We start from the raw sequence: 922,746 nt of genomic DNA, 5'->3' as shown, positions 1-922,746 counted from the left end.
ATTCAGCTCCAATGATTGTTCTTTTTTTTCATAATCAGACAGATTCAGTCCGCAAGAAGAGCAGCAATCATCAGAGGACGCGCGCTCTGTTTGATCAAGCTGTTCGTGAAAGTATGATAACAGAGATTGTCTAAAGCAGTCATGTTCCATGACCCGCTCTTTAAATTGCCACACTTTTCTCAGCTTTTCTGTTTGCCTGTCCTGCAATTTTTCTTTTAGATTCATCAGAATTGCCGGGCGCTGTTCGGACTCATGCATCATGTAATAGTGCGTCAGCATTCTTGCACGCGTCTCCTGAAGCCCTGTTTCCATCAATCGTGCACGTAATTTTTTTTCATCATTTGTCTGCATTTGAGTGAGCTGTGCTAAGTAGAAATCAATTTCTGGTTCGTCAAATCCTTCTGCTTGGATCAAGTGTTGCTGAATATCTGCATCCTCTTCTGTATATAAAAGAATGCTCACACTATTTTCCCCGTCCCTTCCCGCTCTTCCAATCTCTTGCATAAATGCTTCAATCGATTGCGGAGGGCTCATATGAATGACAAATCGGATATTTGCTTTATCAATTCCCATGCCAAAAGCACTCGTACAGCAAATGAGATCAAGCTGACCGCTGATAAATTGCTGCTGAATGAGCATACGGTCTCCTGCATCCATTCCGCCATGATAAAACTCAACACGCTGATTGGTTTTTTGTTTCATACAGAGAGCAAGCTCTTCTGTCATTTGCCGAGTCGGGCAATAAATAATGCCTGGTCCTTGCAGGAAATCCGCAAGCTCAATAGCCCGTTTCTCTTTTGCTTCTTTCGTTTCGTGCATTTCTTTGACTAAGGCAATGTTCGGGCGATTGACGGAATGTATATGAAAGTCTGGATGCTGCAATCTTAGCGTTTGCACAGTATCTTTTAGCGTTTGTTTCGTTGCTGTAGCCGTAAGAGCTAAAGCCACAGGATGACCTAACGCTTCTCTCCATTCTCCGAGCTTCGAATATTCAGGACGGAAATCATGCCCCCATTCTGATATACAATGTGCTTCATCGACGACAAACAGACCAATACGCATCGATTTGAGCTGTTCTAGCAGCACTTCTGACATTAATGCCTCAGGTGCGACGAATAGAAATTTATATGATGGCAAATGCCGAATGATATGTCGCCTCTCCTGATAAGACAATGTGCTGTTAAGCGCCGCCACTCGCTTTTCTCCGCGCATTTTCATTCGTTCGACTTGGTCCTCCATAAGCGATAAAAGAGGCGAAATAATCAGAACCAACCCGTCTGTCATATAACCGGGAATTTGATAGCAAAGTGACTTTCCTCCACCAGTAGGCAGCATGGCAACCGTATCTTTTTGATGCAGTACACTTCGAATAATGTCCTCTTGACCTGCTTTAAATGTGTCATGGCCAAAGTATCGCATGAGCGTATGATGAAGCTTATCCATTTGCTTTCACCATCCTTGTCAGTGCCAATCGTATTTGAAAATAAGTAAATGGATGCTCGAGCTTTTCTTTAATCAGCTTCATTTTATTTGTTTGCAACTCTCTGGCTACAGCAAGGATCTCCCGCTGCTCTTTTATACTCACATAGGGATCTATTGAAAAGCTTGGCTCATGTATCGACAGCTCCACGATATGATCTTCAATCGTTGCCTTTTTTAATGAACGAATGTGAGCAATTTGCTCAATATCAAATCCTTTTTGGACAAGCTCAAGTGTTTTGTGAGTAGAAGTTGTTAACACGCGTTTAAATTCAAGGTCACCTACGAGCTGCTGCAAAATCGGCGCCTCACCTTTTTGGGCAGATTGAATAAAATAATGGAGTACATTCCAAAAAAGCAAGTACACATACCACACATCTTCTTTCATCCACTCCGCCATTTGCTGATACGTACGCCCAATTCGTTCATTTGAGGTCAATGAGTAAACAAAAATCAGTGCCTCTTGATCACTTAGGCTAATTAGGAGTTTTTCTAGTTCATGATGCAGCTCTTCTGAAAGCTTGCTTTTCTGCTGATGCTGTTTCAAAAAAGATTTCGTCCAGCTTTGAACCGAGACATCTCTTTGTATTGGAACATATTGATGTGATCTAGCCATATGGTGAGAAAGCACTTGTACAAGTAAAGAGAGCCTCATCCATAGCATCTTTGCTTTATCATGATATTTTGCACCATGAAAATAAGCAGGCATCGGTTTTTCAGAAAAATGCTGGTGTAGCATTCGCTGCCCTGCTTCAGTGATACTCAGTGTCTCATCGGTTTTTCTAATATAGTGCTTCTCTTCAAGCTTTAAAGCAGAACGATTCAGCTGATCCCTCGTAAACCCCGGGTAACATCCGAAGTACCTGGAAAGCTCAAACAAGCTGGCATCCTGTATGGTTTGAGATGATTTTTTTCCTTTAAAAAGATGGTAGACAGCACTAATGGAGCGTTCGCCGTTCAATTTATATACGCTGTCCATTAACATGACATCCAAATAATGAAGAGTCATTCATCAAAGCACCTGTCTTCCTGACAAAATTCGAATATTTTCTCCCTTTATTTTAACAGATTTCATACAAGAAGAAATGTTTAAACTCAATTTATAGGGGAAAGTTATGAACAAACCCTTATGTGATAAGCATTCTCAATCACTTTACAGTTGAAATGTGAATTTAAAATCATTACAATAAGGTTTGAGGAAATTGTTTTTTATCGGTGAAACTAAAAAGTTTAAACCATGTGTTCCATCGAACTATTTGGGAGGTATTTTTTTAACATGGCAAAATATACAATTGTAGACAAAGACACATGTATTGCTTGCGGCGCATGCGGTGCAGCTGCTCCAGACATTTATGATTATGATGATGAAGGCATTGCATTTGTTACGCTTGACGACAACCAAGGGACTGTAGAAGTTCCAGAAGTACTTGAAGAAGATATGCTTGATGCATTTGAAGGATGTCCAACTGACTCAATCAAAGTTGCGGACGAATCTTTCGAGGGTGACCCACTTAAGCATGAATAGTATAAAAGCCCCTTAAGTAGGGGCTTTTTTTATATTAACTATTTTGAAGTCGGCGTTTATTTTCAAACCATGGACGCATTTTCACAAAAATGAAGCTAAATACGATGGTAATGATGATTCCTTTAATAAAGTTAAAAGGTAAAATCCCTGCTGTAATGGTCGTCTTGAGCGCATGATCTGATAGCTCAGGTGCGTTTAAAAACCATGTGTAAGCTGGCAGGAATAAGAAGTAATTTAAAATGCTCATCATCACAGTCATAAGTAATGTACCCATGATCATTGACCAAGCCATTCCTTTTGCTGATTTAATTTTTTTGAACATAAAGGCGACTGGTAAGATGAATAGTGTGCCTGCAATGAAGTTCGCGACTTGCCCAACTGGAACGCCGGACATACTGCCTTGAATGAGATAATGCAGAACATTTTTTAATGCCTCAACGGCAATTCCTGCACCTGGCCCATAAATTAAAATCGCAATAATCGCTGGGATATCGCTGAAATCAATTTTCAAATACGCTGGAAGCCCTGGGAAAGGGAAATCCAATAAAATTAACACAAACGAAATACTGCTAAGCATACTGGTGACGACTAAACGTTTTACTTTACTTTGATTCAATATTCTCTCTCCTTTTCGATCAAATCTTTCGAAAAGAGGATTGTTCAATTTCAGCCACAAAAAAACCGCTCATGAAAACAGGAGCGGGGAATTTAGGCTAGACAAATAAACGTGTGAAAAACCAAGTTTTCAACGTTTACGAACCTCCATCTTCTCCCATCCAGACTATACTGTCGGCTTCGGAATCACACCGAATCCTGCCAAAAAAGGCTCGCGGGCTTAGAGACTATGCTCATCACCGCCGGTAGGGAATTGCACCCTGCCCCGAAGATTGATCATTATTCAATTCGACATCATTATATATGATATATGAGCATTTGTACAGATAAAAATCCTGAGCAATTTCATCAGTTTTAAGAAAACGTAAAAAACTTAAAAATTATAATGACAAATACGAAAAAATTGGTTATCTTTTGTTTAAAGGTGTCCATTCTTTATAAAGACACCAAGAAATGTTCGTGTTTTCTTTTTCGCTTTACTGCTTTAATTTGATTGACACAGTGAAAAGGAATATGGTAAATTATCAGATATTTATGACGTTTATTTTAGGAGGAAATCTTACGATGTTTCGAGTATTAGTCTCAGATAAGATGAGCAATGATGGTCTTTTACCACTTTTAGAATCAGATTTTGTTGAAATTGTCCAAAAAAATGTAACAGAAGCAGAAGATGAATTACACACATTTGATGCCTTACTTGTCAGAAGTGCTACGAAAGTGACCAAAGAGCTTTATGAAAAAATGACTTCATTAAAAATTGTCGGCCGTGCCGGTGTGGGAGTAGACAATATTGATATTGATGAAGCAACCAAGCATGGCGTCATTGTCATCAATGCACCAAACGGTAATACGATCTCCACAGCTGAGCATACATTTGCGATGATCTCTTCTCTCATGCGTCATATTCCACAAGCCAATATTTCTGTGAAATCAAAAGAATGGAACAGAGGTGCATATGTTGGTGCTGAGCTTTATGGAAAATCTCTTGGGATTGTTGGACTTGGCAGAATCGGAAGCGAAATCGCCCAACGCGCAAGAGCATTTGGCATGACAGTCAACGTATTTGACCCTTTTCTGACAAAGGAACGTGCAGAAAAAATCGGTGTTAACGCCAAATCACTTGATGAAGTTCTCGAAGTATCAGATATTATCACTGTACATACCCCGTTAACAAAAGAAACAAGAGGACTTCTCAATAAAGAAACAATTGCAAAAACGAAAAAAGGCGTTCGCCTAGTGAACTGTGCACGCGGTGGTATTATTGACGAGCGCGACCTTCTTGAAGCACTTGAAAGCGGCCATGTTGCAGGAGCTGCACTCGATGTATTTGAAGTAGAACCTCCTACTGATAATCCGCTTGTAGACCATCCGCTCGTCATTGCGACTCCGCATCTTGGCGCATCGACGAAGGAAGCACAATTAAATGTGGCGGCGCAAGTATCTGAAGAAGTACTTCAATTTGCAAAAGGACTCCCTGTTATGTCATCTATTAATCTACCAGCGATGACAAAAGACGAGTTCAAAAAAATTCAGCCTTATCATCAGTTTGCAGGAAAGCTCGGACGTCTTGTCTCTCAATCAATGAGAGAACCTGTAAAAGAAGTAGGCATCTCTTACGAAGGCTCTATTTCAAAACTCGAAACATCCTTTATTACAAAAAGTCTTCTGTCAGGCTTTTTAAAAGAGCGTGTTGATTCGACTGTAAATGAAGTCAATGCTGGAATGGTGGCAAAAGAACGCGGCATTAGCTTTAGTGAAAAGATTTCTTCCAGTGAATCTGGTTACGAAAACAGCATTTCTATTGAAGTCAAAGGCGACCTTTCAACCTTTACTCTAAAAGCAACCTATATCCCACATTTAGGAGAACGCGTTGTTTCCATTAATGGATTTAATATTGATTTTTATCCAGATGGACACCTTGTCTACATCCAGCATACTGATGCACCTGGTGTAATTGGAAAGGTTGGACAAATTTTAGGCGATCATGATGTTAACATTGCGACAATGCAGGTAGGACGTAAAGAAAAAGGCGGCGAAGCCATCATGATGCTTTCTTTCGACAAGCATCTCGAGGACGAAATTGTCAAAGAATTAACCGAAGTACAAGATATACTTTCTGTCCGTCTGATCGACCTATAAAAAATCATGATAAACCTCATGCACATGCATGAGGTTTATTTTTTTGAAACCATTAAACGATCTCCCGTTCGGATGAGATGAGTGGTCAGCTTATTCATCTGCTTCAATTGTTCCACAGTCATCTCATGCGCCTTTGCAATCGACCAAAGGGTATCTCCTTGTTTAATGAGATATGTATTCTTCTCTTGTCCGTTTACATGTAGAGCCGGCTCTTGGAAGCGATCCACTGCAATGATTGTGAGTGGATCTACCGCATCTTCTTTGCTGACTGACCAATGACCCCTGTGCACCTCAAAATGCAAATGAGTGCCTCTAGACGCCCCTGTGTTGCCGATAATGCCGATCGGCTGTCCTGCTTCTACATGGTCATCCTTTTTAACAAAACGCTCGTGTAAATGTGCATAGACGGTTTCATATCCATTTGGATGCTGAATAAACACAACCTCGCCATATGTAGCAGATACATACGAACGCGAGACCACACCTTCACTTGCAGCAAAGATGGATTCTCCTTCTGGCGCAGCTATATCTAATCCCTTGTGCGAGCCGCCTCTTGTCCCAAACAAATCTGTGACTTCTCCTTTTATCGGCTCCACCCATTCGCTTGTTTCCTGTGCATGAGCAACAGGCGAAAAGATCATCAAAAAACAGCTGGCACATATGAAGCAATACCTTTTCATCAGTGACTCCCCTTCTTTGAGGTTCTTTTTATGACAGCTTAGTATACAGCAAGGAAGCTATTTTCTATACATCAAAAAAGAACGCAATTTCTCGCGTCCTTTAACGGTCTTTTATGACAACTGGATTCGGCAGAGCCGGCACCTCTATCGGTTCTTCTAATTCATACGGACCAACTTGATCTGTTCCCGCCTGTTGAATGGTGACCTCTGTAAAACCAAAATCTTTCGCTGAGAGCAGCAGACCTTCAATGAGTAAAATATGATCATTTGAGTCCGATAATTGCGCTGATGCTCCAAACGTAATGGTCACATGTTTTCCTTTAGACGTCACTTCTTTAATCGGTTCGTCTTTAATTAGTGGATCAAGTCCTGCATCGCTTGTACGCTTCATAGCTTCTACCGCATCTTCATACGATGAATAATGCGTTTTTGAAGGCACCAAAAAAGTCCCGCTCTTATTCTCTAAAACATAATAAGCGTGCTTTGTTTGTTTTTCAATCGATATTGTTCCAGCGCGTCCATTTGCTCCTAATTGAAGGTGAGACCCTTTGGCTGTCTTGACTTGCACCTGCTTATACCTGCTCCATTTTAGCGTTTCTTTTACCATATCTTTAAACCGGTTGGCTTCTTTTAACGTATCAAGGGACAAATCACTTTTTAATTGAAAAATAAGTGTATCTCCTTTTTCGCGAAGGTCCACCATATCCATATAAGATTGAAGAGGTTTTGTCATTTCAGGCAGCTGCACCTGCTCATATGTGTTCACCATATCCTGCAAATGATCATACTCATCCTCTTTTTCAATGCTAATTGGAACCACTTGAGAGGTTGATTCATCTATGTATGCGATGGTCATATACTTTTGCTGCTGCTTACGAGACACAACGTGTGAGGGCCCATCTGTCTGTTTGACCGCCTCTAATGTGGCGTTCACCTGACTTTTGTCAGCACTTGAATCCATTTTCATTTGCTGATGATGATCTTGAGCAGCCTGCTGAAATAAATGAGGAGAAATTAAAAACGCCATAAATAAAACCACAACGGTTGCGACCGCTGGACCGATCCATTTGGCACTTTTCTTTTTCTGCCCGCTTGCCATCAGCATCTGCTGGTATATTTGCTTAGATGAACGGTTGTCCTCCACCTTTGGAAGCTGACTTAGTAACACCTTGATTCGTTCTTCGCTCCAATCGGACCTGTTCGTTTTCATTCACTAGCTCCTCCTTCAAAAGCTCCATATGTTTTCGGAGCACTTTCAGGCCTCGGTGCTGCGTTGTTTTGACTTTGCTTTCCGAGAACTTTAGCGCCTTTGCCGTCTCCATGATTGAGTAGCCCTGGATAAATCTTAAAATGATGACAGCTCGTTGATCAATCGTGCACTGATCAAGTGCGGCATAGATTTCTTTTACATTTTCATCATGTACAGCCAGTTCGTCCGGGAGCAAGTCTGGGTCCTTAACATCCTGCTTATCCCAATCAAACGTGCCGAGTACCCGTTGTCTAATGGTTTGCTGTTTGCGAAACCAATCAATTGCCACATGCCTTGCAATTGAAAACAGCCATGTTTTCTCGCTGCTTCTTCCTTCAAAAGTTTTATATGAGTGAAGTACCCGGATGTAAACCTCCTGAACGAGATCCTCTGCCTGATTTTTATCTTTAACCATATAAAATAAAAACTGGTACAAATCTTGATGGTACGAATCATATATTTTTTGAAAGGTTTCATGCATAGGAAACCCCTCCGTTCACTTATTTTTGTCGAGTGACTCTTACAAAACGTTACATTACAACTTTATGACAAATATATTACAAGTTCGACAATTTGGAAAGGGCTTTTTGTTTAACTTCTCCTTAAAAATATGAAAATAAAAAAACACTTCTTTTTCTTTCGAAAAGAAGTGTTTCTCATGTAACAAGATTCTTCGTCAGGATTAGACGAGTTCCTGCTTTTTTCTCGGAATATAAAAGGTAAAGTGTGTACCTGTACCCGCTTTGCTATGTGCATGAATGGAACCTTGATGTGCTTCTACGATGTTCTTCACAATCGCAAGGCCAAGTCCAGTACCAGAACGCCCTCTTGTTCTTGCCTTATCCGCTTTATAGAAACGTTCGAAAATAAATGGCAGATCCTCTTCTGGGATTCCGCTTCCTGAATCTTTCACATCCATTTTCAAACCGCTTTCCACCGATTGAACCGAAAAGTGAACCTCTCCGCCCTCTGGTGTATGACGAATCGCGTTATCAATGAGATTCGTAAACACCTGTTCAATCTTATCCGGATCGAGTACAAAGTACGGTTCATCCACTTGAATGTCATATGTGAGATCAACTTGCTTTTCTTTTGCTATGCCAAGAAACTTGCGGTAAATCTTCTCGGTCAGCTCTTCTGTATCTGTTGATTCAAGATTAAGTGTAATATGGCCAGCTTCCATTCTCGCTAGGTCTAGAAGATCGTTCACAAGACGTCCCATTCGAAGTGATTCGTCGTAAATAATTTGCGCAATCTCTTTCTTTTCCTCTTCTGAGCCAGCAATATCATCTACAATCGCCTCACTATATCCTTGCAGCATAGCAATTGGAGTACGAAGTTCATGACTGACATTGGCAATGAAGTCTTTTCTCAGCTTATCAAGTCTTCGTTCCTCTGTCATATCACGAAGGACCGCAACTGCTCCCCTAACGTCCTGCTGATTATAAAGCGGAGACATGAGAAGAACCCAAGTACGTCCTTGCAGTGTGACTTCAATCATTTGCTCTTTTTCCGTACTGACGGCTGTATGAAATAGTTCTCTCGCTTCTGGAGGCAGTTCATCTCCATCTTTGATCTTCATATTTTGCTCGTAATACCATGCCTGCAAGAATCGTTCTGCAGGAGGATTCGTCATGAGGATCGTTCCATCAATATTGATGGTGATCACACCATCGGCCATACTGCTTAAAATATTGGACAAATGTTCTTTTTCTTGATTTAAGGCTGTGATATGAAACTTAAGCTGCTTGCCCATTTGATTAAAGGCGATGGCCAGTTCTCCAATTTCATCTTGCGTTAATATAGGAATCTTTGTATCAAATTTCCCTTTCGCCAGATCCTGCGCTCCCTCTTTCATCTTTCTAAGAGGATAGGTGACACGTGTTGATAAGAAGAACGCGAAAATAGTGGTCAGAACAATGGCAATTCCGGCTGCTAGGAAGATATAACGCGTCGTATGTTTTGTTGTTTGCTCTACAGCGAGTAATGATTGAGAAAGAAAGACCATGCCTTTTTTTCCGTTTGCCTCAAATGGAACACCGACGACAATTCGTTCATCTTTATGATTGCCTGCATTTGGTTCTGCACGTTTACTGATTTTTTTACGATCTTTTAGTGCTTGATTCAAATCACCGTCTGCTTCAATTTGTTTCTTTGTAATCGCAGGAAGCTTCCCGTCTTTTTCAGACGAATACCACTCTAGCCCGTCCTCTTGGATAATCGCAATACTCGTCAATTTGTCAGCAAGCTCTGATGTAATCGACCTTGCGAGCGATTGATCGTCGTGGCTTTCTAAAATGACCGCCACTTTATTTGCCATTTGCGTTAAATCTGACTTTGCTTCTTCTACATGGTAATTTTCAATAAACTCTAAAAGAAGCACGGTTAAAATAGATAAAACGATTAGGACGAGGAAGAGAATGGTTAACCATAGCTTTCCAACGACACTTTTCCACAGTTTCATTCAGCGCCGACCTCAAATTTGTACCCGACACCCCATACCGTCACGATTTTTTTCGCAGCTTCTGGTGACACTTTATTCAGCTTTTCACGAAGTCGTTTGACGTGAGTATCGACTGTTCTCAAGTCTCCAAAGAATTCATACTGCCATACTTCTTTTAACAGCTTCTCTCTGTCATAAACCTTATCCGGTGTTTTCGCAAGGAAATATAAAAGCTCATATTCCTTCGGCGTGAGACTGACTTCTTTGCCATCAGCTGTCACTCTATGCGCGTCGTGGTCAATTGAAAGATGAGAAAACACAAGTACATCTTTTGTTGTTGTCCCAGTATTGAGATAAGACGTTTGAGAAGACCTTCTGAGCAATGCCTTCACACGTAAAACAACTTCACGTGGGCTAAAAGGTTTGACAATGTAGTCATCCGTACCTGCTTCAAACCCTTGCACGCGGTTGGCTTCTTCTCCTTTTGCCGTCAGCATAATGATTGGAGTCGCTTTTTTGTCTCGAATTTGATTACACACTTCGATCCCATCTGTGCCAGGCATCATTAAATCGAGCAAAATGAGGTCATAATCTGTTTGGAGTCCTTTTTGAATAGCCTCATCTCCATTTTCAGCTTCATCGATTTCATAATTTTCACGTTCTAAATACATTTTTAAAAGGCGGCGAATTCTTGCCTCATCATCTACGACTAATATTTTCGTTTGAGTTGTGTGTTCCATTAGACAATCCTCCTGCTTTCTCCGTTGTTACATTCATTTTAACAAAAAGCCGAATCGATTCATAAAAAGTTGGCCTTTTTCATGTGATTACGCGTAAGAATGAAGCCCTGCAATCACAAGATTGACAAAGATGAGATTAAACATAATGATGGCGAATCCGATGACAGCTAACCAAGCGGACTTTTCGCCATGCCAGCCCCTGGATAAGCGAAGATGAAGGTAGGCTGCATAAAAGAGAAACGTAATCAAAGCCCATACTTCCTTCGGGTCCCAGCCCCAGAACCGAGTCCATGCAATTTGTGCCCAAATCATTGCAAAAATGAGCCCGCCTAACGCAAATACAGGGAAACCAATGGAAACAGCTCTGTATCCAATTTCATCGACTAAATCTAGGTTCACTTGTTTCACGAGCGGTTGAAGCAGAGCGCTCAGTCGTTTGCGAATGATCAAGCGAATCAGTCCATACAAAATCAGCCCCGTGCCGAATGACCATAACACCGTATTGACCTTTCTTCCTGAAAAAACAGGTGGCAAATCAACAAACGGTTCCAAACGATCTTGCGTCACAAGCTCTCCTTTATGAGGTCCAACTAGAGCTGGCAGCTCATAGACCATCACACTTTCCTCTTTATTTTTATCGACCCAATTAAATTTTGCTTCGTATCCTGTCATTCTAAAGATGGACGTGACTGCGATAAATGCAAGTGTAACAACAATCATAAACATGACGAGCTCCAAACCAAATGTCTTCTTCCCTGACTTTGTTTGATCGACATGCTTTAATAAGAAGATGACACCTGCCACAAAGCTGATCGCTAAAATGGCTTGCCCTAGTGCTGCTGTTGTCACGTGAATATAAAGCCAATTACTTTGTAATGAAGGAATTAGCGGTGATATATCAGACGGGAACATACTTGCATAGGCAATAATCAATAAAGCGATTGGAAGTGTAAATAAACCAAGTACCGACACTTGATACACAAAATATAAAATGATGAATGCGAGCACAAGCATCATGCCAAAAGCCGTTGTGAATTCAAACAAGTTACTGACTGGTGCATGACCAGACGCCATCCACCTTGAAATAAAGTAGCCAAATTGACTTAAAAAACCGATGATGGTGAGCGTAATGCCGATAAGTGCCGCCTTATTCCTGCGCGGTCCATCAACTTTCTTTTTTCCTTTAATGGCACCACCAAAAAAAGGAACTGCCGCTAAATACAATAGAAAAGCTGCAAATAACAGGTTTTCACTGACTGCTGCCATCTAATCCTTCCCCCTTGCTTTTGCTGATACTTGTTGTATCAGGCAGTTCTTTTTGATCAACTGGCTGTTTGATGCCACTGTCACTTAGTAACACGTCAAGATCAGACTTTAAACCAAACCAGTTTTTGTTTGTGTGTCCTGCCACAAATACTTTTCCATCCTTTGCAGACAGCCAAATTCTTCTATGCTGCCAATACATCCCCTGCACGACACCAATCATGAAGATGATCCCGCCTACGATGAGTACCCCAAGAGTTAAATCTTTTCTCACCGTCAATCCCGTGACGTTTTTCGTTTCCACTCGATCAAACTTCATTTTATAGAGGTTATTATCAGAGCCCTCTACTGTCTCTTGAATCGCCACAAAGCTTTTTTCACCTTTAGGCTTTTCAGGAGAAACCATTTCAAACACGAAAGCAGGATTATTTGGATTCCTTGTTTTCGTACTCGGTGTTCCATCATCGTCAAAATAAAAATCAGGGAGATAGCTCATCACTTTGACTTTGTAACCGCTACCAAGATCATATTCTGACTTAGGCTCCAGCAAATTAATCTTCACTGTTCCGAAAGATTTTTCTGTATCTTTACGAATCAGCTGAAAGACCATTTGATCGAGTTCATTTTGTTTAAAATCCACTTGATATAGTGAGAATTGATCAAACTTGAGCGGTTCGTTCACTTTAATATCGTGTTCTGATACCTGCTTCAGCTTGGGCTTTTCACCAAACACAACTTCCCCTTCACGTTTGTATAAAGTGGCATCGGTTTTATAACTTTTCACTACTTGACCGTCGCCAGCTCTTTCAATCGCATTCTCAAACACTTCTTTTTCATTTCCAGTTTCATAGCGGTCAATTGAAAACGCATTATTTTTCAAAAAATATTGACCATCTGTGCCTGGAATTGGGGCAGTTTCACCCTCTCTTACCCACAGCGTTTCATCCACATACATGCCTGGGACAAACCGGAGCATTGATCCAATGAGAAAAATGATTAGTCCAATGTGATTGACGTAAGGGCCCCAGCGTGAGAAGCGGCCTTTTTCCGCTAAAATATGTCCGTTTTCTTCTCGCACGCGGTAACGCTTTTGTTTCATTGCTTTCTTGATGCCTTCATATGTATGCTGATCTAACGTTTTATCTGTCTCACTGAACAGACGCTGTCTTCTCATAAAGCCTTCTTTTTTGATAACCCCTTGGTTTTTGAGTGCTCGATAAAGAGGAATAACCCGATCGAGACTGCAAATGACAAGGGAGATTCCGATGGATGCAACTAAAGCTAAAAACCACCAAGAATTATAAAGATCATGGAATCCAAGTGTGTAATACAGCTTGCCAAACGACCCATATTGCTCTTCATAATAGGTGGAAGCAGATGCACCTGGCGGAATAAATCGCTCCTGCGGAAAAATCGTTCCTAATGAGGAAGCAAGCAGTGTGATGACAATCAGCCACACACCCACCTTAACGGAAGAAAAAAAGTTCCATACTTTATCAACAATCGTTTTGTTGTATGTTTGCGAGCGTCTCGCACTGCCGTCATATCTCATATCAAGCAGCTTTGAAGAGTTTTTCTCTTTAGCCGCAATAGGATTCCCGCAAGATTCACATAAAACAGTACCGATTGGATTAATATGTCCACACTCGCATTTTACCTCTTTCATTCTATGACCCCTTTGGTTTAATCAAATTCATATAATCATAGATTTGACGTTCTGTCATGGTTCCCTTTATGACTTTGATTACCTTGCCTTCAGGATTAACTAAAAATGTGGTTGGCAGCGGCGTAATATCATATGCCTCTGTTACTTGACGATCTTTGTCCATGGCAATAGGAAAATTCACGCCATAGGATTCCATAAAATTTTTCACGGCAATCTTGGATTCTGCAACATTGACAGCAACAATTTCCACACCGCGATCCTTGAACACTTCATATTGATTTGCCATGTAAGGAAATTCTTGTTTACACGGACCACACCATGTCCCCCAAAAATTAAGAAAGACGCCTTTGCCTTTTAAGTCCTTTAGTTCAATCCGTTCCCCATCCACAGATTGAAGGACAAAGTTTGGCGCAATAGATCCTTCTTTGACCCGATCCTGTTTGGCAAATACTGAGTTATACATGGTATAACATAGTGCAGCAAGCATCACGAGGAGAATGCCCGTCCGTATGAAAAACCGTCTTTTTTTCATCTGAAGTACCCCTTCCCCATAGACATTCAGGTAAATTATAGCATTCTCCTTCTTTTGATGCTTCTTCATTTTTTGAAGTTTATGTGAAAATTAAAAAGCGCTTTTCCCGTGATCTGCAATTGCTCTCAGGCGCTTTACTTCATGCGGTGTTAATTCTCTGCGGTCTCCTGGTCTCATGCCTTCAATATGAAGGAACGCATATTGCTCTCTTTTTAGCTTTAACACATCATGACCGATCGCTTCAAACATGCGGCGCACTTGTCTGTTTCTGCCTTCATGAATGGTTAATTGAACAATAGATGTCTGCTTTCGTTTATCGATAGAAAGCATCTTGGCACGAGCACGTGCAGTCTTTTTATGATCTAACATAATCCCTTTTTCTAGCTTTCTAAGCAATTCCTTTGATGGGATGCCTTTTAGCTTCGCTGCATATGTTTTATCAATTTCGTATTTCGGATGCATGAGCTTATGGGCAAATTCCCCGTCATTTGTAATTAAAATCAAACCGCTCGTATCATAATCTAACCGGCCGATTGGATAAAGGCGCTGCGGGATGTCATCAAAGAAATCTGTGACAACCTTACGTCCTTTATCATCCTCGGCAGCTGAAATGACGCCGCGCGGTTTATAAAGCATAAAGTAAACCGGTTCTTCTCTTTCAAGCTTTAATCCGTTGACTTCAATTTTATCTGAAGAGCCCACTTTTACTCCGAGCTCTGTCACTGTTTGACCATTAACGGTAACTCGTCCTTCTTTAATTAATTCTTCTGCCTTTCGTCTAGAAGCGACGCCGGCATGTGCAATTACTTTCTGTAAACGTTCCATTTTGTCTTTCACCTCATGTACTATCTTACTTGCTTGACTTAAAACAAACAAGCATTCGTGGAAAAATAAGCGATTCGTCTGTTTAATTTCAGCTAAAAAGCAATTTCCCATCCATTGAAAGACAAAAAAGCGCCTCTTTAGGCGCCGCTAAATAATAAACTGACGATGATGACAGATGCAATGATTCCAATGAGGTCCGCTAACAGACCTACTTTCAGCGCATCTCCCATTTTTTTAATACCGACTGCCCCAAAATAGACTGTTAAAATGTAGAGAGTGGTATCAGTTGACCCTTGCATGACAGCTGCGAGCTGTCCGATAAAAGAATCTGGTCCATATGTCGCAATGAGGTCTGATGTCATCCCGAGTGCAGCTGTGCCAGATATCGGACGAATAAACGCAAGCGGCACCACTTCTGCCGGGAAGCCGATCGCTGTAAACACGGGTTTTAACAGTCCCATGACAAAATCAAGCGCACCAGACGCGCGGAATATCGTAATGGCCACGAGCATGCCGACTAAATAAGGAATGATTGAAAAGGCAATTTGAATACCTTCTTTCCCGCCCTCGACAAATGTTTCATAGGTCGGTACCTTTTTAATGGTTCCCGCAATTAAAATTCCTGCGATGATCAGTGGGATCAAAGCAAGTGACAGCCAGTTAATAAATGACACGAGATCACCCCCGCCTGCTTCTGCGATAGTGGAAATAGCGATCAATGAGAATGGCACCAATGCCTGAAATGAGTGTCGCCAAAATGGTTGGCCCTACAATGTCTGTTGGCTGATCTGCACCATAGGTCATTCTAATTGCAATGACGGTTGTTGGCACGAGTGTGATAGAGGATGTGTTAACCGCTAAAAATGTAATCATGGACCGGCTTGCTTCATTTTTCCCGCCGTTTAATGCTTTCATCTGCTCCATCGCCTTAATCCCAAGCGGTGTAGCGGCATTCCCGAGCCCAAAGAAATTCGCCATCAGATTCGACAAAATATATCCCATCGCGGGATGGTTAGGCGGAATATCCGGAAATAGCTTTGAAATAAAGGGACGGCACAATTTACTAAAGAAATTTAACAGACCAGCCTCTTCTGCAATCTTCATCAGTCCGAGCCAAAAAACGAGGACACTAATCAAACCAATTGAAATGGTCACTGCTTCTTTTGAGCCCTTAAATACAGCTTCGTTTACTTCCTCCATCGTTCCGTTGAACATCGCATACACAAGACCGATGACAGTGAGGAATACCCAAATTAGATTGACCATGAAGATCCGCCTATAGATGTCTGAAAGACAGACTTAAACATTTCTTGGAAGCTTTTTTGAGGCATTCGATTTCGTTTATTTTCATAAAAAATCGGTACTTGCTCGATCACCTGACCATCTAATAAAAACGTCATTTGCCCTACAACATCCGGGATGGCTTCGGCGTTTTTTTTCCACTTCTTTTGAGGAGTAAGCATTTTCGTTTCAATTTCTACTAGTTTTTTCTCATCTTCATTTAAAAAATAGTCCACATCACGTTTGATAAATGCCTTTTTTTCGTAAAAGGTTCCTTTTAATGAAGCGAGTCTTCCTTTTTCAGCAAGTTCGTATGTTTTATAGTGATCAAATGCATATTCAAACATAGAGATATGATCCTTCCAATCATCTGGCGCATTAATGGTCACAGCGATCAGCGCCGCATCCCCTTTTGCCGCAGTAGAGACAAGTGTCCGTTTTGCAAGCTTCGTATACCCCGTTTTCCCACCAGTTGAATATTTGTATAATCCGGTGACTAGCTTGTTTTTATTTTTCCAATAGCCTTCCATCGTTTTCGCTTTATAGAAAGTCGTGCCCGCAATTTTTTGATATTGTTTATGCTCCATGGCGTATTTTGTTAAGATAGCCATGTCATAGGCTGATGAATAATGATGTTTATGATCATCGAGTCCATGCGGATTTTGAAAATTCGTATTCTCCATTCCTAGTTCAGATGCTTTTTGATTCATCATAAAAATAAATCCTTCTAAGCTGCCGCCCACATGCTCTGCAATGGCAACAGCTGCATCATTTCCAGAACGCAGCATAAGTCCGTATGTCAAGTCTTCTAGGCTCACCTTCTGCCCTTCTTTTAAATAAATCGATGAGCCCTCTGCTTGAATCGCGCGCTTTGATACTTTGACGGTGTCTTTCATTTTTCCTGATTCAATGGCTAATACTGCCGTCATAATTTTCGTAATACTGGCGATTCTTCTTTTTTCATGCTCGTCCTTTCCAAATAGGACTCTGCCTGACTGTCCATCTATTAAAATGGCGCTTCTTGCACTCACCGATAATGACATATCTGCTTTGGCATGTGAGGAAAAAGGCAGTAAGAGTGTAAATAGAAGAAGGACTGCTGTTCCAATTTTTAAATAGGGCATGTTCATTCACGTCCTTGTCCGTTTTGTACAAGTGTATGCGCGGCTGAAAAAGTTATGATGCCTCGTCCATAAAAAAAAGCGTCTCTATAATGCAGAGACGCTTTTTCCTCTTGCTTATACCATTTTCATTTGCTGATGAGATGTCGTATATTCTAGCTCTTCTCTCATCGCTAAAAAATCTTTTTCTAATGAAGAAAATAATCGTTTGATCTCAGCGGATACTTCATGGTGGAAAACAATGCTGCTCTTTCCTGTATATGCGGAACGGCTGTCTTCATACCATGTATCCTTTTTCGGCGTGAAAAACTCTTCAATACATTGATGATAAATACGGTGAAGCGTCTGCTGCGCGGCTTGCTGCGGGAATGTCTGTTGCTGGCTGATTTTCCTGCAAATTGCCGCTGCATCCTCGCTGTACACTGCAAGCTTCCGTAATGTATTCAATATGTCACAATAATAGGCTTCCGCTTCAGGGTTTAATCGTTTCATACTTGATAAGGTAGCTTCGTTCAGAAAACCATTCATTTCAGTTGCAACCTTTGATAAAAAGACGCCTGCTTGATCAACTTGAGCCTTTACATTCATATGTGCCATTTGTTTTGTGTTTACCTTCCCCTCATGGCTTTATGACCATTTTATCTGACATCAATAGATGTTAGACCTAAAATCTTTTTTATATTTTACCATACATTTTTCATTCTTTTGAACTATTTTATCTCTTCAAATGTTTGATTGAAGTTTTCAAAAAATAGATCAGCTTCTTCTTGTACACCATCTGCTTCCACATTCTCTGGAAGCGGCGGTAATTCATCCAATGCCTTTAAGCCAAACTGCTCTAAAAAGGTAGGTGTTGTCCCATAAAGAATTGCTCGCCCAGGGCCATCGGCACGTCCAACTTCACAGAGCAGCGCTTTGGCTACTAAACTATGAAGCACCCGCTCTGATTTGACTCCTCTGATTTCTTCTACCTCACTGCGTGTGATCGGCTGTTTATAAGAAACGATTGCGAGTACTTCAAGTGCTGCTTGAGACAAACCTTTGGATGGGGTCTCGACTAATTTTTTCAAATAAATGCTGTATTCCTTTTTCGTCAGCAGCATATAAGAATCTGCATATTCAATGAGCTCAATTCCTCGTTCTTGTTTTTGATATTCTTCCTTTACGGCAGACATCATGTCGAGTAACGCTGCCTCTTCTACTTCAAGAACAGACATGAGCTGTTTTTTTGTTAAACCTTCGTCACCTGCTGCATAAAGCAGCGCTTCTATGATGGCTTTCCAATTCACGATATCAAGCGTCATGAATCGTTTCACTCCCTATTATATAAATGTCTTCAAAGTTTCCTTCCTGCTCTAACATGATTTGATGACTTTTCATCAATTCAAGAACAGCAAGAAACGTCACGACAAGGTGCTCCTTTTGATCATGTTGAAATAGAGTCATGAAATTGGTCCGCTTTTTCGTTTTTCTTAAATGTTTCATAATCTCATTCATTCTGTCTTCAATCGGGGTTTCTTGTCTTGTAATCCTAGATGGTGCTGGTTTCGTTATTTTTTTTCGGTTCAATACCTTTTGGAACGCACCTAACATATCATACACCGTGACATGCAGGTTTGTGTCCTTCGCTTCCGATTCTTTTGCAAATTCGCTTAAATCACTCGGAGGTTTTGTAAAGGCATTTTGCCTTTCTTCCTCGCGTTCCTTTAGTTCTTGTGCTGCATCTTTATACTTTCGGTATTCAATCAGTTTGCCAATCAGCTCTTCTCGAGGGTCCTCTTCCTCTTCAAGCAGGTCTTCATCAAATAGCTCTTCCTCTTGTTTCGGAAGGAGCATTCTGCTTTTAATACTCAGGAGGGTTGCAGCCATCACCAAATATTCACTTGCCACATCAAGTTCAAGCTCCCTCATGGTATGCACATATAATAAATACTGCTCCGTAATTTTAGCAACGGGAATATCATAAATATCAATTTCCAACCGGTTGATTAAATGTAAAAGCAAGTCCAAAGGACCTTCAAACGAATCTATTTTCACCTGATATTCCAGCATTTTTTCTCACCATTTCTACTGTCTTCTAAGTACCGTTTCACCGGCTAACCTTTAGTATAAGACAGGATAAAGCTCTCGTCCAATATAATTTCGACCATGATGTCCTAGGCGAAATAAGAAAAACAGTGGTTTCGCCCATACCACTCAGGGCATTTATACATAGAATACCATTGTAAACAGAACTGATAAAAAAGGAGGCCGTATCATTATGGGAGATGGCTATAACTTTGGCGGAGGTTTCGCGCTTATTGTCGTGCTTTTCATCTTGCTGATCATCGTTGGCGCGGCTTGGGTTTATTAAAGAAACAGAGCGTCCTTTCAAGAAGGGCGCTCTTTCTTCTTTTCTTTTCAATATGTTAGACTGAGAGTGGAAAAGGAGATGACCACTGTGTATCCTGAAGCGTACGTGGCTTTTTTACATGAATTTCATACGACAAGAGATTATTTTGAGTGTCATGAAATTCTTGAGGAGTATTGGAAGGAAGACCCGCCTGAGCAGCGCAAAGAATATTGGGTTGGCTTCATTCAGCTTGCCGTTGCTTTGTATCATCAAAGACGGGGAAATGGAAAAGGTGCAAAACGGCTCATTTCAAATAGCCTCCACTTGCTGGAAGCAAACCGGCCCGTATTATCGAACCTCGGTCTGGATGATGAGGCATTTCTCAAACTTCTGAGAACGCTGAAGAAGAAAATGGCTGAAGACATGCCCTACGAAAGTGTGATGCTCCCGATTAAAGATGAAGCGCTCCTGTCTCTATGCCAAGAAACGGCTCAAAAAGAAGGACTGATCTTTGGTCAGGAGAGCAACTTATCCCACACATTTTTGATCGAAAAACATAGACTGCGTGACCGGACAGATGTATTGCTTGAACGAAAAAAGCAAATCGAACGTAAAAAAAGCAGAGGACTGTAGCCTCTGCTTTTACATGTGTGATATTTAGTTTGTTTCGCTGTGACACTTATGAAAGAAGCCTTGCGTTAATTCATTTGGAATGAGTGTTTTGGTTTTGAATACCTCTTCCACGGCTAAAACCATTTCCTTGCCGATTCCTTGATCTCGATGGGATGGATTCACACTAATATGCTCGATTTGTACTTGGTCGTCTGTTTTCAACACACCAATAGCACCTACGATATCCTCGCCATCTTTCCAAAGGAACAGCTGCCGATTTTCATCCATTTCATATGACTTCATCGTCTGCTGAAGCTGTTTGACGTCTTTCTCACCCGGCATGAAAGAGAGTAGCCCCATGGCAATTTTTTCAAAAGACCTCTTATAACGAATTAACATATATACCCCTCAATATTCAAATTATCCTTATGTCCAGCAAATGTCTCACGAATCATTTGCTCATCACACATTATAAACATTTTTATACCGTTTTTAAACTCTTTTTCACTAAATTAACGAAAGGTACGGTTGAGATTCGCCATTTCAATGGCAGCTGCAGCCGATTCGCTACCTTTATTTCCAGCTTTTGTACCGGCTCTTTCGATGGCTTGTTCAATGGATTCTGTTGTTAGTACACCAAAGATAATCGGTACCCCTGTTGACATGGCACTTTGAGCAATTCCTTTAGCGGCTTCATTACAAACATAATCGTAGTGAGTTGTTGCGCCCCGGATTACAGTTCCAAGTGTAATGACGGCATCGTATTTCTCTGTTTCAGCGAGTTTTTTTGCCATGTACGGAATTTCAAAAGCACCCGGTACCCACACGACATCAATATCGTCACCGTTTGCTCCGTGTCTGAGCAATGTATCTTCTGCTCCATCAAGCAGTTTACTTGTAATAAAGTCATTAAATCTTGCGACGACAATTGCAAATTTTAGTCCTTCTGCTACTACATGCCCTTGTATTGTATTCATATGTTGATCATCCTTTTTTGTGATTTTTATTTTGTTTCAATCGTTGCTGTTTCTTTATTAATTAAATAGGTTTGCAATGCTTCTATTGTCAGCATTTTTAAACCGTGCTGTTTTTGGATCTCTTTTAGTTCTGGAACACGCGCCATTGAGCCATCTACATTCATAATTTCACATATGACACCCGCTGGCTCTGAACCTGCCAGTTTCGCAAGATCTACCGCCGCCTCTGTATGACCTGGTCTTTCTAGTACGCCGCCTTCTTTTGCAATGAGCGGAAATACATGACCTGGGCGGGCAAATTCTTCTGGTGTTGCGTCTTTATTTAACATGGCAAGCATAGTCGTAGAGCGCTCAAAAGCACTAATTCCAGTCGTCGTTTTTACATGATCAATGCTCACTGTAAATGCTGTATGGTGAGCATCTGTATTTTCTTCTACCATTGGATGCAGGTTCAGGTGTTTAGCAATCGACGCATGGACCGGTGTACAAATGAGGCCTCTTCCATGTAAAGCCATAAAGTTAATCACTTCAGGCGTGGCGTGCTCAGCAAGTGCCACAAAATCTCCTTCGTTTTCTCTGTCTTCATCATCCACAACGATAATGATTTCTCCTTCTTTTAGAGCATTTACTGCTTCTTCTACTGAATGATACATACAATCGCCTCCTAGAATCCGTGCTCTTTTAAAAATGATGGGGTCAATCGGGATGGCTGCTTTTCATCTTGTTCTTTTGTTAAAAAGCGATAAATATATTTACCGATCATGTCACACTCTATATTCACGATCTCTCCCATAGATTTAGTCGGGAAAATAGTTCCTTCAAGCGTATGGGGAATAATAGAGACTGTGACGTGTGAATCTTGCAAATCGAAAATGGTTAAGCTGACACCATCTATTGCGATCGAACCCTTTTGCGTGAGCATATCTGTGAGGGTCTTTTCCATCTCTAAATCATAGTAAATGGCATTACTTTTCTTTTCTATTCGGGTAATGACTGCTGTCCCGTCAACATGTCCTGAGACAAAATGACCGCCGAATCGTCCATTCGAGGACATGGCCCGCTCTAAATTCACTGGACTGCCTGATGTCAGCTGATCCAGTGATGTCGCTTTGACCGTCTCTGGCATCACATCTGCTGCGAACTGTGCTTTTGTAAAGTTTGTGACTGTAAGACATACACCATTGATCGCAATACTGTCTCCAAGGTGAACATCTTCTAGCACACGGCTGCACTGAATGACAATTTCCATGGCATCTGCTGACTTTTTGCTTAATGACTGAACGGTGCCTACTTCTTCAATTATCCCCGTAAACATGTGATCCTCCCTTTCTTTTCATTTGTATTTCTCACTTTATAAAAAAGCGATGTTAGGGACATGTGATCGATTGAGCACCTTCGTCGCTTTTTATGGTCCATACAAGGTAGATGAGGGATCACCTAATAAACACTGCATGCCGGTCTATTAACTACATGTACATACAGAAAGCCCCGGAAAAAATTCCGGGGCTTTGGCTTTTTTGCATCAGAAATAAAACTATGATCAACAAATATTTTTTGTTCATAGCTTTCTTTATCCTTCTCCCATCCAGACTTTCACTGTCGGCTTCAGCTTTTCACTGAATCAACCGTTAATAAATTAACGGGTCACGGGCTGTAAAGCATTTGCTTTATTACCGTCGGTCGGGATTTTCACCCTGCCCCGAAGGATACAATCGATATTTAGCTGTCCTTAGGGGCTATTATAGCGATCCTTGTTGTCAAATGCAACAATCAAGATTTCTCACAAAAAAGCCTCCTTATAGGAAAGGAGACTTGTTAATTAACGACTTTTACTACTTTTATAAGACCATCTATTCTCTTTTCATTACTAAAGTAGGCTTTAATACGATCACCTTTCTTCAAGTCGACCACATCATCTTCGAATTTCTTTCCACTAAAAATGATTTTTGTGCCGTTTTTTGCTTGACCGTAATATTCATCTCCGTCAATTTTCGTAATGGTATATTCATAGATGGTATAATCTTTATCATTATTTGTTAAGCTTTCACCAATGGCTGTTGGCACATCTTCAATTTTCATGCCATTCATGTATAAATAACCTGCGCCTAAACAAAGCAGTAAAACAAATAAGATGGCCATTTTCAATTTAATTTTCCCCATATTTAGAACCTCCATCATCTGCACTTCGCCTATTTGTATGTTTTATTCCTTCTTTTGATGAAATAAAACCAAAAAAGCTGATTTCCATTAATGGTTACTTATATAACGATTGAGATGGACCTTTGGTTCCACCTTTTCATCATTACATATGATACGAATATGCGTTCTTTATTAAGGGGGTCTCTTTCCTCTTTATCAGTTAGCAAGGTACACATCATTAATGATCATCTTTTTTCGAGTGCGAATAAATCTTCCTCTAACAATTGCGATCTCTGAACAGCGATGTTCCGGCTGTCACGAACCCCTTGATTATAATAATAGCTTCCAAGGTTTTTTGTGATAAATTCTAGTATATTGATGGCTGCTAATTCACCAATTTCTTCTTCTCGTTCTTCGGCAAAATAACGCTGAATGGCAATCATCATGTGATTTTTTTCTTCTTTTGTTAATGGTTTCAAATTATCTCCTGCTTTCTTTCAGCACGACCACGGTTTTTAGATTTGTACTGACAATGTGGCGACACCCACAAATGCGAATGTTTGTTCTCTTATCATATCACAAAATCGAATTTTGTCCATCACTCTTATAGTAGGAGGATGCCATAGCATGTTGTCATTATTTTAATATGGAAAGTATCGTCGCTACAGAATGATCTACAAATGAACGCTCTGTACGAGATTTCATGAGGACGGTCAGTCCAATGAAAGAAACGACCAGTGTTTGTGCTAAAGCTTTAGCATTCAGGCTTTTTTTGAGCTCACCCGAGCGAATACCTTGAACAATTCTTTCTTCGAAAATGACGGAAAGATACATCTGATGCTCTCTTGTAAGAATTTCAAATTTCTCTTCGTGTGGCGCAAGTTCCACTATTGTATTGATGCAAAAACACCCTTTACTCGGACCATCTCTATATTCCTCTTCTACTAAATCTGCAAATAATGCATGAAATGCTTCCTTGACAGAAAGATTGTTTTGAAGTTTTGTTCGAATATGAGCAGCATGCTGCTTTGTATATTTGCGTAATGCGGCCTCAAATAATTCCTCTTTATCTCCAAACGCTGAGTATAAACTTGGCCGCTGTATTCCCATTTTTTCAGTCAAATCACTTAATGTAGTGGCCCTATACCCCTTTTCCCAAAAAAGCACCATTGCCTCATCCAACGCTTTTTCCTTGTCAAATTCCCGTTGTCGAACCATCAGCAATTCCTCATTTCAACATTAAAATTTCTTCACAAAGTCAGACATCTATTTTTTGATATTATTCTCTATTTGATTACCAATCGGTATATTATAATTTTATTTTATCGACGTATGATTGTCAAATTGCCTTCCTCTTTCAAGATGAAAGTATTGACTTTAAAATGTTTTGTTGGTTATCCTTAACAGGAATCATAATATACCGATCAGTATATTATACTTTTTAGTACAAAAGGAGACGACGACATGCATGGTGAAAGAAAAAATCACTTCCATAGAACATCTTGAATTGGAAACGACTCATTTACAAAACAAACCGAAACAAGCGATGACTCGCTATATGGCTCTGCTTTTTGCGTCAGCCTGCGGGATGGCAGTTGCAAACATATACTTTGCACAACCGTTATTAGACTCCCTCGCATCCGAGTTTGGCATCACCTATTCATCCATTGGCATCGTCATTACGATTACTCAGCTTTGTTATGCACTAGGACTGCTACTGATCGTACCACTTGGTGATCTGTTCAATCAAAGGCGGCTCATCATGGCTCAGATGCTTGTATCCGTATTATCTCTGATTCTAGTCGGCATCGCCCCTACTGCCACCGTCCTGTTCATAGGGCTGGCTGTCGTCGGCATGCTTGCTGTGGTCACTCAGGTACTCGTAGCGTTCGCAGCGACATGGGCTGCTCCTGAAGAACGAGGCCGTATCGTGGGCTTGGTTCAAAGTGGCATTGTGATTGGTATTCTTCTCGCACGAACGTTTGCTGGTGTACTAACTGATCTCGCCGGCTGGAGGTCAGTCTATCTCGTGTCTGCCGTTATGATGCTCATCATAACCGCCGTGTTATACCGGTATCTCCCGCGCACTGCCAGCAAGAGAGCGTCTATATCCTATATGAAGCTGCTCGCTTCAATGTTTACATTGTTCAGACAAGAACGAATTCTTCGCATCCGAGGCATACTGGGTTTACTGATCTTTATCGTGTTTGGCACGTTGTGGACTTCGCTCGTGCTGCCTCTCAGCAGCTCGCCATACAATCTTTCACATACGGCAATTGGTGCATTTGGTCTTGCCGGAGTTGCTGGTGCATTAGGCGCGGCTCGGGCTGGAGGCCTTGCTGATCGAGGCTTAGGACAATTAACAACTTGTATAGCCCTTGTCCTATTACTTGTTTCATGGTTTTTTATCTTTTTCACTGAATATTCACTTATTTTATTAATCATCGGTATTATTATTCTTGACCTATCTGTGCAGGCTGTACATGTGACCAACCAAAGTATGATTTTCACAGTGCTGCCTGAGGCGAGAAGCCGGCTCACTGCTGCTTATATGATTTTTTACTCCATCGGCAGTGCGACTGGTTCCATTGCTTCCACTAGCATATACGCAAACAATGGCTGGAGCGGAGTATGTTTATTTGGCGCCTCTGTTAGCGCCATTGCCCTTTTATATTGGTTCATCACCTACCGCCTCACGGAACAAATAACCGTAAAATCAGATTGATAATAAAAAAACACCGCGTTTAAGCGGTGTTTTGGATTAAGCATCGAAAACTTCGACTTTTTCCATTCCTTGGCCTTGTTCCATATCTAGAACAGCCTCGATACCAGATGTTACTTTGCCAAAAACAGTGTGAACACCGTTTAAGTGCGGCTGCGGGTCATGGACGATAAAGAATTGGCTACCGCCCGTGTCTTTACCAGCATGCGCCATTGATAATGAACCTCTTTCGTGTTGATGTGGATTCCCTTCTGTTTCACATTTAATTGTGTAACCAGGACCACCAGTTCCATTACCGTTTGGATCGCCGCCTTGGCTTACGAAGCCTGGGATAACGCGGTGGAATTTCAATCCATCGTAGAAGCCTTCATTCGCTAATTTTTCAAAGTTTGCTACTGTACCTGGAGCAGCCTCTGGGTATAGTTCAAACTCAAGTTTCTTACCATTCGTTAGTTGTATGTATCCTTTTTTTGCCATTTTTCACATTCTCCTTTCAGGTTAAACAACGCTCATTATAGCACATTTTCGGTCATGTTAAACATCCCCTGCTCTTGATTGTGATTTACCTCTTTTCTTAGGATTGATACAATAGAAGAGCTTGATCCTTTTTTCCTATTAAATTGGTGACAGAATGAGCAACATGTCTTTATTTTTTGGAAAAGGAAAACATCTTAAAAAGAAAATTGAAACGTCGAATCGATTTGTTACGTCTATATGATGGAGTACATTTCTTTACGTGTACTCAAAAGATGAGTTTCTCTTGAAAGAGGAACCCTTTCGACTTGAAGGAGGTCAACATGTTTAAAAAATCAATGCTTAGTATGATGGCAGCGCTCCTTTTCCTCATTGGTGCGCCAAAAGTCAGCTTAGCGGATGCAGCTGTCGGCGATGTCATCGTCACACTTGGGCAAGACTTAACTCCGGCTGATCGCCAGAAGGTGCTTGACGAGTTGAATCCACCTGAAAATGCGACAAAAATTGAAGTAACCAATAAAGAAGAGCATGAATATTTAGGAAAGTATATCCCTCGTTCTTCTATCGGGACGAGAGCATTATCATCTTCATCTATCACCATTGAAAAATCAGGTACTGGTCTGACTGTGGATACACATAACATCAAGACCATTACAGATGAGATGTATTTAAATGCTTTAATGACAGCCGGTGTCAAGGATGCTAAGGTTGTTGTGACTGCACCGTTTGAAGTTTCTGGTACAGCCGCACTTACGGGTTTATTAAAAGCCTATGAAGTGTCTAGCGACAAAGCCATTCCAGAAGATGTGAAGCAGGTAGCAAACGAAGAGCTTGTGACAACGTCTAAATTGGGTGACTCCATCGGGAAAGACAATGCTTCTGCCCTTATCGCAAAAATCAAGGATGACATTGCGAAAAATGGTGTCCCTAAAACAACAAAAGAAGTAGAAGAAAAAGTGGATCAGGCTGCTTCTGATTTAAACTTAAATCTAACGCAAGATCAAAAGGATCAGCTTATTTCTCTATTCGATAAAATGAAGAACATCAATATCGATTGGAACCAGGTAGGATCTCAAATCGATAAAGCAAAAGACAAGATTACGAAATTCATAGAATCAGATGAAGGGAAAAACCTACTTCAAAAGATTTGGGATTTCTTTGTCTCCATTTGGAACGCGATCGTCTCTGTATTTACTGGAGGAAAATAAGTCATTATAAAAAGCTGCCTGATGTACAGGCAGCTTTTTTTACATAGATGATTTCACTTTTGATTGATACGGTAAATCAAGTTTGACAATATCCGCATATGTTTCACGTTCAACCACAAGCTGCGCTTCCCCGTCTTCTACAAATACAACAGCCGGGCGCGGGATGCGGTTATAGTTATTTGACATACTGTAGCCGTAAGCTCCGGTACAAAAGACAGCTAATAAATCTCCTTGTGATAACTCTGGCAGATCGATATCCCAAATAAGCATATCTCCGCTTTCACAGCATTTCCCTGCAATAGAAACTGTTTGATCGTGCGATTGGCTCATTTTGTTGGCACTTGCCGCTTCATATTTCGCTTGATATAAAGCTGGACGAATGTTGTCACTCATTCCCCCATCTACCGCAACATAATCGCGAATGCCAGGTACGTGTTTTGATGAACCGATCGTATAAAGCGTTGTCCCTGCGTCACCAACAAGAGAGCGGCCTGGCTCAATCCAAATCTCCGGCATATCAAACGCATAGCGTGTCACGTTCTCTTTTACAGCTTGGATAATTTTCTCGACGTATTCTGTCGCAGGAAGTGGTTCATCTTCTTCTGTATAACGGATGCCAAAGCCGCCGCCTAAGTTTAACACGGTCGAAATAAAACCAAATGATTCTCTCCATTCATCCAGCTTCAAAAAGATCTTGTCTGCTGCAAGGACAAAACCAGCTGTATCAAATATTTGTGAACCAATATGGCAATGAACGCCTAACAGCTCGATCACTTCTGATCCAAGTACTTGTTTCACCGCTTCATCTGCTTGTCCATTGTGAAGGTCAAAGCCAAATTTGGAATCCTCTTGGCCTGTTGTAATGTAATCATGCGTATGCGCTTCGACACCTGGTGTGATACGCAGCAGCACTTTCACCTGTTTTGACAGCTCTTGACCAAGCTCTTCAATGAGCTTCATTTCGTAAAAATTATCTACAACGATACAGCCGATCTCGTGCTCTAACGCCATTTTTAATTCATCTCTACTTTTATTGTTGCCATGGAAATGAATTTTTTCGACCGGAAACCCAGCGCAAATGGCTGTGTGAAGCTCCCCGCCTGATACGACATCAAGAGATAATCCTTCTTCCTTGGCAAGCTGAAACATCGCGATGGAGGAAAATGCTTTACTCGCATATGCTACCTGCGCTTTTAACTCTTCTTCTATAAATGCTTTTTGAAAGCTTTTTGCACGCTCCCGTATTAAAGCCACATCATATACATAAAGTGGTGTCCCATACGTTTCAGCTAAAGAAACGGCATCAACACCACCAATTTCTAAATGACCGAGTTCATTTTGTCTGCAAGTGCCATGTAAATACAATGTCATTCCCTCTTTCTCCGCCTCGGCTGAAAAAAGACAGCTGCGTGAGCTGCCTTTTTGCCGTTTCTCAAAGTTAAAAATACAATATCACAATCTTCAGCCACTTTCAATGAGCGTTAAGAATTTGGTGGAATTTTTGATCTGTTTTGAGGGTGAACAATGCTTGGCCTTACTTTTGAGCCAGGAACAGACGTCCGAATCAGCACTTGCCACAAAGCCTTCCCATTAAAAGGAATAAACGGCCACATATAAGGCGTCTGCAATGAACGAATGGATGTTAAGTAGATGAGTAACAACGTAAAACCAATGATGAGTCCATTCAGCTTAAAGATCGCCACGAGCGCTAATATGATGAGTCGTACAATCTTATTGGCGACACTCAGCTCATAGCTTGGGGTTGTAAATGTACCAATTGCCGCTAGTGAGACGTATAAAATGACCTCTGGTGTAAATAAACCGACATCAATAGCAATTTGCCCAATTAAAACAGCCGCAATCAGTCCCATGGCGGTCGACAATGCGGTTGGCGTATGAATTGCAGCCATCCTTAAAAATTCCACCCCAAAATCAGCTAGAAATACTTGTAAAATCACTGGAATATGGGACGGTTTGTTAAAGCCAATATAGCTTAAATGATCTGGCAGAAGACTTGGTTCAAGGATAAACAGAAACCAAATTGGTAAAAGAAACGTTGAACATAAAATGCCTAAAAAGCGTACCCATCTTAGGAACGTACCAACTGCGGGTGCTTGGCGGTATTCTTCTGCATGTTGAACGTGGTGAAAAATGGTGGTTGGCGTAATGATGACACTAGGAGATGTATCCGTAATGATGATGACATGCCCTTCTAGTATATGGTTAGCGGCGACATCTGGACGCTCGGTGTAACGTACAAGGGGAAAGGGATTGTATCCTTGTTTAATAATGAATTCTTCAATTGTTTTATCAGACATTGTCAACCCGTCGACTTTGATTCCTGACACTTCTTTCTCTATGATATCGACAAGATCTGGGTCCGCAATATCTTCAATGTAGCAAACACATACATCCGCTTTCGAACGTTCGCCTACTTTGAGCATTTTGTATCTCAGTTTTTCATCTCGCACCCGTCTTCGTATGAGTGCTGTATTGACAATAATGTTTTCAACAAAACCGTCTCTTGCGCCCCGGACAACCTTTTCTGTATCCGGCTCCTCTGGCATTCTGCCAGGATAGCTTCTGACATCAATGATAAATGCGTAGTTTTCACCTTCAACTACAACTGCCACAAGGCCCGACAGCACTTGGTCTACCGCTTCATCAAGTGTTTCAACCTTTGAGACCTGCTGATTGACAAGACGATTCTCAATCACACGGGCCATGTCATCTGATTCAGGTTCGTTGTCATTGATTTCAACTAGCTCTTTTAATAAGTAGATGACATACTGTGTGTCACACAGTCCATTTACATAGTAAAGTTGGATTTCCTGATCGTGTATATAAATTTTCCGCACGCCAAGGTCAAAGCTGAGACCCATTCCGACATTTTCTTTAAAGTAATCTTCATTTTTCTTCGGATCTCGGTACACGTTTACCTTGTCTTTCTTCATGGAAACCACTCCTTTCTAAAATTAATTCGACTGCTTTCATTGTGATCGGAGACCCTTTGCTCAGATCATCTTTCCGTCCCATTTTTCCAATATCTCCAATTCCAACAACAAACGGAAGATCGAGCGAATCAAGACAATACACGGTATCTCCGCTCATTTTATGAGGCTCCATCTCAGGAAGACCATGCTTGTCGACACCGTATTCTGTCAGTTCACCCTCCCGGTCAATGGAAACATGAACCTTTGTCCATTCAGCTTGATGCGTTTTGGATGCAACGGCGATCGCCCCAATGACTTCAATTTCAGGATGACGCGCCACATGCTTCATCGCTATCTCCCCTGTTCCTTCACCTGTCAGACCAGAATCATCAAACATGACAAACACTGGATCATTCGGCGTTTTTAAAATCATCTGCACAAGTTCAGGTCCTGTTCGTTTGCTTGGATTTCCTTTTGAGCTGGAAATACATCGCCCACCGACATTTTTAGCAGCAAGCTCAATGGTTTTGGCAGCATATATATCTCCGTCTGTCACTAAAATGACTTTCCGTCTTTGCCCCATATTAGGTTATCCTTTCGGTTTAAAGATAAGAGCGATAATAAATGAGAATAAAATCGCAGCTGAAATTCCAGCAGAAGTTAATTCAAAAATACCGATCCCGATTCCAATGAACCCGTGTACATCTGCCTGATGCATCGCCCCATGAAGCAAGCTATGACCAAAACTGACGATTGGTACGGTTGCGCCCGCACCTGCAAATTCAATAAATTTATCATAAATACCGAATCCGTCTAAGATGGTACCCGCCACAACAAAGGTGGTCATGACATGTGCAGGCGTAAGTTTGAGTACGTCTAGTAAAAGCTGGCCAATGACGCAAATAAGTCCGCCTGCAACAAAAGCGATAAGATAATCCATTAGCTCTCTCCTCCTGCACGCTCAAATACGACACCGTGCGCAATGGTTGGAATGGTCTCTTTTTGCTGGACCATCATTGGACTTAGAAGCGCTCCGGTTGCCACAACGAGTACTCTTTGCAGATTCCCTGCTTTCATTTCTTGAAAAATGTGACTAAATGTCACAACAGCTGAACAAGCACAGCCGCTCCCACCAGCGAATACATTTTGATCGGGTGTATAGATAATTAAACCGCAATCATCATGCTTCCTCCCAAGCTGAATGCCTTCTTCCTTCAGAAGATCCTTTAAAATTGGTGAACCAATACCAGATAAATCCCCTGTTAAAATCAGATCGTAATCGTCCACCGTTCTTCCGAGATCTTCTAAATGCTGCTTGATGGTATCTGCCGCTGCCGGAGCCATGGCCGATCCCATGTCAAATGGATCTGTAATTCCAAGATCCATCACCCTGCCTACTGTAGCGCTTGTAATTTGAATTGGAGAGGGCTCTTGGCTAATAATAACGGCCCCGCTCCCAGTGACGGTACTTGTGGCTGTATCTGGTTTTTGTCCCCCGTATTCTGTTGGATTACGAAATTGGCGTTCTGCCGTTGCATTATGACTGCTTGTAGCTGCAATGGCTCTATTGGCAAAACCGCCATCAATGAGTGCTGACGCAATGGCGACCGATTCCATTGAGGTTGAGCATGCCCCAAACAAACAAAGAAACGGGATTTTCAGTTCTCTTGCCACATAGTTTGCTGTGACGTTTTGATTGAGTAAATCTCCTGCGAGCAATAGATCAATATCGCTTTTTTGCAAATTTGCTTTTGATAAAGCACTGGATATCGCATCTTCCATAAGTTTTCTTTCAGCCATTTCCCAGTTCTTTTGATCACAATGGATTTCGTCATACGTTTTATCAATTAAATGACCAATCGGTCCTTCTTTTTCTTTCGGCCCTGCAGCTGTTCCCTCTGCATTGACGTAAAGCTTGTGCTCAAAAACCCAAGATTGTTTACCTGTTAGTTTCACGATTCATTCCTCCTACGAAAACATCTTTTCCAAGACGTATCGAATGATCCCTACGACATATGCCGAAACGACACCAAATACAATGACGTTCCCAGCAAGCTTAAACATATTGGTGGCAACCCCTAAAACAAGCCCTTCACTTCTATGCTCAAGGGCAGCACTTGTCATACTGTTTGCAAATCCTGTCACCGGAACAGCCGATCCCGCTCCGGCAAACTGGCCGATTCTATCATAAATACCGATACCAGTTAATATAGAAGAAATTAAAATGAGGGTCGCCACTGTTGGGTTCCCTGCTGTTTTTTCATTAAAATCAAAAAAGTGAATATAGAAATGTTGCAGCCCCTCGCCTATGGCACAGATCAATCCACCAACAAGAAAAGCCTTGATGCAGTTGAGGACATAAGGAGGTTTGGGCTGATACGTTTTCACCTTAGATGGATAGTTCTCTTTTAAACTCGACACGGTTGTTCCCTCCAAATTTTTAAATATAAATCAGCCAATGGAATAGTGAACCAAATACTTTGCCTAAGACAATGGCCATGAGAAGCAAAACAATTTTCCCGTCCATTCCAATTCTTTTCGTTAATATAGGAAGTACATTTAATACTTCAGTCAGCGCAGCTGCAAGCATGCCGACGAAAATGCCAGCCAAAAGACCGATCGGGAGCGCCAGCCATTTGGATAAATGCAAATGCACCTCGCTCAAGGTTGCCCAGCCGCCAACGACCGCCCCGGTGATGACAGCTGCCTCGTATCCTTGTATGAAGCGCTGCGTTTTCGTTAATTGCATTAAACGAGGGATGATGCCAAGCACTGTGAGAAATGCCACAAACCCTGCTCCTACCGTTAAACCGCCGCCAAGTCCAACTAACGCGACAAAAAGCCACTTACCGATCATGGATATCTTTCATTGTCTCTTTATTTTCTTTAAGGGCGACATAATGATCGAGATCGAGCTGATATTTAAACATCTCCACTTCAAGCGGACTTGGTTCTTCATTTAAACGCTTTTTAAATACATGATTGAAAAATAAAATCATGCCAAAGCCTAGACCGAAGCTATATGGAATTTGCAATAAATAAGGATGCTCAACCGTTTTTCCTGTGATCATTTCATATAGGCGGATATGAACGAGCCGCATACTGACATCCTCGTGGAAATTCATAATGGCAAGCGCCGCTCCGACAAATAATAAAAGCCACACGAACACAAATAAAACGGAAGAAAGCTGGCGTTTGCCTGTATCAATTTCAACAATGGCTTCAGCGCCTCCGACGGTTTGAATGTCGATGTCTGGCCATGTTTTTTTGATCGTTTTGACCACATGCATGATATCAAGAACGGCGATGTGACGATCCTTTTTACTGACATGATATATCGGCATCTTGCTAAGCTTTTGCACAGCAAACTCATCACCAGTGATTTGGGCGATATCTTCTAAATAAATGAGCTGATCATTACCGGTCTTAATGCGATGGCGTAGCCGAAGAAAGATTTGTCCGTCCATCCAAGTCACTTCCTATACGATGGGTTAAAAATAGTATGTGGTGAAAAATGGTTCTCATACCGAGAGAACTTGATTTACCGGTAATTACCACACGAAAAAAGCCAGCCGAATTGGCTAGCTCTCTTTTTGATCCATTTGCATTTGGATTTGTTTTAAAATTTTCTTTTCAAGCCGCGAGACTTGTACTTGTGAAATGCCGAGTCTCTCCGCTACCTCAGATTGTGTTTGATCTTTATAATATCTTAAGTACACAATGAGTTTTTCTCGTTCTTCTAATTCCTTGATCGCTTCTTTCAGCGCGATTTTATCAAACCATCTTTCTTCTGAATGATCGGCAATTTGATCAAGTAATGTAATCGGGTCCCCGTCATTTTCATACACCGTTTCATGAATCGACGACGGCGTTCGGACCGCTTCTTGAGCGAGGACGACATCCTCTGGTGTGATATCTAGATATTCGGCTATTTCCAGGACGGTCGGCATTCTTCCGTGAGACTTAGACAATTCATCTCTTGCCCGCCGGATTTTATTACCAAGTTCCTTTAGTGACCGGCTGACTTTGACTGTTCCATCATCTCGAATGAATCGCTGGATTTCACCAATGATCATTGGGACAGCATAGGTCGAAAACTTCACATCATATGACAAATCAAATTTATCAACAGATTTTAGCAGTCCAATACAGCCAATTTGAAACAAATCATCTGGTTCATATCCTCTATTTAAAAAGCGCTGAACAACGGACCAAACAAGACGCATGTTTTTTTCTACGAGGAGGTCTCTTGCTTGCTGATCACCGTCTTGGCTTTTTTTGATGAGCTCTTTGACTTCATCATTTGACAGCTGGGCTTTTTTTGCTTGCTTTTTTACCTCCACATCCATATGAGCAGCTCCTTTAATTACAAAGCGCTTTGCTTTTTGATAGATGCTTTGTTAAACGGATGGTTGTGCCCATTTCTGGAGATGAGTCTATCATGACATCATCCATAAAATTCTCCATAATGGTAAAGCCCATTCCAGAGCGTTCTAAGTCTGGTTTTGTCGTGAAAAGCGGCTGTCTTGCTTCCTCAAGATCTGTAATGCCCATTCCTTCGTCACGGATGGTGAGGTACACAACATGGTCATCAAGTGTGACTTCGATATGCACCTTGCCATCTGGATTTCCATCATAGCCATGGATAATGGAGTTTGTCACCGCCTCTGACACAACGGTTTTGATTTCTGTTAATTCATCTAATGTCGGATCAAGCTGGGCGATAAACGCCGCGACTGTCACCCTCGCAAAGGATTCATTTTGACTTAATGCAGAGAAGGTCAGGTTCATTTCATTCCTCATGATGCCACCCCCAATGTTTGCAATGCCGTTTGCTCTGAAGGCTCCATACGGATGATTTTAAATAAGCCAGACATATCAAATAACCGGTTCACTGCTGGCGAAATAGCACAGACGACCATTTCTCCGCCAAGCTGCTTAATTTCTTTATATCTTCCTAAAATCACTCCGAGACCTGAGCTGTCCATAAACGTTAAATCAGCCAAATTGAGCACAATGTGGCGAATGTCCTCTGTTTCCAAATAATTCGTCACCTTTTGTCTCAATGTTTCTGCGGAGTGATGATCGAGCTCTCCTGTTAATCGAATGCAAAGTACGCTCTCTTTTACTTGAAAATGAATATCAAGGCTCATCTTTTTATTCCTCCTTGCTCTAATTTCGGATAAAGATTGTTTCTCTTTTTTATCAAGTAAATCCTTCACCATGACAAAACTAGTGATCATTCGTCACATTTAGATGTTCTTTTCTTCTTTCTCATAGCAAAAAGACTGCCTGTTTCAGCAGCCTTCTCCTTTTTATTTCCATTTCACAAATTCAGCCATCGCTCGTTTGAAGAATGTCCAAACGCCCGCTTTTTCCATTCCTTCTTTGGCTTGAACAGGGCTTTCATGCAACACTTTTCCGTCTTTTTTCAAGACAATGGTTCCAAGTTCCGTTCCTTTTGAGAATGGGGCCGTAACATCCTGAGACAGTTTGATTTCTTTTTTTATCTGATCCACATTTTCGCCTTTTTTCGTTAAAAGGGAGATTGGTTCAGAGGTGACAAGCTTAATTTTTTTCTTTGTCCCTTTGCTTACCTTGATTTCGGCTACATCTTGTCCTCGTTTGTAAAGCGGGTGTGTGGTGTATTGACTAAATGCATAGTCTAACATTTTGACCACTTGAGCGTTTCTGTCTTTTGGTGTACTTGCGCCGAAGACAACTGCAATGACGCGCATGTTTCCTTTTTTAGCGGATGCAGTCAAACAGTATTTGGCTTCCCCTGTAAAACCTGTTTTCAGCCCATCCACACCTGGATGAAATTTAATCAATCGGTTCGTATTCACAAGCCAGAATTTTTTATCTGTGTTTTGACGGAGATAGTCTTCGTAGACACCTGTGAATTTGGTGATTTGTTCATATTTCAACAGCTCTTTTGCCATTTTTGCCATATCATGAGCTGTACTGTAATGGTCTTTTTCAGGAAGTCCTGTTGGGTTTTGAAAGACCGTAGAGGTGAGACCGAGTTCTTTTGCCTTTTTGTTCATTTGCTCGACAAACTGTTCTTCAGATCCGGCAATATGCTCTGCCAAGGCAACTGAAGCATCATTTCCAGACGCAATCGCAATGCCTTTCAGCATTTCTTTCACGGTCATTTCTTCTCCAGGTTCAAGGAAGATTTGTGACCCTCCCATTGAAGCTGCATAGTCACTTGTTCTTACCTTGTCAGTCATTTTCAGTTTTCCTTGATCAATGGCTTCCATGATGAGAAGCATCGTCATGATTTTAGTCATACTTGCGGGTGCCAGCTTTTCATCGCTGTTTTTGTTGTAAAGCACTTTTCCCGTGTCACGTTCTATTAAGATGGCTGATTTGGCTTCGTGCACCAATTCTGATGTTTGTTTTTCTTCTGGTTTTTCAATTTTTTCTTTTGCTATCGCTGATGGTGAAACCATTGAGATAATGATCATTAAAATAAACAATGCACATATATGACGTTTCAAGTGGCAGACCTCCATTATCGTAATCCTTTCTATTTTTTCCTCATCGAGGCTGTTTTATTCAGAGATCATATGATTGACATAAAAAAAGCCTTCTGTCGATAAACAGAAGGCTTCTTGAAACATGCTATGAGAGTTGTTTGACAATGTCTTTTACTAAATCAAGGAAACTCGCTTTCACTTTTTCGGTTACTTCAATGACTTCATCATGAGACAGCGGCTGATCTAAAATACCTGATGCCGCATTAGAAATACAAGAAATACCTAGCACTTTGATTCCTGCATGACGCGCAACAATCACCTCTGGGACCGTCGACATGCCTACAGCATCTGCGCCAAGTGTTCTGAGGAAACGAACTTCAGCCGGTGTTTCATATGAAGGACCTGTCATCCCTGCATAAACACCCTGCTGTACAGATATGCCTAAGCGCTGAGCTGTTTCTTCTGCAAGTGCCAGCAAATCTTTATCGTATGGGGCAGACATATCAGGGAAACGAACGCCTTGACTGTCATTTGGTCCAATTAATGGATTGGTCCCCATCATATTGATATGATCTGTAATCAGCATGAGATCGCCTGGATGGAATGAAGTATTCACACCGCCGGCTGCATTTGTCACAATGCATGTCTCAATGCCAATTTCTTTCATCACACGGACTGGAAACGTCACTTGCTTCATATCATATCCTTCATAGAAGTGAAAACGTCCTTGCATCGCACATACGACAGTGCCTTTCAGCGTCCCGATGACGAGCTGTCCTGCATGACCTTCTACTGTTGAAACAGGAAATCCAGGAATATCTTCATATTTCAATTTGATTGGATTTTCAATCTCATCTGCTAAAATGCCAAGCCCTGAACCTAAGATCAATCCAACTGTTGGTACGTATGTCGATGCTTGTTTAATGTATGCCGCCGCTTCTGAAAACTGTGCTCCCACGAGATTTCCCCCTATTTGAGTTTAGATAAAAAGCTTGTGCCGTATTTTGGCATTGTTGTCTTGAAATTGTCTGCGACCGTTGCTCCAAGATCAGCAAAGGTTTTTGAAGTTGGCAGTCCATTTGCTCCTTGATGCTTTTTGCTGTAAGCAATGAGCGGAACATATTCTCTTGTATGATCTGTTCCGTGATGAACCGGGTCATTTCCATGATCTGCTGTAATGACAAGAAGATCATCCTCTTTTAACAGGTCAAATACTTCAGGAAGACGGGCGTCAAATTCCTCTAGTGCTTTTCCGTAACCCTCTGGATCTCTTCTATGTCCGTAAAGGGCGTCAAAGTCAACAAGGTTTAAAAAGCTGAGTCCCGTAAAGTCTGTTTTAAGTGTATCGACCAGCTTGTCCATTCCGTCCATGTTCGATTTTGTTCTGAGAGAAGAGGTGATTCCTTCTCCATCATAAATATCAGAAATTTTGCCGATCGCAATCACATCGAGCCCATCATCTTTCAGCTCATTCATCACTGTACGGTCAAATGGTTTTAAAGCATAGTCATGACGGTTTGGTGTTCTGACAAATGCCCGAGGCTCCCCGACAAATGGACGGGCGATAACGCGGCCAACCATATATTTTTCATCTAATGTGAGCTCACGTGCAATTTCACAAATACGATAAAGTTCATCTAATGGCACCACTTCTTCGTGCGCAGCAATTTGCAACACAGAATCCGCAGATGTATAAACGATTAGATCGCCTGTTTTCATGTGCTCTTCGCCAAGCTCGTCTAAAATTTCAGTACCAGACGCAGGTTTATTTCCAATAATGCCTCTGCCTGTTTTTTCTTTTAGTTCATTTAGTAGTTCATCTGGGAATCCGTCTGGAAAAACTCTGAACGGTGTGTCTATGTAAAGGCCCATAATTTCCCAGTGTCCTGTCATTGTGTCTTTACCATTTGATGCCTCTTGCATTTTTCCATAATACGCAAGCGGTTTTTCATCCGCTGGAATTCCTTTGATTTCTTTAATATGACTCAGCCCAAGCTTCGCCATATTCGGCATATGAAGCCCGTTCATTTTTTCAGCAATATGTCCTAGTGTATCTGCACCTACATCATTAAATTCAGCAGCATCAGGTGCTTCCCCAATTCCTACTGAATCCATTACGACGAGGAAAATGCGTTTATACTGATAATCAGGCATTAAAAAGCGCCTCCTTCAATATTCTTGTCTTTTAACCTTTCAAAAAGAGAGGTCTGACATCTCAAGTATAAACCGTTTACAAGCCGGTTGACAACTATAAACGGTGCAAACATGAAAAAGCATGACACACGTTCACCGTGTCATGCTTTACTTATGCCCTTGGATGGAATTTGTGATACACATCTTTCAGTCTTGTTTTCGTCACATGTGTATAAATTTGTGTTGTCGAGATATCGGCATGTCCGAGCATCTCCTGCACAGCTCTTAGGTCTGCACCGTTTTCAAGCAGATGTGTTGCAAATGAATGCCTGAGTGTATGGGGGGTGAGTTCTTTTTGAATCCCTGCTTCAAGAGCTCTTTTTTTCAGATTCTTCCAGAAGCCTTGCCGCGACATTTTTTTCCCGTGATGATTGAGAAATAAGGCATCTGCCGGCTGTTTTTTTAGCAGCTTGCTTCTTCCCTTTTCGAGATATTCTTCAATCGCACTTGCGCAAGCTTCACCGATTGGCACAATCCGCTCTTTTCTTCCTTTTCCAAAACAACGGATAAAGCCCATTGTGAGGTGAACATCAGCAAGGGTTAGGTCCAGCATTTCACTGACGCGAATGCCTGTTGCATATAAGAGCTCGAGCATCGCTTTGTCGCGGTAGTCAAATGGAGTGTGCTGATTTGGTGTATCAAGCAGCTTTTCGACTTCCTCTAGTGAGAGAACTTTCGGTAATTTCCGCTCTGTTTTTTGCGTTTCAATGTTCCATGACGGATCATCTGTTGTCACTTTTTCCCGGAGCAGAAATTGGTGGAAGGAACGGATCGAGGAGAGATGCCGTACTGACGTTTTGCTCGATTTCCCTTCCTCTTTTAGCTGTTTTAAATAATGAATGATATGCAGGCGCGTGACATCTTTTATATCTGTCAGCTGCTCATGTGTCATTAAAAAAGACAAGTAGTTCTGTAAATCTCGTTTATAAGAAACAATGGTATTTTCAGAGAGTCCTCTCTCTACTGTCATAAAATGAATAAAGTCGGATAATTGATCGTTCAATGATTTCTACTCCCCGTTTTGATAAAAATAAATCAATCGGTCTTGCCAGTTGTCTTGATTCGGCTGATCCATTTCTATCACTTTAATTGCTGCACCCTCTGGTTTATCATAACGATGGTAGCTTTCATATTCTGAATTTATCCATATCATAGCATAATAGAACAGGACGGTAAAACCAGTGAACAAGATAAATACCTTCATCACTTCACCTGTTGTTTTGAGCCATTTTCGCATGATTCTCATGTCCTTTCTCAGCTTCTCATTACTTCAGCATATGCCAGGTGGGACAAGGAATATACAGCGAAAATGCAAAAAACCTCTTCATCTTAAATGAAAAGGTTCCAATTCGGATTATTTGCCGGATTCATCATCATGACACCGGTGGCAAATGCCATGGAATGTCAATCTATGATCCTTAATTTTAAATTTCCAGTCACGTTCAATAATCTCTTCAACGTCTTCTAATAAATCATCTTCTATCTCATCGACTGTCCCGCATTCCATGCAGACAAGATGGTGATGGAAGTGGGCGGCTCCTTCTTTGCGAAGATCATATCGCGAAACGCCGTCTCCAAAGTTAATTTTATCAACAACTTTCAGTTCAGTTAGCAATTCTAACGTCCGATAAACAGTAGCAAGACCAATTTCAGGAGACTTCTCTTTTACGAGGAGGTATACATCTTCTGCACTTAAATGGTCTTCTTCATTCTCAAGCAGTACTCTGACTGTTGCTTCACGCTGTGGCGTGAGCTTATAGCTGGAAGAATGAAGCTGTTTCTTAATTCGATCAATCCGATTTTCCATTGACTTTCCCTCCTACGCCACATTACTTGATCATTATATCAAATGATGTGCTGGGAGCCAACTATAATCATTTTAAATTAATAAATAAATTGATTATTATTTAATAACAATTATAAATTTATGAAAAAAGAACACCTGCCAGCTTTTTCATGAGCATGAAGGAGACATACGATTCAAAAAAGGACGAAAGTGCAGCAAGCGCTAAAATCATCAGCAGGACAGATGCATAACGGGCGAACCACTGAACAGGTGCTTGACTGATGGTTTTTTTCATAAACAGCTGCCCAATGAGACGAATGGAAAACGCAATCGCACATGTCCCAATCACTAAATAGGCCGGAATAAGCAATATGTTTTGCGGAAGAACCGATACGAACGAAAGGAAGAAACCACTCAGCCCCATTTGATTTACTAGAAAACCAACTGTAAACCCAACGACAATTCCTTTTAAAAAGATCATGAGAAAGATGAGCGGCAGGCCAATGATAGATATTCCTAGTATCCACATAAGACCTAAATATTTCATATGATGCAAAAAGCTTTGCAAAAACATTTCTTTTGATTCTGCTGCTTTCTCATTTGTCAGCTGACCAAAAAATTGATTTAAATAATAGAATAAATCCTCTTTCTGACTAATTGTCATACTATTGACGATGATGGCCCCAAAGATTACACCCATTAAAAAGAGTACAGAGACAAACAAATAAATCGATAGATGGTCTTTTACGTGCTGAAGAAGATGTTCCTTCCAAGACTTTTTCCGCATGCGTCTTCCTCCCAAATAGTAAAGGTTACTAGATTCTATGAGAGAGATTACGAAACATGACAGTTTTATTGAAAGAAAAAAGAGAAAGCAGCCTAAACACTGCTCTCTCTTCTCATTTATCGTGCCGCTTTTTGTACGTTCACAAGCCCAGCACCATAGTAAAAAGGATCTCCAAGCTGTGTAGCCGTTTTTGAAAGTCTCTCGCGTACTTCATCGTTTGTCAGATTCGGATGTTTTGATAGAATGACAGCCGCAGCTCCTGCTACATGCGGTGATGCCATGGATGTTCCGCTCTTGTAGCCATATTCATTATGGGGAATAGTGCTGAGCGTTGAAACGCCTGGTGCTGAAACTTCCACTTCTTCGCCTACAGATGAATCAAAAGCTCTTTGTTTTCTTTGGTCAACAGAAGCAACCGCTATCACTGAGCTGTATTTAGCTGGATAGTCAACCGTGTTGAGAGAGCCATAACTTCCTGCATTCCCAGCAGAAGCCACAATGAGAATACCCTTGTCATATGCTCGATCTACCGCTTCTTTCAGCGCTTCAGATTCACTTGCTCCTCCCATACTAATATTGATGACATTCATGTCATTCTCAATGGCCCATTCAATTCCTTTAATAATCCAGCTATAGTAGCCATCACCATTTTCATCTGCCACCTTGACCGCATAGATAGAAGCTTTTGGCGCAACACCAACGACACCTACCTTATTATCTAACGCTGCAATTGTGCCCGCCACATGCGTCCCGTGTTCATGAGGGTCAACAAGCGGATCTGACTCTGTTGGAACAAAGCTGACTCCGCCGGTGACATGTAGATCTTCATGTTTGCCATCAATGCCGCTGTCAAGAACGGCTACTTTGACATTTTGTCCAGCGTATCCCCGTTTATGTACCTTTTGTGCTTTGATGCTTTTGATGCCATATGGGATCGTTTGACCGCTTGTTTTTGCCTTTTGGTCCTTCTCAATGAAGGTCACTTCTTTTGCCTGATTTAGTTTCTTTTTCGATGCCTCATTCAAGGAAACTTTCATCATATCTATCTGCTCTATGGATTCTTTTACATGTCCACCAGCTTCTTCAACAAGCTGTTTTTGTGTATGATCTTGAACGGAAGAAGAAAAGCCGATCATGTACTCTTTTTTCGCTTGCTCCTTTGCAGAAATATGTGAGGCGCCGAGCGTGACCGATGCCAGCATCATACTTGCCATACAAAGCCCTGCTCCAATTGACTTGACGTTCACAATACTCACTCTCCCTTTCATCTTTTTGCCATTTAACTACATTTTTAGACAAAAAGAAACGACCGTTTGTCCTATTTTTTAAAATTTTCCATTTATTTGAACTAGTTGTCACAAAAAAGCAAAATAAAAATGCTTATGATCCTCTTGATAGTGATCATAAGCATTCCTTCTTTTATGTTTTTTCATCATGTGCTGCAAGGCTTCTTGTTTTGTTTTAGTCTTTCTTTCATGTGTACTAAAGTGCGCCATGTTTCCTCTCGACAGTTCCGGGTTTCGGCTGTGCTGCCTTTCAATATGTTCTCGTTTTTTCTTTGCATTGCTTTTTCCCATTTGGCAAAACCCCTTTCGTTGACGTTATGATACACGATGCGACATAAAAAAGATAGACGTATACACGCCTATCTTTCTGTTTTCACCATATCAAGATGGGGAATTCCATCTTCATCATAACAATCTGAAACGGCCTTAAAACCAAAGGATTCGTAAAACGATTTCAGGTAGGCCTGCGCCTGAATTTTGACACTTGTTTCACCTAAGTCATTCAGCTTTTTCAAAGCCTTGCTGAGAAGGATTTTTCCATAGCCTTTTTTTCGGCCTGCCTGCGTCACAAGAACGCGGCCAATGGACGCCTCTTCGTACATGATTCCGCTTTGAAAAATTCGGCAATAAGCCACAATCGTGCCGTCCTCTTTTGCCATCAGATGAAAGGCTTCTTGATCCCGGTGATCAATTTCAGGGTAAGGGCATGTTTGTTCAACAACAAACACATTGACTCTTTCCATTAAGATCAGGTAAAGATCCTCTTTTGTCAATTGTTCAAACGTTTCACATGTCCAGTTAACTTGATTCATGATTGATATCCACCTTACCGTACACTCCGCCGCCGCCAGCGATCAGTTCGACTTCACCTTTTCTTGCTTTGATGATGTAATTGGCTGTTTTTTCTGGCAGGACAGCTTTTAGTTCTTGTTCTGTTGCTTGATGAAGGATATTCATCTCTGTGTGGAACACGGCTTTTAGCTTCTCCAGCGTTTTGGCTCCAACACCCGGAATAAATTGAAGCGGAAGCTGATGAACATAAGGAGGTCTTGTTCCTTTGTCACTTTCCTGGTCAGCAAGCTCCTTTAAACGCTCACTCACTCCTTTTGTCATCCGGGTATGTCCGCATGCGTGACACTTTTCTTGATCTAGCGCGCGAGGTCTTAATCCGCACTTCTCGCAGGTTGTATGATAGTACTTCCCAAGCCGCGGGGCGAGCCCATAATTTCCTGTGATGGCTCTCCCCTCTTTCCCTTCAAGGGCTAGTTTAAATTCGGCAAAAGAGGCATGATCCATGCGGATTTTTGTATATTCTCGCGCGATTTTCCCTAAAGAATGAGCGTCTGAATTCGTTAAAAAGGGATAACGGTTCAGTTCGCTTAACTGGGACGCCATTGACGTATCGCAGCTAAGTCCTAGTTCAACAGCATCAATGAGGTCCGGATCGAACACTTCCGTTAAAGACGTGCTGACTCCTTTGCCAAATAAGCTTTTATGCGGGGTGAAAATATGAGCAGGAATAAATAAGCCTCCTAGCTCCTTGACCTTATGCTGAAGTATTTTCCCATCCACATAGAGGCGCTGTGAACTCAAATGCACATTTTTCATATGTAGCGCGAGCCATGCGGAGAACTCAGTCATTTTGCGCAGTGTGGGCATAAATGCAAGCACGTGAATCGGACCTTTTGAATGGTTATCGTTAATTTCTAATTCACTGCCTAAAAGCAGCACGGTCTGTTCAAATGATAGACCGCCATCACTTAGTTCAGTGTACTTGCCTTCCTCTACACCTTCTATTAATTCTTCTAGGACTTCTGGAGATTGTGCATCAATCACACCAATCATCCCCATCCCTTTACTTTGCGTTGCTTCAATGAGAATTTGGTCAATGGTCAGTGACCTTGCACCTGTAATTTTAACAGCTCTGCCTGTTCTTGTTCTGCCAATATGAATATGGATGTCTGCAAAAAACTCCCTCATTTTGTTGACTTAAGTACCTCTTGCAGTTGTAAGTACTGAATGGCATAGGCTGTTTTTGCATCATAAATATGCTGCTTTTCAATGAGGTGCAAGGCTTCTTCTAATGAAACTTCCATCACTTCAACAAATTCATCTTCATCCAGCTCTCTTTTTTCTTCAAGCGGAACTAGCTGATCTGCAAGGTACATGTGGACGATTTCATCTGCAAAACCTGGTGATGTATAAAAGGCTGTCAGCTTTTGAAGCTTCTGAGTGGTGTATCCTGTCTCTTCTTCTAATTCTCGCAGTGCTGTATGTGCCGGCTCTTCCCCTGGCTCTAATTTACCAGCCGGAATTTCAACGATGGCTCTCTCTAGTGCTTTACGGTATTGCTTGACCAAGATGATTTTATTTTCGTCTGTCCGAGCAATGACGGCTACTGCACCAGGATGTTTGATGATTTCGCGTTTGCCTTGTTTTCCATTTGGCAATTGTACATCTTCAAGAACCAAATCAATGATTTTTCCGTTGTATAATTCTTTAGTCGATAATGTTTTTTCTTCAAAGTCCTTCAATTTTGTCAGCTCCTCGTTCTACTTTCACTTTTTACTTCATTCATTTTAACATAGATGATTTAAGAGAAGCGAAATGCGGACGCTTGCTTCAATGCGCCACTTGAAGTCACCTAGCTTGAATTCCAGATTTTTTTCACTTAATGTGAAGGAATAGGAGTGTGATGGAATTGAAAAAAAGACGAATTGGTACATCGGATCTTTTGGTGAGCGAAGCGGCTCTAGGATGTATGTCCCTAGGAACAGAAAAAGGAAAAGCGCTCTCTTTATTAGATGAAGCCATTGATCTTGGAATTAACTATTTGGATACAGCCGATTTATATGATTTTGGGACAAATGAGGAAATTGTCGGGGAAGCGATTAAAAACAGGCGGCAAGATTTAATTTTGGCCACAAAAGGCGGCAACCGCTTTGAAAAAGGCAAATCTGGCTGGGACTGGGACCCTTCAAAGGCATACATAAAAGAAGCCGTAAAACAAAGCCTCAAGCGGCTGCAAACAGATTATATTGATTTATACCAATTGCACGGAGGCACGATCAATGATCCTATCGATGAGACGATTGAGGCTTTTGAAGAATTAGTGGAAGAAGGCGTTATTCGCTATTATGGCATCTCTTCTATCCGTCCAAACGTCATTAAAGAATACGCCAAAAAATCAAACATCGTCAGTGTCATGATGCAATATAGTTTACTCGACCGCCGTCCAGAGGAATGGTTCTCTCTTCTTGAAGAACAAGGCATTAGTGTTGTGGCAAGAGGACCTTTAGCAAAAGGGCTTTTAACCGAAAAACCACTTTCGCAAGCAAGTGCCTCGATTCAAAAAAACGGCTATCTTCAATATTCATTTGACGAGCTTCAGCAGGTCATTCCTTCTTTAAAGAAAGTCGCTTATGATCTATCACTCACAGAGCTGTCCATTCAATATTTGCTTAAGAATTCTGCGGTTAGTTCCGTTGTTTTTGGCGCAAGCTCGGTGGAACAGTTAAAAGAAAATGCGGCAGCGGCCAATGCACGTTCTTTAAGTGACCAAGAAGCAAAAGCATTGACTTACTATACAAAACCATCTGTGTACGAGGCGCACCGGTTTAAATGAGATAAAAAGAGATCACCTGATGTGATCTCTGGTGATTGTAGAGAAACTCATGTTTTTCTACAATTTTTCTATTTTATCGTATGTATGATGAGTGAACTCTTTTTCATATTTAACAGGTAAAAGCAATCCTAAAGATAAAGCGACTCCAGCCATTGTTTTTCTCACTTTCATGTAAATCATCTCCATTCCTAAATATTGTAATACACCGTCATTACAAGTAGTACGACGACCTTCTATCAAAAGGGTCTTAAAAACTATATTTGTTATAAAAAGGGATTTAAATGAAGTAAGAATCGAAGGAGTCGGGAGCACTTGTGTGTTGATCAATCTCAATGATGACATAAAAAAAGAAGCATCAGTGCTCCCTTTTTTAGCTTTTATATTTTCTCCAGTCCAAATGACTTTCATCTAGTAACTCGGAGAAGCTTTTGTTTTTTTCTTTTTCTTTCTGCTGCCGAAGGAGGTCTTGTCGTTTTTGTTCTTCTCTTTTTTCTGTCTCGGCGGCCAGATTCTGCTTCATTTGAAGGAGCTGCTGTTTGAGATCCTCGTTTATGCCGTCCTTTAATTTCGCTTGATCATTGTTCTTTTTCATTGTGCCTCTCTCCTTTTGCTTCTAAGTGTATCATCCGTTTTATTTCCTGAGCAAGAGTCACGCCAATCTCCCAACATGTGGTATGATCATCATAGGAAAAACCTCGGAAAGGAAGAATCAGCTAGATGAAAAAATGGATCGCTCTACTTGCCTTCATATTATGTCCGCTCGTTGCAATCGGCATTTTTTTCACCAATAAAATGATGTATATTCGAAAATTAACAGATGAAGAGCTCATCAAACGAGAAGCAGATGAAGGGCATTATCATCATGAAGAGTTTCAACAGCTTATCAAAGAGAAAGTGTGTATTCCTTCAGCATTTGGTTATGAGCTTCATGGCTATTTTGTGCCGCACTCACATCCGCATACAACACGCACCATCGTACTTTGTCATGGCGTCACAGTCAGTTTAATAAATTCCGTTAAGTATATGAAATTATTCCAAAAGCTTGGGTGGAATGTGATGCTTTATGATCATAGACGACATGGAATGAGTGGCGGAAAAACCACGAGTTATGGGTACTACGAAAAAGAAGATTTAGCGCAGGTCGTGAAGTGGCTTAGACAAAGACTCGGGGAAAATGCCATTATCGGCATACATGGAGAATCAATGGGGGCAGTCACGACTTTGTTATATGCTGCAAAGCCGGAAGCAAGCGCCAATTTTTACATAGCTGATTGTCCTTTTGCTTCTTTTGAGGATCAGCTTCTCTATCGATTAAAAACAGATTTTCGTCTTTCAGGGCAATGGATTCTTCCACTAAGTGATCGAGTGTTAAAATGGCGGGATGGATACAGCATTCGGCAAGTGTCACCGTTTGATGTGATCGATCAGGTGAGAGAACCTGTGCTTTTTATCCATAGTCTTCATGATGACTATATTCCATGCGAGCAGAGTCAGCAGCTATATGCTCGAAAAAATGGTGATAAACAGCTATTTATAGCGCCGCACGGGGCACACGCGATGTCTTTTAGTGAAAATAAAGAAGCTTACGAACAAGAAGTTCAAGCATTCCTTCAACCATTTGAATCAAATGAAGATAAAAGAGGAGAATGAACAGCGGTTCGTCTCCTCTTTTTGAGCTAACTTATGCGATAGTCACCACTGTTGTATGATGTCTGCCCGCCAGTTCCATATGACTCTCTTCCGATTGCTGCTGACTCATGACCGATAATCCTGCAGTTGCTGCCAATAAAAGAACTATCAAACTCGTTTTCATATAAATGACCCCCATTTTGAATTTTTGATATGGCTTGAATCTTCCGTTCGTAAAACCGTGTCGATGCTTCATACAGTCCAAGCTCATTGTAATAATGAGCCGCATCAAGTGCCAATTCCTCAATGTCTGGGTATAAGCGCTTGTCCTCGAGCAGGTCTAATGTATCGTCTATGATCGTTATTTCTGCATCAACGTATAATGCTTTTAAGAACTGAAATTTGCAGATGTAAATTTCATCTTCTAATTCACAGGCTTTCATAATACCTTTTTGATAGAGGGTTAACGACTCTTCTATTTGTTTTTGTTTAAACAGGATTTGGGTGAGCATAAATAGTGGGTCTAGAGAGCGATTAAGATGGGTTAAATTCTCCTTTTCAAACACTTCAAGAGAGTCTTTCAGATAACGGCTTGCTTCCGCAAGATCGTTCATTTGGTAATAACAGTTACCTAAGTTGAAAAGGGCCGAACCTATGACTCGAGGGTTTCCAATCGAGCGTGCTCGATTTAGAGCATTTTTAAAGTAGGGCAATGCATGTTCATAGCATTTCAAATCATCATAGTTTGCACCGATGACAAATTCACAGTGGATGATTCTCAGCGTGTACGTTCTGTAGGCAGAGTACGTATTTAACGCTTGCAAGGCATAGTGCATCGAAAAGTGGGTTTGTTTCATGTGGTAGTATATTTCAGCTAATTTAAAGTAAAATTCTGCTCTTTCTATATCATCTGATATGAGATTGAGCTTTTTTTCTGCTGAACGGTAATAGGCAATGGCACTTAAATAGTTTTGCTGTTCAAACTCAAACATTCCTGTGAAAAAATGAACATAGTATTCAAGCATGTCCGTTAATTTCGTTTGCGAATGTTCGATCGTTTCTAACAGGTTTTTAATTTCTTCATCATTTGAGGCTTTCTTTGCCGGTTCAAAATATTCAAGCATCACCTTATGGCGAAAATCCATCAGTTGGTAAAACAGCAACAAGTTTTGATCCTGCTCCATCTCCAGAATTTCCTGCTCGATCTCGGCCTTCAGCTTCTCTGCTTTCATGACATGAAATCCGCAAATCTGCCTATACCATTCGTTTATTTTAATTCCAACCTGAGGCGATGACAACTTGAGCTTCAATTCACTTTAGCACCTCCCTTCTCATATACGATACATGTTGTATTCTATCATATTTCCTCGAATGGAAGAAATATGAAATGTCATTTTTCGCAAAGTTTTCGGTATCCCGCAATAACCGCTTCCATTGCCTATTTTTCGGCATTTATATCCACGATTTTTTCATTTCTATTTTTCTCATTTTGTCGAATTGGTTGTTATAAAACAGTTTTTTGGCGTTGCAAAAGATCATTTTTCAGATTAGACGTTCCCTGTTGTTTAATGAGATGATGAAGGCACGAAAAAAACCCTTTTGTCAAAAAGGGCTTTTATAATACATCTGTTACCTGTTCCATATTCTCTTTGATCCAATTGACAGCTAATTCGAGCGTTGGGAATTCTTCCGTTTCAAATGTGACTTCATCCTGAAGAAGCCAAACATCCTTTTTCACCGAATCCATTCCACCTATTGACCAGTGCAAAAGGGTATAGGGGTGATTGTTATTTAAAAACGACACCCATGTTTTATTTTGTGCCGTGTTTTGTATCACGCTAAGCTTCTGATCCACTACGTTTCCACCTTACTTTACAAGTATGCCCATTCTTGGACTGAGTATTTGCTGAGGACTTTTCAGCATCAATGTATTGGCTTTTTCATTAAAATCGATGGTCATTTCCTCATCAAAGAATACCTTCTGTGCAATGTGTATATATAGTTTTAAATGTTGGCTATTATTAAGTTGTTCCCATTCACCTGTTCTTTCACTTGTTAACCAAAGCATTGGTACGCCACTCACTGCACAGCCACAACCTTCTGAATCGTAGCGAAGCAGTAATTCCTTAGTTTCGTTTCCTGTTTGCTGTTTTTCTATATATGTTTTAGCCTGTTCTGTGATGTGAATATACATGGCGAACATCCTTTTTAAATTGATGCTTACATTGTAACACATAAAACACCATAAAACATGACACACGACTAAATCCGAAAGTCATATTCTTTGAAATACACGCTCTTCTCACTATGATTATATCTATCTATTGGCTCTTTTTGCTTCTTGTTTTTTAGAATTATACTTATGACGCTACCAATTTTAAAAAAGAAAATACAGGAGGTTTTAGATCGTGAAAAAAAGATTATCTCTCTGCTTCATCGGGGCACTGATATTGATGTTGAGTTTGGCTGTGCCAAACATGAAAGCGGCATCTGTCCTTGATGAAGTACGAGAAAGCTATGCGACTTATACGGGATCTGGTTACTCAGGGGGCGCCGCATTATTAGATCCTATTCCATCTGACATGAAAATTACGGCTTTAAATCCCCATGACTATAACTATAAAGGGATAAATGCGGCACTTGCAGGGGCTTACCTTGAAGTAAAGGGTCCAAAAGGAAAAACCGTTGTGTATGTAACCGATAAATATCCAGAAGGAGCGAAAGGAGCTCTTGATCTTTCGCATAATGCCTTTGCCAAAATCGGTCATATGGCAGACGGGAAAATCCCAATTAGTTGGAAAATTGTAAAAGCACCGATTAGCGGAAATGTAGCTTACAGAATAAAAGAAGGTAGCAGTGAGTGGTGGGCTGCGATTCAAGTGCGCAATCATAAATATCCGATTATGAAAATGGAATATTACAAAGATGGACAATGGGTGAACATGGAAAAGACAGACTACAACCATTTCCTTGGATTTAATATGGGATCTAAATCTCTTCCTGTTCGAATCACAGATATCCGCGGGGTCATCGTAAAGGATAAATTACCCGCTCTTCCATCTGCTGCTGCTTCACAGGCCTATACTGTAAAGGGCAATGTTCAGCTTCCTAATTAACGAGGAAAAGAGGTAGCTTATTTAAGAGCTTCCTCTCCTCCTTCTCTATCCCAGCGATATGCCTCATTTTCTATTACTTTTATGATTTCATTCTTTCCTGCCATATAGCTTTGTATATCTTCCCGATACTGATTTGCTAATTGTTCCTTGACAGACGCATACGCTACAGCTCGTTCTGGATGGGCCCTTAAGTAATCTCGAAACAATAAATGCCTTTTCACATCAGGATGATTTCTCTCATAAATATGGACATGATGCGTACGATTCAAGCCACCCTTTTGAAAAAAACGTCTCCCTTTTATGCCATTTTCACCGAGCGCTTGATATCCAAGTTGTTCAAAGCTCTCTCTTTTTCTATCGATCTCTTTTATATGACTTACTTCTATTAAGATATCAATAATGGGTTTGGCAACAAGTCCTTCAACTGACGTACTACCAATATGATGTCCTTCTATCCAGCTCTTTTGAATGATTTGCTTGAGTCGCTGCTTTTCTTGATGGAATTCTTCATGCCATTCTTTTTTGAATTCGACAACCTCAACCTTTCGCCTCGGTGTCCATTTCATTTTTGATAAGGTGAGCTCTTTTGCAACATGAATTACATTTGACTCAAGAAATCCTAACTTTTCGTATAGCCTTTTTGCAGGGGTGTTTTTTTGCCCTGTGGTCAGTTCTATAGGGACATTTTTCTCCATAATTGTAGACATAAGTCTTGTTCCAATACCCTGCTTTAGCGCTTTGGGATGCACAGCCAATCGACTAATGATCAAATAATCTTTCTGCTCTTCATAAGAGGCAACACCTAGTAAGATTCCCTTTTGCTCAAAACCAATAAATTGCTCTTTTGCTTTCATTACATCTTGAATGGTCTCTTTTAATGGCGGAAGATCGGCATAGCCAATTTGTTCAGCTTCTTGTTGGTATGCAGCTAGTTGAATATGTAAGATCTGCTTTGCTACATCTCCTATTGTTTGATCTAAATTGACAATCATTGCATTGCCTCTAATTTTTTCACAAATAAAACACGATCTTCATTTATTCCATCATAGTCTGAAAATACGGAGATTCCTTCTACAGTTTTATCCCCTTTTTCAATTTGAAAGCCCAATTTTGCATGATAGGCAATTGATACTTTATTTACAGGTGCTGTTACCGCTTTAATGGTTGTTCTTCCTTCCTGTTTTGCCACATCATAAAAGGCTTGATATAGGATTTTTCCTATCTTTAATTTCCGATGGTCTGGATGTACACCTACAAAATGAATGTAGGCTTCATCTGAATGAGATTGTGATAGAAAACCGATTAAAAAGCCAATCAGTTCACCTTTTTCAACGACGACAAAACTTGTTTGCTGAAAATGTTCAAAAAATAGCTTCGGCAATTTTGCGCGCAAATCTCTACCTCCCCACCAGCTTTGGATGACAGATGTGACAGCGTAAAAATCTGACGGCTTCACTTGACGTATCATGATGACCTCGCCCCTTTTCATTTTTAGCTTACCGCTCTCTTTTTTCACAAAAAACTGTTGTTTCAATAGTCTACCTGTCCGGTCAATTGTTTGTAAAGATCACGTGTCAGCCTTTTTCTTTCAGCTTTGTTGATTCTTCGTTCTTTCGCGGTCATCTCCTTTTAAATCTTCACACTTATTTCAAAAAGTTCACTTTTTGTGCGAAAGTTTCATTCTTTTGGTATGTTAAGATGGTTCATATAGGAAATGTAACAAATGTTTATTGGAGATGATGATATTGGTTTGGATTGTTACTTCACTTGTTGTGTTTAGTCTTTTAAAGCTTCTTGTCACTTCGCTGCCTTCTGGTGTTGTGGAACGCCTTTTTAGTCGTTATGCAGTGCATGCAAAAGTAACAAGTGATCATACAACGATCATGTTTGAAGATCGTCCGCTCGATGATCAGCAAGCATCTGAAATTATTCAACATTTTAATGATGCGATCTTTATTGAACGCTATTATATTTATCCTGGTGATGAAGAGCGCTTTCTTCGTCCGCAGGAAGGGCCTGCGCCGCTTACTATGCAAACAAAGTTTGGCAAGCATGATGTGACCCTTTATCTGTATCATTACGATGACCACGTGGATGTGGTGCGGCAATTTACTCATAAGCCGAAGAAAAAACTGACGGCCTATCGTTTGCGTTCTGAGCCGCTCCAAACATCTTACAATTTAGCACATGCTTAAAATATGTTGTATCAAATGAGACGAAGTGGAAGACACTTCGTCTTTTTTGTATGGTTTTACACTCTTTTCTTTGAATGATTTACCAGTATCAATTTCGCCTCCTGACGGTTACAATAAGAACAGAACATACGTTCTAAGAGGTGAACATAATGAATGAACGAGCCATTCTGCTTGTGGATATGCAATCGTTTTATGCGTCAGTCGAAAAAGTGGAGGCTCCTCACTTGAAGAATGTGCCGCTCATCGTCTCTGGAGATCCTGAGCGGCGGAGTGGGGTCGTACTTGCCGCTTGCCCGCTTGCTAAAAAACGGGGCGTACAAAATGCATCAAGATTATGGGAAGCACAGGAGAAATGCCCCGAAGCTGTCGTCGTACGCCCCCGTATGCAGCGTTATCTTGATATCTCTGTCATGATCACAGAGCTGCTTGAACAATACACAGATCTTGTCGAACCATATTCAATTGATGAACAATTTCTCGATATTACAGGCAGCCTGACACTACTCGGTTCTCCCCATGAGATCGCTCAAAATATACAAACAACCATTATGAACCAGACGGGTATTTACGCACGTGTTGGCATCGGTCCTAATAAAGTGCTCGCCAAAATGGCCTGTGACCATTTTGCTAAAAAAAACACATCTGGCATCTATGAACTTCGCGCAGACAGTGTTGCGGCTGATTTATGGCCGCTTCCGATTGGAAAATTATTTGGCGTTGGTAAACGAATGGAGCACCATTTAAAACGAATGGGTATCAGTACCATTGGGACGCTTGCTACTTATCCGTTAGATCGGCTTAAAAAACGCTGGGGAATCAACGGAGAGCTTTTGCAGCGAACAGCATTAGGACTTGATCCCTCTCCGGTCACCGTTCACACACATAATGAACAAAAAGCGGTGGGACATCATATGACTCTCCCCCATGATTATGCGTCTTTTGAGGATATCAAAGTCGCTCTTCTTGAATTGAGCGAAGAAGTGGCAAGACGTGCACGCTTTAAGCATTATCTTGGTCAAACAGTGTCTGTTGGCGTGAGAGGCGCTGATTTTTCTCACCCGACCGGATTTCATAGACAAATCAAGCTTCATTCACCTACACAGTACGGGACAGATATTGCAGAGGCAGCCATTCAGCTATGTCAGCAGCACTGGGATGGTCAGCCCATTCGCAGTGTCGGTATTACTCTCTCTCAGCTGCAGTCTGACAGCCAGTATCAGCTGACTTTATTTGATCATCATGTTCAAAAAGACAAACTCAGCAAAGTATTTGATGCGATTCACATGAAGTATGGACCTGCTGCCCTGCTGCACGCTTCGTCACTGACAAGCGCAGGGCAGGCGTATCACCGCGCCGAAAAAATTGGCGGACATTACAAATAACGGAGGCGAACAGCCATGAATCCCAATAAATTAACACCTGGATACAACCTCATGTGGGAATCAAGCCGAATGATGCTCCCAGAGCACCGGGAGCAGCTGCTTGCTCAAAAACGGCAGAAAAAAAAATACACCCCTCCCCCGCTGAGCACCGATCAGCTGGAGGAAATGAATTTTTTGATCACACAGTCGATTACCGAGGATCAAGCGATTTGCGTGACATATGCCGAAGCAGGTAGAAAAGAGCAGTTTTGGGGCTGGGTCAAAGCCATTCATTATGAAACGCAGCGCATAAAAATCGTCAATGATGAAGATGTTTTAAACCTGTCCTTGCAGCAAATTGTCGCGATTGATCTCGATTGATTGTCGTCAAATGACAGTGTGAATCAGCGGAAAGCCATCCGCTTCCTTTTGTTGAAAAATCAATACCTATCAAGGCCTCAAATGCATCGTCAACAAAAAACATGCTCTCCGAATTCGTGACCGGTTCAAGCTTCTCTGCCATACGGCGGATGTCCCCTCCATCAAATTGTGTATTTAATTTGCACAATTTTTCATGTATGATTGGAACATCTTACAAACTCAGGGGAGAAACAGCATGAAAAATAACTTACGTACATTACATCCGCTTAGTTGGACGATCATCATCGGCACCATATTTGGCCGAATGGCGACGTCCATGAGCATTCCTTTTTTGGCCGTTTATTTAACACAAGTCAAAGGCGCCTCAGCTTCTTCTGCTGGATTAATCATTGCCGTTAGCTCTCTGATTGGGATCGTTGCGAGTTTTTACGGTGGATATATTTCTGATCGTATTGGAAGAAAAAAGGTCATGCTTCTATCAATCTTCGGTTGGACACTTGTCTTTGTTGGCTTTGCATTTGCAGATGCCATTTGGGTCTTCTTTATCATGAACGCTTTAAACGGACTGTGCCGGGCACTGTTTGAACCAACATCTAAGGCGCTCTTATCTGATGTCACCCCATCAAGTATTCGGTTGTTTGTGTTTAATTTACGATATACAGCCATTAACATAGGGGTCATCTTCGGTCCTCTGCTTGGCTTATATCTCGGGTCATCGAAAACAACCTTTCCATTTCTTGTCGCTGCCTTCATTTATTTGTTATACGGATTAACGCTGGCTTGGCAATTTCAGAAACATCCAGTTGCTGCTCCAGAAAACACGAAACAAATTGGGGTCAAAAAAGCCCTTTCCATTATCCAAAAAGATACGGTCTTTAGCATTATCCTCATCGGCGTTACCTTATGTTCGTTCGGGTATTCGCATTTGAGCTCAACGCTGCCTCAATATTTATCCGCTTCGCCTATGATTGAAGATGGTCCGAAACTGTTTGGATATCTTTTATCTTTAAATGCAGTTGTTGTCATTGTCGTACAATATCCGCTCATCATGATCGCCAAGCGCTACTCCACCATTTTGTCGCTCACCACTGGAAATATTCTTCTTGCAGGCAGTTTGTTTGCCATTGCTTTTTCACAGAGTCTAGGCATGCTTGCTTTCATCATTGTCGTGTTTACAATTGGAGAGGTTTTGCTGTTTGCGATGATGGATCTTTTTGTAGACAATGTGGCAAAGCCCGAAGTAAAGGGATCGTACTTTGGCGCGATGGGATTTTCTCAGCTCGGCAGTGTCGTCGGACCCTTTGTCGGCGGACTGTGCATTGACTATTTTGGCGCAGCCCACCCCCTTTCTATTTTTTCAGTGCTGTCTATCGTCACGATTGCAGGTGTACCGTTCTTACTCATTGGATACTACCGCCTGAAAAAGCGATCGGCGGCTGCCGTGGCTGTTAAAGTAAGTGGAGATCATTAAAAAAACCGCTCTTGATTTGAGCGGTTTCTCTTTAAACTCGGCGGATAGCAATCTCTTCCACCTTATGCTGATCACCTTTTTTCAAAATGAGATCAGCTCGATATTTTGTCGGTAAAATATTTTGATATAAATTAGGGCGATTGACGGTATTCCAAATTGTGCTTGCCATGTAATCTGCCTCTTCATCCGTCAAATCTTTGTATTGATGAAAGAAGGATTCAGGATCTTGAAAAGCTGTTTCCCTCAGCAAACGGAACCGTTCTTTATACCATGATTGAATTTGCGTTTCAGCAGCATCTACATAAATTGAAAAATCAAAGAAATCTGATACAAACACACGCGGTTCATCCTTCAGATCATCCAGCGCTGGGGATTGCAGCACATTGATTCCTTCAATAATAACAATATCGGCATCCTCCACCGTTTCATACACCCCTTCAAGCCGGTCATAGGTCAGATGCGAATATACCGGGGCATGCACAGTTTGCTTACCTGATTTTAATTCATTTAAAAAAGACAACAAGGCTTTGACATCATAGCTTTCTGGGAAGCCTTTCTTTTCCATGAGTCCTCGATCCTTTAATTCTTTTTGAGGATACAAAAAGCCATCCGTTGTCACAAGACTCACTTTCAGCCCATCTCCAAGCCTCGATAAAAGCGTTTCGATGATACGGGCCGTTGTGCTTTTCCCGACAGCCACACTTCCAGCAATCCCAATTAGGAAAGGAATTTTCGCATGATGCGGGTAGTTTAAAAAGGCATTCACATGCTGATTTTTTTGTTTTTCTGCAAAGACATGCAATGTCAGAAAACGAATAAGTGGTATGTAAATATCTTGAACTTCTTCAAGAGATAAATAGTCATTTAATCCTTGAAGTGCTCTTGCTTCCTCTTCTGAAACAGATACCGGCATATATTCTCCAAGAGCAGACCAAGCCTCTCTTGTATGACGTGTATATAAAGTATTAAAATCTAGTCGAGTGTCACTCAAAGTCTTTCCCACCAATCTTCACTAAACTCGTAACCAAAAAGACGATAATCCGATTGTAGCTTAAAATGAAGGCGCTGTCTTTATTTTTCCACTAAAGTTTGCTTCTTTTGCGAAAAAAAGCATTAAAAAAAGGAAAATGAGGGTAAATAAGAGTATTCAGTTCGATAAATAGAAGGGAGCACACCAAATGAAATATGTGATAATTGGCGGAGATGCAGCAGGAATGAGCTGTGCTATGCAAATATATCGAGAGGACCCAGATGCACATATTGTCGCTTTTGAAAAAGGAGAGATTTTCTCATATGGACAGTGCGGCCTCCCCTACTTGATCGGCGGTCTCATTGATCACCACAGCAAGCTGATTGCACGCAGCGCTGAAACGTTTCGCGACAAATACGGAATTGATGCTAGATGCCTACACGAAGTGACCTCCATTGACCCAAAGCAAAAAACGGTGTCAGGGTCTCATACAAAAACAAAAGAACCCTTTACCGAAAGCTATGACCGCCTCTTAATTGCGACAGGAGCAAGCCCCGTCACACTGAATTTAAACAATCAGCCGCTAGAAGGCGTACACATATTAAAAACTATTCCGCATGCGCTGTCCATTTTAGACCACTTAAAACAAGATATCACACATGTCACGATCATTGGCGGTGGATATATCGGCTTAGAGATGGCTGAAAATTTAAAAGCGCTGGGAAAAAAAGTACATATCATTCAGCGGGGTTCAACACTTGGTCCGGGCTTTGACCCCGATATGGCAAAGCACCTGAAAGAAGAGGCGGATGCCCAAGGCATTCACGTGACACTCGGGGAAACCGTGCAGACATTAGAGGGCGAATCACATGTCACAGCTGTTCAAACAGACAAACAAACCATAAAAACAGATATGGTCATCATGGCCATCGGCGTCACCCCGCAAACCTCTTTTTTAGACAAAACAGGAGTCAAACGTCTTTCAAATGGCGCCATTGTTGTAAATGAATACATGCAAACCAATGTAAAAGACATCTATGCTGCCGGGGATTGCGCAGCCACTTATCACCGCATCAAACAATCGCTTGATTATATCCCGCTCGGCACAACGGCGAATAAACAAGGAAGAATCGCTGGTTTTCATATGACGGGAACAAACCGGGCGTTTCAAGGTGTGACTGGAACAGCAGTGATGAAATTTATGAGCGTGACAGCGGGACGAACGGGCTTATCAGAAAAGGAAGCACAAGCAGCTGACATTCCTTTTTCCACCATCACCATTGACAGTACGGATCACGCTGGATATTATCCAGATGCGCAGAAAATGAAAGTCAAACTGATTTACAGAAGTGATGACTACACCTTGCTCGGTGCCCAAATCATCGGAAGAAACGGTGTAGATAAACGGATCGATGTGATGGCAACTGCTCTTTACCAACAGCTAACCATAACAGATCTTGAAGATTTAGATATTAGCTATACACCGCCTTTTAACAGTGTGTGGGACCCGCTTCAACAAGCGGCAAGGCGGGGATAAAAAGACGGTCACAATGGCAGCTTACTTCAAAAAAAAGAAACCAGTTCACAACCGGTTTCTTTTTTGTTATTTTTTCATCATCGCTTTGCGTGCTACTTTTTCAAATAAAAATGGAAATAATTGATACAATTTACTGCCAGCGTTCATCCATCCAGGCAGATTAATCTCTCTTTTTTTCGTCATCATAGCGGATACGACCTTCCCAGCCACCTTGTCCGCACTAAGCATCATGAATTCCACATTCTTCACATATTCACCGCTGCGATCGGCGATGGTAAAGAAGTCAGTGGCAATCGGGCCTGGATTCACTGTGGTGACGTGAATGCCGATGTCTGACAGCTCCATTCTGAGGCTGTTTGAAAAGCCAAGGACGGCATGCTTGGATGCGGAATAAATGGCTGATTTCGGGGTGGCTATCTTTCCTGCCTGGGAGGCAATATTGATAATATGTCCATGTCCTCTTTGTTTCATCTCTGGAATGACCTTTTTCGTGCAAGCGATTAAACCAAACACGTTTACTTCAAACATCGACACCATTTCTTCAATGGACGCATCTTCAACGAGATCGAACGCACCAAAACCGGCATTGTTAACCAAAATATCAACAGCCCCCACTTCTTCATATGCGCGATCAATGTCCTCAAGGTGACTGACATCTAGCTCCACGATGCGACACACCCCGCCAGTACTCATAATCTTTTCTTTTACACCCGTCAGCTTTTCAATTCGTCTTGCTGAAATAATGATCTCTGCGCCTTCTTCTGCTGCCAAATACGCCATTTTTTCACCAATGCCACCAGATGCGCCTGTAATCCATATTCTCTTTCCTGTTAATCGCCCCATACGTTTCACTCCTTAGTTTGCCCTGTAATAGAGAATTCCATCTTTTTGCACTTCTTCAATTTGTCCAGCCTCTAAGAGGACATCCAGCTGCCCAACTGTCTCTGACATCGTTAAAAATAAGGCCTCTTCGTACAACACTGGAAATAGCTTGCGGCAAAGATGAAAGGCAGTCATTTCTTTTCGTTTGAGCAGCTGATACATCGTATTTGCCCGTTTTTCTTGTTTCTTAAATCTTTCTTCGATCAATTCATGATGAGACGTGATGAGCTGCCCGTGTCCTGGATAAATCGTCTTGATCGGCAGATGAAGTAATCGATTGAGTGATGCTTTATATTGAAGCAGCGATTTTTGACGTTCCTCCCCTTCATACGGCGCTTCCATTAACGGGTTTGAGGAAATGGTTGTCAAAAGCAGATCTCCACCAATGAAATGGCCCGTTGTTTCATCTAGAAAGGAAAGATGAGACTGTGCATGTCCCGGTGTTTCCATCACAAAGAACTGTTCATGCCCTTTCAATCGATCGCCTTCTTTGATGACGTCATCTACATGTGCAGTACAAGAATATGTATAAGATTGCTTCACGATTCTTTCACACTCACCTGGGCGAAGCGGCACACCTAACTGCTGAAAAAATCGTTCCGTAAAAGCAATTTGACGCTCTTTAAACACAGAGTCCTGGCTAATATACGGCTCATTTAACTTATGTCCGATCACACGGACATGAGGTTTCATCAGATTTAAAAGACCGACATGATCTGCATGATGATGGGTCAACACCACTTGATCAATATCGTCAATTGATAAACGATGCTCTTGTAATTGCGTGACAAAGGCGTGCTCCGCCTCTTCTGTCATCGGCCCGCAGTCCACTAGGGTCACAGCTTCTCCTTTTAAAATATATGCATGTACATCCCCCACAGCAAATGGTGTTGGGATGGATAATTGAATGATGTCTTCTTTCACTTTTTTATGTCATCTCCTGCTTTTTGACTCATGGTTCATTGTCACTCCGTCTTCTTTATTCATTGTATCCTGCAAAGGGCAGACTGTCATGCGGTTTAGGCGGTCAATTTTTTTATCTGTCCCTATTGACACAAACTTGTCCATCGTTGCATAATGAACAACAAATATAAGATGCGCGGGTGACAAGGATTAGTAAGCAAAATAATGATGCAAGAGAGTGAGGTCCACCGGCTGTAAGACCTCACCATCCTCTTATTTGCTGAACCTGCCCTTTGAGCTGTTAGGCAAACCTAAACGTTTCCCGCGTTAAGGGACTAGAGCTGAGTATGCATATTTGCATGCTAATTGAGGGTGGTACCGCGAAAAACCTTTCGTCCTTTTCAGGCGAGAGGTTTTTTTATTTTCTACAAGGAGGAGCAGCTTATGAGTAAAATTGGATTTATCGGTGCAGGCTCGATGGCAGAGTCGATGATAAAAGGTTTATTAAAAAGCGGCATCATGTCAAATGAAGATATTATTGTCACAAACAAAACGAATGAAAAACGGTTAGAAGAATTAAAGGTGCGTTATGGGGTCAAAACGGATTTCTCTCGTTCTTTTATTTATGAAGAAGCGGATATTCTCGTATTTGCTTTAAAACCGAAAGATGCGGAAAGCGGGATATCTGAAGTGCGGCCTCATTTACAAGGACAGCTGATCATTTCGATTTTAGCGGGCATCTCCATTGAAACGATTCAACACTATGCTGGCGAGAAGACTGCGGTGGTTCGTGCGATGCCAAATACATCAGCGGCCATTCAGCAATCAGCAACAGGCATTGCCGTCAGTCAAGAAGTGACAGAGGATCAAAAGAAAAAAGCAATCGAGCTTTTTGAAACGATCGGTCATGTGACGGTATTAGATGAATCACAGCTAAATGCTGTTACGGCTATTGCAGGAAGCGGCCCAGCCTTTATTTATCATTTGATTGAAGGAATGGAGCGAGGCGCTTCGGAACTTGGGATGGACCAAGCAACAGCGAAGCTGCTCATCTGCCAAATGATTGCGGGCGCCGCAAACATGCTTCAAAGCAGCGGTAAAGAACCTGCTGAACTGCGCAAAGAAATCACAAGTGAAGGCGGAACGACAGAAGCCGGCCTGAACACACTTGCTGCCTATCAATTTGAAGAAGCCGTTGTCGATTGTGTCAAAACCGCAACAAAACGCGCAGCAGAATTAAACGAAATGTTTTCAGCAAGCACGTATAAATGATAGAGAAAAGCACCTGTTTTGAAGACAGGTGCTTTTCTACATATACACATCTATTTTTTCTCACTAGCAACTTGATGTAAACTGCCTGTTTCACACTTCGGTTCTTTTTTAGAAATGGCTTGTTCTAATAAAGAATTACGTGCCTGATAAAAATTCACATCGATTAACAATTCTTGATGCTTCACTATTTAGCACCTCCTCATGCAGATGATTCACTCATTGACATGATGGCTTTGATTTGATCAAGATGATGTTGTTCATGTAAGGCGATCGTTTCAGCTAATATTTGCACTGTCATCACCCCTTCTTCAGGATGCAGACCTGATTGCTCCCATGTATCCTTTTCTATTAGATGAAGTGTCTTGCTTCTTCTCTCTTTCAATCGTTTAATCAGTGCTTTGATCTCCTTTACGTTAAACCTTTCGTAAGCTCTTTCCTTCACATACATTTCAGGATCATACGATTGAAAAGGGGTGTGGTCATTTGATATTGCCTGCTCTATCCGCTCTGACCAGACTTCTTCTGTATCATACAAATGCCCTACGAGTTGCTTGATCGACCACTTGCCCTCTCCCAAAGTTTGATCTAGTGTGTGCTCATCACATGTCTCCACTAGCTTTTCTAGTTCACGGATACTTTCCTGAAGCGATGTAGTAATTTCTGTTTTTGTTAATTTTCCAGTTTCCATTAAGTAATCAATGTCTCCTTTACAGTGAATGTATTTCTACTTTGGATTTATCTTGATGCTTCCCTTTAAGTAATAGTAAGCTATTCACTAAGCCTGCTACTATCACAAGTCCTGCCATCCCTATAGCAATGACATGTATAGGAATCAAATCTCCGATAAATGCCATGATGATAAACCCACTAATATAAAATATACGTGATAATGCAAGACCTACCGAAAAAACTCGGGCTCTTAAATGGCTGCTTGCATAGGTCATGATATTTGTTGAGTACAAAACTTCGACTGGGCTATATAACAGATTAGCTAATAAAACAACAACCAAAAATCCAATAAAAGACGTTTGTTGATAAGAAAGTGCATGTAATACTCCCAGCAAAATAATCGCTAACGTGGACCACTTTTTATAAAACTGAAAGGAGAATTTCACTTTTTTAAAGTATGCTGCAAGTGTAATCCCACCAATAATTTGCCCGAGCCCACTAATTGTATGACCAAGCCCTAAGCCAAAATTCCCTTCTCTTGCTACTTCTAAAATGTACAAGCTAAATAGAACATACACGATACTTAAAGCAAATTCTCTTGACATCAATATCCATATCGCACTTTGAATTTTGGGTGATCCTTTAATTTCTTTGATCCCCTCTTTAAAGCTTTGAACATATGACACATACTCTTTTTTTTCAGATGCCTCTTTCGCTTTAATAGGAATTAACAGCATGGCTGATAATAAAAATGTCATCGCATCTACTAAATAAATTGTAGAAATGGACCATATTTCTGTCACCAACCCGCCTAAACCTGTCGCAATGAGCATCGATGCGCTAAAAGATGTGGCGAGTAAACTATTCCCCTTAGAAAGCTGCTCTTTGTCTATGATTTCAGGTATCATAGATGAACGAGCAGGCAGATATATACCAGAGAAAGCACCATTTAACGCTAATAATAAATAAAGGATAAATGGTGTAACATCCATTGTGACAACAAAAACAAACCCTAGTCCAATGATAAAACGTGCCACATCAGCGAAGATGACTACTTTCTTATAAGAAAACTTATCTATAATTGGGCTCAAAAGCATAGATGTTAAGATAAGGGGAAGCATAGAACAGATAAATAGAATGCTTAGATGGGTGGCTTTTCCAGTGAGTTCATAAATTAAACCAATTGTCGCTATCGTTCTAAACCAATCTCCAAAAGCAGATAAGTTTTGCCCAATAAAGAAACAGACAAAGTTTTGATCTTTAAAAAGAGATGTCGTTTCTTTCTTTAAAACCATTAGATGAGCACCTCAGTTGACTCATACCAGCCTAACTCTTTTTGCATAAATCCTACGGCTTGATCATAATTTTCTCTTTCTTTTTCTGGTATAAGATCTACTAAAATCGCAGGATACCAAGGCTTTGCTTCTTCCTTTATCACAAAATATTGCTCCGCTTCTTCAACGACTCCCTTCATCATAAGTAATTGTAGTTTACGATAGATTTCCTCACGTTTTGGCATTTGATTGATGTGCGCTTTCTCTATTTTCATAGTTTTAGGGAAGAAGACGAGCCTTCTATCAAAAGCATGATATTCTCTAGATTTAACGATAGGCAATTCTTGATTCGTCAGGCTTTCAATATATTTTTGCGTATTTCCTTCATTTGACCATATCATGCCTTGCATATAGGAAATCGCTCCTGTTCCTAGGCCAATATATTGATCTTCGTAACCTCCGTAAATCACTTCGCCATATTGAAAACGTTTATTCTGATGCTCTGGAGCCATAAACGTATACACATAATTCTGATGCCAGCCATTCGTTTTTAAATGACGGTATAATGTATCACTAAACTCAAACTTTTCTTTAGGATTTGGCGGCATAGGCACCTTGCCTTTATTAATTTTTGATAACCATCCCTTTGAACAAGCAATATATTCTAGTGGATACGTATCAATACTTGTGCTTCTTAATGCCATCACTCCATTGATGTCTGCTATCATCTCTTCTTTCGTTTGACCGGGCAACTGATAAAGTAAATCAATATTATAAGATTGGAAATGACGCTTCATTAAGTCAACAGTCTGAGAGATTTGATCAAAACTAGCCGTTAAATTGAACATTTTTCGATAATGTTCATTTAATGTTTGGACACCAAAGCTTCCTCGATTGGCTCCACCTTCAGCCATGGCAGCCACTCTTTCAGGTGTAGCTGTTTTTGCTTCACATTCAAAGGTCCATTCATAATCAGAAGATAGTGTGAAATTTTCTTTTATGGCGGTCGAAAGTCGATAGATTAGTTCTGGGGGCATAATGGAAGGCGTTCCTCCTCCAACGAACACCACATCAAATGTCATTTTTTGAATACGAGGGGACTGGGATAAAATACGAATCTCACTGATTAAAGCATCTATATACTTTCCGATAATGGGCTCATATTTGGTGGATTTGATAAAAGGACAAAACGAACAAATCGTATCGCAGAAAGGGATATGTAAATATAAAGCATTTTTCCCTTTTTGAAATGTTCGTTCTTTTTGAATGAATTCTGTCACACGAGATTGTGCTCCTTCTTGGCTAGCTTGGCCAAAAAACGGATAAAGAAAATTCCATAAAGGCGGATGCTCTTCATAATAACTTTTCATATTTGACATTCCTCTCACCCAACTTTCGTCTATTTTTAACCCACATACAAATAAATTCACAGAGAAGCTGATTAAATCGCTTCTCTGCGATACACTCTTTCGACAAGTACTGATTCAATTCATTAGATTGCAATCCACTCGTTACGCTTCATCTTAATCACCTCCTTATAATTAGGATAATTGTAATTAAATTACACAATTGATTATAATAGACTTTTCTGAATATTTCAATCATTTTAACTATTTTTTGCAAGGACTATTGTTTTAGATAGCAATTTACATATATAACTTTTGGCAGAACGAAGCAAATATAACACGCACATTCACAATCAAAAGCCCTATCATCACGATAGGGCTCTTCATCATATACTTATTTTTTCTCTAACAAAGCATGAATCGCTGATTCTAGTAATTCTGGCAAAATGCCGAATGAGAACGGAATGTGCAGGCGCTCTGTCCATTTGTGCGGGTCCTTTCCTAATGGACCCACGTTGATGACTGGAACGTAAAGTGCTTCCTTTTCTCCTTCTGGTAAAGAATAGCCTTTCTGGTAAAGCGGCATATTGGTCGTGTAATGCCCTACGTCCTGTTTTTCGAGCTGTAAGTAACTTAAATCAGACAATCCCGGAAAATATTTCACTTCTTCTATTTCAAGTCCATAACTCTTCTTTGCTTCTATTTGAATCCTCTTTAAAGTTGCTTGGATATGCGGATCTTCCGTTGAGGAAACGGCTGGATAAAATGGCGGACTATAAAATAGAACAATGAGCGGCCCTTCTTCCTTGCAAAGCGTCGTCAGCTCAGAGACGATTTTGGTTGAAAAATCACGATCTCCAAGCTCACCTCGATTGGCGAACGCATAGTTCACAATACGTTCAACCTCCTGTTTACCTGAGCGTTCAGCAGCTTTTTGATACAGCTCATGATACGTGAGAACGGTAATCCTCGTATCAATTGGTGTAAAAGGTTTAAAGCGCTGAAATTCTGCTGTTTTTTGTTTAAGATCAGCTTCAATTTGATCTGCTGCTTGTTTCGCCGTGTCATAAAGAAGCCCGTGCAGTTCTTCACTTGAACGATTCATCATCAGCACATTAAATAAAGAAACAGCTGTGTGAGGTGTTTGAACGGAATAGGCTTCTTTTAAATCCTTTTGCATTAAGTTGGTTGGGGGCGGCGTGACTTCACCATCTACTTTCTCACAATAATCACTATTCAGCTCTAACAGCCGATTTAATTCAGATACCATGAAATTCGCATTTAAGCCTGAGAACGGCTCTCCTACATGTGTTTCAATTCCTTTGCACAAAAATCCAGCCAGCACCTTTCCTATACTGCCTGTATACATATAATAATGTTCATCACCTGGATACTTTTCAAACATAGGCTCACTGTTTAAGCACGCGGTATAGTCGAGGTCATGCTTTTCCTTAAGCTCCTTTAGTTTTGGAACAGCTTCAAGCATTCCTTGAGAATTCACTTCTTCATCCGGGACTGTGATGAGTAGGACATTTCCATCAAATGTCTCTGTCATCGCTCTTTCAAGCATAGACAGCTGTACAGTAAGACCTGCCTTCATATCCATGGCACCTCTTCCGAATAACCAGTCACCTGAAGCTAGATCTTCTCTTGCTCTTTTTGGGAGAAGCGCACTTTTTTGAGAAAATGATGCCATTAACTCTTCAGGCTTGCATGCCATGTTTTGAAATTCACCGTAATCTTCTGTATCGACGACATCGAAATGACTAAGCAGCAAAACGGTACGAGAAAGCGAACTGCGCTTTACAAGCGCCGTTAAATAATACCGGCCATCTTTCATCGGATGCAAAGCCAAATGGTCAGGGTTCTGCTTGTAATAAGGCCGCTCCCTCAGTAAATAATATAAATATTCAGCTAACGCCACTTCTCCAGTTGTACCCGATATGCTTTCATACTGCATAAGAGCAGTGAGCAGTTCCTTTCGTTCACTCTCTGTTTGCCATTTCATTCGTTCTCCCCCTTTGCTTTCTCTATTTTCTCCATTATACAAAAACGTGTATAAAAGCTATATTCTTTGAGCACCTTTTATGACGAAAGTTTGAATGGCTGTTATAATCGGCTATACAATTCTATGAGGAGGCGAAGGTATTTGGAAACAAAACTCTTTTCACCATGGACATTAAAAGGTGTTACGCTGAAAAACCGCATCGTGATGTCCCCGATGTGTATGTATTCATCCTATGATCGTGATGGGAAATTACAGCCTTTCCACTTTACACATTATATTTCCCGTGCACAAGGTCAAGCTGGCCTGATCATGGTGGAGGCAAGTGCCGTTTCCCCTGAGGGAAGAATTAGTGATCAAGATCTCGGGATTTGGAGTGATGAGCACATTGAAGGCTTCGCTTCATTAAACGAACAAATCAAAGCATACGGAACCAAGACAGCCATCCAGCTGGCTCATGCAGGACGTAAAGCTGAACTAGATGGTGACATCCTGGCACCATCTAGCATTCCATTTGACGAACAGTCTAAAATCCCTGCCCAGATGTCCGTCGATCAAATCAAAGATACCGTTCAGGCGTTTCAGGATGCAGCTGTCCGGGCAAAAAAGGCCGGCTTTGACATCATTGAAATTCATGGGGCGCATGGCTATTTGATCAATGAATTTCTTTCACCGCTGGCGAACCACCGAACAGACGACTATGGCGGTTCACCAGAGAACCGTTATCGTTTCTTAAGAGAAGTCGTCGATGCAGTCAATGAAGTATGGGAAGGACCATTATTTGTCCGTGTGTCTGCCTCTGACTACACGACAAAAGGACTTGATATTGCCGATTACATTGGCATTGCTACATGGCTGAAGGAACAAGGTGTCGACTTAATCGATGTCAGCTCAGGCGCTGTCATACAGGCGAAAATCAGCACATTCCCTGGCTACCAAGTGACCTTCGCAGAAAAAATCAAAGAAGGTGCCGGTATTCAAACAGGTGCTGTCGGTCTGATCACATCTGGTGTACAGGCAGAGGAGATTTTACGAAATCAGCGTGCAGACTTAATTTTTATAGGCAGAGAATTTTTACGGGATCCATACTTTCCAAAAACAGCTGCTGAAGAGCTTCGTACATCCATCGAAGGCCCGCGTCAATATGACCGCGCTTGGTAAAAATGCATAGGAAAAAGGTGTCTATTTTTTGAAATAGGCATCTTTTTTGTTTTTAAGAGAAACATATCTGCCTTTTGTGCCGTCTTTTAGCTAAAGAACCACTTAGAGGAGATGGAAGAATGAACTCGGCAATGATTGAAAGAATGTATCATATAGATGGACATCATTTTTATACAAAACATCGTCAAGGCAAAAGGCAAGCCACCATTATCTTTGAAGCAGGCTACGGCATTTCGGGTGATACGTGGTCGAATATGGCCCGTGATATTGATCCTGAGCTTGGGGTTTTCTTATATGATCGATTAGGAAACGGAAAAAGCAGTGACAGCAGTGAAGGAAGAACATTGCATGATCTTGCAGATGATTTAGATGCGCTGCTAGAAGAAGCCAATATTCAGCCGCCCTTTCTCATTGTGGCTCACTCATTTGGCTCTCTTGTCAGCCGGTTATGGGCAAGCCGCAGAGGAGATGACGTCATTGGCATGGTGCTGTTAGACCCGGCAAGTGAGGAGCAAGAACAGGTCATCCTCCCGCTTTTATCAAAGGAAGAACGGACTTCATATATGGCGCAATTTACAGCAGAATGTACGCATGAGAACTTTCAACAAATGCTAAGCACAATAAAAGAGGAACAAACCCATTATGGGATGATGCCGCTCCTTGTCATTTCATCAGGTAAGAGCCGATTGTTTCACCCAGCACACGAGGCATGGCTCAGACTTCATAAACGGATGCTGTCTTTGTCATCTCAAAGTGGATGGATTCAAGCGCAGAACAGCTCGCACTATATTCATCATGATGAACCGCATATTGTACAGCTTGCGATCTATGATGTATGGTGCGCAGCGAAACAACCTGTTTCCTATTATCAAACAGCCAATTAAAAACAAAAACTCCTTGACTAGTGACGCGTCAAGGAGTTTTTTCTTTATGCCGTTGGAGCTGACTGACTTTTTTTAGACAGCAGCTTTTCAATGCTGACAAGCTGAACACATAATGTAAAGATGTCAATCGCTTGCTCTAGTTCTTCTAGTGATGGGAACGTTGGCGCAATGCGAATGTTACGATCAAGCGGGTCTTTTCCATAAGGATAAGTCGCGCCTGCACCTGTCATGGTCACACCAGCTTCTTTTGCCTTTTGCACAACAGCTTTTGCACAATGATCAAGCGTATTTAAACTAATAAAATATCCGCCATTTGGCTTGTGCCATTCTGCAATGTCTTTCCCGCCAAGTGTTTCATCAAGAATAGAAAGAACGAGGTCAAACTTTGGCTTAATGATCGCAGCATGTTTTCTCATATGTTCCTTCAAGCCTTCTGGATTCTTGAAGAAACGAAGGTGTCTTAATTGATTGATTTTGTCTGGTCCAATCGTTTGAATCGATAATTGTTTTTGAGTAAAGCTCACATTATCCGGGCTAGATGCCATGAGTGCAATACCTGAGCCTGGGAATGTAATTTTAGAAGTAGACGCAAACATAAACACACGATTTGGGTGCCCTGCTTCCTCTACTGCTTGAAAAATATCTTTTAACGTATCAGGCGTATCAGCTAGGTGATGGACTGCGTATGCATCATCCCAAAAAATGCGGAAGTCGTCTGCTTTTGTTTTCATCGAAGCAAGGCGGTTAACCACCTCATCTGAATACGTAATGCCATCTGGGTTGCTATATTTTGGTACACACCAAATGCCTTTAATCGCTTCATCCTCTGCGACCAATTTTTCGACCTGATCCATATCAGGTCCATCAGCCTTCATATCTACCGTGATCATCTCTATGTTAAATAGCTCACAAATGGAAAAGTGACGGTCATATCCCGGGCTTGGTGCAAGGAATTTTACCTTTGGCAGCTTTCCCCAAGGTGTTTTGCTGTCATATACGCCGTGGGTCATGGCACGGGCAATCGTATCGTGCATCATATTAAGGCTGGAATTACCGCCGATGATGATTTGTTCTGGTTTCAGATTGAGCACATCTGCAAAAAATGTCTTCGTTTCAGGAAGCCCTGTCAAACCGCCATAGTTACGCACATCTGTGCCATCTTCAGCCGTCATCGCATCCTTTGATGTCACAACATCGAGCATACCCATAGACAAATCGAGCTGTTTTGGTGAAGGTTTTCCTCTAGACATGTCTAAGTGTAAGTTTTTACTTTTATAAGCTTCGTACTCATTTTGTAGTGCTGCATATAGGTCATTTAATTCTGCTTCACTTAACGCTGTAAAACCGCTCATCTTTGATTGTGCCTCCCGTATTCTTCATAGTTTCATTCGTCATTTGTTTTTTCTTCACCATTTTACCACTACCTGAAAAAGAGAGTCATTATAAATATCAAAAAAATCGCACAACTTTTTTTGACGATTCATCCAATTTTTACAGGGTGCGGTCAATGGAAAAAGAAGAGAAATCCTGTGCAGCTTCTGTCAGCGGGAATATATCGCGGGCTTCTTTCAATAGTTGTTTCAGTGCCTCTTCTCCTTGGTAACGTGCACTAATATGGGTCAAAATTAATCTTTTTGCGCCTGCTTCCTGCGCTGTTTTCGCTGCTTGCTCTGTCGTGCTGTGATAATAATTGTAGGCTAGATCAGCATCTTCTTTACCGAATGTTGCTTCATGGACTAACACATCCGCATCCTTGGCAAGCCTTGTTATATTCTCGCATAAACGGGTATCTCCTGAAAATGCAACGATCCTCCCTTTTTTAGGGGGTTCCAAATAATCGGTTCCATCAATGATTCTTCCATCTTCGAGTGTCACGGTTTCCCCATTTTTCAACTTCTGATACAAAGGTCCAGGTTTTACACCGATTTCTTTTAGGTCTTCGGCTTTTAATGCACCTGGTACATCTTTTTCCACTACCCGATAGCCGTAAGCTGGAATACCGTGAGATACTCGTCTTGCTTCTACTTGAAAGGTATCATCTTCAAATACGATCCCTTCATCTATCTCTATGATATGCAGCGGATATGTCAAATGCGTTTGTGTAGCTGAAAGTGCTGCGTTCACAAACGCTTTGATGCCCTTAGGTCCATAGATCGTTAGTTCATCCTCTCCACCTTGAAAGGATCTGCTGCCAAGCAGTCCTGGGAGACCGTATACATGATCACCATGCATATGAGTGATAAATATTTTCTCAATCTTTCTCGGTTTAATCGTTGTATGTAATATTTGATGCTGCGTCGCTTCTCCGCAATCAAAAAGCCACACTGCTTTTCTTTCTTCTAAAAGCTTTAGCGCAGTGCAAGTGACGTTTCTAGTTTTTGCAGGAATGCCTGCACCAGTTCCTAAAAAGAGCAGTTCCATTACTTTTCCTCCTAAAGCCGGTATACAATATCTTCATTCATATAGAATACATGAAGAGAAGGTAAATGTGAATTCAGCGGAATTTTCGAAAAAAGTCAAACGAGAGCAGAAAAAGTCGAATCAAATGTTTGCTTTACGAACAATGAACCTTTAAAATAAAGAAAATGTACATACATTCTCGGTTTTTACAACAATGCTACGAATAAAGTGAGGTACTTTTCGTGAATACAGAAACTAACAATCCAAAAGCAGTCATTGTCATTTTTGGCGCAACAGGAGATCTTGCCAAACGCAAGCTCTACCCTTCTATACATAGACTTTATCATAGCGGAAAACTTGGTGATCAATTCGCCGTCGTGGGTGTTGGACGCCGTCCGTGGTCTCATGAGGATCTAAGAGCTGTGGTGAAAGAATCTGTTTCTTCTGATGATGCAGAAGCGAAAATAGAGGAATTCAGTTCACATTTTTATTATCACGACTTTGACGTATCAAGCCCTGCTTCCTATCAATCGCTTAACACGCTTCTAGCAGGCCTTGAAGATACGTACAGTATCCCAAACAACCGGATGTTCTATTTAGCGATGGCACCGGAATTCTTCGGAACGATTGCAAAGTTCCTAAAAAGTGAAGGTGTATCAAAAACAACTGGCTGGTCAAGACTTGTCATCGAAAAACCATTTGGCCATGACTTGCCAAGTGCGAAAAAGTTAAATGAAGAAATTCGAGATGCATTCTCTGAAGATCAAATTTATCGTATTGACCACTATCTCGGTAAACAAATGGTTCAAAACATTGAGGTCATCCGTTTTGCAAATGCCATCTTTGAACCACTTTGGACAAACCGATATATCTCAAACATTCAAATTACATCTAGTGAATCGTTAGGGGTTGAAGACCGGGCCCGTTATTACGAAAGTTCAGGTGCACTAAGAGATATGGTCCAAAACCATATGCTTCAAATGGTTGCACTTTTAGCAATGGAGCCGCCAATTAAGCTGAATACAGAGGAAATCCGCAGTGAAAAACGGAAAGCATTACGCGCTCTTCGTCCTTTCTCTAAAGATGAGGTCGATCAATTCTTTGTCCGCGGACAGTATGATGCTGGTACGGTTGCTGGCGGCATGGTTCCTTCGTATCTTGAAGAGCAAAATGTTGACCTGAACTCAAACACGGAAACATTCGTTGCAGGGAAGCTGCTCATTGATAACTTTAGATGGGCCGGCGTGCCATTTTACATTCGTACTGGAAAACGTTTAGAAAAGAAATCTACTCAGATCGTTGTTCAATTTAAAGACATTCCAATGAACCTGTACTATGGTAACGGAAATTCCATGCATCCAAACTTACTCGTCATTCACATTCAGCCAGATGAAGGTATTACCCTTCACCTGAACGCTCGTAAGCTTGATGGCGGTACATTTGCAAAACCGATTAAGCTCGACTACCAAACAAACTATAACGACATCATGAATACACCCGAAGCCTATGAAAAGCTGATTCATGACTGCTTGCTAGGCGATGCTACGAACTTTGCTCACTGGGATGAAGTGGCGCTTTCTTGGAACTTTGTGGATCCGATTTCTGAGAAATGGGCAGAAAACAAAACATTAAAACCAAATTATCCTGCTGGTTCTATGGGACCGAAAGAAGCAGATGAGCTTCTAGAAAAAGACGGGTATCATTGGTGGAATATATAAAATGATATAAAAAAGAGCAGTCTCCCTTGGGGGTTCTGCTCTTTTTTTAACGTCCTGTTTTTGTAATTTCAACCGTTGAAAAGTCGAACTTATCATAGCGGTGATGACTAAAGGAGTACTCAAACGGCCGGCCTGTGTTTAAATAAGCAACCTGCTCGACTTCTAGCACAGGATCCGTTGGGTCACAGCCTAAATATTGCTGGTCCAGCTCGTCTGATTTAGCTGCTCTAATTTTCTTATGCGCTCCTGCCACTTTTAAATTCAAATCATTTGATATGTAGCCATAGATTGATCCCAATAGAACCTCTTCATCTATTCCCTTAATGAGATTGACGGGCATAAACGTTTTTTCTAATACATATGGCTCCTCGTCCACAAGACGGAGACGGATGATGTCATAAATGGGTGTGGTGGAGTCTATGGATAGGTGGGCTGCCACCTCTTTGCTTGGAAAATGGACATCAAAGTGAATGATTTGAGTCGTGACGTTTTTATCCGCCATGACTTTTGTGAACCCTTTATTTTCATGTCCTGACACATTGATTGCCCCTTGATTGAGCGCTGCCTTCACAATAAATGTACCGTGACCTCTTTTTCTAAAGAGCAGACCTTCTGCTACGAGAAGATCGAGCGCACGCTTCATCGTCATTCGGCTGCATTGAAATTCAGCGGCAAGCGAGTTTTCATCTGGAATGGGTTGATCTTCTGGATAATATGCTGTTCCTATTCGTTTTCTGATTTCTTCTGAAATGAGTTCGTACTTTTTCATCTCACACCACCAACTGACTTGTTTTTTCATAGCTTCCTCTCATTCTACACTAAGCCTAGTGAGCTTAAAAGGTACGAGCCATTTTTGTTTCATCCACTTACCGTCACATAAGAAAAATACTTGCCCTTTTCAAGGAAAGAGCAAGTATTTTGATTAAAAACCGTTATTTTCTGATACCGATTGAAACCAGTATCCGCTTTTCTTAATCGTACGTTTTCCGTCTTCTTGAAGATCAACTGAGACAAATCCATAGCGATTCTTATAGGCATTCGACCATGACCAGTTATCCATAAACGTCCACAGATGATAGCCTTTTACATTACTTCCTTCTTGAATGGCTTGATGCACCCATTTAAGATGCTCAGAAATAAAGTCAATGCGGTAATCGTCATGAATCATTCCTTCTTCATCCTTAAACCGCTCTTCTCCTTCGACACCCATTCCATTTTCAGAAATAAAGCATTCAATATTATCATAGTCTGTTTGGACTTTTTTCAATATATCATAAATGCCTTTTTCATAGATTTCCCAGCCGCGATACACATTCATTTTTCTTCCCGGCATGTCAAACGCATCAAAATAATGATTTGGCATAAATGGTGCATTTGGATGCGGCATATGCTCTTTCGCTTTCACTCTTCTTGGCTGATAATAGTTGATTCCAAGGAGGTCGACGGTATTCTCTTGAATGAGCTCAAGGTCTCCTTCTTGCATACTCGGCATAAAGCCTTCTTTCTTTAACACCTCTACTAGTTTCTCTGGGAAATGCCCCTTCACCGCAGGATCTAGGAAGGAACGGTTAAAGAAAGCATCCGCCATCTCAGCTGCTTCTACATCGCACGGATTCTGGCTTCTCGGATAAGATGGGGTAAGATTGAGGATGATGCCAATCTTCCCGCCTTGCTGCAGTTTTTTATAAGCCGCAATCGCCTTCGCATTTGATAGAAGTTCATGATAACCAACCTGCACAGCCTTTTGGAAATCGACTTCGTTTGGATAATGAAAACTATACATATATCCGCCTTCTACAGGAACGATCGGTTCATTATGGGTAAACCATTTTTTCACACGGTCGCCAAATAATTGAAAGCATAATTCCGCATAGCTCACATAATCATCTACTACCTGTCTGTTGACCCAGCCGCCTTTTTCCTGTAGAGCCATTGGCATATCGAAATGGTACAGGTTCACAAACGGCTCAATATCATGTGCAATCAGTTCGTTGATCACATCATTGTAAAAAGATACTGCTTCCTCATTGACCGCACCTTTCCCTTCAGGCAAAAGACGTGACCAGGAAATGGATAACCGGAATGAATTGTGCCCAATTTCTTTCATCAGACGAATATCCTCTTTATATTTTCGGTAAAATTGGGATGTCACGTTCGGTCCTACGCCATCAAAAAAACGAGTCGGCTCTTGCTCAAACCAATGATCCCAAATATTCGGTCCTTTTCCATCACCAGGGACGCTGCCTTCTGTTTGCGCGGCAGAGGCAGAAGATCCCCACCAGAAACCTTCTGGAAATGTATATGATTGCTTGTTATTTTCCATCGACATGTATTGAGTCTCCTTCACCTTTGATGTTGGTTGTTTTTGTTTTTTCCGTTGTGGTTATTTTTTCATTTTTCACATTCATACGGTCAATAAATTTCAGGAACGGGAACCAAATGACAAACACGATCATCAGGTTAAACAGCTGAAGCAGGCCGCCCGCCAGTGAATTGGTTGCCATTATTCCGCTAATAAAGATCGGCACCGTCCAGGGAATATTCACGCCAGTCGGCGGAGGTACAATGCCCGATGCCATCGCAAAATAAGAAATACATGTAATAACCATTGGCGCCAAAATCCATGGAATGAGAATAAGCGGGTTCATGACAATCGGTAAACCGAAGATAATCGGTTCATTGACGTTAAATAATCCTGGTCCTAAGCCGAGCTTTGCTACTTGTTTTAATTGCTTACTTTTCAGGAAAATTAAAATCGTAAACACAACAGCCAGCGTCATACCGGTTCCGCCCATGCCAACCGTATAAATTTCGATAAACTGCTTACTGATGATATTCGGAACCTCACCAGTTTTTGTATAGCTCTCTAGGTTTTGAATGGACAACGTATTCCAAATGGGGTCCATAACAGAGTTGATAATAATTTGGCCGTGAAGCCCAAAGAACCAAAGAATTTGTATAAAGAAAACAGCGATCAAGGTCGGAATGATACCGCTTCCAAGTCCGACAAGCGGTGCCTGAATCGCATGATAAATCAAGTCATGCATGTTTGTTTTGAAGCCTTGTGTAATGATGATATTGATCAGTAAAAAGGCTGTGAGTGTCAAAGTAGCCGGGATCAGTGCAGCAAAAGACTTAGCAACAGCTGGCGGAACCCCCTGCGGCATATTGATGACAAATTTCTTTTGGACAAAATAACGATAAATTTCAGCAGACAAAAAGCCTGTGATCATTCCAAGGAACATCCCCTTTGCTCCTAAACGATCGACTGGTATTACGCCTGCAATAGATGCACCGCCTTCTTGTTCTAGTAAAAATGGCGTCAGAAGTAAGAAAGAGGCTAATGCAATCACGCCGCCAAATACAGCTTCCACATCATAGCTTTTCGATAAATAGTAGCCAATCCCAAATACAACAAACACACTCATAATGCTGATGGTCGCACTTGGCGCGATATTCAGTGCAGACTGGACGCCTTCCAGTGCGGTTTGACTCATGATTTTATCTAAAAATGGCAAATTCATTAGCACAACCATAATGGAACCAAAAATGGTGAGCGGGAACGCAAGCATAAAGGCATCCCGTAATACGCCTAAATAGCGGTTGTTGTTCAATCTCCCAGCAATTGGAACCAAAATAGCACTTATTTTATCAAACATTGGTTTCCCCCCTTGTTTACACCTTTTATTGTTTAAGCGATTGGAAAATCGGCAGGAGCTCTCCCACAAGCTCCTTGATCGTAATAGTCGACATTAAGTGGTCTTCGGCGTGCATGAGCAATAAGGAGAAAGGCGTTTTCTCCCCGCCTGCCTCTTGCTGCACGAGTTGAAAATGGATGCCATGTGCATGACGTAAATCTTCTTCTGCTTCTTCCATGAGACCAAATGCCTCATCTTCTTGACCTTCTCGAAATTGTTTAAGAGATTGAAGCAATTTGCTGCGTGCATTACCGCTGTGTAAGATCAATTGGAAACTGACTTGTTCCTCCGTGAGCCCTTCGAGTGTTTTCTTTTCCATTCTTTACGATTCCTCCATCAATGTAACGGCTTGTTCGTACGCTTTTTGTCCATCGGCAAGCCCGTACGCCTGCATATCGATGACCTCTACTGCAATTCCGTATTTTGTTGCTTCTTTTTGAAGATCCCCTTTTAAAAAGCTCATTTGCGGTCCAATTAACACAACATCTGCATTCGCCATTTCTTTTTTTGCTTGATCTTGCCCAACTGCCCAAATTTCTGCCTCGTCCCCTATTGAGTCGGCATGAGCCTTCATCTTTGTAACTAGTAAACTCGTAGACATTCCTGAACTGCATGCTAATAAAATACGTTTCATTTCTCTCACCCCATTGTTGTAATAAAAGCGCTTCCATTTAATATTATATATTTTTATTTTTAAATGTCTAGACATTTCATTTTATTTGTCTGTATTTTATATAAAAAAAGAGCGTTTGTGTGTGTACGCTCTTTTTCTTTCTTCTTATCCTTTTCCTGCTTGGAAGCCAGGATATTTTGTCATGCCGCCGTCCACATAAAGTGTCAAGCCTGTGACATAGCTTGCCTCTTTTGATGCCAGCCAGACAGCACATGCTGCCACTTCTTCCGGCTTTCCAATATAGCCAATGGGGATCAGTTCAATCACGCCTTTTTTCAATGCGGGATCATCGAATTTTTCCTTATTGATCGGGGTATCGATGGCGCCTGGTGCAATACTGTTTACACGGATTTTTTTAGGGGCATATTCTAGTGCCAGCGTTTCTGTCAGCAGCTTGGCGCCCCCTTTACTTGCTGCATAATGCACGAAATGAGGCCAAGGGATTTGCTGGTGAACCGACGACATATTGATGATCGATCCTTCTATTCCGTGATCTGTCATATACTTCAATGCATCACGACAGCCTAGAAACATACCTGTTAAATTGGTCGACATGACTTTGTTCCAATTATCCAGTGTCATTTCTGTGGAAGGCACTTCGTTTTCAATGCCTGCGTTATTGATCATGACATCAAGGTTTCCGTACGTATGAACGGCTTTATCAATCATTGCCTGCATATCCTCTTCCTTTGAGACATCTCCCTTGATTTTCACAGCTTGTCCGCCATTTTTTTGAATATCCGCAATGGTGTCATCTGGATTTTCTTGATCTGAGAAATAATTGATCACCACATTGGCTTTTTCTTGTCCAAACCGGCGCGCCATCGCTTGACCTATTCCTGTACCAGCTCCTGTAATCAGGACTGTTTTCCCTTCTAAATCTGGATACATTCGTTTACCCTCCTATTTTGTAAAGCCTAACAGCACGCCGCCTGCAATGATCATCAAGCAGCCTGCAATGACAAAGCTTGTTCTGGATGCTTTCTCTTTTAATAAGTAAATGCCGCCTAATGTTGAGATGACTATCCCTGTCTGTGACATCGAAAAACTTACGGCAACACCAATAAGCGGAATAGCCAAAAGAAGTCCGAGATTACCTGTCGACCACACAAGGCCGGCAATGATATTTTTAAACGTATATTTACTAAACGGGTTCTGCTTAAGACTAATCGCCAAGGATGAAAGCAGCATGCCAATCGATTGCGGAACGAGCGCAGACCAGCCATCAATATGAAACCATCTCAAAATGACAACATATCCGACATAACCAACCGTTGAGATGAGCAGAATCATGATCCCTTTTTTGAAATTGCCACCGTTCCCGCCACCATTCTTTTTTTGGCCGAGCGATGTCAGCACAACACCTGCAATAATCAGTAAAATAGCACAAGAACCAATGAGTATGACCGTCATCGTTTGCCATTCTTTGAAGACCATGACGCCAAATAAAGTAGTGCTCACAAGCTGCATACCCGTTGACAAAGGAACCGCCTTCGAGACTCCGAGAAACGCAACACTTGAAAGCTGATTCATTTGTCCAATGCTCCAAAAGATGCCTGAAATCACAGAAACCGCAAAAATAAGCGGTGTCAGCTCTGGCATTTTGATGAAGAAGGCTGCAATTGAAAATATAAATGCACCAAGCGTAATACCAAGGGTTTGCTGGTAAGCATTCCCGCCAAGTTTGACACTGATGAGAACAATACTTCCCCAAAATATCGCTGGGAGAAGTGCATATAAGATGCCCACTTCGATCCCTACTTTCTTTTCTTTTTTACATAGCATCCCTCTTTTTCGCATTTTTAGCCGAAAAGATGCAAACACAAAAAAACCTTACCAAAGGGTAAGGTTTTTCAGTCGTTCTATGTTTATTTCATCCATTCCGTATGGAAGATGCCTTCTTTATCTGTACGCTCATACGTATGGGCACCGAAATAGTCACGCTGCGCTTGAATTAAGTTCGCTGGCAGGACAGCTGTGCGATAGCTATCAAAGTAAGCAAGTGCACTTGACAATGAAGGAACAGGAACTCCTTGCTCCACTGCAAGCGAAATGACTTTACGAAGAGATGATTGATAGCTTTGAGCAATATCCTTAAAGTAAGGATCAAGCAATAGGTTTTTCAGTTCTGGGTTACGGTCATATGCTTCTTTAATTTGTTGTAAGAAGGCTGCACGAATGATACATCCACCACGGAAGATCATTGCAATTTCACCGTATTTTAAATCCCAGTTATACTCATCAGATGCTGCTTTCATTTGCGCAAAACCTTGTGCATACGAGCAGATTTTACTCATGAATAGGGCTTTTCTAACCGCTTCGATCAGCTCTTGTTTATTCTCTGCTGATTGCGCTGGCTTAGGACCTTCGATTAATTGACTTGCTTCAACACGCTCATCTTTCATTGCTGAAATGTAGCGGGCGAAAACAGAATCAGTAATGATAGGAAGCGGAACACCTAGATCAAGAGAACTTTGGCTCGTCCATTTTCCAGTTCCTTTTTGTCCAGCTTTATCTAAGATGACATCCACAAGCGGCTGGTTTGTTTCTTCATCCACTTTTGTGAAAATATCAGCTGTAATTTCGATTAAATAGCTGTCAAGCTCGCCTTTATTCCATTCTGAGAATACTTCATGAAGCTCCTCTGCTGACAATCCAGCCACATGCTTCAAGATAAAGTATGATTCAGAGATCAACTGCATGTCTCCGTACTCGATGCCGTTATGGACCATTTTGACATAATGTCCTGCTCCATCTGGGCCGATATACGTTGTACATGGCTCACCATCTACTTTCGCAGAGATCGCTTCTAAAATTGGTTTCACTAGCTCATGCGCTTCTTTTTGACCGCCAGGCATGATCGATGGACCTTTTAGTGCACCTTCTTCACCGCCGGAAACACCTGTACCAATGAAGTGGATACCACTTTCCGCAAGCTCTTGATTACGTCTTTGCGTATCCTTGTAATATGTATTTCCACCATCAATTAAGATGTCACCTTTCTCTAGGTGAGGAAGTAATGATTGAATGGTTGCATCCGTTGCTGCACCAGCTTTTACCATTAAAAGAATTTTACGCGGTGTTTCAAGCGACTGAACAAATTCTTCGATGCTGTATGTGCCTACAACGTTTTTCCCTTTTGATTCTTGAAGAAATTCTTCCGTTTTGCTGCTAGATCTGTTATAAACGGACACGGAGAACCCGCGGCTTTCAATATTAAGGGCAAGGTTTTTCCCCATAACGGCTAGTCCAACCACACCGATTTGTTGTTTTGACATAATTCTGACGTCCCTTCTAACACACTATATTGATTACTGCTGAAATGATGTACCCTTTGAAATTACCACAACACCACCTCTTTTATCAAGTTTTCAGGCTAGTCATTTCCTTTTTCGTCCTGAAAAAAGTCTTTATTAAAACTTGTTCCACTTGTTTTGCTCTCTTTTTCCTTGATGGTCATCCCTCTTTGAACGAGTGATTTTCCATACTTTTCTTTTAGCCCTTCTAAAATGGTTTGAAGAGGCTCTTCTTTTGCATCTTCTGTATAGGAAAATAAATCAAGCTGTTTAACGGCTTCTTTTCGTTCTACAAGATCTGTCCCCGTCACACCTAAGAGTCTCACAGGCTGGTCATTCCAATGTTTAAGGAATACCTGCCTTGCTGCCTCAAATAAGTCTTCCTTCCGATCCGTCGGATTCGTGAGGGTCACACTTCGAGTGATATTTTTCCAGCTTGCGTAACGAATCATGATGAGCAGCCGATTTGCCATCACTTCTTTTCTCCTTAACCTTGCACTCACAGATTGTGACAGCTTATCAATTAACGCGACAAGTTCATCTGGATCGTCAGAATCATGAGGAAGGGTTGACGAATTACCGACGGATTTAAATTCGTATATCCTTTCTGGGTCCACGATGCCGTCATGTTCACCATTCGCCTTTTGCTTTAATCTCGGTCCATTGATGCCTAGTAATTCCTTTAGTGTATACTCATTTGCTTTCGCTAAATCTTCAATGGTATGAATGCCAATCGTTTTCAATTTATCTGCCGTTTTTTGTCCAACTCCGTGCATGTCACCCGCTGGCAGCGGCCATAGCATTTGGGGTACATCTCGTTTACGCAAAATGGTGATACCCATTGGTTTTTTCCAATTAGACGCCATTTTCGCTAAAAATTTATTCGGTGCAATGCCAATACTTGAAGGAAGCATGAGCTCCTCTACAAGCCTCGTTTGAATATCATGAGCCGTTTTCACCGCATGCTCAGCATATGGCGTATGCGTTAAATCAATATAGCCCTCGTCAATGGATACAGGCTCGACTAAATCGCTGTATTCTCTTAGTATCGTAAACATCTCTTGTGAGGAGCTTCGGTACCGGTCAAAGTTTGGTGTACGGACAATCAGCCCCGGACAAAGCCGCTTCGCTTCCCATAACGGCATCGGGGGCTTTACACCTAGCGCTCTTGCCTCGTAGCTACACGTCACCACAATCCCTTTACGCTCTTTCGCATTTCCGCTAATGGCTAAAGGTTTCCCTCTCAAAGAAGGATCATACGCCATTTCTACATTCGCATAAAACGCATTCATGTCTATATGAAAAATAATATTTGACATTGGCATAACCCCATTTTCTTAAATCCCTATATTTTGATCAGAAGTTCCGAATCGATCAAATATGATGAATCTCTTTTATGCTCAATTATACATTGATTTATTTCATCTTTCCTCAAAAAAACCTTCTCTAAAAAAGAGAAGGTTTCAGCGTGTAGACAAACCCTAGCATTCTTTGTCAGGACTGCAAAGGTTTTCTATCACGCTGAAAAGAAGACAAAGGGCTAAAATAAAGATCATTTTAGCCCTTTGTCAACAATCTGAAACCTTCTCTAAAAAAGAGAAAGTTTCACGAATTACACTTTTTCTTCAAGCATACCATTTTGATATTGAATAGCCTCGTATGTTAACACTTCATTTTTATTGTCATTCAAATGTTTCACAACCGGAGTAGGCTGCTGATTAAAATTCATACTCAAGCTTTGATTGGAATAGTGGCCAGCTGGATCAATATAATACTTGTAATCAATAACTCTTTCCACATCAATGTCTGCGTAAGCAATTCCCTCTGTTTCAGCTGGAACCATATCACTGATCGGTTCTCCATCTGGACCGTAAATGCACGTATGTCCACTCTTAAATGTTTCAAAGTAATCTCTTTGCTCCTGCGTTAAACAAATCATCTCTTTCATTTCTTCCGTATAGATAGAAGAAGTCATCAGCACAAAAGTTTGTGTCGCGATGGCATAATATCTACTTGAAATTTCATCATCAAAATAACCTGGCCAGGACGCTACATGAACCTGTTCATTTTGAGCATTCATCGCCATCAGATCTAGTGGCACTTGATGCTCCCAGCACATCAATCCGCCAAGGTTGCCAATTTCAGTTTGAAAAACTGGCATCATGCTTCCACTTCCATCTCCCCAAATCAGTCTTTCTGCTACAGAAGCTCTCATTTTCCGATGTTTTCCTATTAAATCCCCATTTGGGTTAAACCAAAGTTGAGCTAAATAGAGAGAGCCGCCATCTTTTTCACTGCATGATATACAAACGTACGTTTCATTCCTTTTTGCTGCCTCGCTTATTTTTTGAATAGCTAAGCTAGGGATTTCGACTGCATTTTTATATAATTCGTGATAGAACTTTCTTGTATATTCTGGATGACCAATAAAAGCAAACCAAGGATAACCAGGTAAAAATGCTTCTGGGAATGCTACAAGTTTTGCACCATTTGAAGCTGCCTCGTCGATCAGTTCACATGATTTCTGAACGGTTGCCTCCAAATTTAAGTAGATAGGTGCTGCTTGTACCGCAGCTGCTCGAAACTTCGGGTAAATACTTGTCATATTAAAAACCTCCATTTCTTCTATTCCCCCTCATTATAAAATAGGAATTATGAAGTTTGGATGACAAATACCATTTTATACAAAATAAGGATTTATACTCAGGTGGAGAAAACACGTGGTCCTGTTAGACATTTCACAATGTGTATAGTACACTGTGAGTAATGAAATGGATGTGATAATCATGATTATTGATACATTCAATGAAGTCTTTTTCCTTGTTGAATTCTTTACGATTATTCTTCCAGCGCTGACGGCCATCGGCTTTGCTTTTTTATTAAAAGACTGCCGTATGAACGAACACCTCGGTGGACATCGTTTGGAAGAGTTGGACGCATCTTTATTGAATCGAACAGACTTTCTGTTTATCATATATGATCGCATTACAACTTGGATTAGTAAAGTCATTCGAATGAAACGATCATCAAACGATGATGAAGACCATTCGCTTCCTCTCTCTAATTAATTTTTTAAAAAATGAGGAGGAAACGAATTGAAACGTTTATTAACGATTTGTACGACTTTATGTTTAATGATGATTGCCTCACCTGCTTTTGCAGCGAGTGGGCAAACGAATGCGAGCTCTGATGGGTTTTTCCATCATTATTTTGTCCAGCCTTTTTCTGAGCTGATCATTTGGCTTGCGAACTTCTTCCATGATGATTACGGTTTATCGATTATGTTCGTGACCTTGATCGTCCGTCTGCTGATTTTCCCTCTTTTTGCGAACCAATTTAAGAAGCAAAGAGTCATGCAGGAGAAAATGGCACTAGTGAAGCCTCAAATTGACGAAATTCAAAGCAAATTGAAGAAAACGAAAGAACCTGAAAAACAAAAAGAACTACAAATGGAAATGATGAAAGTATACAAAGAGAACAATGTGAACCCGCTGGCAATGGGCTGTCTGCCTATGCTGATTCAAATTCCAATTGTTCTTGGCTTTTACTCAGCGATCCGCTCAACACCTGAGATCGCAACACATTCGTTCCTATGGTTTAACTTAGGACAAACCGATCTATTGGTCGCGATCTTTGCAGGCGCTATGTATTTCTTGCAATTTTATGTTACGCAAAGGTTTGCGAAGCAATCAGGCACCCAGACAGAGGCTGCGCTGAAACAAGCCAAAGTGATGGGCATGATTTTCCCAATCATGATGCTGTTTATTTCAATCAATGCACCCGCTGCCCTTCCGTTATACTGGATGACAAGCGGATTATTACTCACAATCCAAACCATTATTTTAAATGTCATGTACCAAAAATCAAAATCAAAAGCTGAGGCAAACGACCAAGCTAGCCCAGCTGCTGAATAAAAATAATCCCCTTATCATCAGATAAGGGGATCTTCTTTATGCCAATTCTTCTTTTAACCGCGCTGGCAATTGATCGAGATCCTCAATTCTCCCAAGGAACTTATTCGGGTCCACTTGTAAAATCATCTTGTTCTCTCTCTCCACAACGCCGAAGAAATATTCAGAGGCTTTCGTGTTCATATGAAATGGCTTGATCTCGCTTAGCTCGATATCAATAATATCTTTTGCATCCGAGACAAGACAGCCTACCATTTGTCCGTTTAATTCAAATAGCAACACCTTGGACTGTTCGTTCACATCAAGAGGCTTTCCGTGAAGCATCACGCCTGTGTCACTGACAGGAATGACCTCTCCCCTTAAAGACATGAGTCCTTTTATTTCTTTAGGAAGGTTCGATACTTCTTGTAAATAAGGGACCTTCTCAATCGAACGAATATGCTCTACACTGATGCCAAAATCCTCTTGCCCCACTTGGAAAATAATGATCTTTTGCGTGCTCACAGAGTCTCCTGCCTTTACGATGGATTTGTCGTTTCTTCGATAATGGCGAGAACTATTTCAGCTGTTTTGACTAATTCTTCAATCGGCATTTTCTCATTTTTCGTATGAATATCTTCATATCCAACAGCTAGGTTGACAGTTGGGACGCCGTTTCCTGCAATGACGTTTGCATCACTGCCACCGCCGCTCGTCTGTAGTTCTGATGGACGGCCAATTTTCGCAGCCGCTTTTTTCGCCACTTCTACGACTTGATCGCCGTGAGAGAATTTGAAGCCTGGATACATGATGTCAATGTGTACATCGGCACTTCCGCCCATTTCTTTAGCGGTTTTTTCAAAGGCTTCTTTCATCTTCGCTACTTGGGCTTCCATTTTTGCAGGTTCTAAAGAGCGTGCTTCCGCAAGGATATCGACTTGATCGCACACAATATTCGTTTGCGTTCCGCCTTCAAAACGACCAATATTCGCCGTTGTTTCTTCATCAATTCGGCCAAGCGGCATACTGGCAATGGCTTTTGATGCAATGGTAATCGCAGACACACCTTTTTCAGGCGCGACACCTGCGTGAGCTGTTTTCCCGTAAATGGTTGCGCGTACTTTTGCCTGTGTTGGCGCAGCTACGATAATGGTTCCGACCTTGCCATCTGAATCAAGGGCATAGCCGTATGAAGCTGTCATCAACTTCGGATCTAACGCTTTTACTCCGACAAGTCCTGATTCCTCACCTGCTGTGATGACAAATTCAATCGTTCCATGTGGTAAATTCTTCTCTTTCAGCACACGGATTGCTTCAAACATTGCCGCAAGTCCTGTCTTATCGTCAGCACCAAGAATGGTTGTTCCATCTGTTTTCACATAGCCGTCTTCAATGACTGGTTTTACGCCATTGCCCGGAACAACTGTATCCATATGAGACGTGAAATAGATGGTATCAGCCTCTTGATTGCCTTCCAGTGTACAGATGAGGTTGCCTGCACCGTGGCCTGTTTTCGCTTTTGAGTCGTCTTCCACCACTTTTAGTCCAAGCTGTGAGAATTTTTCTTTTAAGACTTCCACAATTTTCTCTTCGTGTTTCGTTTCCGAATCAATCTGAACAAGTTCTAAAAATTCGTCTAGCAAACGTTTTTCATTGATCATGATGATGCTCCTCCTCTTATAGCGGCATGTTGCCATGCTTTTTTAACGGTCTATCTTCTTCCTTCCTGCAAAGCAAATCAAATGAGCGAATCAATCGTTCTCTCGTTTCAGCCGGCATGAAAATATCGTCTATCAGCCCTGCCTGAGCCGCTTTTAATACACTTGGCTCCATTTCAACCTCGCGCGAAGCAGGATGAACGATTTCGTCTGCGAACGTTTTCCCCATGACATCAATCTCTGCCGCTGGCCATGCATAAACAAAGTCAGCGCCTAAGCCCTTGCTATTCATTGCGACATACGCACCGCCATACGCCTTTCTTAAAATCACCGTGATTTTTGGAACGGTCGCTTCAGCGTACGCATATAAAAGCTTTGCGCCGTGACGGATAATTCCCGCATGCTCGGCTTTTTCCCCTGGTAAAAAACCAGGGACGTCTACAAGTGTTAAGAGCGGAATATGAAACGCATCGCAAAATCGAATAAACCTGGCCACTTTATCAGCAGCGTCAAGGTCAAGACTTCCTGCCAGCACCTTTGGCTGATTGGCAACTAAACCAATTGAAGCCCCTTGTAATTTGGCAAACCCTGTGACGATATTTTTTGAGAAACAAGGCTGCGTCTCAAAGAATGAGTCTGAATCGATGATCGCTGTCACCACTTGTTTGACGTCATAGGTGCGTGATGGATCCTTCGGCAAGATGTTGCCTGGATCAGCTGCGTCTTGCTTACTCGTTTCAGCGTCCATGACAGTCTGTTGTTTCGTTGGTATGTACGTTAAAAGTGTTCGAACCGCTTTTAACACGTCTTTCTCATCTTTGCCAGTATAGTGCACATTCCCGCTTGTCTGATGCTGAACACTTGCACCGCCAAGACGGTCAGGACAGACCGTTTCTCCTGTTGCCTTTTCTATGACTTTCGGACCTGTTAAAAACATATGAGCTGTCTGTTCTGTCATGAACACAAAATCAGTCAAGGCAGGAGAATAGACTGCTCCTCCAGCACAAGAGCCTAAAATAACGGATATTTGCGGGATTTGACCAGAGTACAGCACATTTCGTTTAAAAATCTGTCCGTATCCTTCTAATGATACCACACCCTCTTGAATTCTCGCACCACCTGAGTCTTTTAGACCGATGACCGGCATCTGATTTTTAGCTGCGAGATCCATTAGAGAAGCAATTTTTTTGGCATGTATTTCGCCTAAAGAGCCTCCATGCACTGTTGCATCTTGTGCATAAACACATACCGGCTTTCCATGAATGAGTCCAGTTCCAGTGACGACGCCATCACCGACATACTCTGACATGCGGCCTGTTGCAAATCCTTGAATTTCCATGAAACTGCCCCCGTCAAGAAGTTCATGCAACCGCTGACGAACCGTTAGTTTCCCTTTGTTCCGGTGCGCAGCTGCACGTTTCACGCCGCCGCCCATGAATGCTTTTTCGCGCCATTTAGCCAAGTCATTGAACGATTCATTCATTGCCATGTTCCTCTCCTTTCAAGGGTTCGCACAATTCGAATAACACACCGGACGTTTCTTTCGGTGAAATAAAAGAAATCCGCTTCCCGCTCGCGCCTATCTGTGCTGATTGTTGGAGAAGCTCCACGTCAAGATGATCAAGACGGTTAAGGTCCGCCTGTATGTCACCTGACTTTAGCGCAATATGATGGAGTCCCTCTCCTCTTTTTGTTAAAAAGGTATGTAGTTTGCTGCTGCCGGACATCGGTTCAATTAATTCAATGTGCACATGATCAAGTGAAACGAAGGACGCTTTAATCTCCTGCTCAGGAATCTCTTGTATGTCTGAAAAATGCCAGTTAAACAGCTGTTGAAGAATTCGAGATGTGTTTTTTATAGAAAAGACCGCAATGGCAATATGGTCGATTTGATTCATCCGTTCACTTCCCTTGTTGATCACTTGTCGCATTTGAAAAAACGAGCTAGAATAAAGAAAGGTGCGTTCGTCGCAAAAAATCTTCGATTACAGGGGTGCGATATGTCTCAGAAAATGATGAAATTCATGGTATTGCTCATGATTAGCCTGTTGCTAATATCTTCACTTTTAGCAGGAGCCGCAACCTTTTTATAAGGTTTCAATAAAAGCAGACAAGCAGGTGATTCGTTCAATCAACGAATGGCCTGTTTGTCTTTGGCAAGCTTTTCAAATGAATCGGTTGATGTTGTAATCCACACTTTTGTCCCAACCGGAAGCTGGTCAAATAGAAGCTCTACATCTTGATTATGCAGTCTCACACAGCCTGCCGTGATAAATTTCCCTATCGATGTTTCGTCACTCGTCCCATGAATTCCATATGTTCTACCATCTGTTCCTCGTGCATCAAATCCGATCCATCTTCTGCCAAGAGGGTTATTCTTCGCACCGCCTTCAATATTCTTTTTTCTGTAATAGGGATCTTTCGCTTTGATCATAATGGTAAATTCCCCTTCTGGCGTTAAATCTGAAGTTTTCCCTGTAGAAGCAGGATATATTTTTTGGATTTGTCCTTGATCAATATAGGCAAGTTCATTGGTTTGTTTATTAATAATGACATAAGGGTCTCCTGGAAGCGGGTTTTGTCCGAGCGGCCAGATAGGTGAAAGGGACATGGTCAATACGGTATAAAATAAAAGACGCATAGGCTCCTCCTTTTTCATTAGATTGACCAATGAAGGAGGAACTCATGCGTCTCTATTCTTTCATCCCTTTAAAATAGCTTTTCAGTACTAAATATTGTTCCATTTCTCCGAGGAAATGAAACAGTGCAGCTCTTGCTTCAAACTCTTCTCTTGTTTGCGGCAGCGGGAGCTTATCGAACTCTTCTTTCATATCAATGAGGCGCCTTAAAAACTTATGCGCCGTGTTCCCTGGGTGAATATGTTCGCGTAAGTCTCTAATGTATTCTCCAATGATTTGTCCATGCTCTGTTGTAATGGAAATGGATGTGATCTTCGGAAGCACACGCTCGATGATTTCGAATTGCTTTTGCCTCATATTGAAATAATGATAATACAGGTTTTCATGTCTTAAGACATGGTTTTCAACATCACGATATGCAAGAGCTTTTGCTTCTTTAATCAATTGATGTGTCTCTGGTATTTCTTTGCCTGTCCAGTCTTGTTTCCCTGTCATTAAGTATTGTTCGATTTCCTCAAAAATTTTTGCAAAGTTGGCTTCAATCTGTTCGCTGTAGCGTTTAAGCTTTTTATCGACACTTGGCATATACAGGTTCATGATAAGTGCCACGCCAACACCAATCGTAATCAGCAGTAGCTCATTCCAAATGAGGTGAAGGGTAATCCCGCCCGACATGTATAAATGGAGGATGATGACTGAACTTGTGACAATCCCTTCTTTAATGCGGAGCAATACGGTTGTCGGAATAAAGACAAGCAGCATCAGACCAATCACAAAAGGATGATACCCAATCAGATCGAAAAATAGATAAGAAAATAAAATGGCAAGACTGCATGCGGCAAAGCGGGCGCCTGATGCAAGAAGCGACCGTTTCTTTGTCACCTGAATACAAAGAATCGTAATAATCCCGGCAGCGGAATAATTTTGAAGGCCAAGCAGTTGCGCAATATAAATGGCGATCGCTGTTCCTAATGCTGTTTTCAGCGTTCGGTAGCCGATTTTAAACATGATGTGAGTCACTCTTTTCTGTCTTGTTTCTATTCACTTATTGTGAAATGATGAACTTTTTTACTTTCCCCATTATAATCAAAAAAAGAAGGAGATGTTAAGTCTCCCTCTCTTTTTTCTTTATAATATTTTTTGTAAGAAGTCTTTCGCGCGTTGTGACGAAGGTGATTCAAAGAATTGCACAGGGTTTGCATCTTCTACAATTTTCCCATCGTCCATAAAGATCACGCGGTCAGCCACTTCTTTTGCAAAGCCCATTTCATGTGTGACGATCACAAGTGTCATTCCAGATTGAGCCAGCTCTTTCATGACCTCTAGCACTTCCTTGACCATTTCTGGATCTAGTGCAGACGTTGGTTCGTCAAACAGCATGATGTCTGGTGTCATCGCAAGCGCACGTGCAATTGCGACACGCTGCTTTTGACCACCTGACAAGCGGTTTGGAAAATCATCTTTTTTCTCTAAAAGCCCTACCTTTTTCAGCAGATCTTCAGCTTGTTTGATGCTGTCTTCCTTCGATTGATTCTTCACATTCATTGGCGCATATGTGATATTTTCCAGCACCGTTTTATGCGGGAACAGGTGAAAATGCTGAAACACCATTCCGATGTTCTCACGCACTTTGAGTGCATTGGTTTTTGGGTTTGTGATTTCGGTATCCTGAATCGTAATAACACCAGAAGTCGGCTTTTCAAGCAAGTTGATGCAGCGAAGAAACGTCGATTTTCCTGAACCAGATGGTCCAATGACTGCGACAACTTCTCCTTCTTTAATGGTGGTGTCGATCCCTTTTAATACTTCATTTTTGCCAAAAGATTTTGTGAGTTTCTCTATGTTAATCATTTGATTTTAACTTCCTTTCCACCGATTTGCCGACAAAGGTGAGAACAAGCACGATGACATAATAGATGAGACCCGCAAAAATAAGCGGTTCAAGATAATTATACGTGACGGCACCTGCTTGATAGGCTCGTCTCATGACATCTCCCAGTCCAATGACTGTCACAATAGCTGATTCTTTTGTCAGTGTAATCGTTTCGTTCACAAGTGCAGGTGAAATATTTTTAAATGCCTGCGGAAGCAATAAGTCCTTCATCATTTTAGCATAAGGGATGCCTAAAGCAACGGCTGCTTCTTTTTGACCTTTATCAATGGCATTAATACCAGCACGAATAATTTCAGATACGTAAGCCGCAGAGTTTAGTGAAAATGCCGCTACAGCAGCCCAGTATTGATCGATTTGAAACCCGAGAAGCTGAGGCAGACCGAAATAAATAATGAGCAATTGAAGCACAAGCGGTGTGCCTCGGAAGATGGATGTATAAAAATCTGCAAGCCAAATGAGCGGCTTAAATACACTAATTTTGCAAAGCGTTAATACAATCCCTAAAATAAATCCAAGAAAAAGTGATACCACTACAATAGATAGTGTGACCTTAAGCCCTTCTAAAATAAAGGGCATCTGAGGTATTACATCTTTAAAATCTAACATGACAGTCTCCTTTTTTATGCCTTCATACGAAATCAAAAAATAAAACAGGAAAAAAGTTCAACATGAGTTGAACTTTTCAGCGTTTTCTACTGACTTTTCATGAATGACGCTGATCCTTTTCCTGACTTATTTTTCATCAGCAAACCATTTTTTAATTAATTTATCAAGTTCGCCATTGTCTTGCATTTCTTTTAATGATTTATTAAATTTAGCTGTTAAGTCACTATTTTTCTTGAATGCAATGGCTGAACCTTCATTTGAACTATTCAATCCAAATGCTTGGAAGTCTTTTTCTTTTTTCAAATAACCAGCAGCTACTTTATCTTCAATAATGGCTGCATCAAAACGACCTGCTTTGATTTCTTGAATGATATCAGAGATTTTATTACGGTCTTCCACTTTTAAGTTATATTTCTTTTGCAAACCGTTTGCTTCATCCTGCTGGATTGAACCTAATTGAACGCCGACTGTTTTATCTTTTAAGTCTTGCTCTGTTTTCATTCCGCTAGATTTCTTTGAGACAACTAAGTTTTTAGCATTGTAATAAACATCAGAGAAATCTAATTGTTTTTTACGTTTTTCTGTAGGGGTCATGCCTGCCAGGACAATATCAGCTTTATTTGTTTTAAGGGCTGATACAAGGCTTGCAAAATCCATATCTTGAATTTCTAGCTTGTAGCCGTTCTTTTTCGCTAGTGCTGTTGCAAGATCGACATCAAAACCGACAATTTTATCTCCGTCTTTTGATTCAAATGGCGGATAATCTGCTGATGTCGCCATAACGAGTGTTTTGTCATCTCCTGATGCGTTTGAATTATTAGAAGAAGTTCCGCAAGCTGCGAGTGCAGCTGCAAGACCAGCTGTCATAAGTAATAATAACCACTTTTTCATAAGATAATGCCTCCCAGTATTTAAAATCATGTATTGTTTTGAATATTTATTCACTATAATGTATTTTAAACACTTTCTTTTTAAGATGCAATAGTATTTTGCTAAAATTATTTTGATTCAATGGTCTTATAAAACAAAAAGCAGACCGATCTAAAGACCGGACTGCTTTATATGTCATCATTCAAACGTCACACGTTAAATTTCTTCGCAATGCTCATCGAATGCAGCTTGAAGCTTTGACACGACTTCCATTGGCTCGTGTCCTTCAATTTCATGACGTTCGACCATTTTAATGATCTTTCCATCTTTTAATAATGCAAAGGATGGTGAAGATGGCGGGAAGCCTTCAAAGTATTCACGGGCTCTTGCTGTTGCCTCTTTGTCTTGTCCAGCAAACACTGTCAGCAATTGATCTGGACGCTTATCGTAATGAACAGAATAGCCTGCAGCTGGTCTTGCAATACCGCCTGCACATCCGCATACTGAATTGACCATCACAAGTGCTGTGCCTTCTTTAGACAGGGCTTCATCCACTTCTTCAGGTGATGTAAGCTCATTATAGCCAGCCTGTTTGATCTCTTCTCTCGCTTGTTTCACAATATCATTCATAAATAAATTAAAATCAATATTCATTGTCCGTCCACTCCTTTAGCATGCCAAAACCATTTTAACAACATCATATCAAGGAAAACGCCTGCGGGCAAATGTGTTGTCTTTTCATTCCACACTTTTTCTGAACATCGTTTATACGCCGCGAAATTGGGGAAAAGTGATGATAAAGAGATGAAAGGGAGAACTGCGTGATGGCACAATTCAAAAAAGCGATGCTCATTTATAATGGAAATGCTGGACAAAAAAACATGGAAAAAGTTCTCGGACAAACAGTACCTCTTCTTTCTCTACATATTGATGAACTCATTCTTAAACCAACAAAACAGCCAAATGATGCTTATGAATTCTGTCGCACAATTGATGAGACGATAGAATTGCTGATCATATTAGGCGGAGATGGAACCGTGCATGAATGCATGAATGGCATCGGTGGTTTAGAAAAAAGGCCAGCTGTAGCGATATTACCAGGCGGGACATGCAATGACTTTTCTAGAACGCTTGGTATTCCGCAACAAATGCAGAAAGCCGCTCAAATGATTGTAGACGGCGTAGAAAAAAAGGTCGACTTAATCAAAGCAGGAGATCGATACTTGTTAAACTTTTGGGGAATTGGGCTGATTGCAGACACATCCAACAATATTAATGACAAGGAAAAAGCTGTACTCGGCAAAATCAGCTACTTCACAAGTGCCCTGCGCACCTTACAGCAAACAGATCCTTTTCATGTACGAATTGAAACAGAGGAGGAGACCTGGGAAGAAGAAGCCGTCATCGTTCTTGTCATGAATGGACATTTCATCGGGACAAATAAAATTGATTTGCCCAATGCAACGATTGATGATGGGAAAGCAGAAATCTTCATTTGCAGAAATACGAGTTTCTCTGCTCTAAAAGAAATCTTTTCTATGAACCGGGAAGAGCTGGAGGATTTCACCGGAGACCTCTCCCTCATTCAAGCATCCAATATTCAAATCCACACAAAAGAGGAAATGGATGCTGATACAGATGGCGAAGTGTACATGACAGCCCCAGCTTCTTTAGAAGTGTTAAAACAACATTTGACCTTTATTGTTCCAGCAAAATAAAGAAAACGCCCGAGATTATTCTTTTTCGGGCGTTTTTTTAATATAGCGTCTGTATAAATATTCAAGTGCATAGCCAAGCAGTGTCCCAACAAGAAGCGAAATGCCTAATAGGCTATTCGCTGCTCCTTTAAATCCACCGACAATCAGCAAGCAATACAAAACTTGAATCATTGAAACGATTGATATGATCAGTAGTAATCTTTCAGGATGATTGCGTGATTTAGAAATATATCGAAGAAAAGCGAACGCAATTGCTGTGATAAACATGAGTCCAATCGTTAAAAACGCAAAAAAGTCTAGTCCAGACATACCATCGCTCCTTTCTCATCATGTGGAAATCCCCCTCTCCTTAGCGGGAGGGGGACATTCTTGTTTTAGTAAACTGATGTCTGCTCGTCAATGCCTTCAAGGATTTGTTTAATCCGTTGAAGGAATCTGCCGCATACAAGACCATCAAGAACTCTGTGATCTAATGAGAGACAAAGGTTGACCATGTCTCTTGCTGCAATCATACCATTTACAATCATTGGACGCTTCACGATCGATTCTACTTGTAAAATCGCCGCTTGCGGATAATTAATGATTCCCATAGATTGTACAGAACCAAATGATCCCGTGTTGTTTACAGTAAAGGTGCCACCTTCCATGTCACTTTGCTTCAGCGTACCTTGTCTCACCTTGGAAGCAAGCTCATGAATTTCCTTGGCGATGCCTTTAATCGTTTTTTCATCTGCATCCTTAATGACTGGAACAAAAAGAGCGTCATCAGTCGCAACAGCAATCGAGACATTGATCGCTTTCTTTTGCACAATTTTATCTCCAGCCCACATGCTGTTCATTTCTGGGAATTCCTTTAAGCCCTGAGCCACTGCTTTGACAAAGAACGCAAAGAACGTCAAATTAAAGCCTTCTTTTGCTTTAAATTGGTCCTTGAGCTGATTTCTTCTAGTCACAAGGTTTGTCACATCAACTTCCATCATCGTCCATGCATGCGGAATTTCATGTTTGCTTCTCAGCATATTTGCCGCAATCGCCTGCCTGATTGGCGTGACTGGCAGTTCAACATCACCAGGCATTGTAGAGATGGAAGGCGCCGCTTTTGATTTTGATGGCTGAACAGGCTCTCGCTTGACCGCCTGTTCAGTGACAGGTGCTGTCTTCTCTTGTACGCCGCCGTTGAGCTGAAGTAAATCTTTTCTTGTGATTCGTCCGCCTGCTCCCGTTCCTTGCACTGCCGCTAAATCAATGCTGTGCTCATCTGCTAAACGAAGGACTGCTGGAGAGTAGCGTTTCTTTTGACTTTGATTCTCTTTTGTTTGATCTGCTTCAGGTGCTTCACTTTGCTCAGGTGCGGCTTCTTCTTTCGCACTTTGCTGCGAGCTGCCTTCTACTTCAATTTCACAGAACACTTCTCCTACTTGCAGTGTATCGCCTTCTTCAGCTGATAGCTTTGTTATCGTTCCTGTAAAAGATGACGGGACTTCTGCGTTCACTTTATCCGTCATGACTTCCGCAATTGGATCGTATTTATTCACATGATCGCCAGGTGAAACGAGCCATTTGCTGATGGTTCCTTCTGTTACACTTTCACCTAACTGAGGCATTTTCATTTGTTCAATTGCCACTTGAAACCCTCCTCGTTCTTAAAATGCCGCTAGCTCTCTCATTTCAGCTTCTACCTTATCTGGGTTGACCATGAAGAATTTTTCCATCGTCGGTGCATAAGGCATTGCCGGGATTTCTGGTCCGGCTAGACGTTTGATTGGTGCGTCTAAATCAAATAAGCAATGTTCTGATATGATCGCCGCTACCTCACTCATGATGCTGCCTTCTTTTGTATCTTCCGTTAGAAGAAGCACTTTGCCTGTTTTTGATGCCGCTTCAATAATGGCTTCCTGATCAAGCGGGTACACTGTTCTCAAATCGAGAATATGCGCAGAAATGCCGTCTTTCGCAAGGCGGTCTGCTGCTTGCAATGCAAAATGGACGCAGAGGCCATATGTAATGACCGTGATATCATCGCCTTCACGTTTCACATCTGCTTTTCCAATAGGAAGTGTGTAATCCTCTTCAGGTACTTCTCCTTTAATCAGACGGTAGGCACGTTTGTGTTCAAAGAACAATACAGGATCTGGATCACGCACCGCAGCTTTTAAAAGACCTTTTACATCATAAGGCGTAGAAGGCATGACAATCTTCAAACCAGGCTGGTTGGCAAAAATCGCTTCAACTGATTGTGAATGATAAAGCGCCCCGTGAACTCCGCCTCCATAAGGTGCGCGGATGACCATTGGACAGCTCCAATCGTTATTTGAGCGGTATCTAATTTTCGCAGCCTCTGAAATGATTTGGTTAATAGCAGGCATGATAAAATCCGCAAATTGCATCTCAGCAATTGGGCGCATTCCATACATCGCTGCTCCAATCCCTACACCAGCAATGGCTGATTCTGCAAGAGGTGTATCCATGACGCGCGCTTCTCCGAATTGCTCATAAAGACCCGCTGTCGCTTTAAATACGCCGCCCTTTTTCCCGACATCCTCTCCGAGCACAAACACTTTCGGATCTCGCTCCATTTCTTCTTTCATCGCCAGTGTAATGGCGTCTATATATGACATAACAGGCATTTTTCTTCCCCCTTACTCCGCATACACGTAACGAAGTGCGCTTTCAGCATCAGCATAAGCAGCCTTTTCCGCTTCATCAGTGGCTTCGTTTACGATTTGCATGATTTCTTTTGTCATCTCTTCTTTCATTTCTGAAGTCATGATGTTTCCTTCGGTTAAATACGTTTCATATTGGATGAGCGGATCTTTCTTTCTCGCTTCGAGCACTTCTTCTTTTTCTCGATAGCTTGAATCATCGTCATCACTTGAATGCGCAGTTAAACGGTAAGAGATCGTTTCAATCAACGTTGGTCCTTCGCCTCTTGCTGCACGGTCTCTCGCTTCTTTGACAGCGGCATATACTTCAAGCGGATCATTGCCATCAACGGTTACGCCAGGCATTCCGTATCCAATCGCACGATCTGAAATGCGTTCACATGCTACTTGTTTGTCATACGGTACGGAAATCGCGTACTTATTGTTTTCACACATGAAAATAACAGGCAGCTTATGCACAGCAGCAAAGTTAGCGCCTTCGTGGAAATCACCTTGGTTTGAAGAGCCCTCACCGAACGTGACAAAGCTGACAAAGTTTTTCTGATCTAGACGTCCAGCAAGTGCGATGCCAACTGCATGAGGAACCTGCGTAGTAACAGGTGAAGATCCTGTCACAATTCGATTTGATTTCTTTCCAAAATGCCCTGGCATCTGTCTTCCGCCTGAGCTTGGATCGTCTTGTTTTGCGAAACCTGACATCATTAAATCTTTTGCTGTCATCCCAAATGCGAGGACAACCCCCATATCACGGTAGTAAGGCAAGACGTAATCCTCTTCTCTATTGAGAGCGAAAGCAGCACCGACTTGCTGCGCTTCCTGCCCTTGACAAGAAATGACGAATGGAATTTTACCAGAACGGTTTAAAAGCCACATCCGTTCATCAATTTTTCTTGCTAGAAGCATTGTTCTGTATATATCAATTGCTTGTTCATCTGATAATCCTAATTCATGATGACGCATGTTACTCATCTTATTTCCCTCCTTGATTAAAAATGGATCGCTTTCCCGTCAACAGCAAGGGCAGCCTCGCCAATCGCCTCTGATAAGGTTGGGTGCGGGTGAATTGTTTGCCCGACTTCCCACGGCGTTGCATCAAGTACTTTGGCTAATCCAGCTTCAGATATCATATCTGTGACATGAGGACCAATCATATGAATCCCTAAAATATCATCTGTCTTTTGATCAGCAATGATTTTGACGAATCCATCTGACTCCCCGTACACAAGTGCTTTTCCGATCGCCATAAATGGAAATTTCCCCATTTTGACTTCGAAGCCTTGCTCTTTTGCCGCCTGTTCAGTGAGTCCAACACTAGCGGTTTCTGGGTGAGAATAAACACATTTAGAAACGAGCGTTTCATCGAGCGGCTTCGGATCTTTCCCAGCCATATGCTCCACAGCAATCATGCCTTCGTGTGAAGCCACATGTGCCAGCTGAAGCCCGCCAATAACATCTCCTATTGCATAAATATGTGATTCTTTCGTTTGATAATGTTCATTCACGACAATGCCTTGTTTTTCTGTTTGGATGTCCGTGTTTTCAAGACCAATGCCTTCAATATTTGGTACTCTGCCGACTGATAGAAGAAGCTTTTCCGCTTCAAACGTCTGAATGTCTCCATCCTTTTCTGCTTGAATCGTCACGAGATTCTCCTGCTTTTTAACGGTATCTGACAGTACTTTCGCATTTGTCACAAAGGTGATGCCTTTTTTAGATAAAAGCTTTTCCATTTCTTTGGAAATGTCATAATCCTCTGTTGGCAATATGCGATCTGCAAATTCAATTACCGTTACCTTCACACCAAAATCATTGAGCATGGAAGCCCACTCGATTCCGATTACCCCGCCGCCGACAATGAGCATCGACTGCGGAAGCTCTGGCAGTTCAAGTGCATCATCTGATGTTAGAATATGCGTCCCATCTGCTTCAAGTCCAGGCAGCACACGCGGTCTTGAACCTGTCGCAACGATGACCTGCTTTGGAATGAGCATCTCATTTTCATCTCCGTTTGCCATTTCTACGGAGATGGTTCCTGGCATTGGCGAAAAGATAGATGGACCAAGAATACGGCCGATCCCTTCATAAACATCAATTTTCCCTTGTTTCATTAAATGTTTGACGCCGCCTGCTAGTTTCTCTACAATCTCTGCTTTTCTTTTCTGCACATTGGCAAACTGCAAGGCGATGCCGTTTGCCTCAACGCCAAAATCAGCAGCACGTTTGACGGTTTGATAGACTTCAGCACTTCTAAGCAGCGCTTTAGACGGAATGCATCCTTTATGGAGACAAGTACCGCCAAGCTTTTCTTTTTCTACAACTGCTGTTTTCAATCCAAGCTGTGAGGCACGGATGGCTGCTACGTAGCCGCCTGTGCCTCCACCAAGAATGACGAGGTCATATTCAGTTGCCATGACTTGTCACTCCTTTCTTCATCCGTTGATCATTTGGGTATTCTTTCGGAGATTCTTCTTCTTTTAAAATACGAAGTGCACCTTCTGCTAAGGACTGCAGTTCATTTTCACCTGGATACACGACAACATCTGAAATCCAGTCAATGTGACCTCTAATACTTGATGTAATTTGTTTGCTGTACGCAAGTCCGCCTGTTAACACAATGACGTCAACTGCGCCTTTTAAGACAGCACTAGCCGCACCGATTTCCTTGGCAATTTGATAGCACATCGCTTCATAAATCAGCGCCGCCCGTTCATCGCCTGCTTCAATCATGCGCTCAACTTTCACAGCATCTGTCGTACCAAGGTAGCCTGCAAGACCACCCTCACCAATAATGCGTTTCAGCATTTCCTCTTGGCTGTACTCACCAGAAAAGCAAAGATTGACGAGGTCACCTGTTGGCAGGGTCCCCGCTCGCTCTGGGCTGAAAGGTCCTTCGCCATGCAGTCCGTTATTGACATCAATAACTTTACCTTTTTCATGGACACCAATGGTGATGCCGCCGCCCATATGTGTAATAATCATGTTCAAATCTTCGTAGCGCTTCCCAAAAGATGCAGCTGTTTTTCTTGCGACTGCTTTTTGGTTTAATGCATGGAAGATGCTTTTTCTTTCAATCGTTGGCAGTCCTGAAATACGAGCAATTGGTTTTAGCTCATCCACTACAACTGGATCGACAATAAAAGCTGGTATGTTCAAACCAAGTGCAATTTCTCGTGCAATGATACCGCCGAGATTTGATGCATGCTGGCCAGCATATCCTTCTTTCAGGTCTTGCACCATTTGCTCATTGACTTCATATGTGCCACCTTCAATCGGACGAAGAAGACCGCCGCGCGCACAAACTGCATCAAACTTTGAGATGTTCATTCCTTGTTCATGCAGCGTCTTCAGGATTGTTTCTTGACGAAATGAAAACTGATCAATGATATGAGGGAATTGCTTTAATTCCTCATCTGTATGTCTGAGTGTCGTTTCAAAAATAGATCGTTCATTGTGAAACACACCGATTTTTGTTGAAGTAGAGCCAGGATTAATTGTGAGAATACGCCATTCTTTTGTCAGCAAAAACAAAACCTCCGTTTCAACTCATTCTTCAAATTAGCGACGACTTAAAATATGTTGGCCATTTTGCAGGAATTGACTTCTTGATTTGCGCATTCTTTCAATTCGCTCCTCCGCCAATCGGTCTGCCGCTTTATAAGTTGGAATGGCATCACGGTTTGAAATTTCAATCACGCGTTCAATGTTTTGGTAAATACCTTCTACCTTTTTCATCGCACGATCTGCATTATAGCCATAAAGCTCATCAGCAACGTTAATCACGCCGCCTGCATTGATTACATAATCAGGTGCATACACAATGCCCATTTCATGAATCAGATCGCCGTGATGCGTTTCTCTCAGCTGGTTATTCGCTGCACCTGCGATAACCTTTGCTTTCAGCTTAGGAATCGTTACATCATTAATCGTTGCACCAAGTGCACAAGGGGCATAAATATCACATGCTTGATCATAAATATCGTCAGGGTCTACAGCTTTTGCGCCAAAGTCTTCTACAGCTCGTTTTACAGAGTCTTTGTTGATATCTGTGACAATCAGCTGTGCGCCTTCTTCGTTCAGATGTTTACACAAATTGTAGGCCACATTCCCAACACCTTGGACTGCAATCGTTTTTCCTTCTAATGAATCGGTACCGAATGCAGCTTTGGCAGCAGCTTTCATCCCTTTATATACACCGTAAGCCGTAACAGGAGACGGGTTTCCGGATGAACCAAATGCAGGAGAAATACCTGTCACAAAGTCTGTTTCTTCATGAATCAGATCCATGTCTTCTACCGTTGTACCGACATCCTCCGCTGTGATATAGCGGCCATTTAATCCTTGTATGTAGCGGCCAAACGCACGGAACATTTCTTCATTTTTATCTTTTCTCGGGTCACCGATGATGACTGTTTTCCCGCCGCCAAGATTCAGGCCTGCTGCTGCGTTTTTATAAGTCATCCCTCTTGCTAGACGAAGCGCATCTTCGATTGCTGCTTCTTCGTTTTCATACGTCCACATTCTTGTCCCGCCTAGTGCTGGGCCAAGTGTTGTATCATGAATGGCAATAATCGCTTTTAAGCCAGATTGTTCATCCTGACAAATTACAAGCTGCTCATAATCGTATCGTTCCATATATTTAAAAAGTTCCATTGTTTATTCCTCCTATGACTTTCGCTTAATTTGATGTACAGATGGCAAGTGCAATTGAATAAAGCTTACTTTCGGCTGTATCCGACCGGCTTGTTAAAGCAATCGGCGCCTTCGCTCCTGCCACCACAGCTCCCACCTTTGCATGTGCAAAGTAGATGAGAGATTTATATAGAATGTTCCCTGCTTCAATCGTTGGTACAAGCAAAATATCTGCATGACCGGCGACATCACTCGTAATATTTTTATGAGAAGCTGCTGTTTGAGAAATGGCATTGTCTAAAGCAAGTGGCCCGTCAATGAGGCATCCAGAAATTTGACCTCGCCTATTCATTTGCGCCAAGCTTGCCGCTGTCAAAGTGGAATCCATTGCCGGGTTCACGACCTCTACCGCAGATAACACGGCCACCTTTGGCATGTCGTTGCCAACAGCTTGTGCTACTTGAACAGCATTGATCGTAATCTCTTTGAACATGTTTAAATCGGGCGCGATGTTCATCGCAGAATCTGTGACATAAATAAAACGATCAAAGCCCGGCACTTCGAATGCCGCGACATGTGATAGAACACTCGCCGTTCGAAGCCCGTACTCTTTATTCAGCACCGCTTTTAAAAGAACGGCTGTCGTGACATGCCCCTTCATCAATATATCTGCATGCTTCTCACTCACTGCCTGCACAGCAATTTTGGCTGATTCTTCAGGAGAATCCGAATGAATAATATCTATCCAGTCTTCATTGATCTCATGGTGTTTCACCAGTTCCTTCAGGTTGCGTTTGTTTCCAACCAGCAGGAAGCGAGCGACCTTTCGTTCAATTGCCATCTTGATGGCATGAAGCACTTCTTCGTCTTCTGCATGAGCCACAGCAGCAGTTTTATTCTGCAGCTGGGCGGCTTTCATAATCAGATCGTCAAGCTTCATATATGCCCACCTTTCCTTATGCTCGGGTTCATGGTTTTCATATGCAAGTTCTATGCCAGCTTGAAACGCAGCGAAATAAGGCATTTCACATGAAATATATGCAACTTCTTGCAGGTAACGTGCATTTTATTGCATGCTATCTTTTGCAAGTTGATATTTATCCATTTTATAGTAAAGATTTCGAATGCTAATCCCTAACGTTTTCGCTGTTTTCGTGCGGTTGAATTGATGCTTTTCAAGGGTTTGTTTAATCAGCTGCGCTTCAAACGCTTCAACAGCATCCGAAAGGGTTTCTCCCTCAAATTGACTGACAGCCAGTTCCTGCTGCTCTTTTTCTTCCTGCTCTTCTGATTCCATGAAGGAAATATGATCTTCATCGATCCATTCTTCTTGCGGATTCAAAAAGATCATGGCTCGTCCAAGGACATTTTCCAGTTCTCTTACGTTCCCAGGCCAGCTGTAGGATCGAAGTCTATCGAGCGCACCTTCCGTTAAGCCGCTCACATTTCGACCATAGTCTAAATTGATTTTCTGAATAAGCCGTTTGCTCAAGGAGTCAATATCTTCAAGTCGCTGCCTTAGTGGCGGAATCGAAATCGGATATCTGTTCATCCGATAATATAAGTCCTCTCTGAACTTTCCTTCCGACATCGCTTTTTCAATATTGACATTTGTTGCGGTAATCACACGCACGTCAACTGGTATCGCTTTTGTTCCGCCTACTCTAACAATTTCTTTCTCCTGCATCACGCGTAATAATTTCGCTTGTGTACTTGGCGTCATTTCACCAATTTCATCTAAAAAGATACTGCCGTGATTCGCTTCTTCAAACAGCCCTTTCTTCCCGCCGCGCCTTGCACCAGAAAATGCGCCTTCCTCGTAGCCAAAAAGCTCTGACTCTAAGAGGGATTCTGATAAGGCCGCACAGTTGACTCTTACGAAGCGATTATATTTCCGGTCACTTTCATTGTGTATAGCATGCGCAAATAGCTCTTTCCCAGTACCTGATTCTCCCCTGAGTAAAATAGTGGCTGGTGTTTTAGCCCCTAGCTTTGCCTGCTCAAGCGCCACAAGCATTTGCTCACTTTCTCCAATAATGTCTTCAAAAGTGTACTTTGCCTCAAGTGTCCGGATGAGCTGTCTTGCTTTATTTAATTCATTCGTGAGTGATTGAATTTCTGATACGTCATGAATGACGCCGACACTACCTTTTAAAATACCATCAACGATCACTGGCGCTACGTTGACGATCACATCCTTCTTATTAGGTCCGACTTTCATTCTGACGCCTCGAACCGGCCTTCTTGTTTCAAGCACCTTCAAATGCATGCTTTCCCCTTCAGAAATATCCGCACCCGCAGGCTTGCCCACAACCTCTTTGTCTGTTAATCCCGTCATTTTCGTATAAGCTCTGTTAATTAAAATTCCTTTCCCCTGCTCATCTACGACGGATATCGCTTCATCTGATGATTGAATGATAGCCTCAAGCATCGTGCGCACTTCTTTGAGGTTTGTGACTTCTTCTGCAAGCTCCACTGCATCTGTAATATCTTTAAAAATGGATAGAGCGCCTAGCATTCTTCCTGCGTCATCAATAATCGGCAAACGCGTTGTGACAATTTGTATTTGCTGATTCAGAAATTGTTTTTGATGAAATTCTGGCTCCCTCGACCTTAAAATATCGGGGAGTTTTGTATTCGGGATCACTTCACGTATGTGCCGGCCAATCGCATCTTTTTGCGAACGTCCAACCATTTTGGCAGCCGATCGATTAAACAGAACGACTTCTTCATCCATATTAATAAAAATCATGCCATCGTTCGTTGCATTAAAAATGCGGTCATGTTTATAGGTTTGTTCTTTTAATATTTGAATGAGCTGCTGCTTTTCTGACATTAATTCTGATATGACGTATGCCATCGAACTTGGAACAATGACAGACTGCTCTGTTTTTTCTTCTATCAGTTCTTTAAGCACAGCTGAACTGCCCGTTGTTTCAATGATGATATCAATGTCATCTTTTATGTATTCTTTCCAATCCGTTGTCGTATCAATTCCATTCTTTTTCGCTTCTACCATCCCCGGTGCCCCAAGATTAAGGTCGGCGATTGCAACGATTTGAATCATATTTGTTTTCAGCAGTGTTTCAAGCAATGCTGATCCACCCTGTCCTGCACCGACAATCAAGACTCTCTGCATCCCGTTACCCCTTTATATGAAAAAATTTGCACACCATATTTTTCCGTTGCAAAAAATTGCACAACTCTTATATTACCACGTTTTCCTTTCTTGACAAAATATTTTTTGAATTAGACAATGGAAGTAAATGACGTTTAAGGGGACATTTGATGGGGAGAATACTTGCATTAGTGATTATTTTAATACCTGGCGCGCTTGCTGCACTTGGGATTAAGCTGCTGCGTGACACTGTTTTCGGTATCATCATTGCACCATTTCCATTTTTATGGCTGCAAGGAATTGCAGGGTTGGTTTTTTTAGGGGGAGGTCTTTACGTAGTCGCTGGCTTTATTTTATATCGAGACCGCAAACGAAATAAAGTAACCACCCGCTTTAAACAGAGATAAACATGAAAAAAGACCCGCTATTGATCGCAGGTCTTTATTTCATTTCTTCTCTTATTTTGACGGCTCTATCAGGGAAATCAGTGAAAATTCCATCGACACCTAAGGAAAACATGTTTTTCATTTGTTTTTCACTGTTTACTGTAAATGGCCTGATGACTTGCTGGGCGGCATGGAGAGCCGATACAACTTCTTTTGTTACCCCTGCGCCCTTTATATTCGGATGATAACCTCTTGCAGGTACTGTTTTTATGTACATCTCTGGCTGATGAATGACATCCATTGTGAGAACAGCAAGCTCAACATGGGGCATCAGCTTGTGAAAAAGAGCTAAACTGCCGTGATGAAACGATGAGACAAGTACACGATCTTCTATTTGAAAGTGTTCAATTTGCTCCTTTACTTTCTCTTCAATACCAGGATATCGATAAATGGAGTTTTTCAGTTCAATATTGATGATGAGTGATGATTGCTGCGTCACGAGCTCCAATACTTCCTCCAAAAGAGGAATAGATACAGCACCGGTTTCTTCATAAAAAGAATGACTCGCATCTCCTGCTTTTAACTCTTCATATGTATAGTCTTTCACTAAGCCTTTCATATTCGTTGTTCTGTTCAGCTTCTCATCGTGAATGACAGCAAGCCTGCCATCTTTCGTCAGCTGAACATCCAGCTCAATTCCGTCAGCTCCAGAATGGAGTGCATGCTCAAAGGCTATCATGGTATTTTCAGGGTAGATTCCTTTAAAACCTCTGTGTGCAAAAATTTTCGTCATATGTCACCTCTAAGTATGATGCTTCCTTTCATTATGACGTGTCTCTTTTCATTTTTCCAGTTTGAGCACATAAAAAAACCTCTTCTGATTAGTACGAAGAGGTTCTGTATAAATTCGATCACGTAATCGCTCTGATGGCTTGCTCTGTCGTCTCGGCGTCAAGAGCAAAAAGGGAAGAAACAACTGCGACTGCTGTAACGACGGTTAAACCTAACAACAACTTTTTCATAAGATAACCTCCACTTTCTTTTGAAGTATTTGTGCATCGAATTTCTTTTCAAGAAAACGAATGGCATTTTGATAGTCATTTCGTTCCTTGAAGTATTTCGATATTTGTTCAGACAAATCCTCAAGCTCCACATATAATCTATTTTTTTCTATGTAGTCTAATTTTTCAGAGAATACGTCTGCTGCTCCACTATTTTCGCACATTAAATCTAAAATTTCAAATTTTACTATATATTCATTATTTTGGATATCGCAACTATACTGAATGCCCTCTTTAATATATTCCTTCGCCTCTTGATTTCCTAGATGAACCAAGGCATTTGCTAGAACATATAAAGATTGGATGTAATAATGGCTATTGTCACGGTGCATTTGAATGCCCATCCCTTTTTTGGCATATTGTGCGCTTTTTTCGTAATCATGCTTCGCATAATAAAGAACGGCTAAATTGTGATAGCATTTCCCAATCAGCACTTCATTGTTAATGCGTTTACTTTTCTCAAGTGCTTCTTGGTATTTTTCCTCCGCTTCGTCAAATTGGATCAAATCGATACAATTACTTGCATGTAAAATCAAGCTGTCAATCGCCTGCGCTGTATACTCTTCATGCGCTTTGAACGTATCGATGGCTTTTTTGATATGATTAATGGATATGAAGTTTTGTTTCAGTTCGTAATAGATTGAAGCAACCTTATGATGAAAAGTTCCTACTTCAAGGTCCTCATTCACACGTTTTAGGCGTTGTTCTGCAATTTTGTAAAAGCTGATGGCTTCATCATACTTTTTCACATATGCGGCATATTGGCCTTTGTAAAAGTAAAAATAAAAATTAATAATGTCATCTACTTTCTCATCAAGCGTTCCGACACTCTTCATAATGTGATTGGCTTTTTCAATATTTCCAAGTAACATTTCATGTCGGCCATTAACAAGCTGATAATAAAGGAGAACTTCGCGGTCTTCATCTGTATTTTTTAGCAAATTCTGAATTTTCTCTTTATAGATAGCAGATTTTTCTAGGTCATTTTGAGAAATGACCCTCGTCCACTTGCTAATTTCGTTCGCTACCTCAGCAGAGTGGATTTTCAGCTTTCCCATAACCTCACCCTCTTCTTTTCATTATTATAGCATAGTAAAAGAATGTGAAAATTATTAAATTCGACAATGGGAATATTCAGTTCAAATGGCACAATCTCTAAGAAGCCAGTGACTTTAAAACGCCAACCAATCAGGTCAATAGAAATAGAACTTTCGATCTCATTTGCTTTATTTACCAAATCCATCAGACCTTTTCCTCTCATCCTTTTTCTTACGAATGAGCGTTTCCTTCTTCTATTTTGAAGACCAAACAATTGATTGGCGTAGCTGATTACCACTAATTTATGTCATACCCATTTCTTTCATGCTTTATTTTTCATTTTATTCTGAAAATAAATCAAGCTGAGTTGTCCAAATGAGACAATAAGATGATTGTATCAATACAACCAATTTTTTACAATATTTTTCAAAATAAAAAAACGCCTCTTTGAAGAAACGTTTTTTTATAAAAATGAACTAGCTTGCCCTATGCTCTAGGCGCAGACGATCAGCCACCATTGCGATAAATTCTGAATTGGTTGGTTTTGCTTTAGACATGCTGACTGTATAACCAAAGAGTGAGGAAATGGAATCGATGTTTCCTCTGCTCCAAGCCACTTCAATCGCATGACGAATCGCTCGTTCTACTCTGCTCGCGGTCGTGTTAAATTTCTTCGCGATGTCTGGATACAACACTTTTGTGATGCTTCCGAGAAGCTCGATGTCATTGTACACCATTGAAATGGCTTCTCTTAAGTATAAGTAACCTTTAATATGAGCCGGGACGCCAATCTCATGAATAATCGTTGTAATGCTCGCATCTAAGTTTCTGCGTTTCGGTTCAGGTTTGTTTCGAAGGACACTGTTTTGGATAGATGAAGATCGATGGGTGACTTGTGTGCCGTTTCCACTGACTTGACGAATATGACCGACTAGGTTTTCCATATCAAATGGCTTTAAGATGAAATAAGATGCGCCCAAATCAACTGCTTTTTTCGTGACATCTTCTTGTCCAAACGCCGTTAGCATAATCACACTTGGTTGTTTGGTCATGTCATTGTTTTCACGGAGGCGTTCCAGTACAGCAAGGCCATCTAAATGAGGCATGATAATATCTAAGAGGAGAACGTCGGGCTCTTTATCTTTAAATAATGTCAGACATTCCTGACCATTATACGCCACGCCAAGCACTTCCATATCTTCCTGTCCCTCAATATACTCTGTCAAAAGGCCAACAAGCTCTCGATTGTCATCAGCTACACACACTTTAATTTTCTCCACGTTCTTTCCTCCCCAATGTCGATTCCTTTAGTCTTTTGTATTTCTCTTCTGAGTGTTCAATTCGACAAAACCATGCTATCCCCTTTAAAAAACTTTAATTTTCCGAATAATAGAGCATTATCTAGCTTTTTCTACGTTTTTCTTAACGAATCGACGATTATTGCAATTTGACAACATACCATTTTCCATTTTGTCGAAAAATCTCTTTTTCCTTATTTTATAACATGATGGCAGAGAAAGAAAGGGGAGAAAAAAACTGCCGGAAGATTCGCGGCAGTTTGATGATCAGCTTGCTTTTTTGTTTTTTTGATAAAGATCGATGCCTGCTTCTGACAGCATCCATTCAATGTGTACGCCGTAGCCGCTTGTCGGGTCATTGACGAAAACGTGCGTGACCGCTCCGATGACTTTTCCGTTTTGGATGATAGGGCTTCCGCTCATACCTTGGACGATACCGCCCGTTTTACTTAAAAGACGCTCATCTGTTACCTTCAATACCATCCCTTTTGTTGCCGGGAATTTCTGCGGAGTCGTGCTGACGATTTTAATATCAAACTTTTCCACTTTATCATGATCCACAACGGTTAAAATTTCTGCTGGACCTTCTTTTACTTCATTTGATAAAGCAACTGGAAGTGGTTTGTCTGATACATGATTTTCAAGCTTTTCGGTTAACGTACCAAAGATACCAAATGGGCTGTTGCGGGAGATATCCCCGATCGTTTTTCGTTCGGAAGAGAATCTCGCCAATTTTTCTCCAGGATTGCCACCTGTGCCTTTTTCAATCGATGTTACGGTTGATCTGACAATTTCACCATTGTCGACAACAATTGGTTTTTTTGTATCCATGTCAGAAATGACATGCCCTAGGGCACCATATTTTTTAGAAGATGGTTCAAAGAAGGTCATCGTGCCGATTCCTGCTGCGGAATCTCGAATGTAAAGACCAATTCGATAGGTGCCTTCACTTGCATCTTTTGCGGGTGTTAATGTTGTTTGAAAGGTTTTATGGTCTCTTTTTATGAGTAAACGAAGCGTTTCACCTGTTTTCCCTGCTTTCTGGATAAATGGGGTGAGGTCATTCATTTTCTCCATCTTTTGACCATTGATTTCGATGATCATATCCCCTGATTGAATGCCTGCGGCTTCGCCTGGTGATTTTTTGCCGTCTGCTGTTGTGATTTGATGAAAACCTACAACGAGAACTCCTACAGAGTGGAGCTTGACGCCAATGGATTGTCCTCCAGGAACGACTTTTAATTCAGGGAGAACGTCGACTTTTGTTTTCTTAATAGGAAATCCTTTAAAATCATAAACAATTTCGGCTTTTCCCGCCTTTTGTCCTGTTACTTCAAGCTGATTCTTTTTCTCTGAAAGACTAAAGGCTTGTGAAGAAGCATTGGCTGACGCTTCTATTGATGTGTCAATTGAGTGCTTCTGTTTTTCAAATACAGCAACATTTGTTGGAATGCTGATGTATTCCTTCACTATGCTCATAAACCCTGTACTTATTAAAGAAACAAGGAGAATCACACCAATGGCTTTTCTCATCTTTTCGGGCATTCATTTTTCACTCTCCTCGCTCCTTACCCACACCAGAACACTCATGTTTTGGCTACATCTTTACTTTTGCCTTCTTCGCTTTGATTTATAACCGGCAGCTATAGAAAATGATTGGATAAATTGATAAAAGAAAAAGACGATTTCGTGGGTATATACAGCGATTTTGACACAATATAAAAAAGGCAGCTGATTTTTCAGCTACCCTGTTGTTTTGACATCATTTGCTTGATGCAGCAATTCTTTTGCGTGCTGTTTTGTCAGCTCAGTGACTTCCACACCCGCAATCATCCTGCCAATTTCACTCACTTTTTCTTCATGACTTAATGGTTTGACGCTTGTCAGTGTTCTGCCTGCTTTAGAGCGTTTAGAAATGAAGAGGTGCGTGTCAGCCATTGCTGCTACTTGCGGGAGGTGCGTAATGCAGAGCACTTGTGAGCCAGCCGCCACTTTGTAAATTTTTTCGGCAATCGCCTGTGCAACTCTGCCGCTTACGCCCGTATCGACCTCATCGAAAATAATGGAAGTGACTTCTTGTTTGGCTGAGAAGATACTTTTCACGGCGAGCATAACACGTGAAATTTCTCCACCCGAGGCAACTTTTGATAAAGATTTCATCGGTTCGCCAGGATTAGTAGAAATCACAAATTGAGCTTGGTCGATTCCGTTTTTTCCAAGCTGGACGGGCTTTCCATCTAGTAGCGGATTATCCGTGCTGCTAAAAGGCGCATACCGAATGGAAAAGGATGTATCAAACGTTGACTTCTCCATATACAAATCCTTTAGTTCTGTTTGAATTTGCTTCGCTAGCTTTTTGGCCCATTTTTTACGAAGCTCCGAAACGTTAAGTGCTTCAAGCAGAGCGTCACGGCTCATTGCATCCAGTTTGTTTTTAAGCGTCTGCAGGTGACTGTCTCGATTTTGAATTTGATCGATTTCTTCTTCAATCTTCGCCGCATACTCCAAAATTTCCTCAACCGTTGTCCCGTACTTTCGTTTTAACTGCTTCATTTCATTCAGCCTAGACTCAATAAAATCAAGTCGTGCTGGGTCGAACTCTAATTGATCCAGCATGCTTCGGATTTGGAACGTCGAATCCTCTAATAAATAGTAAGAGTTCGACACTTGTTCGGATAGCTTTTTCAGATCGTCGTTGATCTCAGAAACCTGCTCGAGCTCGCTTGATGACATGCCAACCCAATCAAGTCCCCCCTGCTCATTGCGCAAGGCATTATAGGCGTTTTGGAGTGAGGAAAAGATTTTTTCGTAGTTGCTGATCTGATGGCGCTCTTCTTGAAGCTTCTCATCTTCTCCCGGCTCTAATTGTGCCGCTTCAATCTCTTCTAGCTGAAATTGCAGTAAATCTAACCGGTGCACCATTTCCTGCTCATTCTCAGAGAGCTGTTTTAGCTTCTGGGCTGTCTTTGTATATTGCTCATATGCTTCTTGATACTGTGACAAAGCAGGTGCAATTTCTTCTGCTCCAAATTGATCGAGTAAATGCAGATGATTTTCATCCTCCATCAATAACTGGTTATCGTGCTGTCCATGTATATCGAGCAAAAGGCGTCCTACTTCGCGTAAAAGTGAGATTGTAACGAGCTTGCCATTGATACGGCAAATGCTTTTCCCGTTATTGTTAATATCACGGCGAAGAATCATCATTTCATCCGTTGCGTCAATTCCCTGCTCTTCGCATAAAGCAAATACAGGATGGTCAGCTGCTGGTACAAGAAAAAGCCCCTCCAGCTCAGCCTTTTTCTCACCATAACGAACAAATTCAGACGACCCTCTACCTCCCACAAGAAGTGAGACAGCGTCAATCATGATAGATTTCCCTGCACCTGTTTCCCCTGTTAGGACTGTGAGTCCTTTTTCAAATGAAACTGTTAACTCTTCAATGATTGCAAAGTTTTTAATGGTTAGTTCTGCTAACACTCATTTGACACCTCTTTTTGTAAACCTGATTCTTTATAGAAGCTCTAAAATTTTGCTTGAAACTGTTTCCGTATCATCTGGTGTGCGGCAAATGATCAAAATGGTATCATCTCCGCAAATGGTACCCATGATTTCTTCCCAATCTAAATTATCCATTAAAGCCCCAATCGCCTGTGCATTACCCGGCATGGTTTTGAGGACAATTAAATGACTGGCAGCATCCATTTTAATAAATGCATCCATTAAGGATCGCTTTAGTTTAGATAGCGGATTGAACCGCTGATCCGCAGGAAGGCTGTATTTATATGTTCCATTGTTCGTTGGCACTTTCACTAAATGCAATTCTTTAATATCTCTTGAAACGGTCGCTTGTGTAATGTTATATCCATCGGCTTTTAAAATATCGACTAGTTCATCTTGTGTTTCAATCTCTTGGCTCGCGATGATTTCTCTAATCTTAATATGCCTTTGACCTTTAGTCATTTTTGACCCCCCTAGGCGTTTGATCTCAGTTTGTCTTTACTTTCTATGTTATATGAATCACAGTTCAAAAAACAAGCGTTACGTGAGAAACGGCCAATTCTCATCTTTTGACCATGTAAAAAGGAATAATAGCGAGCTATTATTCCTTCAGCGTGTAGACAAACCCTCGCATTCGGTGTCAGGTCTTTGCTTCGGTGCTCACGAATGTTAAATTCGCTCCGCTCCGATGCTCGTCCTTCCTAGACTTCAAAGGTTTTCTATCACGCTGTAAAGAAGACAAAGGGCTAAAATAACGATCATTTTAGCCCTTTGCCAACAATCTAAAAGGAATAATAGCGAGCTATTATTCCTTTTGTTTCAACCTCATGTGTCAGCCGGCTCAGGACTGTTTTTATTTTCTTTCAATACAGAATGGGCTTGCTTGACGATCTTTTCAAGCTCTGAAACCGGTAGTGCCGTATTCTCTTCTTGATCGGGATGAAGCATTAAATGGAGAAGGAACTCAATATTCCCGTCTCCGCCAGTAATAGGCGAAAATGATACATCCTTCACATCATAGCCTTCTTTTGCAGCAAATTGATTCATCTCTTCCAGTACACCAAGGTGGACCGATGGATCTCGCACGATGCCTTTTTTCCCAACAAGCTCTCTGCCTGCTTCAAATTGAGGCTTGACGAGTGCAATACAGTCTCCGCCCGGGACAAGAATGTGCTTTAAAGCCGGCAGGATAAGTTTAAGTGAAATAAAAGAGACATCAATTGACGCTACTTCTGGCAATCCTTCAGTAAAATCTGCTGGAACGGAATGACGGAAATTGGTGCGCTCCATGACGATGACCCTGTCATCCTGCCTTAATTTCCACGCAAGCTGATTGTAGCCAACATCAACAGCATATGATTTGACCGCTCCATTTTGAAGCGCACAATCTGTAAATCCACCTGTTGATGAACCGATATCAATTAGCAATTTTCCTTCAACGGTTAAGTCGAATTCTTTTAGCGCTTTTTCCAGCTTTAATCCGCCGCGGCTCACATATTTCAGAGGGTTCCCTTTCACAGTGAGCGGTGTATCACGAGCGATTTTCTCTCCTGGTTTATCCAAACGGTTTTCATTTGAGTAAACGATCCCTGCCATAATGGCACGCTTTGCTTTCTCTCTCGTTTCCATTAGTCCTTGTTCAACTAATAAAACGTCAAGTCGTTCTTTCTTTGATGTCATGATCCAATTCCTTTTCTTGGTGCTGCGGGAAGCAGGTCACGTAAAGTGTCAGCAACCTGTGCTTTCGTCAAACCAATTTCTTCAAGCAGGGCATCAACACTTCCATGCTCAATAAATTCATCTGGGATGCCCATACGTTCTACTTTAATATGAGATGCTTTCTTATCGTGTATATATTCTAAAACGCTGCTGCCAAATCCGCCTTGGAGCACAGCTTCTTCAATCGTTAAAATCGGAATACCTTCAGAAAAAATGTCATTTAACATCGCTTCATCAAGAGGCTTAATAAAACGAGCATTGACAACACGAACCGATTTCCCTTCTTTTTGAAGTTCTTCTGCTGCTTGGAGTGCCATTTTAATCGTCGTACCAAATGTTAAAATCACGGCATCCTTCCCTGGACGAAGAACCTCCCAGGACCCAATTGGAATGGTTTTCAGCTGTTCATCCATTTTGACACCTAGCCCATTACCGCGCGGGAAGCGCATAGCAATAGGACCGTCATCGTACTGAATAGCTGTATTGACCATGTGCTGTCCTTCATTTTCATCTTTTGGCATCATGAGTACCATATTCGGCATATGACGCATAAAGGCAATATCAAACACACCTTGATGGGTTTCTCCATCTGCACCGACAAGTCCAGCACGGTCAATGCCAATAAATACGTTAAGGTTCTGACGACAAATATCATGTAGCACTTGGTCATAGGCTCTTTGTAGGAACGTTGAATAAATCGCTAAAAATGGCTTCATGTCCTGCGTCGCAAGCCCAGCTGCCATTGTGGCTGCATGCTGCTCGGCAATTCCTACATCAAACATCCGCTCTGGAAATTCCTTCGCAAAGCCTTCAAGCTTTGAACCAACAGGCATCGCAGGGGTGATCGCAACAATCCGCTCATCTTCCCGTGCCAGCTTTCTGACCGTTTCACTAACGAGACCACTCCAAGACGGAGCTGCTGCTGCCGGTTTTACAAAATCCCCTGTATCAATTTTGTATGGACCCGTACCGTGCCAAGTCCCGACTTTATCGGATTCTGCCGGCTGATAGCCTTTTCCTTTTTTCGTGATGACATGCAGAAGAACAGGACCTTTTGTTTTCTTTGCATATTCAAGATTTTCAAAAAGATCTTCATACGAATGTCCGTCGACAGGACCTAAGTAGGTAAATCCCATTTCCTCAAAAAACATGCCAGATACAAGTAAATATTTGAGGCTGTCTTTGATACGCTCTGCTGTGGCAGCAAGCTTACCACCAACAGCTGGAATGCGCTTGAATAAATATTCAAGCTCGTCTTTTACCCATTGGTATTTGCCAGCTGTACGTAATCTGCCAAGCATTGTGTGAATCGCACCGACGTTTGGTGCAATACTCATTTCATTGTCGTTTAATATGACAATCATATCTTTCTTTTCATCACCGATATGATTCAAAGCTTCTAGCGCCATACCTCCGGTTAGTGCACCATCTCCGATAATCGGCAGGATATATTCATCTGTCCCTTTGATATCACGCGCTGCCACCATACCCATCGCGCCAGATAACGAGGTTGAACTGTGACCTGTCTCCCACACATCATGCTCGCTTTCATTTCGTTTAGGAAAACCGCAAAGCCCTTTATATTGACGAAGTGTATCAAACTCCGATCCTCTTCCCGTTAACAGCTTATGAACGTAAGACTGATGTCCAACATCCCAGAGGAATTTGTCTTTTGGGCTGTCAAATACTTTATGAAGCGCAACAGTCAGTTCAACGACTCCCAGGTTCGGACCGATATGCCCACCAGAGTTAGCTAAGGACTCAATTAAAAACATGCGAATGTCAGCACTAAGCTCCTCTAATTCTGCATTTGACATTCCTTTTAGAAACGTTGGATTTTTTATTGATAAAAGATCCAATTAGGATCAACTCGCTTTCAACAAAATTTCTATATACATCTATAATGCCTTATTCCTTTGAAAACCAATAGGGAATAAGAGTTGTCTCATCATAATAAACTGTTTACAGTTTACCACAATTGCTCGAGGACCCTCAAATCTAGGCTGTTTTTAATGATCTCTTGAGGCAATTAGATCACATAAATCATGCAGCAATTGCTGCTCTAATTGAAGATTTGAGACAATTTCTTTTGCACGTGTGATGTGCTCATGCAGCTTTTCTTTTGCTCCTGAAAGCGTTAATAAAGAAGGATATGTCGACTTTTCATTTGCTGTATCAGAGCCGACCCGTTTTCCGATTTTTTCTTCGCTTCCTTCGAGATCTAAAATATCATCACGGATTTGAAACGCAATGCCAATATGATAGCTGAATTCCCTTAGCTTTTCGATATCGTCATCTGATGCTCCTGCCAGCATTGCACCTGCTGCGACACTGAATGTGAGAAGCTTTCCTGTTTTACGGGCGTGAATGGATTCTAGTTCAGCAAGCGATACTTGTTTTTGCTCTGCTTCCATGTCGTCAAATTGACCACCAACCATTCCTAGTGCACCTGCTGACTTTACAAGCTCATCCACAATTCTGAGCTTTTTGTCAGCAGAGACGCTGCTAGACAGCTGAGATGTAATCAGGCGGAAGCTTTCTGTTAAAAGGGCATCACCTGCGAGAACCGCTGTTGCTTCTCCGTACACTTTATGATTCGTCGGTTTTCCTCTGCGAAGGTCATCGTCGTCCATGCAAGGAAGGTCATCATGTATCAATGAATACGTATGAATCATCTCAACCGCACAGCCGACAGGTATACCATCTTCTTCGCTTTTACCGTAGGCATTTAGAAGAGCAAGAACGAGAACAGGTCGAAGCCTTTTCCCGCCCGCTTTAAGAGAATAGAGCATAGAAGATTTCAGGTCTTCAGGAATCGTCAATTCCTGAACATATGTAAATAAATAATCTTCAATGGCCTGTTTTCGTGTTGTTAAAAATTCATTTAAATTACTTGTCACCAGCATCGGCCTCCTTCACTGAGAAGGGAGCTAGCTCACCGTCCTCTTTTAAAATGAAATCCATTTGCTTTTCAACATGCTGTAATTTTTCATGACAAAGCTTCGAAAGGGTCATGCCTTCTTGAAAATAATGAATGGCCTGCTCAAGTGGTACATCTCCTTCTTCGAGCTTTCCCACAATCTCCTCAAGACCTTTCATCGCCTCTTCAAATGTCATTTTTCCTTCTTTTTGTTTATTGGATTCTGTCATGTTGATTGCCCCTCCTTCTCAATAACCTCACAAATCAGACGTCCATCCCTCATCGTGATGGTCAGCTGATCCTTCGGCTCTACTTGGTTCACACTTTTTATTAGTTCATCTTCTTTATAGGCTAAGCTGTAGCCTCTTTCCATCACTTGAAGTGGATTTAATGCATTTAGTTTACCAAGAACCGATTGGAACTGCGAATGAATTGTTTTCATTTGCACATTCATACTGCGAATGAGCTGTTCTGTTTCATTGGCGTGGCGTTTTTTCGCTTGAAGCAGCTGCTCTTTAGGGTGAAGCGGCTTCAGCCTGTATGTCTGGCGGTCTAGCTGACTGCGTTTTTGCTCAATTTGTCTCGTCAGCTGTTTTTGAAAACGGTCAAATACCAAATCGAATTGCTGCTCTTTTTGCTCCTGTAATCGTTTTGGAAAACGGAAGGCATAAGAGGATTGCAGCGCCACAAGACGATCCTTCGCTTGTGAGGTTCGATTCTTTACCGCTCTTGTTAGCCGTATATCGATTGATTTGATTCGTTCAATTAAATCGGTCGTGCTTGGAACAGCAAGTTCGGCTGCTCCTGTTGGTGTGGGTGCTCTCATATCTGCAGTGAAATCACTGATCGTAAAGTCTGTTTCGTGTCCAACTGCAGATATGATTGGAATGTCTGATGCGAAGATGGCTCTTGCGACAGCTTCTTCATTAAAAGCCCAAAGCTCTTCAATCGAACCGCCTCCTCTTCCGACAATCAAGACATCACAGAGCTGTTTTTCATTCGCTTCCTTAATCCGCTCTACGATGGAACGGGTCGCATGCTCACCTTGAACGAGCGCCGGAAGCACAATGATTTTCGCCTGTTGATAGCGCCGATTAATGGTCGTAATGACATCTCGAACAGCCGCTCCTGTTGGAGACGTAATGACACCAACAACCTCTGGATATTCAGGGATTGGCTTTTTATAGCGCGCATCAAATAAGCCTTCACTTGCTAGCTTTTTCTTCAGCTCTTCATAAGCGAGATGAAGAGCACCAACACCATCAGGCTGCATTTCTTTTGCATATAATTGATAGTTGCCGCTTGGTTCATAGACTTGAATTCCGCCGCGTACAAACACCTTCATTCCACTCTTAGGTGAAAAAGGCAGCTTCGCCGCAGAGCGCTGGAACATGACAGCTTGCATGCGTGCGTTTTCGTCTTTTAAGGTGAAATACACATGTCCTCTTGAATGAATCTTGACATTGGATAGCTCACCTTTGATCCAAATATCTTCTAAATGCGGATCAACATCAAATTTTCTTTTTATGTATTTTGTAAGGGCTGTGACCGTCACAAAGGCTTTTTCACTCATGACGTATTCCTCCTCTTCAAAAACGCACATTCATCCACCAGCAGCATGCAGGTGGATGAATGGATAAAGCTTATGCTAATGTACGTTTTGCTGATTTAACCGTATTGTGTGCAAGCATCGTAATCGTCATTGGACCGACTCCGCCAGGGACTGGTGTGATATAAGAAGCTTTTTCTTTTGCCTCTTCAAAATCAACATCTCCAACAAGCTTTCCAGTATCCAAACGATTGACTCCTACATCGATCACAATAGCGCCTTCTTTAATTTGGTCAGCTTTAATAAAGTTTGCTCGACCGACGGCAACAACTAAAATATCCGCTTTCAACGTATGTTCTGAAATATTCGTTGTTCTTGAATGGCAATAAGTAACCGTTGCGTTTTCGTTTAACAGCAATTGTCCTACTGGTTTACCGACAATATTGCTGCGTCCGACAACAACGACTTCTTTTCCAGAAAGACTGACGCCCGTTTTATTTAGTAATTCAACAATGCCTGCTGGTGTGCATGGAAGGAATGTGTCTTCCCCAAGGAGCATTTTCCCGATATTCAATGGATGGAAACCATCAACATCTTTTTCAGGTGAAATACGTTCAATCACGGCTTTTTCAGAAATATGTTTTGGCAGTGGAAGCTGAACAAGAATCCCGTGGAATTGATCGCTCGCATTGTACTGATCAATCAGCTGAAGCAATGCTTCTTCTGTTAAAGAAGCATCTAAATGATCTAGCTGGAAATGCATCCCCATTGCTTCTGCTGCTTTTTTCTTCCCGCGTACGTAAGAAAGTGAAGCCGGATCATCACCGATTAGAATAACGGCAAGACCAGGTGTGACACCTTTTTGTTTTAGCTCTTCTACTTCTTTTGCTAATTGCTCACGCTTTTCTTTTGCTGTTTCTTTCCCATCGATGATTGTTGCTGTCATGTCGAATCCTCCTATTGCTGCTTTAGGTCGTTTTTAATGTTTGAAAGTACTCCATTTACAAATTTCGATGCTTTATCGTCACCGAATAATTTGGCCAGTTCAATCGCTTCATTCATTGAGACACTAACCGGGATATCTTCTTGATACACCATTTCGTACACAGACAGCCTTAAAATGGCTCTGTCTACGTTTGCAATACGATCGAGTTTCCAATTCACTAGATGCTGTGAAATCATGTCATCGAGCTTGTCCTTTTGTTCAAGCACACCGAAAACCAGCTCCTCGAAAAAAGGATCTGACTCTTGTTCATCCAGCGCATGTGTAATGGCCTCTTTCGGATCAATATTGCTCACATCAATTTGAAATAATGTTTGTAGCGCCTTTTCTCTTGCAGTTCTTCTTTTCATTATTTACTCCTTTAACCACTTTATCCGCTTGTCGTTAAGCCATACAGAGATCATAACATATTTTGACCATGGTCGCACCAAGATCCATGCGAGCTGTGACGAAAAACGACTCAATCAACGTGTGAGATCATTATTATTCGGAAATGACCCAAAAATGGGCTTTAAAAAACCAAAGAGGCAATGCCTCCTTGGTTTCACTTGAACTCTTTTTTTACATTTCTTGATCTACTTCAGCCTCAGATGCTTTAGTATCAAATTGAATACCAACGACATGAATATTGATTTCATTAATCGTTAAAGCAGTCATGTTCAAAAGAGTTTGACGGATATTTTCTTGTACAGCAGTGGATACCTTTGGAATGGATAGGCCAAATTCAACCACACAATATACATCGATTGTGATGCCTTCATCAGAGACATCTACTTTCACACCTTTACGGTGATTTTTCTTACCAAAGCGTTCTGCTACATCAGCAGCGAAATTGCCGCGCATTTCGGCAATGCCTTCGACTTCTGAAGCGGCGATCCCAGCAATGACCTCAATCACTTCTGGTGCAATTTGCACTTTTCCCAATTGATCTTCATCAAGGTTCATTTCAAGCAAATTGTTTTCTGACACGATCATTCACCTCCGAAAGCTGTGATTATTTCATGATTTGGTATGTTTCTAAAAACTTCGTATTAAAATTACCACTCACAAATGTTTCATGCTCAAGCAATCTTAGATGGAATGGGATCGTTGTGTAGACTCCTTCAATGACGAACTCTTGAAGCGAGCGTTTCATTCTCGCAATCGCTTCTTCTCTCGTCTTACCATATGTGATCACCTTTGCAATCATACTATCGTAATATGGCGGAATCACATAGCCCGGATAAGCGGCAGAATCAACACGTACTCCTAGACCGCCTGGCGGAAGATACATTTTAATTTCACCAGCTGAAGGCATGAAGTTTTTCTCTGGGTTCTCTGCATTAATACGGCATTCGATTGCCCATCCTTCATATACGACATCCTCTTGTGTAAGAGAAAGCTTCTCACCTGATGCGACTTTAATTTGTTCTTTGATCAAGTCAACACCTGTGACCATTTCTGTTACAGGATGCTCTACTTGAATACGGGTATTCATTTCCATGAAGTAGAACTTCTCTTCATTATAATCATAAATGAATTCGACTGTTCCAGCACCAGTGTATTCAACAGCTTCTGCAGCTTTTACGGCTGCTTCACCCATTTGCTCACGGATGTCTGCATTCAGCGCTGGTGATGGCGTTTCTTCAAGAAGCTTTTGCATTCTTCTTTGAATCGAGCAATCACGCTCTCCTAAATGAATGGTATTGCCATGCTGATCTGCAAGTACTTGGATTTCCACGTGTCTAAAGTCTTCAATGAACTTTTCTAAATAGACGCCAGGGTTACCAAAGTTTTGCGCTGCTTCCTGCTGCGTGATGGTGACACCATTAATGAGCTCTTCTTCGGTACGAGCCACACGGATTCCTTTACCACCGCCTCCGGCAGTTGCTTTTATAATCACAGGATACCCAATACTTGCTGCTGTTGAAACAGCATCATCAAGATCTTTTACAATTCCTTGAGAACCAGGAACAATCGGAACGCCAGCATCTTTCATTGTTTCCCTTGCGACATCTTTCGTTCCCATTTTGGAAATCGCTGATGCAGTTGGCCCAACAAAGATGACATTGCATTCCTCGCAAAGCTCTGCGAAGTCTGCATTTTCAGCAAGGAAGCCGTATCCTGGATGGATGGCATCTGTCCCTGTTAATTTGGCTACACTGACAATATTCGTGACATTTAAATAACTATCTTTTGAAGCAGTCGGTCCGATGCAATATGCTTCATCAGCCATTTGAACATGAAGCGCATCGCGATCCGCTTCAGAAAATACCGCAACTGTTTCAATTCCAAGCTCTTTACAAGCGCGGATAATTCTAACTGCGATTTCTCCTCTGTTTGCAATTAATAGCTTTTTAATCATGATCGTACTCCTTACTCTGCTTTCACTAGAAAGAGGGGTTGTCCGAATTCTACAAGCTGACCGTTATCAGCTAATACTTCGACGATTTCACCTTTTACTTCTGCTTCGATTTCATTAAACAGTTTCATCGCTTCTACGATGCACACAACTGTGTTTTCCTTCACCTTAGAACCTGATGTCACATATGGATCTGCTTCTGGTGAAGATGAAGCATAAAATGTGCCAACCATTGGGGATGTGATTTTATGCAGATTTTCAGACGCAGCTACCTCTTGTGCAGGGGCTTCGGTCTGAGCTGGAGCTTGTGCTTTAGGAGCTTGTTGAGCTGGAGCTGCTTGGACAGGAGCCACTGGTGCCGCTACTTGCTGAACGACTTCTTTATTTTTCTTTAGTTTGATTTTTGCACCTTCGTTTTCGTACGTAAATTCGTCAATTGTTGATTCGTCAATTAATTTAATCAGTTCATGAATTTCTTCAATTTTTAACATGGATTTGCACCCCTATGTATGGATTTATCTTTTTCTTATAGGCTAGTACTAAAAGTACATACTATAACCATCTTACAGGAGGATTTCAATGAATTCAACTAATATTGTGGCGAAGCGCTTTGCGAGAGCACCTTGAAGAGGGCGCCAAACCGCATCAAAAAACGCCCTTTACGGCAAAGGGCGCCTGTTCATTTTTTATTCATTGGAGGGCTCAAAAGTGACCGCTACGTTATCAAGACCTCTCATTTCTTTTGTGACCATATCAATAATATCGGCCGCTTGGGACTTTGATTTTTTGTCAGAACGAACTGTGATGCTCACTTTATCTCCCTCTGCACTCACTAGCGCATCTTTATAACCTTTTGTTTTAATTAAGGTTTCGAGCTGACGCTCCGTTCCTTCTGCTTCACTAAGCGCTGTCATTTGGTCATAAGCTTCGCTTTTTTCTTGTGCTGTTGCATCATCACTGGATACGATTTCGTTGAACTCTTCACGCTGTTTGCTTCGTTTATCTTCAAGCTCTAATCTGTATGTTGTAAAAAGCTCATCGTCTGTTTGCTCTGACACAGCCTTTCCTTCTTCACCGCTTGTTTCGATATCCTCTTGTTTACCATTTGTTTCTTTGTCAGTGGACTTCTCATCAGCGCCTTTTTCCATTCCTTTTTCTGGTTCAGTCTTTTTCTCTTCCGTTCCTTTTGATTTCATCTCTTCTACTGTCACTGCATTTTCACCTTGTGGAGACATGATATAGTACACACTTAAGACGACAACTAAACTTAGCATCGTTAATAGCCAAACCGTTTGTTTTTTTAACATCATTCCGAATCCTCCTTGATTTTTTTAGGGGCAACAGCCACTCTATGGCTCGGTACATCAAGCACTCGTGTAACCGCTTCAATAATGGTTTTCTTTATTTGAACGTTGTCTACTCCTTGAGCAACAACGAGAACACCTCGAATATCTGGTTTTTTCGTTTGCACTATGACTGGCGTTTCTTCATTGCCATTTTTGATGATGACGATTTCTTCTTCTTTTGTTTGATCGGTGACACTTCGCACGCCGCCTTCTTTATCTGTTTCTTCGGTCGTTGTGCTTTTATTGGATTTGTTTTTTTCAAACACTTTTAAAGAAGTTGCGTCTACATTGACCACAATCGATACATCCTCAACGCCAATAATGGTCTCTAAAATTTCTTTCAGCTGATTTTCGTATTCTTGCTCCACATCTTCAATCGAATTCTTTGATTTACTTGACGATGCCGGCTTGAATACCTCCTGCTCTTGTGAGGTTGTTTTTTTAGAAGCAGGAACAGCAGCTTGTTCTTTGCTTGATGGCGGTGACAAGATCTGACTGACTAACATGAAAGATACGCCGATGATGAATACAAGCAGCAAGTAATGGTGCTTCGTTAATTTTGGTTTCCCTTCACCTTTTTCAGGCGGCTGCAAGAATGATTTCAGCTTTTGTTTCCAGTCCTTGTTATTCATGATCTGCTGCGTCACCTCCCTCAATGTTCAGCGCAATGTGCTCAGGACTCGTATTCCAAACATCAGCAAGCGTCTCTTTCACCCTCTTGATCTCTTTGCTAGAAGATCCAGCGCTTTCCTCCTTTTGCCTGGAGAGATCAATGTCCACCTTTGCCACCGTTTCTACAGCATCACCTGTGAGCGGGGAAAGAACTGCTTTGATGCGAAATTGATCCGCCTCCATATTCTGATCCAGGTGCTCTTCATCTGCCAGCACTTCTACGTGTTTCATTTCATAGCTCTCCTTCTCCAGTGGCTCCTTTGCGCTTTTTTCTAGTTGGACAGCCATTTGCTTTAAAATATATGCACGCTGAGAGGCTTGTATTTCTTTTTTTTCTAAATTCATCTGATTTTTTATTTCTTCTGACTGTGCTTCTTCCTTTCCCTTTATCAATTCTGAGAAAATTTGGTCAGGGTCTGCCCGAAATAAAGCAAAAATCGGATTGAGCATCACCACAATCAACAGGAGGCTGACGACCATTTTGGCATATTTTTGCATGCTTGAATTGGGAAGTAGAAGATCAATGACAATCGCAAATAAGATAAAGAGAATAATACTTGTGATCCATTCCGTGAGAAAACTCAAAAGGTGTCCCTCCTTACTTCATCATCATGGTCAGGTTGCCAGCAGTAATAATGACGGTAATGCTTAAAAAGAACATGAGCGACACGACAGCAAGTGCAGCAAAGATATAAAGCACACTTTTAGAAATGACATCAAGGCAGCTGATAATCGGTCCGCCTCCTAATGGCTGAAGAATGGCTGCAGCAAGCTTATATATAAGGGCTAGCGAGAGCACTTTAATCGCAGGGAAAGCGGCAATTGAGATGAGAATAGCGACGCCAACAAGTCCGACCGTATTTTTAAGTAATACAGAGGCACTGATGACGGTATCCGTCGCATCTGTAAACATTCTGCCAAGGACGGGGATGAAATTTCCGGTAATAAATTTGGCTGTACGAAGTGCGATACCATCCGTAACCGCAGCAGATGCACCTTGCACAGAAATGACGCCAAGAAAGACAGTTAAAAAAACGGCTAACCCGCCTATCGCCACATTTCTTAACAGCTGGGCAAGCTGGGTAACCTTGTATTGTTCAGTCAGCGTACTGACAATGCTCAATATCGCTGATAAAAAAATAAGCGGAAGAACGACATATTGAATAAAAACGCCGCTCGTATTCATTAAAAATAAAATAACGGGATGAAAGAATCCGGCTGAGACAAGCCCGCCTGATGAAGCAATCAGTGCTAATAACAGAGGAATAAGAGCAAGAATAAAACTGGTCATCGTTTGAATGGCTTCTGTTGCATAAGAAATCGCCACATGAAAGCTGTTGAGTGCAATAATGATCAGCACCATATAAACAAGTGCGTATGCGACTTTACTGACAGTGCTTTGTTCAAATGCATTCTGCAAAAGCTGTAAAAGCGAACAAAAGATGGTGAGTAAAATCAGTGTGCCAAGGAGCTTTCCGTTTGCGATGACCTCGTGAAAAAGATAATGAACAAAGGCTTTCAGCCATGTCTGGGGAGACAGCTCTTTATCGCCATCAATCATTTCCTTCACTGTTCCTTTTTGGCTTTCTGGCAGAAAGCCGCCATACTCGTCCAATATGGTTTCCCAAAAGTCACTGATGGAATGAAGCTCAAGTGCATCAGCCTGTCCAGTCGCCACTTCTTCTGCTGCTGGTGCTTCATTTGATAAAGGCTCTTTTTCTTCTGCGCCTGCGTGCGGAGCGATCAGCCAGAAGAAAAGCATCAGTCCCATAACAGCTGTCACCCGTTTCATTGTCATCACCTCTTTTCAATTAAGTCATGGACGGGATCATACCTAAGATGGTCTCAATGATGACTGTTAAAATGGGGACTGCCATGACCAAGATGAGAATTTTGCCGCCAAGCTCTATTTTTGATGCAATGGCGCCTTGTCCAGCATCTTTTGTCAGCTGGGCGCCGAATTCCGCAATATAGGCAATGCCAATAATTTTTAAAATGGTTTCAACATACTTCATATTGACGCCGGCACTTGCCGCAATTTTTTCTATCATCGAGATAATGGCATAGATTTGATCTATTAAATAAAGAAAGATCACACACCCTGTAAATACAACAAGCATAAAGGCGAAGGTTGGCTTTTGTTCTTTGACAATTAATGCTAAAAAAGTAGCGATTAAACCAAGTCCAACAATTTGTATGATGTCGATTTGTAAGCCCTCCCCTATCCTTGAAATAGAAATACGGCTTTAATCTTTTTAAACAAATCATCTACAATGGTTGCCACCATAAACAAAATGTAGATAAACCCAAGCAGTGTGACCCACTGAGCGTACTCCTTTTTCCCCATTTGATCTAAAATCGTATGGAGGAATGCCACAACGATGCCTACTCCCGCAATTTGAAAAATGACGTTTACATCAACGCCCATGCTCTCGACTCCCTTCCTCTCACATCAATAAAAGAATCAGTAGTAATCCGCTTAAAAATCCGAGGCTTCTGACCATTTTTTCATTTTTGGCTTGGGCGATTTCAGCTTCCTTCTCCTCCGATTCCAAATGACCTAAAGCAAGCTTGATATATTTTTGCTGAGACGTGACATCATGCTGGCCAAGTGTTTCTCCAAAGTGCTTCAGTGCCTCATATTCGCCTTTTTTTAAGACGGTTTTTTTCCAAACATCCTCAAGACTCTCATTCCATGCATGCCGTGCAGAAAAGGTTCCAACTTTCAGCTTTTCTGCAAATTGTTCAAATAACCGATTCACAGGAGGACCTACTTGCGACGCAATTTGCTCTGCTGCACGCGCTAGCGGTGTTTGACCATACATAATTTCAGCTTCAAGAGACTGGAGCGCAAACCGGAGCTGCCGAATTTGTTTCGGCCGGTCGCTATATCGTTTGGCAAACTCGAACCCTCCCCAAGTCGTAGCCGCGACAATCAAGATAGCGCCAATGAGCTTTAACATACGTCCACTCCCCGCCTCCATTTCATTTCTTGTCCGTCTTGGTCATATATCCGCCCGATCGTGCCGGGACCGTCCTTGCGATTTAATTCAACATATCGTTCAAACACTCGAAGCTCCCATAACGGCTTCAATGATGGGCGTTTATACACATCTTCAAGTGAATAGCCATGAACGGAAACGATAATGGTGACCCCAGCATGAATCGCTTCTAATAGTGCCTGCACATCCTCGCTTTTTCCGATTTCATCGACAATCATGACCTCTGGACTCATAGACCGAATCATCATCATCAAGCCCTCAGCCTTTGGACACGCATCGAGCACATCCACCCGGTGTCCAAACTGGTGCTGCGGCACCCCTCTTATACACCCAGCGATTTCTGAACGCTCATCTATAATGCCTGTTTTTTTAGGAGGAATTGCTTTTGTGCCTGTACTAGCCAGTCTTGCTATATCCCGCAATAATGTTGTTTTCCCTGTTTGCGGTGGACCAATGATCAGTGTATTGCACCAGTGCTCGTCATATAAATAGGGAAGAAAGGGAAGCGCAATCCCGACTTTTTCTTTTGCGATGCGGATATTAAATGAAGAGATATCTCTTAATCCTTTGACAATGCCGTTTTCAACGATCACCTTTCCTGCAAGTCCCACCCGGTGTCCGCCCGAAATGGTGATGTAGCCTTGCTTTAGCTCCTCTTCAAGTGTGTACATGCTGTAATTGCTCAGCCTACCTAATAGCTGAGACGCATCTTCTCCTGTTGTGTGATAAGAAAGAAAGCGCGGTTTTCCTCTTTCCATTAATTCAATAGGACGATCCGTGCGAATGCGGATTTCTTCTATTTGATCCCATTCTGCTTCTTTTAGCAGTCTAAGTTCTTGTCCAATCGAGTGCGGGAGAATATCCAACAAACTCCGCAACGAATTCCCCTCCTTTTTTTCTTCTCTAAAATGTATGATGGGAGACGTTAATTATGCCAAGCCGTTTTACTTATAGATCCCAACAAGAATAAATACGACACCAATGAAAATAAAGACGAGCTTGGCATAGGATAACTGCCCTGCGATTTGATAGATTCCAATCGTCATCGTGATAATAAAAATGAGCGGCCCAATGATCGCCAATATACTATTGATGATAACCGCTTTTCGAACGTCATTTGTGACTAAAATGAGGATGGCGGCCGTCAGTTCAATCGCTGCCGATAAAAACCTCATGCCTGCCATCGCAGCGACTGATGGATGTAGACCTGGGAGAAATTGTTTCATATAGAACCTCCAGCTTTTTTTACACTATATGCTTGTCTAGCTGGAAGTAGTCTTGTTTTTCAGGAAGGAAAAGAGATGAATGAGAGAATTGAGAGAAGGCCTGCCTTTTGGGGAGTCTTACATGTTTTACAATAAAAAAAGACTGTAAACACGAGGTTTACAGTAAACACGAGGTTTACAGTCTTTCTTCATTTATTACGCTCTTGACACGTATGAACCGTCTGATGTATTAATGACTAGTTTATCTCCTTGGTTCACAAAGAAAGGAACGTTGACGATTAAACCAGTTTCTGTTTTTGCAGGTTTTGATCCGCCTGATGTTGTGTCGCCTTTAATACCAGGCTCTGTTTCTACTACTTCTAGTTCTACCGTGTTTGGAAGTTCTACTCCAAGTGTTTCAGCACCGTACATCACAATATGAACCGACATATTTTCTAGCAAATATTTCAGCTCATCTTTAATTTGTGTTTCACTTAGTTCAAGCTGCTCATAAGAACTTGTATCCATGAAGACATGCTGGTCGCCATTTGCATACAAGTATTGCATTGTTTTTGTTTCGATTTGAGCTTTCGCTACTTTTTCGCCTGCACGGAATGTTTTTTCTTGAATAGCACCAGTACGCAGGTTACGCAGTTTCGAACGAACAAACGCTGCGCCTTTCCCTGGCTTTACGTGTTGGAAATCCACTACACGCCAAATACCGCCGTCCACTTCAATTGTCAGGCCTGTACGAAAATCGTTTACTGAAATCATTTTGTCATCCTCCTACATTTCACCATCATAATATGATAAGTTCTTTCGGTGAGTGGGTCAATCGTTTATTGCCGTCAGCTGTCAGGACAATATCATCCTCAATTCTCACGCCGCCGACATCCGGTAAGTAAATTCCCGGCTCAACTGTCACGACCATTCCTTTTTCTAAGACGACCTCTGATCGTGAGGAAAGGCCTGGCGCTTCATGCACTTCCATCCCTAGCCCGTGGCCAGTTGAATGCCCAAAGTATTGACCATAGCCATACTTTTCAATGATGTCACGTGTGATGCGATCAGCTTCTTTTCCTGTTAAGCCAGGCTTGATTCTATCCACACCAGCGTTTTCTGCTTCTAATACGATATGATAAATTTCCTTTAGCTTATCGCTCGGTGTGCCAACAGCGATCGTTCTTGTCATATCAGAGCAATATCCTTTATAGTAAGCACCGAAATCGAGTGTGACTAAATCACCAGATTCAATCACCTTTTCACTCGCTCTTCCGTGCGGCAGGCTTGAACGAACACCTGAGGCGACAATCATATCGAATGAAGATCCTTCAGCGCCTTCTTTTCTCATGAAAAATTCAAGCTCGTTCATGACAGCAATTTCCGTCAAGCCCGGCTTGATGTAAGTGAGAATATGATCAAAGGCGTGATCTGCAATCTTCGCAGCTTCCTCTAATATCTTAATCTCTTCACTAGACTTAATCAAGCGCAACTTTTCAACTGATTCTGAGACCGGAACAAGCTCAATATCACCTGCTTTACCTGCATACTGCTGGTAAGTGGCAAATGTCATATGGTTTTGTTCAAACCCAAGGCGTTTGATCCCAAATTCCTTTGCCGTTTGAGCTGCGGTTTCTACGATGTTTCCTTTATGTTCAATAATGTCGAAGCCTTTTACTTGGTCCTTCGCTTGCTCTGTATAACGGAAATCCGTGATAAAAGCTGCCCGGTCCTTTGAAACAACGGCGAGACCGGCTGAGCCAGTAAAGCTGGTCATGTACTGTAAATTAAAGCTGCTCGTAATGACTAGACCATCGATCTCTAATTCAGATAAAAGTGTTCTTAACTTTTCAAGTTTCATGATACTGCTCCCCCTTCACTCACTAAATAACGAATCGCCAATTTATACCCTTCTAAACCAAGACCAACGATTTGCCCTTGGCATACTGGAGCAAGTACAGAATGATGGCGGAATTCCTCTCTCTTATGAACGTTTGAGATATGTACTTCAACAACGGATAAAGAAATACTTGCAATGGCATCTCTTAGGGCATAGCTGTAGTGTGTAAAAGCCCCCGGGTTAAACACGACTCCATCGTACTGATCTTCTGCCTCGTGGAGCGCATCAATCAAATCTCCTTCGTGATTCGATTGAAAGAACGTTAACTGGATATTGGCTCTTTCTGCAAACTGGAACAAATCCGTTTCTAAATCTGTCAGCGTCTTACTTCCGTAAACAGCCGGCTCTCTTTTGCCAAGCCTATTTAAATTGGGCCCATTCAGCACAAGAAAATGAGGCATACAACCACTCCTTCACCCTAATTCAATCTATATCGAGATCTGTTTCTTTTTTCTTAGAAACCTTTCGTTTCCAAAAATATTTTATCATATGAATAGGTGATTTACACTTTATTCTGTCTTTTTCCCGAGTGCCCTCGCAAGCTTTTGACTCGTTAATTCATTATATTCAAACGAAATACTGTACCCGACAAACATGCCGTATAAAATATATAGACAAAATGTCGTGACGATGGTGCTTTGCTGCAAATCCTGGACTTGCTTTACATCTGGAAAAATGGGATTAAATACGTAAAAAACGAGCAGCCATAAAAGCGCGCCATATATCAGCCCCATCCAATAGCCTTTGATCCGTTTCAAAAGCCCATAATAAATAAAGGCTGCCCCGATCGATAAAACCCCTAAAAGTACAATACTGATAAAAGTACCAAGTCCGCCCTTTTTCCACTCTCCGAGCACAAAAGGCTGAAGGAGCATATTGGGACTCACCTCTGAGAAATGAAACATATGGGTCAGAAACCCGATAAAGCCCCAAAAAACACCGCCAACAAAGCCTGTCGCAGCTGCTCTTGCCAACAGCGATGACGTTTGTACAGCCTGATTTTTTTCTTCTTGGTTTTTCTTTTCATCACGTTTCATTTGTGAACACCTCCAGCAAGTAGTATGTCCAAAATGTCATGAATAAAAAGGATTCCATCCGTGAGTGTAAAATTTTTATAACAGGGTATACTGGCTAAAAAGAGGTAGATAGAATTCTAGTAGATAATCGACCTGTGAGCTAGTGATTTCCCCTCATTTCCTGTACAATAAAGGTATAAGGAAAAGCATGTAAATTACAGGAAACAGGCAGGTTGATGAAATATGTCCAATCAAACAAAACCTCCAGCATATGGAGGGCAGGCAGTTGTCGAAGGTGTCATGTTCGGAGGTAAAAAGAACTATGTGACAGCGATTCGGCGAAAGGATCAGTCCATTGAGTTTTTGAAGCTTCCCCGGACCTCCAATAAACGAACCGCCTTTCTCAAGAAAATCCCCTTTGTCAGGGGTGCTGCTGCACTTGTTGAAGCAAGCGCAAATGGCAGTAAGCACTTAAACTTCTCCAGCGAGCGCTATGACTTAGATCCTTCAGAAGATCATACTCTTGAAAAAGAACAAAAAAGCTCGAAATTATCTATGATTTTCGGCATTGCTGTGATCGGAGTTCTCTCTCTTCTCTTTAGTAAATTTGTCTTTACCCTAGTACCTGTCTTTTTAGCTGAACTTGTGCGGCCCGTCTTTTCAGGGAATTTCGCACAAATCGCAGTGGAAACATTCTTTAAACTGGTCCTGTTATTAGGCTATATTTACTTTATTTCCATGACCCCTTTAATTAAAAGGGTATTTCAATATCATGGCGCAGAACATAAAGTCATAAACTGCTATGAACAGAATCTTGACATCACAGTGGAAAATGTCCAAAAACAATCACGGCTTCATTATCGATGCGGTAGCAGCTTTATTTTATTCACTGTCATTGTCGGAATGTTCGTCTATTTACTCGTACCGACAGATCCTTTATGGGTGAGAATTCTGAATCGCTTGGCGCTCATTCCGGTTGTTCTCGGCATTTCATTTGAAGTGCTTCAGCTTACGAACAAACTCCGAGAAGTGCCTGTGCTGAAAGTGCTTGGCTATCCTGGTCTTTGGCTGCAATTGCTCACAACAAAAGAACCCTCTGACGATCAAGTCGAGGTAGCCATTGCAAGTTTTAATGAACTTCTTCGTTTAGAGGAAGCGTCTCTAAAACAAGCGTCAGATTCTGCTCATCAAGTGATCTAACTTATAAATCCGGTAAATTCCTTCGGAGGTGGACAGTTATGAATCGCCGAGTACATCCTGCTTTTACCATTATTTTCGCTTTAGGTGTTTTGGGATTTGTGTATTTACTCACAACGAATCCAGGCAGACTTTTTACAATGCTGCTATCAGTTGTGATCATTGGAGCGGTTATGTTCTTCCTATTTAGATGGCTGATGAATCGAAGAACTGGAACAGAAGGCAATCTTTATCGTAAAGCAGTCAAACAATCGAAACGTCGCTACCAGCAGCCTAAACCAAAAACGAAAAGCCAGATGAAAAATCGGGTCACTCATTTGCGAAGCGTGCCGACTGACCACAAGTCTAAGCCCGTCCTTCTCAAAAAGAAAAGCCAAACACAGTTAACTGTGATTGAAGGCAAGAAAAACAAAAAGAAGAATCGCGCTTTGTTTTAAAATGTCCAGCTTTTTAAAAATTGCTCGGCCTTCTGTCTGCCTAGATCGACGAGCGCCTTTTTCTTTTCTGTCATTAGCTGAAAATCTGTGGCAATGACGTGTTCTACAGGAATAAAAATAACATGACGTTCGTGTTTTGTGGCAATGTGTCTTTCGTCATGAGCACCACGCATCGTTTCAAAAAGAGCGCCAAACAGTTCAAACGCATTGCGGATGGAGTGTTGGGGGCGTTCTTTTTCGTTTGGGGTTAATGTGACACCGACGAATGGTCTTTTTTTCTCTTCGGCAAACAACCAAATTGGAAAATTGCTAAGCACGCCTCCATCCACAATGGTACAAATGCCTTTTGATGACTTTAGTTTGACAGGCTCGAAAAAATACGGCAGACTGCAACTCATCCGGATTGCCCTCGCAACAGAAAAGCGCTCTGAATTTAAGCCGTATGAAGGAAGGTCGTCTGGTAGAACGAGGATTTTCCCATTTGTTAAATCAGAGGCAACAATTTTCAGCGAATCTTTTTTGAGATCCCCAAATACGGTGACCCCCTTTCGTTTCAACACATCTGTCAGCCATTTTTCCAGCCGGTCGCCTTTGTACAGACCGAGGCGCCAGTAAATGGAGACCCACCTAAGCATTTTAAACGGAATGAATTGACATCTCCTATCAAGCAAGTGATGTTCATCCATTTCATCTAAAAGTTCCCGAATCTCCTGACTTGTAAAGCCTGCTGCGATGAGTGAAGCAATGATCGCTCCAGCACTTGTACCAGCAAGGCGGACAAATTGAAATCCTCTTGCTTCAAGCGCTTCATAGGCACCCGCAAGTGCCGCCCCTTTAATGCCTCCACCTGAGAACACACCATCTATCTTCATCAAGGAGCCCCCTTTGATATCACGCTATTAATAGTGTAAGAGCATATGCTTTCAATTAGAACTTTAATCAAAAAGGACACCCTCAGCATGGGTGTCCTTTTTCTTAAGATTCTTGATTTGTTTGTTCGTTTTTCTTTTGAATCGCTTTCAGCTGAACAGATCGCTCGTCGTTTTCTTCAAAGAATTGAACGAGATCGCCGATGCGGTCAATGCTGTTCCAGCTGAGATGATGTTCAATGCCTTCTACATCATCATAAATTTTCTCTTCATCTACACCAATGATTCTTAAAAATTGCTCTAGCAGTTCATGTCTGTATACGAGACGTTTTCCAATTTTTTTGCCTTTCGGGGTTAAAATTAGACCACGATACTTCTCATAAATGAGGTATTCATCTTTATCTAGCTTCTGAACCATTTTTGTTACAGAGGAGGGATGGACAGCGAGTGCTTCTGCAATATCAGAGACTCTAGCATATCCTTTTTCTTCTATCAGCATATATATTTGTTCAATGTAATCTTCCATACTAGGTGTAGTCATAAAACCCCTCCATAATGCACCTTTACTTAATAATCATAACAATTCTACACCATCGCCCTTTAAAAAACAAGGAGTGTCCTTTGTCCTAACGCTTGTAATTCCACTCGTCTGAGGCATATTTCGTTTTGGCAAGATGGTGGACAAATGCTAACTCTTCATCTGTCAGCTCATAAGGCATAAGCTCAATATTTAATCCTTTTTCAAATCCTCGTTTAAACGCCACACGCGCATCATCTATTGTACAAGTTCGGTCTGAGATTTCATTGATGGCGACCGCTTTGTTTTTAAAGCTTCTCTGCATCCGCTCTCTCACACGGTCGTTTGGATATAGAAATAAATCGAACAGTTTGTCCTCATCAAGGTCAATTAAGATGGAGCCGTGCTGGAGGATCACTCCTTTTTGTCTCGTTTGAGCACTGCCTGCTACCTTTCTGCCTTCTACGACAAGCTCGTACCAGGAAGGGGCATCAAAGCATACAGACGATCTTGGATTTTTTAAGCTTTCTTTTTCTTTATCTGTTCGAGGAATGGCAAAATACGCATCGAGTCCCAGTTCTTTAAAGCCCTCTAAAATGCCTTCTGAAATGACGCGGTACGCCTCTGTCACCGTCGCCGGCATTTCTGGATGTTCTTCTGACACAATTACGCTGTAGGTCAGCTCCTGATCATGAAGAACCCCCCGCCCTCCAGTCGGTCTGCGGACAAACCCAAGGCCATAGCGCTCGACTGCTTCCATGTTGATTTCTTTTTCAACATGCTGAAAATACCCAACAGACAATGTCGCAGGATTCCATCCATAAAAGCGGATGACAGGCGGGATAAGCTTCTCACTATGCCAATAAAGCAAGGCTTCATCCATTGCCATGTTAAAGGCAGGGTCTTGATTTCCTGTATCAATGAAACACCATTTCTCTTTTTGCATATAAAAATCCCTTCTCTTTTACGTAGTCAATGTTAGATGATGGTCATGGCCACCGATATTCTCTCTTCATCAGTCTATCAAATAGGGAACGAATTGAAAATAATTCTTACCATTTATGATGACAAGTTTCTTATGCTTTACTATAATAGTATTTGTCTAAAACGTACCATCAGACAGGCCACTGTGCTGATGCTCAAGAAGGAGTCGAGTTGTATTGTCAATGTTCAACTATATCGTCCTCTCACTTTGTGGACTTTTCGTTCTTTATTCTGTCGGCAGCTACATTTATCAGCAGCGCATTATGAAAACGCTGACGGAAGAAGAATTTATTAAAGGTTACCGCAAAGCTCAACTCATTGATGTGAGGGAGCCAAACGAGTTTGATGGCGGACATATTTTAGGGGCAAGAAACATCCCCCTTTCCCAGCTAAAACAGCGCAAAAATGAAATTCGTCCTGACAAGCCTGTTTATCTCTATTGCCAAAACAATTTGAGAAGCGGAAAAGCAGCGCAAACTTTACGTAAAAACGGCTGTCGTGAGATTTATAATTTAAAAGGCGGCTTTAAAAAATGGGGCGGCCGCATCAAAACGAAGAACTAACAAAAAAGACTCTGGGAGCATGATCCCCCTGAGTCTTTTTTCTTTATCTTTCAAAAACGAGAACTGGATTTCGCGCGGCCTTTGTTTCGTCCATTCGTTTGACAACCGTCGTATGCGGCGCTTCCTGTACCACTTCTGGATTCTCTTCTGCTTCTTTGGCAATCTGAATCATCGCTTCGATGAAGGCATCAAGAGTTTCTTTTGATTCTGTTTCAGTTGGTTCAATCATGATACATTCCTCTACATTGAGCGGGAAGTAGATCGTTGGCGGATGATAGCCAAAATCAAGTAATCGTTTGGCAATATCCAGTGTACGCACACCTAATTTTTTCTGACGTTTACCTGAAAGGACAAATTCATGCTTACAGTGACGGTCAAATGGCAAATCGAAATGAGTACTTAAGCGGCGCATCATATAGTTCGCATTTAACACGGCATTATCAGTTACAGCCTTTAAGCCGTCTGGACCCATAGAGCGAATATACGCATATGCTCTGACGTTAATGCCGAAGTTACCATAGAACGGCTTCACACGGCCAATTGATTCTGGTCGATCATCATCGAAGTAAAAGCGGCCTTCTTTCTTCACAAGCACCGGCTTTGGCAAGTACGGGATCAAATCTTTTTTTACGCCTACAGGACCTGAACCAGGGCCTCCGCCTCCATGTGGACCTGTAAAGGTTTTATGAAGATTTAAGTGAACAACGTCAAAGCCCATATCCCCCGGTCTTGCTCTGCTCAAAACGGCATTCAAGTTGGCTCCGTCATAATAAAGTTTGCCACCAGCTCCGTGAACGACTTCAGCCATTTCTAAAATATTTTCTTCGAATAGGCCGAGTGTATTCGGATTCGTCAGCATTAAAGCCGCAGTTTCTTCATTGACAACACGGCGCAGATCCTCTAAATCAACAAGCCCATTCTCATCAGATGCGACGGTAATGGTTTCAAATCCAGCCACTGTCGCAGATGCTGGGTTCGTTCCATGGGCAGAATCCGGCACAATGACTTTTGTTCGCTTAAGATCTCCTCTTGCTTCATGGTACGCACGGATCATCATGAGTCCTGTCCATTCTCCGTGTGCTCCTGCCGCAGGTTGTAATGTCACAGCATCCATCCCCGTAATTTCTTCAAGATGATCACCTAGGTCATACAGCAATTCTAATGCTCCCTGCACAGTGTCTGCCTCTTGTAGTGGATGGACTTGCGCGAAGCCTGCAAGGCGTGCAACCTTTTCATTAATCTTTGGATTATATTTCATCGTACAAGAGCCAAGAGGATAAAATCCGGAATCGACCCCATGATTGCGTCTTGATAATGCTGTATAATGACGCATGATATCAAGCTCAGATACTTCAGGAAGCTCAGCATCCTCATGACGGATGTACGCCTCATCAAATAGGGCCAGGATCTCCTGTTCAGGTACATCTAAATCAGGCAGGCTATAACCAATTCTTCCTTCTTTGGATAATTCAAAAATAAGCGGCTGATCTTGTTTATTCATGGCGATCCCCCAATTCCTTCATGAACGTATCAATTTCTTCTTTCGTTCTTAGCTCTGTCACGGCGACAAGCATGTGATGTTGAAGCTCTGAGTAGTCTCTCCCTAAGTCATAGCCGCCGATGATTCCTTTTTCAAGCAATCGTTTATTGGCTTCTTTCACAGGTTCTTGTAATTTGATGACAAATTCATTGAAATGGGCCCCTTCTACATCAGCAAGCAGTCCATATGCTTTTGCCTGTGTCTTCGCATAGTGGGCTTTTTGTACGTTTTGATACGCGATGTCTTTGATGCCTGTTTTTCCGAGTGCTGTCATGGCAACGGAAGCGGCTAATGCATTTAATGCCTGATTCGAACAAATATTGGACGTCGCTTTATCTCTCCGAATATGCTGCTCACGCGCTTGAAGGGTTAGTACAAACCCACGAACACCATTTTCGTCTTCTGTCTGCCCGACTAAACGACCTGGCACTTTTCGCATCAACTTTTTCGTCACAGCAAAATATCCGCAATGCGGCCCGCCAAACGCTGCTGGAATACCAAACGGCTGTGCATCACCAACGACAATGTCTGCTCCAAGTTTTCCTGGCGGCGTCAGTAACCCAAGTGCAAGTGGATTACTAGAGACAACGAACAGACTTTTTCCTTTATGCGCAATAGGTTCAATATCTTTTAACGGTTCGACGACACCAAAAAAGTTTGGATATTGCACAAGAACTGCTGCTGTATCTTCGCAGATAGCCTTTTCTAATGCTGCTAGGTCCGTCTGCCCTTTTTTCGCAGGCACTTCAACAACTTCGATGTGCTGTCCTTTGGCGTATGTTTTTAGCACGGCTCTTGCTTCAGGGTGAACCGTTTCAGAAACAACCACTTTTTTCTTTTTTGTATGTCCAGCAGCTAGCATTGCCGCTTCAGCTAATGCTGTCCCGCCATCATACATCGAGGAGTTAGCAAGATCCATACCTGTCAGCTCAGCAATCATTGTTTGAAATTCAAAAATGGCTTGTAGTTCACCTTGCGAAATCTCCGGCTGATAAGGTGTGTATGCTGTATAAAATTCAGAACGTGAGATGACATGATCCACAATGACAGGCTGGTAATGATCATATACACCGGCACCAAGAAACGATGCATAGGAAACCGTATCTTTATTCTTTGCAGCTAATCGGGATAATTCCCTTACAAGCTCTGTTTCAGATGCGGCTGCTTTAATGTTGTATGCTCCTTTAAATCTCACTTTTTCTGGGATATCTGAAAAAAGCTCATCAATCGACTGAACGCCGATGACATCCAGCATTTCTTTTTGATCTTGCTCGGTTTGCGGCAAATACCTATGCTTCATCCTCTATTCCCCCTCGTTATTTGGCTCTTTTATAAAATGGTGTTGCGACGATTTTCGCTTTTAGACGTTTTTTGCGAACTTGTACTTCTATCTCTGTTCCAAACTGCGCCTGAGAAGATTCAATTAAAGCAAGCCCGACATTTTTCTTTAATGTTGGGGACTGTGTGCCCGTTGTGACTACCCCAATCTGCTTTTCTCCTGAAAAGACCGGATAGTCTGTGCGCGGAATCCCTTTATCTATCATTTCAATGCCGACAAGCTTTCGCTTCGGCCCCTCTTCTTTTTGCTTCTTGAGCGCTTCTTTGCCAATAAAATTGGCTTCTTTATCCGTTTTGACAGCAAAGCCAATCCCGCCTTCTAATGGAGAGATATCCTTTGTCAGCTCCTGCCCATAAAGCGGAAGTCTTGCTTCAAATCTCAAGGTGTCACGTGCACCGAGCCCGCACGGTATTAATCCTTTTGGTGCGCCTGCTTTTATTAAAGCCGACCAAATGTGGACCGCATCTTCTGACTGGCAATAGATTTCAAAGCCGTCTTCTCCTGTGTAGCCAGTTCTTGAAACAAGCACCTCTTTTTGAGCAACTTCAGCTCTTGATAAAAATGTAAATGGCTTGAGCGATGTCACTTCTTCATCCGCCACATCTTTCATTATGTCAGCGGCAAGAGGTCCTTGAAGGGCTAGCAAGGCGATTTGATCCGAGACATTTTGGATCAATACGTCGTCCTTATCTTGATGCTGAAGCAGCCACTCCACATCTTTTTCGATATTTGATGCATTTATGACAAGCAAATAATCGTTCTTTTCTTTTTGGTAGACGAGCAGATCATCCACTGTCCCGCCATCTTCATAGCACATGGCTGTATATAGTGCCTTACCGTCTGTCAGCTTAGACACATCATTGGTTAATAACCTTTGTAAAAAAGGAAGGGCATCTTGACCTTTGATTTCCACCTCACCCATGTGAGACACATCAAAAAGCCCTGCCTTTGTTCGAACAGCTTCGTGCTCTTCTTTAATGGAAGAAAATTGGACAGGTAATTCCCAGCCCCCGAAGTCAATGGTTTTTGCGCCAAACGTTTCATACGCATGAAAAAGCGGTGTTCGTTTCAACATCAATCGTTTCCCCCTTTTTTCTTTCAGTGCAGATCACAAGCTGAATTTTCAGAAAAAAATCACAGCAAAAAAGGACAGAAAGCGCTCCCTTTTATCAAAAAGAAGTCTCTGTCCTTGCACCTGAAAGTTTACAGCACAACATCATTGTGCGTTTTCCCCTTTGGTGGTTTGCTAAAAACGATGAGCAAACACTCTCCAGAGTTGCGTCCGGTAAGAGTACTTTTGCCTGAGAGATTCACTGAAACAATTCAGCTTGCTCCTTCGGCGCCTGCCAGTGCTAAATAACCGCCAAGTCTCTCCCCATACCATCATCCGCTCATATTCTTCACATTTATTGGACATACTATCAAAATGGGTGACTTATTTGCTAGATCACTTACCAACATCCTACCATTAGAAACGGATGAAGAGCAACAGAAAAATCATTAACATTTTTTAAACAACCATTCATTATCGTTCGCTTTTATTCAAATATCTAGTCTTTTCAAGACCTCTTAAAAAATGAAGCGTTTAAATACAGAACAATTTTATCCTCAACCTACTAGAAAGGCAGGCGACCACATTGAATATTCAAACGATTTTTGATCAGGATTGGGCAAGTGAATTTCAGCAGCGGCTTGCAGCAGACGGCCCCTGGGCGAACTGGGAAATGTACCGTTTAGCGACGCAGGTCCAAAAAGTCACAGCCATTGATTCATTTGAAGGACTGCAAGCTCCTGCCCATCTGCCTGCATTCACGCCTTTAAAACATCAGCTAGAAGTAGCCAGAAGAGTCGTAGAAGAGATGAACGGAAAAGCCATTTTAGCAGATGAAGTGGGACTTGGAAAAACCGTAGAAGCAGGACTTATTATCAAAGAATACATGATTCGTGGACTTGCCAAAAAAATTCTCATACTCGTCCCCGCCTCCCTTGTATCTCAATGGGTACAGGAGCTGCGGACGAAATTTTATATTGATGCTGTCGAACAAAAAAAGAGCTATGTATGGGAGCAGTGTGACGTCGTGGTTTCCTCCATTGATACAGCCAAAAGACAGCCGCATCGAGACACCATTTTATCAATTGCCTATGATATGGTCATTATTGATGAAGCACATAAACTGAAAAACAATAAAACGAAAAACTATGAATTTGTGAGAAATCTAAATAAGAAATTCTGCTTGTTGCTGACAGCGACGCCTATCCAAAACCGTATCGGAGAAATATTTAATCTTGTCTCCCTTCTGAAGCCAGGTCACCTAGGGAATGAACATCAGTTTAAAGATGTCTTTGCCAAAAAGGATTTACAGTTAGAAGACCATGACCGTTTAAAACAGCTTGTGAATAAAGTGATGATTCGTAACCGAAGGCAAGACACGGGCATCGAGTGGACAAAACGGCATGTCAAAACGATTTCCATTGATTTCTCTTCGACGGAACAAGCATTATATGATGAAATCTGCAAGCTGAAAGAGAACCCGTCTTATACTAAACACATGTTTTCCATCATGACCTTGGAACGAGAATGCTGTTCAAGCCGCGAGGCGGTCTATATGACAATTAAAAAGATGCAGGAAGATGAAAAACATCTCCTTGGTTCCTCTGCTATAGCGCAAATTATGGAGAAAATCAATCAAGTGCAGCAAAACACAAAGGCGCTTGAAGTCGTCAAGCTTATTCAGCAGTTAAATGAAAAGGTCATTATTTTCACCGAATACCGCGCGACACAAATTTATTTACAATGGTTTCTTCAGCAAAATGGCATCAGCTCCGTTCCTTTTCGGGGCGGCTTTAAGCGGGGCAAAAAGGATTGGATGAAAGATTTATTTAGAGAACGGGCACAAGTGTTAATTGCGACAGAAGCCGGCGGCGAAGGAATCAACCTTCAGTTTTGTAACCAAATCATCAACTACGATCTTCCGTGGAACCCGATGCGTTTAGAACAGCGGATTGGACGTATCCACCGCCTTGGACAACAGCGAGATGTCCACATTTACAATATGTCCACAAACGGTACCGTTGAGGAACACATCTTAAAGCTTTTATATGAAAAAATTCAGCTGTTTGAAAACGTCATTGGCGATCTAGATGATATTTTAACGCGAATCGATATCAAAGATGCCGAAACCCAACTGCATCAGATTCTCTTTCAGCACGAATCAGACGGTGACATGAAAAAGAAATTAACTCAGTTTGCTTCTTATTTAACACAAGCAAAAACACCGCTTTTAGAAAAAAGACAGCAAGGCTCATAAAGGAGAGTTGATCAATGAAGCAGCGTGACATACATACCTTTCTTCTCCGTTTCTTTCAGGCAAATCAATGCGACATACTAGAAGAAAGTGCAGGACATATGACCGTACAACTGACCATCGATATGGATAAATTGATTATGAACCGCCCTTTTTATTGGCACTGGCTTGAAAAAACTGGTGGTGTTCCGGAGCCGCGGCAATTGACCCTCATCACCGATCAAAAAAGAGTGGAGGATACCATTGAGGGTGAATTTATCCACTTCGGCTCCCCTCGTTTATTTCAAATTTTTGAAGCTGTCAAACAGCAGGGCCGATTTATCCGTCTCTATGAACGAGTCACTCCGCTCACGAACAACCAGATCGCACTCGAGCCTTGGCTTGGTCTCAATGTGAAAATTTCTTATCTCGCAGATCGAAAGAAGGATAAGCTTTTATCACTAGGACTTCATCTAATACGCGGAGAAGTCGTTGAACAATTTCAAGAAAAGCTGGAAACCCGTGAGCTGTCATCTCAAATTCCCGATTATTGCTTTACGATGAGTACAATGATCAAGCCAGAAAGCGGAGTCAAACGGCTCTACAGTCTAATGGAGCGTTACGCCCATGATGAACCAGACGATTGGGCGGTGAGAGCTGTTCAAAAATGGAAAGAAGACACTGAACTTTTAAACCAATTTTATGAAGGGACTTCAGACACGTCTGTAGAATATGAAATAGAAAGACAAGCACTCAAAACTTTATATGAACCAAAAATCAGTCTAACGATTGAAAATGGCGGACTTTTTTACTTACAGCACAAAAGAGGAGGTTGACCCATAGGTCCCCTTCCTTTCATGTGACGTACAATTTTCGATCAGCCAAAAGCAACGTTTGTCTGTTTGTATTGGGCGGAAAAATGACGCAAGCAAACTATGAGGTCTTACCACCTATGTCTTTCCATTTCATGCGTTAAGTGCCTGAAATACATGATTCAGTATTTTAGGAGGGTATTTGTATGGAAAAGAAAACGAACATATTAGACAGTGAATGGGTTCAATTATTACTTGAAGCTCGTAAAGCAGGGCTAACAGTTGAAGAAGTCCGTCAATTCCTCAAATCAAGTGAAAAGTCCTCTGAGTCTCACCCTCTGGTAAGAAGTCATTCTATCAAACCTTTCTGAATGTGCTATAATATCGAAAGGAAGGTGATGACATTGATTGGCCAGCGTATTAAACAATACCGCAATGAAAAAGGCTACTCACTATCAGAACTGGCCGAAAAGGCTGGGGTAGCGAAGTCTTATTTAAGCTCAATAGAAAGAAACTTGCAAACAAACCCCTCCATTCAATTTCTTGAAAAAGTCTCCGCTGTTCTGGACGTCTCGGTTCATACACTGTTACACGAAAAAGATGAAACCGAATACGATGGTCAATTAGATAGTGAATGGGAAAAACTAGTTCGAGATGCAATGACATCAGGGGTTTCGAAGAAGCAATTTCGTGAATTTTTAGATTATCAAATCTGGAAAAAAAAGCAAAGAGAGGAGTAAAGCGCACATTTTAGCGCATACTCCTCCAATTGCTATGCAGAACTTGATATCAGTCTAAAGACTGGCTTTATTTTTTATCTTCGCTGTGTGCTTTTTCGTTTTCTTTCACGTAGCCTTTTTCATCCGTATGCTTTTTGGGATTGATCGTTAAACCATTCCACTGAGTCGCTTCGAAGGAAAGATCAATTTGAATCGCATCGCCTTGGTATTTATTTTGGATATAGTGACCAGCTTTATCCTTCGTCTGGTCATTGACAAATTCAATGATCATTTCCATTTTATCGTAATCAAACGGGTTCTTTGGTATGCCGTCATACTCTGGAGCCACTGTTCCATCAACAGTTGCTACATTAATCTTCCCACTTTCATGTAAAAACTTCTCATCAACGGCATGACGAAGCTTTTCAAATGCGGTCTGATCCTGTTTTACCGTTAGTTGATGCAAGTCAAGCAGGTTTGCAGCGTCTAAGATAATATTTTTCGGATAACCATTTCCACCTTCGGCTCCAACCGTCAGAACACTCACCTGAAACTGGCCAAGAAATTCTTCAGCTGTATTCTTACCGCCATTTTTCGCGGAAGATCCGTCTTGAAACTGGCTGTAATCAAGACTCATCAGCACTTGATTGATCGCAAGTGATCCTTTATTTTCAAAATTAAATTCTTTCTTGATGCGGTCACCAGGTTTTAAGTTCGAAAGGTTGATGGCGCCGGAGTTCTCTTTTGCAGATAAATCCAGCTCTCCTGTCGAGTAGACCGCATTTGCCGTTTCTACATCGTTAAACGCCGCCCATGTCCCCCCACCGATTAATGCCAGGCCTAAAGCCCCTGATAATACACCTAAACGAATTGATCTTTTCTTTGCCATGAATGAACCCCCTAATAAATTGTTTTATTGAAACCTAATTAGGTTTCAAACGAAAATTTAAGCTTGTTCCTCTGACATCTGTAAATCAGCCGTGTGTCTTCGGTGTTTTGCAACGCCTACAAAATGAAGAGTCGAATAAACGAGCAGCATCACACCTGGTATAATGAGCAGCAACGCGGTTCCAGCCGAAGTCCCTGCATACGAAAGAAGCGTTCCTGCATAAGGAATGTTCACACCCGTATACTGCGCAGTCACCTGATCCGCTTTTACTAGCGTACCGTCCTGATACATATTGTGGTCACCTTTCGTCTCAAAGGCTTTATTTGCTCCCTTTCCTTTCATCCCAACAATTCGGTGAGTCACATAAGACTTGTCCTGCTTCGTTTGAAACGTGATAATATCCCCTTTTTTAAGTGACTCCGGTGAAGTCACTTCTTTTACGACAATGAGTGAGCCAGTCGAAAATTCTGGTTCCATTGAGCCAGATAATACTTGCTTGAATTGATAACCGAAAATTTGAGGATCTCCCCCAGTAGTTCTTGATGACAATACGACAATAATACATGCAATCATCACCGTGAACACCACTACATAAAGAATACTTCCAGACATCTTCATCCATTTTTTCATGACCTCTTCTCCCCTTCGCCTATCATTGTTTCATTTAGAAGACAGCTCCATTTAGGATGCATTTTCTTGACACTTTGCGAGTTGCATATGTTTAGACCATATAAATGCATCTTCAGATCCTTCAAAACCTTTAGGATAAAAGATTTTAAACGCATAAATTCCATTCGTTTTTGCTTTATCTGTCGTGACAGTCGTTGTTTCTTGAGAAAGAAGGGACTGTATAGAGCCTTTTTCAAGAATATGACCATCTTGTAACGGCTTCTTCTCACTTTCCACTTTATGTAATTCCCATTTCCATTCAGAGTGTGCAATAGGTTGTCCACTATTTTTTAGTGTCATGCTCAGCTTTTGAGGCGCGCAGACTGTTCCTTTGATCATCGTTTGATCAATGAGTTCCAAATGACTTCTATCCCATTTGGAAGGCTGACAATTCTGGTCAGTCTGTTCAAAATTTTCGCATGTTTTCATGACAAAGTTTGAGTGCTCAACATCGTTAAAAGAAGCGTTCGTTGTTGAGATCAAGAGAGACGTGAAAATCAAACAAATGGCACAAAAGAGTACAAAGAGCGACTGTTTCATTCATTCTCCAACTCCTTGAACGATTGTTCTCTAATAAGAACGATTACATACAGTATAAGGAAATACCTATAAAACCCAAAACGTCAAATTAGTCCATTTTGTTCTTAAACAAGAACTATTGCGAGAAAATTCTTCCATTTTCTCATTCTTTCGCCATATTCAATATTTTTTTGTGTGACATTTGTACTTCTTAAAAATTTACATAAAAGTACAGCATTTGGTCAGAATAATAGCAGGTGAGGTGATGTGAAGTGAAATATGGAAAGATGATAATCATGCTCAGTTTACTGTTGGGTCCTATGTTACAAGACGCCAATCCTGCGGATGCGAGAGGTTTCACTTCCGCCGCAGATCAATGGGAAATACGGGCAGTCAAAGAAGCAAAAAAACGATATCCGCTAACGCAAGTCTTATTCAAACAAAAAGTATGGGACCGACATCGTGAGAAGGAATCTGTGAAACAGTATCATATTACGTTAAAAGACCACACCAAAGAATTTGGGGTATTTGTCACTATTTCTTATAACCCTTACTCAAACAAAGTCAATAAAGTGATTGTTGTGGAAGAATACAGCTAAAGGTGCATAAAAAAACCGCCTGCTGGCGGCTTTTTACTTTTGTCGATGTCGCTTACGTTTTTTTAGCATCATTGAAAACCCAAACGGCAGAACCCCAAATAAACGCTGTGAAAATGGCTGTTTCGTTTCCATTTTCTCTTGTTTATGTTCCTTCCGTTCGTCACGTGGTGTATTCATATATTTAATGATTTCCTGTGTCATATATTTTACATAGTCATTGGTTTTCAAGCACAATCACCTCTTCTTTCTTCAAGTGTTACCAGGAAGAGGATCATTTTATACACTGGCTATTCAGGATTTGCCCATTTCATGATTTCACGGGTCTTCCAATCCAGCACGAGTTCCCGCTTATCTGATAAACCATCCTTTGTTTTCACACTAACTAACATGTGGATACGCTTTTTCTTTTGATCGCATGTTATCTTCTTTAATGTCACGCGGCCTTCTTCAGTGTCAATAGGGGTTTGCTGCTTTTCACACAAACGATGGAATGTACGGGCAGCTTCACTCGCCCCCACCCTGAAAAGCTGCTGTTTTTTATAAAACGAAATCGTCAGCTCTGCACTTCTCAGCTCTTTTTGAAACCCCATCGTCATCACCCCTAGGATCAAGAGAAAAAATAGAATCGCAGCCAGTACATGCGGATAGATAAATCCTTCTTCCCTTTTCACGATGCAGTAACCACCCCTTTATATATGAAAAAAACGGCTTCATACACCTTACCAGACTCATCTGTGACTTTAAGGATAGCTCTATGCTGATTTGTTCTCACGCGAAATTCTTTCACTTTTTGCAATAAAGGGAGATGGCCTGCTTGATCCATTCGCTTCCGAAGCATCTCTTGATAGGGCTCAATCGTTACCACTCGCCCTTGATCAGACACATACTCTAACGCTTTACCTCCTTGCACCGATCGAACAGCCGTTGCTCGGCTTAATTCCTCATCTAATTGCAGAACAGTCTGTTTCCACTCCATTTGTGAAAATCGGTTAATCTCTTCAAAAGGATGAGCTTTCGAAGCTGTTGATAAGATCAGTACACAGCCAAAAGAGAGGAACAAAAATAGCTGCAATTGCCATAAAGCCTGGACAAGGGTAAAACCTTGTTCACCGTTCAGCAACCTGGTGAAAGCATATGGTCTGCTTTTTTTGTAAGTTGTATGATACACATCCCTTCTCTTTACTCCAATTGAATACATATGTGATGTCGCCTCGCTTCTTTTTGACAGAAGATTTTGTACCCTCTATGAACGATTCATTCATCTGTTCATGCAAAATTTGGTAAGCCTCAAGTTTGGCTCTTACTTCATTTTTCCCTATCATGATTTTTTCATAGGCCGGCATCAGCACAAGGGCTGCAAATAGGAAGATATGACAAGCAAACAGCGCTTCAATCGTACTAAACCCTCTATTGCTTTTGAACATGGATTCGCCCGCTTCCTAAATAGATCGTGAGCTTATACGTTTGACTGCCAAATTGAATGATGAGAGACCCGCCGCTGCTTGGATGTCCGTTTACATTAAAATAGATACCTTGTGGAAATGTAGAAGCCTTAATGCTTCCCTTTTGTTGCTGAAAAGAAGCAATGACTTCGCCATCCTTTTGATCGATTACCTGATACGATACATGTGGCGGATAGAATTCAACATATACACGTGTTTTTTTGACAAATGCAGTATTAGCAGCCAATTGAAAATCTTGTTTCATGATGTTCACTTGTTTTTTGGCTTCAGCGTCTTCTATTAAATTTGGGATTTTTATTCCTATGATCGACAATAGAATCGATAGGACCAGTAAGGTCATTAGCTGTTCTATGAGGGTAAAACCCTTTTCATGAAAAATTAATTTATTCATGCTTCACATGGCCGTTTTGAATGACAACCGCTTTTCCATTAGGACACGTTAATCCCTTTTTGACATAGCCTTCTTTTTCTAATTCAGCTAAAGAAGGTGTCTTGCCATCGTGCTCTAATTCATATGCCATCACCTGAGTGCTCACCATTGATTTAAGTCCTTCACAGCCCTTTGCTTGAATCGTTTGGTGGTGACGAGTAATATTCGGAATGGTAATAAGTAAAAGAATCGAAATCACAAGCATGACAATTAACATTTCTAACAGAGTAAATCCTTTATCATTCATGTCTTTGCCCTCCTCCTTACACTTGCTCCATCAGTTGATACATTGGTAAAAGAATAGATAAATACACAACGAGTATAAGAATTGCCGTCAGACCATAGATAACCGGCTGCAGCCACGACATCCATTTTTCAATTTTCAGCTCTGCATTCTCTAATAGAAATTGACTGTACGTGTACATTTCTCTTGCAAGCATCCCGCTCGCTTCACCATGCTCGATGACGGCTGCAAAATGTTTTTCAAAAAAAGGAGACAGGCTCACTTGATGTGCCATGCTCTCTCCTTTTCTTAACTCTTCAATCATCTGTTCTGATATTTCTTGAAGAAAGGGTAAGTAGCTTTGCTGCTTAAAAGCTAGCAAGCTCTCGTACATCGATAATCCAGCCTGAAGCAGTCCGCTTAACTGTAGAGAGAAAAGATACGTATGCATCAGCCGCATTCCTTTATATAAAAAAGGAAACCTGCTTATCACCCTTAGCTTCTCAAGGGTAGATTTTTTCCTAAAAAAGAAAACATAGTATCCAGTCAGACAAATACACACACAGCCGATGAGGAGGAGAGATACATGCAGCAATTGAAAAAGTCCAAACATACCTTGAATCAGCCATGACATTCGGGTATCCATCGAGGAGTACAAGAGAGAAAATTGAGGAATGATCATTTGCTGAACGAGTATGAGCACGATCAAAACCGTAAAGATGAGGAAAATCGGGTAACGTAACATGCGTTTAAACGTATCTACCTGTTTAATTTTTTTCTCTAAAAACCGTGCGCTTTGTTCAAGTGCTTTTGCTAGACTTCCATGCTTTTCGGAGAAACTTAAAATGGCAATGACTTCCCGCTGAAAATGGAGTCTTTCTAGCACCACATAAAAAGGCTCCCCTTCGAGCAGCCACTGAATGCCTGGTATCAATTGTTGCTGCTGCTTATTCGACAACTGGATATTCACCATCGTTAATGCCTCAATCAATGTATATCCAGCCTGAATCAATTGAGCAAGTTTTGATAGACATACCGCTTGATCCTTTTTAGACCACACTTTAGAGGCTTGCTTCTTCATAAACCCAGCGATGATAGGTGTTTTTCGATAAATAGCCAAGTGCCACTCCTTTACGAATTAATCTTTGCAGTGTTTCATATGACGAGTGAGCATATTCTCCTTTAGCCTCCTTGATACACTCACCAAGCTCCTTTCCGAACAGCAGTTCAAATACATTTGTTCGTCTGACCGGTCGATTTAATTTACAGTAAAGCTGGCATGTTTCTCCGCAAAATGGACAGGTGAGCTCGATTAATCGCTGCGCAGCAATCGCCACCATCGTTTGTTCGAGTTCATTCATCGTGACACCAAATTCAAGCATACGATAAAGGGCTCCTTTTGCATTTTTCGCATGGAGTGTACTCATCACTAAATGGCCTGTTAGTGCTGCTCTAATTGCCGTTCGGGCCGTTTCAGCATCTCTTATTTCTCCTAGCACAATCATATCTGGATCATGTCTTAAAATAGCGCGTAATCCTGCGGCATATGTGATGCCGGCTTTTTCATTTACTTGAACCTGCAGCACTTCTTCATTTCTCGTTTCCACAGGATCTTCAAGTGTAATAATATTTCGGTTGAAATTCTTTTTTGCAAACTGGATCAATGAATAAAGGGTTGTTGTTTTCCCTGAATTGGTTGGACCGGTAAATAAAATGAGCCCATGCGAATGATTCAAAAATGATAATAACCTGGTGGAGGCTTTCGGAAATAGTGACAGATGTTTTATTTTCGGAACATGATCCTGCGGCAATATTCTAATCACTAAACTCTCATCATTTACAGTTGGTAGGGTAGACATTCGAATAAACACCTGGCCGCTTCTTAGCATCACAGCTAGTGACCCATTTTGCGGCCTCCTTTTTTCCCCAATATCCATGGATGATAAAAATTTAAAATGAGCAATAAGCCGCTCGCCGCTTTTTTTATCAATGGTTCGCTGCTGAATTAAATCTGAGTCTACGCGGAAAGATACCGACGCTTCCTTTTCTTTTGGAACAATGTGCACATCAGATGCTCTCATGCGGCATGCTTCTTCTAGCAGCTCTTGTCCCAAATATTCAATCCCATACAAATGGTTCACTCCCTTCTCTGACTATATTGTAAGTCGGAGGAACCTGTCTGACAAAAGAGCAATTTATCATTTTAACGCCTAATCAAGTGAAAAAACCATCAACTTGCGATGGAAAACGTGGTTTTTTAAAAAAGTGCATATAAAAAAACCTGACTTTTACAAGTGCAGGTTTTTTGGTCATGTGGCTTCTTGCGGCTGTTCTTCAAAAATACGAAATCCTCTTTTTTCCAAGGCTTTTGCAAGGCTATGTTCTGTATTTACTTTTGAGAAATCAATGCCGAGTTTCACAACGGTTTGAGCAATTTCTGGGCGGATGCCTGAAATAATCGTCTCAATGCCTAGAAGCTTCGCACTATCCACCACTTTAAACAGCTGATAAGCAACCATCGTATCAACGATCGGTACGCCTGATATATCAATAAACAAATGCGTTAGACGCAGTCTTGAAGCCTGTTCTAGCACGGATTCCAAAATAATTTTGGCCCGGTACGTATCAATCTCTCCGATGAGCGGCAAAATTCCGATTTCCTTTGAAACTGGAATAACAGGAGCACTCAGTTCCTGAATCATCTCTCTTTGTGCATTTAGCTGACTCAGTGTCACGCGGTCGTATTCTTCTGATAAACGCTCGATCATATCATCAAACGTGGAATGAAAATGCTGATTCCACCCGCATACATCTTGGAGCGTCACTTCAAGCTCGGTTTCTAGTATGAATTTCTCGATTCTGGAACAGAAAATCTGACGAAATATCTTAAATTGTCCAATGATTTCATATAAAGGCACCTCGTGAACGGCTCGATCACGTGCGATATCAACAGACCACTTTTTCAAATGATTTTCTACTTTGTCTGACAGTGTCACAAGTGTTGCTGCAATGGTTTGAATAAACGCTGTGTTCTGTTCCTTCAGCTTCATTTCCGTTTCCTCTGAAGCATGTTTGGAATATAATGAGCCTTCTTCAGTTCTTGTTTTCAGCCATTCTTCGGTCATGACAGGGGCTTCTTTTAGGATAAATTCATATAATTGCTTCGATTTTTCATTTTTCATTTACTTCTCCCGCTCCTTTTTCACTTAAAACTAGTGACATACAACTTTTATGTATAAATGACCGCAGATGGTGAACAATATCATTACACGTTTGATATTGGGCTATAGCCAAGTGGTAAGGCAATGGACTTTGACTCCGTGATCGTTGGTTCGAACCCAGCTAGCCCAGTTCAGCACAAAAACGAAGACGGCTGAAGCATGTTTCAGCTGATCTTCGTTTTTATTAGGAAACTGATTGATGAATCGCTTTCTTTTTTGATATTTTCATGAGTTCTCCGGGATTATAGCCTACTACTAATTTATTTCCATCAATGATAATTGGTCTCCGGAGCAGTTTAGGTTTTTCAATAAGAAGCTGAAGAACCTCGTTTACTTTTAAATCATTAATATTTAAATTTAAGCTTTTAAAAGCCTGGCTTCGTGTGGCTAAAATTTCATCCATTCCTTCTGTTGTTAAGGAAAGAATCTTTTTTAATTCATCTAGGGTTGGCGTTTCTCTGAAAAGGTGACGCTCTTTAAAATCAATTTGATTCGCCTTTAGCCAATGTTTTGTTTTGCGGCAAGACGTGCAGCTCGGGTACGAATAAAAAGTAATGTCACTCATTAGTCTTCCTCCTTAGGTCGTTAACCTTTTCTCTTATGGAGTAAGTACCCTCATGTATTTCGGCATAAACACGTTTTGATCACTTTTTCAAAAAAATTTTTTCTACTCGTAAAATAAATGTTCACACGTTGTCAAAAATGTAAATGTTTACATAACAAGTGGTGATCAGCTATAATATGAATCAAAGGGGTTTTTTTAAGGGGAGGGAAAGAAATGAATCGCATGTTCCGCGTGCTTGGCTTTTGGACGGGTATTTTTGCTGTCATGTTCTATTTAGGGCATATGAAAGATGCATCGTTGCTGTTCTTCGGTCAAACCGTTCTTTTTGTATTTTTATCCTACTTGAATTTATCCGAAAGAATGTATATTTACATTTTCGGAGCGTACTTGACGATTTTCTTTGCCGGATTTACATATTATTCGATTTTCATCATGGTTCCCGGTACCGGACATTAATTGAAAAAAGCATCTCTATCAAAAGAGATGCTTTTTTTCATACGTTTAAAGAGAAAAACCATTGATAAATGGATTTTGTTCTTGTTCAGTGAGTACAGTTGTTTCACCGCCATGTCCACTTAAAACAAGAGTTGATTCTGGTAATGACAATAATTTGTTATGAATTGATTGAAGCAGCACTTCTTGACTGCCCCCTACTAAATCGGTTCTCCCGATGCCGCCTTCAAATAACGTGTCACCAGAAATCACAAATCCTTCTTCCGCCGAATAGTAAGATACACTACCTGGTGAATGCCCAGGAGTGTAGAACATTTCTAATGTAAACGATCCAATTTGAAGCGTTCCTTCTGACGTAATTAATTTTTCTGCTTCTTTGACCGTAATTCCATTCCCAATCAATCGAGCTGAACCGTTTAATTCAGCGTTCGTGAGCCATTCTTTTTCATTCTCGTGTACATAGAGTGGCACTCCCCACTCTGCGCGCACCTCATCTGCTGCACCGATATGATCAAAATGAGCATGTGTCAGTAAGACAGCAAGCGGTGTGAGCTGTTTTTCTTTTACATAGGAAATCAGCTTTTGTGCTTCACCGCCTGGATCAAAGATTAAGCATTCTCCGTGCTCATTTTTCCAAATATACGCATTCGCTTGTACATAGCCTAGTGGAATTCTTCTCCAATTCATTTTCATCACCTACTTTATTCATTCTTTTTTATTATGAAGGCTACACAATAAAAATTCAAACAATCGTCAACTGGAATCTACTCGACAAGCTTTATGAAAACGGTTAAAATGAAAAGAAAGGAAATCAAGGGGATTGATGACAAAGGGGGACTTTCACATGATGCTCGTCATTATTTTTGGTCTAGTCACGATTTTAGCTGCACTCGGGATCTATCGCTCACTTAAAAAAGTGAACGTACTTGCCATCGCTTTTGCTGGCGCAACATTTTTGGTTTTTGGCTGGTTTACTGTCATGACCATCATCTATAGCGGTTATCCAACTGCACATTAAAAGCCTGCATTTAGCAGGCTTTTTTTATTGATTCAAGTGCTTATTCACGCTTTCTATTTTGCTTGTAAGCGTTGTGGTTTGATCCCGCCTGTCATCAATGCGAATATTGGTCGCGACGCGGTGCAATCCCTTTTCAAAAGGTGCTTCATGAATGCGCTGAATGACTTCAAATAAAACGGATAATTCACCTTCAATTAACGTATTCATTGGTGTTAATTGATAATTAATTTTCCCTTCTTTTTGAAAGCCTTCTAAAATTCTTTGTACATCTGCTACATAAGCACTGACACTTGGTGTTTCCGTGCCTATTGGAATGATAGTGACATCTGCTATGGCCATGTTTATTGCCCCTTTCCACTCAAATCCTCATGTTTTCTCGTCCTCATTGTAACCTATTCGCAATCCATCATGCCATGCTCACGTTGCATTTAAAGAAGGCTTGTCCCGTTCTATCGTCAAATCCGCCCTCTCTACCTTCCCAATCTTTGTGAATAGCAGCAGGCATATCCCTGACACAGCTTCAATGATGCCGCCGGCCGCAATGACATACCCTGACCCAAATCGTGTTGCCATATAGCCGCCAATGAGAGCGCCTAACGGGATCATGAAGAAGGAGATCATATTGATAATTGCATACACTTGCGGCTGATCCTCTGCTTTTACTGACAATTGAATCATTGTATGTTCAGGCACGTTGACTGCACTGATGGCGGCACCTAATGCAAAAGCTGATATAAATACAAGTGGTAAAAATGCGTTCATGCCTGTTATAAAGAACGAGATTCCATCAACAATCCCGGCACCTATAAACAGCAGCCCATACCGGTTCACTTTTACCTTTGTCAAAACAAACCCCATCAAGAATGCACCTAGTGCCGTTGTGACTTTAATAAATGAATAGATAACTGGTCCACTATGTAAATCCTCTGTTAAATAAATAACAGACAATGCTTCCCATGGTGCGGCAGCAAAGTTCGAGCAGACACAAAAAATCGCCAATGGGAACAAAATATGGTGCCTTCTAACAAGAGAAAATCCCCGAATCAATCTTTTGCCGTATGATAACCCTTTTTTGGCTTTATCAATGATGATTTCTGTTTCATATGTAATGATTAATACGAGTAAAGCAGACAAGAGATAAAGAGGAATAATCACAAGCATTGTATATCCTACCCCTACAAACGCAATCATGACACCACAAACCGTGACCGTCACAAGCCTGACTACATGACTTGCTGATTGAATAGTTGCATTCGCTTTTTGTATGAGGTCCTCATGGACAAGCTTTGGAATAATTGATACAGACGCCGGTTCGTAGGAGCCACCAGTTGCCGAATGAAGCAGCATACAGCCAATAACAAGTGCTAATGGCGTGAAACCATAAAAGTAACTGACCACAATCACAAGGATTATCGCTCCTCTTGTTAAATCAGCAAAACACATCCAAAATTTCAATTGATGCGGCTTCATCATTGGGGTAATTAGCGGCCCAACAATGGCTTGCGGAACAAAGCTGACCGCAATAAAAAAGGCTGTTCCAATTGCCCCTTTTCCGCCTAGTACTAAAAGCCACAAGATGGTGTTGAAAGATAAACTATCAGCTGTTATTTTGCACATTTTAGACATAAATAAGTAAGTGAAATTCCTTTTCCACAGGCTTTGAGCACTCAATGATCGACATCTCCCTAAACATATCCTTTTTTTTACATCCATATCTTTCACAATAGCTCACAAGGTGGCCTTCGTCAATTGCCCTAACATTATTTTTATTGACAATAAGAAATTACTTCATGTTCAAATGTAAAAAGCACCTGACAGGTGCTTTTTAACACTTACATGCTTCCCATAACAACCGCTTTGTTTTCTCATAGATGGTGTCAAATTGATTCATGGAAAGAGGATTTTTTCCTAGGCCAAGCTCGACTGTATAGCCCTCATTGTGACATTGATAAATAAACCAATCGCGATAGCCTGCATAGCTGTCAAGATATTGAATCGGTTTATAGCCGCTTACTTGTTCGAATCGTTTGACCGTTTCTTTTGAGATGGCTGATTCATGACCAAGAAAGCCCCAGTATATCTCTTCTCCTTGTGTATGGAGAGCAACAAGCCTGTCAAAGCGTTTTCGTAACGCTAGATTTGCCATCGCTTTCGCTTCTGGTTCTGTTAGCGGCTGATACCCAGGAAAGCCTCGATTGGACGGAGCCTTAGTCTCATGACGGTAGTATTCGATCTCCCAATAAGCAGGAAATTGATTGTTCAAATCCACCCCTCGTATATTTGCTTTCCACTCCTGATAATCAGCATATCCATCATATAGCGGTGTGAATTCTTCACTGCTCAGACCAAGTGACTCTGGTCCATTTCGTACGAGGTCCACACCATCTGGATTCACCATTGGTACGATAGAGAGAGCTGTGGTTCGCAGAATATGAACGGCTTCATGATGCCTTGCTTGCACCGGGTCAGATGCAGCCAAACACAGCGATTTCAGCCATTTTATTAAAACAGACGTCGTGATCCATTCATTTGCATGAAAAGAGGCATTCAAATGAATAGAATGTAAATGCTGAACAGGCTCTGTTCGGATTTCATAAATAGGTGTATCAAGCACTGAATGACCTATTATGCTCATTTGAAGAAAAGGAAATGCGGCTTTCAAGTGGCTCAGCTCTTCTTCTAATTGAGCACTATCATATTCAAAGGTTCCATTGATCCAATCATCGGATTGCTGCAGCCTGTAAGGCGCAATAAATTTCTGCAGCTCACCTATGGAAGAAAATGAATGGATACCTTCCGGAAGTCGATATCCCGGTAAAAGGAGGTACTCATTGCTGATTTGATTGGATAAATGGAAAGCTGCATTCCCTATCCCTAACTGCTTTGCTACATGATCCTTTTCCTCTCCATCTAGCTGCCATTCAATTTTCCCAAACGACGTTGTCTTCATTTACATCCCTCCTCTCATACTATATGAGCCGGCAGACAAAAAAAGAAAACCTCTGCATTTAAAAATAACAGAGGTTTTCTCGTATGTTAGGACGCCTTTTTCAGCTGCGTTTCATCTTCTTTTTTGGATGGAGAATGGTCCGGGCTATTCCGGTCATAAAATCTAAGGAGATCCCCATAGATGATTTGATCAGAGAATTGGAGCTCTTGCTTTGCCTTCTCTTCATAAGACTGACACACAGTCTCATCATCTCTTGGCTCACCCGTTTTTTTATTGTAGCAAACACCATCTGTGAACACACTGTCCTTCGTAATAAAACTGCCATCACGAAGCACGGTAAAATCATTAGTATCTTTCGATAAAAGATCATGGCCAAATTGAATTTGTTTACTTGTATCAATTCCTAATAGATTGAGTACAGTTGGGCGGAGATCGACCTGACCACCTACCGTATCAATTTCTTTTGGATGTTGATCCGTGATCCCTGGAATGTGTACAACAAACGGGACTTTTTGAAGCTGTACTTCTTCAAATGGCGTAATCTCTTTATTTAAAAATTGCCCCATAGCTTCGTTATGGTTTTCTGAAATTCCATAGTGATCCCCATATAAAACAAAGATGGAATTTTCGTACAAACCTGTTTCCTTCATTTTTTCAAAGAAAATCTTCAGCGCCTCATCTTGATATCGCACTGTAGGAAAGAACTTGTTTAGCGTTTTGCTCTTAGAATCATATTCATCAATGAGCTTATCTTCTTCATCTAGATCAAACGGAAAGTGATTCGTTAATGTAATCAATCTCGTATAGAAAGGCTGCGGGATCGATTTCATCAATTCCGCTGACTGTTCGAAGAATGGACCATCTTTCAGCCCCCAGCCAACTGAATTTTCTTCATTTACATCAAATGATTTAATATCAAAAAACTTATCGTAGCCAAAGCTATCGTAGATCAGGTCACGGTTCCAGAAACTTTTGTTATTCGCATGAATGACAGAAGAATGGTACCCCTCATCCTTTAACAGCTCAGGTGTGGCTGTAAACTCATTGCTTGGATTTGTGAAGAACACAGCCCCTCTTCCAAGTGGATAGAGAGAGTTATCAACAATAAACTCTGAGTCAGATGTTTTCCCTTGACCTGTTTGATGATAGAAATTAGTAAAGTTGTAGCTTTTCTTGATTAATTTGTTTAAAAACGGGGTGATTTCTTTCCCGTTTAGTTTTTCATTGATCACGAAACTTTGTGTAGATTCAAGTGAGACAAGAATGACATTTCGTCCTTTTGCTTGACCAAACGTCTTTTCATTACGGTCGGTTTGATTTGCACTTACATAGTTTTCAATTTCTGTTAAGCTATTGCTGTCAGCAAGGGCTCGTTGAGCAGACTGTTTCGATTGCAGCACTCCATCATAAATATGGAAATTATATAAGCTAATATTTTTCACCAGCATCTCACGGTCAAAAGAGCGAGTGAGCAGTTCTGGTCTCTCTGTTTCAGCCAAACCAAGGTTAAAGAAGAAAGTCGCTGCCACAAATAAATAATAGGCTGCTCGTTCTTTTCGTGAAATGGTGATATCCGTTCTAAAGGAAGGCTGCTTTTTATAGAGCCACATTAAAATGATGATATCCACGAACATCAATAAATCGACTGGTTCAATTAAAGAGGTAATACTTGACCCGAGGTCACCCATATTGTTTGTTTGAAATAGGACGGGGATGGTTAAAAAGTCACTATAGAATCGGTAAAACACAATGTTAGCTAACAAAATAAATGTCAGAATAAAACTCGTCACGATGATATATCGATTGCGATTTTTTTCTTTCATAAATAAACCGATACCGAAGATAAACAAGATAAAGCTAAGCGGATTAATAAACAGGATAAACTCCTGCATGAAATTTTCTATTTTAATATTGAAGCTAGATTTATAGATAACATAGGTTTTGACCCACATGAGCAATGTCGCAATCAGTAAAAATGAAATCGCCTTTAATCTTTTCTTTCGCATTGTAACCTCCTTATGCTAAGCGAGCACTCAAGCTAGGGATACACCCTAATTATTGGTGCTTCTTCAAAAATAACTAAACTATATCTTATCCTGTATGTGCTGGAAAATCAATGTCTTTTTCCTCATGACAAACTTATGAATATGCTAAACATTTCATTTCATGCCCATCTATCGCTTTTTTTAATAAAAATGACATCATGATGACTTTTTTGTTTAAGACAACCATTTGTTTTTTGCCATCCATGCACCGCCGATGACTCCTGCATCGTTTCCGAGAGAGGCAATCACGACTTCGACATCATCAGCGCAAGGCGGAAATGCGTGATGCTTAACAACGCGTTCTACTTTACTGCGAAGGAGCTCACCTGCTTTTGAAACACCGCCGCCAATCACGATTTTTGTTGGGTTTAACGCACTGGCAAGATTCGCTAACACAAGCCCAAGATGAGTCGTCACTTCTTCTACGACACGCATGGCAAGATCATCTCCTCTTTCAGCAGCCTTAAACACATCCTTTGCAGTCAGCGAAGTGAGCGTGCCAAGTGAAGATGTATGCTGCTCTGTTACTAATTTATCCTTTGCAAGCCGGACGATGCCAGTCGCAGATGCAATGGTTTCAATACAGCCTGTTCTCCCGCAATTACAAGGTGCTCCTTGGAATGGAACGGCACAAATATGGCCAATTTCTCCGCCAGCCCCTGTCTCACCTTGAACAACTTCACCATTTACAATAATGCCGCCGCCAACACCTGTGCCAAGTGTGACCATCAGGATGTTTTTTGCGCCATCGCCTGCACCCTTCCACATTTCACCGAGTGCAGCAATATTCGCATCATTTTCGATGACAGATGGAAGTCCTGTCTCTGCCTCTAGGTGATCTTTGAGTGGATAGTTTGTCCAGCCGAGATTCGTTGTTTTATAGACAATCCCAGATACTTTATCTACAGGCCCAGGTGCACCCATTCCAATCCCAATCAGCGCTGATTTGGGCATACTGATTTCGACTAATTTGTGGTCAATTGATTTGGCAATATCGACTGTGATCGTCTGCCCTGATTTATCCGTAGGAATCTCCCACTTATGCTGAATTTCACCATATAAATTAATGAACGCAAGCTTAATTGTCGTACCGCCAAGATCAACTCCTACAAACCAATCCCCGATCATATGCCTTCCACCTTCACATTGTTTTTCGATTTAATTTGGCTAGTTCCATTTGAAGAATCGTCATTGCGTTTGACCATTCTGTCCGGTCAATAATGCCCGATGTATACATTTCCTTCAGTTCATCTGCCATAAATTCTAATTCCACTTCACGATCTCCGAAATACACATAATTTCCAAATCTCATGAGCAGCTGCTGTACATCATATAACGTTTTCATTGTTTCCACCATTTCTTCTCATCAACAGATAGGATAAGCGTATTCATAAATGCGCTTTCAGTCAAGCCATTCAATGTGTTTGCTTGTTTTCAATATATTGTTTCAGCTTTAAAAATTGATCATTTTTTGGATCTTGGTCTAACCCTTTTTCTATTAGATCCTCTGCTTTCGCTGTCTCTCCTTTTTCTACGTACAACAACGATAGATGATACAGTTTATTTGGATCATCTGGATTTTTTTTAAGCGACTTTTGTAAAAATCCAATCGCTTTGTCAAGGTGGCCGAGCTGCGCTTCCGATAGAGCATATATATGGAGAGCCTCAGCTGATGCATCCTTTTGATGTACATATTTCTCTAGACGTTTACTTGCTTCGTTATAGTTCTTGTCATCAAATAAACTTGCTGCCTCACTTACTGCTGCCGCTTCCTTTTGATCGTCTGAATGAAACCCTGTATACAATCCAAAACCACCAATCAACAGTAGAACAACACTAGCAAGAAACATTTTGACAGGCTGCACTTGTTTAGGGAGCCGGACAGCTAAAGCCGCTAAAAAACCGCCAACCAGACCGCCAAGGTGCCCTGCGTTATCAATACCTGATACGGTAAAGCCGATCCCTAAATTGATGAGGATGATCACAATAATATTTGTCCCCATCGTCCGGAAGAAGAGCTTGCGGTTAGAAATTGCCAAATATAATAGTGCACCTAAGCATCCAAAGATCGCGCCTGATGCACCGGCTGCGATGGCCGTATTAAATACAAAGCTCGCTATGGAACCAAAAATGCCGGAAATGAAATAGATGAGCAAAAATCTCCATGAGCCATAAATTTTCTCAACAGCCGCTCCGACAGACCAAAGAGCAAATGTATTAAAGAGTAAGTGCGTCAAGCCAATGTGCAAAAACATTGGTGTAATCAGGCGCCACCATTCTCCATCTAAGATCAGCCCATTATTTTTAGCACCAAACGCTGTCAAAGTTGCCGTATTGGTACTTCCGCCAAATAGTTCAAGTAAAAGAAACATCACCACTTGAACAGCGATGAACAGGTAGGTGAAAATCGGTCTGCCATTTTGAAAAACGGCCCGTTCTCGTTCACGCTGCTTTTCCTGATCATCAAATGCTTGAAGTACGCTCACTTTAAGCTGGATGACATCTTCAGCTGTGTCTCTTTTTGCCTCTTCTACATCCACTGTCAGCGATGTATTGAGCCATTTTTGCAGCTCGTTAACGTCGTGTTGAAGAGTACCTGCATTCAGTAATACAGGTGTAACCGTCACCTTTTGCTTTTTTTGCGGTTGACCGTTTAGGTCCTCCCAATCATCTACAGGGTAGTCAGCTGTAAATTGGAGCTGTAAGAGATGAAGAGAACGTTTACGCATGGCCTCTCTCAGCTGATCCATCCGATACGTCTGCTCTTCAATATCTCGAACGATCTCCTGTTTAAAATTGACATCTTTTCTATATAGACGGATGAGATCATACCCTGAGTTTCGTGGTGCTTCAAAAAATATTTCATCTTCTGGATACGGACTTTGAATCATCTCGTACCCTTTTTGTCTTAATTCATCAACAACTCGCCAAAATAAACTATCTATGACATTCATTCATTCGCGCTCCATTTTTTACATTATTATAACAAGAATCGTTCATATCCGCATTTCTGAATAAAAAAATCCCGGCGTCTGCGGGATTAGAATGCTTGGCGAATAAATTTCGTCCGAAAATACGGGACTTTCATCAGCCACTTAATAAAAAAGTGACGCACTTGATTTTGACCTAAGATCAAATTCATCAGCCGATAACGATTTTGCACGAGAACGAATGCAAACAATGTGAACACAATGCTCCAAATCATTTTATTCATCATATTCCCTCCTATGTTCGTATCGTGGCTTAAATAGGATTTGTTTATGCATGAACCATCATTTTTATCGCTTACAATGCTTTCTGCTTTTACAAACTAATCCCTTGTTCTTTTGATTGAATATAATAGACCTCTTCACACTCTGGTTGATCATAAAAAACGTCAAATTGATGATGGTCGATTAAATCCTTGAACGTATGAGGCAGCTTACAATTCCGCTCTACCTCTTCCATCTTGTGAGGGAAGTAACTGTCGTATGGATTTGATGTATGAACATATACAGCGTCTAAACCAGGGGCATGTTCGTGAATACAAATCCATGTTTGGTATGGCTTTTCAAAGCCTTCGAGCTGTTTTAGCAGCCTATGATATAAAGCGATATGGGCTTTGATATGCTCTCTTCTTATTTTTAAGCTATTTTCCCCGACCCCAAAAAAATCAAGATGCGTATGCCAAAAATAAAACCATGAATCCTGATCGAGTTTTAGGTCACAAGTATTCACTTCCTCCCACATATTGCGGAAGTATCTTTTCTTTCCACGAAATTTTTTCAAAACGGACCTCCTATCAGCATGCCATGACCTTATGAAACAACAAAAAGCCCGTTCTTTGGACAATCAGCGGACTTTTACTTTTGATATAACGTGCCTTTTTCACTGACAATCATAGACACCGGTATGTCGTATGCTTCAGACGGCACTTGCCTGATTTGCTGTAAAGACAGACAAAGTGCAATGGTTACCCCGTGATAGTCAGCTAAGTAGCGGTCATAATAGCCGCCCCCAAATCCAATCCGGTAGCCTTTTTGATCGAAGCATACCCCAGGTACAATGATTAAATCAATGGTTTCTTTATGTACAGCTGTTGATACTTGAGGGTCTGGTTCCAATAGCCCAAAGTAGCTGGATGTCATCTTTGTTTCGGGTGTATATTCATAAAACATCATCTCTTTTGTTTTCGGAAAACAGGTAGGGATACATACTGTTTTTCCTTCTTCCCACGCTTTTTCAATTAAAGGCATTGTCGGTATCTCTTTTCCTCTAGACATCGTCAAAGCGATCGTTTTCGCCTGTTTCCATGCTGGCAGCTGCAATAAGTGTTCATGAAGTAAAGCCGTGCTGCGCTCAAATTCTTCAGCGCTTATCTGATCAAGCTTGGCTAATGTTTGAAGGCGAAGCTCCTTTTTCATACAGATCATCTCCCATCATAAAAAAACAGCAGGAAAATTCCCTGCTGCTTACTTTGTTTCACGATGTACAGTTTGTTTTTTATCACGTGAGCAATACTTTTTGAATTCAACGCGATCTGGATTGTTTCGCTTATTCTTTTTAGTAATATAGTTACGCTCACCGCATTCAGTGCAAGCTAGAGTAATATTTACGCGCATATTTTTCCCTCCAAACTAAAATCAATTCACATTCAGACCTAACTATAATACCACTTCTAGCTTAGGAATGCTAGAATGTTTTTTCACCAATTTCAATTTGAGTGCATTCACTTACATATCGCATGCTTATGTATTAAAAATTCGTCTGCTCCCCTATAAAACCTGATCCTTTGTCGTACTGTATACATGAGACCCCCCTTTTCTCCCCGCCGCTTTCATTTATTTTAACAGCGAAGCAAGGTTTTCATACCCGTTTTACATATAAAAAGAAAAAAGATGAAAAAAAGGTGATTTTCTTCAGCAATTCCTTTTGAAACTAGCTTTTTTATGGTATAAAAAAGAAGGGTCGAAAACTGTCTGAAACAATCTTGGAAGCCTTTTATGGCTTTCAGCATTAAAATATGAATAAAAGGTGATGAAACATGGAAATTGCAATTATCGGATTGCTTGTTGTCAGTATTGTACTGATCGCATTCTCATATTTTCAAAGAGAGCCGATTAAAGAAGTCGAGCAGGAACTTGAAACACTTCAACTATCTGCAATGCAAGAAATCTATAAACTGAAAAAGAAAATGAAAGTGCTTGAAGAAGAATTACTTGAAACAAACATCGTCGTTCGCAAGCATTCAGAAATTGATCCATCCATCGCAAGACAGATCATTTCAAAACATCAAAATGGCATGTCTCCTGAGGCCATTGCGCGCGCTGAGCATGTATCTGTAGAAGATGTCAACATGATCATTAAAGACAACGAGAGGGTGCTTGTATGACGAAAAAAAGCATCCAAACGTTTGCAGCAGGTATGATTCTTGCAACTGGGGTTCTTGCGATTGTCTTTTTCCTCACTGGGAAAGACGAGGCAGCAGCTGATACAACAACAAAAGAAACCCTCGCACAGAAAGTAACAGACACTGACGTGAAAAACTATTTAGACTCCAAAAAAGAAGTCACTGTCAGCCGCGAAACGTACCAGCAGCTTCTTGACTATAAGGAAAAAGCGCTGAAGGCAAATGAAGACGGAGATTCTAAGAGTGACCAACAAAAAGAGGACAAGCCTAAAGGCAAATCGATCAAATTTGTGATTAAAAACGGTATGAGTACAAGTGATGTTTCAGACATGCTTGAAAAGGACGGCATTATCAACTCGTCTAAAGACTTTAATGATTACGTAATTGACGCCGGCTACCATAAAGAAATTCGTGCAGGCAAGTTCAATTTAAAAACAGGAATGACGTTCAAACAGATTGTCAAAGCCTTAACAAAATAACAACAAAACCCCCCTGACGGCACTGACCTTCAGGGGGGTTTTCTTATCCAAATCGACCAGATATATAATCATTCGTTCTTTGATCGTTTGGCTCAGAAAACATCACATTCGTATCATTGACCTCAACAAGCTCCCCCATTAAGAAGAAGGCCGTTCGGTCTGATACCCGAGCCGCTTGCTGCATATTATGCGTCACAATGGCAATCGTATATTTCTCTTTCAATTTCATAATCAATTCTTCAATCTTTAATGTTGAGACAGGATCAAGCGCTGATGTTGGTTCATCCATTAATAAGATGTCTGGGCTTGTAGCAATGGCTCTTGCGATACAAAGACGCTGCTGCTGACCGCCAGAAAGGCCTAGAGCGGGAGCACTTAATCGATCTTTCACTTCATCCCATAGGGCAACATCTCGAAGCGCTTTTTCCGCGATTTCTTTCAATTGCTGCTTGCTCTTTACTCCGTGAATTCTTGGTCCGTAAACGACATTATCAAAGATAGACTGAGGGAATGGATTCCCTTTTTGAAACACCATGCCGACATTTTTACGCAGCTCCACTAAATCAACACGGCCTTTTAAAATGTTGTCATCTTTATACATCATATCCCCGGTGATTTTCACACCTGGCACTGTTTTGACCATAAGATTTAACGTTTTAATAAACGTTGACTTCCCGCAGCCGGACGGGCCGATAATCGCTGTGACTTCATGCTCTCTAATCGCTAAGTCAATATGCTTCAATGCATGATGCTGTCCATACCAAAGATTCATATCATTCACACGAAACACTTCTTTTTTTGCTGCTTTAGTTGCTACTGCATTCATCAAATCCACCCGCCTTATCCAAATCGACCATTGATATAGTCTTCTGTTTTTTGCTGCGCAGGACGTGTAAAGATACGTTCTGTGGCATCATATTCTACTAGATCTCCGTTTAAGAAAAAGGCCGTACGATCTGATACACGGAGCGCTTGCTGCATGTTGTGTGTCACAATGACGATTGAATAATCATTTTTTAATTCGCCTAATAGCTCTTCAATTTTCGCATTTGAGATGGGGTCTAGGGCAGAAGCCGGTTCATCTAATAACAAGACACTAGGTTTCATCGCAAGTGTACGTGCAATACAAAGGCGCTGCTGCTGACCGCCTGACAATGACAAAGCAGATCGGTGCAGACGATCTTTGACCTCATCCCATAGAGCCGCCTTTGTTAAGCTTTCCTCAACCGCATCATCAAGCACAGATTTTCTTTTTTCCCCAGCATACTTTAACGCATGGGTGATGTTATTGTAGATCGATTTAGGAAATGGATTTGGTTTTTGGAAGACCATGCCGATTTCTCTTCTTAAATTCACCACATTAATACGGTCATCCAAAATATTTAATCCTTCGTACATGATCGCCCCTTCACTTCTCGCACCTGGAATTAAGTCGTTCATGCGGTTAATACTGCGTAAAAAGGTAGACTTCCCGCAGCCGGATGGACCGATTAATGCGGTGATTGCATTCTTCTCAATCTCGAATGAAATGTGATTGACCGCTTTTTTTTCACCATAATAAATGCTTAAATCCTGCACCTGTAAAATCTGTTCCGCTTGAAGTGGAGCCTTTTTCGCTGCAATCTCTTTTTTTTCTGCTAGCATTTGAACCATATCCCCTTCACACCTCTCTCACATTATTTTGACGTAAGCTTTTTATGAATAAATGAACCAAGCCATCTAGCTGCTAAATTGAACAATAAGACTGAAAGCACGAGTACAGCTGATGCACCATTTGCAATGGCTTCTGCATCTGGAATGATTCCTTGTGTATTGACGTTCCATATATGAACGGCTAATGTTTCTGCCGGTCTAAACACATTCAGCGGTGACGTATCAGAAAAAGGACTCCAGTTTGTGAAATCAAGGCGCGGTGTGGAGAGACCTGCTGTAAAAAGAAGAGCAGCCGCCTCACCAAAGACTCTTCCTGATGCTAAAATCGCACCAGTGATAATAGACGGAAGCGCACCTGGAATAAGGACCGTTTTGACTGTGTGCCACTTCGTTACACCAAGCGCTAGTGATGCTTCCTTTTGATCCTTCGGTACAGAGCGCAGCGCATCTTCTGTCACCCTGACCATCACCGGCAGGTTAAACACAGTGAGCGCAAGAGCTCCTCCAATGATCGTATAGCCCCAGCCTGTTAAATTCACAAACATGAGTAAACCAAACATACCAATGACGATAGACGGAAGTGAAGACAGCACTTCAATACATGTACGAATAAAATCTGTGACTTTGTTTTGAGGCGCGTACTCTGCCATATACACTCCGCCGCCGACGCCAAGCGGTACTGTAATCAGCATCGTAATAAACAAAATATAAAACGAGTTAAACAGCTGATCTCTGATGCCGCCGCCAGAGCCAATCGCACTTGAGCGGGTTGTCAAAAAGTCGAAATTTAATTCTTTTGCACCGTTGAAAATGATATAAGAAAACAAACCAACGAGAATCGCCGTAATAATGGCAGCACATAATCCAAATATAAATGTGGCAAAACGATCGGTCATTTTGCTATTCATTAAATTTTCCTCCTAGACGACAAGTATCTGATAATGAGTATGAACATAAATGATACAACTAGAAGGACAAGTCCCATTGACCAAAGTGTATTGTTCTCAACACTTCCATACGTTGTGTGACCCATGTTTAACGTAATGATGGTTGTTAATGTACCAGCTGTATCCATAATGCTCTCTGGTAAATTACGCGTGTTTCCAATGACCATCTGTACAGCAAGGGCTTCTCCAAATGCTCTAGCCATGCCAAGAACGACCGCTGTCATTAATGTTGGCAGTGCTGCTGGCACAAGCACACGTCTAATCGTTTGCCATCTTGTTGCGCCTAATGCGTACGATCCCTCACGTAAACTTTTTGGTAGTGAACCCATTGCATCAGTCGCAATGGATGTAACGGTTGGCAGGATCATAATAGACAGGACAATCGTTCCTGCTAGCACGCTATGCCCTGAGCCGCTTGACTTGAAGTGTCCGATAAACGGCACCAATACTGTAAGACCTATGAATCCGTAAACAACGGATGGAATCCCTACAAGCAATTCAATGACTGGCTGGAGGATTTTACGTCCCCAAGCAGGTGCAATTTCTGTCATAAAGATTGCGCCTGCGATGCCTAGCGGCGCTGCAATGAGTGCCGATAGGAGCGTGACGGCGATTGATCCGAAGATAAAAGGAAATGCGCCGTACTGCGGGTTTTCTGCTGTTGGGTTCCAATTGATACTGGTTAAGAACTCAATTGGGCTTACACCATTTACAATGAAAGATTGTAAACCCTTAATGCCAAGGAAGATGGTAATGGCGATTGATACAGCAATCATTAAGAATGCGCAGAATCTCACCAAAATACTTCCTCTTACTTCATCCATTTGCCTATTTTTCTTCGAGCTGATCAGTCGATCGCTCGCTTCTGTATGTTCTATCTGCTTCATCTTTTTCTACACTCCTATGAATGTCATAAAAGGAAAAGTGAAAAGCTCCACTTTTCCTTCATCAGCAATTCAAGACCTCTTACTTATCTGTTTGTTTGCCTGTTGCGTCTCTTTCTACTTTCATATTAGAAACTGAGATGTAGCCTTGGTCTTTGACGATTTCTTTTTGTACTTCATCACTCATGAGGTAATCTAAGAATTGTTTTGCTAGACCATCTGGCTCACCTTTTGTATAAGAATGCTCGTATGCCCAAATTGTATATTTACCGCTTTCTACATTGCTTTCTTCCGGTTTCACACCATCAATGCTAAGCGGTGTAATTTTGTCATCTGTTAAATAAGAGAATGCTAGGTATCCAATCGCACCTGGTGTTTCTGCAATCAGTTTTTTCACTGTGTTTGAAGAATCTTCTGTGATTCCTTCTGCAGGTGTTGCACCATCAAGTGCATATTTCACAAATGTTGCACGAGTTCCTGAAGAGTCAGGTCTGTTCACAAGAGTGATTTTTTGGTCTTTCCCGCCAAGCTCTTTCCAGTTTTTGATTTTACCAGTGAAGATTTTTTTCAATTCGTCCTTTGTGATGTCTTTGACACCCACTTCAGGGTTTACAGCTGCGGCCATTCCAACAACTGCTACTTTGTGGTCTGTTAAAGCTTTTGCGTCGATTCCGTCTTTCTCTTCTGCGAATACATCTGAGTTACCAATTTGTACAGATCCTTCTGACACTTGAGAAAGTCCTGTTCCTGAACCGCCGGCTTGTACTTGAATATCGGCTTTTGGATGTTTATCCATGAATTTTTCTGCTGCCGCAAGAACTAAAGGCTGCATCGCAGATGATCCTGAGATGGTAATGGAACCTGATACCTCATCTTTGTTTGAAGCATTTCCTTTACTGTCTTTTGAATCTCCGCTTGAGCTGCTGTTTCCGCATGCTGTGACGAATGCTAACAATGCGATAGTAAGGAAAGTAAGCAGCCATAATTTGTTCTTTTTCATTTCAAGAATACCCCCTGAATAATTTGTCCTACGAGTAATACATTAAAGGTTCTTTATTAATTTCGTTTAAATGGAATGTTAAGGTTTTGTAAATGTCGAAGTTTTGTAGAGATCTTGCGATGTTTTTTATGTATTTTGTCAATTCACCTCGAAAATTTTGAAGAAAACGTAAAAAAACGCCCACAAAAAGTGAGCGTTTTTACCTAGAAAAGGTCTAGTCATTTGTTTCTGCTTCATTTTCAATTTTATTTTTGTTCTTCGCTTGAGTATCATTGCTTTCCTGTTTTGATTTTAGCTCAAAGTATTTGTCTAATACTTGTTCACCGATATCATTTGTAATTGGATAGCGCTGATTGTAGTCTTGATACACCCATGGTACAACGACGGAAATGGCCACTTCTGGATTATCAGCAGGCGCATACGCAACAAGAGTTGTATTATACGTCGGTGTGCCGCGCTTGCTTTTAATTGGGCCGTCATAGAATGATTGAGCGGTTCCTGTTTTGCCAGCTGGGTTATACTTTTTGTTGCCAAAGTTCGAGTAGGCTGTCCCTCTTGGGTTCTGCATGACAAGCTTGAACCCTTGCTGAACACGCTTGATCTCATCACTTGTCATGTCTAGTTTATTCAATACGTCTGGTTTGACGGATTCTGTTACAGCACCAATGCCGCGCTGCGGATCTGGCTCTCTCACTTCTTTCACAAGCTGCGGACGTAAACGATATCCGCCATTGGCAACCGTTGAAACGTATTGCGCCATTTGCAGCGGTGTAAACGTATCATACTGTCCAATTGCATAGTCAAGCAGGAGACCAGATTGTGTAGACGTTCCCCGGTAGCCTGTCGCTTCGTTTGGCAGGTCAATCCCTGTTTTGACACCAAGACCAAATTTACTAAAATTATAACGGAATGTATCAAAAGCTTTCGGATCGATTGGGAGCGGCTGGTTCTTACGATACTCCCCTTTTCCAACGGCAATCGCTGTTTTAAACATATACACGTTAGATGAACGCTCGAGTGCTGTTAAATCATTAATGAGTCCCATATTTTGATAGGATTTCTTAGGCGGTGACTGCGCGATATATAGCGGTTCATCGTACTGGGTACTTCCAATGTGAATCACGCCTGTTTTATAGCCTGTCAGTACAGTGGCCCCTTTTACGGCTGAGCCCATCGCATAGGATGATGTCATTGTTCCTAATGCATAGTCATCAAATTTGTATTTTCCGTTTTTGTTTGAAATCTGTTTCCCCGAAACGGAGAGAACTTCTCCATTTCTCGGGTCCATCATGACAACAAACGCACGATCAAGAAGCTCTGTCCCGCCTCTTTGTTTCGCACTTCTCAAGTTCTTTTCAATGATTTTTTCAACCGCTTTTTGCAGCTGAATATCAATGGTGAGCACAAGGTCTTTCCCGCTCTTTCCTTCTGTTAGCACTTTAGAGCTTGTCACATTGCCCTCTTTATCAGTTGTACTCTGCTCTTTTTCCTTTTGGCCTTGCAGGACATCTTCATATTGATATTCTAGATAGCTTTTTCCTACACGGTCATTTCGGCTGTAGCCGAGCGATAAATAATGTTCAAGAAGTGACTGCGGAAGTCCTTCATCACTTGAGGACACACTGCCGAGCATACTGCGAAGCAGTCCTTTATACGGATAGCTGCGTGACCAGTCTGTTGTCACATCCACACCTGGCAGCTCGTCCAAATGCTCAGAGACGTAAGCAATTTCGCTTGGCTTCACATCATCATTTTTAATGAATTGAGGCGTAAGTGCATAGCCTGCATCCATTTGTCTTTTAATCGCAAGCACTTGTAAGTCTTTTTTCGTCAGTTGATTTAATTCCTTGTCCGTGATGCGTTTCAGCTGAAGCTCATATAATTTATCATCAGCGATCTTATCGTCACCCTTTAATTCCGATTCCTTTTGAACAAGCTTTTTCGCTTCGTTCGGATGCGTTAAGATCCAGAAATCTTTTTTGTCACGATCTGTGATTTTTTTCGTACTCACATGAATCATATCCGCTAATTTTGTAGCCACTTTGAGCCGCTCTTCTTGTGAAGTCGTCGAGGTTCTCGTATATGTAATGGCATTTAGCGCTTTATTGCTGACAATCGTATTATAGTTTCGATCGTAAATTTTCCCGCGCGGAGCAGCTGAGCTGACATTTACATCCTCTTGTTTTTCTGCCTGCTTTTTATAATCTTCTCCATTGACAATTTGTACAAATCCGAGTCTTACAACAACACCAGTAAAAATAATAAACGCAGCTAAAAATAGTAAATTCAGCCGGATTGGAAGTGTTTTGCGCCCTTCCTTCGCGTCTTTTTTGTTTTTCTTGTTTCTCATCACATCACCTTTTCTATCAAGAAAGAAATGGCACCCCTTTTTGTGTATAAAAGGTGCCATCATCATTTTAGCGGTTTTTCTATTATTTATCTAGAAATTTGATGTTCCATTGGTAAGAAATTTTACCTTTCTCCTTTAATAAGGTTCGTCTGAGAAACTGGCTTTTGACCGTCTGCCTCTTTCATATCAGCCATTTTTTCTTTCAAATGAATATCTTTTACAAAGAAATAAATGAGGGTATGTCCCGCTCCAAGCACAACAAGAGATGCAGGTATCCCGAGCTCATCACCAAGTAAAGTGACAGACAGAAGAAACAACACAATGGAACAAATACGGCCAGCATTTAAAAACAGCTCTCTGACCACAATATATTCAATTCGGGCTTTCCTTGCATACCTTGCATGACCGATGACATCGTATGTTAAGGATACATATGGAACAAGCAGAAGCGGATATCCTATCGCGATGGCTACCGCATACATGAGAAGTGATACATAGGACAAGTGAAAGACGATTAAGAACAAGGCACCGTATAAAATCAGCCCGCCAAGCATAATGGCTTTCTTACGCCATTTTTTCTTAATCAAACGAGTAGCGAAGAAATAAGCGAAAAAGGCAACACCTGAGTTCACCAAACCAAATGTCCCAAGAGCAAGTTCACTGTTTGTTGCGATAAACACAAAGACACTGATTAAGAAGACAAAGACCCCTTCACGAAGCCCTTGAAAAAAGTGAGCTGTTGTAATCTTACGCCAATTCTCGTCGGCATGGCGTTCTTTCCATATTTGCTTGATGATAAATTTTCCTTTTGACTGCCTTCTCTTAAGGAAAAAACTCATCACAACCGCTAATGAAAACAAAATTAGCGATAAAGTAAAAATCACTGTATAGCCCGTATCATCTGTTAATTGAGAAATGACAATACCCGCGATCAGTGGACCGATCATGCCAGCTGTAGAGGTGAGGACTCCTAGAAATCCATTAAAGAAATCTCTTGTTTCAGGCTCGGTGATCTCAAAGGTAAGTACGTTAAAAGCAAGCCAATAAAAACCATAGCCGATCCCAAGGACACTCCCTAATAAAACAAGCCGCGCAGCCGCGTGCTCTCCTGCTATTAAGACAATTAAGTAAAAAGCGGCTAAGAAGATCACACCGAAACGAAGGACAAACGCCCGGTCTATTTTTTTAGCAAGCCGGCCTGCGAATAAAAATGTAATGGGCTGAAGCACAACAATAGCCAGATTGTAAATCGCAAGATCGGTGAATTTCCCAGACTGTTTCCATAAATACACGTTTACAAACGTATTTGAAAGCGCAATGGCAAGTGCATATAATCCGCCAATCGTGAGGAGGAGCATTAAATCTCTTGTAACATCCATGTCCCCGAACATTTTCTTTAATCTGCTCATATATTTCATTCTCCTTTTCTACACAATAGTCTGTCTCATCAAAAGGCAGATATGTAAAAAAAGGAGGGAAAATATAAAAAGACCTGCTTCTCTAAAGAGCAGGTCTTTTCAAATCAAATGATTTATTTAGCTTCGCTGTAAAGGCGAGCCACTTCATCCCAGTTCACAACATTCCAGAAAGCTGAAATGTAATCAGGACGACGGTTTTGGTAGTTTAGGTAGTAAGCATGCTCCCAAACGTCAAGTCCTAGAATTGGTGTTTTTCCTTCAGTTAAAGGAGAATCTTGGTTTGGCGTGCTTGTGATTTCAAGTTTGCCATTGTTCACAACAAGCCATGCCCAACCAGAACCAAAGCGTCCTGCAGCTGCTGCAGCGAAATCAGATTTGAATTTTTCAAATCCGCCTAATTCTTTTTCGATTGCATCTGCAAGTTCACCAGTTGGTGCGCCGCCACCGTTTGGTGAAAGAAGCGTCCAGAATAATGAGTGGTTAGCATGTCCTCCGCCATTGTTACGTACAGCTGTACGGATGTTTTCTGGTACAGAGTTTAGGTTAGCCACTAGCTCTTCGATTGATTGATCTTCAAGAGCTGATACACCTTCGATTGCTTTGTTTAAGTTTGTTACGTATGTGTTGTGATGTTTTGTGTGGTGAATCGTCATTGTTTCCTTGTCGATATGTGGTTCTAATGCATCGTAAGCATATGGTAATTCTGGAAGTTTAAAAGCCATGGTTAAATTCCTCCTTAGAAATGTATGTACTGAAATGCTTCCTTAGGTCGTAAGCAAGCAATTCACCCTACTCAAAGAGTATCAAAAGAATTGGCTTGTTTCAATGTTATTGCTCATGATCTGAAACATTTCAGTGTTTATTTTGTATTTAGCCCTTTAGAAAGAGTTTTAAACGCCCTTTTTCTATTTATCGAAGGACATAAAATAAAAAGATGCCCAGCATCAGCGCTTGAATCAATCCTTTGGCAAATACACCTGATATAAATCCGATTAACGAGCCTAATCCTACTTTCACACTTGTCTTCACATCTTTTTGATGAACAAGGAGCTCTGCTATAACACTTCCGATAAATGGACCAATGATAATTCCTGCAATCGGAATCACAAAAGGACCGACTAATAACCCAATGGTGCTTCCCCAAATAGCTGCACGGCTGCCGCCAAAACGCTTGACCCCAATCAGATTTGAGACATAATCTGCCGCAAATAATACTGCGGTAAATACGGCTTGAATGAGCCAAAACGTCAGTGTCAGCGGCTCGAAGCTGAAAAAGAAACCATATAGAATAAATCCGAGAACCATAAAAACCACGCTAGGGATAATGGGATAAACAAGTCCAACAAATGCAATGATAAATGCACAAATGATCAGAATCCAATATAGCACGTCCAAGTCACAGCCGCCTCCTTTTTATTTGCTGTATACATTATGCCTCATTCCCTCTATCTTAACCAGCAATGAAGGCCATACTTGTACTTGTTAGATAGACATTGATACAATATGAGAAATAGAAAAGAATGTAGGAAGTGAATTGATTGAACGTATTTAAACTATTGTTAAAAGGCATTTATTCACCAAAAGATATTGCTAAAGCACGGTTTACAGGGATTGGCAAAGCGATTTTATTCATTTTTATCCTTTCGATCATCGCAGCAGTTCCTCAGGGTTATCATATGAGTCAAGAGATCTCGAATGCGATGTCAGGATTTCAGCATGTGATCAAAAAAGATTTACCTGATTTCTCAATCGAAAAAGGAAAGCTTCAAGCGGATCAAAGTGAACCGATAGAAAAAGAAGAAAACGGCATTACGATCATTTTTGATCCTGCTGAAAAAATAAAAGCAAGTGAGCTTGAATCAAAGCAAACAGCCATCGCATTATTAAAAGAAAAAGCTGTGATTGCCATTGATGGTCAAATGACAGATATCCCGTATCAGCTGCTTGGTGGGACGCTGACAAAAGACGAACTTGCCCGCGTCACAAATCAGAATCAAGCGATTATTATCCCAGTCATCTGTGTGCTGCTATATCTATCAACTGCAGCTCTCATGTTCATTAGCGCAACTTTCCTTGCGATGCTTGGTACATTTATTAAACGCATGCAGCAAAAAGAGCTGTCCTTCCAAATGCTATGGAAGCTCTCTGCTTACTCACTCACATTAACAACAGTCTTTTTCGCCATCATGAGTGCATTAAACACGCCTGTTGCGAATTCATTTTTATTAAATTGGGTCATTAACTTTATCTTCTTATACCTTGTCGTAAAGGAAATACCCGCTAAACATAAACCACTTGTCAAAAATTAATTTAGTATATGAAAGCTCCCCCAACTTGGAGGAGCTTTTTATGTATGTGCGTGCTCTATGATTCATCCGGATGAATGATCGCAAACAAATAATGATCCTCCCACACGCCATTAATCTTTACTTTTTTACGATTGAGTCCCTCATTTTCAAAACCTGTCTTTTCAAGCACACGAATGGAACCTATATTACTCGGCTTTACTCCAGCTTCAATACGATGCAGGTGCAGCTCATCAAAGGCATAATCGATGATTAAACGAATGGCCTCTGTCATATACCCTTTCCCGCCATGCTTTTCATCAAGTACATACCCTAGCCAAGCTCCTTCTACCGGGCCTCTTACGACAGAACTTAATGAGATTGTCCCAATTAAGGCATCTGTTTCATTTAAGAAAATACCGTGCATGTAGGCTTCATCCCGTGCGCATCTTTCCACACTGCGCTGAATTCGTTCAATTTGACGAGATAACGTGAAAAAATCATCTTTGACCAAAGGTGTAAATTGCTGAAAATATGAGCGATTCTCAAGTTCAAGTGCGAGTAGTGATTGTGCATCATTTTCTGTTAGCGTTCTCATATATATATGCTGACTTATTTTCTTCATAAACTCTCCCCCCTGCTTTTATTTTATCATAATCGTGATAGAAGCTTGAAAAAGCACCACCGAGCGTAAATTCAATACAAGACTCACTAGAACTAACTAGAACCTCCCTTTCCAGCTTTTCTCCTCATGTTGGTTCTATCATTTCGGGACATGCATAGACTGAAGTAAACTCTTAAAAGCGGTGAGTGAAATGCGGCGTATTATTTTTTTGCTAATCAGTTTGTTTGTCCTCTTTATTATCTTTTTTGATTTAAAAAATGGCACCATTCCCGTTGAAGAAGGTCCAGCTGTCCCTGCAAATGCCTTTCAAACACCTGAGAAAAAAGCATATAAGAAGGTCACAGTGAAACAAGGTGAAACTGTCGTCTCTATCGTCCATACAAGCAAGCCACTTGATGAAGTCATTGAGGATTTTGAAGAGCTGAATCAAGGCGTCAAAGCAAACGAAATTCGGGCAGGCAGCACATATAAGTTTCCGGTATATAAGAGATAAAACGTTAATTCCTTGTCATTCATACAGAGAGACTGTTACAATATGAACTGTAAAACAAGACGTACATGGCAAATGATTGCTTGTACACTAAGGAGCGATTGACAAGTGAGTGAAGTCACACATCGTACTAAAACGCGTCCCGTCAAAGTGGGACCTTTAACTATAGGTGGAAATAATGAGGTTGTCATTCAAAGTATGGCAACAACCAAAACACATGATGTCGAAGCGACAGTAGCTGAAATTAAGCGTCTTGAAGAAGCAGGCTGTCAAATCGTGCGTGTCGCATGCCCAGACGAGCGTGCAGCAAATGCGATTGCAGACATAAAAAAACAAATCAACATCCCGCTTGTTGTCGATATTCATTTTGACTACAAGCTTGCACTGAAAGCGATTGAAGCAGGTGCAGACAAAATTCGAATCAACCCAGGAAACATCGGAAGACGAGAAAAAGTCGAAGCGGTTGTAAAAGCAGCAAAAGAAAAAGGCATTCCAATCCGTATTGGGGTAAACGCTGGTTCATTAGAGAAAAAAATTCTTGATAAATACGGCTACCCAACAGCAGATGGTATGGTCGAAAGTGCACTGCACCACATTAAAATTCTAGAAGATCTAGATTTTCATGATATCATCGTCAGCATGAAAGCATCTGATGTCAACCTAGCGATTGAGGCGTACGAAAAAGCAGCAAAAGCATTTGACTACCCTCTTCACCTTGGAATTACAGAATCAGGTACATTATTTGCAGGGACGGTTAAAAGTGCAGCTGGTCTCGGCGCTATCTTGAATATGGGGATTGGGAATACACTCCGCATTTCATTAAGTGCTGATCCAGTTGAGGAAGTAAAAGTAGCACGTGAACTGTTGAAATCATTTGGTCTTGCAGCAAATGCAGCCACACTGATCTCTTGCCCAACTTGTGGACGAATTGAAATTGACCTCATTAGCATTGCAAATGAAGTCGAAGAATATATCTCCACGATTAAAGCACCGATTAAAGTAGCTGTTCTTGGCTGTGCTGTAAACGGTCCAGGTGAAGCGCGTGAAGCTGATATCGGAATTGCCGGAGCTAGAGGCGAAGGCCTATTGTTCCGCAAAGGTGAAATTGTTCGTAAAGTGCCAGAAGAAACAATGGTTGAAGAACTGAAAAAAGAAATCGATAAAATTGCTGAAGAGCATTATGCAAAAATGGAAGCTGAAAAAGCAAAAGCCAACGCATAACAAAAAACGCCTGACGTCACTGTCAGGCGTTTTTCTGTTCTTGTTAAAAGAACGGGGTGATAAATATGCCAAGGATGACGGAAACAATTCCGATCCCGATTGACCATGCGCCAAGCGCATGTGCTCCTTTTCTTCTTGCAATATAACCAACGACGATTGCCGCTACTCCTAATAGCACCGGCAAGACAAATAACGAGATAATCGCAATCGCGAGTGCTGTATAGCCTATCCCCTTACTGCCTGAATCGTCACCTACTTGGTCACGTTCTCGTCTGTCTACTCGATCTCTTGAAGCCTGATATGGCTCTGCAATTTCAGCAGCTGTTTCCTCTAGATAGCCATCATCATTACTAAAGTGTGTGTCGATTTCACGATCATTTCTTCTGAAATCTTCGTCTCTTTCCATGATCAATTCCCCCTTTTGGTTAATAGAAAGGAGCTTTTTTAGTATGAGCAAAAATGTCTGTTTCATGTTTGCTAAAACTTGCTGGAATTGTGAATTGATTATGTTACACTTTAAGAGTATAAAAATGAGGAGTGTGGGCATGTTACGTTTAGGAATTGATATAGATGGCACAGTGACGGCGCAGGACACCTTTGTTCCCTATTTAAATGAGTCGTTCCAACGTGCCATGACACTAGATGATATGACAGAATATGATTTGACGAAGCTTTTAAATATTTCTCAAGAAGAGTTTTGGGGCTGGATGAATCAGCATGAGCCTATTATATATAAACAGGCAAAGCCTGCTAAGGACGCAAAAGAGATTCTTGATCAAATGAAACATCAACATAGGCTAATCTATATTACAGCGAGAAGGCAGCATCATGCGGATATCACCTACGAGTGGTTTCACAAACATCACGTGCACTATGATGACATTGAGCTGGTTGGCGGTCATCATAAGCTCGAAGCTGTTCAAAAGCACAAGATTGATGTGTTTTTCGAGGATCATCATGGGAATGCCACAATGATTGCAAAAGAGGCTGACATCCCAGTTATTCTTTTTAACTCCCCATATAATCAAATGCCCATTGACGACAGGATTATACGCGTCAACAACTGGCAGGAAGCATCTCAATGGATCAAACAATACGAGCAGCGTTTGGAAACTGCTTATTAATGTAGAAAAGCCGATACTCAAATGTATCGGCTCAGATTATTGACAAAGGGCTAAAATGATCTTTATTTTAGCCCTTTGTCTTCTTTTCAGCGTGATAGAAAACCTTTGAAGTCTAGGAAGGACGGCTACTTTTGCGGAGCGAATTTGACATTCGTGAGCACCAGCGCGCAGGACTGCGGGCGAGTGCGAGGGTTTGTCTACATGCTGAAACCGATACGCTTAATGTATCGGCTTTTTGGATGGAACAAGCTGACCTTCTTTCATGAGAAAATGGTACAGTGCTCCCTTCATGCCTGCCTGATTCAAGTAGTAGCACGTTTCCAGCTTCACCTGAATGTTCTTCCACGCATGCAGTGTATGTAAATGTTTCTCAATGTTTGACAGCAAATCCTGTCTTGCACTTACGCCGCCGCCAATGAGGATTTTCTCTGGATTAAGGACAGTTGCTACATTGTAAATGCCAATGGCGATTCGCTTGTACCACTGATCCACTAGCTTTTCAATGGACGGATCATGCTTTGCCTTTTCAAAAATGTCTTGACCGTCTATTTGAGTACTTTGCGGAATTCCTTGCTTTTCTTTATAGCTGCGAATTAAACCAGCCGTTGAAGCACTGCTGTTAAGTGTTGTAAATTGTCCATTTTCTGTCTCTGTCAGCATCATGCCAAATTCACCGCCGCGAAAGGAAGCCCCTCGCACAAGCTGACCGCCAGCGAAAATACCACCGCCAACACCTGTGCCAAGCGTCATACAAATAAAGCTGTCACACTCTTTCGCATGGCCACTATATTTTTCTGCAAGAGCTGCACAGTTCGCATCATTTTCGACTTCAACACGAAGAAATGTTTTCGCTTCTAAAAGTGTTTTTATATTTTGACTATTTAAGGCGATGATGGCACCTGCAAATTCTGTATAACCTGTTTCACTGTCCACAAAGCCTGGAAGACTAATCGCGATTCCGCTAACATCCGACGTTCTCTGATATTGCTTGACCACATCCGCCATCGCTTCTAAAAACGGTTCAAGCTGCCGGCAGTTCGTTTCATAGTCACCGCTCGTGACAATCTCCCCATCCTGATCCATTAATCCATGTTTTGTTCTCGTCCCGCCTACATCGAACACGACATAATAAGCCACTTTTGACCCCTCCCTTTACTCCAAAAGACGCAAATTGCTTCAGTACCTTGTTCTCATTTTAATGAAACAGCCGCCCTTTGTAAAACGTTTTCAAAAAGACAAAAGAAAAAGCCAGCTCTGCGGCTGGCTTTTTTATGAGTCTATGAGTGAACTTCCTTCGGTTCGCAGGAAGGACACGTTCCGTATATTTCGAATTTATGTCCGCTAATGTGATAATCCTCTAGATCGGCGTCTAACTTGTCCATAGGGCAGGCATCGATCTCCTTTGTTTTACCGCATGTTAGACAAATAAAATGATGGTGGTGATGAGAAAAAGAGCATTTAAAACGAAAAAGCTTCTCCCCTGACAATTCCGTTGTTTCTAATATGCCTAAGTCTTCATATAGCGACAGGTTTCGATAAATCGTATCAAAGCTAAGACCCGGGTAGTCTTCACTTAGTGCCGTCAGCACATTTTTAGCAGTCAAATATTTATCAGAATCAGAAAACAGTTGAAGCATGTCTTCACGTTTGCTTGTATACTTGTAGCCTTTTTCCTTTAATAAATCAAGCGCTTCTTGTACGTTCATGATGATTCCCCCTTTTGAATTTTCCAATAAAAATACATCCGATTAAAATCAAAATGGACAGCATCACAATGGTTCCGCCTGGCGCTAAATCTAAATAATAGCTTAAGATCAATCCCGCCAATACAGACAATTCACCGAACAAGATCGAAAGGAAGATTGCCTGTTTGAACCCTTTGGCAATGCGGATACTTGCCGCAACAGGAAGTGTCATGAGCGCAGAGACAAGTAGTGTACCTACGATACGCATCGATGCCGCAATGACAAGTGCGACAACTAAGATAAAAATAAAATGAATCCATTTCGCTGAAATACCAGAAGCCTTTGCATGCTCTTCATCAAAAGAAAGTAAAAATAATTCTTTATATAAAAGCACGACAACTAACACAACAACGAGTGAGATCCCAACAACAATCCAAAGATCTAATCTCGACACCGCACTGACACTTCCGAACAAATAACTAAACAAATCTGTATTAAAGCCATTCGCTAGTGAAATGAAGATGACGGAAATCCCGATACCGCCTGATAAAATAATAGGTATCGCAAGTTCCTGATAATGCTTATACACGGAACGCAGGCGTTCAATAAATAACGAACCGGCAACAGAAAACGCCATCCCTAAGTACAGCGGGCTCACCCCTGTCAAAAGGCCAAACTTTTTATCAAGGAATAAACTTGCTGCAATACCCGCAAGTGATACGTGACTGAGGGCATCTGCAATCAGCGAGAGCCTTCTCACGACGATAAATACACCAAGCAAGGGCGCAATAAAACCGATCAGCATTCCTGCGATAAACGCATTTTGTAAAAATTCATAATGAAAAAATGGAAATAGCATTATTCATGTCCCCCATGATGGTGATGATCGTGATGAATCACTTGAATGTCATGTCCGTAAAATTGAGATAACGCCTGATCATCCATTGAATCAAACGTTGCTGCATCTCCGTGGAAATGAAGTGTCTGATTTAAACAAGCCACATGGGTGACTTTATCAGAAACGGTGCCAACGTCGTGTGTGACGAGAATTAAAGACATTCCTTTTTCTTTGTTCAATGTTTCGAGCAGCTGATAAAAGCCCTCCACTGTCCGCTGGTCTACCCCAACCGTTGGTTCATCTAAAATAAGCAGCTTTGGCTGACTGACGAGCGCACGGGCAATAAAGGTACGCTGCTGCTGACCACCTGAAAGTTCCCCAATGTTTTGGTGCTTTAAATCTTGTATCCCAACTGAACGAATGGCATCCTCAACTTGCCACTTGTCCTGCTTGCTCATTCGTTTGAATAAACCTATTTTCGCCGTCAATCCACTTGCGACGACCTCGTAAACAGAAGCAGGGAAACCTGTATTAAAACTATTCGCCTTTTGAGAAACAAATCCAATTTGATCCCAGTCTCTAAATTTTGAAGCAGGCGTACCAAATAGTTTTAATTCACCTTGCTGAGGTTTAATGAGCCCAAGCAGGCATTTTAATAAGGTTGTTTTACCAGATCCATTCGGTCCAACAAGTGCTAGAAAGTTCCCTTCCTCTACTGTTAAATGAATGTGATCTATGACATTTCGCTGTCCATACGAGTACGAAATGTCCTTCATTTCAATAATTGGCTTTGCCATGGATCTTTCCACCTTTAATCAATATAAAAAGAATGATTACGATTTATACAACAAAAAGAAAATGGCTTTTGCCATTTTCTCTGTCAATACATACATTTCATTATATAAAAGAAAGATTAAAAAGTAAAATAAAAGCTAATGAATGGCTGTTTTGAACTTACCGCCTTTTGTTTCATGCGTATCCATAATCGTAATAAATGCTTGACTATCAATTTCAAATACAATGGATTTTAGCTTTGTGATTTCAAGTCTTGTGACAACGGCGTAGATGACATCTTTTTCTTCATCTGTATAACCGCCTTTCCCTCTCAGCTTTGTCGTTCCCCTGCCAAGTCGATGAAGAATCGCATCTGAAATCTCATCATAATAATCTGACACGATAATGACAGCTTTTGTTTCATCAAGCCCTTGAATGACAGCATCAATTGTTTTCATTGCCAAATAATATGTCATAACAGAATACATAGCCTGCTCTGGTCCGAAGACAAAGCCTGCCCAAATAAAAATGAACACATTGACGATCATGACAAACTCACCGACGGAGAATGGAATTTTTTTCGTTAGCAGAATGCCTAAGATCTCTGTTCCATCCATTGAACCTCCATTACGAATGACAAGTCCAACACCAAAACCAAGTAATAGCCCGCCAAATACAGTGGCTAAGATCGGCTGATTTGTAAATGCCTCTACATGATGAAGTGAAGATTCAATCACGGCTAAGCTGACAATCCCAATTACTGTGGAAACCAGAAAGGTTTTCCCAATATGTTTGTATCCTGATATCATAAATGGAATATTCAAAATGACAACAATCGTCGCAAAATTGATGAATGGGTTATCTGTAAAGAGATAATCCAAAATAAGCGAAATGCCGATGATGCCTCCATCGATAATATTGTTTGGCACTAAAAATAATTCAATGCTGACTGCTGCGCATGTAGCTCCTACTAGAATTAGGAAAATTCTAAATATAAAATGAGGCACTGATTCCTTTCTATGCTGTTTACTATTTGCCATACGGTCTCCCCTCTACACATCTTAAATTTTCAATGAACATTTTATTCACTTTACTATTTTATCATTTCACAGGGTAAAATAAAATTTTTTGCACATTTTCCGTTTTCGCCCATACATTGTTACAGAGGGGAGGAATGGAATTGATTTTAATTCAAAAAATTGTCCTGCAACGGCTCAATCAGATCACAGCAAATGATCTGTTAAGGTATGCGAAGCAGTATGGTGTCAGTTTAACGTCAAATCAAGCTGCTGAGGTGGCCAAACTCATGAATGGGAAAAACGTCAATATTTTTAATGATGCAGAGCGTAGCCGGCTTCTTAAGCAAGTAGAAGCGATTACATCTAAACAGACAGCTCAGACTGTCAATGATCTGTTTAATCAGTTTACAAGTTAAGCAAAAAAGGGCCGCATTTAGCGGCACCTCATGATGTTGTATGCTTTTTACTGATCTTTAATTTTATCTAGTAAGCCTTCGTCAAATTGCTTTTCTTTTAGCATCGCAATTTCGAATTTGTAAGGTGGCTTTTTGTTCTTTTTATCTTCACCTACATAAGGCGTTTCTAAGATTTTGGGCACATCTTGAAGCTGCGGATGATGCACAATATTGTTCAGTGCATCGAAGCCAATTTCACCAAAGCCGATATTTTCATGTCGGTCTTTTCTTGCGCCTTGTACGTTTTTACTGTCATTAATATGAAGAACCTTGATTCGGTCAATACCGACGATTCGATCAAATTCTTCTAACACCCCATCAAAGTCAGTCACGATCGGATAACCAGCATCGTGTGTGTGACACGTATCAAAGCAGACAGAAAGTGCTTCGTTATGTGTCACTCCGTCGATAATTTGGGCAAGCTCTTCAAAGCTTCTTCCGCACTCTGATCCTTTGCCAGCCATTGTTTCAAGTGCAATTTGAACCTTTTGCCCTTTTACGATGACTTCGTTTAAACCTTCGATGATTTTTTGGATTCCTGCTTCTGGTCCTGCTCCGACATGTGCACCTGGGTGGAGAACAATCTGCCTCGCACCTAGCGCTTCTGTACGTTCAATCTCAGAGCGAAGGAAGTCGACACCAAGCTCAAACGTCGCTGGATTGACGGTGTTCCCAATATTAATAATATACGGTGCATGTACGACGATATCTGTCATACCATGCTCTTTCATATGTGCTTGTCCAGCTTCAATATTGAGATCTTCAATTTTTTTACGGCGCGTATTTTGCGGTGCACCAGTATAAATCATAAACGTATTCGAACCATAAGAGGCAGCTTCTTGACTCGCTGCAAGAAGCATATGTTTTCCGCTCATGGATACATGTGAACCAATCTTCAACAATGTTTCCCCCTACTTTCCATTACGCTTTGACTTTCTACGTTCCTGTCTTTTGATTTTGTCCATCTCACGTGTCATTTTCTTTTTATATCCAGGTTTGACGGCTTTCGGTTTTCTCACAAGACGCTTTGCTTTTTCCTCAATTTCATTAGGTGCTTTTTTACGTCTTTGACGTTTCAAGCGGTCATCTGCATCTCGCCATTCGCCATGAACAATGGTTTTGTTTTCAAATACAACGCCCATTTTCTCGATTTGAATGAGTGCATCCTCATCAGCAAGCTCATAAATAGTCATCGCAATTCCAGATGAACCAGCTCGAGCTGTTCTGCCAACACGGTGAACATAAAAATCAAGATCAGATGGAAGTTCATAGTTGATCACATGGCTGACGCCTTTAATATCAATTCCGCGGGCTGCAAGATCAGATGCCACAATATAAGTGAACTCTAAATCATCAATTTGTTTCATCACTTTTTTACGTTCGCGCGGCGTTAATCCGCCATGAAGCACTCCAACTTTCATTCCTTTTTCTTGTAGGAATGATGCGATTTCATCAACGGTTGTTTTTGTATTAGCAAAAATGATGCCTAAATAAGGCTGTACATTCGTCACCATTTCATGGAGCAATTTTAGCTTGTCTCGCTGTTTAGATGGGACTAAAATATGCTGAATGTTTTCAGCTGTAATTCGTTTTGGTTCAACATGGGCATATTTAGGATTGTCCATATATTTTTTCAGGAACGGCTTTAGTTTTTCTGGAATCGTTGCTGAGAACACAAGCATTTGCAGCTGTTCTGGCATTTGTGAACCAATACGGTCCACATCTTCTAAAAATCCCATATCCAGCATTAAATCCGCTTCATCAATGACAAGAGATGTCGCTTTGTAAACGTTCAGCGCCTGCTCATGAATGAGGTCAGCAATACGTCCAGGTGTGCCGACAACCAAATGCGGCTGGTTTTTTAGCTTTTGAATGGATTTCTGCTTGTCCGTTCCGCCAATGTAAAGCTTTGCTTTAATCTCTTCTTCTGGAGAGGCCTTCTTTAAGATTGTTTGGGCTTCTTTGAAAATTTGATTGGCTAATTCTCTTGTAGGTGCAGTAATCACAACTTGTACTTGCTCTTTGCTTGGATCAATTGAATGAATAAGCGGCAATAAGTACGCGTGGGTTTTTCCTGTTCCTGTTTGTGATTGACCAATCACGCTTTCTCCTTTTAACACAGCAGGGATGATTCTTTTTTGAATATCAGTTGGCTCATAAAAGCCCAGTTCATGAATAGCATCTATAATAAAAGACTTTAATTCATATGTCGTAAATTTTGTTTCGTTCATGTTTTCACTCCTTAAGGCAATGCCTTTTTGCTCATCTCCTCATTATAGCTGATTTTCAGCAAAAAAACCATGTCCGCTTTTCTTACAGGAAACCAATTGATGCTTCCTTGCATAACCTATGAAGAGAAAGAGAATGCAGTAAGGGAGGTACAAGTATGTTAGGGCAAAGGCCTATGGGCGATTTTCAGCCGCACCGTCCCTCACGCCGGCATCTTGGAAATGGCGGACAGCCCGGAATTTTTCAAAGGAGGCAGCAGGCTCCTATCGAACAGCCTTTTCAAGGGCAAGGCAATCAATTTCAGCAAATGATGCCTCGCTCCCCGTCTGTACAGGGAGGCGGTGTACGCGGAATGGGCGGAATTCCAGGAGGCGAAAGCCGTGCACTAGGCGGCGGAGCAGGAATGAAAGGCATGCTCGCTAAATTTCTTCCTGGCGCAGGGGGAGCAGGGGTTTCTGGAGGTGGTGCGGGATTACAAGGAATCCAGAGCTTCGCAAATCCTGCAACCCTTTCAAGCATGTTGGGAAATGTTCAAAAGGTGCTCGGAATGGCGCAGCAATTTACGCCAATGATTCAGCAATACGGTCCTTTAGTCAGAAATTTGCCTGCGATGATTAAGCTGTACAGCCAGCTTGGCAGTGCAGATGATGATGAAACAAGTACAGATGAAGAACCTAAAGAAATTGGCGAGGAAACAGAAGTGCAAAAAGAAGTTGCATCAGGAGATGATGAAATAGAAGAAAACGAAGAACCAGAGGACATCCTCGTCAAAAAAGCAGCTCCTCACACATTACCTGCTCCTGAAGCAAAACCGAAAAAAAGACCTGGCAGCTCTGTTCCAAAACTATATGTCTAGTGATCTTTTAACGGCGAAGTGTCCCCTGCGTATAACAATCTTTGATATATACGCTTACTTTGGCTATAATGGAAGCTAGAGAATGATAAAAAGCCGTTTTTTCACGGCTTTTTATATTGTTCTTCTCTAGCAGCACTTCCCTACAGGAGGACGAATAAATGAATGTAATTAAAATTTCGCCGCGTGGCTATTGCTATGGCGTTGTAGATGCAATGGTCATTGCTAAAAATGCCGCACTTGATAAAAACTTGCCACGCCCAATTTATATATTAGGTATGATTGTGCACAACAAGCACGTGACAGATGCCTTCGAAGAAGATGGGATCTACACACTGGACGGACCAAACCGCTTGGACATTTTAAAGCAGGTTGAAAGCGGAACAGTTATTTTCACTGCTCACGGCGTTTCACCTGAGGTTCGTCAAATTGCAGAAGAAAAAGGTCTTGTCGCCATTGATGCAACCTGTCCCGATGTAACGAAAACACATGAACTCATTTCAGAGAAAACAGCCGTTGGGTATGACATTATTTATATCGGAAAAAAAGGTCATCCTGAGCCAGAGGGAGCTGTCGGAGTAGCCCCTGACAAGGTGCATCTTGTCGAATCAGAAGCGGACATTGAGGCGCTAGATTTAACATCAGATAAATTGCTTATCACCAATCAGACGACGATGTCTCAGTGGGATGTCCACGATCTGATGGAGCTCATAAAAGAGAAATATCCTCACGTCGAGTACCACCAAGAAATTTGTCTTGCGACACAAGTACGTCAGGAAGCTGTATCTCAGCAAGCTGGCCAAGCCGATCTTACCATTGTTGTCGGCGACCCAAAAAGTAATAACTCCAATCGTCTGGCACAAGTGTCGATGGAGATTGCTGGAACGCAGGCTTACCGTATTGGTGACCTAAGTGAGCTCAAGCTGGAGTGGCTGCAAGGCGTAAATACCGTTGCCATTACTGCTGGCGCTTCTACACCAACCCCTATTACAAAAGAAGTTATCCGTTTCTTAGAAAACTACGAGCCGGATGATGAATCAACTTGGAAAATTGAACGATCGGTGCCTCTTTCGAAAATACTACCACGCGTGAAAACAAAGAAATAAAAAGAACGTCAGAGCTTCTATGCTCTGACGTTCTTTTTGTTTACATAAATTGAAATGGATTTGTGTTTGATTCAGAAACAAAGAGCTGTACATCATACTTTTTCTCTGAACATAACGATTGAAGCTTCGCCTTTACGCCCTCTTTCATAATTTTTTCTGCATAATGCCCTGGGTCCACTACGTTCAGCCCGAGCATCATAGCATCATGGGCGACATGGAAATAAAGATCCCCTGTCACATACACATCAGCACCCATTCTTTTTGCTTGGTGAATGTATTTATTTCCGTCTCCGCCAAGCACAGCTACTTTTTTCACAACAGCGTCCTGATCACCTACAAAGCGAGCACCATTTACATCCAGCTTCGTCTTCACAAATCGCGCGAAGTCTCCAAGGGTCATAGGCTCTCTTAGCTCCCCTATACGGCCAAGCCCTTTTTGAATAGGAGGAAGATCTGTCGTGTGTACACTATAGGCGACTTCTTCATAAGGATGTGCCTTGATCATTTCACGAATGACTTGTTTTTCAGTACTTGCCGGGAAAATGGTTTCAATCCGCACTTCTTTCACAAATTCCAATTGACCAGTCTCACCAATAAACGGATCCGCATCTTCTGATGGCAAAAAGCTGCCTGTCCCTTCATTTGAAAACACGCAATGGCTGTAGTTGCCAATATGGCCGGCGCCCGCATTTCCTAAAGCTGTACGGATGGCTTCCTCAAATTCCTGCGGGACATAGAGGGCAAGCTGTTTGATTTGATCTTCATATGTCGGGACTAACACTCTTGTTTCTTCAAGCTCTAAAGCCTCAGCAAGCAAGTCATTAACTCCTCCATCAGCCACATCTAAATTCGTATGTGCCACATATACTGCAATATCATGTTTGATGCATTTCTCAATGATTCGTCCAGCTGGCTGATCTGTCGCTACATGTTTTAACGGACGGAAGATTGGCGGATGGTGAGCAATCATGAGATCCACATTTTTTTCGATCGCCTCATCTACCACATTCTCTAGTACATCTAAGGTGATCATGACATTGTTTACCTTTTTATTTAACGTCCCAATCTGGAGACCGATTTTGTCACCTTCCATGGCATATGCCTTTGGTGAAAATTGTTCAAATAATTGGATGATTTCATGTCCGTTTACTGTTTTAGCCAACAGTCAAAACCTCCTTTAGAATCTTTATTTTTACATGCAGCTCTTCAAGACGCTCCTTGTTCTCTTCTGTTCGTGCTGCCTGCTGGATTTGACTTTCTATTTTCTCCATATGCTGAAATTCTTGCATCCACTTGCGCCGGAAGACATCATTTTGCTCTTTCGCAAGAAACGGACCAACTAGCATGCCTGTTTCAATTGACATCCCTTCATAGGCTTTATCTTTGTCGCCTTTTTCGGCGATCATAATTTCGTATATTTTGCCATCCTCTTCTAAAATGACTTCATCCATCAATTCATACCCCTCTTGATAGAGCCATAAACGAATGTGGTGAGCATGGATATTTGGCTGAAGAATAAGCCTTTCATGGCCTGTGAGCTTATGCTTGCCGTCATTTAAAATGCTTGCGATGAGTGCTCCGCCCATACCTGCAATCGTTACAGCATTCACTTCGCCCTTTTCAATGGCTTCAAGACCATTTCCTTTTCTGACCGAGATCTTGTCATCTAATTTAAGTCTATGTACTTGCTGCTTCGCTGATTGAAGCGGTCCTTCTGTAATTTCACCAGCAATCGCTTTTACTGCTTTTTGATGCAGGATCGCATAGCACGGCAAATAGGCATGATCTGAGCCGATATCAGCAAAGACAGCCTCATGTGGTAAAAAGTCTGCGATTCTTTTTAATCGTTTTGATAAATTCATTTCATTCATACATATCACTACTTTTCTTTAATGTTCATACTTGTCTATCTTATATAAATTAAAAGTCGTTTTCAAATGAAAAAAGCTCTTCTGATCAAAAAGAGCTTTTTGCGTAACATTATTTAATTTTGGATACCCATTCTGACATTTCATCGAGCTTTTCATTTGGAATCAGCCCGCCTGGCATCCCGTTGCCGCCTTCTTGAATTTTCTTCTTGATGTCTGCTACTTCAAGCTTGTCTCCAACACCTTTTAATGCAGGACCTGCACCGCCTTCATAGTTTTCCCCATGACAACTCAGACAGTTTTGCTTATACAATTCTTCCGGCGTCGCATTCGCTGTTTCTTCTTGCTTTTGCTCCTCGCCTCCAGAGGCGATTTTGTCTTCATCTTTCAACCCCTTCATTGATAAGAAAAAAGTGAGTCCAATCCCTAAAATGGCAATCAATAAAAATGGTATAAGTGGATTCCGTTTCATTTCTTTCATCCTCCCCTTTGTGAAAACCCCTTTAAGACTATACAAACAATTCTAATTCTACTTTAATTTTACAAAAAGTAAACGAATTATGATACAAAACTTTGGTCAAGTTCACAGATTAGACAAAAATGATGCAAAGATGAGAAATGAAGCCTTCAGCACATTTTGATGTATTTTTTATACATCTTTTCTCTAAGAACGTTGCAAATTCATTATTTATTCAGTAAAATATAATCAGATTGAAAAAAGCGTTTTCATTTTTGATGAAGAAAGAACGGATCTCTTTCAAGATCCGTCCAGTTTCTACTCTAAGAAGTCTTTTAATCGTTTACTTCTGCTTGGGTGTCTTAATTTACGCAGAGCTTTCGCTTCAATTTGGCGGATACGCTCTCTTGTGACGCCGAACACCTTTCCAACCTCTTCTAACGTACGTGTTCTTCCGTCATCTAGTCCGAAACGTAGTCTCAGTACATTTTCTTCACGGTCCGTTAACGTGTCTAATACATCTTCAAGCTGCTCTTTTAACAATTCGTATGCAGCATGGTCAGATGGAGATGTCGCCTCTTGGTCTTCAATAAAATCACCAAGGTGCGAGTCATCTTCTTCACCAATAGGTGTTTCTAAAGATACAGGCTCTTGCGCAATTTTAAGAATTTCTCTAACCTTTTCTGGCGTTAAATCCATGTCTTCAGCAATTTCCTCTGGCGTTGGTTCTCTGCCTAGGTCTTGCAGAAGCTGTCTTTGAACACGGATCAATTTATTAATGGTTTCCACCATATGAACCGGGATCCTGATTGTTCTTGCCTGATCGGCAATCGCACGCGTGATCGCCTGTCTAATCCACCAAGTCGCATATGTTGAGAATTTGTATCCTTTGCGGTAATCAAACTTCTCAACTGCCTTCATAAGACCCATGTTTCCTTCTTGAATCAAGTCTAGGAACAGCATACCACGACCGACGTAGCGTTTCGCGATGCTGACAACGAGACGAAGGTTTGCTTCCGCTAATCTTCTTTTTGATTCCTCATCGCCTTCTTCGATCTTTTGAGCATACGTAATTTCTTCTTTAGCAGATAACAAATTGACGCGTCCGATTTCTTTTAAGTACATACGAACAGGATCATTAATTTTGACACCTGGTGGTACGCTTAAATCATTCAGGTCAAATTCTTCTTCTGCTTTAGCCAGCTGCTGAACATTTGGGTCTTCTGTCTCTTCGTTTTCACTAATGAGCTCTACACCCTGTTCGCCTAAGTATTCATAGTATTCATCCATTTGGTCTGATTCAATTTCAAAGCTAGACATACGCTCTGCAATTTCTTCGTATGTTAAAACGCCCCGTTTTTTACCCGTTTCAGTGAGCTTATCTCTCACCTGTTCAAAGGTTAATTCAGTTTCGGTTTCGTGGGCTTGTTTATCAGCCATTATGGATCCCTCCTTCCAAAGCTTGCAACGAATTCTAAAGTAACTTGCGATTTGCTTCCGCCCTGCTTTTCTCTCTTTATCAAACAGATGAGCAAATAGGAATAAAATAAATAATGATGAAGGCAAGATGCTTGCGGTCTTATGCTCCTCCCGTAAAGGATTCATTGCCAGCCGTAAGTCTTGTCATAAATATTAGACGTATTACTTCAGCGAACGGTTCAACTGAATAATTTCTTTTGCAAGTGTTGCCGCTTTGAAGAAATCTTTTTGCCTCTCCGCTTCTGCACGTTCTAGTTCTTTTTCCTTTATCATTGACAAATTCCGATGATTCAACACTTTTTTTACATAATCACTTAATTCAGCTTCACTTAGTTCGTCTCCAACTTGAATCATGAATATATCCGTCAGAAGTTGATTGATGATATCATCTTCTATACGGTTCATCAGGTGCTGCGGCGTTGGTTCTTTGCCTTCTTCATACAAAGCATAAATGTACGTGGCCAGCGCCCTGTGAGAATCTATATTAAATTCAATCCCTACTCTGTCAAGTACTTTTCGGATCACGTCATCGCTTTTTAACATATGAGCAAGCAGCATTCGCTCTGCATTTTCATATGCTGGCCGCAGACGCTTTCTTCGTACCTGTGTTGACAGATGTGCACGCCGTTTTTCAAGCCCGCTTTCTTCCTGCGTGCTTTTGGCTTCTTGACGCTGCTGTTTTTCAAACAGCTCCAGTTGTTCCTTTAATGAATCAAGTGAGATCGAGAACTCTCCAGCAAGCTGTTTCATGTAAATCTCTTGTTCCAAGGAACCGTTTAATCGGCTAATTTCTCGGAGTACCTGCTTCATATAAGTAAGCCGGTCTCCTTCATCAGATAAATTCTTTCCCCTACGGAAAAAGTTCATCTTAAAAGTCATTAATGTCACACTTGCATCTATGATGTCATTCCTAAATTTCTCGCCACCATATTTACGAATGTAATCATCTGGATCAAGTCCATCTGGTATCATGGCAACGCGAACTTTACATCCTCTTTTTCCAAGCAAATCTGAAGCTTTCATGGTGGCTTCATAACCGGCCGTGTCAGAGTCATAGCAAAGGATGATCTCTTCTACGTTCCGTCTGAGAAGTTTTACGTGCTCTTCTGTTAGAGACGTACCCATTGTTGCAACACTTTCGCCGACACCTGATGTGACAGCTGAGATGACGTCAGCAAATCCTTCGAAAAGAACCGCCCGTTCGCGTTTTCGAATAAGCATACGCGCGTCATGAAAGTGATAAAGCAACTTACTTTTATGAAAAAGTGGCGTTTCAGGACTATTCATATACTTAGGCTGCTGATCACCAAGCGATCTTCCGGAAAAAGCGACGACTGTCCCATGATGATCATGAATGGGAAACATCACACGATCCCTAAAGCGGTCAAAAAAGCCTGTTCCGTTTTCACGTTGAATCAAAAGACCGGCCTTCTCCATCATCGCAGGATCAAACCCTCGTTTTTCTAAAAACTTGGTCACGAAATCCCAAGAGTCAAGAGCATATCCGATCTCAAACTTGGCAATTGTTTCATCTGTAAAGCCTCTCGCCCGTAAATAATCGAGTGCGTTTTGACCTTCCTTTGTATTTACCAGCAAATGGTGGTAAAATTTCTTAAGAAGCTCATGCGCTTCAATCATTTTATGATCTGCAGTGCCCTCTTGCTGTGAGGAGCTGATCTGAGCATTTGCTACATGATCAGGCAAATCAATGTGGTACTTATCAGCAACATGTGAAACGGCTTCAATAAATGAGTAGCCTTCCATTTGTCTGAGGAACGAAAATACATTACCTCCTGCACCACAGCCAAAACAATGGAAGATTTGCTTATCTGCTGAAACAGAGAATGAAGGAGTATTTTCACCATGGAATGGACAAAGACCGAAGTAATTTCGACCTTGCTTTCTAAGCTGTACGTATTCTCCAATCACTTCGACAATGTCTGCGTTTTTTTGGATTTGCTCCAAAAGTTCATCTGGTATACGTTTGCTCATCCTAATAACACTCCGTCGTACATTATTCGCCTTTTAATTCAAAAATCCTTCATGATTCGACAGGATTTTTTGTAGTTGCGTAATAAATCGCTTTTTATCCTCTTCTAAAAGCTTTTTGGGACCTTTTCCATATACACCTTTTCTTCGCTGTTTACTGGAAACATGTCTGCGTTCCAAATCAAAATCAATTGTTTCGTTCGTGTACATCCGTCCTCTTTCAGACAGTACAATGACCTGTCTTGGAAGCAGTAAGGAGGCAAGACCAATGTCTTGGGTGACGACAATATCATGCGCGGCAGCTGAGTTCGCAATGACTAAATCCGCTGCTTCCTTATGTGTATCTACAAACCGCCAATCTTCAAGTGGAGATCTCTTGGTTTGAAAATGCTCATATGAAGCAATGAATGTCACAGGTACTTGAAATTGAGATGCGACAGAAAGGATTTCGTCTTTTACAGGACAAGCATCTGCATCGACATAAATCGTCCTCTCTTGTTTATGTTCATTCAGGTGACTAATTCTCCATCCCTCCACCTTATTCCTGCTTTAGAGAAGCAAAAAGACCATACTTTTCCCCCATATAGCAAACAACAGTAAAACTCATTTTGTCGAAAAGTTATGTTCAGAATCACTTGACTTCTGCCAATATTAGTTTATTCGTTCTTGACTTAACTTAAACCTAAAATCAATCATTTTATCACAATTTTTTATTATAATACAAATGCAGCAAATATGCCATTGTTTTTGTTTACCCGTTTCCCACCATAGGAAAAACCCAGGAGGAGCATCCTGAGTTTATTCGGAACCTCTTTTGGTCAGCATTTGATGAATGACATTTGCCGTTTCTTCAACTGCTTTATTCGATACATCAACAACTTGACAGTTAATGCGGTCCACCACTTTTTCAAAATACTCTAGCTCTTCTTTAATCCGTTCAATGTTCGCATAAATCGCGCGATCATTTAAACCTAGAGATTTCAAACGCTCTTTACGAATATGATTTAGTTTGTCTGGACTGATTTTCAGACCGATGCATTTCTTTGGATCAACTGAAAATAACTCCTCTGGCGGATCTACTTCAGGAACAATTGGAACGTTTGCTACCTTCAGCCGTTTATGCGCCAAGTATTGAGATAGTGGTGTCTTAGATGTGCGTGATACACCGATGAGCACAATATCAGCCTTTAGAATGCCTCTTGGGTCTCTGCCGTCATCATACTTCACTGCGAACTCAATGGCTTCAACCTTTTTAAAATAGTCCTCATCTAATTGACGTACACGCCCCGGCTCATGTTTCGCTTCATTTCCATAAGCAGTCTCCATTTTATCGATTAGTGGTCCGATGATGTCATAATAAACAACTCCGTTTGCTTCTGCTTCATCAATTAAGAATTGACGCATTTCTGGCACAACAAGAGTAAAGCAGACGATTCCGTTATCTGCTTTCGCCAGTGAAATGACTTCTTTAATCGTACCGACATCTTCTACATATGGGATTCTTCTGATATTTGAATGGTCTGATGAGCCGCCATCAAATTGGCTAAGTGCCGCTTTGACTACGAGCTCTGCCGTTTCTCCTACTGAATCTGATACCACAAAAATTACGCGATTACTCATAACATCCCCTCGCAGTCTTCTGTAATTAGATTATTTCATTCTCCGATAAGTTAACAAGTATTTTCGTCATGTTTGTTTTCGTAATTCTGCCGACCACTTCAAAGCCTTTATCCGTATCTTTTATAACAGGAAGTGCGTCTATCTGCTTTTCAATCAAGTGCTTCGCCACACCCATAATGAAATCTTCCTTGCGGCAAACGGTGATGTTCGGCATTCTTGTCATAATAATATGGACAGGAATAGATGGAAGCTCCTGTTTTCCAATACTTGCGCGAAGGAGGTCTTTCCTTGACAACACGCCTGTTAAAATAGAGTGATCGTCCACAACGAATAATGTGCCCACATCTTCTAAAAACATCGTACAAATCGCATCATAAACTGAAACATTCTCATGTATCACCACTGGAATGGATTGAAAATCTTTCACTTGAAGTTTTTTCAGCTTATCTGCTAGAAGCTGCGTACCTGTTTTTCCTGTGAAAAAGTAGCCGACCCTTGGTCTTGCTTCTAAAAAGCCTGACATCGTTAATATGGCTAAATCCGGTCTGAGGGTCGCCCTAGTTAAGTTCAGCCGATCGGCGATATGCTCTCCAGTGATCGGACCATTCTCTTTGACAATCTGTAAAATCTGCTCTTGCCGTTTATTTAACTCGATTGTACTCACCACCTTTAAATAGAGAGAGCGAATCTTTACTTTATGTATATCATTTTCATAACTCATCATATTATAGCGCATCTTTGTCCGAATGAAACAAAAATCCACTCAAAAACCGTGAATTAAATGAGTAAAAAACGATTGCCCTTCAAAAAAGGCAACCGTTCTTAGGTATTTATTTTACAATTAAATTGTTCATATTCGCAAATGATTGAATGACTTTTGCTAGTTTGACCATTTGCGCCAAACGATTTCGCTTCAGCTTTTCATCATCTGCATGAACCATTGTGTGATCGAAATAATGAACAATCGGTGTTTTTAACGTATCAAGCGCCTCAAGCGCTGCGCTGTATTGCCCTGCTGCTACATGTTCCTTGACAGCTGTCTCTACTTGCTGATACGCCTCATATAGCTTTTGCTCATGCTCATTTTCAAACAGCTCAGGCTGAATTTCTGCGTCTTCCCCTTTTTTACTGATTGAAATGACGCGTCCTAATGCTTCTGCTGTTTCTTTGAAGCTCTCTTGTTTCACGCTCTCTTCAAGAACAGCTGCTTTTTTCACGACTGCATAAGGTTCAATATTTTCAACATCCAGTACTGCATCGACAACATCATGACGGATATGTTCTGCTTGGAGGACATATTTTAAACGGTGTGTTAAAAATTCAATGAGAGCCGTTTCATGTGCTGCTTCTACTTGAGCAAGTGCCAAAAGCTCTTTGAATGAAATGTTCCAATGACGATCAAGCAGAATTTGAACGATACCGCTCGCTTGTCTTCTTAGTCCATAAGGATCTTGAGAGCCCGTTGGAATGACATCAATTGAGAAGAAGGAACAAATAGAATCCAGCTTATCGGCTACTGCCACAATCGCACCAATTAAAGTGGAAGGCGCCTCATCACCGGCAAAGCGCGGCATATAGTGCTCATTGATGCTCTTTGCCACTTCTTCATGTTCGCCAAGTGCTTTTGCATATTTCTCGCCCATGATTCCTTGTAATTCTGGGAATTCATAGACCATTTGAGTCACAAGGTCAAATTTCGAAATACTTGCAGCTCTTGCCACACGCTCTGACGTTTCGTCATCTGCACCGACATGAGCTGCTAGACGCGTCGCAATGTCTGTCACTCTCTTTAGCTTGTCGCCAATTGTGCCAAGTTTCTCATGGAATACAACCTTATCAAGCTTCTTAATATTGTCTTCAATGACTAGTTTTTCGTCTTCTTTATAGAAGAAGGCAGCATCTGATAAACGTGCACGAAGTACTTTTTCGTTCCCTCTTGCGACATTTTCAAGCGCTTCACTGTTTCCATTTCTCACCGTTATGAAGTGAGGCAATAATTCCCCTTGCTCATTTTTCACAGGGAAATAGCGCTGATGCTCTTTCATTGTAGTTACCAATACTTCTTCCGGCAATGCAAGGAATTCTTCTTCAAAGGAACCAGATAGTACCGTTGGGTATTCTACAAGATTGTTGACCTCTTCTAGAAGCTCAGGATCAACAGGAATCACCCAAGCTTTTTCTGAAGATAGAGCATTTAGCTGCTCGGTAATGGATTGTTTTCTTTTATCTGAATCTGCAATGACAAATTGATCGCGCAATGTTTGCTCATAAGAAGCAGGCGAGTCGATGATGGCTGCCTTACCAAGGAAACGGTGTCCTCTTGTCTCGCGGCCGCTTTTCACCCCAGCAATGTGAGCAGGTACAATCTCCTCTCCAAATAAACAAACAATCCATTTAATCGGACGGATGTAGCGTAAATCTTTGCTCCCCCATCTCATGTTCTTTGGAAAACTTAATGAAGCGGCGATCTCACCTAATGCTGGCAGAAGGTCTTTGACTTGCTTTCCTTCTTGAAACTTCTGGACATGGACATAATCCACTCCTTTGATCTCTTTAAAATAGAGATCATCTGTTGAAGCACCTTGTCCGCGGGCAAAACCTTCCGCTGCTTTTGTCCAATTGCCTTCCGCATCTTGCGCGATCTTTTTAGCCGGACCTTTTGCTTCTTCTTTGATGTCTTCTTGTTTTTCTGCGACACCTTTCACAAGTACAGCAAGACGTCTTGGTGAGTTAAATAGAGCAACATCTTCAAATGAAATGTTTTGCGCTTCAAACCACGCTTTTACTTTCTCGCCTAGCTGCTTTGTGCTTTCTGGCATGAAACGAGCCGGCATCTCTTCTAAGCCGATTTCGAGTAATACATCTTGTTTATTCATGAGAAGCCGCCTCCTCTTTTAGCATAGGGAATCCCAATTTTTCTCGTTCTTCATAATATGTTTTGGCTACTTTTCTTGCTAACTGGCGCACTCTTCCGATATAACCAGTTCGCTCAGTAACAGAAATTGCGCCCTTTGCATCGAGCAGGTTAAACGTATGAGAGCATTTGAGCACATAATCGTATGCCGGGTGAACAAGCCCTTTGTCCATTTGGCTATGCGCTTCTTTCTCATAGGTTGTAAATAAATCAAACAGCATGTCAGTATTAGATGTTTCAAATGTATAAACAGAGTGCTCATATTCAGCCATTAAGAATAAATCTCTCACCGTGAATCCGTCTGTCCATTCAAGATCGAAGACATTTTCTTTGTCTTGGATGTAGGAAGCAAGACGTTCAATACCGTATGTGATTTCAACGGAAACGGGCTTACATTCTAAGCCGCCGACTTGCTGAAAATACGTGAATTGGGTGATTTCCATCCCATCAAGCCATACTTCCCAGCCTAGCCCTGCACAGCCCAGAGATGGGTTTTCCCAGTTGTCTTCTACAAAACGAATATCATGTTTCAGCGGGTCAATACCAAGCGCTTTCAAAGATTCAAGATACAGTTCTTGAATATTGTCAGGTGACGGCTTAATGATCACTTGGAATTGATGATGCTGATACAATCTATTTGGGTTTTCTCCATATCTGCCATCAGCCGGGCGTCTTGAAGGCTCTACATACGCTACCTTCCATGGCTCTGGACCAATGCTTCTGAGGAACGTGTATGGACTCATCGTTCCGGCACCTTTTTCTGTGTCATACGCCTGCATTAATACGCAGCCTTCATTTGACCAATGCTTTTGCAACGTCAAAATCATGTCTTGAATATTCAATGATCGCACCTCCATCTTTTCTACACCATCCGCTATGTATGGCGGATGGGTCTAGAACCCCGCAAAAGAACACAAAAACTCCCGTCTCTATGCTCGCAAGGCTCCTTGCAAACATAGGGACGAGAGTTTTTCCCGCGGTTCCACCCTATTTGCTGGTATCGTAGCATCCAGCCGCTTTGTTTTACGTTGCTCAAGAATGCCTTTCGTTACGCCTCCATCCTTAGCTCACACCGCCCTAAGGTCGCTTTTATGGATTCTGCGCAAGTACTTCTTTCTGTCAATGCAACATATTTTATCTTAGATGATCTTACAAAAAGTCATGGAAGATGTCAACTTTTGTTTTCCCCACCCATGAGCTTTTTCATGGATTCCATCTGATTCATGAATTTTTTTGATTTCAAATAAAGGCCTGAATACTCTTCATAGTAGTGATCGAGCACTTGACGAATTTCTTGTTTTGTCTGCGGTTTCACATCAACCTGACCGAGCCTTGATAAATCAAAATAATGAAATAAACGGAGCAGCCTTGCAGCTGCTGGAGATAAGGGCAGTTTATACGGATCTTTAGAAAAGCAATTTTGGCAAATAAAGCCGTTGTCTCTAATCGAGAAATGAAACTGCGCTTCTTTTTGACCACAGTGGACACATTGATCCAGTTCGGGCTTCATTCCCATCACTGATAACATTTTGACCTCTACGATAAATAAGATAATATCAGCATCTGTGCCTTCATTCAAATGACGCAAAGATTGAAGCAGGAGCTCAAACAAATAAGGGTTTGGCTTTTTTTCTTCTGTGCCTTTATCGAGTAACTCTGTCATATATGCGGCATATGCGGTCAAGAATAAATCTTCCCGAATGGTTCGCATACTTTCAATCATTTCGCCTTGCTGGAGCGTTCCAAGTCCTGTTGATGATTGGATCAGGAAGGTTCCGTATAAAAACGGCTGGCTTATGGCTGACAGGCGGCTGTTTGATTTTTTTGCGCCTCTTGCCATCACACCAATTTTCCCATGTTCTCTAGTGAGCAGCGTGACAATTTTGTTTGTTTCGCCATAATCTGTTGTTCTAAGGACGATTCCTTCACTTTTAATGAGCATTTGTCTACACTCCGAGCATTGGAGGGGTCAAGAATTATAAGATTGGAAAATCAAATCGTGCTATCTCTTCTTCAAGTATATCGGGTCTTTCCAGGTTCTCCTTTTCTAACTCTTTGAAAAGCAGATACGTGTCAACGCTTCCTGTTTGTGAAAATACGTTCCATGTAAAATTCAACATAAAAACCCCACCTTTCTTTATTAGAAGCAGCAACGCTACATCCAACATATTAATTATATCTTGACCAAGCTACCTCCATTTCATGATAAACAATTTTTACTAATCGAACCGCACCATTGTCAGATTTTATGACAACAGCAGCGATTTTTTAATATTCGTCTTCTCTAAATCCGAAATCACGAAGGTGAGTGGATTTATTACGCCAGTCCTTCTGAACCTTTACCCAAAGCTCCAGATACACTTTTGAACCGAGAAGTGCTTCAATATCTCTGCGCGCTTTTTGTCCCACTTCTTTTAATAAGCTGCCTCGTTTCCCAATAACAATCCCTTTTTGTGAATCACGTTCTACGACAATGGTCGCCGCCACATGGATCTTACCATTTTCATCTGGCTTAATGGATTCGATCGCCACTGCAATACTGTGCGGGATCTCTTCTCTTGTTAAATGCAGCACTTTTTCACGAATTAATTCAGAAATAATAAACCGCTCTGGATGATCTGTTACTTGATCTGCTGGATAAAATTGCGGGCCTTCAGGAAGATAACCTTCAATCTGCTGAAGAAGCGTGTCAATGTTGTTTCCTTCAAGAGCTGAAATTGGCACAATTTCCTTAAATGGATAACGTGTGCGGTATTCATCAATTAAAAGGAACAGCTCATCTGGGTGAATTTGGTCGATTTTATTGACGACTAGGAATACCGGTGTAGATGTTTGCTTGAGTCGTTCAATGATGAATTCATCACCCTTGCCATAGCCTTCCTTTGCATTGATCATAAACAAGATCAGGTCGACTTCCTTCAGTGTATTTGTAGCCACTTTCATCATAAAATCACCAAGCTTATGCTTAGGTTTATGAATCCCTGGTGTATCGATAAAGATCGTTTGTGACGTGTTTGTTGTTAAGACACCTTGCACTTTGTTTCGTGTCGTTTGGGGCTTATCACTCATGATGGCGATCTTTTGTCCAATCACACGATTAAGAAAGGTTGATTTTCCTACATTTGGTCTTCCAATAATGGATACAAATCCTGATTTAAAGCTTTCGTTAGTCATTTAAATCCTCCGGTGAAAATGCGCCTGGCAATAGTTCGTTTACTGTTGTTTCGTATATTTGTCCTTTTAAGTTCGTTAGAATCACTGGCATGTCAGGTGCACATAGCTCTGAAATAACCTGTCTGCATGCGCCGCACGGCGAAACAGGCCGGTCTGTATCAGCCACTACCGCTAGCATTTGAAACGATGTGATGCCTTCTGAATAGGCTTTAAAAAGTGCTGTTCTTTCCGCACAATTACACATACCATATGCTGCATTTTCAATGTTGCAGCCGCCATACACTTTTCCATCGTTCGACAACAATGCTGCACCGACTTTGAATTTTGAATAGGGTACATATGCAAAATCTCTTGCTTTAACTGCTTCTGAAATCAACTCTTGTTTGTTCATTCCTAGTTCCCACTTTCAGAAGAAATGGACCCACTGTCACATTTATATTTTACATAATTCACGTGACATTTTCACGCCCATTTCTAAAAATGTTAATAAATAGTAATATTGTTCTATTGCATGATCTTCGGTAAGAAGATGATCAACCCAATCATAACCGAAATCGCAGCGTAAACGCAAACAGCGCCTGCTGCGGCGTCTTTCGCTTTCTCAGCAAGCGGGTGCCTCTCTTCTGTCATCAGGTCCACTGTATGTTCAATGGCTGTATTGACAAGTTCAAGCGCAAACATCCCCCCGCATAAAAGCAAAACGATCATCCATTCGAATGGTTCAATGTGAAACCAAAAGCCGCAGATCACCACGATGATGGCTGCGACTGTGTGAAATCGAAAATTCCGTTCATTCAAGAAAGTTCGCCATATTCCTCTAAATGCATAATAAAAACTCCGAAAAAAACGGGCAAGCGGCCTTCTTTTCTTACGATGATCTTGAAAGGCCATAATCATCCAAGATCTTTGTCTGTTTGGCGAACATTTCTTTTTCATCTTCCTCTGTCATATGATCAAACCCGAGCAAATGCAGTAATCCATGAATGGTGAGAAATCCAAGCTCTCTCATAAAGGAATGTCCATATTCCTCTGCCTGCTCTTTCGTACGGTCCACACTAATGATGATGTCACCGAGTACAGGCGGAATATCATCAGCACCAATGATTTCAATTTCCCCTTCTCCTTCTTCTTCGAGTGCAAAGGAGATCACATCCGTTGGTGCGTCTTTTCCGCGGTATTCTTTATTAATTTGATGAATCTCTTCATTCGAGACGATCGTCACTGATACCTCCGCTTGATCTTTGACCTCAAGGGCATCAGCAGCGAACTGAAGAAGCTTTTCCACTTCTTCAAGCTGCTCTTTTGATACTTGTCCTGTTTCATCTATTAAATCGATTAACAATGTCATTTACTTCACCTTCTGCTTCGGGGCATCTGGATATTCAATCCGAGAATGGAAAATCCCCTTTAATGTTGTACAAATCGTTTGACTAATAATATTTAACTCTTTAAATGTCAGATCACATTCGCTGAATTGCCCATCCTGCATTTTATCGGAAATAATGCCTTTGACGAGCTTTTCGATCCGCTCTGGATTTGGATTATGCATCGATCGTACCGCTGCTTCCACGCTGTCCGCTACTGAAATAATCGCCGCTTCTTTTGATTGCGGTTTTGGCCCAGGATAACGGAATTCTTCTTCTGTCACCTGATCATCACGCTCTTTTGCCTTATAGTAAAAGAACTTTAACAGCGACTTCCCGTGGTGCTGTTCGGCAATATCGACAAGCTCTTCAGGAAACTTTTTTTCTCTCAGCATATCAGCTCCATCTGTCGTATGGGCAATAATGATATTTTTACTTAGCTGAGGAGAAAGCTTGTCATGCGGATTATCAATGTTCATTTGGTTTTCGATAAAGTATTGCGGTCTTTTCGTTTTCCCAATGTCATGATAATAAGCGCCAACCCTTGCTAAAAGACCGTTTGCTCCGACTGCTTCACATGCAGCATCTGCTAAATTTGCCACCATGACACTATGATGATATGTACCTGGTGTCTCTGTTAAAATCTTTTTAAGGAGCGGATGGTTTGGGTTAGATAGTTCAATCAGCTTCATTGTTGAAAGAATGCCGAACATACTCTCAAACACTGGCATTAGCCCAATGACCAAAATAGATGATGCAAACCCTGACACAATCGCCATCATAAGGTTCACACCGATTTCAAGTCCTGATGGTGAGGAGTTTTGAATCAGCGTTATGGATAGAACCACAAGGACATTCACCAAAGCGACCGAAAGCCCTGCCTGCAATATTTTTGAACGCGCATTATGCTTTCTCAAAAATAAAATGCCCGCCATCCCGCTCACAAGGTAATAAGCGCAGATCACATAGTTAAAGACGCCGGTTACTCCTTGATTAAACATCATACTGCCGCAAAGAGCAAATACAAGACCAGAGAAGATCGCTAGCCGCTCATTGATAAGCAGCTTGATCAGCATCGTGCCAAGTGCCACTGGCACCACATAACCTATCGTCGTATACTTTGTTTCTTGGAAGAGACTGAATACTTCCATGATAACTAAAATAATGGTGAAAATGAGCGAGTAGAGAAGCAACGACTTATTCTTATGAACAAGCGATTTTTTCCTCGATTCAAGTGAATGAATAATCGCTGCTAAGAATAGACCAATCAATATCATAAGACCGCTTACAGGCTTAATCAAATTGGAGCTATTTAAGAGCCCTGTCAGTTCTAATTTACGATACACTTCTCGGTCGATAAGTTCTCCTTCTTCGACTAAGATTTGCCCTTGCTTAATTTGAACCGGCTGAATATTATCAGCGGCTTCTTGCCTTTTCTTCTCTGTCGCCACTGGATCAAATACATAGTTTGGAATGATCGCAAATTCACCGATTTCTTTCGCTGCATTTAAGTATTTGGATGGAATTGAGTTATTTTCAAGCTCTGTTTTCACTTGTTTTTTCTCATCTTGTAATTTCGCTGCTGTGATTTCTTTACTCATCAGTGAATTCACCACTGTGATGATGGAATCCTTAGTAAAAGAGAGATTTTCGTCACTTGCCTGAAGCAGTGCTTTGATGGATTGGTCTGAAACAGCCTCCTGCATATCTGATGTGAGTTTTTCTTTGACACGCTTGACCATTTCTTTATCTGATGGCGGATTTTCTTTTTCATCAGCTGCTTTCTTCTCTTCTTTAATGGCTTCGAAAAGGGAGGAGATGAGGTCAACACGATTGTCAGAATACGCTTTTTTGAGTGTATATTGATCCTCTACTTGATCTGTTGCTTCTTGCTTCTTTTCTTCTGTCGCTTCTTGATCATCGACGGTTGATGGAGAATAGATGGTCTGTTCGCTCACTGAAAATAAATCTAAGTCGAGCGATTCAGGCTTTACATGGAAGAAGAGCACCACGAATAGAATGGCTGCTAAACCAGCGTATAGCAAAACATTTAAATAACGTGAGCGCTCCATTTTCTGAGGTTCTTTTTTAGACAGCAGTCTTTTGCGCTTACTGTCTTTCTGATTCTTTCTCAAGGAAAGTACCTCCTTTTTTACTTTAAACCACGATCGAAACAAAATGACCCGATGAAGACGATCGGGTCACTAAGGTCATTTTTGCTTTTCGTATGCTCCGATGATCTTTGCCACAAGCGGGTGTCTGACCACATCTGTCTGGTCTAGCTCAATAAATGAGATGCCCTTGATCTCTGCAAGCATGTCCTTTGCAGCTGCAAGACCAGACTGCATGCCCTTCGGCAGGTCAATCTGTGTAATATCTCCTGTAATGACCATTTTAGAGCCAAACCCAAGTCTCGTCAAAAACATTTTCATTTGGGCAGGCGTTGTATTCTGCGCTTCATCTAAAATAACAAATGCATCATCGAGTGTCCGTCCTCTCATATAGGCAAGAGGCGCTATTTCAATCACACCGCGCTCGATTAAACGTTCCGTATGATCACTGCCAAGCACATCATGCAAGGCATCATATAGTGGTCTTAAATAAGGATCTACTTTTTCCTTTAGATCACCTGGTAAAAAGCCAAGACTTTCTCCTGCTTCAACAGCTGGTCTTGTCAGGATAATCCGTTTCACATGTCCATTTTTCAGTGCATGTACCGCGTTGACGACTGCCAAATACGTCTTCCCTGTTCCAGCTGGTCCAATTCCAAAGACCAAGTCATCTTTTTTCATCGCCGCAGCATATTCCCGCTGGCCAATGGTTTTTACCCTGATTGACTTTCCTTTTGCATTTTTCGTAATTTCATCTTCATACATATTTTCAAAATAATTGAGCTTGTCTTTTTGCGCCATTTTAATGGCATAGACGACATCCCGTTCAGAAATCTCAATTCCTTTTTGGATGAGATGTAAGAGAGATGTAATCAGACGGCTCGCTGTTTCTCTTGATGCTTCCTGACCAGAAACATACACCTTTTCTCCGCGCGTAATAATGGAGACATTCAGCTCGTTTTCCATCAGTTTCAGATAAGCATCTTGATTTCCAAATAAAGCAATCGCTTCGTTTGGGCTATCTAATTTTTGTTGAATTTCAAGTAAATGTTCTGTCATTCTCTAGTCTCCCTGAACAATAGGTGTTGGTTGAACAATATCTTCTATTACTTGGTAAAGGATGATTAACTTAACTTTACCATTCCCTGTTGCCTCGTGCAAAACTTTTTCACTTTTCACCTCTCCTGTTTGACCTAGCTTCTCTTCTAATTCTTTTTTACCCATTTTAATCCCTGCTTGAACCGCTTCTTTATTTGTGTATGTCCGGTTTATTTTTTCGCTTTCGCGTGTCGTTTCTTTTTCATAGGAAAATGGGAGCTGGAAGTTTAAGAAATGGAGTGGGTGAACTTCAGTTTCTGTTTTTGGCTGCTTAAAATCATCCTTTTTAAAGGAAAAGCCCCAAAATGGCATTGAACCTCCAAATGCGGAGAGCTTGTGCTTTGTCTTCATTTTACCCGTAAAGACATCAAAAGATGTTCGAAGAGGGACAGAAACTTCAGAACGATACCACGTTTCACCATAAATTTTCGCTTTAGCACCAACCGTTTTTTGCTGGTCTTCGCTGCCGATGAGGCCAGAGACGAGCATTTGTCCTTTCTTCACATGTTCATCAACTGCGGCAAGCGGCTCCCCTTTTTCCACATACATTCTCGTGATGACCGCCTTCTTCTTGGCCACAATATGCTGAGGACTCGTATATTTCTCTTTTTCCGGCTCATTTTTTTCCACAACTTTCATTTGAAATGTTGTACCGTTTAGTTCAACGCCAACCCATGTTATGCTTTGAATATTGGCGGTCAGTGATTTTTGAATTTTTTCAGGTGTTCCCATTAGAAACTGAAAACGGCCTTTTTGCACACCAATCTCGTCTAAATGCTTTCTCATCTCATGTTCAGTTTCTGGATTGGCTCCTTTAATATCAATTTTCCACACCATGTTTGAAAGCGCCAATATCGTCACTAGAAAGAACACAATCCCGAGGGTAAACCCAATATTCTTCCTTGACCATAGGAGAAGAAACGGAAATCCCTTCTTTTGATGAAATGAACATGTTACCTCATGATGTCTTTGTACTTTTCTGAAGGCATGTACATCTGATAAGCGAATAAATAAGCGCACGCTGTCTTGACGGCGGCTCACTTGAAACATTGTGATCCCCTGTCTCGTGCACTCATTGATGAGCCGCTCAATGCCGTTTCCCTTGATTTCCACTTCCACTCTGCCAATAAAATAGGCGAACCATTTATTCTTCACACTTCTCCCCTCCGTCAGTTAAGAATCAATATAACGGACCTCATCGATTTTCCCTTCTAATAAGATCTCTTCTGGCAAAATCGTTTTAATCACAAAATCTTTCCCTGAAATAATGCATTGTCCTTGTTTGAGCATCAGCCTTACCTCTTGATCACTGAAAAGCAAAAGCCCTTTATGATTCTCTATGTAAATGTGGAGTCTGCCAACCATCGTAATACGGGGAAGATCCATCATGACGTCTGGAGGGATTTCAAGTGTTCTTGTCAGCCATGCTTTAAGTCGATTTTTTCTTTTTCCCATTCAATTAGAACCCCTTCCCGCCCCATGTGTATGAGATCAAACTGAAAGATGGTGAGACTGATGAGAAAGTCTCTATATCATCCTATTCCTCAGCGGTTCAGATCATGCTAATGAATCCCGTAAAACAGCCGTTTCATCATTTTTACTGCGAGAAATCTCCATCAGGTCAAACAAAAAAAGCCCCTTTATATGGGACTTTTTTGTTTATCTGTTATATGGCCGTTTCATCGTTCTGTGCGGCTTTTTCGCGCGCGGCTCTCCAAATACTTCTCCAAGGATCATCCCCTGAACAATTGTATCTTGGTTGAGCTTCTCAATGATCTTTGGCTTCACTTCGGCAGAAGCAGCCTTTGGCCTTGTCAGTTCTCTTTCAAGCGATTGGAATTCTCTATTCAGCTCGCTTTTTCTTTCTTCCATTTCGGCAAGTGTATCGGTATAGCGGTCCTGTAAGGATTGAGATGTTTTTTTCTTCATCCCGCCATGATCATGTACATCGCCGAAATCGTCCATCTGATCCGTCACGACTGGATCTGGACTTGTTTGTTTTGTTTGCTTTTGGGGCATCTGCTTACGCTGAGGAGCTGGCTTGTTTTGCTGATTCTTTTGTTCGTTCTCCTCTTGTTTGCCGATTTTCCCAAAGACAGCAGAGATGATACCGATGATAATCGCAATTAGTAACGGATTTTCAAATAGAATGTCCATTGGGCTCCCTCCTTAAAGCGTGAGAGGATGCTTATTTGTTTTCATTATCAGATGGACCTTTTGTCATTTTACCAAATGAATCTCTCATGTCCGTATCAGCATCGATATTCTTAATATTCATGTAGTCCATGACTCCAATATTACCTTCACGTAATGCTTCAGCCATGGCAAGTGGTACTTCAGCCTCTGCTTCTACAACTTTCGCGCGCATTTCTTCAACTCTTGCACGCATTTCTTGCTCCTGGGCAACAGCCATTGCGCGGCGTTCTTCCGCTTTTGCCTGTGCAATGTTTTTATCTGCTTCTGCTTGGTCTGTTTGCAGAATTGCCCCGATGTTCTTACCGATATCCACATCGGCAATATCAATCGAGAGAATTTCAAACGCAGTACCTGAATCTAATCCTTTACCAAGAACCGTTTGAGAAATCATATCTGGGTTTTCTAGAACCTTTTTATGATTATTTGATGAACCGATTGTAGAGACAATCCCTTCACCTACACGAGCAATGATTGTTTCTTCCCCTGCACCACCGACAAGTCGTTCGATGTTTGCACGAACTGTAATACGTGCTTTTGCTTTTACTTCAATACCGTCCATTGCCACACCAGAGATAAATGGTGTTTCAATGACTTTAGGGTTTACACTCATTTGTACAGCTTCAAGTACGTCACGGCCTGCTAGGTCGATCGCTGCACAGCGTGCAAAGTTCAATTCGATATTCGCACGTTGAGCCGCGATCAATGCATTTACAACACGGTCAACGTTACCACCTGCAAGGTAGTGACTTTCTAATTGGTTAATCGTCACATCAAGACCTGCTTTATGTGCTTTGATGAGCGGGTTGACCACTCGGTTTGGAATGACGCGGCGAAGTCTCATTCCTACAAGTGTAAAAATGCTTACCTTTACGCCAGCCGCTAGGGCAGAAATCCACAGCATCACCGGTACAAAGGTGAAGAAGATCGATAGAACGATCAGACCTGCTGCGATAATCACAAATAATAGTAAAGTAGATGGATCCATTTTATTCCTCCTATAAAATCAGTTATCTATACTTTCCTCACGACAATGCGTGAGCCTTCCGCTTTCACAATTTTTACTTGTTCATCCTTATCGATGAATGCACCTTCTGATACAACATCAATGCGCTCATCTCCAAATACTATTGTACCTGACGGACGAAGTGCGGTTGCTGTCACCGCGATTTGCCCAACAAGATCTTCTCTTGTTTCATTTGAGACATAACCGCTTTCCTTATTGGTTGAATCGGTTAAAATGAACTTTTTGAAAAATTTCATACGTTTCCCCAACACCTTTGTCAATATAATAACTGCTATGATTGAAACAGCAGTGGCAATCAAGATGGAAATCGCCATTTCTGTAAAGCTTCCAGCTGCTAAAAATAAGCTGACAACCACACAGATCAGTCCAATGACACCTACGATTCCCCCCGGCAAAAACAATTCCAGAATCATGAGCAATATCCCTGCTAAAAACAGGAACAACGTCTCATATCCTGCAAAACCAGCCACGAGATGACCATAAAAGAATAAAAGAAGCGCTGTCACTCCCATCGTGCCTGGAATCCCAAAGCCAGGAGAATAGAGCTCAACAATTAACCCTAAGCTTGCGATGGATAAAAGGATTGGAATGACGATTGGGTGCGTGAGAAAGCGCGCAACCTTTTCAGCAAAGCTCACTTCATCGTATTGAACAGAAGCGTCGGCTAACTTCAGCTTCTGAAGCAAGTCATCCATATTTTTCGCTTCCCCTTCTGCATAACCGAATTGAAGCGCACGGTCTGTGTTGAAGGTGAGCAATTCTCCTTTTGGTGCACCAGCTTCTTTTGCGTCTATATCTACATCTGCCATTGCAAGTGCATACTTTGGATCACGCCCCTGCTTTTCGGCAGCGTCACTCATTTCAGCAAGCCATAGCGATTCAGATTTTTGGTCGGCAGCATTGCCTTCTCCATCAATGATCGCAGCAGCCCCCATCTTTCCATTTGGGGTCATATAAATACCGTCGGCATTTAGTGCAAGGAATGCCCCAGCAGAAAGCGCTCTATGATTCACAAACGCTGTCACAGGAATATCAGACGCACGAATGGTATCAGCGATCTCAAGCGCCGCATCGACTGCACCACCTGGTGTATTGATGTCTAGAATGATATGTTTCGCTCGTTCGGACTTTGCCTGCTCAAATGATCGTTCAATAAATTGAGAAAGTCCTTTTTCTACTGTATCTTCAATTGGGATAACATGAACTTTTTGATCTACTGATTTCGCGGTCAATTGAACCCCTAATAATAAGCATATTATAAAACAACTGAAGAGAGCAATAGAAATTTTTATTTTTTTCATCTATTTGGTGATCCCTCCTCTCTATCTTCCATTTTACCGTTCCTTTACATACGTTACAAATGTATCATAGGTTTCATTTTTATATGACAGAATGATGAAGGTATAAAAAAAGTACCCTTCTAACAATAGAAGGATACTTTTTTATTGAGACAGCTGTTCGCTGACAAGTCTGTTAATGACAGCTCCATCAGCTTTACCTTTTACTTTTGGCATAATAGCGCTCATGACTTTACCCATATCAGTCTTCGATGATGCACCTGTTTCAGCGATCGTTTCTTTCACGATCGTTTGCAGTTCTTCTTCAGAAAGCTGTTCAGGTAAATAAACGTCTAAGATGTCAATCTCTTTTTGAACTTTATCTACTAAATCTAAGCGATTAGCTTTCGAAAATTCATGGAGGGAGTCTTTACGTTGCTTAATCTCGCGGGAAAGGACGGTTAGTTCCTCATCGCCGGTCAAACTGTCTTTCTTAAGCTTAATTGCTTCATTTTGGAGCGAAGCCTTAACCATCCGAATGACAACAAGCTTGTCTTTCTCACGGTTTTTCATAAAAAGCTTCATATCAGAATTTAATTGCTCAAGAAGACTCATAAAATCCACCCTCTTTAGAATTTACGTTTTCTAGCAGCTTCAGACTTTTTCTTGCGCTTTACGCTAGGCTTTTCATAAAATTCACGCTTTCTTGCTTCTTGCAATGTTCCAGTTTTGGATACACTGCGTTTAAAGCGACGAAGAGCATCTTCAAGCGATTCGTTTTTTCTAACGACCGTTTTTGACATTCTCTTTCCCTCCCTCCGAATACACCAATCGACTGCATTAAAAAAAGATATACATGCAAAACATGTACCTAGATATTATAATATAAGCCTAGTGCGAGGTCAACTAAGTGATTTGGAAATATATTTTCGTCATGAGCAGGTAGACAAGTCCATATATTCATTGGTAAGAGGAGGACTTTTCTATGATGGCGATCATTTATTTTTGTGCACTTATTTTCATTTTTTTATGGTCAATGGGTTTGCTGAGAAAAGGATTAATGGCGCTTGCGTCGTCTCGTATTGAGAAATCACTTCTTCTCTTTACAGATCATCCGGTAAAAGCATTCTTAGTCAGCATCGTATTTACAGGGATTCTTCAAAGCAGTTCAGCGTTTATGGTCATCGTGATTGGCTTTGTCAGTACAGGTATTCTCTCTTTTAAAAAATCCATTCCAATGATTCTTGGTACCAATATTGGCTCTACGTTTACAACAGAATTTATCGCCATTAAAATGGATGTTTTCATGTGGGTCTTAATCCTAGCTGGTCTGATATGCATGATGTTAGGCAAAAAATCTTTTAGGCATGCAGGAAAAAGTATATTTGGACTCGGGATGATCTTTTTTTGTATTCAAGGCTTTTCTAAAATTGCAGGTATGATGACAAGTCAGCCTGAGACACTGCGCTTTCTCGAAATGATGCAGCATTCTGACTGGACGGCGCTGCTTTCTGGCACTATTTTCACAGCGATTGTTCATTCGAGCTCCGTCTGTATCGGCATTTTAATGGGATTTATGAATGAAGGAACGGTTGGGCTTCAGGAAGGCATCAGCTTTGTGTTAGGGTCCAATATTGGGACTTGTATTACAGCCGTAATGGCTGCCATATCTGGCGGCTATGCAGCACGTCAAACGGCTTATGCACACGTTTTGTTTAATGTGCTCGGAGTGCTTTTATGTCTCCCATTTCTCGCCATGATGACAGAATTCGTCGCCCTTCTTGCAAACGCTCCAGCCCAGCAAATTGCGCACTTCAGCCTGCTGTTTAATGTGGCAAGCTCTTTGCTTTTCTTCCCATTCATCCGTCCATTTCACACATTGATTTTATGTCTTTTACCGAATCAATCAAAATAAAACACCGGCTTGCCCTTTTGGCAGCCGGTGTTTTATTGATTATGAGGTCATTCTCACTTTGTCTGTTTGTACTTCATCGCTTATACGAACGAATTGCCCTTCGTTATAAGGATAACCCGCTTTCGTAATTTTCACTTTGACCAAACGGCCGATCATGTCCTCTGTTCCTTCAAAAACAACCTTCATATAGTTATCTGTATAGCCCACATAAAGATTGTGCTTTCCTTCTTGTTCTTTGAAGGATTCTTCCGGAATAATCTCTAGGACATCTCCTTCATAAGCTGATGCGTATTCTTTCGCGAGCTGGTCAGAAAGAGCGATCAAGCGGTGGACACGTTCGTTTTTCACATTTTCATCCACTTGATCTTCCATTCTTGCAGCTGGCGTACCTGTACGTTTGCTGTAAGGGAATACGTGCAGTTCAGAGAATTGATGGTCTTTGACGAAATTGTATGTTTCCAAAAACTCTTCTTCTGTTTCTCCAGGGAATCCTACAATCACATCAGAGGTGACAGCAAGACCTGGCAATGCTTTTTTCAGCTTTGTTAAACGCTCTGCAAAGAATTCCATCGTATATTTACGGCGCATTCTTTTCAGCACTGTATTAGAGCCAGATTGAAGCGGGATGTGAAGGTGTCTGACAATCTTATCTGACTGATCAAGCACTTCTATCACTTCATCTGTAATTTGACTTGCTTCGATAGATGAAATACGAATTCGTTTTAAGCCGCTGACACGTTGATCTAATTCTTTCAGAAGCTTTGCAAAGTTATAATCCTTTAAGTCTTCTCCGTATCCGCCTGTGTGAATACCTGTTAATACAATTTCTTTATAGCCGGCATCCACAAGTTGCTGCGCTTGGTTGATGACCTCTTCTGGATCACGAGAACGAAGAAGTCCACGAGCCCAAGGAATAATGCAGAATGTACAGAAATTGTTACAGCCTTCTTGGATTTTTAATGACGCACGTGTTCTGTCTGTAAAAGCAGGAACATCGAGTTCTTCAAACACACGTGCTTTCATAATATTGCCAACCCCATTAATCGGCTGTCTTTCTCTGCGATATTCTTCAATGTAACCGAGTAATTTATGTCTGTCTTGTGTTCCCACGACAATATCAACACCAGGAATCGCCATGATTTCTGCTGGAGATGTTTGCGCATAACAGCCTGTTACACAAATGACACCATCCGGGTTATGACGAATGGCTCTTCTAATGACTTGGCGGCTTTTTTTATCGCCAGTATTCGTGACCGTACATGTATTAATGACATATACGTCTGCTTTTGATTCGTACTCTTTTCTTTCATAGCCTGCTTCTTTAAACAGCTGCCAGATCGCTTCTGTTTCATAGTGATTGACCTTACAGCCAAGTGTATGGAACGCTACTGTTCCCATCATGATTCACCTCTTAATAACTCTGTTTGATAAGATATAGCAGAAAGCGCGTAAAGAGGAGCTGTTTCTGTTCTTAAAATGCGTGGTCCGAGCCCGCAAATGACTGCACCAAGCGTTTCAAGCGATTCAATCTCCTTTTCTGCCAAACCGCCTTCAGGGCCAAAAACCACTAGCAAGGTTTGTCCGCCTTTCATCTGTTGGAGCACAGTTTGAAAGCGGCTTTGCTCTCCTTCTTTCGATGATTCTTCGTATGCAACGACACATTTATCGAATTCACCAGCTAATTGAGTCAGCTCTTTAAATGTTGATACTGGATCAACACGAGGAATGATATTCCGGTAGGACTGTTCAGCGGCTTCTTTCGCGATTTTCTCCCAGCGCTCTCGTTTTTTATGTGACTTCTTTTGGTCAAGTTTTGTAATAGAACGAGCCGCTTGAAACGGGATAAATGCGCTTGCGCCAAGCTCTGTGCCTTTTTGGATAATCAGCTCAAGCTTATCTCCTTTTGGGAGACCGCTCGCAATTGTTACTCTTACCGGAAGCTCTCTGTCCTGATTTGTCCAGCCTTCAACGTGACAAATGACTTCTTCCTTTGTTATTGTATCAATTTTACTGAGCGCTTCAAAGCCGTCTGTCGTTAAGCAAAGGATTTCCTGCCCTGCTTTCATGCGCATGACATTGGAAAGGTGATGTACATCTTCACCATTGATGACGATAGATCCCTTTGCGATCACTTCTTCTTTCGTGAGGTCGATAAAATATCGTTGCATACGTGTCCTGACACCTACTCGCTTTATTTTTTCGCTATAATGCTGACCCAATCTTCCATTGACAGCACTTCAACAATGTCAAAACCTGCTTCTTCTAATGCTGTTTTGACTTGTAATTTCTTTTGTCCAATGATGCCTGATGTAATGAAATAGCCATCTTTCTTCAATAAGTCATAGGCTTGATCTGTAAAGCGCAAAATCACTTCTGCGAGAATGTTGGCGACGATCACATCTCGTTCACCTGAAATCCCATCAAGTAAGTTGTTTTGCTTGACCGTCACTTGTTCGCTTACACCATTTAGCTCAATGTTTTGCTTTGCACTTTCAACCGCAACGGTGTCGAGATCAAAGGCTTGAATGTCCTTTGCACCAACCATCGCTGCTGCCACACTTAAAATCCCAGAGCCTGTTCCAACATCAATCACCGTATCGTTTTCCTTCACATAGCGCTCAAGCGCCTGAATACAAAGAACGGTTGTTGGATGTGTCCCTGTTCCAAATGCCATTCCTGGGTCCATTTCAATAATCAGTTCATCAGAATGAACCGGTGTATATTCTTCCCATGTTGGAACGATGGTGAATTTTTCAGAGATTTTCACAGGGTGATAGTATTTCTTCCATGCGGTAGCCCATTCTTCTTCATTTACTTCACAGATAGACAGCGTATTTCGTCCAAGGTCAATATCGTATAGAAGAAGATTGTTGATGGCTTCTTTGATCTCATCTACCGTTTCCATTAAAAAGCTGTTCATTGGAAGATAAGCTTTGACGATGACCCCTTCTTCAGGATAGTCATTCGGATCGAGCTGGTAGATCTCACCGTATACATTTTCACGTTCCTTGACTAAATCAAGCGGGTCCTCAATCACGACACCACTCGCACCTGCTTCATGCAAAATATTGGTGATTGGTTCCACCGCTTCATTTGTTGTATGGACGCTAATTTCTGACCACTTCAATACTACCAACTCCTTATCCGTCTTACTCGCCTTTAAATGCGCGTTTTACCTTATCGAAGAAGCTCATTTCTTGTTCGTCCGGTTTATTTCCGCTCACTTCAGCAAATTTTCTAATGATATCTTTTTGATTGTCCGTTAAATTTGTTGGTGTGACGACTCGTACAACGATATGCTGATCGCCTTGGCCATAGCCGCGTACATTTTTCACACCTTTTCCTTTGAGTCTAAACTTTGTGCCAGTTTGCGTGCCAGCAGGGACTTTTAATTTCACTTTACCGTGTAGTGTCGGCACTTCAATTTCGTCACCTAATGCAGCCTGTGCAAAGGTTAACGGCATTTCGCAGTAAATATCATCTCCGTCACGTTCAAAGAATTCATGCGAACGCACATGGAACACTACAAATAGATCGCCTGGAGGTCCTCCATTTACACCTGGTTCCCCTTGACCAGACACTCTGAGCTGCTGACCATCGTCAACACCAGCTGGGATCGTCACATTGATTTTCTTACGCTTACGCACTTTACCAGAGCCGCCGCATGTAGAACATTTGTGATCGATTTGTTTTCCTGTTCCGCTACAGTAGTTACATACTCTGCGGTTGACCACTTTACCAAACGGAGTTGACTGCTCAACATTTAATTGACCAGAGCCGCCGCAATGTGAACAAGTCTTCGCTTCTGTCCCAGGCTTTGCCCCTGAACCATGACATGTTTCACATGATTCCTCGCGAGGGATTTCAATCGTTGCTTCTTTCCCAAATGCTGCTTCTTCAAATGAAAGCGTCATTGTATATTGCAAGTCTGCTCCTTGACGCGGTGCATTTGGATCTCTTCTTCTGGCTCCACCGCCAAAAATACTAGAGAAGATGTCATCAAAGCCGCCGAAGCCGCCAAAGTCTCCTCCGCCGCCAAAACCGCCGCCGCCAAAGCCTTGGTTTGGATCGGCATGACCGAACTGATCATACTGCGAACGTTTTTGATCGTCAGAAAGGGTTTCATAGGCTTCTTTTACTTCTTTGAATTTCTCATCTGATCCAGCTTCTTTATTAATATCAGGGTGATACTTTTTTGAAAGCTTGCGGTATGCCTTTTTGATCTCGTCTTTTGAGGCGCTCTTACTCACGCCAAGCACTTCATAGTAATCACGCTTACTCATCTCTTCACACTCCCGATTTTCTCACATAAGTACGATTGTATCATTTTGATTTGACCTTTTTCAATTGCTTTCATCGTTGGAAAGAAAAAAAGTCAAAGCCAAGAGATCCTGACTTTGACTTTCTGACGAGTACGTTTCAGCAGTCTTTTTCAAAAGTAAAGGTGATTATTTTTTCTCTTGATCGTCGTTTACTTCTTCGTATTCTGCATCCACTACATTGTCATCTGCTTTTTGAGCACCTTCAGCGCCTTCTTGCTGAGCTTGTGCTTGTTTTGCAGCTTCTTCATAGAGCTTTGTCGTTAGTTCTTGAACGATTGTTTGCAGCTCATCTTTTTTCGCTTTGATGTCTTCAAGCTCGCCTTTTTCGATCGCAGCCTTTAGTGCATCTTTCGCATCGTTTGCTTTTTTCACTTGCTCTTCATCGATTTTGCCTTCTAGATCTTTTAATGTTTTTTCAGTTGTAAACACTAATTGATCTGCTTCATTGCGCACTTCGATTTCTTCTTTTTTCTTCGCATCTGCTTCAGCATTTTCTTCTGCTTCTTTGACCATTTTTTCGATCTCATCATCAGAAAGACCTGAAGAAGATTTGATTGTGATGTTTTGCTCTTTACCTGTACCCATATCTTTCGCACGTACGTTGACAATACCGTTTTTATCGATATCAAAAGATACTTCGATTTGTGGTACGCCGCGTGGTGCTGGCGGAATATCAGTCAATTGGAAACGACCTAATGTTTTGTTGTCTGCTGCCATTGGGCGCTCACCTTGCAGGACATGGATGTCTACCGCTGTTTGGTTGTCAGCAGCCGTTGAGAATACTTGAGATTTGCTTGTTGGAATTGTTGTATTACGTTCAATCAGCTTTGTGAATACGCCGCCCATTGTTTCAATTCCTAAAGAAAGTGGTGTTACGTCAAGTAGAACAACGTCTTTGACATCTCCTGTGATGACTCCACCTTGAATCGCTGCACCAAGAGCAACCACTTCATCAGGGTTTACACCTTTATGAGGCTCTTTGCCTGTTTCTTTTTTGATTGCTTCTTGTACTGCAGGAATACGAGTTGATCCACCAACAAGGATGACTTTATCAATCTCGTTAGCAGATAAACCAGCATCTTTCAATGATTGACGTACAGGTGTCATTGTACGCTCTACAAGATCTGCAGAAAGCTCTTCGAATTTAGCACGTGTTAGCGTTAATTCAAGGTGAAGAGGACCTGCATCTCCTGCTGTGATAAATGGCAGTGAGATTTGTGAAGAAGATACACCAGAAAGATCTTTTTTCGCTTTTTCAGCAGCATCTTTTAAACGCTGAAGCGCCATTTTATCTTTTGAAAGGTCAATGCCATTTTCTTTTTTGAATTCAGCTACTAAGTGATCAATGATCACTTGGTCAAAATCGTCTCCACCTAGACGGTTGTCCCCAGCAGTTGAGCGTACTTCAAAGACGCCGTCTCCAAGCTCAAGGACTGATACGTCAAATGTACCGCCGCCAAGGTCGTATACAAGGATCGTTTGATCTTCATCTGTTTTATCTAAACCATAAGCAAGTGCAGCTGCTGTTGGTTCGTTGATGATACGTTCTACTTCAAGACCAGCAATTTTACCAGCATCTTTTGTAGCTTGACGTTCTGCATCGTTGAAGTAAGCAGGAACTGTGATAACAGCTTTTGTTACTTCTTCGCCAAGGTAGCCTTCAGCGTAAGATTTAAGGTGTTGAAGAATGATTGCAGAGATCTCCTGCGGTGTATAGTTCTTGCCTTCAACTTCTACTTTATAATCTGTACCCATATGTCTTTTAACAGACATGATTGTGTTCGGGTTTGTAATTGATTGGCGTTTCGCTACTTCACCAACTTGACGCTCTCCATTTTTAAAAGCGACAACAGATGGTGTTGTACGTGCTCCTTCAGCGTTTGCAATGACTTTTGGCTCTCCGCCTTCAAGTACTGCAACACATGAGTTTGTTGTTCCTAAGTCAATCCCAATGATTTTACTCATAATCGATGACCTCCCATTATGTAGTTATTGATTTACTTTTACCATTGATGGACGAATAACTCGGTCTTTGAGTTTATAGCCCTTTTGCAATTCTTCTACTACGATGTTTGAATCGACGTTTTCATCTTCAACTTGCATGACGGCTTGATGAAGGTTTGGATCGAACTCTTTGCCGACAGCTTCAATTGGTTCAACGCCTTCATTTTTCAACGCTTCTACCAGCTGGCGGTAAACCATTTGCATTCCTTCTAACAAGCTTTTCGCCTGCTCATTGTCTGGATCAATTCCAAGTGCTCTTTCAAAGTTGTCAAGAGCTGGGAGAAGATCACTGACAACATGTTGAGAACGATATTTTTGCACGGTCTCCACTTCAGTTCGAGCACGGCGTTTATAGTTTTCAAAATCTGCTTGAACACGCAGAATCTTGTTTTCTTTTTCATCTAGAAGTTGCTGCAATTCATCGATTTTCTCTTGGAAGGCAGACTGTTCATCATGCGCTACTTCCTCAGTATCTGCTTGAACTGCTTCTTCTTGTGCTTCAACCTCTGCTTCTTGCTCAGGTGTCTGTTTTTCTTCTGACATTGTGTTCACCTCCCTCAAAAGATTCAAGAATACGAAGGGGCTGTGCCCCTATCTTTTTATCACCCTACTCATCATACAAATTGGAAAGTGCGTTTGACAAGTCTTTTGATACATGATGCAAAAGACTAACGACTCGCCCGTAATCCATGCGGGTTGGTCCGATGACGGCAATGGAGCCGAGTGATTTTTGATCAATCGAATAAGTCGCTGTGATCAAACTGCAGTTCTCCATTGCTTCTAAATTGTTTTCCGAACCGATTTTAATGGTGATACCTTGCTGATTTGGATGAAACAGCTGCATGACATCATTCTTTTGCTCAATCAGCATCATGAGTGAGCGAATGCGGTCGATGTCATGAAATTCAGGCTGATTCAACATATTAATCTTCCCGCCAAAGAAAAGTTTTGATTCATTTTGTGTCGATGTAAATGTGTTGCCAAGCGCATCTAAAATGTGATCATAATCTTTTAAATGTGTGCGCAGAAGCATGACCACTTCTTTATACATCCTGTCCTTCAACTGGTCCATTGGAACGCCGGCTAAGCGGCTATTCAAAATATTCATCAGCTTCTCAATATCGGAGACATCGAGATGCTCAGAGAAGGTAATGGTTTTGTTTTCAACATGTCCGCTGTCTGTAATCATGATCGCTACTGCTTTGTTTGGCTGAACGGGGACAAGCTGAATTTGCTTTAATCGATTTTCACTCAGCTTTGGACCAAGCACGATCGATGTATAGTTTGTGAGATCTGATAAAATTTCCGCCGATTTTTGAACTGTTTTTTCCAGCTCAAAAATTTTCTCCTGAAAAGCCGACTGGATAAACACAAGATCTTTAGACGGCAGTTTTCGCGGAGAGAGCAAATGATCTACATAATAACGATATCCTTTTTCTGAAGGAATTCTTCCTGATGAAGAATGAGTCTTTTCGATAAAACCAAGTTCCTCCAAATCAGCCATTTCGTTTCTAATCGTCGCAGAGCTGAATGTGATGTCCTCTTTTTTAGAAAGAGTCCTTGACCCAACTGGCTGCGCCGAACGAATAAAGTCATTAATGATGACTTGCAGAATCAAAAGCTGACGATTTGTTAACATCATCATCACCCCTGTTAGCACTCTCTTTCAACGAGTGCTAATTGTATAAACAAAATTACCAAACTCAAATTAAAATGTCAATTATAACTCACCGAGAAACGCTTGAAATACTTCATTTCCTAACAATTTCCCTTTTCTTGTTAAACGAATTCCAATGTCATCTTTTACAATGAGACCTTTTTCTTCTAATTCTTCAAGAACCGAGGGAAAGAGAGCTTCTGGTGAAGCACCATATTTGGCTTGGAAGTCGGCACTTTTCACCCCTTCGATTTTTCGGAGGCCTAAAAACATTTCTTCTTCTATCTGCTCTGTTTTTGTGACTTGATGAGTTTCTTTATATGGGAACCCAGTTTGCTCAATCAGTTCCAAGTAATGCTTCACTGGTCCTGCGTTCACATTTCGGATGCCATCTACATACCCGTGTGCCCCTGCACCGAAACCGAAGTAGTCTTCATTGCTCCAATAGGTCAGGTTATGCTGGCTTTCAAAGGCAGGTTTGGCGTAATTGCTGATTTCGTATTGATGTAATCCGTGGCGCTCCATTTCATCCATCACAAGCTCATACATTTCAGCCTCACGTTCTTGCGGCGGTAAATGCAGTTTTCCTTTTTGCATTAAGTTGTAAAACACCGTTTTCGGCTCCACAATCAGTGAGTAGACAGAATAATGCTCTGCTCCTAATGAGAAAGCTGTCTCAAGTGAATTCATCACATGATGCTTTTCTTGATGCGGCAAGCCAAACATGAGGTCAAGGCTTATGTTGTCAAATCCAACATCTCTTGCTCGCTCGAAAGACGTGAGAACATCTTTCTTTTGATGAACTCGTCCGATTTTTTTGAGTAAATCATCTTCAAAGGTTTGGACGCCAAAACTTAGCCGATTGACACCGGCTTCTTTTAACACATGCAGCTTCTCGAGTGATAATTCATCTGGATTCGCTTCAACTGCAAATTCAACCAGGTTTTTTGCCGGCTTTAACACACGGTGAATACTGTTCATAAGCTGGTCTAGCTGGCTGACGGTCAATGATGTCGGAGTTCCCCCGCCAATAAAGATCGTCTTTAGTTCTTGCTCGCCCTTTTGCTCGATCGTGTGCTGCATCTCTTTTTCAAGAGCCGCTAAGTATTCATCGACTGGCTGCGTTTTAATGAAAAATTTATTGAAATCACAATAGTGGCAAATGTGCTCACAAAATGGAATGTGAATGTATGCTGCTTTCATTTGATGACACCTTCTTTACAGGTAAAGAGCCGCAGTTTATCGCTGCGGCACCTTTGTTTGTTTTCGACTATAAACGCCAAGGCTGACATTGTAAAGCAGGTTGCCTTGAGGAGGTTGTTATTTTTTCGGTGTGCTGTCGTCCATCTTCAGCACAGCCATAAATGCTTCTTGCGGGACTTCAACAGAGCCCACTTGTTTCATGCGCTTTTTCCCTTCTTTTTGCTTCTCAAGAAGCTTTCTTTTCCGGGAAATGTCTCCACCATAACATTTAGCAAGTACGTTTTTACGCATCGCTTTAATGGTAGAACGAGCCACGATTTTTTGTCCAATCGCTGCTTGAACTGGTACTTCAAAATGCTGGCGTGGAATGAGTTCTTTCAGCTTTTCTACGATGATCTTGCCTCGTTCATAGGCGTAATCGCGGTGAACAATAAAGGAAAGGGCATCGATTTTTTCACCATTCAGCATGATGTCCATTTTCACTAGAGTAGACGGACGATAGCCAATCAACTCATAGTCAAAGGACGCATAGCCTTTTGTGTTGGACTTGAGCATATCAAAGAATTCATACACGATCTCCGCCAAAGGAATTTCGTACACAATGCTCACTCGGTTTGCATCAAGGTATTGCATATCAATGAAATGTCCGCGCTTTCCTTGGCAAAGCTCCATGACAGAGCCTACATAGTCATTCGGCACCATCATTGTTGCTTTCACGTATGGTTCTTCAATTTTCTCAATCTTTTGCGGATCAGGCAGATTGGATGGGTTATCGACGATGATTTTTTCTCCGTCTGTCATATACACATCGTAAATAACACTTGGTGCTGTTGTAATGAGATCGATTTTAAATTCACGTTCAATCCGTTCTTGGATAATTTCCATATGAAGCATTCCAAGAAAGCCGCAGCGGAAACCGAAGCCAAGTGCTTGGGACGTCTCTGCCTCATATTGAAGTGAAGAATCATTTAATTCAAGCTTTTCTAGCGCTTCACGTAAGTCGTTATATTTCGCTGTGTCAATCGGATAAAGACCGCAGTAAACCATTGGGTTCAGCTTTCTGTATCCTGGCAGTGCTTCTTTCGCTGGGTTCTCCGCACTTGTGATCGTATCCCCCACACGTGTATCGCCAACATTTTTAATCGCTGCTATTAAGTAGCCAACATCTCCAACAGTGAGTTCATCTGTCGGCATGGCTTTTGGTGTGAATACGCCGACTTCAAGCACTTCAAATTCTTTGCCCGTCGCCATCATTTTGATTTTCTGACCTGGTCTGACAGTTCCTTCCACAATTCGTATGTACGCAATAACGCCGCGATACGCATCGTAGAGAGAATCAAATATAAGAGCTTGAAGCGGTGCTTCTGGGTCTCCAGCAGGTGCTGGCACCTTTTCGACGATTTGTTCTAAAATATCTTCGATCCCAATACCCGCCTTAGCAGAGGTGAGAACAGCTTCAGACGCATCCAACCCGATGACATCTTCAATTTCTTCTCTTACACGCTCAGGCTCTGCACTTGGCAGATCAATTTTATTGATAATCGGAAGAATTTCTAAGTTGTTATCAAGAGCTAAATAAACATTCGCAAGTGTCTGTGCTTCAATTCCTTGTGCTGCATCTACTACGAGAATCGCACCTTCACAGGCAGCAAGGCTTCGAGAAACCTCATAGGTGAAGTCGACATGCCCTGGTGTATCAATCAGGTGCATAATATATTCTTCTCCATCCTTCGCCTTATATTTCAGCTGGACAGAGTTTAATTTAATCGTTATGCCGCGTTCACGCTCTAAGTCCATGGAATCAAGTAATTGTTCTTTCATTTCTCGCTGCGTAATCGCCGCTGTTTTTTCTAAAATACGGTCGGCCAATGTGGATTTCCCGTGGTCAATATGGGCGATAATGGAGAAATTTCGAATTCTTGATTGCCGTTCTAATCGTTTTTCTTTATCTGTCACAATCTATCACTCCTACTATAAAACGCGGGTTGCGCTAGGTTAGATTATATCAATAGGGCTGTAAAGATTCAATCGAAATCAAGAAAAGCCGCTCATTGATTAGCGGCTTTAGTCATATGGTGTAGATTTATTTATTTCCCATTTACCCAATCATAAAGAGAACGAGCTGCATGTGTCATGCCATCAGACAACGCCTTTCCTGCCTTGGAGAAGGCATTAAAGCTCTCTATTTCCTCAAGCTGCTTTTGTTTTTCGGCAAGATCCTTTTCTGTAACAGCCGTTCCTAAGATAGAGGCTTCTCGTTCTTCTTCGTCGTTCATTTGGATGGAGAAAGCGCCTTTTAATTGCGGGTCATGGTAACCCTTCATTTGCAGCATGCCATTATTTGCCTGCTGCATTCCTAAAAAGACGCCAAATAGCAAGACCAGTCCTAAAATAATGGTTTTTCCAATAAATGATCCCATGCACCGTCACCACCTTAAGAGCGTTTTTTCTCATCCTTTGCTTTGCCGTCTACTTTTTCCGCATCCCAGAATATATCACTGAAGACATCAGCTGCTGCATTGGATGCATTTTTCAATTCTTCCATATTATTATCCACTCCGCCAAATTCTAAAAGAAGGGCTTTGTCGGATAAATCTTGATTATAAATTCCATTATCACCAATTTCGCCTTTGGCAAACACACCGACACTGAGTCCTTTATATTTTTTCTCCATCAAATGGTGGAACTCCGTCGCAAGCTTAAGGTTTTTCTCATAGCTTTGGTTCTTCTTCCCCACAACAAACGCAATTCTCGCATATTTCTTTCCTTTGATCTCGACAGTGGTGTCTTTCTTTCTTCTTGAATCACGGTGGATATCAATTAAATATTCGAGGTCATCATTTTTCGCTAAGGCTTCTTTTACGACCAGTCTTGATTCATTATAAGACTGGGGATATTTTAACCCTTTTTGGAGAAGCCGTTTTTCAACTTCTGTTTTGTCAACCGTATTCCCGATTCCTTGCTGATCAAGCGCCTTTCCGAACATGTCGCCGACAAGGGTGACATTCACTTTTGAGTGCCGTGCATTGTTTGGATTCGTTTCTCCTTTTAAAAATGGTAAATATGATTCCGTATTATGTGTATGGTAAATGTACACAGCTTTTCGTTTTCCTGTCGACCGGTCCGGCTCTTTCGCAGGCTTTTTCGGCACATCTTTGTCGAGCTTGTCCAGCTCTGCCAAATTTGCTTCTTTTTCATCTTGAATGACTTCACTTGGCGGCGGCGATTCCATTGGCATGTTGGTATAGTCTGTTCCTTCACCCGCTAAGATGATTTTTGTATCAAAATGTTCAAAGCCTGGAAGTTCTCTCCCTAGAAAACTACGTGGGTCTTCTAAATTGATACTAGTCGCAAGCTTGAGTGACAGTCCAGAGAAATGAAACCCTTTTTGATCTTTCGGGACGGCTGAGGCGAAATATTGGTTTTCCATGCCCATTAATGTGGCGAAAAACGCCCCGGAAAGCTCATCTGCTACACCATATAGCGAGGCTTGTGGCCTCAGCTCCGGCTTTAAAGATGTTAACGCCCCTGACATCACAAACACTACAACAAGCGAGGCTATAAATAAGAAAATGCTTTTCACTACTTTTGTTCCATTAATCGCAACGACCAACTGTCGAGGACGGCGGGGTCTTTTTTTCATGATTTACTCCCTCCAGCACGCTTTCTAGTAATTACACTATGAGCGAGCTAGAGAAAGTAGAACTAATTAATGATTATAAGAACCCATGTTATCTTGAGAGATTTTTTGATGAAGCGCTGTGTTTAATCCATTGGCGAGCACGTTTGCCATATCATCAATGAATGTATCCACTTCCTTAGGCGTCACCATTAAATTTTGCCCTAGCGGTGCAAGCACTTCATGGATCAGTTGCCGTTTCTCTTCTTCTGGAAGAGTTCCTACAATACCTAAGAATGATTGACGTGTTTCTTCATCTGGTAAATCTTCTTCGTTTAGTACTTTTTTCTTCCCAAACGTCAAACCAGCCGGCACAAGAGAGCGGGACGGCCGGTCATCTTTCAGTTCTCTACCAAAATGCTTTAAGACATAATCAATTGTGTCACTTGCAATGGTGACTGCATTTACCACTGTCGGAACGCCAATCGCAATCACTGGAATTCCCAACGTTTCTTTGCTTAATTCTTTTCGCTTATTCCCTACACCTGAACCGGGATGGATACCTGTATCAGAGATTTGAATTGTGGTATTCACCCGTTCCACTGCACGAGCAGCAAGGGCATCGATTGCAATGACAAAATCGGGTTTGGACCGCTCGATCACGCCTTGTATAATGTCGCTTGTTTCAATACCAGTCAGTCCCATCACTCCCGGTGATAAAGAAGACACTGGGCGGTAGCCTTCCTGTACATTTTCCGGCTGCAATTCAAAAAGATGACGGGTCACAAGCAGACTTTCAACCGTGAGCGGACCTAGCGCATCTGGCGTGACATTCCAGTTTCCTAGTCCTACTACAAGACAGCTCGCATCAGTCTGAATGCCTCGATCTTTTAAAAACTGAGCAAAATGATGGGCAAAGACTTCGACGACTTTTTCTTGCATCTCTGAGTCTTTCTCCCGAATGCCTTGCGCTTCAAACGTCAAGTATGTTCCGGCCTTTTTGCCGGTCAGCTCCTCCCCTTCTTTCGTGATCTCCACCGTGCGTATGCGGATGCCTTGCTCATCCTTTTCCTTTTCGACAATCCCTTGAATACCATCCTTTTTGACAACATTCGGATCGTTCTCTTGTTCTAGTATCTCTTTTGTTTCAACAGCCAAGTCTGTCCGAATTTGATAAGCACTTAAATCAAGTTTCTGTTTCTCCATAAAAAGACTCCTTCCACCAAGTAATTAACAGTAGTCTTTCCATCTCTTGAAAGAAACATTCGAGCGCTTCATCAATGAAAAATACTTTACATTTATATTGCATTCTAAAGGTGTGTTTGATAGAATACAACTTGTTCTATTGTGAAGATTTAACCTTAAGACAATTGTGTTTAGGTTGTATCTTAGGAGGTGAAACACATGCCAAATATTAAATCAGCGATCAAACGTACAAAAACGAATAACGAACGCCGTGCACACAACGTAACAATCAAGTCTGCGATGCGTACTGCGATTAAACAAGTTGAAGTTTCTGTAGCTAACAACGATGCTGAGCAAGCAAAAGCTGCTCTTTCTTCTGCTGCAAAACGCATTGACAAAGCCGTTAAAACTGGTCTTGTACACAAAAACGCAGCTGCGCGTTACAAGTCAAGACTTGCTAAACAAGTAAACGGACTTTCTGCATAATGCTTGCAACGCCTCAGTAATGAGGCAACTGTTTAACTGTACGTCCGTCCTGACCGGCTCAGCCATTAGGACAGACTGACAATTATACATCTAAACAAAAACGACCCTCTTTTTAGAAGGTCGTTTTTTTATGTTCAAGCGCCTAATAGTCGAAGCAGAAACAATTCTAGCAATAGCTGCTTGTCCTTTTTACCCGTTTTCATTTCATAATCGATCGTTGATAGCTCTTTGACAATCTGCTTCAGCTCTTCTTCTGAAAACAGCCTTGCCTGATCCATAGCAAGTTTGACGCGGAATGGGTGGACTTTTAGATTTGAAGCAATTTGTTTTTGCCCATATCCTTGCTGAGCGAAATACTTTGTCTGCAAAATCAAACGAAATTGAGCGGATATAAGTGCTAATATTTTAATGGGTTCTTCATTTTGTTTCAGCAAATCATAAAACATCTGCATGGCCTGAGAGCGGCGTCTGTTGACAATTTGGTTAATTAATTCGAAAATATTCTGCTCTAAGCTTCTTGCAACGAGCTGATTGACATCCGTTAATTCAATTTCTTCTCGCTCTCCAATATATGTACTTAGCTTCCTCACCTCTTGAAACAATGAGGATAGGCTCCCGCCGCACAGCATCACAAGCTGCTCAGCCGCTTCAGATGTCATCGCCTTTCCTTCTGTTTTCACCAGTGTAATGGTGAAATCCGTTGTTTCTTTTGGGTTTAACTCTTTTGCCTCAATCATAGCCGCTTTCTTTTTTAGCAATTTGGTGATTTTCTTCCGTTCATCCAGCTTTTCATATGGTGCTAATAAGACGAGAATGGTATAAGGCGCCGGTTTTTCTAAATAAGCTTCTAACAGAGAAAGCTCATGCTCAATCTTCTCCTTTTTCTTTTCCGCTGTAAGAAAATAAGGGTTCTTGATCAAAACGAGACGCCTTTCTCCCATAAACGGAAAGGTTTCTGCATCTGTCACAGCCTGTTCAAGCGGCACCTCTTCCATATCAAAGACGGAGTAATTAAAATCCTTTGTCTCCTCGTCTACTACAGCTTGTCTTAATTTAGCTGCTGTTTCTTGCAGTAAATACGTTTCTTTTCCATATAAGCAATAAACGGGATGGATATCCCCTCTTTTTAAATTGTTCCAAACCTCAAAAACCATAAATTGAATCCCTCTCTTTCACTTCCTCCTCTATCCTAAAGTGTGCGAAGACATTAGTAAAGAGGAAGCTGAAAGTACCGCCTCCTCATTTATAGTAAACGTCTGGTGCAAGCTCCCGGGTCAGCTTGCTTCAGACGATATTCATAAAATGATCATGAAAATGGAAAACGGTTACTTTACCTTCTAGCAATTCCAAATGAGTTCAAGTATACTAAAATTAGCCAGGAGGGATGAAAATGAATGAATTTGAAAAAAATGTTCAAAGCAAGCGGAATGATGTGACCGACTCAGCCGTTGGTTTTATCGTCACATTCGGATTTTTCGCCTCAATGTTTATTTTGGCAACCATTATACACCTCGTTGGATCTTAACTTCATGAATGTTACATGACTGCCGTTTTGGCAGTTTTTTTTATTGATTTTGTAAGATATCATATGGAGGATGCGTGTAAAACGTTCCTTTCTCCTCAAGAAATTCAAAGGTCACACTCCCATCTCGATCTGTGCGGTACACCTTCGTTTGATGATCCTTTAGTTTTTTCAAGACTTCCTGATGAGGATGCTGATAACGATTGCGTTCACCAGCCGAAATGAGAGCATGCGACGGCTCCAGATGCCGAAGCCACTCATCACTTGTTGACCCTTTGCTCCCATGATGCCCAACCTTTAAGACATCTGCTCGCAGGTGGGGATAGGCTTCTATAATATCTCGTTCCCCTTCATGTTCAAGGTCTCCAGTGAACAGAAAGCGTTTCCCGCCAAGAGTAAAAGTTAGAACAAGTGAATCATTGTTCTTACTTGTCACCGTGTCTTGCGAAGGGTGAAGAACCTCAAATATATGCTCTCCAACTTGGAGCTGATCTCCTCTTTCTAATTCATCAATTATAATCCCTTTTTCAGCTGCTTCTTTTAGCAGCTTTGCATCCTCTGGACTTCGGGCAAAACCTTTTGGTATGGCCAGCCGCTTCACTTTATTTCGCTTGATTAAACGAACCGCTTCTCCCATGTGGTCTTGATCTGCATGCGTGAGAATCAGCACATCAAGTTTTGCTATACCTTTTGAATGGAAAAACGGGATTAGCGTTTGATCACCGATCGTAGACACTTTACGTCTTTTTTTCCATGGTTCATCATCAAAAGAAAGTCTGCCACCTGTGTCCACAAGTAGATGTCCCTTTCGGTAAGGGAGCTGAATAAACAAACTATCCCCTTGTCCGACATCCAGCATCGTGACCTCCCCTTTTTGGAGAAAATTCGGGGTGAAATAGTGTGCACTCAAGACACCAATGAGTAATATAATCGGCACGGCATAAGATTTCACGGACATTTTGCACTCCATCACAAATAGCAAAAAAACAATGGCGCTCACTTCAAGCAGAATATGCCACCAAGTCGATTTCATAAAAATCAAGTTGAACCCATCAAAAACTGCCATATATGCTGACAACTGATGACTTAACTGGATGACCGAATCAAGCAGCTGGAACAACACTTGTCCAAGCGGAAGAGAAATGATAGACAAAAGATAAAAGAGTAAGGACAGAGGCAGGACAACTGTTGTATAAAAAGGGACAAATATCATATTCAATGGGATGCTCAGCAAAGAAAATTGCTGAAAATGATATAAAAGAACAGGAAGCGAGGCAAGCTGTGCAACAAAGGAGATAAGGAATAACTGCATCACTGCGCTTTTCGCTTGTGATAAGATTCTGGTCGATAACAAAATAAAAAACGTTACCACGAATGAAAGCCGAAATCCGATATCGAATAGATATAAAGGATGAATCGCTAATAAGAATAAAAACGTTGCGCTTAATACGACAGCAGAAGGCTGTTTCATTTCTTTTGGAAGGCTTGTCATCACTAAATAGATTCCTGCCATGAGGCAAGCTCTTAAAACTGATGGTGCAGCACCTGTCAAACAAGCATAAACAGGCAGAAAGCATAATAGAAGAAGACGCGCTGTCTCTCTTGTCACACCGGCACGAAGCAGACACCAAAATAAACAGGCAAGAAGCGTTTGCACATGCAGCCCTGAGATCGCTAACAGATGAATAATGCCGAGCATTTGATAGTCTCTTAGCGTGTCAGGATCAATCAATTCTCGGTCTCCAAAAATAAGAGCCTGTATAATACCTACAGAGTTTTTCGGCACATGATCTTCTAAAAATTTTAAGCCCTTTTGCCTCATCATTTGAAGATAATAGGAAGGACGATCATTTTTTGTACAGCCTTTGATTGACTGCGGTAAGAAAATAGCGCGAATGCCTTTTGATTTTAGAAATTGATCGTATTGAAACCCGTTAGGAATGGTTGCGTGTTTAGGCGCCCGAACTTCACCTGTCATATGACAGCTCATACCTGGCTCTACGTCTTTTAACGTCTCTTTTTCACGCTCTGTTTGAATGGTATAGAAAGCGGCTAACCGGTCATCTTCTGTTGACACAGTTGCCGAAAAACGATTGCCATCTGTTTTCGGAATCGTTTCAATCACAACAGAGCCGGAAAAGAATTTTTCTTGAACAGGTTGATCCGTTTCAAAAAACTCATGAACCATAAAAATAAGAGTATAGATAGCTCCACATAGGCTGATCATGAGAAAGAGTTTGGGAATTTTTTTCAGTAGGCTGAGAAGTAAGATGATGAGAAGAAAGAGAAGGAAATACGTCTGAAGATGATATGCAGCCAGAGCAATTCCAACTGCTGCTGAAATTGCCCCAAACGGCAAATAATTAAACATAGGAAGTAAATAATTGATTCGCCTTCTCATGCATATCGCGAATTTCTGATTCACTAAGTCCTGATTCACTTAGTTTGCCAATTAAATCTGCAACAAAGGCTAATTTTTCTTGATTTTTTAAGTCAATGATCATTTCATCGAGTTCAACTTGTTCCGTTTGAACGCCTGCCTGCTCAAATAAATCAATGGCGTATGGGTGATTTTTATAATCCTTTGCATAGTACACGGTTCGAATACCTGCTTGAATAATGGCTTTACAGCACTGCAAACAAGGAAAATGTGTGACATATATTTCAGCATCGGCTGTAGGTGCACCAAATTTGGCACATTGTAAAATAGCGTTCATTTCCGCATGGATGGTGCGAACGCAGTGATGATCAATGACATAGCATCCCACATCTGCACAATGGACATCACCAGCAATTGAGCCATTATATCCCCCTGCAATGATACGCTTGTCTCTGACGATGGTCGCCCCAACAGCTAACCGCTCACAGGTGCTTCGTAAAGCAAGCAAATGGCTTTGCGCCATAAAATATTGATTCCATGAAATTCTTTCCACGAGCTGATCCCTCCAGAATGATGGTTGGTATTAAGTGTACATGCCTTCCTTCTATACCGTCAATTCTACTTAACGGTCAATTCATTTTTCAGCCGTTCAATGGTCTTCTCCCCAAAACCTGAAATGTTCCGCAAATCTTCAATTTGTTGAAATTCTCCGTGTTCCTCTCTGTACGTAATGATAGCTTCTGCTTTAGCTGGCCCTATTCCATTAATGGTTTGCAATTCCGCTGCATCAGCCTGATTCACATTGACACCTTGACTCTTTTCATTACCCGATGGAGCGTCTGCGCCTGCTGTTTGTGCCTCTCTCTCTGCTTCTCCCTGCTTCCGGACATAAATCATCATACTGTCTTCTAATTTTGCTGCTTGATTAATTTCAATCGTGTCTGCTTTACTAGTAAAACCTCCTGCTCTTCGAATGGCTTCTTCTACCCGTGCATCAGATTGAAACGTATAAACACCTGGCTTTTTTACAGCCCCTTTGACTTCCACAAAAATGGAGGATGATTCATTATCGGTTTTTTCTTCTTTGTCTTCTAATGTGACTTGTTTGTCTTGATCGCCCTTCAATACACTTGGCTCTCTAGTGCTCTCCTTATTTCCTGCCAAAAGGAAGAAAGTGATGATGATCGCGCCCATGAGCCCAGCTCCGATATAAAGACTGTATTTTTTCAATGGAATGAGTCGCTTCACGTGCTCACGCTTCTTTCAATCATATTTTTCTATTGCTCAACATACTGTTTAGAAGATAACAGATCCTATGCGCCTAAGGAGGGAGAACGTTTGAATATCGGGATAATCGGTACAGGAAACATGGGTACCATACTTACTGAGGCATTTATTGAATCAAAGGCAGTCAATCCCTCATCCATCACCATTACAAACCGGACCATAGAAAAAGCGTTCAATATAAAAAAGAATCACCCAGAGCTTGAAGTAACTAAACAACTTACAGGAGCTGTCATGGATAAAGATTTCATCTTTGTTTGTGTCAAGCCGCTTGATATTTATCCTCTTTTAAAAGAGCTGAGCCCTCTTTTAAAAGAGCACCAAACCATTGTCATCATTACAAGTCCGGTTCATCCTGAACAGCTTCAGGATATCGTTCCTTGTCAAACAGCCAGGCTGATTCCGAGCATTACGAACCGCGCTTTATCAGGTGCGTCACTTTTAACATTTGGATCGTCATGCAATGTCGCGACGAAAACAGCACTAAGACAGTTAGCTTCCTGCATTTCAACACCCATTGAAATTCATCATTCGATTACAAGAGCGGCGTCAGATATCGTCAGTTGCGGACCTGCCTTTATCAGCTTTCTCGTTCAGAAAATGATTGAAGCAGCCGTTGAAGAAACAGATATTTCTAAAGAAGAAGCCACCACCTTATCAGAAGATATGCTTGTAGGGCTTGGCCGTTTGATTGAAAAAAGAGTCTATACCCTTCCGACACTGCAAGACAAAGTGTGTGTAAAAGGCGGCGTCACGGGTGAAGGAATTAAAGCACTTGAAGCAGGTGTTCAAGATATGTTTCATCGCCTTTTTCAAAATACCCATGAAAAATTCGATGAAGATCTTGAAGCGGTTGCGCATCAATATCCGCCAAGTGTGTTTACTGATGATCGCAGAAATTAATCAACTCTGCAACAAGCGAAAAAAGGGTTTTAAAAAACCATCGTTCCATTAAACGATGGTTTTTGGTTTCTTAGCTGAAATGAAATATCTTTCGGCGAATTCCCCGGGCGCTTCATTTGTAAAATCAGCGGTCACTTCTATTTGTTCAAAGCCAGCGGACTCAAGGAACGCCGCATAGGTCTCAAATGGAAATGTACGCTGTTCATGTGTCTCATCATAACGCTGATACACGTCTCCGTCCTTTACAAAAAAGCTTAAATCGTGAATGACTGAATACATGTCATCCCCTTTATCACTCTGCCAAATATAGCTGATTTCTTCATCTTGATCGGCATAAGTCGAACCTGGGAATACCTCTTCCATTTTATAAGGAGTATGAACATCAAAGAGTAAAACCCCATCTGCCTCTAAAAGCTGAAACATGTTTTTAAAGGTTTTTTTGACGTCATTTTCGTTTTTTAAGTAATTCAAGGAATCACAGCATATAACCGCCGCTTGAAAGACTTGCTCAAAACCCGTCAGCTCTCTCATATCTTGATGTAAAAATTGAATGGACTGCTTTTTCGCCTGTGCTTTTTGCTGCGCGAAAGCCAGCATTTCTTCACTGAGGTCAATTCCTGTGACTGCGTGACCCTTTTCAGCTAACCGAAGAGAAATCTCTCCAGTTCCACAGCCAACATCAATAATGGCAGCACTCTGTTTGATATTCTGCTGGATCCACTGAACCCATTCATCATAAGGTGCATGTGTCATGAGCTCGTCATACACACCTGCAAACCCTTGATAAATCATGAGTTAATGCCAAGTGAAAGCGTTTCTCTCCGCGCATCTCCCCATAGCTTCTCTAGGTTGTAGTATCCTCTTTCTTCTTTGTGGAACACATGAGCAATGACATCACCAAGATCAATCAATACCCATCTTGCTTCATCAAAGCCCTCCATCTTCTTCACTTCGATTCCACTTTCCTCTGCAAGATGTTTTACTTCTCTTGCAATGGCCTGCACTTGTTTATCAGAGTTCCCGTGACAAATGAGAAAATAATCGGCAACAAGTGAGATTCCTTGCATATTAAGGGCAATAATATCCTCAGCCCGTTTATCATCGCATGCTCCTGCGGCGACGTTTAAAATTGATGATGAATCCATCCAAATTCCTCCTTAATTGTTCTTATGCACAAGTGAGTTGTAAGTCGCAAGCGTATCTGGGTAGACTGGCTGGTTCTTTTTCAATAAAAAGCTGATCGTGTTTTTTAGTGACTGAATCAGTGCACTATCCAAATCTTGCTCTGCTAACTCTCTTACTTCTTCAACACCAGGGAAATGACGTCCTGGTTCGATATAATCAGCGACATAAATGACCTTTTCAAGTAACGTCATGTTTGGTCTGCCTGATGTATGAAATTCAATGGCCGTTAAAATATCTTGGTCGTTAATAGCTGCTTCCTTTTTAACCAAATAGGCACCAACCGGGGCATGCCAAAGCTCGGGCGAATATTCTAGCAATAGAGGGTTCATCTGTTCCTGCTGGATAATCCCCTTCATTTCATCTTTTGGTCTAAATTTCGCATAATCATGAAAAATAGCGGCGATCTCTGTTTTTTTCACATCTGCACCGAACCGTTCCGCTAATGAAATGGCTGTCTCCATAACCCCGAGTGTATGTGTATATCTATGCTCTGTTAACTGCTCTTTGACACAGCTTAATGCTTCTTCACGATTCATATAAGTGATGCTCCTTTATATAACGCTCAACAGCTTTCGGTATCAAATAATCGACAGGTTTTTCCTGCATGATTCGCTGCCTAATCAATGTCGATGATACATCAAAAGCTGGAACATCTGCAAATAAAAGAGGATATGTCGTATTTCCGGTATAACCCGGTCTTTTCATCCCAATAAAAGTAATCATCTGAAGCAAATCATCTATCCGATGCCATTTTGGCAAATACTCGACCATGTCCGCTCCAATCATAAAAAAGAACTCATCTTCAGGATGACGCTTCTTTAAAAGCTCCACCGTATCTACTGTATAAGATGGACCCTCTCGCTCCATTTCAATGAGCTCCAAACGAAAATGTGGATTTGACTGGATCGCCGCATCCACCATTTTCACCCGGTGACGACTATCTGCTCGCTTCCGGTCTGTTTTATGAGGAGGCTTGTGATTTGGGATAAACCAAATTTCATCAAGCCCTACTTGAAAACGCACCTCATTTGCCATCAGCAAATGCCCATTATGAGGAGGATCAAACGTACCGCCGAACAACCCTATTTTTTTCATATCACATCCACCTTTACGGCAGCTTAATTTGTTTATTTTCCTTTGATTCTTTATAAAGGACAATCACATTTCCGATCGTTTGAACAAGTTCAGCTTTTGTACCTTTGACAAGTGCTTTCGCAACTTCCGTTTTGTCCTCGTCGCAGTTTTGTAATACGCTGACCTTTAACAGTTCTCTTACTTCAAGCGCCTCGGAAATTTGCTTGATCATATTGTCATTTACCCCGCCTTTTCCTACTTGAAAAATAGGTGATAAATGATGTGCTTTTGCACGTAAAAAACGTTTTTGTTTCCCTTTTAACATGGTGTTCCTCCTAATTTCTGTATCACAATTGACTTCATTTTTCTTGCGTCAGGCGTGATGCCTGTCCACAGTTCAAAGGCTCTAGCTGCTTGTCCAACAAACATGCCGACACCATCTACTGTTTTCAAACCTAACCCGGCTGCTTCTCTGAGCAGTTTTGTTTCTATTGGATTATACACAATATCACATACAACCGCTGTTTTTTTTGCGTTCGCTAAAGAAATCGGGGTTTCTTCAACATTCGGGTGCATACCAATTGAGGTTGTATGGATGATGACATCATATTCCCCAAGCTGCTCTTCTGCCGTCTTTAATGTAATGGCACTAGAAGTGAAGTTCCCATCTGCACTTTCAATTAAAGCCTCAGCTTTTTCAATGGTACGATTGGTGATATCAAAGCTTTTCGGTGCATAGTCAGCGATTGTCGTATAAATCGCATTTGCCGCTCCGCCAGCACCAATCATTAGAAATGACAGCTCTGATAAAGGCTGATCCAAGGCTTCAAGCAATGAATGAAGAAAGCCCTCTCCATCTGTGTTGTACCCGACGAACCGACCTCCTTCAAGCCGCACCGTATTGACGGCACGCAGGCGTTCAGCTGTCACATCAATTTTGTCCAGATACTGCATGATGTCTACCTTGTGCGGAACAGTGACGTTAAAGCCGCTTATTCCTAAGGCTTTCATACCGCTAATCGCATCTTTCAGGTCATCATTTTCTACTTGAAAGCCATGATAATGTCCATCAATTCCAGCATCCTTTAATGCTGCATTATGAATATCCGGAGACATTGAATGGCCAACAGGGTTACCGATTACTCCGTATAAAGGTTTCAAGGTCTCTCCCCCTCTGAACATTTAAATTAACGAACGTCTCATAAACACATGTACGCCTTTTGGCGCATAGACTTTAATTTGCTTACCTGCATCATTTGCCGTGATCCACCCTAAGCCTGAGAAGACGATATCCATTTTCGGCTGATCAATTGTAAAGGTATGTGGAACGAGTGCTGGAAAATCTTCCATCCCCTCTTTTGATGGCGGTGATAGCAGTTCCCCTGCATGTTTTTCATATAAATCATCTGCGTTCTCTAACTTTGTTCTGTGTATGTTTAGCTCATTTGGCATATAGCAGACAAATGACGTTCTGCCGCCTTTTACATAATCAAATCGAGCCAGTCCGCCAAAATAAAGCGTTTGTGCTTCATTTAACTGGAACGTTCTCGGTTTCAATTCCTTTTTCGGCGTTAAGATCTTCAAGTCATTTTTGCTGACATAGTGCGCCATCTGATGACGGTTGATAATGCCCGGTGTATCAAATAGAGCAGATCCGTCATCAAGCGGAATCTCAATGGCATCAAGTGTTGTACCTGGATATTGGGATGTGGTGATCACATTCTCTTCACCAGATACTTCTTTGATGATTCGATTGATAAATGTGGATTTCCCAACATTCGTACAGCCGACGACATAGACATTTCTTCCTTCGCGGTAATGATCGATCGCTTCCATCACCTCAGGTACGCCTTGACCTCTGCTTGCACTGATTAAGAACACATCGATCGGGTTCAATCCGTTTTCTTTCGCTTCCCGTTTCATCCAATGAATCAAACGATCTTTTTTCACGGATTTCGGTAAAATATCTACTTTGTTGCCGACAAGTAAAATCGGGTTACCACCCACAATACGACTCAGCCCATTAATCCAGCTTCCGTTAAAGTCAAAAATATCAACGACCTTGACAATCAGAGAATCTGTCTCTCCGATACTGTGCAATATATTTAAAAAGTCGTCTTCTGTTAAAGAAACATCTTGTATTTCATTGTAGTTCTTTAACCTAAAACAGCGCTGACAGATCACATCTTCTTTCAATAGAGATGCTGCCGGCGCATATCCTAATTGATCTTTATCTTCCGTCTGAATGGCTACACCGCAGCCAATACAAACAACCTTTTCCATTATTACTCTTCCTCCCACTGAATGTGGCCCTTACGCTTTAAGGCTCCTAAAATTCTGCGTTCAATCTGCCTGTTAAACTTAGTGAAAAATCCGTCTGAGGCAGCAACAGGGACGACCAAAATCGTATGGAAGCCGTGACGATTCCCGCCTAGAACATCGGTCATGAGCTGATCCCCAATGACCACCACATCTTCTTTTTTCAATTGCATATCAGCGACGGCCTTATTAAAAGCTCTTCCCATCGGCTTTTTCGCTTTATAAATAAACGGGATATGAACTGGTTCAGAAAAAAGCTTGACCCTTTTTTCATTATTGTTCGATACAATCGTCACTTGTATCCCGTGATCCTTCATTTCTTGAAACCATTCAATTAAGCGGGGCGTCGCACTTGGACGATCCCATTCTACTAGTGTGTTATCTAAATCGGTAATAATTCCTTTTACATTTCGTTCTTTTAGTTTTTGCGGTGAAATGTGGAAAATGCTTTTCACAAATTCATCCGGTAAGAAATACTTCTTTAGCACAATTTGCACCCTTTCTTCCATTGGTTTTTCAGCGATTGTGTCGAATCAAATCACAATTTGTCTGTCTATCGAATACAATGAAAAAGTTTTCGACATATGATGAGGACCTTCAACAGGTGTGGATAATTTTACACACATTATCCACCTATATTTCATCACGCTTTCATTCAATTATAAACACTCTACCCACAAGTTATCCACTTCACCATGTGGATAACAGAACGATTGTTCTTGTTTCCCATTCATGGTAGATTAAAGGTACTTCAGAGACATTCGATCAACCTATGATGATATGTCTTTTCCTCAAGTTTTATGCCAACTTTTTCAGGGGAGGTGTTTTTCCCATCATATGGGTTTCTAGTATGAAAAAGCTGTCAGATGATTTACTTATAGAATCGTATTATAAAGCAAATGAAATGAACTTAAATCGCGACTTCATTGAATTAATTGAGACAGAAATGAAAAGACGTTCGCTCGGGCATATGCTCTCTGTTTCCTCTTAATTCCATATCACAGGAACCATGCCTCCCGAGCACTCTCCTTTTTTAAACTCAGGTGACTGATATTATATCACTTGCGCTATAGGCTTACTACTATTTTCCGTAAAAAACACCCCTTCTCAAGTAAAGAAGAGGTGTCTTATTTGCAAGGCTGTTCATTCCAAAACCATAACCCTCCACCTACGACCAAAATGACCACAAGGAACACAACAAGAAAAGCGTAACCGATTCCTGCTCCTTGAGCTGGATAAGGCGAACACGCAGGGTAAGGATAAGGGCATCCCCACATATCAGTTACCTCCTTCTAGGAAGATATACTGTTAGACTATGCTAAATGGATGGTCTTGTTTAGGCAGATGGCCATCATTTAAAAATGTTTGATGACATCACGCTCTTTGATTTCGTTATAAATGATTCTTGCCCCTTTTGGCGTCATATGATTGCCAGAAGGGTCGATCAAACCTGATTGAATCAGCGCATTGTCACTATCTTCACCAGCTTCTCGGATGAACGCTTTCCAGTTGTCGACAAGCGGTACTTGCTGATCCTTGGCAATTTCTCTCGTGATGTCATTATAGGAATTTTGCCAAGCTCTTGCACCGCCTCTCTCAGCAAAATAAGATGACTTATACCTAGAGTAATAATACAAGCCCTTTTTTCCGCCTTCTACAACAGGTACACAAGTCATGAGAATCGGGGTAATGCCTGCTTTTCTACTTTCAGAAATGAAGTAGGTTACATTTTCTTTAAATCTTTTTTTCGTCACTCGGGGATGTTTCCCGTCTAAAATCGCCGCATCATTCGTACCGAACATGATGAGGACGTAAGTTGGTTTCTCCTTTAAAATATCCTGCTCAAAGCGAAGCTTCGCATCTTCAGTCGTCTGCCCGCCAATCCCTGCGTTCTTCACTTGAATTTGACCGCGCTCGACGTTTTTCATGAGATTTACCCATTTTTCAGATGTTGGATAATCTCGGAAGTCCCAGTTTGATCCCTTTGTATTGCTGTCGCCAAATGCAATGACACTTTTTTGTTCTGGCTTTGAGCACCCAGCAGCGACACAAAGCAGGATGAAAAGGACAACATATTTCTTCACAACATTCACCTCCAAAAGCCCTCTTCATATAGTAAACGACAAGACTTTCGGTTTCAATGAATGACTGTTTTTGACGAATACTTCCTATTGCAGTTGAACTGGTACATACGCTTTGTCATGATGCAGCAGTTCGCTCACTTTGACAAATTCATATCCTCGATCCTTTAATTCAGGTATCACTTGTTTCAGTGCTTCGACCGTCTGCTTCCGGTTTCCCCCACCATCATGCAAAAGAATGATATCGCCGCCTTGAATATGATCAATAATCCGGCTCGCAATTTTATGCGCGCCTGGTCTTGACCAGTCCTTCGGATCTTGCGTAAAGGACCACATGACCACATCATATCCTTGCTTTGACAAAATGCGGAAAGATTTCACCGTCAAGCGGCCGCCAGGAGGACGAAATAATAAGGGCCCGCCAGGCTGGAGTGAAGCAATATGAGCCGCTGATTCTTTTAGCTCCTGCTTGATCTCCTTTGATGATAACAGGTCAAAATACGTATGATTCATTGTGTGATTGCCAAGCTCATTTCCTTCGTCCACAATCCGTTCTGCGATCCTTGGATATGCGTGAACCCGGCTTCCTACGACAAAAAAGCTGGCATTTACTTGATGCTGCTTCAGCACATCCAATATTTGATTCGTGTAAACTGGATGAGGCCCATCATCAAAGGTTAACGCAATCTTCTTCCGTTCCTCTCTCATGTCCCAAAACGCTCGTCCCGTTTTTTCCAGGTCGATTCTTTTTAATGTTCGTGCCTCTATTTCATTAGGAACAAAAACGCATAATACCAATACACACATAAAGATATGCAACCCTTTCATCAGACCGCCTCCACAGAACATCATTACAGATTAAATTGCCCGCTTTCTGATGAATTCATTCAAGGTTCATGATCATACCTGCTCCTCCCTGACTTCATTTTTTACATAAAAAAAGCCGGCCATATGGGCCCGCTTTTTGTTTCACGTTTGGTTTCTCTCTTCAACTGTCGAACGTTGCTTAGAATTCATACAGACACTCTCCTTCTTGAATTTGATTTTGAGCCCATAATAATTTCTGATAATACTGGTTGGACTTCTGGTATTGTTGAGAGGCTTCTAAGGCTGTCGCAATTTCTAGTGAGATATCCTCTATATAAGAGTATAGGCTAAGTTTTTCCAAATAATCAATGGTTTTTTGCAGTTGTTTTTCATTCATTCCTTGAACATATAAAGCATCTAGATACTCAAACATATGACAGAACAGCTGGTCTTCATGCTTCTTTGCAGCTAATTTTCCATCTTCTAATATGCGGCGTGCTGCTTCTTGTTCATTTTGTCTAAAAAGCAGTTTTGCGAGCGTATAGAGCGTATGCGGAAGCGTGGGAAGCTGCTCTTTACAGGCAATATCAGCCGATTCCGTTAAATAGCGTTGTGCTTCCTCAAGGTAGCCCAGCTCCCCATAACATTTTCCTAAATTATAAAGCGCTGAACTGTATATCCGCGGGTGATCAATTTGTGATGCGAGCTGTTTTGCCTTTTTTAAATGAGGCAGTGCCCGATCTTTTCGTTTTAAGTCTTGGTAGTTTCCTGAGATCACAAACAGGCACTGAATGATGCGAATAGAATAAGCATCATGCTGATCGTATATTTCTAGCGCCTTTAAAATATGATGCATCGAGACATGCGTTTGCTTCATAATATAGTAGGCTTCTGCTACTTTAAAATGAAACTCAGCCTGCTCAATATCATCAAATACCATAGACAGCTGTTTTTCTGCCACTCGGTAATATTTGACGGCTTCTAAATATTCTTTTTGACTAAACTCATGCATGCCACGAAAAAATGCATGGTAATAATGCAGCATATCAGATAACTCATGATTGGAGTTTTCGATTTTATCGACAAGATTAGATACTGAGAAAGGTTGATATTTTGAAGGGTGTATATAGTCAAGCATGATCTGGTGCCGAAAACACATGAGCTGATAATAAATCAGTAAATGCTGGTCCTCTTCCATCCGTTCAATTTCCGCTTCTACTTCTGCTTTCAGGATTTCCGCATCTGGAACACTGAACTGCCGTATCATTCGATACCATTCATTAATTTTCATACCTACATGTGAAGAAAGAACCTTCCCCATGTTCCGAAAAAACCCCTTCCTTTTCGGTCTAATATTACATATTTTAGCACGCTTCTTGACCGCCAAGCACCGCAAAGAAACCGCAAACATATGAGAAGGGCAGCAAAAACAGACGAACAGAAGCCCGTTTTTTTCGAAAAAGATGATTTTTTCATCGTACAGACACAGACAATCCCCCCTTCACATACATTTGAGGATATAGGCAGTGGCCTAAACATGGTGGAGGTGAAAATCGTGGCAGGAGTATTTACAGCGATGGGATTGATGGTCAAAGAATTAGTGTTCTTAGTGTCCTATGTCAAAAACAATGCCTTTCCACAGCCCCTTTCGGGAGATGATGAAAAAAAATACTTAGCCCTTATGGCACAGGGCGATGAACACGCAAGAAATATGCTGATTGAACATAACCTTCGGCTCGTCGCCCATATTGTCAAGAAATTTGAAAATACCGGGGAAGACGCTGAAGACCTCATCTCCATCGGGACGATCGGACTCATTAAAGCCATCGAAAGCTATTCCTCTGGAAAAGGAACAAAGCTGGCAACGTATGCAGCGCGGTGTATTGAAAATGAAATTCTGATGCATTTACGCGCGCTCAAAAAAACAAAAAAGGATGTCTCCTTGCATGACCCCATTGGTCAGGATAAAGAAGGCAATGAAATTTCTTTAATTGATGTCTTAAAATCCGAAAATGAAGATGTGATTGATACGATTCAGCTCAACATGGAGCTTGAAAAAGTAAAGGAGTATATCGACATTCTCGACGGCCGGGAAAAAGAAGTGATCGTCGGCCGATTTGGCCTTGATTTAAAGAAAGAAAAAACGCAGCGGGAAATAGCGAAGGAGCTTGGGATATCGCGGAGCTATGTGTCCCGGATTGAGAAGCGGGCGCTGATGAAGATGTTTCATGAGTTTTACCGGGCGGAGAAGGAGAAACGGAAGCGGGAGAAGGGGAAGTGAACTTTTTCCAACTACTAATAAAAACAGACCTTGTTGGGTCTGTTTTTATTTGAACATCACAATATAGCCCACATACACAAAAGAAAATTATGTCATGTTTTATCCTCATTTATTTCACTATGCTGTTTTCTTTTAAGAAACGCTCAAAAAGCTTATGACCTTCCACCTCAATTTGGTCATCTTCAATCAGATATTCTCCAATCAATAACCCTAGATCATTCCATTTCTCATATTCCTTTAAAAGCGTTACCCCATAACTTTTTTGATCAAAAAACAAGAGCCATCTCCCTGTTTCTAAACTCTTAAAAAATACGCCTTCATAATCAAAACCATGTTCATAATATCCTACATGTAAATGCATAGTATCATCTAAACTATGTAATTTTTCTTCTGTACTCACTTTCATCTTGCGCCCCTAACTTTTCATATCCTTCTGAAAATCAATATCCCTCAACTCGACCCATTCAACAAAATCAGGAACCGTTTTTGTCGTCAAAAAATGATGAACGATTTGATATACTTGATCCCGATTAATATAGCTGCACGACGGCACATACAATGGGGCTCCTGCGACCAAATGCTCGATCGTTTCAATTTTTTCTCCCTTTTTAAAAGGAACCAAAAAATTTGGATACCTCATGATCAAGAAACCCTACGGTTCCGTATAAAAGAAAACTAGACTTTCACATTCCCACTCTTCTTCTATCTCAATAGAAAATTCCCCGTTACCTTGTTTCCAATACTCTTCACCCTCCTGAAAGAAAATTCTTTTCATGAATTCTTCTCCCGGATTTTCTACTGGAGCTCCTGTAGGGCCGCACTCCTTCATACCTATATCAGCTTGTTAACCAACTGTTCTATTTCCTTCAAATTGATAAAAAGTTTGTGGTTCTTCGTTTAATTTTAGCCAGTTATATAGCTTGGGGTTTAGATTTTGAAAAGTTTGCTTGCTGACCCATTTTACTTCTTCGATATCATCATCCGGATCGAGAATACTCATTTGTCCTCCGGTGATTTCGGCAAAGAAGGTGATCATCAGCGCATGATGCTTTTTGTCTTGAAAGTATGCTTCTCGAACCGAATGAAGTTCATTTACTTTGCAAACATACCCTGTCTCTTCTTTCACCTCGCGAATCACGGCTTGATGCAGGTGTTCTCCTTTTTCTACAGCACCACCAGGAACTTCCCAATATCCCTTTACGTTTTTGACCATTAACATATTTTCTTCCTCATCATAAATAATAGCTGATACTACGTCTACTCGTTTCAAATGAATCCCCCTCAATCATTCTCTGTTCACATCTATTGTCGAATAAATAGCACGAACTGTTCATTTCAATACATTCATTATACTGTATCCTTGACAAGGTAATGGATAAGGAAGCAAAACAGCATTCGTGAGCAGATAGGAGGCCATAGCATGTGGATCATCATCATTTTACTTATTGTCCTCATTGGGATTACTGGGAATATCGTTTCTTTATTAAGACAAATGAAAGAGTCAAACGAGAAAATCATACAACTGTTAGAACATCAAAAACCGAAAAAATAAAAACTTCTCTCATTTAGAGGGAAGTTTTTTAGAGAAAGCAATTAGAGAATTCTTACCGTTTTTCATGAAGCAACATATATCTGATTCGACGAATATAATGCAGCGCAATATGAACGAGACATAAAATGAGCCCGATCATCGCAAGAATATAGATGGGCAGCATCAAACCAGGTACATAATTGACGATAAAACCCAAACAAAACGCTGTCAGCATATATAGGCTGATCAACCTCATCAATACCATCCGAAGCCCTCCCTTTCCACACTCATTTTAACATCATTTCCCTTTATTTTCATAATTGGCTTTAAAAAAAGATGCGAATCCACTAAGATTCGCATGATCATTACGTATTCAATTCACCTTTCTTCGCCCGCGCTTCCTTCCACTGCTCAAGCTCTGAAACTGTTAATAATTGATATCCTTGTTTGGTTAATTCCTTGATAATCGTGACAGCTGCGTTTGCCGAGGTGTCATAGATGTCGTGCATTAAGACGGTTTCTCCGCTAGACGCATGTGTGAGAATGTAGCTCGCGACATACTGGCTGTTGCGATATTTCCAGTCTTCAGGATCTACGTCCCAAAGCGTGACTTTCATGTTGACAGCCGCGTTAATTTGCCCGTTTGTTCCTCCATATGGCGGTCTAAAGTGTGTCGGTGTGAACCCGCCAGCTTTTTCAATGATTTGCTGGGTCTCTTCTACTTGTTTGACGGCTTGTTTTAATGGCAGTCTTGTGAGTAAAGGATGGCTATAGGAATGATTTCCGATTTCATTCCCACCCTTTCTGATCTCACCTAGCATATCGGGGTAATATTGAACCCTGCTGCCTAATACAAAAAATGTCGCATGTCCTTTGTTTTCTTTTAAGGCTTTTAAAATTTTTGAGGTCGTAGATGGATTTGGTCCATCGTCAAATGTCAGGGCAATGGCTTTTTGATTTGGGTTGAATGCTGACTGTTTTGGCAGTTTTACGATTTTTCTTTTTGGAATTGGTTCTTTTTTCTCGTTTTTGTTCTTTTCTTTATTGATATATTCTGGTTTTAACATTCCTTTAAGCACTGTTTTTTTAATCGCCAGCACTTGAGGGCCTTGTTTGTCTGGTACGATTTGCCCTGCTGGAAAGTAGAATTCAATAAAACGATCCTTGATGGCAAAATACTGATAATGCTCTGCCGCAGGAGACGTTCCTTGTTTGAGCAAATGCTCATTTTCAGCAAAAGTGCGATCTTTTTTTAATTCATCAAATGTCATATGTGACAGTTTTTGCAGATTTTCTTTCTTTGATAAAAATAAATCATCTATTGATAAAAAATGCTGTTTCTTGAAATCAAAATTGAACAACTTCGTTTGATGTGCGCCTTTTACTCCGCCTTTCAATTCATATGTATTGAATTTAATCGCAACGGTTTGCTTTGCATAATGAATAATCTCGTAATCTATATTTAATTCGTATCGATTCTCTTCATCGACATCGCTCGCTTCGCTAAATGATGTTTTGAATTTGTCTAGCGCTGTTTCTGCAAATCTTTTCATCTCTTGATCTAGCTTTTTTTGATGAAACACCGGATAGTTGACTGCATATCTCATGTATCTCCCGTCATTCACGAGGGTGACTATTTCCACTTCTTTATAGCTCGCATCTTGTTCTACTTTCTTCTTCTCCGTCCCACTTGCCTGCTGATTATGATAAAATGCAGCAATTCCGATGATGATTGCAAGTCCGCATAGGACGAGACTGATTTTCCATTTCATTGACACAATAATTCCCCTCTCGTGATGGCGTCATGCCTTGATGACGTGTGTTTGTAGGATAGACTTTGCGTGAACCCAATTTAGTTTTCAAAAAACAAACTTGTCACACTTTAGACACAATTTAAAAGAGGAATAGAAAAAGGGCTTGATTTCTCAGCCCTAACATTATTTTTGCATATATAGTTGAAATAATTTCGTTTCTTCATCAATCGAACTCGCTCGATCAAAAGCCGCTCTGACCGTCTTTGTATTGTTTAAGCGCTCATAAAGTAAGGTCAATACAAAGATAAATGCCGCATCTCCATCAATGTAATCATCCGGCGCTATATAGGACATGGCACCTGCTTCTAAGAAGGCATCTGCTAATTTTTTCTCACCTAGTGTGCAACCTGTAGAAATAACGTGAACCCCTTTTAATGAAGCATACTGCTTGATTTCATCCGCTCCAAAAGCAGCGCCTCTAGGCTCTCCATCTTCGTATACATCTTCCCCTAATTCTGGCATGAGAAATGCTCCTTCTTCCCCATGAAACGATAGAAGAATGTAATCGATTTCTCCTCTATTTTTTCCAGATAACACATTGATCAGGTCATTTGGTCTTCCGATCCATTGCATATCGACTTTTACGCCGAAGTTTTCAAGTGCTGCACGCAGCGCAAAAGATTCCAGCTCACTATTTGGTCCTGCTGCTAACATGATGCGTATGGTCTGTTGATCCACTTTTATCTCCTCCAGACTATCATAAAAATAAAACCATTTTTTCCTCATCTACATATGTATGATCAGGCCATTTTAGTGCTTTTTCTTCAAGCGCGTATGACTCAAATCCAATAGAGCGATACAAGCGTTTGGCTGAGTGATTGGTCGTCACGACTGATAAATACATTTGCTCGATGTCGTGTCGTTTTCCGGCGAATGAAAGAACTTCCATTATCAAGGCCTTGCCTACTCCTTTTCCGCGGGCACCCGCTGTAACATACATCGCCGCCACATTCGCTCGGTGCTTTAATTTCTGTAAGTTTTCTTGGATGAGCGTGACCATCCCCACAAGCTTCCCTTGATCAAAGGCACCAAAGGTCCACGTAAATTGTACCGAAGCAAAACGAGCTGCGTATTTTTCTATTGTACCGATTTGCTCTTCTTCATAACTCATCGCAAAGTCCTCTGGATGTAATCGTAGTGCTTCTAGTCTCAACGCGGCATATTCTTCAGCATCATCTGGAATTAACAATCGAATATTCAGAACATCGCCCCTAACAGAATGATTGATACTTCCAATTTTATCTTGAAAGGAGATTTTGATCAAAATTTTTCTCCTGAAAATAAAAAGGCATCCCATAAAAGGATGCCCCAGGCTGTCGAGAAAATCTCGACAGCTTTATTTTTTCCCTTAAAGTTTCCATTCCCCCGTTTTATAATAGAGAAAAGCATACTAAAGGAAGGTGTTTTTCTCATGTTCCACACTAGAAATTCTTCTCAGCACGAAGCCGAATTTGTATTGCTAGATCAACTGGTCGAAGAGGATCACCTGCTTCGTAAAATTGATCAGTACATTGATTTTTCATTTATCGTAGATAAAGTCAAACCCTATTATAGTGAGAATAAAGGTCGTCCTTCTCTTGATCCACTTATTTTGTTCAAAATGATGTTTATCGGATACCTGTACGGTATCCGTTCTGAAAGACAACTTGAAAAAGAAATTTACTATAACATGGCGTATAGATGGTTTTTAGGTTTGAACATCAATGACCCCGTTCCCCACCACTCGACCATTAGCTGGAATCGTCGTACTCGATTCAAAGATACAACGATTTTTCAAGACATTTTTGATGAAATTGTGCTTCAAGCCATCAATCATGATATGGTAGGAGGCCGCGTTCTTTTTACTGATTCGACTCATCTTAAAGCCAATGCCAATAAACATAAATATACGAGAAAAACGATTGAACAAGATACTCAGAACTATATAAATGATTTAGAAGAAGCGATCCAAGAAGATCGAGAGGTACACGGAAAAAAGCCCTTAAAGGTAAAAGAGGAGGTGAAAACGGAAAAAGACATTCGTCAAAGTACGACTGACCCTGAAAGTGGCTATCTTTATCGTGAAAACAAGCCAGAAGGCTTTTTCTACCTAGACCACCGTACAACGGATATGAAGTACAATATCATCACGGATGCCCATGTCACGCCCGGCAATATCCATGACTCTGTTCCGTATCTTGATCGATTGGATCACCAAATCGCCCGATTTGGTTTTCAAGTAGAAGCTGTTGCCCTTGATTCTGGTTATTTGACAACCCCAATCTGTAAAGGTTTATCCGATCGCCGTATTTTTGGTGTCATCGCACATAGACGCTTTCATCCAACAAGAGGATTATTTGAGAAATGGAAATTTCAGTATGATTCTGAACATGATCACTACATATGCCCAAATGGCGAGAAGCTATTATATACAACAACTGATCGAAAAGGTTATCGATTCTACAAATCAGACCCTAAAAAATGCGTATCGTGTCCTTTCCTAGAGAGCTGTACAAGGTCGAAAAATCATCAAAAAGTGATCTCAAGACATGTATGGGAAGAACATAAAGAAAAGATCAGACAAAATCGTCTGTCTGCTTCTGGAAAAGAGCTATATAAAAAAAGAAAAGAAAAAATAGAGCGAAGCTTTGCAGATTCAAAACAACTGCATGGGCTTCGCTACTGCCGGTTGAGGGGAAAACAAAATGTGAGTGAGCAAGTGCTTCTCACAGCTGCCTGTCAGAACATGAAGAAGATTGCCACACACCTAGCGAAGCTAGGCTAGGTGTGTGGGAGGCCTTTTTCTTTAATCTCATCCATCATCATTACGATGAAAATAAAAAAGATTGTAGAAAAACATGAGTTTCTCTACAATCTGAGGCATCCCATAAAAGGATGCCCCCTTCATTACCACTTACAGCGTTTCACTGGACGGCAGCAAGGGTTTTTGATATCACTGCCGCAATCGTATTCTTTCACGATATACTCGTTATGAGTCGACTCAGTGACAGGATAGTAGTTTTCAATTCTTTTGATATTTTTATTGACGTTTGTGATATGCGTTGGATGAATTTTTCTAACGGTTTGTTCATTCGTTCTTGTGTTGACAATTTGACGTGTGGGGAAAACAACCGTTTCATCTCCTCCATGGTTTCCTCTGCGAGGCCCAAAGAAAAAATCATCTAATCGATTCCGGCTCATCTCAACACCCCTTCAATTTGTCTTTCACTTACACTCTATCGTATGTAAGAAACGTCATTCGTGATTAGATGCTTGTCTATTTTTTAAAAAATCCACTATTCATCTCGTTTTCTCTTTCTTTACAAAAGGTCATTTTTAACATATTATACAAATGATATCTTGCGCAGAAAGGACATCTATGAAAACAAAACATAAACTCTTTTTATTCATGACATTTATTGTCATCATCATTGCTCTTCCAATGCTATCACCTATGATCTTCACAAATTCAACCGAAAAAGGCGCTATCCGGAAATCAATTTACCAAGAAGGATACCCTTACCAAAGCTATTTTGCTATTTTGAAAAAAACGAAGTACAAAGATCCTGAGTATGGTCAGCTTTATGATGTTTACTGGCAGGCTTGGAAAAGTGAAACAGGGATGACACCTTCTGTCTGCTATTCGAAAAAGGTCGAGGAAAATGAATATAAGATTAGCTGCGGTACCGCCCCATAACCTTCACTCATCATCAAACACGAGGTGAACGATATGATCAATACGACACAACCAATCGAACGAAACAAGCTAGACATTGCACTTGAACTGACTCAAATGCATTTGAATCGATATGAAACGAATCATCCTGATCAGCTGAGTGAGGTTTATGCAAAATATTATGCGCTGCTTGAAGTGCTGGATTTATCTTCTTATGATCAATTGATTGATTTATTGCCAGATGAGCTAAAACAGACGCTTGAGTAAAAAACCCACTATCCTATGGATAGTGGGTTTCAGATTGTTGACAAAGGGCTAAAATGATCTTGATTTTAGCCCTTTGTCTTCTTTTCAGCGTGATAGAAAACCTTTGCATCCCTAGGAAGGACGAGTACTGGCGCGGAGCGAATTCGACATTCGTGAGCATCAGCACGCAGGACTGACACCGAATGCGAGGGTTTTCTTTATACTCGTGCTGCCATATCGGTTTCGATTTGCTCTAAGCTTCTTCCTTTTGTTTCAACTAGTACAAAGCGGGTGAACAATAGTCCGATTAAGCAGATGACACCAAATGAGGAGAAAATGACCCCAAAGCTGAATTTATCTGCCAGAATAGGGAACACGAGTCCAACGGCTAACGATCCCGTCCAGTTAAAGGCAGATGAAATACCTGCGCCGATACCTCTGACAGAAAGCGGGAAGATTTCGCCGATGATGATCCACGTGATCGGTGCCCATGAGAAGGCGTAGCACAAGATAAAGCAGCAAAGTGAAATCAATGTCACCCAGTTTAAAATCCCTTCACTCACGCCAAGTGCACCTAATGCGGCTGGTGCAAAGAAAGAAAGGGCCATGCCCGTTCCCCCTACGGTGAGAATCGTTCGGCGGTCGAACCGGTCAACAAATTGTAAAAAGATCACGGTGGTGACGACAAAAATGACACCGACAATGACTGTAAAACCTGCGGCAACCTGAGGTGCAAGCCCTACATTCCGAGCAATACTCGTTGCATAATACACAATGGAGTTCGCCCCTTGAATTTGCTGAAGGGTCGCCATCCCAACCCCTATGAAAAGAGCCATTCTGAATTTCTTTTGGAACAATTCGCGAATACCAGAGCGTTCTTCTTTCGCGACTTCTAAAATTTCCTGCATCTCTGCTTCAATTTCATCATCAGAAGAGCGCAGTGATCCTAATACTTCCCGTGCTTTATGAGCCATTCCGTGTTTAATTAAATATCTCGGAGATTCAGGAAGCTTCAGCATACCAATATAAAGTACGATGGCAAATAAAGCGGCACTACCGAGCATCCAGCGCCAGCTGTCTGGAACAGGTTCAAACACAAATGCAACAATATAGCTCAGCAATAGTCCGCTTACGATCATGAGCTGATTGAGCCCAGACAATTTTCCGCGGATTTTAGCAGGAGCAATTTCAGACATGTATGCCGGCACCAAAGATGAGGCTGTTCCTACGGCTGTCCCTAAAAAGATACGTGCAATGGTTAATGAGATCTCTTCTGGTGCGATAGCTGATCCGATCGCTCCGACAAAAAAGATAACGGATGAGACCAAAATAAGCTTTCTGCGGCCAAATTTATCCCCTAACAGACCGCTTAAAATGGAACCGATAATCGCCCCGCCCATTAATGAAGAGACGACAATTCCAAGCCATAATGGGCTGAGCTGAAATTCTTGCTGAATATGTCCTTCCGCCCCTGCAATAATCCCAATATCATATCCGAATAAGATGCCTGCAAAGGACCCGAAAAAGAAGATAAATTTGCTTGACACTTTTTTCTCCAAGTGGATGACCCCCTCACTTAATTAACCGCTTTCATTTCATCCCGTGCTTCTACTGCACCCAGTAGAAGACCTTTCACCCTTCTATAAAACCACATACTCTGCACTCACAAGCTTTGCAAAATGAACAATTTGATCAACCGTTAAATTGAGGGATACGACTGTATGATGACCCCCGCCTTGCTTAATCCATGCTTTGACGCCGTCCTGAAAATTCGGCTTGATTTTCCAGAGCACACGTGCAACCGGTAAATGAGGTGCTGCTTCCTCCGGCTCAAAAGCTTCGACTTCTTGTATGAGCCATTTGAAATGAGTCCCAAAATCAGCAATAGAAACAACAACACCTTCCCCTGCTTTTCCATCAAACACAAGGCGAGCTGGATCTTCCCTGTTTCCGATTCCAAGCGGAGATACGACAATGACAGGTTTCGTATGGGCAAGCGCCGGATCTACTTCTAACATATGAGATTGCAGCACTGCTTCCTGCCCAGAGGTCATTTCATACGTGTAGTCCTCCATAAAACCAGTGGATTGATGATGACTCATCACCTTTAATAACCGGTCCAGTGCAGCCGTTTTCCAATCGCCTTCCCCGGCAAAGCCATACCCTTTTGCCATCAGCCGCTGTACCGCAAGTCCTGGCAGCTGCTTCATTCCATGTAAATCTTCAAAGTTCGTCGTAAAGGCATTGTAGCCGCCTTCATCTAAAAAGCGTTGGATGGCAATCTCATATCGGGCTTGCACCTTGACACTTTTTTCCCAATCTTCAACTGAATACGTTCCATAATCCACATCATATTGCGTTAAATATTCCGCAAATAACGCATCTACCTCTGCTTCTTCTACTGCACTCACATATTCGACGAGATCGCCTATGCCAAAGTAATCAACAGTCCACCCTAGTTGAATCTGGGCTTCAATTTTATCGCCTTCTGTGACAGCCACGTGGCGCATGTTGTCACCAAACCTAGCCACTTTAATCTGAAAGCTTTCATGATAGGCAGCTGCCACGTCCATCCATTCAGCGATTTGCTGCTGCACATCCGGCTTAGACCAATGACCGGCAACAATTTGGTTTTGTTTATTTAAACGTGCATTGATATAGCCATATTCTCTGTCTCCATGGGCAGATTGATGAAGATTCATATAGTCCATATCGATCGTGTCCCACGGAATCTTTTCATAATACTGTGTGACAAGATGCAAAAGAGGCTTCTGCAAAAGATTGGTCCCGCGTATCCACATTTTTGCCGGTGAAAATGTATGCATCCACGTCATGACGCCGACAACCTCATCACGATAATTGACCTCTTTCATCAGCTTTGTGATTTGATCCGCGCTGACAGCCAGCTCCTGAAGGATCACTGGATAAGGAAGTAAACCACTCTCATTTAAGGCATCCGTCATTTTTTGTGCATCTGCTTTTACTTTCTGCAGTGCTTCATCTCCGTATAAATGCTGTGATCCGACAATAAACCAGCATTCTTTATGTTGACTTGTTAACATAGATATCCCTCTTTTCTTTATCTTGAAGGTTTTTGTCCGTAATACGCATGTTCTCCGTGTTTTCTTAAGTAATGTTTATCTAAAATTCGCTGCGGAAGAGGTTCTGCGTATTCATTTAATTGCTTTGCAAACAAATTCATTTTGGCGACTTCATCTAAAATCACACTGTTTGTGACCGCACTTTTTGCATCTTTCCCCCACGTAAATGGGCCGTGGCCTTGAAGCAATACACCCGGCACCGCCATCACATCTAAGTTTCTTTTCTCAAACGTTTCGATGATCAGCCGGCCCGTTTCTACCTCATAACCACGATTCACTTCTTCTTCTGTCAGAAATCGAGCACACGGAACAGCGCCGTAAAATGTATCGGCATGTGTTGTGCCCATTGCCTGTAAATCGAGACCTGCCTGCGCCCAAACGGTTGCCCACATGGAATGGCTATGTGATATACCGCCAATTTCCTCAAAGTGTTTGTAAAGGACAGCATGTGTTGCAGTATCTGATGAAGGGCTGTATTCCCCTTCCACTACTTCACCGTCAAAGTCGACCACAACCATGTCTTTTGCTGATAATTGGTCATACGCTATACCGCTAGGCTTAATAACAAATAGACCGCTGTCACGATCACACGCACTGACATTGCCCCATGTGAATTTCACAAGTCCGTATTTCGGCAAATCTAAATTGGCTTCGTATACTTCTTCTTTTAAGCGTTCTAACATACGGTTGTCACTCCTTTCTTTGACATCAGATATGCTACTGCCGCCTCTTCAATCGGAAGGCCGTCTTGATAGCGCTTTAAAAATTCGCCAAAGCCTTTGACATCAAGTGGATCGGGTTCTATCAGTTCTTCTGATGTATGGGCAAACACTTGATGCGTGAGAAATTCAGCCAATGTTTGCTTTTGATGATGGACCATATAGGAAGCGAGGACAGCCATTCCAAACGCACCGCCTTCTCCCGCAGTAGAAACGACTGATACAGGTGTATCAAGCGCTGCTGCCACCATTTTTTGACCAACGAGCGGTGTTTTAAATAACCCTCCATGCCCTAATAACCGATCAATCGCAACCTGTTCATGTTCTTTTAAACGGTCCATCCCTATTTTCATTGCGCCAAAAGCAGAAAAAAGATGGGTACGCATGAAGTTAGCCAGATTAAAGCGGCTTTCAGCTGATCTGACAAAAAGAGGTCTTCCTTCTGGCAGTCTTGTAATATTTTCACCAGAATAATAGCCATAGCTTAAGAGCCCGCCGCCATCTCGATCTGCTTCTAACGCCTGCTGTAATAAGGCTTCGTATACCTTTTCTGACGACACTTGCACGCCTAGTGCGTCAAATGCCTCTCTAAAGATATTCATCCAAGCATTTAAGTCACTTGTACAGTTGTTCGCATGAACCATTGCAACTGGCAGTCCGTCCGGCGTTGTGACCATATCCACTTCTGGATACACACCCTTTAGCTCCTGCTCTAGCACAATCATGGCAAAAACAGATGTCCCAACTGAAATGTTCCCTGTCCGTTTTTCTACACTGTTTGTTGCCACCATGCCCGTTCCGGCGTCACCTTCCGGGGGGCAAAATGGAATCCCTGGCTGTAAGTGTTTGCCTTGATCTAAAATGGCTGCTCCTGCTGCCGTTAACACGCCAGCCTCCTCGCCTGCTAAATAAACATGCGGCAGAAGGTGACGGAGCTTCCACGGATAGCCTTTTTCTGCGATCAAGTCTTCAAATTGATGAAGCATTTCTTCATTGTAATCTTTCGTTTGTTCATCAATTGGGAACATGCCAGATGCATCTCCAATGCCAATGGCCTGCTTTCCTGTTAAAAGCCAGTGAATGTATCCTGATAGAGTGGTCATATATTCTAAACGGGAAAGATGTTTTTCCTCTTCTAATATGGCTTGATACAAATGGGCAATGCTCCATCTTTCTGGAATATGAAATTGGAAGACATTCGTCAGTTTTTGACTCGCCTCAATGGTTGTTGCATTCCGCCATGTGCGAAACGGAACGAGTACCTCTCCTGTATGATCACATGCCACATAGCCATGCATCATAGCTGATACCCCAATTGAGCCAATGGTTTGAATGGTCACTCCATACCTTTGCTCGACTTGCTCTTTCATCTCTCGGTACGCTACTTGAAGACCTGTAATGATATCAATTAAATTGTACGTCCAAATTCCTTCCTGGAGAGAACTTTCCCATTCAAATGCACCTTGGGCAATTGGCTGAAACGCTTCATCTATTAAAATGGCTTTAATTCGTGTTGAACCAAATTCAATCCCTAAAGATGTCCGTCCTTCTTTTAAGGCTTTGGTCGTCTCTTCATGATTCATTCTGCGTTCACCTCCATGATTGATAGCGGTTTCAATTTTCGTTTTCTAGATTCATTGATTCTCTGTGCACATTCACAATATAATATTTGTACGTACATATGTCAATAATAAATATAGTTGTACATACACAATATGACAAAAACCTGCACTTTTCTAAAGCTGAAACGTCAGAAAGGGAAAGCGCCTGTTTTTGATTCGACAACCATGTTAAAATATGTCCATACAATTTCTTCTCAATTCGAGTAGATGATCAACTGAGAAAGAAGTGAAACGATGAAAAAGAAGTACCAGATCATTATCGATGATATAAAAAGCAAAATACTTACAGGGGATTACCGGATCGGGGAACGTATTCCAACTGAATCAAGCCTGCAGGAGATGTATCAAGTGAGCAGGCATACAGTTCGAAAGGCCATCTTAGAATTGTCGAGCGAAGGTTTTTTGCGAAGTGAGAAAGGTTCAGGCACATTTGTGACCAATCAATATCAAACAAAGCCTGCGGGACATGCGCATATGAAAACGATTGGGGTTATCACGACATACATATCCGATTACATTTTCCCTTCCATCATTCGAGGCATTGAAAGCCGATTAAACGAAGAGAACTATTCGTTGTTACTGGCGAGTACAAATAATGATGTAGAACAGGAGAAAAAAGCGCTCGAAATGATGCTGTCCTTTGGTGTGGACGGACTCATTGTCGAGCCGACGAAAAGTAATTTATATAACCCAAACATCTCGTACTACTTATCCTTTAAAGAACAGGATGTACCGCTCATTATGATCAATGCCTATTATGAGCAGTTAGAGGTTCCTTTTCTCTGCTTGGATGATGTGAAGTCCAGTTATTTAGCCACAAAAGAGCTGATCACCTCAGGACATCAGCAAATCGGCCTGATCTCAAAAACAGATGATTTACAGGGAAAGTACCGAATGAAAGGCTATATTCAAGCGCTCGGTGAAGCGAAGCTTAATTTTTTACCTGAGCACGTCCTCTTTTTCGATACAGAATCGAAGCAGCATTTGGGGGATGATATTAAAACTTTCTTATTAAAGCATCAGCATGAGCTGACTGCCCTTGTTTGCTATAACGATGAGGTTGGATTAGAAGTTGCCAATGTATGCAGTGACATCGGGCTGTCCATTCCAGAGGACCTCTCCATTATTGGACAGGACAATTCGTATATTGCCCAGAAAAATGCCAATGTGAAGCTAACAACACTGACGCACCCTCAGGAGCAAATGGGTAGGGATGCAGCAGACTGGATGATAAAAAAAGTGCAAGGGAAAAAGAATCTCCCTCATCAAACCTTTTATGAACCTGAATTGGTTCCAGGTGAAACGATCAAACAAATGAATGCAAGAAAAAAATGAGCCCTTTTTGGAGAAGGCTCATTTTTTATATGGTTAGATCTCTTCTTTAGGGGCAGGCACTGCGCATACACCATCTGCACATGCTGCTTCAAATGAATTGGCAGCCGCTTTCTCAGCTTGAGCTGCTTCTTCTGTCCAAGCCGTTTCAAGTGCACGCAGGAACGTATCAGCTGGCTGTGCACCTGCAACTGAATACTTGTCATTGATCAAGAAAAACGGAACAGCATTGATACCAAGCTGTCTCGCTTCTTGTTCGTCTTTTCGGACATGATCAGCAAATTCTTCGCCGCTTAACACTTGCTGTACTTCCTGCAAATCAAGACCTGCTTTTTCTGCAATGTCTAAAAGGGTTTGACGATCACCAACATGCTTTCCATCTGTAAAATATGCTTGAAACAGCTCTCCCATAACAAAATCGCCTTTTCCCATTTGGCCAGCATATTGCGCCAACTGGTGGGCATCAAAGGTGTTTGTCAACACGAGTGGATCAAATTGAAAATCGATTCCTTTCTCTTTGCCGGCCTGCTTCACCTGCTCATTCATCGCCATAGCCTGGCTGCGGCTCATCCCATATTTTTTGACGAGCATATCATGGACATCAAAATCGACATCAGCAGGTGCATGTGGATCAAGCTCAAAGCTTTTAAACTCGATTTCCACCTGTTCCTTTTGAGGGAATTGTTCAAGTGCTGTTTCTAGTTGTTTTTTTCCTATATAACAAAAAGGACAGGCGATATCTGACCAGATTTGTACTTTCATGTTCATCTTCCTTCCGTGTTTACGCTTTTTCTTTAACGATGTAACAATTATAGTTACAACAAATGATTGATGTCAAGATTCTGAGCTTGATGAAAATGAAAAAGCCCCTCCTTCTAAGAAAGGAAAGGCGTTAAAAATGACTATTCTAAATTTGCATGATGCCCGTACATTGTCTGTGTGTCGAGCTTTTTCATTTCCATTAACCGCAAAATGACCGCATCGTATGTCAGAAGAAGGGACTGCTCAAATAGCGAGCCCATTGGCTGAATGGTATGATGGCTTCCTTCCTGTTGATCCTTCGGCGCACCTGACAGTAAGATGACTTGATCCGATTGATCAGCTAGAGGTGACTCAGCAGAAAGCGTGAAAGATGCCACTTTTCCGCCAATTGCTTTCGCCTTTTTTGCAAGGACAAGCAAAGTCTCTGTTCGGCCAGATCCGCTCCCCACAATCAAGAGATCCTCTTCTGTAAAGGATGGTGTATTGGTCTCACCGATCACATAAGCCTTGACGCCAATATGTGTGAGTCTCATGGCAAATGATTTTCCCATCAAACCAGACCTACCAGCACCTGCCACAAAGACCTTTCTTGTAGCTAAAATGCTTGAGACAAGCCGCTCCGTTTGTTCGTCTTGAATAGCGGGCGAGTGCTCAGAAAGTTCATTCAAAATGGCTTTCACATAGTCACTGGTCTTCATGATTGTGCGATCAGCTGCTTCATTTGCGCGGCAACTTCTGCTTTATTGTCCTGGCTTGCGATACCGCCGCCGACAATGATCAAATCAGGATTTAATTTCACGACTTCAGGTAACGTATCAAGCTTAATTCCGCCTGCAATGGCTGTTTTCGCTTGTTTGACGACTTGTTTAATGGTCATAAGGTCAGCAAATGAGTTTTGTCCAACCGCTTGCAGGTCATAGCCTGTGTGTACACAAATATAATCGACTCCTAGCTCATCCAGCTCTTTTGCCCGGCCAGCGATATCTTTGATACCTATCATATCCACTAAAATCTGTTTCCCTCTTGCTTTCGCTTCTTTCACTGCTCCTTGAATGGACATATCTTCTGCCGCTGCAAGAATGGTCACGATATCTGCTCCAGCTTCAGATGCCTGCTGCACTTCATAACCTGCCGCATCCATAATTTTCAGATCGGCGAGTACACGTAGGTTTGGAAATGCCTGTTTGACTTCTTTAACGGCACGCAAGCCTTCGTTGATCACAACAGGTGTTCCAATTTCAACTACATCGATAGATCCTTCTACTTCTTTGATCAGCTCAATCGCTTCTGGTATATTCACTAAATCTAATGCTAATTGTAATTTCATGAACGTTCACTCCCGTTTTTTCATCTCATCTTCAAGAGCTCCGTGGATAGGGCTTCTTGCACGATGAAATGAGTATAACAACAGGATGGAAGCATTCCAAGTACGCACTTTTTTTTTACATACTATACTTTTTCGCATATGGTTACAAAAAAGATACTGTCTTTCGACCAGTATCTTTTGCATGTATTACTATTTATCACCCTTTAAAAAATTGCTGTCGAGATATTGTTTGCCCCAATCATACATCGCCTCTAAAATCGGCATTAAGCTTTCTCCTAGTTCTGTGAGAGAGTACTCAACCTTTGGCGGAACGACAGGATAAACCTCCCGATGCACAATATGATCTTCCTCTAATTCTCTTAGCTGATTGACAAGCATTCTTTGCGTAATCCCAGGCATTAACGACTTTAACTCACCAAATCGTTTTGTCCCTTCTCTGCCAAGGTGCCATAAAATCAGCATTTTCCACTTACCGCCGATAATATTCAGCGTCAGCTCTTTTTCGCAATTGAACACTTTATTTTCCATACGTGATGACAACGACATACACTCCTTTGGTTCAAACCATTTACGCTTTATCATATACTGCGGCAAATTAGATTGTCGAGCATACGGTCTTCGTTATTGATTCTGTTTATTCACAAAAGACATGACAGCCTTTGTCATTTCTTGCGCTTCTTTTGGCGCTCTGTCTGATCCAAACCATTTATTCAAGTCACTGTGGCTCAGCGAATGGACCCGAAAGACAAACTTAGAACCTTTATCATGATTCAGTTTTTCTGCAAATCGGTACACCTCAGGATTTTGCCAGCCTGTAACCAAATAGACTGGAGGTACATTCTTTTGATTCATATAAGTGACAGGTGATGCCTTTGTCCAATTCTCCTCTTGTTTGCCAAAGACTTTTTTGTACGATGGGATGGCTTGTATAAATTGATTGAGGTTTAACGGTCCGTCTAGAACAACAATGGAATTGATCGTTTTTGGCGACAGCCCCACACGTTTTAAGTAGGTTGAATCTGTGGCAACCAGCGCCGTCAAATGACCGCCCGCTGAGTGACCCATAACATTGATTTTTGATGAATCGATTTGATATTCATCCGCATGATCCTTCACCCATTTAATGGCGTTTGCCGTATCATCTGCCATCTGCTCGTAGTTGGCATCAGGATGAAGCCTGTAATTCATTGAAACGAACACATACCCTTGACCGGTAAAATAATCAGCCTTTGAAGCGACTCTATTCTTATCGCCGCCTGTCCAGCCGCCGCCATGGAGATAGATCATGACTGGATGCTTCTTCTTTTTGTCTTCATCTTTGCCCTTTGGCATGTACATATCGAGTGTTTGCTGTTTGTTTTGTGTGTCTGCATAATGGATGTTTGTCGTCGGCTTAGGCTGGTTTAAACGGAACACAAAGAGTGCGCATACCAATAAGCCAGCGATGACTGCCGCAAATAAAAACCATTTCATCATTCGATTCAATGTCATTGCACCTTTCTATGTTGGAATGGAGAAGCATGATTCGCACATATGTAGAGAGACTAGCCCGATTCATTTGAAACGACTTGTATGACTTGAACCGTTTCACAATAAAAAGAAAAATACTGTTCTTCAAAGTCTTCGACAAAGTAATTCAAATTTTCCCAGCCTCTATCCAAAAACTGAATGTCCAATAAAATATAGTCATCATTTGTTAACTCCAAATCTCTGATTTGAACAGAAGAGACGTTGGTAAATTTCAGATGAATGTCTGCTTGTAGATTCGGGGATTCATATGGGATGTGCAGAACAATACAGTTGATCAAGTCGTAATGTTCATTATACTCTTTAAAGTAGTGAAATTCATTGATTTGCTTTAGAAGACTGATATCGAAATCAGGGATTTGCTTCTGGATTTTTTCATTTAAAAACCATGTCATTGTTTGGCCTCCAAGAGGTTATTGTATCAGTGCAATGATTCGTTTTCTTGTTTCTTCATGGTATTGAACATAGGAATGCAATAAAGGATACGATTCAAGGATATGTTGATAAGATTTGATTTGGGGATATTGCTCTTCAAATGACTGACGCAGCACGTTTAACTGTTTTTTCGGTATTCGTTTATGATCGATCACAAGACTCAAGCTGCCTGCAACAAGTGTAAAAAACATATAAAAATCTCCTGAGCATATCGCAGTTTCTTCTTCAAAAGAGATGATATCATCTGGATAAGCGGTATCTAATAAGTATTGATAACGTTGTTTTAAATCATCGAATAAATCTTGTTTATCGAGGCTGATTTTCATGGATCTTTCCCCATTCTCTCATTGTTCTTAATTCTTATTTAGACGCTAATGAGATCTTCCTATACACTGCAAATAAATTCTTTTGAATCGAAACATACGTTTTTCGATTCTATTGCGAGTAACATCCCATTGATGTTAAATAGAAAATTTGCATTTGCTTCAAATTCTTCAAGTAGTTCATTTTTAAGGTTCCCTATCCCTTGAGGATGGTAACTGCATTCGAAAATTTGCCAATTCATCTCTTCTTGTATCAATTCTTCAAATCTATCATTACCTTCACCCCCATTATAATAAAGACTCGCCACATTCATAAATCGCAATTCATGATACCGAGCATCATTTATTTCAGTTATACTAATGTTTATGACTAGTTCTTTACAAAAAAAATCAAATGAGAATGCCAGTACATCACAGACACCATCTAAATAATCGATCCATTTCTCTATACTGCTAAACAACTCATTCACTCTCCTAACGTACTCCCCTATTTTTTCAGGATGAACTCTATTCTTATCTTGTCACGGAGTTTGTAAATATTCTTCAAATGAAATAAAGTCCGCTTTTTTTCGAAATTTGCTTAAGATATTCTGATCTCCTGTAAAAATAACATCTGTCGAATCAAAAAATCCGATTTCAAACACAGCTTGAGGAATAACGGGTGTATAATTCACGTTCCAATATCGTTCATTATCTTCAATTTGAGGTATTGAACTGATATTCAAATGATCTACATGACGAGGCAATGCGGTCAAAACAGCGAAAATAAAAGAATAAGAATAGTCATGTAAGAATTTTTTGAAATGTTCACCCTTCAGAAATAAAAAATCCGTATAATCCGGCATGACTTCTGAATGAGATTGATTATTCCGATCATGAAGCATTGAGAGTGTCACATCACTTATGACCCAATGATACTCTTCTACATTTAAATTGATTTTCTTTATTAATTCATTTACTTCGAATAAATTTTTCTCTTTTGCTAATACGATTCTCATTACTTGCTCCACCTCATCAATTTAAAACATCAGACGAAACTAAAAATATTCTACAGTATCAAAATCTGACCATAATCTCCAGTCAGTGTTCGTGTTTATATTTACAATGAATAACCTTATCTTCAAATACATAGAACATGTAGATATATGTAAAATTTATTATTTAGTTTTATAATTTCGAATAAGTTCATTTTTAAAATCATCAAGAAGTTTTTGATTCGGAAATACAACTGAAATCCAATCTAATACAATCTCATCTAAAGTTCTCCACGTTTTTACCAATTGTTTATTCATCTGTTCTAATTGATGAATCGCTAATACTCCTATCTCATAACCTCTTTCGCCATAAATGATCCATTTTGCAGAAGGGGAAACCCATATCACACGTGAAGCAATATCCATTATGCTATCATTTACACTCTCTATCGGATAATCCGTTAAGAGATCAAGGTAATCACTTAGCGTGAGGTTTAATGGGATTTTCACCCAAGGATAATAACCAAAATCACGATAATAATCATCCATGCTCTTCTGCTCATCTAATACAGCCATGAGTATATAGTCATCATGATGATTCAAAGCTAAACCTTTTAACATGTCCCAGCTACCATCTGATAACAACCAATGGAATTCTTCGAATAAATAATGAGGGGTTTTCGTTTTCAACACTTGATCAGGGAATGTCTTTGTACTGTGAACGAGCGAATGAACAAACGATAGAACATGTTCAAATTCTTTTGGATCGGATATAAACAAATGTTTCACTATATGCTCCTTTCATATCTTCAGATGGGTCTATCATCAGTCATTAATACTCCATTTCAGCGCTTGTAACATGACGCATAATGAGATAGCATTTGAGTGATATAGTCATCGAATGTTTTTTGATCCTTCAATAATCCTTCAAACCAATTTGCTAAAATAGGGTGATCCATTGGTTTCCACCCTTCTTTTAATAAACGCTTTTCCACAGAATCTTTTGTTGATACCATTCCTATGATACAAATTTCCATATCTCTATCTGCCCAAATCGCCCACTGCAAAGAATGCGATAACCAGATCACTATGTATGAATTCGTTATGATATCATCCGCTATTGACTCTTTTGGGTGCGTCCATAGTGCATTTACATAATCCTCACCTGAAATGTTCACACTCGCTTTCAGCCAATTATAATAACCAAATTCCTTCAAATAATATTCGGTTGGATCTGGTTGAAGGACTGCAGTCAAAAATTCTCTATCTTGAGTAACAGTTGATAACTCTTTTATGGTTGGTAAAATATCATCACTCAATGCCCAATCAAACTCTTGAAACAAAAAACAATCAAATGTCTTACGGAAGACTTGTTGTGGCAGCTCTTTATTTGTGTCAAACACATGGTCTACTAAATTCTGATAGAATTTGAATTCTTTTTCTGAACGAATAAATAAGTCTTCAAGCCGTTTCAAACAACTACCTCCACTCTTGTTGAACTAGTAGTTTTTTAATTCTTCCTCTATATCTTCTTTTAATGTTTGAATTTCAATTGACACCGAATCATTTCGATTATAGAAAATGGACGGATTGATTCCATCTGCTATCATTCTCGGCAGCCACTCTTCTATAAAATCGTCTAAATCAATCATTTCTGGCTTTGATTTTCCCCATGGTTCAACCGCACAATAAGCAGCATGTTCCTTTGTCGGCCAAAAATGAAGCTGTGGTACACGATGTTCATCCTCTGACATCACCCATCCATTCTCATTTCTTAATGACCAAACCTCCTCAAAATCAACAATCTTTTTGATGAAATAGTCATAACGTTTTTTCGCAGGTAATTGGATGGCGGTTTCTAATTCTTTCGGATGCAACTCCTTTTATTTAGATTGAGCCTTAACCATAGGAATATAGCAAGCTGATATATAGGAACTATTGGTACTTTTCTATCCAGTCATTCAAATCATCTGCACAATGCAAGTAAGAATGAGGTGAATCTTTCAAATCAATTCCACTCAAAAGAATCAACATATCCCAAACTTGATCATCGTCTATTTCTAGATCGTCTGAAGAAACGTAAATTTCAGCCCAATCAGATACTTGTTCTCTGGTAATCGTCCCCTCTAAGACTTTTCGTATTTTATTTAAACAGTCTAGCATTTTTAGTTCGTCCATTCATTACATCATTCCTTACTCAACACTCACTTCACGTTGTAAACTGCCTATATTTCATATTTGATAATATCCTCCATTGACATACCTTTAAAATATAAAGAAAGAATGCTTTTAATAGTGTATTCGCTAAGTATACCAATCGGGTTAAATATCATTTTAGCCGTTGTTGGATCAGCAATCTCTAAGTCCATAACAGGTGCAATGGAACCTTCTTTTCCCTCGCTCACGTAATAATTTCCATCTCGGTATTCCACGAATTTCAGATTTTGTAGATCCTCTTCTTTTATAAAATCTTGATTTATTTTTGTGATGACTTTCCATGAATCATTTAAAAAGCCTGTCAAACCTGAATTTGCAACAAATAGCCCATTCTCTTTTTTCATCAATTGTTTTAACTCTTTTTTTTTCTATTCTTTCATCAACGAATAAATCATAGTATTGGATTAAAATATCATCATATTGCTTTTTTCCCTCACCTGAAATGATTAAAGCATAGCTCATTTTTCCAATGTCCTCTAATGGGAGTTCAATGGTTCTATTTTAGATAAAGTTTTTGCTTTTTTAGTTGTTACTTTAATATCCATTACTTCTTTCTCATTTAAATCATCAAAATAGTGACTGCCTCCATTGTTTAAGACCGTCATGATTGTCAAAAGCGTCTCATCAATCGTTGGCTTTCTTTCCAAATGTTCCTCAGTCATTTCATAGAATTGTTCGATCGCTTCTTCAAAAATATCTAGTCCGTCATCACCAATCATGATGTTCTTTTTCTTATGTTCTTCTTCCCAAAAGCCCATTTAGAATACACTCTTTATATATTGCGTTCTTTATTTCATCAAGTGTTATGTATGCTATTCTCATTTCGCTTTATCACGATAAACGTATACTTGTATAAACTGTTTTATTTGCACGTTTGAAAAGTGCCACTTCATGATCCGTTAACCATTTAAGCTCTCTCATATGATAAGAAATTTCTTCTAAGTAGGTATCGGTTTCAGCAATTAATTTTTTATCTAAGATATTTCGTTTATTATCTTCAACTACAAGATAAAGAGTAAACTGATTTAAATCTAATTCGATAAGTGGGTGAGCTTTCTTTTTTTTATCGGGACTTAGTTTTGTTTTCCCTTTAATCTCCGCTTTATATTCCTTCTCTTTCATTTTCTTAAATGTCGCTTTGACTAGCTGACTGCCCCATTTTTTTAGTTCACACAGATAGAGCATCCCATTTTCCAAAATCTCTGCTAAGATTTTTTTCTTATTTATTGCATTTTCAAATTCACTGTAACAAAAGGGTACTTCTAGCTCATACGTATTTTTTAAAAATAGCATGTTAGGTTCTTCTTTTGAGGTACTAATTAATTTGTAGTCTTTAAAAGATCCACATATCAAAACAATAGCCTCACAATCTTTCGTTTGAAATTTCTTTTCTAATTCATATAAAAACATTTCAGTCATACAAAGGGATTGACTAGCTAAAATTCCACGATCGTCATCTGACATTAATTGTATATTTTTCAAATACACTTCTTATAAGCCTCCTAATAAAATTTTAATCACCTTGGCCTTGAATGTTTGCTTATTTTATTCATTTGCTTTCTTTACTGCAAATGCTCTTCTTTATCTTGTTCCCATTGAAGCACCATTTCTCTTCCTTTTAGACCGGTTGAAAAAATCCTAGCCGCTTAGAAATTGAAGAATTTCTGTTGCTTCTTCATAAAGTTCATCAATTAATGGTAAAATCATTCCCCGCAAATCTGCTTCATTTTCAAATTCTATTAAATATCCTTTTTTGCTCACGAGATTATTGGATACACAAATCCAAATATCAAGATGGTCTATACAATAACCTTGATCACCTTCTTCACCATCATGAAACTCTTCGCCATTTAGATAATCTACTGAAAAATATATGGATGAATGATAACCTGCTGTAAAACAATCTGAGACTTGAATTTCTCTCCCTCTAGATTTTTTTCCATATACGAATCGTCCAAATTCAGCATTGATCGTAAACCTAAATCTTTAAATTTTGCTTGTTTTTCTTTCACTAGATTCAGTGCGATATTTGATATCTCTTTTTCGATATCTGCGATAGATTCTTTGGTCAGCGTGTTTAATTTAACTTTCTTCAACTTTTCCTCCAGTATAAAACCCTCCCTAATTCCTAGAGAGGGTTTTAAATTTAATACTAAAAGTAATTCATGACATTCTTACTACTAAATTAATTTACTTCTATATAGCTTATTTTCTACCAAAATATAAAGATATTCTCCAACTACTTTGTAAGTAGGATCACACTGTGAGGGATCAATTCCATCTAAAAATAATTTCATAATAAACATTTCATCGTCAACTATTTTAAAAGCATACTGTTTATTTTCCATATTATTAAATAACAAGATTTGACTCTCAGAAACATATAGTTGGTCACAGTACCTGTATTCTTTTCTATCTAGGTGGTACATTTTCTTTTTTTGACATGACTGATTTTCAGGGTTTAAATCGTAAGAAAAAGTTGAAATAACAATTGTTTGCTCTTCTTCATAGCTAGTGTATAGTTCTGAACCTAGAGTTTGTATTGAAGAGCATTCATACATTATCCCTTTAAATTCTTCCTCAAATAACATTTCTCCTATAATTAAGTTAATACAGTAAATTCCTTTACCCTTAGGATTTAATTCATCAAATATCCCCTCTTCTGACATACCAATCCATAATAATCCATTCTCATCCAGATGAAATGTATTGACACCTAGTAAAAATGAACATATTTCTACCATATTATTTTGTTTTAAATCTAAAAAATTTATTTTACATATATAATCTTGTTCAAACACAATGACAATGGTATCGTTTATTTCTTGTATTAAATAAATATAGCTATCAGAATCAAGTTCATTTAATGATTTATTCATTATAATAATATGATCCTTGACTACTTGAAGTATTAGTTGATCATCAATAAGAAATACCTTATATATTTTCTCATCTCTTCCAACATTAAAATAAATTAGATCTTCTTTTGGAAAATCAATTACTTTCTCTGTAGTTATTTTACTTATCAATAATCTCAACTCCTAATATGGAAAGCTTGTTCTTAAAGTACCATCTTTTTGGACTACCACTCTAACTCTCTTTGTTTTTTTTCCTTTCCCATTGACACCAACATATTTTTTATAAGTTTTCTCATAAACTGTTGAGCCAGGTTTATTCCCAGCTCTAGCCTTTCCCGTCTTCAAGGTATCCCGTGTAGTTCTTTTTAATGTTTTATTACTTCTAAATTTTCCCTTATTTTTCTTTTTAGATTTTGCAGAGTGACCTGATTTGATATGGTCCCAATCAACACTCTTTACTTTTCGTTTTCCGCTACTTTTCGTAAAATTATAAGCCCTTTTCGCTCCCTTTAATTTTCCACCACCCAAAAATCCTGATACGGTTGCAGCCGCCACGCCTTTCCAATTTTTTCCTGATTTATGTGCTTTGTATCCATCATATGCCGCAAATCCTGCATTGACAACAAACCATACCCAATGGCCGTCTGGGTCCACATTCATGACTGGGTTGTTGTTTCCATAGGTATATCCGTTTTGATCTAGTGAATCTCCATCGCTTCCTGGGTCTGGGTCAAGTGATAAGAATACGCCGTTTTTTGGTTCATAGTATCGGGCGATTAAATAGTAAAGTCCTGTTTCTTCGTCGAAGCGGTAACCAGCATAGCGATATGGGTTTCCTTTTACTTCTTCATCTTCTTTTACTTTTGTTGGAACGCCCCATGTATCGTATTCGTACTCAGCGGCGATTTTTCCTGCACTATTTGTGATGGCTATGACATCACCGTGTGCATTGTAGTGATAGAAATATTTTTTCTCGTTTTGTGTGAATGCAAGGAGTTGTCCACTGTCACCGTATGTGTATAATTTTGTGACTTTGTTGTCTCCATCTGTTTCATATAAAACATTCAGGCTGTCGCCGTCATAAAAGTAATTGGTGACTTTTCCATTCACTGTTTTTTGAATTCTGTATCCACGCTCATCATATTTGTAAGTGACAAGTGGCTTGTCTTCGCCTTTTTTCGTGATGGCCGTTATGTTATCTTCTGCATCCCATTCATAAAGGAATTGTCCGTCAGACGTTCGGTTGCCATTTTTGTCATAAGTTAAAGTCTCATCATTTACCTTTGTCAGTTGGTTCATGATGTTGAATGATGCGTTGATTGTTTTTTTAGTGCCATTTTTTTCAGTCGTAACTGTTTTTCTGTTTCCAAACCCATCATATGTGTACTCAATGACCGTGCCATCTGGATGACTTTCTTTGATCAATTGATCTAATTTTCCATATTCATAACGAATCTTCCCGTTGCTTCCTTGATCAACCGTTATTCTGTTTCCATTTTGATCATATTCGTAAGCTTCGTTTAAGATCGTCGTGCCTTGGCTTGTTCCAATGTGCAAATCATTGATTAAGTTGCGCTCATCATAAGCAAAGCTAGCACCACTGCCGTTACCTGTAATAAAGGACTGGACATTTCCGTTTTCATCATAATCAAACGAATACGTAGAACTCGAATCCTTCATCTGCGTCATTTGATCAAGCTTATTATAACTGAATTGGTTCGTTCCTTTTTGATTTCCGTGTGTCCACTCAAAGTATTTCAGTTTATCTGAATTGGTTGGATACGTCCAAGTTTGGCTGCTGCTGCGCTCCGTTAACTTTGTGATGCGGTTTTGTTGGTCGAACGTTCTGTTTTTGGTTGTGTTTTGTTCTTTGTTGACAACCGTTGTTTCGTTCCCGTTTTTATCATAGCTAAAGTGATATTTTTCTGTCCCATTGTATGACTTGGATTTCACTCGGTCTGTTCCATCATACGTGAGAGACACTTCATGTCCATTAGCAGAAATGGTTTTGATTAAGTTGCTATTCGCATCATATTCACTTTTTAACACATTTCCTAATGGATCAATGGTTTTTGTCAATTTGCCCATAAGGTCGTATTCAAATTGATACGTCTGATCTGACTCTGCACGAATGGTTTTCGACTGTTCATTGCCCTCTTTATCATACGTTCTCACAATGGATGTCCCGTTAGACAAAGTGATTTTCTTCAGCTGATCAGCCTGGTCATATTCGAATGTTGTTTTTTCGCCTTTCGCGTCGGTTTCAGAAAGCTTTTTGCCCGTTTCGTCGTAGGTAGATTGAGATGAGTAACCAAGCTCATCCTCTTCTTTAACAGCATAGTTCCCTTTCTCGTCGTAAGTGGTTTTCGTTAAAAGACTACCTTCTACTAGACGGATATCATCAAACCAAACCGTTCCAGTCGCGCTTTTTTGGAAAACAATCTGAACGTCGACTTTTTTCAATGGTTTTGTTTTTGGTATGACAACCGCTGCTCGGTTCCACTCTTGTGTACCGGTTGGGAATTTCGCATTAAACGTTCCTGTTGTGCCATCTGTATACGTAACGGACGCTTGAAGTGAGTAGTCATTTTCATTTGAGACTTTGACATTTTCAGCCTTAGACATCCCAGTCAATGTGACATACACAGATTGATCATTTGCACTTTGTTCAATCGGTACAGATTGTTTATAGATGACATTCGCTTGAGATGAAGAGGTTCTTGTCATTTTTAACGAAACGTCATCGTTAAAGCCTTCTTCATTATCTAATGAACCACCTGACCCACTCCAGCTTGTTGTTTTATCCGTAAAGGAATTATTTTTGACTGGATTATAACTTGATGAAACTTCGCCTTTTTCTAGCTGAATCTCATCGAACCAAGCTTTTCCTTTTCCAGCCTTATCTCGATGATCCACTTCCATATAGATCACAGCTTTGCCTGCATGAGATGGCGTCGTAAACGTGACTTGGCGTTTTGTCCAATCGTTTTTGCCTGATAATGTGCTGTAGCCGTTGCTGATCCATTGAATTCGCTTGTTATTTGTATCTCTTAAATCAATGTTAAAAAATGCTCTTGCTTTCGTTAGCTCTGTCTTTATTTTTCCACTCAGTGTATACGTCGTACTTGGCTCTAGTATTACTTCTTGAGTAGCAGAAGAATAGCCAAGTTCTGTTCCTTCCGTTGTAGATTGTGAACTGATCTCTAACACTCGATTACCAGATAACACACCACTTTTTCCAGCTGTTTGCGCTAATTTCCCGTCATCCTTAGATGCTGTAAGCTTCCAGCCAGTTAGCGTATCTTCAAAACTGCCATTTTTCAATATACTCGCACCTGCAGCAAGTTCTTTACTCGTTTGTACCAAATTCCCGTACGAGTCATAAATGCTTGCTGAAGACATATTTCCACTTTGATCTGTCTCAGATACAGCATCTAATCCATCGTAGGCGATATCTGTAATATCCCCTTCTGTATCTTTCACTTTAGTGACATCATTATTTTTGTTATACTCGTAGGTTTCTGTCCCGTAAGCATCTTTCGCCTGAATGACGTTGCCATTTTTGTCATACGAATAGCTTTCTGTAGCTTTTCCTTTCTCTACATCATTTGGGTCAGTTTCTTCTACGATTTGGTTGCCTTCATATTTGGTTTTAGTGGTGATTTTAAGCCCTTCCGCATCATCTACAACTTGAATTGGATTGGCTGCTTCGTTATACGTATACTGTATTTTTCGCCCGTTTGGCTGCGTTAGCATGAGTGTCTTTTTAGATAAATCATATGCATACTCAAAGGTTTCTTTTTTTGCATTAATTGCCTTGACTAAACGATGATTTTCATATTGATATTCTGTAAAAACAGGCTGATCTTTTGTACTGTTTTGAGAGAATTGTTTAATCAATCTGCCTTCTTTATCGTATTCATATGAGATACTTGTTCCATCTGAATCTATGACTTTCGTTAGTAAACCTGCATCATACTCATATGAAAGCTTTTTCCCTTTTGGTCCTTGAACCGAGATGATATGACCATCTTCATCATAATCCATTGTTATTTTTCGGCCAGATGCATCTTCTATTGAAGTGAGCTGATTGTTTTCGTTATATTTGTATGTCGTTGTATTTTTATGTCCATCTACAACCTTGGTGATTTTCCCACCGTTTTTACTAAAGTGTGCAAAGGTTTGATCCTTCGTTTTTAACATGTATTCATCTTTTGATTCCGTTAATTCAAGGAAAATACCTGTTGGTGGTTGATACGTACCATCTGCTTTTTTTGTAAAAACATGAGTTGTGGCATCCTCATCAAGATAGATGGCACCTTCTTTTGTTGGCGTGATACTCGTTTCTACATCTGCGTACCACCCTTGACCAAACAGATGGTCAGCTGCATCTAAACTGTTGTAGGTGCGAGCAATTCCAAGTCCCGGTCCTCTTCCATCAATCGACATTTCTTCTTCACTGACAATGACATTACCAGTTGCACCATTAAGCTGACCGTCTGGTATATCAATAATCGACCAGTAATCCTCTGTTCCAAGAAATTCGGCCCCTTCATGGAATGTCGGGTTAAAGGCTGGTGTCGGAATGGTTTCTCCATTTGCATCGTAGGCGGAAAGGGTAAAGGAGTAGTTCTTGCGTCCTTTATAATTTCCATTCGCATTTTCATATACTGGTGATGGGTCTAGCGCTAATTCTCCGCCCTTTCCATCTGTATGAAGCACATATTTCCCACTTTTAACTTCAGTAGGAGTCGGCCAAATATTCTTGTTTTGTGTTGTCCAGTGATCGACATCACCCACATCAAATGATTGATATGCCTTACCATTATAGATGTTAATTTTATATCCTTTTGCACTTTTCACTTTGTCCCAATGTAAATTGAAATAACCTGTTTGGCTCTCTTTTGTATTGGTATAAGCATATCCAGATAAAGCTTTCGGTCTAGATAAATCAGGTAAAGTTGGTCCAGCTGGCGGTGAAGCAATAGCTTCTCCATCTTTATTGTAGGCAATCACTCTGAAGGAATAATGTTTTTGAGCCGCATCTCCTCCAGCATTTTTGTAAGTCGCACCAGGATGAATTGGAAGCTCCGCCCCTTTGCCATCTTTGAGGTGCAATGCATATTTACCTGCTTTGATCTCAGCAACTGTCGGCCATACTTTTTTCCCTTTTGTTGACCATGATGTTTGATTCCCAAGATCCAATGTCTCGTAGCTTTTCCCATTAAACATTTGTAATTTATAACCGGTCGCACCGGAAACTGAATTCCAAGAAAGATCAAAGTAACCTGTTGCGTTGTTATTATTGAAGCCTTTTGTACTAGGTGCTTTCGCTCTAGCTACATTTGGCACGACAGGTTTTACTTTTGCTGACATTGCGCCTTCACCTTGGTCAAAAATTGCACTTACAGCTACCCAATAATTTTTACTTGTCGCATAATTGCCGCCTGAGTTTTTGTAAACTGGAGAAGGATCAACTGCTAATTCAGTGCCACCTTTTCCATCTAAATGAAGTTTATATTTTTTAGCTGCAATCTCGCTTGCTGTCGGCCATATATTTTTTCCTTTTGTACTCCATGATGCTACATTTCCAACTGAAATGGCTTCATACTCTTTTCCGTTATATAGCCATACTTTATAGCCTTTAGCACCAGACACCTTTTTCCAACTTAAATTGAAGTAACCTGTTCCATTTCCATTACTAAAACCTTTTACAGTTGGTGCATTTGCCTGTGGAATGGTATACGTTACTTCAATGACTGGTTTTTTGGTTGAGTTTGTTGATGAGATCAGTTTTTTCCAATGGTCTTGTTTATTTCCATTCGCATGTAATTTAAATCCATAGTTGGCTGTTCCGCTATTCCAAGCTTTGATGGTCGATGTCACATCATAGCTCGCCCATTGTCCTTTATATACATTGGCTTTGCCGATGTTTTTGGAGCTTGGTTTATTGTTCCATGTTAGTTTTGTATGGTCATAGTTGGCATTCACTGTATCCAGCCAAAGACCAGTAGCCTTCGTCCCGTAATATGAATGAGCAACATATGTTTTAAGCGTCGCTTTTGTTACATTCATATTTTGAATCGGCTTGAATGAATTAAACTTCATAAACGCATAGTTTGTACCAGTTGTTTTATCGTAATAACCTGTTTTGAGTACATAACTTTTAAGTTTAGCATCCCATTTTTGCGTAGAGGATGAATAATTTGTTGTTGGGTACTTACTCATGATAAATGTGTCTGCTGACACAGATAAAGAAGTCGAAGGATCGATAGACACAGGATAAACTCGTTCAGGATCTTTGAGCCATTTTTCATCTGCTGTCACACGAAGTAAATAACCATCGTCTTCTTTTTCTAGTTTAAAGCTCACATCTTCTGAGCGAGCCACTTCACCTGACTTTTCATCTAAATTAGAATCCGTCATAAACGGTTTAGGGACTTGAAAAATGGTCCGTTTTTTCTGATCATAAAATGTAATAGAACCGTCTTCCTCAATTTCCCCAGTTAGATCAGTCTTTATTTTAAATGTAAATGAATTGTAGCCATCATATTGATTGAGTACAATATCTTCTTTGTTGTTTTCATTAAAGGTAAATGATCGTAAATCTATATTTGGAAATACCTCTTCATATGTAAGCTCGTTGGTGTTCTCTTTAAATTGTGCAGAGGTATCTTTGGAATTGATTTCTGATTTGTTTTTCCCTGAAGCGTTTAAAATTGAAAATTCAATTTGATGCTTCTTGTGTTCAAATGTTGCATATAGTCCTTGTTTCATTTGCTTTTGAAAAGTTGTTTCTAATTTCGCATTTTCTGTTTCTATTTCTTTTTTCGAGATCGTCTTTAATTCTGGAGAGATGTCCTCCCACTCAGCATCTGGAGCCTCTTTTATATGAATAGGATCAGGATAAACCTCTTGTGTAAATACACCCTCTCCTTCATAAAAAAGCTTGCTGTTTTCTGTTCTTTCTGAAAGAACTTCTCCATCCTTTCCAATTTCATTTTTGTCAATACCTGCCATTTCCAGAGCTTTTGAATTATCTAATTCTTCTAAGCTGTTATGACTTGATTTTGTATTTTTGTCATGTCCTTCTGCAAAAATATCAGTAGGAAACAATGATAAAATCATCACAAACGCTAGTAGTGCTGCAATATTTCTTTTCCAATTTACTTTTCTTTTTAGGTTCATATTAATCTCCTCATCATATATTTGTAACATTTGTAACATTACGCCATATATAATAATACATTCGAAATGATACTTCAATATATTTCTATAAATATATCATTCTTTCAAACTAAACCATATATCATCAACTTATCAATATATCCCCTTTTTCACATAAAAAAGCACCCTAAACGGATGCTTCAATCAAATGATATTTTTTCAAAATGCGATAGGTGATGTCTTTTGCTTCTATGCCGGTGCCTTCGATATTTGTGGCGAAGATGTAGGTTTTGTGTTCATGTTTGATAAAACCTACGTACCAGCCGATGCCTGATCCGGAGCCTGTTTTTCCGTAAAGGGTGGCGTGCTTCTCTTCTTCTTGTACCATCATTCGTTTGACTGTTCTCATGGTCTTTAGGTCAAATGGAAGAGTCTCTTCATATAGCTGTTTGAGGAAACGAACTTGTTCGATAGGAGAAATTCGCAGGGTACTGCTTAACCAAAATTGATCGATTCCACCAGATATGTCATTGTTCCCATAATGAATGGCCCTCACCCAACGAGTCATTCGTTCTTCTCCAATGTCACGTGCCATGGCTTGATAGTACCAGACGACTGAATCTCTCATGCCAGACCCTAATGTATGATCTCTATTCCAGTTGTCAATCTCTCTTTTTATGCCATCCCAATATTTGATGTCGTATTCATCCCTCACTGCGCCTGTTTGGAGTCCGATTAAGGCATTTGCTACCTTAAATGTCGATTGGGGCGCAAAGCGCTCTTTCGCTCTTTTTTTGTTATACACCCAAGGGGACTTTTCTTTTACTTCTTGAATCACAAACGTGCCTTCCCGATTTTTAAAGAATTCATCTACTGACCACGCTGGTGATCTTGCTTCAGTTGATGACGACTGGCTGATACAAAGTGCTATCAGCATGATGCCAGAAAACAGCCATTTTATATACTTTTTCTTCAAAACAATCGCTCCTTTTCTCATGATTGCCATGATTGTAGCATGCTGAAGCGATGGGACATAAGGTACGCTTGTCCTCTTTTCTTTCAAATAAAAAAAGCCGGTTTATCCGGCTTTTTGCTGTATATTAGCTCTCTTTTTTCTCTTGAATGGCCTGCTTCGCGATTTTTGATACCGTCATATCGTCCATTGGCGGGTTATGGAGCCCAGCACGAATATCTCGATAGTAACGCTGCAGTGGACAGTCTAGACTTAAGCTTTTCGCGCCGACTAAACGCATAGCTTTATCGACAACTTGCAAACTATGATTAACGACGGTATGCTTCACAGCACCAAATTCATTGATTAACAGCTCTCTTTTCTCTGGTTTTTCATACAATGTGGTCGTTGAGTAGATAACGTGGCGTGCTTGTTTTAATAGTAAGTCAATTTCACCAATCAGTGTTTGGACATTTGGCAGGTCACTAATTGTGCCGTTGATGCTATTCGGTGAATGGGTGATGGCATATTGAACAGCATAGTCTCTTGCTGCTTGTGCAATGCCTAAATAGCAGGACGGAATATGTGCAATCCAAGGATTTAGCGTACCACCCCGCGGCCCTTTTTGTACCTCAACCAGCATGTCATCTGAAACCTTCACCTGATCTAAGATTAAATCATGACTTTCAGTTCCTCTCATGCCCACAACATTCCACGTTTCTTCTATTGAAACACCTTCTGTGTCTCGATGAATTAAGAAGAATCCCATCGCCTCTTTTTCCTCGATCCATACGCCGACTAAAAAGTATGTAAGTGCTGGTGACATCGTTGTGAAAATTTTACATCCATTGATGATCCACTCATTACCTGATCTAGTGGCTGTTGTCCCAGGCTTCCCGCCTCTTGTTGGACTGCCTGTCTGCGCCTCGCTCACGGCACGGTTGACAAGGGCGCCCTTCTTCACTTCTTCCGCAAAGAATTGTAGCTGCTGCTCATTCCATTGTTTCTTTTCGTAAATTTCGCCTACAACCCCTTGGTGCCAGCCGATTGATAAGGCAGTCGCTCCGTCCATACTGCCAAGCGTCTCTTGAAACAGAACCATATCCTTCACAGATTGACCTCCGCCTCCGTATTCAGCAGGAAGAGACAACGTCGTATAGCCCATCTCTACTAATGACTCAATATTTTTTTCAGGAAAAAAAGCGCCTTCATCATGTTCTTTTGCCGTTTGTTCGATCGTTTCACGAAGAGATTCTAGTTGATGAAGCCATGTTTTTTGAAAATCGGTATCGACAAATAATGCTTTAGACAAAACGTATCCAACTCCTCTATATCTCACAATCTATCATATCTGATTTTTCCAATCGGAATAAATAAAACACACTTTACTTATAGGATTTAATGTGTTAAATTTTATCAATATTAAGTACATATGTCAAAGGAACGTGATGCTTTTATGATTTCAGCTACTAATCTACATAAATCTTATGGGCAGACCCATGTGTTAAAAGGCATTGATTTCACCGTACAAGAAGGTGAAGTAGTCGCCATTATTGGACCGAGCGGATCAGGAAAAACAACACTTCTTCGCAGCTTAAACAGCCTCGATATTCCAGACAAAGGTGAGCTGACGATTGGTGAAGCCACGATTCAATTTGAACGATATCATAAAAAAGATCTGCTAAAACTTAGGCAGCAATCTTCCATGGTGTTTCAGCATTATCACTTGTTTCAGAATAAACGAGCACTTGAAAATATTACAGAAGGATTGATCGTGTCTCAAAACATGTCTAAAAAAGAAGCAGAAAAGGTCGGAGAGCAATTTTTAACGCGGATTGGACTGCTTCATAAAAAGGATGCATTTCCGAGTGAATTATCCGGTGGTCAGCAGCAGCGAATTGGCATAGCCCGTGCACTTGCGATGAACCCTTCAGTGCTTTTGTTTGATGAACCTACGTCGGCACTGGACCCAGAGATGGTAGGAGAAATTCTTGAAATGATCAAAGATATTGCGAGCCAAGGGATGACAATGGTCATTGTGACGCATGAAATTTCTTTTGCAAAGGACGTGGCGGATACGGTGATCTTTATGGCAGATGGCGAAATCGTTGAAAAAGGCTCACCAGAAGACGTCCTATTGAAGCCACAGCATGAACGAACGAAACAATTTTTATCAAGAATTCATCGCGGCATGTGGCAAGAATCGGAGAAAGACAAATGAAACAAAAGACAGCATTCATGATGGCCGGTGTCCTTCTGTTTTTTCTCTCTCTGATGGGCTGCAGCAGTGTGAAAACCACGACAGAAGATGGTAGAAAAATTGTAAAAGTCGCACTGAGTGCAGAGGTCAATCCACCCTTTTTAGCAACAAATGACCGAAACGAACCGATTGGCTATAACATTGATTATTTAAATGAAGTGGAGAAAAGACTTCCTCACGTACATTTTGATTACATTTTTGGCGAGGAAGAATCGAATTTAATTGGTGTAGGCGCAGGGAAGTTTGAAATGGCGGCTAATTGGTTTTTTAGTAACCCTGAACGTGAAAAGCGTTTCCTTTACCCTAAGGTTCCGTATGGTTATTCGATGACAGGTTTAATTGTGAATGAATCAGATAAAGAGATTCGATCGCTTGATGATATGACATCTAAAAAGCTGGCCCCTGTCAGCCCTAGCGGAGGCTTGCGTTCGATATTAAATCAATATAATAAAGAGCATGATCCGGATATTCCGTTGACAACCATTGAAAGTCCTTCAAATGAACTCAACTTAAAGCGTGTTGAAAGCGGACGGTCCGATGCAGCATTTATGAACATTTCAACCTTTGATACCATTCAAAAGCATTTAAACCTAAAGGTCAAAGTTGGTGGCATTGTGTCAAAGGAGCCTATCTATTTTGTCTTACAGCCAAACGAGAAGCAGCTTGCAGAAGATTTGGACCGGATCACACAAGAGATGATTGATGATGGAACACTGCCTAAGCTTGCGAAAAAGTGGTTTGGGGTTGATTTCTTTCAAGGTATTGATGACATATCAGAGCAAGGCGATCAAAATGAAGAAAGGAATGAAGCGTCATGACGTTTACAGCTGGAGATTGGCTGAGCATCTTTTTACAGGTGCTTGAACGCTTGCCACTCACTTTTCTCATTATGATCGTGTCATTGTTTTTTGCCATCATCATCGGCTTGCTATTTGCATGTATTCGTATCAAGCAAATCCCAGTACTGAAGCAATTGGCTGTTATTTATTTATCTTTTACACGGAGTACACCTTTAATTGTTCAGCTTTTCTTGATTTATTTTGGACTGCCTCAGCTTTTGCTTGTGGCAGGGATTCAAATCAATCATTGGGATCGTGTGTTATTTGTGATGATGACGTTTTCTTTACATACGGGCGCTTATTTATCTGAAGTCTTTCGCAGTGCGTATTCATCTGTCGGGAAGGATCAGCTCGAGGCCGCCTACATTGTTGGGATGACAGATACACAGGCGTTGATTAGGATCATTATCCCGCAGGCCTTCCTCATTGCACTGCCGAACCTCGGAAATTACACCATTGATCTGGTGAAAGACACAGCGATTGCCTTTACAATCGGACTCATTGATATCATGGGACAGGTGAAGATCATTTTAGGAAATAACTACGGAATCGGTATGTTTGAGGTGTATGTGATCATTGCGATCGTGTATTGGCTTATCTGCATGAGTATTGAACTGATCACCATGCTGCTTGAAAGGAAATTTGTAAAAGGCCGCACCAGCCTGTCACGTTAAGGAGGCGATTTGATGCAAACCATCGATATTCAATTTGCGATTGACCAAGTACCTCATATTTTAAAAGGCGTTCCTTTTACCTTATTGATTGCACTCGTTTCCATGGCCGTAAGCCTGATGATTGGATCTGTTTTTGCTTTCATTCGTCTCTTTCGCATTCCTGTACTCAGGCAGCTTGTGACGCTCTATGTCTCCTTTTTTAGAGGAACACCTCTTATTGTTCAGTTGTTCGCTTTCTTTTATGGACTTCCTTTTGTTCTAACCAAAGTGAACGATACATTCGGGCTGACCTTTCATCCAGATATGGTCTCCCCATTAGCTGTTGCCCTTATTACATTCAGCCTCCATTCAGCCGCCCATTTAACAGAGGTTGTTCGGAGTGCACTTCTTGCGGTAGATAAAGGGCAGCTTGAAGCAGCAAAAATTGTGGGGATGACGACACGCCAAGCAATGATGCGCATTATTTTGCCACAGGCATTTGTGGTAGCCCTGCCGAACTTAGGCAATCAGCTCATTCAGTTATTAAAAGCTACATCTCTTTCGTTTACAATTGGTGTACTTGAAATTATGGGTATTTCCCGGATTATTGCAAATGATGGCTATCAGTTTTTAGAAACATACCTCGTATCTGCGTTGATCTATTGGCTGCTTAGCATTTTCTTTGAACTCGCTTTTGCTTTATTAGAGAAACGAGTCAGCGTGTACGGAAGATCTATTGGACGATAAAAAAGTCGATCAGGCACGAGAACCTGATCGACTTTTTTTGATCCATTTATTCACCTTTTTTTAAGTATGTTAAAGGAAATTGTCCTGCTCTTTCCATTGATTGATCACTATGAATAAAAAAGAGAATGGCTTTTGCCATTCCCCTTCGTTGTCTTACTATTCAGCACTAACTAAAATTTTCACTTGATCTTTTTCATTGATTAATGCATGGAAACCATCTTCAATCACATCATCCAACTTGATTTTCTTTGTGACGAGCGTATCAGCAGAGAAATAGCCTTTTCTCATTAAGTTTAATACAGATGGGAATACGTCTCTGTAGCCGATAATTCCTTTGACTGTACGTTCTTTAATGACAATGTCATTTGGCATAATTTCTGCGCCTTTTTCCCAAATACTCACAATGACTGTTTCACCTGAAATTCTAGTTGATTGGATTGCTTGCTTCAATACAACAGGTACACCTGTCACTTCAAAAGAAACATCGACGCCACCGTTTGTACGGCGTGCAATTTCTTGAACAACATCTTCATATTGAGAAGGATCAACAATGATCGCTCCAAGCTCTTTTGCTTTTTCTTGGCGTTCTTTAGATAATTCTACTGCGTAAATATCAGTAGCACCAGCTGCTTTTAATGCTTCAATAACAAGCAAGCCAATTGGTCCGCAACCAAACACAGCCGCTGTATCGCCAGCTTGTACTTTACTAGAACGAACCGCATATAAAGCAACTGCTGAAGGCTCTACAAGTGCCCCTTGCTCATATGAAATTTCGTCTGGTAATAAATGAAGTAATTCTTCATCGACAGATACATATTCAGAGAATCCACCGCCGCCTCCGGCAAGTCCTAAAAAGCCCATGTTTTCATCTAAGTTGTAAGCACCTTGATGTCCGTGAGTTGCAAAAATAGGCTCAACAACTACTCGATCGCCTACTTTATAATTGCTGACGTCTTCTCCTACTTCAACAACCTCACCAGAAAATTCATGTCCCAGTGTAATAGGGGCTTTTTCTTTTGTCAGTGGATGAGGTTCATTCACTGGAATGAAGATAGGTCCTCCTAGATATTCATGTAAATCACTACCACAAATGCCGCACCATTTTACTTTAAGTTTCACTTTTCCTGGAGCAACTTTTGGTTCATCAATTTCCTCTAGTCGAATGTCCTTTTGATCGTGCCAGCGTAGTGCTTTCATGTGTAAGACTCCTTTTCTCATCAATTTCATTAACTTACTTAAATAATCATAACATAATTTTTTTAATTTTCTAAGTAGGATGCACTATCTTTTTGCCAGTCAATGAACGAAAGATGACAAAACATAGCAATAAACAGACAAGAAGCATACATACACACCCGGTGACAACGGAGGTTCGGATTGATAAAACATGTGCAAGTCCACCAGAGAACCCTGTTATCATGATCGTCAGAATAGCTTCAATCAAAGCATAAAAACTGGCTACCCTCCCCATCACCTCTACCGGGATATTCGTTTGATAGAAAGTCATAAAACCTGTGTTCGCAAATGCTAAAAAGAATGCTAATATAAAAAATCCAACAGCGGCTATAAACAATGTGCTGGAAAAAGCATAAATGAGATAGCCACATGCCACAAACAAACTGCCAACCCCTAGCATGATCGAAACAGGCAGCTTCTCCACAATCACCGAATTGAGACCTGCCCCTGCGATAATGCCTGCCCCAGCTATACTCACAAGAAGACCATATTGTGTATCAGTTAGCAGCAGCACTTCTTTTGCAAAGGCTGTTTCAAGAGAGTCAATGGCAGTAGGAAGTACCGTGATAGCGGCACTAAATAATAAATACACCGCCATAACTTGGCGTGATGTCAAACTAAACCGAAGAACAAGCTTCGCATCCTCTTTTAACATCGAAAGAGAAAAGCGCTTTTTGTCAGCATCTTGTTTGAGCAAATTCGGTAAGCACATCGTTAATAGAGCAGATACAAACAAGCAGATCGCATTTATATAAATTGAAAAAACAGGTGTACCGATTAAAAAAAGCAGACCTGCTGCAGCGGGTCCAAGTAAAAATCCACCCGATTGTAATAATGAGCGAATGGCATTAAACCGTTTTCGGTTATTCGCCGGGATCAATCCTGTCATATAGACCATCGAAGCTGGATGAAACATCGCTTGTGCCATTTGAATAAGAAACACCATCACATACAGGGTAAGCAGATGTCCTGAAAGTAACGCAAAGGGTATACATCCGATCAAGATTGCCCGGCTGATATCTAAGCTGATCATCACTTTCCGCTGATTCAGCCTGTCAATCAAACTGCCAGACCAGCTGTTTGTCAAAAGAGCCGCAGCCGGTCTCAGCATATAGACGGCTGTTACAGCCAGCACAGAGCCCGTTTCTTGAAAAATGAGCAGATGGAGAGCAATCATATAAATCCATTCTCCTATGTTCGCAATTCCGATGGCTCCAAGCAACAAACTCATATCCCGCCAATGTTTTTTCATCACTTTTCCCCCTATTTGTCATAAAAAAATCCCGCCCCCAAGACATTTCTGTCTTGAGGACGGGATTTACTCCGCGTTGCCACCTCAGTTTATTCATCTGTTGCCAGATGAACCTTAGCAGGTCATCATGAACCCATCTCTGTAACGGGAGAATGTCGCTGCACCACCATCCGAAGGAATCCGGTGAAGAGCTAAGAGGCTTGGTTCCATCATGCTGCCCGGCTCCTTCTCAGCTTCACGGAGTTCTCTGTGCGGGACGGCTCATGATGTACTCTTCTCTATTTGCGCTGTGTCTTTATTTCATCACGATCTTCAGCTGAATTGTTACATATTGTACAGCGCCTTGATCAAAGCGTCAATGTTTTTTTCGAGTTAATCAGCATAGATCATCTTTCTCGTCATGCCGCCATCAACGACTAAATCTGTGCCGGTCACAAATTGATTATCATCGGTTAAATAAAAGCAAGCCTTCACAATATCCTTTGGCGTGCCGACTCGATTGGAAAGATGCTGCTTGTGGTCGATCTCTCGAAGATTCTCCTCATCCTTCGTTTCAATCCATCCAGGTGAAATGCTATTCACCGTGATATGATCCGGACTAAAAGAAGCCGCTAAGGCATGAGTCAGCGCCGATATTCCGCCTTTTGATGCAGCATATGCTTCTGTATTTGGCTCTGACATGGTCGCGCGGGTAGATGAAATGTTCACAATAGAACCGCCTTTTGGATTTTCTTTTATATAACGTGCTGCTTCTCTTGCACATAAAAAAGTCCCTCTTAGGTTCGTCTGTAACACACGATCCCACTCATCGACCGTTAATTCATAAGGCGATACTGTGCACATGACACCAGCATTATTAATGAGAATATCAATCGTTTTACAGCGCTCCACCGCAAACGACATTAAGTGTTGAATATCCGTTTCTTGCGTCACATCTGTTTTCTTAAAATAAGCTTCTAACGATTCTTTTTTTAGCTCTTCCTCCAATCGCTTCCCCTTCTCTTCATCTATATCTGCAAGCACCACTCGCGCTCCTTCTTTTGCATAGCCCCAGGCGATCATTTCACCAATTCCATTGGCTGCGCCTGTGATGACGACGGTTTTATTGTGAAAGTTCATCGTTTATCCAATCCTTTCTCCATCAGATGTTGTCGTCTATCATACCACTCATATATAGACGATACCTAGCCACATGAAACATAAAAGAACACCCTACAAGTGATAATGTCATGAGGAAGGTGTTCCTAGGGAACTCATTGATCATTCTATTTTTCTATATGGTGATTTTAAAAAGCAGCCTTTAAAATATCTAAGTAGTCGGCTTTCGTAACGGTACGAACATTGCTGGATGTAGAGCCGTTTTGTTCTGCTAATTCAGCCATTTTTTCAAAATCCTCTTCTTTAACATAAGATAAGTCTTTTAGTGCTGGAATACCTAAATTTTTTGTGAATATATACATGCCATCAATTAATTTTTGAATCGCCACATCATCTGAATCCGTTTTATCTGCAAAGCTCATTATTTTGGCAAGCTCTGCGTGTAATACCTTGTTTTCAACTGCATTGAATTGCATAACATAAGGCAAAAATACCGCGTTTGCGATACCATGAGGTGTATCATAAAGACTACCAAGTGCTTCTGCTAAGCAATGAACGGCTGCGACATCAGCTGAACCGAAGCATAAGCCGGCTAGTAAACTACCTTCTTGCATTTTGTATCTTGCTTCTATATCAGAGCCATCTTCATATGCTGCCGGTAAGTATTTTACAATTGTCTCCATTGCACTTGCACCCATTGCTTTTGAAATAGGATTTGTTACTTTACAACAATAGCCTTCAATAGCATGTACCAATGCATCTACACCTGTTGCGGCTGTTATGCCTTTTGGCACCGTCAATGTAAGAGCCGGATCTAAAATTGCAATGGTTGGCCGAAGCAAGGCATGTTTTAATGTGATTTTTTTATGTGAAGCAGCTAACGTAATGACAGATGAACGGGTCACCTCAGAGCCAGTACCAGCCGTTGTTGGGATACAAATTAATGGAGATAGATTAGCATACGCCTTCTTCCCTGATATATAATCTTCAGGAATGCCGCCATTTGGACCTAATAAAGCAATCGCTTTCGCTGTATCCATTGGACTTCCGCCACCAATCGCAATGACTGCTGATGCTTGTTCTTTTCTAAAGAGCTCTGCACCAGCTAGACATTCATTATCTCTAGGGTTTGGAGATACTTGATCAAATATAAAAACGGAATAACCGGCTTCCTGCAAATACGCTTCAATAGGCTGAACTAGCCCTGCGTTTCTCACACCAGAATCTGTCACAATCATCACTGTGGCGCCCGGCAATACAATATCCTCTACTATAGATCCAATTTCTTTTGATTGACCAGTCCCCATCATCATTTTTGTTTGGCAATGATATTCAAAATTCATCATGATTTTTCTACTCCTTCATTTAAGTTTGTTGAGTGAGCCGTTTGTTTTTCTGCTCCCCACCACTCTATTTCTTTTAAACCTGGAATGCTAGATGCATAAAAGACAGGATTTTTGCCTAACAGCCTTTGTTGAATATAATCATCTAAAGCGGCAAAAGCATATTTTCCTAGGATAGCAATTGCAATCAAATTGACGATTGCCATGATGGCCATTGACAAATCCGCCAAAGTCCAAACGATTTGTAAGTTGGCAACAGCGCCAAACATGATCATCATTAATACCATAATTCGATACATCAATAGCGCTGTTACACTGTTATGGATAAAACCGATATTGGCTTCACCATAATAGTAGCCACCTACAATAGAACTAAAAGCAAAAGTAAATATAGCAAATGCTAAAAAAATACTAGCCCAAGATCCAAAATGCTGTGCCATTGCGGCTTGTGTAATTTCGATACCAGATAATTCACCTGCTGTTTCTACTGTCGATAGCATAATAATAAAGGCTGTACAGCTACAAACAACTAATGTATCAAAAAACACACCTAATAATTGAACAAACCCTTGTTTTACTGGATGCGAAACATTAGCGGCAGCAGCGGCATTTGGAGCACTTCCCATTCCTGCTTCATTTGAAAAGAGACCACGTTTTACACCGTTCATTATCGCAGCACCAATCCCGCCTCCAACGATTTGCTCTAACCCAAATGCACTTTTCATAATACTTGCTAATGCTGCGGGTACAGCATCAATATTTGTGACAATCACATAAAGTGCTAAAATGATATAAAATGACGACATAATTGGCACAATGATTTGTGTAAAGTTAGCGATTCGCTTGACACCACCAAAAATAATGCAAGCTGTAAAAATTGTGACAAATAGCCCCATGGCAATCGGACTGATCCCAAATGAATACTGAAAGGCATTTGTAATTGTATTCGTTTGTACAGCGTTAAAAATTAAGCCGAAACTAAGAATAACAGAAAAGGCAAAAATCCTGCTTGGCCATTTCATTCCGAATTGCTTTTGAATATAGTAACCAGGACCTCCTTTAAATCCGTCATTTGTTCTCACCTTATAAATTTGAGCCAGTGTACTTTCGACAAATGCAGAGGCCCCTCCTAAAACGGCTGCAAACCACATCCAGAAAATAGCTCCAGGCCCACCAACAGTGATAGCAATTGCAACGCCTGCCATATTTCCAGTACCAATTCTTGTAGCAGCTCCAATAAAAAAAGCTTGCATAGATGAAATTTCATGACTTCCCTTTTTGGTTTTGGGTGCTTTTTCAAAAATAGAACGGAAAATCTCTTTTAGTAAGACAATTTGCATAAATTTCATTCTCACTGTAAAGTAGATTCCTATGCCGATTAACATGAATACTAAAATATATGTCCATAAAAAATCATTCACTGAATTGACAATCACTTCAAACAAAGCCATCTCCCCTTTGTGAATCTGAATATTTGAAATAACACAAATTGCAAGCGCTTACTTTTATGATAGTAAAAATGTTATGATCAATCTATAGAGGTTTTCTGATGATATCAATCGGCTCGTCCGATTTAGGGAGGTTTGAAGTTGGAAATCAAACAACTGATGATGTTCCAAACAGCATCAAAAGTATTAAACTTTACAAAAACTGCACAAATGCTTGGTTATGCTCAATCTAGCATCACAGCAAATATTGTGGCATTGGAAGAAGAGCTAGGAACCCCTCTATTTGAAAGGCTTGGAAAAAGGGTGATCTTAACAGAAGCTGGCAGACAATTTCAACATTATACGGATAAAATTTTAGGCTTAACAGGGGAAGCATTAGAGGCTGTTGGCGGGATGAATGAGCCAAGCGGCATTTTAAGAATATGTGCATCTGAAACACAATGCACCTACCGGCTTCCTCATATTTTAATGGACTTTCAAACAAAGTATCCTAAAGTCGAATTGATTTTCCGTCCAGGAATAGCGGAAAAGGATGTTTTAAATCTATTACTAGAAGGACAAATTGATGTCGCCTTATTATCCATGAATCCTGTAGTATCCTCGCATTTACTTGTAAAAGAATTAAAAGATGAACCGATGGCCATTGTATGCTGTCCAACAAATCCTTTGAGCAAAAAACAAAAAGTATATCCAATTGATTTAAACGAGCAAAGATTGTTGTTAACTGAAGACTGTGATTATCGATACGCCTTCGAACATTCGTTAACACAGGCGGGTGCAAAACCAAGAAGTAAGCTAGAATTAGCAGATGTAGAAGCCATAAAAAAATGTGTAATGGCTGGCTTAGGAATTGCTGTACTTCCCGAAATTTCTGTGAAAAGAGAAATTTCAGAAGGCAATATCATCAAAATCAATTGGATGGAACCCTGTTTCTCAACAAAAATTCAACTATTTTGGCATAAAAACAAATGGATGTCCCCTGCTTTAAAAGCATTTGTGGATTTAACAGAGGATTATATCCTTCTAAACGGGTAATATGAGCATTTTTCTATTTCTTTCATTGCCCGCCTCCAGAAAATACTGAAGAGTTATTGTATATAAAAGCCCTCTATAGCTATATAGAGGGGCTTAAGCTTTCTAAAAGATAAAAGTAATTTCATGGAAAGAGATTAATAGGATCGGATATTTTTCAAACCAATCACCATAAAGACAATTGTAAAAGCAGCTAAAACTGTTATGTCTAATAATAAGATAGTGTGATTGACAGTACCGCTCATCATCTCACCAAAACCAGACATCATCCATGTTTGCGGTATAGCCAACGAGCTCTTCTTCATCATGTCTGGAACGATATCTAATGGCCAATAAATACCGCCTAGCATGCAAGTTCCTACAATGATAATGGCACTAAATACTTCAGCTTGCTTTTTTGTATGAGATAAGGTTGCAATCATAAAACCTAAACTCACAACAAGACCAATAACGAATGAGCCAAACACTAAAATAAGTATAAAGTTGCCTAAGTATACATTGAAGAATAGTGATAAGATGGTCAGAAGGACACCTAGTTGTATCCATCCAAGAAGAAAATAAGCTATGAAATAGCCCAATAGCACAGATATTTTCTGGATGGGACTTGAAAGCAATCTTTGCCATGTATAATCTTTATATTCCAAATGGATAGATGACGCTGAGCTTGAGATCGCAAACATCATAAACATAATAGTAAAGCCAAGCGGTATTAAATTTGGCTGCTGGGTTGCCTCACCATCTTGATTTTTTTCAACCAATGAAATGGTGCCAGATTCATCTAACTTGTTCAATGCATTGATGAGAGAAACACTTTTCTGCTCTTTTACACCCTGATTGATTTGATAAATGATGGACGCTGTCTCTTTTAAATAGGGAGATAAGACTGCATATTCCTCAGTTTTCTTATAAACTGTCACATCAAAAATCTCTTTATTTTCTTTTAAATGGCTCTTTAATTGGCTTGCGACTTTAACTGACGCAACTGCCTTTTCATCATAAACTAAATCTTTTGCTTCGCTTTCAGTCGTCTTTATCCAATGAAATTTAGTGTTCTTTTCAAGGATATGAAAAATTTCTTGATTCAGTTTACAATCACTATGCTCTTGAATAAAAGCAACTATAGGTTTCTTTGTATCAGATGCGGTACTTCCAAAGATAAAACTAAATACAATTGGCATAACAAATAAAAAAATGAGCGTCACTGGGGACTTTAATGTTTCTTTTAGCTTTAAAGCAATAATGGCTGATATTTTATGCATAGCGATGCTTCCTTTCAAAAGACATTCTAATTAAAGCAGTGATGAAGAAAACTAGTCCCATCCCGCAGCTTAGTATAAACCCGCTTTGAATTTCACTAAAATCAGCACCTGCCATACTTTTTAAAAACATTTGAAGTGCAAGAGAATTAGGTAAAAAATAGCTGATATCAATCACCCATTGTGGGAATAAGTATAAGGGCACCATACTCCCACCTAAAGCAGCTAACACTTGAGTTCCTAAAATCCCCACACTGTTAAACGTTTTTTCTCTATTGATAAAAGAACCAATCAGCACCCCGAAACCCGCAGCATTTAATATAAAACTACATCCGATCATAACAACAGTAAAAGGCTCTCCCCAGTTCACCTTAAAGACAAAGCTAGTAAATAAAATAATGACCGCAAGTTGAATCATACTCATCAAAACAATACCCAATAACTTCCCAACGATGTAACTAGTATTGCTTAATTTTGATACAACTAACCTTTTATAAACCTCTTCCTCTTTTTCCTCTATCATACTTCCAACTAAGAAAACAACAGTCATTAATAAAAAGAGAACACCCATCCCGCCCGAGTAGTATTGGAAAGAAGTGATCGGCTGGTTGTTCATATGAATATTCCTTTCGTTCACCAGTTCCTTCTTTAGTTGATGAGAAACGATTTCCACTTTTTCACCTTGATTTAACGGCATCAGAATACGATTCATATGATAATTTTGAAAGAATTGTAGAACCACATTTTCTAAGACCATTTCTTGTAAGGCTTAATTTGGTCCTTTCAAAATATTCAATTGCACTTTGTCATAGTTTAGTAAGCTTTTTTCAAAATTTGGCTTAATGATTATACCCACTTTAATGTCTCTATTATTTAAATCTTTCTCTAGCTGATCTTTCGAGATGACCTTCACATCAATGATGTCACTGAGCCCACTCTTGGACAATGTCGATAGAAACATTTTACTTGTAGCGGACTTATCTTGATCTGTAACTCCTACACGAAATGAATTGATGCTGACTTCACTTTCTTGCTTCATATTCTCTCCAAATGCTGCACCTAAAATAGCAATCAATATAATAGGCATAAAAAAAAGTGTAAAAAAGCTTTTCTTATCTCTACAAAACAATAATAGATCTTTTAGTACAACCCAGATGCTCATGTGTTCACCTCTAAACAGTCTAATCCCTCAAATTTTTACTAGTTAAATACAAAAAGACATTTTCTAAATTTGGTTCTACGATTTCTGCTGAAATAATTTGAATATTTAATGCGGTCACACCTTGAATGAGATGGCTTAATAATTGCTGAGGATGTTGATCAAATATTTTTATTTGATTTCCTTGAACGACGATTTCCTTTAAAGGGTCGACTTCATGTATGAATTGACGCACTCGATCTATATCATTTTGTCCATGTTCATATTTTATGGTCAAAACAATTTCTCTTTGATTTCCGACAAGCTCACTTAATTCATGCTGATCCCCTAAAGCGATGATAGACCCATGATCCATAATGGCCATTCTTTCACATAAAAATTCGACTTCTTCCATGTAATGACTAGTATATATAATGGTCATTCCTTCTCCATTTAATGTCTTAACTGTTTCTAATATATGACTTCTAGATTGGGGATCTATGCCTACAGTAGGCTCATCCATGATTAATAGTTTTGGTTGATGCAAAATTGCGCATCCGATATTTACTCTTCTTTTCATTCCTCCAGAGAATACTTTTACTTGATCATTTGCTCTATCTTTAAGACCAATTAGCTCAAGTGTTTCTTGTACTCTGCTTTTCAACTCTTTTCCTTTAAGTCCATACATTCTCCCCCAAAACATTAAATTTTCTTTTGCTGTCAAATGTAAATATAAAGCGATCTCTTGCGGAACAATTCCTATCATTTGCTGCGCTTTTTTTGTTTCTTTTTTTAAATCTATACCTTCAATCGTTATGGTGCCGCTTGTGGCATGAATCAGCCCTGTCAAGATGCCAATCAATGTGGATTTTCCCGCACCATTCGGACCTAATAGTCCAAAAGATTCTCCTTTTTTTAAGTGAAAGGTTATCCCTTTTAATACCTGCTTATCTTTATAATATTTCTTGATGTTGTGTACGTTTAGCAATCAATACCTCTCCCTAGTCATTTAATATCAATTAAATTATCTGGTATGAACTTCAACTATAGAATAATTTTTCCAATTTATATATTTTAACATGAGATGTATTGCAAGAGAATAGTACAGGCCATTTTAAAATAGAACATAAAAAAACTTACAGGATACACTCTCCCGTAAGTTTTTTCGATTATTCTCATTGATTCATTATTTAGAAATCATCCCATGCGGGTCAATGACAAATTTCTTCGCTACACCGGAATCAAAGTCGCTGTATCCTTGAGGGGCTTGATCAAGGTTAATGACGGTCGCATTCACGGCTTTGGCGATTTGTGCTCTTCCGCTTAAAATGGATTTCATTAGACTGCGGTGATATTGCATGACAGGGGTTTGGCCTGTCACAAAGGTATGGGCTTTTGCCCAGCCGAGTCCAATTCGCACTTTCAGTGATCCAACTTTTGCATCAGCATCCACTGCACCTGGGTCTTCTGTGACGTAAAGCCCTGGGATTCCGAGTTTACCGCCAACTTTGGTAATATCCATAATTGTATTTAAAACGGTTGCAGGCGCTTCTCCTTGATCTCCATGACCTGAAGCCTCAAAGCCGACACAATCGACGGCACAGTCTACTTCTGGCTCTCCTAAGATATTGGTGATTTGTTCGCCGATTCGATCATGTTTTCGCAAATTGATCGTCTCACAGCCAAAGCTTCTGGCCTGCTCCAGCCTTTGTTCATTCAAATCACCGACAATGACCGCAGAGGCGCCAAGGAGCTGAGCGGAATGTGCTGCGGCAAGACCTACTGGCCCGGCACCAGCAATATATACAGTCGAACCAGGCTTTACTCCAGCCGTATAAGCACCGTGAAAACCTGTCGGGAAAATATCGGAAAGCATCGTCAGATCAAGTATTTTCTCCATCGCTTGATCTTTGTCTGGAAATTTGAGCAGCTGAAAATCTGCATATGGGACCATGACGTACTCGGATTGGCCGCCAACCCATCCGCCCATATCGACGTATCCATAGGCAGAGCCTGGACGGTCCGGGTTTACATTTAAGCACACATGGGTTTTTTGTTCCTTACACATGACGCATCGTCCGCAAGCAATATTAAAGGGAACAGACACAAGGTCTCCTTTTTGAATAAACTCCACATCTCGTCCAACCTCAACGACTTCACCTGTAATTTCATGACCAAGGACTAGTCCTGCAGGCGCAGTCGTACGACCTCTCACCATGTGCTGGTCACTTCCGCAAATATTCGTCGTCACTACTTTTAAAATGACGCCATGCTCACATTTGCGCCCCACATTGGCTTTCGGTACACCCGGGCCATCTCTTAAAATCAAATCAGGGTATCCAATATCCTCAACTGCTACATTTCCTGCTCCTTTATAAACGACACCTTTGTTTCCCGACATGTTTTCATTCCTCCCTTTTTGTTTAAAAATGAAGTCTCTACAATTTTCTCTATTTATGAAGCAATTCCCTGCTCCAAATGGCACAATTGATAAAAAAAAAGCGAAAAATGTCTATCACGGAGAGAAAAATGTATCTTCCAGTCAAATAAAAAAGAAAATATTGAAAAAAAAGCTAAACTTTTGAAGAACGGTGTCGATATAAGAAATAAGCCAGACAGGTATCCTTAATCGACAAACAAATTCCTTATATATACTATCATTCCTTACACACCTGGCTGGCGCCTACATCATATACAAAAGTCTCTTCTGGTGAAGAGACTTTTTTAATTCGTTCAAACATGATTCAATTACACGCAAAGAAGCTCCTCTCACGAAGAGCCTCTTTTAGAATGCTTGTTCATTACCTGGGAAATATTTTCATCATTTTAACGCTTTGATACAGATGTATGTATCATAGTGATAAACCGAAACTTCTCTGAAGTGATACGCTGAAAATAGGCGGCTAATCTCTTGTTCACTATACGATGAAAAAGATTGTGACCGCTTTTGTTCCTTCATCAGTTCCTGCTGTTGGAAAGATAAGAATACTTCTCCATCCACTTGAAGAACACGGTACACTTCCTTCATGACTTGCTCAATATCCTTCAAGTAATAAATGGTCTGCACCGTAAATAATTTATTGAATGATCTGTCTTCAAAAGGTAAATGCTCGGCTTTACCAAGAGTCACGACGGCTTTATCCTGTTCCACAAGCTTCTTATGTTTTCTTTTTGCATATTTGATCATATGACGAGAGGCATCCACTCCATATACTTTACCGCGATCAAGTTTCTCTGCTACCTTCGATAATGTCATGCCTCTTCCAGTACCGATTTCTAAAATCCGGTCATTTTCTTGTATATTTAAGAGTTGAATCGTCCATTCATTGATATTATGATGATTTTTTTCCATATAGCGGGCAACCCATTTTGATAACAAGCCTTTTGGTTCCCTCATTTGTTTTCCAATCCAGCTTTGAATCAATGTTAACACCTGCTTTGCTCCAGTAAATAAAACTATTTACGAATTTTCTTACTTTTCATATCGGCTCACGCCTAACAAAGTTTAAGACCTAGTCCTAATTATTTGTTATTGATTAGACGGCATCTTTTCAGAAAATGTTTCGCAGAACTTTAAAAAATTTAATCCGAATAGGCGTTTTCATTAATTGTGCTCAGATTGATTTCGTTTTCTGCATGAGCTGCATATTTTATGAATGTATCTTGATTAGATAAAGGTGGTGCTAGATTATGGGCTTTGGTGGCGGTTATTCTGGAGGCTGCGGTGGTTACGGTGGCGGTTTTGCAGGCGGATTCGCTTTGCTTGTTGTACTGTTCATTTTGTTGATCATCATCGGTGCAAGTTGGATTTGCTAATGTAAAAGGAGCAGGAAACGATAACGTTTCCTGCTCCTTTTCTTTAATACCAATAAGCTCGGTACTGATACATATATTGTCTGAGCATTTCCTCTTGCTCTCTTTGCATTCGGTACGGATTACCGTATCCATGCTTTAAGGAATGCGGAATGGATGTATACCCGTGCCCCACTGACGGAAACCTCATATATGGTGACATCGACATTCGTTGATCACCTCACACTCTCCTTTTACGGATATCATATGTGCAGATGATCAATGTGGAGCGTGTCTAAACCTGATCCTTCTCCATAGTATAACAATTAAGCATTGCAAGCATCATAAACATGTCAATCTCCTCCTTTTCGCATTTTTCTTTTCGTATTTTAGTTCATATACTCTAGTTGTTTCTGCTTCATTTCTTCATAAAATGTTTCGACTTGTTGTTCATAAAGAACTGTTTCAATGTCTTTGTATTTTCGTCGGATCGTCAATGTGATAAAAAATAAATGGATTGTCATATACGCTCACCTCCCTTCAGTTCGCAGCACGCGAAATAACCCGCAGATCTTCTTTGTCAGTTGACCTGCGGGCACACAAAAATGCAGATCAAAAGACAGTGTCTTCCAACCTGCAATGGATGATACGTAAAATCCTCGTTTACTTTAACAGTTTTGAAGCGTGTGCACCGTATAAGGTAAAGGAAGGACACGAGCTCTTCCACAGGCTGATGACATGATGAAATTATTTGTTGATTTGATGACAATAGAAACGAATAACATATTCTTCAGCCTCCTTTACGTTTTTAATTACTTTGTTAGTATATCCAGCAAGCACCATTTTGTAAACCTGTTTTTAGTAAAAAAGATGATTTTTGTGTGTTTGACTAAATTTCTACATTTATTCTTGTCCGATTGTCCAATACAATCAAAAAAGCCTCCTCACGTAAATGAGGAGACTTTTCGAATTAATCTTCATCTAGTTCTTGCAGTTTCTTTTGAAAAAAGATCGCGCGTCTCACACAAAGAAAAGCTGCTAATAAGAAAACACAATCAATTCCCATCATCAGCATTTTTGGAGATGCTTCGATGTGTTGGTTTGGTATGATCGTACCAATATATAAAAAGGTGCTGACAGCAAGCAAAATAAAAGCGTACTGCTTGTAATCTGTCACTAAACCACTCCACTTTTTCTTCACTTGAATCACCTTCCTGTTTAACATGTCTATTGATAGCTTAACATAGTAAAAGAAAGGTAGTGGCATGTAAATCTATCCATTCACTAGTGCGTTTAGTCCCTGCTTCATATCATTCAGTAAATCATCCACATCTTCAATCCCGACGGATATACGAATTAACCCATCAGTGATGCCAAGCTCCTCGCGGCGGTCTTTTGGAATGGACGCATGAGTCATTCGAGCAGGAACAGAGATTAAGCTTTCAACCGCTCCAAGGCTTTCTGCGATCGTAAACAGCTTAAGCTGACTTAAAAACACATCGACATGTTCTTCTTTTCCAATATCAAAAGAGATCATGCCGCCGTAGCCTGATGCTTGCGTTTTTGCAAGTTCATGTCCAGGGTGAGCATCAAGACCTGGGTAATAAACACGTGTGACTGCTGGATGTTGTTCTAAAAACTCAGCGATTTTCTGTGCATTTTGCTGATGTGCTTCCATTCTTAGTCCAAGCGTTTTGATTCCTCTCATGAGAAGCCATGAATCCTGCGGTCCAAGAATTCCACCAGTAGAATTTTGAACAAAATGCAGTTCTTCCCCAAGCTCTTCCGTCGCTGTTACAACAAGCCCACCTACGACATCACTGTGACCGCCTAAATATTTAGTGGCACTATGCAGAACGATGTCCGCCCCATATTCAATCGGCCTTTGGTAATAAGGTGTGAAAAATGTATTATCAACAATCATTAAGATGTTGGCTTCTTTTGTCAATTGGCCGATCGCTTTGAGATCAGTCATTTTCAGTAAAGGATTGGTTGGTGATTCAATGTAAACCGCTTTTGTTTCAGGTAAAATCGCCTTTTTCACTGCTTCAGGATCACTTGTGTCAACAAAGGTCGCTTGAATGCCAATACGGTTGAGTACCTTTGTGATGACGCGGTACGTTCCGCCGTATACGTCATCTGTCAGGACAATATGATCTCCGCTGTTAAACAGCATCATCACTGCCGTAATGGCAGCCATTCCTGAACCAAATGCGTAGCCGTTTGCTCCTCCTTCAAGGTCACGAATGACGGTTTCTAGTGCCGTTCTTGTTGGATTCGCAGTTCTTGAATATTCATATCCTGTATGTTCGCCTGCTTTCGGCTGCTTATATGTGCTCACTTGGTATATAGGTACAGACACAGCGCCCGTTTTTTCATCACCAGTTGTTCCGCCGTGTATCATCATTGTTTTTGGTTTCATTTTATTTTCCTCCCTCATAAATGCCTTTACTTAAATACCGTTCACTGCTGTCAGGAAAAATGGTGACGATGACTGTCCTAGGTGCTGCCTTCTTCGCTTCTTCTAAAGCGGCAAATAACGCGGCACCCGAAGAACTCCCGATGAGAACGCCTTCTTTTTCAGCAGCTTCTTTCACCATTTGGAAAGCATCATCATCACTGACGGTATATATCTCATCGAATAAAGCAGATTCCATATAATCTGGGATAAATTCAAGGCCGATTCCTTCCGTTCTATGCGGACCCGGATCTCCTCCATTTAAAATCGATCCTTCAGGTTCGACAACAACTGTTTTTAACGCAGGATGCTGCTCTTTTAAATAGGCAGCACACCCTTGAAAAGTCCCGCCAGATCCCGCTCCTGCCACGAATACATCGATGTTTCCTTGCAGGTCGGACCATAATTCTGGACCAAGCGTTTTATAGTAAGTCAATGGATTTACTTGGTTTTTAAATTGTAAAACGCAATAGGCATTGTCAAGGCTTGCCTCTAGTTCAAGGGCTCGATCAATCGCACCCTTCATGCCCTCTTTTCTTGGTGTATGAATAATGTCTGCACCGAGCGCCTTCATGAGCTGTTGTTTTTCTTGACTAAAATGTTCTGGTACGCAAAAAATAGTCCGCAATTGATGCTTTCTTGCACTGAGGGCAAGCCCAATTCCTGTGTTTCCAGCAGTTGCTTCAATGATGGTTCCGCCAGGGCGCAATTTGCCAGATGCCAATGCTTCTCTTATGAGCATATCACCTAAACGATCTTTAATACTTCCACCCGGATTCATCATTTCAAGCTTTGCATATACCTCTACACCTTCCGGGATGCCGATTCCTGACAGTTTTAAAAGCGGTGTGCGGCCAATTAATTCTGTAATATCCTGTATGACAGCCATATGATTCCCTTCCTTTGTATGGAAAAGAAGGGGGAATCCCCTTCTTTTATTGAGTTTGCTTTATCATACGCAAGACAAGGTCGGTTGAGTGAATCGCTGCTTGCTCAAGAAATTGATCAAATGAGACATTGGATTCTTTCCCTGCAATATCAGATAGCGCTCGAACGACAACAAATGGAGTTCCAAAGAGCTGGCAAACTTGTGCAACGGCTGCGGCTTCCATTTCCACCGCATATAGCTCTGGAAACTTCTCTCTCACAAACGCTACACGACCCGGATCATTCATAAACGAATCTCCAGTTGCAATCGTACCTTTTGCCACTTGAATATGATCGATCTCTAAAGCCGATTCCTCTGCCAGCTTCACAAGCTTTTCGTCTGCAACAAAAGCAGCTGGCAATCCTGGTACTTGTCCGTATTCGTAATTAAAGATCGTGACATCCACATCATGATGTCTAACATCAGTAGAGATGACAATATCCCCTACATTTAATGTGTGATGGAAACCGCCAGCTGATCCTGTATTGATCACATAATCCGGCTGAAAGCGGTCAAGCAGAAGTGTTGTGCTAACCGCTGCATTCACTTTTCCAATCCCTGATTTTAATAAAATCACTTCTTTATCTTCATAAACACCTGTTGTGAATTCACACCCAGCGATGTTTTCTTGTGTAGCATTCTTTAGTTGATCTCTTAATATCGTCACTTCTTCTTCCATTGCACCTATGACTGCGATTTTCAAATCAAAAACATCCTTTCATTCCCTTTTCTTCGCTTCTACGATCCAAACAAAATCATTCATTTGATGAAAGGACGTACTAAAACCTTCTTCTTCAAAGATTTGCTTTAGCACATCGATGGATGGATAATATTCCGTTTCTAAATCCTCAGCAAGCTGATCGAATCCTGCCGCTTTCGCTTTGTCAATTTCAGCTTGATGTGCTGCTTGATTTTGAAACATTGTATCAGCAAAGACTATTTTACCATCTGAGTGAAGGATGTTGCTATAGGTGTGAATGGCTTGTTTTTTTTCTTCGTCCGTTAAATGGTGGAAAGCATATGAACTGACAATTGTATCAGGCTCAAATGGCGCCGCTGGAAATGATAAAAAATCCCCATCATGAAACACATCGGGTATACCCTTTTGAAGAGCCGCTTTCTTCATGGCGTCTGATGGTTCAACACCAAACACGTTCTTATCAGCTGCGAGCAGTGCCGCTGTTAAATTCCCCGTGCCACTTCCAAACTCAAGAACATCTTGACCTGCACGGCGAACAATTTCTTTTAAAATAAACGGATACCGGCGAAACACTTCTTCATACTGCTCATCATGACCACTTACCGTGTCGTCATAAGAGTCAGCCCAATGATCAAATACAGAAAGAAACTCACGTCCCATTTTCTTTCCCTCCACTTTATCTACTTATTCCTATGCGTATAGTATGTTTTAATCCGTCGAACAGTTCCTATCCTACCACATCTTCAGTTTCTTTCCTACTAAAAAATACTGGGAGGGGTAGAAAAATATTTGCTCTTTTAGAGGAGAGAGATTAAGATGAATGAAGAGTATGGAGAGGTGAATCAAATGGATTTTCAGTTGGATTTTCTAAAGGATAAAATTGAATTCTTTGAAGCATCGTCTTTAAAAGAACTTGAACAAAAGATCCAAAAACAAATTGAACATAATCAGGCAATCTTGCTGACCGTTCATTCTGTCAGTCATCAAACGACTGTGATCGATGACCGGATTTTGTATACAGCGGTTGTTCATTTTAAGGCGAATATCTAAAAAAAGATAGCATGACTGCTATCTTTTTTATGTTTATTTTAATTTTTCAACCTTTACAGGTTTCCAGCCTTTTTCATCTACCCATGTGATTTCCACGCGGTAGCGTTCGCCTGTTGATTTGTCACGGATGGTTCCCTTTGCATCTTGAGGGCCTCCGTTATTTCCTAACCAAATAACTGTCATTTGATCTTCTGAAATTCCCGTCGCATAGGACATGGCTTTCATCATTTCTTTCCAGTCTTTTGAGTTAGAATCATAGGTTGCTGTATGTGAACCGGATTGCTCTGTTCCTACAGGCTCCCAGTCATCGCTTTCGTATGTTTTGTCTACGTCACTCGTTTTGCCGCCATCTGTTTCTTTGGCATCTTTTAACGCATCTTTATTAGGCTCTTTTTCATCATCTGACTTCTTCGTATCGTCGTCTTGATCAGATGAGTCATCTTTTTTAGCATCTGAATCATCGGATGTGTCTTTCTTTTGATCTTTCACATCTTCATCTGATTTTTGTTTATTTTCACTTGTTGCAGGCGCTGTTTTAGATGGTTCTTTCGCTACATCTGTGTCTTTCGGTTTATTAAAAATTAATAAACTCGTTGCGACCACCAAAATAAGCACCACAACGATACCAATTAATATGTTAAGCACCATATTGGCCTTTCTGCGCTTATCACGATGTTCAAATCGAGAATTTCTACTCAAAATCTCTGCACTCCTTTGCCTCTGTTCCCTAAGTCGTTACTATTCTAACATGACATGAAGGAATGTTCTATGTCTGTTTTTTTTCAATTTCGTTGACCTTTTTTACAATATCATAAAACGCATCATTTGTCTTAGCCCGGCCACTTGCCTCATCAAGGTGAACAACGACTAGGGCGTATTTTGGTTTTTCCACCGGAAAGTATCCAGCAAACCATTTATGATAAAGCGGATTCCCCTTTTTATCTTTACTGCCGGTTTGGGCAGTGCCTGATTTCCCCGCCACATCAAATGGAAGGTCTTGAAACCTTCTTCCTGTTCCTTTGTCAGATGTCACCACCTGCCTTAAGTACTTTTGCAGCTTTTGAGCTGTATAGCGGTCAATACTGCCCCCTTCTGGTCGTTTGTTTTGAAAGGTTAACATCGTTGTTCCGTTTTGATACAGCACTTTTTCAGCGATTTTCACTTCTTTTCGTTCTCCGCCTCTCGCAATCGACGCCATCATATTGGCCATTTGCAAAGGAGTCGTTTTGACATTTTTTTGCCCTATTGCGGTTTGAGCAATGGCTTTTTTGACATGCTTGTCTCTTTTATCCCCCCACACATTGCCGGTTTCTTCACGATCAAACTGTTTGAAATGCTGCTTATGATAGACATCCCCTTCCCAGCCAGCTCGATCAATGAGTCCAAGCTTTGCAGCCGTCTTTTCAATGATTTGATCATCTGTTTGGATCAGCTTGTCAGCAAGTGTTGCAAAGGTATAATTACAGCTCTGCGAAAAGCTCTCAGACAGATTTAGCACTTCCTGCGTTCCTTCTGGCTCTCCATATAAATTCTTTCGACAGTCATACATCGTTTGTGGCTGGTCGAGGTTTTTTTCGATTGCTGCGGCAAGTACAGCGGTTTTAAAGACAGAGCCTGGTGCCATGGCAGTCAGCATGTAATTTCTTGCTTCATGCCGGTTTTTGCTTGTGACGTTTGGCATACTTGCCATCGCCAGCACACTGCTGCTTTCAATGTCGAGCAGAACGGCCCCGCCTTTTTCGACGCCCTGGTCTTTCAGTACCTTCTCCATTTCAGCTTGCATGTTTTCATCAATTGTTGTTTGAACTTGAAGAGGATAAAATGAATGAGCCTCTGCTGTATATTTGACGTCCATCCCAAACAAAGGGTTTCCCCTTCCGTCCACATGATATAACAATTTTGTGTCTTGCTCGGGTAATAAAAATTCGTCAAAGGTACTTTCCAGCCCAAAAGTGCCGATTTCTGTACGGATGGAAAGCTCTTTTTTGTCAGGATAACGCTTTCTGAGCAATTCTGGATTTTCACTCGTGAAGCCTAATGTGTGGAGGGCAAGTCTTTTTTTGTCCTTCTCTTTCATATATACGCCGTACACACCTGAATATTTCATATCATTGATGTCTTTCAGCTTTTTTTTCGTGATGTCATCTTTGAGAATGAGAGGTTTTTTGGTTTCTGTCAGCTGTTTTTTGAGTTCATCTTCTTCCATCTCAAGAATAGAGGCGGTTTGTTTTAAATGAGGAAGATCATATTGCAGGAAAGGAAATAAGATCACTGCAGGCTGTTCTTTTGTGAGAAGCGCCTCGCCGTTTCGATCTAAAAATTCACCGCGGCCATCTGAAATGACCACTTCTTCTGTACGCTGTTTGACACTTTCTTGTATTAAATTGATATCAAGCTTTGAAAAAGATTCTGTGAAAAACAGTTGAATTTCTGCCAGTCTGATGAGAAGACCAAGCAGCAGCATAAAAATAACAGCACCTGTCCATTGAATTCTACGTTTTTTGCGCATAAAAACACCTCGTCCCTATTGTGGACGAGGTGTTTATCGTATAAACGTAATTATGAAATTTTTACAATTTGGACGAACATTTCTCCGCCAGGTGTTTGAACGGTTACTTTGTCGTCTACTTGTTTGCCTAACAGGCTTTTTGCAATTGGTGAATCGTTTGAAATCTTTCCTTCGAACGGATCAGCTTCTGCACTTCCGACGATTGTGTAAGACTCTTCTTCTCCGTCTGGTAATTCAACGAAAGTGACTGTTTTACCAAGTGAGACAATATTTGAGTTTCCTTCATCTTCGATAATTTTGGCATTGCGAATCATATTATCAAGCGTAGTGATACGCCCTTCTACAAACGCTTGCTCTTCTTTAGCAGAATCATATTCCGAGTTTTCAGAGAGGTCTCCAAAGCTTCTAGCAATTTTAATTCGCTCTACAACCTCTTTACGTTTAACCGTTTTCAAATGTTCAAGCTCTTCTTCTAATTTTCGTTTTCCTTCTTCTGTCATTGGAAATACTTTCTCTTGTGCCATGAATCATTCACTCCTTCTATTAATCCTCATCATACATACTTTCTGCACGTGAGTGACGACTGAAATATACAAGAATGAGGACTTCTTCATGCCCTCATTCCTTCTGTCCCATATTTGTAAAAGTCCATCTTACATGGCGTCCCTTTTAGATGCAACTATTATGCCTTTTTTCAGACAGAACCACTCTCAGTGGCCCAAAGATGATCTATCTTCATCGCACAAACTGTGGAAAGGCACAGGAAGCTCCTGTACCTCGTTCGCCATTTCGATCATATGTAGAAGAATAGCTTATCCATTCTCCATCTTCCCAATACATAATATGGTCAGTGTACGATATGTCTATGCTATATTATTACATAATTGCTTTTTGATCAAGAATTGTTTGAAAATTTGTGATGGTTTGTTTGTCGTTTTCTTAATATACTTTTTCAACTTCATTCTTTCGCTATGTGGTAGTGATTTCTCCACCTCTTCTTTTCTTCATTGTTTTCCTATCATATCAAACCTTCAAAATTCTTTCTGAGAATACTGCTTTAATAAACGTTCACATATTATTAACAAATATTAACAAGGTGATATTTGGTTTTTGTTGAATTCTATCAATGCAAGACCAAATACATGCCAAGGAGTGTTTTGAATGAACATGAAGAAAACAATTGTTTCAGTTCTATCCATCTCTACATTATCTTTTTCACTAATGGGCATGGCTTCTGCCAAAGAAACAGCGGATTTCACAGTTAATAGCAGCTCGTCTGGATTTCAAACATTAGATGTGATTTCGATTCAAGATTACAGTTTACCTTTAAGAGTTGGTGAGCGTTACTCAGTCTATGATTCTGCAGCTACACGTTATTGGACAGATAACCAAAGTGTTGCTTCTGTTAGCTCTAGTGGGCTAGTGACCGCTAATTCACCTGGCAAAGCCACTATCACTCTTTATAAAGGATCGTCTGTCTTAGGACAAGTTTTCGTGACTGTTTATTAATATGATGCTGAAAAGACCTTTACAATGTAAAGGTCTTTTTCTCCTCCACCATTTACTCTGCTCGGTTTTGAAGAATCGTTTGAATTTTTGTCACCATTAAGTCAATCGCCACATGATTTTGGCCGCCTTCTGGGATGATGATGTCAGCGTATCGCTTTGTCGGTTCAATGAATTGATTATGCATTGGTCTGACAACAGATACATACTGTTCAATCACAGAATCGATTGAACGGCCTCTTTCTTTCGTATCGCGTAAAATGCGGCGAATGATGCGAAGATCTGCATCTGTATCGACATACAGTTTAATATCCATTAAGTCTCTTAGACGTTCGTCTTCTAGTGCAAAGATGCCTTCAACGATGATAACATCCTTTGGTTCAACATGGACAGTCTCTTCTGAACGTGTGTTGAGCTTGAAATCATATATTGGTTTTTCAATGGATTCGTACCTTAAGAGCTGTTCCAAATGCTCAAACATCAGGTCATTGTCGAATGCGAGCGGATGATCATAGTTCGTAAGCAGGCGCTCTTCAAATGGCATATGACTTTGATTTTTGTAATATAAATCTTGCTGAAGCATGAGGATGGAATGTCCTTTAAATTTTTCATAGATTGAATTGGTGACGCTCGTTTTACCTGAACCTGAGCCGCCAGCAATTCCAATGACAACTGGTTTACTCCTCATGTGCCTGTTATTTCCCCTTTCTCATCATGTTGCTAGGGTATACTTTTTGATCGAGCTTGAATTTGACGATTTGCAGTGGATGACGAGCGGCATCTAGTTCATTTCCTTTTTCATCCCAAATCGTCTCAATTTTGCATGTGAAATTCTCAATTTCTGGTCCGAAAAATTCGACTTCGTCACCAGCTTTAAAGAAGTTACGCTGCTGCAATGTGACGATTTGTTCTTTTTCATCATAATGAAGAACGAGACCTGCGAAATCAAATGTCGTTTTCTTTCCATGAATACCAAACATTTGCTCATCCGTACCTGGTACACCTTCGAAAAAGGCTGGTGCTGTATCGCGGTTTGCACATTTATCTAATTCATCTAACCATTCCTCTTCAATGACAAAATTGTCTGGGTCCGCACAATAGGCGTCGATGACTTTGCGATACACACTCACGACAGTTGCTACATAATGAATTGATTTCATCCGTCCTTCGATTTTTAAGCTGTCAATTCCCATTTCGATCATTTGAGGAATGGATTCGACAAGCTTTAAGTCTTTTGGACTCATCGCAAATGGTGCGTCTTCCTCTCCAAATAATGGCGCTTCCTCAGAACCTTCTAGTTTATAAAGATCATAATCCCAGCGGCAGGACTGGCAGCAGCCCCCGCGGTTAGAATCTCTTGCCGTCATATGGTTACTGAGCACGCAGCGGCCAGAGTAAGCAATACACATCGCACCATGAATGAACGTTTCAATTTCAATATCGACCTTTTCTTTCATTTCTCTAATTTCCAGCGCACTTGTCTCGCGAGCCAGCACCACACGCTCAAGCCCTTCTTCCTTCCAAAACTGAACAGCTTTCCAGTTCGAAAGAGATTGCTGTGTGCTTAAATGGACTTCAAGCTTCGGTGCGACACGTTTACACGTTTCAATGATCAGCGGGTCAGCCACAATAATGCCCGCTACTCCAGCGCCTTCAATCCCTTGAAGGTATTCCTCCAGCCCGTCCATGTTTTCGTTGTGGGCAAAGATATTCGTCGTCACATAAATTCGTGCACCGTATTTGTTTGCAAATGCAACACCTTCAGCCATTTCTTCAATTGAAAAGTTATCGGCATTTGAGCGAAGCCCAAATTCTTTTCCGCCAATAAAGACCGCGTCTGCTCCGTAATGTACAGCAATTTTCAGCTTTTCCAAGTTTCCTGCTGGTGCAAGCAGTTCTGGTTTTTTTGTAATGACACGTTTCCCGTCAATCATTTCAGAAATATCATCTTTCAATAGTGCCATTTCCTCTGCCTCCTCTTATATTAATAAACCGTTTCTTTAAAGAAGAACCCTGTATCAATCGAACGATTCACTGGCTGAATCTCTTCAATCCGCTCCACCCAGTCCTCTTTCTGATCTTCATACGCGTCTTTGTCAGTCGCTAATAAATCAATTGCTTTTCTATATAGAGACGTCACCTCTGTCATATAAGAAAGTGACTTTAAAATTCCGTCAATTTTAAAGGAGTCAATGCCTGCATCAACAAATTCCTCTAATTCGTCAATCATACACACATCATTTGGACTCATAATATGAGTGCCATTTGCATCCTCGAAAATAGGGTATTTGTTTTGACGCTCTTGATCATGAAGGAATAGTCCTTCCTCCATATTTCTGCCTTCGACGTCCATTTGTTTGCCCTGATATTCAAAGTAGTTGCCAATGAGCGTACGTTTTGATTGAAACATACATGTCATGCCATGGACTTGAATTTCGATTTCCACCTCGGTATTTTCTTTGATGTCGATGACACTGTCCATGTTCAGTTCTTTGGCAAGAACAGCACGCATTGCACCTTTTCTGCCCCAGTAGTTACAAGTGTAATAGTTTGTCCCAGTCGTTTCTGTACTCCAGTGGAGATTCAGGCTTACCCCTGTTTCTTTGGCGGCCATGATCACTGCTGGGTCTCCAAAAACGACGCCATCTACGTTTAATGCGTCAAGAAAGGTTAAGTAATCTCCAAGCAGCTGCACACGATCATTATGAAAAATCGCATTCATCGCCACATACACTTTTTTGTGATGCGCATGTGCAAGCTCAACCGTCTGTTTCACATCTTCTCTTGAAAACTCGCCTGCAAGACGAATACCGTATGTTTGTTCGCCTATTAAGAATGCATCAGCTCCCACCTCGATTAATGGCAGTACATCTGACACCTTGCTTGGCGTCACAAGCAATTCTGGTTTTTTCATGATTGGTCACCTCTTTTTGTACTAATGGCGATCCCGTCTCCCACTGGAATAATGCACGTTTGGAAATCTGAGTTTGACATAAGCCATTGATTGTATCGATCAATTTTTCCAATTAATTGTTTTTTTCGTTTATCTTCTATTTCTTCTTCATAGTTCGTTGCCACTAAGCCTTTGAATAATACGTTGTCTGTAATAATCATTCCGTCATGAGCAAGCATCGGTTCAAACAGCTCAAAAAAACGTTTGTACTGCCCTTTTGCGGCATCAATAAAGATCACATCATAGGGCGCCATCGTTTGGACTGTTTTAGCCGATTCCATGGCATCACCAAAGAACACGTGTATTCTTTCTTTTAACTTTAATTCCTCAATGTTCCGTGTCGCTTCTTCATAGCGTTTCGCATTTCGCTCAATCGTAAAAATTTCAGCAGCTGGTAGAGCTGTCGCCATTCGAATGGCGGAGTAGCCTATCGCTGTCCCAACCTCAAGAATTTTCTTCGGCTTTTTCATCGACAGCAGCTGCAGTAAAAGTTCAATGCTCACCTTTTCCATAATTGGCACATGATGCTCTTTTGCATATGCCTCTAATTGAGCGATTGCATCAGGACTTGGGTGAATTAAATGTTCAATATAATCATTCATTTGATCATCTTCGATAGTCATTATTTGTCTAGCTCCTTCATGACCTGAAAAAGAAGAGTCCTGCCTGTTGCAGCTCTCTTTCTCGTCAATCTTTCGTTCATCTAAGTAAAACAACCCGATATATTTTACCACAAAGAAGTGGTAATTGCGAACCTATAAAATGGATATTCCAACGAAAAAAACTGCAGGCAATCTTGTATTGTCTACAGTCTTTTTCGATTCACATGTACATTAATTGCTGCCTGTGATGTATTTGGCTTTCGCTTTGTTGTGCTCATTTAACGTTTTTGTAAAGACGACTTCTCCATTTTTCTTCGCAAGGAAGTACACATAATCTGTTTTATCTGGATGCAGTGCGGCTTTCCATGAAGATTCGCCAGCATTTGCAATAGGTCCAGGCGGCAGTCCCTTGTTGTTATACGTATTATAAGGAGATTTCACCTTAAGGTCTTTGTAATAAACACGGGATTTATGCTCACCTAGTGCATAGAGAACGGTTGGATCGGTTTGAAGCGGCATGTCCTTTTTCAACCGGTTATAAAAAACACTGGAGATTTTTGCGCGATCCGTCTTTTCCGTTGCTTCCATTTCAATCAGTGATGCCATCGTTAACACATCATGTATGGACATGTTTCTCTTTTTCATGTCTTTTTCATACGTTTTCACGTATTGATCTGTTTGTTTAATCATTGTTTCAATGATCGTTTCGAGTGATTCATCCTCACGATAAAATGGATACGTCGCAGGGAATAAATAACCTTCTAACGGATGTTTCACCTGTTTGCCATTTACCTGTGAAGTCACCGTTTTCGGATATTTTTTCATTAACGTTTGAATAAACGCTGGATCATCTAGCTTCGCTTCCACTTCCTTCGCTGAAAAATTCGTCTGGTTTGCAATAACTGCCGCAATATCAGACAGCTGTTTTCCTTCTGGAATCACAAGCTGAAAGGCGTAGTCTGTCCCTCCAGATGTCAGCTTTTGAATCAGCGTGTCTGCGTCCATCGTTTGTTTCAAATGAAAGTATCCTGCTTTAAAGCCGGACGCATTTTTGTATTTTGCATAATAAGTAAAAATCGTGTCATTCGAAATGAGCCCATTTTCTTTTAAAATGCCCGCAATCTCACGGACTGATGTCCCATTAGGAATATGAATATTAATCGTTTGTTTGCTTTTTTGATCGACCGGTCCAAGTGCTGATTTAACATATAAAAAGCCTGATAATGCTGCAATGATGATGACAGCAAGGACAGATAACAGGACGATCCCCATTTTCCTTTTGAAAAATGGTCGTTTCTTTTGTTCTGAAAACATGCATGGCCCTCCTCACATCTAGCTTTTATAGTACATGATTCGACGGAGTTCGGCAATTACTTGCTCATGCATGTCATGACAGAACTTGACATAATACGGCTAAACCAACGCCGCCACCGCTCCCAATAGCAGCCATGACATAGCTTCCAATCGGTAAGGTGCGCGCTTCATAAAATAGTCTCACCATCATCGCAGCGCCCGATGCGCTATATGGATGCCCAAGACAAAGTGCACCGCCTCTTTTATTGATTCGGTCATAAGGAATATCCAGCGTACGAGCAATCAGCGCTATTTTCAGAGCAAAAGCTTCATTGATTTCAAACAGTGCGACATCCTCTGCCTTGATTTTCTCTTGATCTAGAAGTTTTTTGATCGCATCAATCGGTGCAGCAGCTGGAAAATCGGGATGCATCGCCGCAACAGCACTTCCGGCATATCGCAGCATTCGCTGAAATCCATTCGCCTCCGCTAGCGCTCTTTCCATCACAACGACCGCTGCTGCACCATCTGCTTCTTTGCAGCTATTGGCGGCAGTCACAGATCCTTTTCCCGGTGAAAATATAGGCTTTGCCCGCTGGATCAGTTTCGCCATCGGTCTTATTTTCGCGGCCGCTTCATCTATGCTCAGTCCGTCAATCGAAACGATTTCTTCAGAATATGTACCACGTTTGATTGCGTCTATACTTCTTTCCCAGCTTAAAAGTGCATAGTCATCTTGTTCTTTTCTTGTGACGGAAAATCTAGAAGCCGTTAGCTCTGCTGCTTCTCCCATAGACGGATCTCCTATCCACTCCGGAGAAAAGCGTGCTCTTTCTTTCATTGGTGATCTGGATATGCTCTCAGTCCCGCCAGCGATATACATTGAGCCTTCCCCTGATCGAACCATGACGCAAGCTGTTCGGATTGCTTCTAGACCAGAGGCACACTGCCTATCAACCGTCATACCGGGCACTCCTAAAGAAAGCCCTGCTTCTAATGAGGACAGACGGGCCATATTTCCGCCGCCTCCTACAACATTTCCTAATATGATGTCGTCCGGTGTCATCCCTTTAGACAAATACTGAATAAGAGGCGCAGCTAATTGCTCTGGACGATAATCCTTCAGCATCCCGTTTTTATCACCGAAGGGTGTCCGTTTTGCTTGTACGATTACTGCTTGCATGACAATTGTTCCTCCGCCCACTTTTTCATGCTGGCACGTGCTATTTTTCCGCCGGATGTTTCAATTATTTGATCAATGACAAGCCATTTTTTAGGCACCTTGTAGGCCGCCAGTTTTTCTTTGACAGCTTGCCGAACCGTCTTTGTGTGCTGTCCTTGTTCAATAATGGCAACAGGGATTTCACCCCAATATGGGTCAGGAACGCCAACTACAACCGATCGCTTCACCTCTGGCTGTTCATTTAGCACACGCTCAATTTCCTCTGGAAAAATATTCAGCCCTCCATAGACGATCATGCCATTTTCACGGCCGCTCATATACAAATAGCCGTCTTCATCCAGCCAGCCCATATCATAAACGGTTATCCACTCTTCGGGCGGTTTCACTTCATGTAAGTAGCCTGCAAAAGACATCGGGCTCTTCACATAAATTCTTCCAGTCTCATTTGGCTGGCAGACAGTTTGATCAGCTCGCCTCACTTCAATTTGAATGGGAGAGAAAGACTGTCCGACAGAAGAAGGTTTTTGCAAAAAGTCATTTGAAGATAAGTAGGAAACAAAGCTTAACTCTGATGTGCCGTAAAAATCAAAAAATGTCACATGCGGATAGTTGGTCACGAGTTGTTTTTTTGAAGGAATGCCCCAATCTGCTCCAGATGATATGACAAGAAACGGATTATCTCTCTCAAAAGCGTCTATTTCCAGCAACGATTCTGTCATTGTCGGAACAGTATACATCACAGTAATGTCTCCTGTCTGTAAGGCTTTCTTCGCTTTTACTGGCGTGAATTTTTCTAAAAGCGTCACTGTGCCGCCAAAGTATAATGTACTGATGGCACCATATAAAAAGTGAGAGGATAAGAGTGTACCTGTTATAAGAACATGATCTTGATGAGTGATTCCAAATGTATCGGCTGTCGTTCGAAAGCTTTCGATCCATGACTGCTGACGCCTGATAAAGGCCTTAGGTGACCCCGTTGATCCTGACGTAAATCCCATATAAAAGATAGGGTCGATCTCGCTGTCGCATTTGTTAAATGGACCTTGTGTGATGAGGCTCATTTTTTCCTTCCATTCAGATAAAGAAAGAACCTGCATGTCTTCGCTGTACTTTTCAAATCTATTTAAATATCGATCCTCGATAATGACGAGAGCTGCCTCACTTAACAAAAGCTTTTCAACACATTCCTCAAGGCTCCATCTCGGATCAAGCGGGATAGCTGTCCACCCTGCAGAAGCAGCGCCAGCAAATATTTGGAGAAAAGAAGCACCATTTGATAATAAAAAAGCGACTCTTTTTTGCTCATGAGCCGTTTGTTGTAACCATTGCGCCGATAGCCGGACACGCTCATACCAATCTTGATAAGTGATCCTTTCTTGTCCATCAATGATGGCGATATGATCTGGGTTCATTTCTGCATGTGATGCATAGCATTCCGTTATTCTATTCAAACTGCACGCCTCCCTTTATGCACATCCCTTTTTCGATATGACATGGCCGAAATGATTTTCACCGTGAGAACGGCACATATGCCCGCTTTGATGAGATCACCTGGAATATAAATCAGGCTAAGAAAAGCTGCCTGAGTGACCTTGATATCCATCATCATCGCTTGAAAAGGAATGCCGCATAGATACAAAATTCCGATACTGCATACCGCATAGATCATAAAAAGACGCAGAGCGGTCACTTTTTTTAGTCGGTTGATCCACAAACTAATCATGAGGGCAGCCACTGGATAAGCAAGTAAAAATCCACCGCTTGGTCCAAAAAAGACCCCTATTCCGCCTCTGCCACCTGACAAAAGAGGTGCGCCTGCTACCACAACCAAGAGAAACAGAAGTAAACTGATCAGTGCCTGTTTTGGCTTTAACAGCCCCCCAGCAAGCAAAAGACCTGCCGTTTGCAATGTGATGGGTACAGGTGTAAACGTAAGTAAAATCGGCGGGATCAATCCTAACATCCCGATAACCGCAGTCATTAGCGCCATTTGCATCATATCTTGAATTTTCAATTTCCATACCCCTCACTCAATACATTGTTAAAAATAGAGTAAAAGGTACAGTTTATTATGTCAACATAAAATAAAATAAAGTTAACATATTGATCGCAAAAAAAGACCTGTGAAGAAAGATCACTAAGATCCGTTCACAGGCCTTTTATTCGTTCTATTCTTCGTCTTCTTCTTGATCTAAGAACGTATTTAACGTTTCTTCAATCATGTCCCACTCTTCATCCGTTTCAATAGGCTCTAGCTCGCCATCTTCACCGTTTTCGTTCGGCGTGAAGCTTGATGCATGAATTTCAATTTCTTCATTGTCTTGCTCAGAAATTGGGTAGTAAAGAACATATGATTTGTTAAAATGGTCGCTTTCAAAAGTAAATAGTACTTCGCAAAGCTGTTCATTTCCATTATCATCAACGATTGTAATTTGCTTTTCTCCGTGTTCCATTTGATTCACCTCATTTTAATTTAAGCTGTCTAAGTACCCTTGCAGGATCATAACAGCCGCCATTTTATCAATGACTTTTTTACGCTTTTGTCTGCTCACATCTGCAGAGATGAGCATTTTTTCCGCTGCCATTGTCGACAGACGCTCGTCCCAAAGCACAACAGGAACATTGTACGTGTTTTCTAACACTTTCGCAAATGATTGGCTGGCTTCGCCTCTAGGACCGACCGTACCGTTCATATTTTTTGGAAAACCAAGTACAATTTTATCCGTTCCATATTGCGAGACGATTTCGGACAGGCGGCTGAGACCGAAGTCTCCGCCTGCTTCATCAATTTTAATTGTTTCAATCCCTTGCGCTGTCCAGCCCATTTCATCACTGATCGCAACACCAAGGGTTTTCGTGCCTAAATCTAAGCCTAAAATTCTCATGTTTTACGCCTCTTTATGTGTCTCTAAGTACGATTTAACCAATTCCTCAATTAATTCGTCTCGTTCTAGTTTACGAATTAGGTTGCGAGCATCCTGATGTCTTGGAATATAAGCAGGGTCGCCTGACAGCAAGTATCCGACAATTTGATTGATCGGGTTGTATCCTTTTTCTTGGAGTGCGTCATATACTGTAATGAGCACTTCATTCACATTGGTTTCAGCTGAATCATCAGAGAAGTTAAACTTCATTGTCTTATCAAATGAACTCACTGCTTCTTGCACCTCTCTTCCAACATTCTACTAGCAAGCTTTTTTCTAACCGCTCATCTAATACCATTATTCTACACTACATCGCCAGATTATAAAACGGATTTGACAGATTCTTCGACAATTGCCAGTGCTTCTTCTAGCTTTTCCGGTTGTTTTCCGCCTGCTTGTGCCATGTCTGGGCGTCCGCCTCCGCCTCCGCCGCAGATTTCAGCTGCCTGTTTCACAAGTTTCCCTGCATGCAGACCTTTTTCGATGACGTCTTTTGTCACCCCTGCTGAAATGTTTACTTTTCCGTTTTGAACGGCTCCGAGCACAATGACAGCTGATCCTAATTTGGCTTTTAAGTCATCAACCATTGTTCTTAAATGGTTCATGTCTTTCGCGTTTACTTTTTCAGTTAACACTTTTACTCCGCCGATTTCTGTCACTTTCTCTAAAATAGAGCCTGCTTCAGCCTGGCTTAATTTTGCAAGAAGAGATTCGTTTTCTCTTTGAACCTCTTTTAAATCTGCCTGCAATGAAGCGATACGTTTTGGTACATCCTTCGTATTTGACTTCAGCTCACTCGCTGCCTGCTCTAAAATCGTCAGCTGGTCATTTAATTCTTCGTATGCCCCTTTACCAGTCACCGCCTCAATCCGGCGTGTTCCAGCACCAATACCCGATTCAGATGCAATTTTAAACAACCCGATTTCCGCAGTATTTTGCACATGACAGCCGCCGCATAGCTCGATGCTGTAATCGCCTACTTGGACAACTCGGACAATATCACCATACTTCTCGCCAAAGAGCGCCATTGCACCCATTTCTTTTGCTTCAGCAATCGGCTTCAGGTCAATAGCAACAGAGATGCCTTCCCAGATCTTTTCGTTCACCATTTTTTCAATCTGAGACAATTCTTCTTTTGTGACTTGTCCAAAGTGAGAGAAGTCAAAGCGAAGTCTATTTTCATTCACCAATGATCCTGCCTGGTTCACGTGGCTGCCCAAAACGTCTTTTAGCGCCTGATGCAAAAGATGTGTCGCTGTATGGTTTTTCACAATGCCTTTTCGAAGAGCTGATTCCACTTCCGCAGTGACTTCAAGTCCTTTTTTGGCTGTACCGCTTACGACTACTCCCTCATGAACATGCTGACCATTTGGCGCCTTTTTCACATCTTTGATGTCAATGTTCACTTCAGCGCTTTTCAATGTCCCTTTATCAGCCACTTGTCCGCCGCTTTCCGCATAGAAAGGTGTTTCATCTAACAAAATTTGCACTGTATCGCCTTCATGTGCTTCTGTGACAATTTCACCGTTTTGAAGCAATTCGACAATATGGGCATCTGCCGTTAGATTTTCGTAGCCAACAAATGTGCTTTCTACTTTAATATCTCCTAAAGCGCCACCTTGAACCTGCATACTGCCGACATCTTGTCTCGCATTTCTTGCACGTTCACGCTGCTTCTCCATCTCAGCCTGGAAGCCTTCTCGATCCACTGTCATATTCTCATCTTCTGCATATTCTTCTGTGAGCTCGACAGGGAATCCATACGTATCATACAGCTTAAATACATCTTCACCTGAAATCTGCGTGCTGCCTTTGTCTCTTTCTTTTTTGATGACTTCTGACAAAATAGCTAAGCCTTCGTTCAGTGTTTCATGGAAGCGTTCTTCTTCATTCTTGATGACTTTCGCAATAAATTCTTCTTTCGCTTGTACATCTGGGTAGAAATCCTTCATGATTTCCGCCACAACTGGAACTAAGTCAAACATAAACGGGCGATGGATGTGAATGGTTTTTGCATAACGCACGGCACGGCGAAGCAAACGTCTTAACACATACCCGCGGCCTTCATTGGAAGGAAGCGCTCCATCACTTACAGCAAAGGCAACCGTTCGGATGTGGTCCGCAATGACTTTGAATGCTGTATCCTTTTCCTTTGTCTCGCCATAGCTTTCTCCAGAAATGGTCTCAACTGCACGAATAATTGGCATGAATAGATCTGTATCAAAATTCGTTGGCACGTTTTGAATGACAGATACCATTCGTTCAAGACCCATCCCTGTATCAATGTTTTTCTTCGGAAGCGGCGTGTATGACCCATCTGGATTATGGTTAAATTCAGAGAACACTAGGTTCCACACTTCTAGATAACGCTCATTTTCTCCGCCGGGATATAATTCTGGATCGTTCATGTCGTGACCGTATGATTCACCGCGGTCATAGAAAATTTCGGTATTCGGTCCACTTGGGCCCTCGCCAATATCCCAGAAGTTGCCTTCAAGGCGAATAATACGTTCTTCTGGTACACCAATTTTATCTCTCCATAGTACATACGCTTCTTCGTCCTCTGGATGGACAGTGACAGATAACAAATTCGGGTCAAAACCAATCCACTCGTCACTTGTAAGGAACTCCCACGCCCATTCGATCGCTTCTTCTTTAAAATAATCACCAATAGAGAAGTTGCCGAGCATTTCAAAGAACGTATGATGGCGTGCCGTTTTTCCTACGTTTTCAATATCATTTGTACGTATCGATTTTTGCGCGTTGCAAATACGCGGATTTTCAGGTACAACGCGGCCATCAAAGTATTTCTTTAATGTCGCCACGCCGCTGTTGATCCACAAAAGTGTCGGATCATCATGCGGTACGAGTGATGCACTCGGTTCTACAGCATGTCCTTTTTCTTTAAAAAAGTCTAAAAACATTTGGCGTACTTGAGCTGAAGTTAAAGTTTTCATTCTAAAATCCTCCCTTATCATTCATCAATCTCCACACAAACGAAAAAACACCCCGCCCTATGCAAGCACAAAACGACTTACACAGGGACGAGATGCTCTCGCGGTACCACCCTGATTATAGACCTATTCGTCTATCACCTTCACATCCGATAACGCCGGAAGAGAGCGGCAGTGTTTATCTGCACTCGGGACTAGCTTCCGTTAAAGGTCTGATAAGGCTTTTTTCAGCAAAATAAAGCCTCTCTCTGCAACAGCTTTTTAACGTACTCGGGTCCGTCATTGAATTCAGTATGTAGTATGAATCGAAATTATTATAGACAACTCGGCTCCTCTTGTCAATGAACGCTTCGTCTCATGAGAATATATTGCACAATGATCACTCTGATGATAGCGGCAGTTGGTACGGCTAAAATCATGCCAATTAAACCAAATAACTCTCCTCCTGCAATCAAGACAAGCATAATGACGACAGGATGCATATGAAGGCTTCTCCCTACGATGATCGGGCTGAGGATGTTGCTTTCTAAAAATTGCAGCACCGCTACTGTAATCAGCACAATCATAACCGATTTAACCGAGATGGTAAACGCAATAAAGACAGCGGGAACCGCACCGATAATTGGTCCAAAATACGGAATGACATTCGTTGCGCCAATCAGCATACCTAGGACAAGCGGATACGGGATATGAAACAGCCAGAGCACAATGGCTGCTGCCCCCCCAATTAATGAACAGACAAGCAGCTGCCCTCTAATATAATTACCAAGTGATTCATCAACTGCCTTCACAAACGCATGTCCCCTCTTCCGAAAAGATGGCGGCGTCAAATACCATGCAGCCCGCTTCATCGTATTCATGTCCTTCACCATATAAAAAACAAGAAAAGGAATGAGTGCTGCAATTAATGCGTAATCAAGTAATACTTTACAGCTAAGAATCATCCGCTCCGCGCCGTTAGCTGCATATGTCTCCGATTGAACAATTAAGCGATCCAAGCGGTCGTGAAGTCCGTCAGGCCAATGGCTTGTATGATGATGAATATGTGATAAAGCGCCATTATACGTTTCAGCAAGCACAGGAATTTGTTCTGACAACTCATTTAACTGCTTGATCATGACAGGCGCTCCTTTATAAACCGCAAGCCCAATCCCGCCAAAAAACAGTACATAAATCAATAAAAGACTAACAGTCCTTGGTAAGCCCCCCGCGTGCAATTTTTCCACTATCGGATAAAGCAGATAAGAAATAAAAATGGCAATGAGAAGCGGAATTAGAACCGCCTTTAACAACAAAAAAATAGGCATCCATAACTCGTCGAGCTGCAGTAAAATGAGCAAGGATGCAAGGACAAGCAGGACCCCTGCGGCATATATCAGAAATTGGACCGGACGTTTCTTCACCTTTTTCACCTCTTTTCTTATTGTTTATCCATCTTCTGTAATTATCCATGTAAATAAAATTTGTCCTAACTTTGTTAAAAATGAATACACATGAAACATACAGCTCCATCCAAAGTCACTAAAATGTCTCTACACTGAATATTCCATCATGTACAAGAGGAGGTTCTTCATGATCACATTCGAAGAAGTCAACAAGCATTATGGCCAGTTCCATGTACTGAAAGACATTAACCTACATATTCAAAAAGGTGAGGTTGTCGTGATCATCGGTCCTTCAGGATCAGGTAAAAGCACGATGCTCAGATGCATCAATCGTCTTGAAAGCATTGATGAGGGAAAGGTACTCGTCAACGAAGTGCCTGTTCAGCATCCGAAGACCAACATCAATCTTGTCAGGCAAAATATTGGGATGGTGTTTCAGCATTTTCACCTCTACCCTCATAAGACGGTGCTTGAAAACATTATGCTTGCGCCAATGAAGGTGAAAAAGGTGAGCAAGGAAGAAGCGAGGGAAACAGCCGAATTTTATTTAAATAAAGTCGGCATTCCTGATAAAGCGGACGCCTACCCTTCAAGACTCTCAGGCGGACAGCAGCAGCGTGTTGCCATTGCAAGAGGGCTTGCGATGAAACCAGAGGTCATGCTGTTTGACGAACCGACATCCGCACTTGACCCAGAGATGATTGGAGAGGTACTAGATGTGATGAAGCAGCTCGCCCGAGAAGGAATGACCATGGTTGTCGTCACTCATGAGATGGGATTTGCCAGAGAAGTCGCCGACCGTATTGTCTTTATTGATGAAGGCAGAGTTCTTGAAGAGTCAACACCGGCTGCATTTTATGAGAAACCGCGTGAGAAACGCGCTCAGCTCTTTTTAAGCCGTATTTTAAATCACTAGGGGGAATGATTTGATGAAAAAAATGAAACGCTTTGGCCTACTACTCTTTATGACTTGCTGTATTGCTGCATTGGCTGCTTGCGGATCTGCTGAAAAAGGCTCGACTGATGCAAAAAAAGGAAGCTCTTTAGAAACCATTCAGAAAGACAAAAAAATCATATTTGGGGTCAAGAATGATACACGTCTCTTCGGTCTAAAAAACCCTAGCAGTGGAGATATCGAAGGGTTTGATATCGATATTGCAAAAGCTATCGCAAAGGAAATGCTCGGTGTTGAAGGAAAAGCAGAATTCAAAGAAGTGACATCAAAAACGAGAATTCCTTTACTGCAAAAAGGAGATATTCATGCGATCGTCGCAACCATGACGATTACCGAAGAGCGTAAAAAAGAAGTCAATTTCTCAGATGTTTACTTTGAAGCAGGACAATCACTGCTTGTGAAAAAAGGAAGCGACATTCAATCGATTGATGATCTTAAAAAAGGGACGAAAGTGCTTGCAGTGAAAGGATCTACTTCTTCTCAAAATATCCGCGAGAAAGCACCTAAAGCGTCTGTATTAGAATTTGAGAACTATCAGGAGGCTTTTACAGCTTTAAAATCAAACCAAGGGCAAGTGCTGACAACCGATAATGCGATCTTATTTGGTATGGCAGATGAGGATTCAAATTACGAAGTCGTCGGCGGCACCTTTACAGATGAGCCTTACGGTATTGCTGTGAAAAAAGGTGATCAGAAATTAACAGCTGCGATCAATAAAGCCCTAAAAACCTTAAAAGACAATGGAGAGTATGACAAGATTCATCAAAAATGGATCAAAGAATAACCGTTTGACTTGTGAAGAATGATTCTCTCAAGGTGAGCCGCTCATTGGCTCACCTGTTGATCAGGAAGGAAGTGAACTGATTGCTACGGTTTTCCATTCTTATTGAAAATTTTCATCTTTATGTAGAAGGCTTTAAATATACCATTGGTGCAAGTGTCATTGCTTTGATTGGAAGCTTTTTGATCGGTACACTCATTGCCATTATGAGAATTGCGCCACTTAGGCCGCTCAACTGGTTAGGAACGGCTTACGTGGAATTTGTTCGGAATATTCCGTTATTATTGATTACATTTGTCTTCTTCTTTGGATTACCCGTGCTAGGCATTGTAGCAGATGGCTTCACCGCTGGCACAATTGCCCTTGCCATTTATACGTCTGCCTTTATTGCTGAAGCCATTCGCGCAGGGATACAAGCTGTACCGCTTGGACAAATGGAAGCAGCCCGTGCTTCAGGTCTATCCTATGGCGGGACGATGCGGTATATCATTCTGCCGCAAGCGATTAAAATTGTCATTCCCCCTCTTGGGAATCAATTTATTAACCTTGTCAAAAACTCCTCTATTTTAGGTGTTATTGCAGGGTTTGACCTTATGTATCAAGGAGACCTCATCGCTTCTAGAACATTTGTGACATTTGATGTCTACATCTTTGTTGCCATGTTCTATCTGCTATTAACGATTCCGCTCAGTTTAGGCGTTGGTTATTTAGAAAAAAGATTAGCAAGAAGCCACTAGAAAGGAGGAAACATCATGGATTTTCTAGGTGCCTACCAGCCTGATCATCTCGCCTTTTTACTTGAAGGATTTGCTGTCACCTTAAAAGTGGCTTTTATCTCCATCATTTTGAGCTTTCTCATTGGATTAGTCATTGGCACATTGCGGTTCGCTCAAATTCCGGTTTTATCAAAGATACTTGCAATCGTCGTAGAAACCATCCGAAACCTGCCGCTCTTATTGATCATTTTTTTCACATATTTTGCACTGCCCGAAATCGGCATTAAGCTGAGCATTACAGCCTCGGCTATCGCAGCTTTAACCGTATTTGAATCAGCGATGCTGTCAGAAATTATTCGGAGCGGTTTAAAATCAATTGATAAGGGGCAGATCGAAGCAGCCAGGTCTTCAGGTTTAACCTATATCCAAACATTAAAAATGATTATTATGCCGCAGGCTTTACGCCGAATGGTGCCGCCAATTGTCAGTCAATTCATCTCTCTTTTAAAAGATACGTCACTAGCTGTTGTCATTGCACTTCCAGAACTATTGCATCACGCTCAAATATTAAACGGTCAGAGCCAATCTTACTTACTGCCCATTTTCTTATTAGCGGCAATGATGTATTTTGTCGTCAATTTCAGCTTATCATTACTCGCGCGCCGATTAGAATATAGGCAGGCATAAAAAAGGACATCCGTTTTGGCGGATGTCTCAGCGTGTAGGCAAACCCTCGCATTCGGTGTCAGGTCTGCGCTCCGTACTCACGAATGTCAAATTCGCTCCGCAAAGGTAGCTGCCCTTCCTAGACTTCAAAGGTTTTCTATCACGCTGAAAATGAAAACAAAGGGCTAAAATGAAGGTCATTTTAGCCCTTTGCCAACAATTATTTGCTTACATCATTCTCATAACGCGTTTTCTTAGCTTTTTCATATCCCGCTTTGATGGCATATCATATCGGCTTGCAAAGTGATATGCGAGTGCACCTGCACCAAGCGTTAATAGTGAAGAAGTCATTTTGCCCATTCGAAATTCCCCCTTAACACTTATAGTTGAATTGAACGTTCATCATCACTAAACAGATCATCTAAGCTGCTTAGTGTTCCGTCTTCTTCCACTTGGTGTGTAGATATTTTGCCTTTTGACAGCGTCAATTCAATAAAACAGCCCCAGCAATAATATTGATTGACCCCAATTTTTCCGATGTCTTTACATTTGCAATTTGGGCAAATGAGCATAATCAGCACCTCTTTACGTTCGGTTTAGAACAAGTGCTTCCTTTTGAACGTTGATCAAGGTTCCGGCAGCCTGAAGCTGTTTTCGAATCCCTGATAGCTCTGTAAAGAAGCCGTCCGAGAGTTCATATGCTACGATTGTGCCCGAATTTGTGCAAAAGTATACATCTTCTAAAATGCCTAAATTTTCACCGTCAGACGACTGCATCATTTTCTTTTTCAATTTCGAAAATAAGAAGGATGGGGCGGAGGATTCCATGCCTATTCCCTCCTGGCAGCTCACATATAAGCCCTTGTCTGTCAGCTGATCCCCAGCCGAGAATGGAACGAGTGCACAGTCTTTCTTTTTCCCATCTAACACATATCCTCCGCAGTTGCCTCCGGCTAATAAACAAATATCTTTTATCGAACCAAGTGAATGAGACGTTTCACCTGTATAGATTGACATTCCTTCAAGCTCTCGACATGTTCTCAAAATGTGCTCAACCACCTTTTGCGGAACAGTCTTATCGTGTGCGTTTGCGTCAAGACTCATACGAAGAAATGGCTTCCATGAACGAAATATGAGATTTCTTTTCATGCTAAAAAAGCTCCCATCTGGAAGCCTTTTATTCATGCATAAAATCAAATGGAGTGATTCCCTCCATACCGATATTTGCATCATGCACGCTAAACGGCAGTTCTTTTTGAAGTGCTGCAAGCTCCGCATCCATAACCTCTTCGGTTTGCACGAGCCGCATCGTTAAGGACGTTTGTCTGAGCGAATCCTCATTATTTTTCACGCCCCACTCCAGTGCTGATTCCTCGCCGCACAGAATTAAAAACTTTTTACTTCGTGTAATGGCTGTGTACAGCAGATTTCGCCGAAGCATTCTATAGTAGCTTCTCACGACTGGAAGCACAACGATGGGGAATTCACTGCCTTGTGATTTGTGGATCGAACAGCAATAGGCATGTGTAAATTGATGAAAATCCTTTTTTGTAAAGGTGATTTCATTCCCATCAAAGGAGATCACAGCCATGTCTTCTTTTTCCGTGTTTTCTTTCGCATAGAAAATCGAGACAATCTCGCCAATATCACCGTTAAAAATATTGTTCTCCGGCTGATTCACAAGCTGAAGCACTTTATCACCGGTCCGGTACACGACATCACCAAATGGGATTTCTCTGCCCTTTGGTTTTTTAGGATTCAAAATGTGCTGCAGCATTTTATTGAGCTCATTAATGCCTGCTTTTCCTTTATACATGGGCGCAAGCACTTGAATGTCTTTAGCTGAATAGCCTTTTTGAGCAGCATTGCTGACGACTTTCTCAATCACTTCTTTCATTTGATCAACTGAGCATTTTATGAAAGATCGATCCTTTGAACGTGCGGTAATATCCTTTGGCAGGACGCCATTTTTCATATCATGTGCAAGTTCAACAATGCTGGAGCCGTCTGCCTGACGGTAAATATCTGTCAGGGTAACAGCTGGCACAGCTTGTGATGCAAGCAAGTCTCTTAACACTTGGCCTGGTCCGACAGACGGAAGCTGGTGTTCATCCCCCACCATGATCACTTGGATATGATCAGGAATGGCTTTAAACAAGTGATTCGCAAGCCAAATATCTAGCATACTTGATTCATCAATGATGACAAGCTTTCCTTCAATCGGCTGTTCTTCATCATGCGAGAATCCCTCTGACCCGTTCCAACCAAGCAGCCGGTGAATCGTCACAGCTGGAAGCCCTGTTGATTCTGTCATCCGTTTAGCTGCTCGTCCAGTTGGCGCCGCAAGCACAAATGGAAAGGATTCATCTTTTTTGTAATCACTCGGATCAAGAGATACCCCGTGAAGATCGCTGTAAAGCTCAACAATCCCTTTAATGACTGTTGTCTTCCCAGTCCCAGGTCCGCCTGTTAAAAGCAGCATTGGGGACATGAGCGCCTTTTGAATCGCTTCCTTTTGTGTCGGTGCATACTGGACGCCCAGCCGTTCCTCGAGCTCACCAAGAGCTAGCAGAAATTCTGATTCAGGGAATTGGTCTGCATATTCCGTTTGGGAGACGATTTTTTGTATACGTTTGGCGACACTTTGCTCGGCATAAAATAAGGACGGATGATAGCAGCGCTCATCTTCAATGATCATCTCTTTCCCTTCGCCAAGTGCAATGATCTGATTGGCGACGTCCATTTCCGTCACTTTGTACTCATTGCCTGTCTGATTGAGCAGTTTTCGGGTTTCGACGATCAAATCCTTTGTTTGTATGTACGTATGACCGTCCTGAAGGCTGGCTGTCTCCACTGTATAAAGCAAGGCTGCACGGATTCGCTCTGGGTCATTTCCTGAGATGCCGGTTCTAGCGCCAAGTTCATCCGCCTTAATAAATCCGATCCCTTCGACATCCTTGACGAGCTGATACGGGTTTTCTTCAATCTTCTGCAGCGTCTCACTCTCATACACTTGATAAATCTTCATGCTGAGCTGCGGACCAAAGCCGTATTGATTCAGGCTGATCATGATTTGTTCCAATCCTTGATGCTCCTGGAGTGCTGCGGCCAGCTTATCTGCCTTCTTTTTTGATAAGCGCGGAACGTCATACAAAACCGCTGGGTCATGCATAATTTTATGAAGCGTCTGGGTGCCAAGCTGCCCTACAATTTCTTCCGCCGTCTTTTTCCCTATCCCTTCGAATAAATCACTTGAGAGATAATGAATGATTCCTTGCTTTGTTGTCGGTACTTCCTTTTGAAAATGAGTCGCCTGAAACTGTTCACCAAATTTCGGATGGCTTGTGACTTTGCCATAGAAGGTGTAAGTTTCTTCCTCATGAAGTGCTGGGAAGTAGCCTGTGACAGATGCTGTTTTTTCCTCTAAGTTTTCAGATGTTTCAATGACTTTCACCTTTAACACCGAGTATAAATTACTTTCATTATGGAAAATAACGGCTTGAACTGTCCCCTTTAAAAACGGTTCGTCCTCAAGCTTCATTTGATCTGGATGTTCCTGCACAGGTCTTCCCTCCTTCCGTCTATTCTGCTTCTTGAATCAGCTTTTGCGCATGTAGTGCCAGCATATGGTCAGGCTGCACGTCAATGGCTTTTCCTAGCATCTCAAGTGCTGCGTCTTTTTTCTCTAAGTATGCATACGCAACCCCTAAATTATAAAAGGCATCTGCATGCTGCGGATCACGCGCGATCACCTCGGTAAAGGTCGTCACCGCTTCTTCCAGCAATTGTTCATTGGCTAAGCACATGCCAAATTGAAATCTTGCTTCATTATCATCTTCATTCAGTTCGATGGCACGCTGAAGATAAGGCATCGCAAGCTTCGGCTGCTCTAATTTGATGAGCGTTTGCCCCAGCATATAAAATAAATCACTATTTTCCATCCCAGCTTGTAGTGCTTGTTCAAAATAGTCTTTTGCTTTCATAAAGTCTTCTTTTAATGTGTATACATTTCCTGCCCCGTAATAGGCTGCAGCTGCGGCGTGATCAAGTTCGATTGCTTTTTGAAAGAAGTTTAACGCACGTTCAAATTCATTAATGCTTGAAAGCAAGTTCGCAAAGTTAATATATGGAACCGGGTCTTTCGGGCTTTCTTCAATGGCTTTCGTAAAAGCTTCTGCTGTTTTTTCGATGTTCCCCTGATTTAAGGCTTCTATGCCGATTTCGTTATGATTCATTCGCTCTCTCATCCTTTCATTAAAAAACCTCAACAGCGACGTTGAGGTTTTGAAAACATGTTACACGTACGACAGCTTTTGGCCGTCCTTAAAGACATCGTCAATTGTTCCGCCGCCGAGACATTCGTCGCCATCATAAAAGACAACCGCTTGTCCTGGTGTGACAGCACGAACGGGTTCATCAAAGATGACCATCGCTTCTTGCTCACCTGTCATTTTCACCTTCACATGGTGATCTTCTTGACGGTATCTGAATTTAGCTGTGCAGGTTAATTCACCGTTTTCACCGACAATATGAGGGCGAGTCCAGCTAATATTGACGGCTGAAATGCTTTCAGAATATAAAAGTGGATTATGGAAACCTTGTTCGACAAACAGGATATTTTGTTCCAAGTCTTTTCCAACGACAAACCAAGGATCACCGCTACCGCCAATGCCAAGACCTTGGCGCTGACCGATCGTGTAATACATCAGTCCATCGTGCTCCCCTTTGACTTCTCCGTCCATCGTCTGCATCACGCCAGGCTGTGCAGGCAAATATTGACTGAGGAACGTTTTAAAGTTTCTTTCTCCAATAAAGCAAATACCCGTTGAATCTTTTTTCGTTGCTGTTGCGAGCTCTGCTTCTTTTGCCAATTCACGAACCCTTTTTTTCTCTAGATCACCGATTGGGAACATCACTTTATCAAGCTGTTCCTGAGTCAGCTGATTTAAGAAATACGTTTGGTCTTTGTTGGCATCAAGACCTCTTAGCATTTTGACTTCATCGCCAGTTCTGTCGACGCGCGCATAGTGACCTGTTGCTAAATAATCCGCACCGAGTGACAATGCGTGCTCAAGGAACGCTTTGAACTTAATTTCTTTGTTACACATGACATCAGGGTTTGGCGTTCTGCCCGCTTTATATTCATCAAGGAAATATTGAAACACTTTGTCCCAATATTGCTTCTCAAAATTCACTGCATAATAAGGGATTCCAATTTGGTTACATACGCGGATAACATCCTCATAGTCCTCCGTTGCTGTACATACACCATTTTCATCTGTGTCATCCCAGTTTTTCATAAATATGCCGATTACATCATAGCCTTGCTCCTTTAGCATAAGAGCAGCAACTGATGAATCGACTCCTCCGGACATACCGACCACAACTCTTGTGTCTTCTGGTCTTTTTGTCATCTTCATCAACTCCATTTTCAATGAAACAGCATGTGCGTTTCGTTCTTCAGGTGCCTGGCTGTTTCATTTTTCACACACGAACAAAAGAGGAACGTTTATTTGGCTAAGCGTTTGACAACAGCTACTATCTTGCGCGCCGCCTGCTTCACATGATCCTCTTCATTCCCAAGACCGAAGCTTATTCTGACTGAGGACGTCAGCTTGTCTGCTTCTTCGCCATACATGGCGCTTAACACGTGCGAAGGAAGGACGGATCCAGCCGTACATGCAGATCCACTTGAAACAGCAATTCCTTCCATATCTAAATTCACAAGTAACGATTCGATAGAAACGCCCGGGAAATGGACATTTAAAATGTGCGGCAATGTCTCTTCCGGGTGCCCATTGATAGAGAAATCGAGTGATTCCTCTTCGAATACTTGTAGCATGATTTCTTTGAGCTTACCATAATGCATGGCTTTTTCTCTTCTATTTTGCTTCGTTAATTGAACAGCTTCTGCAAGTCCGACGATTCCTGCCACATTTTCAGTGCCAGCACGGCGTTTTCTTTCTTGTTCTCCTCCGAAAATTTGCGGAGAAAGTTTCACGCCTTCGTTTACATATAAAAAGCCCGTTCCCATTGGACCATTTAGCTTATGGCCAGAAGCAGATAAGAGATCAATATGAAGGTCTGCTACATCGATTGGCATTGTTCCAAACGCCTGCACGGCGTCTGTATGAAAATGAGCAGTGTGATTGTGTAAAAGCTCGCCAATGTCTTTGATTGGCTGAATCACACCTGTTTCATTATTGCCGTACATGATGGTCACAAGAATCGTATCATCTCTTAGTGCTTGTTTTAGTTGTTCAAGATGAATCAATCCAGTTTCATCCACATTTAAATATGTCACGTCAAATCCTAGCTTCTCTAGGCGTTCACATGTGTGCAGCACCGCATGATGCTCTGTTTTTGCTGTGATGATATGTTTTCCTTCATGCTGTCTTGCCATGGCCACACCTGTAATCGCCAGGTTGTCCGCCTCTGTTCCTCCACTTGTGAGGATGATCTCCTGTGGTTTACAGTGTAATTCTCCTGCAATCACTTCTCTTGCTTCATCGAGCCACTTTCTTGCCTCGCGCCCATATGAATGAATACTAGAGGGATTGCCAAATATCTCTGTAAAGTAAGGCATCATCTTGTCCACAATACGCTGATCCATCGGCGTTGTGGCTGCATGATCTAAATAGATACGTTCCATTCCCGGTACACCTCTGATCTAAATATAGAACATATACGCCTCTTGATCCTCGTCATCTTGATAGCTTGCCAAGTCTTCAAGAGTTGTATTGTCCAGTACGTCTTTTACTGCATCACGAATCCGAATCCAAAGTGCACGCTTTGCTGGTTCTTCGTTTTCAATGACTTCGACAGGACTAATCGGTCCTTCTAATACACGAATAATATCACCGGCTGTGATCTCGTTTGGTTCATGTGCAAGAACATAGCCGCCATATGCACCGCGAATACTTTTCACAAGACGAGCATTCCGAAGTGGTGATACAAGCTGCTCTAAATAATGCTCAGACAAATTATTGTTTTGAGCGATTGATTTTAATGATGTAGGGCCTTCGCCATGTTTTTTGGCTAATTCGATCATGATCGTCAGACCATATCTGCCTTTAGTAGAAATTTTCAAGTTAAACACCTCTGCGTTTTCTATTTCTATGTCATCAATTATTTTTCTGATTTCATATACGCTTATATAGACCAAAAGCAATTATATCATACTTTCAGCCAACTTTCATTTGCCGGTTCTGAGCGCTATAAGAGGACGCATCCCTTTTCTATTTGAAGAAATTTCGGTACTCTATACAAACAAGACATTGCTTTAGGAGAGATAATCATGAAACCTTTAGCGTACCGGATGCGCCCAAGTCATATTGAAGACATCATTGGGCAGGAGCATCTCGTTGGAGAAGGTCAAATTATTAGACGAATGGTCGAGGCAAAACATTTATCCTCGATGATTTTATACGGACCGCCGGGCATCGGAAAAACATCGATTGCGACGGCGATCGCTGGCAGTACAAGCATTGCGTTTCGGACGTTGAATGCGGTCATTCATAACAAAAAGGATATGGAAGCTGTCGCCGCTGAAGCGAAAATGAGCGGCCAGGTCATCCTCATTTTAGACGAGGTTCACAGGCTTGATAAAGGAAAGCAGGATTTTCTTCTTCCTTATTTAGAAAATGGCATGATCATTTTAATTGGCGCAACGACGGCTAACCCCTATCATGCGATCAACCCTGCCATTCGAAGTCGGACACAAATATTTGAGCTAAAACCGCTTGAAACAGAGCAAATCAAGGCTGCATTAACAAGAGCGTTACAGGATGAACATCGCGGACTTGGCGGGTATGAGGTGACAGTAGACGATGAAGCGATGAATCATTTTGCCAATGGATGCGGCGGAGACGTACGCTCTGCTTTAAATGCGTTAGAACTAGCTGTTTTATCGACAAAAGCAGATGATGCTGGGCATATTATGATCACTCTTGCCGCAGCAGAAGAATGTTTACAAAAAAAGAGCTTCTCACATGATAAGAATGGTGATGCTCATTATGATGTCCTCTCGGCTTTTCAAAAATCCATTAGAGGCTCTGACGCAGATGCGGCGCTGCATTACCTTGCCAGACTGATTGAAGCAGGAGACCTTGAAAGCATTTCAAGGAGATTACTCGTGATGGCTTACGAAGATATTGGCTTAGCTAGTCCGCAGGCAGGCCCTCGTGTGTTAAGCGCTGTTCAAACAGCAGAAAGAGTCGGCTTCCCGGAAGCACGAATTCCGCTGGCTAACGCAGTCATTGAACTGTGTCTTTCTCCTAAGTCCAACTCAGCATATAAGGCGATCGATGCGGCACTTGGTGACATTCGTTCAGGGAAAATTGGTGAAATCCCTGTTCATTTAAAGGATGCTCACTACAAAGGAGCTACAGCACTCGGCAGAGGTGTTGATTATTTATACCCGCACGATTATGAAAACGGCTGGGTGAAGCAACAGTACTTACCTGATCCGCTGAAAAACAAGCAATACTATGAACCGAAGCAAACAGGTAAATTTGAAGGCGCACTGAAACAAGTATATGAGAATTTAAAACGCCAAAAATAAAAAAAGCCCCCTGCCTATTAGCAGGTGGGCTGTTTATTTATCCTTCACACGTGTAATTGGAATATCTTTCAAAAGCTGCATAATGACATGACCACCCATGATCAATCCTGCAACAGACGGGACAAATGCATTGGATGATGGCGGCATTTGTGCCTTGCGAATCTTCGCTTCGTCATTTCCAACTTCTTTTCTGACATCTTCGCGAATCACAATCGGACTTTCATCAGAGAAGATGACTTCAATCCCTTTACGAATCCCTTCTTTGCGTAGGCGCGTTCTCACGACTTTTGCAATTGGGTCGGTATGTGTTTTTGAAATGTCATCAATTTTGAAGCGAGTCGGATCTGTTTTGTTTGCTGCTCCCATACTCGAAATGATGTTCACATTGCGTTTCAGACACTCTTTCATTAAATGAATTTTATAGTGAATCGTATCTGACGCATCGATGACATAATCAAGCGGATATTCAAAAAATTGCTCATATGTTTCCTCTGTATAAAACATCTTGAGTGCAACAACTTCACATTCTGGATTAATATCAGCGATTCTCGCCTGCATTAAGTCAACCTTTGGCTGACCAACAGTTGAAAGCAATGCTGGCAGCTGACGATTTACATTTGTAATATCAATATCATCTTTATCAACAAGAACAATACGGCCAACACCTGAACGAGCGAGTGCCTCAACTGCAAATGAACCAACGCCGCCCACACCAAGCACTGCCACTGTACTGTTTTTTAATATATCTAAGCCTTCCTTGCCAATGGCAAGCTCGTTTCTTGAAAACTGATGTAACAAGTGCCTCACTCCACCTTTATTTAAAATGAATCGAAAGAATCATATCATATTCAACCTTCTTCGTCATCCTTCTGAAAAAGAAAAAAACACAAAAAAGTCCCGACAACGCCGCCAGCTTTTCCTTCGTTTTGAACCCCGCACCATGCAGGTGGGTGCTTTCTTCCTGACTTTATAAGTCCTCTAAAGAGGCATTTATGCAGAAAGGAAAGGCAAGCTCCCGTATAAAAAAATGTTCGGTCAAAACTAGGTAACCACCGTACGTATCAGGACTTTATTTATTGATTGAAGAAAGCATATCATAGGCATGCCGCTTTTTCAAGCGTTTACATGCCTATATCCATGCGTCTATTTTACTGTTTTACTTTTGTTTTAATGGCTAAACTTAGCTCATCAAGCTGCGCTTCGCTCACATGGCCTGGAGCATCTGTTAACACGCAGCTCGCACTTGCCGTTTTCGGGAACGCAATCGTGTCTCTCAGGTTAGAGCGGCCGGCAAGCAGCATCACTAAGCGGTCAAGACCAAGCGCGATTCCGCCATGCGGAGGAACACCGTGCTCAAAAGCATCTAGAAGGAAGCCGAATTGTTCATAAGCCTCTTCTTTTGAAAACCCAAGTAAGCTAAACATTTTTTCTTGAATGTCCTTTTCGAAAATACGAATCGAACCTCCGCCAAGCTCATAGCCATTCAGGACAAGATCGTATGCCTGTGCCTTCATGTCTTCTGGGCTTGTCTCAATTAATTCAAGATCGTCGCGTACTGGCATTGTGAAAGGATGATGGGCAGCATAGAAGCGTCCTTCTTCTTCATCTTTTTCAAGCAGCGGCCAATCAACAACCCATAAGAAGTTGAAGACAGACTCATCGATGAGTTCAAGCTCTTTACCGAGTTTTAGGCGAAGGGCGCCAAGTGCGTCATGGACAACAGACGTCTTATCTGCAACAAAGAGTAAAAGGTCGCCTTCTTCGACTTGAAGCTGCTCTTTTAATTCTGCTTGCTTTGCTTCGTCAAAGAATTTAGCAATCGGCCCTTTTAATTCTGTCCCTTCTGCTTTAAGCCAAGCTAGACCTTTTGCACCGTAGTTCGCAGCAAATGCACCAAGGGCATCAATGTCCTTTCTTGAGTAGTTCGCTGCAGCCCCTTTGACATTGATGGCTTTCACAGCTCCACCATTTTTTACAGCTCCGCTAAAGACTTTGAAATCAGAGTCTTTTACCGTGTCTGAAATGTTGACAAGCTTCATCTCAAAACGTGTATCTGGTTTATCAGATCCATAAGAATTCATCGCTTCATCATAAGTCATGCGAGGTAATGGCAATGTTAACTCTACGCCTTTGACATCTTTCATCACCTTTGCCATCATCTCTTCTGCAAGCGTCATAATGTCCTCTTGACTCATAAAGGACATTTCGATATCGACTTGTGTGAATTCCGGCTGACGGTCAGCACGCAAGTCTTCATCTCTAAAGCAGCGGGCAATTTGATAGTATCGATCCATTCCTGAGACCATCAGCAATTGTTTAAATAATTGCGGAGACTGAGGCAAGGCATAGAACTCTCCTTCGTGTACACGGCTTGGAACAAGATAGTCACGTGCACCCTCTGGCGTACTTTTAGTTAAAATCGGTGTTTCAATATCTAGAAAGCCGTTGTCATCTAAGAAATGGCGGAATGCTCTTGTGACTTCATGTCGCATTTTCATCGTTTCAAACATAGCAGGACGGCGAAGGTCTAAGTAACGGTATTTTAAGCGCACATCTTCTGATACCTCTTCCGCTTGATCTGAAATGACAAAAGGAGGGGTCTTCGCTTCATTTAACACGCTGACCGTTTCGACTTGTATTTCAATTTTCCCTGTTTTTAGATTTGGATTGATCGTTGCTTCTTCTCTTGCGACAACCGTTCCTTTAATATCAAGGACATATTCATTACGAATCGATTCTGCTGTCTCGAGTGCCTCTTTTGAAAGGTCTGGATTGAAAACAGCTTGTACAATTCCTGTACGGTCACGCAGATCAATAAAGATTAGTCCGCCAAGGTCACGTCTTTTTTGAACCCACCCTTTTAATACAACGGTTTGACCGATTTGGTCTTCTGTTACTTCTCCACAATAAAAAGTTCTACCAAACACAAACATTCCACTCCTTCTTTACGCCTTCTTGTGGGCCTTCATCATTTGAATCAGCTCATCAAGCTTCACTTCAATTTGTTCACCCGTTGTCGTATCTTTTACATTCACAATGTGCTGCGCCAGCTCATCTTCACCAAGGACAGCAATAAACTTGGCTTTTAATCGATCAGCCGCTTTAAATTGTCCTTTTAATTTCTTCCCTGTATAGTCCATTTCACTTGAAATGCCTTCTTTTCTCAGACGATTTAATAATGAAACAGCGTAATCTTTCGCATCATCACCGAGTGCAGCAATGTATAGATCAATGCCATCTTGCAGTGGAAGATCAATCCCTTCAGCATCGATTGCTGATAGGAAACGCTCAATACTCATCGCAAAACCGATTCCTGGTGATTCAGGACCGCCAATTCCTTCAACAAGTCCATCATATCGGCCTCCGCCGGCTAATGTGGTAATCGCACCAAAGCCTTCAGCATTACTCATGATCTCAAATGCCGTGTGATTGTAGTAATCAAGGCCGCGCACTAAGTTCGGATCGACGACATATTCAACGCCTATATCTGTTAAGTATTGTTTGACCTTTTCAAAATAAGTCCGTGATTCATCATTTAAGTAATCTTGAATGGATGGAGCCGTTGCCATCAATTCGTGGTCACGATCCTTTTTACAATCAAGAATTCGCAGCGGATTTTGATGTAAACGGGTTTGACAGTCATGACAGAATTCATCGATTCTTGGCTCAAAGTGCTCAACAAGTGCCTTGCGGTAATCTGCACGGCTCTCTTTGTCACCAAGGCTGTTAATGACGAGCTTTAAGTTTGAAAGACCTGCTTTCTCATAAACACTCATCGCAAGGGAAATAACTTCTGCATCAATGGCTGGATCCTTTGAACCGATCGCTTCAATCCCAAACTGATAAAATTGACGATATCTTCCCGTTTGCGGACGTTCATAGCGGAACATCGGCCCAATGTAATACAGCTTTGTTGGCTGCGCCGGCTGTGCAAATAATTTATTTTCAACATAAGAACGTACGGTTGATGCCGTTCCCTCTGGACGAAGGGTGATGCTGCGTCCCTTTTTATCTTCAAATGTATACATCTCTTTTTGAACGATATCGGTTGATTCGCCTACTCCCCGTGCAAACAGCTCTGTATGCTCAAAAATCGGTGTGCGGATTTCTTTGTATTGAAAGGCCGCACATGTATCTCTTGCAATTTGTTCAACATACTGCCAGCGTTCTGACTCTCCAGGTAAAATATCCTGTGTGCCTCTTGGAATATTAAAACTCATTTTTCGTCCTCCTACGACCATCATTCATTTTTTATGTGGACATATAAAAAACCCCCGCCTCTACTATGTGTATAGTAGGGACGAGAGTTATACCCGTGGTGCCACCCTAGTTGGAACATGATCTAGCCATGTTCCCGCTCAAATCCTTAACGCAGATTCACGTTCTCCGCCTATTGACTCATTTTTAGAGCGTTCAGCAGGAAACCTACAGAGTGTTCTTTCGTGATAAATGCCATGCGGATTCGCTTTCAGCCTAAGGCGATTCCTCTCTGCTCACGCAATTTACCCTACTATTCTCTATCATCAGTTCCACATTTTAAATTTTCAAGTGTGTTGATTTATATTATAATAAGGTCGGTGCTGCCACTCTGTCAACCCTTGCCGTGCCTCTTTTTCTTTTCCAGCTCTTCTTTTGACGTACATCCGTATTCAGATGCGGTTTCTTCAAGGAAGCCTGGTTGATCCATTTCGTCGTGCTGCCAGCGATCGATATCACGATGTCCATTATATTGCACTCGTCCTAATTTTCTGCTTAATCTCATGTTTGTACATCCTTTTATCACGTTTTTATTTAGTATAAACAGATTGATTCATTTTTATTAGGAAAACTGCAAGGAATTAGACCATTACATAACGAATTTACATTCATCGGTTTTACAAGGGAGGGGAAAACACCGTTTTGAAACTAAAAAAACACAATCAAATGATGATGCTGCTTACCTGTTTTGTTCTCATTGCAAGTACTTTGCCTATGGCACATGCTACAGCACAAACAGATCAAGCTGTGGTCGCTACAGATGAAATTAATGTGAGAACGGGCCCTGGCTTAAGCTATGGAATCGCAGCTGTTGTGAAGCGCGGGGAAAGCTATCCCATTCTCACGAAACAAGGAGAATGGGTGCAGATCGGGCTATCGAACGGTCAAAAAGGGTGGGTCGTCTCATGGCTGATTACGACATCATCTGGCGGCCAAAACTCAGCTAAGCCAAAGACGCAAAATCAAAGCTCGGCAGGCAGCAATTCCATTACATCGACAGCCTCCGATCTTCGTATACGGACAGGCCCTGGGACTTCCTATCAAGTCGTCGGAACTTTCCCGCAAGGCGCTTCCGCTAAAAAGCTGCAGACAAGCGGCGAATGGACAAAAATTTCGTATAAACAAGCAGTAGGCTGGGTTCACTCTGATTATGTGTCAGGCGGCCAAAAAGCTGCTCAATCAAGCTCTAGCGAGTCCTCTCGCTCTAAACAGACAGGCACAGTTGGCGTATCGAGCTTGAATGTAAGGCAATCGGCGGCACCAAATGCACAAGTCGTCGCTTCACTTGCCCGCAACACACAGATCACCATTTTGCGCGAGCAGAACGGTTGGTATGAAATTGAGGCAAAAGGCGTGAAAGGCTGGGCAGCAAGCTATTACATCGTCACAAGCAATGGAGCGAGTTCGGCTGGTGAAAAGAATCCATCTTCTTCGGCTTCCCAAAAGAAAGCGTACATTGTCTACGATGGCACCAACATTCGAAAAAGTGCTTCTACCTCTGCTCAGATTGCAGAAAGAGCCACAAAAGGCGCTGCCTATCAAATTGTTCGCACGCAAGGTGACTGGTACGAGGTGACGTTATCAAACGGCGGAACTGGTTATGTAGCAAGCTGGGTCGTTCAAACGAATAAAAATAGCAGCGAGGCACCAAGACCACAGCAGGATTCTTCATCAGGAACTGGTTCTTTAAAAGGAAAAACGATTGTTCTTGATCCAGGTCATGGCGGAAAAGACAGCGGCACGATTGGAGCAGATGGTGCGTTTGAGAAGAACATTACCATCAAAACCGCCAATTTACTGGCAGGCAAATTAAGGGCTTCTGGTGCAAATGTTTATTTAACAAGAAGTGAAGATACTTTTATCAGCCTTCAATCGAGGGTTGCAACATCTCATTACAGAAATGCAGATGCATTTATTAGTCTTCATTATGATAGTTTTATGGACCCAAGTGTCAGAGGAAGTACGGCATATTATTATCAAGCAGCAAAAGACCAGCAATTAGCGACAAACGTTCATACAGAAGTCGCTAAACGCTCTCAAATCCCTGATAAGGGTGTCAAATTCGGAGATTATTTTGTGTTAAGAGAAAACAAACGTCCTTCTCTTTTATATGAACTCGGCTATTTAAGCAATCCTCAGGAGGAAGCCATCATTTATAGCGCCTCTTACCAAGAACGAGTCACAGAAGGAATGACAGAAGGATTAAAACAATATTTCCGCTAGAAAAAAGAGGCCACTGCGCCTCTTTTTTGTTTGACCGCAAAAGAAAAAGACTCTAAACAAACTCCTGCAAGAGTTTATCTACAGTCTAAAGTGAATCTATTCTTTGCTATCCATCCAGATAGTGACAGGCCCTGAATTGGTCAATGACACATCCATCATCGCGCCAAAGCGGCCAGTTTCTACATGAATGCCTTTTTCTCTAAGGGCTTTATTGAAACTTTCGTAAAGGGCGTTCGCAGCATCTGGCTTGGCTGCTTTCATAAAATTTGGCCTTCTGCCCTTTCTCGTATCACCATAAAGAGTAAACTGAGACACAGACAGCACGCTTCCTTTTACATCCAATAACGAATGATTCATTTTCCCGTTTTCATCCTCAAAAATACGTAAATGTGCAAGCTTATCAGCTAAATAATGCACATCTTCTTCTGTATCTTCGTGTGTGACACCAACGAGTACCATATATCCTTCATTGATGGCACCTGTGATCTCTTCTTCTACCTTCACAGATGCACTTGTCACACGCTGCACAACAAGCCTCATAGACGATATACTTCCTTTCTAATTCATGAATCGGCGAACAGAGTAGATGTCTTTGATTTGTTTAATGCGTTCTACCACTTTGTGCAAATGGTTAATGTTTTGGATAAAGATCGCCATATGGATCGTCGCCACTTTGTTACGGTCAGACTTACCAGAAACCGAAGAGATGTTCGTTTTGGTTTCGTTGACTGCTTGAAGCACCTCATTGAGTAATCCGCGTCTATCATATCCTAGTATTTCAATTTCCACATTGTATTCTTTACGGTTTCGAGCAGGCTGTTCGTGCTCCCACTCTACCGGAATTAACCGTTCTTGCGCTTCTCCTGTCTTCACGTTCGGACAGTCATCACGGTGAACAGATACGCCTCGGCCTTTCGTAATAAAACCAACAATGCTATCACCGGGAACAGGGTTACAGCACTTAGATAAGCGGACAAGCAGGTTATCTATCCCTTTGACTCTTACACCTGCTTCTCGTTTCTTCCCGTGATATGTCTTTGGCTCTACTGTCACTTCTTGAACCGTTTTTTCTTGTTCTTCTTGATCTCTTTGTTTTCTTTCTTTTTCAGTTAAACGATTGGCGACTTGGAGTGCAGTAATTCCGTTATAACCAACCGCTGCATACATGTCCTCTTCGTTTGAAAAATTAAATTTGTCAGCCACTTTTTGCAGGTTTTCAGCTGTCAGGATGTCTTTGACATCAAACTCAAGGTTTTTGATTTCTTTCTCCACGAGTTCTCGGCCTTTTTCGACATTTTCTTCACGGCGCTGTTTTTTGAAAAACTGTCTGATCTTGTGCTTCGCTTGGGAGGTTTGGGCAAGTTTAACCCAATCCTGACTTGGTCCATAGCTGTGCTTTGACGTCAGAATTTCAATAATGTCACCTGTTTTCAATTTATGATCGAGCGTGACCATCTTTCCGTTGACCTTCGCACCGATCGTTTTGTTCCCAATTTCCGAGTGAATCCGGTAAGAGAAGTCAATCGGCACGGAACCCGATGGCAGTTCAATGACGTCTCCTTTTGGAGTAAAGACAAACACCATATCAGAGAAGAGATCGATCTTTAACGATTCCATAAACTCTTCTGCATCTGTCGATTCATTTTGGAATTCAAGGATTTCTCTAAACCAAGAGAGCTTCTTCTGGAAGACAGCTTCCTCCGTTGATTCTGCTGACTCTTTTCCTTCTTTGTATGCCCAGTGCGCAGCAATTCCGTACTCTGCAATTTCATGCATTTCCACTGTTCGGATTTGAACTTCAAGCGGGTCACCTTTTGGCCCAATCACTGTTGTATGAAGCGATTGGTACATGTTCGGCTTTGGCATTGCAATATAATCCTTAAACCTGCCTGGCATCGGCTTCCAGCATGTATGGATAATCCCGAGCACGGCATAGCAGTCTTTAATGCTGTCAACCAAAATACGAACGGCCAGCAGATCATAAATTTCATTAAACTGCTTATTTTGCAGGACCATTTTGCGATAAATACTATAAATATGCTTTGGTCTTCCGGAAAATTCAGCCTTGATGTTTACCTCTGACACACGATCTTTTACTTCATTGACAACCTCATCCAAGTATTCCTCACGTTCAGCTCGTTTGCGCTTCATGAGATTCACGATCCGGTAATACTGCTGCGGATTTAAGTAACGGAGTGCTGTATCTTCAAGCTCCCACTTAATCTTTGAAATCCCTAATCTGTGCGCAAGCGGTGCAAAGATTTCAAGGGTTTCATTTGAAATTCTACGCTGCTTTTCCTGAGGAAGATGTTTGAGCGTTCTCATATTGTGCAGACGGTCTGCCAGTTTAATCAAGATGACGCGTATATCCTGCGCCATTGCCACAAACATTTTTCGATGGTTTTCGGCCTGCTGTTCTTCTTGTGATTTATATTTAATCTTCCCGAGCTTTGTTACACCATCAACAAGCATCGCAACTTCTTCGTTAAAATACTCTTTTAAATCCTGTAATGTCACATCTGTATCCTCAACAACATCGTGCAGGAAACCGCCTGCAATGGTCGATGGGTCCATTTCAAGGTCAACAAGAATCCCCGCCACTTGAATTGGATGGATAATATAAGGCTCACCAGACTTCCGGTATTGCTCCTTATGTGCATTTTCAGCATATTCATATGCTCGCTCTATAAATTGAATATGTTCAGCGGACAGGTATTCTCTTGCCTTGTCAATGACCTGCTGCGCCGTTAAAACTTGTTCGTTCGCCATGGAATCACCTTTTTAAATGAAAACTGTATTGTAGTTTATTATCAAGAAAAATTCGATAGATGTAAAGAGAAGAAGTCCGCTAAAAGATTTTTGATAGGAAAAAAGCACCCTTCTTACCGAGTGCTTTTTTCGTAAAACTCCATTAGTATTGCATTAACGTCAAGATGTCGTAACCGTCAAGCTTCTTTCTGCCGTCCAGATACGTCAGCTCAATCAAGAATGCAATTCCTGCCACAACGCCGCCCAATTCCTCTACAAGCTTGATGGACGCTTCAATTGTTCCACCAGTCGCAAGTAAGTCATCTGTAATCAATACACGTTGACCAGGACGAATCGCATCTTTATGAATCGTTAATACATCTTTCCCATATTCTAAGCCGTATTCGACTTTAACGACTTCACGAGGAAGCTTTCCTTCTTTACGAACCGGTGCAAAACCTACACCAAGTGCGTATGCTACAGGGCAGCCAATAATGAATCCACGCGCTTCAGGTCCAACAATGAGATCAATGTCTCTTTCCTTCGCGTATTCAACGATTTGATCCGTTGCATAACGGTACACTTCGCCTTTATCCATTAACGTTGTAATATCTTTAAATTGTACACCTTCCTTTGGGTAGTCAGGTACAACTGTCACATATTGTTTTAAATCCATCTTTTCCTTTTCCTCCTCGTACGTCAAAGCACAGGTGAGACTTCGCTCATCATGCTATTCAGCCATTCCTTCAGCTCTTTGGCTGAGGAATATGTTAGTGTTTGATCGAGTTCCATCAATCGTTGTTTTGCTGTATAGGATGCTGATGCTGTTAAATCTTTTTTAGGGGCATCACGTACTATTGACAGCACACCATTCTCTATTTTAACAAAACCGAGTTCAAAAAACACCTTTGTCATAAAAATCATTGTATCTTTTGTCCAGCCTCTATGTTTCGCAAGCTCCATTCCTTGTTCCTTGAGAGGGAAACTTCCTCGTTTTAACAAGAATCCATAAAACCATTTGAATTGATCACGGCTAGGGAAAGCGGACATGAAATGATCTTCTTTTCTTTGGAAAACCGTATAAACTCTAGCTGGCTTTTGGTTTTCTAACAGCTGCCTTAGCAAGTGTTCATCTGCAGGAACATCTGCAAAGACGACATACTTGCCTTCTACATCGAATGTTGAAACATTTTCTGCATGGACATGATGAATCGGGATTTTGACTTCCTGTTTTGTTTCTTCGTCAAAACAGACCACCACATATTTTTCTGGATCAAGCGTGGAGATGGTCTTTTCCCAATCCTTTTTGCCGCGCAAATCAAACAGCTGCCATTCATCTACTCGGGCATCTTTTAGCATGAGCTGTGGTTTCTTCCGGTTATTCCATTCATTGATGGACATTTCACCAATGACGGAAATGCGGCTACCTGTGACAACTTCTTCTTTTAATTGACCTTGATGAAAACCGACACAGTCAAGCAGCTTATCTTCATCTTTCAGAGACATTTTAATATGATTCTGATTTGCTCCAATTGTTCGGATTTCTTCAAGTCTCACATCTTCAATCATGATGAACGGCTTTGGATTCTGCATGCCAAATGGTGACAGCATCCCCACTTCTTCAATCGCTTCAACCGTCAATTCGTCTACCTTGCATACAGCATCAACCCGCTGAATCGGAATAAAATCTTCTTCTGTCAACGTTTCATTCGCATATTGATTTAATCTTTCCCTTAGTAAAGGAACATCATTCGCCCGAAGTGTCATACCCGCAGCCATCGGGTGCCCGCCGAAATGCGGCAGAATGTCGCGGCATTTGCTTAAATGGAAAAATAGATCGAAGCCAGGAATACTCCGCGCTGATCCTTTTGCCATTTGCGTCTCTTCATCTATTCCAAGTACAATCGCCGGACGAGAAAATTTATCCGTCAATTTAGAGGCAACAATTCCGACAACACCCGGATTCCAGCCAGCTTTCGCTACAACGATTGCAGACTGGTCATCACCTGTCTCTTCCACCATTTGAATGGCTTCTTCTGTGATCGTACTCACAATTTTTTGACGTTCTTTATTCAGTTCTTGTACAAAACGAGCGAGTTCTTCTGCTTCATCCTTATCCTCTGTCATGAGAAGATGAACAGCTGGATCGGCCTGTTCAATTCGCCCTACAGCATTCAGCCTTGGCGCAATTTGAAAGCCGACCGTTTCCTCATTTGCTTCTTCAAGAGTAGCACCTGCTTCTTTCAATAACGCCTTCAGCCCCGGTCTATTCGACTGCCTAAGCTGCATAAGCCCTTTTTTAGCGAGCCATCTATTCTCATCATGAAGCGGCACAAGATCCGCTATTGTCCCAATTGCCGCAAGATCTAACAGCTGAGTTGGCAGCTTTCCAAGAAGAGCATGCGCCACTTTAAACGCTACGCCTACACCGGCAAGTTCTTTAAACGGATACTCACATCCCGGCTGCTTAGGATGGACAATCGCAAGTGCCTCAGGAAGCTCCTCACTTGGTTCATGATGATCTGTAATGATCAGGTCTAACCCTATTTCTTTTGCAATACGTGCTTCATTTACAGCTGCAATGCCTGTATCGACGGTGATGACAAGCGATGCGCCTTGCTCTTTGATATATCGAAAAGCCTGTTCATTAGGCCCATAGCCTTCTTTAAATCGATCTGGAATATAAAAATCTACTTTCGCAAACAACTCTTTTAATGTATGTAAAAGCACAGACGTACTTGTCACACCATCCGCATCATAGTCTCCGAAGATCACAATCGATTCCTGCTCTTCGATCGCTTTGTTGATGCGCTCTACTGTCTCTTTCATTCCTTTTAAAAGAAATGGATCATGAAATTCGGCTTTTTGATCAAATAAAAAAGACCTCGCTTCTTCTACTTCTTCGAGTCCTCTTTTTACAAGAAGCGATGCAGTCAGCGCTGAAATATTCAGATTTTCAGAGAGTGATTTCACTTTTTCTTCGCTTGGATGTTCATATTCCCAGCGCATTTTGGATAATAACATAAATTCACCCCTCAACCACACTATTATACTAGAGTGGCCTGAGGGGTTTCAATTTTTATTTTATGAAAATGTGCTGGAAGATTATTTTTCCTTCCGGTCAAATGATGCTGGCTGTTCTTTTAAAGGCGTCACATTCGGTTTCTTTTGAACGTCTCTATCGACCTTTTTATTCGAAACAGCAGGTGCAGGTGCGGCTGCACGCTCAGCTTTTAAAGCCTTTAGTTCACGTTTTAGTTTCACAATTTGGAAGATCCCTGCAAAAGCCACAATGAGTCCGCCCATGAGCACAGAACCAATAATGACAAGAATCAGCGGCCATTCAGCCGATCCAAATAAGTAGTCAACTTGCACTGGCCGCACATTGATCACGGCAAATACTGAGACAATTAATACGAAAATAAATGCGAGTATGATGGTCCATTGTTGTTTGTTCATCTACATATCCCCCAAGCTTTTTCTTTTATTCTTCCCTTTTTATTGTCCTTTTTAAACACAGAAAGAAATGAGCGGAAGAAAATCTATCAGCATAGGCATGAATTAGCTGCTGAGTTTTTTTAAAATGAGATTCTTTATTTCTTGTCTTTCTCCAGAAATAACAAGGGTATCCCCTTCTTCAATGACCGTTTCAGGTCCTGGATTTAACATTTTCTCATATGATTTTCTCACGATAGCGATGACTGTTACTTGATCATATTGGCGGACACTCAGGTCACCGATGGTTTGCTGAACAGCTGGTGCATTCTTTTCAATCTTAAACCATTCAATCATCAGTTCATCAATGGCTACTTCTACAGTTTCAAACGCTTTCGGCTTATATACCATGCCGCCTAAGATCGCTGCAATTTGTCTTGTTTCTTCATCGTTTAGCAAGATACCAGAAATAGATTCTCCATGATCGTCCTCTTGAAAATGATACATTTCTCTCCTGCCGTCATCGTGTGTAATAATGGCAAGCTTCTCATTATTTCTTGTGATCATTTCGGCTTTGTGACCGATACCTGGCAGTTCAGTTTCCCGAACCTTCATAACAGCCCCTTCAATGAATAAAGCCAAATGCCTCAAACGGACACTTGCTCTCTATACTGGTCTAAGCGTATGTCATTATAGCAAAAGACCATTTCAATATCAATGATACCCGAAATGTTTTTTCGAATCGTCTTATTTTCGGAAAAACTAAAGAAAAAAGACTGCCGCTTGGGCAGTCTCACTCAATTAAATATCTTGCTCAGTATCAATCTTCGCCGGTTTTTTCATCTCACGGCCTTTCCACATGAGCCAAATTTGCGCTGCGATATATAGAGATGAGTACACCCCTGTTAACAGACCGACAAGTAAGGCGATGGAGAAGTTTGTAATTGACGCTGATCCAAAGATAAGCAGTGCGATCACAACGACAAGTACGGTTAATACCGTGTTGACAGATCGCGTAAAGGTTTGCTGTAAACTTAAGTTCACAATGTACGATAGATCTTCAATCGTTTTTGGTTTGCGCTTCTTCATTTGTTCACGAACCCTGTCAAAGGTGACGATCGTGTCGTTGATCGAATATCCGATGACTGTGAGGATCGCCGCAATGAAGGTGACATCCACCTCTAAACGCGTAATACTAAAGAAGGCCACGATAAAGAACGCGTCATACAGCAGTGAAATAATCGCTGCAATGGCCATTTTATATTCAAATCGAACGGATACATATAAAATGATCCCGATTGAAGCAATGATGACAGCATATAATGCATTTCGGGCAAGTTCTTTCCCAACAGTCGGAGACACTGTACTTACGTTCGGCTCCGTTCCGTATTTATCTTTGAAGTAATCTTTCACTTCAGCAATCTTTTCTTTGTTCGGCACACCGACAAATCTCGCTGCTGCCTGATTTTCTTTTTGACCCGATAACACGACACTGTCTGTCTCAAGGTCCAGCTTTTTAAAGTCTTGCTCGACTTGTTCAGTTGACAGCTTGTGATCACTTTGGATATCAATTCTAGTTCCACTTGTAAAGTCAATTCCCGCATTCAGCTTGAAGATGGAAAGAACGATGATTCCCGCAATGGTGATAGTAGCTGAGAAAATCATAAATCCTTTACGTTTGCTGACGAAATCCCACTTATCAAATGGCGTTTTTGGCTCGGTGGTTTCTGTTGTTTCATGAATGTTCATAATGTCTTTTTGACGAACACCAAACCAGCCTTTTCTCCGGTCAAGATAGCGGCTTTCAACAAGAAGACCGAGAAGGAATCTTGATAGGAAGACAGCTGTGATAAAGCTAGTTAAAATCGATAGGATGAGCATCGTTGCAAATCCTTTTACCGAGCTTGTCCCGAAGAAGAACAGCACGCCGCCGGCAATAATACTTGTTAAGTTTGCATCAAAGATGGTTGCAAATGATCGGCGGTTCCCTGATCTGAAAGCAGAACGGACTGATTTGCCGAGCTTGAGCTCTTCTTTGATCCGCTCATAAGTAATAATGTTGGCATCAACAGCCATCCCTACCCCTAGAATCAATGCCGCAATTCCAGGCAGCGTCATGACTGCACCCATCCAGTCAAACACTTGAAGCGTAATGTAGATATAAGCTGAAAGTGTGATGACAGCGATAAGACCAGGTAATCGGTAATAAAGCAGCATGAATAAGAAGATAAATGCGATTCCTACAATTCCTGCGAACACTGTTTCGTCCAGTGCTTGTTCACCAAACTGTGCACTCACAGATGTTGAATATTTTTCAGTTAATTTCACTGGCAATGCCCCAGCATTTAAAATACTTGCAAGGTCCTTTGCCTCTTGAACAGTAAATTTCCCTTCAATTTGCACGTCACTGCTGTTAATTTCTTGATTCACATTCGGCGCAGAGACATATTTGTGGTTTGATTTTGAGACTTCTTTTTTGAAGGAATCTCCTTTGTGGTAATCAAGCCAAATGACAAGCTGGTTATTCGGCGCCATCGCCGCTACTTTTCTTGTGACGTCACCAAATTTTTTCGCATCCTTTAGTTTAACCGTCACAATTGGCTCATTCGTTTGACTGAATGTTTGTTTTGCACTGTTTTCGACCAGGTCAGCCCCGTTAAGGAGTTCTTTATCATTCGTATCTCTGAAGGATAGCTGTGCTTCAGTGGAAAGAATCTCCCTAGCCCTGTTTTGATCTTTTACTCCCGCAAGCTGCACGCGGATACGATTGTTGCCTTCAATCGAGATGTTCGGCTCACTTACACCTAGCACATTGGCTCTTCGGTTTAAAGCCTCCACTGTACTGACGAGGACACTATTTGTGATTTTATCCTCTTTTTTCACTGGATGTACATCATACAGGACTTCAAATCCACCCTGCAAATCCAGCCCTAGCGTCATATCTTTCGCAACAGGCTTTGTTAGTAAGCCTACGCCAGTTCCGATTAACAGAACCACTAAGAAAAACGCAAGAATGCGCCCTTTTTTCATTATGTATTTCCTCCTTAAACACCTGAATCCATTAAGATGGCTTATTTCAACAGTTCATCTAGCATATTCTTGCCATCTTCACTGTCCAAAAAAGCAGACGTTTTAAACGACTGAACGGTTGCATAGTTCATAAATTCGCCAATTTTCACAGATAAAATATCTGCAACCATTTCATGAATCGGATACTCTTGTTTTTTCTTCCACTTCTTATTCTCTAAGTATGACCATAATTCCTCTAAATCTACATCTTTATAGCCCAAAACGATGAATTCTTCAAGCTTACTGAACAGAAAAGGCTTTAAATGGTCTTTGTAAATTGCAGCCGGATGTTGTGTCAATGGGATGCTCCCCCTTTTCAGTTTTTATCGAGAGACTTGTCATGCTTGGACGATATACACGCATATCTTATTGTATATGATTCTATGTCGTTTGAGAAGGCAGGTGATCTTTGATTTGACGAAGCAAACATTTTTAAAAGGGACAATTATTTTAATTTTAGCAGGTTTTATCACGAGAATATTGGGTTTTGTCAATCGAATTGTCATTGCAAGGTTCATTGGCGAAGAAGGAGTCGGGCTTTATATGATGGCTGCTCCTACCTTTTTTCTCGCTGTGACGCTCACACAATTCGGACTGCCTGTCGCTATTAGTAAGCTTGTCGCAGAAGCAGAAGCCCGGGGTGACAAACAGAAAACAAAACGTATTCTTGTCATGTCCCTTGCGATAACAGGGACACTCAGCCTGATATTCACGCCGCTCTTTTTATGGTTTGCACCCATCATGGCAGAAAGTATGCTGACAGATTCTAGAACGGTCTATCCACTGCTTGCCATTACGCCCGTTGTCCCAGTCATCGCCATTTCCAGTGTGCTAAGAGGGTATTTTCAAGGCAGACAGCAAATGAGCCCGCTTGCCATATCTCAAGTACTGGAACAGGTTGCAAGAATTTCTCTAGTGGCAGTATGTACAACAGCTTTCCTTCCTTATGGGATTGAATATGCGGCAGCAGGTGCGATGATTTCATCTGTTATTGGAGAGATGATTTCACTTGCTTATTTACTGATTGCCTTTCGTTATAAAAAGACCATTCGTATTCGAAAACGATTTTTTAAGGCGATTCATGACGGTAAGGACACGTTTAAGCAATTGATGAGTATTGCCCTGCCAACAACAGGCAGCCGTTTTATCGGGAATATTTCGTGGTTTTTAGAACCGATAGTTGTCGCGCAAAGTCTTGCCATTGCTGGATATGCGGCTGTCGAGGCAACAAGACAATACGGAGAGTTGACTGGTCTTGCGCTAACCCTTTTGACACTGCCTAGCTTTATTACGTATTCTCTCTCCACTGCACTGGTCCCAGCGATCAGTGAAGGAATGGAGCAGAACAAACGCAAAACGGTCGAATACAGGCTGAAGCAGGCGATGCGTCTTTGTCTACTCAGCGGAGGTATTTCCTGTATTATTCTTTTCGTTTACGCAGAAGATTTAACGCTCTTTATGTATGGTTCATCGCATGCGGCTATTTATGTAAAATTCATGGCACCATTTTTCCTTCTATATTATTTTCAAGGGCCGCTTCAAGCCGTCTTGCAAGCACTCAATTTAGCAGGTGCGGCGATGACAAATAGTCTGATAGGTGCTGTTGTGAAAACAGGAATGATTTTTGTCCTTGCATCACAGCCAGGCTTTGGCATTATGGGGGCAGCACTTGCAATATTAATCGGCATCGTCCTTGTCACGCTGCTTCATGCGGCAACTGTCGGTAAAGTACTGCCTATTCATTTACCAATGAAGGAATATGGGATATGCGTTCTTGTGATCATTGGCACTGGGGCCGTGAGCCTTTGGCTGAAATCTCAAGTAAACGGGCTCTTTTCTGCCCCGATTGAGCTTGTGATACTGATCTTTGTTACGTGCGCTCTGTATGTCATTCTATTAATCTGTCTAGGGCTAGTGAAGCGAGAAGAGCTTCGCCGTATCCCGTTTATAGGGAAACTGCTTTAGCTCATTTCTTCTTGATCACTTCATCTTTCAAATCAATATAAAATGTCTTTTGATTAAAGCTACAGTAGGAAATCTGATCAATTTCATGATAGCCCCTTTTGGCAAGCTCATCTTTCAGCCACTGTTCATTTTGATTAATTTGCTTCAAATGATCGTGCTGTACAACGCCATCAGCAATAAGTGGCAGCTCAAGCGCTCCGTGTGTGTGCTTGTTTTCTTTTTCAACGACCGCAAGCTTTCCAGATGGCTCTAAAATGGCGTAAGACACATCCTGAATGCTATCGATGTTGTTTTCTCTTAATTGAATGAGCAGGTCATCAAAATTGTATCGCTGTTTTCTCATCGCACCCTCGTCGATTTTCCCATTGATAATGAGCAGGGCCGGTTTGCCGTCAAGAAAGCGCCGGACACCTTGGAATTTCAATGAGAGGTAGGCGAGTGTGATTTGAATGAAGGTTAACAGCAGGATCGGCCATACCGTATGTAACATGTGATCCTCGACTTCTTCTATGGCGAGAACCGCAATTTCTGCGATCATCATAAAAATGACAAGATCTAAAATACTCAATTCGCCAATTTCTCTCTTGCCCATTAACCGAAAAATAAACCAAATAAGAAAATATAAAATGATTGTTCTCATGGAGATAATCAAGATGTCCTGCATGTGATGTAAACCCTCCTTCTCTAACATAGCTTGTGTCAAAACCCTTTATTTATGTAGAAAAGAAAGCCTCTGTTTTTATCGTGAGAAACATGTCTATTTTTTCTTCATAGTGAATACATTTTAGTAAAAGACAAGCTTCGGTCAATTGGAGAGGAGACGAATCACATGCAGGAAACGAAACAAATCGGAAAAGGGATTTTATCCGGCTTAATGGCCATTTTTATCGTGATGATTGCCACAAGCTTACTTGTATCGCTCATGCTTACCTTCACAAGTATGCAGGAATCATCGTTTAAATGGATGATTATGATTTTGTCCTTTGTGGCGCTTTTATTAGGGGGGATCATTTCTGGAGGAAAAGCAAAGGAGCGCGGCTGGCTCATTGGTGCGATCACTTCTATGATCTTTTCTCTCACTGTATTTTTGTTTCAATATTTAGGGTTTGGAGAAACCTTTTCACCAGAGCAGTTCATCTATCATGGGGCATTTTTAGGAATTTGTATGCTCGGCGGAATGATTGGCGTCAATCTTCGAGGCAAATAAAAAAAGAGCGGATATATCGCTCTTTTTTTTATGGCTATGTATCGGAGGATTAGCCTTTGTCAGCTAGTTCTCTAATAGCACGTCGATCGAAAGTTAAACGGTTGTTTTCGCTTGTTTTGATGACCACTTTTGATTCATCAATGTAGTCGATTTCACCGTGTAAACCACCGATTGTGACGATTTTATCGCCTTTTGATAAAGATTGCTGCATCTGACGCACAGCTTTTTGTTGCTTTTGCTGTGGACGGATTAATAAGAAGTAAAGCACAGCAAACATGACAACAATCATAATGATTGAACCCATACCACCATCCATTCTATTTCACCCCTTTCTAAAGCATTGTAAAGCCTTTTCGTTTATGCGTTAAAAGTTTTTCGCATTCGGTTCGTTAAAGCCGTAACGCTCAAAAAACTCTTCTTTAAAATCACCTAAACGATCCTCACGGATAGCTTCTCTCACTTGCTCCATTAATTTTAACAGAAAATGAAGATTATGATAAGTTGTTAATCGAATTCCGAACGTTTCATTTGTTTTGATTAAATGTCTAATATAAGCGCGTGTGTAGTTTTTACATGTGTAGCAGTCACAGTTTTCATCGATTGGTCTGAAATCACGCTCATATTTTGCATTTTTCACAACAAGACGTCCTTCGCTTGTCATCAACGTACCGTTTCTGGCAATTCGCGTTGGCAGCACGCAGTCAAACATATCTACACCGCGAACGGCACCGTCAATTAAGGAATCTGGTGAGCCGACACCCATTAAGTACCTTGGCTTGTCTGTTGGTAACAATGGCGTTGTGAACTCGAGTACACGGTTCATCACATCTTTTGGTTCACCAACAGATAAGCCTCCGATGGCGTAGCCTGGGAAATCAAGTGAAACCAGATCTTGTGCACTTTGTTTGCGAAGCTCTTCGTATTCTCCGCCTTGGACAATTCCAAACAGTCCTTGATCCTCTGGACGCTGATGCGCTTCTAGACAGCGTTCTGCCCATCTGCTTGTCCGCTCTACAGATCGTTTCATGTAATCGTATTCTGCTGGATATGGTGGGCATTCATCAAATGCCATCATAATATCAGAGCCAAGCGCATTTTGGATGTCCATGGCCTTCTCAGGAGAAAGGAACAGCTTATCTCCATTTAAATGATTACGGAAGTGGACGCCTTCTTCTTCAATTTTTCTAAATTCACTCAAAGAGAATACTTGGAATCCGCCTGAATCGGTCAAAATCGCTCGATCCCAGTTCATAAATTTGTGCAGGCCGCCTGCTTCTTTCACAATGTCATGACCTGGACGAAGCCATAGGTGATACGTATTGCTTAAGATGATGCCTGCTTCCATTGCCTTTAATTCTTCAGGCGCCATCGTTTTGACTGTAGCCAGTGTACCTACCGGCATAAATACAGGTGTGTCAAAGGAGCCGTGCGGTGTATGAACGCGCCCTAGTCGTGCACCTGTTTGTTTGCATGTTTTAATAAACTCATAACGTATCGGTAATTGCGACAAAAATGAGCCCTCCTGTCTTTGTTGTATGATGTTATTGAATCAGCATGGCATCGCCAAAGCTGAAGAAGCGGTATTCCTCTTTTACAGCCTCATTGTACGCTTTTAGGACATGCTCTCGTCCAGCTAATGCGCTGACAAGCATGATTAACGAGGATTTGGGCAGATGGAAATTCGTGATCATACCATCAATTGCCTTGAATGTATAGCCTGGGTAAATAAAGATTGACGTCCAGCCGCTTGATGCTTTGAATTCGCGATCATGCGCACTTGCAATGGTTTCTAGCGTTCTCGTTGACGTTGTCCCCACTGAAATAATCCGCCCGCCTTCCTTGCGAACGCGATTAAGCTCTGCCGCTGTTTCTTCATTCATTTCGTAAAATTCCGCGTGCATTTCGTGTTCTTCAATACGATCTGCACTGACCGGACGAAAAGTACCAAGCCCCACGTGCAGTGTAATGAATGCGATGTGTACTCCCTTTGCTTTCAGCGCATCCAGCAGCTCGTTTGTAAAGTGAAGACCAGCAGTTGGAGCAGCAGCGGAGCCGACCTCTTTCGAATACACGGTTTGATAGCGTTCACGATCGTCAAGCTGCTCTTTAATATAAGGAGGCAGCGGCATTTCACCAAGGGATTCAAGTACTTCATAGAAAATGCCGGTATACTGAAACTCAACTTTTCTGCCGCCATGTTCTAATTCTTCTGTACATACTGCTTGAAGCCGTCCATCACCAAAGGTGATAACTGTTCCTTTTTTCACCCGTTTGGCTGGTTTTACAAGTGTTTCCCATTTATCGCCTTCCTCTTGTTTTAAGAGAAGAAGTTCAACTTTTGCACCTGTATCCTCTTTCATTCCAAACAAACGTGCCGGCAGAACGCGCGTATTATTTAAAACGAGACAATCACCCGTTTGAAAATAATCGGTGATTTGTGAGAATGTATCGTGTGTCACCTCACCCGTTTGTTTGTTTAAAACCATCAGTCTTGATGCATCTCGTTTTTCAAGCGGTACTTGTGCAATCAATCTTTCTGGTAAATCAAAATCAAATAGTTCTAGCTTCATTTCCTTCACCTATTCTGTAGTTAACTAGTTAACGTTATTTCATCCGTCCAAAGATATTAAGTAATATCGTGAGCACGATGCTAATGACAATGCATGTGATCACAGGAAAAAAGAACGTCACATTTCCTTTTTTCACAAAAATATCACCTGGAAGCTTACCAACCAATTGAAATACTAATCCTGCGGCAAAAAGGACACCACCTAAAATCATCAATATTTTAGGGAATTCAGTCACGAATCGGAACCTCCATTTGAAAATGTTCATACGCTTCTCTTGTGACGACCCGTCCTCTTGGTGTTCTTTGCAGGAAACCAATTTGCAGTAAATACGGTTCGTACACATCTTCAATAGTATGTGATTCTTCTCCAATTGTCGCTGAGATCGTATCAAGCCCAACAGGACCGCCTCTAAATTTTTCAATCATACTTAAAAGCAGCTTATGATCGATATGATCAAGACCAAGCTTGTCGACTTGAAGGCGCTCAAGGGCATCTTCCGCAATGTCCTCGGTAATCGCATGATTCCCAAGCACCTGCGCAAAATCTCTTACTCTTCTGAGCAGACGGTTGGCAACCCTCGGCGTACCGCGGGAACGTCTTGCAATCTCTTCGGCTGAGCGAAGATCGATCCCAATCTCGAACAGCTCGGCTGTTCTTGAAACAATGTGAGCCAAATCTCTTTGCTCATAGTATTCCAATCTTGCATGTACCCCAAACCTGTCACGAAGCGGCGCTGTTAAAAGCCCGACGCGGGTCGTGGCACCTACAAGTGTAAATGGCGGTAAATCAAGCCGTACAGAGCGTGCTGTATCTCCTTTGCCAATGACGATATCTAAACAAAAATCCTCCATTGCTGGATAAAGCACTTCCTCAATTGAGCGCTGCAAGCGATGAATTTCATCTATAAACAACACATCACCTGGCTCAAGAGACGTTAAAATCGCCGCCAAATCACCAGGACGTTCAATCGCTGGTCCAGATGTTGTACGCAGCTGAACATTCATTTCATTGGCAATAATCGACGCAAGCGTTGTTTTCCCGAGTCCGGGCGGTCCGTATAAAAGGACATGATCGAGTGTTTCCTGCCTCATCCGGGCAGCCTCAATAAACACGCTGAGGTTATCCTTTACTTTTTGCTGACCGATATATTGGCTAAGTGCCTGTGGCCGCAGACTTTGCTCAATGGCTGATTCATGGTTGTCTGCTTCAGTTGAGACGAGCCGTTCATCCATGAGACATCACCCTATTTCAACATTTTTTGTAAAGCTTTTTTCACATATTGATCGGTTGTGAGATTCTTTTCTTCTTTTAACAATGGAAGAACCTTTTTAATTTCGCGATCACCGTATCCGAGAACACTTAAGGCTTCAAGCGCTTCGTCTAATGCCGTTTGCTGCGTTTCGACCTGAATATGGTCCTCGTGATTAAATAGGTTGCCAATCATTTCGGGCACGACATCAGCTAGCTTTCCTTTTAGGTCGAGAATGATTTGGCGAGCTGTCTTTTTGCCAACACCAGGGAACTTAATCAGGAACGCTTCATCTTCACGTTCTATCGCTGAAATGACAGCGCCTGGATCACCGGAAGCAAGAATCGCTAGAGCCCCCTTCGGCCCAATCCCTGTGACATTTAACAGTTTTGTGAACAGCGCTTTTTCTTCTCGTGTTTGAAATCCATATAACGAAAAAGCGTCTTCTTTTATGTAATGATACGTATAAATCGTTTCTTGTTTATTTATTTGATAGATAAACGGGTTTGGGCTATAGACTTGATATCCCACTCCGCCGTTTTCTATGACAACATATTGCGGGCACACATAATCAATGGTCCCTTTTACAAACTCTATCACCGTTTTCACCTCTTTGACTGTTCTTCATTGTAACATAAATCGAGAAGAAAACCGCAATAAAAGTTAACATACGTTCGCTCAATGCATTTTTACGATGACACTACGAAAAACAGCTTGCGGCCTTCACACCAGCAAGCTGTTATACGCTTTAAAACGATATTTCATTTCGGTAAGGCTTCATGACTTCAAGCACATGCTCAAATTCATCCTTTGTTCGAAAAGGAATGCCTTGCTGAAGCTGCTCCTCCACATGACTTTCTAAACGGGACGTATCAATTTGAAAAAAGAGATGAATGGGCTCCGCCCAGCCGTCAGGCCTTCCATGAAACGTAGAAATCACACCGTCCTCTGATAATCCGATATATCCATTTGCTTTACTTAATGGAGAGATATCATCAATTTGCTTTCTAAAAAGCGCAAAATCCTCTTTCTGCTCTACTAGCGTCCAGCCTTTATACTGCGACCAGAATGTGTCTTTGTCTTCTAATGATGCCCGGTGTCTTTCAATACTCACATCTCCGTCTAGATAGACTTTTTCAAGCTGCACGGTGATCGAGTTTGACTGTTTTTGCAAGTGTTCTTTTCCTTCCATATCCGCAGCGAAAAAAAGCACACTTGTCATGATAAGTCCTGTAACGAAACATTTCATCTTCACTTTCACTATTTACACCTCTTTAGAACATGAGATCGATGCATGACATATGTAGTTTGACCCATTTTTCTAAACATTAACCAAATCGATGACATGAATATATGGGAAGAGTCTTTCGTTGTATCCTTCATTCGTAAATGGTATGTTTTATACAATCCATTGCTTTATCGAATGCTCGGTTTTTTCATCATTCGTTTTTCAGCCGCATAAACTGAAACCAAAGAAGGTGAAGTCAATGTCAGAAGTCAAAAGATTAGCCGAATCGATTCAGTATCATGAGGATAAACGTCTTCATAAGCTTGCCTTTAAACCGGCAGAGCTTGAGCTGTGCGGCAAAGGAAGAAGTGCCTATGTCTTTTCATACAAAAAAGACGGCAAGAAAATGGCGCTAAAAGTCTTTTTCCCTTCTTATCAGCATATTGCCCGCAAAGAAGCCGCTATTTATGAAAAGCTCTCTGGTTCGTCTTACTACCCTGAGATTTATGAATCTGGGGATCAGTATATTTTAATGGAATATATTAAAGGAAATACATTCTATGAATGTCTCACAAAGGGGATTCCTATTAAAAAACAAATGATTGCGCAAGTCGATGATGCGCTAGAAGAAGCACGCGAGAAAGGATTGAATCCTTCTGATATCCATCTGAGGAATCTGATCTTAACAAAGGAAGGACAGGTCAGGGTCATCGATGTTGCCCGTTTCACACAAACAAAAGCTTGCCATCAGTGGGATGACTTAAAAGCCGCTTATGCTTATTACCAAAAACCTTTCTTCCCGAAAAAAGCACCGCGTCTTTGGCTTGAAGTGATTGCTTATTTGTATAAAAAGAACTGGCTGTCCCGCGGTCAGCTTAATAATCGGAATGATTTCTCTGCATAATGAAAGCCGCTCTCACTGAGCGGCTTTGCTGTGTCAATCTGTTTCAACATGGATGCTATTCACATTTAATAAGTTAATGATTTCATTATTCAGCTTAAACCAATGATTGGCTTCTTCAATTTTCTTATACACATCATAGGTAGCTGGACGTTTTAGCTCGAAATCAAGCACTTCCCCATTGTTCATATGAAATGTTACCTTAAATACTTTCATCATAAGATCACCTTCCACTCTCTCTTGTTAGCTGGCCAAATAGATCGGCTCTTTTCATTCATTCTCTACTCAACTCGTTTCCCCTCCTTCTTTCCTGTCAAACACAAGAAGTTTAAATTTTGTTTAAATTCAAACAACATCTCTATCCCTGTTCTTTGCAAAGAAGTATATTATTTTAAAAAGGAGGTTTTCTTTATGAAACGGAAAAAGAAACGAACATCTCCAGAAAGACAAACAGTCGTGTTTCATTTAACAGATGCCCTCATTCCGAGTCTGGATATGATAGGGGTTGCATTAAAGGCATTTTTCCACCTCTTAAGAAAAGTCTTATCCGCGATCTGATAAAACCCCGCACAACATGCGTGCGAGGTTCTTTTTTAGGATGAATATATTTGACTTCCTTGGCTGATAAACTCCTTCGCCTTCTTCTCCATCTCTTTTTTCACTTCTTCTGATTGATTACGAATATCATGGGAAATTTTCATGCTGCAAAACTTCGGTCCGCACATCGAGCAAAAATGGGCAGTCTTAGCGCCTTCAGCAGGCAATGTTTCATCATGGAACGCCATCGCTCTTTCTGGATCAAGTGACAGGTTGAATTGGTCCCGCCATCTAAATTCAAACCTTGCTTTCGATAAAGCATCATCGCGCTTTTGAGCAGCAGGATGTCCTTTTGCTAGATCAGCAGCATGTGCAGCAATTTTATAGGCAATCACGCCTTCTCTTACATCTTCTTTGTTCGGCAGACCTAAATGCTCTTTTGGCGTCACATAGCATAGCATCGCTGTTCCATACCAGCCGATCATAGCTGCGCCGATAGCAGATGTAATATGATCATATCCCGGAGCAATATCTGTTGTAAGAGGTCCTAATGTATAAAATGGTGCCTCTTTGCAAATCTCCATTTGTTTGTCTACATTCTCTTTGATTTTATCCATTGGAACATGCCCAGGCCCTTCAATCATCACCTGTACATCATGTTTCCAAGCGATCTCTGTCAATTCACCTAACGTTTCCAGCTCTGCAAACTGCGCTTCATCATTGGCATCAGCTACGGATCCTGGTCTAAGCCCGTCTCCAAGTGAAAAGGCAATATCATACGTTTTCATAATCTCACAAATGTCTTCGAAGTGGGTATAAAGGAAATTTTCTTGATGATGGGCAAGACACCATCTTGCCATAATGGCACCGCCTCTTGAAACAATTCCGGTCACCCGATCGACTGTCAGCGGAATATACCTTAACCGCACGCCCGCATGAATCGTGAAGTAGTCTACTCCTTGCTCTGCCTGTTCAATTAACGTGTCTCTGTACACGTCCCACGTCAAATCTTCTGCCACGCCATTCACTTTTTCAAGCGCCTGATAAATGGGAACGGTGCCTACTGGGACTGGGCAATTGCGAATGATCCATTCTCTCGTTGTATGAATGTCCTTTCCTGTAGACAGATCCATCATGGTGTCTGCACCCCATCTGATGGCCCACGTCATCTTTTCTACCTCTTCATCAATGGATGATGTCACAGCTGAATTACCAATGTTCGCATTGATTTTGACATGGAAATTCCTTCCGATAATCATCGGTTCACTTTCAGGATGGTTAATATTCGCTGGAATGACCGCTCTTCCGCTGGCTACTTCCTCTCTCACGAACTCAGGACTTAGCCCTTCTCTTAACGCGATGAACTCCATTTCAGGCGTCACAATACCTTTTTTTGCATAATGCATTTGCGTCACACAGGCACCTTTTTTTGCGCGAAGCGGCTCATGATGAAAATCAGTAAGAACATGATGATGTGACGCTTTCTCTTTGGAGCGATATCCGTTATCTTCAGGTTTTACATGACGTCCTTCATAGCTTTCTGTATCCTCTCTTTCTTCGATCCATGCCGCTCTCAGACGATGAAGCCCCTTTGTAACATCGATATGAGCACGCTCATCGGTGTAAGGTCCACTCGTATCGTACACACGAATCGGTTCATTTTGAATATTTCCTGCCTGCGTCACCGTTTGTGAGAGGACAATCTCTCTTTTTGGCACTAAAATGTCAGGTCTTGACCCTTTCTCATACACCTTTCGGCTGCCATCAAAGCTTGATAATAACGATTGAGTTGTTGGGGTATTTTTCTTTTCTTTCATTTGCTGTTCTCTCCTTCTCTTCTTGTCACCGGACAGGATGGAATCAGCACCAGCAAAAAACCAGGCTCTATGAACAGAACCTGGTTTCGTCGTTAGAAATAAACATGAATGTCATTCATATGACACATGTATCATCTTCAACTTCCCCACGCTGGTACGAGCCAGATCAGGTCCAAAGGGTTAAGAAGCATACACTTCTCTCTCAGCCCAGCCGCGGGCACCCCTAGTCACATTTATTCATTTCCACAACAGTGTAGCATAGAGATGCCATGAAAAAAAGAAGTTTCAGGAAAATAGTTCCTTTCCACTACAAAAGAGATAAAGCCAGCTTGATATACACCTTTATATACATCATCTATCCCAAACATTTAGATGAAATCTGAAATAACCATTGATCCTTTTCTCCTATTATGTATAATTAATCTAAACGGAGAATTTTTATACAAACTTTTTCAAAGGAAGTTCTAGTCGATTGCAAACATTTCTCACATTTATCGTCATAGGATTCTCAATTGCTTTGCCAGTTAGAGCGATCACGGTTGAAATGACAAAACAGGGATTAAAGAACGGCTTCTTTCATGGTTTAACTGTAGGAGCAGGCGGCATGACCATCGATCTCCTACTAATCTTGGCTTTGTATGCTGGATTTGCTCAGTTTTTATCACTGCCATTTGTCCAAATCCCACTCTGGCTGATCGGAGCTATCTTCTTAATGATTCTCGCATACGATTCCATTAAACATGCGGATCAAGACATCCATTTAGCTGGCGAAAAAGTCAATAAATCTTTCGCAAAAACGTACAGAAACGGCTTGCTTGTTGCGGTGTCTCCTGGAAACCTTGTGTTCTGGGTTTCTGTATTCGGAGCTGTACTGGCAGATGCATATACAAAAACAGATTCATCTGAATTTATGCTGGCATCAGGCGGTATTTTGGCAGGGATTCTCCTTCATGACATCGGTCTTCTCACCCTTGTATCCTTAACAAGAAAAGTGATGAATCGAACGATGATCAAATGGACATCCATTATTGCTGGTATTTTATTACTTGGATTTGGCTGTTATTTCTTTTACGAATTCTATACAGGCATTAAGGTTTATTTTTAAGAAAAGGCTAAAGTTCTTGAGGAACTTTAGCTTTTTTATGCTTCAACCTATCGAGTCATGCCTGTTTGACCTGTTTCAAATTGTGTTCTTCTCATATCTCTAAAGCGTGTGAAAGCTCCCTCGTCTTTAATGACTTGGACAGCTCTTCCATCCGCATAACGAGTCGCTGCTTCTTCCACTTGTGATACGCCTTCTGACGTTAGACGTCCATCTGATTTAATGGCAATATACACACTTTCATCAGTTACCATCACCTGTGAGTCTTCAACGTGGTTCATTTTATTGACGCGATTGGCAATTTTTCTTGAACGCTGCACGTTCTCTTGTTTATCGTAGCCAGAGAACGACATTTGGTTATGATAGTTCATATCTCCATGACTGTAGCGTCCATCTCCACCTGCGAGAGGCGTTCGATCATCAGCTTGAGGACGGGTGCGATAATCAACATTCGTTGTATTCCCACCGTTCATTCCCTCCATGAGCTCTGAAACTGGCCCTTGATGATCTTGATTATTGTCATCCGCACGGTTATTCGAATGATATCCGACTGGCTGACCTGATTGATTATGTCGTGTATCTACACCTGCATTGTCATTTGCACCACATGCCGTTAATCCAATAGGAAGAAGCACTAATGCGATCGTTTTTTGCCATTTTTGTCTCAAACGAAAAACCCCCTGTACAAATTCAATCTCATGAGCGCGAAACAGGCTCTGTTTTAGCATGTACAGTTTGGGGAAAAATCAAGCTGTCAGTTATAAACAAAAAAAGGAACGATTGAGATCGCTCCTTCTGTCATTACTCTTCTTCGTCTTCCTCTGGTCTTGCAAAAACAGATTGACCTGGATATGGCTGCATATAAGGCTGAGCTGGATAAGCCCCCATTTGGCCATAAGGTACAGGATTCGGGTAATGTCCTGGCCACGGCTGATGCTGCTTCATGCCATCAACACATCCGCAGTCTTCCTTGCCGTAAGCTTCATTTGAAACATTTGGATAAAAACCTTGATTCACGTTCGCATTGACATTGGCGTTGGCGTTGGCATTGGCATTTGGATGCATATGGTGGTGCCAGTGATGCCCGTCGTTTGCATGATGTTCATAATGTTCTCCGTAATAAGCTGGCGCTTGATACGCAGGATAATATGGCTGCGCTGGGTATGGATATGGCATCATGTGATGATGGTGATAATAAGGCTGGATAGGATAGCAAAGACCTGAGCCTGGTAAAATTGGCGATGCTGGCATCATTTGCTGCGGATATGGATACATTGCCGGCATGTAATGACCATGACCATAATAAGGATCATATGCGTCATGATGCTGGTGATGGTGATGATGTTCCTTATTCTCAGCCATTCCCCCTACCGCTGCGCCTCCTACATTCGGCATTTGCGGGAAATTAGGAAGGTTTGGGTAATTGCTGTGCTCCATATCTTTTCCCTCCTCCTTTTGATGCGGAATATGAATAAACGGATCATACCCCTTTGCCACTTCATCTTTTAAATGACCTTTATTTTCATGATGGAAATGGTCCTTGTTGTCTTTATGCTCCTTATTCTCATAATGAACATGATCTTTATGATCCTTTTTGTCATGAACATGATCTTTCTTTTCATGAACGTGATCTTTTTTCTCATGATGTTCTTTTTTGGGAGGAGGCGTGAATGGCTGGTACAGATTGGTCTGATAATAATTCACATCGACTTGTGGAAAAGCTGGCTGCTCGATCTTTGGCACTGGCGGTACATAAGGTACAGGTTCGTTTGGCTTTTCTTTCGGCTTCGTATCTTGCACTTGCACGACATCTTTTGGCTTTTCTTTCACATACGGATGTTCTTTCGGCTTTGGCATTTCTTTTGCTTTCTGATGATCTGTTTTTACAGGAACACCACTAGATGGAATCTTGATCTTCATACCCGGCATGATCAAATCTGGATTACTGAGCTGTGAATTTAGTTTTTTCAATTCTTGAAAGTCGACTCCGTATTTCTTTGAAATTTTCCAAAGGGAGTCTCCTTTTTGCACAATATGAATTTTCAACGTTTTCCCCTCCTATGCAAAACGTGAACGTAACGGTTATGTCAGAAGTACAATATGTTTCACCATAAATTTATGCCTATTTACAAGCCAATATGATAAAAACTTGTTTTCTGATAGGAGGGGCTGATTCATTATTTAATGGCGAGCATTTTATTCAGTGCAAGTAAAGCGTCTTTTGTCGTGTCTTCATTGACTTGAATCAAACCGACCGGATCACCTTTCTCTATGCTTTCTAGTGACCATAACAAATGAGGGAGATCGATTCGATTCATCGTCAAACATGGACACATATCCGGATTGAGGGATTCGATTTGTTTATCTGGATGCTGATCTATGATCCGCTTAACCAAATTCATCTCTGTTCCAATCGCCCACTTGCTTCCTGCTGGTGCTTCCTTGATCGTATCAATAATAAATTTCGTTGAACCGGCAAGATCAGAAGCCGTGACGACTTCATGCGTGCACTCTGGATGGACAAGAATTTGAATGTCACGGTCTCTTTTTCTCGTTTCTTCAATATTTCGCACCGTAAATTTCTCATGGACAGAGCAATGGCCTTTCCATAAAATCATCTTGATGCGGGAAAGCGGCTGATCGGTGATGAGCCTTTCTTCTATTTGATCCCAGACAGCCATTTCTTCAAGTGAAATGCCTAAATCAAAGGCCGTATTACGCCCTAAATGCTGATCAGGGAGAAACAGAATCCGCTCTTTTTGTGTGAGCGCCCACTCCAGCACTTTTTTAGCGTTTGATGATGTCACTGTGGCCCCGCCATGCTTTCCGACAAATGCTTTAATATCAGCTGTTGAGTTGACATACGTAAGTGGAAGAATTGTCTCCCCAAACAGATCAGTGAGCTGCTCCCATGCTCTATCCGTTTGTTTCATGTTCGCCATATCTGCCATTGAACAGCCTGCTCTCATATCTGGCAATAGAACCTTTTGATTCTTATTTGACAGCATGTCTGCCGTTTCAGCCATGAAGTGAACACCGCAGAACACAATGTACTCCGCTTCCTTGTTGTCCGCGGCTATTTGTGCGAGCTGCAATGAATCTCCTGTTGCATCTGCGAATTGGATGACTTCATCCTTTTGATAATGATGCCCTGGTATAAAAAGCTTTGATCCAAAGGCTCGTTTAATGTCTAACACACGCTGCTTCATCTCATCAACAGAGCGGTGTTTATATTCTTCTGGCATCATGGCTGCATGTTGATTTGCGAGTACATCAAGCAGTGACATGAGTTGTTCCCCCTTTATGACTGAATTCCATATTCATACTAAAATCAAATGCTGGGGCAGAATGTGTCAGAAAACCAAGTGAAATAAGATCGACACCTGTCCCTCTGTAACTTGGCAATGTCTCTAGCGTGATACCTCCTGAAGCCTCTGTCAGAATTGTCTCCGGCGTCATTTGTTTAAAATGTTTTACCTCGTCCGGAGAGCAGTTGTCAAACATGATGACATCGGCCTTTGCATCAATGGCTTCCTTAAGCTGCGTTTCTGATTCAATTTCTACTTCAATTTTCACCATATGACCGGCATATGCTCTTGCTTTCTCTACAGCTTCACGAATAGAGCCGCATGCGGCAATATGATTATCTTTAATCATCACCCCATCTGATAAGCCGAAGCGATGATTCTTTCCCCCACCTGTCTTCACAGCGTATTTCTCTAACATACGCAAGCCGGGCGTCGTTTTTCTCGTATCACAAATCGTAATCGACGGGTCCGCTAATCGCTGCACTGCTTCATGTGTTAAAGTGGCGATACCTGTCATGCGCTGCAAGACATTTAAAATGACCCGTTCTCCTTTTAATAAGTCGCTGACTGGTCCCTTTATTTTCGCCAGCACTGCCCCTGAATGAATCCAATCACCTTCTTCAAAGAACAACTCAGTCTGAATCTGTTCATTCAGCAGGCGGTACCCTATGTCAATGACTTGAGAACCTGCCAATACACCCGATTGTTTTGCGATGATATAGGCTGTTCCTTTCTTTTCTCCAAAAATGCCATCAGCTGATACATCTCCAAAACCAATATCTTCTGTGAAAAAATGAGTCAGCATTTGTTTTAACTGTAAACGTTCCATTTGGCACCGATCCTTTCATTTTTCATCATGTGAATGTGGCCTTTTTCATGGACAATTTGCATGCCCCGCCATAATGCATCATTCCGATTTGGATAATCCAATCGATAATGGCCGCCTCTGCTTTCTGTACGAAGTAATGCAGACTTCACAAGGCAAATCGCTAATGTCCATTGATTACTTAATTCGATCTGTTGACTTGTGATATTCTTCACATTCACTTGCTGATAAGGGACTTGCTGTAATGTTTGAAGCAAGGTCTTTAGCCCTTTTTCTTTTCTTACAATTGCGGCATATGTCGTCATCCATTGTCTCAACTGATCCTCTGAAATTTCTGGGACGGACCATACTTCTTGAATAGAGAAAGAAGGGATTGTTTTTTTCTGTTTAGCTATTTGTTCAATTCTCCGTGCCGCTTTGTTTCCTAAAACGAGACCTTCCAAGAGAGAATTACTCGCCAATCGGTTCGCTCCGTGTAAGCCTGTACAGGCCGCTTCTCCGATGGCAAAAAGAGATGGAACCGTCGTTTCTCCATATTCATTCACGCAGATTCCGCCCATTAAAAAATGCATACCAGGGGAAACTGGGAGCCTGCCGCTTGCCATATCGACACCTGCCCGCTCACACATTGCAGCAATGGCTGGAAAACGAACTGAGAAATGTGGAATTTCGCTGATATTGAGATACAGATCATGACCTAATTGCTGCTCATGAAAAATAGCTCTAGCGACAATATCTCTAGGCGCTAAATCAGCTTGTGGGTGAATGCCTTCCATGATCCTCCTACCTGTTTCATCTTCTAAATAAGCTCCCTCTCCTCGGACTGCCTCTGAAACGAGACCGACTGCTTTTCCAGCGATCGTCAAGAGGGTGGGATGGAATTGAACAAATTCGAGATCAGCTAACTGTGCTCCAGCTCGATAAGCCATCATCAGTCCGTCTCCTGTTATAGAAGGGTCATTTGTGTTTGTTTCATATAGGGAGCCGCAGCCGCCCGTGGATAAAACAACGGCATCTGCGGTCATAGTATGTACGCGATCTTTCTCGTCTTTCCAGACCACTCCTATGCAGGTTCCTTCGTGAACGAGCAGATCAACGACATGGGAATTTTCATATAAATGAATATGTGAGCCAAGCTGATTTTTTAAATACTGCACGAGGGTTTTGCCTGTTTGGTCTCCTCCTGCATGCAAAATGCGATGAGTCGTATGCGCCCCCTCTTTACCTAATTGCGGCACGCCCGTCTCCGTTTGATCAAATGGACAGCCTTCTTCTACGAGCTGCTCCACCATATGCTTTCCAAGACGTACGATCTCTTGTACCGCCCTTTCATCATTGTGATCACAGCCGGCAGCTAATGTGTCTTGTACATGCTGATGAACAGAATCCTGTGCTGAAAAGGCAGCTGCGATTCCTCCTTGTGCAAGCATGGAATTACTAGAGGAAAATTGTTTTTTTGTCATCATGATGACTTCGCAGCTTTCTGAAATGGTTTTTGCAAAGGAAAGCGCTGCAATGCCTGATCCCACCACAATGATTTTTTTGATTGATGACACCATCGCCCCTCCTGTCATTTACACCTGTCTTGACACATATCATTACACAACACTACAATAAATACAAGAAAAAATTTTCTTATAGGAGATGGATGGATTGGTTTATTTAGATTACGCAGCTTCTACACCTGTTTCGGAGGAGGCACTGCATGTTTTTCATCAGCTAAGTAAAGATTGCTACGGGAATGCAAGCAGTCTACATGATGCAGGCGGAAGAGCAAATGACATACTGACTTACAGCAGACAATCAATCGCTGCCATTCTTGAGGGTGAACCAGAGGGCATCTACTTTACAAGCGGCGGAACGGAATCCAATCTTCTTGCGATTCAATCGATGGCAAATGGTCTGCCAGCAGACAGGCAGCATGTCATCACAACTTCTGTAGAGCATCCTTCTGTTCATCATGCGGTTAAGAGCTTAGAGCGTCTTGGCGCGAAGGTTACGATCATTGAACCGAATCAAGATGGGATCATCACTCAGGACATTCTCAGAGATGCATTATTGCCTGAAACAGGATTAGTATCTATCCAGCATGCTAATTCAGAAACAGGGATTATCCAGCCGCTCGCTGAATTAGCACCCATTTTAAAAGAAAGGCACATTCTTTTTCATACAGATGCCGTGCAAACATTCGGAAAGGTTCGTGTGTCCATCAAGGAGCTTGGGGTTGATGCCGTATCCATATCGAGCCATAAAGTGTATGCACCTAAGGGCGCTGGTGCTGTCTATTTGGGTGCTCACGTTCCTTGGAAGCCTTTATATTCAGGTGCAGTTCAGGAAAATGGCTTCCGCCCTGGAACAGTGAACGTTCCATGCATCGGTGCTTTTGCTGCTGCGAGCGAACAATTGATACTTAAGCTAGATGAGCAAAAGCGGCAAAATGAGCAGCTTCGTCATTATTTTCATCAGCAGCTGAAAATGAGACAGCTTCCTGTTCGTACACTTCAGAACAATGGCAATCGCCCTATGTTGCCTCATATTATTGGTTGTTTTTTTGAAGGGTTTGAAGGACAATATGTAATGTTAGCATGTAACCGGCATGGGATTTGTATATCGACTGGAAGCGCATGTGCTTCTGGTTATCATCATCCTTCCCCGGCTGTGAAGGCATTACACGTATCAGATCGTGATGCTCTTCAATTCATTCGACTATCATTTGGATCGAAGTCGTCAAAAGCGGACATCGATCAGCTTTTGCATACATTTGAACAATTGCAAAAGGAGAAGAAAGGAGCATAAGACGTGGAGCAAGAGAGGAAACTCATTGGCGAAGAGAGAAGAAACGCCATTTTAGAGTGGTTGAAAGAAACAGATACACCGCTCACCGGAAGCTTTTTGGCTAAAAAGGCGGCTGTCTCTCGACAAGTCATTGTACAAGATATCTCACTATTAAAAGCAAAAAACGAACCCATTATTGCCACAAGTCAAGGCTATGTGTATATGGCATCTCAGCATACGCCAGAAAGAGAAATTGAACAAATCATCGCCTGCAAGCATGATCCTGTTCGTACAGAAGAGGAACTGACCTTAATTGTAGACTTTGGTGTGACGGTAAAAGATGTGATTATAGAGCACCCTGTTTACGGTGAACTAACGGCCTCGATTCGCGTCAGCACACGCAAGCAAGTAGCTGATTTCGTTCATCACATTTCTAACACGGGCGCCTCCTACTTGTCAGAACTAACAGACGGCGTGCATTTACATACACTCACTTCTTACAGTCAAAAGCAGCTTGACCAAGCCATCCAAGCGCTCGATGATGCTGGCTTTTTAATTAAAGACTAAAAAAATAGTGTCCTATAAGGGACACTCAGGCTGTCGAGAAAATCTCGACAGCTTTATTTTTTCCCTTAAAGTTTCCATTCCCCCGTTTTATAATAGAGAAAAGCATACTAAAGGAAGGTGTTTTTCTCATGTTCCACACTAGAAATTCTTCTCAGCACGAAGCCGAATTTGTATTGCTAGATCAACTGGTCGAAGAGGATCACCTGCTTCGTAAAATTGATCAGTACATTGATTTTTCATTTATCGTAGATAAAGTCAAACCCTATTATAGTGAGAATAAAGGTCGTCCTTCTCTTGATCCACTTATTTTGTTCAAAATGATGTTTATCGGATACCTGTACGGTATCCGTTCTGAAAGACAACTTGAAAAAGAAATTTACTATAACATGGCGTATAGATGGTTTTTAGGTTTGAACATCAATGACCCCGTTCCCCACCACTCGACCATTAGCTGGAATCGTCGTACTCGATTCAAAGATACAACGATTTTTCAAGACATTTTTGATGAAATTGTGCTTCAAGCCATCAATCATGATATGGTAGGAGGCCGCGTTCTTTTTACTGATTCGACTCATCTTAAAGCCAATGCCAATAAACATAAATATACGAGAAAAACGATTGAACAAGATACTCAGAACTATATAAATGATTTAGAAGAAGCGATCCAAGAAGATCGAGAGGTACACGGAAAAAAGCCCTTAAAGGTAAAAGAGGAGGTGAAAACGGAAAAAGACATTCGTCAAAGTACGACTGACCCTGAAAGTGGCTATCTTTATCGTGAAAACAAGCCAGAAGGCTTTTTCTACCTAGACCACCGTACAACGGATATGAAGTACAATATCATCACGGATGCCCATGTCACGCCCGGCAATATCCATGACTCTGTTCCGTATCTTGATCGATTGGATCACCAAATCGCCCGATTTGGTTTTCAAGTAGAAGCTGTTGCCCTTGATTCTGGTTATTTGACAACCCCAATCTGTAAAGGTTTATCCGATCGCCGTATTTTTGGTGTCATCGCACATAGACGCTTTCATCCAACAAGAGGATTATTTGAGAAATGGAAATTTCAGTATGATTCTGAACATGATCACTACATATGCCCAAATGGCGAGAAGCTATTATATACAACAACTGATCGAAAAGGTTATCGATTCTACAAATCAGACCCTAAAAAATGCGTATCGTGTCCTTTCCTAGAGAGCTGTACAAGGTCGAAAAATCATCAAAAAGTGATCTCAAGACATGTATGGGAAGAACATAAAGAAAAGATCAGACAAAATCGTCTGTCTGCTTCTGGAAAAGAGCTATATAAAAAAAGAAAAGAAAAAATAGAGCGAAGCTTTGCAGATTCAAAACAACTGCATGGGCTTCGCTACTGCCGGTTGAGGGGAAAACAAAATGTGAGTGAGCAAGTGCTTCTCACAGCTGCCTGTCAGAACATGAAGAAGATTGCCACACACCTAGCGAAGCTAGGCTAGGTGTGTGGGAGGCCTTTTTCTTTAATCTCATCCATCATCATTACGATGAAAATAAAAAAGATTGTAGAAAAACATGAGTTTCTCTACAATCTGAGTCCCTCTATGGGACTTTTTTTATTCGTTAAAAGCCAAGTGGATGAATCGAGGAAATTTCATCTATTGCTAATTCAACTGGATTTCCCCCGCCCGCTGTTCGAATGACCACTGTATCTTCTTTTCGATCCATGATAATCCCTCTATATGTTTTACCATCAGCTTCAATCAGGCAAAGGGCTCTTGGCATATTATGAGGCAGGCTTGTGAGAAAATCGACTTTTTCGTCAATGCTCATCTGACTTAAAGGCTTTTTCACTCGTTTTCTTCTAGGTTCTTCTTTTGTTTCATGAAAAACGCCTTCTGGCGGCTTCTCCTCTTCTCGCTGAGGTTTTCGTTCTTGTATAAGCTCTGGCTCTTTTATGATGTCTTGTTCTTGGGTAAGCTCTGCTTCTTGCATCATGTCTTGCTCTTGCTGACGCTCAGGCGGCTTTGCTTCTTTTTTCTTCTCGATTTCTTGAGCCACGGGTTCCTCGTGTGTACTTTCTTCGACCTTGTCTTTTTTTCTCTTAGAAATTTCTTGTGGTTTTTCTGATTTCTTTCGCTTTCTCACAATATTTTGCATGGCCGGCATTGATTCATCATAGCTCGGCTGAACAATATACATAAGCGGCTTCTGGTTCTCATCACCTTTATTTGACATACTAATCCCTCCCGATTGATTCATTCCTTATATATATGAGCGGACGACTCAAATCAGAAGAAAAATAAAAAACAGCATACCCTTATTCGGTATGCTGCAAATCATTTAGTTGTTTATCGAGCAATGATATGGAAGCCAGAATCAACATGCAGATTCTCACCTGTCATGCCGCGTGATAGATCACTGAATAAGAATAGAGCTGTATCGCCAACTTCTTCAGGAGTCGTTGTACGACGAAGCGGTGCACGCTCTTCAATATCCTTCAGAATGGTATTAAAGCCACTGATGCCTTTTGCAGACAGCGTACGAATTGGACCAGCAGAAATACTATTCACACGAATACCTTCTGCGCCTAAATCAGCTGCTAAGTATTTCACACTTGCTTCAAGTGCTGCTTTCGCTACACCCATTACGTTGTAGTTAGATACTACACGCTCTCCGCCTAGGTATGTAAGCGTGACAATGCTTCCACCTTCTGTCATTAATGGACGTGCTGCTTTTGCTACAGCTGTTAAAGAGTATGCACTAATGTTGTGCGCCAAAAGGAAACCTTCACGGTTCGTGTTTAAGTATTCACCGACAAGCTCTTCTTTGTTTGCAAATGCAATTGCATGCGCAACGCCATGAATGACTTGTACTTTTTCTTTAATTGTAGCGAAACATTTTTCGATTTCTTCGTCACTTGTCACGTCACATGGAAGAATGATTGAATCATCACGCTCAAGTGTGCTTGCAAGTTCTTTTACAGATTCAGCAAGACGATCTCCAACATAAGTAAAAATCAAACGAGCTCCAGCTTCGTGAAGTGAGCGGGCAATTCCCCAAGCGATGCTTCGTTTATTGGCAACACCCATTACCACGATATTACGGCCTTCTAAAGAAAAGTTCATATGTAATAAAGCCTCCTATTTTTTCAAGACATAGTATTAGTACCTGATCATAATATTATCACAGATCAAGAGAGAATGACAATTTCCGCTGAAAGAAAGTTTCTTTTTCATCAAAAAACCGTCCTCGCAAATGAAGACGGTTCGATTCTCTTATCGTTTGAGCCGTTTTTGCTGATAAGCAAAATGGTTGGTAGGTCCGTGTCCAGCCCCAATATTTAAAGGGAACTTGATGGCTTCATGGACAAAGGTTTCTGCTGTGTCAAAAGCCTCCCTCATGGAGGATCCTTTCGCTATTTCAGCTGTTAACGCCGCTGCAAACGTGCAGCCTGTGCCATGTGTATGCGGTGTATCAATATGTTCATTTGTGACTTCTATAAAGCCTTTTCCATCATACAATAGGTCTGTAATCATCCCGCCAGATGGACCGTGACCGCCTTTGATCACGACATGTTTCGTACCAAGCTCATATAAACGCTCCGCTGCTAGATAGCGATCTTCTTTTGTCTGAATGCGCATGCCTGTCAGCACTTCTGCCTCAGGAAGATTCGGCGTTACGGCATAGCTGATAGGCAGCAAGTGTGTTTTCAACGCTGAGACCGCATCTTCATTTAATAAAGAAGCGCCTCCTTTTGCGATCATCACTGGATCGACAATGAGCTTCATGTCATATTGAACCGTTTTTTCAGCAACTATCTTGATCATGTCTGCGCTCCACAGCATTCCTGTTTTGACGGCATCTGGCAGTAAATCCTCTGCCACTGCATCAATTTGACTTTCTAACGCCTCGTTTGAAAGCGGATATACTCCGTGAACACCTAGTGTGTTTTGTGCTGTAATCGCTGTGATCGCAGACATTCCGAACACACCGAGCTCCTGAAAGGTTTTTAAATCAGCTTGAATGCCTGCTCCGCCGCCAGAATCAGAACCTGCAATTGTGAATGCTTTTTTGATCGTCATTTCATCACACCTCTCATTAGCCAATCCATTGATGATAAATGGTTCTTGCTTTTGCCACATCATTTGTGCCATGGACAAGGGCTCTGCCGTCTTTAAATAAGACAAGCTTATATTCATTCTTTTGACAGGAAAGCAAATACGGATTTTCAAGAACATCCATCCCTGCTTTCTTTAACCGAAGAGCCACTTCGTGTAACGACGGCGGGGTTTCGGCTGCACTGCGGATTTGGACCGTATTGCGGCCGCATAGTACATCTGCTTTCGCTCTCTTGTCATAGGAGAGAAAAGGATATGTCTTCAGTCCGCAGCTTGGACATTGTTTCTTCTTTAAGGAGCTGGTTGATCGGATGTCAGACCGCTCATTGGTCCATAAATCAAACGATCTTAAAATTGGCGTCACTTGATGACCTGTTAAATACTTCAGGGCATCTGCCACTTGATATGCTGCCACCTGCTGCACAACTGGACTAATGATACCGGCTGTATCACATGTCATGCCTTGTGCAGGTAAATGTTCAATCAGGCAGTGTAAACACGGTGTTTCATCAGGAATGACAGTAAATTGAATACCATAGCTGGCGACGCAAGCTCCATAAAGGAATGGAATTTGATGTTTGACAGCTGCATCATTAGCGATCATTCTCACCTCGAAATTATCCGCTGCATCGACAATAATTGAAGCGCCGCTGACCAGTTCATCAATATGTTCAGCGGTCACATCGACGACGATTCCTTTGACCTGCACGTCACTATTTATCTGTTTGAGTCTATTTTCAGCCGCCACGGCCTTTGGCAGCCGATCCTGCACATCTTGCTCTGTGTAAAGCTGCTGACGCTGAAGGTTGCTCCACTCAATATAATCTCGATCTAAAATGGTGACAGAACCAACGCCAGCACGAACGAGCATTTCCGCACTAGCTGTTCCAAGCGCTCCCGCACCAATAATGACAGCCTTTGAGTCATTTAACCGCTTTTGCCCCTCTAGTCCAATTGGCTGAAAGAGCTCTTGTCGTGAATAGCGTGTGCTCAAAATGCCGGCATTCCTTCCTGCGGACTGCTTGCTGTCCCATAGTTTTTCAAAGAAATACGTCCCGCCTCGAAGCCTAGCCTTCCTGATTCAATCGCCAGCTTCATGGCTTTTGCCATTTTCACAGGGTCCTTTGCACCTGACACAGCGGTGTTCAGTAATACAGCGTCAGCCCCTAGCTCCATCGCATAAGCCGCATCCTTTGGAGAGCCTACACCAGCATCAATAATCACCGGTACCTTTGCCTGCTCGATAATAAATGAGAGATTCAGAGGGTTTAGTAAGCCTTGCCCTGAACCAATCGGCGAAGCACCTGGCATGATGGCATGGACACCAAGCTCTTCTAATTTTCTTGCCAGTACCACATCATCAGATGTATATGGCAGCACGATAAATCCTTCTTCGAGTAGCATTTCGGATGCTTTTAACGTTTCGACTGGATCTGGCAGAAGAGACCTTGAGCAGCCAATGACTTCTACCTTGATCATGTCACACAGTCCAGAAGCCTTCGCTAAACGAGCAATTCGAACTGCCTCTTCCGCTGTACTAGCACCAGCTGTATTCGGAAGCAGCGTATATTTTGATAAATCAAGCTGCTCCAAAAAGTTTGGCTGAGATGCTTCGAAAATGTTCATTCTTCTCACAGCAAAGGTTAATATTTCTGCTTCTGATACGTTCACGGCTTCTTTTTGGACTTCAAATGATGGGTACTTCCCTGTACCAAGTAATAATCTAGATGTGAATGTTTTCCCGCCAATGTGCAGCATGTTGTCATCCTCCTCCTACAAAGTGAACGATTTCGATCGTGTCATTAGGTTCAATTTTCACTTGTTGAAACGCTTCTTTATCAATAATTTCTTGGTTCTTTTCCACAATCACTACTCGATTTTCAAGCTGATAGTCTGATAGCAGGTCATAGATCGTTCCATTCTCTTGTTCGAAATCAACGATTCTGCCATTCAATTGAATTTTCATACAAACAGTGCCTCCTTTCGGCCAATACGAAATGCGTGAAGCCATTCCGTTTTGACCGGCTCACCTAATATCAGTTCGCGAATGATTTCTCCAGTAATCGGGGCAAGTAAAATGCCATTTCTGTAATGCCCTGCAGCAAAAAGAATACGCTGATCTTCTGGATGTCTACCAATGTAGGGATGCCGGTCGCTTGTCGCCGGACGAAGGCCAGCCCAGCACTGATCAATCGGCATCTCCTTGATCGAAGGCATCAGCTGTGACGCCTTTTGAATGACAGCTTCAATGCCGCCAAGCGTCGGAACAGTTTGCCACTCGTTTGGCTTCATCGTTGCGCCAACGACCAGTTTGCCGCTATCTCGTTGAACAATGTAACAATGATCATGATAAATGGTGTGTTGGAGTGCTGGACCATGATTCCATACAGACACACATTCCCCTTTTACTGGATAAAGAGAATGAGATAATCCAAGCTCTTCAAAAAAACGGCCAGACCATACACCACTTGCTACAGTGAGATCATCACATGTGAATGTTCCCTTCGTTGTTCTAATCGCTAACGCTTCTTTCTCCCGCTTCACTTCGATCACGGGTGTACACTCTTTCACTTCTGCCCCGTACCTGACCGCCGCCTGCCAAAATGCCCGGCATACCGCATAAGGTTCGACATGAACATCCTCTTTAATCAAACCTGCTCCTAAAATGTTCTCTGCTATTTGAGGCATGCATTTTTTTACGCTGCTTGCGTCAAGCCACTCAAATGTAGACAAATGCTGCATCCGGCAAAGTGCTTGTTTCTCCTCTTCTGAAAAGGCTACCTTCATGATACCGCCCGCTGATGTTCGAATATCAATGCCAGATTCATGCTGTAGATCGACTTTTAACTTTTCGTACAATGCCTGGCTTGCTCTGCCTACTTGAAAAAAAATATCCTCATGACCCTCTCCTTCAGCATGTGCACCGAGCATCCCAGCAGCCGCACTTGTTGTTTGCTTCCCTACCTCATTCGCCTCAAGTAAGACGACCTGCTTTCCTGCTTTTGCAAGGTGATAGGCAATGGACATCCCTATGATTCCACCACCAATGATTGCCACATCATAATGCTTCTTCATAAGGATGCTCCTTTACTTGTTTAGAAAATGCTTGTGCCATCTTGCGCGGCTGATGATGAGTAAAAATTCCAGACATGACAGCAATCCCTTTCACATTCGCGTGTCTCAATTCTGGTATGCGGTCAGGTGTCACACCACCGATCGCCACGACTGGAATAGATAGTAGAGATGTCAGTTCTTTCACAAGCTGTATGCCTCTTGCCTGAAGTCCTGGTTTACAAGTGGTGTCATATACGTGCCCAAATATGACATACTCTGCTCCATTTTTCTCAGCTACTTTCCCTTCTTCTATCGAATGAACAGAGACGCCCGCATGAAGATGAGGGAATTTTTTACGCAGCTCTTTTGGCGAAAAGCTATGGCCCGGGAGATGTACCCGGTGAATATTGGTGAGCAGCGCAACGTCTACTCTGTCGTTGATGATGAGCTTCTCTTTCGGTACACCTTCTAAAAGGAGACCTTTCACGAGATCAACAAGCTCACTTGCTGTTTTAGACCGTTCCCGGATATGAATAAAATCCACTTCAGGTGTAATGTTTTTTATTTGTTTGATCAGCTCACTCGCAGGAAGCGAATCATTTGTCACTGCGTGGAGTTCCATTTGCACCAACCCCATCTAAACATGCTGTTTGCCACAATTCTTTTTGATACGCCATCTCCCAGAAATGGTATTCGTAATAGCTAGAAATCACAAAATTTTCTTTCATATTGGCCCGTACATGTTCTGGTGCTTTTTCGGCTAGTTCATCAAAGCGGTTGACCTGTTCAAAGACGAGTTCCTTAAACCAATCCCCTCCATATGTCAAAATCCATTCTTGATAAATCGGATGGTCAGGTGTGGTTTGTTTCAGCTTTTCACCCACCTCATAATAAAGCCAGTAGCACGGCAATAACGCAGCTAAAATCTCTTCGAATCGTCCACTTTTCACAGACCGGTACATATGTGAGGTATATGCGTAAGCAGTGGGAGAAGGCTTAAAGTTTTCGATGGCTTCATCTGAAATCTCTAAAAGCTCTGTAAACTTTCTATGCAGCGACAGCTCCGCTTCATACGTTCCCTGCGCATGATACGCCATTCTGCCCGTCGTATGTAAGTCCTCACTAATCGCCGCTCCATATGCTTGCACCTTTGCAAAATGAGTTAAATAATATGAATCCTGCATCACATAATACGTGAAACGATCGAGTGACAGCGTGCCATCTCCAATTCCTTTCACAAAGGGGTGTGTAAAGCTTCCATTCCACCATGTTGCTGCTGCTTCTTTACATTCAATTGAAAACGTCATGTTCCTCTCCTCCTGTTTTTCCATATAAAAAAGCCACTTTCCGCGTGGAAAGTGGCTTGGAATTTGTCAAAAACATAGTCAAAAACCGCACCACTTCCCTACGCAGGTATGAACCTGTTCAGGTAATGAGGGTCTAAAAGTCGATACTTTTATCTCAGCCCTTTTAAAGGACTCCCCTAGTGGATCAAATATATGATGTTGTACTTCTATCTTAATCAGGAATTGTTCATTGGTCAAGGGTTCATTCTCACTCTAATTGGGCTCTAAGTCCTGCTACATACTCACGAGAGCCCGACACAAGCACACGGTCACCGCTTCTAAGCGTCGTATCTCCATGTGGGACTAAACTGTCTACCCCTCTGAAAATACGGACAAAGACCAAATCGCCGGTAAACGGAAATTCCCTCAGCATGACATTGTGATAGCGATGATTATTCATTTGAATTTGATACAAGGAAGTATCCTCATTTGTTAATAATCGAATCGCATCCGGTGCTTCAATCAAGGCTCTTAGCACCGTTTTAGATGATAGGAAATTAGAAAACGTATCAATGCCCGCTTCCTTCAATGTCAGCTCTGCCTCAGCTTTGCTCACACTCGCAATGACTTGTTTCGCTCCTTCTTCCTTTGCAAATAAAGCAATTTCCTTATTTTTCGTCTCACTGCCTGTTGCGACGACGAGGACATCCTCCTGGCCAACGCCTGCCTTTCGCAGCGTCTCATCATCGTACTCTTCAATCGATTCGACTTCAAAGATGGAGTCGGCAAGCATCGCTTCTTTATTTTCTTGAAAGACATGCAAAATTCGAATATCATATTCATCCTGATGTAAATCGAGTGTGACAGGTAAGGTCAGCTGATTTGCACCAATAAAGGTCACACGTTTTTTATGGCTCGCAGCTTGCTCTTTTTTAAACAGCGCTTTAAACCAGACAGGCGTTAATATACTCGTGAGTATCGCGACTAAAATCAGCGCGCCGGACATTTTATGATCAATGACTCCGAGCCGCTCCCCGATCGTCGCAGCTGCAATGACGAGTGATAATGTCGATGTTAATAAAAAGCCAGAACCGATCACTTTTTTCATGTCATACCATTTTTTCAAATAAAGAATCGGGATGAGCTTACTAATCAGTAATGCAATAAATAGAAGCGGGATCATGATCATAATGGTTGGGTCCTTGAACAGTGCCCATATATTCAAATCCACGCCGACCATCACAAAGAAGATGGGGATCAAAAATCCGTAGCCAAATGAATCCAGTTGCTGGACAAGCTCTTTATTCGGCGAAAGAAGGGACACAAGTACGCCCGCTAAAAACGCTCCAAGAATATTTTCAGCACCGAGTGATTCAGATAAGGCAACTAAGACTATAATGAGAGTAAAGATCGCCCTTGTCCCAATTTGCACGGTCCCTTTTGACATGGACTGAAAAATTGACTTTGTCTTAAATACGCGGCCAAATAAATAAAGAAGGATGCCCGCAGCAAATAATAAGAGCAGAAGCCACATATTCCCTGTACCATCGCCATAAATGGAGGAAAATACAGCAAGTAAAATCATCGTCACCAAATCAGCAATGACAGCGACAAGCAAGATGATTTGACCGATATTCGTCTGCATCAACTTTTCCTCTTTTAAGGTGGGAACCACTACCCCTAATGAGATCGTCGATATAATAAGCGTCATTAAAAAGGCATTTTGGATAAACCCTGCAAGGACAAACGCATAGGACAGAATAAAAGAAATACTAAATACGCCAAGAAAAACAATAGTGGCTGCTTTAAACGTATTCGGTTCTTTTAGACCATTTGGTAGTTCTCGTGCTTTCTTCTTTGACTCGAAAGAAGAAAAATCTATTTCAAGTCCACTTAAAAACATCAGAAAAATAAAACCGAGCATGGATAACGTATCTAACCATGCATCATGTTCAACAACCAGCTGAAGACCGCTTTTTCCAATGATGAGCCCCATGATGATTTCAGCAACAACGACCGGAATGGTCAGCTTAAATCGGTGCAATAAAAGTGGGGTGAAAAAGGCGACAATAATAACGATAACGAGTGATGAAACAGATGTATGCTCCATTGGCTAAAGCCTCCTAACATTGATGTTTAATCTTCTAAGGTTTACGTTAAAGCATTGATTCTAACAATTGCCTAAACGAAAAGAAAGCCATTCGTTATATGTTCTAAAATTCAAACTTCTTTAGCCCCGATGAATGGATGAGAAAAATCAGGAGGAAATCTTATGACATTTGATATCATTGGTGATATCCACGGCTGCTACGAAGAGCTGCTTACCCTCATACACAAACTAGGATACGAACTCAAACATGGATTACCCGTCCATCCTGATAAGAGAACGCTAGCCCTTGTCGGTGATTTAACAGATCGAGGACCTCAGTCAGTAGATGTGATGCGATTTGTCATTCATGCCTACTCACACGGCGCGATCCGCTACGTACCTGGCAACCATTGCTTTAAGCTTTATCGTTATTTAAAAGGAAATCCGGTGAAATTACTTCATGGCATCGAAACCACAGTGAACGAAATAAAAAAGCTGCCCCTTCATGAACAAACCAAATTGTCACATGAATTTAAGCAGCTATTTGAGAAGGCTCCGCTTTACGATGTACTTATTCCTGATGAACTGATGATTGCTCACGCAGCGATGAAGGAAAAGGACATTGGTAGAAAGCCGAACAAACAGATGCGATCCTATCTATTATTTGGCGCAGTCACAGGAGAGACGTGGCCGGATGGACGACCTGTGCGGAAGGATTGGGCAAAGGAATATCGCGGAAAACCATGGATTGTCTACGGACATACACCAGTGAAAGAACCACGATTTGTTGGCAGAACTGTCAACATTGATACAGGCTGCGTATTTGGCCACCGGCTGTCTGCCCTCAAATATCCTGAGCTTGAAACGGTTTCTGTTCCTTCCTCTATGCCTTATGACGATTCAAGGTTTCAGCATTTCACATCATAAAAAAACCCGGCCCTGCGCTTGCAGGTAGCCGGGTTTCTCTATTTAAAGCAGCAATGATTTCATGTCTTCAGGAAGCGGAGCCGAAAATGTCATTACCTCTCCAGTCATCGGATGAGGAAAGACAAGAGTCTCACTATGCAGTGCCTGCCGGTTCATCCGCTCACTCGTTCCGCCATATAACGTATCTCCGATGAGTGGGTAACCAAGATACTGCATATGAACACGAATTTGATGGGTTCTCCCCGTTTCAAGTGCTAGCGTCACAGCTGACATGTTCAACTCAGCGTCCACCGCTCGCACTGTAAAATGCGTCACAGCTTCCTGTCCAGTATCATCGACCATTCGCTCAATGATACTATCTCCTTTTCGGGCAATTTTTGCACGAATGGTTCCATGCTTTTCTTTGATCATGCCATGTGTAAACGCTCTGTATGTTCGTTTGACCGCTCCACTTTTCTGCGCTTTTGATAAAAGGCTGTGGGCAAAACGATGCTTGGCCACAAGCATGACGCCAGATGTATCACGATCCAGACGATTCACTAAATGAACTGTCAGCCGAACAGACTGCTCTGCATAATGGTGCAGCAACCCATTTGCAATACTGTGCTCTGGGTGCTCCCTAGAAGGAATGGACGGGATATATGGCTTTTTATTTAGCACAAGGACATGCTCGTCCTCAAATAAAATATCAAGCGGAATCGGAGCAGGCTTTAGCCCTTCACTCACTTTTTCCTGTGGGAATAAAATGGTGAGCCTGTCTCCGTTATGCAGCTTGTATCTCACAGTCACATGCTCGCCATTAATGAGAAGATCACCGCCATCAAATTTAATATCCGTCAGCATTCTTTTCGAAATGCCAATATCTATTAAATAATCCTTTAAAAGCAGCCCTTCTTCTTTGGCTGTCATGGTTTTGTTTAGTGTAAAGTATTCCAGCGAGAACGACCTCTTTCTTATTCTCCTTTTCCGATAAAGGAATCTTGCACCCTTTTCCAAAACGGAAATGGTCTAAATCGGGCAAAGCGGACATTCTCGTCTGCTACCCGGCATTGAATGGATTTGACATCCTTATGAAGCAGCGTCAAATGATCAATGGTTACCTGAAAATCGACATCATTCCTCGGCTTTATGACACAAGTATGGTGGTCTGGTAAAATAAGCGGCGAACCGACCGTTCGAAACACTCTGTTGTTGATTGAAGCCATTTCTGCCAGCTGAATGGCTCTAATGGAAGGATGAATAATGGCGCCCCCAAGTGCTTTATTATAGGCTGTACTGCCAGACGGTGTAGACAGACAAAGACCGTCACCTCTGAATGTTTCAAACAGCTGACCCCTAATTTCAACATCTGCCACAAGTGTCCCTTCCATACTTTTAATCGTACATTCATTCATGGCTAAATATTTCTCTTCTCTGCCGCCATCGTTGTATCTGACAATGACTTCTAAGATCGGATATTCCACAATGTGATAAGGGGTTTTCGCAATAGCTAAAACGAGTTTTTCAATTTCACTTGGCACCCAGTCAGCATAAAAACCAAGATGACCTGTATGAACACCGACAAAAGCTGTTTCATTCAGACGGTCGCTATAACGGTGAAACGCATAAAGAAGGGTGCCGTCTCCACCAACCGTAATGACAAGATCGGGTTCCTCTTCATTGAGTTCCATCCCGAAATCCAATAAGTAGGTCTGAATTTTACTTTTGAGTGTGTCAGATACAGAATTCCCTTTCGAAGAAACTGCAAATTTCATGAATTCTTCTCCTTTTCCACCTTGCTGCTATGAGAGGGCAGCATCATATTTGATCAAGCACAGGCTCAGCTATCGTTTTTCTTTTTCCGGGAAAATGCCACTTGTGCTTCTTGAATTTCCCCTCTAATTTCAGACATCTCATCATCAAGAAGAGATGCTGCCTCGGAAGCTCTTTGAAGGCGCAGCTTGACTTTCTCCGGGATATTCCCGCTATATTTATAATTCAGAGAATGCTCAATGGTCGCCCAAAAATTCATCGCAAGTGTACGAATTTGGATTTCGACGAGGAGCTGCTTCTCTCCATTAATCGTTTGCAGCGGATATAACACAACAAGGTGGTACGAACGGTATCCGCTTTCTTTATGCTCTGCAATATAGTCGCGTTTATCAACAACCACGAAGTCTTTTCGTGACTGGAGCATTTTTTTCACGACTTGTATGTCTTCTACAAACTGGCACATAATGCGAAGCCCAGCAATATCCTGCATCGTTTCGATTTCATGCATTGGGATGTTTTTACGCTTTGCCTTTTCTAATATGCTGGCAACAGGTTTCACTCGGCCTGTAACAAATTCTACTGGTGAATGGTCATCCTCGAATTCATACAGCTTTCGAATGCCTTTTAGTTTCACTTTTAATTCTTCGACTGCTTGTTTATACGGTGCGAGGAATTGATCCCATTGTTTTTTGTCCATGAAACTTCCCCCAATTCCATATACCTAATTATTTCAGAGGAATGTGCTCTTCACTTTCTCTTCCATATCTCCGTAATTGGCATTGTCTTTAATATTGTCGATTAAATAATGTAATTCTTGATGAAGCTGAATGAGTTCTAACGAATGTCCTCCCGCTGTCAAATAGACAGGGATGTCAAGATTCATTGCTTCTTTTAATGGAGTCCATGTATGTTTCCCTAAGATAAGATATGAAAAGGACTCCTCGTTTTCAAGTATGTAAACGAACGCAAAGTGATCAGAATCAACAAGCATTTGTCCTGATGCTTTTGCTTTTTGGATTTGCTCTTCTGACTTGGTCGTCAAAATCAGCCTGTCTTCTTTTAAAGTTGCTTCTGCGATTTCAATTCGGTTTTGCATCATGATCTCCTTTACAACAAAGTACAGCTTTATTTTATCATATCAAGTTCAATATTGATAAACCGAACTTATTGAGAAAATCCTATTTTCTTCTTATAAATGATCCTTTCACGTAATTATCCATTGATTTTGGCACATGTGGAAAGAGAAATAATAGATAAAAACAGTCTTTTACATGATGAACATACTTCATGTACAATAATCATATTTCCTCTAAATGAAAGGTTGATGTCAAAATGGCACAGGAAATTGAAATAGAACTAAAGCAATTGTTAATGAAAGAAGAATTTGAACAGTTGAAACAACATTTTCAATTGAAGGATTCGGATTTTCACACGCAAACCAACCATTACTTTGATACACCTCAATTTGATATAAAATCTCAATTCGCTGCATTAAGAATGAGAGAAAGAAACGGTCAGTGGGTTCTCACGTTAAAGGAACCACACGAAATAGGCTTGCTCGAAACCCACCAAACGATCGCTCCTCCTTCAAGCCTTGACGATTTCCAGCTGCCAAAAGGTGAAGTGGCTGACAGGCTAGATCATTTGAACATTCAAAAGGATCAAATTGTGTATTTTGGTTCACTTGAAACGTCAAGAGCAGAAAAAATGATCAAAGAAGGCTTAATTGTTTTGGATCACAGCCGATATTTAACAGTAGAGGACCATGAACTTGAATTTGAAGTGAGCGACCTGGAAATCGGACAAGCCGCATTCTCCGCATTGCTCCAACAATTCCAAATCCCTGTTCGAAACACGAAAAACAAAGTCGTACGTTTTTATGAAGAGAAAATGAAAACACAGAATAGATGAATTCCTTGAAGGAGGAACATGATGAACGTCAATCAACTTCAATCCTTTATGCAGCTCCAAGCGCTTAAAACATTACAATCAGACCCTGGACAAACGCAAATGCCGGGCGGCCAAGAATCGACTGCACAAGCTTCATTTCAGTCGCTGCTGCAAGATTTTTTAGGCGGATCAGAATTATCACGCCTGCCGCTTTCAATTTCTGCATTTATGGGAACGGACCCATCAACGGCTCCGAACACGCAATACGCGCGTACAAACCCATACTTATCTGCTATCGCTGGCGGTGAGCAGCTTCAAGCTCAACCTTCATATGCGAATGACGCTCCATTGAATACAGCAAATGGTATTGGGAATGTCTTAAACAACAGCTACACGCCGCCGCTTCAAAAGGCTGTTTCAAGCGGCTCATCATCAAAGGAAATTAATCAAATTGTGTCACAAATGGCTCAAAAACATGGTGTTCCAGAAAAGCTAATTCATGCGGTCATTAAGCAAGAATCTGGCTATCGTACGAATGCGGTCAGCCATGCAGGCGCGCTTGGCCTTATGCAGCTTATGCCATCTACAGCTAAGTCACTTGGCGTGAATAATGCCTTTGATGCGGCCCAGAACATCGAAGGCGGCACGAAGTATATCAAACAAATGCTTCAGAAATATAATGGAAATGTCTCACTCGCCTTAGCTGCTTATAATGCAGGCTCAGGAAATGTTGATAAATACGGCGGCATTCCACCATTTAAAGAAACACAAAATTATGTAAAGAAAATTACAGCACAATATTTCGCTTAAACCGAAGAGAATAACCTCTTCGGTTTTTTGTATGTCGCTTTTCACCCTTTTTTGACTGAATGTGTTATGATATGGTCAATTGATCACGGAACCCGCCTCTCCCCTTATTTCCAATAGACCAAAGCGGTTTGTTTGTGGAATTGAGATGAGGTTGTTAAAATAAGTACAAGAATAGAAACATTAAAATAGAACAAACTGAATATCACTTTTGAAATAAATGAATTCACAATAGGGCGCTTCATCCTATTAACTACGAGTAAAAGGAGTAGTCAACATGGTACAATCGTTTAACGCACCTTACGAAGCGGTTGGAGAGGAACTTCTATCGCAACTTGTTGATACTTTTTATGAAAATGTAAAGTGTCATCCTTTGCTTCATCCTATTTTCCCGGATGACTTAAAAGAAACAGCAAGAAAACAAAAACAGTTTTTAACGCAATATTTAGGCGGACCCCCGCTTTATACAGAGGAGCATGGCCACCCCATGCTACGGGCGAGACATCTCCCTTTTCCGATTACTGAGGAGCGGGCTGACGCATGGCTTGAATGCATGGAGGATGCAATGGATCAAGTAGGATTAACCGGCGATATTCGTGACTTTTTATTTGAGCGGCTTTCTTTAACGGCTCGTCATATGGTCAACCAAACACCTGAAAAGGATGGACGATCTTGAGCTGCAATACGCACGATCAATATTTCTCACACTGTCACGGACATCCTCAAAAGCCGATTGAAATTTATGTATTCATTGACCCTCTAAGTCCAGACTGCTGGTTATTAGAGCCATCCATTAAAAAATTGAAAATGAAGTACGGCCGTTTTTTCACTTTACGAACGGTGACAAGCTCTAGTATTAATGCATTGAATCGAAAACGAAAAAAGCATTTACTGACCGAAGCGTGGGGGAAATTTGCGACCAAAACTCAGACCAAAAAAGAACAAATGCTGTCTGAACAAATTGTGACTTCACCTTATCTCGCCTCGCTTGCATTAAAAGCGGCTGAACTTCAAGGTAGAAAATGCGGAATGAAATTTCTGCGTCTCATTCAAGAATCACTTTTTTGCCATCAGCAAGATGTTACAAGTGAACATGTACTGCTAGAAAATGCAAAAAGCGCTGGACTAGACATCGAGGAATTCCAGCGCGATATTCATTCTCAAAGTGCTGTCAAAGCACTAAAATGTGATATGAAAATTGCCGCTGAGATGGACGTGTCTGAGCTTCCGACCTTTGCCTTTTTTAATACAGTAAACGGAGATGAAGGATTAAAAATTTCAGGTGCGTACTCTTATGATATATACGAGGAAATCCTTTTTGAAATGATTGGTGAAAAACCAACACCTTCAGAACGACCTCCAATTGAATGGTTTATTGCTTACTTTCAATTTGCATCTGCTAAAGAGATTGCGGTTGTTTATGACCTGACACTTGAAGAAGTTGAACGAGAAATGAAAAAGCTAGCTTTCGCTAAAAAAGTCGAACGTGTACAAGTGCATCAAGAAATGTTTTGGCGCTATAAAGAAGATGATCATCATTCAGATCTTGATGTCTATCGCTGTGAGAATGAACATTGAATGAACATGGGTGCTGACCCATGTTTTTTCTTTACCTCAAAAAGGAACATTTGTTCTTTTTTAAACCACGAAGAAACCGCGCCGGGATAAGCGCGGTTTCACTATGTCTTAACGACAACAAAGGGGATGGGAGAAATTTTTCACGGTCAAACAAAGGGGTAATGTTTGTATGTGATTAATTTCACATCTGTAGTATATCAAATTTTGTCGACTTATGACAACAGATATACTATATGTTCATATTTTTGTCACAAAACATAAGAGGGTTGTCACTTTCATATAGTGAAAGTAACGAAAAAATGGAGGGATCTGCATGCGTAGCACAACCATTGGACTTGTTTCCATTGGCTTATGTTTCTTTTTAAACATATTAGGCTTAATGAAAATGCTTCCTCTTTATCTCACATCGCCACTCTTATTTGCTGCAATACTTTTTACACTTTATCGAATGAACCACCGGAAGACCTTTAAGGGATTTAAAGGTTGATGATAAGGATCGGCCTCTTCATGCGAAGAGGTCTTTTTTGTGAAAAAAAACTCCTGTCAAAAGATGAGTATGCACTCACACGTCTGACAGAAGTCTTTTCATTACTCACCCGTTTTAGAGATGAGCTCTTCCATTTCTTTTAATTTTTCTTCGAACAATTGACATGCTGCTTCGATTGGTTCTTTGGAAGCCATATCAACACCCGCTTTTTTCAGCACATTGATTGGATAATCAGAGCTTCCTGCTTTAAGGAAGTCTGTGTAGCGCTCCACCGCAGGTTTTCCTTCTTCTAAGATTTGCTTGCTTAATGCCTGTGCAGCACTATAGCCTGTTGCATATTGATAGACATAATAGTTGTAATAGAAGTGAGGGATTCTCGTCCATTCTAATCCGATTTCTTTATCCACAACCATGCCGTCTCCAAAATACTTCTTGTTCAGGTCGTAATAAAGGTTCGTCATGAATTCTGGCGTTAAAGCCTCTCCTTCTTGTGCTTTCACATGAATCAGATGCTCAAACTCAGCAAACATCGTCTGTCTGAATACCGTTCCTCTAAATCCTTCTAGCAAGTGATTTAACACATACAAACGCTGTTTTTTATCATCTAGATGATTCAGCAGGTATTCTCCTAGTAACGCTTCATTTGTCGTGGAAGCTACTTCAGCTACAAAGATGCTATAGTTTCCATACGGATATGGCTGGTGCTTTCTTGTATAGTAGCTATGAACAGAGTGCCCAAATTCATGAGCCAGTGTAAATAAATTATCAATATTATTTTGCCAGTTCATGAGGATATAAGGATTTGTGCCATAGCTTCCAGATGAATACGCACCGCTACGTTTCCCTTTATTCTCATAAACGTCTACCCAGCGATTATTGAGTCCCTCTTTTAACACGGACACATATTCTTCTCCTAATGGCGCTAACCCTTTTAGCATATAATCCTTTGCTTCATCGTAGGTTAGCTTCATGCCAGCATCTTTTACAAGTGGTGTATACAAGTCATAATTGTGCACTTCATCAAGCTTTAACACCTTTTTACGCAATTCAATATAACGGTGTAATAACGGTAAATATTGATGAACGGTATCAATTAGATTGTCATATACTTCTTCTGGAATACTGTTTCGAGATAGTGCTGATTCTCTTGCCGATTTATAATTTCGTACTTTTGCATAAAAATTATCCTTTTTAATCGAACCGCTCAGTGTCGAAGCAAGCGTGTTTTTATACTGATCATACGTTTTATACACAGCTTTAAAGGCATTCTTTCTCACTTCACGGTCATCACTGTTTAAAAATGTGATAAAGTTGCCGTGGGTAATTTTCTTTTCTTCCCCATTTTCATCTTTTACAGAAGGGAACGAAATATCAGCATTGTTAAACATACTAAAAGTAGTAGATGAAGTTGAGAGAGGTTCAGATGCCTCAGCTAATAATGCCTCTTGCTCCTCACTTAAAATATGTGGACGTTCTTTATTAATTTCTTCAAGAGCATGAGAATACAGTTTTAATTCTTCTTTTTCCAGAATAAACTGCTGCAATTTATCTTCTTGAATCGACAAAATCTCTGGAACAATATAAGCAGAAGTACTAGAGAGTTGTGTAAATAAATTCGATGCTTTATCATTCAGCGCTTGAAATGATGAGTTAGTTGTATCCTCATCGTATTTCATGTGCGCATATGTATAAAGCTTGCCAAGCTTTTCAGAAAGCTGATCCTGAAAGGTTAGGGCTTCATACAGTACATCAGCAGAATGGGCGAGCTTGCCTTTAAATTGGGCGAGCTTAGGAATTTCTTTTTTGACCGCTTCGAATTCCTTGTTCCATGCATCGACGCTTTCAAAAATATCTTCAAGTCGCCATTTGTTTTCTTCTTTTACTTCGCTTCTGTCTGGTAAATGGTTGTTTTTGCTTTGTGAAGTCATATGAATCCCCCTTGCATAAGTTGTGTTGAACCAACCTTTCGGAAAGTGAAAGAAATTGGTGTTGTATTTATCTTCTTTGTTTTGAACTATATTTGTCAAATCATATGCAGAAATAAATACCAAACAGACTAAAAAAATGAGAAAAAAGCGTTTCTTTCTATTCAATCGCAGCACCACCTTTTTCTTATCATGATCAAAGTGGGCATGAAACATGCTAATGAAATAAGAAAGCATCTCGTTTGAACGCTTCATCTACTGTTTGTATTGGCATTTGATTTGACTCTACTTCATAATTACCCTCTTTTGTCATGTGTAAAAACCCTTGTCTAACAAGCGCATGAACATATGCAGTGATGACCTCTTTTATTTCTTCTATTGAAATATCGCCATATCGGAGCTTTACTTCTTTCATCTGGACACACCGCTTGATTTCTTTCATCAGCAGTTGAATCGTTACTGGCCTGTTTCCTTTTTTCCTCATTATCCAATCATACAGACACCCCTGCCAGACGTAAACGGGACTTGTGAAGATATACGCTTCTTTCAGCGGGATAAATAATTCAGTTGGCAGAAAAGGAAAAGCTGTTTGATGATGCTCATAAAAAACGTCTCTCAACCGTTTGCTTTCATTTGATAAAATACGAGGAGGCCGCTGCCTAAATTGCTGTATACATTTTAGCCATTGTTTGTAGACTTGACGCTTGCTTGAGGGCGGCGATAGAATATCCGAAAGTTTGCGGTATGCTGTTGGCGGTCTGACAGTCATGGCAGCACATATTTTCGTTGGTTGAAATACAAGGAGTTGAGCAAGATGGATGAATCGGTTCTGGAGCGGACAATAAAAAATCAGACTTTCTTTCTGTGATTCCCTTAACATTCCCCAATGAATGGAGGAGAAGGAAAAGAGCTGGGCAGATTTTCGCTTTAAACGATTTGCTCCTATAACCCATATAGGGAAGAGCCCTGCTTCGCGGAGTCCTGCTGTCCTTTTACGGAGCTCTTGCCGTGAAATATTTGAGCATTGATATTCGATTGCATAGCTTGTTCCTCCAATAGAGACAGCCACGTCAGGACGCTGATGAATCTTTGACACATACTTTTCAAGCACCGGTTTATGTCCAAGCCGCTGAAGCCAATTCATAATGGCTTCTTTCCCCGCCTGATGATATGCCGTTTCGCCTGAGGCTAGTGGACATGTTGTCAGCTGTTTATGTGCAAAATGATAAACACGTTGTTCACCAAGCTTTAATTGCACTTCTTCCCTGCATTCAGGGCAGTAAAATTTGCACATCGTCCTGACATGCTCCAACCTGTTTTTAGATAAGTGATGTGTAATTCGAATAAGTTTTCCATTATCCATGATCGCTGTATTCATTCAGTTCGCCCCTTTGTCTTTGTTGACCGTATTATAGCTTTTTCATCTATAAGAGAGCGAATAGGTAAAATGAACTTTTGTTGTGTGAAAATATAATTTTACTGATGTTTTCTTGAGGAAAATGAAAAAACCCCCTTGATAAAAAGGGGGAAAATACAATCTTTATAGTAATGGCGATAATAATCTTGCTGTTGATTCAAAGAGTCTGACCCTTAACGGTCTCTTTGCAAATTCTTCTGGGACAATCTCGTGCGACTGCTCTAAATCACCTAAGAAGTCGTTCACGAGCTTCTCAGTGCTGTTCGTTTTATAGAGGAAGGCATTCACTTCAAAATTCAAATGAAAGCTTCTCATATCCATGTTGGCCGTTCCTATCGAAGCCAGCTCACTATCCACAATGATAAATTTACTATGCATAAAGCCTTGATCATATTCATACACCTTTGCCCCTGCTTCTAAAAGCTCCGGGAAGTATGAACGGGACGCATGGAAGACGATCCGTTTATCTGGATTCTTCGGTGCAATAATCCGTACGTCTACTCCGCTTAATGCAGCAATTTTCAGTGCAGACAAAATATCATCATCTGGCACAAAATATGGTGAAGCGATCCAAATAGACTTTTTGGCAGAGATAATCATGGAGAAAAAGAGATTTTTAATGACCTCCCACTGTTTATCAGGTCCGCCAGCGATCATTTGTACGCCTTGTGTTGTGCTTTCAAGGTGGCTGAAATCTTTAAAGTAGTCCACACCTGCGCATCTTTCATTCGTCATATAGTACCAATCCTGCATGAAAATCTGCTGCAGGTCACGAACAGCTTCACCCTTAATCATCAAATGGGTGTCACGCCAAAATCCATATTGTCTGCTTCTACCCATATATTCGTCTCCAATGTTCAGCCCGCCAACAAATCCAACTTCTCCATCAATCACGACAATTTTTCGGTGATTTCGGAAATTGATTTTATTATTTAACAGAGGCAGCCTCACGGGTAAAAATGGAACGATCTGAACGCCAGCCTTTTCGAGGTCAGCAATATATTGACGAGAGAGCTTTAAACTCCCTACATCGTCATATAAAAAGCGGACAATCACGCCATTTTTCGCTTTATCAATGAGAATATCTTTTAATTCTTGTCCAAGGTCATCGTGGCGGAGAATATAATATTCTAAATGAATGTGATGTGTCGCCTTTTTGATTTCTTCAAAAATATGAGAGAATGTTTCTTCTCCATTCGTCAGGACTTTAGAGGACGTGCGATACGTAATAGGGGTATGTCCAAGTCTGTGGGCCAGCTTAAATAAGAGCTGCTGATGATCACCCATATGCGTCATTTTCTCAATCGCTTCTCTATGAATATGTTCATCTTCCTGGATTAACTGTTCGTCCAGGATGGCTTTCTTTTCAAACAACCGGCGCTTTTTGATATTGCGTCCAAAGAAAATATAGAACAAAAAGCCGAATAACGGAAAGCTGCCAAGCAGGACAAGCCACGTTATCGTTTGAGATGGATTCCGGTTCTCCAAGAATATGACAAACCCGATGAAGATAATCGATAAAGTGAATAGAACACTGACAGAACTTAATACACTTACCGCTAAATCACCGGCAATTAATTGAATGACTAAATAAGCACCTATCGTAATGATAAGAAAAAATAGAACTTTGACTAAATTTCTCATTTCATTTTCTCCTTGCCGATCTCTTTATTTACCTATTCATTCAGATAAAAAAGCCGATTCCTCTATAGAAATCGACTTTTGTTGGTTACGAGAAGTGCTGTTGAATCGTTTCAAGGGCATTACCTTCGATAATCAGCTGACCATATTCTTTCAGTCTGTAAATGCTGACCACTGATTCATGAGCATATTCAAGCAAAATGCTGAGCTTATTCTCCACTTGCTCATCTGACAAATCCTCGTGGAAGTCAACATATAGATAATAACGGTTTTCAAACGAATATAAACTTGTGGTAAAATCCTGCATATTTAATTGAGAAAGTGCAATCAAATCTTCAAAGTCATCCATTTTCAACACAAATTGAAGTTGAAGTTTTTTGTCCTTCTCATTATCGTCTTCTTGATCCTGCTCTTCTTTTTGAAAATCATCAAGCAGTGCGTCTAGACTTTCTTCATCTGTTTGATCTTTTTTATCTTCTGGAATCGGCAATTCGAGCTTTTGTCCATCTTTAGAAAGTTGGGCTTTCGTCACGACAATTTCAAGACCTTTGTCAAGTGCCTGCACTTGAATCCAAAGCGGTCCCTCAACTGCAAATTCTTCTTCTTCGTGCACTTCGTCCATTACTTCCCAAAACAGCTCTTCACTGCGTTCACGATTATACCAAATCTCTTCACGGTCAAATCCGCGGTCTTCAATATCACCGTAGGAAATATAAAATTTCACTGTATGTTCATTAATTCTTTCAATTTCCATTTTGCCAACCTTCCCTTCTATATAAGATGTTGAAGGGACATACAAGCTCCCAATTAATAGTACTTTACTACACTTTACCCGTTCCGTCTACATGTTAACCTTTTAAAGAATTGAGGTATTGCTTTGTACTGTCTATTTTATGATAAAACATGAATAAAAGAAATAAAAACGCATTTTTTGCAGAGAAAACTTACAGAAACATATATTTGAATTGTCTTCATATATTGGTTGTACGAGCTCTATTAGACATGAGGTGAAATGGATGGAAACAGAGTGGATCATATCCTTACTGATGATTATTGGCATCGATCTGATTTTAGGCGGAGATAATGCGTTGATCATTGCGATGGCTAGCCGCAGCTTGTCAAATGACAAACGCAATAAAGCCATATGGATCGGCACACTTTTGGCAGTGCTGATGAGAATAACAATGACAGGTGCCGCAGTTTATTTATTGACCATCCCTTATTTGCAATTTATCGGCGGACTTTTTCTCCTTTATATAGGATACAATTTGTTAATTGAACAAAAGAAAGAATCGATTCGCATTAAAAGCAGCGGCTCCCTTTGGCGTGCGGTTCAGACCATTGTGATTGCCGACCTCTTTATGTCACTTGATAATGTGATTGCAGTTGCAGGAGCGGCAAAAGGCAACATGCTGCTGACCGTTTTTGGCCTGATGATTTCAGTACCGATTATTATTTGGGGAAGTAAGCTGATTCATGCCGCTTTCACCAAATTTCCGTATCTATTATACGGAGGAAGTGCTCTTTTGGCTTTTACTGGCGGTGAAATGATTGTTCGTGATGTGAAATTGAATGAATTTATGACTCAGCATGCGACTCTTGAATTGATGCTTCCGTTTTTAACAGTCGTAATGGTCATTTTAGCCAGCCTGTTTTACGAACAAACGGCTGAAAACAAATAAAAAAAGCTGCCAAATGATCGGCAGCTTTTCGTTTTTTCTATTAGTTAGCAAGTCGCTGAGCTTCTCTTAGTTGGAATGTACGAACCGTTCTTGGAAGGAAACGTCTAATTTCATCTTCATTGTAGCCAACTTGTAGTCTTTTTTCATCCAAGATGATTGGACGTCTTAAAAGACCTGGATGCTCATTGATCAGTTTATACAATTGTTGAAGAGGCATTGTCTCAACATTCACATTTAGCTTTTGAAATACTTTTGAACGTGTTGAGATAATTTCATCTGTACCGTCTTCAGTCATTCGAAGAATTTCTTTAATTTCATCGATTGAAAGAGGCTCTGAAAAGATGTTTCTCTCTTGATACGGAATATTGTGCTCTTCTAACCACGCTCTTGCTTTTCTACATGATGTACAGCTTGGTGATGTGTATAATGTTACCATAAATCTTCACTCCTCAATTTGTAGAATGAATATTGATCTGTATTCTTAAATTAAAATTGTTCTAAATAAGTAATCTTTATAGTGATTATACTATAAAAAAGTAAGTGTGAACAGATATTCTTGCAATTTTTGTGACAAAAACTAGACAATTTCATTCATTTTGTGGTGTTGCTTGATGTCTGAACATTCTCATTTAGTCGAGATGATCGAAAATATTTTTTTGTTTTTTATTTTCAATGACCTTCAACACATCATCAACATCCTCATACGACTGCCCATACCATTCTTCATCTTTATACGTATGGATTCGTTCATAGGTCTTCCTCATAGCCTCCATCATTTCTTCCTCATTATCTGTAAGAGGCGACCAATAAAGGATTTCCATGCGGTTCACTTCATTTGTTGCAAGTGACCTGCGTTTATAACCGATTGATTCTGCATGCTTGAAGTGCTCTCTTTGGTAAAACTTTAGGCGTTTTGCAGTATCTGCATCATCTTCATCTACAGGCTCGACCTCAAGCAAGATCGGTTTCTTTTTTTCCTTCAGCTTATGAATGAGCTTTGATCCGAGGCCTTCACCTCTTGCATCTCTGGAAACAAATAAATAATCAATAAAGATGAAAGAATCAAATTCGGCGTACATCATCACATGATGAGGTCCTTCCTCCTTATGATAAACATCACTTCTTTCCTTTAATAAAGCTTCCATATGCTCTTTTGACTTCATTTCTTCTATCGGGAAGTATTCACTGAGCTTTTCATACCAATTCATGGATCCGCTCCTTATGATATAGTGAAGAACCACTTCCTTAGATATTCCCGATTTCCTGCTATTTAAACGCCTGTACTAGTAAGACGCAGCAAAGTCTCCTCTAGTTTCACTTTTTTTCAAACAACAGAAAAAAGTTTTATATCGAACGATTCATGAGTAATTGAAAACAGATAAACAGGATGAGTGTCATCCCAGTTTGGAACATGATGAAATAAATATACTTCATGCGCCTTGCTTCCTCTTTCTGATTGCTTGTTTTCCGGTGAAGCATATATTCCACGGAAAAAGACAAGATGCCAATGAGCACCATAAATATGAGCATCCACTGTCCTCCATTTGGTTTTCTCAAAAACGACGTTGAAAAAAGCATGAATACAATGAGAAAGTGAAAGAATGAATAGCGAAACGTCTTCCATATCGACATTTGATTTCCTCCTAGAACCCGCTTGTTGCTAAATAGAAATTACCATCATCTTGTTTTTTTGTAAAATAAAAAAAGAAGCACTGACATAGCAGTGCTTCTTCCTTCTTATGATTGTTTTGCCTGAAGCTCTTTGAATTCTTCCTCTGTGCAGCTCACAAAGTGACCTGGCTTCACTTCACGGAAATCAGTGTTTGTTCCTTTGTGAACGGAAGGATCATACTTGATTCGCTTGCGGTTACGCTCATAATCTGGATCTGGAAGCGGAATCGCAGATAGTAATGATTTTGTATATGGATGAAGCGGGTTTTCGTATAATTCATTCGCTGGTGCCAGCTCTACCAATTTCCCGAAATACATCACACCAATTCGATCGCTGATGTATTTTACCATGGACAGGTCATGGGCAATGAATAAATACGTTAAGCCTTTTTCTTCTTGCAGTTCTTTCATTAAGTTAACGACCTGCGCTTGAATCGACACATCTAGTGCAGAGATTGGTTCATCGGCAATGATGAAATCTGGCTCAACTGCTAATGCACGGGCAATTCCGATACGCTGCCTTTGACCACCAGAGAATTCATGCGGATATCTGTTTGCATGCCCTTTGTTTAAGCCAACGGTTTCAAGCAACTGGTACACACGCTCTTTACGCGCTTGCTTTGATTTCGCAAGGCCATGAATGTCAATGCCCTCTGCAATGATATCAAGCACTGTCATTCTAGGGTTCAGTGAGGCATATGGATCTTGGAAGATCATCTGCATTTGACGGTTGAACTCAAGCATTTTTTGTCTTGATTTCTTCCCGTGTACATTTTCCCCTTTATAAAGAACCTCGCCATCTGTCGCATCATAAAGTCTAATGATGGATCGGCCCGTAGTCGACTTACCACATCCAGACTCACCTACAAGACCTAGTGTTTCACCTTTGTAAATATCAAATGAAACGCCGTCAACTGCTTTCACCGTTCCTCTTGCTGTATGGAAATGCTGCTTTAAATTTTTGATTTCTAACAATTTTTCTGCCATGCTATTCACCCTCTTTTACTAATACAGGTTTTTCGTAGCTACCTTCTAGTTCACGCATTCTCGCCTTTACAGCAGCAGGCGGTTCAACTTTAGGTGCATTTGGATGAAGTAGCCATGATTTCACATAATGCGTATCTGATACTTTGAACATTGGCGGTTCTTGTTCAAAGTCAATTTTCATTGCATAATCGCTTCGGAGTGCAAATGCATCTCCTTTCGGCGGGTTTGTCAGATCTGGCGGTGTTCCTGGGATTGCAGTCAGCTTTCCTTCAGCTCCGCCATCTGTGTCTAGGCTTGGCATTGATGCCAATAGTCCCCACGTATACGGATGTTGTGGATTGTAGAAAATTTCATCAACAGTTCCTGTCTCCACAATTTGACCTGCATACATAACAGCTACACGATCAGCGACGTTGGCGACAACACCTAGATCATGCGTAATAAAGATAATTGACGTTTCAACCTTTTGCTGAATTTCTTTCATTAATTCTAAAATTTGCGCCTGAATTGTTACATCTAGAGCTGTTGTCGGCTCATCGGCAATCAATAGCTTTGGATCTGCTGCGAGTGCCATCGCAATAACAACCCTTTGTCTCATCCCGCCACTAAATTCGTGTGGGTATTGTTTGATTCTTTTTTCAGGCATTGCAATTCCAACAAGCTCCAGTAATTCAATGGTTCTTTTTTCAGCCGCTTCTTTTGAAATTTGTTCGTGCTTGAACAGCACTTCTGTAATTTGTTTCCCGACCTTCATCGTTGGATTCAAAGAAGTCATCGGATCTTGGAAGATCATTGAGATGTCTTTTCCTCGAATGTTTTGCATTTGTTTTTCAGTTTTCTTGACAATATCTTGCCCATCAAACAGGATCTGTCCGCGCTTGAAATAACCCGGCGGCATCGGAATTAATCTCATGATGGCCTGTGATGTCACACTTTTACCAGAGCCAGATTCACCTACAATAGCAAGTGTCTCGCCTTTATTTAAGTGGAAGTTCACACCACGAATGGCTTGAACCTCTCCACCATATGTTTTAAATGAGATTGCAAGGTCTTTCACCTCTAGAATACGTTCACGTTCCATCCTAATCACTCCTTATTTACGCAACTTCGGATCTAAAGCGTCTCTTAGTCCGTCTCCAACCACGTTAAAACCAAACATTGTAATACAGATAAATGCGGCTGGGAACCATAATCTCCACGGGTAGTACGTCATGGCTGGAATTCCGTCAGACGCCATTGTTCCCCAACTAGCTAATGGAGCTGGTACACCAAGCCCTAGATAGCTTAAGAATGCCTCCGTGAAAATAGCCGAAGGAATTGTTAGTGTCATCGTGACAAGAATTGGTCCCATTGAGTTTGGAATCAAGTGTTTAAATAAAAGTCTAGATGTTTTCGCACCTAATGTTTGTGCGGCAAGAACGTACTCTTGGCTCTTCAATTGTAAAACCTGTCCCCGAACAATACGTGCCATGTTAATCCAGCCTACGACTGTCATGGCAAGGATAATCGTTAATAATCCTTTTGGCAGAACAACCATCATTAAGATGACCATTAGTAGTGTTGGAATTGCCCATAAAACGTCAGCAATACGCATCATCACTTCATCCGTACGGCCGCCTTTGAATGCAGCAATACTTCCCCAAATAATCCCGATGATCACGTCAAGAACAGCTGCTGCAAGACCGATGAAGATCGAAATTCTTGCCCCAACCCATGTACGAACAAACATGTCACGTCCTAAATCATCTGTACCAAACCAGTGCTCTTTTGAAGGTGGCTGATCTGCATTAAGCAAATCTGTCGTAGAGTAATCATATTTAGAAAACACCGGAACGAAGATCGCCAGCATCACAACAATGAAAATAATTGTAAGCCCAACCATTGCAAGTTTATTTGCACGGAAGCGAAGCATAGCATCCTTCCATAAAGATAGACTAGGTTTAGAAATTTTTTCAGATTCTGCTGCATCAGCCGTCGCCGGCACAAATAAGTCTTTTCTCATCTCTTCCATGTGTTAGACCCCTTTCTTCGCCTTCGTCAGTTTAATTCTAGGATCGATAATACCGTAGAGGATGTCAACGACTAAAATACTGATTAATAGAATAATACTGTAGAAGACTGTGACACCCATGATGACGGTGTAATCACGGTTTGTAATACTTGTGACAAAGTGAGAGCCTAATCCAGGAATGCCAAAAATCTTCTCCACGACAAAACTACCTGTTAATACTGAAGCAGCCATTGGTCCCATGTAAGTAATGACAGGTAACAATGCGTTTCGAATCGCGTGTTTGATCGTAACAGCTGATTTCGTTAATCCTTTCGCTCTAGCCGTTCTAATGTAGTCACTGTTTAGCACTTCAAGCATACTTGACCGTGAAAGTCTAGCGATAAATGCCATTGGCATGAAGGAAAGTGCAATAGAAGGTAGTACGGTGCTGGCCCAAGACTCCCATCCTGCAACTGGGAAAATCGCTAAAATGCTTGCCTCAGATGCAAATACATATTGTAGTAGCGCAGCTAAAATGAAACTTGGAACTGAGATTCCAAAGATCGTTAAAATGGCAATCGTATAGTCTTGCCACTTGTTATGATAGAGCGCTGCAAGGACCCCAAACAATACACCAAATGCTAATGCGAGGAGAATTGCCTCAATTCCGAGGGTAAAGGAAACGGGGAACCCAGAACCGATTAAGTCATTTACGGTTTGTCCTTTGTATTTAAATGAGGGACCAAAATCTAATTTTGCAACTGAACCTAAGTAGCTTACATATTGAACAAATAAGGGCTTGTCCAACCCGTAGTGCTCGTTTAGGTTTGCTTCAATTTCAGCAGGAAGTTTCTTCTCCCCAGAGAATGGACCACCAGGTGCTGCCTGCATGAGAAAGAAAGTTGCAGTTACAATAACAAACAGTGTGATTAAAATATATATTAATCGCTTACCGATATATTTAAGCAACGGAATTGCACCTCCATGATTTTACAACATTTTCTCTAATCAGCAAGAAAGGTATATGGAGAGACATCCTCCATATACCTTAAGATCCTTGCCGTAGATCTCTTACACTATAATCTTACTTTTCGAAATGAGCCCATTTGTATTGAACATCACCAAGTCCAGATACGACGACACCTTTAAGTTTTGGATCTTGTACCCAAAGCTGAGTGTAGAAGTAGATTGGTGCTATAGGCATATCGTCGATGATGATTTCCTCTGCTTTTTTCAGCATTTCTTCACGCTTCGTTTTATCTGTTTCTTTCGCAGAATCATTCAACAATTGTTGATACTCTTTGTTTTCCCATCCAGTGTCGTTGTTTCCACCGTCTTTATCTTTGTAAAGCTCAAGGAAGTTCACTGGATCGTTGAAATCACCTAACCAGCCCATACGTCCGATTTGGTAATCTCCGCTGTGGATTTTGTCGATGTATACGTTCCACTCAGAGTTATCAAGTTCAACTTTTACACCTAAATCTTTTTTCCACATTTCTTGAATTGCTTGTGCAATCTTTTGGTGAGCTTCATCTGTGTTGTAAGAAAGTTTCAATGCTGGAAGATCAGAAACTGACTTATAACCTAATTCTTTCACACCTTTTTCAAGAAATTCTTTAGCAGTTGCTACATCGTGATCTTTGAAGTAGCCAGTTTTGTTATCAGTAAATCCTTCCATTGTAGGAGGAACGATTGCCATTGCTGGAACTTGTTCACCCTGCGTAATTTTGTCAACGATCGCTTGACGGTTGATTGAGTATGTCAGGGCCTTACGGATGTTTGCATTATTTAAAGGTTTTGATTCTGTGTTGAATTTGTAGTTATAAATACCAGCGATCGTTTGAATTTTAAGACCGCCATCTTTTTTCAATGTTTTTAAAGACTCAGTTGGAAGGTTTCCAGTTGGAGAACCAGCCCAGTCAAGCTCACCTTTTTTGAACATGCTAAGCTCAGTGTTTGTATCTTTGATCATAGACATGTTAATCTTTTTCAATTTCACAGTGTCTTTATCCCAGTATTCATTGTTCTTTTCAAGCGTGATAGAACCGCCATGTTTCCAATTAGAAAGAACGAATGGTCCGTTAGATACGTAGTTTTCACCAGCATTTGTGTACCAGTTTTTATTCTTTTCAGCCACTTTTTTGTTGACTGGCATATACGTATAGAATGCAGTTAGTTCAGTAAAGAACGGTGTTGGGTTCTCTAGCTCAACTACAAGCGTTTTGTCATCTTTTGCTTTAATACCAACATCAGCAACTTTCGCTTTCCCTTTGTTCGCTGCTTCAGCACCTTTAATATAGTAAAGCTGGTAAGCATATTGAGATTCATTTTTAGGATCTAATGCCCATTTCCAAGCATATTCGAAATCTTTAGCTGTGACAGGGTCACCATTAGACCATTTCGCATCACGAAGTGTGAATGTGTATGTTTTACCATCAGCACTTGTTTTGATATCAGAAGCCATTGCATTTTCTGGCTTACCTTCAGCGTTAATTCTTGTTAATCCTTCAAAAGTCTGACGGATGACACTTCCTGAAGTTGAATCATTTGCCAATCCCGGATGTAGAGAAAAAGGCTCAGTGGAGATATTCACATTTAGTGTTGTTTTAGCCTCTCCAGAACTGCTCGTGCTGTCGCCTGATTTGTTTCCGCTGAAACCACAAGCGCTTAATACAAGTGTGAAAATAAGCATTAAAGTAACAACAGACCAACGCTTTTTCAACTGTATTCCCCCTTATAATATGTTTTAGTTCAAAGGTCTCGATAGAAGATGAGATTCAGATTTAAGAAATAGCGTAAAAAAGTCCCTAAATAGCTTACTTTCTATTTCTTTTGTTTTTTCTGAATTTTCACTATGTAAAGAGCCTAGCACAAACGTGTGAACAAATTAATTATAATGAATAGAATAATTTATTGCAATATCAATTTCATATATTTTTAAAAAACGTAAATGGGGATAAAGAGGGATTTTTATAAACTAAAGTCTCAATCACTTCAACAAATTAAAGCGGAAATTGATTAAAATAATTTAACAAATTCAGCAGGAATAATGTTTTATACATATAATTAATCATCCTTTTTAAAAAATTCTGACAGATAGTTGGTATTTTATCTAAAATTTTAAGTGTCAAACGACATGCTGAGAAGGTCTCATGAGGGCTTCGTGACTTTTTTATGGTCATCCTTTATAATAGATAGACATACTGTTGCGATGAAAAGGAAGAGTACATATATTCACCATTTACAGAGAGTCTGCGGCCGGTGCGAGCAGATAGTGGCATGTATGGAATGGGCTTTGGAGCAGCTAACCGAACACTTTTGAAAGTAAGTAGGCTTAGACGGAGCAGTCTCCGATATCAACGTCTTGAGTGATTTCCATGTGAAATAACAAGGGTGGTACCACGGTTCATTCGTCCCTTTTCTGTTGAAAAGTGACGAGTGGGCCTTTTTATATTGAAGAAAAGAGGTTTTAGTATGACAAAAAAGACGATTTTCTCAGGCATTCAGCCTAGCGGTTCTGTGACATTGGGGAACTATATTGGAGCAATGAAGCAATTTGTCGATTTGCAGCATGATTATAATGGCTACTTTTGTGTAGTGGATCAGCATGCCATCACGGTGAATCAGGATCGTTTAGCCCTACGCCAAAATATTAGAAGCTTAGCAGCTCTTTATTTAGCAGTTGGACTTGATCCAGAGAAGGCGACATTGTTTATCCAATCAGAGGTACCTGCTCACGCCCAGGCAGGATGGATGCTGCAATGTGTTGCTTATATTGGGGAATTAGAAAGAATGACCCAATTTAAGGACAAATCCGCTGGTAAGGAAGCGGTTGTTTCAGGACTATTAACGTATCCCCCATTAATGGCTGGCGATATCTTATTATATGGTACTGATTTAGTCCCTGTCGGAGAAGACCAAAAGCAGCATCTTGAATTGACTAGAACGCTTGCTGAACGTTTTAACCGCAAATACAATGACATCTTCACTGTACCTGAAGTGAAGATTCCAAAAGAAGGCGCTCGGATTATGTCTTTAGCAGATCCAACAAAAAAGATGAGCAAATCCGATCCGAACCAAAAATCGTTCATTACCTTATTAGATGAACCAAAGCAGCTTGAAAAGAAAATCAAAAGTGCTGTGACGGATTCAGAAGGCATCGTTAAGTACGACAAAGAAAACAAGCCTGGGATCGCCAACTTGCTGACGATTTACTCTGTCTTAGGTAACATATCGATTGCAGAGCTTGAGCAAAAGTATGAAGGCAAAGGGTATGGCGAGTTTAAGGGAGATCTTGCGAACGTCGTCGTTGATGCTTTAAAACCAATTCAAGATCGATACTATGAACTTATTGAGTCAGACGAGCTTGACCGTATTCTTGACGAAGGTGCTGAAAAAGCAAACCGCGCAGCAAACAAAATGCTGAAAAAAATGGAGAATGCAATGGGTCTAGGTAGAAAGCGCAAATAAAAAAAGCTTGCAGCACATCACGCTGCAAGCTTTTTCTAATTCACCTTTGATTCGTTTTCCATTTCCCAAAGCTTTTCAAAAAACGGCTGTCCCTTAATCATTTTTTCACAAAATGCTAAATGATTCTCTGACCATCCATCAATGGTTTCATTGTAAAGCATATTCCAAATCTCTTCGAATGACATTCGTTTGATTTGATTGTACATGCGCGGATTCCATTCCGTATACCAATACGCAATCTCCGCCCTGTTTTGAAGACCTTTTAATTGATCGAGCGCCATAAACATTAGCTGCTTCAGCTGTCTTTCTTTTCTCGTTAATCCGCTGATGTGCTGCGGAGGCAAAGACAAAATATGATACTCCTTCGCCGACTCAAGACGGTCCTGCGAGAATTCATATTCCTCAGCCTTCACATCTTTCACCATTTCATACACCAATTGCTCCTGCCTTGGGATTAAGCGGCTTTTCCTCACAGGAATGGAATACCCAATCGTATCCACAGCAATGATACGAATGCCGTCCGTGACCACAAAGCAATACTCTAATTTACGCCGTTCATGATTTTTTCGAATATATGATTTCTCAAAAACAGATTCTAGCAGCGTCTTCGGCAGCTCTGAAAGATCATTCTCTATGTAATCATACAAAGGACTCTGCACCTTGAGTAAAGGTACTTGATCTAACAGCTCCACACTATCCTCCTTGCGCCACTCATGAAAATGACACACATTGTAGCCATTTTCTTCCCCTTCAAACCAATTCACCCATACGTCATGAAGAAATAACATAACCAATCCCTCACTTTATAAAAACTGTTGTCCACAGTATGGGCAAGGGATAGAGAAATTATTCCAACTTTATTAAACTTCAAGCGGAGCGAATGCTGGCATGCTTTTCTTGATGACATAAAGAAAAGAAAGGGTGTCGCAGAGTCCCTTTCATCTTGTCATAAAAATGAGGCATTACTTTAACTTTTTAGGATCAAGCGCATCTCTCAGTCCATCTCCTAAGAAATTAAAGCATAAAACGGTCAGCAATATTAGTAAACCTGGGAAGAGCGGATACCACCACGCTTGCACCATAATCGAGAAGTTTTGTGCATCTTGCAGCATGTTGCCCCAGCTCGCTGTTGGCGGCTGTATGCCAAACCCTAGATAGCTCAGCGTTGATTCGGCTAAAATGACGGAACCTACTTTTAATGTAGCTGACACAATAATAGGACCGATACAGTTCGGTAAAATATGCGAAAAGATGATGACATGGTTTTTCGTTCCAATGGTTCTTGCTGCGAGTACGAATTCTCTTGTTCGCAGTGATAAAAATTCACTGCGGATCAGTCTCGCGGTTGTGGTCCATCCGGTCAAAGCAAAGATTAAAATCAATTTATCAATGCCCGGTTTGAAAATAGTAACGAGCGTGATCAAGAGAAAAATGTCGGGAATCGACAACACGACATCCACAAATCTCATTAACAAGGAATCAACAAATCCTTTGAAATACCCCGCTACCGCTCCGACCACAGTGCCAATGGTAATCGCACCGACCACCGAAACGAAACCGACTAATAAAGAGACCCTCGCGCCATAAAGCACCCTTGAGAAAATATCGCGGCCAAACTTGTCAGTTCCCATCAAATGTTCAACACTTGGCGGCTGGAGCCGTTTTAATAAATCTTGCTGCTCTGGTGCGTAAGGGGCAATCACAGGAGCGAAAATGGCTGAAAAGATAATGACCAATAAGATCACGGAGCCGGCAACCGCCAATTTATTTTTGAAAAATTTCTCGCAAAATAAACGCAGCATCGTCTCTGGCTTTGGCGGAAGACCCTCCTTTAATTTGAGATCAACAGGAGGTGTTCCCATATTAGGCTGTGCCAATTGTGCTTCAGCTCCCTTCTAATATTCAATACGCGGATCAACGATCGCATAGAGAATATCCGCAATTAAATTTCCAACCACCACGAGCATTGCGGAAATAACAGTCATCGCCATAATGACCGGATAATCTCTCGAAAAAGCAGAATCAATGAACAGCTTTCCAAGCCCTGGCCAAGTGAAAATTTGTTCCACTACGACTGCACCACCAATAAAGGATGGAATCATCAATCCGAAAATCGTAATGACAGGCATAAGACCATTTCTTAACCCGTGCTTGAAAATGACTTTGTTTTCTCGAAAGCCTTTCGCTCTTGCGGTACGAATGTAATCCTGCCTCATGACATCAAGCATACTCGACCTTGTGTACCGGGTGAGCCCTGCCATATCAGCGGTTGCTAAAACAAAGGCTGGTAAAATGATGTGATGAAGCCGGTCAAATACATTAAAATCGGCGTTTAAGGTAGAGACGCCGCCTGTTGGGAACCATCCTAAATTCACAGATAAAACCATTATTAGAATGAGTCCAAACCAAAAGTTCGGAATAGCCAGTCCGATAAAAGATGTAAATGTAATGCCATAGTCTAGCTTTGTATATGGACGTTTTGCCGAAAGAACACCGAATGGGATGGCGATAATCAGGGCGACTAATGTAGAAAAGATCATGAGGATGAGGGTATTTGGCAGCCGGGCAAAAATCAAATCAGCCACAGGCGTTCCCTTTTTAACAATGGAGGTGCCAAAGTCACCTTGAAGCATATTGCCAAGCCATTTCATATACTGCACATATTCAGGGTCGTTCAAGCCGTACTTATCAATAAAAGCTTCCCGGTCTGCCGCACTAATGGTTGGGTCCATCATAAGTGACATCGGATCGCCTGGTGCTGCTTTCATAATGGCGAAGGACAAAATAGTAATCCCAAATAAGATGGGAATGGAAAGCAATGTCCTTCTAATGATATATGTAACCATATGCACAACTCCTTTTTCATCGGATCGCCATACTGTGATGAAAAAGGGCTAAAATGATCTTTCTTTTAGCCCTCTGTCTTCATTACAATGTGATATCAGAACCCTTTCAATCTAACTGGTGCTCGGTGAATGAAATCGTGAGCACTAGCACGCCTGACTGACACCGAATGAAAGGGTATATCTTCACGCTAAAAGGAGAGAACTTTCCTCTTCTTTCACTAGCAGCCTACTGTTCAATCCACCATTTCTCGATTTTGTAATACTCATCTTTCGGGTGGTAAGAGTAGCCTTGGAGATTAGATGGCATCGCGCGATGTGAGTTGGCATAATAAAGGAACGTATATGGCTGATCTTCTGCGATCAATTCATAAATTTTTTCATATGCCTTTGAATATTCTTTTCGATCGCTTAAGTTCTTAGCATCCACTAACAGCTTATCGACCTCCTCGTTTTTATACCAGATGTTATTCAAGCCTTTTTCTGACTGGCTTGAGTGGAAGATGCTGAATTGATCAGGGAATGTGGCAAGGCTCCAGCCGAGCAGCAGCGCATCATAATCCCACTTAGGCGGTGTCGTCTGCTCAATGAGTGCACTGAATTCCACAATTTGCGGCTTCGCTTCCACACCAATTTCTTTGAGCTGCTGCTGGACAACGACAGCAATGTCTTCACGGACTTTGTTTCCTTGGTTGGTCTTTATAACAAAGGAGAATTTCTTGCCATCCTTATCAAGATAGCCATCTCCATCTGTATCCTCCCAGCCCTCTTCTTTCAGCATCTTTTTCGCTTTTTCTTGATCAAATTCAAACACTGGAACACTTTCATTTTTAGGGTAGTTCCATGACAGCGGACTTTCTGGAATGTTGGCTACTTTGCCGTCTCCATCTAACACTTGATCGACAATCGTTTGGCGGTCAATGGCATGTGTCAGCGCTTGGCGGACCTTTTTACTTTTAAAGAGATCATTTTTCTGGTTCCAGCCAATGTATGAATAATTGAGCCCTAAATCAGATTCAATTTTAATGTTGCTGACTTTTTCAGCCGTTTGCAACTCTGCTCCAGGTACAGCAAAGAAATCAATATCACCTGCTGAAAGCTGGGCAATTGCTGCGTTCTGATCAGGAATCGTTTTAATCGTGACGGTATCAAGATATGGACGTCCATCCCAATAATCGTCAAAGGCTTCTAGTTTCACGTAGTCGCCTTCTTTCCACTCGGCAAATTTAAATGGACCAGAACCAATTGGGTTTTTTCGGTTAAATTCATTTTCACCGAGATCTTTTATAGGCACATCACCTAAAATATGCTTAGGCAAAATGCCGTAGCTTCCTAGTGTGACATTATAGAAATAAGGATCTTTTTTATTGAGCTTGAATTCGATTGAGTAATCCCCTGTCTTTTTAACTGAATCTAATACTTCAAATCCTGATCCGCGCTCCCCGTTGTAGTCCTTATTGATCGGAATGCTGTATGTAAACACAACATCATCAGCTGTCAGTTCCTCGCCATCATGAAACTTTACGCCTTTTTTAATGGTCACATCAAACTGCTTGCCGTCATCAGATTCTTTAATATCTTCTGCGAGTGATAGCTGAGGGTTCAGCTTTCCGTCCGTTTGAAGTAAAAAGCTGTAAATTCTTTCTTCAATATCAGAGCTAGCCACATCTGTTGAATATAGCGAATTAAATAATGTTGGTTCTGCAATGGAACCGATGACAAGATCTCCGCCCTGTACAGGTTTACCGGTGGATTTCTTTTCACTGTCTCCAGAGGTTTTATTTCCACTAGAGCAAGCCGCAAGCATGAGCGTGAAGATCAGCAGTAAACTAATCAATATGGATTTTCTATTTATACCTTTCATATACAATTCCCCCTATCCTTTTTTAGAAATGACGACAGATGCCGCTTCATCCCCCCTCTCAAAGATGAAATCATCCAAGCCGATTAAGTGTCGTAGAGGTGACAGGCAACGAAGTGGTTTGGTTTTAATTCTTGAAATGCTGGTATTTTTTCTTTACAAATTTGTTTCGCATACGGGCATCTTGTATGAAATACGCACCCTTTTGGCGGATTTGCAGGACTTGGCAGATCGCCTTGAAGCATGATCCGTTCTCTTTTGATCTGACCTTTTTTACGGGTAACAGGGACAGAAGAAAGCAATGCCTGTGTATATGGGTGGAGCGGTTCATCGTACAGGCTGTGCTTATCGGCAAGCTCCATCATTTTGCCGAGATACATCACGCCGACTCGATCACTAATGTGCCTGACCACACTTAAGTCGTGAGAGATAAATAGATAGGTCAGGTCAAATTCCTCCTGAAGTTCCTCCATCAGATTAATCACCTGCGCCTGAATGGATACATCAAGTGCTGAAACCGGCTCATCTGCGATAATCATTTCAGGATTCATGGCAAGCGCACGAGCAATGCCGATTCGCTGCCTCTGCCCGCCAGAAAATTCGTGGGGATAGCGATTTGCAAAGCTTGGATGAAGGCCCACCTTTGATAAAAGCTGTTCTACTTTTTCATTTCTTTCTTTTAAGGAATATAAGTGGTGTGTTTTGTAGGGTTCTTTGATGATGCTTCGAAGTGTTTTTCTAGGGTTGAGTGATGCAAAGGGATCTTGAAAAACCATTTGGATGTTTTTTCGTGTTGATTGTCTTAGCTTTGATTCTGATACACGGGAGATATCTTGCCCTTTAAAAAGGATTTGACCGTCAGTTGGTTCATATAAACGAATCATGGTCCGGCCTAATGTTGATTTACCGCATCCTGATTCCCCCACTATCCCTAACGTTTCACCTTTATAAATCTTCAAATCTATGCCGTCAACAGCTTTGACTGCACCGACTTTCTTCTGAAAGACGCCTGCTTTAATCGGAAAATGTTTTTTGATTTGTTTCAGTTCAAGTATGGTTTCTTTCTCTATTAGATCTGTTGCATGTGGTTGATTTTGAGCAAGGGTCATGTTTGGTCTGCCTCCTCATATAAGAAGCATCTGACGCTTCTGCCATTTTCAAAAGTCCTCAGCTTAGGCAGTTCACCTAGGCAGCGCTCCTTCACTTGCGGGCATCTAGGAGCAAAGCGGCAGCCGGCTGGAAGCTGATCTGGCGCAGGGACATTCCCTTTTATCGCCGTTAACGGCTGTATGTCTCCGTCAATGACAGGAATCGATTCAAGCAGTCCTTCTGTGTAAGGATGAAGCGGCTGATCAAATAATTCTTCGACGGTCCCATTTTCAACAACCTGTCCGCAGTACATGACAATGACTCGATCTGCCACTTCAGACACGACACCTAGATCATGCGTAATGAGGAGAATCGATGTTCCAAATGTCGTGCATAAATCTTTCATCAATGTGAGCACCTGGGCTTGAATCGTAACATCTAGGGCAGTTGTCGGTTCATCTGCAATGAGGAGCTTCGGATCACAGCTTAGCGCAATGGCAATCATCACTCTTTGCCGCATGCCGCCTGATAAACGGTGCGGGTAATCTTTGATGATTTGTTCCGGTCTGGAAAAACCAACAAGCTTCAGCAGGTCAATCGCTTTTTTTGTCGCTTCTTTTTTTGAAAGTTTTTTGTGATAGATGAGGATTTCTGTTATTTGTTCCCCGATGGTTAGGACGGGATTAAGTGAGGTCATGGGTTCCTGAAAGATCATCGACACGTCATTACCACGAATGCTGCATAATTCCTTTTCACCATATGTAACGAGATCCTTGCCATCTAGCTTGATGGAACCGTCCATAATTTTTCCACCAGTGCCGTTAATCAAGCCCATAATGGATAAGGACGTAATGCTTTTACCAGATCCAGACTCACCGACTAATGCAACAGTTTCTCCTCTGTTGATACTGAAATCAACGCCATCTACAGCAGGTATCGCTTCTTTTTTTCTAAAAAAATAGGTTTTTAAGTTCTGCACTTCAAGCAGCGTGGTCATGTATTCGCCCCTTTCACCATCAATCAATAGAACAAAATCTAAAAATTTAATCTTTTTCGAATAAAAAGAATTATCAAAATTTATATTTGTATATTATTACATTGTTATGACGAAATCAAGAAGAATTTAGTAAATTTGTAATATGTCTCTTTTTATGTGAATCATTCACTTTATGAGTCTATCGCCTTTAAAAAAGTTTCGGACGGCTCTGCAATCATAGACTCCTCGCTGATTCTGTGTTCACTGAAATACTTTTTCACAATATAATACCCAGTGGCGTAACCAAGCATTTTGGGGTAGTTCCCTTTTCCATAAAGGAGGTTCTGTATCAGTCTTTCGTCGTCCTGCACTTTTTGATCAAGATGACTGGATACCCATTTCTGATACATACGCTGAAGCTGCGTTTCGTCATAGAGAGTGGTCCATTTGGCTGTATAGCTTTCTCCGTATCTATGATACACAGCATATTCAGCGAGCCCCTCCATCATGATTGTATCAAGGAATGTAAAATCTTTTTCTTCTTTCGTGAGAAAATGCAACCTGCATACATGGTGATATTCATGAGTCAGCAATGTGCCGATACGTTCTTTCGGGGTATTTGGCGACAAAAAGAGAAAGACCTTGTCGTCAAATGCCATGCCGGATTGATAATAAAATTGCTCTCTAATTTCTTTACTGCTCTCATTGACTGGCAAAATAAAGACTGGAATGTCAGGGCCTTTCCACTGCTTTTGGAGCGCCCTGTATTCTTTCATGACGAGCTGGAAGTACCCTTTTTCTTTGAGCTTGTCGATCATGTCTTTGCATGATCTAAAAGACCGAATCATGCCGTGATGTTGCAGGTGGGAGAGAATAGAGGACCATTCTTTTTCCTCCGCCCCTTTAAAATAAGGAACAAAGCGCGACGCAAGCTCCTGAAATGATGAAGATTGATGAATGAGATATTGTGTATTGACTAGACCCATACCGCTAAACACCTCCATTTTCATCATATGCAAAAAAGCGGCGATCTGTTTATAGATCGCCGCTTTCCTAGGAAATATTACGCTTCGTATTTTTTAAAGATAATTGTCGCATTGTGTCCGCCAAAGCCAAGTGAGTTACTTAGAGCCACTTGTACTTCTTTTGAACGTGCTTCATTTGCTACATAATCAAGATCACATTCTTCATCCGGTGTTACAAGGTTAATGGTTGGAGGAATAACACTATCTTTAATCGCAAGCACAGAGAAAATAGCTTCTACTCCACCTGCTGCACCAAGTAAGTGACCTGTCATCGATTTTGTCGAACTGATCGCAAGCTGATTCGCATGCTCTCCGAACACTTCTTTAATCGCCATTGTTTCAAATTTATCATTGTACGGTGTGCTTGTTCCGTGGGCATTGATATAATCAATTTCTTCCACAGACAAACCAGCATCTCGAATCGCTTCTTTCATTGCGCGTACGCCGCCTTCTCCGTTTGGAGCCGGTGCTGTAATATGATACGCATCTCCAGTTGATCCATATCCAACAATTTCTGCATAAATCGTCGCGCCACGTTTTAATGCATGCTCAAGTTCTTCAAGAACGACAATCCCTGCACCCTCTCCCATAACAAATCCGTCACGGTTTTTGTCAAATGGACGGCTTGCTGTCTCTGGATCAGGATTTGTCGAAAGAGCTTTGTTCGCACAGAAGCCAGCAAACGACATTTTTGTTAACGGCGCTTCTGTTCCGCCTGTGATCATCGCATCTGCATCTCCGCGCTGAATGACTTTAAATGCATCACCAATTGAGTTTGTACCTGTTGCACATGCTGTTACAGTACAAGAGTTAACCCCTTTTGCGCCAAGTGCAATTGAAATTTGGCCTGTTGCCATATCTGGAATCATCATTGGAACGAAAAACGGGCTTACCCGTCTTGCCCCTTTATTTGAATACACTTCAAACTGCTCTTCAAATGTTTCAAGTCCGCCAATACCAGACCCAACCCATACACCGACACGCGGTGCGATTTCATCTGTGATTTCAAGACGTGAATCTTCTAGCGCCTTTTGAGCAGCAACGACTGCATATTGCGTGAAGCGTGCCATTTTTCGTGCTTCTTTTTTCTCCATGTAATCTTCAATGTTAAAATCTTTTAATTCTGCAGCCACTTTTGCTGTATATTCACTAGAGTCGACACGTGTGATCGGTCCAACTCCTGATACACCTGCTAAAGCATTTTTCCATGTTGATTCTACATCGTTGCCAAGAGGTGTCAAAGCACCTAATCCTGTAACAACTACTCGTTTTTTATCCATTAATTTGTGCACCTCACTCTTTTATCGGCCCCATCGCATAGCGATTGCGCCCCACGTTAATCCGCCACCAAAACCTACCATTACAATCACATCGCCGTCATGAATTTTTCCGGCTTCGATTTCTTCACATAGTGAAATCGGAATGGATGCTGCTGATGTGTTTCCATATTTATGGACTGTCTTCGACATTTTTTCAACTGGCAGCTCTAGGCGTTCGCGGGCTGCTTCCATAATGCGAATATTTGCTTGATGCGGGATCAAGAAGTCAACGTCTTCTTTTGATAGTCCAGCTTTTTCGATGACGTTTACGCTTGACTCGCCCATTTGTCTTACAGCAAATTTAAATACTTCTCGTCCATTCATGATTGTATGATCTTTTTCATCTAAGTACAAGTGCTTACCGCCTCTTCCATCGGCTCCAAGCTCAAATGAGAGAATTCCTTTCCCTTCGCTAACCTCTCCTAACACAGCAGCACCTGCTCCATCTCCAAACAGAACAGCAGTATTGCGGTCATCCCAGTCGGTAATGCGAGAAAGTTTTTCAACGCCAACGACGAGCACGTGCTTGAACGTACCTGATTCGATAAATTGTTTTCCAGTAACAAGCCCGTACATAAAGCCAGCACACGCAGCGCTAATATCCATTGCACATGCTTTATGTGCACCGAGCTGCTCTTGAATCATACAAGCGACTGTCGGAAATGATTGATCTGGCGTGACTGTCGCCACAAGAATCATATCGATATCTTCTGCAGCTACATTTGCGTCAGCTAATGCTTTTTTTGCAGCAGCAAGCGCCATATGTGATGTATTGACATCATCAGAAGCAATTCTTCTTTCTTCTATACCTGTTCTAGTACGAATCCATTCGTCAGAAGTTTCAACCATTTTTTCTAAATCAAGATTTGTTAACACTTTTTCAGGTATATAGCGGCCAAGGCCAATAATTCCAGCATTCATTGAATAAGACTCCTTTTACTCATACGAGCATGTGATATTGTGATCTTATATTAGTATCTGGTACTAATTTTAACTTATTTTTTTCTCCTTGGCAATACAAACGTCTAACCTTTCCTCTCACTTTTTTCATAGATTATTGATATACCAATAGGAGAAAGGAGCATTTGATATGGCGCAAAAAGATATTTTTTCAGCTATGATGTTTGGACAGCCGCTTGAAAAGGAGAAAAGCAAGACAGAAGCTAAGGAGGAACGCGTGGAGACAACTTCAAGTGAAGACTCCATTGACTACATGCATGTCATGAATCAAATTGGGAACATTATGAACTCCATCGATGAGCTGAAGCCTGTGTTTAAAGATGTTGGCCCTATGATTAGTGCCTTCAAAAAAAAATTATCATAAAAAAAAGCCACTATTCTGTGGCTTTTTCTGATTCTGCATCTGCTTTTCCAAGCTCATATGCCTCTTGCATAACAGATGTAAACAATGATAAAAGCGGCTGAAGAGCTTCGGGCTCAAGCTGAATACCTGCTTTATCTAATTCTTCTTTTGCCTGCGGAAAATACTTCATGGCAATTTGTAAAAACTCCATCGATTTTTCGTGTTGCATCGCCTTATCCTCACTTTTCATTTGGCAGTTTGCCAGTTTTTTTGTAAGACGCAATATCACTTTCAATGTCTTTCAAAAAAGCACGGTCAATGGTGGAACTAAATTTCCCCATTTCGATCACTCCTTCTTTAAAGTCAAAGGAGTACTCACCTTGTGCATTTAGCTTGCCTTCATTAAATTTCTTCGCAATATTACTATACGCTTTATCCACATGCTGGACTGTGCTTGTTAAGACAGTATGGCTGCCGAGGTTAGATTGATCGGTGACATATCCGATCGCTGATAAATTATCGGCTTTGATTTGTTCAATGACAGGGATATTATAACCATCACCTGCTGGATACACAACATCTACGCCCTGTTTTTTCAATTTTTGATAGAGCTCCACGGCTTTGTCCGCATCATCCCAGTTTTCGACAAACTCGGCAAGCACTTGTACATGTTCATCTTGATACTTTGCACCTTTGATAAAGCCGTCTACTTCGCTTTGCCAATCATATGTAGCAAGAATACCAATCTTTTTTGTTTTTGACATATGGGCTGCTGTCATGCCTCCAAAAAAGCCCATCGCTTCACCTTTAAACGTCACATTCGCAACATTATCCGCCTGAGGCTTGTTTCCATTTACCGTGATAAATTGTGTTTTCGGATAATCTTCACTAATGATGTTGAAAATTTCGCTGTATTCATTGCCATGGCCAATAATCAAATTGACTCCTTTTTTGTGAAATTCTTCAATGGCATCAACGATTTTCTCTTTGTCGACCATTCCTTCCTTATAATAAACATCTACACCAAATGTTGATTGAATATTTAATAAGCCTTTATAACCTTTCGTTCCCCACACTTGATCATTAATTGTATCGGGGACGAGTAAACCCACCTTCTCAATCTGTCCTTTTAAAGGTGCCTGTGAGCAGGCAGATAATAGGAGAAGGAACGAAAAGATCATGACAAGCCGCTGATACTTCATGCCATGTTCAACTCCCTTTGCCACATGCAGGCATGAACCTGTATGTTAAATATAGGTTTATTTTATACTGAAAAAAGATAAGATGGAAGATCATTCTTGCTTTTTGTCGAAAAATGTTGAGTTTTGTCTTTTCCATTCTGCCATCATTTCTTCTGCTTGTTTGTCATCTGTTTGTCTTTCTACCTTCAATTCATGTGTTATTTCCTGTCTTTGTTCAGAGCCTGATGCCCACTTGAACAAATCCCTTGCCACATCTTCTACAAAAAATGCCTCATCACGCTTCGTTCTTTCTTTATCAAGTGTCCATGGTCCAAACATACGAGGAAGAATAACAACCGGCACTTTCTGATTGGATGATTCGTCTTCGTTTTTTTCGCAAAGTACTCGGTACATGCCATGCGCCGCTTTCAAGCCTTCGTATCTTTTATCTGGTTCTTCTGATTGAATAAAGATCAGATCATACGTGTCTTTTCCATCCTGAAAGTCAATGACACGGAAAAGATCATTTCTGCCAAGCCACATCATTCGTTCTTCTAATAACCTCTTTTTCTCTTCTGTTTGATTATGAGGGCATGTGATATCCACATGAATGCCCTCTTTCATCATATATTCACACAGTGCTAGGCCAAAAAATTCATCTGCCCCTATGATCAGTCCTGTCTCCATGTTCATGTCCCCTTTTTTAGCTTATCAAATAAAAAGAAGAGCCCTTTCCATGAAGGGCTGTTATCATCCTATTCATCACAATTCTCTTTCATGCGATTTATAAAACTTGTGAATGGATTGAAAGATTCTTCTCGGATGATCAAACATATGCAAGGTGAGATCGATCTGACAATGCTCTAGATTCTTCATGTGCTGATCAATAAAAGGCTTTGCATGCAGTTCATATGCATAGGGTGCACCGTTTAGTCTTTGCCATATGTGAATCGGTACATGAGCAGAATGAACAGGGCAAGCTGGGAGCGGATACGTTTCCGCTTCCTTTTCAGAGCAGCCGTAGCTCTTCGCTAATTCTTTGATTAGCTGTTTATAAAAGAATTTGTGTTCCTTTTCTCTTTCTCGTTGTGCATAGAGATGCAGACATGGATTCACCATCGCAATGGATCTTAGCACTTCTGGCATCTCTTCAGCAAGGCTCATAGCAACGAGTGCACCCATCCCCTCTGCCAGCACATGAATTTCCCGGTTTAATATTTCTTGTTTTAATGTGTGATGAACGAGCTGCTTTGTACTAAAAACAGCATCTTCGCATCCCCAGTGATTCCCATGAAGATGACTATTAAACAATGTATATCCTTCATCCTTTAAGGCAGTTAAAAGCTGGTTTCTTCCATAGTGCTGAAGCCAGAATGATGTATTTTCCTGCACAAAGTGATTTCGGTCACCGAGGATAAGAATGCCAAAGCCATTTGGTTTTTGAGGAAGATGAATGACGTTCCACTGGGAACCAAGCTGGAAAAACCGTTCGCTTACACCCATATGGCCAGCCTCCTTTCAGTGATTCTGCTTTCTATGATATGAACAACAACTCTTGTAGGAATAAGGAAATCCCCTAATGACAGAAGAATTCTTTTTATTTTTATAGAAGAAGGTCTAAAAATGGTCACATAAAGGCTAAAACAGTCTTTTCCCCTCACTCGTATCTATGGTATGATAATCAATAGATTGTTACATAAAGGACGGTGGGATTATGCGTTATATTATCACCCTCATTTGGACTTTTCTGCTGACACATATGGCTGGTTACATCGTTGCTTCGATGAATGGCGCTGCTTATGACTTTACTTTGACTTCTATTCTTGCAGTGGTGTTTACGGTTATTTTATTCATCTTTGCTGAAGTAAGTCCAATGAAAGAAACGGAAAGTTCAACAAAACACTCTTAATACGTAAGAGATGAATGCGAGAAAGAGCTAAAATGATCTTGATTTTAGCTCTTTTTCTTTTTGCTTGAAAAGCGGTACACTAAAACCCCCTGCAGCCACAGGGGGTTTTTTATTGCTTACACCTCGACGGTTTCGGACTTCTGTTTGTCTGCTGTCAAATGGCTTTTCGCAAGCCCTGTAAACAGGAAGATCGCGATACCTGATAAAATTTCAAGGACCCCGCCGCCAGCAATGACAGGTCCCGCTCCAAATCTTTCTGCTAGAACGCCTGATACGACAGCTGCAAACGGGAGGAAAACATTTGATGAAGCATTGATCACCGCGTATACTTGCGGCTGATCATCTTGGTCGACAGACGTTTGAATAATGACCATTTCTGGTACATTGATCGCACTAACGGCGGCACCGAATATAAAGGAAGCAAGTAAAACGACCGGCAGCCATGTACTCATCCCTGTGATAAAGAACGCAGCTCCTTCAATCATACCAGCGACAATAAAGAACAAACCAAATCTCTTAATTTTTACCTTCGCCAAAGCAAAGCCCATCATAAACGCGCCGACTGCAGCAACTCCTCTTAAAATGGAATACACCATGGAATCACTTTGCAGCGCTTCTGCTACGTATACAGCAGATAGTGCCTGCCACGGAGCTGCGGCGACATTCATTAAAATACAATACAACGTCAGCGCAAATAAAATGTGATGATTTTTGACGACGAGAAACCCTCTTTTTAAGTTATACAAATATGTATTCTTTGCTTGTTTTATACCTGCTGCTTTGTCTTCATCGGTTTTCTTTAATTTAACACCGATAATAAACAGGCCGGATATGATGAATAAGGCAGTGGTGATGAGCAGGGTGTCTGCAGGTCCGATTAATTTGACTAAGAGACCAGCGACCATGACTGCTGCAAGTGCAACAATTTCAAAAGAAGATTGCAGGATGGCATTTGCTTTTTGAATCAGATGCTTCGGTACAATCTGCGGTAAAATCGCCACCGAGGCTGGGTTATACGCTGCACCTGTTGCCGATTGAATAACCATTAATGAGATCAATAACCATAATGGCAATAGATGCGAAAAATGCAGTAGCGGAATAATGAGTACAATGGTTGCTCGAACGACGTCTGAAGCGAACATCCATTTAGACAAATGGTGCTTTTTCATAAGAGGTCCTAGTATTGGGGCTAGCAAAGATGAAGGAAGTACGGTTACTGCTAGGAGAAGTCCTGTACCGAGCGCTCCATCCCCTCTCAAAATCAATAGCCAAAGGACGGATGTAAAAGCAAAACTTTCTCCTGTGTTTTTGATGAGTCTTGATATGAATAATGAGGTGAAGCGTTTATTCCAAACACTTTCACTGAGATTCGTCTTTTCCATCACACAAATCCTTTCAACAATGTATTACAATTACATATTTTACCTTATCTTCTCTTTTATTCATACTATTTATTTGAAAATTTGAACTTAATTGTTTTTTATTATAAAGAAAAAAGAGGCATGACACATGCCTCTAAAGACTTATTCCAACCGACTCTTAGTCAATTGCTTACGGCTTTCTCTGATAGGTCCAAACACGGTTATGGTTCGAGTTATCCGGAAAGACGTCGCCTGCTTGAAGCTTAATCTTTAAAGGATCTTTCACCATACTGCCGGTTTCACCGATCTCGACATACACACCATTATTTGGTGCTTTATTCCCTGATTTAAACTGATGCTGCTGACCCATTCCCATCCTCCTTTCTCGATGATGTTATTATGTCCCGTGACTTGCCTCTCCAATCCTTTATGCAAAAAGTCCCTGCTCCTACGAGTCAGGGATACTTTTCATTTATTTGGTTTGTTGATACATGAGCTCTTTGATTAATGCTTTTTGAACATGCAGGCGGTTTTCTGCCTGCTGAAATACTTTAGAGTGCGGTCCGTCAATAATGTCTGCTGTCACTTCTTCTCCGCGATGTGCCGGGAGACAATGAAGGAAAATATATTCTTTTGCTGCATGACGCATTAGTTTGTCATTGACTTGATATTCTTTAAATTCAGCAAGGCGTTTCTCTGTTTCTGCTTCCTGCCCCATGCTTGTAAACACATCGGAATAAATGACATCTGCATTTTGGACAGCAGAGATTGGGTCTGTTGTAATGATGACTTCTGCGCCTGATTGTTTTGCAAACTCACGTGCTGTGTCTGTTACTTCTTGAAGTGGTTCATAGCCTTTTGGTGATGCAACTGCAATATCACAGCCTAGCTGCGCACAGCCAACCATCAAGGAGTGTGCCACGTTATTTCCGTCACCGATGTAGGCGACTTTGATTCCTTTTAATGTTCCTTTTGCTTCTTTTATCGTCAATAAATCAGCAAGTGCCTGGCATGGATGGGAGTAGTCAGTCAGTCCATTGATGACAGGAATGGACGCGTATTGTGCCAGCTCCTCGACCTTCTCATGTTCAAATGTTCGAATCATAATGCCGTCTACATAGCCAGACAGCACCTGCGCTGTATCACTGATCGTTTCTCCTCTGCCGATTTGCAAATCATTTGAGCTGAGGAAGAGCGCATGTCCCCCCAGCTGCGTCATTCCGGCTTCAAACGACACGCGGGTTCTAGTTGACGATTTTTCAAAGATCATCGCTAACGTTTTCCCTTTGAATAAATCTTGGTATGGGTTTTGTTTCATTTCTTCCGCTTTTTCAATTAAATAAGCAATGTCTTTGATTGAGAAATCTTTTAATGATAAAAAGTCTTTTCCGTATAATGTTGGTTGCAGATCAACTTGACTCATGCCGTCACTTCCTTTTTGTATAATTCTTGGAGCGATACTGGTGATACATCTCCATTTTTTCCTTGCAGGAATGCTTGAACTGTTTCATATTCGGTTAGAACCTGGACGCCATGTGTGAGTGCTTTTACGCGTTGCTCTTTTGCCTCTTCATCTTCGCCTAAATGGATATGAAGGGATTTATCTTCGTTTTGCAGCCAAGTGTCAAAGCTGTCCGTCCAGACATCAAATCCTGCATGTTTTGCTTCATCTACTAATTGTTCACTGCCTTTTATAAAAAGGCTACCTTTCTGATGCCAGATCGACGCAAACACTTTTTTCAAAGCGCTTTCTACGTTCTTGCCTACACACATTCCTTCTCCTGTCGCTTTCATTTCAGGTGTCAGCTTTAAGTCAATATCTTGAATGGCATGTGATGAGAAGACTGGGAATTTGACCGCTGTTCCCCCTTTGTTTTTCGTTACTGGGTTCAGTTCTTCAAGCGTTGCACCAGCTAGTAATTGAGTCGCAAGCGGAATCATGTCAATGCCCATCACCTTGCTGACAACTGGAACGGTCCGGCTCGCCCGCGGATTCACCTCTAGTACAAGCGCCTGATCCCCTTTGATCACAAATTGGATATTCATAATGCCCTTAAACGCTAATTTCTTCGCTATTTGTTCGGACGCAATATGCACCTGCTGTTTGATGTCTTCACTGATGGAGACACTTGGTAAGATGGCAAAGCTGTCACCTGAATGGATGCCCGCTTTCTCAATATGCTCCACGATCGTTGGGATGAAAGTCGTTTTTCCGTCAGAAATCAGATCCACTTCAACTTCTTTTCCAGTGACATACTCATCAATTAAAATTGGATATGGCAGATGATCTGGCTGATCAAGTAGTGACGTCAAATGTGCTTCTGACTGGACAACAATCATTCCCATTCCGCCAATGACATACGATGGGCGAATTAACACAGGGTAACCGATGCTTTTAGCATGCGTGAGCGCTTCTTCTTTTGAATGAGCTGTATTTCCTTTTGCATGAGGTAGGTTCAGTTCATCAAGAAGCTGATAGAACAGATCACGATCTTCCAGCGCATCTAGCGTGTCAAAGGATGTACCTAACAACGTAATGCCCGCTTTTTCTAAACCTTCTGCTACATTGATGGCAGTCTGTCCGCCAAATTGAACGATGACGAAATCAATTTGCTCTGCTTCCACAACGTTTAAGATGTGCTCTAATGAAATGGGCTCAAAATATAAACGATCTGCGATTTCATAATCCGTACTGACCGTCTCTGGATTGTTGTTCATCATAATGGTTTCAAAGCCAAGCTTTTGTAGGGTAAGAACGCCATGCACCGCACTATAGTCAAACTCGACTCCTTGCCCAATCCGAATTGGACCAGAGCCAATGATGAGTGCACGCTGTTTGGTTTTCTCTTGATGCTCTCCATCACTTTTGCCAAAGTATGTGGAATAGAAGTAGTTCGTTTTTGCATCAAATTCCGCTGCACATGTGTCGACAATCTTAAATGAAGCCGTAATGCCATATTCTTGACGAAGCTGTCTAATAGCCTCTTCACTATTGCCTGTTAGAAGAGCAATCGTTTCATCAAGGAAGCCCTTTTCCTTTACCTTTTTCAAGGTGTCTTTTGAGAGCGTTCCCTCATGGTTTTTCAATTCCTGTTCGAGAGTGATCATATTGTTGAACACATGTAAGAAGAATAGATCGATTTTCGTCGCTTGATGGATCGCTTCAACCGTTTCCTGTCTTGAAAGAAGCTCCATGACAGCAAAGAAACGTCGATCGTCTGGTGTTTTGACAAGCTCAAATAGTTGTTCAGTCGATTGGTCTTTCAATTCTGGCAGGTGGAAGCCCTTTGTTTTGATTTCAAGAGAGGCGACCGCTTTTTGGATGGCTGATTCTAAATTACGGTCAATCGCCATGACTTCGCCAGTCGCCTTCATTTTTGTACCTAATTGCCGATCTGCCTGTTTAAATTTATCAAACGGCCAGCGTGGGAATTTCACGACGACATAATCGAGTGCCGGCTCAAAACTAGCATAAGTTGTGCCTGTGAGCGGGTTTTTCAGTTCGTCTAGTGTATAGCCTACCGCAAGCTTTGCTGCCATTTTAGCAATCGGATAGCCCGTTGCTTTTGAGGCAAGAGCAGATGAACGACTAACCCGCGGATTCACCTCAATGACAAAGTATTCTTTACTGAGTGGATCAAGGGCGAATTGGATGTTGCATCCCCCGACTACATCCAGTGCTGAAATGATTTTCAGGCTCGCTGAACGAAGCATTTGATAATCCTGATCCGTTAATGTTTGCGAAGGTGCAACGACAATCGAGTCTCCTGTATGCACGCCAACTGGATCGATATTTTCCATATTACAAACCGTAATACACGTATTTTGACGGTCTCTCATGACCTCATATTCGACTTCTTTAAAACCCGCGATGCTTTTTTCAACTAAACACTGATGAATCGGGCTCGCTAAAAGGGCTCCTTCAATAAGCGGTTTAAACGCTTCTTCTGTTAAAGCAATTCCGCCGCCCTTTCCGCCAAGTGTGTATGCTGGTCTTAGGATGACTGGGAAGCCTACTTCTTTTGCAAATTGAAGGGCATCCTTTGCATTATCCACAATTTCACTATCTGGCACAGGTTCGTTCAACTGCTTCATGAGAGCACGGAATTTCTCTCGATCTTCACCGTTTTCAATTGTTTCAACTGACGTTCCGAGCAGGGTTACCTCGTGCTTTTTCAGCACACCGGCTTTTTCGAGCTCGACAGCAAGGTTTAAAGCGGTCTGTCCGCCAAGGTTGGCTAAAAGACCATCTGGTTTTTCCTTTTCGATGATTCTTGTCACTGAATCAACTGAAAGCGGTTCAAAATAGATTTCATCAGCAAATGATTCGTCTGTCATAATGGTTGCTGGGTTGTTATTCACTAAAATGACTTTGTAGCCCTCTTCTTTTAGGGCCATACATCCTTGTGTTCCTGAGTAATCAAATTCTGCTGCCTGACCAATGATGATTGGACCAGACCCGATGACTAGAATGGTTTGTATGCTTTGATCTTTAGGCATGTGCAACTTCTCTCCTTGCTTGTTTCACTTTCTCAATAAAATCATCGAATATCCATTCACTTTCAGCAGGACCTGGGTGTGCTTCTGGATGAAATTGAACTGACATAATGAGCTTCTCTTTATGAATGAATCCTTCGACAGATCCATCATTAACATGAAGGAATTTCACGTCCACTTCTTTGTCATTCATGCTTTTTTCATTCACCACATAGCTGTGATTCTGACTTGTCATGAAAACACGTTTGGATTCTGTATCTTGTACAGGGTGATTCGCCCCGCGGTGGCCAAATGGAAGCTTATACGTATCCCCGCCAAGTGCAAGAGCGATTAATTGATGACCTAAGCAGATTCCAAGTGTCGGGAAGGTCATCATGATGTCATGAATGGTTTTTAAATATGGCTTCATTGTTTTGGGATCTCCAGGCCCATTTGATAGCAGGACCGCATCTGGCTTAATTTCAAACACCTTTTCCAGCTGTTTGTACGGAATGACGGTTACTTTACAGCCGCGCGCTTCAAGCGAATCTGCTATTGATTTTTTAAAGCCAAAATCAATAAGCGCTACATGTTCCTCGCCGCTGCCTTGAGTGTAGATTTCATCCTCTGTCACCTGTGCGACCACATTGTCTTGTTTCATGGCCGGCGGTGTTTCGTTTTCGTCTGCACTGATCACAGCGTTCATCGTCCCATTTGCCCGGATGTTCTGCACGACTGCTCGTGTATCAGTATGAGTCAGAAGCGGAATGTTCCACTTTTGTAAATAATCTTTTAAGCTAACCGCTGCCAGATGGTGAGAGAAATGATCCGCTGCTTCATACACAACGACAGCTTTCACTTGTGGTTTTTTGCTCTCAAAGTCTTCATGATTAATGCCGTAATTTCCGATGAGCGGATATGTGAAAACAATGATTTGTCCCTTATAGGAAGGATCTGTGAGCACCTCTTGGTAACCGGTCATCCCTGTAAAGAAAACCACTTCTCCTGTCATGCCAGCTTCTCCTGTCAGATCTCCTTCAAAAGAGGCTCCATCTTCTAAATTTAAATAACCTTTCATGCTCGTGTCACCCCAAATTGAATAATTAGTAATATAAATGCATTTTTATGCGTTTTGGTGTAAAAAAATTTATGCCGTCACTGTTTCATTTGCTAAAACATGAGTCATCGCTTCTATTGCTTGATCTATTTCTGCTTTTTCTACATTCAGCGGAGGCAATAACCGAATCACATTCGGACCAGCTGGAAGTACCAGCAATCCCTGTTCTCTCAGAGCTGTGATATAATCACCGACTGGCTGATGACATTCAATCCCTGCTATCAATCCTTTTCCGCGTACTTCTTTTACGATATTCAGTTGTTTCAGATCTTGTAGCTTTTCTAGCAGATAAGCGCCTTTTTCTTTGACTTCTGTCAGAAACTCATCTTTGAAAACGACATCGAGTGTTGCATTCACAGCAGCCATGGCAAGCATGTTGCCACCAAAAGTTGTTCCATGTGAACCTGGTGAGAATGCGTCTCCTAAAGCCTTTTTCCCGATGACTGCACCGACTGGGAAGCCATTTCCTAATCCTTTTGCAGAAGAGATAATATCAGGATCAAGTCCCATTTGTTCGTATGCAAATGCTGTTCCTGTACGTCCAATTCCCGTTTGAATCTCATCTACGATCAGAAGTGCTTCATGCTTTTGGCAAAACGCTTGAACAGCGTCTAGAAATTCTGTTGTCGCTGGATTTACGCCACCTTCTCCTTGCACAACCTCAAGCATCACCGCTGCCACATCATCGACTTCACATGCGGCAATCGCTTCTGGGTCATTAAACGGTACATAATGAAAGCCTTCCAGCATGGGGCCAAAGCCCGTTTTAATTTTATCTTGACCTGTAGCAGCCATACCAGCATACGTGCGCCCATGAAAAGAGTGCAAAAATGTCACGATATTTGTTTTCCCTGTTGCTTTACGCGCTAATTTGATTGCACCTTCATTTGCCTCAGCTCCGCTATTACAGAAAAATACGAGATCCCCTGAACTGTTTGCAGCCAGCTTTTCTGCTGCTTTTTCCTGCAGCCCATTTTCAAATAGATTCGATACATGCCAGACGTGATCAAGCTGCTTCTTGATGGCTTGATTGACCTTTGGGTGATTATGACCGAGATTTGTGACCGCAATGCCTTGTATAAAGTCTAAATATTTTTTCCCATTTGTATCGACTGCCCAAGAACCTGCTGCCTCTTTAATTTCAACATTCCACCGTCCATAAGTTTGAAAGAGATGACTCACAGGACCGCCTCCTTTTTCTTCACAATTCTTGTTCCTTTAAAGGTTTCCCCTGTAAAGATACTTCCTTTACCATTGACGATCATGACTTCATCCACATCTCCTGATAAAGCACTCAAAGCGGATTGTACTTTTGGAATCATTCCCCCGGAAATAATGCCTTCATCAATGAGCGTGAGAGCTTCTTGTTCGGTGACGACATCTAATAATTCACCATTTTTTAAAATGCCTTCCACATCTGTAACAAACATGAGCTTATCAGCTTTCATCGCTCCTGCGACAGCTGATGCTGCTAAATCAGCGTTTACGTTTAACGTTTGGCATTCTTCTGTCATAGACAACGGTGCAATCACAGGAATAAATTGTTTTTCCATTAATGCTTCTACCATCTCTGGATGCACTTCTTTGATTTCACCAACGTACCCGTACACGTCTTGATCAAGAAAATCAGCGACAAGCATCTGACCATCTTTCCCAGACACGCCGACAGATGAGATATCATGCTTTGCGAGCTCTGACACAAAGTATTTATTGACCGTTCCCGAGAGGACCATTTCGGCTACCTCTAATACCGGCTTCGTTGTTTTACGCTGCCCGTCAACAAATTCTGTTTTCACTTCTAATTTTTTCAACATGCTAGTGATTTCAGGGCCTCCGCCATGGACGATAGCCAGCTTAAATCCAGCAGCTTGAAGTGAGCGGACATTTTCATAAAAGGTATCTGAAAGTTCTCGAATGACACTGCCTCCACACTTGAATACGATCGTTTTATCCATGTCTATCTCCTTCATTATGTGCGATAGCTCGCGTTAATTTTCACATAATCATAGGTAAGGTCACAGCCCCATGCCGCTGCCTGACCATTTCCCTCATTCATTTGAATCAAAATCGTAATCTCATCCTGCTCTAGATACGCTTTTGCTTCCTCTTCTGAGAATGGCTGCGGTTCATTATGTTTAAACAGACATTGTCCACCTAAATACACTTCTACCTCTTGTGGTGTGACGGACGCTGCGCTATGGCCAATCGCTCCAATGATACGCCCCCAGTTGGCGTCGGTACCGTATACGGCTGTTTTCACTAGACTCGAACCGACGATTTTCTTCGCTATGATGCCAGCTTCTAAATGATTTTTAGCACCAGCAACTTGCGCTTCAATTAGTTTCGTTGCACCTTCTCCGTCTCTTGCAATCTCTTTAGCAAGATCTTCACAAGCTAGCTTTAATCCTTCTTTGAACAATGGCCATTCTGGATGCTCTTCATTTAGCACATCATTTTCTGCCATGCCATTTGCCATCACGAGCACCATATCGTTTGTCGATGTTTCTCCGTCGACAGTAATTTGATTAAAGGTCACATCGGTAATATCACGAAGTGCATTTTGCAGAGCTTCCTGTTCGACATTTGCATCCGTTGTTACGAAGCCAAGCATTGTTGCCATGTTCGGATGAATCATGCCAGAGCCCTTCGCTGCACCTGAAATGAGAACCTCTTTGCCGTTTATCGTCAGGGTGTATGTTGTGTTTTTAATGACTGTATCTGTCGTTAAGATTGCCTCTTCAAAATGACCATTTCCTGCTTTTGCTTCTTTCAGCTGAGTGATGCCTTTTTTGATTTTATCCATATCCAGACACTCTCCAATGACACCAGTAGAAGAAACAGCAATGTAATCAGGTTCTATCCCTAACATATCTGCGCAGGCTGCCTGCATTTCGTATGCGTCTTTCAAACCTTGCTCACCGGTACATGCATTGGCGATAGCACTATTGACAATGACCCCTTTTAATTGCCCTGTCTTTTTTAAGCTTTTCTGAGTGACTTGTAGAGGTGCAGCTTGAAAGTGACTTTGTGTGTATACAGCTGCACTCGCTGCCGGTACTTCACTGACGATCAGTCCAAGGTCTTTTTTTGAATAACGTAATCCAATATGAATCCCCTTTGCTTCAAAGCCTTTTGGTGATGATACGTCACCGTCTATTTTAACAATGCTTTTTTCATTCAATTCGATCATGTTTGTTGTCTCCCCTGTTCTTATGGATAGAGAGGTGTCATTGTGAGGCCCGCCTCTTCATCTAAGCCTTTGATGATGTTGAAGTTTTGAACCGCTTGGCCGGCTACGCCCTTCATGAGATTGTCGATCACAGACACAATCGTGAGTCTGCCTGTACGTTCATCTAAATGAAAGCCAATGTCACAGAAATTACTGCCATATACTTCCCTTGTTTGCGGATACACCCCGTGATCTCTCACTCTGACAAAATAGGAATCTTCATAAAAGCCTTTCATATGCTTCATCAATTCCTCTTTTGTGATATCTGATTTCAGCTGGGTATACATCGTCGCCATAATCCCCCTTGTCATCGGGACAAGGTGCGTTGAAAAGGTGATGTTCGCCGTTTGCGGATTCCATTCTCTTAATATTTGCTCTATTTCAGGTGTATGTTGATGTTCATTTACCTTATAAATTTTGAAGTTATCGTTTAGCTCTGAAAAATGCGTTCCAAGTGAGGCAGATCGTCCTGCACCAGACACTCCTGTTTTTGCATCTATGATGATCATAGATTCATCGATTAGATTCTGTTTCATCAGAGGTGCTAAGCCGAGAAGAACTGCGGTAGGGAAGCACCCTGGGTTTGCAATGACTTCAGCCTGCTCAATCGTTTCACGATTCAATTCAGGTAACCCATACACAGCTTGTTGAACAGATGATTGATCAGCTGCCCTTCGTTTATACCAAGCTTCATAGGTTGCACCGTCTTGAATGCGCAAATCACCTGATAAATCAATGATAGGCACTCCTTGGTTCATGAGCTTCGGTGTGAGTTCACTTGATACGCCTGCTGGTGTCGCTAAAAACACAGCATCTGTTTCTCGCACAATGGCAGCAGGATCAATGGCTTTTAATGTTTGATCAGTAATCGTTGTTAGATGTGGATAAGATTGACTGTATAATTGACCATCACCACTTGATGAATACAATATACATTCATCCACGTGTGGATGTTGCTTGAAGATACGAACTAATTCCGCACCACCGTATCCCGTAGCACCTATAATACCTATTTTCAACGTCAATACACCCTCTTGATCTTTGTGAAATTATTTAACATTATAACATGTATAAAAATTAATTCAATTGTATATTTAATATTTCTTTTCATTTTTTTTCATAAAAAAATCCACATATCTTCGTGAGACATGCGGATTTATCTTTCGTATTTCATCATGATGACGATGAGGGCACTGCATAAATATAATATGGAGCTTGCATAAAAAATGAAATACACGGTGAAGAAATCTGCAAACAGGCCGCCAAGCATAATCGCTATCGATGAAAAAAGAGCTGTCCAAAAATGATAGCGGCCGACCTCTTTCATTCTCTTATTCTCTGTTGTCAGCTCTGTGACAAGCAGTTTTTCCCCGTGCTTTTGAAAGCCGCCTAGCGCACCAAGAGCCAGTTGAATCATATACACTTGCTCGACTTCTGTTATATGAGGAAATAGCAGTAAAAGAAATGCCATTCCGAACGAATGAATGATTAAAAAGAGACGCCTGTCAGTGGTTTCGGGCAGTTTCCCTAAGAGTAAATGAATAAACGCTCCGCTTAAACCAAACAAGCCATAGGCAAGACCAAACTGTGAATAGCTTGAACCAACATTTTTAATAAAAAGAATGTAAAAAGGGAAAATCAAACTACTGGCGAAAAACAGCAGGCTTTGTGAGTAGACGAACCATTTCATTGCTTTTGCATTCATTGTGTATTGTACCTTTCATAAAAGTAATTGATAAACCTGCCATCTGGATCTACTTGCTTTTTCTTTTGGAAGAATACATCGGTTTTAGGATAGGCCCGCTTCATTTGTATCTTCGTTTGATAAGGCATGTACGGTAAGTAATAGCTTCCATGGTGCTGAAGCGTGATATCTGTCATTTGCCGGATGATCCGCTCTGCTTCTGCCTTCTTTTCTTTCTCAAAACCATAATTCACTAAAAGAACAAGTGCAAACATATCTTCTTTCGCATATGAGAGATCCGCTTTTTCATTTTTTTGTACGTAGCGGATCGTGATGTTCATTAAATTCAATTCTTCCTGTTGTAAAAAGTGTCTCATTTCATCGATATACGCACGAAAGCGGTCGACTGGGACGAAATATTCCTGAAGCACATCTGTATCTGATTCATTTTCATATTCTAAAAAAGCAGAATCTGAGCGCATCACATTGTTTCTTGTGATCAGCTGATCATTTTGACTTTGGAAATACTTCTTTTGCAAATTCCATAGCAGATCTTTCCCCATATCAAACCTTCTTGAAAGACCGAGCATAAATTTGAGTGGCATAACGAGTTGATCCTCTTTCAGCTCTTGATATGATTCAATCTCTTGTTGTGAAGTGAGGGAATAATTCGTCACATACATCTCTTTCAAAAAGTTTGTTTTCGCTGTTGAGATTCTGGCAAGATGCATGCGTACTTCTTTATTTTGTTTGACATGTTTTTGAAAATAATCACTGTATTCGCGATAATCTAGAGAGGTTGTCTCCATTTTGTATAATTCATCTCTCGTTAACGAAAGCTCAACATCTAAAATGACGCCGAACAAACCATATCCGCCAATCACGGCAGTAAACAAACCATCGCCCCGCTTCACTGTAACGATCTCCCCATCTGCCTTAAGTAGCCTAAAGGAACGAACAGTGTCTATGAGTGAGCCGTAGCGAATGTCACGTCCATGTGCGTTTGCACTGAGAGAACCGCCAATCGTGAAGATATTCTGTGATTGCATGACCTTCGCGGCAAGACCATATGGGTTCACATATGTTTGTATATCATCCCATGTAACGCCGCTTTGGACCCGAATCGTTTTCTTTTTTTCATCAAACGCTAAAATTTGGCGGAATTCTGTCATATCGAGCACAATGCCATTTTCATAATACGTGTGGCCGCCCATGCTATGCTGTTTGCCGGCTATTGATATCGGCAAGTTTTTTACTTTCGCTTCTTCTACTACTTCTTTTAAAGTATCTATTTCTTTACCTTGAACGACTTTTTTTATTTTAACAGGCATAAGATGACTGACATCTGTAAACGCCTCAAGATCTTGTTTTTTGTGTGCTTGTTCCTCACGGATGGTGATTGATGTAAAAAATGCAGCAGCGTATCCCATTAAAAGAACAATCCATAACCATTTTCGTTTCATTATGAGGTACTCCGATCTGTCATATTACACCCATTATATCAATCCATTCTCTTCCTCCACCTTATTTTTTCATAAAAAAACCTGGTATGAGTTCAACTCATACCAGGCATTTTCATTTGTGCTTATTGAATACCGAGCGCAATTTTTGCGTATCTTGACATTTTGTCTCGTGTCCAAGGCGGATTCCATACGATGTGAACTTCTGTTTCTTTCACTTCTGGAAGATCACTTAATGCTTTTTTCACTTCATCCACGATAACTGGTGCCAGGGGACACCCCATTGATGTTAAGGTCATCGTGATATCCGCTTTTCCATTCTCATCAAGATCGACATCATAGACAAGTCCAAGGTTGACGATGTCGACATTCAGTTCAGGGTCAATCACCTGTTCTAGGGCGCCTAAAATATTTTCTTTCAATGCTTCATCCATGATATCCACTCCTTTTCCATTAGTATAACGTACTTTTTCTTTTGACTAAACGTTTGTGCTTTTCAGATGTGTCACAAACCAGTCAATCGTTTCAAACATTGCTTGTCTTGAGACCTTATGGCCAGCCTGTCCATCTGTAATAAAACGAATCAGGTGCGGATCTTCTTTATATTGGGTTGCTGCTAACTCGTCATAAAGAGCTTTTGCATGCCGGTAAGGGACAACTGGATCATTTTCTGCATGCCAGAATAACAGCGGTCTTTTGTTTAATCGATCTGTTTGCAGCGTTAAATCATAAGGACGCAGCACGTCTAATTGCTGATGAACCTCTTCGTCTGTAATCTCTTTCATCAACCCTTTGTGACGCATGTCCATAATTTGTGCTTGTAGAAATGTCGTATATTTCGGACTGCCCATCAAGCTAACTGCCGCTTTAATCCAATCATGCTTGGCGAGTGCACCAAAGGTCGTGATGCCGCCCATGGAAGTACCTGCAACACCGATCAGATCGGCTTCAATCAAATGTTTTTCTTCAAAGTATGTTTTGAGTATATCGATTTCACGTATTTCGTTCAAGACAATTTCCCAGAACCTTGACGCCAGTTCCTCTAAGCTGAGGTTTTCTGATCTTACACCATGATAAGCACAGTCAGGCAAAATCACTCTCATGCCTTTTTCCGCCAAATGAAAGGCGAAGTGTAAGTTGTGCTCGCGTGCACTTGTAAATCCGTGTATAAAAAATACAAGCGGTAGCGGTTTGTTTTTATTTTCAGCTTTTACGATATGTAAAAATGGAATATCGCGCGCAATTTGCTCATCAATGGTGATCACTGCCTATGAATCCTCCTTTATCATTCCCGTCTTTGTTTATTTTAACATGTAGACAACAAAGATGTGATAAAGATACACTATAGGTAGAGGCGCCGCACGAACTGCCTCCTATCACTTACAGATCAAAGGAGATTTTATGGAGACTAAACCTTACCTAATCGCACTTGACCTGGATGGCACGTTATTAAAAGATGATAAAACCATCTCTACACACACACTTGACGTCATTCAAAAAGTGAAAGACAGCGGGCATCATGTCTGTATTTCAACCGGCCGGCCATTTCGTTCCAGCTCTCCTTATTATCAGCAATTACAGCTTGATTCACCCATTGTGAATTTTAATGGAGCGTTTGTCCATCATCCTCTTGATGAAAAATGGGGCAGATTTCATACGTCACTTGATCTTCAAGTCGTTAAACAGCTTGTAGACATTAGTGAGGAGTATAAAGTGCATAATGTGCTAGCTGAAGTGTTAGACGATTTGTATTTCCATTATCATGATGAGAAGCTCATTGATATATTTAATATGAATGCAAATAAAGTCACTGTTGGAGACCTTCGGGACAACCTTGGAGAGAATGTGACGAGCGTGTTAATTCACGCAAAAGAAGAGGACGTCGGAGCCATTCGAAGCTATTTATCAGATGTTCATGCAGAAGTGATTGATCATAGGCGATGGGCTGCTCCGTGGCACGTGATTGAGATCATTAAAACAGGCATGAACAAGGCCGTTGGACTGCAAAAGATCAGTGATTATTACGGCGTTCCACAGGAGCGGATTGTGGCATTCGGAGATGAAGACAATGATTTAGAAATGCTTGAATTTGCTGGATGCGGTGTGGCTATGGGCAACGGAATCGATGCCGTGAAACGTGTTTCAAATGAAATCACAGATACAAACGAACAAGATGGGATTGCAAAGTTTCTAACGAATTACTTCTCCCTTTAATTTTTCCATTCATACATAACCGAAGGAAGCGGGCATACTACCTTTAGACAGGTTGTCCTGTCAACTTGTGTAAAGGGGCGGATTCCGAATGGGTAAAAGAAGCAAATCGAAACGCTTTATACAACAAGGTAAAGATTCAGTCAGTCTGCATGACGCACGTTTTCCTTATCGTTCTACGCTTGAAGAAGCGTCTGGCAGAGAAAATATGAAGACTGATGCTTCTGGAGGTTCATTGTGAGAAACGAACTTTTTGATCAAGCCAAATCATTTACTGAAGAAGCCCTTACTTCTTCATTTTCATCTGGGTTAGAGCGTCAACAGGCGGTCAAACGAGCCAAAAATGCCGTATCTTCTGCATTTGCCAATTCGACAGATGCAGAAAGAAACCAGCTGCATACCTTCCAAGACTTGCTCGATGATCTCTAACATAAAAAAGCTGTCCAACATTGGACAGCCAGGCTGTCGAGAAAATCTCGACAGCTTTATTTTTTCCCTTAAAGTTTCCATTCCCCCGTTTTATAATAGAGAAAAGCATACTAAAGGAAGGTGTTTTTCTCATGTTCCACACTAGAAATTCTTCTCAGCACGAAGCCGAATTTGTATTGCTAGATCAACTGGTCGAAGAGGATCACCTGCTTCGTAAAATTGATCAGTACATTGATTTTTCATTTATCGTAGATAAAGTCAAACCCTATTATAGTGAGAATAAAGGTCGTCCTTCTCTTGATCCACTTATTTTGTTCAAAATGATGTTTATCGGATACCTGTACGGTATCCGTTCTGAAAGACAACTTGAAAAAGAAATTTACTATAACATGGCGTATAGATGGTTTTTAGGTTTGAACATCAATGACCCCGTTCCCCACCACTCGACCATTAGCTGGAATCGTCGTACTCGATTCAAAGATACAACGATTTTTCAAGACATTTTTGATGAAATTGTGCTTCAAGCCATCAATCATGATATGGTAGGAGGCCGCGTTCTTTTTACTGATTCGACTCATCTTAAAGCCAATGCCAATAAACATAAATATACGAGAAAAACGATTGAACAAGATACTCAGAACTATATAAATGATTTAGAAGAAGCGATCCAAGAAGATCGAGAGGTACACGGAAAAAAGCCCTTAAAGGTAAAAGAGGAGGTGAAAACGGAAAAAGACATTCGTCAAAGTACGACTGACCCTGAAAGTGGCTATCTTTATCGTGAAAACAAGCCAGAAGGCTTTTTCTACCTAGACCACCGTACAACGGATATGAAGTACAATATCATCACGGATGCCCATGTCACGCCCGGCAATATCCATGACTCTGTTCCGTATCTTGATCGATTGGATCACCAAATCGCCCGATTTGGTTTTCAAGTAGAAGCTGTTGCCCTTGATTCTGGTTATTTGACAACCCCAATCTGTAAAGGTTTATCCGATCGCCGTATTTTTGGTGTCATCGCACATAGACGCTTTCATCCAACAAGAGGATTATTTGAGAAATGGAAATTTCAGTATGATTCTGAACATGATCACTACATATGCCCAAATGGCGAGAAGCTATTATATACAACAACTGATCGAAAAGGTTATCGATTCTACAAATCAGACCCTAAAAAATGCGTATCGTGTCCTTTCCTAGAGAGCTGTACAAGGTCGAAAAATCATCAAAAAGTGATCTCAAGACATGTATGGGAAGAACATAAAGAAAAGATCAGACAAAATCGTCTGTCTGCTTCTGGAAAAGAGCTATATAAAAAAAGAAAAGAAAAAATAGAGCGAAGCTTTGCAGATTCAAAACAACTGCATGGGCTTCGCTACTGCCGGTTGAGGGGAAAACAAAATGTGAGTGAGCAAGTGCTTCTCACAGCTGCCTGTCAGAACATGAAGAAGATTGCCACACACCTAGCGAAGCTAGGCTAGGTGTGTGGGAGGCCTTTTTCTTTAATCTCATCCATCATCATTACGATGAAAATAAAAAAGATTGTAGAAAAACATGAGTTTCTCTACAATCTGGCTGTCCAACATTGGACAGCTTTTTCTGATTCTCATGAAGCTGAAAGCACTTATTTCACTTGGAACGTTTTCTTTTCCGTGATTTGCTTCAGCCCTTCTGCTTTTCCTTTAAATGTGACGACCGCTTCATACGTTCCCGGCTTGACACCATTTGACCACGTATCTTGAAAATCATAGGCTTCGCCTTTCTTTAGTACAAATGATTGGATGGCCTGTGTGAACATACGGTCTTTTGAATAGCGATATTGTTCATTTCCGTTTTCATCATACACACTGAGCTCAAATTTCTGGCTTGTGTTAAAGGTAAATTCAATATCTCGATCTGATTCATTTTTCAGTGACATGTTAAATTGAACCGAAGAACCTTTCTGGACGGGGTCTACTGTGAGTACAACCGTTTTTTCTCCCATTTGACCTGATACCTCCTTGTTTGGTTCATCCTTTTTTTGTTGTCCACAAGCGGTTAAAATCAATACAACGAGGAGAAGCACCAACCCTTTTTTCATTCGCTACCCACCTTTTAATCTCGTCTGAAAAATCCAAGAATATTAGTTGTTTGCACAATATTTGTAAAGGCTTTTGGATCGACTTCTTTAATAATTTGTTCAAGTTCATACAGCTCATACCTTGTAATGACGATCACCATCATTTCTTTTGGCTCATTGGTAAAAGCTCCCTTTGCAGGTACAGTCGTAATACCTCTGACCATTTTTCCATAAATGGCTTCCTTGATTTCATCAGCCTTCTTCGTTACAATCATCGCGGTCAGCTTCTCATGTCTTGTATGGATGGCATCAATGACCCTTGTGGTCACATACAATGTGACAAGGGTATATAATGCTTTCTCCCAACCTTGTAATAATCCTGCTGTAAAAATGATGATACCATTTAAAATGAAGAAATACGTGCCGACTGGTTTATCCTTCCACTTCGCTAAGATCATGGCTATGATGTCGAGTCCGCCTGTCGATGCCCCAAATTTGAGCGTGATCCCAATCCCTACTGCGGATATCACGCCGCCAAACACAGCATTTAGTAAAATATCATGTGAAACACTCGTTTCTGGTAAGATGCCGAGGAAAATGGTCGTCAGTGCCACACTGATGATGCTGTAAAACGTAAAGGAACGGCCCACTTTCATCCAGCCTAAAATGCCGACTGGAATATTTAAAATAAATAATAGAATCCCTGTGGATACATAAAATGGCGCATATTGATCCATTAAGCTGGATAACAGCTGCGCTACCCCTGTAAACCCACTCGCGTATACATCAGCTGGGATTAAGAATAAATTCAGTCCAATCGCATTGAGCAGTGCACCAATGACGACGACAATGAGTTTTTTTGCTTCTCCGATGAACATATTGTCATTCCTCCACTTACCATTCTCTCTATGGTTTTCCCTAAAATTTAGAATTTGAACACGAAAAGTTGATTTCTGTGATATAGTTAGGCTAAAAAGTTGTAAAATATGGCTGATTTTTTTAGAAAGAAGGGATTTTGATGACTGTTCATATCATAGCAGACAGTGCTGCTGATCTGCCTCTTTCTTATTATGATGAACATAACATGACGGTTATTCCGCTCCGTGTATTGCTTGGCGAAGAGGAATTTGAAGATTTGGTCACCATTGAACCAAAACAAGTATTTGATGCAATGAGACAAGGTGCCAGCCCAAAAACGTCACAAGCTTCACCAAACCGAATCAAAGAAGCCTTTGTTTCTCTCGCACAAACCCATACATCTGCAATCTATGTTGCCTTTTCATCAGAGCTTTCTGGTACATATCAAACCGCTATGATGATGGCAAACGAAGTGAAGGAAGAATACCCTGATTTTGATTTACGAATCATTGATTCTAAATGTGCTTCACTCGGCTATGGGCTTGCTGTCAAACACGCTCAATCACTTGCCATTGACGGAAATACAATACAAGAAATTGAAACGTCTGTAAAGCATTTTTGCGAATCTTTACAACATATTTTTACTGTAGACGATTTATCGTATTTAGCAAGAGGCGGAAGAATTAGTAAAGCGTCCGCATTTGTTGGCGGTTTATTGAGTATTAAGCCCATTTTACACGTCGAGGATGGAAAGCTCATCCCCCTTGAGAAAATCCGCGGACGTAAAAAGCTGTTGAAACGCATTATTGAACTGATGAAAGAACGTGGAACGGATTGGTCAAATCAAACTGTTGGCATTAGTCATGGTGATGATCCTGCACTTGCAGAAGACATGAAACAATTGATTGAAGCCGAATTTCATCCAAAAGAAATTGATATTCAGATTGTCGGCGCAGCTGTTGGGTCCCATTCAGGCCCAGGCACGCTTGCCATCTTCTTTACAGGCAAACCATCATAAAAAGCACCCTTCCCTGACACATCACGGGAAGGGTGCTTTTCTTATGACTTATGAAAGTTTAAAACGGTGGACGGTTTCATTTAACCTTGCCGTCATACTCATCAGTTCTTCTACCTGTTTGTTCATTTGATGGAATGATTGCAGCTGTTCATTGGCCGAGGCAGAAATTTCTTCACTGCCAGCTGCTGTTTCTTCTACAACTGCACTAATATTTTCAATCGAGTTGAGCACTTGTCCGCCAAGCTCTGTTGATTGAACAATTTGGTCATTTAAGACCGCCATTTCTTGTTTAATGTGCTGCGCTTTTGTTTCTATATCTTCAAAGGAGTGTGAGGTTTTGTCCATCGCATCCTGCTGTTGAAGTGAAAGCTTGACTCCTTCTTTGACAGTTTGACTAATGGATTGAATGCCTCTTTCAATATGACTGACCATATCAAAGATTTGTCTTGTAGCGTTAGATGATTCGTCGGCAAGCTTACGAATTTCATCTGCTACAACGGCAAAGCCTTTTCCAGCCTCACCTGCTCTTGCCGCTTCGATTGCCGCATTTAGCGAAAGTAAGTTTGTCTGATCCGCAATGTCAGAAACTGTTTTGGCCATAGCCGAGATCCCGCTAGCATATTGCGTGAATTCTCCTGCCGACTGCTCGATTTGCCTTGTGGCATGTGTATTTTTTTCAATCGCCGTTTTTGTTTCTGTTAACGTGTGCTTTCCACTTTCCACTGCTTCTATCGCATCCTCTGTACTTTGGATGACTGTTTGTGAACGTTCGGAATTTTTACGTCCATGCTGATCCATCTTTTCAATCAAGCTAACGCCATGCTGGAGATCCTCTGAAATGGCTTGTGACCCATTTGCCATTTCGTCTGTCGAGACAGATACTTGATTTGCAGATTCCATCAGCTTTTTGTTTTCATCATCTAACTGGATCGAGAATGTCTCTACTTGACTTGAGACATTACTGATTTCTTTAATCAAACTAATCAGTTGATCTGTCATTTGATTAAAGGATTCATTCAAGCCGCCGATTTCATCCTTACGCTGAATATCCATTCGCTCGACAGCAAGGTTGCCTTCTGCGATCTGCTTCGCTCGGTAGGAAAGTGATTTAATCGGTGTCACGATGGATCTTGTTAATCCAATATTTAAAAAGACAGCAATGACAATCAGTGTGAGGGCTGCGACGAGTGCACTTGTGATGATCCATTGCACATTATCCGCTGTATTCTCTAGATTTTGTTTATATGCTTCTTCTGCTCTTTTATTCATTGTATGGATGTCGTTTAAAACACCATCAATTCTTGCAGCGACCCGTCTTGTATCCGATGCGTTTTTTTCACCAATGGCATTATTTGCTTCTTTGGTCCACGTGTCATATTTTGCATTTAACCTTGTTAATTCACCTTTATTTATATTTCCTGCATGTTTGTTTAAGGTTTGCAGTTGTTTTTTTGCTGTAGAAATACCGGTTTGAACAACCTCTAGCTGTTCATCAGAAAGTGTCATTGAATAATTGGTCATGGTTTGTTCGACGCTTTCAAAGCTTGCCTTTGTTTTTTGAACATTTAATAAGGTTTGAACTTCTGTTTCATTTGATGATTGGATCTTTGTCATACTGACAATGATAAAGGCGATGACGCCAACTGCTAAAAGAAGTGAGACGAGTGAGTTGAGTAAAATTTTGATGCGCAAGCTCATGATGCGTCCCCCTCATCTTTTAGCAATTTCTGCTTCAGTTCATTTACTTTTTTGGTCAATGTTTCGGCATCTTTGAGCACCCGAATTCTTGCCATATCGATTCCGTCATTGCTTAAGTCGTAAATAACATGCCCATTTTTGATTTGATTGCTCTTGACGAGCTGTTCGCTGAATTGATAGACCACTTCATCGACTTTTTTTACCATGGACGAAATCACCGCTTTTTCAGCGGTGTAATACTGATCACTATCTACACCAATGGCATATTTGCCCTGCGCTTGCGCTTCTTTTAATACACCGACACCTGTATAGCCAGCTGCGGCATATAAAACGTCTGCTTTCTTTTTGATCATGCCTTTGGCTATTTTACTGCCTTTGTCCGCATCACTAAACGTATTAGCATAGGTGGATAAGATCTTGATGTTCGGATTCACTGATTTGGCGCCTTTTTGGAACCCTTTTTCAAAACGATGGATCAACTCCGCATCGACACCGCCAACAAATCCAATGACATCACTTTTCGTTGTCATTGCAGCAAGTGCGCCCGCTAAATAGCTGCCTTGCTCTTCTTTAAACGTCACGGAGGTCACATTTTTCAGCTCAGATACGGCATCGATGAGCAAAAAGTGCTTCTTCGGATATCTCTTTGCGACTTTTTCTAAGTCTTCTTGCATACTAAAGCCTACCCCGATGACGAGATCATTGCCAGCTTTTACAAGCTCGGTCAGTCCTTTTTCATATGTATCGGTTTCTGCAATTTCTCTATAATCAAATTCAATGCCTAGGTCATCACGTGCTTTTTCTAATCCTTTAAACGATGAATCGTTAAATGATTGATCACCAAGACCATCATCTGTGAGCATAACGCCAATATGCTTCGCATTTGATGCTGGTGGTTTCCCTTGTTGATTGCTGCATGCGGCGAGCACCATAAGCACGGCTACCAACAGAAGCAATGAAATTTTCACTTTCATCCAAACACACACTCCTTTTATCATCCTTACTCCTTTCTTATCGGATTTGAGAGGCGTTGTTTCAATGATTAAGTGAAGGTTTTTCAGCTTTTTTCATGACTTTTTTCACTGAAAAAACCCATTATTTATAACAAATATAAAAAAAGGGATAAAACCATGATGATTTTATCCCTTTTTCTTCATTTCAGTGTGATATGAAAACCCATGAGGTTAGGGTTCTCTTTCACGCTGCTCATTTTTTCTCGTATGTCCAGCCCTCTTTTTGGTAAACTAGGCCGTTTTTCATCAAATGACCTAATGCTCGTTTAAAGGCTGCCTTGCTCATTTGGAATCGTTCGCGGATGTCTTCTGGATCACTTTTGTCTCCATAAGGCATAGCACCATTTCTCGTTCTCATATAGGTTAAGATTTCTTCTGCATCGACAGATAACGCTTCCTGTTTTCTAGGAAGCAGAGAAACGTTCACGGTTCCATCCTCTTTCACTGCAATGACGCGTCCTGTCACGGTCGATCCTAATCTTGGCTCTTCCTTTCGTTCCGTACGGTGGATAAACCCTCGCACGCCTGTATCTGTCAGCATAAAAGAGCCTGTCGCAATTAAGCGATAAATCGTACCAGTGATTTCTTTGTTCATTAAGGTTTCGGGTGCTTCAGTAAACAATTCACTGATCACATCTTCAGTGGCTGGCTTTGCGAACATTCTGCCGTAGCTTGTGACTTTCAGCATACAGTAAAGTTTGTCTCCTTTTTTCGGCCATGCTTCCTCAAAAGGCGGTAGATGTTCTGTTGCAACAAGTGCATCCTTTGACAGCCCAACATCCACAAATGCGCCCATGTCTTCTAGGACGTCTACGACTTCTACCCAGCCATATGTATGCGCATTGATTGTCGGTATTTTCATCGTCGCAGCTAGTCTTTCTTCATGATCTACGTATAAGTAGACCTCTACTTCATCTTGGTCACCAATATCTTCTGTCATTTCACTGCGGTGCAAGAGGACAGAATCTTCACCATCTGTCAAAAAGTAACCGTATTCCATCTCGTTCTCTATTTGCAAGGTCAGTTGCTCACCTGGTCTCATGTTCTCTTCCTTCCTATCTGCTCATAAAAGAGCGTTCGTTCATCTTTTGATTCACTTTATTCTACTATACTTCTCCTCACATGAACATCTCTAGTTCTGTTAGCTAAAGTGGTCAAACCGAACGCGATTTATACCGCTGCCAGCAGAACTCTTTGACTCGTCTCTTCGATAAAGTTTCTTCTTCTCCACGTTGCATGATAAAATAGACGCAATATCTATCCATGGAGGTCATGTGTTATGGCAAAAGAAAGCTCATTTGACATTGTATCGAAGGTTGAACTGCCAGAGGTGCAAAACGCCGTTCAAGCAGCGCTGAAGGAAATTAAAAACCGTTATGATTTTAAAGGAAGTAAAAGTGATATTTCTCTTGAAAAAGAAGAGCTTGTGCTCATCTCTGATGATGACTTTAAGCTGGAGCAGCTAAAAGATGTACTTGTGTCAAAGCTGATCAAACGAAATGTTCCAACTAAAAACATCGACTACGGAAAAACCGAGCATGCCCTTGGCGGAACCGTACGCCAGCGTGCAAAGCTGATCAGCGGAATTGATCAAGACAACGCCAAAAAGATCAATGCACTCATTAAGCAATCCGGCATTAAAGTAAAGTCACAGTTTCAAGATGACCAAGTGCGTGTAATAGGAAAAAATAAAGATGATTTACAAGAGGTTATTTCTCTTATGCGCAAGGCAGATTTACCGATTGACGTTCAATTTATAAATTTTCGATAAATTTCAAATTTTCCATTGATTATTTCCGATTTTTTCGATACAGTGGATGGAAGTTCAATTTATTGACATGTTCATATCGCTTTCTTATCAAGAGAGGCAGAGGGACTGGCCCTGTGAAGCCTCAGCAACCGGTGTAGTAGAAATATATTTTCTATGACCAAGGTGCTAAATCCAGCAAGCAACTGCTTGGAAGATAAGAAGAAGAATTACGATACAGCCAAAAAGTCTTCTTCTTATCAGAAGGCTTTTTTTGTTACATAAAAATAAGGAGGAAACCAATGGGCCTATTACAAGACTTACAAAACCGCGTACTGATTGCTGACGGTGCAATGGGAACACTTTTATACTCTTACGGCATTGACCGCTGCTTTGAAGAATTAAATTTATCGAAAGAAGATGAAGTAAGGCGCGTGCACGAAGCATATGTGCAGGCTGGTGCGGACATCATTCAAACAAATACGTATGGCGCAAATTATATTAAACTATCCCGCTACGGCTTAGAGGAAGAAACAAAGCGTATCAATACAAAGGCGGTGCAAATCGCAAAAGCAGCCGCAGGCTCTGCTTATGTCCTTGGAACGATCGGCGGCATTCGAACGTTTAACAAAAATGCCTATACGATTGAAGAAATTAAACGAAGCTTTAGGGAGCAGCTATACATTCTATTAAATGAGCAGCCCGATGGATTATTGCTAGAAACGTATTATGACATGGAAGAAGCGAAGGCCGTTCTCCAAATTGCACGAAAAGAAACGACTCTCCCGATTGTCATGAACGTCTCCATGCATGAACAAGGTGTGTTGCAGGATGGAACACCGCTCAAGGATGGTTTATCTGAATTGTCCTCTCTTGGCGCAGACGTCGTTGGCATCAACTGCCGGCTGGGCCCTTATCATATGATTCAGGCACTCGAAGGTGTTCCAATTTTAGAAAATTCCCATTTATCAGTCTATCCTAATAGCAGTCTTCCCTCTCTTGAAGAAGGCAGACTCGTCTATGATACAGATAACGATTATTTTCGAAAAAGTGCACTTGAATTTAGAAATCAAGGCGCACGTATTATCGGCGGCTGCTGCGGAACAACGCCTCAGCATATTCACGCAATGGCTGAAGCGGTCAAGGATTTAGCCCCGATCACTGAAAAAGAGGTAAAAGTATTAAAAGAAGAAATCATTTCGATTCAAGATCAGCGGACTGAACCAGGTCTTGATGAACTCGCTACGAAAAAACGGACGATTATTGTAGAGCTTGATCCGCCGAAGAAGCTGAACTTCGAAAAATTCCTCGTCGCGGCAAATGAATTAAAGAATGCAGGTATTGATGCCTTGACATTGGCTGATAATTCTCTTGCAACTCCGCGCATTAGCAATGTGGCTTGCGGTGCTTTATTGAAACAGCAGCTTGATATGCGTTCACTCGTCCATATCACATGCCGTGATCGTAATTTGATTGGGCTTCAATCCCATTTGATGGGTCTTGACACCCTTGGTTTAACTGATATTTTAGCCATTACAGGCGACCCTTCTAAGATTGGAGATTTCCCAGGGGCAACGTCTGTGTATGATTTAACCTCCTTTGATTTGATTCGGCTGATTAAGCAGTTCAACGAAGGCCTTTCTTTCTCAGGAAAGCCCCTTGGCAAAAAGACCAATTTTTCAGTAGCTGGCGCGTTTAATCCGAATGTTCGCCACATTGATAAAGCGGTCAAACGTCTTGAGAAAAAAATCGAATACGGTGCTGATTATTTTATTTCACAGCCTGTTTATTCTGAGGAACAGCTTGTGAAAATTCATGAGGAGAGCCGTCATTTAGATAAACCGATTTATATTGGCATTATGCCATTAACAAGCAGCCGAAATGCGGAGTTTATTCACCATGAAATTCCAGGCATCAAATTATCTGATTCCATTCGTGACATTATGGCCAAGGCTGGTGAGGATAAAGAGAAGCAGCGAGCAGAAGGCTTAGCGATTGCCCGCTCTTTATTAGATACAGCCTGCGAATTGTTTAACGGCATTTATTTAATTACCCCTTTCCTTCGATCAGACTTAACAGCAGAACTAACCACCTACATTCATCAGAAAGAAAAGGAGTCAAACACCCATGTCAACTATCACTGAACAGCTTAAGAAACGCATCCTCGTCCTTGATGGTGCAATGGGGACCATGATTCAAAATGCCAATCTCACAGCAGAAGACTTTGGCGGAGAAGAGTATGAGGGCTGTAACGAGTATTTGAATGTGACAGCCCCTCACACCATCCGCGCGATTCATAGAGAATACCTTGAGGCAAGCGCCGACCTCATTGAAACAAATACGTTCGGGGCTACAAAGCTCGTCCTTGACGAATACGGGCTTGGCCACCTTGCCTATGAACTCAATATACGGGCTGCCCAGCTGGCAAAGGACGAAGCTGACCGTTTTTCCACGCCGGAGCAGCCTCGATTTGTTGTAGGTGCGATGGGTCCCACTACGAAAACATTATCTGTGACAGGCGGCACAACCTTCGATGAGCTCGTCAGAAACTATGAAGAGCAGGCCCGCGCCTTGATTGATGGCAAATGTGATGCCCTTCTTTTAGAAACAAGTCAAGACATGCTGAATGTAAAAGCTGGTTTCAAAGGCATTCAGGAAGCCTTCCAGCAAACAGGTATTGAGTTGCCTCTTATGGTATCAGGTACGATTGAACCGATGGGCACTACCCTCGCTGGTCAGGATATTGAAGCCTTTTATATCTCTCTTCAGCATATGAAACCAATGAGTGTCGGCCTGAACTGTGCGACGGGTCCTGAATTCATGACAGACCATATCCGCACGCTCTCCTCCATCGCCAAGTCAGCGGTTAGCTGCTATCCAAATGCTGGTCTACCAGATGAAGAAGGTCAATATCATGAATCCCCTGCTTCACTTGCTAAAAAAATTTCCGCCTTTGCCAAGGAAGGCTGGTTAAATATTGTTGGCGGCTGCTGCGGAACAACACCTGCACATATACAGGCATTGTCAGATGAAGTACGAATGATTCAGCCACGTCACATTGCGCATGAATCGTCTCAGCATACCGTATCAGGAATTGAGCCCCTGGTATATGAGGAGTCAATGCGCCCTCTTTTTGTAGGAGAACGAACCAACGTGATTGGTTCACGCAAATTCAAACGACTCATTGCGGAACAAAAGTTTGAAGAAGCATCAGAAATTGCTCGTGCACAGGTAAAAAACGGCGCTCACGTGATTGATGTGTGTCTCGCTGATCCAGATCGCGAGGAGGCGGCTGACATGGAAGGCTTTTTACAAGAGGCTATGAAAAAAGTCAAAGCCCCTTTTGTCATTGATTCAACGGATAAACACGTGATCGAAAAAGCGCTCACATATTCCCAAGGGAAAGCCATCATCAATTCCATTAACCTTGAGGATGGCGAAGAACGCTTCGAAGAAATTCTTCCACTTGTGAAGCTGTACGGCGGTGCACTTGTTGTCGGCACGATCGATGAAACAGGGATGGCCGTAACAGCAGAACGAAAGCTGGAGATTGCGGTACGCTCTCATGATCTATTAACGAAGAAATATGGCATTCCCGCAAGTGACATCATTTTTGATCCACTTGTCTTTCCAGTAGGCACTGGAGACGAGCAGTATATTGGCGCTGCCGAAGAAACGATCAAAGGCATCAAGATGATCAAGGAAAACCTGCCTGAGTGCTTGACGATTTTAGGCATCAGCAACGTGTCTTTTGGACTCCCGCCTCATGGGAGAGAAATCTTGAATGCCGTCTACTTGTATCACTGCGTCCAAGCAGGACTTGACTACGCCATTGTGAATACAGAAAAACTTGAACGCTTCGCTTCTATTCCAAAGGAAGAAATCAAGCTCGCCGAAACGTTGCTCTATGAAACAAATGATCAAACCCTTGCTGAATTCACCCAATTTTACCGCGGCAAAAAGAAAACGGTGAAAAAACCAAAGGTCTCCTTATCACTTGATGAAAGGCTAGCACTCTACGTCGTCGAAGGAACAAAAGAAGGTCTTATCGATGATTTATCCCTTGCTCTAGAGCAATTTGAATCACCACTTCATATCATCAATGGTCCGTTAATGCAGGGAATGGCTGAGGTTGGACGTCTTTTCAACCAAAACGAACTGATTGTGGCGGAAGTGCTTCAATCGGCAGAGGTCATGAAGGCATCTGTATCGTATCTCGAGCAATATATGGAAAAGCAGCATGCAAGCGGGAAAGGTAAGATTCTACTTGCCACTGTAAAAGGAGATGTCCATGATATTGGGAAAAACCTTGTCGACATCATTTTGAGCAATAACGGCTTTCAAGTGGTCGACCTCGGGATTAAGGTGACACCACAAACATTGATCGAAGCTGTGCAAAAGGAAAAGCCCGATATGATTGGATTATCAGGATTACTTGTGAAGTCAGCCCAGCAAATGGTACTCACCGCTCAGGATTTACAAAAAGCGAATATTTCCGTGCCCATTTTGGTCGGCGGCGCTGCACTTTCTCGTAAATTTACGAAAATGAAGATTTCGCCTCATTATGACGGACCGGTCCTTTACGCAAAAGATGCGATGGACGGCTTATCTTTAGCCAATGAGTTAAAAGCAAATCCTTTTCAGTTTCAAATAAAGCCCGATGAAGAGTCTGTGGCACCTGTCAAAGAGAAAGAAACAAAGCAGCCACAAGCTGTCATTGAATTACTAGAAAAACGTGTGGCACTCCCTGAGGCACCTATTTTCACGCCGGAAAATACGGCACGTCATTATGTAAGGGATATCGACCTGCATCACATTATGCCTTATGTGAATGAACAAATGCTCATCGGCCACCACCTTGGATTAAAAGGAAAGGTCAAAAAGCTGTTGGCCGAACAGCATCCAAAAGCATTGGAATTAAAGCAGCTTGTCACAGACCTTCTAAACGAAGGTAGAGAAAAAAACTGGTTTGCCCCAGCGTTTGTCTATCAATTTTATCCTGCTAGTTCAAACGGAAATGATCTGCATATTTATGATCCCGAAGTGCCTAACCGTATCATTGAAACATTCCAATTTCCAAGACAGGAGAAGCTTCCGTACCGCTCCATTTCTGATTATGTGCGGGGAAGCGGTGAAAAGGAGAAAGATTATATTGCTTTATTTGCCGTTACAGCTGGTGCGCGTATACGTGAAGTCGCGCAGCAATTTAAGCAAGAAGGAGATTATTTAAAAATGCATGCAGTTCAAGCTCTAGCACTTGAGCTTGCAGAAGGATTAGCCGAAAGAACCCACCAAGTGATTCGTGACAAATGGGGCTTCCCTGACCCAGTCGATTTCACAATGGAAAAACGATTCCAAGCGAAATATCAAGGGCAGCGCTATTCCTTTGGTTATCCCGCTTGTCCAAATCTTGAAGACCAAGAAAAGCTGTTCAAGCTGCTTCAGCCTGAAAAAATCGGCATCCATCTAACAGAAGGATTTATGATGGAACCTGAAGCATCTGTTTCAGCGATCGTCGTTTCTCATCCTGAAGCTCGATATTTTAATGTTCATTAATGCAGAACCTCCGAAACTGGAGGTTCTTTTTTGCTGGGAAAATTAGATAAACTTCAATTTTTACACTATACCTTCTTATGGTACGATACACATAGATGAATTCAGCTAAGAAGGAGTTGCGTGTCATGACAAACGTTGTTCAACGAGCATTAACACTCGATGACATACCAGATCTTATCGCATTGTCTCAAGAGGTAGACTGGCCTGATTACAATGCGGAAGAGCTCACATCTCTTTTAACAAATGGATATTTCACAGGTTTTTCAACAGCGGATGGACAAGTCATCTCATGTGCAGGACTTTTCCAATATGATCGAATGGCGTCAATTGGTGCTGTCATTGTATCTGAGACACATCGCGGCTTAGGTCTTGCAAGGAACATGATTGACACCCTGCTAGATCAATGTGATCAAAGCATTCCTGTCGTTTTAACCGCTACTGTCCAAGGGCGGCCAGTTTACGAAAAAATCGGGTTTCACACGGTTGGTTACATTACGACTTACAAAGCGCAAAACCCAAACCCAGAAGCGCTTCGTGTGTCAGATGACATCCACCTGTCTCCTGCCGATGAATCGCACCTTCCGTGTATTGAAGCACTAGATGAAAAAGGAGCAGGCACAAATCGATCAAGCTTTTTAAAAAACAGGATGAACCGAGCAGCACGGCGTATCATTGCAAAGAATGAACGTCACGAAACAACTGGCTTTGCGTTTGGTGTTGAAACACCTGCCAATTTAATGATTGGACCGCTTGCTGCAAATGATGAACTTACAACTCTCTCGCTGATCCGTTCTCTCATTTCGTCTTATTCGGGTCCGATTCGTTTAGATATGCAGGAGGAAACAGCTGAACGCCTCCATGAATCACTTGTTGAAGCAGGTTTTACGAAAACAAACAAAGCTCATTTTATGATGATTCGCGGAAAAGAAAAGCTGAACGATCCCGCCCTTCTTTATTTCCTTGCCTCTCAAGCATTTTCGTAAAATATAAAAAGCTGTAGACACTTGATGTCTACAGCTTCAGATTGTTGACAAAGGGCTAAAATGATCTTTATTTTAGCCCTTTGTCTTCTTTTCAGCGTGATTGAAAACCTTTGAAGTCTAGGAAGGCCGAGCACTGGCGCGGAGCGAATTTGCAATTCGTGAGCACCAGCGCACAGGACTGACAAAGAATGCGAGGGTTTGTCTACACGCTGAGCTGTAGACACTTGATGTCTACAGCTTTTCTATTACTTCTCACAGGCGGACGAAAGAACATGCGCGAGTGCATTTGTGACCTTTCCATGCTCTGATGCATGCGGACGGTCATCTCCATCTCCATACCCATAATCAATCATTCGATTTCGATTTAAGCACAGCTTTGTCAGCTTCGGCTGGAATAGATCAAATAGGTCAAAACGGTCCTTCAGCTGTGGGAATTGCTTTTGATACTGCTGAATTTCTTCAGCAAGCAAGCGCCAAAGCGCTGTTTCATCTAACAGTTGATGATTGTCTAACACATTTGATACGTAACGCAGGTTACAAATAAACAATCCTGTAAAGATAAACTGCACTAACCCTTCCGGCGGCTCACTCCGCAGCACTTCTTTCAAATTTTCTCCTAGTGAGGCCAATTCAGGCAGCGGCTGATCACTAATGTTCACATCGTCAACAAAATCTTTAATCGCCAAACGATGAGGCTGATGATCTTTTAACACAAGAATCGTATTTTGTCCGTGCGGTGAAAAGACGGTGCCGTATTGATACATAAAGTGCAATAGCGGCGGCATCACCACATGGAAAAATTTCGCCATCCACTCTTTTGCTGAGAGACCTGATTTTTCAATCAGCTGTTTCACATAGGGCTCACCTTCATGATCCTCATAAGTGAGTGCCGCAAGTGTAACAGGGTGCTCTCCTTCATCTAAGTACGAGTAAATGCTTTCTCTAAAAATGACACCGAGCATTTCAAGATATTGATACGGCGCACCAGGCAGTTTGCTATAGTAAGGATGATCGACATTGATACTTGCATTCTCACCAGGTAATATCACGCGGCAGACATCAGATAAAAATGAATCTTGATCCGCGATCCCTTTAATATGCGCTGTAATGCGAGGGGCAATGACTGTCCGTTCTGACGGAAGTCCTCGGTACACGAGTGTATTTAAAATGCTCATTGGCAGTTTAATATGATGCTTGCCTTTATTTGAGATGTTCGTAAAGGTTCTGATCGACTGCTGCGGGATATATTGATCCAGTCCCTCTCCTACATACACAATCCGGCGCAACGCCAAATCTTCTGGGAAATGTTGAATAATCATATGTGTCCACTGCCATTTATGAACAGGCATCAAATAATAATCAGCTGTATTCAATCCTTCATCCTTTAGCACGCGGTGAAATTGACGAATCGTGACTTCATCTAACTCTTTGGCAATTACCTGCTCATAGTTTTCATGATCGACTGCATGGAATGTGGCAAGGTCCCGGTGAACAGCAATCCAAGACAGCTGCACACTTTCTTGCCTTTCAGGTGCATAGGCTAGGTAGTCATCGTAACTGAACCCAATGCGTCCTTTGTTATACACAATCCAAGGATGACCTGTCATTTCTCCTTCAATCCATGCATAATCAGTATCTGTCAGTTCATGCGCACGAAGTGCTTTTTTCGACAGCAAATGTACATCTGCTAACAGGGTGTGATGAAGCTCTTTTATTAGGTGTCCTGTTGTCTCAGAAGACATTGGAATGAGCGGCTGAATGTCTAGTAAAAACACAATTGCACTGACATCCTTTGACCATTTTCCGTCTTGACAGCACTCGATTGATTCAGCGATTGTATCAAAACTATCAAACAAACGAGGTTTTGCAAGATAGCGATATTTCTTATGTTCGTGAATGATTAATTCATACTGAGCAATGCCATCCTTATGATCTAGCTGCACGGGATGAAGCATATCCTCATACATGTATTCAGACAGCATTTTTGCCACCATTCGCTGGTTTGCCTTTTTCCAAGCAGCAGGATTCACCGCTTTTTTCAATTCATCTTGTACACTCATCGCTTCATCCTCCTTAACCTTTGATTTCTTCGAATGTATTGACGTTCTTTTGTGTACCAAATGTCTGGAAGACGTGCTTTTGATAAAGTGGATACACGGTTTGACGAGCAAGTTCATTGATAATCACACTGTTTCGGTAAGCGCCAAGACCTAAATCCGGAGCGCCAACGCCATGTGTATGAAGCTCTGCATTTTGGACAAAAATATCATTTTCACCCATTGTATTTGTTTTCAAGCGATATTCACGTTCGACTTGGAACCGTCCTTGATCATCCCATTGAATGTGATGAGAAATTGGGTTGATAAACGGCGGCAGTACGGATTGATAGCCCGTCGCCAGCACAACAATATCTGTCTCGTGGGTAAAGGTGTCCTCTTTGACCCATTGCGTGCATGAAAGGGACAAGCCGAAAGCTGTTTCCTCAATCAAGTTGACCTCTGTCATCGCTTGAAGCACTGTGTTCAACTGCTCTCCGCAGGCAGAACGTTCATAAAGCAAATGATAAATATCACGGATCATTGCAGAGCTGATGCCCTTATACAGCAAGTCTTGCTGCTTTAACAACGCATCCTTTTTTGTTTGCGGAAGCTCATAAAAGAAATCAATATAATCTGGAGAGAAATATTCAAGACCAAGGTTTGAATATTCCATTGGGAAAAATCCTTTAGAGCGTGTGAACCAGTGAATATCCTTCGCCTCATCATCTGATAAAATATCATAGAACACTTCTGCCGCACTTTGACCAGAGCCGATCACTGTCACAGATTTCCCTTTGAAACAGCCTTCTTTCTTTCGTTTTAAATAGTCGGCAGAATGAAAAACTTTCTCTCCTAAAGCTGGCTGGAGCGATGCTGGTATCGCCGGCTGTGTACCAATTCCTAAGACGAGATGCTTACTTTCAAACACCTCTACCGTTTGGTCTTTCACATGACGCACATGCACTTCATATCGCTTTTCTCCTGCTTTCTCGATCAATGAGACAGATTCGACGTTCATGCCAAATCGGCAAGAGTCTAACTGGTCTGCGACCCAACGGCAATAATGACTATATTCCTTGCGCGGGATATGAAAATCCTCTAGAAAGTAAAATGAATACAAACGGTTTTGTTCCTGTAAATAGTTGAGAAAGCTATATTTACTTTTCACATCTGCCATACTGACAAGGTCCGCTAAAAAGGGAACCTGCAGTGTCGTCCCCTCAATGAGCATCCCTGGGTGCCAATGAAAGGCTTCACTTCTTTCAAAAAACAAAGCGTCAATTTCATTTACCTCTTCAGATAATGCGGCAAGTCCTAAGTTAAACGGGCCAATGCCAATTCCTATTACATCCACTACATTATTTTGCTTGTTGAACCGCGTCATGGTTATACTTCCTTTCGAATCGTTCTCGATCACAAAACATTAAAAGACCTGTTTTATCCGGTAAATTGACTGGTTTTACACGTTCAAAGCCGCATTTTTCAAATACATGGATCATTTTTTCATTGCGAATATCCGGCTCAGCGACGACTTTTTCTGTTCGTTTGTTCTGCTCAAATTGAAATGCTGTCATGGCCAGAAGTAGCGGGGTCGCAAAACCTTTTCCCACATAATCCGGCTCCCCTATTAATAGATGGATTCCTTGATCATGCGGAGAAGGCTGATAGTAAGATTCAATGATGTCACCTTTGACGTTGTATGCCTCAAAATAACTCATGGGCGTCCCATCAATTGTGCCTAAATATAGGGTTTGATGCGGATCATGAATCGCCTGATAAAAATGCTTTTCAAAAGCAGGAAATGGAATATTCAAATGCCAAAATGGGTGAACATACTCCTCTTGCATCCACTTGTGGACAAGCCGGACATCTCTTTCATATTCAGCGCGAATAAACTTAATACGATCCCTCATCCAATCAGCGCCTCCTTATGTAAAAAGAGCGGATTCAAGACAGCTGTGTAACGAGACTGTGTTTCCAGAGATCCTGTCAGTTCATCCATATCTTCAAACCGTGTCAGCAAATTCGCTTTTGAAGGCAGTTCTTTTGAGCGCAGAAGGCTGTTTGTCAGCTCAGATGCCCCGTAAGTTTCCTCATGAGCAAGCAATGTGTCTCTCACGAGCGCGAGCAAGTCTTCTTCTTTCGCCAGACCTTCTGTACCAAAACCGTTAATGAGACCAAATAAATGATTAAAGAAGAAATAATAACGCAGTCTCTCAACGGCTACCTCATCTGCACAAATCGTTTCACTTCTCACGCTCAGGTTTTGGACAAGATTTGCGAGTTTATCCTTTTTCGATTCACTATAGTAGTAGCCTTGGTTGTCACGATAATAGAAGGTGTGCGGGTAACCACCCTTCATTTGCACAACAGCGTTTTGCTGATGGGCTTCCAGTGCAAGACCATACGTTTCAAACAGCCAGAGCATCGGTTCTAACGAAATGGTTAAATATTGCTTAAACCAATCTTGGCTTACAGCCTCTGGTGATCGACCTTCTGCGTCTGCAAGGTCATGGATGATCCCTGCTAATCGCGATTTTCCACCATACGCATGATCCTGACATAATCCAGCAATTAAGCTTGCCCCTTTTTCACGATGTAAAAATGGATTTTGACGAATGACTACTTCAAAGCCAGATTCCGCCTCTTCTCCTTGAATGGATAAATAGGCAGGATCTTCAATGACCCGGAATCCAGAGAATTCGTCGTATAGAGAAACGCCTAATTCTGTTTTTAAAATGCGCGACATCTCTACTCCGCGATCCAGTTCCTTTTGTTTATTGACACGTAAGGAGTTTGTAATTTTCACAGGAACAGAGAATTTGAGCATGTAAGCAGAATCCTTTTGATAGACGGTTCTGAAAGATGAAGTCGCTGTGTATTCAGAACCCATCGGTCCTAAATAAGTGAGTTTCCCTTCCTCTATATAACGGTTCACGAACGCTTTCTCCATGACCACCTTCACTTGAAGCGGGTGAATCGGAATGAGCACATATTCTCCGTTTTCTAATAACGTATTCAGTCTCTCTTTTTCTGCTGGTACCTGGCGCAAGAGCTCCTCTAGCATGAGGCTTGCCGCAGACTGTGTAATTGACGAATCCTGAAGCACAATCGAATGATGCGCTTTAAAGTAATGAAGCTGGAAAGTCCCTTTCAGCTCAGGAGAATAGATCGCTTCCTCCTCCTCTGTCATTCCTTGTCTGCTTTTTGGGGTAGGATGCGTTAAATGACCAAGGAGAAGTGACTGCTCAGCCTCGATATACTCAAAATCGGCTTCAGAAAGAGCGGCTCGATCACTTTCTCGCTCCTTTAAGAACCGTTCAATATTTCGGCAGCTTAAAATGATGCGAAGCATGAATTCATCCTCTGCATCTGTACGGCCATATTCAATGAGAAGCTCCTTTGAACATAAAGCAACAAGTGTCGTGTAATCGACGATTGCGCCCTCTTGTTCACTGCCTTGCGGGCGAAAGCGAATCGGAAAATCAAAGAGATGGCGGCCAACAGATGAAACATATCGGATCGGAATCACAAGCTCTAGATCTTGCTTTGCTAGTTTTGCGATGAAGACAAGCGAGCCATCTGCTCTCGTCTCTTTTTTTGCAGATCGATCGATTCCTGTTTCGCGTAAAAAACAGTTTAAAAAGCTTTGCATGGTTGCATTTTCAGCCATTTGTTTATATTGACTCAACGTAGTACCCTCCCGGATTGAATATGAGCGATCCCGATATCAACGATGTCAGAAAGGATTTCCTCAATATGTGTGATTGTCGTTCTCGGATTTAACAAAGTGAATTTTAAGCAGGTTTGACCATCCACTACTGTTTTTGCAACGACAGCAGTTCCTGTTTGGAATAATGTGCGATGAATGATTTTATTGACATCATCTGTTTGGTGGTCATCCTTAAATCGGAACACAACTGCATTGATTTCTGGCTCAGGATTGATCACTTCAAGGTGAGCATTTTTTTCAATGAGCGCAGCCACATCCTTCGCAAAATGGATCGTATGGTCTATGATATTGCCAAACCCTTCTTCTCCAATAAGACGAAGTGATAGTAGTAATTTCAGCGCGTCAAATCGGCGCGTTGTTTGGACAGATTTATTAACGAGATGTAGAATTCCTTCCAGCTCATCTTCCTTTGGATTGAGATAATCTGCATGATAATCAATCAAACCAAAATGCCTTTTATCCTTTAGCAAAAATGCCCCGCAGGAGATCGGCTGATAAAATTGTTTATGAAAGTCGATCGTGATCGAATCTGCAAGCTCAATACCGTCTAATTTACTTCGGTAGGTTTCGCTTAATACAAGTGCTCCGCCGTAGGCAGCATCCGCGTGAATCCACAGGCCGTATGGCTTGACGAGGTCATATACCTCTCGAACTGGGTCAATACTGCCAAAATCCGTTGTCCCGCAAGTTGCTACTACCGCAAAAGGCAGCAAGTTCTGCTCCCTCAACTCAGCCAGCTTCTTTTTCAAATCATTGAGGTCCATTCGATGATGCTCATCTGTCTCGACTAGTACGACTGCCTGCTCTCCTAAACCTAACTGGGAGGCAGATTTTTTCACAGTAAAGTGAGCATTCTTCGAGCAAAGGATTCTCATGCGGTGAGATTCACTTGGCAAGCCTTTCTGCTGAACATTCCACTGCCATGTGTTTTCACAAAAGGCATCTCTCGCCAGAAGCAGCCCCATGTAGTTAGATTGGGTTCCACCGCTTGTAAAAGTCCCATCTGCTAGGCCGCCATAAGAAAACTTCGCACATAGCCACTTGAGAATTTCTTCCTCAACCAAAGAAGCAATACCGCTTTGATCAAAAGAATCCATTGATTGGTTAAAGGAACTTACCATCACCTCTGCGGCAAGTGCAGGAATGAGCGGTGGACAATGCAGATGTGCCAAGCATTTAGGATGCGATACATCAATCAAATGCGGCAAAAGATGTTCTTTTATATCCTGAAAGACAGATTCAATGGATTCTCCAGACGGTTGAAATCGGAATAATGATTCGACACTAGCCGCTAATTTCCCAGGCAATATTCCACTGTAGGGGCCTGTGTCTTTTTGCCATTGATCCAGTAAGCTATCGATAGATGTATGAAGAGCCGCTTGGAAGGACTCTCTTCCAAGCTGGCTTTGATTGATAAATAATGAATCCACAGAAGCTTTAGTTGATGGCATCGTACACGGCCTCTTTAAAAATAGCGATGACTTTTTCAAGCTGTTCTTCTGTCATAATGAGTGGTGGCAGGAATCGAATGACACTTCCGAAACGGCCTCCTGTCTCCACAATTAATCCTTTATCAAAGCAATTCTTTTGAATAAGACTGGCCAGCTCTGGATTCGCTGGATAGCTTCCATCCACATCCTGTTTCTCATTTGGATTGACTACTTCAACGCCAATCATTAAACCTCTCCCTCGAACATCACCGAGAGCAGGGACTTGTTTTTGGATGTCTTTTAGATGAGCCTGCATACGATCTCCTAACCGTTCTACATGATCAAGCAGGTTGGTTTCTTTGATAAATTTAAGCGTAGCGGTTCCTGCAGCCATCGCCATTTGATTCCCTCTAAATGTCCCGATGTGTGCACCTGGATTCCATTGATCTAAATCTTGATCATAAATCACAACTGAAAGCGGCAGGCTTCCACCAATGGCTTTTGACAGCACAATAACGTCAGGTACAATTCCTGCATGTTCAAAGGCGAACATCTTACCTGTTCGGCCAATGCCTGATTGAACCTCATCAATAATGAGTGGGATCCCTTTTTCTTTTGTGATTCTTCTCATTTCCTTCATCCATTCAATCGATGCTGGAATGGAGCCTCCCTCGCCCTGCACTGCTTCAAAGATCATACCTGCTGGCGGAAGAATACCACTTTCAGGATCATTTAATACGCGCTCAATATACGAACTTGAAATGCGGTGCGAATCCTTCCCACCAATTCCAAATGGGCAGCGATATTCATATGGGTAAGGCATAAAATGAACATCAGGTATTAACCCTTGCACTCTTTCCTTCGGAGATAAATTCCCACTTAATGACATCGTGGCATGTGTCGCACCGTGATACGCACCATGGAATGATAGAATGCTTCTATTCCCTGTCGCTGTTTTGACTAATTTAATTGCTGCTTCTATGGCGTCACCACCAGTTGGCCCACAAAATTGAATTTTGGCTCTTTTTGCAAACTCTTCTGGCAAGTGTGAAAAAATTTCATTCACAAATTCTTCTTTAATTTCTGAGGTTATGTCCAGCGTATGCAACGGTCTTTTTTCATGAAGCATACGTTCAATTGCATCTATAACAACTGGATGATTGTGACCAAGTGCAAGTGTTCCTGCGCCTGCCAGGCAGTCATAAAACTCTCTGCCATCCGCATCTGTCACGATCATACCCTCGGCTTTTTGCATGGCTAATGGGAACCGTCTCGGGTAAGACCTTGCATTCGATTCTCTTTGACTTTGCTGCTCTAAAAATTGCTGATTTTTAGAAACGGTTTTGATGGACATAATAAAACACTCCTCCAATTGATAAAGATTATCATTTTCATTTACTAGCCTAGAGGATGTGAGATATGAAAGTCAATTGTATTCAAAAAGATGATTCGAAAAGCATATGAATGCTATATTCTCTTTTTAGCGAGTATTTTCGTGTAATTTTTACAAACCTCTACTGCCATAAAGACATAAAACGGATGAGACGGAATGATGTAGAAAAAAATTACAAATCATTCTTCCTAGTTCTTTTGCTCTAATCATGATGAAACTCTCATTTTATATAGGAAACTGGATGAAAATGATGTAGAAAAAGAAAGAAAGAAACGTCATTCTATATTGATATAAATGGTTATAATGGTATAATTTCTCTGAAACAAAAGGGATTGGAGAGGGATCTGATGATTTTAACAAAGCATGATCTTCACCACTACTTAGCTCAGGACAAAAAAGCATTAGCCATTAAGCGCAAACGACCTAAGTGGTTTGGGGATGATACATGGAAATATCAAAGGATTTTACGAAAATATGAATACTATTCTAATAGCGGTGCTGCACTTCGCAAATGGTTTTATCGCTATTTACATAAAAAGAAAGGCATGCAGCTTGGCTTTGATATCCCGATTGGTGTCTTCGGTCCCGGTCTTAGAATCAATCATACGGGGCTCTTAATTGTGAACAAGTATGCAAAAATTGGGGCATTTTGTGATATTCATCAAGGGGTGAATATTGGTCAGAATCATCATAAAAAGGATGTGCCAACCATTGGGGATCATGTATGGATCGGCCCAGGTGCTAAGCTGTTTGGGGATATCCATATTGCAAATCATATTTCCATCGGAGCAAATGCTGTGGTAAACCGTTCTTTTCACGAGGAGAAGATTGTTATTGCAGGTGTGCCTGCGCAAAAGGTAAAAGAAAAAAGCCCTTCTTCATGAAGGACCCACCTGATAAAAAAGAATGATACCGATCAAAACAGAGATGAGCAGCATGAGGTAAAACAAAATCGTTAAAATAAGAATGGTCCAGCCAAGTCCCTTCCTCTCTGTCTTGATCAAATAAATACCGAGAACGATCGTACTAAATAAGACACCTAAAATGGCCCACAGCCATTTGTCTTTATCATGCTTTGGCGCATCAAACCATAAATAAATGGCAACAGCAAGTGAAACGAATAAACCCGTGATTCTCAAGATCAAACTCCCCCTTATGTACACACGTGCTTTCTATTATGCGTTTGAGTATCCGATCATCAGCAATAAGAAGTAAAAGACATAGACTAGAATGAAAATAGAATAGATGATAATGGACACGATCAGAACCGTCCAGCCCAATCCTTTTCTTCCTGTTTTGATCAGGTATATTCCAAATGTAAAGAGCCCGAATAAAAGGCCTAAAATCGCCCACAGCCATTTATTCTTCCCATGTTTAGGCGCATCTACAAATAGGTAAACGGCCACTATAATCGACACAAACCATCCGGTAATCCAACGCAACTCATTCGCCACCCTTCTTTTTTAGTTTATTCAATCCCGCTACTTTTTTACTAAAAAGAAAAGGAATTATTCAGTTGAATGTTGCAGAAGGCTTTGCCATTCCTCTCTCAGCATCCCGTAACGCATAGAATCATAATACTCTCCTTGGTAGTAACGGACCTTTCTCAGTCTTCCCTCAAGGGTAAACCCGCATTTCTCTGCGCACCGCATCATTCGTTCATTCCCAGACCAGGTGGTGAGACCGATTCGCGGGATATCAATGTGTGAAAATAACTCATTAATCCATAGATTTAAGGCCTTTGTTCCAACTCCTCCATTCCAAAAACATGAGTCATAAATAAGAATCCCGCATTCAAGCCAGCGCGTTCGTTCATTCTCCCAATAATAAGAAACGGTGCCTTTCAATTCGCCACCTATGACAATGCCATATAGCTTTGGCGGAATGGCGTCATCCTGTACATATCGTTTCTTAAATGCAGCAAGCGGGATCTCGTGTTCATGAAAATAAGGTGCATTCCACTTTCGATAGGACTGGTCTGATGCTTTAAACTTTAAATGCCACACGACCTCTAGATCAGTTTCGTCTAATGGACGTATGCTCACATGCTCTTTTTTCCCTTTCATCATTTCACGTTCCTTTACTTTGTCGTTCTTTTTGCGAGATGACGGTACTCGATAGGCGTCATGCCTTCGTTTTGCCGAAACAGCTTAGAAAAATAAGTAGGGTCGTCAATGCCTATCTGTTCAGCAATCGCTGCGATTTTATCATTCGTTGAGGCAAGCATGCTTTTGGCTTTTTCGACCTTGAGACGATTGATATATTGGTTTGGCGTCAGTCCATAGACAGTCTGCATACACCTTGTCATGTAATCAGGGTGATAGTGCAGTTTCTCTGCAAGCTCCTCCATTTGCAGTTTCTTCATAAAGTGACGCTCAAGATAATGAACCACTTCTGAGGCGACATTCTCCTTTGCACTTGGAATGTGAAATGCTTCTTTTTGTAAATGAATGAGCAGTTCTTCAAACTGAAGCTGTTTTTTCAGTGGCAGTTCAGATGCATCATCATTTAGTGCCCGCATCTGTGCAAGGTGCTTTTCTAATACATTTCTTCCTTTCACTTTTCCTTTACGGGGCAGGCTAAATTCATATGTTGCCGGTTTTTCAAAGGTGGCTTGATTTTGTTTCATATCAAACCAATGTTCTCTCGCCCGATTCGTGAGCTCATATGGGTCAATTGAGAAATGCAGCCACTCATAGTGCGTTTCTTCTTCGCATGGCAGGTGTCCGCCATGGGACAAGCCAGGTGAGAGAATGATATATTCTATTCTTTTACGTGATGAGCCTCTCTGTCTTCAGTGATCCATAGCTGCCCTCTTGTGACATAAAGAAGATCAAACACGGTGAAGGTTCTAGAGATATGCCTTTCTCCTTGATAAAATACGCCTTTGCCTGAAACGATATAAACCGGGAACGGCGGTACAGTAAATGTAATAAATCGATTCATATTCATCCCCTTATGAAGTCGGATTTCTCCAATAAGTTTCGGTTTCATCTCTTCTTATTATAGTCGATGCAAGGTACACTATAAATCGGATTTATACGAAAGGAGGCTTATGATGAAACCTCAAGCACTGCCAATTCAAAAGATTCAAGCCAAGGATAAGAAAACCCATCCTTCATTATTTGCATTAACTTGGCCTATTTTTATTGAAATCTCTTTATATATGCTGATGGGAAGCGCGGATACCCTCATGCTCAGCCAATATTCCGATAATAGTGTTGCCGCAGTTGGTGTAAGCAATCAGCTCCTGAATTTATTGATTGTCATGTTCAGCTTCATTACAACTGGAACGACGATTGTGATTGCACAGCTTTTAGGAGCGAGCCGCAGGCAGGAAGCGACTCAAGTCGCCTATATCTCACTAGGAACCAATTTCTTGATTAGCTTTGTCATTAGTCTTCTCATGTTTGTATTAGCTGTTCCCATCTTACACCTGATGGGCCTATCAAGTGAGCTCATGCCGGATGCGACTGTATTTTTACAAATTGTCGGGCTGCTTTCTTTTATTCAAGCGCTCATTATGACGTATAGTGCTATTTTAAAAAGCTACGGATATACAAGAGATACGATGTATGTCACCATCGGAATGAACTTGCTAAACGTTGCCGGTAACTATTTGGTGATTTTTGGTCCGTTTGGTTTCCCTGTATTAGGTGTCATGGGGGTCGCTTTTTCGACCTCACTCGCTCGATTGATCGGATTAATGGCCATGATCCTCATTGTACGCCGCCGAATTGGATTACGCTTTTCACTGAAGAAAATGTTTCACATCCAGCGGACATATTTAAAAAAGTTGCTAAAAATCGGCATTCCTTCTGCTGGAGAGCAGCTTTCTTATAACGGCTCTCAAATGATCATTACACTGTTTATTACATTTATGGGGACGCAGGCATTAGCTGCAAAGGTTTATACTCAAAATGTCATGATGTTCATTATGCTATTTGGTGCAGCCATTAGCCAAGGGACACAAATTTTAATCGGGCGCCATATTGGGGCGAAGGAATTCGATGCTGCCTATCACAGGTGCATGAAAAGCTTATACTGGGCCATTGGCATCTCCCTTCTTTCTTCTATTGCTTTATCTTTATCATCGACGCATTTGCTTGCTTTCTTTACTAGCAACAGCGAGATCATTCAAACCGCCGCCACCCTCCTCCTTTTGACCATTATTTTGGAACCGGGCCGTTCTTTTAATATGGTCATTATTAATTCCTTGCGGGCTGCTGGTGACGCGAAATTCCCAGTGTATATGGCGATGATTTCAATGTGGGGCATCGGGCTTCCAATCGCTTACTTGTTAGGCATCCAGCTTGAGATGGGCCTCATTGGGATTTGGATTTCTTTTATCGTGGATGAATGGGTAAGAGGCATCTTTATGTATAGGCGGTGGCGTTCAAGGGTTTGGACGGAATATCGCTTTTCTTCCACATAAAAAGGACTGCGGGTGCAGTCCTTTTTTACGTAATATTTTCTAAAATAAGTTCTTTTTCCTGCTTTGAAATAAATGATCGCTGTGTAAATACGCGGTATTCATTTTCTCTTGTTTTATCTAAAATGGCTTTATAAAAGTGAGCAGCTGCTTTCACTGGTATACGTGAATAAAGCGGGAATTCATGAAGATGGTCAAAAAACTCCTCGTAGTATGCCTCTGCCTCAAAGGCAATGTACTCCCATACGTGCTGAAATGCTTGATTGACAATGCCTTCTTGCAATTCTTGCTCTGAATATCCGAATTGATCCATGACTTGCTTTGGCAAATAAATGCGGTCTCTTTCAGCCTTATCTTCGCCGATGTCACGAAGAATATTGGTCAGCTGCATGGCAATCCCTAATGAAATCGCTGCTTCTTTTAGCTGTTCTTTTTTACGCGGTGCAATAATAGGAAGCAGCATAAGTCCAACGGTACTAGCAACATGGTAGGAATAAATGAGCAGTTCATCTAACGTTTCATATCGGTGCTGCTCTAAATCCATCTCCTGACCTTGGAGCAAGTCACGGAACGGGGCTTCATCCATACGGAACTCTTGAAATGTATGTTCTAGCGCCACCCACATCGGATCATTCCGATCTACCTCACCTTGTAAAAATCGATCAAACGTCTCTCGAAAGGAGGCAAGCTCCTCTTTTGGCGAGGGGGACTCATCTACAATATCATCTGCTTTCCGGCAAAAGGAATACACAGCCCAGACGGCCTGTCGTTTCTTTTTAGGCAGCATGGAAAAGGCACGGTAAAACGTTTTAGAATGGGTTTGAATCGTCTCCTCACATAAATTCAATGCTGTTTGTACATCAACCACTTAGCTTCACTTCCTTTCTGTCATTCAAATCTTTTAACAGCACAGATGCCATCAGCTTCGCACTTTGCATCACGATCGGCACTCCGCCACCAGGATGGATGGAAGCACCTACTGCATAAAGATTATCAGTATCAGCTGCCTTCACTTGCGGGCGGAACACACCTGATTGAAATAAGTTAGGCGCAAGTCCAAAGCTGCCACCTTCAAACAATCCTTCTCGCAAGGAATCATTTGGTGTTCTGATTTTTTTCCAGACAATCGACTCTCGCAATCTTGGAAAGCCTCTTTTCTCAAGACGATCGACCATTTTCTCTACAAAATCTGTCTCCTCTTCCCAGTTGATATGATCTCCTGAGGGAACGGGAATCAGCATATATAAAACACTACAGCCTTCCGGGGCAAGAGATCGATCAATGATCGATGGATTAAATGTATAAAACGACGGGTCTTGAGGGATCGTCTTCGTTTGAAAAACCTCTTTCATATGCTGATCAAAGTGTTCGCCCATAAAGAATTGGTGCACAGGTGCATCATGGTACATTTTGTTTAACCCGAGATACACCATTACACAGCCAGAAGACGGCACGTATTTACGCCGATCTTGTTCGTCTAAACCAAGCTGTTTTAACGCAGCTGGATAATCTCCGTTGATGACAAAAGCATCAGCTGCTATATGGGCTTCACTGACTTTTGCTTTGACCACGCGCTTCCCATCAAACTCTAGCTCCGTGACTTCAGCATTTTTTCTCACATGCACACCCATTTTCATGAGCTGTTCTTCTAATATATCTACTAAACTCGCATAGCCGCCTTTTAGATAGTAGATTCCATGTGCGTGCTCACTATATGAAACAAGCGAATATATAGCAGATGCTTCATATGGATTTCCTCCGACATAGAGGGTTTGAAGTGCATATGCATCTCGCAGGCGTTCGTCTGAGAAATACTTTTTCAGGGCACTTTGAACCGTGCGGTACGCCTTTAATTTCATTAAAATTTTCATGTTTGCTTTTGTAAAAAATGTACGTTTTTCATGAAATGATTTCTCTAGAAAGGCTTGTTGTCCTTCTTGAAACCGGTCTGTCATTTCTTCCATAAACCTTAGGAATCCTTGATCTTCCTTTGGAAATACACGTCTGATTTCCTCTAGCTGACGAAGTGCATCGGAGTACTTCGTGTAGGAGGTACCACCTTGAAATTGAATCGTATACAGCGGATCAAGCTGCAAAAGATCAAGAGATGCTTCGTCAATTCCAACCTCATGTAAAATACCTTTTAACATATCTGGAAGTAGGACAATGGTCGGACCTTCATCTACTTTATATCCTTTCTCACGTACAAAAGCAAGTCTTCCGCCAAGTCGCTCATTTTTTTCGACAAGCGTGACATCATGTCCCGCTTTTTTTAAATAAAGTGCTGAGATCATCCCGCCAATACCGCCACCTGCAATCAATATATGTTTTTTCATGAGGCGCTCCCCTTTTCTTCTTGCGGCAATGTTTTGTGCGTATGTTTCTCTTTTGAAAGAATCGCATTTGTCGTGATACGTGCTGATTCTAAAATGGTCGGCAGTCCGCTTCCTGGATGCGTTCCTCCTCCTACGAGCCAGCAATGATCCAATTCATCAAATTCATTGTGCGGCCTTAGAACCATCATCTGCGTCAGCTGGTGACCAAGGTTAAATGTGGCTCCTTCGTATACGTAAAGGTCTTCCTCCCATTGCTTCGGTGTGATCATCCGCTCGACTTCTATATGCTGCCTTACATTCTTAAAACCGGTTTTTCGCTCCAGTGTATCCAGTACAAGTTCTCTGAATTCATCTTGATGCGCTTCCCAGTCAATGCCGCTTTGATTGTTAGCAACGGGTGCCAATACATAAAGAGCTGACTTTCCTTTTGGCGCAAGTGAGTCATCTGTGACACTAGCATTTTGAATATAAATAGATGGATCATCTGTCAGCTCATATGTTTTCGTAATGCCTTTGACAAATTGCGCATAATCATCAGAAAAAACGATGGTATGATGCGGCTCCTCATATATGGTATCTAATCCTAAATAAAGCATAAAGGTGGAGCATGAGAATTTTTTCTTTTTTAATTTATTCTCGCTATATTTCTTTAAAAGTCCTGGCTCTACAAGCTTTGTCATCACATGTGCAAAGTCTCCATTTACGACAACCTCATCTGCCTGTATTTCTTCCCCAGATTCTAAGCGAATGCCCTTTACTTTCCTGCCTTCTGTCAGCAGTTTTTCGACGCCGGCTGACAGATGAATCGTTGCTCCAGCTTCAATTGCCGCTTTTGCCATCGCTTCTGACAGCTGATTGACCCCGCCCTTCGGATGGAACACACCTGTGTCATGCTCCATAAATGATAGAATGGAGAAAGCACCAGGGCACTCCCACGGTGACATGCCTAAATATTTTGATTGAAATGTAAACGCATATTTCACTGATTCATTTGAGAAATAATCTGACAGCACATCATATAAACTCTTATTCAATGAAAGCTGCGGAAGTGCTTTGAGCACCTTTGGACGCAAATAATGATGAAAACGATCCATTTTACTTTGTAAAATAGGTGTCAGCCGATCCATTTTGCGCTTCGTATCGTTCATAAATCGTATATACCCTTCTCCCTCTCCAGGTGCAAAGGCTTCTAACCGTCTATACATTTCATCACGATCTCGTATCATATCTAGCTGCTCGTCTTGGAAAATCAATCTATACATTTCTTTTAATTCAATCACATCAATATAGTCATAAAGATTTTTACCAGCAAAGGTGAACAGCTCCTCTGCAATATGAATCATGCTGAGAAAGGTAGGACCCGTATCAAACGTGAAATCACCCAGTTGAAACTTAGAGTTACGTCCGCCAACAAAGGGCTGTTTTTCGTAAACATGCACATCATGTCCTTTGCTTTGAAGCATCATAGCTGCCGCAAGTCCCCCTGGTCCTGCTCCGATCACAATGATTTTCATTATCCTTTTTCCTCCAAATTAATTCACTTTAAGTTAATTATACAAATTAGAAAGATTAGATCAACTTTCGATGTGCTCTATTCGTCTCATGTTATGTATCAAAAAAAGCCGGCTTCCATTCAACAAATGTAAGAAAGCCGACTCTTTATTACGCTTCTATATCAATTCGATACGTCTCAAACCAATGATGAATTTGCGCCAGATGAGCGATTAATTGCGGGCCCTTCATGAGCTGGCCATACCAAGGCACTTGAAAGGAAGCTCCTTCCGTTTCAATCAGCTGCTTTAATTGATGTGGATCTAGAAATTCGTGAAGGACAGAATCTTTTTGCGCAAGGCAGTCTGTTAACATCTCTTTCACAGCCTGGGTATAGGCTGGATGATGTGTTTTCGGGTAAGGACTCTTCTTGCGATAAAGCACTTCATTCGGTAAAATTCCCTCTAATGCTTTCCGTAAAACCCCTTTTTCACGATTTCCATGCATTTTCATTTCCCAAGGAATATTCCATACATATTCGACAAGACGATGGTCCGCAAATGGTACACGTACCTCAAGACTCGCCCCCATACTCATTCGGTCTTTTCGATCTAGCAGCGTTGTCATAAACCAGACCATATTTAAGTAAAAAAGTTCTCTCCGGGCTTTATCTACTCCAGTTTCTCCATCTAAAAGAGGCGTTTCAGCCACGGTTTCTTCATATTTGCTTTGTGCATATTCTTTTAGTGACAGCTTCTTTTGCCACGAGTCTTGTAAGAGCTGCGTTCTAGCTTCCGTCGATCTCATCCAAGGAAAACCATTCGTTTCATTTGCCGAATGGAACCAAGGATAACCTCCAAAAATTTCATCCGCACATTCACCTGACAAACCGACAACAAAGTCCTTTTTAATTTCTCGGCAGAACCAAAGCAAAGAAGAATCAATATCTGCCATACCCGGTAAGTCTCGGACCTCAACCGCTTCCTTTAAATAAGCAGCCAGCTCCTTTTGTCCAATGATGCAGCTGTGATGATTCGTTTGAAATGCCTTGGTCATGCGGTCAATCCATGGACCGTCCGCATTTGGCTGGAATTGACTTGCTTCAAAGAATTGATCATTCCCTTCGTAGTCAACGGAATACGTATGAAGCGGTGCTTTCCCTATTTTCTCAAAGTGCTTAGCGGCAATGGCGGTAATGGCACTCGAATCGACGCCACCCGATAAAAATGTACAAACAGGCACATCAGAGACGAGCTGCCTTGTGACGGCATCTGTAAAGAGATCCTTGACGTGCTGTGCGGTGTCATCGAGCGAGTCCGTATGCGCCTTGCTTTTGACATTCCAGTATCTCCACACACGCAATCCGTTTCTTGAAAAGGTCAGGGCATGAGCAGGTCTCAGCTCTTTTACCCCTTTAAACACTCCTTGCCCCGGTGTTCTAGACGGTCCTAAACCAAAAATCTCCGATAATCCCTCATGATCGACTTTTGCTTTCATATCAGGGTGAGCAAGAAGCGCCTTGATTTCTGAACCAAATAAAAAGGAATGATGACGTTCTGTATAGAAAAATGGCTTGACGCCGAGCCGGTCTCTCCCTGCAAATAATAATTCACGCTCACTATCCCAAATCACAAATGCAAAAATACCATTAAAATGGGTCACACACTCTTCCTTCCATTCTGTGTAGGCGTGAAGAAGTACCTCTGTATCAGAATGCCCAAGAAAGCGGTGGCCTCTTTTTAACAATTCTATTCTTATATCCTCTGTGTTATAAAGCTCTCCATTGTATACAACGGTATAAGCATGGTTTTGATGTGTATATGTCATCGGCTGTTTTCCGCCTTCTACATCTACAACCGCTAACCTTTTATGCCCAAATAGAACGTGCTCACTTTTCCACGTATTTGTATCGTCTGGCCCTCTTTTAGATAATGTATCTGTCATTTGATTGATTACATGGTCCTGTTGGATGAGCTGCTTTTTAAAGTCTGCCCAGCCTGTTATTCCACACATCATCATCAGCTCCCATCCGTTTTTCCTCAAGTGTTCTCATTCAGCCTTTCTTAGTTTATGCATCGTCTCCTTGATAGTTGATTTGTCCTTTTTTCTCGGGCGTATAGGACAAGCATGATTTGGTAAGAAAAGAAAGAGGAAAGGAGCGTCTGCAAATGGAAAAACGAATGAGGCAGCTTGAACGCTGCAGCCGAAGATGGTGCAACGGGTATTTACTCATTGAAAACGGGCATTGTCTGATTGAAGATGAAGAAGGAGAAATCATGCTACCAGAAAGTCTTCAAAGCACGATGATCTGTTTGAAGGAAAATGACAGGTGGACAAAAGGGGAACTGCTCGGGTCCATGATCCTTCATGAAAGTGGACAGCTTGTAGAGGTACAAGGCGGTGAAGTGATTCAATATACGGCATCACTTGCCAAAGGATGGCTTGACCTACTGATGTTCGTACCTGAAAACGTCTTTTATGAAATCATTGCACAGGTAGAGCAGCTTGGTTTTTCCGTCTACGATTGTGTTTTCTCCTCCTTTCATTCTTTTCAACGAGTTTCTTTCTTTCAGTTTTCGACAGATACACAATCACTTGCCCTTCAATGTCACCACGACTCCGCCGCAGGTCAAATTCGTTTTGAATGGACCTCTTCTGACGGTCACCGGTCGGTTTCGCAATTTGAAGGCATATAAAAAGGACACTGCTTCGTATATGCAATGTCCTTTTTATGTTAAAAGATATGGAAACCGATCGGCAGACGTAAACCGAGAAGAATGGTCACAATCGCGAGTACGATAAAACCAATCAATACACCAGTCACCGATTTTCCTTTTTTCTTGCGTACAAGAACCATTTCCATGAAGCCGATCACAAGGATACCGAAAATCATTTTACCGATATACTCGCCACCGAAACCTGGAATTTTCATTCCTGTGCGAACATACAGCTCTACGCCTGTGGCAATAATGATCAAGTACAATAGTCTGACAATCATGTGCACAATTTTAGCACCTTTGTCGTTTTTACCTGCTAGAGCAAAGGCCACGAAGAATAAAATAATTCCTAGCACCCATGCTGTAATATGTAAATGCGTTCCCATCTGTTATTTCCCCCTTTATCAGAACAATTACCTTCTCATCGTACCACGAAATAAGTCGAACACAAAGCGACAATCCTGTGTCATCTCACTCTTTATTTGACGCGATTTGATAGCGTCCCAATCGGTTCAATCGTGATGTCGATTCGATCCCCTGAAGCTAAGAATTTAGGCGGTTCAAAGCCTTTGCCAACCCCAGAAGGTGTTCCCGTTGCAATGATGTCACCAGCTTCTAGTGTCATCCCTTTTGAAAGAGTAGACACAATGTTCTCGATGGAGAAAATCATTAATTCTGTACTTGCAGACTGGCGAACCTCTCCGTTAACCTTTGTTTCCACATGGAGCGCGCCGTGATCCTCGATCACAGACTTATGCACAATATAAGGTCCTATCGGGCAGGTTGTATCTAAGCTTTTACCTATAAAAAATTGTTTGTGTTTTTTCTGTAAATCTCTTGCCGTTACGTCATTTAAAATGGTGTAACCAAATAGATAATCATGGACTTCTTCAGGTGCAATATTCTTCCCTGATTTGCCCATCACGATCGCAAGCTCTCCTTCATAATCCAGTTCACTCGTCACATCTTCATGAAGGAGGATATCCGCTTCATGTCCAACGACTGAAGTAGGTGCCTTTGTAAAGATCATCACATCTTTAGGAATATCCGCTGCACTTCCCATCTCCATGACATGATCTTGATAATTCTTTCCAACACACATAATGTTTTTAGCTGGCTTTGGAATCGGAGCATGGAGTTTCACGTCTGACAGCGGATATACATAAGAACCGCGATCCTCTTCTTTTTTCTCAGCCCAGTCAAGGAGCTGTTTGACATGCTCAACAAACTTGTCCCCCATATGAATACATTCAGCTAAAGAGTTTGGCAGTGTCTCAAGCTCGAATAATTTAGCTTCTGCCTTTTTAACGTCCATGACCCATTCATCATCAATGACTACCCCGATAAACATCCTGCTATGTATCTCACCTGTAAAAAAATTCATGTCTTCCCCTCACAATCTTCATTTCGCTAAGTGATGATGTCTCATTTTATTTCTCTATGAAATAAAAAAAACCCTTTTTTATCATACTCTCTTTTAAAAAGGGTTTCAAAAAAGATGATTTGATGTTTAGCGGTAGCGGCGATACTCCCACATGTTCCCTTGATCCCATTTGCGATCAACATTTCCTCTGCTCTTGGAATGATGCTTTTTCTTTCCACATCTTTTGCAAGAGCGGCTACGTCTATGGTGATGAGAACGTTTAGATCGATGGCAGCTTCTGTGGTGATGAGATCGTTTAGAACGGTGGCTGCGATGAGACTTGCGGCAACTTTTCTTATGATGGGATCTGTGTTTGCTGCGGCATGATTTTTTCGGTTCACTCTTTTTGCTTCTGCAAGATTTCTTGCTTTTGCACGACTTTTTACTTTTGCATGGTTTCTCACTTTTCACGCTTTTCTTTGAACAGCGGCTCTTTTTCGAACGATAGCTCTTACAGCTTTTTTTACTGCGATGTGATTTACGGCATCCGCCTCCACCAAAGAACCAATGACGGCGATTTGAATGGCGAGAACGTGCTGACTTGTGCGATCGTCTCGATTCTGGTTCACGATCTAAGTGATGATCACGTCCTTCACTTCGAAGTGAATCCACTGCATGTTCAATATGTGAATGATCAAATGTGCTCACGAACGATTCCCCTCCCAGTCTATACTTTGACAAAACAAACAGATCAAACTGTTTATCTTCTCTGCTTTATGTTACGAGACTTGGTAGACAAGTGTTCTTGGCGGATGCCCCTTTCTTTTAAAACTCCATGAATACCTAACAAACGGGTACAGGACATTCCTTCATTTTCATATCGTAAAGAAGAGCATAGGAGGAGGATGAACGCATGACCACAGAACCTTTAAAGCAAATGGATATTTGGATTCACCCAAAGGACCTGATTGAATTACGAAAAGACATATGGAACGACGAACCAGTTGAGGGCATTTTGAAAACTGGTCAGATCAAATCACACATTTATGCTTCATACCGGGGGTCTCACATCAGAAAGCTGAAAAAAAAGTCCTATCAAATTGAATATCGAAAGCCAAAACAAAGACAAGGCGAATCTATCTTTCATTTAAATGCAGAATACAATGACCCTTCGTTTATCCGAAACAGACTGTCCTTTTATTTCTTTGAGCAGATAGGGGTGCTAAGCCCTGCTGCGTCTCATGTGTTTCTCACTATAAACGGAAGAAAAGAAGGCATTTATTTAAAAATAGAATCCGTCGATGAGCACTTTTTTCAGAAAAGACAGCTTTCAGAAGGCGGCATTTATTATGCAGTCGATGACGACGCCAACTTTTCCCTTTTGAGTTCGTTTGATAAAAAGCCAAAAAAACACCTTCTCCTCGGGTACGAGAAAAAAACAGGGACTTCTCAACATGATCAGCAGCTAAGTGAATTTATTTACTTTCTCAACACAGCGAAAGATGACATATTTGCAGAAAAGATTGAGCATTACCTAGATGTGACCCAGTATTTCCGCTGGCTCATTGGTGTCGTGTGCACTCAAAACTTTGACGGCTTTGTCCATAACTACGCTCTTTATGTGAATGAACAAGGCAGATTCCAAGTGCTTCCTTGGGATTATGATGCGACATGGGGCCGTGACATTCATGGAGAAGAAATGGCGTTTGATTATATTCCAGTAAGCGGCTTTAATACGTTAACTGCTAGATTACTAGATATCCCTTCGTTTAAAAGAGCCTATTACACGCTTTTCCAGCACGTACTCGATACACAATTTTTAGAAGAACGTCTTTGTCCAATTATTGAGAAATGGCATGCTTCTATTGAGAACCGAATTGAAGATGATCCTTATACGAGAGATAGAAAAGACATCCTACAATCAGAACGAGAGGTCATCCGGCAGTATATCAACAAAAGACGACGTTATTTACAGGCTGAAATAAGAAAAGAGAGAGATCGCACGTAAGGACGCTTTCGAATTTTGTCACTTTATTACTCATATTGACGAAACAACTTTTTTTATAGAAAAATAGGGTATACTAACCATATCCTTCTATTCGATAAAAAATGTGAGAGTTGGCGTCCGTTATGATCAATTATGAAATTGAACAAAAAAGATTACATTTAATTGAGACCGCAAAAAAATTCGGGATGAATGCCGAAGAAACCATCAGGTGCAGTCAAGAGCTTGACACACTCTTAAATAAAGGCATCAAATACACCTCGAATGAATGCTCTAAAAAAGGGTAAACCATACACCTCAATCCTCTCATCAAAAGCTTTCAAAAAGACAATCACACATTAAAAGACCCATCATAAGCTATGGTGAAACGCCCAAAAACAAAGTGCCTTATTTTTATAAAGGATGTGCACCGCTATGCCGGCTATTGTTGGAGCCTTTAAAGTAAATGCCGTCGGAACGAGCGGAGTCGTTCATGTTGGAGACTGCATCACCATTTCTCCAAATAGTCAGGTTAAAACGTTTGCTGGCGCAGGCAGTTTTAACACTGGTGATCAATTGCGCATTAGCAACTATAAAAGTGTGACAAATACGTATGACAGTGATGTCATTGATCAACCGCTTGTTGGTAACTTGTAAGGAGTGAGAATCCGTTGAACTTCTATATTAATCAAGCGATACAAATTAATTATTTACGCGTGGAGTCTGTCAGTAACTCATCTGTTCTGCAAATTGGGAGTGCTGGATCAATCAAGGCGCTTTCCAACCTGTATAACACAGGCAGCTACGTAGAATCAGCACCTGCCGCAGCAGGCTCACAAGGAATTGAAGAATCCCAAGGCGCAAGCACAGCACCTTTTGTACCGCTTCAGTCACCAACAACTTAAGTTCATCTGCAATCCCCGGAGGTGTATGTAAATGTATGACTATCAAAGCAACGCTTCACAGGTGCATGGCATCATTCAAAAACAAACACAACAAATCATGATGCTTGAAAAAAGGCTTAACGAGCTTCAGCAGGAAATGCAAATGATCAAAGATAAACCGACAACGAATATTGAACGGATTGATTATCAATTTGATCAACTGAAAATCGAGCGGCTGGAAGGTACATTGAATATCGGCCTCAATCCATCTGATCCAAACAGTGTTCAAAATTTTGAAGTGGGCCAAACAACAACCCCGGGCATTGGAATGATGCAGCAAGAAATGGCTGATCAATTTTTCAATCAAACACGCCAGCTTGTCGATGCATTCTTAAATGAAGAAGCACCAGAACTTCTTGAAGAACTAGAGCAGCGATATGAAGGCTCTCTTGATGAAAGCAATAAACACCATATCATTGAGGACATTCGCAAGCAAATTGACAGCAGAATCAAATACTATGCAGGACAGCTCCCGCACCGGGAAGATATGACCCCGCTGCAACGTTCAGAGCAAATTGCTGAATATGTGAAGCATGATGTCAAACGGGCAATTGAACACTTCTTAGCCCATATTCCAAATGAAACGAAAGGAGAGGAAAACGGATGAATTTCACAGTCGTCAACCGCAACATCGAGACCGGAAGCATTAAAGTAGTTGGGGTTTCGTCCTCTTCCCTATTTATCATCGGGGACACAGATCACGTACAATTATCCTCCATTTTTGATACACCGCCAGAATCTTTGATCATTGGCCCGTTTGTTCCTCTGGCTCCTCGATAATGATAAAGCGCACATCTCAAGTGAAGTTCTCGAAGGTGAATTCTGTCGGGATTTCGAGTGTCGTTCAAATTGGTGATACACAGGAGCTATGCCCGAAGGTCAAGGTGTTAGCTGTTCAACGGACGCTTAGTTTGTTTTATGGCTATGAAGCAGAAAACTTAAATGCTAAAGAATTTGAAGTATATTTTGAGCCGATTCCATTGATGCTGCCAGAACGATCAGTTAGAACGGCATTTTACCATGAAAAGCCTGTGATTAAAGTTTCTTCGATACATGTAGAAGGGGTATCATCGTCCTCTGTCTATCAAATCGGCTCTACTTGTAGAATGAATGCCGTTGCGCGAGTGAAGCATATTCGAGAGTTATTTAGCAACGACGAAAGTCCGCCAAACTCACAAATGGACCTACCTGCGCATATGATGGTGATATGACTTCGAATAAAGGATGTCGATTATGCCAGCAATTGTCGGACCCATTTACATTAACTCTATTTCTGGAGGCGTCGTAAACGTCGGTGACTCATTCTACTTGTCGCCTAAAAGTTCGTCGAAATCTGCTTTAGGCTCTGGAGCGGGAAATACCGGAGATTTCTTGATATTAAATAATGGCATTAGCGCCACCAACTATGTGGATCCTGACTTAAATGATCAGAATATGGTAGGCAATGCATAAAGCAGCTCCTCTACAGTCATTTCATGAGAGGAGCGCTTTTTATGCTTATTTTTTTCTGTGTTGTCTCGATTTTTTTGTTTTGACCAGCTTGCTTGCCGGCTGTTTTCGAATCCATTTGATGTACGAAGCAAGCTTTTCATCCTGCCTTAGTGCATCAAGTGTGTTCAAGCGCACGGCAAGCTCCTGGTTTGTAAAGAGGGCATGCACTTGTTTATGGCAAGGGATACACAGGAAGGCAGTCGGTAAAAAAGCCCCACCTTCTTCTCTTGGTGTTAAGTGGTGTTCTGTGAGCAGGACATGTTGCCTTCCGCACAGCTCACATAATCCAATGGTTTGCTTTGCCACCCTGTCATCACCTCGACATTTACATTAATTCCATGGAGACCGTTGTCCCTTTCCCGCTTGGATCTGCTGGATGGACAATCAGTTTCTTCGGTAGTCTCATTTTCAATTCTTCCACGTGGCTAATAACACCAACTGCTAAATTGTGAGACTGAAGCTTTTCTAATGCGGTAATGACCGTATCAAGCAAGTCTTGATCGAGCGTACCGAATCCTTCATCAAGGAAAAAGAATTGCAGCGGGAATTCACCTCTCAGCTGAATTTGTGCAGAAAGAGCAAGGGCAAGCGCCAGTGATGTCAAGAAGGTTTCCCCGCCGGACAAGCTGGACACGGGACGCCTAACACCGCCATTTGCATCATCACGCATAACAAAGCCGCCTTCTGAGTCGACCTCAATCGCATATCTTTGTCTCGTCAACATACCTAAGCGGGCGGATGCATCACGACTGACACTTTCCAGCTGTTCTTCTGCTAAAAATTCAACAAACGTATTCCCTTTAAAAACAGTTTGCAGTTTATCAAGGCGATCAATTTCTTGCTGAAGTGCTTCCAATCGTTCGTGAATACTTGCAAAGCGTTGATGATTCTCTTCAATCACTCGCAGGTGTTCATGTGCGGACCCACTCATTGCTGTCGCTTCTTCCAATGCTTTTTCAGCTGCAGCTTTTCTGTGCTGAATGTCCGTCCACTGCTTTTCATCCAGTGACTCTTCTTTCAGTAATTCAGAAATTCGCTTTAAGTTTGCGGCACATTCCTTTCTTTTATCCTCAAACTCCTCAATTTCCTGTTTGACCGATTGACGTACTGGCTGTTCCATTGAAACAGACCCAATTTCCTGCGGCATATGAAAAGGAGAAGATTCTGCTTCTTTTTCCCATGCTGCTTCTGCTTCTTGTTTTCGCCTGTTCGCCTCTTGAAGCTGACGCTCACTGCTTGAAAAATGACTTTGCGCCTCACTAAACAACTGCTGCGCGTGCTGCAATTGCTTGTACGATTGCTGCTCTTTTTCATTAAGAAGAGAAAGGGTGTGTTCAACCTCTATAAGTTCATCAGAAATAGAGCCAGCTTTTAATGGATATCGGCCTAAATCTATTTCATATTGTTGGATAAGCTGATGCTGACTTTCTAGCTGATGCGCTAGTTTATCAAGTTCTTTCTCGACATTGTATATCACTGTCTGCAGCTGCTCTTTTGCTAGCTGTTTTTCTTCCAAAAACGAAATGCTTTTCTCAATACGTTCTTTATAGCCTTCCGCTTGTTGGTCCTTTTCATCGATTTGCTTTTGCATTTCTTGTACTTGATTCAATGTAAGATGCGGGAAGGTCTGTTCAAATTGAGTCGTTTGCTCTGAAAGCTCAGCATCAAACTCTTTGATCAGCACCTCTAATTCTTCGATGCGCTGCTGTTCAAAAGTCAATTGCTCTTTTATCTTGCTCATCTCTGCTGCTTGATCATGCGTTTCATCCATTAAACGAGCTCGTTTATGTTCAACTTCTTGAATATCTTGCTTTATGCCTTTCCATTCTTGCATTAGATCCTGCAAAGACTGCGAATTTTGTACTGTTTCTACTGCTGCAGCGACTTCCGCCCCAGGGGCTTTCTGAGATAAGAAAGCGAATTGCTTCACTAATTGATTGGCATGCGTTTCGAGAAGCTGCTTTGCGGCATACATGTCTCTCCCATAATCCTCTGCCTGCTTGAGCTCTTTGTCCATCCGTTGAATGACTTCATCAATTTGTGCCACGGTTTCTTCATGGTCATTGGATTTCAAAGCCTTTGGATCATGATGAATCGACCCACAAACCGGACATGGCTCACCATCTACTAGCTCTGCCGCTAATTCTTTTCTTAATTCTGCCGCCCTTACCGCATCTCGCTGCTTTAATTTTTCGAGTTTCTGTTGTTGTTCTTTTTGACTCCATTCTGTCAGAGCTCGTTCGAGTTCACATACATAAAAATAGAGGTGTTCAATTGCTTGAAACGATTGGTCTATTTTTTCATGATGGTCGCTTTGCTGCTTTTGAAGCTTTTCATATGCTTCTGAAGTCTGTGAGGCTCGCTTGTTGAGCTCCTCCAGCTTTTGCTTTTCCTTTTGAATACTAAGGTTTATTCTTTTAACATTTTCACTTAAACGTAAAGCATCCTGTACACTTTTGCGTTCTTTCACTGAAACTTGTAACTGCTCCAGCTCATTCTTCAGCTGTGTTTGTTTCGTTAGTGCACGCTCTAATAGAGATTGGAGATTCTCCGCTTCTTTCTTCTTTTGGAGGAGTTGCTGCGCTTTTTCATTTTTTTGGCGCTCTATGCTCGTCTTTTCCTGAAGAGCTGCCTCTTTTTTACGTTCAATTTCTTTTAGCTGAATCAGCTGTTCTTTCTTTTGGAGAAGGTCTGGCTCTGTCTCTATTTTCTTTTGCCGGGCTTGCTCATACTCCCGCGCCATTTGATCATAGATCGTTCGTTGATGCTGCAGCTGCTTTTCTGCTTCCTGTTTCTCTTTCGATGCTTGAGAAAGCTGTTTTTCAGCCTTTGTCAATGCATCCGCATAAGGCTTTAGCGTCTCTGCCTGCTCTGCGATATGGAGCTTCGTCTTTTTCTCTTCTATTGATGGTGCCAGTAAATTCAGCTTGTTTTGTTCAGTCTCGTAAGCTTCTTGTTCCTTTTGATACTGCCAGATCGCTTGCGCCTTTGTAAAAGCAGTGAACGCTTCGTCCCGCGCTTGTTTTTTCTCATGAAAAATAGCCTTTGCCTGCTCAGCTGCTTCCTTTGCTTTTGCCAGCGCCTCTGGACCAGCTTCTCCTAAACCATTCAGTTCAGCCAGCAGTTCATTTTTTTGCCCATAATGTTTTTGAGCCTTTGCACGCAATCGCTTGACGAGTTGATCCCCATATTTCTCCAAGTTAAACAACCGCTGAAGCATTTGACGTCTGTCTGCCCCTTTGAGGGAGAGAAATTCTGCAAACTTCCCTTGAGGTAAGACAACCGCACGGGTAAAGTCATCAATGGTTAATCCGAGTAGTTCTTCTACTTTACGATTCACCTCACTCGCTTTATCTGCGAGAACTGTCTTCGTATCACCGATTTCAATTAGGCGGCATAATGTCGTTCTGACTTTCATTTCATCCGCTCGTTTGAAAGCACGTTCAACTTTATAAGAAATGTGGTGTTCCTTTTGCAAAGCAAATGTAAAGGAAACCGACAGCTTTTCTTCCGCTTGGTTCAAAATACCATGTGTATTATTTAACGCACGCTCCACTTTGCCATAGAGTGCCAGTGTCATGGCGTCTAATATGGACGACTTTCCACTTCCTGTCGGTCCAAATATGCCAAACACACCCGCATCACATAATGAGCTAAAGTCAATTATTTGTTCTTCTCTGAAGCTATGAAGTCCTTTAATGGTCAGCGTAATCGGCTTCAAGTCGCTTCCTCCTCTTGCATATCATTGGCTAGCTCTAAAAACAGTTTGACTGTTTTTTCATCAGGCAGACCGCCACCTGTCTGGCGCTCATAAAACTTCACGAACCTCTCTTCGATCGAGAGTTTTTCCACTTGCTTTTGCTCTTCTATTTGCTGTAGTTCTTTGAATTTTGGACGAATGTGAACAAACCCACTATGCTGCTTTCGGAGCTGATGAATCTCTTCAATAGAGAGCTGATCTGTTAAATGAATCTCTAGATCAATCCATGCCTGAAGATCCCGTTTTTCATCCAGCCACTCGTACACTTGACTCAGTCCCTCAGTCGCCTTCCATTTCACAAGTGGTTTTCCGCTTGATAAAAACATTTCTTTCCAGCTTGCTTTTTCATTCGGTTTTGCCTCTACAATTGTGACTGATTTGGCATAGCCTGATTCAGAAAAGCTATAAGCAAGAGGTGATCCAGAATACCGGGCAATCGTTTTGGCACGTTTGATCGTTTGCGGGCGGTGCAAATGACCAAGGGCAACATAGCAAGCGGCTTCTGGCAAACTTTCAGCCGCAACAGTATATGCGCCGCCTACTTCAATCGGTCTTTCTGAATCTGTTTGACTTCCCCCTGCCACATAAATGTGGCTTGTTGCCATATTGACCGTATCCGGTTGAAATTGATTACTTAAATGTTGAAATGCTTGCTGAATCTTTAAATTGTAATGATCACGAAGCAATTTCTCTTCAAATGTTTCAGCTAGCACCTCATTTAGTCTCGCCTCAGACGGATAAGCGAGTGCTGCAATGGATAAACGTTCATCCGCAGAAGGAACATCGACACGGATGATGTCATTTGTCGGATATCCAATTAAATGAATCCCTTGATCATTTGTTAAAGGTGATGCGGCTGATAAGCGATCCGGATTATCGTGGTTGCCTGAAATGACCACTACCTGGCGTTTTCCTTTATCAGATAAAGCAGATAGACTTTCATAAAAAAGCTGCTCTGCTCTAGCAGGTGGATTCACTGTATCAAAGGCATCACCGGCCATCACAATGACATCAATGTGTTCGTCTTTCACGATTTGATACAGTTCATCTAAAAACTGTGCTTGCTCATCAAGCCGGCTTCGACCTTCAAGGGTTTTCCCTAAATGCCAATCCGCTGTATGCAGAATCCTCATGTGATTCACCTCTCATTCCGATACATTTATAAAGAAATTTCTAAATTCCCATCGAAGAAATAGAGAATTTTCTCCTCTAATGTTCTGTTTGTCAAACGTTCTACAGCTTTTGCATATAACGCTATTTGGGTTTCATAACGTTTTTTCAAGATCGGTTCAGCAGCGTCAAGTCCACCTGTATATTTGCCTTGTACTCTATCAGTTTTATAATCTAGTAAATATAGCTTTCCATCTGTTTCAAATAAACAGTCAATCATCCCTTGAATCAGAACAGGCTCTCCCTCAGTATCAATATGACTGTATACCTCTTTAACAGGTAACACCATACTAAATGACACCTCTCGTTTCACCCAGTCCGCTTTTAACAGTTTTTGACCAATTGAAGTAGAGAAGAAAGCAGCAATTCCCTCTTGATTTATTGACTGGATCTGCTCATCTGTTAGCAAGTCTCGCTGCTGTAAGGATTCGAGCAAGTGTCCTATACGTGATTCATCATAGGGCTCCTCAGAAGGAAGCGGGATATGCTGCATCACTGTATGCATTGCGGTGCCTTGTTCTGCGGCAGTGAGTGTTTTTTTCTTCATGAAAGCCGGCCGGTCATACAATGTTGCACGAGCTTTTCGAATAGAAGAAGGAACACTGTACTCATCCTGTATTTCTTTCATTCTTTTTATCTCGGAAACAGACTGCTTTGTGCCGACTTGCGAGGCCGCTAGATATGGATATTTCCATGAGAGCCTCTCTGCCACCTGCTCATCAGCATCACCATATCCTTCAACAGGCAGACCATTGATCAATGCTTGTACAATCTCGTCTTGCTCCTTCTTTTCAAGTGACATATCTTCCTTTAAAAGATCAGAAGCTTGCGTAAATGAGATAGTGAATGTAGACGAATGCGAAAGAACAACATCTCCTGTTTCTTCTAAAACAGATGACATCGCTTGATGACGGATGAGGGCAGGGCCAATGAAATCTAAGTATGTTTTCGATTGATACCGTTCAAAATCAGGGAGCAGCCACTCTTCTCCGGTTGCGGCATTTTGCCATTTGCTTAATGCTCTCACCTGATTTTTGACAGAGCCGACCAGAAATAATTTTTCTTTAGCCCTTGTGAGCGCTACATATAGGACCCTTAATTCTTCAGATAATAACTCTTTTCTCATCTTTTTTTTCATCGCCACAAGCGGTAATGTCGCATAACTAATTCTCAGCTCAGGATGGATATACTTGCTTCCAAAGCCTAGTTCTTTATCAAGTAAATAAGACTGGTTTAAGTCCATCATATTAAAGTTCCTGCCGAGCCCTGCGGTAAAGACGACTGGAAATTCTAATCCTTTACTGCTATGGATCGTCATCATGCGCACAACGTCCTCTGTTTCACTGAACGTTTTTGCCGCACCAAGATCATCCCCACGCTCCTGCATTCTTTCAATAAAACGAAGGAATCGGAATAGCCCTCTAAAGGCAGCTTTTTCGTATTGCTTGGCCCTGTCATAAAGGGCACGAAGATTCGCCTGCCGCTGCTTACCCCCAGGCATCCCGCCAACATAATCAAGATACTGCGTGTCACGGTAGACTTCCCAAATTAATTCTGCCACCGAATGATTGATAGAAAAATCACGCCACTTGCGCAGTAATTGGAAAAATCGCTCTAGTTTTTTGCATGTAGGGTGATCAGAATGCGTCACACTCATGAATGCCTTTACAGCATCATAATACGTGCCTTTTTTATCACTTGTTCGAATCAGAGCCAATTCATTTTCGTCTAAATGAACAATAGGTGATCTTAAAACAGCAGCAAGCGGGATATCCTGATATGGATTATCAACAACTTTTAACAAAGAAAGAATGACAGACACCTCTGTTGCTTCAAAATAACCAGAGGAAAGATTCGCATATACAGGGATTCCCTGCTTCTTTAATTCCTCCATCATTTGCGGAGCCCACGGCATAGACCGAAGCAAAATGACAATGTCACGATACTGTAAGTTACGGGTCATTTGCTGCTTTGCATCGTACACTTGAAATGGCTGCTCCACTAATTCTTTTATTTTTTTAGCAATGATTCTCGCTTCAAATTGGACGGTCTCGAGCTCTTCTCGCTCTTCGCTGGGTTCTGTTTCCTGCTGATCTAAGTGGACAAGAAGCATTTCTGTCGTTGTATCTTTGCTTTCTGGATAGCTCGCTCCAAGCTTTAATTCAGCTTGTTCATCATATTCAATTTCTCCAACTGTTTCCCCCATCAGCTGCTTGAACAAAAAGTTCGTACTATCTAAAACATCTGAACGGCTGCGGAAGTTTTTATTTAAATCGATTCTCTTCCCTGTTTCTTTGCCGTCTGTTTGAAAGTGTTTATATTTGTTTAAAAAGAGCATGGGCTCAGCCAGTCTAAAACGATAAATAGACTGCTTTACATCACCGACCATAAACAGATTGCCCTCTGCAGAATGTTTTCCCTTAGATACAAGCTTTAAAATCGTTTCTTGTACAAGGTTTGTATCCTGGTATTCATCAACGAGCACTTCTTCATACTGCTGTTGATAGTACTTGGCAGCTTCTGTTTCGATCAAATGTCCTTCTGCATTCTGCTCCGCTAAAATGCGTAAGCAATAGTGCTCTAAATCCGAAAAGTCGACAATTGACTTTTCCTGCTTCGCTCTTTCGAAACGCTCACCAAATTGGATCACAAGCTCTACAAGCGTCTCCACAACTTGCTTCATTTCAGCTAAGCTTTTTAAATGCTGGGCAGGACTGCGCATGAAGTATTCATCTTTTAGTTTTTCTAATTGTTTTTTTGCTTGATTACGTGCATCTGTGGCTTTTTCTATTAAAGCAGGGTCATATTCGTCCCCTTTGCACGTTTTGAGCCTTTTAAAATTGACGTTCGGCAAAAGCTCATAAAGCTTCTCAAAATCATCTTGATGACGGATTAATTCATTAACTTGCTCTAAATCATCTATAAAATTCTCTGCTCTCGGTGCTGGGCCGCCCTGTTCTTTTGATAGCGAAAGAGCTCGTTCAAGCAGCTCCTGGCAGCTCCGGAGAACGAGAGAAAGATCTTCTTTGATATATGGATAAAACGGTAATTCTTCTACTTTTGTTTGAGCATCTACATCATAAAGTGAAAGAAATGCCCGCATCCATTGCTCCGGAGAAGGATGTGATCTCGAGAACTCATAAATTCTCTTCACGAGCCATTGCAAATCTAAGTCGTGACGGTCAGACGTGTAACGATCAACCAATTCAAAGAATGATGGCTTTCCAGCCTTATATTCATCCTCAAACAGTTCGTCTAACACTTCATCTCCTAATAGTTCTCCTTCTGTTTGGTCAGCCAAACGAAAGCCTGGATCAAGATCAATTTCATAGTAAAAGGTGCGCAAAACCTGCAAGCAAAAGGAGTGCAAGGTTGAAATATTGGCTCGATTCATGAGGGACAGCTGCCTTCTCATATGAAGAGACCCAGGGTTTTTGGCTAATTCTTTTTCAAGTGCTTCTCTGATCCGATGCTTCATCTCTGCCGCAGAAGCATTTGTGAAAGTCACAACGAGCAGACGGTCCACATCAACTGGATGTTCAGGCCGGGTCATTTTTCGAATCAGGCGTTCAACCAAAACAGCTGTTTTACCTGACCCAGCCGCCGCCGCAACCAAGATATCTTGTCCTTCTGAAACGATGGCTTCCCACTGGTCATCCGTCCACGTACTGTTATTCGGTTTTGGTATTTGCATACTGATCCCCTTCTTTTTTGATCCGTTCTATCACAACATCATCCTTTTCAGAGGTGAGCACCCTAAAATCATTATCTTCTATTGATTCATCGAATTGGCAAATAGACTTGAATGAACAAAAGCGGCAAGGTGTTTGATCCTTTAATTTATATGGATTAATTGCGACCTCTCCATTTGTAATTCTTTCGCCTGCTTCTTCAAATGTGCGCCGAACGTGTTGTGTGAGTATATGGAAATGATCTTCACTTAAAACTGCCGAATCAGAACGGAAAGACCCATCCTTTTTCAAACCGGCTTGAATGACTTGCGATCTACCTGAATCAAGCGTTTGATCCATTAGCTTTACTGCTTCCACATCTTCAAGCAATAAACCCTTCATTTTAAATTTCTTGAATATTTCCTGCTCAATTTCATCCTCTGCAAGTGGAATCGGTGCTTGAATGAGCGGATCATGAATATGGAAATATAAAATGCCAGCAGGCATTGCTTCTACGCCGAGCCACTCTTTCGAATACGTAATGGTTAGGTCTAAGTATGTGAGCATTTGCAAGGCAAGACCATAGTATACTTCTGCTAGGTCAAGACCTTTCTCACTGGATTTGTAATCGACGATTCTTAAAAGCAGCCCTTTTGAACCTTCTGCTTTATCTACCCTGTCAATTCTTCCGACAAGCTCCATCGTGCAGCCATTCTTTAATTGAAAAGTAAACGGCGGCAAAGGCCCTTGACCCCAAAAACCTAACTCAAGCCCTACTGGAGAAAATCCACTCAATTTGGCATGTTCACTTAATATAGAAGAGACTCGAATTAAGATTTTCTGAAGCTTTTCTTTAATATAAGCATGCCGATTAGAGCTTAATAGAATCTCCTTTTGAAGACGCGGAGCAAGCTGTTCGATTGCATGTCTTGAATAGGTGACACAATCTTCCTTCGTTAGGTTTTTCCAATCCTTTTTTTGTTCAACTAACGTATCTGAAATATGCTTCAAAGCCGAGTGAAACAACTGGCCAATATCGGGTGCTTCCAATTTGTAAAATTGTCGATCCTTTAGTTTTAAACCGTGGGAAGCAAAGTGAGAAAATGCACACGCATTGAATTTCTCCATTCTTGAAACACTGCCCTGAATATGGTCACCGTAAAGTTCTTTTGTGACATTAGGCTTTAATGGCTGCGCTCGATTTGTGAAAAACAAACTTGACATGATGTTTTTTGATACATCCCGATGAGGAGATGTCATTAAGTAGTTATAGACACTCCACCATACACCGCTAATGGGATATTGATTGAGCCATTGCTGCAGCTGTGAGACGGTATACGACAACGAAACATGCTCATTCGCTACAAATTTTAATTGCTCATCGTCTTCCAGCTGTTCTGGATCTAACACATAAAGAGCCTGCTGATGATTTGGCATAAGCTCTTGGCAATACTTGATGAGTGTCGAAGGCAATAGAGAACGTCCTTCTGCATCAGAAGCCGCATAGGATAGATACAAATGTCGGGATGGACTTGATAACGCTTGGTAAATTAAAAATTGCTCATCTAGCAGCCGTTCCTTTCCTGTCTCTGCTAGCTCTGCTCCTGCTCGTTTTAACCATTCTCGGTCATCCTCAGACAATACACTCTCATCAGAGGGGCGTGCTGGAATAACACCATCATTTACACCAATGATAAACATACACTTCACTTGATACATTCTGGATAAATCCATACTTCCGATAAATACTTGGTCGAGTGAAGGCGGAATCAAAGCGAATTTTAGAGAAGCTAATCCTGTATCTATCATCTGTTGGAATAAAGGAAATGAGAGCTCTTCGTCACCTAGCATGTCAACAAATTCATCCATTAATTGAATCACCGCATCCCATACTTGCCCGTGCTGAATTGCTTCAGCTAATCGACCTGCTTCTTCAGCCTCAAGCCTCGCTTTTTCAAGCTTATCTGGTACTTGTATCTCTTCTAAAAAGACATAGACAGCCTCTACCATGTCCCTTACCTTTTGCGCTTTTTTGAGCCTTTTTTGCAACTGGTAAAGCGGGGGCGCGATCCATTCTTTGACGTCATTTAGCATTTGTTCCATTTCAATTTCTTGATCTGTTTGTCCGAAATCCTCATCTAATGATTGGAAACGCCTGTAATGAAACCGGGAACCGTTTGTCCAGCGCTCTCCTTTTACACCATAAGCAATACAATAGTTTTCAAGCTGATCTGCCTGCTCTCTCGCTCTGTTCTTAGTGATTTCAAGCGGAAATAAGAACTCTGTTTTCACGCAACGAAATACCGCTTCATACCGCCAATTTCCTTTTATGACATCCAAGCTCGAACGAATCAATTCAATGAGCGGATGATACTGCATCGATTCATTTCCATCAATAAAAAAAGGAATATCGTAATCTTGAAAAACCTCTTTTAACGTATCTTTATAGTCATCTACATGCCGCGCTACAATCGAGATATCTCGCAATCTGAGTCCTTTTTCTCTCACTAAATCAAGAATATCTCTCGCTACTCCCTCAATTTCAGCTCGTTTATTTGCACTTTTAGACACTGTGAGATGAGGGGTGTTTTCCTGATATGGCTGCACGGGCCGCTGCTCATATTGGTGTTCTAAATAAGCAAGATCTGGTGTATAAAGGTGCCGATGATTTCTTTCAAAAATGTTTTCAGAAATGTCAGCTCCGCACTCTTTAGCAAGCTGATAGAGCTGGAAATACGTTTTACCTGTCATACGAAATAAATCAAGTTCATTTGGCAGCCTATCATGATAGGATCGTTCTACTGTGAAAGCCGCAGTTATTTTTGCTGCATGCAGCAAGAGCTGTTCAATGACAAGAAGCTGCTGCGGTGTAAATTGATAAAAACCATCTATATAGATGTGTGCTCCTTTTATTTCTTCAGCTGAAGGAATTTGCTGGGCAAGAAGAGTCAAATAGTCTTCTGAGTGTACATATTCATCTTGTAAATGCTGCTCCATCTGCTGATAAAGAACATGGAGATCATGCAATTTTTCGGCTGCCCGTCTTTCTTCTGTATACTCTGAATGCATGCTAGACGCTGAAATTTTCTCAATATCCTCCGGCAGCATACAGTATCTTTTGAATTCAGCCATCGTTTTTTCGATTTGCTCCACAAACCCCGGCTTATCACTCGCTTTTTTGAATACTTTAAACTTGTCTTTCTGCTCTTCAATCACTTTTCTTAAAAGCATTTGAATTCCTGTGCTTGTCACAAATTGCCGGTTCGCTCCACCAGTCTGCTGTAAAATAGACCAAGCAAGACGAGTGAAACTAAAAACTTTAGCTCTGATCATTCCACCAGCTTCAGACGTTTTCGCAAGCTCATATTCCATTAAAAATGTCATTTGATCCGGGACTAAAAAAATGATTGGCGGACCCAACGGATCAAGCCGAAGCTGTTCTTTGATTTCCTCTAAGATTGCAGTCGTTTTTCCACTCCCCGATCTGCCTGCTAAAAACTGAATCTCCACGTTCCACAACACCTTTCTTATGTACTCATATTCTAGCGAAAATAAAGGTAAATAGCTATTTTCCGATCACGTTCCCATTCTCCTTTCTGAAAAAAACATAGGCACCTTTCCTCACTCTTTTCATATCATAAACCATCATGAACTAAAAGGAGGCTGGCAATATCATGTATTACGGTTACTATGACTACTCGCCTTATGACATGCGCCAAAACACAAGAATCATTTCAGACCTTGAGAAAGCGATTAATGGTGAATATTCTGCGATCCAATGCTACGAAAAACTTGCCCAAAAGGCAAAAAATCCTGAAGCAAAAAAGATCATTCAAGAAATACGCCAGGATGAAGTCAGACACTATCAACTATTTTCAAAGCTATATTATTCTTTAACAGGTAAAAACCACAAACCAAGCGTAACAGAACCTTGTCCAGACCAATTCAGAGAAGGACTTATGTTTGCCTTTAAAGATGAACAAAAAACGGTCGATTTTTACTTAAGCGTATCAGACTATGTCCGGGATCAAGGAACAAAAGAGCTAATGAAACGTATCGCTCAAGATGAGCAGCAGCACGCTGTATGGTTTTTATATCTTTTAACGCACCATGCATCATAGATAGTCCTATTTTAATAGGAGATCGTATGTTCCGTCAAAAAATGAAATCGATATTTCGTTCATTCAATTTGTCAAAGAAAGCGCTAAATGTAGCAAAGCCTCACATCCCTTCCTTATTTTCAAACGAGAAAATGAGAATTCGACCATTAAAAAAACTCCTCTGCCACAAAGAGCAGAAGGAGTTTTTTATCATCTTTTAATGAAATTTTGCTTCATTGCTTTGCTGCTGATGCTTGAGAATCCCATCAATTGATAACAGCTTACTGCCACTAAGAGTTAAATAAAGCGCCATGACGAGAAGCGAAAGTTCAAATTCATAACCACCAACAAATCCTCTAGAAAAACCAACAGTGATAATCGCTACTGCCATAATTGGTACGAATAATGCTGCGAAAATACGTGTTCCTAGACCTAAAATCAAGGCGATACCACCGACTAGCTCAATTGTCTTGACAATGTAGGCCATGAATTCAGGTACACCGATTTGTCCGAAGAATGCTGCTGTGCCTCCCAGCCCTCCTTGATATGCCTGAAGCCCATGTAAAAAGAAAATAACACCTAAAATAACGCGTACAAAAAGTGTTCCTATTTCTTGATTTGTTTTCATATAGTGATTTCCTCCTGTTTTTACACTACACAATGTAATGTTAATAAGTAAAAAAATTAGTAATTAAGGTTGAGCATAATCATTAAGACCACCATCAGAATCGCTGAAGTGACGATTGGAATCATTGGTACATTAAAAGGAATATTGTAAGTTGGATTTAAAATTTTTTGTATTCTTAAATTCAATGCCCGATCCCCAAAGGACACCGCAAACTTTGTTTGTTTTTGAAACTGGGTTCTCTTTTTAATCAGCTTCAAAAGGGCCTGCCCTACTCCAAGCTCAGTGCCTGTCTGCTGAATGGCATAGTCATCTGCAATCACTTCACGAAAAACAGAGTAGCTTTGTCTCATATGCTTTAACACTGGAATGTACCAAATGACTTTTGTGAGCATTGAGAACATGAAAGCCTTTAAAGGATCATAGCTGTATTTGTGATGCAATTCGTGATGAACTACAGCGTCAATCTCTTCTTTATCCAGCATGTTCATGAGAGCTGTTGATAAATAAACCTTTGGGTGAAGCATCCCCATTGCAAAAGCAAGCGGTTCATGACAATGAAACATGATGATGTCATTGGCATATTTCTCAGATAAAGATTCGGTCGACTGGTGATCGACTGCAAGCATCAGATTTTGCTTGAATTGAATGTACTTTTTGATTTGTTTCGTCATATAAAAAATCGCAAAACCCAATGTGTAAAGGACTAAGGCATCCAGAAAGTATTTTAAAGGAGTGAACCCATAGAATTCGAGCACAGACTGGCATACATGGATCAGGTTATATGCTTGATTCCAGCCAAAAAAGCTTGAAAGCACGTAATACCCCATCTGATAAAAAATGGCTAAACCAATCAATATACCGCCTGAAAACAGCAGACTCGACTTCATTTTATTCATTTTGCTGCTCCTCTTTTTTAGACGCTAGCCGTGCTTCTAGTACTTTGAGTAATTCAGGATCAGCACTTTCAATCGCATCCACCATATGATTCACTGCCAGTGGACCGAAATCGTCCATCAATCCTTGTGTAATCCATTTTGTTTGCTCATTTAGAAATTCTTCTTTTGTTAAAATAGGATTATAAATAGATGAGCGCCCTTTTGTTTTTTTCTCCACAATTCCTTTTTCGGTTAAGCGGTTCAGCACAGTCATCACGGTGTTGAAATTAATCGGCTTCTCATCTGACAGCTTTTGCTGCACCTCTTTAATCGGCATATCCTCACCTTCATAAAGGATCTCCATAATTCTTCCCTCTAAAGGACCAAAAAAACGATTCAATCCCTTTTCATTATATTTAAAAGAAGGAATTTTCATGTTATCACCTCACACTATGCATTGTAGTGTAATTGAAAATGATAGTCAACTGATAACATAAATAGGGGAAAATCGTTGTATATTGACTTTGTTTTTGGTAAAAATTATATCTTTCTTTATAAAAATGTACTAACCATTTAGCGATAAGATAATCTTATGAAAATAGTGAAAAAATTCGTATTTTATTTATAGAGACTTTTGTATTATAGTAAAGTTAACAACATTTCACTTACTGAACAAACATATAGGAAGAAGGTTTACATGTGATGAAACAAGGAAACAGCCTTCGAACCGATCTCATTCTCATTGCGATAAGCGGTTTAGGTGGATTTCTTTTGTCTTTAACAGGTATGTCTATTGGCTGGATGGTAGGTACATTAATTACAGTAGCTTTTATTGCTATGCGCCGCCCCACCCTGTTTCAGCGTAAAAGAACCAACACCTTACGTATTCACAACAGATGGCTGCTCCTTGGTCAATTCATTCTAGGAATCGAACTCGGACAGAAAATGAATATGAAGGTCCTTCACATTTTCGCTGAAAATTGGCTCCCTGTGAGTTTCATGCTCGTCTTTTCTATTCTACTGGCGATGCTCTCAGGCTTTGTCTTATGGAAGCTGAGCAAAACAGATATGCTGACAAGCTTTGTCGGAACTGCCCCCGGCGGTTTATCCGCTATGCCGGGGATTGCCCAAGAGGTGGGAGCCAATACAGCTGTTGTGAGTCTTGTGCAAACGATACGTGTATTAATGGTTGTACTCACTATCCCATTTACAGTGTTTTATTTAAATACAAAAAACCAAGCGGATGCGGCTGTAGTTACGCAAGGGAGCGCTTTTTCTTCGGGCGTTTTCACCCTTTCAAACATCTCTTGGACCGCTGCGCTTATTTTAGGTGCCTGGCTCATGTCACGCCTAGCAGTTCGTCTTCATTTCCCTGCTCCTTGGCTGATCGGCAGCATGCTAGGCGTCGCAGCTCTTCAAGTTGGTGCGGGCGCACTCATAGGTTATGATTTGATTCCTTATTGGCCGGCACAAGCGAACATTGCGTCTCAAGTATTTCTAGGTGCAACCATTGGTTCAAAAATGAATAAAGAGATGTTTGTCGGGCTAAAAAACACTCTCATTGTGGCTGTCGTCAGCTCAGCTGGGCTAATTGCTGCGACTGTCCTAAGCTCTATTGCCATTGCTGAAATCACAGGTATCTCTGTCATTACAGCCATTCTTGCTTTTTCGCCTGGCGGTATTGCAGAGATGGCAACAACTGCAGTCACACTGCACGAGGATTCTACCTTTGTTGTGGCTGTACAAGTCGTCAGAATTATTCTCGTTATTGCAATGCTGCCACCGTTTTTCCGGTTCTTACACCATGTATGGGCAAAAAGGCAGCCTGATTATAAAGCCGCAAAATAAAAAAAGAGACGCTTTGCATGTGCAGAGCGCCTTTTTTTATTCGCTGGTATTCCTTTTGACACCGACAACTTGATCCTTTGAAATGGTGCCAAAATGCCGGCTGTCGAAGCTATGTATTCGGTTATCTCCGACCACAAAGTAATGATTGTTTTTGATTTTATCGTCTCCTGTGATGGCTTTCAGCTGAAAATCCCCTGTCAGGACGTTCCCCATTTTATGTTGTTTCTGCTCTTTTAAATAAGGTTCCTTCTTTTTTTCACCATCGACAAATAACTGATCATCTTCATACTTGATCGTTTCTCCTGGGAGTCCAATGACCCGCTTGATCAAGATTTGATTTTTAGGGCCGTGAAATAACACATAATCAAACCGGCTAATTTTCGTGAGTTTTGGCGAGAACTTATTGATTAATAATTCTGTTCCATCTGTAAAAGTTGGGTCCATACTAACCCCTTCTACTTTGTACGTGACAAACATGAAATTTTTTACTTGGAACAATAAGACGATGCCTGTAATAATCATCAACCATAGCAATGGCTTCTTTTTCATTAAGAGCCTCCTTTGTCCTCACGTTTGCTCATTCGAATGTTCAATCTATTTTCTACTCTCTTTCCAACATACCATAATAACGCAATAACTAGAACCGCAAAAACACTTCTTAACGGATTCTTAACTAAAGCAGAAAGATCATAACCAATAAAACTAATGATAAAGAGCATGACACACTTGCCAGATAAAGTAGCTAATGAGAATTGCCAAAAACTAATTCTTGATAAACCTGCTACAACATTGACGGCAGCAGAGGGCGTGAAAGGAAAGCAAAGTAAAATAAATAATGGACCAAACCCCCGCTTCTCCACCCAAAGCATCAATTTTTTAATGGAAGGATGCCTGCTGATAAAGTTGAGCATTCTCATCTGTCCAAATTTTCTGATTAGTAAAAAGACAAGAATAGACCCTGCACTTGCGCCAATCCAGGTCAATAAAAACCCTTCCCAAAGACCGAATGCATTTGCATTCGCTACAGCAAACGCAACGAGTGGTAAAAACGGAAGAAATGCTTCTATTAAAGGGAGCAATATGGCCACAATCGGTCCAAAGGCCTTGTAGCTCTCAAAAAATGATGTGATATTTTCGTGAGTAAATAGAGAAAGAAATGATGTCAACTTGTTTGACTCCTTCAAGGTTTGTCTACTTTTCATTTTACATGGAAAACATAAAAATATACAAATGAATCCCCCCCTTGAGATTATTTGACTCATTCGGTATAATAAACAAGAACATGTGTTCTATCAAGAAAGAAAGCAGGCTTGGACATGACGAGACTATCAAGAATACAGCTTCAGATGATGGAACAGGCCATCTTTCTTCCAATGGTCGTCTCCATCCTCAATCGTGATTTGACTCACTTAAAACAACATCAAACATTCAAACTAAATGAACCATACATTCAGCTTGTGACCTCCGCCTTAAAGGAAGCACAGAAAGCACTTTATGAACTAAAGCAGCATTTACGTAAAGAAAAAATGAAGGTACAGCAAATTGAACACGATGAAGGATTTACAACGTATCTATTTATCATGGATGGCTATGAAGAAAAACATAAATACTTTAATCCACGTATACGTCACCGGGTAGAGGAACTACTGACTCGTTATTTTCTTCATCAAGCGAATTGAAGTTGCTTATTGTGGCGCTAAGCAAAAAGCCTGCCACAGCGGCAGGCTCCTACTTATTTATGATAATTCAAGCTGTTCTCTCAGCTCTGTTCTCACTTCTTCTAATCCAGCGCCATCTAACTCAAAGTAATACACATTCCCAGGCTGATAATCATGGCCCTTTAGCTGAATGGGATCCACTGATTTCAATGAGCTCAATAATGGGAAAAGACCGATAAACTGCTTCATGGACAGATTGGTTGAAACATTATCACCAAGTGTATCAATGATGTTGTCATAGGATGGGATCGAAGAAATGGATTTAGACTTTTCAAAGATGGCTTGAAGTGCTTCCATTTGGCGCTTCCCGCGCATGAGGTCACTATCTGCCTTTCTCGTTCTTACAAAGGCTAATGCTTCTTCGCCATTTAACGTATGTGTTCCTGTTTGCACATGAACTTTCCCTTTTGAATCCTTTTCCATTTGTTTTGCGATACCTTCATCTTCAATCGTTACTTCAATTCCATTTAACTCGTCTACAATGTCTTGAAACGCCTTAAAGTTCCCTGAAATCACATAGTCTACCGGAATATTTAACAGGTTTTCGACCGTTTTGACTGACAAATCTGCACTCCCAAACGCATGGGCGTGGGCGATTTTATCATATCCTCTTCCCGGAATATCTACATAAGAATCACGAGGAATACTAAGGAGCTTGATGGTTTTCTCTGTTCGGTTCACAGCCGCCAGTAAGACCGCATCACTTCTTGCTTCGTCTACCGTTTCACCTGGACGGCTGTCAATTCCAAGCAGCAGGACCGAGAAGCTGTCCTTTCCTGGATCAAAAGCTTTCACACGCTTTTGCGAGGTGTCTCCTCTTTCTAATGACACTTGCGCCTTATTCGACGCTTTTGAAATTTTATAGTAGGCATATCCTGTCACGGATATTGCCATCACCATGACAAATGCCATGATAAACAGCACGACTTTCACCCAAGGTCTCAGCCTTCTTTTTGATCTTGTTTTCTCCTTCATCCTTTCCGAACCCTCACTCTATCTTAGTCTATCAATGTAGGTTCCACTATAACATATTTCAATGAAAGTTTCCTGCACGCAACATATTTTTATGAATCCACAATAAAAAAAGCCGCTCAGTATGAGCAGCTTTTCTTCCATTATTTTTGGTCAATTCCTTGTTTTACTTCATCAATCATGGCAGTCAATGATTCAAGGCCACCGCCAGATAAATACCACATGTCAGAGTTCAAATATACCACATGGTTGTTTTTGACCGCTTTGACTGATTTCACATAATCATTCTCAACAAGCTGTTTCGCAGAAGTTTCTTCTCCGATCGCTGCGCCTCGATCAATGACAAATAAGTAATCCGGATTCGTTTTGACCATGTACTCATACGAAATGCTTTGCCCGTGTTTGTCAGATGGCTCAAGCTTTTGATCTGCCGGCGTGATACCAAACACATCATGAATGAGTCCATATCTTGACTTAGCACCAAAGGCTGTCATTTTACTGTCGTTGGCCATGATCACTAAACCATTCTGTTTCAACTCTTTTGCCTGTTTCTTTAATGCATCTACTTTTTGATCAATAGCTGCTAGTTCTTTTTTGACTTCGTCTTCCTTATCAAAAATTTCCCCTAACGTCGTGGCATTCTTTTTAAATGATTCCATATAGTTGGCAGTATCTACATCCATCAAAATCGTAGGAGCAATTTCAGAAAATTCATCGAATGCATCTGATTGACGTGACTGAATAATAATCAAATCGGGCTTAATCTCTGCAATTTTTTCGAAGTTCGGCTCTTTTAAACCGCCGACATTCTCATATTTGTCATCCTCATATTTGGATAGATATTTTGGGACCACTTGTTTTGGTAATGCTGTCACATTTACACCTAGCTTGTCTAACGTATCAAGACTTCCCATATCAAACACGACGACTTTTTTCGGGTTTTTCTTGATCTTCACGCCATCTTTATTCAGCATGTCTTTTACCGTGACGGTTTCCTCTTTTGTTCCTTCTGTTTTTCCTTGGTTCCCGCAGGCAGCGAGTACAACAATCGCTGTTAATACAGTCATCATCCAAATCCATCTTTTCATACGTGATCACCTCTTCATTTTTTTAAGAAAAATATAAGCAAATACGCTCACCGTGAATGACTTCAATCGGTATGCGCATGTCATAAATTTGTTCAAGTGCATCTGCTTGAATCACTTCTTCTACTCCGCCTTCTTTGATCACCTGACCATCTTTTAAAGCGACGATATGATCGGAATACACAGATGCAAAGTTAATATCATGGAGAACCACAACAATCGTTTTCTCAAGATCGTTGACGAGCTGCTTAAATAGCTTCATCATCTCAACAGAATGATTCATATCCAAGTTGTTTAAAGGCTCATCTAAGAAAATATAATCCGTATCCTGAGCCAGCACCATCGCAATAAAGGCTCTTTGCCTTTGTCCTCCGCTCAGTTCATCTACATATTGATGCTGGATATCGGCAAGCCTCATGTATTGGAGGGACACATCAATCATTTTCTCATCCTCTTTTGTCAGATGGCCCTGTGAGTAAGGAAAACGACCAAAGCTGACAAGTTCTCGAACGGTCAGGCGCACACTCATGTGATTGGCCTGCTTTAAAATGCTCATCTTTTTTGCTAGTTCCTGTGGTGGGTACGCGCTATATGGCTTGTCTTCTAAATAAGCTGCACCTGAGTCTGGCTGAATCAAGCGGCTCATGATTGATAAAAGTGTGCTTTTCCCCGCTCCATTGGGACCAATGAGAGAGGTCAGCTGTCCTTTTTTCACACTGACAGTTGTTTTGTGAAGCACTGTTTTTCCGTTATATGTCTTACTGACTCCCTTCATCACGACCATGAGCGACTCTCCTTTAAAAGTAAGTAAATAAAATACAACCCGCCTACTAAATCAATCAGGACACTCAGCGGCGTTTGAAAAGTAAATACCTTTTCTACAAGAAACTCCCCGCCTACAAGGGCAATCACACTGATGAAAAAAGAGCCTAGTAGCAAGTATGTATGCCGGTACGTCCGAAAGAGCTCTCGTGCGACATTTACGACGAGTAAGCCAAGGAACGTAATCGGTCCGACAAGTGCTGTTGCGATGGACACAAGAACGGCTATCACGATCAGCATCTTTTTTGTGATGCTGTCATAGTCAATTCCCAGATTCACCGCATGCTCCTTCCCAAGTGACATGACATCTAATTTGGAGCGGAATGTCCAAATGTAAAGGCACAGCGCCGCAAATAAAACAGAAGCAATGAGTAAGATATCTGTGTTCATGTGATTAAAGCTTGCAAAGGATTTATCTTGTACGACCTGGTATTCATTTGGATCAATCAGCATTTCCATAAAAGAAGAAAGGCTTTTGAACAATGTCCCAAAGACAATACCAACAAGCAGAAGCAAGAAAATGTGTTTATTTTTGCGTTTGAACATCACCGTATATAACAGCACAGAAAATAGAATCATCAGCCCAACGCAAAGGAAAAAATTCAGGTTTTTATTGACGATCATAAAATTGGTCGAGCCAAACAGATAAATAATCGCTGTTTGCAAAAACAAGTATAGTGCGTCTAAACCCAGTATGCTCGGCGTTAAGATTCGATTGTTGGTCAAGGTTTGGAAGACAACAGATGAAAAGGCAATTGCGCCTCCAGTCAATGTCATCGCCAGCACTTTCTTTAATCGACTTGGCACTGTGTACTGCCAGTACCCCATTTGAAAGGTAATGAAAATCACGATCAGTACGGCTGCAATGGCTGCAATCAGGCATAATGTTCGTTTCTTATGCATAGCGTTTCCTCCTTAATAACATGTACAGGAAGATCCCACTTCCGATGATGCCTACCATGAGCCCAACTGAAATTTCATATGGATAAATGATCACCCTTCCGAGCACATCACAAATCAGAACAAAAATGGCTCCTAGTAAGGCTGTATGCGGAAGGCTCTTTTTCAAGTGATCGCCGCGGTAGATCGATACAATATTCGGAATGATTAAGCCTAGGAATGGCAGCATCCCGACAGTTAATATGGTGACAGATGTAATCATCGAAACAATCACCAAACCAACCGCCATCACACGTTTATACGTTAAACCTAAGTTGATGGCAAAGCTCTCACCCATACCCGCCACTGTAAAGCGGTCAGCATATAAATACGCGATGATCAATAGTGGAACACTCACATAGAGAAGTTCATAACGCCCCTGAACAATAAGAGAAAAATCCCCTTGAAGCCATGCGGATACGTTTTGAATCAGATCATATTTATAGGCTATAAACGTAGATATTGAACTGACAATCCCGCCAAACATTAAACCGACTAAAGGTACATAGATCGTATCGTTCACCTTAATATGCCGCAGGATTTTTAAGAAAAGAAGATTCCCAGCTAAAGTAAATAGAAACGCGATTCCCATTTTCATGAGCGGGCTCGCATGTGTAAAAACAAGCATTGCTGCTAAAATACCAAGCTTCGCCCAATCCATCGTTCCTGCAGTGGTTGGTGAAACAAATTTATTCCTCGTCATGCTTTGCATAATAAAGCCGCATAAACTAAGGCTCATGCCAGCAAGCACAATACTCATGAGACGCGGGATGCGACTTGAAACTAACGTATGCACTTGTTCATCTGTTAAATGAAACAGCTGTAAAATGGACAGATCCTGTACACCGACAAACAGTGATACACATGCCAAACACACAAATAATAAACTTAATTGATACAACTTCATACTGGTTTCTCACTTTCTATCTAGCTCTTTCCACTAAAAATGATTATCATTATCAATTAAACGACAATTCATATATTATCACATCTAGTAAAATATTCAAATAGCAGAATGAGAAAGACGGAAACTCATAAAAAAACAGCCTGCGGTAGCGGCTGCTTTTTCACCATTATTGAATACTCACTTGAAATTGTCCCTTCAATTCCTCTTCTGCTTCTTGAAATAACTGCTTTACGCTTTCTGCATACTCGCCAAGAGCGTCCTTGCTTGTGTCAAAATTCACCCATGTTAGCTCTACTGGCAGATTTACTTCTCCTGTCAAACAGTCCCATAGGGCATCAAGATTTTTCCCGTAATAGTCAGGAAGGTGTAAAACTGTTTTTAGTTGGTCATGAAGCTCTTCTTGCGACCTGCACGATGCGCCGTCCAGCTGCACTTTTTTCATGTCATCTTCCCCTCTCATGCCTTTATTCTAAACGAATGGAAAGAAAAAGAGAAAGCAAGACTCCTCATTTTTGTTTCTGTTTGACACTCGAGATCAAAAGGATGAGACAAGCTGCCAAAACGACCAAGAAAAAGACGGTTAACACCATCTGGGTTCCGTACAGATCAGCGAAAAGCCCGACAAAAACACTTGGAAGTCCCAGACCTAAATAGGCAAACAAATAAAAACCTGCAACGGCTCTAGCTGCCTCCTTTTTTCCCCGCTCGACAATAAGCTGAAGACCACCTAAATAAGTAAATCCATAGCAGGCAGTTCCCGCAATCATCGTTCCGGCAAGCACAAGAATGATGGACCCACTATTTGCTCCAAATAGCAAGAGACCGTATCCGCATGGAAGACAGATAAATCCGGCAAGGAGCGCTGCTGTGCTATTCATTTTGCGAACAAAAGGCTGCATCAGGACACCTGCCATATTAATCAAAAACAGTGCCGGACCTACCCATAATTCATATCCATTCAATTTAAGCTGTGCTGGCAAAACCGAAATGACGAGGCCGCACACCGACCACGCGACAGCAATCGCTGCATTCGCTGGCATTGTTCCTTTTGGAAATGTTGGCATATTCATCATCCGTTTACCTGAATCTCCTTGTACAGGTGGAACGAAAAAGAAGACACCCACGATCGTTAGGATTAAAAAGCCCAGCACAATCCAATAACTAAGCGGCGCAAGCGACACATGCTTAAAAGAAAGAAGTGCCGTAAAAAGAGCACCGCCCCCAAAGCCAACCGAACTGCATAACGCAATAAAAGTTGGAATCCAGCTTGATTTTTCTGGATATAAAGCAATCAAATAAGCGGTGCATGTACCAACACTCAGGCCAAGCCCCACCCCTTGCAGCAGCCGGGCCAAAAAGAGCATCTGAATGGTAGGATGTACGATCATCAATAAGGTAGCACATAACGAAAAACTAAGTGCGACCAATAAAACCGGTTTGCGTCCAGCACGGTCAGATATCCCGCCAAGAAAAAGCAAAACTGGAATCAGTCCAAAGACATATGCAGCAAATAAAAGGGCTGTAGCTGCTTTTCCGTACCCTGCTTGTTCGGCATACAACGTATAAAGGGGCACCTGCAGGTTCACTGCGGTTGTAATCATAAAAAGACCAAATAAAACAAATATAAATGGAATGATGGATAGGGGTGCGGTTTCTTCTTTAGATGCAGGGATCATTTCACTCTCTCCTCTAGTCATAAGCATATGAGAACAGTGTACACACCTTTTGGCTTACTTCCTATATCCAAAAATGATGCTGTTGACCACTCCATATTTCCGTGTCATCATGTTATATGTGACAATGAGAGAAGGTGCCCGATGTATATTTATTTAGACCGCTCAAGTACTACCCCGCTCTGGCAGCAAATCGCAACTGGGATCATTCAACAAATTCATTCCAAAAAACTGAATCCTGATGATCAGTTAACACCGACACGCGTATTAGCACAGGAGCTCAATGTATCAAGATCAACTATACAGCTTGCTTATGATGAACTGCTGGCAAGAGGATATGTCAGCACATCTAGAAGAGGCGGTACGAAGGTTATTTCGAGTGACCACTATGTAGCCTCCGCTCCCCATCAAGGTGAGCCTCCTTTTCCTCTTCCAATAAGACCACACTTTCAAGAAGCGGAGAAACAAATGAACCACTGGCTGTCGGCCAATCAATTTCATGAAAAGCTTGATATTGATTTTCGTCATCAGGAACCAGCCATCGATGAACATTTCCAAAACATATGGAAACGCTCGCTCATGAAAGCTTTACAGCGATTAGAGATGAAAGATTGGGGCTATTCCTCCCCGCATGGTTTATGGGAAGTACGTTCAGAAATACGCCAATACTTATCTGTAGAACGAGGTATCGATGTAGAAGAGGATCAAATCGTGTTAACAGGAGGCACGCAGCAAGCCATTGATTTGATTTCACAGGTATTGCTTAAAAAAGGCGATACAGTAGCTGTTGAAGATCCAGGCTTTCCTGGAGCAAGGCTTTCCTTTATGCATCGTGAAATGAACATTTATCCCGCGCCCGTCGATGAAGAAGGAATGATGGTGAATACATTGCCACGGCGAACAAAGCTGATTGCGGTGACGCCCTCCCATCAGCGTCCAACCGGTGTATGTATGAGCGTCAACAGAAGGCAGCAACTGCTGAAATTTGCCGTCAGCCATCAGTCTTATATACTAGAGGATGATTTTGATGGAGATTATCGTTATCATGGCGGACCGCTTCCTTCATTATTTTCAGAAGCACCCGACCATGTGATTTATATCTTAAGCTTCTCCAAAGTACTGGCACCCGGCATCCGCCTTGCTGCCATTATCGGCTCCAAAGCGATCATAAAAGAAATCGCTTCCTTGCAATCACTCATTCAAAGACAGCTGCCCATTATGGAACAGATCACACTCGCCTCTTTTTTCAGAGAAGGAGAATTTACGCGATATGTCAGGCGAATGAGACAGCTATATAAAAAAAGACAGGCTGCCATGATGGATGCCCTTTTAACACAACAATTTGCCAAGCACTTTCATATTTATGGAACAGATACCGGTCTTCATGTCTTTTTGGAAGGAGCGCCAGACTTTGACGAAAAAGGCAGTATTGAGGCAGCAAAAGCAGCAGGTATTGGCATTTATCCATTAAGTCCTTATTGTTTTGAGAGCAATCGAAAGGGATTACTGCTAGGCTTTGCTTGTACGGACGAAAACATGATTCAAGATGGTGTGCACCGCTTAAAGCAAATACTTTATATGTAAAAAAAGCCTGGAAGTCCGCCGCCTTCCAAGTTTTTTTATGTTGATTGCTGAATGCGGCCTACTTCTTCAATAAATGCAGCTGCCCTCTGCAATCCATCTTGGAGATGATGAGTAGCGGAAATAAACAGCTTTTCTTGATCTGGGCGCTTTAATAGCTGCTCCACCTGACCAATTCCTTTTTCAAATGAATGAAGACCTGTCTTTAATTGTTCATCTGCCTTTTGATAAGCGGCTGGAACTTCTTGATGAGCAAGCCCCTTTTGAATCACACGATCAAAGGCTTTCGTCGCCTTTTTCAATTTTTTATTTGCTTGGATCTTTCCCTGTCCATCTGAAATAAATTGGTCGGTCATGTTTTCATAAGCTTCATTTAACTCATCCATATAACGCTGAACCCATTGTTCATACGCAGCTGCTTTTGTGTCTTGTTTTGAAGGCGATTGACCTGCTTGCTGACAGGCTGCTAGTAATGTCACTGTCAAGGTGAATAACAGCAGCAATTGCGATTGTTTTTTCATACAGAGCCTCCATTTCTTATTCCCATTCGTTCATATCGGTCAAAATAGGAGGATCCTTTACCACATACGAACACTTTGCAAGAAATGATTTCTTTTATTGTAACAGACGGCTCGTGTCACTTCTGTGATTTATGAATAATTGCTTGAAAATACGTCTAAGGATCCACATTTCTCTGTCATTTGGTGGACAGTCTACCGATACACACTCAATAGACGACTGGATATATGGATTTGGTTTCAACAAATTCATGTGCATGGTGGATGTTGTCGTGTCATCATAATGATGCCCCAACGAAGTCGCCTTGTCCTGTTGATTTATTGAAGTTTACCTTTACAAGCAATGTCAAGCTCTTCGACTACTTCACCATCTTGGATGAGATAGGCTTTTTCATGGAGATTGACAGCGGGACAAATATGATTTGGAATGATTTGCACCTTCTCACCGATCTGGACAGTCTGACGGAAGCCTTCGTGATAAATGATGGCATGCTCATCAAATACACTGGAAACAAATACATCATCAAAGTCTTTTACCTTACCTAGTCCCTTTGTTTTCGTCAGCCCTTTTGTACGGGTTTGAGCCGTGAGCCCTTTGGCTCCAACATCTGTTATAACACGAGTCTTTGTTGGCTTACTAATCACCGTCGTCAGGACAGCTGCTGCGCAATGTGAAAAAGTGCCGATCACATTGGACTGAGAGGCATCCATGAAGATGTAAGTACCTGGTCTGATTTCGGTCACTCCCTTTGGAATATCAAATTGAAATAAGAACGGCGGTGTTGATCCTATGCTCACTACCTCTAGCAGCATGCCTGATTCTTTTGCAATCTGTGCAAACCGAAGCGTTCGATTTACAGCGTCTTCATATAATGTTTGACAATGCGCTTTACTTTCCGCCTTGTATGTATGACCATCATGAGAAAAAATCCCCTTTAAATGAACGAAGTCACATGTTTTTATCGCCTGCAAGATTTGACGGAAATCATTCTCTTCAATGACACCAGACCTCTCTTCTCCAACCTCTATCTCAATTAAAACCTCCGCTTTTTTCTCTGCTCCACGAAAGACATCTTCAATTTGAAACACATGCTCTACACAATCTATTCCAAATGAAATGTGTATCGACTCTGCCAGCTTTCGAATTCGCTTCAGCTTTGTCTCACCTACAATTTGATTGGCGATAAAGATATCTGTTAGCCCATGCGCTGCCATCACTTCCGCTTCCCCTACTTTCGCTACAGTTAAGCCAGATGCGCCCATCTCCTCCTGCACCTTTGCAAGACTAGGTGTTTTATGTGTTTTCGTATGAGGACGCAGTTTGACTTGCTGACGGTCCGCATATTGCTGCATAGCAGCTAGATTCTCCATCATCACCTGTTTATCAATTAATAGCGCCGGTGTATCTAGTTCATCATAAGTCATCATCATATCCCCTTTCACTGCTGCACATTACATAAAAATCTATACATTTCAATTAAATTATATAATTTTTTATATAATTATCAATGTTTTTGATATGCTAAACCCTCGCTTCATAAGGAGTCCAGCGGCTGTGCTGCCGCTGGTTTTAGTTAATATCTGTTCCGAAGCTCCCTTAATATAAAATCGTATACAAGGTTGAGCTGTTGTTCCTTTGGATACAGCATAAATTCTTGTTTTTTAGGAAGACCACCATCAAGGCGATCTTGAAATTTCGTTCGGAGATACGCTGTTCTGTGCACCTGACTCTAAAATGACTTATATGAGACATCGAGTTTGACGGTTTGCTCATTTGTAAAGATGACCACCGTGTCTCCGAGGGATGATTCCTGGAAGGTATGAATGTATTTGTGGGAGATCCAGCCGCACTGAGGACGGTTGGATGAATAGGTTGGGAAGAAATACAGATGATTGGATGAGTCAATCACAATGGGAGGCTTGTGAGAAATACCATTGGGATGTTTTTAGGTGTTTCTAGTTATTTTTAACCTTTCATCAAATAGCCTATCAACACTCGAAAGCGATCGTATGTTCTCGTTCGTTTTTGAGTGTTTTTTGGTTTAGGCATCAAAATGGCATCAAAAAAGCCATCCATGAGGACGGCCGGGTGTGAGTAATATTAAGAAGAAGTTAATCATTGAAATATACGAATTTTTTTAAATCCCGTTTCCGCGGGTAAACCGTATATTCTAATTATATATCACTTTTAGACACCGAACAAACATTCTATTAAAATGTTTTTGGTGGTGATGATATGACTGATCTCGAAAGAAAAATTTATCGAATCATTTATAATATGCGCCGTTTTCGCAAGAACCCCACAATGGAGGACCTTAAAAGAAAAACAGGTAAAGGTGGTGACTATTCGCAGAGCAGTTAAAAACTTAGTTTCTCGTAAGGAATTTACTTGGGATAAAGAGAAGAAGGAATGGCGGTTTAAGTAATATAAAAAAGCCCCCCCATAAGGACGGCCAACAAGTTTCATTATTTGTTAATGTTTTTCTTTATATCTTCTATCTCGTTTCTGAGGGATTTATTTTCTCGTTTGATCTTAGAAACCTCTACGACTGTCAGTAACAAAGTTGCCAATATGAGTAAAATCAAAATATATTCGAACATATTAAATATCCATGTAGTAGTCATCAAAGCCGAATGTTGCTGCAATTCCGATAACTGGAACTAAAGCGGCTCTGAATTTCCATCTGTGTTGTTTATAAAATTTCTTACTCAGCTGTTTACGTTTGTACAGCTGCTTTGCTATATAACGACCGGCACCATATCCGGTACCAACAACGGCAGCCATGCCTGTAATTATACCCATCGCTACAAGAAATGGATTATGTACTGTGGCTTTATCTTCCCTGTCCAAAAGGCTATCAAGCGTAAAAATATCATTGTCAGTAAGGCCAAGGTCTAAAGCGTCTTGATATAATTCAGGATCGTTTTTAGTAAATGATTCTGATGTCATATTTTGTGCATATTGTTTCTGATTAGTTGAGTTTCTCTCTTTTGCATCTGCAAACTCTCCAAGCGTACAGGAGATACCCAGCGCAGCTACAATGGACAAAGATGTTCTTTTTGTCCATTTTTTATTCAAATAAACCCTCCCCTTCTTAATCACATTAAGCATAACTATAATATGCATTAATTTCCATAGTTAAAAATAACTGAATACCTAAAGGTTGGATTAGTAATAAAGTATGCAATTTACGACAAATAAAAAAGCCCCTCCAATCAGGAAGGGATTTTTAGCAATTAACCAAACTTTTTCTTTTTTTTACTTCAAATTTAAAACGATCATTTATAAGCTTGTTTATTTGAGAGTTAGTATCAGAAAACACAAGATGGTTTTTAATAAAGTCAAAACTGAATTCTTCCAAAAGGTCGATCAAAGCAGTATTGACAAAGGATGATGTAACTCCATCCACATCCTCAAACGACAAAGTAATTTTCTCGTCGTTTCTAAAAGCAGACTTGATCATAGTCTGTATAAGTTGACCATCATTATTGGAGTAACAACGTTCTACATGATCTAAAACTTTTAATAAAGACCCCATTCGAACTCCTCCTTTTCGATATTATCTTTATGAAATTGTTCTGTGTCCAGAATTACTTCGATGAAGGTTCCTGGATAAATACTATTACTCATATGAGAGTATACCCCAATTTCTCCAAATTCATTCTTCCTACATGTTAATACACCATAAAATGAACGAATTTGAACCTCTCCATTATAGTTTAAAACTACGTTATGAATCAAGGTGTGTAACCCTGCACCCCGATTACTGGGTTGGGATTCCGAAGAAATTCCTTCTTGAATTGCCAATTCAAGAGTTTGACTATCATTTAATAATGGATGAATTCTTCGAATTGTATTGGGGATACCTACTCCAAAATCAGATATACTGATTTTGATTTTTTTTATGTTCGGAAAATGTTGAGCAAAAATACAACCAATATTTTCATTAGCATGATCCTTGATATTATTAAATATTTCACCGAAACACATTTTTATGTCATTAAAAGAAAACAGAGGCAAATTTGTTCTGCCTGATAGCCAAGGGACAAAGTTTGTATCTAGCCATTGATGACTAATTTCATATGTAACATCCTGTAGTTGCAAGGTTGTCGGCCTAACAAAAGATCCCGGGTACAACAACCGATTTGTTAAAGAAAAAAAGAACATAGCATCATCTAAAAATTTCGTTCCATTTGTGCTTTGTGGAGGATAACTGATAGTTATCGCTACATTCCTAACCTGTAGCCACTTTACTAAATTTCTTAATATAGTAACACCAGCTGGTTCGATAAATTCTAGTTGAGAAAAATTCAACTTGATTTCCTGAGATCGCGGCATTAGATCTGAGTTGATAATTTGAGTTATTACGTATTCCATTGTTTCCCTAGTGAAATATTTCGGCATTCGGACTTCTAACAATATTGACACATCCTATATTTCTGATGAATTGATTATACTAAAAAATATACAAATTGTGTATATTTTTTTATTTTATGGTTTTCTAATAACACAAAAAAGCCCTAGTCAATATTTTGACCAGGACTAAAATACATTTTAATTATAGGTGGCAACTGTAAGGCCTTGTTTTTTCAATTCAAGGCTTTTTCTAAAGTTAGTTTTGTTTTTGGACCATAAATGCCTTCTGCAACTAGACCATGCATGAGTTGGAATTGTTTGACCGCATTTGCTGTCTTAAGTCAATAATAGCCGTCAATGACAGTTTTTTTAAAAAGACACTTATAACTTGAATAAAATATCGAAGCACTACAGACAATATTAAAAAAATTGGAGAACCTTTATGATTTTCAACTTTTTTTTCGGTTTTTTTATACCCTGGATGATTTTTCTGTTCCACATTAGAAAAAGCAAATTTTTAATTACTTCATCAACAGTTGTTTTGCTTTCCGGCTTGATTGCCTTTTTATTTAATGATATTGGTTACAGTCTGAATCTGTGGTGTGTAAATCCAGTAAAGTATGCTGTCCTCCCTATGATTCCCTACAATTTCGGTTTTTTTACGGTATTAGGCATTTATTTAATTCAAACTATAATTACTTTTCGTAGACCTTATTTATTAATTGGTATTGCTTCACTTGTGGCAACTCTAGCAGAAACAGTTTTATACATTCTTAATCGCATCCATTATGATAATTATTGGAACTTATTTTTCACCTTTTTAAGTTATGTTCTAGCTAACTTTATCCTTTATTGGTTGTCAAAAGCTCTTAAAGTAATTCCTAACAAATAGACAAATATTTTTATAACAAAGCTTTCAATTTCTCTTTCGTTTTTGGTCCATAAATGCCGTCAGCAACAAGACCGTGCATGAGCTGGAATCGCTTGACCGCATTCGCGGTTTTCGGACCATAATAGCCGTCAATCCCGTTGTTTTTTGCGCCCTTATCAGGATAGAAGAAAAGAGCGGCTAGGGCTTCTTGTACGGCTTTTACAGCTGATCCCTTAGTAAGAGGCTTTGTAACTTTTAAAATGCCAGAAGGTAGGTTGTATGTCTTTTTAGATGTACTTGTTTTCGGCTTGCTTGTACTTTTGGATGGTGATGATTTAACCGGCGTTGTCTTGATTGGTTTTGCAGAAACTTTATTTGATAAAAATGACACCAAGACAGGACGCTTACCCGCTTGAAGCTGTGATAAAGTCAAACCGCCCATCATTTCAAGGTGTGGGTAGTCCTTAAAACTCTTCCAGTCTCCCCCCCATGAAAACCCTAGTGATTTCCCTATCTGGGCTACCCGACGCCATTTTTCGTTGACTGTCCAAAGCGCTTTTTTCCCATCCGCACTTAATAGAACGTAATCGATCGCTAAACCATAGTTGTGATTTGATTGACCACCTTTAGCGTTGGTGACAATCTTCCCAGGAGCGGTACGACCTTGAGCGTAAAGCTTGTTTTGTTCTGCAAACGAACGGTAACCAGAAGTAATCTGTACATAGATACCTTCTTTGTATGCTTGCTTGATCATTTCAATTGCGCTTTCTTTTACAACACTGTTAATGCCAGCACCCATATTCCTAATCGAACGATCTATAAGAGTTTGTAATCCGATTTTTTCAGCCATGTTCATTCTCCTCTGAATTCATTTTTTATAACAAAAAAAGCCGCCTAATGGCAGCTGTTTATTTTGAAAGTCCTTTTTGTTTCAGAATTTCTTTTTGTTTTTTTCCTTTTTCGGTAACATAGTTATTTTTAAACCATGCGATAATTGTTGTTACAAGCAAAAATGCCGTTGATCCAGCCAAATATAATGAATCAGCAAGGGTTGTTACCTGATCATCTGTAATTGGTAATACCGGCTTTCCAAACATCACAAGCGTTTGATTAATAAAAGCAATTAAAAGAAGCACTGTACGGATCACAGTGCCTTTGTCGAAGTTTTTCATATTAAATTCCTCTTTTCTTTTTATTTTTGAATCATTGTATAAACAAGAGCGATCCCGCCGCCAATTACACCCGTGCAAACAGCGGTTATAATCGCACCAGTAATAGTACGCTTAATCCATGTAGTGTTCTCTTCAATTTTGTTAAGTTGATTGTTCAAGCTAATGATTTGCTGATCGTGCTTGTCTTGCCCTCTTTCGAGTACAGAAACACGCTGCTCCAAAGCTTTTTGACTGGTTTTTAATTCTGACATATCTTTTTGTATGATGTTCACATCGTTAACCTCCGTCATTCCTGACATCAGTAAGCCCCCCTAGTCCTATTTCAAGTTCCTCACCTCCTTAAAGAAGGTAAAATAAAAACGCCTATTCAGCGTTTGTTTGGTATTCCTCTTTTGTTATTTCTTTGTATTGTTCCGGCGTGATCTTCTCAAAGCGAACAAACTTTGCTACGTCCTCATTTACATAACACTCCCATTGATAAAATAATGAAATACTACGGAACCAATTCAATTAAATGACCCCCTTTTCAGTCAGTAGCATGACAAGTTCTGCTGTTGTTTTTGATTGTTCTTCTGCTCTCTTTTCTGACTCTGCCAGTTGCTGGAGCAGATCAGCATTTTGCTGTTTTAATAGCTCAATATCTGATGGTGGACCTGGATCAGGCTGCAAACTATCAATATACTCTTTGGTGGCTGACTCGCTCCATGTCTTGCTTGCGGGATTGTATTCCGCTGAATACAACCCGTCTTGGGGTTGGACGTCCGTAAATCCCTCTGGAATCTCAGCATCATCGGGTATTTCTTTATCCCCACCACGTATATACTTCAAATTCTCATCATAAGCGTATATTGGTTTCATAAAATCACTCCTTTGCTTTAAACACGCAATTCACGACAATGAACTCTACATTACTTGTGGTGTCTTGAATGCAAAAACGGCCATCCGTCGCAATATACTGCCGACTAACCTGTGGTCCTTTAAATCCACCGGTACTAGAAGCAATACCGACATTATAGAGAGGGAAAGGCGGCTCACATCCTTCTGGCAACATAAAGGCATGTACATCCCCAAGTGTTCCACCTGCGATGGCTCCTGTTATATGAACAATCCCCATCGCATCTTTTGCAACGCGAACCCGATAGTCATTATTGACCTCGGATTTATATGTTTTCCATCCGTTTTCAATCGTTGGGAACTTCCAATTGAGTTTTGTATCAGCATCCGTTAGGATACGTTTCCATCCTTTAAATGACCCATCTGTATGAATTGTTCCAAACCAATGTGTATTATCAGCACTACGTATAACGTGAAAGTTCTTCCGTATCCCAGTAGTAAATACATCAACATTAAACCAAGACGTATCATTTGTAGTTGGTAGATTAGTGAAATATTGACCAGCTCCATAATAGTAACCGGGTGGTAATTCAAATAAGTTAGTACCGCCGATTGTGTTCGGCACTGCCTGTCTAAACCCTGAATCTGTAGTCAATTTATAAAGTTGACTATTATTCCATAACTCTTGTTTTTCTTCTGTAACGTGAATTTTTTTATCACTAACATGACTATCAAAATCAGCCTTTGAAGCTTGCTTAATGTTATCGACATTCCCTAACCCGACCTGTGATTTCGTGACAGCATGGGGGTTATTTTTCGCGTTAGAATGTGTTTCTATATCATTCGATAAAACCTTTAACGCAGCTGTTACTTCGCTTGTTGTTGCTGCTTCATTTTGCAACTCCTGCACCGCTTCAGATGTTCCATTCATAAACCAATTGAACCAATCAGCAGGAGGATGGTCCAATGGTTTAAAACCCTCAGTAATTTTACTTTGCGGCGGCTTTTGCCCCGCATTTTCCCACTGTGGTATTTCTTTTGTAAAAGCCATGCTTTCCCTCCTTATTAGATTGGTAGTGGATAATCATCTTCCGGCTCAAAGATGCCGCCTAATGTGCCACCATCAGTACCATCAGATGAAAAACCGAATTGACTTGTCTCAATTTCATCAGGAATAGATGAAAAACTAAATGTTCCATTAAGATTGATATAGGCAACTCGGACACCAGCTGCTACAGTTTTTTGCACAATAGATGAAAATTGCGTGGCGGACATTCCAACTTTATTAAGTGCTTCAAGCGGTGCCTTTTTCACAATGATTGCAGCTGGTTCATCTTCATTATCTTCTTTCACAGTGTAAATATTTATCTCTTCATAAGCACAATTCAAAGTCTTCGCAAGAGCTTCTATAATGCGGTTTGTTGTTCCATCTGAAATGTTCCGTGCTACTTTACCACGAATCAGCACCCGATATATTTCGTCTGTGGCTCTACCTCTATTTTGAGCAACGTTATCACCTATTAAATCAAGGCCGCGCCCTTTTGCGTTATCTATATCACGCCATTTTTCAGCAGTGGTTAGTGTCTTCCTTGCTGCGGTCAGTTGTTCATCTACAATTAAAAAAAGCTTTCCGATGTTGCTCTTCTCATCTTTCTGAAAAGCATCGGTCAGCTTATTTATTAAGTCCTTAATCATACATGTACCACCTCGATTTCCGAGAAGAGAACTTGCGCCACTTGTTTAGGCTCAATCTCTATGTTCGATTGTCCGAGAGTATCACGAGTCTTCCCAATCTTAATCAAAACATCATCAACACCAGCCACTTGATACACTGCATTATATAGTTGAGATAGAATAACATCGTCACCCATTTGAGATCCGGTGAATGAAGACCCCGATTTGTCCACGCCACCAATTTTATATACAACATTATTCTTGATCAGATCATCCCCATCAATGGGGAAAGATGCATTTGTCTTTAATTCAAGACGGACATAGATTTTCACCTCTTGAGCGAAATCAAAATTGACTGTATGATTAATGCCGCTTAAATCAGTAATGATAACAGATTGATTACCTACTGTTTCTATGCCTGCCGCTACACTATTAAAAAGTGAATCAGCTACATCTTCTTTTATACCTCCAAGCACATAAGCATGAATACTTTTAGGTGGGTTCCCGTCAGCATCTACTTCCATTGTGTTATTCATCACCACATTAGCTGAACGGACCCCAGATGTTTTTATCAGTGCCGCAATGATCCCGCTGTGCGTGGATGCTGAACTCCCTTCCACGGACCTCTTAATTCTTGCGCGATATTCTGAATCTATTTCAATATCGGAACCACCGGCGGCCGCTTCGGGATTGGTCACAGACGTGATATTTTCCGTTGGTTCAGCTTGTACAGTGATTGTATCAGCTGCAACATTGTTCATTGCGCCTTTATCGACTGATATGACATCGACTAACGCTTTTCCATTAGTATCAATTGTTGCTTCTTCAAGCACTTCAAAATATATGTCTGATTCCGTTGCAAACTGGGTTTCTTCTTCAATGATGTGACCCGGCTCACCTTCAATTTCAAGCGTTGCATATGATTCACTTGCCGGCTCTCTTGAAATGCCATTGTTATTTCCGAGTCTATCAAGCTGTACTCCCTCAGATTTGCTAACAAAGCCGCTGTTGTATACTCTTTCAGCAATGTCCCAAACGCCTGCCAGAAACCATGCAATGATTCTAAAGATGATTCCAAGAGGTGTGCGGCTTGATGTATTTACATCCTCCCCGAACTGTTCCTTTGCCTTATCTTCCATTTCGTCTACAATGTCTGAATATGTTTTTCGCTGGAAGCCGTTCTCATTCAACAACATCAACACCTCCTAACTCCAATTCTTGGCCGTCTTCTTCTTTAATCAATTTCAGTTTGATACAACTGGAGCGCACTTTTCGATCAAACTGAAATTCTATATCTTCTACTGTGGCAATACGTTCTTCTTGTGAAAGAGCTTCGATAATATCATATTGTGCTTCTTCTTCATCAAGATTTTTACCTAGAAGATTTTCACGCTCTACTCCTAAAAACTCATCTAGCTCAAATTCTCCAAGTCTTGTTTTCAGTATCATTTCAACGGCTTGAGCAAGCTCTTCGTCTCCGTCGATCATTTCTAGTTCGCCATCTTTGAAAATAAGATCACCATTAACCATTTTTAAAGTCTTCATCCGTCATACACCCCAATCACTACTGCATCCGTTATATCGTGTGTGCGGGTACTATCAGGATCAAAAGGTTTATTTGTCAAATTATCCAAAGCCCTATCTGCAAAAGACAGGAATACCATCGCTCCAACCTTAATATCTGACTCGACATGCTTTAACACAAGGGCGTCTTGTATCAATGGTTGCTCGTATAAAGTATCGTCGTCAGCGGTCATAAAGAGCGGTTTTACATCTGCCGTATGACTGACAGCATCGTAAGAAACGACCCTGCCCGGAGCGCAAACATGAATAGAGTGCTTGATACCTTTTATAAGATTATCGAAAAAATTCGTATCTGCTGCCATTAGATCACATCCGCTTCTGTGTAAAAATCGTTCCCATCAAACACATGTTTACCCTTTTTAACACGATACTTCCCGTTGGCTGTTTTACTCTTAATGATAATGATTGAAGCAGTGGTTATGCGGTGCTGCAATAAGCATTTCACCGAATACCCTTTAAGCTTTTCATCCTCAAACGCTTCAGGAGAATCAAGCAAACCTGTTGATTCTTTTAACTCAAACCGCTCGTCATCCCCTTCTGTAATGGATCTGATAACAAGACGGCCACGCCTGTAATACAGAGAGGCACCACAATCACGCACAACTTCTTCTAGCTTTTTTTCTATTGATCCAGTTACGGTGTAACCCTTTTTGTATACCTTATTTCTAGGAAGAGACAGCTTCGCAAGTTTTATATCAAGAATGCGGATCAAACGCTTTATAATCGTGCGGGCTGTTGTTCCTTTTTTAAAGGTAATTTTCATGGATTGTTTTCTGTATTTCGCCTCACGAACTGTTTTGTATTTAATCGTTCGTGTGCTTTTGCGTACAGAAGTCTTACCCGATTTCAACTTGTACACTTTTTTTGTCTCAACCTTCAATGGTTTCTTCAGTTTATACCGCTTGTTGACGTAATATTTCACAGGAGCATCAGCGGTATTTTGATCAACCTTAATATGAGAGTAATCGTCTCCCTCTTTCATGAAAATTGAAGTGATTTTATCGACCCCTGTACGCTTCGTCAGTACCTTAGTAACCTTTCCGATGGCTAATACCCCAAAGTCGCTTTTATACCCCGCCTGAACGGTCATAGTAGCGCCTTTTTTAATTTTGTTGATAGTGCTACTACTTAGATTGAAAATCTCAACTTTTGTTTCATTTGGCTTTGCGTCATCATCGAACGGAACTTCAAACCTCACTTCTAAATCTTTATAATCGAAGGTTCCTTTATAAGACCCACTATCAATCGTCACCTTAACAATACGACCAAATAACAATTTGTTATTATTCGTCGCCATCTTCTTCACCCTCTTCCGCTACATCGTCAATATACAGAAACGTGGTTTTCATAAAGTTTACCGATGAAATACGCGTTTCTGTATTTGATTCATCCATCGGGATAATTGAAGGAGCTGGCAAGCGATCATCTATAATGTCATCCCATAACGGCACATTTAATATCATTTTCTCTCCTAAGACAATTGGATCCATGTCCATGTCATACAGGTCGATAGAATAGCTGTCATCCGTTTCGTTATAGTTGATTTGAAAAACAAATGTGCTGTCAGCTAGATCAATTTCAAACTGCTGCGGAATGTCTTCTATATCAATTGGAATATAGTCTCTCGTTGCCATTTTGCTCCCCCTACTTCACCCGTAATTTGACCCCTATAGGAATGCGGCGGTCAGGGTACTTATTCCATTTTCTGAGCTGTGATAGGCTCGTACCGTACCACATTCTCATATGGCTGTATGTTTCGCCTTTCTTCACTTTGTGATAGACGGCGCTTTTCTTCTTTGTATTTGATTTCTTCTTTTTCCCTGCTGCTTTCACTTTCTTTTTTACAAAAGGGCTTTTTGCAATACGGATTTCTTGTAACTCAACCGAGATAGCAAAACCATTTTTGTACTCCCCAATATCACGGGATAGATTGGTAATGACAACGTTTTTCGCTACTTTTCTACCTGTGTAATTCAATAATTTACCAGCATACATCTGCTTTTTTAAATAGGCAAAGTCTTTGTTTGGATTTTTGCCAAGCAAAAAGCCCGAAATTGAAGTAATTTCAGGCTTTCTTTGCACATGATCAGTTATAGGAATGCCTTTTTCAACAGGGTATGATGTTACTTCTACTTCGGGATTGTCCGACTCTTTTTCGTTAACGATCTTGATTTTCCCTAGCTTTGCCATCAATATTCCCCCTCTGGCGCATACATTGGATTCAGTTTTTCCCACGTTTCTTTAAGAGCTTCTTGTACCGCTTGTTTAATGCTCTCGCTGCTTGTTGAAGTACCGCCAGAAACTTGGACATAAACTGTTGGTGAAAAACTATTGCTGTTTGAAGAATTAGAATATGTTGTCGAACTAGATGAAGGTGTATAAGCAGCGTCACTTAACATGTTATTTGTTCTACGGTTATTATAGATTGTTGATCCACCCGACAAATGCATAAGCTCTGGACCCTGCTCTCCAACCATTGCCCATTGATCACCAATGATACGGCCGCCTTTTGCATATCCCTTATATGGACCACCCCGCGCCATTGATTTTAAGCCCGGATGGTTATAGATGCCGCCATAACGTCTATTAAGATAGTTAATCGCCGCTATGATTTGATGAACTGGGTTTTTAATATTGCCGTAACCCGGTTCTTTGTGAGCGGCAAATGTTGAGGGGATAAACTGCATAAGCCCTTGTGACGGGTGTCCTGCTTTCCAGTTGCTATCCCACCTGTTGACTACATTGGGATTTCCACCCGACTCTTTCATAGCTACGGTTTGCAAGGCTCCGGCATAACTAGGACTAATTCCTTTAATTGAAATGGCTTGAGCAACCCATTTTTTAACGGCAGCAGATCCACCGCCACCAAACATGCCGCCGAAGCTCTCAATCTTTTTCTTTCCCCAGCTCATTGCGCCATCTTTTACTTTAGTGAATAAACCCTTTGCTATATCACCAAAACCTCCAGCTAATGAAGGTACTTTTCCGCCAAACATTTCAAAAGCTTTATTCATGAGCTTTGTAGGATTAGAAATGTAATCCCAAACATCAAAGGCTTTCCCAGCAATATTTTTTACTCCCTCTTTTGTTTTGCCCCATGTATTTGATATAAAGTTACCTCCTGTACCTTTTGCATATGCTGGAACTTGGGATAGTACAGACTCCGTTTGCTTATGTGATAATACTTGTGTTCCCTTTGGTAGATTCATCAGCGTATCTGTTCCTGGAGATAATCCAACATGACCAGAAGGTGTTTTATATAATTCAGGGCCGCCACCATCACCTAAAATTGCAGGACCACCCGGATGCCCGTTTGTTCCATTCGCATATTTTGGCGGCGTCCATTTTGGGATTTGTACATCTTTCATACCAATCTGTCTCAGTACCCAATTGATACCGCCAGTAACGCCGTTTACCGCTGAAGCTAATGCTCCCGCTAATGAATTCCCTAAACTTTTAACACCTGAAACTGCAAACTTCTTCATATTTTTAAAGGCATCGCCAATCTTTTTTGGTAGATCTCTAGCCATTTGAACCATCTGTTCAAAACGATTTTTAACTGTTGTCCAAATTCCTTTAGCGAAATTTCCTACAGTTGTCTTAATATAGTTCCAACCCTTAAAAATAAATTTCCCCATATTAATAACAGCATTTGATGCATGTGTCGCGCCGTTAACAAAGAAATTTTTCACACTTGTCCACATTCCTGATACGAGTGCTCTTACACCGTTAGCCAATCCCATGATCCCTTTTACAATTCGACCAATAAATAAAAGCTGTAGTCCGTTCCAAATAAAAGATATTGCTCCGAAAAACAGTTGTTTTACACCATCCCACATCTTGCTGAAATCACCTGTAAATAATCCTGTGAAGATTTTAACAACACCCATGATGATATTCAGAGCGCCAGTGATAACACCCTTGATATTTCCCCACACCGTTTTTACGATATAGCCAATCACAGGCATTAAAAACACAAACACTTTTTGTAAGACACCAAAGACATTTTGTAGTGCTTTAACTATCTGTGCACCATTTTCTTTCCAAAATACTGAGACCTGTTTCCCTATTGATGCCAAGAATTTAAATACACCGCCTAACGCCTGTCCTATGTACGGTGCAATAAATTTTACTGCCGATAAAAGACCGTTAAATATGGTGCTGAATACCGGTGCAGCATTTCGAGCACTATCAATCATAGTTTTGAAAAAACTATGTACATAGGGTGCCACGTTATTAACGACCGATTTTATACTGTCGAATACACCTCGTACTCGATCAACAACGTCGATAATCCTGTCTACAACATCTGATTTCTCCATTGGAAAGAGCTTACCTAATATACCTATACCTTCTAAACGGTCAGCGGTTCCTTTCCCTTGAAACACACCAAACATACCAGTAATCGCTTGCTTTGCTACGCCTGCCCCTTTTGTTACTTTGGTGAAAACATTTCCTATAGTGTTAAAAGTAGGTTTCATTACTTTTCCAATGCCAAAAATAACATCAGGCAATTTACTAAATTGAGTAGAAAACCATCCCATTGCGGCTTGAATATGAGGCTTTGCAGGCTCCATAATTTTCGCCATAGTCGAGCTGATTGACGATTTCATAGAATCGACAGAACCAACCCACGTGCTTTTCATTCGTTCCATCAAGCCAGCCATGGCTGCCGTTTCACCTGCTGTACCCTTTGTTCCTTTTTGCATCCCTTTTACTAAGATATCTATTGATTCCTGTGCATCAATAGTTCCCTTAGATATATACTTGGCAAAGACATCAGCAGACACGCCTGCTTCATTCGCCAATATTTTTAATGCAGGGACACCTGCTGATTCTAGGCGACGTACTGGTTCTAAGGACAAGGTACTACTAATTTGCATGTCTCCAAACGCGCTGGAAATTTGCCGTAAACCTTCTGCTCCCTTACCTGTTCCAGCAGCAGCGTCACCAATAGCTTTTAATGTTGGTACTACCTTCTTTGATTCCATTCCGAAAGCAATAAGATTTCTGGAAGTCTCAGCAAGGTCAGGGAAAGCAAATGGCGTAGTTCTAGCAAACGCTAATACATCTTCTAAGAAGTTACCAGCTTTTTTGGCGCTCCCCATCATAACTTCTAGGGATACATTAGCATTTTCAATAGCAGACAAACGCCCCATACCTGTTGCGGCTAAAGCTCCACCTGATAACAGCCCTAACGCTCCTGCATAACCTTGTACAGCCGTTTTAGCTTCTCTGAATGGTGCTGTTATACCCGATCTAACACTATTTGCAACGCTTCGTGACATTGAACTAACCGATGATGGGATTCGCCCAAAAACTCCCCCTAACCTCGATGCACTTTGTGTCATCTGTTGAAACTGTCCACCCACTTGGCCGCCCATACGGTTAACTTGCTGGGTAAGTGCTCCTGCATTGCTTGTGCTGTCTTCTAATCTAGTACGCATTGCAGAAAGTTGACTGTTTGCTACTCGGATTGTTCTAGCACTTGTATCAGTGGATCTTGTGAAACGCATTATACTACGGCTTGCTGTGTTAATATTGGTGTTTGTTGAGGTGACACTTTGACTCGCTGTTCTCATACCACGGGTTAAGTTTACAACCTGCCCGTTAGCAAGCCTTAGTTGTCTAGTTGCTCCAGCTGCAATCTGACTAGTATTATTAAGACCATTACTCATTGCTTGAATTGGTCGATTTGCTCCTTGAATACTACTAAGCATACTATTTACTTGAGTATTCATTTGTTGCAATGGTTTCGAGTTAGCAATGAGTTTTAGTTCAATCGCAGTGGTCCGCAAAGGTTGAGACATCTATTTACCTCCTTTCTGATTTGCTTTGTTCTTCGCATCAATATAGAGATCAAGGGCGGCATTAGCTTCGGCGATCTCGTCAGGAGTCATGTATCTTGCAACATCAAAACTGATCACTCGCTCCATCACTAACCGCCACATGTCCCATTCATTCTTTGCTTTGTTCTTGTAGTGGTTCTTGTTCTTCGTCTTCCTCTGCAAGAAAGGTATCTACCTCATTCATCACTTCACGCAGTGTAGACAAACCTTTTTCTTCAAAATAGTCCCAATTTACTTTAGGTTCATGAATTACATTCTTCATGTACTCTTCATAAAGTGAATCTAGATTGATCGCTCCATCGGCTTTAGTCACTGTTGTTTGCATCTGTACTACTTTTCTCACTCCTGGGTGAACAAGTTTATACTTTACGCCCTTTACTGTTACTTCTTTCATTTCTCCAAATTTAGCCATTGGTTTTCTCTCCTTTAGTGGTTTGTTCATATGAATAAAAGCAGCCTTTTCAGACTGCTTTCGTGTGTTCGTTTTCTTTTTTTGAGCCATGTTATTTCACTGTGTAATCAAAGACTTGAATTTCAAACTCTCTGTCTCCGACTTCGTCTGAATACTCTGCATCAGCATTCTTTTTAACAGCAGCTTTTGTCCCGCCAAATGTTTCTTTTATCTCACCATTATTCTTGATCCAGATTGGAAATTGTTTGCCGTTATTTGCGTACTGGTTTAGTAATGCAACGAATGGTGAACCTTGTGACAATGTTAATGTGATAGTGCCAAGTCGATTGTTGGTAATAGCCATACTAGCTTCGCCTTTAGCACTCATTTTCGTTTGGAAGTTATCTTCATCCTTAGATGCAGAAACCATAGTGCCTTCTGAAAATCCTGTCACAATTTTACCGGCCACCGTTATGGTGACGTCCATCGGATTATATGTGTATGCCATTGATTAAGCCCCCTTTAAATAATGATTTCCCCTGTGATTTCTGCTGTGTGAACCGCTCCGGCAAGCTCAAATCTAAACGACAAGCCGTCATACACACGATTTTTGCGGTTTTCGTCTGTCATTTCGCTTCGACCTTTCGATTGAACAGAATAGACAGGCTGTCCGTCCTCGTCTGGTGCAATGATGCCGTTTGTGAATGCTGTTTCTAAAACATTGATAATATGTGATTCGAGTAAAGCGAATCCTTCATTTGTATACGGAATTTTATCCGTGGTGCTGAGAGCGGTTTGAATTGACGTCTCGATGTTGAGCTTGACCCAATCTTTGCCGTGTAGCACGTCAATAAATTCACCCGAACCTGTAATACCCTCGCTTGTTTGATTGCGGCCAGCTTTAGTCACAAATGCAATGGCACCCGCCTTGTGGATGTTTTCCAATGTATCGACTTTGAAATCTTGCGGTGTGACACCAACAAGATTTTTAAACTTCCACGTAACAGACCCGACAGGCTTGTTTGCAATCGCTCCGATAAGCGCAGCATCCGGCTCTTCATCTACAAGTGGATGATGGAACACAATTGTCCGATCTTTTCCTGTGTATTGCTCAAGCTCTTCAAATGACGCGACTTTCAAGACAACGAATTTATATGACTTCTCTTCAAAGAACTTGGAAGCTTCAAGTCGGTCTTCTGCATTGACAGCAGCCAGTAAAACAAAATGAAAGTCTTTGTCAAAATACTCTTCTAATGCGTTTCTAACGCTGAAAACCTGTTTAGGGTTCTCTGTATCTCCCGTCTCAAATTCGTGCCCAAATGAAGCCACAGCGATCTTATTCGGCGCATTGTCACCTTGTGCAAAGATAGCCGCCGCCTTCTTGTAAGTAGCTGTGCTTTCACCGTAGTTCTGTTTTAAGGACTCTAGTGACCCGTATTCTCGATAAACACTTTCCGTTGCGCTAGTGTTTTTAACCAAGATAAGCGGAATGCCAAGACCTACAAGTGTTGTGGGCTTTAAAATATCAATTTTGACTTTTACGTCTGATAAAGGCATGTAATTACCCTCCTATATTCTCGTTATTTATGGTGACAGAATCAAAATACTCTGACTCTGCCCCGTTATGTGTTACTCGTATTCTGAACCGTGCATCAAAGCCATGACGACGCTCATTTTCAATTGATATAAATGTATCTCTGTTACCTGTTCCCTCCGCTCGAATAAACGCGATTCCCTTATCATAAAGAACCTGCTTCGCCTTCATTGTTCTAAAAATCGTAGCAGTCTGTTGTGTTAAAGTAATCACTTCAATAGCATCATCGGAAATCCAAGTGAACGAAAAGAAAATATCTACATCTTCAGTGATCGCATCACCTTCGATAATTCCCCGATGTTGGGGAATGTATGGTGATGTAATTGTATATGTGCAAAAAGGATAAGCGGGCTGCTCCCCTGTTCCATTTTCCATAATCACTTTGTGACCGGTACTATCTCTAATGACACCAATCACCGTGCTTATAATGGATTCGTAATCAATCAAAGCTGCTCACCGCCTTTAAGATGTAACTATTGAAGTCTGCGTAATCCTCGAAAGGATTCATTGACTCTACGTGGTACGTGTTCCCCTTGTAGATCACTTTTGCTTTCAAGGGAATCTCCACAGATTTGCTGATATAAAGTTGGCGGTCAAATGTCGTTAAACGGCCACCTGATTGATAGATTAATTGACTAGGTAGAACAACAAGTGCACCTTTTTGCTTGGTGGATATGGCTTCCCCACATTGCCAGCGTCCGAGATCATCATAATCTCCTTCACTCTGCACAACGAGATCAAAAGTCACGCTATATTTGTCTATGAGTTTCATGAAATTGAATTGACTCATCACTGAACCTCATAATCAATGGAACCAATCAGTTCAGCTGTATCAACAAGCGGATTTGATGACCCTTTTTGTTGAGTGGTAAATGGTTGGTTTGCTGGTGACTTCAGATCCCGGGCGTATTTTTGTATTTTTCCCTTTGTCTCAAGACCGATAGAGTTCATGACGTTTCGAGTGCTGATTCCTTTTTGAACAGCTTCAAGCAAAAATCTGTCCAGCTTCCGTAGGATTTCACGTTCATTTTCATCCCACCCTGATCTAATAAATGATCTTTCAGGAATGACAATGTGAGTGGTGTCTTTTCGCAAATGCAGACCTTGAGAATGAAGATATGTACGCATCTTTGGCGTCACTGTAATACGTGTACCAAATTCATGCACAGCTGCTATCATAGCTTCTTTTCCTGTTCCAAGAACGCCCACCCTTGCTTTTCTCTCTCCATTACCAAGTGCGTTGACGACTTTTGGAATACGATTTTTGTCTTTGATCTTTATTCGTCCCATATCATCACCTCAACGGGCGGAACTTAACTTTCCTGTATTTTCTCCACAGCTTGTACACAGCTTCATAGCGTGTATAATCACTTGTGTATGTCTTGCTCATGCCGCCGATAGATTCGGAGGAAACACCTACCTCATTCGAGCGGTCAATTTTAATCATCATGGCAATTCCTTTTTTGACTGGTGAAGGCAACTCAAGTAACCCCTCTTTGTTTAAAAAGGGGTTGTTGCAATATTCTTGTGCGTATTCAATGCCGTCTTGCAATTCCAGTTTCAACTTTTCATCCTGTGATTCATCTTCTAAAGGGATCTCTAAGCGGGTTTTCAATTCTGTTAAATCCATTATTCACCCCTCAATCCCACTACTTCATATGTTAGAAAGCAGCGGCAATGTATGTCATTGGCTGCGCTGCCTGATTGTCCGGGCGCAACTGCTGTGACACCATTTCCTAGATCAAATTGTTCCTTGACCTTTCTACGCTGACCTTGCAACGCCTTATGATTCGCCTTCCGAGTTTGTCGGACCCGCTCATCATCAACGTTGTTCCATACCTTTTCCATAACTATGCCTTGCTGCTCAAACTCTTCTGCTTTATTGTGAGTAGCCTTTTCACGCACTCTGTGAGCTTCTGTACGAGCGATAACGGTCGATCTATAGTAAGAGCTATCAAAAGCGCTTCTAACCCGTCTAGCAATATCAGAAAAGCGTTCACGCTCAATGAAGCCTCTTTCTATTGCTTCGTTTATATCCTTCACAATCATTGCGCGATGCTTTTCCAATGCTTGCGTTAGCTTGAGTCCATACACAGCGTTCTTACGAGCTTCTTCAACTAACTTTGGCAAAGAAGGCGTTGCATTTCTTAGCTTTTGATCAATCATTGCTTCGACAACGGACGCCATCCAATCGTATGAAAAATCATAGGTGTCTTCTAAGAGCCGTATGATTTCCTTTTGAGAGCGGGCATCCAGCTTGGATGCCAAAGCAATTATTTGAGACTTCAAGGCTTCTATATCATCGAATTGATTAATGTCAGCATATGAAAGGTCTTCACCTTGATCTAATTTCACGTACAGATCCGTAAGAGAACTCATAAATTCCTTTGAGGCTTCACGATATAGCTTTTTTAGCCTTCTCATGGCCCCTCGTTCTTTAAGGTCCAACGGCTTCAAAAGCTCGTTTAAAAATTTCCCTTTATCCACCGTCATCCCCCCTTATTCTTCTACTAGTTCAGGAACTTCTTCATCTTGTTCCTGTTTCTCGCCCTTTTTATCGAGCTTATAACCTAAGTCTTTGTAGATGACTTCAAACGCTCTTTCAGTGACATCAAGCGTGTGTTTACCTTTTTTTACTCTCATCACTCACCAGCAGCTCCTTTTGGCGTAATAGCAGCAAATGCATCATCATTAAGAGTCATAAAGCCAACTTGTTGAGTAACACGTAAAGCCACTAAATCTTGCTCGAACAAGCTAATCGGTTTGCCATCTTTATCAAGAGTAGCTTCAAGCGTAGCATCTTCACTGATTTTGTATTCCATTCCTTGTGGGATACCGTATCTAGCCATGCTCCAATCACCAGCAAACAAAGAAGCTTTATCGTACTTCCAAGACTTAGAATCAACATATCCGATTGGTAGACCTAAGGCATCAGGTGTGGCACCGCTCTTTGGATCATTAAAAATCGGCAAGCCGTTTTCATCTTTTGCACCACGCAATTTTTGTTTAAAACGACGAGTTGTTGTAAATCCATTTGCGTCTTTATCAGATTCTTCTAAAAGTGCCATTACTGCATTTAACTCGTCATACAGGCCTCCCAAAGAATCTAATTCAATTTTATTTCCTTTAGATTCAATTCTCTCCATGACGGATACGCCTGTACCAAATGGAGAGCCAATACCAAATAAAGCAGCTTGGTCAAATTTAATAGCAAAAGCTTCTGCAATTGCTGGTTGCATTTCTGCAAAGAAGTCTGGCACAGAATAACGTAAAAATTCCTTTGAAACAGGAATGATCACGCCTAGTTTTTTAGAAACCATCTCCGCTTTTAACCATTTCGCGCCATCAGTTTTAATTCTTTCGCCTTCACCAACCCAGTAAGCCCCAGGCCCAGAAGCTAAATAAGTAAACTCTTTTTTAGGCTTAGTCATTTCTTCATATTGCGCCAGCTGAGTCACTGCTGATTGTGTCATAAAGTCTTTTAATACTAGTGTTCCTGTTTCTTTAGGGACTGCCCCTGTCTTTGCATCTTGTAGCATTACCATAATTATTTCCCCCTATTTTCTAATGTTTGCTTCTTGAGCAAGTGTCCTAATATCAATGTTTCCATTAGAATTACCTGCGCCATTACCTCGTTCAATTTCACGGCCTGATTCTTTAAATTTCCCATCTACAGCAGCTTGCACGGCAGCATTGAATGATTCTTCAAGCTTGCTTAGATTTTCCAGTGTAGAATCTTCGTTTTCTCCAATAAAAAAGTCAATAACGTCCTTTGGCAACTTCTTTTCATCAGCTGCTTTAAGGGCTTTATTGACTAAAGTTTCTCTATTGCGTGCCGCTCTTTCTTCTTCAATTGCTTTTCTGAGCTGTTCTACTTCAAGTTGCTCTGGAGTTTTAGAAGGATTCCTTTTTGAAACCTCTTCCTCAACGATTTTTTCAAGGTTGTTCGCCTTCCACGTCTCAAGTCCTTTAGTGAAATGGGAATCCAATCGAGGCTGCAAGAGCTTCTTTCCTTCTTCTGTTTCTAGGAATCCTTTCACCTTGTCTGCTGACACGGCTGATAGTTCACCTACAAACGCTTTTACTTCTTCATTCTCTTTATTTTGTTCAAGAAACTGCTTAATTTCTTCAATATTCATTATTTCATCCTCCAAGCCATGTAGTACGAGCCTACACGTCTAAGTTTTCCGTCTTTTCACGACTTCCGGCAGGTCGCTTGTCTAGCTATTCATCTACGTCCAAGCTGTAGATTGAATCTATTTTCACGTCATTCATTCTTTCGATTTCATATTGAACATCATCAACGAACGTAAGAAGCGACAGCCTTGTTTCTTCGCTTACAAGCCCTTTAAGTTTTGCTGTGGTTTCAGCTTCTTCTGTGATATTAGCTGGAAGGTTTCGGGTAAAAGTGAACCACACTTTCAGATAATCGTCGTTACTAATAGCAGCGTTTTTTCGTGACCAAGCTGAACACAGCAACTTGTATTGGTATCTCAAAGCAGCAGTCATTTTACGCTCCATCGTAATACATTTGTTTTCTAATGCCATAAGCTTGTACCGCATTGCAACGCCTGTTAGATTGCCGCCAAACGCTTCATCTGAGAAGTTAACCGACTTAGAGAAACGCATAATGTTTTCTTCTAATCGATTCAAGTGATTTTCAATCATTGTGTCGTTTATATCTTTTGTCAGGAACTTCACGTCATCGTTATCGCCGAACAGCTCAAAGACCCCATGTTTCTTTAGCTTCTCAAGCGTTTCCTCGTCAGCACCAGCACCTTTAAAGATCATGTAAGCAAGTCGCAACTGCTCAATTTCATTTGATGCATCTGATAATGTTCGGTCATAAGCATCAATAAGAGAGAGGACCTTTTCAGCATCACCCATAAACTCATCATTGTTTGGCAAACCGAATAAAGGACAGTGGTCAAATAAGTGTTTTTTAACTTCAATTTCTTGCCATCCATTTTCAAGCTTCTCAAAATAGTAAACGTGAGAAGAGTCGTAAAACTCCGCTTTTTCTCTTTTGATCTGCTTTCCATCTATCCAGGTTGTCACCTCATAATATCGAAGAGCAAATTCAGGTTCAGTTATGTCATTGCCGCTACCAATAATGACCGCTTCCCACGGATCAATATTCACGGTTCTCACTTCGCCTGCCTTGTCCACATAAGCCAATCGAGCAGCATATCCACAGATGGCCGCTTTCTTACCCAGTTCACTATCAGCATCCTCGATAGTATTTAGCAGATTAAATCTATTGATCACTTCGACTAAAGCCCCTGATTCACTTACTTGGTTCTTATCCACCTCGTAAGTGATTGGATGACCAAACATATAACCCACTTTTGTATCAACAATCTCACTATCAAAACCATTGTTTAAGCGGTTGTTTACTCGATCATCTATTCGAAGGATTGCCCCTGTTTCAAAGTCCTCTTGATGTTCAATGGTAAAAGCGTCTCTTTGGAGAATCGGCACGCCCTCAATGGACGCTTTGTATCTCTCGTACTGATTGATCATTTTCTCTCGCTGTGTTTTATGAGAATTTATAATCGCTTCAATGACTTTGCTGTTAATCTTGTTTTCTCTTAAATACTGTACAAATTCATTCATTTGCTCACCTCTTTCCTTTACGCCTCATCGGTTTATTATGTGTATAAAGGGCATAACGCACTGAATCAAGCACATCGTCCCATTCTTTAACTGGATCACCCGTCTTTTGATTCCAGACGTACATAAAGATTTCTTTTTTAAACCGGTCAACTTTGTCTTCAACAACAAAAAGCCTGTTCTTCTTGAACAAGCCTGCTACCTCTTCTATACCAGACACTACAGCCTTATCAGCATTCAAGGCTCTTAACCTCTCACGCCTGAATCTAACAACATGTTCTGGCCGAGCGGTATCGCAATAAAAATTCATGCTGCCGTAACGCTCTTTTATATCTTTCGCCACTTTGACCCAATAATCTATTTCTTCATGTTGCGCTGCATGCTCTTCCAAGAGATAATAATTTTGTTTATCATCCTCTCCAATAACGACGATGGAACCAAAATGCTCATACCCCCAGTCAACGCCAGCGAAGTATTTTACAAAGTTGACGTTCTCTAATTGATCTGACCTGATGTAATGCACATCTTTGTTGAAATCTTTGTATATCACACCTTCTGGCGCAACCCAATAACCATGAATATCCCTGTCTGTAAACATGCCACTCGGTGTGGATGCCACTATACTTTCAACATATTCAGGATCAAGAAAGTTATTATCAAACAAAGAAAAGTGAAAAGCCCTGATGTTAAGGCGGCCGCTTTTTAGTCTTTGCCCGTCTTTGTCGATGTAATCCTTTTTTACGGTGTGCATTGGGTTTTCAGGGTTTGTATCCATCAAGACCATTGCGCCCTTGTAGGAGCAACGGGATATAACTTCCTTCACAAATGAATCATGAAGAGCGGTTGCTTCGTTTAAAAATGCGCCAGCTGATGTAAAACCCCTCGCTTTTTTCCAAGCATCCACATTAGCACCATCGAAACAGTAGACACGGTTTCCGAATATCTCAATGGCATTTGCTTTGTCTAGTTTAAGTTCTTTCTCTAAGATCAATTCAAGGTCATTCAATACGTTACGCTTGATGGCTGCTTGAGTAGCACCACCGATGATAAATGAAAGACCCTTGTTTTGATATTTACTAATGTGAGCAAGGAATGCTAAAAGGAGCACGAATGTTTTCCCTGCTCTCTTTGCTCCGCTACACAAAAGGATTTTAGGACGCTCTTTTACGAAGCTGTCCCATACCTCTTTTTGCTTTTTATTCAATTCCATGTTCATTCACCATCTTTTGAAGCATTGAAGCAATTTTGTTTTCTCCGCTGCATTCGCTACCGCCATCAATGGCCTTCTTAGTCTTCTCGATGTTCAAGCGCATTTGCTCCAATTTAAGCCGTCTTTCGTCTGTCTCATGGGCTAACCCCTCAAACTGTTTTATCGTGCTCCTAAGCTCAGACATTGCCCTAGATTGAGCGTTTAAGAATGTAGCATGACGATCCCAAGCAAACTGAAATTCGTATTCTTCTTCTTCGATGTCAGCTGAATCTGAAACGACTGACTTTTTCTTTTTCAGCTCTTTGATCATCTCGCCTTTGCTTTCAACAAACATGATCTTCTGCGCTCTTACGATTGCTGTAAACTGAATTTGTATTTGTTCCCATAGTAGATCAACAGGTGAAAACTCCTGAATGTCCTGCATGATCTCAAACGCTTCAGCTGGCATGTGCTTTGAATAAAAGCCGTGCGTCTTTGCGTTTTGGTTTCTTGCAGGAGCACCGCCGCTATTCCCTACAGCGTTTTTGTTCCCAGGTTGCCCACCTTTTTTTGTGTGCACACTTTTTTCTTTGGGTGCACCCTTTTTCCTTTCCCAACCATGCCGCTTTTTCCACGATTTTATGGTGTTGATCGACACCCCGTATTTCTCGGCAAGGTCCTTGTATTTCATGCCTTTGACGTAATCTTTCTGCGCCTGGATGTGTTTGGATTCCATCTACATTCACCTGCCGCCTCCTTCTGATTCGTGTTGTTTTGGAATTTTTATTTGGTGATAAACTCATCATCTTTTGCTGCTTGATGAAGAGATTCTTTAGCGATTTCAGCCATTCCAACAGCTTCTAAGTATGATTCGTTATGGTAAATGGTCTTTAATGTCCCATCTTTCATCTTGAATGTAGTAACAAAGCTGTCTATCTCATGAAAGTTCTTTTCAATCCAATTAATCAAGCCGTTCACCGCTCCTGGGAACACTCTTTCAACTTCGCCCATGTGATCACTCCCTTTGTTTTATTTCCTCTAAACTGCCGCCGCACTCTACCTTTAAGCCGATACTTTTTATAGAGATTCTTCACCGGAAGCAGTTTACAGGGAACAAAAAAACTCTCCACATATAGGAGAGTTATCTTTTATTCATGATTTGCTGTATACATCCAACTAGCATCGTTCCCATTATACTTATGTATCTTTTGGTACTTGAAAAATTTTAATATTTCATAAGAATCTGTTCTAGTTTCTCCGTGATCTTGTTGAGTTCTTTTGCTCATGAATCTCATGCTTTGACCAGTCTGAAGCCTATATTTTATTTCAATCTCTTTAATAGGTTCTGGATTTCCCCATAAATTATTGAAAGAAATATCTAAAGGGATATAAATCTCTTCGTTTGGTTGTAGCAGGGGAAGATTCATTTCAATTAATGTATTCTCGTTATTTTCAAATAGTATCTTCACTTCTCCACCAATAATGATGCTTTTACCTAAGATTCTAATTTTCAAATAGTTGAATCGATTACTTTTAGTGAAATCCGGATCCGAATCCAACCGTTTATCCATCAAAAAATTCAATAATTTTTTATAACTTAATGGCAAAAGAAGCTTTGTACCAACTTTAGCTGTAGGTGAATTTCCTACGTTATAAGAAGACAGTATTTCTTCAATATCAAGAAATGTTCTATATTCTAAATTAGTTTTATATTTTTCATTAAGTCTTCCCGTTATAAAAGAAATAATAGCAACTATTATCATTGCCATCGCAGTTATTACTGGCATTGATACCAGCGTCATAATGTCCATATTCTCACCCCCTACCATTAAATATCGGCAGAAAGTGATCAAATGGAACTATTTGCGAAATTTGTCGAACAAAAATCACTTTTCATCTTTTTCTTTTCTTGCCTTTACTTGCTCAAATGTTTTTAACATGTAACCTGTAACAATTCTATCCTTTCTGTCTTTATCCAAAAGCCACAGAACAATTAGAACTGATACCGTCACAAATATAAACCCTGACCATTTATTTTCATTAACATTAAAAGCGACCGTAAGAAATGCAGCGAATAAAGGCACTATTGCCATTAGATTTCTTCTAACAGGGTCTAGACTATTATCCATATGTGAAAACCTTGCTATCGCAAATTCTAGGCATTCAATTTCTAAATTATAAAGTAGTATCACATTTTTTTTATAGTAATTTTTTTCTTGACCGTATTTAAATTCTTTCAAAAAATAAGCAAGTAATTCTTTATCTCGATATGTGTAGATCACATCTTCTAATTCCTTTAATTTCTTCGTGTGGTTCTCATTATCTAATTTCTTAATTTTTTCATTTTGTCTTTTATTTTTAATTGCACGTTTATTTTTTTTACCCAACTCTACTCACTCCTCGATTTTATTATCGGATAAGATTGATAAAGTTGAGGAGTCTACGAAATTTGTCGAACGAATCCCAAGCTCGCAAGAGCAAGTGAAAATATATTAATTTGTGGAGACGCGGGAAATTATGCCTCCCCGTCCTGCCTTCAAGTTTACACTGCGGTTTTAAGTGATTTCAAATGTTGAAGAAAATTGACTTTCTTGACTTCTTTGACGATATTGCCGATTATTTCAGTTTTGATTTTTCTGATTGTGTCTCTTGAGCATTCAAGGTGATCAGATATAGCGGTGTAACTCATTCCAGTCATCATGCAGTCATACACGATTAAATGTCTTTCCTCTTGCATTTGATCCACAGCTTTATTAAGGAAATTAGCAATGGCTTCGTATTTGAGCAGTCGCTTTTCTCTGCGGTCAAGATGTCTTAGTTCAGCTTGGCTTATTCCTGCTGATCCCTTAGGCATTGCAGCTTCATCACCGTATGTTGCCGTTAGCTTTTGACCTCCTGCAAATTCAACACGATTCAGAAGCCTTGTGAGCCTGTCAATCTCTCGTAGCATAAATTCATAGTCTCTAATCCATTCTTCTACCTTCCAAGCAATCATTTGATCTGTCATCTGTATTCCCTCCCGTTATTTACGCTTGTACGCCCCGCCTTTGGCTCGTTTGAGTCTTTGCATGTTTTGCCCCATAAGCTCACGTATCTCTCTTTCTGTAAGCTCCTGCGGTCGTTTCTTCGGCTTTTCCTTCTTCATGTCCGCTCCTTTCCGACAAATAAAAAACGGACACCAACCAGCACCCTTAAAAGGTGTTGATCAGTGTCCGCAGGCTCTCCGTCTTGGACTTATTTAGTTGTTTGTTAACTCAATTTTATTCCGTAACTCTCTCCATGAATCTCAATAAACTCTTTGAGGAAATCATCTAATCTATCGTAGAAAAACCTGTCACCTTCTGCATGCGCAATGAAATTCTCAATGTCTTCTCTGTTTAGCCCTAATTCAGTTATTCCCTCGCCGTTTTCTAGATGGAATCTCATAAAACCTCTAAATGCTTGTCTTGGATTCATACTTTATTCTCCTTATTGGCTCGTGCCGCTTTTTATAGTCATTCGAAGACCTTCGACCTTGCATATCTCAATAATTCGTAATCCTTTGCGCTGATATTCACATTTGCTTCACTACAGTGAGCGCAATAAATGTTTCCCGGAAGATTAAGCTCGTCAATATATGTCCATTCATCACAATCTTCACAGTAGTAACTGTGCAAGTCTTCTGCTTTCATTCCGCTACCTCCCACCATGTTTCTTCCTCGTTATTTCCCGATGCTAAATCTTCTGTTTTCCCCATCAGTTTATAGCACTGCTTACAATAGGCTTTTGTTCCTCCGTGGTGCGACAGGCCGTCATACATAGCGCCTTGTTCTTCTTCTAAATCTCCGGCTGAATTGTAGTAAATGTGAGCTGAGCCAGTTACTCTCTCTTTCGTGTAAAATCCATCAGCACTCTTGCAATGCGGACATACAATTTTATTTGCCATTCCGTTACCTCCTATCGGATATTGAATTTAACGGACTCAAAGGTGCCGATGTAGTTTCGTTTCTTAGAATCCGTATAGCAGTCCAGCTGGATAACATATGTTCCTTTGCCAGTTCGCTTTCGGATTTCACTCACACTAAAGGATTTCAAAGGCGTTGACGCTTTGAAGCTGCCCCTTTGTACAAGGTTCGTATCAGTTAGCCCGCCATTGGATCTCTTTTTGTAAATGCCAGCGGTGTAGTAAAGTGTGCTCGATCCTTTCTTTTCCGCTCTCCAATCGACCGTTTTCGCTCCTGCATAGTAATTGGTGTCATCCGTAAAGACTCTCGCTTGATGCCCGTATCCCTCCGTTTGCCAGTTTGACCAAGCAGCTTGAGCAGACGGCGCATAAAGCACCGCCGCAATAATAATAGTTAGTGTGAATAGTAGCTTTTTCATTTGTCATCCCTCACTTCGCTCATATCATGAATCTCTATTTCCGCGCTATACGGACTTCGACAATCGTCATCTGAACGCTCCAAAACTTTTAACCATTTCGTCTCTTCAAGAACATAAGACACATCTTGTCCGCTCGATGAAGTCTTTTCAGCATCATCAAGAACAGCATAAAGTGCACCTTCTGGTATATCTTCTGGGACCTCAATAAGCACGCTGCGGTGGTATTTTAGTGTCTCTTCTATTTCTAGTTTGATTTTTTTAGTTTTCATCTTCATTCACCCTCCGTTTTCAATTTAAAGCCAGCTGTCAAAGCGTCTTGATAAACTAGGCTTGCACTCAATGCGTGGTGATTTCTGGCATCTGCACTACTGCTCCAGTCATCATAATTCCCAGCCATTGCTTCATATTTTTTTGAGATATGATAGTCATAACGCGCTTGAAAAGCCTGTTCTTTTGCAAACCGACGGTTTAGTTTTCCAATAACAGATGAGATCCTAGGGTTGTTTTCGTTCATTGTGCTTCCTCCTTTAATGATTCAGTATCGATATTTAAGACTTGAAGCATCCAAAGAAGAGTAGCCATTCCGGCAACAGCTTCTTTATCCGCTCCATCCGATTTCACGCCTCTTTCTCCAAAGTCGTTCATTCTCTCTATTATTTGCCGCTGTTGCTTTTTATTAAGATTCATTTCAGTTGGCCCCTTTTTAATTTAATTTAATTTAATGAGAATGATGGAACTGCTTCAAATCCAATTTTCTTACGTTGTCTGGACCAACCGTTTATAAATGGTTTTGAATCTCTGTAAGATATCTCCCACTTCTCCTTGCAAATATTCCTATGAAACTTCCATACCATTACATCTTCATTCAACGAACCTTCAATATCGTTGAGTTCCCATAAAGCCCAATCATCCCATGCATCACTTTCCAGCCAACTTTCTATGTCATAATCTGATTCAAAGACGAGGAATGAATCACCATCATCGAGCGAATACAGTAGAAACAATTCATCGTACATGTTGCCTTCCTCCATAGTTTTTGATGCTGAACTAGGGTCCAAGGTTCGAATTGCATTTAGGTTTCTTGTGTTTCTCTCGTCCGTTTGTTTCAGTTCGTCTTTTATAAATTCAACCGCTTCCCTAAGCGTTTCAAATTCCTTTAACACATGTTCACTCATACCGTTTCCTCCTAAGCCGCTAGGCTCTATTTGATATATCAACAATCGCTTTAAAGATTGGGTAAATTTGTTGTGGCACAACGGCGTTGCCTAAAGCTATTAATCTATCTTTGTCCATCCCTCGGGAAAACCCATCATCCATTCCACAAATGCCGGGTTTGGGTACTGACCAATGTAAATCGGAAAATGTTCTCCAATGCTCCCAGGTAAGACTTTGCCATGCTTGCCATTGGCTTCCGAAGGCGCTAACGGTCTGATCTTTTTGTAAGATTGACTTGCGCTCGGCGTTGCAAGCAACCACGAAGACCCGTTCACGCTTGTGTGGTGCTCCGATGTCTGCAGCTTGTAAAACGACTGCCCGCACTTCGTAACCCTCTGATTCCAAGTCACTGATGACAGCTGGCATCCCATTGTTAACGTGTCCGTATACGTTTTCGCCAACAACCCAAGTAGGTCTAAGTTCTTTAACGAGTCTGAAAAACTCTCCCCATAGGTACCGATCATCAGCAATTCCTCGTTGTTTGCCCGCAAGTGAAAATGGTTGGCATGGGTAACCTCCGGAAATAATGTCAACTGTTCCATTTTCCTCTATCACTCCATCAGTTATTAATCTATCTTTTGTCAAATCAAATACATCTTCATAAATTGGAGGGTTCTGAAAGTTCTTAACAATAACCTGTTGACAAAATTCATTCTGTTCACAGAATGCGACAGTTTCGATACCCGCCCATTCAGCAGCAAGCGCAATACCTCCGATTCCTGCGAATAGCTCAATACTTTTCATTGCATCAACCCAGCGACAGCAATAATCCCCATGAAAAACAGTAGAGTGAAAATGACAGGCCCGTTTGACTCACGCTTTGCCATGATGACATTTCCCTCAATGATTAGGTCAGGGCAGTAGTCAGCAAGCACCGGTACAAAAAATGTGGGTACGCCTAGATGAGCAGCTGCATCATCAATCGTCATTGCTTGATGTTTGCAAGCTTTGACAGTCTGTGAAAGCTCGACATGTTTTGGTAGACTCATTTTTGCTCCTCCTTCACCACATATCCATTTGTTAAAGCGCTCATTAAGTCAAGCGGATCAACATCATTTAAAGGTGTGAATAATAGTTCCCACGGTGGTGTATCGCCTCTTTTTACTAACCAATGTTCAAATACAAACAATCTATTTAATCTAACGCCACGTTCCATCCCGTGTGATTCGTAATATTTCACGCCTGCTTCTACTGCTTTGGCTTGTTCTTTTGTTAGCTCAACTTTTGAAGAAGTAGTAATTGAAAGACTCATTGTTTTCTCGCCTCCGATTATTTGATCTTGAATCCTATTTCATGGTCAACTCTCGCAAAGTGACCTTTAGCAGTTTGAATGATTGTTTTTCCGTGTTCAGGTGCGTCTGTGATGTGGGCAGTACCTTCATTCCCATCAATCACGATGATGCGGACCTTCCCAGGTTCTATTGCGCTTTGAATGGTTGTATCAAAGTCTTTAATTTCAGTTGGTTTCATCCGCTTCATGCCCCCATGTGTTATAATTAAAGTGTCAGATTTAATTAGCACTGGGGCAGCGGCTTCGGTGTTTTTTTATGCCCATTTATCCATCTGGAACGTTGGTGACGGTTTTAGTTCTTCTCGAAATACGATAGGATGTTTTGCTAGATATGCCTCTAGCTCCTCTTTAGTCATCTTCCAAGTGACAACCGGTCCTGCTGCATATGGGTTGTTAGGCTTTCCGCTCATGTTTTCTCCCTCCCGCCTTCCTTTTCAACTTTTTGAGTTTGTCTAGTACGATAAAACCTAGCGACCGATCAAAAGCAATAACCTTTAATGGTGTATCAAATTTGCGTTCGTACAGCTTTCGCTTGATGGCAAATTCCTTTGTTTCCATGCCTTTGATGTCGATTACTTCTTTCGATCCATCGAGATGAGTGATCTCGAAGTCTGCAATATATTCAATCTTCCGAAAAGTCTTGTCGTTCTTTTTGAATGCTTCTTGCAGTTCAAAGCGTGGCTGTAATGAAAAATCTTTTATTTGCTTGGCTTTCTTGAGCCATTTCAATTGCTCATAGTATTTGGCTTCTGCCTTGCTGTCGAAGGTGATGCCGTCTACTACCGTTTTACGTGCGCCGTATTTATTGGACATGTTTTGTTGATCCTCGCTTTCCGTTGCTGGAAGTGCCTTTTCAGTTCGGCAACGAGCTTTGATTTTTCTGTTTCAGTTAGATCGGTTCTTTTTAGTAAAGACGTGATGCGGTGGTTCATTTTTTGTCAGTTTCAACCGCCTTTGATTCACTATGAATCTGTTGTAATGCGAAGAAAACTGCACTCTCAATTTTTCTAGCGTGTTCAATGGCTTCATGTGGTGTCTTGCATTCTTCTTCTACTAAAGCTGTTAAACCAGTTATTATTAACATTGATCCTTTGCTAGAAAGTATTTCATCGTGTGATAACATGGGTTACCTCCCGTCATCCCGCAGCCATTGCAGGAGCTTCCTTTCTCTTGATGATGCTGTGAAAGCTATCGTGATTAGTGCGGCCATCGTCTTCATGCTGTCTTTCCTTCTAGTGCTCTTGCTTCCGCTTTAGCCAGCATTTGATCTAGCATTTCGATGACTGGCTTTAGGCTTTGCTTACGTCCTGTGGTGTTACAATCAGGACAAGGGAAGAAGCCCGCCATGAAAGTATTTTCGTTTATGACGACTTTCTCGCCGTTGCATGTGCTGCACATCTGACATTCTCCTTTACTCGTATAGTTCCAAAAGCAGTTCTTCATTTTCCTTTTGTGCTATCTTTTTACGAATCTTTTCATTTGGCATAATCACAGGGAACGCCAGTTTTTCAATCCTGCTACTGATCCGACCACTTTTATAAACTGTGTCAAGATCATCTATACTTAAATTGCTTGTAAGAATCGTAGGCTTCTTGTTTTGAAGTCGGTAATCAAGAATACGTGTGAATGTTTCTTCAACAAAATCAGTTACCTTTTCCACTCCAATATCATCTAGTACAACAAGATCCGCTGTCTTGACAGCATCCATAATGTCGGTACTCTTCACTTTCGATTCGCTATCAAACGTGCTCTTTATTTCTCCGATTAGATCAGCTGTAGACGAATAGATGATTTTAAGTGGTTTGTACTTTTGGGTTTCTTTGTCGTATACCTTGTCATGTGTTTTGGTTATCGCATGAAGAATACTGGCAGCAAGCCTTGTTTTTCCGCTCCCTTTCTCATTACTAAAGAAATACAAGCCTTTCCCTAGCTCCCGCATCTTTTCAAATTTCAAAACATAGTTTTTAGCAACTCGTTTCGCATTGGCTGCTCGCTCTTTGGATTCGGGTTTGTCGTAAACATTAATATCAAAAGAGTTTAGAGAAGCGTCTTTGAACTCTTCTGGAAGTCTTGCACTCATAAGTCTATTTGAGAGCTTTTTCACTTCTTTGCATGGACACTCTTCCATAAATTCTTTGTTTTTTTCATGATCAATAATCCATATCAACCCCGACCCATCGCATTTTCCATACATGCAATGTTGTTCAGAAATCACAGTGAGTGTCTCGTACCTGACCGGATAGACCTTTTCTTCTTGCAATTTCTTGGAGTCTCTCAGTCTCTTCGCTAGTGCTGGATTTGCTTTCTCCAACGACTTTAAGGTATCGCCCATACTCTGCATCTTTCTTCACTCCTTCTTGTGCGCGCTGATTTGAAAGGACTCGCTGAACATACTTGATGTTTTGAACCCCATTCTTCAAAGTGACTTCCATTGCTTTAATCACGTTTTCTTCTCCGAAATCGTCTATCAGGTCACCTATTTGTTGACTTACAAAGCTATTTAAAGTGCCACCGAAGCGACTTTCGTAAAATTCAAATGGGTTCATTGCCTTGTCCTCCTGTCGTGTTAGTTTTTCTTCTTTCGATTTTTCAGGTTCTTCATCAGGTACAGGGGCAAGTCTTGCTGTATTCTCTAAACTAATGATGCGATAACTGCCCGCCCCTGTGCCTCTAGGCTTATATTCAATACGGCCATGTTCTATCAAGATTTTCCGATGCTCAATCATGGTCTTTTCGCTGACTCCTAACCTCGAATAAAGCCGACTGTTTGGCACTGTGAACCAATCTTTCCAGCCGCAACCGTTGTTTATATCCATCAGATGAAACCACAATGCTTGAGTGGTAGGTTTTAATTCTGTCGTTTCGAGAAACCTCATGAAGCCGTTTATTTCTTTCAGGTAGTTCACTTACTCACGCCCTTTCGCATAGAGCTGTCATTCCGTCGATGCGGACAAGCTGTAAATTTGGTTCAGTTCTTTTGATGTAACCCTCGACATAATTTCGGAACAACTCAGACCTATTGGGTGCCCCTTCCGTCATCCATACATAACAGAAGGGAATAGGCACTCTAATTGAAAGGGAGTTCGTCATCTTTTATATCAACCGTTTCGCCGTCAAAAGGATCGGCATCTTTTGCGCTTGGCTTTTCATCAGCATCAATGATTTCCGTTTCCGGCATTTCATCCGTAATGTCGATGCGCTCACGTTGTTCTTCTCCGTCTTCTTTCAGGGCTGACTGCATTTCAACCGACAAAATGCCCCACTTACTCAAGATTGCTTTTAATACCGTTTTGAGTGCCATAGCATCCCAATCGTTTTTCCAACCGAAATCGGATTTACTAAAACGTTTTTTATGCTTTTCAACGTCCGCTTTTGGCCAATAACTTGTTTTTCTAAAACCGTTTAGTAGCTCAAAATATGCAGCATATCCAATGACCGAATCTGACTTTCTTTTTTCAAAATCAATATCTAGTTCCTCAGTTAAAGGGTTCCACTTTTGGAGTTCACCCTCACGAATAGGTATACAGTTGATAAACTTGTATTGTCCGGTTCTTAAAGCAAGCTGGATATAACCTTTGTAGCCTAGTTGAAATTGCGCTTTTCCACCGTAGGGAACAATCCAGGCATAACCCAAGTTCTTATCTACAGGCAGATCAAGCGTAGCTGCTACCATCGCCGATGAAATGACGCTCATCGGTTCCGCTTTTTGAAGCATTTTCTCGCTGTTATATAGACCTAGAATTGACGTTGTGAATTGTGGTGCTCGCTTCCCTAAAACCTCTTCAAAACGGTTCATGACTGTTGGTGAAGAAAGTAGTGATTTTAGTGTTGTTCCTTGAGCAGCTGGTGCCGCTGCGTTATTCTGCCGTTTCTGAATGTTGTTTTTTAATGATTGATTAGTAGCCATCATTCGACCTCCTTGATTGCGAAACGCCTTGATCTCGTTTCTTTTATGACTTTTTGGTAAATATCGGGGAAGTGCTCTTTCAGTTTGTTTGTGTCTACTCTGTTAGAAACAATAGGCTTCCAAGTTGCCTGATACTTCCCGACAAAACCTGTTTCAGCATCTTTCAATTCTTGCTTGATCTGATTCTCAAGCTCTTTCGCTTGCTCTTGTAAAGCGGCAATTTCTGCTTTAAGTCTTAGATAGTGTTGGATGCGCTCTTTATTTGCGCTTGTGAGATCAACAATTTTGGTGCTATCTGATTCAGCATATTTCTTCTTCAAGAACTCTTCTGCTGCGCTCGATCCGTCTAGTGCTGGAGCAACACCTTTTAACACATGGTCATTCCAAAAATTCACGACAGATGAAAAGATCATGTCAATCAGTTCTTCATCCCGCTCAACTTCTTTCCACACAAACCGATTACCGCCAATCAGTACAGCGAAGTAACCCTTTTTGTATTCAGGTCCTAAAATGCCTAGATAATATTGAACCTGAACAATGTAACTGGCGGGAATCTCATCATCTATCCATTCTTTTGCGTTATAGGCAGATGTTGTCTTGCATTCGAGAATGGCTTTTTCTCCAACGATCATCCGATCAATGTTTGCTAGAATCATAGAGTGTTCGGGATGCTGTAGAATGGCGTTTTTCTTACGAACCTTTTTACCGCTCCTAATCTCAAATTCTTTCGCAACAATGTCTTCAAGAATGGTTCCAAAATAAGCTGCATCGCTCTGTTCATCATCCAGCAAGACTTGCCCTGTCTTTTCAAGCCATAATTCAAACGGCGTTTTCCATTTACTCAAGCCAAGCACGACAGCAGCATCAGACCCACCTATGCCCTTCTGACGAGAGAGAAGCCATTCTTCTCTCGTCATTTCAGCTGTAGAAGAAAGGACCTTCGCTTGCATGCTACATCCCAACCTTTTGGCGATACGCAGCTTGTCCTAGCTGAATGTATTTTTGTTTTGCTTGAGCGTTTGAGAAGCAGAAGACCGGTAAACCTTTTTTATAGTCGATCCAACCACCTGCCTGTTCCAAACGCTCCTGCGCTTCTCTTCTGTGGTCAAAGCTGATTTGAAATTTTGACATCGTGTATACCTCCATTGAATTTTTGTTAAAGATTTGGTATACTGTCTGTACCTAATCAGAAGCAGTACACTTTAAAACTCGCTATGCCAAGCGGGTTTTTTTATTTGTCTTCGTCTTCCTCTTCATAGCCATCGCGCTCCGCTTCATCTCTCCAGTAATCTTTCGGATAACCAAAGCTATTAATTTGTGTGATCATCGGATGCTCAATATTCAATGATTTCAGTCCTTTCAGTACGTTTGACAACTGCAAGCTTCACACCATGTTTTTTCTGTATTTCCTCAGCAGTTTTGATTAATCGGCCCTTGTTATTCATCCGTAAAAGATCCTCACTGATATTTCTAATGCTTCCAGCTAAACTTGCAACTTCTTCATAATTTCCGTCTTTCAATTCTTGATGAGCAAGATATAAAAGCTCTTTCACACAATCAATTTTCGTCTTAGCTCTCGATACATCTTCACTAATGAATTGTTTTTCAATCATGCTAGAACCGCCTCTCTATCCTGCCTTTTGTGCATTGCCACCTCTGCGACAATGGCTTTTTTCGACCATTTTTCTGTTAAGTCCGTTATCTTTAAGTCAAACTCACGCGCCATTGAATACATGAGCGTTTTGTTTGCTTGTGTCAGGTCGTATATTTGCTTGATAGCCTGCATAGGAAGCTCGCCATGTTTGCCCGGTCTAGTGTTGTTCAACCATTCTGCAAGCTCTTTAGTGGCTTGCTTGGCATCTTCCATTTCATGCACTAGATTGATCAAAGCCTTATGAGCACAATCATTCAGGGCGGGATCAATTGGAGCTGCGGCAAGTGGATGCATTTTGAAAATGTAGTGTACAAGATCAATATGTTCATAGGCTCCACATGCTTTGAACCAGTTGATGCACAATTCAGGTGTAGGTCTGACATAACCATTTTCAATGTCTGATACATTACGCTGATCACGCCCTCCAATTAATTTGCCTAGCTGATACTGTGAATATCCGGCTTCCTTCCTTACTTTTCTAAGAATTTCAGGTAAATTCCGCTGATTATACGGGCTGTTCTGCATTTGTTCCCATCCTTTTCTATTCAGTTTTTGTTGTTAAAATATTAATGAAGGGATACAGCAGGATCTAGGAAACCCTGCGTGGAACCCAGTTAACAATGTAATTCACAGCTACTTGCATATCTTTTCTTTTTAAATCCTTATAGCTGGATACGGCGAAACGATCTTTAATTTCCCGATGAATTTCGCTAAATAGCCGCTTACGTTCTGATTCATCTTCTGTAAAACTGTAAACCCTAGAAGCAACGGCTTTTTGAATCCGTCTTTGTTCACCATGATCAAGTGTGATCTGCTCATCCACTTTGGTGTCCAATTCAAGGATTTTCTTTTCATGAGTGCTTAATTTCTTAGACAACTCGTCTTGTCGTTGTGATGTCTCCAACAAGAGTTTAAGAGACTCAATTCTCTGCTCTCTTTCGGTTAAAGGTTTAGGAACACCAAAGTGACCATTCTTTCTAATTGATGGGATGACTTCAATTGCCAGCCAGTCTTGAAATTGTTCTGCAACTTCGTTAGATGCTTTAAACGCCAGCTTGTACACAAATGGTTCAGGAATGAAATCACCTTTCCCCACTTCTGGGGAATTTTTCGGAAGGTATTCATTCACTCGTTCCCATCGAATGTATTGTTTGTTATTTTTTTCTTGGACAAAGCCTAAAGATTTAGCAACTTGTTCAGCATCAAAAATGATTAGGTCATTCTCGATTGTTGCTGATACTTCAAACATTTCATTTTTGAATAACTGTGGGTTGTTCACGCTGTTACCTCCTGAATGAATGAGGAATTTTGTTCAATCCATCGAAACACTAGGTCTCTTGGATAACGACCACTAATTTCATTGAATTTTGGAAAGTCAGGCCTTGATGTGATTTTCCATACAGGGCTTCTTGAAGCTGAGAAGATTTCTTGTAAATGCTGGTTTGTCAGTAAAGGCGGGTACGAGTTTTTATTCATTCCGTCTTCAACGCCTTTTTCATAAGCTTCTTGGAAAAGCTTTTGCATTTGATCCTGAAACACTGTTGCTGTCAACTCGTCAAAAGTGATAACTGTCTGTGGCATTGTAAAACCTCCTATCTTTTGTAACTATTAATCTTTCATGTGGTAAAATCTTCATGAAAGGTGGTGATATAATTGGCTACTCAAATCTATGCTTGCCTCTGTGGCGAATGGGTTAATCTGACTGATGATGCTGATTGTAAGATGGGGAAATATAAAACTCCTCCAAATATTTGGTGGGAAGAAAGTGCCCATATTTATAGTCCTAATAAAAAATCAGAAGAAAACACCTTATATCAGCAAGATCACATTCATATAAACTATAAAAATGCTGATTATCGTATTCACCCAGTATTCATACAAGTTAAATATTCCTAAACTCCTGTTCTAAGTTAGCTTGTAATAGTTCTGAGTCGTCAAACTCCACTTTGGCGGCTTTAGAACTAAACAAAATGTCTACGTTCTGTTTAACTCGGTTCCACTCTGATTGAGTGATGCCATCTAAAAAATTGGTGAGTTGTTCAATTTTGTTATTGTTCATGTTCTTGCTCCTTTCAAATTGAATTACGCTGTGTTTGTTTTTCGTTGCTATTTAAGCAACGTTTTGAGCAAAAAAATCTGTCACTTTACATTGAAGAATCTTAGCTAACACAGGGAGTTGCTTTGCTTTAAATGCGTACTCTCCTCTTTCGTATTTTAAATAAGTTGACGCGTCTTTAAAACCTAAAGCACTCGCTAATTCTTGTTGAGAAAGATTTAACTCGATTCTTCTATTTCTAATCAAAACAAGGTTAAATTCCAAATATCTCACCTCTTCATTTTGTTGTTGAATCAGCAACTTAATTACAAGTATATTTTGTTGAATCAGCAAAGTCAACTCTTTTTGTTGCGTTTTTAGCAAAATATTTTTTTCCATATTAGAAACATGCTATTATTGTGTTGCTAATATGGAAAAATCATAAAAGGAATCTTGGTGATTTTATGAAAAATAAATTAGGTGAAAGAATTAAAGAACTCCGCGAAAAAAACGATTGGTCATTACGTGAATTAGAATCTAGAGTCAATATTAACTATAGTGTCTTAAGTAGAATAGAGTCAGGTAAAAGACCTGTTACTGATAGTGAATTGCTTAAATTTGCAGATATATTTGATGTATCAACTGATTATCTAGTTGGCAGAAGTGATAACCCTGGTTACAAAATCATTGATAATAATAAAATAGAGTCTGATCCTGACCTTCAAATTGCTTTCAATGCTGCATCTGATTTTTCAGAGGAAGCTAGAAAACAAACAATAGACTTTATCAATTACATCAAAGAGAAGGAAAAAAAGATGGGGAGAAAATAAAAGCCACAGTTAACCAAATAAACCCTTTTAAACAACATTTCCAGTTTCTCTAAGAGGTTTTAATAAGCAATTAGCCCAAATATACCCACTCCATATAAAAACTCTTTAAAAGGGCGAATATGATGTTTTTAATCAATTTGGCTTTTTTGTTTATTTTTCTAAAAAACTCTTGCTTTAATTATTTGATTGTGTTATTTTTTAAAATCTTTTTATTTATTATTATTATTTAGTTTAATTAATACTGTAAAAATTACAGTAAAGTCTTCAGTTGAACACCTGAGTTACTGTAAAAATTACAGTAATATCTACAATTGAATGACCATTCAACTGTAAAAATTACAGCAGAACCTTCAGTCTAAAAAGAAGTGATTGTAGACTCTACTGTAATTTTTACAGTTGAAACCACACCTTAGAATGTTAATATTTTCGTTTTTTGTTGAATTATTGAATGGTTATATATCGATCTGTATAAAGAGAAAAAGATCGCTCTTATAAAAATATCTTTAAAAGGGGAATTTGTTTTGAAAAAGTTTTTTGCACTGTTATTAACAATTGGAATTTCATTAAGTTTAGTAGCCTGTAATACTGAAAATTCTGCGGCAGAGAAAAAGGAAACTACCTCCTCATCACAAAAAGTAGATAAGAAACAGGAAAAAGAAGCAAAATCCAAAGACAATGGCGCTACTGAAGATGTTGAAGGATTAGGAAAAGTAACTGTAGTAGGGGTTGGATATAACGATGAAATTGGAATTGATGGGACTGACGCCCCACTAAAACCAATTAAATTAGGTAGTGCAAAATTGACAATTGAACAGCTTCACATAGTTGACATAGACCCAACCGATGATGCTAAACAGCTCTATTTCAATGATGAAGACAAGGTTAGAGCTGTAGTTATAGACATGAAAGCTGAAAACACCTCTAAAAAAGACGTCATGTTTCACCCTAATCAATCAGTTTTAGTTACTGATTCAGGAGAGCAACTAGAGTCAGATATGATGTTAATGGGGGAAGTAGGCGGAGATTTCTTAGGTAAAGTAACAAAAGAAGGCCAAACATGGTGGATTTTAAAAAACAAATCCAAAGTTATTAAAAATATAAAAATGATCATTTCACCTCCTACAGATAATCAAACTTTTGAAGATATAGGTGAAGAAAAAAGACTAGACTTCCAAATTTTAGATTACGATGCAGCTTTAAAAAAAGATAAGAAGTAGCCCCTTAACGGGCTTTTCTTTTCAAACAAAAACAGAACATATATTCTTATTTTAGGGGTGTTTAAGATGAAAGGACTGTCTCATTTAGAAGAAGAAGTGAAAAAATTATACACAAAATTAAACATGCTTACACCAGAATCCATTGATATGGAACTTATGGCAGCTTCACTAAAAATATGGCTTCATTTTGAAAGAAGGCCTAGTATTGTTTTTTGTGTGAATGGCTCGTACAGCATGGTCATTGATAAACGTTTAAACAAAAAACAACAATGGGAAGAATTTGGTCATGAACTGTGTCATGTAATTAAGCACTATGGGAATCAGTTTGATATGCACAATCTCTTTCGAGAATTGCAAGAATACCAGGCTAATAGTTTTATGTACCATTTCTGTGTGCCCTCCTTTATGCTTCAAAAATTGAAACTGCCTTCTTTACAATCTGAAGCAATAAAACTAATTGGAGACACTTTTAATGTCACTTACTCCTTTGCCGCTACCCGCTTAGACATGTTTAGAAGAAAAAGCTTTGCTTTTGCTTTATATGAGAATTCCTTAAAACAAATTAATTGAGGAGGATTTTTAACATGGCAAGTATTCAAAAGTATGAAACAAAAAAAGGCATCCGATGGATGTATGTCATTGAAAATGGAATTGACCCCAAAACAGGTAAAAGACAACGGATACCAAAGCGTGGTTTTTTGAGAGAAAAAGATGCCAAACAAGCTGCTGCTGAAATGGAGTATATTCTTGGTAAAGTTAAACTCGATATGAAGAACAAAATAACTTTCAAAGAGCTTTGCGACGAATGGCACTCAGTATACAAACTGTCTGGAGTTAAAAACAGCACTTTACGAACTAGGAAAAAAGAAATTAAACACCTAAATAAACACCTTGGTCATAAAAGAGTTAAAGAAATAACTGATAAGGACTATCAAAAAATGTTAGTGAAATTAAAAGAAGGAGGAGAATTATCAAAAGGAAATATTAGCAACATACACTCTGTAGCTAAAATGGTTTTCAGGAGGGCTAGACAACAAAAAATCATTTTAGATGATCCGACAGAATTCGCTCAATTACCTAAAGACATTAAAACCGTTGAGGAGTTAGAAAACCAATCAATCGAAGATAAATACTTTGAAAAAACTGAACTCAAAACTTTTCTGGACACAGCTAATAGAGATTTCGACCATGAATATTTCACAATGTTCTTCCTATTGGCTTGGACAGGCATGAGGGTTGGTGAATTAGCAGCACTTAAATGGAGTGATGTGGATTTTGAAAACAACAGTATCAGTATCACAAAAACATATTTTAATGATAAGGACAATACTAAAGAATTTGAAATTTTAACTCCAAAAACAAAAGGTTCCATTAGGGTTATTGATATAGAACCGGAAGTAATTTCAATTTTAAAAACTCACAAGGCTAATCAAAATGCAGTTAAAATTGCGATTAAAGATGAATGGTTCGATGGTAACTTTATTTTCGGGAGAATGAAGAGAACAAAGTATTATGGTTATCCCCCATTTGTCAAAACGATTGAACATCGTTTCAATACTGTTTTGAAAAAGTCAGGTATTAAAAAAAAATTAACACCGCATTCTCTTAGACACACGCATACTTCGCTGCTTGCAGAAGCCGGTGTAGATCTTCATAGAATTATGGCCCGTTTAGGACATACTGAAGATAAAATAACACGATTAGTTTATTTACACATTACCAGTGATAGGAAAAAAGAGGCTTCAAAGATGTTTGGAGACCTTATGAGAACCGTTTGAAATTGTTTTGGCATCAAAAGGGCATCAAAAATTTTCATTTGTGCCCCCAATCCCTTATATATCGAGCCTTTTATTCCTTAACGGAGGCTTGTGAGAAATTCCTGTTACTTCATATGTTCCCGCTTTTCTGCCTGCATAGCTTGAGCCGAAGAATCTGCAGCTGCGTTCAATAATTTGCAGGGGTTTTAATTCAACGTAAAAGCTTGTCTCTCTTTCTATGACTTTTGAATATACTCTTTTTCCTTCTTCAACCGGAAGGACCGCCATTGTTGTTTGATTAATGACGTATGAATCTAAAGGTGTTTCACTAATTCCTGACACTTCATTTCCTCCTGTGTTAATTTTTGGTTATTTTAGATACTATTAATCTATCACCAACATATAAGAAACGACAGGATTTTTTCAAAATTTATTAAAAATCATTTTTTTATCGTATTATTTAGTCCATTCGATCTATCGAAAAGCCTTTTTTAAAGATATATCACATCGTGTCGATCGGACAAGTGGTGTCGATTTCACTCAAAAATAAATTGTCTAAAAATTATAAATTCTTGTTGATTTTTTCTCCGCCAATCCATATACTATAAAAAAGGCATCGGGGGGATTCTTTATGAAAGAGAAAAAAACGTATGCTGAGCTCATGAAGTCCCGCAACACCCAAAAAACCGAAGAAAACGGCGTGACGATTTTAGACATCTATATTCAAATGGTTTTAGATGAGGCGCTTTATAAACAGCGCTTAACCTTCCTTAGAGAAGAGATTGATAAGGCACTGGATCAGCGCGATGAAAAACGATTCAACGACCTGTCAGCTCAATATGCAGAACACTGCTTACATTAATCATGATGATTTTACTTGCGGCAAAGAGGGCAGCAACTCGTCTCTTTACCGCAAGTTTTTTGTTTATCCATTTAAAATGGTTCCGCCATTTACATGCAGGATTTGTCCATTTATATAAGAGGAGTCTTCGCTCGCTAAAAATAAATAGCTCGGCGCAAGCTCTACTGGCTCACCAGGACGCTCCATTGGAACATCTCCGCCAAATTCAGAGACTTCCTTTTCCGTAAAGGTCGATGGAATGAGCGGTGTCCAAATGGGTCCTGGGGCTACCCCATTCACTCTAATTCCTTGCTTAATGAGCGATAAAGATAATGATCTCGTAAATGTCACGACTGCCCCTTTTGTAGATGAATAGTCGATCAAGGTTTCATGACCTTTATAGGCTGTGACAGATGCGGTATTAATGATACTGCTTCCTTTCTTTAAATGAGGAAGTACCGCTTTTGTTAAGTAAAACATGGCAAAAATATTCGTTTGAAATGTTCGAAGAAGCTGATGTGAGGTAATCTGCTCAATGCTTTTTTGCGGATGCTGTTCCCCGGCATTGTTCACCAAAATATCAATGGAACCGAAAGCATCCTTCGTTTTTTTGACGACCTCGTTTGAAAACGACTCATCTCCTAAATCACCTGCAATTAAAATGGCGCGGCCTCCCGCCTTTTCAATATAGTCCTTCGTTTCCTCTGCATCGCGGTGTTCACTCAAGTAAACAATGGCGACATTGGCGCCTTCCTTCGCAAATAAGACCGAGACTGCTCTTCCGATCCCGCTGTCTCCACCTGTCACAATAGCTGTTTTCCCTGCTAACTTTTTATCCGGCATCTCTCGATCAAAAACAGGCCTTGGATTCATTTTATATTCAAGACCTGGACGCTCACTTTGATGCTGAGGCGGCAATGTTTTCTTCGGCTGCTTTGTTGACACGTCTGACCACTCCTTCCTTTTATCTTGTTTATTTTTATGTGTTAGCTATTTTTTTATGTACGTCGAACTAGTTTCCTTTCAAATGTATGATTTTCTTCATTGTGGAAAAATTATACACAATAAGTCACTAACTGGAGGCGACAGTATGGAACAAGAACATAAAGGATTGGAACAGGCAAAATCGTTATGGATAACGGATAGTCAAAAGCATTCTTTTCCTGCAGTAGATGAGGATCTCACAGCAGATGTCATCATTGTTGGCGGTGGTATTACCGGTATCGCTACCGCGTTTGAAATGACTGAACGTGGGCTGGATGTCATCATCATTGATGCTGATCAACTGCTCCAAGGTACGACCGGACATACGACAGCTAAGATTACCTCACAGCACGATGTGTACTACCATGAGCTGGTTCAGCAAATTGGTATGCCCAAAGCCCGTTTGTATGTAGAAGCAAATGAGAAAGCAAAAGAGCTGATTCAAGCTCGCGTCAAAAAGTACGACATTGATTGTCAGCTAGAAGTCAAAGATGCGTACCTCTATACAAAGGAAGAAAGCGGTGTAAAAAAAATTAAAAAAGGAATTAGATGCCTACAAACAGCTTGGGATTGATCGAGAATGGAAAACAGCGCTTCCTTTTGATGCTGACATCAAGGCTGCCCTAGCAATGACGTAGCAGGCACAGTTCCATCCCCTTCATTATCTCAATGCACTCATTGACCAGCTCCTAGAGCGAGGTGTACGTATTTATGAACAGACAACTGCTGTTGACGTGAAAGAAGGAAACCGCCCTGCTGTCGTCACAAAAGACGACCATCACCTGACAGGCCGCTATATCATTTCCTGTTCGCACTTTCCTTTTTATGATGGAAAAGGACTTTATTTCACGCGCATTCACCCAGAGCAATCTTATGTGGTAGCAGCCAAAACAACGAAGCCGCTCCCAGATGGAATGTACTTAGGGATCGACCAGCCTGCTCATTCTTTAAGAACGGCAGAATGGCATGGTGAGGAAGTGGTTCTCATCGGAGGAGAAGGTCATAAAACTGGACAAGGCGGGGATGAATCTGCTCACTATGAAGGACTAGAAAGGTTTGGAGACGCTACCCTTGGAATTGAAGAGGTGCTGTATCGCTGGTCGACACACGATATGGTCACAATGGATCAAATCCCTTACATTGGCCGCCTAACCAAGCACCATCAAAATATCTTTGTTGCGACCGGTTTTAGAAAATGGGGCATGACGACAAGCCACGCGGCAGCTACTCTTATCGGTGATTTGATTGAAGGAAAATCGAATCCATACGAATCCATTTTTACGCCATCAAGACCTGTTTCTGATTCTTTCGTCAAAGATTTCGTTAAAGAAAACAGCAATGTCGCTGCCAAGCTGATCAGTGGTAAATTAAAACGAACCGATCAAACCATTGATGATTTAAAGCCAGGAGAAGGCGGCATTGTCTCTTATGAACATAAAAAATGTGGCGCCTTTAAATCAGAGGACGGGAACATCTTTCTTGTCGATACAACGTGTACTCACCTAGGCTGTGAAGTCGCTTGGAATAATAGTGACCGCACTTGGGATTGCCCGTGTCACGGTTCACGTTTCTCTATTACTGGAGAGGTAGTAGAAGGCCCAGCAAAGAAACCACTAAAAAGGTCTTATAAAGAACAGTAAAATTTTACTGATTCCCTTTAAAAAATCCAATATTATCCGATAGATAATATAAAGTCTGATAATTTGTGATGATTATAGGGGGACAAAACATTGTTATTTAAAAAAGAGACGAAAAGAAAAAACACTGCTTTTTTCACACAGCAGGATGATGGGATAAAACGTATCAACTTTTCTGACAATACGGATATCGCGAAACAAATCAAAATGATAGACCTGACGCAGCATGACCTATTGATTCTAAAACAGCTCAATCCAATTGTTCAGGAGGATATTGCACGTATCGTTGATAAATTTTATAAAAATTTAGAAGTCGAGTCTTCCTTGATGCATATCATTCAAGATAATAGTTCTGTCGAGCGTTTGAAAAAAACACTCCGCATTCATATTAGTGAAATGTTTGCAGGTGTGGTTGATGAAGCCTATGTGGCAAAACGAATTAAAATTGCGCAAGTTCATTTACGGATTGGCCTCCAGCCTAAGTGGTATATGGCGGCATTCCAGGACCTTCTGCTATCAATTATGGATTTATTTGCTCAGCATATCCAAGATTTCAAAGAATATCAGACAGCAGTCAAAGCGACGACGAAAATCTTAAATTTAGAGCAGCAGCTTGTCCTTGATACATTCCAAAATGAATATTCTAAAATTCGTGATGAAGCAGAACAGCAGCAGCAGGAGCTCCATACAAAAATCACAGAAACATCAAATTCGCTTGCATCTCTCTTCTCAAACACAACAAATGCAGTGGACAAGCTTGTATCAAAATCTGATGAGATGGCGGACATGTCGCAAGCTGGAACGCAAATTTCAGCACAGGTCGAGGAAAAATCGATTGGCGGAAAAAAAGAATTAGAGATTCAACAAACACAAATGAACCAAATTGATGGAAGCATGACAAAGATTGAAACAGAAATTAAACGTTTAGAAGAAATCGCCAAACAGATTGAACAAATCTTTGGGATTGTCACAGGCATTGCAGAGCAGACGAACTTGTTATCTTTAAATGCTTCCATCGAATCTGCACGAGCAGGCGAACACGGAAAAGGCTTTGCTGTCGTCGCAAACGAGGTTCGTAAATTATCAGAGGACACAAAGAAAACGGTTTCAACCGTATCTGAACTCGTCAACAATACCAATTCACAAATCTCCATTGTGTCTCAGCACATTGGGGACGTGAATTTACTCGTGACAGATAGTAAAGAAAAAATGACTCAAATCAATTCGCTCTTCGATGATATCGTCAGCAGCATGAACTTAAGCAAAAATCAAAATGGAAAAATTGAAATAGACCTTCAAACCTTCCTGAACGAATTGAAGGAAGTCAAACAAACGGTGTCCCAAGTTGCCAGCTCAGTCGAATCCTTAACAAGTCTCACAAATCGCTGATCCAGTCTTTTTTCTTCTGCTTTAGTATAATAGAAGAAAAGATAGAAAAGGCGGGATTTGATTGACAACAATTTGCCTAGTCAGACACGGGGAAACAGATTGGAATGCAGCGAAACGAATCCAAGGACGAACAGATATCCCTTTAAATGATACTGGTAAATGGCAGGCTGAACAAACGGGCCTTTATTTGAAGAATGCCCGTTGGGATGTTGTCATTTCCAGTCCACTCACAAGGGCAAAAGAAACAGCACACTTGATTTTAAAACATGTAGATGCGCCTCTTGTCATCATGGATGATTTCATTGAGCGTGATTATGGCGATGCTGAAGGCATGTCATTTGAGGAACGCCAAAAGCTTTTTCCAGATAAACAGTATCCAAATATGGAGCCGCTTGAGACAATTCAAGATCGAATGGTAGAAGGCATTGAGAAAGTTAGAGCAGCCTATCCGAATCAACAAGTCCTGGTCGTGGCACACGGCGCTGCCATCCATGCTTTACTCACCACCTTAGCGGATGAACATCTTGGTCTTGAGAACACGAGGCTCGTCAATGCTTGCTTAAATTATGTGGAATGGAAAGATGGTAAATGGAAGGTGCTTGATTACAACGTGGTCAGCCATTTAACTCAATCCTCTCCTATTTAAAGGACCTGTTATGTAAACAGGTTCTTTAAGCGTGTAGACAAACCCTCGCATTCATTGTCAGTCCTGTGCGTTGGTGCTCACGAATTGCAAATTCGATCCGCGCCAGTGCTCGTCCTTCCTAGACTGCAAAGGTTTTCTATCACGCTGAAAAGAAGACAAAGGGCTAAAATCTGAGAACCTGTTATATAAACAGGTTCTTTTTAAATGACAAAAACAATGATAAAATAGTATTTTTTTATATCGAAATTCGAAATAGATGCTAGACGTTTCTACCTATTTTAAGGCTTTTCGGGTATCGAATATTTCTCCGAAAATGGATCATAAGAAAAAAAGCACACTTCCTTTTTAATAGATAACCGCTGAAATAGTAGAACAAACATATTTTACCATCATTTCCAAGTGACTTAATTCCCCAATTTTCGCTAGGACTTTCACAAAAATTCAGGTCTACTCTTATTTGCCTACTTCCCTTAAACTGAATATACAGAATAGTCAAACGGATCATTCTTATAGACTACGGATGATTATTCTGAAATAAGAAAAAAGGGATGTGGATTGTGCGTGAAAAAGAAAAATGTGATGACAAGTGTTTTATTGGCTGTCCCTCTTTTGTTTTCAGCAGGGTTTGGAGGCTCCATGGCAAATGCCGAGACGGTCTCAAAGTCAGATAGTGAAAAGAGCTATATTGTTGGCTTTAAAGCCTCTGCCACCACAAACAGCTCTAAGAAACAAGCCGTCACTCAAAATGGTGGAAAACTAGAAAAGCAATATCGTCTCATTAACGCCGCACAAGTAAAGATGTCCGAACAAGCCGCAAAAAAACTTGAACATGACCCTAGCATTGCTTACGTAGAAGAAGACCACAAAGCAGAAGCATATGCACAAACCGTCCCTTATGGAATCCCTCAAATCAAAGCTCCAGCTGTACACGCTCAAGGTTATAAAGGTGCTAATGTCAAAGTAGCTGTCCTTGATACAGGCATCCACGCTGCACACCCTGACTTAAATGTTGCAGGCGGTGCCAGCTTCGTCCCTTCAGAACCAAATGCCACCCAAGACTTTCAATCACATGGAACTCACGTAGCCGGAACTATCGCTGCCCTTGATAACACAATTGGTGTTCTTGGGGTCGCTCCAAGTGCTTCCCTATATGCTGTTAAAGTATTAGACCGTTATGGCGACGGACAATATAGCTGGATCATTAGCGGTATTGAATGGGCAGTAGCCAATAATATGGATGTCATCAACATGAGCTTAGGCGGACCGAACGGTTCAACAGCGCTTAAAAATGCCGTTGATACAGCGAATAACCGCGGAGTCGTTGTTGTGGCGGCTGCAGGTAACTCAGGTTCCACTGGCTCTACAAGTACAGTTGGCTATCCAGCAAAATATGATTCTACCATTGCCGTTGCCAATGTAAACAGCAGCAATGTCAGAAATTCGTCTTCTAGCGCAGGTCCTGAATTAGATGTTTCTGCACCTGGTACTTCTATTTTAAGTACAGTACCAAGCAGTGGATACACATCTTATACTGGAACGTCTATGGCGTCTCCTCATGTAGCAGGAGCAGCAGCGCTTATCCTTTCTAAGTACCCGAATCTATCAACTTCTCAGGTTCGCCAGCGATTAGAAAACACGGCAACACCGCTTGGTAACTCCTTCTATTACGGAAAAGGGTTAATCAACGTTCAAGCGGCTTCTAACTAAACAATAAATAAAATCCGGCTAATACAGCCGGATTTTTTTATTTATTGCTTTTTCGACGTTTCCTCTTTTTCCGCTGCTTTTTCCATTTCCATGATTCTCTCCATCATAGTTGGGTGCCCGTAGCGGAAGACCTTCACTAAAAGTGGTGGATTCACCTGAGACAGCCCTGATTTTGCAAGCTTTTGAAAAGACGTCACCCCTGCCTCTCCGTCTTTTGTCAGGTTTACCGCATACTCATCAGCTGCACGTTCTTGATGTCTTGAAACTGCATTTGTAAAAGGTGATGCTGCAAATGACAGCATCGATACAATCATGAGAAGAAGCGGAAGAGCAGCGATGTCGCGCGGATCCCTCAGCCGAAATAGAACTGCTCTCTTACGATAGAAATAAAAATAGAGACGGTCGATCGCAAAAAATCCCGCAAGTGACAGTACTAGATATCCTGCTAATCCTATATAGACATGCTTCATGACGTAATGTCCCATTTCATGTGCCATGATAAATAAAATTTCGCGATCTTTCAGCTTTTGCAATGTCGTATCCCATAACACAATACGCTTATTTTCACCAATCCCTGTGACATAAGCATTCATTGTGTTCGTTTTCTCAGACATATTGACCTCATATACATGATCTGCCGGGATATGAGCTTTGTCCGCAAGTGTTAAGATCTTGTTCTCAAGAGCTTGATTCTTTAGTGGATAAAAATTGTTATATAACGGATCAATGACGACCGGCTGTATAAAGAAGAGAAATAGCGTGAATGGAACTGTCAAACACCAGGCATACAACCACCAACGCTTTCTTCTTTTTTGAATAAGCCAAAAGAATACAATGGCACATAGGGCAAGAAGCGGATATTGAATCCAGAAATCTAGAATTTGATCTTTAAACCAGCTTGCCGTACTTTGAGCAGATACTCCGTAGTGCAAAGACAGCTGATAACCAATCCACTTAATGGGAAGTGAAATCAGCATTGTCAAAAGCGACAGCACAAACACATATACAAGTTTACTTAAAAATGTGAAACGAGCTGCTGCCAGGCTCCAGTCTGCTAATTTTCGTGAAAACCCTGAAATGAGCAGAAGAAAAAAGACATACCAATCTAATGGAATTGTCATGAAAAATAGCAAGTTACGTAATCTCGAGAAATTCTCGCTGATGACAAGCTCATGGCTTGTCATAAAGGTATGCGGATCTGCACTTGTTCCTTTTACACTGTCAGGAACTGATGCATCCCCAAATAGAAACAAATAAGAATAAATAAAAAGACCGTACAATATGTATGCTACCGTTGCAAGAGCTACCCATTTACGTACTCGCACAGGTCAGCCTCCTTTCCATCCCTCTCTCTATTCTAATCATCCATTATTTTGTTTAGAACCTGTCTCATGTGGCTCCATCATAGCATGCCCTATCTGAAAAAGCTTTCACGAAAAAAATGATTATGCTACTCGAAAATCGGAGATGCTACATATAAAATAGAGAGTTGGAGGATCGAAATGAAGAAAATCCTTGCAGGAGTTGTAATCTTTGGACTTTTACTTATTACCTTCTTTTATGTATTCAGCCGGACGAGCGAAATCTTTGATGAGAATCGAGCAGAAAAATTGCTCCTTTCATCTGAAAAAGAGTCCATTTCTTATGAAATAGATGATAAGGACACAGCAGAAGATTTAATAGAAGATTTAAACAAAGGTAAACAAACAAGCAATCATCTCAAGAAAAATTTAAAGAAGCCAGATTATATTGCCAAGGTGATGTACGGCCGAACAAACGGCATCACCTTTCAGCTTTGGACAAACCGTTCGCAGGTCGTTTTTTTAGTAGATGGGACTTATTATGAGCTGAATCAAAAACAGTCTAATTCTTTTCAGAAACAGTTAAAAGAAGCCATTCAAAAGGGCTGAAATTTTATTTTATCCCTTTGTCTTCTTATCAGCGTGATAGAACCTGTACACACTAAGGGAGTCTCTTCATAAAAGACTCCCTTTTTTTTATTTACTTTCCTCTGCTTGATACTTTTCCTTTAGTGCTCTTCTTAAAATTTTACCTGTTGTGTTCTTTGGAATATCATCTATGAAATGGATCGTTTGGGGCTGCTTATATTTCGCTAAAAAGCGTGAACAATGTGTGATGATGTCTTCTTGATCGATGTGAGCATGTTTCTTAGGGGAAATGTAACAGACGACAGCCTCTCCGGTGTTCGGATCTGGCACACCGATGACAACGGCTTCTGCTACAGCTTCATGTTGATAAAGCACTTCTTCTACTTCTCTTGGATACACATTATAACCGCCAACGAGAATCATATCCTTTTTCCGATCGACAATATAAATGTATCCTTCTTCATCTCTTCTCGCTAAATCACCGGTGTACAGCCATCCGTCTCTTAGTGCAACTTCAGTATCTTCTGGCATTTGATAATAGCCTTTCATAATGTTTGGCCCTTTTGCTATGAGCTCTCCGACTTCATTTGGACCGACTTCTTCTCCCAGTTCATTCACAATCTTATTCTTCACATTCATAATGTCGGTCCCGACTGAACCGGGTTTTCTTTTTCCATCAAGAGGATTGAATGCAGTTACTGGGGAAGCCTCTGATAATCCGTAACCCTCCAGCACCGTGACACCAAATTTTTTCTCAAAACCGTGAAGTAAAGCAACAGGCATTGAGGCACCGCCTGATATACAAATCCTCACAGAGGACATTGCTTTCTCATGCCCTTCCTGGCGGTACAAATAGTTATACATAGTCGGAACACCAACAAATAACGTTGGCTTCTCTTTTTCCATCATGCGCAAAAGCTCTGATGGGCTGAAATGCGGCAGAACATAGATGGTCGCGCCATGAATCAATGGTGCATTCATACAAACCGTTAAACAAAATACGTGGAACATCGGCAATGCGGCAATGACCTTGTCCTTTTCATCAATGGATAGGTACTCAGCAACGTCCCTGGCATTTGAATACAGATTAAAATGAGTCAGCATCGCACCCTTTGGTTTTCCTGTCGTGCCAGATGTAAATAAAATAACTGCCGTATCGTCCTGATGAATAGAAGGATGTACGCTTTCTTTCGCATGACCAGACACAAGCTTTTCAAAGAAGACAAGTCGATCAGATACTTCCTTAAAACTTGATCTGCACGCAGATTCATTTTCTGCACAAATAATCACCCGTTCAATAGACGGAAGCTGTTCGTACACCTGCTCGTACACTGGCAGTAGCTGTTCAGGGGCAACAATCCCTTTTACATCACCTGTAATCAGCATATAGCCAATTTCACTAGGCGTGTATGTTGGATTGATTGGTACTACGACAAGCCCTGCCTTTAAGGCACCAAAAAAAGAAATGACAAAATGCGGTGAATTTCCTAAAATAAGCGCGATATGATCCCCAGCTTGAAACCCTTCGCTCACTAAACCATCTGCAAAGCGCTCGATACTTGTCATGAGCTCTCGATAGGTCCACTGATTTCCTTCAAAGATCAGTGCGATATCTTCTCCCTTCGTCATCGCCGTCTGCTCTAGATTTTTGATCAAATCCATTCTCCCACCCCTTACATGTCATCAATGAATGAATAGCCATTCATTTTATGGCCAAACATTCCTCCTTTCTATTATAATAGACAATCGAAAAAATCCACAAGATCAAATGTAAATCGCTTTCATTTCTTTCAATCAAAAAAGCACCGCTATCTCTAGCCGTGCTTGTCCCTCTTAATAAATCAAATCAAGAAAATCCTCTTTTGATACGTTGCCAAAGTAGTGGCGCATGTCCATATCTTCTAATACGTCACTGATCGTTTTGCGATCATATTGCTGCCCAATGAGTCTTTTTTCAATATCAGCAATATCCCCTACACCAAAGAAATCACCAAAGATCTTGCAGTCCTGGATCATCCCTTTTTTCACTTCTAATCGAAGATCAATGGAGCCTGCTGAGAATCTCTTAGAATGCTGTAAATTAAATTTCGGTGAACGGCCGTAGTTCCATTCCCATTTTTGATATCGATCCCGAGAAATCTCGTGAATCTTTTCCCAATCCTTCTCAGTCAACTGATATTGAGGGACATCCCCATTCGTATCGAAAATGTAGCTTAACAGAATTTTTCTAAATTCTTCTGTTGTCATCTTTTGATCCATTAATTCACTAATATTGGCAACCCTGCTTCTAATGGATTTAATGCCTTTTGATTCAATCTTTTCTTTTTTCACATTTAAAGCCGAAACAACATGTTCAATTTCTGAATCAAATAGCAGCGTGCCATGGCTGAAAATGCGCCCTCTAGTAGCGAACTGGGCATTTCCAGAAATTTTCCGACCATCTGCCATGATGTCATTTCTGCCACTTAATTCAGCCTTGACGCCTAGCTTTTCAAGCGCCTGGATGACTGGCTCCGTAAACTTTTTAAAATTATGGAAGCTGTCCCCATCATCTTTTGTGATAAAGCTGAAGTTTAAGTTTCCTTTGTCATGATAAACTGCGCCACCACCGGACAGGCGGCGGACAACTTTGATGCCGTTGTCTTCCACATACTTCGTGTTGATTTCTTCTATTGTATTTTGGTTCTTTCCAATGATAATCGACGGCTGGTTAATATAGAACAGCAAGTACGTTTCTTCTGGGTCTAAATATTTTAAGCAATATTCTTCAATTGCCAAATTAATCATTGGATCATAATGTTGTTCGTTATCGATAAACAGCATCTCTATCTTCCTTCCTTGTTCCATCTAAGCCCTGAATGGGCAAGCTGTATATTGCCAGTATATAACGCCTGTGCTTCATTGACTAGGTCTTTATGACGACCAAAATGGGGCAGGTGGGTGATGATCAGTTCCCCAACATTTGTTTCCATTGCAAGCTTGCCCACCTCTGTACTATTCATATGTCCTGCACTCGATCCGTCCTGTCCAGCGTAAAAATTGCTTTCAGCAATCAGTAGATCTGCATCCTTGCTAAATGGGACAAATGCCTCCTGATAACTTGAGTCTGCTGTATACACCACCACAGCATCCTCTGCCTGAATTCTCATCGCATAGCATTCTGCTGGATGAACCGTTTTCAAAAAATCAATTTGAAATGGACCAATTTGAATACTCTCTTCTGGCTGATAAGCCTTTGCCTTAGTATGTACATCATCCGCAAGCCGCCCAAAAGCTTCTTGATTACCTGTATGTCCATAGACCGGAAGCGGACCGCTGCTTTTTCCTAAATGATATCCCACTAGCTTCGCATATTGGAGTGGTCCGATATCTGCAATATGATCGTGGTGATAATGAGAAAGGAGAACAGCATCAAGTTCTTCTATATCTATGTATTGCTGCAGTTTGGAAAGAACACCACTTCCGCAGTCTACAAGTAGACGAAAGCCATCTGATTCAAAAAGATACCCTGACGTCGCTTCACCAGCGGCCGGAAACCCTCCGTAGCATCCAATGACAGTTAATCTCATCGTCATTTTTCCCTCCTTTTCTAAAAATCCCCTTCTTACAATATACCCATTTTTCATGAAAAAAGCATTCTTCTTGCCTATTGTTACAAAACAGATTGACAATTATTAATCTGTTATAATACAATAATAGCAACAAAACGTATTGGAGGATGACAAATGCTAGGAAAAATCACAGAGTTTTTTAGAAATTTGCCCTCAAAAAAATGCACAAAATGTGGAAATGATTTAATGGAACAACACGAGTGTTACGGTAATGAATGTGAGGAATGCTCACAAGTAAGTTATCTTAAATAAGGTAAAAAAATGAATTAAAAAGCACTTTTTTCCTCCGTCGTCAGTTGGAGTCAAAAGTGCTTTTTATTTTTTCTGAAAAATAGGTAAAAAGGTAAAACCCTTGTCCTAAAAGGGTTTTTTAGTATTTTCATCTGATGAGTTTTAGTTCTGAAGACACTTTTTATTGACTTGAATCAATAAAGGAGGTTCTAAATGTTCATTTTTTCAAATAATTTTGTATTTTCTTAATATAATTTAATCGTGGACGAACCTCTTTAATTTTAGTTATACTTTATTTCATATATTAAAACTTAATACGATGGGAATATTCCTTTAATGAATATGCTAGGGAGGAAATCTATGAAAAAATTAAAATTTGGATTAGCTACACAAATCCTAATCGGTCTTATTCTCGGTGTCGTTGTTGGGGCAATCTTTTTCGGTAACCCAGGCGTTGAGACTTATTTAAAACCAATTGGAGACTTCTTCTTAAGACTCATTAAGATGATTGTTATACCAATTGTCGTATCTAGCTTAATTTTAGGAGTTGCAGGTGCCGGTGATGGTAAAAAGGTAGGGAAACTTGGTTTTAGAACCATTCTTTATTTTGAAATTATCACAACATTTGCGATTATCCTTGGTCTTGTGCTTGCTAACTTTGTTCAACCTGGTGCAGGCGTTGACTTTGGAAATACGGAAAAACAAGATATTAGCCAGTATGTTGAAACGGAAAAAGAGCAAAGCAGCAAATCAATTGCTGATACGTTCCTTCATATCGTTCCAACGAACTTCTTCCAATCATTGGCGGAAGGTGATTTGCTTGCGATTATTTTCTTCACTGTGCTATTTGCTCTTGGCGTTTCTGCCATTGGTGAACGCGGCAAACCAGTGCTCGCCTTCTTTGAAGGTGTATCACACGCCATGTTCCATGTCGTCAATGTTGTGATGAAAGCTGCACCATTTGGTGTCTTCGCACTCATTGGTGTGACTGTATCAAAATTTGGTCTTGAATCTCTTATTTCATTAGGTAAGCTTGTAGGTCTTGTTTATTTTGCGCTCGCTCTCTTCCTTATCGTTGTATTCGGAATTATTGGAAAGATGATTGGCGTCAATATTTTCAGATTTCTTGCTTACATGAAAGATGAAATGCTTCTTGCTTTTAGTACATCCAGCTCTGAAACAGTTTTACCAAGAGTCATGGATAAAATGGAGCGCATTGGATGTCCGAAGGGAATTGTTTCTTTCGTTATCCCAATCGGTTATACGTTTAACCTGGACGGCTCCGTCTTGTACCAAGCGATTGCTGCGCTTTTCCTTGCACAGGTATATGGCATTGACCTCACGATCGTCCAGCAGCTCACACTTGTTCTTGTGCTGATGGTGACATCAAAAGGAATGGCTGCCGTTCCTGGTACATCCTTTGTTGTATTACTCGCTACATTAGGAACGATTGGTGTACCTGCTGAAGGTCTTGCATTTATTGCAGGTGTGGATCGTATCATGGATATGGCGCGAACAGTTGTTAACTTAACAGGAAATGCACTTGCAGCTGTTGTGATGTCTAAATGGGAAGGGCAATATGACCCTGAAAAAGGACATCGCGTGATGACTGGACAAGATGTACCTGAACCGACACAGCTCTCAAGCTAATGAAAAAGAACCCCGATAAATGGGGTTCTTTTAGATTGTTGACAAAGTGCTAAAATGATCTTTATTTTAGCACTTTGTCTTCTTTTTTTCAGCGTGATAGAAAACCTTTGCAGTCTAGGAAGGGCGAGTACCGGAGCGGAGCGAATTGGACATTCGTGAGCACCGGAGCGCAGACTTGACAAAGAATGCGAGGGTTTGTCTACACGCTGAAAGAACCCCGGTAAATGGGGTTCTTTTTTTTATGCTGTGATTAAGGATGATTGCACGTAGTGATAAAGAAGATTCGCTGTATGGACAAGGGAATCTTCATGTGTTCGTTCAAAAGCATGCGAGGAATCTATTCCCGGACCAATCAGTCCATGAATGATATCATGCCCTGCTCGAATCGCTGCTGATGCATCAGAGCCGTAATAAGGGTAAATATCTAGACGATAATCAATATTATTCTCTTCTGCTAATGCGGCTAAATGCTTGCGTAATCCATAATGATAAGGACCGCTTGAGTCCTTCACACAAATAGACACGCTATATTCATCTGTTGATTGACCATCGCCGATCGCTCCCATATCAACAGCGAGATATTCCACCGTTTCTTCTGGAATATTGGAGTTTCCACCGTAACCAATCTCTTCATTATTAGAAATTAAGAAGTGCGTCGTATGCGGCAGTGTGATATTTTCCTTTTGAATACGGTGGATGAGTCGCAGCAAAAGCGCTACACTTGCCTTGTCATCAAGGTGTCTTGATTTAATAAAGCCTGATGACGTCACTTCCACTCTAGGATCAAATGAGATAAAGTCCCCTACTTGAATCCCAAGTGCTTTGACATCGTCTGCATTTTTCACCTTTTCATCGAGACGAATCTCCATATTTTCTTGGTTTCGTTTTGCTTTTCCAGCATCCGCATAGACATGAACGGACGTTTGATGCATAAGAATAGTACCTGTGTATGTATGACCTGTTGCTGTTTCAATTTCACAATATTCGCCTTCAATTGAGTTATATTGAAAGCCTCCAATGAGTGCAAGACGAAGCCGTCCATTTGGTTTAATTTCCTTTACCATCGCACCGAGCGTATCGACATGTGCTGTCAGCATGCGGTGTTCCTCGTCATCAGTTCCTTTAATAGTGGCAATTAAGCCGCCCTTACGATTTCGTTTTGTCTCAATATTTACATCTTGTAAAAAGCGTTCAACAAAGCCGATCACCTTTTCTGTATTCCCTGACGGACTTGGGATCGATACGAGCTTTTGAATCAGCTGAACGGTTTCGTTTACTTCAGTAGTCATTCGGCATTTCCTCCTTTGTGTGAAAGCAATTCCTTCCATGTATGCCTTTTATAGCATCTCTCCTTAAAATATATCGCTTCGGGTTCAAGATGTCTAATTTCAAATCAAAAATCCTTCCTCTATCAAGAGAAAGGATTCATTGATTAAGCTTCGTCTTGTTTCATTTTTCTTACGTTCCAAGCAAAGTATGCAGTTGTTGCCGCCATCATGATGATCGCAACTGTACCGAGAATCGCTGCTTGGTGCCATAAATAGCTGTCATCACCGCTTGCAATGATCGTTCTAAATCCATTGATTGTATACGTCATTGGAAGCAGACTATGAATGACTTGGAAAAACTTCGGCACAAGCTCAAGCGGGAATGTACCAGCACTTGCTGCGAGCTGAAGAACTAAGATAATGACGGCAATGAAGCGTCCTGGGTTCCCCATTGTTGTGGCTAGCAGCTGAATAATCGCTAAGAATGTCAGACTGACGACGATCGCAAAGAGATAGAAGCGCCAGAGGCTTTCCACCTCAAGACCAAGCCCAAAGATGAGCATCGTACTTGCAATGACTGCTTGAAGGATCCCGACAAGCAGAAGCACGCTATATTTGCTGACAAACCATTCAAACGCATTTCTAGGGCGGCCAGCAGGGTCTTTCATTGGGAATACAACGGTGAGCATTAGAGCCCCAACAAAGAGTCCCATGGATAAAATATAAGGCGTGAGCCCTGTTCCATAATTATCAATCTTTTTCGCTGTATCGTTTTCTGTTTTAACAGGGCTTGCAATCATATTGTAATTGTCTTGCCCAGCATCAATTTCACCTGTTTCATCAGCAGCGCTTTTCAATTTATTGGACAGCTTACCTGTACCGCTTTTTAAATCTCCCAATCCTTTATCAAGCGATTTTGAGCCTTCGGCAAGCTTAGATGTATTGCTTTGGATATTTGTTGAACCACTTTCCAGCTTATTTAACGCTGCGCTAAGCTGACTTGATCCATTTGCAAGCTTATCCGCTCCGCTTTTCGCCGTATCAAGCTTTCCATTTGCTGTTTGCAGGCCATCTTGTAATTGACCTTGACCTGTTTGAAGCTTCAGTGCACCTTGATACAATTTATTCGTACCAGATGTCATTTGATCGATCGCATTTTGTATCGCAACTGTAGACGTGTACAGCTGTTCTGTTTTCTCTGGCAGCTGTTTGACTTGCTGCAGCTGCGCTTTTGCAGATGCAACTGCTTGTTGAACCTCACTTGCATCAGGCAGTTCCTGCAAGGCCGCTAAGCTTTGTTCGAGTCCAGACAGATCAGGCAGTTCGATTTTAGGCAGACTGTTCAGCTGATCCATTGCCGCCTTTTTCTCTTCATCTGTCATGGAGCTGTTTTGGATAATGCTTTTTACTTTAGCATCTCGATTTGATAATGCTTCTTTTAATGAAGCAAGTTTTGTACTGAACGTTTTTGCGTCTTTTTTCACCTGATCAAGTTTAGGCGCCATCTTTTCAAGATTCGCTAACTCTGGTGACGACAAGACTTTTTCTACTGCTGCAATTTTTTCTGAAAAGGATTGGGCTTTGTTGTTTAACTGCTCAATGCCTGCTGTGAATTGCGGCATTTTAGAAGCGAGTTGCTGATGTCCTTCTTTGCTTGTGTTTAATCCTTCGGTTAATGTATCAATTCCTGAACCAAGCTCTCCAAATTTCTGATCAATGGTTTGATAGCCTGTTAAGAGCTGACCAAGCCCACTGTCTAGAGACTGTATGCCTGTGTTCAGTTCACCCATTTTCCCTGCGAACTGATGAACACCTTCGCTATAGGTTAACGTACCTTCAGCCAATTTGGCTAAGTTGTCTTTTAACTTTGTACTGCCATCTTTTGCGCTTTTTGTTCCGTCATCAATTTTCTTCGCACCATCGCTTGCTTGATCTAATCCTTTTGCAATCGTTTTGAAGTTATCAAAGATGACCTCGGCGTAATTTTTTGTGACTTCTTTTGAAACTGAATCTTTTAATTTGATAATGGCATTATTCGCAATTTGTGACGCCGCATAGTTGGCGCCTGGATTCGTATAATATTTCAGATTCGATTTTTTCGGATGTTTTTCTAGCACTGTACTTGCATTTTTCGAGAAATTCTTTGGTATTTCCACCACGAGGTAATAGTCCTCGTTATTTAATCCTTTTATAGCCTTTTCATGACTATCGACAAAGTTCCATTTGAAATTATCGTTTTTCTTTAATTCCTTTACTAAATCATCGCCAACTTGAAGGGTTTTCCCGTCATAATGACTGCCTTCATCCAAGTTGACAACCGCTACAGGCAATTGATCAACTGTACCATAAGGGTCCCAGTACGCTTTTAAAAATACACCACTGTAAATCAGCGGAATAAATAAGACAGCTAAAATCGGGATCAGTAGTTTTTTGCTCGTTACAATGTCCTTCCATTGATTCCGAATTAAATTCATTGCTGTTTTCCTCCCATAGATGAATGACTAAATATAAAATTTGGTCATTTGAACTCAAAAAAAATTATGTTGTTGCAGATAGTCCTTTTAAGACATAAAGCTCCAGCGATTCGGCTACCTCTTCTTTTGTTAAAGGCTCGTATCGCTTTTCCCAATCAAAAATCAGTGCAATATATAGTTTCACCATCACAAATGCAGTCAATTCAGGATCACAAGGCTTAATGTCGCCTTTATCCATCGCTTCTTGTACTTTCATTTTGATATAGCGAATGATCATCTGCTCCATTTTTTCGATCATTTCCTTGACCGCTGACGTGCCAAGCTCTGCATTTTCCTGAAAAATCTTAATTGTGAGCTGGTGGTTTTTTCGAAATTCTAAAATTGCAAAGAGTGCTAAGTGAAGGTTTTCAGAGAAACTATTCTTCTCATCAATTGCCTCATCCGCAATTTTCCTCATCTCTAGTAAAAGGGATGTGAAAATTTCATCAAACAACTCTTCTTTGTTTTTGAAAAATGTATAAATGGTTCCTTTTCCGACGTTGGCAATCTTTGCCACAAGGTCCATTGTGGTCGCTTTATACCCGAATTGAGTAAATGCCTTTGTCGCACCATCTAAAATCATTTGTCTCCTATCAACACTCATGATCTCACTCCCGAAATGACTATTTGAACGTTTTGGTCATTAAGTACAGAAAGTAATATACCATATCCTTTTCCCCAGATGCAACAACTTTGTTTACATTTATGATTCCCAACTCTTTTTGAATGATTCGAACATGAAAAACTCCCTTTCCATGACAGAAAAGGGAGTCGTTTTTTATGAAAATAGGTACGATAAAGCCTCTGAGATGGAAGCTTTTCCTTGATCAATACAATCAGGGATTCCGACACCTTCAAAAGCAGCACCTGTGATATAAACACCAGGATATGATTGCTTAAACGTTTCTCGCATGTTCGAAATAGCTTTCTGATGACCGACGTGATATTGCGGCATACTTGTCTTCCAGCGAGTCACTGTCGTCAATTCTGGATCTGCTTTAATATCCATGATTTTCTTTAAATCTTCCAGCACGATGCTGACGATTTGACTGTCTGACTGCTCGACAATCGATTCGTCACCAGCTTTTCCGACGTACGCACGCAATAGCGTTTTTCCTTTCGGAGCGGTATGCGGCCATTTTTTGTTTGTCCATGTACAGGCCGTAATAGAGAAATCACTGTTTCTTGAGATGACAAAACCAGTGCCGTCATATTCATTATGAACATCCTCTTCTTTAAAACCGAGTGCTACTGTTGCAACAGAAGTAGAGGTCATGTCATGCAAATACTCTAGCCCTGCTTCTTTAGGAAACATGGAATAAATCGATTGATGCGGAGTCGTGACAATGGCTGAATCGGCAAAAAGCGTTTGACCGCTGTCTAATTGCAAGCCATAGCCCCCATCCGTTTTTTCAATCTGTTTTACTTTTGTCCCTTTATACACCGTTGTCAGCTTGAGCTTACTTTCTACTGCTTCCACAAGCGACTGCAATCCTTGATTGATCGTTTGGAACTGCCCTTGTTTTTTCGCAGTCACTTGCTGCGCTTTCGCATGCTGCTGTGATTTTTTCATCCCAAGAATCAAACTGCGATGCTGCTGTTCTGTTTGATAAAATTGCGGGAAGGTGGACATTAAGCTGAGGCGATCAATGTCACCCGCATAAATACCTGATAGAAGAGGCTCGATTAAATTCTCAACGACTTCATCGCCCACACGTCTTCTAAAAAATTCACCAAGCGACTGATCTTCTGTCTGCTTGCTTTTTGGCAACACGAAATCCATCGCTGCTCTTGCTTTTCCCGCAACTGAAAAAAGACCAGTTGTAATAAATGGGCTGATTTGAGTTGGAATCCCCATAACAGCACCCTTTGGCATCGGGTGAAGCTTTTCATTGACTAGTACATACGCTTGCCCAGTTTCATTATTGACGAGCTGATCGGTCAGACCGACATCCTTTGCCAGCTGCGGCCCACTGACCTTTCTTTCTAAAAATGAATCAGGTCCACGTTCAATGATGTAGCCGTCCTTATATAATGTTTGTATTTTTCCACCTAGCCTAGGGCTCGCTTCAATAAGTGATATTTGAATCGGAAGACCTTTTTCTTCGACTTCCTTTTCCAAATAGAAGGCGGCGGCTAAACCAGTGATGCCACCGCCAATGATGACAAGGTGTTTTTGATTGTCATGCATAGGATCGCCTTCTTTTATATGATTACTTGCTTTCGTCAAGCTTCTTTAATACGACTGTTGCCAGAGCATCAATAAATGCTGGTTTCGCATTTGGCATTTCTGGACGATAGTAGGCTGCACCAATTTCATCTGTCACGACTTTACATTCATAATCGTTGTCGTATAACACTTCAAGATGATCAGCGACAAAACCAACAGGCACATACACGAATGTTTGATAGCCTTTTTGTTCAAATAAGTCCCGCGTTAAATCTTGTACGTCTGGTCCAAGCCATGGATCCGGCGTATTGCCTTCACTTTGCCAGCCAATTTCATAGTGTTCAATTCCCGCACCTTCTGCAATCATTTTGGCAGATTGTGCGAGCTGATCAGGATATGGATCTCCTGCTGCAATAATTTTTTCAGGAAGGCTGTGTGCAGACACAATAAGTACCGCGGAATCTCTTTCCTCTTGACTCATTGATGCATACGTATCCTTCACTTGCTTCACCCAATAGTCCACAAACTTCGGCTCATCGTACCAGCTTTCAACAGACGTAATCTGTAGATTGCCGAGCTTGTCTGCCTCATCTTGTGCACGTTTGTTATATGATTTCACACTAAAGGTAGAGAAATGCGGCGCTAAAACGATACTCACAGCTTCTGTCATGCCGTCCTTGTGCATGTCAGCAACTGCATCCTCGATGAAAGGCTCGATATGTTTTAAGCCAATGTACACATGAAATTCAATGTCGTCTTGAATGTCATTCAAGTGCTCACACAAACCATGTGCCTGCTGCTCTGTAATTTTTGATAAAGGAGAAATACCGCCGATTGCCTTGTAGCGATCCTTTAAATCTTGCAGCATTTCCGGCTCAGGCTTTCTGCCTCTACGAATATGTGTATAATAACGCTCAATGTCTTCTTCTTTATACGGGGTGCCATATGCCATGACAAGAAGCCCCATTTTCTTTTTCTCCACAACCAACACTCCTTCAGATCAATTGAAATAGTTTAGATGGATGATTTTTTATGTTTAGCTGAATAGTCGTGAATAAAATCGGTCAGCTTCTTTAACGTATCTGGTGAAACATCTGGAAATACCCCATGACCTAAGTTAAAGATGAAGTGATCTGATTTCATCCCTTGATCTAATATGTCTTTTGCTCTTTCTTCAATGACTTCCCAAGGAGAAAGTAAGATCGTTGGATCAAGATTTCCTTGTAACGTTTTTGTGAGCCCTTCTTTTCGCGCTTCGTCTACACTCATACGCCAATCAAGTCCAACGACGTCTAGCGGCAGGTCATGCCAATCTTTCACAAGATGGCTTGCACCAACTCCGTACATGATCATTGGTACATTTTCACTCTTCAACTCTGTGAAAATTCGCTGCATGACAGGTTTAATGAATGTCCGGTAATCCGCTGCATTTAAAGCGCCCACCCATGAGTCGAAGATTTGAAACGCACTGACCCCTGCTTTTACCTGCGCGCGTATGTACGTGATCGTCATATCAGCTAATTTGTTCATGAGCAGCATCCATGTCTCGGGCTCACTGTACATTAGCGCTTTTGTTTTATGATAGTTTTTAGACGGGCCGCCTTCAATCATATAGCTAGCCATCGTAAATGGTGCACCAGCAAAACCGATGAGCGGTACATTCAGCTGCTCTTTCGTTAAAAGCTGAATCGTATCGAGCACATATGGCAGGTCTTCTTCAGGATGAAGTTCCCCAAGACGTTCGATATCTGCTTTTGACCGAATCGGTGAATCAATGACAGGTCCAATGCCATTTTTAATTTCAACGTCCACTCCAATAGCTGGAAGCGGGGTCATAATATCTTTATATAAAATCGCGGCATCTACACCATATTGTTCTACAGGAAGTCGTGTTACATAAGCACATAGCTCTGGCTGATGCGTAATTTCAAATAGCCCGTACTTTTCTTTAAGGGCACGATATTCAGGCTGTGAGCGTCCTGCCTGCCTCATATACCAAACTGGTACATGGTCTGTTTTTTCCCCTTTGCACGCCTTTAAGAACGTGTCGTTAAAAGCCTTCGTTTTTCCCATTACCTTTCATTCCACCTTTCGCCTTACACTCTCTTTGTATAAGGCTCAAACACTGCTTTTACTATACCGCTTTTTCAAGGCACGGTATACTAAACCGGCTCATTGTTCAAAAAATCGCCGAATATTAACGTCCAAAAGCCTCTGGCTTGACATATGGACTGCCTTCTCCTTCTTCTTGCGTTTGGGTATTATATGGAACCACCTTATACTCCGCATCTGAAAACACATTGGCATACGGCATTGTGTAGCTATTTGTGCCTGTCACTGAGTCAATCAGCGTTTCGCTTCCATTTCTCTTTTCATAGATGCGGTATTCAACGCGTTTATCCTCCTGCTTGTCCCAAGACAGCTCTAATGTAAACAATCCTTTGATTTTAAACACATAGCGGGCTTCAAATCCAGAAAGTCCTTCTAAATGAATTGGCGCTTGAAGTTCTTTAATCCCCTCTGGTTTTTTAAACGTTTCATTCGTTATTTGGGCTGCCGTTAAAATATCCTTAAACAGCTGCACTGGGTATTGACTTCCGCCAGTTAAATAGTGACTGTTATCGGTTTTGTCATATCCCATCCAGATCGCACCCGTTGTACTTGGCGTATAGCCGGCAAACCAAGCATCTTTTGTTGCACCCTTCACACCTGAATATGTGGTCGTGCCTGTTTTACCTGCTAAATCTCCAGCATATGAACCGCTCTGGGCTGTTCCGCCTTTGACGACTTGCTGCAGCATTCTTGTCATATTCCAAGCATTCTGCACGCTGAACACTCGTTCTGGCTTACTACGATTTTTCTCTACCGTTTCTCCTTCATCATTGGTGATTTTCTGAATGAAGAAAGGCTTTTGATATACGCCTTCGTTTGCAAATGTGTGGAAAGCTCCCGCGATTTGAAGTGGAGAAACCCCTTTTTCTAAACCGCCAAGGGCTATCGCAAGTCCTTGATCCGAAATATCGATTCCCATTTTCTCGAGATATGTTTTCGAAGTATCAATACCAAGCTGGCTTAATGTCCACACCGCTGCTGTATTCTTACTTTTCATGAGGGCCTCCACCATCGTGACCTTGCCTTCATACTGTCCATCGTAATTCTTTGGTGAATAACCCTCATAGCTTTTTTCTTCGTCTTCAAGCAGGGAATAAGGTCGGAATTTTTTCTCCTGCAGCGCAGGTCCATATACCGCGATCGGCTTGAAAACAGATCCAGGCTGTCTAACAGCGGTAACCCTGTTATAGCCCCTCGCTTGATATTCTCGTCCTCCGATTGCTGCTTTTACTCCGCCAGACTCATTATCAATAAAGATGGCACTGCTTTCAGGAGAACCGCTTTTTCCCGGGAAATAACGGTTGTTTTTCATCGCATCGTAGGTGACCTTTTGCAGATTCATATCGATCGGAACTGTAATGGTATAACCACCTTGAAGCAATTGCTCATGTGAAATGGCATACTCTGATTCAGCTTCCTTAATGATGAGATCGACATAGCTATCGACCCAAGGCGTTTCTGATTTCTTTTTCAAATGAATGCCTAGTGTTCTCCCTTTTGCTTCTACTGTTTCTGTTGATGATAAATATCCTTGCTCATTCATTAAGTTAAGAATCGTGTCCCGCCTTTGTTTATTTTTATCAGGGTGTAAAACAGGCGAGTAAGTAGACGGCGCCTTTGGCATCGCAGCGAGTGTAGCCCCTTCGCTGACCGTTAAATCTTTCACATCTTTACTAAAGTAATAATTGGCTGCTGCTTGGATACCGTAGACGCCATGACCGAAGTAAAGCTGATTCAAATACATTTCGAGCAGCTTATCCTTTGAATAATCTCTTTCTAAATTAATTGCAATGATGACTTCTTTTGTTTTTCGCAGAAAGGTTTTGTCATTTGTGAGAAAAATATTTTTTGCGAGTTGCTGAGTAATTGTACTGCCGCCCTCTACCTTTCCACCTGCTAATATATCTCGATAAACCGCCCTTGAAATTGACTGCGCATCAATTCCATGATGCTCATAAAACCGCTTGTCCTCAACAGCCACAAAGGCTTTTGCTACTTTATCAGGTACATCCTTTATTGACACAGGGTCCCGATTTTCTGAATACATACTTGTGAGTTCTTTTCCATTCTGATCAATGATTTGGGATGAAGCGTGAAATACAAGCTTCTTTTCATCTATGACATAATGTCCTAAAAATAAAATGGTCAGATAGCCAATAAATGAAAGCACGATTGTACTTCCTGCAATGACTAATGGAATGATTATCTTCTTTTTCTTCAAATTAGGTCACCTCATTCCTTTATACGGATAGTATGGGATGTATGGCTTCATAATATGTTTTATGGATTGACTACCAAAGAATTATATATCATTCTTTTGTTATACTATCAAGCAGGAGGCGGTTTAGATGAATGTCTATATGACTTATGGAACAGCAGATTTCTTGCATAAAATCGCAAAAAAACACAATCAGGAGAATCTGCTTTATATGGTCGGAAAAGAACAAGCAGCTCTTTTCCATGAGACGGAGGGTGAGACTGTTTTTAAAGCCCCTCATGCCTATGATGTGATTTATGCGAAAGGCGAGCTAGTCCATTCTGGCTTCGTCACCTTGAATCATATCCCTGTGAAGCTTGAAAGTAGAGCACTGTTTGAATCTACTTTTCAGAAGAAGACGAACATCTCAGAACATCAGCGGGGCTTCAAGGCTCTTCGAGTGTTAAGACCGAAAAAAGATGAAGAAGTGTATTTGATTATGACACTCTGGGAATCAGAGGACTTATTTGAAGACTTTCAAGAATCAGAAGCGTTCTTTCAGCCAAACGATGATACTGGCTCCATCTTCTCTCGTCCTGCTTATCTCACATCCTATCATGCCGTTACAGACAATTAAGGAAGTGCTGCTTTCAGCACTTCTTTTTTCATGAAAAAAGCCCAATCGCTGGGCTTTTCAGATTGTTGACAAAGGGCTAAAATGATCTTTATTTTAGCCCTTTGTCTTCTTTTCAGCGTGATAGAAAACCTTTGCAGTCTAGGAAGGACGAGCACCGGAGCGGAGCGAATTGATTATTCGTGAGCACCGGAGCGCAGACCTGACACCGAATGCGAGGGTTTGTCTACACGCTGAAAAGCCCAATCGCTGGGCTTTTCATTTTATCGTCGTGATATCAGCTCGTACCGATGAATGATCGGCTGAAGTACATAGAAATTCAATAGGATCCATCCTAATAAGATCGGCCACTTCAACATAGGTGAAGCCCCTTTCAATTGAATGAGCATCACCAATAGCGGAATCAAACAGATCATGAAAAAACTCATTTTTGATACAATGGTTTCTTTGATTTGATGCCGACAGCTTGGACACATCATCATTTTCGTATGTGATAAATGAAACTTTTCAACGAAAGAAAACGTTTTTGAACAATTTGGACAGTTTCCCAATACAATTCCTCCCTTTCCCCGCTTCATAGCAACTTCGACTTTTATGTAAAATGACCTTTTGATGCGCAAACGACATCCTCTTCTGTTGAAAGATTCTAACAATTACCATACAATCAGTAAAAGAGCATGAAGGAGGTTTTCAAATCAATGACAATATCCACTTTACAAAAAAGCATCAATGAACGTCTTGATGAACATTATGAGGAAATGGTTGAAATTAGACGCCATCTCCACATGAATCCTGAACTTTCTTTCCAGGAAGTAGAAACAGCCGCTTTCATCGCCAGCTACTATGACAGATTACATATACCAACACGTACACAGGTGGGCGGCCATGGTGTACTCGCCTTTATCGAAGGAGCTTCTTCGGGGCCGACGATTGCCCTCAGGGCTGATTTCGATGCACTTCCTATCCATGATGAAAAGGAAGTGCCTTACAAATCGACAAAGCCCGGTGTGATGCATGCCTGCGGACACGATGGGCACACAGCGACACTACTTGTCTTAGCGAAAATTTTGAATGAGCACCGTGATCAATTAAAAGGGAAAATCGTCCTCATTCATCAGCACGCAGAAGAATATGCGCCAGGCGGTGCAAAACCAATGATCGAAGACGGCTGCTTAGAAGGTGTCGATGTCATATTCGGGACGCATCTTTGGTCACCAGAGCCTTGTGGGACGGTTCTTTATAAAAGCGGGAACTTTATGGCAGCTGCCGACCGCTTCTCTATCCGAGTTCAGGGGAAAGGCGGACACGGTGCCCAGCCTCACTTAACGAAAGATGCTGTACTCATCGGTTCACAAATCGTTGCAAACTTGCAGCATGTCGTTGCCCGTAAAGTCAATCCAGTTGATTCTGCTGTTGTATCTGTTGGAGGTTTTGTGGCAGAGAATGCTTTTAACGTCATTGCAGATTCTGCAGTTTTAACTGGTACTGCACGATCCTTTGAAGAGAGTGCACGACACACCATCGAACGAGAAATTGAACGGGTCGTAAAAGGGGTGTGCGACATGCATGATGCCGGCTACACATATGAATATGTGAGAGGATACCCTGCTGTCAAAAATCATCCAAAGCCAACTGAATTTATTGCTGACATCGCAAAACAAACAGATGGTGTCACAGAAGTAATAGAAGCCGAAACCCAAATGGGCGGAGAAGATTTTGCTTACTACCTTCAGCATGTCCCTGGAACCTTCTTTTACACAGGCGCCATGCCGGAAAACAGCGAAGACACGTATCCCCATCACCACCCGAAGTTTGATATCAACGAAAAAGCAATGCCTATCGCAGCAAAGGTACTCGCCCGTGCTGTCCTTTCCTACGATGAATAAAAAAAGCCGCTGGCAAACAGCGGCTCTAGATTAAAGACAAAGGGTTTTAGCCCTTTGTCTTCTTTTCAGTGTAATAGAAAACCTTTGCAGTCTAGGAAGGGCGAGCACTGGCGCGGAGCGAATTTAACATTCGTGAGCACCAAGCGCGCAGACCTGACAACGAATGCGAGGGTTTGTCTACACGCTGAAGCCGCTGGCAAACAGCGGCTTTTCTATTTCATTTCTTTCAACACCCGTAAGTGAAACACATGACGAGCGACATCTCCGAGCTGTCCTGTCAGATGATGATTTGCCACACCGCCAACAGCGGCTCCGACAATCGGCATTAATTGAAACAGCTTCACTAGGTCAATGTAATCTCGATACTCCTGCTGAAAGCTGTACCAATCCATTTTCTCACGGCTCGTTTCCCAATTATCAATGATGCTCATCATTTTTTGACGATGTGTACTGCCGGAAAAGGCGAGTTGAAATATACAGAGCAAAAAGAGTCTTTCCTCTTTTTGAGACAAATCAAAGCCATAAATACATGCCAGTTCATAAAGACATTTCATCTTAATGCTAAGCAACAGCGGAAAGTCTGCCATACCGAGCAAAATACCACCTGCACCTGTTCCAATTCCTTCGATCGCAGCTGCCTTTTGATAGTACTTCACTTTCTCCTTTGCCAGTTCATTTCGCTCAATGATGGATAATTGCTCATCAATGACTGAAAATGAAGTGAAGTGAGATCCTGATACGGTGGATTCAACCATTGTTTTGACCGCACTTGTGATGACTTGATGAAACCTGGCAGGGATTCGGCGGTTCACCTGCTGCTGAACTCCTTTTGAAAACCGTTCAACCTTTGAAGGTCTTCTTAAAAATCGTGTTTGAAAAAGAATGGCTTCTTCATATAACTCCCGTTCAGCTGCATTCATCCGGTCCCCTCCTTGATGTCATCATACGCTCGCTGTCAGAAACATATCTCTGCCTATCGCATCTTTTTTAATCGACTGAGTACGTAAGGCTTGAAGAGGACAAGCACAAATGCCAGTGAAATCAGAAGGGCAAGTCCACTTCCCTGCCATCCTCCTGCCGGTAGTACTGAACAGCTCAGCAATATCGATTGGATGATGAGCACGTTACGGACGAGAACAAAAAAGCTCCGATCCTTTTCTTGCTGAGCAACAGGATAAAGTGCCTGTAATGAAAGATGGGCAAAGTGCTTCGTTAACGGCACAAGCTGGACACCTGTGATAAACACGGTGAACAAGACAAGCAGCGCGCCCACCCAGCCTGCTGCACCTGTATACAAAATAATCAGCACAAACACAGCGGTTAGCCTAAACACGAGACCAAAATAGTCATTTGATCGTAAAAATGCCCTCACATACATGTAAGAAAAAGTTTTACGCTGGTCATACGGAACAAACTGCAAAAGCCAGTCCATATAGGCTCTTCTTTTCACCTGTTTCTTTAAATGAGGCACATCTGTAAATAAATTGGCCAAACGATAAAAACGCTGTTTTCGTTTTAATTCGTCAGAAATATGCAATTCCCATTGAAAAGGCTGCTTTTTGACTGCATTGGTTAAGTAAACGAGATAGACACCGTAGATGAGATAAAAAACGATTGCGATTGCATAAGATGCCTGTAAAACGGTATAGATTAAAATCATGTTCAATAGAAAACGAAGGACTGCATCAAGCCACCTCATTTGTTTTCCTTGAAAATACGTCATTCTCCATTGAATCGCTGTATTCAGACCTTTGATCAAAATCATTTGCGCCAATATAAGCACATACATCTTGATGCCGCCTGAAGACAACGCCGAATAAAGCGGGAGTGCGACAATGGATACGGCAATGAGAGGAAACAGCTGAGAAATGAAGCTAAAGTTAAAAGCTTGTTTTAAATAAGGCTCCATCTTCCCTTCCAAAGGAAGTAAAAACACAAGATCTGCTTCTTTGATCAACGTCCGCACGTAAGAGCTTGTCAGCACCAATGAGAAAACAACTGCCATGACCCAGTAGGAAGGAAAATGAGCTGGAATTTGTTTGAGCCAGTTACTATACCAGCTCGCTCCGCCTGCAAGGAAAAAAATGAGCACAATGACAAGATGATCATTGAACATGTATTTTAAATATTTTCTTGTATCTTGTATGTGTTCCTCTAATCGGGATTTCCAAATGCTTTGCGTCGTTTTACTCATAGCTTTCTTCCTTTGTTAATTCCAAATAAAGATCATCGAGTGTCGCATCTCTCATATTGAACTGTTCTCTCAGCTCTGTCAGTGTTCCTTTCGCTCTAATTTCCCCTTCGTGCAAAATAATAAAGGAATCACAATAGCGTTCTGCTGTCGCCAAGATATGCGTTGACATCAGGACACTAGCGCCGTTTTTCTTTGCAACATTCATCCGTTCAAGCAGTGCATTAATCGCAAGAGGATCGAGCCCTAAGAACGGTTCATCGATGATATACAGTTCTGGTTCAACAAGAAACGCACACATAATCATGACCTTCTGCTTCATTCCTTTTGAAAAATGAGCAGGGAACCACTTCAAACGTTTCTCCATTCGAAATTCTTTCAGCAATGACGGCAGCCGTTCATCTAATTGTTCTTTTGATAGTCCATAAGCCATCGCTGTCAGCTCTAAATGCTCTTTTAAAGTTAATTCTTCATATAATACAGGTGTTTCTGGAATAAATGTAAATTGCGAGCGATACGCCTCTTGATCATCTTGAAGGGTTCGTCCATTCAACTCAATGACACCTTTATGCGGTTTCATGAGTCCGATGATATGGCGAATGGTTGTGCTTTTCCCCGCCCCGTTTAAACCGATGAGACCGACGATTTGATTTCTTTCTAATTCAAATGAGATATTTTTTAGAACGGGATTCTTCGTATATCCACCCGTTACATCTTTTACAGTGAGAAGGGACATGAATTCGTTCCTTTCTTTCGTTTTTCCTTTATAGTAACAAAAACGAAAGGTAATTTGAAATGTTTACCTATAAACAAGTCATGAATAAAAAATAGGCATCTTGGTCATCATATTGTTTGTAGAAGAAATGAACTTGATGACCAATAAGTAAATGAGGTGTTTGTTAAAGGCAAAGAACCGCATGACAAGTTGGTTTTTCATCTAAAAACCTTAGCTTCTGTTTTGCTTCACTGATTCTTGATTTTTGTGTCCTATACAATATGTATACGACAAACCAAAACGTCAAATGAGGTGTTTACGGCAGAAATAGCAGGCATATGAATTCTTTATTTCAGTAAATAGAGAATTCAAAAGGCATATCGAATGAAAGCATCAGCATTTCTTCTGCAGGAGCAGGATGAGCGACCAAAGGAGTTCGCTTGTCCTGTTTTCTTTTTTGCTCATTTTTGTGATACGATGAAGGAAAATGATTGAGGAGTGACATGACGTGAGCGATTGTATTTTTTGCAAGATCATTGATGGAGACATTCCATGTGCAAAAGTATATGAAGACGAGCATGTATTGGCTTTTCTAGATATTAGCCAAGTAACAAAAGGGCATACCCTTGTAATCCCGAAAATACATAAAGAAAATATCTACGAAATGACACCAGAAGTGTCTAATCACTACTTCCAAGCGATTCCGAAAATTGCAAGAGCCATCAAACAGGAATTTGAACCCATTGGATTAAACCTTTTAAACAACAACGGCGAAAAAGCCGGACAATCTGTGTTCCATTACCACATGCATATCATTCCGCGTTACGGCAAAGGCGATGGCTTTGGTGCCGTATGGAAATCACATCAAGATCAATACACGTCAGAGGATTTAAAAGAGATTTCTTCTGCCATTCATACGCGACTTACCTCATCTTAATAGATGAGGTTTTTCTCATTTCCACCCCTTTCTATCCCCTTCATTTCTTAATAGTAAGATATTTAGAACGATTCAAATTTTTTGTCCAATTGCTTCAAATTTGTGATAGGATGGTTTTATCTTTTGATCCATTAACGCGAGAAATAGGGAGAGATTGTGATGAAGCGAACGACGAATTTTAATGCTGGTCCGGCGGCACTGCCGCTAGAAGTGCTTGAAAAGGCACAGGAAGAACTTGTTGATTTTAAACAAACTGGAATGTCTGTGATGGAGCTGTCTCATCGCAGCGGTGAATATGAAGAAGTCCACAATAAAGCAAAAGCACTGTTGGTGGAACTGATGGACATTCCTGAAGATTACGAAGTCCTCTTTTTACAGGGCGGAGCTAGCCTTCAATTTGCGATGATTCCTATGAACTTCTTACATGAAGACGAAACGGCTCATTTCATTCAAACAGGCGCTTGGTCAGAAAAAGCATTATCAGAAGCAAAAGGGTTTGGTGAAACATCTGTGTTTGCTTCAAGTGAAGACGACAACTACTCGTATATTCCAGAAGTAGATGCCTCCGGTTTAACAGATGGCGCTTACTTACACATCACATCAAACAATACGATCTTCGGCACTCAGTGGAAAACGTTCCCTGGTACATCATTACCACTCATTGCGGATATGTCTAGTGATATTCTCAGCAAAAAAATCGATGTTTCTCAATTTGATCTCATTTATGCTGGGGCACAAAAAAACTTAGGGCCTTCTGGTATCACGATTGTGATCGCGCGCAAACGTTTATTAGAAAAAGAGAAAAGCAGCACACCGAAAATATTAAAATATTCAACACACGCAAAAGCTGGCTCTCTTTATCACACACCACCGACTTTTGCGATTTATATGCTGTCTCTTGTCCTTGAGCATGTCAAACAGGCTGGCGGCGTGGAAGCAGCGGAAAAACGCAATGAACAAAAAGCAGGCATTCTCTATGACACAATTGATCAAAGCGGCGGTTTTTACAAAGGACACGCACGCACTGACAGCCGGTCGCATATGAATGTCACATTTACCCTTCGTGATGATGCGCTCACTGCTTCCTTTGTAGAGAAAGCAAAGCAGGAACAAATGGTTGGACTTGCCGGCCACCGTTCTGTCGGTGGATGCAGAGCATCTATTTACAATGCGGTATCGATTGAAGACTGCCAAAAGCTTGCGGAATTTATGAAAAAGTTCCAGCAAGAAAATGAGTGAAAAAGCTTTTCTATAGAGAAATAAATTTGGTATAATAACGAGAAATATAAAGTGATGACTCTTGCAATAAATGATGAGCCATATTATTGGAGAGTTCTAAGAGCTTAGCAGAGGAGAGCATAGAAATGAAAACAAAAGAATTAGTCATTATGTCATTGCTTGCAGCAATGGGAGCTGTTTTGCATACGATTTTCCCGCCCATCTTTTTCGGAATGAAACCTGATATGATGCTGGTCATGATGTTTTTAAGCATCATCCTTTTCCCAAAGGTACAGCATGTAGTGGTTATTGCCCTCGTAACAGGCGCCATTTCTGCATTAACAACAGGTTTCCCAGGCGGACAAATTCCAAATATGATTGATAAACCAGTGACAGCCTTTATCTTCTTAGCCCTTTTCTTATCTTGCATGAAGATAAAGAACAAAGTAGTGCTGACCGCTGTATTAACTGCGATTGGAACCATCGTATCCGGCGTGATTTTCCTATCTGCCGCATTACTGATCACTGGACTGCCAGCTGCATTACCGGCACTTCTTGTAGGCGTCGTCCTGCCAGCAGCCGTGATTAATACCATTGCCATGGTATTTGTCTTCCCAATTGCTCAGTCCATTCTTAGACGTGCAAGAATGATAGAAGTTGCTTAACGAATAATCGAACCTCTTCATAATAGATGAAGAGGTTTTTTTCATGCTTTTATAAAAGAAAAAGGGTCAGCAGCAAAATGAGGAGCGAAATTCCTGCACCTGCCGCACACACAAGTGCTTTTTGCTTTAATACATGTTTTGGCGGATAAGACCCTGCATACCCCAGCTGTCTTGCATAATGAATAGAACCACCTGTAAAAACGACACCGATACACGTAAAAACGAACAGAAAGACAGACAACCTTCTCCCCTCCCTTTTCTTCAAAAGTATGCTAAAATAAAGCAAGCTATGTATGGAAGTTCAATGAAGCTGATCGTCAGCTCAGAGAGAACATGCGAATGTGTAAAATTTGACTAGAGGTGATTTGAATGGCTAGTGGACGTTCTTTATTAACAGGATTATTTGTAGGCGGTCTCCTCGGAGGTGCGGCAGTGCTCCTGACGACTCCCTCTTCTGGCAGAGATGTGCGCGGAAAGATGAAAGACGGCTATGACAAATTCGAAGATACGCTGACAAGATTAAAAAGAGATGGACAGGCTTTAAAAGAGCAAATTGTTGAAACAGCAAAAGAAAGCGCAGAGGTCATTAAAGAAGTCGGAACTGAATTACAAACATCGATTCAGCAATGGCGTGAAGAAATCAAACCTCACCAGCAGGACTTGCAAAAGGAAATTCAGGAAATTGAGGAAAAACTCAAGCAATTGGAGAAAACCTTACAAAACTAATATACTCAAGAAAAAATATTCGTTTACAAAAGTGTGCGGGGTGCGTATCCCGCACTTTTTTTGTTGAAAAAAGGTTATTTTGTCAATGTTTTTCATGAGTTTTAAAAATTCTTGAATTTTCAGCTTTATTAATCTTTATTTTATTGGCATAATAGAATTACAAGAAAAAGAGAAGTAGGTGAAATGGATGAATCATTCGGAACAGCCTTTCGATGTAAAAGAAGCACTTTTATTCAGTCAAAGAATGGCCCAATTGAGCAAAGCTCTTTGGAAATCCATTGAAAAGGACTGGCAGCAGTGGATCAAACCGTATAACCTAAATATCAATGAACATCATATTTTGTGGATTGCATATCAATTAAAAGGAGCTTCAATATCAGAAATTGCAAAGTTTGGCGTCATGCATGTATCAACGGCGTTTAACTTCTCCAAGAAACTCGAGGAACGAGGATTTTTAAAATTTTCTAAAAAGTTAAACGATAAACGCAATACGTATATTGAGCTAACGCCAAAAGGCGAAGAGACATTCCATAAACTACTCGAAGATTATGACCCGGCACGAACTGGTATTGTCAAAGGCGCACAGCCGCTTCATGACATTTACGGAAAGTTCCCTGAGATTTTAGAAATGATGTGTATTATCCGAAACATCTATGGTGAGGACTTCATGGAGATTTTTGAGAAATCGTTTTCAAACATTGAGAAGGACTTTTTGAATGAGCGAGGAAAAGTCACGAAAAAACCTGAGGAACTTGAAGACTCAGCTGATGCAGCAGAAAAAGCGGCTAATAAAGCAAATCAAATTGTTTAATGATCTTTATAAATTCATTCATCAACGGCTGAAACAGCCCTTGATCATGCAATGCAAATATCGTCTCATGCACATCCAGCTTTTCAATTAACTGTCCTGCAAAAAGCGCAAGCATATCGTCAAACATGACGTAGCCTTGTGCTTTTTGCTTGTCCATTTCCTCTGAAAGCTCAGCACAAATACGCTCAATTTCCTGCGCCTCTTCTTTCGATACCCGCTGCCTAATCAATAATGCATAATATGGATAACGGCTCATATCAGTCGCCGTCAGCAAAAGTTCCATATAATATTCGAGCTGGCTCATTCGTTCCTCAATACTCATGTACGTTCCCTCTTTCTCTTAGTCTTTCTATTCTAGCCGAAATTACTCATTGACGAAAGAGACGAACCTCCCTCTTCTGTCTTTTTTTCTTGAAAAATCCAAAGTTTCCTCTCTTTATTCCATATGAACACAACATTTTATTTTTTTTCATGAAAACCATTGATTTTTATCTTCAGGAAGAGTAAATTATCTTGAGATATTCAATTAGTTTTTTAAGATTGGAAGGATGAAAAATGAATTGTTGGAAGACCATTAATCTTGAAAAGGATTATGGTTATACAAGACTGCTGATTTCAGCCATCAGCCTTGCTATACTTTTTTTCATTACGGCTTTTTTATGTTTTCAACTGACTCATCCTGAAACGAGACTAAGCAGTCACAACGCACCGCTTTTTGCTATGCTTTTACTTGTGACATTGCTTGTCCACCGTGTGGTTCACTTGATCCCAGTGATGAAAAACAAGAAAAAAATGACGCTATTTAAACGAAATTGCTGGAAACGTGTACCAAAGAACATCATGCTTTATTCACTTCTCAGTCCATTTTGTGTGATTTCACCGGTTTACTTTGTGTTAGGTGTGGCGTTTCCAATGTATGCACACTATTTTATCATCATCGCAAGTATTCATGCAGGCTATTGTTTGCCTGACTTTTTATTTGCATGGAAACTGCTCAAAGCACCTAAATCCTGCATCATCGATCAAGCCCAAGACGAGTTTGATATTTTAGTTGACCAAACATCCTCATCATGAGGTTTTTAAAGCCAACTTCTATCTTTTTCATAAAAAATTTGGTAATGTAGTATGGGAATAGCATAGAGAGGGGGGATCTCCGATAGTTTTATTTTACTTCATCGTCTTTGCCGCGTTTATTGTGTATTCAATAAACAGGCTTACTAATACATTATGCCTTGTCAGAGAGATTCCTGAAGAACGGCAAGATAAGGTGTTTCGCTTTATCAATGTATCGATACTGATCTTACTGATCTCATCATTTGTTGAAATTACCATATCTATTTAAGATCAAAGCAAAAGCTGCCAGTTTGAGGGCAGCTTTTTGTGTATATTGATTAATTAGCAAATCCAAGATGCACCGATAATGATCAATAAGATGAATAACACGACGACTAGTGCAAAACCGCCAGCGAAGACTTCTCCTCCCATGTAAAAACACCTCCTGCCAGTTCTTCCTCTGTTCTAAGCTCAGTGTATGCTATAAAATTGAAAACGTTTAGGCACCTGTCATCGTTTGAAAAAAGAACCGCCCGCACGCATGGCAGGACGGCTCCTTTCTGTCACAGCGATTTAATTAGTAAAGATATGCTGCACCAACGATGATCAGCAAAATGAATAGCACGACCAATAAAGCAAACCCATTAGAATATCCTGCTCCCATATAATTCAGCCTCCTTTTTGTGATCACTATATGTGTATGTAGCGCGCAAATTTTTGACTAGACGAATGCCCTTCCATTTGCATTTCTTTTTACAGCGTGTCACAATATGTTATGATACAAGCAATGATAAATAAATTGGAAAGATTAGGAGTGTTTTTTGAATGAAAAAAATGGCTTTAGCAGCTGTAACAGCAGTTAGTGTTTTAACTCTTGGCGCATGCAGTAGTGGTGATAAAGATGTTATCGCAACAACAAAATCAGGAGATGTCACAAAAGAAGAGCTTTATACGACTCTTAAGAAACAAGCAGGTGGAGATGCTTTAAATCTACTTGTTCAACAAAAGGTTCTTGCTGACAAATACAAAGTATCTGATAAAGAAATTGATAAGAAAATGGAAGAATATAAAAAGACACTTGGTGAAGATCGTTTAAAACAACTTCAAGATGAATTCGGAAAAGATTACATCAAAGATCAAGTGAAATATGAGCTGCTGACTCAAAAGGCTGCCAAAGCTAACATCAAAATCACTGATAAAGAAGTAAAAGCGTATTACGATGACCTAAAAGGGAAAATCCGCGCAAGCCACATTTTAGTAGCTGATAAGAAAACAGCTGACGAAGTGGAAAAGAAATTAGATAAAGGTGAAAAATGGGATGCTGTTGTGTCTGAATATTCAACTGATACCGCTTCAGCTGCACAAGGCGGAGATGTAGGCTGGTTCGCAAAAGAAGGTCAAATGGACGAGAACTTCAGTAAAGCTGCATTTAAACTAAAAGTGAATGAAATCAGCAAACCAGTGAAATCACAATTCGGCTACCATATCATTAAAAAGACCGAAGAACGCGGTAAATACGATGACATGAAAGCAGACTTGAAAAAAGAACTACTTAATCAAAAACAAGCAGACACAAATGAAATCCAAACCATCTTAAACAAATTGGTGAAAGATGCAGATGTGAAAGTAAAAGATAAAGAGCTTGAAAACACGTTCAAAGAAAAATCTGAACAACCTGCACAAGATCAACAACCTGCACAAAATCAACAATCTCAACAAAACCAGTAATCGCAAAAACCCCCTCTGCCGTGATTGGGCAGAGGGGGTTTTATATCACCTGATTAAGCAATCGAGTGATCTTCATGTGCCGCCGTATCCTGGGATCTTTTCATTTGCTGCCCCTGGCGTCTGCGCTCTCTTTCTTGCTCCATTCGCTCGATAAAAATTTCTCCTTCCTTTTCAATAAAGGATTGATCAATCTCTTGCTCCTCTTTGGCCGTTGTCATTAATTTATACGCACAGAAAATAATGCCAATGATACATGCATACACCCACCATGGAAAAAACAACATTTTTTCATCGCCTCCTTTTTTTCAGAACAGCTCTCTCTTCCCTTGTGTTACATGCTTATGCAAAAAGAAGACAAGTTATGAAAAAAACGCCCGCATAAGCGGACGTTTTGACATGGTTATTCGTGAAAGGTTGGTTTATAAAATGAACGATTCTCTAGCGCAAAAATACGTTCTGTATATTCTCCTGGCTTCACATGCTCAAGCGCACGATCCATCATATTCATCTTCGCATCTAAATTATCAATATAGTGGAGAATTTCGGCTTCCTTCACCATTGGTGGTTTCGGGCTGCCCCACTCTCCTTTTCCATGATGACTCAGTACTAAGTGCTGTAAAATCAGAATTTCTTCTGAATCAATGCCAAGCTCTTCTGCAGCTTTCGCAATTTCTGTCACCATAATCGAAATATGACCAATTAAATTCCCTTCCACCGTATAGGTGGTTGAGACTGGGCCTGAAAGCTCTTTGACCTTTCCTAAATCATGAAGAATGATGCCTGAATATAAAAGATCTCGATCTAATGATGGATATAAGTCAACAATTGATTTAGCCAAATGCAGCATGGACACTACATGATAAGCAAGACCAGAGACAAATTCGTGATGGTTTTTTGTTGCTGCTGGATAGTCAGCGAATTCCTGTCCATATTTTTTCAGCAAATGCCTTGTGACACGCTGTAAATTAGGGTTTTTCATATCAAAGATATATTGCATAATCGTATCCATCATATCATGCTTTGGAATAGGAGCTGTTTCGAGAAAATCATCAATTCGAATTTGCTCATTTTCAGCAACAGGGCGTATATTCCTAAGTTTCAGCTGATTCCTCCCGCGATAATGATGAATATCGCCTACTACCTTCACAATGGTTTGCGCGGCATAGGTTTGTTCATCATTCTGCTTGGCATCCCATAGTTTCGCCTCAATATCTCCACTTTGATCTTGAAGAATTAACGTTAAAAATGGTTTGCCATTACTCGCAATCCCTTTAGTAGATGATTTAATTAATAAATGCAGGTCAACTTGTTCGCCGACATCATAGGTCATGATCCCTTTAGCCATTCAATAAAAGCTCCTTCCATGTTTCTGCTCATATAAGTATAACATAAGTCATTATTTGTCAATCATTCAACTGCTAAACTCGTAACCTGTCCATCTTCTGCCGCCTGCTTCATATGCTCATGACAGGTGAAATAAAACAGCTGTGTTTCAAAACGTGTGAGCTCGTTCATCATCTCCAGCACTCTGCCTAGACGAACGTGATCGAAATGAACAAAGCTGTCATCCATCATAAACGGAAGCTGACAATCTTGCTGATGAGACAAAGCAAGCGCAAAACGAATCGCCAGATAGATCTGTTCACACGTTGCCTGTGAAAGTTCCTCTGGACGGAATATTCGTCCATCCATTCTTTTCACCATGAGCAAGTCATCTTCAGGTGAAAATAAAATCGCTTCATAACGATCATTTGTTAACGGTTGAATAAAACTAGAGGCTGTTTGAAGCAATGCAGGCAGTCTTGTTTCTTTATGCTCATTCAATTTTTCTCGTATGACGGAGCGGACAAGCTGAATGGCCGCCCATTTTTTTGCGAGGTGCTTCGCATGCTCCTGCTCTGCGGCAAGTTGATGAGTCAATTCAGACACTGTTCCAGAAGCTTCTATTTGCCGGATTTCCACTGCTAGTTCTGCTAAACGCTTTTCCATATTCTCCGCATTCAATTGAACGTCATGAAGGTGCTGCTTTGCTTTTGCACACTCCTCCTCAAGGAGAGGTAGTCCTTTATGAACAATCCATTCTTCCTCATCAAAACAACCACTTCTATGAAGCTCTTGATTCAGCTGCTGCAGCTCAGAAAGCCGTTCCCGGTATTCTTTCGATAGATGAGAAAGCACTTGGTAATCTTCTTTGGACTTTGCTTCTACTTGACGAAAGAGCTCGTCAGTTTGTTTTTCGTAATATTGAATTTCACCTTCTAGTGTCGAGAGCTGCTGCATCGCATGTTGAATGGATACATGTAATGTTTGGCGTTCTTTTTCTCTTTTCGCCTCATCTTTCAATATCTCTTGAAGGGCTGAAATATTCTCCTGAATAGTTCCTTCCTTTTTTTGACGAATACTGCTTAACGCTGAAACCTTGCGCTCATAAACCGATTGCTTATCGGAGAGCACGTCTAATTCACGCTGAAGCTCCTCATATGCCGCTGTACTCATTTTTAATTGTTTGAGAATATGGAAGGCCTCGACTAGGAAAGAAAGCTCAGACGACAAGCCAAGCTGTCTCTTCTTTTCCTCTACTTGCTGCTGGACAGGCTCTAGCTCTAGCTCCCAGTCTTCATATTGCCGGATGATTCTTTCGTACAGCAGCTCCTTCTGCCTCATAAGTGTTTCAGTTGAAGCTGCCTGCACTTGAAAGGAATCTAAGGCGTCTTCGCCGCTTCTTTGTTTCATAGGGCTCATTTGACTGAATGAGTAAATGACAAAGAAGAGAAAAACAGAAAATCCCGCAAACAAGAACGTGATCCACCACTCTGTTAAAAAGAATAGAACAAACAGAAACACCACATCAAATGCGATCAAACCTCGGAATAATGACGTTAGGGAATAAACCGGTTTCTTTTTCGATCTTGTCTCCTTCGCATCATCTTCTGCTCCGCGCAGTCTCACTTGCTGTTCCTTTAATCCTTTTAGCGCGGCTTCTGCTTCGTCCAGCTCATGTCTTACGTGATCAAATCGTTCATCTAACTGCGCCTTTCTGTCCATGAGACGGACGTATTGAGTGACAGTCTCCTTTAATTCCCACTCAAATTCAAGCGAATCGTCGATTTGTTCGAGCTTTATCGGGCGCTCCCACTTTAGCTTTGCTACCGCTTCGTCGATTTTTTGTTTCAATGAATCACGGTTTGCTCGACACTCTGCTATACGCTTTTTCACAAGCTCAGCATTAGATGCTTCATCTACGACTCGTTTCATTTCCATTAAGGTATCCTTGTCATAAAGCGGTTGAACTTGTACGAGTGAGGTTTGCAAATGATCTAACTTCTGTTTCAGTGCAGTCAATTGAGCCTTTTTCGGGTGAAGGTGTGATTCTAGTTTATCCAGCTCATGCTCTGTTTCTGCTCTAAAACGTTTGACCCGGTCTGGAAAGCGGGCTAATTCCTTTTTCAACTCCACTTTTTTCTCAATCATGGGATACACTTGAATGGATTCAGTCAGTTTCTGAAGGTGTTCTTCTGCTTGCTTCATTTCATTTTGAAGCTTTTCGATCGTCTTCGTTAATTCAGATTGCTCCCGTTTCTTTTCGGTATAGCTGCCTTCTACCAATCTCGCTTGTTTCAGCTGACCTGTCAGCTCTTTTAAATGATCAAGCTGCTGGTTTAATTCAGGCTTGCGGCCATTTGGTTTAAACAGCTGCTCCTGCTGCTTTAGCAGCCTGCTATCCATCTTGTTCGCTGCATCTGAGCCAAATAAACTTGAGAAAAGTAGAAATTCGCCTATTTGATCCTGATTTAAGGCTTGGACATTTTGCAGTCCGAACACATCAAATGAATAGATTGATTGATATAATCTGCGATCCGTTCCCTTTAAAAGTGTCTGTAAAAAAGCTTCGTCTTTCACTTCACCATTCGGTAAAAACACCTGTGCTTGACCACCGCGGTCGGATGTTCTCTCAATGTGAATAACGCCTAACTCATCATCTTGGCAAGTGAGAGAACCACCATAAAAAGAACCCTGTTTCGTCTTGTACATCTTGTTTTTCGGAAAACCAAATAACATCGATTCAATAAACGTTTTCAATGTCGTTTTCCCCGATTCATTCAGGCCGTAAACTAGCTGAAAACCGTCATCAGAAAAGTGAAAGGTCCGATTTGAAAATTTCCCAAAATGGGCGATATGGAGTGAACGTATTTTCATTGTGCCTCTCCTTTTCTCATAATTGCTTTAGCTGTTCTTTCAGCAGCCTTTGTGCTTCTTCTTTTATATCCACTTCACCCTCTATTGTGAGAGCTTTTCCTGACTTTCTATAAGTTGGGTGACGCTTGATCGGTGATAGAAGCTCTTCATATGCCTCAAACTGTGAAATTTCAGCAGTGAGTTCCTTTAAAAAAGAATCTTCTGGATAGGCGATTTCCTCATTTGTTCGGCAATCAATCGATATCACCCAAACGAATACATCTTCATCTTCTTCCTGTTCATGAAGAACGGTCATCAGCTCCTCAAGCAACTCAAGCTGCATATGCTCAAAGTAAGGAGGAGCCTCACCCGTCAATTCAATTTTCACAAAATGAGGGACGCCATCCTTTTTCAGTTCACTGATTTTTTTATCCACAAGGATCACAAGATCCGTCATATGAACCGTCTCTGTGATGTCTATTGCAAGTGTCTCAAACATCACATCCGCACAACTCATAAATTCCGCTGTCGCAGAATCCTCGGAGAGTTGAACAACGTAACAGCCTTTCTCTCCTGTTTCTTTTATATGTCTGCCCTGCATGTTACCAGGGTAAATAATCAACGGGTCTTCATGCAGAAGGGCTCTCTTATGTATATGTCCAAGCGCCCAATAATCGAAATCTCGGGAAACGAGCTGCTCAAGCTGAAAAGGTGCGTACGCGTCATGACCTTCTTGTCCAGCTAATGTACCGTGAAGCATCGCAATGTGAAAGGCAGCATCTGTCGTTTTGACGTAATGTGAGGTCATATTTTCATAGACAGCACGCTCTTTGTAGCTAAATCCATAAATACTTGCGACAAGCTGATCTCCTCTATAGTAGGATTGCTCACTTGGGGTACTGGTTGAAAAAACGTGCACATTCTCAGGCCACTCAATCGGTGTCCATTCACCGCCTAAATGATCATGATTACCATAAATAATAAAGACTTCAATCCCTTGAGTTTGCAGTCTTAGAAACTGATTTCTTAAAAACAGCTGTGCTTTCAGGCTGCGGTTTGATTCATCAAATAAATCTCCGCTCAGTAGCACAAAGTCTACTGCTCGAGCAATGGCGAGATCAAACATATTCTTCGCACTTTGAAATGTACTTTCTTTGAGCCGCTTAAAGGGTAAGCTAGGGATATTCGACATTCCTGCAAATGGACTGTCTAAATGTAAATCTGCGGCATGAATAAAGGTGAGCATAGTCAAACGTCTATCTCCTTGTCCGATACTGTCATTGTCCATATTTTATCATGCCATTTTTGCGAATGCACGTTCTATCACTCTCATTCTAAAAAACACATTTTTAAGGGCTAAAAAAGAGGTTTTATCTTATTCCTTGTTTAATTACATAGAAAAGTAGAGGAAAGGAAGATGAGGAATGGCGAAGACATACTTTTTAACTGTATTTGACCCATCGGGTGAGACTTTATTAAATGAAAAAATCACAACGGATAGTGATGAAAAGGCAAAGGAATTAGGTCGCCATCGCTTAATCGAACAGCAATACACGAAGCATTCTCATCGGCTCGTTGATGATGCAGGCAAGCTGCTTTTATTTGAACGTTAAAAAAGCCGGCATTCGCCGGCCTCACATCCGTTTATACATTCTGGAACACAGGTCGTCTTTTTTCTAAAAAGGCCTGAATGCCTTCCTTATGATCATGGCTTTGCCTCAGCCTTGCCTGTGCTGTCCTCTCTTTTTGAAGAACGGCTAGCAGCTCAGGTTCTGACTGCTGGAAATAGATTCGCTTTGTCTCGATAAATGCTTGAAGCGGCATGTTCATAAACGGCTTCACACATACCTTTTGATACGCATCGACTTCCTCTTGAAACACGCCGTCTGCAAGGTCCAGCTTTAGCGCTTCTTCAGCAGGAAGCTTTTGTCCGCTCCAAATCAATTGTTTCGCGGTTTGTTCACTGACTCTTTTTGTAAGGAAAAAGTGCCCTCCGCCATCTGGAATTAAGCCTACTCCATTAAAATTCATGGCGAGCTTTGCATCTTGATGCATAAACAAGTAGTCACAGCTTAAAGCAAAGCTAAAAGCAAGGCCTGCCGCTGACCCGTGGACAAGAGCAATCGTCACTTTTTTCATACCAGCTAGAGAAAGTGTAATCCCCTCGATCAAATCCATCACACGATGGAAATCTTCTTCACTTTCCTGCTTAAGCATCATGCCAATATCTCCGCCTGCTGAAAACCCTTTTCCCACGCCCTTGATCACAACGACTTTTGCACTGCTTTCCTCCGCTGCATCACATGCCTCTTTGAATTCAGCAAACATGTCCACATGAAATGAATTATAAGCCTCAGGCCTGTTGAAAACGATTTCAAAAATATCTCCGTCTAGCTGACAATTGATATATGTCATCACCCATCCCCCTTTTCTTTAAACACATGACTTACTTCCATTTCAACCCGAATAATCCCTTTTCCCCTGCATAAGAAATTTCAGGATCAGTTGATACCAAAATAAGCATAATTATTGAAACGAAAAATATATTTTTATATAGTAAAGGACCCTATGCTTGGGGCCCTTTTTCATCTCTTATTCAAATTGCTGAAAGGCTGTTTCTTGCTTGACTGGCGCTTCTTTGCCCCCACGAATGGTTTGAATCACTTTCTGGTTGCGGTAGATGGATAGTTTTAAATTGGTCGCCGCTGTTCCATGAGAGTGATCTAGGTGCGTGAATGTAAAGAAATGATGCGGACGCTTGTCTTTGAACACAAGCCTGAAGTCTTCTGTCACTTTAAAATGCTCTTCACTTTCCCATTCAATTAAAGGTTCATACGCACTAAACCATGCCGGGATATTCGGTTTGTACCCTGTAGCCAATACGACACGATCTACTGTTATACTCTTTTCTTTCTTTAGCTGCCACTGCTTTAGGTGCAGCTTCAGGGACTGATTCTCCTCCACCTGAATGGCTTCAAGCTCGGTCATTGGCTGAATAATCACAGATGGCTCTTCACCTGAAACAGACCGATGATACAATTCCTGATAAATGCGTGAGAGCGTCGATGCATCTATCCCATTTCTTAATCCAGTCAGCCTAGGCAATGTGTTCATTCGTTCTTCATAAGGAAGCGAATGGAAATATTCAACGTACTTTGGTGTAAACAGCTCCTGACCAAGCTCAGCCGTCTCCAGCTCTCTAAATTCACTAGATCGCGTAAACCAAGATAGCTGCTGCCCTTTCTTCTGATGCTGAAGCAGGTCTAAGAAGATTTCGGCTGCGCTCTGCCCAGAGCCAATGACCGTCACCGCCTCAGCTTCATGAAGTTCTTTCTGCTGCTCTAGATACCGGCTGCTATGGGTCACATATGGCAGTGCAGCATCAGGTGCAGCATCAGGCACATCGACAGGAATCATCGGTTTGCTCCCTGTTCCGAGCACGACATGCTTTGCCCGATACTCAGAAAGCGATCCATCCTTCAATCGCCGGACTTTCACAAGATAACCACCTTGGCAGTCCGTCACTTCCTCTACCTTCATCCCAAATTGACAGCTATCTAATTCACCTGCGACCCATGACAAATACTCATTGAATTCTCTTCGCGGAATGTCAAACTGTTCAAATGTATAGAACCGGTGAAGTCTATTTGATTCATGTAAATAATTTAAAAATGTATATCTGCTCCTTGGATTCGCCATCGTCACAAGATCAGCTAAAAAGGAGACTTGTAAATCCGTTCCTTTGATCAGCATACCAGGATGCCAAGCAAATTCAGTCTCCTGTTCAAAAAAACAGCATGAAACATCTTCATACTCCTCTAACAAAGCCGCCAAACCTAAATTGGCAGGTCCAATCCCAATTCCGATCACATCAATCATATGTACACCTGCTTTAACTTTTTTTCACTTATATACCCTTTTACAAATGAAAAAAACACTGCGTCACCGCAGTGTTTAAACGTGAGGAACAAATAATGACTCAAGAAATTGAATTTTCTCTTCAGTATAGTGTTCATAACGGTCATTATATGATTTTGGATCTTTTGGATTGGCATATTGCGTAATTTTTCCTGAACGTGGATCAATGAACTTACTAGCAGCACCGCATCCAATCCCAATGATTGTCTGCACTTCTTCCATAATAATGATATTATACAAACTTTCCTGTCCATCTAATGAATACCCGACATTTTCAAGGTTCCCTAAGATGTTTTTTTGTCTATATAAATAATAAGGATGATAGTCATGTGCTTTCGTCCAAGCGACCGCTTCATCCATCATACGTGTGATTTCTTCTCGGTCAGCTACTTGATATTTGTCCTTATTGCGTGTCATCTCAGACGCTCTTTTAAAGGAGAGCGTATGCACAGTTAAAGATTCAGGCTTAAGTTCTTCAGTCTGCTGCAAGGAATGCTGGAATTCCTTGAGCCCTTCTCCTGGCAAACCAATAATTAAGTCCATATTAATATTATTCATGCCATACTGTCTTGATAAGTGATACTTTTCAATCGTTTCTTCTACACTATGGTGCCGGCCAATGGCTTTCAGTGTTTCATTCTCATACGATTGTGGATTGATACTAATCCGGTCAATATGATATCGGTTTAGCACCTCTAGCTTATCAGGCGAAATCGTATCAGGACGTCCTGCTTCGACAGTCACTTCCCGTATATGTTTCACATCAGGGAACGAGCGATACATTTCTTCATACAGCAAATCCATTTCTTCCGCAGTGATACTTGTCGGCGTACCTCCGCCAAAATAAACAGTCGTCACTTTGATCCCATGTTCTTTTAGCCAAGCACCAATTTTTTGCATCTCATAATGCAGACCAAACAAAAACGTTCCCACTCTTCCAGCTTGTCCTTTAATCGCATAAGCAGGAAACGTGCAATAAGCGCATTTTGTTGGGCAGAAAGGAATACCAATATAAATACTTACTTCCTGCTGAAGGTCATACAGATCCGGAATCGCTTGAAGCTGACGGTCAACAATCTCCTGCATCAAATCGATTTTTTCATCATGAATCAAATAATCACGCTTTAATGCAGCATGCGCATCTTCCTTTGTCATACCTTCTCTCAGCATCTTATGAAGTAATTTTGTAGGACGTATCCCTGTGAGAATACCCCACTTTTGCGTCATTCCTGTGTGCTCCTGAAGCAGATGTAAATAAACAGACAGCACTGTGTTTTTGATTTGCTTCCAGCGCTCCTTGTCATTCAAGCCCTCTGGGACGTCTCGCGAAAAACGACTAGTGATGTCTGACCCAGCGATATAGCCAGATGCTTCCACCGTTCCATTTTCTTCTTCCCAGCTAAACACCATGGTTAAGCCATCTTCCAATTCATCTGGATCAAACAGCACTTCACTATCTTCTTCAAATAAATTGGCTATATTGACAAGCGGGCGATGAAATCGTTCATCTGACAGCCCTTTAATTAAAATTCGCATCGTATCACCTTTATCTTCAAACTTGTTTCATTTTACAAAATCTATGTAGGAAAAGCAATGACTGGAACAGTTGAAGGCCCTGCCATTTCTTAATTGACAGGGCCTTCGTCTATATTATCGTTTAATATCGAATTGATGTAAAAATCCTTCTCTTTGCTGCATTCTAAAGTATTCTTTGATCATATAAGCGACTCCCTGTTCATCGTGCGAACGTGTCACCCAATCGGCTTTACGCTTAACAGTATGAGGTGCATTTCCCATCGCAACGCCTAAGCCAGCCAATTCGAGCATTGGGATATCATCTGTTCCCTGCCCAATGACCACCGTATCTTCTAAAGTCAAACCTAATGCTGAGGTCAATAGAGAAAGCCCCGCTTCTTTCGATACGCCTTTGCATACAATATTCATTTTCTCATCACTGATCCGAATAAGATCGACAGATGGAAAAGCTTGTTGAATGGTTCGGTGAATTTCAGGCTGAAGCTCTGCGGTTGAATATACTTCAATCACTGGTGTACTGACCGGTTCATCCATCAGCATATCACTTAGCGATTCAACAAATTGCACGGGATAGAAAATTGGATCAGACGGATGAATCAACGTCTTTCCCATCAGCTGTGACTGCGTTTTTTTCCGGTTGCCAATCGAGAATTTTTCATGCAGCAAGCGAACATTACAATCAAAGCTTTCAAGAATTTGTACAAGATTAAACGTTTTTTCTTCCGTTAGTTTCTTCACATGAAGCGGCTCATCGAGTTTATTCGCGATAAATGCACCACTATGCGTCACAAGGGTTGACGTTGGAATCTTCAACGCCTTGGCAATTTTTTGTGCGGAACGAAAATGCCGGTTGGTGACAAGCGTCACGTAAACCCCTTTTTTCTTCACGTATTCCACAGCTTCTTTTGTAGCGGAATGGATTTTTCCATTGGAACGAAGTAACGTTCCATCTATATTGAGTGCAAGTAATTTTTTTGACACTGAGGCATCCCCCTTCTTGATGACTGTACTTACGATGAGGATATGCCCTAGCTTGGTGCTTTAGAACATGCAGTTAAAAGAGCTCTGTGTGTTATGAATCTTTTGCAAATAAAAAAAGCCTACCCCTAGGCTTTTTTTTATGTATGGTTTGGATGCGTCACAATGAGGTGATGAAGCTCCCCATGATCCCCTTATCTTTCACACACCAAAGCATTGCTTATATCAGATCCCCTTATGCTTTGTGTTTCTCCCAGAAGCGCTTCTCTCTCGTTTGGCTAATCGCCATAAATCCCAAGTGAAACGCACCCAATTGTCCCATGAGAGCGCTCATTTGAAAGCACTTTCAATATAAGTATTATCGCAGAATTTATGAGCTTCGACAACCTTTTTTTGAAAAGTTAGACAGGGAACATGTGAAATAAAAAAAGGGCGAATATCATCGCCCTTTTCATTAATTTTCTTCTGGATTCCCATAAAGCTCTTCAAGAGGCTTCATGATCACTTTATTTAATTCTCCGATGAGAACACTCACACGTTGTTCTGCTTCCATCAACTGAGAGATTTTATCGTGCTGTTGAACAAGGGCTACTGTTTTTTGAGCTTGCTCCACTTCTTCTTGTGTGATCTCTTGACCAGTCATTTGTTTTTGTTGAAGGTTTACTTGAATGTCACGGAAGTTCTCGAACATTCTTTTAGAGGATTCATCCGCGTTTACCTCATCATAAAGATTTTTTAAAGTTGAATATTCTTCGCTATGACGCAGTGCTTTTTCAAGGTCATATGCAACATCATAAACATTTACAGACATGTTATGTCTCCTTTCTATCCGTTATCACCGATATGATCGGCGGACACCACTCCACTATAACAAACTATGGCTTTCGTTTCACATATATACAATGAATTCATCAAAATTTCTCTAGTCTGTCTTAAAATAACGTGACAAAGATTGCTTGGATTGCGCCAATTAATCCGCCTAAAAGACCGCCTAAGAATGTAATCATCTTGAGCTCCTTATTGGAAATACTGACGACAAGCTCTTCCATTTTTTCTAGCGGGAAAAGTTCAATTTGTTCACGAATGATGTCTTCAAATTGCAACTTTGCCAGCAGACCCTCTAAAACATTTGATGCCGCACTGATCCCCTTTTGAATCAGTACTGGTGCAACGTGTGTTTTAAGATCATCCGCTACAGCACTGACATATGACCCAACTGACCTGTCTAATATCAGCTTGGTTGAGAAATGAGAAAGCAATTGGTTTTTCACGCTAAATATAAGTTCCTTCACATTCCATCTTTCATCAAGCTCATGTAGAGAGAACTGCTTCACCTTGTCCCATTCTTGAACAAGCAAATCTGATAAAAACCTTTTTGTCTCTGCGTTTCTTAAAAATTTGATGATTTCAGGATGTACCCGATCAATTAAGCTTGAATTTCCTAGAAACATTTGGACCATACTGCCGAGCATTCCTCTTTCTTTTAAGAAATCATCAATCATATTACCGAGTCTTGATTTTCCTTCCTCACTTTCAAAATAATGAATCCCTCTCTTTAAAATATAATCTGCTGCATCTGGAATTTTTGAAGATATTTTGTTTTCCACATCTTGCGGAAGCAATTCAGATAAAGTTTGCTCATTATAATTTTCAAGTAGTGAATTGAGCTTATGATCAGACCACTCATGGATCCATTCATCTGCTTTGACGTCAGCCTGTGATACGCCGAAGCTTTCAAGCAAAGATAGCACTGTTATCTCCATTTCAGCGCCTTTGTCAATATATCGATGGACTGTATGTAAGATTTCTTGCTTTGCCTCCGATGATTCAAATCGCTTTTGAATACCTTCTGGCGTGAGCAAATGCTCCATCACCATGACACCAACTTGCTTGGCTACTTCGTCTCTTCTTTTCGGAATGAGCCCTGGTGTAAAAGGAAGCTGTTTCCCGAATAAGTAATACGGCTTATAAGGGCGAAAAAGCATTTTAATCGCAAGATGGTTTGTTGCTGCTCCAATGACTGCGCCTATCACAATCATAAAGATAAACGTTGTGAATATATTCAAAGTCGTCATCAACCTTTCAAATAACACCCGATGTTTATTGTTTTAACCTATACGTATTATAGTTGTTGTCAAGTTCCCAAGCAAATGAAGCATGCTGCTAGACATATGATCAATCGATCTGTCGTAATGATAAAGGAGCGCAATCTTTATGTAAAATCATAAAAAAGTGTTTTTCTGCTGGTAAAAAAAGAAGTTGAAAAGAAGGTGTTTTTTAATGACATCAACATTAGGTATTGTGACCCTTTCACCGAAGTATGAAGAGACATTCACACGTGGGCTAGCCAAAGCTGCCCCTGCTTATGGTTTAAAGGTTGTCCGTTTTACACCACTTGATTTAAAGCCGGCTTCAAATTTGATACAAGGTCAAACATATACGAATGGTCATGGATTCGTCGCAGCAGAATTTGAGATTCCTGACTTGATTTACGATCGATGCCTTTACAAGCATGACGCACAATCTAAAAAAGCAAAACCAATCATGGATTGGCTGAAAAAGTATCCGAAAACAGATTTTTTGAATACAGGTATTTCAAATAAAATGATGCTATTCGAGCAGCTCCGCCTTCTCCCTGCTTTACAGCCATATTTACCTGTCTGCTCATTATTAAAAAAGACATCAGACCTTCTCAGCATGTTAAGGAAAGACGGTTATTGTAAAATGCAGCCGCTCTCTCAACACCATGCAGCATCTACTTACTTCATTTTCTTAAAAGACAACACTTTCACTGTTCAGCTAAGTCCCGAGCAAGTCATCACATTTTCGCGTCCATCAGATATAGAGCGTTGGTGTAAAAAATATGTAGGCCGATATTTCCTTCAATTTTTTCAGACGAGTGATGAAAAAGACTTTTTATTCAATGAAATAAGGATTTTCCTGATGAAAGATTCACAAAATCAGTGGAATCGCATAGGAATTCACACAAAATCACCTACAGAAAATAGTCATTTAAGCATTACACAAAAATCAGCAGCCATGATAGGCTTTGATCACTATATAAACACCTTGCTTCCGCACATCAAAGAGCTTCTTTTAGATGATATTGCATCCATTCAAGCATCTCTGCCAGTATATATAGATAAAACCCTTTCCCCTTGCTTTGAATTCGCTGTAGACTTACTTCATACAAGTGAAGGCAGGCTTTTCATATCAAATATAAGATCAAAACCAGGGCGATCCGCTTTTTTAAAAGCTTATCCTGACAAGGAAAATCATTTGATTCGTACCATTCTTGCACATGCCCAATCGATGAAGTCTCAACCGAAGGAGGTATCTTATGAACAAAAATCGCTGCATCATCGCTCCTCATCCCACAAGTGAAAAAACAATTCATCTTCCCGTCCGTTTTAAACAGCAGGAGGCGATCTATTCTCTTGCTTTAGGTTCCCGTTTAATAGATGACTTCACCGTTTCCTATCATCAACATCCGAAGAAAATTTTATTATCAGAAGATCTATATAGAGATTTACGAATTCCTTATCAATCAAAAGCTGATGTGATCGCCATTGATCATACCCTGTTTTTAGGGCCACTGCTTGGTATTTTCACCGCAGGTTTTGAGCAAAGCACGCAGCCACTCGGAACGAGATCAGACTTTTTTATCAAACTGCTGCGCTCTTTCAAACAACATGCCGGTTTTGCCTATCTTTTTGGTACTCATTCTATTGATTGGGATAAAGGAATGGTAGAAGGATTGTTGTACCAACAGCAAACATGGGTTAAAAAACAGATGCCCCTGCCTTCAGTCATTTACGACCGTCTTCCAAGTAGAAAGACTGCTCAGTCAGCATTCATTCAAGAAACAAAACGCAAACTCACTCAAGACTATGATATTCCTTGGTTCAACCCTCATTTTTTTAACAAATGGGATATTCATGAACAACTGTTAACAGATGAAAAAACATGTCCTTTTCTTCCACATTCCATTCAATTGGACCCGGTGGACGCTCTAAATAAAATAGAAACACTCCTCCATCTACATCAGGTCATTTACTTAAAACCGTCAAACGGCAGTCACGGCGACGATATTTATCAATTAAACAAGAAGGCTCATGGAATCATTGTATGCTCAAATCAAGGAAGAGCTGTTCCATATGAATCATTAGAGGATTTCGTGACCAATCTCCGGAAAGATCACGCGGTTCAAGACTTTATGGCTCAACAAGGCATTGCACTTCTTCAAATAGACAATCAACCAATGGATTTCAGAGTCCATACCAATAAAAATAAGTACGGTCATTGGACAGTCACAGCAGCAGCAGCAAAAATTTCTGGCAATCACACCGTCACGACTCACCATTCACATGGTGGCTCCGTGAGAACACTTTATGATGTTTTTCCAGAAAAGAAGAAGCGTTTCAAAATCTTAGAGCAGCTTTCTTATACGGCCATCACGCTTAGTCAGGTAATTGATGAAAAAATGTCCGGTCATATTGGTGAAATCGGTTTTGATTTAGGTATTGATCAGACAGGAGCTATCTGGATGTTTGAAGCCAATTCTCGCCCTGGCCGCGAGGTTTTCCAGCATGTCTCATTGCGAAACTCAGAAAGGCTGATCGGCAAAAGAATCATGGATTACGCATCTTACCTTTCACAAACGACCTCAACAACTACAGACCATACAAACGTCTACTGAATGTTTTTCGTTTTAAAGTGAGGGTGCTATGAAATCTATGCTTTTCCTATGCTCTTTTCATCAGATGAGATACAATAAAATCAAGTTCAAGGTTGTTTCCGTATTGTCGTGTTTATTTATTGTTTCATCAATAAAAGCAAGGAGGCAATAATGATATGATTTCTCATTTTCAATGGAAACCTCTCTTTAAAAAAGCACAATTGCCAGGCTGGAAAATATCCTTTTTTCACAATGGTGCGCACTACGAAGGCATCTACCACAAAACAGGTGATATTGAATGGGGCTCTCAGCTTCCGCCCCATGAAGTCGAACCAACATTAAAAGAAGAAATCCACGAATTAATGCTATTCCATGTCTATGATTAAACTGTTTAAGGAGCTTCGCCATGTTAGAAAAATTAAAGCTTGTTTACGGAGAGCATATCATCAGCTCCCCTACAGATGATCATCAAATTCTTTGGTACCAAACAGACGAAGGCGAATTATTTGGAGTAGACAAATCAAAGCTTACAGCTAGAGAAACACTTCTCCTCAATACTTTCCTTACACCAATTGATCTTTCTCACACAAAGCAGACTGAGGATGAACAAAAATGGTACAGCTATCTTTTTGATAACAAACCACTAACTGTTCAGCACCCCGTCCGTGTATATTATTTTAAAATGTCACATCAAGCAGAACAAAGGCAGCAAATAAAAGAGGCTGTGGTCCACAGCCTCGAACAAACTCATTTCATTTGGACAGGCGCTCATACAGCGATGCTGATTCAAACAAACGCTACATCAGAAAATAGTCAATTAGAGCTACTATATGATTTGTCTCTAGCCATTACAAGTGACTTTTTAACAGACTCAGTCTTTTTACAAGGACAGCTCCATTTGCCAAATGAACATTTACAGAATAAATTGTTAAAAGAACAGCAGCTTGTCTTGGGCCATATGCAGCGAGCTAAGCCTAGGTCAGGGATTTGCACAATTTATCAATGTCTACCCTCACTCTTACGTTATGATGAATCCGCCCTCTCTCATGCTATTTCAGATGCTTTTAAAGAGGCGGTCCTTGATCGGGACGTTTACCGTACCCTCATGACTTATATGCAATGTAACTTAAATGCATCTAAGGCAGCAAAAGCTTTATATGTTCACAGAAACAGCCTTCAATATCGAATTGATAAATTTATTGAGCGAACAGGAATTGATATACGACATTTTCCAGAAGCATCTGCCGTCTATTTTATGATGAATCTTCTCGACCTTTCATAACATTCAGTGACATGAGCACCCTGCCCAAAAATGAAAATGAGATGTTGTGCACGTTGTCCATTTACAGACGCTTCCCCATTTTATACACTTTATTTACAAGTAAAGCGCTTTCAACAAGTAAATGGGGAGGTTATCATCTATGGCTGAAATGATGCTCAATCAAATTTATAAAGTGTATGATAACAAGGTAACAGCAGTAGACAACTTTAATCTACATATAGAAGATAAAGAATTTGTTGTATTTGTTGGTCCATCTGGGTGCGGAAAATCAACAACCCTTCGCATGATTGCAGGACTTGAAGAGATTTCACAAGGGGATTTTCTTTTAGACGGAAAACGGATGAATGATGTAGCACCAAAAGACCGGGATATCGCAATGGTTTTCCAAAACTATGCATTATACCCTCACATGAATGTATACGATAATATGGCTTTTGGATTAAAGTTGCGGAAGTTCCCGAAAACAGAAATTGATGAGCGGGTTCGAAATGCCGCTAAAATATTAGGCCTTGAGCAATATTTAGACAGGAAACCAAAAGCACTGTCTGGAGGTCAAAGACAGCGTGTTGCACTCGGGAGAGCAATTGTGCGTGATGCAAAGGTCTTTCTTTTGGATGAGCCGCTTTCTAATTTAGATGCAAAACTTCGCGTTCAAATGCGTGCTGAAATATCTAAGCTTCATCAGCGTCTGCAAACGACATTTATCTATGTCACACATGATCAGACTGAAGCTATGACAATGGCTACTCGTCTTGTCGTAATGAAAGATGGCTTTATTCAGCAGGTTGGAGCGCCGAAGGATGTATATGAAAATCCAGAGAATGTATTTGTAGGTGGATTCATTGGTTCTCCTGCGATGAATTTTTTTACAGGAAAGCTCTCTGACGGTGCCATTGCAGTTGGAAAAACGCATATACGTGTACCAGAAGGAAAGATGAAGGTATTACGCAGCCAAGGTTATATAGGAAAAGATATCATCCTTGGTATCAGACCAGAAGATTTTCATGATGAACCCGTGTTTATAGAAGCGTCTGAGGGCACAAAGATTGATGCTAACGTAGAAGTTGCTGAATTAATGGGAGCAGAAACGATGCTTTACTCTTCTCTCGATGGTCAGTCTTTTATTGCACGTGTTGATTCTCGTACCGAGGTTCAGGCCGGACAATCTATACCTCTTGCCATCGATATGAACAAAGCCCACTTCTTTGATTCGGATACGGAGCTCCGCATCCGTTCCGCTGAATAAAGAGATATATGCAGTGCCATCACTCATGATTGAGTGATGGCTTTTTTGCATGTTGAACAACATTTACCATGTTCTTTTCTCGTATGTTTTTTTCGAAAATCACCATAATACTTAGTACAAAGCAGTTACTGCATTGGGTTTCGCCAAGTGGCAAATGACTTGATCATTTCGCTGGTGCGATTCCAGCAAACCCAACCAAAAACCAAATCATATACAAAAAGGAGATTCACATCATGGCAAATTCTAATAGTTCAAATCAATTACTAGTTCCAGGAGCAGAGCAAGCAATCGATCAAATGAAATACGAAATCGCTTCTGAATTTGGCGTTAACCTTGGAGCAGAAACTACAGCTCGTGCTAACGGTTCAGTTGGTGGAGAAATCACAAAACGTCTTGTGTCTTACGCGCAACAACACATGGGTGGAACAAAAGCTTAATTTCATATCTGGATATTAGAAGGCACCTCTTAAGGTGTCTTCTTTTTTTATTATTCTCCCTCACCAATCTCCTTTCCAACTCATATCATGGAGTAGAAAGGAGCGGATCTTCATGGACATTATTTCCGGTATGAACTTTGAACTTCTACAATTCGTAGGTATCTCTCTATTATGTGAATATGCTCATAGTATTCGGTCCTTTCACCTTTATAAAAAAAGCATCACATAAAAGTTGTACCATTTTCGGTTCTTTTCACTTATAGTATGTAGTGGAGGGATCGAACAGATGAAAATAGCTCTTTTCGGTGCTCATGGACGTGTAGGACAAGCATTTCTTCGTTTCGTTCAAGTAGATGATCGTTACATAGTTCGTTCATTGATTCGGACAAACCGAGAAGAAATGCTTGCGGGTATGTTTCAAGTCACCGGCAATTCAAGAAATCGAGAAGATGTGCTTGAGACGATCAAAGGAGCAGATATTGTTGTGAGCTGTCTATCGACAGATGGTGATGATACATTATCTGTTTCAATGGAGCATATCGTAGAAGCCATGAAGCAATCAAATACATCAAGAATTATTACAATAGGTACAGCAGGTATTTTAAAGGCAAGGCAGCAGCCGGAACTTTACCGTTTTGAAACAAATGAATCAAGGCGGACCACTTCCCGAGCAGCTAAGGAGCATGCCAAAGCGTTTGAACTCCTTCAATCGACTGATTTAGATTGGACCATTATTTGTCCAACCTATTTACCAGACGGAGAAGTGACACGGTCATATCGCTATGAGAAAGATTTTCTCCCTATAGATGGAAAGAAAATTTCAGTTGAAGATACCGCACACTTTTTATATCAGCAGTTAAATTCGAAGGAATTTGTACATCAACGCGTCGGCATTGCCTACTAATGACGCATAACGAGTAAAGATCGAGGTCAAAAACGATTTCTCGACTTTTTTATGCAAATCAAAAGAGCCTCATTCAATATGAATAGGCTCTTTTTTGTGATTCATCAACTGTTTGCCACAGCACCCTTTTGCAGTTCGTACATTTGCGCATATAGCCCTTCTTGCTGCATGAGTTGATCATGACTACCCCGCTCGACAATTTCCCCTTTTTCTAAAACCAAAATCATATCGGCTTTCTTAATGGTGGATAATCGGTGAGCAATGACAAAAGTTGTTCGTCCTTCTTTGACGACATCAAGTGCTCGCTGAATGATCGCTTCTGTTTCTGTATCAATGTTTGCGGTGGCTTCATCTAAAATTAAGATCGCTGGATCGTACGCTAGTGCACGAGCAAATGAAATTAACTGACGTTCCCCTGAGGAAAGAGTACTTCCCTTTTCAACGACTGGTTCATCAAATCCTTCTGGCAGATGCTTCAATAACTCTACTGCGCCTACTTGTTTTAATGATGCTTCAATCGTTTCTCTTTTAATGTCTTCATTTCCTAAGCTGACATTAGATGCAATCGTTCCGGAAAATAAATACGGGTCTTGAAGCACAATGCCCATTTGTTTCCGCAACGTTTGCCGAGACTGGCGATAAATGCTTTCTCCATCAATGAGAATGTCTCCTTGCTGAATGTCATAAAAACGCAGCAGCAAGTTCATGATCGAGCTTTTCCCAGAACCAGTATGCCCCACAAGTGCAACCGTTTGGCCTTTTTTTGCCTCGAACGTAATGTTCTTTAATACATTATTTCCTTCATTATAAGCAAAGGTGACATCTTGGAACTGAACGTGTCCCTCCATTTTCTTTTGAACAGGTTCTTCCACTGTTGTTCCTGGCTCATCCAATAATCGGAAAACCCTTTCCGATGAAACCCTTGCTAATTCCAATCTCGAGAATTGGTTCACAATACCTGTAATCGGCTGAAATAATCGATTTAAATAATCGACAAACGCATAGAGCACACCAATTGACACAATGCCCGTCGGACTTAAGGACGCACCGCCAAAATACCAAATGAGTGCCACATAGGCTAAATTCCGAAGCAGGTTAACCAAGTTATGCGACAGAAGTGAATTTAAATGCAGCATCTTTCGCTGATATCGAAAGTGATTGTTGTTCAGCTCATCAAATTCCTCTTTCGTCACTTTTTCATGACGAAACGCTTGAATAATGGTCATCCCTTGAATGGCTTCATTTAGCTTGGCATTGATGTCACTAATGATCGAACGAATGCGGTGGTTGTACACTGATGCAAACTTTCTGTAGGTCATCGACCATAGGAAAATAATCGGTACCGCCACTAAACAAATGAGTGCCAGCTTCACATTTAATAAAAACATGGCAATATAAATTCCTATCATGTAAATCGCACTCGTCACGAAATTAGCGAGGACTGTCACATATAAATCACGAATGGTTTCTGTGTCATTGGTAATCCTCGCTACGACCTTTCCAGCAGGTAAATTATCAAAATACCGGATAGGCAGTGTTTGAATATGCTCAAATACATCCACCCTCATTTTTTGAATAATTCGGTTGGCTATTCGCTGTAACAGATAATGCTGCGCATATTGAAAGAAAATCGCAATAACGAGAAGCCCTAGATAAAATAGAACAAGCTGCACCAAACCACTGATTTCCGGCTCATAAAAAGAGAAAATTTCCTCTTTCGATAAACGCTGTACTTGATAGGTCTCGTGCTCGTTTCCATTTTCAATGGTAAGCTGATCTCCCGAGATCTTTCGGTTTCCATCAAAGCGAATCGGCTCATTCACAAAATAGTAACCGAATCCGACTTGCACCACATTGATTTGTTTTCCAGATTCCATACCACTGTCTAATCGATCGCTTCGTATATAGTTATTTCCCTGGTAATAAACGGTTTTGTCTGTTTTTTCATTGACCTCGACATAAGGCTTTTCTACACCTAAAATATGATCATCAATCATTTTCTTCCCAATAAATGGTCCTGTCAGTTCAGCACCTACTGCAATGATGAGAAAGATCAAGGCAACAGACAGTACTTTCTTATAAAGGAGTGCGTAGGCAAGGAGTCTTCTTCCTGTTGTCATGCCTCATCCCCTCCTTCCAGCTGGTTTGTCAGCTGCTGACGTAGAAATTGTTCTTTGTACCATCCATCTTGCTGAATGAGCTCTTCGTGAGTTCCCTTTTGGACGATGCGTCCTTCTTCCATGACAAGTATGAGATCTGCATGCTCAACAGCTGATAGACGATGAGTCGTAATAAACGTCGTTTTCCCATGACGATTTTGCCTTAAATTTTCTAAAATAGCGGTTTCTGTTTTTGCATCTACCGCAGAAAGCGAGTCATCCAGTATTAAAATGTCGGGATCTATTAATAAAGCGCGTGCAATGGAAATTCGCTGCTTTTGTCCACCTGACAGCGCCACACCTTTTTCTCCGACCATGGTTTCGAGACCCTCTGGCAACAGACGTAAATCTTTTTCGAAATAAGCATCTTTGATCGCTTGTGCTAATTCATTTTGTTTTGCGTCTCGATGACCAAAACGCATATTCTCTTCTACACTTTTAGAAAAAAGAATATGATCTTGCGGTACGTATCCGATCCATTGAAATAGCTGATCCAATTCGATTTCTTGGATTGGGACTCCTGATAGCAGGATTTGACCATCACCTGTTGGATACTGGCGCAGAAGCTGTTTTACGATAGTCGTTTTACCGCTTCCTGTTTTGCCTGTAATTCCGATCGTCTGCCCCTTTCGAACTCTAAAGGACACATCAATTAAATTATCTTTAGGGGAAGTTGGATACCTGAATGTCACTTGGTCAAACCGAATATCGCCAGGCTCTTGTAACGTTTTTGGCTGAGAAGCGTCTGTGACATCCGGCTTGTAGCTGAGTGTATGATTCAACCGGTCTAACGACGCATTTCCTCTTTGCATAATATTAATCAACTCGCCGATCGCAAACATTGGCCAGATCATCATCCCAAGATAGACGTTAAAAGCGACAAGCTCACCAATGGTTAAATCGCTTTGGAATACAAGATAGGCTCCGTAGCCAATTCCTATTAAGTAGCTGACACCGACAAGTAATTTCACTGTCGGCTCAAACAATGAATCAATGACCGCCACTCTCATATTTTTTTGAAATACATCATCAGTCATTTGACGAAAGCGTTCGACATCTTGCTTCTCCTGTACAAAAGACCGGATGACCCGGACGCCTGCGACTGATTCAAGGACGCGGTCGTTCATATCACCAAATGCATCTTGAGCAACTGTAAAGCGATCATGAATCTTGCTGCCATAATACGCAATCAAGAGCGCCATTAGCGGCATAGGGATAATCGCCATTAAAGTTAATTTCCAGCTAATCGTCAGCCCCATCGTAAAAAAGATCATCAGCATATAAGCAGTGGAATCCACCAATGTCAGAACGCCAAAACCTGTCGTTAAAGCTACAGCATTCAAATCGTTTGTACCTAATGCCATTAAGTTACCTGTTTTTTTCTTCTCATAAAAGGTAGGTGTCATCTTAAGTAAGTGGCGCATGAGTTTCCCGCGCATTACACGCTCCATGACATTTGCGCCGCCAAATAACTGATACATCCAAAAATATGTCAGCGTATAGACGACGACACCTAGCAAGCAAAAAATAGTGACATAAAACATTATACTGGATGTTGTAAATTGACCAGAACGAATGTCATCAACTGCCTGCCCAAGATATCTTGGCGGCAGCATTTCAAGCACATTCACAATGAGCAGGAGTGTAATGGCGATCGTATAACGCCTCCACTCTTGTTTGAAGAACCAGCCTAATTTCGTAAATACTGAAAACATGTGTGTCTCTCCTTTTAAAGCTAGCCGCTTTCTAGATTTTCTTGGCTGTCACCTTGAATTGTTTTTTTGGTTTTTGTCATTTGTCTTGTTTTTGGCATGTTCACATGCTTTCACTCCTCTTCATTTACTTGTTGATCTTCATCCCTTTATTTCGAAATGCGAAATGAATACAACAAAAAAAGAGGCAACCAGCTATCTGGTACGCCTCTTTTCGTCATGTAAAAAGGCGCATGTTGACAAATACGCAACATACGCCTTGATTCATCCGATCAATTGGAACATACGAGTCCCTTTTCAATGACCAATGAAGGTGTAATTGTCACGTGAATCAACCCATTCATACAGTTTGATTTCATTCTTCCAATGATGTTGCACATGACATTTCCTCCTTTTGGCTCTTGAATCTTTTTTTATCTTATAGTGGCTGTCACCATTTTGTCAATAAATATTTTTCAATAAATGAAATTTTCTAACAAAAAGTTCACCGCCTTCATGTGTATCTTTTTCAGATAACGGGTATACCATGAGTGTAAAGACTCCTTTTGAAAGGAATGAGGACATTGTTTCAAGCTGATCGGATGGTCGTTGCGTTTGATGGACATGAAGACAGTAAGAAAGCATTAAAAAAGGCAATCGCTTTAGCCAAAACCTTGAATGCCAAGCTGACCGTTGCCTATGCACATGATGGCAAATCAAGCAGACAGGTGTTTGATGCACCGCGCCCAATGACTGGCGGAGCTTATATCGGCGGCGGCATGGCAGACCTTCAAACACCCCCTGTGTATGTACCTCATGATGAACAGCAAAGTCCTTTGATTTTTGAAGATCATACAGAAGAGGTCGTTGCAGAAGCAAGAATGCTTTTAAATGAGGAGCAGTTTGAAGCTGCCATTGAAATTGTTGAGGGGGAACCAGCGGAAGCGATTATCGAATATGCTGAAGACATTTCAGCAGACCTCATCGTCATGGGAGCCCGTGACCAAAGCAGATTGAAAAAAATGCTCTTTGGCAGTGTAAGTGAAAAGTTATCATCAAAATCAGATATACCTGTGCTTATTGTAAAATAAAAGAATCACAAAAGGCTGTAAACATTCGTTTACAGCCTCTTTTTATTTATGAAGAAATCGATGCTTCACTTTCCTGTTTAATTTTTTGTTGGAAGCCTTCCTGTACACGCTTTGTCAACTCTCCTGGAACGCCTTCACCTACTGGCTGACCATCAATTTCAACAATCGGAATGACCTCAGCCGTCGTCGAGCTGATGAAGATTTCCTGCGCGCGCAGCAGCTCTTCTTTACTTATACGCGTTTCTTCAACGCTACATCCCTCTTCATCACATACTTCAAGAAGCTTTCTACGGGTAATACCGTTTAGAATAAAATTGTTTGCGGGATGTGTGCGAATCACGCCATCAATGATGGCATATACATTCGAGGAAGTACCCTCTGTCACAAAACCGTCTCTAATCAGAATGGCTTCAAACGCACCAGCTTCAGATGCTTTCTGTTTTTCCATGACGTTATATAAAAGATTTAAGCTTTTAATATCACATCTTAACCAGCGAAGGTCCTCAGATAATATAGCCTTTGCACCAGCTGTCTGCTCATGAACAGGCTTTTTCACCTGGAACGTATATGCTGTAATTTGAGGAGTGAGAGAATTGCCATATTGATGTTTACGAGGTGCGACGCCCCGCGTGACTTGAATATACACACCGCCATCTGTTAATTGGTTATGGGCGACGAGCTGTTTTAACTTTTCTTCCATATCTGATACTGCACCTTGAAGATGAATGCCGATTTCTTTTGCACTCTTGAACAGACGCTCTGTATGCTCTTTTAATGTAAACAAATTCCCATTGTATACACGGATGACCTCATAGACGCCGTCACCAAATTGATAGCCTCTGTCTTCAATATCCACATGTGCATCCTTTTTTTCAATGAAATCGTCATTATACAATACTTTCATACGGAATCTCCCCTTCGCTTCGCATTAATGGTTGAATCTGATGCTATCTTAGCGGATAAATGGGTACGTTTCAATGATTATTCAGAATTATTTCACATCATGGTAAATAGTCAACTTTCTATTGTAACAAACATAGACTCATAACCAAAAAGATTCCAATTTTTTAGCATCTTCTATATTCATAGGCTCTTTTTTCCTGTATACTTACTCCATATGAACACGACAAAAAACAATGAAAAAAGACAGAATCTACTACATGATTCGACACAAATTTTTGATTTATTGGAGCGATTGAAATGCAACGGGTTACGAAAAAACAGACACCTTCAAACACGATGCTGCTCTCAAAGGCGATTGGTTTAGTGATTTTGTCACTGATCCTCTTTTTTATTTGGGATATATCTAAAACCAATATGCAGGCAGCAGATCAGCCGGCTAAAATGTCTGCGAGCAGTCAATTCCGAGACACAAGCACAAGTCTGAAAGCAAAAGATGATTCTACGAAAACATTAGATGCACATTTTAAGATCAACCCAAACAAACATGTAACGAATCAAACGATCTTTTTAACCTTCGATGATGGTCCGTCAGCGACATCAAACCAGCTTTTAGATGTGCTTAAGGCACATCAAGTAAAGGCCACATTCTTCATGCTTGGGCCACAGATTAAAGAACATCCGGCAGCTGTGAAAAGACTTCATCAAGAAGGTCATCAGTTAGGGCTTCATGGGATCACACATGATGTGAAACGCTTTTATCAAAAAAGTGATTCTCCCGTTAATGAGATGAAGGAAGATCAGCGCATTTTGGCTTCTGTCACAGGAGAGTATACACACCTTGTGAGAACACCTTATGGCAGCGCTCCAAATTTAACGGATCAGCAAAAAGCACGTTTAAAACAAAAAGGCTTTATCTACTGGGATTGGACAATTGACAGTCTTGACTGGAAATATAAAAGCTCTAAATATGTACCAGAGGTATTGAATCAGCTGCAAATGCTAGAGACAAAACATCCAAAAGAACCAAAAATCATCTTAATGCACGATCAGCCAGCGACAGCAAAATACTTAAACAGTTTGCTCACACAGCTAAAAGCGAAGGGCTATACATTTGAAGTCCTTGATGAAACAATGAAGCCGCTACAACAATAAAGTAAGACCCCGCTCCTTTTTTGGATGCGGGGTCTTTGATGATTTATAAAGCTTTCACGAGATCGCCAATTCGTTCATGAAAGACAAGATCAAACAGTGGATCGTATTCTGTTTCACTCAAATTCATCATCACCTTGAAGATGGAAGGATTTTGAGCGGCATCTTCTGGAATATATCTTGCTGGCGCTACTTCTAGGGAAGTCCCCATGACGAGCAGAAGGTCCGCTCGCTGAAGTGATTTCTCTACTTGATCAAAATGTTTGACCCTGTCTCCAAAAAGGACAACATCTGTTTTCAGCACTTGTCCACATGTCCGTCCGTCTAAGGAAATCTTTAGACATACAGGCGCTTCTTCTTGTAATAAATAAGGCAGTTCATATGTCGCTTGGCATGATGGGCAAGTAGCTGTTTGAATGGAGCCGTGAAGTTCATATACATGCTGGCTTCCTGCTTTTTTATGCAGGCCATCAATATTTTGGGTAAAAATCTCTACAAGTTTTCCTTGTTTCTCAAGGCTGGCTAAAAAGGTATGCCCGCTATTCGGCTCGTACTCCCCGCTCATTTTCATCTGAAACAATTCCTTGAATTTCGGCCAGAATTGATGAGGATTTGATAAAAAGTAGGATCGGCTCATCGCCTCCATGCGAGCGGTGTCTTCAGTCCATAAACCGCCTGTTGACCTAAAATCAGGAATACCTGATTCCGTGCTCATACCCGCACCTGAAAGTACCATTATATGTGAAGCCTGCGTTAATTTCTCTCTTAGCACTGCCACCTTTGTTTGATCCACTCATCCTTCCTCCTTTATTCACTCAGCTGTTTTTCACCTTTTTGTTTCATGTAAATGGTCTGTCCAGGGAAGGCAAATTCTACACCTTCTTCATGGAAGATATCCATAATACGGTAGTTAATGTCCTGTTTGATATTCAGGTTTTCAGCCCAGGCCGTCGTGTTTGTGTAAAAGTTAAAAAATAAATTCAAATAACTGTCTGCCAGTACATCGAGATTCACCATGATTGTCTCCTTGTGCACCCCATCATGTTCATGAAGCATTTGTTTGAGACGTTTGATACAATGATCCAGATTTTCCTTTTGTGTATTGTAGGATACACGTACGGAAAACGTAATTTGGCGTTTATTCATTCTCGTCCAGTTCGTAATTGGTTCCTTTGAAAGCGTAGAATTCGGAACTGTCACGACAGCTTCAGCAGGTGTTCTAAATTTTGTACTTCGAAATGTAATGTCCTCGACAGTCCCAAGAACACTTGGCGTCTCCACAAAGTCGCCCATTGTAAAAGGCTTCTCTGTAATGATGACGACCCCTCCAAAAAAGTTTGCCACCGTATCCTGTGCAGCAAGCGCAAAGGCTAGACCCCCTAGACCAAGACCTGCCACAAGTCCATTTACATCATAATTAAATTCCTGTGCAATGACACTAATACTTAGTGCAATAATAATAAAACGAAGCACCTTCGATAAAAACGGCGCTAAAATATCATCCATTTCTAATTCAAATTTCGAATTTACTTTTTGAAATAAGAAAGAAGAAGCTGCGGTTAAATTACAAAGCCCCCACGTCAGCATCAATATAATGGAGGATCTATATAATTTGACGATGACATCCATATGATGCTCAAAGTATGGTGCCTGTCTTAACGCAAAATATAACCCAAGTGCGACAAAAAACAGTCTGGCTGGCTTTTCGAATGCCACAACAATTTGGTTAATGACCTCCGTTTTAGACCGATTGGTCAGCCTAAAGAGAAGATGAAATAAGTACTTCGTAAATACTTTCCGAAGCAATAAAAAAAGCAATAAAATACAAAGGCTAATACCGATTTGGATCGCAACATCTACTGTAAAATATGTATCCATCCATTTTTGTGTAAACATGTTTGTCTCTCTCCTTTAAAACAATCCTCTCTAGTTTATAATATAACCTTCGTTTATGTCCTCTCATAAATGTCTGACCTCTAAATAAAAAGCCTCGGGACCAGTCCCGAGGCATGATGTTCAATTATGAAATTTTGGCTAGAGACATATCGACGGGCAGCAAACTACTTTTTCTTCTGAGCCTGATCAAGGAGAGTCGCTTTAAACATTTCAGCATCCGTTTCGACCTTAATACGTTCTTCCACTCTAATTCTCCCTTTACCCAATCATCTCGCCTCCTTTTCATCATTATAAAACATCAGAATTTTCAGTCAACATGACGAAAGCACTAATATTTTGGCGAACGCTGACGATTTGGACAAAATTGATCGAAGAAAAAATTGATGTACTTCAGATTTACTCAATCATGGCTTGGGATATTCCTGCAACTTATCACATTTGTATTATCATACTTTCTTAGCAATCCGCTTCACCATTACATACAGCTCTTCTTTCGTCCATATAGTAAAGAAGGAAAAACGGTAAAGCATTTGATATGATAAGACCAGAACTTAAGTCAGGGAGCTGGAGCATGTGTATATTATTGCGCATAGAGGGTCATCAAGCGCTGCCCCAGAAAATACAATTGCTGCATTTGATTTAGCTGTTCAGCAGGGTGCAGATTATATTGAATTAGATGTACAGCTCACATTGGACCAGCACGTCGTCGTGATCCATGATGATACAGTTGACCGAACGACGAACGGGGCCGGCTTAGTCAAAAGCTATACACTTGATCAGTTGAAAAAACTGGACGCAGGAAGCTGGTTTGACCAACAGTACACGAATGAACGAATGCCAACATTACAAGAGATTCTTGAAAGATACAGCCAGCGGATTGGGATATTGATCGAGATCAAACACCCAAAACGGCAGATAGGAATTGAAAAGGCAGTTGCCCGCATCATCAATCGGTTTGCCTATTCTCGTCATATCATGATTCAATCTTTTGATGATCATGCACTGCAAAGAATCAAAGCATTCGCCCCTTCTCTTCGAACAGCTTTGATTATAAAGCCCAATGCATTTAAACTGACGAAAAGAAAGTTAACGGCATACAGTTCGTTTGCAAATTGTCTTAATATGAAAAAAACGATGATCAACAGGTGGTGGATAGACCGCATCCACGCATTCGGGATGGATGTGTTTATATGGACTGTGAAAGATCAAAAAACAGCCGATCGAATCAAAAAATATCCCGTTGATGGTGTGGTGACGGATCACCCGCCATTTTTTCTAAAGGAGAAATGATGTAAATGAAAGCGTATCTTGCCGTATTTATTGGTGGACTGATTGGGACACTTTGCAGATATGAACTAAGCCAATCGATCGTCAGCCAAACATTCCCCTATGCAACGCTAATCGAAAACGTAACAGGCAGTCTGCTTCTTGGTTTTTCAACAGGATATTTTATGTTCCAGAAGGGAAAAAAATATCTTGCCGCTTTGATCGGAACAGGTTTTTGCGGAGGTTTTACGACAATGTCCACTTTTTCTAAAGAAACGATTCTTTTATTACAGACTGGGCAATTCACTTCAAGTGTGATTTACATCCTGCTCTCAGTCATTGCCGGAGTAGCCGCTGCCTTATGTGGTCTAATGCTAGCTCAGCAGCTCTTTCATCAAAATAAGCAGCAGAGAGGAGGCAGATAAATGATCGTTTTATATACAGCTATTGCCGGCGGGATTGGCAGCGCCCTTCGTTTTTTCATTAGCCAATCGATACAGAAAACTAAGTCTCATGCTCGTTTCCCGTACAGTATTATTCTCATCAACTTATTAGGTGCTGCCGGTTTAGGTATACTGACAGGTGCCGTGACTGCCAATCATCCGCTGCTTGTGATCATTGGAACAGGTTTTTTCGGTGGTTTCACAACATTCTCTACGTTTAGTGTAGAGTCTGCGACCATGCTAGAGCAGCGGCAAAACGGAAAACTTGCTGTCTACTTATTGACGACAATCATCGGGTCTTTCTGTCTCTTTGCTGCGTTCTATCAAATAGGACAACACCTTTTTTAAATATTGGTAATCGCAGCTAAGCTAATGAGCAGTTGATCCATAAGCTGGCGCTTCATTAAAAAGAGGGTTTTTTCACTATAGCCGATTTCCATCGCACATTTGGCCATACGCCAATCTCGAAAGTATTTGTAATCGATGAGCTGCTTCTCTATCTCATCCAGCTCTTTTAGTGCTGTTTCAATACAAGCAACGATGAGTTCATACTGATTTTTTTGCTGTTCTAACTTCTTCCGTGTCATGTGATCCAAATGATGCGTACTTCTTTTTTCAAGCTGTCTTTCGATATTTAAAATCGCAGCCTGGTAATTTTTGAAATTCTTCAAATGAAACTCAATTCGTTTCATTGAGGTTTTTTTCTCCGTGATACTTGCTGTTTCATACCAAAGCATGTCCATCCCCCTCTATCGAACGTTTGTTCTTATTATAACCCGAACGAACATTCGTAAAAAGAGACTAAATACCTAAAAAAACCTTGAGCTTATTTTTCGCTCAAGGTCATTTCATTTACTAACAGCGGCTCTTTTATATCAAGCCCTGTGCGTGCATTTCCTTTTTCTGATGATGTGACGCCTTTCTTCAGGTCGATCTTTTTCACATAGCGTCCATCCATCTCCAAGACCTTCATCCGAATATCATCAAGATAAATGGATTGTCCCTCTCGGATATCAATATTCTCATTTAAGATTAACCCGCCTATTGTATCAATTTCTTCATCATGATATGACATTTCAATCAAATCTTGAACTTCATCTAATCTGACTTTGCCATCTAAAACATAATGATGATCGGCTCTTTTTTGAATAACCGGCTGTTCATCTTCATCGAATTCATCTCGAATATCTCCAACAATCTCTTCTAAAATATCTTCTGTGGTGACAAGTCCAGACGTTCCGCCATATTCGTCGGTTAAAATCGCCATATGCATTCGATCTCGCTGCATCTTGACGAGAAGCTCCTGAATAGGAATCGTATCAATGACCTCAATCACTGGATATATATAATCTTGAATCTTCAGTTGATCTTTTTCTCCTTGATACACAAGATCTGCAAAGAGCTGCTTTTTGTTCAGCATGCCGATAACATGGTCTTTATCGCCTGAAAACACGGGAAAGCGTGTATACTTCTCCTGCGTCATGATGGAGAGGATATCATCTAGCGGCATATCTTCTGGAATGGCACAAATTTCTCTCCGCGGGACCATGATCTCTCTGGCAATTCGATTATCAAAGTCGAAAATTTTGTTCATATAATTATATTCTGATGGGTTGATTTCCCCATTTTTTAAGCTCTCAGATAATAAAATCTTTAATTCCTCTTCAGAATGGGAATGTTCTTTTTCAGACCCCATATCGATGCCCATCATTTTGGTTAGAACACGGGCTGACCCGTTTAACACATAAATGAAAGGGAACATCAGGATATAAAATGCATGCAGCGGGCCTGACAGCCAGAGCGTCATTTTTTCCGCCTTTTGAATCGCCAGTGTTTTTGGTGCAAGCTCACCGACGACTACATGCAAAAAGGTAATAATAGAGAACGCAAGTGTTGCTGAGATCAGGCTGATTGCTGAATCAGGAATGTTTGTCAAACCGAAACCTCGAACCAAAAGTTCTTTTACAGCTGGCTTACCAATCCACCCTAAACCAAGGGATGTCACTGTAATACCTAGCTGACAGGCTGACAAATATTCATCCAGCCTTGATGTCACCTTTTTCGCCACGATGGCCTTTTTAGACCCTTCGGCAACAAGCTGATCAATTCTTGAGCTTCTCGCCTTTACTATGGCAAATTCAGATGCAACAAAGAAAGCTGTTAAAGCAATCAAAACACCGACTATACTCAGATTAACAATATCGTCCATTTAACCTTGCTCTTTCTTAGAAGAACAAGGAGTCACCTCCTGATTGATGATGTTATGTTTTGCAAAACGGTTAACTGATTAAATAAGACTATATTGAGGGCCCCACTTAACCACCTCCGGTTCACGTATAAATCCGCTTCTCTACATATATATGAAACGGTCTTCATTTTATCTTACCATAAATAATCTGAAAATTCCTGTATCACTATGTTAAATTTGCCAGGTCAATCTAGACTAAGAAACCCTTCTTTACTCTTCATATCGGCAGGAAATATGAACAATTAACTTGTATTTCAGGCTAGAATTATATTAAACTATTTTCATAAACTATAACGTGACGGTTAGGAGGAGATGTTCAGATGGGGCTGAGAAAAAGTATCGTATTGGTGAACTAGCACAGATTGCACAGGTGACGAAACGTACTGTAGATTATTATACAAATCTAGGGTTGCTTGCGCCTGTTAGATCTTGCTCAAATTATCGTTATTACGATGAACATGCTTTAAAACGATTACAATTAATCGTTCTTTGCAAACAGCAGAGATTGGCTCTTTCTGACATCAAATCCAGATTAGATGAACAATTCCCTTCTCAAAAGGAAGATCCTGATGAACTTGTCCATTTAACCTCTGATATCGATCGGATGAACGAGCATATGGACCGCATTTTGGTACGTTGTAAGCAGCTTCAACCAGAACAACGTGAAAAATTAAAAGAACAGCTTACACCTGAGAAGATGACGGCTGTCCAATCATTTTTACTGCTGTTAAGTTAAAATTTTTACTAAACAGGAGGTGTTACCTTCGTTCTCAAAGTCAGAACGAAGGCCTTAATTGGACATAGTTAATTTACTTATAGTTGCTTTGCTTATAGCTTTAACCGCATTTTTCGTTGCATCAGAGTTTGCGATCATTCGCTTAAGAAGCTCAAGAATTGATCAGTTAATCGCAGAAGGTAATAAAACAGCAGTTGCTGTCAAGCATGTCACGACTCACCTTGATGAGTATCTGTCGGCCTGTCAGCTCGGTATTACCATTACCGCCCTTGGTATTGGTTGGTTAGGGGAAGAAACAATTGCGCACATGCTTGCTCCACTATTTGTAGAGCTGTCCATTCCTCAATCAGCTAGTTCTATTGTCACTTTTATTATTGCGTTTAGTATTATGACGTTTTTACACGTTGTGGTTGGAGAACTTGCACCAAAAACACTCGCCATTCAAAAGGCGGAGCAAGTATCTCTTCTTTTTGCTAGACCGCTCATGATTTTTTACAAAGTGATGTTCCCGTTTATCTGGGTATTAAATGGATCTGCTCGTTTGTTAACAAAAGCGTTCGGTCTTCAGCAAGTTTCTGAGCATGACATGGCGCACTCTGAAGAAGAATTGCGGATTATTTTATCAGAGAGCTATAAAAGCGGCGAAATTAACCAGTCTGAATTCAAATATGTAAATAAAATTTTTGAATTTGATGACCGTCTGGCGAAAGAAATTATGATTCCTCGTACCGAAGTTGTCAGCTTCCCTCATGATATTACCATTGAGGAAATGCTGAAAGTGACCAAGGTAGAGAAATATACACGTTATCCAATTGAAGATGGCGATAAAGATAATATGATTGGTGTTCTGAACATTAAAGAGGTTCTTACTGCTTGCATTAGCGGTGAGTGTTCTACAAGTGATACGATCGAAAAGTTTGTCAATCCAATTATTCATGTGATTGAAACCGTTCCTGTACATGATTTATTGCTCAAAATGCAGCGTGAACGTGTACACATGGCGATTTTATCAGATGAATACGGCGGTACAGCTGGTCTTGTGACTGTAGAAGACATCCTTGAAGAAATCGTCGGTGAAATTCGTGATGAATTCGATATGGATGAAATCAACGAAGTGCGTAAACTTGGAGAAGACCATTACATCTTTGATGGAAAGGTTCTAGTGGACCAAGTCAACCTGCTCTTAGGTACGCAGCTTGATAACGAAGAAGTCGATACGATCGGCGGCTGGTTCCTTACTCAGAAATATGAAGTTGAGAAAAATGACACCATTCGTGAACAAGGCTATGAATTTATCATTAATGAGGTCGATGGACACCATGTGGTATATATCGAAGTCAAAAAGTTAAATGAACAATTAGCAGAAGCCGCTGAAGAAGGCGCTTCTTAAGAAAAAAACGACCCTTGCCAAAGCAAGCGGTCGTTTTTCTTATGCCTTTTCCATTAATTGAGCTTCAAGTTCTTTAATTCTCGTGTTTAATACTTCCGTCATGGCACCTAATCGTTCTTTTGGCGGCAGATGCTCAAATTCTGACTGCTCAATCGGTTCACCAATAATTAAGCGCATTTTCCCCTTTTTGAAAAGACTTTTCGCATTGGACGGTCCTTTGTACGCTGCTGGAACGATTGGCGCTTTACCGAGCTGTGCAATAGTAACCGCACCTCTTTTTAAAGGTACATCCTCTGTTGTACGTGTTCCACTTGGAAAGATCCCGACGATCTTTCCCTCTTTTAATAATTTAATGGGCGTTTTAATACTGCTTGGCCCAGGATTCTCTCGATCAACTGGAAAGGCATGAATCTTTTTTAAAAATCCACCGATCCATTTGTTTGCAAACAATTCTTTTTTCGCCATATAGTGGATCTCAAACGGAAGAATTCCTGCGCCTAATGCAAGAACATCCACAAAACCCTCATGTGTACATGCAATGACAAATCCCCGATCCGTTGGCAGATTCTCTTTTTGATATACTTTGATTCCGCCTCGGAGAGTAAATACTACTTTAATGGTATAGCCTGAAAATTTATACATAGTGCACTTCCTTTGTTTAAAGAATGAAGGATTTGTTTCTATTATAACAAATTTTTTATTACCTGGTACTAAAATTTTCATGAAGCAGCCAAACCATCACATCATTTTTCTTTTTAAATCATCGTTCTTTCTGTATTCAGGTCTATGGTTTTAGGAGAGAATAGAAGAGGAATTGTGTCCAATTTTGTCGTTTTTTAAGGTTTTTTCCTGATTTGTTCAATTGAAAATGCTTTATAAATGGTGCAAATTTCGCTATGATAAGGAGAAATGATTTTGATTCGGCGAAAGAAATGAGTATTGTACGGTATTGAGAAGTTTCGTGCAACTTTATGCCTTTCTTATGCGTGTATAACATAGAGGGGAGAAAAATCAGTGACGATCGATGAAATTTATCAAATGTATATGAACGATGTTTACAGGTTTCTGCTCTCCATGACAAAAGACAAACATTTGGCAGAAGACTTATTGCAGGAAACCTTTATGCGTGCTTATATACATATTCATTCCTACGACCATAGCAAAGTGAAACCTTGGTTATTTCAGGTGGCACGAAATGCTTTTATTGATTATGTCAGGAAACATAAAAAAGAAGTGACCATATCGGATGATCTTATTGGCGGCCTTTTACAAACGTCTGTACAAAGCCCTGCTGAACAGGTTGAAATAAAAGAAGTCCTCAACATGTATTTAGAACAGCTTCCAGATAACTACAGGGAAGCGTTGACATTGTATTATTTAAAAGAACTGAATTACAAGGAAGCATCCAAGGTCATGAATATTACTGAAGCAAATTTTAAAAGTGTTTTATTTCGTGCAAGGCAGCGCCTAAAAGCACTTTACAACAGAGGTGTTAATGATGAATGAAGAGTTTAACAAGCGATGGGAACAATATAATAATGGTGAGATGAACGAGGAAGAAATGATAGCGTTTGAAGAAGAGCTTGAAGAAAACGAAAAACGCTTAAGTCAGGAACTGAACGACTCGGATTGGACCGATTTTTCCATCAGTCCTGAAAAGCAAAAAGCCATCTTGCAATACGGAAAAAGAAAGTCTTATTTACGTATTTCTGTACTTGCTGTCATCTCTACACTTATTATTTTACCGCTTTGTACATTAGGAAGTTATCTATACTACGGCGTTGGCGGAGCAGAGAGTAAAGGGAATCACTTCATGGAAACAGCCGCTGTAACAGTCGCTTTGACGAAACCAAACGTGGCGATTGATATGAAGGATTTAAAAGGCCAAGTCAAGCTTTTTGGAATGAACACCGAATTGAAGCTGCAAAAACAAATTGGCAATAAAACAGAAGCCATTGGCAGTGAACAAATCGAGATGTTTTTCGATAAATTAAAGCAGCCTACCATCTCATATTATGGTGACAGCGCACGAGATACGGAGGATTTCTTTACCCATCCTTCTACTCAGGCAGATACATCAAAAAAACAAACACTCACTACTTTAGACAAGCTTCCCGAAGGAACAGTCAGTGAAGTGTATGTCTCCTATGACAAAGCGTATACACCAAAGGACGTTTATTCCTTTGCTAAAAAATATGATATGAAAGTGCTCTGGAATGCGATTAAAACAGAGGATTCATTAAGCGAGAATCAGCGGCCAATTGGCTTTCCTGGAAGAGACTCTGAATTCTTAAAAGAGCTGCAGCACACATCAAAAACAGAGGTAGATCAATTTAAAGATGCCCTTACTTATGTCAATCAGCACCCAACCTGGGCAAAAACAATCTCTGGCAGACCTGAACTGGATCTGTCAAACCGAATACGCTACATCAACCAAAATGGTGTCACGATCTATGGCTCTGTGATCACAGGTCCTTCGAAAGAAATCGAGAAATTTGTGAAGACAAAACGCATTAAAACGGCAAAAGTGAGCGAGGTGGAATTATGGAATTGGTAAGAATTTTTAAAGAACATAATGTATTTGGCTGGATTTCTGTCGGTACTGCGATATTATCCCTGCTCATGCTGAACCTCGCCATTATCAGTAATGTGACATTTTATTCTTTTCAGATGCTCCCTTTTGCAATGGCCGCAGTTCCATTTGGCATTATTGAACTGTTCATTAAAAAAGGCCGTACGGGCCCTGGGTTTCTCGGTGTCGTACTGAATATCTTTGTCATTCTTTGTGTCTATGCCATCGTATCAATCGATATCGATCTTCAATTAGGTTTTTAAGCCGTTCTCAACATGAAAAGCCCGTGTTACTTGACTAATGCCAAGTAGCACGGGCTTTTTTAAATATCGATTTATTTTCTTAAGTCTACAGCGCAAATAAAAAAGACTGCTTCATCAGCAGTCTCAGCGTGTAGACAAACCCTCGCATTCGTTGTCAGTCCTGCGTGCTGGTGCTCACGAATGTCAAATTCGCTCCGCGCCAGTACTCGTCCTTCCTAGGACTGCAAAGGTTTTCTATCACGCTGAAAAGAAGACAAAGTGCTAAAATAAAGATCATTTTAGCACTTTGTCAACAATCTGAGACTGCTTCATCAGCAGTCTCTTAAAATAAATTAGTTTACAAATGTTTTCGCTCCAAGGTAAATCGGCTTCCAGTAGCTTGAATTCATATCACTGATCGTCACACCATCGGAAGCAGCATGAATAAACTTGTTGTTCCCAATGTAGACACCCATGTGAGATGGACCCGATTTATATGTTGTAAAGAACACAAAATCGCCAACCTTTGGAGTTGATACGCTTTTCATTGATCCCCAAAAACCTTCAGTTGTTTGTCTTGAAATCTTTTTTTGTTTGTTAATGATATACCACATAAACCCGCTGCAATCAAAGCCCTTTGGTGTCGTTCCACCCCATCTATATGGTGTGCCATTGTGCGCTTTAGCATCCGCAACAAGCTTAGACGTGTTTAAAGAAGAAGCAGAAACTGTTTTTTCTTTAACAGGTGTTGTCTTCACTTTTTTAGACGTCTTTTTGACCTTTAGCTTTTGCCCAATTTTGATCAGGTTTGTTTTGAGTTTATTTAATGATTTCAGCTCTTTTACAGTCATGCCGTACTTTTTGCCAATTTTAGATAATGTATCACCTTTCACAACTTTATGAGTGGCTGTGGCTGACGCCGCTTTTACTTTTGTTGTTGTTTTTGATGTTTTCGTTATTTTTTTGGCGGCAGTACCATTTACTTTTAACGTTTGTCCAACATATATCGTGTTAGATTTCAGCTTATTGTCTGATTTAATCTTGCTCACGCTTGTTTTGTATTTTTTCGCTAGAACAGAAAGAGAGTCACCTTTTTGAACTTTTACTGATTGTGCTGAGGCAGCTCCGGCAAATAATGTCGTCCCAAGTAAAACTGCACTTGCAGCTGTGATCAATTTTTTTTTCATTTGTTCCTCCTGTATGTATCTATCGAGATCCGAATTTTTATCTACTTACTATTATAAGGATCAAATACCAGAAGAAATAGTCTTGACTTCCTACGACATTATGCTTATTAATTCGGCAAAATTTATTTTTTTTTAGGGTTCTTTATATTTCATTTTCATTACACAATCATGACAAAATAAACGCATCTTGTCATGGATAAATGATACATTCATTTCTCTTTTTGGCTCATTCTATGTAAAGTGGGCCTTTACAATTTTAAAGGGAACTTTACGATCCTGTAAATGGGAATCCACAATTCTGCTCTACCATTGTAAACGTAAGAGCGATACATAAACATTGAGGAGGCAAAATGAATGAGTGTGTTGAAAAGCTCGAAAATGAAAATCGCTGCAGTGGCGGCAGCATCTGTGCTATCGATTGGCATTTTTTCAGGAATTGAATTTGGACAAGCTGACAAAGCAGAGGCTAAAAAGAAGCCAAAAAATGACGTGCAAAATGTGATCGTGCTGATCGGGGATGGCATGGGAACACCGTATCTTTCAACTTACCGTTCATTTAAGCACAACGGAGACCTTTCAAAGCAAACAGCGTTTGACCCTTACCTCACTGGCATGCACAAAACATACCCTAACGACTCAAAAAGCAATATCACTGATTCTGCCGCAGCTGGTACAGCTATGGCAACTGGTAAAAAGACTTACAACAATGCGATCGGTGTCAATAAAAACGGAAAAAAATTAAAAACAGTTCTAGAAGAAGCAAAACGGAAGGGAAAATCTACGGGACTTGTCGTGACCTCTGAATTAACAAATGCCACCCCTGCTGCGTATGCGGCTCACGATGTATCGAGAAAAAACACAGCAGCCATCGCTGATGATTTCTTCGATGAAAAAATCGGTAAACAGCATACAGTCGATGTCATGCTTGGCGGAGGTCTCGTCGATTTTGTCCGAAAGGATCGTGATTTAACGAAGGAATTTAAACAAGCCGGATATGATTATGTCACCAATAAAGATGCCTTACAAAAAAACAAAAACCAAAAGTTGTTAGGCATTTTTGCTGATGGCGGTCTTGATAAAGCGATTGATCGTGATAAAAAGACCCCTTCCCTGCAAGACATGACATCCTCAGCCATTAAACAGCTGTCTAAAAACAAAAATGGATTTTTCCTTATGGTAGAAGGCAGTCAAATTGACTGGGCAGGACATGATCATGATATTGTCAGTGCCATGAGTGAAATGAAGGATTTTGAAAAAGCATTTGAAGAAGCGATTCGTTTTGCAAAAAAGGATAAAAATACGTTAGTCATCACCACTGCCGATCATTCAACTGGCGGACTTTCCTTTGGGGCAGACGGCTCAGGCAGCTGGGATTACAAACCGGTAAAAGCAGCGAAAAAGACCCCTGATTTTATCGCAAACAAAATCGTCAGTGGCATGCCTGTTGAATCAGCGCTGAAACAATATATCGATCTTGATTTCACAAAAGAAGAAATGGCCTCCATTCAAAAGGCCGCTGAAACAAAGGATGCTGTTAAAATTGATGATGCGATTGAAGAAGTGATCAACGTGAGATCACATACAGGCTGGACCACATCAGGTCATACGGGCGATGAAGTGCCATTCTTTGCGTATGGCCCAACAAGCCAAAAGCTAAAAGGTCTGATGGAAAACACCGATCAAGCAAAACACATTTTCAAACTGCTGAAAAACCTATAAAACTGGCAAAAAAGATGTCTGCTAAGAGACATCTTTTTTTTGGTCTTTTTTAAGCGAGATATTTCCTATGAACTCCTTTTCCATCATACGAAAACATGACTTCTTTTCCTTCAAGAATGGATTCGATATGCACACTTCTTCCCCATAGCTGATGCAAATATGGGAGTACTTTTTCTAAGTATTTCAGATCTAGTTCAATGCCCTCATACCAATGTTTAATATAGAGTTCATTGTTTTTTAAATAGTCGCCATCCATCACGGTCAAATAAGGAAAGCCGCCATTGACCCTCATGCTGACTAGCTGATCACGAACAGCCTTCCATTCTTTATCGATGACTTTATAATCTCTCCCTTGTTTTTGAAACAAGTACAAATCTTCTCTCATCACAAGGTCTTTTGTTAAGTAATTTCGAATGAAGGAAATATCTGATTCAATCTCCCTTACTTCAAACATTTTGCTGCGGCCCGATCCTTCTGTCACCCCTGCTTTTTTTAATTCTTCACATGGGTTGTCATAGCGCTCTTCGATATCTTCAAAAATCTTCAAACCTAAATAGTAAGGATTGATGCCTGTTTTTGACGGCTGCACCACGCCAGCATTTAATTTGGCAAACTCGATCGATTCACTTGAATCTAAATCAAGCTCTCGCATTATCCGCTGATGCCAATACGATGCCCAGCCTTCATTCATAATCTTTGTTTCTAGCTGAGGCCAAAAATAGAGCATTTCCTCCCTCAGCATCGTGAGGACGTCGCGCTGCCACGGCTCTAACTCCCTGGAGTGCGCCTCAATAAAAAGTAAAATATCTTTTTCCGGCTTTGGCGGAAATGGCTTGGCGATTTTCTTTTTCTCACGTGTTTTCGGCTCATCCATTCCCCACAAATCATCATACGGCGTCTGACGCTTTGGTTGGTCATCTTCATATTCTTCTTCATCGCCGATATTCCAGCTTAGTTTTGAACGAACAAGAGACGGATCAATATGCTCCTGAAGAGCCAATACGGCGTCTAAAAAGGATTCAACTTCTTTTGTTCCATGAAGATGCTCATATTCCTTGATCCGCTCTGCCGCTGCTGACATGCTTTCTACCATGTCTCGTTTTGTGTTTTGGAAACGGCAATTATTTTTGAAGAAATCACAGTGTGCCAGTACATGAGCCACAATTAATTTATTTTGAACAAGCGTGTTGTTATCAAGTAGAAAGGCGTAGCAAGGATTTGAATTGATGACTAGCTCATAAATTTTGCTTAATCCTAAATCATAATGAAGCTTCATTTTATGAAATTGTTTACCAAAGCTCCAGTGGCTGAATCGTGTTGGCATTCCGTATGCACCGAACGTATAAATAATTTCCGCGGGACAGATTTCATACCTCATCGGATAAAAATCTAGACCAAATCCTTCTGCAATTTCTGTAATTTCATCAATGGCTCTTTGTAAAAGACGTTTTTCTGATACGCTCAAGGAAACCATCCCTCCTCATCGGACTTATCCCTACTATATGAGCGCATCTAAAAAAACATGATGTTCCGCCATTCGTTTAGACGACTTCCATTTCTTTCGTGGATTGCCCGCCGAATGACTCGAAATGTATATTCTGTTCTGGAATTCCCAGCTCTTTTAGTATATAAATCATCTCCTGTGTAAACACCGGGAATCCGCATAGATAAAATTGGCCTTTCCCTTCTCCAACCACTGATTGAAGGAATGGACGGTCAATGCGGGAAGCTGCCTTTTCAACAAGCTCACCCTTACCAGACTTCGCAAATTGTTCATTACATAAGATGATGCGGCCATGCGGAGCTGATGCTAGAACGCTTTCAAATTCATTTTCAAAAGCGGTGACATCCTCTAATCGATCTGCATGAATCATTGTAAATGGATGGCTGTTTTGCGCTGCTGTTTTCAATAAACCGATCATTGGCGTGACTCCAGAACCAGCACTAATGAAATAAACAGGCTCTTTTGTGGCTTCTTGCAAGCAGAACATTCCCTGCGGCATACTCACTTGAAGAACGTCTCCTTCTTCCATTTCATCATGCAAAAATGTAGACACATGACCATCGCGCTTCACTGTGATGCGGTAATAAGATGGATGATGCTGATCTGATAAGCTGTATTGTCTGCTACACATATAAGCCTCACCTGGCATATCTGCCTGAACCGTCATATATTGACCTGCTTCAAACATTGGCAGCTCTGATTCATCTTCTGGTACTAAGTAAAAGGAGATCAGCGCTGGAGATTCCTGTACCTTTTTCTTTATCACAAACGGCTTCACATCTGCCCATCCACCTGGTTGCTTTACATTCACCTCCATCATTTCTGCTTCAATCGTGATAAAAATATTTGCAATGATGTCATATGCGGCCTTCCAAGCTAAAAGCGTGTCATCTTTTTCCGTTAAACCAAACACTTCTTTCATCGCTTCAATCAGGTGATATCCGACGATTGGATATTGCTCTTTTTTGACCATCACACTGACATGTTTATGGGCAATCTGTTTGACCGCAGGAAGTAATTCTTCTAATCGATCGATGTGTAGTGCAGCTTGATATAGTGTCGCAGCAAGCGCCTCTGGCTGACTTCCGTTCATGAGGTTTGTTTGATTAAATTGATTGAGTAGCTCTGGATGCTGACGAATCATATTTTGATAAAAAACAGTCACAAGTTTGGTTCCCTCGGCTTTTAATAGAGGGGCTGATTGTTTAATAGCATTCATTTGATCTTTAGATAACATCGTCATTCCTTCTTCCTAAAGATGTATTTTAAATACATCTTTATCGTAACGGATGACAGCTTATAAAAGCAATATTTATAATACATGTTTTGAATGTTGACACATTTAACACTTTCTCGAACAGTTTTTGTCTAAAATGTGTTACGATGATACAAAACTCTATAGGGTTTAGAGGTCGTCAAAATGAAACTAACGAATTATACAGATTTCTCATTAAGAGTACTCATTTATTTAGCATCAAGAGAGAACAATGAACTGTCAAATATTCAGCAGATCGCCGATGTTTATGGCATTTCTAAAAATCATCTGACAAAGGTGATTTATCATCTTGGAAAACGCGGCTATGTTGAAACGATCCGTGGAAGAAATGGCGGGATTAGGCTTGGGAAAAGCCCAGAAAGCATTAACATTGGAGAGGTTGTCCGTTATACAGAGGATGATTTAGTCATGGTTGAATGCTTTGATCCAAGGAAAAACAGCTGTATCATCTCCCCGATTTGTTCATTAAAGCATGTACTTCATGAAGCACTTACTGCTTACTTGCGCGTTCTTGACCAATACACATTAAAAGATTTAACACAAAACAAAGATGCTCTTAGAGAGCTCCTCCTTTAGGCGAAAGAATTCTATTCTTTCGTCTTTTTCTTTACCTTCTTGTAATAATAATTAATTTAAAATTATTATAAATAGATATTGACTATCATGTTTGATTCAATATAATTAGGGTATATAGATTGCTAGAAACCATTTTTTTGTTTACAGGAGGAGAAAAAGAATGACAAATTCAAATCATAAAAATTTGACAACGAACCAAGGCGTACCTGTTGGCGATAACCAAAACTCAAGAACAGCTGGTCACCGCGGACCTACATTTCTTGATGATTACCATTTGATTGAAAAACTTGCACACTTCGATCGTGAACGTATTCCAGAGCGTGTCGTTCATGCGAGAGGCGCCGGCGCTTATGGTGTGTTTGAAGTTGAAAATAGTATGGAGAAACATACAAAAGCAGCTTTCTTAAGTGAAGAAGGAAAACAGACAGATGTTTTTGTTCGCTTCTCAACCGTTATTCATCCTAAAGGTTCACCTGAAACATTGCGTGATCCGCGTGGCTTTGCTGTCAAATTTTACACAGAAGAAGGCAACTATGATCTAGTTGGTAACAACTTGCCGATCTTCTTTATACGTGATGCATTGAAATTCCCTGATATGGTTCACTCTCTCAAGCCAGATCCTGTAACCAATATCCAAGATCCTGACCGTTATTGGGATTTTATGACCTTAACACCTGAATCCACTCATATGCTCACATGGCTCTTCTCTGATGAAGGAATCCCTGCGAACTACGCTGAAATGCGCGGTTCTGGTGTGCATACATTTAGATGGGTCAACAAATATGGAGAAACAAAATATGTGAAATATCACTGGAGACCTTCAGAAGGTATTCGCAATTTATCTATGGAAGAAGCAGCAGAAATCCAAGCGAATGATTTCCAGCATGCGACAAGAGACTTATATGACCGTATTGAAAATGGCAACTACCCAGCATGGGACTTATATGTCCAGCTGATGCCGCTGAGCGATTATGATGATCTTGATTATGATCCATGTGATCCAACAAAGACATGGAGCGAAGAAGATTACCCGCTTCAAAAAGTAGGACGCATGACTCTGAACCGCAATCCTGAGAACTTCTTTGCTGAAACAGAGCAAGTTGCTTTCACACCAAGTGCACTTGTTCCAGGAATTGAAGCATCTGAAGATAAATTGCTTCAAGGTCGTCTGTTCTCTTATCCAGATACGCAGCGTCATCGTCTTGGTGCCAACTATATGCGCATTCCGGTGAACTGTCCTTATGCACCTGTACACAATAATCAGCAGGATGGCTTTATGACAACGACTCGTCCAAGCGGTCATATTAACTATGAACCAAACCGTTACGATGATCAGCCAAAAGAAAATCCTCACTACAAGGAAAGTGAACAAGTTCTTCACGGTGATCGTATGGTGAGACAAAAAATTGAAAAACCAAACGACTTCAAACAAGCAGGGGAAAAATATCGAAGCTATTCTGAAGAAGAGAAACAAGCATTGATCAAAAATCTAACCGCTGACCTGAAAGACGTAAATGACAAAACAAAATTACTTGCGATCTGCAACTTCTATCGTGCAGATGAAGACTACGGACAACGATTAGCCGATTCACTTGGCGTGGATATCCGCTCATACCTTCAAGGAAGCATGAAATAATTGATCCGGAAATAGCACCTCTAATAAAGAGGTGCTTAGATTGTTGACAAAGTGCTAAAATGATGTTTATTTTAGCACTTTGTCTTCTTTTCAGCGCGATAGAAAACCTTTGAAGTCTAGGAAGGGCAGCTACTTTTGCGGAGCGAATTGAACATTCGTGAGCACCAGCGCGCAGACCTGACAACGAATGCGAGGGTTTGTCTACACGCTGGGCACCTCTAATAAAGAGCTGCTTTTTTATAGACGGAATACGTTAATACTAATCAAATGACCGGTCACCGGGTGAAAATAGATTTCTGCATGCGCAGCAAAAAGCGTTGAGCCTTCCTTCACGGTGACGCGAAAGACATCTTTTGTCTGATCTTCATTTACTTGTGTACGCCCGATATATTGATAATCGTTTAAAGCGGCGCCTTCATATTCCTCTTGCAACGCTGTGTACGCAAGTCTTTCCCAATTTTCAACAGGCTGCATCGCTGCATTTGTTGGAGGATGGATCATGAAACTGCCAAACAAAACCATTCCTGCTGCAAAAGGCACCCACCATTTCGGCTGCATGATATCATTGCTCTCACTTTCATGTATATTTTGTTTATGTTTTGCTGATCGATCCATTTTCATACATGAAGCATTTATTCAGCCTATAATTCCCGGTACACGATTGATGCGGACACCAACTTTTCCCCTGAAAATGTCGATATGTTCCGAGCAAACTAATGAGGACTTCTCAAGGGAAAGGAGAAGGTTTGATGAATGTGGCGGATTATGATAAAGCACTTTATTATACGCATCGCTCGCAATGGGATAATTTACTTATTCTTATGGTACGTACGCAAGATGACTTGCTCTCGAAACGTATTGAGCATTTCTTACACGCGTATCAATTTAACCGGAACGATGCTGATGTTGAAAAATGTTTATATGGGCTCCTGCAGTACATTGACCATGCTTCAGAGGCTGCTGCTTCTGAAGTTTATTCACAACCGGTGTACACATAAAGAAAAAGGCTGATGATCAGCCTTTTTACATACATTTAGCAGTGCGCAGTGATTGGAAGCATAAAGTGGTCTTTTACCCAATCTTGTTTTGTATAAACAAACAGCGCATCCTCGTCATTTGGTGCCTTCACCGCGTGTAAGCCGTCAATTGACGTATCAGGTGTAAAATAGAACAGCACTTTTTCCGTCGTTTCACTCACAATATATGCAACAACTTCCTCTATATTTTGTCGCTCGAGAGAAATGATATCAAATACATGTATGGTTTCATTTTCTTCATTCATCAGAACAATCGTATCCAACGCTTCAATATAGAAAATGGCATCCCGCCAAACGAATGTAAAATAAAACATCAATAAGCTGCCATGATCCTTAGCATCTAATTTCATTGAGCCTGTTTGGCGTTTCTCTGCGAACTGTTCAAGTAATGGCAGGTCATGTTCCAACGTCAGCTGCTTGAAACGCACGTTCTTTTTCATTTGAATAGCGCTTTTGCCGATATTTAAACTAAATTCACTTTCGTCATAACGAGTAAAGCCGAACCTTGGATAAAAATCCAGTACAGTTTCATTGGCAAAAAGAAAGATCAAATCACAATCATGTTCGTACGAATCCATAATATGCTGCAATAACTTTGTCGCTAATCCCTTGTGGCGGTAGGCTTGATCCGTCATCACCGTGCCAATTTGAACAGCTCGATACGTTTGGCCATCAATGATCAGCGACATGAGATAGACGGAAGCGTTTGAGATCACTTTCCCGTGATGGACAAAGGAATAAGGAATATATTTTTCATCCCAATACCCTCTTTTGTACCAGTCACTAAAATCCAAATCAAATGTCTTGATCGCTAACTGATTAAAACTTTCTTTCAATTTTTCATTATGGCGATAATCACTCACTAATTCATATGTCTCCATGCTCATTTCCTCCTTTTATCATTTCACCTTTAGTCAGCCGGTTTATCACCCCCTTCAAAATAAAAAAAGACTTGATGAGCATATACTCATTAAGTCTTTTTTCGTTTTACTCATAGAAATTAGACTGAACATGCTTCTCTTTTCACGCAAAAGGGCACGTCAAATAAACCAACAACCGTGCTCTTTTTATTCAATTCATTGAACTGAATGTGCGCTTAAAAGTTTTAGCATAACGACTAAATTCCCTTCTGTTATAGCAGCTCTTTAGGCTGACTTTTTTGATAATCCACTGCATACAGAGCCGCTTGGGTACGATCTGCCAGCTCTAGTTTTGATAATACATGAGATACGTGCGTTTTGACAGTTTTTTCAGAAATAAACAAGGATGAGGCAATTTCTTTATTGCTTTTCCCCTTTGCAATTTCGAATAAGACATCTCGCTCTCTATTGGTCAGCTCTTTCATTAACTCCCATTTTTGCTCTTTTGGCTCAGTCAAATGCTGCACAAGAAAATTGGTGATATGACCATCTAATTGATAGGTGCCCTTTTGTACGTCAATCATTGTCGTAAGAAGTTTTTCTGGCGCTACATCCTTGAGCTGATAGGCTTTTGCCCCTGCTTGAATGGCGGGAATAACATAATCTTTATCCGCATAGCTTGTCAGGATCACAATGCGGGTATCAGGCATTTCCAGCGTCATTTGTTTCGTTGCCTCAATGCCATTCATTACAGGCATCGATAAATCCATGAGAACGATGTCAGGCCGCGTTTGTCTGACAATTTCTAATGCTTCTTCTCCATTAGAAGCCTCACCAACGATTTCGACGTCAGGCTGTGTCTGCAGGAAAAACACAAGCCCTTTTCTCACAATATGATGATCATCTGCAATGACAACTCTCATGACGACCCCTTCCTTTCTTGAGAAAATGGCACCTTCACTTGAATAGTAGTTCCTTTACCGAGCTCAGACTCTATACAAAATGTTCCACCAGCTCTTTTGATACGGTCAGACATCCCTTTCAGACCAAGTGAAGGGAGGCTCATTTGCTCGTCATACTGAAACCCTTTTCCGTGGTCGATGATTTTCATCTCAAACGTGTCTGTTGATTGTTCAAGCTGGACCTTGACTTCCTCTACTTCCGCATGTTTTTGACAATTATTCAGCGCTTCTTGGCATACCCGAAACAACGTTTCATGCTGGGAATGATCCATCTCCATACAGCCTGATAACGATAATGTACAGCGTAATCCTAAAAGCTTTGCATACTCTTGAATCCCTGTTGTGAATCCTTTTTCAAGTCCTCTTGGCCTTAGCTGCCAAATGAGTGACCGCATTTCAACCAGTGCATCTTGTGACAAATGCTGAATAAAATCAATCATTTCCCCTAGATTCTGATCGTTTGTCATTTGACGGGCGGCTTTAGCAGTCAGGCTGACTGAAAATAGCATTTGGTTAACGGAATCATGTAAGTCCTGTGCAAGCCGGTTTCTTTCTTCCAAAAGAGCATGCTGATGTTCGTTTTGCACAAGCTTCATCCGTTGAATAGCGGTACCAATTTGAAGCGCAATGCTTTCAAGCAAGTTCAATTCTTCTTGCGTAAATGTGACTTTTCCTTTTGCCGCCACATTCAATAACCCGAACGTACGCTTACATGCTTTGAGGGGAACCGTCGCATGATGCGTAATTCCTTCAGTATCCCCAAGCTGCTTTTTCATCGCCGTTTCGATGCGTTTACAATTCATAATGTTTGTGGCTGATTGGAGTGAACCTTTTGTGTATCGATTGATGCAATAGCAATCGTTTTGGCACATGAGCTGCTTTTGATGCTTTGCCAGCGCTTCGGGTAAGGAGACCTCTGCCATCAGTTCGTACGAGCCGTCTTTTTCTATAAAATAAATCCATGCGGAATGAAAGCCTGTGACATCCATCAGCATATGGAGCACTTCATGAAGCGTATCTTTCATTTCCGTGCCTTCATTTAGCTTTTCAGCAATTTCTTTTAACGTTTTTAATGTTTCAACCTTCTCTTGATATTCTCCCATACTGTTTACCCCCGGCATTTGCTGCCTTCTCTTTTCATTACGCTCATTATATCATGAGCATTCTGCCGGTTCTTTCGCTAAAAGGATGATTTTTTCTCATCCTTTTGATGGAGAAAAAGCCATCATGTATTCACACAATGGCTTTGTTTGTTTATTTAGCTGTTTCTTCCACAATTTCATAAACGACTTTCATCACTTCTTCTGACAAATGCTTCAGCTTTTCTTCGCTATCTGTTAACGATGTACCTTTGACAGCAATATAAAATTTCACTTTAGGCTCAGTTCCGGAAGGTCTTAAGCAGAACCACGAACCATCCTCAAGGAAATATTTCAGCACGTTTGATGCTGGAAGTTGAATGGTTTCTTCTTTCTTTTCGGCAATCAGATATCTTTGACTTGATTGGTAATCCTCGATGACAGTGATGCGCTGACCCGCGATAGCAGCTGGCGGATTTGTTCTAAAGGTATGAAGGATCGCTGAAATTTGCTCTGCTCCTTCTTTTCCTTTTAAGGTTAACGACTTTAACCCTTCCCGGTAAAATCCAAACTCCTTGAAAATATCAACAAGCGCATCATACAAGGACTTGCCTTGTTTTTTATAGAAAGCAGCGACTTCGACAGCTAACAGCGCCGCTTGCACCGCATCTTTATCTCGGGCAAAGTCACCGATCAAATAGCCATAGCTTTCTTCGTACCCGAATTGAAACGTGTATTCTCCGCTGTCTTCGAATTGCTTGATTTTTTCACCGATAAATTTAAAACCAGTAAGCGTGTCAATCGTATGGGCACCAAATGCTGAAGCAACAGCACGCCCGAGCTCACTTGTGACAATCGTTTTCATCACAACGGGACGAGGCGGCAGCTGACCAAGCTTTTGTTTTTCAGACAATAAATAATGGAGCAATAGGGCTCCTGTTTGGTTGCCTGTTAAGACGGTAAACTCTCCATCATGATCTCTGACCGCAATACCTAACCTATCCGCATCTGGGTCTGTTGCAATGAGGATATCGGCATTCTGCTTTTCGCCAAGCTTGATGGCATACTCAAATGCTGCATGCTCCTCTGGGTTTGGCGATGTCACTGTTGAAAATTGCGGATCTGGTCTTTCCTGTTCAGGCACAACGGTTACGTGCTGATAGCCTAAAGCTTGAAGCCCTTTTCGGACAGGCTGGTTGGCCGTACCATGAAGTGGTGTGAAAACGACTTTGACATCGACCTCATCTGCCAGCTCAGGGTGCACACTGATGGTTTTTAATTTTTCAATATAAGCATGATCGATTTCTGCTCCGATCATGTTGATCAGCCCTTGTTGTTTTAACGTTTCTTTTGAATCAACTGAAATCGACAGTTCATTTTCTATTGCATCTACTTCTTGAATGACTTGATCTGCTTGAAGTGGCGGCAGCTGTCCGCCGTCTTCTCCATATACTTTATAGCCATTATATTCTGGTGGATTATGACTTGCTGTTACGACAATCCCAGCAAATGCATTCAGCTCTCGAACAGCAAAGGAAAGCTCCGGTGTTGGACGCAGTTCGTCAAACACGTATGTTTGGATGCCCTGCGAGGCAAGTGTTTTGGCTGCTTCCATCGCAAATTCAGGCGATTTATGGCGTGAATCATATGCAATGGCGACGCCTCTTCTTTTTGCATCCTCTCCATGTTTCGCAATATACGCAGCAAGACCTGCAGATGCTTTACGAACCGTGTACACATTCATTCGGTTCGTGCCAGCACCAATCTCCCCGCGCATTCCTCCAGTGCCGAACTCAAGGTTTTTGTAGAAACAGTCTTCAAGTGCTTGTTGATTATCTTGATGTGCCTCCAGCCATTCCCTTAGCTCAGTATCCAGGTGCTTCTCATTGATCCATCGCTCATAATTCGTCTTCCAATTCATGGTCGTCCTCCCAGCTCTTATCATCAATAAAATAACCTCTACTGCTATTTTATATGGAATCAACCTTTATGTCATGCTATATCATTGAGAGATGAAGAAAATGCTGAACAAATAAAAAAGCCGATGCATGATCGGCTTTTCTTTTATTCAGCATCAAGCGGTACGACTGCTTCATGGAACAGTTGATCTAATTCTGTTTGATGTTTCTGTTTTGCTGCTTCATCCCAGCCAAAACGCTCTGCCATATAATCAGCGACAGGCTGTGCATATTTTTTTGCCCAGTTGATATTAAATAGTAGGCTTCCTGTTCTTCTTAAGAAGAAATCGACAGGTGTAGCGGCTAGTTCTTCTTCAATCGCATAGACAAGCACTGCTAGCACATATGCTGGAATGTTTCGTTTGTCTGCTTCGCCTTGAAGCTGCTCTACTCTCTTGTAGACACTGCTGACGTTTGAACCATATTTTTCAGCTAGTTTTTGTGCAATCGGTTCTGTTAAACCAACAGATGCTCCTTCTGCTGTTTTCGCTTGAACAAAGGCTGCCATATTTTTAGCTCCGCCTACATGGCCGCCTGAGATTGGCATATGCTTTGTTTTACATGGTCCGAAATCTTTGCCAGTTTCTTCTTTCAGTCCTTCACGTACAAGATTCACAATGTGCTCAGCCATTTTGCGGTAGCCTGTTAATTTACCGCCAGCAATGGTGATTAAGCCTGAAGATGATGTCCATACTTCATCCTTACGAGAAATTTCTGAAGGGTCTTTGCCCTCTTCATGAATGAGTGGACGAAGACCAGCCCAGTTAGATTCAACATCTTTTTCTGTAATATTGAGATCAGGGAACATGTATTGAATCGCTTTGATGACATAATCACGATCTGCTTTTGTCATACGCGGATGTTCCAGCTGCTTTTTGTACACTGTATCTGTTGTTCCAACGTACGTTTTTCCTTCTCTTGGAATCGCAAAGACCATCCGTTTATCAGGTGTGTCAAAGTAGATCGCTTGTTTTAATGGGAAGACTGATTGGTCGAATACTAAGTGAATACCTTTTGTATGCTGTAAGTGCTTCCCTTCTTTTGAGTGATCCTTGTCTCTTAGTTGATCGACCCATGGACCTGTCGCATTGACGATTTTCTTCGCATATACATCGTATGTTTTCTGCGTCATGACATCTTCAATGACAACACCGACAACTTTGCCTTTATCATAAATAAATTCTTTTACTTTCGCATAGTTGACCGCTTCTGCTCCGAATTTCACAGCCTCTTTCATGACTTCGATTGTGAGGCGTGCATCGTCCGTACGGTATTCAACATAGTAGCCGCCGCCTTTTAAGCCGTCCTTTTTCACAAGCGGTTCTTTTGCAAGTGTTTCCTTCACGCTCAGCATGCTTCTGCGTTCGTTATGCTTGACGCCAGCTAAAAAGTCATACACTCTAAGCCCAATGGATGTTGAAAACTTACCGAATGTCCCGCCTTTATGCATCGGAAGAAGCATCCATTCTGGTGTTGTTACATGAGGACCGTTTTCGTATACAATGGCACGCTCTTTACCGACCTCTGCGACCATTTTTACTTCAAATTGTTTTAAATAACGAAGTCCACCGTGCACTAGTTTCGTTGAGCGGCTAGATGTACCTGCTGCGAAATCCTGCATTTCTGCAAGACCGACGCGCATTCCGCGTGAAGCCGCATCAAGTGCTGTACCCGCGCCTGTAATACCCCCACCAATGATAAACACATCATATGGTTTTTTTGTCATTTCCTGCAGCATTTGTTCTCTTTCTAAGCTAGAAAAAGTCATCTCTTGTTCCTCCCATGTTGTACGGTAAAGAAAAAGAGACCGCAAACATCCAAAGCGTATTTCTACACTTCGGTGCCTGCGGTCTCTCCAGTTCTCCAACCGTTCTATTAACTTAATTGAAGTATATCATACTTTTGGTTTATTTGAAAGCTTGAGCTGCTTTTACAGCCTTTTTCCACCCGCTATATAACGAGTCACGGCTGCCTTCTTCCATCTTAGGTTCAAAGCGCTTGTCAAGGTTCCATTGTTTTGCAATGTCTGAACGGTCGTTCCAGAAACCAACTGCTATTCCCGCAAGATAGGCCGCACCGAGTGCCGTCGTTTCATTAATTTCTGGACGCTCTACAGGCACATCCAGTAAATCACTTTGGAAGCCCATTAAGAAATCATTCTTTACAGCTCCGCCATCTACACGCAATGTTTTTAATGAAATATTTGAATCCTTTTCCATCGCATCTAACACATCTTTCGTTTGATAAGCAAGTGATTCTAACGTTGCACGGACAAAGTGCTCTTTAGAAGTACCGCGTGTTAATCCGAATACAGCGCCTCTGACATCACTATCCCAGTATGGTGTGCCTAGACCAACGAATGCCGGAACGACGTATACGCCATCTGTTGACTCAACGCGCTCTGCATAAGCTTCGCTGTCTTTCGAGTCTTTAAACATTCTGAGTCCATCACGCAGCCATTGAATCGCTGAGCCAGCAACGAAAATACTTCCTTCTAAAGCATATTCAACTTTGCCGTCAATGCCCCATGCAATCGTCGTTAATAAACCATGATCCGACTTAATGGCTTTTTCCCCTGTATTCATCAACATGAAACATCCTGTACCATATGTGTTCTTCGCCATTCCTTCTTCAAAGCAAGCCTGACCGAATAAAGCAGCCTGCTGATCTCCCGCCGCTCCTGCAATCGGAATATTTCTGCCAAAGAAGTGATAGTCTGTTGTTTCACCATAAATGTGTGAAGATGGTTTCACCTCAGGAAGCATAGAAGCCGGTACGCCAAGGATATCAAGTAATTCTTCATCCCATTTCAGATCGTAAATATTGAACATTAATGTTCTTGATGCATTGGAGTAATCTGTGACGTGTGATTTACCGCCTGTCATCTTCCAAATAAGCCAAGTATCGATTGTGCCAAACAGTAAGTCGCCATTTTCTGCTTTCTCACGGGCACCTTCTACATTGTCTAATATCCATTTTACTTTTGTACCTGAGAAATAAGCATCGATGAGAAGACCTGTTTTATTTCTAAACGTTTCACTGTGTCCTTGCGCTTTTAACTCTTCACAAATGCCAGACGTTTGTCTTGACTGCCAAACAATTGCATTGTAAATAGGTGCGCCTGTATGTTTATCCCAAACAACCGCTGTCTCACGCTGGTTCGTAATTCCGATACCAGCGATTTGGTCTGCTTCAATTCCTGATTCAATTAAAGCAGTTGAAATGACCGATAGAACAGAGCTCCAAATTTCATTTGCATTGTGTTCTACCCAGCCTGGGTTCGGAAAATATTGATTAAATTCCTTCTGAGTTGTATGTGCAATTTTGCCTTCTTGATCAAATAAGATCGCTCTTGTGCTTGTTGTCCCTTGATCTAATGCAAGAATATATTTTTCTTTTGTCATGATGTTTTCCTCCCCTTACATACTTTCATTTACAGCATTTGTTTGGTTTTTCGTAGTGATATAGAGTCCTAACAATACCACAACTAAAATAACGCTTACAATCCAAAAGGCTGGTGTGACGTTCGCTTTAAAGGCTGCATTGTAGAAAACACCGCCAAATGCGCCGCCTAAAATTGGACCAACGACTGGCACCCAAGCATACTTCCAGTTCGATGGGCCTTTCCCTGGAATCGGCAAGATCGCATGTGCGATTCTCGGACCTAAATCACGTGCAGGGTTAATTGCATAACCAGTTGTTCCACCTAAAGAAAGACCAATTGCAACAATTAAGAAACCAACAATCAGCGGATTGACTCCGTCTGCAAATTTATTTGCACCAATCGCTAAGATTCCTAGAACCAATACAAATGTACCGATGACTTCACTAAGTACGTTTGCAAAAGTATGCGGAATCGCAGGACCAGTTGAGAATACGCCTAGCTTTGCACCTGGATCATCTGTTGCTTTCCAATGCGGTAAGTAATGTAAAAAGACAATAGTAGCCCCTATTAGTGCACCAAGCATTTGACCAATAATATACATTGGAACATCAGCCCAAGGAAAACTTCCTTCTAGCGCAAGCCCAATTGTGAGTGCAGGGTTTAAATGCGCTCCGCTAATTCCACCAGTTGCATATGCTGCAATGGCTACTGCAAATCCCCATCCGAAAGCGATTACAATCCAGCCGGATTGATATGCGAGTGATTTCTTTAAATTAACTGCCGCACACACACCGCCTCCAAAAATAATGAGCAGCATTGTACCTACGACTTCTCCCCAAAATGGTGTCATGAAAAATTCCTCCTCTGGTTCAGTTGCCATCCCCTATGAATGTGTAGAAAGATAAAGAAAAAGATCCACAACAAACATACTTTACATCAGGGTCATTTGTCACCTAGTAAAGCGTTGTTGTGGATCTCCGTTTCTCCATCACATGATATTAACTTAGTGCAATAGTATCAGAGAATGAAAACGTTGTCAATAAATATTCACATTTTATCTTTTCACTTTTGGAACGCTTTCCAAAGGGTGGTATTTGAGGTCGTCACAGCTGTAGCCCCTGCTTCAAGCGCTCTTTCTACATCTTCTTTTGTACGGATAAATCCGCCTGCAAAAATCGGGATCCCAGTTCGCTCGCGCACTTCTGTAATTAAATCTGGCACGACGCCCGGCAATACTTCAATAAAATCTGGACGATGTTTCCCGACGAACTCCATGCTTTTTTCCATGGCACTCGTATCAAGTAAAAACATTCGCTGAATGGCATATACCTTTTTTTGCTTGGCTTTTACTATGACAGAAGACCTAGTAGAAATAATTCCTGCTGGCTTCATTTCCTGACAAATAAATTCCGTTCCATACTCATCATGTTTAATCCCGTGAATGAGATCGACATGGACAAACATTTTTTTGTGATGAGCATTTGCCTCATTCATGATGCCCTTAAGCCGGCCTAAGTGAACATCAAGTAAAACACCATATGTAAATGGACTTTTTAAAAATTCCTCAAATTGCTTCATATTGCGTACAGCAGGTAAAATGGGTTGATCATGAAAACTCATAAGCCGTCTCCTTCAAAAGTGTATTGGATCAGTCTTCTCCTAACAGTAATTGAAACTCTTCTATTTTTCAATACACCTAGTGTGCCCAATACCGATTTCATCTCACATCATCTTCATAGAACTAGCTCAAAATGATGGAAAGCAAACTTTTATTCGATAAAAAAAGCAGAGAAGTCTCTCTGCTATAGCTGTGCCATGCTTTCTTTTAAGGTATTGATGATAAATGAGGCGTCATCATCTGTTATATTAAGCGGCGGTGCAAGCTGGGCAACGTTATTATAGCCCGCCACTGTATCTCCATTTTTCCCGATGATCAGTCCGCGTTTTTTACATTCAGCAATCAATTGACCGACGACATGTGGCTCAGCTGGTTTTTTGGATTGTTGATCCTGAACAAGCTCTATGCCAAACAGCAAGCCTTTTCCTCTGACATCTCCGACAAAAGGGTGTTCTTTTAACTCTTGCAAACGTTCAAGCATATCCCGGCCGAGCGCATCGGACCGTTCAACTAATTGCTCGTTTTCCATAATCTCTAGGTTGGCAAGTGCCACCGCACAGGAAGCAGGGTGCCCGCCAAATGTATTCACATGACGCAGCCTGTCATACGTATCTACTCCTGCATAGGCTTCATAGATTTCTCGTTTCACACACGTTGCAGAAAGCGGTAAATAACCACTTGTGATCCCTTTTGCCATGGTGATAATATCCGGCTTTACTTCCTCATGCATAAAACCAAACCGCTTCCCTGTCCGGCCAAATCCGCAGATGACTTCATCTACAATGAGAAGCGCTCCATGAGCTTCACAGATGTCTTTGACCTTCTTCAAATACCCTTTTGGCGGCATTAGGATACCTCCGCCCGTAATGATCGGCTCCATAATGACCCCAGCTATCGTCTCACTTAGTTCCCACGTCATGGCCTGATCTATTGCCATAGCACTTGCCAGATTCTCTTGATCCTCAGGATGACGATACACATCAGGCGGTGCGACATGAATAAAGCCCTGACCTAATGGTTCATATTTATATTTACGCTGCGCTTGACCGGTTGCAGCAAGAGCAGCTGCTGTATTGCCGTGATACGACCGGTACCGGGAGATGAACTTTGTCCTAGCACTCTCTCCTTTTTGCGCATGATATTGTTTGGCCATTTTAAATGCAGCTTCATTGGCTTCAGAACCGCTGTTAGAAAAGAAGATGACATAGTCCCCGCCAAGCCACTCATTTAGCTTTTCAGCTAGCTGAATCGCCGGCACGTGGCTTTGTGTAAGCGGATAGTAAGGCATTGTCTTTAATTGCTTATACGCCGCTTCTGCAAGCTCTTTCCGGCCATATCCGGCATTTACACACCAAAGGCCTGACATTCCGTCTAAATAGCGATTTCCATGAATATCTGTCACCCATGCGCCTTCTGCCTCGTGAATGACCATACTTTCATTTTCCTTGTTTGTCCCCTTCATATGATGCCAGATCAACTGATCATCTTTCGCCTGAAGATTTTGAGCCTGCTCATGTATTTTCATCTTCCCGCCCCCATGTATCCGTTTTCATCATTAAAGAAGCTTAGACCAGTTCAGCAGCACATTGCCTCTCCATTCATTATATGGATGAAACGTGAGGCATATGAAACTACCAATCGTTACTTTCATTATAAAAAAGGGGGCAGGCCGATTACATTAGACAGATCGTCAACTGATTGAACACGAGCATAAGACATTTTTCTTGATGCCTTGGCAAAATGGAACACACTCCGCTAACGTCGATTTCCTTGCAGGAATTCATAAGCAAGAATCGCAAATTCAAGCGCCTGTCGTTTCGGCGCCTGCATCATATCCTCACCGAGCAAGGCATGCAGTTTATCCAGTCTATGATAAAGGGTTTGCCTGACAATATAAAGCTGGCTTGCGGTTTCTTTTTTAGAACCGTTTGTCTGTAAAAAGAAATTCAGCGTTTGATAGAGTCTCCCGTTATTTTGATTATCGTATAAAATCACGGGCTCTAAATACTCTTTCACCATACATTCAAGCAAACCGCTTTCCTTCATCATGGGCATGAGGCGGAGCATATGTAGATCTTGGTAAAATGGACTTTCCATCCGCTGAGGCATCACTTTTTTTAAATGCAGCACTTCTTTGGCTGCTTGAAAGCTTTTTCTCATGTGCTGAAACTTTTCACAATATTGCCCGATACCAAAATTGATCTCGGCCCCTCGGGGCTGCTCTCGGTCATACAATTGTTTGATGTCGTTTGCAGCCTTTTCTGCACGCTCTTTCCAGTCCTCTTTCTTTCTCGTGTTTAATAAAATAAACAAGGTTTGTTCTTGATGCTCATATGCAATCAGATGGAAACCCGCACGCTGAAAAATGGAGCGGCAAGAGACAAGAAAGTAAAGATTCCCTGCGATTTCTTCAATTTGATGATGCTTTTGAAAGAGCAAGACTACGCAGCCAGTTGGCTTTTTCACCCCTTCTGTTTCTTCAAGGTGCTCTATGATCTCTTGTTCTGTATGCTCTTCTTGAAACCATTTTTGCAGCCATTCAATTTCTTTTGTCTTCTTCAGCTCTTCTGTATAAAGCTCTCTTAATATTTGCTGGGCTAGAGCATTCGCTCCTTTATCCATCACAAGCAGTTCGAATTCAGAGAGAGTGTCCGCTTGATGAATGAGCACAAGATCTGCAAATGTTTGTTTGAGCGCAAGCACTTGTTTTTGTGTCACTTCGTATCCTTTTGGCACAGAAGCAAACTGCAAATAATTCATGACCAGTTCTTCGGTTTGTTTGGAAGAATCACATAAAATAATCGGCTCGCCCTGAACAGGGAGGAGTAAAAGAATCCCCCTTACGTGCTGATACACTTGATCCAAAATATCCATCTGCGGATGCGGGGTCAGTAAAAGCTCATTCAGCTTTGATGATAGTGCTTCTAAATCAGCCATCATTTGATACTGACGCTCGATCATCATCGTATGAAGATGCTGCGTGATGTTGACGAACTTCACTTCTTTTGTAAACAGAATAAGCGGAAAATCTCTTTCTTCTGCATAGGTCAGCAATTCTTCCGGCACTTCGAATCTTAGCGGAACAAATTCAATACACAAGCCGGCCGCCCCTGAATCAATCAGCTGTCGTAAAAACGCTTGAAACACATCCAGTTGATCATGGAAGCCTGCGGCTGTCGTTAATATCAGCTCGCCTCCATTTAATAAATCCTCTACATCAGGCACTTCTAACACATGTATCCATTTGACCTGCCGAAACAATCCTTTTTCCCCTGCTAACACTTTTGCATGCGCAAAATGCTTCGTTTTCAACACGTCACTCACTTGGAAATGAACATCTACATTCATTCATATGTCCCCCTTTGTTTGCCGCCTATCCACTATCCCAGAGGGTGCATGGATAAAATCCATAATAAAACTGGTAATGTCACGATACTTAAGATTGTACTGAGAAATGTCGTGCTTGAAACAAACTCAGGCTTCGTTCGAAATTGTACAGCCATCAGCGTGGTATTTGCTGCTGTCGGCATGGCTGCCACTAAAATCATAATTTGTTTCACCATATCGTCTACCGGTAAAATAAGCGTAAAGCCAAATGCAATAAGTGGGGAGATAAACAGCTTCAGCAATACAGCATAAGAAATATTGCGATAATCCACTTGCTTAAAAGAGATCACAGCAAGCTGCATACCTAAAATAAGCATAATCGTCGGTATGGCAGCATTCCCGACAAGCTGAATACCCGTCATCAGCTCTTTAGGTAATGAAAGGTCAATCAGCTGAAATAATAGACCGATGAGTGCCCCGTAAGCAACTGGCATACGCAGCACTTTTTTCAAGACGACCTTTCCATCTCCCGCATCCTCTCCGCCCTTTGCTGCATAATACATGCCGATTGTACTCATGACAAGCTGCTGCAGCACCATCAACACAATCGCAATATCCAAACCTACGGCTCCGAAGACAAGAAGCACAACAGGCGTGCCATAGTTTCCATTGTTCATAAAAGCTGACGACAGAATCATGGCGCAATACGTTTCATTCGAATACCCATAAATACGAGATAAAATAAAGACACATAAAATAAGTGCAAGACAAAGCCCGACAACAAAAATGGATAAATACACATAGTCCATCGACACTTTGTTTTGATAAAAGGTTTCAAACGCAAGAAATGGTGACATTAAATATAAAGACATTGATGAGAGCGTATGTATGTCAAAACCAATCGCCTTCTGCCCGATATACCCGATCAGGAATATGCCGAACACTGGCAGTAAGACAAGTAAAAACTCCATGTTGCACCTACTTTTCTCTAGTTGAATTCCAGATTCCTTCTGCTTCCTCATTATCATACCACTGATAAACAATAAAAAAGAAGCACCCTTATGAAAGGCCGCTTCTTTCCTCATCCATATAAAACACTTCCCACAAATGACCATCAAGATCCTGAAAGCTCCACCCATACATGAACTCATGATCCTGCTTTTCCTTAAACGGTGAACCCCCTGCCGCCATTGCCTGTTCGACAAGCTCATCGACCTCTTCTCGTGAATGAACGCGCATAGAGATAATCACCTCTGATGCCTTTTTTGCATCCACTAATTGTTTCTCTGAGATGGATTGAAAATGCCTAAGAGATAACAGCATAACGGTGATCGTGTCATCAATGACCAAACAGGCCGCCTGATCATTCGTGAACTGCTGCTCAAAGTCAAAGCCCAGCTGCTCAAAAAAAGCGATAGATTCCTTCACATGATTTACCGGCAAATTGATATACAGATGTTTAGATTGTCGCCCCATGTTCCTCTCCTTTTTGAACACATAATCTCCTTTCAGTATATTCAGCTTTTTCTCCAGCATCCCTTTGGCAATTGAAAAAATCTGATGTCATCAAAAAGAAGCGCCTCAACAATAGGCGCTTCTTTTCATTATTTCTTATATTCAATATGGTACACGTCTCTTCTTCGGTCTTTCAGCTGACGTACGGTTCCATCTTGTCTTTGTCTTCTTAAAATTTCTAAATCGACATCACCTACGACGACCATCTCAATGTTTGGATTACACTCTCCTACAATCCCATCTCTTGCAAATTCAAAGTCTGATGGGGCAAATATAGCCGATTGCGCATATTGAACATCCATATTTTCGGTTTGCGGAAGGTTGCCAACTGTTCCCGAGATGACGGTATAAATCTGGTTTTCAACCGCTCTCGCCTGTGCACAGTAACGTACTCTTAAATAGCCTTGGCGGTCTTCTGTACAGAACGGAGTGAAAATAATTTTCGCTCCTTTGTCAGCTGCGATCCGTGCAAGCTCAGGAAATTCAATATCATAGCAAATTTGGATCGCAATTTTTCCGCAGTCCGTATCAAATACCCGAACCTGGTCACCAGCTGAAATCCCCCACCATTTTCTTTCATTCGGCGTGATATGAAGCTTATATTGCTTTTCAATCGTTCCATCACGTCTAAATAAATAGGCGATATTGTAGATTTTCCCTTCCTCTTCTACAAAGTGGGACCCGCCGATGATATTAATGTTATATTTCACAGAAAGGTCTGTGAACAAATTAATGTAGTCCTCGGTATATTCCGTGATTCGCTGCACAGCAAGACTTGGTGACCGCTCTTCTAAATAAGACATGAGCTGCGTCGTGAAAATTTCTGGGAATACCGCAAAGTCAGCTGATGCATCTGATGCGACATCCACATAATACTCGACCTGATTCATAAATTCTTCAAAGGAGTGAATTTGTTTCATCGCATATTGAATCACACAAATTCGAACAGGGAACGCCGATTTAAAATATCTTTTCGATTGCGGGCGATAATCGACATTGTTCCATTCCATTAACGTCGCATACGTGCTGGATGCTTTATCATCAGGCAAGTAATTCGGATTGATCCGCATGAGACTAAATTCATTTAACAGCTGAAAAGATAAAACGGGATCATAGATTTGGTGAATCGTGACCTGCTCTACATACTGGCGAGGCGTCATTTCCTCTTGGTATTTATGATAATTCGGAATGCGTCCGCCAATGATGATGCTTTTTAAATTTAATCTTCTTGCTAAGTCTTTTCTTGCTTCATACAAACGATGTCCAATTTTCATGCGGCGGTACTCAGGACTCACCATGACTTCGATTCCGTACATATTCATCCCATCAGGATTATGGTTTGTGATGTACCCATCATCTGTAATGTCCTGCCACGTGTGGCGATCATCGTATTCATCAAAGTTAATTAATAAACTTGAACAAGAGCCAATGATTTCCCCCTCGAATTCAGCACAAAACTGTCCTTCTGGGAAATGCTCAAGGTGGCTTTCAAGATGCTCCCGTTTCCAAGGATCCATGCCCGGAAAACATACCTCTTGTAAGGCAATGATTCGATCAATATCCTCTTCATGGATATTACGGATCACTATTCTTTTTTCAAACCGCGTTAAGTCTAGTTTTTCTGCCATGATGTATTTGCCCCCTTACTGATCCTCTTTTTCAAGCTGATGGAATAGCTGGAGCAATTCGATTTCAGCCATGGATTCTAATCTGACATCATATTCTTCAAATTGCAGCGTGCTCGTCACTTTGTTTGGGACGATGACACATTTCATACCTGCCCGTTTGGCAGCTACTGATCCATTTACAGAATCCTCAAATGCCACACAATCTTTTGGCTCTACCCCTAAGCAGCGTGCGGTTTGCAAATAGAGCTCTGGATTTGGTTTCACTTCTTCCACATCATCTGACGTGCGGATACATTCAAAATAGTCGAAAAGACCAATCTGCTTCAGGTGATCAGACACCCATTTATAGTCTGAGCTGGAAGCAAGTCCAATCTTGATCCCCAGCTCCTTTGCTGCTTCTAAATAAGCTTCTACACCAGGTCTTGCTGATTCGTCCTTCATTCTTTTTTGAAAACGAGAACGCCGATCTGCTGTGAGTGTCTCATGATCCAGCGTCTTCCCTAGCTGCTTTTCCAAATATTCAAATGGCTTAAAGCCTGCCTGCGTACCAATGACCTTGCCCCATACGGAAAGAGGCAGATCTGACTCATGCTCCGCAAACATTTCTTGTAAAACCTCATATTCATGTGTTTCTGTATCTAAAATTAATCCGTCAAAATCAAATATAATCGCCTTTACCAACGAGGCCACTCCTTTTTTTACAAAAGTCTTAAAGATATACTCAATGCTATCATATCGTGAATAAAATTGACTTTCAAAGATGAATGTCTGCTAAAATGATTATGTATAAAAGGAGCCTGCACCGTTTTGTCAGGAGCCTGCACCGTTTTGTCAGGCTCCTACCCATGTTCGGTTCATTCTGCAAGAGATCCAAGCGCTCCGATTCGTGGAGAAATAGGCGATGTTGAAAAAGAGCGGGTTTGGTATTACAGATCTTAAAGGTTTCTCCGTTCCCTTAAAAATAGTATGTGCGAGGTCCTTGTAAGTTAACAAGGAAGTTCACACCATCTTTTACGCATTTTGAAGGTGACGGCTGGCAAAATCGTCTAGATCAAACGGAAAAGAAAAGCCGCAGGCATTGACCTGCTCACGGTTTCGTTCGAATAGTTCACGATCTCGTTTGGTGAGATGACGTTTCGGTTTTACAATGATGGTATGTAATAGCTGAAGTCCCGATAAAATACGAAAAGCATCGTCCATCGTCCCGTTATATACGCCATCAATAAAGGTAAGGGAGCGATCTTTTTGACGCATATCCCGTTGCTGTCCATTGACAGCATGAGAAAGAAGATCTTCAACATCCTTTGATATTTCTTCAATTGCCTGCTCTTGCAGGTCTGTAGCAGCTTTCATTAATCTCACGTGACATCTACCTCTCTGTCGTTATTCTCCATTCAGAATAGCACAGAAAAAAAGGCGTTCGCCAAGGTAAGTGTTTCCTATATATACCCATAGAGAGGAACGGATATCATGATCATAAAAGGACACACGCTCTCACTCAAAGTAGACGAGCAGTATCATCACACTTCACTCAGTCATTTTTTAAAGACAGCCGTCTCTGCATCAAAACCGATTATTCATTTTTGGATGGAGCATCAAAAAGTTCGTTTAAATCAAAAGCCTGCCCATCACGCGGCTAAAGTCAGTCAAGGCGATCAGATCATCATTGATTTATTTGAAACAGAAGAAAGTGATGTAACACCAGAATACGGTGAATTAGAGGTACTCTTTGAGGACGAGCATTTATTAATTGTGCAAAAACCTGCCGGCCGGCCAACTCATCCGAATGAACAAGGACAAACAGGCACACTGGCAAATCTTGTGGCATTCCATTTTCAAGCAAATGGAGAAGAAAAGCGGGTAAGACATATCCACAGGCTAGATCAAGACACGAGCGGCACCGTCATTTTTGCAAAGCATAGGTTAGCCCATGCGGCTCTTGATCAAATGCTTTCTAAAAAAACAATCAAACGCACATACATCGCCATCGCAGAGGGACTTTTCAAAAAAAAGAAAGGCACCATCGAGGCAGCGATCGGCCGTGACAAACACCATGCAGTCAGACGAAGAATCTCCCCTAATGGGCAAAAAGCTGTTACTCATTTTCAGGTCATGGACATGAATAAACGTCTGCAACTGACAGCCGTTAAACTTCATTTAGAAACGGGTAGAACGCATCAAATTCGTGTCCACCTGAGCAGTCTCGGGCATCCACTAGCTGGGGATACATTATATGACGGAGTTCGTGATTACATCAACAGGTGTGCTCTTCACGCCAAGCAAGTAGACATGAAACATCCTTTTACAGGTGAGCATCTGATCATCGAAGCACCTCTACCACCTGATTTGGACCAGCTCATGAGTCAAATCATCCATTAACAAAAGAGCCTGCGTTTGAAAGCAGGCTCTTTTTCTTTATTCAGACACTCTTTTTGCATAAATAATATACCGCTCTGGCGCATTGCCGACGATATGAAAAGGATAGCATGTGGTTAATATCAGCTCTTCCTTTTCATTCTGCAACGTAATGATGGATGTATCATGCTGATCGACAATTTTCGTATGTGTGATTTCATATATAAATTCACCATACGGCACAGTGATTTTCAGCTGATCTCCAATATCCAGTTCGCCTGTCCGGCGAAACACCGTGTCACGATGGCCAGAAAGGACGATTTGTCCATTTTGATCCGGATAATAACTGTCTTTGTAGTGTCCTACTCCCTTTGCAAGGTCTTCCGCATCCGTCCCTTCGACAATTGGTAGGTCTGCTTTTAATTTTGGAATCGTCAGAATGCCAGAAGCTTTCCCCACTTCTGGAGCAAACTGCTTCTTGGACATCCCTTGATCGTCCGCCACGACCTTCTTCGCTTCGTCTAATGATTGGGCTGTTTGAAGATGAGTAGAGGCGATTTGCCAAATTCCCCAGCCGAGCAGCACAATCCCGGCTGTCATCACAGTCAGTGCAAGCCACTTTTTCATGCTTAAACTCCTTTGCCTGTTACGTTTCTCTTAGATGATACGCTTTTTAGCTTGCTGCTTTTTCTTCTTGTTTTGCTTTTTGAATTCGTCCTTCTTTTTGATACAAAATGGAAGCCCCCTCAAAGCTTTTCACAAAATCGACAGTGGCTTCTAAGTCTTCTGGGCCTGTTTCAGGGTTTTGCCCAAGCCTGCCTATTGGTGCATATTTACTGCCAGTTGCAGTTGCCATGAAGTTATTCACAGTGAGTGTATACGTTTGATCGAGAGCTACGGCTGAACCATCTGGCAGCTTCAAGTCGACTACTTTATATGTTACAGGATCATAGGAATATGAAAAGCCTGAAATGCTATAATCTGGTCCAAATTGCGGAGAAATTTGTGCTTCTATGATCTCTACTAAGTCTTTTCCCTTGATCTCTAGTTTGACTAAAACGTTGCCAAATGGCTGAATATTAAAGAGATCTCCCCATGTTATCGGCCCTTTTTCAAGGTTTTGCCTAATGCCGCCTCCATTCATCATGGCAAAGTCACTTTTCATTGAATATCTCATACCATCCGCAATCAAATTACCAAGCGGCGTGTCTCCATCATTTGAATAGCCGCCTTCCATTTTGACCCCGGCTTCTCCAACAACCTCACTAATAATCGGCTCCACTTCTTTCCCGTAATGAGCCAAGATGTCTGCTGCTTCCTTGTCCTTTTCTATATCAGATTGATCTACATACTGGATATTCGCACTTTTTTTGACGATATCCTTCGTTTTACGGTCAAGTGTCACATTAACTTCGCCAATCGCCTTCCCGTATTCAAAGGCTTGCACAATTAATTTTCCATTGACCTCTCCATTGACCACTTCGTGATTATGCCCTGCAAAGATGACGTCAATTTCATCATCACCTTCTTTGGCAAGCTTTACACTCTCCCCGGTGATCGTATCGCCATTTTGAGAGGCTGTCATATGAGCTAAAACCGCTATAGCTTTAACTCCTTTTTGTTTTAATTCCTTCGTGGCTTCATTCACAGCTTTGACTTCATCTGTAAACTGAATGTCTTTAATCCCTTCTGGCATGACCATTCCTGCGGCTGACTTGGTCACAACGCCGATAAATGCGACTGGGATTCCTTCGACATCGATGATTTCATAAGCCGGTAAAAGCGGTTTGCCAGTATCCTTGTATTCACAGTTCGCACAAACGAGCGGAAAGTTCTGTCCGTCATACCCCTTTGTGCCTTTAGGATGATCTCCGCCATTTAAGATACGCAATAGCTCGTCTACGCCTTCATCGAATTCATGGTTGCCGACCGTGCCGACATCAAAGCCAATGTTCTCCATGAGTTCAACGGTTGGTTCATCTTGCAGAAGAGAAGATATTGGAGAGCTCCCGCCAATCATATCTCCAGCATGGACCGTGATCGTATTTTTGTGCGCTGCTTGTTTTTGCTTCATATAGGCCGCGACATAATCCAACCGCCCATACATGCCTTTATTGCCATCATCTTTTAGATCCAATTCGTATTCTTGATCAATTTTACCGTATAAATCATTCAAACTTAAAATCGTTAATGGTACGTCGTCCGCATCCTTTGCCGGCTGATAACCAGCCTGCTCTGCTTCTTCTTTGGAAGCAAAAAAGATCCGTTTATCCACATCGATTTCTTTCCATTTGTCAGGGGACACGTAGGTTTTGACAGATGAATCACCAACATAGCGTGTCAGTCCTTTTTTCTGTTCACGTGCTCTAAATTCAAATGGCTGTTCCAGCAGAGGATCCGCTTCGTTCCATATGCCCAGTCCTTTTTCCTTTGCTTCTTTTACTGCTTTTTGAAACGTATGATAGTCCTTTTCATCTCCAACTGGCCAGATGAAATAAGTAGGGGCATATCCTTTTTTCACAAGCTCTAGATTTGTATTTAACCCTTTTTTGGTTTTCACTTGAGCTAAAAGACGTCCATAGTTATCTTTCGCTTCAGGACCAATCTTTAATGTGACTTGGTCACCGCTTGAAAGTAGTGTTTTTAAATAGTCAGTCGCTTGCTGTCCAAAACGCAATTGGTTTTTGTCTAGTTCACTTTTTGGCTGATGATACGTTTCCGGCGTGTCCATATTCACAAAACGCACCTTTGTTGTACCTAGAACGGGCTTCTTTAGATGAATCGTATCTCCATCCACCACACGGTCAACCGTTGCTTTGTATTCTTTCTTCATCTTTGGCGGCTTTGGCTGACGTTTCAGCAGGTTGATATCATCCTTATGTCTTGGAAGCAACTGCAACGTATCATACCTGCTTAACACCCCTGTAAACTCGTACCATTTTCCTGTCTTTACTTTATCAATCGCATTCGTATCGACCATCACTCTCAAAGTGGTGCTGTGATATTTTTTATCAATGATCACTACATTGTATCCACCGCCAGCCGGCTGCGCTGGTTTTGTTTCTACATAACCTTTGACCTTCACTAATCTTCCTTCATGCTTACCTGCTTGTTCCGTTTCTAGCTGCTTCACAGACACTCGTTTCACCTTTGGCAAGGTTTGGTTCACAGCATCTACCTTCAGACTGCCTTGATCTGGCACAATTTCAATCAGTCCTTTATAAGACGTAATTTTACCAGTCACTGTCACCTTCATCCCTGCTTTTAGTTCCGGGAAGTGATTGGGCTGCGCTGAATAAACATTGATTCCAGCTGATTTGTCTTGAATGTATGTGGACAGTTTCCCATTGCCTACAGCTGATTGATCTGCTGTCACAATTCCGCTCACTGTCACGGTCTCTCCTATGAGCTGACGGGCTTTTTTGATGTGCACAATCTTTTTTTGTTTCCACACCATTTCTTTCTTTTCAGATGCATTGACCTCGTTCCCTGCGGACATACCAGGCAATAAGGATTGCAAACTAAAGATCACCAAAACCAAACAACAAATCATTCGAATAGATAGCATTCGTTTCATTAGACCTCTCCCCTTTGCGCTTCATCTCTCATAGTGTACAAAGTAAATATTGATGTTGAATGGATTTCATGTAAAACTTGTCTTTTTAACTCATTGGAAAGGTAATAATTACTCGTGTCCCCTCAAAGTTTTTGCTTTCAAAACGAATAGTGCCGCCATGGCTTTCAATGATTTTAATGGTCATCATTAAACCAAGACCTGTCCCCTTTTCTTTTGTTGTATAAAATGGTTCACCGAGTTTCCCTATTTCGTCCTCTGGTATTCCCTTTCCTTGGTCTTCAAATATCAACATCATTTGATGATCTTTCATGAGAGAGGTCACCTTGATGACGCCTGTCACACCATCCATCGCTTCTATTCCGTTTTTAAGGATGTTTAGGAAGACTTGTTTCAGTTCATTCGGAATGCCTTGAATGTTAGGGAGCGACGGAGACAGCTTTTTCTGAATGGAAACACCTTTTAAGACCGCCTGGGATTCAACGACCATGATCACTTCTTCGAGCAGAAGATTGACATGTACCGGTTCAAATTTCACCGATTTGCTTCTAGAAAGAACGAGGAATTCATTAATAATTGACTCGAGCCGATTAAACTCTGACATCATCACATCTGCATAATCTTTCTGATACTTTTTACTTTGAATCATCAGCTGTAAAAATCCTTTTAATGATGTCAGCGGGTTCCGTATCTCATGAGCGATGCCTGCTGCAAGCTGCCCTACTGCTGACAGCATCTCTGATTTCATCAGCATCTTCTCTGACTGCTTTTGATTGGTGATATCCTCTGAAATCCGCATGACGGTTGACTGCATTTTGTCAGGGTCATCGATTCGATGTAAAGAGACTCTCTCCCATCGTTCGCGTCCAGATAAATCTTGAAAGTACAGCTCACCTGTCCAGCTGCCCTCTCTTAAACAAACCTTCCATTGCTTCTCTAAATCATCACATTGACATAGCGAATGATAGACAGAAAAAATATCTTTGCCGATCAGGTCAAATTCATGCTGCTGGACAAACTGACAGAAACGCTGATTCACGCATTGGATGACTCCTTCCTCAGTTGCCACAACAATATGAATATGGCTGTTATCAAGTGCCGTCACCGCTAGATGAAGCGACTGCTTGATTTTCGTTACTTCAGTCATTTTAATCCAAGTCATCACTGCTCCTTCATGTTCTTCATCGAAGATGGGTGTGATGTGAACGGTGAATTGCTCGCCTTCGTTCGTTTCAATTTCACGTTCGATCGCGCGCCTATCCGAGATGACGGATTGGATATCATGATAGAGCGTTTCCTGCGTAAGCTTTTTAGCCATCGACCGAAAGGATTGCTGATGTCTGATTTTCGCAGAAGTAAATAAAGAGGCAGCTGTAGGAGTGTAATAGCGAATATTCATGTCCCTGTCCACAAACAGCGTTGCAAGCTCCGGCTTGACAGAGGGTCTGTACAGTTCTTCTCTTGTCACCCTCAAGTTGTTTATGATATTTATATAATGCTCGTGTTTTTTCTCAAACTCCTCTAATTGCGTGTGTTTTGCTTTTAATTGAGCCCTTGCCTCCTGCTCCTTTTGTTTGACTTCATTGAGTTCATTTTCTAAATCGACAATACGCTGTTGATAGACTGAATTCTGATCTGACATCCCTATGTCCCTGCCGTTCTTTTGATTTTTTCCTCTCTCATTCATTCGAATGAGAATGACGTAAACTCCCTTAAAACGGCGGTCAAAACTTTTCACGGTAAAATCTGCATACTGCTTGCTGCCTTTTTCCGAAATGAGAACATGTTGAAACACAACCTCTGTCTCGTCTGTCCACACCTTTTGAAAGGTTTGACTGAGCATCTCTTTCATATAATCAGGTGTCACATATTCACATGATTGATCTGACACTTCTGTATGGTCTAAAAAAGAATACGCACCCTTTGATACTGCCAGAATTTTGTCACTATCATTGATGATCATACATGCATCATAATCCTTGCTTACTTCTTGCATATATTGTTCGGCTCGCGCTTTCAACTCGATATCACGAGCGTCTGGTGTCCAAGGAACATGTGGTTTTGAAACGTTTGAATGGGTGTAAATGTTCCATTTTTCATTGAACAAATGAAACAAACGAGGGATATTGGGTACAGTTTCATTTGGCCCTAATATCAACATCCCTTGATCTTTTAAAGCATATTGGAATCGGGACAATACTCGTTTTTGCACTTCAGGCTGGAAGTACATCAGAACATTTCGGCAACTGATAAAATCGAGGTGGATAAAAGGTGAATCGATCAATAAATTGTGAGGTGCAAAAACAATATGTTTTCTAAGCGACTGCTTCACAATAAAAGCGTCACCTTTCCTTTCGAAATATCGCGCCCGCCATTTTTCCGGCATCCTTGCCATAGACTCTACTGAGTAAAGACCTTTACTAGCTGTTTGAATGGCTTTTCGGTTGATATCTGTTGCAAATACTTGAAGTTCAATGGTCACTTGTCTTCTCTTCATTTCTTCTAAAAATAAGATCGTAAAAGAATAGGCTTCCTCTCCTGTCGAACATCCAGCAATCCAAATACGGCATCGAGATTTCCCGTTTTTCACCGCATTTTCAATGATCGACGGAATGATCTGATGTTCACATACACGAAAAGCCTCCATATCCCTAAAAAAAGATGTCATACCGCTTAGAAGCTGTACGTGCAGAAGGTCAAGCTCATCTGGTTCTCTTTCTAATAAGCAGTCGTACTCTGCTAATAATGAAATCCGTTTTTTTGCAATCCTCATTCGTTTTTGAATGACAGATAGCAGCCTTTTCTTTTGATAGGTTGAAAAGGCAATGCCTTTATACATTTCAAGACGTTCAATAATTCTCAGTAATACAGGATCTGCCTCATCGATGTGCGGAACGTTAATGATATTGGCGATATATGCCGCAAGGGTGGAAGGGTCTTTGAATGTTTGTTGATACAAGGTGTCAAAACCACTTTCTACCTCGCTGCACGATAAAGCTGTACCGCCCTGCTCAACCAACTGAAGCAAGCCACTTCCCACACAATGACCTTTTTGAAAATAAATCGCAAAAGCCTCTTCCTTTTGAACGCTGGCGAGAGACTGAAAAAGCAAATCCACAGAGCAAGCCATGCACGGAGGCAGCTGCTCTGATAGGTGCAGCCGCTGATCTTCTGTTAACGTCACAACCGCATGCTGTGGACAAAAATAAATCGTCTTCTTCATGACTTTCTCACCATGTTTAATCGTTTTTGCCCGGTAGCCAATCGGTAAAACAAGTGCTTCCAAATCAGTTATACAATCGCCCGTCACATGATTTTGCACAACAATAAAAGAGGCATTTAATTCATGAGGAAATGATTGAAAAAAAGCCTCAAGATGATGCTGTTCAAACGGCGAAACACCGATGCCAATCACTGGTGCCTGCACATGTTCGTCTTCTATCAAACGATTAATGATTTTGTCCTGCATCTGGTACCCCCATGTTCATTCGTCTGATACTTTTTTTCGACAAAAAGGAAGAAAACCCTCTAATTGTAAATAATGTTTTTTGCATGAAAGAAGGAAAACATCCTCACATTAAAACTGATTGTATAAACAGAAGGAGGAATCTCAATGCAAAACGATCAGCAGACAAACGTTCAAGGAAATGTCCAGCAGCCTCAATTCAATCATGGCGGGCATGAGTTATTTGATTTACATGAAGTATTAGCAGGGACCATTAATATTTTGGATCAATACATGATCTTTCGCCAATTCATCCAAGATCCCGCATTATCCGACATTTTAGATCGACAATATCAATTTGTATTGTCACAGTATAATGTCACGGTAGATTGTTTTTCTACTGGTCAAAAGCATAGTGAAGAAACATCTACGTATATGATGAAAGAACAAACACAGGTGACATACGGAATAAAACCATCTCAGCCTAAGAAGCCAAATCAATCGTTACAGGATGTAAAGGACTCGGGAATTACAGGGCATATGCTAGGTCTCGTGAAATCACATGCTGGATTACTTTCAATGACTGCACTAGAGGTAACAAACCCTGTGGTGCGACGTGTGCTTGCAGCGCAAATTCCGAACTTTATTGAAATGGCGTATGAAATTTTCTTATATCAAAATAAACATAGCTATTATCAAGTTCCGCAGCTTACAGCTCAAGATATGCAGGCGATGACGTCTACATTTGCCCCAATGAAGGGCCAAGTTCAAATGCCGCAAAACAAAGCCAATCAGCAAAAACCGCTTCATTAAACAAAGAACGGCCGACCTATATCCTCAGGTCAGCCGTTTTTTCTTTGATAACTCAGTTTAAATTGCTCTTCAAAATCTGCCAGACGTTGTCCTGTCGCTTGTTCAAAACCTCTATCAAAACGGCCAGTCTTCGCCGTTTCCTCCATAATCTCATGTATGACGTCTCGTCCATAAAGCTGCACGAGCTCATAAATCATATAGTAGCTTTGCACATAAACATCTGTCTCATACGTCGTGCGAGAATCTTGCCAGTCTTGATCAGAATAAAGACATTCAAAAGGAATGACATCGAACCGTTCAGACGTGGCATTCAGCACATCATAGGCCGTCCATTCTGCTGTTCCTTCATGGAACCAAAGGGGAAAGATCACCGGGGACACTTCGTAAGAATGAACTTTTTCATAGAAAACAAAGTGAGCATATTCATGAATCAATAACGTGTTGAAAAAGTATAAAGGGAGTGTCTCTTTCTTCAATAATGCTTCCCGCTTATCTGGATATACCCCTATCATTTGATCATGATCGGAGTAAAAACCCGTAATATGCTTGATTCCTGCAAATTGCTCGATTGTCTCTTTATCATCAAAATAAATAATGTCTAAAGGTTTGTCAGTTTCAAATTGAAATACTGACGCTGTCCTCTTCTTTGCCTGATCCATAGCCTCAATTGTCAAATCAACAAAAGCGTCCTCTTCCTCTGCATAGTATATTCTAATATGTTCATAGACTTGCTTATTGAGTCCCTCCGTTAAAATCGTTTTAGGAGAAGACTGCTGCTCTAAATATTGTCCTGTCAGCTGAAACGCAACATAAATCAAGTACGCGGTGAAAGCATAAAAAATGAGACCTGCTGCTATCATTCCGCCTACAAGCTTTTTATGAATCAATGACGGCTTGGCTTTCATTTGCTCCCCACCTGAATTCATCCTGCAGCCTCTTTCTCTTTCTATGAAGAAACAAAGATCAACAAGAGGTGATATATTTTTTACTTTATGCAGTCAGGTGCGCAAGGTGCGGTTCCAAACAAAAAAGCCGCATATGACATACGGCTTTTGTCGTAGCTATTTTGATTCAGGGAAGACACGTCTGACCGTTTCAGTAAATTCATCGAAAAATCCTGAGATGGGCTCTCCGCTTCTAATACGTTTTCCATACCCTTCCATACGATCGACAAAGTCTGGATTCGCAGATACATACACATTATCGATTTGTTGATCCGTTGATTTGACTTTATCAGAAATTTTCTTTTTCAAATCTTCTGTCACATTACCGCTTTTATCGCCTTCAAGCATAACAGCAACAAATGCATTCTTTCCTGTAACAAGTACGTTCGCTGTTTTTACTTCAGACATGTTGGCTACTAGCTCTGACGCTTTATCTGCCACTTTGACCTTCTGAGGTGTTTGAACATCTGGCTGATCCTGCCGCATGTTGTCATTCTTATATGTGACATTTTCATACTGTCGTTTCATTGTTCCTCTTCGCTCATCGCCCTGGTTGTTCATACCACATCCAGTGGTGATCAATGCTGGAACGAGTAGTAAAGATAGCATCCATTTCTTATTCATCATTTATTCCCTCCTTTTGCTCTTAGGTTTTTCATCCAGCCGGCTTTTTATGCATACATCCTCTCTTTCAGCGAAATGAATTCATAATTCAGCTTTGTTTGGTCATCCTAAACATGATGAAGAAGAATCATCACGATCAAATGGAGGGATTCGTTTGTTTAAAAAAAGAAAAGGCATGAGCACTGGCGCAATGATCGCAGCATCAACAGCCATCATTGCATTATTTTCCCCGGTTTTACGAAGAAGACTGAAAAGCATGACGCAAATGAATATGTCTTCAATGATGAAGGGAAAAGATCAACAGCACCATGAATCGTCTCGAAACGAGTCACACGCACAGAAAGAAGCAAAGGGAACTGCGGAAATCGGACAAATGATGAAGCAGGCATTTACTGCTGTACAGCCAAACCATACGAATCAGCACCAATCGACATCAAGAAACCATCAGCCAAGAGAGTCTTATGCACAGTCTCTCCATATTGATGAAAGTGTCATGAATGTGATGGATGATGAATCAATCCAACAAGTGATCAATGACATCGAGCACAAATAAGAAAACAGGAGCCTTTATGAATAGAGGCTCCTGTTTATTCTCCTGAAAAATGCTCTTTCACCATTACAGAGAAGAAAGGTAAAAAGGTAATTTCAACTGTTGTGATAAAATCGCCATAAGCTTCTACTATGAGTAAGAGCTCTTTTTCGTTTGGCCGGTCCTTTTTTATCTCTACATGCTGCACGGTTTTAAAATCATAGATGCCTAAAAACGATCCATCTTTTTTTCGAACAGCTTTTAACGTAAATTCTTGACTTCCAAGGTACATCGTGACAACGAAACGCTCGTCTTGATTCTCAAATCGAAATGTCAGGCTTTGATATTCAATAGGCATCCCTTTCTCGAACCTTTCATCAGGCTCCGTTTCAAAAAAAGAGAGCCAGTCCGTTTCATCTGGGAAGCGTTTTCCTCGCATGTTTTTCGATCCCTTCATAAGTGAAATTTTTATTAATTATCCTTTTTCCCCTTTTCTTTTGCAACAAATTTTAGTAATTTTAAAAAGGTGATTTAATTTTGCTAAGAGACCTCTTTATTAATTTAACAATTCTTGTCACTTTTCATTATTTATTTCTGCTTGTGTTTAAAGAGAATTTTCTTAAGAAAGAAGATACCCTGCTCAGACAACTATGCAAAGGCATTCTTTCTGGGTTACTCGGTGTCCTCTTAATGTTCTTCTCTATCAAAGCAGGACCAGCTATCGTCGATTTAAGACATATCCCCCTTATTTTAACTGCCTTTTATGGAGGCATCGCCCAAACCATCATTGCAGCCTGTGTTGTAATCATTGGTCGATTATTAATCGAAGCCAACGTCGCTTCTTTCATCAACATTTTTTCCATGATGATCATCGCAACAGCTTCTTTTTTAATTGCTGAGCGCCATATGAATCAAGTTATGAAAATGCTTTTGTCCATTACGTTAGGTAATGTGATTGCCACAAGCCTGTTTATCATGATCGTGCATGAGACATCATTTGAACTACATTTTGCTTATTGGATGTTCTCATATATTGCTGGTTTGTTTAACTTTTACGTCATTGAGCATCAAACAAAAGCATATCAGCTATTGAATTTGTATAAATTCCAAGCTCATTATGACTTTTTAACAGGTGTTTTAAATAAACGGAAGTTCGATGAGGTCTTAAATGATGCTTTTTCGATGAAATTTAAGCAGCCTATCCAACAAATGTCCCTTATTTACTTAGACATCGATTACTTCAAATCCATTAATGACCAATATGGACATCATGAGGGAGATTTGGTTTTAAAAGAAATCGGAAAAAGGCTGATCAAAAACACAAGAAGCTCAGATTATATTGGCCGGATCGGCGGTGAGGAATTTGCCGTCCTTCTACCCAATTGTACAGTTGAAAAAACATGGCAGATTGCAGAACGCTTACGGAGAAAAATAGCAGATCAGCCGATTTATTTACAAAATGGCATGTCCATTCATATTACAGTATCACTTGGGTGTGCGTATTACTCCGCGAGAAGTCGAGACATCAAACAATTACCGATTATAGCTGATCAGGAGCTCTATAAAGCGAAGCAGTCTGGCCGAAATCAAGTGAGCTTCTCAGGAAGAAAAAGAGGCCAATGAATATAGGCTATTTCCTCAATTTGTTAGCGCTAATTATTTTTAAAAAAGTTTTTGGATAACAGTTGTTTTTTCCCGCAAACACTGGTAAAGTAAAGGTAATTATTTTTGTTCGTATCATCTTTAAGAAGAAAGTTTTGAAAGAGTTTTCGTCTTTGAAGTTTGTGTAAGAGCAAGAATAGTGAATTTAAGCGTTAAGATCGCTTTAGGAGGAAATTTCATGTTAGAAGGTAAAGTAAAATGGTTCAACTCTGAAAAAGGTTTCGGATTCATCGAAGTAGAAGGTCAAGACGATGTATTCGTTCACTTCTCTGCTATCCAAGGCGAAGGCTTCAAAACTTTAGAAGAAGGTCAAGCAGTTTCTTTCGAAATCGTTGAAGGTAACCGTGGACCACAAGCTGCTAACGTTAACAAAGCGTAATTTAAGAGCATCTGCTCTTTAGCACTTTATAGAGTGAAGGAAAACCGCTCGGCTTCTGCCGGCGGTTTTTTTGTGCTATACAAAAAAGAGAACCTGACAAGAGGTTCTCTTCAAATTGTTGACAAAGGGCTAAAATGGTTTTATTTTAGCCCTTTGTCTTCTTTTCAGCGTGATAGAAAACCTTTGAAGTCTAGGAAGGACGAGCACTGGCGCGGAGCGAATTTGACATTCGTGAGCACCAGCGCGCAGGACACCGAATGCAAGGGTTTGTCTACACGCTGAGAGAACCTGACAAGAGGTTCTCTTTTTTATTTGTCCTTCTGCTTTAGCTTCTGCAAAGCAGAACGATACATGTCATCATTCATTTTAGTTTCTGGCTCTTCTTCTTTGACAGGTGGTTCTGGCTGCTTAAACTTTTGAAGCGCCTGTCTATAGAAATCATCACCAGACACTCGTTCATCCGTTTGAGAAGGCGTTGACGCTTCTTCTTCTACTTCAGGCTCTACAGGTCTCGCCGCAACTTCTGACTCGCTGCGGGGCACGTCAGGCTGATTGGGCACATCTTCATTGATCTCTTTCTTCTCGATCGAAGCGTGTCTGACATTGAATGCTACTAATCCGATAATGACTAGAACAGCAGCTACTAACGCTACAATAATCGTCGCCAAAAGAACCCTCTCCTTATCGCTTAAATGACGCAGTGACTGATGCTACACGTCTTCCTAATGCTTTCCCAAGTTCAATGCCTTCTGACGAAATCACTTCATCAGAATCAATCGGACATGTCACACCTGCTCCATAGTAAGAGCCGTATAAAGCATTTTCTGGCACATTTCCAGGAAGGCCAACAACAAGCATCCCTTGGTGGAACATTGGTGTAATTAAATTATGCATCGTCATTTCTAAACCGCCGTGCGTTGTAGCAGTTGTACAGAAAACGGCACCGACTTTATCGATCAGTTTTCCTTCTGCCCATAAGTAGCCAAGACGGTCAATCCATGTCTTTAACCCAGAACTAATGGTCCCAAAGTGACCAGGGCAGCCCCAAATGATCGCATCCATTTGATCCAGCTTGCGAATATCCGCATCTTTCACATGATCGACGAATACTTCAGCGTGCTCTGTTTCACCTGCACCCGCTGCAATTGCTTCTGCCAGTGCTTTTGTATGGTCACCTTCACTATCGTATACGACATAAATTTTCATGTACGGTCCCTCCACACTTATCTTGCATCTTGGTTTGCTTCCTTAGGTGCTGGAAGCAGTGTCATTTCTTGTTTTTTATGCTGCTGGTCTTTTCTCTTTTTATCCTTACGTACATCACGCAGGAACAAGCTGAGAATGACACCAGCGGCACAGAATAACGTTACCCACATGTAAGCATCATTGATACCCATTACGTTTGAATCAACCTGTGCTTTCGTAAAAAGCTGGGTGGATACATATTTTTGAGCAGCTTCAGCTGTCATGCCCATATGGTGCATCACATTCGACACAGCCGCCTGGAATGAATTCATAAAGAACGGGTCCGCTGTATTTGTTTGATCCGCCATATTGGAATAATGGAATGTTGTCCGATTCGTATAAATCGTTGTGATCAAACTCGTACCGATCGAACCGCTTATTTGTCTTAATGTATTAGACATCGCTGTACCATGGCTGTTTAAGTGCTGTGGTAATTGGTTCATCCCAGCTGTCATCACAGGCATCATAAGGAGTGACATACCGAATGCACGAACTGCATACATGAGCACAATGTGACTATATGATGTATCAATCGTCAGCCTTGTAAACTCGAATGTGGTGACAACGGTAATGAGCATCCCCACAATCGCAAGCGGACGAGGTCCAAATTTATCAAACAAAATCCCTGAAATCGGGGACATAATCAGCATCGCAAGTGCCCCTGGAAGCATTAATAGCCCGGATTGCAATGCCGTAAACCCAACGAGGTTCTGCAGATAAATCGGAAGTAAGAACATCCCAGTGTATAAGGCAACTGTAATAATAATATTAATGACACTTGATAATGAGAAAATGCTGTATTTAAACACTCGGAAATCAAGCATCGGATTATCAGCTTTCAGCTGTTGGAAAATAAAGAGAATGATCGCAATCGCACCAACAATAATCGTCGATAAGACGATCGGATCTGTCCAGCCATCACTTCCAGCTTCACTCACTCCGTATAGGAGCGAAGCAAAACCAACGATGGAAAGAACCGCACCAAGGCTGTCCAGCTTGATCTTTTTAGGCTCTACAATATTTCTAAACATAAAGAAAGCCGCGATAATGACAATTGCTCCGATTGGAACAAGTCCATAAAACATAATACGCCAAGAATAATGTTCAATAATGTAACCAGATAATGTTGGTCCTACCGCTGGAGCAAACATCATCGCAAGACCGAAAATCCCCATTCCTTTTCCTCTGTTTTCAGGAGGGAAAATAAAAAGGATTGTTGTCATCACGAGCGGCTGCAGGATACCGCCGCCGATTGCCTGAATCAAACGACCAATGAGCATGGTCGAAAAGTTCGGCGCAATCCCGCAAATAAAGGTCCCTAGTGTAAACGAGATCATGGCAACTAGGAATAAGCTGCGCTGTCCAAAGCGTGTGATTAAAAACGCAGATAACGGAATCAGCACACCGTTGACAAGCATATAACCTGTTGTAAGCCACTGAATCGTCGTTGCACTCACATTAAATTCAGTCATTAAATGGGGCATGGCTACGTTCAGAAGTGTTTGGTTCAAAATCGCAACGAACAAGCCGGCCATTAAAATGATCAGTAAAGACAAGGAGCCTGCTCCCTGTTTTGTTGCTGCAGGTTGATTTGCCATCTCAGACAACCTCCTTTCATTTTTTGATATCAATCATCATTAAGATGAAATTTTGACAGAAGCATTCATACCAGGAAGTACTTTGTCTGATGGATTTTTAATTGAAATTTTCACTGCTACTTTTTGTGTCACTTTTGTATAGTTACCACTTGAGTTTGTTGCTGGCAGCATGTTGAATGTTGAGTTTGTCGCATAACCAATTTGTTCAACTGTTCCTTCAAATGTTGTATCAGGATCACCATCTACCACGATGTCGACTTTGTCGCCTTTTTCAATGCTTTTAATATCTGTTTCTTTGATATTTGCTGTGATGTAAAGCTTGCTTAAATCAATCGTTTCACCAAGAACTGTACCAGGCTGCACTTGTTGATTGTTTTGTACTTCTTTTTTGACTAATGTGCCATCAGCCACTGATTTAATGTTTGTTTTTGTTTCTCCTTCAACTTTTGCGACTGTGCTGTCTTTTTGCACTTCGTCACCTTCATTGATATCCCAGCCTTTGATTTGTCCAGCTGCTGGTGCTGTGATTTGATACATGTCACCTGTCACTTTCGCCTCGTCAGTTTTGACAAAATTTGTGCTTTCGTAGTAGTAATAAGCACCTCCGGCAATAATGGCAAGAATTACAATAAGGCCAATAATATTCGTTAGCAATAAACGCCCTCTGTTCATGTTTTGTTTCTCCTTTCATGTATAAAAATATAGTGTCATCTGCTTTAGCAAACTTAGAATGCCCATCATCTGACAGAATATGAAGCAAGCTCATAAAACTGTTATATCTCCTTCATCTTCCCCGCATGAATAATGGTGTGCAGCCCATTTATACTTATTGTTCACTCATGAGCAAAGAGAAGAAAAAGAAGAAAAGACGATCGGCATCTTTTTTGAAAAACTTATATTTAACAAGATTAAATATTAATAAATGAAAATTGAAATGTCAAAGAGAAAGTTTTACTTTTTTTCTGGTGATCCCTTCCTTCTCCATACAAAAAACCCTTCAGCCCTTATGCTGAAAGGTTTTTTCAAATGTGCTATTTACGAAAGAACTTCTTCCTGCTGAAAAAATTTTTTTAGGGCAAGAAAAACGTCTGATTTTTGTTTCAAAATATAATGCTTAAATTTCTCATCCTGTATATGCTTATATGCTGACATTAATGTAGAATGCCGGTTGTATTGATTCACTTCACCATAGCAGAATAAGTTGGCTTTTTTCATAATTTCAGAAACAAGCTTCACGCATCGTGCATTGTCTGAGGTCAAATTGTCTCCATCAGAAAAATGAAAAGGATAAATATTATATCGCGACGGCGGATAACGTTCGTCTATGAGCTCTAGCGCTTTTCGATAGACAGAGGAGCAAATGGTTCCTCCGCTCTCCCCCCGCGAAAAGAAATGCTCTTCATCGACAACCTTCGCCTCCGTATGATGAGCAATAAATTCAATTTCAACCGTTTCATACTTTGTCCGTAAGAAACGTGTCATCCAAAAGAAAAAACTTCTCGCCATATATTTTTCCCAAAGTCCCATACTTCCGCTCGTATCCATCATCGCCAAAACGACGGCTTTCGACTCTGGTTTGGTCACTTCATTCCACGTCTTATATTTGATATCCTCTGGGTAGATTGGATAAAAGGAAGGACTGCCTGTCATTGCATTTCGTTTAAATGCTGACAGCATCGTTCGTTTTTTATGAATATTCCCTGTTAACCCGGTTTTGCGAATATCGTTAAACTCAATTTGCTCGACAATGATGTCGTCAAGCTCCTTTTGTTTAAGGTTTGGCAGCTCTAATTCCCGAAACAGCGCTTCCTCAAGATCCATTAATGAGACCTCAGCTTCGTAATAATCCTCTCCAGCCTGATCTCCTGCGCTCTGTCCCTTTCCTTGCCCTTGCTTACTGTCTGATCCATCACGTGCGACAATATCGCCTACCTCGCTGTCTCCATCGCCTTGACCCACATGCTTATTTTTATCGTAGTTGTACCGAATTTTATATTCATCTAACGAACGAATCGGAATTTTGACAACATCTTTTCCGTTAGACATGATAATGCTTTCTTCTGTGACAAGATCCTGCAAATTGTTTTTAATCGCTTCTTTGACCTTTTTCTGATGACGCTGCTGGTCGTCATAGCCTTTTCGATGGAGGGACCAGTCTTCCTGAGATACAATAAACTGACTTTTTTCTTGCCGGGACATCCATCCCCCTCCTCACCTGTTTGCACAATTCTTCTAACCACCGATTCCTTTATCTTATGCTGCTCGTCACCCAAGTTGACGATCATTTCTAAAAAAGACATTACCGGTGCAGGTGCGCCAATAATGCCTCCTTCATTTATTAACGATTGAGAAGACTGCCTACATATTTTAAAAGTTCATTTGCACTTGTTGAATTATAGCCATGTTCATCAATTAATCTAGCCACTACTTCATTCACTTTCTTCAGCTGCTGTTCATCCGGCGTCTTCGTTGACGTCGTGATTTTCACCACATCTTTTAAATCAGCAAACAGCTTCTTCTGAATTGCCTCACGCAATCTCTCATGAGAATTATAATCAAAGCGTTTGCCCTTTCTCGCATAAGCCGAAATACGAATCAGAATTTCTTCTCTAAATGCCTTTTTCGCATTTTCAGAAATTCCGATCTGCTCTTCAATTGAACGCATAAGCTTTTCATCAGGGTTCATTTCTTCACCGGTTAACGGATCACGCAGTTTGTTTTTGTTGCAATATGCCTCGACATTATCTAAGTAATTATCCATGAGCGTTTTCGCAGACTCCTCATAGGAATACACAAATGCCTTTTGTACTTCCTTCTTCGCAATATCGTCGTACTCTTTTCGCGCAACAGAAATAAAATTCAAATAGCGCTCCCGGTCCTCGCTTGAGATAGATGGATGCTGATCGAGTCCTTCTTTTAACGAACGAAGGACATCCAGCGCATTGATCGACTCCATATTCTTCCGGATAATAGTGGAGGAAATGCGGTTAATCACATATCGCGGATCAATTCCGCTCATCCCTTCATCATGAAATTCCTTTTTCATCTCATCAATATCAGCAGATTGGAATCCCTCGACACTTTCTCCGTCATAAAGGCGCATTTTTTTCACCAAATCAATATCAGAACGCTTCGGCTCTTTGAGTCTTGTCAAAATGGAGAACATCGCTGCCACCTTCAGCGTATGCGGGGCAATATGCACATCAGAGACATCACTTTCTGAAATCATTTTATGATAAATGCGTTCCTCCTCTGTCACCTTCAAGTTATAAGGAATCGGCATCACAATAATTCTTGAATGCAAGGCCTCGTTCTTTTTATTTGAAATAAACGACCGGTACTCGGTTTCATTCGTATGAGCGACGATCAATTCATCTGCACTAATCAAGGCAAAACGGCCTGCTTTAAAATTTCCTTCCTGCGTTAATGACAGAAGATGCCATAGAAATTTCTCATCACACTTTAACATCTCCTGAAACTCCATCATCCCTCGGTTTGCTTTATTGAGTTCTCCATCAAAGCGGTAGGCCCTTGGATCTGACTCTGATCCAAATTCAGCAATAGTGGAAAAATCGATGCTTCCTGTTAAATCAGCAATGTCCTGAGATTTCGGATCAGACGGACTAAAGGTACCAATACCGGTCCGTTTATCCTCTGAGAAAAAGATCCGTTCAACCCTTACATCCTCAATTCGTCCACCATATTCCTCTTCCAGCCTCATCATATTCAGAGGGGACAAATTCCCCTGCACACGAATGCCATACTCTCTATAGAAATCCTCACGTAGATTTTGCGGAATAAGATGAAGCGGATCTTCATGCATCGGGCAGCCTTTGATCGCATAGACTGCGCCATGATCTGTCAGTGAATATTCTTCTAGTCCTCTTTTCAGCCTAGTAACAAGCGTAGATTTCCCCCCGCTCACTGGTCCCATCAATAACAAAATACGCTTCCTCACATCGAGCCGCTTGGCAGCAGGGTGAAAATATTCCTCCACTAATCTTTCCAATGATTCCTCTAATCCAAAAAGCTCCTGATCAAAAAATTTGTACGTTCTGACCCCATTCTCCTCTTCAATCCCGCTGTCTTTAATCATATGATAAACGCGAGAATGAGCAGATTGAGCGACAAGTGGATTTTCCTTTATAATGTCTAAATATTCGCCGAATGTGCCTTCCCATTTGAGACGCTGCTCTTCTTCTCTGTGCTGTTCGATTTTCTTTAAAATATCCATATGAACCTCCTCTTTCAAGATTGAAGCAAGTAATCAGATACTGTTTTACAATCTATGCGGAGGCGTCCTATTACATGCTTTCGTTCTTCAAAATGACGAATTGGCAAACTGAATTGACAACCATCCGCAAGACCCTTCATAATAAAGGAAAAACAGGAGAAAAATGATCTTCTTCTCCTGCTTTTCAAGGCGAACTTCACATCATATGAAATAGGCAGCGATAGAAACAAAGGGATAAGGGGGAGCTTATATGAGAACGGTCATTATGATGGGCGTCATCATTACGTTTTTAGTATCCATTTTCACAGCTGGCTACGAAGGCAAGCCTGGTAAATGAAGAAAAGGATGTTCCATGAGCGGAACATCCTTTTTCATTTAATTTGTTGTTTTTAGCACCTACATATTTACTGTCCTTTGATTTTTTCAATATGTCAAAAAATAGACTAAACAAGTCATATTTTGTTCCTTATCTCATATAAAAAAGCCGAGATAGGCATCCCGGCTTTCATCATGACCTTATATCAGATCTCGATATTGCTGCTGGCGAAGTGCCTCATACACAAGAATTGCTGCCGTATTCGATAGATTCAGAGAACGAACATGTTCTGTCATCGGTAAACGAAGGCAGCGGTCCATATTCCGCTCGATCAAATCTTTCGGCAATCCACTTGTCTCCCTGCCAAAAACGAAGAAGTAATCTTCATCTAACTGAGAGTAATCAAATGTCGTATGCGGCTTTTGACCAAATTTTGTGATATAGAAGAATTGTCCCTTCGGATGTGCCTCAAACAATTCATCAAGTGAATCATGATAGACGACATTGGCATATTTCCAATAATCGAGTCCTGCACGCTTCAGCATTTTATCATCTGTCGAAAAACCAAGCGGACGAATCAGATGAAGGGTTGTATTTGTTGCTGCACATGTACGCGCAATATTTCCAGTATTAGCTGGAATCTCTGGTTGATATAAAACGACATGAAGTCCCAAAAAAGTTCACCTCTAATTTTCTTTTCCGCTCAACATTATACCATTAACTATCCTTCGCGGCATCGTCCAAAATGTGAAAAAACGTATAACGAATAGCAGGAGTATAGGCAGTCGAATCCTCATACGACCAATAACGCATACGGCTGTCATATGTCTGAGCATTCACAAGAGGCATTCCGCCTTTATCGTGATCGACGACAATGGTTGTATGATTATACCTGCCATCTCCCTCAAAATCGTAGCAAATGACATCACCAATTTGAAGCTCCTGTGCTTCTGTGAGTTTCTTTGCTCTTAAACCCGCTTTCGAATTCGCTAAATAATTTTTCATCGAATGAGCCACCGTCCAGCTATAGCTCCACGTGTGCGGCCGCACCCACCAGCCAGATCCGCGGTTCGGATACCCTCTCGTTGGCGCATTCCCTGCCTTCAAGCATTGTGAAATAAAATTCGTGCAGTTATCTTCGAAGTTTTTATAGGCGGGATTTCGTTTATTCCAATACGTCTCCGCATATTGTACGGCTGCCCGCCGGTCATAGTGAAAGGCTCTCCCAAACTGTTCTTCGGTCTGAAAGCGCTCATCCACCTGCTCTTCCATTTGACGTTCTTCTATCATCAACCGGTCTTTCACAAGCATGTCGTTGTAAAGGAACGCTTCTCTTTTTTCTACCTGCTCCTCTAAATAAAAAGAATCGTCTACATCCTTGCATACATAAGTGAGATGAGCGAGATACTGCACATGCTGAGCCCCGTCATCCTGAATCGTTGAATCAAGAAGTGTTGCTTTCGCCTTCGCCTTGACAATCTCCACCTGTCTTCTAGCAAAAAGCTCTTTTTTCCGTTCGACTGCTTCCACATCAGACATGAGCTGCGGCTGTTTGATTGCACTCCCATTTAATAAATAACCAAGCCTGTCTTCTAATGTTTGCTCTAATAATTGTTTCACACAGACACCACCAAACTTTTTTAAAATCTCTGTTTGGTTCATTCTATGTTCACAGGGACGTTATTTAGTATTTAAAGGTGTCTGTAAAAACTCAATCCCTTTGACAATTTCCTGTTTCGCTTCCTCATCGCTTTCCCGCTCAAGGGCTTTTTCCAGCTCTGGGAGCAGCTCCTCATCGCCAATTTTCCCTATTGCCCAAGCAGCCGTGCCCCGAATAACAGGCCGTGGATCCTTGTGCATCAAATCAATCAACACGGGTAAGGCAGATGTATCTTTAAAGTGAGCAAGTGCCAAAATCGCATTTCGCTGAATTGGCTTTTTCCCCCGCCATGAACCTGAAACATGACCGTATTTTTCCTTAAACTCACGATTACTGATCGTAAGAAGCGGCTTTAAGAGCGGCTTCGCAATTTCAGGGTCCGGCTCCATTTCAGGATGCAGGTGAAAGTCCTTCCCTTTATTGATCGGGCAGACGATTTGGCACGTATCACACCCATACAATCGATTTCCTATTTTCGAACGAAATTCGTCAGGCAAAAATCCTTTTGTTTGCGTTAAAAAGGAAATACACCGTTGAGAATTCAGCTGTCCTGGATTCACAAGTGCACCAGTTGGACACGAATCTACACATTTATTACACGTTCCGCACTGGTCTTCAATTTTTTCATCCGGTTCAAATGGGACATTTGTGATCATTTCAGCCAAATACACATAAGACCCAAACTCTGGCGTGATAATCATACAGTTCTTCGCACTAAAACCTATGCCAGCGCGTTCCGCTACTGCACGATCAGATAGTTCTCCTGTGTCCACCATTGATTTTGTCCGTATATCGACATGTTTACTCCGCAAGAATTCTTCGAGCATATCAAGCTTTTTTTTCAGCACAACATGGTAGTCTGTTCCCCAAGAAGCACGGCAAAAGATTCCTCTTCTTGCATCCTTTGTACTTCGAGGAGCACCTTTCATTTTGGAAGGATACGCGAGCGCTATCGCAACAATTGATTTGGCCTTCGGAAGCAGCAAAGAAGGGTTTGTTCGCTTCTCTATATCAGGCTCTTCAAAGCCTGACAAATACCCTAACGATTCATGTAAGATGAGGCGGTCTTTTAATGAATCAAATGTATCAGCACTTGCAAATCGGATTTTATCGACACCAATTTCTTTCGCATATTGAATCAATTCTTCTTTTAATTCTCCAACATGAATCACCTTGCAAACCTCCTTTCTTTGTTTCTCCTGTTGTTTTCAGTATAATACGAGTGTATCATGACCGATTGGAGTGAGTCACTGTGAAGATACATATGGAAATTTCTCATCCTGACAACCCGTCTATCCATGTTGGACAGATTGAATATTCGCATATTGAAGTTGGCACATCCCCTCAAATGTTAAAAGGCCGGCTCCGCCTGTTTCAAGAATCTTTATTTTTTGAATACGAAGATAAAGTATTAGAAGAAGTACCAGCAATCAAAGAATGGACGGACCTTTTAAAAGACGTTCCTTTCCTGCCAATTCTTGCTGATATCCAAAAAGAACGATTTATTGACTCGACCAATTCCGTACAGGATTTGTCGATCTTTTTCTCTTTAAAATATTTCTTGCCTATCCTAACATTCGATGCTGATCGTCTAGAAGAGCCGCTTTCACTAGCAAAACATGAGAGTGGTCACATTGAATGGCAGGACAACGCAGGACTTAAAGGATTATTTTCTCAACCAAGTAAAGCCCACATTTCTCAAGACACAAAAAACATTTTGCAAATCATCCTGTTTCCGCCATCTATTTCCCGGGAAAAGAGTGAAGCTCTCATCCAATCCTTGACGAAGATGTTTGTACAAATACATGGTGGAGAAAGTAAATATGAACTTATTGAAAAAGCACTGTAGCTTGACAGTGCTTTTTCACATTATACTGACATAATAAAAAACGCAACACTTCGTTTATCTAAGAAACGAAATACTGCGTTATAAACAAAATTATGTATTGGAGCGGGTGATGAGAATCGAACTCACGACATCAGCTTGGAAGGCTGAGGTTTTACCACTAAACTACACCCGCATCAATAAGCAACGTCATCGCGTTGACTTTTATTATGTTACAACTTTCTTAACAATTCGTCAAGAGAATATGAAGATTTTTCGTCAAAAAACTTCATATTCTCCGTATATATTACGATAGTTATTTATCGAGCTGGATATAAAATAAGTAGGCATGTGACTTATTCTTCAGCGCTTGCTTTGGATTTTTCTCAATCTCTTCAAGCATCGGTGAATTTCCGTCTTTCCCCATTGCCGCTGTATACGCAATCAGTGCCTTTCCTCCAGAAGAGACTTTGACAGTTTCAGATTGTGCAGAAAAAACATAGTCACTTACTTTGAACGGAAAGCTTGCTGTCGCTTTTGTCATTCCCTCGTTCTTGTTGTCAGACCACATACTAAATTGTGATTCATATGTATCTTTCTCATGCTTTAATTGTAAGAGCACATTCATCGTTTGGTCGGTTCCATCTTGATGTAAAGTAAAGGTGGCAGATGATGCTTCCTTGTTAGCTAATCGGCCATGTTTGTAATGACTCCCGATAAACGTAATACTCTTATCCTTCTTCGTTAATCCTTTTAATGTCAAAGCCACCATTTCATTAGTGGTTGATGCTTCTAGTAAGCTCTTTTCTTTTTTTGTCAGTTTCATTTGTTCGATGGTTACTTGCTTCTTAGTAGCAAGCTCCGTATTTATTGTTGATACCGTCTTCTCGGTTTGCGTGGTTTCTTCAGCCTTCTCACCGCATCCTGCTAATAGAAAAACAGTGAATATAAGAACACTCCATTTTTTTAACATTGAGATCCCCTTTGATGTTTTTTATTTTCTATTATACTAAAATTTGGTTGGACATACAAAAAAAGATTAGGAGAATTCTCCTAATCTTTCGTTTTTTTCTGCTTCATGGCTGATAAGATAGCCACAATGAGAAAACTCGCGGCAAAAATCACAATCATATAAATAAAAAAGTTTGGCTTGATTTGAAAAGTAAATGCGGATGAACCTTCCATCTCAAAAGCGAGACTGTTAAATAATAAAGCATCGTTCGTTTTTGATTGAAATAAATGATAGAACAATACACCGATTGTCAGCATCGGAAAGCCTAAAAACCCCAGAAAACCACCAACAATAGCACCTTGTTTCATCGCCTGTACGTTCATGATCGTTGTCCTCCCATTCCCCCAAGCAATAGCTGCTTCATAATGGATTTACCATCCCCCATAAACGGAAGAAGATAGAGTAATTGAATAAAATATGTGATTGAAAAAATAAAGAAGCCGGTCGAGATTGGATTTTCTTTTAGACATAATACGGTCACAATGATCCCTGCTGCTCCGATCACACCTGGGACAAGCGGCCCAAGCAGCGTAATCCATACCTGCTTCTTCTGAAACGGATCTAATACTGGTCTTACAAATTTCACAGACATCATATCACTCGCAAAAAAGCCTTGTGGACCATCCCTTCCCGCAAATTTTCGATGCGCATAGCCGTGTGCTGCCTCATGTAATGCGGTCCCGGTAATTAATCCAAAATATATAATTGTAAAATAAATCGCAATGGCTGCAATCGACCGGTCAGGAATGAATAAAAAAGCGATTCCTGCCATGACCATAAATAGTATCCAGAAAAAGATGATTTTACGCGTCACCATGAGTAATGCTGTCCCAAAAATATGAAGGAACGAGTGACCAGTGCAATCAAATCGTTCCTTCATTTTCACTTGATACTGCTTGAAAAATTGACAGCAGGCTGTCACAATCCGATATGGTGATTGATAATGAATAGACAGTAAGTGGTGCTGATTCAACCCCATTATCAGTTGATAAAAGTCACGAGAAATCACAGACTCATCGACCTGAAACAAATCGGCGAGCTCTGCGGTAATACTCGCTTCTGTCCTTTTGCCATCTACTTTCGTTAACATATGATAGGCACTTTCATTAATCGGGAGTGTGCTTCCATACTGCGTATCCGTGAGATGCCTCTTTTGTAAGGTCACATACGGCGCGAGAGCCGGTACCCGCTCAATCTTTAGCTTATTGTTAAGAAGTTGAATCATGTGAATACCTCCATGAAAAACCTTTGTATATGGCAAAGATGAGCAGACCTTCAAATGCAGCTACAAGCAGCCATTGAAGCGTTTGACTCGACTCCCCTATGACATAGTTTCCAATAAAAACAATCGGAATCATGAGTAAAATAAGTGCTCCAAATGAAAAAATGCCTGTGTAGGGATTGTTCCGATCAAGCGGAAGTAAAATACCTACCACATAAAAGAGCGCAGTAGCATTGCATAAGACAGCGGCCCCAATCAATACGTTCCAAACCTGATCAGGAAGCGTCAGCGTTGTCAGCATGAAGATTGCAATTTGCAGTACACCAACAAGCAAAAGCCCGATAAACTTATACAGAGCCACTTCCCACGATCTTAGACCAAATGTTTTGTACATCCCCAGCATTCGTTTATCATTGCCAAATGAATTGAAGGCGGTTAATCCAGCAAGAGCGCAGAGAACAAAAAACGCTTCTTCTTCAAAGCGGAACCCAAACTGATAACGGACGAATAAGATCACAATGAGGAGTATGAGAAAGTTTAAAATGTTTTCTTCATTTCGCACCTGTGATTTCATTTCCTTTACAATAAGTGACCATTTTTTTGAAGAAGAGAACGGCAGTTTATTTAAAAAGGTTAACGCTTTTTTCTCTGCCATAATCGGCATCATCGCAAGAGAAAGAAATGCGCCGCCCGCCGATAAAAGGATGACCAGGATCAAAATTGCATAGTTTATCCCTTCAGGAGACATTCCTTGAGCCGCTAAGAAAAATGGTGCTGTAAAATACATCAAATGATAATCAAACTGTATATATGATTGCTGAATTTGATTGATATCAAAATGCGTCATTCCATACGCTACAACCAGTGCTAATAAAACAAAGATCGCTGCAAATTTTTGCAACGGTAATTTTAATTTCAGAACGACCAAATAGGTCATATTATAAATGAGTTGCAAAAACATTAAGACAAAAAGCGATTGCAAAATCACCATCAAAAAGAACGTAAAGATAAAGAAAATACCTATTCCCTGGGCAATAAAATTAGGTAACAGCAGAATACCGATAAAAAATAAAACAAGCCCTGCCACCACTGTCACCATCGGAATAAAGTATCCGAGGCTTTTCTGAAAGGTAGACAGCGGGAACCAACTGAGCTGCATAGAAAAACGGTCTTGCTCAGGCGTCCTGACTTTGATCAAAATGAATAACAGGCTTGTAAAGATGGATGCATTGATCGCCATTGACACAACGAGTAATCCAAGTGAACGTTCATCGCCATTTAAGAATGCCTTCATAAAGACACCCGTAAAACTGTATCCGATGATGGCGCCCATTGTCACTGCAAACAAAAAGAATAAGATCACAATGATCCGCTTCGTCTGAGTATCAAAGAGCTTATTCATCTCCTGCTGCCACATTTTAAGCATCATTCTAGAAATGATTAATGATTTCATCAAAATGTGCACCCCTATCACTTAACATTGAAGCTTTCAGAAACACCTGTTCCAATGTGCTTGATTGATACTTCTCCTTTAAGGCTGAGACCGTTCCTTCATCCATTTTAATTCCCTTAGAAATAATGGCGATTTTATGGCACAGCTCTTCCGCTGAAAGCATATCATGCGTTGAAAGCAAGATCGCACCATGGTGCTCGGTATAACGTTTCATCAGTTTCTTTGTGTTTATAACCGCTTCAATATCAAGTCCTCTAAAGGGCTCATCCATGATCACCAATTGACTATCAAGCATAAAGGCCGCAATCAGCTGTGTCTTTTTTTTCATACCATGTGAATAGGTTTCAATCGGTCTTGATAAAGCCGAGTCCATATCAAACAGTTCAATTAGTTGATTTCTTCTATGAATTGTTTTACATTCATACATAGAAGAAACAAAATCTAAATATTCAGCACCAGTCAATGCTTCAGGGAGTAGCAGATCATCTGGAACATAGGCTACTTGTTTTTTAAAGGATGGTTCGTCATTTGTGACGTCCTGCAAAAGAATCGTTCCTTCTGTATGCTTAATGATGCCGAGTATACAGTTAATCATCGTTGTTTTACCGGAACCATTCGGTCCAGCAACAGCAACGATTTGATGAGGGTCGATTTTTAAATGAAAATCTTTGACAGCAGTCACGTTATTTTTATACGTCTTGGTTAATTTCTCGATCGTAAACATATAACCTCCAAGTGTCTGCATATTCTTTAAAAACAGATCAGGCTAAACCGCCCGCCACAGACGGTTTAGCCCTGGTGTCATTTCATAGAAGTAAAAAGATGAATCCTAAGTATAGCTACTTACATTCAATTTGGACTTTTAAGCCACTTTCCCACTGAACGGCTCCTGTAAAGCTACCCTTGCCGTTTGCTAAACACCAAACTGCTGCTCCTAGAACAACTGTTGCTCCCAATCCAAGAAGGACAGCAACAAATACTAAGAACCAAGCTTGGTCCATAATAGCAGGCTCCATAGTGGAATAGTCAACTTGCGGCGCTGCATAAGTCATACTTTTCACCTCCCAGCTTATGATGATCGTATCATAGGCTTCACTCTCCAAACATCAACAGAAGATCCCATTTTTGACCGAACATACTTTCGGACAAAATGTGACTTTTTATTCAATTCTTCACTTTTAAGTGTAGGACCCCTATCTAATTAGCTAGTTTTTTGCAATCCATAAGAACCACAAAACCCATATAATGTCAATTAAACCAGCTTTTTTCTTCTTTTTTTGAAATAGTCCTTATTTATCAATCCCTTTATATATTCTTTCTTTTTTGTGAAATAGAAAGAATTCCCCCGATATATCAGATAAAAAAGTCCTAATTATATGTCGTTATCACACCATTTATGAAATATTTACTGATAATTCCGACAAAAGAGTGAGCGTATTTTCCTTCTTCTCTTGTCACTTAAAATATGTATATACAAGAAAGCCCCTTGGGAAAAAAGCCCTTTCCTTTCTTGAGTCACATCCAACATATGACTCGCTTCTTTCTATGGAAGAGCAACTTACTGCATAGGCATTCCTATGATTTCACTAGCTGGCAATGATTTATTACTTTCAAAAAAACTGATCCGCACTCTCTAATGAAACAATCCCTCTTTACATCAACATGTCCACACCTTTCCTCATTGAAATAAAAAAAGTCCATCAACTTTATTTATTATTTTTTTCAGATTTATCTAAAAAATGATTGACCAGGCACGAAACAACATTTATAGTCTTATTAAATATTTCTTATCAAACTAGTTGGTTTTATTTAGTAAAAGGAGGATACACACATGTCAGAAGAACGTTCATTCCGTTTAGAAACAAAAGCCATTCACGCAGGTCAGGAGCTTGATTCAGCTACCTATTCAAGAGCCGTTCCTATTTACCAAACAAGCTCTTTCGGTTTTAGAGATAGCGAGCATGCGGCGAATTTATTCGGACTGCAGGAACCCGGAAATATTTATTCTCGCATTATGAACCCTACAAATGATGTCTTTGAAAAACGGATCGCTGAGCTTGAGGGCGGCATTGGTGCACTTGCTGTCTCTTCTGGACAAGCAGCGACCACTTATTCTATTTTAAACATTGCAGGAGCTGGTGACGAAATTGTCTCCTCCAGCAGCCTTTATGGAGGCACATACAATTTATTTGCCCATACACTCAAAAAGCTCGGCATTACAGTGAAATTTGTTGATTCGTCCAATTTAGAAGAACTCGAAGCCGCGATTACAGACAAAACGAAGGCAGTATATGCAGAGAGCATTGGGAATCCTAAAGGCGACATTCTACATATTGAAGCCATCTCAGCCATTGCACACAAGCACCATATTCCGCTTATTGTGGACAATACGCTCGCAAGTCCCTATTTATTGAGACCGATCGAATTTGGTGCAGACATTGTCGTCCATTCCGCTACGAAATTCATTGGCGGTCATGGTACATCAATTGGCGGTGTCATTGTCGATAGCGGCAAGTTTCCTTGGGCCGACAGTGATAAGTTCAAAGGGCTGACTGAACCAGATCCAAGTTATCACGGTCTGACGTATACTGAAGCAATTGGAGAAGCGGCTTATATCACAAAAGCACGTGTACAGCTCTTACGGGATTTAGGAGCAGCCTTGTCACCTTTCAACTCATTTTTACTTCTGCAAGGCCTAGAAACTTTGCATCTGCGTCTCGAGCGGCATAGTGAAAATGCATTAAAAACAGCGCAGTTCTTACAAGATCACCCTCTTGTAGATTGGGTAAGCTACCCAGGTCTTGAAAGCCATGAATCTCATGAGCTTGCTCAAACCTATTTGCCAAAAGGACAAGGCGCCATTCTCACATTTGGTATTAAAGGTGGACGAGAAGCTGGTAAAAAGCTCATTGATTCTGTTAAGCTGTTCTCACACCTTGCAAATGTAGGCGATTCTAAATCACTGATTATTCACCCTGCCAGCACAACGCATCAGCAATTAAGTGAAGCAGAACAAAAAGCGACAGGCGTCACACCAGAGCTCATTCGTTTATCTGTTGGAACAGAAGCGATTGAAGACATTATTGCAGATCTTGAACAGGCGATCACAAAAAGCCAGGCTGAATGAAAATAAAAAAAGCACACCTCTGTGTGCTTTTTCTATTTTATTCATTATTAAGTAGTCGAACGTCTTGGAAAGGGTAAAACACAAATGATGTCGTTCCTTGAATATCACTCTTTGTAAAAAGACCTAAGCCATTGCGGCTGTCCATTGAGTTTTGACGATTGTCACCCATGACAAAATACTTGCCTTTTGGAACGGTAAGAGGGCCAAAATCAGGTGTCAGCAAGGTCCCATCTGCGGCTGCTTTCTTTTTGTTTGACGCTAAGTAAGGCTCCGCCACTTTTTGACCATTGACATATAGCTGGTCATTTTTCATTTCAATTTTATCACCAGGTAAACCAATTAATCTTTTGACATAATGAGTGCTGCGGTCTTCCCCATCAAGAACAATAATCTGTCCCCGTTTGTAATCGCCGAAATAATCAACCGTCTTATTCACAAAAACCCGCTCTGTATCTTGTAATGTTGGTTGCATAGAAGTCCCTTTTACAATGTACGGTGCGAATAAAAAGTTACGAATGATAAAAACAGCAATGAATGCAATTAAAATTGCTTTGAGCCAGCCCCATACTTCTGATTTCTTTTTTTGTGTTTTTGTATTTGTTGTCATAAGCTCCTCCTGAAATCCCCTAGGACGAAATGAGTTCCGCTAGCTGCACGCCAGCATCACGCTTGTATCACCCTAAATATAAACATATTTTGCCAACAAATCAAGCGATGAGAGAGAAAAAGGCAAGCACCCTTCTGTGCTTGCCCAAAACTCAGTTACTTAGTAGAAGAATCCTCTTCTTTTTCTTTTGATTTACCATAGAAATAATCAGATGGATTCACTGGTTTAAAATCAGACAGCTTATGGAATCGAAGAAGATCCCTATAAAGCACTTTATCTGAAAGGCTTAACTGATTATCGACACGGGCTTTAATCGCCTCTGTCTTTTTATTTTGTTTCACAACTTTACCTGTTTTTGTATCGTAGACAGTGTTATCTACAAGTGTATATTTTGGTGTCACATAGTTTCCGTTACGGAATGCAACAGTTTGATCATGCTTCTTAGAGAATAGATCTGTTCCAAAATTCACATACTCATTTGAATCAATACCTTGTAAGTGAAGAAGCGTAGGCATCACGTCTACTTCACCACCATACGTATGGTTCACGCCGCCCTGTTTGCCAGGAATACGAATCATGAGTGGTACACGCTGGTTTTGTGCATTTTGATAAGGTGTAATTTCTTTCCCTTGAATTTCACTCATTGCACGGTTATGGTTTTCAGAAATACCGTTATGATCACCATATAATAAAATGACAGAGTCTTTATACATACCTGATTTTTTCAAGTCTTTAAAGAATTGCTCTAATGACTCATCTAGATATCTTGCTGTTTGGAAGTAGTTATCTACTGTTTTGTCACCAGTTGTTGCCTTAGCAATCGTCGCATCTTTTTCATCTAAATTAAATGGATAGTGATTAGTCAATGTCATTAAATGTGCATAAAATGGTTTTTTCATTGATTTTAGCATCGGGATTGATTCTTTGAAGAATGGTTTATCCTTTAGACCCATATTCACAAGATTTTCTTCATCCATGTTGTAATATGAAGCATCGAAGAATTGATCATATCCCATATGCTTATAAATCGTGTCACGGTTCCAGAAAGATTTGTAATCCCCGTGAAGCACTGCGCTCGTATAGCCTGCTTTTTGATCTAGGATGGCAGGGAGTGATTGGTAAGTATTTTCACCTTTTGTCACAAACGCTGCTCCCTCTGGCAAGCCGAACATACTATTATCCATCATTAGCTCAGCATCAGCTGTCTTTCCTTGACCTGTCTGATGGAAGAAGTTATCGAAATACGTAAAGTCCTCTTTACCATGAGCCAGTTTGTTTAAAAACGGTGTCACTTCTTCTCCATTTAGTTTGTAGTCAATTAAGAAAGACTGGAAGCTTTCTAAATGGATTTTAATAATGTTTTTCCCTTTAGCTTTACCGAAATACTCTGCGTTTGGCTTTGCATAGTGAGAAGCTGTATAGTTTACAACATCCGTTAAATCTTCACTGCTCGCATTTGCTACCTGTGTTGCATTTTGTGCTGATTGTACTCCATCATAAATCGTATAATTATAAACACCTAAATATTTGACAACATACTTGTGATCAAATGTTCTTGTTAATAATTCTGGACGGTCCTTTTCAGCTAAATGAAGGTTTACAAAGAACAGTCCTACACCTGTAGCCACAATCAACAGTGCAAATGTCTTTTTCATTTGGAATTTCTTCACTTCTGGTCTCCAAATCACAATCGCAATCAAGATAATAATATCAAGGAAATACAAAAGGTCATGCGGCTTAATACTAGATAACACACCGCCAGTCATGCCTCCTCCAAGATTGCCTGCTTGCTTCATTGTGGAGAAAGTCAAAAAGTCATCAAAGAAACGGTAGTACGCTACATTCGCATATAAAAGTGCGGTCATAATAAAGTCAATGACAATTAAAACAATGGCAGATTTACGACCCTTCAAAAAGAGAGCCAGTCCCAAAAACACAATGGCTGAACTAAATGGATTTAATAAGAGAAGACCCTCTTGAAAAGAACCTTTCACTCCTAAATTAAAGTCCATTTTGTAGGCTGCGTACGATTTCGCCCAAAATAAAAGGACAGCCAATACAAAAAAGCTATATTTGTTCGCAAATATTTTTTTCATAAAACCTCTTCTTTCTTAATTATCGTTCTGATATAAATGAAATCATAAAAAATTTACATTGATTTTGCAAATGTAAATCTTCTTCACCAAGCATTCCGATGCTCTGTTTCCGCCGGATATATGTGCTCCTTTAATATAACGAATGAGAAGCATCATAGGTTTCAAAAAAAAATACGAGTAAATAAAAGGAAAAATATCCATTTACATTTCATTTACACACACTTTGCAATTCAATAGATGAAGAAGGGTTTGTAAATCACTCATTACTACTTTACTTTTTTCATCTATTCATGTCAAAGTAATTATAAAGAAAAGGAAGAATCACCTAGGCTTTTCGACTCATTTACCCAAATATATACAAAATTCGATACATAACATATTCGTATTTATTGTGACTCAACCTCCAGCCATCCATGTATTTTCTCTCCTTCTGACAATCTAAAAAAGTTTTAAGCAAAAAAAGCTTGATTTCTCCTCCTGATGTACGGTGTGATAAACATATAGATTTTCAACAAATCAGGCTGGAGGACATCACATGAAACATAACAAACAAATGAACGCATTTGAAGAACGATTTTCAGAAGAAATAGACCACATCATTGCTGTCACAGGACCTTCAGGAGTAGGTGCAGGAAAAGCCGGACAGGAATCTCTTTGGACCGCTTCTATTCCACTGATTGCATGGAAGGAAAAAGACCTCATCAAAACCGAAAACATAAGGCTCTGCTGGTTAACAGATGAAGAGGGATTAAGGGAAAAGCAGGCACAATTACATAAAGAATCAATCATGACACTTCAGGTCCGAAAAGGTGAAGGTGAGTTCATGCTTGTATCACTCATCGATACAGATACACAGGATGAAGAGCTGCAAGAGATACTAGAAGAAGCCAAAAAACCTGTCTTTTATCATAATGACCTGCTGGGCACCTTTGAATTAGTGAAAGGACTAGACTTATTTGAAACAACGATCCAGTGGAGTAATCAAGAATGCCTGCTCTACTTTAACCTCGAAGAAGATGAAAAAGTAAACGACTCTCTTCGAACCGCTAGACAACTCATGAAAGAGCAGACTACATGGGATGCTTCTATTAAATCATTTGCAGCAAATCAGCTGCTTGAATTAGCTAAAGACTGGCAGGAGCAAGATGACTCCTCTGAAACACAAGAAGAGCTCACACTGGATCAATTTATGAGCCGCATCTCACTTAAAAGTCTGCATGCTTACCCAGATGGAGAGTTTGAAGTCTACTGTCATGACGGTGATTTATTTTGGGGACATGTCATCATTGTCTCAGGCAATATCAATGGCACGTTTCAAGATGCCCACATTGCAGGCTAAAGATTGGAGGGATAAGTAATGGAGATCAAGGCTTTTCATGAATTAAAAGAACTAGGAAAAACACCCGTCGTGGCTAAGATTGGCGGCTTTCTTCCTGATCCAACAGCACACAGCTGGTTTGCCGGTCATTTCTTCATCCACCCCGATCAAGGCTGGCCCGCAGATCAAGATGGCGTCATGATTCCGATCTTACAAATTTATTTACCTGAAGTGCCAGGAGGAATGAACGGATTCAATGAATGTAAAATGATTCAAATCTTTCTCAACCAGAAAGCACTTCCGATGGATATCACAAAAAACGGAGAAGGCTGGAAGCTCATTGAATATGTAGATATGGAAGGATTAGAAGTAGTTGAAACTCCTGAAGAAGTGAGAGGACTCAAACCCTTTCAAATCCAATGGAACCAAAATGAGCAAGAAGACTACCCTTGCTGGGAAGAAGCGTGGTCATACGTCGATTTATCAGAAGTAAATGAAAGTGATGAAGCGACAGAACATTTCTTTGATCAATACACAAATTATTCATTCACAAAAATCGGTGGGTATGGTGCATATATTCAATCCCCACCCCATCATCAACTAGGCAAATTCATGCTGCAAATCGCCTCAGAAGAAAAACCTCGGTTCATGATTGGTGATAACGGCACGATGTATTTCTATTACGACAAAGACACAAAAGAATGGTCTATGCATTGGGATTGTTTTTAAAGTTTTATTGAATGAAGCCTTTCCTCCTTCTAAGCGTAGGAAATAATATGGAAGGAGGAACCAACATGGGATTCATTTTCGATATCTTTTCACTTGCTGTATTTATCCCTTTTCTACAGGTAGATGAAGAGGATATCTCTAGAAACGCAGCCCATCTCAAAAAACATAGCTGGTTTCATGAGTTATTAAATGATCCAGCTTACAGACATCTCATCATTTATCATCCAGATGTCCGCCAAGTCATTGGCAGATGTAACACAGATAAACTTCATCAGAAGCGATACAACTTAAAATGCAAACGTAACGTGCTGAAAGCATTACGTCGTGCCAAGTAAATGGACAAAAGGGCCGCGCTTTCCTGTGGCTCTTTTCATCGTTCTCTAAGAAAACATTTGACGCCTGGACAACTCTCCCCGTATATTATGTATAAATCCATCTTTTTCATAGAAAAGGGGGCTTTACATGCGCTTGTTTAAGTACTGGAGAAAAAAGCAGCCTAAACAACAGATCACCTCAGAAATGAAAGAAGAAAGCATCCCAATCAACTTCTCCACACTTCCCTTTGGTACAGACACCTTAGATGATTTTTTGTTCAATTTAGACCTCACCTCGAAGCTCACAGATCCCTATAAAGAAACAGATCCGAACAAATGAACCTATCCTCATCCAATCCTGGATGATTTTTTTATACTTGATGAAAGGTGTGGCCCATGAAAACATATTATATCGTTAGACACTGCCAAGCCAATGGACAATCCGAGGATGCGTCTTTAACGCCACAAGGCATCGCACAATCTCACGCACTAGCACAGTTTTTTAATGGCATTCACCTCAATCAGATCATCTCAAGTCCCTATAAGCGAGCGATCCAAACCACTGAGCCCCTTGCTCATACAAGACAACTCAGAGTGAAAATTGATCAGCGTCTTTCTGAACGTGTGCTAAGCCTCAAACCAATGGACGATTGGTATGAGAAACTAAAGCTCAGTTTTACGGACTTACACCTGACTTGTGAAGGCGGTGAATCAAGCCTTGAAGCCATGAACCGCATTGTAGAAGTACTATACGAACAAATAAGTTCAGGAAAAGATCGTACCCTATTCGTCACACATGGCAATATTATGAGCCTGCTTCTTAAACATGCCGATCCCACGATTGGATTCAAAGAGTGGGAGAAACTAAGCAATCCAGATGTCTATGTCCTGAAATATTTCAAGCCAGATCATATAGAAATAGAACGAATATGGCATAAATAAACGGCAGAATGAATTCTGCCGTTTCCTCATCTATTGTTGATAATAAAAAGCCTCTACCCACTCATACGGCTTCTTACGCTCCGCACACCATTTCATGAAGCCTCTTGTCTCCGTTTGCTGAAATTTCTTCCAGTCCGATAAAAGCTGATCATAATAGGCTACTTGTTTTTCAACATTGGTACGAATCCTCTTATCTTCGATCAGCATCATGACATCTTCAATGCCTTGAATTCGCTCTTGATCTTTCTCATAGGTGCTTAAATAAAGATCTTCATGTATATGATGAAACGAATACCATAGAACCGATAAATAGGTTTCGCAAATTTGAACAATGACACGCTGCTCCTTGCTGCCTCCAAGCTCTAGTGCCTTCAATAAATAGGGCAGCCCTTCTCCCTGATGCACAAACAAGCCCTGCCAGCGATACGGTCTCACATCCATAGGATCAACCTTCTCCCACTCTTGCAGAACAGGCTGAATCACCCCAATGATCAATGGATACACAAGCAAATGATGACCATCCTCAAACCGTTCAATCTTCTCAAACAGCCAATCAACAAATGAACGCCGTGCTGCAAAATCGTTCTCCTTCATCTCTTCAACAAAAAACTGAAGAACCTTTAACGCATCTTTACGCAGACCCTGTTCTTTCTTCACACAGTACTGTCTAAAAAGCGGATAAGCATGTGATCCCTCGTCTTCAATGATGGTCTGTAATATCGTCTTCATTTGCAAGTTAACAACTCCGCCTTTTTACATTCATTTTTAGAAGCCCTTGGCACCCTCAAATCCATTCTTTTCGGTGTTCATGAATGAATTGAATGTCTTTTTGATAATGTTCAAGGTGCCCCTCATGAATCATTTTTTGAAAAGCTATATCACCTTCACTCGCTTTTCGTTTCATGTACTGACATAACCCTTTTAAACGCAGCAGCACCATATCCAAATAATCTTCTGCTATTTTCTCCCCATAAGATTCAAAAAACAGTTTCACTCTATGCTTTATATGGTCTGCATGTTCTGATGAATGGTAGTTCACGATCTCTCCTGTTTCGGTGCGAAAAAACCTACTGAGAGGTACACAAGTATACAGAGTATATGCGATATCCCACAGCCTTGGACCAGGAGCAGCTACATCAAAATCAATGATTCCTACTGGTTTTTCATTATTGAAAATGATATTGTACATAGCAAAATCATTATGGCACACAACCTCTATGTTGTTAGGCGTATTGTCCATTCGTTCCCAATCGTCTGAAATGGGAAAATCAAAAACAGCATCATGATACAGTCTAAGCACTCTCGCTATTTCTTTTAAGGCATGGTGAGAGCACATGTATTCTTTTAAGGGATCATGACCGGCTACGCCTTCAATGAAGGACAATATCTCTCTACCTTTTTCATCAACCCCTAAAAACTTTGGAGCATAGGAGAAATTCTTTTTTTCTAAATGCTTTAGCAGCTTTTGGATATTGATATTATCTGACTTTACTTCTCGACGAACCGTATCTCCAAAACGATATACGTTCGAGACATTTCCACCTGTCAATAACTCTTCATGATCATTCTGTTTTTTCATAAATTCTCCCCTCAAATTGGGTCACAATGATGATATCAGCTAAAGATGTGTATTTACCCAAATATTCATTTAGTTACACAAAAAGGTAGTACACACTGTTTTATGGGAATGCGCTACCCCATTTTGTTTCCTTACATGATTAAATGTATCTTATCAAATGTTGCAAATCATCTAAAGATTATTCTGCTAAAAGAAGTACATGCTCATTATTTTTTAATAGGTTTCTATTTTTATCTAAATAACTCATTCAAACCACAAAAAAACGTTTCACCACGAGGGTGAAACGTTAGGTTGACGGTAAAAACCGATCATGAAACTTTTAATAGATACCGGTGGCCGGGGTCGAACCGGCACTCCGTGAGGAACACGATTTTGAGTCGTGCGCGTCTGCCAATTCCGCCACACCGGCATGATCATTAAAGAGCGCAACTTATGATAAAAAACATGGTGCCGAGGGCCGGACTTGAACCGGCACGGTAGTCACCTACCGCAGGATTTTAAGTCCTGTGTGTCTGCCAATTCCACCACCCCGGCAGTCTTTTCAAAAAGGCGACACCCGGATTTGAACCGGGGATAAAGGTTTTGCAGACCTCTGCCTTACCACTTGGCTATGCCGCCATTATTGGAGCGGAAGACGGGATTCGAACCCGCGACCCCCACCTTGGCAAGGTGGTGTTCTACCACTGAACTACTTCCGCAAATCAACTGGGCTAGCTGGATTCGAACCAACGCATGACGGAGTCAAAGTCCGTTGCCTTACCGCTTGGCTATAGCCCAATAATAAAATGGGGCGATTGATGGGAATCGAACCCACGAGTGCCAGAGCCACAATCTGGTGCGTTAACCACTTCGCCACAACCGCCATAGATGTTATGAATCATATTAAGAAAATTGGCAGGGGCAGTAGGAATCGAACCCACACCGGAGGTTTTGGAGACCTCTGTTCTACCTTTAAACTATGCCCCTATGAAAATAAAAATGGTGGAGGGGGGCGGATTCGAACCGCCGAACCCGGAGGGAGCGGATTTACAGTCCGCCGCGTTTAGCCACTTCGCTACCCCTCCACATTTGAAAAACAGTGCCGGCAAGAGGACTTGAACCCCCAACCTACTGATTACAAGTCAGTTGCTCTACCAATTGAGCTACACCGGCAAATAGTGATGGCTCGGGACGGAATCGAACCGCCGACACACGGATTTTCAGTCCGTTGCTCTACCAACTGAGCTACCGAGCCAAGTATTCATTTTAAAAATGGCGGTCCGGACGGGACTCGAACCCGCGACCTCCTGCGTGACAGGCAGGCATTCTAACCAACTGAACTACCGGACCATTTTGGTTGTACTCAATGAGCACTCCCCATTGGTACATAAAATAATTTGGTTGCGGGGGCAGGATTTGAACCTGCGACCTTCGGGTTATGAGCCCGACGAGCTACCGAACTGCTCCACCCCGCGATGATATAAAAGATATGGTGGAGGATGACGGGCTCGAACCGCCGACCCTCTGCTTGTAAGGCAGATGCTCTCCCAGCTGAGCTAATCCTCCGAATAAAAAATACTGGTGTATATTCTATAAAATGGTGACCCGTACGGGATTCGAACCCGTGTTACCGCCGTGAAAGGGCGGTGTCTTAACCGCTTGACCAACGGGCCCTTTATTATGTAAATTGTGGCGGAGAGCAAGGGATTCGAACCCTTGAGACGGGGTTACCGCCTACACGATTTCCAATCGTGCTCCTTCGGCCACTCGGACAGCTCTCCAAATTGGCTCCGCAGGTAGGATTCGAACCTACGACCGATCGGTTAACAGCCGATAGCTCTACCACTGAGCTACTGCGGAATGAAGAAAGCCTGGCGATGTCCTACTCTCACAGGGGGAGACCCCCAACTACCATCGGCGCTGAAGAGCTTAACTTCCGTGTTCGGTATGGGAACGGGTGTGACCTCTTCGCCATCATCACCAGACAATTTAGTGACAAAAGATATTATACTATGTATTGAAAATAAATCAAGAGATATTTAAAAAATGTTCTCTCAAAACTAGATAACAATGTTCAAACTTCACATTAGAATATAGGTTAAGTCCTCGATCTATTAGTATCTGTCAGCTCCACGTGTCACCACGCTTCCACCTCAGACCTATCAACCTGATCATCTTTCAGGGATCTTACTTCCTTGCGGAATGGGAAATCTCATCTTGAGGGGGGCTTCATGCTTAGATGCTTTCAGCACTTATCCCGTCCGCACATAGCTACCCAGCGATGCCCTTGGCAGAACAACTGGTACACCAGCGGTGCGTCCATCCCGGTCCTCTCGTACTAAGGACAGCTCCTCTCAAATTTCCTGCGCCCGCGACGGATAGGGACCGAACTGTCTCACGACGTTCTGAACCCAGCTCGCGTACCGCTTTAATGGGCGAACAGCCCAACCCTTGGGACCGACTACAGCCCCAGGATGCGATGAGCCGACATCGAGGTGCCAAACCTCCCCGTCGATGTGGACTCTTGGGGGAGATAAGCCTGTTATCCCCGGGGTAGCTTTTATCCGTTGAGCGATGGCCCTTCCATGCGGAACCACCGGATCACTAAGCCCGACTTTCGTCCCTGCTCGACTTGTAGGTCTCGCAGTCAAGCTCCCTTGTGCCTTTACACTCTGCGAATGATTTCCAACCATTCTGAGGGAACCTTTGGGCGCCTCCGTTACATTTTAGGAGGCGACCGCCCCAGTCAAACTGCCCACCTGACACTGTCTCCCTGCCCGATAAGGGCAGCGGGTTAGAAGGTCAATACAGCCAGGGTAGTATCCCACCGATGCCTCCACCGAAGCTAGCGCTCCGGTTTCCAAGGCTCCTACCTATCCTGTACAAGCTGTACCAACATTCAATATCAGGCTGCAGTAAAGCTCCACGGGGTCTTTCCGTCCTGTCGCGGGTAACCTGCATCTTCACAGGTACTATAATTTCACCGAGTCTCTCGTTGAGACAGTGCCCAGATCGTTGCGCCTTTCGTGCGGGTCGGAACTTACCCGACAAGGAATTTCGCTACCTTAGGACCGTTATAGTTACGGCCGCCGTTTACTGGGGCTTCAATTCGCACCTTCGCTTACGCTAAGCGCTCCTCTTAACCTTCCAGCACCGGGCAGGCGTCAGCCCCTATACTTCGCCTTACGGCTTCGCAGAGACCTGTGTTTTTGCTAAACAGTCGCCTGGGCCTATTCACTGCGGCTTCTCGGGGCTTTAACACCCTAAGAAGCACCCCTTCTCCCGAAGTTACGGGGTCATTTTGCCGAGTTCCTTAACGAGAGTTCTCTCGATCACCTTAGGATTCTCTCCTCGCCTACCTGTGTCGGTTTGCGGTACGGGCACCTCTCACCTCGCTAGAGGCTTTTCTTGGCAGTGTGGAATCAGGAACTTCGCTACTAAATTTCGCTCGCCATCACAGCTCAGCCTTCACGGGAAACGGATTTGCCTATTTCCCAGCCTAACTGCTTGGACGCGGATATCCAATACCGCGCTTACCCTATCCTCCTGCGTCCCCCCATTGCTCAAATGGTGAGGAGGTGGTACAGGAATATCAACCTGTTGTCCATCGCCTACGCCTTTCGGCCTCGGCTTAGGTCCCGACTAACCCTGAGCGGACGAGCCTTCCTCAGGAAACCTTAGGCATTCGGTGGACGGGATTCTCACCCGTCTTTCGCTACTCATACCGGCATTCTCACTTCTAAGCGCTCCACCAGTCCTTCCGGTCTGACTTCACAGCACTTAGAACGCTCTCCTACCACTGTTCGTAAGAACAGTCCGCAGCTTCGGTGATACGTTTAGCCCCGGTACATTTTCGGCGCAGAGTCACTCGACCAGTGAGCTATTACGCACTCTTTAAATGGTGGCTGCTTCTAAGCCAACATCCTGGTTGTCTAAGCAACTCCACATCCTTTTCCACTTAACGTATACTTTGGGACCTTAGCTGGCGGTCTGGGCTGTTTCCCTTTCGACTACGGATCTTATCACTCGCAGTCTGACTCCCAAGGATAAGTCATCGGCATTCGGAGTTTGACTGAATTCGGTAACCCGGTAGGGGCCCCTAGTCCAATCAGTGCTCTACCTCCGAGACTCTTACCTTGAGGCTAGCCCTAAAGCTATTTCGGAGAGAACCAGCTATCTCCAGGTTCGATTGGCATTTCACCCCTACCCACACCTCATCCCCGCACTTTTCAACGTGCGTGGGTTCGGGCCTCCATTCAGTGTTACCTGAACTTCACCCTGGACATGGGTAGATCACCTGGTTTCGGGTCTACGACCACGTACTCATGCGCCCTATTCAGACTCGCTTTCGCTGCGGCTCCGCATCTTCTGCTTAACCTTGCACGGGATCGTAACTCGCCGGTTCATTCTACAAAAGGCACGCCATCACCCTTTAACGGGCTCTGACTACTTGTAGGCACACGGTTTCAGGATCTATTTCACTCCCCTTCCGGGGTGCTTTTCACCTTTCCCTCACGGTACTGGTTCACTATCGGTCACTAGGGAGTATTTAGCCTTGGGAGATGGTCCTCCCGGATTCCGACGGAATTTCACGTGTTCCGCCGTACTCAGGATCCACTCTGGAGAGAACAACATTTCAGTTACAGGGCTGTTACCTTCTTTGGCGGGCCTTTCCAGACCTCTTCGCTTATATCGTTCCTTTGTAACTCCGTATAGAGTGTCCTACAACCCCAAGAGGCAAGCCTCTTGGTTTGGGCTGTTCCCGTTTCGCTCGCCGCTACTCAGGGAATCGCATTTGCTTTCTCTTCCTCCGGGTACTTAGATGTTTCAGTTCCCCGGGTATGCCTTCTCATACTCTATGTATTCAAGTATGGATACTACTCCATTACGAGCAGTGGGTTTCCCCATTCGGAAATCTCCGGATCAAAGCTTGCTTACAGCTCCCCGAAGCATATCGGTGTTCGTCCCGTCCTTCATCGGCTCCTAGTGCCAAGGCATCCACCGTGCGCCCTTTCTAACTTAACCATTTCTTACTTTAGAAAGAATCACTATGTGTGATGAACTTTGCATTGCATTCAATGTGAATGTATTACTTATTGTTATCTAGTTTTCAAAGAACAATCCTGTCTCGCTAGAGACATGTCTTGAAGGAATGATCCTTCAAAACTAAACAAGACGAAAACGCACACTGCTCCATATATCCTTAGAAAGGAGGTGATCCAGCCGCACCTTCCGATACGGCTACCTTGTTACGACTTCACCCCAATCATCTGTCCCACCTTCGGCGGCTGGCTCCATAAAGGTTACCTCACCGACTTCGGGTGTTACAAACTCTCGTGGTGTGACGGGCGGTGTGTACAAGGCCCGGGAACGTATTCACCGCGGCATGCTGATCCGCGATTACTAGCGATTCCAGCTTCACGCAGTCGAGTTGCAGACTGCGATCCGAACTGAGAACAGATTTATGGGATTGGCTAAACCTTGCGGTCTCGCAGCCCTTTGTTCTGTCCATTGTAGCACGTGTGTAGCCCAGGTCATAAGGGGCATGATGATTTGACGTCATCCCCACCTTCCTCCGGTTTGTCACCGGCAGTCACCTTAGAGTGCCCAACTAAATGCTGGCAACTAAGATCAAGGGTTGCGCTCGTTGCGGGACTTAACCCAACATCTCACGACACGAGCTGACGACAACCATGCACCACCTGTCACTCTGTCCCCGAAGGGAAAGCCCTATCTCTAGGGTTGTCAGAGGATGTCAAGACCTGGTAAGGTTCTTCGCGTTGCTTCGAATTAAACCACATGCTCCACCGCTTGTGCGGGCCCCCGTCAATTCCTTTGAGTTTCAGTCTTGCGACCGTACTCCCCAGGCGGAGTGCTTAATGCGTTAGCTGCAGCACTAAGGGGCGGAAACCCCCTAACACTTAGCACTCATCGTTTACGGCGTGGACTACCAGGGTATCTAATCCTGTTCGCTCCCCACGCTTTCGCTCCTCAGCGTCAGTTACAGACCAGAGAGTCGCCTTCGCCACTGGTGTTCCTCCACATCTCTACGCATTTCACCGCTACACGTGGAATTCCACTCTCCTCTTCTGCACTCAAGTTTCCCAGTTTCCAATGACCCTCCCCGGTTGAGCCGGGGGCTTTCACATCAGACTTAAGAAACCGCCTGCGAGCCCTTTACGCCCAATAATTCCGGACAACGCTTGCCACCTACGTATTACCGCGGCTGCTGGCACGTAGTTAGCCGTGGCTTTCTGGTTAGGTACCGTCAAGGTGCGAGCAGTTACTCTCGCACTTGTTCTTCCCTAACAACAGAGCTTTACGATCCGAAAACCTTCATCACTCACGCGGCGTTGCTCCGTCAGACTTTCGTCCATTGCGGAAGATTCCCTACTGCTGCCTCCCGTAGGAGTCTGGGCCGTGTCTCAGTCCCAGTGTGGCCGATCACCCTCTCAGGTCGGCTACGCATCGTCGCCTTGGTGAGCCATTACCCCACCAACTAGCTAATGCGCCGCGGGTCCATCTGTAAGTGACAGCCGAAACCGTCTTTCATCCTTGAACCATGCGGTTCAAGGAACTATCCGGTATTAGCTCCGGTTTCCCGGAGTTATCCCAGTCTTACAGGCAGGTTACCCACGTGTTACTCACCCGTCCGCCGCTAACATCCGGGAGCAAGCTCCCTTCTGTTCGCTCGACTTGCATGTATTAGGCACGCCGCCAGCGTTCGTCCTGAGCCAGGATCAAACTCTCCGAGGTATGCAGGATGCATATCACACATGCGTTGCTACACGATGTAGCGAACTTAGCATGTGATCATTTCCTGCCTCGTCAGCGTTTGACTGACTACCTATGATATATCATAGGATTTTTTTATAAAAACTCGAATTAACAGGTACGTTTTGTCTTGTTTAGTTTTCAAAGATCATCTTCGTCGTCTCTCAGAGGCGACTTTCTCAATATAACATTTCGACGCTGTGTGCGTCAAGTGTTTTTCAGAATTTCTTTTTGTCAGCTTTTCTTTCAAAGCAACTTGGTTGCTCGTTAGCGACGTATAATAATATACCATCATAATATTCAGGCGTCAATATCTTTTTTCACAAAATATCCTCGATGATAGATTTTTTGTCCCTTTGTCTCAATCGGCTCCACTTGAACAATTCCTTTTTCCACAAAGAAATCAATCATGACGCTAAGGTCAGGCGTGAAATACTTGAGGTCAGGATGCGCGAGAAGCTCGCCAAAAAGCCATATATCTTGCTGTTCCATGACATGACGCAAATGAGCGGCGCCAATTTCTGCTTTTGAATGGATCAAAAAGTCATTTGCTAAAAATAAAAGTTCCAAACGCTTATGAAGGCTTTCGTGGCTTTCAATGAGTTCTGAATAAAGTTTATATACTTCCGGTTCCATATGACGCACCTGATTCCAAACTGTCACTTCTGGGTGGAAACCTTTATCGATCACTTCAATACGTGCCAAATGATGCAGAGCATGCACAATTGAATTATATGCATCAAGGAATTGATTTGACTCAAAAAATGCTTTTCCTTCTATATATCTGCGAATTAGCTTGCCGTATTCTAAGCCGATTTTAAGTTTGCGGTTTGAAAATGGGAATGTACTCAGGTCATCAATTAAATTGAAAATATATTCATTTCGATCAAATAGGACTTTCCCATTCAAAATCCAATCAATGATTCGGCGGTTTGTGCCAAGGGTAATCCATTCCTTCAACTGCTCATCTGTGACAATATTTAAAGAAGCTGTTTGGTGATCGGATTCATAGTGCTTGATAAATAACGGCTCTTCCGCTTCTTTTACAATGACTAAAAGAGCTGCATCAAAGTTATCCGTCTCAGAAGATACTTTGTGTCTTCTTTCTACTATAATCACAGCCAATGTGTCTGGGTGGCTTGCTCTCTCTTGATAAATAGGACGGAGAAGATTTTCCATAGTGATTCCTCCAATACTCGGGTGTAAAGTTCTTCTCTAATGCTATGTATTTCTCCTCATAGAATCAAAATTCCTTCAATTCAAGAAAAAAGATCATTGAATCATTATAAGCAATTTATTCACAAAACTCTATAACTAATTCAAACGGAAAGGTAAAATGTGCTATATTGGAGACAAGGGGGGCTAGGGATGGCGAAATACTCCAGTAAGATTAATAAAATCAGAACATTTGCACTTAGTTTGGTTTTTGTTGGCTTTCTGATCATGTATATCGGTGTGTTCTTCAAGGAATCGATTTGGCTGTCGACTTTCTTTATGCTGCTCGGCGTCTTATCGATCGGATTGAGTACAGTGGTTTACTTTTGGATCGGTATGCTTTCTACGAAGGCAGTCCGTGTCGTATGTCCAGGCTGTGAGAAGGAAACAAAAGTGCTTGGGCGGGTGGACATGTGCATGCATTGCAGAGAGCCGCTTACACTCGATCCAGCATTGGAAGGCAAAGAGTTTGATGAATCCTACAATCGAAAAAAGTCATAAAAAAAGCTGACCATTTAACCGGTCAGCTTTTTCATTAATGATTTTCTTTTTTCGCACATTCTTGACAAGTCCCATAGATCTCCAAGCGATGATGACTGACTTTAAAGCCCGTCACATGGGATGCAAGCTGTTCAACTTCATCAAGGCCAGGATAATGAAAGTCCACTATTTTTCCGCAGTTTTCACAAATCGCATGATAATGATCAGATGTCGCAAAATCAAATCGGCTTGAGGAATCACCGTACGTTAATTCCTTTACTAATCCAGATTCCCGGAAGACTCGTAAATTGTTGTAAACCGTTGCGACACTCATATTTGGAAATTTCCCTTCAAGTGCTTTATATATATCGTCCGCGGTTGGGTGAGTCATAGAATTTACGAGAAACTCCAAGATGGCATGGCGCTGCGGAGTAATTCGAACACCGGTTTCTTTTAAAGCATCTAAAGCGTCTTTTAGTTCGTGAGCAGCCATTTCATCATGCACCTCTCTTCAAAAATATTCTTATATTATAATCTTTATAAATAGTGTACCCCCAGAGCCGAATCTTTGTCAATTACAATCCTCTTTTTTACCTATTCTTCTTCACAAAAAAAGACCGGTATGTCTGCCGGTCCTATCCTGTGATGATATTAAGCGTGAGCTTTCAGTTCCTCAAGCGCTTCTTCTACGTGGTCTTTTACCTTAACTTTTCTCCACTCTTTCACAAGCGTTCCTTCTTTATTAATAAGAAACGTTGAACGTTCGACGCCCATGTATTCTTTGCCAAAGTTCTTTTTCAGCTTCCATACTCCAAAGGCTTCAGACAATTTCTGTTCATCGTCTACAAGAAGTAAGAACGGTAAATCATGTTTTTCTTTAAACTTCTGATGCTTGTCCTGACTGTCTGGGCTTACGCCAATAATGACAGCATCTAATTCTGCAAAGCTTTGATGGCGATCTCGGAAATCACATGCTTCTGTTGTACAGCCGGGTGTCATATCTTTTGGATAGAAATAAAGGACAATATGTTTTCCTTTAAAGTCAGAAAGCTTTACTTTCTCCCCGTTGTCACCGGTTAATTCAATTTCAGGTACTTGCTGGCCTACTTCGATTGTCATAACACAATCCCTCCAACCTATTTTTAAATAGCCTATCCAATTTTGAGAGGATATTCAACTAAGGACGCTTGCATTGGCATGTTAAAATAATGATAGACGACGTGATACGTTGAGATAGGAGGCTATTTATGAAATTCACAGAATCAGAAAAATTACATCAAGAGGCGCTGGAGCATATTGTTGGAGGTGTCAACAGCCCCTCTCGTTCATATAAGGCAGTAGGCGGCGGCTCACCCGTGGCTATGGAAAAAGGAGAAGGCGCTTATTTTTGGGATGTTGACGGAAATCGCTATATCGATTATCTAGCAGCATACGGCCCAATTATTACAGGACATGCCCACCCTCATATTACAAAAGCGATTACAAAAGCGGCTGAATCAGGTGTCCTTTTCGGAACGCCAACGAAGCATGAAGTCACTTTTGCTAAAATGCTGAAGGAAGCCATGCCTGCTTTGGACAAAGTTCGCTTTGTCAATTCAGGTACTGAAGCGGTGATGACAACGATTCGTGTCGCACGTGCATATACAGGCAGAACAAAGATCATAAAGTTTGCTGGATGTTATCACGGTCACTCTGATCTTGTACTTGTGGCAGCTGGCTCTGGTCCTTCCACTTTAGGAACCCCTGATTCAGCGGGCGTTCCAAAGAGCATCGCCAATGAAGTGATCACCGTTCCATTTAATGATATTGACAGCTACAAAGAAGCATTGGATCGATGGGGCGATGAAGTCGCAGCTGTCCTTGTCGAGCCAATTGTCGGGAACTTCGGCATCGTGGAGCCTAAGGACGGTTTCCTGCAGCAGGTCAATGACCTCACTCATGAAAAGGGCGCACTTGTGATCTACGATGAAGTGATTACAGCTTTCCGCTTTATGTACGGAGGCGCACAGGACTTGCTCCAAGTAAAACCTGACCTCACTGCATTAGGAAAAATCATTGGCGGCGGACTTCCGATCGGTGCTTATGGCGGTAAAAAAGAAATTATGGAGCAAGTCGCTCCTCTTGGACCAGCCTATCAAGCTGGCACGATGGCAGGAAATCCCGCATCCATTCTTTCTGGTATTGCCTGCTTGGAAGTGTTAAAACAAGATGGTGTTTACGAGCGTCTTGATCAGCTTGGCGCTATGCTAGAAGAAGGCATTTTAGCCCATGCAAAAAAACATCAAGTAGATATTACAGTGAACCGCTTAAAAGGGGCTCTCACGATCTATTTCACAAAAGAAACCATTGTGAACTATGAACAGGCTGAAAATACGGATGGCGAAATGTTCGCCCGCTTCTTTAAATTAATGCTTTCGCAAGGGATTAACCTCGCTCCTTCTAAATATGAAGCTTGGTTCTTAACGATCGCACATACTGAAAAAGATATTTCTGAGACGCTGCAAGCAGTAGATCATGCGTTTGAACAGTTGAAACAATCATAATAGGGTCAAAAACAGGCGTAAAAAAATGCGCCTGTTTTTTTATTTATCAGCTCTTGTTTGTCAAAAGCGTGTGAATCTGTTACATTTCTTCTCAATACCTTCTTTTGATGTTTTCATGAACTTTCAAAAATCACTTGAATATTTCGGAAGACCGCTGTATATTACTTAGTTGTTCATCAAAATATTTATAATAAATGACGAGTGATCATCTATTATCTAAAAGAAAGGAATGCAGGGACAAAACCAATGAAACTTGGAGCCCGTATTTTAAAAACTGGTATTGCCATTGTACTCGCGCTTTACCTGGCAACATGGCTTGGGTTGCCAACGCCCGTCTTCGCGGGAATTGCAGCTGTATTTGCTATCCAGCCATCTATTTATCGATCTTTTTTAACGATTGTTGATCAAGTGCAAGCCAATATTATTGGAGCAGCACTTGCCATTACGTTCGGCCTGCTTTTTGGTACTGGACCAGTCATTATCGGTTTAACCGCCGTCATGGTCATTGCCATTAATTTAAAGCTGAAGATTGAACACACGATTCCAATTGCACTTGTAACCGTCATTGCGATTTTAGAAAGTGCAGGGGATCATTTCCTTTCCTTTGCCTTAATTCGAACAGCTACTGTGGTGTTAGGAGTTCTTTCTTCATTTTTAGTGAATTTAATCTTCCTGCCGCCAAAGTATGAAACAAAGCTTGTTCATCACATTATGGAAAATACGGAGGAGATTTTAAAATGGATCCGTCTGAGCTCCAGACAGTCTACTGATCATTCCATTTTAAAAGATGACATCGATCAAATAAAAGAACGCATGATCAAATTAGATCACATTTACTTGTTATACAAAGAGGAACGAAGCTATTTAAAGAAAACAACCTATGTAAAATCAAGAAAGCTCGTTTTATTCAGACAGGCCATTATGACATCGAATCGTGCCCTGTACTTGCTGAAAAAGCTTCATAAATTAGAAAATGAAATTCATTTGATGCCAGAGCATTTCAAGGAAAGCTTAACAGATGAAATTGATTACTTACTGTATTGGCATGAGCGCACCTTGATGAAATTCGTCGGTAAAATGAAACCGCAGGACGATGAATTTCAAAATGAATGCTCTCTTCGCCTTGAAACGTTAACGAAATCATTTCTCCAGCATCAGCAAAACCAAGAAAACGACTTGCTCGATTACAATATGCTAAATGTCATGTCCAGCATCATCGAATACCGTGATGAACTAGAGCATTTAGATACATTGATTACAAGCTTCCAGACGTATCACCCAAAAGACAGTGAAATTGAGACAGAAGAAAAAGAAGCATAAACTGAGAAAAGACCAATTCCTAGAATTGGTCTTATTTGATTTTCTTCATTTTAGGATCCAGTGTGTCTCTTAATCCATCTCCCATCAGGTTAAAACCCAAAACTGTCAGCATGATCGCTACACCTGGGAAAATTAATGTCCAAGGGGCTTGAACGAGATAAGGTCTCGCATCGGCGAGCATTTTCCCCCACTCTGGGCTTGGTGCCTGTGCACCTAATCCTAAAAAACCTAAAGCCGCTGCCTCGATAATCGCTGTTCCGATTGCAAGCGTCGCCTGTACGATGACCGGCACCATACTGTTTGGCAGAATGTGACGCAGCACGATACGGCGGTGTGACATCCCAATCGCCTTTGCTGCTAGCACGTATTCTTCTTGTTTAATACTCAGCACTTTTGAACGAACGAGTCGTCCAAAGGTTGGGACATTAATAATCGCAATGGCAATAAGGGCATTTTGTAAAGAGGGACCTAAGATGGAGACGATCGCAATCGCTAGTAGAATACTAGGAAAAGCGAGTAAAATATCAAACACTCTCGAGATCACAGCATCTAGCACTCTTCCGCCATAGCCTGCAATTAATCCAAGCAGTGTGCCTAAAATGACAGACCCGAGAACCGAGAAAAAACCAACCCATAAGGAAATCCGCGCGCCATGCACAACTCTTGAGAATATATCTCTGCCGAAATCATCTGTACCAAACCAGTGCGCAGCTGATGGCGCACTAAATCGCTCACCGAGAGATTGTTCATTGATTCCAAAAGGAGCAATGAGCGGTGCAAATATCGCTAAGATGAGAAATAAAAAGACAATCACACTGCCAATGACCGCCAGCTTGTGCTGAAAGAACAGCTTCATCGATTCAAGAATCAATGATTGAGAGCGTTCTTCTTTTGGCTTAGGTGGTTCAAGCTCTTTTAGCGCTTCCATGTTATCACTCTCCCTCCCTAATATTTAATCCTTGGATCAATGACCGCATACAAGATGTCCACAATGAAATTGATCAGGACAAATATGAGCGCAACGACGAGAATGCCTGTTTGAATGACTGGGTAATCACGATAGCTGATGGCGTCATATATATACCGCCCAATGCCCGGCCATGCAAAAATGGTCTCTGTTAAAATCGCACCGCCAAGCAAGAGACCTGTCTGAAGACCAATAATCGTCAAGATCGGAATAAGCGCATTTTTCAACCCATGCTGATAAATGATGAAAAATGAACGTACCCCTTTTGCTTTTGCTGTTCGAATAAAATCTGAATGAAGCACTTCCAGCATACTTGCCCTTGTTATCCTCGCAATAATCGCAGCAGGGATTGTAGCAAGTGCTGTACTCGGTAAGATCAAATGCTTGATGCTGTCAGTGAATTGATCAAACCGGCCTTGCAAAAGCGTGTCCAGCGTATGAATATAGGTGATTGATTCCACTGGATTTCTTACATTTTCACGTCCCGTTGTCGGTAAAATACCTAATTCAATCGAGAACAGCCACTGCCCCATTAAGCCTAACCAGAAAATCGGCATGGACACTCCAATGAGTGCAACAAACATCGCGACATAATCAAAGAAAGAATGTTTAAACCAAGCACTGATGATTCCAGCATTTACCCCCACAACAATCGCCAACACCATGGAAAAAAAGGTCAATTCTAACGTCGCAAATAAGTACGGCTTCATTTCCTGGGCAATAGCCGCTCCTGTTCGTATCGAAGTCCCTAGATCTCCTTTTAAAAGGCCCAGCATGTAATGTCCGTATTGAACATACCAAGGCTGGTTTAAACCGAGCTGGATGGTTAACTGTTCTACTGCTTCTTTCGTTGCCCGCTGTCCTAAGATGACCTGTGCTGGGTTCCCTGGAATAAACCGTATAATTGAAAACACGACCAATGTCATTCCGATCAATACTGGGATGAGCATTCCTGCCCGCTTCATACAATAAGCAAACAAACAGCTTTCACCGCCTTTTCTTTGTTTGAATAAGGGAGATACAGATCTCCCTTATTTGCTTATTCGAAATACACGTCAGTCAAAGCTTCTGAACCAGTTGGATGCGGCTGGTAGCCTTTTAAATCACTAGATGCTGCAAGCATTGGGATGGAATGCACCAATGGAATCCAAGGTGCTTCATCATGAATGATTTCTTGTGCTTTTTTATATAGCTCATTTCGTTTCTTTTGATCTGTGTCTGTTTGTGCTTCAATGAGGATGTCGTGCATTTTATCGTTTTCGAAGAATGTATAGTTGTTGCCGCCAATGCTGTCTTTGTCCAAAAGTGTGTAGATGAAATTATCAGGATCGCCATTGTCCCCTGTCCAGCCTAATAAGAACACATCAGCCTCCCCTTTACTTGCCTTATCTAAATAGGTCGCCCAGTCGTAAGTCACAATTTCTGCTTTGACTCCGACCTTTTCAAAGTTTGATTGAATGACTTCTGCTACCTTCATCCCATCTGGCATATATGGACGCGGTACAGGCATCGCCCAAAGCTTGATGCGAAAGCCGTCAGGAAAACCCGCTTCTTTTAAAAGTTCCTTCGCTTTTTCAGGATCATACGGATATGGATCAATGTCGTCATTGTAGCCTTCCAAAGCTGGCGGAAGAGGGTTTTTTGCTGGCTCGGCAAGCCCGCCATAAAATGACTTAATAATGGATTCTTTATCGACCGCGTAATTGAGCGCTTGACGAACGAGCTTGTTATCAAGCGGCTTTCTTGTAACGGTCAGTCCGATATAACCTACATTCATTGATGGTCTTTCAATGAGCTGGAGGGCTTTATCCGTTTTAATGCCATCTAAATCTGACGGATTCACGCCATCCATCAAATCGATCTCGCCTGTTTTCAAGGCATTTAAACGAGCCGAGTTTTCTGGAATCGAGCGGAAGATGATTTGATTCAGTTTTGGTTTATCCTTCTGCCAGTAATCTTCGTTCTTTTCTAACACGATACGGTCGTTTTGTTTCCACTCTTTAAATTTGAATGGTCCTGTTCCTACTGGATTCTCGCGAAAGGAATCGCCGCTTTTTTCAACAGCCGCAGGACTCGCAATGCCAAACGGTGACATGGCAATGTTTTTAAGGAATGTCGCCTGCGGGCGCTTTAGCTGAAATTCAACTTCATGCTCACCTTTGACGATGATGTCTTTAATCACATGTCCTTTATCTTTTTTATAGCCACCAAACATGCCGTAGTAAGGGAATTTTTCTGCATCGCCATTCATCCAACGATCAAAGTTGAATTTCACTGCTTCTGCGTTAAAGTCTGTGCCATCGTGAAATTTCACACCTTCTCTTAAGTAGAATGTGTATGATTTTCCGTCCTTTGCAACATCCCAGTCTGTTGCGAGACCTGGATGGATGGTCGTGTCTTTCTCACCATAATTCAGCAGCTTTTCAAACATATTCTCTGTGACCTTGAAGGTTTCGCCTTCTGTTGTTGTGATTGGATCAAGTGAAGTGGAGTCTCCTCCTCTGCCAAATACGAGGGTATCTTTTGTTGCTTTTTCTTCTGATGACGGTGCGGACGAGCATCCCCCCAAAAACAGTGCAAGCGCCAGCACAAAAATGAAACTACTGAACAACCATGTCTTCTTCATTGTGTTCCTCCTTTTGATATAAATAACACGCCGCTGCGTGCCCCGGTTCCTCCTCATACAAAGCAGGTACTGCTTTTAAGCATTTCTCCCACCTTTTTGGACACCTTTTGTAGAAAGGACATCCGCCGCTTGGTGTCATGGCAGACTCTTCTGCCGACACATCTTGCGTCTCTAGCACGTGATCCATATGTGGGATGGATTTCAGAAGCAGCGATGTATAAGGATGAAGCGGGCTGTGAAATACGTCTTCGGCAGGCCCCACTTCGACAATCCGGCCAGCATACATGACTGCGATTCGGTCGCTCATATATCTGACAACACCAAGATCGTGAGAAATAAATAGATACGTTAGAGAAAGCGTCTTTTGCAATTCAAGCATCAAATTCAAAATTTGCGCTTGAACGGATACATCTAAAGCCGAAACGGGTTCATCGGCAATGACAAGACTTGGATGGGTAATGAGTGCTCTAGCGATACCAATACGCTGCCTTTGTCCGCCGCTGAATTGGTGCGCATAACGTTCTCCGTAGGAAGGGTCAAATCCGACAATATGCAACATCTCTTTTACCCGCTTCCGTCTTTCTGCTTTCTTTCCATGTCGATGGACAATGAGCGGTTCCTCTAAAATATCTTTGATTTTCATTCGTGGATTTAAAGAAGCGTATGGATCTTGGAAAATCATTTGAATGTCTTTTCTTAAAGAACGCATCTCTCTTTCTTTCAAAAGAGTGACCTCTTGTCCTTTCAGTTGAATAGAGCCTGACGTCGGTTCAGTCAATCTCATTAAGCTTTTGCCAAGTGTTGATTTCCCGCAGCCCGATTCACCAACAATGCCAAGCGTTTCCCCCTCCTTCACATGAAAGGACACTTGATTTAAAGCCAAAGTCGAATGGTTTTTTTTAGAAAAAAAAGCGGCTGTGTCATACCGTTTTGTCAGCTGATTCACTTGCAAGAGTGGGTGACTCAGTGTCTTCTCCTCCTTCCATTAGAAAGCATGCCACGCGGTGATCCTGTTCAATGGATTGTAAAACTGGATCTTCTTCAAGACATTGCGCCATTTGATAAGGGCAGCGCGCGGCAAATTGACAGCCGGATCGAATGGTCCCCGGCTTTGGCACATGACCTGCAATAGAGATGAGCTTTTCTTTTTTCTCTTTAAACGATGGAACTGAGGCGAAAAGACCTTTTGTGTAGGGATGCAGAGGTTTTTGAAAAATACGGTCAACGGTTCCTTCTTCTACGATTCGACCGGCATACATAATCATGACTCGCTGGCATATTTGCCGCACGACGCCTAGATCATGGGTAATAAATAAGATCGCGGTGTCCATCTCTTCATTCAGCTTTTTGAGCAGGCGAAGGATTTGCGCTTGGATGGTCACATCAAGTGCAGTTGTTGGTTCATCTGCGATCATGAGCTTTGGGTGACAAAGCATCGCCATCGCAATCATCACACGCTGACGCATGCCACCTGATAATTCATGTGGGTATTTTTTAAGCAACGATTCGGCTTGCTTCAATCCGACTGTCTGAAGCAGATCAACCGCCTTCGCTTTTGCTTTTTTTTGACCGATTGCTTGATGTGTGAAAAGGGCTTCCGTCATTTGTTTGCCGATGGTCATTAATGGGTTCAGAGAGGTCATTGGTTCTTGGAAGATCATCGAAATATCATTTCCTCTTATTTCTCGCCACTGTTTTTCTGAAAGCGACAGCAGGTTTTGCCCTTCGAATTGGATCTCTCCCGTTGTATGTGTTTGCTGGTTCAGTCCCATTAATGACATAGATGTGATACTTTTCCCGCAGCCAGATTCGCCAACAATTCCTAAGGTTTCTCCTTTTTGAATCGAGAACGATATGTGATGGACGATGGGTATTTTTTGCTTTTTTTGCTGAAACGCAATGGACAGCTGTTTGACATCTAGCAGCACGTCTTGTTCTTTCACATATTCACCACCCCGTCATACTTTTTAAAATTGTATTGAGACAAGCTGGGAAATATGTCATGTTTTTGACAAGCATAAAAAAGCCTATCCGCTAGAATCGGATAGGCTTCTACTAATTTAATGTTTGAATGGTAAATAGATGGCGATAGTGGCTGTCGCGGTTCATTAATTCTTCGTGTGTTCCTTTTTCCACAATCTCGCCTTGTTCCATGACGACAATGAGGTCAGCATGTGTAATTGTTGATAAGCGGTGCGCGACAATAAAGGTTGTGCGGTCCTTTGCTAGCTTTTGCATCGCTTCTTGAATGTAATGTTCACTTTCTAAATCTAGTGCAGACGTTGCTTCATCTAAAATCAACAGCGGTGGATTTTTAAGAAAGACCCTTGCAATGGAAATCCGCTGTTTTTGACCGCCTGACAGCTTCACGCCCCGTTCTCCTACCTTCGTGTCATATCCTTCAGGAAGAGACATAATAAAATCATGGGCATTTGCCGCTTTTGCAGCCGAAACGATTTTTTCAAAAGAGGCTTCTGGATCTCCAACCGCAATATTTTCTTTAATCGTGTCACTGAATAAGAATGTATCCTGCAGCACCATTCCGACTTGATTTCGAAGGCTTCTTGCTCTGTACTCTTTTATATCGATGCCGTCAATTTCAAGTGATCCGTTTGTCACATCATAAAACCTTGGAATTAAGCTGACGAGAGTTGACTTCCCTCCACCGCTCATTCCTACAAGCGCAACCGTTTGTCCTTTTTCAACTTTCAAGGAGATATTGCGGAGAATCTCTTCCTGCGTGTGTTCATAACGAAACGACACATTTTTAAATTCGACCTCTCCTTTTAAATGATCGGCTTCTTTCGCATTCGGCCGATCTGTTACCTCGTATGGCTCATCAATAAATTCAAAGATACGATCCATTGACGCTACTGACTGAGTTAGAGTCGTGGATGAGTTTATGAGGCGGCGAATCGGGTTGTACATCCGGTCAATATAACCGACAAAGGCAATCATAGTCCCGATCGAAAGTGATCCATTAATGACGGTGTAGCCAGCAAATGCAATGATCAATAGCGGTGCAATATCAGTGATGGTATTGACGACGGCAAATGTTTTGGCGTTCCAATTCGTATGGTTGATCGCTTTGTTTAAGAAATTTTTGTTTTCATCATGAAAATTCTCTTGTTCATATTCTTCAATGGCAAAGCTCCGAATGACTGGCATTCCTTGTACCCGCTCGTGTAGATGCCCTTGCACTTCAGCCAGCGCCTGTGACCGCTCTTTTGTCAGCTTGCGGAGCCTTCCGTAAAAATACTTCACTGCAAACGCATATAACGGAAAAATAATGACAGACACGATGGTGAGCTTGATGTCCAGTGTACACATAATGGCGATCACGATCAGCACGGTCATCAAATCTAGCCAAATGTTCATAAGACCTGTGATAACAAACTCTTTTGTCTGCTCCACATCATTGATGACTCTAGAAATGATTTCTCCTGTTCTCGTGTTGGCATAATAACGAAGGCTGAGCTTTTGAATATGCGAAAACAGCTTTTCTCGAATATCAAATAATACTTTACTGCCTGTCCACTGCGCATAGTATTGTCTATAGTATTCAACAGGCGGCCTCATCACTAAAAATAATGCGAGCATGATTCCCATAATGATCAGTAGAGATGATGTCTTTTCTTCAGCCGACCCCGAGCCTTGAATGACATCATCAATGACATACTTTAAAAGCAGAGGCAATGTTAAGGGAATCGAGAACTTGATCATCCCGATGACCATTGTCAATGCAATCTGTTTTTTATACGGTGTAACAAAAGCCATGTAGCGTTTAATGACCCCCATGTAAATCTCCTTCCCAATCTATCAGTGCCTCTTATCCGTACGCAATCAAAAACCTGTTAGCCTAAAAAGCCAAACAGGTTTTTTGATGCTCTTGCTTATTTTGTATAATGTAAAAAACGTTCATACCACATATCCACAAATTCAGGAGCAAACGGACCTTTCCGCTGGTGAATCCAATGCAATAATGTATTCAGATGCTCTCTTAAGATACTATCAATTTCCTTTGGATAATTCATCTGCCTCTTATGATCTGCATATTCATCCTCATCCAAAATATTATACGTCATGTCTGGAAAGACTTTGACATCTAAGTCGTAATCAATATACTTAATTGCTTCTTCATCTGTTGCAAAAGGAGAGCTGATGTTGCAGTAATAATATACCCCATCATCTCTAAGCATCCCAATCACATTAAACCATTGTTTTGCATGGAAATAGCAAATAGCCGGTTCTCTCGTCATCCAAGTACGGCCGTCGGATTCAGTCACCATTGTCCGGTCGTTTGCACCAATGATACACAATTCCGTTGCTTTCAGAATGGTGGTTTCATTCCAAATCCTGTGGATCAAGCCATTGTGTTTATAGCTTTGAATTTGGATGCTTTCTCCTTCCTTGGGATAGCCCATATTTTCTCCCCTACTTTCTATAACAAACAAACCTAACAGTCCAAAGACCTAATTTCCCAACTAAACATGTCTCTATCATATTATACCGTTACATCATTAAAAAATGAAATGAAAAAGCCATTCAACCCAATTGAACGGCACACTGTCTTACATCACGGTTGAACTCTTTTCCATCTGCTTATATGAATTGATGACCTCTTCTGTCTGTTTTGTAAACAAGGTTTGGATTTTTTGCAGTTCCTTACGTTTCTGTTTGATTTGATCATGAATCCTGGTCCACTCTTCTTTTTTTTCATCTTGCAGCAATTGTTTTTCTGTTTCTAAGCATAGATCGAGTTCTCCCTGTACATTGAGTAGTTGATCCATGAGCTGCATTTGTTCTTTTACAAGCTGATCGAAATCAGACATCTAACTCCTCCCTTTTATTCCCATCCACTTTTTGTCTGTATACCATTTCTTGAAAGATTGCAGAAATCCTTTGACTGTTTATGTAGAGGCTTTACAGGTTTTGTCGGATGGTGGGAGGGGCAAAAAGAAAAGCACTTCATTCGTAGATGAAGTGCTTCCCTCTGTTTCAGTGATTAGCTGTTTTGTTGTTTGTTTTGCTCAGCTTTTTGGTTGTATTTTTTTACTTGCTGTGCGTCAGTCTCGCTAGCAAATTCAGTACCATATTGACCTTGAGCAGAAGCTTGGTTTTGTTTTTTCACTTGTTGTGCGTTTGTTTTGTTTTGTTGTTTATCCATCATTATCACCTCCACGCACATTAATTTGTGCAGAAGGTGTACTTCCTATTCATGATTTTTTAAACAAGCAAAGAACGTCCGCCATCTACAATGATGGTTTGTCCTCTAATCATGTCTGCTTTGCCTGATACAAGGAATTCGACGCTGTCGACCATGTCTTTAATTTCCACCATTCGGCCAGCTGGTGTATTTTTCTTGGCGTCTTCTAAAAGCTCTTCTCGGTTCGGGAAGTGCTTAAGTGCATCTGTATCGATCGCGCCGCCAGATACGGCATTCACGACGATATTTTTTTGTGACAGCTCAACAGATAGATAACGCGTCAACGCTTCTAATGCTGCTTTTGATACGCCGACTACTGTGTAATTTTCAAGGTAGCGGATGGAGCCCAGTGAGCTAATGCTGACGATATGTCCGCCGCCGTTTTTCTCCATTAATTTCGCCGCTTCTTGTCCGCAGAATAACAAAGCTTTCGCATTGATATTCATCGTCCAGTCCCAATGATTTTCTTCAAGGTCCATGATTGGACGCTGAACACCAGATGCCGCATTATTCACAAATACATCTAAACGGCCAAAGGTTTCGTCGATTTGCTGAAACATATCTTTGATTTTCTCTGGCTGACCTACGTTGGCTTTGACAACCAATGTTTTCACACCCATCGCTTCAATTTCTTCCGCTGTTTCAAGTGCGGCTTTTTTGCTTCTCGCATAGTTAATGACAATGTCATATCCTTTTTCAGCTAGACGAAGGGCTACTTCTTTCCCTACACCTCTACTGCTGCCTGTAATTAATGCACATTTACGTTGACTCATTATGGTTCATCTCCTGATTTGAATAGTTTTCGTCCATTCGCTTCACACTAATAGGAAAGTTCCTATTAGGAGGTTACATTCATGTATGTCGGACGCGATTTAAGCCAGCTTGGCATGATGTCCAAGGATCAATGGAAAGATACTGAGCTTGCTTACTTTCATCATGCTTTCCAACAAATTTTACCTTATTTAAACGAAGAAGGGCAATCTAAGTATCGAGAAATCATTTCAGAAATCGAAGACCGTGGGGGTCTGCACCGAAATGAAGCCGATTATACCCACGGTACAACGGTTAAATACGACTAGGCTCTTCAAGTGCCATCTTCCAAATTTTTTGGTGTGAGACTGGCAAAGCATATGCCTTAAATTCTTCTGTTGTCACTTTTTTCAGCATCGTGTCATCAGATACAGATGTCACACGTCCAAAGAAAACAGAAATATTCCAGATGAGGTGGGTAAATACATGCTGAATGGTGCCTTCTAAATCACCAAGCTCTGCTTGTACACCTGCCTCCTCTTTTAAGAAATCAATTAGCTGCTCTTTTTCCGTTTTTCTTCCCTTCATGGTTTCCAAGTTAGGGAATTCCCATAAATTCGCAAGAAGGCCTGTACTTGGCCGCTTATGAATATAGAGGTTGCCTGCATCATCAAATAACACCACTGCTGCCATTGATTTTGCAGTCGGTTTTTTCTTTTTGCTTTTCACTGGGAGCTCATGCTGAACGCCTTCTTCGAGTGCCGAGCAATGCATGTTTACAGGGCAAATGAGACATGCAGGGGATGTTGGGGTGCAAATGAGCGCACCTAACTCCATTAGCCCTTGATTGAATTCAGACGGCTTTTCCCGGGAAATGAGCTGATCGACAGCAAATTCGAAAGTGTTTCTCGTTTTTGGTTTTGCAATATCATCCCATATGGACAAAATACGGGAAATAACCCTCATAACGTTGCCGTCTACCGCAGGGTATGGCTTGTTATAGGCGATACTCAGCACTGCGCCGCTCGTATATGGGCCTACACCTTTGAGCTTTGAAAATTGCTCTTTCGTATCAGGGACAACGCCCTCGTAGGATTCATAGACTTCTTTCACAGCTGCCTGTAAATTACGCACTCTTGAGTAGTAGCCAAGACCTTCCCATGCTTTCATGACTTTTTCTTCATCAGCTAAAGCAAGATCTTTCACTGTCGGGAATTGCTCCATAAACCGGTTGAAGTACGGAATGACCGTATCCACCCTCGTTTGCTGAAGCATCACTTCTGATACCCATACGCGGTATGGATCTTGATTTTCACGCCACGGAAGTGTTCGTTGTTCTTTTTCATACCAATCAATTAAATCATGCTGAAATCCCGCAATATCTTTGCGGTCCAGCTTTTCTTGAATGTCTTTCATATCTATACTCCTTCTTATTGAACCAAGGGCTAACATTCTGAAAAGAACCTTATTTGTTGTATACTGTTTGTAGATACGTTAACATGTTACATTAAATCAGAACAAAGCAAAAGTGCTTTTGCACATAGTCTTGAAAGAAGGCGTATACTTTGTATGATTGTTCCTAAGCATGACAACTAGGAGGTAATCAATTGGATACTGGTACTCATGTAGTAATGGGCATTTCTCTTGGGGGACTTGCACTTTTAGATCCAGCCGTCAGCGCAGATCCACATATGGCACACGCCGTGATGATCGCGACCATCGCCGGCTCCCAAGCACCAGACATTGATACTGTGCTAAAACTAAAAAATAATGCGGTTTATATAAGAAATCACCGGGGATTTACACATTCCATTCCGGCTGTACTGTTTTGGTCATTGCTAATTCCGGCTGTGATTTTCCCATTTGTGCCGGGGGCGAATTTACTTCATCTTTGGTTATGGACACTATTAGCTGTTGTGCTTCATGTGTTTGTCGATATTTTCAATGCATACGGTACGCAGGCCATTCGTCCATTTTCAAAGAAGTGGGTAGCGCTTGGGATTATTAACACGTTTGATCCGTTTATCTTTTTTACCCATCTTGTCGCCATTGTCGTTTGGGCGATTGGCGGGCATCCCGGTTATACGTTCATTACGCTGTATGCTGTGATTTTCTGTTATTATATCGTCAGGGTGATCATGCAGCTTCAGATTAAACATCAGCTGCGTGCACAATTCGATGAAATTGAAGACATTATTATTTCGCCTACAATGAAGTTCAGACAATGGCGCATTGCCGTGAAATGTAAATCCTCTTTCCATGTTGGGCGCAGTATGAATGGAGAGGTTGTCATTTTAGACACCTTTAACCGGGTGCCGGTCCCTGATACTGAAATTATGAAGATTGCCAAACAAGATGAAAACATTTCAGCCTTTCTCTCCTTCTCTCCTGTCTATCGGTGGGAAGTGGATAAATACAAGGATCATTACGAGGTGCGGTTCATTGATTTGCGCTACCGCAGCAAAGGTCATTATCCTTTTGTTGCGATCTGCCATATCGACATGGACCACCAAATCAAAAACTCCTATACCGGCTGGATTTTCAGTGAAGAAAAACTGCAAAAAAAATTAAGACTCGGCTCTGTGTGAGCGAGTCTTTTTTTGTTGTGTAGGGCTTGGATTTAGGGGGAAGTACATTATTTTGAATTTATGTAATTCGCAGAAACAGTGATCTATGCACTTATGTTGAGTGCGACACCAGGCTTTCCTGTCTTTTCCCACCATTCACCATTTCAATCCACGCACTCATGTAGAGTGCGACAACAATCCAACGTATCAAGCCAAGATCGAGGAGATCATTTCAATCCACACACTCATGTAGAGTGCGACGAAATTGTTGTCTTTGGTATCCAAGGATTTGTAAAATTTCAATCCACGCACTCATGTAGAGTGCGACTGCGATTTCCGCCCTAATTATAACATTTTTTAGGGAATGATCGTCAAAACCCTTAAGTTTCTATATAGAACTTTGTTTTCACTCTTAAAAAATATACATTTTTTCTCATTTTTGTCAAATGAATAGGTGCGAATGTTCCAGAGATTTTATGTTCACCTCTCATTCGCACCGAATTTTTCTTAGTATGAAATCTATTGAAAGTTGTTAATCATACTTATTTATATTTCAGCAACAATTGAATTCAATTAGATACTTGACTACTGAGTCAGGAGGCAGAGTTATGTTTTCTCAATTATTAACCCACCCATTCATGAAGAGTGCGACGAAATTGGTGGAGCTAGAAAATTATGCTGAAGAATTTCAATCTACGCATTCATATAGAATGCGACAAAAAGGTTGGTCAAGGTGTCGCGAAACCTGTTATTTCAATCCACGTACTCATATAGAGTGCGACGAGAATGGATGATATGAAAAGTCATCCGAATTATAATTTCAATCCACGCACTCATATAGAGTGCAACGACATCCAGGGTAACGGTGTGCGAGTAGAGGAAGGATTTCAATCCACGCACTCATGTAGAGTGCGACAAATCGGACTGCCGTCGGTGTGTGGGGCAATGAACTATTTCAATCCACGCACTCATGTAGAGTGCGACTGCGATTTCCGCCCTAATTATAACATTTTTTAGGGAATGATCGTCAAAACCCTTAAGTTTCTATATAGAATTTTGTTTTAACCCTTAAAAAATATACATTTTTTCTCATTTTCGTCGAATAAAACGGTGCGAATGTTCCAGGGATTTTATGTTCACCTCACATTCGCACTTAGTCTTACGAAATGACGTGGTCCATTTTAAGCCTTCCATAACCCGCATTTGTTTTAGCGCCGATTCCTTCGTGTTCTAAAGCGCCTAGTAAGATGGTTTTGGCGAGTTCGAGCCATTCTGCTTCTTCTGGTAGATTCTTTTTTGTTTTCAATAGAAGTTGAAAGCGGCCGTTGACCACCGTTAAGAAATGAATCGGTGTTGGTGAGTCATCGTCTCGAGGGGCTGGAACACTTCCCCCTTTGTTTATCTTATCTAGCTTGACGCTGTTATAGTCTGAATGATGTGGGGTCATGACATCTACTTTGAATGCTTCTCCTACCGTCTCAGGCATTATGAGCGCATCATGAAATTCGATCATGCCAGCACGTTCGTTTGTTCCAAACAATGTGTTGTAATCACTTCCACCTTGTTTTAGTTCTTGGAAGTTTCCACCTAATACAGAGTGGGCATAATGAGAGGCTACCCCTTTTAAAGCGGTTCCTGATAAATAAGGAACGCCGTATATCGGGTGTAATAACAATCCCGTTTCAAGTACACCCTCTCCTCCATGTCCAATGACTAACGGTGATATGGATTTGACTAGGCATGTGGGGTTCGTGTCAGTATAATATCGCTCCACAAATTTTTCATACAACAAGTGATTGTATTTTTCCCACTGTTCTTGATGTAAACTAATCACATTTTCATAAAATGACTGCTTCTTCGAACTGTCGTTTATGATGTTCGACAATGTAGAACCTTCAATCTCCCATTTGCTTTTGTTTAAGGTTAATGACAGATTCATTGGATGTCCTCCACATTCTCCGCCCCTTGTTCCACCTTTAAAATAGATTCCGCATATCTTTTTAACCAAACAGATGCACTTAAAGCTTGTCTTGATTTGATTAAGTAATTTCGATTAGAAGCTGACCAATCTCCTTGTATATCTAGTGTTTCTTTTATATCCTGAACGAATTGTTGATAAGCATTTCCTTTTTTTGATTTTGCTTCAAAAAATGTAATGGTGAGCCTTAATCCATTTGTTAAGATCATTGAGGCGAATCTGTGACAGAGTTGTCCATATTGATTTGAGAAATTCTCCTCATTCGTTTTGGCATTCATCACATGTTGATACGCTTTCTCAGCATAATGATGTTGAATGAGTTTCATGATCCCTCCCCTCCTGTCATACGCCAGGATACTCTTCCTTTACCTACGTTTGTGTTTCCGCCTAATTGAAGATGCATCTGTTTTTCTAGTTGATTTAAAAGTTGATGTCTAACAGATAAATCATTGCTTCCATCGACACGATCACACCACATGAGCCCATAAAATATGGCTTCTGCCGGTACATACTCTTCATACCAGAGAGCTCCTTTACTAACTGTTCGGGTTTCATGATCAATTCTAATACGAGGTGTCACTTCAGAATTCATGGTGACAATGTATTGAAAAACGTCATCACTTACAATCACAAATCGCTCTATCCAAAGAGTTTGTGATGGTTTATCGTCGAATAAAAGTTTGGCCATCTGTTCAGCAAAATCGGTTAGTTTTTGAGATTTTTTCGCAGCCCCTTGAAATTCACCTAGATATAATTCGTCATTCTCTACTAATTTAGAATTCATGGTGACTAGCGTGCTTGATTCTTCGATGAGATCAGGGATATCCAGCGATACGCCTAATGCTTTTGCATCGCGGGCTAATCTTTTCAATATGAGTGGACTTGCCACATATCCAAATGTACCGTATCTACTCGCCACCGGGAATGAAAATAACCGGCCATCTGTCATGACGACTGCTCCTGCGCTTCCATCTTGATCTCCTTGTGTACCAAATACTTTTTGTACGAATGTGTCTTGTCCTTTCGCGCGATAATGTTCACGCTGCACGCCTTTGATACTGCTTCCAGGTATAATCGGCCATTCTGTGACTTTTTCTCGTTGAATGGGCATATCAATCACGCCAACTCCTTCACCCGCTCCAATATGGAGGGGGGATAAACAATGTATCCAAAACCAACGGCTTGCTTCCATCATCTCACTCCTCTTATTCATTCGGCTTCCATGTTCCCCAAAGTGCTAACCCGCAGCCATCTTCACGATCAAACGCTTCTTTGCGCCGGTTACGATCAGATACTGATTGAAGCCACATTTTTTCGGCCAGTTCTGCTGGATCTCCTTCTTCTACTGTAAAGAAGTAAACACTACCTGCGGGGACTAAGCGGCGTATTGCTTTTTCACGCCCATTGCCTTTATTTGCTAAGCTCCATCCAGAGATAGGCTGCCAATGTGGAACAGATGCCCAAACCAATTTGAGTCGTACATTTGTATCAAATAGTGGTTTTGACATGAGCTGTTCATCCAGCCATCCGGGCTGCCATCCTTTACTGAAATAAGCAGGTGTCGCCAATATCATGCGAACATACGTCTTGTTCTTAAGCGATTCTTTAATCATATCTGGACATGTCCAATCTTGTTGGTATACATGTGGCCGGTCTTCTATATGAGCCAGCCTCCGTTCACCACCGATTGGGTGAATGCCTGAGAAAGGCTTTAATTCTTCTGACTCTTCAGTAGATAACTCTATTCCTGCCTCCAGTTTAAAGTCATCTGGGAATAAGAGCGATTCTGTTGAAAATAGATGCTGATCTTTTGTCTTTTTACTGCCAGTTTCCACCTGAATTTGTGTTCGTTCCTGACGCTGTAATGCTGGAATAAATGCCGGTGGTGTTTCCTTTTTGAAAGAATGATTTTCCTCCTGCATGTGTTGATATTCAGACAAGGCTTCCTTCACATGACTTTCATCCACTTCGTCTGTCAGCCAGTTCACCATCCATTTTAGTGATACAAAAGCTGGCGGCGATTTCATTTTTTTACGAGCCCCAGCTCCAATTGGCGGCCATAATGCATCACTAAAACGACCTGTTTTTCCTGTACCAAAAAAGCCCTGGCCTTCCGACATCATTGGCTTTGGTCTCACTTGATACATGCCATACTCATCATCAAATAACTCAAGGTCATGAGGCATTGGCACATATAAATAATCATGCCAACGATATAAAGGACCTCGCACAAGAGATTTTGCATAATAAGAAAGTGGCGTCGTGTGTTTTATTGATTGTCGTTTCTTCGCTAGAGCTGTTCGAAGTGTTCCTGCGACCACACTTGGTGGAACATCGTTTAGTGAACGCGCCCGTATACCTGGTACACTTTGAAATGGACGTGCATCACGAATAAGCAGCGGATCAAGCGGTTGAATGTGAAACCATCTTTCAGGCATGTCCACTTACCTCCTCTAGTTGAAGAGCAATGATCATACATTCAGCGATTGTATGTAATTCTTCTAATGTATTCTTCTTCGGTATATACTTCGCAATCAATTGATCGATCCACTCTTTCGTTTCTTGCTCTGTTTTTGCTTCCGTTTTCTTTTTGAATGCAAGACGTCTAATCTCTAGTGGGATGAGTTCATCTAAAATTCCTGGCTGTTTTTTAAATGGAGACTGTTCGTATGTTTGATACAACTCTCGTAAGCCATATGCAAAGCCAGATGTGAAATAAGACTGTTTTAACCACGTCGTCATCTCTTGGATAGAGGCGACTGGATCTATTTGAAATGAGACTGAGATATTCATTGTGTCTCCTCCGCCTCGCTTTTGGAAATGAATCGCTAATGAATTCCGCTCTTGTTTCGCATATTGTTCAGCCTGACGTGCCATGCTTCTTACTTCTTCAAGAGGCTCAAGCATATGAACGATGGCGATGCCAATTGAAATCGAAGGAGGTATTTCACTATGTTGATGAGCCTTCATCGTTGAAACAAATTCACTTTGCAATTTCCCAGCTGCTTCTAAGCATTTGTGAACCGGTACATAAGCCATGACATCATCTCCGCCGCCATAAATCAATGTACCTTCACATTCGGAAATAATCCCACTTGCCTTTGAAGCAAAAATTGAGAGCGTTTTAGAAAATGCAATATGGCTTTCTACATGCTGTATATTTCGCAGTTGGCTGCCCATCTTATCTCCATCCGCCATGAGAAAGGTATAGTAAGGTGAAGGTGCTGGTGGTTTGATCGGCTGGCCGTGATACTTGCTGTATTCACCTTTGAAATATTTTTCGAGCAGCTGTGTGATATCATTTTTCGCTTCTGTTCGTGTGGTCCCGACAAGTCCACGTTGTTCAAGATAATCTTCTATTCTTCTTTCATAAAAAAGCGATGCCTCACTCAAATCAATAGGGGCTACTGTTAGATTCATATTCTCAAGATATGTTTCTACATCTTTCACATATTGTATGGCTGCTTGCTTCATCTGTTCATTTTGTTCCAACATGTTTTGATAGGGAGCAAAAGCTTTATCGCAGACTGATGGAAATGTCATACTCGGATGTTTATGTAAGGACAATCGTTTGATCACTGAAATCGCATCTAATGATTCATGTTCACCAATTCCCCATTTCGCTAGTTGCGCCACTTGCTGTGGTGTTTTTTGCTTTTGAAAAACAGATTCCCGTCCACCGTCAAGTGATGATTTTGGTTCACCGAATAACGCCCCTGGCTCATTTTGTTTAAAATCTCTTAAAGTCTTCCTTGCCGCCATTAAACCTTCGACTTCTTGAAGAGCCATATGATATGGACTTGCGGACGCATTTGCCGCTTTGTCTTGATTTTGCACCTCAGCCCACACAGCATAAAATTCCAATAAATCATCAACTTGTCGATTCCATGTGCCTATTTGAATATAAGGATCCACAATCTCTCTTACAAAGTCTGCGTATTCCTTCCACTTGTTATATACTGCTTTTTTTACTTGTCTTGCAACGGATGAAGGCTGTTCGTTTGAGATTTCCCCCAATATTTTATTTGGTGCGTTGTTTGGTTCTGCGTCGTTTGGTTCTGCAGAGGATTCGTTGAACACAGGGAAAATAAGCGTTCCACCCAGTTCTTGAAATTTCTCCGCACCTGCTTTACTTAATTCAGATAGAAGAAAAGAGCCAAACCATAAATCACGCGTCCGCCGTGCTTGCGCAATAAATTCTTGAACAGGTCCTATAGAAAATAGCATTAATGTTTGTTTTTGTGATTCTTCTGACAAAATGTTTGCACCTCCTTGCTATGTAAAAAGGCTTGAATCGCCGATGAGTGCGTCCGGCCACTCTCGTCTTGTAATGGGTTGTTTGAGTAGGTGGCTGTTGGGTAGATACTTTGTTCATCTGTCACATTGGGCAAAGGCTTTCCGTACCCTAAAAGCGATAACGCTTCAATCTTTGGTTGCTGCAACACCATCACCATGCCCACCGATTCCTTTTGATTAATAGCTAACGGTTTTAAGATGAGTGGTGAAGCCAAACGATCCTTTCCTTTAGGTAGGAGCGTTACAGGATCTGGATCTTTCCCACTATCTTTAGGAGCAAATCGGAACTGAATAGGCAAACCAAATTGAGCTTTAGGAAATGCTTGATATTCAAATGGTTTATCTTTTGGATAAGGGATGTCATGACCTAATTTAGCCTTACCTGTAAAAAGACGAATAGTATCTGCTTCCGGCCAGCAACTTCTTCCCCTTTTTTTGTCCGGGTTAGATCTTCTTCGAAATGTTTCATATGTCTGAATGACAGACTGCCAGCTTGAGATCATAGATGATGGAAATGCCTGTACTTTGAATTCTCGACTAAGCGTCGGCCATTCTCGACTTGATGCTGGCAATTGAATGTCATATTCTAAAAGCTTTTGCTCAAACCATTTTTCCAATTGGGTTTTTGTCCTCTTGTTGTAAGGTGAAAATTGCTTGCAATATAAACTGCCACACCCACGTCTCGTTCTTGACCCAAGTCCACCGAAGTTGATCCAAGCCCATAATGCTGCTTCAACTTCTTTTTTGATTAACTCAAAATCGGTTGTTTTTTTAGATAACCGGATATTTAAAGAAAATTGCGCCTTCATGAGATATGGTGTTTCATCTTTCATATTTGAAAGAACATACCGTGGAAATGGATGATTTTTCTTTTTAAAAAATACTTTTGAATTTCTTTTCACTTCGTCTTTTTCATAATGCGTTACCACTTGAATCTGGCTCGCTTGTTCTGTATGACCAAATATCTCTGCTTCTTGTTTAGATAAATCATTTGCATTTTTGCAAACAGCTCCTCGAGTTGCACGCCACCAGAAACGAAGATGTCCACGAATGGCACTTTCTCGAATGGGTCTCTCTTGATCAATTGAGTTTGATTGGGGCCCTCCGCCAAACATTGGCGTAACCAAATGAATAGTAAGCGGCTCTTTAAAAAGTCTTTGGTCTTCATGGATTTTCGTGTCAATCGCATGTTTCACATCATGCCAATTGGTTTTGGGTTTACTAGATTCCCTTGTCATGTCGCTCTCCTTTCTTCACTTTGTTATCTGTTTCTGAAACAGCTTGGCATATGCATAGTGAGGGAAAAACATGGGATTGTTGATGAGCATCAGCAATTGATTTAATTGAAAATTTAGTGTCAACAGATCACATCCATCAATACGTAAATCGCTGAGTTTGTTTTCATCTAAAAATTTTTCTTCTTCCTTAGATCGTTTTTCTTGTTTGAAACAATTTAATTCGTTTGACCACCATCTTAGATGTTCATGTTCATTAGGTACTTTTAATTGAAATTCATTGCTTTTTTTCATGAGCATAAAATCAAAAGACGCCGCTAATTCAGCTGCTTTATTTGAAATTGTTTGGTCCTCTTCTCTTTTAAAGTTACTTGCTAAAATGAGTAAAGGACGCGTCCTCTTTTGTGTGTTACTTTCACTTGTAAAGTAACCTGTGGCCATTCTAGCAATTCCTGTTGTTTTTGGTGTTAGCTGTTTTATTTTTTTAGACCATTCTTCTAAACCTTTTTCTTTCAAATTTGAACTTTTACATTCTATAGCAACCGCAACCGCCTCAATCGGTATAAATTTCAACGAATTGTGTTGGAACACATACGGTGTATACTGTTCATCAAATACGGCAATATCGACTTCGTTAGAATGATTTCCTTCTGAGTCAATAATGATGACACCTTGTGCTAATGAATATTTTTTAGGAATGATTTTCCGAAAAAACTCCATCCACATCACTTCTCTAGAATCCCCTGTCAGCCCACCATGATTAGAAGCAAAGTCTACTTCTTCTGATATCATGCTGTTTAATCTTTGATAATTCTCTAAGATCAGCTGCTCAACTTTACCGGTTCGCTCCGTTTCACCCAAATCAATTCCTCCTTCATCATTCATTACGAATGGATAAAATTTGAATCTAAATAACTACTTTTCATTTCGACTTATTTTGAGATTTTTTAAGGTTTATTTAGGAAAAAGAAGAAGAAAAAAACATGACTGCAATGAGTCATGTTTTCACTATACAAATGAACAGTCTATTTTAATGGCTTTTGTATTTGAAAGAGGATGTTGTAAAAAGATAGTCTTTTAGGTGGTCATTACCCGTTTAAGACACAATCATTTAAAATCGCTCACTCAGGTAGAGTGCGACGACAAGGATACCTCTTCTGTACAGCCTATTAATATTTCAATCCACCCACTCATGTAGAGTGCGACGGGAGCCTTAAACGCAAGAATGACATTCCATTCTATTTCAATTCACGCACTCAGGTAGAGTGCGACTGTCAACGGTTGTTGAAGCAACAGGATTAGCAAAATTTCAATTCACGCACTCACATAGAGTGCGACGATGCGATCCGAAGAAAGGTCGGTGTTTTAGCATATTTCAATCCACGCACTCACATAGAGTGCGACCACTTCTTTCAACATCAACCTCATGAACTGATGTTATTTCAATCCACGCACTCACATAGAGTGCGACTGGTGCTACTCTCTATGGCACTACTAAACAGCGAATTTCAATCCACGCACTCACATAGAGTGCGACGAAGAAAGAAAGCAATCGCGAGTACAATAATTTATTTCAATCCACGCACTCACATAGAGTGCGACTTCTATATTGCAAATGAAGGGCTTTCTATCACAATTTCAATCCACGCACTCACATAGAGTGCGACTGCGATTTTCGCCCTAATTGTAACATTTTTTAGGAAATGATAGGCAAAATCCTCAACTTTAAATAAAGAATTTTGTTTTTTTTCATAAAATATACATATTTTCCCATTTTTGTCGAATGAAAAGGTGCGAATGTCCCAGGGATTTTATGTTCACCTCACATTCGCACCAAGTTTTTAATTCATTAATCTTGATTTAATGTTCTTCTAACGTATTCGAGGAGAGCTATTCTAATTAATTTTATTGTCTTCAATTTTCTTTATTAACTAAAATGACTACTCTTCTCCCAATCTCTGAAGAAAAGTAAACTTTAATCAGTATAGTTACTCCACTAATAATTTTCGATCAAACATAAATGCTTTTGTTTTCTCTTATTAAAACCAAGAATAGCTAAGCACTCATGTAGAGCACGACTCCTGGTGAGAAGTTAACCAAAAAACAGACACAAATTTTAATCCACACACTCATGTAGAGTGTGACTCATGTGTTTGTGCGTCTGAACGGATAGAAAGAATTTCAATCCACACACTCATGTAGAGTGTGACGAGCAACATCGGGAAGCTTTTTTTAATTGTAGATATTTCAATCCACACACTCATGTAGAGTGTGACATTTGCTGTCTAAGCCGAGATATGCGTCAAGGCTTATTTCAATCCACACACTCATGTAGAGTGTGACTGCGATTTTCGCCCTAATTGTAACATTTTTTAGGGGATGATAGCCAAAATCCTCAATTTTCTATATAGCATTTTGTTTTCACCTCTAAATAATATACATTTTTGTCGAATAAAAAGGTGCGAATGTCCCGAGGATTTTATGTTCACCTCACATTCGCACCAAATTTTTCTTATTCCTATTTAATTAAATACTATTGCTCTAAAGGTACTTATTCATTATTTCATCAACAGTTTTGAATTCATTTAAAAATATGACTACTAAGCCAGAGTCATGTTTTTCACACCTAAATCAAGCGCAACTGTCAACATTTCTTTCAAGCTACCTCAATCCATACACTCATGTAAAGTGCGACAAATAGAAGCACCTGAGCATGGTCACACACACTCATATAGAGTGCGACAAAAATATCCGGCGCTGAAGTCATTAAACAGGCATTTCAATCCACGCACTCACATAGAGTGCGACGACAAGAGGAGAATCATTTCCTCAAGGAGACTGATTTCAATCCACGCACTCATGTAGAGTGCGACGACTTGCTGTCAAAAGCAAGAACCTATTCGGGGTATTTCAATCCACGCACTCATGTAGAGTGCGACTGCGATTTCTGCCCTAATTATAACATTTTTTAGGGAATGATAGCTAAAACCCTCAATTTTCTATAAGGAATTTTGTTTTCCCCTTCATAAAATATACATTTTTTCTCATTTTTATCGAATAAAAAGGTGCGAATGCCACGGGGATTTTATGTTCACCTCACATTCGCACCGAATATTTCTTAATTCTATTTAAATAAAAACTATTGCTCTTGAAAACATACTTATTTCACTGTTTCATCAACAGCTTTGAATTTATTTAAAAATATGGACTACTGAGCCAGTCCGGGGGTTACTTGGTCTATGATGCTGCCCAATCCATGCACTCTTGTAGAGTACGACGACTATGACAGCCTATATGAAAGTAAAGCGTCAATATTTCAATCCACGCACTCATATAGAGTGCGACCATGGGGTGATCGGTTTGACAAACACACTGACTTAATTTCAATCCACGCACTCTTGTAGAGTACGACAAGGACATTGATTCATATGAGTTTATGGAGCCGGCATTTCAATCCACGCACTCATGTAGAGTGCGACTCTATCAAAATCCTGAACTGTTAAAAACGGAGGGTATTTCAATCCACGCACTCATGTAGAGTGCGACTTTTTGCCTCTGAAAAATCTCCATAATACAAAATATTTCAATCCACGCACTCATGTAGAGTGCGACGGTTGCAACTGGGGTTCACATTGGCTTCGGAAAATTTCAATCCACGCACTCATGTAGAGTGCGACTGCGATTTCCGCCCTAATTGTAACATTTTTTAGGAAATGATAGGTAAAATCCTCAACTTTCAATAAAGAATTTTGTTTTCTCCTTCACGAAATATACATTTTTACCCAGTTTTGTCGAATAAAAAGGTGCGAATGTTCCAGGAATTTTATGTTCACCTGACATTCGCACCATCAGTTCCTCTTACATCTTCGTCGTATATTCCACAATAAACTCCCAAAAGCCAGGTCCCTCTTGGTAAATCAGCCGGTCTACTTTTTCGATGAGTTTGATATAGAGTTCTTGTTCGAGGTCTTCTCTTTCTTGATATGCCGTGTTTTGTAGTTTCTTTTTGATCATGGGTGTGAAGGTTTCAATGAGTTCTTCCATTTCCCCATTGGTCATTTTTTCTTCGTTCACGGACATCTCCCCCTGTTTCTTCTTTTAGTTTGTTGAGCGCTTTTTTGTGAATGTTTGAGATGTTTTGTCTCGTTTCGCCTAGCCGATCGGCTATTTCTTTCATTGTTTGACCTTCAACATAAATATGGGTTAAGACCATTTTTTGTTTGTCTGTGAGCTGCTGGTAGGCCTTGTACAATGTTTGGTCTTGCAGGTGCTCCCCCAAGTCTTGCTGGTTGAAGAGGACGGCTTCATACGTATCTGTTTGAACAGGATCTTTCACTTCTTGCGTATCAGGATGGTCGAGTATGAGTGGAAAACGTTGCTGCTTTTTTTTGACTCGTTTATCAAAGTCGACTGAAAAGATGCGGATCATTGTGGAAATATACTTGATGATGCGGATTTTTTGATAAAACTGCTTGAACTCAGAATCTAGTTTTTTCGCATTTTCTTCGTTTGGCTCTTCCATGACTTGCCTGAGAAGCTGCTGGTTTTTAGGATTGCTTAAAAATTGCTGAATGAGCGGGTGATCAATGATTTCCTTCCATTTTGCTTTCAATAACAGCCGATAATCCATGTGCATCCTCCCCTTTGTTCCCTCTACTTGCATTAAGTGGACAAAAGTTAAAAAAAGTAAACTTTGTGAAACGGGTCTAATGGTTCATTTTCTCCCCCTTTGATTTCCTATTTCTTCTTTCATACCACTTATAGAGAACACGAGCATCTGCTGGGAGGTGAGACAAATGGAGACCTTTTTTTCGGAGGAATGGCTGAAGCAGCTCGGTCAGGCTGGTTTCCCTGCCATTTTGACAGTTTACTTGCTGACACGTTTTGAACGAAAGTTTGATGAATTAAGCAAACTCATCCAACGATTGGTCGCTGTTCAAAAAAATGATGGATCAGATTGACATCTTCTTGATTCGTTTCACCTTATGAAAACGAGGGCGAAATGAAAGGCCTTTTGTCACCTCACACCATACGATGTTGAAAGGGGATTTTATCATGAGTGAAAAGCAAAATGGTGTACCACAGCCGATTCGAGGAGAAAAAGGAGCAACGGTCAAAATTCCACGTAATCTCGAGCGAGACAGACAAAACCCAGATATGCTCACGCCACCAGAAACCGATCATGGAACGGTTCCCAACTTGAAATATTCTTTTTCTGATACGCACAACCGTTTAGAAAAAGGCGGTTACGCCAGAGAAGTCACGGTACGTGAACTGCCAATTTCTAAAAGTCTTGCCTCTGTGAACATGCGGCTAAAGCCTGGTGCGATTCGCGAGCTGCACTGGCATAAGGAAGCGGAATGGGCGTACATGATTTATGGAGAAGCCCGGATTACATCAGTTGATGCAGAGGGACGCAACTTTACAGAGGATGTGACCGAGGGTGATTTGTGGTACTTCCCTTCCGGCTTGCCGCATTCTATTCAAGCACTTGAACCGGGAGCTGAATTCTTGCTTGTGTTTGATGATGGTTCCTTCTCTGAAAATAGTACGTTCCAAGTGACTGATTGGCTTGCCCATACGCCAGAGGAAGTTGTGCTCCAAAACTTTGGAATGACAAAGGAGCAATTTAACAAACTGCCAGAGAAAGAGAAGTATATTTTCCAAAAAGGAATTCCTGGTTCCCTTGAGTGTGACAAAGTGAAAACAGAGCAAGGAGAAGTCCCAAATTCCTTTAAATATGAGCTGTTAAAACAAGAGCCGATTACGTCAAGCGGTGGACAAGTGTGGATTGCGGACTCTACCAATTTCAAAGCGTCTAAAACGATTGCGTCTGCTCTTGTGAAAGTCGATCCAGGCGCCATTCGTGAGCTGCACTGGCATCCAAATACGGATGAATGGCAATATTTCATTTCTGGAAAGGCACGAATGACGGTATTTGCCTCTGATGGACATGCGAGAACCTTCAACTATCAGGCCGGAGACGTTGGATATGTGCCATTTGCGATGGGGCATTATGTAGAAAATACAGGCGACGAACCGCTTTATTTCTTAGAAATCTTTAAGAGTGATCATTATGCAGATATCTCACTCAATCAGTGGCTTGCGGTCACACCGAAACAGCTTGTTCTTGATCATTTAGATCAAGGCGAAGACTTCTTGAAATTGCTTGACACTGAAAAACACCCTGTCATCGCTGCGCCTAAAAAAGAGGATTAATTCCACCTTCCTGCAAAAAGGCTGTCCTTTTTGCAGGTATCTTCATGAAAAGGAGTGTTGTTTACCCATGCAGCAATCTGTTCACGCTTTTTGGCAAGGGTTGAAATGGCTGATGGCGCTATCAGCTATCTGTTACATATTTTTGTTGTTTTGTGTGCTGTTCTTTCATTTGACGGGTGCTTTTTATCAATCGATTTTATCGCTGCTACTGTTTATGGGCATCTATGTTGTACTCGGGATCTCTTTTGAACATCTGGAACACGTGCTCATACGGTTTGTTCGAAAATGCCGGTCCAAAAAACGATCTATCGTTTTCTATGCCATCTTATTTCACCTTTTGTTTATTTGGGGAGCTATCTATTTATCAGACGAATTGGTTGACGGCATTTTACTGTCTACTTCTGAAGAAATTCTCTTTGCGCTTAGTCTTTGCCTATTTCATTTTTTGTTTGATTATACGACGTTTCCATTTGATAAGGAAGCTTCGTGAGGCGCTATCGTCTTTCTGTAGAGAGCGCTTGTTTGACCTGCTCCATATGATGAAGATCATGCTTAATTAAACCATGAAAATAACTTGATAACGTCAGCTCGGTTTGACCGATCAAAAAGGTTGTAGTCCAGCGAGATGCTTCGATTTTCTTCATTTCTTGAAGCAATTCTGTTCTGACAGCAATAAATCGCCCGATCGTCTCGCTTCTCTTTTCGTGTCTTGCCCTTTCGGCTGACTGCCGGTTCATTTCATGCACATCAGGTGCCTTACATAACGCCAGATCTTTCCAAAATTCCTTTAGGCGATCGTGTAAAATAAATTCATCCCACGGAACAAAATGTGCGATGATCTCAGCAATACTCCACTTCCCATCAGCAATGGCGCGGCGCCATTCTTTTTCTGTTAATTCCGTTAGCGATTGTACCCATTCAAGGGTGTGTTCATAGTGTTTTATCACGGTGTCTTTGTCCATGTTTTGTTATCCCCTTCATGTTTTTAAAAGAAGTTGATTAGAAATTGGTTAGTTTCATTCTTGCGAAATCATTTATAACATATTATCATATACTTTAATTACCAAATGAAAAGGGGGAATTGTGATACGCTGTCCTATATGAAAAAGCTTATTTTTTTTGCACTAAAATAAACCGACTGGTCTGTTTATAAAAGAGGAGGGGAAATAATGAAATCTCAAAATGTGATCATTATCGGCAGTGGTGTAGCAGGATTGGCTACTTCTTTATTTTTAAAAAAGGCTGGAATGGAAAGTACGATTTATGAAAGCAGGTCAGATGAAGAATTAGAAGCAGGAGCAGGTTTTTTACTGTCTCCGAATGGGGTAAAGATTTTGGATGAAATCGGGTGTAAAAATGAAGTGATAGCAAATGCAACAGTGATAAAGAAGATCCAGCAAATAAACAGTGAAAATGAAGTAGAAGCGATCTTTCACAATTATAGTGAAAAATATTATGATGCCCCTTTACTGAACGTCATGAGAGACCAAATCATCAAATCACTTTTAAAGGAAGTTCACCGTCAAGGAATCAAAGTGAAATACAACAAAAAGTTAACTTCGGTCAACCAGACATCTCATTCCATTGAGGCTTTTTTTGAAGATGAAACTGTCATAACAGGTGATATTTTAATAGGAGCAGATGGAACTTTTTCGAAAACAAGAGAGGCTGTTGCGTTTAATGCTAAATTAGACTATAGCGGTTTTTGGGGACTTCAAGGAGTATCGTTTGTGAAGGATTTTGTATTGGATGAGGCAACAAGTTATTTTTACAATGACGGAAACTTTCAATTCATTTTTGGAAAAGCGCATCCAACAAATAAAATGAATATTTTATGGCAAGCTTTCTCTCAGTGTCCTGAGAAGTTACCTACAAAACATTTTGAGAAAGCCAATAAAGAAACCATTCGACAGTTATTATATAAACAAATGGAACATTGGAACATTCCTAAACACCTATCTGACATCATCGATCATACAGACATGTTCTTTCCAAGAAGTATCTATGAAATAAAGGATCTTCCTGTGTGGTCAAAAGGACGAGTTGTTCTTATAGGTGATGCTGTACATACAGCAAATCCTTTTGTTGGTCAAGGAGCATCGTATAGTCTAGAAGATGCCATGGTCCTAGCAAAGATGCTAAGAGATCATGATTATCGAGATGCGTTCTATTATTATGAAAAGGATCGAAGAAAGAGGACAGAAGAATTGAATGCGCTATTTCAGCACATGGGTATTCAGAATGATATTGATAAAAAAATGAACGAATACAATATTGAATGGGATGAAGAAACATACGTATGAGATGAAAAATAAAAAACACCACTTAAGATGAAAAGTGGTGTTTCTTGTGTTTTCTCCGTGCATAGAGGATCGCACCAATCAAACTGACGAGTGAAATCAATGCGAGAATTCTGATATAAGGCGGATAGTAGGTTAGCACAATCTCGTTTTTCCCTTTTTCTATTGGAAAACCAATAAAAGTGTAGTTGGCTTTTTCAATATCGGTTTGGTGTCCGTTCACCTTGAGCTCCCAGCCTTTTTCATATGGAACAGGCAGAATCATGTAGTCATCGCCGCGCTTGTTATCATATAAAATCGTAAAACGATTGTTTTGAATCTTCACCTGCTGGCTGCCATCATCCTGTTTTTCTTTTTCATCTGCTTGCTCTAAGATGCGATATGGTTCGTGATACAGCTTTAATTGACTCAGTTCATACGTCCCTTTTGGTACTCGAATGGAGAGGATCTTTTCCGCAGGGACCCGAATCGTCACTTCATTTACACCTGTTTTGTAGATGGATGTATTGCTTTTTCGTGATGTGACATAGTCGTCAACGGATAACTGAAACCCTTCGTTACGGTCGGTCCGCTTCACATAAAAGCTCACATACACATCCCCCACGCGAGCGATGTCATCTGACAGTGTGATATTCAGACCGCCCATTTCTCCGTATACATCAAGCACGCCATGTTCGTATACAGCTTGTTCCGTATGAATATTCGTATCTTTGAGTCGATCTGCTGCGTGCTCGATTTCAGCGTTTCCTTTCTTGTCTAAAATGACGCCTTGCAGCATCGCATGCTCTTTATCAAGTGCTGAGGCATCCTTTAAGGATTGTTCTGAATAAACGGTGCTCGTTGTTCTTGCAAATGGCAGTGACCGAGTATTTTCATATACCTCATAATGCTCACTTTTCAAGATTGGCTTAAAATAAGCTGGTGGTGAGTAAGACATCGCGCTCTTTCTCATATAATACTTTCCGTAGGTCAGGCTGTATAAATTCGCCCTGTCCCCCATTGTTGCATACCGGCTGACACTTTCCCGTCCCATATCGATTTGCAGGTCATTCCAATAGAAATTGAGCAAATGCTGATTCAATATACTTGAATACACACTCATGCCTTGAAAGCCTTCAAATAATGGGGTATTGTTTCGCACGCCATTCATCCAATCAATCCGGGCGAGCGGATCTTTTGAGCGGCTTTGAATTTGCTGGATCAGCTTCATTTGTTCATGGCCAGCATATGCCTCACTATTCAGATACGTATCTGATACGCTCTTAATATTGCTTCTTTCAGATAAGTATCCCTGCTGATACACGCCTGCTGTCAGTAAGCTGATGGCAATAAGCACAGCTGAAAAGAGACGAAGGTGCTGACGTTTTTCCGCATGCATCCATAGGAAGAACAAGCTGATCACAAGCAGTCCTATACCTGTAAACACAACGACATCCATGTTTCCCTTTGCTCGTTCTGAAAGGACGATAGCGAGAAGGAATACAATCCAAGCACCTAAGACCGCACGCTTTTTCCACTTCCACTCGATTTGTGAGAAATGCTTGATCGTGATGGCAACGACCGCTCCAACTGTAAAGGCAAGAATGTATTCAAATCTGTACTGCGGTGCTGAAAAACCATTAAACACGCTCGCTATCTTTGGACTGTAGTGAAAAACAATGAGCAGAACGCTGATCGATGTAAACATGAAAAACCATCTGTTCCGGTAAAGCGGTACGAGAAACAGACAAATCAGAAAAATCACAGGTAATAAATACACCCTGCTCGTAAACAGCAGATGATCATGCAGATCGAACCAAGGAATGGCCTGTTCATACGGCGGTCTTATATTGTTAAGAAAGCCATAAACAGACGGGATAAAAAAGGCGGCACTGATCCCAAAGGATAACAGCGTAGAGATCGCAAGCGTCCAAAACACCTTCCACCCGCGCTCCTCACTTCGTAGCTTGATCATATATCTGAAGACAAGATATATCGCTAAAAAGATAAAGTGAATATAAGCAAAGTAAAAGTTGTTGATGAGCATCAGGCTGCACGCCAAAATAAACCAAGCCGGCTTACCCGTTTTGAATATCCGTTCAACCCCAAGCACAAGCAGCGGAAGCCACATCATGCTGTCGGTGAAAAATTCCCAAAACGTTTGATGCCGGAAATACACAATAGATAGTCCATAAATTGCGGCACCTGTCAGGGCACCCAGTCTATTTTGAACCATTGAGAGAAGCACACGGTAAGCAATGAATAGAATGAGCGTCAGCTTAATCACGCTCAGCCAAATCACAGCATTTGCCCAGAAATGAATGTCCGTTGATTGTATGAGGTGAAGCGCATTCATCAGCCAGACGACAGCGACTGTCACCATAAAGACCGTCGACGTTGTGAAATAATACCCTAATTGCGTGTATGTACCGCCGCCTAGACCGAATTGATAGGAATAAAAGAAATTCCCTTTGACATATTCGTCGTAAAGCAGCTTTTTAAATGGGAGCATTTGCGAGATGCCATCCCCATCTCCTGTCATGTACCGGCCTTGCGTATATTCATATAAGAAAAAGGAGTGGCCTAATAATGCGAGAATGAGGCACATTCCAATGATTATCCATCTACGTTTCATCATCTAAATCCTTTCCACAAAAGATCCATTGTTCTTTGAAACAAAACAACCCAGCAAGCGATTCGTGCTTGCCGGTTATTTGACTCCACGTTATTTAAATAACTGTGTTAACACTCGGTCTTGTTCCTTTGAGCTTGTCTCTTGCTGCATGACATTTGATTCTTGGATCAAATAATGCGGCCTCTTTTTCGTTTCATAATAAATACGGCCAATATATTCTCCAATCACACCTAGACTCAAAAGCTGGACACCTCCGAGGAAAAGCACAGCCGATATTAAAGTGAAGTAACCAGGTACCATCACGCCCGTTCTGACGATTTGAATAAAGGTGGCAACGATGTAAATCAAAGAGAGGAATAAGATCAGTATGCCAGTATAAAAACAAATACGCAGCGGGCGGTTGTTAAAAGAAATGACGCCATCTATGCCATAGTTAAACAACTTCTTTAATGACCATTTTGTATCACCATGCTGTCTTTCTACATTTTCATAATAGATGACCTTTTCTTCAAACCCAATCCAGCAAAAAAGCCCTTTTGAAAAACGATTTCCTTCTTTTAGCTGAAGCAATGCATCAATTGCTTGGCGCGAAATCAAACGGAAATCTCCGACGCCATCACGCAAGTCCACTTCGACTACCTTGTTCATCACTTTATAGTACATGGATGATAAGTAAGAGCGAAGCTTGCTGTCTCCTTTACGGTTCCGTTTGGCAATGACTTGATGGTAGCCTTCTTCATATCCTCTGACGAAGTCCTGAATCAAATACGTTGGGTGCTGCAGGTCGGCGTCCATGATGATCGCAGCTACTCCCTTCGCATATTCAAGTCCTGCAAGTATAGCGGCTTCCTTCCCAAAGTTACGTGAGAAGGAAATGTATTTGACCTTTGCACTTTTGCGAGAGAGCTCTCTCATGTATTGAAGTGTATTATCTTTGCTTCCATCATTCACAAAAATGATTTCAAAGTCATAATGAAAATCGCGAAACTCTTCCTCGAGTGCCTCAAAGATTCGTCTGATGTTTTCACCTTCATTGTAAGAAGGAATTATAACAGAGAGCAATTCTCGTTCCATATCGCACCTTCTCTTCACTTTTTTCACATAGTCTGATATGTTCATTATTCCTTTTTTGTCAGGAAACGAAACCCTTTTTTATTATCCATAAATTACATGTCTCTTTAATCGTTCTATTATATCAGAGTTTTATTTCCAGTGATTTTCAGTAAGATGAATTTAATGTAATTTTAAGTTTAACCATTGTAAAAAGCCTGTAATTTCGATCACAGACTGGGTATTGTATCATAAAATTGTTTACTTATTTATATATTTTCCTATTACTTGAAAAAGATGAGCGGAGCGCCTCTTTTAGTGAAGCAGCCCTTTGTTCTGCCCTTGCAGATGCTCGTTTGCCTTCGATTGCTTATTTTGAAATAAATGCAGCTGCGCACCGTAGCTCTCAATCCACTCTTGGACAATCCGTTCAGTTGTTTCCTGTCCTTTATACTTGTAGCCAGCCTTTGCATAGGTTGTTTCAAAATCACTCCAAAGCAGCTCTACCCATGTACGTGCTTCGTCGTATGTCAGCATATTGTTTTTTTCCATGAGTTGTTCTGTTAGTCGCTCAAAGTATTGTTCCATGTCGGTTCCTCCTTCATCTAGCAGAAAGTGCCTTTTTAAAAAAACCTCTTTTTTCATATACTACCCTTACGTCTTCAAAAGACGCAAATGATTTGTATTGTTTGGAGGGAATCGATATGCGTAATAAAGCAAAAGGTTTTCCAAATCAAGTGAATCACAAATTTGAAGGCGAGCCAGGCGCCACAGATGCTTATGCGTCTAAAAGGCCGAATGGTGAGACGAATACACGTCCGCAGGAACGTATGAGGGCATCAGGGAAACGCTAATTTTTCCAAAGGGAGTGCTTGAGATATGAGTTCAAATGGGAAATCGTATATGGAAGACTTTGTTCAATTAAGGACAACCGCTTACCCTCAACCATGGGCGAATGCAAAGCATTCTGCCTCTCAGGTCAACGGAGAAACGCAGCAAACGCAGCACGACATCGTACTTCAGAACAACGTCCGTAAACAACGTTCGAAGTAAAGAAAAGGACTGATCTCTAGGATCAGTCCTTTGTCTTCTTTTCAGCGCAGCCCTAGGAAGGACGAGTACTGGCGCGGAGCAAATTTGACATTCGTGAGCACCAGCACGCAGGACTAGCGCCGAATGCGAGGGTTTGCCTACACGCTGGATCAGTCCTTTTGCGTAAGCATTGAAATTGGCAGTGCATCTTCCTTATTTGGAGCTGATACTCTGTGTCCCCACGCAAATACACCATTTAAATATTCCACGTAAAACTGCTCGTCTGTATCTTTGATTTGATAAGTCGTTTTCGTTTGAATCAAGGCTGGATCTAATAAGTAGGCTTTGGCCATATCGATTTTCCGTTCTAAGACGGCATATTCATTCACAATGCCAAGCTGCTCAGCCTTTCGTGCTTTTTCAGAAAGAGAGGCAATCTCCTGGTTCAATTCGTATTCCGTCATCTCACTATAACGTTTGTCCATCTGTCATTCCCCTTTGTCTAAAACGTGATCAATTGTGTCGAGATCAAAACCTTTTCTGAATAAAAATTGCTTCACCTTCATCTTTTTTTCAAATGACCCGTCATATCCTACCTTGCGTTTTGCCTTCTCCAGCATATAGAGGAGGGCTTCTTCTTCCTTTTCCTCTTCTTGTCCATCATAGGCTTCTTGAATGGCTTTATCAATGATCCCAAACGAAAATCCCTTTCGCTGTAGCTGTAGCTTGATGCGCTGCTCGATCTCTTTTGCGGAACGATTTTTTTCTTTTCTCACAAGCTTCTGAACCTGCTTCACAGCTTCCTCCAGCTGTAAGTCATCAGGATATTGCGATAGTGCTTGTTCAATGTTGTCATCATCTATTCCTTTGAGCTTTAGCTCTTTTTTCAGGACAGACGGCCCTTTGCTGTTCGTTTTACGGTGGGTGTTTACATAGGCTTCCGCAAATTCAAGGTCATTTACATACTTGTATTGCTTTAATTTGTGTATAATTTCACTAATAGCAGGTGCCGGGATTTCTTTTTTCGTCAAATAATCGGTTACTTCTTTCACCGATCTCATTCGGTATGATAAATAATCGACGGCCTGTTGAAATCCTTTTTTCACAGCATCACCGAATTGAATGTTGATGATATCTGCTTCGTCCAGCTCTTTCCCTTTTTTCAAATCGTGCTGGACGAGCACATCTAGATCAACGCTAAAGGCGTACTTTTCATCAAGAAAGATGTTCACCCGCTCTGTATTGTTTTTCTGAGCGGAGATTTTTGTAATATAGGGCATCCTGTGATCACTCCTTTTTTAAAACAGTCAGGATGTTTCTTCTGATTCAAAATCGTGAAAGATATAGGTATGTATATGAGAGGAGAGATGTCAATTGAATATCGCCATCACCGGAGGAACCGGTTTTATCGGCCAGCACGTCTCTAAAGTGCTCGCTGCTGAAGGACATCATCTATATATTTTAACAAGAAATCCAAAGGAATCCGAACAAAATCATTTACACTATGTGCAGTGGCTGACAGAAGGTGCTGCGCCTGAGCATGAATTGCCTGCGATTGATGTCTGGATTAACCTTGCTGGAAAATCCATTTTCACCCGCTGGACAGACAAGGCAAAAGAAGGCATCCTCTCTAGCCGTATTCAATCCACACAAGAAGTGAGACGCATTATAGAAGCGCAGGAATCGAAACCATCTGTGCTCATTCAAGCAAGTGCTGTCGGAATTTATGGCACGTCTCTAACAGGAGATTTTACAGAGGAATCACCTCCTGCGGATACTGATTTCTTAAGTCATACATCAAAGCGTTGGGAAGCTGAGGGGCAAAAAATTGATGCACTCGGCATTCGTACGGTCTACACACGCTTTGGCGTCGTATTAGGAGAAAAAGGGACACTGCCACTGATGACACTGCCATATAAACTATTTGCCGGCGGAACGATTGGCTCCGGCTCGCAATGGGTTTCATGGGTTCATGTCGAAGACGTGGCACATCTCATGGCTTATGCAATACACAATGACGACATCTCAGGTCCACTCAATGTCACATCACCGAATCCTGTTCAAATGAAGCAGCTCGGACAAACGATTGCGTCTGTCCTTCACCGCCCCCACTGGCTAAAGGTCCCGTCCTTTGTCATTCAAACGGCACTTGGCGAAATGTCATTACTTGTTTTAGAAGGACAGCGTGCGCTGCCGAAAAAGGCTTTGCTTTCTTCTTATGACTTTTTGCATCCTGAATTAAAAGAAGCGATTTTACATTCAGAGGAATAATTTTTGTCAAAAACACCCATCCTATTAGAAATGAGATGAGGGGGCGATTTTGATGAAGAAAAAAGAACACCAGCCAACTTCAAAGCTGAAGAAAACTCAGGAAGTCCTGTATCAGCAGGAATTCAAAAAAGCGGAAAGAGCAGCAGAAAAAAGAAACAAGTAAGATGGATATTCCACTCCAACAAGCACATAACTAAAGTGATCTTGTAAAGGAGGGAAAGGCTTTGAAAAAAGACCAACACCAAAAAACCAACCACGAGCTTGCAGCACAAGAACCGGATGGCGAATATGTTGAATTTTCCAAAGAACTTGCAGATCCGAATGACGTAAAAGCAATGGCACGTATGAAAGCAGCCGACCAGCGCGCCAAAAAACAATAAGTAAAAAAGCAGACCTTATTCAGCGGTCTGCTTTTCTTTTATTTGATTTCAGTAAGAAGACTTGATGCTTTCTGACGTGATTTTTCCTCAGGCACCTCTTCTGGATAACCAATATGAAGGATGGCAGCAAACCGTTCGTTTTCCTTTAGGCCCATGTCCTGTTGAAAGCCTTTGTCGTATAAGATGCGGCCGCTCTTCCAGACCATACCGATTCCTTGATCCCAAGCAAGCAGCTGGAAGTTTTGAATGAGCGCGCTCACAGCGGCAAAATCATCATTTCTCACGACTGGATTCTCGTCTTCCTTTAACACTACAAGTAAAAGGGCTGGGACTTTTGAAAAGTAATCTCTATATTGATTGATCTTTTCTTCCTTTGCATCTGGATTGTTGCGCTTGAAGAACGCAATGAAGCGATCAATAAATGTCGCTTTCGCTTCATCCGTCACCGCATATAGAAAGCGCCAAGGCTCCGTCATTTTATGATTCGGTGCATAGACCGCATCCTCTAATAACGGCTGAAGCTGCTCAATGGCCACCGGCGTTTCTTTAAACTTTCGAATGGATCGTCTATATCTGACAGCGTCTCGTACCGTTAACGCTTCTGTTTGTTGTTTGATTTCTGGCATATGTGTCATCCTTTCAATCAATCTTAATTGAAATTGATTCTCATTCACATTATAAACATCATTTCGAGCAGTTGCAAATGGTGTTTCCCATCCCGTCTGCTAAAAAGTTGTTTGAGTTTTTCAAGTAATGTTACAATCATATTACGTTTTAAACAAATTTTGATAAAAAAGCCAATATGATGAAATGATTTCAGGTATATTCCCATTTTGTCTGATTCGGTTATTTTGTCAAAAGGCTTTCAACCCATGATTGGAAGGGAGGCTTCTGGATGGAATGAAAATCAATATCGGGCAAATCATTAAGCTCTACCGTTATAAACAAAATATGACCCAATCTGAATTGGCAGAAGGAATTTGTTCTGTCTCTCATTTAAGTAAAATAGAAAATGGCTCAAAGGAGGCCAATCAAGATACGATCAATCTACTGCTTGAACGACTTGGCATCAGTCAAGAAACGCTGTCACAAAAGGCGCGTCATCTGCTGTCACTCTTGGATGAGTTTCAAATGAATATGTATTTCTATGCACTCGATCAAGCTGAACAAAATGCAGAAATGATCATTCAGCACGAGGAACAGTTCTTTTCGCTAGATTTAGGCATTCAGTATCATTTGTCCTTATTTCAATTTTATTTATTATCGGACAAGCAGCCGCTTGCCTTAAAAACACACCGCGTGCTTAAAAAGTTTGAAAAAACCTTTATTGAAACGGAAAAAGAAATATTTGAATATCTAGATGGCATTCATCTCATTAAAAATGGTCAGCTTGAAGAAGGCATAAAGAAACTTGAGAGTTGCTTTTCTTACGCGTCTGTTGAACAAAGTGACCTCTATTATCACTATGCAAAAGCACTTGGAAACATGGGACTTCTTGGCGATGCGCTTGAAGCAACCCATCAAGCCATGGATTTATATAGACAAAAGAACAATTTCAAGCGGATCATTCACTGCACACTCATTCATGGCGTGATCTCACTGGAACTAAAAGCCTTTCAAACAGCGAAGAAATATTTAAAAGAAGTAATTTTGCACACGTCCCTTTATCCTGATGCCTATATTAAAATGACCGCTTATTTTTATTACGGTGTGCTCTTAAAACGTGAAGGCGATTTCTCTTCAGCTGTGCCTTATTTACTAGATTCACTCAATTACTTTAATCAAGAACAGATAGAAGACCGTTACTGTGAAACACTGTATGAAATTGCAACATTATATGCTGAATATGACCGCAAAAAGGCACTTCCCTACATACATGAGCTGTTAAAACAGCCTCGTATTCAGCCAAACTGTTTATATATGATCAAAATCTACAAATTGATGATTGAGGAAAACCCTCTTGATTTGAAAACCTATTTGATCGAAGCAGCCCTTCCTTACTTTAAACAAAATGAGCTGCACAGTGAGTACTTGTTTGCTCTTAGAACCTTGCTTTCCTATGCGGCTTCTGAGCTTGACGAACATGCGTTTATGTCCTACACGAGAACGCTGCTTCATCATCTTGCATCATATGTCCCCTATTACAAAAAAGCATGACCTTCTGCCGATCGAAGGTCATGCTTTTCCTATTCATTAAATGGTCTTCTGTTGATCTGTATCAGGACGGGTGACTTGTTTGACTGAATGAACATACCGTTTTCTCGCAAAGTAATCGTACGCATGCTGACCAAAACCTAACCAAATGCTGAGCACGATGAATGGGATCGTTCCCCATAATGCAGGGATATTGCAAGCAATTTTCAGCCATGTATAGATCCCTGAGTTTTTTTGGTTTTTGGCTAAGGAAATTGACACGATTCGCTTTTCTGCCTTTTCTTCACTTATTTTGTTCAGTTTGAGCAGCTGCGAGTGTCTAAAGGATTCAAAATGAATACGGTTCTTCCAATCGAAAGCTTTCAACAAGTCCATCGCTTTTGCACATGAAGGACTTTGCCCGTCATAAAACACAAGCAGCCTAAGTGATTTGATGGAACGCTGTTCTCTTTTTTTCGATTCAGCGAGCTTCTTTTTTTCTTGATCGAGATAAATGATTTTTTTCATAGATTGATCGCCAGCCCTTTTCCGTCATTTGTTTTTTAGTTCGTTCAAAGGAGATTACAACTAGATTACTATAGTTGCTGGGCCTCTTGTATTGGGAAAAAGCAAACCAACGTGCGTTATATGAGCCTTTAGATAAGGGCAAAATTAAGGTTTTCATGGCACATATGAGGTTTTTCAACTAAAAATGGTTGGGAAAATCGTGATGCGTTGCGGTTTTCTGCGGTTTTTTGTAGAATTCTGCGGTTTTTCTACATCTTTATGCGGTGTTTTGTAGGTGAGACGCAAAAACAAGATAAAAAAAGACTACTTCCCGTTGCGGCGAAGTAGTCTTTTGGTTTATATTTTTTCCAAAACTTCTACTATTTCTTTCTCAATATCTTTCCATAAGTAACGATCTGTCGTATAGTGATGTGCGGCTTCTTTCGCAAATACTTGAAAAGCTTCCTCAAAATCAGGGGCATCCTTGTCGGGTTTTTTCTCATCAACAAATCGCTGTGCTTCTGTTGAGCGTGGTCCCCATTTACCTACTTCATTCCCATCCTGATCAATGATCACGATAATCGGAATCGATCTTGCGGTCCCGTTCGTTAAATACTGATCCATCAGATCTAGATGCTCGTCCCGAATGAAATAGCGCGCATCAATGAGTGCTTCACTTGCAATACGCATGAAAATTGGTACATTGACCATCGCATCTCCGCACCAATCCGCTGTGATGACAAGCGCTCTGAGCTTTTTCTTTTGCAGCTTTTGAAGCAGCTCTTTTTCTTTTTGATGAATTGCGTACTGATTGTACACCGTGAGTAGATTTTCTCGGTTTTTCTCCATGTTGTGTACATATGTACGTTCAGTTAATCCCTTTTTAAACCATTCATTTAATGTCATATTTACATCCCCCTTACTCTTCAACTTTACCACTTTTGCTATTCTTTTGTCTAAAAAAACCTTCACCTAGTGAAAGGTAAAGGTTTTTGATCTATGGACGCCGGTTGCGATTTGGGTCCATCCCAATCAGCTTGGTGACAAGCACCATTGTGACAGGTAATGATGTATTCTTTTTATACGCTAAATATTTTCCGCGCCATTCAGGTTTATATTTCTGTTTAAACGACCGTAATCCGCTGAAGCTGTACATAAATCTGACGTTGTTGAAAATAACACTCGCCAAACGCTCCGTGAGGAAAGATTGATGAAATGTTCCTACATTTGATAAAGGCGCCATTCCCATGTTAAAGGATTTGTAGCCTTTTTCTTTCGCCCATTGAAAAAGGTGGATAAACAGCGCATCCATCATCCCGTTCGGTGCATCGTGCATATGACGCATTAGGTCGATGGAAATCTCCCCTTCTTGATACATCGGCATTAGTGATACAAAAGAAATGATCTCCCCTTGTTCATCCTTCAGAATCGCAATCGGTGCTTTTTGAAGATAATCTTCTTGAAAATAGCCGAGCGAAAACCCTTTTTCATTTTTCTTTCCGAGCCAGCTGTCAGAAATCCGTTTTAAAGTTGAGATAAGCTCACCTGAAAAAGGCGGTTCCAGCATTTCAAAGGTATAGCCTTCTCGTTCAAACTTATTGGCCACAGCCCGTAAATTTGATTTTTTCTTACCGGAAAGAGAGAACGTTTCTAAATCGACCATGGCTTCTTCTCCAAGCTTAAAGAAATGAAAGCCTAAGTCATGGTAGAGCGCCATCCCTTCCCGTTCTACTTGATAAAAAGCAACGCGATAGCCTGCTTTTTCTGTCTGCTGTAGAAACTCTTCAAGTACAAGTGGATAGGACGATTTACGTCCAGATGGATCTCCAAGCACAATGACGCAGCGGCCAATGCGCCCAAATTGAAGCATCGCCTCTCCATCACTTGAGAAAAATAATTTTTTATCGCCTAAAAAGCCAAGATGACTGAGGGCATTTCCACCCTTTTCCTCTAAAAACGTTTTTAATTTTTCCTCATCTGCTATTTCTCCAATCGGAAATGCTCTTTTATTAAAAATCAATCTGCTAATGAAGAAAAAAAGAGGTACACCGATGAGCGCAATCATGCTTGTCATTGTGATATGCCGTTCATTATGCACCAGGTAATCCCTACTCAAGAAATGTCCAATTTTTGTCCAAATAAAGTTGCCGATGACATTATAGTTAAACAGCACGAGTAAATAACCAGCGGCAGCCGCCACAAACTGATACAAGGAATAAGGGGCCTGCTGCTTCACAAATTGATTTCGAAGAGAGAAAAATACAGCCATGATGACTGGCAGAATAAAGATGAGACTCAGGTTAAATCCTTTTAACAAAGTAAACACAAAGCCGCCTGCTAGGGCGATCATCGTCAGCACATACGATCTTTTCGTTCGTTTATACACTTCAATGGACAAAATCATCAGGATGATGCCGAACATTAAAGAAAGACCATTAAATCCTGATAATAGAAAGCGTGGAATGCTCGTAATCACGCCTAATCGATCGACAGGAAGCACAACAGACGCCATGATGAGCAAGCCGCTTCCGAAAGTTAAAATTGATACTGATCCGTACAATAAACGGATTAATAAAGCACGGTGCAACACAATTAAGACGTTTGTTGTTTCTACGGCAGGTGCCATTCTCGGATTGCCTTCAAGACGTCTAAGCGTCGTTCCCGTTAAATCGTAAGCAGCTAGACAAAGCCCAAGGATAAACGGGAAGATCGAGTACACGAAGCGGTACAAAACGAGCGCCGTCAGCACCATCTCTTTATCAAACCCAATGTACTGCATGCTCAGTAAAAAGATGAGGTCAAATGAACCAAATCCGCCCGGAACCATACTGATTAAACCGCCGATTGACGCAATCGCAAATACGCCTAATACAATCCGCACATCGACATTCATCCCCATAGAGACGACAGCCATGTACATGACGAGACCAGCTGCCAGCCATTCTAAAAACGATGCTCCGATATAAGCGTAAATCGGATGCTTCAGTCCGCTTTCACCGCTCTCAATCGAGCTTTTTCGTACGGATGCCATAATGATGTAAATAGGCACAATACAGGCAAAGATGATCACAAAGGCCCATAACCACGGCTCTTGGCTGATAATACTTTCAACAGGAAGCACCCTCACCAGGATTAGATCGCTGAAAATAGATAAGCCCAAAAGGACCGAGGAAGTCAAAAGGGCAATGCCTTTGAGCAGTTTTTTCGTATCGGTTATGTACTCCTTGTATAGAAGTGTTCTAAGCCCTGCTCCTGATAGACCGCCGAACCCAAGGACACTGTTAAAGGAGTTCGCAATCCAAGAAATGCGAATCGTTTTCCAGCCGCTGATGGGCATATTCAGGCTTTTTCGTAAAATAAAATCATATAAGGACATCGATAACACTGCGACAAGTCCAAGAAAAACAAGAATAAACAAGTCCATTCGATTCAAGCTGTCAATGATATAAAACGTTTTTTTAATGGAAAGGCCGCTCAGTTCCTTCTTGGCGACAAAAATTAAGACAAGGATAATCACGATCGGAAAAAGCATTTTTAAGATCGTCATACCCGTTTTTTTGTTCCACATGATTTTCCCAACTTTCTAAGTTGCTTCATTTATTTCGACTGACCATTATTATACAACAAATACCACTTGATTCATGCAGTTTAACATTCAAAAGCTTGACGAACCTTTCAATTAGAAGTAAAAATCAGTAATATAGAGAAAAGAGCCGCTTAAAGGAAGTGAACAAGCGTGGAATATAATATTCATGACACCACCGTATTAAAAGAAGAGATTCTATCTCCAGAGGAAAAAAAGACATGGGTGCTTTATATGAAAGTACTCACAGCTGCAGGTCTCGGAGATGTGTCAGAATGGATGAAGCTTGATATGAGTATGCCTCAAATGAAGGTACTCATGCTGCTCAATAACCATGGCTCTCTTAAAGTATCCGAAATTGCTGAAAAAATGGGGGCTTCTTTGTCCAATATGACAGGCTTGCTTGACCGTTTAGAACAGTCTAACTTTGTCGAGCGAAAGCATTCTGAGCGTGACCGGAGAATCATTGTCGTCGAACTAACAGAGGAAGCGAAAAACATTTTCAGAAGCATTTATCAAAAAGGACACGAAAAAATCAAAAACTCCCTTCAACGGCTTAATGACGAGGAAAAAGCAAAAGTCAACGAAGGGCTGGCTATTTTAGAAAAAGCACTGCGTCCTGAACGCGGCTAAACATGAAAAGGAAAAAAGACGGTCACTTGAGATCCGTCTTTTTTAGTTCTTCTTCTACTTGTTTATCTGAGAGGATGAAGGTTTTTTGAAGAACGACTCTGTCATCCCATAAAAGATAACCTAAACCGATGATAAGAAAAAAGATACTGATCCACGTACCGCCAGGCAGCAGTTGTTCAAGTTCCTCAATCGTTCTTTCTGAGCCTAAGCTGTTACTATAACGTATCTCGAAAAGGACATATTTCGCTACATAAAACAATGCCGCCATACAAATAAACATGGCGCCGACAATTCTTCTACCAGACATGTGTTTACTCCTTTAATTCCATTGATTTCTTTTGATTAATTCCGTGATATGGGCAAGATGATGCTTTGAATGCCAGACATACATACCTGTTGCATCATATAAAGACACCGTTTGTTGATAGGCTGGGTGATAATAAGACGCAGTGAAGTCTTCCTCTGACATCCCTCGAAGTAATGTAACCCACCTGCGATGCAGACTGCTGATTAAGGGCAGTGATAGGCTGATGGGCGCTTTGCTATCTGGAAGCTCGGCGAATCCCGCCTGATCATATGGACGGATGTGCGGTATTTCTTCTGTGAGCGCAAGCTTGAATCGTAAGTATGCATTCAGATGGCTGTCTGCTACGTGATGAATGAGCTGACGGACGGTCCATCCTCCAGGCCGATAGGGTGTATCCAGCTGAGCATCTGTCAATTGATTGGTGACCGTTTCATATTCTTGAGGAATCGCAGCCAACTGATCAATCCATGCCACAAGCTGTTCTTTCGTTTTTTCTTCAGCCGGTTCATATAAGCCAATCGGATATTGTAATGACGTCATACACTCTCCCCTTTCTCAAATCCTTCTAGTACAAATTTGCCAATCATCTTTCCTTGTTCAAGGGTTTGATGTGCCTGCTTCAAATGAGCAGCATTAATCGGACTGAGAACCTTTGTTAATGTATGCGTCAATGTCCCCTGTTCAAATAACTCAGCCGCCTCTGTTAAAAGCTCATGCTGTTTGATCATGTCCGCTGTTTTGTACATAGGGCGTGTGAACATGAACTCCCATACAAATGCAGCACTTTTATTTTTGAGTAATTGAATGTCTAAGTTATGCTGATTCTCGACAATGGTACAGATCGTGCCTTGCGGTTTGATGGCTTCTGCCATGCCTTTGAAGTGTCCGTCTGTATCATTTAGGCATAAAATGAAATCCACTTCGCCTATTCCTTTTTCCTGAAGCTGCGCAAGAAGCGGCTCATGATGATCAATGATATGATCAGCACCTAATGACAGACACCACTCTTTTGTTTCAGGTCTTGATGCGGTGGCGATCACAGTGGCATTTGCTAATTTGGCTAGTTGGATGGCAATAGAACCTACTCCGCCTGCACCGCCGATGATGAGCAGTGTTGCCCCTTCTGCATTTCGCTTCATATGCATCCGGTAAAATAACGCTTCATATGCCGTAATCGTCGTCAGAGGCATCGCGGCTGCTTCTGCAAAGGAGAGATTAACAGGCTTTTTTGCCACAATCCGTTCATCCACAAGCTGATACTCACTATTTGAGCCTTGACGCGTGATATCTCCCGCATAGTACACGTGATCACCAGGCTGAAATAATGTACACGCTTCGCCAACTTCAACAACCGTACCGCTTGCATCGTAGCCAAGAATTTTCAGTTTTTCTTCCTTTTGATCCTTCGGTGATCTCACCTTCGTATCAACTGGATTCACTGACACAGCTTCAACCTTCACCAGTATATCCCTGCCTGTTGCTTTAGGCTTTTCTACTTCCTGATCCATCAAGCTTTGCTCATGCTCAATCGGTAAGTACTCCAATAGTCCAACAGCTTTCACTCGTTCGCACTCCCTTTCTATATGCTTCTTTTCCACATTTTATCATAATTTTCTGATGTTTATGGATAGATCAAACGAGTGATTGCACATTAAGAACTCTTCAAAGCCTTTCTCTCCCTCGCTATATAAGAAGGACGTGCCTTTTGCAATGAAGGAACTTAGGAGAACCAGCTTTTGGATTTAAAGAATAGCTGAACGTAATAAAACTGGGTGTGTTGAAGGAAAACAATGATGAAGAAAAAAGTAATGAAGAAGAGGTTAGACATATCTGCTATCCCCTGTATCCATTCGTTTATAAAAAACACCACAAAACTGATCATCATCAGCTGTTCAAGCCTTTGCACGATCTGGGTCAAGACATGTTCTCGTTTCGATAGATCACCAGACTGATGCTTTCTGATCTTTCTCGATTTATAAAACCAAATGATACTTTCCGCTAAGTTATGAGTGATAAAAAGTGCAATGAGCGTAATGAATAAAAGCGATGGGCGATAAAAGAATGGGATCAAAAATGGGATGACAAGAAAATAAATGGCAATACATGCGTGTCTCACTGATAAGAGAAATAGTTCTTTTTCTATGTATGGTTTCATCTGTTTCACCTCCATATGTACTACGTCTGATTTGCCAAAAAGTTCCCTCTGCCTATCAAAAAAGGATGCCCAAAGGCACCCTTCCTGAATCACATTTAAAATGCAGCGCTTAGTACGACAGGTCCTTGCGGCAGCTTGTTATCCTTTTTTGGTTCAAGGGTAACTGCCACGGTATCCCATGATTCACTCGCTTCTTTTTCTGATAATGCATAGGTGACGGTTCCTTCTCCTTTGTTATCTGTTTTAAAGGCACCAGCTGGTACCGGCTGATCGCCTTTAATAAGCCATACTTGATAAACAGCAGATGAATCAAGCTGATCCTTTAATCCGTCTGCACTCACCACCAACTCTTTTTTGCCGTTATGCTCAATCACTGAGAAAGCACCCGTTGTTTTTGGTGATGCGGCTGATGCCAGTGATTTTGTCGCTACAACCCTGACAGGTTCTTCCGCCTGTTCTTTTCCATTCGATAAGAAATACACGTTTCCAGCTGCTGAAATGAGAAGCAGTGCGGCAACGAGCGGCAAGAGCCATTGATTTCGTTTCTTTTGTAGTGGTTTGATCTCGTTTTGTTCACGTACTGCCTTGAGCTCTTTCCTATGGCTATTCTTTTCTTCGGCCGTCTCTTCTTCAAACACCTGGGATAAAATGCGGTCTTTCATCCCTGCCTGAGGTGTTTGGTCACCTGCTAGAAATGGAATGTCAGACATGAGCGATGTCAATTCTTCAAGCTCTTCTTTGCAAGCTGAGCAGTGCTTGAGGTGCTCTTCAAATTGTGCTTTTTCTTCTCCTTGGATATGCCCGTTGAAATAATCAATCACTTGATGTTTACACTGAGTCATGCCTCTTCCTCCTTTCCTCCGCGAGACAGTCTCGTCCGTAAGTGCTTCAATGACAATCGAACCCTTCCCTTCACCGTTCCAATGGGGATGCCTAGCTTTTCAGCAATACTTTTTTGTGTCATTCCTTTAAAATAGACATCTTCTATGATGGTTTGCTGTTCTTTTGACAATGTAGATACTGCTTCACGTATGATTTGTTTTTCCTCGTTCCATTCGACTTCCTTTGATACATCTTCTTGATGATCGGCTAAATATTCAATATGCTCATCTTCTAGTGTCGTTTCGTTCCGGTGCTTTCTTAGAAGATCAATGGCCGTGTTGCGTGACATCATGAATAACCACGAGGAGAATTTCCCTTTATCCGTATGGTATTCTCCTATGCCGCGCCAGAGCTTGATAAAGACTTCTTGAAGCACTTCCTCCGTAAGCTCACGGCTTCCAGTCATTTTATAAATAAACGAATATAACACACGTTCATAGCGATCATACAGCACTTCAAGCGAAGGCTTGTGACGATCAAATTTGATCTTGTGATACAGCTCAGAATCTTTCAGTGTATCCATGGTCATCTCCTTCCTTTTTCATGAGAAAGAGCATGCTGCATTCATCATGAAACCCTTCACGTATTGCTTATCACTCGATTTGCTGAAATAAGCCTACTTTGTACTTTACTCTTTTTTCAAGGAGAAAAAAAGAGCGCCGAAAAAGGAAGTGTGCTCCTCATGAGAATGTACTTACTGTACGAAAAGCAAGGCCATTTGGATCACTTCTATCTGAAAAGTCAAGAATCCATGTGTTTCCATTCTCTGTTCAGTTGATTCTAGCAAACTCTCGTCCCCCTCACAATGCAAATGAAGTAGAACACATTTTTTCAACATGTCATAATAGAAGGTAACGAAATGAATTGGAGTGTCCTTACATGATTTTGACGATCATTCTTTTTTTATTAGCAGGAATAGCAGAAATTGGCGGCGGCTATCTTGTGTGGCTTTGGCTGCGTGAAGCCAAACCGGTCAGCTTCGGAATCGCCGGCAGCCTCATCCTCGTCGCTTATGGGGTCATTCCTACCTTCTAGCAGTTCCCGACTTTCGGACGGGTTTATGCGGCATATGGCGGTGTGTTTGTGGTTCTTGCTGTGTTTTGGAGCTGGTGGGTCGATCGAAAAACGCCTGATTTGTACGATTGGGTAGGCGCTCTTATTTGTTTAATAGGTGTGAGTATGATGCTCTTTGCCCCTATAAACTAGGGCAAAAGATTGCGATACTTGTCATGAGAAAAAAGCCGGCGCTCTTTTGCCGGCTTTTTTCTCCTAATGAACTTTTTATGCCCCGAATTGTGTTTCATAAAGGCGCTTATATAAGCCATTTTGCGTTAGTAATGTTTTGTGATTTCCTTGCTCTGCAATACCACCTTTTGTCACAACAACAATTCGATCTGCATGTTGAATAGTTGCAAGGCGATGCGCAATGACTAGCGTCGTTCTACCTTCTGAAAGCTCTTCTAGTGATCGTTGGATCGAAGCCTCTGTTTCAGTATCTAGTGATGAGGTCGCTTCATCCAGTATTAAAATAGGGGGATTTTTCAGGAAAATACGTGCAATTGATACACGCTGCTTTTGTCCACCTGACAGCTTGACGCCTCTTTCACCAATCATTGTCTCAAGACCTTCGGGCAGGGATTCGACGAGTTCTTTTAGCTCTGCTTTTAAAACTGCCTGCCATATTTCATCCTCAGTTGCATCAAGCTTTCCATAAAGAATGTTCTCTCGAATGCTCCCATTAAATAAATAGACGTCTTGTTGGACTATTCCAATTTGTTGGCGCAGTGAAGACAGCTTCATCTGTCTACTATCAATGCCGTCTATCGTAATGGTTCCAGATTGCCATTCATAAAACCTTGGTAATAAACTGCATAGCGTGGATTTACCAGCACCGGAAGGACCTACTATGGCAACCGTTTCCCCTTGTTTGATCTCCAGATTAATATGCTCAAGGATCAAACTGTCCTTCTCATAACCAAAGCTGACATCATGAAATGTGATTTCACCTTTTAGCCCATCGACATGAATTGCATCAGGGACGTCCTTTTCGTCTGGGGCTTGATCTAAGAGCGAAACAAATCTCTTAAAGCCTGCGACTCCCTTTGGATACGTCTCAATCACTGAATTAATTTGTTGAATGGGTCCTAAAAAGATTCCAGACAGCAGGACGAATGAAATGAATTCACCATAGGTCATATTCTTTTGCATCACAAACCATGTCCCGCATACAAGTCCAAAGATGGTGACGCCCTTCATAAGCAGATGACTAATCGAAGCGTGTAATGCCATCATTTTGTATGTGGTTAATTTCGTTTGTTTAAACTGTTCATTGTGTTCAATAAAGCGATCAATCTCATGCGTTTCATTCCCAAATGCCTTCACTACTCGAATTCCGCTCACATTATTCTCAACCCTAGCATTGAATCGACCAATGCTTGAAAACATGTGATCAAAGGCAATCGACATTTTCTTCGTAAAATAAACCGAGAGCCATATTAAGAATGGAACAATGAGAAACGTGAGGACGGCAAGCTGCCAATTAATTGATAGCATCAGGGCAAATGCACCTGTAAGAGTCATCATTGCAATAAATAAATCTTCAGGACCGTGGTGAGCGATTTCACCAATATCCATTAAATCGTTTGTCATGCGTGAAACAAGCTTTCCTGTTTTCTTTTGATCAAAGAATCGAAAAGACATTTTTTGTACGTGGGTGAATAGCTGACTTCTCATATCTGTTTCAATATTGATACCTAGCTTATGTCCGAAATATGTCACCACATAATTCATCGCTGAGCTGACGACATAGACTGCCAGTAAAATTCCACTCCAGATGAGAATCATTTCCCAGTTTCTGTTTGGGAGCAGGTCATCTACAACCATACTGATCGCAAGTGGAAATGATAATTCAAGTAGTGCCGCTATGACGGCACAGGAAAAATCTAATATAAACAGCCCCATATATGGATTATAATAGGAGAAAAATCGTTTTAACAAAAAGCAGCCCCCTTACTTCTGAGATAATTCTGTCAATATCTCAACGTATTTTTCTGCTTGATTGGCGATAGCTATTGGATCAAATGGCCAGAAATACGTAATATCCAAGTCGTGTACTTGATTCTTTTTCACTGCTTTTAAGCTTTTCCATATTGAATTGCTCTTATCGAATGTTCCTCCGTTGGCTTCATCAACAAATATATAATCACCTGCATACTTTGGTAGCACTTCATATGAAATTTGTTCTAATCCTGACTTTCCATTTAAAATAGTGTCTGCTACCTCTTTTGGCGGCTGAAGCTGCAATTGTTCGTAAAGTGCTTGTCCACCTCGATAGATACCATTCCCATACACATAGACATCATTTCTAAATGCACCCAAGATTGACACTGTTTCGCCTTCTTTGATGACTGTTTTCACTTTCTTTCTAGCAGCTTCCATACGTTGATCAAATTTTTCCAAAAACGCTTTTCCTTCTTCTTCTTTATTCAAGATGCCGGCTAATGTAGTGATCTCTTCTTGTGAATCTTTAAATACACCGAACGGATAAACAATCGTTGGGGCAATCTTTCTGTAGACGTCAAGTACCTTTTCATCGTCTACAGCTGAAATGATGAGGTCTGGTTTTAAGCTTGCCACCTTTTCGGCGGAGCGTTCATCACTAATGTCTGCCACACCATCCACTTTGCCTTTGAGATGTATGTTTTTTAAATCTTGTGTTGTGGCACCAACCGGTTTTACCCCTAGTGCAACAGCACTACCCAAATACCCATCTACGAGAATACGCTTTGGATTTGCTGGAATCTCGACCTTGCCTTTCACTGTGTCAACCGTTTTTGTTTTTTCTTCGGCTTTTTTACTTTCTTCCTTTTGACCGCAGGCTGCTAGTGCGAATAACAACACTAAAGTCATTAAACTAAGAAATATGCCTTGTTTTTTCATACTTTTCTCCTCCATATCATGATGAATCATTGAGAATCATTATCATTTATTTGTCTCTCGTATTCTATCAACCGCTTGTCTATCGGTCTATGGATAATCGTCATAACTTGTTTATGGACAATTGTTAGAAACTCTTATTCTTTTATTAAAAATTGAGAGAATCGTTTCATGATTTCTATCGCTCGTTCCCCTTCACCAAATCTAAATTCTTCTAGTTTTAACAGGTAGAATGTATCATTTTGCACTGCGGGTAAATTACGCAGGACATCACTTTCCTTCATACGTTTGTCCATATGTCTGTACCATCCATTTCGAACAGCCACAATAAAAAACATATGATCTGCTGCATAATCTGCTAAACGCTCAAGCGGAATCACAACATGTTTATCCGGTTTCAGCACCTCCTCTTGAATGGCTTCAGGGGGCTTCAACCCCAACGTTTTATATAGGTTGATTGCTCCTCTCGCATGAAAAGACCACATATACACCTTGTCATGTCCCCTTACTTCATATAAAGCAACCGTTTCCTTTTTTTTTAAAAATGGCGTCAAGCGAGCTCTTTCCTTCTGTGCTTGCTTCTCATAACGTTCCACCCATTGCTTAGCTTCTGTGCTCCTTCCGATGAGGCTACCTAAACAAAGTACCTCCTCTACAGGACTCAGGCGACTATATGGAAAAACAAGCACAGGAGCGATTTTCTCCATGCGTTTCATCCATTCTATATTTGTATAGAAATAATCAGGCATTAAAATGAGGTCTAAGTTCATGTCCTTCAAAACGTCGTCAGGTGTATGTTCATGAATGACGAAGACATCACTGAGTTGACCTTGAAGCAGATCTGAATAAAGAGCAATATCTTCTTCCATGCAAATTGGTTTCACTCCGAGCGCAAGCAGAGAGCCTACAAACTGAAAAGCGGCAATTCGTTTTGGTTGGCGACTCAGTCGATACTGACTAGGCGATCTGCCCGTTTTTTGACGAAACTTTCTGCTGAAATAGAGGCTATCAGTATAGCCTACTCTTTGTGCAATCGCCTGAACCTGTTCATCGGTTTTGAACAATAGCTTTTTTGCTTCATCTATTCGAATTTGTGCAATATAATCTGTAACACTCATCCCAACGCTTTTCTTAAAAAAAGTTGAGAAATAGCTTTCATTAAAGCCCATTTTATGTGCTAAGTCCTTACGGGTCAGTTCTTGTTGGTAATGCTCTGCAATGTATTGAAGAATCATTTGAATTGAATAATGATCAGCATGAGTTGTTTTTTCATTTTGTTGCTGAAATATTTGCAGTACTAGCTTTAGTAGCTTCACTTGGCTACTTTCTGAATAAGAGGGATCACTTAAACGTTTAATATGATGAAATAATAGCGGTGAGCCCATCACCACTTGCCCGTTATCAGGCAGGGTATCATAATTGATTTTATAAATTAATTCATCATCAGCATCATTTGTGAGCATGTAATGTTCAAATGAAACAGCAAAGACTGTGACTTGCTGATTAGATAAAGAACGGATCACAACAGGGATGTGAGATCGTATAAACAGGCTATCCCCACCGTCAAGCTCGTACTCCATTCCTTCTAGCTGAATGATAACGGTACCATCAGCTGTTAAAACGCTTGGAGATTTTGTCTGCCATCTGTTCGTTTGTTTTGCTTTTAGACACATCTGAATTTTCTTTTTCATATGTAACATCGTTTCCATTTGTGCGTTCATCTACGGATACCTCCTTTCAGCGATAAAAAAGGTGATGCCGTTGCGGCACCACCCTTCTTGTTTTGTTTTTTTTAGCGATCCGCACCGGCTGCTAGCAATTCTTTGTTTTTTTCCTTAAACCGTTCATTATGAGAAGATACATACGCCACTTTCTCCGCATCTGGTTCGATATATAATTTCGCACTATTTAGTGCGTTCACACCATCTACAAACGTTCCTGCAATCAAGCGGACCTTGCTTTTATGTGTACATAAATCACCTACTGCATACACACCTGGTAAATTGGTCTCCATCTGCTCATTCACTTCAATGAGCCCCCATTCACCTTGCTTTAATCCCCATTCTGCAAGAACACTTAAATCGCCTTTCATGCCGTGGTTGACAATGACTGCGTCTGTTTCAATACGTTCTTTTTCACCTGTTTCTAAATGCTGAACAGTGACAGCTTCGATTTCTTTTCCGTTACCATGTAGGTCAGTTAATTCATGTGGAGTTAAAATACGTGCACTTGAAGCTTTCATATTCGCCACGTTTTTTTCATGACCACCAAACATATCTCTGCGGTGTATAACAGTGACACTTTTCGCAATTGGCACAAGGGCATTTGCCCAATCCACCGCAGAATCGCCGCCCCCAGAGATGACGACTCTTTTTCCAGCGAAGGTTTTGAGCTCCTGAACCGTATAATAAAGGTTTGTTACTTCATAGCGATCTGCATTTTCAACCTCCAGCTTTCTTTGAACTGGAATACCATGCCCCATTGCCAGAATCAAGGTTTTGGTTAAATGACGATCACCATTTTCGGACGTAATCAATATATTTCCATCTTCTAAGCGATGAAAGTCTGTTATTTTTTGATTTAATGCAATGACAGGTTCAAATGTTTTGGCTTGCTGTTCAAGCTGTTTAATCAATTGCTCTCCTCTTGTCGGCACTAATCCGCCTACATCCCAAATGACCTTTTCAGGATACAGTAGGATTTTCCCGCCAAGGCTTTCGTTATACTCCAGTACCTTCGTCTTTAAATCCCGCATCCCACTATAAAAGGCGGTGTACATTCCTGCTGGACCGCCGCCAATAATGGTAACGTCAAACAATTCAAGTTGATCTGTCATTTGAGTCCCTCCAATTTTTCATCGATTGATCTATTTATAAGTGATATTGATTCTCATTATCATATGTACCTATTGTAGTCTACTCTGGTGAAGGGAATCAATAGCTTTCTGCAAAAAAAGAACAGGACGAGCACTTTCTCGTCCTGTCATCCATCACACAATCGTTAATCCAAGGTCCTTTAATTCAAGCGAAACAAGTCTTGCAATCGCATCTGCTCCTTCTTTTGTAAAGTGCGTGCGATCCTCTACGCCTGTTGACAGCATAAAGTAAGAAGTCGTTTTCTCAATGCCGGAAATTTGATAAAACTGAAGGCTTGCCGTATTTAAATCAACAAGAAGGACTTCTTCTTCATCAGCTAGTTCTTTCATAGCGGCACAGTAATCAGGGAAATCATTGATATATTCTCCGTCTTTTTCATGAAAGCGGCCGACTGGCGTTAATAAAAGCGGTGTAGCTCCTTTTGCTCTTGCTCCGTAAATATATTGAGACAAATAGCTTTTATACGTCGTGAAAGGGTCTGTATGCCGTTCAGGCTTCTCCGTTGAAGCATCATTGTGCCCCATTTGTGTAAGCAGCCAATCCCCAGGCTGAATGTCAGCCAATATTTTATCAAGCCGTCCTTCTTCAATGAATGTTTTTGAGCTTCTTCCACCGATTGCGCGGTTGTCGACGCTCACGCCTTGCGCTGTATAGCGATGTAAAAACTCTCCCCATCCTCCTTGAACAGGACGATCCGGGTAAGATGCAACGGTTGAATCACCAGCTAAATAGATGGTTGTCATGTTCATACGCCCCCTTGTTCATATAGCCACTTTTATAAGCGATGCGGACATCCAAGTGGCTGCTGAAAAGATATGAAACAATCAGCATCGCTACTTCATTCATTCTCTTTTTAATGATCAAAACCCTGCTTACCGGTAGATGTGAATACGTTAAATATGCGGCGGAAGTTCTACTTTTGTCTCAACGGCTTGCTTTAATGCCTGAAGCATATAGCCAATTCCTTTATATGGAGCTAGCGGATAAATCGCTGTTTGATGAGGAAGTAATAAAGGATCGATCACCTTTCGATATTTCTTTCCACCTAGTATCACTAGTTCATCATATGCAGTGAGATGTTTTTCATGAAATTGCTCACTTAGTGCTTCTCTTGTCATCTGATCAGCATGCGGTGTACCAAAAGCCACATCATAATTTTCATGAATGATTTCATCTGCTTTTAAGAATCCATGCTTCGCTGATATGATCAGCCAGTCTGAAAAGAACGTTTGGGCATAGCTTTTCGTATGCTGATGCAGCGGACTTAAATAAACGAGGTTCGCCGGCTGGCTCCCTGCTTCTGGATGGACGTCCCAAATTTTCTTCGCCCCACATGGAATGATACATACTCGCTTCACTTGATTTTCTCCTTCCTTCGTCGATACATCCGATACAACATACAACCTAGCGCTGTGCCGAGTGTATTTAAGAGAATATCATCAATATCGCTGCTTCTTGTAATCATACCAGATTGCGAGAAAACCCATTGAAGCACTTCAATCATGGTTGACAAGAAAAAGCCAGCAAGAATCGCCTTTTGCCAGCGCATGGTTCGGAATGCTTGATAGAGAAAAAAACCAAGTGGCACAAATAACAAAATGTTCCCTGCCAAATTTAAAAAAACAAGATTGGGATAGCCGTGATGATAGGCATGGAGATTTTGATAAATGGACTGCAAAGGCATGAGGTTGACACTCACCTGATCCCTTGGTGCGGAAAAACGATTTGGAAAGACCGTCAAATACAATAAAACATTCGTATACATAAACAGACAGGCAAGAACGATTTCTGTTCGTAAATAGATAAATCGTTTTTGCTTTTTCGCCTGTCTGTATCTCATATGTAGATAGAGCGGGACGAGCAAGAGAAAATAAGCAATAGAAAACATCGCATTGAATGTCATACGGAGAGCTGCCCCTTTCTCACATGATGCTTGACCATATTTACAGCTTATTCAGGCCTGCCCGCATCTATTCATCACTTATTCTCCTATTCAATAACGAGACACCCATATTGACAAATCGTCAGTTTTTCGTTAAACTGACTGACATTCAGTCATTTAAGGTCGGTGATGATGTGTCGAAACGAGAAAAGATTATGCTTGCTGCCATTGACGCGTTTAAAGAAAAAGGAATCGAAAAGACGACCATTTCGGATATTGTGAAAGCAGCAGGAGTGGCGCAAGGAACATACTATCTATATTTTCCTTCAAAGCTGTCTGTCATGCCTGCTATCGCAGAACATCTCATCTCGCAGATGGTCCCAGCTATTGAAAAGGAATTGACTCAGCATGCGGATGTCCTCGATCAAGCAGATGCGCTTGTTGAATTCATCTTCTCTTTTACAAGACAATACCGTGACGTCCTTGCTCTGACCTACTCAGGCTTAGCTGCCACGGAGCATTTAAAGGAATGGGAAGATATTTATGAGCCGATTTACAAATGGGTCGCTGCTTTTTTAGAAAAAGCAAAGCAGGACAAAAGGGTCCGTGCGAATTTGAACTGTCAATATGCAGCTAAATTCATTATCGGTTTACTTGAATCGTCTGCTGAGCAAATGTACTTATTTACAGAAACTGATACAGAAGAGGTTCTGATTCAAAAGCGAGAAGTGAAGCAATTTCTTCTTTACGCACTTGGCATAGAGACACCTTAACTTAGTACAGCACTTGCTGTACGTTCTTTTTTGGTTTCAAAATGACGAATCGTCAGTTTTAAGTTTTAGGAGGAAATACGATGAAAAAAAGCTGGATGTATGTCGCACTCACTTGTTTATTCGAATTACTTTGGGTGTTTGGTTTAAATAGAGCTGATGCTGTGTGGGAGTGGGCGATCATTATTTGCCTGATCCCGGTTGATTTTTATTTTTTAATGAAAGCCTGCGAGAAGCTGCCGACAGGGACCGTGTACGCCGTGTTTGCCGGAGTTGGAACGATTGGTACGTCTTTGATGGATTACGCGCTGTTCGGCGGTTCTTTTTCATTAGAAAAGCTCTTATTTATGGGCATTTTAATTCTCGGCATTATTGGACTGAAAGTGTCTGATGGAGATGCACATGAGCAGAAAGGAGAAGCGGTATAACATGGGTTGGTTTTTTGTACTGTTAGCCTCTGCCTGCGAAATTGGTGGCACCATTGGTCTCAATATGTTTAGTAAGAAGAAGCAAATCACGACAGGTATTTTATTTGTCGGCGGGTTTGCCTTATCCTTTTTGTTTTTATACGCCTCGTTCTCTTCCGTTCAAGTATCCGTTGCCTATACGGTCTGGATTGGACTTGGGACGGCGGGCTCTGTCTTGTTTAATATGATTCTATTTAAAGAGCCGAAAAATATGATTCGTATCCTCAGCTTGCTGCTGATTGTGATTGGCGTCGTTGGGCTGAAGTTATTTGCGTAATTGAATAACAAAAAAGGAAGGGAGTCAAAGCCCCTTCCTTTTTCATTTCTCGTTTAATGGGTATCTTGCTGCTCGAGCAAGAGATCCATAGCGTAAATCGATTCGCCTTTTTCATCTAATAAAAAGTACACAATCAAAGGTTCTCCAAAAGCTGCTGTCTGCTGCGTGAACAACACACAGGTGAATTTTTCGATACCAATTGGAAGCTTTTTTTTCAATATAGGATGAAGAATAGGCGAAGTCCGAATTGTATCTACATCAACATCCCAACGTTCGTTTTTTAATGTTGGATAATGCTCTGATAACATTTGGTGTAACATGTCGGTCGTCCACGCTGCTCTTCCATTGTACCCATCATCTATTATGTTGATGTTATACATCCGACGGTTGCTCACCCTTTGAAGCATTGATTCGTATTCCTTTTAAGACAAATCGTTTCTGACCATCAAGAGTACAAGTGATCAATGTCAGTTCATTTTCCCCGCGATCCTTTAGTACATCAACATCCGTCGGTTCAATCGTAGCTGAGCTGACAATTTTATATTCATATGTTTCCGCTTGATGATGTAAGACGACTTTTTCTCCTTTCGGCACCTCTGGCAGCTGCCTGAAAAGCCGATCGCCTCTATACCCTCTATGGCCTGCAATCGTGAAATTCCCTTCACCTGGCATTTGATGAGATTTGATCTGAGTCAGTGCAATACCTAAATTTTCTTTTGATGTAACAGGAAGCACTTTTTCGTTTAAATCAATTGACGGGATCTCTAGCTCCATCACATCTCGAAGGTCTTCTTCTGACACAGTGAGATGTGGAATAGAAGAAAGGGCATCACTGTCATTTTCTTCAATCATCTTTAATGCCTGTTCCATTGCTGCTGTCTCTTGAGAAGTTCGCCACTCATATATAAAAGGAACGGAGATGAGCATTAGCCCCGCGACCACCAAAAAGCTGCCTAATAAGGTTCTTTTTTTCATCAATACACTCGTTCCTTCCTTTTACTGAATGGTTCTTCTTCTAATAACAAGAAGAACAGTTCCAGAAACTACTAGTAAAATCCCTGCATACATCAAATAACGCAGCCATTCTTCTCCAGTCTTTGGCAGCTCACCGTTTGAGTCATGAGGTGGATGTTGATCCCCTTTAGGTGAGGCTGGAGGATTCGTGTGGTCCTCTTCATTCTTCACTGGAGCATTTTTCACAATCATTGTCTTGATCTCCATTTCGCCCATTTGAATTGTAAAAGCGAGTGGTTTCTTTAAAGCTACATAACCATTTGGAGCTTTCGTCTCTGTGAGTGTATATTCACCAGGTTTAAGCCCTTTGACAATGGCTTCTCCGTCTTTTCCTGTTGTCACAGATTTTATGGTTTTCCCGGCTTTTGTACGAATGTCAAAGGCTGCACCTTTTAAAGTTCTATCTGTCTGCTGGTCTACCTTTATGATACGCAGACTTCCTAAGATCAAGTGATTCTTCGCTGTTAATTGAAGTGGCTTCTGCTGATTTTTCTCAATTGTAAACAGGATCGGCTTATGATCCAATTCATAGCCATGAGGTGCTTTCGTTTCAACGAATTGATATTCTCCCGGTTTTAGATCGTTGATGCGAAGCTTTCCTTTCTGGTCCGTTACAAGTGATTTCTTCAACGTTTTCCCTTCTTTACTCAGAAGAGCAAACTTTGCATTTTCGAGCGTATGTCCCTCATCATCCACTTTGGTCAGTTCCACTGCTCCCGGCGTCAGTTTGTTGATCATTTCTACTTTTGCTGGTTTGTCTTGACCTAAACGGATCGTAAATGAGACAGGTGTCTGATCCAATTCATAGCCGGCAATGCTTGCTGTTTCGACAAATTGATAGGTTCCTGGCTTCAGTTGATCGACTGTTAGTTGACCGTTTTTGTCTGTCTTTAAGTCTTTCTTCACACGCTGATCGTGCGCATCAATCAGGTCAAAGGTCACGCCAGCGAGCAACTGACCATCCTCCCCTTTTTTCTGAAGCTTCACAGCACTTGTCGTCCGAATATTTTCTTTTGTCACTTTTACCAGTTGATTTGGATTGAAATCAATCTTAAAGTCTACTGGTTCTGCATCAAGTTTATGTCCGAAAGGAGCCTTCGTTTCAACCAATTGGTAAGCGCCTGGTTTCAAATCGTTGACAGTGATGATGCCTTTCTCGTTGGTTGTTAAACCTGACATCAATTCTTTACCATCGTCATTGAAAAGTGTAAATTCTGCTCCTTTCAATCTTTCTTTTTCTTCCCCTATTTTTGTTAGTTCTACAGAACCTTTCTTGAGCTGATTGATGGCCTCCACTTGAATCAATTCTTTTTGACCTAATTCAACTTGAAAGACAAGTGGTTTCGCACTCAATTCATAGCCTTCAAGACTCTTTCTTTCAACAAATTGATAGGTTCCAGGTTTTAGACCTGTGAAGGTGATTTTTCCATCCTGATTGGTTGTAATCCCTTCTCCTCCTGCCACTATCTTTCCTTTGGTATCAGATAGATCAAAGACAACCCCTTCTAATGATTTCCCATCTTCGCCTTTTTTGTGTAACAGCACTCCGCCTGTTGTGCGGCTATTTTCTTTTGTCACACTAACCAGCTTCTCAGGGTTAAATGGAATAGCAAAAGTGACAGGTGTTTCGTCAAGCTCATGACCGAATGGAGCCTTCGTTTCAACAAACTGATAGGTTCCAGGTTTAAGATCGTTGACGATGATTTCCCCGTTCTGATCAGTGACGAGACCTATTTTCATCTCTTTTCCATTTGCATCTACAAGCTTGAATTCTGCTCCTTCAAGCGCTTCATTCTTTTCACCAAGCTTCGTGAGCTGGACAGCTCCAGTTTTGAGATCATTGATCACTTTGATCTCTGCCGGTGTTTTTTGTGCGATTTCGATGGTAAACGGATAAGGTTTATTTTTCTTTTGATAACCATCAATACTCTCTGTCTCTACGAGCTGATATTTGCCCGGTTTGAGGTTATCGACCAAAAGCTTCCCATCTTCATCTGTTGTCAAATCTTTACGTACAACCTCGTCATTTTGATCCGTGATTTCAAATCGAACACCTTGAAGCTTCTTACCATCTTCCCCTTCTTTCATCACTTCTAATGCACTTGTTTCATATAGGTTCTTTTGTGAAATGATGACTGGTTCTGTTGGATCGAGTGGTACTTCAAATTTGATTGGTGTTTCATCTAATACATAACCATCAGGTGCTTTTGTTTCAATGAGCTGATACGTACCCGGTCTTAGTTCGTTTATCGTGATCTTGCCATTTTCTCCTGTGACAAGCAAACCATTTAGCTCATGCCCGTCTTGATCTAAGAGCTTGAACTGTGCACCTTCTAGTCTCTCTCCGCCTTCACCTATTTTGCTCAATTCAGCAGAGCCTTTGATGATGTCATTTACTGCAGTTACAATCGTTGTTTCTGTTTGATTTTCTTTGATTGTGAACGGCCATTTTTGCTGATTTAATTGATAGCCTTTCGGTGCGTTTGTCTCAACAAAATAATAGGAACCTGGCTCAAGATGTTTGAAAAGGATTTCTCCTTTTTCGTCCGTTTTCAAATGGGTTTGGACGGTATCTCCAGATTCATTTTTTAGTTCAAATTCTGCATTCTCTAATACCGCACCCGTCTCTTTGTCTTTTTTCGTTAACTTGACATGCTGGCGGATTTCTTGGTTCTGCACCGTCATGCTATTTCCTGTTTTCGCTTGATCTCCTGCTTCGTAGGGCTGATCAATCGTTACATTGATTGGTTCCTTCGTCTTAATATAACCATCAGGTGCTTTCTCTTCTGTCACGATATAGTCACCATATAGAAGACGATCAAATCGAAGAGCTCCTTCTTCATCTGTTGTCTTTGTTCCAATGACGATACCGCTCGCAGCATCTGTCAAAGAAAAGCTTGCTCCTTTTAGCGCTTTTCCACTACTCGCATCTACTTTATTAATGGTTAAAGCGCCAATCGCTCCTGTGCCATCTCCCATGCCAGCAGTGCGTTTGACCACAATTGAGGCTTCGGATTCCTTTTTGATTTCTTTTACATTTTCACCTCTAAACGTTACTTCGTTTTGAAGTGTACTTCCCACCTTATCTAAAATGAGAGATTGGTATTCTAAAATATATGGTCTCGTGATTTCTTCTTTAAATTTGATTTGAAAAGAATCTGGATCGAATTCAAGGTCTAGTTCATAATCCTTCCCTTTTTCCAGCTCTTCCTTTTTGGTCACTTGCCCCTTTTCATCTATTGTCGTCGAATAGAGATGAAATGAGTTTTCTATTATCGCTTGGTTACTGCTTGGATGGTCTATAATCGTCGCATCTTGGACTGTTGATTGACCAAAGTTAATATTCAGTTTCCAATCAATGACTTTCCCTTGTTGATTTCCTGATTTGCTCGTGTATTTCCCTCCATTTGGAATGGACACCTCAGCATTCACGTCTGATTCTTTCGTCTTTCCATCATAAAGGATCGCTTTATTTTCGTAGGTTTTCTGTACTAAATCCATTCCTTCAACACTTGTTTGATACGTGATTTTGTATGGGGAATCAATGGCATGTTTGAAAATGACTTCGAAGCCTGATTCTCCTTTTTCATTTTCAAGGAATTTGATGTCATAATGTTCTTTCGCTAATACCTCTTTTTCTTCCGCTCCATTTTCCCCGCCTTGTAAATCAAGCGAGTAGATGGTGATTGAATCTTTAAGCAAACGCTGATTTCCTTGAATGAAATCCTCGATTTTCGCCTCTTCTAAATGTTTCAAGTTATAGTTCACACCGATATTCCATGTGATCTCTTTTTTCTTTGCATCATAGGTTCCGTTCTTGAACCCATTTGACTGTGTGTATGTGTCAGGCGTGAAGACAGATTGATTTTCCTTCGTCAAATCCTTGCCATCTTCATTTACCCATTCAAGCTTTACATGGTTACGCAGGTTCTTTTGATCTTTATCTGCTCTTTTTTCATAATCAAAAGACGTTGTATATGTGACGGTATGTTCTGTCTTAATTTCTTTCGTAAATTGAATATCAAATCCATTTGCATGTTCAACTATTTGATAATCTGTGCCTTCTTCAAGCACTGTATTACCTGTTGTCACTTTTAAACTATCTTTTTGCAGCGTCAATCCTTCGTTTGTAAACGTATCTTTTAATATCACGTTGTTCATGGTTTGTTGATCTTTGTTGAAGGTGATACGCCATGGAATGGTCTTGTTCTTGTAATTCGGTGTTCCATGATTTTTCGTTAAGATTTGCTGGTCAATTCTTTGCTTCCCTTGTTTGTTCTCTTTGCCAGCTGTTACAGTATTGATAATGTCTTCAGCTTCAAAAATCCGCTCGGTTGCTTTTGTTTGATATGTGATGAGATAAGCCGATTGAATATCTTGATTGAATTGCAAGGTAAACCCGTTTTGTTCATCCTTTTTTTGAGGTTGAACCACATAATTTCCAAACGCTTTTGTCCCTGATTCTTTGCCATCCTGATCAATTGTGACTTCCTTGACTTGAAATGAATCAGAAATCAGCGCCTGTGTGCCATTAAAGAAGTCTTCTAACAAAGCATCCTTTTCAGCAATCTTTTTTTCGTTATAGTTATAACGAATTTCCCACGTAATTGTTTGTGTGACTGGGTCGTATTGGGCGGCTTTTTTATCTAAAGGACTGCCTCTTGTCACATTTACTGTTCCTTCTGCTGAACTAATCACTTTATCAGCAGAGACAAAGGATGCTTTATTACGAAACGCAGACTGATCTTGATTCGTAATGTCCGTTTCATACATTAAACGGTAAGCTAGATGCACGTCATCTTTAAATTCAATCGTGAAATCTTGACCATCTGCTGTTTGGCCAATTGTGTAGTGGTTTTCGTCAAGCAGCTGACCAAGCGATGTTTCACCATTTAGCTTTGTATCAACACGATAAAGCTTGATTGAATCTTTTTTTAACGCTTGACCTTCTTGAATCGGATCTAAAAGTCTCGCTTGTTTCACATCGTCTAAGTCCATATTAAAATCGACTGTCCATTGAATGGTTTCAGCATTGTAAGATCGATTTGGTTCTCCCTTTTTAGAGACGTTTGGACCATTTGGAATGTATTGAATCGGGATCGATATCGTATCTTTGCCTTCAATCGGGGTAATGACTACTTCTTTTTCTTCAGTAATGACTGTTTTTTGATCTAATTGCGTCCACACTTGAAGTGTTCCATGGATATTTGAATATTGTTTGATAAAATCAGTGAATTCGATGGAGGCATTTCCGTTTTCATCTACAGAAAAATAACCAATGGTTGCCTGATTAAATTTCATCTCGAGACGATCGATCTTTTCGTAAATGACTAATTCCTCTGGAACCTTGAAATGGAATTCATCCCCGCCATTATAGCTATGACCATTTGGGATCGCCCACTCATAGTTAATGGAAATAAGCGAGTTGATGTCAGGCTTATCAATTGAATTTCCTTCTTGATCTTCAAAAATTAATTTCGCATCAGTGAGAAGATTTTCTTGTATCTGCATTTGTTTTGAAACACTTTGCAGCCCTACACGCTTAGATACGCTCACTTTGTTTTTTAGTAATTCATCTTCATCACTTTGTTTCGTTTGAGCGGCTTCTTGATTCTTAGCGTCTTTTTCAGATGAGGTTGAGTCATCTTTAGGAAGGCTTTCTTCACGCTCGTTTTGCTTTGTTTTCTCTTTTGGCTCAGGTATACTGGTGACATCGATGTCTATTGATCCTTCTAAATTTGGATCAAGCTCAACATCTTCTTTAAATATGACCGTTACTTCATTTTGTTTTGAAACGGTATACTCACCAACAAGTATGTCACCCACAGTAATGGGTTCCTTCTGCTCCTTCTCTACCTGTATGGCTGAAGGAAGAGAGAGAACATAGGGATGTTGCTTTTTTAGATCCATTCCTTTTATCGACCAATGGACAATTGCCTTTCTGACTTGCTGGTCTTCCATGTTTGATAACTTGTTTCCTTCGCTATCAGCAAACTCAATATCTCCATAAATGTTTTCTTGGCTTTCTTTTGCTTGTGCCCCTGCTAAAGGCAAGATTCCTAATATACTAGACTGTATGACTAACACCGCGATGAGAGCCAATGACAATATTCTTTTCAATACATCCACCCTTTTCTAAAATTAATTTTCAACAATGATAAAAAAATCATTTGTATACTGTCAGATCAATCACTCCGCTTCTGATCAAATATTTTCTAAAAATTTGCACCTTAAGACCCTATGAATAAAATGAGTTGATCAATCATGAGCTTGAAAGGGAAACATGAGTAGTGGATATAATAACTAGGTAGAGGTCTATAGAAATGGGGAATAGTGAAAGAGATCATAAAAGAATAAAAGTGAATTTTTCTATTTATACTGGAATGAACAATAAATGATGTGTACATGCATATATAAGCATGTATTCACATATGGTTCGTTCATATGAAACAAGCATGTATCATATGGTATGTAAGGTGAGACAGTTCAGCATCATATAGATCGCATTCCTTTCTACTCCCTTTCATATGGTAATCAAAAAGCTGCTGCGTTTTATTCTTACATTTACCGTTTCAACAGCAAAAAAATAAACAAAATATCTAAAATGATCCATTTTTATAGGATTCATGGCTTACTTATCACCTTTTAAATGAAAAATATGGAGAATCAGGGCATAACATTTGTTTTCGTCTAATTTTTTTCTCTTTTATCATGAAAAGTGAAGACAAAACGATTTAGCCTAAACATTACAATCATTTCATGCCTATTTTGAGAATCAAATGTTCTTTAAGTGAACTTCATAATATAGAGGCAAGCCAAAGGAAGGAGTTAGTTGTTTGATGGAGCTCATTGATAATAAATCAAAGAGATGGATAAACATTTTAAAACTGCTTGTATCCAAAAATAAGTGGTGGAGCCTTCAAGAGATATCGAATGAACATATCGGTTCGGTTCGTGCCATTCAAAGCGATTTAGAACAAATGAAATCGTTCAAAACAGAGAACGGTGAGCCGTTAATCCACATAAAGCCGAGACAAGGCATATCCATTTGTTATACACAGACAATACGAGTGGACTACTATATCAAAGAAATTTTAAAAGATACGATTGAAATTCGATTAATTGACGGCATTTTTTTCGAACAAAACAGGTCTTTCTATGAATGGATGGACACGCTTAATATCAGTAGATCCACATTGTATAACACCATTCATAAAATCAATTCGATTCTTGTCTCTTATGACATTGAGTTACGCCCAGATAGTATGCAGTTCCATGGAAATGAGAAGGAGATTCGTCAATTCTTTGTTGAATTTTTGTTTGAAGTGTATGGAAGCCGGCTTTGGCCATTCGATGAAATTCAAAAGCAAGATGCAGTTGATTTATTACAAGAGCTATTTCAGGTGATCGAAGTCAATGTACCAGATGTGGCGATAGATAAATACTGCCTGTGGTTCGCCGTTTCCATTCACCGAATGAGGAAAAATTTCACAATAAGCCGTAAATATACGTACTCAATGAAAGAGGAAAAACAAACTTCTGCAGCCAAAGGGATCTATGATCAAATCAAAACATGGGAAGAGCATATTTGCCGAATGACCAAAGACGTATTTGATGTGACGCTGGATCATCATGAATTTGTCTTCTTGCTATTGATCGAACCAGCTATTGGACACTTTAAATCAATCGAAACTGTCGAAGAAAAATTGACGTTCTTCCAGTCACATACACCACGACTTTATGATGCCATTCATTCATTTATCAACCAATTGGAGTCGATTTTTCATCAAGAAATAGCGAATCGCAAGGTGATGACACTCGTTCTTCTCCAATATTATGTGTATTCCAATGAAATTACCGTGAGAGATGGATTCCTTTTCAAAAAGAAATCGAGCTATTTATCAGAGGTGAAAAAACAGTTTCCTTATTTCTATTCGAGGATTACTCATATCATCCAAGAGTTAAAAACAGACGATATCCTCGGTCCTTTTGTGAGAAATGAACGGGAATTGATTCGTATGATTACGTCTTCCTGGAGAGGACTTGTTCATCTGGAAATGGAACGGAGAAACACGCTGAACATTTTTGTTATTTCAACATTAGGCTATTATCATAGTTTGTTTATTGCGGATTTAATTAAATTAAGCGTACCTCCTCTCATTCACATTTTCACAAGTCCAGAGAATACATTAAATGATGTCACGATGGAGGAACTTGGGATCGATATGATTGTGACCGATACTGAGCTGCCTCTTCAATTCGGACAATCTACGCTACTGATCAGCTCTTTTCCAACAAAGAAAGAATTGGACAACTTGCACTCAAGATTGGTTGATATGATCGACTAATGTATATCAAAAAAAGCTGCTGAGGAGCTCTCAAGCAGCTTTTTGCTTCTGTATTAATGAAGCACTATTTGTTCATTCATCAAATCAATGGCATAAAGTGATTGCTCATATTCATCTAATAGAAGGTATACTTTGAGCGGTGCAGCCGTTTGATCTGTCTGCTGCGTGAATAGGACACAAGTGAATTTTTCGATCCCCTCTGGCAGCTTGCTTTTCAGAAAAGGATGAAGAATAGGAGAGATTCGAAGGGTATCAACATCTTTTAGCCAAAGTTCATCTTGTAACGCAGGATAATGGTCAACCAAAAACTGACGAAACACTTCCAATGTACTCAAGGTAGATATCCTCACTTTCTTCTATCATGGCTTCAAGCTTACCTAAACCAAACATGTTCAAAGTCATCCTATGATGTCAGCCCATCAAATGTCGTATACTACTAAAGACACGATTTCATTTTTTTCAAAAAGCATTGTAGATCAACTTTACTGTCATGAGTGTTTCATATGTATGACGTCTACTAAATTCCAACCGATGGACCTATGATCATATTCTTATCTGTTTCTTTCGTGATGAAACGACAACTTCCTGCTACAAAATTCCAAATTTCTTCAAAAAATTGGTGCAATGAGACAAAAAAGAACAGCTCCTCACTGTTCTTTCAAAGAAAACACTTCGCCGCTCTCTGCATCAACACCATCATGGCAATCGAGCTTTCCGCATAGAACATAATGTTTTTGCGCTTCGTCATAGACGTAAATAGGTGTAAGTTCAAGACGTTCTCTCAATTTTTCAAAGGCTTCTTTCTGAGATACAGAAATTTCACTTGCCGCTTGAGAGGGGCTCAGTATCCCGCACACTTGAAACATTTCTTTTTTATCTATGTAATTAACGGCTTCAAACGAGGTGGCGTCAATGAAGACCTTGACCTTGTCCATAAACCCACTGCCTTCTTGCCCGTTCGTTTTTAATATCGCATCGATGTATCCATGATCTCGATGGAGTGTTTTCAGAACCCACTTCCCTGTATCCTTTGGATATTTTTGCGCCAAGAAGGTTCGGACTGCTTTGATACACTCAGCTTGCTCTTCTTTTGATATCGGGAAGGTATCTGGTGACGGTTCCAATGAGAAAGCTTGTTCAGCTGAAATATTCTCATGAATATTCATTTCCTTTTTTTCAAAAGCATTATTTAACGGTTCATTCCACTCAATGATCTCATTCATGTGTATACAATGCGTTTCTTCACGCCTAAGTTCAAACGGAAGAGTTCCTGTTCCATCGTTCTTCACATAAATTTCTTCTAACGCATATATAGACCGGATTCGATTATGCTCGAAGGAAGGCCATTGAAACAGCTGTACTTGCTGCTCGGCTAAGTTCTCCAGCTTATCAAGAGAAAGTGCATATTCCTCAGCTTTCAGTAATGTTTTGGCTAAAAATGGGCCGTGGTGTGTAAAGTACATGAGCTGTCCATGTTCATTCCATTTCACTTCGATTCTGCCTGAAGATGTTACTTTCATACCATCTATTGCTTCTTCGAAAGAAAGTTCCCCTTTCTCCTTCTGATGCATATGAAAATGCTCATCATAGATCAATCCTGTTTCTTGTTCGATCCATTGAATGACATGAGCTGGATAAGGTCTCTTAAACGTGACCCCATGCTGCGCATAAGTTTTGTCCATGACAAAAATAACCGATTCGATCTGTCCTGTATTCAAATTCACTTCAATGACAGCTGTGCCGTCTGGGTTGACATCGTCGTCCGCAGGTTCAGCTTCATGAGAGGGGAACCATTCCATATTCAATGTATAAATCGTTTCATTGAACATGTTGACGTAACGATGAAAGCTGTGTCTTTTTAGATCATAAAGATCTAAGCCAAATTTCGACTTTGTCTGATCAATCAATTGTTGTATGTTTGCATTCAATGGTTTCACCTCAAAATGGTTATGTTTTATGGAAGAAGAAAAATGACGATAAAGATGAAGATGATGATTGCCATAAAAAAGCCTAAAGCTATTGCCATTATGTTTGACTCTTTTGTGTAGCCTGTTAATTCACCTACAGTCGATCGGTCAATTTTTCTAAAACGAAAAAGCATGCTTATATTTAAAATGGCTAGAACCATCAAAAACAAGAAAATGATCAATGCAGGATCGACGTCACTGAATGTATTATCCACATTTTGAAAAGTGAATGATTGAATAAACATAATGCCACTCAATATGACTTTCCAAACATTATCTAACCGTTTTTCTTTTTCCCACTCTTTCCCTAATTTCTCTTTTTCATAAATAGCTATCTGCTCGAAAATTGGAATGAAAGATTTTGTTGTTCCTTTTCTAATAAAGCCTAAAATGCCTTGGAGAAGCATTAAAATTCCTAAACAAAAAAGGAAATGTGTAAATTGGATTTTAACAATTTGAATCAACATAAAAAAAACGATGATCATAAGTCCGACAAATAAATTAGAGACAGCTATTTGTTTTGTCCTCATCTTTTTCAGTGCAGCTTGTTCCATGTCATAAACTCCTCCCCGTTTCAAATGTTTCTGTTGAACGCTCTATCTTTATTACGATTTCACCGAAAAAATGTTTCAATATTTTCCCTTTCTATTGTCAATTCGGCTTTTTTCGCAAATGAAAAGACGCCCATCATTCAATGAACGTCTTATCCTTCTTCATGAAATCAGCACATCATTTCTTGAGCAACTGTTCTGTCTTTTATTTGTTGAGCCGCCATGTGTTTAAAGTCATCGAAATTCATTCTTCAAATGAAATATTGCGTGTATTCACTTGGGCTGTATTCAATTTGAAACGCAGGGGATAAGGCTCGTTTCACTTCTTCAGTGATACGCTCTCCTTCTTGATTGAATTTCTTTTCCATGTCTGCACCATTTAGTACCAATTCATCTGTCTCTTCGTCAAACCAGCGGCCATACTGTATGTTCCAATTCCAGATTTTCGAGAAAAGTGTATCACTTATTGGTACATCGTCTTTTTCTAAATGACATTGACAATGCCCACAATGAAAAGGTTCATATCCATAATCTCCTTCAATTTTCACAAAAGGATGATCCTCATACTCTCGACAGCACACCCACTTTTTGAAGTTCTGACCGAATTCTGTCAGTTTAATCGAGTAATAACGCATGGAAGTGCGCCTTCCTATCATGTCAAAAATCCCTTGATCAATTAATGTCTTAAGTCGATACTCAATAAAATCATCGTCGATATACTGTTCTAAATGACCGAGCACTTCCCCTATTAAACGTGGCGTTACGATGTACTCCTCTTCTGGATGGGACTGATGAAGCCGCTTAGCCATTTTCACTAAATAAGCATCAAATTCATCTTCTGGTACGCTGATCGTTTGTCCTTTTTGCCATATTCGCAGCGTATGATTTTCTTTAGCAAATGAAAGCCATTCGATGAGGAATTGCGCTCTTTCTTCTTTTGTTACTGAGTGCATATGCTCTTTACTTTTGTACAAAACTTTCAATTTTTCAGTTGTGATTTCACCGGCATGCCGAATATCCATTCTTCTTGTATTTGTATTGAACAGTTGATCAAATGCGGTCGTTGTATTGATGAGAGACAATTCAATGTTTTTCTCTTTTAATAAATAGATGGCATATCGTAAGCCAATTTGCTCATGTGCATTACTGCCTGTCCAGATGAGAATACGCGTACCGTCTTTTATATCTTTTATTTGCTGAAGCATTCTATGCTGATCGGTGACCATGTCGTCAAAATGGCCAAATTCATTTGATATCACGTTACGCAGCCACTCTATACGATTCTCCTGTCCTTCATGTTCATGCAAATGCAGAAGGGGTCCAATCGAATAAATGTCATGAAAAGCGATAATATCATTTACTTGATCTTGCTTCATTTCGCAGAATGCTTGTTTTAAACTACCGGCAGTTGCTGCCCCAAATACGATATGTATCATCAGTCGTCTCCCTTTATATTACAGTTTACTTCATCTTCACCTATTCATGGTTCCCTCGTCAATTCTATTGAGTCAATTTCATTCAAAAGTATGACAATGAGATGATCAGATCTTTACATAAGTGATAAAGGCAGAACCGCGGAAGCTAGACTTTTACGAAAAACGAAAAGCCCCTCGAAGTGGGGCCATTTGCGTACACCCCGCTCTTGAGGCTTTCTTTCTGATTGATTTGTTTATGTAAATATTCTTAAAAAAGGAATTTCAGTTCAAGCCCTTATTCACAACTTCCCCTTCACAATCGTTCTCTTGGCTTTCTTAACAATTCTGCTAGTTGCTTTTGTGTCAGAATCTTTTGACCACTGGTCGCACAGGTTCGTTACCCAATTGGGCTGTGTTTTACTCGCGTCATTGAGCCAGTTTCCTACAGAATCTTGAACATATGTGGATGGATCGGATTTGAGTAAATTTAGAATAGGCAGTGCCCTCTCTGGCTCCTGTTTTAATAACTCAATATGCTTTGTCCATACCCCTCTCGGACGGATTGCCTCTAAAGAGAACCGGCGAAGATTTTCATCCTCGCTTTTTGCCCATTCTGTTAAATGCTCTATACTTTGATCGAGCTGTAGACTTAGACTTTCTCTCACTGACATCCACGCAATTTCTCGAACACCAAAATGATGATCAGCTGCAAATGGCTGAATGTACGCAAGTTTCTCTTCCAAGGTTGATAAACTCTGTTTGTTCATATAAGCAGCCCAACAGCGAACGCTATCAGATACGTGGTGAGCAAATACCTGCAGCACTTCCGTTTGTTTTTCTTCATTCTCTTCATGTAGCACGTCATCTAACAATTGACCAATGAGCCGAATGGCTTTCATTCCTGATTCAGCTTTTTGTTTAGTGATCTCAGATGATACATCGTCTAAACGATGCTCTAAACCAACGGACGGCAAAACATGCTGTATTAGCGTCATATGATTGACAGCCAGCCATTCAGTTAAATTCACACTTTCGATCTCTCCCTGATTCAAAAGGGTCAAGACGTCATGAGGGATATCAGTCCCCTTTCGAGCGCCTTTTCGATTGATCATTTCCTCACTTATTGGCATTCTGTATTCTCTCCTTGTCTGCGGCTTGGATATTGACTCCTATTGTAGCAAATAAACAACTTCACTGGTGCATTCTTCAAATCAAAAAGGAACTACCCGAAATAAGTAGTTCCTTCCATACAAAATTGAATGTAAGTTAGCTTCCTTGCTCGATCATCTTCAAACTCTTACGCTGAGAAAACCGATCAAACGCTACCATTAGAATGGTCATAAGTAAAGCGAGAAAAACAGTGCCAGCACTGATCCAGCTTAGGTTTAATATAGATGTTTCGCTTAGCACAATCCCTCCTACACCAGAGCCTAAGGCAAATCCGAATTGAATAAATGATGTATTGACACTTAAGGCGATATCAGGAGATTTTGGTACAAGTGTGACAAGATATAGCTGCTGAGCTGGTGATGTGCTCCATGTAGCGATCATCCATATCATGATGACAGCTACCATGACCACGAGATTACCTGTGACAAATGATAGCAGCAAGAGCATGATGATTTGCAAAATGATTCCTGAGAAAATCGTGAATATTGGGCCTTTTTTATCTGACGCCATCCCTCCAAGGCTGGAACCCAAAAAGCTGCATATTCCTGCTAGTAACAAAATACCACTGATTTCTGTGATGCTAAGGTTTGCTGATGCTTGCAGGAAGGGCGTTAAATAGGTAAATAACGTGGAATATCCACCTACATAGAATAGCGTCACTGCCACCGCGAGTAATATTCGCTTGTCTTTTAAAATCGATAACTGCATACGAAGCGTCACCGGTTCTTGTTCTTTCATAGAGGGGATTCGCCTATACACAACAATCAGCGGAATAAGCGTGATCAATCCAATGGCTGCGAATAATGCTTTCCATCCGATCATACTGCTTAAAAATGTCCCGATTGGAACGCCTAAAACTAAGGAGCTGCTGAGTCCCATTAAAATGATACCAATAGCTGTTCCTCTTTTTTCACGTTCTACAAGACGAGTCGCAACAGCCATTGCCACCACAATAGCCGTTCCCCCACTGATTCCTTGTAAAATCCTTGTCATCATCACCATTTCAAACGAATGGCTGACACTTGTGATGAAATTACTTAAAATAAAAATCATCAGCATCCATGACAGTATTTTTCTGCGGTCTATATTGATGGTCAGTGCAATGACAATCGGTGCGCCGATTGCCGCTGAGAGCGCTAAAGACGTGACCAATAATCCAGCGGCAGACGTCGTGACATGTAAATCATCTGCGACCATCTGGATAATGCCTGTAATGATATATTCGATTGTTCCGATTAAAAAGGCTGCTAATGCAAGTAAATAGACAACGGTTTTATTTTTCATCGTGACGTTTCTCCTTTGGGCAATGTTTACGATTTGATTTCATCTATAATAGGAATTTGAATTTCAATGAGTCTGCCTTCTTCATTTTCAGACAATGGGTAATAAATCTCTCGGCCCGGCTGGTCTTCTTTCACGCGGTATCCATTATTTTCGATCCATGTCGCCAGGTCAATACAAGCTGTTTGTGCGGATGGAGAATGTGAATGAAATAATAGTGTCGCCATGGTTTCTTCAGCAGGTAACGTACGTATCGTGATTCCTTGAGGAAGAGTGCCCCTTAACGCTTTGACGGAATACCCCACCTCAAATTCGAACTCACTTTCTTTTTCGAATGATTCCCTCCATAGCACTACTTGTGGTCCAGAGATCGATTCTTGTTGATGTTTAAGTAATAAATGATGAAACATTTGAAAGAATGAAGGAATTTCGTCAACAGATCCGTTGGATTGAAAAGACATGATGCGTTTGCTTTCAACCGATTTGATGATGACCTCCTGTTCTTTTTCAACACATCCCTCTCTTTTGATGAGGTGCATCCGTTCCTTAATACGCGCCAATTTCTGCTGTTCTCTCTCGATCAATTGCTGAATCTCACTTTCTTTCAACAGAAACATGCCCTGAATTTGCTCTACTGAGATATCTTCACGAAGAAGCTGAGCCATTTGCTTTAACGTAAAGCCCAATTCCTTGTACAGAAAAATTCGGTTGACCTCAAGCAGCTGTTCAGCTGAGTAATAACGGTATCCTGAATCTTGATCAATCTGCTTAGGCTTTAATAAATCAATTTGGTCATAATATCTTAAGGTTTTAACAGGCACTTTACTTAACATAGAAAAATCGCCGATCTTGAACATCCTGCATCTCCTCCGTTTTGTTGATCTGATCAAAGTATAAACCTTTCAGTTAAGGGGAAGGTCAACAGAAGATTTTAATATTCATTCGTATTATCATTAGACTAAGTTGAAGAATGTAGACTCCGACTTCGCATTCATCATCTATCAAGCATTCAGTCACCATGAAATAACTGCTGTTACGCAAAAAAAACCTAGATGTCTTAAAATCTAGGTTTTGCTAATTTTTTGATTCTAATTATATGTAAACAATTTGAGTTACTTTGTAAATTTACAACTATTATCGATTAAAATTTTTCTAACAATCCCATCTGCTCAACAATCTTTATATCATCCATAAATCGTTGCAAACTTACTTTATGCTCTTTCTTTTGTAAATCTGTTGAATAACCTAAGCATAGATTAAAAATACAATCTAACCTTTCTCCGACACCACTATAAAAATAATTCGTCAATATTACATTATTTTCACTTGCAAGAACCACAACTGTAGCCATCTCTAATACATATTCTATATCTTCTATAGAAATCGTTCGATCCTTTTTCTTAGCAGTCATGAATTCATGACTATGAATAGAACGAATCCTACCTTCAAGTAAATTGAGTATAGACTTCTTATAAATGACATACACACTGTGAATATGATGTTTATCAGGACAATAGGGATCTTGTAAAATGAATTTTATACGTTCATCTTCTTTTTCAATTTTTATTGCATCAAGATCATATAATAAAATATGATCAATTTTTTTTATTTTCATAGGAGGAAAAGCCTCAGTTAAATTTGTTTTACTTTTCATTTGATCACCTCATTTTTCACCAAACTTTACCACTCCCGTAAAATGCATGAGATTTTAATTCATAAGGATGATAATGTGTGAATGTACGTTTTCCTTTAGAAGCTTTATGTGCCTTATTATATCTATATCTCCCTGTGGGAGAGGCCCCTTTTGCAATAAGTCGTGCATTTACTGATCCGATACTCCAAGTATCCAAATGGCGTTTCAAACGAGAAATTGCCTTCTTCTTAGATCTACCAGGTCCCACCCATAAACCTATTGAATTTGATGTTCTCATGGCTTCATAATGAACATATCTTTTATTTTTTGTATTGTTATTAGCTACCTTTCCAGCTACCCATAAAGCTCCAGATTTAAGTGATAATAAACCTTGAGCAGCAAAATATATCAGTGTAGCAAGTCCGACACTTATAGCTAAAGCTTCAAGCATACTTACAGTTACTACTGCTCCTAAAGCAGGAATCCAAAAAACAGATGTTTTAAATTCCTCATCATTTAATTCAACATCTACTTTTTCATTTGTTTCTAGGTTTTTCATAGTTGCACTAAATGAATCCTCTAACAGAGTATCTAATTTAATTTCATACTCTGTTAACTTACCATTATTAGTTTCTGAAGAAATATTTATTACATTGTCCCCAATTTCGAACCCAAAGCCTAAAACAAATTCTTCATTAGATTCATTTTTCCCTTTTATTTGAACTATGACGTCACTGCTATCAATAAGACTATCTTTTTTATCTTCATGCTCAAAATCCAATTGTTCTTTCATTTCTTCAATAATTTTCAGATCTTCTTCTTCTTCTTCTTCACTAAATATTAATTCTTCTAACTCTTCAAAGTCTTCTTCTGAAATTTTAGATATTTCTTTTTCTTTTTTCTTTAAATACTCCTTATCTATATCTAATTCTTCTCGATTTTGACTAACTAATTCATCAAATGGTTTTTTAAGGACTCCTTCAAATTTCTCCTCATATATGTCTTCCAAATCTCTTTCTAAATTTTTAGTTTGTACTTCCATAGGGGTTAACATATCGACTTCGACATCTTCTAAACCTGAATCCTCCAATTCATTAACCAATTTCTTTTTTACTAATTCCATTGACTCACTATCAGTTAACTGCTCAGCGTTTGTTAGAGGTACATGAAGACTAAGTATTAAGGACACTATTATTATTTTAGTTAACATTTTTTTCATGTGTATTTTTCTCCCTGTTATTATCTGTAACTTTCTTGAACAAAATAGTATTTTGATCCATTGCTTAATTTGATAACTTTAGCGTTTTCCTCTAGAACATTTAAGATTTCATCGTGTTTCATCTTATAACGATTTGAATTTTGAGATAATAAGTTTGATACTATTCCTGTTACAAAAGCAGTTGCAGATGAAGTATGACTTAAATAATTAAATCTATTTTTTGGAAATGTAGTCAAAATATCCAGCCCTGGACCTACAATATCGACGTTTTTAATAGTTGTACCTGAAACTTGATTATATTCATGATTCACTGCCCCAACAGAAATTACATTAGGCTGATTAGCTGGGAATTGAATGTGATTATTAAAACTATTACCAGCTGCTGAAATAGTTATTATTTTTTTGTTTACTGCTTCAACAATTAAGTTTTCTAATTCAACGCTAGCCTTTGATGTACCCGCACTAAAATTAATAATATCTACATTTTGATCTATAGCCCATCTCAATGCTCTCTCTATTACTTTTATATTACTAGTACCTTTTTCAAAAGCTTTAATTGAATATATCTCCAATCTGCTAGATCCTACTACTCCTCTAGTTCCTGTTCCATTATTTCTTGCTCCGATAATGCCTGCTACCCCAGTTCCATGACCAGTATCATCCACAATGCTCTCATTAGGTTTAATAGCATTGAATTCCTTAGTTACTATACCTTTTAATTCTTGATGAGATTTATCAATTCCAGAGTCTATAATTGCTATTTTGATCTGTCTTTTATAAACTTTTTCATGCTTAATATTTAATGATTTATACCCCCAACTTTCTATTTGTTTATTTGTTAAATTCGGTATTTGCTGTTCTTTTTCCCATTCTTGAATTTCACTACTTTTTGAATTGACAATTAAAAAACTCACATAAATCACGACCAAAGATAAAAAAAGAAGCAAAACGAATTTTTTCATTATTACATATACATTCCTTTTAGTAATCTAATACTTTTAATTCGAACAACAAGATAGTAACTTAGCCTTCTATATATGTCAACTATATATCAATTATCCAACATTTATCCAATAGGTAATTTTAGAATAGGAAAACAATTTTTCATTTTTCAATCCTTACTAATAATTGATAACTGAATCATGAAATCAAAAAGTTCAACGTTTCTTGAATCTATATCGTATTCTGTATTACATGTTTTTAAAGCTCTCTCAATCTGCAAACTCTCATTTTTTCCTAATTCAAAACTTAGCCTCTCTTACTCTAAACAATCCAATCTTTCAAGACACTTCAACATGTTTCCAATTTTAAAGAAATCGAGTATGACACCATCGCAAAATCGCTCAGCTCTTACAACCCCCATGATGAGAGCCAGTACACACTGCGCATTTAAATTTGAGATGTCCACATTCTCCATATCGTTCGTTCCACCCTCAATGCCATTTTCTTTGAGGATCTCACTGTAGCGGGTAAGCTCCATTTCTTGATGTTGTTCTGCAAAGGTATAGACATCCTCGATAAAACGACAGACCGTTTCGGAATGATTCACATAGGGCATCTGAATGGGGTGTTCCGCTGTTCCATCATTTTCTTTATCTATTACCCATTCTCCTATATGATCCTCCTGAAGCATAGGTATGTATTTAGTCAACATCTCGAATTGGCTCATTTTTATTCTCCTCTATTTCATTTATTTAATCGACACCTATGGATCAGTATATAAAAAAATCCGTGATCATCCTACAAGCTAGAAGCCAGTATTCAAATCACGGACAGTCTTTATTCATTTCACATTTTACACTCTTACCATTGATACAACGGTCTCCACATGCGCCGTATGCGGAAACATATCGACTGGCTGCATGTATTCGATCTTGTAGTCTTTTGACATGTATTCGAGGTCTTTTGCTAGTGTTGATGGGTTGCAAGAGACGTAGACAAAGCGTTTTGGTTTGACTTGTTTGACGGTGTCTAAGAAGGTGCTTTCGCAGCCTGTTCTTGGCGGGTCGACGACGATAACGTCAGGACGGAAGCCTTCTTTGACCCATTTTGGCAGCCAGTGTTCGGCTGTTCCGGTTACATAGGTCGCGTTTTTCATGCCGTGTTTTTTGGCATTTTTCTTGGCATCATCAATTGATTCTTTGATGACATCCATTCCTCGTACTTCTTTGGCGCCATCTGAAAGCCACATCCCAATCGTTCCAACGCCGCAATACGCATCGACAATTTTTTCTTTGCCAGTCAGTTTTGCCGCTTTTTTTGCTTCGTCGTAAAGCTTTAGCGTTTGCTTCGGATTCAATTGGAAGAAAGCACGAGCACTCAGTTCGAAGGAGACGTCTCCTAAAAATTCTTGAATGACCATGTTGCCAGCTAGGTGAGATGTCTTATGACCAAAGATGACCGACGTTTTTTCACCATTGATGTTGTGCATAATGGACGTCACTTCTGGCAGACGTTTTTGAATGGCTTCGGCAATTTCTTTTTTCTTTGGAAATTCAGGTTTTGATGTGACAAGAACAACTTGTACTTCACCTGTTTCAAAGCCAACTCGAACAACAATCGACCGCACGTCGCCTTTTCTTGTCCGTTCATTGTAGACCGATACACCGAATTTCTCTAAAATTTTGCGGACAACGCCCGTTGTTTTGTTCGTTTTCGGGTGCTGCACGATGCATTCCTTGATCGGTACAAGCTTATGAGAGTTCAGTCCGTATAGCCCCGCAATGATGTCGCCGCTATGAGAACGCCCTACTTGGAACTGACTTTTATTCCGGTAGTGCCATGGATCTTCCATACCGATCGTTGGTCGAATATCTAACTTTTCAACTGATATCTTCGTATGGCGTTCCATTGATTGAATGACAATATCACGTTTTTCCTTTAGCTGCTGCTCATACGCCAAATGCTGAAGCTGACATCCGCCGCACTCTTCGTAAACTGGGCATGGCGGTTTCACTCGATGCTCGGAGCGCTTTCTAACTTTTCTAACCGTACCTTCTGCATATTTTGCTTGGACATTCGTTGCTTCCACAACCACTTCTTCGCCTGGAAGCGCACCTGGGACAAAGACCACTTGCTTTTTAAAATAACCGACCCCTTCACCATTAATGCCAAGGCGTTTAATGGTAAGCGGAAACTGCTGTCCCTTTTGCAAAAGGGCACCTTGCTGTTTTTCCTTCACTTCATTCTCTCCGTTCTATCTGAACCCTTGATAGGTTGTCTTCATTTTATTCCATCTCATTAGTATACCATGACTTGGACAAAGAGAGAAAATCCCTTTCATTTATCTGTCTCAATGCTTCTCCATAAATATAAAGAAGCGTAGCTTAAATAAGGAGTCCAATCCTTGCTTAATGCTGCCATCTCTTCTTTTGTCGGCTTTGCAGGCAGGTCAAAGTGCCGTTTGATGGCGTTTTGAATCCCGATATCTGCCATCGGAAAGAGATTCGGTCTTCCAAGTCCATTCATGAGCACATTTTGAACTGTCCAAGGTCCAATCCCTCTAATCGGAAGCAGACGTTCTTCCACCTCCAGATCAGTTAAATCATGTAATTCTTCTAAAGAAAGAGAGCCGCTCACAATTCGCTTTGAGACATCGATGACATATTCCGCTTTCCTCTGACTAAATTGGAGCTTTCTCAAATCCTCTGTTTCAAGTGAAGCGATGGCTTCTGGTAAAGGATCAAACCAAACCCCCTCTATTTGCTCGCCGTACGTATGAACAAACCGTTTCGTGAGTTCATAAGCAAACGCCAGATTGAGCTGCTGATGAATGATGCATTTCATCAAGCAATGATATAAGTGAAAATCCAGCATGAGCGGTGTCCCCTTATGACGCTCAAAAACGGGCGCTAAGTTGGTTTGAGAAAAATGCTCATGGACAGCGTCTAATTGATGCTCCATGCCAAATATCCGTTTCACCTCACATATGAGAGGTTCCTCAGGACCATTTCCTTTCACCCGAAACGTGGGCGCTTCTTTTGTTCCGGTGGCTTGAACGACGACAACGTATGGTTTTTGTTCTAATCTGATTGGTACTTTGATTTCTCTTTTATTCAAATCGACTGCTTTTAATGGATCATTTGATAAGCGTCTGAGCACTTGATCAAAGTGATATGGCGGTTCAACAGTCAGCTCTTTTTCCCACATGTTTTCCTCTTCCTTTCTGCAAACACGCAGATGCGATTGTTTCACTTTGCATGAATGATTCTCTTGATTGAATACATTTAAACATAAAGAGTACAAGAATTTATCAGTTATATCTTCCTTATTTCCGGTCATTTTCCTTTTGGTTGAAGGAACATTTTTAGTCGAATTCAGCTAAAATTCGACAGCACCCTTCAAAATTTTAGGCTCATTTTCCTTAAATTAGAAATAGAACCTCTGGGTGATATCTTCTATCCTAAAAACATTTGTATAATTATGACATATCAAGGAGGTGAACAAAGGAATTAGCTGATTAGGCAATCATTTGTTTTATCTTGCAGGAACATATTTTACCTCATTGATAACCGGCTTCACCTAGTTTCACTTTTTACGAAAAGGAAGACCCAAACATTTTAAAACAAAGGAGATCCGACCAATGAAAAAAACCATTCTTTCTATTGCCCTTGCCACTGCTGTTTCTTCAACACTACCAGTATTTGCTGACGCTGCTGAGAAAAAAACGTCAGCACCCGTCTCAACTACACTACAGCAAACTGTATTAAACAAAGCGGCTGAAGGAAAAGCTGGAACGACTGCTAGTCCTAATGTTAACGTCAACTTCGATGTTCTTGGAATTGCCAATGCAATTGTTAACGCAGTAAACGCAAATGCCAACCGTTCTGGATTCGTTAAAAGCGTGATGGAAAGCACTTTCTATGCTGCTGGTGGCAGATATAATGTCATGGTCTTTAACCTAAGCCAAAATTATGAAGACCGTTTTAACGGCGTGAAAACTTTCGCTACTGCTAATCTTGGTAACGTTGTTTACGGTATTTGGGTATTTGAAAGTGGTACCTTTAAAAACAACGGCGATGGCGGCTGGGATAACTGGGCGTTCAGAGGTTGGTTTGATCGTCAAGATAAATTTGTTACGTTCCATCGTCCTTAATTCTCGGTTTTATCCATCAATCATACACGCACATTGGACCGATCTCAGTGATGAGATCGGCTTTTTTTATGTAGAACACGTATAAGTTCACCCGCGCTGCTTCATGATATAATGCAAGTCTGGAGGGGTGCTCATGCTGAAGAAAATTGCAGTGACAAAAAACGGCGACTTGATTGAACATGCAACATTGCAGCAGCTTTCAAGCCCCGATATCGCCTGGTATTGGATTGATTTTCATGCGCCTACGGAAAAGGAAGCAGCGCTTTTAAAGGAATACTTTCAGTTCCATCCGCTTGCGATTGAGGATTGCTTCCATTATTTACAGCGTCCGAAGCTTGATTTTTATGAAGGGTATTTATTTTTTGTGCTTCATGCCCTGAATCAAAAGACGCTTCGATCTGAGGAAATCGATCTGTTTGTTGGTGAGAATTATATTGTGACCTTTCATTTGAAGGAAGCACCATACATTGATCGTGTCATTCGAAAGCTCAAAGAATCTGACAAAACCCGAAATAGCGGACCTGAGCATATTGCTTATATGCTGATTGATCAGCTTACCGATGATTATTTCCCAATCATTTATCAAATTGAGGACAGGCTGAATGAAATCGAGGATGAAGAAGGTCATAAAACATATGGAACGCTGATGAACGAAGTATTTGGAATTCGATCCGATTTGCTCAAGCTGCGACGAACGATTATCCCGATGAGGGACCTTTTATATCGTATTGTAAACACGCACATGATGAAAAGCGATACAAATCGTCAAGCATATTTTAATGATATTTATGATCACTTATTGAAATTAACAGAGATTGTCGAGTCGAACCGAGAAATGACAGCAGATTTAAGAGACAGCTATCAGACGCTGAATTCCAATCGAATGAATGCGATCATGATGACGCTGACCATAGTGTCGACCATTTTTATCCCATTGACCTTTATTGTTGGAGTGTACGGAATGAACTTTGATAACATGCCTGAATTACACTGGAAGTATGGCTATTTTGGCGTACTGATTTTCATGGGTGCGCTCGTCTCGGGTATGCTTTTGTGGTTTAAGCATAAAGGATGGTTCCGCATATTCAAATAATGTGTGGAGAGAATGGCTGAGGAGGCGGTTAGATGAAAAACTGGATTCCATTGTCTCATCAAGAACGAAAGCTCGTATGGGAGACGCTCTATCGAGATTTCAAATTTAATCCGAGCATCTCTCGTTTCCCTTCATTTCGCGTACCTTCTCCTTTCATTACATATGATATTTCTGCTTATTTTGAGGACTCTTCCCTTCTACATGCAGATGAAGACCTTGAAGAGAAAGCATTACTTGTTTTTCAGGAGCTTATCAGAACAGACGAATATATGCTGGCACTTGACTGGCAGCACGAATGCTACTGGATCACACCATACGGCTCATTTGAAAAAGATGAATTTGGAGAATGGACAGTGCCTGTGCTTCCTAACGGGGATTATTATTTCTTTTTATCAAAAGAGATGCATTGGGGCTTGCTAGGACATCCTTGGGAGCAAAGTATCACGATTTTCGGTGAGGGCTTGATTGACTCTTTCACGCGTCATCATCCGATTTTGTTTCAGCGTAAAATAAGAGAAGGATAAAGAAAAAGCTCGCAGGTCTTCTGCAAGCTTTTTTCTATAGCTGAGGCAGATGCCATACTTTTTCAAGCATGAGATCGTCTAGGCTTTTAAAGGAATAACCTTGTTTTTTCAGTGCCGTGATGGCATCATCCAATGCCTCGGCATTGTCTCTTGAGACGGTATGAAGTAAGTAAATGGCACCTGGATGCGCCTGCTTCATCATTTGATCGTAAGCATACTGTTTTCCTTTTTGATGATGAATATGCCAATCCACAAACGCCACTGACCAAAAAACGGTTTGGTAGCCTAGCTCTTTTGTTTCCTTCAGCACTCTTTCACTGAATACACCGCGCGGCGGACGAAGATAGAGGTTGTCTTGTTTTCCAGTGATTTTGTACACGGCTTCATTGACACGCCCCAGCTCTTCTTTGATTTCTTCCGTACTCTTTGTTGTTAAATCTGGATGGTGATAGGAATGGTTGCCGATGATATGACCTTCCTCTGCCATACGTTTGACGAGCTCAGGCTGATCCTTTACAAAATGCCCTGTCACAAAAAAGGTGCCTGGTACTCGATGTTTTTTCAGCACATCTAAGATCTTCGGCGTGTACCCATTTTCATAGCCATTGTCGAAGGTAAAATAAATCTCTTTCTTTTTCGTATTTCCTAAATAGAAGGCATCATACTTTTTTAAAAGAGCGTTCAGTTCTTTACCCGCATCTGCTGGCTTGTGTTCTTTGCTTTTCGCAAATCCCCAATGGACGGGCTGATTAGATACGGCTTCCGCTTCTGAGAGAGGCATGGATACAAAAAGCGCACATAAACAGATGAGCATGTATTTTTTCATTTACATCACTTCCCGGTTTTTCTTCTATTGTGCAGAATAAGACCGAGACTCATACACTGATTCACCTGCCAATTTAAAGAAAAAAGCCCGCACTGTGCGAGCTATTCTTCCTTCCAATCACTTTTAAACCGTTCATATTTCGCTTCTAGGTCGTCAATCATCTGGATCAGTCTGTCTATATCCTCAACATCTGTTGATTCAGGATCTAATGAATCAATCACATTCATAAACATATCTAATCGGTTCTTTAAATAGTCAACCTGCTGCTCTTTGCTGTCTGCTGCCTTGCCCATAGATACACTCCCTTTAGCATTTGTTTCTAGCTTATCTTTTTTTCCCTTGTAAATCAATGAAACCCCACTTGCGTATAACGGTGATGGGGCTTAAAATTAACTGTTGGCGGGTCCACGTTTGCCCGAATGAAAAGGAGATAGATACCATGAACCAAAAAACAGCACTTCGTCCGATTACACCTGCATATGACCCTTGGGAAGCCTATCTTGATGTGCAGGATTACGGAGAGATGAAGCTGACAAATATTGAATTTACAACTACGACGTTGTGTAACATGAGATGTGAGCACTGCGCGGTCGGCTATACGTTGCAGCCAAAAGACCCGAATGCACTGCCGCTTGATTTACTGCTTCGCCGTTTAGATGAAGTTCCGCTTCTGCGCTCAATCAGTATTACAGGCGGAGAGCCGATGCTTTCTCTCAAATCTGTGCGGGAATATGTCGTCCCTTTATTAAAGTATGCCCATGAACGCGGCGTCCGTACACAGATCAATTCAAACTTAACACTTGATTTGGCGCGATATGAAGAAATTATTCCATACTTAGATGTTCTTCACATCTCACATAACTGGGGAACTATCGAAGAGTTTGCAACGGTCGGTTTTGCGATGATGGACAGAAAACCAACCTTTGAGCAGCGCGAGAAATTATTTAACCGCATGATTGAAAATAGCCGGGCACTTGTCAAAGCAGGTGTCACCGTATCTGCTGAAACCATGCTTAATAAACGCACGCTTCCATATATTAAACACATCCACCGACAAATTGTGGAGGAAATGAAATGCCAGCGCCACGAAGTTCACCCGATGTACCCAAGTGATTTTGCCAGCGCCCTTGAATCATTGACGCTACCGCAAATGCGTGATGCGATTCATCAACTGCTTGATATTCGTGATCAAGACACATGGATGCTGTTTGGCACCCTGCCATTTTATTCTTGCAGTACAGATGAAGAAGACCAGCGCCTTCTCAAACGATTGCGTCAGGAGAAGCATGTCACGGTACGAAATGACCCTGACGGACGCTCACGGTTGAATGTGAATATTTTTGATGGGAATATTATTGTGACGGACTTTGGTGATACACCGCCGCTTGGAAATATTGCGACCGATACATTGCAATCAGCTTATACTCGCTGGATGGACACAAAATTAGCAAAAGAGCTGAATTGTCATTGTCCAAGCGTACAATGCCTCGGTCCGAATGTTCTTGTGAAAAACAGCTATTATCAAGATGTTGATTTTACTTCTCGTACAGCCAGGGGGTAACCGATAGATGGACGATACATTTCTGACAGTGGTCAAGAACAAATACATTGAAATTCTAATTGTTGGACTTGTTCTTTGGCTTGCCGTCTTTATCATCAACAAAGCCCTTCAGATTTTCTTTAAACGAACGGAGTTTATTGAAGATAAGAAGAAGAAAACGATCGAGAGCTTGGTCAAATCTGTGACGAAGTACACAGCTTCAATTTGCTTTGTATTCTATGTCATTTCTCTCTTCTTTCATGATTTTGGAAAAATTCTTGCAGGTGCTGGTGTTGCTGGGATCGTCATCGGTTTTGGCGCCCAGACGCTAATTCGTGATATTTTAGCAGGCATCTTCCTGATCTATGAACGTCAGATTCATAAAGGGGATTATGTGACAGTGAATAACCTCTTTAATGGAACGATTGAAGAAATTGGTCTCCGTTCTTTGCAAATTAGAGAATGGAGCGGCAAGCTGTTAACCATTTCTAACGGAGACATCCGGCAAATTCAAAACTATAACATGCACTACATGCGGATTACGGAGTCTGTATTAATTAGTGCGAATCAAAACCCAGATACAGCCTTTCAAGCACTAGAAACGGCCTGTGACAATTTAAATCAAATGCATCATGATTTTCTTAAAAAAGATGAATTCCAGCATGCCATTGAACCGTTTCAAGTCCATGGCATTATGGGTCTGAACAAGCTGAACCGCGGGATTGAGATCACAGTGAAAGGAATGGTCGAAGACGAAAAATACTTCGATGCCGCCCTCGCTGTCCGAAAAGAAATGATCAAACAACTTCATCAGCATGATGTCAAATTGCTTGAAGATCTCGTTTATCCCCAGCCTGCAAAATAACCTCATTTGTGATGGGGTTATTTTTTATATCATTGGCTCTTATTTCTTTATTTATTAGGTGCGCCGAGCTGACTCGGGTTCTCGAAAAACATGAAACGCTTGAACAGCTTGGACACATCAGCTAAGAAATCTCTTCATTTCAGCCCTCTAACTTCTATCCTCTTGACTAATTCATGTATAATAGAAAACAGAATGATTTCATGCAGCATGGGGACCCTCATACTGTGTATTTTCTAAGTGAAAGAGAGTGAATAAGATGGGTCGTAAGTGGAACAACATTAAAGAAAAGAAAGCATCAAAGGATGCCAGTACAAGTCGTATTTACGCAAAATTCGGTCGTGAAATCTATGTGGCTGCCAAACAAGGTGAGCCAAACCCAGAATCAAACCAAGCACTTCGTTTTGTCCTAGAACGTGCAAAAACATATAGTGTCCCAAAACACATTGTAGACCGTGCCATTGAAAAAGCAAAAGGCGGTGCGGAAGAGAATTTCGATGAGCTGCGCTACGAAGGATTTGGTCCAAATGGATCAATGGTAATCGTTGATGCCCTTACCAATAACGTGAACCGTACAGCGTCAGATGTTCGTGCGGCATTCGGGAAAAACGGTGGAAACATGGGCGTAAGCGGCTCTGTTGCCTACATGTTTGACCAAACAGCTGTCATCGGTGTCGAAGGAAAAAGTGAAGAAGAAACGCTTGAGCTTTTAATGGAAGCAGACGTTGATGTACGTGACATCATGGAAGAAGATGAAACAGTGATTGTGTACGCTGAACCAGATCAATTCCATCAAGTACAAGAAGCATTCAAACAAGCCGGCGCTCAAGAATTTACTGTTGCTGAAATTACAATGCTTCCTCAAAATGAAGTGACATTAGATGATGAATCTAAAGAACAATTCGAGAAACTAATCGATGTATTAGAAGAGCTTGAAGATGTGCAGCAGGTTTATCATAATGTGGATTTAGGGGAATAAAAATTTAAGCCATAGTCGAGGTTGGGTTCATTCAACTGCTGCTATGGCTTTTTTATTTTCTCAAAACATGTAATATATAAATAAAATGTTAATTTCTACAACTCTTTAAGGAGCTGAGCTTCATTTTTAAAACATGGTGGTTTTCTTATTATGGATTTATGATCATTCCTATTCTTGGGCTAAGTTTAATTTTCAGCAACTTCATGATAGTAACAAAAATTTTCTTCTTTCTCTTCATCGCATGGTATTTATATACCATATTTGACTTTTACAAAAGTGAATTGAAAGGGAAAAATGATAAAACCAATTAGCAAAAAACAGTCATCTCCCCTTGATAAGAGGAGATGACTGTTTTAATTCATCCCTTGAAACCCAAACGTCAGGTGATCCTGAACAGGAATCCAAGCGCCGATTCCTTGTGAAGTCACGTTTTTCACGACGAGTTTGCGTTTATTTCCTTTAAGCACAAGGTACACTTCTCCGTATGTCACCTTTCCTTTTTCGTTAATCGCTGGTGCATAGGCATGTAGTGAAGCTGCTTTTTTCGGAGAGACATGGTACGACTGATCTCGTTTTGTTCCTGCGCCAATGACTGTGTCAAATGCGAGGGGTAGCTTTGTTTTTTGAATGGCTTTTTGCATCATCAATGTTTTCACATCTTCCGGGTTTGGTACCTTTGCTGTGAGCCCGCCGCTCACTTTGACTTGCTGCTTTTGAACGTATTTGCCAATGGCTGTTTTGTTGCCGCCTCTGTTATCAATGTGATTCGTATTCACTTTTTTGTATTCCCAGTTGGCCACCGTTTCGTTTGAATCATAGCTCAGTGCCCATCTGCCAAGGAAAATGGTCGCGCGGTAACCAACAGCTAATGGCGTCCCTGAAATGCTGGATTCATTTAGCATTTTGATCAAATGGGTATTCTCAATAGGAACATTCGTTGTTTTAAACAATTCGGCTGTCAGCTCGCTCGGTTGGAGCAATGGCTGGTCCTGTGACGCATTCGGATACGTATTCTCCTTAGAAATACTGGCGACAGACGATGGCACCTTAAATGACTTCGCCGCCTCCGCTGGAAAGCTGTATAGAAAACTTAAGGATAAGAGAACAACAAACATGATGCGGGGCATCTTTTTCATATCATCACTCTTTCTCATTCATTTTTCCATAGTATTTTCCGCAAAGACGTCCCTTATCCACAAAAGATTATAAAAGGAAAAATCCAATCGCCATAATGAAATAGGCAGCAAGTAATGTGGCGCCTTCAAACCAATTGGTATCTCCGTCATTTGATAAAATGACTGTGAGTAACACAGCGGATGCCATCGCAATGAGCTCTGGTAAGGAGAAAATGAGCGGCATCTGCGTATCGAAAAAAAGAGAGCTGATGACAAGGATTGGTGCCACCATCATCGCAACCTGAAGTGTGGAACCAAAAGCAATTTCCACTGCGACATCCATTTTGTTTTTATACGCCATGATGACAGCAGAGGCATGTTCTGCGGCATTGCCGACGATGGCCACAATAATGACTCCGATAAACAGCTCACTCCAGCCAAATTGTTCTCCCACTGTATCAAATGTATGGACGAGGCGCTCTGAAATGTACGCAACGGCCATCGTTGCAAGCAGCAAAATCAAAGTGGCAAACTTACCAGACCATTCAGGTATTTCTTCTTCCGTCTCCGCATCCCCATCCAAGGTCTCCTGCTTGGCAACATAGACACCGCGGTGGCTCACCAGTTTGAAATAGAGTGCTGCAACATAAAGCAAAATCATCACAATGCTAATGCCAATGCTTAAAACAAATTGCTTCTCCTCAGCCATTTCCACCGAAAACACTTCTGGAATGACAAACGCCACAATAATGGCAAACATGAGCAAGCCCGAGTTGTGCCTTGCATCGTGGACATTGAACACTTGGCGCTTATATTTTAATCCGCCAACGAAAAAAGACAGTCCCGCCACAAGCAGTAAGTTTCCGATCACTGAGCCAGTTAACGACGCAAGGACGATGGCTGTCAGTCCTTGCTTTAAAGCAAAAAACGAAATAATTAACTCCACCGCATTTCCAAATGTGGCGTTTAAAAGCCCGCCAATTCTGGGACCTGCTATGATGGCAAGACTTTCTGTGGCTCTTCCCATAAAACTAGCAAGACCAATAATCGCGATACAATACACAGCAAACATGATGACCTGCGGAAAATGAAGAAAACTGCCAATCACCGATAGCGGCACACCAATTGCGACAATCACAAGAAACAAACGATTCATACAGCCATTCTCCTTTACATATGTCTGACTGTTATTCTTTCGTGAGTGCCGGCATCGTATACATTTAGATTCGCTCGTGTGACATGGTGATGTCGATACTTCCTTTAACGGATTGCACCATGGAACAATGCTTCATCGCAAGCTTCATCACTTTTTCTATTTGTTCATCAGAGGTACTGATACGTTCAAAGATTATATGTAAGTGGATGCGGGAGATTTTGTTGGCCGCTCCTTCTCTTGTCGTTTCAGGTGTGATGGTCAGCCCTTCATAGGATATTCGTTTTTTCTCGCATACATGAGTAAGCATTTCTCCAAAACAACCTGCAATGGCTGAGGTGAACAACTGATATGGCCGGTATCCAGCTTCTTCTTTTCCTGAAATATGTAGTTGTCCATCATCAGTATTTGCCACCCACCGATCATTTTCGTATGTCAGCTTCATTCCTTTACCACCTTTCTATTGAAACCCCTATGGTTCCATTGTACGATGAAAGCATGAACTTGTAAGGAGCATCTTATGTCGAGAATTCACTTTATGATTTTAATTTTACTTGTATCTGTATCTGGTTTTTCGCAGGGAGCGTTATTGCCTGTCATTTCGATTATTTTTGAACATGCCGGGACTTCTCCTACGTTAAACGGACTGCATGCCACAGGCTTATATCTCGGCGTGCTGCTAGCATCTCCCTTTATGGAAGCGCCGCTTCGCCGATTTGGATTTAAGCCGTTAATTGTCATTGGAGGCGCCGCTGTCTTTTTAAGCTTGTTCAGCTTTGTGTTTTTTGAATCTTATGTTGTCTGGTTCTTCCTGCGGCTCATGATCGGGATTGGTGATCATATGCTGCATTTCTCTACACAGACTTGGGTGACCTATGCGTCGTCTTCAAGAAATCGCGGGCGAAATATTTCATTGTATGGGTTATCCTTTGGACTTGGTTTTGCCGCTGGACCTTTTTTAACTCCACTCATCGAAATTAATCCATCTTTACCTTTCATTGTTTCCGGTGCTGTTAGCTTATGTATTTGGCTGCTTGTTTTTGTTTTGAAAAATACATATCCAGATACGGGCGAAGTGCAGACGTCAGAGCAGACAAACAGTTTGAAGCGCTTTAAGAAAGCCTTTCAATTTGGCTGGGTCGCCTTTATGATGCCGTTTTGCTATGGCTTTTTAGAAACGACACTCAATAGCAACTTCCCTGTGTATGCACTTAGAAGCGGGGTGACCGTAGATGCAGTGGCGTTTATTTTACCTGCGTTTGCCATTGGAAGTATTGTCTTTCAGCTGCCTCTCGGTATGCTCAGCGATCGGTTTGGCAGGCGCCGCATCATTTTATGTGTGACTCTCGTTGGGTCTTTCTTTTTTCTACTAGCAGGGATTTTCATTCAATCGGTTTTAGCTGTTGCGATTTGTTTCTTTATTGCCGGAATGGCTGTAGGCTCTACCTTCTCACTTGGCATCAGTTATATGACAGACTTATTGCCAAAGCATCTGCTTCCTGCTGGAAATTTGATGTGCGGAATGGCATTTAGTGCGGGAAGTATTCTAGGGCCTGTTCTCGGTGGAATCTTTGTGCAAACGTTTGAAGGAATGAATTTACTTTACCTTGTCAGCATCGTGATATTGTTCGTATTTTTCTGCGTTCGATTTGGGCGAACGGCGGCAGTGGTGGAAAGTCATTAAAATGGAGGGTCGACCTTTGTTTTCATACGACGTCACAAATGAATTAACGTTGGCATCTCTACAATTAGATGATGCGGACACATTATTGGAGCTTATTCAAGAGAATCAGGCTCATTTAGGGGAATGGCTACCGTGGGTTCATCACTGCAAAAGCATAGAGGATGTCAAAACGTTTATTCAATCGACTCAAACCATCTACAATGAACAAAAAGGGTTGGAAGCTGGCATTAAGCTGAACGACCAATTGATCGGAGTGTTCCGCCTGACGTTTAATCAGAAAATAGGCAATATCGGTTACTGGATTCGTCAAGACGTGCAAGGTCGGGGCATTGTGACAACGATCGTGAAATATATGACAGAAACATTTTCTTCAAAAGTCGATGGATTTGAAATTTTTTGTCCCGTAGGTCATGTTCGAAGTGAACGTGTAGCAATGAATGCCGGATTCGAGCTAGATCCTCACTATGAGTCAAAGCCTGATGCCGCTTTTATCCTTAAACGATATATACGATTGTGAATGAAAAACTCCCCTGCACCCATGCAGAGGAGTTTTTTTCATTTAGTGATATCCATTTTGCCCGTTCGCACTGCCGCTTGTTTTGTGCTTAGGCTGATGGCCTTTGTTTTGTTTCGTATTGCTTCCGCCTTTTTTCGATTGTTTGGACATATGTGGTTTCCCCCATCCATTCAGTTTGAACTTGATCGTTCTTCTTTAGGATGCCCGGATTTCTTTATAGTTTGCCTGGTACGATTTTACGCTTATGTAAAAGCGCATTGAGCTCACCGCCAAGGATAATCATGATGCCGGTTAAATAAAACCAGATCATTAAAATAATGATTCCCCCAATACTTCCGTACATCGCACTGTAGTTGGCAAACTCGCCTACGTAAAATGAGAACAGCATGCTGACCAAAATCCAGCCAATCGATGCAAAAATGGCACCTGGCAGAACAAATTTTAATTTCAGCCTAATGTTTGGAGCAAAATAGTATAAGGATGTAAAAACAATCAATAAAATTAGCGGGCTAATGATCCATCTCATTGCAGTCCATACGGTGAGAAAGGCGTCTGACTGCCCAACTAATTTAGCGACAAATAAACCGAGTTCTTTGCCAAAGACAGGTAGCATCAGGGCAAATATAATGGTCAAAACCATCGCGATCGTTAAGATGATCGATGTTAAACGTACGAGAATGAAGGAACGATTCTCCTCAACTTCGTAAGCATGGTTAAATGCTCTGACGACGGCATTAATGCCGTTAGATGCTGACCAAAGGGCGGCAATAATCCCGAACGACAATAACCCGCCGTTCCGATTATTCAGCGTCTGTTCGGCAATGGATTCAATCATCGAAAGCGCTCCTTCTGGCGCATAGCCAGAAATGACGCTCAGAACATCCTTTGAAGTCAGGGGCAAATACCCGACCAGCGTCAGCACGAAGATGAGAAACGGAAATAATGAAAGCAAAAAGAAATAGGCAAGCTCAGCAGATTTTGCCGGTCCTTCATGCAGCAAAAAGCGTTCAATTAACGCTTTAATAAAACCCATACGCCTCATCTCCAATGATCAATCTGTCTGTTTCGATTGAAAGTGATCCTTTGTTTCTTCAATAATTTCTAATACCCTTGGGGTTGTTTCCTTTAACTGATTGACCTGTTCATTTAAAAATGACAAATCATCTGAGACTGTTCGCATCAGCTGCTTCGTTTCTTCCAGCTTTTCTTTCATGCAAGCCGATATTCTGCCTGGCTCCTCACGGTACTCATCAAGCTTTTGCTGGCAGTCATTCCATTTTTCTTTGAGTGCAATTCTTGTTGGCCGATGAAATAAAGTCAGCAATGCGCCGCAAGCTGCACCTAAGAGAGCTCCTCGGAGCACGATTTGATTTTTTTCTTCCATCTCGTCTGATCTCCTTTCAGTTAAAGGTGGTTCTCTTTCTTTACATACGTCAAAAAACGGTCAATTCCTGTTTCAATTAATTCATGGACTTCCTCAAAGTTCCCAGAGTAATAAGGATCTGGCACATCATCTCGATCGTCGTCTTCTACAAAATCAAGAAGACGGCCAATAAAGTGATGTTTCCCATAGCCGGCTATACTGCGAAGTGCCCCAACATTTTCAGCATCCATCACAATGATATAGTCATATGTTGTGATGTCCTCATCCATGATTTGTCTTGCGGACATTCCTTCATAGCTGATGCCTTTTTCATCAAGCAGCTTTCGCGTTCCTTCATGCGGAGGACTGCCTTGATGCCAGCCGCCAATACCTGCTGAATCAATCACAAAGTGCTCGCTAAGCCCCTCATCTTCTACTTTTTTTCTAAATATGGCCTCTGCCATCGGTGACCTGCAAATATTGCCAAGACACACGAATAACACATGAATCATCCTTCATTCTCCTCCTATCTTTTCCCTAAGAGTTCTTTTCGAAAACCTTTTCTCTATCATATCAAGCCCTTTTTCTTTTGGAAACTTTGCAAGAAAAACTCTCATCGGCATTGACAAAATACACAAAAACAGGAGAAACTTTAGGAGAATTATACAAACAAAGGGGGATATTAGATGGGGATAATTGAGCAGTTTGTCACAACGATGAACAATTTTTTGTGGGGGCCTCCCCTGTTGATTTTAATTGTTGGTACTGGAATATACCTCACCTTTCGCGTTCTCTTCATTCAAATTAGATTACTTCCTTATTCTTTAAAGCTCGCTTTTTCAAAACAAGACAAAATATCAGAAGGGGATATTTCCCATTTCCAAGCGTTAATGACGGCTCTTGCTGCAACTGTCGGTACAGGAAATATCGTAGGTGTGGCCTCGGCTGTTATAGCGGGTGGTCCTGGTGCAGTATTCTGGATGTGGTTTGCTGCATTTTTCGGGATGGCCACCAAGTTTGCAGAAGCTGTTCTTGCTGTGAAATACAGGGTCAAAAACGAAAAAGGCGAAATGTCTGGCGGACCTATGTATTATTTAGAGCACGGGTTAAAGCAGAAATGGCTAGGGGTGCTATTTGCTGTTTTCGGTGCCAGTGCTGCCTTTGGGATCGGCAACCTTGTACAGTCTAATTCCATCTCCGGCGTTATGAATTCTACTTTTCAAATTCCAACATGGATAACAGGTATCATCATTACAGCTTTTACGGCACTTGTGATTTTAGGCGGAATTAAAAGCATTGGCCGGGTCACATCTATATTTGTACCGGTCATGGCTTTATTTTACGTCATTTGCGGTCTGATCATTCTTGTTATGAATGCTGATCTTGTTCCAGGCGCAGTCGGTCTTATTTTCTCAGATGCCTTTACCGGTCAAGCCGTGGCAGGTGGTGCAATTGGGACTGTCATTCGCTGGGGTGTGGCACGAGGAGTATTTTCCAATGAAGCAGGTCTTGGGTCAGCACCAATTGCTGCTGCGGCTGCGAAAACGGATATGCCTGCCCGTCAAGCTCTCGTCTCTATGACGCAAGTGTTTATCGATACAATCATTGTTTGTTCTATCACAGGCATTACCATTGTCATGGCAGATATGTATTTAACAGTGAAAAGTGATGCACTCACCTCGTTATCCTTTGCACATTTCCTCGGTCCAGTTGGCTCAACCATTGTGGCAATCGGTCTGCTCTTGTTTGCCTATTCCACCATCATTGGCTGGTCCTATTATGGCGAAAAATGCTTTACATATTTGGCGAAGGATTCGTACGTCATGTATTATCGCATCGTGTTTGTTATTGCTGTCTTTTTCGGTGCCGTGTTTAAAAATGACTTCGTCTGGGGTGTGGCAGATATGCTGAATGGACTGATGGCGATTCCAAACTTAATTGGGCTCATCGGTTTATCAGGGGTTGTCGTATTTGAATCCAAACGAATCATTGATAAGATGAAGCAGGAGAAAAAGGAGAAAAACATCTCCGTATCGTCTTAATAGCCCTTTTATTCTTTTGCTTTTCTGTTAAAATAGACATATTATTCAACACTTATGCAGGAAAGGACGTGCCGCCCTTGTCAGAGCAAAAAGCGGCTGAAGTCAATCAGCTGATTGAAGACATTTCGCAAAAGTTAAATATGCTGAACATTGGAGTCATCAAAGCAGAAGACTTCAGTCCAGACAAGTACGAAGATATCGAATTTCTTCACCAAATGGTGATGAAAAAATCTTCATTCAGCCCAAGTGAAATGCAAGCCATCGCAAGCGAGCTAAAAAACTTAAGAAAATAATGGTGCAAAAGGAAACGGTTTTTATGGTCTACACGCAGTTTTCTTACATCATGCACACAAAAAGCCAGCACCCCGCAAGATGCTGGCTTTTTTATATCCTTTTACAACTTCGTTATTTCTCAAGCAGTTTTAATGATTCACGGTTAAAGGCTGGAATGTCATCAGGTGTACGGCTTGTCACAAGCTGATCCTGACAAACGACGACTTCTTCGTCTTTAAATTTAGCGCCTGCGTTTTCCATATCGACTTTGATGGATGTATACCCAGTCGCGCCTCTTCCTTCAAGCGCCTTCGCTGTAATGAGCAATTGCGGTCCGTGACAGATCGCAAATACTGGTTTTTTCTCATCCATAAATGCTTTAGTGAATTGGACGTAACGATCATCTGCACGCAGAATATCTGGTGAGAAACCGCCAGGAATGAGAAGTGCATCGAAGTCTTCAGGCTTCACGTTGTCAATAGACGCATCCACTCTCACTTCTGCCTCTCCTTGCTTCCCTTTCACTGTTTTTCCTTTTTCATTTTCAATGACTGTCAACTCATGACCTGCATCTTTAAAGGCTTTTGCAGGCTCGGTGAATTCAACATCCTCAAAGTAATCTGTTAATACAACTGCAATTTTCTTACCCATGTAGAAACCCTCCTGCTTAATTATCGTTTACACTACACACTATACCCGGGCATGTTGAAATCAAACATCCTATCCCTATCAGAAAACCCTTTATGATAAAAATAAGCATTTCGACTCATTCACATTCCCTTAACAAGGTAATTCGTATGATTTATGTTATCTTTACAATAATCTGCAAAAAATAACTACAAAAGTTAACGAAACATTTCTACAATAGGTATTGTGGTCAAAAAAATTAGAAAGGCGGAGATCAGGTGAAGAAGCAAGCACATAGGTCTAAACGAAGGAAAAACCTGTCTATTCTGCTCACTTCCATTATGATGATTAGTCTCATTCTCCCAGCAGTACCTACTCATGCAGAAACAGAAAACGGCAAAGCCGTAAAGGTCAGCATCTTAGCCACAACCGATGTTCATGCGAACATGATGAATTATGATTATTACAGCGACAAAGAAACAAATGAATTTGGTTTGGCAAAAACAGCCGAGCTCATTGACAAGCACCGATCACAAAACCCAAATACACTCCTTGTGGATAACGGAGACTTGATTCAAGGAACCCCTCTTGGAGAATACGTTTACAAACATGAGAAAGACAGCATCATCAATCAAACAAAGGTTCACCCTATTATTCATACACTCAACAAACTAAAATACGATGCAGGAACACTTGGCAATCATGAATTTAACTACGGATTATCCTTCCTTGACGGTACCATTGCGGGCGCAAACTTCCCGATTGTCAATGCGAACGTCAAAAAGCTAAATGGAGAACACCGTTTTACACCTTATGTGATCCAAGATAAAACCTTTAAAGATGCAAACGGAGCTTCACAAACTGTGAAAGTTGGTTACATAGGATTCGTTCCACCACAAATCATGACGTGGGATAAGAAGCATTTAGATGGACAAGTCCAAGTGCAGGACATCGTCGAATCTGCCAATGAAACCATTCCTGAAATGAAAGAGAAAGGCGCAGATGTCATTGTCGCTCTTGCTCATACAGGAATTGAAAAAACCGCTTCACCTAAAGGATCAGAAAATATGATCTTTGACCTTGCCACGAAAACAAAAGGCATCGATGCCATTGTATCAGGCCACCAGCATGGCACATTCCCAAGCGCTGAATATAACGGCGTCGACAAATTCAATGTCTCAAAAGGAACCATCAACGGCATCCCAGTCGTCATGTCAAAAAACTGGGGCAGCTACCTAGGGGTCATTGATTTAACACTAGAGCCTGATGGCAGCAACTGGAAGGTCACAGACGGAACAGGCAAGATCGAATCTGTTGCCGGAGTATCATCTCAAAACAGTACCGTAAAAGACGCCATTCAAACAACGCATCAAAACACACTTGATTACGTGAGAAAGCCTGTTGGCAAAACAGAAGCAGACATTAATAGCTTTTTCGCTCAAGTGATGGATGACCCTTCGATTCAAATTGTGACAGATGCCCAAAAATGGTATGCACAAGAAAAAATGAAGGACACATCGTATAAAAATTTACCGATTTTATCTGCAGGTGCTCCGTTTAAAGCCGGTGGCCGAAACGGTGTAAACTATTATACAAATATCGCAAAAGGAGATTTAGCGATTAAGAATATCGGCGATCTCTACCTTTACGATAACACTGTGCAGATTGTGAAACTGAAAGGCAGTGAAGTGAAAGACTGGTTAGAAATGTCTGCCGGTCAGTTTAATCAGATCAAACCGAACGATTCAAAAGAACAGCCGATTTTAAACGAGGAATACCGCTCGTATAACTTTGATGTAATTGACGGCGTGACATACCAAGTCGATGTGACGCAGCCTGCTAAATACAGCACAACAGGCACACTTCTCAACGCCAATGCCAACCGCATCAAAAACCTGTCTTACAACGGGAAAACCGTCTCTGACAATCAAGAATTTTTAGTCGTAACAAATAACTATCGTGCTTCTGGCGGCGGAGGCTTCCCTCATCTGACGCAAGATAAAGTAGTGCTTGCCTCAGCAGATGAGAACCGTCAAGTACTGATGGATTATATTATCGAACAAAAAACGATCAACCCAAGTGCAGATCAAAACTGGTCTATTGCACCGATCAAAGGCGCAACAGTCACTTTTGAATCTTCTCTTTTAGCCAAACCGTTTGCTAAAGAATCAAGCAGCGTAGACTTTATTCGTAATGCAAGTACAGATGGTCTTGGTGTGTACAAGCTAGCCTTTAAAGACGATGGCACAACAGAACCGCCTACATCAGACAACTGGAATTTAACAGTGATGCATACGAACGATACACACGCACACCTTGATGATGCGGCAAGACGCGCAACAAAGATCAAAGAAGTCCGTGCTGAAAACAAGAACAATATTCTATTAGACGCTGGAGATGTCTTCTCTGGTGACCTGTACTTCACAAAGTGGCAAGGGCTTGCCGATCTGAAATTGATGAACTTAATGAAATACGATGCCATGACGTTTGGTAATCATGAATTTGACAAAGGTCCTTCTGTACTCCGTCAATTCCTGACAGGTGATGCATCAGATGTCGATCCGAAAAACCGTCATCAATTTGAAAAGCCTCGATTCCCGGTCGTGTCATCAAACGTGGATGTCTCGAAGGAAAAACAATTGAGTGACTTAATGAAAAAACCAGCCTTATTTAAAGCTGGTGAGAAAAAAGAAGCCGGGATTTACCCTTACATCCTGCTCGATGTAAACGGTGAAAAGGTGGCCGTATTCGGTTTAACGACTGAAGACACAGCCATTACATCCAGCAGCGGTCCTAACATTCAATTTAAAGATGCGTACAAGAAAGCAAAAGAAACAGTCAACACCATTCAAACAGAAGAAAAAATCAATAAAATCATAGCGTTAACACACATTGGCTACAACCGTGATCTTGAGCTCGCTCAAAAAGTCGATGGGATTGATTTAATCATTGGCGGTCACACGCACACACTTGTAGAAAAATTAAAGGTCATCAATAAAAAAGAACCTACGATTGTCGCTCAAGTGAAAGATTACGGACAATTTTTAGGAAAAGTAGACGTAGCCTTTGACAAAAAAGGTGTCATCCAGCCAAAAGAATCTTCTTTTGACCTGATTCCGATCGATGACTCTGTCAAAGAAGATGCAGAGGCAAAAGCGATCCTTGATGGATACAAAGCAGATATTCAAGATTTAAAAACAGAAAAAGTCGGACATACAGATGTTCTTTTAGATGGTCAACGTGAGCATGTCCGTGCGAAGGAAACGAATCTTGGGAACTTTATTGCCGACGGCATGCTGCAGAAAGCGCAAGAATCTGCTGGAGCTGACCTTGCCATCACAAACGGCGGCGGTATTCGTGGAAGCATCGAAAAAGGTGATATCACTTTAGGTGATATTTTAACGGTGATGCCTTTTGGAAATACACTTTATGTCGCAGATTTAAAAGGCAGTCAAATTAAGAAAGCTCTCGAACAAGGGCTGTCAGGCATTGAGGAAGGTGGAGGCGCATTCCCTCATGTAGCTGGCATTGAATATACGTTTACACTCAGTAAACCAGCTGGAAGCAGACTGATTGATGTGAAACTGAAAGATCAAAAAGGTCAACTGACAGACATTGATGATGAGAAAACATACCGCGTAGCCACAAACGCATTTGTTGGCACAGGTGGCGACGGCTACAGCGTCTTTACAGAAGCCTCTCACGGTGAAGACTTAGGGTATGTCGACTATGAAATTTTCAAAGAGCAAATTGAAAAGGCAGACGGTCAAATTTCGCCTGTTATCGATCACAGGGTGAAAGAAGTGTTCCTTCCTCGCGTGAAAGGAAAAGGCGCTTACGACATTCAAGATGATAAAAAATTCCAAACGTATGTACAGCATACAAACAAAGCATTGCTCTATTTAGACAAAGCAAGCAAAGCGAAAAACGTTCAATTGTCTCTATCAAAAGCGCAAGTAGCCGAGCTGAAAAAAAGAGAGCAAGATCCAAACGTCACCATCTATCATGACAAAGTGGGACTCGCATTACCGCTCTCGAATTTGTCCGAGACAAGCGCAGATATATGGATGACAAAGACGGATAAAGTGAAAAACGCATTAACGGATACGTATGATTTCCAAATCAAACAAGACAAGAAAAAGGTCTCGACCTTTAAAGACCCTGTCACACTATCCTTTACACTAGACGAGCCTCAAAAGGCGAAAAAACCTAGTGTATATTATGTGGATCGCAAGAAAAATCGTTACACCAAAACTAGTAATGGATCATTTGAAAACGGAGTCGTATCAGGTCAAACTGAGCACTTCAGCGAATACACGGTCCTTAACCAAAGCGGGGCAGTTGGAACAACTCCAGATCAAACTGGCGGAGACGGCGGAACAACAGCACCAGGCGGAGGGACAGGTACAGATCCAAACCAAGATGGAACAAGCCTTCCTGGCGGCACATTGCCGAATACTGCCACAATGATGTATACAGCTGTATTGATTGGCGTGCTCATGCTCGCTGCTGGCGGTATCCTATATTACTACCAGCGCAAGCGTACAAGAAAAAATGTATCATCCTAAAGGAAAAGGACAGAGCCTATGCTCTGTCCTCAGGCTGTCGAGAAAATCTCGACAGCTTTATTTTTTCCCTTAAAGTTTCCATTCCCCCGTTTTATAATAGATAAAAGCATACTAAAGGAAGGTGTTTTTCTCATGTTCCACACTAGAAATTCTTCTCAGCACGAAGCCGAATTTGTATTGCTAGATCAACTGGTCGAAGAGGATCACCTGCTTCGTAAAATTGATCAGTACATTGATTTTTCATTTATCGTAGATAAAGTCAAACCCTATTATAGTGAGAATAAAGGTCGTCCTTCTCTTGATCCACTTATTTTGTTCAAAATGATGTTTATCGGATACCTGTACGGTATCCGTTCTGAAAGACAACTTGAAAAAGAAATTTACTATAACATGGCGTATAGATGGTTTTTAGGTTTGAACATCAATGACCCCGTTCCCCACCACTCGACCATTAGCTGGAATCGTCGTACTCGATTCAAAGATACAACGATTTTTCAAGACATTTTTGATGAAATTGTGCTTCAAGCCATCAATCATGATATGGTAGGAGGCCGCGTTCTTTTTACTGATTCGACTCATCTTAAAGCCAATGCCAATAAACATAAATATACGAGAAAAACGATTGAACAAGATACTCAGAACTATATAAATGATTTAGAAGAAGCGATCCAAGAAGATCGAGAGGTACACGGAAAAAAGCCCTTAAAGGTAAAAGAGGAGGTGAAAACGGAAAAAGACATTCGTCAAAGTACGACTGACCCTGAAAGTGGCTATCTTTATCGTGAAAACAAGCCAGAAGGCTTTTTCTACCTAGACCACCGTACAACGGATATGAAGTACAATATCATCACGGATGCCCATGTCACGCCCGGCAATATCCATGACTCTGTTCCGTATCTTGATCGATTGGATCACCAAATCGCCCGATTTGGTTTTCAAGTAGAAGCTGTTGCCCTTGATTCTGGTTATTTGACAACCCCAATCTGTAAAGGTTTATCCGATCGCCGTATTTTTGGTGTCATCGCACATAGACGCTTTCATCCAACAAGAGGATTATTTGAGAAATGGAAATTTCAGTATGATTCTGAACATGATCACTACATATGCCCAAATGGCGAGAAGCTATTATATACAACAACTGATCGAAAAGGTTATCGATTCTACAAATCAGACCCTAAAAAATGCGTATCGTGTCCTTTCCTAGAGAGCTGTACAAGGTCGAAAAATCATCAAAAAGTGATCTCAAGACATGTATGGGAAGAACATAAAGAAAAGATCAGACAAAATCGTCTGTCTGCTTCTGGAAAAGAGCTATATAAAAAAAGAAAAGAAAAAATAGAGCGAAGCTTTGCAGATTCAAAACAACTGCATGGGCTTCGCTACTGCCGGTTGAGGGGAAAACAAAATGTGAGTGAGCAAGTGCTTCTCACAGCTGCCTGTCAGAACATGAAGAAGATTGCCACACACCTAGCGAAGCTAGGCTAGGTGTGTGGGAGGCCTTTTTCTTTAATCTCATCCATCATCATTACGATGAAAATAAAAAAGATTGTAGAAAAACATGAGTTTCTCTACAATCTGAGGACAGAGCCTATGCTCTGTCCTCTTTTCTTGGAATAAGATATCAATCTTGAGATAAATAGATCCAATTGCGGTCGTCGAATTCTTTTACATCATCTGACCCTATATGCCGAAGCATCCTATTAAAGAACATCATGTCATTTTCATCATCGACATCATATAAATCCTTTAAAACATAATCTCTCGTAATAAAATTCGTTAAGTCCGTATTATTTACTAAATCAGCAAAAAAACCTTTTACCATCGTTAAATCCTCTTCACTTAATTTTTCATCATTGATAATGGAAATATGAAAAACATTCAAAATCACTTGTATATCTTCTTCATCGATATAACATAATGGCTCTAGCTTTCTGTCTTCTGCCGTAAACGGTTTTCGCGTATCTTCAATGATGACATAACATAAAATCTGATGATCTTTCATCACGCTGAATATTTCTAAGTCCCTTAATTTTAGTGGTCTATTTAATCTCATCATCTTTCCTCCTGAAAATGGTGATCTATTCGTCGTCTACTTCTCCCAAAACCTGAAAAGGACAGAGCCTATGCTCTGTCCACTTTTTCTCTTCTTGCAAAATCGACGAATCTGAAGCGGTCTAATCGGTGACGGCTTTCTGTGTATTGAAATAAACTTGTATCTTCTAAGAACACGTAATTCTTCACGACGACGACATGATCAAACCCGTTCAAATCAAGATACTTGGCGTCCTCTTCTGTACATGGCTCTACCACAAATTCCTTTTGGGCATAGCTGATTGATACACCGAGCTCTCCTTCAATATACTCGTAGATGGATCCTTCGCATATGTCCTTCGACAAGACCGACACATGCTTTTGCAAAAAGTAATCCTTGTCTAAAATCACTTCTTCTCCACTAATATTACGAGATCGAATGACTTCCCAGACATCCTCCTGCCCATTAATTTTCAGCTGAGACTGAATATACTGATCCGGTTTGATTAAACCAAATTCGTGAACCGTCGTAACGGTCTTTCGGCCAAGCGTTTGGGAAAGTTCTTTAAAGCTGACAAGACCCGAGACGGGGAATTGCATTTTCTCTCGATTCAGCAAGATAGAGCCTTTGCCGCGGATTTTTTGGATATAGCCATTTTGCACAAGGATATTTAATGCCTTTCTTACCGTCTCACGGGATGTGTCATACATCAAGGACAGCTCATGCTCTGATGGCAAAATGCCTTTATCCTGCCATTCACCTTGTTCAATTCGTTTTGCGAGCTGATCATAAATCACTCGAAACTTATTCTCTTTCATTTTCCCTCCGCCCCATTTTCTAGCGTTTGGTTAAATGATAAACGATTGACTCGTATGGACGCAACGTAAATCCCTTCATATCTGCCGGTGCATCCTCATAATTGGATAACAGCACTTGCCCCTCCATCTCATCTACAGCCTGCATAAGCTCATCAGGAAGCGTAAAGTCCGTCTCTCCTGCATAAAAGTGATTGATCACAAGAAGCTTCTCCTCACCGCTTTCTCTCACATAAGCAAAAATCTTTGGATCTTCTGCTAAGAGTAAAGTGAAGCTTCCATATGTGATCACGTCAAGTTCTTTACGCAGCCTGCAAAGGGCTTGATAATGATAGAAAATAGACGACGGGTCCTTTAACGAAGCTTCGACCGAAATGTCGTTATTGGCTGGCTCAATCCAAGGTGTCCCTTTTGAGAAACCTGCATTCTTTTCTGAGGTCCACTGCATCGGTGTTCTCGCATTATCTCTTGATTTGACCTGTAAAATGGCGAGCGCTTCTTCCTTTGATTTCCCTTTTTCAAGCATGGCTTCATACATATTGAGTGATTCGATATCGCGGTAAGATGAGATGTCCTCAAACTGAGGATTCTTCATGCCAATCTCTTCACCTTGATAAATATATGGAGTCCCTTGCATGAGATGAATGGTGGTCGCCAGCATCTTCGCTGATTGCTGATGGTATGTTTCATCATCACCGTATCTTGAGACGATACGCGGCTGATCATGATTGCACCAGAAAAGAGCATTCCAGCCGCCGCCCTCATGCATTTTCGTCTGCCACTCAGACAGAATCGACTTCAATTCCTGAAAATCAAACGGTGCGAGAGCCCATTTTTCTCCGTTTGGATAATCGACCTTTAAATGATGGAAATTAAACGTCATATCCAGCTCCTGCCGATCCGGTCTTGTATACCGAATGCAGTCTGCAATATTCGTTGAAGACATTTCTCCAACTGTCATGCTGTCATATTTCGAAAAAACCTCTTGGTTCATTTCGTGCAGAAACTCATGAATTCTTGGACCATCCGTATAATACATCCGGCCGTCTCCTTGCACAGACTGCCCGGCGTCATCTAAGAAGCGTTGATCCTTTGAGATGTTGTTGATGACATCCAGCCTGAATCCATCAATTCCTTTTTCAAACCAAAAATGCATGATGTCATATACTTGCCTGCGCACCTCATCCTTTTCCCAATTGAGATCCGCTTGGGTGACATCATATAAATGAAGATAATACTCTCCTGTTTCTTCATCTAGCTCCCATGCCGGACCGCCAAATTTTGACTGCCAATCATTCGGCGGTGATCCGTCCGCCTTGGGCTCCTTCCAAATATAATAATCTCGATAAGGATTATTCTTTGACTCGCGTGATGCTTGAAACCACTTATGGAAAATGGATGTATGATTGACGGCTAAATCCATGATGACTCGTATACCTCGATCATGGGCTTCTTTCAGCATGTGTTCAAAATCCGCCATTGTGCCGTACATGTCATGGATTTTTGTATAATCACTAATATCATAGCCGTTGTCATGCTGAGGGGACTCATACATTGGCGTGAGCCAAATACAGTCCGCCCCAAGCTGTTTGATATAATCGAGCTTTTTTGTCACACCATTGATATCGCCTGTACCTGAGCCCGTTGTATCTAAAAAGCTCTTCGGATAAATTTGGTAGACCACCGCTTTTTTCCACCACGGTTCGTTTTTTTGTTGTTTCAATTTCCTTCACCACCACTAGTTAAGTTCTTGTGATACATCTTTCTTCTTTTTCAACTTTGCATACAAAAGGGTTCCGATGAATGGGACGATGAGGACAATGACCATCCCTATCGCAAATGCGCCCCAATATTTCGGGATAATAGAGAAGATTCCTGGAATGCCTCCAACACCAACTGAGCTTGCCAGCACCCCTTGAGAGGCGATAAACATACCGGCTAAACCAGAGCTAATGAGTGCGAAAATAAATGGGAATCGGTAGCGCAAGTTGACGCCAAACATTGCTGGCTCGGTAATTCCTAAGTAAGCAGAAATACTTGATGTGAGTGAGAGACCTTTTTGCTTTTCATCTTTCAAAACAAACATCATCGCAAGTGCGGCTGATCCTTGTGCAATATTAGACAGTGCGAGCATTGGCCATAGAAACGTGCCGTGCAGTTTTGAATTAATCAATTGAATATCAACAGCAAGGAACGTATGATGCATTCCAGTAATGACTAACGCCGCATACAAACCGCCGTATAATAGACCACCTAGTGCTGCGAACTGCTGGAATACAGCGACAAGTCCAGATGTTAACACGTTGCCGATTGCAAATGTAATAGGTCCAATGACGATAAAGGATAAAAAGCCAATAACTAATAACGTAATCGGAGCAACCACTAATAGCTGAATGCTTTCAGGTGTCCGTTTTGTGATAAACAATTCGAGCTTCGCTAGTAAATACGAGGCGACGAGTATCGGAAGAACCTGTCCTTGATAGCCTACCTTTTGCACTTCAAGTCCAAACAAATTCCAGACTGGAATCTCACCGGACTTTTCAGCCGCTCCATAGCCCCACGCATTTAATAAGTCCGGGTGTACGAGCATGAGTCCAAGGACCATCCCTAAAAGCGGATTTCCCCCAAACCGCTTCACGGCTGACCAGCCGATTAATGCGGGCAGGAATGTGAAGGCAGTGCCTGCAATCAAGTTGATCATATTCGCTAAATCAGCCCATGCCGGATACACATCAACAATCGATTTTTGATCAAAGAAAATATCAGGAGCTGTTAAAATATTATGAATCCCCAATAATAAGCCGGCTGTGACGATGGCAGGAAGAATCGGAATAAAAATATCCGCAAGCGTTTTCACAGCACGCTGCAATGGATTTAATTTTTGATCAGAGGCACGCTTCACGTCCTCTTTTGTGGCTTCCCCAATCCCTGTCTGTTTCACCAGTTCGGCATATACCCGATTGACGACCCCTTGGCCGATCACCACTTGGTATTGACCGTTTGCTGAGAAAGATCCCTTCACTTCTTCTATTTGTTCAAGTGCTTTCTCATCAACCTTTCCTTCATCCTTCAGCACAAAGCGCAGCCTTGTCACACAATGTGTCGCTTGATCAATATTTTCTTTGCCGCCGATGGCTTTCACAATCTGATCTGCCGCTGCCTGGTAATCAGCCATGCTATCCCCTCCGAGATCGTTTTTATAAGAAAAAAGAACCAAAAAACTTGTATATACATGTTTGATTATTATTTTATATTTGTATATACATGTAGTCAATAACAAAATGTAGCGCTTTCATAAAAAAAGCCCCCTCAATGTGCTCAGGAGAGGCAGCGTGTCATCATCTTTTTTTATGCTCCGTTAATTTTTCGTAGACCCTGTTTTTATAAAAGGAGGAGGCTGGACGAGCAAAAGTTTGGCGCTTAGATGTGAGTTCATCCAGTCGTTTTTGTTTTTCTTCACATATGAGAGAAAGCTTTTTTCTTTCTTCTCCGTCTATACTGGAGTGAAGCAGCTCTTTGACGGTCATGAGTTCTTTTTTCAGTGCTGTTTCTTCCCCAGCAAAGCCAGCATTTTTCATCATCCGGTAGCCCATTCTTAATTCTTCAGGTACATGAGCAGCGTCATCTTTAGGCAGAGGTTTGCCAAAGCCAGATAATCCTTCAAAAGCCCCGTGATCCATCGCTTTTTTGATCCGTTCTTCTGATAATCTCTGCGCAAAATCCATGGCGCTCTCCTTTCGTTTGAAACGATTTGATTAAGCATAGCAAAAAAGCTGACTCTCTCACAAGAGTCAGCTTTCTCGTTATTTATTGTCGATTTTGAAAGTAGAAACCATATGTGCTAAGTCCTCTGACATATCAGAGAGCTGTTCAATCGCACTTGAAATTTGCTGCATGCCAGCACTTTGCTGTTCTGTTGCTGCCGCTACTTCTTGTGAGCTCGCAGCATGTTCTTCTGACACAACCGAAATTTGTTCAATCGATGTAGAAATTGTTTGATATGCTCGTTCTACCTGCTTGATGGATTGAAGCAAATTGTTCGTTCTGTTTGCAAATTGAGACACTCCGTCGTAAATACCAGCGAAGTTCTGTGACGTGCCTTTCATTTGCTCACGTCCTTCTTCCACTGCCTTACTGCTTTCCTCTACGCTTTCAAGAACACGCTGACTGTTTTCCTGTGTGCCGATGACAAGGTCTGAAACGGTTTTAGCCGCATCCGCTGATTGCTCAGCTAACTTGCGCACCTCATCTGCCACAACAGCAAACCCTTTTCCTTCTTCTCCAACACGTGCCGCTTCAATTGAAGCATTCAGTGCAAGCAGATTCGTTTGGGCTGAAATGTCCGTAATGATCGAGATGACACTTTCAATCTCCGTTGAATGAGATTGTAATTCTTCTGCTGCCTGCTTTGAGTTGGTCATCTTGTCATGTAGCATATTCAGATGATCAAGCACATGGTTCACTAATTTTTGACCAGATTCTGACTGCTCTTGTACGTCAGATGAAACAGATTTCATTTCATCGACTTCTTTTGTGACGCCTTCGATTTGAGTATCGATCTCAGCAACGGATGTCGTACAATCCGTAATATTTGCGACAGAATCATTGATTCCTTCACTCATATTCGTCATAGCTTCTGATACTTGCTGCGCACTTTGACTCGATTCGGTCGTCACTGTACGAAGCTGTGAAGACATTTTCGACACTTCACTAGATGAGTGTGAGATTTTTGAAATGAGCTCTTTGATCCGCGCCTGCATCTTTTGGAAGGATGCGGCAAGCTGGCCGATCTCGTCTTTACTTTCAACCTCTACCATACCAGTTAAATCACCGTCAGCAATTCGGTTTGCTGATTCCATCAAGGAACGTGCTGGTTTCGCAATTCTTCTTCCCATAAAGAATGAGAAGAGTAATCCACCGATGAGTACAATGGCAGATGCAACCGTGATATAGATCGTCAGCTTCTTCGTTGTTTCTGGCACAACAGACGCATCTAAATCAATTCCTAGAATACCCGTCAGCTCACCGCCTGAATCTTTGATTGGTAAAAAGACTGATTTATGTGTTCCAAATGAATCTTTGTAAATATCACTTTTGACTATTTTATCTTCTGAAAGAGCTTGTTTCATCTCATCTGAAAATACATAATCTTGATCAAAATCATTTTCTTCCCCAGTTAATATAATAATTCTTTCTTTGCCGCCTTTATTAGATAGCACGTATAAGTTCTCAAGCGTATGATCTTCTTGAAGCTCTGTGAATTTCTTTTTGACCTCCACATAAAGGGGATCATCTTTCCCACTAATACCAAGGACGTTCCCATCCAGATTATCGATCTCTTTCTTCGCTGTATCAACATCTGTTGTTAATCGATAATCAAATTGCTTTAATAACTGGGATGATAAATCCTGGCTGACTAGATAAAATGTTAGAACGAATAGTGCAACGGTTGCGAGTAATGTTACGACAACGACTGACATGATTTTGGAGGATATCGTGAGTCCTCCAAATTTCCTTTGTTTCGCCATTTTTTCCTACATCTCCACTCTCAGATTTGATTTAAGCATGTACATGTTCAAATTGTCCACAAACAGATGCAATTACATCTTTTAAATAAGATACGATATGAGGGATATGCTCTGGTAACGTATAAGGTGAGATCACAAAAAACTTACTAACACTTAGATAGAATTCTTGTCCTTCTTTTGCATTTACAAGTAAAAACTTCGTTGTATCACCAAAAAACATTTCGTCTCTTTTTTCTCCAAGCTTTTCAAACAGCATTTTGTTCAATTCATTGTTCCGCTCAATTTCCATTGCCGTCGCTTCGCCTGAAATTTCTTCTTGAAAGCGCGGTGAGCCGTCTAGGTAAATTCTAAATAATGTAGCCATTCCGACGTTGTCATCATTCACGACTTCTGCTTGCGGAATTTCTTGACTGAGTGCTTCTCTAAATGCAAGGTTCACCTCTAAAAATTGACCTAGCAAGCGCTGATAGCCTTCAATCCCAAATGTTAACAGTACACTCAGCATGCTGATAGAGCTTCCCATTCTTGTGCATTCAAGTGTATAACCCGTATGGTATTCCCCGTAGCCCCTATGTCCAACATATGGTGTCTCTTGTTCTTCTAGGTCCAAACGCTTTAAGTCAGCAGCGTTTTTCACTAAGAATAAGCTAGATGTGTAAGGTGTTTGACCGAGCTTTTGAAAATCAAAACACATCGTGTCTGCAAGAGAAAGATGTTCGAATTTCGCTTTGATTTCTTCTAGCATACGAAGAACACCGTCTGAGAATTGCAGCGGGTTTTTAGATACATCATACTCATTAAAGAAAGCAAAGAATCCACCCAGCGCCGAATCCGCGTGAATATGCGGCACCTTTAGACCATACTTCTCAGCAATAGCTTCTGCTTTTTCACGTACCCCTTTTACATCATCAATTGCAATGGCATCTGTTGTTCCGGTTGTTGCCACAATATAAACGGGAATCCCGCCATTTTGTGCAACACGTTCCATTTGACAACGTAAATCTTCCATATCCATCGAATGATCTTTATTCGTCTTAATTCTGATCAAGTTGTCTGTGCCAAGTCCTGTTGCTTCCATTGACTTAAATAAGCTGTAATGTGCCGCATCAGAACAAAACGCATAAAGGTTTTGCGGAACTCCTTTTCGCAGTGACTCCGGCGCAACTTTTGCAATCGCTAAACGCAGTCCTGAGAAAATGGCTCCTTGACCTCCCCATGTTGTATATCCCCCGCTCACACTTGGATCATATCCGATGAGCTTAGACATCATTGAGACCACTCTGACCTCAGCTTCCGCTCCTGCTGGCCCATAAACATCCCATAGATTGTTTCCATTTACCAGCATCGCCGTCAGCATGCCTAGAATTCCTGGTGTACTTGCCATCGGCAAAATGTTCGTGAAGAAATACTTTGTGTGGTAAGGATGGTTATGTAAAAGCTTCAGTAATTCTTCATTCACAAGTTCCGCTTGTTGTCCGTTTACCGGAATTTGACTTGTTTCAGTGAGCTTTTGATAAAAATTCTCCTCGCGATTCTTTTCACCCTTTAGGTGTGCACGGTTCGGATCTTTCAGGTGATCGACCCCTGAAATAATCTGCTCCATCAATTTGATAAATTCTTTACGCTCTGCTGCATTTCCGTCCTCACTCGGAAACCAGTTCTGAACGAGGTTGTTTGCTCGTACAGTCATATACTATCAATCCTTTCAATGGAAGATTTCCTGTCAAAGTCTATATCGACCCTAATTCAAAAGTTTATAGTCTCGAAATGTCCACTTAAGTATATTTAGATAATTTGTTCATTCATCAAAACAAATAAAACCCTTACAAAACACATCGAAACCATTTTGTTGATGAAACAAAAAAATATATCAATATATCTTATATCAGGAAATTCCATCCATGTTCTTTCTCCATTCTTCTTCTCATTTTTTTTACTTAACCTGCATAAACATTAAGAAACACTGGAAATACTCTCTAAATCATCATTGTAGAAACCAAATTAATTCTTTAGACTCGTGCCTTTTTACCTGTTTTATTGATATAGCAACTGGAAAATAACTGAATTTTCTGTAAATAATAGGGTGAATTTTATAAAAAGTTTTTCGAAGAGCGAATATTTTCGTTTTCTTCCCTTTTATTGCTCGGACAGGCTGCTAGACACTCTTCGCCGGTTATCACTTTTCTATTTGATCATTTCATGGTATATTCTAATGGTTCGTTTTCTTTCGTTCCGCCTCTTCCGTGTATCGGAGAAAAGGAGTGTTTTTATGAAAACATTTATTCAAAAACGAGGCCTCGGCTTCTTTGTTATTGCAGTCATCTTACTGTGGCTCAAAACGTATTCAGCGTATTTAATTGAATTTAAACTTGGTATATCAAATGTGCTTCAGCATATTTTGCTTTTCGTGAATCCTATTAGCTCCAGCTTGTTCTTTCTTGGCTTTGCTTTATTGTTCAAGAAAAAATGGCAGCCTGCCGCTATCATTGTGATTCATTTTTTCATGTCTTTTTTACTATACGCAAACATCGTGTACTATCGATTCTTCAATGACTTTATCACGCTGCCTACCGTGATGCAGGCAGGAACGAATGGCGGACAATTAGGTGATAGTGCATTTTCACTCATGCGTTGGACTGATATGTTTTACTTTATGGATACCATCATTTTGATCGTACTCGCAGTCCGCATGAAAAAGAAGCAAGCAAGTACAGCTACTGTACCTGTTCAAAAGACAAAATCGTTTAGACTCGTCCTTGTATCCTCTGTTGTAATCTTTGTGATGAATTTAGTCGCTGCAGAGATTGATCGTCCAGAGCTTTTATCAAGAGCATTTGACCGCAATTATTTAGTGAAATATTTAGGTGCTTATAACTTTACTGTGTTTGATGCCATTCAAAATGTGAAATCAAACAGCCAGCGTGCTCTGGCAAATTCAAATGACGTGACAGATGTAGAGAACTATTTAAAAGCGAACAGCGCTGACCCTAACCCGGCTTATTACGGGAAAGCAAAAGGCATGAACGTGATTACGATTTCTCTTGAATCTCTGCAAAACTTTGTCATTGATTACAAAGTAAACGGAAAAGAAGTAACGCCATTCCTTAATTCATTGGCACACGACAACAAAACGTTTTACTTTGATAACTTCTTCCATCAAACAGGACAAGGAAAGACGTCTGATGCTGAATTTATGATGGATACTGGGCTATTCCCATTATCACAAGGCTCTGTTTTTATTAACAAAGCGCAAAACACGTATCAGGCACTTCCTGGCATTCTGAAGAAGGATCAATACACGTCAGCAGAATTCCACGGCAATACGAAAACCTTCTGGAACCGTAATGAAATGTTTAAGTCGTTTGGATATGACAGGTTTTACGATTCTGAGTATTACGATATGAACGAGCAAGATACGAAGAACTATGGGCTGAAAGACAAACCATTCTTCAAAGAATCTATGCCAATGCTTGAAAACTTGAAGCAGCCGTTTTATTCGAAATTCATTACGTTATCGAACCATTTCCCATTTGGAATGGATGAAGGGGATACCGATTTCGAACCTGGTGACTTCGGAGACTCTGTCGTCAATAACTATTTCCAATCGGCTCATTATTTAGATGAAGCGATTGAACAGTTCTTCAACGACCTGAAAAAGTCTGGACTCTATGACAATACAGTCGTCATTATGTACGGAGACCATTACGGCATTTCTGAAAACCACAATGAAGCGATGGAAAAAGTGACAGGACAAAAAATCGGAGATTATGAAAATGCGCAACTCATGCGCGTACCGCTCTTTATTCATGTACCAGGCGTAAAAGGCGGACAGATTCATAAATACTCTGGTGAAGTCGATGTCGCACCAACCCTTCTGCACCTGCTTGGTGATGATACGAAGAACTATTTAATGTCTGGTTCTGATATCTTATCGAAAAATTTCAAAGAGCTTGTGCCATTTAGAAATGGTGACTTCGTCTCTAAGGATTACACAAAAGTAGGCAATAACTATTACAGCAACAAAACAGGCGAGAAAATCGAGCCGACTGATAAGGCATCACAAGAAAATGAAACGGTGAAAAAGATGCTTGAGACATCTGATAAGATCGTCACCGAAGATTTACTCCGTTTCTACAAGCCTAAAGGCTTTACACCGATTGACCGAAATCAATATGACTATACAAAGAAAGTACAGGATGAAGAAGATTCCTCTTCCGCCAAAGATAAATCCGGCACTTCATCAAAATAGCTTTCTCATTTTAAGAACCAGCCGATCCATGATCAGCTGGTTCTGTTTACGTTTGACCCCTATTGCACCGGGTATAGAAAGAAGAAGGAGGGATTTTAAAATGAAGAAAACAACCGCTTTTGTCATGACTGCTTCACTTTCACTCGCTACGTCCGCCCTCATTGGATTCAGTCCTGCAGTCTCAGCACACGCCATGAACAAAACAGCAGTCGAACAATCCGTTCCTCAAGGTCCGAAAACCGCACTAAACAACATTTATGAGCTGGCACATAAAGGACAAATGCCTTATTATGCAAAAGGTCTTAAAATTGGAGTTCAAACAAAGATGGATGTCCATCATAAACTAGGAAATCCATATCCAGAAACAGGTCAAAGCAGCTTTGATTTGTATCATGCTGAAATGGGGAATCCGGGATTTGCTTTTCATTATGATGCAAAAGGCAAAATTGACGAAATCCGTTATTTCGGTACAAATGTAGAAAAAGAAACGAATATCGGCGGAATGACCCCTTCCCTATTAAAGAAACAACTTGGACAAGCAGATTCGGTCAGCACCATTCCACAGACAAAAGAGAAAAAATACGTGTATCGTACTGGAGATTATGAGCTGGAATTTATCGTCGGCCATGACCCAGATATAAATCAGCAGAAGCTCACCGTCCTGCATATTAATCTGGTGAAAGCTGATTCCTAAATAAAAAAAGCATCCTTGAGCAGAAGCTAAGGATGCTTTTTCTTTATTATGAAGCCACTTCTAAATGCGGCTTTCTTTTCATTGTACGTTTCAAGACTGGACCTGCGACATAATCAAGTCCAAATTTGCCTGCATTTCCTTTCGCAGCCATGATGACGATGGCAATGAGCAGAAGAAGCGGGTTGACAGAGACGGTACCAGCTAGTAAGAAAGAGACATTCATCATGCTTCCGAAAAAGGCTGCAGTTGTTGTGAATAATCCAACAATTAATCCTAGACCTACTAAAATTTCCCCCCACATGACCATGGCACTAAATAGTCCAGCATTCGGCAAAGCGACATTTTCTAAAAACCATACATAGAACGGATACACGAGGTTTCCATCTTTGACAACAGGTTCAGCTATCGCAAATTGTAAATATCCTGATGCATCGAATCCGCCTGTTAGTTTTCCTATACCAGATGTGAGCCAAGTCCAACCGATATAAAGTCTTGCTGCCAAAAGGATAACCGCTGCCCATACATTCGTTTGTAAGAATTTTGTAAACATGATGATGCCTCCCTTTAATTTATGTGAATTTTTTCACATTTTCTTTATGATCTTATTATACTACGTTAAAACTAGTTTGTGATCTTTTTCACATACATATTCACAAATTGTTCATGAATATATAGGTCAGGTAACTTTTCCCTTGCTAAATCCGTCTTAGTCATTTCAGACAATGAAAAGAGGTTTCATTTTGTATGAAAACATTATTCCAGTTTGCTTACTTACAGGCGATGTCGTGTCTATTCCCCGTCATGATCTTTGCGGCGCTTGCCCTATCAAAGATAGTGACGATTCCTTTTCTACACCGGTATGATTTCATTCTACTACTTTGCCTTCTTGCCCAGATGCTCATGCTGACGCTTCGGCTGGAGACATTGAATGAATTGAAGGTGATCTGTCTATTTCACATAATAGGTATTGGCTTAGAAATGTATAAAGTTCATATGGGTTCTTGGTCCTATCCTGAAGAGGCTTATACGAAGGTCTTTGGGGTTCCGCTCTATAGCGGATTTATGTATGCGAGTGTAGCAAGCTATATTTATCAGGCACTGTCCCGGCTTCACGTGCAGGTCAGTTCATGGCCCCATCCGTTTCTTTCAATTGGGATTAGCTTGTGTATTTATCTCAATTTTTTTACGCATCACTGGCTCTATGATCTGAGATGGTGGCTGACATTACTGCTTGTTGTCATATTTCGAAAAACGTCCGTCTCGTTTCAGGTTGGCTCTTCTACCTTTCGAATGCCGCTTGTCATCTCTTTCTTGCTGATTGGTTTCTTCATTTGGATTGCCGAAAATGTCACCACCTTTTTAGGGGCATGGCAATATCCAAATCAACAGCACGCTTGGTCTCTCGTACATCTTGGGAAAATCAGTTCTTGGTTTTTACTTGTTGTGATCAGTATTGTGCTCGTCATCGAACAGCGCAAACAAAAAAACGTTCAGCCCATTTGACCTGGCTGAACGCTTTTTTTAATCTCGATCGACTTCCTTGCGGAGATCATTTGCGACAAATTCTACATTCGTTCCAATGATGATTTGTACGGAGGTTTTCCCTGAAGTCAGTACCCCTTTGGCACCTGCTTTTTTCAATGTGCCTTCATTTAATAAATGTGTATCTTCTACTGTTAAACGCAGGCGGGTGGCACAATGATCAATGGCGGTGATATTGTCTTTGCCGCCAAGTCCCTCTAAAAGTATACTCGCACCTGCCGTCTTCGTATCATCGGCTGCAATATCTTCAATGTCTTCATCTTCTCTGCCCGGTGTTTTAAGCTTTAACAGTTTAATGAGGAAATAGAAAACGACAAAGTACACAATGCCATAAAGCACACCAACCCCAAGCAGCATGAGTGGTTTTTGTGCAATGCCAAAGCTTAAAACGTAATCAATCGCTCCTGCTGAAAAAGCGAAGCCGCTATGAATCCCGAGAATGTTCACAATAAAGAGCGAAAGACCCGTTAGTACAGCATGGACACCATATAAGAGTGGAGATAAAAACATAAATGAAAATTCAATTGGTTCAGTGATCCCTGTAATAAATGACGTAAGCGCCATCCCAATCATCAAGCCAGCCGTTGCTTTTCGCTTTTCAGGCTTTGCGGTCACAATCATGGCTAGACATGCCGCTGGCAGACCGAACATCATCACTGGGAAGAAACCAGTCATAAAGACACCCGCGCTTGGATCTCCTTTAAAGAATCGCGCTAGATCTCCTGTTGCCCCGCTGAATTCCCCGAATTGAAACCAAAATAAGTTATTCAGCACATGATGAAGCCCTAATGGAATGAGCAAGCGGTTAAAGAAACCAAACAGCCCTGCACCCGTTGCACCAAGACTTAAAATCCATTCCCCTAATCCATTGATCCCGCTTTGAATCGGAGGCCATACAAATCCGAAAACGGCTGCTAATAAAATGGTGAAAAGTGCGGTCATAATTGGCACAAGCCGTCTTCCGCTAAAGAAACCTAAATATTCTGGCAGCTTCGTATCCTTGAAGCGATTGTACACATAACCTGCCAATAGCCCGCATAAAATACCGCCCAATACCCCCATATTGTTCGTTGAATTAATCGACGTTGTACCAGCTGATAAAATAAAATAAGAGATCGCACCTGATAATGCCGCTGCCCCGTTACCATCCTTTGCAATACCGATCGCTATCCCCATTGCAAAAATTAAAGCCAAGTTTGCAAAAATGGCATTTCCAGCCGCATGAATAAACGGGATATCGAATACATCCTCCCGCCCAATAGCCAAAATAATCCCTGCTGCTGGAAGTACAGCGATTGGAAGCATAAAAGATTTGCCTAGCTTTTGAAAAAACTGAAATACCATTTGTCTTCTCCCCCTTTGTCATCATCATGACTAAACGTGCATGATGCTCATAAAAAATATATCATATGCACATCTAGTTATCTATACCAATTTGTCCACATTCATTTGAATTCCGCTCTTTACTCTTTTTGCGTAAAATGTGGTAAGCTATTGAATAGAATGAAGTTATAGAAAGCGGGAATGAACAGTGATTGTCAAACATGATCATGAGTTAGAAGCCTTAAAAAAAGTCGGCCGAATTGTCGCTTTGGCAAGAGAAGAAATGAAAAGCCAAGCGAAACCAGGCATGTCTACAAAAGAACTAGATTTGATTGGAAAAAAAATATTAGAAGAGCATGGGGCGAATTCAGCACCCGAAAAGGAATATGACTTCCCTGGGACGACTTGTATCAGCGTGAACGATGAAGTTGCTCACGGTATTCCAAGTGAAAAAACCATTTTACAAGAGGGCGACCTCATCAATATTGATATTTCAGCAGAGCTGGACGGCTATTATTCCGATACCGGTATTTCATTCGTATTAGGTACAGGTGATGCTCGTCTTGAAGCATTATGCCAGTGTGCAGAGGATGCATTCCTCGAAGGATTAAAGCATGCAAAAGCCGGTAAAAGGCAAAACCAAATTGGCCGTGCGGTCTACAATACAGCAAAAGAACAAGGATTTACTGTCATTAAAAACCTGACAGGACATGGCATTGGGAAAAGTCTACATGAAGCACCTAACCATATTTTAAACTATTATGATCCTTTCGATAATGCTTTGTTTAAGAATGGCACCGTGATCGCCTTCGAACCTTTTATTTCAACAAATGCTGAATCGATTTATCAAACTGATGACGGCTGGACATTTAAAACACCAGATAAAAGCCTTGTCGCACAGATTGAACATACCATTGTCATCACAAAAGACGAACCGATTATATTAACGAAGCTATAAGCCAGCTGATCCCCTTCTTCATTGGAGGGGATCTTTTCGTTTCCCTTTCACGAATCTGTCACGACTAAACAAAAATGCCTGTGGTAAAATAGGCAAAGATATGCGAAAGGGGTCTTATTTGATATGTGGTTCATCATCATCGGCGTTATCTTTTTGATTGAAAGTATTATCTTAACGGTTGTAGGTATTAAGAAAAAACAATCCATGATGACTTATCTTGGTATTGTCATCATGATTATGACGGTCGGCATGATCATCGTTACCCTCAACCCGCCAAATTCATAAATGATTATTTCCAGCATATACATGGATCATAGGAAGATAGAATCAGTTTTCATTTATTCATACCTGCACACTTTTCACGTCCTTTTTTGTGGTGTTACAATGCAGGCAGTTTCAATTGAAAGGAGTTTTCTATCATGCATTATGGTAGCAAAGGCTGGTATGTCGAAGAATTAAAGAAGCTTGGTGTGACCAAGCATGAAGGAAGAAAGCTTCAAAGCTTAAAAACATATTTCCTTGCAAATCTTCTTGAGCAAAAGAAACCTAGCTCATAAGCGCTTAAAAGCCGTACATCTTATGCTGATGTACGGCTTTTTTTAAATGGGCTGAATTCGTTTTTCTAAAGACTTCCTCACGACATCTGCTAAGGCATCTACTTTAAGAACGGCTTTTAGCCTCTCTGGACTTGTTTGACGATATTTGACCTCGTTCACTTCATGAACTGTAATGTGATGAGATGCTTTTTCTACTAATACTAGAGAAGCATCAGCAGGCACTAAGCCTTCTTTCAGCACTCGTAAATAAAAACCGGTATACCCCGTTTGTTGCACTTCCTTTACAAGCTTCATGTTACCATGCTTAAAAGATAGTTTCACACACGGCTGTCTTGGCTGGCTCACTTCAACAAGTGCTTCTCCTAGCTGAAATACATCGCCAATCCGCACTTCTGTTTCAACTAGTTGGTGCACGGTTACATTCTCGCCGAAGGCAGCTTCCTGTAACGGAACCCCTAAAAACTGCTCAAAATAAGCATAATGATCGTATGGAAAGACGCAGACGGCTTTATCATATCCTCCATGATGAACCAAATCACCTTGACCATCTCCCTCAAAATTGACCTTACTCAAATAGACAGGCTCATGAATTCGCTTTTTGTTGATGGCTGTTTTGATTTCTTTTCCGTTTGCATAGGTCGTGATGGGTTGTCCTACTTGGATTCCTACTATGTCGTATCTCTTCTGTCCCACGTTGACCATCTCCTTTGGTTGTCTCATGGCTATTATTTTACATCGTTAGACAATGAAATCATAGTCGATGCGTGAAGGTCAGTTACATGCTATGGTACGATGAGAAAAAAGGAGAGATGACATTGATTCATTACCATGCCATTGTCACAGGACGGGTGCAGGGAGTCGGTTTTCGCTATTTTGTACAAGGAGAAGCCGTCAATCGCGGGATGAAAGGCTGGGTACGCAACACAGATGAAGGGCATGTTGAGTTAAAGGTAGAGGGTGAGCAGCAGGAAGTGCTTGATTTCTTAAAGACTGTCCGGAAAGGAAGCCCTTTTTCAAAGGTCACAGATATGCAAATGGAGCCGCTCACTGAGTTCGCTCATTATCAGGATTTTTGCATAAGGTAATAAAAGAGCTAGGCTTTTCTCAGATTGTTGACAAAGGGCTAAAATGATGTTTATTTTAGCTCTTTGTCTTCTTTTCAGCGTGATAGAAAACCTTTGCAGCCCTAGGAAGGACGAGCACTGGCGCAGAACGAATTGAACATTCGTGAGCACCAGCGCGCAGACCTGCGGGCGAATGCGAGGGTTTGTCTACACGCTGAAACCTAGCTCTCGCTAGGCTTTTTCTGTTCCATGATAGGGCTTTTCCTGATAAAAATAATTCGGCTTCACAATGGTATTGTCGTAATGCTTGTGGAAGATGTGGGTAGCAGCTGGTGATACCGGCGGAATCAACCAAGTCCAGTCCCCAGTCAGCTTGCGGTCAGCCTTTTCTTCCTGCTTTTCAAATTGTTTGAATTGATGTGCTGCTGTATGGTGATCAACAATGGTCACCCCTGCTTCTCGGTAAGAATGAAGAACCGCCACATTCAACTCAACAATCGCTTTGTCCTTCCAAAGCGACGCATTCTTTGTCGTGTCCAGTCCTAAAATCGAAGCGACTTTTTTCAGCATATTGTAGCGATTTTCATCGGCTAGGTTACGTGCGCCAATTTCTGTGCCCATATACCAGCCATTGAACGGTGCTGCATTGTAATGAATACCACCAATCTCCAATTTCATATCAGCAATAATCGGTACCGCATACCATTTCAGTCCTAAATCACGAAATCCTTCATACTCAGGATGGATGATCTCGACTTCTTGGACGATTTCTTTCGGAAGCTCATACAGAACGGGCGGCTGATCCTTTAGCTGAAACATGAGAGGCAGAATATCAAAGTGCGTGCCCTCCCCTTTCCAGCCATGGGCTTCACACAACTTAGTTAATTCAAGAGAAGCCTCGTCGCCGATGATGCCATACTCCGTCTCATAGCCTGCATAACGAACGAGCTGATGATTATAAATGACGACTCCCTTTTGCGAATGATTTTCTGGAGGAAAGATCGTAATGGATGGTTTGATTTTCCCATCATTTGTCGCATACTCAATATGATGAAAGAGTGCCTCTTTCACCTCTTCTTCTGTCTTCACGTGACGGCAGTCGTGAACATGCAGAGTTGACCAAAATAAACGGCCAATGCAGCGGTTGCTGTTGCGCCATGCCATTTTCGCCCCGTGCGCCAATTCCTCTTGTGTGTGAGTATACGTCCCTTTAGAGTTAATTTCTTGTTTTATTTCATGCAGACGTGCTGCTTTCTCTTCATTTGACTTGCCCAATTCTTCATAGCATACAGAAATAAAAGCTTCTGCTTCATTCCACAACGCTTCTTGATTACTCAAACATACTCGCCTCACTTTAATACGAATATATCCATTGTAGCGGTTTCTATTTATAAATTCACTAGTTTCAAACCATTTTTTATCATATCATCCGACCATTGTCCTTAGAGCGTGGATGAATCAATCCGTTTAAGGGTTTGCTCGAGCCAGCGGACATAGCCTTTTTCTCTTTCAATTGCCCTTGTCAGCACTAAGTAATGCCCAAATTGGGCTGAATGAAGCGATTCAGCACCACGATCTTCCTCTATTAACGCGTGCAGCTTCTGCTTTAGCATGTCTACTTTCTTCGTGCGCTCTAGTAGTTGATGTGTAAACAGGTCAGCCGCTTCTTTTTTGTCCATGGAGGAGATGAAAAATGTTTTGAGCATGAATTCATCCTTTGTTGTTTCTGGGATCGGGTCTTTTGTCCTTAACCACTGATGCAATGCCGCTTGCCCTGCCTCTGTGATTTGATAAACCTTCTTCTCTAGCTTCTTTCCTTGTATACGAACATCAAATTCAATAAACCCTTCTTCTGTGAGCCGTTTTAGCTCAGGGTAAATTTGGCTATGCTTCGCGCTCCAAAACTGTCCAAGGGAATCCTTAAAATGTTTGGTGATATCGTATCCAGTCAGCTCACACTGATCTAGTAAACCAAGAATGGCATATTTCAAAACTCTCATGATGTGCCTCCAACGTTTATTCTTTGACAATATTATACCACAGGCTTTAAAATAAACATGTAAATCACGACATGTTTGAAACAACATCATTCTAATGAAAGAAGGAATAAACATGGATCAATTCGTTGGACTTCATATGATTTATACGTATGAAAATGGCTGGGAATATGAGATTTACATTAAAAACGATCACACCATTGATTACCGCATTCATAGCGGAATGGTTGGAGGCCGCTGGGTTCGTGATCAAGAAGTGAATATTGTGAAGCTAACAAAAGGCGTTTACAAAGTTTCTTGGACAGAACCAACTGGGACAGACGTCTCTCTGAACTTTATGCCTGAAGAAAAACGCATGCATGGCGTCATCTTCTTCCCAAAATGGGTCCATGAACGTCCAGATATCACAGTTTGCTATCAAAATGACTACATCGATCTCATGAAAGAATCTCGTGAAAAGTACGAAACATATCCGAAATATGTTGTTCCAGAATTTGCGGACATTACGTATATGAATCATGCAGGTGTAAATGACGAAACGATTATCGCCGAAGCACCGTATGAAGGCATGACAGATGAGATAAGAGCAGGACGAAAATAAAAAAGCAGCACACACTGTGCCGCTTCTAGATTGTGGACAAAGGGCTAAAATGATGTTTATTTTAGCCCTTTGTCTTCTTTTCAGTGTGATAGAAAATTTTTGCAGTATAGGACACGCTGAGGGCTAAATCATTTTAGCCCTCTAAATCATTTTAGCCCTTTTTATTTAATGCCTAACGTCCTTTTAGATAGCAAGAACCGGTACACTGGCAGTTCATCGCCTACTTTTGAAGCAATAAATCCAGATGACATATAGCTATCTTTTGATTCTGGCTCAAGGGCAAGTGACAACAAATTCGTTTGCGGCTGCGCCGTGAAATATACCTTTGTCCCTTTTGGTAGCTGACGTTTCTTTTGGGTGAGTTCTGTTTCAAGCTGAATATCTGTTTTGCTCTTTTCGTCTCGTTTTGTTACTTGATAGGCTTGTACCGGTACTTTTACACTGGCAGGCAATGTGATACTTTTTAACCCTAAGGTTTGAAGCTTCCGTTCTACCCCTTCATGTCCAGGTAAAACAAGATAAGCTGTCGGTCGTTCTCTCGATATGACAGGAATAGCATCGCTCGCACTGTGAAAGCGTACAGGGACATTGATGGTCTGTCCTTTTTCAATATCTACCATTTCAAGCGAATCATCCACCGGCGCTTTGAAATCATCTTGAATGACCACTTGATCGTCATCATTCGATTGGAGACCTTTTTTCACCAGCTTCAAACGCTCCGTCACCATTTGCTGCTTCACCTGCTTTGCATGTTTCACCGTTGTTTCAATGATTTTTTCATGAGTGGTGACTTGTGCTGCGACGCGGCGGGTAAAGTCCTCTCTTCCAATTCCAATCCCTCTGCTTTCTACAAGAAAGGATAGCGCTGGGGAGAGCGCCAGAGCATTTCGACCAATTCGTGCATCCGTTCCGCCTTCATAGAGATCGATCTTTCCATCCTTTCCTCTTGTGCTTGTATAATATAAATCATTTGAAAATCCTTGATTTGTTAGCGTTTCACGGACGCCGTTCACGTATAATTCATTTGACGTGAGCCGGATGCTTTCTGAAATATTCAAGTTCTTCCCTGATAAGATCAGTAAATCGTGATATTTGAGTGCACCCGCTGATCCGATATCATCAAACTGTTTTTGTCCCACATCGTATTCATGGGCATCAATGACCACTTCTGGTGCATACCGATTAAATTCTTGATGCAGGGCTGTGAGCTCTGGAGATTCTAATGTCATATGATCACGGTTTCCATCCATTCCGTTTGCAAGTCTGCGGTCAAACGCATAAGCACCATCAGGATTGATTCTCGGGACAATGATGATATTGACATGATTGAGTATACGCTCTCCTTCTTCACCAGCTAATCGTTTTGCGATGACGAGAGCAGATTCACCGGAGGCTGGTTCATTTCCGTGTATTTGTGCTTGAAGCCAGATCGTTGGCTTTTTTGAAAGTGGAGAAATATGATGATCCTTTGTAAAGTAGAGGGCTGGAATGGACCGTCCTTCAATGGATGTTCCAATCTGCTTCTGCGTAGCGTAAGGACTTTTGCGGACAATATCACGTAAGAATTGTTGAAGCTCTTCTTGTGTGGTGAAGGCTTCTCCTTTTTTCTGAAATGCGGGGGTATCGAACGTCTCGTCAGGCTCAGGGTATAGCTTCTTCACTGAGGCTGGCTGTTCATAACTCTTTCCATAATAAGGGGTGTCTGCATGAGCTGAATCTGGACTCACCATCGACAAACTTCCTGCTATGAGACATACTGCAGCAAAAAGAATCGTGCCTTTTCGTTTGGACATGCTATCCTCTCCCTTCGTTGATTTGCATTATAAAGAAAAAAACAGTAAAAGTGTCAGTATTTTTCAAAAATATATCTTTTGGAGGAACAGGCATGTTTTTTGTATAGGGCAAATGAATTGAGCCTGCTCGGCAAGGGACTGACCCCCGTTTTTGAGACAGGGATCAAAACACCTTTATACAGCCAATTGCCGATAGTTTATCGGTGATTGGTTGTTTAGTTTCGTTTGAATACGAATGTTGTTATAATAATAAATGTATTCTTTGACAGTGCGTTCTACGATGCTGGTCGTAGTGCGGTCAATCCTGTTAAGATAGAACGTTTCAGACTTTAGTGAGGAATGAAACGATTCGATGGAGGCATTATCAGCGGGCGTCCCTTTACGGGACATGCTCATGGTAATGCCTTTTATATGAACAGCTTTCTGATACTCGTAAGATGTATACACAGAACCTTGATCGCTATGTAACACGCAATTCTCAGGCAGTGCTGGGAGCTGATTAAGTGTGTTTAAGATAAAGTCTGTGTCCTGCTTATCACCAATCGTAAAAGCAATCACTTCTCCATTATATAAATCCAAGATACTGGAAAGGTACAATTGTTTCTGTCCATAAGGCAAATACGTGATGTCCGTTACTAGTTTTTCAAGAGGGCGATCAGACTGAAAGTTCCGATCCAGTATATTACTGGCCACGGCATAGGGCTGCCCATTCTTCTTACGCTTTTTCATTTTAACCCGGCATTGCCACTGGTTTTTCTGCATGATACGTTGAACAGTTTTATGGTTAATACGCATTCTCCTTTTTAGTATGGCTGTGATTTTTCGATAACCATATCGATATTTGTGCTTTCGGCACAACGTGCCGACCTGTTTCTCTAGTTGTCTTTTAGAATGATTCTGAGTCAAATCCTTTTTCCATCTATAATACGAAGTACGTAAGATGCCTAAATGGACACAGATGTCCTGTACCGTCATCGTTTTGCACAATTCTTCTACCAGTTTGATTGACGTTTCCTTATCAACTTCCTTTCCAATTCGTTGTACTTTTTTAAAACTTCATTCTGTTGACTCAAATAGCGATTTTCTGCCTGCAGTCTCTCTAATTCGGAAGAGTACTCGGGACCCTTTCCATAGGTATATTGTTTTCCAACAGGCTGTTCGAACCGGTGTGTATCCCCAGCCTTATGCCACCTCACCCATGTCTGAACCTGCGTCTTATTCTTGATATTCAATTTCTGCATGATCTCTTTCATAGGTACGCCTGCCAATCTCATTTCTACAGCCTTCTGTTTGACTTCAACCGGATAACTCACTCTTGTCCCCATAGAAAAAACACCTCCATGTTTTATTTCGGATCACAACGATCCATTTTCAAACTTGAAGGTGTTTTTTATTTGTCTCATCTTATGGGGTCAGTCCCGGTAGCAGACACTCTTTTATTTACCAAATGGAAATGGCCCCAATGAGTACCGACATGACCGTCATGGCGACAACTGCAAGCACAGCCCATTTCATGCCAAACTTCTGATGCTGATCCAGTGATACCCCAACAAGTCCAACAAGTAAATGAGTGGATGGAACAAGTGGGCTTAACATATGAATCGGCTGGCCAATAATAGAGGCTCTCGCGATTTCAATTTTATCAACACCGTATGCTGCCGCTGTTTCTGATAGGATCGGCAGGACCCCATAAAAGTATGCATCATTCGGCATAAAGAACGTAAATATTCCGCTCGTTAACGCAACAATGACTGGAATAAAGCCGCCAAGCTGCTCTGGAATGGCAGATACAATCGAAATCGCCATTTCATCGACCATTTTTGTGCCTGTTAAGATGCCTGTAAAAACCCCTGCCGCAAATATCATGGAAGCAATCGCTAAAACGTTGGTTGAATGAGCCGCAATCCGCTCACGCTGCTGTTCAAGGTTCGGATAGTTCACGATAATCGCCACACAGAATGCAAGAACAAATAATACCGTTAAGCTGACTTTTCCAGACACGAGAAGGAGCACCAATAACAACGTAAGCGACAGGTTAAACCACCAAAGTTTCGGTCGCTTGATGTCATCCTGTAGTGCCGCTGCCATTTCATTTGCATGAATCGGCTGTTCGAGCTCAATGACACCAAGACGCTTTCTTTCAGACTTCCCAAGAAAGTATGCCACCACAATCATGCTCAAAACCCCTGCACCAATGACTGGAATCATCGGACCAAATAAAAGTGATGGATCAACGCCAAGTGCACTCGCCGCTCTAGGTGTGGCTCCTCCCCATGGAATCGTATTCATAATCCCCATGCCAACTCCGGCAATCCCCGCTAAAATAATCGGCCGGATGCCAAGCAGCGTAAATAATGGAAGCATCGCTGTTGTTGTAATCATGTACGTTGTTGTCCCATCACCATCAAGTGCAACAAGCATGGTCAGGACAGCTGTTCCGACGACAATTTTTAATGGATCGCCTTTGACAATGTTTAAAATTTTCGCCACCATCGGATCAAATAAACCCGCATCAATCATAATACCAAAGTACAAAATCGCAAACATGATCATGACCGCTGTCGGTGCAACTTGCTGCACACCTTTGACAATCATGTCTGAAATTTCAGTAAAATGAAAACCTGCAATAAGAGCAAAAGCAATTGGTGTTAATACCAATGCCGTTAAAACAGACATACGTTTCGTCATAATCAAAACCATAAATACAACCATCATAAGAAATCCTAAGATTGCTAGCACTTTGTTCACCCCTTATGTTGTATACGCTTTCATTAAATGTTGGTATCCCATTTCCAACCCTTTCTGTCATGATATCTGACGCCTGAATTGAAGTAAATATTATGAATTTTAATTCTTTTTCGGTCGATAAATGCTTTTTGTTCATTTTGTTCAAACCTTGGTTTTGATGGATTCCATGAAAAAAAGCGATCTCATTCGACCGCTTGTTCCCCTTGGATAAACTGCTCATATCGCCTTAATTGCTCTTCCATAAAGATCTTTGCCTCTTTACTGTTCATATAGCGACCTGTCCAGCCCTTTTGCTTTAATTGTTTTTTCCAGGACTTAGTCTGTGTCATTTTTTGAAGAAGCTGATCCCATTCACGAATCTCGTGCTGATTCATTTGCTTGGGTCCCATGACACCACGCCAATGAGAAAAGATGAGCGGGATTCCTTGCTCTTTCCAAGTAGGCACATCTTCAAATCCCTCTAAACGCTGATTGGTTGTGGTCGCTATGAGTTTTAGCCTCTTCTTTTCATAATCATGACGAACCTCTGTAATCGTTGTTGTTGCGGCATCCACCTCATGGTCAATGAGCGCCTGAAATAAATCATCTGCACTGTCAAATTTCAAAAATTGAATGCGGTATGGATCAATTCCTGCCATTTCTGCCGCTCGTGCGAATGAGATTTGATCATCATTTCCAAAGTCTGGGGCAAATCCAATTTTTAAGGAATCCGGTTTCTTCTTTAGTGTGTTTAATAGCTCCTTCCCATTTGAAAAGGGAGAATCCACTGGGACTGCGACGACCTGCCACTCTTCCGCAAGAATCGCAAGTGGCGTGACATCGTTCATTGTCATGTTACTGCTGCCAAGCAAATTACGGCTTAACAATAAACTTGAATTCAAACTAATATAGTTGGTATCTCGCTCCAGCATATATGTCCATCCTTTATCCACCGTTCCGCCTCTTTGATAAAGGATATTCACCGGCCGCTTCACCAGCTTTTCCTTCTCAAGCACTGATTTCATCACTTGAGCTGTTTGGTCAAATCCACCGTCAGGGACACCAGACACCACGATATATAATGGGCTGTGCTGCAGGAAAGAGTCACCTCCCTTTTTTTCATTAAAGGTGAGCGTCATACAAAGACATATTATGATCACGACAAGGCATATTGCTTTTTTCATCTTTTAAGACTCCGCTTGCTTTTTGGCAGGATAATATTTTCGCTCTGGTCTGCCAATGATTCCGTACGCAAGCTCTGCACGGCATTCTCCTGTTGTCACGAGATACTCAACATACCGTCTCGCTGTTGTTCGTGATGCCCCCATCTTTTCTCCTAGTTCTTCTGCTGTAATTCCATTATTCTCTGATGCCATCAATGTTTTCACCTTGTCCAAAGTCAGCGAATTGATGCCTGTAGGCAGGTCTCTATCATCCTTTTCCTTCGGCTCTTCTTGCATCTGTCCAAAAAACAAATCAATCATCGTTTGATTGACTTCATCCTTGGAATTGATGATGTCTTTCTTCTCTTTATATTCGGTTAAAACTTGTGCAAACTTTTGTGCGGTCACTGGTTTGATTAAATAATGAACCACTCCGTATTGAAGGGCATTTCTTAAAAGTGTCGTTTCCGTAGCCGCAGTGATAATAATCACATCTATTTCTGGATAGCGTTCTCTTAAAAGCGGCAACAGGTTTGTGCCGAGCTCATCGGGCATATACACATCAAGCAAGATGAGGTCGACTTGTTCCTTTTGAAGCGCATCCCACATATCCTTTGCACTCTTTGCCTTTCCGGCGACTTGAAATCCTTCTATTTGTTGTATATAAGATGCATGAATGGCTGCGATTCGAAAATCATCCTCCGCAATGAGTACCTTCATCACAATCTATTCCCCCTTTGTGCCTTTCGGTATATATGCAGTGAAGATGGCACCGCCTTCTTTTTGGTTCGTCACTTCAATCCAGCCCCCAAGTTCGTCCAATACTTCTTTCACATTAACTAGTCCATAGCCTCGCCCTTCTCCCTTTGACGAATGACCCCTTGTGAAAATGTGTGACAATTCCTTATCATTGATGCCATCACCTGAATCAGAAACTTCTATAATAATATCAAATCCAATATCTGTGATAAACAGACCTACTTCTCGCTTCTCTTTATTTAATACGGCCTCAAAGGCATTGTCTACGAGATTTCCAATGATGGTGATAAAGTGAGATAAACTTAAATGAGCGGGAAGCGGCTCCAATGAACTATTTTCATCAATCTGGAAATGAACCTTTTTCTCAGATGCCTTTCCTAATTTCCCTAGTAAAATAGCTTGAATTTTAGGAGATCGAATTTGCTTCATGAGTAAATCATGCTGACGATTTTGCAGCGTATATTCTTCCTTAATTAAGTCGATCGCTTCATCCACTTGTTTCAGCTCAAGCAAGCCTAAAATGGCGTACAGCTTATTTGAAAACTCATGTGTTTGCGCTCTAAGGTCTTCTGAATATTGGCTTACCTCTGTTAATGTATCCAGCAGCTTCGTCAGCTCTGTTTTCTCCCTGAAACTCACAATTCCGCCGAACACTCTATTGTCCTGCTTAACTTTTTTCACGTTTAACACAAAGGTTTTATTATTGACGACTATTTCTATGTTAGGCTCAATCGTCTCTACCGTTAAATAGGATAGAAGATTAGCATTTGGCAAGACTTGGTCAATATGAAGGGGTCGCTTTGAAGAAACGCGCAGCATGTGTTCAGCTGACGTATTCATCATCGTCATCGCACCTTTGCGGTCAAACGCAATAATCCCCTCTTTAATAGCGAGCAGCATCGCTTCTCTTTCTCGGTATAATGATGCAATCTCATGTGGTTCAAGCCCCAATGTATCTTTTCGAATACTCCTTGTTAAAAAAATCGCTCCGAATAGGCCAGGCAAGAGCACAAGAAGGGCAATATAACTCAACTTGAATAGTTGATGAGCTGTCGCTTGGTCAATTTCTCTTTTTAAAAATTCGACAGTAACTGTCCCAATAATTTCTTCATGCTGTCCTGTTTCTTTCATAATCGGCGCACTGCCTCTGACAACGGTTTCACCGTCAGAATCACCAGTCGATATGGAGGTTCCTCCAAACAACAAAGTACTCCTTCCTTCCGATACACTGATGGTTTTACCTACATCCTCATGATTCGTATGAAAAAGGACCTTTCCTTTTTGATTGGTGATGAAGATAGCATGTCCTCTTACTTGCTCCTTCATTTGCTCAAGTACTGCCTGTTCTTCATTTTTCGATGCAGATGTGGCCACCGATGTTTTAATGGGCGGCATATATGAGATTGTTCTAGCGGTTTGCACCGCCAGTTGTTCTGCTTGCCGCTGCCTTTCTGAGGTCTGCAAAAAACCAAAACAAATGGTCAATAATGCAATGACAACTAGCAAAAGCCCGATAATTAATCCAAATATTTTCGTTTGTAAAGTGACTTTCCTTTTGCCCATCCTCACCGCCACAGCCCCTAATTCAAGTAGATTCATCGAATAGACTCTAAGAAAATCATATCATTTTTTCTCACTAAGGTAAGAGAAAATTCATTCAAAACAAAAAAGAACGACTCATGATTGAGTCATCCCAATGTGTTTATTACGTGATTGATAAACCAGCACTCGCATAGCCTGCTACGGTATTCACTAATGATAGACCTGTAGCTGTTGCAGAGTAGACAACGAGCAGTCTTGTTTGCGGTGTGACTGGTACATTAAGACCAGTCGCAATACCGTTTGCAATAGCACCCAGTGTTAAAACTCCGGTTAAAGCTGGGGCTAATGTGACACTCGCTACTTGTGTGAAACTGTTATTTGGTGTCGGAGAAGCGAATAGACTAGCTGTTACGGTAATACTCGTGCCGACTAAAGAAAGAGCTGCTGTTGTACTGAAATAGCCGGCAAATGACGTGATCGTTCCAGCTCTCGGAACTGAGAACGCCATGTTGAGTAAAGTGCCTGCAGCACCTGTTAAATCAATAACACCGCCTAAAATACTAACACCTGTCGCTGAGTTACCAAATCCGACCAAGCTGGATGTTCCAACAAGACCGCCTGCAACTGTCGTCAAGACAGCTGGTGCACCTGAAGCAAACGGAATGATCGCACTCGATCCTGTCGCACCTGTGACGCCAGTTGTACCTGTTAAACCTGTGGCGCCGGTTACTCCCGTCGCTCCCGTTGCTCCGGTGACGCCAGTTGTACCTGTTAAACCTGTGGCGCCGGTTACTCCCGTCGCTCCCGTTGCTCCGGTGACGCCAGTTGTACCTGTTAAACCTGTGGCGCCGGTTACTCCCGTCGCTCCCGTTGCTCCGGTGACGCCAGTTGTACCTGTTAAACCTGTGGCGCCGGTTACTCCCGTCGCTCCCGTTGCTCCGGTGACGCCAGTTGTACCTGTTAAACCTGTGGCGCCGGTTACTCCTGTCGCTCCCGTTGCTCCGGTGACGCCAGTTGTACCTGTTAAACCTGTGGCGCCGGTTACTCCTGTCACACCCGTTGCTCCAGTAACGCCGGTCGCTCCTGCGGTCGCTAATAACGTATAATCTGGTGACGTATCCGGTGTGCCTGTTGGCGGTGCCGTATTGACAAGATACGTTCCTCCTTCATATGTCACCACTTGCCCTACTGGATACGTTGGGGCTACCGCTGGATCAAACTCTGTGACTCCGTCTAAGCCTACTCCCGTTGCTCCGGTGACGCCGGTGGAACCCGTTGCTCCTGTCACACCCGTTGCTCCGGTGACGCCAGTTGTACCTGTTAAACCTGTGGCGCCGGTTACTCCTGTCACACCCGTTGCTCCAGTAACGCCGGTCCTGCTGCGGCGCTAATAACGTATAATCTGGTGACGTATCCGGTGTGCCTGTTGGCGGTGCCGTATTGACAAGATACGTTCCTCCTTCATATGTCACCACTTGCCCTACTGGATACGTTGGGGCTACCGCTGGATCAAACTCTGTGACTCCGTCTAAGCCTACTCCCGTTGCTCCGGTGACGCCGGTGGAACCCGTTGCTCCAGTAACGCCGGTCGCTCCTGTAATAACGTATAATCTGGTGACGTTTCCGGTGTGCCTGTTGGCGGTGCCGTATTGACAAGATACGTTCCTCCTTCATATGTCACCACTTGCCCTACTGGATACGTTGGGGCTACCGCTGGATCAAACTCTGTGACTCCGTCTAAGCCTACTCCCGTTGCTCCGGTGACGCCGGTGGAACCCGTTGCTCCAGTAACGCCGGTCGCTCCTGCGGTCGCTAATAACGTATAATCTGGTGACGTTTCCGGTGTGCCTGTTGGCGGTGCCGTATTGACGAGATACGTTCCTCCTTCATATGTCACCACTTGGCCTACTGGATACGTTGGGGCTACCGCTGGATCAAACTCTGTGACTCCGTCTAAGCCTACTCCCGTTGCTCCGGTGACGCCGGTGGAACCCGTTGCTCCTGTCACACCCGTTGCTCCAGTAACGCCGGTCGCTCCTGCTACCGCTAATAATGTATAATCTGGTGACGTATCCGGTGTGCCTGTTGGCGGTGCCGTATTGACAAGATACGTTCCTCCTTCATATGTCACCACTTGCCCTACTGGATACGTTGGGGCTACCGCTGGATCAAACTCTGTGACTCCGTCTAAGCCTACTCCCGTTGCTCCGGTGACGCCGGTGGAACCCGTTGCTCCTGTCACACCCGTTGCTCCAGTAACGCCGGTCGCTCCTGCGGTGCTAATAATGTATAATCTGGTGACGTATCCGGTGTGCCTGTTGGCGGTGCCGTATTGACAAGATACGTTCCTCCTTCATATGTCACCACTTGCCCTACTGGATACGTTGGGGCTACCGCTGGATCAAACTCTGTGACTCCGTCTAAGCCTACTCCCGTTGCTCCGGTGACGCCGGTGGAACCCGTTGCTCCTGTCACACCCGTTGCTCCAGTAACGCCGGTCGCTCCTGCGGTCGCTAATAACGTATAATCTGGTGACGTATCCGGTGTGCCTGTTGGCGGTGCCGTATTGACGAGATACGTTCCTCCTTCATATGTCACCACTTGGCCTACTGGATACGTTGGGGCTACCGCTGGATCAAACTCTGTGACTCCGTCTAAGCCTACTCCCGTTGCTCCGGTGACGCCAGTTGCACCGATTGTGCCAGTTTCTCCTGTTGCTCCGGTCGCACCAGTTTCTCCTGTTGAACCGATTTCTCCCGTTGCTCCGGTGACGCCGGTGGAACCCGTTGCTCCTGTCACACCCGTTGCTCCAGTAACGCCGGTCGCTCCTGCAGCTGCTAATAACGTATAATCTGGTGACGTTTCCGGTGTGCCTGTTGGCGGTGCCGTATTGACGAGATACGTTCCTCCTTCATATGTCACCACTTGGCCTACTGGATACGTTGGGGCTACCGCTGGATCAAACTCTGTGACTCCGTCTAAGCCTACTCCCGTTGCTCCGGTGACGCCAGTTGCACCGATTGTGCCAGTTTCTCCTGTTGCCCCTGTTGCTCCGGTCGTGCCAGTTTCTCCTGTTGCCCCTGTTGCTCCGGTCGTGCCAGTTTCTCCTGTTGCCCCTGTTGCTCCGGTCGCACCAGTTTCTCCTGTTGCCCCTGTTGCTCCGGTCGTGCCAGTTTCTCCTGTTGCCCCTGTTGCTCCGGTCGTGCCAGTTTCTCCTGTTGCCCCTGTTGCTCCGGTCGTGCCAGTTTCTCCTGTTGCCCCTGTTGCTCCGGTCGCACCAGTTTCTCCTGTTGCCCCTGTTGCTCCGGTCGTGCCAGTTTCTCCTGTTGCTCCGGTCGTGCCAGTTTCTCCTGTTGCCCCTGTTGCTCCGGTCGTGCCAGTTTCTCCTGTTGCCCCTGTTGCTCCGGTCGTGCCAGTTTCTCCTGTTGCCCCTGTTGCTCCGGTCGCACCAGTTTCTCCTGTTGCTCCTGTTGCTCCGGTCGTGCCAGTTTCTCCTGTTACCCCTGTTGCTCCGGTCGCACCAGTTTCTCCTGTTGCCCCTGTTGCTCCGGTCGTGCCAGTTTCTCCTGTTGCCCCTGTTGCTCCGGTCGTGCCAGTTTCTCCTGTTGCCCCTGTTGCTCCGGTCGCACCAGTTTCTCCTGTTGCTCCTGTTGCTCCGGTCGTGCCAGTTTCTCCTGTTACCCCTGTTGCTCCGGTCGCACCAGTTTCTCCTGTTGCCCCTGTTGCTCCGGTCGTGCCAGTTTCTCCTGTTGCCCCTGTTGCTCCGGTCGCACCAGTTTCTCCTGTTGCCCCTGTTGCTCCGGTCGCACCAGTTTCTCCTGTTGCCCCTGTTGCTCCGGTCGTGCCAGTTTCTCCTGTTGCCCCTGTTGCTCCGGTCGCACCAGTTTCTCCTGTTGCCCCTGTTGCTCCGGTCGTGCCAGTTTCTCCTGTTGCCCCTGTTGCTCCGGTCGTGCCAGTTTCTCCTGTTGCCCCTGTTGCTCCGGTCGCACCAGTTTCTCCTGTTGCTCCTGTTGCTCCGGTCGTGCCAGTTTCTCCTGTTGAACCGATTTCTCCCGTTGCTCCGGTGACGCCACTTGCACCAGTTGCGCCAGTTTCTCCCGTTGCCCCTGTTGTACCCGTTCCAGTGGCTCCCGTAACGCCGGCCGCTCCTGCGGCCGCTAATAACGTATAATCTGGTGACGTATCCGGTGTGCTTGTTGGCGGTGCCATGTTGACGAGATACGTTCCTCCTTCATATGTCACCACTTGGCCTACTGGATACGTAGGGGCTACCGCTGGATCAAACACTGCGACTCCGTTTAAGCCGACTCCTGTCGCTCCTGTAACGCCAGTGGACCCCATTTCTCCTGTTGCACCCGTGACCCCCGTCGCTCCGGTAAGGCCGGTGGAACCCATTTCTCCTGTTGCACCCGTCGTTCCTGCGGTCGCTAATAATGTGTAATCCGGTGACGTATCTGGTGTGCCCGTTGGCGGTGCCGTGTTGACGAGATACGTTCCTCCTTCATATGTCACCACTTGGCCTACTGGATACGTTGGGGCTACCGCTGGATCAAACACTGCGACTCCGTTTAAGCCGACTCCTGTCGCTCCTGTAACGCCAGTGGACCCCATTTCTCCTGTTGCACCCGTGACCCCCGTCGCTCCGGTAAGGCCGGTGGAACCCATTTCTCCTGTTGCACCCGTCGTTCCTGCGGTCGCTAATAATGTGTAATCCGGTGACGTATCTGGTGTGCCCGTTGGCGGTGCCGTGTTGACAAGATACGTTGCTGTTGGCAGTCCCGTATTGACGAGAGAGGTTCCTCTTTCATACGTCACCATTTGACCTGTTGGATACGTCACCACTTGGCCTACTGGATACGTTGGAGCCACTGCTGGATCGAATGGAACAACACCGGTTAAACCTAGACCCGTAGCTCCCGTAATACCTGTTGCTCCAGTTTCACCAGCAGCTGCTAACAATGTATAATCTGGTGACGTACCTGGCGTACCTGTTGGCGGCGCTGAATTCACCACATACGTACTGCCATCATATGTCACCACTTGACCTACTGGATACGCCGGGGCTACCGCTCGATCAAATGCTACAATCCCCGTTAACCCTACGCCTGTTGGACCGATTGGACCTGCCGGGCCTGCTGGACCCTCTGGGCCTACTGCACCCGCCGGACCTGCTGGGCCTCTTCTTCCTCTCCCACCTGGCGGACCTTGAATCACACAAACACAAGGATCTTTTCCGCAGCAAGGATTTTTCACTGGTTTCCCTGGCTTCCCTGGTCTTTCCTTCTTACAACTATCACATTCCCAGTCATCCTGAAACGCATCATACCAGCTTCCTTTTTGGTAGTGGTCTGTCGAATGAGTTGGATATGTCTTTCCGCATTGTCTACATCTTCTCATAGAATCACCCCCATCCATCGTATTCATCGTTCCATGGAAAAGTGTATGTACACTTTTATTTTTATTAAAAAATATTAAAAAGACCTTGCGCTCGATGCACAAGGCCTTCTATTTATTGAAATTTCATTGTGATTTTGACATCTTTTCCTACCATACTATATTCAACATCTGCTGGACGGATCGCCTCTTTTAGTTTTTTCACCCCATCTCCTTCAAAAAAAGTAGGTGCCTGTTTTCCACCGATTAATAAAGGTGCCGTATAAATGACGGCTTCATTGACGAGTGATTCTTCTAAAAAGGAAGCACTCACATTCCCTCCTGCTTCAACAAGAACTGACATGACAGAACGTTCCTTCAGCATTCGTAACACGTCGTGAATATCTGTTCGCTGCTCTCCGCTTGTGACATAGACTTGATGTCCTTTTTCTACAAGCTGTTCATATTTTTTCTGATCATACATGTGCGAGGTGCAAATAATGGTTTCCGCCCTACGATCTGTTAAACATTTCGCCTGAAGCGGAATCCTTAATGTTGAATCTAAAATGACACGAATGGGCTGAGTGATGAATGAATCCTTCACAATTAAACCCGCATCATCTTGAATAATCGTTTCGACACCTGTTATCACAGCATCTGCTTCTTGACGCAATTGCTGCACTTCTTTTCTCGCTTCTGTTCCTGTGATCCATTTGCTTTCAAGATGAGTTGTGGCAATTTTCCCATCTAATGAAATGGCGGATTTTAAGATGACGTAGGGAAGGTCTGATTGAATGAAATGAAAAAAAGGCACATTTAAGCGGTCCGCCTCCTGTTTACATATTCCTTCATCTACTTCGATCCCAGCTTGTTTCAACATGGTCATTCCCTTGCCTGCTACAAGCGGATTCGGATCTTGCGTCGCAATGACTACTCGTTTCACACCACTTTTGATAATCGCTTCTGTGCAAGGACCCGTTTTCCCATGATGCGAACAAGGTTCAAGCGTTACATACAGATGAGCTCCTTCTGCCTTTTCTCCTGCCATGTGCAGTGCATGAATTTCAGCATGAGGTTCGCCCGCCTTCATATGAGCACCCATTCCAACAATTTCACCTTGCTGTACAATGACTGCACCGACAAGCGGGTTTGGGGAGGTTTGCCCTTTCATTGCCTTTGCGTTGGCAATCGCCAGTTTCATATAAAACACATCGTCTTTCATGTGAGTCTCCTTTCTTCTCTTTCAAGGGAAAGAACTCCTTCAGGAAATGAAGGAGTTCTATTCTCATATTTTTTCCATCCGTTTCTTTTCAGATCGATCATAGTAAGGCAAGGAATAAAAAAGTTTATATGATGCTCGTTGTTTACAAAAACAGCATTTGCGACATTCATATTTATTAATGAGGAGCACATGCGGACAATTGAGTACAGTCAGGCCTTTTTTCATATGTTCCTTGCAAACACTTATCATGAGAATCCCCCGCTTACATTCTTTTTCTTAATGAGAGATTACTTCTTTTGGAAATTGTTCAAATAAGCGCAGTACTTCGGTATACGTGCCATCTTCTCGAATATGATAAATCCCACCATCATACGAGCTTGCGTATACATCATTGCCTAATTGTCTGATGGCACTAATTCCATTCTTGGCAATTCTAATTGGGCCGGTATTGACCCCAAGCTCTGGATTCCACACAACGATATAGCCCCAATAATCTCCGCTCACAATATAGCCAGAGTCTGTGACAGAGACCGATTTAATCGAATACTGGTGTTCATTATGCTGGTCTAAAATTCTTCCTGTATGCAAATCAAACAATCTCACATTCTTGTCACGGCTGACAATGGCAATACGGTCTCTTTTGCTATCAATGAACACGTCATTTAACAGCTCTGTCGCCCCGATATATTTCGCTTTTAAAGACAAGCTCTTCTTATCTAAAAGACAGATGGTTCCTTCTACCGCAGCTGTGATAATATGATCTCCTTCTACTTTTAATGCTTTCACAGCACAATCGTGTGCTTTGGAACGGCCCATTTCCTTTAAATGCTCTGTCGAAATGACATGTACATAACCGCCGTAAGTTCCAATATAGAATTGCCGGCCCTCCTCGTGGAAATACACACTGTTGACCGGCCCTGTATTGAGATCAAACGAAACCATTTGCTTTAATGATTCATGAACAATATGCACCTGACTTGCATGATCTCCCCACGCATAATAGCTTCCATCTCGTGCGACAGCCACTCCATTTGTTAAGACGCCTGTCGATTTAGCAATTTCAATCCCATTCTTTCTGAATTTTCCGTCATCTGATGCTGTGATGATATCTCCCGCATCAGTTAGCGCAATATCATTAATTGATGGTGTCGCCATTTCGATCTCATCTGATACAACTTTCCCCTGTTCAATAGACCATTCACAATACGTTTTTCCAAAGCTGGCTCCTAGGATGGCTTTCTCATCCTCCGTCCAGACAAGCGAGCGCTCCCACTGATATTTATGAGGCAACAGCGTATCGACTAAATCCCCTGTTTCATAATTCCACAGCTTAATTAAATGGTCATAGCCTGCTGTTAGTAAGTAATTGCCGCTTGGAGAAAAGTTCACACGCTTGACGCCCTGTAAATGAGCTTTGATGATTTTTTTCTCCTGTAACGTCACCGCATCATAAATAATAACGGTGCCATCGTCTCTGCCAAGTGCGAACACTTCTTTTTGATTGCTGCCGCTGATTGTGTCCAGCTCATAATCAAACGGACCGATTTCCCCTACAATTTCTCCTGTATCATACAGCCATACAAGAACGTAGCCATCATCACCTGTTGTATAAGCTTTATCGCCGTGTATCCATACAGCCAATACATCCTTGCTATGTCCATGAAACTCTCTTAGGATGGCTCCTGTTTCGATATCCCAGACTAAGCATCTTCTATCTCTGGACACCGATACAAGCAACGTATCCTGCTTCGCAAAAGCAACGGCTTCTACATCATCCGCATGACCAAACAAGGTGCGAATTCGAGTATGTGTGCCTGTATCATACAATTGAATGGTGTAGTCTGACGAAGCACTGGCTAAGTACTTTCCGTTTTCAGAAAGAGATAAAGAGTTAATGATATGCTCGTGACTTCCAATAAACGTTCCTTCTCCTGTCGCCCGGTTCCACTGATAAATACAGCGGTCATAGCCGCCAGTGTAAACAATTTGGTCCTGCTGAGTTGATAAAACAGATGTAATTGGTCCTCTATGCATAGTTTTACACTCCCACCTTTATGTGTTGTTTTTGACGAGTCATTACACGAAAGCCAGTAAATCGAAAAACAGGGTCTGGATGCTTCCCGTGTCTTCTGGCAACTCTGCATAAATCTCCGCCTCTTGCAAAGGAGCCGCCTTTTAAAATGTAGTAATCACTGCCAAGCGTTTCCGTTAAATCATCTACGACCTCAATGCCGCCTTCGTACACATGATATTTGGTGTTGACCCATTCCTCGACGTTGCCTCCCATATCATAAAGACCGAATAAGGATCTGCCCTTTTCGTAATGGCGAACAGGCGTCGTTTTTTCGATATTTGATTCGTACGTATTACAGTAAGAAGGGTCGAACTCGTCTCCCCATGGGTATTGATTTCTCGTGTTACCCCGGGCAGCATATTCCCATTCTTCTTCAGTAGGAATCGACACGTCTATCCCGAGTTTCCCGCTCAGCCACTGACAGAATGAGAAGGCTTCCTCGATCTCCATGCCCCACGCCGGATGATCTTTCCCGCCGCCTAGTTCTTGATTTGTTAAGCTCTCCGGGTACGACTGGCCTGTTTCATCACAATAGCTTTGATACCATTCATTGGTGACGACCGTATCTGAAATGAAAAATTCATTGATATACGACTGATAGGATGGAAATTCTTTATACAGCCATTTTTGAAATTTTTTCTCACGGCCGTAAGTTGGATTGAGAAGCTTGTCCTTCCAGAATTCTGATGCCTTTTTCATATCTTCTTCATTACTTCCGATTGTTGCATAGCCGCTTGGGATTTGCATCCAATTGATTTCAGGTTTCACGCTTTTCTCCCGCCTTCTTTAAAGTAAACTCATCTACTGATTAATTAATTTTTTCTCATCGACCATATGTCCTGAGGCTGCTTTTGCTTTTAAATAGGCTTCATTATAGAGAGAGGCTTCGACCGTATGATCAAACCGTAAAACAGGAAGACCATAAGCAGCAATGGAATCGACTTTATCTGGATTGTTCGTTAGGAGATGCATTGGTTTCCCTTTGTTTAAATAGTGCAGAACAGCCGCTGCCTCCTCGTAATGCCGGTCATCATCTCCGCAGCCAATCAGACGGTTGGCTTCAAATGTATCCAGCTGCATTTCCTGTAATTTATACGTCAATGCTTTCGCCATCAGCCCAATTGACCGCCCTTCTTGATTGGCCATATAGACGAGCATGCCTTTTCCGTAATCAGTGATTTTTTTCAGCGATAACGCAAGCTGTGGACCGCAGTCACATTTCAGTGACCCAAACACATCCCCTGTTTGGCAGACACTATGAATTCGCACAAGCGGCGGCATTTCATTTTCAAAGTCGCCAAATAAGAGACAAGAGGAAAAGGTTTGCTGCGCGGTACTCATTTTGACAATAGATTCGATCGTTGGTTTTGTCTCCCCTTCAACAGGTGCGAAGGCATACCATTTAAATGGCACTTCTTCATGTTGAATGGAAATCGGAAGGTTCACTGGCCCCACGAGCAAATAGTTTTTTTCTTGAAAGGTAAAATGATGAATCATTGATTGTAATTCATCTACAAACTTGTTCATTTGTCTCCCCCCTATTCATCGCTGCACCCAAATCGACTCAGGTAGCGCAGTGATGGTGATGAATATGTGTCTGCACTCATGGCTTAAAAGAACATAGATGTGCGTTTCCTCTCATCGTTCAGACCTTAATTCCACCTATTCTAGCGATATGTCAATCTAGGTCTTTTCCAGTACAAAGGAGCAGAATTCTTGGTTCATAACGCCTTTCCCTTACATGATGCGCACATACTGTTTCTTAGAATGAACACCTCTGCTACGTTTGAGTGTTCACCTTTGTACTAGATTTTGACGGCAATGACATGATGCTGGCTAATGCCGGCTTTTGCTTTTAATGGTGTAATCGATACAAGCTCCAGACCTGATGAACAAATTCTTTCTCCAAGCTGAGAGTCTGAAAACGAAAAGTGGAAACGGCCATCCTCTCCGATTAATCCTGTTCTCCACTCTTCTCCCCATACAACAAGTGAGAAGACGCCGCCTTCATGAAGCAAAGAGGAAACCTGTTTTAAATAACGCTCATGATCATCAGGGTGCTGGTGATGAAAGCAGCCATGATCTAAAATTAAATCAAACTGCATCCCTCGACCCTGGCCCATCGACCAGGACATAAAATCTTGATGAACAAAATGGACAGGAACCGTTTCTCTTTTCTGTAATCCTTCCCACTCCTCATGCTCATACAGGTCGATGCCGACATATGCGGAAAGTCCGCTTAAATGTTCCAGCGCCCGGCCGTTCCCGCATCCGATATCGAGCACAGCAGCAAGTGCATTCTTTTCCCTTGAACGCCATGCCTTTAATGACATCACAGCTGCATCTGTTAAGGATGGATCAGTAGACCACATATCTGTTCTTTTCTCATAATGTTCTTGAAATGCCATACGCATTTTTTCTAGATACAATCCACTGTCTTCATGGTACAAAGCTTTTTTCATCACAGGACCTCCTTCTATTAAAATTGATTTTTCGGGCAAAGGTCATTTTCAAGCAAAACACCTTATGTTAAAATGAAAGATGGATTTTTTAGGAAATCTATTTTCTGAAAAAGGAGAGAAGCATCCCACATGTTCACTCTTCTTTTTCAGCATGCATCCTCATATGCAGGCATTTGACAGCTACATCGCATCAGCTTGTTATCTCTTTTTTTCATATGAGTTCACCTCCTTCACCGTTCGATCAACTCACTGCCTTTATTGAAAACGCTTTCTCTTCTGTACAGGAATACGACGTCTTTTGAATATCTCTTGCAAAGTGATCATAGTAGAAAGATCATCTACTGTTTAAATCGACTATCATTTCTTCTTCATGTAAAAAACCATTTTCTTATGTTTTAGTAGAAATTTCACGAGTGCTTTTACCTTGGTTTTATGCCACCACCTATCACTAGAGTGTGCCTAGAATAAACCCATCAGAAATTTAACAACTACTTCCATAACAACTGGAATAAGCCAAATATATTGTTTTTAGATTATTTTGTCAACAAATTATTTCCTAAAAATTAAAATGAATTTTCTAATTGAAAATACAGGTATTTTTCGTGGTTTTTTGACCTCAAAACACTTATTTCTACATGAAAACACAACATAAACCAATAGAACTAAGAAATTTATCTACTAAATTACACAAGATTCCCATTACATTTTGAAACAAAATTGAAAGATACAATAATTATTTCCCGAATAGATTTTTGTGATATTTTGACTATTCTTTTCTCATTTCCTATCATTTTCTTTGGTATATCTGCATTTTCAATTAGATGATTTACTGTTTATTCCAATCTGCTGTTTTTTCTTAATATAGTAAAAAAGATGCATCCTCTCCTTCAGAGATGAAGGCATGAAAAAAAGCCCCTTACGAAAGTAAGAGACTTTTTTTAGTTGGCGTTTATGCCCAAGTTTTCACTTTTTCATGGTCTGTCACAAAGAGAAGGACTTTCCCTTCGTCTAAATGTTCTTCAAATGTTTCAGCTTCTTCTTTAGAGAAACCAATTTCATGGATTTTATTTCGGAGCTCATCACCCTTTTTACTAAAGATGTTTCCAACAGCATGTTTCAGTCCAACTTCTCTTGGACCTATCGTATTGGCATCTGCATTTTCAGCAATACGCTCTGTACGATCATCGTCATGGGACAGAACATAAATGTCCTCTCTTGCAACACCGAGTGATTTTAATTGCTCTACATCTTTTTGAAGTGTTTCATCATTTGAATACTCTCTTACAACAGGTTTCATTTTATATTCCTCCTTTAGCGTCTTACGAATCTTTTACCCGTCACTTTTATCATTAAACCTTCCTTGAGCACATCCATTTTACATTGTGTACTAGCCATGCCTATTGACTTATTTTTGACAAAATCCTGTAAAAATGACTAAATTTTCTGAAATATTGTGTTCATCCCTGCTGTTTTATTGTACAATTCTTGTACTGGAGGCTAGAAATGAGGTAGAGCTGATGTATTACTTTTCAGCGGAACAGCAGTTTAATGCTTGGGTTGTCAGTGATTTGGTGAAACAGCTTTTTCAAAAGTGGAATCCTGAAGAAGCAAAAGCAAAGCCGCTTACATTGTTTGCTGAACAGCACTTTCGCATCTCCATTGATTATCTCTTTTCCATCATTATCAATATTGGAGATATCGAGTCGATTGAACAAGATCCACAAGACCTGTTGTCCTCATACTTGAATATCCTTTTTCCTTTTGTGACGCGCGATATGATGAAAGCCTCTATGCAAAATGCGAACGAATATTTATTAAAAGAACGTGATGCGGACGTGTATCAGCTGTTTGGCTGTCTGCCACCGCTCCTCTCTGTTGACTTCCAAAAAAGTAGTCCTCATCTATGAGATGGCGGCTGCTTTTTTGTATGTGTTTCAAATAGACCGTATGTTTTGAATGAAAAGAAGCAACATGTTAATGTAAATCTAGGCTGCAAGTGAAAGGGAGGATTTGACATGAGTCAACAAAAGCAAATTCAATTAGCCAAACGTCCACAAGGATTACCTACAAAAGATGTTTTTCATTTTGAAACAGTCGATATACCTGTGCCGCAAGATGGTGAAGTCTTGATTCAAACAAAATATGTTTCTGTAGATCCTTATATGAGAGGACGAATGCAGGATACAAAATCCTATACACCTCCATTCAAGCTAAATGAAGTGATTCAGGGCGGTGTTGTCGGAGAAGTTGTCGAGTCTAAATCGCCTCAATTTGAAAAAGGTGATTTTGTTCTTGGATTCCTTGGCTGGCAAGAATATTCCACGGCCAAAGCTGAATCTCTCACTAAAATTGATCCATCTATTGCGCCATTGTCCTATTATTTAGGCATTTTGGGCATGCCGGGACAAACCGCTTATTTCGGACTTCTTGCGATTGGTCAGCCAAAAGAAGGCGAGACCGTTGTCATTTCTGGGGCCGCAGGTGCTGTTGGTTCCGTTGTTGGGCAAATTGCTAAGATCAAAGGCGCTCACGTCGTTGGGATTGCGGGATCTGATGATAAGCTGGCTTATTTAAAAGAACTGGGCTTTGATGAAACGATTAATTATAAAACAACAAATGACTTAGATGATGCCATTGCAAAGGCGTGCCCTAACGGCGTCGATGTGTATTTTGACAATGTAGGCGGCGAAATTTCTGATGCTGTGATGAATCATTTAAACCGCTTTGCACGTATTCCAGTGTGCGGCGCGATTTCGTCTTATAACATTAGCGCAAGCGAGGACATCGGACCGCGTGTGCAAACAAAACTCATTAAAACAAGCGCATTGATGCAAGGCTTCATTGTTGCCAACTATTCAGATCGTTTTGAAGAAGCAGCAAGAGATCTCGCACAATGGGTAAAAGAAGACAAACTGACGTATAAAGAAACAATCGTTGAAGGCTTTGACAACATTCCTGATGCATTCATCGGATTATTCAAAGGTGAAAATGTCGGAAAACAGCTAGTCAAAATTTCATAAAAAGAAAGGACCCTCCATGTGGATGGGTCCTTTTTCTATGCTTGCTTTGGCGCAAGATGTAGCTGGCCTTGCTTATAAACAATTTCCTGAAGCGAAAGATTTAGCTTTTTCGCCATTTTTTTAAGCATAGAATGCTCTTGAGGTGTGACAAGACTGATGACAGCCCCTTCTTTTCCTGCGCGACCGGTTCTGCCTGAACGGTGGATATAGCCTTCTTCGTTTGGCAGGTCGGCATGGATCACGTACGGCAGATCGTCAATATCGATGCCTCTTGCTGCGATATCCGTTGCAAGAAGAAGTGGGAATTCACGCTGTTCAAATTCCTTTAAGATGATAGCACGCTCTGCTTTTTTCGCTTCACTATGAAGGACACCAAGGTCGACATGGTGATACGCTAATTTCTCTGCATAAATACTTAGATTCGTAATATCACGCACAAAGACGAGCGCATGCATGTCCTCAAGCCGTGATAGTTTTTGCAGAAGTTTTACTTTGTCTCGCTGGTCACATAATAGATAATAGTGTCCTACTTTCTGCGCTTCTTCCTCACTTCTGGCAATTTTCAATACTTCTGGTTCAGTTGTCATTTCTTTAATCAGTTGAACCGTTTCGTCTTTCAGTGTCGCAGAAAAACAAAGGATTTGTCTTTCTTTTAATGTGGATTTAATGATCGCTTGGATCGTTTTCATATGCTCTGGCACAAGAAGCTGATCTGCTTCATCTAGCACGATCGTTTTGACTTCGTGCATTTTCAGTTTCTTGATTTTGATTAATTCTTGTACACGGCCAGGTGTTGCGACAACGATGTTCGGGTGTTTCTTTAGTTTTTCCTGCTGCTTTTTGATGTTCGCTCCACCAATCAAGGAGACCGCTTTGATGTCTGATCCTTGTTTGAACGCTTGCACGACATCAAAAATTTGCATCACAAGCTCTCTTGAAGGTGCCAAGATTAAGACTTGCGGGTGCTTGATATCCACATCGATTTTATTTAAAAGCGGCAGCACATACGCCAGTGTCTTCCCCGTTCCTGTAGGCGATTCTGCAATCACATCACGCTTCTCCGTAATCCATTCTGCTGTTTTTTCTTGTATAGCTGTTGGTTTTTCGAAGCCAGCCGCTTGGAAGTTCTCTTGAATAAATGGCTTTGCTTCTTTTAAAAATGCCCAATTTTCTATCATGTCGATCTCCTTTATCCTCATTCAATCTATCCTTTAGTATCTCAAAATCAGCTTTGAAACGCAATTTTTCTTTTGATGCTTTTATCAAGCCGGACAGTTCGATATAATCATGAGAGGCACTAGCCGTTTTGAATCTATTTGAGGTGTAAAAAATGATATTATCTGTTAAAGATTTAAGCCATGGCTTTGGCGACAGAGCCATTTTTCACGAAGTCTCCTTCCGTTTATTAAAAGGCGAGCATGTCGGCTTAATTGGCGCCAACGGTGAAGGAAAGTCAACGTTTATGAATATTATTACTGGCAAGCTGGAGCCAGATGCAGGAAAAGTGGAATGGGCGAAAAATGTCCGTGTCGGCTACCTTGATCAGCACACTGTGCTAGAAAAGGGCAGAACGATCCGCGAAGTGCTTCAGGATGCATTCCACTATTTATTTTCCATGGAAGCAGCGATGAATGACATTTACGGCAAAATGGGTGAAGCCGATCCTGATGAGCTGGAAAAGCTGTTAGAGGAAGTGGGCGTCATTCAAGATGCGCTCACAAACAATGATTTCTATATCATTGATTCCAAGGTTGAAGAAATAGCGAGAGGTCTTGGGTTAACCGATCTTGGACTGGACCGTGATGTGACGGAGCTGAGCGGCGGGCAGCGTACAAAAGTATTGCTTGCGAAATTGCTGTTAGAGAAGCCAGAAATTCTCCTTCTCGATGAGCCGACCAACTATTTAGATGAGCAGCATATTGAGTGGCTGAAGCGCTATTTACAGGAATATGAAAATGCGTTTATCCTCATTTCACATGATATTCCGTTTTTAAATAGCGTCATTAACTTGATCTATCATGTTGAAAATCAAGAGCTCACGCGCTATGTTGGTGATTATGATCAATTTAAACAAGTGTACGAAGTCAAAAAGCAGCAGCTTGAAGCAGCTTATAAAAGGCAGCAGCAGGAAGTGGCTGAATTAAAGGATTTTGTGGCAAGAAACAAAGCGCGTGTCAGCACAAGAAATATGGCCATGTCCCGTCAGAAGAAACTGGATAAGATGGATATGATTGAACTCGCAGCAGAAAAGCCAAAGCCTGAATTCCACTTTAAGACGGCACGGACTTCCGGGAAATTGATTTTTGAAACAAAAGATTTGGTCATTGGTTATGATGAACCGCTCTCTCGTCCATTGAATCTGAAAATGGAACGCGGGCAAAAAATTGCGCTATACGGCGCTAACGGGATCGGAAAAACGACATTGCTGCGAAGTCTCCTTGGAGAAATCTCGCCAATTTCGGGTGAGGTGGAACGCGGAGAATTCCTTCATATTGGCTACTTTGAGCAAGAAGTAAAAGAGCAAAACAGCAACACCTGTATTGAAGAAGTATGGGGCACCTTCCCTTCTTACACGCAATATGAAGTGAGAGCTGCTCTTGCAAAATGCGGATTAACGACAAAACATATTGAAAGCCGCGTGTCTGTTTTAAGCGGTGGAGAAAAAGCAAAGGTCCGTCTTTGTAAGCTGATCAATGAAGAAACCAACCTACTTGTTCTCGATGAGCCGACCAATCACTTGGATGTCGATGCCAAAGAAGAACTAAAACGTGCATTAAAAGAATACAAAGGGAGCGTCTTATTGATCTCTCACGAACCTGAATTTTATCAAGATGTAGCAACTGAAACTTGGAATTGCGAGTCTTGGACGACAAAAGTATTATAGGCTTCAAATTGTTGACAAAGGGCTAAAATGATCTTGATTTTAGCCCTTTGTCTTCTTTTCAGCGTGATAGAAAACCTTTGAAGTCTAGGAAGGACGAGTACCGGAGTGGAGCGAATTGAACATTCGTGAGCACCGGAACGCAGTCCTGACAAAGAATGCGAGGGTTTGTCTACACGCTGAGCCTTATATCTGATGCAGATATAAGGCTTTTTCTATTTAATGACCTACTTGAATATTGATAAGATGCTTACGACCAATAAGCAAGATGATCATGCCTAACAGAACGACAGCCGCCCCAACATAGTAAGGGGTGCTTGCTGTATAAGATTCAGCAAGTACGCCGGCAATCCAAGGAGCAATCGCGCCCCCAATAAACCGTACAGCACTGTAAGAGGATGAAGCAATGGAACGCTCAACCGGTGCTGATCCCATCACAGCGGTCGTGAGCACAGTATTGATCATGCCAAGAATACCCCCAGCAATGACAATTCCGCAGATGACGACTACTACATGTGAAGTCCAGATCCCAATACCGAATAAAATCATAGCAAACGAAGCAAACAGAACCACAAGAGAAGTCAATGTCCCAAGCTTTCGATGAATGACCGGCGCTGAAAAGACGGATGTCACGGCCAAAAATAGTCCCCATCCAAAGAAGACATAACCAAGACCATGCTCATCCAGATGAAGCACAAATGGCGAATACGCTAAAATCACAAAGAAACCAAAATTGTATAAGAAAGCGGCAGATGCCATCGTTAAAAGTCCTTTATATTTTAATGCCCCGACAGCCTCGAATAATTTCACCTTTTTCTGGGGTTTTTGCATCGGTGGAAGCATAAACGTAATAGCTAAAAGAGCAACAAGCATCAATACCGCAACGCCAAAGAATGGTCCGCGCCAAGAGATCGTCCCAAGTTCTCCGCCAAGCAGCGGCCCAACCGAAATCCCAAGACCTAGTGCAGCCTCGTATAAAATAATGGCCTTCGCACTTCCTCCAACAGACACGCCGACAATGACAGAGAGAGCCGTTGAAATGAATAAGGCATTCCCAATGCCCCATCCGCCTCTAAAGCCGATTAATTCGTTAATCGTTGAAGAGGTACCGCCTAAAGCAGAAAAGACAATAATAAAAATAAGTCCGATTAATAACGTCCATTTCGCACCAATCCGGCTAGAGAGAAAGCCGGTAAAAAACATCACAAAGCCGGTTACAAGTAAGTAGCTCGTAAATAAAAGTGAGACCTGACTTGGAGATGCATCTAATTGTGATGCAATGGCCGGCAAAATCGGGTCCACAAGTCCTATCCCCATAAATGAAATCACACATGCAAAGGCAACAGCCCAGACGGCCTTCGGCTGCCTAAGCAGACTTGTACGCTGTTTTAACACTTCTTCTTCCTTCATTCCATCAGAACCTTTCCTTCAAATGTTGACAAAATAAAATAAACACACTGAGGTGTTTATTTTTGTAATTGCTCAATCGCATGAGCCGCTCTTTCTTTCATCGTTTCAAGATCCTTTTTAAAGGATTGAATCGTTTCAAGCTTTTTTGTAATCAATTGATGCTGCACAGTCAGCTGTGCCTCAATATCTAACAGCTTCTCTAATCTTTCCTTCGGATCAAGCGACAGCAAGTAGCCTTCTTTATTCAGCTCTAACTGCTTTCCTATTTCCATAAACGATTGAAGCTCTTGTAAAGAAAAGCCAAGTACCTCTTTTGCCTGCATTACTTTTTCTAGTTCTTCCATGTCGTCCTCTGAGTACAGCCTGACACCGCCCTCTGTCCGCTTTGGTGCTGATAATAAACCAATCTCTTCATAGAAACGAATCGTCCGTTTCGTCAGTCCACTTCTTTTCGCCACTTGATCAATTTTCATCCATTCCATTGCCAGTGCCTCCTGCTCATTAATTCATGATTTATTATACACCTTTATAACCTTAACGTAAACGTAAATGTTTGAGTTCTTGATTTTCTCGTGTTTTGATGTAAAGTAAAAAAACCTGTAGAAAATTCTACAGGTTTTTTTCAATCATTTTATTAGGATTAACCCTCTAATTCCTCAATCATCAGTGACAGTTCTGTCCAGCGGTCCATTGCTTGTTCTAGTTCTTCAGCAACGGCTTTTTGTTCGTCCATCAGTTCTTGAATTTTCCCAAAATCACTGCCTGCTTCTGCAATGCTTGCTTCAAGCTGCTGATGTTTTTCCTCTAATGCCTGAATCCGGTCTTCAATTCCGTCCCATTCAAGCTGGTCTTTATAAGAAAGTTTTTTTCTCTTTTTAGGCGCCGCTTCTACTTGTTTCTCAGCAGGCTTTGTCTCTGTCCGCTTCGCCTCTTTTTCTTGCTCCATGTAATCGCTGTAAGCACCTTGGTAGTGTGAAATGCGACCATTTCCTTCAAAGACAAGCAGACGATGAACCACTCGGTCTAAGAAATAACGATCATGCGATACGGTCATGACAACGCCAGGAAACTGTTCTAAATAATCCTCTAAAATGCTGAGGGTCTCCGTATCAAGATCGTTCGTCGGCTCATCTAAAAAGAGAACATTCGGTTCTTCCATTAAGACTTTCAATAAATACAATCTGCGGCGTTCTCCTCCTGACAGCTTGCGAATAAACGTCCGCTGCATGGATCTTGGAAATAGGAACCGTTCCAGCATTTGCTCTGCTGTCACTATGGCGCCATCAGATGTCTTAACGATTTCAGCTGTTTCCTTGATGTACTCAATGATCGTCAGCTCTTCATCCATTTCTTTGTGATCCTGCGTGTAATAGCCAATACGAACGGTTTGTCCAATCGTCAATTCTCCTGAAGTCGGTTCTATTTTCCCCGCTAGACAGTTGAGTAACGTCGTTTTTCCGACTCCATTCGGTCCGATAAACCCAATCCGGTCGCCCGGCACGACTAAGTCTGTAAACCGCTCCACAAGGGTCTGGCCAGCAAATGAAATCGACAAGTCTTCTGCCTCTATGACTTGTTTTCCTAGGCGATGGGAACCGATGGCGAAATCCAGCTCTCCCTTTGCATCAGGCCCTTTTTGATCCATCAGCTCTTCGGCTCTGCCGATGCGTGCTTTCTGCTTCGTCGTTCTTGCTTTTGCCCCTCTTCTCAGCCATGCAAGCTCTCGTCTGAGTAAGTTTTGACGCTTCGTTTCTTTCACCTGAGCTTCTGCTTCTCGTTCCGCTCTTTTTTCTAAAAAGACTTCATAATTTCCTTTATACGTATAGAGCTGTCCTTGATTCAATTCATAAATCCGATTGGCCACTCGGTTTAGGAAATAACGATCATGCGTCACCAGAATGACAGCACCGCTGTATTGACTCAAATATCCCTCGAGCCATTCAATCGTTGCATTATCGAGATGGTTGGTTGGCTCATCTAAAATCAGCAATCCCGCAGGCTGAATTAAATTTTTAGCAATCGCGACACGCTTTTTCTGTCCGCCTGATAAGGCATGAACAGAACGGCTCACATCTTTGACGCCAAGCTTTGTCAAAATCGTTTTGGCTGACAGGTTCGCATCCCATGCGTCTTCCTGATCCATTCGATTTTGCATGCGCATGAGCGCCTCTTGTTTTGCTTCATTTTGCGGATCATGCTCTAAATCGGCGAGCGCCTGTTCATATGCCTTCATTGTTTGAATCATGGGTGCCGTTCCAGAAAAAATGTAATCAAGAATCGTTTCATCCCCGATCATTTCAGGGTCTTGCTCAAGAAATTCGATATCAAGTGTCCCTGCCTTCGTAATATCACCCTCTTCAAACGATTCAAGTCCTGCAATGACCTTTAGGAGCGTTGACTTTCCTGTTCCGTTTGGTCCAATCAATCCGATGCGTTCCTTTGGTTCTATATGAAAAGAAATATGATCAAACAGCGTTTTCTCGCCATAGGTTTTATATAATCCTTCAACATTCAATAAACTCATTTTTATCAGCCCTTACATAGATTCTTCCTTTATTTTAAATCAGCCAGTAGCAGAAAACTAGTTTTAAAAAACCTGCTGCTGAAAAGAATGTTTCCTTTTGCTGCTCGATACACTATGAAGAGGTGATCTAAAGATGGTAACCATTAGCTTATGTATGATCGTGAAAAATGAAGAGGAGGTGTTAGCGGACTGCCTTTCCTCCGTTCAAGACATTGTCGATGAGATGATCATCGTTGATACAGGTTCAACAGATCGTACGAAGGAGATTGCTCACTCCTTTTCAGCCAAGGTACTTGATTTCGAATGGGTTCAGCATTTTGCCAAAGCCCGTAATTTCGCTTTCTCACGTGCAACGAAAGAGTATATTTTATGGCTTGATGCAGACGATGTTCTGCTAGAAGAAGACCGTCAAAAATTTCTTCAGCTCAAAGAGACACTTGATCCTTCGGTAGATGCCGTCTCAATGTTTTATCATGTGGGATTTGATCAAGACGGTCGGGTGAATTTTAAATATAGAAGAAATCGCCTTGTGAAGCGTGCCTTGAACTTTCAATGGTACGGGGCCGTTCATGAGTTTCTTCAGGTGTATGGAAACATCTTACCAACCGATATAGCCGTCACACATCAAAAGCGTAAGAAAACAACAACTGGTGAACCAGGGCGCAACCTGCGAATTTATGAAGACATGCTGGCAAAGGGAGAGAACATGACGCCCCGTGATCTCTTTTACTTTGCCAATGAATTAAGAGATAACAAGCAGCATGTCAGGGCGATTCGTTTTTATCATGAATTTTTAGCGACAAAACAGTGCTGGATTGAGGATGAAATTCGCACATGCCAATATTTAGCGGACTGCTATTATGCGGTAGGCTTCGATGAAGCGGCTTTATCCTCATTATTACGTTCTTTCTTATATGATCAACCTCGTCCAGAATTTTGCTGCCGAATCGGTGATCATCTAAAAATTCAAAATAAACATCAAGCAGCGATCTTTTGGTATGAGCAGGCGCTGAAGGCTCCTGAAATCGAAACAGCCTTCACACTCACACAGTATAAAACGTGGTATCCTCACCTTCAGCTTTGCTATTGTTATTATCAGCTCGGCGATCTGGAGAAAGCCAAAACACATCACCTTGCCTCCGCCACCCATTACCCCACTCATCCAAGTGTACTGTATAATGAAAAAATATTTGCTAAACAGACATAGACTATCTATCACCACATCCGCCTTCTATCTCCCGGCGGATGTCTCTTTTTGTGCACAAATTCGATTGTGTCGTTTAACACTTTAGTGATTTAAAGCGTTCTCCAACCAATTGACTAAATTGTTATTTAAGCATATACTAACACTCGTCTTACGAAAAGATTTATCCATTAGGAGGTCAACATGAGTTCTTTATTTAGAAAAAAGTCTCTCGACCAGCTCATGCTTGAAAGTCAAACGAAGCGGCTCAGCCGATCGTTAAATACGTTTGATTTAATCTTGCTTGGCATTGGCTGCGTGGTCGGGACTGGTATCTTTGTGATTACGGGGGTTGCTGCGGCAAAAGATGCGGGACCTGCGATTATTATATCTTTTATTTTAGCTGCGATCGCATGCGCCCTTGCTGCTTTTTGCTACGCTGAATTCTCCTCGTCCATTCCTGTGTCAGGCAGCGTCTATACGTATTCCTACGCCACACTTGGGGAATTTCTCGCCTTCTTAATGGGCTGGGATCTCATGCTTGAATATGTCATTGCGCTCTCTGCTGTAGCAAGCGGATGGTCGTCCTATTTTCAATCACTGCTCAGTGGATTTGGTCTGCACATACCAAAGGCATTATCAGCTGCACCTGGAGCCGCTGATGGGGCCGTCTTTAACCTTCCAGGCGCACTCATTATTTTGCTCATTACCTTTATTGTCTCAAGAGGCGTAAAAGAAAGCACGAAGCTAAATAACATCATTGTGCTGATCAAAATCGCCATTGTCCTTCTCTTTATCATCTCAGGTTTTGCGTACGTCAAACCTGAAAACTGGACACCTTTTATGCCGATGGGCTTTGAAGGCGTGATCGCAGGCGCGGCAACAGTCTTTTTTGCTTATCTCGGATTTGATGCGATCGCCAATGCATCTGAAGAGGTCAAAAATCCGCAAAAGGCGATGCCGATTGGTATTATTGGAGCGGTCGGTGTTTGTACCGTTTTATACATCGGTGTGTCCTTTGTCTTAACCGGCATGGTTCACTATACGAAACTGAATGTCAGTGACCCTGTCGCATTTGCTCTTCAAGTCGTGGGCCTTCATAGTGTGGCAGGTATCATATCAGCCGGTGCCATTATTGGGATCACAACGGTTTTAATTGCCTTGGTCTATGCGCAGGTACGCCTAACCTTTGCGATGAGCCGCGATGGACTCATGCCAAAGATTTTCTCAAAGGTTCATCCAAAATCGCAAACACCCGTTGCCAACACATGGCTGACAGGTGCTGTCGCAGCATGTATCGTAGGTTTTGTGAACTTATCGACGCTCGCGAATTTAGTCAGCATCGGTACACTTGCAGCCTTTACAGTGATTTCAATTGCCGTCATCGTTTTACGGAAAAAACACCCGAATGTCAAAGCAGCGTTTAAAGTGCCTTTCGTGCCTGTTCTTCCGATTATCAGTGCGGTCATTTGTATCACACTCGCAACGACCCTTTCATGGGTGACATGGAGAGCCTTCCTGATCTGGGTGGCCATTGGTGTCGTTGTTTATTTCACCTATGCAAGACGAAAAAGTCATCTGAATGCAACACATTAGAAAAGAGACACGGGGTTTCCCGGTCTCTTTTTTTTTGCTTAAATCACGCTGTTTTTGGCTGAATTTGAGTCCACCATATCTGGATCTAACACGCTTGAAATCGGAATGACAAGCGGTGAACAATCTCCATTGTCCTCTCCAAACCCTTGGTTCAATTTCATTGAGAGAAAATAATCGATCTGCTGATAAGGACCTAGCGTCAGTGATGCACCCCGATCCATTGCATTGATTTTAAAAGCACCGACATTGACGACTGAGGGTGAGAATAACATCACACGTCACTTCCTTTGTATGGGTTTAGCTGCTGGTGAAAAAGAGGCAGGTGAGTCCACTTGATCTCGATCATCTACATGGCTTTTTGTCCCGACAAAACCGCTGGCATCTCCAAAATTTTGTCCGTACCCCTGATTTTTTTTATCTGAGTTTTGCCACTCTGCTAACAAATTTTGTCCGACATTCACCGCCGATGCATTTTCAAAGGAATTAATTTTTAACATGAAAATATTAATATTGATATACGGAGTTGGTTGAACCACAGATAAACCTCCTTTTTATAGGTATATGCAAGCACCCATCAAGTATGTTAACAGGAGGTCTTCACATGGACTTCGAAAAAATGAAGCAGTGGATGGATATTGCCCAGCAAATGCATGGGGATGATTTTTGGAAAATGATCTTCGATGATGAGCAAAGATCTCCCTTTATGGCAAATGGTCCATCTCCCTTTACGTTCACGCAGCAGGAACAGCGCGGACAAGATGCGTCGTTTCCACCAATCGACATGGTGGAAACCGCGACAGACATTCAGTACTTAATTTATTTGCCTGGCTACCGAAAGGAAGATGTACAAGTGTTATCATATGGTGAATATTTGGTTATGAAAGGACAGCGTCTTTCCTTTTTTAATGAGCAGGATTTTCGCCAAAAGCAGGGGAAGTATGGTCCGTTTGAAAAGAAAATCCGGCTTCCAGAAATGATTCTTGGACAAATGAATGCGGCCTTTAAAGACGGTGTGCTTTATATCAGGCTGCAAAAGGATGAAGGAAAAGCGACTGCTATTATCATAGATGACGAATATTGATACTCACGGCGTCGATTTGATCACGATCATCAATCGATTCAATCGGCAGGATCGTGATCACGCCATCAGCATTCTGTTCCCCAAAGCCATTGTTCCTTTTGATCGTACTGCAATGATTGCGAACAAACGTCGAACCAAACGTCATGGATGATCCTGAGCCCATCGAGTTCGTTTTCATATGGGCAATGTGAATCTGAGTAGGCAGCATGTGCTTCTCCCCTTTCTTGACATCTCTATAAGTATATATCTCACAGCTTTTCCATAGACTAGATCAAGGCAGAAGAAAAGGTTGTGGTCTACTTGAAACATTTCATTCTATCACTCTTTAAAAAAACTGAATCCAGTCCATCCCCCTCTGTCACCGAGCTGGAGAAAAGACTCATCGCTCTCGAGCAAAAAATGTCCGCACATGCTTCTCCTGTCTCAGAGGATACACACATTCATATTGAATCCCTGCATGTGGACAAAATTGATTACCATTTAGAGTTTGGGGAGCTTTCCATTGACCAGCTTCAAGGCAGGCTCAATATTGGGGCAACCTATTATACGCCAAAGGACACGCACATCAAAAAAACAGTATCACCACCGAAGCCAAAAGAAACCAAAACACCGACAGTCTCGATTCGATCAAAGCCATCTTCTTAATGCGCTCGGCTTTTTAGTACAATCGGGGCAGCATCAGGAACATGCAAATAGAAAATGATAAGGCAAGTCCAAAATAAAAAGCTACACTTCTCTACAAATCAAAATAGAGAAATGGAGCTTTTTCAGTTACTTCATTTATTTATTGAATTCATCAACCGGAAGAAATATTCAGATTGATGTGTCTTATTCAGGTTATACCAAGAATGTAAGGTATCTGGTGTAAATACTTCTATTTTTTTCAGCACTTCCATTGCAAATTCTAAAGGGGCTATTCCTGATGCAGTAACTAAATTCGCATCAGATACCGCAGGTGCCAACTCATAGAACTTCTCTCCTTGATAGTTAGGACATACCATTTTAGTATATTCTAAGTTATTACTTGTATGTCTTCTAGTATTTAAGTATCCCCTATTCGCGAGCCCCTCAGTTGCACCACAAATTGCAGCAACAATAGTGCCCAGTTCTAAAGTTTGGCCAATTCTTTCCAAGATAGGTTGGTGAATGTCTTCACCCCAAGTCGTACCTCCTGGTAAAATGAAAAGATCTTTGTTCTCAAGGTTACATTCTTCAAGGGAAATATCTGGTTTTATACTCAAACCTCCCATAGTCGTCTTTATTTCTTTATTAGCTCCTACTGTAATTACTCTTAAAGGTGCTAAATCTTTTTTGAAATATCTACCTGAGTTTAGTTCAGCAATTAAATATCCATATTCCCAGTCAGACATCGTATCAAATACATATAGATAAGCTTTTTTTGTTTGCATCCAATCACGCTCCAATCACAGTTGATATAGCGATTATAAAATAACTTCCCTGACAGTTAACGTCAGGGAAGTTATCATACTTGGTAAAATTTTATTAAATCCGACAAAACTTCAATCATTCTTTTTTTAAGACTGATTGGCTCAACAACTTTAATAGATTTATTGTAAGGTAAAAGTAAATAAGGTACATATGTATGTATCATATCTTTTGGAAGAAGAAAAACTGCTTGATGTGAATTCCGTTCTTGTAAATAATGTCCTAAAAACCAATGTTGGCAAATATCAGCCAATACATTTTTATCCCCATGAATCACCAAAGAAATAATCTCTTCCTTATCTTCTAAAGTTGGTAGGAGACTGTTTATAAAAAAGTCACGTGCTGAAAAATTTTCTTGCTGGTCAAACTGATTTTCAGTCACCATTAGACTTTCAATTCGATCTACTCTAAAACTGCGCATATCATTCCTAAGATGACAATCCAATCACATACCACTTATTATTCCAATAGATCATTCTGTATGGATCGACACATCTATGATGTAATTGCTTTTCTCCACTTTTATGGTAAAGAATTTTCACCGTGTTCGCGGCTGCTATCGCCTTTTCCAACTTTTTCAGAGAAGGTTCCAAAGAGATTGAACTGGTTCGACTTATTACTTCAAGACTAGTTATATGTTGGTTTACCTTTGTTTCTTGCTCTTGATTTGAGTGTTTACTAAGTTTTGAGAGGGCTCTTTGGAGCGCTTCACCTCCATAATATCCCGCATCTTCTGCAAAAACAGCAGCGTGAAATAGTGAAATTTGCTCCTCAAAATCAAAAAATAGAGGAGCCTCTATAAAATTGTTCAATAAACGATAGCCACCGTTATGTCCTGGTTCTGAAATGATAGGTACACCACTCGTTGAAAGTGTATCAATATAACGATAAACAGTTCTTATATTCATCTCTAACTTTTCTGAAATTTGTTTTGCAGTTATTTTTTTATCTGAGCGAAGCATCCATAGGATGGCTAACAGGTTGTCAACTTTAGGCATATAATACCTCCTTTATATGAGATTTATTTATACAATTTCCGGTACAATCCATCAACTATTCCTTTCCGACAGCTTTCTATATATTGAAACTATACACACATTTGTCATTTCACACATTTAATTTACAATCATATTCCTCTCTTTATTAAGCTTTACTGCATCACGACACTTCTTTAGTCGACCTATAAGCTTCTCTTACTTCCTAACCAGTTTAATTCCTTCATGCTGTCGTATACGGATAAGATCACGTTCTAATTGGCTTACACCCGTCATAACCGTAAATTAAGAACTCGCTGTAGGGCATTATCTTCTGATATCTAGCTACATATCTTTTAATAATTTAAAATTTGTCTTTTTAAGGTGAGTAATACAAGGCTAGGTCTGGACCATAAATGATTTCACCTTTTTCCTCAATTGAGGATTTAGATTTTTTTAATAAAATTGGGTATCCTAAACGGCAAATCACAGGTCGTTTTTCTTATCTATTTCGCTAGGTTTCTATGAGAAACTATACAAATCACGACAAATCACTGTAAAATATAGAGGATCTAATCAAAAATTGAGGTGTTTTCATTGTATACGGATCAACGAAAATCATTTTGGAAACAGAAAAAAGTCATGATCCCCATTCTTAGTATCATCATAGTTGCTGCTGCTTTCTTTTTCTTAAAAGATTCTCTTTTTTCAAAAGAAAAAGAAGCTTTAAAAGCGGCTCAATCCTTTACAAAACAAATGGAGAAGAAAGACTTTACAAAGCTGGCTGATGAAGTAACAAGTGCGTCTTTGAAAGCCAATGACTTCTCAAAAAAACAACTAGCCGAAAAATATGACAATATCTTCAACGGAATTGGTGCTTATGATCTGAACATATCAAAGCTCAACGTCGAAAAACAGGACAAAGGAAATGGGTATCAATTTTCCTATGATGTAACAATGAAAACGTCATTTGGCAAGCTGCACAAGCTTTCTTACAAGGGCGTTCTCTCAGAAGAAGATGACAAATGGAAAGTCGACTGGAAGCCAAATCTCATCTTCCCGCAAATGGAGAAGGGAGATACCATCAAAGTCAAATCAGACCCTGCTGTCCGCGGAAACATCGTCGACCGAAAAGACCGTACCCTAGCAGAAACAACTGGTGGAAGCGCACTTGGCATCATCCCAGGAAAGCTTGGCACAGGGGAAGAAAAAGAACGCAATATCAAAAAAATCAGCAAGGCATTTGATATAGATGAAGAAATAATCGACAATCAGCTGAAACAAGCATGGGTCACAGACGACACGTTTGTCCCGCTCAAATCGATGTTAGAGCAAAAGCCGATTCCAAAGAATGTAAAAGGCGTCACCTATCAATCGAAGGAAATGCGCTACTATCCTTATAACGAAGCCGCCGCCCATCTCACCGGCTATGTTGGGAAAGCAAATGCAGATGATATCAAAAGAAATCCGGCATTAAAGGCAGATCAAATCATTGGCAAAACCGGACTTGAATTCACATTTGACAAAAACTTGCGCGGACAAGATGGCGGAAGCATTTTGATCGTCCATGATGAAACAGGCATTGAAGAAACATTGCAAAAATCAGATCGACAAGATGGAAAAACAGTGAAGCTGACCATTGATGCCTCTTTACAGAAAAAAGCCTATGAACAGCTCAAAGGTGAAAAAGGGGCCGTCACCATCATGAATCCATCATCGGGGGATCTATTAGCGCTTGTCAGCGCCCCTTCCTATGATGTCAATCTTATGACAAACGGGATCACCCCTAAGCAATATCAGGCATACAGTGAAAACCCAGATCTCCCATTCCAAGCCCGGTATGCGAGCCGGTATGCACCAGGGTCTACATTCAAAACCATTACAGCAGCCATCGGGCTGGAAACAGGTGTCACAAAGCCTAATAAAGTACGCACCATCCATGGACTAAAATGGCAAAAAGATCAATCTTGGGGCAATTATCGAATTACACGGGTTCACGATAAAGAAAACGTAAATATGGTTGATGCCCTCGTGTACTCAGATAATATTTACTTTGGACAGGAAGCTCTAGAAATTGGCAAAGACACCTATGAGAAAAAAGTAAAAGCATTTGGATTTGGCGAAGATTTGCACATGCCATTTACAATGAAACCAGCACAAGTATCGAACGACGGCATTCAATCGGACATCTTACTTGCTGACTCGGCATATGGCCAAGGCGAATTACTCATGTCTCCGATTGAACAAGTACATGCCTATTCTCCATTTGCAACAGGAGGCAAGCTTGTCTATCCTCGAGTCGTTCAAGACGAGAAAACAGCATCACCAAAACAAATCATCAAAGAAGACTCGGCAAATACAGTGAAAGACGCGCTCACTCAGGTCGTGACGAGTCCAAACGGTACAGCTCACTCCTTACAAATTGAAGGAGCTGATATTGCCGCTAAAACAGGAACGGCAGAGCTAAAGAGCAAACAAGGGGCAACAGACGGTTCTGAAAATGGATTTTTACTTGCATTTAATCCTAAAAAAGAAGATTACGTCCTCGTCGGCATGATTGAAGATGTAAAAAACCGCGGCGGTAGTGGACTCGTCATTCAAAAAATGAAGCCTGTCATCGCAACTTTTTATAAGTAACCATTTAGAGACACAAACGCTTGTGTCTCTTTTTTCTAAATCATTACAATTTGCTATTGTTTTATAGTTCACCTTATGAATAAAATGAGAAGAATGCAAAATTGAAAACAGTTGAATGAAAGGAGGAAGTCTCATTGGCTATTGCTGCTCGTACAAAGGATAAACCTCAAAATTCTGTCACTGGATCAACGATTTATCCCATTTTATTGATTATTGGCATTTGTCATATGCTCAATGACACTTTGCAAGCCGTTATTCCTGCGATGTTCCCTATTTTAGAACGCTCAATGGGGCTGACCTTTACACAATTAGGGCTAATTGCCTTTACATTAAATATGGTCTCCTCCGTGATGCAACCCGCTATTGGGTGGTACACAGATAAAAGGCCGATGCCTTATGCACTCCCAATTGCTTTATTTTCTAGTGCTGTCGGTATATTCGGGCTTGCGTTTGCGCCTTCCTTTGCCACCATTTTGCTTTGCGTTGTCTTTATCGGACTCGGCTCTGCCATTTTTCATCCAGAGGGCTCCCGCGTTGCCAACATGGCAGCTGGTCCAAGGCGAGGACTTGCACAGTCCATCTATCAAGTAGGCGGAAATACAGGTCAAGCCTTTGCTCCGCTGATCGCTGCATTCATGCTCGTCCCTCTCGGTCAGCCAGGCGTGGCTTGGTTTACGATTGTTGGAATGATTGCTGTCGGTTTCCTTCTTTATATTTCAAGATGGTACGCAGGAAGACTTCAAACCATTCGAGCTCAAGCGAAAAAAGCTCCAGCAAAAGCTGCAAGATCTGAACTTCACCGTAAGTCAGCACTCACAGCACTTGGCATTATCGTCTTTCTCATCTTTGCCCGCTCTTGGTATGGAAATGCGATATCAAATTTCTATGCGTTTTATGCGATTGAACAATATGGATTGACGATTAAAGAATCACAGACTTATATTTTCTTATTTCTCATTCTAGGTGCAATTGGGACATTTTTAGGCGGGCCGCTTGCAGACCGCTTTGGCAAGAAAACCGTGATTTTAATTTCCTTATTGGCATCCTTTCCACTTGCCTTGCTGCTGCCATTTACCGGACCTGTTTTTGCCTATGTTTTACTTGGGCTGATTGGGGTCATTCTGACGTCAAGCTTCTCTGTCACAGTCGTTTATGCTCAAGAACTATTTCCCGGGAAAATTGGCACAATGTCTGGTTTAACGGTTGGGCTTGCGTTTGGTATGGGTGCCATCGGATCGGTCGCTCTAGGCTCATTCATTGATGCCTTCGGTTTAACGCCTACTATGATCGGAGTCGCCTTTTTACCGATATTAGGCATCCTGGCCTTCTTACTACCTAGCGATCAAACCATCTCCAAATGGAATGAATCATAAAAAGGAGAAAACCGCTCAGTGATTGAGCGGTTTTTTTCATATCTCATAAAAATGCGTATCAGGTACATGCTTCTTTGCAATAAACCCTTGCTGGAATTCTGGAAAGACCTTTTGCACCTGTTTAATTTTTTGATAAACCAAATCGGCATATGGAATATATAAATGATCCACAAGCCTTTGTTCTGTCATATAGTAATACCAATTCAGATTAAACGTATTCTCATCAATGATCGTAAAGGCAGAAAAATGATAGAACAAGAGTGGACATTCGTCGAGATACATTTCCCCTTTCACAACTGAAAGCTTGTAGTTTTCAATATTCCAAATCGCGGCATTGGCTCCTTTAGATGTCACCACATGAACCCCTTCAAAATCATCGACCCATCTTTCAACATACCGCTGATCTCCATACGTCTTATTTTTTGTATCCATTTCGACTGTACAGTGTGCAAGACAGTTTTCCTTCCATTGTGTGACCGCCCGTTTGGCAATGTCTGTGTTGCGGCAGCCGACAAATCCAGTATTAAAGCGGCCAGACAACTCATAAAAGTGATAGAACCGCTCGGAATTCATATGATCCGTCAAAAATAAATGAGCGAGTGGATTCTCTGCAAATATCGCCTCTGGATTATGATAAAAATACAAATCCGTATCCAAATGGGCGAGATAATCCGCTTTTGAAGACTCAAGGATTTTGAGCAAAAAAACGGGCTTTAACGTCCAGCAATACTCATGGAACGTCCGATCATCCTTTGCCTTTCGCAGCGTCTCATCTTCAATATTTTCAAGCTGTTCATATTGAACATGCGGATGAGGAAATTCACTTAACACCTTGTAAGCCAAAGGGTCTGCACATAGAACAGACAGCTTGAAGAAATGAGCGGTTTGTTCAAGCGAATGAATCAGCGCCAAAAGCTTAAAAACATGGGTATTCGACACAATGGTTGTAAAATGATAAGACGCCATCTACAACACATCCACTTGGAACAAATCAACGTGTAATAACTCTTTTGTCAGCCCTTGAATGGCTTCTACAACCACTGTGCAGCCATATTCCTGCCGCGCAAGCTGCGCTGCCTCTGCCAGCTTTTTCAAAGGGACATGTCTAGCTGTTAGCTGATCTTTATTATCGCGTTTGACGCCCACATTCCGCTCTGTGATCAAATGAAGCAGCTCTAAAAAATAAGAGAGCAGACCATAGAATACCGGATTACCATGCAGCTGCCGGACCTCTTTTACAATGTCATTTGTGACGGTGTGAGAAAATGGACCAGAGAAAGCCAAATGGACATCAATGGCATCAATATTGTTGTACTTCTCGCACATATACAAAATGTTATATTTGATGTCATCAAATGACGTTAAATTACTTGGATGCTCCTGATGCACGCTCATGATATCCTCTCGCAATTCAAAGGAGAGACCAAGCTGATGCAGACGAATTCCTAAATCATAATCCTCAAACCCGTACCGAACGATCTGTTCATCAAACATCCCGAGCGCGATGACATGCTTGCGTTTGACAGAGGAGTTATTCGTAATAAAAAATCGCCACGGCAGCTCATAAGAGCCTAAATCATAGTTGTACGTGCGCAAAATGTCTTTGAGGATAGCAATAAACTCAGACTGCAAATCGAAGCTTTTCTCTAGAAATGCACCATTTTCAACTTCCTTCATTGATAAAAGAGGCGTTTTATCTTTCATTTTCCGCTTATACAAGCCTTGCTTTTTCAACCGCTTGATATGATCCTGATCAAATGCTTCGTAAAAATAACGATAAATCCGCTTCCAGCATACACCGCAAATGACAAGGTCCTCATGATCAGCATGTGCCTCCGCATGCTTTTGAATAAATTGCGGCTCTGCCAGCATATCGCTGTCATGGAATATCAACAGGTCCCCCTCCGCCTCGCGAATGGCATGATTGCGACCCTTGGCAATCCCTTGATTGACAGGAATACGTACCTTTTTAAACGGAAAATTCACCTCAATGTTCTCAAGCATTTCCATCGTGCCGTCCGTTGACCCATTATCGGCGACAATGACCTCAAACGGAATATCCGTATCCTGAAGCGTTAAGGAAAAAAGACTCCCTTCTAAACGCTCTTTGGCATTATAGCTCGGAATAATGACGCTTACCTTTGGTTTCTCATTCATGCGTCATCCTCCTCCAATTTGGCATAGCCGTTAAACAGCGGATCGACCTGCTCAACAGATTCAATCACATGGCGCAGCACGTTTCGATAGGCTTCTTGGAAAAACGGCAGATCATCTCTCCCCTTTTCATGAATTTGCTGCATCTCATCCTTGCTCACGATGCGAAAGCCGCTGAAATGATAGCAAATGAGCGGATGCCCATCCTCCAGCAAAATCCGTCCATTTTCTTCCTGATAGGAATGCTGCCCATAGTTCCAATGACCAATATTCACGCCTTTTGTTTGAATATCCTCCACTTTTTCAAACAGCTTCGGCATATGATCGAGATATCCTTGATCGCCAAACTTGCCTTCGCCCGGTGCATTTTTGCATTCCTTCAAGCATTCTTCTTTCCACCAGCTGAGGCATTTTCGTCCGGCTTTATCTCCTTTAAAATGCAGGAAGCCAGAGTTATAGCGACCTAAAAGCTTCTGAAGCATCTTCACTTCCTCAGGATCAAAGCTCGGAATCACAATATCCCCTCTCGAGAGTAAAACAGAGGCATCCGGCTGATGTTGAAAAATCACTTGCGGGCTCTCATAAAAAAATAAATCCGCATCAAGATAGGTTACGCCCTCTGCCTGCTCCTGTTCAAATAACCACTCAATCCACATCGGCTTTAATGTCCAGCAATATTCCGAGGCATCCCGTTCCTCTTTTTTCTCCAGCAGCTCCGGCGTTTCGAGCTCCCGTACATGAACAAGATCAACATGAGGAAAATTCATTTGATGAAGCAGGTCAAATGCAGCATCATCCATACATAACGTCTTAATGACAGCATCATCTTCTACTTGCTTCAATGACAAGAAAAACGCAATGGCTTGATAAAGTCTTCCACTTGATAGAACCGTACAATATATGCTGTTCATCTACTTACACCTCTATTTTTGAAAGAATTCGCGGTACCATTCAATCGTCTTCTCTAAACCTTCATCAATGGAGTAGTTAGGCTTCCAATCAAGCAGCTTTCTCGCCTTTTCTGCCGACAAATATTGATGCTTTATCTCATGCGTTCCTTGGTTTAAAATACGAGGCTTCAGTTCACTGCCCATCGCCTTTAAAATCTTATCCACGAGCTCAAGAACCGTCAGCTGAATTTCATTACTAAAGTTAAATGCTTCTCCGGCGAGCCCTTTTTCCTCCATTTTTTCAGCTAGCAGCAAATAAGCCTTAACCGCATCTTCAATGTAGAAATAATCACGAATAAAAGTCCCATCACTTCTAATTTCAGGCGCTTCTCCTTCTAGCACAAGCTGGATGGTTTGCGGAATGATTCTGTTGAAGTTTAAATCCCCGCCCCCGTATAAATTGCCGCAGCGCGTAATACAAACTGGAAGACCATATGTGTTGTAATACGTGTGAGAAATTAAATCTGCACAGCTCTTTGATACATCATACGGATGTTTCCCATTTAGCGGCATGTCTTCATCGTATGGAAGCTGCTCCTGATCGCCGTATGCTTTGTCACTTGATGCCACGATGACTCGTTTGATTAGAGGCTGTCTTCTGCAAGCCTCGAGTACATTCCATGTCCCTAAAATATTGGCTTCAAATGTAGAAACAGGGTGTCTATTTGCAACCCCAACAATGGCCTGCGCCGCCAAATGGAAGACGGTATCAATTTCGTATTCTCCTAACGCACGTTCAATCGTTTGCATATCCTCCAATGCACCTTGTACCACATTCATCTTTTCAAATTGACTGCCTTGATATAAATTCGACCTTGGCACCTGATCACGCACAAGTCCAGTTACGTTTGCCCCTTGATCAATCAATTCCTTGACGAGATAGCTTCCCAATAGTCCTGTACATCCAGTCACAAATACGTTTTTCCCATTCCAAAATTCGCTCATGCCGTCACCAAACCTTCCATGGTTGTTTTCCATTTGTCCACATGCCATTGATTTCCTTCAGGTTCTTATACGTATCGATCGCTGTCCAAAATCCGTGGTGCTCATAAACCGCAAGCTCTCCATCATTCGCCAGATTTTGAAGAGGCTCCGCTTCAAACACGCATTGATCATCGTCTGTCAAATAGTCAAATACCTTTGGAGACAACACAAAAAATCCTCCATTGATCATCCCGATACTGTCTGTCTTCTCAGAGAAGGATTGTGCCATCCCGTTATATACCTTCAACGTCCCGTACTGTGACTTCTTTTCAATTCCTGTGACAGTCACAGCTGCCCCAAGATCCTGATGACGCTTCAGCAGATGAAACATATTGACATTGGCAAGTCCATCACCATACGTCATCATGAATGTCTCATCTCCAATGTAATCCTGTGCCTGCTTTAACCGTCCGCCTGTCATCGTATTCTCGCCTGTATCTAAAAAGGTGATTTTCCAGTTCTCTGACTTTCCTAAAAGCTTCATTTCCCCTGTCGCCATATCCAGCTTCATGCTGTGATGCCGCCAGTCGTAGTTCAGGAAATACTCTTTGATCTTCTCTCCTTTGTATCCAAGCAATAAGATAAACTCATCTACTCCGTAATACTGATAGATTTTCATAATATGCCATAGAATAGGCCGATCTCCGATCATAGCAAGTGGTTTAGGAAGCGCTTGTGTGACCTCACTCATTCTCGTTCCCTTTCCTCCGCAGAGAATGACTGCTTTCATCTTCTCCCCTCATCTCTCTATGAAAAATTTTTGATTGAAAACCTTATCTTTATGCGGAAAATCAGTACATGTACCCTCATACTTTGTCCGACATCAGGTTTTGAATCTACTCTATTCATATGTCGAAATGAGAGAGGGTGCCACCTAGCATTTAACTATTTTTACAAATAAAAAAAGAGCGAGATTTGTATTCTCGCTCTTTCAAAGTTTAAATTGTATATTATCAGGGTAGATGGTATGATAAACATGTGCATCAACAGCACAAACAGCCTCTTTTTATCAAGAGACTACTAGATGGAATGAATTCAAGTGGCAGCTTGCTTCATTCTCAATATGAATCACGGAGGTGAATTCCCATGGCACAAAACGTACTTTGTGAAGTGAACTCTTGCCGTTTTTGGGCTGATAACAGCTGTACGGCTTCTACCATTAAAATTGGTAAAAACACAATGGCTGATGTGACTCGCAATGCTGAAACTGATTGCGAAACATTTGAAACAAAATAAGTGATTTTTCTGAGATGAAGGAACTGGCAGGTTCCTTCTTTTCTTTTATCATTCTATCAAGAATGATAATTATTATCAAGTGTTTTTCCATAAACATTTCTCGGGAAATAATGACACGATATTTCTCCATTCGTTGACGATTTTCACTCCTTTTTCTATACTCAACATATCCGAAGAAGAAAAAGTGGTGACCAATCAATGGATTTTACGATACGTTTTCTATCATTCTTTGTCGTGGAAATCGAAGGCAAAGATGAACAAGCAAATAAACGGTTCAAGCATTATCAAACATTAGATCAAGAGGAATTTGAACAAAGTGAGCTGAAGGACTTTTTAGATGGTGAGCTAAAAAAAATCGTCAAACGAAAAGTCGACAGACACCCTAAATCTGAACAAGTACCAACCAAAATTGGCCGGTTCATTGTCGAACCCGGTCATGAACTCGATTCAAATCCAAACTACAATTTATTTCATCAGACGAGATTTGCCGATACAAAAGAAGTATTTAATGAATGCAGTGAACAGTTTGTTCGCACGTATTTAGATACAAGTGCTGTCAGAGGCGGCGTTTTTTTAGTTGCGTCTGCCGTTCCTAAAAAGTACTTCGATGACTCCTTTGTCTTTATTATGAAATGCGATTTTGAACAGAAAGTCGCTTCTATCGCTGATACATCTACCTTGATCAAAAAAGTAGAAATGGCGATTACAACAAAAAATATGAAATCAATTCAATACCCTTTTATGCCAGAAGAGGGCATGACAGAGGAAGCTGAAGTGAAAATTCACCAATCCTCACATGCTCGTTATTTTGAGGACTTTCTGAAATTCGTCGAATACGGAGAATCTATGCCTGAAATCATGAAATCACAGGTCATGAACATGGTGCAAGAACAAGTATTTGAAACATTACAGGATGAAAGTGAAGAATTAAAGCAATTTGAAAAGGACCTTGAAATATGGGAAGCGAGTGAAAAACGAGAAATTAGAGAAACACTCGATACAGAACAAGTCACACTAGCAGCTTCTCACATTGTGGAACAAACCCCTGACATCACAATGAAAATGCGTCTAGGTGAAACAGAAATCAAAGGGCTTCTAGCGGACTTTGGCCACTCGATCCATATTGCGAAGGTCAACAATCGATATGTCGTGCTCGTTGAAGCAGACCAAATCGTCTTCGAAAAAGGAAGCACACCTGTAGAATTCCATAAACCAAATGGATTAAAAGAGGTTGTCAGCCACCTCATGCAAAAAGCCTACGATTCAGACTTAGAATAAGAGAATATGACTGCCTCCTGCGCTCAGCTGCATGAGGCAGTTTTTTTATATAGCGCTTTATTTTTTACACTGCACTAGAAGAAACATGCTGCCCGCCTCTTACCCACATGCTGACAAGCATTAAGCTTATGACGAGCATCAGCCAAAAGACGCTGTTTGTTCCGAAAAACTGAATCAATGTATACCCGCACAAAGGTCCTAAAGCAGCCCCCAAATCTTGAACAAAAGAATAGCTGGCGAGAAAGCGGTTCTTATCTGTTTGAGCAGAGGCTTTTTGAAAGGCAAGTGTATCGGTGAACGTTGTTACAATCGTTGCCAGTAGCTGAATCAAAAGCAGCATCACAAGGAACCAGCCGCTTACCTTTAGCATGACCCCAAGAAAACTGAGCCCTCCAAATGAAAGAAACATCCAGCATAGCATTCGTTCCTTCATCACAAGCCGATCAAACCATTTGCCTGTTCTCGGTGCGAGAAATGGTTCCCATCCCCACCTAAGTGCTTGAATCACACCGCTTAAAGCCGAAGCTCCGATGACAAAGCCAAACAGAGTCAATTCATCCTGATCGATCTTTGCTTCAATGACATGACTCAGCGTGGATGCGAATAAACCTTGGATGATCAGTGCGATCAGCATGCCTGTTATCAGTACTTTTACCACATCTCGTGTAAACCACTTTTGTTTGATGCCATGATACACCTTGCTGCCTTCTCTCTTTTCAATTTCATCCAACGATACATAAAAAATGCCCCCCATCAATGTGAGTAAACCAAAGACAAGCGTCATGGACTGGAAGCCGATCAAGCTGGCAAAGATTCCTCCAAATAACATGCCAAATAAACTCCCAAGCCGGTAAAGTCCATTATAAAGACCCGTCAAATGTCCTTGTGAGCCTTCGTCCATTTCAGCCAAAACCCTCATCCCGCTCATACGGAGTAACGTCCAAGCGAGGCCCCATGCGCAGCGGCAGATCAATAGCAGCCAAAAACCGCTCATCCCATATAATATCGTGGTCACTGACGCGATCAAAATCGCCATCAATACACCTGTCTTCATTGGGATATAGCGATAGAGCCACCATACGACAGGTGCTAGCGGGATACGTATGAATCGGTTGATAGACAGCAGTAACCCGACCTCCCAAATGGATGATAAACCAATCTCTTTCCAATAGATCGGGAGAACAATATAGAGCATTGAATCCCCAATAAGTGCAAATGCTGTGATAAGCGATATTGACACAACTTGCTTTTGACGACGATCCATTTTTCTTCCCCCTTCGCTACCTTTACGATAAGGGATGCCTTATAATAAATCTAATGAATGTTTTTGATTGTTTTATCAAAATAATTGATAGGTGGTGCGAAGTTGAATTTACATGCCCTTCGGATTTTTGCAAAGGTCGCAGAGACAAAAAGCGTCACACAAACTGCAGATGCACTATCTTTAACACAGCCAGCTGTGACGGCCCAGCTTAGAAGCATTGAACGAGAGATCGGGATTCGTCTTTTTAAACGAAACGGTCGAGGCATTGCGCTCACAGAAATGGGAAAGATGCTGTATCCTTATGCCCGGCAAGTGTTTGAGGCTGAAAAGGAAGTAGAATATCAGATCACGCTATTACAAAACGGGAAGAAGGGGCGCCTCCGCATCGCTTCTACCTACGTACCACTCAACTTTTTACTGCCAGATTGGCTGGCTGCTTTTAAAACGTCATCACCACAGACAGAAATCGAATTAAAAAGCGGAAACTCCGCTCAAGTGATAGAGAGCCTGCTTCAATATGAATCAGATGTCGCCATCGCTGTGATTGAAGATTTGCATCATGAGGAGATCGTTACCTCTCATTTGACGAATTTAAGCTATGATTTTATTGTGCCAGCAGACCATCCGTTGAACGGAAAAACCGTCCCGCTAGAGCGCCTGAGCCTGGAGCCTTTTTTGATGCGTGAAGAAGGCAGCTCCACAAGAGATAAGCTCTTTTCCCTTTTCACCTCGAAAGGAATTAAAAAACCGACTGTTGATTTACAATTCAGCGGTGTTCATGAAGCGATTCAAATGATCAAAGCTGGCTATGGGATCACACTTGTTCCCCGTGATGCGGTTCAAGGTAGTCTCAAGCGGAAAGAGATTGGTCGTATATATATCGAAGGCATAGAAATCGTCAGACCTGTTGTGATCTGCAAACGGGCGAATGACCTTGAAGAAAATAGAACCGTGGATGCCTTCCTGCAGATGAAAGGGATCGGTCCATTTAAGAAGCCTGCTGCAAATTAAATAAGTGCCTGCATGAGAAACAGGCACTTTTTCTATTCTGCTGGCTGCACGATGTCATACGGTACAGCCTTTGAGGCTTTCACTAATTGTTCTGGTGTGATGAGGATTTCATTTCCCCATTCACCTGCGCCAACGCCTAATATTTCTTCCTCTAATAGTGAAGCTTCGATAATGGTGCGGAAGCCTTCTGGCTGCCAGCAAAACGGCGGTATTGAGCCAATTCGGTAGCCTGTCACTTCTAGAACCTTCTCTGGTGATGCCATTTTAATATTACGAGAGCCAGCCGCTTTCTTTAGTTTTCCTGACTTAATATGCTGGTCAGCGCCAACCATCACAAGCAGCTGCTCCCCTTCCCCTGTTTCAAAAATCAATGTCTTAATCATCTGTCTCTCACGAAAACCAAGGGCTGCTGCTACATTTGCGGCTCCCTTCTCTGTTTCGGAAGAGAATGTTTTGATCTCATATGGGATGCTGTGCTGATTCAAGAATTCATGTGCTGGCAGTACTTTCATTGATTTGAACCCCTTTCCTTACGATGTCTTTCATTTAGCTTATCACAATCCTCTCATCCTTAAGATGTATTTTTCACTGAAAAGCCTCTGGGTCCTTCTTCACCATGCTATACTGAACTTGTTTTTGAAAAGGAGCCGGTTGGATATGGGAAACAAGTTTTGGTACTATACAGGCAGTAAAAGCCTTCTCATGCTAAGTGATATTCTATTTGTGATGACGATCACATTTGTGATCTATCAAGATACACAATCTGTTGCGTATGCGGCTTTATTTCCGCTAATAAGAACACTATGCCAGCTATTAGCTGGGCTCATCTCTCCTGTTTTGGCAGATCACTTTCAAGCGGGCCGGCTGTTGAAATGGGCCCAGCTTTTACGTCTCGGGTTGCTCATCGTGTTTACAGCCCAATTTCATTTCTTTCAGCAGCATATGGTTTGGCTGTTTGGTGCGCTTATTCTCATTTCCATCACAGGCGGGTTCATTAGTCCTTTATTACAGGCCATCATGCCGATGCTTGTGCCAGAGAATCACCTTGTGAAAGCGAACAGTACAGCCTCCATTTTTCAACAAACGGTTCAAATTGCCGGCTATTCGTTTACTGGAATGCTCGTCCTGTTCATTGGTCCCTTTTATTTAATGTGGATCACTTGTTTGATGATTGTATTGTCTTATTTGTTTTTCATCCCTGTATTTCCTCTTCTTAAGCAAGGAGACACCGTTCGAAAAGCAAATAAGATGAACAGTTTCAAGGATGGCTGGACGATCATTTGGACAAACAAAACAATTCGCACCCTGACCTTTATGGATGTGTGTGAAAATATAGCAGGCGCTGTGTGGATCGGGGCGATTACGCTTGCCTTTGTCACACAAGATTTAAACGAAAGTGAGGATTGGTGGGGGTTTATCAATGCCGCTTATTATACCGGCGCCATTCTAGGCGGGCTCTTGGCTGCGTGGATAAGCCGGTTCATTCAAAAGCAGCTTCTTCTCTTTATGGCAGCTGGTTCATTCATTTATGCAGTGCTGACCATTGTCTACTCACTGAACAGCCTGCCGTGGCTTGCTTTGCTGCTTTGTATTTTGATGGGGCCTGCTTATCAAATTCGTGATGTTTCACAGCAAACCATTCTTCAAACGGAAACGCCAGTCCGAGATTTATCAAAGGTGTACTCGGCTCATTACGTTCTTTCCTCTGTATCTGTCGGTTTATCTATTTTCTTTGTTGGATTGATTGCAGATGCATTCGGAGCGAGGACTGTGTATATGCTGGGCGGTTTGTTTGTGCTCATCTGTTCCGGGATTGCCATCCTCTCATTTATGAGGCAGGAAAAAAAGAGCGGCTGATTCATGCAGCGGCTCTTTTACGTTTCCTTTAACATTGCGAACATATCACGCGCCATCGCTTCTAAAATATACACAACTGGCGTCTGTGTCGTAATATTGGCTCTGTGAACCCGTTCGTCTGTCACGTAATAAGCAATATTTAAATCTGAAATGCGCGAAATCGTGCAGTGCTGATTGTTTGTAATACTAATGATTTTGCTTCCTTCTCTTTTTAACTTCGAAATATGGTCGATTGTAATACTGTTCTCCCCTGATACAGACAGCACAATGGTGACACTATTGTCTAAATACTGCATATTCATCGGGAAAAACGGATCATTGATGTAAAATGAAAATTTCTCAAGACTCGAAAAATACCTTGCCCCATACTGCGCCAAAATACCAGAGCTGCCAGTGCCAATAAACAGCACATTTTTTGCATCGGCAATGATCCTTGCTGCCTCTTTAATTTTCCCCTCAAAGTCCCCTTTTAGTGTTCGTTCAATAAATTCATATAGAAAGTGCTGGGTGCTTTTTAAAGTAGGTGTCTGCTCTGCTTCTAAATACATTTTAAGCTTCACTTTAAACTCTGAAAAGCCTTCACAATTCACTTTTCGGCAAAAGCGAAGGACAGACGAGGTGGATATATGGGCAGCATCTGCTAAGTCCCGAATTCTCATATACACGACCTTTTCACTGTTTTCCATGATGTATCGGTATAAAGCGCTTTCTAGTTCATTAAAGCTGGAAATAACCTCACTTGAAAACATCTGACTTCCCCTTTCTCCAACAGCATGTCACAATGTGTTTCTTTTATGTAACAAATCTCTAAATAGGGCACCCTTGCCTAAAGACGCTGAAGTCATTTACGCACGAGATGCTCTCACGATAAGCTATAGATGTACAAACAAAAGAATTGGCTTTTCTCTATTATAACATTGCGCGTTACATTATTCGGAGGTGCAGAACATGGCAAAAGGATTAAAGGTTGTCACAATTGGCGGAGGATCAAGCTATACACCAGAGCTTGTAGAAGGATTTATTAAACGGTACGATGAATTTCCGATTAGCGAGCTTTGGCTTGTCGATATTGAAGCGGGAAAAGAAAAGCTTGAAATCGTCGGAGATCTTGCAAAACGAATGGTGAAAAAGGCAGGACTTCCAATCGAGGTTCATTTAACATTAGATCGCCGGAAAGCGCTTGCGGGCGCTGATTTCGTCACAACACAATTCCGTGTCGGACTTCTTGAAGCACGTATGAAGGATGAACGCATTCCTTTAAAATATGATGTCATTGGTCAAGAAACGAATGGTCCAGGAGGTCTATTCAAAGGGCTTCGCACCATTCCAGTGATTCTGGATATTGTGAAAGATATTGAAGAACTATGCCCAGATGCATGGCTTGTGAACTTCACAAATCCAGCTGGTATGGTTACAGAAGCCGTACTTCGCTATTCAAACCATCGCAAAGTCGTTGGCTTATGCAACGTGCCAATCGGCATTCGCATGGGAATTGCCAAAGGGCTTGATGTCGACGCAAGCAGAGTCGAGGTCAGCTTTGCTGGATTAAACCATATGGTCTTTGGACTCAATGTATTCTTAGATGGCAAAAGTATCATGGATCAAGTCATCGAAGACATGGCAGATCCAAACTCCACGATGTCGATGAACAACATTCATGCCATTCCGTGGGATGCTGATTTCTTAAAAGGGCTTGGCGTTATTCCATGTCCATATCACCGCTACTACTACAAAACAAGTGATATGCTGGCTGAAGAAAAGAAAGCAGCAGAGAATGAAGGAACTCGTGCAGAAGTCGTTCGTGCACTAGAAAATGACCTGTTTGAGCTTTACAAAGACCCTGATCTTGATATCAAGCCGCCACAGCTTGAAAAACGAGGCGGTGCCTACTACAGTGATGCCGCTTGTAACTTGATTGCATCGATTTATAACGACAAGCATGATATTCAGCCTGTCAATACCATCAACAATGGTGCCATCAGTGACATTCCAAATGATTCTGCTGTAGAACTGAACTGCGTCATCACAAAAGACGGTCCTAAACCAATCGCTGTTGGCGAAATGCCAGTCGCAGTCAAAGGACTGATTTCTCAAATTAAATCCTTTGAACGTGTTGCCGCTGAAGCAGCCGTGACAGGAGATTACAACACAGCACTTGTCGCAATGACGATCAACCCGCTCGTCCCATCAGATGCCATTGCAAAAAGCATCCTAGATGAAATGCTAGAAGCACACAAAGAATATTTACCACAGTTCTTCAATAAAGTAGAAGCATAAAAAGAAGCCGCACTTGTCAAAAGTGCGGTTTTCTTATTTCTTTGCAAACAGCCTGTCCATCTGAGCACGATCATAGTCTAATAGCCAGTGCTGTAAGCCCTCGTAGACTGGCCGAAGGCGCTCAGCATCTGCCGCAATAAGATCACAGCCTCGATCATCATATAAGTGGAAAATCATCTGTTTAGAGAGATTGATCAAATAGATTTCATAATCAAGCTTCCCCTTCATGATTTGATTCGGTGCATAGAAATCCTCCTGGCACATGGCTTGTAGAAGTGGGTGTAATCGTATATCTTGCAGCTGGCAAGACAAGGTAAATCTCTCCAATGTCAGGGGCTCATCTAGTTCTGGTCTTACATAGGTCAAAAGCTCGTGACGCAAGCGATTGCGTACTTGCCGGCGAACATATTTCTGATAAACTAGGAGCTTTTGCTTCATTAATTCATGTTCATGCTGCGTATAGACATCCGTGACAAACAGAATATCGTCTTCTGGATCAAAAGCATATCTCACAATTTCTAAAGCACGATCCCCCGCTTTTTCTAATACAACCGATTTCTTTCCTAATGACCAATCTGCCACTTCAAAGCGTAGCCCAAAAGGCCACCCATAAAAAAGTGGCGGCGTGAGGACAAGATCAGGAAAATGACTTTTTAAAAAGCTATTGGTTTGATCGCTCATGTCATGTCCTTCCATTGGTTTTATTTCTTATTTTACCGTTGAAATTGATGGAAATACAATTGGAAATAAACTGTCATTTCTTATATGATAGAAAGAGATGGAGGTGTGACCAATTGAAAAAATGGTTTTTACAGGTGTTCCTCACCGCATTGATCACTATGTGGATACAGGTTGGACTTGATCAGGCGAACATCATTCATATCACCAACGTATGGATCGATGCTAGCAGCTGGATCCTGATCTTCTTTGTCATCTACGCACTTTTTGAATGGGCAGCTCACGTTTTAGCAAAACGGAAAACCGTTCATCGCTGAACATCTCTTTTCATAGAGATGTTTTTTGTTGAAATTCTTCCTGCACAAGTTCATGGATAACGCCCATTCCTGCCTGGCTTCCAGCTGCTGCTGCAAGGACAAGCTGAGCAGGGCCGCCTAAATTGTCACCGCATGCAAAGACACCGCTGACTGTTGTACGTCCAAGAATATCTGTTTCAATGCCGGCATTTTTCGTCATTTGACAGCCCAGACTTTCAGCAAATGGAGCTGACTGCTTGAATTCACTTGCGACAAATCCGCCTTCTCTTTTCACCGTTTCCCCATTCGCAAGGTGAAGAGAGTGCATTTGTCCATTCTCATGATGAATTGACATAATCGGTACATCAATGACTTGAATAAAATGTGCTGATAGCAATGCCTTCTCCTCTTCAGCAAACACTTGCTGCCCATTCGTAAACACGATCAAATCCTTTGTCCAATTGGAAAGAAGTTTAGCCATATGCAAGGCGCGTGGATTCTCAGCAATGAGAGCAAGCGGCTTGTCCTTTAGCTCCCAGCCATCGCAGAAAGGACAGCTAAACAACGTCTTTCCATACACTTCATGAATCCCCTTGATCTCTGGCAGTATATCCTTTAGCCCTGTTGCCAATATGATTTTCTTCGCTTCGAACCTTTCTCCCTCTTGTGTCAGTAACGCAAAGTTGTCCTCATTGTTTTGTATCTCGACCATTCTACTTCGTTTGATTTGGATATTGGGGTAGTTTTGAAGATCTGCTTCTCCCGCTTGTCTGATCTCAAACGGTGTCATTCCATCGTTTGTAATAAATCCATGTGATTCCTGAGTCACTCGATTTCTTGGCATCTCGTCATCGAATACAATGACCTGTTTTCTGCCCCGCCCCACAACAAGTGCTGCGCTTAATCCGGCTGGCCCTCCTCCGATAATGGCACAATCTAATAACATGTAAATCTCTCCTTTTTATTCAAGACTTTAAAGACTCTTAATATCTATAATTTGTTCAAAAAAATCACATGTTGAAAAATGGATCTTTTTTTGTCTGCTCAATTTGGCTTGCGATATCAACTAACCGCTTTTGACTTAACGTCTCCTGCATTTTCGTTTCAACATCCTGCATGACCTGCTCAATCAAACAGTCATCATGAGGCATGAAAGAATCATGTTCTAAGGAACAACGAAATAAATTAGTTTGACCTTCTACCGCCTGAATGACGTCTAAAAATGAAATGTCCTCCTTCTTTTTCATAATGGTGTAACCACCTTTTGCGCCAGGTGTTGATTCAATCAATCCTGCCTTCACAAGCTTTGTTAAAATTTTGGATAAATAGGTGGGTGAAAGGTCTTGCATCTTGGCGAGAGGCTCAACGCCTATTGCTTTCCCCTTTGGTGCAAGAGTTAAAAATACCATCGTATGAAGTGCATAGTTGGTTGCTTTAGAATATTTCATCAGATGATTTCCTTTCTATCTATTATAGACCTTTTATATCTGTAATAGATCATAAAAGATTCAAGAAGAAAAAGCAAGTATTGTGGATCTGCTTCTTTTTTCATTCCACATTTCGCATTTTCTTCCGATAATAGAGGTAAGCACGAATCAAATTTTGATGAAAACTAGAAGGAGTGAAGAGAAATGTCAGATCAACAGCACAATGCAGCACACGAAGAAGAAGAGGAATTTAATGTATACGACATGCTTCCACCCGCAGGAACAATCATTGGTGAAGCAACAGAAGAAGAAATGGAAGCTGCGGCAGCATTAGAAGTAAGACATTATGCCTTTATGCGTCTGCAAGACTCGTACATTCAATTTGATGGATCTTCCTATAAAGAATTGCTCAAAGACTTTCAAGAACTAGAATTTGATTCTGCAAAGTTTTGGAGAGCCATCGCAAGACGCCTGCAAGTCCCATACGAATGGCCAATCCGAATCGACCACGCAAACGGCCCAATTTATATTGGTGAAACAGAGGATAGCCGTGAGGTTGTGGAGAGTGCAGAGTAAGGAATTGATGACCCCCTTTTGATGAGGGGGTCTTTTGCTGAAATGATAGATTTCTCAATAAAAAAAGATGTATTACTCCTCTAAATCAAATTCCAACGCAATCGATATATTAATGGCTATGTCGTGCATTTCATCTATTTCTGATTGATTCAAATGCTCCGCAAAACGACGTGCACTCTCGACAACATCAGCATGCTGCTTAATCATCTCTTCATTCAGTATAAAGATCGTATTGATCGCCCAGCCAGCATTCGTTAACATTTCTTCGTCTTGAATGGAGTTCATGTATGTTTCTACTTCAGAAAAAATCCACTTAACATCATCAATTTGTTCCACTTGAAAATTCGCAATTTTTGAAAGCTGTTCAGGGTCTTTGGTGATGAAAATGTCTTTCACTTCTTCTTTTGATAATGGTTTATTCTGCTTTTCATATTCAGCCTGCCACTCTTCATCTGACATCCCATCTTCTTCGCTATCTTCTGCGGTATAATGCCCCGCAATCAGTTCATCAAACGAATCTGCTAATTTGAAATCTGTCTCATATTCTAGATCAAAGTAATGAACCGGTGGATGTTCCTTTGTTTCTCTATAGTCCAATACAATCCACGTATGACCATCCCCACAAATGAGCACAAGTCCCTCAGGCAATTCCCATTCTTCTATTAAATAATCACTATCCATAATGCCTTCGCCTTTGGCAATCCCTCTTAAATGATCAAATGACACATGATCCTCTGCCCATCCATTCGGCTGGTCCGTTGGAAAAGCGTTATGCAGGGTATACCCGCCATTTTGTTCAAGAATCAGTTTTTTATATGTATCAGGCAAGGTGACGCCTAGCTTCTTTTCCGCTTTTGCAATGCCTTTCTCATTGATTTTCTTAAATGTCTCTTCACTTTCTATGTCTGTATCCCAAAATGGTTTCAAATAAAATACCTCCAATTGTTATTTCTATCTCATTTTACCATTTAGATCCACTAGTTTAATAGACCTATTCATAGAAAAAAGAGAAGGGCATCCCCTCCTCTTTCTCATCATGATTGTTCTTGATTTCTCGCTTCAAATTCATCTAGCATTGCACGCACTTCATCTGTTGATGATGTGTTCATTAATTGGTTTCTTAGGAAGCTCGCTCCTCTGAATCCTTTTACATAAATCTTAAAGAAACGGTGCAACGCCTTGAATGGACGCAAGCCTAATGAGGAATATTGATCATGAAGATCAAGATGCAATCTTAAAAGACCTAGCAGTTCATCACTTGTATGCTCCTTCGGCTCTTTTTCAAAAGCAAATGGGTTATGGAAAATCCCGCGCCCAATCATCACACCGTCCACTCCATACTGCTCAGCGAGCTTTAAGCCCGTTTGACGATCAGGAATATCACCATTGATCGTCAAAAGCGTATCAGGTGCTACTTCATCACGAAGTTTTACAATCTCAGGAATGAGCTCCCAATGTGCATCCACCTGGCTCATTTCCTTTCTAGTACGAAGGTGAATCGATAAGTTCACAATGTCTTGCTCCAAAATGTGTCTGAGCCAATCGCGCCATTCATCGACCTCTGTAAAACCAAGTCTTGTTTTTACGCTGACTGGTAATCCTCCAGCTTTTGCCGCTTGAATCAGTTCTGCGGCAACATCTGGGCGAAGAATCAAGCCACTGCCCTTCCCGTTTTGTGTGACATTCGGAACAGGACAGCCCATATTAATATCAAGCCCCTGAAATCCTAATTCCGCCATTCCAATGCTCATTTGTCTAAAGTTCTCAGGCTTGTCTCCCCAAATATGAGCAACAATCGGCTGCTCATCCTCTGTAAAGGTTAAACGTCCTTTCACACTTTGAATACCATCAGGGTGGCAATAGCTCTCACTGTTCGTAAACTCTGTGAAAAACACATCAGGTCTCGCCGCCTCACTCACAACATGACGAAACACAACATCTGTCACTTCTTCCATAGGTGCTAATATAAAAAATGGTCGTGGTAAATCACGCCAGAAATTTTCACTCATCTTTCATCCAATTCCTCTCATGACATAGCGCCTTTTAGGGCATGTCCTTCTATAAAGTCTTCAGCAATTTTTATCATTATATACTTTAGTAAGGATTCAACGCAAAAGGAGCATAAAATGAACATTAATAAAATGCTATCAGCACTTTATAAAATATCAAAAATTTGAGAAGACGTAAACGTTGTTCAAAAAGGTACTACTAGTAAACGTGTCAGACGGGCAGCAGGTAATGCATCTGGCAAACTAATAAAAAAGATATTCAAATAAAAAAAGCCCTATGCAGGGGCTTTTTAAATTGTAATTGCCTTTTCTGTTACATGATAAGTATTAGAAGTAATGATTTTATCAAGCGACCAACCGGCAGCGAATAACACAGAAAAAATTGTTAAACTGATAAATAACTTATTCATCTTTAGTTATTCTTTATTCAAAATATATCACGTTATATAAAATACAGTACTAAGATACAATTCATTCTTAATATGGTTTTTGTTACAATCTTTGTGTATCGCATAGATAAGAGTGATTTTCTTAAAAGCTGCTGTTTGGATCAGAAAACTTTCTGCCAAAATCGCAAAAGTAATGGATAAAGGGGAGAAAAGTAGACAGAAAAACAGTTCACAAATGCTTTTATTTAAAATGGGTGCGCCTAGAGATGCTGCTAAAACTTTGGCAAAGTTCATCGTTAATCTTATCTAAATATAAAAATAAGTGCTATTAGTTTCTAATAGCGCTTTTTTATGGAGGATCTTCATGTCTTTTTCTTACGTGATTTCATTGACTTTTTTAATACTCCTTTTAGTGTCTATCATACTCTATACTTTTTTAAGAAAGAAAAACGTTGTAGATGAAGCCCCTGGCGCTATTGCTGCCGTTCTTCTTATTTTACTTATATTTTTTTCCCTAAGTTTAGTTATTGTCCTTCCAACTGCCATGCTTTACCTAGTCTCATTGGGAGTAAATTTTCTTTTCGGTGAATACATCACTTATGATTCATTTTTTTCTTTGATTACCTTCTCGTTGTTAGTTAGCATCATTGTGATTTTTTGGTCATTTATCGTCTTATTTATAGGGAAAGGAATCACTTTTTTTGTTGAAGGTCCCAAAATGGATAACTTATATTTTAGAATTTTTTCCTTCGTGGGCTCTTATTTACTTCACGATTAAATATGTACTAAATTTGAAGATAATTGAAGTTTCTATATGGGGAAATGGGGTATTGATTTTATCTTTCTTTGTTAGCTTTTTATACATCGGACTTGATATCATATCCTCTGCACTTGATCAAAAAAATCAGAACATAGAAGAAGAACCCCCCATCCATTAATGGAGAAGGGGTTTTATTCATTTCATAGCTTTTTCTATCTATATTCATATGTCTATAGAGTTTTACTTTAATAGAATTTCAAGCGGATTTTTCATTCTAACGGAGGGGGAGCAAAAATAAAAATATCCCGATATCGATATTTTTCACGAAATCGGGACATCTCCATTATTGATTAATCACAAGACTTGCCACACACTCCACATGACTCGTATGCGGGAACATATCCACAGGTTGCACTTCTTCCGTCACATACCCACCATCTTCAAGAAAACGCAAATCACGAGCTAGCGTCCCTGGATTACAGGACACATAAACAACGCGTTTTGGTTTCATCTTTAAAATCGTATCAAGCAGTGCTTCATCGCAGCCTTTTCTTGGCGGATCGACGACGAGGGTGTCTGCTTTGATGCCTTCTTTATACCAGTTTGGGATAACGGTTTCTGCTTCACCGACTGCGAATTCGACGTTGTTGATCCCGTTTAAGGCAACGTTGCGCTTTGCATCTTCAATCGCTTCTGGCACAATTTCCACGCCATATACTCTGCCTGCTCTTTGTGCGAGAAATAAGGAAATCGTACCGATTCCGCAATACGCATCGATGACGGTTTCTTCACCTTGCAGCTCGGCATATTCAAGCGCTTTGTCGTAAAGCACTTTTGTTTGAGCTGGGTTCACTTGATAAAACGAGCGGGCTGAAATAGCAAATTTGATGTCGCCAATCGTGTCATAAATGTATTCTTCTCCCCATAAAACAGTCGTTTCGTCTCCGAAAATGACATTTGTTTTCTTTGAATTCACGTTTTGTACAATTGACCGAACGTGTGGGAAACGTGCTATAATCTGCTCAATCACCTGCTGCTTTTGCGGAAAGTCAGCCGTTCTAGTAACAAACACTACCATCATTTCACCTGTTGCAATGCCGTAGCGAACCATCACATGACGCAGCCAGCCTTTGTGGCGCTCTTCGTTATATGCTTTCATACCAAGCGCATTGCATATGTCTTTTACTGCCTGTACCACTTCGTCGTTTTCTGAATGCTGGATCAAACATTTTTCCATATCAATGATTTCATGGGTACGCTGCTGATAAAATCCTGCAACAAGTCCGCCTTCCCGTTCCCCAACTGGAACTTGTGCTTTGTTTCGGTAATTCCAAGGGTCTTCCATTCCTAGTACAGGATGAACTTTTACACGGCTCATATCAAGTTTGCCGATCCGCTCTAAAACGTCCTTTACTTGTTTCTGTTTAAATAGCAGCTGGCCTTCATAGCTCATGTGCTGAATTTGACAGCCTCCGCACTGCTTATAGATAGGACATGGCGCATCTTGCCTATGCTGACTTTCCTTTGTCAGCTCCATGAGTCGCCCAAAAGCAAATCCTTTTTTCACACGTGTGACCTTGATTTTCCCTTGTTCGTCTGGAAGGGCATTCGGTACAAAGACAGGGAACCCTTCAATTTTCGCTACACCTGCACCTTCGTGCGTTAGGTCTTCGAAGGTTACATTGTAGTATTCATTCTTTTCAACAGGCGGTTTCATCTTTACCAATTTCATCACCTCATTTGCAAAGAAAAACTTGGCGCCATAAGGAACCAAGTTCAATCTCTACCCTATTTTTTCAGCTGTTGCTTTTGGCACTATAAATTCAATATGACGATACAGGTTTTCAAATTCACCTGGCAGCATGCCGCCGAATTCGCCATCTAAATTTAATTGCATTTTATCTTTTACATCTACCTTCACGCGATTCGCTTTTGTGTAGATGACATTGTTATCATGAATATGCTCGCCTCGCAGTGCAAGGCTGACTACTCGAATGGCTTCTGCTAAATTGACCTTCTTTAAAATAATCAGGTCAAACATGCCATCATCTAAAACAGAATCTGGCGCTAGCTTTTCAAAGCCGCCTACTGAGTTTGTGAGTGAAACAAGAAACAGCATGATTTCTCCATGAAACAATTTGCCGTCATATTCAATTTCGACTTCTGTCGGGCGGATAGAAGGAAGCATCTCCATGCCTTTTAAATAATAAGCAAGCTGTCCAAGCATTGTCTTTAGCTTACTAGGCACTTCATAGGTGAGCTCTGTTAACCGGCCGCCGCCTGCAATATTAATAAAATAATGGCCATTGACTTTACCGATATCAAGCGGCTTCGCTATACCATCTATAATGGCATCTGTTGCTTTTAAAACACCTTCTCGTGGAATTCCAAGTGCTCTTGCGAAGTCATTTGTTGTTCCAACCGGAATAATTCCTAGTTTTGGTCTTTTTTCAAGCGGTGCTAGTCCATTGACGACTTCATTGATCGTGCCGTCTCCACCTGCTGCTACAATTAAATCAAAGTCTCTCTGGGCAGCTTTTTCAGCTGCTTGTGTCGCATCTCCTGCACATGTCGTTGCATGACAAGATGTTTCATAGCCAGCTTGTTCAAATTTTTGCAAAACCTGCGGCAAATTCTTCTTGAAGAGTTCACGCCCAGATGTCGGATTGTATATAATTCGAGCACGTTTCATTCATCATCATCCTATATTCATTATGCAATCTATTTTCACCACTAACAACCTTTAATTATACTATGAGATTTGAAAATGGCAACAGAACAACACCCTAATCTGACAAATCTCCTGCCACATTTCCCTCAGCAAGAAAGCATTCTGATAAGATAAAAGAAAACGCTGTAAAGGATGGTTTGCGATGAAAAAGCCTGTTTATTTTAATCATGATGGCGGTGTTGATGACCTCGTCTCGTTATTTCTTCTCCTTCAAATGGAACATCTGAAAGTGATTGGGACGTCTGTGATTCCTGCTGATTGTTATTTAGAGCCAGCTCTCAGTGCGTCTCAAAAAATCATCGATCGATTTAGCCCTTATGAAATTGAAGTCGCTGCTTCAAATTCTAGAGGCGTCAATCCTTTTCCGAAAGAGTGGCGCATGCATGCTTTTTATGTAGACGCCTTACCTATTTTAAACGAGAAAGGCACTGTTGATACAAAAGTGTCCAAGCTTCCAGCACACCTTCATTTAATCGAAACCGTTAAAAAGTCAGCAGAACCTGTCACGCTGCTCTTTACAGGTCCGCTCACAGACCTTGCACGCGCCTTAGAAGAAGATCCTTCAATCTCTAATAAAATTGAAAAATTGGTATGGATGGGCGGTACGTTTCTTGAAAAAGGCAATGTTGAGGAACCCGAGCATGATGGGACAGCAGAATGGAATGCATTTTGGGACCCTTATGCTGTCAGCACTGTTTTTCAGGAACGCTTTCCTATTGAAATGGTCGCACTTGAAAGCACGAATCAAGTTCCGCTTACACTAGATGTGCGTCAGCGCTGGGCTTCCCTTCGTTCTCATATTGGAATAGATTTTATTGGGCAGTGCTACGCCTTTTGCCCGCCTCTCATTCATCACGAAACCAACTCGACTTACTACTTATGGGATGTGCTGACAACGATCACTCTTGATTCCTCATCATTTACTCGTTCAAAGGAAATGAATGCAATCGTTTACACCGAAACGCCAAAGCAAGGACGTACCGAAGAACATACAGATGGAAAATCAATTCAAGTGATTGACCATGTCGATCGTGACGCATTTTTCCAAGCATTTGAAGAGCTCATGAGAAGAGCTTTTTGTCAGATTTCAACATAAAAAAGCCCCGCCATCAAAGCGGGGCCCCATCTCAATCTTCTTCTACGTATTTCTTTTTGCGTTTAAATTTGCTTAACACTTCGTATACGATTGGTACGATAACCAGTGTTAGCAATGTTGAACTTGCGAGACCACCAATGACTGTGACGCCAAGTCCTTTTGAAACAATTTGGCTTCCGCCTTCAAATCCTAATGCTAATGGAAGAAGTGCCCCAATTGTCGCAAGTGCCGTCATTAAGATTGGACGTACTCTTATTGTACCAGCTTCCAGTAATGCCTCTCTTGTTGAGAGTCCTTCTTTCTCTTTATGAATGACTCGGTCAATCAAGACGATCGCATTTGTCACAACAATTCCGATCAACATGAGCAATCCAATCATGGCGTTTAAGCTGATGGTTTCTTTTGCTAAAAACAATCCAACGAGCGCGCCAATAATTGTAAATGGAAGCGAGAAGAGAATTGCAAATGGTGCAAGACCTCCGCCAAATGTGATGACGAGAACGAGATACACAATGGCAATCGCTGCAAGCATTGCTAGCCCAAGCTGCGTAAAGGATTCCTCAATATCCGCACTTACGCCTCCTGTGTCAATCGTTACGCCAGATTTCAGATCAAGCTTGTCGACTTTCTTCTGAACATCTTGTGTCACACTTGATACGTCGTCTGTTGTCATGTCACCAGACACTTCTGCGTAGATTTTTCCATCACGCTTTGTCACAGTATTTGCTGTTGAGCCATCCTTCACTTTAACAACATCACCAATTCGGACTTCTTGGCCTGTCGGTGTTGTGATCTTTTTATTTTCTAAATCTTTTTTGCTCTTATATTCATCTTTTTCCGTTTGAAGATTCACATCAAGTTCTTTGCCGTCCTCAGTTACTTTCGTCAGTGTTGTTTCACTATTTTGAGGAGCAATCGCTTGTGCAATTTGTGAAGCTGTCAGCCCTAGTTTCGCCAGTTTTTCTTGATCTGCATTAAATGTATATTCGTCATATTTCTCAGATAAGCTTGTACTGACGTTTTTCAGGTTTTTCTCATCTTTTAAAATATTTTCAACTTCTTTTACTGTGCCTTCAATATCACTTGCTTTATCACCGTACACATAGTACGTCACTGTATTGCTTGCGCCAGCAGATGAGAAGTCTTGTGATTTCCATTCCCCTTTAGACACTTTGTCTTGCAAGGCTTTGACCACGCGATCTTTTTCTTTATCAAAATTCGGTGTGTCCTCATCATATTGTACGAAGAATAGCGCACCGTTAGAGTTACCGCCTACACTTGCTGTAAGCGCATTTGAAGAGCCAAGTGAATATTGAACAGTATTGACATGGTCACGTTTGATCAAATATTCTTCTGCTTTTTTCGTTTCATCGATAGCTTGTTCTCTCGTTTGTCCAGGTTCAGGTGTATAAGTCACCATCGCCGTCTTCTCTGCTTCCTGTGGTAAGAAGCTGACACCGACAAGTGGAGCTAAGAATAAGCTTCCGACAAGCATAAGAATGGCAATTCCTGATGTGATCCATTTGTGGTTCAATGCCCAATTGAGTACGCGTCTATAACCGCTAGCAAGCTTGCTTGGTTTATGCTCTTTTACCTTTTTCGCTGTGCCGTACAGGTTCTTTTTAAATAAACTGTGTGCCATCATTGGAACAATCGTAATGGCTACAAGGAGTGAAGCCATTAAAGCAAACACAATCGTTAATGCAAATGGGATGAATAGTTCTCCAATCATTCCACCCACAAGTGCTAGCGGTAAAAAGACCGCAATTGTGACAATCGTCGAAGACATGATTGGAATAAACATTTCTTTTGTGGCTTCTTTAACGAGTTCTTTTCCTTTTAATGGCTCATCCTTTAATGCCATTCGTCGATATATGTTTTCTATGACAACAATGGAGTCATCAACAACACGCCCAATAGCGACGGTCATGGCACCAAGTGTCATGATATTTAGTGTAATATCCAGCTGATTCAATATTAAAACAGCAATCAACAGAGATAACGGAATGGAAATAACCGAAATTAAGGTTGATTTGATATCTCGAAGGAACAACATAATGATAATGATCGCAAAGATTGCTCCGATGATTGCCTTGTTCAGCATTGTGCTGACAGACTCTTTTATCGGCTCTGCTTGATCATATGTGGTACTTACTTTGATTCCTTTGTTATCTTTCTTGAACTTCTCGAGTTCTTTTGTGACTGCTTCTGCTACACTTACTGTGTTGGCATCAGAGCCTTTAACAATTTGCAGACCGATACTGTCTTTTCCATTTGTTCTAGAGATCGATTCTGCATCCTTGACGACTTTAATATCCGCAATCTCAGAAAGCTTGATTGTCGGCAGCTCCACAGATTGGCTGCTTGCTGAACCGCCACCAGTTTGCTGCTGAGCTACTGCCTGCTGCTGACTTGCACCAGCCTGCTGCTCTGCGCCTTGCGCTCCTGCATTTCCTGAGCCGTTAGAAGGCGCTCCGGCTCCAGCGCTTCCTGCACCGCCACTAGCACCTGGTGTGACAGGAATTCGCATGTTTTTCAAATCTTTGACGCTTAAAATATTGCCATCAACGACAACTGATTTTTGTTTGTTGCCGAATGTGTATAGACCTAATGGTACGTTGACATCAGAGCCTTTGATCATATTTTGGACGGTTTCTTCATCTAAACCGTATTCTTTCAATTTCTTTTGTTTAAACGAAAATTCTACTTCTTTGATTTGCTGTCCCGAAGCTTCGACGGAAGATACACCGTCTAATCCTTCAAGTGAAGGGACAAGGTCATCTTCCACTTTTTTCGTCAGGTTTTCTAATGATTCTTTATCATCAGATACACTAAGTGCTAATATTGGAACCGCATTGATACTAAAGCGTGCGATTTTTGGTTTTTCTGCATTTTCCGGAAAATTGATATTGTTAACAGCATCTTCAATTTCCTTTTTTGCTTCATCCATGTCTTTGTTGTAGTCGTACTCGACTTGAATCGATGAGGCATTTTCAAATGAATTGGATGTGACCACATTGACTCCGTTTAGGTTTTGAATAGATTTTTCAATTGGATCGGTCACCTTATCTGATACTTCGTCCGGCGTTGCGCCAGGATACGTTGTAGAAACCGTAATGACTGGAGTGTTGATATTCGGGATTGATTCTTGTTTCATATTCAATCCAGCATATAGACCAGCAACTGTTACGATAATTGTCATGAGCCATACAGCGAACTTATTCTTTAATACAAAATTGATGATCGAATTCATTATGTCCTCCATTTTCCTTTATGTATTGACTGACTGGTCATTCTATATCATAATAAACGGTGATATACAATGCCGTCAACCATTTCTCTTGCGTTTGACGTAACATTCTAAAGCTGAAGGGGCCTTATTTCATGAACGAAAAAAAAGAAAAAATCATTAAAGCAAGCATCCAGTTGTTTGCGAAAAAGGGTTTTTCTTCTACGACCATTCAGGAAATAGCAGATGAGTGCGGAATATCGAAAGGCGCGTTTTATTTGCATTTCAAATCAAAAGAACAGCTTTTCAACCGAGCGTTCGAATATTATATCGACACGTCTATGCAAAGTATTGAAACGATTCGAAAAGAGAATCAGCATCTCGCGCCGAGAGAGATCTTCCAGAAGCAAATCGCTGAACAGTTTCAGCATTTTGCTGAGAACAAGGATTTTATCATTTTGATCCTCAGCGAGAACATTATTCCAGAAAACCAGCAAATTAAAAAGTATTCAAAAACTGTGAAAAAGCAAATGAATGATGAAATTCAAATTTCCATCTTGACCACTTATGGACAGGAGATCGAACCATATATAACTGACCTGTCAGTCATGATTCAAGGAATCATCCAATCTTATGTTCAGGTGCTGCTTTTACAAGATCAGATGCAATTATCATTTGATGAGCTCTCTTCCTTTATACTCGAACGGTTTGATGATTTGGTTCAAGGTATGCTTCGTTCTCAGACGAAACCGATCTTAAAGCCAACCATTTGGGACGATGAAGCGCCGAGTGCTGCTTCCCTTCAAGAGGAGCTTCGTTTGTTAAAGCTTGAACATTTGCTTTCTGATGATACCCTTGTATCCATTGAAGTCATTGAAGAAGAACTGGCGAAAGCTGAGCCTCGTAAGCCAGTTATTCAAGGGATGCTGACGAATTTAGAAAAGTGTGAGGACCCTGCTGTCTTAAAAGTAGTTGAACAATTGAAGCTTTTTCTTCAATAACATTACGTGCTGTTTTTCCGATTCGTTCACCTTTATCCCCCTTCGAATGTGCACTTTCGCTTATACTTCATTATAAGAAAAGAATCTCCGAATTGATATACGGCGGTGGTCTGAATCTATGATAAGACCCTGTCATTTCAAGCAAAAAAAACCGCCTCTTCTCATGAGGCGGTTTTTGCTATTGTTCATTAGCGTTTTTTGATTTCTTCTAGGAGAATCTTGTTGACCATCGGCGGGTTCGCTTGTCCCTTCGATGCTTTCATGATTTGTCCGACTAAGAAACCAATCGCGCGGTCTTTTCCATTTTTAAAGTCTTCGATGGATTGCGGGTTGTTATCAAGTGCTTCTGTGACAAGTTTGAGCAGGGCACCTTCGTCAGAAATTTGGACAAGCCCTTTTTCTTTGACGATTGTTTCTGCGTCTCCCCCATTTTCAATCAGCTCTTTGAATACCTTTTTGGCAATCTTAGAAGAAATCGTTCCTTTTTCGATGAGATTGATCATGCCAGCCAGGCCTTGCGGCGTTAGCTTTGTATCTTCCAGCTCTTTTTGAGCTGAATTTAAGTAGGCAGATACTTCACCCATCAGCCAGTTTGAAGCTTGCTTCGCTTCTGCACCTTCTGAAATGGTTGCTTCAAAGAAATCAGACATTTCTTTTGTCAGCGTCAGCACCATCGCATCATATGCAGGAAGCCCAAGCTCATCGATGTAGCGTTTGCGGCGCTCGTCTGGAAGCTCTGGGATCGATGCTCTTACGCGTTCTTTCCACTCGTCATCAATGTACAGCTCCACCAAATCTGGTTCTGGGAAGTAGCGATAATCATCTGATCCCTCTTTGACACGCATGAGGATCGTCTTTTTAGACGCTTCGTCATAGCGGCGAGTTTCTTGTTCGATCAAGCCGCCAGAAAGCAATACTTGCTCTTGACGTTTCTCTTCGAATTCAAGACCTTTTTGTACGAAAGCAAATGAGTTCAAGTTCTTGAGCTCTGTTTTCGTTCCAAACTCTTCACGGCCGATCGGACGAAGTGAAATGTTGGCATCACAGCGAAGTGAGCCTTCTTCCATCTTACAATCAGATACGCCTGTATATTGAATAATAGATTTTAGTTTTTCTAAGTAAGCATACGCTTCTTCTGGTGTGCGAATGTCCGGCTCAGATACGATTTCAACAAGCGGTGTGCCTTGACGGTTGAAGTCGACAAGTGAATATCCGTCGCCTGTGTGCGTCAGTTTACCTGCATCCTCTTCCAAATGGAGACGCGTAATACCGATTCGTTTCGTTTTGCCTTCTACTTCAATTTCAATCCAGCCGTTTTCACCGATCGGTTTATCAAATTGAGAAATTTGATACGCCTTTGGGTTATCAGGATAGAAGTAGTTTTTACGGTCAAATTTTGTATCTGTTGCGATCTCGCAGTTTAGCGCCATTGCTGCTTTCATTGCAAAGTTCACCGCTTCTTTGTTCAATACAGGCAGTACGCCAGGATATCCAAGGTCGATGACACTTGTTTGCGTGTTGGCAGCTGCACCAAAAGGTGTCGGCGAGCTGGAGAAAATTTTTGATTGTGTTTTTAGCTCAACGTGGACTTCAAGTCCAATTACCGTTTCAAAGTTCATTCTGATTCACCCCTTACAGTTCAGGTTTTGCTTTATGATGATCTGTTGCTTGCTCGAAAGCGTGAGCCACGCGGTAAACCGTTCCTTCATCAAAGTGCTTGCCAATGATTTGCAGTCCTAACGGAAGACCATTTGCAAATCCACAAGGCACACTGATTCCTGGAACGCCTGCAAGGTTCACAGGGATCGTTAAAATATCGTTCGCGTACATTGTCAGTGGATCGCTTGTCTTTTCACCAATCTTAAATGCAGGAGTTGGTGTTGTTGGTCCTACAATGACATCATACTTTTCAAAAACATCTTCGAAGTCTTTTTTGATCAATGTACGGACTTTTTGCGCCTTTTTATAGTATGCATCATAATATCCTGAGCTAAGAGCGAATGTGCCAAGCATGATGCGGCGTTTCACTTCGTTTCCAAAGCCTTCAGAACGAGTATTTTTATATAAATCAATCAGGTTTTCTGCATTATCTGTACGGTAGCCATAACGGATGCCGTCAAAACGCGCAAGGTTTGCAGATGCTTCTGAAGAAGACAGTAAGTAGTAAGTCGCAAGCGCATATTTAGAATGCGGAAGAGACACTTCCTCCCATGTTGCACCAAGTCCTTCTAATACTTTTAACGCTTGAAGAACAGACTCTTTTGCTTCTTCGCCAACACCTTCTCCAAGGTATTCTTTTGGCACTGCAATTTTCATGCCTTTGATGTCTCCAGTTAATGAAGAAAGAAAATCTGGGACGTCGACATTTGCACTCGTTGCGTCCATTTGATCGACTCCAGCAATCGCTTGAAGAACGTATGCGTTGTCCTCTACGTTACGCGTAATCGGCCCGATTTGATCTAATGAAGAAGCAAATGCGATTAAACCGTATCTAGATACACGGCCATACGTCGGCTTCAGACCCACAACGCCGCAGAATGATGCCGGCTGGCGAATCGAACCGCCTGTATCTGATCCTAGAGAGAATGGTACTTCTCCAGCTGCAACAGAAGCTGCTGAGCCACCACTTGATCCACCTGGAACAGTGTTTAAATTCCACGGGTTCTTCGTTGCTTTGAAGCCTGAGTTCTCCGTAGAAGATCCCATTGCAAATTCGTCCATATTTAATTTACCGATTGTGACTGCTTCCGCATCTCTTAAACGATTGACAACCGTTGCATCATAAATAGGATCAAAGTTTTGCAGGATTTTACTAGATGCTGTTGTACGTAAATCCTTTGTGACGATGTTATCTTTCACACCGATTGGCATACCGAACAATAGACCAAGCTCGTCCTTTTCACCAACTGCCTCGTCCAATTCCTTTGCATACGCACGAGCTTTCTCTTCGTCCAGTGCAAGGAATGCTTGTACTTTCCCGTCTACTTCATTGATTCGTTTATAAGACTCGTCCACTAAATCAGAAACAGACAGTTCCTTTTTATGTAAAAGCTCTTTTAATTCAGAAATTTTGTGATCAAACAGTGACATGCCTCAGGCCTCCTTTAGTCCAAAATTGATGGCACACGAATATAGCCGTCTTTATGATCAGGCGCGTTTTTGATGACTGCCTCAATGGAAAGACCTTTATTCGGAACATCTTCTCTCATGACGTTTTTCATTTTTAATACGTGTGTTGTTGGTTCAACGTTTTCCGTATCTACCTCGTTTAACTGCTCTGCAAATGAAATGATGCTATCAAGCTGTTCTGTAAACATCTCAGCTTCTTCTTCTGTAATTGCAAGCCGTGCCAAATGCGCCACGTGCTTTACTTCTTCTATTGAAATTCTAGACATGCAGGTTCACCTCCAAAAATGATACGTGTTCGTGGTCATGATCATAAGTCATATACACTTTATCATATCAAATTTTACTGTTCTAAAGCAACTTTACGCAGGGGCTGTAAGAGGCATTTTCTCTCGAAGCATCATTGTGATTCAACTGATGAAGAAAATAAGCATGCAGACACCCTTTTGTTTTCAGAAAATTTTTACTTTTATCCATTTTTGTAAGCGCATACAAACTGATTCGTATCACCGATCTGTCCATTTTTTCTTCAAAATAGGGAGGTTTAAGAAGGTTGATCACTTGGGAATACTCTGTTAGGTTAAGTAACCATAGCAGTGAGAAGGGCATTCAATCAAAAAACTAGCCCTGACACTTCTGGATATTTTGATTGAGGTGATGTCAAATTTATACGAAAAAGGTGAGAACACAAAATGAGTATTGAAGTTACAATTTCCTTATCTATTTATTTTATCGGGATGCTTGCCATCGGTTGGTATGCATTCAGGAAAACACATGATTTAAATGATTATATGCTTGGTGGACGCGGACTTGGTCCATTCGTTACAGCTCTTTCAGCAGGTGCTGCGGATATGAGCGGCTGGATGCTGATGGGTGTACCAGGTGAAATGTATAAAACAGGTTTATCGACTACCTGGCTTGCGATTGGTCTCATCGTCGGTGCTTACTTAAACTATCTCATTCTTGCACCCCGTTTACGTTCTTATACAGAAATTGCTGATGATGCCATTACAATTCCTGATTTCTTTGATAAACGATTCAAAGGATCATCTTCTTTATTAAAAGCTGTATCAGCTGTCATCATTTTAATTTTCTTTACGCTGTATACATCGTCTGGGATGGTATCAGGCGGACGTTTATTTGAGTCAGCATTTGGTGCACACTACATGTTTGGACTGATTTTGACGTCAAGTATTGTTATTTTGTATACATTGTTTGGTGGATTCCTGGCAGTGAGCTTAACGGACTTTGTCCAAGGAGCTATCATGTTTTTAGCATTAGTGCTCGTGCCGATCGTTGCCTTTACACAATTAGGTGGACCTGTTGCCACATTCCAAGATATTCAACAGATTGACCCTAAATTGCTTGATATTTTTAGAGGAACGAGCGTCATTGGCATTATATCCTTCCTCGCTTGGGGACTAGGTTACTTTGGACAACCGCATATTATCGTGCGCTTTATGGCGATTACGTCCGTCAAAGACTTAAAACCAGCACGCCGCATCGGAATGAGCTGGATGATTATTTCAGTAATTGGTTCACTATCTGTCGGTTTAGTAGGTGTTGCCTATGTTAATGAAACGGGTATGAACCTTGCTGACCCTGAAACGATCTTTATCGTCTTTTCTAAAGTGCTGTTCCATCCATATATCACTGGATTTTTACTTTCTGCCATTTTAGCGGCGATTATGAGTTCAATTTCGTCTCAGCTGCTTGTCACAGCAAGTGCGATGACAGAGGATTTATACAGAACGTTCTTTAGAAAAAAAGCATCTGATAAAGAGCTTGTGATGATTGGTCGTATGTCTGTACTCGTTGTCGCTGTGATTGCCCTTTGTCTTTCACTTAACCCAAGTGATACCATTCTTGATCTTGTCGGTTATGCGTGGGCTGGATTTGGTTCTTCATTCGGTCCAGTCATCTTACTTTGCCTATACTGGAAACGAATGAATCACCATGGTGCCCTAGTTGGGATGATTGTTGGTGCGGTTGTGGTTCTCACATGGATCACGACAGGCCTTAACCATGCAACAGGTATTTATGAAATGATTCCTGGCTTTACATTAAGTGGATTAGCTGCCATTATTGTGAGCTTATTGACAAGTAAGCCGTCAAAAGCATCAAAACAGCTATTTAACAAAATGGAAAATCATCTTGAAGAAGAAACAAAATAAAGAACATGAAGGGTCGTCCGCCTTATGCGGATGACTCTCTTTTTAAATTAAATAAAAAGCTTTTCTTTCTTCCGATTCTGAATAAAATAAGAGTTGTGCAGCCATATGGGCTGTGAGAAGATCATATACATGATGTGAAACGTACATGAAATGAAGGAGCGATACGCATGTTTTGGACAATTGAATGGGATACAGTCTTAAAATTAGCCGTGGCCACCTTAATCGGTTTGATTATTGGGCTTGAACGTGAGTTGAAGAAAAAGCCGCTCGGCTTAAAAACGTGTATTGTCATTGCTGTCAGCTCCTGCGTGTTAACCATCATCAGCATTGATGCAGCCTACAATTTCCCTCGAGTCTCTAGGCTTCAAATGGACCCACTCAGGTTACCGGCGCAAATTATATCTGGTGTTGGTTTTATTGGAGCAGGTGTGATTCTGCGAAAAAGCAATGATGTCATCTCAGGTCTCACGACTTCTGCGATGATCTGGGGAGCAGCAGGACTTGGGGTTGCTACAGGTGCAGGATTTTATAAAGAAGCCTTCCTCAGTCTTTTCTTTATTCTGATTAGTGTCGAATTTCTACCGTGGCTCTTCCAGCGGATCGGGCCGATTCGCTTACAGGAAAAAGAAATCCGCATCAGAATGTCTCTTTCTGATCGAAACCGCATGACGGATATTTTAAAAGAAATGAAAGCCCTCAACATTCGCATTCATTCTGTTCGTATTGATGATTTAACAGAAAAGAACTATCCGATTATGGAAGTACGCGTACGCGTGCATAAAGATCGCTATACAACTGATGTGTATTTTGATATTAAAGATCTAGAAGGCGTCGTTGGCGTCAAGTGTGATACGGTATAAAAGGTGATGAGGCAAAAGTCTCATCACCTTTTTTTATGGGAAAAGGGGTTGAACCATTGCCTTCATTCAAATAAAATACAAATTATGAAATAAATGATAAAAGGGGATTTTTCATGGGCTATATGGATCGTAAAAAACGTATTTTTCTTATGAGTGGGATTCTAGCGGTACTCGTATTCGCTGCTTTATTGACCTCACATTATGTCACTCCCGTCTCAACAAATGCAGCAGACAAGAAACAAACGAAAACACCAAAAAATGTTATTTTTATCGTTGGCGATGGAATGGGGATGCCCGTGATCAAAGCCTACCGCACATTCAAGCAGGAAAAGCTTGGTTCTCCAAAAGCACAAACCGTCTGGGACCCGTATTTAGTCGGGATGCAGACCACACACCCAGATGATCCTCGAGATAATATTACCGACTCAGCTGCCGCAGCCACGGCCATGGCGACTGGAAAAAAGACATACAATGATGCCATCGCCGTCAACCAAGAAAAAGAACCTCTTAGAAGTGTCGTTGAAGCAGCAAAGGAAGCACAAATGAAAACAGCCTTTGTTGTCTCATCTGACATCACCGATGCTACACCTGCCGCTTTTGGCACACATAACGTCTCCCGAAAAAACAAAGAACAAATTGCAGACCACTTTTTTGATGAGAAAATAGGTGGAGAGCACAAAGTTGATATCCTTCTAGGTGGCGGCATGCAATATTTTGACCGAAAAGACCGTGATCTTGTGAAAGAATTTGAGAAGAGCGGGTATTCCATTCTAAGGTCAAAAGATGATTTAACCTCCCAATCATCTTCAAAAATGCTCGGCTTATTCCAGGAGGACGAGCTGGATCGAGCCATCGATCGTCCAAAGCATGTGCCTACTTTAAAAGACATGACGCAGTCAGCATTGACCCAATTAAATCAAGACAATTCGCATGGGTTTTTCATGCTGCTTGAAGGCAGTACCATTGATTCTGCTGGACATGAAAATGATGTGGTCGGCGCAATGAGTGAGATGGAGGATTTTGAGAAAGCAGTCCAAGCGGCTCTTCAATTCGCTAAAAAGGATCAAGAAACCCTCGTCATCATCACAGCAGATCATGCGACTGGCGGCTTTTCGTTTGGTGCAGACGGCATGACAAGTGAAACCGGCTATAAATGGGACCCAGCACCCATTTTAGCTGCTAAGAAAACACCTGTGTATATGGCAAAGAAAATCGCAGGCGGACAATCGGTACGTGATGTCCTTCACACCTATATTGATTTCTCGCTCACAAAAGAGGAAATCTCACAGGTGGAGAAAGCGGCACAATCAGGGAAGGCCGGTACGATTCAACTCAGCATTCAACACATCTTTGATCAACGTTCTTTCTCAGGCTGGACAACCTTTGCTCATACAGGTGAGGATGTCCCTGTCTATGCATATGGACCTGGAAAAGCAGCATTTCAAGGCTGGATCGATAATACAAAGCAAGGAAAGAACCTGTTTCATATCATTGAATCACCGTCCACCTATCGCCCATAAAAAACAATCCCCGCCTCATCACATAGGCGGGGATTTTCATTTTTAAGATTGACTTAGCTTTGTAAAGTCAAACGTCGTAATCGGTGCTGCTTGCTCAATGTCGGAGCGGAAGCTAGCGAGCATGGCCTTCTCTTCATCTCCGATGGTAGCCAAATCAAATGCTTGATGCAGCAAGCCATAGATTAGCACGTGACGTAAGCGAAGGAAATCAGGAATGTAGGCAAGCCACTCATCCCCAAGCTCATTCTCTTCACGATAGCCTTTAAGGAACTGCTTCATAAAGTTTCCTGCAAAAGCTGCTTTGTCTTCGTATGGAATGACTGGGTACCACAACACATTGTATAGCAAAATGCTAATGTCGTTCATAAACCAGTTGTACCCGATATCATCGAAATCAAAGGTCGTAATTTTGCCTTGATCCCAGTGGAAGTTTCCGTGATGAAGATCCGCATGAACCAATCCGTACGTATCCTGATTTTTCGGAAGCTTTGCCAGCTTTTCCATCAACCGATCCGCTTGTTCGAACACAAGCGTCTGATCGGCTGGGACATACTTACGCAATTTAAGCTGCTCCTCTTCATCCCACTCTTGTCTTTTATATCGCGGATCTGACAGCTGATAGCTTTTTGTCAGTTTATGCATGCGGCCTGTGTACTGTCCAAGGGCATAAAATAATTCATCGTTCCAGTCTGCCTCTTCGACTTTATGGCCTGGTGCTTTTTCATAGACTCGCAGTAAAAATGAACCGCCTTGCTCATCGTCTACTTGCTCGATATCACGGCCATGTAATGAAGCAATTGGTTTTGCAACCGAAAGTCCGCCCTTCGCTAAGTGATGGAGCCATTCCATTTCACCTAAAATATAATCAGGTGATCTGCGGATGGTATGGGTAATTTTTAAAATGAAAGACTCTCCGTCTTTTTTAAGTTCATACACATAGTTTTCTGCATCTGCGATAAAGCGGATGTCACTTCGCTGGACTCCGTATAAATGAGTGGCCTCATCTAAAATTTTTGATTCTTCATATATGGCTTTTACATCTTTATGCATGCTGATTCTCCCTCTTCATATATTTTGCTAATTCTCGAATGGTGTGTTTTTCAGCAAAATTCAAATCATCAACATACCAACCCTTCTTTTCAATCTCTACTTCCATTTTGACAGCAAGTAAAGAATTTCCTCCTAAATCGAAAAAGTCGTTGTCAATTCCTACTTTTTCCACATGAAGAATGTCACACCAAATCTCAAGAAGCAATGCCTCGCGTTCATTGGTTGGGTGTGCGTAAAGTCCATGATCCTGCGTTAGTTCCGTCTTTAATAATGAACACAGACCTTCTTGATCATGTACCTTAAGGGCTTTTACATAACCGCTGTGCAGCGTTTGATCTGTTTGAATCGTTTCCCATGTGTAACCTTCAGAAGCTGAATGACTTGCTGTCTCCACCCTTTGACCCTCTATTTCTTCAGCCAGGTGCTGACGAGGTGACAGGTGGTCAACGATCTGAATGTGATCGCTCAGTGAACCGATTTCTTTCACTTGTATCCGGTATGTTTGCTGCTCCTCAATCTCCTGCATCTGGTGCTCTTTCATAAATGACTTGAATAGCTCATTACGTCCAGTCGATGTAAACTTGAATTCAATAGAAGAAAGCTGGTGCTGACGGCTATATTTAGCGAGCCATGTCAGACATTTTTGCTCAATCCCTTTCCCTAGAGCACGGCAGCTTAGCATCCAAGCATCAATGATCAAGGTGTCGCCTGCATGATGAGCCAAGATCGCCCCTACAATTCCTTCATGACTGAAGCGATCCGCTGCCTCGATAATCCAGCCCTTAACATGCTCATTTTCCATCCGCTCTCTCAGCTGCTGTTCATCAAAGCGCTGAGCATTTAAGCGGAATTGGTTAATGCGACTGCTCATTTGCGCCACGCGGGCAAGGTGCTTTTCTCCCCACTCTGTTACACTCATGTTTAAATTCAAATCTTGTAAAAATTGCTCCATTGACAGAGACTCAGCTTTCTCTTTTTGACGAGCTTTTTCAGCCTTGTAGCTCGTTGTTCGCCCTCTATCTTCTTCTGTGACATCATAGCGGTCAAATGCCCAAGCATGCTGAGCAAATAATGGGATCGCTTTTTCATTGGCAGGTAGTAGCAGTGTCATCACTTCAGGTAGCTCTTCATTCATACGCAAGCACTGAGCAGGATCATCGTCTAAGAAAATAAACTGAGATAATGAAAGATTCAGTGAATCTGCCATCTCTTTGAGATGTGCCGGTTTACTTTCCCAATTGATTCGCCAGTCGACAATATCGTCTTTTTGCAAGATCATATCTGGGTGGTTTTCAAACACGCGCCACACATCTTCTTCATTATTCCTGCTGCTTAAGACAAGCAGGAGACCCTCTTGCTGCTTTTGTTTTAAAAAGCGCTGAAGCATTTGATGTTCTGGCGTAATATCGATACCTTCCACACCGTCTTCTGAAACAACACCCCTCCAAAGCGTATGATCACAATCAATGGCCGCTACCTTAAATGGGGCACCTTGCCATGCAATGAACTCGCGTGCGACTTTTGTACCAATGGCTCCACAAAAGACTTCAGTGAATGGGAGATGTGCGGCTTGCTCTCCTTTTGCATCAAAGATGTCATCCATCTGATATTGCTGCGCAAGCTGACGGCAATCGATCAATTGAACACCGTCTATCTCAGATAATTGAGCAATCCACTCTTGTTCCACATCTTGCAGCGTGTCTTTAAGAGCAGCACTTATCGGCAGAATCCCAACAAAATATAGGTTATGTTTCGTTTTTGATTTCAGAACGTTTGCAAGTTCTTCAGTATGCTCTGCAGCCAGTTTTTTGTTTTCTTCCAGTGAAAGATGAGCTGGACCCGTGATATCCTCTAATCGAATGAGCAGAAGGTTCGCACCGTTTTTCTTCTGTGAGATAAGGCTGCGCTCATTTAGTAATTCCTGATATACCTGCCCATACGGTGCAAATTGAACATCAAGCTGCACATCAAACTGTTTGGTCCAGTACTGAATGTAAGGTGCGATTGGATCTGCTGTAAATGTCGAGCTGACTGTTAGTACGAGCGGTGCTTTTTCCTCTGCACGCTCCCTTTTCTCTTTTGCTGCCTGTTCTTCTTCGTCTGAAAGCACATCGAAATCCTTGAGCAGTTGATCAGGTGTTTGAACAGCCTGTTCGACCAAGTGCTCGAAGTGCTTGACGAACGCTTGCATTGTCTCATGTTTAAACAGCGCAAGATTGTATTGAAGGACGCACTTTAACTCACCTGTTACTTCTCTGACAACATCCATTTTCATATCGAGTTTGGAAATTCCCTTTGCAAACTCATGTGTTTCAAATGTTAGTCCATCGGCTTCGATTTTAATATTCGGATCGTACTCATTATGGTAAATGAGCATTGTATCAAAGAATGGATTACGATGCGGTCTTGTTTTTGGATTCAGATGCTCGACCATTTGGTCAAATGGGTACTCTTGATGGTCATACGCATCCAGCAATACTTGCTTTGTCTGCGTCAGTTGCTCTGTAAAGGTTGCTTCTTGTTCCATGTCTAGTTTAATTGGTAGGAAGTTTGTAAACATGCCAATTGTATGCTCGATATCTGCATGACGCCGTCCAGCCACAAGTGAACCGACAATTAGTTCCTCTTGATCTGCATAACGTGAGAGCAGCAGCCCATAGAGCTGGAACAAGATGACGTTATTTGTCAGCTGATACTGTTCAGCAAGCTGTTCAATTTTCTCAACAATGTGCGGTTCAATATTGAATTTGATCGCTCTTCCTAAGAAGGATTGTTCCTTCCGTTCAAAATCATATGGCATTGTCAAAGTTGGCACATTTGAGCCAATTTGCTGCTTCCAATAATCCTGCTGCTTTTGAAACATCTCGCTGCGGAAATATTTATCTTGCCATTCTGCATAATCTTTATATTGAACAGTGAGTTCCGGCAAGGTTTCCCCTCGATAGAGCTCAGTAAATTCTTTAATAAAGATGTTCATGCTCGCTCCATCCGCCACAATATTATGCATATCGACTAATAAGAGATGATCATGTGCAGCGATTTTCACAAAACGCACACGGATCAATGGTGCAGCCTTTAAGTCAAATGGACGAATGAATTCATCGATTTGTGCTTCTAATCCTTTTTCATCAGCCTCTGTCAATTCAACAGCAAATTGGAAGTCATCATGGACACGCTGAACCGGTTCACCATCTTTTAATTCAAAGGTCGTTCGCAAGGTTTCATGACGATCAATTAATTGCTTGAAGGTCTGCTCAAAGCGCTCGACGTCAATTTCCCCTTTACATCTCAGTGCCATCGGCATGTTGTAAGAGGTCACTTGACCAATACGCTGATGAATGAGGAATGTCCGTCTTTGAGCAGCAGATAATGGATACGTGTCTTTCTTTTCCACTGGTTCAATCTTGAAATATTGATGCTTCTCTGCCTTTTCGATGAATGCTTGGAGCTTTTCAATTGTCGGATTGTTAAACATGTCTGTGAGCGTTAGCTCTACACCAAACTCTTTGTGAATTTGAGAAATCAGACCGGTGGCATTTAACGAATGTCCGCCAAGCTCAAAGAAATGGTCGTCTCTTTCCACCTTTTCAATTCCTAAAATGTCTTTCCACATCCGCTGTAACGTTGCCTCAATGTCATTCGATGCGGCGGCATGGACTTGATTGTTTTCTTCTATTTCCTGCCCTTTGTTATCCTTTGGCACCACCATTTGCACACCTGAAGATGAAGATAATGCAGATGTATCTACCTTTTCAATCCAATATCGTTGTCGTTCAAACGGATAGGTCGGCAAGGATACTTTTTGATTTGATGTCTGATTTCGCAATTTTGTCCAGTCAACCGGCACCCCTTGAAGCCAGATGTCACCCAATCTTCCCAGCAGGTAGCGGTCGTCGGCTGCCTCTTCTTTTGGATGACGCATCAATGGAATCGGCTGCTGATGATGTTCCTTTGAAGCTGGGCGAATAAAGGCACTTAACGTATTCCCCGGCCCGACTTCAACGAAAATAGGATCAAGCTCCGTTAATAACGTCTCCGCTCCATCACGGAAACGAACCGCTTGCCGCAAATGATTAGCCCAATATGCCGGGTCTTGCACTGCTTCATGGTCAATCCACGTACCTGTGACGTTAGAAATATAAGGGATAGACGGCGCATTCAATTGATACTCGGCTACCTTTTCTTTAAATGATGGCAGGATGTCATCCATCATTTTAGAATGGAAGGCATGAGAGGTGTGAAGCTTTCTACACCCATGTCCAGCAGCCTCCAGTTTCTCAGCAAGTGCATCAATGGCTGTGGTCTCACCTGACACTACGCACAATTCAGGACCATTTACTGCTGCAAGTGAAAGATCATCTGTTAAATATGACAACACGTTCTGTTCACTCAAAGGAACACTCAGCATAGAGCCTTTTGGAAGCTGGCTAATGAGCTGTCCGCGATAAGCCACAAGATCTACGGCATCTTCAACAGATAGTAAACCAGATACGGCAGCAGCTGTGTATTCTCCAATACTGTGACCGATCAGTGCCTGCGGTTTGACGCCAAAATGAATCAGCAATTTAGCCAAAGCGTATTCCACACTAAACAGAAGCGGCTGCGTATATTCTGTTTGGTTGATCAGCTGACGATCATCACTTGCTTCTGTAGAGAATAAAATACTAAATGGGTCAACTGAGACATGCTGTTTGAATTGATTCAAGCATTGATCCAGCGCTTCCTTAAAGACTGGATACTTGTCATAAAGCTGACGCCCCATGTCTACATACTGAGATCCTTGGCCTGGGAAAAGAAAGACGATTGGACGGCTCGATGTTTGGGAGCTGGCCGTCTTGACCACCTCTTTTGACCTTTGATTCAGCGCCTGTAACATGTCAGCCGTGTTATTTCCAAGAATGACACGTTTATGCGGGAAATGATGGCGCCCTGTTTGCAGCGTATAGGCAACGTCACTTAGACGAACTTGCTGCTGATGCTGGAGTAAATAGTCCGCAAGGCGATCCGTCATTTTTTCAAGAGCTGCTGGTGTTTTGGCAGATAATAAAAGAAGTTCACTATCCTCAGGGCTATCAGCGGCAACACGTGTAGCAGGTGCTTCTTCTAAAATGACATGAGCATTTGTTCCACCTATCCCAAATGAGCTTACACCCGCCCGGCGAGGAGATTCCTGTGTGCTCCATGGCGTCAAGTCTGTGTTTACAACGAAAGGCGAATTGTCAAATTCAATTTTTTCATTCGGCGTTTCAAAATGAATGGTCGGCGGAATCACTTGATGCTTTAAGCTTAAAACGGTTTTAATAAAGCCCGCGACACCTGATGCATCATTCAAATGACCAACATTCGATTTGACAGAACCAATGCGGCAAAAGCCTTTTTTATCTGTATCAAATGCTTGCTTGAGCGCTTCAATTTCGATTGGATCTCCGAGGGTTGTTCCGGTTCCATGTGCTTCAATGTACGAAATGGTTTCAGGTTCCACCTCAGCCATTCGAAGTGCTGTCTTAATGGCTGAAACTTGACCTTTCGTACTCGGCGCTGTATATCCCACTTTTCTATTTCCGTCATTATTAATAGATGATCCTTTAATGACAGCATAGATGTGATCACCGTCTTCAATGGCATCCTCTAAATTTTTTAAAATAACGGCTCCTGCACCATCACCAAAAACGGTTCCATCGGCTTTGTTATCAAAGACGCGGCAATGTCCGTCAGATGAATGGATCATGCCTTCTTGATAAAGATAACCCGATTTTTGCGGCAGGCGAATGGACACGCCGCCTGCAACTGCCATATGACAGTCGCCGCTTAATAAAGCCTGAACGGCTAGATGAATCGACACCATCGAGGTCGAGCAGGCGGTTTGCACCACCATACTCGGTCCCTTCAAATTTAATTTATATGAAATCATCGTCGCTAAATAATCACGCATATTCAGAACGGCAGCTTCTAGTGTTTTCGAATCCTCGCCTTGAGCCGCCCCTTGAAGTGCTCTCATGACCCATTCTGTATTGATCCCTGCACCTGTATAAAGACCAATTTGCCCTTTATATTCAAACGGATCGTACCCAGCGTCTTCAAGCGCTGTCCACACACATTCATGAAAGAGTCTAAACTGCGGGTCCATCATGGCCGCTTCCTTTGGTGTATAGTCAAAGAAATCTGCATCAAATAAATCAACATCATCTAGCATCCCTTTTGCTTTGACAAAACGGGGATTTTTTAATAAAGCTTCATCTGTACCTTCACGCCGTAATTCTTCTTCTGTAAAAAAGGAGATTGTTTCTTTTCCTTTTTTCAGATTCTCCCAGTACTCATCTACATTTTTGGCCCCTGGAAAACGACCTGCAAGACCGATAACAGCAATTTCTGCGCCATGATAGTGATTCGTTGTATCATTCATTCTCGATTCCGCCTCTCAATCTTTTATTCCGTTGCTGTTTAAAACGAGCTCTACGATCACCTGAAGTGACGACGGCTAGTTCTTCTTCCATCGTTTCTTCCTTCGAGTCCTCAGAAGGCTGGATATATTTCGCAAGCTCTGCAACAGATGGGTACGTAAACAACGTCACAACCGCTTCATTTGTTTGAAGTGCTTGGTTTAACCGATTGGTGACTTGAACAATATCCAGCGAGCTTGCGCCGAGATCGAAGAAATTGTCGTGAATGCCCACTTGTTCCATGCCCATAAAATCCTGCCATACTTGACAGATCGCTTTTTCAGTTTCATTGCGAGGCGCCACATACGGATTGCCCAGCTCTGGTCTTTCGTGCTTAGACACTTCATATGAATCCTCATCCGCTGCGGTCTTAGGCTCTAGTGACAGCCATTGATCTATCCGTTCATCAAGATTTCCTGTGGACACGAGCATGTGTCGATTCTGCCGGCTAGACAGAACATACTGGAACAGCTCAGCACCCTCTTCTGGTAAAATCGCAAGCTCATTGATCGATTCACCAATTGTGGATTCTAGTTCACCCCAGAAATTCCAAGCATCCCAGTTCACACACATCCACGGGGTTTGACTATGTTGATTAAGTCTAGCTGCAAATGCATCCATATATAAGTTAGCCGCTGAGTAAGCAGAGAATCCTAAGCCCCCAAGCAATGCACTAATGGAAGAAAAGAGAAGACAAAAGTCTGCTTGTTCTTGTTCCAACAGCTGCTCTAGCACATCGAGCCCTTTCACCTTTGATTGGAATTGATCCTCTCCCTGCGCCAGTGTAGAAGGGATATCTTTGATTGCACGGAAGGATGTACTTCCTGGTAATCCTGCTGCATGGAATACACCATGAACGCCGCCATGCTTTTTGCGAATGGCATCAAATACATGTTTCATCTGATCAAGATCTCCTGCATTCGCCTGCACCGCTTCTACTGTTGCACCTAATCGTTCAAGCTCAAGCACCTTCTCAATTCTCGTGCGCTGCGCTTCATCGGCATCTGCTTGTTGAACATATGACGCCCATTCATTTCTTGGCGGCAATGCCGTTCTGCCAGTTAAATAAAGATGTACATTTCCTTCCTTCGCCAGCATCTTTGATAGAACAAATCCGATGCCGCCTAAACCTCCTGTGATCAAATAAACACCATTTGGCCTGATCATCTTCGGAAGTCCATCTTCTTTTTGTAGCGGCAAATGCTTGTAGCTCTGCACCCAGCGCTTTCGATGACGATACGCCACAAGCTGGTCCTTTCCAGGCTGCATGATTTCCTGCACAATAAGATCGACAAGGACTTGTTCCTTCCAAGACATGACTTCTGGCACGTCTTCCACATCGATATTCCAACATTTGATATGATGGTATTCCTGTGAAATCACTTTACATGGCCCAAGCATTGCACTTTTCTCTGCACATATCGTCTCATTTCCTGTGACTGGCTGAATTCCGCTAGTGATCGTAAACAGACGGCATTCTCGAATATTTTTTTGGGCAGCAATCGCTTGAGATAAGAAAATTAAGCTGTAATAGCCTTTTTCAATGTGCGCCTGAAAAGCGGCTTGACGATTCGAGTTGTCATCTTCTTTCGCAGCTTCCCATAAATGAAGAATCCGATGAATATTGATGCCTCTATTAGACAATGAATCTAACATGTTTCGGTAGTGCTGGCCTTCTGCCGGATTGATCGTAAACGACTGATCCAGCTCTTGATAAGCTTCACCCTTTGTGACAGAAATGACCTTGATCCCTTGTTGCTTAAATGAATGAATAAACAGTTCATGAAAAGCATCCTGTTCCCTGAAAATGAGCCACGTTTGTTCTTCTGTTTCTTTTTCGAAAACTGGTTTTAGCGGCTGCTGTTCCCATGAAGGCAGGTAGAACCATTCTTCCATCTCTTTCTTCTTCGTTTCCTTAGGAGCGGATAGTTGCGGAGACGCGGGCTTTCCTGCCTCAATCCAATATCGTTTCCGCTCAAATGGATAGGTCGGCAGCGATACGAGCTGACGTTCCGCTTGAGTTGGATGTTGCTGCGCCTTGACCTCGTAACCGCCTGCCCATAGCTCTCCTATTCTTTTTAAGAAATATGCATGGTCATCCGCTTGTTCTCTCGTATGCCTCACCATATTCAGGACATCATGATGAGACTCTTTGTTTTCATGACGTTTCGCTAATGCCGTCAAGCTGTTTCCAGGCCCAACTTCTATGAGTGCTCGTACTTCATCGGTTAACAGCTGAGATAGACCTTCATGAAAACGAACGGTTCCACGCAAGTGGTTCGTCCAATAAGATGCTGTCATCACCTCTTCGCTTGTCGCCCAGGTGCCTGTCACATTCGATATAAACGGAATCGCTGGCTCGTGCAATTCTACTTTCTCTACGAATTGTTGAAACGCCTCAAGCATCGGCTCCATCATGTAGGAATGAAAGGCATGAGAAGTATGGAGCTGTCTTGTGACAATTCCTTTGTCTTGCAGTTTCTTTTCAAATGCAGCGATATGCTCTTCTCTTCCAGAAACGACACAAAGGTCTTTTGCATTGACAGCAGCAACAGAAAGCGATTCATCGATCATTGAGACGAGCTCCGCCTCGGGTAATTGCACACTAAGCATCGCGCCTTTTTCCATGTCTTGCATCAATCTTCCTCTTGCCATCACGAGTGTTAATGCAGACTCGAGAGAAAAGACCCCTGACAAACAAGCGGCAACGTACTCGCCGATACTGTGTCCAATCATTGATTCTGGCTCAACACCGCTATGCTGAAGCAATTTGGCTAATGCATACTCAAATATAAAGAGAAGCGGCTGAGCATTTGACGTTTTTGTGATGTCTTCGTTCGTTTCATCCTCGGAAAAGACAATGCCCTTTAAATCCACTTGCTCCGTTTCCATTACATATTTAAAGCATCTATCTACTTCCCATTTGAACACTGGCTCTGCATCATATAATCCGCGCATCATACCAACATACTGAGCGCCTTGACCCGAAAACATAAAGGTCGCTTTACGCCATTTTTTGCTTCGGAACACACTTGTTTCAAGCTGTTTCTGCTGCATCCATTCATCAGCAGACGCGAGTACGATCGCTTTTCGGTATGGAAATTGCTTTCTGCCATAACTTAATGTATAAGCAATATCTTCAAGCGGGACTTGAGGATGCTGGATCACATACTGCTTTAATCGCTCTGTCATTTCCGCCAAAGCAGTATCTGTTTTTGCAGATAAGACGAGCAGCTGCTTTTGGTTAGAAGCTGGCTTTTGCTTCGCCTGTATGCCCTCTTCTATGATCATATGGGCATTCGTTCCGCCGATACCGAAAGAGCTGACTCCCGCTCTTCTCGGACCATCTGCTTCCTTCCAATACAACGCCTTTTGATTCACATAAAACGGTGTATCTTTGAAAGGAATCTCCTGATTGGGTTTTTCATAATGAATGGTTGGCGGAATCGTTTTATGCTGGAGAGCCAAAATGGCTTTAAACAGACCTGCAATCCCTGCCGCACTATTTAAGTGTCCGACATTACTTTTCACAGAACCGATCGGAATCGTCAGCGGATCTGTCCCTTTGAACACTTGACTAAGAGCGGATACCTCAATTGGATCTCCCATGTTTGTCCCCGTACCATGAGCTTCTACATAACCAATGGACGCGGGATCGATACCTGATTTTTCATACGTTTCTTTTAAAACCTCTGCTTGTCCTTCCACACTCGGAGCGGTAAAACCAGCTTTTCGGCTGCCATCATTGTTCACACCAACCCCTTTGATGACCGCATGAATCGGGTTGCCGTCTCTCATCGCATCTTCATAACGTTTTAGCAGAACAATCCCCGCTCCATCTCCGAAAATGGTTCCGCTAGCCTCTTGGTCAAACGGTCGGCAATGTCCATCTTTTGATTGAATCATCCCATCTTGATAGATGTAGCCGATATTTTCTGGAGAACTAACCGTCACACCGCCTGCCAGTGCTGCATCACATTCTTGATTCAATAATGCTTGACAGGCCATGCCAATATTGACAAGTGAGGTCGAACAAGCTGTCTGCATGGTCACACTAGGCCCGTGTAAATTCAATTTATAAGAAAGCTGTGTACTAAAGAACTCACGATCATTTAACAGCATGGCGCTGAATTGCTCAGTTGCTTCCATTTGATGGGCAAAGCGCGTCAGCCACTCATGGTTTGGACTCGTTCCTGTATAAACGCCAATTTTCCCTGCCATTCGATCGGGGTCACAGCCAGCATCCTCCAGCGCTTCCCAAGCACATTCATGCAAGAGCCTGAACTGCGGGTCCATTAGCTCTGCCTCTCTAGCAGAATAGTTGAAGAAGTCTGCATCAAAACCTTCAATTTCTTGTAAACGACCTTTTGCTCCAATGAAATTCGGATGCTGATAGACAGACGCATCCAGCCCTGCTTTCTTGAGCTCTTCTTCTGTGAAAAAGTGAATCATTTCCTCGCCATTCACAAGACGCTGCCAAAAGTCTTCTAGCGATGAAGCTCCCGGGAATCTTCCAGCCATTCCGACAATCGCAATATCCGTATGCTCCTGGGACGTGTTTTTTACTGGGCGAGAAGCAGGCGTTTGAATCTGTTCTGACTGTTCTTCAAACAAATATTCAGCAAGACTTGCCACTGTCGTAAACCGATACAATTGCACAGTGTCAATTTGCTTGTCCACATGCTCAGATATTTTCGCTGCAAGCTGAGAAATATCAAGGGATGTCGCACCAAATTCGAAAAACGGCGATTCATCATCTATTTGATCAAACCCAAAATGAGTTTGCACAATGTCGTGAATGTCTTTTTGTAAAGAAGCGAGTGAAGCAAAGACACGCTGTTCATTCTGCGGCTTTTGTGGTTCAATGGCTGCCATCGTATTTGTTTGTGCAGAGAAATCAGTTTTATGAAATGGGTACCCAGGTAGCGGAATACGTTGCCTGTTCTTCTCATCTGTTATTGGGAAAGCTAAGCCGATCCCCATTTCCCAAAGAACACCTGCGATTTGAAGCATGTCTCCATCAAGTGGTTCGGTTGTTTTTTCTGCTCCCTTTTCAACTACAATCCCTTGTTTCGTTGAAAGGTCAATGATCAAAGCTGGTGATTCTTGCTCAATCATTGGTGATTTTACAGGCTGATTCATATGAAGAAGACCCTTTGCAGACGATGGGTCGAAAGTGGTTAGTTCCTCCCCAGTTTGCTGCAAGTAAACAGGCCGCTTGAGTGTCCTCTGAGGCAGGGAATCCAGCCTTTGAGTAACCGTCTCGGTGTCATGAAGATGGTACACAATAGATGCCGCATCGTTTAGCTCAAGGCCGCCTGCTGCATATAAAGCTGTCCAGACGCCGCTGCCTTCTCCAACCCATCCATCTAGTTCAATTCCGAGTGATCTTACCATGTTGGCAAAAGCCGATGTCATGATCAGCATCGCCACTTCTGATTGACTGCTTTGTTTAGGATGGAACAGCTCATCTTTTTTGATAAGTACCGCGGATTGGACGAGGCTTATGATTCGATCCACTTCTATTTTGAAAGAAGGATCTTTTCCATACAGCTTGATGTAATCACGTAAACCTGACTCATGATACCCTGTCAGCTTCATGCTGATCCGTTTATAAAGATAACTTTCTCTGCCTGCTGTGCCTTCATTCAGCAATTGTAGCTCCTCTAATAATTCATCCCGCGTGGAACAGACAAACGCTTTTCGATATTTGAAAGCCTTTCTTCCACTTTGTAAGGTATAAGCTGCTTCACCAAGTGAGAGATCAGGATGTGAAGAGACATATTCCTTTAAGTTTTTTGTCATGTTATTCAGATCATGTGTTGATCTAGCTGACAACACGATTAATTCTTTGGACGAGGCCTTGCTGTTTGCTTTTCTCGGCTGTGCCTCTTCTAAGATGACATGAGCATTTGCTCCCCCTATACCAAAGGCACTGACTCCAGCTCTCCTTGGCAATTGAGATGTCTTCCACTCCTCTTTGTCTGTCCCAACATAAAATGGGGTTTGATCAAAAGAAATACGGTGATTCGGTTTCTCAAAGTGCGGCATCGGGGCAAATTGACGATGATGCAGCATCATGACTGTTTTGATAAAACCAGCTACGCCGCTTGCGGCATCTAAATGCCCAATATTGGCTTTGACTGATCCAATTCGGCAATAACCTTGTTGATCTGTTTGAAAAGCACGGGTAAGCGCCTCAATCTCAATCGGATCTCCAACAGGTGTACCCGTTCCATGTGCTTCGATATAAGAAATCGTCTCTGGTTCTGTCTCAGCCATTTCTAACGCAGATTCAATGACACTTGCCTGTCCACTCACACTTGGGGCTGTATAACCGACTTTATTGCTCCCATCATTGTTCGTTGCAGATCCTTTTACGACAGCATAAATAAAATCTCCGTCTTCTATCGCATCTTTTAATCGTTTTAGCGCAACAACGCCTGCACCTTCACCAAAAATGGTTCCTTTTGCTTTTTCATCAAACGGACGGCAATGACCATCAGGAGAATAAATCATTCCTTCTTGGTATTGATAGCCTGTGATTTGCGGCTGATGGAGTGTGACACCTCCTGCTAACGCAAGGTCACATTCACCGCCGATTAATCCCTGGCATGCCATATGGATAGCAACAAGCGATGTGGAACAAGCCGTTTGCACAGATACGCTTGGACCTTTTAGATTTAATTTATAGGCAATTCGAGAAGCAAAGGATGGGTCATTGAGATGCATGATTTGAAACACATCTTCGTTCTTTGCAAGTGACGACATATGCTGCCCCATCCACGATAGATTGCTAGATGCCCCGGCATAAAGACCAATTAATCCTTCGTATTGCTCAGGCTCATAGCCTGCATCCTCTAGCGCATGCCATGTACATTCATGCATCAATCGAATTTGCGGGTCCATAATAGATGCCTCTCGCGGAGAGTAGCCAAAAAAGTCTGCATCAAATGATGATGCATGTTTTAAATATGGCTTTGCCTTGACATAATCAGAACGTTTTAGCAGCGTCTCATCTACACCCGCTGCCTTTAATTCTTCATCAGTGAAAAACGTAACGGATTCTTTCCCTTGCGATACATTTTCCCAAAACGCTTGCACATTCGGTGCCTCGGGAAACGTACCTGCTAATCCTACAACTGCAATTTCAAGTCCAGATTCGGTCCATTGCTCTTGATCAGACATACGCTGCATTTCTCCCATCTATTTTCGTTTTAATCTCTGTTTACGGCGGTTCTTCCCATCTGCCATCGCCTGTTTGCGGAGATTAGATGATTCAGTGACAGCTTGCTTTTCTTCCTTCACTCCATGTATCTTCTTCAGTTCTGCAGCCAATGACGCGATCGTTGGATGACTATACATCATGACCACTGGAACCTCTATACCATAAATTGATTTAATATGACCGCTCATCTGCAGCAAATCAAGGGATGTCGCACCCATTTCAAAGAAGTTTTCATTCACAGCCGGTTCATGAGGAAAAAAGGAGCTGAGTACATCACACAATGATGCTTCTAGACGATCATCTATGACCTGCGATATTTGTTTAGACGACTCTTCTTCCTGCTGCATAGGTGTTAATCGGTGTTTTATTCTCTCACCCATGTCTCGAACAGAAACAAGAATTTGCGGATAATCTAGACGCAGCACTTCCTGAAAGGCTTTGATTCCTTCTTCTGGTAAAATTCCCGCCTGCTCCTCGAGCGTCATCATGTCATTGACTTTAGCCGCTAATGCTGAGTCGTGTGCCATACCGACTTTTTCCCATCGATCCCAGTTTAAAGAAATCACTGGCTTTCCTTCCTGCCTCTTCGCATGAGCAAAGCTGTCCATAAAAGCATTGGAAGCGGCATAAGCCACTTGTCCAGCCGCTCCAAGAAAAGACACTAGGGATGAACAAAGTAAAAAGAAGTCGAGCGTTTCATCCTTGAGTGCTTCATCCAGCACATAGGTCCCGTTGATTTTTGCCTGACACATGCGAATTTCATCGTCTGCTGTTCTTGCTTGGATGATCTTCCCATCTGCCTCTCCTGCCGCATGAATGACACCATGTAAATCACCAAATGATGTATGAGCCAGCTGGATCGCTTTCTGCACGGCGTCTTTATCTGACACATCACCGTGTACAGTTTGTACATCAGCTCCTAACTCTTCAAGAGCCATCAGTTTTTTCACGGTTTCAGCTTCTTTCCCATCCGCATCACGCAGCTCACCCCATGCAGAACGTTCACGTATTTGCGATCGGCTGAGGAACACAAGTTTTGCTTGATACGTTTCTGCTAAATGTTGAGCTAGTGTAAAACCAATGCCTCCCATACCGCCGGTCAGGAGGTAAACACCATGAGTCCTGATAGGCTGCGTGGACGATTCCTCTTTGCTTAAAGGTGTACTTGAAGCTTTTCGAACCCACCTACTGTTCCCACGATACGCCACGACTGCCTCTTGATCGTGCATTGCAACCTCGTATGAAAGAAAGAGCGGCCAGTCCACCTTTGTTTCCTGACATAAATCAATGTGCTGACACGCAATATGCTGATATTCTTGAGGAATGGTCAGAGCTAGCCCAGTACATGCGGCTTGAAGAGGATTGACCTTCTCCATCCCAATGACATCATGCGCTTGGTTTGTCACAAGGTGAAGACGGATGGTTGTGTTATGATGCTGACTGATCAGCCTGACGAGATCGAGCACAGATAAGTAGTTTGGCTGTTCACCTGTATCTTCTGTTAGTTCATCATGCATCCAGATGATCTCTTCCGGTATAAATTCAGATTGCTGCAGTTCAGCCATCACCCACTCTAAGTGTGACAGCATATGAACGTCAGCTTTCATCAACTGGTCATTTTCTTTGATCGAATGATCACTTTGACAGACGCTGACAACCTCTGCATGCCGCTCTTTCAAATAGGCGCCAATATGACCACTTTTCTCAAAAACCAAGATACGCTTCCCTTGATGATGCTGCTCTTTTAGTACAGGTGCAGAGCGCTCCCATACCGGAATGTAAAACCAGTCTTGAAAATCAGCTGAGAGCTTCTCCCCCTTTTCTGATGGCGCTAAATTGCTCATCAACTGATCCGCTTTAAACTGCGGAGAGGGGAATATTTGATGCTCAAATGGATATGTTGGCAGTGACACTCGATATGGGGTCTTTTCTTTTCTGACAGCGCTCCAATTCGGTTCCACTCCGAAAGTCCACAGCTTTCCTATAGCTTTTTTCATATATTCATCATCAGCAGCTTGTTCTTTTGGATGTCTCACCAATGAAACAGCCGCTGCTTTATTCACATCATAGTCATCATGTCGTCTCACAAATTGAGTCAACGTATGACCTGGCCCCACTTCAATGAAAACCACTTCTCCAAGTCCAAGTAACGTCTCTAATCCTTGACTAAATAAAACAGGCTGCCTAATATGAGATGCCCAGTAATCAGGCGATGAGGCTTGCTCATTTGTTAACCAGTTCCCTGTCACATTCGAAAGGATCGGAACCTCGCCCTGCTGATAGGTGATCTCTGAGAGAACGTTCTTAAACTGTTCGGATGCTTCAGCCATCATACTCGTATGAAAGGCGTGAGAGGTTTTCAATGTTTGGACAGAAGCTCCTCTTTTTTCAGCTTGTTCGAGATAGATCTGTAACCGTTCTGAAGGACCGGAAACAACAGATAATTGTGAGCTATTCACCGCAGAAAGCTCGACACCCTCAGGAAGATCATGTTCAATCTCTTCGGCAGGGAGTGACACTCCGACCATTTCACCCCGAGGCATTTTTTGCATCAAACTGCCTCTTTTTAAAACGATACGGATGGCATCTTCAAGGTGTATGATACCGGCCACGCAGGCAGCCGTGATTTCTCCAATACTATGACCAATGAAATAATGCGGACGTATGCCTAGTCCCATCAGCTTCGATGCGAGCGCATACTCAAAACTAAACAAGATGATTTGTGTATATGATGTTTGCTGTATGAGTTGTTCTGCTTTTATGAACTCTTCTTCGGTTGTTGGATATAACACGTTCTCGATCTCAACACCTGATAAAGATAAAATGATGGCAAAACATTTCTGAAGCGTTTGTTTAAATTCAGGGTCTTTCTCATATAAATCCTTGCCCATATTCACATACTGAGCACCTTGTCCAGAAAACATCCAAACGACTGCAGGCTGTTGAAAGGCCTTTTGCGGCTGTCCGGCTGACTGGAATGTGCGGTCCGGACCTGCAAGAAAAGCTTGTCGATAAGGAAAATGCTTTCGTCCCTCTTGCAGTGTAAAGGCAGCACCTGATAGTGTGACATGCTTTTGTTCTTTTAAATAAGATGTCATTTGTTCAGCAGATTTTTGAACCGCCTGCTTCGATCTTGCAGAAATCACCATTAGTTCATGATCTCTTTCTAATGACGGTTTGTCGGCGGCGGGTGCCTCTTCCATGATCAGGTGGACATTCGTTCCACCGACTCCAAATGAACTAACTCCGGCACGCAGCGGCTGCTCTATTTTCGTCCATGGTACGGGTGTTGTATTGACATAAAATGGACTTAATTCAAAATCAATTTTCGGATTCGGTCTTTTATAATGAAGGCTAGGCGGCAGCATCTGATGGTACAGACTAAGCGTTGTCTTGATAAAACCTGCAACCCCTGCGGCTGAGTCAAGATGACCAATATTGGTTTTCACAGACCCAATCGCACAAAACTGTTTTTTATCCGTTTGAAAGGCTTTCTTTAGTGACTCAATTTCAACCGGATCTCCAAGAGTTGTACCTGTGCCATGTGCTTCAATATAAGAAATACTCTCAGCTTCTACACGACTGATGTTGAGTGCCTTTTTAATCACTTCGCTTTGTCCTTCTATACTTGGTGCTGTGTAGCCAACCTTCCGCCCGCCGTCATTGTTATAGGCTGAACCTTTAATCACGCCATAGATATGGTCCTTATCTTTTAGTGCCTGCTTTAATGATTTGAGCACAACAACACCACAGCCCTCACCGCCAACGGTGCCTTTTGCCTGTTCATCAAAAGCTCGGCAGTGCCCATCCGGCGACATGATCATCCCCTCTTGATACATGTATCCTTTTTTGTGAGGGGTCGTAATGGTGACGCCGCCTGCGAGTGCCATTTTACATTCTCCGGTAATCAGGGCGCGCGCCGCCATATGAATGGCAGTCAAAGAGGAAGAACAGGCTGTATCAACAGCTACGCTCGGTCCCTTCAAATTCAATTTGTAGGATACCTTTGTGTTCATGAAATCTTTATCTGTTAACTGAACAGCCGCAAATTGTTCAGATGAGTCATTGGTTCTCATCAGCATGGAAGCAGCTTGCCAATATAAATTAGCAGAAGCGGCTCCAAATAAACCAATCGGTTCCTGATAGGTTTCAGGGTTATAGCCTGCATCTTCAAGAGATTCCCACGCCACCTCATGAAACATGCGGATTTGCGGGTCCATTACTTCTGCTTCACGCTGTGAATAACCAAAGAAATCTGCATCAAAATGATCATGCTGATCAACTGCTCCTTTGGCACGTACATATTGCTCATGATCTAATGCCTCTTTCTCAACCCCTGCCTCAAGCAGCTCTTCCTTCGAAAAGAACGTAATGGACTCTCTTCCATTTGCAAGGTTGTCCCAAAAGTGATGAATATTCTTTGCTCCGGGAAAACGGCAGGCCATCCCAACCACTGCAACCTCTAATCCTGTGAACTTACTCATCTATCATCCCGCCTAACAGTTGAGCGGCACTTTCTAAGTCATCCGCTTCATTTTCTCCATCATCTTCGATCTGTTTCTCTTGCCCTGATGCTTTGTTTTTTAATTGAGCAGCTATTTGCGAAACAGTTGTATATTGGAACAGCTCCATTACTGTCAGCTCCTGCTGAAATTCCTCTTTCACTTTATTGGACAGCTCAACGATATTAAAAGAGTTCCCGCCTAAGTCAAAAAACGGTTCATCTATACGAATCTGCGAAGCAGGGACTTGTAAAATAGAGGCGAAGATGCGAACAAGCTTCTGCTCTGTTTCATTATGTGCTTGAATGGTCACTGGCTCTTGATTGTCTGCCAGCTGATCTTCTGGATTCGGCAGTGCTTGGATATCCAATTTCCCCGATAGATTCAAAGGAAATTGCTCTATTTGAATGACATGCCTCGGCACCATATAACCTGGTAATCTTTCACTTAAAGACTGACGAAGCGCACGCTGATCTATCACTTGTTTTGCCATCATGTATGCGCAAATGTATTGGTCCTGATCCTGCGTTTCCTTAGGAATGACAATGACATCTTGAATCAATCCTTGCATATGCGGGTCATCAAGAATCGCTCTGCGGATTTCCTCTAGCTCAACTCGATATCCCCTAATTTTCACTTGACCGTCGTTTCTCTTGGCAAATTCTAATAATCCATCAAACCGCCATCTTGCAAGGTCTCCCGTACCGTATAACACCCCGCTGCTGAGCTCTGGTTTTTTGATAAATTTCTCCTTGCTCAGATCAGGGTGATTGATGTACCCACGACCTACACCATCGCCTGCTATATATAACTCTCCAAAGACGCCAATCGGAACTAGCTCTCTTTGCGCATCACATATGAAAATATGCTCATTCGGCATCGGCTGCCCAATAGGAATGACTTGCTCATCCCAGTCTTGGGGAATCAGAAAGGATGATGACTGAACCGTACATTCAGTCGGTCCATACGCATTAATCATGATTGGTTTTTTACCTGATATATGCTGTAAAAATTGATCCATCAGCTCTTTTGTAAACACCTCTCCGCCCACCAGCAGCATCTTCAACGCTGGCAGGTCTTGTTTTGATTGCGTTGCTGCCTTGTTCATCAGCTTTAAATGAGAGGGGGTCACATCAGACAGCTGGATGTGATGTTCTTGGTAAAACGACCATAACGCATGCCCATCCATACGGACTTCATCTTTGGCAATATGCAGCGTATGTCCGAGGAGCAATGCCGGGAACAATGTTTGAACAGACGCATCAAAAATGTGTGAAGCCAGCATCCCTACTTGCAAAGGATCAGGGAGCAGATCAAAAAAGCGCGTTTTCATTCCATATACCAAATTAATGACATGACGATGTTCGATAACGACACCTTTCGGATGCCCTGTCGTACCTGATGTATACAGGACATACGCCATATCCGAAGACGAGATAGACCAAGTCAGATTCTCTTTTATTGATGATTCTTGAAGCATGTCTTGAATCACATGAACCTCGACATCCAATCCTTCGTGTCCTTCTGCATCCGAGACAATAGCTGTAGCACCGCTGTTTTTGAGCATATACCGAATTCTTTCAATCGGCAGATGGACATCAATCGGTAAATAAGCATAGCCAGCCTTTAAGATGCCAAGAATAGCAATGACAAGTTCAGCAGATCGATACATTCTGAGTCCAACAGGAGTCTCACATGTTATCTGACTTTGAGATAGTCTAAGCGCAATGCGATCTGATAAATGATCAACCTCTTCATATGTATAGGAGGTGGTGCCAAACACAACAGCCGTTCGTGCTGGATGCAATTGGACTTGTTGTTGAAATAACGACACAATATCACGATCCACTGGATAAGCGAGCGACTCCCCTTGAAACGAATCAAACAGCTGACTTTTCTCCATATCAGATAAAAATGAGTGTGTGCTCATCGTTTGCTCAGGCGTTTCGAGACATTGCTCTGTGAATCCCATGAAATGATTGGAGAACTGCTCCATCATGTGGTCATCATAAATGGAAGCATCCCAGTGAACTTCAGCATGAAGTTGATCTTGTTCTTTCTTCCAAACAATAAGCACATCCGCATGCAGCTGCTCTCTGTCAGCTTGCCCATGCAATGGCTCAAATGCACATGCCAGATTGACACGCTTCTTGTCTTCTTCTATTGAACGCCAAAGCTCATCCATTAAAATATGAACAGGATAGTTTTGATGACGCACTGCCTCTTGAAACGATTGTTTCACTGCCTCTAGCCCTGCGCTAAAGCTCATATGAGGCTCAATTTCTGCCTTAAGCGGCAGTATATGATTGATGGCTGATTGATTGGCAGACTGTTCCATTGTAGGAACAGTCACCATCAACTCAGTTTTTCCGCTATAACGTTGAAGCAAGCCAAAAGCAGCTGTGGTGAGCACGATAAACAGGCGCAAATCAGAATCTCCACATAATTGCTTTAACGAATGATTCATAGCCACAGGGAAGGACGAATGAAGCGATCGGTTCATTGCAGCAGGCTTGGCTTGTGAAACCGTATGAGGAATGCGGCCATCAAGCTGGACACCTGATAAGATCGATGTCCAGTAGGCTCTTTCCCTCACCCTTTCCTTCGCCGCTGCTTTCAGTTGAAAATCATCATGTTCAATCACTCTTCCATTCACCTCTTTACTTATATTTTCAAGTCATCTAATTCGAAAAGAGATACGTCATCTAATTGCTCGAATGAAGAAGTCAGTTCGATCTCCTCTATTCTTACAGCATCTACTGAAACAGCCCTCATGATGTCTTTCAGCAAGCCCGCAATCCGTTCGATGGTTTCCTCTGTGAAAAGCTCAGCATTATATTCAATCGTTGAAGAAAGACCGTCTTCCTGCTCATACGCAATCCAGAGTAAATCAAAGCGTGACGTTCCTGTCTCATACGGATAATCACTAAAGGTTAAGCCGCCTACCTTCAGTTCTGGCTGATTCATATTTTGCAAGGCAAACACAGCATCAAACAATAGATTCCGGCTGACACTCCGGCTTAACTGGAGATCTTGAACCATTTGTTCATATTGATAGTCTTGATGTCCGAAATCATCGATGACATGTGCTTTCACATCCTGTAGGAATTGCTGGTACGTCAGCTCTGCTTTAGGATACAAACGAAGTGGTAGCATATTGACAAAAATACCGATCACTTGCTGCAGCTCCTCTTGTTTTCTCCCTGCTACCGGAACCCCGACCGTGATATCTGATTGTCCGCTTAATTTATGAAGCAAAATCTGATATACACTTAACAAACCCATAAACAGTGTGGCGTCTTCCTTTAAAATCACCTGCTTAAACGCGTTCAGCTCCACTTCTTCTATACGGAACGTATAATGTCCGCCGCGGAATTGTCTCACTTCCGGCCGATCGAAATCTGTAGGCAGATCAAGTAGCGGGGCACTTTCTAACCGGTTTTTCCAGTAATCACTCGATTCTTTCAGTGCTTCCGACGCAAGCAAGTCATTTTGCCATTCTGAAAAATCTTTATATTGCAGAGCGAGAGGCTCAAGCGTCCTACCGTCATATAACTGCATAAAGTCATTGACCAAAATATCTTGAGAAAGACCGTCTGAGATAATGTGGTGCATGTCTAGCATAAGTACGAATTCCTCTTCTGCCAGCTTCATCACGCCGACTCTCATCAATGGAGCCTCACTTAACGTAAAGGCAGTCAAAAATTGTTCAATCACTTGTTTTTGATCTTCCTCAGATCCTTGTGTCGATCCGTTAGTGAGGTCAAATAATGTGACTGCAAATGGTACCTCTTCTTCAATCTTTTGATAAGGGACGCCATTCTCTAGTACAAACGCTGTCCGCAAACTTTCGTGTCTCTTAATAAGCTGCTGAAATGCCCATTCCAACCTGCTAATATCGAGTTTCCCTTTGATTCGTCCCGCTTTAAACTCGTTGTATCCTGTGCTGTTTACATCCATTTGTTGCATGAGATACAACCGTTTTTGCGCAGACGACAGAGGATAATGCTCCTTCACTTCGGCTTTTTCAATCGCATGATAAGCAGCAGTATCTGCTTGATCGATATATGCTGCCATTAATCGTATCGTAGGGATTTGGAAAAATTGTGGCAGCGTCAGCTCTACACTAAATGCACGATGAATGATGCCAATGAACGTAATCGCCTTTAGAGAATCTCCACCCATTTCAAAGAAATGATCATCTATGCCAATTTCATCAATCTTAAAGAAAGCTTGCCAATGTTGACTTAATGCCTTCTCCAGCTCCGTTTCAGGTGCCGCATAATTCGTGGAAAGCGCTGGGCGAGAATACAAGTTTCCATCTTGTTCATGCTCTCCGCCGCTCTCTTCCTCAAGGGATAAACGGTCTACATATCGGTGAATACGATCATGTAATGATGTTGTCGAAATAACCATTTGTTCCACTTGATCTAGTGAAAGCAATCGTTCAAAGATCATTCTTCCTTCTTTTTCTGTAATTAACGTTTCGGTGACATCATCTCCGATTGGTAGATCAAGCTGCTTCCCCTGCTCAAATTCCCAGCCGTCAAAGCTAATGACAGACCACTGTGTTTCTGAACGTAGATTGCGTTCATACACGTACGCATCGATGAAATGATTCACAGCTGTATAGGCTGTAAAACCGAGTCCACCCAAGATCGGTGACAAAGATGACAGGACAAAACAGAAATCAAGGGATCGATCCCCTAAGACGGCATCAAGATGAAGCACACCATTCATCTTCGCTTCAAAATGCGGCTCTGAAAATGTGACATCTGTTTGCTCCATCACCTGGAAAGATTGGTCGCCTGTCACTCCAGCTGCATAGATCACGCCATCGATCTGCCCATATGACGCATCCACTGTGTTGATCAATTGCTGGATATCTTCCTTGTGACGAACGTCTACTTTCTGAACGAGAATATCTGCGCCTGTCTCTTCCAGTGCCATTACCCTTTGGATTTTTTTCTTTGTTGGATCTTGATCATCATGCGTAGACAGCCATTCTTGCCACTTGCTTCTATCAGGGAGTCCAGACCTGCTCGTTAAGATCAACGTTCCCTTCGTTTGCTCGGCCAAAGCCTGGGCGATATTCAATCCAATAAATCCAAGTCCGCCAATTAAAATGTATACACCATCTTTTTTAGCCAAATGAGCCTTTCCTGTTTCAGGAACTGAACTATTCGCATACTTTTTCACATATCGCTTATTTCGTCGATAGACCGTGAGAAGCTGTCCATACGCTCGATCTAGCTCATCGCTTATTTGCTTTAGCAATCTCTTTTCTTGAACCCCATTTTCCACTGGACGATCAATATCAAGAATGCGGTAACGTAAGTTCGGTGTTTCTTGTGAAATCACCATCGCAGGTCCTAGATGGATCGCTTTTTCAGGATAAAGTACAGGCTCACCGCCAACGGCATACGTCAATGAGGAAAGAACTGTAATTGACACCTTTTGGTCCAACACATATTTTTTCAGTGCCTGACCGATATAAAGCAAGGAGTAATAAGCATCTTGCTGCGTTTGCTTCACCCATTCTTCTTCCGTGTGAGATGAGTGTCGTTCTGAAAGCCCCCATAGATGACAAACTTTTGACACGTTGATTTCATCATCTGCCAGATTTGATATGAGCCTTTCATAATCAGATGGCTCATGTGACCGAATGGTATAGCTTTTTTCATCATGCTTCGTAAATTCATTTCCTTTACGAACCACTACGGACTCGTTCCGTTTCGTCATGAGCTCAGCCGCAATCTTCTCTCCAAAAGCAGATGGATCTGCAAACAAAAGCAAGGCTCCGCCAGATGTATCTTCTGATGGCACGCAAGGTAAAAGATCCGCTTCCCAATGAGGGGTATAGAACCATTCATCCATTTGCTGCTTTCGCCCAGACTGCTTTGGTTTTTCTTGTTTCACACGATCTGCTGCATCATACCAATAAGAGGTTTGATCAAACGCATACGTTGGCAGCGGCATTTTCCGCGGCTGACGGTTTAGATGGAACCTGTCCCACTCAATAGATAATCCGTTTGTCCATAGACGTCCCATTTGACCAAGTAAAAATTCAGTATCCGTCACATCTTGTTTTGCATGTCTTAACACATGACATACATGCTGATTCAGGCCGTTCAGCGACCGGTTGACCATCACACTTAAATCTTGTCCTGGGCCAATCTCAATTAATTGAATATTGTCCTCTTGTAAAAGATTTGTGACACCTTCAGCAAAGCGAACTGTATCGGTCATATGCCTTTTCCAATAAGACATATCCTTCGCACTCGTATCTGTCATCCAATCTCCTGACAAATTCGAAATGAATGGAATACGAAGCGACTTGGCTTTCATATGCGTTAATTTTTCTCCGAATTGCTCCGCTGCCTCCTTCATGACATGTGAGTGGGCGGCAATGGTTCCACCTAATCGCATACACATCAATCTGTTGCTTTTCAGCTCTTGTTCAAATTCACTTATCGCCTCTTCTAGACCTGACACGATACATGATGAATCATTGACAACCGCGAGAGAAATATCTTTTGGAAGCATCGGTTTTAGCTCTGCCTCAGGTAATGGAACACTCATCATGACGCCGGCTGGTGACGACTGCATCGCATTCGCACGATAGGCGACCATGGACATTGCGTCCTTTAAGCTGAATAGCCCTGATATGGCGGCTGCTGTTAATTCGCCAAAGCTATAGCCGATCATTGCATCAGGACGAACGCCCCATTCAATGAAAAGCATGGATAAGGCATATTCAATGGCAAAAATGGCTGGCTGTGCATATTGAGTACTTGCCAATTGTTCACGTGCCTTTTCTGTTTCAGCCGCTAATGGGTACAGAATACGGGCAAGACTTCGTCCCGTTGCTTCTTCATATGCTTGAAAACAAGCATCCATTTGCTTCTTAAAGTAAGGCTCTTCCCGGTACAAATCTAATCCCATATTGAGATATTGATTGCCTTGTCCAGAAAACATAAAAATAATCTTTTGTTTTTCCACATGCGAATGCATGAGCTTTCCAATGCCCTTGCCTTGCTTTTCTGTTAATACTCTTAGAGCATCTTCTCTTGTTGCCGCAACAAATGCCTGACGGAAACCAAAGGATTGTCTTCCTGTTTGCAGCGTATAAGCTGCGTCTGCCAAATTGATAGAAGGCGTGTTTTCTATTTGGCTTGCGAGTTTGTCTTTCATTCGTTCCAAGCTCGATTTGCTCTTTGCTGAAAGAACAAGCAGCTCAGCAGAACGAGGCATTTGCTGACGATCTCTTTGTGGTGCTTCTTCTAAAATGACATGTGCATTCGTTCCACCCATTCCAAATGAGCTCACCCCAGCCCGTCGCAAATGGGAAGCTGGCTGCTTCCAGTCGGTCAGGTCCGTGTTGACAAAGAAAGGGCTATGTTCAAATGCAATGTTTTCATTGGCTTTTTTGAAGTGTAGACTAGGTACAAACGTGTGATGCTGAAGCGAAAGCACAGCTTTGATCAAGCCAGCTGCTCCTGCCGCTGCATCTAAATGTCCAATATTTGTTTTCACAGACCCAATGCGGCAAAATTGTTTTTTTTCTGTTTCGAAAGCCTTTGTGAGCGCCTCGATTTCAATCGGATCACCAAGTGATGTGCCAGTTCCATGTGTTTCCACATATTCAATCGTATCTGGTGAAACATCTGCTTGATGCAGAGCATCCTGAATGACACGTGTCTGTCCTTCGACGCTCGGAGCATTGAAACCAACCTTTTGATCACCATCATTGTTGATGGCAGAGCCCTTAATAACCGCATAAATATGGTCACCATCTTCTATGGCTTCACTCAGTGCTTTTAAAGCAACAAGACCAACACCATCTCCGCCAACAGTTCCATCCGCTTGATCGTCAAAGGCGCGGCAATGGCCATCGCTTGATTTCACCATGTTCTGTTGATAAACGTAGCCTGATTTCACTGGGTGCAGGATCGACACACCTCCCGCAAGAGCTACATCTGAATCACCATTTGCAATGGATTGACAAGCCAAATGCAAGGCGACCAAAGAAGTTGAACAAGCGGTTTGCAGCGTAAGCGCCGGTCCTTTCAAATTCAATTTATGGGCAATTCTTGTACTTACGGTATACGTATCATTGAGTGAACCCACTTCAAACAGCTCTGACATGCTGCTATCAAGGGAAGCGGCAAAACGCTGAATCCATTGGAAGTTCGAAGTGGACCCAGTAAACAAACCGACCTTCCCCGTATAATCTTCTTGCACATACCCCGCATCTTCCAGCGCCTTATAGGCGTACTCATGCAGGAGGCGTATTTGAGGATCCATCATTTCTGCCTGACCTGGCGAATAACCGAAGAAGGATGCATCAAATAAATCAGGTCCATCAATGACACCCTTTGCCCTCACATAATCAGATCGCTCGAAGGTTTGACGGTCAATACCAGCTTCAAGCAGTTCTTCATCGGAAAAGAAGGAAATTGATTCTTCTCCATTCTTCAAATTTCGCCAAAATGCCTCAACATTTTTCGCACCTGGGAATTTACCAGCCATTCCAATAATGGCAATCGGCTCATTGGCTTTTCTTGTCTTTTGTTTTACAGGCTGCGCGCCTGCCGCTGCCTGCTCTGAATCGCCGCTTAAATATGCGGCAAGCTCTCTAATCGTTGGACGGCGGAACATTTCGACCATTGGAATGCTTTGATTCAATTGCTTAGCGAGCTGTTGATTGACGTGGATCAAATTGAGTGAATGCCCGCCAATGTCAAAGAATTTGTCATGGACACTTACCTCATCTAAGCCGAGGACTTTTTTCCAAATGGCTTGAATGACTTTCTCCGTATCAGAAAGATGGTCCGAGCCCGCATGTTTTTTCGTTTGCTGCGCCTGTTTCAAAGCAGGTAAAGCTCGTTTGTCTAGTTTGCCATTGGCAGTCAGCGGCATATCGTCCAATTGAACAAAGTGAGTTGGGATCATATAATCCGGCAGCTGATCAGCCAACGCTTGTTTTAATGCCGCTTGATTAAGTATGGCTGTCGTGACAACATATGCGGCCAAACATGGTGTACCAGAAGCATCTGGCTTTACAACAACTGCTGCTGCTTTGATTCCTGGCTGTTCATTCAGCCAAAATTCAATTTCACCAGTTTCAATCCGGTAGCCTCTCAGCTTCACTTGATCATCATTTCGACCTAAAAATTGAATGAGCCCATTAGGGAGAATGCGCGCTGCATCACCTGTTTTATAAATTTTTTCTCCTGGCTGGAAAGGGTGATCGACAAACCTTTCTTCGGTTAGTTCTGGGCGATTCAAATAGCCTTTTGCGACACCTTTTCCGCCAATATATAATTCACCGACGGCTCCTTCCGGCATGAGATTCATATGTCTGTCAAACAGAAGAATATCTGTATGCTGTGCAGGCTTTCCAATCGGTACATACACGTCCTGATCAAGGTCCTGGTCATATCGATGAATCATGCAGCCAACGACCGTTTCAGTTGGTCCATATTCATTCACAATTTCAATTGGCTGCGGGAAGGACTGCTGAATGGATTTCGCTAAAGATGTTTCCAGCTGTTCTCCGCCTAAAATGAAACATTTCATTTGGCTGTCTGGGAAAGACAAATGCTTAATAAACTGTAAATGAGATGGTGTCAGTTTCATCACATGTACGCGATTGTCTTTTATGATGTCTTCGACAAGCAGCTGCCGGTTTTCATGGTGATAAATCATGATGGTATTTCCTGAAATGAGCGGCGTGAAAATAGAAGTAACCGTCAGGTCAAAGGACAGTGAAGTATACAAAGCAAAATGCCTTGTTTCTCCTCGAACATATACTTGCTTTGCCCAATCAATATAGTTGGCTAAACCAAGATGATGAATGAGTACACCTTTAGGTCTTCCTGTCGTACCTGATGTATAAATGCAGTAGGCTGTTTGGTCTGAGGTGATGGCTTCTGCCAAGTTGTCTGATGGTCCGGTGTATAGATCCGGCTGTGTGATATCAATTTTTTCTCCATGATAGGCATAGGTGAGCCCTTTCATTGGATGGGTTAAGAGCCATTCTACTCCGCTGTCTTCTAATAGATATTCTATTCGTTCCTGCGGATATTCAGGATCAATCGGCACGTAAGCACCGCCAGCTTTTAAGATCGCTAAGCATGCTATCACCATTTCAATGGAATGCTCTGCTAAAATGCCGACACGCTGCTCCTGTTTGACCCCTTTGTTTTGTAAATAATGTGCGAGCTGGTTCACTCTCTTATTGAGTTGTTCATATGTAACCGTCGTACCGCCAAATTCAACTGCGGCTGCCGCTGGCGTTCGCTCTACTTGTTCTTCAAATAGGTTAATCACGGTTGGCTCATTGCTAGATGTTGCTCCGCCATATTGCTTGAAGACCGCTAACTGCTTTTCTTTCTCTTTTTCTGATAGCAGCTGTAGTTGAGCAGCAGATTTATGCGGATGTGCACATGCATCAGACAGGAGATGAAGAAAATGCTGACACCACTTTTCGATTTGTTCAGCTGAAAAGGTGACGGGGTTATACACCAATGAAAAGTGCAGCTGATCATCAAACGCCTGAACACTAAGCGTGAGATCGAATTCTGTCTGCTCAGTCATCTCAAATCCACGAATACGAATTGGCTGATCGTTTTTCGTGAGCATTTGATCTAGTGGATAGTTTTCAATGACGACGATTGAATCAAATAATGATTGCTCTGCAGTCATTCCCGCATATTTCTTTAAGTCAGATAGCGGGGTATGTTCATATTCATTTCTTACAGCGATCTCACGGCTCACTTCCTGCATCTGTTCAAGAATTGGCCGCTCTTGTTCGAATGAGACCCGCAGCGGTAATGTGTTAATGAACAATCCAGTCATCTTTTCAATATGAGGGACATCCGCATTTCTCCCTGATACTGTTGTCCCAAAGACAATATCATCTTGGTTCGCATACTTAGATAGCAAAACTCCCCACAGCGTATACATCACAGATGCCAGCGTCACGTCATATTGATTCGTGAATTTGCTCAAGCTCTCCGCAATGGAAGTATCTACTTGATGTTCATATTGATGAAACACTTCTGAATTTTCATGTGTGCTACTTGACTTCGGAAGCAGTTCTGCATAACTCCAACCGTTGAAAACATTTTTCCAATAGGCGGCTTGTGCTTCTGTCTGTTGAAGGTTTTTCTGCTGCCATTTGACAAAGGATTGGTAGGACGGTCTTTGTTCCAGAAGAGGTTTGTCCCCATTCGATAAGCGCTCATATGCACTCATCCAATCGCTTAATACAATCCCAAGGCTCCATCCGTCTAATAAAATATGATGGAAGCTAATGAGAACCCAGCTGACTTCATCATTCACTTCACATAACGTCAGACGAAATGGGACTTCCTGCAGATCAAAGCGTTCTTCTCGGTTCTGAGCCGTCACCTCCCCTTTCAGCACATGAAGAGGCTCCTTCGCTTCTGTCAAATCACGATATCGAATGTCTGGCTGATGCTCCTTCAGCACAATTTGTACTGGTCTTGCGAGTTCCTGCCATCTGAACAATGTTCTAAGCATTTCATGCTGTTTGGTGACATTCGTCCATGATTGTTCAAAAATGGCTCGATCTATCGGTCCGTCTATTTCGATCAGCAGTTGTTCAAAATAAGCTGTTCCGTTCGGTTCCATTAAATGATGAAACAGCAGTCCTTCTTGGATCGTAGTGATAGCTAACATATTTTCAATGTTCTGTTTATCCAGCTTCTGCGGCTGTAAAGCCATGGGATCATCTCCTTTCTCTCTAAGAATGTTTCACGAAATAATGGCGTAAACCATAGTTAGCAATAACCTGTTGCTGAATTTGCGAAGTTCCTTCAATAATTTCAAGCACCTTCGCTTCACGATATAGTCTTGAAGCTGAGTTTTCCCGGCTAAATCCACTCCCGCCATGAATTTGGACATTTGTATTTGTAATGTCCACAGCGATTTTAGAGGTGAAATATTTTGCAATGGATGTTTCTGTGATTGCATCAGGATGATTCGCTTCTCTCATTTCCCCAGCCTTTAGGCATAAGGCTCTCGCTGCATGGAGCTGAGTCACCGCATCTCCGATCATGCCTTTGATCATTTGATGCTTGTACAATTTCTCATTAAATTGTGTTCTTTTACGTGAATACGTAACAAGAGAATCAACGGCTTCTTGTGCAATGGCAAGCCCTGCCCAAGCGACACTGTATCTTCCATGGTCTAATGCGAGTGACACCACGTGGTTAAATCCGCCCCCAACTGGTCCTAAGACACAGTCTTCATGCACCTGGACATGATCGAGGGTGATTTCCGCTAAATATGACGCTCGGTTGGCCATCATTCCTGTAATTCTCTCAATCTCTACACCCGCCTGATCTCGATCGACAAGGAATGCCGTGACTTGTTCACCGTCTCTTGCAATCACAATAAAGAAATCGGCAATCGCTCCAAAGGAAATCCACTTTTTCTTCCCATTTAATACATAGGATTGTCCTTCCTTTTGATAGCTTGTTTCAACATGATTGGCATCTGAACCAATATTCGGCTCTGACAAAGCAAAGGCACCGATTTTTTCTCCTTTAGCTAATTCAACGAGCCAGCCTTGTTTTTGATCTTCTGTTCCATAACGAAGAATGGCTTCTCCTACAAGTGAATTGACTGTCAATAATGTCCGTACATTACAGCAAGCTTTTCCCACTTGTTCCGTGAACTGTCCATATGCGATTGGATCAAGCCCCAGCCCTTGATAGGAAGACGGGATACCTGCTGCCAAGTAGCCTCGTTTCGCCATATCTCGAATCAGCGACTCTGGCAAATGTTCCGTCTCATCGAATTCATTGGCAAACGGACGGATATGTTCATCGCAATACTGTCGTATTTCTTCAATGGCATTGATCGTTTGTTCAGCTGTTTTCATGAAGAGCCGCCCCCTGTTGTTTTCTCTCAATTAAGGCGACAATGCGATTGACGGTACTAAAATGAGCAATGTCGAGGTCTTCGTTATCTAATTGGAATTGAAAGTCATGTTCGATATAGTTCACTAGTTTCATCGCAAATAGAGAATTCACAAAGCCTTGTTCAAAAATATGATCATCATTTCCAAGCTCAATTTCCTCATCAAATACCACTAGGTTTTGCTCGATATAGGCTCTTACTTGTTCGTGTAGGTTCATGATTTAATCTCCTCGCTTTTCGCTTTTTTATTGTTTGGCCGGGTCTTTCTGATTTAATTCAATATTGACATCTACGTATTCTGGGAAAGGCTGAATCATGCTTAAATCATTCTCAAACAAGATATAGCCGTTCTCCCCCTTCTCGATTTCTTTGAAATTGGCAAACTTATATGTGATGTACATCATGCGGTTTCGGTCGGTTTGTTTAAAGTCAGCGACAAGCCGCTTTCCTCGCTTTTTCGCTTCTTGCAAAATCGTTGTAAGTAAGATGGTCCCGACACCACGAGACATGACGCGGCAAGACATCAGCAGCAGTTTGACATGCCATGTGTCACCTGTTTCTTCTATTAATGAGAGTCCAATTTTTCCATATGAACCGAATTTATCTTCAAGTTCACAGACAAGCAGTAAGTAAGAATCTGATTGACGGAAGAAATCAAGCTCTTCATAATCGTAGGTTTTCCCGCTCGCATTTAATTGATTGGTACGGACAGTCAATTCTTCAGCGCGCTGGAGGTCTTGTTCTCCTGCTTCTGATATCACGAATTTCATATGTAAAGACGCCAAGAATTTCTCAGGCGGCCCTTCATATTTCTCTTCTTCCTGCTGCCTTTTGTCCGCTTCTAAGTACATTCTTCTGCGTCGTCTAGCATCTTCTGTGATAAAGACTGGACGCAGGCGATCATCAGAGAGTAATGACAGATAATCCACTGCATCCCAGCACGTAATCTCTGGATGAACAGCCTTCACTTCTTCTCGTTCAAACGGCTGATCATCAATAAAGAGAATGGTATCTTTATGAATATTTAAGCGCTGACTGATTCTTTCTAATGAACTAGATTTGGCATTCCAATGAATCTCAGGATAGAGAAAGAAATGTTCGATTCCGAAGGCAGAAAGCTTTTCCTTCACGGCTGTTTCATCGTTCCGGCTTGCTATAGAAAGAAGGATGCCGCGCTCATCTAACTCTGTTAGTACTTCCTTCATCGATGGTTTTAACGTCACTTCATCTGACTCAAGTAAAATTCCATCCCATAATGTATGATCTAAATCCCAGACAACACACTTGATTTGCTTAGCCATTGGTTATTCTCCTCTCACATGTCATATTGGAAAAAGCCCTTGCCTGATTTTTTGCCGTACTCGCCTGCATCAACCATTTTGACAAGCAGAGGACATGGACGGAACTTCGGATCTTTGTAGCTTTCGTATAAAACAAGCAATGAATTCAAAATCGTATCAAGCCCAATTAAGTCTCCTGTCGCAAGTGGTCCCATTTTATGACCGAAACCTCCGCGGAAAATTTTATCGACATCCGCTGGCGTGGCGACTTGATCTTGCACCGCCCAAATCGCTTCATTGATTGTCAGCATCAGCACACGGTTGGAAACAAATCCCGGAAAATCATGCACCACAACTGGTGTTTTATCAAACGATTTCAAGAAACCTTTTGCCGTTTCCACTGTGTCATCAGAAGTTGCTTTGCCTCTAATGACTTCAACTAACGCTTTGAGAGGAACAGGGTTCATAAAGTGCGCCCCAATGACATTCTCAGGGTGATGCATAAGGGACCCTACCTTTGTGATGGAGATACAGCTTGTATTTACAAAATAGATGGTTTCTTTCGCACAAATATCTCGTAGCTCTTCATAAATAGGTTTTTTAATCTCCCAATCTTCCGTCACATTTTCAATGACGATATGCGCGTCATGTAATCCTTCAAGTGAAGTTGACAGTTGGATTTGAGACAATACATCTTCTAAAGACAATGAGATTTTCTTCTTTCTCACAAATTGAACCAATTGATAGGTCTTCTTAATTTTTTCCAGCGCTTCGTTTAACTTTTCTTCTGTGACATCAACTAATGTGACTTGATAGCCATTTGCTGAAAGGTCTAATGCCATATCAGCCCCCATGACACCTGCCCCAATCACGCCTACGTGCTTCGTGTTCATTTCTCCAACACTCCAATTCGCTTTAAAATGACATTGATTTTTTCTACAACTTCATTTGTGAATGAATGAATAAAAAAGTGATCTCCATCGAATTCGAAAAACGCACAATCTTCGTTTGTATATTGATCCCAATCGTCTAAATCGAACAGCACAGAAGGCAAATCACGTGTACCATAAAAAATAGAAATTGGACAAGCAGCCGGAACGACTTCATCACACAAATAGGTCTCCAAAAGCTGAAAGTCTGCTCTTAAAATCGGCAGAAAGAAATCAAGCACTGCATGGTTATCAGCAAGTTCCTCAGGAACGCCTCCCATCGCAATGATCGCTTCTTTTAATTTGGAATCTGACAGCTGATGATAGACTTTCTTTTCTGGAATATGTGGTGGAAAGCGCCCAGAATAAAAGACATGGACAGGCTCTCTGTTTAACCTTGTTTTCATTCTTTTTTGTAATTCATATGCAAGGACAGCTCCCATGCTATGACCGAAAATGGCATAGGGCTCTCCTTCTTTTAAGGAGGAGGACGCCTGCACATATAGATCATCTGCGACCTGCTGTAAATCGGTTAGTACAGGCTCTGTCATTCTTGTCCCGTGCCCAGGGAGTTCAAGTGCATGAATTTCTATCGACCGGTCTATATAAGATTTCCACGTACTGAATACGGTACTGGCTCCACCTGCGTACGGTAAACAAAATAACTTCATGACACGCCACACTCCCTTTTGCATTTGATTGCCAACACTTCCAGCCAATGTTTTTCATCATGGATGATTTGTTCTAAAGAGGCTGTGATATTGGCTTGGTACCTACTAGACATCTCACCTGAAAAAAGGAGTTTTGCTGCCTGATGCCTTGCTTTCTCCCATTCTGCTAAAATACGTTCCATCCATCCCACCAGCTCAGGTAGATCGCCTTTGATGAGATTCAGCCGATACAGCTCTATTTTCTTCGTATTGATGATCTGATTGAACGACGCCACGAGCTTCTCAATATCATCCCATTGCGAAAACTGCTCATAAAATGTTTCAAGAGCTGTGATTCCTTTTTCTATTACGTCAATCTGACCATGCATATTTCTCAGGAAATAAGTCGTTTTTTGATCAAATAACTCAGTCGAGAGTTTGTCTGGATCAAAGTAGAAGGCCGCATAGGAATGAAATTGATCATTCGGCTGAAAATGATCATGAAAGGTGTCATATCCTTTCTGTACATCTTTAAATGACAGCACTTGATGCTCATAAGACAAATTATCTAAATGCCGATTCTCTAATACTTGAAAGATTTGCTGATTTTCATCGAATCCAGTCATTAAAATGGAATGACGGCTATGGGTTGTCAAATACTCTTTTCTGCCTCGCTGAACGTAGGGGTCTACCCATACAATTACCGGGCGGTCACACGTCACATCTTGCTTGACCTTTTCAATGAGGTTGGGACAATACGTCATTTTTTCCACTTGAATGCCTTGTAAATTCATAATCTTTTCTGGATCGTGTGCCGACATCCAGTCAATCTGTAGCAAGCCATTCTCTGTAAGCCCGTAGGCAAATTGATCATTTAATAAGTATGGAGAAACTTCTTGATCATGCAGTTTCACAATTGGAAAAAAGCAATTGAAAAAACAGCTACGATAAAACAAATCATTATAAGGATGAATGCCCGAAATCTGTTTGACGGTCATCTTTTTTTCCTCTCTTTCCAGCAGGAGATGTCACCATAAATCCTTTGATGAAACCAATCGTACAAAACCAAATGAAAAACAAATAATAAGAAATCGCTAATTCAATGAGAGAGGAAGGTCCCCATACAAAAGTCATTTTCCAAGGCAGCCCATTAAAGGCTAGCTGCGCAACAATGATTGGCAGGATCAATATCCCAATTAGCAGCAGCACCCAGCCGCTACTTTTCAGCCAGACGCGAAGTGACATGTCCCTGCGAACGAAAGCGCCGTTTTTTACACGCTTTTTCCACTTGATAAAACGAACGATAGACACTATTTGTAGCAATATGAAAAGACATGTGGCCCCAAGACTCAATTGATCGATGAGCTGAAAAGGATCCATTGATGACTCTGCTTCTTCATTTGCACCCGTCATCGTTTTGACAATAAGACGTGCCGTTTGCTCTGTGTAGCTGCTATTCATATTTGCTAACACTCCGATCGCAATCTCTTCTTTTGGCTGGATCAGAAAAAATGATGAATAGTTTGGGTTAGAGCCTGCATGAAAAAGCGAGTCCACCTGCTCATGCGCCTTTTCTATATACCAGCCGGCATTGTAATAGACATGCTTCCCTTCTTCTGGGACATTCACAGTTAAATGATCCGGATTTTTTACAAAACGAGACCAAGTTGAATCGGTCAATTGATATTGCAGCCAAGTCCCCACATCCTGACTATTCATCACAATATAGCCTGCAGGCGTATTGCCTCGATATTCTGGTGCTTCATAAGCATGCGGAGCAAGGAATTGCAGTTTAAACCCTTCTGAGACAGCACCGGATGTCATCCGTTTTAGCCCAGCCTCTGTTTGGTCAAGATGATGCCTTTTAAACAGTTCCTTCATATAAGCCTCATACGATGTTCCTGTTACATTTTCAATGATGAGACCAAGGACATCATAGTTGATGGTCGCATATTCAAAGGAGCTGCCTGGCTTACGATTAAGCTCGATTGATTTCAGCTGATCAACTGTTTTTTTCAACGCATCCTTTGCAGTATCAGGCTGGATAAGCGCAATGGATTGAAAGGGAATGCCGCTTGTGTGATGCATTAATTGCTCCACCGTTAAACGCTGAGGCTTTCCATTGTATGTTGGAAAAAAACCCGGAATATAGCTGCTCACCGGATCTTTTAAATGAAGTTTTCCTTGCTTCTCTAACTCCACAATCGCAAGAGCGGTAAACGCCTTTGATGTAGATCCAATTTCAAAGAAAGTGCTGTCTGTCACTTGCTTCTTTTTCTTTCGATCCGCATAACCAAAGCCTTTTTGGTACACCACTTCGTCTTTTTTCACAACCACAACGGACATGCCTGGAATGCGTCCAAGCTCCATCTGTTCCTCTATCACTTGATCAATGGCTTTAGATGAAATCACTGCTTTTGCATGTGTCCCCCCGGCAAAGCTGCTTATCCATAAGACCGCTAATAAAAATGAAATGTAGATAACATACTGATTTTTCCTCATGTAAATAATGAATCCATTTCTTCAAGAGACATATCCACTGTTTCAAAATCAGACGGTGTAAATTCGATTCCTTCTTTCTCTAAGCAATGCTGTACAAGACGCTCAATTTGCTGCTCTACCGCTTGCATTAGCTGCGTCATGTCTGTTTCACACAGCTGTTTTTCGCTGAAAGAAAGATGGAAAATCAGCTGACCGCCCTTGATGGTAGCGACCATATCGATGACGGTTGTTAATGGATTATCCAATGACGAATCCTTCCCCGATGTAAAGTAAGACATCTCATAATTAGATGATTGTTTCAGCACTTGATCAATTTCACCTAGATAGTTAAAGCGTAATTGTGGTGCTGAGTGAGGAGAAAGCTGCTTATTGATGAGTGACAACAGCCCATAGTCTGCACCTTTATTTGGCACTTCACGTATCGTTTCTTTGACAGCTCGTATGTGATCTGAAAGAGATTCAGACACATGAACATTCACAGGATACATGGTGGTGAACCAACCAAACGTTCTAGATACATCGATATCATCCTCTACTGCATCCCTGCCATGACCTTCTAATTCCAAAGAAATCCGCTCTTGATTCGTTTGCTCATAACAGGCTTGCGACAAGGCTGAAATTAACAGTTCATGCGGCTGCGTTTGATACGCTTGATTCGCTTGATTGAGCAATTGATTTGTGAGTTCCACTGATAATGCCTTGGTTAATTTGATTTCGTCTCTGACATATCCTTCATTTGAAGAAACTTGATACAGAGGCTGAATATCCTGCACCGCTTTTTGCCAATAGCTGAGCGACTCTTTTACACCCTCTGATACTGCATACTCGTTCACCCGCTCTGTAAATGTTTGATAGGAATGGGTTTTAGGCGGAAGCACTTCAGCTGTGACCTTCTCTGCACGCAATAATTGAATCAAGTCCTCCACAAGAATTTGCCATGACATACCATCAGCTAATAGATGATGGGCGGCAAAGATGAGATGTGATTGAGAATCAGTTTGACAAAGTGCTGCCTGAATCAATGGTCCTTGATAAAGATGAGTCCTTTGCTTGACCTGATATCCTACTTCTTGTAGCGCTTCTTCCACATTCTCTTCTGACATTGCCGTGAAATCGTGTACCATCAGCGGAATATCTTGAATGTTTTCATCATAATAGAGTGTGTTTGTTGCCTCATGTACTTTTAACCTTAGTCCGTCGTGATGAATGACGAGCTCTTTGAAAGCATCCTGTACGATTGTTTCATCCATCTTTTTCTTTGAATGAACAATGATGGATTGATGCCAGAAATGTTCATCTTTTAACCGCTGGGACCAGAACCATTCGGTAATTGGGATCGATTTCACATCGCCCGCAGCCTGCTCTTGTGAGATATGTATAACAGGTTCCTGCTGGACGACTTGTGCCATTTCTCTAAAAATGGGATAAGTAAAAAGATCCTTGGTTTTTAAATAGAGTCCTTTGTCTTTTAACTTCGCAATAAATTGAATCGCCTTAATGGAATCTCCGCCAAGCTGATAAAAATGATCAGCCGGTTCGATTGTTTCATGCCCTAAAATGTCTTTTGCTGTATCTACTAAAATCTCTTCAATGTCCGCTGTTTCCTTGGACCATTCAACGGCTGTTTCCACTTGGAACAGCATTGGATCAGGCAGTGCTGTCCGATTGATTTTTCCGTTTTGGGTAAGCGGGAGCTCATCTAGTACAACAAAATAGGCCGGTACCATATAAGCTGGAAGCTGATCTGATAATTTCTTTCTAAGTAAAAAGGACGTCATCTTTTTTTCTTTTAATTCAATATAGGCAGCCAGCTGTTTTTCTCCAGATTCATCGGTTAGATCAATGACAGCTGCTTTATCAACTTCTTCAAGTGCCATAAGCGCAAGTTCAATTTCACCGAGCTCAATCCGGTGGCCTCGCAGCTTGATTTGATGATCAATTCTGCCAATGTAATCAATCTTTCCATCATTTGCTCGTTTGGCGATATCACCTGTTCGATACATGCGGCGGTCGTTTACAAATGGGTTGGGCAGAAAGCGCGATTCCTGCAAATCAGGTCTTTGCCAATATCCTCTGCCAACACCCGCGCCTGAAATATAGATTTCTCCTACTGTCCCTGGCAGCACGGCTTGCTGATGCTCATCTAAAAGGTAAATCTCTGTATTTGGCATTGGTACACCAATTGACACAGATGTCCCCCCATCATCTTGATGGAATTGATGAATCATACAGCCAACGGTTGCTTCAGTTGGTCCATATTCATTAAAGATGGATATCCTTCCATCACTTGCCTCTGTGATTCTTTTGGCCAAAGCGGTCGATAATTGTTCTCCGCCCACAATCATCCGTTTCACAACTGATTGAGAAAGTGCAGCATCTGTTAACAGTGCCATATGAGCTGGTGTCAGCTTGATGACTTTTGCTTTTTGATCAAACAAAATATGTTCTAATAAAAAGCCTGGCTGATCCTCTTGACGATAGATCATCACGGTACTGCCAATGACCAATGGCGTATAAATAGATGTCACGGTTAAATCAAACGCAATGGATGAATACAAGGCAAAATGATCATCTGATGAATCAGTATAGTGTGTTTTGGCAGACATGATATAGTTCACTAAGCTTCGGTGCTCAATCATGACTCCCTTTGGCTGTCCTGTAGAGCCAGACGTATAAATCATATATGCGATGTCTTCATCATTCCCAATGAATGGATGTTCCGCATTATACTGAGCCAACTGATCCCACACGTTGTAGATATTGTACGTATCGCCATTAAAATGGTATGCAGATGCGTCATCTGTGAAAAACAGCTTTGCCTGGCTGTCATCCAAAATAAACTGAATACGTTCCTCTGGATACTCAGGATCAATCGGTACATATGCGCCTCCAGCCTTTAAAATCCCCAGCAGCAGCACAATCAGTTCTGGTGAATGATTCATACATACGGCAACAAAGTCATGTCTTTGTAAGCCATGTGTTTGTAGAAAATTCGCCATTTGATTGGTTTTTCTCTCAAGTTCACCGTATGTCATGCTATGAGATCCGTCCTGAAGTGCAATTCGATCAGGAGAAGACGTTGACATGTCTGTAATCAATTCATGGATTTTTTGTTTCTGTGGAAACAGCACGCTTGTGTCGTTCCATTGATATAGCTCTCGATGTTTCTCGAC

926 protein-coding genes, 18 tRNA genes, 3 rRNA genes, 1 other RNA gene, 16 pseudogenes, 1 CRISPR repeat array, 7 riboswitches and 4 other annotated features (2 of these 976 cut by a window edge) are annotated in these 922,746 nt (G+C 41.4%); of the genes and pseudogenes, 232 read left to right on the top strand and 732 right to left on the bottom strand.

Annotated features, from left to right (window positions below; genetic code table 11):
* Both MHI11_RS08250 and MHI11_RS08245 read right to left on the bottom strand, forming a co-directional pair.
* Positions 1-1,443: the 5' portion of a RecQ family ATP-dependent DNA helicase gene (locus MHI11_RS08250; protein WP_106065514.1), read on the bottom strand. 66 nt of this gene lie to the left of the window's left edge; 1,443 of the gene's 1,509 nt are visible here — the first part of the coding sequence; it begins with the start codon at positions 1,441-1,443; the stop codon falls past the left edge of the window.
* Positions 1,436-2,488 (bottom strand): helix-turn-helix domain-containing protein, encoded by a 1,053-nt coding sequence (locus tag MHI11_RS08245; RefSeq protein WP_111912875.1) that lies wholly within the window; start codon positions 2,486-2,488, stop codon positions 1,436-1,438. Before MHI11_RS08245 ends, MHI11_RS08250 begins: the two co-directional genes overlap by 8 nt.
* 267 nt (positions 2,489-2,755) lie before the next feature.
* Here MHI11_RS08245 and MHI11_RS08240 point away from each other — a divergent pair, with 267 nt between their 5' ends.
* The gene (locus MHI11_RS08240; RefSeq protein WP_003215700.1) at positions 2,756-3,004 is read left to right on the top strand and encodes a ferredoxin; all 249 of its coding nucleotides are present in this window, start codon (positions 2,756-2,758) and stop codon (positions 3,002-3,004) included.
* A gap of 34 nt (positions 3,005-3,038) precedes the next feature.
* On the opposite strand, the gene MHI11_RS08235 is transcribed toward MHI11_RS08240, so the two are convergent.
* Positions 3,039-3,620, bottom strand: a complete 582-nt coding sequence (locus tag MHI11_RS08235) for an ECF transporter S component (protein WP_012010414.1) — start codon at positions 3,618-3,620, stop codon at positions 3,039-3,041.
* Between the two features lie 144 nt (positions 3,621-3,764).
* Positions 3,765-3,896, bottom strand: a riboswitch (FMN riboswitch).
* 287 nt (positions 3,897-4,183) lie between these two features.
* On the opposite strand from MHI11_RS08235, the gene serA reads away from it, so the two are divergent.
* Positions 4,184-5,758, top strand: a complete 1,575-nt coding sequence (gene serA, locus MHI11_RS08230; protein ID WP_044141087.1) for a phosphoglycerate dehydrogenase — start codon at positions 4,184-4,186, stop codon at positions 5,756-5,758.
* 35 nt (positions 5,759-5,793) lie between these two features.
* Here serA and MHI11_RS08225 read toward each other — a convergent pair whose 3' ends face one another.
* The 15 genes from MHI11_RS08225 to MHI11_RS08155 all read right to left on the bottom strand — a co-directional run bounded on the left by MHI11_RS08225 (position 5,794) and on the right by MHI11_RS08155 (position 19,610).
* Positions 5,794-6,438, bottom strand: a complete 645-nt coding sequence (locus MHI11_RS08225) for a M23 family metallopeptidase (RefSeq protein ID WP_340960825.1) — start codon at positions 6,436-6,438, stop codon at positions 5,794-5,796.
* Positions 6,439-6,538: 100 nt separating this feature from the next.
* A complete protein-coding gene (locus MHI11_RS08220) occupies positions 6,539-7,648 on the bottom strand; it encodes a hypothetical protein (RefSeq protein ID WP_044141085.1) in 1,110 nt (369 codons plus the stop codon).
* A complete protein-coding gene (sigX, locus tag MHI11_RS08215) occupies positions 7,560-8,168 on the bottom strand; it encodes an RNA polymerase sigma factor SigX (protein ID WP_340960824.1) in 609 nt (202 codons plus the stop codon). Before sigX ends, MHI11_RS08220 begins: the two co-directional genes overlap by 89 nt.
* A gap of 201 nt (positions 8,169-8,369) precedes the next feature.
* Positions 8,370-10,151, bottom strand: coding sequence for an ATP-binding protein (locus MHI11_RS08210; protein WP_003216141.1), 1,782 nt, complete (start codon positions 10,149-10,151; stop codon positions 8,370-8,372).
* Positions 10,148-10,870: a response regulator transcription factor gene (locus MHI11_RS08205; RefSeq protein WP_003215596.1), complete on the bottom strand. Its 723-nt coding sequence runs from the start codon at positions 10,868-10,870 to the stop codon at positions 10,148-10,150. The genes MHI11_RS08210 and MHI11_RS08205 overlap by 4 nt, the downstream gene beginning before the upstream one ends.
* A gap of 87 nt (positions 10,871-10,957) precedes the next feature.
* A complete protein-coding gene (gene ccsB, locus MHI11_RS08200; RefSeq protein ID WP_044141084.1) occupies positions 10,958-12,136 on the bottom strand; it encodes a c-type cytochrome biogenesis protein CcsB in 1,179 nt (392 codons plus the stop codon).
* On the bottom strand, positions 12,120-13,799 hold the full coding sequence (gene resB / locus MHI11_RS08195) for a cytochrome c biogenesis protein ResB (RefSeq protein WP_340960821.1): 1,680 nt from the start codon (positions 13,797-13,799) through the stop codon (positions 12,120-12,122). The genes ccsB and resB overlap by 17 nt, the downstream gene beginning before the upstream one ends.
* 1 nt (position 13,800) lies before the next feature.
* Positions 13,801-14,331, bottom strand: coding sequence for a thiol-disulfide oxidoreductase ResA (resA, locus tag MHI11_RS08190; protein WP_044141082.1), 531 nt, complete (start codon positions 14,329-14,331; stop codon positions 13,801-13,803).
* A gap of 90 nt (positions 14,332-14,421) precedes the next feature.
* Positions 14,422-15,156 (bottom strand): 23S rRNA pseudouridine(2605) synthase RluB, encoded by a 735-nt coding sequence (gene rluB / locus MHI11_RS08185; RefSeq protein WP_044141081.1) that lies wholly within the window; start codon positions 15,154-15,156, stop codon positions 14,422-14,424.
* A gap of 137 nt (positions 15,157-15,293) precedes the next feature.
* Positions 15,294-15,830 carry a spore maturation protein gene (locus tag MHI11_RS08180; RefSeq protein ID WP_003216139.1) on the bottom strand — a complete coding sequence of 179 codons (537 nt, stop codon included), beginning with the start codon at positions 15,828-15,830 and terminating at the stop codon, positions 15,294-15,296.
* Positions 15,831-15,834: 4 nt separating this feature from the next.
* Entirely contained in the window at positions 15,835-16,422 is a 588-nt protein-coding gene (locus tag MHI11_RS08175; RefSeq protein ID WP_012010425.1) for a nucleoside recognition domain-containing protein, read from the bottom strand.
* Complete coding sequence (locus MHI11_RS08170) at positions 16,410-17,561, bottom strand: D-alanyl-D-alanine carboxypeptidase family protein (protein ID WP_044141080.1); 1,152 nt, start codon at positions 17,559-17,561, stop codon at positions 16,410-16,412. The genes MHI11_RS08175 and MHI11_RS08170 overlap by 13 nt, the downstream gene beginning before the upstream one ends.
* A 114-nt stretch (positions 17,562-17,675) precedes the next feature.
* The gene (locus MHI11_RS08165; RefSeq protein ID WP_065098324.1) at positions 17,676-18,155 is read right to left on the bottom strand and encodes a YpuI family protein; all 480 of its coding nucleotides are present in this window, start codon (positions 18,153-18,155) and stop codon (positions 17,676-17,678) included.
* A gap of 113 nt (positions 18,156-18,268) precedes the next feature.
* A complete protein-coding gene (scpB, locus tag MHI11_RS08160; protein WP_034661126.1) occupies positions 18,269-18,862 on the bottom strand; it encodes an SMC-Scp complex subunit ScpB in 594 nt (197 codons plus the stop codon).
* Complete coding sequence (locus MHI11_RS08155) at positions 18,852-19,610, bottom strand: segregation/condensation protein A (RefSeq protein ID WP_044141078.1); 759 nt, start codon at positions 19,608-19,610, stop codon at positions 18,852-18,854. Before MHI11_RS08155 ends, scpB begins: the two co-directional genes overlap by 11 nt.
* Before the next feature lie 208 nt (positions 19,611-19,818).
* Here MHI11_RS08155 and MHI11_RS08150 point away from each other — a divergent pair, with 208 nt between their 5' ends.
* Both MHI11_RS08150 and MHI11_RS08145 read left to right on the top strand, forming a co-directional pair.
* A complete protein-coding gene (locus MHI11_RS08150) occupies positions 19,819-19,911 on the top strand; it encodes a YjcZ family sporulation protein (protein WP_012010430.1) in 93 nt (30 codons plus the stop codon).
* Between the two features lie 87 nt (positions 19,912-19,998).
* Positions 19,999-20,523 (top strand): DUF309 domain-containing protein, encoded by a 525-nt coding sequence (locus tag MHI11_RS08145; protein ID WP_044141077.1) that lies wholly within the window; start codon positions 19,999-20,001, stop codon positions 20,521-20,523.
* A 24-nt stretch (positions 20,524-20,547) separates the two neighbouring features.
* Here the strand turns inward: MHI11_RS08145 and MHI11_RS08140 are convergent, their stop codons facing one another.
* From MHI11_RS08140 to MHI11_RS08110, 7 genes and pseudogenes are all read right to left on the bottom strand, one after another.
* Entirely contained in the window at positions 20,548-20,901 is a 354-nt protein-coding gene (locus MHI11_RS08140; protein ID WP_003215830.1) for a GNAT family N-acetyltransferase, read from the bottom strand.
* A 113-nt stretch (positions 20,902-21,014) separates the two neighbouring features.
* Entirely contained in the window at positions 21,015-21,479 is a 465-nt protein-coding gene (gene ribH, locus MHI11_RS08135) for a 6,7-dimethyl-8-ribityllumazine synthase (RefSeq protein ID WP_012010433.1), read from the bottom strand.
* A 47-nt stretch (positions 21,480-21,526) separates the two neighbouring features.
* Positions 21,527-22,132: pseudogene (gene ribB / locus MHI11_RS08130) on the bottom strand (3,4-dihydroxy-2-butanone-4-phosphate synthase); the annotation flags it as partial.
* An 11-nt stretch (positions 22,133-22,143) separates the two neighbouring features.
* Positions 22,144-22,794 (bottom strand): riboflavin synthase, encoded by a 651-nt coding sequence (ribE, locus tag MHI11_RS08125; protein WP_044141076.1) that lies wholly within the window; start codon positions 22,792-22,794, stop codon positions 22,144-22,146.
* 254 nt (positions 22,795-23,048) lie between these two features.
* Positions 23,049-23,190: riboswitch (FMN riboswitch) on the bottom strand.
* 104 nt (positions 23,191-23,294) lie between these two features.
* A complete protein-coding gene (locus tag MHI11_RS08120; protein ID WP_044141075.1) occupies positions 23,295-23,639 on the bottom strand; it encodes a hypothetical protein in 345 nt (114 codons plus the stop codon).
* Positions 23,640-23,863: 224 nt separating this feature from the next.
* Positions 23,864-24,097 carry a DUF2164 domain-containing protein gene (locus tag MHI11_RS08115; protein ID WP_340960819.1) on the bottom strand — a complete coding sequence of 78 codons (234 nt, stop codon included), beginning with the start codon at positions 24,095-24,097 and terminating at the stop codon, positions 23,864-23,866.
* Between the two features lie 157 nt (positions 24,098-24,254).
* Entirely contained in the window at positions 24,255-24,836 is a 582-nt protein-coding gene (locus tag MHI11_RS08110) for a TetR/AcrR family transcriptional regulator (RefSeq protein ID WP_044141074.1), read from the bottom strand.
* A gap of 250 nt (positions 24,837-25,086) precedes the next feature.
* Here MHI11_RS08110 and MHI11_RS08105 point away from each other — a divergent pair, with 250 nt between their 5' ends.
* Entirely contained in the window at positions 25,087-26,343 is a 1,257-nt protein-coding gene (locus tag MHI11_RS08105; RefSeq protein ID WP_044141073.1) for an MFS transporter, read from the top strand.
* Positions 26,344-26,379: 36 nt separating this feature from the next.
* On the opposite strand, the gene MHI11_RS08100 is transcribed toward MHI11_RS08105, so the two are convergent.
* Complete coding sequence (locus MHI11_RS08100) at positions 26,380-26,817, bottom strand: peptidylprolyl isomerase (RefSeq protein ID WP_003215505.1); 438 nt, start codon at positions 26,815-26,817, stop codon at positions 26,380-26,382.
* Between the two features lie 320 nt (positions 26,818-27,137).
* On the opposite strand from MHI11_RS08100, the gene MHI11_RS08095 reads away from it, so the two are divergent.
* Positions 27,138-28,022, top strand: a complete 885-nt coding sequence (locus tag MHI11_RS08095; protein WP_003215933.1) for a DUF1002 domain-containing protein — start codon at positions 27,138-27,140, stop codon at positions 28,020-28,022.
* Positions 28,023-28,061: 39 nt separating this feature from the next.
* On the opposite strand, the gene lysA is transcribed toward MHI11_RS08095, so the two are convergent.
* The 23 genes from lysA to MHI11_RS07980 all read right to left on the bottom strand — a co-directional run bounded on the left by lysA (position 28,062) and on the right by MHI11_RS07980 (position 46,023).
* Entirely contained in the window at positions 28,062-29,387 is a 1,326-nt protein-coding gene (lysA, locus tag MHI11_RS08090) for a diaminopimelate decarboxylase (protein WP_044141072.1), read from the bottom strand.
* Between the two features lie 116 nt (positions 29,388-29,503).
* On the bottom strand, positions 29,504-30,976 hold the full coding sequence (locus MHI11_RS08085; protein WP_044141071.1) for a spore germination protein: 1,473 nt from the start codon (positions 30,974-30,976) through the stop codon (positions 29,504-29,506).
* A complete protein-coding gene (locus tag MHI11_RS08080) occupies positions 30,930-31,538 on the bottom strand; it encodes a stage V sporulation protein AE (RefSeq protein ID WP_003216039.1) in 609 nt (202 codons plus the stop codon). The genes MHI11_RS08085 and MHI11_RS08080 overlap by 47 nt, the downstream gene beginning before the upstream one ends.
* A 6-nt stretch (positions 31,539-31,544) precedes the next feature.
* Positions 31,545-31,895: a stage V sporulation protein AE gene (gene spoVAE, locus MHI11_RS08075; protein ID WP_007501045.1), complete on the bottom strand. Its 351-nt coding sequence runs from the start codon at positions 31,893-31,895 to the stop codon at positions 31,545-31,547.
* Positions 31,895-32,911, bottom strand: a complete 1,017-nt coding sequence (gene spoVAD / locus MHI11_RS08070) for a stage V sporulation protein AD (protein WP_044141070.1) — start codon at positions 32,909-32,911, stop codon at positions 31,895-31,897. Before spoVAD ends, spoVAE begins: the two co-directional genes overlap by 1 nt.
* Positions 32,912-32,923: 12 nt before the next feature.
* Entirely contained in the window at positions 32,924-33,376 is a 453-nt protein-coding gene (gene spoVAC / locus MHI11_RS08065) for a stage V sporulation protein AC (RefSeq protein ID WP_003215687.1), read from the bottom strand.
* A 19-nt stretch (positions 33,377-33,395) separates the two neighbouring features.
* A complete protein-coding gene (locus tag MHI11_RS08060; protein ID WP_044141069.1) occupies positions 33,396-33,812 on the bottom strand; it encodes a stage V sporulation protein AB in 417 nt (138 codons plus the stop codon).
* On the bottom strand, positions 33,802-34,422 hold the full coding sequence (locus tag MHI11_RS08055; protein WP_044141068.1) for a stage V sporulation protein AA: 621 nt from the start codon (positions 34,420-34,422) through the stop codon (positions 33,802-33,804). Before MHI11_RS08055 ends, MHI11_RS08060 begins: the two co-directional genes overlap by 11 nt.
* A 114-nt stretch (positions 34,423-34,536) precedes the next feature.
* Positions 34,537-35,304, bottom strand: coding sequence for an RNA polymerase sporulation sigma factor SigF (sigF, locus tag MHI11_RS08050; protein WP_044141067.1), 768 nt, complete (start codon positions 35,302-35,304; stop codon positions 34,537-34,539).
* Between the two features lie 13 nt (positions 35,305-35,317).
* Positions 35,318-35,758, bottom strand: a complete 441-nt coding sequence (spoIIAB, locus tag MHI11_RS08045) for an anti-sigma F factor (protein ID WP_012010447.1) — start codon at positions 35,756-35,758, stop codon at positions 35,318-35,320.
* Entirely contained in the window at positions 35,755-36,108 is a 354-nt protein-coding gene (gene spoIIAA, locus MHI11_RS08040; RefSeq protein ID WP_044141066.1) for an anti-sigma F factor antagonist, read from the bottom strand. The genes spoIIAB and spoIIAA overlap by 4 nt, the downstream gene beginning before the upstream one ends.
* 162 nt (positions 36,109-36,270) lie before the next feature.
* The gene (locus MHI11_RS08035) at positions 36,271-37,425 is read right to left on the bottom strand and encodes a D-alanyl-D-alanine carboxypeptidase family protein (RefSeq protein ID WP_445661866.1); all 1,155 of its coding nucleotides are present in this window, start codon (positions 37,423-37,425) and stop codon (positions 36,271-36,273) included.
* A 157-nt stretch (positions 37,426-37,582) separates the two neighbouring features.
* Positions 37,583-38,395 carry a purine-nucleoside phosphorylase gene (locus MHI11_RS08030; protein ID WP_050943816.1) on the bottom strand — a complete coding sequence of 271 codons (813 nt, stop codon included), beginning with the start codon at positions 38,393-38,395 and terminating at the stop codon, positions 37,583-37,585.
* A gap of 11 nt (positions 38,396-38,406) precedes the next feature.
* Positions 38,407-39,591, bottom strand: a complete 1,185-nt coding sequence (deoB, locus tag MHI11_RS08025) for a phosphopentomutase (RefSeq protein WP_340960816.1) — start codon at positions 39,589-39,591, stop codon at positions 38,407-38,409.
* Positions 39,592-39,742: 151 nt separating this feature from the next.
* Positions 39,743-40,633, bottom strand: coding sequence for a site-specific tyrosine recombinase XerD (xerD, locus tag MHI11_RS08020; protein WP_044141062.1), 891 nt, complete (start codon positions 40,631-40,633; stop codon positions 39,743-39,745).
* A 6-nt stretch (positions 40,634-40,639) separates the two neighbouring features.
* Positions 40,640-40,867 (bottom strand): YqzK family protein, encoded by a 228-nt coding sequence (locus MHI11_RS08015; RefSeq protein ID WP_340960815.1) that lies wholly within the window; start codon positions 40,865-40,867, stop codon positions 40,640-40,642.
* Between the two features lie 117 nt (positions 40,868-40,984).
* Positions 40,985-41,437: a ferric iron uptake transcriptional regulator gene (gene fur / locus MHI11_RS08010; RefSeq protein ID WP_003215577.1), complete on the bottom strand. Its 453-nt coding sequence runs from the start codon at positions 41,435-41,437 to the stop codon at positions 40,985-40,987.
* 118 nt (positions 41,438-41,555) lie between these two features.
* Positions 41,556-42,203, bottom strand: coding sequence for a stage II sporulation protein M (gene spoIIM / locus MHI11_RS08005; RefSeq protein WP_034661156.1), 648 nt, complete (start codon positions 42,201-42,203; stop codon positions 41,556-41,558).
* Between the two features lie 116 nt (positions 42,204-42,319).
* Entirely contained in the window at positions 42,320-43,450 is a 1,131-nt protein-coding gene (locus MHI11_RS08000; protein ID WP_340960814.1) for a S8 family peptidase, read from the bottom strand.
* 108 nt (positions 43,451-43,558) lie between these two features.
* Complete coding sequence (locus MHI11_RS07995; protein ID WP_044141061.1) at positions 43,559-43,780, bottom strand: hypothetical protein; 222 nt, start codon at positions 43,778-43,780, stop codon at positions 43,559-43,561.
* 68 nt (positions 43,781-43,848) lie between these two features.
* Positions 43,849-44,301, bottom strand: a complete 453-nt coding sequence (locus MHI11_RS07990) for a GNAT family N-acetyltransferase (RefSeq protein WP_106065532.1) — start codon at positions 44,299-44,301, stop codon at positions 43,849-43,851.
* Positions 44,288-45,469, bottom strand: coding sequence for a TIGR00375 family protein (locus tag MHI11_RS07985; RefSeq protein WP_278175542.1), 1,182 nt, complete (start codon positions 45,467-45,469; stop codon positions 44,288-44,290). Before MHI11_RS07985 ends, MHI11_RS07990 begins: the two co-directional genes overlap by 14 nt.
* Positions 45,466-46,023 (bottom strand): NUDIX hydrolase, encoded by a 558-nt coding sequence (locus tag MHI11_RS07980; RefSeq protein ID WP_044141058.1) that lies wholly within the window; start codon positions 46,021-46,023, stop codon positions 45,466-45,468. Before MHI11_RS07980 ends, MHI11_RS07985 begins: the two co-directional genes overlap by 4 nt.
* A gap of 167 nt (positions 46,024-46,190) precedes the next feature.
* On the opposite strand from MHI11_RS07980, the gene MHI11_RS07975 reads away from it, so the two are divergent.
* Positions 46,191-47,114 carry an aldo/keto reductase gene (locus MHI11_RS07975; RefSeq protein ID WP_111912929.1) on the top strand — a complete coding sequence of 308 codons (924 nt, stop codon included), beginning with the start codon at positions 46,191-46,193 and terminating at the stop codon, positions 47,112-47,114.
* 57 nt (positions 47,115-47,171) lie between these two features.
* Here MHI11_RS07975 and MHI11_RS07970 read toward each other — a convergent pair whose 3' ends face one another.
* Together MHI11_RS07970 and MHI11_RS07965 are read right to left on the bottom strand one after the other, a co-directional pair.
* The gene (locus MHI11_RS07970; protein ID WP_340960811.1) at positions 47,172-47,522 is read right to left on the bottom strand and encodes a hypothetical protein; all 351 of its coding nucleotides are present in this window, start codon (positions 47,520-47,522) and stop codon (positions 47,172-47,174) included.
* Complete coding sequence (locus MHI11_RS07965; RefSeq protein WP_044141056.1) at positions 47,485-47,706, bottom strand: YqkE family protein; 222 nt, start codon at positions 47,704-47,706, stop codon at positions 47,485-47,487. The genes MHI11_RS07970 and MHI11_RS07965 overlap by 38 nt, the downstream gene beginning before the upstream one ends.
* A 125-nt stretch (positions 47,707-47,831) precedes the next feature.
* Here MHI11_RS07965 and MHI11_RS07960 point away from each other — a divergent pair, with 125 nt between their 5' ends.
* Positions 47,832-48,764: an alpha/beta hydrolase gene (locus MHI11_RS07960; protein ID WP_340960810.1), complete on the top strand. Its 933-nt coding sequence runs from the start codon at positions 47,832-47,834 to the stop codon at positions 48,762-48,764.
* Positions 48,765-48,790: 26 nt separating this feature from the next.
* On the opposite strand, the gene MHI11_RS07955 is transcribed toward MHI11_RS07960, so the two are convergent.
* The 3 genes from MHI11_RS07955 to MHI11_RS07945 all read right to left on the bottom strand — a co-directional run bounded on the left by MHI11_RS07955 (position 48,791) and on the right by MHI11_RS07945 (position 50,937).
* A complete protein-coding gene (locus MHI11_RS07955) occupies positions 48,791-50,053 on the bottom strand; it encodes a response regulator aspartate phosphatase (RefSeq protein WP_106065537.1) in 1,263 nt (420 codons plus the stop codon).
* A gap of 305 nt (positions 50,054-50,358) precedes the next feature.
* Entirely contained in the window at positions 50,359-50,598 is a 240-nt protein-coding gene (locus MHI11_RS07950) for a DUF2552 family protein (protein WP_106065538.1), read from the bottom strand.
* Between the two features lie 12 nt (positions 50,599-50,610).
* Positions 50,611-50,937, bottom strand: coding sequence for an iron-sulfur cluster biosynthesis family protein (locus MHI11_RS07945; protein WP_044141053.1), 327 nt, complete (start codon positions 50,935-50,937; stop codon positions 50,611-50,613).
* Positions 50,938-51,151: 214 nt separating this feature from the next.
* On the opposite strand from MHI11_RS07945, the gene MHI11_RS07940 reads away from it, so the two are divergent.
* Positions 51,152-51,859, top strand: a complete 708-nt coding sequence (locus tag MHI11_RS07940) for an expansin EXLX1 family cellulose-binding protein (RefSeq protein WP_340960809.1) — start codon at positions 51,152-51,154, stop codon at positions 51,857-51,859.
* Between the two features lie 17 nt (positions 51,860-51,876).
* Here MHI11_RS07940 and MHI11_RS07935 read toward each other — a convergent pair whose 3' ends face one another.
* Positions 51,877-52,851, bottom strand: coding sequence for a bifunctional GNAT family N-acetyltransferase/GrpB family protein (locus tag MHI11_RS07935; protein ID WP_340960808.1), 975 nt, complete (start codon positions 52,849-52,851; stop codon positions 51,877-51,879).
* Positions 52,848-53,327 (bottom strand): GNAT family N-acetyltransferase, encoded by a 480-nt coding sequence (locus MHI11_RS07930; RefSeq protein ID WP_044141211.1) that lies wholly within the window; start codon positions 53,325-53,327, stop codon positions 52,848-52,850. Before MHI11_RS07930 ends, MHI11_RS07935 begins: the two co-directional genes overlap by 4 nt.
* 277 nt (positions 53,328-53,604) lie before the next feature.
* On the opposite strand from MHI11_RS07930, the gene MHI11_RS07925 reads away from it, so the two are divergent.
* From MHI11_RS07925 to MHI11_RS07910, 4 genes are all read left to right on the top strand, one after another.
* The gene (locus MHI11_RS07925; protein WP_044141050.1) at positions 53,605-54,054 is read left to right on the top strand and encodes a YfmQ family protein; all 450 of its coding nucleotides are present in this window, start codon (positions 53,605-53,607) and stop codon (positions 54,052-54,054) included.
* A gap of 149 nt (positions 54,055-54,203) precedes the next feature.
* Positions 54,204-55,436, top strand: coding sequence for a DNA polymerase IV (locus tag MHI11_RS07920; protein WP_044141049.1), 1,233 nt, complete (start codon positions 54,204-54,206; stop codon positions 55,434-55,436).
* Between the two features lie 15 nt (positions 55,437-55,451).
* Positions 55,452-55,796 (top strand): YolD-like family protein, encoded by a 345-nt coding sequence (locus MHI11_RS07915; RefSeq protein ID WP_044141048.1) that lies wholly within the window; start codon positions 55,452-55,454, stop codon positions 55,794-55,796.
* Positions 55,797-56,031: 235 nt separating this feature from the next.
* Positions 56,032-57,267: an MDR family MFS transporter gene (locus tag MHI11_RS07910; RefSeq protein WP_044141047.1), complete on the top strand. Its 1,236-nt coding sequence runs from the start codon at positions 56,032-56,034 to the stop codon at positions 57,265-57,267.
* A 31-nt stretch (positions 57,268-57,298) separates the two neighbouring features.
* Here MHI11_RS07910 and coaA read toward each other — a convergent pair whose 3' ends face one another.
* Positions 57,299-58,258: a type I pantothenate kinase gene (gene coaA / locus MHI11_RS07905; protein ID WP_044141046.1), complete on the bottom strand. Its 960-nt coding sequence runs from the start codon at positions 58,256-58,258 to the stop codon at positions 57,299-57,301.
* A 187-nt stretch (positions 58,259-58,445) separates the two neighbouring features.
* On the opposite strand from coaA, the gene MHI11_RS07900 reads away from it, so the two are divergent.
* Positions 58,446-59,774 carry a CoA-disulfide reductase gene (locus tag MHI11_RS07900; protein WP_340960807.1) on the top strand — a complete coding sequence of 443 codons (1,329 nt, stop codon included), beginning with the start codon at positions 58,446-58,448 and terminating at the stop codon, positions 59,772-59,774.
* A 66-nt stretch (positions 59,775-59,840) separates the two neighbouring features.
* Here the strand turns inward: MHI11_RS07900 and MHI11_RS07895 are convergent, their stop codons facing one another.
* Positions 59,841-60,617, bottom strand: coding sequence for an SDR family NAD(P)-dependent oxidoreductase (locus MHI11_RS07895; RefSeq protein ID WP_340960806.1), 777 nt, complete (start codon positions 60,615-60,617; stop codon positions 59,841-59,843).
* A 12-nt stretch (positions 60,618-60,629) separates the two neighbouring features.
* Positions 60,630-61,580, bottom strand: a complete 951-nt coding sequence (locus MHI11_RS07890; protein ID WP_111912917.1) for an MBL fold metallo-hydrolase — start codon at positions 61,578-61,580, stop codon at positions 60,630-60,632.
* Positions 61,581-61,749: 169 nt separating this feature from the next.
* Positions 61,750-61,962: a binding site (T-box leader), on the top strand.
* A gap of 41 nt (positions 61,963-62,003) precedes the next feature.
* Here MHI11_RS07890 and proC point away from each other — a divergent pair.
* Positions 62,004-62,831 carry a pyrroline-5-carboxylate reductase gene (proC, locus tag MHI11_RS07885; RefSeq protein WP_044141042.1) on the top strand — a complete coding sequence of 276 codons (828 nt, stop codon included), beginning with the start codon at positions 62,004-62,006 and terminating at the stop codon, positions 62,829-62,831.
* 50 nt (positions 62,832-62,881) lie between these two features.
* Here the strand turns inward: proC and MHI11_RS07880 are convergent, their stop codons facing one another.
* From MHI11_RS07880 to MHI11_RS07860, 5 genes are all read right to left on the bottom strand, one after another.
* On the bottom strand, positions 62,882-63,016 hold the full coding sequence (locus MHI11_RS07880) for a hypothetical protein (protein ID WP_258395125.1): 135 nt from the start codon (positions 63,014-63,016) through the stop codon (positions 62,882-62,884).
* A gap of 14 nt (positions 63,017-63,030) precedes the next feature.
* Complete coding sequence (locus tag MHI11_RS07875; RefSeq protein WP_044141041.1) at positions 63,031-63,519, bottom strand: DinB family protein; 489 nt, start codon at positions 63,517-63,519, stop codon at positions 63,031-63,033.
* A gap of 19 nt (positions 63,520-63,538) precedes the next feature.
* Positions 63,539-64,795 carry an MFS transporter gene (locus MHI11_RS07870; RefSeq protein WP_044141039.1) on the bottom strand — a complete coding sequence of 419 codons (1,257 nt, stop codon included), beginning with the start codon at positions 64,793-64,795 and terminating at the stop codon, positions 63,539-63,541.
* A complete protein-coding gene (locus MHI11_RS07865) occupies positions 64,795-66,144 on the bottom strand; it encodes a coproporphyrinogen-III oxidase family protein (RefSeq protein WP_044141038.1) in 1,350 nt (449 codons plus the stop codon). The genes MHI11_RS07870 and MHI11_RS07865 overlap by 1 nt, the downstream gene beginning before the upstream one ends.
* Positions 66,145-66,514: 370 nt before the next feature.
* Positions 66,515-68,128 carry a M20/M25/M40 family metallo-hydrolase gene (locus tag MHI11_RS07860; protein ID WP_044141037.1) on the bottom strand — a complete coding sequence of 538 codons (1,614 nt, stop codon included), beginning with the start codon at positions 68,126-68,128 and terminating at the stop codon, positions 66,515-66,517.
* Between the two features lie 141 nt (positions 68,129-68,269).
* Here MHI11_RS07860 and namA point away from each other — a divergent pair, with 141 nt between their 5' ends.
* Together namA and MHI11_RS07850 are read left to right on the top strand one after the other, a co-directional pair.
* Positions 68,270-69,286, top strand: a complete 1,017-nt coding sequence (namA, locus tag MHI11_RS07855) for an NADPH dehydrogenase NamA (protein ID WP_106067121.1) — start codon at positions 68,270-68,272, stop codon at positions 69,284-69,286.
* A gap of 119 nt (positions 69,287-69,405) precedes the next feature.
* Entirely contained in the window at positions 69,406-70,170 is a 765-nt protein-coding gene (locus MHI11_RS07850; RefSeq protein WP_044141035.1) for an alpha/beta fold hydrolase, read from the top strand.
* 44 nt (positions 70,171-70,214) lie between these two features.
* On the opposite strand, the gene MHI11_RS07845 is transcribed toward MHI11_RS07850, so the two are convergent.
* On the bottom strand, positions 70,215-71,522 hold the full coding sequence (locus MHI11_RS07845; RefSeq protein WP_044141034.1) for an aminotransferase class I/II-fold pyridoxal phosphate-dependent enzyme: 1,308 nt from the start codon (positions 71,520-71,522) through the stop codon (positions 70,215-70,217).
* 139 nt (positions 71,523-71,661) lie between these two features.
* Positions 71,662-72,591: a ribonuclease Z gene (gene rnz / locus MHI11_RS07840; protein ID WP_044141033.1), complete on the bottom strand. Its 930-nt coding sequence runs from the start codon at positions 72,589-72,591 to the stop codon at positions 71,662-71,664.
* Positions 72,592-72,812: 221 nt separating this feature from the next.
* On the opposite strand from rnz, the gene zwf reads away from it, so the two are divergent.
* The gene (zwf, locus tag MHI11_RS07835) at positions 72,813-74,288 is read left to right on the top strand and encodes a glucose-6-phosphate dehydrogenase (RefSeq protein ID WP_044141032.1); all 1,476 of its coding nucleotides are present in this window, start codon (positions 72,813-72,815) and stop codon (positions 74,286-74,288) included.
* 46 nt (positions 74,289-74,334) lie between these two features.
* Here the strand turns inward: zwf and MHI11_RS07830 are convergent, their stop codons facing one another.
* The 10 genes from MHI11_RS07830 to MHI11_RS07785 all read right to left on the bottom strand — a co-directional run bounded on the left by MHI11_RS07830 (position 74,335) and on the right by MHI11_RS07785 (position 84,560).
* The gene (locus MHI11_RS07830; protein WP_003215808.1) at positions 74,335-75,057 is read right to left on the bottom strand and encodes a GntR family transcriptional regulator; all 723 of its coding nucleotides are present in this window, start codon (positions 75,055-75,057) and stop codon (positions 74,335-74,337) included.
* A 153-nt stretch (positions 75,058-75,210) separates the two neighbouring features.
* Entirely contained in the window at positions 75,211-76,617 is a 1,407-nt protein-coding gene (locus tag MHI11_RS07825; RefSeq protein WP_044141031.1) for a glycoside hydrolase family 1 protein, read from the bottom strand.
* Positions 76,601-77,947 (bottom strand): PTS cellobiose transporter subunit IIC, encoded by a 1,347-nt coding sequence (celB, locus tag MHI11_RS07820; RefSeq protein ID WP_003216035.1) that lies wholly within the window; start codon positions 77,945-77,947, stop codon positions 76,601-76,603. Before celB ends, MHI11_RS07825 begins: the two co-directional genes overlap by 17 nt.
* A gap of 25 nt (positions 77,948-77,972) precedes the next feature.
* Positions 77,973-78,305 carry a PTS lactose/cellobiose transporter subunit IIA gene (locus tag MHI11_RS07815; protein ID WP_340960803.1) on the bottom strand — a complete coding sequence of 111 codons (333 nt, stop codon included), beginning with the start codon at positions 78,303-78,305 and terminating at the stop codon, positions 77,973-77,975.
* Positions 78,306-78,308: 3 nt separating this feature from the next.
* Entirely contained in the window at positions 78,309-78,620 is a 312-nt protein-coding gene (locus MHI11_RS07810) for a PTS sugar transporter subunit IIB (protein WP_044141029.1), read from the bottom strand.
* A 144-nt stretch (positions 78,621-78,764) separates the two neighbouring features.
* Positions 78,765-79,550, bottom strand: coding sequence for an SDR family oxidoreductase (locus MHI11_RS07805; protein WP_340960802.1), 786 nt, complete (start codon positions 79,548-79,550; stop codon positions 78,765-78,767).
* A 12-nt stretch (positions 79,551-79,562) separates the two neighbouring features.
* On the bottom strand, positions 79,563-80,408 hold the full coding sequence (locus tag MHI11_RS07800) for a GRP family sugar transporter (protein ID WP_181462015.1): 846 nt from the start codon (positions 80,406-80,408) through the stop codon (positions 79,563-79,565).
* Between the two features lie 119 nt (positions 80,409-80,527).
* Positions 80,528-81,937: an NADP-dependent phosphogluconate dehydrogenase gene (gene gndA, locus MHI11_RS07795; RefSeq protein WP_340960801.1), complete on the bottom strand. Its 1,410-nt coding sequence runs from the start codon at positions 81,935-81,937 to the stop codon at positions 80,528-80,530.
* 98 nt (positions 81,938-82,035) lie between these two features.
* Positions 82,036-83,280, bottom strand: a complete 1,245-nt coding sequence (locus MHI11_RS07790; RefSeq protein ID WP_034620392.1) for a DNA polymerase IV — start codon at positions 83,278-83,280, stop codon at positions 82,036-82,038.
* A 287-nt stretch (positions 83,281-83,567) separates the two neighbouring features.
* Positions 83,568-84,560, bottom strand: a complete 993-nt coding sequence (locus MHI11_RS07785; protein WP_044141210.1) for a carbon-nitrogen hydrolase family protein — start codon at positions 84,558-84,560, stop codon at positions 83,568-83,570.
* A 181-nt stretch (positions 84,561-84,741) separates the two neighbouring features.
* Here MHI11_RS07785 and MHI11_RS07780 point away from each other — a divergent pair, with 181 nt between their 5' ends.
* Both MHI11_RS07780 and MHI11_RS07775 read left to right on the top strand, forming a co-directional pair.
* Positions 84,742-85,023 carry a hypothetical protein gene (locus MHI11_RS07780; protein ID WP_340960800.1) on the top strand — a complete coding sequence of 94 codons (282 nt, stop codon included), beginning with the start codon at positions 84,742-84,744 and terminating at the stop codon, positions 85,021-85,023.
* 27 nt (positions 85,024-85,050) lie between these two features.
* A complete protein-coding gene (locus MHI11_RS07775) occupies positions 85,051-85,869 on the top strand; it encodes a membrane protein insertase YidC (protein WP_003215471.1) in 819 nt (272 codons plus the stop codon).
* Between the two features lie 36 nt (positions 85,870-85,905).
* Here MHI11_RS07775 and MHI11_RS07770 read toward each other — a convergent pair whose 3' ends face one another.
* The 4 genes from MHI11_RS07770 to mce are packed head-to-tail and all read right to left on the bottom strand — an operon-like array spanning position 85,906 to position 89,401.
* A complete protein-coding gene (locus tag MHI11_RS07770) occupies positions 85,906-86,370 on the bottom strand; it encodes a chemotaxis protein CheW (protein ID WP_044141023.1) in 465 nt (154 codons plus the stop codon).
* 14 nt (positions 86,371-86,384) lie between these two features.
* Positions 86,385-87,506 carry a M20/M25/M40 family metallo-hydrolase gene (locus MHI11_RS07765; protein ID WP_340960799.1) on the bottom strand — a complete coding sequence of 374 codons (1,122 nt, stop codon included), beginning with the start codon at positions 87,504-87,506 and terminating at the stop codon, positions 86,385-86,387.
* Positions 87,507-87,522: 16 nt separating this feature from the next.
* On the bottom strand, positions 87,523-88,992 hold the full coding sequence (locus MHI11_RS07760; RefSeq protein ID WP_340960798.1) for an acyl-CoA carboxylase subunit beta: 1,470 nt from the start codon (positions 88,990-88,992) through the stop codon (positions 87,523-87,525).
* Positions 88,979-89,401, bottom strand: coding sequence for a methylmalonyl-CoA epimerase (gene mce / locus MHI11_RS07755; protein WP_340960797.1), 423 nt, complete (start codon positions 89,399-89,401; stop codon positions 88,979-88,981). The genes MHI11_RS07760 and mce overlap by 14 nt, the downstream gene beginning before the upstream one ends.
* On the opposite strand from mce, the gene prli42 reads away from it, so the two are divergent.
* Entirely contained in the window at positions 89,318-89,596 is a 279-nt protein-coding gene (gene prli42, locus MHI11_RS07750) for a stressosome-associated protein Prli42 (protein ID WP_309250975.1), read from the top strand. The genes mce and prli42 overlap by 84 nt on opposite strands.
* A 38-nt stretch (positions 89,597-89,634) precedes the next feature.
* Here the strand turns inward: prli42 and MHI11_RS07745 are convergent, their stop codons facing one another.
* The 6 genes from MHI11_RS07745 to MHI11_RS07720 all read right to left on the bottom strand — a co-directional run bounded on the left by MHI11_RS07745 (position 89,635) and on the right by MHI11_RS07720 (position 94,166).
* Complete coding sequence (locus MHI11_RS07745; RefSeq protein ID WP_003215693.1) at positions 89,635-90,144, bottom strand: L,D-transpeptidase; 510 nt, start codon at positions 90,142-90,144, stop codon at positions 89,635-89,637.
* 52 nt (positions 90,145-90,196) lie between these two features.
* Positions 90,197-91,150, bottom strand: coding sequence for an aromatic acid exporter family protein (locus tag MHI11_RS07740; protein WP_044141019.1), 954 nt, complete (start codon positions 91,148-91,150; stop codon positions 90,197-90,199).
* Between the two features lie 120 nt (positions 91,151-91,270).
* Positions 91,271-91,993, bottom strand: coding sequence for an amino acid ABC transporter ATP-binding protein (locus MHI11_RS07735; protein ID WP_003215712.1), 723 nt, complete (start codon positions 91,991-91,993; stop codon positions 91,271-91,273).
* Positions 91,986-92,642: an amino acid ABC transporter permease gene (locus tag MHI11_RS07730; RefSeq protein WP_044141018.1), complete on the bottom strand. Its 657-nt coding sequence runs from the start codon at positions 92,640-92,642 to the stop codon at positions 91,986-91,988. The genes MHI11_RS07735 and MHI11_RS07730 overlap by 8 nt, the downstream gene beginning before the upstream one ends.
* A 126-nt stretch (positions 92,643-92,768) precedes the next feature.
* Positions 92,769-93,533, bottom strand: coding sequence for a transporter substrate-binding domain-containing protein (locus MHI11_RS07725; protein WP_044141017.1), 765 nt, complete (start codon positions 93,531-93,533; stop codon positions 92,769-92,771).
* Positions 93,534-93,728: 195 nt separating this feature from the next.
* Positions 93,729-94,166, bottom strand: a complete 438-nt coding sequence (locus tag MHI11_RS07720) for a BrxA/BrxB family bacilliredoxin (RefSeq protein WP_044141016.1) — start codon at positions 94,164-94,166, stop codon at positions 93,729-93,731.
* A gap of 170 nt (positions 94,167-94,336) precedes the next feature.
* Here MHI11_RS07720 and MHI11_RS07715 point away from each other — a divergent pair, with 170 nt between their 5' ends.
* Entirely contained in the window at positions 94,337-95,230 is an 894-nt protein-coding gene (locus tag MHI11_RS07715; protein ID WP_044141015.1) for a YegS/Rv2252/BmrU family lipid kinase, read from the top strand.
* Positions 95,231-95,245: 15 nt separating this feature from the next.
* On the opposite strand, the gene MHI11_RS07710 is transcribed toward MHI11_RS07715, so the two are convergent.
* The 9 genes from MHI11_RS07710 to MHI11_RS07670 form a co-directional block, all read right to left on the bottom strand.
* Positions 95,246-95,539 carry a YesK-like family protein gene (locus MHI11_RS07710; RefSeq protein WP_044141014.1) on the bottom strand — a complete coding sequence of 98 codons (294 nt, stop codon included), beginning with the start codon at positions 95,537-95,539 and terminating at the stop codon, positions 95,246-95,248.
* A gap of 65 nt (positions 95,540-95,604) precedes the next feature.
* The gene (locus MHI11_RS07705) at positions 95,605-96,855 is read right to left on the bottom strand and encodes a dihydrolipoamide acetyltransferase family protein (protein ID WP_340960796.1); all 1,251 of its coding nucleotides are present in this window, start codon (positions 96,853-96,855) and stop codon (positions 95,605-95,607) included.
* A gap of 18 nt (positions 96,856-96,873) precedes the next feature.
* Positions 96,874-97,857, bottom strand: a complete 984-nt coding sequence (locus tag MHI11_RS07700; RefSeq protein ID WP_003215848.1) for an alpha-ketoacid dehydrogenase subunit beta — start codon at positions 97,855-97,857, stop codon at positions 96,874-96,876.
* Between the two features lie 12 nt (positions 97,858-97,869).
* Positions 97,870-98,862: a thiamine pyrophosphate-dependent dehydrogenase E1 component subunit alpha gene (locus MHI11_RS07695; protein ID WP_044141012.1), complete on the bottom strand. Its 993-nt coding sequence runs from the start codon at positions 98,860-98,862 to the stop codon at positions 97,870-97,872.
* Positions 98,863-98,879: 17 nt separating this feature from the next.
* Positions 98,880-100,304: a dihydrolipoyl dehydrogenase gene (gene lpdA / locus MHI11_RS07690; RefSeq protein WP_044141011.1), complete on the bottom strand. Its 1,425-nt coding sequence runs from the start codon at positions 100,302-100,304 to the stop codon at positions 98,880-98,882.
* Positions 100,294-101,415, bottom strand: a complete 1,122-nt coding sequence (gene buk / locus MHI11_RS07685) for a butyrate kinase (RefSeq protein WP_044141010.1) — start codon at positions 101,413-101,415, stop codon at positions 100,294-100,296. Before buk ends, lpdA begins: the two co-directional genes overlap by 11 nt.
* 33 nt (positions 101,416-101,448) lie before the next feature.
* Complete coding sequence (gene bcd, locus MHI11_RS07680; RefSeq protein ID WP_340960795.1) at positions 101,449-102,543, bottom strand: branched-chain amino acid dehydrogenase; 1,095 nt, start codon at positions 102,541-102,543, stop codon at positions 101,449-101,451.
* 25 nt (positions 102,544-102,568) lie between these two features.
* The gene (yqiS, locus tag MHI11_RS07675; RefSeq protein ID WP_223252839.1) at positions 102,569-103,546 is read right to left on the bottom strand and encodes a phosphate butyryltransferase; all 978 of its coding nucleotides are present in this window, start codon (positions 103,544-103,546) and stop codon (positions 102,569-102,571) included.
* Positions 103,547-103,588: 42 nt separating this feature from the next.
* Positions 103,589-105,661 (bottom strand): sigma-54 interaction domain-containing protein, encoded by a 2,073-nt coding sequence (locus MHI11_RS07670; protein ID WP_044141005.1) that lies wholly within the window; start codon positions 105,659-105,661, stop codon positions 103,589-103,591.
* Between the two features lie 149 nt (positions 105,662-105,810).
* On the opposite strand from MHI11_RS07670, the gene MHI11_RS07665 reads away from it, so the two are divergent.
* A complete protein-coding gene (locus tag MHI11_RS07665) occupies positions 105,811-106,047 on the top strand; it encodes a DUF2627 domain-containing protein (RefSeq protein WP_003215815.1) in 237 nt (78 codons plus the stop codon).
* 34 nt (positions 106,048-106,081) lie between these two features.
* On the opposite strand, the gene MHI11_RS07660 is transcribed toward MHI11_RS07665, so the two are convergent.
* The 30 genes from MHI11_RS07660 to MHI11_RS07515 form a co-directional block, all read right to left on the bottom strand.
* On the bottom strand, positions 106,082-106,819 hold the full coding sequence (locus tag MHI11_RS07660; protein WP_044141004.1) for a glycerophosphodiester phosphodiesterase: 738 nt from the start codon (positions 106,817-106,819) through the stop codon (positions 106,082-106,084).
* Positions 106,820-107,044: 225 nt separating this feature from the next.
* Positions 107,045-108,145 carry a Rap family tetratricopeptide repeat protein gene (locus MHI11_RS07655; RefSeq protein WP_044141003.1) on the bottom strand — a complete coding sequence of 367 codons (1,101 nt, stop codon included), beginning with the start codon at positions 108,143-108,145 and terminating at the stop codon, positions 107,045-107,047.
* On the bottom strand, positions 108,133-108,330 hold the full coding sequence (locus MHI11_RS07650; protein WP_034661994.1) for a hypothetical protein: 198 nt from the start codon (positions 108,328-108,330) through the stop codon (positions 108,133-108,135). Before MHI11_RS07650 ends, MHI11_RS07655 begins: the two co-directional genes overlap by 13 nt.
* 271 nt (positions 108,331-108,601) lie before the next feature.
* Positions 108,602-109,405: a sporulation transcription factor Spo0A gene (gene spo0A / locus MHI11_RS07645; RefSeq protein ID WP_003215740.1), complete on the bottom strand. Its 804-nt coding sequence runs from the start codon at positions 109,403-109,405 to the stop codon at positions 108,602-108,604.
* 285 nt (positions 109,406-109,690) lie between these two features.
* Complete coding sequence (gene spoIVB, locus MHI11_RS07640) at positions 109,691-110,968, bottom strand: SpoIVB peptidase (RefSeq protein WP_003215755.1); 1,278 nt, start codon at positions 110,966-110,968, stop codon at positions 109,691-109,693.
* A gap of 198 nt (positions 110,969-111,166) precedes the next feature.
* Positions 111,167-112,903 (bottom strand): DNA repair protein RecN, encoded by a 1,737-nt coding sequence (gene recN / locus MHI11_RS07635; RefSeq protein WP_044141001.1) that lies wholly within the window; start codon positions 112,901-112,903, stop codon positions 111,167-111,169.
* 33 nt (positions 112,904-112,936) lie between these two features.
* The gene (gene ahrC / locus MHI11_RS07630; RefSeq protein WP_012010523.1) at positions 112,937-113,386 is read right to left on the bottom strand and encodes a transcriptional regulator AhrC/ArgR; all 450 of its coding nucleotides are present in this window, start codon (positions 113,384-113,386) and stop codon (positions 112,937-112,939) included.
* 363 nt (positions 113,387-113,749) lie between these two features.
* On the bottom strand, positions 113,750-114,604 hold the full coding sequence (locus MHI11_RS07625) for a TlyA family RNA methyltransferase (protein WP_044140999.1): 855 nt from the start codon (positions 114,602-114,604) through the stop codon (positions 113,750-113,752).
* Positions 114,601-116,502 carry a 1-deoxy-D-xylulose-5-phosphate synthase gene (gene dxs / locus MHI11_RS07620; protein WP_268484544.1) on the bottom strand — a complete coding sequence of 634 codons (1,902 nt, stop codon included), beginning with the start codon at positions 116,500-116,502 and terminating at the stop codon, positions 114,601-114,603. Before dxs ends, MHI11_RS07625 begins: the two co-directional genes overlap by 4 nt.
* 150 nt (positions 116,503-116,652) lie before the next feature.
* On the bottom strand, positions 116,653-117,549 hold the full coding sequence (locus MHI11_RS07615; RefSeq protein ID WP_437435407.1) for a polyprenyl synthetase family protein: 897 nt from the start codon (positions 117,547-117,549) through the stop codon (positions 116,653-116,655).
* Complete coding sequence (locus tag MHI11_RS07610; RefSeq protein WP_319609985.1) at positions 117,533-117,793, bottom strand: exodeoxyribonuclease VII small subunit; 261 nt, start codon at positions 117,791-117,793, stop codon at positions 117,533-117,535. The genes MHI11_RS07615 and MHI11_RS07610 overlap by 17 nt, the downstream gene beginning before the upstream one ends.
* Positions 117,790-119,136 carry an exodeoxyribonuclease VII large subunit gene (gene xseA / locus MHI11_RS07605; RefSeq protein ID WP_340960790.1) on the bottom strand — a complete coding sequence of 449 codons (1,347 nt, stop codon included), beginning with the start codon at positions 119,134-119,136 and terminating at the stop codon, positions 117,790-117,792. Before xseA ends, MHI11_RS07610 begins: the two co-directional genes overlap by 4 nt.
* A 70-nt stretch (positions 119,137-119,206) precedes the next feature.
* Positions 119,207-120,058, bottom strand: coding sequence for a bifunctional methylenetetrahydrofolate dehydrogenase/methenyltetrahydrofolate cyclohydrolase FolD (gene folD, locus MHI11_RS07600; RefSeq protein WP_044140995.1), 852 nt, complete (start codon positions 120,056-120,058; stop codon positions 119,207-119,209).
* Between the two features lie 11 nt (positions 120,059-120,069).
* Entirely contained in the window at positions 120,070-120,465 is a 396-nt protein-coding gene (gene nusB / locus MHI11_RS07595) for a transcription antitermination factor NusB (RefSeq protein ID WP_003216031.1), read from the bottom strand.
* 211 nt (positions 120,466-120,676) lie between these two features.
* Positions 120,677-121,084 (bottom strand): Asp23/Gls24 family envelope stress response protein, encoded by a 408-nt coding sequence (locus MHI11_RS07590; RefSeq protein ID WP_034620383.1) that lies wholly within the window; start codon positions 121,082-121,084, stop codon positions 120,677-120,679.
* A gap of 25 nt (positions 121,085-121,109) precedes the next feature.
* Entirely contained in the window at positions 121,110-122,459 is a 1,350-nt protein-coding gene (gene accC / locus MHI11_RS07585; RefSeq protein ID WP_003215702.1) for an acetyl-CoA carboxylase biotin carboxylase subunit, read from the bottom strand.
* 11 nt (positions 122,460-122,470) lie between these two features.
* Positions 122,471-122,947, bottom strand: a complete 477-nt coding sequence (gene accB, locus MHI11_RS07580) for an acetyl-CoA carboxylase biotin carboxyl carrier protein (RefSeq protein ID WP_340960788.1) — start codon at positions 122,945-122,947, stop codon at positions 122,471-122,473.
* A 195-nt stretch (positions 122,948-123,142) separates the two neighbouring features.
* Positions 123,143-123,763: a SpoIIIAH-like family protein gene (locus tag MHI11_RS07575; protein ID WP_181462035.1), complete on the bottom strand. Its 621-nt coding sequence runs from the start codon at positions 123,761-123,763 to the stop codon at positions 123,143-123,145.
* Entirely contained in the window at positions 123,763-124,434 is a 672-nt protein-coding gene (spoIIIAG, locus tag MHI11_RS07570) for a stage III sporulation protein AG (protein ID WP_044140991.1), read from the bottom strand. Before spoIIIAG ends, MHI11_RS07575 begins: the two co-directional genes overlap by 1 nt.
* A complete protein-coding gene (gene spoIIIAF, locus MHI11_RS07565) occupies positions 124,427-125,059 on the bottom strand; it encodes a stage III sporulation protein AF (protein WP_044140990.1) in 633 nt (210 codons plus the stop codon). The genes spoIIIAG and spoIIIAF overlap by 8 nt, the downstream gene beginning before the upstream one ends.
* Before the next feature lie 13 nt (positions 125,060-125,072).
* Positions 125,073-126,266 carry a stage III sporulation protein AE gene (gene spoIIIAE, locus MHI11_RS07560; RefSeq protein WP_044140989.1) on the bottom strand — a complete coding sequence of 398 codons (1,194 nt, stop codon included), beginning with the start codon at positions 126,264-126,266 and terminating at the stop codon, positions 125,073-125,075.
* Between the two features lie 19 nt (positions 126,267-126,285).
* Positions 126,286-126,699, bottom strand: a complete 414-nt coding sequence (gene spoIIIAD / locus MHI11_RS07555) for a stage III sporulation protein AD (protein ID WP_095117840.1) — start codon at positions 126,697-126,699, stop codon at positions 126,286-126,288.
* Positions 126,696-126,902, bottom strand: coding sequence for a stage III sporulation protein AC (gene spoIIIAC / locus MHI11_RS07550; RefSeq protein ID WP_003153142.1), 207 nt, complete (start codon positions 126,900-126,902; stop codon positions 126,696-126,698). The genes spoIIIAD and spoIIIAC overlap by 4 nt, the downstream gene beginning before the upstream one ends.
* Before the next feature lie 19 nt (positions 126,903-126,921).
* Positions 126,922-127,437 (bottom strand): stage III sporulation protein SpoIIIAB, encoded by a 516-nt coding sequence (spoIIIAB, locus tag MHI11_RS07545; protein ID WP_034661265.1) that lies wholly within the window; start codon positions 127,435-127,437, stop codon positions 126,922-126,924.
* Positions 127,431-128,354 (bottom strand): stage III sporulation protein AA, encoded by a 924-nt coding sequence (gene spoIIIAA / locus MHI11_RS07540; RefSeq protein ID WP_044140988.1) that lies wholly within the window; start codon positions 128,352-128,354, stop codon positions 127,431-127,433. The genes spoIIIAB and spoIIIAA overlap by 7 nt, the downstream gene beginning before the upstream one ends.
* 66 nt (positions 128,355-128,420) lie before the next feature.
* Positions 128,421-128,702, bottom strand: a complete 282-nt coding sequence (locus tag MHI11_RS07535; protein WP_044140987.1) for a YqhV family protein — start codon at positions 128,700-128,702, stop codon at positions 128,421-128,423.
* A gap of 195 nt (positions 128,703-128,897) precedes the next feature.
* Positions 128,898-129,455: an elongation factor P gene (gene efp, locus MHI11_RS07530; protein WP_003215497.1), complete on the bottom strand. Its 558-nt coding sequence runs from the start codon at positions 129,453-129,455 to the stop codon at positions 128,898-128,900.
* 25 nt (positions 129,456-129,480) lie between these two features.
* Entirely contained in the window at positions 129,481-130,545 is a 1,065-nt protein-coding gene (locus MHI11_RS07525) for a M24 family metallopeptidase (protein ID WP_170966016.1), read from the bottom strand.
* Positions 130,539-130,982 (bottom strand): type II 3-dehydroquinate dehydratase, encoded by a 444-nt coding sequence (gene aroQ / locus MHI11_RS07520; protein ID WP_003215787.1) that lies wholly within the window; start codon positions 130,980-130,982, stop codon positions 130,539-130,541. The genes MHI11_RS07525 and aroQ overlap by 7 nt, the downstream gene beginning before the upstream one ends.
* 108 nt (positions 130,983-131,090) lie before the next feature.
* The gene (locus tag MHI11_RS07515) at positions 131,091-131,618 is read right to left on the bottom strand and encodes a YqhR family membrane protein (RefSeq protein WP_003215963.1); all 528 of its coding nucleotides are present in this window, start codon (positions 131,616-131,618) and stop codon (positions 131,091-131,093) included.
* 222 nt (positions 131,619-131,840) lie between these two features.
* Between MHI11_RS07515 and MHI11_RS07510 the strand changes: the two genes are divergently transcribed.
* Positions 131,841-132,797 carry a DUF1385 domain-containing protein gene (locus tag MHI11_RS07510; RefSeq protein WP_340960787.1) on the top strand — a complete coding sequence of 319 codons (957 nt, stop codon included), beginning with the start codon at positions 131,841-131,843 and terminating at the stop codon, positions 132,795-132,797.
* A 38-nt stretch (positions 132,798-132,835) separates the two neighbouring features.
* Complete coding sequence (locus tag MHI11_RS07505; protein ID WP_003215754.1) at positions 132,836-133,231, top strand: SA1362 family protein; 396 nt, start codon at positions 132,836-132,838, stop codon at positions 133,229-133,231.
* Here the strand turns inward: MHI11_RS07505 and MHI11_RS07500 are convergent.
* From MHI11_RS07500 to MHI11_RS07490, 3 genes are all read right to left on the bottom strand, one after another.
* Complete coding sequence (locus tag MHI11_RS07500) at positions 133,228-134,103, bottom strand: patatin-like phospholipase family protein (RefSeq protein ID WP_044140985.1); 876 nt, start codon at positions 134,101-134,103, stop codon at positions 133,228-133,230. The two genes, MHI11_RS07505 and MHI11_RS07500, sit on opposite strands and share 4 nt — an antisense overlap.
* A gap of 103 nt (positions 134,104-134,206) precedes the next feature.
* Positions 134,207-134,641, bottom strand: coding sequence for a transcriptional regulator MntR (gene mntR, locus MHI11_RS07495; protein ID WP_003215946.1), 435 nt, complete (start codon positions 134,639-134,641; stop codon positions 134,207-134,209).
* A gap of 85 nt (positions 134,642-134,726) precedes the next feature.
* Positions 134,727-135,563 (bottom strand): lipoate--protein ligase family protein, encoded by an 837-nt coding sequence (locus tag MHI11_RS07490; protein WP_044140984.1) that lies wholly within the window; start codon positions 135,561-135,563, stop codon positions 134,727-134,729.
* A 220-nt stretch (positions 135,564-135,783) separates the two neighbouring features.
* On the opposite strand from MHI11_RS07490, the gene MHI11_RS07485 reads away from it, so the two are divergent.
* Positions 135,784-136,164 (top strand): rhodanese-like domain-containing protein, encoded by a 381-nt coding sequence (locus MHI11_RS07485; protein ID WP_034620482.1) that lies wholly within the window; start codon positions 135,784-135,786, stop codon positions 136,162-136,164.
* A 43-nt stretch (positions 136,165-136,207) separates the two neighbouring features.
* On the opposite strand, the gene gcvPB is transcribed toward MHI11_RS07485, so the two are convergent.
* From gcvPB to gcvT, 3 genes are read right to left on the bottom strand one after another with little or no spacing between them, the layout of a single operon-like run.
* Positions 136,208-137,665 (bottom strand): aminomethyl-transferring glycine dehydrogenase subunit GcvPB, encoded by a 1,458-nt coding sequence (gcvPB, locus tag MHI11_RS07480; protein WP_340960784.1) that lies wholly within the window; start codon positions 137,663-137,665, stop codon positions 136,208-136,210.
* Positions 137,658-139,004 carry an aminomethyl-transferring glycine dehydrogenase subunit GcvPA gene (gene gcvPA, locus MHI11_RS07475; RefSeq protein ID WP_340960782.1) on the bottom strand — a complete coding sequence of 449 codons (1,347 nt, stop codon included), beginning with the start codon at positions 139,002-139,004 and terminating at the stop codon, positions 137,658-137,660. The genes gcvPB and gcvPA overlap by 8 nt, the downstream gene beginning before the upstream one ends.
* Positions 139,005-139,020: 16 nt before the next feature.
* Positions 139,021-140,118, bottom strand: coding sequence for a glycine cleavage system aminomethyltransferase GcvT (gene gcvT, locus MHI11_RS07470; RefSeq protein ID WP_044140981.1), 1,098 nt, complete (start codon positions 140,116-140,118; stop codon positions 139,021-139,023).
* Positions 140,119-140,224: 106 nt separating this feature from the next.
* A riboswitch (glycine riboswitch) is annotated at positions 140,225-140,319 on the bottom strand.
* Positions 140,320-140,322: 3 nt separating this feature from the next.
* A riboswitch (glycine riboswitch) is annotated at positions 140,323-140,430 on the bottom strand.
* 250 nt (positions 140,431-140,680) lie between these two features.
* On the opposite strand from gcvT, the gene MHI11_RS07465 reads away from it, so the two are divergent.
* The 4 genes from MHI11_RS07465 (at position 140,681) to sinR (ending at position 143,879) form a co-directional block, all read left to right on the top strand.
* A complete protein-coding gene (locus tag MHI11_RS07465; RefSeq protein ID WP_044140980.1) occupies positions 140,681-142,351 on the top strand; it encodes a DEAD/DEAH box helicase in 1,671 nt (556 codons plus the stop codon).
* 14 nt (positions 142,352-142,365) lie between these two features.
* Positions 142,366-143,163 (top strand): YqhG family protein, encoded by a 798-nt coding sequence (locus MHI11_RS07460; protein WP_044140979.1) that lies wholly within the window; start codon positions 142,366-142,368, stop codon positions 143,161-143,163.
* A 182-nt stretch (positions 143,164-143,345) separates the two neighbouring features.
* Complete coding sequence (locus tag MHI11_RS07455; protein ID WP_003217357.1) at positions 143,346-143,510, top strand: anti-repressor SinI family protein; 165 nt, start codon at positions 143,346-143,348, stop codon at positions 143,508-143,510.
* A gap of 33 nt (positions 143,511-143,543) precedes the next feature.
* Positions 143,544-143,879 carry a transcriptional regulator SinR gene (gene sinR / locus MHI11_RS07450; RefSeq protein ID WP_106065581.1) on the top strand — a complete coding sequence of 112 codons (336 nt, stop codon included), beginning with the start codon at positions 143,544-143,546 and terminating at the stop codon, positions 143,877-143,879.
* A gap of 67 nt (positions 143,880-143,946) precedes the next feature.
* Here the strand turns inward: sinR and tasA are convergent, their stop codons facing one another.
* From tasA to tapA, 3 genes are read right to left on the bottom strand one after another with little or no spacing between them, the layout of a single operon-like run.
* Positions 143,947-144,747 (bottom strand): biofilm matrix protein TasA, encoded by an 801-nt coding sequence (gene tasA / locus MHI11_RS07445; protein WP_106065582.1) that lies wholly within the window; start codon positions 144,745-144,747, stop codon positions 143,947-143,949.
* A 57-nt stretch (positions 144,748-144,804) separates the two neighbouring features.
* Positions 144,805-145,377 carry a signal peptidase I SipW gene (gene sipW / locus MHI11_RS07440; protein ID WP_340960780.1) on the bottom strand — a complete coding sequence of 191 codons (573 nt, stop codon included), beginning with the start codon at positions 145,375-145,377 and terminating at the stop codon, positions 144,805-144,807.
* A 51-nt stretch (positions 145,378-145,428) separates the two neighbouring features.
* Positions 145,429-145,956 carry an amyloid fiber anchoring/assembly protein TapA gene (gene tapA / locus MHI11_RS07435; protein WP_340960779.1) on the bottom strand — a complete coding sequence of 176 codons (528 nt, stop codon included), beginning with the start codon at positions 145,954-145,956 and terminating at the stop codon, positions 145,429-145,431.
* A gap of 299 nt (positions 145,957-146,255) precedes the next feature.
* On the opposite strand from tapA, the gene MHI11_RS07430 reads away from it, so the two are divergent.
* Entirely contained in the window at positions 146,256-146,534 is a 279-nt protein-coding gene (locus tag MHI11_RS07430; protein ID WP_065098439.1) for a DUF3889 domain-containing protein, read from the top strand.
* Positions 146,535-146,567: 33 nt separating this feature from the next.
* Here MHI11_RS07430 and MHI11_RS07425 read toward each other — a convergent pair whose 3' ends face one another.
* The 9 genes from MHI11_RS07425 to MHI11_RS07385 all read right to left on the bottom strand — a co-directional run bounded on the left by MHI11_RS07425 (position 146,568) and on the right by MHI11_RS07385 (position 151,832).
* A complete protein-coding gene (locus tag MHI11_RS07425; protein WP_111911043.1) occupies positions 146,568-146,762 on the bottom strand; it encodes a YqzE family protein in 195 nt (64 codons plus the stop codon).
* Between the two features lie 59 nt (positions 146,763-146,821).
* Entirely contained in the window at positions 146,822-147,205 is a 384-nt protein-coding gene (locus MHI11_RS07420) for a competence type IV pilus minor pilin ComGG (RefSeq protein WP_340960777.1), read from the bottom strand.
* Positions 147,202-147,732: a competence type IV pilus minor pilin ComGF gene (gene comGF / locus MHI11_RS07415; protein ID WP_340960775.1), complete on the bottom strand. Its 531-nt coding sequence runs from the start codon at positions 147,730-147,732 to the stop codon at positions 147,202-147,204. Before comGF ends, MHI11_RS07420 begins: the two co-directional genes overlap by 4 nt.
* Positions 147,641-147,958 (bottom strand): competence type IV pilus minor pilin ComGE, encoded by a 318-nt coding sequence (comGE, locus tag MHI11_RS07410; protein WP_044140968.1) that lies wholly within the window; start codon positions 147,956-147,958, stop codon positions 147,641-147,643. The genes comGF and comGE overlap by 92 nt, the downstream gene beginning before the upstream one ends.
* Positions 147,942-148,388 (bottom strand): competence type IV pilus minor pilin ComGD, encoded by a 447-nt coding sequence (gene comGD / locus MHI11_RS07405; protein WP_111911051.1) that lies wholly within the window; start codon positions 148,386-148,388, stop codon positions 147,942-147,944. Before comGD ends, comGE begins: the two co-directional genes overlap by 17 nt.
* Positions 148,381-148,674 carry a competence type IV pilus major pilin ComGC gene (gene comGC / locus MHI11_RS07400; RefSeq protein WP_340960774.1) on the bottom strand — a complete coding sequence of 98 codons (294 nt, stop codon included), beginning with the start codon at positions 148,672-148,674 and terminating at the stop codon, positions 148,381-148,383. The genes comGD and comGC overlap by 8 nt, the downstream gene beginning before the upstream one ends.
* 16 nt (positions 148,675-148,690) lie before the next feature.
* Positions 148,691-149,770: a competence type IV pilus assembly protein ComGB gene (comGB, locus tag MHI11_RS07395; protein ID WP_235355588.1), complete on the bottom strand. Its 1,080-nt coding sequence runs from the start codon at positions 149,768-149,770 to the stop codon at positions 148,691-148,693.
* The gene (gene comGA / locus MHI11_RS07390) at positions 149,712-150,782 is read right to left on the bottom strand and encodes a competence type IV pilus ATPase ComGA (RefSeq protein WP_044140966.1); all 1,071 of its coding nucleotides are present in this window, start codon (positions 150,780-150,782) and stop codon (positions 149,712-149,714) included. Before comGA ends, comGB begins: the two co-directional genes overlap by 59 nt.
* Before the next feature lie 177 nt (positions 150,783-150,959).
* Positions 150,960-151,832: an STAS domain-containing protein gene (locus MHI11_RS07385; protein ID WP_003217438.1), complete on the bottom strand. Its 873-nt coding sequence runs from the start codon at positions 151,830-151,832 to the stop codon at positions 150,960-150,962.
* A 98-nt stretch (positions 151,833-151,930) separates the two neighbouring features.
* Between MHI11_RS07385 and MHI11_RS07380 the strand changes: the two genes are divergently transcribed.
* Positions 151,931-152,001 (top strand) — tRNA-Gln (locus tag MHI11_RS07380).
* 54 nt (positions 152,002-152,055) lie between these two features.
* On the opposite strand, the gene MHI11_RS07375 is transcribed toward MHI11_RS07380, so the two are convergent.
* Positions 152,056-152,436, bottom strand: coding sequence for a Spx/MgsR family RNA polymerase-binding regulatory protein (locus tag MHI11_RS07375; protein ID WP_007501232.1), 381 nt, complete (start codon positions 152,434-152,436; stop codon positions 152,056-152,058).
* Positions 152,437-152,649: 213 nt separating this feature from the next.
* Between MHI11_RS07375 and MHI11_RS07370 the strand changes: the two genes are divergently transcribed.
* Entirely contained in the window at positions 152,650-152,892 is a 243-nt protein-coding gene (locus tag MHI11_RS07370; protein ID WP_003217440.1) for a DUF2626 domain-containing protein, read from the top strand.
* A 45-nt stretch (positions 152,893-152,937) separates the two neighbouring features.
* Here MHI11_RS07370 and MHI11_RS07365 read toward each other — a convergent pair whose 3' ends face one another.
* The gene (locus tag MHI11_RS07365) at positions 152,938-153,576 is read right to left on the bottom strand and encodes an MBL fold metallo-hydrolase (RefSeq protein ID WP_340960772.1); all 639 of its coding nucleotides are present in this window, start codon (positions 153,574-153,576) and stop codon (positions 152,938-152,940) included.
* A gap of 157 nt (positions 153,577-153,733) precedes the next feature.
* Here MHI11_RS07365 and MHI11_RS07360 point away from each other — a divergent pair, with 157 nt between their 5' ends.
* Positions 153,734-153,907: a DUF2759 domain-containing protein gene (locus MHI11_RS07360; RefSeq protein ID WP_003217333.1), complete on the top strand. Its 174-nt coding sequence runs from the start codon at positions 153,734-153,736 to the stop codon at positions 153,905-153,907.
* Between the two features lie 24 nt (positions 153,908-153,931).
* On the opposite strand, the gene MHI11_RS07355 is transcribed toward MHI11_RS07360, so the two are convergent.
* From MHI11_RS07355 to rpmG, 11 genes are all read right to left on the bottom strand, one after another.
* Entirely contained in the window at positions 153,932-154,246 is a 315-nt protein-coding gene (locus MHI11_RS07355) for an MTH1187 family thiamine-binding protein (RefSeq protein WP_034662003.1), read from the bottom strand.
* A gap of 78 nt (positions 154,247-154,324) precedes the next feature.
* Positions 154,325-155,578, bottom strand: coding sequence for an MFS transporter (locus MHI11_RS07350; RefSeq protein WP_111911055.1), 1,254 nt, complete (start codon positions 155,576-155,578; stop codon positions 154,325-154,327).
* A 154-nt stretch (positions 155,579-155,732) separates the two neighbouring features.
* On the bottom strand, positions 155,733-156,857 hold the full coding sequence (locus MHI11_RS07345) for a M14 family metallopeptidase (RefSeq protein WP_106065592.1): 1,125 nt from the start codon (positions 156,855-156,857) through the stop codon (positions 155,733-155,735).
* Between the two features lie 86 nt (positions 156,858-156,943).
* Positions 156,944-158,863, bottom strand: coding sequence for an LTA synthase family protein (locus MHI11_RS07340; protein ID WP_044140962.1), 1,920 nt, complete (start codon positions 158,861-158,863; stop codon positions 156,944-156,946).
* Between the two features lie 213 nt (positions 158,864-159,076).
* Positions 159,077-160,030, bottom strand: a complete 954-nt coding sequence (locus tag MHI11_RS07335; protein WP_340960770.1) for an ROK family glucokinase — start codon at positions 160,028-160,030, stop codon at positions 159,077-159,079.
* Between the two features lie 13 nt (positions 160,031-160,043).
* On the bottom strand, positions 160,044-160,247 hold the full coding sequence (locus MHI11_RS07330) for a YqgQ family protein (protein WP_008342322.1): 204 nt from the start codon (positions 160,245-160,247) through the stop codon (positions 160,044-160,046).
* Positions 160,248-160,317: 70 nt separating this feature from the next.
* Positions 160,318-161,856, bottom strand: a complete 1,539-nt coding sequence (locus tag MHI11_RS07325) for a rhomboid family protein (RefSeq protein ID WP_044140960.1) — start codon at positions 161,854-161,856, stop codon at positions 160,318-160,320.
* Positions 161,857-161,942: 86 nt separating this feature from the next.
* Positions 161,943-162,116, bottom strand: a complete 174-nt coding sequence (locus MHI11_RS07320) for a hypothetical protein (protein WP_165840198.1) — start codon at positions 162,114-162,116, stop codon at positions 161,943-161,945.
* Positions 162,117-162,205: 89 nt separating this feature from the next.
* On the bottom strand, positions 162,206-162,670 hold the full coding sequence (locus MHI11_RS07315; protein WP_044140959.1) for a hypothetical protein: 465 nt from the start codon (positions 162,668-162,670) through the stop codon (positions 162,206-162,208).
* Between the two features lie 74 nt (positions 162,671-162,744).
* Entirely contained in the window at positions 162,745-163,305 is a 561-nt protein-coding gene (locus MHI11_RS07310) for a 5-formyltetrahydrofolate cyclo-ligase (RefSeq protein ID WP_044140958.1), read from the bottom strand.
* A gap of 48 nt (positions 163,306-163,353) precedes the next feature.
* Positions 163,354-163,503: a 50S ribosomal protein L33 gene (rpmG, locus tag MHI11_RS07305; protein WP_012010579.1), complete on the bottom strand. Its 150-nt coding sequence runs from the start codon at positions 163,501-163,503 to the stop codon at positions 163,354-163,356.
* A 422-nt stretch (positions 163,504-163,925) separates the two neighbouring features.
* Here rpmG and MHI11_RS07300 point away from each other — a divergent pair, with 422 nt between their 5' ends.
* Positions 163,926-164,273, top strand: coding sequence for a hypothetical protein (locus MHI11_RS07300; RefSeq protein WP_003217285.1), 348 nt, complete (start codon positions 163,926-163,928; stop codon positions 164,271-164,273).
* The gene (locus MHI11_RS07295) at positions 164,270-164,770 is read left to right on the top strand and encodes an endolytic transglycosylase MltG (RefSeq protein WP_003217472.1); all 501 of its coding nucleotides are present in this window, start codon (positions 164,270-164,272) and stop codon (positions 164,768-164,770) included. Before MHI11_RS07300 ends, MHI11_RS07295 begins: the two co-directional genes overlap by 4 nt.
* 43 nt (positions 164,771-164,813) lie before the next feature.
* Here MHI11_RS07295 and pstB (MHI11_RS07290) read toward each other — a convergent pair whose 3' ends face one another.
* The 9 genes from pstB (MHI11_RS07290) to MHI11_RS07250 all read right to left on the bottom strand — a co-directional run bounded on the left by pstB (MHI11_RS07290) (position 164,814) and on the right by MHI11_RS07250 (position 174,417).
* Positions 164,814-165,596, bottom strand: a complete 783-nt coding sequence (gene pstB, locus MHI11_RS07290; RefSeq protein WP_034620853.1) for a phosphate ABC transporter ATP-binding protein PstB — start codon at positions 165,594-165,596, stop codon at positions 164,814-164,816.
* A 14-nt stretch (positions 165,597-165,610) separates the two neighbouring features.
* A complete protein-coding gene (gene pstB, locus MHI11_RS07285; RefSeq protein WP_044140957.1) occupies positions 165,611-166,423 on the bottom strand; it encodes a phosphate ABC transporter ATP-binding protein PstB in 813 nt (270 codons plus the stop codon).
* A 23-nt stretch (positions 166,424-166,446) separates the two neighbouring features.
* Entirely contained in the window at positions 166,447-167,331 is an 885-nt protein-coding gene (pstA, locus tag MHI11_RS07280; protein ID WP_003217489.1) for a phosphate ABC transporter permease PstA, read from the bottom strand.
* On the bottom strand, positions 167,331-168,257 hold the full coding sequence (gene pstC / locus MHI11_RS07275; protein WP_003217329.1) for a phosphate ABC transporter permease subunit PstC: 927 nt from the start codon (positions 168,255-168,257) through the stop codon (positions 167,331-167,333). Before pstC ends, pstA begins: the two co-directional genes overlap by 1 nt.
* Before the next feature lie 79 nt (positions 168,258-168,336).
* The gene (locus tag MHI11_RS07270; protein ID WP_340960769.1) at positions 168,337-169,254 is read right to left on the bottom strand and encodes a phosphate ABC transporter substrate-binding protein; all 918 of its coding nucleotides are present in this window, start codon (positions 169,252-169,254) and stop codon (positions 168,337-168,339) included.
* 214 nt (positions 169,255-169,468) lie between these two features.
* Entirely contained in the window at positions 169,469-171,604 is a 2,136-nt protein-coding gene (locus MHI11_RS07265; protein WP_044140955.1) for a peptidoglycan D,D-transpeptidase FtsI family protein, read from the bottom strand.
* Positions 171,605-171,726: 122 nt separating this feature from the next.
* Positions 171,727-173,013 carry an MFS transporter gene (locus MHI11_RS07260; RefSeq protein ID WP_044140954.1) on the bottom strand — a complete coding sequence of 429 codons (1,287 nt, stop codon included), beginning with the start codon at positions 173,011-173,013 and terminating at the stop codon, positions 171,727-171,729.
* Between the two features lie 122 nt (positions 173,014-173,135).
* Positions 173,136-173,744: a superoxide dismutase SodA gene (gene sodA, locus MHI11_RS07255; RefSeq protein WP_007501264.1), complete on the bottom strand. Its 609-nt coding sequence runs from the start codon at positions 173,742-173,744 to the stop codon at positions 173,136-173,138.
* A 187-nt stretch (positions 173,745-173,931) separates the two neighbouring features.
* On the bottom strand, positions 173,932-174,417 hold the full coding sequence (locus MHI11_RS07250; protein ID WP_003217408.1) for a DUF456 domain-containing protein: 486 nt from the start codon (positions 174,415-174,417) through the stop codon (positions 173,932-173,934).
* Positions 174,418-174,560: 143 nt separating this feature from the next.
* On the opposite strand from MHI11_RS07250, the gene MHI11_RS07245 reads away from it, so the two are divergent.
* The gene (locus MHI11_RS07245; protein ID WP_003217320.1) at positions 174,561-175,331 is read left to right on the top strand and encodes a DUF1189 domain-containing protein; all 771 of its coding nucleotides are present in this window, start codon (positions 174,561-174,563) and stop codon (positions 175,329-175,331) included.
* A 55-nt stretch (positions 175,332-175,386) separates the two neighbouring features.
* On the opposite strand, the gene MHI11_RS07240 is transcribed toward MHI11_RS07245, so the two are convergent.
* Entirely contained in the window at positions 175,387-175,932 is a 546-nt protein-coding gene (locus tag MHI11_RS07240) for a GNAT family N-acetyltransferase (RefSeq protein ID WP_044140952.1), read from the bottom strand.
* A gap of 190 nt (positions 175,933-176,122) precedes the next feature.
* Here MHI11_RS07240 and MHI11_RS07235 point away from each other — a divergent pair, with 190 nt between their 5' ends.
* The gene (locus MHI11_RS07235; RefSeq protein WP_034661318.1) at positions 176,123-176,425 is read left to right on the top strand and encodes a hypothetical protein; all 303 of its coding nucleotides are present in this window, start codon (positions 176,123-176,125) and stop codon (positions 176,423-176,425) included.
* 105 nt (positions 176,426-176,530) lie between these two features.
* On the top strand, positions 176,531-177,643 hold the full coding sequence (ispG, locus tag MHI11_RS07230; RefSeq protein WP_003217392.1) for a flavodoxin-dependent (E)-4-hydroxy-3-methylbut-2-enyl-diphosphate synthase: 1,113 nt from the start codon (positions 176,531-176,533) through the stop codon (positions 177,641-177,643).
* Positions 177,644-177,686: 43 nt separating this feature from the next.
* Here the strand turns inward: ispG and MHI11_RS07225 are convergent, their stop codons facing one another.
* Positions 177,687-178,049 (bottom strand): DUF308 domain-containing protein, encoded by a 363-nt coding sequence (locus MHI11_RS07225; protein ID WP_003217474.1) that lies wholly within the window; start codon positions 178,047-178,049, stop codon positions 177,687-177,689.
* Between the two features lie 139 nt (positions 178,050-178,188).
* Here MHI11_RS07225 and MHI11_RS07220 point away from each other — a divergent pair, with 139 nt between their 5' ends.
* Positions 178,189-178,767 (top strand): 5' nucleotidase, NT5C type, encoded by a 579-nt coding sequence (locus MHI11_RS07220; RefSeq protein WP_044140951.1) that lies wholly within the window; start codon positions 178,189-178,191, stop codon positions 178,765-178,767.
* Between the two features lie 219 nt (positions 178,768-178,986).
* Here MHI11_RS07220 and MHI11_RS07215 read toward each other — a convergent pair whose 3' ends face one another.
* The 5 genes from MHI11_RS07215 to MHI11_RS07195 all read right to left on the bottom strand — a co-directional run bounded on the left by MHI11_RS07215 (position 178,987) and on the right by MHI11_RS07195 (position 183,104).
* Positions 178,987-179,904, bottom strand: coding sequence for an ROK family protein (locus MHI11_RS07215; protein ID WP_268507955.1), 918 nt, complete (start codon positions 179,902-179,904; stop codon positions 178,987-178,989).
* 140 nt (positions 179,905-180,044) lie between these two features.
* Positions 180,045-180,473, bottom strand: a complete 429-nt coding sequence (locus MHI11_RS07210) for a Fur family transcriptional regulator (protein ID WP_003217433.1) — start codon at positions 180,471-180,473, stop codon at positions 180,045-180,047.
* Positions 180,451-181,311 carry a metal ABC transporter permease gene (locus MHI11_RS07205; RefSeq protein ID WP_003217436.1) on the bottom strand — a complete coding sequence of 287 codons (861 nt, stop codon included), beginning with the start codon at positions 181,309-181,311 and terminating at the stop codon, positions 180,451-180,453. Before MHI11_RS07205 ends, MHI11_RS07210 begins: the two co-directional genes overlap by 23 nt.
* Entirely contained in the window at positions 181,311-182,087 is a 777-nt protein-coding gene (locus MHI11_RS07200) for a metal ABC transporter ATP-binding protein (protein ID WP_044139398.1), read from the bottom strand. Before MHI11_RS07200 ends, MHI11_RS07205 begins: the two co-directional genes overlap by 1 nt.
* Positions 182,088-182,222: 135 nt before the next feature.
* Entirely contained in the window at positions 182,223-183,104 is an 882-nt protein-coding gene (locus MHI11_RS07195) for a YitT family protein (protein WP_003217308.1), read from the bottom strand.
* Between the two features lie 140 nt (positions 183,105-183,244).
* Here MHI11_RS07195 and MHI11_RS07190 point away from each other — a divergent pair, with 140 nt between their 5' ends.
* A complete protein-coding gene (locus MHI11_RS07190) occupies positions 183,245-183,499 on the top strand; it encodes a DUF2624 domain-containing protein (RefSeq protein ID WP_044139399.1) in 255 nt (84 codons plus the stop codon).
* 47 nt (positions 183,500-183,546) lie between these two features.
* Here the strand turns inward: MHI11_RS07190 and MHI11_RS07185 are convergent, their stop codons facing one another.
* The gene (locus MHI11_RS07185; RefSeq protein ID WP_044139400.1) at positions 183,547-184,440 is read right to left on the bottom strand and encodes a deoxyribonuclease IV; all 894 of its coding nucleotides are present in this window, start codon (positions 184,438-184,440) and stop codon (positions 183,547-183,549) included.
* Between the two features lie 9 nt (positions 184,441-184,449).
* Positions 184,450-185,769 (bottom strand): DEAD/DEAH box helicase, encoded by a 1,320-nt coding sequence (locus MHI11_RS07180; protein WP_065098411.1) that lies wholly within the window; start codon positions 185,767-185,769, stop codon positions 184,450-184,452.
* Positions 185,770-185,924: 155 nt separating this feature from the next.
* Between MHI11_RS07180 and vrrA the strand changes: the two genes are divergently transcribed.
* Together vrrA and MHI11_RS07170 are read left to right on the top strand one after the other, a co-directional pair.
* Positions 185,925-186,623 carry a VrrA/YqfQ family protein gene (gene vrrA / locus MHI11_RS07175; protein WP_340960768.1) on the top strand — a complete coding sequence of 233 codons (699 nt, stop codon included), beginning with the start codon at positions 185,925-185,927 and terminating at the stop codon, positions 186,621-186,623.
* A gap of 158 nt (positions 186,624-186,781) precedes the next feature.
* On the top strand, positions 186,782-187,726 hold the full coding sequence (locus MHI11_RS07170) for a 4-hydroxy-3-methylbut-2-enyl diphosphate reductase (protein WP_044139403.1): 945 nt from the start codon (positions 186,782-186,784) through the stop codon (positions 187,724-187,726).
* Between the two features lie 40 nt (positions 187,727-187,766).
* Here the strand turns inward: MHI11_RS07170 and MHI11_RS07165 are convergent, their stop codons facing one another.
* The 25 genes from MHI11_RS07165 to rpsU form a co-directional block, all read right to left on the bottom strand.
* On the bottom strand, positions 187,767-188,888 hold the full coding sequence (locus MHI11_RS07165) for a Nif3-like dinuclear metal center hexameric protein (protein WP_340960767.1): 1,122 nt from the start codon (positions 188,886-188,888) through the stop codon (positions 187,767-187,769).
* Positions 188,881-189,597 carry a tRNA (adenine(22)-N(1))-methyltransferase gene (locus tag MHI11_RS07160; RefSeq protein ID WP_340960765.1) on the bottom strand — a complete coding sequence of 239 codons (717 nt, stop codon included), beginning with the start codon at positions 189,595-189,597 and terminating at the stop codon, positions 188,881-188,883. Before MHI11_RS07160 ends, MHI11_RS07165 begins: the two co-directional genes overlap by 8 nt.
* A 109-nt stretch (positions 189,598-189,706) precedes the next feature.
* On the bottom strand, positions 189,707-190,066 hold the full coding sequence (gene cccA / locus MHI11_RS07155) for a cytochrome c550 (RefSeq protein WP_003217503.1): 360 nt from the start codon (positions 190,064-190,066) through the stop codon (positions 189,707-189,709).
* Positions 190,067-190,369: 303 nt separating this feature from the next.
* Positions 190,370-191,491 carry an RNA polymerase sigma factor RpoD gene (gene rpoD / locus MHI11_RS07150; RefSeq protein ID WP_008342392.1) on the bottom strand — a complete coding sequence of 374 codons (1,122 nt, stop codon included), beginning with the start codon at positions 191,489-191,491 and terminating at the stop codon, positions 190,370-190,372.
* Positions 191,492-191,692: 201 nt separating this feature from the next.
* Positions 191,693-193,522 carry a DNA primase gene (dnaG, locus tag MHI11_RS07145; RefSeq protein ID WP_340960764.1) on the bottom strand — a complete coding sequence of 610 codons (1,830 nt, stop codon included), beginning with the start codon at positions 193,520-193,522 and terminating at the stop codon, positions 191,693-191,695.
* A 33-nt stretch (positions 193,523-193,555) separates the two neighbouring features.
* Positions 193,556-194,056 (bottom strand): YaiI/YqxD family protein, encoded by a 501-nt coding sequence (locus tag MHI11_RS07140; RefSeq protein ID WP_282058994.1) that lies wholly within the window; start codon positions 194,054-194,056, stop codon positions 193,556-193,558.
* Positions 194,057-194,317: 261 nt separating this feature from the next.
* A complete protein-coding gene (locus tag MHI11_RS07135; RefSeq protein WP_044139409.1) occupies positions 194,318-195,139 on the bottom strand; it encodes a pyruvate, water dikinase regulatory protein in 822 nt (273 codons plus the stop codon).
* A gap of 25 nt (positions 195,140-195,164) precedes the next feature.
* Positions 195,165-195,803: a helix-turn-helix transcriptional regulator gene (locus tag MHI11_RS07130; RefSeq protein WP_034620854.1), complete on the bottom strand. Its 639-nt coding sequence runs from the start codon at positions 195,801-195,803 to the stop codon at positions 195,165-195,167.
* Positions 195,804-195,969: 166 nt separating this feature from the next.
* Complete coding sequence (gene glyS / locus MHI11_RS07125; RefSeq protein ID WP_340960763.1) at positions 195,970-198,015, bottom strand: glycine--tRNA ligase subunit beta; 2,046 nt, start codon at positions 198,013-198,015, stop codon at positions 195,970-195,972.
* Positions 198,008-198,895 (bottom strand): glycine--tRNA ligase subunit alpha, encoded by an 888-nt coding sequence (glyQ, locus tag MHI11_RS07120; protein ID WP_003217487.1) that lies wholly within the window; start codon positions 198,893-198,895, stop codon positions 198,008-198,010. The genes glyS and glyQ overlap by 8 nt, the downstream gene beginning before the upstream one ends.
* A gap of 329 nt (positions 198,896-199,224) precedes the next feature.
* Positions 199,225-199,995, bottom strand: coding sequence for a DNA repair protein RecO (gene recO, locus MHI11_RS07115; protein ID WP_340960762.1), 771 nt, complete (start codon positions 199,993-199,995; stop codon positions 199,225-199,227).
* A gap of 34 nt (positions 199,996-200,029) precedes the next feature.
* Complete coding sequence (locus MHI11_RS07110) at positions 200,030-200,173, bottom strand: YqzL family protein (RefSeq protein ID WP_065098441.1); 144 nt, start codon at positions 200,171-200,173, stop codon at positions 200,030-200,032.
* A gap of 148 nt (positions 200,174-200,321) precedes the next feature.
* Positions 200,322-201,227, bottom strand: coding sequence for a GTPase Era (era, locus tag MHI11_RS07105; RefSeq protein ID WP_044139412.1), 906 nt, complete (start codon positions 201,225-201,227; stop codon positions 200,322-200,324).
* Positions 201,220-201,618 carry a cytidine deaminase gene (locus MHI11_RS07100; protein ID WP_003217296.1) on the bottom strand — a complete coding sequence of 133 codons (399 nt, stop codon included), beginning with the start codon at positions 201,616-201,618 and terminating at the stop codon, positions 201,220-201,222. The genes era and MHI11_RS07100 overlap by 8 nt, the downstream gene beginning before the upstream one ends.
* 113 nt (positions 201,619-201,731) lie before the next feature.
* Positions 201,732-202,118, bottom strand: coding sequence for a diacylglycerol kinase family protein (locus MHI11_RS07095; protein WP_340960759.1), 387 nt, complete (start codon positions 202,116-202,118; stop codon positions 201,732-201,734).
* Positions 202,096-202,575, bottom strand: a complete 480-nt coding sequence (gene ybeY / locus MHI11_RS07090; RefSeq protein WP_340960758.1) for an rRNA maturation RNase YbeY — start codon at positions 202,573-202,575, stop codon at positions 202,096-202,098. Before ybeY ends, MHI11_RS07095 begins: the two co-directional genes overlap by 23 nt.
* Positions 202,576-204,687: an HD family phosphohydrolase gene (locus tag MHI11_RS07085; protein WP_374726557.1), complete on the bottom strand. Its 2,112-nt coding sequence runs from the start codon at positions 204,685-204,687 to the stop codon at positions 202,576-202,578. It lies immediately after the preceding gene.
* Positions 204,688-204,801: 114 nt separating this feature from the next.
* On the bottom strand, positions 204,802-205,761 hold the full coding sequence (locus MHI11_RS07080; protein WP_044139415.1) for a PhoH family protein: 960 nt from the start codon (positions 205,759-205,761) through the stop codon (positions 204,802-204,804).
* Positions 205,762-205,764: 3 nt separating this feature from the next.
* The gene (yqfD, locus tag MHI11_RS07075) at positions 205,765-206,955 is read right to left on the bottom strand and encodes a sporulation protein YqfD (RefSeq protein ID WP_268507964.1); all 1,191 of its coding nucleotides are present in this window, start codon (positions 206,953-206,955) and stop codon (positions 205,765-205,767) included.
* Positions 206,956-206,973: 18 nt separating this feature from the next.
* Positions 206,974-207,255, bottom strand: a complete 282-nt coding sequence (gene yqfC, locus MHI11_RS07070) for a sporulation protein YqfC (protein ID WP_012010618.1) — start codon at positions 207,253-207,255, stop codon at positions 206,974-206,976.
* 204 nt (positions 207,256-207,459) lie between these two features.
* Positions 207,460-207,957: a hypothetical protein gene (locus MHI11_RS07065; protein WP_106032755.1), complete on the bottom strand. Its 498-nt coding sequence runs from the start codon at positions 207,955-207,957 to the stop codon at positions 207,460-207,462.
* A gap of 31 nt (positions 207,958-207,988) precedes the next feature.
* The gene (gene floA / locus MHI11_RS07060) at positions 207,989-208,981 is read right to left on the bottom strand and encodes a flotillin-like protein FloA (RefSeq protein WP_044139418.1); all 993 of its coding nucleotides are present in this window, start codon (positions 208,979-208,981) and stop codon (positions 207,989-207,991) included.
* A gap of 26 nt (positions 208,982-209,007) precedes the next feature.
* Complete coding sequence (locus MHI11_RS07055; RefSeq protein WP_340960756.1) at positions 209,008-210,321, bottom strand: NfeD family protein; 1,314 nt, start codon at positions 210,319-210,321, stop codon at positions 209,008-209,010.
* A 141-nt stretch (positions 210,322-210,462) separates the two neighbouring features.
* On the bottom strand, positions 210,463-210,912 hold the full coding sequence (locus MHI11_RS07050; protein WP_003217508.1) for a GatB/YqeY domain-containing protein: 450 nt from the start codon (positions 210,910-210,912) through the stop codon (positions 210,463-210,465).
* A 14-nt stretch (positions 210,913-210,926) separates the two neighbouring features.
* Entirely contained in the window at positions 210,927-211,100 is a 174-nt protein-coding gene (gene rpsU, locus MHI11_RS07045; protein WP_003152957.1) for a 30S ribosomal protein S21, read from the bottom strand.
* A gap of 182 nt (positions 211,101-211,282) precedes the next feature.
* Between rpsU and MHI11_RS07040 the strand changes: the two genes are divergently transcribed.
* Positions 211,283-212,212 carry a Na/Pi symporter gene (locus tag MHI11_RS07040; RefSeq protein ID WP_003217427.1) on the top strand — a complete coding sequence of 310 codons (930 nt, stop codon included), beginning with the start codon at positions 211,283-211,285 and terminating at the stop codon, positions 212,210-212,212.
* A 39-nt stretch (positions 212,213-212,251) separates the two neighbouring features.
* Here the strand turns inward: MHI11_RS07040 and mtaB are convergent, their stop codons facing one another.
* From mtaB to gpr, 12 genes are all read right to left on the bottom strand, one after another.
* Complete coding sequence (gene mtaB / locus MHI11_RS07035) at positions 212,252-213,610, bottom strand: tRNA (N(6)-L-threonylcarbamoyladenosine(37)-C(2))-methylthiotransferase MtaB (RefSeq protein ID WP_106065607.1); 1,359 nt, start codon at positions 213,608-213,610, stop codon at positions 212,252-212,254.
* Complete coding sequence (locus MHI11_RS07030; protein WP_268507970.1) at positions 213,610-214,380, bottom strand: 16S rRNA (uracil(1498)-N(3))-methyltransferase; 771 nt, start codon at positions 214,378-214,380, stop codon at positions 213,610-213,612. The genes mtaB and MHI11_RS07030 overlap by 1 nt, the downstream gene beginning before the upstream one ends.
* Positions 214,381-214,403: 23 nt before the next feature.
* The gene (gene prmA / locus MHI11_RS07025) at positions 214,404-215,339 is read right to left on the bottom strand and encodes a 50S ribosomal protein L11 methyltransferase (protein WP_003217481.1); all 936 of its coding nucleotides are present in this window, start codon (positions 215,337-215,339) and stop codon (positions 214,404-214,406) included.
* A gap of 22 nt (positions 215,340-215,361) precedes the next feature.
* Positions 215,362-216,495 carry a molecular chaperone DnaJ gene (gene dnaJ, locus MHI11_RS07020; protein ID WP_340960755.1) on the bottom strand — a complete coding sequence of 378 codons (1,134 nt, stop codon included), beginning with the start codon at positions 216,493-216,495 and terminating at the stop codon, positions 215,362-215,364.
* Positions 216,496-216,660: 165 nt separating this feature from the next.
* Entirely contained in the window at positions 216,661-218,499 is a 1,839-nt protein-coding gene (dnaK, locus tag MHI11_RS07015) for a molecular chaperone DnaK (RefSeq protein WP_065098446.1), read from the bottom strand.
* A 24-nt stretch (positions 218,500-218,523) separates the two neighbouring features.
* Complete coding sequence (grpE, locus tag MHI11_RS07010) at positions 218,524-219,081, bottom strand: nucleotide exchange factor GrpE (protein ID WP_340912079.1); 558 nt, start codon at positions 219,079-219,081, stop codon at positions 218,524-218,526.
* Between the two features lie 64 nt (positions 219,082-219,145).
* The gene (gene hrcA, locus MHI11_RS07005; protein WP_044139429.1) at positions 219,146-220,177 is read right to left on the bottom strand and encodes a heat-inducible transcriptional repressor HrcA; all 1,032 of its coding nucleotides are present in this window, start codon (positions 220,175-220,177) and stop codon (positions 219,146-219,148) included.
* Between the two features lie 81 nt (positions 220,178-220,258).
* A complete protein-coding gene (hemW, locus tag MHI11_RS07000) occupies positions 220,259-221,398 on the bottom strand; it encodes a radical SAM family heme chaperone HemW (RefSeq protein ID WP_340960754.1) in 1,140 nt (379 codons plus the stop codon).
* Between the two features lie 117 nt (positions 221,399-221,515).
* On the bottom strand, positions 221,516-223,354 hold the full coding sequence (gene lepA / locus MHI11_RS06995) for a translation elongation factor 4 (protein WP_106065610.1): 1,839 nt from the start codon (positions 223,352-223,354) through the stop codon (positions 221,516-221,518).
* 131 nt (positions 223,355-223,485) lie between these two features.
* Positions 223,486-223,818 (bottom strand): YqxA family protein, encoded by a 333-nt coding sequence (locus MHI11_RS06990; RefSeq protein WP_044139432.1) that lies wholly within the window; start codon positions 223,816-223,818, stop codon positions 223,486-223,488.
* 14 nt (positions 223,819-223,832) lie between these two features.
* Positions 223,833-225,041, bottom strand: a complete 1,209-nt coding sequence (locus MHI11_RS06985; RefSeq protein WP_044139433.1) for a stage II sporulation protein P — start codon at positions 225,039-225,041, stop codon at positions 223,833-223,835.
* A gap of 66 nt (positions 225,042-225,107) precedes the next feature.
* Entirely contained in the window at positions 225,108-226,223 is a 1,116-nt protein-coding gene (gpr, locus tag MHI11_RS06980) for a GPR endopeptidase (protein WP_340960753.1), read from the bottom strand.
* A gap of 198 nt (positions 226,224-226,421) precedes the next feature.
* Between gpr and rpsT the strand changes: the two genes are divergently transcribed.
* On the top strand, positions 226,422-226,688 hold the full coding sequence (gene rpsT, locus MHI11_RS06975; RefSeq protein WP_003217506.1) for a 30S ribosomal protein S20: 267 nt from the start codon (positions 226,422-226,424) through the stop codon (positions 226,686-226,688).
* Between the two features lie 134 nt (positions 226,689-226,822).
* Here the strand turns inward: rpsT and holA are convergent, their stop codons facing one another.
* Complete coding sequence (gene holA, locus MHI11_RS06970; protein ID WP_340960752.1) at positions 226,823-227,842, bottom strand: DNA polymerase III subunit delta; 1,020 nt, start codon at positions 227,840-227,842, stop codon at positions 226,823-226,825.
* A 236-nt stretch (positions 227,843-228,078) separates the two neighbouring features.
* Between holA and MHI11_RS06965 the strand changes: the two genes are divergently transcribed.
* A complete protein-coding gene (locus MHI11_RS06965; RefSeq protein ID WP_012010638.1) occupies positions 228,079-228,213 on the top strand; it encodes a YqzM family protein in 135 nt (44 codons plus the stop codon).
* A gap of 40 nt (positions 228,214-228,253) precedes the next feature.
* Here MHI11_RS06965 and MHI11_RS06960 read toward each other — a convergent pair whose 3' ends face one another.
* The 3 genes from MHI11_RS06960 to MHI11_RS06950 all read right to left on the bottom strand — a co-directional run bounded on the left by MHI11_RS06960 (position 228,254) and on the right by MHI11_RS06950 (position 231,838).
* Positions 228,254-230,581 (bottom strand): DNA internalization-related competence protein ComEC/Rec2, encoded by a 2,328-nt coding sequence (locus MHI11_RS06960; protein ID WP_340962296.1) that lies wholly within the window; start codon positions 230,579-230,581, stop codon positions 228,254-228,256.
* Positions 230,574-231,143 carry a ComE operon protein 2 gene (locus MHI11_RS06955; RefSeq protein WP_044139437.1) on the bottom strand — a complete coding sequence of 190 codons (570 nt, stop codon included), beginning with the start codon at positions 231,141-231,143 and terminating at the stop codon, positions 230,574-230,576. Before MHI11_RS06955 ends, MHI11_RS06960 begins: the two co-directional genes overlap by 8 nt.
* A 65-nt stretch (positions 231,144-231,208) precedes the next feature.
* A complete protein-coding gene (locus tag MHI11_RS06950; RefSeq protein ID WP_044139438.1) occupies positions 231,209-231,838 on the bottom strand; it encodes a helix-hairpin-helix domain-containing protein in 630 nt (209 codons plus the stop codon).
* A 90-nt stretch (positions 231,839-231,928) separates the two neighbouring features.
* Here MHI11_RS06950 and comER point away from each other — a divergent pair, with 90 nt between their 5' ends.
* A complete protein-coding gene (comER, locus tag MHI11_RS06945; RefSeq protein ID WP_003217379.1) occupies positions 231,929-232,777 on the top strand; it encodes a late competence protein ComER in 849 nt (282 codons plus the stop codon).
* A gap of 48 nt (positions 232,778-232,825) precedes the next feature.
* Here the strand turns inward: comER and MHI11_RS06940 are convergent, their stop codons facing one another.
* The 8 genes from MHI11_RS06940 to MHI11_RS06905 are packed head-to-tail and all read right to left on the bottom strand — an operon-like array spanning position 232,826 to position 237,843.
* Positions 232,826-233,569 (bottom strand): class I SAM-dependent DNA methyltransferase, encoded by a 744-nt coding sequence (locus tag MHI11_RS06940; RefSeq protein WP_106065615.1) that lies wholly within the window; start codon positions 233,567-233,569, stop codon positions 232,826-232,828.
* The gene (gene rsfS, locus MHI11_RS06935; RefSeq protein ID WP_340960751.1) at positions 233,566-233,922 is read right to left on the bottom strand and encodes a ribosome silencing factor; all 357 of its coding nucleotides are present in this window, start codon (positions 233,920-233,922) and stop codon (positions 233,566-233,568) included. The genes MHI11_RS06940 and rsfS overlap by 4 nt, the downstream gene beginning before the upstream one ends.
* A gap of 12 nt (positions 233,923-233,934) precedes the next feature.
* Entirely contained in the window at positions 233,935-234,498 is a 564-nt protein-coding gene (yqeK, locus tag MHI11_RS06930) for a bis(5'-nucleosyl)-tetraphosphatase (symmetrical) YqeK (RefSeq protein ID WP_044139440.1), read from the bottom strand.
* Complete coding sequence (locus MHI11_RS06925) at positions 234,488-235,057, bottom strand: nicotinate-nucleotide adenylyltransferase (RefSeq protein WP_044139441.1); 570 nt, start codon at positions 235,055-235,057, stop codon at positions 234,488-234,490. The genes yqeK and MHI11_RS06925 overlap by 11 nt, the downstream gene beginning before the upstream one ends.
* A 13-nt stretch (positions 235,058-235,070) precedes the next feature.
* Positions 235,071-235,361 carry a ribosome assembly RNA-binding protein YhbY gene (gene yhbY / locus MHI11_RS06920; protein WP_044139442.1) on the bottom strand — a complete coding sequence of 97 codons (291 nt, stop codon included), beginning with the start codon at positions 235,359-235,361 and terminating at the stop codon, positions 235,071-235,073.
* The gene (gene aroE, locus MHI11_RS06915; RefSeq protein WP_044139443.1) at positions 235,355-236,197 is read right to left on the bottom strand and encodes a shikimate dehydrogenase; all 843 of its coding nucleotides are present in this window, start codon (positions 236,195-236,197) and stop codon (positions 235,355-235,357) included. The genes yhbY and aroE overlap by 7 nt, the downstream gene beginning before the upstream one ends.
* A gap of 21 nt (positions 236,198-236,218) precedes the next feature.
* The gene (gene yqeH / locus MHI11_RS06910; RefSeq protein ID WP_065098458.1) at positions 236,219-237,319 is read right to left on the bottom strand and encodes a ribosome biogenesis GTPase YqeH; all 1,101 of its coding nucleotides are present in this window, start codon (positions 237,317-237,319) and stop codon (positions 236,219-236,221) included.
* Positions 237,320-237,321: 2 nt separating this feature from the next.
* The gene (locus tag MHI11_RS06905) at positions 237,322-237,843 is read right to left on the bottom strand and encodes a YqeG family HAD IIIA-type phosphatase (RefSeq protein WP_044139602.1); all 522 of its coding nucleotides are present in this window, start codon (positions 237,841-237,843) and stop codon (positions 237,322-237,324) included.
* Positions 237,844-238,205: 362 nt separating this feature from the next.
* Between MHI11_RS06905 and MHI11_RS06900 the strand changes: the two genes are divergently transcribed.
* Positions 238,206-238,346: a sporulation histidine kinase inhibitor Sda gene (locus tag MHI11_RS06900; protein WP_003217327.1), complete on the top strand. Its 141-nt coding sequence runs from the start codon at positions 238,206-238,208 to the stop codon at positions 238,344-238,346.
* Positions 238,347-238,482: 136 nt separating this feature from the next.
* Here the strand turns inward: MHI11_RS06900 and MHI11_RS06895 are convergent, their stop codons facing one another.
* The 4 genes from MHI11_RS06895 to MHI11_RS06880 form a co-directional block, all read right to left on the bottom strand.
* Entirely contained in the window at positions 238,483-238,632 is a 150-nt protein-coding gene (locus MHI11_RS06895; RefSeq protein WP_003217499.1) for a hypothetical protein, read from the bottom strand.
* Positions 238,633-238,710: 78 nt separating this feature from the next.
* Positions 238,711-239,439: an SGNH/GDSL hydrolase family protein gene (locus tag MHI11_RS06890; RefSeq protein ID WP_243632569.1), complete on the bottom strand. Its 729-nt coding sequence runs from the start codon at positions 239,437-239,439 to the stop codon at positions 238,711-238,713.
* An 84-nt stretch (positions 239,440-239,523) separates the two neighbouring features.
* Positions 239,524-240,264, bottom strand: a complete 741-nt coding sequence (locus MHI11_RS06885; protein ID WP_044139446.1) for a polysaccharide deacetylase family protein — start codon at positions 240,262-240,264, stop codon at positions 239,524-239,526.
* A gap of 178 nt (positions 240,265-240,442) precedes the next feature.
* A complete protein-coding gene (locus MHI11_RS06880; RefSeq protein WP_044139447.1) occupies positions 240,443-241,564 on the bottom strand; it encodes a response regulator aspartate phosphatase in 1,122 nt (373 codons plus the stop codon).
* Between the two features lie 231 nt (positions 241,565-241,795).
* On the opposite strand from MHI11_RS06880, the gene sigK reads away from it, so the two are divergent.
* The gene (sigK, locus tag MHI11_RS06875; protein ID WP_034738387.1) at positions 241,796-242,524 is read left to right on the top strand and encodes an RNA polymerase sporulation sigma factor SigK; all 729 of its coding nucleotides are present in this window, start codon (positions 241,796-241,798) and stop codon (positions 242,522-242,524) included.
* 109 nt (positions 242,525-242,633) lie between these two features.
* On the opposite strand, the gene MHI11_RS06870 is transcribed toward sigK, so the two are convergent.
* The 3 genes and pseudogenes from MHI11_RS06870 to MHI11_RS06860 form a co-directional block, all read right to left on the bottom strand.
* On the bottom strand, positions 242,634-242,930 hold the full coding sequence (locus tag MHI11_RS06870) for a DUF3986 family protein (protein WP_319609968.1): 297 nt from the start codon (positions 242,928-242,930) through the stop codon (positions 242,634-242,636).
* Between the two features lie 9 nt (positions 242,931-242,939).
* Positions 242,940-243,353, bottom strand: a pseudogene (locus MHI11_RS06865) (Imm1 family immunity protein).
* Positions 243,354-243,368: 15 nt separating this feature from the next.
* Positions 243,369-243,794 (bottom strand): NUDIX hydrolase, encoded by a 426-nt coding sequence (locus tag MHI11_RS06860; protein WP_340960749.1) that lies wholly within the window; start codon positions 243,792-243,794, stop codon positions 243,369-243,371.
* A gap of 150 nt (positions 243,795-243,944) precedes the next feature.
* On the opposite strand from MHI11_RS06860, the gene MHI11_RS06855 reads away from it, so the two are divergent.
* Positions 243,945-244,076 (top strand): hypothetical protein, encoded by a 132-nt coding sequence (locus tag MHI11_RS06855; protein WP_340960747.1) that lies wholly within the window; start codon positions 243,945-243,947, stop codon positions 244,074-244,076.
* A gap of 52 nt (positions 244,077-244,128) precedes the next feature.
* On the opposite strand, the gene MHI11_RS06850 is transcribed toward MHI11_RS06855, so the two are convergent.
* The 4 genes from MHI11_RS06850 to MHI11_RS06835 form a co-directional block, all read right to left on the bottom strand.
* Entirely contained in the window at positions 244,129-244,320 is a 192-nt protein-coding gene (locus tag MHI11_RS06850) for a hypothetical protein (RefSeq protein WP_003217441.1), read from the bottom strand.
* 100 nt (positions 244,321-244,420) lie between these two features.
* The gene (locus MHI11_RS06845) at positions 244,421-245,833 is read right to left on the bottom strand and encodes a polysaccharide deacetylase family protein (protein ID WP_340960746.1); all 1,413 of its coding nucleotides are present in this window, start codon (positions 245,831-245,833) and stop codon (positions 244,421-244,423) included.
* Between the two features lie 159 nt (positions 245,834-245,992).
* Positions 245,993-246,523 (bottom strand): delta-aminolevulinic acid dehydratase, encoded by a 531-nt coding sequence (locus tag MHI11_RS06840; RefSeq protein ID WP_221450641.1) that lies wholly within the window; start codon positions 246,521-246,523, stop codon positions 245,993-245,995.
* Positions 246,524-246,566: 43 nt separating this feature from the next.
* Complete coding sequence (locus tag MHI11_RS06835; RefSeq protein WP_340960745.1) at positions 246,567-247,133, bottom strand: GNAT family N-acetyltransferase; 567 nt, start codon at positions 247,131-247,133, stop codon at positions 246,567-246,569.
* Between the two features lie 147 nt (positions 247,134-247,280).
* Between MHI11_RS06835 and MHI11_RS06830 the strand changes: the two genes are divergently transcribed.
* Complete coding sequence (locus MHI11_RS06830; RefSeq protein ID WP_340960248.1) at positions 247,281-248,633, top strand: IS1182 family transposase; 1,353 nt, start codon at positions 247,281-247,283, stop codon at positions 248,631-248,633.
* A gap of 122 nt (positions 248,634-248,755) precedes the next feature.
* Here MHI11_RS06830 and MHI11_RS06825 read toward each other — a convergent pair whose 3' ends face one another.
* Positions 248,756-249,049 (bottom strand): spore coat protein, encoded by a 294-nt coding sequence (locus MHI11_RS06825; protein ID WP_340960744.1) that lies wholly within the window; start codon positions 249,047-249,049, stop codon positions 248,756-248,758.
* Between the two features lie 178 nt (positions 249,050-249,227).
* Here MHI11_RS06825 and MHI11_RS06820 point away from each other — a divergent pair, with 178 nt between their 5' ends.
* Positions 249,228-249,545, top strand: a complete 318-nt coding sequence (locus tag MHI11_RS06820; protein ID WP_340960743.1) for a hypothetical protein — start codon at positions 249,228-249,230, stop codon at positions 249,543-249,545.
* Between the two features lie 33 nt (positions 249,546-249,578).
* Complete coding sequence (locus tag MHI11_RS06815; RefSeq protein ID WP_044139544.1) at positions 249,579-249,791, top strand: hypothetical protein; 213 nt, start codon at positions 249,579-249,581, stop codon at positions 249,789-249,791.
* Between the two features lie 197 nt (positions 249,792-249,988).
* On the opposite strand, the gene MHI11_RS06810 is transcribed toward MHI11_RS06815, so the two are convergent.
* The 4 genes from MHI11_RS06810 to MHI11_RS06795 all read right to left on the bottom strand — a co-directional run bounded on the left by MHI11_RS06810 (position 249,989) and on the right by MHI11_RS06795 (position 255,173).
* Positions 249,989-251,329 carry a sugar porter family MFS transporter gene (locus tag MHI11_RS06810; RefSeq protein ID WP_340960742.1) on the bottom strand — a complete coding sequence of 447 codons (1,341 nt, stop codon included), beginning with the start codon at positions 251,327-251,329 and terminating at the stop codon, positions 249,989-249,991.
* 81 nt (positions 251,330-251,410) lie between these two features.
* On the bottom strand, positions 251,411-252,832 hold the full coding sequence (araA, locus tag MHI11_RS06805; protein ID WP_340960741.1) for an L-arabinose isomerase: 1,422 nt from the start codon (positions 252,830-252,832) through the stop codon (positions 251,411-251,413).
* A gap of 17 nt (positions 252,833-252,849) precedes the next feature.
* A complete protein-coding gene (locus tag MHI11_RS06800) occupies positions 252,850-253,554 on the bottom strand; it encodes an L-ribulose-5-phosphate 4-epimerase (RefSeq protein WP_106029116.1) in 705 nt (234 codons plus the stop codon).
* Entirely contained in the window at positions 253,548-255,173 is a 1,626-nt protein-coding gene (locus MHI11_RS06795; protein ID WP_340960740.1) for a xylulokinase, read from the bottom strand. Before MHI11_RS06795 ends, MHI11_RS06800 begins: the two co-directional genes overlap by 7 nt.
* Positions 255,174-255,446: 273 nt before the next feature.
* Here MHI11_RS06795 and MHI11_RS06790 point away from each other — a divergent pair, with 273 nt between their 5' ends.
* A complete protein-coding gene (locus MHI11_RS06790; RefSeq protein ID WP_044139549.1) occupies positions 255,447-256,547 on the top strand; it encodes a GntR family transcriptional regulator in 1,101 nt (366 codons plus the stop codon).
* Positions 256,548-256,580: 33 nt separating this feature from the next.
* Here MHI11_RS06790 and MHI11_RS06785 read toward each other — a convergent pair whose 3' ends face one another.
* The 21 genes from MHI11_RS06785 to MHI11_RS06685 form a co-directional block, all read right to left on the bottom strand.
* Complete coding sequence (locus MHI11_RS06785; protein WP_340960739.1) at positions 256,581-257,306, bottom strand: DsbA family oxidoreductase; 726 nt, start codon at positions 257,304-257,306, stop codon at positions 256,581-256,583.
* A 140-nt stretch (positions 257,307-257,446) separates the two neighbouring features.
* A complete protein-coding gene (hxlB, locus tag MHI11_RS06780; RefSeq protein ID WP_319609963.1) occupies positions 257,447-258,004 on the bottom strand; it encodes a 6-phospho-3-hexuloisomerase in 558 nt (185 codons plus the stop codon).
* Positions 258,001-258,633, bottom strand: coding sequence for a 3-hexulose-6-phosphate synthase (gene hxlA / locus MHI11_RS06775; RefSeq protein WP_003216301.1), 633 nt, complete (start codon positions 258,631-258,633; stop codon positions 258,001-258,003). The genes hxlB and hxlA overlap by 4 nt, the downstream gene beginning before the upstream one ends.
* A gap of 189 nt (positions 258,634-258,822) precedes the next feature.
* A complete protein-coding gene (locus MHI11_RS06770) occupies positions 258,823-259,179 on the bottom strand; it encodes a winged helix-turn-helix transcriptional regulator (RefSeq protein WP_309175241.1) in 357 nt (118 codons plus the stop codon).
* Between the two features lie 75 nt (positions 259,180-259,254).
* Complete coding sequence (locus MHI11_RS06765) at positions 259,255-260,124, bottom strand: alpha/beta hydrolase (protein ID WP_340960738.1); 870 nt, start codon at positions 260,122-260,124, stop codon at positions 259,255-259,257.
* Positions 260,125-260,177: 53 nt separating this feature from the next.
* Positions 260,178-260,555, bottom strand: a complete 378-nt coding sequence (locus MHI11_RS06760; RefSeq protein WP_044139555.1) for a hypothetical protein — start codon at positions 260,553-260,555, stop codon at positions 260,178-260,180.
* An 18-nt stretch (positions 260,556-260,573) separates the two neighbouring features.
* Complete coding sequence (locus MHI11_RS06755) at positions 260,574-260,921, bottom strand: YxiJ family protein (protein WP_340960737.1); 348 nt, start codon at positions 260,919-260,921, stop codon at positions 260,574-260,576.
* Positions 260,922-260,980: 59 nt separating this feature from the next.
* Positions 260,981-261,388, bottom strand: a complete 408-nt coding sequence (locus MHI11_RS06750; protein ID WP_437435406.1) for a YxiG family protein — start codon at positions 261,386-261,388, stop codon at positions 260,981-260,983.
* Positions 261,389-261,439: 51 nt separating this feature from the next.
* A complete protein-coding gene (locus MHI11_RS06745) occupies positions 261,440-261,916 on the bottom strand; it encodes a hypothetical protein (protein WP_340960736.1) in 477 nt (158 codons plus the stop codon).
* Positions 261,917-262,075: 159 nt separating this feature from the next.
* Positions 262,076-262,681 (bottom strand): hypothetical protein, encoded by a 606-nt coding sequence (locus tag MHI11_RS06740; protein WP_340960735.1) that lies wholly within the window; start codon positions 262,679-262,681, stop codon positions 262,076-262,078.
* 56 nt (positions 262,682-262,737) lie between these two features.
* The gene (locus MHI11_RS06735) at positions 262,738-263,367 is read right to left on the bottom strand and encodes a hypothetical protein (RefSeq protein WP_106035318.1); all 630 of its coding nucleotides are present in this window, start codon (positions 263,365-263,367) and stop codon (positions 262,738-262,740) included.
* A gap of 24 nt (positions 263,368-263,391) precedes the next feature.
* Positions 263,392-263,769: a DUF2750 domain-containing protein gene (locus tag MHI11_RS06730; RefSeq protein ID WP_044139559.1), complete on the bottom strand. Its 378-nt coding sequence runs from the start codon at positions 263,767-263,769 to the stop codon at positions 263,392-263,394.
* Between the two features lie 58 nt (positions 263,770-263,827).
* A complete protein-coding gene (locus MHI11_RS06725) occupies positions 263,828-264,070 on the bottom strand; it encodes a DNA-binding protein (RefSeq protein ID WP_340960734.1) in 243 nt (80 codons plus the stop codon).
* Between the two features lie 47 nt (positions 264,071-264,117).
* On the bottom strand, positions 264,118-264,453 hold the full coding sequence (locus MHI11_RS06720; protein ID WP_340960732.1) for a hypothetical protein: 336 nt from the start codon (positions 264,451-264,453) through the stop codon (positions 264,118-264,120).
* Positions 264,454-264,585: 132 nt separating this feature from the next.
* A complete protein-coding gene (locus MHI11_RS06715) occupies positions 264,586-264,867 on the bottom strand; it encodes a hypothetical protein (RefSeq protein WP_340912137.1) in 282 nt (93 codons plus the stop codon).
* Positions 264,868-264,940: 73 nt separating this feature from the next.
* On the bottom strand, positions 264,941-265,597 hold the full coding sequence (locus MHI11_RS06710) for a hypothetical protein (RefSeq protein WP_265208145.1): 657 nt from the start codon (positions 265,595-265,597) through the stop codon (positions 264,941-264,943).
* 371 nt (positions 265,598-265,968) lie between these two features.
* Positions 265,969-266,205 (bottom strand): hypothetical protein, encoded by a 237-nt coding sequence (locus MHI11_RS06705; RefSeq protein ID WP_265208144.1) that lies wholly within the window; start codon positions 266,203-266,205, stop codon positions 265,969-265,971.
* Positions 266,206-266,289: 84 nt separating this feature from the next.
* Positions 266,290-267,138, bottom strand: coding sequence for a hypothetical protein (locus MHI11_RS06700; RefSeq protein ID WP_065098486.1), 849 nt, complete (start codon positions 267,136-267,138; stop codon positions 266,290-266,292).
* 12 nt (positions 267,139-267,150) lie between these two features.
* On the bottom strand, positions 267,151-274,155 hold the full coding sequence (locus MHI11_RS06695; protein WP_340960731.1) for a DNRLRE domain-containing protein: 7,005 nt from the start codon (positions 274,153-274,155) through the stop codon (positions 267,151-267,153).
* Between the two features lie 166 nt (positions 274,156-274,321).
* Entirely contained in the window at positions 274,322-275,110 is a 789-nt protein-coding gene (gene blaBPU, locus MHI11_RS06690) for a BPU family class D beta-lactamase (RefSeq protein WP_340960730.1), read from the bottom strand.
* Between the two features lie 124 nt (positions 275,111-275,234).
* A complete protein-coding gene (locus MHI11_RS06685) occupies positions 275,235-276,398 on the bottom strand; it encodes an acyl-CoA dehydrogenase family protein (protein ID WP_340960729.1) in 1,164 nt (387 codons plus the stop codon).
* Between the two features lie 144 nt (positions 276,399-276,542).
* Here MHI11_RS06685 and MHI11_RS06680 point away from each other — a divergent pair, with 144 nt between their 5' ends.
* The 4 genes from MHI11_RS06680 to MHI11_RS06665 are packed head-to-tail and all read left to right on the top strand — an operon-like array spanning position 276,543 to position 279,585.
* Positions 276,543-277,307 (top strand): amino acid ABC transporter ATP-binding protein, encoded by a 765-nt coding sequence (locus MHI11_RS06680; RefSeq protein WP_340960728.1) that lies wholly within the window; start codon positions 276,543-276,545, stop codon positions 277,305-277,307.
* Positions 277,304-278,164, top strand: a complete 861-nt coding sequence (locus tag MHI11_RS06675; protein ID WP_340960727.1) for an amino acid ABC transporter substrate-binding protein — start codon at positions 277,304-277,306, stop codon at positions 278,162-278,164. Before MHI11_RS06680 ends, MHI11_RS06675 begins: the two co-directional genes overlap by 4 nt.
* Complete coding sequence (locus MHI11_RS06670) at positions 278,161-278,859, top strand: amino acid ABC transporter permease (protein ID WP_106065648.1); 699 nt, start codon at positions 278,161-278,163, stop codon at positions 278,857-278,859. Before MHI11_RS06675 ends, MHI11_RS06670 begins: the two co-directional genes overlap by 4 nt.
* A gap of 12 nt (positions 278,860-278,871) precedes the next feature.
* Positions 278,872-279,585, top strand: coding sequence for an amino acid ABC transporter permease (locus MHI11_RS06665; RefSeq protein ID WP_340960726.1), 714 nt, complete (start codon positions 278,872-278,874; stop codon positions 279,583-279,585).
* A gap of 156 nt (positions 279,586-279,741) precedes the next feature.
* Here MHI11_RS06665 and MHI11_RS06660 read toward each other — a convergent pair whose 3' ends face one another.
* The 5 genes from MHI11_RS06660 to MHI11_RS06640 form a co-directional block, all read right to left on the bottom strand.
* Positions 279,742-280,782, bottom strand: a complete 1,041-nt coding sequence (locus tag MHI11_RS06660; RefSeq protein WP_003216411.1) for a 2,3-butanediol dehydrogenase — start codon at positions 280,780-280,782, stop codon at positions 279,742-279,744.
* A 70-nt stretch (positions 280,783-280,852) separates the two neighbouring features.
* Positions 280,853-282,073, bottom strand: coding sequence for an MFS transporter (locus MHI11_RS06655; protein WP_340960724.1), 1,221 nt, complete (start codon positions 282,071-282,073; stop codon positions 280,853-280,855).
* Between the two features lie 372 nt (positions 282,074-282,445).
* Positions 282,446-283,192 carry an SDR family oxidoreductase gene (locus MHI11_RS06650; protein ID WP_340960723.1) on the bottom strand — a complete coding sequence of 249 codons (747 nt, stop codon included), beginning with the start codon at positions 283,190-283,192 and terminating at the stop codon, positions 282,446-282,448.
* 167 nt (positions 283,193-283,359) lie between these two features.
* The gene (locus MHI11_RS06645) at positions 283,360-284,517 is read right to left on the bottom strand and encodes an iron-containing alcohol dehydrogenase (RefSeq protein WP_340960722.1); all 1,158 of its coding nucleotides are present in this window, start codon (positions 284,515-284,517) and stop codon (positions 283,360-283,362) included.
* Positions 284,514-285,965, bottom strand: coding sequence for an alanine/glycine:cation symporter family protein (locus tag MHI11_RS06640; protein ID WP_340960721.1), 1,452 nt, complete (start codon positions 285,963-285,965; stop codon positions 284,514-284,516). Before MHI11_RS06640 ends, MHI11_RS06645 begins: the two co-directional genes overlap by 4 nt.
* 138 nt (positions 285,966-286,103) lie before the next feature.
* Between MHI11_RS06640 and MHI11_RS06635 the strand changes: the two genes are divergently transcribed.
* On the top strand, positions 286,104-286,997 hold the full coding sequence (locus tag MHI11_RS06635; RefSeq protein WP_044139573.1) for a LysR family transcriptional regulator: 894 nt from the start codon (positions 286,104-286,106) through the stop codon (positions 286,995-286,997).
* A gap of 134 nt (positions 286,998-287,131) precedes the next feature.
* Here MHI11_RS06635 and MHI11_RS06630 read toward each other — a convergent pair whose 3' ends face one another.
* The 5 genes and pseudogenes from MHI11_RS06630 to MHI11_RS06605 form a co-directional block, all read right to left on the bottom strand.
* The gene (locus MHI11_RS06630; protein ID WP_340960720.1) at positions 287,132-288,253 is read right to left on the bottom strand and encodes an ABC transporter permease; all 1,122 of its coding nucleotides are present in this window, start codon (positions 288,251-288,253) and stop codon (positions 287,132-287,134) included.
* Positions 288,246-289,412: pseudogene (locus tag MHI11_RS20915) on the bottom strand (ABC transporter permease). Before MHI11_RS20915 ends, MHI11_RS06630 begins: the two are co-directional and overlap by 8 nt.
* A 19-nt stretch (positions 289,413-289,431) precedes the next feature.
* Entirely contained in the window at positions 289,432-290,376 is a 945-nt protein-coding gene (locus MHI11_RS06615; RefSeq protein WP_111911159.1) for an ABC transporter ATP-binding protein, read from the bottom strand.
* A 198-nt stretch (positions 290,377-290,574) separates the two neighbouring features.
* The gene (gene fdhA / locus MHI11_RS06610) at positions 290,575-291,789 is read right to left on the bottom strand and encodes a formaldehyde dehydrogenase, glutathione-independent (RefSeq protein WP_106031262.1); all 1,215 of its coding nucleotides are present in this window, start codon (positions 291,787-291,789) and stop codon (positions 290,575-290,577) included.
* A 420-nt stretch (positions 291,790-292,209) separates the two neighbouring features.
* Positions 292,210-292,812, bottom strand: a complete 603-nt coding sequence (locus MHI11_RS06605; protein WP_340962293.1) for a class I SAM-dependent methyltransferase — start codon at positions 292,810-292,812, stop codon at positions 292,210-292,212.
* A 335-nt stretch (positions 292,813-293,147) separates the two neighbouring features.
* On the opposite strand from MHI11_RS06605, the gene MHI11_RS06600 reads away from it, so the two are divergent.
* Positions 293,148-293,204 carry a YjcZ family sporulation protein gene (locus MHI11_RS06600; protein WP_269793919.1) on the top strand — a complete coding sequence of 19 codons (57 nt, stop codon included), beginning with the start codon at positions 293,148-293,150 and terminating at the stop codon, positions 293,202-293,204.
* A gap of 43 nt (positions 293,205-293,247) precedes the next feature.
* On the opposite strand, the gene MHI11_RS06595 is transcribed toward MHI11_RS06600, so the two are convergent.
* The 7 genes from MHI11_RS06595 to MHI11_RS06565 form a co-directional block, all read right to left on the bottom strand.
* Positions 293,248-293,403, bottom strand: a complete 156-nt coding sequence (locus MHI11_RS06595) for a hypothetical protein (RefSeq protein WP_223250656.1) — start codon at positions 293,401-293,403, stop codon at positions 293,248-293,250.
* A 166-nt stretch (positions 293,404-293,569) separates the two neighbouring features.
* Positions 293,570-293,704 (bottom strand): YrzI family small protein, encoded by a 135-nt coding sequence (locus MHI11_RS06590; protein WP_065098496.1) that lies wholly within the window; start codon positions 293,702-293,704, stop codon positions 293,570-293,572.
* 446 nt (positions 293,705-294,150) lie between these two features.
* Positions 294,151-294,381 (bottom strand): YrhC family protein, encoded by a 231-nt coding sequence (locus MHI11_RS06585; RefSeq protein WP_041815772.1) that lies wholly within the window; start codon positions 294,379-294,381, stop codon positions 294,151-294,153.
* A 72-nt stretch (positions 294,382-294,453) separates the two neighbouring features.
* Positions 294,454-295,602, bottom strand: coding sequence for a bifunctional cystathionine gamma-lyase/homocysteine desulfhydrase (locus MHI11_RS06580; RefSeq protein ID WP_340912158.1), 1,149 nt, complete (start codon positions 295,600-295,602; stop codon positions 294,454-294,456).
* Position 295,603: 1 nt separating this feature from the next.
* On the bottom strand, positions 295,604-296,527 hold the full coding sequence (locus tag MHI11_RS06575) for a PLP-dependent cysteine synthase family protein (protein WP_340912161.1): 924 nt from the start codon (positions 296,525-296,527) through the stop codon (positions 295,604-295,606).
* Positions 296,528-296,573: 46 nt separating this feature from the next.
* The gene (gene mtnN, locus MHI11_RS06570) at positions 296,574-297,269 is read right to left on the bottom strand and encodes a 5'-methylthioadenosine/S-adenosylhomocysteine nucleosidase (protein ID WP_044139580.1); all 696 of its coding nucleotides are present in this window, start codon (positions 297,267-297,269) and stop codon (positions 296,574-296,576) included.
* 15 nt (positions 297,270-297,284) lie between these two features.
* Positions 297,285-297,926 carry a class I SAM-dependent DNA methyltransferase gene (locus MHI11_RS06565; protein ID WP_044139581.1) on the bottom strand — a complete coding sequence of 214 codons (642 nt, stop codon included), beginning with the start codon at positions 297,924-297,926 and terminating at the stop codon, positions 297,285-297,287.
* 186 nt (positions 297,927-298,112) lie between these two features.
* Here MHI11_RS06565 and MHI11_RS06560 point away from each other — a divergent pair, with 186 nt between their 5' ends.
* Positions 298,113-298,316 (top strand): YrzA family protein, encoded by a 204-nt coding sequence (locus MHI11_RS06560; RefSeq protein WP_034620637.1) that lies wholly within the window; start codon positions 298,113-298,115, stop codon positions 298,314-298,316.
* Between the two features lie 33 nt (positions 298,317-298,349).
* Here MHI11_RS06560 and MHI11_RS06555 read toward each other — a convergent pair whose 3' ends face one another.
* From MHI11_RS06555 to greA, 3 genes are all read right to left on the bottom strand, one after another.
* Positions 298,350-299,015 (bottom strand): YrrS family protein, encoded by a 666-nt coding sequence (locus tag MHI11_RS06555; protein WP_044139582.1) that lies wholly within the window; start codon positions 299,013-299,015, stop codon positions 298,350-298,352.
* Between the two features lie 67 nt (positions 299,016-299,082).
* Positions 299,083-300,825: a peptidoglycan D,D-transpeptidase FtsI family protein gene (locus tag MHI11_RS06550; protein ID WP_044139583.1), complete on the bottom strand. Its 1,743-nt coding sequence runs from the start codon at positions 300,823-300,825 to the stop codon at positions 299,083-299,085.
* A gap of 50 nt (positions 300,826-300,875) precedes the next feature.
* Positions 300,876-301,349, bottom strand: a complete 474-nt coding sequence (gene greA / locus MHI11_RS06545; protein WP_003216248.1) for a transcription elongation factor GreA — start codon at positions 301,347-301,349, stop codon at positions 300,876-300,878.
* 637 nt (positions 301,350-301,986) lie between these two features.
* Between greA and MHI11_RS06540 the strand changes: the two genes are divergently transcribed.
* Positions 301,987-302,334, top strand: a complete 348-nt coding sequence (locus tag MHI11_RS06540) for an Ig-like domain-containing protein (protein ID WP_044139584.1) — start codon at positions 301,987-301,989, stop codon at positions 302,332-302,334.
* 52 nt (positions 302,335-302,386) lie between these two features.
* Here the strand turns inward: MHI11_RS06540 and udk are convergent, their stop codons facing one another.
* From udk to MHI11_RS06475, 13 genes are all read right to left on the bottom strand, one after another.
* Positions 302,387-303,019, bottom strand: coding sequence for a uridine kinase (gene udk / locus MHI11_RS06535; protein ID WP_024423106.1), 633 nt, complete (start codon positions 303,017-303,019; stop codon positions 302,387-302,389).
* A 7-nt stretch (positions 303,020-303,026) separates the two neighbouring features.
* On the bottom strand, positions 303,027-304,295 hold the full coding sequence (locus tag MHI11_RS06530) for a peptidase U32 family protein (protein WP_044139585.1): 1,269 nt from the start codon (positions 304,293-304,295) through the stop codon (positions 303,027-303,029).
* A gap of 20 nt (positions 304,296-304,315) precedes the next feature.
* Entirely contained in the window at positions 304,316-305,245 is a 930-nt protein-coding gene (locus tag MHI11_RS06525) for a peptidase U32 family protein (RefSeq protein WP_044139586.1), read from the bottom strand.
* Positions 305,242-305,907: an O-methyltransferase gene (locus tag MHI11_RS06520; RefSeq protein ID WP_044139587.1), complete on the bottom strand. Its 666-nt coding sequence runs from the start codon at positions 305,905-305,907 to the stop codon at positions 305,242-305,244. Before MHI11_RS06520 ends, MHI11_RS06525 begins: the two co-directional genes overlap by 4 nt.
* A 210-nt stretch (positions 305,908-306,117) precedes the next feature.
* Positions 306,118-307,200, bottom strand: a complete 1,083-nt coding sequence (gene mltG, locus MHI11_RS06515) for an endolytic transglycosylase MltG (RefSeq protein ID WP_003216614.1) — start codon at positions 307,198-307,200, stop codon at positions 306,118-306,120.
* 73 nt (positions 307,201-307,273) lie between these two features.
* A complete protein-coding gene (locus MHI11_RS06510; RefSeq protein WP_106029097.1) occupies positions 307,274-308,362 on the bottom strand; it encodes an acetyl-CoA C-acyltransferase in 1,089 nt (362 codons plus the stop codon).
* Complete coding sequence (locus tag MHI11_RS06505; protein WP_340960715.1) at positions 308,350-309,813, bottom strand: acyl-CoA synthetase; 1,464 nt, start codon at positions 309,811-309,813, stop codon at positions 308,350-308,352. Before MHI11_RS06505 ends, MHI11_RS06510 begins: the two co-directional genes overlap by 13 nt.
* Complete coding sequence (locus MHI11_RS06500; protein ID WP_340960714.1) at positions 309,810-310,376, bottom strand: biotin transporter BioY; 567 nt, start codon at positions 310,374-310,376, stop codon at positions 309,810-309,812. Before MHI11_RS06500 ends, MHI11_RS06505 begins: the two co-directional genes overlap by 4 nt.
* A 154-nt stretch (positions 310,377-310,530) precedes the next feature.
* Positions 310,531-310,815 (bottom strand): DUF1292 domain-containing protein, encoded by a 285-nt coding sequence (locus tag MHI11_RS06495; RefSeq protein WP_003216483.1) that lies wholly within the window; start codon positions 310,813-310,815, stop codon positions 310,531-310,533.
* A gap of 15 nt (positions 310,816-310,830) precedes the next feature.
* On the bottom strand, positions 310,831-311,247 hold the full coding sequence (ruvX, locus tag MHI11_RS06490) for a Holliday junction resolvase RuvX (protein WP_003216519.1): 417 nt from the start codon (positions 311,245-311,247) through the stop codon (positions 310,831-310,833).
* A gap of 3 nt (positions 311,248-311,250) precedes the next feature.
* On the bottom strand, positions 311,251-311,517 hold the full coding sequence (locus MHI11_RS06485; protein WP_024718370.1) for an IreB family regulatory phosphoprotein: 267 nt from the start codon (positions 311,515-311,517) through the stop codon (positions 311,251-311,253).
* 89 nt (positions 311,518-311,606) lie between these two features.
* A complete protein-coding gene (gene alaS / locus MHI11_RS06480; protein WP_340960713.1) occupies positions 311,607-314,243 on the bottom strand; it encodes an alanine--tRNA ligase in 2,637 nt (878 codons plus the stop codon).
* Positions 314,244-314,323: 80 nt separating this feature from the next.
* Positions 314,324-314,532: a binding site (T-box leader), on the bottom strand.
* A 46-nt stretch (positions 314,533-314,578) separates the two neighbouring features.
* Entirely contained in the window at positions 314,579-315,643 is a 1,065-nt protein-coding gene (locus MHI11_RS06475) for an AI-2E family transporter (RefSeq protein WP_044139591.1), read from the bottom strand.
* Positions 315,644-315,812: 169 nt separating this feature from the next.
* On the opposite strand from MHI11_RS06475, the gene MHI11_RS06470 reads away from it, so the two are divergent.
* The 4 genes from MHI11_RS06470 to MHI11_RS06455 all read left to right on the top strand — a co-directional run bounded on the left by MHI11_RS06470 (position 315,813) and on the right by MHI11_RS06455 (position 318,764).
* Entirely contained in the window at positions 315,813-316,541 is a 729-nt protein-coding gene (locus MHI11_RS06470) for an amino acid ABC transporter ATP-binding protein (RefSeq protein WP_044139592.1), read from the top strand.
* A gap of 13 nt (positions 316,542-316,554) precedes the next feature.
* Positions 316,555-317,364: a transporter substrate-binding domain-containing protein gene (locus tag MHI11_RS06465; RefSeq protein WP_340960712.1), complete on the top strand. Its 810-nt coding sequence runs from the start codon at positions 316,555-316,557 to the stop codon at positions 317,362-317,364.
* Between the two features lie 80 nt (positions 317,365-317,444).
* Positions 317,445-318,098, top strand: coding sequence for an amino acid ABC transporter permease (locus MHI11_RS06460; protein ID WP_003216507.1), 654 nt, complete (start codon positions 317,445-317,447; stop codon positions 318,096-318,098).
* Between the two features lie 15 nt (positions 318,099-318,113).
* Positions 318,114-318,764 (top strand): amino acid ABC transporter permease, encoded by a 651-nt coding sequence (locus tag MHI11_RS06455; protein WP_044139594.1) that lies wholly within the window; start codon positions 318,114-318,116, stop codon positions 318,762-318,764.
* A 207-nt stretch (positions 318,765-318,971) separates the two neighbouring features.
* On the opposite strand, the gene MHI11_RS06450 is transcribed toward MHI11_RS06455, so the two are convergent.
* The 8 genes from MHI11_RS06450 to cymR form a co-directional block, all read right to left on the bottom strand.
* On the bottom strand, positions 318,972-319,103 hold the full coding sequence (locus MHI11_RS06450; RefSeq protein WP_003216198.1) for a YrzQ family protein: 132 nt from the start codon (positions 319,101-319,103) through the stop codon (positions 318,972-318,974).
* A gap of 20 nt (positions 319,104-319,123) precedes the next feature.
* Entirely contained in the window at positions 319,124-319,315 is a 192-nt protein-coding gene (locus MHI11_RS06445; RefSeq protein WP_003216308.1) for a hypothetical protein, read from the bottom strand.
* A gap of 13 nt (positions 319,316-319,328) precedes the next feature.
* Entirely contained in the window at positions 319,329-319,892 is a 564-nt protein-coding gene (locus tag MHI11_RS06440) for a PRC-barrel domain-containing protein (protein ID WP_340960711.1), read from the bottom strand.
* A 28-nt stretch (positions 319,893-319,920) separates the two neighbouring features.
* Positions 319,921-322,305 carry an SF1B family DNA helicase RecD2 gene (gene recD2 / locus MHI11_RS06435; RefSeq protein WP_106065665.1) on the bottom strand — a complete coding sequence of 795 codons (2,385 nt, stop codon included), beginning with the start codon at positions 322,303-322,305 and terminating at the stop codon, positions 319,921-319,923.
* A gap of 19 nt (positions 322,306-322,324) precedes the next feature.
* Positions 322,325-322,978 carry a tetratricopeptide repeat protein gene (locus MHI11_RS06430; protein WP_340960710.1) on the bottom strand — a complete coding sequence of 218 codons (654 nt, stop codon included), beginning with the start codon at positions 322,976-322,978 and terminating at the stop codon, positions 322,325-322,327.
* Positions 322,979-323,038: 60 nt separating this feature from the next.
* Positions 323,039-324,157: a tRNA 2-thiouridine(34) synthase MnmA gene (mnmA, locus tag MHI11_RS06425; RefSeq protein WP_003216305.1), complete on the bottom strand. Its 1,119-nt coding sequence runs from the start codon at positions 324,155-324,157 to the stop codon at positions 323,039-323,041.
* Positions 324,158-324,252: 95 nt separating this feature from the next.
* Positions 324,253-325,395, bottom strand: a complete 1,143-nt coding sequence (locus tag MHI11_RS06420; protein ID WP_044139598.1) for a cysteine desulfurase family protein — start codon at positions 325,393-325,395, stop codon at positions 324,253-324,255.
* 18 nt (positions 325,396-325,413) lie between these two features.
* Positions 325,414-325,833: a cysteine metabolism transcriptional regulator CymR gene (gene cymR / locus MHI11_RS06415; protein ID WP_044139599.1), complete on the bottom strand. Its 420-nt coding sequence runs from the start codon at positions 325,831-325,833 to the stop codon at positions 325,414-325,416.
* Positions 325,834-326,040: 207 nt separating this feature from the next.
* Here cymR and MHI11_RS06410 point away from each other — a divergent pair, with 207 nt between their 5' ends.
* The gene (locus tag MHI11_RS06410) at positions 326,041-327,306 is read left to right on the top strand and encodes a replication-associated recombination protein A (RefSeq protein ID WP_044139600.1); all 1,266 of its coding nucleotides are present in this window, start codon (positions 326,041-326,043) and stop codon (positions 327,304-327,306) included.
* A 33-nt stretch (positions 327,307-327,339) separates the two neighbouring features.
* Here MHI11_RS06410 and MHI11_RS06405 read toward each other — a convergent pair whose 3' ends face one another.
* The 5 genes from MHI11_RS06405 to MHI11_RS06385 all read right to left on the bottom strand — a co-directional run bounded on the left by MHI11_RS06405 (position 327,340) and on the right by MHI11_RS06385 (position 332,068).
* Positions 327,340-328,104: a tRNA threonylcarbamoyladenosine dehydratase gene (locus MHI11_RS06405; protein WP_044140034.1), complete on the bottom strand. Its 765-nt coding sequence runs from the start codon at positions 328,102-328,104 to the stop codon at positions 327,340-327,342.
* 92 nt (positions 328,105-328,196) lie between these two features.
* Positions 328,197-328,377, bottom strand: a non-coding RNA gene (gene ssrS, locus MHI11_RS06400) — 6S RNA.
* A 77-nt stretch (positions 328,378-328,454) separates the two neighbouring features.
* Positions 328,455-330,233: an aspartate--tRNA ligase gene (gene aspS / locus MHI11_RS06395; RefSeq protein ID WP_340960708.1), complete on the bottom strand. Its 1,779-nt coding sequence runs from the start codon at positions 330,231-330,233 to the stop codon at positions 328,455-328,457.
* 18 nt (positions 330,234-330,251) lie between these two features.
* On the bottom strand, positions 330,252-331,526 hold the full coding sequence (hisS, locus tag MHI11_RS06390; protein WP_003216423.1) for a histidine--tRNA ligase: 1,275 nt from the start codon (positions 331,524-331,526) through the stop codon (positions 330,252-330,254).
* 73 nt (positions 331,527-331,599) lie between these two features.
* Positions 331,600-331,839 (bottom strand) — a binding site (T-box leader).
* Between the two features lie 58 nt (positions 331,840-331,897).
* Positions 331,898-332,068: a YrzK family protein gene (locus MHI11_RS06385; protein WP_003216250.1), complete on the bottom strand. Its 171-nt coding sequence runs from the start codon at positions 332,066-332,068 to the stop codon at positions 331,898-331,900.
* Positions 332,069-332,229: 161 nt separating this feature from the next.
* Here MHI11_RS06385 and MHI11_RS06380 point away from each other — a divergent pair, with 161 nt between their 5' ends.
* Positions 332,230-333,786 (top strand): SH3 domain-containing protein, encoded by a 1,557-nt coding sequence (locus MHI11_RS06380; protein ID WP_424177328.1) that lies wholly within the window; start codon positions 332,230-332,232, stop codon positions 333,784-333,786.
* Positions 333,787-333,882: 96 nt separating this feature from the next.
* On the opposite strand, the gene dtd is transcribed toward MHI11_RS06380, so the two are convergent.
* From dtd to MHI11_RS06340, 8 genes are all read right to left on the bottom strand, one after another.
* The gene (dtd, locus tag MHI11_RS06375) at positions 333,883-334,326 is read right to left on the bottom strand and encodes a D-aminoacyl-tRNA deacylase (protein WP_044140029.1); all 444 of its coding nucleotides are present in this window, start codon (positions 334,324-334,326) and stop codon (positions 333,883-333,885) included.
* 18 nt (positions 334,327-334,344) lie between these two features.
* On the bottom strand, positions 334,345-336,555 hold the full coding sequence (locus MHI11_RS06370) for a RelA/SpoT family protein (RefSeq protein ID WP_044140028.1): 2,211 nt from the start codon (positions 336,553-336,555) through the stop codon (positions 334,345-334,347).
* A gap of 142 nt (positions 336,556-336,697) precedes the next feature.
* Positions 336,698-337,210, bottom strand: a complete 513-nt coding sequence (locus MHI11_RS06365; protein ID WP_003216770.1) for an adenine phosphoribosyltransferase — start codon at positions 337,208-337,210, stop codon at positions 336,698-336,700.
* Between the two features lie 23 nt (positions 337,211-337,233).
* Positions 337,234-339,558 (bottom strand): single-stranded-DNA-specific exonuclease RecJ, encoded by a 2,325-nt coding sequence (recJ, locus tag MHI11_RS06360; protein WP_340960706.1) that lies wholly within the window; start codon positions 339,556-339,558, stop codon positions 337,234-337,236.
* A gap of 81 nt (positions 339,559-339,639) precedes the next feature.
* Complete coding sequence (locus tag MHI11_RS06355) at positions 339,640-339,993, bottom strand: LapA family protein (RefSeq protein ID WP_340960704.1); 354 nt, start codon at positions 339,991-339,993, stop codon at positions 339,640-339,642.
* Between the two features lie 102 nt (positions 339,994-340,095).
* Complete coding sequence (locus MHI11_RS06350; protein WP_340960703.1) at positions 340,096-340,584, bottom strand: cation:proton antiporter regulatory subunit; 489 nt, start codon at positions 340,582-340,584, stop codon at positions 340,096-340,098.
* Positions 340,585-340,770: 186 nt separating this feature from the next.
* Positions 340,771-342,999 (bottom strand): protein translocase subunit SecDF, encoded by a 2,229-nt coding sequence (gene secDF, locus MHI11_RS06345; protein WP_003216337.1) that lies wholly within the window; start codon positions 342,997-342,999, stop codon positions 340,771-340,773.
* Positions 343,000-343,040: 41 nt separating this feature from the next.
* Positions 343,041-343,337 (bottom strand): post-transcriptional regulator, encoded by a 297-nt coding sequence (locus tag MHI11_RS06340; RefSeq protein WP_003216788.1) that lies wholly within the window; start codon positions 343,335-343,337, stop codon positions 343,041-343,043.
* A 115-nt stretch (positions 343,338-343,452) separates the two neighbouring features.
* Between MHI11_RS06340 and spoVB the strand changes: the two genes are divergently transcribed.
* Entirely contained in the window at positions 343,453-345,003 is a 1,551-nt protein-coding gene (spoVB, locus tag MHI11_RS06335) for a stage V sporulation protein B (RefSeq protein WP_340960702.1), read from the top strand.
* A gap of 1 nt (position 345,004) precedes the next feature.
* Here the strand turns inward: spoVB and MHI11_RS06330 are convergent, their stop codons facing one another.
* Positions 345,005-345,667, bottom strand: coding sequence for a DUF421 domain-containing protein (locus MHI11_RS06330; RefSeq protein ID WP_106065674.1), 663 nt, complete (start codon positions 345,665-345,667; stop codon positions 345,005-345,007).
* Positions 345,668-345,832: 165 nt separating this feature from the next.
* Between MHI11_RS06330 and MHI11_RS06325 the strand changes: the two genes are divergently transcribed.
* Positions 345,833-346,210 (top strand): TIGR04086 family membrane protein, encoded by a 378-nt coding sequence (locus tag MHI11_RS06325; protein ID WP_044140023.1) that lies wholly within the window; start codon positions 345,833-345,835, stop codon positions 346,208-346,210.
* Between the two features lie 49 nt (positions 346,211-346,259).
* Here MHI11_RS06325 and yajC read toward each other — a convergent pair whose 3' ends face one another.
* The 7 genes from yajC to MHI11_RS06290 all read right to left on the bottom strand — a co-directional run bounded on the left by yajC (position 346,260) and on the right by MHI11_RS06290 (position 351,278).
* A complete protein-coding gene (yajC, locus tag MHI11_RS06320; RefSeq protein WP_003216659.1) occupies positions 346,260-346,526 on the bottom strand; it encodes a preprotein translocase subunit YajC in 267 nt (88 codons plus the stop codon).
* Positions 346,527-346,574: 48 nt separating this feature from the next.
* Entirely contained in the window at positions 346,575-347,720 is a 1,146-nt protein-coding gene (gene tgt, locus MHI11_RS06315; RefSeq protein ID WP_340960701.1) for a tRNA guanosine(34) transglycosylase Tgt, read from the bottom strand.
* Between the two features lie 31 nt (positions 347,721-347,751).
* Complete coding sequence (queA, locus tag MHI11_RS06310; RefSeq protein WP_340960700.1) at positions 347,752-348,780, bottom strand: tRNA preQ1(34) S-adenosylmethionine ribosyltransferase-isomerase QueA; 1,029 nt, start codon at positions 348,778-348,780, stop codon at positions 347,752-347,754.
* A 34-nt stretch (positions 348,781-348,814) separates the two neighbouring features.
* Entirely contained in the window at positions 348,815-349,015 is a 201-nt protein-coding gene (locus MHI11_RS06305; RefSeq protein ID WP_012010741.1) for a DUF2905 domain-containing protein, read from the bottom strand.
* Positions 349,008-350,012, bottom strand: a complete 1,005-nt coding sequence (gene ruvB, locus MHI11_RS06300; RefSeq protein ID WP_106066918.1) for a Holliday junction branch migration DNA helicase RuvB — start codon at positions 350,010-350,012, stop codon at positions 349,008-349,010. The genes MHI11_RS06305 and ruvB overlap by 8 nt, the downstream gene beginning before the upstream one ends.
* Positions 350,013-350,023: 11 nt before the next feature.
* Positions 350,024-350,629, bottom strand: a complete 606-nt coding sequence (gene ruvA / locus MHI11_RS06295) for a Holliday junction branch migration protein RuvA (RefSeq protein ID WP_044140019.1) — start codon at positions 350,627-350,629, stop codon at positions 350,024-350,026.
* A 148-nt stretch (positions 350,630-350,777) separates the two neighbouring features.
* Positions 350,778-351,278, bottom strand: coding sequence for an intercompartmental signaling factor BofC (locus tag MHI11_RS06290; protein WP_181462012.1), 501 nt, complete (start codon positions 351,276-351,278; stop codon positions 350,778-350,780).
* 238 nt (positions 351,279-351,516) lie between these two features.
* Here MHI11_RS06290 and MHI11_RS06285 point away from each other — a divergent pair, with 238 nt between their 5' ends.
* The gene (locus MHI11_RS06285; protein ID WP_106066917.1) at positions 351,517-352,161 is read left to right on the top strand and encodes a serine/threonine protein kinase; all 645 of its coding nucleotides are present in this window, start codon (positions 351,517-351,519) and stop codon (positions 352,159-352,161) included.
* A gap of 33 nt (positions 352,162-352,194) precedes the next feature.
* Here the strand turns inward: MHI11_RS06285 and MHI11_RS06280 are convergent, their stop codons facing one another.
* On the bottom strand, positions 352,195-352,377 hold the full coding sequence (locus MHI11_RS06280) for a hypothetical protein (RefSeq protein WP_003216799.1): 183 nt from the start codon (positions 352,375-352,377) through the stop codon (positions 352,195-352,197).
* Between the two features lie 192 nt (positions 352,378-352,569).
* Here MHI11_RS06280 and MHI11_RS06275 point away from each other — a divergent pair, with 192 nt between their 5' ends.
* A complete protein-coding gene (locus tag MHI11_RS06275) occupies positions 352,570-352,716 on the top strand; it encodes a hypothetical protein (RefSeq protein WP_340960698.1) in 147 nt (48 codons plus the stop codon).
* 35 nt (positions 352,717-352,751) lie between these two features.
* Here the strand turns inward: MHI11_RS06275 and thiC are convergent, their stop codons facing one another.
* Positions 352,752-354,512, bottom strand: a complete 1,761-nt coding sequence (gene thiC, locus MHI11_RS06270; protein ID WP_340960697.1) for a phosphomethylpyrimidine synthase ThiC — start codon at positions 354,510-354,512, stop codon at positions 352,752-352,754.
* Between the two features lie 126 nt (positions 354,513-354,638).
* A riboswitch (TPP riboswitch) is annotated at positions 354,639-354,747 on the bottom strand.
* A 237-nt stretch (positions 354,748-354,984) separates the two neighbouring features.
* Here thiC and MHI11_RS06265 point away from each other — a divergent pair.
* Entirely contained in the window at positions 354,985-355,617 is a 633-nt protein-coding gene (locus MHI11_RS06265; RefSeq protein ID WP_340960696.1) for a LysE family transporter, read from the top strand.
* A 47-nt stretch (positions 355,618-355,664) separates the two neighbouring features.
* Here the strand turns inward: MHI11_RS06265 and MHI11_RS06260 are convergent, their stop codons facing one another.
* From MHI11_RS06260 to nadB, 5 genes are all read right to left on the bottom strand, one after another.
* Entirely contained in the window at positions 355,665-356,282 is a 618-nt protein-coding gene (locus MHI11_RS06260; RefSeq protein ID WP_340960695.1) for a YhcN/YlaJ family sporulation lipoprotein, read from the bottom strand.
* A gap of 133 nt (positions 356,283-356,415) precedes the next feature.
* The gene (gene safA, locus MHI11_RS06255) at positions 356,416-357,660 is read right to left on the bottom strand and encodes a SafA/ExsA family spore coat assembly protein (protein WP_340960693.1); all 1,245 of its coding nucleotides are present in this window, start codon (positions 357,658-357,660) and stop codon (positions 356,416-356,418) included.
* A gap of 131 nt (positions 357,661-357,791) precedes the next feature.
* Positions 357,792-358,901, bottom strand: coding sequence for a quinolinate synthase NadA (gene nadA / locus MHI11_RS06250; protein ID WP_044140010.1), 1,110 nt, complete (start codon positions 358,899-358,901; stop codon positions 357,792-357,794).
* Positions 358,888-359,751, bottom strand: a complete 864-nt coding sequence (gene nadC / locus MHI11_RS06245) for a carboxylating nicotinate-nucleotide diphosphorylase (RefSeq protein WP_106066914.1) — start codon at positions 359,749-359,751, stop codon at positions 358,888-358,890. The genes nadA and nadC overlap by 14 nt, the downstream gene beginning before the upstream one ends.
* Complete coding sequence (gene nadB, locus MHI11_RS06240) at positions 359,733-361,307, bottom strand: L-aspartate oxidase (RefSeq protein ID WP_340960692.1); 1,575 nt, start codon at positions 361,305-361,307, stop codon at positions 359,733-359,735. The genes nadC and nadB overlap by 19 nt, the downstream gene beginning before the upstream one ends.
* 94 nt (positions 361,308-361,401) lie before the next feature.
* Between nadB and MHI11_RS06235 the strand changes: the two genes are divergently transcribed.
* From MHI11_RS06235 to MHI11_RS06225, 3 genes are all read left to right on the top strand, one after another.
* Positions 361,402-362,544 (top strand): IscS subfamily cysteine desulfurase, encoded by a 1,143-nt coding sequence (locus MHI11_RS06235; protein WP_189318711.1) that lies wholly within the window; start codon positions 361,402-361,404, stop codon positions 362,542-362,544.
* Between the two features lie 3 nt (positions 362,545-362,547).
* Entirely contained in the window at positions 362,548-363,090 is a 543-nt protein-coding gene (locus MHI11_RS06230; protein WP_113767496.1) for a transcription repressor NadR, read from the top strand.
* Positions 363,091-363,218: 128 nt separating this feature from the next.
* The gene (locus tag MHI11_RS06225) at positions 363,219-364,571 is read left to right on the top strand and encodes an IS1182 family transposase (protein ID WP_340960248.1); all 1,353 of its coding nucleotides are present in this window, start codon (positions 363,219-363,221) and stop codon (positions 364,569-364,571) included.
* 121 nt (positions 364,572-364,692) lie between these two features.
* On the opposite strand, the gene MHI11_RS06220 is transcribed toward MHI11_RS06225, so the two are convergent.
* From MHI11_RS06220 to MHI11_RS06175, 10 genes are all read right to left on the bottom strand, one after another.
* Positions 364,693-365,307, bottom strand: a complete 615-nt coding sequence (locus MHI11_RS06220; protein ID WP_044139611.1) for a spore coat CotO family protein — start codon at positions 365,305-365,307, stop codon at positions 364,693-364,695.
* A gap of 113 nt (positions 365,308-365,420) precedes the next feature.
* Entirely contained in the window at positions 365,421-366,197 is a 777-nt protein-coding gene (fabI, locus tag MHI11_RS06215; RefSeq protein ID WP_003211867.1) for an enoyl-ACP reductase FabI, read from the bottom strand.
* A gap of 150 nt (positions 366,198-366,347) precedes the next feature.
* Positions 366,348-367,154, bottom strand: a complete 807-nt coding sequence (gene thiD, locus MHI11_RS06210) for a bifunctional hydroxymethylpyrimidine kinase/phosphomethylpyrimidine kinase (RefSeq protein ID WP_044139612.1) — start codon at positions 367,152-367,154, stop codon at positions 366,348-366,350.
* 16 nt (positions 367,155-367,170) lie between these two features.
* On the bottom strand, positions 367,171-368,184 hold the full coding sequence (locus MHI11_RS06205; protein ID WP_340960689.1) for a thiazole biosynthesis adenylyltransferase ThiF: 1,014 nt from the start codon (positions 368,182-368,184) through the stop codon (positions 367,171-367,173).
* Positions 368,181-368,948 (bottom strand): thiazole synthase, encoded by a 768-nt coding sequence (locus tag MHI11_RS06200; protein WP_185107543.1) that lies wholly within the window; start codon positions 368,946-368,948, stop codon positions 368,181-368,183. The genes MHI11_RS06205 and MHI11_RS06200 overlap by 4 nt, the downstream gene beginning before the upstream one ends.
* A 4-nt stretch (positions 368,949-368,952) precedes the next feature.
* Positions 368,953-369,156, bottom strand: a complete 204-nt coding sequence (gene thiS / locus MHI11_RS06195; protein WP_044139614.1) for a sulfur carrier protein ThiS — start codon at positions 369,154-369,156, stop codon at positions 368,953-368,955.
* A complete protein-coding gene (gene thiO / locus MHI11_RS06190) occupies positions 369,153-370,265 on the bottom strand; it encodes a glycine oxidase ThiO (protein ID WP_340960686.1) in 1,113 nt (370 codons plus the stop codon). Before thiO ends, thiS begins: the two co-directional genes overlap by 4 nt.
* Entirely contained in the window at positions 370,249-370,866 is a 618-nt protein-coding gene (tenI, locus tag MHI11_RS06185) for a thiazole tautomerase TenI (protein WP_340960684.1), read from the bottom strand. The genes thiO and tenI overlap by 17 nt, the downstream gene beginning before the upstream one ends.
* The gene (gene tenA, locus MHI11_RS06180; RefSeq protein ID WP_106065000.1) at positions 370,841-371,551 is read right to left on the bottom strand and encodes a thiaminase II; all 711 of its coding nucleotides are present in this window, start codon (positions 371,549-371,551) and stop codon (positions 370,841-370,843) included. Before tenA ends, tenI begins: the two co-directional genes overlap by 26 nt.
* 78 nt (positions 371,552-371,629) lie before the next feature.
* Positions 371,630-371,739, bottom strand: a riboswitch (TPP riboswitch).
* Between the two features lie 59 nt (positions 371,740-371,798).
* Positions 371,799-373,640: a monovalent cation:proton antiporter family protein gene (locus MHI11_RS06175; RefSeq protein WP_106067208.1), complete on the bottom strand. Its 1,842-nt coding sequence runs from the start codon at positions 373,638-373,640 to the stop codon at positions 371,799-371,801.
* 162 nt (positions 373,641-373,802) lie between these two features.
* On the opposite strand from MHI11_RS06175, the gene prpE reads away from it, so the two are divergent.
* Positions 373,803-374,546: a bis(5'-nucleosyl)-tetraphosphatase PrpE gene (gene prpE, locus MHI11_RS06170; protein WP_106067207.1), complete on the top strand. Its 744-nt coding sequence runs from the start codon at positions 373,803-373,805 to the stop codon at positions 374,544-374,546.
* A 42-nt stretch (positions 374,547-374,588) separates the two neighbouring features.
* On the opposite strand, the gene MHI11_RS06165 is transcribed toward prpE, so the two are convergent.
* The 4 genes from MHI11_RS06165 to MHI11_RS06150 form a co-directional block, all read right to left on the bottom strand.
* Entirely contained in the window at positions 374,589-375,455 is an 867-nt protein-coding gene (locus MHI11_RS06165; protein ID WP_106067206.1) for an RluA family pseudouridine synthase, read from the bottom strand.
* A 44-nt stretch (positions 375,456-375,499) separates the two neighbouring features.
* A complete protein-coding gene (locus MHI11_RS06160) occupies positions 375,500-376,300 on the bottom strand; it encodes an NAD kinase (protein WP_003211364.1) in 801 nt (266 codons plus the stop codon).
* Positions 376,301-376,365: 65 nt separating this feature from the next.
* Positions 376,366-376,995 (bottom strand): GTP pyrophosphokinase, encoded by a 630-nt coding sequence (locus MHI11_RS06155; protein WP_003211990.1) that lies wholly within the window; start codon positions 376,993-376,995, stop codon positions 376,366-376,368.
* A 33-nt stretch (positions 376,996-377,028) separates the two neighbouring features.
* Entirely contained in the window at positions 377,029-377,394 is a 366-nt protein-coding gene (locus tag MHI11_RS06150) for a UPF0738 family protein (RefSeq protein WP_003210805.1), read from the bottom strand.
* A 236-nt stretch (positions 377,395-377,630) separates the two neighbouring features.
* Between MHI11_RS06150 and MHI11_RS06145 the strand changes: the two genes are divergently transcribed.
* From MHI11_RS06145 to MHI11_RS06125, 5 genes are all read left to right on the top strand, one after another.
* Positions 377,631-378,209, top strand: a complete 579-nt coding sequence (locus MHI11_RS06145) for a CYTH domain-containing protein (protein ID WP_050945267.1) — start codon at positions 377,631-377,633, stop codon at positions 378,207-378,209.
* 21 nt (positions 378,210-378,230) lie between these two features.
* Positions 378,231-378,998 carry a lytic transglycosylase domain-containing protein gene (locus MHI11_RS06140; protein WP_050945269.1) on the top strand — a complete coding sequence of 256 codons (768 nt, stop codon included), beginning with the start codon at positions 378,231-378,233 and terminating at the stop codon, positions 378,996-378,998.
* A 274-nt stretch (positions 378,999-379,272) separates the two neighbouring features.
* Positions 379,273-379,671: a globin domain-containing protein gene (locus MHI11_RS06135; protein ID WP_008355333.1), complete on the top strand. Its 399-nt coding sequence runs from the start codon at positions 379,273-379,275 to the stop codon at positions 379,669-379,671.
* Positions 379,668-380,573 carry a ClpXP adapter SpxH family protein gene (locus MHI11_RS06130; protein ID WP_340960679.1) on the top strand — a complete coding sequence of 302 codons (906 nt, stop codon included), beginning with the start codon at positions 379,668-379,670 and terminating at the stop codon, positions 380,571-380,573. Before MHI11_RS06135 ends, MHI11_RS06130 begins: the two co-directional genes overlap by 4 nt.
* A 313-nt stretch (positions 380,574-380,886) precedes the next feature.
* Positions 380,887-381,060, top strand: a complete 174-nt coding sequence (locus tag MHI11_RS06125) for a hypothetical protein (RefSeq protein ID WP_044139629.1) — start codon at positions 380,887-380,889, stop codon at positions 381,058-381,060.
* A 101-nt stretch (positions 381,061-381,161) separates the two neighbouring features.
* On the opposite strand, the gene pepF is transcribed toward MHI11_RS06125, so the two are convergent.
* The 5 genes and pseudogenes from pepF to MHI11_RS20910 form a co-directional block, all read right to left on the bottom strand.
* Positions 381,162-382,988, bottom strand: a complete 1,827-nt coding sequence (gene pepF, locus MHI11_RS06120) for an oligoendopeptidase F (protein WP_284906233.1) — start codon at positions 382,986-382,988, stop codon at positions 381,162-381,164.
* A gap of 214 nt (positions 382,989-383,202) precedes the next feature.
* The gene (locus tag MHI11_RS06115) at positions 383,203-384,363 is read right to left on the bottom strand and encodes a competence protein CoiA (RefSeq protein ID WP_340960678.1); all 1,161 of its coding nucleotides are present in this window, start codon (positions 384,361-384,363) and stop codon (positions 383,203-383,205) included.
* A gap of 162 nt (positions 384,364-384,525) precedes the next feature.
* Positions 384,526-386,046, bottom strand: coding sequence for a cardiolipin synthase (gene cls, locus MHI11_RS06110; RefSeq protein ID WP_340960676.1), 1,521 nt, complete (start codon positions 386,044-386,046; stop codon positions 384,526-384,528).
* 85 nt (positions 386,047-386,131) lie between these two features.
* Complete coding sequence (gene mecA / locus MHI11_RS06105; RefSeq protein WP_034619997.1) at positions 386,132-386,797, bottom strand: adaptor protein MecA; 666 nt, start codon at positions 386,795-386,797, stop codon at positions 386,132-386,134.
* A pseudogene (locus tag MHI11_RS20910) lies at positions 386,764-386,884 on the bottom strand (hypothetical protein); the annotation flags it as partial. The pseudogene MHI11_RS20910 and the gene mecA, both read right to left, overlap by 34 nt.
* A 175-nt stretch (positions 386,885-387,059) precedes the next feature.
* On the opposite strand from MHI11_RS20910, the gene MHI11_RS06100 reads away from it, so the two are divergent.
* A complete protein-coding gene (locus MHI11_RS06100; protein ID WP_340960675.1) occupies positions 387,060-387,725 on the top strand; it encodes a TerC family protein in 666 nt (221 codons plus the stop codon).
* A 40-nt stretch (positions 387,726-387,765) separates the two neighbouring features.
* On the opposite strand, the gene spxA is transcribed toward MHI11_RS06100, so the two are convergent.
* The 8 genes from spxA to MHI11_RS06060 form a co-directional block, all read right to left on the bottom strand.
* A complete protein-coding gene (spxA, locus tag MHI11_RS06095) occupies positions 387,766-388,161 on the bottom strand; it encodes a transcriptional regulator SpxA (RefSeq protein ID WP_003211421.1) in 396 nt (131 codons plus the stop codon).
* Between the two features lie 193 nt (positions 388,162-388,354).
* On the bottom strand, positions 388,355-388,933 hold the full coding sequence (locus tag MHI11_RS06090) for a GNAT family N-acetyltransferase (RefSeq protein WP_106064992.1): 579 nt from the start codon (positions 388,931-388,933) through the stop codon (positions 388,355-388,357).
* A 136-nt stretch (positions 388,934-389,069) separates the two neighbouring features.
* Complete coding sequence (locus MHI11_RS06085; RefSeq protein ID WP_340960672.1) at positions 389,070-389,357, bottom strand: hypothetical protein; 288 nt, start codon at positions 389,355-389,357, stop codon at positions 389,070-389,072.
* Positions 389,358-389,462: 105 nt separating this feature from the next.
* Positions 389,463-390,383 (bottom strand): ABC transporter ATP-binding protein, encoded by a 921-nt coding sequence (locus MHI11_RS06080; RefSeq protein ID WP_044139933.1) that lies wholly within the window; start codon positions 390,381-390,383, stop codon positions 389,463-389,465.
* A 1-nt stretch (position 390,384) separates the two neighbouring features.
* Complete coding sequence (locus MHI11_RS06075) at positions 390,385-391,464, bottom strand: ABC transporter ATP-binding protein (RefSeq protein ID WP_445661859.1); 1,080 nt, start codon at positions 391,462-391,464, stop codon at positions 390,385-390,387.
* A gap of 12 nt (positions 391,465-391,476) precedes the next feature.
* Positions 391,477-392,394, bottom strand: coding sequence for an ABC transporter permease (locus MHI11_RS06070; RefSeq protein WP_050945283.1), 918 nt, complete (start codon positions 392,392-392,394; stop codon positions 391,477-391,479).
* 3 nt (positions 392,395-392,397) lie between these two features.
* Positions 392,398-393,342, bottom strand: coding sequence for an ABC transporter permease (locus MHI11_RS06065; RefSeq protein WP_050945284.1), 945 nt, complete (start codon positions 393,340-393,342; stop codon positions 392,398-392,400).
* Positions 393,343-393,457: 115 nt separating this feature from the next.
* Positions 393,458-395,095 (bottom strand): peptide ABC transporter substrate-binding protein, encoded by a 1,638-nt coding sequence (locus MHI11_RS06060; RefSeq protein ID WP_340960670.1) that lies wholly within the window; start codon positions 395,093-395,095, stop codon positions 393,458-393,460.
* Positions 395,096-395,575: 480 nt separating this feature from the next.
* Positions 395,576-395,794: a binding site (T-box leader), on the top strand.
* A 53-nt stretch (positions 395,795-395,847) separates the two neighbouring features.
* Here MHI11_RS06060 and trpS point away from each other — a divergent pair.
* Positions 395,848-396,843 carry a tryptophan--tRNA ligase gene (gene trpS / locus MHI11_RS06055; RefSeq protein ID WP_340960669.1) on the top strand — a complete coding sequence of 332 codons (996 nt, stop codon included), beginning with the start codon at positions 395,848-395,850 and terminating at the stop codon, positions 396,841-396,843.
* Positions 396,844-396,878: 35 nt separating this feature from the next.
* Here trpS and MHI11_RS06050 read toward each other — a convergent pair whose 3' ends face one another.
* From MHI11_RS06050 to MHI11_RS06010, 9 genes are all read right to left on the bottom strand, one after another.
* Positions 396,879-397,631 (bottom strand): YjbA family protein, encoded by a 753-nt coding sequence (locus MHI11_RS06050; protein ID WP_050945290.1) that lies wholly within the window; start codon positions 397,629-397,631, stop codon positions 396,879-396,881.
* Between the two features lie 174 nt (positions 397,632-397,805).
* Positions 397,806-398,705: an oligopeptide ABC transporter permease gene (gene opp4C, locus MHI11_RS06045; RefSeq protein ID WP_003212337.1), complete on the bottom strand. Its 900-nt coding sequence runs from the start codon at positions 398,703-398,705 to the stop codon at positions 397,806-397,808.
* 33 nt (positions 398,706-398,738) lie between these two features.
* Positions 398,739-399,689, bottom strand: a complete 951-nt coding sequence (locus MHI11_RS06040) for an ABC transporter permease (RefSeq protein ID WP_340960668.1) — start codon at positions 399,687-399,689, stop codon at positions 398,739-398,741.
* A gap of 226 nt (positions 399,690-399,915) precedes the next feature.
* Positions 399,916-401,550 carry a peptide-binding protein gene (locus tag MHI11_RS06035; protein ID WP_340960667.1) on the bottom strand — a complete coding sequence of 545 codons (1,635 nt, stop codon included), beginning with the start codon at positions 401,548-401,550 and terminating at the stop codon, positions 399,916-399,918.
* Positions 401,551-401,633: 83 nt separating this feature from the next.
* Positions 401,634-402,656, bottom strand: a complete 1,023-nt coding sequence (locus tag MHI11_RS06030) for an ABC transporter ATP-binding protein (protein ID WP_340960665.1) — start codon at positions 402,654-402,656, stop codon at positions 401,634-401,636.
* Positions 402,653-403,633 (bottom strand): ABC transporter ATP-binding protein, encoded by a 981-nt coding sequence (locus tag MHI11_RS06025; protein WP_212046073.1) that lies wholly within the window; start codon positions 403,631-403,633, stop codon positions 402,653-402,655. Before MHI11_RS06025 ends, MHI11_RS06030 begins: the two co-directional genes overlap by 4 nt.
* Positions 403,634-403,803: 170 nt before the next feature.
* Positions 403,804-404,598 carry a DUF2268 domain-containing protein gene (locus MHI11_RS06020; RefSeq protein WP_044139924.1) on the bottom strand — a complete coding sequence of 265 codons (795 nt, stop codon included), beginning with the start codon at positions 404,596-404,598 and terminating at the stop codon, positions 403,804-403,806.
* A 77-nt stretch (positions 404,599-404,675) separates the two neighbouring features.
* Positions 404,676-405,917 carry a beta-ketoacyl-ACP synthase II gene (gene fabF, locus MHI11_RS06015; protein WP_003211631.1) on the bottom strand — a complete coding sequence of 414 codons (1,242 nt, stop codon included), beginning with the start codon at positions 405,915-405,917 and terminating at the stop codon, positions 404,676-404,678.
* 21 nt (positions 405,918-405,938) lie between these two features.
* A complete protein-coding gene (locus tag MHI11_RS06010; protein ID WP_003212296.1) occupies positions 405,939-406,877 on the bottom strand; it encodes a beta-ketoacyl-ACP synthase III in 939 nt (312 codons plus the stop codon).
* A 169-nt stretch (positions 406,878-407,046) separates the two neighbouring features.
* Between MHI11_RS06010 and MHI11_RS06005 the strand changes: the two genes are divergently transcribed.
* Positions 407,047-407,280, top strand: a complete 234-nt coding sequence (locus tag MHI11_RS06005; protein WP_106064985.1) for a hypothetical protein — start codon at positions 407,047-407,049, stop codon at positions 407,278-407,280.
* Positions 407,281-407,290: 10 nt separating this feature from the next.
* Here the strand turns inward: MHI11_RS06005 and MHI11_RS06000 are convergent, their stop codons facing one another.
* From MHI11_RS06000 to MHI11_RS05985, 4 genes are all read right to left on the bottom strand, one after another.
* Positions 407,291-407,488 carry a ComZ family protein gene (locus MHI11_RS06000; RefSeq protein ID WP_003211983.1) on the bottom strand — a complete coding sequence of 66 codons (198 nt, stop codon included), beginning with the start codon at positions 407,486-407,488 and terminating at the stop codon, positions 407,291-407,293.
* A gap of 10 nt (positions 407,489-407,498) precedes the next feature.
* A complete protein-coding gene (locus MHI11_RS05995; RefSeq protein WP_340960664.1) occupies positions 407,499-408,461 on the bottom strand; it encodes a BMP family ABC transporter substrate-binding protein in 963 nt (320 codons plus the stop codon).
* A gap of 90 nt (positions 408,462-408,551) precedes the next feature.
* On the bottom strand, positions 408,552-409,127 hold the full coding sequence (locus tag MHI11_RS05990; RefSeq protein WP_340960663.1) for a nad binding enzyme: 576 nt from the start codon (positions 409,125-409,127) through the stop codon (positions 408,552-408,554).
* Between the two features lie 75 nt (positions 409,128-409,202).
* Positions 409,203-409,943 carry an alpha/beta fold hydrolase gene (locus MHI11_RS05985; protein ID WP_340960662.1) on the bottom strand — a complete coding sequence of 247 codons (741 nt, stop codon included), beginning with the start codon at positions 409,941-409,943 and terminating at the stop codon, positions 409,203-409,205.
* Between the two features lie 211 nt (positions 409,944-410,154).
* On the opposite strand from MHI11_RS05985, the gene MHI11_RS05980 reads away from it, so the two are divergent.
* Positions 410,155-410,349 (top strand): YjzD family protein, encoded by a 195-nt coding sequence (locus MHI11_RS05980; RefSeq protein WP_044139919.1) that lies wholly within the window; start codon positions 410,155-410,157, stop codon positions 410,347-410,349.
* Positions 410,350-410,465: 116 nt separating this feature from the next.
* On the opposite strand, the gene MHI11_RS05975 is transcribed toward MHI11_RS05980, so the two are convergent.
* The 13 genes from MHI11_RS05975 to MHI11_RS05915 form a co-directional block, all read right to left on the bottom strand.
* A complete protein-coding gene (locus MHI11_RS05975) occupies positions 410,466-411,731 on the bottom strand; it encodes an MFS transporter (protein ID WP_065098863.1) in 1,266 nt (421 codons plus the stop codon).
* 169 nt (positions 411,732-411,900) lie between these two features.
* Entirely contained in the window at positions 411,901-412,080 is a 180-nt protein-coding gene (locus MHI11_RS05970) for a YjzC family protein (protein ID WP_003211282.1), read from the bottom strand.
* 102 nt (positions 412,081-412,182) lie between these two features.
* A complete protein-coding gene (argF, locus tag MHI11_RS05965) occupies positions 412,183-413,133 on the bottom strand; it encodes an ornithine carbamoyltransferase (protein ID WP_065098864.1) in 951 nt (316 codons plus the stop codon).
* Positions 413,130-416,210 carry a carbamoyl phosphate synthase large subunit gene (locus MHI11_RS05960; RefSeq protein ID WP_340960661.1) on the bottom strand — a complete coding sequence of 1,027 codons (3,081 nt, stop codon included), beginning with the start codon at positions 416,208-416,210 and terminating at the stop codon, positions 413,130-413,132. The genes argF and MHI11_RS05960 overlap by 4 nt, the downstream gene beginning before the upstream one ends.
* On the bottom strand, positions 416,203-417,264 hold the full coding sequence (locus MHI11_RS05955) for a carbamoyl phosphate synthase small subunit (RefSeq protein ID WP_044139915.1): 1,062 nt from the start codon (positions 417,262-417,264) through the stop codon (positions 416,203-416,205). The genes MHI11_RS05960 and MHI11_RS05955 overlap by 8 nt, the downstream gene beginning before the upstream one ends.
* 69 nt (positions 417,265-417,333) lie before the next feature.
* On the bottom strand, positions 417,334-418,485 hold the full coding sequence (locus tag MHI11_RS05950; RefSeq protein WP_340960660.1) for an acetylornithine transaminase: 1,152 nt from the start codon (positions 418,483-418,485) through the stop codon (positions 417,334-417,336).
* Positions 418,482-419,258, bottom strand: coding sequence for an acetylglutamate kinase (gene argB / locus MHI11_RS05945; protein ID WP_340960659.1), 777 nt, complete (start codon positions 419,256-419,258; stop codon positions 418,482-418,484). The genes MHI11_RS05950 and argB overlap by 4 nt, the downstream gene beginning before the upstream one ends.
* A 14-nt stretch (positions 419,259-419,272) precedes the next feature.
* Positions 419,273-420,493, bottom strand: a complete 1,221-nt coding sequence (gene argJ / locus MHI11_RS05940; RefSeq protein ID WP_340909888.1) for a bifunctional ornithine acetyltransferase/N-acetylglutamate synthase — start codon at positions 420,491-420,493, stop codon at positions 419,273-419,275.
* Between the two features lie 20 nt (positions 420,494-420,513).
* On the bottom strand, positions 420,514-421,551 hold the full coding sequence (gene argC / locus MHI11_RS05935) for an N-acetyl-gamma-glutamyl-phosphate reductase (protein ID WP_340960658.1): 1,038 nt from the start codon (positions 421,549-421,551) through the stop codon (positions 420,514-420,516).
* A gap of 137 nt (positions 421,552-421,688) precedes the next feature.
* Complete coding sequence (locus MHI11_RS05930) at positions 421,689-422,237, bottom strand: MFS transporter (protein WP_012009539.1); 549 nt, start codon at positions 422,235-422,237, stop codon at positions 421,689-421,691.
* The gene (locus MHI11_RS05925; RefSeq protein WP_340960657.1) at positions 422,234-423,679 is read right to left on the bottom strand and encodes an FAD-binding oxidoreductase; all 1,446 of its coding nucleotides are present in this window, start codon (positions 423,677-423,679) and stop codon (positions 422,234-422,236) included. The genes MHI11_RS05930 and MHI11_RS05925 overlap by 4 nt, the downstream gene beginning before the upstream one ends.
* Positions 423,680-423,801: 122 nt before the next feature.
* A complete protein-coding gene (locus tag MHI11_RS05920) occupies positions 423,802-424,110 on the bottom strand; it encodes a metal-sulfur cluster assembly factor (protein ID WP_003211530.1) in 309 nt (102 codons plus the stop codon).
* Positions 424,111-424,155: 45 nt separating this feature from the next.
* A complete protein-coding gene (locus MHI11_RS05915; protein ID WP_126741327.1) occupies positions 424,156-424,941 on the bottom strand; it encodes an alpha/beta fold hydrolase in 786 nt (261 codons plus the stop codon).
* A 136-nt stretch (positions 424,942-425,077) separates the two neighbouring features.
* On the opposite strand from MHI11_RS05915, the gene MHI11_RS05910 reads away from it, so the two are divergent.
* From MHI11_RS05910 to MHI11_RS05895, 4 genes are all read left to right on the top strand, one after another.
* On the top strand, positions 425,078-425,890 hold the full coding sequence (locus MHI11_RS05910; protein ID WP_113768411.1) for a Cof-type HAD-IIB family hydrolase: 813 nt from the start codon (positions 425,078-425,080) through the stop codon (positions 425,888-425,890).
* 88 nt (positions 425,891-425,978) lie between these two features.
* Positions 425,979-426,128, top strand: coding sequence for a hypothetical protein (locus MHI11_RS05905; protein ID WP_060699564.1), 150 nt, complete (start codon positions 425,979-425,981; stop codon positions 426,126-426,128).
* The gene (locus MHI11_RS05900; protein ID WP_024425070.1) at positions 426,125-426,316 is read left to right on the top strand and encodes a DUF3813 domain-containing protein; all 192 of its coding nucleotides are present in this window, start codon (positions 426,125-426,127) and stop codon (positions 426,314-426,316) included. Before MHI11_RS05905 ends, MHI11_RS05900 begins: the two co-directional genes overlap by 4 nt.
* A 131-nt stretch (positions 426,317-426,447) precedes the next feature.
* On the top strand, positions 426,448-427,800 hold the full coding sequence (locus MHI11_RS05895; protein ID WP_340960248.1) for an IS1182 family transposase: 1,353 nt from the start codon (positions 426,448-426,450) through the stop codon (positions 427,798-427,800).
* A 143-nt stretch (positions 427,801-427,943) separates the two neighbouring features.
* Here the strand turns inward: MHI11_RS05895 and MHI11_RS05890 are convergent, their stop codons facing one another.
* Both MHI11_RS05890 and MHI11_RS05885 read right to left on the bottom strand, forming a co-directional pair.
* Positions 427,944-428,399 (bottom strand): BsuPI-related putative proteinase inhibitor, encoded by a 456-nt coding sequence (locus MHI11_RS05890; protein WP_044139906.1) that lies wholly within the window; start codon positions 428,397-428,399, stop codon positions 427,944-427,946.
* Between the two features lie 14 nt (positions 428,400-428,413).
* The gene (locus MHI11_RS05885) at positions 428,414-429,256 is read right to left on the bottom strand and encodes a YitT family protein (protein WP_003211320.1); all 843 of its coding nucleotides are present in this window, start codon (positions 429,254-429,256) and stop codon (positions 428,414-428,416) included.
* 140 nt (positions 429,257-429,396) lie between these two features.
* On the opposite strand from MHI11_RS05885, the gene MHI11_RS05880 reads away from it, so the two are divergent.
* The gene (locus MHI11_RS05880) at positions 429,397-430,254 is read left to right on the top strand and encodes a DegV family protein (protein ID WP_340960654.1); all 858 of its coding nucleotides are present in this window, start codon (positions 429,397-429,399) and stop codon (positions 430,252-430,254) included.
* A gap of 48 nt (positions 430,255-430,302) precedes the next feature.
* Here MHI11_RS05880 and MHI11_RS05875 read toward each other — a convergent pair whose 3' ends face one another.
* The 3 genes from MHI11_RS05875 to MHI11_RS05865 all read right to left on the bottom strand — a co-directional run bounded on the left by MHI11_RS05875 (position 430,303) and on the right by MHI11_RS05865 (position 434,007).
* Entirely contained in the window at positions 430,303-431,952 is a 1,650-nt protein-coding gene (locus MHI11_RS05875; protein WP_106067193.1) for a methyl-accepting chemotaxis protein, read from the bottom strand.
* On the bottom strand, positions 431,949-432,926 hold the full coding sequence (locus MHI11_RS05870) for a BMP family lipoprotein (protein WP_065098875.1): 978 nt from the start codon (positions 432,924-432,926) through the stop codon (positions 431,949-431,951). Before MHI11_RS05870 ends, MHI11_RS05875 begins: the two co-directional genes overlap by 4 nt.
* 232 nt (positions 432,927-433,158) lie before the next feature.
* On the bottom strand, positions 433,159-434,007 hold the full coding sequence (locus MHI11_RS05865) for a CvfB family protein (RefSeq protein ID WP_003212403.1): 849 nt from the start codon (positions 434,005-434,007) through the stop codon (positions 433,159-433,161).
* Between the two features lie 237 nt (positions 434,008-434,244).
* On the opposite strand from MHI11_RS05865, the gene MHI11_RS05860 reads away from it, so the two are divergent.
* The 4 genes from MHI11_RS05860 (at position 434,245) to MHI11_RS05845 (ending at position 441,251) form a co-directional block, all read left to right on the top strand.
* Positions 434,245-434,736 (top strand): YajQ family cyclic di-GMP-binding protein, encoded by a 492-nt coding sequence (locus MHI11_RS05860; protein ID WP_044139900.1) that lies wholly within the window; start codon positions 434,245-434,247, stop codon positions 434,734-434,736.
* 81 nt (positions 434,737-434,817) lie between these two features.
* Positions 434,818-434,936, top strand: a riboswitch (SAM riboswitch).
* Between the two features lie 78 nt (positions 434,937-435,014).
* A complete protein-coding gene (locus MHI11_RS05855) occupies positions 435,015-436,856 on the top strand; it encodes a bifunctional homocysteine S-methyltransferase/methylenetetrahydrofolate reductase (protein ID WP_044139898.1) in 1,842 nt (613 codons plus the stop codon).
* The gene (metH, locus tag MHI11_RS05850) at positions 436,840-440,268 is read left to right on the top strand and encodes a methionine synthase (protein ID WP_340960653.1); all 3,429 of its coding nucleotides are present in this window, start codon (positions 436,840-436,842) and stop codon (positions 440,266-440,268) included. Before MHI11_RS05855 ends, metH begins: the two co-directional genes overlap by 17 nt.
* A 125-nt stretch (positions 440,269-440,393) precedes the next feature.
* Positions 440,394-441,251: a GNAT family N-acetyltransferase gene (locus MHI11_RS05845; RefSeq protein WP_340960652.1), complete on the top strand. Its 858-nt coding sequence runs from the start codon at positions 440,394-440,396 to the stop codon at positions 441,249-441,251.
* Positions 441,252-441,496: 245 nt separating this feature from the next.
* Here MHI11_RS05845 and MHI11_RS05840 read toward each other — a convergent pair whose 3' ends face one another.
* From MHI11_RS05840 to MHI11_RS05815, 6 genes are read right to left on the bottom strand one after another with little or no spacing between them, the layout of a single operon-like run.
* Complete coding sequence (locus tag MHI11_RS05840; protein WP_340960651.1) at positions 441,497-443,311, bottom strand: IucA/IucC family protein; 1,815 nt, start codon at positions 443,309-443,311, stop codon at positions 441,497-441,499.
* Positions 443,312-443,324: 13 nt separating this feature from the next.
* Positions 443,325-444,674 carry a lysine N(6)-hydroxylase/L-ornithine N(5)-oxygenase family protein gene (locus MHI11_RS05835; RefSeq protein ID WP_340960649.1) on the bottom strand — a complete coding sequence of 450 codons (1,350 nt, stop codon included), beginning with the start codon at positions 444,672-444,674 and terminating at the stop codon, positions 443,325-443,327.
* A complete protein-coding gene (locus tag MHI11_RS05830; protein WP_113768406.1) occupies positions 444,649-445,203 on the bottom strand; it encodes a GNAT family N-acetyltransferase in 555 nt (184 codons plus the stop codon). The genes MHI11_RS05835 and MHI11_RS05830 overlap by 26 nt, the downstream gene beginning before the upstream one ends.
* The gene (locus tag MHI11_RS05825) at positions 445,200-446,981 is read right to left on the bottom strand and encodes an IucA/IucC family protein (RefSeq protein ID WP_340960647.1); all 1,782 of its coding nucleotides are present in this window, start codon (positions 446,979-446,981) and stop codon (positions 445,200-445,202) included. Before MHI11_RS05825 ends, MHI11_RS05830 begins: the two co-directional genes overlap by 4 nt.
* Positions 446,978-448,474 (bottom strand): pyridoxal phosphate-dependent decarboxylase family protein, encoded by a 1,497-nt coding sequence (locus tag MHI11_RS05820; protein WP_044139889.1) that lies wholly within the window; start codon positions 448,472-448,474, stop codon positions 446,978-446,980. Before MHI11_RS05820 ends, MHI11_RS05825 begins: the two co-directional genes overlap by 4 nt.
* Positions 448,461-449,807 carry an aspartate aminotransferase family protein gene (locus MHI11_RS05815; RefSeq protein WP_340960644.1) on the bottom strand — a complete coding sequence of 449 codons (1,347 nt, stop codon included), beginning with the start codon at positions 449,805-449,807 and terminating at the stop codon, positions 448,461-448,463. Before MHI11_RS05815 ends, MHI11_RS05820 begins: the two co-directional genes overlap by 14 nt.
* Before the next feature lie 386 nt (positions 449,808-450,193).
* Here MHI11_RS05815 and MHI11_RS05810 point away from each other — a divergent pair, with 386 nt between their 5' ends.
* Entirely contained in the window at positions 450,194-450,730 is a 537-nt protein-coding gene (locus MHI11_RS05810; protein WP_340960642.1) for a serine O-acetyltransferase, read from the top strand.
* On the opposite strand, the gene MHI11_RS05805 is transcribed toward MHI11_RS05810, so the two are convergent.
* The 4 genes and pseudogenes from MHI11_RS05805 to MHI11_RS05790 form a co-directional block, all read right to left on the bottom strand.
* Positions 450,725-450,985 carry a hypothetical protein gene (locus MHI11_RS05805; protein ID WP_044139886.1) on the bottom strand — a complete coding sequence of 87 codons (261 nt, stop codon included), beginning with the start codon at positions 450,983-450,985 and terminating at the stop codon, positions 450,725-450,727. The genes MHI11_RS05810 and MHI11_RS05805 overlap by 6 nt on opposite strands.
* Before the next feature lie 36 nt (positions 450,986-451,021).
* A complete protein-coding gene (locus MHI11_RS05800; protein ID WP_003212235.1) occupies positions 451,022-451,288 on the bottom strand; it encodes a hypothetical protein in 267 nt (88 codons plus the stop codon).
* Positions 451,289-451,354: 66 nt separating this feature from the next.
* A complete protein-coding gene (locus MHI11_RS05795; RefSeq protein ID WP_106064967.1) occupies positions 451,355-451,912 on the bottom strand; it encodes a GNAT family N-acetyltransferase in 558 nt (185 codons plus the stop codon).
* Between the two features lie 14 nt (positions 451,913-451,926).
* Positions 451,927-452,792: pseudogene (locus tag MHI11_RS05790) on the bottom strand (AraC family transcriptional regulator).
* Between the two features lie 112 nt (positions 452,793-452,904).
* On the opposite strand from MHI11_RS05790, the gene MHI11_RS05785 reads away from it, so the two are divergent.
* Entirely contained in the window at positions 452,905-454,281 is a 1,377-nt protein-coding gene (locus MHI11_RS05785) for an MATE family efflux transporter (protein ID WP_340909831.1), read from the top strand.
* 25 nt (positions 454,282-454,306) lie between these two features.
* Here MHI11_RS05785 and MHI11_RS05780 read toward each other — a convergent pair whose 3' ends face one another.
* From MHI11_RS05780 to asnB, 4 genes are all read right to left on the bottom strand, one after another.
* The gene (locus MHI11_RS05780; RefSeq protein WP_340960641.1) at positions 454,307-455,146 is read right to left on the bottom strand and encodes a phytoene/squalene synthase family protein; all 840 of its coding nucleotides are present in this window, start codon (positions 455,144-455,146) and stop codon (positions 454,307-454,309) included.
* Positions 455,139-456,614, bottom strand: coding sequence for a phytoene desaturase family protein (locus MHI11_RS05775; RefSeq protein ID WP_340960639.1), 1,476 nt, complete (start codon positions 456,612-456,614; stop codon positions 455,139-455,141). The genes MHI11_RS05780 and MHI11_RS05775 overlap by 8 nt, the downstream gene beginning before the upstream one ends.
* Positions 456,611-458,128, bottom strand: a complete 1,518-nt coding sequence (locus MHI11_RS05770; RefSeq protein ID WP_340960638.1) for a phytoene desaturase family protein — start codon at positions 458,126-458,128, stop codon at positions 456,611-456,613. Before MHI11_RS05770 ends, MHI11_RS05775 begins: the two co-directional genes overlap by 4 nt.
* A gap of 148 nt (positions 458,129-458,276) precedes the next feature.
* Positions 458,277-460,118 carry an asparagine synthase (glutamine-hydrolyzing) gene (gene asnB / locus MHI11_RS05765; protein ID WP_340960637.1) on the bottom strand — a complete coding sequence of 614 codons (1,842 nt, stop codon included), beginning with the start codon at positions 460,116-460,118 and terminating at the stop codon, positions 458,277-458,279.
* A gap of 155 nt (positions 460,119-460,273) precedes the next feature.
* Here asnB and MHI11_RS05760 point away from each other — a divergent pair, with 155 nt between their 5' ends.
* Complete coding sequence (locus MHI11_RS05760; RefSeq protein WP_106064960.1) at positions 460,274-460,801, top strand: DUF2777 family protein; 528 nt, start codon at positions 460,274-460,276, stop codon at positions 460,799-460,801.
* A gap of 38 nt (positions 460,802-460,839) precedes the next feature.
* Here the strand turns inward: MHI11_RS05760 and MHI11_RS05755 are convergent, their stop codons facing one another.
* From MHI11_RS05755 to MHI11_RS20905, 3 genes are all read right to left on the bottom strand, one after another.
* Entirely contained in the window at positions 460,840-461,208 is a 369-nt protein-coding gene (locus MHI11_RS05755) for a YisL family protein (protein ID WP_003212021.1), read from the bottom strand.
* A gap of 92 nt (positions 461,209-461,300) precedes the next feature.
* Positions 461,301-462,206, bottom strand: a complete 906-nt coding sequence (locus MHI11_RS05750; protein WP_340960635.1) for a fumarylacetoacetate hydrolase family protein — start codon at positions 462,204-462,206, stop codon at positions 461,301-461,303.
* Positions 462,207-462,332: 126 nt separating this feature from the next.
* Positions 462,333-462,857, bottom strand: coding sequence for a spore coat protein CotG (locus MHI11_RS20905; protein WP_445661865.1), 525 nt, complete (start codon positions 462,855-462,857; stop codon positions 462,333-462,335).
* A gap of 241 nt (positions 462,858-463,098) precedes the next feature.
* Between MHI11_RS20905 and MHI11_RS05735 the strand changes: the two genes are divergently transcribed.
* The 8 genes from MHI11_RS05735 to MHI11_RS05700 all read left to right on the top strand — a co-directional run bounded on the left by MHI11_RS05735 (position 463,099) and on the right by MHI11_RS05700 (position 466,565).
* Positions 463,099-464,193, top strand: coding sequence for a CotH kinase family protein (locus tag MHI11_RS05735; protein WP_044139874.1), 1,095 nt, complete (start codon positions 463,099-463,101; stop codon positions 464,191-464,193).
* Positions 464,194-464,315: 122 nt separating this feature from the next.
* The gene (locus tag MHI11_RS05730; RefSeq protein ID WP_012009503.1) at positions 464,316-464,477 is read left to right on the top strand and encodes an aspartyl-phosphate phosphatase Spo0E family protein; all 162 of its coding nucleotides are present in this window, start codon (positions 464,316-464,318) and stop codon (positions 464,475-464,477) included.
* A 127-nt stretch (positions 464,478-464,604) separates the two neighbouring features.
* Complete coding sequence (locus MHI11_RS05725; protein ID WP_003211745.1) at positions 464,605-464,826, top strand: spore germination protein; 222 nt, start codon at positions 464,605-464,607, stop codon at positions 464,824-464,826.
* Positions 464,827-464,840: 14 nt separating this feature from the next.
* Positions 464,841-465,074 carry a spore germination protein GerPB gene (locus MHI11_RS05720; RefSeq protein ID WP_034323585.1) on the top strand — a complete coding sequence of 78 codons (234 nt, stop codon included), beginning with the start codon at positions 464,841-464,843 and terminating at the stop codon, positions 465,072-465,074.
* A gap of 31 nt (positions 465,075-465,105) precedes the next feature.
* Entirely contained in the window at positions 465,106-465,720 is a 615-nt protein-coding gene (locus MHI11_RS05715) for a spore germination protein GerPC (RefSeq protein WP_106064956.1), read from the top strand.
* Entirely contained in the window at positions 465,717-465,893 is a 177-nt protein-coding gene (locus MHI11_RS05710; RefSeq protein ID WP_003210893.1) for a germination protein GerPD, read from the top strand. The genes MHI11_RS05715 and MHI11_RS05710 overlap by 4 nt, the downstream gene beginning before the upstream one ends.
* Positions 465,893-466,324, top strand: a complete 432-nt coding sequence (locus MHI11_RS05705) for a spore germination protein GerPE (protein WP_340960632.1) — start codon at positions 465,893-465,895, stop codon at positions 466,322-466,324. Before MHI11_RS05710 ends, MHI11_RS05705 begins: the two co-directional genes overlap by 1 nt.
* 22 nt (positions 466,325-466,346) lie before the next feature.
* The gene (locus MHI11_RS05700; RefSeq protein ID WP_003211468.1) at positions 466,347-466,565 is read left to right on the top strand and encodes a spore germination protein; all 219 of its coding nucleotides are present in this window, start codon (positions 466,347-466,349) and stop codon (positions 466,563-466,565) included.
* Between the two features lie 45 nt (positions 466,566-466,610).
* On the opposite strand, the gene MHI11_RS05695 is transcribed toward MHI11_RS05700, so the two are convergent.
* From MHI11_RS05695 to addB, 5 genes are read right to left on the bottom strand one after another with little or no spacing between them, the layout of a single operon-like run.
* Positions 466,611-466,910 (bottom strand): hypothetical protein, encoded by a 300-nt coding sequence (locus MHI11_RS05695; RefSeq protein WP_044139870.1) that lies wholly within the window; start codon positions 466,908-466,910, stop codon positions 466,611-466,613.
* A 19-nt stretch (positions 466,911-466,929) separates the two neighbouring features.
* Complete coding sequence (locus tag MHI11_RS05690) at positions 466,930-470,325, bottom strand: SMC family ATPase (protein ID WP_340960631.1); 3,396 nt, start codon at positions 470,323-470,325, stop codon at positions 466,930-466,932.
* Positions 470,322-471,497 carry an exonuclease subunit SbcD gene (gene sbcD / locus MHI11_RS05685; protein WP_340960630.1) on the bottom strand — a complete coding sequence of 392 codons (1,176 nt, stop codon included), beginning with the start codon at positions 471,495-471,497 and terminating at the stop codon, positions 470,322-470,324. Before sbcD ends, MHI11_RS05690 begins: the two co-directional genes overlap by 4 nt.
* 26 nt (positions 471,498-471,523) lie before the next feature.
* Entirely contained in the window at positions 471,524-475,228 is a 3,705-nt protein-coding gene (gene addA, locus MHI11_RS05680; protein ID WP_340960628.1) for a helicase-exonuclease AddAB subunit AddA, read from the bottom strand.
* On the bottom strand, positions 475,206-478,715 hold the full coding sequence (addB, locus tag MHI11_RS05675) for a helicase-exonuclease AddAB subunit AddB (RefSeq protein ID WP_340960627.1): 3,510 nt from the start codon (positions 478,713-478,715) through the stop codon (positions 475,206-475,208). Before addB ends, addA begins: the two co-directional genes overlap by 23 nt.
* 164 nt (positions 478,716-478,879) lie before the next feature.
* On the opposite strand from addB, the gene MHI11_RS05670 reads away from it, so the two are divergent.
* Positions 478,880-479,326: a ferritin-like domain-containing protein gene (locus tag MHI11_RS05670; protein WP_044139865.1), complete on the top strand. Its 447-nt coding sequence runs from the start codon at positions 478,880-478,882 to the stop codon at positions 479,324-479,326.
* 196 nt (positions 479,327-479,522) lie between these two features.
* On the opposite strand, the gene MHI11_RS05665 is transcribed toward MHI11_RS05670, so the two are convergent.
* From MHI11_RS05665 to MHI11_RS05655, 3 genes are read right to left on the bottom strand one after another with little or no spacing between them, the layout of a single operon-like run.
* Complete coding sequence (locus MHI11_RS05665) at positions 479,523-479,933, bottom strand: DoxX family protein (protein ID WP_044140723.1); 411 nt, start codon at positions 479,931-479,933, stop codon at positions 479,523-479,525.
* Positions 479,934-479,989: 56 nt separating this feature from the next.
* Positions 479,990-480,829, bottom strand: a complete 840-nt coding sequence (locus MHI11_RS05660) for a M56 family metallopeptidase (protein ID WP_340960625.1) — start codon at positions 480,827-480,829, stop codon at positions 479,990-479,992.
* Positions 480,822-481,244, bottom strand: coding sequence for a BlaI/MecI/CopY family transcriptional regulator (locus tag MHI11_RS05655; protein WP_003210872.1), 423 nt, complete (start codon positions 481,242-481,244; stop codon positions 480,822-480,824). The genes MHI11_RS05660 and MHI11_RS05655 overlap by 8 nt, the downstream gene beginning before the upstream one ends.
* 266 nt (positions 481,245-481,510) lie before the next feature.
* On the opposite strand from MHI11_RS05655, the gene MHI11_RS05650 reads away from it, so the two are divergent.
* Positions 481,511-482,656, top strand: coding sequence for an AbrB family transcriptional regulator (locus MHI11_RS05650; protein ID WP_340962291.1), 1,146 nt, complete (start codon positions 481,511-481,513; stop codon positions 482,654-482,656).
* A 36-nt stretch (positions 482,657-482,692) separates the two neighbouring features.
* Here MHI11_RS05650 and lepB (MHI11_RS05645) read toward each other — a convergent pair whose 3' ends face one another.
* Positions 482,693-483,205: a signal peptidase I gene (gene lepB, locus MHI11_RS05645; RefSeq protein ID WP_041815362.1), complete on the bottom strand. Its 513-nt coding sequence runs from the start codon at positions 483,203-483,205 to the stop codon at positions 482,693-482,695.
* Positions 483,205-483,822: a TVP38/TMEM64 family protein gene (locus tag MHI11_RS05640; RefSeq protein ID WP_080772985.1), complete on the bottom strand. Its 618-nt coding sequence runs from the start codon at positions 483,820-483,822 to the stop codon at positions 483,205-483,207. Before MHI11_RS05640 ends, lepB (MHI11_RS05645) begins: the two co-directional genes overlap by 1 nt.
* Positions 483,823-483,972: 150 nt before the next feature.
* Here MHI11_RS05640 and MHI11_RS05635 point away from each other — a divergent pair, with 150 nt between their 5' ends.
* Positions 483,973-484,335: a hypothetical protein gene (locus MHI11_RS05635; RefSeq protein ID WP_003210969.1), complete on the top strand. Its 363-nt coding sequence runs from the start codon at positions 483,973-483,975 to the stop codon at positions 484,333-484,335.
* Positions 484,336-484,392: 57 nt separating this feature from the next.
* On the opposite strand, the gene MHI11_RS05630 is transcribed toward MHI11_RS05635, so the two are convergent.
* From MHI11_RS05630 to MHI11_RS05600, 7 genes are all read right to left on the bottom strand, one after another.
* Positions 484,393-485,349, bottom strand: coding sequence for an LCP family protein (locus MHI11_RS05630; RefSeq protein WP_113768389.1), 957 nt, complete (start codon positions 485,347-485,349; stop codon positions 484,393-484,395).
* Between the two features lie 140 nt (positions 485,350-485,489).
* Positions 485,490-486,434 (bottom strand): siderophore ABC transporter substrate-binding protein, encoded by a 945-nt coding sequence (locus tag MHI11_RS05625; RefSeq protein WP_106064948.1) that lies wholly within the window; start codon positions 486,432-486,434, stop codon positions 485,490-485,492.
* Between the two features lie 22 nt (positions 486,435-486,456).
* Positions 486,457-487,215: an iron ABC transporter ATP-binding protein gene (locus MHI11_RS05620; protein WP_044140715.1), complete on the bottom strand. Its 759-nt coding sequence runs from the start codon at positions 487,213-487,215 to the stop codon at positions 486,457-486,459.
* A complete protein-coding gene (locus tag MHI11_RS05615; RefSeq protein WP_340909790.1) occupies positions 487,206-488,156 on the bottom strand; it encodes an iron chelate uptake ABC transporter family permease subunit in 951 nt (316 codons plus the stop codon). The genes MHI11_RS05620 and MHI11_RS05615 overlap by 10 nt, the downstream gene beginning before the upstream one ends.
* Positions 488,149-489,099 carry an ABC transporter permease gene (locus MHI11_RS05610; protein ID WP_044140713.1) on the bottom strand — a complete coding sequence of 317 codons (951 nt, stop codon included), beginning with the start codon at positions 489,097-489,099 and terminating at the stop codon, positions 488,149-488,151. The genes MHI11_RS05615 and MHI11_RS05610 overlap by 8 nt, the downstream gene beginning before the upstream one ends.
* A 166-nt stretch (positions 489,100-489,265) precedes the next feature.
* A complete protein-coding gene (locus MHI11_RS05605; protein WP_044140712.1) occupies positions 489,266-489,541 on the bottom strand; it encodes a barstar family protein in 276 nt (91 codons plus the stop codon).
* Positions 489,542-489,605: 64 nt separating this feature from the next.
* The gene (locus MHI11_RS05600; RefSeq protein ID WP_340960624.1) at positions 489,606-490,775 is read right to left on the bottom strand and encodes an MFS transporter; all 1,170 of its coding nucleotides are present in this window, start codon (positions 490,773-490,775) and stop codon (positions 489,606-489,608) included.
* Between the two features lie 141 nt (positions 490,776-490,916).
* On the opposite strand from MHI11_RS05600, the gene pdxR reads away from it, so the two are divergent.
* Positions 490,917-492,356 carry a MocR-like pyridoxine biosynthesis transcription factor PdxR gene (gene pdxR, locus MHI11_RS05595; protein WP_044140710.1) on the top strand — a complete coding sequence of 480 codons (1,440 nt, stop codon included), beginning with the start codon at positions 490,917-490,919 and terminating at the stop codon, positions 492,354-492,356.
* Positions 492,357-492,391: 35 nt separating this feature from the next.
* Here pdxR and MHI11_RS05590 read toward each other — a convergent pair whose 3' ends face one another.
* The 3 genes and pseudogenes from MHI11_RS05590 to MHI11_RS05580 form a co-directional block, all read right to left on the bottom strand.
* The gene (locus tag MHI11_RS05590; RefSeq protein ID WP_340909782.1) at positions 492,392-492,874 is read right to left on the bottom strand and encodes a hypothetical protein; all 483 of its coding nucleotides are present in this window, start codon (positions 492,872-492,874) and stop codon (positions 492,392-492,394) included.
* Between the two features lie 315 nt (positions 492,875-493,189).
* Positions 493,190-494,296, bottom strand: a complete 1,107-nt coding sequence (locus MHI11_RS05585) for a D-TA family PLP-dependent enzyme (RefSeq protein ID WP_265208939.1) — start codon at positions 494,294-494,296, stop codon at positions 493,190-493,192.
* Between the two features lie 149 nt (positions 494,297-494,445).
* Positions 494,446-494,802 (bottom strand): annotated as a pseudogene (locus MHI11_RS05580) (competence protein ComK); the annotation flags it as partial.
* A gap of 305 nt (positions 494,803-495,107) precedes the next feature.
* Here MHI11_RS05580 and MHI11_RS05575 point away from each other — a divergent pair.
* A pseudogene (locus MHI11_RS05575) lies at positions 495,108-495,297 on the top strand (hypothetical protein).
* A gap of 176 nt (positions 495,298-495,473) precedes the next feature.
* Here the strand turns inward: MHI11_RS05575 and MHI11_RS05570 are convergent.
* The 63 genes and pseudogenes from MHI11_RS05570 to MHI11_RS05265 all read right to left on the bottom strand — a co-directional run bounded on the left by MHI11_RS05570 (position 495,474) and on the right by MHI11_RS05265 (position 532,009).
* Positions 495,474-495,950 carry a hypothetical protein gene (locus MHI11_RS05570; RefSeq protein WP_340960623.1) on the bottom strand — a complete coding sequence of 159 codons (477 nt, stop codon included), beginning with the start codon at positions 495,948-495,950 and terminating at the stop codon, positions 495,474-495,476.
* A 151-nt stretch (positions 495,951-496,101) separates the two neighbouring features.
* On the bottom strand, positions 496,102-496,410 hold the full coding sequence (locus MHI11_RS05565) for an STAS-like domain-containing protein (protein ID WP_340960621.1): 309 nt from the start codon (positions 496,408-496,410) through the stop codon (positions 496,102-496,104).
* On the bottom strand, positions 496,395-497,291 hold the full coding sequence (locus tag MHI11_RS05560; RefSeq protein WP_268467801.1) for an ATP-binding protein: 897 nt from the start codon (positions 497,289-497,291) through the stop codon (positions 496,395-496,397). Before MHI11_RS05560 ends, MHI11_RS05565 begins: the two co-directional genes overlap by 16 nt.
* A 170-nt stretch (positions 497,292-497,461) precedes the next feature.
* Positions 497,462-497,566 (bottom strand): annotated as a pseudogene (locus MHI11_RS05555) (peptidoglycan-binding domain-containing protein); the annotation flags it as partial.
* 564 nt (positions 497,567-498,130) lie between these two features.
* Positions 498,131-498,541, bottom strand: a complete 411-nt coding sequence (locus MHI11_RS20900; RefSeq protein WP_445661864.1) for a peptidoglycan-binding domain-containing protein — start codon at positions 498,539-498,541, stop codon at positions 498,131-498,133.
* Positions 498,539-498,835: pseudogene (locus MHI11_RS20895) on the bottom strand (M15 family metallopeptidase); the annotation flags it as partial. The gene MHI11_RS20900 and the pseudogene MHI11_RS20895, both read right to left, overlap by 3 nt.
* A 172-nt stretch (positions 498,836-499,007) precedes the next feature.
* Positions 499,008-499,271, bottom strand: coding sequence for a phage holin (locus MHI11_RS05545; RefSeq protein WP_340960618.1), 264 nt, complete (start codon positions 499,269-499,271; stop codon positions 499,008-499,010).
* 20 nt (positions 499,272-499,291) lie between these two features.
* On the bottom strand, positions 499,292-499,570 hold the full coding sequence (locus MHI11_RS05540) for a hemolysin XhlA family protein (protein ID WP_268467525.1): 279 nt from the start codon (positions 499,568-499,570) through the stop codon (positions 499,292-499,294).
* Positions 499,571-499,634: 64 nt separating this feature from the next.
* Positions 499,635-499,781 carry an XkdX family protein gene (locus MHI11_RS05535; protein ID WP_340960616.1) on the bottom strand — a complete coding sequence of 49 codons (147 nt, stop codon included), beginning with the start codon at positions 499,779-499,781 and terminating at the stop codon, positions 499,635-499,637.
* Complete coding sequence (locus tag MHI11_RS05530; RefSeq protein ID WP_340960615.1) at positions 499,782-500,129, bottom strand: hypothetical protein; 348 nt, start codon at positions 500,127-500,129, stop codon at positions 499,782-499,784. It lies immediately after the preceding gene.
* Between the two features lie 4 nt (positions 500,130-500,133).
* Positions 500,134-501,156, bottom strand: coding sequence for a hypothetical protein (locus tag MHI11_RS05525; RefSeq protein ID WP_340960614.1), 1,023 nt, complete (start codon positions 501,154-501,156; stop codon positions 500,134-500,136).
* Between the two features lie 14 nt (positions 501,157-501,170).
* Positions 501,171-501,800: a hypothetical protein gene (locus MHI11_RS05520; RefSeq protein WP_340960612.1), complete on the bottom strand. Its 630-nt coding sequence runs from the start codon at positions 501,798-501,800 to the stop codon at positions 501,171-501,173.
* Positions 501,797-502,975 carry a baseplate J/gp47 family protein gene (locus MHI11_RS05515; RefSeq protein WP_340960611.1) on the bottom strand — a complete coding sequence of 393 codons (1,179 nt, stop codon included), beginning with the start codon at positions 502,973-502,975 and terminating at the stop codon, positions 501,797-501,799. Before MHI11_RS05515 ends, MHI11_RS05520 begins: the two co-directional genes overlap by 4 nt.
* Positions 502,962-503,324: a DUF2634 domain-containing protein gene (locus tag MHI11_RS05510; protein WP_340960610.1), complete on the bottom strand. Its 363-nt coding sequence runs from the start codon at positions 503,322-503,324 to the stop codon at positions 502,962-502,964. The genes MHI11_RS05515 and MHI11_RS05510 overlap by 14 nt, the downstream gene beginning before the upstream one ends.
* Entirely contained in the window at positions 503,321-503,665 is a 345-nt protein-coding gene (locus MHI11_RS05505; RefSeq protein WP_340960609.1) for a Gp138 family membrane-puncturing spike protein, read from the bottom strand. The genes MHI11_RS05510 and MHI11_RS05505 overlap by 4 nt, the downstream gene beginning before the upstream one ends.
* On the bottom strand, positions 503,665-504,660 hold the full coding sequence (locus tag MHI11_RS05500) for a phage protein (protein ID WP_340960608.1): 996 nt from the start codon (positions 504,658-504,660) through the stop codon (positions 503,665-503,667). Before MHI11_RS05500 ends, MHI11_RS05505 begins: the two co-directional genes overlap by 1 nt.
* Positions 504,647-504,997 (bottom strand): phage baseplate plug family protein, encoded by a 351-nt coding sequence (locus MHI11_RS05495; protein WP_076839218.1) that lies wholly within the window; start codon positions 504,995-504,997, stop codon positions 504,647-504,649. Before MHI11_RS05495 ends, MHI11_RS05500 begins: the two co-directional genes overlap by 14 nt.
* A gap of 10 nt (positions 504,998-505,007) precedes the next feature.
* Positions 505,008-505,553: a LysM peptidoglycan-binding domain-containing protein gene (locus MHI11_RS05490; RefSeq protein ID WP_008348697.1), complete on the bottom strand. Its 546-nt coding sequence runs from the start codon at positions 505,551-505,553 to the stop codon at positions 505,008-505,010.
* Positions 505,553-509,173, bottom strand: a complete 3,621-nt coding sequence (locus tag MHI11_RS05485) for a tape measure protein (protein ID WP_340960607.1) — start codon at positions 509,171-509,173, stop codon at positions 505,553-505,555. Before MHI11_RS05485 ends, MHI11_RS05490 begins: the two co-directional genes overlap by 1 nt.
* Complete coding sequence (locus MHI11_RS05480) at positions 509,174-509,299, bottom strand: hypothetical protein (RefSeq protein ID WP_260856995.1); 126 nt, start codon at positions 509,297-509,299, stop codon at positions 509,174-509,176.
* 22 nt (positions 509,300-509,321) lie between these two features.
* On the bottom strand, positions 509,322-509,624 hold the full coding sequence (locus MHI11_RS05475; protein WP_340960606.1) for a hypothetical protein: 303 nt from the start codon (positions 509,622-509,624) through the stop codon (positions 509,322-509,324).
* 91 nt (positions 509,625-509,715) lie between these two features.
* Positions 509,716-510,111 carry a phage structural protein gene (locus MHI11_RS05470; protein ID WP_071167989.1) on the bottom strand — a complete coding sequence of 132 codons (396 nt, stop codon included), beginning with the start codon at positions 510,109-510,111 and terminating at the stop codon, positions 509,716-509,718.
* Positions 510,112-510,125: 14 nt separating this feature from the next.
* Positions 510,126-511,160 carry a DUF3383 family protein gene (locus MHI11_RS05465; RefSeq protein ID WP_340960604.1) on the bottom strand — a complete coding sequence of 345 codons (1,035 nt, stop codon included), beginning with the start codon at positions 511,158-511,160 and terminating at the stop codon, positions 510,126-510,128.
* 4 nt (positions 511,161-511,164) lie between these two features.
* A complete protein-coding gene (locus MHI11_RS05460; RefSeq protein WP_340960603.1) occupies positions 511,165-511,644 on the bottom strand; it encodes a phage neck terminator protein in 480 nt (159 codons plus the stop codon).
* Positions 511,637-511,987: a hypothetical protein gene (locus MHI11_RS05455; protein WP_340960602.1), complete on the bottom strand. Its 351-nt coding sequence runs from the start codon at positions 511,985-511,987 to the stop codon at positions 511,637-511,639. Before MHI11_RS05455 ends, MHI11_RS05460 begins: the two co-directional genes overlap by 8 nt.
* Positions 511,987-512,487, bottom strand: a complete 501-nt coding sequence (locus MHI11_RS05450) for a hypothetical protein (RefSeq protein ID WP_340960600.1) — start codon at positions 512,485-512,487, stop codon at positions 511,987-511,989. The genes MHI11_RS05455 and MHI11_RS05450 overlap by 1 nt, the downstream gene beginning before the upstream one ends.
* A 4-nt stretch (positions 512,488-512,491) precedes the next feature.
* The gene (locus tag MHI11_RS05445; RefSeq protein WP_340960599.1) at positions 512,492-512,827 is read right to left on the bottom strand and encodes a phage head-tail connector protein; all 336 of its coding nucleotides are present in this window, start codon (positions 512,825-512,827) and stop codon (positions 512,492-512,494) included.
* Positions 512,827-513,684: a phage minor head protein gene (locus MHI11_RS05440; RefSeq protein ID WP_340960598.1), complete on the bottom strand. Its 858-nt coding sequence runs from the start codon at positions 513,682-513,684 to the stop codon at positions 512,827-512,829. The genes MHI11_RS05445 and MHI11_RS05440 overlap by 1 nt, the downstream gene beginning before the upstream one ends.
* 12 nt (positions 513,685-513,696) lie before the next feature.
* A complete protein-coding gene (locus MHI11_RS05435; protein ID WP_340962364.1) occupies positions 513,697-513,843 on the bottom strand; it encodes a hypothetical protein in 147 nt (48 codons plus the stop codon).
* Positions 513,840-514,742: a phage major capsid protein gene (locus MHI11_RS05430; RefSeq protein WP_340960597.1), complete on the bottom strand. Its 903-nt coding sequence runs from the start codon at positions 514,740-514,742 to the stop codon at positions 513,840-513,842. The genes MHI11_RS05435 and MHI11_RS05430 overlap by 4 nt, the downstream gene beginning before the upstream one ends.
* A gap of 12 nt (positions 514,743-514,754) precedes the next feature.
* Positions 514,755-515,336, bottom strand: a complete 582-nt coding sequence (locus tag MHI11_RS05425; RefSeq protein ID WP_340960596.1) for a DUF4355 domain-containing protein — start codon at positions 515,334-515,336, stop codon at positions 514,755-514,757.
* An 85-nt stretch (positions 515,337-515,421) separates the two neighbouring features.
* The gene (locus MHI11_RS05420) at positions 515,422-516,813 is read right to left on the bottom strand and encodes a phage portal protein (RefSeq protein WP_340960595.1); all 1,392 of its coding nucleotides are present in this window, start codon (positions 516,811-516,813) and stop codon (positions 515,422-515,424) included.
* A gap of 4 nt (positions 516,814-516,817) precedes the next feature.
* A complete protein-coding gene (locus MHI11_RS05415; RefSeq protein ID WP_340960594.1) occupies positions 516,818-518,020 on the bottom strand; it encodes a PBSX family phage terminase large subunit in 1,203 nt (400 codons plus the stop codon).
* Complete coding sequence (gene terS, locus MHI11_RS05410) at positions 518,007-518,735, bottom strand: phage terminase small subunit (protein ID WP_340960592.1); 729 nt, start codon at positions 518,733-518,735, stop codon at positions 518,007-518,009. Before terS ends, MHI11_RS05415 begins: the two co-directional genes overlap by 14 nt.
* 47 nt (positions 518,736-518,782) lie before the next feature.
* The gene (locus MHI11_RS05405; protein ID WP_340960591.1) at positions 518,783-519,010 is read right to left on the bottom strand and encodes a hypothetical protein; all 228 of its coding nucleotides are present in this window, start codon (positions 519,008-519,010) and stop codon (positions 518,783-518,785) included.
* A 137-nt stretch (positions 519,011-519,147) separates the two neighbouring features.
* Entirely contained in the window at positions 519,148-519,810 is a 663-nt protein-coding gene (locus tag MHI11_RS05400) for a hypothetical protein (protein WP_340960589.1), read from the bottom strand.
* A gap of 75 nt (positions 519,811-519,885) precedes the next feature.
* Positions 519,886-520,386: a hypothetical protein gene (locus MHI11_RS05395; RefSeq protein WP_071168001.1), complete on the bottom strand. Its 501-nt coding sequence runs from the start codon at positions 520,384-520,386 to the stop codon at positions 519,886-519,888.
* Between the two features lie 155 nt (positions 520,387-520,541).
* Positions 520,542-521,006, bottom strand: coding sequence for a hypothetical protein (locus MHI11_RS05390; protein WP_071168002.1), 465 nt, complete (start codon positions 521,004-521,006; stop codon positions 520,542-520,544).
* Between the two features lie 15 nt (positions 521,007-521,021).
* Positions 521,022-521,144 (bottom strand): hypothetical protein, encoded by a 123-nt coding sequence (locus tag MHI11_RS05385; protein WP_258521774.1) that lies wholly within the window; start codon positions 521,142-521,144, stop codon positions 521,022-521,024.
* Between the two features lie 104 nt (positions 521,145-521,248).
* Positions 521,249-521,455 carry a hypothetical protein gene (locus tag MHI11_RS05380; protein ID WP_340960587.1) on the bottom strand — a complete coding sequence of 69 codons (207 nt, stop codon included), beginning with the start codon at positions 521,453-521,455 and terminating at the stop codon, positions 521,249-521,251.
* Between the two features lie 211 nt (positions 521,456-521,666).
* Positions 521,667-521,924 (bottom strand): hypothetical protein, encoded by a 258-nt coding sequence (locus MHI11_RS05375; protein ID WP_340960586.1) that lies wholly within the window; start codon positions 521,922-521,924, stop codon positions 521,667-521,669.
* Positions 521,925-521,935: 11 nt separating this feature from the next.
* Positions 521,936-522,361, bottom strand: a complete 426-nt coding sequence (locus tag MHI11_RS05370) for a hypothetical protein (RefSeq protein ID WP_340960585.1) — start codon at positions 522,359-522,361, stop codon at positions 521,936-521,938.
* Positions 522,358-522,630 carry a hypothetical protein gene (locus tag MHI11_RS05365; RefSeq protein WP_340960584.1) on the bottom strand — a complete coding sequence of 91 codons (273 nt, stop codon included), beginning with the start codon at positions 522,628-522,630 and terminating at the stop codon, positions 522,358-522,360. The genes MHI11_RS05370 and MHI11_RS05365 overlap by 4 nt, the downstream gene beginning before the upstream one ends.
* Before the next feature lie 2 nt (positions 522,631-522,632).
* The gene (locus MHI11_RS05360) at positions 522,633-522,875 is read right to left on the bottom strand and encodes a hypothetical protein (RefSeq protein ID WP_340960583.1); all 243 of its coding nucleotides are present in this window, start codon (positions 522,873-522,875) and stop codon (positions 522,633-522,635) included.
* Positions 522,872-523,048, bottom strand: coding sequence for a hypothetical protein (locus tag MHI11_RS05355; protein ID WP_340960582.1), 177 nt, complete (start codon positions 523,046-523,048; stop codon positions 522,872-522,874). Before MHI11_RS05355 ends, MHI11_RS05360 begins: the two co-directional genes overlap by 4 nt.
* 26 nt (positions 523,049-523,074) lie before the next feature.
* The gene (locus MHI11_RS05350) at positions 523,075-523,536 is read right to left on the bottom strand and encodes a hypothetical protein (RefSeq protein WP_340960581.1); all 462 of its coding nucleotides are present in this window, start codon (positions 523,534-523,536) and stop codon (positions 523,075-523,077) included.
* Between the two features lie 19 nt (positions 523,537-523,555).
* Positions 523,556-524,320: a DNA cytosine methyltransferase gene (locus tag MHI11_RS05345; RefSeq protein WP_340960580.1), complete on the bottom strand. Its 765-nt coding sequence runs from the start codon at positions 524,318-524,320 to the stop codon at positions 523,556-523,558.
* The gene (locus tag MHI11_RS05340; protein WP_340960579.1) at positions 524,317-524,565 is read right to left on the bottom strand and encodes a hypothetical protein; all 249 of its coding nucleotides are present in this window, start codon (positions 524,563-524,565) and stop codon (positions 524,317-524,319) included. The genes MHI11_RS05345 and MHI11_RS05340 overlap by 4 nt, the downstream gene beginning before the upstream one ends.
* Complete coding sequence (locus tag MHI11_RS05335) at positions 524,562-524,828, bottom strand: hypothetical protein (protein WP_340960578.1); 267 nt, start codon at positions 524,826-524,828, stop codon at positions 524,562-524,564. The genes MHI11_RS05340 and MHI11_RS05335 overlap by 4 nt, the downstream gene beginning before the upstream one ends.
* 17 nt (positions 524,829-524,845) lie before the next feature.
* Entirely contained in the window at positions 524,846-525,046 is a 201-nt protein-coding gene (locus tag MHI11_RS05330; RefSeq protein ID WP_231583272.1) for an XtrA/YqaO family protein, read from the bottom strand.
* 75 nt (positions 525,047-525,121) lie between these two features.
* Positions 525,122-525,277 (bottom strand): hypothetical protein, encoded by a 156-nt coding sequence (locus MHI11_RS05325; protein WP_340960576.1) that lies wholly within the window; start codon positions 525,275-525,277, stop codon positions 525,122-525,124.
* A complete protein-coding gene (locus MHI11_RS05320) occupies positions 525,261-525,680 on the bottom strand; it encodes a DUF1064 domain-containing protein (RefSeq protein WP_340960575.1) in 420 nt (139 codons plus the stop codon). The genes MHI11_RS05325 and MHI11_RS05320 overlap by 17 nt, the downstream gene beginning before the upstream one ends.
* A gap of 115 nt (positions 525,681-525,795) precedes the next feature.
* Positions 525,796-525,990, bottom strand: a complete 195-nt coding sequence (locus MHI11_RS05315) for a hypothetical protein (RefSeq protein ID WP_144521608.1) — start codon at positions 525,988-525,990, stop codon at positions 525,796-525,798.
* Between the two features lie 92 nt (positions 525,991-526,082).
* Positions 526,083-526,265, bottom strand: a complete 183-nt coding sequence (locus MHI11_RS05310; protein WP_340960574.1) for a hypothetical protein — start codon at positions 526,263-526,265, stop codon at positions 526,083-526,085.
* A gap of 13 nt (positions 526,266-526,278) precedes the next feature.
* Positions 526,279-527,082 (bottom strand): ATP-binding protein, encoded by an 804-nt coding sequence (locus tag MHI11_RS05305; RefSeq protein ID WP_340960573.1) that lies wholly within the window; start codon positions 527,080-527,082, stop codon positions 526,279-526,281.
* Positions 527,072-527,773 carry a DnaD domain protein gene (locus tag MHI11_RS05300; RefSeq protein WP_340960572.1) on the bottom strand — a complete coding sequence of 234 codons (702 nt, stop codon included), beginning with the start codon at positions 527,771-527,773 and terminating at the stop codon, positions 527,072-527,074. Before MHI11_RS05300 ends, MHI11_RS05305 begins: the two co-directional genes overlap by 11 nt.
* Before the next feature lie 161 nt (positions 527,774-527,934).
* A complete protein-coding gene (locus tag MHI11_RS05295; protein WP_340960571.1) occupies positions 527,935-528,774 on the bottom strand; it encodes a recombinase RecT in 840 nt (279 codons plus the stop codon).
* Positions 528,774-529,724, bottom strand: coding sequence for a YqaJ viral recombinase family nuclease (locus MHI11_RS05290; protein ID WP_340960570.1), 951 nt, complete (start codon positions 529,722-529,724; stop codon positions 528,774-528,776). Before MHI11_RS05290 ends, MHI11_RS05295 begins: the two co-directional genes overlap by 1 nt.
* 1 nt (position 529,725) lies before the next feature.
* On the bottom strand, positions 529,726-529,905 hold the full coding sequence (locus MHI11_RS05285; protein ID WP_340960569.1) for a hypothetical protein: 180 nt from the start codon (positions 529,903-529,905) through the stop codon (positions 529,726-529,728).
* A 203-nt stretch (positions 529,906-530,108) separates the two neighbouring features.
* Complete coding sequence (locus MHI11_RS05280) at positions 530,109-530,387, bottom strand: YqaH family protein (protein WP_340960568.1); 279 nt, start codon at positions 530,385-530,387, stop codon at positions 530,109-530,111.
* Positions 530,384-530,953, bottom strand: a complete 570-nt coding sequence (locus tag MHI11_RS05275) for a helix-turn-helix domain-containing protein (protein WP_025207057.1) — start codon at positions 530,951-530,953, stop codon at positions 530,384-530,386. The genes MHI11_RS05280 and MHI11_RS05275 overlap by 4 nt, the downstream gene beginning before the upstream one ends.
* Before the next feature lie 64 nt (positions 530,954-531,017).
* Positions 531,018-531,707 (bottom strand): ORF6C domain-containing protein, encoded by a 690-nt coding sequence (locus MHI11_RS05270; RefSeq protein WP_340960567.1) that lies wholly within the window; start codon positions 531,705-531,707, stop codon positions 531,018-531,020.
* Positions 531,704-532,009, bottom strand: a complete 306-nt coding sequence (locus tag MHI11_RS05265) for a hypothetical protein (RefSeq protein ID WP_226804890.1) — start codon at positions 532,007-532,009, stop codon at positions 531,704-531,706. The genes MHI11_RS05270 and MHI11_RS05265 overlap by 4 nt, the downstream gene beginning before the upstream one ends.
* Before the next feature lie 72 nt (positions 532,010-532,081).
* On the opposite strand from MHI11_RS05265, the gene MHI11_RS05260 reads away from it, so the two are divergent.
* Complete coding sequence (locus MHI11_RS05260; protein WP_307499203.1) at positions 532,082-532,324, top strand: hypothetical protein; 243 nt, start codon at positions 532,082-532,084, stop codon at positions 532,322-532,324.
* On the opposite strand, the gene MHI11_RS05255 is transcribed toward MHI11_RS05260, so the two are convergent.
* Together MHI11_RS05255 and MHI11_RS05250 are read right to left on the bottom strand one after the other, a co-directional pair.
* Positions 532,311-532,487, bottom strand: a complete 177-nt coding sequence (locus MHI11_RS05255; protein WP_307499202.1) for a hypothetical protein — start codon at positions 532,485-532,487, stop codon at positions 532,311-532,313. The genes MHI11_RS05260 and MHI11_RS05255 overlap by 14 nt on opposite strands.
* A gap of 51 nt (positions 532,488-532,538) precedes the next feature.
* Positions 532,539-532,748, bottom strand: a complete 210-nt coding sequence (locus tag MHI11_RS05250) for a helix-turn-helix domain-containing protein (protein ID WP_335351299.1) — start codon at positions 532,746-532,748, stop codon at positions 532,539-532,541.
* Between the two features lie 179 nt (positions 532,749-532,927).
* On the opposite strand from MHI11_RS05250, the gene MHI11_RS05245 reads away from it, so the two are divergent.
* The 4 genes from MHI11_RS05245 (at position 532,928) to MHI11_RS05230 (ending at position 536,288) form a co-directional block, all read left to right on the top strand.
* Positions 532,928-533,293, top strand: coding sequence for a helix-turn-helix domain-containing protein (locus MHI11_RS05245; protein ID WP_340960566.1), 366 nt, complete (start codon positions 532,928-532,930; stop codon positions 533,291-533,293).
* A 521-nt stretch (positions 533,294-533,814) separates the two neighbouring features.
* Entirely contained in the window at positions 533,815-534,510 is a 696-nt protein-coding gene (locus MHI11_RS05240) for a hypothetical protein (protein WP_340960564.1), read from the top strand.
* Between the two features lie 66 nt (positions 534,511-534,576).
* A complete protein-coding gene (locus tag MHI11_RS05235) occupies positions 534,577-535,080 on the top strand; it encodes an ImmA/IrrE family metallo-endopeptidase (RefSeq protein ID WP_340960563.1) in 504 nt (167 codons plus the stop codon).
* A gap of 14 nt (positions 535,081-535,094) precedes the next feature.
* Complete coding sequence (locus tag MHI11_RS05230; protein ID WP_106036621.1) at positions 535,095-536,288, top strand: site-specific integrase; 1,194 nt, start codon at positions 535,095-535,097, stop codon at positions 536,286-536,288.
* Positions 536,289-536,366: 78 nt separating this feature from the next.
* On the opposite strand, the pseudogene MHI11_RS05225 reads toward MHI11_RS05230, so the two are convergent.
* Positions 536,367-536,609: pseudogene (locus MHI11_RS05225) on the bottom strand (competence protein ComK); the annotation flags it as partial.
* 289 nt (positions 536,610-536,898) lie between these two features.
* On the opposite strand from MHI11_RS05225, the gene MHI11_RS05220 reads away from it, so the two are divergent.
* Positions 536,899-537,129 carry an IDEAL domain-containing protein gene (locus MHI11_RS05220; protein ID WP_003210924.1) on the top strand — a complete coding sequence of 77 codons (231 nt, stop codon included), beginning with the start codon at positions 536,899-536,901 and terminating at the stop codon, positions 537,127-537,129.
* 63 nt (positions 537,130-537,192) lie between these two features.
* On the opposite strand, the gene MHI11_RS05215 is transcribed toward MHI11_RS05220, so the two are convergent.
* A complete protein-coding gene (locus MHI11_RS05215) occupies positions 537,193-538,053 on the bottom strand; it encodes an SDR family oxidoreductase (protein ID WP_044140706.1) in 861 nt (286 codons plus the stop codon).
* Between the two features lie 145 nt (positions 538,054-538,198).
* Here MHI11_RS05215 and MHI11_RS05210 point away from each other — a divergent pair.
* From MHI11_RS05210 to MHI11_RS05195, 5 genes and pseudogenes are all read left to right on the top strand, one after another.
* Positions 538,199-539,732 (top strand): annotated as a pseudogene (locus MHI11_RS05210) (FAD-dependent oxidoreductase).
* A 90-nt stretch (positions 539,733-539,822) separates the two neighbouring features.
* Positions 539,823-540,362 (top strand): annotated as a pseudogene (locus MHI11_RS20890) (protoglobin family protein); the annotation flags it as partial.
* Between the two features lie 144 nt (positions 540,363-540,506).
* Positions 540,507-541,118 (top strand): methyl-accepting chemotaxis protein, encoded by a 612-nt coding sequence (locus MHI11_RS20885; RefSeq protein ID WP_404841025.1) that lies wholly within the window; start codon positions 540,507-540,509, stop codon positions 541,116-541,118.
* A 61-nt stretch (positions 541,119-541,179) separates the two neighbouring features.
* Entirely contained in the window at positions 541,180-541,764 is a 585-nt protein-coding gene (locus MHI11_RS05200) for a histidine phosphatase family protein (protein ID WP_044140704.1), read from the top strand.
* 561 nt (positions 541,765-542,325) lie between these two features.
* Positions 542,326-543,471, top strand: a complete 1,146-nt coding sequence (locus MHI11_RS05195) for a serine alkaline protease SapB (RefSeq protein WP_044140726.1) — start codon at positions 542,326-542,328, stop codon at positions 543,469-543,471.
* A 41-nt stretch (positions 543,472-543,512) separates the two neighbouring features.
* Here the strand turns inward: MHI11_RS05195 and MHI11_RS05190 are convergent, their stop codons facing one another.
* On the bottom strand, positions 543,513-544,796 hold the full coding sequence (locus tag MHI11_RS05190) for a M48 family metallopeptidase (protein WP_044140703.1): 1,284 nt from the start codon (positions 544,794-544,796) through the stop codon (positions 543,513-543,515).
* Between the two features lie 177 nt (positions 544,797-544,973).
* On the opposite strand from MHI11_RS05190, the gene MHI11_RS05185 reads away from it, so the two are divergent.
* A complete protein-coding gene (locus MHI11_RS05185) occupies positions 544,974-545,381 on the top strand; it encodes a hypothetical protein (RefSeq protein WP_044140702.1) in 408 nt (135 codons plus the stop codon).
* Positions 545,382-545,468: 87 nt separating this feature from the next.
* On the opposite strand, the gene MHI11_RS05180 is transcribed toward MHI11_RS05185, so the two are convergent.
* The 3 genes from MHI11_RS05180 to MHI11_RS05170 form a co-directional block, all read right to left on the bottom strand.
* Positions 545,469-547,022, bottom strand: coding sequence for a fatty acid--CoA ligase family protein (locus MHI11_RS05180; protein WP_044140701.1), 1,554 nt, complete (start codon positions 547,020-547,022; stop codon positions 545,469-545,471).
* 171 nt (positions 547,023-547,193) lie between these two features.
* Positions 547,194-548,183, bottom strand: coding sequence for a lipoate--protein ligase (locus tag MHI11_RS05175; RefSeq protein ID WP_044140700.1), 990 nt, complete (start codon positions 548,181-548,183; stop codon positions 547,194-547,196).
* A 2-nt stretch (positions 548,184-548,185) separates the two neighbouring features.
* Entirely contained in the window at positions 548,186-548,929 is a 744-nt protein-coding gene (locus MHI11_RS05170) for an MBL fold metallo-hydrolase (RefSeq protein WP_340960561.1), read from the bottom strand.
* Between the two features lie 156 nt (positions 548,930-549,085).
* On the opposite strand from MHI11_RS05170, the gene yhfH reads away from it, so the two are divergent.
* The gene (gene yhfH, locus MHI11_RS05165; protein WP_008359029.1) at positions 549,086-549,223 is read left to right on the top strand and encodes a protein YhfH; all 138 of its coding nucleotides are present in this window, start codon (positions 549,086-549,088) and stop codon (positions 549,221-549,223) included.
* A 339-nt stretch (positions 549,224-549,562) separates the two neighbouring features.
* A complete protein-coding gene (locus tag MHI11_RS05160) occupies positions 549,563-550,852 on the top strand; it encodes a cation:dicarboxylate symporter family transporter (protein ID WP_044140699.1) in 1,290 nt (429 codons plus the stop codon).
* 239 nt (positions 550,853-551,091) lie between these two features.
* Here the strand turns inward: MHI11_RS05160 and MHI11_RS05155 are convergent, their stop codons facing one another.
* The 7 genes from MHI11_RS05155 to MHI11_RS05125 form a co-directional block, all read right to left on the bottom strand.
* Positions 551,092-552,141, bottom strand: a complete 1,050-nt coding sequence (locus MHI11_RS05155; protein ID WP_340960560.1) for a M42 family metallopeptidase — start codon at positions 552,139-552,141, stop codon at positions 551,092-551,094.
* Between the two features lie 143 nt (positions 552,142-552,284).
* Complete coding sequence (locus MHI11_RS05150) at positions 552,285-554,594, bottom strand: YhgE/Pip domain-containing protein (RefSeq protein WP_340960559.1); 2,310 nt, start codon at positions 554,592-554,594, stop codon at positions 552,285-552,287.
* Positions 554,595-554,658: 64 nt separating this feature from the next.
* Complete coding sequence (locus MHI11_RS05145; RefSeq protein ID WP_065098922.1) at positions 554,659-555,237, bottom strand: TetR/AcrR family transcriptional regulator; 579 nt, start codon at positions 555,235-555,237, stop codon at positions 554,659-554,661.
* A 174-nt stretch (positions 555,238-555,411) separates the two neighbouring features.
* The gene (gene hemY, locus MHI11_RS05140; protein WP_340960558.1) at positions 555,412-556,824 is read right to left on the bottom strand and encodes a protoporphyrinogen oxidase; all 1,413 of its coding nucleotides are present in this window, start codon (positions 556,822-556,824) and stop codon (positions 555,412-555,414) included.
* A 22-nt stretch (positions 556,825-556,846) separates the two neighbouring features.
* Positions 556,847-557,785 (bottom strand): ferrochelatase, encoded by a 939-nt coding sequence (gene hemH, locus MHI11_RS05135; RefSeq protein WP_050945387.1) that lies wholly within the window; start codon positions 557,783-557,785, stop codon positions 556,847-556,849.
* A 32-nt stretch (positions 557,786-557,817) separates the two neighbouring features.
* Complete coding sequence (hemE, locus tag MHI11_RS05130) at positions 557,818-558,876, bottom strand: uroporphyrinogen decarboxylase (RefSeq protein ID WP_106064932.1); 1,059 nt, start codon at positions 558,874-558,876, stop codon at positions 557,818-557,820.
* Between the two features lie 124 nt (positions 558,877-559,000).
* Positions 559,001-561,136, bottom strand: a complete 2,136-nt coding sequence (locus tag MHI11_RS05125) for a transglycosylase domain-containing protein (protein WP_340960557.1) — start codon at positions 561,134-561,136, stop codon at positions 559,001-559,003.
* 127 nt (positions 561,137-561,263) lie between these two features.
* On the opposite strand from MHI11_RS05125, the gene MHI11_RS05120 reads away from it, so the two are divergent.
* Positions 561,264-561,749, top strand: a complete 486-nt coding sequence (locus MHI11_RS05120) for an antibiotic biosynthesis monooxygenase family protein (protein ID WP_340960556.1) — start codon at positions 561,264-561,266, stop codon at positions 561,747-561,749.
* Between the two features lie 260 nt (positions 561,750-562,009).
* Here MHI11_RS05120 and MHI11_RS05115 read toward each other — a convergent pair whose 3' ends face one another.
* The gene (locus tag MHI11_RS05115; RefSeq protein WP_340960555.1) at positions 562,010-562,297 is read right to left on the bottom strand and encodes a hypothetical protein; all 288 of its coding nucleotides are present in this window, start codon (positions 562,295-562,297) and stop codon (positions 562,010-562,012) included.
* Between the two features lie 147 nt (positions 562,298-562,444).
* Here MHI11_RS05115 and MHI11_RS05110 point away from each other — a divergent pair, with 147 nt between their 5' ends.
* Positions 562,445-563,632 (top strand): M20 family metallopeptidase, encoded by a 1,188-nt coding sequence (locus MHI11_RS05110; RefSeq protein ID WP_340960554.1) that lies wholly within the window; start codon positions 562,445-562,447, stop codon positions 563,630-563,632.
* A 212-nt stretch (positions 563,633-563,844) separates the two neighbouring features.
* On the opposite strand, the gene MHI11_RS05105 is transcribed toward MHI11_RS05110, so the two are convergent.
* The 3 genes from MHI11_RS05105 to MHI11_RS05095 are packed head-to-tail and all read right to left on the bottom strand — an operon-like array spanning position 563,845 to position 566,559.
* Positions 563,845-564,552, bottom strand: a complete 708-nt coding sequence (locus tag MHI11_RS05105; protein WP_044140689.1) for an EcsC family protein — start codon at positions 564,550-564,552, stop codon at positions 563,845-563,847.
* Positions 564,553-564,605: 53 nt separating this feature from the next.
* Positions 564,606-565,826 carry an ABC transporter permease gene (locus MHI11_RS05100; RefSeq protein WP_340960552.1) on the bottom strand — a complete coding sequence of 407 codons (1,221 nt, stop codon included), beginning with the start codon at positions 565,824-565,826 and terminating at the stop codon, positions 564,606-564,608.
* A complete protein-coding gene (locus tag MHI11_RS05095) occupies positions 565,819-566,559 on the bottom strand; it encodes an ABC transporter ATP-binding protein (protein WP_044140687.1) in 741 nt (246 codons plus the stop codon). The genes MHI11_RS05100 and MHI11_RS05095 overlap by 8 nt, the downstream gene beginning before the upstream one ends.
* 487 nt (positions 566,560-567,046) lie before the next feature.
* Between MHI11_RS05095 and MHI11_RS05090 the strand changes: the two genes are divergently transcribed.
* The 3 genes from MHI11_RS05090 to MHI11_RS05080 all read left to right on the top strand — a co-directional run bounded on the left by MHI11_RS05090 (position 567,047) and on the right by MHI11_RS05080 (position 569,358).
* Positions 567,047-567,475, top strand: coding sequence for an HIT family protein (locus tag MHI11_RS05090; protein WP_003212458.1), 429 nt, complete (start codon positions 567,047-567,049; stop codon positions 567,473-567,475).
* 159 nt (positions 567,476-567,634) lie between these two features.
* Positions 567,635-568,714: a 3-phosphoserine/phosphohydroxythreonine transaminase gene (gene serC / locus MHI11_RS05085; RefSeq protein WP_340960551.1), complete on the top strand. Its 1,080-nt coding sequence runs from the start codon at positions 567,635-567,637 to the stop codon at positions 568,712-568,714.
* Positions 568,715-568,839: 125 nt separating this feature from the next.
* Positions 568,840-569,358, top strand: a complete 519-nt coding sequence (locus tag MHI11_RS05080; RefSeq protein ID WP_003212065.1) for a tryptophan transporter — start codon at positions 568,840-568,842, stop codon at positions 569,356-569,358.
* A gap of 49 nt (positions 569,359-569,407) precedes the next feature.
* Here MHI11_RS05080 and MHI11_RS05075 read toward each other — a convergent pair whose 3' ends face one another.
* A complete protein-coding gene (locus MHI11_RS05075; protein ID WP_003211362.1) occupies positions 569,408-569,599 on the bottom strand; it encodes a hypothetical protein in 192 nt (63 codons plus the stop codon).
* A gap of 128 nt (positions 569,600-569,727) precedes the next feature.
* Between MHI11_RS05075 and MHI11_RS05070 the strand changes: the two genes are divergently transcribed.
* Both MHI11_RS05070 and MHI11_RS05065 read left to right on the top strand, forming a co-directional pair.
* Complete coding sequence (locus MHI11_RS05070) at positions 569,728-570,084, top strand: YtxH domain-containing protein (RefSeq protein ID WP_007497160.1); 357 nt, start codon at positions 569,728-569,730, stop codon at positions 570,082-570,084.
* A gap of 187 nt (positions 570,085-570,271) precedes the next feature.
* Positions 570,272-570,895 carry an HTH-type transcriptional regulator Hpr gene (locus tag MHI11_RS05065; RefSeq protein WP_044140685.1) on the top strand — a complete coding sequence of 208 codons (624 nt, stop codon included), beginning with the start codon at positions 570,272-570,274 and terminating at the stop codon, positions 570,893-570,895.
* Here MHI11_RS05065 and MHI11_RS05060 read toward each other — a convergent pair.
* Positions 570,870-571,217, bottom strand: coding sequence for a YhaI family protein (locus tag MHI11_RS05060; protein WP_044140684.1), 348 nt, complete (start codon positions 571,215-571,217; stop codon positions 570,870-570,872). The two genes, MHI11_RS05065 and MHI11_RS05060, sit on opposite strands and share 26 nt — an antisense overlap.
* 233 nt (positions 571,218-571,450) lie before the next feature.
* Here MHI11_RS05060 and MHI11_RS05055 point away from each other — a divergent pair, with 233 nt between their 5' ends.
* Both MHI11_RS05055 and MHI11_RS05050 read left to right on the top strand, forming a co-directional pair.
* A complete protein-coding gene (locus MHI11_RS05055) occupies positions 571,451-571,969 on the top strand; it encodes a DUF3267 domain-containing protein (RefSeq protein WP_340960550.1) in 519 nt (172 codons plus the stop codon).
* Positions 571,970-572,051: 82 nt separating this feature from the next.
* A complete protein-coding gene (locus MHI11_RS05050) occupies positions 572,052-572,237 on the top strand; it encodes a hypothetical protein (RefSeq protein ID WP_072368131.1) in 186 nt (61 codons plus the stop codon).
* A 53-nt stretch (positions 572,238-572,290) separates the two neighbouring features.
* Here the strand turns inward: MHI11_RS05050 and MHI11_RS05045 are convergent, their stop codons facing one another.
* A complete protein-coding gene (locus tag MHI11_RS05045) occupies positions 572,291-572,380 on the bottom strand; it encodes a YjcZ family sporulation protein (RefSeq protein ID WP_017360317.1) in 90 nt (29 codons plus the stop codon).
* 145 nt (positions 572,381-572,525) lie between these two features.
* The gene (locus tag MHI11_RS05040) at positions 572,526-572,612 is read right to left on the bottom strand and encodes a YjcZ family sporulation protein (protein ID WP_008361129.1); all 87 of its coding nucleotides are present in this window, start codon (positions 572,610-572,612) and stop codon (positions 572,526-572,528) included.
* A 161-nt stretch (positions 572,613-572,773) separates the two neighbouring features.
* On the opposite strand from MHI11_RS05040, the gene MHI11_RS05035 reads away from it, so the two are divergent.
* Positions 572,774-573,676, top strand: coding sequence for a peptidylprolyl isomerase (locus MHI11_RS05035; RefSeq protein ID WP_044140682.1), 903 nt, complete (start codon positions 572,774-572,776; stop codon positions 573,674-573,676).
* Positions 573,677-573,729: 53 nt separating this feature from the next.
* On the opposite strand, the gene MHI11_RS05030 is transcribed toward MHI11_RS05035, so the two are convergent.
* The 4 genes from MHI11_RS05030 to MHI11_RS05015 all read right to left on the bottom strand — a co-directional run bounded on the left by MHI11_RS05030 (position 573,730) and on the right by MHI11_RS05015 (position 579,104).
* Positions 573,730-573,960: a sporulation YhaL family protein gene (locus tag MHI11_RS05030; protein WP_044140681.1), complete on the bottom strand. Its 231-nt coding sequence runs from the start codon at positions 573,958-573,960 to the stop codon at positions 573,730-573,732.
* A gap of 116 nt (positions 573,961-574,076) precedes the next feature.
* Entirely contained in the window at positions 574,077-575,021 is a 945-nt protein-coding gene (yhaM, locus tag MHI11_RS05025; RefSeq protein ID WP_065098931.1) for a 3'-5' exoribonuclease YhaM, read from the bottom strand.
* A 62-nt stretch (positions 575,022-575,083) separates the two neighbouring features.
* Entirely contained in the window at positions 575,084-577,873 is a 2,790-nt protein-coding gene (locus MHI11_RS05020; protein WP_319610711.1) for an ATP-binding protein, read from the bottom strand.
* 16 nt (positions 577,874-577,889) lie between these two features.
* Positions 577,890-579,104: a metallophosphoesterase family protein gene (locus tag MHI11_RS05015; RefSeq protein ID WP_340960549.1), complete on the bottom strand. Its 1,215-nt coding sequence runs from the start codon at positions 579,102-579,104 to the stop codon at positions 577,890-577,892.
* A gap of 172 nt (positions 579,105-579,276) precedes the next feature.
* Here MHI11_RS05015 and MHI11_RS05010 point away from each other — a divergent pair, with 172 nt between their 5' ends.
* Positions 579,277-579,465 (top strand): YhzD family protein, encoded by a 189-nt coding sequence (locus MHI11_RS05010; RefSeq protein WP_065098934.1) that lies wholly within the window; start codon positions 579,277-579,279, stop codon positions 579,463-579,465.
* A gap of 31 nt (positions 579,466-579,496) precedes the next feature.
* On the opposite strand, the gene MHI11_RS05005 is transcribed toward MHI11_RS05010, so the two are convergent.
* The 6 genes from MHI11_RS05005 to MHI11_RS04980 form a co-directional block, all read right to left on the bottom strand.
* Positions 579,497-580,267 (bottom strand): enoyl-CoA hydratase, encoded by a 771-nt coding sequence (locus MHI11_RS05005; RefSeq protein ID WP_106064923.1) that lies wholly within the window; start codon positions 580,265-580,267, stop codon positions 579,497-579,499.
* A 177-nt stretch (positions 580,268-580,444) separates the two neighbouring features.
* Entirely contained in the window at positions 580,445-581,731 is a 1,287-nt protein-coding gene (locus tag MHI11_RS05000) for a lysine N(6)-hydroxylase/L-ornithine N(5)-oxygenase family protein (RefSeq protein WP_340960548.1), read from the bottom strand.
* Positions 581,732-581,806: 75 nt separating this feature from the next.
* Positions 581,807-583,306, bottom strand: a complete 1,500-nt coding sequence (locus MHI11_RS04995; RefSeq protein WP_044140674.1) for a coproporphyrinogen III oxidase — start codon at positions 583,304-583,306, stop codon at positions 581,807-581,809.
* 114 nt (positions 583,307-583,420) lie between these two features.
* Positions 583,421-584,287, bottom strand: coding sequence for a Cof-type HAD-IIB family hydrolase (locus MHI11_RS04990; RefSeq protein WP_065098937.1), 867 nt, complete (start codon positions 584,285-584,287; stop codon positions 583,421-583,423).
* A gap of 451 nt (positions 584,288-584,738) precedes the next feature.
* Positions 584,739-585,095 carry a YlbF family regulator gene (locus tag MHI11_RS04985; protein WP_012009440.1) on the bottom strand — a complete coding sequence of 119 codons (357 nt, stop codon included), beginning with the start codon at positions 585,093-585,095 and terminating at the stop codon, positions 584,739-584,741.
* Positions 585,096-585,216: 121 nt separating this feature from the next.
* On the bottom strand, positions 585,217-586,350 hold the full coding sequence (locus MHI11_RS04980) for a DUF445 domain-containing protein (RefSeq protein WP_065098938.1): 1,134 nt from the start codon (positions 586,348-586,350) through the stop codon (positions 585,217-585,219).
* Between the two features lie 214 nt (positions 586,351-586,564).
* Here MHI11_RS04980 and MHI11_RS04975 point away from each other — a divergent pair, with 214 nt between their 5' ends.
* From MHI11_RS04975 to MHI11_RS04945, 7 genes are all read left to right on the top strand, one after another.
* The gene (locus MHI11_RS04975) at positions 586,565-587,668 is read left to right on the top strand and encodes a YheC/YheD family protein (protein ID WP_065098939.1); all 1,104 of its coding nucleotides are present in this window, start codon (positions 586,565-586,567) and stop codon (positions 587,666-587,668) included.
* Positions 587,625-588,983 (top strand): YheC/YheD family endospore coat-associated protein, encoded by a 1,359-nt coding sequence (locus MHI11_RS04970; RefSeq protein WP_340960547.1) that lies wholly within the window; start codon positions 587,625-587,627, stop codon positions 588,981-588,983. Before MHI11_RS04975 ends, MHI11_RS04970 begins: the two co-directional genes overlap by 44 nt.
* Positions 588,984-589,138: 155 nt before the next feature.
* Positions 589,139-589,348 (top strand): YheE family protein, encoded by a 210-nt coding sequence (locus MHI11_RS04965; RefSeq protein ID WP_003211787.1) that lies wholly within the window; start codon positions 589,139-589,141, stop codon positions 589,346-589,348.
* Positions 589,349-589,368: 20 nt separating this feature from the next.
* Positions 589,369-590,244, top strand: a complete 876-nt coding sequence (locus tag MHI11_RS04960; protein ID WP_065098941.1) for a helix-turn-helix domain-containing protein — start codon at positions 589,369-589,371, stop codon at positions 590,242-590,244.
* A 139-nt stretch (positions 590,245-590,383) separates the two neighbouring features.
* Positions 590,384-591,490: an ABC transporter ATP-binding protein gene (locus MHI11_RS04955; RefSeq protein WP_065098942.1), complete on the top strand. Its 1,107-nt coding sequence runs from the start codon at positions 590,384-590,386 to the stop codon at positions 591,488-591,490.
* A gap of 233 nt (positions 591,491-591,723) precedes the next feature.
* Positions 591,724-591,927 (top strand): alpha/beta-type small acid-soluble spore protein, encoded by a 204-nt coding sequence (locus MHI11_RS04950; protein WP_003210761.1) that lies wholly within the window; start codon positions 591,724-591,726, stop codon positions 591,925-591,927.
* 286 nt (positions 591,928-592,213) lie between these two features.
* A complete protein-coding gene (locus MHI11_RS04945) occupies positions 592,214-592,831 on the top strand; it encodes an NAD(P)-dependent oxidoreductase (RefSeq protein ID WP_044140667.1) in 618 nt (205 codons plus the stop codon).
* Between the two features lie 104 nt (positions 592,832-592,935).
* On the opposite strand, the gene MHI11_RS04940 is transcribed toward MHI11_RS04945, so the two are convergent.
* Positions 592,936-594,951, bottom strand: a complete 2,016-nt coding sequence (locus MHI11_RS04940) for an ABC transporter ATP-binding protein (RefSeq protein ID WP_065098943.1) — start codon at positions 594,949-594,951, stop codon at positions 592,936-592,938.
* Positions 594,948-596,705: an ABC transporter ATP-binding protein gene (locus MHI11_RS04935; protein ID WP_065098944.1), complete on the bottom strand. Its 1,758-nt coding sequence runs from the start codon at positions 596,703-596,705 to the stop codon at positions 594,948-594,950. Before MHI11_RS04935 ends, MHI11_RS04940 begins: the two co-directional genes overlap by 4 nt.
* A 560-nt stretch (positions 596,706-597,265) precedes the next feature.
* On the opposite strand from MHI11_RS04935, the gene MHI11_RS04930 reads away from it, so the two are divergent.
* The gene (locus MHI11_RS04930) at positions 597,266-597,772 is read left to right on the top strand and encodes a universal stress protein (RefSeq protein WP_003210990.1); all 507 of its coding nucleotides are present in this window, start codon (positions 597,266-597,268) and stop codon (positions 597,770-597,772) included.
* A gap of 46 nt (positions 597,773-597,818) precedes the next feature.
* Here MHI11_RS04930 and dat read toward each other — a convergent pair whose 3' ends face one another.
* Entirely contained in the window at positions 597,819-598,676 is an 858-nt protein-coding gene (dat, locus tag MHI11_RS04925; protein ID WP_065098945.1) for a D-amino-acid transaminase, read from the bottom strand.
* A 296-nt stretch (positions 598,677-598,972) separates the two neighbouring features.
* Between dat and MHI11_RS04920 the strand changes: the two genes are divergently transcribed.
* Positions 598,973-599,827: a polysaccharide deacetylase family protein gene (locus MHI11_RS04920; RefSeq protein ID WP_065098946.1), complete on the top strand. Its 855-nt coding sequence runs from the start codon at positions 598,973-598,975 to the stop codon at positions 599,825-599,827.
* A gap of 43 nt (positions 599,828-599,870) precedes the next feature.
* Here the strand turns inward: MHI11_RS04920 and MHI11_RS04915 are convergent, their stop codons facing one another.
* The 3 genes from MHI11_RS04915 to MHI11_RS04905 form a co-directional block, all read right to left on the bottom strand.
* The gene (locus tag MHI11_RS04915; protein ID WP_376699993.1) at positions 599,871-600,602 is read right to left on the bottom strand and encodes an NAD-dependent protein deacylase; all 732 of its coding nucleotides are present in this window, start codon (positions 600,600-600,602) and stop codon (positions 599,871-599,873) included.
* A 29-nt stretch (positions 600,603-600,631) separates the two neighbouring features.
* Positions 600,632-601,720, bottom strand: a complete 1,089-nt coding sequence (locus MHI11_RS04910; RefSeq protein WP_044140662.1) for a mechanosensitive ion channel family protein — start codon at positions 601,718-601,720, stop codon at positions 600,632-600,634.
* Positions 601,721-601,884: 164 nt separating this feature from the next.
* Positions 601,885-601,986, bottom strand: a complete 102-nt coding sequence (locus MHI11_RS04905; protein WP_008359843.1) for a YhdX family protein — start codon at positions 601,984-601,986, stop codon at positions 601,885-601,887.
* A 307-nt stretch (positions 601,987-602,293) separates the two neighbouring features.
* On the opposite strand from MHI11_RS04905, the gene MHI11_RS04900 reads away from it, so the two are divergent.
* Genes MHI11_RS04900 through crcB (MHI11_RS04890) form a run of 3 tightly spaced genes read left to right on the top strand, consistent with a single transcriptional unit; the run spans position 602,294 to position 603,777 of the window.
* The gene (locus tag MHI11_RS04900) at positions 602,294-603,010 is read left to right on the top strand and encodes a glycerophosphodiester phosphodiesterase (protein ID WP_044140661.1); all 717 of its coding nucleotides are present in this window, start codon (positions 602,294-602,296) and stop codon (positions 603,008-603,010) included.
* Positions 603,011-603,015: 5 nt separating this feature from the next.
* On the top strand, positions 603,016-603,411 hold the full coding sequence (gene crcB, locus MHI11_RS04895) for a fluoride efflux transporter CrcB (protein WP_044140660.1): 396 nt from the start codon (positions 603,016-603,018) through the stop codon (positions 603,409-603,411).
* Positions 603,412-603,777 carry a fluoride efflux transporter CrcB gene (gene crcB, locus MHI11_RS04890; protein ID WP_044140659.1) on the top strand — a complete coding sequence of 122 codons (366 nt, stop codon included), beginning with the start codon at positions 603,412-603,414 and terminating at the stop codon, positions 603,775-603,777. It begins immediately after the preceding gene.
* Here crcB (MHI11_RS04890) and MHI11_RS04885 read toward each other — a convergent pair.
* The gene (locus tag MHI11_RS04885; RefSeq protein ID WP_044140658.1) at positions 603,774-604,166 is read right to left on the bottom strand and encodes a hypothetical protein; all 393 of its coding nucleotides are present in this window, start codon (positions 604,164-604,166) and stop codon (positions 603,774-603,776) included. The genes crcB (MHI11_RS04890) and MHI11_RS04885 overlap by 4 nt on opposite strands.
* 89 nt (positions 604,167-604,255) lie before the next feature.
* On the bottom strand, positions 604,256-605,638 hold the full coding sequence (locus MHI11_RS04880) for a hemolysin family protein (protein ID WP_044140657.1): 1,383 nt from the start codon (positions 605,636-605,638) through the stop codon (positions 604,256-604,258).
* Positions 605,639-605,972: 334 nt separating this feature from the next.
* On the opposite strand from MHI11_RS04880, the gene MHI11_RS04875 reads away from it, so the two are divergent.
* Together MHI11_RS04875 and MHI11_RS04870 are read left to right on the top strand one after the other, a co-directional pair.
* Positions 605,973-606,413, top strand: a complete 441-nt coding sequence (locus tag MHI11_RS04875; protein WP_034620022.1) for a MerR family transcriptional regulator — start codon at positions 605,973-605,975, stop codon at positions 606,411-606,413.
* A 58-nt stretch (positions 606,414-606,471) separates the two neighbouring features.
* Positions 606,472-607,803 (top strand): hemolysin family protein, encoded by a 1,332-nt coding sequence (locus MHI11_RS04870; protein ID WP_034620023.1) that lies wholly within the window; start codon positions 606,472-606,474, stop codon positions 607,801-607,803.
* A gap of 39 nt (positions 607,804-607,842) precedes the next feature.
* Here the strand turns inward: MHI11_RS04870 and MHI11_RS04865 are convergent, their stop codons facing one another.
* On the bottom strand, positions 607,843-608,445 hold the full coding sequence (locus MHI11_RS04865) for a lysophospholipid acyltransferase family protein (RefSeq protein ID WP_003212102.1): 603 nt from the start codon (positions 608,443-608,445) through the stop codon (positions 607,843-607,845).
* A 372-nt stretch (positions 608,446-608,817) separates the two neighbouring features.
* On the opposite strand from MHI11_RS04865, the gene MHI11_RS04860 reads away from it, so the two are divergent.
* The 3 genes from MHI11_RS04860 to MHI11_RS04850 are packed head-to-tail and all read left to right on the top strand — an operon-like array spanning position 608,818 to position 610,638.
* On the top strand, positions 608,818-609,309 hold the full coding sequence (locus MHI11_RS04860) for a sigma-70 family RNA polymerase sigma factor (protein ID WP_106064907.1): 492 nt from the start codon (positions 608,818-608,820) through the stop codon (positions 609,307-609,309).
* Positions 609,302-610,360 (top strand): anti-sigma factor, encoded by a 1,059-nt coding sequence (locus MHI11_RS04855; protein ID WP_106064906.1) that lies wholly within the window; start codon positions 609,302-609,304, stop codon positions 610,358-610,360. Before MHI11_RS04860 ends, MHI11_RS04855 begins: the two co-directional genes overlap by 8 nt.
* Positions 610,348-610,638, top strand: a complete 291-nt coding sequence (locus tag MHI11_RS04850) for an anti-sigma factor (RefSeq protein WP_340960546.1) — start codon at positions 610,348-610,350, stop codon at positions 610,636-610,638. Before MHI11_RS04855 ends, MHI11_RS04850 begins: the two co-directional genes overlap by 13 nt.
* 332 nt (positions 610,639-610,970) lie before the next feature.
* Here MHI11_RS04850 and MHI11_RS04845 read toward each other — a convergent pair whose 3' ends face one another.
* Positions 610,971-611,804, bottom strand: a complete 834-nt coding sequence (locus MHI11_RS04845) for a LysM peptidoglycan-binding domain-containing protein (protein ID WP_340960545.1) — start codon at positions 611,802-611,804, stop codon at positions 610,971-610,973.
* A gap of 354 nt (positions 611,805-612,158) precedes the next feature.
* On the opposite strand from MHI11_RS04845, the gene MHI11_RS04840 reads away from it, so the two are divergent.
* The gene (locus MHI11_RS04840; protein ID WP_340960544.1) at positions 612,159-613,523 is read left to right on the top strand and encodes an alkaline phosphatase; all 1,365 of its coding nucleotides are present in this window, start codon (positions 612,159-612,161) and stop codon (positions 613,521-613,523) included.
* A 49-nt stretch (positions 613,524-613,572) separates the two neighbouring features.
* On the opposite strand, the gene MHI11_RS04835 is transcribed toward MHI11_RS04840, so the two are convergent.
* The gene (locus MHI11_RS04835; RefSeq protein WP_404841017.1) at positions 613,573-614,997 is read right to left on the bottom strand and encodes a SpoVR family protein; all 1,425 of its coding nucleotides are present in this window, start codon (positions 614,995-614,997) and stop codon (positions 613,573-613,575) included.
* 67 nt (positions 614,998-615,064) lie between these two features.
* On the bottom strand, positions 615,065-616,264 hold the full coding sequence (locus MHI11_RS04830; protein WP_340960542.1) for a globin domain-containing protein: 1,200 nt from the start codon (positions 616,262-616,264) through the stop codon (positions 615,065-615,067).
* 183 nt (positions 616,265-616,447) lie between these two features.
* Between MHI11_RS04830 and MHI11_RS04825 the strand changes: the two genes are divergently transcribed.
* A complete protein-coding gene (locus tag MHI11_RS04825; RefSeq protein WP_050945422.1) occupies positions 616,448-616,879 on the top strand; it encodes an Rrf2 family transcriptional regulator in 432 nt (143 codons plus the stop codon).
* Between the two features lie 160 nt (positions 616,880-617,039).
* Complete coding sequence (locus tag MHI11_RS04820) at positions 617,040-618,515, top strand: catalase (RefSeq protein WP_003211348.1); 1,476 nt, start codon at positions 617,040-617,042, stop codon at positions 618,513-618,515.
* Positions 618,516-618,752: 237 nt separating this feature from the next.
* Here MHI11_RS04820 and MHI11_RS04815 read toward each other — a convergent pair whose 3' ends face one another.
* Positions 618,753-619,136, bottom strand: coding sequence for a YqzG/YhdC family protein (locus tag MHI11_RS04815; RefSeq protein WP_003211293.1), 384 nt, complete (start codon positions 619,134-619,136; stop codon positions 618,753-618,755).
* A gap of 128 nt (positions 619,137-619,264) precedes the next feature.
* On the opposite strand from MHI11_RS04815, the gene MHI11_RS04810 reads away from it, so the two are divergent.
* Positions 619,265-619,513: a YhdB family protein gene (locus MHI11_RS04810; protein ID WP_003211315.1), complete on the top strand. Its 249-nt coding sequence runs from the start codon at positions 619,265-619,267 to the stop codon at positions 619,511-619,513.
* Between the two features lie 35 nt (positions 619,514-619,548).
* Here MHI11_RS04810 and MHI11_RS04805 read toward each other — a convergent pair whose 3' ends face one another.
* From MHI11_RS04805 to MHI11_RS04735, 15 genes are all read right to left on the bottom strand, one after another.
* Positions 619,549-620,433: a GNAT family N-acetyltransferase gene (locus MHI11_RS04805; RefSeq protein ID WP_065098950.1), complete on the bottom strand. Its 885-nt coding sequence runs from the start codon at positions 620,431-620,433 to the stop codon at positions 619,549-619,551.
* 251 nt (positions 620,434-620,684) lie between these two features.
* Positions 620,685-621,335 carry a response regulator gene (locus MHI11_RS04800; protein ID WP_003212112.1) on the bottom strand — a complete coding sequence of 217 codons (651 nt, stop codon included), beginning with the start codon at positions 621,333-621,335 and terminating at the stop codon, positions 620,685-620,687.
* Complete coding sequence (locus MHI11_RS04795; protein ID WP_340960540.1) at positions 621,332-622,477, bottom strand: GAF domain-containing sensor histidine kinase; 1,146 nt, start codon at positions 622,475-622,477, stop codon at positions 621,332-621,334. Before MHI11_RS04795 ends, MHI11_RS04800 begins: the two co-directional genes overlap by 4 nt.
* Positions 622,478-622,628: 151 nt before the next feature.
* Positions 622,629-624,374, bottom strand: coding sequence for a phospho-sugar mutase (locus MHI11_RS04790; RefSeq protein ID WP_340960539.1), 1,746 nt, complete (start codon positions 624,372-624,374; stop codon positions 622,629-622,631).
* 143 nt (positions 624,375-624,517) lie between these two features.
* Positions 624,518-626,179, bottom strand: coding sequence for a glycerol-3-phosphate dehydrogenase (gene glpD / locus MHI11_RS04785; RefSeq protein ID WP_106067161.1), 1,662 nt, complete (start codon positions 626,177-626,179; stop codon positions 624,518-624,520).
* Positions 626,180-626,318: 139 nt separating this feature from the next.
* On the bottom strand, positions 626,319-627,815 hold the full coding sequence (gene glpK / locus MHI11_RS04780) for a glycerol kinase GlpK (protein WP_044140635.1): 1,497 nt from the start codon (positions 627,813-627,815) through the stop codon (positions 626,319-626,321).
* A gap of 15 nt (positions 627,816-627,830) precedes the next feature.
* A complete protein-coding gene (locus tag MHI11_RS04775) occupies positions 627,831-628,646 on the bottom strand; it encodes an MIP/aquaporin family protein (protein WP_065098955.1) in 816 nt (271 codons plus the stop codon).
* 212 nt (positions 628,647-628,858) lie between these two features.
* Positions 628,859-629,416 (bottom strand): glycerol-3-phosphate responsive antiterminator, encoded by a 558-nt coding sequence (locus MHI11_RS04770; protein WP_003212480.1) that lies wholly within the window; start codon positions 629,414-629,416, stop codon positions 628,859-628,861.
* Between the two features lie 182 nt (positions 629,417-629,598).
* Complete coding sequence (locus MHI11_RS04765; RefSeq protein WP_044140636.1) at positions 629,599-630,939, bottom strand: aspartate aminotransferase family protein; 1,341 nt, start codon at positions 630,937-630,939, stop codon at positions 629,599-629,601.
* Positions 630,940-631,169: 230 nt separating this feature from the next.
* Positions 631,170-632,762 (bottom strand): PucR family transcriptional regulator, encoded by a 1,593-nt coding sequence (locus tag MHI11_RS04760; RefSeq protein WP_065098956.1) that lies wholly within the window; start codon positions 632,760-632,762, stop codon positions 631,170-631,172.
* A 32-nt stretch (positions 632,763-632,794) separates the two neighbouring features.
* Positions 632,795-633,712 (bottom strand): AEC family transporter, encoded by a 918-nt coding sequence (locus MHI11_RS04755; RefSeq protein WP_065098969.1) that lies wholly within the window; start codon positions 633,710-633,712, stop codon positions 632,795-632,797.
* Between the two features lie 88 nt (positions 633,713-633,800).
* Positions 633,801-634,217, bottom strand: a complete 417-nt coding sequence (locus MHI11_RS04750) for a VOC family protein (protein ID WP_065098957.1) — start codon at positions 634,215-634,217, stop codon at positions 633,801-633,803.
* Positions 634,218-634,345: 128 nt separating this feature from the next.
* Positions 634,346-635,884 (bottom strand): bifunctional GNAT family N-acetyltransferase/carbon-nitrogen hydrolase family protein, encoded by a 1,539-nt coding sequence (locus tag MHI11_RS04745; RefSeq protein ID WP_003211656.1) that lies wholly within the window; start codon positions 635,882-635,884, stop codon positions 634,346-634,348.
* Between the two features lie 15 nt (positions 635,885-635,899).
* Positions 635,900-636,565, bottom strand: coding sequence for an HAD family hydrolase (locus MHI11_RS04740; protein WP_003211898.1), 666 nt, complete (start codon positions 636,563-636,565; stop codon positions 635,900-635,902).
* A 330-nt stretch (positions 636,566-636,895) separates the two neighbouring features.
* Positions 636,896-637,246, bottom strand: a complete 351-nt coding sequence (locus MHI11_RS04735) for a DUF5365 family protein (protein WP_003212251.1) — start codon at positions 637,244-637,246, stop codon at positions 636,896-636,898.
* A gap of 108 nt (positions 637,247-637,354) precedes the next feature.
* Between MHI11_RS04735 and MHI11_RS04730 the strand changes: the two genes are divergently transcribed.
* Positions 637,355-638,263 (top strand): RluA family pseudouridine synthase, encoded by a 909-nt coding sequence (locus MHI11_RS04730; protein ID WP_340960534.1) that lies wholly within the window; start codon positions 637,355-637,357, stop codon positions 638,261-638,263.
* Positions 638,264-638,299: 36 nt separating this feature from the next.
* On the opposite strand, the gene MHI11_RS04725 is transcribed toward MHI11_RS04730, so the two are convergent.
* The 3 genes from MHI11_RS04725 to MHI11_RS04715 all read right to left on the bottom strand — a co-directional run bounded on the left by MHI11_RS04725 (position 638,300) and on the right by MHI11_RS04715 (position 645,282).
* The gene (locus tag MHI11_RS04725; protein ID WP_340960533.1) at positions 638,300-638,866 is read right to left on the bottom strand and encodes a class D sortase; all 567 of its coding nucleotides are present in this window, start codon (positions 638,864-638,866) and stop codon (positions 638,300-638,302) included.
* A 46-nt stretch (positions 638,867-638,912) separates the two neighbouring features.
* Complete coding sequence (locus MHI11_RS04720) at positions 638,913-641,816, bottom strand: 5'-nucleotidase C-terminal domain-containing protein (RefSeq protein ID WP_340960532.1); 2,904 nt, start codon at positions 641,814-641,816, stop codon at positions 638,913-638,915.
* An 85-nt stretch (positions 641,817-641,901) separates the two neighbouring features.
* Positions 641,902-645,282 (bottom strand): CheR family methyltransferase, encoded by a 3,381-nt coding sequence (locus tag MHI11_RS04715; RefSeq protein ID WP_340960531.1) that lies wholly within the window; start codon positions 645,280-645,282, stop codon positions 641,902-641,904.
* 144 nt (positions 645,283-645,426) lie between these two features.
* Here MHI11_RS04715 and MHI11_RS04710 point away from each other — a divergent pair, with 144 nt between their 5' ends.
* A complete protein-coding gene (locus tag MHI11_RS04710; RefSeq protein ID WP_065098961.1) occupies positions 645,427-646,071 on the top strand; it encodes a spore coat protein in 645 nt (214 codons plus the stop codon).
* A gap of 29 nt (positions 646,072-646,100) precedes the next feature.
* On the opposite strand, the gene MHI11_RS04705 is transcribed toward MHI11_RS04710, so the two are convergent.
* Complete coding sequence (locus MHI11_RS04705; RefSeq protein ID WP_340962288.1) at positions 646,101-646,976, bottom strand: hypothetical protein; 876 nt, start codon at positions 646,974-646,976, stop codon at positions 646,101-646,103.
* A 156-nt stretch (positions 646,977-647,132) separates the two neighbouring features.
* Entirely contained in the window at positions 647,133-647,642 is a 510-nt protein-coding gene (locus MHI11_RS04700) for a YhcN/YlaJ family sporulation lipoprotein (protein ID WP_003211812.1), read from the bottom strand.
* A gap of 151 nt (positions 647,643-647,793) precedes the next feature.
* On the opposite strand from MHI11_RS04700, the gene MHI11_RS04695 reads away from it, so the two are divergent.
* Positions 647,794-648,192, top strand: coding sequence for a spore coat protein (locus MHI11_RS04695; RefSeq protein ID WP_065098962.1), 399 nt, complete (start codon positions 647,794-647,796; stop codon positions 648,190-648,192).
* 34 nt (positions 648,193-648,226) lie between these two features.
* Here MHI11_RS04695 and MHI11_RS04690 read toward each other — a convergent pair whose 3' ends face one another.
* Positions 648,227-648,607: a hypothetical protein gene (locus MHI11_RS04690; RefSeq protein WP_044141641.1), complete on the bottom strand. Its 381-nt coding sequence runs from the start codon at positions 648,605-648,607 to the stop codon at positions 648,227-648,229.
* Between the two features lie 98 nt (positions 648,608-648,705).
* Between MHI11_RS04690 and MHI11_RS04685 the strand changes: the two genes are divergently transcribed.
* Positions 648,706-649,791, top strand: a complete 1,086-nt coding sequence (locus tag MHI11_RS04685; RefSeq protein WP_044141620.1) for a GGDEF domain-containing protein — start codon at positions 648,706-648,708, stop codon at positions 649,789-649,791.
* A gap of 217 nt (positions 649,792-650,008) precedes the next feature.
* Complete coding sequence (cspB, locus tag MHI11_RS04680) at positions 650,009-650,209, top strand: cold shock-like protein CspB (RefSeq protein WP_003212277.1); 201 nt, start codon at positions 650,009-650,011, stop codon at positions 650,207-650,209.
* Positions 650,210-650,517: 308 nt separating this feature from the next.
* Here the strand turns inward: cspB and MHI11_RS04675 are convergent, their stop codons facing one another.
* The 9 genes from MHI11_RS04675 to queG form a co-directional block, all read right to left on the bottom strand.
* Entirely contained in the window at positions 650,518-650,877 is a 360-nt protein-coding gene (locus MHI11_RS04675) for a hypothetical protein (RefSeq protein WP_111912671.1), read from the bottom strand.
* Between the two features lie 13 nt (positions 650,878-650,890).
* On the bottom strand, positions 650,891-651,415 hold the full coding sequence (locus MHI11_RS04670; RefSeq protein WP_340960530.1) for a flavodoxin family protein: 525 nt from the start codon (positions 651,413-651,415) through the stop codon (positions 650,891-650,893).
* Positions 651,416-651,432: 17 nt separating this feature from the next.
* On the bottom strand, positions 651,433-653,052 hold the full coding sequence (locus MHI11_RS04665; RefSeq protein WP_065098964.1) for a DHA2 family efflux MFS transporter permease subunit: 1,620 nt from the start codon (positions 653,050-653,052) through the stop codon (positions 651,433-651,435).
* 39 nt (positions 653,053-653,091) lie between these two features.
* Positions 653,092-653,724 carry an HlyD family efflux transporter periplasmic adaptor subunit gene (locus MHI11_RS04660; protein ID WP_034663794.1) on the bottom strand — a complete coding sequence of 211 codons (633 nt, stop codon included), beginning with the start codon at positions 653,722-653,724 and terminating at the stop codon, positions 653,092-653,094.
* A gap of 363 nt (positions 653,725-654,087) precedes the next feature.
* Positions 654,088-655,251: a sporulation protein YhbH gene (yhbH, locus tag MHI11_RS04655; protein ID WP_340960529.1), complete on the bottom strand. Its 1,164-nt coding sequence runs from the start codon at positions 655,249-655,251 to the stop codon at positions 654,088-654,090.
* 139 nt (positions 655,252-655,390) lie between these two features.
* A complete protein-coding gene (locus MHI11_RS04650; RefSeq protein ID WP_003211752.1) occupies positions 655,391-657,286 on the bottom strand; it encodes a PrkA family serine protein kinase in 1,896 nt (631 codons plus the stop codon).
* Between the two features lie 516 nt (positions 657,287-657,802).
* Positions 657,803-658,276: a tRNA (uridine(34)/cytosine(34)/5-carboxymethylaminomethyluridine(34)-2'-O)-methyltransferase TrmL gene (gene trmL / locus MHI11_RS04645; RefSeq protein WP_003211950.1), complete on the bottom strand. Its 474-nt coding sequence runs from the start codon at positions 658,274-658,276 to the stop codon at positions 657,803-657,805.
* 43 nt (positions 658,277-658,319) lie between these two features.
* Complete coding sequence (locus tag MHI11_RS04640; RefSeq protein WP_282060478.1) at positions 658,320-659,222, bottom strand: amidase domain-containing protein; 903 nt, start codon at positions 659,220-659,222, stop codon at positions 658,320-658,322.
* 60 nt (positions 659,223-659,282) lie between these two features.
* The gene (gene queG, locus MHI11_RS04635) at positions 659,283-660,431 is read right to left on the bottom strand and encodes a tRNA epoxyqueuosine(34) reductase QueG (protein ID WP_340962286.1); all 1,149 of its coding nucleotides are present in this window, start codon (positions 660,429-660,431) and stop codon (positions 659,283-659,285) included.
* An 83-nt stretch (positions 660,432-660,514) separates the two neighbouring features.
* Between queG and MHI11_RS04630 the strand changes: the two genes are divergently transcribed.
* Positions 660,515-661,111 carry a hypothetical protein gene (locus tag MHI11_RS04630; protein ID WP_340909629.1) on the top strand — a complete coding sequence of 199 codons (597 nt, stop codon included), beginning with the start codon at positions 660,515-660,517 and terminating at the stop codon, positions 661,109-661,111.
* Positions 661,112-661,209: 98 nt separating this feature from the next.
* On the opposite strand, the gene MHI11_RS04625 is transcribed toward MHI11_RS04630, so the two are convergent.
* From MHI11_RS04625 to MHI11_RS04595, 7 genes are all read right to left on the bottom strand, one after another.
* Positions 661,210-661,283: transfer RNA gene (locus tag MHI11_RS04625), tRNA-Gly, on the bottom strand.
* Positions 661,284-661,403: 120 nt separating this feature from the next.
* Complete coding sequence (locus MHI11_RS04620) at positions 661,404-662,060, bottom strand: hypothetical protein (protein ID WP_340909626.1); 657 nt, start codon at positions 662,058-662,060, stop codon at positions 661,404-661,406.
* An 80-nt stretch (positions 662,061-662,140) separates the two neighbouring features.
* Positions 662,141-662,422: a hypothetical protein gene (locus tag MHI11_RS04615; protein WP_144525838.1), complete on the bottom strand. Its 282-nt coding sequence runs from the start codon at positions 662,420-662,422 to the stop codon at positions 662,141-662,143.
* On the bottom strand, positions 662,419-663,324 hold the full coding sequence (locus tag MHI11_RS04610) for a PqqD family protein (RefSeq protein WP_340960528.1): 906 nt from the start codon (positions 663,322-663,324) through the stop codon (positions 662,419-662,421). Before MHI11_RS04610 ends, MHI11_RS04615 begins: the two co-directional genes overlap by 4 nt.
* The gene (locus tag MHI11_RS04605) at positions 663,308-664,774 is read right to left on the bottom strand and encodes a hypothetical protein (protein ID WP_340909621.1); all 1,467 of its coding nucleotides are present in this window, start codon (positions 664,772-664,774) and stop codon (positions 663,308-663,310) included. The genes MHI11_RS04610 and MHI11_RS04605 overlap by 17 nt, the downstream gene beginning before the upstream one ends.
* The gene (locus MHI11_RS04600; RefSeq protein ID WP_044141631.1) at positions 664,752-665,498 is read right to left on the bottom strand and encodes an ABC transporter ATP-binding protein; all 747 of its coding nucleotides are present in this window, start codon (positions 665,496-665,498) and stop codon (positions 664,752-664,754) included. Before MHI11_RS04600 ends, MHI11_RS04605 begins: the two co-directional genes overlap by 23 nt.
* Before the next feature lie 115 nt (positions 665,499-665,613).
* On the bottom strand, positions 665,614-665,826 hold the full coding sequence (locus MHI11_RS04595; protein ID WP_003211695.1) for a hypothetical protein: 213 nt from the start codon (positions 665,824-665,826) through the stop codon (positions 665,614-665,616).
* A gap of 779 nt (positions 665,827-666,605) precedes the next feature.
* On the opposite strand from MHI11_RS04595, the gene MHI11_RS04590 reads away from it, so the two are divergent.
* Positions 666,606-667,901, top strand: a complete 1,296-nt coding sequence (locus tag MHI11_RS04590) for a homocysteine synthase (RefSeq protein ID WP_340909615.1) — start codon at positions 666,606-666,608, stop codon at positions 667,899-667,901.
* 37 nt (positions 667,902-667,938) lie between these two features.
* On the opposite strand, the gene lepB (MHI11_RS04585) is transcribed toward MHI11_RS04590, so the two are convergent.
* Together lepB (MHI11_RS04585) and MHI11_RS04580 are read right to left on the bottom strand one after the other, a co-directional pair.
* A complete protein-coding gene (lepB, locus tag MHI11_RS04585) occupies positions 667,939-668,508 on the bottom strand; it encodes a signal peptidase I (RefSeq protein WP_044141633.1) in 570 nt (189 codons plus the stop codon).
* Positions 668,509-668,663: 155 nt separating this feature from the next.
* A complete protein-coding gene (locus MHI11_RS04580; protein WP_106064876.1) occupies positions 668,664-670,604 on the bottom strand; it encodes an LTA synthase family protein in 1,941 nt (646 codons plus the stop codon).
* 535 nt (positions 670,605-671,139) lie between these two features.
* Here MHI11_RS04580 and MHI11_RS04575 point away from each other — a divergent pair.
* The 5 genes from MHI11_RS04575 to MHI11_RS04555 all read left to right on the top strand — a co-directional run bounded on the left by MHI11_RS04575 (position 671,140) and on the right by MHI11_RS04555 (position 673,907).
* The gene (locus MHI11_RS04575) at positions 671,140-671,943 is read left to right on the top strand and encodes a DUF2262 domain-containing protein (RefSeq protein ID WP_340909607.1); all 804 of its coding nucleotides are present in this window, start codon (positions 671,140-671,142) and stop codon (positions 671,941-671,943) included.
* 18 nt (positions 671,944-671,961) lie between these two features.
* Positions 671,962-672,651: a DUF1963 domain-containing protein gene (locus tag MHI11_RS04570; protein ID WP_044141635.1), complete on the top strand. Its 690-nt coding sequence runs from the start codon at positions 671,962-671,964 to the stop codon at positions 672,649-672,651.
* A 65-nt stretch (positions 672,652-672,716) separates the two neighbouring features.
* Positions 672,717-672,986 carry a hypothetical protein gene (locus MHI11_RS04565; RefSeq protein WP_044141636.1) on the top strand — a complete coding sequence of 90 codons (270 nt, stop codon included), beginning with the start codon at positions 672,717-672,719 and terminating at the stop codon, positions 672,984-672,986.
* A 127-nt stretch (positions 672,987-673,113) separates the two neighbouring features.
* Complete coding sequence (locus MHI11_RS04560; protein ID WP_065097748.1) at positions 673,114-673,305, top strand: hypothetical protein; 192 nt, start codon at positions 673,114-673,116, stop codon at positions 673,303-673,305.
* 56 nt (positions 673,306-673,361) lie between these two features.
* Entirely contained in the window at positions 673,362-673,907 is a 546-nt protein-coding gene (locus MHI11_RS04555) for a histidine phosphatase family protein (protein ID WP_340960527.1), read from the top strand.
* A 30-nt stretch (positions 673,908-673,937) separates the two neighbouring features.
* Here MHI11_RS04555 and MHI11_RS04550 read toward each other — a convergent pair whose 3' ends face one another.
* The 22 genes from MHI11_RS04550 to MHI11_RS04445 all read right to left on the bottom strand — a co-directional run bounded on the left by MHI11_RS04550 (position 673,938) and on the right by MHI11_RS04445 (position 683,418).
* Positions 673,938-674,642: a hypothetical protein gene (locus tag MHI11_RS04550; protein WP_044141639.1), complete on the bottom strand. Its 705-nt coding sequence runs from the start codon at positions 674,640-674,642 to the stop codon at positions 673,938-673,940.
* Between the two features lie 49 nt (positions 674,643-674,691).
* Positions 674,692-675,486, bottom strand: a complete 795-nt coding sequence (locus MHI11_RS04545; RefSeq protein ID WP_340909594.1) for a phosphotransferase — start codon at positions 675,484-675,486, stop codon at positions 674,692-674,694.
* Between the two features lie 327 nt (positions 675,487-675,813).
* A tRNA-Leu gene (locus MHI11_RS04540) sits at positions 675,814-675,895 on the bottom strand.
* A gap of 36 nt (positions 675,896-675,931) precedes the next feature.
* A tRNA-Leu gene (locus tag MHI11_RS04535) sits at positions 675,932-676,020 on the bottom strand.
* Between the two features lie 13 nt (positions 676,021-676,033).
* Positions 676,034-676,104 (bottom strand) — tRNA-Cys (locus MHI11_RS04530).
* Positions 676,105-676,109: 5 nt separating this feature from the next.
* Positions 676,110-676,184, bottom strand: a tRNA-Gly gene (locus MHI11_RS04525).
* Positions 676,185-676,191: 7 nt separating this feature from the next.
* A tRNA-Gln gene (locus MHI11_RS04520) sits at positions 676,192-676,263 on the bottom strand.
* 9 nt (positions 676,264-676,272) lie between these two features.
* Positions 676,273-676,348, bottom strand: a tRNA-His gene (locus MHI11_RS04515).
* Between the two features lie 30 nt (positions 676,349-676,378).
* A tRNA-Trp gene (locus MHI11_RS04510) sits at positions 676,379-676,452 on the bottom strand.
* A gap of 13 nt (positions 676,453-676,465) precedes the next feature.
* Positions 676,466-676,550, bottom strand: a tRNA-Tyr gene (locus MHI11_RS04505).
* A 15-nt stretch (positions 676,551-676,565) separates the two neighbouring features.
* Positions 676,566-676,638: transfer RNA gene (locus tag MHI11_RS04500), tRNA-Thr, on the bottom strand.
* Between the two features lie 9 nt (positions 676,639-676,647).
* Positions 676,648-676,720, bottom strand: a tRNA-Phe gene (locus MHI11_RS04495).
* 18 nt (positions 676,721-676,738) lie between these two features.
* A tRNA-Asp gene (locus MHI11_RS04490) sits at positions 676,739-676,815 on the bottom strand.
* A 48-nt stretch (positions 676,816-676,863) separates the two neighbouring features.
* Positions 676,864-676,940: transfer RNA gene (locus MHI11_RS04485), tRNA-Met, on the bottom strand.
* Between the two features lie 15 nt (positions 676,941-676,955).
* Positions 676,956-677,031: transfer RNA gene (locus MHI11_RS04480), tRNA-Val, on the bottom strand.
* Between the two features lie 32 nt (positions 677,032-677,063).
* Positions 677,064-677,138: transfer RNA gene (locus MHI11_RS04475), tRNA-Glu, on the bottom strand.
* Between the two features lie 17 nt (positions 677,139-677,155).
* Positions 677,156-677,246: transfer RNA gene (locus MHI11_RS04470), tRNA-Ser, on the bottom strand.
* A 4-nt stretch (positions 677,247-677,250) separates the two neighbouring features.
* Positions 677,251-677,325: transfer RNA gene (locus tag MHI11_RS04465), tRNA-Asn, on the bottom strand.
* A 9-nt stretch (positions 677,326-677,334) separates the two neighbouring features.
* A 5S ribosomal RNA gene (gene rrf / locus MHI11_RS04460) occupies positions 677,335-677,450 on the bottom strand.
* A gap of 109 nt (positions 677,451-677,559) precedes the next feature.
* A 23S ribosomal RNA gene (locus MHI11_RS04455) occupies positions 677,560-680,490 on the bottom strand.
* Positions 680,491-680,672: 182 nt separating this feature from the next.
* Positions 680,673-682,221 (bottom strand): 16S ribosomal RNA (locus MHI11_RS04450).
* Together the 16S, 23S and 5S rRNA genes with 16 tRNA genes alongside form the textbook arrangement of a ribosomal RNA operon.
* Before the next feature lie 318 nt (positions 682,222-682,539).
* A complete protein-coding gene (locus MHI11_RS04445; protein ID WP_065097424.1) occupies positions 682,540-683,418 on the bottom strand; it encodes a nucleotidyltransferase-like protein in 879 nt (292 codons plus the stop codon).
* Positions 683,419-683,607: 189 nt separating this feature from the next.
* Between MHI11_RS04445 and MHI11_RS04440 the strand changes: the two genes are divergently transcribed.
* Positions 683,608-683,955 (top strand): YgzB family protein, encoded by a 348-nt coding sequence (locus tag MHI11_RS04440; protein ID WP_003217804.1) that lies wholly within the window; start codon positions 683,608-683,610, stop codon positions 683,953-683,955.
* A gap of 34 nt (positions 683,956-683,989) precedes the next feature.
* Here MHI11_RS04440 and perR read toward each other — a convergent pair whose 3' ends face one another.
* A complete protein-coding gene (gene perR, locus MHI11_RS04435; protein ID WP_012009347.1) occupies positions 683,990-684,427 on the bottom strand; it encodes a peroxide-responsive transcriptional repressor PerR in 438 nt (145 codons plus the stop codon).
* A gap of 158 nt (positions 684,428-684,585) precedes the next feature.
* Positions 684,586-685,053, bottom strand: coding sequence for a thioredoxin-dependent thiol peroxidase (gene bcp / locus MHI11_RS04430; protein ID WP_065097425.1), 468 nt, complete (start codon positions 685,051-685,053; stop codon positions 684,586-684,588).
* A gap of 128 nt (positions 685,054-685,181) precedes the next feature.
* Between bcp and MHI11_RS04425 the strand changes: the two genes are divergently transcribed.
* The gene (locus MHI11_RS04425; protein WP_340960526.1) at positions 685,182-686,477 is read left to right on the top strand and encodes a glutamate-1-semialdehyde 2,1-aminomutase; all 1,296 of its coding nucleotides are present in this window, start codon (positions 685,182-685,184) and stop codon (positions 686,475-686,477) included.
* A 246-nt stretch (positions 686,478-686,723) separates the two neighbouring features.
* Complete coding sequence (locus MHI11_RS04420; protein WP_044139667.1) at positions 686,724-687,797, top strand: FUSC family protein; 1,074 nt, start codon at positions 686,724-686,726, stop codon at positions 687,795-687,797.
* A gap of 31 nt (positions 687,798-687,828) precedes the next feature.
* Here MHI11_RS04420 and MHI11_RS04415 read toward each other — a convergent pair whose 3' ends face one another.
* The 10 genes and pseudogenes from MHI11_RS04415 to fabL form a co-directional block, all read right to left on the bottom strand.
* Positions 687,829-688,725 (bottom strand): ABC transporter permease, encoded by an 897-nt coding sequence (locus MHI11_RS04415; protein WP_044139668.1) that lies wholly within the window; start codon positions 688,723-688,725, stop codon positions 687,829-687,831.
* 17 nt (positions 688,726-688,742) lie between these two features.
* Complete coding sequence (locus MHI11_RS04410) at positions 688,743-689,744, bottom strand: ABC transporter permease (protein ID WP_340960525.1); 1,002 nt, start codon at positions 689,742-689,744, stop codon at positions 688,743-688,745.
* Positions 689,745-689,803: 59 nt separating this feature from the next.
* Positions 689,804-691,390: an ABC transporter substrate-binding protein gene (locus tag MHI11_RS04405; RefSeq protein WP_340909578.1), complete on the bottom strand. Its 1,587-nt coding sequence runs from the start codon at positions 691,388-691,390 to the stop codon at positions 689,804-689,806.
* Positions 691,365-692,342: an ABC transporter ATP-binding protein gene (locus MHI11_RS04400; RefSeq protein ID WP_106066790.1), complete on the bottom strand. Its 978-nt coding sequence runs from the start codon at positions 692,340-692,342 to the stop codon at positions 691,365-691,367. Before MHI11_RS04400 ends, MHI11_RS04405 begins: the two co-directional genes overlap by 26 nt.
* Entirely contained in the window at positions 692,311-693,333 is a 1,023-nt protein-coding gene (locus MHI11_RS04395; RefSeq protein WP_340960524.1) for an ABC transporter ATP-binding protein, read from the bottom strand. The genes MHI11_RS04400 and MHI11_RS04395 overlap by 32 nt, the downstream gene beginning before the upstream one ends.
* Before the next feature lie 112 nt (positions 693,334-693,445).
* Positions 693,446-695,188: an ABC transporter ATP-binding protein gene (locus MHI11_RS04390; protein ID WP_226804818.1), complete on the bottom strand. Its 1,743-nt coding sequence runs from the start codon at positions 695,186-695,188 to the stop codon at positions 693,446-693,448.
* 95 nt (positions 695,189-695,283) lie between these two features.
* Positions 695,284-695,814, bottom strand: coding sequence for a nucleoside tri-diphosphate phosphatase (gene ntdP, locus MHI11_RS04385; protein ID WP_003217818.1), 531 nt, complete (start codon positions 695,812-695,814; stop codon positions 695,284-695,286).
* A 147-nt stretch (positions 695,815-695,961) separates the two neighbouring features.
* Entirely contained in the window at positions 695,962-696,222 is a 261-nt protein-coding gene (locus MHI11_RS04380; RefSeq protein WP_003217867.1) for a YgaB family protein, read from the bottom strand.
* A gap of 173 nt (positions 696,223-696,395) precedes the next feature.
* A pseudogene (locus tag MHI11_RS04375) lies at positions 696,396-696,542 on the bottom strand (gamma-type small acid-soluble spore protein); the annotation flags it as partial.
* A gap of 74 nt (positions 696,543-696,616) precedes the next feature.
* Positions 696,617-697,369, bottom strand: coding sequence for an enoyl-[acyl-carrier-protein] reductase FabL (fabL, locus tag MHI11_RS04370; protein ID WP_024425211.1), 753 nt, complete (start codon positions 697,367-697,369; stop codon positions 696,617-696,619).
* An 81-nt stretch (positions 697,370-697,450) separates the two neighbouring features.
* On the opposite strand from fabL, the gene MHI11_RS04365 reads away from it, so the two are divergent.
* Positions 697,451-697,675 (top strand): hypothetical protein, encoded by a 225-nt coding sequence (locus MHI11_RS04365; protein WP_003217808.1) that lies wholly within the window; start codon positions 697,451-697,453, stop codon positions 697,673-697,675.
* Here MHI11_RS04365 and mutY read toward each other — a convergent pair.
* Positions 697,662-698,762 (bottom strand): A/G-specific adenine glycosylase, encoded by a 1,101-nt coding sequence (gene mutY, locus MHI11_RS04360; protein ID WP_065097434.1) that lies wholly within the window; start codon positions 698,760-698,762, stop codon positions 697,662-697,664. The genes MHI11_RS04365 and mutY overlap by 14 nt on opposite strands.
* Before the next feature lie 191 nt (positions 698,763-698,953).
* Between mutY and MHI11_RS04355 the strand changes: the two genes are divergently transcribed.
* Positions 698,954-699,934 carry a metal-dependent hydrolase gene (locus tag MHI11_RS04355; RefSeq protein ID WP_044139674.1) on the top strand — a complete coding sequence of 327 codons (981 nt, stop codon included), beginning with the start codon at positions 698,954-698,956 and terminating at the stop codon, positions 699,932-699,934.
* 1,138 nt (positions 699,935-701,072) lie between these two features.
* Here MHI11_RS04355 and cmr6 read toward each other — a convergent pair.
* From cmr6 to MHI11_RS04310, 9 genes are all read right to left on the bottom strand, one after another.
* On the bottom strand, positions 701,073-701,852 hold the full coding sequence (gene cmr6, locus MHI11_RS04350; RefSeq protein ID WP_231129496.1) for a type III-B CRISPR module RAMP protein Cmr6: 780 nt from the start codon (positions 701,850-701,852) through the stop codon (positions 701,073-701,075).
* Entirely contained in the window at positions 701,849-702,217 is a 369-nt protein-coding gene (cmr5, locus tag MHI11_RS04345; protein WP_041106375.1) for a type III-B CRISPR module-associated protein Cmr5, read from the bottom strand. The genes cmr6 and cmr5 overlap by 4 nt, the downstream gene beginning before the upstream one ends.
* Positions 702,214-703,083 carry a type III-B CRISPR module RAMP protein Cmr4 gene (gene cmr4, locus MHI11_RS04340; RefSeq protein ID WP_340909566.1) on the bottom strand — a complete coding sequence of 290 codons (870 nt, stop codon included), beginning with the start codon at positions 703,081-703,083 and terminating at the stop codon, positions 702,214-702,216. The genes cmr5 and cmr4 overlap by 4 nt, the downstream gene beginning before the upstream one ends.
* A gap of 13 nt (positions 703,084-703,096) precedes the next feature.
* Positions 703,097-704,329, bottom strand: a complete 1,233-nt coding sequence (cmr3, locus tag MHI11_RS04335; protein WP_340909563.1) for a type III-B CRISPR module-associated protein Cmr3 — start codon at positions 704,327-704,329, stop codon at positions 703,097-703,099.
* A complete protein-coding gene (gene cas10 / locus MHI11_RS04330) occupies positions 704,322-706,148 on the bottom strand; it encodes a type III-B CRISPR-associated protein Cas10/Cmr2 (protein ID WP_340960522.1) in 1,827 nt (608 codons plus the stop codon). Before cas10 ends, cmr3 begins: the two co-directional genes overlap by 8 nt.
* Positions 706,118-707,425 carry a type III-B CRISPR module RAMP protein Cmr1 gene (gene cmr1 / locus MHI11_RS04325; protein ID WP_340960521.1) on the bottom strand — a complete coding sequence of 436 codons (1,308 nt, stop codon included), beginning with the start codon at positions 707,423-707,425 and terminating at the stop codon, positions 706,118-706,120. The genes cas10 and cmr1 overlap by 31 nt, the downstream gene beginning before the upstream one ends.
* 15 nt (positions 707,426-707,440) lie before the next feature.
* Entirely contained in the window at positions 707,441-708,283 is an 843-nt protein-coding gene (locus MHI11_RS04320) for a DUF6602 domain-containing protein (RefSeq protein ID WP_340960520.1), read from the bottom strand.
* A 2,451-nt stretch (positions 708,284-710,734) separates the two neighbouring features.
* A CRISPR array of direct repeats spans positions 710,735-711,099; the repeat unit is 32 nt; unit sequence ATTTCAATCCACGCACTCATGTAGAGTGCGAC.
* Positions 711,100-711,280: 181 nt separating this feature from the next.
* Positions 711,281-711,502, bottom strand: a complete 222-nt coding sequence (gene rsoA, locus MHI11_RS04315) for a sigma-O factor regulator RsoA (protein ID WP_044139683.1) — start codon at positions 711,500-711,502, stop codon at positions 711,281-711,283.
* Positions 711,450-712,052: a sigma-70 family RNA polymerase sigma factor gene (locus MHI11_RS04310; RefSeq protein WP_044139684.1), complete on the bottom strand. Its 603-nt coding sequence runs from the start codon at positions 712,050-712,052 to the stop codon at positions 711,450-711,452. Before MHI11_RS04310 ends, rsoA begins: the two co-directional genes overlap by 53 nt.
* Positions 712,053-712,218: 166 nt before the next feature.
* Here MHI11_RS04310 and MHI11_RS04305 point away from each other — a divergent pair, with 166 nt between their 5' ends.
* From MHI11_RS04305 to MHI11_RS04295, 3 genes are all read left to right on the top strand, one after another.
* Positions 712,219-712,383, top strand: coding sequence for a YvrJ family protein (locus MHI11_RS04305; protein WP_080772946.1), 165 nt, complete (start codon positions 712,219-712,221; stop codon positions 712,381-712,383).
* Positions 712,384-712,477: 94 nt separating this feature from the next.
* Entirely contained in the window at positions 712,478-713,641 is a 1,164-nt protein-coding gene (locus MHI11_RS04300) for an oxalate decarboxylase family bicupin (protein ID WP_340960518.1), read from the top strand.
* Positions 713,642-713,708: 67 nt separating this feature from the next.
* Positions 713,709-714,131, top strand: a complete 423-nt coding sequence (locus MHI11_RS04295) for a regulatory YrvL family protein (RefSeq protein ID WP_340960517.1) — start codon at positions 713,709-713,711, stop codon at positions 714,129-714,131.
* A gap of 4 nt (positions 714,132-714,135) precedes the next feature.
* Here MHI11_RS04295 and MHI11_RS04290 read toward each other — a convergent pair whose 3' ends face one another.
* Complete coding sequence (locus MHI11_RS04290; RefSeq protein ID WP_044139687.1) at positions 714,136-714,603, bottom strand: DinB family protein; 468 nt, start codon at positions 714,601-714,603, stop codon at positions 714,136-714,138.
* 207 nt (positions 714,604-714,810) lie between these two features.
* Between MHI11_RS04290 and MHI11_RS04285 the strand changes: the two genes are divergently transcribed.
* Positions 714,811-715,944, top strand: a complete 1,134-nt coding sequence (locus tag MHI11_RS04285; protein WP_044139688.1) for an FAD-dependent oxidoreductase — start codon at positions 714,811-714,813, stop codon at positions 715,942-715,944.
* Between the two features lie 22 nt (positions 715,945-715,966).
* On the opposite strand, the gene MHI11_RS04280 is transcribed toward MHI11_RS04285, so the two are convergent.
* From MHI11_RS04280 to MHI11_RS04270, 3 genes are all read right to left on the bottom strand, one after another.
* Positions 715,967-718,558, bottom strand: coding sequence for a YfhO family protein (locus MHI11_RS04280; protein ID WP_340960515.1), 2,592 nt, complete (start codon positions 718,556-718,558; stop codon positions 715,967-715,969).
* Between the two features lie 87 nt (positions 718,559-718,645).
* Positions 718,646-719,629, bottom strand: coding sequence for a glycosyltransferase family 2 protein (locus MHI11_RS04275; RefSeq protein WP_003217835.1), 984 nt, complete (start codon positions 719,627-719,629; stop codon positions 718,646-718,648).
* Between the two features lie 291 nt (positions 719,630-719,920).
* Entirely contained in the window at positions 719,921-720,193 is a 273-nt protein-coding gene (locus tag MHI11_RS04270) for a YfhJ family protein (RefSeq protein ID WP_044139690.1), read from the bottom strand.
* A gap of 116 nt (positions 720,194-720,309) precedes the next feature.
* Here MHI11_RS04270 and MHI11_RS04265 point away from each other — a divergent pair, with 116 nt between their 5' ends.
* Both MHI11_RS04265 and MHI11_RS04260 read left to right on the top strand, forming a co-directional pair.
* On the top strand, positions 720,310-720,459 hold the full coding sequence (locus MHI11_RS04265) for a small, acid-soluble spore protein K (protein ID WP_003217849.1): 150 nt from the start codon (positions 720,310-720,312) through the stop codon (positions 720,457-720,459).
* Between the two features lie 25 nt (positions 720,460-720,484).
* Positions 720,485-720,658, top strand: coding sequence for a YpzG family protein (locus tag MHI11_RS04260; protein WP_003217811.1), 174 nt, complete (start codon positions 720,485-720,487; stop codon positions 720,656-720,658).
* A 149-nt stretch (positions 720,659-720,807) separates the two neighbouring features.
* On the opposite strand, the gene MHI11_RS04255 is transcribed toward MHI11_RS04260, so the two are convergent.
* The gene (locus tag MHI11_RS04255; RefSeq protein WP_065097455.1) at positions 720,808-721,122 is read right to left on the bottom strand and encodes a YfhH family protein; all 315 of its coding nucleotides are present in this window, start codon (positions 721,120-721,122) and stop codon (positions 720,808-720,810) included.
* Between the two features lie 3 nt (positions 721,123-721,125).
* The gene (gene recX, locus MHI11_RS04250; protein WP_340960514.1) at positions 721,126-721,917 is read right to left on the bottom strand and encodes a recombination regulator RecX; all 792 of its coding nucleotides are present in this window, start codon (positions 721,915-721,917) and stop codon (positions 721,126-721,128) included.
* 94 nt (positions 721,918-722,011) lie between these two features.
* On the opposite strand from recX, the gene MHI11_RS04245 reads away from it, so the two are divergent.
* The 3 genes from MHI11_RS04245 to MHI11_RS04235 all read left to right on the top strand — a co-directional run bounded on the left by MHI11_RS04245 (position 722,012) and on the right by MHI11_RS04235 (position 723,288).
* Positions 722,012-722,908 (top strand): TIGR01777 family oxidoreductase, encoded by an 897-nt coding sequence (locus tag MHI11_RS04245; RefSeq protein ID WP_065097457.1) that lies wholly within the window; start codon positions 722,012-722,014, stop codon positions 722,906-722,908.
* Between the two features lie 52 nt (positions 722,909-722,960).
* Positions 722,961-723,071 (top strand): YfhE family protein, encoded by a 111-nt coding sequence (locus MHI11_RS04240; RefSeq protein ID WP_017358836.1) that lies wholly within the window; start codon positions 722,961-722,963, stop codon positions 723,069-723,071.
* A gap of 61 nt (positions 723,072-723,132) precedes the next feature.
* Positions 723,133-723,288 carry a YfhD family protein gene (locus MHI11_RS04235; protein WP_065097458.1) on the top strand — a complete coding sequence of 52 codons (156 nt, stop codon included), beginning with the start codon at positions 723,133-723,135 and terminating at the stop codon, positions 723,286-723,288.
* Positions 723,289-723,326: 38 nt separating this feature from the next.
* Here MHI11_RS04235 and MHI11_RS04230 read toward each other — a convergent pair whose 3' ends face one another.
* Entirely contained in the window at positions 723,327-723,914 is a 588-nt protein-coding gene (locus tag MHI11_RS04230; protein WP_065097459.1) for a nitroreductase family protein, read from the bottom strand.
* Positions 723,915-724,188: 274 nt separating this feature from the next.
* On the opposite strand from MHI11_RS04230, the gene MHI11_RS04225 reads away from it, so the two are divergent.
* Positions 724,189-725,445: a transcriptional regulator gene (locus MHI11_RS04225; RefSeq protein WP_065097460.1), complete on the top strand. Its 1,257-nt coding sequence runs from the start codon at positions 724,189-724,191 to the stop codon at positions 725,443-725,445.
* Positions 725,446-725,481: 36 nt separating this feature from the next.
* Here the strand turns inward: MHI11_RS04225 and MHI11_RS04220 are convergent, their stop codons facing one another.
* The 3 genes from MHI11_RS04220 to mprF form a co-directional block, all read right to left on the bottom strand.
* The gene (locus tag MHI11_RS04220; RefSeq protein ID WP_065097461.1) at positions 725,482-725,949 is read right to left on the bottom strand and encodes a thiol-disulfide oxidoreductase DCC family protein; all 468 of its coding nucleotides are present in this window, start codon (positions 725,947-725,949) and stop codon (positions 725,482-725,484) included.
* Between the two features lie 336 nt (positions 725,950-726,285).
* Positions 726,286-726,834: a thioredoxin family protein gene (locus MHI11_RS04215; protein ID WP_003217810.1), complete on the bottom strand. Its 549-nt coding sequence runs from the start codon at positions 726,832-726,834 to the stop codon at positions 726,286-726,288.
* A gap of 91 nt (positions 726,835-726,925) precedes the next feature.
* Positions 726,926-729,496, bottom strand: coding sequence for a bifunctional lysylphosphatidylglycerol flippase/synthetase MprF (gene mprF, locus MHI11_RS04210; RefSeq protein ID WP_216927793.1), 2,571 nt, complete (start codon positions 729,494-729,496; stop codon positions 726,926-726,928).
* 168 nt (positions 729,497-729,664) lie between these two features.
* Between mprF and MHI11_RS04205 the strand changes: the two genes are divergently transcribed.
* On the top strand, positions 729,665-730,144 hold the full coding sequence (locus MHI11_RS04205) for a MarR family transcriptional regulator (protein WP_044139698.1): 480 nt from the start codon (positions 729,665-729,667) through the stop codon (positions 730,142-730,144).
* A 22-nt stretch (positions 730,145-730,166) separates the two neighbouring features.
* Here the strand turns inward: MHI11_RS04205 and MHI11_RS04200 are convergent, their stop codons facing one another.
* The 6 genes from MHI11_RS04200 to MHI11_RS04175 all read right to left on the bottom strand — a co-directional run bounded on the left by MHI11_RS04200 (position 730,167) and on the right by MHI11_RS04175 (position 734,011).
* A complete protein-coding gene (locus MHI11_RS04200) occupies positions 730,167-730,451 on the bottom strand; it encodes a hypothetical protein (RefSeq protein ID WP_044139699.1) in 285 nt (94 codons plus the stop codon).
* A 12-nt stretch (positions 730,452-730,463) separates the two neighbouring features.
* Entirely contained in the window at positions 730,464-730,991 is a 528-nt protein-coding gene (locus tag MHI11_RS04195; protein WP_044139700.1) for a YfiT family bacillithiol transferase, read from the bottom strand.
* Complete coding sequence (locus tag MHI11_RS04190; RefSeq protein WP_340960511.1) at positions 730,988-732,013, bottom strand: zinc-binding alcohol dehydrogenase family protein; 1,026 nt, start codon at positions 732,011-732,013, stop codon at positions 730,988-730,990. The genes MHI11_RS04195 and MHI11_RS04190 overlap by 4 nt, the downstream gene beginning before the upstream one ends.
* Positions 732,014-732,171: 158 nt before the next feature.
* A complete protein-coding gene (locus MHI11_RS04185) occupies positions 732,172-732,606 on the bottom strand; it encodes a hypothetical protein (protein WP_223252874.1) in 435 nt (144 codons plus the stop codon).
* A 95-nt stretch (positions 732,607-732,701) separates the two neighbouring features.
* Positions 732,702-733,448 carry an anti-sigma factor gene (locus MHI11_RS04180; RefSeq protein WP_106067553.1) on the bottom strand — a complete coding sequence of 249 codons (747 nt, stop codon included), beginning with the start codon at positions 733,446-733,448 and terminating at the stop codon, positions 732,702-732,704.
* Positions 733,445-734,011, bottom strand: a complete 567-nt coding sequence (locus MHI11_RS04175; RefSeq protein WP_106067554.1) for an RNA polymerase sigma factor — start codon at positions 734,009-734,011, stop codon at positions 733,445-733,447. Before MHI11_RS04175 ends, MHI11_RS04180 begins: the two co-directional genes overlap by 4 nt.
* Before the next feature lie 356 nt (positions 734,012-734,367).
* On the opposite strand from MHI11_RS04175, the pseudogene MHI11_RS04170 reads away from it, so the two are divergent.
* Positions 734,368-734,694, top strand: a pseudogene (locus tag MHI11_RS04170) (YnfA family protein).
* Positions 734,695-734,769: 75 nt separating this feature from the next.
* Here the strand turns inward: MHI11_RS04170 and MHI11_RS04165 are convergent.
* The 7 genes from MHI11_RS04165 to MHI11_RS04135 all read right to left on the bottom strand — a co-directional run bounded on the left by MHI11_RS04165 (position 734,770) and on the right by MHI11_RS04135 (position 742,203).
* Positions 734,770-736,485 carry an ABC transporter ATP-binding protein gene (locus MHI11_RS04165; protein WP_340960510.1) on the bottom strand — a complete coding sequence of 572 codons (1,716 nt, stop codon included), beginning with the start codon at positions 736,483-736,485 and terminating at the stop codon, positions 734,770-734,772.
* A 12-nt stretch (positions 736,486-736,497) separates the two neighbouring features.
* On the bottom strand, positions 736,498-737,427 hold the full coding sequence (locus MHI11_RS04160; protein WP_106067556.1) for an ABC transporter substrate-binding protein: 930 nt from the start codon (positions 737,425-737,427) through the stop codon (positions 736,498-736,500).
* A gap of 134 nt (positions 737,428-737,561) precedes the next feature.
* The gene (locus tag MHI11_RS04155) at positions 737,562-739,145 is read right to left on the bottom strand and encodes a helix-turn-helix domain-containing protein (RefSeq protein WP_340960509.1); all 1,584 of its coding nucleotides are present in this window, start codon (positions 739,143-739,145) and stop codon (positions 737,562-737,564) included.
* Between the two features lie 71 nt (positions 739,146-739,216).
* Positions 739,217-740,260, bottom strand: a complete 1,044-nt coding sequence (locus MHI11_RS04150; RefSeq protein WP_044139710.1) for an NAD(P)/FAD-dependent oxidoreductase — start codon at positions 740,258-740,260, stop codon at positions 739,217-739,219.
* A 153-nt stretch (positions 740,261-740,413) separates the two neighbouring features.
* Positions 740,414-741,043, bottom strand: coding sequence for a rhamnogalacturonan acetylesterase (locus tag MHI11_RS04145; protein WP_340960507.1), 630 nt, complete (start codon positions 741,041-741,043; stop codon positions 740,414-740,416).
* A gap of 150 nt (positions 741,044-741,193) precedes the next feature.
* On the bottom strand, positions 741,194-741,658 hold the full coding sequence (locus MHI11_RS04140; protein ID WP_044139711.1) for a DUF6884 domain-containing protein: 465 nt from the start codon (positions 741,656-741,658) through the stop codon (positions 741,194-741,196).
* Positions 741,655-742,203, bottom strand: coding sequence for a VanZ family protein (locus MHI11_RS04135; protein WP_044139712.1), 549 nt, complete (start codon positions 742,201-742,203; stop codon positions 741,655-741,657). Before MHI11_RS04135 ends, MHI11_RS04140 begins: the two co-directional genes overlap by 4 nt.
* A 173-nt stretch (positions 742,204-742,376) precedes the next feature.
* Here MHI11_RS04135 and MHI11_RS04130 point away from each other — a divergent pair, with 173 nt between their 5' ends.
* The 3 genes from MHI11_RS04130 to MHI11_RS04120 all read left to right on the top strand — a co-directional run bounded on the left by MHI11_RS04130 (position 742,377) and on the right by MHI11_RS04120 (position 743,696).
* Positions 742,377-742,955 carry a TetR family transcriptional regulator gene (locus tag MHI11_RS04130; protein ID WP_034620888.1) on the top strand — a complete coding sequence of 193 codons (579 nt, stop codon included), beginning with the start codon at positions 742,377-742,379 and terminating at the stop codon, positions 742,953-742,955.
* An 80-nt stretch (positions 742,956-743,035) separates the two neighbouring features.
* Positions 743,036-743,380: a DMT family transporter gene (locus MHI11_RS04125; RefSeq protein ID WP_003217798.1), complete on the top strand. Its 345-nt coding sequence runs from the start codon at positions 743,036-743,038 to the stop codon at positions 743,378-743,380.
* 1 nt (position 743,381) lies between these two features.
* Positions 743,382-743,696, top strand: coding sequence for a DMT family transporter (locus MHI11_RS04120; protein ID WP_003217878.1), 315 nt, complete (start codon positions 743,382-743,384; stop codon positions 743,694-743,696).
* A 53-nt stretch (positions 743,697-743,749) separates the two neighbouring features.
* Here MHI11_RS04120 and MHI11_RS04115 read toward each other — a convergent pair whose 3' ends face one another.
* The 3 genes from MHI11_RS04115 to MHI11_RS04105 are packed head-to-tail and all read right to left on the bottom strand — an operon-like array spanning position 743,750 to position 750,839.
* Positions 743,750-744,076, bottom strand: coding sequence for a hypothetical protein (locus MHI11_RS04115; protein ID WP_044139713.1), 327 nt, complete (start codon positions 744,074-744,076; stop codon positions 743,750-743,752).
* Entirely contained in the window at positions 744,069-744,671 is a 603-nt protein-coding gene (locus MHI11_RS04110; RefSeq protein ID WP_044139755.1) for a class D sortase, read from the bottom strand. Before MHI11_RS04110 ends, MHI11_RS04115 begins: the two co-directional genes overlap by 8 nt.
* 21 nt (positions 744,672-744,692) lie before the next feature.
* Positions 744,693-750,839 carry a SpaA isopeptide-forming pilin-related protein gene (locus MHI11_RS04105; RefSeq protein ID WP_340960506.1) on the bottom strand — a complete coding sequence of 2,049 codons (6,147 nt, stop codon included), beginning with the start codon at positions 750,837-750,839 and terminating at the stop codon, positions 744,693-744,695.
* A gap of 710 nt (positions 750,840-751,549) precedes the next feature.
* Between MHI11_RS04105 and MHI11_RS04100 the strand changes: the two genes are divergently transcribed.
* Positions 751,550-753,058 carry a helix-turn-helix domain-containing protein gene (locus MHI11_RS04100; RefSeq protein ID WP_044139715.1) on the top strand — a complete coding sequence of 503 codons (1,509 nt, stop codon included), beginning with the start codon at positions 751,550-751,552 and terminating at the stop codon, positions 753,056-753,058.
* A gap of 53 nt (positions 753,059-753,111) precedes the next feature.
* Here MHI11_RS04100 and MHI11_RS04095 read toward each other — a convergent pair whose 3' ends face one another.
* From MHI11_RS04095 to MHI11_RS04035, 13 genes are all read right to left on the bottom strand, one after another.
* Positions 753,112-753,393: a hypothetical protein gene (locus MHI11_RS04095; protein WP_003217864.1), complete on the bottom strand. Its 282-nt coding sequence runs from the start codon at positions 753,391-753,393 to the stop codon at positions 753,112-753,114.
* Positions 753,394-753,705: 312 nt separating this feature from the next.
* Complete coding sequence (locus MHI11_RS04090) at positions 753,706-754,995, bottom strand: hypothetical protein (protein ID WP_340909489.1); 1,290 nt, start codon at positions 754,993-754,995, stop codon at positions 753,706-753,708.
* A 17-nt stretch (positions 754,996-755,012) separates the two neighbouring features.
* Positions 755,013-755,579 carry a hypothetical protein gene (locus tag MHI11_RS04085; RefSeq protein WP_044139717.1) on the bottom strand — a complete coding sequence of 189 codons (567 nt, stop codon included), beginning with the start codon at positions 755,577-755,579 and terminating at the stop codon, positions 755,013-755,015.
* A gap of 248 nt (positions 755,580-755,827) precedes the next feature.
* Entirely contained in the window at positions 755,828-757,012 is a 1,185-nt protein-coding gene (locus MHI11_RS04080) for a DUF1835 domain-containing protein (protein ID WP_044139718.1), read from the bottom strand.
* Positions 757,013-757,290: 278 nt separating this feature from the next.
* Positions 757,291-758,121 (bottom strand): DNA alkylation repair protein, encoded by an 831-nt coding sequence (locus MHI11_RS04075; protein ID WP_044139719.1) that lies wholly within the window; start codon positions 758,119-758,121, stop codon positions 757,291-757,293.
* Between the two features lie 136 nt (positions 758,122-758,257).
* Positions 758,258-759,445, bottom strand: coding sequence for an MFS transporter (locus MHI11_RS04070; protein WP_044139720.1), 1,188 nt, complete (start codon positions 759,443-759,445; stop codon positions 758,258-758,260).
* A gap of 26 nt (positions 759,446-759,471) precedes the next feature.
* A complete protein-coding gene (locus MHI11_RS04065; RefSeq protein WP_044139721.1) occupies positions 759,472-760,299 on the bottom strand; it encodes a MerR family transcriptional regulator in 828 nt (275 codons plus the stop codon).
* A gap of 284 nt (positions 760,300-760,583) precedes the next feature.
* Positions 760,584-761,096, bottom strand: coding sequence for a hypothetical protein (locus MHI11_RS04060; RefSeq protein WP_044139722.1), 513 nt, complete (start codon positions 761,094-761,096; stop codon positions 760,584-760,586).
* Positions 761,097-761,112: 16 nt separating this feature from the next.
* Positions 761,113-762,294, bottom strand: coding sequence for a hypothetical protein (locus MHI11_RS04055; RefSeq protein WP_231129498.1), 1,182 nt, complete (start codon positions 762,292-762,294; stop codon positions 761,113-761,115).
* A gap of 20 nt (positions 762,295-762,314) precedes the next feature.
* The gene (locus tag MHI11_RS04050) at positions 762,315-763,256 is read right to left on the bottom strand and encodes a S8 family peptidase (protein ID WP_044139723.1); all 942 of its coding nucleotides are present in this window, start codon (positions 763,254-763,256) and stop codon (positions 762,315-762,317) included.
* A gap of 296 nt (positions 763,257-763,552) precedes the next feature.
* A complete protein-coding gene (locus MHI11_RS04045) occupies positions 763,553-763,963 on the bottom strand; it encodes a DUF6508 domain-containing protein (RefSeq protein WP_044139724.1) in 411 nt (136 codons plus the stop codon).
* Between the two features lie 126 nt (positions 763,964-764,089).
* Positions 764,090-765,475, bottom strand: coding sequence for a 23S rRNA (uracil(1939)-C(5))-methyltransferase RlmD (rlmD, locus tag MHI11_RS04040; protein WP_065097471.1), 1,386 nt, complete (start codon positions 765,473-765,475; stop codon positions 764,090-764,092).
* 98 nt (positions 765,476-765,573) lie between these two features.
* Entirely contained in the window at positions 765,574-766,443 is an 870-nt protein-coding gene (locus tag MHI11_RS04035) for a DNA-3-methyladenine glycosylase family protein (RefSeq protein ID WP_065097472.1), read from the bottom strand.
* Positions 766,444-766,876: 433 nt separating this feature from the next.
* On the opposite strand from MHI11_RS04035, the gene MHI11_RS04030 reads away from it, so the two are divergent.
* The 3 genes from MHI11_RS04030 to MHI11_RS04020 all read left to right on the top strand — a co-directional run bounded on the left by MHI11_RS04030 (position 766,877) and on the right by MHI11_RS04020 (position 769,006).
* On the top strand, positions 766,877-767,389 hold the full coding sequence (locus tag MHI11_RS04030; protein ID WP_044139727.1) for a hypothetical protein: 513 nt from the start codon (positions 766,877-766,879) through the stop codon (positions 767,387-767,389).
* Positions 767,390-767,522: 133 nt separating this feature from the next.
* Positions 767,523-768,482 (top strand): magnesium/cobalt transporter CorA, encoded by a 960-nt coding sequence (corA, locus tag MHI11_RS04025; protein WP_044139728.1) that lies wholly within the window; start codon positions 767,523-767,525, stop codon positions 768,480-768,482.
* A 32-nt stretch (positions 768,483-768,514) separates the two neighbouring features.
* Positions 768,515-769,006 carry a DUF2716 domain-containing protein gene (locus tag MHI11_RS04020; RefSeq protein WP_065097473.1) on the top strand — a complete coding sequence of 164 codons (492 nt, stop codon included), beginning with the start codon at positions 768,515-768,517 and terminating at the stop codon, positions 769,004-769,006.
* Between the two features lie 34 nt (positions 769,007-769,040).
* On the opposite strand, the gene pdaA is transcribed toward MHI11_RS04020, so the two are convergent.
* Both pdaA and MHI11_RS04010 read right to left on the bottom strand, forming a co-directional pair.
* The gene (gene pdaA / locus MHI11_RS04015; RefSeq protein WP_268506797.1) at positions 769,041-769,832 is read right to left on the bottom strand and encodes a delta-lactam-biosynthetic de-N-acetylase; all 792 of its coding nucleotides are present in this window, start codon (positions 769,830-769,832) and stop codon (positions 769,041-769,043) included.
* A gap of 101 nt (positions 769,833-769,933) precedes the next feature.
* Positions 769,934-770,125: an SE1561 family protein gene (locus MHI11_RS04010; RefSeq protein ID WP_044139757.1), complete on the bottom strand. Its 192-nt coding sequence runs from the start codon at positions 770,123-770,125 to the stop codon at positions 769,934-769,936.
* Between the two features lie 146 nt (positions 770,126-770,271).
* On the opposite strand from MHI11_RS04010, the gene yfkAB reads away from it, so the two are divergent.
* The 3 genes from yfkAB (at position 770,272) to MHI11_RS03995 (ending at position 773,213) form a co-directional block, all read left to right on the top strand.
* On the top strand, positions 770,272-771,393 hold the full coding sequence (yfkAB, locus tag MHI11_RS04005; RefSeq protein WP_340960503.1) for a radical SAM/CxCxxxxC motif protein YfkAB: 1,122 nt from the start codon (positions 770,272-770,274) through the stop codon (positions 771,391-771,393).
* A 7-nt stretch (positions 771,394-771,400) separates the two neighbouring features.
* Positions 771,401-772,237, top strand: coding sequence for a mechanosensitive ion channel family protein (locus tag MHI11_RS04000; protein WP_003218032.1), 837 nt, complete (start codon positions 771,401-771,403; stop codon positions 772,235-772,237).
* A gap of 256 nt (positions 772,238-772,493) precedes the next feature.
* Complete coding sequence (locus MHI11_RS03995) at positions 772,494-773,213, top strand: YebC/PmpR family DNA-binding transcriptional regulator (RefSeq protein ID WP_044139732.1); 720 nt, start codon at positions 772,494-772,496, stop codon at positions 773,211-773,213.
* Between the two features lie 353 nt (positions 773,214-773,566).
* Here MHI11_RS03995 and MHI11_RS03990 read toward each other — a convergent pair whose 3' ends face one another.
* The 3 genes from MHI11_RS03990 to MHI11_RS03980 all read right to left on the bottom strand — a co-directional run bounded on the left by MHI11_RS03990 (position 773,567) and on the right by MHI11_RS03980 (position 775,926).
* The gene (locus MHI11_RS03990; protein WP_106056770.1) at positions 773,567-774,349 is read right to left on the bottom strand and encodes a YfkD famly protein; all 783 of its coding nucleotides are present in this window, start codon (positions 774,347-774,349) and stop codon (positions 773,567-773,569) included.
* Positions 774,350-774,416: 67 nt separating this feature from the next.
* On the bottom strand, positions 774,417-775,484 hold the full coding sequence (cax, locus tag MHI11_RS03985; protein ID WP_340909452.1) for a calcium/proton exchanger: 1,068 nt from the start codon (positions 775,482-775,484) through the stop codon (positions 774,417-774,419).
* A 64-nt stretch (positions 775,485-775,548) separates the two neighbouring features.
* On the bottom strand, positions 775,549-775,926 hold the full coding sequence (locus tag MHI11_RS03980; protein ID WP_268506800.1) for an OsmC family protein: 378 nt from the start codon (positions 775,924-775,926) through the stop codon (positions 775,549-775,551).
* 75 nt (positions 775,927-776,001) lie between these two features.
* On the opposite strand from MHI11_RS03980, the gene MHI11_RS03975 reads away from it, so the two are divergent.
* Both MHI11_RS03975 and MHI11_RS03970 read left to right on the top strand, forming a co-directional pair.
* Positions 776,002-777,165, top strand: a complete 1,164-nt coding sequence (locus MHI11_RS03975) for an MFS transporter (protein ID WP_003218010.1) — start codon at positions 776,002-776,004, stop codon at positions 777,163-777,165.
* A gap of 16 nt (positions 777,166-777,181) precedes the next feature.
* Positions 777,182-777,682, top strand: a complete 501-nt coding sequence (locus tag MHI11_RS03970) for a GNAT family N-acetyltransferase (RefSeq protein ID WP_106066738.1) — start codon at positions 777,182-777,184, stop codon at positions 777,680-777,682.
* Between the two features lie 214 nt (positions 777,683-777,896).
* Here MHI11_RS03970 and MHI11_RS03965 read toward each other — a convergent pair whose 3' ends face one another.
* Genes MHI11_RS03965 through MHI11_RS03955 form a run of 3 tightly spaced genes read right to left on the bottom strand, consistent with a single transcriptional unit; the run spans position 777,897 to position 779,557 of the window.
* A complete protein-coding gene (locus MHI11_RS03965) occupies positions 777,897-778,715 on the bottom strand; it encodes a YihY/virulence factor BrkB family protein (RefSeq protein ID WP_044139737.1) in 819 nt (272 codons plus the stop codon).
* A gap of 18 nt (positions 778,716-778,733) precedes the next feature.
* Entirely contained in the window at positions 778,734-779,066 is a 333-nt protein-coding gene (locus tag MHI11_RS03960; protein ID WP_106030313.1) for a YtxH domain-containing protein, read from the bottom strand.
* 20 nt (positions 779,067-779,086) lie between these two features.
* The gene (locus MHI11_RS03955) at positions 779,087-779,557 is read right to left on the bottom strand and encodes a low molecular weight protein-tyrosine-phosphatase (protein WP_340960502.1); all 471 of its coding nucleotides are present in this window, start codon (positions 779,555-779,557) and stop codon (positions 779,087-779,089) included.
* Between the two features lie 174 nt (positions 779,558-779,731).
* Here MHI11_RS03955 and MHI11_RS03950 point away from each other — a divergent pair, with 174 nt between their 5' ends.
* Together MHI11_RS03950 and MHI11_RS03945 are read left to right on the top strand one after the other, a co-directional pair.
* Positions 779,732-781,087: an alanine/glycine:cation symporter family protein gene (locus tag MHI11_RS03950; protein WP_065097474.1), complete on the top strand. Its 1,356-nt coding sequence runs from the start codon at positions 779,732-779,734 to the stop codon at positions 781,085-781,087.
* A 77-nt stretch (positions 781,088-781,164) separates the two neighbouring features.
* The gene (locus MHI11_RS03945) at positions 781,165-781,380 is read left to right on the top strand and encodes a DUF1128 domain-containing protein (protein WP_003214000.1); all 216 of its coding nucleotides are present in this window, start codon (positions 781,165-781,167) and stop codon (positions 781,378-781,380) included.
* Positions 781,381-781,492: 112 nt separating this feature from the next.
* Here MHI11_RS03945 and MHI11_RS03940 read toward each other — a convergent pair whose 3' ends face one another.
* Positions 781,493-782,011, bottom strand: a complete 519-nt coding sequence (locus MHI11_RS03940) for a type 1 glutamine amidotransferase domain-containing protein (RefSeq protein ID WP_106066736.1) — start codon at positions 782,009-782,011, stop codon at positions 781,493-781,495.
* 254 nt (positions 782,012-782,265) lie between these two features.
* On the opposite strand from MHI11_RS03940, the gene MHI11_RS03935 reads away from it, so the two are divergent.
* Together MHI11_RS03935 and MHI11_RS03930 are read left to right on the top strand one after the other, a co-directional pair.
* The gene (locus tag MHI11_RS03935; RefSeq protein WP_340960501.1) at positions 782,266-786,555 is read left to right on the top strand and encodes a multifunctional 2',3'-cyclic-nucleotide 2'-phosphodiesterase/3'-nucleotidase/5'-nucleotidase; all 4,290 of its coding nucleotides are present in this window, start codon (positions 782,266-782,268) and stop codon (positions 786,553-786,555) included.
* 132 nt (positions 786,556-786,687) lie between these two features.
* Complete coding sequence (locus MHI11_RS03930) at positions 786,688-788,040, top strand: IS1182 family transposase (RefSeq protein WP_340960248.1); 1,353 nt, start codon at positions 786,688-786,690, stop codon at positions 788,038-788,040.
* 136 nt (positions 788,041-788,176) lie between these two features.
* Here MHI11_RS03930 and MHI11_RS03925 read toward each other — a convergent pair whose 3' ends face one another.
* The 7 genes from MHI11_RS03925 to MHI11_RS03895 all read right to left on the bottom strand — a co-directional run bounded on the left by MHI11_RS03925 (position 788,177) and on the right by MHI11_RS03895 (position 796,620).
* Entirely contained in the window at positions 788,177-788,611 is a 435-nt protein-coding gene (locus MHI11_RS03925; protein ID WP_340960500.1) for a terpene synthase, read from the bottom strand.
* A gap of 65 nt (positions 788,612-788,676) precedes the next feature.
* Positions 788,677-789,405: a trehalose operon repressor gene (gene treR, locus MHI11_RS03920; RefSeq protein WP_340909437.1), complete on the bottom strand. Its 729-nt coding sequence runs from the start codon at positions 789,403-789,405 to the stop codon at positions 788,677-788,679.
* A 19-nt stretch (positions 789,406-789,424) separates the two neighbouring features.
* Positions 789,425-791,125, bottom strand: a complete 1,701-nt coding sequence (gene treC, locus MHI11_RS03915; RefSeq protein WP_340960499.1) for an alpha,alpha-phosphotrehalase — start codon at positions 791,123-791,125, stop codon at positions 789,425-789,427.
* A gap of 15 nt (positions 791,126-791,140) precedes the next feature.
* A complete protein-coding gene (gene treP, locus MHI11_RS03910) occupies positions 791,141-792,577 on the bottom strand; it encodes a PTS system trehalose-specific EIIBC component (protein WP_340960497.1) in 1,437 nt (478 codons plus the stop codon).
* Between the two features lie 163 nt (positions 792,578-792,740).
* Positions 792,741-793,127 (bottom strand): DnaJ family domain-containing protein, encoded by a 387-nt coding sequence (locus MHI11_RS03905; protein ID WP_034665171.1) that lies wholly within the window; start codon positions 793,125-793,127, stop codon positions 792,741-792,743.
* Between the two features lie 78 nt (positions 793,128-793,205).
* Positions 793,206-794,930: a methyl-accepting chemotaxis protein gene (locus tag MHI11_RS03900; RefSeq protein ID WP_340960495.1), complete on the bottom strand. Its 1,725-nt coding sequence runs from the start codon at positions 794,928-794,930 to the stop codon at positions 793,206-793,208.
* 31 nt (positions 794,931-794,961) lie between these two features.
* Positions 794,962-796,620, bottom strand: coding sequence for a pyridoxal phosphate-dependent decarboxylase family protein (locus MHI11_RS03895; RefSeq protein WP_111913159.1), 1,659 nt, complete (start codon positions 796,618-796,620; stop codon positions 794,962-794,964).
* A 579-nt stretch (positions 796,621-797,199) separates the two neighbouring features.
* Between MHI11_RS03895 and MHI11_RS03890 the strand changes: the two genes are divergently transcribed.
* Positions 797,200-799,179, top strand: a complete 1,980-nt coding sequence (locus tag MHI11_RS03890; RefSeq protein ID WP_340960494.1) for an LTA synthase family protein — start codon at positions 797,200-797,202, stop codon at positions 799,177-799,179.
* 100 nt (positions 799,180-799,279) lie between these two features.
* Positions 799,280-799,873 (top strand): YjgB family protein, encoded by a 594-nt coding sequence (locus MHI11_RS03885; protein ID WP_335351590.1) that lies wholly within the window; start codon positions 799,280-799,282, stop codon positions 799,871-799,873.
* Positions 799,874-799,919: 46 nt separating this feature from the next.
* On the opposite strand, the gene MHI11_RS03880 is transcribed toward MHI11_RS03885, so the two are convergent.
* Positions 799,920-800,423, bottom strand: a complete 504-nt coding sequence (locus tag MHI11_RS03880; protein ID WP_003214123.1) for a DoxX family protein — start codon at positions 800,421-800,423, stop codon at positions 799,920-799,922.
* Between the two features lie 194 nt (positions 800,424-800,617).
* Between MHI11_RS03880 and MHI11_RS03875 the strand changes: the two genes are divergently transcribed.
* A complete protein-coding gene (locus tag MHI11_RS03875) occupies positions 800,618-801,376 on the top strand; it encodes a DUF817 domain-containing protein (RefSeq protein WP_003214429.1) in 759 nt (252 codons plus the stop codon).
* 18 nt (positions 801,377-801,394) lie between these two features.
* Here MHI11_RS03875 and nagE read toward each other — a convergent pair whose 3' ends face one another.
* Positions 801,395-802,759 carry an N-acetylglucosamine-specific PTS transporter subunit IIBC gene (gene nagE / locus MHI11_RS03870; RefSeq protein ID WP_044139747.1) on the bottom strand — a complete coding sequence of 455 codons (1,365 nt, stop codon included), beginning with the start codon at positions 802,757-802,759 and terminating at the stop codon, positions 801,395-801,397.
* A 187-nt stretch (positions 802,760-802,946) separates the two neighbouring features.
* On the opposite strand from nagE, the gene map reads away from it, so the two are divergent.
* The 3 genes from map (at position 802,947) to MHI11_RS03855 (ending at position 804,253) form a co-directional block, all read left to right on the top strand.
* Positions 802,947-803,696: a type I methionyl aminopeptidase gene (map, locus tag MHI11_RS03865; protein ID WP_044139748.1), complete on the top strand. Its 750-nt coding sequence runs from the start codon at positions 802,947-802,949 to the stop codon at positions 803,694-803,696.
* A 123-nt stretch (positions 803,697-803,819) separates the two neighbouring features.
* A complete protein-coding gene (locus MHI11_RS03860) occupies positions 803,820-803,981 on the top strand; it encodes a hypothetical protein (protein WP_003214360.1) in 162 nt (53 codons plus the stop codon).
* Positions 803,982-804,115: 134 nt separating this feature from the next.
* Positions 804,116-804,253, top strand: a complete 138-nt coding sequence (locus MHI11_RS03855) for a YflJ family protein (protein WP_003214303.1) — start codon at positions 804,116-804,118, stop codon at positions 804,251-804,253.
* A 42-nt stretch (positions 804,254-804,295) separates the two neighbouring features.
* On the opposite strand, the gene MHI11_RS03850 is transcribed toward MHI11_RS03855, so the two are convergent.
* Complete coding sequence (locus MHI11_RS03850) at positions 804,296-804,946, bottom strand: MOSC domain-containing protein (RefSeq protein WP_044139749.1); 651 nt, start codon at positions 804,944-804,946, stop codon at positions 804,296-804,298.
* Positions 804,947-805,068: 122 nt separating this feature from the next.
* Here MHI11_RS03850 and MHI11_RS03845 point away from each other — a divergent pair, with 122 nt between their 5' ends.
* The gene (locus MHI11_RS03845; RefSeq protein ID WP_340913776.1) at positions 805,069-805,338 is read left to right on the top strand and encodes an acylphosphatase; all 270 of its coding nucleotides are present in this window, start codon (positions 805,069-805,071) and stop codon (positions 805,336-805,338) included.
* Positions 805,339-805,548: 210 nt separating this feature from the next.
* On the opposite strand, the gene MHI11_RS03840 is transcribed toward MHI11_RS03845, so the two are convergent.
* Both MHI11_RS03840 and MHI11_RS03835 read right to left on the bottom strand, forming a co-directional pair.
* Positions 805,549-806,655, bottom strand: a complete 1,107-nt coding sequence (locus MHI11_RS03840) for a nitric oxide synthase oxygenase (RefSeq protein ID WP_340909417.1) — start codon at positions 806,653-806,655, stop codon at positions 805,549-805,551.
* Between the two features lie 104 nt (positions 806,656-806,759).
* Positions 806,760-807,317 (bottom strand): PadR family transcriptional regulator, encoded by a 558-nt coding sequence (locus MHI11_RS03835; RefSeq protein ID WP_111913149.1) that lies wholly within the window; start codon positions 807,315-807,317, stop codon positions 806,760-806,762.
* A 112-nt stretch (positions 807,318-807,429) separates the two neighbouring features.
* Between MHI11_RS03835 and MHI11_RS03830 the strand changes: the two genes are divergently transcribed.
* Complete coding sequence (locus tag MHI11_RS03830; RefSeq protein ID WP_044139752.1) at positions 807,430-807,915, top strand: phenolic acid decarboxylase; 486 nt, start codon at positions 807,430-807,432, stop codon at positions 807,913-807,915.
* 161 nt (positions 807,916-808,076) lie between these two features.
* Here MHI11_RS03830 and MHI11_RS03825 read toward each other — a convergent pair whose 3' ends face one another.
* The 14 genes and pseudogenes from MHI11_RS03825 to MHI11_RS03760 form a co-directional block, all read right to left on the bottom strand.
* Positions 808,077-809,708, bottom strand: a complete 1,632-nt coding sequence (locus MHI11_RS03825) for a M14 family metallopeptidase (protein ID WP_265209062.1) — start codon at positions 809,706-809,708, stop codon at positions 808,077-808,079.
* A 174-nt stretch (positions 809,709-809,882) separates the two neighbouring features.
* A protein-coding gene (locus MHI11_RS03820) for an IS3 family transposase (protein ID WP_185108217.1) occupies positions 809,883-811,033 on the bottom strand; the annotation gives its coding sequence in 2 pieces (ribosomal slippage) (positions 809,883-810,760 and positions 810,760-811,033; 1,152 coding nt in all).
* 115 nt (positions 811,034-811,148) lie between these two features.
* Entirely contained in the window at positions 811,149-812,447 is a 1,299-nt protein-coding gene (locus tag MHI11_RS03815; protein WP_111913146.1) for a citrate:proton symporter, read from the bottom strand.
* Positions 812,448-812,638: 191 nt separating this feature from the next.
* Positions 812,639-813,619, bottom strand: coding sequence for a tripartite tricarboxylate transporter substrate-binding protein (locus MHI11_RS03810; protein WP_113768268.1), 981 nt, complete (start codon positions 813,617-813,619; stop codon positions 812,639-812,641).
* Positions 813,620-813,622: 3 nt separating this feature from the next.
* Entirely contained in the window at positions 813,623-814,321 is a 699-nt protein-coding gene (locus MHI11_RS03805) for a response regulator (protein WP_268508608.1), read from the bottom strand.
* 3 nt (positions 814,322-814,324) lie between these two features.
* Entirely contained in the window at positions 814,325-815,920 is a 1,596-nt protein-coding gene (locus MHI11_RS03800) for a sensor histidine kinase (RefSeq protein ID WP_340962284.1), read from the bottom strand.
* Positions 815,921-816,062: 142 nt separating this feature from the next.
* A pseudogene (locus MHI11_RS03795) lies at positions 816,063-818,141 on the bottom strand (exosporium glycoprotein BclB-related protein).
* Complete coding sequence (locus MHI11_RS03790; RefSeq protein WP_340960493.1) at positions 818,138-821,296, bottom strand: hypothetical protein; 3,159 nt, start codon at positions 821,294-821,296, stop codon at positions 818,138-818,140. Before MHI11_RS03790 ends, MHI11_RS03795 begins: the two are co-directional and overlap by 4 nt.
* 112 nt (positions 821,297-821,408) lie before the next feature.
* Positions 821,409-822,494: a bifunctional diaminohydroxyphosphoribosylaminopyrimidine deaminase/5-amino-6-(5-phosphoribosylamino)uracil reductase RibD gene (gene ribD, locus MHI11_RS03785; RefSeq protein ID WP_217012825.1), complete on the bottom strand. Its 1,086-nt coding sequence runs from the start codon at positions 822,492-822,494 to the stop codon at positions 821,409-821,411.
* 276 nt (positions 822,495-822,770) lie between these two features.
* Complete coding sequence (locus MHI11_RS03780; RefSeq protein WP_268508600.1) at positions 822,771-824,528, bottom strand: WD40 repeat domain-containing protein; 1,758 nt, start codon at positions 824,526-824,528, stop codon at positions 822,771-822,773.
* A 4-nt stretch (positions 824,529-824,532) separates the two neighbouring features.
* Positions 824,533-825,336, bottom strand: coding sequence for a formylglycine-generating enzyme family protein (locus tag MHI11_RS03775; RefSeq protein WP_340909389.1), 804 nt, complete (start codon positions 825,334-825,336; stop codon positions 824,533-824,535).
* Positions 825,337-825,369: 33 nt separating this feature from the next.
* Positions 825,370-826,095 (bottom strand): GTP cyclohydrolase II, encoded by a 726-nt coding sequence (locus tag MHI11_RS03770; protein WP_012009236.1) that lies wholly within the window; start codon positions 826,093-826,095, stop codon positions 825,370-825,372.
* 278 nt (positions 826,096-826,373) lie between these two features.
* On the bottom strand, positions 826,374-827,030 hold the full coding sequence (locus MHI11_RS03765) for a class I SAM-dependent methyltransferase (RefSeq protein ID WP_113768261.1): 657 nt from the start codon (positions 827,028-827,030) through the stop codon (positions 826,374-826,376).
* A gap of 949 nt (positions 827,031-827,979) precedes the next feature.
* Positions 827,980-828,327 carry a general stress protein gene (locus tag MHI11_RS03760; protein WP_340909382.1) on the bottom strand — a complete coding sequence of 116 codons (348 nt, stop codon included), beginning with the start codon at positions 828,325-828,327 and terminating at the stop codon, positions 827,980-827,982.
* A 220-nt stretch (positions 828,328-828,547) separates the two neighbouring features.
* Here MHI11_RS03760 and MHI11_RS03755 point away from each other — a divergent pair, with 220 nt between their 5' ends.
* Positions 828,548-828,937 (top strand): YfmB family protein, encoded by a 390-nt coding sequence (locus MHI11_RS03755; RefSeq protein WP_003214189.1) that lies wholly within the window; start codon positions 828,548-828,550, stop codon positions 828,935-828,937.
* 108 nt (positions 828,938-829,045) lie between these two features.
* Positions 829,046-830,050, top strand: a complete 1,005-nt coding sequence (locus MHI11_RS03750; protein ID WP_044141253.1) for an NADP-dependent oxidoreductase — start codon at positions 829,046-829,048, stop codon at positions 830,048-830,050.
* 35 nt (positions 830,051-830,085) lie between these two features.
* On the opposite strand, the gene MHI11_RS03745 is transcribed toward MHI11_RS03750, so the two are convergent.
* Positions 830,086-831,228 carry a DEAD/DEAH box helicase gene (locus tag MHI11_RS03745; RefSeq protein WP_065098097.1) on the bottom strand — a complete coding sequence of 381 codons (1,143 nt, stop codon included), beginning with the start codon at positions 831,226-831,228 and terminating at the stop codon, positions 830,086-830,088.
* Positions 831,229-831,380: 152 nt separating this feature from the next.
* Here MHI11_RS03745 and MHI11_RS03740 point away from each other — a divergent pair, with 152 nt between their 5' ends.
* Positions 831,381-832,934, top strand: a complete 1,554-nt coding sequence (locus tag MHI11_RS03740) for an ABC-F family ATP-binding cassette domain-containing protein (protein WP_044141251.1) — start codon at positions 831,381-831,383, stop codon at positions 832,932-832,934.
* A 216-nt stretch (positions 832,935-833,150) separates the two neighbouring features.
* On the opposite strand, the gene MHI11_RS03735 is transcribed toward MHI11_RS03740, so the two are convergent.
* The 3 genes from MHI11_RS03735 to MHI11_RS03725 all read right to left on the bottom strand — a co-directional run bounded on the left by MHI11_RS03735 (position 833,151) and on the right by MHI11_RS03725 (position 836,865).
* On the bottom strand, positions 833,151-834,341 hold the full coding sequence (locus MHI11_RS03735) for an MFS transporter (protein ID WP_340960492.1): 1,191 nt from the start codon (positions 834,339-834,341) through the stop codon (positions 833,151-833,153).
* Positions 834,342-834,397: 56 nt separating this feature from the next.
* Positions 834,398-834,823, bottom strand: a complete 426-nt coding sequence (locus tag MHI11_RS03730) for a MerR family transcriptional regulator (protein ID WP_044141247.1) — start codon at positions 834,821-834,823, stop codon at positions 834,398-834,400.
* A 158-nt stretch (positions 834,824-834,981) separates the two neighbouring features.
* A complete protein-coding gene (locus tag MHI11_RS03725) occupies positions 834,982-836,865 on the bottom strand; it encodes an ABC-F family ATP-binding cassette domain-containing protein (RefSeq protein WP_340960491.1) in 1,884 nt (627 codons plus the stop codon).
* Positions 836,866-836,998: 133 nt separating this feature from the next.
* On the opposite strand from MHI11_RS03725, the gene MHI11_RS03720 reads away from it, so the two are divergent.
* Entirely contained in the window at positions 836,999-838,072 is a 1,074-nt protein-coding gene (locus MHI11_RS03720) for a tetratricopeptide repeat-containing glycosyltransferase family 2 protein (protein ID WP_340960490.1), read from the top strand.
* A 180-nt stretch (positions 838,073-838,252) separates the two neighbouring features.
* Positions 838,253-839,644, top strand: a complete 1,392-nt coding sequence (locus tag MHI11_RS03715; protein WP_340960489.1) for an amino acid permease — start codon at positions 838,253-838,255, stop codon at positions 839,642-839,644.
* Positions 839,645-839,682: 38 nt separating this feature from the next.
* Here MHI11_RS03715 and MHI11_RS03710 read toward each other — a convergent pair whose 3' ends face one another.
* On the bottom strand, positions 839,683-839,916 hold the full coding sequence (locus tag MHI11_RS03710; RefSeq protein ID WP_003214167.1) for a hypothetical protein: 234 nt from the start codon (positions 839,914-839,916) through the stop codon (positions 839,683-839,685).
* Between the two features lie 6 nt (positions 839,917-839,922).
* On the bottom strand, positions 839,923-840,180 hold the full coding sequence (locus MHI11_RS03705) for a hypothetical protein (RefSeq protein ID WP_003213975.1): 258 nt from the start codon (positions 840,178-840,180) through the stop codon (positions 839,923-839,925).
* Positions 840,181-840,245: 65 nt separating this feature from the next.
* On the opposite strand from MHI11_RS03705, the gene MHI11_RS03700 reads away from it, so the two are divergent.
* Positions 840,246-840,725: an Hsp20/alpha crystallin family protein gene (locus tag MHI11_RS03700; protein ID WP_340960488.1), complete on the top strand. Its 480-nt coding sequence runs from the start codon at positions 840,246-840,248 to the stop codon at positions 840,723-840,725.
* Here the strand turns inward: MHI11_RS03700 and MHI11_RS03695 are convergent.
* Complete coding sequence (locus MHI11_RS03695) at positions 840,706-840,933, bottom strand: hypothetical protein (RefSeq protein WP_106030046.1); 228 nt, start codon at positions 840,931-840,933, stop codon at positions 840,706-840,708. The two genes, MHI11_RS03700 and MHI11_RS03695, sit on opposite strands and share 20 nt — an antisense overlap.
* Before the next feature lie 92 nt (positions 840,934-841,025).
* Between MHI11_RS03695 and MHI11_RS03690 the strand changes: the two genes are divergently transcribed.
* The gene (locus tag MHI11_RS03690; RefSeq protein ID WP_340960486.1) at positions 841,026-841,370 is read left to right on the top strand and encodes a hypothetical protein; all 345 of its coding nucleotides are present in this window, start codon (positions 841,026-841,028) and stop codon (positions 841,368-841,370) included.
* 131 nt (positions 841,371-841,501) lie between these two features.
* On the opposite strand, the gene MHI11_RS03685 is transcribed toward MHI11_RS03690, so the two are convergent.
* Positions 841,502-842,134, bottom strand: coding sequence for a type 1 glutamine amidotransferase family protein (locus MHI11_RS03685; protein WP_340960485.1), 633 nt, complete (start codon positions 842,132-842,134; stop codon positions 841,502-841,504).
* A gap of 74 nt (positions 842,135-842,208) precedes the next feature.
* A pseudogene (locus tag MHI11_RS03680) lies at positions 842,209-843,169 on the bottom strand (helix-turn-helix transcriptional regulator).
* Positions 843,170-843,742: 573 nt separating this feature from the next.
* Here MHI11_RS03680 and pbp4 point away from each other — a divergent pair.
* Both pbp4 and MHI11_RS03670 read left to right on the top strand, forming a co-directional pair.
* Positions 843,743-845,782 carry a penicillin-binding protein PBP4(5) gene (gene pbp4, locus MHI11_RS03675; RefSeq protein ID WP_340960484.1) on the top strand — a complete coding sequence of 680 codons (2,040 nt, stop codon included), beginning with the start codon at positions 843,743-843,745 and terminating at the stop codon, positions 845,780-845,782.
* Between the two features lie 134 nt (positions 845,783-845,916).
* A complete protein-coding gene (locus MHI11_RS03670) occupies positions 845,917-847,155 on the top strand; it encodes an MFS transporter (RefSeq protein ID WP_340960483.1) in 1,239 nt (412 codons plus the stop codon).
* A 36-nt stretch (positions 847,156-847,191) separates the two neighbouring features.
* On the opposite strand, the gene MHI11_RS03665 is transcribed toward MHI11_RS03670, so the two are convergent.
* Genes MHI11_RS03665 through rfbF form a run of 5 tightly spaced genes read right to left on the bottom strand, consistent with a single transcriptional unit; the run spans position 847,192 to position 851,973 of the window.
* Positions 847,192-848,121 carry a putative nucleotide-diphospho-sugar transferase gene (locus MHI11_RS03665; RefSeq protein ID WP_340960480.1) on the bottom strand — a complete coding sequence of 310 codons (930 nt, stop codon included), beginning with the start codon at positions 848,119-848,121 and terminating at the stop codon, positions 847,192-847,194.
* Positions 848,122-849,312, bottom strand: coding sequence for a glycosyltransferase family 2 protein (locus tag MHI11_RS03660; RefSeq protein ID WP_340960478.1), 1,191 nt, complete (start codon positions 849,310-849,312; stop codon positions 848,122-848,124).
* Positions 849,309-850,220, bottom strand: coding sequence for a putative nucleotide-diphospho-sugar transferase (locus tag MHI11_RS03655; RefSeq protein ID WP_282060815.1), 912 nt, complete (start codon positions 850,218-850,220; stop codon positions 849,309-849,311). The genes MHI11_RS03660 and MHI11_RS03655 overlap by 4 nt, the downstream gene beginning before the upstream one ends.
* A 12-nt stretch (positions 850,221-850,232) precedes the next feature.
* Complete coding sequence (locus MHI11_RS03650) at positions 850,233-851,204, bottom strand: GDP-mannose 4,6-dehydratase (protein ID WP_340962283.1); 972 nt, start codon at positions 851,202-851,204, stop codon at positions 850,233-850,235.
* 4 nt (positions 851,205-851,208) lie between these two features.
* Complete coding sequence (gene rfbF / locus MHI11_RS03645) at positions 851,209-851,973, bottom strand: glucose-1-phosphate cytidylyltransferase (protein ID WP_044141579.1); 765 nt, start codon at positions 851,971-851,973, stop codon at positions 851,209-851,211.
* Positions 851,974-852,329: 356 nt separating this feature from the next.
* On the opposite strand from rfbF, the gene MHI11_RS03640 reads away from it, so the two are divergent.
* Complete coding sequence (locus MHI11_RS03640) at positions 852,330-852,479, top strand: DUF1540 domain-containing protein (RefSeq protein ID WP_080773021.1); 150 nt, start codon at positions 852,330-852,332, stop codon at positions 852,477-852,479.
* 198 nt (positions 852,480-852,677) lie between these two features.
* On the top strand, positions 852,678-853,757 hold the full coding sequence (locus MHI11_RS03635) for a DUF3900 domain-containing protein (RefSeq protein WP_340960476.1): 1,080 nt from the start codon (positions 852,678-852,680) through the stop codon (positions 853,755-853,757).
* A gap of 64 nt (positions 853,758-853,821) precedes the next feature.
* Here MHI11_RS03635 and MHI11_RS03630 read toward each other — a convergent pair whose 3' ends face one another.
* Positions 853,822-855,021 carry an MFS transporter gene (locus tag MHI11_RS03630; protein WP_340960475.1) on the bottom strand — a complete coding sequence of 400 codons (1,200 nt, stop codon included), beginning with the start codon at positions 855,019-855,021 and terminating at the stop codon, positions 853,822-853,824.
* Between the two features lie 102 nt (positions 855,022-855,123).
* Here MHI11_RS03630 and MHI11_RS03625 point away from each other — a divergent pair, with 102 nt between their 5' ends.
* Entirely contained in the window at positions 855,124-856,032 is a 909-nt protein-coding gene (locus tag MHI11_RS03625) for a LysR family transcriptional regulator (RefSeq protein ID WP_340960474.1), read from the top strand.
* 32 nt (positions 856,033-856,064) lie between these two features.
* On the opposite strand, the gene MHI11_RS03620 is transcribed toward MHI11_RS03625, so the two are convergent.
* The gene (locus MHI11_RS03620; protein WP_106032782.1) at positions 856,065-856,544 is read right to left on the bottom strand and encodes an aminoacyl-tRNA deacylase; all 480 of its coding nucleotides are present in this window, start codon (positions 856,542-856,544) and stop codon (positions 856,065-856,067) included.
* 145 nt (positions 856,545-856,689) lie between these two features.
* Here MHI11_RS03620 and MHI11_RS03615 point away from each other — a divergent pair, with 145 nt between their 5' ends.
* The gene (locus MHI11_RS03615) at positions 856,690-857,889 is read left to right on the top strand and encodes an MFS transporter (protein WP_340960473.1); all 1,200 of its coding nucleotides are present in this window, start codon (positions 856,690-856,692) and stop codon (positions 857,887-857,889) included.
* A gap of 17 nt (positions 857,890-857,906) precedes the next feature.
* Here the strand turns inward: MHI11_RS03615 and MHI11_RS03610 are convergent, their stop codons facing one another.
* Positions 857,907-858,638: a MurR/RpiR family transcriptional regulator gene (locus MHI11_RS03610; protein WP_126741160.1), complete on the bottom strand. Its 732-nt coding sequence runs from the start codon at positions 858,636-858,638 to the stop codon at positions 857,907-857,909.
* A gap of 199 nt (positions 858,639-858,837) precedes the next feature.
* On the opposite strand from MHI11_RS03610, the gene MHI11_RS03605 reads away from it, so the two are divergent.
* Positions 858,838-860,166: a 6-phospho-beta-glucosidase gene (locus MHI11_RS03605; RefSeq protein ID WP_065099172.1), complete on the top strand. Its 1,329-nt coding sequence runs from the start codon at positions 858,838-858,840 to the stop codon at positions 860,164-860,166.
* Positions 860,167-860,199: 33 nt separating this feature from the next.
* Here MHI11_RS03605 and MHI11_RS03600 read toward each other — a convergent pair whose 3' ends face one another.
* On the bottom strand, positions 860,200-860,847 hold the full coding sequence (locus MHI11_RS03600) for a DUF3885 domain-containing protein (protein ID WP_044141612.1): 648 nt from the start codon (positions 860,845-860,847) through the stop codon (positions 860,200-860,202).
* Between the two features lie 113 nt (positions 860,848-860,960).
* Between MHI11_RS03600 and MHI11_RS03595 the strand changes: the two genes are divergently transcribed.
* Positions 860,961-861,161 carry a hypothetical protein gene (locus MHI11_RS03595; RefSeq protein ID WP_044141570.1) on the top strand — a complete coding sequence of 67 codons (201 nt, stop codon included), beginning with the start codon at positions 860,961-860,963 and terminating at the stop codon, positions 861,159-861,161.
* A gap of 10 nt (positions 861,162-861,171) precedes the next feature.
* Here the strand turns inward: MHI11_RS03595 and MHI11_RS03590 are convergent, their stop codons facing one another.
* Together MHI11_RS03590 and MHI11_RS03585 are read right to left on the bottom strand one after the other, a co-directional pair.
* Positions 861,172-862,086 carry an NAD(P)/FAD-dependent oxidoreductase gene (locus MHI11_RS03590; protein WP_044141569.1) on the bottom strand — a complete coding sequence of 305 codons (915 nt, stop codon included), beginning with the start codon at positions 862,084-862,086 and terminating at the stop codon, positions 861,172-861,174.
* Between the two features lie 64 nt (positions 862,087-862,150).
* A complete protein-coding gene (locus MHI11_RS03585; RefSeq protein ID WP_044141568.1) occupies positions 862,151-862,588 on the bottom strand; it encodes an Rrf2 family transcriptional regulator in 438 nt (145 codons plus the stop codon).
* A 183-nt stretch (positions 862,589-862,771) separates the two neighbouring features.
* On the opposite strand from MHI11_RS03585, the gene MHI11_RS03580 reads away from it, so the two are divergent.
* On the top strand, positions 862,772-863,143 hold the full coding sequence (locus MHI11_RS03580) for a hypothetical protein (protein WP_340960472.1): 372 nt from the start codon (positions 862,772-862,774) through the stop codon (positions 863,141-863,143).
* 72 nt (positions 863,144-863,215) lie between these two features.
* On the opposite strand, the gene MHI11_RS03575 is transcribed toward MHI11_RS03580, so the two are convergent.
* Together MHI11_RS03575 and MHI11_RS03570 are read right to left on the bottom strand one after the other, a co-directional pair.
* Entirely contained in the window at positions 863,216-864,070 is an 855-nt protein-coding gene (locus MHI11_RS03575) for an SMI1/KNR4 family protein (protein ID WP_340960471.1), read from the bottom strand.
* A 107-nt stretch (positions 864,071-864,177) separates the two neighbouring features.
* Positions 864,178-865,152 (bottom strand): tRNA dihydrouridine synthase, encoded by a 975-nt coding sequence (locus tag MHI11_RS03570; protein ID WP_106066690.1) that lies wholly within the window; start codon positions 865,150-865,152, stop codon positions 864,178-864,180.
* 753 nt (positions 865,153-865,905) lie between these two features.
* Here MHI11_RS03570 and MHI11_RS03565 point away from each other — a divergent pair.
* Complete coding sequence (locus MHI11_RS03565; protein ID WP_340960469.1) at positions 865,906-866,319, top strand: hypothetical protein; 414 nt, start codon at positions 865,906-865,908, stop codon at positions 866,317-866,319.
* A gap of 325 nt (positions 866,320-866,644) precedes the next feature.
* On the opposite strand, the gene rlmD (MHI11_RS03560) is transcribed toward MHI11_RS03565, so the two are convergent.
* Positions 866,645-868,033: a 23S rRNA (uracil(1939)-C(5))-methyltransferase RlmD gene (rlmD, locus tag MHI11_RS03560; RefSeq protein ID WP_340960468.1), complete on the bottom strand. Its 1,389-nt coding sequence runs from the start codon at positions 868,031-868,033 to the stop codon at positions 866,645-866,647.
* A gap of 51 nt (positions 868,034-868,084) precedes the next feature.
* Positions 868,085-868,993 (bottom strand): diacylglycerol kinase, encoded by a 909-nt coding sequence (locus MHI11_RS03555; protein ID WP_044141563.1) that lies wholly within the window; start codon positions 868,991-868,993, stop codon positions 868,085-868,087.
* Between the two features lie 181 nt (positions 868,994-869,174).
* On the opposite strand from MHI11_RS03555, the gene MHI11_RS03550 reads away from it, so the two are divergent.
* Positions 869,175-870,128: a nucleoside hydrolase gene (locus tag MHI11_RS03550; protein ID WP_340960467.1), complete on the top strand. Its 954-nt coding sequence runs from the start codon at positions 869,175-869,177 to the stop codon at positions 870,126-870,128.
* 31 nt (positions 870,129-870,159) lie between these two features.
* On the opposite strand, the gene MHI11_RS03545 is transcribed toward MHI11_RS03550, so the two are convergent.
* Positions 870,160-873,381 (bottom strand): efflux RND transporter permease subunit, encoded by a 3,222-nt coding sequence (locus tag MHI11_RS03545; protein WP_340960466.1) that lies wholly within the window; start codon positions 873,379-873,381, stop codon positions 870,160-870,162.
* A 131-nt stretch (positions 873,382-873,512) separates the two neighbouring features.
* On the opposite strand from MHI11_RS03545, the gene MHI11_RS03540 reads away from it, so the two are divergent.
* Entirely contained in the window at positions 873,513-874,358 is an 846-nt protein-coding gene (locus tag MHI11_RS03540; protein ID WP_065099163.1) for a TetR/AcrR family transcriptional regulator, read from the top strand.
* A 188-nt stretch (positions 874,359-874,546) separates the two neighbouring features.
* Here the strand turns inward: MHI11_RS03540 and gatB are convergent, their stop codons facing one another.
* Genes gatB through gatC form a run of 3 tightly spaced genes read right to left on the bottom strand, consistent with a single transcriptional unit; the run spans position 874,547 to position 877,753 of the window.
* Positions 874,547-875,977, bottom strand: coding sequence for an Asp-tRNA(Asn)/Glu-tRNA(Gln) amidotransferase subunit GatB (gene gatB / locus MHI11_RS03535; protein ID WP_003214292.1), 1,431 nt, complete (start codon positions 875,975-875,977; stop codon positions 874,547-874,549).
* Between the two features lie 13 nt (positions 875,978-875,990).
* Positions 875,991-877,448: an Asp-tRNA(Asn)/Glu-tRNA(Gln) amidotransferase subunit GatA gene (gene gatA, locus MHI11_RS03530; RefSeq protein ID WP_278178147.1), complete on the bottom strand. Its 1,458-nt coding sequence runs from the start codon at positions 877,446-877,448 to the stop codon at positions 875,991-875,993.
* Positions 877,449-877,462: 14 nt separating this feature from the next.
* Positions 877,463-877,753: an Asp-tRNA(Asn)/Glu-tRNA(Gln) amidotransferase subunit GatC gene (gatC, locus tag MHI11_RS03525; protein WP_003213898.1), complete on the bottom strand. Its 291-nt coding sequence runs from the start codon at positions 877,751-877,753 to the stop codon at positions 877,463-877,465.
* A gap of 423 nt (positions 877,754-878,176) precedes the next feature.
* Between gatC and putP the strand changes: the two genes are divergently transcribed.
* From putP to MHI11_RS03510, 3 genes are all read left to right on the top strand, one after another.
* Positions 878,177-879,658 carry a sodium/proline symporter PutP gene (gene putP / locus MHI11_RS03520; protein WP_340960465.1) on the top strand — a complete coding sequence of 494 codons (1,482 nt, stop codon included), beginning with the start codon at positions 878,177-878,179 and terminating at the stop codon, positions 879,656-879,658.
* 167 nt (positions 879,659-879,825) lie between these two features.
* Positions 879,826-880,518: an MgtC/SapB family protein gene (locus MHI11_RS03515; protein WP_012009182.1), complete on the top strand. Its 693-nt coding sequence runs from the start codon at positions 879,826-879,828 to the stop codon at positions 880,516-880,518.
* 113 nt (positions 880,519-880,631) lie between these two features.
* Positions 880,632-882,038 carry an alkaline phosphatase gene (locus MHI11_RS03510; protein WP_340960464.1) on the top strand — a complete coding sequence of 469 codons (1,407 nt, stop codon included), beginning with the start codon at positions 880,632-880,634 and terminating at the stop codon, positions 882,036-882,038.
* Positions 882,039-882,080: 42 nt separating this feature from the next.
* Here the strand turns inward: MHI11_RS03510 and MHI11_RS03505 are convergent, their stop codons facing one another.
* The 14 genes in view from MHI11_RS03505 to MHI11_RS03440 are tightly spaced (at most 27 nt apart) and all read right to left on the bottom strand, a layout consistent with a single transcriptional unit that may run on beyond the window.
* Positions 882,081-883,088: a phosphotransferase enzyme family protein gene (locus tag MHI11_RS03505; RefSeq protein ID WP_106030029.1), complete on the bottom strand. Its 1,008-nt coding sequence runs from the start codon at positions 883,086-883,088 to the stop codon at positions 882,081-882,083.
* Positions 883,081-889,491, bottom strand: a complete 6,411-nt coding sequence (locus MHI11_RS03500) for an HAD-IIIC family phosphatase (RefSeq protein ID WP_340960462.1) — start codon at positions 889,489-889,491, stop codon at positions 883,081-883,083. Before MHI11_RS03500 ends, MHI11_RS03505 begins: the two co-directional genes overlap by 8 nt.
* Positions 889,484-896,716, bottom strand: coding sequence for an SDR family NAD(P)-dependent oxidoreductase (locus tag MHI11_RS03495; RefSeq protein ID WP_340960461.1), 7,233 nt, complete (start codon positions 896,714-896,716; stop codon positions 889,484-889,486). The genes MHI11_RS03500 and MHI11_RS03495 overlap by 8 nt, the downstream gene beginning before the upstream one ends.
* Positions 896,717-896,734: 18 nt before the next feature.
* Positions 896,735-901,240, bottom strand: coding sequence for a type I polyketide synthase (locus MHI11_RS03490; protein WP_340960460.1), 4,506 nt, complete (start codon positions 901,238-901,240; stop codon positions 896,735-896,737).
* Positions 901,233-903,902: a non-ribosomal peptide synthetase gene (locus tag MHI11_RS03485; protein WP_340960459.1), complete on the bottom strand. Its 2,670-nt coding sequence runs from the start codon at positions 903,900-903,902 to the stop codon at positions 901,233-901,235. Before MHI11_RS03485 ends, MHI11_RS03490 begins: the two co-directional genes overlap by 8 nt.
* A 20-nt stretch (positions 903,903-903,922) precedes the next feature.
* Positions 903,923-913,012, bottom strand: coding sequence for a non-ribosomal peptide synthetase/type I polyketide synthase (locus MHI11_RS03480; RefSeq protein WP_340960458.1), 9,090 nt, complete (start codon positions 913,010-913,012; stop codon positions 903,923-903,925).
* Positions 913,013-913,031: 19 nt separating this feature from the next.
* On the bottom strand, positions 913,032-914,174 hold the full coding sequence (locus MHI11_RS03475) for an acyl-CoA dehydrogenase family protein (protein WP_278178130.1): 1,143 nt from the start codon (positions 914,172-914,174) through the stop codon (positions 913,032-913,034).
* The gene (locus MHI11_RS03470) at positions 914,161-914,430 is read right to left on the bottom strand and encodes an acyl carrier protein (RefSeq protein ID WP_003214412.1); all 270 of its coding nucleotides are present in this window, start codon (positions 914,428-914,430) and stop codon (positions 914,161-914,163) included. The genes MHI11_RS03475 and MHI11_RS03470 overlap by 14 nt, the downstream gene beginning before the upstream one ends.
* A gap of 27 nt (positions 914,431-914,457) precedes the next feature.
* Positions 914,458-915,513, bottom strand: coding sequence for an HAD-IIIC family phosphatase (locus MHI11_RS03465; RefSeq protein ID WP_111912172.1), 1,056 nt, complete (start codon positions 915,511-915,513; stop codon positions 914,458-914,460).
* Between the two features lie 14 nt (positions 915,514-915,527).
* Positions 915,528-916,385 (bottom strand): 3-hydroxyacyl-CoA dehydrogenase family protein, encoded by an 858-nt coding sequence (locus tag MHI11_RS03460; RefSeq protein WP_180309444.1) that lies wholly within the window; start codon positions 916,383-916,385, stop codon positions 915,528-915,530.
* On the bottom strand, positions 916,382-917,092 hold the full coding sequence (locus MHI11_RS03455; RefSeq protein WP_340960457.1) for a thioesterase II family protein: 711 nt from the start codon (positions 917,090-917,092) through the stop codon (positions 916,382-916,384). The genes MHI11_RS03460 and MHI11_RS03455 overlap by 4 nt, the downstream gene beginning before the upstream one ends.
* Positions 917,089-918,069: a C39 family peptidase gene (locus MHI11_RS03450; protein WP_340960456.1), complete on the bottom strand. Its 981-nt coding sequence runs from the start codon at positions 918,067-918,069 to the stop codon at positions 917,089-917,091. The genes MHI11_RS03455 and MHI11_RS03450 overlap by 4 nt, the downstream gene beginning before the upstream one ends.
* Entirely contained in the window at positions 918,032-919,573 is a 1,542-nt protein-coding gene (locus tag MHI11_RS03445) for a serine hydrolase domain-containing protein (protein WP_340960454.1), read from the bottom strand. Before MHI11_RS03445 ends, MHI11_RS03450 begins: the two co-directional genes overlap by 38 nt.
* Positions 919,570-922,746, bottom strand: partial view of an amino acid adenylation domain-containing protein gene (locus MHI11_RS03440; RefSeq protein ID WP_340960451.1) — the 3' portion only. It continues 1,293 nt past the right edge of the window; only the last 3,177 of its 4,470 coding nucleotides appear in the window; the start codon falls outside the window, past its right edge; its stop codon occupies positions 919,570-919,572. Before MHI11_RS03440 ends, MHI11_RS03445 begins: the two co-directional genes overlap by 4 nt.

The sequence above is a fragment of the Bacillus sp. FSL K6-3312 genome (assembly GCF_038007485.1).
Lineage (GTDB): Bacteria > Bacillota > Bacilli > Bacillales > Bacillaceae > Bacillus > Bacillus pumilus.
The sequence above is the reverse complement of the archived record's forward strand: the minus strand, read 5'-3'. Positions and strand labels throughout refer to the sequence as shown.

Bases quoted from the DNA above. Each gene is read 5' to 3' on its own strand.
- MHI11_RS03900 (WP_340960495.1), bottom strand. From the start codon at position 794,930: ATGGCGAAACAAAGGAAATTTGGAGGACTCACGATATCCTCCAAAATC.
- MHI11_RS05150 (WP_340960559.1), bottom strand. From the start codon at position 554,594: ATGAATTTAATTCGGAATCAATGGAAGGACATTGTAACGAGCAAAAAA.
- yhbY (WP_044139442.1), bottom strand. From the start codon at position 235,361: ATGTTAAAAGGGAAACAAAAACGTTTTTTACGTGCAAAAGCACATCAT.
- yhbH (WP_340960529.1), bottom strand. From the start codon at position 655,251: ATGTCCCGGCAAGAAAAAAGTCAGTTTATTGTATCTCAGGAAGACTGG.
- MHI11_RS07650 (WP_034661994.1), bottom strand. From the start codon at position 108,330: ATGGATTTGGTAAATAAAGCAAATGAGATCGAAAGTTCTATTTCTATT.
- MHI11_RS07945 (WP_044141053.1), bottom strand. From the start codon at position 50,937: ATGTATATTCACATCACAGAACAGGCTAAAACATATATAGAAAAACAG.
- MHI11_RS07990 (WP_106065532.1), bottom strand. From the start codon at position 44,301: ATGAATCAAGTTAACTGGACATGTGAAACGTTTGAACAATTGACAAAA.
- MHI11_RS04910 (WP_044140662.1), bottom strand. From the start codon at position 601,720: ATGTTTACACAAAAATGGATGGATACATATTTTACAGTAGATGTTGCG.
- MHI11_RS05875 (WP_106067193.1), bottom strand. From the start codon at position 431,952: ATGAGCTTGCGCATCAAAATTTTACTCAACTCACTCGTCTCACTTCTT.
- pstB (WP_034620853.1), bottom strand. From the start codon at position 165,596: ATGAATGCAGTAGCAACTAAAGCAGCAAAAAAAGAAGTGTTTCGTGTG.
- ybeY (WP_340960758.1), bottom strand. From the start codon at position 202,575: ATGACATTGTTAATCGATTTAATAGATGAAACAGGACAAGTATCAAAA.
- MHI11_RS07345 (WP_106065592.1), bottom strand. From the start codon at position 156,857: ATGAAGACAACGTCGTTTGGGAAAATTGAATGGCAGCTAGATGGAGAG.
- MHI11_RS04660 (WP_034663794.1), bottom strand. From the start codon at position 653,724: ATGAACAGAGGGCGTTTATTGCTAACGAATATTATTGGCCTTATTGTA.
- MHI11_RS04855 (WP_106064906.1), top strand. From the start codon at position 609,302: ATGAATGAAGAGTTTAACAAGCGATGGGAACAATATAATAATGGTGAG.
- queA (WP_340960700.1), bottom strand. From the start codon at position 348,780: ATGAAGCTAGAACTATTTGATTTTGATTTACCAGAAAGATTGATTGCA.
- MHI11_RS05370 (WP_340960585.1), bottom strand. From the start codon at position 522,361: ATGAAAAAGCTACTATTCACACTAACTATTATTATTGCGGCGGTGCTT.
- MHI11_RS07625 (WP_044140999.1), bottom strand. From the start codon at position 114,604: ATGACATCAAAGAAAGAACGACTTGACGTTTTATTAGTTGAACAAGGA.
- MHI11_RS06355 (WP_340960704.1), bottom strand. From the start codon at position 339,993: ATGAACAAACAACAATGGACCATCATACTCGCATTTATTTTCGTATTA.
- MHI11_RS03965 (WP_044139737.1), bottom strand. From the start codon at position 778,715: ATGGGTTTTATTAAAGCGTTAATTGAACGCTTTTTGCTGCATGAAGGA.
- hrcA (WP_044139429.1), bottom strand. From the start codon at position 220,177: ATGTTAACAAATCGTCAGCTTTTGATTCTGCAAGTCATCATTAATGAC.
- MHI11_RS08165 (WP_065098324.1), bottom strand. From the start codon at position 18,155: ATGGCACATATGAATGTAAAGGCTCAAGTTGATCAAGCAGGCGTCTTT.
- MHI11_RS07460 (WP_044140979.1), top strand. From the start codon at position 142,366: ATGAAGCAGCGTGACATACATACCTTTCTTCTCCGTTTCTTTCAGGCA.
- MHI11_RS05980 (WP_044139919.1), top strand. From the start codon at position 410,155: ATGCGTTATATTATCACCCTCATTTGGACTTTTCTGCTGACACATATG.
- MHI11_RS04035 (WP_065097472.1), bottom strand. From the start codon at position 766,443: ATGTGGGAAAAAGAGCTGACTGTTGAACCGCCATATCACTTTGATCAA.
- MHI11_RS05405 (WP_340960591.1), bottom strand. From the start codon at position 519,010: ATGGGCGAAGTTGAAAGAGTGTTCCCAGGAGCGGTGAACGGCTTGATT.
- floA (WP_044139418.1), bottom strand. From the start codon at position 208,981: ATGGATCCATCTACTTTACTATTATTTGTGATTATCGCAGCAGGTCTG.
- scpB (WP_034661126.1), bottom strand. From the start codon at position 18,862: ATGACGCTTGATATCGTGAATTGGAAAGCCATCATAGAAGCGCTGCTT.
- MHI11_RS06680 (WP_340960728.1), top strand. From the start codon at position 276,543: ATGATTTCAGCTACTAATCTACATAAATCTTATGGGCAGACCCATGTG.
- MHI11_RS04300 (WP_340960518.1), top strand. From the start codon at position 712,478: ATGAGTGAAAAGCAAAATGGTGTACCACAGCCGATTCGAGGAGAAAAA.
- MHI11_RS04815 (WP_003211293.1), bottom strand. From the start codon at position 619,136: ATGAAAATGGATCGATCAGCAAAACATAAACAAAATATACATGAAAGT.
- MHI11_RS06640 (WP_340960721.1), bottom strand. From the start codon at position 285,965: ATGGCTTTGTTTGAAGTGATTGTCAATTCAGTGAATGATTTTTTATGG.
- MHI11_RS05465 (WP_340960604.1), bottom strand. From the start codon at position 511,160: ATGCCTTTATCAGACGTAAAAGTCAAAATTGATATTTTAAAGCCCACA.
- MHI11_RS06470 (WP_044139592.1), top strand. From the start codon at position 315,813: ATGATCACATTCGAAGAAGTCAACAAGCATTATGGCCAGTTCCATGTA.
- hisS (WP_003216423.1), bottom strand. From the start codon at position 331,526: ATGAGTTTTAATATTCCAAGAGGCACACAGGATATTTTACCTGGAGAG.
- MHI11_RS04075 (WP_044139719.1), bottom strand. From the start codon at position 758,121: ATGCCAATAAGTGAGGAAATGATCAATCGAAAAGGCGCTCGAAAGGGG.
- MHI11_RS06370 (WP_044140028.1), bottom strand. From the start codon at position 336,555: ATGGCGAACGAACAAGTTTTAACGGCGCAGCAGGTCATTGACAAGGCA.
- MHI11_RS04260 (WP_003217811.1), top strand. From the start codon at position 720,485: ATGAGTTCAAATGGGAAATCGTATATGGAAGACTTTGTTCAATTAAGG.
- MHI11_RS06660 (WP_003216411.1), bottom strand. From the start codon at position 280,782: ATGAAAGCACTACGCTGGCACGATCAAAAGGACATTCGACTAGAGGAA.
- MHI11_RS07725 (WP_044141017.1), bottom strand. From the start codon at position 93,533: ATGAAAAAGTGGTTATTATTACTTATGACAGCTGGTCTTGCAGCTGCA.
- MHI11_RS05235 (WP_340960563.1), top strand. From the start codon at position 534,577: ATGAAAGGACTGTCTCATTTAGAAGAAGAAGTGAAAAAATTATACACA.
- cax (WP_340909452.1), bottom strand. From the start codon at position 775,484: ATGAATCGTTTGTTTCTTGTGATTGTCGCAATTGGTGTGCCGCTATCG.
- MHI11_RS03750 (WP_044141253.1), top strand. From the start codon at position 829,046: ATGAGTCAACAAAAGCAAATTCAATTAGCCAAACGTCCACAAGGATTA.
- opp4C (WP_003212337.1), bottom strand. From the start codon at position 398,705: ATGGGAACACCTCCTGTTGATCTCAAATTAAAGGAGGGTCTTCCGCCA.
- MHI11_RS04620 (WP_340909626.1), bottom strand. From the start codon at position 662,060: ATGTTAAAAAAATGGAGTGTTCTTATATTCACTGTTTTTCTATTAGCA.
- dnaG (WP_340960764.1), bottom strand. From the start codon at position 193,522: ATGAGCAAACGTATACCAGATGAACTTTTGGAGCAAATCCAAAAAAAC.
- MHI11_RS07810 (WP_044141029.1), bottom strand. From the start codon at position 78,620: ATGAAACGTATTTTATTAGCATGCAGTTCAGGAATGTCTACGAGTTTA.
- MHI11_RS03505 (WP_106030029.1), bottom strand. From the start codon at position 883,088: ATGCATAAAGATGTAAAAGCCATATATGAAGAATCAAAAATTTTAGAT.
- MHI11_RS06550 (WP_044139583.1), bottom strand. From the start codon at position 300,825: ATGCGCAAAAAACGTAGAATTCAATGGACAGGTGCTGTTATTTTTATG.
- MHI11_RS06285 (WP_106066917.1), top strand. From the start codon at position 351,517: ATGTCAGAAGTCAAAAGATTAGCCGAATCGATTCAGTATCATGAGGAT.
- MHI11_RS04440 (WP_003217804.1), top strand. From the start codon at position 683,608: ATGGCGAAATACTCCAGTAAGATTAATAAAATCAGAACATTTGCACTT.
- MHI11_RS06960 (WP_340962296.1), bottom strand. From the start codon at position 230,581: ATGTTTAATTATTTGCCGTTTGGGGCAATTTCAGCAGCAGTTGGAATT.
- pepF (WP_284906233.1), bottom strand. From the start codon at position 382,988: ATGACTTCACAAAGCAAAAACAACCATTTACCAGACAGAAGCGAAGTA.
- vrrA (WP_340960768.1), top strand. From the start codon at position 185,925: ATGTTAGGGCAAAGGCCTATGGGCGATTTTCAGCCGCACCGTCCCTCA.
- MHI11_RS03835 (WP_111913149.1), bottom strand. From the start codon at position 807,317: ATGAGAGTTTTGAAATATGCCATTCTTGGTTTACTAGATCAGTGTGAG.
- MHI11_RS07760 (WP_340960798.1), bottom strand. From the start codon at position 88,992: ATGGCAATGAATGAATCGTTCAATGACTTGGCTAAATGGCGCGAAAAA.
- MHI11_RS04225 (WP_065097460.1), top strand. From the start codon at position 724,189: ATGAAAATCAATATCGGGCAAATCATTAAGCTCTACCGTTATAAACAA.
- MHI11_RS05725 (WP_003211745.1), top strand. From the start codon at position 464,605: ATGCCGGCTATTGTTGGAGCCTTTAAAGTAAATGCCGTCGGAACGAGC.
- MHI11_RS04270 (WP_044139690.1), bottom strand. From the start codon at position 720,193: ATGGAACAATACTTTGAGCGACTAACAGAACAACTCATGGAAAAAAAC.
- MHI11_RS05420 (WP_340960595.1), bottom strand. From the start codon at position 516,813: ATGAATGAATTTGTACAGTATTTAAGAGAAAACAAGATTAACAGCAAA.
- MHI11_RS06135 (WP_008355333.1), top strand. From the start codon at position 379,273: ATGGTACAATCGTTTAACGCACCTTACGAAGCGGTTGGAGAGGAACTT.
- MHI11_RS07900 (WP_340960807.1), top strand. From the start codon at position 58,446: ATGAAATATGTGATAATTGGCGGAGATGCAGCAGGAATGAGCTGTGCT.
- MHI11_RS06765 (WP_340960738.1), bottom strand. From the start codon at position 260,124: ATGACATTGAATCGAATGATGAAATGGTTTTTATTTGCGGCAGTCATC.
- rpsT (WP_003217506.1), top strand. From the start codon at position 226,422: ATGCCAAATATTAAATCAGCGATCAAACGTACAAAAACGAATAACGAA.
- MHI11_RS07170 (WP_044139403.1), top strand. From the start codon at position 186,782: ATGAATGTAATTAAAATTTCGCCGCGTGGCTATTGCTATGGCGTTGTA.
- pstA (WP_003217489.1), bottom strand. From the start codon at position 167,331: ATGAATAGCAAAATGACCGATCGTTTTGCCACATTTATATTTGGATTA.
- MHI11_RS03480 (WP_340960458.1), bottom strand. From the start codon at position 913,012: ATGGCTTTACAGCCGCAGAAGCTGGATAAACAGAACATTGAAAATATG.
- MHI11_RS05845 (WP_340960652.1), top strand. From the start codon at position 440,394: ATGACAAACGTTGTTCAACGAGCATTAACACTCGATGACATACCAGAT.
- MHI11_RS05010 (WP_065098934.1), top strand. From the start codon at position 579,277: ATGGCGAAGACATACTTTTTAACTGTATTTGACCCATCGGGTGAGACT.
- MHI11_RS03640 (WP_080773021.1), top strand. From the start codon at position 852,330: ATGGCACAAAACGTACTTTGTGAAGTGAACTCTTGCCGTTTTTGGGCT.
- resB (WP_340960821.1), bottom strand. From the start codon at position 13,799: ATGAAAGAGGTAAAATGCGAGTGTGGACATATTAATCCAATCGGTACT.
- MHI11_RS05080 (WP_003212065.1), top strand. From the start codon at position 568,840: ATGAAAACAAAAGAATTAGTCATTATGTCATTGCTTGCAGCAATGGGA.
- MHI11_RS05315 (WP_144521608.1), bottom strand. From the start codon at position 525,990: ATGTTATCACACGATGAAATACTTTCTAGCAAAGGATCAATGTTAATA.
- MHI11_RS06025 (WP_212046073.1), bottom strand. From the start codon at position 403,633: ATGACCACGCTGCTTGAAGTGCAGAACTTAAAAACCTATTTTTTTAGA.
- hxlA (WP_003216301.1), bottom strand. From the start codon at position 258,633: ATGAAATTACAATTAGCATTAGATTTAGTGAATATACCAGAAGCGATT.
- MHI11_RS04565 (WP_044141636.1), top strand. From the start codon at position 672,717: ATGGGATTCATTTTCGATATCTTTTCACTTGCTGTATTTATCCCTTTT.
- cmr1 (WP_340960521.1), bottom strand. From the start codon at position 707,425: ATGACAAGGGAATCTAGTAAACCCAAAACCAATTGGCATGATGTGAAA.
- MHI11_RS07660 (WP_044141004.1), bottom strand. From the start codon at position 106,819: ATGACGAAAATTTTTGCACACAGAGGTTTTAAAGGAATCTACCCTGAA.
- MHI11_RS04825 (WP_050945422.1), top strand. From the start codon at position 616,448: ATGAAACTAACGAATTATACAGATTTCTCATTAAGAGTACTCATTTAT.
- MHI11_RS04960 (WP_065098941.1), top strand. From the start codon at position 589,369: ATGTTAGAAAAATTAAAGCTTGTTTACGGAGAGCATATCATCAGCTCC.
- MHI11_RS04725 (WP_340960533.1), bottom strand. From the start codon at position 638,866: ATGAAAAAGTGGCTTGCACTGACTGTGATGACAGCCGGGATTGTGCTG.
- MHI11_RS04220 (WP_065097461.1), bottom strand. From the start codon at position 725,949: ATGAAAAAAATCATTTATCTCGATCAAGAAAAAAAGAAGCTCGCTGAA.
- MHI11_RS03685 (WP_340960485.1), bottom strand. From the start codon at position 842,134: ATGCAAACAAAAAAAGCTTATCTATATGTATTTGATACGATGTCTGAC.
- MHI11_RS04545 (WP_340909594.1), bottom strand. From the start codon at position 675,486: ATGAAAAAACAGAATGATCATGAAGAGTTATTGACAGGTGGAAATGTC.
- MHI11_RS05785 (WP_340909831.1), top strand. From the start codon at position 452,905: ATGAAACCTCAAGCACTGCCAATTCAAAAGATTCAAGCCAAGGATAAG.
- MHI11_RS05500 (WP_340960608.1), bottom strand. From the start codon at position 504,660: ATGGCGACGAATAATAACAAATTGTTATTTGGTCGTATTGTTAAGGTG.
- MHI11_RS06725 (WP_340960734.1), bottom strand. From the start codon at position 264,070: ATGGACGAACTAAAAATGCTAGACTGTTTAAATAAAATACGAAAAGTC.
- fabL (WP_024425211.1), bottom strand. From the start codon at position 697,369: ATGAGTCAACGTAAATGTGCATTAATTACAGGCAGCAGTAGAGGTGTA.
- MHI11_RS05385 (WP_258521774.1), bottom strand. From the start codon at position 521,144: ATGAAGAAGGAAAAGCCGAAGAAACGACCGCAGGAGCTTACAGAAAGA.
- MHI11_RS03800 (WP_340962284.1), bottom strand. From the start codon at position 815,920: ATGGGCAAAAGGAAAGTCACTTTACAAACGAAAATATTTGGATTAATT.
- MHI11_RS08110 (WP_044141074.1), bottom strand. From the start codon at position 24,836: ATGGTTCGACAACGGGAATTTGACAAGGAAAAAGCGTTGGATGAGGCA.
- MHI11_RS07785 (WP_044141210.1), bottom strand. From the start codon at position 84,560: ATGACAAGTATTTACCCGAAGTTTCGAGCAGCTGCGGTACAAGCAGCA.
- cmr5 (WP_041106375.1), bottom strand. From the start codon at position 702,217: ATGAAACTCATTCAACATCATTATGCTGAGAAAGCGTATCAACATGTG.
- sipW (WP_340960780.1), bottom strand. From the start codon at position 145,377: ATGAAAAAATGGATGAAGATGTCTGGAAGTATTCTTTATGTAGTGGTG.
- MHI11_RS06350 (WP_340960703.1), bottom strand. From the start codon at position 340,584: ATGAAGGTTCGGGAAACTGAACTGCCAGGTATCGGTCACAAAGCCGAA.
- mtaB (WP_106065607.1), bottom strand. From the start codon at position 213,610: ATGGGAACAGTAGCGTTCCATACACTTGGCTGTAAGGTCAATCACTAT.
- lepB (WP_044141633.1), bottom strand. From the start codon at position 668,508: ATGACAACAAATACAAAAACACAAAAAAAGAAATCAGAAGTATGGGGC.
- MHI11_RS07490 (WP_044140984.1), bottom strand. From the start codon at position 135,563: ATGCAAAAAGAGAAATGGTGTTTCATTGATACAGGAAATCAAGACCCT.
- MHI11_RS07895 (WP_340960806.1), bottom strand. From the start codon at position 60,617: ATGGGGCGATTAACAGGAAAGAGAATATGGATTACAGGCGCATCTGGT.
- spoIIIAB (WP_034661265.1), bottom strand. From the start codon at position 127,437: ATGTTAAAGCTCATTGGCGCTATCTTGATTGTCGCGGCTACGACTTGG.
- MHI11_RS04790 (WP_340960539.1), bottom strand. From the start codon at position 624,374: ATGAATTGGAAGACGAATTATGAGCGATGGATCAATGAGAAGCACCTG.
- MHI11_RS04275 (WP_003217835.1), bottom strand. From the start codon at position 719,629: ATGGAACGAGAATTGCTCTCTGTTATAATTCCTTCTTACAATGAAGGT.
- prpE (WP_106067207.1), top strand. From the start codon at position 373,803: ATGACATTTGATATCATTGGTGATATCCACGGCTGCTACGAAGAGCTG.
- MHI11_RS05060 (WP_044140684.1), bottom strand. From the start codon at position 571,217: ATGAGTATTGAGGAACGAATGAGCCAGCTCGAATATTATATGGAACTT.
- MHI11_RS07260 (WP_044140954.1), bottom strand. From the start codon at position 173,013: ATGAGCAGATTAAAGAAAATGTTCGGGGACATGGATGTTACAAGAGAT.
- MHI11_RS04240 (WP_017358836.1), top strand. From the start codon at position 722,961: ATGAAGAAAAAAGAACACCAGCCAACTTCAAAGCTGAAGAAAACTCAG.
- MHI11_RS07080 (WP_044139415.1), bottom strand. From the start codon at position 205,761: ATGACAGAACATTTACTTGAAATTCAACAAAAATTAGATAGCCCAAAC.
- MHI11_RS04290 (WP_044139687.1), bottom strand. From the start codon at position 714,603: ATGGACAAAGACACCGTGATAAAACACTATGAACACACCCTTGAATGG.
- MHI11_RS06035 (WP_340960667.1), bottom strand. From the start codon at position 401,550: ATGAAAGGTATAAATAGAAAATCCATATTGATTAGTTTACTGCTGATC.
- MHI11_RS05995 (WP_340960664.1), bottom strand. From the start codon at position 408,461: ATGAAGTATCAGCGGCTTGTCATGATCTTTTCGTTCCTTCTCCTATTA.
- MHI11_RS07805 (WP_340960802.1), bottom strand. From the start codon at position 79,550: ATGTATCCAGATTTAGAAGGGAAAACAGTCCTGATTACAGGAGCTGGT.
- ccsB (WP_044141084.1), bottom strand. From the start codon at position 12,136: ATGGCAGCAGTCAGTGAAAACCTGTTATTTGCAGCTTTTCTATTGTAT.
- MHI11_RS06440 (WP_340960711.1), bottom strand. From the start codon at position 319,892: ATGAAAAGAAATCTCATATTTCGTTCATGGAAGCCATTTCTTCGTATG.
- MHI11_RS04955 (WP_065098942.1), top strand. From the start codon at position 590,384: ATGGCTGAAATGATGCTCAATCAAATTTATAAAGTGTATGATAACAAG.
- MHI11_RS03730 (WP_044141247.1), bottom strand. From the start codon at position 834,823: ATGGAATGGATGAAAATTGATCAAGTGGCGAAAAGAAGTGGACTGACG.
- MHI11_RS07235 (WP_034661318.1), top strand. From the start codon at position 176,123: ATGCGGCGTATTATTTTTTTGCTAATCAGTTTGTTTGTCCTCTTTATT.
- MHI11_RS07370 (WP_003217440.1), top strand. From the start codon at position 152,650: ATGAATCGCATGTTCCGCGTGCTTGGCTTTTGGACGGGTATTTTTGCT.
- MHI11_RS04305 (WP_080772946.1), top strand. From the start codon at position 712,219: ATGGAGACCTTTTTTTCGGAGGAATGGCTGAAGCAGCTCGGTCAGGCT.
- MHI11_RS05630 (WP_113768389.1), bottom strand. From the start codon at position 485,349: ATGAAGGAGAAAACAAGATCAAAAAGAAGGCTGAGACCTTGGGTGAAA.
- MHI11_RS03990 (WP_106056770.1), bottom strand. From the start codon at position 774,349: ATGAAAAAGATGCCCCGCATCATGTTTGTTGTTCTCTTATCCTTAAGT.
- MHI11_RS04670 (WP_340960530.1), bottom strand. From the start codon at position 651,415: ATGAAAATTTATGTCGTATACGATAGTGAAGGTGACCATACAAAAGCA.
- MHI11_RS07065 (WP_106032755.1), bottom strand. From the start codon at position 207,957: ATGGACATTCTATTTGAAAATCCGTTACTAATTGCGATTATCATCGGT.
- MHI11_RS05985 (WP_340960662.1), bottom strand. From the start codon at position 409,943: ATGGGTGTAAGCGAACGGTTTTTCCAGCTTGGTTCCCAGTGGAACGTC.
- MHI11_RS07790 (WP_034620392.1), bottom strand. From the start codon at position 83,280: ATGCCAATGTCAAATATTATTTTTCATATAGACATGAATGCGTTTTAT.
- MHI11_RS07180 (WP_065098411.1), bottom strand. From the start codon at position 185,769: ATGAACGAAACAAAATTTACGACATATGAATTAAAGTCTTTTATTATA.
- MHI11_RS06040 (WP_340960668.1), bottom strand. From the start codon at position 399,689: ATGGTTACATATATCATTAGAAGGACATTGCTTTCCATTCCCATCTTA.
- MHI11_RS04575 (WP_340909607.1), top strand. From the start codon at position 671,140: ATGAAACATAACAAACAAATGAACGCATTTGAAGAACGATTTTCAGAA.
- dnaJ (WP_340960755.1), bottom strand. From the start codon at position 216,495: ATGAGTAAGCGTGATTACTATGAAGTGCTTGGCGTGAGTAAGAGCGCC.
- argJ (WP_340909888.1), bottom strand. From the start codon at position 420,493: ATGATCGAATTGAATGAAAAAAGCATTGTTAAAATAGACGGTGACGTA.
- MHI11_RS04000 (WP_003218032.1), top strand. From the start codon at position 771,401: ATGGACGATACATTTCTGACAGTGGTCAAGAACAAATACATTGAAATT.
- MHI11_RS08220 (WP_044141085.1), bottom strand. From the start codon at position 7,648: ATGAAAACGAACAGGTCCGATTGGAGCGAAGAACGAATCAAGGTGTTA.
- MHI11_RS03655 (WP_282060815.1), bottom strand. From the start codon at position 850,220: ATGAACAGCATATATTGTACGGTTCTATCAAGTGGAAGACTTTATCAA.
- MHI11_RS04060 (WP_044139722.1), bottom strand. From the start codon at position 761,096: ATGAAAAGTAAAACAAATTTAACTGAGGCTTTTCCTCCTATGAAAATA.
- MHI11_RS06050 (WP_050945290.1), bottom strand. From the start codon at position 397,631: ATGTTATTTCTTCATGACGTATGGGTGAATTGGTTTGAAGGGGAAGAA.
- ribH (WP_012010433.1), bottom strand. From the start codon at position 21,479: ATGAATACAATACAAGGGCATGTAGTAGCAGAAGGACTAAAATTTGCA.
- MHI11_RS04080 (WP_044139718.1), bottom strand. From the start codon at position 757,012: ATGATACATATCGTATTTGGGGCAGCAACTGCCGGTAGTTTAAAACAA.
- MHI11_RS06940 (WP_106065615.1), bottom strand. From the start codon at position 233,569: ATGATTTATCAAGGGTTTGCAGGTGTGTATGACGAGCTCATGACACAT.
- MHI11_RS04255 (WP_065097455.1), bottom strand. From the start codon at position 721,122: ATGGACAAACGTTATAGTGAGATGACGGAATACGAATTGAACCAGGAG.
- grpE (WP_340912079.1), bottom strand. From the start codon at position 219,081: ATGTCAGAAGAAAAACAGACACCTGAGCAAGAAGCAGAGGTTGAAGCA.
- MHI11_RS04425 (WP_340960526.1), top strand. From the start codon at position 685,182: ATGAAATTCACAGAATCAGAAAAATTACATCAAGAGGCGCTGGAGCAT.
- MHI11_RS04650 (WP_003211752.1), bottom strand. From the start codon at position 657,286: ATGGATATTTTAAAGAAAATCGAACAGCACAGAGAAGAAGAGCAGCGT.
- MHI11_RS05105 (WP_044140689.1), bottom strand. From the start codon at position 564,552: ATGAATGCAGCTGAACGGGAGTTATATGAAGAAGCCATTCTTTTTCAA.
- MHI11_RS07700 (WP_003215848.1), bottom strand. From the start codon at position 97,857: ATGCCTGTTATGTCATATATAGACGCCATTACACTGGCGATGAAAGAA.
- dtd (WP_044140029.1), bottom strand. From the start codon at position 334,326: ATGAGGCTTGTTGTGCAGCGTGTGACAAGTGCATCTGTGAAGGTAGAA.
- MHI11_RS03465 (WP_111912172.1), bottom strand. From the start codon at position 915,513: ATGGCTAAGCAAATCAAGTGTGTTGTCTGGGATTTAGATCATACATTA.
- spoIIIAG (WP_044140991.1), bottom strand. From the start codon at position 124,434: ATGAATAACAAGGACTGGAAACAAAAGCTGAAATCATTCTTGCAGCCG.
- MHI11_RS06325 (WP_044140023.1), top strand. From the start codon at position 345,833: ATGCAGGAAACGAAACAAATCGGAAAAGGGATTTTATCCGGCTTAATG.
- MHI11_RS07430 (WP_065098439.1), top strand. From the start codon at position 146,256: ATGTTACAAGACGCCAATCCTGCGGATGCGAGAGGTTTCACTTCCGCC.
- MHI11_RS03825 (WP_265209062.1), bottom strand. From the start codon at position 809,708: ATGTCCAAACGAAAAGGCACGATTCTTTTTGCTGCAGTATGTCTCATA.
- MHI11_RS04160 (WP_106067556.1), bottom strand. From the start codon at position 737,427: ATGAAAAAACAAGGCATATTTCTTAGTTTAATGACTTTAGTGTTGTTA.
- MHI11_RS06760 (WP_044139555.1), bottom strand. From the start codon at position 260,555: ATGACATGGTTTTTAAATGAAAAAATCCAGAAGCAAATCCCTGATTTC.
- MHI11_RS04795 (WP_340960540.1), bottom strand. From the start codon at position 622,477: ATGGGAGAATATCAAGAGAAGGTTGAAACATTAAAAACGTTAAAAGAA.
- MHI11_RS03780 (WP_268508600.1), bottom strand. From the start codon at position 824,528: ATGCATAGAGGACCAATTACATCTGTTTTATCAACTCAGCAGGACCAA.
- MHI11_RS05325 (WP_340960576.1), bottom strand. From the start codon at position 525,277: ATGAGCGGAAAGCCTAACAACCCATATGCAGCAGGACCGGTTGTCACT.
- rpmG (WP_012010579.1), bottom strand. From the start codon at position 163,503: ATGCGCGTAAATATTACTCTAGCTTGCACTGAATGCGGTGAGCGTAAC.
- secDF (WP_003216337.1), bottom strand. From the start codon at position 342,999: ATGAAAAAAGGGCGCATTCTTGCGTTTTTCTTAGTGGTTCTGTTAATC.
- MHI11_RS05000 (WP_340960548.1), bottom strand. From the start codon at position 581,731: ATGATTGATGTGATCGGAATTGGGATTGGACCTGCCAATTTAGGTTTG.
- crcB (WP_044140659.1), top strand. From the start codon at position 603,412: ATGATCGTTTTATATACAGCTATTGCCGGCGGGATTGGCAGCGCCCTT.
- MHI11_RS03700 (WP_340960488.1), top strand. From the start codon at position 840,246: ATGGACTTCGAAAAAATGAAGCAGTGGATGGATATTGCCCAGCAAATG.
- MHI11_RS03790 (WP_340960493.1), bottom strand. From the start codon at position 821,296: ATGAGAAGATGTAGACAATGCGGAAAGACATATCCAACTCATTCGACA.
- MHI11_RS07830 (WP_003215808.1), bottom strand. From the start codon at position 75,057: ATGAAAAAGTACGAACTCATTTCAGAAGAAATCAGAAAACGAATAGGA.
- MHI11_RS05635 (WP_003210969.1), top strand. From the start codon at position 483,973: ATGACGAGACTATCAAGAATACAGCTTCAGATGATGGAACAGGCCATC.
- MHI11_RS03515 (WP_012009182.1), top strand. From the start codon at position 879,826: ATGTTTTGGACAATTGAATGGGATACAGTCTTAAAATTAGCCGTGGCC.
- MHI11_RS05715 (WP_106064956.1), top strand. From the start codon at position 465,106: ATGTATGACTATCAAAGCAACGCTTCACAGGTGCATGGCATCATTCAA.
- MHI11_RS08245 (WP_111912875.1), bottom strand. From the start codon at position 2,488: ATGACTCTTCATTATTTGGATGTCATGTTAATGGACAGCGTATATAAA.
- MHI11_RS04070 (WP_044139720.1), bottom strand. From the start codon at position 759,445: ATGAAAAATAAAACCGTTGTCTATTTACTTGCATTAGCAGCCTTTTTA.
- hxlB (WP_319609963.1), bottom strand. From the start codon at position 258,004: ATGAAGACCAGTGACTATGTGAAAGCCATTTTGAATGAACTTTCTGAG.
- MHI11_RS06560 (WP_034620637.1), top strand. From the start codon at position 298,113: ATGGATTTTCAGTTGGATTTTCTAAAGGATAAAATTGAATTCTTTGAA.
- MHI11_RS04615 (WP_144525838.1), bottom strand. From the start codon at position 662,422: ATGAACGTACAGGCGATGAAACAAGGTGCTATTGTTGGTGGTTTTCTG.
- MHI11_RS04665 (WP_065098964.1), bottom strand. From the start codon at position 653,052: ATGGCAAATCAACCTGCAGCAACAAAACAGGGAGCAGGCTCCTTGTCT.
- MHI11_RS04810 (WP_003211315.1), top strand. From the start codon at position 619,265: ATGAATGTGGCGGATTATGATAAAGCACTTTATTATACGCATCGCTCG.
- MHI11_RS04935 (WP_065098944.1), bottom strand. From the start codon at position 596,705: ATGTTTTCAGTATTTACGAAATTAGGCTGGTTCTTCAAACAAGAGTGG.
- cmr3 (WP_340909563.1), bottom strand. From the start codon at position 704,329: ATGCCTGAAAGATGGTTTCACATTCAACCGCTTGATCCGCTGCTTATT.
- MHI11_RS07325 (WP_044140960.1), bottom strand. From the start codon at position 161,856: ATGAATGTCATAGATAGTTTATTTTGGCGAGTTGTTGATGAATTAAGA.
- MHI11_RS06655 (WP_340960724.1), bottom strand. From the start codon at position 282,073: ATGAAAAAACATTGGCGGGATATGAGTTTGTTGCTTGGAGCCATCGGA.
- MHI11_RS06380 (WP_424177328.1), top strand. From the start codon at position 332,230: ATGATGATGCTGCTTACCTGTTTTGTTCTCATTGCAAGTACTTTGCCT.
- MHI11_RS04600 (WP_044141631.1), bottom strand. From the start codon at position 665,498: ATGTTTACGATCGAGAAATTAACCAAGACGTATAAAAATAACGTGACT.
- fabI (WP_003211867.1), bottom strand. From the start codon at position 366,197: ATGAACTTTTCTTTAGAAGGCCGTAATATCGTGGTAATGGGTGTTGCC.
- mprF (WP_216927793.1), bottom strand. From the start codon at position 729,496: ATGTGGAACAAAAAAACGGGTATGACGATCTTAAAAATGCTTTTTCCG.
- MHI11_RS03720 (WP_340960490.1), top strand. From the start codon at position 836,999: ATGGTAACCATTAGCTTATGTATGATCGTGAAAAATGAAGAGGAGGTG.
- MHI11_RS06575 (WP_340912161.1), bottom strand. From the start codon at position 296,527: ATGGCTGTCATACAGGATATTACAGAATTAATTGGCCGCACACCGCTT.
- MHI11_RS05275 (WP_025207057.1), bottom strand. From the start codon at position 530,953: ATGCAGAACAGCCCGTATAATCAGCGGAATTTACCTGAAATTCTTAGA.
- nagE (WP_044139747.1), bottom strand. From the start codon at position 802,759: ATGGTATTTCAGTTTTTTCAAAAGCTAGGCAAATCTTTTATGCTTCCA.
- MHI11_RS07695 (WP_044141012.1), bottom strand. From the start codon at position 98,862: ATGAGTAACATGCGTCATCATGAATTAGGATTATCAGATGAACAAGCA.
- MHI11_RS07610 (WP_319609985.1), bottom strand. From the start codon at position 117,793: ATGACAGAATCCAATAAACAAAAAGAAGGAAAAATGACATTTGAAGAG.
- MHI11_RS03600 (WP_044141612.1), bottom strand. From the start codon at position 860,847: ATGAGCGATCAAACCAATAGCTTTTTAAAAAGTCATTTTCCTGATCTT.
- MHI11_RS05565 (WP_340960621.1), bottom strand. From the start codon at position 496,410: ATGGGGTCTTTATTAAAAGTTTTAGATCATGTAGAACGTTGTTACTCC.
- MHI11_RS06510 (WP_106029097.1), bottom strand. From the start codon at position 308,362: ATGCAAGCAGTAATCGTACAAGCAAAACGGACACCCTTCGGTGATAAA.
- MHI11_RS05070 (WP_007497160.1), top strand. From the start codon at position 569,728: ATGGCTAGTGGACGTTCTTTATTAACAGGATTATTTGTAGGCGGTCTC.
- MHI11_RS05180 (WP_044140701.1), bottom strand. From the start codon at position 547,022: ATGGATTTGATCAAAAATCTAGAGCAGACGGCGATGACGAAGGGAGAA.
- MHI11_RS03980 (WP_268506800.1), bottom strand. From the start codon at position 775,926: ATGAAGCTGACATACGAAAATGATCGGTGGGTGGCAAATACTGATGAT.
- MHI11_RS06175 (WP_106067208.1), bottom strand. From the start codon at position 373,640: ATGGAGCATACATCTGTTTCATCACTCGTTATCGTTATTATTGTCGCC.
- MHI11_RS05145 (WP_065098922.1), bottom strand. From the start codon at position 555,237: ATGAGTGTTGATAGGAGACAAATGATTTTAGATGGTGCGACAAAGGCA.
- MHI11_RS04715 (WP_340960531.1), bottom strand. From the start codon at position 645,282: ATGCAGGACAAAATCATTAATCGTTTGATAGAAGACGAACATGTGCAG.
- MHI11_RS04265 (WP_003217849.1), top strand. From the start codon at position 720,310: ATGCGTAATAAAGCAAAAGGTTTTCCAAATCAAGTGAATCACAAATTT.
- spoIIIAE (WP_044140989.1), bottom strand. From the start codon at position 126,266: ATGAAACGGGTGACAGCTGTTATGGGACTGATGCTTTTCTTCTGGCTG.
- mutY (WP_065097434.1), bottom strand. From the start codon at position 698,762: ATGAAAGACATTCAAGAAAAGCTGGACCGCAAAGATATTGCGGGATTT.
- MHI11_RS05545 (WP_340960618.1), bottom strand. From the start codon at position 499,271: ATGAAAAACTTCGACAAAGGCACTGTGATCCGTACAGTGCTTCTTTTA.
- MHI11_RS05880 (WP_340960654.1), top strand. From the start codon at position 429,397: ATGACTGTTCATATCATAGCAGACAGTGCTGCTGATCTGCCTCTTTCT.
- MHI11_RS04415 (WP_044139668.1), bottom strand. From the start codon at position 688,725: ATGGAAGCGCTAAAAGAGCTTGAACCACCTAAGCCAAAAGAAGAACGC.
- MHI11_RS03615 (WP_340960473.1), top strand. From the start codon at position 856,690: ATGGGAAACAAGTTTTGGTACTATACAGGCAGTAAAAGCCTTCTCATG.
- lpdA (WP_044141011.1), bottom strand. From the start codon at position 100,304: ATGGCAACTGAATATGACCTCGTCATTCTTGGTGGAGGCACAGGCGGC.
- MHI11_RS04185 (WP_223252874.1), bottom strand. From the start codon at position 732,606: ATGAAACCATACATAGAAAAAGAACTATTTCTCTTATCAGTGAGACAC.
- MHI11_RS04830 (WP_340960542.1), bottom strand. From the start codon at position 616,264: ATGTTATCTAAAGATCAAATGAATGCTATTAAACAATCAGCCCCTCTA.
- MHI11_RS07745 (WP_003215693.1), bottom strand. From the start codon at position 90,144: ATGCGTCTTTTATTTTATACCGTATTGACCATGTCCCTTTCACCTATC.
- MHI11_RS07160 (WP_340960765.1), bottom strand. From the start codon at position 189,597: ATGAATGAAATGAATTTATCAAAACGATTAAAAAGAATCGCAGACTTT.
- MHI11_RS03855 (WP_003214303.1), top strand. From the start codon at position 804,116: ATGCATTATGGTAGCAAAGGCTGGTATGTCGAAGAATTAAAGAAGCTT.
- MHI11_RS07970 (WP_340960811.1), bottom strand. From the start codon at position 47,522: ATGAAAGTCATTTGGACTGGAGAAAATATAAAAGCTAAAAAAGGGAGC.
- tapA (WP_340960779.1), bottom strand. From the start codon at position 145,956: ATGAAACAGTCGCTCTTTGTACTCTTTTGTGCCATTTGTTTGATTTTC.
- ruvX (WP_003216519.1), bottom strand. From the start codon at position 311,247: ATGAGAATTTTAGGCTTAGATTTAGGCACGAAAACCCTTGGTGTTGCG.
- celB (WP_003216035.1), bottom strand. From the start codon at position 77,947: ATGTTTGATAAAATAAGTGCTATTTTGGTTCCAATTGCTGGGAGATTG.
- MHI11_RS05810 (WP_340960642.1), top strand. From the start codon at position 450,194: ATGATTTTAACAAAGCATGATCTTCACCACTACTTAGCTCAGGACAAA.
- MHI11_RS03545 (WP_340960466.1), bottom strand. From the start codon at position 873,381: ATGAATTCGATCATCAATTTTGTATTAAAGAATAAGTTCGCTGTATGG.
- putP (WP_340960465.1), top strand. From the start codon at position 878,177: ATGAGTATTGAAGTTACAATTTCCTTATCTATTTATTTTATCGGGATG.
- yfkAB (WP_340960503.1), top strand. From the start codon at position 770,272: ATGAACCAAAAAACAGCACTTCGTCCGATTACACCTGCATATGACCCT.
- rpsU (WP_003152957.1), bottom strand. From the start codon at position 211,100: ATGTCAAAAACGGTCGTTAGAAAAAACGAATCGCTTGAAGATGCTCTT.
- MHI11_RS07055 (WP_340960756.1), bottom strand. From the start codon at position 210,321: ATGAAAAAAATAAAAATTTCTATTGCTCTCTTCAGTTGTTTTATAATA.
- serA (WP_044141087.1), top strand. From the start codon at position 4,184: ATGTTTCGAGTATTAGTCTCAGATAAGATGAGCAATGATGGTCTTTTA.
- MHI11_RS05925 (WP_340960657.1), bottom strand. From the start codon at position 423,679: ATGAAACGAAAATGGTTATGGATTGTTCTTTTAATGGGATACGCTGCT.
- trpS (WP_340960669.1), top strand. From the start codon at position 395,848: ATGACAAAAAAGACGATTTTCTCAGGCATTCAGCCTAGCGGTTCTGTG.
- MHI11_RS04805 (WP_065098950.1), bottom strand. From the start codon at position 620,433: ATGGAGACATATGAATTAGTGAGTGATTATCGCCATAATGAAAAATTG.
- MHI11_RS08060 (WP_044141069.1), bottom strand. From the start codon at position 33,812: ATGATCGGTAAGTGGCTTTTTGTCGCGTTAGTTGGACTTGGCGGCGGT.
- terS (WP_340960592.1), bottom strand. From the start codon at position 518,735: ATGGAATCCAAACACATCCAGGCGCAGAAAGATTACGTCAAAGGCATG.
- MHI11_RS03570 (WP_106066690.1), bottom strand. From the start codon at position 865,152: ATGAGTGAAAATTTCTGGCGTGATTTACCACGACCATTTTTTATATTA.
- MHI11_RS04765 (WP_044140636.1), bottom strand. From the start codon at position 630,939: ATGAAAATACATGAGCAGGCTCAAAATCTTCAGGCGAAAGATGATCAG.
- MHI11_RS06430 (WP_340960710.1), bottom strand. From the start codon at position 322,978: ATGAATCATAACGAAATCGGCATAGAAGCCTTAAATCAGGGGAACATC.
- thiO (WP_340960686.1), bottom strand. From the start codon at position 370,265: ATGAAGAAGCATTATGATGTGGCAATCATTGGTGGTGGAATCATAGGG.
- MHI11_RS05885 (WP_003211320.1), bottom strand. From the start codon at position 429,256: ATGTTCATCGGAGAAGCAAAAAAACTCATTGTCGTCGTCATTGGTGCA.
- spoIVB (WP_003215755.1), bottom strand. From the start codon at position 110,968: ATGCCCGAAAAGATGAGAAAAGCCATTGGTGTGATTCTCCTTGTTTCT.
- MHI11_RS04405 (WP_340909578.1), bottom strand. From the start codon at position 691,390: ATGAAGAAGACATGGTTGTTCAGTAGTTTCATTTTTGTGCTGGCGCTT.
- MHI11_RS06855 (WP_340960747.1), top strand. From the start codon at position 243,945: ATGTGGATCATCATCATTTTACTTATTGTCCTCATTGGGATTACTGGG.
- MHI11_RS07195 (WP_003217308.1), bottom strand. From the start codon at position 183,104: ATGGCAAATAGTAAACAGCATAGAAAGGAATCAGTGCCTCATTTTATA.
- MHI11_RS06645 (WP_340960722.1), bottom strand. From the start codon at position 284,517: ATGATGAATTTTGAATATCATTGCCAAACAAAAATGATGATGGGGACT.
- MHI11_RS04940 (WP_065098943.1), bottom strand. From the start codon at position 594,951: ATGACAACAGGAAGAAGACTCCTTGCCTACGCACTCCTTTATAAGAAA.
- MHI11_RS03905 (WP_034665171.1), bottom strand. From the start codon at position 793,127: ATGGATTTTGCGCAGAGATTATCAGAAGAACGGATCAAAAAAGCGATG.
- MHI11_RS06670 (WP_106065648.1), top strand. From the start codon at position 278,161: ATGACGTTTACAGCTGGAGATTGGCTGAGCATCTTTTTACAGGTGCTT.
- MHI11_RS05970 (WP_003211282.1), bottom strand. From the start codon at position 412,080: ATGGGTCAGCAGCATCAGTTTAAATCAGGGAATAAAGCACCAAATAAT.
- MHI11_RS07920 (WP_044141049.1), top strand. From the start codon at position 54,204: ATGAATGAACGAGCCATTCTGCTTGTGGATATGCAATCGTTTTATGCG.
- MHI11_RS06070 (WP_050945283.1), bottom strand. From the start codon at position 392,394: ATGGAAGAGATGAGAAAAGACTTATTTGTGCCGGCGACGGCTGATGCA.
- yajC (WP_003216659.1), bottom strand. From the start codon at position 346,526: ATGGATGGTGGTATGGGTTCAATCATTATGATTGTTGTCATGTTTGCT.
- MHI11_RS05620 (WP_044140715.1), bottom strand. From the start codon at position 487,215: ATGGTCGTGATGAAGGGAGTCAGTAAGACATATAACGGAAAAACAGTG.
- sigF (WP_044141067.1), bottom strand. From the start codon at position 35,304: ATGGATGTGGAGGTAAAAAAGCAAGCAAAAAAAGCCCAGCTGTCAAAT.
- MHI11_RS07050 (WP_003217508.1), bottom strand. From the start codon at position 210,912: ATGAGTCTTCTTGAGCAATTAAATTCTGATATGAAGCTTTTTATGAAA.
- gcvT (WP_044140981.1), bottom strand. From the start codon at position 140,118: ATGTTGAAACGAACACCGCTTTTTCATGCGTATGAAACGTTTGGCGCA.
- deoB (WP_340960816.1), bottom strand. From the start codon at position 39,591: ATGCCTGATTATCAGTATAAACGCATTTTCCTCGTCGTAATGGATTCA.
- MHI11_RS05590 (WP_340909782.1), bottom strand. From the start codon at position 492,874: ATGAAAAAACAATCGCAATTGCTGCTGTTATTCACCTTGACAGTGACA.
- MHI11_RS06150 (WP_003210805.1), bottom strand. From the start codon at position 377,394: ATGCAAAACCGAATTGAAATCGCAGAAGCAACTTTAAAAGAAGACAGG.
- MHI11_RS04970 (WP_340960547.1), top strand. From the start codon at position 587,625: ATGAACAAAAATCGCTGCATCATCGCTCCTCATCCCACAAGTGAAAAA.
- spoIIIAC (WP_003153142.1), bottom strand. From the start codon at position 126,902: ATGGGCGTTGATGTAAACGTCATTTTTCAAATTGCGGGAGTAGGCATC.
- perR (WP_012009347.1), bottom strand. From the start codon at position 684,427: ATGGCTGCTCACGAACTAAAAGACGCTTTAGATGCTTTAAAAGAAACC.
- MHI11_RS06090 (WP_106064992.1), bottom strand. From the start codon at position 388,933: ATGAATTGGTATGAAAAGCTCAGTGAATACTTCCCGATAGAAGAAATG.
- MHI11_RS07865 (WP_044141038.1), bottom strand. From the start codon at position 66,144: ATGAAAAGTTATTATGAAGAGCATCCGCCTTTATGGAATTTTCTTTAT.
- MHI11_RS04720 (WP_340960532.1), bottom strand. From the start codon at position 641,816: ATGAAACGAATGCTATCTATTCGAATGATTTGTTGTTTGGTTTTGGTG.
- fdhA (WP_106031262.1), bottom strand. From the start codon at position 291,789: ATGTCGGGAAACAAAGGTGTCGTTTATAAAGGAGCAGGAAATGTAGCA.
- MHI11_RS07515 (WP_003215963.1), bottom strand. From the start codon at position 131,618: ATGAAACGTGATGAAAAGAAAAACCAAGAAGAAAAAAATCAGGCTGTA.
- greA (WP_003216248.1), bottom strand. From the start codon at position 301,349: ATGGCACAAGAGAAAGTATTTCCAATGACAGAAGAAGGAAAACGAAAA.
- MHI11_RS06420 (WP_044139598.1), bottom strand. From the start codon at position 325,395: ATGGAACGTATCTATTTAGATCATGCAGCCACAACGCCGATGGATCAG.
- MHI11_RS08170 (WP_044141080.1), bottom strand. From the start codon at position 17,561: ATGCCCTATTTAAAAATTGGAACAGCAGTCCTTCTTCTATTTACACTC.
- MHI11_RS06465 (WP_340960712.1), top strand. From the start codon at position 316,555: ATGAAAAAAATGAAACGCTTTGGCCTACTACTCTTTATGACTTGCTGT.
- MHI11_RS06005 (WP_106064985.1), top strand. From the start codon at position 407,047: ATGGCGCAAAAAGATATTTTTTCAGCTATGATGTTTGGACAGCCGCTT.
- MHI11_RS07030 (WP_268507970.1), bottom strand. From the start codon at position 214,380: ATGCAACGATATTTTATCGACCTCACGAAAGAAGAAGTGATCGCAAAG.
- MHI11_RS03470 (WP_003214412.1), bottom strand. From the start codon at position 914,430: ATGAACCTACACGAACAAGTAAGAGCCTATATCGAGCAAAACCTAGTG.
- MHI11_RS05445 (WP_340960599.1), bottom strand. From the start codon at position 512,827: ATGGATTTAACAGAATTGAAAACCCGCTTAGAGATCCCTTTAGAAGAT.
- corA (WP_044139728.1), top strand. From the start codon at position 767,523: ATGCTGAAGAAAATTGCAGTGACAAAAAACGGCGACTTGATTGAACAT.
- folD (WP_044140995.1), bottom strand. From the start codon at position 120,058: ATGACAGCAACAATCATCGATGGGAAAGAAACAGCAAAAGAAAAGCGT.
- tenA (WP_106065000.1), bottom strand. From the start codon at position 371,551: ATGACGTTTTCAATTGAATGTAAAGAAGCAGCAGCAACATGGTGGAAT.
- MHI11_RS05955 (WP_044139915.1), bottom strand. From the start codon at position 417,264: ATGAAAGGTTATTTAAATTTAGAAGATGGAGCCTCTTTTGAAGGAGAT.
- MHI11_RS03475 (WP_278178130.1), bottom strand. From the start codon at position 914,174: ATGAAAACAGCTGAACAAACGATCAATGCCATTGAAGAAATACGACAG.
- MHI11_RS07205 (WP_003217436.1), bottom strand. From the start codon at position 181,311: ATGCTATTTCCATTTTTTCATTATGAATTTTTACAAAATGCGTTTATC.
- MHI11_RS05815 (WP_340960644.1), bottom strand. From the start codon at position 449,807: ATGTCCATCAAAACCGTTTCTAAAAATCAGCAATTTTTAGAGCAGCAA.
- MHI11_RS06220 (WP_044139611.1), bottom strand. From the start codon at position 365,307: ATGTCAAATAAAGGTGATGAGAACCAGAAGCCGCTTATGTATATTGTT.
- MHI11_RS05520 (WP_340960612.1), bottom strand. From the start codon at position 501,800: ATGATTAAGGACTTAATAAATAAGCTGACCGATGCTTTTCAGAAAGAT.
- MHI11_RS05455 (WP_340960602.1), bottom strand. From the start codon at position 511,987: ATGAGTCAATTCAATTTCATGAAACTCATAGACAAATATAGCGTGACT.
- MHI11_RS07935 (WP_340960808.1), bottom strand. From the start codon at position 52,851: ATGATTGTCAATTTAGATCAAACAATAGGAGATGTAGCAAAGCAGATC.
- MHI11_RS05380 (WP_340960587.1), bottom strand. From the start codon at position 521,455: ATGAATCCAAGACAAGCATTTAGAGGTTTTATGAGATTCCATCTAGAA.
- gatC (WP_003213898.1), bottom strand. From the start codon at position 877,753: ATGTCTAGAATTTCAATAGAAGAAGTAAAGCACGTGGCGCATTTGGCA.
- MHI11_RS07985 (WP_278175542.1), bottom strand. From the start codon at position 45,469: ATGAGGGAGTTTTTTGCAGACATCCATATTCATATTGGCAGAACAAGA.
- MHI11_RS05365 (WP_340960584.1), bottom strand. From the start codon at position 522,630: ATGAAAACTAAAAAAATCAAACTAGAAATAGAAGAGACACTAAAATAC.
- hemW (WP_340960754.1), bottom strand. From the start codon at position 221,398: ATGAAAGCAGCATACATTCACATTCCATTTTGTGAGCACATTTGCCAC.
- MHI11_RS04175 (WP_106067554.1), bottom strand. From the start codon at position 734,011: ATGGATACACTGAAAGATTCTGAGCTGTATCACAAGATCAAATTTGAT.
- MHI11_RS05585 (WP_265208939.1), bottom strand. From the start codon at position 494,296: ATGACTTATGATGAACTAGATACACCGGCGCTATTAATTGATAAACAG.
- spxA (WP_003211421.1), bottom strand. From the start codon at position 388,161: ATGGTAACATTATACACATCACCAAGCTGTACATCATGTAGAAAAGCA.
- MHI11_RS04800 (WP_003212112.1), bottom strand. From the start codon at position 621,335: ATGAGAGTTGTCATTGCAGATGATCATCATATTGTGAGAAAAGGGCTT.
- MHI11_RS07665 (WP_003215815.1), top strand. From the start codon at position 105,811: ATGGGGAGAATACTTGCATTAGTGATTATTTTAATACCTGGCGCGCTT.
- MHI11_RS06455 (WP_044139594.1), top strand. From the start codon at position 318,114: ATGGATTTTCTAGGTGCCTACCAGCCTGATCATCTCGCCTTTTTACTT.
- MHI11_RS06785 (WP_340960739.1), bottom strand. From the start codon at position 257,306: ATGAAAGTACAAATCTGGTCAGATATCGCCTGTCCTTTTTGTTATATA.
- sbcD (WP_340960630.1), bottom strand. From the start codon at position 471,497: ATGAGGATTCTGCATACAGCGGATTGGCATTTAGGGAAAACCCTTGAA.
- MHI11_RS07500 (WP_044140985.1), bottom strand. From the start codon at position 134,103: ATGAAGATAGATGGTGTGTTCTCAGGTGGAGGCATTAAAGGGGCGGCA.
- MHI11_RS03925 (WP_340960500.1), bottom strand. From the start codon at position 788,611: ATGATGAGATTAAATAGACCACTAAAATTAAGGGACTTAGAAATATTC.
- thiC (WP_340960697.1), bottom strand. From the start codon at position 354,512: ATGAAAGAAAAGAAAAATACCCCAACAACTCAATCGTTATTATCAAGC.
- MHI11_RS04445 (WP_065097424.1), bottom strand. From the start codon at position 683,418: ATGGAAAATCTTCTCCGTCCTATTTATCAAGAGAGAGCAAGCCACCCA.
- MHI11_RS06155 (WP_003211990.1), bottom strand. From the start codon at position 376,995: ATGGACAAAAAACAATGGGATCAATTCCTCGCACCGTATAAACAAGCA.
- MHI11_RS04110 (WP_044139755.1), bottom strand. From the start codon at position 744,671: ATGAAAAAAAGAACCTTATTAGGCAGCTTTTTGGTGGTCGCGGGGCTA.
- ribE (WP_044141076.1), bottom strand. From the start codon at position 22,794: ATGTTTACGGGGATAATTGAAGAAGTAGGCACCGTTCAGTCATTAAGC.
- MHI11_RS04775 (WP_065098955.1), bottom strand. From the start codon at position 628,646: ATGACACCATTTTGGGGAGAAGTCGTAGGTACAATGCTGCTCATTATT.
- MHI11_RS05020 (WP_319610711.1), bottom strand. From the start codon at position 577,873: ATGAAAATACGTTCACTCCATATCGCCCATTTTGGGAAATTTTCAAAT.
- MHI11_RS06330 (WP_106065674.1), bottom strand. From the start codon at position 345,667: ATGCAGGACATCTTGATTATCTCCATGAGAACAATCATTTTATATTTT.
- MHI11_RS03885 (WP_335351590.1), top strand. From the start codon at position 799,280: ATGAAGAAAACAACCGCTTTTGTCATGACTGCTTCACTTTCACTCGCT.
- MHI11_RS05340 (WP_340960579.1), bottom strand. From the start codon at position 524,565: ATGAGTCTACCAAAACATGTCGAGCTTTCACAGACTGTCAAAGCTTGC.
- MHI11_RS06840 (WP_221450641.1), bottom strand. From the start codon at position 246,523: ATGTTAGCAGCAGGACCAAATAGTGAGCTGGAATCTTTTGCGCTGCGT.
- MHI11_RS05055 (WP_340960550.1), top strand. From the start codon at position 571,451: ATGAATTGTTGGAAGACCATTAATCTTGAAAAGGATTATGGTTATACA.
- MHI11_RS06675 (WP_340960727.1), top strand. From the start codon at position 277,304: ATGAAACAAAAGACAGCATTCATGATGGCCGGTGTCCTTCTGTTTTTT.
- MHI11_RS04310 (WP_044139684.1), bottom strand. From the start codon at position 712,052: ATGGATTATCGGCTGTTATTGAAAGCAAAATGGAAGGAAATCATTGAT.
- MHI11_RS05530 (WP_340960615.1), bottom strand. From the start codon at position 500,129: ATGAAACCAATATACGCTTATGATGAGAATTTGAAGTATATACGTGGT.
- MHI11_RS04885 (WP_044140658.1), bottom strand. From the start codon at position 604,166: ATGCTTTGGTATGAAACAGCAAGTATCACGGAGAAAAAAACCTCAATG.
- fur (WP_003215577.1), bottom strand. From the start codon at position 41,437: ATGGAAAATCGGATTGATCGAATTAAGAAACAGCTTCATTCTTCCAGC.
- MHI11_RS03875 (WP_003214429.1), top strand. From the start codon at position 800,618: ATGAAAACATTATTCCAGTTTGCTTACTTACAGGCGATGTCGTGTCTA.
- MHI11_RS05265 (WP_226804890.1), bottom strand. From the start codon at position 532,009: ATGCCACAGACAGTTATCACTTTTGACGAGTTGACAGCAACAGTGTTT.
- MHI11_RS07860 (WP_044141037.1), bottom strand. From the start codon at position 68,128: ATGAAATGGCAAACAGAGAGTGAACGAAAGGAACTGCTCACTGCTCTT.
- MHI11_RS04705 (WP_340962288.1), bottom strand. From the start codon at position 646,976: ATGAAAGCCAAGCCGTCATTGATTCATAAAAAGCTTGTAGGCGGAATG.
- MHI11_RS07365 (WP_340960772.1), bottom strand. From the start codon at position 153,576: ATGAATTGGAGAAGAATTCCACTAGGCTATGTACAAGCGAATGCGTAT.
- MHI11_RS08175 (WP_012010425.1), bottom strand. From the start codon at position 16,422: ATGGTCAATCTAATTTGGGTATTCCTCACTGTCATCGGTCTTGTGTAT.
- MHI11_RS03940 (WP_106066736.1), bottom strand. From the start codon at position 782,011: ATGGGTAAGAAAATTGCAGTTGTATTAACAGATTACTTTGAGGATGTT.
- MHI11_RS07330 (WP_008342322.1), bottom strand. From the start codon at position 160,247: ATGAAAACGTTATATGATGTACAGCAGCTGCTCATGAGATTTGGAAAT.
- MHI11_RS06290 (WP_181462012.1), bottom strand. From the start codon at position 351,278: ATGAAATGTTTCGTTACAGGACTTATCATGACAAGTGTGCTTTTTTTC.
- MHI11_RS03455 (WP_340960457.1), bottom strand. From the start codon at position 917,092: ATGAAGTTATTTTGTTTACCGTACGCAGGTGGAGCCAGTACCGTATTC.
- MHI11_RS06770 (WP_309175241.1), bottom strand. From the start codon at position 259,179: ATGTCGTTGTCATCACGTATGGAAAATAAAGTGTTCAATTGCGAAAAA.
- MHI11_RS03580 (WP_340960472.1), top strand. From the start codon at position 862,772: ATGTCAGATCAACAGCACAATGCAGCACACGAAGAAGAAGAGGAATTT.
- MHI11_RS05280 (WP_340960568.1), bottom strand. From the start codon at position 530,387: ATGATTGAAAAACAATTCATTAGTGAAGATGTATCGAGAGCTAAGACG.
- bcp (WP_065097425.1), bottom strand. From the start codon at position 685,053: ATGACAATCGAAGTAGGCCAGCAAGTACCTGAAATTGAATTAACCGGT.
- MHI11_RS05700 (WP_003211468.1), top strand. From the start codon at position 466,347: ATGCCAGCAATTGTCGGACCCATTTACATTAACTCTATTTCTGGAGGC.
- MHI11_RS04555 (WP_340960527.1), top strand. From the start codon at position 673,362: ATGAAAACATATTATATCGTTAGACACTGCCAAGCCAATGGACAATCC.
- MHI11_RS05510 (WP_340960610.1), bottom strand. From the start codon at position 503,324: ATGAAGACTTTAAAAATGGTTAATGGTGATCTTATTTTCAAAGATGGC.
- MHI11_RS06450 (WP_003216198.1), bottom strand. From the start codon at position 319,103: ATGGGCAAAATGACTTCTTCACTATTAACGCTTGGTGCAGGTGCACTC.
- MHI11_RS05755 (WP_003212021.1), bottom strand. From the start codon at position 461,208: ATGGGAACGCATTTACATATTACAGCATGGGTGCTAGGAATTATTTTA.
- MHI11_RS08150 (WP_012010430.1), top strand. From the start codon at position 19,819: ATGGGAGATGGCTATAACTTTGGCGGAGGTTTCGCGCTTATTGTCGTG.
- MHI11_RS07225 (WP_003217474.1), bottom strand. From the start codon at position 178,049: ATGGAAAGAGACGAAGATTTCAGAAGAAATGATCGTGAAATCGACACA.
- MHI11_RS05795 (WP_106064967.1), bottom strand. From the start codon at position 451,912: ATGAAAGGGAAAAAAGAGCATGTGAGCATACGTCCATTAGACGAAACT.
- ribD (WP_217012825.1), bottom strand. From the start codon at position 822,494: ATGAAAGACGATGTGTTTTATATGAAACTGGCGATTGCCAACGCAAAG.
- comGC (WP_340960774.1), bottom strand. From the start codon at position 148,674: ATGAATGATAAAGGATTTACTCTGTTAGAAATGTTAATTGTCATGCTT.
- MHI11_RS07335 (WP_340960770.1), bottom strand. From the start codon at position 160,030: ATGATCGGGGATTGGTTTGTAGGAGTTGATCTTGGCGGTACGACAATT.
- MHI11_RS03760 (WP_340909382.1), bottom strand. From the start codon at position 828,327: ATGAAACCTGTTGTAAGAGAGTATTCAAATGATGAAACACTTCAAAAA.
- cspB (WP_003212277.1), top strand. From the start codon at position 650,009: ATGTTAGAAGGTAAAGTAAAATGGTTCAACTCTGAAAAAGGTTTCGGA.
- MHI11_RS20885 (WP_404841025.1), top strand. From the start codon at position 540,507: ATGGCGGACATGTCGCAAGCTGGAACGCAAATTTCAGCACAGGTCGAG.
- MHI11_RS05310 (WP_340960574.1), bottom strand. From the start codon at position 526,265: ATGTGCAGCACATGCAACGGCGAGAAAGTCGTCATAAACGAAAATACT.
- spoIIAA (WP_044141066.1), bottom strand. From the start codon at position 36,108: ATGAGCCTTGATATTCATTTTCAAGTAAAAGAGAGCGTACTTTGCATT.
- MHI11_RS06225 (WP_340960248.1), top strand. From the start codon at position 363,219: ATGTTCCACACTAGAAATTCTTCTCAGCACGAAGCCGAATTTGTATTG.
- MHI11_RS06445 (WP_003216308.1), bottom strand. From the start codon at position 319,315: ATGCTCATTTGCCCAAATTGCAAATGTAAAGACATCGGAAAAATTGGG.
- MHI11_RS07135 (WP_044139409.1), bottom strand. From the start codon at position 195,139: ATGAGTAATCGCGTAATTTTTGTGGTATCAGATTCAGTAGGAGAAACG.
- MHI11_RS07265 (WP_044140955.1), bottom strand. From the start codon at position 171,604: ATGAGAAACAAGAAAAACAAAAAAGACGCGAAGGAAGGGCGCAAAACA.
- MHI11_RS05770 (WP_340960638.1), bottom strand. From the start codon at position 458,128: ATGAAAATCATTGTGATCGGAGCAGGACCAGGGGGACTTGCGGCAGCT.
- MHI11_RS07240 (WP_044140952.1), bottom strand. From the start codon at position 175,932: ATGAAGAAAATAAGTCAGCATATATATATGAGAACGCTAACAGAAAAT.
- metH (WP_340960653.1), top strand. From the start codon at position 436,840: ATGTCAACTATCACTGAACAGCTTAAGAAACGCATCCTCGTCCTTGAT.
- MHI11_RS05865 (WP_003212403.1), bottom strand. From the start codon at position 434,007: ATGAGACCAGGTGAGCAACTGACCTTGCAAATAGAGAACGAGATGGAA.
- MHI11_RS04605 (WP_340909621.1), bottom strand. From the start codon at position 664,774: ATGAAATCATTAATCATTTCTAGAATGATGCTTAAAATGTGGCAGCAG.
- MHI11_RS04610 (WP_340960528.1), bottom strand. From the start codon at position 663,324: ATGATTCAACTTCTTAACAATAAGCTAAAGATTGAGCGGGTACCGGCT.
- glpD (WP_106067161.1), bottom strand. From the start codon at position 626,179: ATGACTTTTTCTAGCTTAGAAAGAGAACAAATGCTGCAGGAAATGACA.
- MHI11_RS06715 (WP_340912137.1), bottom strand. From the start codon at position 264,867: ATGGGCTTTTGGGAAGAAGAACATAAGAAAAAGAACATCATGATTGGT.
- serC (WP_340960551.1), top strand. From the start codon at position 567,635: ATGAAGCGAACGACGAATTTTAATGCTGGTCCGGCGGCACTGCCGCTA.
- MHI11_RS05345 (WP_340960580.1), bottom strand. From the start codon at position 524,320: ATGAAAAGTATTGAGCTATTCGCAGGAATCGGAGGTATTGCGCTTGCT.
- MHI11_RS06160 (WP_003211364.1), bottom strand. From the start codon at position 376,300: ATGAAATTTGCAGTTTCTTCGAAAGGGAATTCTGTATCTGACACACTC.
- MHI11_RS03740 (WP_044141251.1), top strand. From the start codon at position 831,381: ATGATATTATCTGTTAAAGATTTAAGCCATGGCTTTGGCGACAGAGCC.
- yqeK (WP_044139440.1), bottom strand. From the start codon at position 234,498: ATGAATCGTGAAGAAGCATTAAGCTGTGTCAAAGAGCAGTTAACAGAG.
- MHI11_RS05285 (WP_340960569.1), bottom strand. From the start codon at position 529,905: ATGTCAAAATTTCAAATCAGCTTTGACCACAGAAGAGAAGCGCAGGAG.
- yqfC (WP_012010618.1), bottom strand. From the start codon at position 207,255: ATGGGAAAAAGAAAAAATCGACTTAAAGCATGGCTGACAAGAACACTT.
- MHI11_RS06145 (WP_050945267.1), top strand. From the start codon at position 377,631: ATGGCACAGGAAATTGAAATAGAACTAAAGCAATTGTTAATGAAAGAA.
- MHI11_RS05750 (WP_340960635.1), bottom strand. From the start codon at position 462,206: ATGAATTTTTTTACAGGTGAGATACATAGCAGGATGTTTATCGGGGTA.
- MHI11_RS08120 (WP_044141075.1), bottom strand. From the start codon at position 23,639: ATGGGGAAAATTAAATTGAAAATGGCCATCTTATTTGTTTTACTGCTT.
- MHI11_RS07385 (WP_003217438.1), bottom strand. From the start codon at position 151,832: ATGAAAAATGAAAAATCGAAGCAATTATATGAATTTATCCTAAAAGAA.
- gpr (WP_340960753.1), bottom strand. From the start codon at position 226,223: ATGGAGAAACAGAAACTTGATTTAAGTGCTTATCAAATTCGGACAGAC.
- ntdP (WP_003217818.1), bottom strand. From the start codon at position 695,814: ATGGGCTATCCCAAGGAAGGAGAAAGCATCCAAATTCAAAGCTATAAA.
- MHI11_RS07960 (WP_340960810.1), top strand. From the start codon at position 47,832: ATGAAAAAATGGATCGCTCTACTTGCCTTCATATTATGTCCGCTCGTT.
- MHI11_RS08035 (WP_445661866.1), bottom strand. From the start codon at position 37,425: ATGATCATTATCTCAATGGTTTCACCATCAGCGATAGCAAAAGAAAAA.
- MHI11_RS06520 (WP_044139587.1), bottom strand. From the start codon at position 305,907: ATGACTATCGAAGATGATCAAATGAATGATTATATTGAACATTTAATT.
- spoVAE (WP_007501045.1), bottom strand. From the start codon at position 31,895: ATGGATTATCTTATCGCTTTTGTTGCAGGCGGACTTATTTGCGTCATT.
- MHI11_RS06825 (WP_340960744.1), bottom strand. From the start codon at position 249,049: ATGAGCCGGAATCGATTAGATGATTTTTTCTTTGGGCCTCGCAGAGGA.
- MHI11_RS06795 (WP_340960740.1), bottom strand. From the start codon at position 255,173: ATGAATCATGAAGAGACGACCAAAGCCTTAAAAGAAGGACGGACATCT.
- gndA (WP_340960801.1), bottom strand. From the start codon at position 81,937: ATGTCAAAACAACAAATCGGTGTGGTTGGACTAGCCGTTATGGGGAAA.
- accB (WP_340960788.1), bottom strand. From the start codon at position 122,947: ATGTTAAAAATTGAAGAAATTCATGAACTGATTAAATTAATTGACGAA.
- MHI11_RS06080 (WP_044139933.1), bottom strand. From the start codon at position 390,383: ATGGCAGAAAAATTGTTAGAAATCAAAAATTTAAAGCAGCATTTCCAT.
- MHI11_RS04730 (WP_340960534.1), top strand. From the start codon at position 637,355: ATGATCATAAAAGGACACACGCTCTCACTCAAAGTAGACGAGCAGTAT.
- MHI11_RS05610 (WP_044140713.1), bottom strand. From the start codon at position 489,099: ATGAAGTTGTATCAATTAAGTTTATTATTTGTGTGTTTGGCATGTGTA.
- MHI11_RS06990 (WP_044139432.1), bottom strand. From the start codon at position 223,818: ATGGGATCATTTATTGGAAAAACCATTATTTTAGGACTGGTCTTGCTA.
- MHI11_RS08240 (WP_003215700.1), top strand. From the start codon at position 2,756: ATGGCAAAATATACAATTGTAGACAAAGACACATGTATTGCTTGCGGC.
- MHI11_RS08080 (WP_003216039.1), bottom strand. From the start codon at position 31,538: ATGGGGCAAAGACGGAAAGTCATTTTAGTGACAGACGGAGATATATAT.
- spoIIAB (WP_012010447.1), bottom strand. From the start codon at position 35,758: ATGAGGAATGAAATGAACCTGACCTTCTCTGCATTAAGTCAAAATGAA.
- MHI11_RS05290 (WP_340960570.1), bottom strand. From the start codon at position 529,724: ATGCAAGCGAAGGTCCTTTCTTCTACAGCTGAAATGACGAGAGAAGAA.
- spoIIM (WP_034661156.1), bottom strand. From the start codon at position 42,203: ATGCGGAAAAAGTCTTGGAAGGAACATCTTCTTCAGCACGTAAAAGAC.
- MHI11_RS07825 (WP_044141031.1), bottom strand. From the start codon at position 76,617: ATGTCGATGGAAAATAACAAGCAATCATATACATTTCCAGAAGGTTTC.
- MHI11_RS04390 (WP_226804818.1), bottom strand. From the start codon at position 695,188: ATGGGGGTCATTAAACGCTACATGGCTTTTGTTACACCGTATAAAAAA.
- MHI11_RS04850 (WP_340960546.1), top strand. From the start codon at position 610,348: ATGGAATTGGTAAGAATTTTTAAAGAACATAATGTATTTGGCTGGATT.
- MHI11_RS07655 (WP_044141003.1), bottom strand. From the start codon at position 108,145: ATGGGAAAGCTGAAAATCCACTCTGCTGAGGTAGCGAACGAAATTAGC.
- yqiS (WP_223252839.1), bottom strand. From the start codon at position 103,546: ATGCCTTATTTCGCTGCGTTTCAAGCTGGCATAGAACTTGCATATGAA.
- MHI11_RS04055 (WP_231129498.1), bottom strand. From the start codon at position 762,294: ATGAAAAAAATGTTAACTAAAATAATAATAGTGTCCTTAATACTTAGT.
- ahrC (WP_012010523.1), bottom strand. From the start codon at position 113,386: ATGACTAAAGGTCAAAGGCATATTAAGATTAGAGAAATCATCGCGAGC.
- MHI11_RS05775 (WP_340960639.1), bottom strand. From the start codon at position 456,614: ATGAAAAAACATATATTGATTGCAGGTGGCGGTATTGGCGGGATGATC.
- hemY (WP_340960558.1), bottom strand. From the start codon at position 556,824: ATGCATGACAATCAAAAACACCTTGTCATCATTGGCGGTGGCATCACT.
- MHI11_RS06695 (WP_340960731.1), bottom strand. From the start codon at position 274,155: ATGAACCTAAAAAGAAAAGTAAATTGGAAAAGAAATATTGCAGCACTA.
- MHI11_RS04085 (WP_044139717.1), bottom strand. From the start codon at position 755,579: ATGGAACAAGCTGCACTGAAAAAGATGAGGACAAAACAAATAGCTGTC.
- MHI11_RS05540 (WP_268467525.1), bottom strand. From the start codon at position 499,570: ATGTCAGGAATGACGGAGGTTAACGATGTGAACATCATACAAAAAGAT.
- MHI11_RS07995 (WP_044141061.1), bottom strand. From the start codon at position 43,780: ATGGGAAAAAGCAATGCAAAGAAAAAACGAGAACATATTGAAAGGCAG.
- MHI11_RS05920 (WP_003211530.1), bottom strand. From the start codon at position 424,110: ATGGATGAAGCATTGAAAGAAAATATTTTAGGCGCCCTAGAACAGGTG.
- MHI11_RS03930 (WP_340960248.1), top strand. From the start codon at position 786,688: ATGTTCCACACTAGAAATTCTTCTCAGCACGAAGCCGAATTTGTATTG.
- MHI11_RS07715 (WP_044141015.1), top strand. From the start codon at position 94,337: ATGGCACAATTCAAAAAAGCGATGCTCATTTATAATGGAAATGCTGGA.
- MHI11_RS07200 (WP_044139398.1), bottom strand. From the start codon at position 182,087: ATGGCAAAGCCAATTATTGAAATGAAGGACATTTCGTACTCGTATGGA.
- MHI11_RS05485 (WP_340960607.1), bottom strand. From the start codon at position 509,173: ATGTCTCAACCTTTGCGGACCACTGCGATTGAACTAAAACTCATTGCT.
- rluB (WP_044141081.1), bottom strand. From the start codon at position 15,156: ATGGAACGTTTACAGAAAGTAATTGCACATGCCGGCGTCGCTTCTAGA.
- MHI11_RS07670 (WP_044141005.1), bottom strand. From the start codon at position 105,661: ATGCAGAGAGTCTTGATTGTCGGTGCAGGACAGGGTGGATCAGCATTG.
- alaS (WP_340960713.1), bottom strand. From the start codon at position 314,243: ATGAAAACTTTAACTTCAGCTCAAGTACGCCAAATGTTTTTAGACTTT.
- MHI11_RS05155 (WP_340960560.1), bottom strand. From the start codon at position 552,141: ATGACTACTGAAGTAAACGAAACCGTTCAGCTGATTCAAAAGCTCGTA.
- comGE (WP_044140968.1), bottom strand. From the start codon at position 147,958: ATGTTCAAAAGCAATAGAGGGTTTAGTACGATTGAAGCGCTGTTTGCT.
- MHI11_RS05295 (WP_340960571.1), bottom strand. From the start codon at position 528,774: ATGGCTACTAATCAATCATTAAAAAACAACATTCAGAAACGGCAGAAT.
- MHI11_RS05330 (WP_231583272.1), bottom strand. From the start codon at position 525,046: ATGAAACCAACTGAAATTAAAGACTTTGATACAACCATTCAAAGCGCA.
- lepB (WP_041815362.1), bottom strand. From the start codon at position 483,205: ATGAAAAAGAAGCCATTGCTATGGTTGATGATTATTACAGGCATCGTC.
- MHI11_RS06540 (WP_044139584.1), top strand. From the start codon at position 301,987: ATGAACATGAAGAAAACAATTGTTTCAGTTCTATCCATCTCTACATTA.
- MHI11_RS04380 (WP_003217867.1), bottom strand. From the start codon at position 696,222: ATGTCTGATTTCGATCAGCTTGTAAAAGAACAAATGCAGCTCATGGAT.
- dnaK (WP_065098446.1), bottom strand. From the start codon at position 218,499: ATGAGTAAAATCATTGGGATTGACTTAGGAACAACAAACTCATGTGTT.
- MHI11_RS04580 (WP_106064876.1), bottom strand. From the start codon at position 670,604: ATGAAAAAAATATTTGCGAACAAATATAGCTTTTTTGTATTGGCTGTC.
- MHI11_RS03995 (WP_044139732.1), top strand. From the start codon at position 772,494: ATGGGTCGTAAGTGGAACAACATTAAAGAAAAGAAAGCATCAAAGGAT.
- MHI11_RS03955 (WP_340960502.1), bottom strand. From the start codon at position 779,557: ATGATTCATGTGTTATTCGTGTGTCTTGGCAATATTTGCAGGTCACCG.
- MHI11_RS03745 (WP_065098097.1), bottom strand. From the start codon at position 831,228: ATGATAGAAAATTGGGCATTTTTAAAAGAAGCAAAGCCATTTATTCAA.
- MHI11_RS07210 (WP_003217433.1), bottom strand. From the start codon at position 180,473: ATGAACGTACAAGAAGCGCTTGATTTATTAAAGGAAAAAGGCTACAAG.
- MHI11_RS07510 (WP_340960787.1), top strand. From the start codon at position 131,841: ATGTCCAATCAAACAAAACCTCCAGCATATGGAGGGCAGGCAGTTGTC.
- MHI11_RS05335 (WP_340960578.1), bottom strand. From the start codon at position 524,828: ATGAGTCTTTCAATTACTACTTCTTCAAAAGTTGAGCTAACAAAAGAA.
- MHI11_RS05735 (WP_044139874.1), top strand. From the start codon at position 463,099: ATGACCACAGAACCTTTAAAGCAAATGGATATTTGGATTCACCCAAAG.
- MHI11_RS04750 (WP_065098957.1), bottom strand. From the start codon at position 634,217: ATGGGGCGACAATCTAAACATCTGTATATCAATTTGCCGGTAAATCAT.
- MHI11_RS07310 (WP_044140958.1), bottom strand. From the start codon at position 163,305: ATGAAAAAGGAGCTTCGCCTTCAAACATTAGCCAAGCTTGATCAGATA.
- MHI11_RS08140 (WP_003215830.1), bottom strand. From the start codon at position 20,901: ATGTTAATTCGTTATAAGAGGTCTTTTGAAAAAATTGCCATGGGGCTA.
- MHI11_RS06850 (WP_003217441.1), bottom strand. From the start codon at position 244,320: ATGGTATTGATGAGGTTGATCAGCCTATATATGCTGACAGCGTTTTGT.
- MHI11_RS05350 (WP_340960581.1), bottom strand. From the start codon at position 523,536: ATGAGTGAACATGTGTTAAAGGAATTTGAAACGCTTAGGGAAGCGGTT.
- MHI11_RS05605 (WP_044140712.1), bottom strand. From the start codon at position 489,541: ATGAAAAAAGTGCAGCTGGACGGCGCATCGTGCAGGTCGCAAGAAGAG.
- MHI11_RS05600 (WP_340960624.1), bottom strand. From the start codon at position 490,775: ATGATCCCTGCATCTAAAGAAGAAACCGCACCCCTATCCATCATTCCA.
- MHI11_RS06590 (WP_065098496.1), bottom strand. From the start codon at position 293,704: ATGACAATCCATTTATTTTTTATCACATTGACGATCCGACGAAAATAC.
- argB (WP_340960659.1), bottom strand. From the start codon at position 419,258: ATGGATAAAACGATCGTATTCAAGTGTGGAGGCAGTGTCATTCGAGAA.
- MHI11_RS04710 (WP_065098961.1), top strand. From the start codon at position 645,427: ATGCAAAACGATCAGCAGACAAACGTTCAAGGAAATGTCCAGCAGCCT.
- MHI11_RS03830 (WP_044139752.1), top strand. From the start codon at position 807,430: ATGGATCAATTCGTTGGACTTCATATGATTTATACGTATGAAAATGGC.
- MHI11_RS07360 (WP_003217333.1), top strand. From the start codon at position 153,734: ATGATGCTCGTCATTATTTTTGGTCTAGTCACGATTTTAGCTGCACTC.
- crcB (WP_044140660.1), top strand. From the start codon at position 603,016: ATGAAAGCGTATCTTGCCGTATTTATTGGTGGACTGATTGGGACACTT.
- gcvPB (WP_340960784.1), bottom strand. From the start codon at position 137,665: ATGAATAAACAAGATCAGCCGCTTATTTTTGAATTATCCAAAGAAGGA.
- MHI11_RS03555 (WP_044141563.1), bottom strand. From the start codon at position 868,993: ATGAAACGTGCTCGAATTATATACAATCCGACATCTGGGCGTGAACTC.
- pstC (WP_003217329.1), bottom strand. From the start codon at position 168,257: ATGAAGCAGATAGAACATACAGAAGCGAGCGATCGACTGATCAGCTCG.
- MHI11_RS04865 (WP_003212102.1), bottom strand. From the start codon at position 608,445: ATGTATAAATTTTCAGGCTATACCATTAAAGTAGTATTTACTCTCCGA.
- MHI11_RS04215 (WP_003217810.1), bottom strand. From the start codon at position 726,834: ATGACATTAAATGAATGGTTTAAAAAGGGATTAACTGAACGTACATAT.
- MHI11_RS06020 (WP_044139924.1), bottom strand. From the start codon at position 404,598: ATGGGTCTAGTCAATACACAATATCTCATTCATCAATCTTCATCATTT.
- gatB (WP_003214292.1), bottom strand. From the start codon at position 875,977: ATGAACTTTGAAACGGTAATTGGACTTGAAGTCCACGTTGAGCTAAAA.
- MHI11_RS03890 (WP_340960494.1), top strand. From the start codon at position 797,200: ATGAAAACATTTATTCAAAAACGAGGCCTCGGCTTCTTTGTTATTGCA.
- mecA (WP_034619997.1), bottom strand. From the start codon at position 386,797: ATGGAAATTGAAAGAATTAATGAACATACAGTGAAATTTTATATTTCC.
- MHI11_RS04560 (WP_065097748.1), top strand. From the start codon at position 673,114: ATGCGCTTGTTTAAGTACTGGAGAAAAAAGCAGCCTAAACAACAGATC.
- MHI11_RS05505 (WP_340960609.1), bottom strand. From the start codon at position 503,665: ATGGCAGCAGATACGAATTTTTTCGATAATCTTATAAAAGGTATCAAG.
- MHI11_RS05245 (WP_340960566.1), top strand. From the start codon at position 532,928: ATGAAAAATAAATTAGGTGAAAGAATTAAAGAACTCCGCGAAAAAAAC.
- nadB (WP_340960692.1), bottom strand. From the start codon at position 361,307: ATGGTGTCATCAATCAAAAAAATCATTGTGGTGGGATCAGGCATTGCA.
- MHI11_RS06650 (WP_340960723.1), bottom strand. From the start codon at position 283,192: ATGAACTTTCACAATAAAACCGTCGTCATCACAGGCGCAGCCAATGGA.
- cmr6 (WP_231129496.1), bottom strand. From the start codon at position 701,852: ATGAATCTGTCATTAACCTTAAACAAAAGCAAATGGGAGATTGAAGGT.
- MHI11_RS06595 (WP_223250656.1), bottom strand. From the start codon at position 293,403: ATGTCACCATATATGAGGTTTCCGTCAGTGGGGCACGGGTATACATCC.
- MHI11_RS08095 (WP_003215933.1), top strand. From the start codon at position 27,138: ATGTTTAAAAAATCAATGCTTAGTATGATGGCAGCGCTCCTTTTCCTC.
- MHI11_RS05100 (WP_340960552.1), bottom strand. From the start codon at position 565,826: ATGAGTAAAACGACGCAAAGCATTTGGAAATCCCGATTAGAGGAACAC.
- MHI11_RS07040 (WP_003217427.1), top strand. From the start codon at position 211,283: ATGATGGCGATCATTTATTTTTGTGCACTTATTTTCATTTTTTTATGG.
- MHI11_RS04945 (WP_044140667.1), top strand. From the start codon at position 592,214: ATGAAAATAGCTCTTTTCGGTGCTCATGGACGTGTAGGACAAGCATTT.
- comGF (WP_340960775.1), bottom strand. From the start codon at position 147,732: ATGTATTCAATTGGAGTAAAGAGAAGGGATGTGTATCATACAACTTAC.
- MHI11_RS04965 (WP_003211787.1), top strand. From the start codon at position 589,139: ATGATTTCTCATTTTCAATGGAAACCTCTCTTTAAAAAAGCACAATTG.
- MHI11_RS05480 (WP_260856995.1), bottom strand. From the start codon at position 509,299: ATGGAGCGAGTGATCAGTTTTGATGTTGCAAGATACATGACTCCTGAC.
- MHI11_RS06815 (WP_044139544.1), top strand. From the start codon at position 249,579: ATGATCAATACGACACAACCAATCGAACGAAACAAGCTAGACATTGCA.
- MHI11_RS05660 (WP_340960625.1), bottom strand. From the start codon at position 480,829: ATGAATAAAATGAAGTCGAGTCTGCTGTTTTCAGGCGGTATATTGATT.
- yhfH (WP_008359029.1), top strand. From the start codon at position 549,086: ATGCTAGGAAAAATCACAGAGTTTTTTAGAAATTTGCCCTCAAAAAAA.
- MHI11_RS04820 (WP_003211348.1), top strand. From the start codon at position 617,040: ATGACAAATTCAAATCATAAAAATTTGACAACGAACCAAGGCGTACCT.
- MHI11_RS04835 (WP_404841017.1), bottom strand. From the start codon at position 614,997: ATGGTTTCCTTGAGCGTATCAGAAAAACGTCTTTTACAAAGAGCCATT.
- MHI11_RS05110 (WP_340960554.1), top strand. From the start codon at position 562,445: ATGACAATATCCACTTTACAAAAAAGCATCAATGAACGTCTTGATGAA.
- MHI11_RS07875 (WP_044141041.1), bottom strand. From the start codon at position 63,519: ATGGAAACTGGAAAATTAACAAAAACAGAAATTACTACATCGCTTCAG.
- MHI11_RS08105 (WP_044141073.1), top strand. From the start codon at position 25,087: ATGGTGAAAGAAAAAATCACTTCCATAGAACATCTTGAATTGGAAACG.
- MHI11_RS05665 (WP_044140723.1), bottom strand. From the start codon at position 479,933: ATGAAAACAAATCAAGAAATAGGAACACTTTTTGTACGCGTTATTTTA.
- MHI11_RS04755 (WP_065098969.1), bottom strand. From the start codon at position 633,712: ATGGAGTTTTTACTTGTCTTACTGCCAGTGTTCGGCATATTCCTGATC.
- MHI11_RS05415 (WP_340960594.1), bottom strand. From the start codon at position 518,020: ATGGAATTGAATAAAAAGCAAAAAGAGGTATGGGACAGCTTCGTAAAA.
- MHI11_RS05890 (WP_044139906.1), bottom strand. From the start codon at position 428,399: ATGAAAAAAGGGTTGGTGCTTCTCCTCGTTGTATTGATTTTAACCGCT.
- MHI11_RS07485 (WP_034620482.1), top strand. From the start codon at position 135,784: ATGTTCAACTATATCGTCCTCTCACTTTGTGGACTTTTCGTTCTTTAT.
- prli42 (WP_309250975.1), top strand. From the start codon at position 89,318: ATGCCAGTTAAACAGCTGTTGAAGAATTCGAGATGTGTTTTTTATAGA.
- MHI11_RS07845 (WP_044141034.1), bottom strand. From the start codon at position 71,522: ATGAGCGGTTTTACAGCGTTAAGTGAAGCAGAATTAAATGACCTATAT.
- MHI11_RS04125 (WP_003217798.1), top strand. From the start codon at position 743,036: ATGAAAAAAAGCTGGATGTATGTCGCACTCACTTGTTTATTCGAATTA.
- MHI11_RS04985 (WP_012009440.1), bottom strand. From the start codon at position 585,095: ATGTCTGTAAATGTTTATGATGTTGCATATGACCTTGAAAAAGCACTG.
- MHI11_RS05615 (WP_340909790.1), bottom strand. From the start codon at position 488,156: ATGCATAAGAAACGAACATTATGCCTGATTGCAGCCATTGCAGCCGTA.
- pdaA (WP_268506797.1), bottom strand. From the start codon at position 769,832: ATGAAAAAATACATGCTCATCTGTTTATGTGCGCTTTTTGTATCCATG.
- MHI11_RS04975 (WP_065098939.1), top strand. From the start codon at position 586,565: ATGACATCAACATTAGGTATTGTGACCCTTTCACCGAAGTATGAAGAG.
- MHI11_RS05655 (WP_003210872.1), bottom strand. From the start codon at position 481,244: ATGAAAATTCCTTCTTTTAAATATAATGAAAAGGGATTGAATCGTTTT.
- bcd (WP_340960795.1), bottom strand. From the start codon at position 102,543: ATGGAACTTTTTAAATATATGGAACGATACGATTATGAGCAGCTTGTA.
- xseA (WP_340960790.1), bottom strand. From the start codon at position 119,136: ATGAGTGAAAAAGCCTTTGTGACGGTCACAGCCCTTACAAAATACATA.
- cmr4 (WP_340909566.1), bottom strand. From the start codon at position 703,083: ATGGAAGCAAGCCGTTGGTTTTGGATACATTGTTTATCCCCCCTCCAT.
- MHI11_RS08085 (WP_044141071.1), bottom strand. From the start codon at position 30,976: ATGAAGAAAGACAAGGTAAACGTGTACCGAGATCCGAAGAAAAATGAA.
- MHI11_RS06720 (WP_340960732.1), bottom strand. From the start codon at position 264,453: ATGAAAAAAGAGAATGGGCTATTTGTTGCAAATTCAGGTTTGACAGGC.
- recJ (WP_340960706.1), bottom strand. From the start codon at position 339,558: ATGTTATTATCCAAAATGCGCTGGGAATATGAACATCCAAGCGAAGAA.
- holA (WP_340960752.1), bottom strand. From the start codon at position 227,842: ATGGTTTTTGAGGTTTGGAACAATTTAAAAAGAGGGGATATCCATCCC.
- MHI11_RS05220 (WP_003210924.1), top strand. From the start codon at position 536,899: ATGAAAGAGAAAAAAACGTATGCTGAGCTCATGAAGTCCCGCAACACC.
- MHI11_RS07300 (WP_003217285.1), top strand. From the start codon at position 163,926: ATGGAAATTGCAATTATCGGATTGCTTGTTGTCAGTATTGTACTGATC.
- MHI11_RS04100 (WP_044139715.1), top strand. From the start codon at position 751,550: ATGGAGCTCATTGATAATAAATCAAAGAGATGGATAAACATTTTAAAA.
- MHI11_RS06755 (WP_340960737.1), bottom strand. From the start codon at position 260,921: ATGAAAATCAGCCTCGATAAACAAGATTTATTCGATGATTTAAAACAA.
- MHI11_RS03975 (WP_003218010.1), top strand. From the start codon at position 776,002: ATGTCGAGAATTCACTTTATGATTTTAATTTTACTTGTATCTGTATCT.
- efp (WP_003215497.1), bottom strand. From the start codon at position 129,455: ATGATTTCAGTAAACGATTTTCGTACAGGCCTGACAATTGAAGTGGAC.
- MHI11_RS05855 (WP_044139898.1), top strand. From the start codon at position 435,015: ATGGGCCTATTACAAGACTTACAAAACCGCGTACTGATTGCTGACGGT.
- MHI11_RS05045 (WP_017360317.1), bottom strand. From the start codon at position 572,380: ATGGGAGGAGAAGTCTTCGCTGGCGGTTTTGCACTAGTCGTCGTGTTA.
- MHI11_RS03695 (WP_106030046.1), bottom strand. From the start codon at position 840,933: ATGCTGCCTACTCAGATTCACATTGCCCATATGAAAACGAACTCGATG.
- MHI11_RS05450 (WP_340960600.1), bottom strand. From the start codon at position 512,487: ATGGGACGAATAAAGATCAAAGACAAAAATCGTATTCCAAAAGTCGTC.
- MHI11_RS03605 (WP_065099172.1), top strand. From the start codon at position 858,838: ATGGCAAAAGGATTAAAGGTTGTCACAATTGGCGGAGGATCAAGCTAT.
- cls (WP_340960676.1), bottom strand. From the start codon at position 386,046: ATGAGAAATTTAGTCAAAGTTCTATTTTTTCTTATCATTACGATAGGT.
- ruvB (WP_106066918.1), bottom strand. From the start codon at position 350,012: ATGGATGAACGGCTCGTCTCAACTGAAGCAGACAACCATGAATCAGCC.
- proC (WP_044141042.1), top strand. From the start codon at position 62,004: ATGAGTAAAATTGGATTTATCGGTGCAGGCTCGATGGCAGAGTCGATG.
- sodA (WP_007501264.1), bottom strand. From the start codon at position 173,744: ATGGCTTTTAAACTTCCAGAATTACCATATGCTTACGATGCATTAGAA.
- argF (WP_065098864.1), bottom strand. From the start codon at position 413,133: ATGAGTCAAGTTGATCTGCAACCAACATTATACGGAAAAGACTTTTTA.
- MHI11_RS07915 (WP_044141048.1), top strand. From the start codon at position 55,452: ATGAATCCCAATAAATTAACACCTGGATACAACCTCATGTGGGAATCA.
- MHI11_RS07455 (WP_003217357.1), top strand. From the start codon at position 143,346: ATGGAAAAGAAAACGAACATATTAGACAGTGAATGGGTTCAATTATTA.
- MHI11_RS04295 (WP_340960517.1), top strand. From the start codon at position 713,709: ATGCAGCAATCTGTTCACGCTTTTTGGCAAGGGTTGAAATGGCTGATG.
- MHI11_RS05930 (WP_012009539.1), bottom strand. From the start codon at position 422,237: ATGAATGCAAAAGCAATGAAATGGTTCGTCTACTCACAAAGCCTGCTG.
- MHI11_RS06410 (WP_044139600.1), top strand. From the start codon at position 326,041: ATGAAACCTTTAGCGTACCGGATGCGCCCAAGTCATATTGAAGACATC.
- MHI11_RS04020 (WP_065097473.1), top strand. From the start codon at position 768,515: ATGAAAAACTGGATTCCATTGTCTCATCAAGAACGAAAGCTCGTATGG.
- MHI11_RS08055 (WP_044141068.1), bottom strand. From the start codon at position 34,422: ATGGACGGACAAATCTTTCTTCGGCTACGCCATCGCATTAAGACCGGT.
- MHI11_RS08225 (WP_340960825.1), bottom strand. From the start codon at position 6,438: ATGAAAAGGTATTGCTTCATATGTGCCAGCTGTTTTTTGATGATCTTT.
- MHI11_RS07740 (WP_044141019.1), bottom strand. From the start codon at position 91,150: ATGTTTAAAATCGGCTACCGAACGCTGAAAACAGCATTAGGAACAGCG.
- MHI11_RS06115 (WP_340960678.1), bottom strand. From the start codon at position 384,363: ATGAATACAGCGATCATGGATAATGGAAAACTTATTCGAATTACACAT.
- MHI11_RS04050 (WP_044139723.1), bottom strand. From the start codon at position 763,256: ATGAAAAAATTCGTTTTGCTTCTTTTTTTATCTTTGGTCGTGATTTAT.
- MHI11_RS05910 (WP_113768411.1), top strand. From the start codon at position 425,078: ATGGAGACTAAACCTTACCTAATCGCACTTGACCTGGATGGCACGTTA.
- rsoA (WP_044139683.1), bottom strand. From the start codon at position 711,502: ATGTCCGTGAACGAAGAAAAAATGACCAATGGGGAAATGGAAGAACTC.
- MHI11_RS04880 (WP_044140657.1), bottom strand. From the start codon at position 605,638: ATGGACGATATTGTTAATCTGAGTATAGTCGGTGTTTTGATTGCTTTA.
- MHI11_RS07320 (WP_165840198.1), bottom strand. From the start codon at position 162,116: ATGAATAAAATGATTTGGAGCATTGTGTTCACATTGTTTGCATTCGTT.
- MHI11_RS03500 (WP_340960462.1), bottom strand. From the start codon at position 889,491: ATGAATGATACAACGAATCACTATCATGGCGCAGAAATTGCTGTTATC.
- udk (WP_024423106.1), bottom strand. From the start codon at position 303,019: ATGAGGAGTAAACCAGTTGTCATTGGAATTGCTGGCGGCTCAGGTTCA.
- MHI11_RS05625 (WP_106064948.1), bottom strand. From the start codon at position 486,434: ATGAAAAGATGGATTTGGATGATGACTGTATTAACAGCGATTGTTGTA.
- MHI11_RS06140 (WP_050945269.1), top strand. From the start codon at position 378,231: ATGAACGTCAATCAACTTCAATCCTTTATGCAGCTCCAAGCGCTTAAA.
- MHI11_RS05120 (WP_340960556.1), top strand. From the start codon at position 561,264: ATGAATGTCTATATGACTTATGGAACAGCAGATTTCTTGCATAAAATC.
- tasA (WP_106065582.1), bottom strand. From the start codon at position 144,747: ATGGCAAAGAAAAGATCAATTCGTTTAGGTGTATTATCAGGGGCTTTA.
- MHI11_RS07295 (WP_003217472.1), top strand. From the start codon at position 164,270: ATGACGAAAAAAAGCATCCAAACGTTTGCAGCAGGTATGATTCTTGCA.
- MHI11_RS04010 (WP_044139757.1), bottom strand. From the start codon at position 770,125: ATGGGCAAGGCAGCAGACAGCAAAGAGCAGCAGGTTGACTATTTAAAG.
- rnz (WP_044141033.1), bottom strand. From the start codon at position 72,591: ATGGAACTGCTCTTTTTAGGAACTGGTGCAGGCATTCCTGCAAAAACT.
- rsfS (WP_340960751.1), bottom strand. From the start codon at position 233,922: ATGGATTCATCATCAATTTTAAACGTCGCCGCAGGAGCATGCGATGAT.
- MHI11_RS20900 (WP_445661864.1), bottom strand. From the start codon at position 498,541: ATGGGCGGTTTGACTTTATCACAGCTTCAAGCGGGTAAGCGTCCTGTC.
- MHI11_RS05030 (WP_044140681.1), bottom strand. From the start codon at position 573,960: ATGTTGTTTTTTCCATGGTGGGTGTATGCATGTATCATTGGCATTATT.
- accC (WP_003215702.1), bottom strand. From the start codon at position 122,459: ATGATTAAAAAGCTATTAATTGCAAACAGAGGAGAAATCGCAGTTAGA.
- nadC (WP_106066914.1), bottom strand. From the start codon at position 359,751: ATGGAACGTTTACAGTTAAAACAAATGCTGACTCATTTTTTCACAGAA.
- MHI11_RS03755 (WP_003214189.1), top strand. From the start codon at position 828,548: ATGTATTACTTTTCAGCGGAACAGCAGTTTAATGCTTGGGTTGTCAGT.
- MHI11_RS03765 (WP_113768261.1), bottom strand. From the start codon at position 827,030: ATGAAAAAAGCTTTGTACCATGAAGACAGTGGATTGTATCTAGAAAAA.
- MHI11_RS06385 (WP_003216250.1), bottom strand. From the start codon at position 332,068: ATGAGATTAAGCAGAAAATTAGGACGAGTGCAATATAATGGACATCGT.
- MHI11_RS03460 (WP_180309444.1), bottom strand. From the start codon at position 916,385: ATGAACACGAAGCACGTAGGCGTGATTGGGGCAGGTGTCATGGGGGCT.
- MHI11_RS04770 (WP_003212480.1), bottom strand. From the start codon at position 629,416: ATGAGTTTTCATGATCAACCCATTTTACCTGCTGTACGCAATATGAAG.
- MHI11_RS05255 (WP_307499202.1), bottom strand. From the start codon at position 532,487: ATGAACAATAACAAAATTGAACAACTCACCAATTTTTTAGATGGCATC.
- MHI11_RS05870 (WP_065098875.1), bottom strand. From the start codon at position 432,926: ATGAAAGTGAAAATTTCATTGCTTCTGTTGGTAGCCGTGCTTATGGTG.
- era (WP_044139412.1), bottom strand. From the start codon at position 201,227: ATGACTAACGAAAGCTTTAAATCAGGATTTGTATCCATTATTGGAAGA.
- aroQ (WP_003215787.1), bottom strand. From the start codon at position 130,982: ATGCCTCATTTTCTTGTGCTGAATGGGCCCAATTTAAATAGGCTTGGC.
- MHI11_RS05470 (WP_071167989.1), bottom strand. From the start codon at position 510,111: ATGGCATACACATATAATCCGATGGACGTCACCATAACGGTGGCCGGT.
- MHI11_RS04840 (WP_340960544.1), top strand. From the start codon at position 612,159: ATGAGTGTGTTGAAAAGCTCGAAAATGAAAATCGCTGCAGTGGCGGCA.
- MHI11_RS04700 (WP_003211812.1), bottom strand. From the start codon at position 647,642: ATGATGAATAAGAAATGGATGCTATCTTTACTACTCGTTCCAGCATTG.
- MHI11_RS06200 (WP_185107543.1), bottom strand. From the start codon at position 368,948: ATGCTGCACATTGGCGGGAAAACATTCACATCTAGATTATTACTTGGT.
- MHI11_RS03445 (WP_340960454.1), bottom strand. From the start codon at position 919,573: ATGAGGAAAAATCAGTATGTTATCTACATTTCATTTTTATTAGCGGTC.
- MHI11_RS03715 (WP_340960489.1), top strand. From the start codon at position 838,253: ATGAGTTCTTTATTTAGAAAAAAGTCTCTCGACCAGCTCATGCTTGAA.
- MHI11_RS07765 (WP_340960799.1), bottom strand. From the start codon at position 87,506: ATGATCAATGAAAAACGTTTGCTAGACGAATTTTTAGAACTTGTTCAG.
- MHI11_RS05705 (WP_340960632.1), top strand. From the start codon at position 465,893: ATGATAAAGCGCACATCTCAAGTGAAGTTCTCGAAGGTGAATTCTGTC.
- MHI11_RS07780 (WP_340960800.1), top strand. From the start codon at position 84,742: ATGATTATTGATACATTCAATGAAGTCTTTTTCCTTGTTGAATTCTTT.
- gatA (WP_278178147.1), bottom strand. From the start codon at position 877,448: ATGTCACTGTTTGATCACAAAATTTCTGAATTAAAAGAGCTTTTACAT.
- MHI11_RS07505 (WP_003215754.1), top strand. From the start codon at position 132,836: ATGAATCGCCGAGTACATCCTGCTTTTACCATTATTTTCGCTTTAGGT.
- MHI11_RS04745 (WP_003211656.1), bottom strand. From the start codon at position 635,884: ATGGCAGAAAAACTAGACTTAACGCGGTTTGAAAAAAGAATAGTGATC.
- mltG (WP_003216614.1), bottom strand. From the start codon at position 307,200: ATGTTTTCAGAACAAAAGAAACGACCATTTTTCAAAAGGAAAATGGGG.
- addA (WP_340960628.1), bottom strand. From the start codon at position 475,228: ATGCAAATACCAAAACCGAATAACAGTACGTGGACGGATGACCAGTGG.
- MHI11_RS03610 (WP_126741160.1), bottom strand. From the start codon at position 858,638: ATGTTTTCAAGTGAGGTTATTTCCAGCTTTAATGAACTAGAAAGCGCT.
- MHI11_RS05095 (WP_044140687.1), bottom strand. From the start codon at position 566,559: ATGTCCCTTCTCACTGTAAAAGATGTAACGGGTGGATATACGAAGAAT.
- MHI11_RS03630 (WP_340960475.1), bottom strand. From the start codon at position 855,021: ATGGATCGTCGTCAAAAGCAAGTTGTGTCAATATCGCTTATCACAGCA.
- MHI11_RS07870 (WP_044141039.1), bottom strand. From the start codon at position 64,795: ATGGTTTTAAAGAAAGAAACGACATCTCTTTTTAAAGATCAAAACTTT.
- MHI11_RS05990 (WP_340960663.1), bottom strand. From the start codon at position 409,127: ATGGAGACAGGACTGATCATAGGGGCAGATGAATTTTTTGGCCTAGCA.
- recO (WP_340960762.1), bottom strand. From the start codon at position 199,995: ATGCTCATTAAAAGTGAAGGAATCGTCCTTAGAACAACAGATTATGGC.
- MHI11_RS03895 (WP_111913159.1), bottom strand. From the start codon at position 796,620: ATGACTGTACGAGCAAACAACCTCGTTCAGAACTGGTTTCCGAGTGAG.
- MHI11_RS07965 (WP_044141056.1), bottom strand. From the start codon at position 47,706: ATGAAAAAGAACAATGATCAAGCGAAATTAAAGGACGGCATAAACGAG.
- MHI11_RS04030 (WP_044139727.1), top strand. From the start codon at position 766,877: ATGAAAAAAACCATTCTTTCTATTGCCCTTGCCACTGCTGTTTCTTCA.
- nusB (WP_003216031.1), bottom strand. From the start codon at position 120,465: ATGAAAAGAAGAACTGCAAGAGAAAAGGCGCTACAAACATTATTTCAA.
- MHI11_RS04920 (WP_065098946.1), top strand. From the start codon at position 598,973: ATGCAACGGGTTACGAAAAAACAGACACCTTCAAACACGATGCTGCTC.
- MHI11_RS03860 (WP_003214360.1), top strand. From the start codon at position 803,820: ATGTGGTTCATCATCATCGGCGTTATCTTTTTGATTGAAAGTATTATC.
- MHI11_RS05320 (WP_340960575.1), bottom strand. From the start codon at position 525,680: ATGTCCAATAAATACGGCGCACGTAAAACGGTAGTAGACGGCATCACC.
- MHI11_RS03770 (WP_012009236.1), bottom strand. From the start codon at position 826,095: ATGAACAAGTTTGTAGATGAATTACAATCAATGATTCATCATTTTACC.
- MHI11_RS06900 (WP_003217327.1), top strand. From the start codon at position 238,206: ATGAAAAAGCTGTCAGATGATTTACTTATAGAATCGTATTATAAAGCA.
- MHI11_RS06000 (WP_003211983.1), bottom strand. From the start codon at position 407,488: ATGCAACACGAAAAATCGATGGAGTTTTTACAAATTGCCATGAAGTAT.
- MHI11_RS04570 (WP_044141635.1), top strand. From the start codon at position 671,962: ATGGAGATCAAGGCTTTTCATGAATTAAAAGAACTAGGAAAAACACCC.
- MHI11_RS04995 (WP_044140674.1), bottom strand. From the start codon at position 583,306: ATGCGAATTTTAATTAAAGGGCTGTCAGATGAACGATTTCATCGCCCG.
- MHI11_RS08205 (WP_003215596.1), bottom strand. From the start codon at position 10,870: ATGGAACACACAACTCAAACGAAAATATTAGTCGTAGATGATGAGGCA.
- sigX (WP_340960824.1), bottom strand. From the start codon at position 8,168: ATGCATGAAACCTTTCAAAAAATATATGATTCGTACCATCAAGATTTG.
- MHI11_RS03735 (WP_340960492.1), bottom strand. From the start codon at position 834,341: ATGAAGGAAGAAGAAGTGTTAAAACAGCGTACAAGTCTGCTTAGGCAG.
- MHI11_RS06745 (WP_340960736.1), bottom strand. From the start codon at position 261,916: ATGAGAATCGTATTAGCAAAAGAGAAAAATTTATTCGAAGTAAATGAA.
- treP (WP_340960497.1), bottom strand. From the start codon at position 792,577: ATGGCTGATTACCAGGCAGCGGCAGATCAGATTGTGAAAGCCATCGGC.
- MHI11_RS07535 (WP_044140987.1), bottom strand. From the start codon at position 128,702: ATGAAACAATTTCTCCCAGGTCTACATCCATCAGTCGCTGCGATGGCA.
- araA (WP_340960741.1), bottom strand. From the start codon at position 252,832: ATGTTAACAAGTCAACATAAAGAATGCTGGTTTATTGTCGGATCACAG.
- MHI11_RS05830 (WP_113768406.1), bottom strand. From the start codon at position 445,203: ATGAGGGATCGTATTAAGTTTATTCGCGCTGAATATGAAAGAGATGTC.
- pstB (WP_044140957.1), bottom strand. From the start codon at position 166,423: ATGGTTCAAATGCTAGCAGAAAAAAAAGAGATTGCAGCGAAAAAGGCT.
- asnB (WP_340960637.1), bottom strand. From the start codon at position 460,118: ATGTGTGGAATAACAGGCTGGGCAGACTTTAAAAAGCAGCTCATCCAA.
- MHI11_RS04595 (WP_003211695.1), bottom strand. From the start codon at position 665,826: ATGACTTATGCAGCGCCGCAAGTTGACTATTCCACTATGGAGCCTGCT.
- MHI11_RS05730 (WP_012009503.1), top strand. From the start codon at position 464,316: ATGATCAATTATGAAATTGAACAAAAAAGATTACATTTAATTGAGACC.
- MHI11_RS05355 (WP_340960582.1), bottom strand. From the start codon at position 523,048: ATGAATCTTAATAAAAAGCAACAGCGGCAAATAATAGAGAGAATGAAC.
- MHI11_RS07110 (WP_065098441.1), bottom strand. From the start codon at position 200,173: ATGTTGAATTTTACATGGAACGTATTTTCACAAACAGGAAGCGTTGAC.
- MHI11_RS06665 (WP_340960726.1), top strand. From the start codon at position 278,872: ATGCAAACCATCGATATTCAATTTGCGATTGACCAAGTACCTCATATT.
- pdxR (WP_044140710.1), top strand. From the start codon at position 490,917: ATGTATATTTATTTAGACCGCTCAAGTACTACCCCGCTCTGGCAGCAA.
- hemE (WP_106064932.1), bottom strand. From the start codon at position 558,876: ATGGGAAAAACGAAGGCTTTTAACGACACGTTCTTAAAGGCGTGCAAA.
- dat (WP_065098945.1), bottom strand. From the start codon at position 598,676: ATGAAAGTATTGTATAATGACGATTTCATTGAAAAAAAGGATGCACAT.
- MHI11_RS06530 (WP_044139585.1), bottom strand. From the start codon at position 304,295: ATGGCACTATTGAAAGATGATATTTCTGAAATGATTGACGGGAAACGT.
- MHI11_RS05905 (WP_060699564.1), top strand. From the start codon at position 425,979: ATGGGTAAAAGAAGCAAATCGAAACGCTTTATACAACAAGGTAAAGAT.
- MHI11_RS06820 (WP_340960743.1), top strand. From the start codon at position 249,228: ATGAAAACAAAACATAAACTCTTTTTATTCATGACATTTATTGTCATC.
- treR (WP_340909437.1), bottom strand. From the start codon at position 789,405: ATGAAAGAGAATAAGTTTCGAGTGATTTATGATCAGCTCGCAAAACGA.
- glpK (WP_044140635.1), bottom strand. From the start codon at position 627,815: ATGACAAAAGAAAAATATATTCTTGCATTAGATCAAGGGACAACAAGC.
- tenI (WP_340960684.1), bottom strand. From the start codon at position 370,866: ATGGAACTCCACGCAGTGACAAATGATTCGCTTCCTGCGAGTGAGCTG.
- yqeH (WP_065098458.1), bottom strand. From the start codon at position 237,319: ATGGAAAAGGTTGTTTGTATTGGCTGCGGTGTAGCCATTCAGACGGAA.
- MHI11_RS05375 (WP_340960586.1), bottom strand. From the start codon at position 521,924: ATGGCAAATAAAATTGTATGTCCGCATTGCAAGAGTGCTGATGGATTT.
- fabF (WP_003211631.1), bottom strand. From the start codon at position 405,917: ATGGATAAAAAACGAGTAGTTGTTACAGGATTAGGTGCTTTGACACCT.
- thiD (WP_044139612.1), bottom strand. From the start codon at position 367,154: ATGACGATCAAAAAAGCATTCACAATTGCAGGTTCTGATTCTGGCGGC.
- MHI11_RS06870 (WP_319609968.1), bottom strand. From the start codon at position 242,930: ATGAAAGTGAGTACAGAAGAAAAATTACATAGTTTAGATGATACTATG.
- MHI11_RS07270 (WP_340960769.1), bottom strand. From the start codon at position 169,254: ATGAAAAAGAACAAATTATGGCTGCTTACTTTCCTTACTATCGCATTG.
- MHI11_RS05175 (WP_044140700.1), bottom strand. From the start codon at position 548,183: ATGCTGTTTATCGATAACGAACAACATTATGATCCAATGATTAATTTG.
- MHI11_RS04115 (WP_044139713.1), bottom strand. From the start codon at position 744,076: ATGTATAACATCAACATAATAGATGATGGGTACAATGGAAGAGCAGCG.
- MHI11_RS06965 (WP_012010638.1), top strand. From the start codon at position 228,079: ATGAATGAATTTGAAAAAAATGTTCAAAGCAAGCGGAATGATGTGACC.
- MHI11_RS07850 (WP_044141035.1), top strand. From the start codon at position 69,406: ATGAACTCGGCAATGATTGAAAGAATGTATCATATAGATGGACATCAT.
- comGD (WP_111911051.1), bottom strand. From the start codon at position 148,388: ATGAATAAATTAATTTTTCATGAAAAGGGTTTTACCCTCATAGAACAG.
- MHI11_RS03660 (WP_340960478.1), bottom strand. From the start codon at position 849,312: ATGAATGAGAAACCAAAGGTAAGCGTCATTATTCCGAGCTATAATGCC.
- MHI11_RS07910 (WP_044141047.1), top strand. From the start codon at position 56,032: ATGAAAAATAACTTACGTACATTACATCCGCTTAGTTGGACGATCATC.
- MHI11_RS06985 (WP_044139433.1), bottom strand. From the start codon at position 225,041: ATGAAAAAAAGACCCCGCCGTCCTCGACAGTTGGTCGTTGCGATTAAT.
- MHI11_RS03590 (WP_044141569.1), bottom strand. From the start codon at position 862,086: ATGTTATTAGATTGTGCCATTATCGGAGGAGGGCCAGCCGGATTAAGC.
- MHI11_RS05430 (WP_340960597.1), bottom strand. From the start codon at position 514,742: ATGGTAATGCTACAAGATGCAAAGACAGGGGCAGTCCCTAAAGAAACA.
- MHI11_RS03495 (WP_340960461.1), bottom strand. From the start codon at position 896,716: ATGTCTGATCAAGAGCAATGGACCGAATCTGGACTTGAAATTGCAGTT.
- MHI11_RS07220 (WP_044140951.1), top strand. From the start codon at position 178,189: ATGTTACGTTTAGGAATTGATATAGATGGCACAGTGACGGCGCAGGAC.
- MHI11_RS06010 (WP_003212296.1), bottom strand. From the start codon at position 406,877: ATGAATGCTGGAATTATTGGCCTTGGCCGCTATATACCTGAAAAAGTG.
- MHI11_RS03810 (WP_113768268.1), bottom strand. From the start codon at position 813,619: ATGAAAAAAGCAATATGCCTTGTCGTGATCATAATATGTCTTTGTATG.
- MHI11_RS07615 (WP_437435407.1), bottom strand. From the start codon at position 117,549: ATGCTGGTGACAAGTAATTTAAATGAATTTTTAACAACACGAAAACAG.
- MHI11_RS04690 (WP_044141641.1), bottom strand. From the start codon at position 648,607: ATGCGAGGAAAACGCTTCCCAGATGAAACGGACTGGCTCTCTTTTTTT.
- MHI11_RS04065 (WP_044139721.1), bottom strand. From the start codon at position 760,299: ATGTTCAAGATCGGCGATTTTTCTATGTTAAGTAAAGTGCCTGTTAAA.
- MHI11_RS06925 (WP_044139441.1), bottom strand. From the start codon at position 235,057: ATGAAAAAAATAGGGTTGTTCGGCGGTACGTTTGATCCTCCTCATAAT.
- MHI11_RS07735 (WP_003215712.1), bottom strand. From the start codon at position 91,993: ATGATTAACATAGAGAAACTCACAAAATCTTTTGGCAAAAATGAAGTA.
- MHI11_RS04365 (WP_003217808.1), top strand. From the start codon at position 697,451: ATGTATGTCGGACGCGATTTAAGCCAGCTTGGCATGATGTCCAAGGAT.
- MHI11_RS07730 (WP_044141018.1), bottom strand. From the start codon at position 92,642: ATGTTAGATTTTAAAGATGTAATACCTCAGATGCCCTTTATTTTAGAA.
- MHI11_RS04135 (WP_044139712.1), bottom strand. From the start codon at position 742,203: ATGACATTCAATGCGATGTTTTCTATTGCTTATTTTCTCTTGCTCGTC.
- MHI11_RS04230 (WP_065097459.1), bottom strand. From the start codon at position 723,914: ATGCCAGAAATCAAACAACAAACAGAAGCGTTAACGGTACGAGACGCT.
- yhaM (WP_065098931.1), bottom strand. From the start codon at position 575,021: ATGGCTAAAGGGATCATGACCTATGATGTCGGCGAACAAGTTGACCTG.
- MHI11_RS03665 (WP_340960480.1), bottom strand. From the start codon at position 848,121: ATGGCGTCTTATCATTTTACAACCATTGTGTCGAATACCCATGTTTTT.
- rpoD (WP_008342392.1), bottom strand. From the start codon at position 191,491: ATGGCTGATAAACAAGCCCACGAAACCGAAACTGAATTAACCTTTGAA.
- rfbF (WP_044141579.1), bottom strand. From the start codon at position 851,973: ATGAAAGCAGTCATTCTCTGCGGAGGAAAGGGAACGAGAATGAGTGAG.
- MHI11_RS06885 (WP_044139446.1), bottom strand. From the start codon at position 240,264: ATGAAAGGGTTGCATATCTTTATGTGTGTATTGGTATTATGCGTTTTT.
- MHI11_RS07720 (WP_044141016.1), bottom strand. From the start codon at position 94,166: ATGAATATTGATTTTAATTTATTTATGAATGATATTGTGAAACAAGCG.
- MHI11_RS03450 (WP_340960456.1), bottom strand. From the start codon at position 918,069: ATGACCGTCAAACAGATTTCGGGCATTCATCCTTATAATGATTTGTTT.
- MHI11_RS06565 (WP_044139581.1), bottom strand. From the start codon at position 297,926: ATGGGACGTGAGTTTCTTTCTGTATTTGATCATTGGGCTGACTCTTAT.
- MHI11_RS05495 (WP_076839218.1), bottom strand. From the start codon at position 504,997: ATGGCAACGAGAGACTATATTCCAATTGATATAGAAGACATTCCGCAG.
- MHI11_RS07575 (WP_181462035.1), bottom strand. From the start codon at position 123,763: ATGTTAAAAAAACAAACGGTTTGGCTATTAACGATGCTAAGTTTAGTT.
- MHI11_RS04150 (WP_044139710.1), bottom strand. From the start codon at position 740,260: ATGACAGATCAACTTGAATTGTTTGACGTTACCATTATTGGCGGCGGT.
- MHI11_RS06495 (WP_003216483.1), bottom strand. From the start codon at position 310,815: ATGGAACACGGAGAAAAGCAAATTACAATCGTTGATGATAATGGAAAT.
- MHI11_RS04590 (WP_340909615.1), top strand. From the start codon at position 666,606: ATGTCAGAAGAACGTTCATTCCGTTTAGAAACAAAAGCCATTCACGCA.
- MHI11_RS05835 (WP_340960649.1), bottom strand. From the start codon at position 444,674: ATGACGCGGTTCAACAAGCAAAATAATGTAGTGGATGTAATAGGAATT.
- MHI11_RS04950 (WP_003210761.1), top strand. From the start codon at position 591,724: ATGGCAAATTCTAATAGTTCAAATCAATTACTAGTTCCAGGAGCAGAG.
- MHI11_RS03725 (WP_340960491.1), bottom strand. From the start codon at position 836,865: ATGAGTTTATTGAATGTTGAAGGATTATATAAAACCTATGGCGAGAAA.
- MHI11_RS08155 (WP_044141078.1), bottom strand. From the start codon at position 19,610: ATGCTGGAATATCAGGTGAAAATAGATTCGTTTGAAGGTCCTTTGGAC.
- MHI11_RS05670 (WP_044139865.1), top strand. From the start codon at position 478,880: ATGTATTACGGTTACTATGACTACTCGCCTTATGACATGCGCCAAAAC.
- MHI11_RS03565 (WP_340960469.1), top strand. From the start codon at position 865,906: ATGTCTTTTTCTTACGTGATTTCATTGACTTTTTTAATACTCCTTTTA.
- MHI11_RS07095 (WP_340960759.1), bottom strand. From the start codon at position 202,118: ATGGCCTTTCAAGATCATCGTAAGAAAAGAAGGCCGCTTGCCCGTTTT.
- MHI11_RS07100 (WP_003217296.1), bottom strand. From the start codon at position 201,618: ATGAACAAACAAGAGTTGATTTCAGAAGCAGTTAAAGCAAGAGATTTT.
- MHI11_RS06100 (WP_340960675.1), top strand. From the start codon at position 387,060: ATGGAAACAGAGTGGATCATATCCTTACTGATGATTATTGGCATCGAT.
- MHI11_RS06830 (WP_340960248.1), top strand. From the start codon at position 247,281: ATGTTCCACACTAGAAATTCTTCTCAGCACGAAGCCGAATTTGTATTG.
- MHI11_RS05820 (WP_044139889.1), bottom strand. From the start codon at position 448,474: ATGCCATCAACTAAAGCTTCTGTGGATTCATTATTTATCAATCAAAGC.
- MHI11_RS03710 (WP_003214167.1), bottom strand. From the start codon at position 839,916: ATGTTATTCTCACCCTCAGTCGTCAATGTCGGTGCTTTTAAAATCAAT.
- MHI11_RS06895 (WP_003217499.1), bottom strand. From the start codon at position 238,632: ATGTGGGGATGCCCTTATCCTTACCCTGCGTGTTCGCCTTATCCAGCT.
- MHI11_RS05960 (WP_340960661.1), bottom strand. From the start codon at position 416,210: ATGCCTAAAGATCAAAGCATACAAACCATTCTAGTCATCGGGTCTGGT.
- MHI11_RS05760 (WP_106064960.1), top strand. From the start codon at position 460,274: ATGGAAAAACGAATGAGGCAGCTTGAACGCTGCAGCCGAAGATGGTGC.
- MHI11_RS05860 (WP_044139900.1), top strand. From the start codon at position 434,245: ATGGCAAAAGAAAGCTCATTTGACATTGTATCGAAGGTTGAACTGCCA.
- MHI11_RS03960 (WP_106030313.1), bottom strand. From the start codon at position 779,066: ATGGAAGAAAAAAATCAAATCGTGCTCCGAGGAGCTCTCTTAGGTGCA.
- recX (WP_340960514.1), bottom strand. From the start codon at position 721,917: ATGCCCTATATTACAAAAATCTCCGCTCAGAAAAACAATACAGAGCGG.
- MHI11_RS05170 (WP_340960561.1), bottom strand. From the start codon at position 548,929: ATGAGATTAACTGTCATTGGATGCTACGGAGGGTTTCCGGCCGCTGGT.
- MHI11_RS05895 (WP_340960248.1), top strand. From the start codon at position 426,448: ATGTTCCACACTAGAAATTCTTCTCAGCACGAAGCCGAATTTGTATTG.
- MHI11_RS04155 (WP_340960509.1), bottom strand. From the start codon at position 739,145: ATGAACGCACAAATGGAAACGATGTTACATATGAAAAAGAAAATTCAG.
- MHI11_RS05710 (WP_003210893.1), top strand. From the start codon at position 465,717: ATGAATTTCACAGTCGTCAACCGCAACATCGAGACCGGAAGCATTAAA.
- MHI11_RS06630 (WP_340960720.1), bottom strand. From the start codon at position 288,253: ATGCATAAAATATCAGCCATTATTGCTTTAAAGCTAAAAGAAACATTA.
- MHI11_RS08100 (WP_003215505.1), bottom strand. From the start codon at position 26,817: ATGGCAAAAAAAGGATACATACAACTAACGAATGGTAAGAAACTTGAG.
- MHI11_RS05650 (WP_340962291.1), top strand. From the start codon at position 481,511: ATGAAACAAGGAAACAGCCTTCGAACCGATCTCATTCTCATTGCGATA.
- MHI11_RS05490 (WP_008348697.1), bottom strand. From the start codon at position 505,553: ATGGCAAAGCTAGGGAAAATCAAGATCGTTAACGAAAAAGAGTCGGAC.
- MHI11_RS05840 (WP_340960651.1), bottom strand. From the start codon at position 443,311: ATGAGTGTACAAGATGAATTGAAAAAAGCGGTGAATCCTGCTGCTTGG.
- MHI11_RS05360 (WP_340960583.1), bottom strand. From the start codon at position 522,875: ATGAACGAAAACAACCCTAGGATCTCATCTGTTATTGGAAAACTAAAC.
- nadA (WP_044140010.1), bottom strand. From the start codon at position 358,901: ATGTCACTGCTTGATGTACTCGCAAATCAACATGCAGCCATGATGCCA.
- MHI11_RS03620 (WP_106032782.1), bottom strand. From the start codon at position 856,544: ATGAAAGTACTGCCAGCACATGAATTCTTGAATCAGCACAGCATCCCA.
- MHI11_RS05035 (WP_044140682.1), top strand. From the start codon at position 572,774: ATGAAAAAAATGGCTTTAGCAGCTGTAACAGCAGTTAGTGTTTTAACT.
- MHI11_RS05230 (WP_106036621.1), top strand. From the start codon at position 535,095: ATGGCAAGTATTCAAAAGTATGAAACAAAAAAAGGCATCCGATGGATG.
- MHI11_RS07375 (WP_007501232.1), bottom strand. From the start codon at position 152,436: ATGAGTGACATTACTTTTTATTCGTACCCGAGCTGCACGTCTTGCCGC.
- MHI11_RS07355 (WP_034662003.1), bottom strand. From the start codon at position 154,246: ATGGCCATAGCAGATGTCACTATCATTCCAATAGGCACGGAAACACCA.
- MHI11_RS04845 (WP_340960545.1), bottom strand. From the start codon at position 611,804: ATGAAAAAAAAATTGATCACAGCTGCAAGTGCAGTTTTACTTGGGACG.
- MHI11_RS06085 (WP_340960672.1), bottom strand. From the start codon at position 389,357: ATGTCGATATGGAAGACGTTTCGCTATTCATTCTTTCACTTTCTCATT.
- MHI11_RS03585 (WP_044141568.1), bottom strand. From the start codon at position 862,588: ATGAAATATTCTAAAGCAACCAACTATGCACTTCATACGATGGTATTT.
- MHI11_RS03650 (WP_340962283.1), bottom strand. From the start codon at position 851,204: ATGAGCGAATTTTGGAATGGGAAAAACGTATTTGTGACTGGATGTACA.
- mntR (WP_003215946.1), bottom strand. From the start codon at position 134,641: ATGACTACACCTAGTATGGAAGATTACATTGAACAAATATATATGCTG.
- MHI11_RS06525 (WP_044139586.1), bottom strand. From the start codon at position 305,245: ATGAAAAAACCAGAATTGCTTGTGACGCCAAGCAAGGTGTCAGATGTA.
- MHI11_RS04280 (WP_340960515.1), bottom strand. From the start codon at position 718,558: ATGATGAAACGTAGATGGATAATCATTGGAATGTGCCTCATTCTCGCA.
- MHI11_RS05400 (WP_340960589.1), bottom strand. From the start codon at position 519,810: ATGGACATTATGACGCTGGTATCAATGCCAGTAATAACTGCGATGGCA.
- MHI11_RS05160 (WP_044140699.1), top strand. From the start codon at position 549,563: ATGAAAAAATTAAAATTTGGATTAGCTACACAAATCCTAATCGGTCTT.
- MHI11_RS03540 (WP_065099163.1), top strand. From the start codon at position 873,513: ATGAACGAAAAAAAAGAAAAAATCATTAAAGCAAGCATCCAGTTGTTT.
- MHI11_RS05185 (WP_044140702.1), top strand. From the start codon at position 544,974: ATGAAGAAAATCCTTGCAGGAGTTGTAATCTTTGGACTTTTACTTATT.
- MHI11_RS05040 (WP_008361129.1), bottom strand. From the start codon at position 572,612: ATGGGAGCAGGATATTCTAATGGGTTTGCTTTATTGGTCGTGCTATTC.
- MHI11_RS07710 (WP_044141014.1), bottom strand. From the start codon at position 95,539: ATGTCTGGACTAGACTTTTTTGCGTTTTTAACGATTGGACTCATGTTT.
- MHI11_RS03950 (WP_065097474.1), top strand. From the start codon at position 779,732: ATGGGGATAATTGAGCAGTTTGTCACAACGATGAACAATTTTTTGTGG.
- MHI11_RS06275 (WP_340960698.1), top strand. From the start codon at position 352,570: ATGAAACGGAAAAAGAAACGAACATCTCCAGAAAGACAAACAGTCGTG.
- MHI11_RS06365 (WP_003216770.1), bottom strand. From the start codon at position 337,210: ATGGATTTAAAACAATATGTGACAGTTGTACCTGACTACCCAAAGGAA.
- MHI11_RS03880 (WP_003214123.1), bottom strand. From the start codon at position 800,423: ATGTTTACAAAATTCTTACAAACGAATGTATGGGCAGCGGTTATCCTT.
- resA (WP_044141082.1), bottom strand. From the start codon at position 14,331: ATGAAAAAAAGACGGTTTTTCATACGGACGGGCATTCTCCTCGTGATG.
- MHI11_RS04180 (WP_106067553.1), bottom strand. From the start codon at position 733,448: ATGACTCAGTGTAAACATCAAGTGATTGATTATTTCAACGGGCATATC.
- MHI11_RS04145 (WP_340960507.1), bottom strand. From the start codon at position 741,043: ATGACAACCATCTATTTAGCTGGTGATTCAACCGTTGCATCTTACCCG.
- MHI11_RS05425 (WP_340960596.1), bottom strand. From the start codon at position 515,336: ATGAATATTGAAGAAATTAAGCAGTTTCTTGAACAAAATAAAGAGAAT.
- MHI11_RS03550 (WP_340960467.1), top strand. From the start codon at position 869,175: ATGAAAAAGCCTGTTTATTTTAATCATGATGGCGGTGTTGATGACCTC.
- MHI11_RS06580 (WP_340912158.1), bottom strand. From the start codon at position 295,602: ATGAAACCAAAAACAATGATGATACACGGCGGAACAACTGGTGATGAA.
- glyS (WP_340960763.1), bottom strand. From the start codon at position 198,015: ATGAATAAACAAGATGTATTACTCGAAATCGGCTTAGAAGAGATGCCG.
- rlmD (WP_340960468.1), bottom strand. From the start codon at position 868,033: ATGAAATTGGTAAAGATGAAACCGCCTGTTGAAAAGAATGAATACTAC.
- MHI11_RS04120 (WP_003217878.1), top strand. From the start codon at position 743,382: ATGGGTTGGTTTTTTGTACTGTTAGCCTCTGCCTGCGAAATTGGTGGC.
- cccA (WP_003217503.1), bottom strand. From the start codon at position 190,066: ATGAAACGGAATCCACTTATACCATTTTTATTGATTGCCATTTTAGGG.
- MHI11_RS06165 (WP_106067206.1), bottom strand. From the start codon at position 375,455: ATGACAGCCAAAGAAGAAGGGCTGCTTTTAAAGGATTATTTAATAGAT.
- MHI11_RS04195 (WP_044139700.1), bottom strand. From the start codon at position 730,991: ATGACGTCATTACAATATCCGATTGGCTTATATGAACCGGCTGAAGAA.
- MHI11_RS04045 (WP_044139724.1), bottom strand. From the start codon at position 763,963: ATGAGCCAATTCGAGATGTTGACTAAATACATACCTATGCTTCAGGAG.
- MHI11_RS05515 (WP_340960611.1), bottom strand. From the start codon at position 502,975: ATGTTGTTGAATGAGAACGGCTTCCAGCGAAAAACATATTCAGACATT.
- MHI11_RS03490 (WP_340960460.1), bottom strand. From the start codon at position 901,240: ATGAGTAAGTTCACAGGATTAGAGGTTGCAGTGGTTGGGATGGCCTGC.
- MHI11_RS06790 (WP_044139549.1), top strand. From the start codon at position 255,447: ATGAAAAAGAAGTACCAGATCATTATCGATGATATAAAAAGCAAAATA.
- MHI11_RS08210 (WP_003216141.1), bottom strand. From the start codon at position 10,151: ATGAAACTGTGGAAAAGTGTCGTTGGAAAGCTATGGTTAACCATTCTC.
- MHI11_RS04760 (WP_065098956.1), bottom strand. From the start codon at position 632,762: ATGAATGTAGATGTTCATTTCCAAGTGAGTGACGTGTTGAAAACGAAG.
- MHI11_RS06880 (WP_044139447.1), bottom strand. From the start codon at position 241,564: ATGGGGAAGGTTCTTTCTTCACATGTAGGTATGAAAATTAATGAATGG.
- mce (WP_340960797.1), bottom strand. From the start codon at position 89,401: ATGAATCAAATCGACCATATTGCCATTGCGGTCTTTTCTATAAAAAAC.
- MHI11_RS05475 (WP_340960606.1), bottom strand. From the start codon at position 509,624: ATGGCTAAATTTGGAGAAATGAAAGAAGTAACAGTAAAGGGCGTAAAG.
- MHI11_RS05525 (WP_340960614.1), bottom strand. From the start codon at position 501,156: ATGGCTTTTACAAAAGAAATACCACAGTGGGAAAATGCGGGGCAAAAG.
- MHI11_RS07930 (WP_044141211.1), bottom strand. From the start codon at position 53,327: ATGATACGTCAAGTGAAGCCGTCAGATTTTTACGCTGTCACATCTGTC.
- MHI11_RS08015 (WP_340960815.1), bottom strand. From the start codon at position 40,867: ATGCGAAAATGGCTCAAAACAACAGGTGAAGTGATGAAGGTATTTATC.
- MHI11_RS06800 (WP_106029116.1), bottom strand. From the start codon at position 253,554: ATGTTAGAACGCTTAAAAGAAGAAGTATACGAAGCCAATTTAGATTTG.
- MHI11_RS03510 (WP_340960464.1), top strand. From the start codon at position 880,632: ATGGGCTATATGGATCGTAAAAAACGTATTTTTCTTATGAGTGGGATT.
- MHI11_RS06280 (WP_003216799.1), bottom strand. From the start codon at position 352,377: ATGATGAAAGTATTTAAGGTAACATTTCATATGAACAATGGGGAAGTG.
- gcvPA (WP_340960782.1), bottom strand. From the start codon at position 139,004: ATGAAGCATAGGTATTTGCCGCAAACCGAGCAAGATCAAAAAGAAATG.
- MHI11_RS05390 (WP_071168002.1), bottom strand. From the start codon at position 521,006: ATGACAGATCAAATGATTGCTTGGAAGGTAGAAGAATGGATTAGAGAC.
- thiS (WP_044139614.1), bottom strand. From the start codon at position 369,156: ATGAAAATTCAATTGAATGGCAGAATCGTTGATTTCGAACAAGAGAAT.
- MHI11_RS04285 (WP_044139688.1), top strand. From the start codon at position 714,811: ATGAAATCTCAAAATGTGATCATTATCGGCAGTGGTGTAGCAGGATTG.
- MHI11_RS07340 (WP_044140962.1), bottom strand. From the start codon at position 158,863: ATGCGAAAGAAAAGATTAAAGGCGATTTCATTTTTACTGATTGCGACA.
- MHI11_RS04200 (WP_044139699.1), bottom strand. From the start codon at position 730,451: ATGTCTGGTAGAAGAATTGTCGGCGCCATGTTTATTTGTATGGCGGCA.
- MHI11_RS03635 (WP_340960476.1), top strand. From the start codon at position 852,678: ATGGATTTTACGATACGTTTTCTATCATTCTTTGTCGTGGAAATCGAA.
- MHI11_RS06075 (WP_445661859.1), bottom strand. From the start codon at position 391,464: ATGGAACGTGAACGTATTCTAGAGGTGAAAGACCTTGCAATCTCATTT.
- MHI11_RS04420 (WP_044139667.1), top strand. From the start codon at position 686,724: ATGAAACTTGGAGCCCGTATTTTAAAAACTGGTATTGCCATTGTACTC.
- MHI11_RS06125 (WP_044139629.1), top strand. From the start codon at position 380,887: ATGCGTAGCACAACCATTGGACTTGTTTCCATTGGCTTATGTTTCTTT.
- mnmA (WP_003216305.1), bottom strand. From the start codon at position 324,157: ATGACAAAAAGACCAGAAGACACAAGAGTTGTGGTCGGTATGTCCGGA.
- MHI11_RS07815 (WP_340960803.1), bottom strand. From the start codon at position 78,305: ATGGAAAAGAAAACACTCGAAGGGCTCACGGAGGAACAAGTCAGTTTC.
- MHI11_RS05975 (WP_065098863.1), bottom strand. From the start codon at position 411,731: ATGGAAAAGACGAATCTCAGTGAAAGTGTTTGGAATAAACGCTTCACC.
- MHI11_RS06030 (WP_340960665.1), bottom strand. From the start codon at position 402,656: ATGACCCTTGCTCAAAATCAACCACATGCAACAGATCTAATAGAGAAA.
- MHI11_RS05065 (WP_044140685.1), top strand. From the start codon at position 570,272: ATGAATCATTCGGAACAGCCTTTCGATGTAAAAGAAGCACTTTTATTC.
- MHI11_RS05005 (WP_106064923.1), bottom strand. From the start codon at position 580,267: ATGACATATATCAATTGTCAGCTAGACGGAGATATTTTTGAAATCGTT.